This is a genomic window from Nocardia sp. CA-107356, from assembly GCF_050946365.1.
Lineage (GTDB): Bacteria > Actinomycetota > Actinomycetes > Mycobacteriales > Mycobacteriaceae > Nocardia.
In genome coordinates this window covers 6,362,594-7,285,339 of record NZ_CP191992.1, presented here as the reverse complement: position 1 = coordinate 7,285,339, position 922,746 = coordinate 6,362,594, and the positions used below count along the sequence as shown (strand labels likewise).

Genomic DNA, 922,746 nt, shown 5'->3' with positions numbered 1-922,746 from the left:
TGCTGGTTTCGATGCCGTGCTCCAGCACTGCCCGGTCGCTGCGCTGCAGGCCGATGCAGAACCGATACGTGATGAAGTACGCGATCGGCGGCGCGATCAACATCCCGATGCGACCCATCCAGGTGGTGGCGTTCAGCGAGATATCGAACTTCAACGCGATGATGTCATTGACGCAGGACAGCGTCAGCACCACATAGAAGGTGATCGCCATCGCGCCGATGCCACTGCGCACTGGCACATCGCGCGGCCGCTGCAAAAGATTATGGGCCGCGTAATCCTTGGTGAGCCGCTTTTCGATCCACGGGTAGGCGGGCAGCACCACCAATACCAGACCCATCACAACGGCCACCCAGAACGCCGCCGGGATGGTGTAGTTGCCGATATAGATCTCCCACGGCGGCATCAGCCGGGTCAGGCCGTCGGTCCACATCATGTAGAAGTCCGGCTGCGAACCCGCCGACACCTGCGCTGGGTTGTAGGGCCCGAGTTCCCAGATCGGATTGATCTGGAACAGACCACCCATGATGGCCACCGTGGCGAGAGTGAACATGAAGAACGCACCCTGGTCCGCGGCGAACACCGGCACGATGCGGGCACCGATCACATTCGTCTCGGTGCGGCCGGGACCGGGGAACTGCGTGTGCTTCTGGTACCAGACCAGCGCGATATGCGCGGCGATCAACGCGAGCATGATGCCGGGGAACAGCAGCACGTGCGTGATGAACAGCCGCGGAATCAGCACCTCACCCGGGAACTCGCCGCCGAAGAGCGCGAAGTGGATCCAGGTTCCGACAATCGGGATGCTCATCGTGATCCCGCCCAGCGGCGCACGCAGGCCGGTGCCCGACAGCAGATCGTCGGGCAGGCTATAGCCGAAATAACCCTCGAACATGGCCAGGATCAACAACGTCGATCCGATCACCCAATTCGCTTCGCGCGGTTTGCGGAACGCGCCGGTGAAGAAGATCCGCAAACAGTGCACGATGATCGCGGCCACGAACATCAGTGCGGCCCAATGGTGTACCTGCCGGACGAACAGACCGCCGCGCACTTCGAACGAAATATCGAGGGCGCTCGCATAAGCCGCCGACATGTGTACACCGCGCAACGGCTGATACGCGCCGTCGTAGACCACCTCGGTCATCGACGGATCGAAGAACAGCGTCAGGTACACACCCGAGATCAGCAGGATGATGAAGCTGTACAGGGCGATCTCGCCGAGTAGGAACGCCCAGTGCGTCGGAAAGACCTTATTGATCGAGCGTTTCACGAAGGCGGCGGCGCGGTACCGCTCGTCGACCGCGTCGGCCTGGTTGGCCACCTTGGAGCTCATCGCGCGATCCCGTACGAGCCCTCGTCCGCCACCTCATAACGAATGAACAACACAGGCATTGTCATCTCCTTCTCGAGCCGAAGCCGTCTACGCATAAGACGCATCAGCGGCCCGAAAAGTGACAGCCGAGGGGAGTGACGCCGATCTCGGCGTCAGGGCTCAGGAGGGGAGTTCGTTCAGCGCGGCGAGGAAGCTGTCCGACGGGTAGATGCAGAGTGCGTCACCGGTGTGCTGGGTGCTGGCAGCCAGGTCGATAGTGCCGTCATGCCACCAGTAGACGTCCTGGCTGACCGGCCACGGGCGCTGGGCGTAGTCGAGCACCGCGACCTGGGCGAGCACCGTGGTGGCCCGAACGACGTCGAGATTCGCTACCGGATGCGCGTAGATCTGACGCTGGGACGGCACCACGAACACCGATCCCACCGGTCCGACCACCGGATACTCGCCCAGCCAGCGGGCGTGCGCGGTGATGTAGTCGGAGATGCCGCACAGCATGGTGATCTCGACGCCCTCGGCCATCGGCACGTCGATCCGATGGGTGATCATCTCCAGCGGACCGTCGGCGCGAGTGTTCTGTTCGGCGAGAGTGAACAAGTCGTATTCGTCGATCGGCCACTGCCGCAGCATCGGATAGGTGACCGGCGCCATGGTGTGCACCTGATCTATCAGCACCCGCTGGATCAGTCCGGGCGCGACCTCACGGCGCACCACATCCGGTGCCCCACCCTGCCCGGAGTACAGCCGAGTCCGGATCAGCCCGCGCATCATTCCGAAATCCCCGGTATCGAGCGGATCGTGATCGACCTCGAGATCGACCAGCCCGGTACTGAGATAGTCCGCCACCAACGCGGGCCACTGATCCGGCGGCTCATCCGCCGCCATCCGCCGCAAATTCGTCAACCCGACCATCACATCCCCCGCGGGCCCCGACAGCAGCACATCATCCGCCGCCACCCGACACGAATACCCCAACTGATGCGCCGCCGCCACGGCGAGAGACAACAACAGATCCGGCGCTACCTCCGACACCGTGACTCCCTCGCTCGTCATGCAGTCCACTAGCTTTCGCCATCGGATGACCGCAGTTACCGCACTCGGAACACGTCCTCCCGTGATTGTGCCCTTCCGGACGGTCGCCCATGGTCGAGTTGCTCAGGTCCGCATACGACCGCGGCGCTCGAAGCGCGGGAGCGCCGGGTCAGGACAGTAGGAACGTGACGACAGGCAGCACGACGGCCGTAAAGATGGCGAAAACCGCTGTGCCGATTCGACCTTTCGGGACTGCCGGGAATCGTGTTGCGACATAGACATGGGTGCTGACAGCTATGAACAGGGTGCCCCAGACAACCAGGGCGCGGCTGCCGATGTCGCCGAGATGATCGGCGAACGCCACCGACATGATCGCGATGGTCAGGCCTGCGGGGCCGCCGATCACGAGCAGTCCCGCTCCCGCGTAGTTGTTCATCACCACCGACCTGCCGCGTGCCGAGATCACATCCTGTGGATCGGCGGGGCTGGCCCCCTCGTCACGGCAGATGAGGTCGAAGACCTTTGCCGGATTGACTCTTTCGTTGAGCGTCTGCCCCAGTTGTGCGAGAGCTTCCACGGCCTGAGTTGTGGCATAGGTGGTGACGAAGCCCTCGCTCGAGGTTCGGAAACCGCCGCGGGTCGTCAGCGTCGGAGCCGTGTCCTGGAGGTCGAGGAGATCTTTCAGCGCTTTGCGAAAGATCGGATCGAAAACCACTCGGTCACCCGCGTACGCCAAGGCAGTGACTGCCCAATGCAACGACACATGCCGCCACGCGTCGGTGACATCACCGCGGCGGACGATCTCTTCCTCTACTCGAGCGCCACCATGTCGAAGGGTGCGGAGTATGTTCTCCCATGCCAACTCCCGGGCGCGCTCGATTCGCTTGCCGCCGAATGCGGTGATCTCGGGTAGCGACAACACGATTGCCGCCTGCGAGGCTGCGTAGAGCGGCTGGAATCGCACATCATCGTCGAGCAGTGCGGAGACGACGAAGTTGGTGCCGCGAGCGACAGCTTCCGCGGCGGCGTTCGGTGTCGCGTTCGTCGAGGCTACGCCAACGAGAGCTCGCAGCGCCTCGGTGGTCGCCGTCACCGATATGGCGCCCGACCGGCTACTCATCCGCCAGCCACCGGTCTCGCGATCCTGTTCGGCAAGGAGCGCGGCTGCACAGGCCGATACGCTCCGATCGGTCGGGCCATGGCCCAGGCACTGTAGTGCCCGAAGTCGCCAGGCCATATCGATCGGTGCCCGAAAGACGCGAGGGCCACGGGTGTCTTCCGCCAGGGAGTCTTGCCTGAGGAGGCGGACGACCTCTGCCCGGTCGGGAATGTCGCGACCGACCTCGGATAGTGCGCACACGACTTCCGCGGTGTCCTGTGGATTCGGCGGCACATCCGGGACCCAACCCTATCCGGCAGCACCGGTGATATCGGTACGGATATTCCGGACCAACCAGTCGACAGCCAGATTGATGCGGTCATCTGCGTTGGACATCGAACGCTCCCCCCGATAGGTGCGAATACAGCACCCAACACCCTAAGCGGAGGAGCTCCCACTGGCCAGTGCGCTGATTGCGAATACCCTTGCGAGGCAATCGAGTTCGGTATGCAATCGACTACCTGGCCGGAACAGAACGAGCCCGGTGCGTTCGGCACCGGGCTCGTGGCGAGCTGGAGGGCTAGCTTGCGGCGGTCTCCGGAATACGGGGGGCTTCGGGGGCGGAGCCGGAGGGGACGCTCTTTTTCAGGCTGGCGGCGTAGACGTCCACGTATTCTTGGCCGCCCAGTTGCATGAGCTCGTACATGACCTCGTCGGTGACGGCGCGTTCGACGAAGCGGTTGCCGCCCATGCCTTCGTAGCGGGAGAAGTCGATGGGGGCACCGAATTTGACGGTGACCTGGTGGCGGCGCCAGCGGAAGGGGCCGGGCGGGCTGACCTCGAAAGTGCCGATGACGGCGACCGGGATAACGGGGACGCCGGTTTCGAGGGCGAGGCGGGCCAGACCGGTCTTGCCCTTGTAGAGGCGGCCGTCGGGGGAGCGGGTGCCCTCGGGGTAGAGGCCGACGAGGTGGCCCTTGTCGAGGAGTTTGCGGGCGGCGGTGAGCGCGTCCTCGGCGGCGCTGGCGCCGCTGCGGTCGATCGGGTACTGGCCGGTGGCGCTGAAGAAGAACTTCTGCAGCCGACCCTTGAAGCCCGGGGTGTTGAAGTACTCGGCCTTGGCCAGATAGCTGATGCGGCGCGGGCTCATCAGTGGCGCGAACAACCAGTCCGAGAAGGACAGGTGGTTCCCGGCCAGGATGGCCGGTCCGTCGGCGGGAATGTGCTCCACGCCTTCAACTGTCGGACGGTTGTAGAGGTGCATGAACGGTCCTGGGAACAGGTACTTCAGCATCCAGTAGAGCATGGCGTCCTAACCCCCGCGGCCGGGATCGTTTACGGGTACAACCGTCAATTGCCGACTTTACCGTCGGTCACAGATCACATCCAAGCGGAGCGGCGTATCTCACCACATGTTCTCGAGTACTGATAACCGACCGATCAGTGGGTGGAACGCGCGACCCACGATCGCCCGCGACCCGTGTCGGCGAGGGTCGCCCTGGCGAGTTCCGCCGCGCCGATCATGCCCGCCGCCTCACCGAGCTGTGTGGTGCGGATACGGGCCAGCGGTCGATGGCCGGCGCCGGTGATCGCCCGCGCATATTCCTCCCGCGCCTCGTCCAGGAACAACGCCGCCGAACTGCTCACCCCACCGGCGATCACGATCAGTCCGGGGTCGAAGATATCGCTGACGAAAGCCAGCCCGAGCCCGAGCCAGCGTGCGAAATCGGCCATGACCGCCGCGGCCAAGGGGTCGCCGTCCTGTGCGGCCCCGGCCACCCGACGTCCGGTCAGCGAACCGGGATCACGGAGTACCTCGCGCGCGAGCACCGTCGAATGCACCGGATCGGTGGCCAGCATTTCGATCGCGGTATCGACCAGAGCCGTTCCGCTGCAATATCTTTCCCAGCAGCCGCGCTTACCGCACGGACAGGCCCGGCCCTGCGGCACCACCTGCAGATGCCCTAGCTCCGGTGCGACGCCGTGCGTGCCCCGATACAGTTCGCCGTCGATGAGCAGCGCCGCGCCGATGCCGGTGCCGATCGCCACCAGCACCGAATTGTGTCCGCCCGCCGCCGCGCCGAACCGGTACTCGGCCCACATGGCGGCATTGGCATCGTGCTCCAGGATCACCGGCAGTTCGAGGCGTTCGGTGAGCCGCTGCGCGACCGGTGCGTCCTGCCAGGGGAGGTGCGGTGCGAACCGCACGGACGAGCGGTCGCCGTTGATGAACCCGGCCACGGCCAAGCCGACCGCGCCGATCGAGTGCCTGCGGCCCAGTTCGCGGACCGCGCGGTCCAGCGCGTTCTCCAGCGCCCGCGCCGAATGCGGCGTCGGCGCAACGACGGTATCGAGCACCTCGCCGTCGCCGTCGACCACCGATGCGCGAATGTTGGTGCCGCCGACGTCGATACCGACGGTCAGCGGTCGCGCACCTGCTACCCGCGCGGTCATGCCTTGATCGTCACGGGGATACCGACGTAGCGAGCACGCTCGCGCCCAACCGAGGTCGACCGCTGTGCGCGGGTATTCGCCGCATCGGATGTCGAGTCCGGTGCGTCCGCATGCTGTTCGAAGAAGGCCGAATGATCGTGCGGTACACCATCTTCGGGCATGACCGGATCGACCGGCACCCCGGCGAGCGCCTCGCGCAGCACCGTGACGATCGCGGTTCCGTGATCGGCCACCACCGCGAGCACGTCGTGGTGCTCACCACGCACCAGCGCCGCCGCCGCGCACACCGGGCACCAACTGCAGCTCAACCAGTCCGGCTGGCTGTCGGCGGCCCGCCGCAACGCCGGCTCGACCCGCTCCAGTACCGCCTCCGCGAGCAGTTTCAACTCCTCGACGAATTCGCCGAGGCCGTCACCGGGATCGCCATCGCCTGGCCAGCCACCCTCCTGGCCTGCTTTCGGATCACTCATACCGGCCATGCCTCCGGGTCCGGACGGAAACGCACGACCAGATAGCCGTGCTCGAGTTCGGCGCCATCGACCGTGCACCGCCGCAACACCGGCGCCAAGCGCACCCGGCGCCGGACCCCGTCCGCTCCCACGATCAAATCGTCCTCCACTCGTCCCAGTCGCAGCGTCGCCGCATCGACGACGGGCAGGTGCATCCGCAACGCGTACACCGAATGCAGGCCGGTGCCCGACTCCAATCGAACCACCGGCACGCCGGAACTTGTGCGAACCTCCGCCGGATTGTCGCGCAGCACTGGGTCGGTGTCTAACCGCTCGCCCGAATCCATCGCGTACGACAGCGCGGACAGGGAGGTGAGCCCTACCGGTTCGGGTCCGGTGTGCTGGGCGATCAGCACCCGTGTTCCGTTCATACCCCGTTGCAGCCGGTTCACCACTTCCAGCTGTTCGGCGCGTCGATTCAGATACCACTGCACTGCCGGATGGGAGGCGACTTCCAACGCGGTCGGCGGCGGCGCGGCGGGCAGCACCTTGTTCACCACCACCGCGTCCAACCGCAGACCGAGCAGGGCCGCGGCCGAAAGCACCCGCTCCGATTCGGCGATGGCCACCTGTTCGGCGACAGTGATCAGCCGTGCCCCGGTGCGTGCGTGATCGGAGAGGAGATCACGCACCTCGGTGACCGACTTGACGATTCGTTCGACCGTGGTGGCCAGCACCGCGCGGCGCAGATCGGTGCCGACCGTGCTCAGCGCCCGTGCGTGCGGCGGCCACACCCGTTCCACATAGCCGAGCAGGGTTTCCGGTGCGGTGATGATGCGCAACATATCCGCCGACGGCGGGCAGTCGACGACGATCACATCCCAGTCGTCCTCCTGGGCGAACTGGGTGATCTCCACCAGCATCAGCAATTCCTGCACACCGGGCAGTCCGGTCAGTTCGGCCGGATCCAGCGCGGCCAAGTCGATGCCGTGCTCGTGGCCGGACCCGGTGGCCAACATTCGCACCACCTCACGGAACCGATCCTCCAACAGCGCAAGGGAATCGACCTCGATCACATCGAGTCCGGGCAGCACGCTGGCGATCCCGGCCACCGTGCCGGGATCGTGCGGAAACCGGAAGCCGAGTGCGTCACCGAGCGAATGCGCCTGATCCAGCGAGGCCACCAGCACGCGCTTGCCGGTCCGGGCGTACGCCATGGCGTTGGCGCAGGCCAATGTCGTCTTGCCGACCCCGCCCTTGCCGATGAAGAGTTCGACCCGGGTGCTGGCAGCCTCGGGCTTGTGCGTGATCAGCCTTCGACCCGTTTCTTCAGTTCCTTGAGCGCGGTATCGGTGATCACCTTCTCCGCCTTGCGTTTGAACATGCCGATCATCGGGATGTTCAGGTCGACGGTCAGCTCGTAGGTCACCTCGGTGGTGCCGTCGGGCTGGTCGATGAGTTCGTAGGTGCCGTCCTGCGCCTTCTGCAGATCGCCGCTGATCAGCGTCCAGCTGACCGACTTGTCGTCGGGCCGCCAAGTGTAGGACAGCACGTAGGTGTCCTTGACGACTCCGGCATCCAGTACGAAGCGTGCGGTGCGCACTCGGCCGTCGGCGCTTTTCTCCAGCACCTCAACGGATTTTGCCGCCGAGACCCACTCCGGATAGGACTCCAGATCGGCGATGACGGACATCACCCGCTGCGACGGTGCATCGATGATGATCGACCTCTGGGTCCTGTCGGCCATGGCGGACAACGATTCCTTTCAGCTGCTCTGCTGTATTCGTGCGCGTCAGCGGACGGTGGTGTGCGCCGGTGCGACACCCGCCGCGCGGCCCGCTTCGAGCCTGGCCTTGATCTCGAACGACATCGTCCTGCCCGCCACCCGGCGGGACCGATTGGCGGCGGCCGGATCGCGAGTCGGTGCCTTCGGTTCGGCGTGCAGGAAGTAGTGCAGGATCACCCCGTCCAGTGCGGGCTCCAGCCATACTTCCATGGTTCCGGTCAGCGCACCGGTGACCGTCCAGCGAATCCCTTTGTCGGCCCGGTCTTCCCGGACCTCGAGGGTCAGGTCGGGCCACCAACGGCGCCAATTGTTCGGGCCCGACAGGATCTCGGCGACCGCGGCCCCCGGCGCGGCGACGAACGTCTGATCTGCGACCTGAATGCTACTCACGGCCGCGCCTCGCTGACGCTCGGCTCCGCCGTGCGCAGGGCGCGCTGGCACATGGTTCGTTCGCTTCGCTCTCTCACAGCCGCGCCCGAGACGGGCTGGCAGATGGTTGGTTCGCTTCGCTCACTCACAGTTCGAGCGTAGTAGATCACAGCGCTGGACCGTGCGCCGCCGTCACCTTATTGCAGCAGCTGACGCAGCCGAGCGCCCAGGCTGTCCCAGCGCCAGTGCTCCTCGACCCACTTGCGCCCCGCCGTGCCCATCTCGGCGGCGACATCGCGATCGGACAGGATATCGACGATGGCGTTGGCGATCTCGGTGGTTTTGCGTCCGTCGACAACGCGTCCGGTCTTGCCTTCCAACACGGTTTCCGGCGCGCCGCCCGAACTTCCGGCCACCACCGGCACCCCGGACGCGGACGCCTCCAGGTACACGATGCCGAGACCTTCGACATCGAGCCCGGCTCCGCGGGTCCGGCTCGGCATCGCGAACACATCGGCCAACGTGTGGTGGGCGGCCAGTTCGCTGGACGGGACCCGGCCGGTGAAGACCACGTCATCGCTGACGCCGATGGCCGCCGCGAGAGCGTGCAGCTTCTCCTCGTACGGTCCGCCGCCCGCGACAACGAGCACGGCGCCAGGTATGCGGTCACGGATCTCGAGCATGGCGACGATCAACGCGTCCTGTCCCTTCCGCGGAACCAGCCGGGATAAGCACAGGATGGTCGGCCGATCGCCGAGGCCGTAGCGCTCGCGCAGTTCCGCGCGCGCGGCCGGATCCGGCCGGAACACTTCGGTATCCACCCCCGGCGGCAGATATTCGAGCCCAGCGTTCGGCCCGAACGCCGAGGCGAACCGTCTACGCGTATACCGACTGACATAGGTGACGACATCGGTGTGCTCGCCGATCACACGCAGCGCCTGCCGCGCACCCGGCAGCATCGACCAGCCGACCTCATGTCCGTGCGTACTGGCCAGAATCCGGGTGGCGCCTGCGCGCCGCAGCATCGGCGACAGCAACGCCAGCGGCGCCGCAGCACCGAACCACACCGTGTCGCAGTTCTCGCTGCGCAGCAGCCGCGCCGCGCGCCGCAGCACCAGCGGCGTCGGCAGCATCAGCGTGGTGGGGTGGCGGACCACCTGGAACTTCTGTTCAGCATCGAATTTCAGATGACTGTCGCCGCGCCACCGCGGTGCGTAGACAACCAGATCATCGGGCGGCAGCTCACCGGCCAGCGCCTGCAGATACGACTGGATACCACCCGGCCGCGGCGGGAAATCATTGGTAACCAGCAGAGTTCGGGCCATGGGGAACAAACTACTGTGTCTGATTGCCGCGCCTTCGGCGCGGCGGGTTCGCGGCCCCCTTGGTCTCGCGTCCGAGCCGTCGAGACTCGCGCCTTCGGCGCATCGCTTCGACGACTCGGACGCGAGACGGGCCGCGAACGGGTCGCTCGTAAGACTCGCTCCGTCGGGGTTGGCGAGGTGCGGATCGTTCGGCACCGGATGTACACCCGCACGGTGGTCGAGACTCGCGCCTGCGGCGCATGCGCTTCGACGGGTCGGACGTGAGATGGGCCGGGAACGGGTCGTTCGTGAGACTCGCTCCGTGGTGGTCACCTTGGGCGGGCAGGTCGGTACCGGATGTATTCGCGCCGGGCGGTCGAGGCTCTGGACTGCGGTGGATGTGCTTCGACGGGTCGGACGTGAGATGGGCCGGGAACGGATCGTTCGTGAGACTCGCTCCGTGGTGGTCACCTTGGGCGGGCAGGTCGGTACCGGATGTATTCGCGCCGGCCGGTCGAGGCTCTGGACTGCGGTGGATGTGCTTCGACGGGTCGGACGCGAGACGGGCCGGGAACGTCGCTCGTGAGACTCGCTCCGTTGGGGTCGCTCTAGAGCGGGCAGTTCGGCATCGGATGTATACCCGCCCAGCGGTCGAGACTCGTGCCTGCGGGAACGGCTCGACTCATGCGGCGCGGGCGGATAGCCAGCTTCGCCAATCGGCGACTAGGTCGCTGCGGCTGGTGCCGAGGACATCGCGCATGATGCGGTCCTCGCTGGCGGGGTCCTGTTTGCCCGCGGCGATGCGGCGGTAGAGCTCGACCAGGTGCGGTTGGTCGAACTTATCGGCGACGAAAGCGCAGACCGACCAGCCCTGTTCATACGCGGTGACGGCGCCGTTCCCGGCGAAGTCGGCATCGGCCGGAAGATCGGGCGGGACATCCCCGGCGCGGACTCGGGCGGCGACCGTCGGCGCGATATCGGCGAAGCGATGTCCGGTGTCGCGGTGGGCGACGAATTCGGCGAAGCCCTCGAGCATCCACTGCGGTGCGCCGTCGACGGTTTGGGCGCGGGTCGCGATGTGGGTGAGTTCGTGACGCAGCAGGGTGCCCAGGCCATCGCTGTCCAGGCGGCGTCCGGCGTCGGCGCTGAAGACGACGCGCTGCCCGGTCGGCTGGGTGCCCGGTACGAACGGGTCGGCGACCGAGGCCGCGGCGACATCGGCGGGCATATTCGTCGACCGAACCAGCGCAGCGAACTCCGACGGGTTCGACGCGACCACCACCGTCGCGGACTGGGCCCAGCCCGAACCCCAGACGCCGGTGACGGCAGTGGTCGCGGTGGCGAGTTCGCCAGCGAGGGTATCGATTTCGGCCCGTTGCGCGGGATGACCGACGACCAGTGACTCCTGGTCGTTCCCGGTCAACACCCGTTCGGTGACGAGCTGCCCGAAGGGTTCCAGGGTCCGGCGGACCGCGGTCAGGCGCGGATCATCATCGGCGGCGGCGCGCAGACTGCCGATCGAAGTCGGCTGGGCCGCATGCAGTTTCGGCAGTACCCAATTCGGCACCATCAGCAGCGCGCCACAGGTGCCGGTCAGCACCATCACCATTGCGACGGTGGCGACGAACTGGAAGCGTCGCCGCACGAACAACCAGGTGCGGACCCGCCGCAAGCTACTCATAGCTGATCAGTATCGCCGAGCCGAATGGTAAGGCGTCGACCCCAGGGGTGCAACGGCCACCGGAACCCCGAATGTGGAGGCGTGCAGCATGAGTCCATTGCCCGCGTAGATGCCGACATGGGAGATATCGGAATAGAAGAACACGACGTCGCCGGGCTGCAGATCGTTCCGGTCCACTGGGGTGCCGTAGGAGGCCTGCTGCGAACTGGTCCGCGGCACATCCTTTCCGACCTGTTTGAAGGCCCACTGCACAAGTCCGGAGCAGTCGAACTGGTGCGGTCCGGTCGCGCCCCAGACATAGGGGTCGCCGATCCGGGTGAGTCCGGCGGCGAGCGCGCTGGTGCCGCTGCCGGGAACCAGGCCGCGCAGCAGGCTGTCGGTATCGAAACCGGGTGGGAAGGGCGATCCGGCCAATGCCGATTTGTCCTTGGTGGACAACTGACCCCACGCCTCGACCACCTGCGCGATCGACCCGGATAGGCCGGCCCGCTTGCGCTCGAGATCGGCGCGCACCTGGTCGGCCTTATCGGAGGCGGCGCGAGCGGTGTCGGCGGCGGTGCGCGCTGTCTTCTCCGCTTCGGTCGCGGCGGCGGTGGCCTGCTTATAGAGATTGAGCTGTTCGGAGTTCTTGGCCGAGATCACGTCGATGGTGGACATCTGGTCGAGCAGATGCTGCGGTGAGTCGCTGAGCAGGACCGCGGAGAGCCGGTTGGTCCGTGCACCCTGATAGGCGGCGATCACGGTGCGATCGATGATCGGCTGGAACTTGCGGACTTCGTCGCGAGCCGCATCGGCGGTCTGCGTGGCCGCGTCGAGGTTGGCGTCCGCGTCGTGCAGGACGGCGAGTTTGGCGTCGAGATCGGCCTGTGCACCGAGTGCCTGTTGATTGAGCTGTTCGGATTCGCGGGACAGGTCGATCATGCGCTGCACGGCCTCGCCGGCCGTGGTCGGCATGGCGGCTGGATCGGCTCCGGCTGTACTGCCGGTGCAGAGTGCCGCGGCCAGAACTGTCGCCGCTAATGCCCCTCCCACCAGACGTTTCGTGCGATGTCTCCGGTGATGTGCAGTCACAGCGCGCCAGGCCCCGTTTCTCTCGTGAAGCGATCTTGTCGCCTCCGTAAGCTGCGGGAACGTCTGCCGCGGACTCCGCAACCCGGGAAGGTCTCGATTAGGTTACGGAACGGCCTAGGTCCGTGTCCAGTGGGCCACGAAACGATCACCTAGGCTATGCCGTCCTGTCGCCCGGCCGGCGGCACGGCCGGGCGGTGATCAGCGAGATCGCTCAGAAGCGGCGAGCACCCGCGATGGGCATCGAGGAGATCGGCGCGAGCTTCACCGGGGTGCCGGAGGTGGACGCGTGGACCACATTGCCGTCGCCGGCGTAGAGGCCGGAGTGCCCGCCACCGTAGAACGAAACCAGGTCGCCCGGCTGCAGGTCGTCGAGCGAGATCGGGGCGCCAGCGGCGAGTTGCTCACCGCTGGTGCGCGGCAATTCCAGGCCGGCCTGCTGGTAGGACCACTTGACCAGACCGGAGCAGTCGAAGGCGTTCGGGCCCGCTGCGCCGTAGACGTACGGGGCGCCGAGTTTGCTCATCGCGGCGTCGAGGGCGATATCGCCGACGGACTTCTTGGGGGCCATGAAGGGCAGCGGCGCCGGGGCGCCGGGCACCTCGATACCGGGGATACCCTGGGGGATCGGGATCTCGTTCGGAACGTCGAATGTGCCGACGCCGGGGATGGTGACCGGCTGGGCGGCCGCGGGCGCGGCGGGCAACAGGAGGACGCCGAGCGTGGCAGCTCCGACGGCTCCGGCCGCGACGGCACGCTTTGCATGTCGCTTGACGGTGTTGGTCGCCATGATGCGGTTCTCCCAATCTGCCCCACGACGTCGCACCCGGTGGTGCGGCGGACTTCTGTTCGGTCACCGTCGGGTGGTGCGCCGGACTCCGTGAGGTCTCGAAAAGGTTACGAACCAATCACGGTGGTTTGTAAAGTCGGAGACATCCGAAATGGCGACGCTCAACAAATTCGCCGTGGATTATGTGCGAGATATGTCACAACAATCACGAAACGATAACAACCGGCGATTATTCGAGAGTGTCAGCGTCTTCACCGAGCCGGCCGTCAAGTGACGGCAGCCTGTCCCAGACGCGGCATTTCTCAACATTTCACCAGGTCGTGAAGGTATATCGGGTTGCTATCGGTCGGGCATGTCGAACCGATCGGTCTCCGACCCCGGATCGACGGCAGCGCGCCTGGGTGTCGACTCCGAACGCCCGGGCATGTCCGGCGGATTGATGCCTTTTTAGAGGCAATGTGACCTGCATCACTTTTTGGTGTTCTAGATCATTTCGTGGGAATCGGAACGAAATCCTCATCGCGTAATTCGGATATTTCCGGGTGAAATCCGAGGTGGTCTTCCGGGGGCGTTCCTGTCGTACCGAGGCCCTACGCTGCACGCCGTGCCCGATCCGACGCCGCGCCAGGCCGCCGCACTGCAGCTGGCCTTCGACGAGCTCGAGACCCCGCTCTACGACACGACCTTCGTGGTCGTCGACCTGGAAACCACGGGCACCAGTCCGGACGGCGACGCGATCACCGAGATCGGCGCGGTGAAGGTGCGCGGCGGCGAGGTGCTGGGGGAGTTCGCGACGCTGGTGAATCCGGGGCGCGCCATCCCGCCCGCGATCGTCCAGATCACCGGCATCACCACCGCGATGGTCTACGAGGCGCCCCGGATCGAGGCGGTGCTGCCCGGTTTTCTCGAGTTCGCCAAGGGCGCGGTGCTCGTCGCGCACAACGCCCGCTTCGATATGGCATTCCTGCGCGCAGCGGCGGCCCGCATGGATACGCCATGGCCGAGCGGACCGGTGGTGTGCACGGTGAAGCTGGCACGGCGTGTGCTCGCCCGCGACGAGGCGCCGTCGGTCCGGCTCGGAGTGCTCGCGCCGCTGCTCGGTGCAAGCACCCAGCCGAACCACCGCGCCCTCGACGACGCGCGAGCCACCGTGGACGTGCTGCACGCCCTCATCGGCCGGGTCGGCAATCTGGGCGTGCACAGCCTGACCGAACTGCTCGACTATCTGCCGAATGTCACACCGCGCCAACGCGCAAAACGGGTCCTCGCCAACGATCTGCCGTCGAGTCCCGGCGTCTATCTCTTCCGCGGGCCCTCCGATGAAGTCCTCTATATAGGGACGGCGGTGAACCTGCGTCGCCGAGTGCGCAACTACTTCACCGGATCCGAGACCAGGGGCCGGATGAAAGAGATGGTGTCGCTTGCCATTCGGGTCGACCACGTGGTGTGCGCGCACGGGCTCGAGGCCGGGGTGCGCGAGCTGCGGCTCATCGTCGCGCATACCCCGCCCTATAACCGGCGCTCGAAGTTTCCCAAACGCGGTTGGTGGATCACGCTGACCGAGGAACCGTTCCCGAGATTCGCGATCGCACGCACGCCGACCGCGGATGCGTTGGGGCCCTTCCCTTCTCGGATGGATGCCAACGATGTCGCGCTCACCATCGCCGAGCACAGCGGCCTGCGCACCTGCACGACGCGACTGCCCCGCGACGGTCGCCACGAGTGCCCGCCCGCCGTGGTCGGCGGGTGTCCGGCGGCCGTCGGCGGCAGTCCTCTATATAGAGAGGAATACGAACCCGCCGCGGCGGCCGTTCGGGCGCTGTGCGCCGGGCACTCGGATGCGCCCCTGCGGGCCATGCTCGATCGCATCGAAACTCATTCGCACGCAGAACATTTCGAGGCTGCCGCTCGGCTGCGCGACCGGACCGTCGCGGTTGTTCGAGCCTTGCGCCGCACACAACGACTGTCCGCGGTGGCGCGGATCGCCGAATTGATCGCGGCGCATCCGGACGGCGCGGGCGGCTGGGAGTACGCGGTGATCCGGTATGGGCGGCTCGCGGGGGCGGGGACCTCGGTGCGGGGTGTGCCACCCATGCCGGTGATCGAACGCATCGTGGCGGCGGCGGAGACCGTGCTGCCGGAGCCATCGCCACCGCTGCGCGGTGCCTCGCCGGAGGAGGTCGCTCTGGTCACGCGGTGGCTGGGGCGGGCGGGGGTTCGGATTGTGCGCACCAGTGACGGATACGGCGAGCCGATCCACGGGGCCGGGCGCTGGGCGGGGTGGGCCGATCTCGCCGATGCGGCCGCGTGCGCCCGACTCCCCGAGCAGGAGGCCGAACTCTGGAAGTACCGGCGCGGCGACCGCCTAGGCTGACAGCCATGATTACCGCGATCGTGATGATCCAGGCCGAGAACGCCCGCATTCCGGAGACCGCGCAGGCGGTCGCCGACACCGAGGGCGTCACCGAGGTCTATTCCTGCGCGGGCGATGTCGACCTGATCGCGATCGTGCGGGTACGCGACCACGAGCAGATCGCCGAGGTCGTCACCGGCCGGATCGACAAAACTCCCGGCGTTGCCGGCACCACCACCCACATCGCCTTCAAGTCCTATTCCAGTGCCGACGTGGAAGCGGGCTTCTCCCTGGGGGAGTGAGTCCGGCCGGACGAGATCGAGATCTCGGTGGGCACCCGTCAGGGTGCGGATCCGGCCTGCCCGCGCGCGGGATGAGGCGGCCCTCAGGAAACCAGGATGGAAGAGCCGGAGAAGGTCCGGGAGGCGCCGGAGGGGAGCACGGCGCTCGATTCACCCTTGCAACCGGCCATGGTGTACACGGTGATGGTGGCATCGGAGTGGTTCTCGATGGCCAAGGGGGATGCGCCGCCGCCGACCTGCATGCAGCCGGACGGGTCGCGGTACACGGTGCCGTTGACGACCAGGCTGCCCTGCGCCGCGTGCGCGGCGGGTCCGCTGGCGATCACCGCCGCGATCGCCAGCACGCCTGGTATCCCGTAAACGCCCCGCTTCATATGTGTGCTCCTCGCCTTTTCGAGCCGGGCGGCGTACGCCCGACGTCGAATGCGGGGCCCACGCCGGATGCCGCCGTCACTGTAACCCCCACGGCCACAACCGGACTGCTGACATGCGGCGCACTTTTGCCTCGCGCCGACACCTTCGCACCCTTTGTGGCGGTACGCACCGCTTGTCGGGCCCGCAGGGGGCGCGAAGGTCTATAGCGGGTGCGGGTCAGTTGTCGCCGAGGGTGTTGGTGAGTTTGGCCCAGCGGTCCAGGAGTGCGGCGGACTTGCCGGTGTCGATGGCCTCGGCGGCGCGCTCGATGCCCGCGGCGAGTGCGTCGTGTATGTCGGCGTCGGGATCGCCGACACCACGGGACAGGTCGTAGGCGATGATCGCGGCGGCGGAGTTGAGCAGTACCGCATCGCGCACCGGGCCCGCGGTGCCCGCGAAGACGCTGCGCGCGACGCCCGCGTTGACCTCGGCGTCGCCGCCGCGCAGCGCGTCCAGATCCACGCGGGCGATGCCGATGCGGGTCGGGTCGATGGTCGTTTCCCGCAGTTTTCCGCCCGACACCACCCAGGCGTCGGTGGTGTCGGAGGTGGTGATCTCGTCCAAGCCGTCGTTACCGCGCACCACGATGGCACTGGCGCCGCGTTCGGCGAAGACCCCGGCGATCACCGGAACCAGATCCGCGAAGGCACAGCCGACCAATCCGGCGCGCGGCTGCGCCGGATTGGTGAGCGGTCCGAGCACATTGAAAACGGTGGGGATGCCTATTTCCTTACGAGCGGGTCCGGCGAAGCGCAGCGCCGGATGGAACAGTGGCGCGAAACAGAAACCGATGCCGACCTCGCGCACACAACGAGCGACCGCCTCGGGGCCGAGGGCCAGTTTCACGCCGAGCGCCTCCAGGACATCGGCGCCACCGCTCTTGGACGAGGCCGCGCGGTTCCCGTGCTTGACCACCGGAACTCCGGCGGATGCCACCACGATCGAGGACATCGTCGAGATGTTCACCGACCCGGATCGATCACCGCCGGTGCCGACGATGTCCACGGCATCGCCGTCGATGCGCACGATGCGCGCGTGGCCGAGCATGCCGGAGGCCATACCGGCCAGTTCCGCGGGGGTGGGTCCCTTGATCTTCATGGCGACACCGAAGGCGGCGATCTGTGCCTGGGTGGCGTTATCGGTGAAGATCTCGTTGATGACCCATGCCGTGTCCTCCGCTGCCAGGTCGCCGCTATCGGCGAGGGTCCCGAGCACCTGGGGCCAGCTCCGCACAGTCATGTCCACTTCTCCCGTCACACTGGTTTTCGCGTACCAGTTTGTCGCGAGAAAGCCTAGTCGGCGAGCCGCTGTTACCGAGGCGTGGTCGCGGAACCCGGTTGCAGCGCATCCCAGCCGTCCGCGACGCCGTCGTGGCGTTGTGCCAGCCCGGCCATCCTGGACCGTTCCTGGGAACAATGCAAGGCGTCCAGCAACTGGACGCGTTGCAGGATCAGCGATTCCAGTTCGTACGGACCGGGATTCTCGGTGCGCGGGGCCGCCGCGTATCCGTCCTGGGCCGCGATGCCGCACACTCGAGCGATCTGTTCGGGTGGCAGCCGCAGATGATGGCGCAGCACTGCGGGTGCATCGGGATCGAGAGCAGACCCGCGCGCGAGTGTCGTCGAACACGCTTCGGAGTCGTCGAAGCACTCCGCGACGACTACTAGATCGGAACGGGTCGGATCGAGCGGTTCGGGTTCGTTCGCGCCGAACAGTCGTTGCCACCACCGCGTCACATCCGCCTCCTGATCTCAGCTTTTACTTACCAACGCCTGTCATGATCGCGGAGGGAGTCGCGCAGGTCGCCCACTTGCCGCGCGCGGGTGCGCCCGATGTCGAACGAACTCGCTGATCCCCTGGGCGAGACCCGCTATGTCCGTGCGTTTTCCGACACGGGAGGACAAGTTTCGCACCCGGGTACCTGTGTCGTACTACGACGAGTCATACTTACCCCCGTGACGACCGCAGTAGGCACCCCAGGCTCGGCCATTACTCAGCGTGTGCATTCGCTGAACCGGCCCAACATGGTCAGCGTCGGTACCATCATCTGGCTGTCGAGCGAGTTGATGTTCTTCGCAGGCCTCTTCGCGATGTATTTCGTCGCCCGTGCGCAGGCCCACGGCAACTGGCCGCCGGAACCGACCGAGCTGAATCTGAAGCTTGCCGTGCCGGTCACCACCGTGCTGGTCGCCTCCTCGTTCACCTGCCAGATGGGTGTGTTCGCGGCGGAGAAGGGCGATGTGTTCGGCCTGCGCCGCTGGTACGTCGTCACCCTGATCATGGGCGCGTTGTTCGTCGCCGGTCAGGGCTACGAGTACACCAACCTGGTCAAGGAAGGCACCTCGATCTCGAGCAGCGCCTACGGCTCGGTGTTCTACATCACCACCGGCTTCCACGGTATGCACGTCATCGGCGGTCTGATCGCCTTCGTGTTCCTGCTGGTCCGCACCAAGGTCAGTAAGTTCACCCCCGCGCAGGCCACCGCCGCGATCGTCGTCTCGTACTACTGGCACTTCGTCGACATCGTCTGGATCGGGCTGTTCGCCACGATCTACTTCGTCCGCTGAGCGGGCCAGTACCCCCGAATCTTTTGCACAAGTCGGTTCCGTCTACTCCAAAGGGACACAGATGAGTTCATCTCCCCCGTCAGCGCCAGAGCCCGCCAGCCCAGGGAGCAGCGTTGTTTCGAGCGACCTGCAAGCAGTCGCTAGCGGCGAGGCCAGCAAGACGCGTAAGCAGCGCCGTATGCGGCGTCGCATCGCGGGTGGGCTTGCGCTGCTGGTGGGCCTCGTCGGAGCCGGATTCCTTGCCACCGCGATCACGCCGGACCCGCAGGTCGCGACCGCGCACGAGGACCAGTCCGCGCTGATCCGCGACGGCAAGCAGCTCTACGAGACCTCCTGCATCACCTGCCACGGCGCCAACCTGCAGGGCGTGACCGATCGCGGTCCGAGCCTGATCGGCGTCGGCGAGGCAGCCGTCTACTTCCAGGTCTCCTCCGGTCGCATGCCGATGGCGCGCAATGAGGCCCAGGCCACGCGCAAGCAGCCGAAGTTCGACGCCCATCAGATCGACGCGCTGAGCGCCTATGTCGCGGCCAACGGCGGCGGCCCGAGCGTGGTGCGCGACGCCAACGGCGAGATCGCCCAGGAATCGCTGCGCGGTCCCGATATCGCCCGCGGTTCGGAGCTGTTCCGGATGAACTGCGCGTCCTGCCACAACTTCACCGGTCGCGGCGGTGCGCTGTCCTCCGGCAAGTTCGCCCCGCCGCTGGAACCGGCGAGCGAGCAGCAGATCTACGACGCGATGCTCACCGGCCCGCAGAGTATGCCGAAGTTCTCCGACCGGCAGCTGAGCCCGGAAGAGAAGCGCGACATCGTCGCCTACGTCAAGAACGCCACCGAGGAGAAGAGTCCTGGCGGCTGGGACCTCGGCGGGTTCGGTCCCGCGACCGAGGGTCTGGCCATGTGGGTGGTCGGCATCACGCTCGTCGTCGGCGCCGCGATGTGGATCGGATCACGTTCATGAGCGAAAACAAGGAGCCAAACGACATGGGTCGGCCGGATGAGGGCCACGACGGCGTGGAGCCGTCGAACGAGCAGGTGAACACCACACCGGCTGAGCCCACCGAGGAAGAACTCGACGCGATGTCGCGCGACGAGCTGGTCAAGCTCGGTACCGAGCGCGACGGCGTCGACGTCGCCTACCGGCGCGAGCGGTTCCCGGTGCCGGGTACCCGCGCCGAGAAGCGCGCCGAACGCCAGGTCTCGTTCTGGTTCGCGGTCTCCGGTATCGCCGCGGCGGTGCTGGTCGGCGTGTTCCTGTTCTGGCCCTGGGAGTTCAAGGGCACTAACGAGGAGGGCCACGCCGCCTACTCGCTGTTCACCCCGCTGGTCGGCCTCAGCTTCGGTATCTCGGTGCTGGTCATCGGCGTCGCAGTGGTGTTGATCCGAAAGAAGTTCATCCCCGCCGAGCTGTCCATCCAGGACCGCCACGACGGCAAGTCGCCGGAGGTCGAGCGCCGCACCCTGGTCGCCGAACTGCAGGACGCCCTGGACACCTCCACGCTGGGTCGCCGCAAGATGATCACCCGGACCGCGGGCGCCGGTGTCGGCGTGCTCGGCATCGGCGCGCTGCTGGTCTTCGTCGGCGGCATGATCAAGAACCCGTGGGCCAAGGGCGATAAGTCGCCGCTGTGGGTCTCGGGCTGGACCCCGGACTTCCCGGGCGAGACGATCTACATCCGTCGCGACACCGGTCGCCCGGAGGACGTCATGCTGGTGCGCCCCGAGGATCTGGACGCGGGCGCCATGGAGACGGTGTTCCCGTGGAAGGAGAAGTGGCGCGGCGATGAGCACGCGACGCTGCAGTCCCTGCGCGGTATCCGCAACGCCGTCATGCTGATCCGGCTGCGTACCCAAGACGCGCAGTCGGCCATCAAGCGTAAGGGCCAGGAGAGCTTCAACTACGGCGACTACTTCGCCTACTCGAAGATCTGCACCCACCTCGGTTGCCCGACGTCGCTGTTCGAGTCGCAGACCAACAAGATCCTGTGCCCCTGCCACCAGTCGCAGTTCCTGGCGACCGAATGGGCCAAGCCGGTCTTCGGTCCCGCCGCTCGCGCACTGCCGCAGCTGCCGATCACCGTTAACTCCGAGGGCTACCTGGTCGCCGCTGGCGACTACATCGAGCCACTCGGCCCGGCCTACTGGGAGCGTCGTTCATGAGTCGTGTGGCAGGTCAGGCCAACGCTGCGGACGAGCGGTATCGCGCCGCTGCGTTCATGAAGCGGTCGATCAACAAGGTCTTCCCGACCCATTGGTCGTTCCTGCTCGGCGAAATCGCGCTCTACAGCTTCGTCATTCTGCTGCTGTCGGGTGTGTATCTGACCCTGTTCTTCGATCCGTCGATGAGCGAGGTCGTCTACAACGGCGCCTACCAGCCGCTGCGTGGTGTGACCATGTCGCGGGCCTACGAGACGGCGCTGAACATCACCTTCGAGGTGCGCGGCGGTCTGTTCGTGCGCCAGGTGCACCACTGGGCCGCCCTGCTTTTCGCGGCGTCGATCATCGTGCACCTGTTCCGCATCTTCTTCACCGGTGCGTTCCGCAAGCCGCGTGAGGCGAACTGGGTCATCGGCTGCCTGCTGCTGATCCTGGCGATGTTCGAGGGCTTCTTCGGTTACTCGCTGCCCGACGATCTGCTCTCGGGTACCGGTCTGCGGGCCGCGTTCGGCGGTATCACGATGAGTATCCCGATCATCGGTACCTGGATGCACTGGCTGATCTTCGGTGGTGACTTCCCGGGCGAGATCATCATCCCGCGTCTGTACATCGCGCACGTGCTGCTGTTCCCCGGTATCTTCCTGGCACTGATCGCCGCGCACGTCGCGCTGGTCTGGTACCAGAAGCACACGCAGTTCCCTGGCCCCGGCCGCACCGAGAACAATGTCGTCGGCGCGCGCATTGTGCCGGTGTTCGCCTCCGACCAGGGCGCGTTCTTCGCTTTCACCCTCGGCATCGTGGCGATCCTGGCCGGTGTGCTGCAGATCAACCCGATCTGGAACCTCGGCCCCTACAACCCCTCGCAGGTGTCGGCGGGTTCGCAGCCCGACTTCTACATGATGTGGACCGACGGTCTGGCGCGTCTGATGCCGCCGTGGGAGCTGTACCTGGGCCGCTACACGGTTCCCGCTGTGTTCTGGGTCGCGCTGATCATGGGCCTGGTGTTCACGGTGCTGATTCTGTACCCGTGGATCGAGCGGCGCCTCACCGGCGACGATGTGCACCACAATCTGCTGCAGCGACCGCGCGACGTGCCGGTGCGCACGGCGATCGGTGCGATGTCGATCGGGTTCTACGTGGTGCTGACGCTGTCCTGCGTCAACGACATCCTGGCGCTGAAGTTCGACATCTCGTTGAACGCCACCACCTGGATGGGCCGCATCGGCCTGCTGGTCGTGCCGCCGGTCGCGTATTTCCTCGCCTACCGGTTCTGCATCGGCCTGCAGCGCAGCGACCGCGCGGTACTCGAGCACGGCATCGAGACCGGTGTGATCAAGCGGTTGCCGCACGGTGAGTACATCGAGGTGCACCAGCCGCTGGGCCCGGTCGACGATCACGGCCACCCGGTGCCCCTGGAGTACCAGGGCGCGACGGTGCCCAAGAAGATGAACAAGCTGGGTTCGGCCGGTCAGCCGGGCACCGGTAGCTTCCTGCGCGCCGATCCCGCGCACGAGATCGAGCAGGCCTTCGAGACCGAGCACGCCGAGGAGCACAAGCAGCTCGCCGTGCTGCAGCGGGCCCAGGAGCAGGCGAACGGTCGCAACGGCAAGTCCGGCCACTGATCGCCTAGCTCGAAAGCAGAAGGCCCCGAGTCGAATTCGACTCGGGGCCTTTCGCTGTTAGAGGGAGACCCGGCGGCGCGCCGCCTCGATGGCCTCGAATTTGGCCAGGTTGTGGCGGGCGTCGGCGAGGGCGTCGTGGGCGTCCGGGGGGACCGGGGGGAGCTCGGGACGGCCATGGGCCTCCCAGTGCTGGCGCAGTTCGTTGGTGTAGCGGGGCAGGGCGTTGGGCAGGTCGACCATGGAGCCCCAGAGTTGGCACAGGGCGACGTGGTCGTAGGCGGCGACCCAGGCCCACAGTTCGGGGGTCACCGACGGCCGGGGTACCAGGAATTTATAGAGGTCGTCGCGGATCTGCACACGACTGCGCCACAACGGTGATGCGGGCGAGGGAAGCTGCGGTAACACGTATTTGCGTACCCAGGGGCCTGCGCGATCGGGGTCGAATTCCGTGGAGACCGCATAATATTCGCGCCCGTCTTCACAAACAACGCCGATTGAAACCAAGTCTATTACTTTGCCATCTTCAATGAATTCTGTGTCATAAAAATACCTCAATCGCTTCCCGCCTTCCTGATAGCTTGAACCCACGTGTTTCGGCGACGTGGGGTGTCATGAACGAGTCTTCTTCGTGTAGCGTGTCCGATTATTCTCGACCGGTGCGGCTTCGGGGATTGCGTAACAAACACTACAACGCTGATCTCGGTCGAAGATATCCGCGATGCTCGGTCGAAAGTTGCTCTCGGCCAGCCATTCTCGGGCATGAGATCGGTAAGGCGCACATGCATGAGTTGCGGCGTTGGGGTTCGGTCGAAGCGACTCCGGGACGTGGCGCACCGGGGCGGCGGCGGAATAGTTCGTACGATGGTCGCCGTATTTCGTAGTGCGGTCACTGGATGCGCCGACCGGCAGCGAGCGGCTGGGAATCGGAGCATCGATTGATAATGGAAGCCCAGCTCGACCGAAAGCTGCGGCCGGGTGAAGACATTCATCACATCAACGGGGCCAAACTCGACAATAGGCCGGAGAATTTCGAGCTCTGGCTCACCCGGCAGCCGACCGGTGCGCATGTGGAAGATCTGGTGAAATGGGCTCGGGAGATTATCGAACAATATGGCGACGACTGTCGATTTCCGTTGGAATCGGGTCCGAGTCGGGGCGTCGTTGCGATCATTCGGTCGCCTTCGAAGTACCCCACGGATGTCAACGATACGTGGCGTACTTCGTGAGTTTTGCAAGGGGCTGTCCGGGGGTAGGGATTAATGACACCTTGGTGTGAGTGATCGACCCCCGCATCCGGGTACCTGCGCGCGCCGGGTTGTCCGTATTCTGTACGAGTGAACTGGACCGTCGACGTACCGATCGATCGCCTGCCGGAGCTCCCGCCATTGCCCGCAGAGCTGCGCAGACGGCTGGACGACGCGTTGGCGCGTCCGGCGCTGCAGCAGCCGTCGTGGGATTCGGAGCAGGCGGCGATGATGCGCACCGTGCTGGAGAGCGTGCCGCCGATCTGCGTGCCCGCCGAGGTGGAGGAACTGCGCGCGCAGCTCGCGGAGGTCGCGCGCGGCGAGGCCTTCCTGATGCAGGGCGGTGACTGCGCGGAGACGTTCGCCGATAACACCGAACCGCATATCCGCGGCAATATCCGGACCCTGCTGCAGATGGCGGTCGTACTCACCTACGGCGCCAGCCTGCCGGTGGTCAAGGTCGCGCGCATAGCGGGCCAGTACGCGAAGCCGCGTTCCTCCGATACCGACGCCCTCGGCCTCAAGTCCTACCGCGGCGACATGGTGAACTCGCTGGTCGCCGATGCCAAGGTGCGTGAGCACGACCCGTCGCGGTTGGTGCGTGCCTACGCGAACGCCAGTGCGGCGATGAACCTGGTGCGCGCGCTGACCGGCGCGGGCATGGCGGATCTACATCGCGTACACGACTGGAACCGCGATTTCGTGGCCAAGTCGCCCGCGGGTGCGCGCTATGAGGCACTGGCCGAGGAGATCGACCGCGGCTTGGCCTTCATGACCGCCTGTCGCGTGAACGATCCCAGCCTGCAGTCGGCCCGCATCTACGCCAGCCACGAGGCGCTGGTGCTCGACTACGAGCGCGCCATGCTGCGCCTCGGCGAGAACCCGGCGGGCGAGCCGGTGCTCTACGACCTGTCCGCGCACTTCCTGTGGATCGGCGAGCGCACCCGTCAACTCGACGGCGCGCATATCGCCTTCGCGGAACTGCTCGCCAACCCGATCGGCCTGAAGATCGGCCCGACCACCACGCCGGATCAGGCCGTGGAGTACGTCGAGCGCCTCGATCCCAATAACGAGCCGGGCCGGTTGACCCTCGTCTCGCGCATGGGCAACAACAAGGTCCGCGAGGTGCTGCCGCCCATTATCGAGAAGGTGCAGGCGACCGGGCATCAGGTGATCTGGCAGTGCGACCCCATGCACGGCAACACCCACGAGGCCTCCACCGGCTACAAGACCCGGCACTTCGACCGGATCATCGACGAGGTGCAGGGCTTCTTCGAAGTGCACCATGCGCTGGGCACGCACCCTGGCGGTCTGCACATCGAGCTGACCGGCGAGGACGTCACCGAATGCCTGGGCGGCGCGCAGGACATCTCCGACCTGGACCTGGCCGGTCGCTACGAGACCGCATGCGACCCGCGGCTGAACACCCAGCAGTCGCTGGAGCTGGCCTTCCTCGTCGCCGAAATGCTTCGCTGAACCACGCTTTTCGACGGAGCGCCGCAAGGAATGTGCGGCGCTCTTGTCGTCTTCGCGCAGTGCCTACTGCGATCAGGGCAGGGCGGTCAGGGCGACGGTTGTGCCCGCCTCGACATTGGTGCCCCCGCCCGGGTTCTGGCCGATCACCACGGAGCTGTCGGACTGAGTGAGCTGGCGCACGGTCACCTGCAGGCCGAGAGCCTGCAGTTTCGAGCGGGCGTCGCCGACGCTCTCGCCGACCAGCATGGGCACCTTCACGGCATTGGAGACGATCAACGTGACACCGTCACCGGACTGGATCGTGGTGCCAGCGGCCGGATCGGTGCTGATCACTTTATCCGCCTCGATACTGCGATCGAACTGAGTTCTGGTCTCGCGCACCGTGATTCCGGCCGCGGTCAGCACCCGATTCGCTTCCTCGGTGGTCTTGCCGCGCAGATCGGGCATTTTGACCGGCTGAGATCCCTTGCTGCGGTACACCTTCACCTGCGCGGCCAGCGGAAGTACCGTCCCCGGAGCCGGATCAACCTTGGCGAAGGTGCCCTTCGGCGCCGAGCTGCCGGTTTCGCCCGCGTCCACCGGTTGCAGTCCGGCATCGCGGATGAGTTGGTTGACCTTCGAAAGCTGATCGCCCGCCTTGAGATCGGGCACGCGCGGCTTGCCACTGGAGATCAGCACGGCCACCGTCGACCCCTTGGTGACCTTGGATCCCGCCGAGGGATCGGTGCCGACCACACCGCCGACCGGGATGGTGTCGGAGGTCTTCTGCCGGATCTCGGTGGCGAAGCCCGCGTTCTCCAGTGCCGTGGTCGCGCTGGTCTGGTCCTTCCCGGCCACCGAAGGAACCGCCGAATAGCGACCGAAGCCCAGCCACCAGCCGCCGATCCCGACGAGCAATGTCAGGACTGCGACGATGGCGACCCACAGCAGCACCGTGCGACGCGATTTGAGGCGGTCGTCGGCGAACGGTGACGGCTGCGGCGAATGCGAGGGTGGGAACTGATCGCCCGGCCCGTAGCTGTTCGGCGGCCCGTAGTCGTTGGGCGGGTAATCGGGAACCCGCGGCCGTGCCGCGGTGACCACCTTGGTGTGCTGCACCGGCGGCGGAATTGGCGGCGCCGCGGCCCGGGCCTGCTGCTGATTCGGCGTCGCTACCTGGTAGCTGGCGCTGAGATGTTCGGCCGACTCCTGCGGCGCGGGCACCCGATACGGCGGCAGATTCAGTGCGACGCCGATCGAATGCAATTCGGCCGCCATCTCGTTCGCATCGGCGAAGCGGTGCGCGGGTTCGCGGTTGGTGGCACGCGCGATCAGCTCGTCGAACTCCGGCGGTACCCCGGCGATGACCTCGCTCGGGCTCGGCACATCGTTCTCGATCCGCTGGTATGCCACCGATAGCGAGTTGTCGCCGGTGAACGGGACCCGTCCGGTGAGCAGTTCGAAGATCAGAATGCCGAAGGAGTAGACATCACTGCGGGAATCGGCGGTCCCGGCGGTCACTTGTTCGGGGGACAGATAGGCGGCAGTGCCGAGGATCACGCTCGCCGAGGTCGTTGTCGCGGCCGCGACGGCGCGCACCAGACCGAAGTCTGCGATCTTGACCTCGCCGGAATCGGAGATCAGCACATTCTCCGGTTTGATATCGCGATGGATCAGCCCCGCCGAATGCGCGACACCGATTGCGGCCAGCACCGGCTCGGCGACCGCGCGCACCGCATGCGGCGGCATCGGACCGCGCTCGCGCAAGAGCTCACGCAGCGTGCCGCCCTCGACCAACTCCATGATCAGAAACGGATGTTCGCCGTCGATGCCCTGGTCGTAGACCGCGACCAGGGACGGGTGCTTGAGCTTGGCGACCGCGCGCGCCTCGAATTCGAACCGGGACAGGAACTGCGGATCGGCGGCGAACTTCGGATCCATCACCTTGATAGCGACCGGGCGGTCCAAGCGGGTATCCACACCTCGGAAGACCATAGACATCCCGCCGCGCGCGATCGGCGCGTCGATGCGATAGCGCCCCTCCAGGATTTGCCCGATCAACTGATGTCCTCCGGCTTTCACAAAGTTCTCACCCCTCGCTCCGAACGCGACAAGCGATCGACCGCGTCGTGCGGCCCGCCCACGATGGTAACTGTGTCGGATGGCTCTATCTTTGGCCGCGCGGGCGCGGCGTGTTCGCGGCCCCCTTGGTCTCGCGTCCGAGCCGTCGAGACTCGCGCCTGCGGCGCATCGCTTCGACGACTCGGACGCGAGACGGGCCGCGAACGGGTCGCTCGTAAGACTCGCTCCGTGGTGGTCGCGGGTGTGCGGATCGTTCAGCACCAGGTGTACGCGGGCCCAGAGGTCGAGACTGGCGCCTGCAGCGCATCGCTTCGACGACTCGGACGCGAGACGGGCCGCGAACGGGTCGCTCGTAAGACTCGCTCCGTGGTGGTTGGGGGAGTTGTGAATACGGTGGCTTTGTCGTATGTGCTTCGACGACTCGAGGCGAGACGGGCCGCGAACGGGTCGTTCGCAGGACTTGCCCCGTGGTGGTTGGTTCGGGTGGGCAAACCGATGGCTCATGGCCACCAGGGCGCCATTGTCCGATCGAATCGTGCGGGAACGGTCCAGGGTGTCTCGAGCCGTGCGGCGTAGGACCGTCTACCGTTATCCGGGTGAGTGCATTTCCTTGCAGTGATGATGTTCTTCCTGAGTCGGTGGCGGTGATTCCGCTGCCCGATGTGGCCGACAGACTCGGGCTCGTGGTGACTCGGGTGCATCAGATGCTGCGTGACCATCAGTTGCTCGCTGTACGCCGGGACGGCGTAGCAGGCGTGCCCGAGCGATTCTTCGACGATACCGGCGCGATCGTGAAGTCGCTGCCGGGCCTGATCACCGTTATGAAAGACGCCAAGTACACCGACGAGGAGATCCTGGAGTGGATCTTCACCGATGACGACAGCCTGCCGGGCAAGCCTGTTGACGCATTGCACGGCCCGCTGGCGCGCGAGGTGCTGCGCCGCGCCGCGGCGGATCCTTTCTGAGTTTTTGGCGGCGCGGCCCCCTTGGTCTCGCGTCCGAGCCGTCGAGACTCGCGCCTTCGGCGCATCGCTTCGACGACTCGGACGTGAGACGGGCCGCGAACGGGTCGCTCGTAAGACTCGCTCCGTTGGGGGCGCTGATGTAGGGATCGTTCGGTACTGGGTGTGTGCCGGCTCGGTGGGGGACTCGCGCCTGTGGTGCATGCGGTTCGGCGGTTTGGATGTGAGATGGGCCGCGAACTCCTCGCTCGTAAGACTCGCTCCGTGGTGGCGTGAGTCGCTGCCTTGCGATCGGACCTCAGATCCGCAGGGCGGCAGAGGTGAATTCTGCGGCGGCGACGCGCAGCCGGCGCTGCCGGGGGACCACGGCGCGGCGGGTGAAGACCTCGTAGTCGGCGCGTTCGATTTCGTCGAGTATGCCGGAGTACAGCGTGCTCGCGGTGCGGATGGCGGGGCGTACGCGGGGGTCCAGCAGATCGATTCCCGGATTCGCGATGCGGTAGAGGTCGCGGTTGATCGCGATCAGATGCGCAAGGGCGCGGCGGACGCGTTGCTCGGTGTGTCCGGTGCGGCGGCAGTGGGTCAGCAGGTCCGCGTCGACATCGAAGGCGGCGAGTTCGTCGGTGGGGAGGTAGATCCGGCCGCGGTCCAGGTCCTCGGCGGTATCGCGCAGGAAGTTGGTGAGTTGGAACGCCTCGCCGAGCGCCGCGGCGGCGGGTTCGGCCTCGGCCACCGGGACCACGGTGCCGAGCACCGGGAGTAGCTGCAAGCCGATCGCGGCCGCCGAGCCCCGCATATAGGCGCGCAGTTCGGTCATGGTGGCGTAGCGGGCTCGGAAGTGCGCGGTTCCCGGCACGTCCATTCGCATGGAGTCCAGGAAGGCCCAGAAATGCTGGGGCGCAATGTCATAGCGTTGGATGGTGTCGGCCAGCGCGGTCAGCACCAGTGTGCGGCGGTCGGCGGGAGCTGCTGACGGCACCCCCTGCTCCAGTGCGACGCGCAGTTGCTTCTCGACCAGATCGAGTTCGCCAGCGGGGCCGTGTTCGGCGTCGAGCGTCGGGTGATCGACTGTGTCATCGACGATCCGCGCGAATGCGTACAGCGCGTGCACGGCGGGTCTTCGTGGCGCGGACAGCAGTCGGGTAGCCAGGAAATAGGTGCGGCCGTGTGTGGCGGCGATCGCCCGGCAGAGGCGATACGCCGCAGCCAGTTCCGTGCTGCGGCCGCCTAGTTCGACCTCGATCATGACCTGGTGGCGGCTACCGGAACGCTCTCCGGCGGGGTGGCGCGCAATCGCAACGGGTCGACCGTCCGCAGTGAGAGTGCCGCGACCACGGCGGCGAAGGTTGCCGCGGCGACGTGCAAGAAGCTGTAGAGCCCGATCGAGCCGTCCGGCTGGAACACCAGCATCAACCAGGTACACAGCCCGACCAGCACCATCAGCGTGGTGGTCGACAGCGCGAACCCGGCGGCCAGGGCCAGCGGCCAGGAGTAATACCAGGGCAGCGCGGCGGGCGACAGGATGACGATGGCGACGAAGGCGATGAGGATGCCGAAGACCGCCTCGCGTTCGCTGTGCCGGAACCGCCACCAGGTCCAGGCCAGTACGGCGACCAGCGCCGCCGCGCATAGCGCACGGGTCACCACGAGCACCGGATCCATCGCGAACGGCGTCACCCAGCGCACCATATGCGCCATGATCGTCGGCAGCGAGAGCCAGTTGATGATCTTCTTCGAGCCCGAGAGTGCGGTCAGCCAGCCGATGCCGACCCCGGCGATGGCCGAGGCGGCGACGAAGACCACTGCGAACACGCTCAACCCGAGTCCGGCGATCTTGGCGAACATCAGGGCCGGATGCGGCACTTCCGCGCTCGGTCGCGCGGGTTCGGCCTCGTTGGCGACGCTCTGCGTCGCACCCGGTGATTGCGCGGCGCGTTGTAGTGCGCGGCGTTCGCGTTCGTGCAGCATCCAGATCCACACCAGGAACGGCAGCGCGACGCCCGCGGTCGCCTTGATGGCGACGCCGATCGCGACGACCACGATGCCCGCCACATGATGGCGCTCCAGCACCAGTGCGATACCCGCGCACATCAGCCCGACCATGAGCATTTCGTTGTGCACGCCGCCGATGAGGTGGATCAGCACCAGCGGATTGAGTACGGCCAGCCACAGCGCGACGGTCGGTTTACCGCCCAGATGTTTGGTCAGATACGGCACCGCCCACATCATCAGTGCCAGACCGGGCAGCATGACCAGTCGCAGCGCGATGGTGCCCGCGATCACGTTATCGCCGGTGATCGCGGTGATGGCGCGGCCGAGCAGCAGGAAGATCGGACCGTAGGGCGCGGTCGTCGCGGTCCAGACCGGGCTCACATTGTCCAGCAGCACACCGGGATTGGCGACCGGTGGGGATACGTAGGGATCGAAACCGTCGCGCAGCAGCGCGCCCTGGGCCAGATATGAATACGCGTCGCGACTGAACATCGGCACGGCGAACAGCAGCGGGAAGATCCAGATACCGACGATCGCGCGCAGTTCGTTCAGCGTGACCCCGGCATCGGGCCGGTCGCCGAACCCGATCGTGGTGCGGCCCAACCGCACCCACGCGGTGATCATCAGCAATACGCCGACCCAGATGACCATGGTCGACAGCACGTAGCCGTGTCCGAACCGCAGCCAGGACAGATGCATCGACTCGAGCAGCGGATCGCGTTTGCGCACGCTGCCCGCGCCGAATCCGCCGAAGGTGATCATCAGCGCGCCGAAGAATCCGAGCAGCGCCGAATGGCCCTCAGGGCTGCGGGCGAAATCGGCGGCGGTCCGCATCCAGGTGCGGAATCCGTGCTCGACGGGCGGGATTTCGCGGCGCGCCGGGGCAACCGATGGGCGTGCCTCGGCTTCGGTCGCGGTGATCGAGTTGTCGGTGGGCGCAGCGGCCGTCGTCTCAGGGGGATGCATGTGGTGTCGGTCCCCCCGGTGTGGTCGGCGGTCGCAACCGCTGGTGAATAGGTCGGCCGTCAGTTTATCGGCTTGCCGGGAACACTATCCCGGTGGTGCTGGAGGATTCATCCCGAGAGGGCCGCACGGCGTCGGTGATCCGGGTTGCCGCCAGTTTTCCGGACAGCAAAGTGGTCGGTACGCCGACCCCCGGAGTGGTGCCACAACCGGCGATAACCACGTTGTCGCTACCGCCGGAAAAGTTGCGTGGCCGGAATGGTCCGGTTTGCCGGAACAGATGTGCGGCGGAGAAGGGTGTGCCCGCCAGCATGCCTTGGTCACGCCAGGTGCCGGGTGTGTCGAGATGGTCGACGGTGAAATGTTCGGCGATGCCGTGATAGCCGCGCGCTTCCAGGACGTCGAGCAGCTCACGCAGGTAGGAGGGGCCGAGTCGGTCCCAGTCCAGCGGTGCGGCGTCGAGGTTCGGGCAGGGGGCGAGCAGTGAGAACGGTTCGTGTCTGCCGTCTGCGCGGTCGATGAAGAGGGTCGGATCGGTGAGCGCGGGCCTGGTGAGCAGCAGCGAAGGGTCGCTCATCAGGCGGCCCCGACCTGGCCGCGCCGCGATCTCGTCGAAGGTGCGATCCCAGGCGTCGCCGAAATCGATGGTGTGGTGGGCCCGGATCGGCCAGGCCTGCGCGATTGCCGCCGGGATGGTGCCGTGTGCGACGACGGCCGATGGGGCGGCGCGCAGTCTACGGCGACGTCGCACGCCGAATCGTTCGAGTGAGCCGAGATCGGCGGTGAGAACCACGGCGTCACAGTCGAAGCAGCGGCCATCGGCGGTGCGGACCTTCTTGGCCCGGTGGTTGTCGTACTCGATTCCGGTGACCTCGGTGTTCAGCTCCAACGTGCCGCCTGCGGCGGTGAAGGCATCGGCGAGAGCCGCGGTGATCGCGCGCATACCGCCTTCGGGGAAATAGACGCCGAGTGAGGTATCCATATGCGGGATCGCGCCGTAGACGGCGAGCGCTTTCGCGGGGGCCATACCCGCATAGAGCGCCTGGAAGGTGAACAGTCGGGCCAGGCGCGGATCCCGCAGGAACCGGGCGACGCGCGGACCGAGCCTGCCGAATCCGCCGAGGCGAACGAGTGCGGTGAGCGCGCGGCGTTTGGCCGGGTAGCGGATCATATCGAGCGGCGAATCGAAGTTCGTATCCATGAACTCGCCGAACTCGGCCTCATAGATCCGCGCCAACCAGGCCCGCAGCCGTCGGTAGCGCAGCGCTTCGTCATCGCCGCAGACGCGGGCCACTTCGATGGCCATCGCCTCGGGATCGGCGAAGACCCGCAGCGTCGAATCGTCGGCGAAGCGGGCGTGATAGCTCGGGGCCAGTTGGTGGATGCGCAGCGGTGGGTTGCAGGTTTCGCGGGTCCTGCCGACGGCGGCGAGTGCGTCGTCGATCAACTCCGGCAAGGTGAGTACTGTTGCACCGGAGTCGATTTCGTAATCCGGACCACGATAGCGGCCGACGCGGCCGCCGGGGTGATCCGCGCGTTCCACCAGGGTTACCCGACGTCCTGCTCCGGTTAGATACAGCGCGGCGGCCAGGCCGGATAGGCCCGCACCCACTACTACGACGCGATCGGTCGATCCCGCAACGGTTTTCATCTGAATCTCCTCGCCGCGAGTGCTGTGCCGCGCGGACCGGTGCCCCGCGCTGCTGAGCGATCGAGCACTGTCTCGATGGTTTTCACGCCGCAGCCGCTAGTGCGTGCGACTCGTCGCGGCCAAAGCCATGGCGCGCAGCTGCTCCTTGGCGCTCGGGGTGGCGGTACTGGTCTCGAGCGCGGCCAAGCCCTGCTCGGTGAGTTCGGTGATGCGGCGCTCGACCTCGTCGACGGCGCCGAGACCGGTGATCACGCCGCGCAGCCGCTCGACCTGGTCCGCGGTCAGATCGGTGCCGATGCTGGTGCGTAGCAGTTGTCCGGCGGCCGGGTCGGTGGTGTCGGCGCGCTGCAACGCTTCGGCGATCAGGACGGTGCGCTTGCCCTCACGCAGGTCGTCGCCGGAGGGCTTGCCGGTGACCGCCGGATCGCCGAAAACGCCGAGCAGATCGTCACGCAACTGGAAGGCGATGCCGATATCGGTACCGAAGGTGCGGTAGGCCTCGATCAGTCGCGGGTCGGCGTCGGCGAGTGCGGCGCCGAGGTGCAGGGGGCGCTCCACGGTGTAGGCCGCCGTCTTGTACCGGTTGATGCGCAGGGCGGCCGCGACGGATTCGTCGCCCGCCGACTCGCCGTGGATGTCGAGCAGTTGACCGCCCAGCACCTCGGTGCGCATCAGCGCCCAGACCGGCGCGAACCGGGCGATTGCGGCGGCGTCCAGTCCGGCGGCATGCACCATGTCATCGGCCCAGGCAAGTGCCAGATCACCGACCAGGATGGCAACGCTGGTGCCGAAGTGTTCCGAATCACCGGTCCAGCCGCGGTCGCGGTGGCGCTGTTCGAAGTCGACGTGCACCGTGGGAAAGCGCCGACGGGTGCGCGACGAGTCGATGATGTCGTCATGGATCAGCGCGCAGGCCTGTACCAATTCCAGTGCGGCACAAGCATTCAGGACCGCGGCCGCATCCGGGCCGGCGGGGTCGCCGCCCGCGCCGAGCCAGCCGGTCCAGGCGAAGGCGGGCCTGGTGCGCTTGCCGCCGCGCAGTACGAAGAGTTCGAGCGCCTCCGCGGCGTCGATGAAGACCGGACCGAGCGGTTCGACAATGGGGCGCCTGGCCAGGAAGAACGCTTTGAGCGCATCCTCGACCGCCGCGACGAACTGGGGCGTGCCCGGTTTCGGCGTGCTCTTACTCGCGGCGCCGCCGTTCGCGGGCGCGGTGTCGTCGTTCGCCGGGAGGTCGGCGGGCGGGGTGGTCTGAGGCGTCTGGATACCGGTTCCGGCGGACAGGGGAGCCTCCAAGGTCGTGCGGGTGGTGGCGCGCGCGGTGGGTACGTGGCGCTATAGGTGCTTCGGTGCCGGGCGGGGGCGGTCGCGCGTGTCGCCCGGCAGTGGCGACCGTGTCGCCTGGTCGCAGAATACGCGTTCGGTCGCGACGACCCGACGGGGCCGTGACCGGCCACCACTACACTGGACCGGTGACTTTCGATAACGTGCGGGGACGTTCGACCCCAGGCCGACCGTCTCCGACGCCACCGATCGTCTCTGGAACACCCTCGGTCGTACAGAGTCTGCGGACCCATTCGGGGGGTTCTGTGCCCTTCTCGGTGGAGTTCAATCCGCCGCGTGACGCCGCGGGCGAGGCGCGGCTGTGGCGGGCCGCGCGCACCTTCGAGCGCATGCATCCGGCCTTCGTCTCGATGACCTACGGTGCTGGCGGCACCACCCGCGACCGCACCGTGCGGATCACCGGAGAACTGGCGCAGGAGACCACCCTGCTGCCGGTCGCGCATCTGACCGCCGTCGAGCACAGCGTCGCCGAACTGCGTTCGCTGGTCGGCGCGTACGCCGATTCGGGTATCCGCAATATCTTGGTGCTGCGTGGCGACCCGCCCGGCGATCCGCTCGGCGAATGGCGCAAACATCCCGAGGGGGTCGCCTATGCCGAGGAGTTGGTCCGCATCGTCCGCGACCTCGGCGACTTCCATGTGGGCGTCGCCTCCTTCCCCGAGGGGCACCACCGCTCACCGGATCTGGACCACGACACCGCGTATCTGGCCGCGAAACTGCGTGCGGGCGCGGAATATTCGATCACCCAGATGTTCTTCGACGTCGACCATTACCTGCGCCTGCGCGACCGCATCGCCGCCTTCGATCCGATCGAGGGCGCGAAGCCGATCATTCCGGAGCTGATGCCCATCACCTCCCTGCGCACCGTCGCGCGCGCCGAGGAACTGTGCGGTCGTCCACTGCCGCGCGCGGTCATGGAGCGCTTGCGCAAGGCCGCAGGCGACGGCGCCGAAGAGAACAACGCCGCGGTCCGCGAGGTCGGCATCGAGATCGCCACCGAGATGGGCCAGCGCCTCATCAATGAGGGCGCCCCCTGCCTGCACTTCATCACCCTGAACTTCGCCAAGGCGACAGGCGAGGTCCTCTCCAACCTCGGCTACGGCGTAACCGCCGCCCCCATCAGCGCCTGAGCGTGCACCGACAGTAGTCAATTGGCCGGCTCCCACAACAGCGGAAGCAACTTTTGACTACCGTCGCCGACCGGACCGCGTTGCCCCTCAGCGCCTGGGAGGGAGTCTCCGAGGGGAGTCGAATGGCGGCTTTGGCGGCTGGGCGGAGGGACCTTTGACTACCGTCGCCAAGCGATCGCGTTGCCCTCAGTGCCTGGGAGGGAGTCTCCGAGGGGAGTCGAATGGCGGCTTTGGCGAGGAGCGAACAACACTCCAGGCGTTGGAAGTACTCACCGACCAGCGGCTCGGCGACCAGCCTGCCCCGACCGGTCGCTACCGGTCGAAGGCTCGCTGATCAACTCCCATTAGGCGGCGTGGGCTGTTCGGAGGTTCCAGGCGTCGGCGAGGAGGCGGTGGGATTCGAGGCGGTCCTTGTGGTGGTGGGCGATGGTGGTGATCAGGAGTTCGTTTGCGCTGGTGACGCGTTGTAGGGCCGCTAGGCGGTCGACGACGGTGTTCGGATCGCCGACGAATTGGGTGGCGAGGCGGTCTTCGACCAGGCGGTGTTGTTCCGGGGTGAGGGAGGTGGCGGTGTCGGGGTCGAGGTAGTCGGCTGCGCCCGCGCCGCTGCGGATGCTGTGCACCCAGTGGCCGTAGGTGGCGGCCAGATGTTGGGCGCGGGCGTCATCGGGGGCGACGAGCACGTCGGCCGAGATCACCACATAGGGCTCGGCGAGGTCGGCCGACGGGCGGAAGGCGGCGCGGTAGGCCGCGACCGCGTCCAGGGCGGTGCCGGGGGAAACGTGGTAGGCGGCGGCGAAGGGGAGGCCGAGTGTGCCTGCCAATTCGGCACTTTCACTGGCCGAGCTGCCGAACAGCCATAGCTCGACCTGTGCTCCTTCGCCTGGAACCGCATGCAGCGCAACACCATCGGCGCCGGTATACGTGCCGTTGAGCAGCGCGCGTATTTCGTCGACCTGGTCCGGAAAGTCCGGTGCCTGCGCGCCCCGCTGTTGCAGCGCGCCGATCGAGGCGATGAATTTCGACCTGTCGGCGATCCGGCCTGGATCGAACGGTGGTGGCACCACCACGCCGTCGCGGACTTCGGTGCGGCCGGTCACCGTGTCGACGACCGGATGACTCTCCTTCGGATGCGACGGTTGCGCGCCGAACTGCGCGCGACGGTGGCCGGATCGGCCGAGGCCCAAGTCGAGTCGCCCCGGGTAGAGCGCGTCGATGGTGCCGAACGCCTCCACGATGGACGCCGAGGTGTGGTGGCCGACCTGGACTGCCCCGGACCCGACTCGAATGCGCGTGGTGGCCGCGGCGACCAAGCCGATGAGCGTGATCGACGATGAACTCGCCACCGAGACGAAGTGATGCTCGGCCAGCCAATAGCGGTGGTAGCCCCACTGTTCGGCGTGCTGGGCCAGATCGATGGTGTTGCGCAGTGCCTGCTGTGCGGTCGATCCGGCACTGATCGGGGCCAGGTCGAGGATGGACAGTGGGATCATCATGCGGACCGGCCTGGGCGCGGATGCTGTTCTCCCGCTTCGATGGCAACGCGCAGCCGGTTCTCGGCGGGCGCCAGCGGGCAGGTGGCGAAATCGGTGAACGCGCACGGCAGATTGGCCGCTCGGTTGAAGTCGAGGCGCACCGTGCCGTCCGCATCGGGTGCTGCCACCGCGAGCGAGCGGGCCGCCGGATAGGTGGTGACGCCGCTGGTGGCGTCGGTGAAGAGCAGTCGCAGGTTGGTCGGCGCACCGAAGGCGATGACGCGCTCGGTGACCTCGCCGATGGTGAATTCGATAGTGCCCGAGGCGGTGTGGTGGTGCTCGAGACCGTCGACGACGGCGCCGGTGGTGATCGTGCGCGGCTCGTCGAACGGTTCGAAGCGCCCCTCGATCCCCCAGCGTGGGTCGGGAGCGTAGGCGGGTATGCCCTCGAAACTCGACAGTGTCGGCGCGGCCGGATCGTGTACGCGCACGGCGTACAAGCCGGTGCGGCGGATCACCTCGAGCACTCGATTCTCGTGCAGCACACTGAGCCCCGGTGCGCCCTCGGCGGGTGTGAGGATCTGCACGCCCGCGATGCCCGTGCCCTCGAACTCCAGCCGATCGGCGGGTTGGGCGGTGACGAACACCTTGTCGTCGGTGACCCACCAGGTGCCGGGGACGTCCGGGAGGCGCTCGGGTTGGTCGGTGAGCCAATGTAATCCGGTCAGGCTCAGGAAGCCGAGCGGATCGCGCAGCTGGTCCTCCCTGGCGGTATGCCAATGCGCCCACTCGGTTTCGAAAAGACTGGTGATGCTGGTCGTCATGACGCTCTGGCTCCTTCGAGTGTGCGGTTGCGATGGGGATGGCGTAGGCCGAGGTGCTCGCGCAGGGTGGCGCCGGTGTACTCGGTCCGGAAGCTGCCGCGCTCCTGCAGTTCCGGGACGACGCGGTCGACGAATTCGTCGAGCCCGCCGGGGGTGAGGTGCGGTACGAGGATGAAGCCGTCGGCGGCGTCGGCCTGCACATAGGTGTCGATCTGCTCGGCGACCGAAGCCGGGGTGCCGACGAACTGCTGTCGCGCGGTCACCTCGATGATCAGCTCGCGAATGCTGAGCTTGCCCGCCTCGGCCCTGGCCCGCCATTCATCGGCGACCGCGCGGGGATCCTTGGCGTGGCGCACCCGGCCGCGGGTGATGTTCACATCGGTCGCCGGTTCGATATCGGGCAGCGGACCGTCCGGGTCGTAGTCGGAAAGGTCACGGCCCCAGACCTGTTCGAGGAAGGCGATGGCAGTCTGCGGGCCCACCTGCTGCAGCCGGATCTGCCTGGCGCACTCCTCGGCCTCGGTTGCGGTATCGCCGAGTACGAAGGTCGCGGCGGGCAGGATCTTCAATTCCTCCGGTGTGCGACCGTATTTCGCGAGTCGGCCCTTGATATCGGCGTAGAAGTGCTGTCCCGCTTCGAGGGAGCCGTGACCGGTGAAGATGGCGTCGGCGGTGGCGGCGCCGAATTCGCGACCGTCATCGGAATCGCCGGCCTGCAACAGCACCGGATGCCCCTGCGGGCCGGGTGGCACGGTGAATCGTGCGCTGATGTCGAATTGGGTATTGCGGTAGCGGGTTTCGGGGATTTCCCGGGCGAAGACGCCCGCCGCGCGGTCGACCACGAGCGAGTCGGTCGGCCAGCTGTCCCAGAGTGCGCGGGTCGCCTCGATGACCTCGGCGGCTCTGCGGTAGCGCTGGCTGTGCTCCAGATAGCCGCCGCGCCGGAAGTTTTCGCCGGTGAACGCATCGGAGGAGGTGACGACATTCCAGGCGGCCCGGCCACCGGAGAGGTGGTCGAGCGAGGCGAATTGTTTGGCCAGTTCGTAGGGTTCGTTGTACGTGCTGTTGATCGTGCCCGCCAAGCCGAGCTTGTCGGTGACCGCGGCCAGTGCGTTGAGCACGGTGAAGGTATCGGGTCTGCCGACCACATCGAGATCGTGGATGCGGCCGCGGTGTTCGCGCAACCGCAACCCCTCGGCCAGGAAGAAGAAATCGAACAGACCGCGTTCGGCGGTTTTCGCCAGGTGCACAAAGGATGCGAAGTCGACCTGGCTCTTGGACGCCGGATCGCTCCATACGGTCGTGTTGTTGACGCCGGGGAAGTGCGCGGCCAAATGGACTGGTTTGCGTGGCTTTTCGGTCATGCCGGAGCTCCATTTCTGGCGGCGTAGCGGCTCGTCGGGCGGGGCAGGCCGAGCCTGGTGCGCAGTGTTGGGAAGGGATCCGCACCCGGTGTCGGGATCCGCACTCTCGGTGGAGTACCGAGAAGGGGTGCGGCGGTGAGCTGCTGGAGGGCGGCGGATGCGGCGAGGGGGCGCAGGACGACGCCGTCGGCGGCACCCGTATCGGTGATGGCGGACAGCAGCTCGCGCAGCGACGCCGCGGTTCCGATATGCCGCAAGCGGGGCGCCGGGCCGGACGTGGTGATCGGGGCCCACCGGTCGAGTTGCGCCAGCTCGGCCTGTGCCGCTTGCGCCGAGTCGGCGAGGTGAATGTCGATGTCCAGCAATACCTGTACCGCATCCGGGTTGCGGTCTGCGGTGTGGATCGCCGTGCGCAGTACGTTGCGTTGGACGTGCGCGCTGTCGAGATCGGCTGCGGCGATGCGGATGAGATCGGCGCGGCGGGCGGCGACGGCGCTGCCCGCGGTGTCGTCGGCGCGGACCGCGACGATCGGCTGGCCCTGTGGGGAGCGCGGGGTGATGGAGGGCCCCTTGACCGAGAAGTGCTCGCCGGTGAAGTCGATGTAGTGCAGCTTGTCCCGATCGATGAAGCGGCCGGTGGGGACGTCGCGGATTTCGGCATCGTCCTCCCAGCTGTCCCACAACCTGGTGACCACCTCGATCGCCTCGTCGGCCTCCCGCCACAGCGAGGCCGGATCCTGGGCCTGCTTGCGGCCGAAGAAGGCCGCCTGTTCGGCGCCCTGGGATACGGTGACCTCCCAGCCTGCACGGCCGAGGCTCGCGTAATCCAGACTCTGGATCGCCTTGGCCAGATGGAATGGTTCGGTGTGGGTTACCGGTGCCTGGGGAATCAGACCGATGCGCCGCGTTGCGGCGGCGACCCGCGCGCTGATCGCGATCGCGTCGAGCACGCCGCGGGTCACCCCGTGGCCGCCGGGCTGCAGGGCGAACGAGTCGGGCAGGAAGACCGCGTCGAGCCCGGCCTTTTCGGCGGCTGTGATCGCATCGACCCAGTAACCGCCGGTGAACAGGTCCTCGGCGCGGGAATCTTCGCGCCGCCACGACGCGGGATGTATGCCGGTCCCGTCCAGCTCGATGGCGAGGAAGAGCTCCGTCATCAGTACCGTCCTTTCCAGTCGATGCGCCGCGGTGCGGCGGTGTCCGGTGCGCACGTCATCAGGCCGCCCCCGATGCGATGGCATGCGGTGTGGGAATCGTCGAGAGCAGTTCGCGGGTGTATTCGTGCTGTGGGTTGTCGAAAATGTCGGCGGTGGAACCGGATTCGACAATCCGGCCGTGACGCATCACCGCGACGCGGTCGCTGATGCGGCGCACCACGGCGAGGTCGTGGGAGATGAACAGGTAGCTCAGTCCGAGTTCGGTTTGCAGACGGTCCAGCAGTTCCAGGATCTGGGCCTGCACCGAGGCGTCGAGCGCGGAGACCGGTTCGTCGAGCACCAGCAGGTCGGGGTGCAGGGCGAGGGCGCGGGCGATCGCGACGCGCTGGCGTTGTCCGCCGGACAATTCCGCGGGGCGACGCTGCGCGAAGTTCTCCGGCAGCGCGACCTGGCCGAGCAGTTCGCGGACCCGCGCCTGCCTGGCCTTGCGGTCGCCGATGGCATAGGCCCGCAGTGGTTCCTCGATGATCGAGCCGACCCGCCAGCGCGGATCCAATGAGCCGTAGGGATTTTGGTAGACGACCTGGAAGCGCTGGCGCAGTGCGCGCAGCCGCCCACCTTTCACGGTGGTCAGGTCATGCCCGTCGAAGGTGACCGCACCGCTGTCGGGGTCGGTGAGCCGCAAAGCGATTCGCGCGGTGGTCGATTTGCCGGAGCCGGATTCGCCGACCAGCGACAGGGTTTCGCCACGACCGAGTTCGAATCCGACGCCGGCAACCGCGGTCACCGAATCACCGGCCTGTGCGCGAAAACTCTTGTGCACATCGCGAACCGTCAGCAGCGGTGGTCCGGCGCTGACGCGCGGTGCGCGGAAACCGTCGAACGGAGCCAGGCTGGGCGAGGCCGCGAGCAGCCGCTTCGTATACGGATGCCGTGGCTCGGCGAGCACCGTCGCCGTCGGGCCGGTTTCGACGATCTCCCCGCCGCTCAGCACCACGAGGCGATCGGCCCGCTCGGCGGCGATCGCGAGGTCGTGGGTGATCAGCAGGACCGCGGTGCCCCTGGCCGCGGTCTGGGCGGCGAGTTTGTCGAGCACCCGCCGCGCCACCGTGGCGTCGAGCGCGCTGGTCGGCTCATCGGCGATGACCAGTTCCGGTCCGGCGATCAGTGCCGCCGCGATCAAAACTCGTTGCCGCTGGCCACCGGACAATTCGTGCGGATACTGCGCGGCCCGCAGTTCCGGTCGGTCCAGTCCGGCGTCGGCGAGCAGTTCGACTGCCCGCGTGGCTGCGTCGCGGCGGTCGGCCAGCCCGTGTACGAGCAGCGTTTCGGCCACCTGATCACCGACGCGGCGTACCGGATTGAGGGACAGCCCGGGATCCTGGGGTACGAATCCGATGCGCGCGCCGCGAATTCGCCGCAGCGCGCGCTCGGATCCGGTATCCACCATCTCCCCGTCGAAAGTGATGGTTCCGCCGGTGATCTCGGCATTCGGTCCGAGCAGGCCGATCACCGATTGCGCGAGAGTGGACTTGCCGGACCCGGATTCGCCCACCAATGCCACGACTTCGCCGCGGGCTACGGTGAGGGAAACGCCTGCCAGTGCGGTCACGGCGGCACTGTCGGAGCGATAGCGAATACGCAGCCCGTCGATGCCGAGCAAGGCCGACCCGGAGTCCGTGTCCGGTTGATCCGTTGGGGCGGCGGTTGTGATGCGCTCACTCATGCGCGGTTACTCCTTCCTGCGGCACGGCCGAGGCGTTGGGCGGAGAGGACGACGGCGATGATCACCAGGCCGGGCAGGGTGGTCAGCCACCAAGCGGTGGCGAGGAAGTTGCGGCCCTCGGAGATCAGCGAGCCCCATTCGGGTGTCGGCGGTTTCGCGCCGTAGCCGAGGAAGCTCAGTGCCGACACCGCCAACACCGCCATGCCGAATTCGACCGCGGCCAAGGCGAGGACGGGCTGATAAGAGTTCGGCAGGATGTGGCGGGCGAGTACCGTGTACCAGCGAACGCCGCAGGCGTGTGCGGCCTCCACATACGGGGCCTGGCGTACGCGCAGCACCTCCGAACGCATCACGCGGGCGAAGTTGGCGATGAGCGAAACGCCCACTGCGATGGCCACATTCCGGGTGCCGAAGCCGAGTGCGGTGACCAGGGCCAGCGATAACAGCAGCGACGGAATCGACAGCAGCACATCGACGAATCGCATGATGACGGTGTCGACGATGCCACCGATCGACCCGGACAGCAGCCCGAGAATCGAACCCACGACCACCGCGATGGCGACCGCCGAGACGGTGGCGGTGAGCGAGAGCCCCGCGCCGTGCACCATCCGGGTGTACAGATCGCGCCCGAGATTGTCGGTGCCGAACCAGTGCTGGGCACTCGGCCCCTGGAACTTCTGTGCGGGTACGCCGGTCAGCGGATCACCGCTGGCGAATACCGAAGGGAACAATGCCCAGCCGAGTGCCAGCGTGGCAACGGCTCCGGATAGCACGACCACGGCATTGCCGCGCACCGACTTCCAGCGCAATACCGGTCGCCGCAGGCCGGGCAGCGTGACGCGCCGCGGCTCATCGAGTACGTCAACCATGATCGGCCACCTGTCGAAGGTCGACGAAGCCGCCGCCGACAACTCCTGGCGTCAGCACCAGTACCGCGTTATCGCGCACCGCGGAGGTTCGGCCGCTCGGCGCCGTACCGATGTGGGGAACGGATGCCTCAGGCATGTACGACCACCTCTTCCGCAGTGTCGATGTCGGCGGTTTCGGAATCGGTTGTCGCACTGCGGGAGCGTCCGGCTATGCGCGGGTCGAGCAGCGGATACAGCAGGTCCACCGCCAGGTTCACGGTGACGAACACGGTCGATGTCAGCAGCACGATGCCCTGCACGACCGGAATGTCCTGGGCGAGTACGGAGGTCTGGGTGAGCCGCCCGACACCCTGGCGGGCGAAGACGGTCTCGACCACCACCGAACCGGCGAGCATATTGCCGACCAGCACTCCGGCAATGGTGAAAGTGGGCACGCTGGCTGGGCGAAGCACATGTTTGCGCAGCACCCAGGTGCGTGAGCCGCCCTTGGCCAGTGCCACATCGACGAAGGGCTGCCGCCAGGTCGATTCGAGTCCGGCCGTCAGCACCTGCGCGATGACCGCGCCGATCGGGATGGCGAGGGTCAGCGCGGGCAGCACCGTGCCCTTGAAGCCGTGACCGCCGAAGGCTGGAGCGAGGTGCCAGCGGAACGAGAACAGCTGCAGCAGTAGCAGTCCCGTCCAGAAGGTCGGCACCGAAACCCCGAGCGATGGGACCGAGCTGAGTGCGTTGCGTAACCACGGACGACGGGCGTAGGTCGCCGCGAAGGCCAGGCCGACCCCGCCGAGTACGGCGAAAAGCAGGGCGAGCCCGGCCAATCCGAGAGTATTGGGCACCGCGTCACCGAGTGCGCGGGTGACCGGCTGGCCGGTGCTGATGGAGCGGCCCAGGTCGCCGGTCGCCGCATTCGTCAGCGCGGTCCAATACTGTTGCCACAGTGGTCGATCCAGTCCGTAACGCGCCTGCAGTTCGGCGATGGCGGCCTTATCGACCGGGGTGCCGACACCGGCACCGTCGGCCGCGATGGCGACCGGATCGGCGGGCAGCAGGTACAGCACAACGAACGAGATGGTGAAGGCCGCCCAAAGCACCCATATCGCCTGCAGGACCCGCACAACCACATACCGCGCCATGACTATCGCCCGCTCGACCAGGTATCGAAGAACTGCAGCCGGGCGGAGGCCTCGAACTTCAGATCCTGCACACTCTGCGCCGCTCCGATGGCCTGGGACAGTTCGACCGTCGGAACCCACAGGCCCGCGTCGAGCACCGCCTGCTGCGCGGTGCGGATCAGTGCGGTGCGCGCGGCGGTATCCGCGGCGCTCAACTGACCGTCGAGAACCTCGTCCAGCGCCGGGATACGGTCGCGGGCATTGAGATTGCGGCCGTCGACGCTGAAGGAGGTGCGCAGGATGTCCCCGTCGGCGCGGGTGGTGTTGTAGTAGGTGGTGTCGAAATCCTTGACGTTCTGTCGGGCGGTGCTCTCGGGGCCCGACACCAGATCCAGCTTCAGCTCGACACCGACCTGGCGCAGCTGCTGCTGCACCAGCTCGAGGATCGCCTGGTTGCCCGCGAATGCCTGACTGAACAGCACCGAGAAGGACAGGCGCTCACCATTTTTCGTGCGAATGCCGTCACCGCCGGGTGTCCAGCCCGCCTGGTCGAGGATGCCGCGCGCTTTGGCCGGGTCGTAGGCCAGCCGTGCCGAAAGATCCTGGTAGCCGGGTGTGCTGCTGGCCAGCGTGCTGGTGGCGGGTTTGAACTGTGGGCCGAGTACGGTGTCCACCAGCTGTTTCCGGTCGATCGCTGGCAGCAGCGCTTGGCGCACCGCGGCATCGCGCAGCGGACCCCGGGTCACATTGGCCTGGAAGCCGAACGGCACACCGGGATTCGCGGTGCTCAGTACCCGCCCGCTCGCGGCCTCGATCTGCGGCGCGTCCTGCGGCAGTGCGTCACTGACCGCGTCGAGCTGGCCGGAGATGAGACTCCCGGTGCGGACACCGGATTCGGGTACGACCGTGAATTCGATCTTGTCGAGGTAGGCCTCGCCCTGATGGGCGAAGACCGCCGAACCCCAGTTGTACCCGGCGCGCTTGGCCACGGTCGCCGAGGCGTCCTGGCGCCAGGACGTATAGGTGAACGGACCGCTGCCGACATTGTCGCCGAGGCAGCGCTGATCGGCGGGTTCGGCCGTGGTGACATCGCCCTGGATGCCGAGCTGCGCGGTCGAGGATGCCTGCAGGAACTGGGCATTGGGCTTGCTGAACTCGACTCGTGCCGTCACTTTGTCGACCGGGGTGGTGCCGACATAGTTGGTGAGATAGCTGGAACCGAGCGGGGCCTTGACCGCGCCGAGCTTTATCACCGAATCGAAGGTGTTCCGCACCGATTCCGCGGTGAGCGGTGTGCCATCGCTGAAGGTGATGCCGTCGGCCAGATGGAAGGTGAATACCTTGGCGTCGGGGGAGATCTCCCAGCTCTTGGCCAGCCATGGCTTGATCTCACCGGTCTTGGGATCCTGATCGGTCAGCGAATCCACGATCTGGCGGGTCACGTATAACGTCTGATTGGTGCCGGCCTGCGCCGGATCCGAGCAGGTCGGGGCCTGCGAGAGGCCGTAACGCAACGTTCCGCCCGGCTTCGGGGGGCCGGCGTCACCGCCGCCCGAGGCCGAATCACTGCCGCAGGCGGCCAGACTCGCGGCCGCGGTGACGGCGGCGGCCACTGCCGCGATTCGGTGGCGAGGACGGATCACTGTGGTACTCCAGATATTTCGGTGCGGATGAGTTCGCCGCGAGAATCGATGTCGTAGTCGGTGCTCGGACGCGCAGTGTCACGGCCTTTTTCGGCGGCGTCGTGGTTGGTGGCCAGCGGCCGACTCGGAATGCGGCGACGCAATTCGGGCGCCACCTCGGCCTGGAAGAGTTCGAGACTGCCGCGATGCTCGGCCTCGGTACGGCCGTCGCGTTCGGCGGACAGATGGACCACCTCATGCCCGAAGGCGTCGTGCTGGCGGCCTACCTTGTCGATTACCTGCTCCGGGCTGCCGACCAATGCCGAGCTGCGTGCGACGAAATCGTCGAGGGTCTCGAAAACGATCGGCAGTCCGAGTCTGCGCGCCAGCGCCAGCCGCGCCTCGAAGATCGGGCGGTACACGTCCAGGGCCTGCTGAGAGGTGCGCGCTACCTGGAATCCGGCCGTACCCGCGCCGACCAACGCGTCGGCCGGGTCATGCCCGTAGTGCTCCCAGCGTTCCCGGTAGTGGCGGACCAGTTCGGCATACGGCTCGATCGGATTGGTGACATTCGCCGAGAACAGCGGATCACCGTGGCGCGCCGCGAGTTCCACCGAATCGCGGCTGGTCGCACTGCCGTGCCAGATCCGGATGCGCGGCTGCCACGGTCGCGGCAGGGCCTTGGCCTCGACCAACTCCGGACGGAACCGACCCGACCAGGTCACGCTATCGCTGGCCCAGAGTGCCCGAAACAGCTCGTAGCCTTCGCGATTGCGATCCCACTGGTCCTCGGTGGTGACGTGGTACAGCTTCGCCTGCGCCGCGCCATTGCCCTTGCCGATGATCAGTTCGAGGCGGCCGCCGGAAAGGTTGTCCAGTGTCGAGTAGTCCTCGAACGCGCGCACCGGATCCAGCAGGCTCAGCGTGGTGACGGCGGTGAACAGGCTGATCCGGGAGGTGACCGCGGCGATATGGGACAGGAGCACCGGCGGCGCGGCCGAGAGGAACGGATCCTCGTGCCGCTCACCGACGGCGAATCCGTCGTAACCGAGTTCCTCGGCGAGGCGGGCCTGGTCGATGACGTTGGTGAGTCGTTCCCTGGTTCCCGGCAGGCGTCCGGTGCTCGGGTCGGGCACCCGGGTGACGAGGGTGAACAGCAGGAGTTTCATGGGCGGGCCCTCACGACTTCTTCGGTAGGCCGGGCGGGTTGATCCGCGAGCTCGGCACGGTTTCGGTCTTCAGTCCCCACCGGTCGATGACCTGCTGATAGGTGCCGGTCTGGATGGCGTTGTTGATGGCCTTGTTGATGGGGCCGATCAGACCGTTGTCCTTTTTGGTCAGCACACCGATCTCGCCCTGCAGCGTGTCACCGGCGCCGGAGAAGGTCGCGACGATCTTGGTCTGGTTCGCGGTGGTGCTGTGGTAGATCGCGGACGGATTGGGGCCGATGTAGCCGTCGAGGCGCTGCGAGGCCAGCGCCAGATAGTAATCGGTGACCTGCTGGAAGTAGGCGATATCGATCGCGGGCAGGCCCTCGGCGATGTTCTGCTCGTTCCACTTCACCAGCAGCTGCTCCTGATTGGTGCCGCTGCCGACGCCGATCCGCTTGCCCGCCAGGCTCTTGCGATCCCGGTAGTCGAGCGTGCTCCGCTCGGGGATCTCCAGCGCGACGGTGTCGTTGCGGTAGGTGGCGAAGTCGTACTTCTCCTTGCGCTCCTCGGTCACTGTGACGTTGGAGATGAACACATCGGCCTCGCCGGAATCGACCCGCACGAAGTTCTGCGACCAATCGGCCACCTGGGCAACGAGTTTCAGCCCGAGGATGTCAGCGATGAGCGCGGCGAAATCGATCTCGGACCCGACGATGGTCTTATCGTCGGTGGCGTAGAACCGCAGCGGCGGGGCTGCGCCACCCGATCCGGTGACCACCAGCGTGCCGCGGTCGCGAATGGCCTGCGGCAGTTCGGCGGCGATGGCATCGACCTCGGGCGCGTGGATCCGGCCGGTCTGGGCGGGGGAGAGGTCGAAGGTGATCGAACCGGCGGGCTGTGCGGAATTTTCCGCATCGGGGTCGGTGCCGCAGCCGGTGGCCAGCAAGGCCACCGTGGCGGCCAGGCCGACCAGGGCGGTGAGCTTCATTGAATACCTGTTCATCGGGGAGCGCGCACCGCGCTCAGCGGACTCGGGATAGAAATGCGCGGGTGCGCGGATGTTCGGGGTTGTCGAGTACGGCGGCGGGCGGGCCCTGTTCGACGATCACGCCGCCGTCGAGGAATACGACGGTGTCGGCCACCTCACGGGCGAAACCGATTTCGTGGGTGACGATCACCAGCGCGGTGCCGCCGTCGGCGAGATCGCGGATCACGTCCAGGACTTCGCCGACGAGTTCCGGATCCAGCGCGGAGGTCGGTTCGTCGAAAAGGATCACCGGTGGCCGCAGCGCCAGCGCCCTGGCAATGGCCACGCGCTGCTGCTGCCCGCCGGACAGCCGCCGCGGATAGGCGTCGGCCAGTTCGCCGATGCCGACCCGGTCGAGCAACTCCTTGGCCTCGCGCTCGATGTCCTGCCGCGGGCGACCCTGGGCGGAAATCGGTGCGAGCGTGACATTGTCGAGCACCGTCAGATGCGGGAAGAGGTTGAACTGCTGGAAGACGAAGCCGATATGCGAGCGCTGCTTGCGCACCTCGCGGTCCGACAGCGCATGTAACTTGTTGCGGCGCAGTCGATATCCGATCAGCTCGCCGTCGATGTGCACGGTGCCCGCGTCCAGTGGCTCCAGGTGGTTGACCACGCGCAGCAGTGTCGACTTGCCGGAGCCGGACGGGCCGATCACGGTGACCACCTCACCCGCATGCACTGTCAGATCGATGCCGCGCAGTACTTCGGTGGCTCCGTAGGACTTTCGCACGCCACGAACTGCTACGGCCGGGGCCCTGTCCCCGTGCGGGATGCCGATCGTGTCGGTGACCGGCGCGCTCATCGGGTGGCTCCGCGCGGTGCGGTGGAACCGCTTTCGGCGATTTCGCGCAGCTTGTGCCATACCTGCTGTATCGGCGTCGGTGGCGATGTGCGGTGCGCGCCCTTGGCGTAGTGCCGTTCGATGTAGTACTGCGCCACCGACAGAATCGTGGTCAGCACGATGTACCAGACCGTCGCGACCATGAGCAGCGGCACCACCCGGCCGTTACGTCCGTAGATGACCTGGACCTGGTAGAAGAGTTCGGCGATCGCCATCACCGAGACGATCGAGGTGCCCTTGAACAGGCTGATCACCTCGTTGGTCGCATTCGGCAGGATCGATCGCATCGCCTGCGGGACGATGACGGTGCGGAATTGCCGCAGCCGCGGAATGCCCAGCGCCGCAGCGGCTTCCAGCTGTCCGGGATCGACCGCGATGAATCCGGCCCGGATGATCTCGGCCGAATACGCGGCCTGATGCAGCGCGAGGCCGACAACCGCCGCGGTGAACCCGCTGATCACCCCGTTCACTTCGAACGTGAGAAATCCAGGGCCGAACGGGATGCCGAGCGAGAGCGTGTTGTACAGGTAGGCGATGTTGAACCAGAACAACAGTTGCACGATCAGCGGAATCGAGCGGAAGGCCCAGATGTAGACCCACGAGATCACCCGCAGCACCGGATTATTCGACAAGCGGGCGATGGCCAGCGCGGTGCCGATCAGGAATCCGAGTGCCGTACCCCACAGGGTCAGCTCCAAGGTGACCTTCAGCGCCGATAACACCGATTTCGCGGTGAAGTACTTGGCGAAGGTCGACCAATCCCAGCCCGGATTGGTGACCAGTCCATGGATGAACTGGGCGAGCAGCACGAGCGCGATGACGCTGACCACCCAGCGCCACGGGTGCCAGGTCCTGGCGATCGCTGGTGCGTCGGTGATGGTTACGGTAGCGCCGGGTGCGTCGGCACTCGGTAGCGGGACATCCGATACCGGGGCATCGGATGCGACGGACGCGCTCATGATTTCGGTTCCTCCATCGTTCCCGGCGGAAGCACCCGCACCCGGTCACCGGGGGGTTGCTGCGACGTCGACGAGCCAGGTCTCTCGGTCGCTCTGGATGGTGTCCGACGCCGAGCGCGGGTCGGTCGATCGGTCTAGCCGAAATATCATGCGAAGCAGGCGAAGTCCGGCACAAGGGTACGAATCAGCGTGAGCGCAGACCTTGTCTGAAAGGTTGTGAGCAGGGATTATTGATCCGGTCGTGCGGTGGATCGCGAGGCTTCGGGTGTGGTCGTGCCGGCGTATTTCGCCTGGAGAGCGCACCCGGTATGTCGTCGCGACCCTCCGGCGGGAAGTGCGACGCGACGGCGTTGCCGGTCGAAATCAGCGCTGTTGTCAGGGTTTGCTGGAGTATTCTCTGACCTCGATCGTGCCCGACGATGAGGAGGTCCACCGTGACCGTGCTGCGCCGTCTGACCACGCTTACCGCCAGCGCGACCGCCGCGGTCGCGCTGACTCTCGCCGTCCCCGCCATAGCCGCCGCGGTACCGGCGCCGACGCCCGTACCCGCGATCCCGGCGGCGACCGCACCGGGTCAACCGTCCGGCCACGCCGCACCCGGCGATTTTCTCGGCGCGTACCGAGCCGCCGTCGATGCGCTGCGCGCCTTCGGCATCGACCCCTTCCTGTACCCGGCGGCCGCGGCGTTCTGCTCCAACAACAGCAGCCTCGGCCTGGTCCCCGCTGTTGCTGGCGCCGTTCCCGGGCCATGGCCCAAGAACACCGTGGCGATCCCGGGACTCGATCTGTCCGCGGTCAAGGCTGGCCAAACCCTGTTCACCTTCGTGCCCTACGGCTTGGCCTCGGACAGTACGAGCGTCTCCGGTATGAACGTCGCCTGGCTGAATCTGGCCAACGGTCGCAGCGGCGTTACCGCCATGGGCCCGCTCTCGGATGTGGTCCGAACGATGGTGCCCGCCGAAGTCCCTACCGAACTACGACCACTCGCCGAACGCGCCATCCAGGACTTCTTCGCCGCATTCCCCACCGGCGGCGTCCGCGCCGTCCCGGTCGACACCGGCTCCGGCACCGTCCTGGCCGCGGTCTTCGGAACCGTCGACAACGGCGGCAAGCCCTGCTTGTTCCTCCCAACAGTCGGCATCACCTCGGTCCGGTGAACTTGCGTCGGGTGGATGCCCAAGGTCGCCGAGCCAGTTCGGGGAGCAGTGGCGCCGGATGTGGACGCCGGCCAGTTCGGTCGCGAAGCTGCCGGATTCCGGGGCGAGTCGAGATCAGGTGGAACTGGAGGCAGGGATCTCCCGGGCGATATCGCCGGAGATTCCACCTGATCTCGATCAGTGGTTGGGTTCGAGGTGGCGGGTCTTCCAGGTCAGGGTGTTAGTGCGACGAGCTCGGCGGGAGCGGGACCAAAGGCAGAGGTAAGCGGCGATGGATACCGGGTGCGCCAGGGCGGCAAGGGCGTCCGTGCGGGTCACGGCGCCACGTTCCAGCGAGCGGGCCAGCAGGCGGCTGGCGACTGCGGCGGTGTAGCCGATGAGTCCGGCGGTGCGCAGTGCGCCCCTGCCACCGATCGCGGCCACCGGCGGTGCCCAATAGGCCAGCGCCGCAACAGCTCCCACGGCCGCACCGCCGACGGTCGTACCGCCGTAGGCCGACCACAGCCAGCGGGTGTAGCCCGCCTCGAGTTCGGTTGCGTCCCGATACATTCGGGTGCGCGCCGCGCGACCCGCCGCGACCAGCGCGGTGCGGTGACCGGAACGGCGCAGGGCGCGAGCGATATCCAGATCCTCGGTGGGGCTGGCGGCCACCGCCGCGTGACCGCCGATGGTGCGGTAGGCGGCGGCATCGAAGACCAGGAATTGGCCGCAGGCGACGGCGGTCGAGGGTCTGCGGCCGCGGTTGGCGATTCCGATCGGCAGGCTCGCCGCCCACGACCAGCACAGCAGGGGCTGTACCAGCGCCTCGATGAGCGATTCGGCCACCTGGTACGGCCAGGGCGACAACAACGCGGACCGGCTCCGACGCAGTTCGACGACCGCCGCGGCGATCGCGCCCTTGTCCACACGCACATCGGCATCGAGGAAGATCAGCACCGGCGCATCCGCCAGCTCGGCCAGCCGGGCACAGGCCGCTGCCTTTCCGGTCCAACCCGGCGCGGGTTCGGCCTCGGATCGGAGCACGGTGAATCGCGGGTCGCCCGCAATCGCTTCCACCGCAGCCGCTTCGGTCCCGTCGCGGGACGCATCATCGAATATCAGCACCCGCAGCCGCGGCACCTCCACCTGAGCGCGAAGATCTGCGATCAGCCCGGGCAGTCGCTGCGCCTCGTCCCGCGCCGGAATACAGATCGTCACGGATTCGAGGACCGCCGTCGGCGCATCCGACAGCGTGCGCATCGTCGCTCGGTTGAACAACGCGATCCCACAACCGATCAGCGCGATTGCCGCACCAGTTCGCGTCGAGACCGCCGCGCCCACCTGCAGAGCCCTCGCTGCCGTCACGGCCGCACCGCCGTGGTGCGCAGCCGGGCGACGTCGTCGTCTTGCACGAACAAATCGGGCGAGACGATCTCAGCGTCGCATCCGCGTACGCCAAAGGCTGTTCAGGGAGAAACTGAATTGGGGGGCGCCCGGGGCTGCGGGGTTGCGGTCCATGTAGGCGATGGCGGCAATGATGGCGGCGCCGGCGAGGGTGATGCCACCGACGATTCCGGCCCAGCCCGCGAAGGAGCGGGTATTCGGGTCGGCGTAGCTGACTTCGGCGCGCAGCGTTGAGACATCGCCGGGCGGGAGTTTCCAGGAGACGGTGGAGTCGTCCTCGCGGTTGCCATTGGTCTTGGCGACGCGGGCCGGGAAGGCCACCGTGAATTGCACGTCCGAGCCGTGTGGCGGAACGGATTTCAAATCGACCCGGCCGTTGAGGCTGACCAGGTCGCCGGTGCGCTGGAACGACAGGTTGAACATGCCCTGGGTCTGCTCGGAGAGTCCGCCGAGCTGGCCGACCTCGCCGAAGGACAGGTCCTCGAAGAACACCTTGCTGCCGACATAGCCGTCCTGGCTGTACGGCTCGACCCGCACCTTCGCGGCCAGCGAATCGGGCGCCTTCAGCTGCGGGCCCTTGTCATTGGCGTCCACGGGCACGACCGCGGCCACGATCCGACCGGAGACCCGGTCATTGGACGACACACCCATCGAAACCTGCACCCGCAGGCAGCCCGCGAGGACGGGCACCAGCAATGCGGCCAGCAGTACTGCCGCCGCTACCCGCACCCCTGGCCGGGGGGAGCGTAGAACCGGGGTGTCGGGCGTCGCGGTGAGAGGACTCGGCTGCACGGCTCACATCGTGCCAGGCCGTCGCCCGGGATTGCCACACGACGGGCGGAACGCGCGTCGACAGAAGTATCGGACAAATAGTGTCCGCGTCTTTCAGTCCCGCCGCGCCCCGGCCAGCCGCACCAAGAGCGGCACGCCGAGCACTCCCAACCCGACACACCCATACCAGGCCGAATACGGTAGATCGAGGAACACCGCATGCGCGAGCGTGGACCCGAGCCACGTCCAGACAAACACCGCCACCGGCACCAGAGCACCGATCGGAATCAGGGATCCGAGCCGCTGCGATTCCCTCGCTGTCGGCACCGCGAACGCGCTGACCGCTCGCGTCCCCGCCATCCGATCCAAGGCGGTCAGTAGCACCGCCATCACCAGCGCCACCGCGAACCAGCCCAGGTAGTTCGTATACGGAATCTCATCGAGTCCGGGCAGGCCCCATCCGGTGGCACACCAGAGCCACTGACCATCCGCCACCATCTGCGGATCCAGGAACAGATCCCAACCCACCGCGCCGACCGCCGTCAGCGCAATCCGCCCGGCAGTCCGCCGAGTCAGCAGTTCGGCCACCACCCGCACGGGGTACAGCCCGCCCGTCCAGGCCAGCGCGACCACTAACGGCACACCTGCCACCGCGGGTCCCGATCTGCCGTCGGCGTAGTCATAACAACCGAACGGGAAGCCCGTCGCGGTACCGACGATCTCGGCGAGTAGTCCGAGTCCGGACACGATCACCAGAAAACCCACGGCATACCGAACCCCGCGCGTCGCCGCCGCGTGCACCAACGCCGTCCCCGCCGAAAGCAGCACCACCGCGATGGTCACCCGATCGCGAGTGACGCCGGACGACAGCGGATAACTGATCTGCACGAGCACCAGCAGCACCGCGAACCCGACAGGCGCGAGGAATCGTGGCGTCCCCGGCGATAAGCCCGTCGAGTGCCGGTCCTGCGGCGCGTCGGGAGGACCGGGCCGGCGTGCTGGTCTCCTGTCGAAGCGGCGCACATCGGAATCCGCCCCGTCGGGTATCTGGTGGGTGACCTCCGGATTCGCCGGACCAGGCGTCCGCACTGTGGGCCCCTCGATCGGCTCCGGCTCGATCATCGCCTGCGTGGCAGCGAAAACCGGCCACGGCGTCGGTCATGCAGCACCAACCGTGCCGCACTGCGCCCACTCGCCCCGCACACGCCACCACCCGGATGCGTCGACGCCCCGGTCAGATACAACCCCGGTGCACCCGGCACCCGCTGCCCGGACAGTTCCGGCAGCGGCCGCCACAGCATCATCTGGTCCAGGGACATCTCCACATGCATCACATTCCCGCCGCGCAACCCCATCTCGCGCTCCAGATCGACAGGGGTCTGCACATGCCGCCGCAGCACACTTGCCGCGAAACCCGGTGCGTAGGTATCGACTTCGGCGATGATCCGATCGGCCTCCGGCTCGGCGTGTGCGGCCCATTCGCTCCCGTCGGCCAGTTCGTACGGATGCCATTGCGCCCATAGGGAGAGCTGATGTTCACCGGCGGGGGCGATGCTCGGGTCCACCGCGCTGAAGCTCATCGCGAGTACCACCGGGCGCGGCGGTAGATCCCCCGCCGACGCCGCACCGTGCGCCCGGCGCAGCTGCCGCCGATCCGAAACGAGAAATTGCAGACCGTTGGCGGATTCGGCCGATGAGCTTCCGAGATACTGCGGCAGTGCGCTGGTCGCGAGCCGCACCACCATGCCGATGCCGGGACCGACCCGGATGCGGCGCTGCCAATCGTCGAGCACCGCACCGTCGAATCCGCCGTCCCGCAGCAGGTCCAGGGTGGTCAGCACGTGGGCGCCCGCGATCACGGTGTCCGCATGCAGATTTCGGCCCGAGGCAGTTGAAACCCGCCAACCCGAACCGACCTGCCGCAGTGCGGTGACCGCATCACCCGCCGACACCGCGCCGCCGTCGGCACGCAACCGCGCGACCAATGCCGTGGTCAGCGCCCCACTTCCGCCCACCGCCCGTCCCGGCGGCAGCGTATGCATCAGCGCGGCGAACCCGACCATCGGCGCGGTACCCGGTTCCGACATCGGCGGCCCGGACTGTGCCCCGAACCAGGCCAGCGATGCCTTGAGTCGCTCGTCGTCGAAGTAGGCGTCGAGCAGCGCATCCCCGGTCTGCAGGAACTCCCGCGACAACGCGCTCCCACCAGCGCGCGCGTCAAGCCCCCAGAACGAACGCAACAGCCTGCCCGGCGTCGGCGTGCCACCGAATGCGCGCATCACCCGCGCCGAACGCGGTCCCCAGACCTCGACAAAGCGTCGATACGCCGCCGCGTCCCGCGCGCCGCAGACCTCCGCGATGCCCGCGCAGGTGCGATCGAGATCGCGATGGAACACGATCGGCGCACCGCCATCGGGTCCAGCGGGCGTAAAACCCCAGGGATCACAGTCGATATAGCGCAGTCCGAAGCGCGAGAGCTCCAATTCCTCGATGATCCCGGTATGGCGCACCATGATGTGCGCCGACGATCCGCGATCGACCAGATGACCGGGAAAGCGTTCGACCGTCGATACCGCGCCGCCGAGCACTTCGTCGCGTTCGAGCACCGTCACCTGCTCACCGGCGCGCGCCAGGTAGCACGCCGCGACGAGTGCGTTGTGGCCCGAGCCGACGACCACGACGCTCACAGGGGCAGCCGCCGCCCGAGGATCGCGAACGGCCTGGTGTCTCCGGCGAAGACGAAATCCCGGATCACATCGGTGAATCCGAGTCGCCGATACAGCTTCCAGGCGCGGTTGGCTTCGCGCTCCACCTCCGGTGTGGACAGCAGCACCGCGGCCTCGGTGCGATCGGCGAGCAGTCGTGTCAGCAGCGCGCCGCCGATGCCGCGGCCCTGTGCCGAGGGATGCACATGCAGCTCGGTCAATTCGAAATAGTCGGAAAGGAGTTCGCGCGCAGAGTGTTCCGGCCATCCCGAGCGCCGCATACCGCTGTGCACCTGCTGATGCCACCACTGGTGGGCGGCGCCGCGATAGCCGTAGGCGATGGCCACGATCGGCGCTGTCCGCAGGTCGATCTGTCCGGAATCATCGGGGATGACGGCGGCGACGGCCTGCCAGCCGGGACGGGTGGTGTGCTCGGTCCACATCGGCGCGCGATGGTGCTCGGTGCCGTGCGGATATTCCATCGCCGCGACGTACACCGCCAGCACATCGTGCAGCCGGGAGCGTAGCGCCGTGATCGTGAGATCGATGACGACGGGTGCGTTGGCGGGGGTGTGTTTGGGCTTGACGGCTGTCATGGCTCTCGTCGGTCCGCGGAAAGTTGTCGGTGGGTGTCCCTATATTCAATCTCAATTCAAACGTTCGAATACCTGTTCGATCCGCGCGGTGCTGGCAAGTCGGCGCTCACGCACAGGATCAGGCCAGGTGAGCGACGTTGAACGACTCTGAACGAACTCGGAGGGACGGCTGATGTCCGGTCGGATCGAACACCCGGGACAACCCGGCAAGGCGGGCAAGCTACTGCAGCGGGCGGACGGCTTGCTGATGCAGGCGGCGGGGGAGCCGGACCCGCGCGAGCGTTTCCGGACCGCGTATCTCGCCGCGTTGCGCGGTGCCGGGGCGGTACTCGCGTATACCGGGGCGGACGCCGCGCCGCGGGCGCGTTCGCGCAATGCCTGGGTGCTGATGCAGCGCGCCGCGCCCGAATTCGTCATGTGGGCCGACTACTTCAGTGCCCGCTCGGAGATCAGGGCGGCGCTGGAGGCGGGGTTGGATCGCAATATCGATGATCAGCAGGCCGACGAGTTCTATTCGCGGGTGGGCGCATTCCTGCACGATGTCGAAGATCTGCTGAACGCCGGTGCTCGTTTGCGCCCCGCGCCGGGGTTGTCGGGCGGCATGACCGCTTAGTTATCGGCGAGTAGGTGGTACGGCACTGATCGAACTCGTATCATTGGTGGCAGATAGCCGACCTTGGCTATCTGTCGCCTACCCGGAGGCGACAGCCACGTCCTAGTGCCGGGGGAGGTACCGTGCCACTCTCCGAGCACGAGCAGCGCATGCTCGAACAGATCGAGAGCGCGCTCTATGCTGAGGATCCGAAGTTCGCGTCGTCCGTCCGCGGCGGACGCCTTCGCTCGACCTCGAGTCGCCGCAGACTCCAGGCCGCGGCCCTGTTCATCCTTGGTCTGTTTCTACTGGTCGCTGGGATCGCCGCTCCGGTGAAGCTCGGTGACTTTCCGATCATCAGCCTGATCGGATTCATCGTCATGTTCGCCGCAGGCGTGCTGTTGCTGCTCGGCAGTTCCAAGGGCATCGCCAAGGGCGACCGGTCGGGCAATACCCAATCCGGTGGCGCGAGCGGCGGATCGAGCGGACGTGGGCGACAGCGCAAGTCCGGTGGTTTCTCCGAACGCATGGAGGATCGGTTCCGGCGCCGCTTCGATCAGGAGTAGCGCGCCCGTAGCCGACATCTACATATCGAACGCGCCGCCGCACCGAATAGGTGCGGCGGCGCGTTCTCATGCGTGAACCACCCGGCTGCTGAGTGATCTCCGCGGGCGGTTCCCCACAACGCCCCACGATCATCCCCCGCCGTGCCCCACGATCCACCCGTGCGGCGGCCCGGCATCAGCTGAAATGAGGCGAACCAGGGCGTTTGCTGGTTGTTGTCGGGCGATCGTTTTGCTGTGCGGTGCGTGTCGCTGGAACACGGAAAAAGTTCTCCACCACAGTGATAGCTGGGATGACCTGCGTAATCGACGACGCGGGGAGCCAGATCACCCTGAGTTTCGATTGAAAGTGGGGGAAAGTGGGGTAATGTGGAGCGCGCACTAGAGGAAGGGCATACATCCGAGGTGATCGTGCTCCCCGCGCGGCGGGGTTCATCCAGGAGGTAGCGGGTTGTTTCTCGGTACCTACACACCTCGGTTGGATGACAAGGGGCGACTGACGTTGCCTGCGAAGTTTCGAGACGATCTGGCGGGAGGGTTGATGGTCACGAAGGGTCAGGACCACAGCCTTGCCGTATATCCCAAAGAAGAGTTCACCGCGCTCGCTCGGCGAGCTGCGGCGGCGTCTCGAAGTAATCCGCAGGCGCGCGCGTTCGTCCGGGCACTCGCGGCCGGTACGGATGAACAGCGTCCGGACGCCCAAGGCCGGATCGTGTTGTCGGCCGATCATCGTCGCTACGCGAACCTCTCGCGGGATTGCGTGGTGATCGGATCGGTCGACTTCCTCGAAATATGGGATAAGCAGGCGTGGGAGTCCTACCTCGCCGAGCACGAGGAGGACTACGCCGAAGCGAGAGACGAGTCGCTGGGCGGCATCTTCTAGCCCTGAGCGAACGAGTGCCACGCGGCCTCTGCCCGGACGCGCGGACCCTGACGTACTTCCCCGACGCCAGGTGCCGAGGCTCCGGTCAGAGACCCCGCGGCATTCGTATTTTCGAAAGTAGCTGTGTAACAAGGCGACCCGTGACCGGGCGTAACGAGTGAACCATTGGCACCGCTCGGTGCGCGACGACGCGAGGCACGATTCCGGGAGGTCGAGGGTGAACCGTGAACAGGACGGTCCTCGCCATGTTCCGGTTCTGCTCCAGCGAGCCGACGCGCTGCTCGGCCCGGCATTGTCCGAACCCGGCGCCGTCTATGTAGACGCGACACTGGGTTTGGGCGGACACGCCGAACACTTCCTACGTACGTACCCGAACATTCATCTCGTCGGACTCGACCGTGACACCCACGCACTGGCACTGGCGAGTGCGCGACTGGCCCCATTCGCGGACCGGATCACCTTGGTACACATCCGATATGACGGAATCGCCGCCGCGCTGAAGCAGGCCGGACTGCCGACCACTGGTTCGGTGAGCGCCATCCTGATGGATCTCGGCGTCTCCTCGATGCAGCTCGACGAGGCCGAGCGCGGCTTCGCCTACTCCGTCGACGCGCCGCTGGATATGCGGATGGACCCGACCACAGGTATCACCGCCGCGGATGTGCTCAATACCTACAGCCACGGCGATTTGGCGCGTGTGCTGAAAACCTATGGCGAGGAACGCTTCGCGGGCAAGATCGCCTCCGAGGTGCTGCGCCGTCGCCAGCAGAAGCCGTTCACCACCAGCGCCGAACTCGTCGAATTGCTCTACGCGACAATCCCCGCCGCGGCCAGGCGGACCGGTGGTCATCCAGCCAAGCGGACCTTTCAGGCGCTGCGGGTGGAGGTCAATGGCGAACTGGATTCGCTGCGGGCCGCACTGCCCGCCGCTCTCGACTCGCTGCGGGTCGGCGGCCGGATCGTGATCATGTCGTATCAGTCGCTCGAGGATCGGGTGGTCAAACAGGAGTTGGCGCCGCGCACCACCTCACGGACGCCGGTCGACCTGCCGGTCGAATTGCCCGGTATGGGACCGGAATTCAGGATGCTGACCCGCGGTGCCGAGAAGGCGACGGAACAAGAGATCGAAGAGAACCCGCGGGCGGCTCCCGTGCGGATGCGGGCGGCGGAGCGAATTCAGGAGGGGACAGCATGAGTGTGCGCACGCGTACCGTCGAGGCGCCGGGCCGGCTCGCCCGCCGGGTTCAGGCCGCCGAGCGGGTGAAATCGGGTGCAGCACAACGGGCCTATGCCAAGCGCCGAATGCGTGCTGAACAGTCGGGGGACCATCAGGACCTGCCGAAGCAGCGCGCATCGGTGATGGCCGCGCGAACTCCGTTCGTGGCGGCCATCATCGCCCTGCTCGGCTGTGGCCTCGCGCTCACCCTGCTGCTCACCACCCGCTCGGCGGAGGACAGCTATCAGCTCGGCGACGCCAGGGCGACCAACCGCAAGCTGGCCGACGAGCGGGCGGGACTGCAGCGGGAGGTGGAGGCCGCCGACTCCGCGCCCGAACTCGCCGCGCGGGCCCGCGAACTCGGGATGATCCCGGCCAAGGATCCGGCGCGTCTCGTGGTCGGACCGGACGGCGCCGTGACGGTGATCGGCAAGCCGACGCCCGCCCAGGGCGCGCCGGTGCCACCGCTGAATCCCTCGCCGGCCGCGCCGACCACCGCACCGCCGAATAATGCGCTGGCCCGCGGTGAGCGGCTGGTTCCGGTGACGACAACGCCGCCTGCGCCCACTCAGCCGAACGCCGGTCAGCCCGCGAATGCCGTTGCCGGACAGGCGAGCCCGCAGCCGAGCTCGACGCCGGCCAGTCCGCTGCCGACGCCGAGTCCGGTCGCGCAGGCTCCGTCGGAAACACTCCAGCCCGAAACCCCGCGGCCGGAAACACCGCAGCCTGTGGCGCCCCAGGCGGAAGCGGCCCAAGCCGAACCACCGGGTACCCCGGACGGGGGCGCCAGATGAGCATGCGCCAGACCCGGCCCGCGTCGCGCCAGCGCCGCGGGCCCGCGGCGTCCGAGACCGGATCGTCGAGGGCGACCGGTGCTGCCAGACCGCGGACGGCCGCCCTCGACCGGCCGCTGCGCTTGCGCTTGGGTGTCGGCCGGGTGATCATGCTGATCGCGCTGGCGGTCGTCGCGCTCCAATTGCTCTGGGTGCAGAGCATTTCCGCGCCGAGCCTGTCCGCGCAGGCTGCGGACCAGCGCACCACCCGCAAGATCGACCCGGCGACCCGCGGCCCGATCACCGACCGCACCGGCAAGACGCTGCTGGCCTTCACCATCAGCGCCCAGGCGCTCACCTTCCAGCCGGTGGCCGTGCGCAAGCAACTCGCCGACGCGAAGGCCAAATCGGCCAAGGCGCCGGATCCGGACGAGCGGCTGAAGGCCATCGCGAAGACCATCCACGACAAACTCGGCAAGGACGCGCCCGCCGAATCCGCTGTGCTGGACAAAATGAAAAGCGACGACACCTTCGTATATCTCGCCCGGAATGTCGATCCACGCGTCGCTTCCGATATTCAAGTGCAGTTTCCGGAGGTCGGTACCGAACGCCAGGATGTGCGCGAATATCCGGGCGGCTCACTGGCGGCCAACGTGCTCGGCACCACCGGCTGGGACGGCCACGGTCAGATCGGGCTGGAGTCGTCGCTGGACTCGCTACTGGCGGGCACCGACGGCTCGCACACCTACGACCGCGGATCCGACGGCGCGGTCATTCCCGGCAGCTGGCGCGATAAACAGTCCGCGGTGAACGGCTACGGTGTCGAGTTGACCCTCGATTCGGATCTGCAGTACTACGTGCAGCAGCAGGTGCAGCAGGCCAAGGAGATGTCCGGGGCCAACGCGGCCTCGGCCGTCGTGCTGGACGCGAAAACCGGCCAGGTGCTGGCGATGTCGAATGACAACACCTTCAATCCCGCATTGGGACCGCAGCATTGGGGCAATGCCGAGATGCAGAACCCCGCGGTGCAGGATCCGTTCGAACCCGGCTCGGTCAACAAGATCGTGACCGCGGCCGCGGCCATCGAATACGGATTGACCAATCCCGATGAGGTGCTGCAGGTTCCGGGTGAGATCCAGATGGCGGGTGTCACCGTGCACGATGCCTGGGAGCACGGCACCGCGTCGTATACCACCACCGGAATATTCGGTAAGTCCTCGAATGTCGGCACACTGATGCTGGCGCAGCGGGTCGGTGAGGATCGGTTCGCCGATATGGTCAACCGGTTCGGTCTCGGTCAGCGCAGCGGTGTCGGGCTGCCGGGGGAGAGCCCGGGGCAGGTACCTGCGCGCGACCAGTGGTCCGGCGGTACCTTCGCGAATCTGCCCATCGGACAGGGCCTTTCGATGACCACCCTGCAGATGACCGGAATGTACCAGGCTATCGCCAATGGCGGCCTGCGGATTCCGCCGCGCATCGTCAAGGCGAAGACCGCGCCCGACGGCACCCGCACCGAGGAGCCGCAGCCCGAGGCGGTGCGGGTGGTGAGCGAGCAAACCGCGGCGACGCTGCGCACCATGTTCCAGGCGGTCGTGCAGCGCGATCCGATGGGCGTGCAGATGGGCACCGGTGCGCCGGCGGCGATCGATGGCTATCAGGTGGCGGGTAAGACCGGCACCGCGCAGAAGGTCGACCCGAGCTGCCGCTGCTACTCGACGTCGTCGTTCTACATCACCTTCGCCGGTATGGCACCTGCGGATAATCCGCGCTATGTCATCGGCCTGATGCTCGACGCACCGATTCGCAGCTCCGACGGGAGCGGCGGCGGGTCGGTGGCGCCCCTGTTCCACAACATCGCCTCCTGGGCGTTGCAGCGTGACCGGATCCCGCCCTCGCCCGAGCCGTCCCGGCGATTCGTTCTGCAGGCTCCATAAGATTGGAGCCGCGTTGTCCGGCCGTGAGCCGACGTCGGTAACCTGACTCGACGTCCCCTGCCTTTCCCATTGATCCACTCGACCCCATCCGTGCCGATACCCGAGAGGAGCCTTGTGCCCGCGCAGTCCAGCCAGCACGCGCTCCGGCCGACCCACCCGCGGTCGACGTCGTTGTCCACTGTGCTGGCGCTGACCGGCGCCAGCTCGTCGCGTGCGGATCTCACCCAGATCCAGGTCACCGGCATCGAGCAGCGCTCGAATGCAGTGCTGCCGGGCGACCTGTTCGCCGCGCTGCCCGGCGCGCAGTCGCACGGAGCCCGGTTCGCGCGCGACGCCGTCGACCGGGGCGCGATGGCGGTGTTCACCGATCCGGCGGGCGCCGAACTTGCCGGTGAACTCGATGTGCCGGTACTGGTGCACGAGCGGCCCAGGTCGGTGCTCGGTGAGCTGTCGGGTGCGCTCTACGGCAACCCGTCGGAGCGGCTGCGCATCGTCGGCATTACCGGCACCTCCGGCAAGACCACCACCGCATATCTGGTGGAGGCCGGACTGGCGGCCGCTGGCCTGTCCACGGCGCTGATCGGCACCATCGAGACCAGGATCGGCGGTCGCCGGGTGCCGAGCGCGTTGACCACGCCCGAGGCGCCGCAGCTGCACGCGATATTCGCGCTGATGGTCGAGCAGGGTGTGGACGCGGTGGTGATGGAGGTCTCCAGCCACGCGCTCGCGCTGGGCCGAGTGGACGGCGTGCGCTTCACGGTTGGCGCCTTCACCAATCTTTCGCAGGACCACCTGGACTTCCACACCGACTTCGAGGACTACTTCGCCGCCAAGCGCAGGCTTTTCGAAGCGGCATCGCCGATCGCCGCGCGGACCGCGGTCATCTGCGTCGACGACGAGTGGGGGCAGCGTCTCGCCGCCGACCTCGTGGATCCGATCACGGTATCGACCGTCGGTTCCGGCGCATGGCGGCTCACCGGTGAGGTATCCGCACACGGCGGCGAACAGGAGTTCAGCGCTGCCGGACCGGAGACGAATGTCGATGTGCGCCTGCGACTTCCGGGCCGCTACAACGTCGCCAACGGACTGCTCGCGGTCGCGGTGTGCGCGGCCGCCGGAGCCGATCCAACCGTCGCGGCGCCCGCTCTGGCCACCGTCGACGTGCCGGGCCGGATGCAGCGGGTCGAGCGAGGCCAGGATTTCCTGGCGATCGTCGACTACGCGCACAAACCTGCCGCGGTGGAGTCGGTGATCGCCACATTGCGCGAACATCTCGCGGCCGATACCGCCGGTCGTTTGGCCGTGGTCGTCGGCGCGGGTGGTGACCGGGATGCAGGCAAGCGACCGCTGATGGGTGCGGCCGGTGCGCGTGGTGCCGATCTGCTGATCATTACCGACGACAATCCGCGCACCGAGGATCCGGCGGCGATCCGCGCTGCACTGCGTGCGGGCGCGCTCGAGGTTCCGGAGGCAGCACGCGGTGTGGTGCGCGAAATCGGGGACCGGGCCGCGGCCATCGCCGCCGCGGTCGACTGGGCTCGTCCCGGTGACGTGGTGTTGGTGGCGGGAAAGGGCCATGAGGCAGGGCAGGAGATCCAGGGTGTGAAGCATCCGTTCGACGACCGCGAGGTGCTCGCGGCGGCGTTGGAACGACGGGAGCGGGGCCTGCGCAGCGACCAGCCGAGGCAGGGCGGCAACACTGAGCACAGTCCGCAGGGGTCGGACGCGGAGGACTTGACGGTTTCATGATCGAGATGACACTGCGGGAGATCGCGGAGGTCGTCGGCGGCACGCTGCACGACGCCCCCGACCCGGAGGTAACGGTAACGGGTTCGGTCGAATTCGATTCGCGCCGAATCGGTTCCGGTGATCTGTTCCTGGCCCTGCCCGGCGAGCATTCGGACGGCCACGACTATGCGAAGGCCGCCATCGACGCCGGTGCGGTCGCGGTGCTCGCGGCCCGCCCGGTGGGCGTGCCCGCGATCGTGGTGACCCCGAGTCCGGGCACCGTGCCCGCGAAATCCGTTGCGCTGGCCGGTGATTCGGATGGGTCGGGGGCCGCGGTGCTGGCCGCCCTGGCTACGCTCGCCCGGGTGAGCGTCGAACGTCTTTCCGCCGCCGCGGGAGCGACGGGCCCGGAGGCGGCCGGCCGTGGGGGGTCGTCGACGCCAGGTGCCGGTGGGGATGCGCGCATCCATGCGGGGTCCCATGAGCGCGGTCGATCGAACACAGCTGGCGGACTCACCGTTGTCGGGGTGACCGGCTCCTCGGGCAAGACCTCGACCAAGGATCTGCTCGCGGCCGTGCTCGCGCCGCTGGGTCCGGTCGTCGCGCCGCCCGGATCGTTCAATAACGAACTCGGACATCCGTGGACCGCGCTGCGGGCCGATGCCGACACCCGTTTCCTGGTGCTGGAACTGTCCGCACGCGGCCCTGGGCATATCGCCGCGCTCGCACGGGTCGCACCGCCGAAGATCGGCGTGGTGCTCAATGTCGGCACCGCTCATCTCGGTGAATTCGGCAGCCGCGACGCGATCGCGCAGACCAAGGGCGAACTCGTCGAGGCGCTGCCTTCGACCGGACTCGCCGTCCTCAACGCCGACGATCCGCAGGTAGCCGCGATGGCCGCGCGCACGAATGCGCGCGTGGTGACGGTCGGCCAGGCGACGAACGCCGAAATCCGTGCTACCGATGTCCAACTCGACGCAGAGGCACGCGCGGGTTTCACCCTGCACACCGACAAGGGCAGTATTCCGGTGCAGCTGGCCGTACACGGCGAACATCAGGTCGGCAATGCGCTGGCCGCGGTCGCGGTCGCGCTCGAATGCGGCGCCGACCTCGACACCATCGCGCAGGCACTATCCGGTGCGCACGCCGCATCGGCGCGCCGCATGGATGTGCGCACCACAGTCGATGGCATCACCGTCGTCAACGACTCCTATAACGCGAATCCGGATTCGGTGCGCGCCGCCCTCAAGGCCCTGGTGACCATGTCCCGCGCGGGCGCCACCCCGCGCCGCAGCTGGGCCGTGCTCGGCGAAATGGGTGAACTGGGCGAGGAATCCGTCATCGAACACGACCGGATCGGCCGCCTCGCGGTGCGCCTGGATGTCTCCCGGCTGATCGTGGTCGGCACCGGAAGGCCATCCCACGCGATGCATCAAGGTGCGGTAATGGAAGGCTCGTGGGGCGAGGAGTCGATCCTCGTGCCCGATATCGGCGCGGCCATCGCGCTGCTCGACGATGCGGTCGAGGCGGGCGATGTGGTGCTGGTCAAAGCGTCCAAATCGGTCGGTCTGTGGGAGGTCGCCGAACATTTGACCGGTACGGAGCGTGCGGGAACTAGCAGGGGTAGCACGGAGGCAGTGGCAGTGAGTGAGCGAAGCGAGCGAGCCATCGACACAGCGGCCGTCGGTCGAACGATGAAGCCGAGCGCTAGTGCGGCGAAGTCCAGCGAGGCGGAGTCGTGAGACAGATTCTGTTCGCGGCCGGGATCGCGCTGGCGGTCTCCATCCTGCTGACGCCACTGTTGATACGGATCTTCGCCAAGCAGGGCTTCGGCCAGGAGATCCGGGTCGACGGCCCGGCCAGTCATCAGGCCAAGCGCGGCACCCCGACCATGGGTGGTGTCGCCATCCTGGTCGGCATGTGGGCGGGCTACCTCGGCTCACACCTCATCGGCATCGGCTACGACGCGGACGGACCGTCGGCCTCGGGCATCCTGGTGCTCGGGCTGACCACCGCACTCGGCGTGGTCGGCTTTCTCGATGACTTCATCAAGCTGCGCAAGCAGCGCAATCTGGGTTTGTCCGCCGCGGGCAAGTACATCGGTCAGATCAGCGCCGCGGTCCTCTTCGGCGTGCTCGCGCTGCAGTTCCACGGTGGCAACGGGCTGACCCCGGCGAGTAAGCATCTGTCCTATGTCCGCGACATCAGCACGGTGTCGATGGGTGTGATCATCTTCCTGTGCTGGGTCTGCCTGCTGGTCGTCGCGTGGTCGAATGCGGTGAACCTGACCGACGGCCTCGACGGTCTGGCGGCGGGTTCGATGAGCCTGGTGCTCGGCGCCTACGTGATCATCACGTTCTGGCAATACCGCAACGCCTGCGCGACGATTCCGGAGGCGGGCTGCTACAACGTGCGCGATCCGCTGGATCTGGCGCTGGTGTGTGCCTCGGCCGCCGCCGCATGCGTCGGCTTCCTGTGGTGGAATGCCGCACCGGCCAAGATCTTCATGGGCGATACCGGCTCGCTGGCCTTGGGCGGCATGCTCGCCGGACTCTCGATCACCACGCGAACCGAGTTGCTGATGGTCGTGATCGGCGCGCTGTTCGTCGCCGAGACCGCCTCGGTGGTGCTGCAGGTCGCGGTGTACCGCACTACCCGCAACCGGCTATTCAAGATGGCGCCGTTCCATCATCACTTCGAACTCAGCAAATGGGCCGAGACTACGGTGATCATCCGGTTCTGGCTATTGGCGGCGATGGCGTCGGCGGTCGGACTCGGCCTGTTCTATAGCGAATATCTCTCAGCGGTCGGGTGAAGTAGCGATGGTCGAACATTCTCCGAGGGCCCTGCGAACACCGGGGCCTATGCTCGAATTCCTGCGTGGCCGTGACGTTCTGGTGGCCGGATGGGGTGTCTCGGGTCGCTCGCTGATCGAACCGCTGCGCGATATCGGCGCGCGCCCGGTGGTCACCGACGGCGGCGCGGCCGCACTGGCCGAGGCGGCCGGGCTCGGCCTCGACATCGCGACCTGCACCGAACTCCAGTCCGCGGACTGGAGCCGGTTCGCCCTGGTCATCACCAGTCCGGGCTGGCGACCGGACTCACCGGTGCTCGCCGCGGCAGTGACCGAGGGCACCCCGGTCTGGGGCGATGTCGAATTCGCCTGGTGGGTCGATCAGGCCAGAATCTACGGTCCGGTCCGCAAATGGCTGGTGGTGACCGGAACCAACGGCAAGACCACCACCACCTCGATGGTGCATTCGATCCTGCGCGCGGCGGGTATCGCCAGCGTCGCCTGCGGCAATATCGGGCTCCCGATTCTGGATGCGCTGCGGCGCAATCCCGGTCCGCAGGTACTCGCGGTCGAACTATCCTCGTTCCAATTGCATTGGGCGCCTTCGGTGCGGCCCGAGGCCGGTGTGGTGCTGAATGTGGCCGAGGACCACCTGGATTGGCACGGCGGCCTCGATGCCTATGCCGCCGCCAAGTCCAGGGCACTGTACGGCCGCGTCGGCGTCGTCGGGCTCGACGATCCGGTGGCCGCCTCGCTGGCCCGGCGCAGTAAGGCGCGCCGGACGGTCGGCTTCCGAATCGGGGTACCCGCCGACGGTGAACTCGGTGTGGTCGACGGCAAACTGCTCGACCGCGCCTTCACCAAGGCCGCGATCCTCGCCGAGGTCGGCGATATCAGCCCCAAGGGTCCCGCCGGTGTCGCCGACGCGCTCGCGGCCGCCGCGCTGACCAGGGCCATCGATGTTGCGCCGCAGTTCGTGCGGGAAGGCCTCATCGAGCACAAGGTCGGTCCGCATCGGGCTGCGTTCGTACGTGAGCTGGCCGGGGTCGAATTCATCGATGACTCCAAGGCCACCAACCCGCATGCCGCGCGCTCATCGATCCTGGGCCACCCGCAGGTGATCTGGCTCGCCGGTGGACAATTGAAGGGTGCGTCGGTCGAGGATCTGGTCGAGGAGATCGCCGATCGGCTCGGCGCCGCTGTGCTGATCGGCGCCGACGCGCCGGTGATCGCGGCCGCATTGGCGCGACACGCGCCCGAGGTCCCGGTCATCGAGGTCCGCGCAGGAGACCATGCAGGGATGGCTGACGCTGGGATCGATGAGGCCGCGAGCGCCGACGCCGTCATGGCGCGTGCCGTTCGCGCCGCGGCCGGGCTCGCCCGTCGCGGTGACACCGTGCTGCTGGCCCCGGCCGCAGCCTCCTTGGATATGTTCGCCGACTACACCCACCGCGGACGCAGCTTCGCCGCCGCGGTCGCCGCGCTGGAAGACGGTGACATCGGGCGGCAACTATGACCGAGACCCCGCGGCGGAGGCAGCGGAGCGCGACCGCGGAGGGATCCGGGAGCGCCGCCGATCACCCACCGCGGCGGAATCGGCTGGCGGCCACCAAATTCGGTGCCTGGCTGGCGCGCCCGCTCGCGTCATTCCATCTCGTCGTCACGATCGCGACGTTGCTCACCGTGCTCGGTCTCGTCATGGTGCTTTCGGCGTCGAGCGTCGAGGCGTATGTCGATGGTGGATCGGCCTATTCGCTGTTCATCCAGCAGGCCATGTTCGCCGCGATCGGTGCGGTGCTGTTCTATCTGGCACTGCGGATTTCGCTGCGGCGGCTGCGGCAGTGGTCGTTTCCGCTCTTCGCGATCTCGGTGCTGGCGCTGGTGCTGGTCCTCATCCCGGGCATCGGCTCAGAGGTGCAGGGCGCGCGACGCTGGTTCTTCCTGGGCCCGATTTCGGTGCAGCCTTCGGAGATCGTGAAGGTGACCCTGGTGGTGTGGGGTGCGCATCTGCTCGCATCGCGCCGCTCCGAACAGGCCAGCCTCAAGGAGATCCTGGTGCCGCTGGTGCCAGCCGGTCTGCTGGTGTGCCTGCTGGTCGTACTCGAGCCGAACCTGTCGACCACGATCGCTCTCGGCATCGTGCTTGCCGCGCTGCTGTGGTTCGGCGGGCTGCCGGTGCGACTGTTCGTCACCATCGCGATCTCGGGCACTATCGCCGCGGGCATCCTCGCGCTGTCCGCGGGTTATCGCTCGGACCGCATGCGCGGATTCTTCAATCCGGGCGACGATCCGCAGGGCATCAATTACCAAGCGCGCCAAGCGTTGTACTCCTTGGCCGACGGCGGCATCTGGGGCCGTGGTCTCGGACAGAGCCGGGCCAAATGGCAATACCTGCCGAACGCGCACAACGACTTCATCTTCGCCATCATCGGCGAGGAACTCGGCTTCCTCGGCTGTGCACTGGTTTTGGGGCTGTTCGCGCTGTTCGTCTATACCGGCCTGCGCATCGCGATCCGCTCGGTCGATCCGTTCCTGCGGCTGCTCACCGCGACCGCGACGACCTGGATCACCGGTCAGGCGCTGATCAATATCGGCTATGTGGTCAACTTGCTGCCGGTGACCGGTCTGCAGCTGCCGCTGGTCTCGGCCGGCGGCTCGTCGCTGGCGATCACGCTGTTCATGTTCGGCATCATCGCCAATGCGGCCAGGCATGAGCCCGAGGCGATTTCGGCGCTGCAGGCCGGACAGGACGGCCGATTCAGCCGACTGCTGCGGCTGCCCAAGCCGGAGGTGTACTCACCGGCCAAGGCGGAAGCGGCGCGGGCGCGCACGGCCGCGGCCAAGGCCGCCGAACAGCGGGCGCGGGCCGAACGGGCCAAGGCCGAGCGGGCAAGAGCGGCACTGCCGCCGGGCCGACGACCGCAATCCGAACCGGGGCGCCGCCGCGTGCCGGAGAGCCGGGGGACGAGTTCCTTGCGGGCGACCAGGGCATGGGAGCCCAGCTATCCGATAAACCATGCGAGAGATCGGGGAAGATCCAAGTGAGTGGCGACCGGTCGCCTCATAGACCACTGTCGGTGATCGTCGCCGGCGGTGGCACCGCGGGGCATATCGAGCCCGCACTGGCTGTCGCCGACGCGTTGCGGCGGCTCGACGATTCGATTCGGGTCACCGCACTCGGCACCGAACGCGGACTCGAGACCAAACTGGTGCCCGAGCGCGGCTATCCGCTCGAGTTGATCCCGCCGGTTCCGTTGCCGCGTAAGCCGACGGCGGATCTGCTGCGCTTGCCGGGCCGGGTGCGTGCCTCGGTGGCCAGCACCCGGGCGATCATCGATGCGGTCGAGGCCGATGTGATCGTCGGCTTCGGCGGCTACGTCGCGCTGCCCGCCTATCTGGCGGCCGGCCGAGGTTTGACGGGGCGCAGGCGCGCGGTGCCAGTGGTGGTGCACGAGGCGAATGCCAAGGCGGGTATCGCGAATAAGGTCGGTGCCAGGCGCGCCACCAGGGTGCTCGCCGCCGTACCCGATTCCGGTCTCGCCCGTGCCGAGGTCATCGGCATTCCGGTGCGCGGCTCCATCACCTCGCTGGATCGGGCGGCGCTGCAGGCCGAGGCCCGCGCGCACTTCGGCCTGCCCGCCGAGGGGCCGGTGCTATTGGTCTTCGGCGGATCCCAGGGCGCGGTGTCGTTGAACAACGCCATCTCCGGCGCCGCGCCGCAGCTGGCCGCGGCGGGCGTCTCGGTGCTGCACGCACACGGACCCAAGAACACCCTCGAGGTCCAGAATTCGGGTGACGCACAATCGCTGTACATCGCGGTGCCGTATCTTTCGCGAATGGACTTGGCCTATGCCGCCGCGGACGCTGTTGTCTGCCGCTCCGGTGCGATGACCGTCGCCGAGGTGTCGGCGGTCGGCCTGCCCGCGTTCTATGTGCCGCTGCCGCACGGCAACGGTGAGCAGGAACTCAATGCCAGGCCGATCGTCCGCCAGGGCGGTGGCAGAATCGTCCCCGATGCCGAGCTGACCCCGAAATACGTAATCGACGAGGTGATACCGCTGCTGACCGACCGTGCACGGCTGATCGAGATGAGCCTGTCCGCCGCAGGCGCCGGGCATCGCGATGCCGCCGACGAGCTGGCGCGCATTGTCGTGGAGGTGAGCGGCCGGTGACTACGGGAGCCGATGCCACCGAATCCGGAGCGGTCGAATCCGGGGCCGCCGACGAGGCGCGCTCGGCCTTGCCGCCCGAATTGGCGCGCGTGCACATGGTCGGGATCGGCGGCGCCGGAATGTCCGGAATCGCCCGCATCCTGCTCTCGCGCGGTGGCTCGGTCTCCGGTTCGGACGCCAAGGAGAGTCGTGGCGTGCTCGCGCTGCGGGCCCGCGGCGCCCAGGTGCGCATCGGTCACGATGCCAGCGCCCTCGATCTGCTGCCCGGCGGCCCGACCGCGGTGGTCACCACCTATGCCGCGATCCCGAAAACCAATCCCGAACTGGTCGAGGCGAATCGGCGCGACATCCCGGTGCTGCTGCGTCCCACCGTGCTCGCATCGCTGATGCAGGGCCATCGCACCCTGCTGGTCTCCGGCACGCACGGCAAGACCTCCACCACCTCGATGTTGATCGTGTCGTTGCAGCATTGCGGATTCGATCCGTCCTTCGCTGTCGGCGGTGAACTCAACGAGGCGGGCACCAATGCCCACCACGGCACCGGTGAGATCTTCGTCGCCGAGGCCGACGAGAGCGATGGCTCACTGCTGCAATACGACCCGGATGTCGCCGTGGTCACCAATATCGAATCCGATCACCTGGACTTCTTCGGATCGGACGAGGCCTACGTCCAGGTCTTCGACGATTTCGCCGACCGCATCGCCGCGGGCGGCCTGCTCGTGGTGTGTCTGGACGATCCCGGTTCGCGTGCGCTGGCCGAGCGGATCGGTCCGCGCTTGGCGCAGAAGAACGTCCGGGTGCTCGGCTACGGATCGGGTGAGCTGCCCGACGCGCCGGTGCCGGTCGGGGTGCGACTGCACAGCTGGGAGCCGCGCGATGTCGGCGGACTTGCCCAATTCCAGCTCGCCGACGAGGCCGCCCCGCGCACCCTGCGACTGTCGGTACCCGGTCGGCATATGGCGCTGAACGCGCTGGCTGCGCTGCTCGCCGCGCGGGCAGCGGGCGCCGAAGTCGACGAAATCGTCCAGGGGCTGGAGGGTTTCGGTGGTGTGCACCGCCGGTTCCAGTTCTCGGGCCGGGAAAACGGCGTGCGGGTCTTCGACGATTACGCTCACCACCCGACCGAGGTCCGGGCCGTACTCGGCGCCGCGGCCGAGTTGGTGCAGCAGGAGGCCCGCGACGGCGCCCGCTCCCGGCAGGGCCGGGTCATCGTGGTGTTCCAGCCGCACCTCTACAGCCGTACCGCCACCTTCGCCCAGGATTTCGGGGCGGCGCTGAGTCTCGCAGACGAGGTCGTCGTGCTCGATGTCTATGGCGCGCGGGAGAAGCCGCTGCCGGGTGTGAACGGCGCATTGGTCGCCCAGGCCGTCACCAAACCTGTGCACTACCAGCCGGATATGTCGCGGGTCGGCCGTCAGGTCGCCGGACTCGCGCTGCCGGGTGATGTCGTGATCACCATGGGCGCTGGCGATGTGACGATGCTGGGCAGCCAGATCCTCGACGGCCTTCGAGCGCGTCCGCAATACGGTCGGTGACCCGCGATGCGAACCGCGGGTGACTGGTTCGGCCGAGAACACCGGGGACGGTTGCGGCTGTGGAGTTTGCTCGGCATCTGCGTTCTTACCGTTCTCGCGGTGCTGGCCTGGTTCACCCCGGTGCTGTCGGTGAGCACCGTCGAGATCGACGGTTTGGTCGCGGTCTCCGAAGATCAGGTGCGCGACAAACTCGAGATCCCTTCCGGGCGCTCGATGTTGCGCATCGATACCAATGCCATGGCAAGGCGGGTGGCGAACATTCCGAAGGTACGCAGCGCGCGGGTGCAACGCGTATTTCCGTCCACCGTCAAGGTGACGGTCGTGGAGCGCACACCCGTATTGTTCTGGGACGGCCCGCAGGGCGCGCATCTGATGGATGCGGAGAGTGTGGAGTTCGCGATCGAGGAACCGCCCATCGGGGTACCGAAGCTCGATACCGAGCATCCCGGCGGTGATGATCCGGTCACTCGCGCGGCGGTTTCGGTATTGTCGGTGCTGCCTGCGGCGTTGGTCATTCAGGTGGACGAGGTTGTCGCGCGGTCGATTTCGAATATTTCGCTGAACCTGCGCGATGGTCGCACGGTACTCTGGGGGGGAACCAATGACGCGGAACGCAAGGCGGCAGTGGTAATGCCGCTGTTGACCCGCGATGGAACGGTGTTCGATGTTTCGAGTCCGAATCTGGTCACGGTAAAGTGATCGATACCCATTGTGCCCAGGGGAATTTCGATGGAACTGTGACCGCAGTGGGAACAGGCCAGCGAGACCAGGGGTTCGGGGGCAACCGTCCACGATACGACGTGTTGCGCGGCGAGACGAGTGGGATCACACAAGATTCTGTCAGTCGTTTCGGCGCGCCTGCGCGTCTATCGCGGCGGCTGCGAATAGCGTTCCGCAGCAGTCGGATACTTGACATAACGCTAACCCTATGGTTGAGGTTTAGGGTTTGCTCGGACAGTGGCGCACTTCGCGATACTGCCGGAGCAAAACAACCGGGGTTCCCATAGGCCGAATGTCGAGAATCCGAAAACGACAGACTTTAGATCGAAGGAAGGCGAGAGCCCATGACGCCCCCGCACAACTACCTTGCTGTGATCAAGGTCGTCGGTATCGGTGGCGGCGGCGTGAATGCCGTCAACCGGATGATCGAGCAGGGACTCAAGGGAGTCGAGTTCATCGCGGTCAACACCGACGCGCAGGCGCTGCTGATGAGCGATGCCGACGTCAAGCTCGACGTCGGCCGTGAGCTCACCCGCGGTCTCGGCGCCGGTGCCGACCCGGAGGTCGGCCGCAAGGCCGCCGAGGATCACAAGGACGAGATCGAAGAGGTGCTCAAGGGCGCCGACATGGTCTTCGTCACCGCGGGCGAGGGCGGTGGCACCGGTACCGGTGGCGCGCCCGTCGTCGCCAGCATCGCGCGCAAGCTCGGCGCTCTCACCATCGGTGTGGTCACGAGGCCGTTTTCCTTCGAGGGCAAGCGGCGTGGCAACCAGGCCGAAGTGGGTATCAACCTGCTGCGCGAATCCTGCGACACGCTCATCGTCATCCCGAACGATCGGCTGCTGCAGCTCGGCGATGCCGCGGTCAGCCTGATGGACGCCTTCCGTTCCGCGGACGAGGTGCTGCTCAACGGTGTGCAGGGCATTACCGACCTGATCACCACGCCGGGTCTGATCAACGTCGACTTCGCCGACGTGAAGAGCGTGATGTCCGGCGCGGGCAGCGCCTTGATGGGCATCGGGTCGGCGCGCGGCGAGGGCCGTTCGGTCAAGGCCGCCGAGTCGGCGATCAACTCACCACTGCTTGAAGCATCGATGGATGGTGCGCACGGCGTACTGCTCTCGATCGCGGGCGGTTCGGATCTGGGTCTGTTCGAAATCAATGAGGCGGCCTCGCTGGTGCAGGAGGCCGCGCATATCGAGGCCAATATCATCTTCGGTACCGTCATCGACGATTCGCTCGGCGATGAGGTTCGCGTCACGGTGATCGCCGCCGGTTTCGACGGCGGCGGTCCGGCCCGGCGCACTTTCGAGGCGGGTCGCGGCGCGATCGGGTCGGGTCGGGCCGGCGACATCGGCCAGAGCAGCAGGACCAGCGAGATCGCCGCGTCCACGCGCGCCGAAACCACTTCCGGCGCAGGTCAACCCAGCTCCACTCGGGGTGCGGTGCCCAGCTACCGCGATACGGAACGGGCCCGCACGCTGGCCGAGCCGACGGTGGCGCACAACTCGCGCACACACATCGAGCCGCCGGACACCGACGATGACGATGACGTCGACGTGCCCTCGTTCATGCGTAGGTAGGAAGGAAGTACCCCCCGAGCGCGATTAGGCTCGGGGGTATGACAGCGCCGACACTGACCGTTCGACGAGTGACCACTACCAGGGCGGGCGGTTTCTCGGCGCCGCCGTACGATTCGTTCAATCTCGGGGATCATGTGGGGGACGACCCGGCGACCGTACAACGGAACCGGGACCGGCTGGCCGAGGGGATCGGCCTCACGCCGGATCGGCTCGTGTGGATGGAACAGATCCACGGGCGCAATGTCGAAATCATCGATGGGCCACAGGATGCGCCGGTGCCGGCCACCGACGCACTGGTGACCACGGTGCCCGGTCTGGCACTGGTGGTACTCACGGCGGACTGCGTACCGATCCTGCTATCCGATGACGAGGCGGGGGTGATCGCGGCCGTGCACGCCGGACGGATAGGGGCGCGTATCGGCATCGTGCCGCGGGTATTGGATGCGATGGTTTCGGTCGGCGCTCGGCTCGACCGGATCGGCGCCTTCCTCGGCCCTGCGGCGTCGGGCCGGCAGTACGAGGTGCCCGCCGCGATGCGCGCCGATGTCGAGGCGCATCTGCCCGGCAGTGCCACCACAACCGTGCGCGGCACACCGGCACTGGACCTGCGCGCCGGAATTCGGCGCCAGCTCACCGAAGCCGGGATCGGCGGGGTCGCCGTCGATCCGCGCTGCACGATCGAGGACAAGACCTTGTTCAGTCATCGCCGCGGTGCGCCGACCGGCCGCAACGCCGGGGTGGTCTGGATTCAGGCGGACGCATGAGTACGGTGCCGGAATCTGTTGCGGCCGAGGCGATGGACGGTCGGACCGCCGAACTCGCGGCGAACCTCGCCGATCTGAACAAGCGGATCGGAGCGGCTTGTCATGCCGCCGGGCGTGATCCGGGTTCGGTACGGCTGCTGCCCGTGACGAAATTCTTCCCGGCCAGCGACGTCGCGATCCTGCACCGGTTGGGCTGCCGGGAATTCGGCGAGTCCAGGGAGCAAGAGGCCAGCGCCAAGGTCGCGGACCTGGCCGCGCTGCCGGATCTGCGCTGGCACATGATCGGCCGACTGCAGCGCAACAAGGCGCGCGTCGTCGCGCGCTGGGCGCACACCGTGCACTCGGTCGACAGCGAACGTCTGGCAACGGCCCTTGACATCGCTGCACGGGCCGCATTGGACGCGGGGGAGCGCACCGAACCGGTTCGGGTACTGGTCCAGGTGAACCTGGACGAGGACCCGGGTCGCGGTGGCGTCGCCCCCGAAGATCTTGTGGCGCTGGCGGATCGGGTGGCCGCTGCGGCGGGACTGCAGCTCGCGGGCCTGATGGCGATCCCCCCGCTCGACGCCACACCGGACGATGCTTTTGCACGCCTGGCACATATGCATGCGCTGGTGCGCGCGGACCATCCCGAGGCGACCGAACTCTCCGCCGGAATGTCGGGCGATCTGGAATCGGCGATCGAACACGGTTCGACCTGTGTGCGTGTCGGTACCGCCTTGATGGGCGCTCGACCGATAACCTCGGCGTAGCAAAGAAACCTCATCAGTCACATTTGACACATATGCTGGGACTGGAGAGGACTGAGCAAGACTTCAACACCCGGCCGCCACCGGGGCCGAAGGAAGGTCGACCGAAATGAGCGAACGCGACAGCGAGGTGCAGTCATGAGCACGCTGCACAAGTTCAAGGCGTACTTCGGCATGGTTCCGCTCGAGGACTACGAAGACGATTATGTCGCCGAGCCCGCCCCTCGCGGCGTGGACGAGCGTGGCTCCCGTCGACCCCGGCCGCCCCGTGACTACTCCGAGCGCGCCGGATACGGTGCGGACCGCTATGCCGATGACCGCTACGACGATGAGCCGGATTACCCTGAGCCCGCGTACAAGTCGCCGTACAAGGCGGGTTATCCGGTGTCCCGGCGCGACGATTACGTCGACGAGCCCTATGCGGACGACCGCTATGATGCGCGGCCGCGTCCCACCAGGATCGATACCGCACCGGCCGCCAGCCGATTCCGTGCGGGCGGTAATGCGCCGATGCTGCGGGGAGCCACCAGAGGTGCGCTCGCCGTCGATCCCGAGGCCGAGGAGCGGCGCATGGAGGAGCGCGTGCGCCCCGAGCCCGCTCCCGCACGTCGGCCGGGGATCTTCGAGGACGGAGGTCCATTGTCCAAGATCACGACGCTGCGCCCGCGCGACTACAGCGAGGCCCGCATCATCGGTGAGCGCTTCCGCGAGGGCAATCCGGTGATCATGGATCTGGTCGATCTGAGCAATGCCGATGCGAAGCGGCTGGTCGACTTCGCCGCTGGCCTGGCCTTCGCGCTGCGCGGTTCATTTGACAAGGTAGCGACCAAAGTGTTCCTGCTCTCACCGGCCGATGTCGACGTCTCGGCCGAAGAACGTCGCAGGATCGCCGAAACCGGCTTCTACAACCAGAAATAGCGCTGCGATCCGGGGGTTCTGTTAGACCCGTTGCGTATGGCCCAGATCTTTTCGAGCGACCTACGAGCAGTCGCCAGCGGTGTGGTCATTTTGCGCGACGCGGATTTTGGGGCAGAGTGAGGCGGTGGCCTTGTTCGCGGTGCTGTACTTCGTACTGTTCATCTTCTGGCTGTTGTTGATCAGCCGGGTGATCGTCGAGTTCATTCGTAGCTTTGCCCGCGACTGGCGCCCTAGCGGCTTCGTCGTCGTGATCCTCGAGGTGATCTTCACGATCACCGACCCTCCGGTGAAACTCCTGAGGCGGTTGATACCACCGGTGTCATTGGGAGGAATTCGGCTCGATCTGTCGATTATGGTCCTGCTTTTCGTCGTCTTCATCTCGATGACGTTTGTGGGCGGCCACGCCGACGGGTAGCCCCGGTGTGACAGAATGAACCGAGAAGATAGCTTGCTAGATCTGCTAGATCTCCAAAAGACGCGTGAAGGGATCCTTCCATGCCGCTGACCCCAGCCGATGTGCACAACGTCGCGTTCAGCAAACCGCCGATCGGGAAGCGTGGCTACAACGAGGATGAAGTAGACGCCTTCCTGGATCTCGTGGAGCAGGAGCTCTCCCGTCTGATCGAGGAGAACGCTGACCTGCGGCAGCGGGTTGCTGAGCTGGATGCGGAACTAGCCGACGCCAAGAAGAATCGCCCTCCGGTGCAATCGAACCCGGTGAAGTCGCCGGTGCAGCAGGCCCCACCGCCGCCGCCCGAGCCGATCAAGCCCCCGGTGCAGCAGGCGCCGCCGCCGCCCCCGATGCCCGTCGCCGCGCCGGTAGCCAAGGATGCGCCGAGCGCCGATGCGAACCTGCAGGCGGCCAAGGTGCTCAGCCTCGCCCAGGAGATGGCGGACCGGCTGACCAGCGATGCGAAGCTCGAAGCGGAGAATCTGCTCTCCAATGCGCGTGCCAATTCCGAACGCCTGGTAGGCGATGCGAGAACCCGCTCGGAAGCGATGATCGCCGATGCTCGCCAGAAGTCGGACGCGATGCTCTCGGATGCGCAGAACCGCTCGGACAACCAGCTACGGCAGGCAAAAGAGAAGGCCGACGCGCTGCAGGCCGACGCCGAGCGCAAGCACACCGAGATCATGGCCACCATCACCCAGCAGCGCAGCGTGCTGGAGAGCCGGATCGAGCAACTCAAGACCTTCGAGCGCGAATACCGCGTGCGGCTGAAGTCGTACCTGGAGTCGCAGCTCGAGGAGCTGGAAAACCGTGGCTCGGCCGTTCCGGTCGACGGTGGCGAGGCCTTCGTCGACGCCAATACTGCGAACAATCTCGCTCCCGCGTCGTTCGCCAAGGGCGGCAAGTAATCTCGTATTAGAGAGACATCTCTCCGCTGTAGTTGCTGTTCGAGTAGCTAGAGGTACCTGCCGAGCCGCCTGGCATGCCTAGGGGGTCATCATGCTCGTCTTGACGCTCGTCCTTGCCGCGATCGGATTTGCCCTGCTAGTGGCCGCGCTGACCACCGGGTCGGTGCTGTGGGCCTGGGGGTGCATCCTGGTCTGTGTCGTTGGCGCTGTGCTGTTGCTGGTTAGTGCGCTCTCCATGCGGAGTTCGGACAGCGACGCCGCGCCGCCACCCGGGCGGCATGCGAAACGGTGAAGTGGCCACAACTAAGTGGTTTGACCGCACTGGTTAGAATCAAACATGTACGCGGCGTAGATCCGGCCATCACCGGGGAGTCTTCGGAAGAACGGCACGCATCGCGCGCTCAGTAGAACCGAACGGGTGAGCCCGTCACAGCTCATAACGAGAGGTCCTGGCGGTTGCGCGGATCGTGCGCGGCTCCCGGGCAAGCGGGGTGGTACCGCGGTTTCGACGCATCCGGCGTCGTCATCGTCCCCGTGCTGACACATACGCGCCACGGCGCGGCGGCACGAGGAGACGTATCCGCGATGGCGGACGAACCTTCCAGCAGCGCATACCCGCGCGTCGATCTGGCAGGCCCTTCCGAGCGATCTGCAAGCAGTCGCTCCGGAACCGGCAGCGGGGCATCCTTCCCTGACCTGGAGCGTCGCGTACTCGACGCCTGGGCCACCGACGACACCTTCCGCGCCAGTATCGAGAACCGCTCGGGTGCGGCGGAGTTCGTCTTCTACGACGGCCCCCCGTTTGCCAACGGATTGCCACATTACGGACATCTGCTCACCGGCTATGTCAAGGATCTCGTCCCACGTTTCCAGACGATGCGCGGCAAGCGGGTCGATCGGCGATTCGGCTGGGACTGTCACGGACTGCCCGCGGAAATCGAAGCGGAAAAGCAGCTCGGTATCACGGACAAATCACAGATCGATGAGATGGGGCTCGCGGAATTCAACGCGGCCTGTAAATCTTCGGTACTGCGTTACACCGGTGAATGGCGTAACTATGTGACACGTCAGGCCCGCTGGGTGGACTTCGACAACGACTACAAGACGTTGGATCTCGACTTCATGGAGTCGGTGATGTGGGTGTTCAAGTCGCTGTACGAGAAGGGGCTGATCTACCAGGGCTTCCGGGTGCTGCCCTACAGCTGGTACGAGCAGACGCCGCTGTCGAACCAGGAAACTCGGCTCGATGACGCCTACAAGATGCGTCAGGACCCGGCCGTCACCGTGGATATGCTGGTGCGCGTACCCGCCGAGCATCCGCTGCGCGACCTCGACGGCGCCAATGCGCTGATCTGGACCACCACGCCGTGGACGCTGCCGTCGAACCTGGCGATCGCGGTGCATCCGGATGTGCGCTATGTGCATATGCGCGCCGCGGACGGCAAGCGCTATCTGCTGGCCGCCGAGCGGGTCTCGCATTACGCGCGCGAATTCGGCGAGGAGCCCGAAGTACTGGGCGAGTACGACGGCGCCGCCCTGACGGATCTGTCATATGTCCCGCCGTTCGACTTCTTCGTCGGCCATCCGAACGCGCACCGCGTACTGGCCGCCGACTATGTGACCACCGACTCCGGCACCGGAATCGTGCACCTCGCACCGGCCTTCGGTGAGGAGGATATGGACGTTGCCACGGCCAACGGGATCGAGCTGGTGCAGCCGCTGGATCCGGGCGGCAAGTTCACCTCGATGGTGCCGCCGTACGAGGGCCTGATGGTCTTCGATGCCAACCCGGTGATCATCAAGGACCTCAAGGCGGCCGGAAAGCTGCTGCGGCACGAGACTGTCGAGCACTCCTACCCGCACAGCTGGCGCTCCGGTCAGCCGCTGATCTATATGGCGGTGCCGTCCTGGTTCGTCGCGGTCACCAAGTTCCGCGACCGGATGGTCGAGTTGAACCAGCAGATCACCTGGGTGCCCGAGCATATGAAGGACGGCCAGTTCGGTAAGTGGCTGGAGGGCGCGCGGGACTGGAACATCAGCCGTAATCGCTACTTCGGCAGCCCGATCCCGGTGTGGGTGTCCGACGATCCGGACTATCCGCGCATAGACGTGTACGGCTCGCTCGATGAACTCGAGCGCGACTTCGGTACCCGCCCGACCGATCTGCACCGACCCATGATCGACGAGCTGACCCGCCCGAATCCCGATGATCCGACCGGCAAGTCGACCATGCGGCGGGTGCCGGAGGTTCTGGACTGCTGGTTCGACTCCGGCTCGATGCCCTATGCCCAGGTGCACTACCCGTTCGAGAACAACGAGTGGTTCGACAGCCACTTTCCCGGTGACTTCATCGTGGAGTACAACGGGCAGACTCGGGGCTGGTTCTACAACCTGCATGTGCTGTCCACCGCACTCTTCGACAGCCCGGCCTTCAAGACCGTTGTCGCGCACGGCATCGTGCTCGGTGATGACGGGCTGAAGATGAGCAAGTCCAAGGGCAACTACCCGGATGTGAACGAGGTGTTCCACCGGGACGGCTCCGATGCGATGCGCTGGTTCCTGATGAGTTCGCCGATCCTGCGCGGCGGCAATCTCATCGTGACCGAGCGCGGCATCCGCGAGGGTGTCGGCCACGCGCTGCGCCCGCTGTGGAACGCATGGACCTTCCTGCAGCTCTACGCCTCGAAACCCGGTGTGTGGCGTACGGATTCGCCGCATGTGCTGGACCGCTACATCCTGGCCAAGCTCGCCGCGACCCGGGATGCGATGACGGATGCGCTCGAGGCCTACGACATCGCCGGCGCGTGCGAGGAGTTGCGCTCGTTCGCCGACGCGCTGACCAATTGGTATGTGCGCCGGTCACGTTCGCGCTTCTGGGAGGAGGACCAGGATGCGGTCGACACGCTGCATACGGTGCTCGAGGTCGTTACCCGGCTGGCCGCGCCGCTGCTGCCGCTGATCTCCGAGGTGATCTGGCGGGGGCTGACCGGCGAGCCGTCGGTGCACCTGACCGATTGGCCGAAAGCGGGTGAGCTGCCAGAGGATCCGGATCTGGTCGCCGCGATGGACGAGGTCCGGGTGGTCTGCTCGACGGTGCTGAGCCTGCGCAAGGCGCAGAACCTGCGGGTGCGCCTGCCGCTGGCCGAGATCACCATCGCCGCGCCCGACGCCGAGCGGATGCGACCTTTCGCCGACATCATCGCCGATGAGGTGAACGTCAAGAAGGTCGACCTGACCACCGATGTCGCCGTGCACGGCCGTTTCGAACTGGTCGTGAACGCCCGCGCCGCTGGCCCGCGCCTCGGCAAGGAGGTGCAGACGGTGATCAAGGCGGTGAAGGCGGGCGAATGGTCCGAAAACGCCGACGGTGTGGTCACCGCGGCGGGCATCGAACTGCTGCCGGAGGAGTACACCCAGCGGCTGGTCGCGGCCGAACCCGAATCCACGGCGGCCCTGCCCGGCAATGCTGGTCTGGTCGTGCTGGATTCGGTGGTGAGCGAGGAACTCGAGGCAGAGGGCTGGGCCCGCGATGTGATCCGCGATCTGCAGGAGACGCGAAAGTCCCTGGGGCTGGAGGTTTCCGATCGCATCACCGTGGTGCTCGAGGTGCCCGCGGATAAGCAGGACTGGGCACAGACCCACCGCGATCTGATCGCGGGCGAAATCCTCGCCACCGCACTCACTTTCGGTGATGCTGGCGCGGACGCCGGTGAGATCGTCGGCGGCGTGAAGGTATCCGTCACCAAAGCGTGAGGGTCCAGCTACGCAAGGGGCGGGGCCATTCGGCCCCGCCCCTTCGCGGTTTCTGGAGCGATGTGGCGCCAGGTCGAGTGTGCCCGTCGGTCTGACTCCGCTGAGCCGGTTCGGCCTCTACTCCATTCGCCGCTTCTGCTGAGTTCGCCTACTCCACAACCAGTTCCACGGGGATGTTGCCGCGTGTGGCCTTCGAATAGGGGCACACCTGGTGGGCGGCCTCGAGCAGGGCCCGGCCCTGGTCGTTGTGCAGCTCCTCGGGCAGCTCGACGCGCAGGACGACGGAGATGGAGAAGCCGGTCTGCTCGCCATTGTGCAGGCTGACCTCGGCGGTGACCGAGGTGTCGCCCAGGTTGACGCCCTGGTTCTTGGCCACCACCTGCAGCGCGCCGGCGAAGCAGGCGGAGTAGCCGACCGCGAACAGCTGTTCAGGGTTGGTGCCGTCACCGCTGCCGCCGACCGCCTTGGGCTGGGCCAGCTTCAGATCGAGGTAACCGTCGGAGCTGACCGAGCGGCCTTCGCGGCCGACAGAGGTGGCGGATGAGGTGAAGAGCGTGGTCATTTCATTCCTCCTGGACAGACTTGTCTGTTCATGTCCGGCCCTCAGGGTAGACAGATCTGTCTGTTATCGTCAATAGCGAGACTCGAACCCGGAAGGAGTGTTGGTCGAGGATGAGCGAAGCTCGCGAGCGTCTACTCGACACCGCCACCCGGCTGTTCTACGCCGAGGGCATCCACACTGTGGGCATCGACCGGATCATTGCCGAGGCCGGCATTGCCAAGGCCACCTTCTATCGGCACTTCAAAACCAAGGACGATCTGGTCGTCGCCTACCTGGTGCGCGAATACGCCCGCCAGCGTGCGGCTTTCCAAGCCGTGCCCGGCGAAGGGGTCGACTCGATCGTCGGAATCTTCGAGCGGCTGGGCGAACTCAGCTGCAAGCCGGGCTTTCGCGGCTGCCCGTTCCTCAATGCGGCCGTCGAGTTCCCGGATTCGAAACATGCGGTGCGCCAAGTGGTTGAGGACTACCGCTCGTGGTTCCGCGAACTCATGACCGACCGGCTGCGCACCGCAGGGTTCGGGGAGGCGGAGGATGCGGCCCGCGCGCTGCTGTTGACGCGCGATGGTGTGGCGGTGAGCGGCGGCGTAGGCGACGGCGAGACGGTCCGGATAGGCGTCCGGACTGCCTTGTCGCATATCGGAAAATAGGGGATCAGGCCGCGACGGCCTCTTCCATCTCCTCGGCGGCATGCGTCCGGTCCGCGGGATCAGCCTGCGCGGCGCGGAAACCATTGCGGCCTAGTGCTTTTCGGCAGCTGCAGCGGCGATCGGGGGCGCGATGGCCGCCGTGAGCCTGCCGGAGACGCGAAAGTCGCCACAGCGTCCTCCTTGATCATCCGCGCGATGCTGATCGCTGCCCGGCTGCGAGTAATTGATGTGATGTAGATCACATGCTGAGAAATAGCCCATTCGCTTGTCTTGGCCGCACAATGCCCGGCACAATCGGGCATGTTGCTGCTGATGCGCAGGTGAACTTCTGTGACGGCAGTGAACGTTCGTGCTTGAACTGCTTCACCTGAAATACCTTGCGCCACAAGCAGATATGTGACGGGCGCGGGTGCTGTGATGTGTGGTTCCTGCCCGACGTCGAGGCCGGTACCGCACGGTAGCCGGGTCGACGGAAGGGGCGAGCACATATGGCACGCGAGTACAAAATGGCATTGCGCCGGATAGCCTGCGGTTTTCTGATATCGACCGTCCTCACGCTCGCGCTGGCCGGACCCGTGCGCGCTGACAGCGGAAGCGCCTCCGGTTCGGGTGGCTCCGGCTCCGCGTCCCTCGGTTCCAGCGGCTCCGCGTCCCTCAGTTCCAGCGGCTCCGCGGCACTGCCGCTGCCGAGTACCAAGGGACTCGGCGCGTTGGCCGCCGCCTTCACCCAGGTCGGCAAGCCCTACGAATGGGGCGGCACCGGGCCGTTCACCTGGGACTGCTCGGGTCTGGTCCAGTGGGCATTCGCTCAGGTGGGGGTACGTCTCCCGCGCACCACGTGGCAACAGGCCAGGGTCGGCGCCGCAGTCCCGTTCTATGCGCTGTCGCCGGGCGATGTCGTCATCTTGAACGAGGACGCCTCCCACGTCGGCATCTATGCCGGCCTCGGCCAGATCCTCGACGCGCACGACTGGGGTGTCCCGGTCGGCCTCCATCCGCTCCGCCAGTTCGACATCTATTCGATCCGTCGTTTCTGATCCGAATCGGCTACGTTTCCACCGACCAGCGCGGTGGCGCGGAGACCGACGATGAGGAACGAGATGGCGATCGGTGTGGGTAGGGGATCGGTAGTGCGCGCAGCGGGGGGCCTCGCCGGGGCGCTACTGCTCGTCGCGGCGGTAACCGGCTGCGGCGGCGATAAGAAGGATGCGGCGGCAGGGGCACCGGGTGTGCTGGACGGCTTTTCGAAGCCGGAGAGTGTGCTGATCGCCGGGGACAAGTGGTTCGTGTCGAATATCGGTGCGGCGCAGGAGCCGATGACCAAGGACGGCGACGGCTTCCTGTCGCGGCTGGACGCGAATGGAAAGGTGCTCGAGCGCAAGGCGATTCCGCGTGCGGGGGATCCGCCGCTGAACGCGCCCAAGGGGATGGCCTACGCGGACAATAAGGTGTTCGTCGCCGATATCGACCGCGTGGTCGGCTATGACGTCGATACGCTGGGGCAGGTCTTCGAGGCCCCGCTCGGCGGTGATGCCGCAGCGCTGCTCAATGACATTGCGGTGCTGGACGATCAGACCCTATTGGTCACCGATACGGTGCGCGGTGCGGTGTACAAGCTCGATATCGAGAGCAAGAAGTTCGGCACGCTGACCACGTCGATCCCCGGCGCCAATGGCATCGTCGTCGACAAGTCGACCGGGACCGCCTATGTCGCCGCACTCGGCGCGCACTTCGAGGGCGGCGATCTGTACAAGTTCGGTGTGGAGCACGCTCCGGCCGCCGTGGGCAAGGTCGGCACGGTGCACGGCAGTTTCGATGGCATCGCGCTGCTGCCCAATGGTGATCTCGCGGTCTCGGATTGGGTGTCCTCGGATAAGCCGGTGCCCGGCACGATCAAGATCTATCACACCGATGGCACCTTGGTCTCGACCGTCGAGCTGCCCCAGGATCTGCACGGCCCAGCCGATATGACCCTCGACGGGACCGGGAAGAAGCTGATCGTGCCCGCGATCGCCGACGACAAGGTCGCCATCGTCGCCTTGCCCTGAGCGACCCGGCCTGGATCGGACCCGGCCGGATTCAGTCGACGAGCTGGCGCAAAAGCGGGCCGTACTGCGGATGGGCCAGGGCCGAGGCGAATTGGGCGACCAGGTAGTCGGCCGGATTGCCGGTGTCGTACCAGCGGCCCTGGATGACCTGGCCGAAGACCGGGCTTTCGGCGGCATGCACGTTGATCGCATCGGTGAGATAGACCTCGCCGGTGCGGTGTTCGTACCACCGCTCGGTCTGTCTGCGCAGCTCACAGATGATGCCGGGGGTGACGACATAGCCGCCGATCGCGGCGAAGTTCGACGGTGCGTCCTCGGGCTTGGGCTTCTCCCGCAGACCGGTGATGCGCAGCAGACCGTTGCCGTGGTCGTCGGCGACGACCGGGACGCCGTAGCGCTGGGATTCGGACGGATCCATCGGCATCAGCGCGAGCACCGGGGCGCCGGTCGCCTCGTAGGCGTCGATCAACTGCTGTGCGCGCGGCACCCCGGCGACGAAGACGTCGTCGGGCCACAGCACCAGCATCGGCTCGTCGCCGAGATTGCGGGCGGCGTTGAGCACCGGGGTTCCGTTGCCGTAGGGACCGTGCTGATCGAGGTAGGTGATGTGACCGAGCCTGGACAAATCGCCGACCTCTTCGACCGCGTCGGCGTATGCGTCCTTGCCGTCGGCGCGTAGCTGGGCGACCAGTGCCGGATTGGGGCGGAAGTGGTCCTGGATCAAGGACTTTCCGCCGCTGACCACGATCGTGATATCGGTGATTCCGGATGCGACCAACTCCCGGACGGTGTGCTCGATGACCGGCTTATCGCCGACCGGCAGCATCTCCTTGGGGATGGCCTTGGTCAGCGGGAGCAAGCGGGAGCCGATTCCGGCGGCCGGGATCACGGCCTTGCGGATCTTCATGGTCCGATCATCACATATCCGGCTGGGTCCGAACCGCTAATCCCCACGCTTCGTCGGTACCGGCCGAGGCGGCAACACATCGGAATCGTGCCAGGTCACGGCTGGTCGGGCAGCGCCGAGCGTCGCGCTCGGTCCGCCGCCGCACTCCCGAGATCGGCCGCAATCTCGCAGTAACTACCCGGCTGACGCACACCCGGCACCCAGGCTGCGCGGCCGCGCGTACAGGTTGGTGCGCCCCGCACGAGTTTGCCCGGTGAATCCCTGCACGGCAGTCGACCGGTCGGCCGTGGCTCGTATGGGTGGGCCGACCTGTCGGTGGGGCGGCGTAGATTTCCGTGCGTGAGCACTGATAACACCGATGGGGAAGGGGCGGGTGCCGCGCCCGCTCGCACGGCCCGGCGGTGGGTGCTGCACATTGATATGGATGCCTTCTTCGCCTCGGTCGAGCAGCTGACCCGGCCGACGCTGCGTGGCCGCCCGGTGCTCGTCGGTGGCACGGGTGGGCGTGGTGTGGTTGCGGGGGCCAGCTACGAGGCGCGGGTGTTCGGTGCGCGCTCGGCGATGCCGATGCATCAGGCGCGGCGGCTGGTCGGGGTGACGGCGGTGGTGGTGCCACCGCGTGGCGCGGTGTACAGCGTGGTGAGTGCGCAGGTTTTCGACGCGCTGCGCAGCCGTATTCCGGTGCTGGAGACGCTGTCGTTCGATGAGGCATTCGGCGAGCCCGCCGAATTGGCGGGGGCGACCGTCGAGCGAGTGCGCGAATTCTGTGAGGAGCTGCGCGCGCTGGTACGGGAGCGAACCGGCCTGGTCGCCTCGGTGGGCGCCGGGACCGGCAAGCAGCTCGCCAAGATCGCATCCGGGATGGCCAAGCCCGACGGGGTGCGGGTGGTTTCACCGGATGAGCAGCGGCAACTACTTGCGGGCCTACCGGTGCGCAAACTGTGGGGGATCGGTCCGGTGGCCGACGGCCGTTTGCGTTCCCTCGGCATCGAGACAGTGGGCGCCTTCGCCGCATTGCCGGAATCGGAGGTGGTCTCGATCCTCGGCGGCAGCGTCGGCGCCGCGCTGCACCGGCTGGCCCGCGGCATCGATGACCGTCCGGTCACCGAGCGTGCCGAGGCCAAACAGATCAGCGCCGAGAACACCTATGAGACCGATATCGTCACCATGGCCCAGCTGCGCCCGGCCATCGAGACGATGGCGGTGACCGCGCACCGTCGTCTGGAAAAGGACGGGCGGGCCGCACGCACGGTGGTGCTGAAGCTGAAAAAATCCGATATGAGCATCGTGACCAGGTCGTTCACCCTGCCGTACGCGACGACCGAGCTGGCCACGCTGACGACGGCCGCGCAGCGTTCGGCCATCGACCCGGCCGAGCTCGGGCCGATTCGGCTGGTCGGAGTGGGCTATGGCGGACTGTCGACCGTGCGGCAGGAGTCGCTGTTCCCGGAGCTGGATCAGGCGCCGGTCGAGGACGGTGGTGTCTGGGAAGGCGATGCGGTGCAGCCCGACGGTTGGGGCGGATCGTCCGAAGCCGAGGGCGGCCCATCGGGCGGCGATGTGGCGCTCGGCACGGAATCGTCGGTCGCATCGGCGGGCGTCGAGGCCGAGCGCACCGCGACAGCATTCGGGTTGGCGTCGGCGCAGCGGATGTCGATGACCACGCAGTCGAGCGTCGGTGCAGCTCAGGGGGATTCGTCACTGCGAAGGCCGACGCTGTGGTATCCAGGGATGGACGTCGCGCATCCCGAATTCGGGCATGGGTGGGTGCAGGGTGCGGGACTCGGCGTGGTTACCGTTCGGTTCGAGACCAGCTCGACAGGGCCCGGTCCGGCGCGTACCTTTGCCGCCGACGACATCAGTCTGTCCCGGGCGGATCCGCTCGGCAGTCTCCGCTGACAGGTAGCCTGAGTCATTCGTGCAGCGTTGCCGGTCGGGTGACGGCTGCCGTTGGTGGAACGACATGTACCTACTCGAACGCAAAGGACGAGCAGTTGAAGCTTCGTAAGACTGGACGCATCGCCATCGCCGCTTTGGCCGTCGTCGCCGCACTCGGCATGACCGCCTGCAGCGATGACAAAGACAGCAAGCCGGCCGCGAAGACGAGCACCAGCGCCAAGGCCTCGGCCAGCGCGAGCACGAACACCAACCTGCCGCCGACCCCGACTTCGGCCGAACTGAACGCCCAGCTGCAGCGGGCGCTCGACCCGTCGGTGCCGAACTCGGAGAAGCTGGATGGCGTGCAGGGCGCGCAGGCCGACCCGGAACTGCCGAACCGCCTGGCCGAGGCCGCCAAGGGCGCCAACATCACTATTACGGTCACTGATGTGAACACCTTCGGCGACAGCGTTAACGCCAAGGCCAAGGTCGTGCTCAACGGCCAGGAGAACGTCATCGACGTGCCGTTCGTCGCCGAGGACGGCAAGTGGAAGATCCAGAAGGCGTGGGCCTGCACCATGCTGACCAACCTCGGCCAGCAGTCGGCGGCCTGCAGCTGACACCGTGGTCGCGGCCGACCTGGGCAGCAGCCCGGCGTCGGCCGCGACAGCTGTGCGCTTGCTGAGAATCAATGCTGGACGCCAGCAAGAACTTTCGTTTGGAATAGTTACCGTTAGGATCAAGCCCCGTGGCTGACACGATGGTGTGGGCGGGGCAGCCGTCCGTCGAGGAATCCGAACCCCGGACGGCACAATCGAATAGACGTGGGGGCTGGTCGGGGCCGATCGCGCTGATCGCTGGCCTGTTGGGCGCACTGTTCGCGGTGGCGGTGCCGCTGCTGCCCGTACGCGTGGACGCGGCGACGCTGACGTGGCCGCAGACCGGTTCGGCGCACAGTATCGAGGCGCCGCTGATCTCCTATGCGCCACTGACTTTCGACGCCACCCTGCCCTGCGCGGCGATCAACCAACTCAGCGCCAAGGGCGGCACACTCGCGGCGACCGGGCCCTATGGTGCTCCGGACCTCGAGCGATACGGATTCGTCGCTCGCGTACAAGCCGCAGCGGACAGCCCGGCGCGGCTGGATGTGGTGCTGCGCAATCAGGCGTTGCTCAGCGTGCCGGTGGCCGAGTTGGTTCCGGGCTGCGAACTCACCGTGCATGCCGACAACACCACGGCCACCGCTACTTTGGTCGGATTCGAGGCGCCGGGATTTCCGGTGGTGCTCAATGGCGACTATCGGCCGCAGATGGTCGGCGTCTTCAGTGATCTGGCCGCGGCCGACGGGACTCGCGTCACCGCTGAACTCGACACCCGCTTCTCGTCCACGCCCACTCCGCTGAAGCGCGCGGCGATCTGGTTGGCGGTGCTGTGCACGATTGTGTCGCTGGTCGCGCTGTACCGGCTCGACCGGCGGGACGGTCGGCAGGTGCACCGCTTCCTGCCGCAGCGCTGGTGGACGTTCTCACTGCTGGACGGCGTGGTGCTCGGCACCATGCTGGTCTGGTATTTCATCGGGTCGACGACCTCCGATGACGGCTACCAGTTCGGTATGGCGCGCGCATCGGGCGTCGCGGGCTACATGGCCAACTACTTCGCCTACTTCGGGGTGCCCGAAAATCCGGTCGGCACACCGTATTACGACCTCATCCGGATCATGACAGAGGTCAGCACCGCCAGCCCGTGGGTGCGGCTGCCCGCGCTGTGCTGTGGTGTGCTGATGTGGCTGCTGCTCAGCCGCGAGGTGGCGCCCCGGCTCGGCGTCGCGGTGCGGCACAACCGCGTCGCGATGTCGACCGGTGCGCTGGGCTTCCTGACCATCTGGCTGGCCTATGACAATGGACTGCGTCCGGAACCGCCGGTGGCGCTCGGACTGTTGCTGACCTGGTGTCTGGTCGAGCGCGCCATCGCGACCCGGCGGTTGTTGCCCGCCGGATTCGCGATCTTGGTCGCAGCCTTCGCCTGTACCGCAGGGCCCTCCGGTGTCATCTGCATCGCGGCGCTGCTCGCCGGATTGCGACCGGTCGCGCGAATCATCATGTCCCGCACCCGCACTCGGGGTTCGATGCGGCGCGCCATCGGTTACGCGATGCTGCTCGCTCCGCTGCTCGCAGCCGGTGCCGTGGCGCTGGCGATCATGTTCGCCGATCAGCCACTGGCGGCGATGTTCGAGATGAAGCGCATCCATCACATCGTCGGCCCGGATGTCGAGTGGTTCAACGACTATCTGCGCTACCAGTACCTATTCCAAGGCGAGACCGATGGCTCCGTCGGTCGCCGGATCGGCGTGCTGGCGATGTTCGCGGGGCTCATCGCTTGTGTACTCGTGTTGCTGCGCAAGGGCGGTCGGATCCCGCTGACCGCGGCGGGCCCGACTCGGCGCATTCTCGGTGTCACCGTCGGTGCGCTGCTGCTGATCATGGTCACGCCCACCAAGTGGACCCATCATTTCGGTGTCTACGCGGGTGTGGCCGGAGCCGTCGCGATGGTGACCGCCATGGCCGTCGCACCGCGGGTGCTACGCGCACCGCGCTACCGCGCTTTGTTCGCCGCGGCGGTCGCGTTCCTGCTCGCGCTGGTGTTCTCCGGGCCCAATAAGTGGTGGTATGTCTCGTCTTACGGCATTCCGTGGTGGGATAAGCCGCCGGTGATCGCCGGGCTCGAGCTCAATAAATTGTTCCTCTTCGCCACCGCCGCATTGCTGGTAGTGGCCGCCTGGTGGCATGTGCACTCGCCGGAACCCGGTACGCCACATAAGGTTTCCCGCTTCGCGTGGCGGGTGTCGGTGCTGCCGCCGTTGACGATCGCCTTGGCGCTGCTCGTCGTCTGGGATGTCGGCTCATTCGCCAAGGCGGCCGTTGCCCAGGGTCCGGCGTTCTCGCTGGCGCGTTCGAATATCGAAGCGCTGACCGGTAAGACGGCCGGCTTGGCCGGTCACGTGTTGGTCGAATCCGATCCGAACGCGGGCATGCTGCGGCCGCTGACCGGCGACGCGGTGAGCACGCTGTCGGGCACCGGAACCGGATTCACCGGTGCGGGCGTTGCGGCCGATCTGCGCCCCGACGACGATTCGAGTCCGACCGGCAGTATCGCCGACGCGTTGAGCAGCAAGTCCGCCTCGGAGAACACCGCGGGAACCGCCACCGCCGCACTGCCTTTCGGACTGAACCCGGCGACCACGCCGGTACTCGGCAGCTACGGCTCCGGTGACGCGGGCCCCGCCGAGCTGACCACCGGCTGGTACCGGCTTCCCGAATCCGCCGACCGTACCGGCATCATCGCGCTGACCGCGGCGGGCCGGATCAGATCGGTCGACGCCGACGGTATCGTCACGCCGGGCCAAACCCTCGAAATCGAGTACGGCGCAACTGATTCCGCGACGACCGCGCAGCCGATGGGTAAGATCACCCCGATCGATATCGGACCGGCGCCGTCCTGGCGCAATCTGCGCGTGCCGTTCACCGAAATCCCCACCGGCGCAGACGTGATCCGCATCGTCGCCATCGACCGCGACCGCAACCCCAAGCAGTGGCTGGCCGTCACTGCGCCCCGCGTCCCGCAGACCAGAACTCTGAATGACGTTGTCGGCTCCAAGGTTCCGGTCCTCACCGACTGGATGGTCGGCCTCCAATTCCCCAACCAACGCCCCTACGACCACCGCGACAATATCGCCGAAGTCCCCGCCTATCGCATCCTGCCGGACCGTCCCGGCGCCGAGATCACCACCCTCTGGCAGAGCCACGACGGCGGCGGCCCCCTCGGCTGGTCCACTATGCTCCTGCGCCCCCGCACCCTCGCCACCTACCTGGACCAGGACTGGCGCCGCGACTGGGGCGAACTGCAACAACTGACCCGCATCGACCCGAAAGCCGATCCGGCCAAACCCGATATCACCCAGCAAGACCACTCCGGCCTGTGGACCCCCGGGCACATCAACACCGCCTACTGACCGGTGTTGTCGATGCTGTTGGTGGCCATGCGGGTGGCGAGGGCGGCCAGGTCGGTGGCGGTGAAACCTGGGTAGCCGTGGAGGATTTCACGCCACGGGGTGGGGATGGCGGTGGCGCCCCAGCGGGCGCCGAGGAGGCCGCCAGCGATGGCGGCGGTGGTGTCGGTGTCGCCGCCCGCGCGGACACAGAGTTCGAGGGCTCGGGGGAGGTGCTCGGGGCCGGAGGCGTCAGCGGTGGTGATGGCCCACCAGGCGGTCTGGAGGGCGTGGACCACCCAGCCGTTATTCGAAAAGTCCTGCGGGGTACCGGATTCGGCTTGGTCGAGCAGATGGGTCCAATAGGCGGCGCTGGGCGAGGCGTCGACGAAGGCGCGGACACCGTCCAAGGTTCCGGCGAGCACCGCGTGCCTGATGGCCGCGGTCCAGATCTTGCAGGCCTCGATCGCCTGCTGGTCGTGATGGGTGAGCGCGCCGATCGCACCGGCCATCCGGACGCATTCCTCCGCGTCGCCGAGATAGGCGAGCGCGACCGGCGCGGTGCGCATGAGCGAACCATTGCCGCCGGTCTTGCCGTGTAACGACATGGCCTGCGTCTGCATCTCCCTGGCCGAGCGCGGCCGCACCGCCAGCACGGCGCGGGTCTGGATGCCGATATCGGGGGGATCGGAATCGAACCACCGGACGAATCCGGCGGCCACCTCGTCGAGATCGATTCCGGACCCCTTATCGGCCGCCAGCGCGATGGCGATCGCCATGGAGGTATCATCGGTCCACTGCCCCGGGGCCCACCGGCACGGCCCGCCGCCGATCATATCGATCGCGACGTGTGTTCCCGGCCACGTGAATTCGTAGCCCGCCCCGAGCGCATCGCCCGCAGCGGTGCCGAGCAGCACGCCCGCCGCCCGATCGAGTTGCGCATCGTCCAGCATCGAAGAAACCTTCCGGTTTTGCGGTGATCGCGGCCAATGTACCCGATGACCAGGGCAATTCCGTCCTGTCGGTATCGACAAGTGACGCCGTACAAATCTGTGCCCTCACCACGAAACCAGGGCTGGGAATAGCAGATCAGTCGCGGTCTGCGAGAGTCGACGGTTCGAGTTCCGCGGCATCGGTGCCCCGCTGCCCACGCCGCCGCCCACGCATGAGCGCGTCGGCGGTGAAGATCGCCAGTGCCGCCCAGATGAGCGCGAACCCGGCCCACCGCGACGCGGGCATCGCCTCATGCGCGACGGCCACGCCCCAGGCCATCTGCAGCGCCGGAGTGAGGTACTGCAGTAGTCCCATGGTCGAGAGCGGAACCCGTTGCGCGGCAACGGCGAACAGCAGCAGCGGTAATAGGGTGACCGGACCGGTCGAGATCATCAATCCGGAATGCCCGATACCGCTGGCGAATTCACTGCGCCCGGTCACCGCGAATACGATCACGAAAGCCAATGCGAATGGTGCGGCGACCAAACCCTCGGCCGCGATACCGTGCAGCGCGTCCAGCGGAATCACCTTCTTCACCAGCCCATAGGTCGCGAAGGAACAGGCCAGTGCCAGCGCGATGAGCGGCGGTCTGCCGTAGTCGACGGTGAGCACCGCGACGGCCAGCGCACCCAGCCCGAGCGCCGCCCACTGCACCCTGGCCAACCGCTCACCGAAGATCAGCACGCCGAACGCCACCGTCACCAGCGGATTGATGAAGTAGCCGAGCGCGCACTCCACCACATGCCCGGAGGTGACGCCGTAGACGTACACGCCCCAGTTGATCGACAGAGCCGTGATCGCCACCGCCGCCATCCGCCAGGTCCGCGCGTCGATCCCACGCAGCCCGCCCAACTGCCCCGTCACCGCGAGCACCACCAGCACCAGCACCAACGTCCACAGGATCCGCTGTGCCACCACCTCGGCCGGATTCGCGAAGGCCAGTAGCCCGAAGTACGCGGGGAACAGTCCCCAGATCAGAAATGCGCCCATACCGAACACAACACCCGGGACCGTCCTGCTTCGCTGCACGCTACCGACCGTAGTTCTCGGTAGCCTGGCGGTCATGTCGATTACCGTGCCTCACACTGCCGTGACCGGGCTGACCGCGGCGGAGGTCGAGCAGCGTCGCCGCGACGGACGCACCAATGACGTCCCGGACCGGGCGAGCCGCTCAGTACGCGACATCGTCCGGGCCAATGTCTTCACGCGGATCAATGCCATCCTCGGCGTGCTGTTCGTCCTGGTGCTGGCGACGGGTTCGATCATCGACGGCATGTTCGGTCTGCTGATCATCGCCAATAGCGCGGTCGGCATCATTCAGGAGGTCCGCGCCAAGCGCACCCTGGACCAGTTGGCCATCGTCAGCCAGGCCAAGCCGACCGTGCGCCGCGACGGCAGGGCACTCGAGGTGCTACCGAAGGAGGTCGTACTCGACGATCTGATCGAGCTCGGTCCGGGCGACCAGATCGTCGTCGACGGCACGGTCGAGGAGTCGGCACTGCTCGAGGTGGACGAGTCGCTGCTCACCGGTGAGGCCGATCCGGTGGACAAGCCGATCGGGGCGGCGGTGATGTCGGGTAGCTACGTCGTGTCCGGTTCCGGCGCCTACCGTGCGACCAAGGTCGGCAAGGACGCCTACGCGGCCAAACTGGCCGAGGAGGCCAGCAAGTTCACGCTGGTGAAGTCCGAGCTGCGCAGCGGTATCGACACCATTCTCAAGGTCATCACCTATCTGCTGATCCCGGCCGGTCTGCTGAGCATCTACAACCAGCTGTTCTCCAGTAAGGAGTCGTGGCGGCCCGCGGTGACCGGTATGGTCGCGGCGCTGGTGCCGATGGTGCCCGAGGGGCTGGTGCTGATGACCTCGGTCGCGTTCGCGGTCGGCGTGGTGCGACTCGGCAGGCGCCAATGTCTGGTGCAGGAACTGCCCGCCATCGAGGGGCTGGCCAGGGTGGATGTGGTCTGCGCGGATAAGACCGGCACGCTCACCGAGAATGGGATGCGGCTCTCGGATATCAAGACTGTCGGCTCATTCGACGACGCCGAGGTGCGCCGGGCCTTGGCCGCCATGGCCGCCGACGATCCGCGTCCGAATGCGAGCGTGCAGGCGATCGGCGAAGAGCTGACCGATAGACCGAATTGGCGGCACACCGCGGTCGCGCCGTTCTCCTCGGCGAAGAAGTGGAGCGGCTTCTCCTATGGCGAACACGGCGACTGGCTGCTCGGTGCGCCCGATGTGCTGCTCGACCCGAGTTCCGAAGATGCCCGCGTCGCAGAGGAACTCGGTTCTTCGGGTCTGCGCATTCTGCTGCTGGCGCGCAGCGACCGTCCCGTCGACGCCGTCGACGCACCCGGCGCCGTTGACCCCGCGGCGCTCGTCGTGCTCGAGCAGAAGGTGCGTCCTGATGCCCGCGAAACCCTCGATTACTTTGCCAGCCAGCAGGTTTCGATCAAGGTGATCTCCGGCGACAATGCCGTCTCGGTCGGTGCGGTGGCGTCCTCGCTGGATCTGCGCGGCGGCGATCACGCGGTCGACGCTCGCGAATTGCCCGAGGACCATCACGCACTCGCCGATGTGCTCGAGCACGAGACCACCTTCGGCCGGGTGCGCCCGGATCAGAAGCGAGCCATGGTGGCGGCCTTGCAATCTCGCGGCCATACCGTCGCCATGACCGGTGATGGTGTGAACGACGTACTGGCGCTGAAGGATTCCGATATCGGTGTGGCGATGGGCTCGGGCAGTCCGGCCACCCGTGCGGTCGCACAGATCGTATTGCTGGACAACAAATTCGCCACGCTGCCGTATGTGGTCGGTGAGGGCCGCCGGGTGATCGGCAATATCGAGCGGGTCTCGAATCTGTTCCTCACCAAGACCGTGTACTCGGTACTGCTCGCCTTCTTGGTCGGTATCGCCGGTGTCGGCTCGCAGATCTTCGGCTACGATCCGATCGGATATCCGTTCCTGCCAAGGCATGTCACGATCGCGGCCTGGTTCACCATCGGCATCCCGGCCTTCATCCTGTCGCTGGCTCCCAACAACGAACGCGCCCGCTCCGGATTCGTCTCGCGCGTCATGCGTTTGGCGATTCCATCCGGTGTGGTGATCGGCGTCGCCACCTTCATCGCCTACCTGATCGCCTACGCGGGGCCGGATGCCAGTTTCGAGCAGAAGGAGCAGGCGGGCACCACGGCGCTCATCACCTTGATCATGATCGCGGTGTGGGTGCTCGCCATCGTCGCCCGGCCGTATGTGTGGTGGAAGGTGGTGCTCATAGGCGCCTCGATCGCCGCTTATGTGCTGTTGTTCACAATCCCGTTCACCAGGCATTTCTTCAAACTCGACCCCTCGAATGTCGAACTCACCACCGCGGCGTTCATCTGCGGCGCAGTCGGCATCGTGCTCGTCGAGGCCGCTTGGTGGATCGCCGCCGCAGTTCAGGGCGAGAAGCACACGCTACTTCCGAGCTCACCGGGCGGGGGCGCCTGAACAACTGGACATGTGACCCGCCGCGCCGCGAGATACCTTGTGCGAAGGGATCATTCAGGGTTGGAGTACCTTCTCGACTATGGAGGTATTGCTGCACCAGATCGACGCGTTCGCCGACGAACCGTTCTCGGGCAACCCGGCCGCGGTCATGCCGCTGCCCACCTGGCTGCCGGACGAGCTGTTGCAACATCTGGCCGCGGAGAACAACCTCGCCGAGACCGCCTTCTACACCTCTCAATTACCCGTCGAGGCGGGCGGGCCACCAGGGGAGTGGCCCGCCTGGCACCTGCGCTGGTTCACCCCGACGATGGAGGTGGACATGTGTGGCCATGCCACCATGGCCACCGCCGCGCAGATCCTCGAGGACATTCACCCGGGCGAGGACCGGGTGAGCTTCTTCACGCGTAGCGGCTGGCTACACGTCGACCGCACCGATGACGACGAATTTGTACTGGACCTACCCGCCCTGGAATCCAGGGAGATCGCTCCCGATCCCGCACTGGTGGAGGCGCTCGGGGTGCGCCCGGTGCGCGCGTACACCGGATTCGACGAGGTGATCGTCCTCGGCTCCGAGCGGGAGGTGCGCGAGGCTCGGCCGAACTTCGCAGCCTTCCCGCCGCTCGCGTTCGACGCCGTGATCACCGCGCCCGGCGATACCGTCGACTTCGTCTCGCGCGTCTTCGGACCGGACCTCGGCGTGGTCGAGGATCCGGTCACGGGATCGGCACATGCCCAACTGGTTCCGCTGTGGAGCCGCGAATTCGGCCGCACCGCACTCAGTGCGCGTCAGTTGTCCCAGCGTGGCGGCAGCCTGCGCTGCGAACTCGCGGGCGACCGGGTGCTGCTCATCGGACGGTGCCGCCGGTATCTGGATGGTGTTGTGACACTGCCGGATTGACCAGCCCGGCCGCATAGCTGAAACCCGCCACGGTGTGGACGGCATCGAGCAGTGCGGCGGGTTCGGTGTCCATCGACGTCCGTTGGACGTGGCACCGGATGAGCCGCAATCGCGGACGGCATCGGAGTTGGACGAGTCGATGCGCATCACCTACTACACCAACAAGTGATGTGGCGACTACTGGTCCGGTACCGCGCCGTCATCCGGGCCGGGCAGGGCGATGTCCTCGTACTCGGGCAGTAGCGGGACGATCGCGAAGCTGAGGGCGACGGCGTCGGCGGGGAGCGCCTGAACGGCACGGATCTCGTTCTGGGCGGCGAGATTTCGGAGTTCGGAGAGTCGGCCGCGAACCACCAGGCCGACGGTGCATGCGCATCCGGCGCGCAGACGAGCCACCGACACTGCGGTGACGCGGCTGGTGCGATCGTCCGCGGGGTGTTCGGCCAGCAGTTGCCAGGCGGCGTTATCGGCCGAGGCGACCGCGACGGTATTGCCCGCGGGGAGTTGGACCGTGACGATCGGGGTGTGCACGCGGGGGATCGACACATGGTGGCTGGCCGCGGCGATCCGCAGACTGCCGCTGTGTGCCGGAATCTGGTCGGGGGTAAGCGGTTCGGTGAAGGAGGCCAGGGCCCAGTGCTCGTTGGTATCCGAGCCGGACAGCGAATCCTGGGCCCGCACAAGATAATCCGCGACCGGCTCGCCCCGTTCGGGGCCGAGCCGGTCGGTGGAGATACCGGACGGACGTGGCGGATTCAGCGCCCCGAGCACCACGACGAGCACGGCGAAACCAACCGCCGCAACGGCAATGGCGATGCGGCGCAAGGGGATCGAGTCAGGCATTGCGCAGCACGTCGAGTGCGTTCTTCAGATCGTCCGGGTATTCGCTGGTGATCTCCATATACCGACCGTCGGCCGGATGGTTGAACCCGAGCGAACGCGCGTGCAGCCATTGACGTTCCAGCCCGAGCCGCTCCGCCAACCGCGGATCCGCACCATAGGTGAGATCACCACAGCACGGATGCCGGATCGCGGAGAAATGCACCCGGATCTGGTGGGTGCGCCCGGTTTCCAGATGAATATCGAGCAGGCTCGCCGCCTGGAACGCCTCGACGGTGTCGTAGTGCGTGATGCTCGGTCGCCCGTCCGCGGTGACCGCGAATTTCCAGGCGTCGCCGCGGGCCCGGCCGATCGGCGCATCGATGGTGCCGCTGCTCGGATCCGGATGTCCCTGCACCAGTGCGTGATACCGCTTATCGATGGTGCGCTGCTTGAACGCCCGCTTGAGCACCGTGTAAGCGTGTTCGGACTGCGCGACCACCATCACCCCGGAGGTGCCGACATCGAGCCGGTGCACGATGCCCTGCCGTTCGTGCGCCCCCGAGGTCGAGATGCGGTAGCCCGCCGCGGCGAGTCCGCCGACCACCGTCGGTCCGGTCCAGCCGACGCCGGTATGCGCCGCGACGCCGACGGGTTTGTCCACGGCGACGATGTCGTCATCGGCGTAGAGGATCTTCATTCCCGCCACCGGGGTGGCCTCGATGGTGAGTTCGCGCTTGGGTTCGGGGAACTCGACCTCGAGCCAGGCGCCAGCGACCAGGCGATCCGATTTGCCCGCGGCGACGCCGTCGAGCTGCACCGACCCCTCCTCGGCCAGGGTGGCCACGGCGGTGCGGGACAGGCCGAGCAGCCGGGACAGTCCGGCGTCGACGCGCATGCCGTCGAGTCCATCGGGTACGGGCATGGTCCGTGTTTCTCTCATGCCTGCACCTCGCTGGTGCTCGGTTCCGGCACGAGCGAAGCTCGCTGTGACATGGTTCGCTCGCTGTGCTCGGTCATGCCGCCGTCCCCTTGCTGCTGGCCGTGCCGTTGGCACCGTTGTCCGACGGTGTGTCGTCCGGCGCTGCGGCGGTATCGGTGGCGGTCTCCTCGGCGCGGCCGTGCCCGGTGCGGGTGCCGTCGGGCTCGAAACCGAAGACCGTGAGCACGACCAACAGGATTGCGCCGCACACGATCGAGGAGTCGGCCAGGTTGAACACCGGCCACCAGCCGACCGCGATGAAGTCCACCACATGTCCCTGCAGCGGTCCCGGCGCACGGAACAACCGGTCGACCAGATTGCCGAGCGCGCCGCCGAGCACCATGCCGAGCCCGATCGCCCACCACAGCGAGCGCAGCGTGCGGCCGATGCGGATCACACCGATCACCACGGCCGCGGCGACCAGCGTGAGCAGCCAGGTCATGCCGGTCGCCATCGAGAACGCCGCGCCCGGGTTGCGCACCAGCGACAGCCGTGCGAAATCGCCGATGATCGGCACCGGATCGCCCGGGGTCAGCTTCGCGACGACGATGGTCTTGGTGAGCAGGTCGAGACCGAGCAGCACCGCGGCGATGATCAGTAGCGTGGGTAGCCGCAGCGCTGCCGCGGGCTTCCCGGAATCGGTGGTTGGCGTCGGGGTTTCTGCGTCGTCGCTGTGCGGCACCGCGTCATCGGCGGTGTTGTCCTCGGGCGGCCGGTCGTCACTCACGCCGACCATCATCTCTCGAGTAACGACATGCCCTGCGCACGCGGTCACCTGCATGTCCCAGCTGACACTCAGGAAGCGGTCGTACTCTGATGCTCGTGACGGTGTTGTCTTCCCCCCACGTACCCCGAATTGCGCGCTCGGGTGTGCTGCTGATGGTGCTGGCGGTCGGACTTTCCGCGTTCGGCGTCGGCTGTAGTGACGGCTCCGACGCGCGTGTCGAAGCCGACAGCACCGAACCGCTCGGCATCGGTAAGGAAGTGACCGTGCCGATCTCGGCTGCGGTCACCACCGTCCTCTCGGCGGGCGAGGAGCCGCGGTCACTGCTGCGTCCCGCCTATCCGGCGGGCACGGAGCAGCAGGTGACGCTGCGCACCGATCATCACATCGAGCAGCAGATCAATGATCAACCGCCGAGCGACTTCTCTTCGCCGCCGCTGACGATTCCGATGACGGCCCAGACCGACGCCGACGGTGTGGAACTGACCCTCGGCACCATCTCCACCCCGGATCCGTCGCTGGCCAAGGCACTCACGGCCGCCGGTGGTTCGCACGCCGGATTCGATATGAGCGACCTCGGTGCGATTACCGCGCTGCGCCTCGCCCCGTCACCGGACACCTCCAATTCCGCCCGCGCTGCCCTGGAGCAGGCCTTCTATCAGGCGGTCTACCGTTCGATCACCTTCCCCGACCAACCCGTCGGCGAGGGTGCGGTGTGGACGGTGCGCCAAGAGGTCGACGGCGGTGTCGCACTCGACCAGGTGACCACCGCGACGCTGACCGAGCGCGACGGCGATCGGCTGACCATCGAACTCGAGGTGATCCAGGCGCCGAAGTCGCAGGTGTGGACGCTGCCCAATAACGCGGGCACGCTCGATATCAAGGACTACGTCATGCAGGGTGCGGGCACGATCACCGTCGACCTCGGATTGCCGCTGCCGGTGGCCGGATCCATTACCGTCGGCGGGCATCAGGCCTACCGTGATCCGCGCAGCGCGAGCATGCTGCAGCAGACGATCAATACGCAGGTCACCTGGACCGAGTGAGGGCTCCCGTCGTCCCGTGGGCAGCCGCAGGTCGTTAGATCAAAGTGCCGATCCAGGTCTTTTTGTCGGTTCCGAGGAATAGGCTCGCACCTATCCGACAAACGCCTCGATCGGAGGTATCCCATGTCCGATGTCAAACCGATCCCCGAGGGATATCCGGTGGTCTCTCCCGGGTTGGCGATCGACGGCGCGGCCGCCGCCATCGACTTCTACAAGAACATCTTCGGCGCATCCGAGCGGATGCGCATGCCGGGACCGGACGGCAAGGTCGCGCACTGCGAACTCATGTTCGGCAACTCGCTCATCATGGTCGGCGATCCGGCTCCCGATATGGATTTCCTGGACCCGAAGACGGTCGGCGGCACTCCCGTCAACCTGTACGTCTATGTCGAGGACGCCGACGCCGCCCACGCCGCGGCCCTCGCCGCGGGCGCCAAGGAACTCACGCCCATGACCACTCAGTTCTACGGTGATCGCAGTGGTGCGTTCGAGGACCCGTGGGGCCACCGGTGGACCGTGGCCACCCATGTCGAGGATGTCCCGCCGGACGAGATGGACCGGCGGATGGCCGAACTGTTCGGCACCTGACCTGTGCTCGGGCGGTAGGCCGCGCGGCAGATATGCCGCGCGGCGCGGACCGATGTGTGCCGGGGACCTATCCGAGCACGATCGAGTCACCCTCGACGTGAACCGCTTTCGCGGCGAGCGGGCGGGTAGCCGGGCCGTTGACCACCGAGCCGTCGAGGCCGAACTTACTGCCGTGGCAGGCGCAGTTGATGGTGCCGCCGGATACCGTGGCAACCTTGCAGCCCGCATGCGTGCAGGTCGAGTCCAAGCCGACGAATGTACCGGCATTCGGCTGGGTCACCACCACATCGCCCTTGATCACACCGCCGCCGACCGGTACCTCGGAGCTCGAGGCGATGGCGTTCGGACTCGGTTGTCCGGCGGCCACATTCGGTCCGGCCGATCCCGCGGCGGGTTTGGGTGCTTCGGCTCGGGCGGTGTCGTCCTTGCCGTAGGTGCTGCACGCGGTCAGCGCGGCCGCGGCGGCGGCCGCACTCGCACTCGCGATCACGACGGTACGGCGGTTGAGAACGAGATCATTGTTGGTCATAGCGGACTCCGATCAGAAGGGTCAGAAGGTAATGCCGTTGTGCTGGAAGAACCACAGGCCCGAGGTGAGCCACAGACCGGTCAGCCCGGTCAGCACCAGACCGCCCGCGACCGGAATAACCCAGCCGGGCAGCCCCTTTCGGGTCAATAGCAGCATTTTGGCGACGAACGCCCCGTAGAAGAAACAGCCGAACAGGGAATGGATCAGCACGCGGTTCTCGTAGTCCTGAAAACCCAGCGCGTACAGGCAGTGCACGGCGACCGGAACGGTAACGAGTACGGCCAGGCGGCCCGACCACACATGGACGGTGCCGATCCACGGCGGGGTCTCGGCGAAAAGCGCGTCGAATTTGCCGTACATGGCCAGCGCCGAGACGAATTGGAACAGCGCGAGTGCGGTGGCGAGGGTGGCCAGCCAGGTTTTCACCGCCACCGGACTGGAGAATCCAGCCACGTTGATCGAAAAGAACCGCGGATCATGCTGTTTCGCGTACACGCCGAGCAATACCGAAACCGCCGCGCCCACGAGCAGCGCAATGACGATGCCCGCCGCCGATGCCCGGCTCGGATTCACCCGGACCGTCGGTGCTTCTCGATCAGCCGACACTGTCACCACCACTTACCTTGTTCGCCGTGACCTTCTTGCCGTTGACGACGGCGGTCGCATCGGATGCGAGGGCGACCGCCGGTGCGGTGGAGCCGTCCGGATTGCGCTGGACGCCGGTGACCCCACCGTTCGCGTCGACGATCCAGCTCTGGCGGGTTCCGGCCGCGCTGTAGATATAGAGTCCGGCGGGCGGTTGTACCGGGGCGGCAGTGTAAGTCCACTGCTTGCCGGCGATCCCGAGGGTGCCCTGCACCGTTGCACCATCGAAGGTGCCGGTCAGTTCGGCGTCGTCCTTGCCGGTGAGCTGCAGGGATCCGTTCGTCGCGCTGCCACGCAGCCAGGATTCGATCGACTTGCCGTCACAGGCGTAGGCGATGGCCTTATCACCCGCGACGGTGATCTCGAGGGTGATGGTGCCGCCCGATGCCAGCGGAATCCTGCCGACGTAGTCGGCCTTGGCCGGGAAGGGTGCGGTCGCGGGAGCAGCGGTGGTCGGTGGTGCCTGCGTCGTGGGCACGGTGGTGGTGGCCACCGTGTTCGTCTTCGCCGCTGGCGGTTCGGTGTCCTTGGACATATTGATGACCAAGAGGACGAGGCCGAGTACAGCCACTGCCGCCAGGGTGAGCCACGGTCCCAGTCGTCTCATAGGGGTCTCCTCGATGTGCGGCCGCCGGGTGCCGCTGTTCGCATTGTCTACGTGGTAGACCCGTCCAACGGTTCAAACCGACATTCGCGACATTCGTCGAGCGGCGTGTCACACATGTGTCGGTTCTTACCGATCAGTCAGTGAGGCAAGCCTTCTAGCAGGGCGAATCGGTCGCCAGGCGACGCTGCCGGAAGCTGCCATCCGCTTTCCGTTGCGGTGCAACCGGTACCGGCGTCGGCGGTCGTTGCATTTCACATGGTCGGCATGATGTTCGAAAGCGCAGGAATGCCATCGGAATTCTTCGCGTCCCGGCGGAACCGGGCCGATGCCCCGCCGTCGCCGGAATCGGGCTCGATCTGCTGCATTACCGACGGAGTTGACCTGCCGCTGGCGGAGTGGTGATCGCAGCGGCGAGGTCACTTGCTTGCGCTGGACCCAGATCGGCACACTTGCGTAGGCGGTGTTGAAGGCTGAATCACCCAGGGCGGCACGAACTTTGGCGATAGGACGGTCGATGTCGTGGCGTTCGGCGCAGAGCAGGGGGATGTCGTTGATGACGCGGATGGCCTCGGCGGTGCCCAAGAGGGTTGCGGTGGTTTCGTATTCGCCCAGTTCGGCGGCCAGCGCGGCGATGGCGAAGGTGGTGTCGCGGGGCGCGGCGATGCGTTGTGCGCCGTCGAGGGCGGATAGATGCAGAGCGAGGGCGGCGGTCGGGTCGCGGTGTTCGAGGAGCGATCCCGACGGTGGCGTGCCGCCGACGCGGCGGGGCGGACCCGGTCCCCCTCATCATTGCGGTGGCCGGGTCCGCCCGGAAGCGTCGCCTAGCCGCGGGCGATGGCCTCGAAGACCTTCGGGTCGACGAGGGTCGACGTATCGCCGAGTTGGCGACCCTCTGCGACATCGCGGAGTAGACGGCGCATGATCTTGCCGCTGCGGGTTTTCGGGAGTTCCGGGACGATGTGGACTTCCCTGGGGCGGGCGATGGGGCTGATCTCCCGGGAGACGGCGGCTTTCAACTCACCGATCAGTGCATCGCCGGAATTGTGCGCACCCGCGGTGAGGATGACGAAGGCGACGATGGCCTGGCCGGTGGTGGCGTCGTTCGCGCCGACCACCGCGGCCTCCGCGACCGACGGATGCCCGACGAGCGCGGATTCGACTTCGGCGGTGGAGATCCGGTGCCCGGAGACATTCATGACATCGTCGACTCGGCCGAGCACCCAGAGGTCGCCGTCGTCGTCGAGCTTGGCGCCGTCACCGGCGAAATACCAACCGCGATCGGCGAATCGGTCCCAATAGGTCTCGCGGAACCGATCCATATCACCCCAGATGCCGCGCAGCATCGAGGGCCACGGCTGATCGAGTACCAGCAGTCCGGAGCGGCCGTGGTCGAGTTCGCCGCCGTCGTCATCGACGATCTTCGCGCTGATGCCGGGCAGCGGGGTCATGGCCGCACCCGGTTTGGCGGCCGTGACACCGGGCAGCGGGGAGATCATGATGGCGCCGGTCTCGGTCTGCCACCAGGTGTCGACGATGGGAGTCCGGTTGCCGCCCAGTACCTCTCGGTACCAGCGCCACGCCTCCGGATTGATCGGTTCGCCGACGCTGCCGAGCAACCGCAGCGAGGACAGCTCGTGCGCGTCCGGGATCTGGCGGCCCCACTTCATGAAGGTCCGCACCAGCGTGGGGGCGGTGTAGTAGATGGTGACGCCGTACTTTTCGATGATGTCGAAATGCCGGTGCTCATCGGGGGAGTTGGGTGTGCCCTCGTAGACGACCTGGGTGGCACGGTTGGCCAGCGGGCCGTAGACGATATAGCTGTGTCCGGTGACCCAGCCGATATCGGCGGTGCACCAGTAAACGTCTTGTCCCGCTTTGTGATCGAAGACGTTGTGGTGGGTGTAGGCGGCCTGGGTGAGGTAGCCGCCGGTGCTGTGCAGGATGCCCTTGGGCTTTCCGGTGGTGCCGGAGGTGTAGAGGATGAACAGCGGATGCTCGGCGTCGAAGGCCTGAGCTCGATGATCGGGGGCGGCGTCGGTGACGGTGTCGTGCCACCACAGATCGCGTCCCTCGGTCCATGGGACCTCGATATTGGTGCGGCGCACCACGAGTACGTGCTCGACGGTGTGCGCACCATCGGCCAGCGCCTCGTCGACAGCGGTCTTGAGCGGCGCCGCCGTACCGCGCCGCCACTGCCCGTCGGTGGTGATCACCAGACGCGCACCGGCGTCATCGACACGCTGACGCAAGGCCGTCGGCGAGAAACCGGCGAATACCACCGAATGTGTGAGCCCGAGCCGGGCGCAGGCCAGCATCGAGACGACGGCCTCGGGAACCATCGGCATGTAGATGGCGACACGATCGCCGGTCCGCAGCCCGAGTTCGGTGAAATAGTTTGCCGCCCTGGAGACTTCGGCCAGCAATTCGCCGTAGGTGATATCTCGGGAGTCGCCCGGTTCGCCTTCCCAATGGATGGCGACCTGATCGCCGTATCCGTCGAGCACATGGCGGTCCACGCAGTTGTAGGCGACATTGAGCTTGCCGTCGACGAACCACTTCGCGACGGGTGCGTCGCTCCAGTCGAGCACCCGCGTCCACGGCTGATGCCAGTGCAACCGCCGAGCCTGCTCGGCCCAGAACTCCAGCCGATCGGTGGCGGCAAGGTCATACAGCGCACCCGAAGCGTTCGCGTTCGCGGCGAACTCCGCATCCGGCGGGTAGGTGGTCGGGTCGGTGGTTGCACTGGTCGACGTCGATCTCTCCTATCGAAACAGCAAGGGCGGCAAGTCAGCCGGATGCGCTCAGTGCACAACTGCCTTCTCGGCGCCGACGCCGGTGAGCGAGCGAACCTCCATCTCGGCGTGCTTCGCCGGATCCTCCGGCATCCGCCCGCCCAGGAAGGTGCCGACCACACCGAGCACGAAAGCCAGTGGGATGGACACGATTCCGGGGTTCGACAACGGGAACCAGTCGAAGTCCGAACCCGGAATCATCGAGGTCTTCGTGCCGGATACCGCCGGGGAGAACACGATCAGCACAATGGTCGAGATCAGACCGCCGTACATGCTGAACAGCGCACCGGTGGTGTTGAATCGCTTCCAGAACAGCGAGAACACGATGGTCGGCAGATTCGCCGCCGCCGCGACCGCGAAGGCGAGCGCCACCAGGAACGCGATGTTCTGGCCGTTGGCCAGGATGCCGAGCCCGATGGCCAGCGCACCGATCACGACCGCGGTGATCCGCGAAACCCTGACTTGCTTGTTCTCGTCGACATTGCCTTTCTTGAGCACGCTGGCGTAGATGTCGTGCGCGAACGACGCCGACGCGGTAATGGTCAGACCCGCGACGACCGCCAGGATGGTGGCGAAGGCAACCGCTGAGATGATGCCGAGCAGGATCACGCCGCCGAGTTCGAAGGCCAGCAGCGGAGCTGCCGAATTCTGGCCGCCCGCCGAGGCGAGGATGCGGTCCGGTCCGACGATGGCGGCCGCGCCGTAGCCGAGCACCAGGGTGAACAGGTAGAACGCGCCGATCAGGCCGATCGCCCAAACCACCGAGCGGCGTGCTTCTTTCGCGGTCGGCACGGTGTAGAAGCGCATCAGCACATGTGGCAGACCCGCGGTGCCGAGCACCAGGGCCAGGCCGAGGGATATGAAGTTCAGCTTGGAGGTCGCGTTGCCGCCGTACTGGGCGCCGGGGGCGAGTACGTCACGGGCGGCCACGCCCTTGGACTTGGATCCGTGCACCGCATCCTGGGCCGAGCCGAGGATATCGGAGAAGTTGAAGCCGAATTTGGCGAACACCATCACGGTCATCAGCGCCGCGCCGGTGATCAGCAGCACCGCCTTGATGATCTGCACCCATGTGGTGCCCTTCATGCCGCCGACCAGCACATAGACGATCATCAGCACGCCGACCACGGCGATTACGATGCTCTGTCCGGTCTTGTCCGAGATGTCGAGCAGCAGCGCGACCAGACCGCCGGCGCCCGCCATCTGCGCCAGCAGATAGAACAGCGAGACCGCGAGGGTGGTCAGCGCGGCGGCGGTGCGGACCGGACCTTCCTTCAGTCGGAAGCTCAGCACATCGGCCATCGTGAATTTACCGGTGTTCCTGAGCATTTCGGCGACCAGCAGCAGCGCGACCAACCACGCCACCAGGAAGCCGATGGAGTACAGGAATCCGTCGTAGCCGTATACCGCGATGGCGCCCGCAATGCCGAGAAAGCTTGCGGCGGAAAGATAGTCGCCCGCGATGGCGATACCGTTCTGCGGTCCGGAGAAGCCGCGGCCGCCGGTGAAGTAGTCGGCGGCGGTGCGGTTGTTGCGGCTGGCCCGGATCACTACGACCATCGTGATCGCCACGAACAGGCCGAAGATGGCGATATTCGCGCCGGGATTGCCGACCGTCGCGGCGGCAAGGTATTGCTCGTTCACGCCTGGCCTCCCTCGAGGTAGTCGCGGATCGACGCGGCGCGCGGATCCAGTTCCTTATTGGCGAACCGGACATAGAGCCAAGTGATCACGAACGTCGATACGAACTGACCGAGGCCGAGCAGCAGGCCGAGGTTGACGTTGCCGATGACCTCGGTGGCCATGAAGTCGTGCGCGTATGCGCCCAGTAGTACGTAGCTGAGGTACCAGACCAGGAACAGCGCTGTCATCGGAAAGACGAAGCGGCGCAACCGACTTCGTAATTCCTGGAATTGGGGACTCGACTGGACGGCGGCGAAATCCTCCGCCGTCGGCGTGCGCCGCGGTGGCGTGCCATCTTTGTCGAGGTCGATACTGGTCATCGCAGGGTCCTAGCGTGTGACGTGGCTTACTACCCGCCGACCATAAAGGGACCTTTGTGAGCGAATCATGATGTGGCGTGGGTCACTCCGTGAAGGCCCTCGATTGTGCGGTGAACGGTCGGCAGGCCGCGACGAACGGTCGGCGGTCAGCTCGACCGCAGCACCCGCTCACGGTCCGCGCCCATACCGAGCCGCTCGGGTGCGTGCATGCGGACGAAGATTCTCCCGATCCGGCGTGCGCTCTGCCCCGGCGTCAGCTTGCTGACCAGGATCATCGCCGCGAATGCCAACGGCACACTGATCGCCGCCGGATAGCCGAGTATCGCGGCCAGCCAGCCGTCCGCAAGCTCATCGGAGATTCCACCGGTCACCGACACCACCGTCGCCGCGCCCGCGGCCGACCCGCCGACGATCAGTCCGGTCGCCGCGCCCTTCGCCGTCAGACCGCGCCACCAGATGCCGAGTACCAGCAGCGGGCACAGCGTCGAGGCGGCCACCGAGAAGGCGAGTGCGACAGTGCGGGACAGATCCAGCGACACCACCGTGAGCGATAGGCCGAGGGGCACGGCACCGGCGAAGAGCGCGGCGGCCCGGAAATCGCGAATCCGCCCGCGCAGCATATCGGTACTGAGCACGCCCGCGATGCTGACCAGCAGTCCGGACGAGGTGGACAGAAATGCCGCGATCGCACCCGCGGCCACCAGTGCCGCCAACAGTTGCCCGGGTAGGCCCGCGAGCACGGACCCGGGTAGCAGCACCACTGCGGCATCGGAGGTGCCGGTGATCAGCAGTTGCGGCACATACAGCCGTGCGAACACCCCGAGCAGGATGGGGAACAGGTAGAACAATCCGACCAGGCCGATCACCGCGAGCGCGGTCGTGCGCGCCGCCCGGCCATCCGGATTCGTGTAGAACCGCACCAGCACATGCGGTAGCCCCATGGTCCCGAGGAAAGTGGCGATGATCAGCGAATAGACCTGGTATGTCGGATGTGTGCCGCCGAATCCGCCACCGGGCGCCAACCAGGCCGCGCCGTCGGTCGGCGCTCCGGCCACCACTGGCACGGCCGAGCCCGCCTCCAGGGTCAGCTCGGTGCCCGCCGCCAGTTCGTGCCCGCCCGGCGTCAGCAGGACCGGACCGTCCACTGCGCGACCGTCGAGCGTGCCGGTGACCGAAACCTGTTGTGGCGCATCGATTCGAACCACGACGCCGGTGCTGACGTCCACCGTGGTGCGCTCGGTGACCACCGGGGGAGCGGGCGTGCCGAGTTCGCGATCCTCGGCCAGGAAATGACCGAGCAGTACCAGCGCCGGGATCGCGACCGCGGTCAGCTTCAACCAGTACTGGAAGGCTTGCACCAGTGTGATCGACCGCATGCCGCCACCAGCGACATTGGCGATGATGATCGCGCCGACGGCCACCGCGCCGACCCATTTCGGCACATTCAGCAGAATGTGCAGCGTCAGCCCCGCGCCCTGGAACTGCGGGATGAGGTACACCCCGCAGACCAGTACCACCACGACCGCCGCCAGCCTGCGCAACCGCAGCGACCCGAGCCGGAACTCCGCGAAGTCCGGCACCGTATACGCCCCGGATCGCCGCAGCGGAGCCGCAACGAACAACAGCAGCCCGAGATATCCCGCAGTGAACCCGACCGGATACCACAGCGCGTCCGCACCGTATTTCGCGATCAGCCCGGCGACGCCGAGAAAGGAAGCGGCCGAAAGGTATTCACCAGAGATTGCCGCGGCATTCCAGCGGGGGCCGACGCTGCGCGAGGCGACCAGGAAATCAGAGGTGGTGCGCGCCAATCGAACACCGTAGATGCCGATCGCGACAGTAGCCAGCGCGGCGAACAGCAGCGCGAGCACCGTCAGCGCTGGCGCCGTCGGGGTGCTCACGGCATGCCTGCGTGCGATCCGCTATCCGGACGACAGCGCGCAGGGGCGGGCCGTGCTGCGGCACGGCCCCTTTCGTCGCTGCCAACCGAACTCCTGCCCATCCGAGCGGTGCGTGGATATTCGGCGGGGCGACGGTGGGCCAGCGGTATTGCGATGGGGGACATCGAGTCAGTCCTCGGCCAATTCCAGGAAGTCCTGTTCGTTGCGTTCGGCCAGGCGGACGTACAGCCGCCCGACGCCGTACAGCACCGGATACACGGCAACGCCGAGCAGCAACCACGGCAGCCGGACCCCGAGCACGATGAACGAACCGACCGAACCGAGGCGGAAGAGCAGGGGGAGCGAACACAATAGGAGGACCATGACCAATCCGACCCGCAGCGCCAGCCCCAGCTGGGCCCGGATCAGCCCACCGATCAACGCTGCACCGATCTCGGTCTGCTCGACCACCTCTGTGCGGGTCCGCGCGCGGCGCGCACCGCGGCGTTCGGCGAGTACGACGCGCTGGCGGGTCGGGCGGTGCTGCGGTGTGGTCACGGATTCGTCCACTGCTGGCGCGGCCCGTGCACCAGGCGCTGCTTCAGCTCGCGCACCTGCCGACGGCTGACCGGCAATTCCACCGCCGCGGCATGACCGTCGCCCCGCAGCCGGACCACCGTCGCGTTGCCGACCGTACGCAGCCCGGTCACCAGCCGCAGCGCCACCAGATACGACCGGTGTACCCGCAGGAACCCGGCGTTCTCCCAGCGGGATTCCAACGCCGACAAGGGAATCCGCACCAGATGTGAACCCGCGTTGGTATGCAGCCTGGCGTAATCGCCGTCCGCCTCCACCCAGCTCACGCTCGACCGGTGCACCAAGGTGGTGACCCCGGCCAACTCCACCGGGATGACCTCGCTGGGATCGGCCTGCGGTTGCGCAATGGCCGGTGCGGCACTGCGCGCTCCCGCGATCCGGCGCACCGCCTCGGCCAGCCGCGCCTCGCGCAGCGGTTTCAACAGATAGTCCACCGCCCCGAGATCGAACGCCGCGATCGCGCGATCGTCGTGCGCCGTCACGAAGACCACGGCGGGCGGGTTGGCGAACTCCGACAGGATCCCCGCCAACTCCATCCCGTCCAACCCGGGCATATTGATATCGAGGAACACCGCATCGATCGGATGGGCGCGCATCAGCCGCAGCGCACTGGTCGCATCACCCGCGCTGTGGATCCCCCCGACGCCCGGTTGCGCGCGCAGCAAATAGACCAGCTCGTCCAGAGCGGGCTTCTCGTCGTCCACGGCGAGCACGCGCAGTGCGGCGGCCTGGTCGGTGGTCCGGGTCACAGTCGTTCCATGGTAAGGGGCGGGCTGGAACCGCCGGTCCGGATGCCCCAGTCGGGGCGAAAACCGTCGACACACCGTTATTCGGGCATGGGCCGCGCATCCCTGTTCGCGACCACACCCGCGCGATCGCACGGGTGACGAACCGGGGTGTGCGGTGCCTGGAGTCAGGCCTGGATGCCCGCGCGGAATTTCGGGACGCGGAGGCTGACCTTGGTGCCCGCGCCGGGGGCGGTCTCCACGATCAGCCCGTAGTCATTGCCGAAGGCGGCGCGCAGCCGGTCGTCGACATTGGCCAGACCCACATGCGCGGATTCGCCGGAACCCGCTGGGCCGGTACCGGTTTCGATGGCATCGAGCGCACCGGACCGCAGCAGATCCGGATCCATGCCGATCCCGTCGTCCTCGACGCTGATCACACAATCGATGCCCGCATCGGCCGCGACAATGGTCACCGTGCCGCCGCGCGTGGCTCCGGCCAAACCGTGTCGAACGGCGTTCTCCACCAGCGGTTGCAGCGCGAGGAACGGCAGCACGACGCCGAGCACCTCGGGTGCGATCTGCAACCGCACCTCCAGCGCGTCACCGAACCGGGCGCGTTCCAACGCCAGATACCGCTCGATATTGCGCAGTTCGTCGGACAGGACCGTGAATTCGCCAGCGGCGCGGAAGGAATACCGGGTGAAGTCCGCGAACTCCAGGATCAGCTCGCGGGCCCGATCCGGATCGGTACGCACGAAGGAGGCAACGGTATTGAGCGCGTTATAGATGAAGTGCGGGCTGATCTGTGCCCGCAGTGCCCGCACCTCGGCCCGATCGAGCCGGGCCCGCGACGCGTCCAGCTCCGCCAATTCCAGCTGCCCGCAGGCATATCGCGCCACCTCCGCGACCGCGCCCAGCCGTCCCGGCTCCGGCTTTCCGGTGGTCACCACCCCCAAAGCCCCCGCCACCCCGCCGTTTTCGATGAGCAGCGGTTGCGCGATCAACGTTCGCCCGGCATGTTCGCCCCGACCGGGCCCCGACACCAGCACCGGCCGCTCGGTCGCCACCGCCCGCCGGGCCGCGTCGGCGAAGGGTTCGGCCAGATCCGAATGCGGCCCGTCCCAAGCCAGCAGCGTGCCGTCCGGATCGGCAACGCCCAACGCGTCGGCTCCGGTGAGCGCCCGCAGATGCGGCGCGGCTTCCTGGGCAGACCGATCGTTCAAACCCTGTCGTAACGGCCGCGCGGCCAGCGACGCCGTATGCAGTGCGGTATATACCGCTCGCTCGGCCGGAGTGGTCACCACCCGCCGGGTACGCGACCAGACCAGCAGTGCGCCGACGATCAATACCGCCCCGGCGACGACAGCGATAGCGGCGGTCGTCATCGCGGACCCACTGAACAGTTCCGCCGCTGCCACCTCATCGCCCGATTATCGTCGTGACCCCATCGCATACGGGGCCGACCGCGTCGAACGGACGTCGGTGCCGGCACGATCCGCACCCGCTCTCGGGATCGGCACTCCTTGTGGGCGCCCGCAAAACAGAGCCGATCCGAGAAAGCTTGCGACCAACAGCCGCCGATCGTCGATTCGCGAGGACGGAGCTCAGGTGCCGAATACAGTCTTCCTCGTGACCGCGGGCTACTCCGGAACTCCTCTGGCCAAGAAGATCGGCATCAAACCCGGTCACCGGGTGGTGCTGCGACATGCGCCGGTGCGCTGGCGGATTCCCGATCTGCCAGCGGATGTCGCGATCGCCACCGACGCTCCCGAGGCCGCGGATATCGTCCTCGCGTTCTACCGCACCCGCGCCGACCTGGCCAATGAGGCACCGGAACTCGCCGCCCGACTGACGCCGGGCGCGATGCTGTGGATCGCCTGGCCGCGCAAGGCGGGCGGGCACGTCAGCGATATCGCCGAAAACGATCTGCGCGAGCTGCTGCTGCCCATCGGCGTCGTCGACATCAAGGTGGCCGCGCTCGACAATGACTGGTCCGGCTTGAAATTCGTCTGGCGCAAGCGCGCTTGAGCGAGGGCTCGCGTAGTGTCGAGCGATCCGCGGACCACCCCACTGTCGCGGAAATCGGACAGCCGTAGCGGGGGTCGCGAGACGCGCCGGTGATCTTCACCACCGACACGCCGGGCACCTGCGCAAGCCCGGCGCGGCAGGCCGAACTCGTCGGTGGGGACCCCTAGAATCGCTACACCAACCCCCGTCGAGACCTTGGGAGGAAGGACCGTCTTGGCCGCCTCGTCCGGATCGTTCGTTCACCTGCACAATCACACCGAGTACTCCATGCTCGATGGTGCGGCCAAAATCTCTCCGCTCTTCGCCGAGGCAAATCGGCTGGGAATGAACGCGGTCGGTATGACCGACCACGGCAATATGTACGGGGCCTCGGAGTTCTACAACTCCGCCAAGAAGGCCGACATCAAGCCGATCATCGGTATCGAGGCCTACATCGCGCCGGCTTCGCGGTTCGACACCAAGCGCGTGCAGTGGGGCGATCCGAGCCAGAAGGGCGACGACGTCTCGGGCTCCGGCGCGTACACGCATATGACCATGGTCGCGGAGAACGCGACCGGTCTGCACAACCTGTTCAAGCTGTCCTCGCTCGCCTCGCTGGAGGGTCAGCTCGGCAAGTGGGCGCGCATGGACGAGGAGATCATCGCCGAACATGCCCAGGGCATCATCGCCACCACCGGCTGCCCGTCGGGCGAGGTGCAGACCCGCCTGCGCCTGGGCCACGACCGCGAGGCATTGGAGGCGGCGGCCAAGTGGCAGGAGATCTTCGGACCGGACAATTTCTTCCTGGAGATCATGGATCATGGCCTGTCCATCGAGCGCCGGGTCCGCGAGGGATTGCTCGAGATCGGCAAGAAGCTCTCGATCCCGCCGCTGGCCACCAACGACTGCCACTACGTCACCAAGGACGCCTCGACCAATCACGAGGCGCTGCTGTGCATCCAGACCGGTAAAACACTCAGCGACCCAACGCGTTTCAAGTTCGACGGCGACGGCTACTACCTGAAGTCCGCGCAGGAGATGCGGGCGATCTGGGATAACGAGGTGCCCGGCGCCTGCGATTCGACCCTCTTGATCGCCGAGCGGGTCCAGCCCTACGACGAGGTGTGGCAGCACCGCGACCGGATGCCGATCTTCCCGGTGCCCGACGGGCACGACCAGGCCAGCTGGCTGCGCCGCGAGGTCGACCTCGGGCTGCGGCGCCGCTTCCCGGACGGCGCGCCCCAGGACTATCTGGACCGGGCCCGATACGAGATCGGCGTCATCCTGGAGATGGGCTTCCCGGCCTACTTCCTCGTGGTCGGCGACCTGATCAATCACGCGCGCGATGTCGGCATCCGCGTCGGTCCCGGCCGTGGTTCGGCGGCCGGTTCGCTGGTCGCCTACGCACTCGGCATCACCAATATCGACCCGATTCCGCACGGTCTGCTCTTCGAGCGTTTCCTCAATCCCGAGCGCGTCTCGATGCCCGATATCGATATCGACTTCGACGATCGCCGCCGCGGTGAGATGGTCCGCTACGCGAGTGAGAAGTGGGGCACCGACCGGGTCGCGCAGGTCATCACCTTCGGCACCATCAAGACCAAGGCCGCCATCAAGGACTCCGCGCGAGTGCTGTTCGGTCAGCCGGGTTTCGCCATCGCCGACCAGATCACCAAGGCGCTGCCACCGCCGATCATGGCCAAGGACATCTCGGTGTCCGGCATCACCGATCCGGAGCATGAGCGGTACAAGGAAGCCGCCGAGGTTCGCGAGCTCATCGCCAGCAATCCCGATGTCGCGAAGATCTACCAGACCGCGCGCGGCCTCGAGGGCCTGATCCGCAACGCGGGCGTACACGCTTGCGCGGTCATCATGTCCTGCGATCCGCTCACCGACGCGATTCCGGTGTGGAAGCGGCCTCAGGACGGTGCGCTCATCACCGGTTGGGACTATCCATCGTGTGAGGCCATCGGCCTGCTGAAGATGGACTTCCTCGGTCTGCGCAACCTGACGGTGATCGGTGACGCGCTGGAGAATATCCAGGCCAACCGCGGCATCGATCTGGATATGGACCGGTTGCCGCTCGACGATTCGCTCACCTACGAATTGCTTTCGCGCGGTGACACTCTCGGCGTATTCCAGCTCGACGGTGGGCCTATGCGTGACCTGCTGCGCCGCATGCAGCCGACCGCGTTCGAGGACATCGTGGCCGTCGGCGCGCTGTACCGCCCCGGCCCGATGGGCATGAACGCGCACAACGACTACGCCGACCGCAAGAACGACCGGCAAGAGGTCAAGCCGATCCATCCGGAGCTGGAGGAGCCGCTCAAGGAAATCCTCGGCGAGACCTATGGCCTGATCGTCTACCAAGAGCAGATCATGCATGTCGCGCAGAAAGTGGCCGGCTACTCGCTCGGTCGAGCAGATATTCTGCGCCGCGCGATGGGTAAGAAGAAGGCCGAGGTGCTGGCCGCGGAGTTCGAGGGCTTCGAGGAGGGCATGCAGGGCAACGGATATTCCAAGGCGGCCATCAAGGCGCTGTGGGACACCATCCTTCCGTTCGCCGGTTACGCGTTCAACAAATCGCACGCCGCCGCCTACGGCCTGATCTCCTATTGGACCGCCTATCTCAAAGCGAACTATCCCGCCGAATACATGGCGGCCCTGCTCACCTCCGTCGGCGACGATAAGGACAAGGCCGCGGTCTACCTGTCGGATTGCCGCCGCCTGGGCATCACCGTGCTGCCGCCGGACGTCAACGAATCCGAGTTGAACTTCGCCTCGGTGGGTAAGGACATCCGGTTCGGTCTCGGCGCGGTGCGCAATGTCGGCGCCAACGTCGTCACCTCGATCATCCAGGCGCGCAAGGAGAAGTCGAAGTTCACCGACTTCTCCGACTATCTGAACAAGATCGACGCCATCGCCTGCACCAAGAAGGTCACCGAATCGCTCATCAAGGCAGGCGGATTCGACTCGCTCGGGCATCCGCGCAAGGGTCTGCTGCTGATCCACTCCGACGCCATCGACGCGGTGATGTCCACCAAGAAGGCCGAGGCGATCGGCCAGTTCGACCTGTTCGGCGGGCTGGACGACGGTGACGATTCGGTGGCCTCGGTTTTCAATGTCAAGGTGCCCGAGGACGAGTGGGAAACCAAGCACAAGCTGGCACTCGAGCGCGAAATGCTCGGCCTGTACGTGTCCGGGCATCCGCTCAACGGTGTCGAACATGTGCTTGCGGCACAGGCGGATACGCCGATTCCCACCATTCTCGAGGGCGATATCAAGGACGGCGCCCAGGTGACCATCGGCGGCATTCTCGCCTCGGTCAACCGCCGCATCAATAAGAACGGGCTCGCCTGGGCCTCGGCCCAGATCGAGGATCTGACCGGTGGTATCGAGGTGCTGTTCTTCCCGCAGGCCTATTCGGTCTACGGCGCGGATGTGGTGGAGGACGCGGTCGTCCTGGTGAAGGCCCGGGTGTCGGTGCGCGACGATCGAATCTCGTTGATCGCCAACGATCTCGCAGTCCCCGACCTCTCCTCGATCGGCGTGGCCAAGCCGCTCGCGGTGGTCATGCCCACCCGCCTGTGCACGCCCGACAAGATCGGCGAACTCAAGCGCATCCTGTCCAGGCATCCGGGTACCGCGGACGTCCACATCCGCCATGTGGGCGCGCGCGACAATACGTCACTGTGGAAATTGGCCGACAGCCTACGGGTTTCGCCGTCCTCGGCCCTGATGGGTGACCTGAAGGCCCTGCTCGGCCCCGGCTGCCTCGCGGGTTAGCCCGCACCTGTTGTCACCGAACAGCCGAATGCCCGGACCCGCATGCAGGTCCGGGCATTCGACATCGAGAGGCGTTGCGGCGGATGCCATAGAGCGTCAGCACCAACGGAATCCAGTTATGGCGAGACCGCGACACCCAACGAGAGTGCGGCGATGAACTTGGGGCCGTCGGCGTAGAACTCGTCGAGGTCGCGGATCTCGAATCCGGCGGTCTCGACGATGCTGCGGATATCCCGGTCGAGATTGCAGCCGCCCGCAACGGCCTTCTCGATCGGATTCAGACGGTGTTGCCACACCTGGACACTCGGATCCGGTGCCAGACCGTGTTCGACGAAGTGCATGGTTCCACCGGGGACGAGCACCCTGCGCATCTCGGCCAGCGCGGCCGCGATATCCGGAATCGTGCACATCGTCCAGGTCGAGAGGGCGGAGTCGAAGCTGTTATCGGCGAAGGGCAGCGACTGCCCGTCGAGTCCGGCGCGTTCGATCGGCACGGTGGCCTTCGCGAGCCGTTTGCCCGCGAGCCGCCACCCGAGGTCGGCGGGTTCGACCGCGCTGACGGACTCGACGGTGGCTGGATAGAACGGGATATTCAGGCCGGATCCGAAGCCGATCTCCACCACGCGCCCGTGCAGTCCGGCGCAGGCGCGCTGGCGCTGCGGATTGTTGAGCTTGGTTCCGCAGGCCAGATTCACCAGCCGCGGTACGACCTGATCGCTGTAGATTCCCACACCTTCACTGTGTCAGGGTGTGCGCGCCGCAGGCAATGGTCAGCTGGTCGACAGGGCGCGTCGGATGTCGGCGGGCCGCACGGTGGACGGCATGCGATGCTGGCTCGGTGACCTTGTTCGAGGTGTGGGCCCCGCGACCGGAACGGGTGCGGGTCGAGGTCGACGGCAGCGCGCACCCGATGACGAGGTCCACGGACGGTTGGTGGCGGGCCGAGGTGCCCGCCGACGTCGGCACGCGCTACGGCTACCTGCTCGACGACGACCCGACCGTCCTGCCCGATCCCCGCTCGGCCAGACAGCCCGACGGTGTGCACGGCCGCTCGGCGGTGCACACCCTCGATCCGGTCGGGTGGACCGATGCGGGCTGGACCGGCCGCCCGCTCGCGGGCGCGATCCTCTACGAAATGCATCTGGGCACCTTCACCCTCGATGGCACCTTCGACGCCGCCATCGAACGCCTGGACCACCTGGTCGACCTCGGCGTCACCATGGTCGAACTGATGCCGGTCAATGCCTTCGACGGCGCCTGTAACTGGGGCTACGACGGCGTCCTCTGGTATGCGGTCCACGAGTCCTACGGTGGCCCCGACGGGCTGCAACGCTTCGTGAATGCCTGCCATGTCCGAGGTTTGGCGGTCGCGCTCGATGTCGTCTACAACCATCTCGGCCCCTCCGGCAACTACCTGCCCCGCTTCGCGCCCTACCTGACCGAGGGCCGCAACACCTGGGGCCAGAGCCTCAATCTGGATGGACCTGCCTCGGATCCGGTGCGCCGGTTCATCATCGACAACGCACTGCGCTGGCTGCGTGACTTTCACATCGACGCTCTGCGGCTGGATGCCGTGCACGCGCTGGTCGACCGCACCGCGACCCACGTACTCGCCGAACTGGCCACCGAGACCGAATGCCTTGCCGCACATGTGCGCAGACCGCTGTCGCTGATCGCGGAGAGCGACCTCAATGATCCGCGGCTCATCACCCCGCGCGCGGCGGGTGGTTACGGTCTGACCGGCCAGTGGAACGACGATCTGCACCACGCCCTGCACACTGCGGTCTCGGGTGAACGTCAGGGCTACTACGCCGATTTCGGCTCGCTGCGCTGTCTGGCACACACACTGACGCACGGATTCTTCCACGCCGAAACGTACTCCAGTTTCCGTGGCCGAATCCACGGCCGCCCCATCGATACTCGACTGAATCCGGCGAGCGCGTTACTGGCCTACACCTGCACCCACGATCAGATCGGCAACCGGGCGATCGGGGACCGCCCGAGCGCCTATCTCACCGACGGACAGCTGGCTATCAAGGCCGCGCTGGTGCTGATCTCGGCTTTTACGCCGATGCTGTTCATGGGGGAGGAGTGGGGCGCGCGCACTTCGTTCCAGTTCTTCACCTCGCATACCGATCCCGTCATCGGGGCCGCCACTGCGACCGGGCGCAAGGCCGAATTCGCCGAACACGGTTGGGACGCCGACGAGATACCGGATCCGCAGGACCCCGAAACGTTCCTGCGTTCGAAGCTCGATTGGTCCGAGCTCGAGCAGAACCGGCATGCAAGGCTACTTTCCTGCTATCAGAGACTGATCGGTTTGCGACGCGCACGGGTCGAGATCACCGACCCGTGGCTCATGCACGTCTCCGTCGACTACGACGAGGATGCTCGCTGGATCGCGGTACGCCGTGGCCCGTTGACATTGGTGTGCAATCTCGCCGAAGAGCAGGTCACCGTACCTATCACTGGCGTTTCCCTACTGTCGTGGGAGTCTGCGACCGAAGGCGTTTCCGCGACGGAGATACCGGGCCACTCCTTCGTGATACTCGAGAGCGGATGACGAAACCCTGCTCCGGTATTGCGATTACCGAAGAATCGCTGAATATAACTGTCCGAGACAGAATATTGCCGAGGGCGATCGGCGCCATTACCGTTGGTATATGAGCAACGTGGCTTCACCCGGGGACCTAGCGGATCTCCCTGATGGGGTTGGTGGCAGCGCCACCGCCGAATTCGCACCATTGGCACGCGCATTCGCGAAGGTCTTCGGGCACCGCCGGGGGGCGGGTGGCGCCTTGGCCGTGCATCTGCACGGCGAGCCATTGGTCGACATCTGGACCGGCAGCGCGGGGGATATGCCCTGGACCCAGGACACCGGGGCGATCGTCTTCTCCGCGACCAAGGGTGTCACCGCGACGGTCATCCACCGACTGGCCGATCGCGGTCTGCTCGACTACGAGGCCCCGGTGGCCGAATACTGGCCGGAGTTCGGCCAGAACGGCAAGGGCGACATCACCATTCGTCAGGTGATGACCCACAGTGCCGGACTCGGTGGTCTCAACCCGATCGCCGCCGGACTCGACGACGTGCTCGACCATCAGCTGATGGAGGAACGCCTCGCCGCGGCGAAACCCGATCACCTGCTCGGCACGCCGGCCTATCACGCGCTCACCTTCGGTTGGCTGCTCGCCGGACTGGCCCGCGCCGTCACCGGCCACGGGATGGGCGAGTTGTTCCGTACCGAGATCGCCGATCCGCTCGGCATCGACGGCATCCACCTCGGCAAACCGCCCGCCGACTCGTCGACGACCTATGCGCCGCTGGCGGGCACCCAGCTGAGTCTGATCGGAAAGCCCATCAGCGCAAAGGTATTGGGTCGCAGTTACGGTTTTCCGGGTGCGCTCGGCGCGGCCGCCCGGTGTCTGTTCCTGCCCGGACTGGAGACCATTCTGGAGGGTGAGCTGCCGCCGATCCTCGACACCGAACTCGGTGCGGGCAACGGTGTCTGCACCGCCCCCGCGCTGGCCACCATGTACGGCGTGCTGGCCAATGACGGTATGGCCGACGGTGTGCAGTATCTGTCACCGCGAACCATCAAGGCGCTGACCCGGATTCGGACCTTCCAACTCGACCGGGCGCTCTTCTACGCGCCGATGCTCTGGCATCTGGGCTACCACTCGCTGCCGATGCCCGGCGCGCACGGTGGCTTCGGTCATATCGGCCTAGGTGGCTCCTTCGGCTGGGCCGAGCCGCGCCTCGGACTCTCGGTGGGGTTCGTGCACAACCGACTCTCGGCGGGGCAGTTGAGTTTCGATATGGCCTCGGCCGCATGGCTGTTGCCGATGGTCATGGCGGGCCTGCGCACGACCCGGCGGGCCGCCGCACCAGTGGAGACGCCCGAGGCCGCGTAATTGTGAAAGAACCTGCCGCGCGGACGATGTCCGCGCGGCAGGTTCGTCGTCGGGGAGTGGGTTGGCGCTCAGGTGAGATAGCGGTAGGCCGGGGAACCCGGATCCAGACGTTCGCACTGGATCGGCGAATCCGCCATCCGCTCCAGCAGCGGGCCGAGTCCGTCCGGTACGCCGAGTTCGATACCGACCAGCGCCGCACCGGTTTCCCGGTTGTTGCGCTTGACGTACTCGAACAGGGTGATGTCGTCATCGGGACCGAGCACCTCGTTGAGGAAACGCCGCAATGCGCCCGGCTCCTGCGGAAAGTCCACCAGGAAATAGTGTTTCAGGCCGCGGTGCACCAGCGAACGCTCGATGATCTCGCCGTAGCGCGACACATCGTTATTGCCACCGGAGACCAGGCACACCACCGTGGATCCCGGTTCGACCGCGATAGCGGCCAGCGCCGCCACCGACAGCGCGCCCGCGGGTTCGGCGATGATGCCCTCGTTCTGGTACATGTCGAGCATGGTGGTGCAGATCGCGCCCTCGTCGACCTGCAACATCTGGAAAGCGCCAGCGCCCCTTTGTGATTCGGAGGCGGTCAGCAACGGCAGCGACCCGTGCGAGACAACGCGGCCGCCGAATCCGGAAATCGCCGCATAGGGCAACTGGCCGATCCGGCGCACCGCGGCGCCGTCGACGAACGGATCGATCTCCGGCAGCGTCACCGGGGCGCCCGCGACCAGCGCGGCGGTCATCGAGGCCGCGCCCGCCGGTTCGACGCCGAGGATGCCCGTACTCGGTGAGCGCTCCCGCAGATAGGTGCCGACGCCGGCCAGGCAGCCGCCGCCGCCCACCGGGACAACCACCAGATCGGGGGTCCGACCGCCGAGCTGCTCCAGGATCTCCGGGGCGATGGTGCCCTGTCCGGCCGCGGTGCGCGGATCGTCGAACGGCGGGACCATGGTGGCGCCGGTGCGCTCGACATCCTCGGCTGCGGCGGCCGCCGCAGCGTCATAGGTTTCCCCGACCGCGATCAGTTCGACGAATTCGCCGCCGTGCACCCGGATGCGGTCGCGCTTCTGCTTCGGTGTGGTGGTCGGTACGTAGATGCGGCCCTTGATGCCCATCGCATTGCAGGCGAAGGCCACGCCCTGGGCGTGGTTGCCGGCACTGGCCGCGACCACGCCCGCGGCCCGCTCGGACTCGGTGAGCTGCACGATCAGGTTGTAGGCGCCGCGCAGCTTGTAGGAACGCACGGCCGTGAGGTCCTCGCGCTTGAGGTAGACCTGCGCCCCGGTCAGTGCGGAAAGTCTGGGACTGTGCTGCAGCGGGGTCGGCTCGATAATGTCGGCAATTCGCTTGGCGGCGGCGTCGATCTCGTCCGCGTTCAGCACGGGACGCGAAGTGGACTGGTCGTCGAGGAGTTCGAGCGGATTGGACACCCGAAACATGCTGCCACCCGCCGCGTCGGCCGAACGCGGCGGGTGGGCCTCGGATGAGGGCAAACGACCGGTTTCCCGGTCGTCGGGGCCGGATCTACCGCGGTGTGAGGACGAAAACCGGGATCTCGCGGGTCGTCTTGGTCTGGTACTGCGCGTAATCGGGCCAGACCTCGGTCGCGCGCTCCCACCACAGCGCCTTCTCCTCGCCGACGACCTCGCGTGCGGTGTAGTCCTTGTTGACTTCGCCGTCGCGCAGTTCGACATGCGGCTCGGCCTTGATATTCCAGTACCAGACGGGATGCTTCGGCGCGCCGCCCAGCGAGGCGACGATCGCGTACTCGCCGTCGTGCTCGATCCGCATCAGCGCGGTCTTGCGCAGGAGACCGGTCTTGGCACCCTTGGTAGTCAGGACGATGACGGGCTTGCCCTGCAACGTCGTGCCCTCGGTGCCGCCGGAGTTCTCGATCTTTTCGGCCTGTTCGCGGGCCCAGTCGGATGTGCTCGGTGCGTACTCACCTGTCAATGGCATGACATCGGCAACACCGCGGCGTCCGCCAGTGTTCCCGGCGTAAATGTTAGGTAGCCCGAACTTCCTCATCCGTGTACCCTGACGCCATGGCAGTGGTTCACCCTTCGACCCGCCCCGCGGCGGTAGAAATCGCGGGCAGCGCGTGGCCGATGTACAAGCTGGAGGCGGTTGGCCTCGGGTTGGTCGTCTGCCTGGTGCTCGCGCTGATCACGGGGTCGCTGCAGATCGCTGTGCTGGCCGCCGCCGCGACCGCCGCCGGCCGCTGGGTACTCGCCCAGCTGGACGCCCGCCGCCAGTCGGACGCCCGCCGCCGAGCGTAGTCGAACGGCGGCTCGAAACGCCGCCGACCTCAACCACCATTTGACTAGGCTCGACGGGACTTTGGACCAGAGGGGCTGGGCTAGGCGATGTCCAGGGTGAGGTCGGGGAGTTCGGTGCGGGACAGGACGCCGAGTTTGGGGTAGGCCTTGTAGAGGTGGTGGCCTACGGTGCGGGGGCTGAGGATAAGTTGGGCCGCGATATCTCGGTTGGACATACCTTGTGCGGCGAGGCGGACGATTTGGAGTTCTTGCGGGGTCAGGCGGGCAAGAATGCCGGTACTCGGGCGGCTCGCGGTGCCGATGCCGAGTGCGGCGAGTTCGGTGCGGGCGCGGTCGGCCCAGGGAGCGGCGTCGAGACGGTCGAAGGTTTCCAGGGCGGGCTGAAGTTGGTTGCGCGCCTCGGTCTTTCGACGATTGCGTCGCAGCCATTCGCCGAAAAGTAGTTGGGTTCTCGCCTGTTCGAAGGGGCGGCCACCGTGCTGCAGGGCGGCATGAAAATGGCTCTCCACCTCGGCTTCCGGCGCGACCAGTGCCGTGCAGCGCTGGACGAGAGCGGCGATCCACTCTTGTTGTGAGCCCGAGGCCCAGATCTGTAGCCGATTCAGCGCGTCGCCCGCTCGTTCCGGGCTGCCGAGGCGCACCGCCGCCTCGATCAGGTCGGGCAGGGCGCGCAGACCGATCACGTGGTGGCGGGCGGGTTCTACGGTCAGTAGTTCCAGTCGCGAGAGTGCGCTGTCGACCTTGCCCTGGCCCAGATCGAGCACGCCGAGCGCGGCCAGCGTCCACGGTGCGCCGGGGGCAGCGGCGCCGCCGAGTTCTTCGGCGAGGGCGCGGTCGACGAACTCTCGACAGTCCTGGTCGCGACCTTCGAGGGCGGCCAGGTAGGCGAGGTAGCTCGACAGTTGGCTGATCCAGTGCCGCTGTCCGATGTCCTGGGCGATCCGCAGGCCCTCGGTCGCGGCGATGCGACCCTCGCGGGGGCGGCCGAGGAACAGTTCGGTCTCGGCGCGGAAGAACAGCAGGGTCGGCAGCAGGGCGATGCGCCCTTGGTCGCGGCATTCGGCGATGAGGGTCGTGGCCAGTTCCGCGGCCTGTTCGTCCTGGCCGACGACCATGCCGATGCCGCACATCTGCACCAGATCGCGCGGGCTGTCCGCGCCGTTGTGCCGGGCCGCGGCGGCCGCTTCGCGCAGGTCGACGGTGAATCTGCCGTCGATGCCAGCGACCGTGTAGCGGGCGATGGGTGCCATCGGCTCGGCTTCGGGCAGGGCCAGTGCGTTGATGTGCTCGGCGACCTCCGCCAATTCCGGGGCGCCGAGGTACCACGCCGTATGCACCGCCTGCATGAGAATGCGGGCGACGCGTGTCGGATCGTCGGCGCGTATCAGGTCGGCGCCCGCCAGCAGCAGCCGGTGTGCCGAGAGTGGTTTGCCCGCACCGAATTCCGCGGTGGCACGGACCAGATCGAGTCGGGCGCAGAGCAGCGGGTCGCTGGTCCGGTTGGCCGCGCGGTCGGCCAAGCGGCCGGCGCGGTCCAATTGCCCGGCCTCACCGGCGGTTTCGGCGGCCGAAACCAGTCGGCGGACGCGGGCGGCGGCGTCGGTGCTCAGGCCCGCCGCGCGCTCGTAGGCGGCGACGGCGCCGGAGTAGCCGCTGCGGCGGCGGGCCCGATCGGCGGTGTCCTCGAGGGCGGCGGCGGTGGTTTCGTCCGGTCCGGTTGCCGCCGAGGCCAGCTGCCAGGCGCGCAGGTCGGCGTTTTCGGGTTCGGTCAGTGTGGCGGCCAGGGCAGCGTGGACGGTGAGACGTTGGGTCAGTGGCGCCCCCTGGTAGACGGCCGAGCGCAACAGGGGATGGCGGAACCGCACGGTCAGTCCGTCGCTGCGGACGAGTCCGGCGTCGGCGGCGGGTTGCAGATCCGGCAGCTGTGCGCCCAGTCCGTCGGCGGCGCGCAGCACGGTGGTGAGATCGTCGGTGCCCGCGGCGGCGGCTACCAGCAGCAGTGTTCGTGTGGCGGTGGGGAGTCTGGTCACTTGGCCGTGGAAGGCGACCTGGAGTCGCTGCGTCAACGGCAGCGGGTTCGGCCCGCTCATCTGGCCCGATCCGGTTGCCTCGGCGGCCAATACGGCGGGCAGCTCTTGCAGGGCGAGTGGATTACCGCCCGCCTCGGCGAGCAGCCGGTACCGAATGGCGGGCGACAGCTCCGGACCGTGGCTGTCCACCAGTGCGGCCGCCGACTCCTGCGTCAAACCGGTCAGCACGAGTTCGGGCAGTCCGGGGGCGGGAAAATCTTGCTCGCCGGGCCGTGTCGCGAAGATGATCACCACCCCCTCGGCTTCGAGCCGCCGTGCCACGAAAAGCAGCGTCTCCGCCGTCGCCCGGTCCAGCCAGTGCGCGTCGTCGATCAGACACAGTAGCGGCCCTTCCTCCTCGGCCAGCAGGGATAACACCGCCAGCCCGATCAGCATCCGATCCGCCGGATCATGGTGTGCCAGCCCGAAGGCCCCGCGCAGTGCATCGCGCTGCGGCGCGGGCAGCCCGTCGACCAGCGCCATGCCCGGCTTGATCAGCAGATGCAGCCCCGCGAACGGTAACTCCGCCTCGCACTCGATGCCGGCACTGCGCACCGACGTGATCCCCTGCGCCGCCGCATAATCCAAGAGCGCCGTCTCCCGATCCCCGGCTCCCCACGCAGCACCAGCGCCCCACTGCGGCCTGCCCGCGCCTGTTCGAGAAGCCGATCGATCTCTGCTTGTTCGGCTTCTCTTCCATGGAGCATCTGCTCACCGTAGCCGTTGGCCACGGCGATGTTCGATCCGATGCGGGGCCGTGTCACAGCCCGTTTCCATAGCCGTGTGCTACTACAGTGCGGTTATGCCCTCGAAGTTGACGGAGATAGCGCTGGTGGGCGGCAGCGTCTTGATCGCCGCAATGTCGCGAATGGCACCCGCACCGGCCGAGGTCGTCTCGATGGCGCCGCATGAGAAGACCATCGCATCGCCGATCGGCGGCAACATCATGGTGGGTAGTAAGGACGAGACCATCAACCGGATCGCGCCGCTGAACCAGGTGGGAACTACCCGGGAGGCGCTGGTCACCACCACTGCCTACGGTCAGATCGATGCGGCGGCGGCAGCGGGCCGGCTGAAGGTTGGCTACCACGTCGGCTGTGCGGTGTCGATCGGTACGGGCACCCTCGGCGCGACACCCGACCTCATCATTCCTATACCCCTGCCCTGGAACAACCAGTCGACCACCACGCCAGAACTGCCGACAACCCTGCCGATCACGCCGACTCTGCCGATCACGCCGACCCTGCCTATCCCGCCGACCCTGCCGGTTGCGCCGAGTGTGCCGGTTGCGCCGAGTGTGCCGGTTGCGCCGAGTGTGCCGGTTGCGCCGAGTGTGCCGGTTGCGCCGAGTGTGCCGAGTGTGCCGGTCGCGCCGAACGTGTCGACTACGCCGATCGTGCCGATCACGCCGATCAAGCAGAACGCGCCGCCCACGCCGGTCGCGCCGCCCACGCCGGTCGCGCCGATCACGCCGGTCGCGCCGATCACGCCGATCACGCCGGTCGCGCCGGTCGCGCCGATCACGCCGGTCGCGCCGGTCGCGCCGGTCGCGCCGATCACGCCGGTCGCGCCGATCACGCCCAACAGGCCGAACGTGCCCAACTGGGCCAACTGGGATGGGAACGGGATCAGTGGGAACGAGATCAGCGGGAACGAGCTCAGCGGGAGCGAGATCGCCGACGGCGGGCTCGACGTCCCCATCTTGGTCAATCCCAACCCGGTGGTCACGTTGAACCTTCAGCCGGGTGAGATCGCGGAGGTTCCGCTGGCGGAGAAGGAGATGGTCCCCGGCAAGCTCATCCAGACGGTGGTCCGGGACTTCCACATCAAGGTCAATTCCTGCACCGGTCCGGTTACCCTGCGGCAATTCGCCTATGTCTATGCCGTCTCACCCGAGGTCGACGATTCGGGTGCGGTCTTCGGCGACCCCACCTGGTTGTAGCCGCACCGGGTACTCGCGCAGATCCCGTCCGGCGCCTGTCGTCCCATTGAAAGGCAACGTTTTCATTAACGTCCACGCTTGGGCCGCCGATGATTCGGGTAGTCGAGTACGCAGGTTTCGACGGTAATCGGGGCGGAGGATCTTTACCTATGAAACGACTGGTGGTCTGCTGCGACGGCACTTGGAAGGCCGAATCGAGCAGCACGGTATCGAATATCATCAAGATCGCGCAGACGATCCGGTACGAGGCGCCGGGACCGTCGGGAGAGCCGATCCAGCAGTGGGTCAGCTACGTTTCCGGGCCGGGCGCCCGCGGCTTCCTGGCCGACCGCCTGATGGGCGGCGCGTTCGGACTCGGACTCGAGGCGAATCTGTCCTCGGCGTACTGGCATCTGGCATTGAACTGGCAGCCGGGCGATGAGATCTACATCTTCGGTTTCAGCCGTGGCGCGTTCACCGCACGTAGCCTGGCCGGTCTGATCGGCCGCATCGGGATCATGACGCCGAATGCCATGATCGAGGGAAAGTACCCGCAGGCCTTGCGGATTCACCATCAGCCAGCGCCGATGCGGACGCCGGAGAACCCGGATCCGAAGGACCCACAGGAGTGGATCGACTTCCGCAAGGAGAACTGCTGGGACGCGCCCGCCAAGATCGACTTCATCGGTGTCTTCGACACCGTCGGCGCGCTCGGCGTGCCCGGACTGACCTCGCTGCGGCACCGATTCCACGATGTGAAGCTGGGACGCAATGTCTACTGTGCGCGCCAGGCCTTGGCTCTCGACGAGCGGCGCCGCAACTTCGAACCGTGCCTCTGGGAGGTGCCGATCGAACCGGATGTGAAGTACTCCCACGACTACGACCGCGTGAAACAGGTGTGGTTCGAGGGCGTGCACAGCGATATCGGCGGCGGCTACGAACAATGCGGGCTCTCCGATATCACGCTGCGCTGGATGGTGGCCGAGGCGGAGGCCGTCGGGCTCGCCTTCGATCGGGAGCGACTGGAGGGGCTCGCCGAACGCTGCCGGGCCGAGGACAACCATATGGAGTTGCACGGTTCGCTGAGCATCGGATACCGAATCCTCAACGTGGTGCGCACCGTTCGCCAGCCGAGGAACCCGCGCTTCTACTGGGATTCCTGGCGGCGGCTGTACACCGACGGGGACCGGGGCGTTCGCCTGTCCTCCACCGTGCACGACGCCACCGACTACCGGCCCGCGAATCTGCGGCGCTGGCTGCACGACCTCGACGGGCTGGTGCCCGAGACGCTGATCGAGAAGACCGGCACGGTCACCGCGGTCGCGTCGGAGGAGCCCTCAGCGCACCAGTAGCGCGACCGGCAATCGGGCGAAGAGCTTCTCCAATCGCGCCCGGCCCTGGAAGGTGTGGCCGGTCAGCCGGTCGGTCCAGCTGCCCTGCGGCAGCTCCAATGTGGTATCGCCCCACCCGGTTTCGGCCAGACCGAGGCTGTGCCGGGTGGCCGCGACGATCACCTCGGATGTCTCACCGACCCGGCCGCGCGCGTAGCCGACCAGCCTGCTCTCCTGTTCGCCGGTGGCGAACAGCGGCAGATAGGTGCCGCCGACGAAGCAGTCCGGACGTTCGCGGCGCAGCCACAGCGCATAGGCGACGATCCACATCTTCGCCGCGCCGGTGGTGTCCAATGCCGGTGTGCCGGTGAGCGATTGCAGCAGTCCGGCGCGGGCCGCGAAGTCGACCGGACGCCGGTTGTCCGGATCGACGAGCGAGTCCTCCCACAGCTCGCAGCCCTGATAGATATCGGGAATCCCGGGCCCGCACAGTTGCAGCAACTTCTGCGACAGCGAATCCGACCAGGCATGCGGCGCGAGTTCGTGTACCAGATCGCCGATTTCGGAGCCGACGGGTCCGTCGATCACCGCGTCCAGCCAGCCGTGGACCTTCGACTCGAACTCGGAATCCGGTTCCTCCCAGGAAGTATGGACTCCGGCCTCGCGGATCGCCTTCTCCGCGAACAGATGCAGTCGCTCGCGCAGCCCGGCCACCGACGAGGCGGGACGGCCGTCGGCGGGCCAGATCCCGAACATGTTCTGCAATAAGAACAGTGTCGTCGCGCCGTCGGGGCCCGGGGTGATGTCCTGCCAGGATTCCACGGCACGCGCCCAGGTCTCCGCGGCCTGGGACAGCACGCCGATCCGGGCTCGCACATCCTCGCCGCGCTTGGTGTCGTGGGTGGACAGGGTGGTCATAGTGGCGGGCCAGCGCTGTGCGCGTTCGCTATTGGAGAGGTGGAATTCGTTGAGCGAGTGACCGAATCGCGCCGGATTGCCGCCGACCTCCTGCAGCGACACCAATCGCGCCGCCTGATAGAACATGGTGTCCTCGACGGCCTTGGCGGTGATCGCGCCGCAGACCTGGCTGAACCGCGCGGCCGCCTCGCCGTCGGTGGCCAGCGCGGCCACCAGCACACTCAGCGGCACCGTGAGTTCGCTGTTGCGCTTCTCCACCTCGGCGACCACCGCGCCGGTCATACCCGCCAGCGGCGCGTAGTCCACCCGGTATACCGGCATGAAGGCCAGCACCTCGATGGTGGCGTTGGTCAATGCCATGGTGTCGAAGCTCTCGGCGTGCGCGTCGCGCTTGATGGCCGCAACCAGCCGACGGATCTCCGGGGCCAGAATGTTCTCCGCCACCGCGCGTTTGATCCGATGTTCGGTTTCGCCGATCCAGGCGCGATCGCTGCCGTGCCCGGCGAGTTTGCGTGACAGTTCGGTCAGCGCCTGTTCGCCATCCGGGTGGATCAGCACGCCGCCGTAGTCGGACAGCGCGTCGTATCCGGTGGTGCCGTCGACCGGCAGGGTGGCGTCCAGTGGTTCGCGGTTGGCGAGGATCTTTTCGATAAGTAGTAGCCGATGAGGGCCGATGAGCCGACGCAGCTTCGCCAGATACGCCGCGGGATAGGACAATCCGTCCGGATGGTCGATCCGGACGCCGTCGATCAGGTCGTGTTCACACCAGGCGGCCAGTTCCCGATGGGTGATCTCGAAGACCTCGGGATCCTCCTGACGGATCGCGGCCAGGCTGCTGACCGCGAAGAATCGTCGATAGGTACACAGTCCGGCCTTCCAGCTGACCAGCCGGTAGTGCTGTTTATCGTGGATCCGCAGCGCGTTGTCGCCGTCGGTGCCCGCCGCGATGGGGAAGCGCAGATCGTGCAGTGCCAGCATCGGTTCCGAACCGGATCGGTCGACCGTCAGCGCGGCCGGATCGTTTTCGCTCTGCAGCACCGGGAGCGCAAGCCGCCCGCCCGCGCCGTTGCCCGCGCTCCAATCGATATCGAAGAAGTGCGCGAACTTCGATTCGCGGCCATTGCGCAGCACATCCCACCACCACGGGTTCTGTCGGGGATCGGCGACGCCGACATGGTTGGGCACCAGGTCGACGATCAAACCCATACCGCGGCTGCGCACTTCGTCCGAGAGCGCCTTGAGTCCGGCCGGGCCGCCGAGGGCCGCCGAGACCGTGGTGGGGTCGGTGACGTCGTAGCCGTGGGTCGATCCGGCCGTCGCGGTGAGGATCGGCGACAGGTACAGATGCGAAATCCCCAACTGCTGTAGGTATTCCGCGATCGCGCGGGCGTCGATGAAGGTCAACGCGTCGGGGCGCAGCTGGAGTCGGTAGGTGCTGCGGATCGTGGTCTGCCGGGCCGGGGTGCGGCCGCGGGAGATGGGATCGGTGTGGTGGGTGTGCGTCTCGATCTTGGGGGTCTCGGTCATCGGCGTTTCGGTTATGCGGGGCAGTGGAGGACGAGCAGACAACGGGCGGGGACGGCGATGACGCTCGCCGCCGGATAGGTGGCCTCGGTTCGGCCGTCGGGCACCGAACAGTCCAGTGCGACAGACCATTCGGCACCGTAATCGGGTCCGGGGAGAGCGAAGTCGAGGCCGGTGTCGTGCGCGTTGAAGCACAGCAGGAACGAGTCGTCGGTAATGCGCTCGCCGCGCGGGCCCGGCTCGTTGATGCCGAGGCCGTTGAGATACACCGTCAACGATTTGCCGAATCCGCTGTCCCAGTCCGCGGGCGTCATCTCCTCACCCGCGGGCGTGAGCCAGGCGATATCGCGGGCGTGGTCTTTGGCGCGGATCGGCCTGCCCGCCAGGAAGCGGCGGCGCCGGAAGATCGGGTGCCGGGTTCGCAGCGCGATGACCCGCTTGGTGAATTCGAGCAGGTCCGAATTCGTCTGCATCAGCGACCAATCCATCCAGGCCAGCGGCGAATCCTGGCAGTAGACATTGTTATTGCCCTGCTGCGTGCGGCCTATCTCGTCGCCGTGCGCGAGCATCGGAGTGCCTTGACTGAGCACCAGCGTGGCGAGCAGATTGCGACTCTGCCCAGTGCGCAAAGCGAGAATCTCCGGATCGTCGGTAGGTCCCTCCACACCACAGTTCCACGAGCGGTTGTAGCTCTCGCCGTCGCGATTGCCCTCGCCATTGGCCTCGTTGTGTTTGTCGTTGTAGGACACCAGATCCCGCAGCGTGAAGCCGTCGTGCGCGGTGATGAAATTGATGCTGGCGCTCGGGCGACGACCGGTGGCCTCGTACAGATCCGAGGATCCGGTGAGCCGGGAGGCGAATTCGCCGAGGGTGGCCGGCTCGCCGCGCCAGTAGTCGCGAACGGTGTCGCGGTACTTGCCGTTCCATTCGGTCCATTGGCCGGGGAAATTGCCGACCTGGTAGCCACCCTCGCCGACGTCCCACGGCTCCGCTATCAGCTTCACTTGGCTGACCACCGGATCCTGTTGCACCAGATCGAAGAATGTCGACAGGCGGTCCACATCGTGCAGTTCCCTGGCCAGGGTGGCGGCCAGGTCGAAACGGAAGCCGTCGACGTGCATATCCAGGATCCAATAGCGCAGCGAGTCCATGATCAGCTGCAGCGTATGCGGGTGGCGCACGTTGAGGCTGTTGCCGGTGCCGGTGTAATCCATGTAGCGCGACGGGTCGTCGTCGACGAGGCGGTAGTAGGCGGCGTTGTCGATACCGCGGAAGGCCAGGGTCGGCCCGAGGTGATTGCCCTCGCCGGTGTGGTTGTAGACGACGTCGAGGATCACCTCGATGCCCTCCGCGTGCAGTGCGCGCACCATGGCCTTGAATTCGGTGACCGCCGCGCCGCCGCGCGGGCTGGCGGCGTATTCGTTGTGCGGGGCGAGATAGCCGAAGCTGTTGTAGCCCCAGTAGTTTCGCAGTCCCTGATCCAAAAGGACACGGTCGTGCAGGAATTGGTGCACCGGCATCAGCTCGATCGCGGTAATGCCGAGGCCCTTCAGATGCTCCACGATCGCCGGATGCGCGATACCCGCGTAGGTGCCGCGCAGTTCCTCCGGAATATCCGGATGCGTCATCGTCATGCCCTTGACGTGCGCCTCGTAGATGACCGTCTCGTGGTAGGGGCGATTCGGCGGGCGGTCGGCCCCCCAGTCGAAGAACGGGTTGATCACCACACCGGTCATGGTGTGCCCCAGCGAATCCTGACCGTAGGTGTAGAGCGAGGAGTCGTTGTCGAAATCGCCGTCGAAGGCTTTGCCATAGGGATCGAGTAGCAATTTGCTTGGATCGCAGCGCAATCCGTGCTCGGGATCGTAGGTCCCGTGTACCCGGAAGCCGTAGCGCTGGCCCGGGCCGATGGTCGGCAGATAGGCATGCCAGACGTAGGTGTCGACCTCTTCCAGCGGCACTCTGGTTTCGGTGCCGTCCCTGGCGATAAGGCACAGTTCGACCGCGTCGGCAACCTCGGAGAACACCGAGAAATTGGTTCCGGCGCCGTCGTAGGTCGCGCCCAAGGGGTAGGCGGTGCCGGGCCATACACCGAGGGGTGTCGCCTCACCGGTCGCTGCATCGGGCTGAACCATGTCAACGACACTAGCGTCAGCCGGACTGCACTCCGTGTGGGTGGTTGCGGCCGGGCGAGTCAGTGCTGGTCGTGGCCGGTAGCCAAGTAGCGCCGACGGTAGCCGATCCGGGTGGCCAGACGCGCGAGACCGCCGAGGATCACGCGTTGCGGCCAGACCGGGATGCCCGCCAGATAGCCGTCCTGGTAATCCCACAGCAATGCCACGGCCAACGGGTTGCGCGGCATTCGGGAACGAACCGTGGTCTTACCCGCAGCGTCCAATCCGTGCCACAGCTGGAACATCTCCCAGTGCCGTAGCGGTGGGCGGATCTCGTGATCGAACACCGTATCGGGTGCCTCGCTCCAGAACTCGTGTACGACGCGCGGCGGCGCGGTGAGCGAGTCACCCGGGCCGACAACGGTTTCCGTGCCGTCGATCTTGAAGCGGAGTCGACCGCGGCGCAGGGTCCACGATTCGCTGAGTTCGGGATGCCAGTGCGGGCCCGCCTGCCGGTCCGCTTCGGGCAGTTGATGTTCCAGGCGCAGGTAGGGGCCGCGTTCGTCTTCGCCGCGCTCGACGAAGGTGACGCGGTGTCCGTTGCGGAAGGTAAGTGTGTCTCCCATGGATCAAGATATAAAGGTAACCTTCATAACGTGTCAATAGTTGATCCGCACGCCACATTGTTGAAGCTGCTCGGTCAGGCGACGCATGCCTTCGAACGGGAGCTGAATCGGGAATTACAGGCCGCGTTGCGCGACGATCTACGCCCGGCGCACTATGCGGTGTTCCGGTATCTGGCCCCGGAAGGCTCGCGGATCAGCGCAATGGCGCAGGAGGCTGGCATGACTCAGCAGTCGATGGGGGAGTTGGTGGCGCATATGGAGCGGTGCGGATATGTAGAACGGAAGGTCGATCCGAGCGATCGGCGGGCGCGGCTGGTGGTGGTGACTCGCGAGGGGCAGGCGGCGCTCGGTGTGGCGGCGGAGCGGATCACGCGGATCGAGCGGACGCTCATGGCGAGTCTGGGGGAGCGCGGGTTGGATGAGCTGCGGGAGTCGCTGGGGCGGGTACGCGAGGCGCTGTCCGAGGAGGGCTGAGTTGCGCTGAGCCGCAGGCGGAATCGCGGACTGCTGGTCGGCGACGGATCGCCCGGTCGGGCAGCGGTCGCCGATGCCGACCTTGCGCTGGGATGGTCGAGCGATCACTCCCGCGTCGGCAACGTCAGTCGCCAGGTCTGGCCGACCAGATCGTGGCCGAAGCTGTGATGCGGATTCGACTCCACCAGTTCGAAACCCGCGCGTTGATAGATGTGTCGCGCCGAGGTGAGGACGTCATTGGTCCACAGCACCATCTCGCGGTAGCCCACTTCGGTGGCGAATCGCAGACAGTGGTCGACCAGTGTCGAGCCGACCCCGAGTCCGCGGGCGGTCGGCTCCACCAGCAGCAGCCGCAGCCGGGCCGTGGTCTCGTTCTCCGCAACGCAGAACACGCAGCCCACCGGTTCGCCATCGTATTCGGCAATCCAGGCGCGCTCACGGTGCGCGTCGTGCTCGTCCAGATAGTCGGCGACGATGCGGGCCACGAGCGCTTCGTAGCCGGCGTCCCACCCGTATTCGGCCGCATAGAGCGCGGCATTGCGCTGGATCACCCACCCGTAGTCGCCCGGTTGCGGTGCGCGGATCACCAACTCGCCCGGTTCTCGACCGTCGAGAATGCGCTGGATGGTGCGCATAGAGGTGATCAGCCTGGTGCGCTCGGCCGGTGAGTGCGCGTTGAGGAGATGGCCGACCTCGCTGCTGGACCTCTGGTTGAGTACCGCGAAAATCTCCTGGCCGCGCGCGGTCAGCCGGACCTCCTGGCGTCGCCCATCGCTTTCGGAACGGTTGCGCTGGACCAGTCCGTCCTTCTCGAAGCGGGTCAGAATGCGGCTCAGGTATCCGGGATCGAGGTCGAGCGTGCGTCGCAGCGTGACGACCTCGGTGGAGCCGGAGTTGGCCAGTTCGAACATGATTCGCGCTTCGGTGAGTGAGTATTCGCTGTCGAGTAGGCCCTCCCGCAGCACGCCGATGACCCGGGTGTAGCGGCGGTTGAATTCACGGACGGCGTCGATATCGGCGGCGGCAATGGTGGTCACGGCGGCTCCCCAATCTTTGACTGAGTCAAAGGATACGCCGGAATATTCGGGTCGGTGCGGAATCCGCCGATGCGGGGATCGTGCGTGCGCAGCTCGAGTGGTAACTTGAACACCGTTCAAGCGTGCCTCGGGGAGGCCGAGGCCGTCGCGCGACCGCAAGGATTGCTGTGGAACTGAGTTCACCCACCCCGCCGGCTCCGCCGGCTGCCGTCCCCTCGAGTTCACCCACCCCGCCGGCTCCGCCGGCTGCCGTCCCCCTGGCCCCTGACGAGATCACCGCCATCGATGCCGAGCATGTCTGGCATCCCTACGGCGGCTTCCCTGCGACGACCGAACCGCTGGTGGTTTCCAGTGCTTCCGGAACTCGGCTCACACTGGCCGATGGACGGGAATTGGTCGACGGGATGAGCTCTTGGTGGGCCGCCATCCACGGCTATCGGCACCCCGTGCTGGACGCCGCGCTGGTGGCACAGTCGCAGCGGATGAGCCACGTGATGTTCGGCGGGCTCACCCACGAACCGGCGGCCCGGCTGACCCAACTACTCGTCGAGCTGACGCCCGCGGGTCTGGACAAGGTGTTCCTGTGCGACTCCGGGTCGGTATCGGTCGAGGTCGCGGTGAAGATGTGCCTCCAGTACTGGCGCGCGGTCGGGCGGCCGGACAAGCGGCGGCTGCTCACCTGGCGCGGCGGGTACCACGGCGACACCTTCACGCCGATGAGTGTGTGCGATCCGCAGGGCGGCATGCATTCGCTGTGGACCGACGTGCTCGCCGAGCAGATCTTCGCCCCGGCACCGCCACGCGAGTACTCGACGCAGTACGTGGCCGAATTCGAGCGGCTGCTCGCCGCGCATGCCGATGAACTCGCGGCCGTGATCGTGGAACCGGTCGTGCAGGGCGCTGGCGGTATGCGCTGGCATGATCCGCGGTATCTGACCGATCTGCGCCGCCTCTGCGACGACTACGGGGTGCTGCTGGTCTTCGATGAGATCGCGACCGGATTCGGCCGCACCGGAACGCTTTTCGCGGCCGACCAGGTCGGGGTGAGCCCGGATGTGATGTGTGTCGGCAAGGCGCTCACCGGCGGCTATCTGACCTTGGCTGCCGCACTGTGTTCCGCGCGGATCGCCGAAACCATCAGTGCCGGACATGGCGGGCTGATGCACGGACCCACCTTCATGGGCAATCCGCTGGCGTGCGCAGTCGCGGTGGCATCGATCGAATTACTGCTGCAACGGGATTGGCGCGCCGAGGTGGCCCGTATCGAGTCGGAGTTGAAAACCGGTCTGGCCCCGGCTCTTTCGCTGCCCGGTGTGCTGGATGTGCGGGTGCTGGGCGCGATCGCGGTGGTCCAACTCGACCATCCGGTGGATATGCGCAAGGCCACCCATGCCGCCGTCGAGGCCGGAGTTTGGCTGCGCCCGTTCCGCGATCTGATCTACGCGATGCCACCGTTCATCAGCACCACCGAGGACGTCGAACGCATCGCCGCCGCGATGGTCGCCGCCGCGCAGGCCTGAGTGTCTGCGGCGCTGGCCGGTGCTGCGCCGGGTTTCGGCGATGTCGGTGTCGGAGACGGCCTGTCGGACGCGGAAAACGCAGTGGTAGTCGTCGGCCCGTCCGCTGGCGATCGGGAGGTAGGTATCGCCGTCGCGGAGCAGGATGCGGCGGCCGGGGACCATTGCCCACCGTGGTGTCCGGCCCTGCCCCCGCTGGCGGAAATGCCGCGTCACCGTTGGGGCGGCGGCGACCTTCGACGAAGGTCCCACGATACCGGCAGCCGCCCCTGGACAGGCGGCCTGAACGGTGTTCAAGTATGCTGCGGAGCTGTGACTACCGATCCATTGGGATGGCTGGATGAACGTGCCGCCGAGCGCGTGAGCGCTGGGTTGCGCCGTGAACTACGGCCCCGCGCGCCGCAGTCGCCGTCGATCGATCTGGCCTCCAACGATTACCTCGGGCTGGTGCGCCACCCCGAGGTGGTCGAGGGCGCGATCGACGCCGTGCGACGCTGGGGTGCCGGGTCGACCGGATCCCGGCTCGTCACCGGTACTACCGCCGAACACGAACAGCTCGAGAGCGAACTCGCCGAATTCGTCGGCGCCGAAGCCGGTTTGGTCTTCGCCTCCGGCTACGCGGCCAATCTCGGTGTGGTGACCGCGCTCGCCGGGCGTGGTGCGCTGATCGTCTCCGATGCGGGCAGCCATGCCTCGCTGGTGGATGCCTGCCGACTCTCGCGGTCACGGGTGGCGATTGCCACGCATCGCGATGTCGAGGTGGTCGAGCGACTGCTCGGTGAGCGCACCGAGGAGCGGGCGCTGGTACTCACCGATTCGGTGTTCAGTGCCGACGGTGATCTGGCTCCGCTGGCCGAATTGCACCGGGTCACCCGAGCCAACGGCGCGGTATTGATCGTGGATGAGGCGCACGGGCTCGGTGTGCGCGGTGTGGGCGGCCGCGGGCTGGTGCACGAGGTCGGCCTGGCCGGGGAGCCGGATCTGGTGATCACCGCGACCCTGTCGAAAGCCCTTGCCGCGCAAGGCGGTGTGGTACTGGCCAGTGCACGGGTGCGGGCGCATTTGATCGATGCGGCGCGCACATTCATCTTCGACACCGGGCTCGCACCCGCCGCGGTCGGCGCGGCCAGGGCGGCGCTGCGGCTGTTGCGCCGAGAGCCCGAGATGGCGGGCCGGGTATTGGCGCGTGCCGCCGAGATCGCGCGCATTGCCGGTGTGGCGGAACCGGATTCGGCGGTTGTCTCGGTCGTGCTCGGGGAGGCGCAGGTCGCGTTCGACGCCGCGCAAGCGTGTCGCGAGCGCGGGCTGGAGGTCGGGTGCTTCCGTCCGCCGTCGGTGCCAGAAGGTACGTCGCGGTTGCGGCTCACCACGCGTGCGAACTTGACTCCCGCCGAACTCGACACCATCGCAACGGTGCTCACCGAGGTACTGGCGCGAGCGCGTGGGCTGGAGGTGGTCGGCGCATGAGCGTGCGTAGCGAGCGAACGATGGATGCAGCCGTGCACTCGCTTGTGTCGGAGTTGAGCGTTAGCGAGGTGCAGGCATGAGTGAGCGTAGGGAGCGAACGATGGATGCAGCCGTGCACTCGCTTGTGTCGGAGTTGGGCGTTAGCGAGGTGCAGGTATGAGCGTGCTGTTCGTGACCGGGACGTCGACGGAGGTCGGCAAGACCGTGGTGACCGCCGCTCTTGCCGCGACCGCCCTTGCCGCTGGACGGACCGTGGCCGTGTGCAAACCGGCCCAAACTGGCGTCGGCCCAGGTGAACCCGGCGATCTCGCGGAAATCGAACGCTTGACCGGGGTCACCCGAACGGTCGAGCTGGCTCGCTATCCCGACCCGCTGGCACCGGATACCGCGGCGCACCGTTGCGGACAGCCGCAGCTGACATTGCGTGAAACCGCCGCCGCCATCGACTCTCTTGCCGATGCCGATCTGACGTTGGTGGAAGGCGCTGGCGGATTGCTGGTCCGTTTGGGTGACTTCACGCTGCTCGACCTGGCGCAGAAGCTCGATGCTCCCGTGCTGGTCGTCGCCGCGGCCGGACTCGGCACGCTCAACCACAGCGAATTGACCACGCGTGCACTGTCCGGCGCCGGAGTCCGCTGTGCGGGTCTGGTGATCGGATCCTGGTCCGCCGAACCGGATCTGGCCGCCGAATGCAATCGCACGGATTTGCCTCGGCTTACCGGCGTCGGCGTGGTCGGTTCGGTACCCGCGGGTGCGGGCGGCTGGGATCGCGATCGCTTCATCGCAGCCGCTCCCGGTTGGTTCACTCCCGGTTGGTCCCCGCTCAGCTGGTAGTTCGCCGCGGGGACTGCGCGGCTCGACCGCTGTCTCGCCGGTTGCGTCGACGGGTAGGTGTTGCTGCGTGGTGAGCGGCACGGGCTGATCGGCGCGTGGCGGGTGTAGTGCGGCCGATGGGACGGATCAGGTCGGGGCGGCTCGACTATCGTGGGGCGGTGGCTTCCACCCGGATCGGCTGGCATGTGAACGCGGCGCGGGCAACCGTCTATCGGCTGCTGCTCGATGCGGACGCGGTCGCGATGTGGCAGGTGCCGACCGGCATGACCAGCCAGGTGCACGAATTCGACCCGCGCGAGGGCGGGGTCTTCCGGATTTCGCTCACCTACGACGAGCCGACCGATACCGGGAAGACCACCGCGCAGACCGATATCTTTCACGGCCGGTTCGTGCGGCTGGTTCCCGATGAGCAGGTGGTCGAGGTCGTCGAATTCGAGACCGACGATCCGGCGGTGACCGGCGAGATGACCATCACCATCGACCTCGCCGACGCCGACGGCGGCACCCGGATCAGTGCCGTGCACGACGGACTGCCCGACGGGGTTCCGCTCGACCAGAACGAACTCGGCTGGAGCATCTCGCTGGGCAAACTCGCCGCACTCGCGGAGACCGGCGAGCTGCCCTGATCACGCGTTGAGCCCTCGCATCACATCGTCGGCGCGCGGCTCAATGATGCAGGCGGGCACCGGTTCCGGCGTTCGAGTCGGATTGCGGATCTGCTCGGCAGCGTCGATATTCCGTGGCCCGCTGGTCCACATCGCACAGGGGAGATCGAGGAACCGGCCCTCGGTGACGGCACGCAGCTGATTGATGCCCGGCTCGGCGCTCAGAAGTTCGACCTTCTGGGTAGAGGTGTGCGGTGTTGCTCGCCAAGGGGCCGAAGATCTCGGTCCCTGATGCGACGATCATCGACCTGCGGCTGCGGTACAACTTCCGCCGCCATCCGACACCCGGGCGGCAGCAGTCGCTATCGCGGGCATTCGGCTGCGCGCGTGTGGTGTTCAACGATGCTCTCGTTGCACGAAAGTGCGCATACAAGTACGGGAAGTACGTCACGGATGTGGAGTTGTCGCAGGCGCTCACCCGAGAGGGAGCCGCAAGGTTTCAGTAGGGATCGCTGGCATTTAGGCCGGGAGGATGCCAAAGTGGGGTAGATGTCGCCGTTGGACGATCGGCACCCGTCCACCGTCTCGGACTGGGATGACGCGCGACGTAGGGCCCGGCTCCGGGAGACTCGTCTCGGGCACGGCTGGCAGACGTTGCGCCGCACCAGGCAGGCGCTGCTGCGGGTCGCTGTGGTATTGCTCGCTGGGCTGATCGTATTCGCCCAGTACTGGCAGCATGACGTGACCCCGGAACGTGATCGGCTCGCCCGCACCGAACCCGCGGTGCTACCGATTGCTACGCCCGCGCACGAGCGCGACTGGGACACCGTCGTCGTCGATATGGTCGGTCTCGGCGGTCTGAACGCCAGCAATACCGCGGCCGCGCTGCCCGCGCTCAGCGAGATGGGTGTGGTCTGGGCGATCAAATACGACAATCAAGGCATCGATACCAAGGTGATCGCCGAGCTCATCATCCGCGCCGCGCAGATGTCGGGCCTGAAGAACATCGTGCTGGTCGGGCACAGTATGGGCGGGGTTATCGCGCTCGAGGTCGCCCGGCATATCCACACCGGCAGCGACCGGCGGCTGGTGGGAGTGCTGCTGGATTGCACACCGGTCGATCTGAACGCGGTGCGGCCGGAGAGCCGCGGCGCGGGCGAGGATATGGTGCGCTGGATGGGCTGGCTCCCCGGGGCGCGGGAAAGCCGGACACTGCGGCTGGCCGTCGAAACCTACGCGCGCCGAGACCGATTCGTCGAGCGCGGGCGCACCGGATTGCCCGGCATCCGGCTCGAGCCGTTACGGGATGTGGTCGAGGAAGTGTTGCGGGAGAAGGTCTTTTCCCGCGATGTGGCCAGCAACGGTCTGATCGAGACGCAGTTCCTGGCGATCGTGGCGGGCGGTGCGATCAACGACCTGCGCGCGCTGTCCCGTCCCGTCGACGGCAAACCACGTCCGGCCATCGTGTTCATTCGCCCGCGTGATCCGGATAGCGACCGGGTGGTCGATGTCGAATATTCCCATCAGGTGCTCATCGAGCGGGTCGGCGGCGTCGACGGCACGTTGCTGGTCGTTATGCCGCGAAATACCGGGCACGCCAATCCGATGCAGCGGCCCGAGGCCTACAACCAGATCATCGATCAGCAGATCCTGCCGTTCATCCAGCGCTATCAGGATCAGGTGCGCGCGTCGGTTTCCGCGGCGGCGCCGCGCTGAGTTGGAATCAGGCTAAGACAAACCGTATGCGTGCCGGTTTCGTCTTGATTCAATTCCGGCATGTTCCGACCACGTACGTTCCTGACCGGCCTGCACGGCCGCACTACCGCCGCTTTGCTCGCTGTGGCAACCGTTGCGAGCCTGGGTTTGACCGGCTGCGCGAGCGACGATAAGCCGGTCGGTAATGTCGACGCCCCGCTGGCCACCGAAATCCCCGCGGGCACCGAGCTGGTACTTGCCGATCAGCAAGAGCGGTTCAAATCGGTGCTCCAGTTCTCCGGCGAACTCGACAAGTTGCCGTTCAAGGTGAAGTTCGCCAATTTCGTTGGTGGACCGGCCATCCTCGAGGCATTCCGGGCGGGCGCCGCGGATGTCGCGACGGTCGGCGATGTTCCGCCGATCCACGCGCTGGCGGCCGGGCAGGATGTGCCGATCATTGCGGCCTACCAATCCAGCCCCAGCTCTCTGAAACTGGCGGTGGCACCGGGTAAGACGGTCACCACGCTGGCCGATCTGAAGGGTAAGAAGATCGCCTACGCGGAAGGTACGGCCCAACAGGCCGCAGTGCTGCGTGCCATCGCCAAGGCCGGGCTGAAACCCGGTGATGTGCAGCTGGTTCGGTTGCAGCTCGCGGAGTTCCTGGATGCGGTGCGCACCGGCCAGGTCGATATCGCGCCGCTGATCGAACCGAACGTAACCCGGCTGCTGCGCACCCCGGGTGCATCGCTGATCCCGGATTCGGAGACCACCGGCATCTACGGCGGCCTCGCCTACCTGTACGCGCGGCGCACCGTGGTAACGGATCCGGCCAAGGCGGCCGCGACACGGGCGCTGGTAGCCGCCTATATTCGCGCCTACCAGTGGGTCAATACGCACCAAGAGGAGTGGGCCCGCAAGTATTACGTCGAGAACCAGAAGGTCAGCGCCGATGATGCCAAGCGCATCGTCGATTCGCTCGGCATCTACACCTTCCCACACCTGGATCAGCAGCTCGTCGATCGTCAGCAGGGCACCATCGACGTGATCGACAACGCGGGTGAACTGCCCAAGAAGGTGCGCGCCGCACACGGTTTCGATCTGCGCTTCGACGCCGTCATCACCCAGGCCGTCACCGAGAGCGGCGCGGCATTCGAGCAGAAGGCGAAGTAGCAATGGCCACCGTAGATGTCGGCGTACTCGGCCGGATCGGGCGAAGTTCGCGCACAGCTTCGGAGCCGGTACTGGCCCGACGCAAGCCGACTCGACCCCGCCTCGGTCCTGGCCGCCCGATCCCGTTCGGGATCGCCATCGGACCCGCACTGCTGATAGGGGCGTGGGTGGTCGGATCCGCCTCGGGCGCACTGGATTCGCAGACGCTACCCGCACCGTGGACGGTCGCCGAGACCGCAGGTGACCTGCTCGCCGACGGCAGGCTCCAGTCGAATCTGCTCACCTCGCTGCAGCGCGCGGGCTGGGGTCTCGGTCTCGGGGTCGTCATCGGTGTGGTTCTCGCCTTGATCGCCGGACTGAGCCGGATCGGAGAAGCCCTGCTGGACGGCCCGATTCAGATCAAACGCTCGATTCCGACGCTGGCGCTGATCCCGCTGTTCATCGTGTGGTTCGGCATCGGTGAGGAGATGAAGCTCATCGTCATCACGACCAGTGTCGCGATTCCGATCTACATCAATACCCACGCGCAACTGCGCGGCGTCGACAGCAGATATGTGGAATTGGCCGCGACGGTGGGACTGTCGCGGTGGGGCTTCATCCGCCGGATCGCGTTGCCCGGTTCGCTGCCCGGATTCTTCACGGGTCTGCGGCTGGCGGTCACCATTTCCTGGCTGGCGCTGGTGGTGGTCGAACAGGTCAATGCCACCAGCGGCATCGGCTATCTGATGACGCAGGCACGCACCTACGGCCAGATCGACGTCATCGTCGTCGGCCTGGTGATCTACGGCCTGCTCGGACTATTGGGCGATATCGCCGTGCGGGCGACGGAACGGAGGGCGCTGTCATGGCGGCAGACGATCGCGGACTGAGCGTGGTCCGAACCCGCGCGCTGCGTCGGGGCTTCGGCGATCGGGTCGTGCTGCACGGTATCGACCTCGATATCGCGCGCGGTGAATTCGTCGCCCTGCTCGGGCGCAGTGGTTCGGGTAAGAGCACGCTGTTGCGTGCGTTGGCCGAACTGGATCGTGACGTGCCCGGCTCCGGTGAGCTGCGGGTGCCCGCGGAACGTGCGGTGGTGTTCCAGGATTCGCGGCTACTGCCGTGGAATCGGGTGCTGGACAACGTGACGCTCGGCTCGAAGGGCGCCGATGCCGCCGAGCGCGGCCGCACCGCGCTGGCCGAGGTCGGCCTGGCCGGGCGGGAAAAGGCCTGGCCCAAGGAGCTTTCCGGCGGTGAGCAACAGCGCGTCGCCCTGGCCCGGTCGCTGGTCAGGGAGCCGGAGCTACTGCTGGCCGACGAACCCTTCGGTGCCCTCGACGCACTGACCCGCATCAAAATGCATGTGCTGCTCCAGGATCTGTGCGCCAGACATAAACCCGCCGTCCTACTGGTGACTCACGATGTCGATGAGGCGGTGCTGCTCGCCGACCGCGTGCTCGTCCTCGACGAGGGACGCATCGCCGTCGATCAGCGCATCGACCTGGCACGTCCACGCCGCCATATCGATCCGGATTTCAATCGCCTGCGCGAACTACTGCTCGGCAGCCTCGGCGTCGATGTCGCGGCTCTACACGATGAGAAGAAAGCCTCATGACTCGCCAACTCAGCCTCAATGCGTTCATCTACCCCTCCGGCCACCACGAGGCGGCCTGGCGGCATCCGCAGAGCCGACCCGATCGGATCTACGATGTCGCCTATTACCAGGAGATCGGGCGCACCGCCGAAGCCGCGAAGTTCGACGCGGTGTTCTTCGCCGACGGACCCGCGCTGCGCACCAACGTCGAGCACAACGCGGCCTCCGGCCTGGAACCGATCACGCTGCTCACGGCGATCGCCACGGCCACAACTCATCTCGGGCTGATCGCCACCGCATCCACCACCTACTACGAGCCCTACAACCTGGCCAGACTGTTCTCCACGCTGGATCACATCTCCGGCGGCCGGGCGGGCTGGAATATCGTCACCACCGGAACCGACCTCGCCGCAGCCAATTTCGGACTCGACAGGCATCCCGATCATGCGACCCGGTACGCGCGGGCCAGGGAGTTCGTCGACGCCGTCGTCGCATTGTGGGACAGCTGGGAAGACGATGCGATTCTGCTGGACCAGCAGGCGGGGGTCTACGCCGATCCCGCCAGGATCCATCCGATCGACTTCGTCGGCGAATACCTCAGCGTGCGTGGGCCGTTCAACGCTCCGCGCACCCCGCAGGGCCATCCGGTGCTCGTGCAGGCGGGCGCGTCCAATGACGGCCGGGCGTTCGCTGGCAAATACGCCGAGGCGATCTTCACCGCGCACCAGCGGCTCGAGGACGCGCAGGCGTTCTACGCCGATATCAAGGCCAAGGCGGCCGAATACGGCCGCGATGCCGATCAGGTCAAAATCCTGCCCGGTATCAGCCCGTTCATCGGCGATACCGAGGCGGCGGCCGAACAACTGGAGCGGGAGTTCAACGAGCTCACGGTGCCCGAGTACGGACTGAAGCAGTTGGAGGGTATCGCGGGTGAGAGTCTGCGGCACCTGGCGCTGGATGAACCCGTTCCGCTCGAATTGTTCAGCGACGCGGGCGATGTCACCGATAACAGCCGCAGCCGTCGGCAGGTGGTCGCCGGGATCGTGCAGCGGGAACGGCCCACCGTGCGCGGGCTACTGCACCGCCTCGCCGGTGCGCGCGGACATCGGGTGTTCGCCGGTACGCCGGAGCAGGTCGCCGACACGATCGAGGAATGGTTCCGCAATGGCGCCGCCGACGGTTTCAACGTGATGCCGCCCTACTATCCGGGCGGGCTGGAGATCTTCGCCGAGCAGGTCGTCCCGATCCTGCAGCGGCGCGGCCTGTTCCGCACCGAATACACCGGCACCACCCTGCGCGACCACTTCGGGCTGGCCCGCCCCGAGAGCCGATTCGCCCGCCGACCGGCGCTCGCCCAGTGAGCGCCGGTATCGGGCTGCCCGACCCCCGAGGGTCAGTTCGCTTGCCGACCGGCGCTCGCGTAATGGGCGCCTGTATCAGCCCGTCGGCGCGGGCGTGGTGAGCGAGCAGGCCTACGCCACAACCGAACCCGTTCGCCTGCGGTCGCTGATATGGACCGTATTCGTGCCGGTGGTGCTCTACGGCATCGGATCCGGTGCGGCGGCACCGATGTACGCGCTGCGTGCTCTGGATCTCGGCGCGTCCGCCGGGGTGGCGGGGATCGTTATCGCATTGAACGGGTTGGGGATGGTGCTGGCGGACCTGCCCGCGGGGCGGATCGTCGCGCGCATAGGGGAGCGCTGGGCGATCGCCCTTGGCTCGGGCCTCGGTCTGGTCGGGGTGCTGTGCGCGATCTTCGCTCCGCACGCCGGGGTGCTCGCGGTGGGCATGCTGCTCAATGGAACCGCCAGCGCGGTATGGGGTTTGGCGCGTCAGTCCTACATCGTGGCCGTGGTGCCGCGCGCCGGGCGGGGCCGCGCGTTCTCGACATTGGCCGGAGCCTCGCGGCTCGGATCCTTCTGCGGGCCGTTCATCGGCGCCGGACTGGTCTACGCAATGGGACCGAGCGGCGCACTGTGGCTGCAGTTCACCACGACTGTGCTATCGGGCGCGGCGATGCTCGCCATACGTTCGGCCGACGACGGCGACGCGGACTCCTCGGACCACACCTTGCGCTCGGTGGTCGTCGAAAACCGCAGGGTGCTGGGCACACTCGGCTCAGCGGCGCTGTTGATGGGCGGTGCGCGGGCGGCCCGCACCGCGCTGCTTCCGCTGTGGGCCGCGCATATCGGCATCAGTGCCGCCGCGACGAGTCTGATATTCGGCATCTCCGGTGCGGTGGACGTCCTGCTGTCCTATCCGGGCGGCATCCTGCTCGATCGCTACGGCAGCCGCGCCACCGGCGTCCCGTCCATGCTGTTGTTCGCGGCGGGCTTCGCCACCCTTCCGCTCACCTCATCGTCGCTCGAACTCGCCGGTGCCGCAGTACTACTCGGCCTGGCGAACGGCGTGAGCAACGGCATCATCATGACCGTCGGTGCCGACGTCGCACCCCCCGGTCAACGCGCCGAATTCCTGGGCGCCTGGCGCCTGACCCACGACATCGGCATGTTCGCCGGTCCCATCGCAGTCGGCTTGATCAGCGCCGCAACTGTTCTCGGCGCCTCAGCGCTGGCCCTGGCCGCAGCGGCATCCGCCGGAGCCATCGCCATGCACCGCTGGTTCCCGAGCGCCCACCGCGCCCCGCTCACGGCCTCGCACCTACCCGACATGGACTGAGATCGGGGTGACGTATACCCGGTGCGCACCTCGCTACGTTGCGCCTGCTGCGAGGCGCTCACCAGGTATGCGAGGCACATCGCACGGTCAGGGAGCTGGTCGGGTGCGGCCGAGGTAGGCGAGTAGCCGGTCGCCCGGTGCGGCGGTCGGAGGTTCGATCGGCGGGCCGAACAGGGGCCATCTGTCCGCGATCGGGACGAGTTCGGGTGCCACCGTGAGCAATTCGCGGGCGAGGCGGTCGGGGATGGGTGGGGCGTCCGGGCCGGTGGCGGTGAGATCCCAGGCGTGCACCGTCAATTCGAGTGCGCCGAGGGTGCCGAGGAGGGCGGCGGGCATCGGTTCGCCGTAGATGACGACCCTGCCGGGATGCTCGTTCGCCCAGTCGCTGAGCAGGCCCATCGCCCGACTCCGGATATGCAGCGTCCCCGCGCAACTCGGCCTCGGCGGGCCCGGTGTGATGCGCACCCGCCCGCCCGCAAGGCCCTCGCGCAATGTGGCGATCGACTCGTCGACGTGCGCGAGCAGCATGCGCAGATTCCAGCCTCGACAGGGCGTGGGTGCGGACAGATCGGGGCCGATGTCGTGCAGGACCGCGAGCAGGTAGGCGACCGCCCGCTCGAGCAGATCATCGGTCATGACCGCACTGGATCCAACGACGTGGGCAGGCCGAACGCCGCGAACAACGCGCTGTCGTGATACGAGACGACATGCGTGATCTCAGTGGCGGTGACCGTGAGGATCTGCAGCGATTGCGCGTGACCACGCAGGTAGAACGCGAAGCCGGGCTGACCGTTCGCCGCGATCGGCACCATCCGCGCCTCGCCCGCCACATAGGGGCACTTCGATCGAATCAGCCCCACGACGGCGGTATTGCCACGGAACCATTCCGCGATGGGCGGCATCTCCCATACCGCGTCCGAACGCAACAGCGTGATGAGCGTATCCATATCGGCGGCCTCGAATGCGGCGGCGTATCTGTCGAGCAACGCACGGATCTCGGGGTCGGCGGGCTCTGCGACAGGAGTGTCGGGCCTCAGTTCCCCGAGAGTCGCGCGTGCGCGCTGCAGGGTGCTGTTCACTGCCGCCACGCTGACACCGATCAACTCGGCGACCTCGGCGGCCTTCCAGTGCAGCACATCTCGCAGAATCAGCACCGCGCGCTGGCGTGGCGGCAGATGCTGCCAGGCGGCGATCAGTGCCAGCCGCATATCGTCGCGGGCCGCGACAATGGCGGCCGGATCCGCGGCCTCGGGCGCGAACAGCACATCCGGCATCGGCTGCAGCCAGGGAACTTCGGGTGCGAAGTGCACCTCCTGGGTGGGATCGCCGGTCGGCCCGGACAATCCGGTCGGCAGTACCCGTCGACTGCTGTGCTCGAGTGCATTGAGGCACGCATTGGTGGCGATGCGGTACAGCCACGTCCGCATCGATGCACGGCCCTCGAAATCCCCGTATCCGCGCCAGGCCCGCAGCATCGTCTCCTGTACCAGATCCTCGGCGTCGTCGACCGAACCGAGCATCCGATAACAATGGGCGAGTAGCTCGCGCCGATACGGCGCGGTTCGTGCGGCGAATTCGTCGCTGTCGATCATGCGCTGTCCTTTCAGGTGCCCCGAATCGTGTCCCTTCGAATACCGACCGATGGGCCGCCCAGAACTCATCGGTCCGCGACGAACCGATGACGAACCGATGCGCTCGGCCGGGCGCCGATGAGTTTCGGTCCGGGGCCGGTCGGTATCTGTGCGGGTCCGAAAACCGCCGGACCCGCCGAAACCACAGGAAGGACCATCGTGAGCACACCGATTGTTTCGGCGGTGACACAGCGCTGGGTGCTCGCACTCGGCGCGGTCGCCTCATTGATGGCGGCATTGGACACCCTGGTCGTCAGCACGGCGCTCAGCACCATTCGCCACGACCTCGGGGCGTCGCTCGAGACGCTCGAATGGACCGTCAACGGATATAACCTCAGCTTCGCCGTCCTCTTGATGACCGCGGCCGTGCTCGGCGACCGCTTCGGACGTAAGCGGATGTTCATGGTCGGACTCGGTATCTTCGTCGCCGCCTCGGCCGCATGCGCGGTATCGACCTCGGTCACCACCCTGATCGCCGCGCGGGTAGCGCAGGGCGTCGGCGCCGCGCTGATCATGAGCCTGGCATTGGCCCTGGTCAGCGCGGTGTTTCCGCCGGAGAGGCGTGGTATGGCCATGGGGCTGCTGCAGGGCATCACCGGCCTCGCGGTGGCATGCGGTCCGCTGGTCGGCGGCGCCGTCGCGGAGGGGTTGTCCTGGCAGTGGATCTTCTGGCTGAACGTGCCGATCGGATTGGTTGCGATTCCGCTGGTCGCCACTCGGGTTCCGGAGGGCTTCGGCCCCGATACCGCGGTGGACGGCACCGGATTGGCCTTGGTCACCGGCGGTGCGTTCGGTGTGGTGTGGGGCCTGGTCCGCGGCAATATCGCGGGCTGGTCCAGTTCGGAGGTGCTGATCGCATTGATCGGCGGACTCGCCCTGCTGATCGCCTTCGCGGTCTGGGAGGCACGAGCGCGCGAGCCGATGTTCCCGATGCGGCTGTTCGTGAATCGGGGTTTCGCGGCGGGCAATACCGCGATCTTCCTGACCTTCGCCGCACTCTTCGGCGAGGTGTTCTTCTACGCGCAGTTCCTGCAGGCGGTGCTGCACTACGGTCCGCTCGGCGCCGGATTGCGGCTGCTGCCATGGACTCTCACGCTGTTCTTCTGCGCCCCGATCGCCGGTGCGCTGGCCGACCGGATCGGGGAACGGCCGCTGATGGTGACCGGGCTGGTATTGATGGCGGGCGGCATGTTGTGGATCGCGACGGTCGCCGATCCGGCGATGGCCTACGGCTCCCTGGTAATTCCGTTCATCGTGTCCGGCGTCGGCACCTCGATGGTGCTGCCGTCGGCGCAGAGTTCGGTCGTCGGCGCGGTCGAACACGCGATGCTCGGCAAGGCGGCCGGTGCCAACAGCATGATGCGCGAGTTGGGTGGCGTTTTCGGAATCGCCGTCGCGGTCGCCGTTTTCGCCGGATCGGGTGGATACGGGTCGGTGGACGAATTCACCGCGGGATTCGGCCCGGCGATCAAAGTCGGTGCGGTACTCGCACTCTTGGGCTCGGTGGTGGCACTCGCGCTGCCCGGGCGTCGGGCAAGCGTCGCGACTGCTGATCTGGAGGCGACGGCGGTATCCGTCTGAGTCCGGACCGGTCGACCTGCGACCGTGGTCTCGGAAGCGATCTGCACATCCCTTGTATCAGCTGCACGCCTGATACAAGGGGTGCAGACGTGTGCGGCCACTGTCGAGCGGAACCGCGTCCGGCGCAGACGTAGGCACCAACGCCGGGCGTAGCGAACTCAGCGCACGCGGGAGCCGAGCACGTGACGCACGCCGCCGACGAACAGCTGCAATCCGAAGTCGAAACGTGCCGTGGCATCCGGGGTTTCGTTGAGCGGCGAGACATCCTCGGTCAGCGCCCCCGCCGAATCCATTTGCATCCTGGACTGTTCGTCCACCGTCTGTCCGAGCACGTAGTACAGCAGCGTATATGCGGCGAGTTCGGCCTCCGGGCGCTGCATTCCGGCGCGGATCGCGGACACCACGAGTCGTTCCCGCCCCTTGCTCGTGGTGAGCCGGGAGGCGTATGTCGCCGAGACCAATTCGGCCCCGTCCCGATATGCGAGCAGGCAGCTGCGCAACCGATGCGCCAATTCGGTGATCTGGTCGGACCATTCCTCGGCCTCGATCGGATCCTCCATCGGCGCGAGGATCCGGTCGGCGACCGCGCCGAGCAGCGCCTGTTTATTGGGGAAGTGCCAGTACAGCGCCCCCGGCTGGACCTGGAGTGACCCGGCGAGCCTGCGCATGGTCAGGTCGGCGAGACCGTACTGGTCGAGAATGGCGATGGCGCCGTCGACCACGTCCGCCCGGTGCAGTTGCACGAGGTTCTCCTCCGCTGTATTCGATTGCGGCATTCCCGGGCCCTTCGTGGTTACGCTCGCTGCCGCCTCCAGGCCCGTCGCTCATGCCGCGCGTGTTTGACTCATTGTTACCGTTACCCTAGCCTGAACACCGTTCAAGTTGCACGGCCACCTCGGCCGGACGAAGGGATTCGTGCAGTGACCCAGGCACCCGTCCACACCGACATTCTGGCGACCGCCCGCGAGCAGGTGCTCGAGCGCGGTGCAGGCCTGTCGCAGGAGCAGACCCTCGAGGTCCTCCGGCTCGGCGACGACCGGCTAGAGGAGCTGTTGGCCCTGGCGCACGAGGTGCGCATGAAGTGGTGCGGTCCCGAGGTCGAGGTCGAGGGCATCATCAGCCTCAAGACCGGCGGTTGCCCCGAGGACTGCCACTTCTGCTCGCAGTCGGGCCTGTTCCAGTCGCCCGTGCGTGCCGCGTGGCTCGATATCCCCAGCCTGGTCGAGGCCGCCAAGCAGACCGCCAAGACCGGCGCCACCGAATTCTGCATCGTCGCGGCCGTGCGCGGTCCGGACGAGCGGCTGATGGCGCAGGTCGCCGCCGGTGTCGAGGCCATCCGCAACGAGGTCGACATCCAGGTCGCCTGTTCGCTCGGCATGCTCACCCAGGAACAGGTCGACCAACTCGCCGCCATGGGCGTGCACCGCTACAACCACAACCTGGAGACCTCGCGCTCACACTTCCCGAACGTGGTCACCACGCACAGCTGGGAAGAGCGCTGGGACACTCTGCGCATGGTTCGCGAGGCAGGTATGGAGGTCTGCTGCGGCGGCATCCTCGGCATGGGCGAAACCCTGGAACAGCGCGCGGAGTTCGCGGCGAACCTGGCCGAGCTCGATCCGCACGAGGTGCCGTTGAACTTCCTCAACCCGCGCCCCGGCACCCCCTTCGGCGACCTCGAGGTGCTGCCCGCCGCCGACGCGCTGCGCGCCGTCGCCGCGTTCCGGCTCGCGCTGCCGCGCACCATGCTGCGCTTCGCGGGCGGTCGCGAGATCACTCTGGGCGACCTCGGCGCCAAGCAAGGCATCCTCGGTGGCATCAATGCTGTTATCGTCGGCAATTACCTGACCACCCTCGGTCGGCCCGCCGAAGCCGACCTGGACCTGCTCGGCGAGCTCAAAATGCCGATCAAGGCGCTCAACGAAACACTCTGATCCGGCTGGCGAATACTGAGTACGCAAGCATCACGAAAGAGGCTGGTGCCGTGAGTACTGTCATGGATATGGACGAGCGCTACAACCCGTTCACCGGCAAACGCATTGTGCCGGGGCTCGACGATCCGGTTCCCGCCGCGGCGGCGCTCGGACTGGAACCGCCGCGCTTCTGCGAGCAGTGCGGCCGCCGCATGATCGTGCAGGTGAGTCCCGACGGCTGGTGGGCGAAGTGCTCGCGGCATGGCGTGCTGGACTCCAAGAATCTGGAACACCGCTAGTGGTGGCCGAATACGGCGATGTCTCGCTGGCGGCACCCAGATCGGTTCAGCGGCTGGGTGTGCGGCGCGAGCTGCGGGCCGCGGCGCTGATCGCGGTCGGGGTATTGCTGGTCAGCATGCTGGGCGGTGTGGTGTGGGCCGTGATTGCGCCCACCGAACAGTTTCTGGTGGTCAAGGCGCGCGCCGGTGCGGTTCCGGCCAAGGGCGCGGCACTGACCGGGGAGAGCGCGCACCAGTTCGATGCGCTGGCGATCTTCGTCTGCATCGGCGCGGTACTCGGTGTGCTCACCGCGATCGGCGTATGGCGTTGGCGTCGCGCGCGCGGACCCTTACTGCAAGTCGGACTGCTGATCGGCTCGGTGGCGGGCGCCTATCTGATGTCGAAGGTCGGCGAGCAGATCATGCAGTGGCAGCACCCGATGCCGCATGACCCGCCGGTCGGACAGATCGTGCGGTTGCCGGTGGAGGTCGGCAGTTGGCTGGCATTGATCGTGCAGCCACTGCTCGCCTCGCTGATCGTGCTGTTCCTGGCGGCCCTGAGCTCGTCGGAGGATCTCGGCACCGGATTCAGCGGGCCGTTCGGCGATTCGCGGCCATTCTTCGGCGCGACAAGAACATTCGAGGCATTCAACCGTGCCGATCCCTATCGCAGTGCTGCGAACGGCGGGCCGGTGCCCTACGGTGTGCCTTACGGCGGCTTCGGATCTCCCGGCGAGGCCGGTTCGGGTCGCGGTCGCTGACGTAGTATCCGAACCGTTGCCCGCGCGGCGGCACAGCCATACCAGAACAGCCTAGAATTATGGGACACGCTGTGCGTTCAGAGAGGAACGGATCGTGGCGTTCGTCGGTAGCGGGCCCGTCGTCGAGGAGCTCGACGCGCAGTTCTGGCGGGTGGTCGAACCGCTCGTCTATCACGGCGCGACACAGGAATTCGTCATCCCCGCGGGCTTCCGCACCGACTTCGCCTCGGTGCCGAGAGCTGTGGTCTGGCTCGTGCCGCGTTACGGCGTCTACACCCGTGCCGCCATTCTGCACGACTACCTGCGCAGCCTGTCGACGGTGAGCACCGCCGACGCCGACGGCATCTTTCGGCGCTGCCTACGTGAATTCGGTGTCTCCATTCCGCGGCGCTACATGATGTGGGCCGCAGTGCGTCTCGGCAGTCGGCTGCGCGGCGCGGGTATCGGCGACATCGCCCTGGTCGCGCTCATCGCTGTACCGTCTGCCGTATTCCTCGTCGCTCCGGTGACCGTCGTAACGGTGTTCCTACTCTTGTTCTGGTTGGTGGAATTGGTGTTCTGGGGCTTCGCGCGGCTCGGCCGCCGAACTGTCGCACCGCCGCCCAAGCCGCAGCTGAAAACGGCGTGAACGTGGCGGCCCGAGCAGGTCGAATGTTCCGGTCCGGAACCCCTTTTCAGCTGTTCTAGCTGCATGTTCGTTATCTTGATCGGCGAAATCTCGCTGCGCGTTCCCGGTCCGTCCTAGTCTCGTTGCACGCCGGGGGGTGTCGCTCCCGCCATCGGAACATGCAGGAGGACAGATGGATTCGAGCCATCGCGAACCGCGTCTGCGACCATCGCCGAGATCCGTTTTCTCGCAACAGTTCGCCGCGCTCTTCGAGGCCGCTGGCAATCCGACATTGCGTCGGGTGGCCGCCGCTGCCGAGGCGTGGATGCGGGCGACGCGGGCGCCGGGGCATAAGGGCGGCGCATCGGTACAGCGCATCAGCGACTGGAAGGCGGGCCGCAATGTGCCCGCCCGATTCGAATCCTTTCTGCCCGTGCTGCTCACGCTGATCGACGAGGCGCGCAAGTCGAGTGAGCCGGTGCCACCCGCGCTGTTGGATGCGCAGGAGTGGCAACGGTTGTGGGCCGCGTCGAACGAGTGGGATCCGGACACCGATGCGACCGAATGTCCGTACCTCGGGTTGACCTCGTACCGCCGCGACGATGCCGAGTTGTTCTTCGGGCGGACCAGGCCGACGGCCGAACTGGCCGAATTGGTCCGTGCCACAGTGGGTCCCGAGGGACACGGCGGCATTGTGATGCTGGTCGGCGCGTCCGGTGCGGGCAAATCCTCGCTGTTGGCAGCAGGTCTGCTTCCGACCTTCGCCGAGCCGGTCGAGGAGTGGGCGATCGCAACCGTGACTCCCGGTGCCACCCCCGTCGCGGCACTGCTCGCCGCGGTTCGCACGGAATCTGGTGGGGAGGCTGCGGATATCGCAGTCGGAGCGGTGTCGACCGATGTTGCCGGGCTCGCGGGGCGTGCGGACAACGGCGGGCACGGAGACGGCTCAGTGGTTGCAAGCGACCTACGGCTCGGTGGCACCACCGATGCCGAGAAGGCCGACGGCTCTGCGGAATCCGTTGCTACTGCGCTCGCTGAATGGGGCGTGGGCCAGCGGCGGCTCCTGATCGTCGACCAGTTCGAAGAACTGTTCACCCTGTGCCGTAACGAAGACGAGCGTGCGGTTTTCCTCGCCAGCCTGGAACACCTCGCGATCCGGGGCGAACGCGAACCAGCCGCCGTCGTCATCGCCGTCCGCGCCGACTTCTACGCCCGATGCCTCGACATCCCCGTACTGGAGGACGCCCTCAAACACCGCAGCTACCTCCTCGGCCCGATGCGCCTGGACGAACTCGCCGAAGCCATCACCCGCCCCGCCGAATTGGCGGGCTACAAACTGGAATCCGGACTCGAAGAACTCGTCATCAGCGAGCTGTGCGGCCTCGGCGGCGACCGCCGAGCCTACGATCCCGGCGCACTGCCTTTGGTATCGCACGTGATGGCAGCCGTATGGCAACGACGTGACGGCACCCGCCTCACCATCGACGGCTATCGCGAGGCGGGCGGCGTCATCGGCTCGGTAGCGGCAACCGCCGAAAAGGCCTGGGGCGAACTGACCGACTTCCAACAGAGCATCGGTAAGCAAGTCCTTCTCGGCTTGGTCGCGGTCGGCGACGACTCCCGCGACACCCGCCGCAAAGTCACCCGCGCCGAACTGATCCAACAGACAGTCGATGCCGCCGAAACCGCCCTGGAAGTCCTGGCCCGCACCAGATTGATCACCCTCGACGCCGAATCCGCCTACCTCACCCACGAAATCGTCCTCGACGCCTGGCCCCGCCTGCGCACCTGGATCGACGAGGACCGCGTCGGATATCTGGAACGCCAACGGTTGCAGGCGGATGCGGCGGATTGGGTAAGCAACGGCCGCGACTCCTCGCTGCTGTACCGCGGTGCTCGCCTCATCACGATGCAGGAGCATGCGGACAGGGGTGCGATCGGCGTTGTGGCCGATGAGTTCCTAGCAGCATCGCAGGTGGCGCGGCTGCGGACTCAGTGGCGATCCTCAGCCAGGATGGTCGTCCTCGCGTTGCTCGTCGTGAGCGCGCTGGTATTGGCCGGTGTGGCCTTTGTGCAGAGTGGCACCGCGAAAACTCAACGCGACAACGCGATCTACGCCAGCGTGCTCGCAGAGGCCGACCGACTACACGATCGAGACCCTTCGCTCTCAGCCCAACTCGACTTGGTGGCCAACAAGCTTCGCCCAGATGACCTCGAAGCCCGAGCGCGCCTGCTCGATACGCAAACGCTGCCGCTGGCGACGCCGCTCGTCGGCCACGAGGGCATCGTGTGGGATTTCGCACTCCGACCGGATGGACGGGTGTTCGCATCTGCGGGCAGCGACAAGACTGTGCGGCTATGGGATTCGTCCGACCCTCGACACCCCGTCGCCCTAGGCCGACCGCTCATCGGGCATGAAGACTCCGTTGTCTCCGTTGCTTTCAGTCCGGACGGCGGTCTGCTGGCATCGGCAAGCTATGACGGAACCGTACGCCTGTGGGATGTGCGGACACCAGGGAACGCGACGGCGATCGGCGAACCGGTGCGGACGGGCGTCGGCGGTTTCGTTGGCTTCAGTCCGGATGGGAGAACACTGGCGACGCCGGGACGCGATCGGGCAGTCGTTTTCTGGGACATTGTGAATCCGGCCGCCCCGAGGTCCATCGATCCGATGTTGTCGGACACCGGTGAGCCACTTCGTGCCGTCACATTGAGCCCGGACTGGCATTTCATGACCGCGGTTGATCGCCACGGGGCCATACAGCTGTGGAACATTGTCGATCCGAGGCAGGCTCGGCCCATGTTCTGGCTGCCCAGTAACGACGACTACGCCACCTTCAGTCCCGATGGTCGGATGGTCGCAGTCGCAAGTGGCGACGACCAGGCCCTGCTGCTCTGGGACCTGTCCGACCCAGCGGCTCCGAGGCAGGTCGGGATGCCGATCGCCCTCGGTTCGTCTCTGAAGGTCGCGCCACGGGCCTTCAGTTCCGACGGCAGGTTATTGGCAATCGGATTCACCGACGCGAAGATATCTGTGCTCTCACTCGATAATCCGGAGCAACCGGTGGTTCTCAGTACTCCGGTAATGAAGGACATGGGTGCCATCCGGGCCCTCGCGTTCGGCCCCGATGGGCGATTGCTGACCGGCGGATTGGAGGGCCCGATCAGGATGTGGTCACTGCCGGAGCCGCATTCTGGTGCACCAGGCTTCGCCGAACACGTTACGGGTCTGAAGTTCGACGCTTCTGGGCAGCTGCTGGCGTTCGGCACGTGGTCCGGCACTGTCGAGATCTTGCGAACCGATGATCCACACACAGTACGCCGGGCGGGTCGAATACAGGTCGATGACGCCTACCCAGATGTAGTCATCAGCCCAGACGGGCGCACTGTATTCGTCCGGGGAATGGCGAAGCGGCCGAGGTTGTTCGACATATCGGATCCGGCGGCGCCAAGACTACTGGCGGAATTTCCCCGGACTCCATACGGTATGAAAGCCGCTGCCTTCACGCCTGATTCGCAATTCTTGCTCAGCTTGGATATGACACCGTCTGTGGACCGGATTCAGGTATGGGACCTGACCGATCGCGCAAATCCGCGTGCTGCCGCCGACTCCATCGAAGTCCCCGGTGGGCGAGATTTGACACTGAGTCGGGATGGTCGAGTGCTTGCCGCGATCGGCGAAAGTGTGACGCTGTGGAACATCTCGAACCCAGCCGAACCGGCGCCACTGGGGCGAATCTCGACGGGGCGAGCAGAGCGGTTGGCGCGCGCGGCGTTCAGTCCGGATGGACGTATCTTGGCGAGTTCGAGCGATGACTGGACCATTCGAGTGTGGGACGTCAGCGATCCGGTCGCTCCGTCACCGATTGACGATCCGTTGGTTGGGAATTCTGTTGAGGTAATGTCATTGGCCTTCAGCCCCGACGGACATCTGCTGGCATCAGTGAACCTCGATTCAGAAATACGCTTGTGGGATTTCAGCAAGCGCGCTTCGGTTGTTCCGGTGCGATATCGACTCGCGACAGCCGTACCGAATGATGGGCGCGTGATGGCATTTCACCCCGCAGGCGGGTTCCTCGTGACCGCCAGCGCTCCGGGCGGTGTTCGGTGGTGGGATCTGGACCCACGCAACGCCGTCACCCGTATCTGCGATACCACCCGGGATGTTCTGACCCCTCGAGTGTGGCGGGACCTACTCCCACAGATGCCGTATCGGCAACTGTGCGATTAGACGGTGGCCCGAGCATTCTGGCTTGGACAGCGGTTGGGCAGGCGGAAAATCAGTGGCCGCGGGTGGCGGCTCGTGGATACCGTTGTCGCGCACGGTTGATCTGCGGAATGGGAAGGAGGTGGCGATGAGCGAGGATATGTTGACCAGGCACGGGCAGGCGGTGCTGATTCCGGAGGCATCCGCGGAGCGGCCGGATCTGGTCGCATGGCGGCGGCGGAATGCGCTGCGGCGGTCCAGCGCCGCGCAGCCGATTCCTAGTAAACGGCGGTATCGGCGGAATGCGAAACATCAGGGGCGGGAGCGGGATTGAGGTCGATCCGCTAGCGCCGACACGTTTATAGCTATTGACCCCGTTTACGCGTGTGGGGCACGCGGAAGCGGGGTTTCTGCTGTGGTTGCGGGGTCCACTGGCGTAGAACCCAGCATCGGAAGACGAACTGTCGCCGCCGGTGGGGGATTACGTGCGACGAGCGCATCCAGCCAGCAATCGGCGTGCTACGACCCTTGCCGAGCAGGTCGGAAAGCCTGCTGCCGAACCCTGATCGCTGGACTTTTCCTCCGGTCCGGAAAGATGAACCCGCTGTCTGCCACCGACCGCTTCCGGTCCGGATAACTCGTATTCGACTGTGACCAGCCGTCTTCAGTGCGCACGAGCAAGGGGCCATTTCATCGTGACCTCCTGATCCCTAACGTCGACATCGTTCGATATCTCGAACAGCGCAGGCGGGCAATCGCACTCGCCTTCGTGGATTCCCGGGGATCCTGGCCGATCAAGGGAGGGACGGCAATGTTCTGGAAATCGGTACTGACGGGAGCGGCTCCGGTGGAGACCCGCTTCCCGTCCAACTGGGTCGTCTGGATCCTGTGCTCCGGGCATCTGGGTGTGCCCGGCGGACTGCCCGAGTAGAAGGGGAGTGCCCCGGTCAACGGCGATCGGGGCACGCTCGGGCGCCGTGGCGCCTATGACAGTCGCCACGGCACCAGTCCATTCATGATCGGATCGGTGACCGGTTCGGGGTTCCGGTAGCCGGATGGGGGCCGATCGCGGGGAGGCGATCGAGTGGGTCAGGTGGGTGGGCGGAACGCGGCGAATTCGTCGGTGACTCGGAGTTCGGAGTCGCTGAATCGATAGACCGCCGCGGGCCGTCCACCTGCCCGGCCGGGGGAGGCGGTCGCGCCGGTCGGTGTTATCACCTTGCGGCGGGTGAGAACTCGCTGCAAATTCGTGGTGTCGACTTCGTAACCGAGTGCGGCGCAATAGATTTCACGCAGCGTCGACATCGTGAACCGTTCCGGGGCCAGTGCGAAGGCGATATTGGTGTAGGACAGCTTCGCCGCGAGCCGGGTGCGTGCGTGCTCGACGACCGTGCCGTGATCGAACGACATGCGCGGCAACTGCGACACCGGATGCCAGGCGGTATCCGAGGGCAGTTGCGGATCCGCGGTGAGCGGGACCAGGCCCAGATAGGCCGAGGCGATTCGGCGCGGCGCGGGCACTCGGTCCGGATTGCTGAATACCGACAGCTGTTCGAGATGGGCCAACTCGCGCACATCGACTTTCTCAGCGAGCTGACGACGGGCCGAGATATTGAGATCCTCGTCGTCGCGCAGGCGGCCGCCGGGTAGCGACCAGGTGCCCTTCTGCGGGTCGAGGGCGCGCTCCCACAGCAACACCGCGAGTTCGCTGCGCTGACCCGGCGGACAGGGGCGAATCAGCTCATCCGTCACCCGCGCAGGGCTGCTACCTGCGCTGACGTCGTCGGGGAAGCGCCGAACCTGGAACACCGCGGTAAGCGTTTCGTGGATGGTGTTACTATGGGGCACGTTTTCGATTATAAGTCGAAAACCTGGTTTGGTGTGAATCGGCTGCCATGTGAATAGGCACAAGCTCCGATCGCACGAGGAGAGGAGCCATCATGGCGACGATGGGTGCGAAGCTGGCGCCCCCGCTGATGGGGCAGGTATTCGACGGTCCGACCGGATTCGCCGGTGTCGAGGCCACGCCGGAGTGGGCGGCCGAGATCAAGCGCCTCGCCAGGGAGCGCAACGCGACGATTCTCGCGCACAACTATCAGCTGCCCGAGATCCAGGATGTCGCCGATCACGTCGGCGATTCGCTGGCGCTGTCCCGCATCGCGGCCGAGGCCCCCGAGGACACCATCGTGTTCTGTGGCGTGCATTTCATGGCCGAGACGGCCAAGATCCTCAGCCCCGAGAAGACGGTGCTCATCCCGGATCAGCGGGCGGGCTGTTCGCTGGCCGATTCCATCACCGCCGACGAATTGCGGGCCTGGAAGGCCGAATTCCCGAATGCGGTGGTCGTCTCGTACGTGAACACCACGGCCGCGGTGAAGGCGCTCACCGATATCTGCTGCACCTCGTCGAACGCCGTCGACGTCGTGGCCTCCATCGATCCCGATCGTGAGGTGCTGTTCCTGCCGGACCAGTTCCTCGGCGCACACGTCAAGCGCGTCACCGGCCGCGAGAATATGCACATCTGGGCGGGCGAATGCCATGTGCACGCCGGGATCAACGGCGATGAGCTGACCGAGCAGGCCCGCACCCACCCCGATGCCGAACTGTTCGTGCACCCCGAATGCGGTTGCGCCACTTCGGCGTTGTACCTCGCGGGCGCGGGCTCGTTCCCGGCCGACCGGGTGCACATCCTGTCCACCGGCGGCATGATCGACGCGGCCAAGGCCGCGAAATCGAACCAGGTCCTGGTCGCCACCGAGGTCGGCATGCTGCACCAGCTGCGAAAGGCTGCTCCCGGCATCGACTTCCAGGCTGTCAACGACCGCGCGTCCTGCAAGTACATGAAGATGATCACTCCCGCGGCGCTGCTGCGCGCACTCGTCGAGAACACCGATGAGGTGCACGTCGATCTGGAAACCGCTGCGCTGGCTCGTAATTCGGTGCAGCGGATGATCGAGATCGGCCACCCCGGCGGTGCGGAATGAACGCCCGTCTCGCCATCGAGATGAGCGCGGCACCCGCGCTCGGCCGGAGCGGCGGTAAGAAATGAGCACCGCGCGCGGCCACGCCGATCGGGCCGGCGGCGCCGCATTCGAGGACATCACCTCGGAGAAGGGGTGGGGCGCATGACCCCCGCGCCGCGGATCGATTGGGAGGCCGAAGCCGATCTGGTCGTACTCGGTGGTGGCGTCGCGGGGCTGACCGCGGCCCGCACCGCGTCACTGCGTGGTCTGCGGGTGCTCATCCTGAGTAAAGGCGGCCCGACCGATACCGCAACCCAGTACGCCCAAGGCGGTATCGCCGTCGTTGCGCCGCACGAGGATTCGGTCGAGTCCCACGTGATCGATACGGTCGAGGCCGGCGCCGGGCTGTGTGACGAGGCAGCGGTGCGATCGATCGTGGAGGGCGGTCAGGCCGCCGTCGCCGCGCTGACCGATCTCGGAGCGGTCTTCGATCTCGCTCGGGACGGCCAGATTTCGCGCACCCGCGAGGGCGGACACAGCACACGCCGGATCATCCATGCCGGAGGCGATGCCACCGGCGCCGAGGTGCAGCGTGCGCTGAACGCGGCCGGACTGCCGGTCCTGTTCGGCGCCGCGGCATTGGAGATCGTCACCGGCCGGACCGGTGTGCAGGGCGTGATCGCGGTGTCCGAGAACGGCTTCGGGGTCGTGCACGCACCGGCCGTGCTATTGGCCACCGGCGGGCTCGGCCAGCTGTACGCGTTGAGCACGAATCCGCCGGGCGCGACCGCCGACGGCATCGCGCTGGCCCTCTGGGCTGGGGCGACGGTGGCCGATCTGGAATTCGTGCAATTCCACCCGACCGTCCTCTACACCCCGGGTGGGCTCGGTCGCAGGCCATTGATCAGCGAGGCCGTGCGCGGCGAGGGCGCGACACTGGTGGATTCGGAAGGGAATTCGGTGACCGCGGGTGTGCACCCCCGTGGCGATCTGGCACCTCGCGACGTGGTGTCGCGTGCCATCGCCGCGCGGATGCGCGCGCTCGGCACCGATCACGTCTACCTCGATGCTCGGGCGATCGACGGCTTCCCACAACGCTTTCCGACGATCACCGCGTCCTGCCTGGCCGCGGGGGTCGATCCGCGCTCCGATCTCATCCCGGTCGCGCCCGCCGCGCACTATCAATGCGGCGGGATCGTCACCGACACCCACGGTCGGACCGCGGTTCCCGGTCTGTACGCCGCGGGTGAGGTGGCGCGTACCGGACTGCACGGTGCCAATCGACTGGCCTCGAACAGCTTGCTGGAGGGTCTGGTGGTCGGCGAACGGGCCGGGGTGGCCGCGGCCGAACGCCTCGGCGAGGACGCCCATGTGACCGAGGTTTCCTTCCATACCGTGCCGCGTGCCGCGCGAGCCCTGGTGCAGCAGTCGATGACATTGCACGCCTCGGTGGTTCGCGATGCCGCCGGGCTCGCGGAGGCGGCGCTGCGATTGCGAGATGCGGTGTCGCACAGTGCCGCAACCCGCTTGCGAGCCGAGTTGACCGGTGCCGCTCATCGAATCGCGGGCGCGACCGGCGCGGCGGCCAGCGATATCTCCGCGCTGCACGGCAAGGCGGACGTGGATGGTACTGCTGCGGCGCAACGCATCACCGCGTTCGAGGATGCCGCGCTCACCCTCACCGCCCAGGTGCTCCTGCTCTCCGCGGCGGCGCGCACCGAAAGCCGGGGGTGCCATACCCGCTCCGATCACCCCGCCCCCGACGAACACCAACGCCACAGCCGCGCGGTACGTCTGGGCCCCGAAGGTCATCCGGTCCCGGCCCCCGACGGTCTCGACCTCACCGACTGGACCCAAGACGCCATCCCGAGCGCCTCATGACATCCGATCCGGCGTGTGGGACATGGCTGTGGCAAAGCAATCGCTCGCCAACGATGCGGGCAGTACGACGAGGAGTGCACTGATGGGACTGGATACCGGCCTGGATCGTGACGAGGTGCTGGCGCTGATTCGCACGGCGCTGGATGAGGATCTGCGCTACGGCCCCGATATCACCACGGCGGCAACGGTTCCCGCCGATGCGGCGGTCAAGGCATCGGTGGTCTCGCGGCAGCCGGGCACGGTCGCCGGGCTCGACGTCGGACTACTCGTTCTCGACGAGGTGATCGGCGCGGACAACTACGAAATCACCGACCGAGTTGCCGACGGCACCCGGGTCGAGCCGGGACGCAGTGTGCTCGGGCTGGTCGCACCGACCCGCGGTCTGCTCACCGCCGAGCGCACCATGCTCAACCTGGTCTGCCACCTCTCCGGTATCGCTACCGCCACCGCGGACTGGGTCGATGCGGTGGCGGGCACCAACTGCCGCATCCGCGACAGCCGCAAAACCCTGCCCGGTCTACGCGCCCTGCAGAAGTACGCGGTCCGCGTCGGCGGCGGCGTCAACCACCGCATGGGCCTCGGCGATGCCGCCCTGATCAAGGACAATCACGTCGTCGCCGCTGGTTCGGTAGTCGCCGCACTGCGCGCCGTCCGCGACCTGGCCCCCGATATCGCCTGTGAGGTCGAAGTCGACAGCCTCGAACAACTGGACGCCGTCCTGGCCGAGAAGGTCGAACTGGTCCTGCTGGACAACTTCCCCCTCTGGCAGACCCAAGCCGCCGTCCAACGCCGCGACAAAATGGCCCCGGAGACCAAGCTCGAGTCCTCGGGCGGACTGAGCCTGGATGTGGCGGCCGACTACGCGCGTACCGGTGTGGACTATTTGGCCGTCGGCGCCCTGACCCACTCCGTCCGCGTCCTGGACCTCGGCCTCGACATGTAGCGCCCGGTATCGGGTCAGGCGGTGAGTTCGCGCTCGAGCGGGGTGCGGAAGCGGGGGATCGCGCGGATATCGCCGTACCACTGGGCGGTGCGTGCGGCCTCGGCCTCGATCATCGCCTCGGCCTCCGAGCCCACATCCTCGAGTAGCCGGTAGGCGATCTCACCGTCCTTGCACTGGCCCCAACCGCCGACGATCCGCCCGTTGCACCAAATGGTCGGTCCCACATTGCCATTGCGATCGAAGAGGGTGGGCCCGTGGGCACCCAGGTACCAGTCGCGCGACTGCCAGCCCATCGGTGTCGGATCGAGGGCGGGCAGTAGGGCGGCCCATGGCTCGGGCTCGGCGACCGGGTCCTGGTCGTCGGCGAGCAGTAGGCCGGTGGTGCCGTCGAGATCGACCTCCACCACATCGAGTCGGGCGAGGGCCTTGCGGACTTCACCGAGCGTCCAGCCGGTCCACCACTTGATATCGGTGATCGGGGCGGGCCCGAAGGTATAGAGCCACTGCCGGACGAGTTCGACGCGGGCCACATCGGCGGGCATGGCCGCAACGCCTTGCGGCAGCCACGTTTCCATCGGCGCCCAGGTGTATTGGCTGCTGGTCCAACTGCCATTCGGACGGCCGCGCACGATGCGGCCCTCGACGCCCAGGATCACCAGCACCCAGGTCGTGATGCTGGTCGGTTTCGAATACGACTTGTCCGGAGCGGGATTCACCTGGGTGCGGAGCCGGGGCACATCCTTGCTCAGCTGTGCGCCGGTGGCCGAGCCGCGGGCGAGTAGCGCCTGGTGTGTCTCCTCTTCGACGTCGGCGAGCCAGGCGCGCACATTCCCATCGACAACATCCGCCTGCTCGATGAACCTGCTATAGGTGCGACGTTGCTTGTCCGCCAACGCATCCGCGCACGACGCCTGCAACACCGGCACCGATTCGACCGGCGCGACGAACATGGTGCGGCGCATCGCCAGCATGCGCAGGAGTACGCGATCGTCGTAGAGCGCCTTCTCGACGTGCGTCGGATCGACGGTATGACTACGTGCGCCGACCGATAGGAATACCGTCGCCGGATCGGTCGCATGCAAGACGACGAGGGATCGGACGATCTCGGCGATATCGTCGGTACGACTCGCGGGCGTCAGCCGATGCCGCTCCGCAAGTCTGGCCCTTCGCTCGGCCGTGGTAATCGAACGCATAAGCGAATACTAGCGGCGGCCCATCGATCCGCTCGGCCGAAACCGCCGACCCATCCGATTCGTCGGCACCGCATCCGATCCGGAGATCTCGAGCGCTCAGAGTCCGAACTGCTGGGGATCCAACCGCAGTACTTGGCACGCCTCACGTACCGCCGCGATCTCACTCCGGTCGAAGTTCCCGTCCGCGTTGCCGATCATGATTCCGATCTGGACCACGGCATTGGCCTCGGTCGGCTTACCCGCCGCCTTGCCGATCTGCTGCATCACATGCGCGCGCCCGAACGCAGGATCACTGACCAGCCGGTCGCAATTGTCCTCGAACAGGTCGCGCAGATCGTCGAGCGGAAAGTTCTGCAGTACCGGATCGGATCCGATGAGCCGGGCCACCAGCATCCGCTCGGCCGGATCCGCGTGCCCCCGAAACGTCTAGGGCCGCCAAGCGCGAACCAAGTCCAGCAGCCCCGGAAAGCGTGCATCCAGATCCTCGATCCGCACTCGGCTGCGCCGCTCCAGCCCGTACTGCCGCTGGCGGGTCACACCGGCTTCGCGTAGCACCCGAAAGTGATGGGTCAGTGTCGATTTCGGCCGATCGATATCGAACCAGCCGCAGGAACGATCGGTATCGGGGGATTCCAGTAGCAATTTCTGCACCATGCTCAGCCGCAACGGATCGCTGAGCACCCCGAGCACCTCCTCGAGCCGCAGGTCGGCGCGTGCGGGCTCGGGCAGTGTCGTGGCGGCGGTCTCGGTCGCGGGCATCGGGTCTCCTGAGGGATCGCGAATTCCTAGTACGACTTCTATCGTACTAGATGCTAAGTTCGACTTCTGTCGTACAAGTACGAGAAATTTCGAACTAGTGGAGGTCGGTATGACAACACTCGCGGCATCGCCGGAAACCACGCAGCGCAAGGGCTCGGTCTGGCTGGCGGCGTGGCCCGTGCTCGCGGTCTTCGTGCTCTCCAACGCGCCGACTCCGCTGTATGTCGTATGGCAGCGCCGGCTCGGCTTCTCCTCGGGCACCCTGACGGCCGTATTCGCCTGCTATATCGTCGGTTTGCTCGGCGCTCTGCTGGTCGCGGGCGTGGTCTCGGATCGCATCGGCCGCAAGCCGGTACTACTGCCCGCGGTGGTCCTCGCCATGCTCGCGTGCGTACTGTTCGCCACCGCGAATTCGGTTGCGGTGCTGGCGATCGCGCGTCTGCTCACCGGGATCGCGGTCGGCGCCGCCGTGTCGGCGGGTATGGCGGCAGTGACCGATATCGGCGGTCCGGAACGCAAACGCCTTGCCGCACTGGCGGCGTCATCGGCCATGGTGCTCGGCGCCGGATTCGGTCCGCTGCTGGCGGGTGTGCTGTCGCAGGCCGTTCCCGGCCCGACCGTAACCATCTTTGTCGTAGAGATCGTCCTGCTCGCTTCGGCTTTCGCGGTAGTCGCTCGGCTCGACCTACCCAAGGGCGCGGGCGGGCGCGGCCCGTGCATCCGTATCCCCGCGGTCGCACCGGGTGGCCGCACTGCGGTACTGCTCGGCATCGCGGCTTTCGCACCGGGCATCACGGCCACGTCGTTTGTGCTCTCGCTCGGACCCTCGCTGCTGTCGAACCTGTTGGGTGCCACCAACCGAGTGCTCGCGGGTGGTCTGGCCTTTGTCATGTTCGTCGGTGCCACCGGGATCCAATTCGCGGTGCGGCGGCTGCGGCTGCCCGCGATCCTGCTCGGCAGCGCCGCGGCCACCCTGCTCAGCATGGTCACCCTGGCCTCAGCGCTGCGACTGTCATCGATCGCGCTATTCGCCGTCGCCGCGCTATTCGCCGGAATCGGCCAGGGCATGGGGCAATTCGGCGGTCTCACCGCCATCGGCGCGAATGTGCCCGCCGATCGGTTGGCCGAGGCCAATGCCGCCCAGAACGTCGGCGGCTATCTGCCCGCCGCCGTGCTCCCACTGTCGGCCGGATTCCTCAGTGACGCAATCGGTCTGCCGGCCGGCGCGACGACCTTCGCGGGTGTGGTCGGTGTCGCGGCCGTGCTCGGCGCGGGATTCGTCGCGACGCGCGCCGCCGCTGCAGCCGGACCGCGATAGCCGCATGACATCATTCCAGGATGAGGTACGGATACCTACTGCTGACGGCCTGCTGTGTGCTGCTCACCGCGGTGTCGACGACGAGTTTTGCCGCACCGCCCGTATCGGCCGAGCCGGAGTGCGCGGTCCAAGTGGACGTCAGGCCGGTGACCCTGACGGTGGACGGCGAGGAGGCCACCGGCCGCGTGTACGAGCCGTACCGGTGTGCGGCGGGCGATCTGACGCCGCATGATCTGGTCGTCGTGGTACACGGCCACGACGGCAGCTCCGCCGACTTCGCCGGATATATGACCTCGATCGCCGGCCGGAACGCGACCCCGATCCTGTCCATGGACGCGCGCAGCGCGACCAGCGTCTGGCGGACCGGCGACTGGAACCTGTGGGCGGGCTGGCGCGATATCGTCACCGCCACCCAGTGGTACAAGAACGAACACCCCGCGATCGGCCGCACCGTGCTGTGGGGCTGGAGTCAGGGCGGCACCATGAGCGGCCTCGCGGCGGCATACGGCGCACCGGGACTGTTCGACTACTGGGTCGACAACTACGGTCCCGCGGACGATTTCACGATATGGCTCAACGCGGCGGGTATCGATCCCGCGCTACCGGCTCAGATCGAACGTGACGCGGGCGGCTGTGTCCCGACGGTGTGCCCGCAGGCCTACGCCGAACGGTCCCCCGCCCTGCTGGGCGCCCGGATGGGCATAAAACGCGCCTTCCTCGTCCACGGCACCAGTGACGATGTGGTGCCGTATTCGGCGACCCTGGAGATGCGCGCCGGACTGCTCGCTGCGGGCAAACCCACCTCGATGTACACCATCGTCAGCGGCCGCGATCTGTACGGCGCGGTGGTGCCCGGTGATCACAGCATCGGTCCCGCGTACTTCGAGGGCGGCTGCGTCGTCGAGAGGCTGCTCATGGGCACAGAACCCGTCGACGGACCCGACCGCGACTATCTGGTCGATGTCGCCCGCGGCATCGACACCACCCCCGCGGCCCCGCCGAACGCCAAATGCGCCGCCTGAATCAGTCCGTGGGAACACTCACCAGGTAGGTGTGGTTCATTCGAGCAGACCGATACGAGGAGAGGTGCGATGTATAAGCCGAACGACCCGGCCTACCACTGGAACGGCGACGAATTGGACCTCGACGCCTACCTCGCCCGCATCGGCTACGACGGCGACCGCACTGCGACACTGGCGACACTGCGAGCCCTGGTCTACGCGCACACCACCACGATCCCGTTCGAGAACCTGGAGACCATCCTCGGCCGCCCGGTGCCACTCGAACTGGAAGCGTTGCAGGACAAGATGATTCGGCAGCGTCGCGGCGGCTACTGCTACGAGAACGTCGGCCTGTTCGCCGCCGCGCTGGAACGGCTCGGCTTCGGCGTCACCGGTCTCAGCGGCCGGGTTACCATGGGCGCGCCCGGCGGCCTGCGTCCCGCCACACATGCCCTGTTGCGCGTCACCACCGGCGACGACGAACGAGTGTGGCTGGTAGATGTCGGCTTCGGCTCCGGCCCGCTCGCACCCTACGAACTGGTCGAGGGCGGCGAATTCGCGCTCGGGGATTGGCGATTCCGACTCGAGCACACCACCGGTGAGCTGGACAGCGACCTTTGGGTGCTGCACCAGTTCGGCCGTGAAGGCTGGATCGACCGCTACACCTTCACGCTGAACCCGCAGTACCGCATCGATTTCGCCATCGGCAACCATTTCGTGTCCACCTCCCCACGGTCACCGTTCACCACGCGGCCGTTCGTGCAGCGCTTCCTCCCGGATGTGCACCACATCCTCGACGGACTCACCCTCATCACCGAACATCCCGACGGCTCCAGCGAAACCCGCGAAGTCGACGCCGCCGAACTGCCCAAGATCCTCGCCGAGGTCTTCGATATCGATCTCAGCGAACCCGACGCGGCGGCCCTCGCCGAGGCCCCTTGGCTCGACTGACCCGGCCAGCGGGTGCGCGAACCCGACGCGGCGGTCCGTGCGGGTTACCCAGGCTGGATGCCATGGGCGGTTAGAGTCGGCCGGGTGCGCGCATACCGGAATCTCCTAGTCCTGTTCGCAGCCCCCGCCCTGGCCCTGACCTGCTGCAGTTCCGGACCGGATCAGCCCGACACCGTCGCCGGGCAGTTCGCCGACGCGCTGAGCCGGGACGATATCGCGGCTGCCGCCGCACTCACCGACGATCCGGCCAAGGCCGCGGATGCGCTGAGCAAGCTCTACGACGGGCTCGGCACAGAGGTCGAATTCGATGTCCGCAGTGCGGACAGGAACTCCATCACCCTCGCCGCCACCTGGAAACTCGGCAAAGACGGCAAGAACGAGTGGAGCTACACCACCAACGCCACGGCCAGCGATACCGGCGACGGCTGGAAGGTCAAGTGGGATCCCGACGCCATCGCGCCCGGCCTCGCCAAAGGTCCTCTGACCTACGCCACCACCTACCCGAAGCCCGCTCGCATCCTCGAGGCATCGGGCGGTGAGTTGATGACCGAGCAGGTGGTGACCGTGGTGAATATCGCCCCGGGTGCCGACACCGCAGCGCTCGCCGCCGTACTCGGACCCGTCGCGGGAGATATCACCGCCCCATCGCTGCAATCGGATCTGGCTGCGGCCCAGGGCAAGTCGGTCACCGCGATCACGCTGCGCGACGCCGATATCGCGCCGATCCAGACGGCGCTCGCCGCGATTCCCGGCGTCACGCTCGCACCGCAGACCCGCCTGCTGGCCACCGACAAATCCCTCGCTTCCCCGGTACTGTCCGACCTGGTCGACCTGTGGCAGAGCTCCGCCGACACAGCCGCTGGCTGGGCGGTGCGGGCGCAGACCGCCGATGGCACCGAACGCATCGCCGGCCAGGATCCGAAACCCAGCGCGGACATCGTGACCACCCTCGACACCGATCTGCTGCGCGCCGCGGAGAGCGCGTTGACGCCGGTCACCCAGCCCGCCGCGATCGTCGCAGTGCAACCGTCCACCGGAAAGGTGCTCGCCGTCGCACAGAGCGCGGCCGCCGACGCACAGGGCCCGATCGCGCTCACCGGTCTGTACCCGCCCGGTTCGACCTTCAAGACGGTCACCGTCTCCGCCGCTCTGCAATCCGGCGCGGTGACCCCAGACACCGTGCTGCCGTGCCCGGCCACCGCGAATATCGAGGGCCGCCGCATTCCCAACGACAACAACTTCGATCTCGGCAATGTGCCGCTGCACACCGCCTTCGCCCAGTCCTGCAACACCACCATGGGCCAGCTCGCGGTGAATCTCCCACCCAACGGCCTGACCGACGCCGCGGCACAACTCGGCCTCGGCATCGACTTCGTCACACCCGGCCTGACCACCGTCACCGGCAAGGTGCCGACCGCCGACACCCCGGTGCTGCGGGTGGAGTCCGGCATCGGCCAGGGCAAGGTGACGGCATCGCCGTTCGGCATGGCACTGGTAGCCGCCGCCATCGCGCGCGGATCGATGCCGCTGCCGATGGTCGTCGACGGAGCGCCCGGCGTCGCCGACCACATACCGCCGCCACTGCCACCGACGATCGATGAACAACTGAAAACGATGATGCGCGAGACCATCACCGGCGGCACGGCGACCGCGCTGCGGGATATCCCCGGCCTGATCGGCAAGACCGGCACCGCCGAGTACATCGATGACAAACATGCGCACGGCTGGTTCGTCGGCATCGACGGTGACCTGGCCTTTGCCGTCTTCGTCAGCGATGCGAACAGCTCGGGTCCGGCGGTGGAGGCCGCGGGTCGTATGCTTCGTGCACGGCGTTGAAATAGCATGGCAGCAGTGCTCGGCGCGGTGTGGGCGGCGAATGTACCCCCGCAGCCGCGTCCCGAGGATTGCGCCCCGCTACACTCGTCGGCGTAACGCGTAGATGGTCAATACGCGTGATGTCACGATCTCGAGAAGGTTCGGAGTAGGCGCCATCGATACCGGTCAATTGATCGCGGAGCACTACCGCCTGGTCGAGCGGATTGGTAGCGGCGGCACAGGCGTGGTTTGGCGTGCCATCGACGAACGCCTGCAGCGCTCGGTCGCGGTCAAGCAGATCCACATCAAAGCGAGCCTGCCCGAGGCCGAGCGCGATGTGATGCGCCAGCGCGCGATTCGCGAGGCCCGCAATGCGGCACGCTTCCAGCATCCGAATGCGATCGTGGTCTTCGATATCACCGAGCACGACGGCGATCCCTGCCTGGTGATGGAGTACCTGAAGTCGAACAGTCTGGCCGGGGTGATCTCGGCGCAGGGCATGCTGCCGCTCACCCAGGTCGCGCGGATCGGTGAGCAGGTCGCCTCGGCGTTGATCGCCGCGCACCATGCCGGGATCGTGCACCGCGACGTCAAACCGGGCAATATCCTGCTCGACGACACCGGCACCGTGAAGATCACCGACTTCGGCATCTCCCGTGCCACCGGTGACGTCACCCTCACCGAGACCGGTCTGATCTGCGGTACCGCCGCCTACCTCGCGCCGGAGGTCGCGCGTGGCGCCGACCCGACGCCCGCCGCCGACGTATTCGCCTTGGGCGCGACGCTTTTCCACGCGCTGGAGGGCGAACCGCCGTATGGTTCCAGCGCCAACCCGCTGGCCGTGCTGTACGCCGCGGCCAATGGTCAGGTGAGCGAGCCGCGACATGCCGGCCCGGCCACCGACTTCCTGCTGGATCTGCTCAGCCCGGAACCCATGGACCGGCCGACCATGCGCGCTGCCCGCGAACACCTGTCCGCGCTCGCCGACTCGGGCTCCGCACCCGCGCACGCCGGATTCGTCCCCGCCAGTGAGGCTTTCGGCCGCCGCGGCGAATCCGCCACCCGTGCCCTGCGCCCGCCTGCGAATCCGACGCCGGAGCACCAGCCGACCGCGCGGCAGCCACGTCCGGTGCCGCCGCCACGAAATTCGGTCCGCCCCAACAACTCCGGTAACGGCTCAGAGCATCCGCGCACCGCGACGCATCCGCGGACGACCACGCAGCCGCGTCCGGTGCCGCGCAAGTCCGGTGGTAAGCGCAAGGCGGTCTTGATCGGCGCGACCGCCGGTGCGGTGGTGGCCGTCGTGGCCATCCTGATCGGTGCGCTGAGCCAGTCGGGTACCAATACGCCGTCGGTGCAAGCGAGTCCGCCGTCATCGTCCGCGAGGTCGTCGGGCGCCAGTTCCACGGCGGCTGCGGGCTCGCTCGGTCAGACGCCGAGCCAGGGCACGGTTGATATCGGGCCGGCGGGCCAGTTGGTGGTCGACTTCTACAGCAACCCTGCCGGATCGTGGTCGATGCTGACGCCAGCGGCACAGAAGGTGTACGGGAGCGAGTCGGCCTTCAAGCAGTACTGGAGTTCGCGCACCATCGATACCTTCTCCGATATCGATGCGCCCTCGCGCAAGAACAATGCCGACGGTTCGATCGATATGCGTCTGGCCAGCCTCACCGTCAACGGTCAGACCAAGCAGTTGATGCTGCGGGTCATCGGGGCGAGCAGCGGAAAACTGCTGATCGACAGCGATACGCGCAGCGGCGACGCCCGCTAGTCACGACCGCGGGTGGCCACGGCGGGACCCATCACCCGAGCAGTGAGTCAGCGGGAGCCGGCCCCGAGGTCCGCGCCCACGTCGCGAGTAACCGCAATGCCGTTGCGCTCGGCGAATCCGGCTCGGTGGTGTGCATGATCAGCGCCTGATCCAGATCATCGGGCAGGCGCAGTGTCTCGAAACCCAGGTCCAGCCTGCCGACCACCGGATGCAGGTACACATAGCGGCCGTGCGTCTTGTCCTTGAGTTCGTGCTGCTCCCATAGCTTGTGGAACTCGGGCTCGGTGCTCAGCTCATCGATGAGGGCCGCGATACCCGCATCGCCGGGATTGCGTGCGATATCCAGTCGGAGATAGGCGACGACGTCGGCGGCCTTCGCCGCCCAATCCTCGTATAGCTCCCGCATCCCCTCGTCGAGGAAGACCAGCCGGGCCAGATTGCGTTCGCGGGGTGGTAGCGCGCCGAAATCGGTGATGAGCGCGGCGGCCAGTGCGTTCCACGCGAGCACAGTGGTGCCTCGGCCCACAATGTAGGCGGGCACATCGGCGGCCGCGTCGAGCAGCGTGCGCAATCCGGGACGAACCTGCTGCTCGGCCGGTGGTTCCGCACCGGACCAGGGGCGTGCCAGCCGATATAGATGCTCGCGTTCCACCGGATTCAATCGCAGCGCCTGCGCGACGGCGTCCAGCACAGATTCCGAAAAGTGCAGGGTACGCCCCTGTTCCAGGCGCACGTAGTGATCGACGCTGACCCCGGCCACCATGGCCAGTTCCTCACGGCGCAGGCCGGGCACTCGTCGGCGGTTGCCGTAATCGGGCAGGCCGACTTCCTCGGGGCTCAGGCGCGCCCGCCGGGAACGGAGGAATTCGCCGAGTTCGGCGCGTCGATCCAGACTCACGACTCCAGTATTACCGGGCAATAGCGCGCCAGGGTGGTCACGGGGTGCCCAGGCTCGCGCGGCGCTGTTTACCGCTGTCACCGGCGCCGAAAGTAGTGATCACCGCCGGAACGGTTCCGGTGACGAGGAGACACACAATGAGTGACACCCGCCCCTTCGGCGACACCGGTATGAATATCACCCCGCTCGGCTTCGGCACCTGGGTCTTCGGCGGGTCGGGTTGGCAGTACTCGTGGGGGGCCACCGACGACGCCGACTCGATCGCCGCCATCCAACACGCGGTCGGCGCCGGCATCAACTGGATCGACACCGCGCCTGCCTACGGTGTCGGACATGCCGAGGAACTGGTCGGTCGCGCGCTCGCCGACATCCCGGCGGCCGAGCGGCCCTACCTGGTCACCAAGACCGGTCTGATCTGGGCGGAAGGCGACGACCGCTCCGGGCCGCCGCGGCGGATCATGCGACCCGATGTGGTGCGCAACGAAATCGAGGATTCGCTGCGTCGACTGCGCGCCGATCAGATCGACCTGTACCTGGTGCATTGGCCCGATACCGGTGCGGTCTTCGTATACGGCGCCGACGGTGAGGCCAATGACCGGGCCACTCCACTCCAGGAGTACTGGCAGGTCATGGCCGATCTGAAGAAGGAGGGCAAGGTACGTGCCATCGGCCTGTCCAACCATGACGCGGCCCAACTGGAGGTCGCCGAATCCATCGCCCACGTCGATGTGATTCAGCCGCCGTTCTCGATGATCAACCGTTCGGCCGCGGCCGATATCGAATGGGCACGTAATAACGGCACCGGTGTGATCGCCTACTCGCCGCTGCAATCGGGCCTGCTCACCGGCACGTTCAGCGAGGAGAGGTTACGGAATCTTTCCGATGAGGACTGGCGCGGCTCACACCCCGACTTCACCACGGGCCTGTCCGCCAACCTCGCCCTCGTCGAGGCACTACGCCCGATCGCGACCCGACACGGAGTCACTGTCGCCGAGGTGGCCCTGGCCTGGGCGACCGCGTGGCCCGGCGTAACCGGCGCGATCGTCGGCGCCCGCACTGCCGCCCAGATCGACGGCTGGCTCGGTGCCAGCGACCTGGTCCTCGCCGCTGACGATCTGGCCGCGATCGAGTCCGCAATCATCGCCACCGGCGCGGGCACCGGCCCCGCCCGCGCATAAGACCCACGCTCACGATCCCGAAGGAACCGATATGACACTGCATGTAGTCGCCGAATTCCGCGCCACCCGAGGCCGCGAAGACCGCCTACGCACCGCACTCGAAGCGATGATCGAACCCTCCCTCGGCGAGCCCGGCTGCCTCGTCTACCAGCCCTATACCGACCCCAACGACCCAACCCGCATGGTGCTGGTGGAGGAATGGACCGGCTCCGAGGCCCTCGACGAGCACTTCACCACCCCGCACTTCTTCCACGTGCGCGATGTGCTCGACGAGATCCTGGCCGAGCCGATGGTGGTCAAGCGGCTCATCGCCGCGTGAATGGCTCGCCCGCCCCGATCCTCGGAGGGGGCGGGCGCACCCGTCGATCGTCGGCACCGGACTTTCGGGCAAACTATGACGCGCTCAGTCAGAAGTCGAGCCCGGTCCACGGAATGCGGATCAGGAACGTTGAGTCGATCGCGATGCCGTCGGCGTCAGCGGGGGCCGCCTGGTAGTCGGGCTGTTCGCGGGCACGCGATGTTTCACCGGCCGGCGTCGTGGACCGACCGCAGCGATAACTGGTGGCAGCGGACCGATAGGCTGGTAGCTGGAGCGGGTCGTACGAAACCGACCGCCTGGCTTCTTAGTAGGAGCCTCGAAGCATCGGCACAGACAGGATCGCAGACCTCATGACATCCCGCATCGAGCTCGCCCGCGTTGATCTTCGCGGCCGTACTCCCTCCGCTGCCGAGCTGCGCACCGCGCTGCCGCGCGGGGGAGTCGACGTGGACTCGGTGCTGCATCAGGTGCGGCCGGTGGTGGAGGCGATCCGGGATCATGGCGTCTCGGCGGCGATGGAATTCAGCGAGAAGTTCGACGGAGTAATCCCGGCGAGTGTGCGGGTGCCCGCCGCTCAGCTGGATGCCGCGTTGGAGGAACTCGATCCGGCCGTTCGTACCGCGCTCGAGGTCGCGATCGAGCGGACCCGCAAGGTGCACGCCGATCAGCGACGCACCGACACCACCACCGAGGTCGTGCCCGGCGGCACGGTCACCGAGCGCTGGGTGCCGGTCGAACGGGTGGGGCTCTATGTGCCCGGTGGCAATGCCGTCTACCCGTCGAGTGTCGTGATGAATGTGGTGCCCGCGCAGGCGGCAGGCGTCGACTCGCTGGTGGTGGCATCGCCGCCGCAGGCGCAGTTCGGCGGGCTACCGCATCCGACCATCCTGGCGGCCGCGAAGTTGCTCGGGGTCGAGGAGGTGTGGGCGGTCGGCGGTGCGCAGGCCGTCGCGCTGCTGTCCTATGGCGGCACCGATACCGATGGCGCCCAGCTCGAGCCGGTCGACCTGATCACCGGTCCCGGCAATATCTACGTGACCGCCGCCAAGCGTCTGTGCCGCGGCCTGGTCGGCATCGATGCCGAGGCGGGCCCCACCGAAATCGCGATCCTCGCCGATGCCACCGCCGATCCGGTCCACGTCGCCGCCGATCTGATCAGCCAGGCCGAGCACGATGTGCTCGCGGCCAGCGTGCTGGTCACCGACAGCGTCGACCTGGCCGATGCCGTCGATGCCGCGCTCGCCACCCAGATGACCGTGGTCAAACACGCGCACCGGGTACGGGAGGCGTTGTGCGGCAAACAATCCGGCACCGTCCTCGTCGACGATATCGACCAGGGCCTGCGGGTCGTCAACGCCTACGCCGCCGAACACCTGGAGATCCAGACCGACGACGCCCCGGCCGTCGCGGCCCGAGTGCGCAGCGCCGGAGCGATCTTCGTCGGCGCGTACGCCCCGGTCAGCCTGGGCGACTACTGTGCGGGCTCCAATCACGTACTTCCGACTGCGGGTTGCGCCCGGCACTCCTCGGGCCTCAGCGTGCAGACCTTCCTGCGCGGCATTCACGTGGTCGAATACACCGAAGCAGCATTGAAAGACGTCGCCGGTCACGTGGTCGCTCTGGCCAATGCGGAGGACCTGCCCGCACACGGCCAGGCCGTGCAAGCGCGATTCGAGGCACTGGCATGACCCCCGAGATCACCGTGCCCGGTGCCGATATCAGCCTGGACGAGCTACCGTTGCGCGATAACCTGCGCGGCAAAAAGCCTTACGGTGCACCACAATTGACGGTGCCGGTGCAGCTGAACACCAACGAGAACCCGCACCCGCCCAGCAAGGCCCTCATCGACGACGTCGCCGAATCCATCCGCGCCGCGGCAACCGATCTGCACCGCTACCCCGACCGCGACGCCGTCGCCCTGCGCACCGATCTGGCCGAATACCTGACCCGCCAGACCGGCGTTGCCGTGAGCACCGCCAATGTGTGGGCGGCCAACGGCTCCAACGAGATCCTGCAGCAGTTGCTGCAGGCCTTCGGCGGACCGGGCCGCAGTGCACTGGGTTTCGTGCCGTCGTACTCGATGCACCCGATCATCTCCGAGGGCATCGATACCGCATGGGTCGAGGCCGAGCGCAACGCCGACTTCTCCCTCGATATCGACTACGCGCTCACCGCCATCGTCGAACGTCACCCCGACGTGGTCTTCGTGACCAGCCCGAACAACCCGACCGGACACAGCATTCCGCAGGCCGACCTGGCTCGGATCCTGGCCGCCGCGCCGGGCATCGTGGTCGTCGACGAGGCCTACGGCGAATTTTCCGCCGAGCCGAGCGCGATCGCCCTGATCGATCGGTATCCGACGAGACTCGTGGTCACCCGGACGATGAGCAAGGCATTCGCCTTCGCGGGCGGCCGCCTCGGCTACCTGGTCGCGGCCCCGGCGGTGATCGACGCCATGCTGCTGGTGCGGCTGCCGTACCACCTGTCGGTGGTCACCCAGGCCGCCGCCCGCGCGGCGCTGCGGCACGCCGACGAAACCCTCGCCAGCGTCGCCGAATTGGCGTCGCAGCGCGACCGCGTCGCGGAGGCGTTGCGCGCCATGGGTTTCGACGTGATCCCCAGCGACGCGAACTTCCTGCTCTTCGGTCGCTTCGCCGACGCGCCCCGCGCCTGGCAGCACTATCTGGACCGCGGCGTACTGATCCGCGACGTCGGCATCCCCGGATATCTGCGTGCCACCATCGGTCTCGCGGCTGAGAACGACGAATTCCTGCGCGTCAGCGGCGCACTCGCCGATACCGACCTCACCATCCGATGAACCCGCCTGTGGAGGAAGCAACGATGAATCGCACCGCGCGGGTGGAGCGCGTCACCAAGGAATCCAATATCGTCGTCGAACTGGACCTCGACGGTACCGGCAAGACCGATATCGCCACCGGTGTCCCGTTCTACGACCACATGCTGACGGCGCTCGGCGCGCACGCCAGCTTCGATCTGACGGTGCGTGCCGAGGGCGATATCGAGATCGAGGCGCACCACACCGTCGAAGACACCGCCATCGTGTTCGGCCAGGCGCTGGGTAAGGCGCTGGGCGATAAGTCCGGCATTCGCCGCTTCGGCGATGCGTTCATTCCGATGGACGAGACCATGGCGCACGCCGCGGTGGATGTCTCCGGTCGCCCGTACTGCGTGCACACCGGTGAACCCGACCACCTGCTGCACGCGGTGATTCCGGGTTCCGGGCCGGGCGCACCGTATTCCACCGTCCTCAACCGCCACGTTTTCGAGTCGATCGCGCTGAACGCCCGCATCGCCCTGCACGTGCGCGTGCTGTACGGCCGCGACCAGCACCACATCACCGAGGCCGAATTCAAGGCAGTGGCACGCGCTTTGCGCGCCGCCGTCGAACTGGACCCGCGGGTGAGCGGTGTGCCGTCGACGAAGGGGACGTTGTGAGCGAGCGTAGCGAGCGAACCAAAGACACAGCACCTGTGGGCGCGGCGGAACCGAACGTCAGCGAGGTGCAGCTGTGACCACGAAATCTGTCGCCCTGCTCGACTACGGCTCCGGCAACCTGCACTCGGCACAGCGCGCGCTGATCCGCGCGGGTGCGAATGTCGAGGTGACCGCCGACGCCGGTATCGCGCTCGCCGCCGACGGACTGGTCGTCCCCGGCGTCGGCGCGTTCGCCGCGTGCATGGCCGGACTGCGTGAGGTGAAGGGTGAGCGCATCATCGGCCAGCGGCTGGCGGGTGCTCGGCCGGTACTCGGAATCTGCGTCGGTATGCAGATCCTGTTCGAGCGCGGTGTCGAGTTCGGTGTCGAAACCGATGGGTGTGCCGAATGGCCGGGTGTGGTCGAGCGCCTTTCGGCCCCCGTGCTGCCGCATATGGGATGGAACACGGTGTCGGCTCCGTCCGACAGTGTCTTGTTCGCGGGGATGGATAGCGATACGCGTTTCTATTTCGTGCACTCCTATGCCGCGCAGACTTGGGATCTGCCGCCGAGCGAGCACTTCGCCTCGCCGAAGCTCACTTGGGCAGAACACGGTGTCCCATTCCTGGCGGCTGTCGAGAACGGTCCGCTGTCGGCGACGCAGTTTCATCCCGAAAAGTCAGGTGATGCGGGCGCGCAGCTGCTCCGCAATTGGGTGAACGCGCTGTAAACACCCGCTGGCCAGGCGATTTGACATCGTGCACGCCGGTAAGTAACTTTATCCAAGTCAGAGCGACACGGACACCGACCCGGAGCCGAAAGGCCTGGGAAACGAGGTAGTACGAGGAGCGCCTGACTATCACATTGGTTCGGACGGGCCCTGATTTTGTATCGGGGATCGGCTGAGCTAAGCTTCACCAAGTTGCCTCACAGAAGCCCCGGATTTAATCCGGAGTGAATGTGTGTGCGTGTGTTCTTTGAGAACTCAATAGTGTGTCGATGAATGTCAGTGCCAATTTTTTATTGGTTCCGGCTCCTCAAACCCCCGTTTGGGTGGGTCGGACATTTAGTCAGCAAATACTTTTGTTGGCGTTTTGTTTTGCCAAGGTTTTCGGACTCTGGTTAATTCTTCTGATTCGCCCTTTTGGGGTTGTTTCAAGAGTCTTCAACGGAGAGTTTGATCCTGGCTCAGGACGAACGCTGGCGGCGTGCTTAACACATGCAAGTCGAGCGGTAAGGCCCTTCGGGGTACACGAGCGGCGAACGGGTGAGTAACACGTGGGTGATCTGCCCTGCACTTCGGGATAAGCCTGGGAAACTGGGTCTAATACCGGATATGACCATGGGATGCATGTCTTGTGGTGGAAAGATTTATCGGTGCAGGATGGGCCCGCGGCCTATCAGCTTGTTGGTGGGGTAATGGCCTACCAAGGCGACGACGGGTAGCCGACCTGAGAGGGTGACCGGCCACACTGGGACTGAGACACGGCCCAGACTCCTACGGGAGGCAGCAGTGGGGAATATTGCACAATGGGCGGAAGCCTGATGCAGCGACGCCGCGTGAGGGATGACGGCCTTCGGGTTGTAAACCTCTTTCGACAGGGACGAAGCGTGAGTGACGGTACCTGTAGAAGAAGCACCGGCCAACTACGTGCCAGCAGCCGCGGTAATACGTAGGGTGCGAGCGTTGTCCGGAATTACTGGGCGTAAAGAGCTTGTAGGCGGTTCGTCGCGTCGATCGTGAAAACTTGCAGCTCAACTGCGAGCTTGCGGTCGATACGGGCGGACTAGAGTACTTCAGGGGAGACTGGAATTCCTGGTGTAGCGGTGAAATGCGCAGATATCAGGAGGAACACCGGTGGCGAAGGCGGGTCTCTGGGAAGTAACTGACGCTGAGAAGCGAAAGCGTGGGTAGCGAACAGGATTAGATACCCTGGTAGTCCACGCCGTAAACGGTGGGTACTAGGTGTGGGTTTCCTTCCACGGGATCCGTGCCGTAGCTAACGCATTAAGTACCCCGCCTGGGGAGTACGGCCGCAAGGCTAAAACTCAAAGGAATTGACGGGGGCCCGCACAAGCGGCGGAGCATGTGGATTAATTCGATGCAACGCGAAGAACCTTACCTGGGTTTGACATACACCGGAAACCTGCAGAGATGTAGGCCCCCTTGTGGTCGGTGTACAGGTGGTGCATGGCTGTCGTCAGCTCGTGTCGTGAGATGTTGGGTTAAGTCCCGCAACGAGCGCAACCCTTATCTTATGTTGCCAGCGCGTAATGGCGGGGACTCGTGAGAGACTGCCGGGGTCAACTCGGAGGAAGGTGGGGACGACGTCAAGTCATCATGCCCCTTATGTCCAGGGCTTCACACATGCTACAATGGCCGGTACAGAGGGCTGCGATACCGTGAGGTGGAGCGAATCCCTTAAAGCCGGTCTCAGTTCGGATCGGGGTCTGCAACTCGACCCCGTGAAGTTGGAGTCGCTAGTAATCGCAGATCAGCAACGCTGCGGTGAATACGTTCCCGGGCCTTGTACACACCGCCCGTCACGTCATGAAAGTCGGTAACACCCGAAGCCGGTGGCCTAACCCTTGTGGAGGGAGCCGTCGAAGGTGGGATTGGCGATTGGGACGAAGTCGTAACAAGGTAGCCGTACCGGAAGGTGCGGCTGGATCACCTCCTTTCTAAGGAGCACTTCTGCATCGCACCCCGAAGAGTCGGGGATGGTAAACGTTGATGCCAGAGACCGTTTAGTTCCCGTATGTGGGACTGCGGACGCTCATGGGTGGAACGCTGACAAGCTTTTCTCGCGTAACGATCCGTTTCATGGCGGGTTGGCGGGTGAATATATCGACACACTGTTGGGTCCTGAAAGAACAGGCGTTCTTTCCAGGCAAGATAACGATCCGATCGGGTTCTCGATCATACCGACTTCAGTTTTTGTGCTGGGGTGCTGGTGTCGGAATTGGATTCTTTCGGGTGTGTTGTTTGAGAACTGCACAGTGGACGCGAGCATCTTTGTTAGTAAGTGTTTAAGAGCGTACGGTGGATGCCTTGGCACCAGGAGCCGATGAAGGACGTAGGAGGCTGCGATAAGCCTCGGGGAGCTGTCAACCGAGCTGAGATCCGAGGATTTCCGAATGGGGAAACCCAGCACGAGTGATGTCGTGTTACCCGCATCTGAATATATAGGGTGTGTGGAGGGAACGTGGGGAAGTGAAACATCTCAGTACCCACAGGAAGAGAAAACAATAGTGATTCCGTGAGTAGTGGCGAGCGAAAGCGGATGAGGCTAAACCATGCACGTGTGATACCCGGCAGGGGTTGCGTGTGTGGGGTAGTGGGGTCATTCTTCTCAGATCTGCCGGTCTGAGCGACAGTCAGAAACCGTTGTGTTAGTTGAAGTGGTCTGGAACGGCCCGCCGTAGACGGTGATAGCCCGGTAAGTGAAAACTCAACGGCTGTTGTGGATGATGCCCGAGTAGCAGCGGGCCCGTGAAATCTGCTGTGAATCTGCCGGGACCACCCGGTAAGCCTGAATACTCCCTGGTGACCGATAGCGGACTAGTACCGTGAGGGAAAGGTGAAAAGTACCCCGGGAGGGGAGTGAAATAGTACCTGAAACCGTGCGCTTACAATCCGTCAGGGCCTGCGCAGTCTTTGGACTGGTGGGTGATGGCGTGCCTTTTGAAGAATGAGCCTGCGAGTTAGTGGCATGTGGCGAGGTTAACCCGTGTGGGGTAGCCGTAGCGAAAGCGAGTCCGAATAGGGCGTTTGAGTCGCATGTTCTAGACCCGAAGCGGAGTGATCTACCCATGGCCAGGGTGAAGCGACGGTAAGACGTCGTGGAGGCCCGAACCCACTTAGGTTGAAAACTGAGGGGATGAGCTGTGGGTAGGGGTGAAAGGCCAATCAAACTCCGTGATAGCTGGTTCTCCCCGAAATGCATTTAGGTGCAGCGTCACGTGTTTCACACCGGAGGTAGAGCTACTGGATGGTCTAGGGGGCCTACAAGCTTACCGAAATCAGCCAAACTCCGAATGCCGGTGTGTGAGAGCGTGGCAGTGAGACTGCGGGGGATAAGCTTCGTAGTCGAGAGGGAAACAGCCCAGATCGCCGGCTAAGGCCCCTAAGCGTGTACTAAGTGGAAAAGGATGTGGAGTCGCGAAGACAACCAGGAGGTTGGCTTAGAAGCAGCCACCCTTGAAAGAGTGCGTAATAGCTCACTGGTCAAGTGATTCTGCGCCGACAATGTAGCGGGGCTCAAGTACACCGCCGAAGCCGCGGCACTCGAACAATACATCCGCCTTGATCTACGGGTCGGGGTGCAGTGGTTCGGGTGGGTAGGGGAGCGTCCTACAGCCATGGAAGCAGCGGAGTGATCCAGTTGTGGAGGCTGTGGGAGTGAGAATGCAGGCATGAGTAGCGAAAGACGAGTGAGAAACTCGTCCGCCGAATGACCAAGGGTTCCTGGGCCAGGTTAATCCGCCCAGGGTGAGTCGGGACCTAAGGCGAGGCCGACAGGCGTAGTCGATGGACAACGGGTTGATATTCCCGTACCCGTGTATCCGCGCCCAATGGCGAATCAGTGGTGCTAAGTATCCAAAAGCGGACCTATCACCTTCGGGTGAAGAGAAGTGGCTGCATACGACCCTTGCTGTAGTAGTCAAGCGATGGGGTGACGCAGGAAGGTAGCTGGGCCAGTCAGTGGTTGTACTGGTGTAAGCCTGTAGGGCGTTGTGTAGGTAAATCCGCACAACATTAAGCCTGAGAGGTGATGCGTAGCCGATTGAGGTGAATTCAGTGATCCTATGCTGCCGAGAAAAGCCTCTAGTGAGTTGGTACACGGCCCGTACCCCAAACCGACACAGGTGGTCAGGTAGAGAATACTAAGGCGATCGAGAGAACTGTGGTTAAGGAACTCGGCAAAATGCCCCCGTAACTTCGGGAGAAGGGGGACCCGGTCTGGTGATGAGATTTACTCTCGGAGCTGGGTTGGGTCGCAGAGACCAGAGAGAAGCGACTGTTTACTAAAAACACAGGTCCGTGCGAAGTCGTAAGACGATGTATACGGACTGACGCCTGCCCGGTGCCGGAAGGTTAAGAGGACCGGTTAGCGCTTCGGCGCGAAGCTGAGAATTTAAGCCCCGGTAAACGGCGGTGGTAACTATAACCATCCTAAGGTAGCGAAATTCCTTGTCGGGTAAGTTCCGACCTGCACGAATGGCGTAACGACTTCTCTGCTGTCTCAACCACAGACTCGGCGAAATTGCATTACGAGTAAAGATGCTCGTTACGCGCGGCAGGACGAAAAGACCCCGGGACCTTCACTATAGCTTGGTATTGGTGTTCGGTACGGTTTGTGTAGGATAGGTGGGAGACTGTGAAGCATGCACGCCAGTGTGTGTGGAGTCATCGTTGAAATACCACTCTGATCGTATTGGACTTCTAACCTCGGACCATGATCTGGTTCAGGGACAGTGCCTGGTGGGTAGTTTAACTGGGGCGGTTGCCTCCTAAAATGTAACGGAGGCGCCCAAAGGTTCCCTCAGCCTGGTTGGCAATCAGGTGTCGAGTGCAAGTGCACAAGGGAGCTTGACTGTGAGAGTGACAGCTCGAGCAGGGACGAAAGTCGGGACTAGTGATCCGGCACCGGCAAGTGGAAGCGGTGTCGCTCAACGGATAAAAGGTACCCCGGGGATAACAGGCTGATCTTCCCCAAGAGTCCATATCGACGGGATGGTTTGGCACCTCGATGTCGGCTCGTCGCATCCTGGGGCTGGAGTAGGTCCCAAGGGTTGGGCTGTTCGCCCATTAAAGCGGCACGCGAGCTGGGTTTAGAACGTCGTGAGACAGTTCGGTCTCTATCCGCCGCGCGCGTCAGAAACTTGAGGAAGGCTGTCCCTAGTACGAGAGGACCGGGACGGACGAACCTCTGGTGTGCCAGTTGTCCTGCCAAGGGCACTGCTGGTTAGCTACGTTCGGAAGGGATAACCGCTGAAAGCATCTAAGCGGGAAGCCTGTTCCAAGATGAGGTTTCTCACCACTTCGAGTGGTTAAGGCCCCCCACAGACCATGGGGTTGATAGGCCAGAACTGGAAGCCCGGTAACGGGTGTAGGTGACTGGTACTAATCGGCCGAGGACTTACCAACAAAGAAGCTACGCGTCCACTGTGCGGTATCTGAAACAACACACAGACACTGCGGCACACAATCCAGGAGAAGGGGATTCCAGAATCTCTTGTTTCGGGTTGTTGCGCTGTCGGTGTGGATAGTTTCATAGAGTTACGGCGGCTATAGCGGTGGGGAAACGCCCGGTCCCATTCCGAACCCGGAAGCTAAGGCCACCAGCGCCGATGGTACTGCACTCGACAGGGTGTGGGAGAGTAGGACACCGCCGGAACATCCTTGCGAAAGGCCCCCAACAACAGTTGGGGGCCTTTTTGCGTATGCGTGGCGACCGCGATATTCGCGGTCGGCGCCACATTGAGCTGTTATCGCATACGAGTTTTCGCCAAAGACGAGCGGTTCGAGCAACTGGCCTGAGACCGTGTCTTACGTGGTTACACCGAGAAGGTCGGTGTCGCAGGCCTGATCGGCCGGCTCAGGCAACGCCGTGCAGTTGGAGCGCGGTTCAGTCCGCAGGGGCGGCGTCTTCGACATCGGCCTTGGTGATCGAGCGGACGACGGGGCGCAGAATCTCGACTACCCGGTCCGGGTCGGCCTCGGCGAGGTGATCGAGCTTGACGAGATGGCGGCACAGGACGATGCCGATCAGCGCGGCGCTGACCACCTCTGCGCGCAGATCGGCTTCCTCACCATGGATGGCGTCGCTGATCCGATCCTTGTAGATGCGTGAGGAGGTGCGGATTTCCTCGGCGGCCTCGGGGTGGGTGAGCATCGACCGCAGCATGGCCAGCGAAGTAACCGGTTCCTCGATCAGTGAGTCGCGCAGTCTGTCGAGCAACTGCTCGGCGACATCCGCGGCGCTGCCCCCGGCGAGCAGTGCCGTTGCGGACCCGATAGCGCTCAGAAACAGCTGCTGTTTGCTGCCGAAATAATGGATGACGAGTCCGGGATCCACGCCCGCGGCGGTGGCGACCGCCCGGATGGTGGTGCGGTCGTAGCCGGATTCGGCGAACAACGTGCGGGCGTGGTTGAGGATCCGCGCCTCGGTATTGCGTCGCTGCTCGGCCCGCGAAGTGGGCGCTGGGGGGTTGCTCACGTGGGTCATTCTACGGGCGTTGACCAGGGCGGCATTTCGTTCTACGCTCGTTGAATCGTTGATACAACGTACGTTGAATGAAAGGTGGTTGCCATGAGTCGACCAGGTGTGGAGAGCCCGCTACAGGTCTTGGAGCAGCGAAACAAGGCGATCCTCGCCAACGACATGCAGGCGTTCGTGGACCTGTTCGCGGAGGACGGCGTGATCGAGATGCCTTTCACCGCTGGCGAACCGCCCGCGCGGCTGGCAGGCAAAGAGGCCATTCGGGCATACGCGACCCACGCCGACCGCGGTGGTTTCCGCCTCGACGAACTGTGGGTGCACCAAACCCACCGCACCGCCGATCCCGAGGTCGTGATCGTCGAACTGACGTCCGTCGGACGCGTCACCTCGACCGACCAGCCGTTCAAGGTGCCCTGTATTCAGGTCTTCCGGATCCGCGACGGGAAAATCGTGTTGTTCCGTGACTATGTCGGCCACGCGTTCCTACCGGACCTGAGCTGAGCCTCGATCCGGGCGACCTCAGGTGTGTGGCGGCGGTTGCATCGGGCAATGTCGGACGAGCTGGGCAGCCAAGGCTTGATCGACTGGTTGCGGGCGGTGATCGACGCGGCGTCGGTGCGAGCCAAAAAGGGGCGACACGACTGGGCGGAGCCCGGTCGATCGGGGCAAGGCAGGCTCGAAGCTGCACGTGTTGTCCGACCGTGCGGGAATCCCTCTGGCCTTAAGGGCGGGTGCCCGTGGACCACTGCGGAGTCGTCTCCACTCGGGATAGTCGCCAGCCCTCGGTGGTGCGCACGGCATCGAAGCGGTAGATCTCGCCGAGGGTGAACTGCGGCTCCGGCGCGGTCCGCGGTTCGGCGGTCACGGCCGGGGTGAAGGTGGCGATGAGATTCGCACGCACCTCGGCTGTATCGCCGCGCAGATCGATCATCACATTGCTGATGAAGTGCTGAACGCGCTTGTCATCGGAGTGATTCCGGCTGGCCTGCGCGATCAGCGCATCGACGCCGTCGGCTCGGCCACCGGGTGTTTTCGCAGTCGCGTCGGCGGTGTATATCGTGCGGAAGTCTTCGAAGCGCCCCTCGTCCAAGGCGCGGCCCAACCGGTCGACCAATGTGGTGATCTCGTTGCGGTCCACCAGTTCTCGGAGCTGGTGTTGGGTCGTTTCGTCCTTGGCGCTGGCGGTCGTGCAGGCGGCGAGCAATGCCAGCGGCAGGGCGGCCAAAGGGAGGATGCGGCGGATTTTGCTCATCGTTCGAACCTTTCGCGGTAAATGTTGGTCACTCCAACGTTGGTGAAGCCAACATAACAGACCGTGGGTGTCACCAACAAGTGTTGCTACATTGACCCCATGGAGATCGCGCACGAGGACACCCCGGGCAGGCTGCGCACCCTGCCCACCCGACTGGTGAACCAGGTGGCCATCCTGGCCAACCGGGAGACCGAGCGCGCCTTCGATGCGACCGGATCACGCCGCTACCACTACGCCCTACTTGCCACGCTCGATGAATTCGGGCCTGCCAGCCAGGCCGAACTGGGCCGACGCACCCGCATCGATCGCAGCGATATCGTCGCCGCCCTGAACGATCTGGCCGAGCGCGGTCTCATCGAACGCAGTCCGGACCCGGACGATCGGCGCCGCAATATCGTCACCATCACCGCGGCGGGCACCCGCCACCTGGTGGAACTGGACCACCGAATCGGAGGTGCCCAGGACGAGCTGCTGGCCGCCCTCTCGGCCGACGAGCGCCGCGAATTCGTCCGGCTGCTCACCCGCATCCTCGATGATCATGCCCGCGGCTGACCACGCCGGTATTTCCGCAGGCCGGGGGTGGGGCGCGCGGAGCGAGCAACTAAACTGCATCCGTGAGTCTTGTGCTGCTACCTGCTGTCGATGTCGCCAATGGAGAGGCCGTGCGCCTGGTTCAGGGGGAGGCGGGCAGCGAAACCAACTACGGCTCCCCGCGCGACGCGGCGCTCGCCTGGCAGGAGGCCGGTGCGGAGTGGGTGCATCTGGTCGATCTCGACGCGGCATTCGGGCGCGGCTCCAACCGGGAGCTGCTCGCCAAGGTCGTCGGTGAACTCGATGTGCGGGTGGAGCTGTCCGGCGGCATTCGCGACGACGAATCCCTGGAGGCGGCGCTGGCCACCGGTTGTGCCCGGGTCAACCTCGGCACTGCCGCGTTGGAGGATCCACAGTGGTGCGCCCGCGCGATTGCCAAGCACGGTGAGCGCATCGCGGTCGGCCTCGACGTGCGGATCGTCGACGGTGAGCACCGGCTGCGCGGCCGCGGCTGGGTCAGCGACGGCGGCGATCTGTGGGAGGTGCTCGAGCGCCTCGAACGTGACGGCTGCTCGCGCTACGTGGTCACCGATGTGACCAAGGACGGCACCCTCACCGGCCCCAATCTGGACCTGCTGCGCGAGGTATGCGCCGCCACCGACGCACCGGTCATCGCCTCCGGCGGCGTCTCCACCATCGAGGATCTGATCGCCATCGCCGAACTCGTCCCCGAGGGCGTCGAGGGTTCGATCGTCGGCAAGGCGCTGTACGCGGGCCGCTTCACGCTGCCCGACGCGCTGGCCGCGGTGCGCTGACCGATTCGATGACCGCCAACCGCCTCGATACCGAACTACCGGCGCTGCTCGACGTCGCGAGTGATGTCCTCGACGCGGCCAGCCCCCGTTTCGTCGAGGGGGTCGGCGCGCCGAGCGCGGTGACCAAGGGCCGCAACGACTTCGCGACCGAACTCGATCTGGAGCTGGAGCGCACCATCTCGGCGCAGCTCGAACAGCGCACCGGAATCGAGGTGCACGGTGAGGAGTTCGGCGGACCGCAGCTCACCTCCGGCACCGCGTGGGTGCTCGATCCGATCGACGGCACCTTCAATTACTCATCGGGACATCCCCTTTCGGGCATGCTGCTTGCGCTGGTGCACGACGGGGAGCCGCTGCTGGGGCTGACCTGGCTGCCATTGCTCGGCCAGCGTTATGCGGCGGCCGCCGCAGGTCCGGTACTGCTCAACGGCGAACCGCTGCCGCGGCTGCCGCGCAGCAAGCTGGGCGAGGCGATGATCGGTTTCGGCGCGTTCAATGTGGATTCCGCGGGACGCATTCCCGGCCGTTTCCGTTTCGATCTGCTCGGTCCGCTGAGCCGGTTGTCCTCGCGGGTGCGCATGCACGGTTCCACCGGTATCGACCTCGCATTCACCGCATCGGGTGTGCTCGGCGGCGCGATCGTCTTCGGGCACCATCCGTGGGACAACGCCGCGGGCGTCGCGCTCGTGCGCGCGGCGGGTGGTGTGGTCACCGATCTGGCGGGTGAGCCGTGGACCATCACCTCGGGTTCGGTGCTGGCCGCCGCACCCGGGGTGCACGAGGAACTGCTGGAAATGATTTGCACGGTCGCCGACGATGCGTGAGGCTGCGCGCGAAGGGACACAGCATGATTCGAGGAAGGGTGAGCCGATGACGTTGGCGGTACGCGTGATTCCGTGCCTGGATGTGGACGCGGGCCGGGTGGTCAAGGGCGTCAACTTCGAAAACCTGCGTGACGCGGGCGATCCCGTCGAACTCGCCGCCGCCTATGATCTTCAGGGCGCCGACGAGCTGACCTTCCTCGACGTCACCGCATCCACCGGCGACCGCGGCACCATGATCGATGTCGTAACCCGCACGGCCGAGCAGATTTTCATCCCGCTCACCGTCGGGGGCGGCGTGCGCACGGTGGACGACGTCGACCGGCTGCTGCGTGCGGGGGCGGACAAGGTGTCGGTGAATACCGCGGCCATCGCGCGCCCCGAGGTGTTGCGCGAAATGTCGGAGCGCTTCGGTTCCCAGTGCATCGTGCTGTCGGTTGATGCCCGCACCGTCCCCGAGGGCCAGCCCGACACCCCCTCCGGCTGGGAGGTCACCACGCACGGCGGCAAGCGCGGTACCGGCATCGATGCCATCGAATGGGCGGTGCGCGGAGCCGAACTCGGCGTCGGTGAGATCCTGCTCAACTCGATGGACGCGGACGGCACCAAGACCGGTTTCGATCTGCCGATGATCAGGGCCGTCCGCGAGGCGGTCTCGGTGCCCGTGATCGCCAGCGGAGGAGCCGGCGCCGTCGCGCATTTCGCGCCCGCCGTCCACGCCGGAGCGGACGCGGTCCTGGCAGCCAGCGTCTTCCATTTCGGCGACCTGACCATCCCCGAGGTAAAGGCCGCCATGCGCGCCGAACAGATCGTGGTGCGATAGCCCTTCGGCAACTTGCAAACTGATTTCGTCGGTAGATGGGCAACTCGCCGAGGACGTCCAGAACTTGGCCAGGTACTCGACCGACGGTCCGCAATGTAGCCCGACCGGCACTTACGACCGGCAGAATAGCCGGAGCAGTGGGGGCAATTGCGCTGTCGCCATTTGCCTTTGACGCCACAGTCGGTGCGGTGGACGCCGAAAGGGCCGGACGTCCTCGCCTCAGAATCGTCGCGATGGTGCCCGGCGTGGTCACCGTCGATATCGACACGGTCCGTGCCGCGGCGACCGAACAAGTGGCCTGCTACAACGAAATACCCTGCTACCAGCGAATGATCGAACTCTCCCGCGCATCCCATGCCGCCGACCCGGCCGCCATCGGCGACGAACAAACTCTCGTCGACCAGATCACCGCCTACTTCGACGCGGGCATTGCCGATGTCGTTGTCGCTCGAACCGATTCGAGCACCGAAGCCGATCGCGAGCGCACCTGGCAGGTGCGCGGCGAGCTGAATCGAACACGCGCAGCCTGAATTCGAGATTCTTCGTCGAGTTCGGACGCCACGCCGCGGCGGTGATTGCTATCTGGCCGATACTTACCCAGGCTTAGCGTCCATGTCCGCCATGTGTCCCGCATGCTCTTGGCCCTCGCCGATGCTGGTGTCGACGCATGGCTCGGTTCGCTATCTGCGCTGTGTCTGCGGCAAGTGGCTGGTCGCGCACCGCGGCGGGGTGAACCTGGTAGCCGGCCGCGCCACCTGCACCAAAAAGGCTGCGGCCGAACATCTCGAACTGATTCCGCTGCCCGAGGAGTGATCTCGTCGGCCAGTTGGGGCAGGCCATCGCGGGCCGAATCCAGTTCGCGCAGTATCTGTTCGGCCGCAGAATTGAATTCGACGCAATTCTCGCACGCCCGCATAGGCCCTGATGAACTCGAGCCGATTGATATTTACCCGAATTCGCACTGCGCCGGGCGTGTGCGGAACGGCAGATGCGGCCCTGTATAACGGGGATATGACTCTCGACCCTGCCATCGCCGCCCGGCTCAAGCGCAATGACGCCGGACTCGTCGCCGCCGTCGCGCAGGAGCGCGGCACCGGCGATGTGCTGATGGTCGCCTGGATGGACGACGAGGCGCTGGCCCGCACGCTGGAAACCCGTAAGGCGACCTACTACTCGCGGTCCCGCCAGCAGTACTGGGTCAAGGGCGAGACCTCCGGCCACACCCAATACGTGCACGAGGTCCGCCTCGACTGCGACGGCGACACCCTCCTGCTCGTCGTCGACCAGGAGGGCGCGGCCTGCCACACCGGCACCCACACCTGCTTCGATTCCGATCTGCTGCTCGCCGACAACCTGCTGCTCGCCGACGACTGAGCCGAAGTCCTCGATCTGGCTCGGTTCCTACGAATTCGGCTGGTCGCCGGGTTCCTCGGCCGCCGCCGACTGTCCGTTCGACTGGTTCAGGGTGTCGGCGAGCCGGGTGGCCAGTAGCTCGCTGAGGTCGGCGAGTTGTGCTGTTTGTCCGGCTTCGAGGCCGTTGAACACCAACTGGCGCACGGCTTCCAGATAACCGGGCGCCGCCTCGACGACCTTCGAGTAGCCGTCGTCGGTGAGCACCGCGTGCACGCCGCGGCGGCCGATGGTTGCTGATCGTTGCGCCAGGCCTATTCGCTCCAACTTCGACACCACATGGGACAGGCGCGATAGCGATGCATTTGCTTTGTGGGCAAGGTCACTCATCTGCAGCTGATGGCCCGGCTCTTCCGATAACAGAGTTAGCACCCAGTATTCGAAATGTGTCACTCCGGATTCGCGCTGCAGATGGGTATCCAAAGCGCCTGGTAGACGTGTCATCAGCGCTACGATCGCGCGCCAAGCTCGTTGTTCGTCCGGGTCGAGCCACTTCGTCACTGGGTGCCTTCTTTCGAGCCAAGTGACGTGTTTTTGTTGGTGAGCCTAGCGATTAGTGAAAAGCATGTTCACAGTCACTCGCGTGATTGAGTTTGCCACGACTTCGCTCGGTCGTCATGAACTTGGTGTGCGACGTGAGGTCACTCACAAAATTCGGGCGGGCGTGTCGGCTACGTTTCCTGGGTAGCTGTCGGTGCACGCGGAGCGGCGGGCGGCGCCGGTGCGGGCGGGGTCGCCGGCTTACCGGGATGTCCGCGCCGCCACCGACGCCAGACGATCAGACACGCCGACGCGAGGAAAACCGTCACCGCCACGATCGCGCCGGCCAGCGATGCACCGCGGAAGGCGGGGGCATCGACATCCAGGATCCGCTGACCGGCGTGTGCGGCACTGCTGCCGCCGAGCACGATCGACAGGGTCATCAGATTCGGAAGTGCGATGATCACCGCGAGCAGTGCGGCGGCGCCCGCGACGAACTTTCCGGCGCGGCGCTTCCAGATCCATGCGCCCAACAGCAATAGGAACAATGGGATCGCGGTGCAGAGTAGGCCGTACGCCAGACCCCAGCCGATGCCCTTACTGAAGCTGCCGCCCACCAGCTCGGCGATGCGCTGCGCCCACCAGCGTGGAATGAACGCCGCCAGAATGAAGTAGACGCCGACCAGAACGGCAATGACCGCCAGTGCACCGATGATCCGCGTGCGCCACGTGGCCAGCGTGGATTTCTGCCCGTCCGGCCGAACCTCGCTCGGAGTCATGAATCCAGCGTATGCCCGGCGACATGGGGATTGATGGCTATGGACCTGGCGTTTTCGCGGCGGCGGCCGCGAAGATGCGGTTACCGGCTACTGCAGAGCGCGTTCGCGCAGGAATTTCAGTGCCTCGTCCGCGTGCGCATTGGCCCGGAGCTCGCCGGTGATCACCTTGGCGATCTTGCGATCCCGGTCGATCACGAACGTCTGCCGCTTGACCGGAGCGAGCTTGCCCAGCAATCCGCGCTTCACGCCGAACGCCGTGGCGACCGTGCCATCGGCATCGGAAAGCAGTGGGTACCCGAGGTTCTGCTTGGCGGCGAATCCGGCCTGGGTGTCGACGCCGTCGGTGCTGATGCCGACACACGATGCACCGACTGCCGCGAATTCGGCGGACAGATCACGGAAGTGACAGGCTTCCGCCGTGCAGATCGTCGTATTCGCAGCGGGGTAGAAGAACAGCACCATCGGACCGTTCGCGAGCAGCGCGTCGAGCGAACGCGGTGTGCCGGATTGATCGAGAAGTTCGAACTCGGGAGCGAGCTGACCTGTCTGCATACGGGGGACAGTACCGGGCGTGAGGTCGGTTTGCCGCCCTCAGCGTCACGTCCCCGTCATTGCCGGAAGCCGGGATGACGGGGACGCTTCGCGCTAGGCGCCGATGAGTGCGGCGACCTCCGGATTCTTGATCTCCATGACATCGAGAATCCCGTGCGCGCGCAGGAACGGCTTCAGTTCCTTGATTCGGTCGCTGTGGATGGCGTATTCGTCCGGAAAGTGGTTCCTGTCCAAGGCTTCTAGTGCTTTCACGTAAGTAACAAAGGATGCTAGGGCGTTCACCTGCGTGTAGCTCGGCGATCCGCCCATCGAATTCAGGCCGACCAATCGCGTGGGCTGACCGGCCAGGCCCGGTACGGCGGCGTGCCGACCCGCCGGCGCACCTGGTTGCGAGGGGTACATCAGTAGTCTCCTGTCGGAGTGGATACCGCATGTGAGATCGAACGGGGCGAGTGTAGTGACGCCCGTCACCGGCCCCTACAGCGCGTCGGAACCGGTCAGTCGGTTCGGAGAGTGGGGCACGCCGTGTCCGATTTGCCGCATCCTCGGCGCGGCGAAGGTCGCTGGTAAGACACGCTCCGTGGTGGTCGCTGCAGGCGGTGTCGGACCGGCCTGGGATGATGGACATATGCCTGGCGCGTCCACTCCCACCACCACGACCCGCGAACAGTTCCACCTACTGGCCGCGGAGCATCGGGTGGTCCCGGTGACCCGAAAGGTGCTGGCGGACTCGGAAACTCCGCTGTCGGCCTACCGCAAGTTGGCCGGAGACCGGGCTGGCACCTTTCTGTTCGAGTCCGCGGAGACCGGGCGGTCCTGGTCGCGCTGGTCGTTCATCGGCGCCGGCAGTCCGTCCGCACTGACCGTTGTGGACGGCGAAGCGGCCTGGCTGGGCAACACCCCGGCAGACGCGCCATCTGGAGGCGATCCGCTGGTCGCGCTGCGCGAAACCCTGCAGTTGCTGCAGACCGAGCGGCTGCCCGGCCTGCCCCCGCTGACCGGCGGCATGGTCGGCTATCTCGGCTACGACGCGGTGCGCCGGATGGAACGGCTGCCCACCCTTGCCATCGACGATCTGCGGCTGCCTGAGATGGTGCTGCTGCTCGCCACCGATCTCGCGGCCTTCGACCACCACGAGGGCGCGATCACGCTCATTGCCAACGCGGTCAACTGGAACGGCACCGCCGAACGAGTCGACGAGGCCTATGACGATGCGGTGGCTCGGCTGGACCGGATGACCGCGGCGCTGGCCGCGCCATCGGAGTCCACCGTATCGGTCTTCGATCAGCCCGACCCGGACTACATCCGCCGCCGCACCACCGATGAGTTCGGTGCCGGGGTGCGTCGCCTGGTCAAGGAGATCGAGGCGGGCGAGGCATTCCAGGTGGTGCTCTCGCAACGCTTCGAAATGGACTACGACGGCGCGCCACTGGACCTCTACCGGATGCTGCGCGCCTCCAACCCGAGCCCGTACATGTACCTGATCCACATCCCGGACGGCGACGGCGGCACCGCATTCTCCATCGTCGGCTCCAGCCCGGAATCGCTGGTGACCGTGAAAGAGGGCGTAGCGACCACACATCCGATCGCGGGCACCCGGTGGCGCGGTGCCACCGAGGAGGACGATCTGTTGCTGGAGAAGGGCCTGCTGGCCGATGAGAAGGAGAACGCCGAGCATTTGATGCTCGTCGATCTCGGCCGCAATGATCTGGGCCGGGTATGCCAGCCGGGCACGGTGCGTGTCACCGAATACCGGCACATCGAGCGCTACAGCCATGTCATGCATCTGGTCTCGACGGTCTCTGGCCGCCTCGCGCCGGGCAAGATCGCGCTGGACGCGGTCCGTGCCTGCTTCCCCGCCGGCACACTGTCCGGCGCGCCGAAGGTGCGCGCGATGGAGCTCATCGAGGAACTCGAGCCGACGCGCCGCGGTGTCTACGGCGGCGTCGTCGGCTACCTCGACTTCGCGGGTGACGCGGATACCGCGATCGCCATCCGCACCGCACTGCTGAAGGACGGCACGGCGTACGTGCAGGCGGGTGCGGGCATTGTCGCGGATTCGGATGCGGACTACGAGGACGTCGAATCCCGCAACAAGGCGATGGCAGTGCTGCGGGCGGTGGCGGCCGCCAAAACCGTTCGGGCGTATGGTGCGCCGATCCCGGCCGACGGCAGCGCAGAATGACCGATTCGGAATCCCGCGATACCGATCCGGCTGCCCCGGCGAGCGCCGAACCACCGAAGCGTAAGTACCCGGTCGGTGCAGTCGTCCTGCTCGCCATCGCCGCGGCGGCGTTATGGGGCTCCTCCCGGATGACCTGGGTAACTGTCTCCTCCACCGACGGCCTCACCGAACCGCGCACCGACAAACTCAACGGCGGCGTCTGGTTCGGTGCGCTCACACCGCTGGCCCTGGTCCTTCTTGCCGCCATCGCCGCGGTGTTGGCCACCCGCGGCTGGCTGCGGCGCATGGTCGGCGTACTGATCGGCTTGGTCGCGGCGGTGACCGCCGTTCCCGCCGTCGCCTTATTGACCAGATCCGGTGCGACCGCGGCGCGTGCGGCCACCCTGGCGGAGCTACCAGGCCGCGCGACCGTCACCGAGGTGGTCACCTCACCGTTCCCTGCCGTGCTTTCGCTGGTGGGGGCGCTGGCGGCCTTTGCGGCCGGTGTCCTGCTCGCCCGCATGCCGCAGGATGCGGCCCGCCTATCCGGCAAGTACGACAATCCGGTGTTCCGGCGCGCCGCTGCGACCGAGCAGGTGGCGCGACAGCGCACCGATGAGGCGAACACGGCACCGGGACAGCTCTCCGAGCGAGTGCTCTGGGATGCATTGGACGCCGGCACCGACCCGACCGAGGAAGCGCCGCCGCCCACCGACACGCCTGATCATGATCAGGGCAAACCCGGGAGTCGAGGTGTCTGAGCAGGTGACTACAAACCCCGGCGCAGTAGCGCCGCAAGCAGCCATTTATTCTTTGTCAGCATCGGTGAGACAGCGCCTGGGGGGATTCTCAGGCAGCAAGTCCGTCTCCCCAGAAAGGATTCGAGCCAGATGACGGTACTCGACTCGATTCTCGACGGGGTCCGCGCGGATGTGGCCGCTCGGGAAGCCCTCCTGGACTTCCAGGCGATCAAGGCGGCCGCGACCGCAGCGCCCGCGCCGCTGGACGCCCGCGCCGCGCTCCTCGAAGACGGCATCGGCGTCATCGCCGAAGTCAAGCGGGCCAGCCCCTCCAAGGGGGAACTCGCGGACATCCCGGACCCGGCGAGCCTGGCCAAGGCCTACGAGGACGGTGGAGCGCGCATCATCAGCGTGCTCACCGAGGGCCGTCGCTTCCACGGGTCGCTCGACGACCTGGACGCGGTCCGCGCCACCGTGAGCATCCCGATCCTGCGCAAGGATTTCGTGGTCGGCCCATATCAGATCCATGAGGCCCGTGCGCACGGCGCGGACGTCATCCTGCTCATCGTGGCCGCCCTGGAACAGGACGTGCTGAGCGCACTGATCGACCGCACCGAATCGCTCGGCATGACCGCCCTGGTCGAGGTGCACACCGAGGAAGAGGCCGACCGTGCGCTCGAGGCGGGCGCCTCTGTGATCGGCGTGAACGCCCGCAACCTCAAGACTCTGGAGGTCGACCGCGACGTGTTCGCACGCATCGCGCCCGGCCTGCCCACCGAGGTCATCCGCATCGCCGAATCCGGTATTCGCGGCACCGCCGACCTGCTGGCCTATGCCGGTGCGGGTGCGGACGCCGTACTCGTGGGCGAAGGCCTGGTCACCAGTGGTGACCCGCGCGCCGCCGTCTCCGAGCTGGTAACGGCGGGCACCCACCCGTCCTGCCCGAAGCCGGCGCGGCGGGGCCGGTGACGACGGTGCCGGCACTCCCCAAGGCCTCTGACGGCGTCCACGAGCGCAGCGGCCATGAGCCGGACGTGGGCGGCCACTTCGGCGTCTACGGCGGCAGGCACGTTCCCGAGGCGCTGATGGCGGTGATCGAGGAGGTCACCGCCGAATACGAGAAGTGTCGCTTCGATCCGGCGTTCCTCGATGAGCTGGACCGGTTGCAGCGCGACTACACCGGTCGCCCGTCGCCGATCTTCGAATGCCGGCGCCTCGCTGAACACGCCGGTGGCGCGCGCATCATCCTCAAGCGCGAGGACCTGAACCACACCGGCTCGCACAAGATCAACAATGTGCTCGGCCAGGCGTTGCTCGCCAACCGCATGGGCAAGACCCGGGTGATCGCGGAAACCGGTGCTGGCCAGCACGGCGTCGCCACCGCGACCGCGTGCGCACTGCTCGGTCTCGACTGCGTCATCTACATGGGCGCGGTGGACACCGCCCGTCAGGCGCTGAACGTGGCCCGCATGCGGCTGCTCGGCGCCGAGGTGATCTCGGTGACCACCGGTTCGCAGACTCTCAAGGATGCGATCAACGAGGCGTTGCGCGACTGGGTCACCAATGCCGACGCCACCTACTACTGCTTCGGCACCGCGGCGGGCCCGCACCCGTTCCCGCTGATGGTGCGCGATCTTCAGCGCATCGTCGGTCTGGAGGCTCGCGCCCAGGTACAGGAGCTCACCGGTCGGCTGCCCGACGCGGTCACCGCCTGCGTCGGCGGCGGCTCCAATGCCATCGGCATCTTCCACCCCTTCATCGACGATGCGGGCGTACGGCTGATCGGTTACGAGGCGGCCGGTGACGGCGTCGAAACCGGAAGGCACGCGGCCACTTTCACCGGCGGTACGCCAGGTGCGTTCCAGGGCGCCTACTCCTACCTGCTGCAGGACGAGGACGGCCAGACCATCGAATCGCATTCGATCTCGGCCGGTCTGGACTACCCGGGCGTCGGTCCCGAACACGCCTACCTCAAGGACATCGGCCGCGCCGAATACCAGCCGATCACCGACGCCGAGGCGATGGACGCGCTGCTGTTGCTGAGCCGCGCCGAGGGCATCATCCCGGCGATCGAATCCGCGCACGCGGTGGCCGGTGCGCTGAAGCTCGGTAAGGAATTGGGCAAGGGTGCGATCATCCTGGTGAACCTGTCCGGGCGTGGCGATAAGGATATGGACACGGCGGCACGGTGGTTCGGCCTGTTCGACCATCACGCCGACAAGGAGAGCCAGTGAGTCAGCAGTCCCGCCTCGCCAACACCTTCGCCGCCTGTCGCGCGGAGGATCGGGCCGCGCTGATCGGCTACCTGCCCGCGGGCTATCCGGATCTGGCCGGTTCGATCGAGGTGTGCCGCACCATGGTCGAATCCGGTTGCGACATTATCGAAGTCGGCGTCGCCTACTCCGATCCGGTCATGGACGGACCGACCATCCAAGCCGCCGCCGAGCAGGCGCTGCGCGGCGGTGTCCGGGTGCGCGATGTGTTCTCGGTGGTCGAGGCGATCACCAAAGCGGGCGGCAAGGCCGTGGTGATGAGCTACTGGAATCCGGTGCTGCAGTACGGCGTCGACCGTTTCGCGCGGGATCTGGCCGCCGCGGGCGGGTCCGGCATCATTACCCCGAACCTGATCCCGGAAGAGGCCGACGACTGGTTCGTCGCCTCGGCCGCACACGATCTGGACCGCATCTTCCTGGTCGCGCCGTCCTCCACGGAGGAGCGCCTGGTCAAGACCCTCGAGGCCAGCCGCGGCTTCGTCTACGCGGCCTCGACCATGGGCGTCACCGGCGCCCGCGATGTGGTTTCCTCCGCGGCCCCCGCGCTGTGCGCGCGCATCCGCGCGCACTCCGATATCCCGATCGGCGTCGGTCTCGGTGTGCGCTCGGGCGCGCAGGCAGCCGAAATCGCCTCCTACGCAGATGGTGTCATCGTGGGTTCGGCACTGGTCACCGCCGCGGCACAGGGACTCGATGCGGTCCGCACGCTCACCGCCGAACTGGCCGAGGGCGTTCGCTCCGCGACCGTTACCTCCTAGCCGGATCCGTCGCCGAGCGGAGGCGCGCCGACCGCGAATCTCGCTGTGCGGCCGTGCTCCGCTACGGTTGGGGCCGTGACCTTACGAGTCCTCGCAGACAGCGTCCTGAGCAACGGTGCCGTCACCGCTGATGTGTTGGCCTACATCCCCAGTCCGTCCCAGGGCGTCTGGCATATCGGCGCATTCCCGCTACGGGCCTATGCCCTGTGCATCATCCTCGGCATCGTCGTCGCCATCTGGTGGGGTGAGCGGCGCTGGCAGCAGCGCGGCGGGCAGCAGGGCGCGATCCTCGACGTCGCGATGTTCGCGGTGCCGTTCGGTCTGGTCGGTGGGCGGCTCTATCACGTGGCCACCGACTGGCAGAAGTATTTCGGCGCGGACGGCCATCCGATCGACGCACTGAAGATCTACCAGGGCGGCCTCGGCATCTGGGGCGCGGTCTTCCTCGGCGGCGTCGGCGCCTGGATCGGCTGCCGGGTCTACCGAATCCCGTTGCCCGCGTTGGGTGATGCGATCGCGCCGCCGATTCTGCTGGCGCAGGCCATCGGCCGCCTCGGCAATTACTTCAACCAGGAGCTCTACGGCCGCAAAACCGATGTGCCGTGGGGCCTGGAGATCTACCTGCGCTTCGATGATCAGGGCAAGCTCGACATGATGAACGGCGTCTCCACCGGCGTCGTCGATAAGGTCGTGCAGCCGACGTTCCTGTACGAGATGATCTGGAACCTGCTGATCGTGGTGCTGCTGGTACAGATCGATAAGCGCTACCGCATCGGCCACGGCCGCCTGTTCGCGCTCTATGTCGCCGGGTACTGCCTGGGCCGCTTCTTCGTCGAGCTGCTGCGCGACGACGAGGCGACCAAGATCGCGGGGATCCGTATCAACTCGTTCACCTCCGCACTCGTATTCCTCGCTGCCGTCGCCTATTTCATCTTCGCGACGAAGGGCAGGGAGACCGCCGATCAGTTGCAACCGTCGACGGTCTCGCGGCCGTGGCCGTGGCAGATCGGCGCGCTGCGCGCGGCGGGGGCGAAATCCGAGGCCGCGTCGAAGGCTGCCGCGGCGGCGGAGGCGGCGCCGAAGCACAGCGCGCAGACGAAGGACGAGATGTCGGTCGCGGCAGCCGAATCGGAGAAATCCGAGATGGCCGAGGCGGAAACCGCCTCCGACAAGGCGGATCTGACAAAACCCGAGAACTCCGGCAACGAATCGGACACCACTGGCGATAACTCAACGGAGTCCGAGACCTCGGGCACCGAGCCGGTCAAGGTCGAAACCTCGAAAAAGGACGACTGATCCCATAGCGACTTGGGTAACTCGTTGGGGGCACTGAGTAGACATGCGACCGCGTGTCCGCGACGATACCTTCGGGTGCCCAATTGCCCGGTAAAACGCGGGGAGACGGGTGAGCGCCCGTCGAAATGCACGAATGATGGAGGACATTAGTGACCGACCCCTACCAGAACCAGCCAGGCTTCGGCGGCCCGCAGTACGGCCCGCCCGGGACGGGGCCGGACCTGAACAAGCAGCCCGAGGTGCCGGGCCAGCAGTACCCGTCGGATCCGTACAACCAGCAGCCGCAGTACGGCCAGCAGCCGCAGTACGGTCAGCAGCCGCCCCAGTACGGTCAGCCCGATCCCTACGGCCAGCAGCCGGGCGGCTACCCGCCCCCGCCGTACCCGGGCGGCGGTTACAACCCGAATGATCCGGAAGCGCCCTACGGCCGCGACCCGTTCGGTGTTCCGTTCTCGGACAAGCAAAAGCTGACCGCGGGCCTGCTGCAGATCTTCCTCGGCGGCTTCGGCATCGGCCGTTTCTACACCGGCCACACCGGCATTGCCATCGCGCAGATCGCGGTCACCTGGCTGACCTGCGGTATCGGCGGTATCTGGCCGCTGATCGACGGCATCATGATGCTGACCGGCAAGGTGCCCGACAGCCTCGGACGGCCATTGCGCGACTGATCGCCGCGCACAGATAACCGACGGGCCCCGTCGCATCGGATGACGATGTGACGGGGCCCGTCGCAATTGCGGCTCACTGTGCGAGGATTCGGCGCACGATGATCGCAATACTGTCGATCAGCAGCTACCTGGCGTAGCCTGAGCCGGGTTTTTGTGTCGTGTGTGGATTGCGGTACCGGTCCGCACACCGAAGAGAGGGACTTTCGTGCGCCGCAAGCTGTTCGCCGCCGCCATGCTCGCCATCATCGCCGCCACCGGGCTCACCGCCTGCGGCACCAGCAGCGATCCGAATGTGCTGAAGGTCGGCACCGAAGGCACCTACTCGCCCTTCAGCTACCAGGGCTCGGACGGCAAGCTCACCGGATACGACATCGAAGTGATCCAGGCGGTCGGCGACAAGATCGGCAAGAAGATCGAGTTCGTGCAGACGCCGTGGGACGCGATTTTCGCTGGGCTCGAGTCCAATCGCTTCGATCTGGTCGCCAACCAGGTCTCGGTCACCGACGAGCGCAAGGCCAAGTACGCCCTGTCGCAGTCCTACACCACCTCCGAGGGGGTGATCCTCACTCGCGCCGACAACACCGGCATCACCGCGCTCGCGGACCTGAGCGGCAAGACCAGCGCGCAGTCGGCGACCAGCAACTGGGCCAAGGTCGCCCAGGGCGCGGGCGCCAAGGTCGAAGCGGTGGAGGGCTTCGTGCAGGCCGTCCAGTTGCTCAAGACCGGCCGCGTGGACGCGACCGTCAACGACAGCCTCGTCGCGCTCGACTACATCAAGAAGAACGGCGACACCAGCGTCAAGATCGCCGCCAAGGCCGGTGAGGTCAGCCATCAGGCCTTCGCCGCCCGCAAGGACGACGCGCTGATCGGTCAGGTGAATACCGCGCTGGATCAGCTGCGCGCCGACGGCACCCTGACCAAGATCGCCGAGAAGTACTTCGGCACCGACGTCAGCAAATAGCCGTCCGTGGATCCCGCAACCAGGGAACTGATCTGGCACAACCTGTGGCCGATGCTGCACGCCACGATCGACAAGACCATCCCGCTGACCGCGATCAGCTTCGTCATCGGTCTGTTCATCGCGTTGTTCGTGGCGCTGGCCCGGATGTCACCGATGTGGTTCCTCTCGGCGCCCGCCCGGTTCTACATCTCGATCATTCGCGGTACGCCGTTGCTGGTGCAGCTGTTCATCGTGTTCTACGCGTTGCCGCAGTTCAATATCGTTATCGATCCGTTCCCGGCTGCGGTGATCGCGTTCAGCCTCAATGTCGGCGGTTACGCCGCCGAGGTCGTGCGCGCCGCCATCCTCAGCGTCGCGCAGGGCCAGTGGGAGGCGGCCAAGGCGCTCGGCATGTCGTATGCCCAGGAGTTGCGGCTGATCATCTTGCCGCAGGCCGCGCGGATCGCGGTGCCACCGCTGTCCAATACGCTCATCTCGCTGGTCAAGGACACCTCACTGGCCTCGACCATCCTGGTGACCGAACTGCTGCGTACCGCGCAGCTGGCGGCGGCCCCGACCTTCGACTTCTTCGCCCTGTACGGCGTCGCCGCGCTGTACTACTGGGCGATCTGCCTCGTGCTCGGCTTCGGACAGACCCGGCTGGAGACCCGCCTTTCCCGCCATGTCGCACGCTGACGAGACCGGTTTGTAGCTTCCGCTAATCGTTCGTACATATTTTTCACCTACCTTTCACCGAGGCCACAGCGGGCTTGGGGTACCACACGGGACTAGGCTCTACCCGTGATGCGACGGACGAAGATTGTGTGCACTCTCGGCCCAGCGACCGCTACCGAGGAACGTATTCGGGAACTCGTCGAGAGCGGCATGGATGTGGCGCGGCTGAATTTCAGCCATGGCGAGCACTCCGACCATGCCGAGAACTACAAGAAGGTGCGGCAGGCCTCGGACCATGTCGGTCGGGCGGTCGGCATTCTCGCCGACCTGCAGGGACCGAAGATCCGGCTGGGCCGCTTCACAGAGGGCAAGACCGTTTGGGCCAGCGGTGAAGAGGTCCGCATAACCGTCGACGAGATCGTTGGCACCCACGATCGCGTCTCCACTACCTACAAAGAGCTGGCCAAGGACGCCAAACCGGGCGACCGCCTGCTCATCGACGACGGCAAGGTCGGCGTCACGGTCACCAGGGTCGAGGGCAACGACGTCGTCTGCCGTGTGACCGAGGGCGGTCCGGTCAGCAATAACAAGGGCGTCTCGCTGCCCGGCATGGATGTTTCCGTGCCCGCGCTCTCCGAGAAGGACATCGAGGATCTGGAATTCGCGCTCAAGCTCGGCGTCGACTTCATCGCGCTGTCCTTCGTGCGCTCGCCGTCGGATGTCGAGCTGGTGCACGATGTGATGGATCGCGTCGGGCGCCGCGTCCCGGTGATCGGCAAGTTGGAGAAGCCAGAGGCCATCGACAACCTCGAGGCCATCGTGCTCGCCTTCGACGCGGTCATGGTCGCCCGCGGTGACCTCGGTGTCGAGCTGCCGCTCGAGCAGGTGCCGATCGTGCAGAAACGCGCCATCCAGATGGCCCGCGAGAACGCGAAGCCGGTCATCGTCGCGACCCAGATGCTGGAGTCGATGATCGAGAACTCCCGCCCGACCCGCGCCGAGGCCTCCGATGTGGCCAACGCGGTGCTCGACGGCGCGGATGCGGTGATGCTCTCCGGTGAGACCTCGGTCGGCGCGTACCCGATCGAAACGGTGCGCACCATGGCCCGCATCGTGCACGCCGTGGAGACCGAATCCACCCGGGTGCCACCGCTGACCCACGTGCCGCGCACCAAGCGCGGTGTCATCTCCTACGCCGCCCGCGATATCGGCGAGCGGCTCAACGCCAAGGCGCTGGTCGCCTTCACCCAGTCCGGCGATACGGTTCGCCGCCTGGCCCGTTTGCACACCCCGCTGCCGTTGCTGGCGTTCACCCCCCTTCCAGAGGTGCGCAGCCAGCTGTCGCTCACTTGGGGCACCGAAACCTTCATCGTCCCGACGGTGGACAGCACCGATGCGATGATCCACCAGGTGGATGTAGCACTTCTGTCCATGGAGCGATACCAAAAAGGTGATCTGGTGGTAATCGTGGCAGGCTCCCCGCCCGGTACTGTCGGCTCCACCAATCTGATCCATGTGCACCGTATCGGTGAGGAGGACCATTAGGTGAGTGCTTCGCTAGGTGGCGCCGTCGGCCTTGGTGCCGCGGCTGCAGGTTCCGACCTGGACGTGCTGCTCGGACTGCTGGATCTGGATCAGGTCGACGAAGACGTCTTCGTCGGCCAGCATCCAGAGAAGGTCTGGAGCCGCACGTTCGGCGGTCAGCTCGTATCGCAGGCGATCATGGCGGCCGGACGGACGGTCGACGGCGACCGGCCGCTGCATGCCGTGAATGCGCATTTCGTGCGCGGCGGCGATGTGAAGAAGCCGATCGAATACCGGGTCGACCGCCACCGCGACGGCCGCTCACTGGCCAACCGCACGGTCACCGCGACCCAGGACGATCAGGAACTGTTCGTCATGCTGGCCGCGTTCCAGGATTGGGGCAAGGGGCTCGAGCATGCGCACGCCCAGCCGGAGGTGCCTGATCCGGAAACGCTGCCGCGCGTCGAGGAGAGCTTCGAAGGCTTGGAGGACAAGCTGGAGATGTTCGTCAAGGCGCCGCACCCGATCGATATGCGCTACACCAACGATCCGGCCTGGATCCTGAAGGGCACGGGGGAGCGGCTCAACCACAACCGCGTATGGATGCGCACCGACGGCAGGCTGCCCGACGATCCGCTGATTCACGTTGCGGCGCTTGGTTATTCATCCGACACCACGGTGCTGGATTCGATCATCACCACCCACGGCCTTTCCTGGGGTCTCGACCGCATCGTGGCCGCGACGATCAACCACTCGATCTGGTTCCACCGCCCGTTCCGCTTCGACGACTGGGCGCTCTACGCCACCGAATCCCCGGTGGCAGCCGGTTCGCGTGGCCTGGCCACCGGCCGATTCTTCTCACGCAGTGGCGAATTGCTCGCCACCACCGTGCAGGAAGGCGTCATTCGCCACTTCCCGTCTCGCGGATGAGTCTGGTGCCCATGTGTATCGCGGACAGCGACAACTGATTTCGCGAGCACATGGGTGACTCATCGGGAGCGCCCGCACTCTTACGACGCGGGGCCTGAACACAACTTTCGCCTGGCTTGCAGGGCCTAGGGCCCGGGTAGGCGGAATCGTTCGCGTTCGGTTTCGAAATCGAAGCTGTCACGCCGCTGCATCCGGATGGTTCGCGGAATCTCCAGATCCGTTGGGCAGCTGGCGGTTTCCAGCATCAGACGCTTTTCCAGCGCCGCTAGGCTCGGCGCGGTCAGATCGCGCGGGGCACCGACCAGGCTGAGTGCGATCTCATAGGTGCGGCGGATAGCGGGCTCCTGGCCGGGATGGTCTACCCGCCACTGGGTTTCGAGCAGGATGTGCTCGGGCGCATCGGGCTCGACGGGGAGCGTGAAGCGCCATGCGAAGACATCGCGGTCCTGGAGGTGGTCGTCCACCACCTCGCGCACCGAATCGACGACGCGATCGAGGGTTTCCGGTGTCACATAAACATGGAGCGAAACATCCGAAATTCGTTTCGGCATGTCTGATTCCTGTCGTGTGTCGAACCATCAACGGCGGAAGCTATTTGTGAAAGCGGGCGCGTGCGCGCAAGGGGGAGTGTAACCCCCTCGGTAGCGATTGGACACTGAGCCCTGCGTGTCACCTGACCCGCTGCGCGGCGAGGAAGGTCGCGAGCGGCGCGGGCGCCGCCCCGGGTTGCACGACGAGACCACCGCGCTCGTCATCGGCGGGCCTGGCCTGCTCGTGTGGTGCCAACGCCAGCAGCAGCGGCACCAGGGCCTCGGCGATCCGGTCACCGACTTCGCAGAACGCGGCCTCCGATAGGCCGACCGGATCGGCGATATTCTCCCGGCCGACCATCGAGAGATCGTGGCGGGCGCGATGCATATCGGCGATCGTCTCGGCCCCGGTGACCTTGGCGATGCGATGCGCTTCCAGCAGTGTGAAAGTCCGTGACGCCGCACCGAAGCCCATCCCCGCCGCCTGATCCCGGATCTGTTCGGTCATGGCGAGTACCAGGTCCGCGCGGTCGATCAGCTCCGGCTTGAGCTTGCGCGCCCGGAAATGATCGGCATTCGCACCGAGTCCCTCGATGGTGCGCGCTGCGAGCGGTTCCACCGGAAATCCCACCAGCGCACGGGTTCCCGCACTTTCCGCGGTAAGCCCGGACAGGTTGTATTCGACGGCCACGGCGCGGGTGAGCCGCTCGGCGATCACCGAACGACAGACATTGCCGTTGCAGACGAACAGGACGTGCATGCGGATACGGTAAGCCGCTCGAGCGTCGACCAGAAGGCCGTCGACATCGAATCACAGCCCGACGGGCACTTATTCATCTGCTGGTCAAGTGCCGTACACGAAGTACGCCCCGATATTCAGAGAGACGCTCGATACGCGTTGCCGGTAGGCGGCCGATCGGTAATCGAGGTCTGGGCGTCCTGCTGAAATTACCCCGGCACAGGCGATTTCAACCATCACGGTATCGCCACGTTTGGGAACCGATTCGACCGAACTCAGTCGGACTCGCCGGGGTAGTAAGTGGATTCGGCGACCACGGGCGCCACCTTGGCGTCTTCGTTGTCGACCCGGCCCCGGGTCGAGAACATTCGGCCACGGGAGGCGACGACGGGCGCGAACCGCGGCAGCCCCGAGTTTCTCGCCATATCGTCGTACATCGCGTCGATGCCGCCGCGCATGAAGTAGGCCTCGTGCCAGAACCCCGTCCCGCCGGAGTCACGCAGAAACTTCTGCCACCAATCCCGGTGCGGCGCAGAGCGTGTCCAGCGTTCCAGCGAATCCAGATCCCGCCAGTACTGTCGCGCTCCCCAATGCGGCGGGAACAGCGACCAGATCACGTCCTCGTGCGATAACAGCCCATCCGGGCGATCCTTGTGCGACCGATACAGTTTCGGGCCGAGACCGAGTAATCGCAGGATCCCGCGCGGCTTGCGCACCCGCATCCCGAGGTAGATGACGACCAGATCCGGATACCCGGACAGATCGACAGTGGTCCTGTTCACCCGCATGCCGCAACCTCCGCAACCAGGGGTCTGCTCGCAAACCCTACGCATGAACTACGACCCAGGCGAACATTCAGTTCGACACCGGCCGCACAAGTTGTGAACCGATAGACCATGAATTCGGTACCGGGGTCAGCGCAGAGGCACTACCCACATGCAGTCGGTGCGGAACACCTTGACGCAACCACCGCTGGGGGTTGGGGGCGAAACCCCGCCGGGCGGGGTCGTGGGACTGCACCCCCAAAAATCACAACCAGCGAGGTCGGCCCATGCTCTCCATGGGCATGGGCCGCCTACGAGTTGGTGCCGATTGTGGGACTCGAACCCACACGTCCTTTCGGACAACGGTTTTTGAGACCGTCGCGTCTGCCAGTTCCGCCAAATCGGCGCACCGGTGGAAAAGCATAGCGGGTGACTGGTGAAAACCACGAATGGGCTGGCTGCGGAGTGATCGTCGCCCCGTTTGCGCAGGGTATATGGGTTGTATGCAGAACTGAAAGGTAGTCTTTACAGCACTCGATAGCGACGGTGGGTCGATGGACCGGTACATGGATCACGGCCACCTTTTCGCGTGTCGGGGACACGGCATCGGAACCAGAGGGGTCTACCTATGAGCAACACAGCAGGGGGCGCCGGCACGAAGCGGGACGCCGGGGCGAAGCGGGTCGTCGTCGCGGAGGACGAAGCGCTCATCCGTATGGATCTGGTGGAGATGCTGACCGAAGAGGGCTATCAGGTCGTCGGCGAGGCGGGCGATGGCCAGCAGGCGGTCGATCTGGCGGTGGAGCATCGGCCGGATCTGGTCATCATGGATGTGAAGATGCCGCGCCGCGACGGTATCGACGCGGCGGCCGAAATCGCGTCGAAACGTGTTGCGCCGGTGGTGATTCTGACCGCGTTCAGTCAGCGCGACCTGGTCGAGCGGGCGCGCGACGCCGGTGCGATGGCCTATCTGGTCAAGCCGTTCACGAAGTCGGATCTGGTGCCCGCCATCGAACTGGCGGCCAGCCGCTTCCACGAGATCACGGCGTTGGAGAGCGAGGTCGCCAATCTGGCCGATCGCCTGGAGACGCGCAAGCTCGTCGAGCGGGCCAAGGGCGTGCTCATGCAGACCCAGGGACTGTCAGAACCGCAGGCATTCAAGTGGATTCAACGCACGGCAATGGACCGCCGCACTACCATGAAGGCCGTAGCCGAGGTGGTGCTGGAAAATCTGGCCCCGAAGTAGGCAGGTCCGTGCGCCCTGGCCCGATCAAGGCCGGAAATTTTACTTTCCGGAAACCGGATCGCGATGAAAAATTCGAAACGAAGTCATTCGGATGATCCGAATGTGATGCGCAGCTAACGTACCAACGCTATGTTCTGACCGGGCTGACGTGGTCGGCCTCCTCGGAGAGAGCCCGGGGGAGCACAGGACGTAGAGGTGAAACGTGCTTAGTTCGACATGGCGCAGTCGTTCGATGCGGGGGGCATTGGCCATCGGTGCCGCCGCCGCGCTCGTGCTGACGGGGTGTAGCGACAAATCGACCGACAGCGGCTCGGGCAGCACCTCCGGTGCGGGTGGTGCCGGTGGTCTGAAGATCCAGCCGGTCATGCAGATCGACGCAAACGGCAAGCAGGTGCCCAAGTCGGATAGCGCCGCTGCCGCTGACCCGGCGGGCGACGGCAAAGCCACCTGCCCGGCGGGCACCTCGATCGCGATGGCGGGCGCACTGACCGGTCCGGACGCGGCCCTCGGCATCAATATCGTCGACGGTGTGAAGCTCGCGCTGGACAAGCACAACAAGGCCAACCCGGGCTGCAAGATCGAGCTCAAGCAGTTCGACACCGAGGGCGACCCGCAGAAGGCCACCCAGGTCATCCCGCAGATCGTCAACGACAAGTCGGTCATCGGTCTGATCGGTCCGGCGTTCTCCGGTGAGACCAAGGCGACCGGCAAGATCCTCAGCGACGCGGGCCTGGTCTCGGCGACCTCCTCGGCCACCAACGAGACGCTGACCCAGAACGGCTGGACCAGCTTCTTCCGCGGTCTGGCCAATGACGGCGTGCAGGGTCCGTCCGTCGGCAAGTACCTGGTCAACACCGCGGGCTACAAGAAGGTCTGCGTCATCCAGGACAACACCGACTACGGCACCGGCCTGGCCAAGTCGATCATCGAGGGCCTCGGCTCCGCGAACGACGCGTCCTGCAACGCCAGCATCAAGAAGGGCGATAAGGACTTCTCCGCCACGGTCACCAAGATCGCGAGCGCAGCGCCCGACGCCGTCTTCTATTCCGGCTACTACTCCGAGGGCGCGCCGCTGGCCCAGCAGCTGAAGTCCGGTGGCGTCAAGGCGGTCTTCGTCTCCGCTGACGGCACCAACGATCCGCAGTTCGTCGCGCAGGCCGGTAGCTCGTCCAAGGGTGCGGTACTGTCCTGCCCGTGTGGCCCGGCGCCGGACAAGTTCGCGGCGGACTACAAGGCCCTCAACGGGCAGGAGCCGGGTGTGTACTCGGTGGAAGGCTACGATCTGACCACGATCCTGGCCAAGGGCATCGACGGCGGCAAGCTGACCCGTCCCGACCTGCTGGAATACGTGCGGTCCTATGACGGCAACGGTCTTGCGCGTCAGTACAAGTGGAACGCGACAGGTGAACTGTCCAACGCACTGATCTGGATCTACGAGGTCAAGTAGCCCCACAACCCGGACAGCGGCACGTGCGAGGGTCGCACGACCCTCGCACGTGCCGCTGTCCGGTGGGCGAATCAAGTGAGGCACAAGACGAATGACATCAACGGCATTGGCTGGCGCTGTACAACTCGCCAGCGGATCGATCGACTTCAACTACCACGGAGTGATCGATAACTTCTGGCGACTGACCGTCGACGGGGTGACCTACGGCTCTATCTACGCCTTGGTCGCCGTGGGCTATACCTTGGTCTACGGCGTATTGCGGCTGATCAATTTCGCCCATTCGGAAATATTCATGCTCGGCATGTTCGGTCAATTGATCGGGCTCATGCTGTTCGGATTCGTGGCGAACCCCGACGTGTACACCCAGGGCATCGTCCTGACCGTCATCTATCTCGCGTTGGCGATGATCATCGGCATGCTGGTATCCGGTGGCGCCGCGGTCGGATTGGAGCGTGTGGCCTATCGGCCGCTGCGCAAACGCGGTGCCAAACCGCTCAGCTTCCTCATCACGGCGATCGGCATGTCGTTCGTCATCCAGGAATTCGTGCACTTCATCCTGCCGAAGATCAATCCCAAACTCGGTGGCACCAACGCACAGCAGCCGGTCAAACTGGTCGAGCCGAGTGTGCAGTTCAGCTTCTTCGGCGCCGATATCGACAACATCAAGGTGCTCATCGTGCTGGCGGCGATCGCGCTCGCGATCGTGACCGAGGTGCTGATCAACCGGACCAAATTCGGGCGTGGCATCCGCGCCGTCGCCCAGGACCCCGATACCGCGACGCTGATGGGCGTCTCGCGAGAGCGGGTCATCATGCTGACCTTCTTCATCGGCGGCGTGCTCGCGGGTGCGGCCGCGCTGCTGTACGCGATCAAGATTCCGCAGGGCATCATCTACTCCGGCGGATTCATCCTCGGCATCAAGGCATTCAGCGCCGCGGTGCTCGGCGGCATCGGCAACCTGCGCGGTGCGCTGCTCGGCGGCATCCTGCTCGGTGTGGTGGAACAGTACGGCCAATCGCTGCTCGGCTCGGAATGGCGTGATGTCGTCGCCTTCGTCGTGCTGGTGCTGGTGCTGATGGTTCGTCCGACCGGCATCCTCGGTGAGAGTCTCGGAAGGGCCCGCGCATGACCGACTCGACCAAGACCCCCGATACGCCCTCGCTCGAGACGCCGAAGGCCCCAGCGCCGAGGCATGGTGTCGGAGATGCGATTCGGACCTGGTGGGACGGCCTGAGCCGCCCCGCGCAATGGGGCGTCGGCGTGCCGATCCTCCTTCTGCTCGCACTGCTTCCGCTGTTCCCGCCGCCGCTGCTGGACACACCCGGCTACAACTTCGGCCTGGTCATGGCACAGGTCGCGATGTACGCGCTGATCGCCATCGGCCTGAATGTCGTTGTCGGACAGGCGGGTCTGCTCGACCTCGGCTACGTCGGCTTCTACGCCATCGGCGCGTATACGGTCGGTCTGCTCACCAGTCCCAATAGTCCGTGGAATCAGACCGATGGCGGCTGGCTGAATCCGACCTGGGCCTGGATGGCCTGTCTGCCGATCGCGGTCGCGGTGACGGCCATCTCCGGCATCATCCTCGGCACTCCGACGCTGCGGCTGCGCGGTGACTATCTGGCCATCGTCACCCTCGGCTTCGGTGAGATCGTTCGGTTGCTCGCCGACAATCTCTCCGATATCACCAACGGCAGCCTGGGTCTGTCCGGCGTCGCATTCCCGCACGTCGGCGAATCCGACAGCAAGCCGGAGGGTGTTTTCTCCGGCGGCAACAGCGGCAATGCCGACAGCGCGAACCTGCTCGACCGGGCCAGCTACGGCACCTGGTGGTACTGGTTCGCGATGGTGCTGGTGATCATGGTGCTGCTGATCGTCGGCAATCTGGAACGCAGCCGGGTCGGCCGCGCCTGGGTGGCCATCCGCGAGGACGAGGACGCCGCCGAGATCATGGGCGTGCCGACCTTCAAATTCAAGCTGTGGGCCTTCACGATCGGCGCTGCCGTCGGCGGCATGTCCGGTGCGATCTACGCCGGTCAGGTGCAGTTCATCAACCCCACCGGGTTCAACATCATCAATTCGATGCTGTTCCTGTGCGCGGTCGTTATCGGCGGTCAGGGCAATAAGCTCGGCGTCATCTTCGGCGCGTTCATCATTGCCTATCTGCCCGCTCGGCTGCAGTCGGTGAAATTGGTGAGCAACGAGGCGACCGGGTACATCCTGTTGGCGATCGACGTGCTGATCTTCGTCGGGTTGATCGTCGTCTGGAAGTACAAGAGCGACGACCTGAGCCCATGGCCGCGGCGCGGCTGTATCGCGGGCATGGTGGTCACCGGTGTCATGGGTGCGCTGCTACTCGGCAGCGTATTGCTGTTCCGCGTCGGCGGTGCGCAGACCCTCGGTGACCTCAAGTACATGTACTTCGGAATCACCTTGGTGGTCATGATGATTCTGCGGCCACAGGGTCTGTTCCCGGTGCGGCAGAAGCTGCTCACCTTCGGTAGGCAGGTGTACCAGGCCGTGCGCAAACCGGCCGAGCGTGAATTGATCGGAGCGCGACAATGACCGGGCCCGGCGCGGGTGACGCCCTGTTCGACAATGAGGATATGGCGGCCGGTTATGCGGCTCCGCCAGAAGTCGAGAGCGCAGGCGAGGTCGATGTCACCGCCGTGATCCCGGTGCTCGCCGATGCCGAGGTCGTCGCGGATGTGGTTGCGCCACACCGCGAAATAGAAACCCCGGTGGGTGAGCCGCTGCTGCGGACCGATGGGCTCACGGTGAAGTTCGGCGGTCTGACCGCATTGGACAAGGTCAGTTTCGAGATCCGCCGCGGCGAAATCCTCGGACTGATCGGACCCAATGGCGCGGGCAAGACGACCTGCTTCAACGCCATCACCGGTGTCTACAAACCGGCCTCGGGTCTGGTGTATTTCGACGGCAAACCACTGACGAAGACCAAGCGCAACGAGATCACCCGGCTCGGCATCGCCCGCACCTTCCAGAACGTGCGGCTCTTCGGTGAGATGACCGCGCTGGAGAATGTGGTGGTCGGCACCGACGCCAGGCATAAGACCTCGGTACCGGGCGCCATCTTCCGCACCCCACGGCACCGCAGTGAGGAGAAAGACGCGATCGAGCGCGGCATGGCCCTGCTCGAATTCGTCGGCATCGCACCGCGTGCGGTGGAGAAGGCGCGCAATCTCTCCTACGGCGATCAGCGCCGATTGGAGATCGCCCGCGCGCTGGCCACCGAGCCGAAACTGCTCTGCCTGGACGAACCCGCCGCTGGGTTCAATCCGAGCGAGAAGTCGGCGCTGATGGATCTGATCCGCAAGATCCGTGACGACGGGTTCACCGTGCTGCTGATCGAGCACGATATGCGCTTGGTCATGGGTGTCACGGATCGGATCGTGGTACTGGAGTTCGGTCGTAAGATCGCCGATGGGCTGCCCGCGCAGATCCGCGACAACCCGGATGTGATCGCGGCGTATCTGGGCGTTCCCGATACCGATGCCGCGGCGACCGAAAGGACCACCGCCGTAACCGAAGTGGTCGAACCGGAACAGCCCGCTGCCGAACCGACCCCGGCCGCGCCTCGTGAGCCGGCGGCCCGTGACTTCAGTGCGGCACCGCCGCTGCTCGAGGTCGACGATATGGTGGTCAACTACGGCAGAATCCAAGCGCTGCACGGGGTTTCGCTCCGGGTCGCCGAGGGTGAGCTGGTCACGTTGCTCGGTGCGAACGGCGCGGGCAAGACCACCACCATGCGTGCGCTGTCGGGCTTGCTGCCGCTCACCCGCGGCAAGATCAAGTTCGAGGGCCGCGACATCACCCAGATGAAGGCGCACGAGCGGGTCACGCACGGGTTGATCCAGGCACCGGAGGGTCGGGGTGTGTTCCCCGGTATGACGGTCCAGGAGAACCTCGATATGGGTTGCTACGGAAGGGCTTTCAAGCAGAAGGCGGAGTACGGTCAGACGCTGGAGTGGGTCTTCGACCTGTTCCCGCGGCTATCGGAGCGGCGCAAGCAGGTCGGCGGCACGCTCTCCGGCGGTGAGCAGCAGATGCTGGCCATCGGCCGCTCGCTCATGGCCCGCCCGCGCCTGCTACTGCTCGACGAACCGTCGATGGGCTTGGCGCCCATGGTGATTCAGCAGATCTTCCGGATCATCAGCGAGATCAATCAGCAGGGCACCACCGTGCTGTTGGTGGAGCAGAACGCGCAACAGGCACTGACCCGCAGCGATCGCGCCTACATCCTGGAGACCGGTGAGGTCACCAAGAGCGGTATCGGCGGGAATCTGCTCACCGATCCCGCGGTGAAGTCGGCCTACCTCGGCGTGGGATAACCGAAAAGTCGGGCCCGTCCATGGGCGCCTCGAGGCATGATTGCGGCCATGGACGGGCATGACGAACTCAGGAATCTGGCCGACCGCTACTGGGACAGCGTGCTGGTGGCGGCGCCGAGCACGGCCACCCTGCTCGGCGACCACCGCTTCGACGATCGCGTCGAGGACCTGTCACCCGAGGCCGAGCAGCGGCTGCTGGCGACCTTTCGCCAGCTGCGCGAGCAGGTCGTCGGCCTCGATGCACAAGGGTTGGGCGCTGCGGACCAGGTCACCCGAAGTCTACTGCGCACCGAATTGGACACGGCCATCGACAATTTGGCGTGGCGGCCGACGGAACTGGCGTCGGACCAGATGGACGGCGTGCACGCCGGAATGCTCATGATGGCCAGCCAGACCAAGGCACTACAGCCCGAATACGCGCTCGCCCTTGTGCAGCGGTATCGCCAGTTCGACAGGCTGTTCGACCAGGCAGTCGAGCAGTTCCGCAACGGTCTGGCCGCGGGCCGCGCCCCCGCGCGCATCACCATCGAGCGCTCGCTCAATCAGCTCGACGGCTACCTCGCCGCCGATCTCGCCACCGACCCGTTCACCACCTTCGCCGGACCGGCGGATTGGGACTGGGAGGCCGCCTGGCGCGCCGAACTCACCGAGGTCGCCCGTGACGTGATTCGCCCTGCCTTCCAACGCTATCGGGATGTGCTGGCCGACGAACTGCGGCCAGCCGCCCGTCCCGACGACAAATGCGGGCTGTGCTGGCTCGGCGCCGACGGCGAGGATATCTACCGGCGCCAGTTGCGCCGCCACACCACCCTGCCCGACCTCGGTGCGGAGCAGATCCACGAACTCGGCCTGTCCGAATTGGCGCTGCTGCGCGAGGAATATGCCGCCGTGGGCACCCGGCTGTTCGGTACCACCGACACCACCGAGATCTTCACCCGCCTGCGCCGAGATCCGGAACTGCGTTACGTCAGTGGCGAGGAGATCATGGCCGATGCCCAACGCGCGCTCGGTGCGGCGGTCGCGGAAATGGGCAACTGGTTCGGTCGCCTGCCCAAGGAATCCTGCGATATCGTCGCGGTACCGGACTTCCTGGCCGCGGATGCGCCTGCGGCGTACTACTTTCCGCCCGCCGCAGACGGTTCCCGGCCCGGCACCTACTTCGTCAACCAGCACGAGCCCAGCGGCCGCAGCCGCTACGAGACGGCGGCGGTGGCCTACCACGAGGCGATTCCGGGACATCACCTGCAGCTCACCATCGCCAATGAGCTCGATCAGCTGCCACGATTCCAGCGGCAGTCGTTCGCGAACACCGCCTTCGTCGAGGGCTGGGCGCTCTACACCGAACGCCTGGCCGACGAAATGGGTTTGTACGCAGACGATTTGGATCGTGTCGGGATGCTCGCCGCCGACTCGTGGCGCTCGTGCCGGCTCGTCGTCGACACCGGCATCCACGCCAAGGGCTGGAGTCGTCAGCAGGCCATCGATTTCATGATCGCCAATGCGCCGGTCGGGTTGGCCGAGATCGAGGTCGAGGTGGACCGCTATATCGCCATTCCGGGGCAGGCCGTCGCGTATAAGGTCGGTCAGCTCGAGATTCGCGGTCAGCGCCGCTCGGCCGCCGAGCGGCTCGGTGCTGATTTCGATATCAAGGCATTTCATGATGTGGTGCTCGGCGCCGGATCGGTCAGCCTGCCGGTGTTGCGTGAACTCGTAGCCACACTGTGACCCGCTGACCCGGTCCTCGAGTTGCGTGCGGGGCCGGGCGGGGTTCCAATGAATGTGCGGTGATCGAGCTCCACAGGGGAATCATGAACAGCACGTTCAGCTCTCGGCTCGCTCGGCTGCGCGGTAGGCGGCTGGTGCTCGCCTGGGCGGTGCTCGGCGTGGTCGGCGCGCTGGCGGCGGCGACTCTCCTGATGGTGAACGGACAGTCCGCCGGCGCGGGCGAAGTGCGTACGGCGCGTGTCGTTTCCGACAATGCGATGACGCCGGGGTTCACCGGTGCCCTGCCCGGATCGGCGAATCCGGTCGGTGACGCCGCGCCGCCGGTTGCCGCGGCACCGCTGGCCGGAGCGGCACCGGACGGGATGCCGGTGGCATCGAGCCGTCCAGTACAGGCGCTGGCCGACCATCCGCTCTTCGCCCAGCACGCTGGGCTCGGCAGGGTCGACTGCAAATTGCCCGCCTGGCGCGACGATCCGGAGGCGGCGCGGGCGTTCTATCGGGCCGCGATCGCCTGCCTCGACGCATCATGGGAACCGACGCTGCGCGGCGCCGGACTGCCATTCCACCCGCCGCGGCTACTGGCCCCCGCGGAATCCCGTGACGTGGCCAGCCAATGCGTGCAGCGGCTGCGCAACGGCCCGACAACCTTCTACTGCGCCCTCGACGAAACGCTCGTCCTGCCGTACGACGCGATGCGGCCACTGTCCGGCGGCTCCCGCCGCGGCGCCCAATTGGCCGTGGTCACCACCGAATACGGCCACCACGTGCAGACCTTGATCGGTGTCATGCAGGCATACACCGAAAAACATTCGACACTCGGCAAGGACACCGCCGCAGGTCAAGAACAAAGCCGCCGCATGGAGTTGCAGGCCCGCTGCTTCTCCGGCATGTTCCTGGGCACCAACTTCGGCCGCGCCGATATCGATCAGCAAACCTGGGCCGAGGCCTCCCACACTGTCCGCAACGACACCGGCAACCCGCGCATGCACGGCACTGAGGAAAACGTCTGGGGCTGGTGGAGATGGGGCTCGGACAAGGGCGACACCTGGGAGTGCAATACCTGGTACAGCTCTCCGGCCCACGTGGAATAGGCGCGGCCGAGTCCGCTACCGCACTGTCCGTCGATCCTCGGCCAGTGCCTCGAGTACGGCCGCGGTATCCAGATAGAACGGTCGGATCTCGACGATCAGGCCGTCGCGGAAGGTCATCAGCTGCATCACCGAGGTCTCCAGCAGGCGACCGGTGGCGCGGGCCAGCATGCGGCCGCGGTTGTAGATGACCACCGTCTCGCCGTCGACCACGAATCGCTGCTCGATGAACTCCAACGATCCCCAGGTCCGGCTCATTGCCACCATGAATTTCTCGATGCCGTCGGGGCCGCGCCATTCGCCGCCATAGGGCAGATGTTCGGCCTGGTACATGACGACATCGGGATCCAGGCATGCGCCCATGGCATCGAAGTTCGTGCCCTCGGTGATGTAGGCGGCTTCGGCGGCGAAGAACTTCTGGAGTGCGGCGAGGGTTGTGGTCACCGGAAAATCATGGCCATCGGGCGCGACCACTTCTGGCGGAAATCGGACGGCTCGCTGGACACTCGTCACTAGAGGGTGCCGCGGCTGTGGATTGTCGGTGGGGCTCCCTAGACTCTTGCAGGTGACCCCAGCGACTACTGATCAGCGTTCCAGCGCCGTGCCCGTAGCAGCCAGCGATGCGGGCGGTGAGCGGCCGACGTTGCTGCTGCTGGATGGGCATTCGGTTGCCTATCGCGCGTTCTTCGCATTGCCCGCGGAGAACTTCAAGACGGTCACGGGGCAGACCACCAATGCGGTCTACGGGTTCACCGCGATGCTGATCAATCTGCTGCGGGATGAGAAGCCGACACATATCGCGGCCGCCTTCGATGTCAGCCGCAAGACGTTCCGCACCGAGGCCTATCCGGAGTACAAGGCAGGGCGCAGCGCCACGCCCGATGAATTCCGCGGCCAGGTCGAACTCACCAAGGACGTGCTCGGCGCCATGGGCATTCCGGTCATGGCCATCGACGGTTTCGAGGCCGACGATCTGATCGCCACCATCGCCACCCAGGCGGTGTCCGAGGGATTCCGCGTCCTCATCGTCTCCGGTGACCGCGACGCTATTCAGCTGGTCAGCGATGACGTCACGCTGCTCTACCCGCGCAAAGGCGTCTCCGATCTGACTCGCTTCACCCCCGACGAGGTGATGGCCAAATATCAGCTCACCCCGGCCCAGTATCCGGATTATGCGGCGCTGCGCGGCGACCCCAGCGATAACCTGCCCGGCATTCCGGGGGTCGGGGAGAAGACCGCCGCCAAGTGGATCCGCGAATACGGCGATCTCACGACCCTCGTCGACAAGGTGGACGAGGTGAAGGGCAAGGTCGGCGACGCACTGCGCGCCAACCTCAGCAGTGTGGTGCTCAACCGCCAGCTCACCGAGATGGTCCGCGACGTCCCGCTGCCCTACACCCCCGAACAGCTGGCCCAGCAGCCGTGGGATCGCAATAAGATCCACCAGCTCTTCGACGACCTGGAGTTCCGGGTGCTGCGCGACCGGCTCTTCGAAACCCTCGCCCCGCCGGAGCCCGAGGCCGAATCCGGCTTCGAGATCAGCGGCGGTGCGCTCGAGGTCGGTGCGGTCGCGGCCTGGCTCGCAGAGCATGCGAAAGTCGGTGTGCGCCACGGTATTTCGGTCGTCGGCAATGGCACACCCGGCAATGGTGACGTGCGTGCGCTCGCCATCGCCGCCGCGGACGGCGAAAGCGGCTATATCGATGTCGCCGTGCTGACCCCGGAAGATGAGGCCGCGCTCGGCAGCTGGCTCGCCGCTGCCGCCGTGCCGAAGGCGCTGCACGAGGCCAAGGTCGCGATGCACGCGCTGCGCGGGCGCGGCTGGGCCCTCACCGGTCTCACCAGCGACACCGCACTGGCCGCCTATCTGGTCCGCCCCGGCCAGCGCAGCTTCAACCTCGACGATCTGTCACTGCGCTACCTGCACCGCGAGTTGCGCGCCGAGACCGATGAAACCCCGCAGCTGTCCCTGCTCGACGATGCGGACACCGTCGACGCCGAAGCGGCGCAGACCGAAATGCTGCGCGCGAGGGCGGTTCTCGACCTCGCCGAGGCGCTCGATGGCGAATTGCGCCAGATCGAGTCCAGCGCACTGCTCGACGATATGGAACTGCCCCTGCTCGGGGTACTCGCCGAACTCGAGAACGCGGGCATCGCGGTCGATATCGACCAGCTCGAAACCCTGCAGCGGCAATTCGCCGATAAGGTCAGTGATGCGGCCAACTCCGCCTATGACGTGATCGGCAAGCAGATCAACCTCGGCTCGCCCAAGCAGCTGCAGGTGGTGCTCTTCGACGAGCTCGATATGCCCAAGACCAAGCGCACCAAGACCGGCTACACCACCGACGCCGACGCGCTGGAATCGCTGTTCGAGAAGACCGAGCACCCGTTCCTGCAGCATCTGCTCGAACACCGCGACGCCACCCGGCTCAAGGTCACCGTGGACGGTCTGCTCAAATCCGTGGGCGACGACGGCCGCATCCACACCACCTTCAACCAGACCATCGCCGCGACGGGGCGACTGTCCTCGACCGAGCCGAATCTGCAGAACATCCCCATCCGCACCGACACCGGCCGCCAGATCCGCGACACCTTCGTCGTCGGCTCCGGCTACCAGTCGCTGATGACCGCGGACTACAGCCAGATCGAAATGCGCATCATGGCCCACCTGTCCGGCGACGAGGGGCTGATCGAGGCGTTCAACTCCGGCGAGGACCTGCACACCTTCGTCGCGTCCAAGGCCTTCGACATTCCGCTCTCCGAGGTCAACCCCGAAATGCGCCGCCGCATCAAGGCGATGTCCTACGGTCTCGCCTATGGCCTGAGCTCCTACGGTCTGTCCACCCAGCTGAAGATCAGTACGCAGGAGGCCAAGGAGCAGATGGACATCTACTTCGACCGCTTCGGTGGCATCCGCGACTACCTCTACGAAGTCGTCGAGCAGGCCCGCAAGGTCGGCTACACCGAAACCCTCTTCGGCCGCCGCCGCTACCTGCCCGACCTGGACTCCAGCAACCGCCAGCGCCGCGAGGCCGCCGAACGCATGGCCCTCAACGCGCCGATTCAGGGCACCGCCGCCGACATCATCAAGGTGGCGATGATCAACGTGCACAAGGCGATTCGGGAAGCCGGCCTGCGCTCGCGGATGCTGCTGCAGATCCACGACGAATTGGTCTTCGAGGTCGCCGAGGGGGAGAAGGACACCCTGGAGGCGCTGGCCCGCGAACAGATGTCCTCGGCGATCACCCTGTCGGTGCCGTTGGACGTATCCGTCGGCACCGGCCGCAGCTGGGACGCCGCCGCGCACTGAGCGCGGTTGTCGGCACATCGGATATCCGGTGTGCCGCACCGCATTTCATGATCTGACGATCACTGCTCGCGTCGCACCAGCTTCGCCGAGCCCGCACCGAGATCGATCTCGTCGCGCGGTGGCGCACCATCGGATTTGTCTTCTCTGTGCATCAACGTCGTCTGCCGTTGCTCGAACTCGTAGTGCTTGGACCCCTGGAAAACCGCTGTCACTTGGTCGAATCCGGTCGCGGCGACCGGCGTGTGCCTGCGGTGTCGGAACCACGGCAGGATCCGACTTCCGGTGAGCCGATTCCACAACACCTCAACGAACGCGAGTCCGATCAGCAGGATTGCCAACCCGGGGATGGTCATGGCGACAAGAGCACCCATGTGACCGAAGGTACCGTCGCGTCGGCCGCCTGCCACCCTGCACCGGGGCGACACCTCTGAGCTGCGACGATGGTACTCGCGAGTAGGCACGACGGTGCAACAAATGTGGTTGCTATTGCGTCAAGATGGACATATTGTGGTCCGCGTGCCGAATCCCGTCGACCGCCACAGCGCCGCGCTGAATGTCGCAGACCGCGACAGCGTCGTGCTCATTCCGCTTACCGCGATGGTGGCAACTCGGCGACTTCTCGTAGTAACCCGCCGTAGCGGGGTCTGATTCGGACCGGCCCCCTCGCTGCGGGCTACTGAATACTTACTGCTGGTCCCCTCTGTCAATGAGAAGACAATCCTCGGGAAGACCTACGCGCAATGACCATGCTGACACTTGATACCCATACGTTCATCGCCGCCGCGCCCAAGGCACTGCGCGCCGAATGCGCCGATCTGACACCGGCGCAGTTCCACGACCGCTATTGCGAACTCAGCGGTCCGATCCGGGTCGGCGACTGGTCGCCCGCGGGCAAGCGGAGCGCGGAGTTCACGGCGACGCTCGAATTCACCGACCATCTGCGCACGGTGATCGCCACCGGCAGCCCGGTCGCCGCGATGACCTCGGCCCTCTACGACGAGGGCTACCCGGTCGAAATCCTGCAATTCCACCAGCGCCGCACCGCGTCGGGCACCGCGACCTTCGTGCAATGCGAATGCAACGGCAGGCGTGGCTGGGGTGCTGCCCTGGCCGAGGACGGCGCCGAATCGACGGTCCGCGCCATGATTGCGGGTGTGAATCTCCTCCGCCTCCCCGGCCCTTCAGCCGATCGGTAACTGCCGCGAGATCCGTGCAGCGCGCCGACGGTTGGGAGCGGGCCGACTCTTGGGCGTACCCGACGAGTTACCCATGTGCAGTCGAAATCAGTTGTCGCGCTGGATATCACAAGGGCCGTTCACCTCGACGAGGTGAACGGCCCTTGCACGTTACGCGCGCCGGCCTACTGCTCGGCCTGCTGCTCCGCGAGCTGCTTGCGCACCTCATCCATATCCAGCGCCTGCACCTGGGTGACCAGATCCTCCAACGCGGCGGGCGGCAGTGCGCCCGGCTGCGCGAAGACCAGCACGCCCTCACGGAACGCCATGATGGTCGGGATGGAGCGGATATTGGCGGCGGCGGCCAAGCCCTGCTCGGCCTCGGTGTCGACCTTGCCGTGTACGACATCCGGATGCTTATCCGAGGATGCCTCGTAGGTCGGTGCGAAGCTCTTGCACGGGCCGCACCAGTCGGCCCAGAAATCGACGAGTACCACGTCGTTTCCGGTGACTACCTCATCGAAATTCTGCTGGTTCAGCGTCTGGGTGGCCATGACGTCCTCTCGTATCGTATGTCGCCTGCTGTAACGCCCGGCGCTGGCCTTATCTTCCCTGGGCGACCGGCCACTCGCGCCGTTGATCGCCGTCCCAGCGCCGGATACCCACTACCGTGGCCGGGAAATCACGGTCCCTGGCGACCGCGTGGATCGCTTCGCCGAGATGTTGCGTCGGCACCCGTCTGGCCAGCGTGATATGGGGTGTCCACTCGTCGGGCTGCAGGTTCGCCGGAACCCCGGGACACGGCGATACCGCGGCGAAGATGCGCCGGTGCAGGGCGAGCAGCTGCTCCGAGGGCACCACCATCCGGACCAGGATCGGATGGCGCGCACCGAAGACCAGCAACCCACCTAGGCGCACCGGGATCGGTCGGAAGGTCAGCTGATCCAGCGCGTGATCGATGCGCGGCCAGATCTGCCTGGCGACCGCGACGGTGATATGCGGCCGGTTGGTCTCAGTATGCTTCCCGGCCAAACTGGGGATGCCCGCATCCGCGAGCAACTGCCACTGCCGCCGGATTTCCGCATCGGCCGCGTCGTCCAACAATAATTCGACCGACTGCACCATGTTCACGAGAGATTAGCCGCCCTTGCGGCACTATGGGCGGCGAACATGCATAGCCGTCGTGGGTCCCAAGTGTCGGTGCACGAATCATGTCGCGGGAGGATGACCGGGTGAACGCTGTGAGGGAACGTGACACGTCGCCCGTGCGACTCGGCCTGATCGATGGTGACGGCATCGGCCCCGAGGTGGTCGGCGCCACCCGCGCCGTGGTCGACGAAGCGCTCGCGGCGGCGGGTGCGGCCGCCGTGGAATGGGTTCCTTTACTGATGGGGCATCGCGCCATCGAAGAATTCGGCGATCCGTTGCCCGAGCAGACTCTCGCGGCTCTCGACGAACTCGACGCCTGGATCCTCGGTCCGCACGACAACGCGTCCTACCCGGCCGAGCACCGCATCGCTCCCGGCGGGGCCATCCGTAAACGCTTCGGTCTCTATGCCAACCTGCGCCCGGCCCGCGCCTTCGCCGGAATCAAGGCGAGCGCCCCTGATATCGACTTGGTGATCGTCCGGGAGAACAGTGAGGGCTTCTACGCCGACCGCAATATGTTCGCCGGATCCGGTGAGTTCCGGCCGACCGCCGATATCGCGATGGCGGTCGGCGTGATCACCCGGCAGGCCTGCGAGCGGATCGCGCACGAAGCCTTCCGGCTCGCCGCCGCGCGCCGCAAGCGGGTGACCATCGTGCACAAGGCCAATGTGCTGCCCATGACCATGGGTCTGTTCCGTGACGTCTGCTATGACGTCGCACACGCCTATCCCGGTGTCGAGGTCGACGATGAGCACGTCGACGCGACGGCCGCCCATCTGGTCCGCGCTGCCCGCGACTATGACGTGCTGGTGACCGAGAACCTCTTCGGCGATATCCTCTCCGATCTCGCGGGGGAATTGAGCGGATCGCTCGGCATGGCCGCATCGCTGAATTGCTCGGCGACCAGGGCGATGGCCCAGGCGGTACACGGCGCCGCACCGACCTTGGCCGGACACAACCGCGCAAACCCCGCGGCGCTCCAACTCTCGGCCGCAATGTTGTTGCACTGGCTGGGAATTCGCGATAACAACCGCGCACTGGTGAGCGCTGGTGAGCGCATCGAACGTGCCGTCGCGGCCACCTTCATTGCCGGAATCGCCACCGCCGACCTGGGCGGTCTCGCCTCGACCAGCGAATTCACCGAGCAGGTCCGCGCCCGGGTGCATCGCCGCTGACGCGCGGGTCCGCGGGCGAGCAGGAGCCCAACTCGTTCGAACACGGAGTCATCCGGTAGGGTCCACCGCCGGTACCTGAGTGTTTGCTGTGCTCGTAGAGTTCCGAACAGAACGGATAATCTTCCGTTACTGTCCAGCACGAAACAGCGCGATCGCTTAGATTGCCAAACGGGTGGTGACACCCGGGTTTCTCGAATCCGAAATGTGGAGGGCTGCTGTGTCTGTTCGATCGGTTCTTGGCAGGCGCGCCCTGCAAGCAATGTGCGTTCTCGCCGGTGGTGCCTTGGTGCTGACGGGCTGTAGTAACTCCGAGGACAACTCGCCCGCGGTCGCGAAGGTTTCCGGTATCGACAAGTTCGATGCGGCCGCCGCGCTGCTCCCGGACAATATCAAGCAGTCGGGCACGCTCATTGTCGGAGTCAATATCCCCTATCAGCCCAATGAGTACAGGGATGCGAATGACAAGATCGTCGGCTTCGATGTCGACATGATGGACGCCGTCGCCGCGACCCTCGGCCTCGAGGCCGACTACCGGGAATCCTCCTTCGAGAAGATCATCCCCGCGATCCAGGCGGGCACCTACGCCGTCGGCATGTCCTCCATTACCGATTCGAAGGAACGCGAACAGAGCGTCGACTTCACCACCTACTTCAACGCGGGCAGCCAGTGGGCGCAGCAGTCGGGTAAGCCGATCGACCCGGACAACGCCTGCGGTAAGCGGGTCGCGGTGCAGGCCACCACGGTTCAGGACACCGACGAGATCCCGGCCCGCAGCAAGAAGTGCGAGGCGGAGGGCAAGCCCGCCATCGATAAGAAGTCGTTCGACGAGCAGAGCGCGGCGACCAACGCCCTGATGCTCGGCCAGGTCGACGCGATGTCGGCGGATTCGCCGGTGACCGCGTACGCGATCAAGAAGAGCGACGGCAAGATCGAGGCGGCCGGTAAGGTCTTCGACTCCGCGCCCTACGGGTGGGCCATCCCCAAGGGATCGGCGCTCGGCAAGGCGCTGCAGGCCGCCGTCCAGCACCTGATCGATAACGGCAAGTACCTGGAGATCACCAAGAACTGGGGTGTACAGGAAGGCGCGATCACCAAGTCGGTCATCAACGGCGCCGCGAGCTGATCGATGTCATCTCCTGAGACCACGTCGGCGCCCGGGGACAACACCGGGCCCGGCGGGCCGATCGACTCGGCAGAACCGGAGCCGATCAAGGCCGTTCCACTGCGCAGGCCGGGCCGCTGGATCGCCGCCGCGATCATCCTCGCCCTGCTCGGGCTCTTCATCTACGGCGCGGCCACCAACCCCGCGTACGGATGGGGCACCTATCGAAAGTACTTGTTCGACAGCCGGATCGCCTCCGGCGCGGTGGTCACCCTCGAGCTGACCGTGCTGGCCATGGCGATCGCCGTCGCACTGGGGACAGTGCTCGCGGTGATGCGCCTATCGCCGAATCCGGTATTGCGCTCGGCGGCCTGGGTGTATCTGTGGATCTTCCGTGGCACACCGGTTTTCGTGCAGTTGGTGTTCTGGGGTCTGTTCCCGTCGCTGTACAAGTCGATCCAGCTCGGTGTGCCGTTCGGGCCCGAATTCGTGCGGATCGATGTGCAGGGGCTGCAGGCGGCGTTCACCTTCGCGGTGATCGGCCTCGGTCTGAACGAGGCCGCGTATATGGCCGAAATCGTCCGTGCCGGAATCAATTCCGTCGGTGAGGGGCAGCGCGAGGCCTCGACGGCACTGGGTATGTCGTGGTCGCAGACCATGCGCAGGACCGTGCTGCCGCAGGCGATGCGGGTGATCATCCCGCCGACCGGCAATGAGCTCATCGGCATGCTGAAGACCACCTCACTGGTGACCGCGATCCCGTTGAGCACCGACCTGTACGGACGCGCTCGCGATATCTACGGCGTGAACTTCCAGCCGATTCCGCTGCTATTGGTCACCGCCACGTGGTATCTCGCGGTCACCAGCGTGCTGATGATCGGGCAGTACTACCTGGAGCGCTATTACTCGCGGGGCGCATCCCGGCAGCTGACCGCCAAGCAACTGCAGGAATTGGCCGACGCTCAGACGATTGTGAAGGCGAAATGAGCCCGACTCTCGACAAGAATGACGCGGCGCCGATGATCGTCGCGGATCGGGTGTGTAAGAACTTCGGTGCGCTGCAGGTGCTCAAGGGTATTTCGCTCGAGGTAGGGCGCGGTGATGTGCTGTGCATGATCGGACCCTCGGGTTCGGGTAAATCGACCTTCCTGCGCTGCATCAACCACCTCGAGCAGGTGAACGCGGGTCGGCTCTATGTCGACGGCGACCTCATCGGCTATCGCGAAAAGGGTGGCAAGCTCTATGAGCTGCATCCGCGCGACGCGGCCAAACAGCGCCGCGATATCGGCATGGTGTTCCAGCACTTCAACCTGTTCCCGCATCGGACGGCGCTGGAGAACATCATCGAGGCGCCTATGCAGGTGAAGGGCATCGGCAAGGCCGACGCGGTGACCCGCGCACATGAACTGCTGGACCGAGTCGGCATGGGGGACAAGGCGAATGCCTATCCGGCCCAGCTCTCCGGCGGCCAGCAGCAGCGGGTCGCCATCGCCCGTGCGCTGGCCATGGATCCCAAGCTGATGCTCTTCGACGAGCCGACCTCGGCGCTGGATCCGGAGTTGGTCGGTGAGGTGCTCGGGGTTATGCGCGAACTCGCCGCCGACGGTATGACGATGGTGGTCGTCACCCATGAAATGGGTTTCGCCCGTGAGGTCGCCGATCAACTGGTGTTCATGGACGGCGGAGTCGTCGTCGAGGCGGGCAATCCGCGTGAGGTCCTGGCGAACCCGAAACACGAACGCACCAAAGCGTTCCTGTCGCGGCTGCTCTGATTCAACGGCCGCCCAAGCCGATGCGGAGTTGTCCGAGCAGGACTTTCGCGGCCGGACTGCCCGGGCGATCCCGTCGCCAGGCCAGGGCGAGCTGTCCGTGCAGCTCCGGCTCGATGATCGGCCGTACCCGTACACCGAACGCCTCGGCTTCCGCCGCCGTCAGCGTGGGCACCACCGCGATGCCGAGGCCGCGGGCGGCGAGCCGGAGCAACAGCGGGGGAGCGGCGGCCTCGAAAGCGACGTCGGGCTCGAATCCCGCTGCGGTACAGGCGCGATCGAGCACACCGCGGATTCCGGTGCCGCGGGGCAGACAGATCAGCGGGTGATCGCGCAACTCGGCCAGCGCCATCGCGCGCTTTCGATCCTGTATGCCCGGTCCGCTCGCCGCGACGGCCGCAACCACTGGCGTATCCAGCACGATGTCGACGCCGATATCGTCTCCGATCTCCGCGCCGGTCAACCCGACCAGCGCGATATCCAGCTCCCCGCTGCGCACCGCCGCCAGCATGCGCTCGGAGGTGTCCTCGGTCAGGCTGATGCCGACCTGCGGGTGATCGTCGTGAAAATCCGCCAGCACCGTGGAGATATCGAAATCCTCATTCGCGGTGCCGGAGATGCAGCCGATGCGGACGTGCCCACGTAGTAGTCCGGTGAATTCGTCGACCGTCGCGGCGACGCGCTCGGTCGCCGCGAGCGCGGCCCTGGCATGCGGCAGTACCGCCGCCCCGACCTCGGTCAGCGTCACCGAACGGCCGCCCCTATCCAGAAGCTGTTGTCCCAGCTCTCGTTCGAGCTGACGGATCTGCGCGCTGAGCCCGGGCTGAGCCAGGTGCAACCGCGCGGCGGCGCGGGTGAAGTTGGCCTCCTCGACCACCGTCACGAAGTAGCGCAATTGCCGTAGCTCCATAACTGATGATTATAGGAGTGAGCAGAACTATCTGTTGTACTTCTTATTGGAATGGCGGCATTGTCTGAGCTATGGGAAACATCGCAGCTCAGATCATCGACACCGACGCCTTCACCGGCCCGATCTTCCGCCCCGGCGACACCGGTTACGACGAGGAGATCGCTGGTTTCCAAGCCGCCTACGCCCATCGTCCGGCGTTGGTCGTGGGCGCGCTGCACGCCGAGGATGTCCGCAGTGCGGTGGAATACGCGGCGCGCCACGGACTTCCGGTGGCGGTCCAGGCCACCGGGCACGGGCTCTCGGTCGCGGCCGACGGTGGCGTGCTGATCAGTACACGCAGGATGACCGATATCCGGATCGACTCGCGGGCTCGGACCGCCCGCGTCGCCGCCGGAGTGCGGGCGGGCGCGCTGGTCGAGGCCGCTGCCCAGTACGGTCTGGCACCACTGAGCGGCTCCTCGCCGTCGGTCGGCGTCGTCGGCTACAGCCTGGGCGGCGGATTGGGCCTGCTGGCACGACAATTCGGCTACGCCGCCGAGCATGTGCGCGTCATCGAACTCGTCACCGCGGACGGTCGCGTCCGCACGCTGACTCCGGGCGATGAACTCTTCGGCGCGGTGCTCGGCAGCGGCGGAAACTTCGGCGTGGTGACCGCGCTGGAACTGGAGTTGGTGCCGGTCGCCACAGTTTACGGCGGCCAGTTGGTCTTCGACACCGCGCTGGTCGAGCAGGCCCTGGAAACGTGGAAGGACTGGACCGCAACGCTTCCCGAGGAGTTGACCTCGACGGTCACCGTGATGACCTTCCCGCCCATCCCGCAGATCCCGGAACCGCTGCGCGGCCGCTACGTCGCATCGATCCGGATCGCCTACAACGGATCGGCCGAGGAGGGGGCGCGTCTGGTCGCTCCGCTGCGCGCCGTCGGTGCTCGCCTGAAGGACGACCTGCGCGTCATGCCGTACACCGAATCGCACACCATCCACAGCGATCCGGACCATCCGCACGCCTACGCCGCCACCAACGCGGTGCTCGGTGAATTCACCGGCGAAACGCTGTCGGCCTTGCTCACCGCCACCGGGCCGGAGTCGCCGATCCAGGCGGTGGTCGATATTCGACACCTCGGTGGCGCGCTGCGCCGGAGTGGGCCTGCGGGAATCGCCGTGGACAATCGCGACGGCGAGTACATCGTCCGGGTCATCACGATGCCTGGACCCGATGCGGGCGATGCGGCTCCCGAGGATCACGCGGTGGTCCGCGCGGCGCTGGCCCCGTGGACCGTCGGCCACAGCCTGAACTTCCTCTACGGTGCCGGTGCCGCCGCCGACGAGGCGCAGACCCGCGGTGGCTACGCGCCGGACACCTATGCCCGGCTGTCCGCTCTGAAAGCACAGTACGACCCGCGCAATATGTTCCGCTTCAACCGCAATATCAAGCCCGCGAACTGATAGCAGCGGCGGGCTCCCCGGCTCCGTCGGATGCAGCCCCGCACGGGTTCCGAATCCGGACCTGTGCGGGGTTTTCGCCATCGTGCGAACGCGCGAAGACGGGAGTGCGAGGCGCGAGTATCGGTGCTATCTTCGTGATATCACTTTGATACTCGGAGGATGTCATGAAGCTTCGGTCGGCGTTCCACGTCAACGGCTTTGTAGTACTGGTGTCGTGGTTTGTGCTCACGCTCCTGATCGGTGGCGCGGCCATCGCTGGCTATGCCGCCGCGGCCAACCACGACAATGTGCCCGCCTTGGTCGGCGCGATCATCGCGACCGTCGCGGTGGTCGTGCTCCTGCTGCTGGTCACCGGACTGACCGTGGTGAACCCCAATGAGGCCAAGGTCGTGCAATTCTTCGGCCGCTACATCGGCTCGCTCAGCGAACCCGGCTTCTTCTCCGTGGTGCCGCTCACGGACCGCCGCAGCATCTCGCTGAAGGTGCGCAACTTCGAGACTCAGAAGCTCAAGGTCAACGATGCCGATGGCAATCCGGTGGAGATCGCCGCCGTCGTGGTCTACCGGGTGGTCGACAGCTTCAAGGCCGCGTTCTCGGTCAACGACTACGAGGAGTATGTGGAGACCCAGTCCGAGGCGGCGGTGCGGCACCTGGCGACCACCCACCCGTACGACGCGCACGACAAGGACACCACCAGCCTGCGTGACGGCACCGAAGTGGCCGAGGAATTGACCATCGAACTGCGTGACCGCACCGATCTGGCGGGCATCGAGGTCATCGAGGCCAGGATCACCCACCTCGCCTACGCGCCGGAGATCGCTCAGGCCATGCTCGTACGTCAGCAGGCGGCGCAGGTGGTCGCCGCGCGCACTCGCATCGTCGAGGGTGCGGTCGGCATGGTCGCTCTCGCGCTGGATCGGCTCGCCGAACAGGGTGTTGTCGAACTCGACGAGGAACGCAAGGCCGCCATGGTCTCCAACCTGCTGGTCGTCCTCTGTGGTGACCGAGCCACCCAGCCCGTCGTCAATACCGGCTCGCTCTACTCCTGAGTCGCTCATGGCCGAGCGCAAGAAGATCCTGCTACGCCTCGATCCGTCGATACACGAGGCCATCGCCCAGTGGGCCGCCGACGACCTGCGCAGCATCAACGCCCAAATCGAATACGCATTGCGCCTCGCGCTGAAACAGGCGGGCCGCGGCCCGAAGGCAAAGCCGGTCGAGGACTAGCCGGGGTCGCGAAATGAGCTCTGCCGCAACGGTGCCGAACGCCCAACGGGTGTTCGGCACCGTTGGCATTCGCATCGGACTGCGCGTCAGCGCGTGAGCTCGCCGAGCAGTTCCAGGCTGTCGGTGTACAGCGCACGTTGCGCATCGCGGTCATAGGACGCCTTCGACGACGGCTTGGCGGTGCGGCCGACGAAATACTGGCCGGTCACCTCGGCGAGTGACGGATCGGTGACGAGCCGCGCCAGATCGCCGCCCGACCGGCGTGGCGTATTAACTCCGGGCAGTAACACCAAACCCCGGGCGACCGTGCGCCACAACAGCTGCGCCGCCGGCCCGGCATCCCTGGCGAGTCCGGTACCCGGCATCAATCCCGGATCGAACGCATTCACCGTGATACCGCGCGCCGCGAGCTGGCGGGCCAATTCGTAGGTGGTCTGCAGGTTGGCCAACTTCGAGGTGCTGTAGCGGCGGCGGCCGTCGCGTTGCGCGGATTCGGTCGGCTCGGGCGGATAGGCCAATTCGTGAACGTTCGTATCCAGTGGATGCGGCATACCGGTGAACTGATCCGGATCATGTGTGCCCGAACTGACGAAAACGATGCGGGCCGGGGCGCTCAGGTCGTCCAGGAGCGCCCGGACCAGTGCGAGGTGTCCGAGATGGTTGACGCCGAAGGTCGCCTCGACGCCGTCCTCGGTGTAGCTGCGCCGGGTGAACTGCAGTCCGGCATTGCACACCAGGGCGCGCAATGGCGGTAGTCCGTCCCGGCGCAATTCGTCGGCGAACTGCGTCACCGAGGTGAGTGCACCCAGGTCGAGTGCGGTTCCGCGCGCGCCGACGGTGGCGGCTTCGGCGCGTGCCCGGTCGGCGTCGCGCCCGGTGACGACAACTGTCCACCGCGGATCGGCGGCGAGCTCCCTGGCGCATTCGCGGCCGAGCCCGCTTGTGCCACCAGTGATCACCACAGTTCTGTCACTTGTTGTCATATGGCAGAGTCTGCCACATGACACGCTGTGCGACAATACTCGGATGTCATTGCGGGATAGGAAGAAGGAGCGGACCAGACGGGCGATCGCCGATGCGGCACTGCGGCTATTCGTCGAACACGGCTATGACGCCGTGACCGTGGCCGATATCGCCGCCGAGGCCGATGTGGGGACGCGTACCCTGCACCGCTACTACCCGAGCAAAGACGAACTGCTGTTCGCCGAGGACGATGAGCATCGCGCGGAGCTGGCTCGGCTGTTGGCCGACCGCCCGGCCGATGAATCCCCGGAGCAAACCATGGCCGCGGTCATCGGTCCGCTGGTCGACCGCTTCGTCGACCGCCGCGCCGACGCGCGGGCACGTGATGCGCTGATCGCGGCAACCCCGGCACTGCAGGCGCGCGAACTCGCCAAGCGAAGCGCGGTGGAATCCCTTGTCGCCGAACACCTTGCGCATCGGATGGGCGTCGAGGTCGGCGCGGATGTGCGGCCGCTGCTCTGGGCCAAGGTCGGCATGGCCTGTTTCTTCGCGGGCTACGAAATCTGGCTGCACACCGGCGGCGACCTGGGATCGCATATCGGCGATGCTCGTGCCGCACTGCTCGCCGAATTCCGATCGGCCGATATCTGATCCGGCGTCGGGAGTAACCCTCCGATGCGCCGGGTAGCGTAATCGGGTGCCAATATCGTTCGACACCAGCGGATTACAGCAGCTCGACACCAACGCCTGGCGCGATCGCGCCACCGGGGACATCGTCCAACTGACCTACTTCGATCTGGCGCCCGACCTGCCCGCACCGCTGACCGATCTGGCTGCGTTGCGGCGCAGGCTCGCCGAAATCCACGCGGAAAGCGGCTGTCTCATCGAGGCTTATATCGTCGGAGTCGACTCGCAGCCCGCCCTGCTGCGGCTGCAGAAGATGCGGCTGCCCGATCAGCCGACCGGTCTGATCTTCGCCGCATCGCTCACCGTGCCGAAGGTGAATTGCAGTGCGGTACTGCAGATCCTGTGCCCGGAGACCGGCACCACCGGAATCCGCGAGGCGGTACTCGCGCTGGAGATCGGCTTCGAGAATATGTACCCGCCGCATCCGTACGCACCCGGCCTCCAAGGCGCGTTGCCCTATAACGTGGCCGATGACCACGGCTGGGACGATCGGTTCCCGGAGCATCCCCTCTCCCGCGCCCGCCGCTGGGTGGCGCAGACCTGCGCCGCCGCCCGCATCGATCCGAACTTCGCGGCCCTGCCCACGTTCGCGGGGTAAGCCTCAGTCGCGCGTCGGTTTGTGGGTGACGAAGATAGCGGTCCCCGGGAACAACTCGCCACGCAACGGACTCCACTGCCCCCACTCGCGCTCGAGCCATTCCGGCCAGTCCGGTTCCACGATGTCATCGAGCACCAATCCGGCGGCAACGATCTCGCGCACCCGGTCACCGATCGTGCGGTGGTGTTCGACGTAGGTCGGCGAACCATCGTCGTCGACCTCGACATATGGAGTGCGGTCGAAATAGGGAATCGAGGCGGTCAGTCCCGCTGGGCCGGGATCGTCGGGGAAGATCCACCGCATCGGATGGTTCACCGAGAACACCCACCGGCCACCGGGCCGCAGCACTCGCGCGACCTCACGCATCACCAATTCGGAATCCGCGACGAACGGCACCGCGCCGAAGGCCGAACAGGCGATATCGAAGGATGCGTCGGCAAAGGGCAGTGCCTCCGCGCCTGCCTGTACCAACGGCACCTGCGGCCCGCCGCGCGCCATCGCCGCCAGCCCACGCTCGAGCATCCCCATCGATACGTCCAGCCCGACCGTCTGCGCCCCCTGCCCGGCCAGCCAGCGCGAACACGGCGCCGACCCGCATCCGATCTCCAGGATCCGTTTGCCCGCGACCTCACCGAGGAAGTGCATATCGCCCTCGTGCAGGCCCTCCGGGCACCAGATGAATTCGCCGTCGGGGGAGTCGACGCCGAGAAAATCGGCGTGCGTTTCGTGATACTCGGTGGCATCGGCGTCCCACCAGCGGCGGCTGGCCTGCTGGCTGGCGTCCGAGCCGATCCGGGTCCGCGCGGTTCCGGTGGTCCCGAGCAGTGCGTTTGCTTGCGCATGGCGATCTTCCGACACGCCGTTAGCCTAATGCGGCGTGGCGTGGTGACCGGTTTGCCCGGCCGGACCAAGGTCGCGTACGCTGAACGCGCGAGTGTCTTGGGTACTGTCGTACCGGTGTCATTGCAGTAACAGTCTGCGAGGGCAACTGTACTGACGTAGCAGAGCGCCCGTGCTGAGTTTCACAAGCGTTTGCGTGCGGTACGTTCATTATGTCCGTCACGTCGCGTCATCGCGGTGAGTTCGCAGCGTACCGAAAGTTCCAATGTCCGCAACCGACCACAATCCGTCCGGAGCAAACCGACATATGCCCACCACCGTCACCTCGCCGCAGGTAGCCGTCAACGACATCGGCTCCGCCGAGGACTTCCTCGCCGCCATCGACGCCACGATCAAGTACTTCAACGACGGCGATATCGTCGAAGGAACCATCGTCAAGGTCGATCGCGACGAGGTCCTGCTCGACATCGGTTACAAGACCGAAGGCGTCATCCCCTCTCGCGAACTTTCCATCAAGCACGATGTCGACCCCAATGAGGTCGTTTCCGTGGGTGATGAGGTCGAGGCTCTTGTTCTCACCAAGGAGGACAAGGAAGGCCGCCTGATCCTGTCGAAGAAGCGGGCGCAGTACGAGCGTGCGTGGGGCACCATCGAGGAGCTCAAGGAGAAGGACGAGGCCGTCAAGGGCACCGTCATCGAGGTCGTCAAGGGCGGCCTGATCCTCGACATCGGCCTGCGCGGCTTCCTGCCCGCCTCGCTCGTCGAGATGCGTCGCGTTCGCGACCTCCAGCCGTACGTCGGCAAGGAGATCGAGGCCAAGATCATCGAGCTGGACAAGAACCGCAACAACGTGGTCCTGTCCCGCCGCGCCTGGCTCGAGCAGACCCAGTCCGAGGTCCGCAGCGAGTTCCTGCACCAGCTGCAGAAGGGCCAGGTCCGCAAGGGTGTGGTCTCCTCGATCGTCAACTTCGGTGCCTTCGTGGACCTGGGCGGCGTCGACGGTCTGGTGCACGTCTCCGAGCTGTCTTGGAAGCACATCGACCACCCGTCCGAGGTTGTCGAGGTCGGCAACGAGGTCACCGTCGAGGTGCTCGACGTCGACCTGGACCGCGAGCGGGTTTCGCTGTCGCTCAAGGCGACTCAGGAAGACCCGTGGCGTCAGTTCGCCCGCACCCACGCGATCGGCCAGATCGTGCCGGGCAAGGTCACCAAGCTGGTTCCGTTCGGTGCGTTCGTGCGCGTCGAAGAGGGCATCGAGGGCCTGGTGCACATCTCCGAGCTGGCCGAGCGCCACGTGGAGGTCCCGGACCAGGTTGTCGCGGTCGGCGACGACGCGATGGTCAAGGTCATCGACATCGACCTGGAGCGTCGCCGGATCTCGCTGTCGCTGAAGCAGGCGAACGAGGACTACCACGCCGAGTTCGACCCGTCGAAGTACGGCATGGCCGACAGCTACGACGACCAGGGCAACTACATCTTCCCCGAGGGCTTCGATCCCGACACCAACGAGTGGCTCGAGGGCTTCGACAAGCAGCGCGAAGAGTGGGAAGGCCGCTACGCCGAGGCGGAGCGTCGCCACAAGATGCACACCGCGCAGATGGAGAAGATGGCGGCCGACGCCGCGGCCGAGGCCGCGAACGGTGGCGGCTCGTCGAACTACTCCTCCGAGAGCGGTTCGCAGGCCTCCTCGTCCAGCCAGGCCGAGCCCGCTGGCGGTTCGCTGGCCAGCGACGCCCAGCTCGCGGCACTGCGGGAGAAGCTCTCCGGCAACGCCTGATTTCGGGTAGAGCATCAACGAAGGCCCCGGTCCATTCGGACCGGGGCCTTCGTGCTGCCGCAGCCGGTAGTGTGCCCGACTATGGGGAGCAATCCGGGCAATGACTATCTCGACCAAGTGGTGGCGCAACAGGCTGCGCTGGAGGGGGATCTGCGCGCGCGCAAGCCTGCTGCCGCACCGGCACCGCTGGCCGCCGCCGGGGCGCCGCCCGCGCCGGGCGGTCCGGTGCGACGCGGTGCGATGGCGAAACGGGCCGACCGGGTCGGGCCGACACTACAGGGCAGCGGCCCCGGCCCGGTCGAGGTCCGGGTCACCGGATTCTGGCGCTGGCAAACAGTTTTGGTGCCGCCCAACGCCTTCGTCGTACATACCCGGCGCGGTCGCGCCGAACCGCTGCACATCGGACTCGGGGTGTCGTTCCGCTTCAACTCCGCGACCGATTCGTATCTCGTTGTGCCGGGCGCGATGCAGACGATCCTCATCAACGCCTACTGCATCTGCAGCGAACTGCAGGGCGTGTTGGTCCAGGGCTATGTGCAGTGGATCATCGAGGATTTCGCGACGGCCTACCGCAAGCTGGACTTCTCCGATGCCGAAGATCCCATGCGGCTGGTCAACATTCAGCTGCGCGAACAGGCCGAGGCGGCGATCAAGGACAAGGTCTCCACGATGGGCGTGCGGGATGTGCTCAGCGATAAGCAGCCCATCATCGAGGAGTTGACCGCACGGCTGCGCGCGGTCGCCGAAGGCAGCGCCGATCGAAATGCCGAGGCGGACAGCGATCGTGGGCTCGGATTGCGCATTGTCACGGTGCAGATCAAGGAGGCGGTGGTCAGCTCGTCGACGCTGTGGGAGAACCTGCAGAAGCCATACCGCAGTGAGCAGAATCAGATCGCCCGGCTCGCGGAACTCGCTGCGCAAGAGGTGCTTTCGGCCCGCGAGACCGAGGCCAACCGTGTCGCCGAGGAGCGGCGGATCGAGGACGAGCGGGAATTGGCCGAACTGCGGGCACGCAACGAGGCGGTGCGATTCGACCGGGAAGCCGCGGAACGGTTGCGGCGCACCACTCGTGAGCACGATGACGAGCGCGCGGTCGCCGATCTCGCTCAGGCGACCGCGCTGCACGCGCTGCGACTGGAGCGCGAGCAGCATGCCGAGCAGGCCGAGAATCTGCGCAGGAAGCTGGAATTGCGACAGCTCGAGCTCGACGGCGAAATCGCCGTCGCGGCAAGGCGTTCGCGGGCGGCGCACGATGACGCGCTGCTGGATCTGGAGCGTGACCGGATTCGGATCGAGAACACCAATCAGCGCTCCGCCTCGGCCACCCAAGCGCAACTGGTCGATTCGCTTCCGCAGATCGTCGCACAGCTGCCGACGCCAGCTGAACTGAAGACGTATCAATTGGGTGGGGATCTGTCCGGGCTCTCCGCGCTCATCGGTCAGTTGACGCGGGTGCTCGAAACCTGGTCGGCGGCACGGCCCGTCCCCGATTCGGGCAGGGCTCAGCTCGACGAGTAGGGCTGCGCCGCATATCGTCTCGATGCTTGCGAGGGTGACCGTCGGTGGTATGGCGCCACGCCGATCGGAATCAATTCGTGCGACGTCGGCTCGCCAAGGCTCCGGCGTCGGCGTACGGAAGTCGCGTCATAGCGACCAGTCGGACAATTGACCAACTTCACTGCGAAGCGTGATCGACTTCGGGGTAGGGTGCAGGCGAACAAGCGGCACCCGGCTCGACCGACCTCGTCGGACCCGGCCACGAGAGAAGGAAACAGCACGGATGTGCGCAGCGAGTCCGTTCAGTGGTCTCAACCGTAGGCAGTTCCTGGCGAAGGCCGCCGCGGCGGGAGCGGTGGGCGCCTTGGCGTCCTGGGCCAACCCGATCATTGATCGCGCCTACGCCGCCGATCCGGCGGGCACCGGCGGCCTCGGCGATATCGAGCACTTCGTCCTGCTCATGCAGGAAAACCGTTCCTTCGACCACTATTTCGGCACCATGTCCGGTGTCCGTGGCTTCGGCGAGGCGTCGAAGGCCTGGCAGCAGTACGGGTGGACGCCCGGCGTCGGGCCGAGCGCGGACGGCTTCGTCAATCCGTTCCGCCTCGACACCACGCGGGGCGCGACCCTGGACGGCGAGTGCATCAACGATCCGGACCACACCTGGGGCGGTATGCACCGAGCGTGGAACGGCGGCGCCAATGACCAGTGGATGCCGATGTCCATCGCCAGCGTCGGCCCGGCCAACGCCCCTGCCGCCATGGGCTACTACCTACGCGAGGACATTCCGATCCACCATGAACTCGCGGATGCGTTCACCATCTGTGATAACTACCACTGTTCGGTCCTCGGCCCCACCGACCCGAACCGCCTGTACTGGATCAGCGCCACCATCGACCCGGACGGTGGCGCGGGCGGACCGCTGCTGGAAACGCCCGCCCTGATCCCGCAGCACGTGTACAGCTGGCGGACCTACCCGGAGAACCTGTCCGAGGCGGGTGTCAGCTGGAAGATCTACAACAACCGTGATGTCGGCCCGCTGTCCACGGTGATCCTGGACGGCATGCTCGGCTGCTTCACCCAATCGGCGGATCCGAATTCCGAACTGGCCCGGCGCGGTCTCGCCCCGGTGTATCCCAACGACTTTCAGGCCGACGTTGCCAACGACACCCTGCCCGCCGTCTCCTGGGTGATTCCGTCGCTGATCAACTGCGAACATCCCGCCCTGCCCGCGGCCTTCGGCGCGTACGGCATCGTGCAGCTGCTCGACATCCTCACCTCCAACCCAAAGGTGTGGGAGAAGACCGCGCTGATCATCAGCTACGACGAGAACGGCGGCTTCTTCGACCACGTCACCCCGCCGACCGCGCCGGTGGGCACACCGGGCGAGTTCGTCACCGTGCCATTGGACCGGGTGAAGGCCTCGAACGGTATCGCTGGCCCGATCGGTTTGGGGTATCGCGTTCCGGGCCTGGTGATTTCGCCGTACAGTCGGGGTGGGCTCGTCGCCTCGGAGACCTTCGACCACACCTCGCAGCTGCGGCTGCTGGAAACCCGGTTCGGCGTCGAAGTGCCGAATCTGACGCAGTGGCGGCGCAGCGTTACCGGCGATATGACCTCGACCTTCGACTTCGGCTCGACGCCGAATCCGACCAAGCCGGTGTTGAGCGATCCGAAGCCGAAGATGGATGCCGCGCTGGCCCAATGCGGGCCGAATCTCGCGCTGGGCACCGCGACCGCGGGCGTCCCGTATCCCGTGCCGCCCAACCAGATGCCGACCCAGCATTCGGGTACGCGCCGCAAGCCGAGCGGCATCGTCCGGGATTAGGCGGTGGTCTCGCCTGCGTTCGTCCGAGCGCAAGGGACTGATGACGGACGAAGTCCGGCTGCGTCGGATCAGGCGGTGGCGGCCCCGCCGCGGGTATTCTTGCCCTGATGTCCGAGTCCGCCGTGGAGTTTCCCTCGACCGCCTGGGAACGCAGGAAAATCGAGGCGATGAGCCGCATCCAGCAGGTGGCGCTGGATCTGTTCGACGAGCACGGGTACCGCAATGTGACGGTTGAGCGGGTTGCGGCGGCGGCCGGTGTGTCGCCCAGTTCGGTCTACCGGTACTTCGGCACCAAGGAAATGCTCATCCTGTACGACGAGGCCGATCCGCGGGTGCTGGATGTGATGCGGACCGCGGGCGGTGGCGATATCGTCGAGCCTGCCGAGTTGGTGCGCATCGCGCGGCTGATCGTGCCCGTGCTGATCGAGTCGTTGCTGACTCCGGAATCCGAGCTTCGGATCCGCAGGCGCTTGCAGTACATGGCGTCGATTCCGGAGATCAGAGACGGTCAAACCCGCCAGATGCGGGATATGGCCGACCAATTCCGACTGCTGTTCGCCGAGCGGACCGGCCGTGGCCCCGACGATCTGGCCATCGGGATCGCGGCGGCGGCCGGGGTGTGGGGTTGCGTTGCGGCCCTGGACCATTGGGCCGCAACGGGTTTCACCGAACGTCTCGAGGATGTCTATACCAGGGCGATCGGCTCGATCGTCGATTCGATCGAGGTCATGTTCCGCTAGTCGCGCTCGCATGCATCGCACGGGAGACCGGACGCCTGCCGATCCGCGGCAGCCACCAGTTCCACCGACCGAACAGCTGCATGAACGCGGGCACCAACACCAGCCGGACCAGCACCGCGTCGATCGCAATGGCCACGGCCAGCGCGAACCCGATCTGCTTCAGCTCCAGCACATTCGCGGTCAGGAAGCTCGCGAAGACCGCGACCATGATGGCGGCCGCCGCGGTAATCGGCCGCGCGGTGCGCTGCAGCCCATCGGCAACCGCGGCGGTATTGTCGCCGGTTTCGTCCCAGCGTTCCTTCATCCGCCGGATCAGGAACACCTCGTAATCCATGGACAATCCGAACAGCACCGCGAATACCAGCATCGGCAGATACACCTGCAGGAATCCGGTGCTGTGGAATCCGAGCGCGGATTCGCCGACCCCGTGCTGGAATACCGCGACGGTGAGGCCGAGCGCGGCGCCGGTGGCGAGCAGATTGAGCAGAATCGCCTTGAGCGCCAACACGATACTGCGGAATGCGACGATCAGAAATGCCAGCGACACCGTCAGCACGAGCGCGATCACCCACGGGAAGCGGGCGGTGATCCGATGCGACACATCGGCGAACGACGCGGAAGTACCGCCGACCCGGACTTCGACACTGTCGAGAGTCGTTGCACGAGAACGGATATCGGAGACCACATCGGTGGCAGCGGTTGAATCGAATGCCGACTTGGGGACCACTACGGCGAGTACTCGACCGTCCGCCTGCTGCGGCAGCACCGTGGCAATGCGCGGATCTTTGGCCAGTTCGGAGACGAATCGGTTGGTGTCGGAACGGGTTTCGTCACTCAGCGGCCCGCCGTCGCGACCGGTGAGGACCACCTCGATCGGCGCGAGCAGACCGGGCCCGAAGTTCTGCTGGACGAGTTCGGTCGCCTGCCCGGTCGGTCGATCGGCCAGCGAGGTGAGACCCATATCGACGCCGTAGCGGATGCCGGTGATCGGGGCCGCCGCGGCAAGCAGCAGACCGACACCGATCGCGCCGAAGAGCACTGGCCGTCCCATCACGGTATGCGCCCACCGTGCCCACGCGCTCGATGCCGCCGCGGCTCGGACCTCGGCGGGCCGCAGCCGGACCGGCAATGCGCCGCGATTCACCGCTGGACCCAGCGTCGCCAGCAGTGCGGGCAGCAGGGTGAAGGCGGCAATAAGGGTGGCGATGACCGCGACCACCACGCCGGTCGCGACGCCGTTGAGCATCGGCAGTCCGACCACCGCCAGCGCGCACAGCGAGATCATCACGATGAAGCCCGACGCCAGAATGGTGCGGCCGGTCGTATCGATGGCGGTGCCGACGGCCGCCGCGATGGCCTCGGTGGATCGTCGGTCGCGCACGCCGCACCGGGTCAGTTCCTCGTTGAATCGGCTCACGATGAACATCGCGTAGTCGATCGCGGTGCCGGTGGCGATCATCGTTGCCACCGAGAGCACCAGCGAGTCGAAGGTGAGGAAGGTGGTCAGACCGAAAAGTGCGCCGACGGCGACCGCGATGCCCGCCGCGGTGACCGTGATGGGCAGGGTGGCCGCGACCACCGCGCCGAGGGCGAGCACCAGCACCGCGGTCGCCACCGGCAGGCCGATGGCTTCGGCGCGTTGCATATCGGCGGTCTCGATCTCGATGAGATCGGCCTGTGCCGGGGCGAATCCGGTGATCATGACCTCGACGCCGGAATCCGAGGCGGCCGCGAGTTCGGTTTGTAGCCGTCTTGCGATCTCGACGCGTTCCGGTGCGCGGCCGTTCACGCCGACGATGCCGAAGGCGGTGTGTCGGTCGGCCGAGATCTGCGCCGCCGCATTGCCTTCGAACGGGCCGATCGCCCCCGCCACACCCGCGATGGCGCGCGTGCTGCCGAGTGCCCGATCGATGACCTCGCGGAACTCCGATGTGTCGACCGTGCGCTGCGCCGAATGGAAGACGATGAGGTCCTGTTCGGTGCCGAAGCGCGCGAAGTGTTCGGCCACAAGGTGATCGACGGCAACCGATTCGGATCCGGGGACCGAGTAGTCGGGGGTGCTGAGGCGGTCGTGCAGGGCCGGATAGGCCGATCCGCAGGCGATGGCGAACAGCAGCCACGCACCGAGCACGATGCGGCGGTGGCGGGCCATCAGGACACCCCAACGGCCCACTAGGCCCAATGTGGCTGGACTATCGGACTCCGCTGGGTCCGGCCTGGTTGCGGTCAGCTGAGTCATTGCCCCTCCAGGGAAAGCAATCTGAGAGTCACTCTCAGATATTTTCAGCAATCGTAAGGAGGGGTGCGTCGAAAGTGCAAGTGACTGTCAGAAAGGCGGGGCCAGCGCTGGCAGCAAAAAGCGACCCAGCCCGATTGGGCTGGGTCACGGGAAGTCTGTGGCCGGATAGGAGGCCGGGCTCAGCTGGCGGTCGCCGGTGCCCAGTACGCCGTCGCCGCGGCAGAGCGTTTTCGCATGGCGGCGAAGCTGTGCCGAGCGGGGCTGATCAGCGCGGTGAACCACGAACGGCGGTGCTCGGCGAGCGCGGCCGCGACGGCGGGGTGCTTGATGCAGTGCATGCCCCCCGCCCTACCCAGGCGGTGGCGACCCGTCTGGTTGATTTTGGTGCCCAATGATGTTCCTTTGCTTGCCGGTGCTGGCCTGGATCGCCACGGCGAAGATTAGCCGAACGAAAGTGCTCGGCAGAGTATTTTGCTCGAGTAATTGCCTCGGCGTGTCGGAAAGTTGTCGCTCGCGAGCCCGATTCGACTGTAAATGTTGCGAGATGGTCTCGGCGAAGTCACGGATCGGGCAAATGGCGTTTCAGATGGTGGAATGCGCGGTGCGAGTGGGTATTAAGGCCGATTGGGTGCGGCGTGCGTGCCAGGGGGTTCGTTCGGCGCGAGATCGCGGATGCGAGACTGGTCGAATGTTGCGGATCGGCCTCACCGGAGGCATGGGAGCGGGCAAGTCTACGGTGGCGCGGATTCTCGCCGATCTCGGCGCGGTGATCGTCGACTCCGACGTGATCGCCAGGGAGGTCGTCGAACCGGGTACCGAGGGCCTTGCGGCGTTGGTCGAGGCGTTCGGGCCCGATATCCTCGCCGTCGACGGCAGTCTGGACCGGCCCGCCCTGGCGGCGAAGGCGTTCGGGAGCGATGACGCGCGCGCGACGTTGAATTCCATTGTCCATCCGTTGGTCGGTAAACGAACCGCGGAATTAATTGCCGCCGCACCATCGGATGCGATTCTCGTCCAAGATATTCCGCTATTGGTCGAGAACGGTCTTGCGCCGCTGATGAATCTCGTATTGATTGTCGACGTGCCCGCGGAAATTCGGATACGGCGATTGGTGGAATTCCGTGGCGTTTCCGAATCGGATGCGCGGGCGCGTATTTCGGCGCAGGCCACCGATGAACAACGGCGCGCCGTCGCGGATGTGCTGTTGGACAATAGCGGCGCGCCGGGAGAAATCGATCCGGTGGTGCGGCAATTGTGGAAAGAACGGCTGGTGCCCTTCGAGGCCGACCTGCGCACCGCGACACCGGCGCGGCGCAAGGAGGTGCGCCTGGTCCCCGCGAATCCGGAGTGGGCGGCGCAGGCGCAGCGGCTCATCGCCCGGCTGTGGGTGGCCTGCGGTTCGGCGGCCTCGCGGATCGATCACATCGGTTCGACCTCGGTGCCCGGATTGCCCGCCAAGGATGTGATCGATCTGCAGATCACCGTCGCGGATCTGACGGCCGCCGACGGGCTGCGGGATGCGTTGGGCGCGGCGGGGTTTCCGGTTCGGCCGGATGTCACCGGCGACAATCCGAAGCCGACGGTGACGGACCCGGAGGGCGCCGATACGGCATTGTGGGCCAAGCGATTTCACCAGAATGCCGATCCGGGGCGGCTGGCCAATGTGCATATTCGGGTCGCGGGTTCGCCGGGTCAGGAGTTCGCGCTGGTGTTCCGGGACTGGCTGCGCGCAGACGAGGCCGTGCGCGCGGAGTACCTGGAGATCAAACGCGCGGGTGCGGCCAAGGCCGCCGGATTGACGAGGGAGGCGGCGACGCTGGCCTACCTCGATGTCAAGGAGCCATGGTTCGACGCCGCCTACGACCGGGCCCTGGCCTGGCGCGACAGCGTCGAACACTGATCTGCGCGAAGGCTTTTCGGGCGTTCAGAACAGCGCGGCCAGTCGGTCCAGGCTCTGCCCCCAACCCCGCTTCGCATCATCCTCGGGACTCAGCGGTCCGGGGGCGAGGAGGTGGAAGGTCATGGTGGTCTTGGCGTCATCGGTTTCGGCGAAGGTCACCGTGATCACCGATTCGCGCTCGGCGCTGCCGTTGCCGGTCGGGTCGCCCCAGGTGAAAACCAGACGCTCGGGTGCGGTGATCTCCCGGAAGACGCCCGCGCTCAGGAAGTTGGTGCCATCGGCGTCGGCGACCATGACCGATTCGTAGCGGCCGCCGACGATCGGCTCTACCACGATGCTGTCGCGCGGTGTCGAAAAGCCTTCCGGCCCAGCCCATTCGACCAGCTGATCGGGATCGAGCCAGGCCTGGAAGACCAGCTCGCGTGGTGCGTCGAAGGCTCGGACAATGGTGAATTCGCGGTCACTCATGACTGTGTCGTCTCCTCGTGTTCGGGGTGGGGTGCGCGGCTGTCGGCGCCGGTCATCCAATCGGGGGCGCCCTCGGGGAATCTGGTACGGAAGTCCATCAGGCCGACCCAGTTGGGCCGCACCACGATTCGCTCCATCCGCGGCGCAAGTTCGGTCAGGAAGCCGAGGTAGTCGTCGACCGCATCCGCGCCGCCCTTGCGCATCGCCGCCGCGTATTCCGGTGCGAGCCCGTCCATTTCGGATACCTCGGCGCGTCCTCTGATCAGGAGCGTCTCCGGCGGTGCGGAATTGGTATCGATGGTGATGGCGACATCGGCTCTGGCCCGCAGCATTCTCGCTTTCTTGGATGGTGCGAAACCGGCCATGACCACCTCGGTGCCGTTCCACCAGAAATTGATCGGCAGCACTCGTGGCGTGCCGTCGGCCGCCGTAAAAGCAAGCCGCGCCGGAATATTCGCCGCAAGCAGACGCTGGGCCAATTCGGTGTCGAGCAGTCGCATATCGCCCTGGGGCAGCGTTGCGAGATCGGCTGGCTTCGAGGTCATGGGGTGTCCTTTTGCTGTACTCGTCGCAGGTGTTCGTCGAGCCGATCGAATCGGCCGTCCCAGAATTTGCGGTACCGGACCAGCCAATCGGTGGCCTCGCCGAGCGGCGCAGCCTCCAGTCGGCACGGGCGCCATTGCGCGTGCTGGCCGCGGGTGATGAGCCCGGCACGTTCGAGCACTTTCAGATGTTTCGAGATCGCGGGCAGGCTCATGGCGAACGGTTCCGCGAGTTCGGTGACGCTCGCTTCGCCCTCGGCGAGCCGGGCGAGGATGGCCCGCCTGGTCGGGTCCGCGAGTGCGGCGAAGGTGCGGCTGAGGTCGTCCGCCTCGGAGTTGTCCGTCATGGTCCGGTCGTCCGTCATGGTTGTATTTAACCAATCGGCTAATTAACTGATTAGTTAAATGGTGTGCCGACCAGCGCCGATCTGTCAAGGGGGCAGCGAAAATTCCGGCTACCGCCTGGTCGGCGGTGTGCTCACTGCCAGGTCAGGGTGATGTCGAGCGTGGCAAGCCAGCGTTCCAGCGAGTAGCCGTTGGCGGCGATGCCGTCGATGGCCATCGACGCGTGTTCGATGGCGGCCGTGGCTTCGGCGAGGGTGATCATGCCCGCGGTGTGCGCGGCGAGCAATTCGTCCACGTCGAGCAGTTCGGTCTCGCGCTCCGAGCGCACCACGATATCGAGGTAGTGGTCCACCGACTTCCACTTCTTCGGCTCGATCCGGGTGAATTGGCCGAGGTCGACGTAGTAGTCCTGATCGCGGCGGTGTGCCGGGTGATAGTGGAAGACCGTCACCCGAATGGAAAGTTCGGGCAGCAGCCACGATTCGATGTAGTGGAACTGCGGATGGTCCGAGGTGCGCGCCATGTACAGGCCCCACGGCTCGGCGCGGTAGCGCTCGACCGGCCGGACGAAGCCCTTCGGGTCCGTGTTGGTCAGGTCCGCGATATTGAAGTATTCGACCTTGGGCCTGTGCACGTCCACTGATGGTGCCTGTGTCATGCACACAGAATCTACCGCCGTTGTGGCCACGTCGAGTGGTATGGCGGCGCTCTGCTCAGCTGATGGGCTACATCCAGGTCAGGGTGATCTCCTGCGTGGCAAGCCAGGACTCCACCTCATGGCCGTGCGCGGCCACTCCCGCCATCGCCTTGGTTGCCTGCTCGAGGGCATGGTGCGCATGCGCCGTATCGATCAGACCGGCGGCATGCGCGGAAAGCAGCTCGTCCACACCATGCAGTTCGGCCTTGCGGCCGTGCCGCACCGCGATCTCGAGGTACTGGTCCATGGACTTCCAGCGCTTCGGCTCGATCCGGGTGTACTCGCCGATATGCAGGCAGTAGTCCAAGTCGCGGTGATGGCCCGGCTGGTAATGCGCGATCGTCACGCGCAACCAGAGCTCGGGCAGCAGCCAGGTCTCCAGGTACTGGATCCGCGGACCGTTGACGGTACGTGCCACATACAGACCCCATGGCTCGACGTGCACCCGGTCGATCGGCCGCACATACCCCTTGGGGTCGGTCATGGTCAGTTCGGCGATATTGAAGTGTTCTACCTGTGGTCTCAGTTGGGTTGTCATCGGTGATCCCGGTGCGACAGTAGAAGTTGGCTGGTTCGCGGGCGCGAGCCCGCGGAAATCTCGCGCGACATAACCGGCGATTCCGGTCACAGCGGGCGCGGCGGCAAGTAATGGAATCAGAGCGCTCATGCCCGCGCCTCGCTGTCGCTAGGCTCCGGCATGACCTTTTTAGCGGCTGTGTCCATCGGTCGCTCGCTGCGCTCGCTCATGGCCTCATCCTCAGTCCGACAACCAAACTAGGCTACACCCGGAACGAGCGGTGTGCGTCTCGCGAATCTCGTTGCGACAACGGACATTTAGGACAGATAACGTATTGTGCAACGTTGCTGGTACGGGGCGGTGCGCAAGATTGCGGAAAGGCTCGTTGATCGTGATCCGGACGCGGTCACGACCGAGTTCGTTGTGGCTGACCAACTTATCTGTCACCGGCTGAAGTTTCCGAACTGCCAGCTTCGCGACATCCCGCTGCGCGGTGAGAGGGTCGATATCGTCATGGTCGCCGAGCTGCTCGGCCACGCTCGCTCGGGACCGTGCGCGTCTACATTCAGGACAGCGACGGGTCCCACCGCCGACGTCACCGCGATCGGCCGGGTGTCCTGTTCGACCGAAACGGCCGCTGGGGTCGTGAACCGGGGCTCATACTTGTTCGGCCGGGTCTTCACAACCAAGCTGGCGCGGCTCCACGTTATCCGGCCAGCGTTCGCGCCGCTGATTCCTTGTTCGAGGGCACTCAACCGTGGGAGGCGCAGGTGACTGAGATCGACTTGGAAGACAAGAAACTGACCGTGCCGTTGTCGGAGATGGGCGGGGAGGAGCCCGCCGAACCAGACGCATCTCGTGGGACGCTGGCCAGGATCTACAACGATTTCCCCGTCGGCATCTCGATCTTCCGGAAGGTCAACGGAAAGCTTCATAGCCTGCACGAAGTGGCTCCCGGCTCCACCAGCATTGATTTCTGGACCACCGACGAGCTTTTCCTGGCGAGCAACTCCGGATCCACGAAGCGGGCCGAGTTCGACTCACAAGGCCGCATCACGTTCTGGTACAGGGTCAAGGTGTATCTGCCGGCCGGTACGAGCAACTACAGCCGCTTATTTACACGTGACTCATCGGCGACTGACGGGGGCGGGCTCGAGCATGCTGGTGATGGCGCGCGAGACCGGTGAGGTTTGAGGTAGCGGTGTAGGTTGTCGGGCTTGCTGTGTTGGGATTCGGCCATCAACTCCAGCGCGCAGGCTGGTTCCGTCTTCGCTGAAGTGGGCAGGCCCGAGTGCCGGGTTTTTGACTTGCTCGCCCGACAGCCACCGCAAGACCGTTCACCGCGTTCGATGACAAATATCGTGATCATCTGACAGATATGGTGGTCGGTCACAGCTCGTCCGCCGCGGATCAGCCGGGCCCGCGAATCTGTCGGTGCCTGGGCCTAGGCTGGTGACCATGGCATTCGCAACCGAAATCCCGGCGGAAGGCTACGAGGACCGGGGCACCCCGCTGGCGCATTCGGAGTTCCGCCCGGTCGGGCAGATCGAGCGGGCCGATGGGCAATTCCAGGTCGTCAGCGAACACAAACCGGCGGGTGACCAGCCTGCGGCCATCCACGAACTCGAGCGCCGCATCAGGGCGGGCGAGCGCGATGTGGTGCTGCTCGGCGCGACCGGTACCGGTAAGTCGGCGACCACCGCGTGGCTCATCGAGCGGCTACAGCGGCCTACGCTGGTGATGGCGCCCAATAAGACCCTTGCCGCGCAGCTGGCCAATGAGCTGCGAGAGATGCTGCCCAACAATGCTGTCGAGTACTTCGTCTCGTACTACGACTACTACCAGCCAGAGGCGTATATCGCGCAGACCGATACCTATATCGAGAAGGACAGCTCGGTCAACGACGATGTCGAGCGGCTGCGGCATTCGGCCACCTCGAGCCTGCTCTCGCGCCGCGATGTCGTTGTCGTCGCGTCGGTGTCGTGCATCTACGGTCTCGGTACGCCGCAGTCGTATCTGGATCGGTCGGTGCAGCTGGAGGTCGGCACCGAGATCGATCGCGATGCATTCCTGCGGCTGCTCGTCGATGTGCAGTACACCCGCAACGACATGTCCTTCACTCGCGGTTCGTTCCGGGTGCGCGGCGACACCGTCGAAATCATCCCGTCCTATGAGGAACTCGCGGTCCGCATCGAATTCTTCGGCGATGAGATCGAGGCGCTGTACTACCTGCATCCGCTCACCGGCGATGTGGTGCGGCAGGTCGATTCCGTCCGGATCTTCCCGGCGACGCACTATGTGGCGGGTCCGGAGCGGATGGAACGCGCGGTCGGCGATATCGAGACCGAACTCGAGGAACGGCTGGCCGAACTGGACCGCCAGGGCAAGCTGTTGGAAGCGCAGCGACTGCGGATGCGCACCCAGTACGACTTGGAGATGATCCGGCAGGTCGGGTTCTGCTCGGGCATCGAGAACTATTCGCGTCATATCGATGGGCGCCCAGCGGGTTCGGCGCCCGCGACGTTGCTGGACTATTTCCCGGAGGACTTCCTGCTCGTCATCGACGAGTCGCATGTCACCGTCCCGCAGATCGGCGGCATGTACGAGGGCGATATGTCGCGCAAGCGCAATCTGGTCGAGTTCGGGTTCCGACTGCCGTCGGCCATCGACAACCGGCCGCTCACCTGGGAGGAGTTCGCCGAGCGGATCGGGCAGGCGGTCTATCTGTCGGCCACCCCGGGCCCGTACGAACTCGGCCAGGCCGGTGGCGAGGTCGTCGAGCAGGTGATCCGGCCGACGGGTCTGGTCGATCCGCAGGTGGTGGTCAAGCCGACCAAGGGGCAGATCGATGATCTGCTCCACGAGATCCGGCTGCGGACCGAGCGTGACGAGCGGGTGCTCGTCACGACGCTGACCAAGAAGATGTCCGAGGACCTCACCGATTACCTGCTCGGCCTCGGCGTCCGGGTGCGGTATCTGCACTCGGAAATCGATACGCTGCGCCGGGTCGAGCTGCTGCGGCAGTTGCGGCTCGGTGAGTACGACGTGCTCGTCGGCATCAACCTGCTCCGCGAAGGCCTCGACCTGCCCGAAGTGTCGTTGGTCGCGATCCTGGACGCGGATAAGGAGGGCTTCCTGCGCAGCAGCACCAGCCTCATCCAGACCATCGGCCGCGCGGCGCGCAACGTCTCCGGTGAAGTGCACATGTACGCCGACAAGATCACCGACTCGATGCACCACGCCATCGACGAGACCGAACGCCGCCGGGCCAAGCAGGTCGCCTACAACGAATCGATGGGCATCGACCCGCAGCCGCTGCGCAAGAAGATCGCCGACATCCTGGATCAGGTGTATCAGGAGGCCGACGACAGCGAGGTGGCCGTCGGCGGATCGGGTCGCAATGTCAGCCGCGGCCGCCGCGCCCAGGGCGAGCCGGGGCGGGCGGTGAGCGCGGGCGTCTACGAGGGGCGCGACGTCAAGTCGATGCCGCGAGCCGAATTGGCCGATCTGGTCAAGGAACTCACCGCGCAGATGATGAATGCGGCACGGGAGCTGCAGTTCGAGTTGGCCGGGCGGCTGCGGGATGAGATCGCGGATCTGAAGAAGGAACTGCGCGGGATGGATGCTGCGGGGTTGAGTTGAGCGGCGGCGTCCTTCGACGCCGCTCGGCTCGGGCTTGTTCGGTTCGGCGCGGCTCAGCTCTGGGTGGCCAGCCATTCGTTGACGCGGCGGTCGGCCTCTTCACGCGAGACGTTCTCGACCTTGGTCAGCACCGCCCAGCGGTGGCCGAACGGGTCGATCACCACGCCGAAGCGATCGCCGGTCACGAAGGTCTGCGGCTCCTCCGCGCTGCGGGCGCCGTTCTCGATGGCGCGCTTGATGACCGCATCGACATCGGGGCAGTAGTGCACGATCGAGGTGTGCACCCATTCGCCATTGGGTGCCAGGACGTTGTTGTCCGGAATGGGCATGCCCACCTGCAGGGTCGAATCGCCGATCTTCAGTTCGGCGTGCGCGGGCTGACCGTCGGGAAGATCGTTGCGGCTGATCACCTCGGCCTCGAAGACGTTGGCGTAGAACTCGATTGCCTTGTTTCCGTCGGGGACGGCCAGGAAGCAGGTGATGGAGTGGTAGCCATCGGCAATGGGGTTGACGGTGTCGGTGTTCACGGTTTCGCTCATGCCGATAAGCCTTGTCGATCACGACTGGATGGTCTTGTAAGAAAGCGACAGCCGTGACCAGGGCCGACGACGCGCCGGTTCCGGTGCCCGCACCCGACAATGTGAAGGGCATCCTGCATCCGGACGAGCAGGCCAGGCATCGGTCGCTGGCGCGGCTGTCCGCTGGACCCGAGATCGGCCGGTTCGTCGAGTGGTATTGGTCGGTGCGCTGGGATCTGACGGGCCGACCGCCCTATTACGCCGAAGTGCTGCCGTTCCCGTGTGTGAACGTCACCTTCGAGCACACCGAAACCCGAACCGGCGGTTTCGTCAACGGCGTCTGTACGACAAAGTACGTTCGCGAGCTCAGCGGCGCGGGAGAGACCTTCGGCGCACGGTTCCGTGCGGGTGGTTTCGGCGCGTTCACCGGTCTGGATGTCGGTGCGTTCCGGGACACCGCGGTGCCGATCACCGAGGTGCTGCCCGAGGCCGAGAGCCTGACCGGCCGCGTGCTGGCCGAGCCATCGGATACCAAGCGCCGCACCATCATCGAGGATTTTCTGATCGGACGACAGGCCGCGGCCGATCCCAACTACCGGCTGGTGCTGCGCATCGTCGCGGCGATGGAACAGGATCAAGAACTGACCCGAGTCGATCAGGTCACCGACCGGTTCGATATCCCGATCCGCACATTGCAGCGGATGTTCCGGCGGTATATCGGAGCCGGACCGAAATGGGTGTTGCGTCGATACCGGCTCCAAGACGGCGCCGATCTATTGGCGCGCGGGCGCACCCAAGACCTGGCAGCGCTGGCCACCGAGTTGGGCTATTTCGATCAAGCACATTTCTCCCGGGAGTTCACCGCGGAGGTCGGAATGGCTCCGCTGGAATATGCCAAGAATTCGCTTCGCTCCCGCAATGAGGTGACTTCGAAGGTCATTCCCGCCAGAATGTAGTGGCAGGACCGATCACGTTCGACCATTCGAGCGACGGGTCGGGAATCGGCTGCCGCATCAGCGAATGAGGAGTTGGCCATGGATGTCTTGGTATTGATCGGGCGGGTGCTCTTCTCGGTGTTGTTCTTGAGTTCGGCGCTGGGGCATTTCACCCAGACCGAGGCGATGGCGGGCTATGCCAAGAGCCGGGGCCTGCCGCAGCCGAAGATCGCGGTGCTGGGTGCTGGCGTGCTGCTCGCCCTCGGTGGCCTCAGTGTGCTGCTCGGCGTATGGGCCGACCTGGGGGCGTTGCTGCTGGTGATCACGCTGCTGCCGATGGCGTTGCTGATGCACCAGTTCTGGAAGGAGACCGATCCGCAGGCCAAACAGGGCGAGATGATCCAGTTCAACAAGGATCTCGCCCTCGCCGGTGCTTCGCTGATGCTGGTGGCATTCTTCGCACATGTCGACGAACTCGGATTGACCATCACCGGCCCGCTTTTCACCTGTCTGTAGATTCGGCGCGACCAGATTTCGTGCCGATCGCGTCGATATTGTGTGCGCTATTGGCGCGGTCGGCATTTTTCGGGCTGGCCGAGACTCGGCACGGTAACTGTGGATCCGCATGGATGGCGTCGGCCCGGATGGGTCGTTCTTCGCGGTCCCGGGCTCGGGCCGACGTTCCCGCCGGATAGCGGACATGTCCGGTATATGTGATGAATATCCCAGGGGCACAAGAACGTTCGCCGCTGGTTGTGATGGATCACAGTTTGCCGACCCGGAAAATAGATCCGCCCAGGTCGCAAAGGCCCTCTCGGCATTCGTCCGGTGAACCGTGTCGGTAAAGCCGGAACACCTCGGAGTGTGATGTGTTGCGATTTCTGCTATTTCCGGCCGATTTGCCGCTAGGGTCGACCCCAGTCGCCGCGCCGGTGCCACGACTCCAGAGTGGCACCGGAGCAGGCACCCGACACCACAGTTGGAGGAGAGAATGACCGCCTACCGGACCATTGTCGTCGGTACCGATGGCTCGGACTCGTCGTTTGTCGCCGTCGATAAGGCCGCGTCGCTGGCCGGGGCCGCGGGTGCGACCCTGGTCGTGGCCTGCGCCTACTACCCGACCGACGATCGCGACGTCGCCGCGGCCGCCGATGTGCTCAAGGACGAGGCCTACCAGGTGCACGGCTCCGCGCCCACCAACGAAATCCTGCGCACCGCCCGGGACCGGGCGGTCGCGGCGGGGGCCGAGGAGATCGTCGAGCGAGCGATCGTCGGCGAGCCCGTCGAGTCGCTGCTCGCGCTCGTCAAGGAGGTCGAGGCCGATTTGCTGGTCGTCGGTAACCGGGGGCTGAACACCCTGGCCGGGCGTCTGCTGGGTTCGGTGCCTTCGGATGTGGCACGCAAGTCGCGTTCGGATGTGCTGATCGTGCACACCGTCAGGTAACGAGACCGCGATAACAGCCGCGCGTCCCCCGGGCAGTCGGGGAACGCGCGGCTGTCGCTTCCGCGGTCGGGCGCGTCAGTCCAGTGCGCTGAGTACTGGTGGTAGCTCCGCGGTGTGCACCACCCCGAGTCGCTGCGTCGCTCGGGTCAGTGCCACGTAGAGGTCGTTGAGCCCGCGCGGTGATTCGTCGAGGATGCCCTGCGGGTCGACGATGTAGACCGCGTCGAATTCCAGCCCCTTGACGTCGTGCACCGTCAGCACTCGGACGGATTCGCCAGCCAGTTCGGCGAAATCCGCAACCAGCGCGTGCGGCGTGATGACCGCGGTGGTGCCGGGTCCGGTCTCCGCCGCGACCAAACGTGCGACCGCGTCGTGCAATTCGCTCGTTTCGACGGCGTGTGCGCGCGGTTTCACGCCCGTCTCCCGCACCGACCGCGGCACCGCCGCACGCGGATCGATCGTGGCGAGCACGTCGGCGGCGACCGCCATGATCTCCGCGGGGGTCCGATAGTTCACGGTCAACTCGGTGAGCTTCCACCGCTGCGCCACATAGGGTTCCAGCATCGCCTGCCAGGACGACGCACCGGCCGGATCGCCGGTCTGGGCGACATCGCCGACCACCGTGACCCATCGGTTCGGAATGCGGCGCATCACCATCCGCCAGGCCATCTCCGAAAGTTCTTGCGCCTCATCGACGATCACGTGGCCATAGGTCCAATTGCGGTCGCCCGCCGCGCGTTCCGCGGTGGTCTGGCGATTGCGCACATCCTGACGTTCGGCCAGCTGGCTGGCGTCGATCAGGTCGTAGGCCATCAGGATCTCCGGATCGAGTTCGTCCTCGAGATCCTGCGGTGCGGAACCGGTCAGGATGTCGAGCGCGTCCTGGGCCTCGGCCAGCTGGGCCCGCCAGCGGCGGCGGGCGCGTTCACGTTCCTCGGTGTCGTCGATGCCGAGCAGTTCGGCGAGCTCGTCGAGCAGCGGTGCGTCGGGTGCGCTGAATTCACCGTTGTCCGAGCGCTCCAGCTCGGCCCGATCAGCCGGGGCCAGACCGCTCGCGACTCGATCGAGTCGCTTCGGATCGGCCAGCAGATCCGCGAGCACCTCCTGCGGTGACAGAATCGGCCACAGCTTGCCGATGGTCGCCTGAATCTCCGAATCGGCCCGCATTTCGTCCCGGATCTCGGCGAGATCGGTTCGGCTGAGCAGACTTTGGCCCCCGGACAGATCCGCGCCCATGGTCTGGGCCAGCTGTTCGGTGAGTGCATCGATGACCGAGGAGGCGAAGATCGGCCGGGCCAGGTTGTGCGGGCGCCGCGATGAGCGCGCACGGCCGCGCGCTTTGGTGGCGATCTTGCGGTCGAGGGTGACCGGGTAGCCGTCGAAGGCGAGCCGGATCGGTTCGGCGGGCACCTCCTGGCGGTCGCGCACCGCCTGTTTGAGTACCTCCAGCATCGCCAGCGAACCCTTGATCTCCCCGGCGCGCAGCGAATCCTCGCGGGTGGCCTTAACACCCGGATACAGATCACCGATGGTGGACAGCAGCACACCGGTCTCACCGAGCGAGGGCAGCACCTGGCCGATGTAGTCGAGGAAGGTGGCGTTGGGACCGATGATCAGCACGCCGCTCTTGGCCAGCTGCTGGCGGTAGGTGTACAGCAGATAGGCCGCGCGATGCAGCGCGACGGCGGTCTTGCCGGTGCCCGGACCGCCTTGAACCACCAGCACGCTCTTGTGCTCGGAGCGAATGATCGCATCCTGTTCGCTCTGGATGGTCTCGACGATGTCGTTCATATGGCCGGTGCGGGCGGCATTGAGTGCCGAGAGCAGCGCGCTCTCGCTGCCGACCCCGCCCTCGTCCTCGGTCACACCCGCGGTGCGGGCGGCATCGAGGTCCAGATATTCGTCATTGACGGCCGTGACCCGCCGATTGCGGGAACGGATATGCCGACGCCGGGTCACCCCGTCCGGGGTGGCGGTCGTCGCGAGATAGAACGGACGGGCAAGGGGCGCACGCCAGTCCAGCAGCAGCGACTCGTAATCGTCCTTCTCGTCAAGGATGCCGAGGCGGCCGATGTAGCGGTACTCGCCGTCCGAGTCGCCGTCGAGGTCGATGCGGCCGAAACAGAGGCCGTGTTCGGCGGCGTCGTATTTGGCCAGATCCTCGGAGTAGAGCTGGCTGAACGATTCGCGTTCGGTGCGAGCCTGCGGGGTGCCACCGGTTTCCAGCAGGACGGTGCGCAGCCGATTCGTAGCGTATTCGCGCATACCGTCGAGTCGTTCATAGAGCACGGACAGGTATGTCTGCTCCTGGTCGATCTCGCGGTTCCGCTCGGACGCGCCATCGGGTACGGCACGGTCCTGAGTGAGGCGGTCGGGCAAACTGAACTCCTTGTCACCGCGATGAGCCGGTGCGCACGTAGGTTACGCGGCACGCAAACGCTCGGAAAACAGAGTTGTCGAGTCTACTGCTGGTTCGGCGTCCTCGCTGTAACCGCAGGTAGAGGGTCTGTAGGTGTGTTGTCGGGGACCGGGGTGAAGTGTTGGACGACGGGGAACGGATCGTAGAAGTGGTGTAGTAGCTGCTTCCAGCGCTGGTATCCCGCGGACCCGCGGAAGCCATCAACATGATCGGTCAACCGTTCCCATCGCACCAGCAGCAAATATGTGTCGGGCGTCTCGATGCACCGCGACAGCGAGAGCGACCGGAAGCCCGGCATACTCGCGATGATCGGTCTGGCCTCGGCGAACGCCGCCTCGAAGGCCGCCGACTGTTCGGGGCGAACGGGAAGCAGGGCGTGTTCGATGATCATGAGAACCTTCAGGATGCGTGGGTGTTGTTCGGCCTGCGGCCCAGGGGATCGGTGCCTTCCCGGTGTCCGGTCGGCTTGGCACGGTACATCGCCAGATCGGCGTCGTGCAGTACCGCCTCGGGCGTGCGGTTATCGCCCTCCTCGAGTTCGGTGACGCCGATCGAGGCGTTCACCTCGAGCCGGTGCCCGCGGGCGATGATCGGTTCGCTCATGGTCGAGCGCAGGCGCAGAATGAGGGCGTCGATATCGACGCGCCGGGTCCGGCCGGCGAGCAGCACCAGGAATTCATCGCCGCCGAGCCGTCCGACCAGATCGGTGCCGCGCAAGGCGCGCTGCAGTCGCTGCGCCACGATCTGCAAGACGGTGTCGCCGATCGCGTGGCCGAGGGCGTCGTTGATCGCCTTGAAGCCGTCCAGGTCGATGAACAGCACCGTCGACACCGGCAGATTCTCGCTGGTGGCCAGCGCGCTGGCGAGCTGGGACAGGATCAGCGAGCGGTTGGCCAGTCCGGTCAGCGAGTCGTGGGTGGCCTGGTATTCCAGTTGCCTTCGGCTGGCACGGAATTCGGTGATATCGGCAAACGATGACACCGCGGGCGAATCCGGGTCGCCCGGATTGAGCAGGCGCGAGCTGCCCGAGAGCCAGCGGCGCTGTCCGTCGTAGCGGTCGATGCCGAAGATATAACCGGTGATCGTCTCGCCGGTCGCCAGGGTCCGCGCGACCGGATGCCGGCTCGGCGGCAGCGGCTGGGCATTGGCATCGAGCAGTACGAGCGGCAGTTCGTCGATGGTGGCGCCGATGAGTTCGCGGCGCTCGTCGGTGCCGAAGATACGCACGGCCGCGGGATTGGCCGATTCGATGCGACCGTCCCGATCGATCACCACCACACCCTCTTCCAACTGTGAGACGACGGTGGTGAAGTACTGTTCGGCCCGGCGCTGGGCGGCCTCGGCGGCGCGCTGGGCGGTGAGATCATGAATGACGACCTGGTAGGCGAGATGGTCGTGCCACGGGGTGAGCACTGACACCGTCTGGACCGGGATGGTCGCGCCGTCGACGCGGATCAGCTCCATTTCGGTGGGGTCGGAGGCGGCGCCAGCAGTGGTCAGCAGGCCGATGCGGGCCAGCATGCCGGGCACCGAATCGGGATGGACGAAGCGGGTCAGCGGCTGTCCGATCACCTGGTCGGCATTCTCTGCGGCCAGCATGCGCGCGGTGGCCTGGTTGGCGTAGACGACGATGCCGTGCTCGTGCACCACGATCCCGTCCGGGGTGTGTTCGACCAGGGATCGGTAGCGCTGCGCTAGCTGCTCGGCGTCGACCCCGACATCGGCTCCCTTGTGCTGTTCCACTCGAACCCCCGATCGTCGACCCGATTATGGCCATTGGAACATGGGATTATTCTGGTCTCGACGTCTGCAAGATCACATCGTCCACGCTATTGCTTCGATCACAGTTCGGCACGTCATCGGGCGTTATCCGATGATCATTACAAACCCGGATCTGCGAGCATTCTCGAGCCGAACGTCGGTCGGCCCGGGGAGCCCGTGAAGGAGCGATGCCATGCCGGGTACGAACCCGAACCGCGAAGACCACCACCAAGATCATATGACGATCGCCGGGATCGGTGCGGTTACCGGGTACGGCTGGGGCCGCGAGGTCCTGTGGCAGGGGTTGCTGAGCGGTAAATCGGCGGCCACGCTACAACCCGGCTACGGCACGGGCCGCGATGAACAGGCCTGGGTATCGCTGATTCCGGACGGCGGCGATCCCCTGGTGAGCACCAGCATCTACGGGCGCGCGCTGCAGGAGTCGGCTCGTGAGGCCATCGCCGACGCGTCCGCGCGCGGCTGGCGGCCGGGACGCACCGTCGGCGTGCTGCATGCCATCGTGCTCGGCGATGTCGGCAACTGGCGCGACTTCTACCTGCTCGATCACGGACACCGGCGCTCTCGTGACTACCTGCGACTATTACCCTCCACCCCGATCTCGGTATTGCAGCAGGAATTCGGCTTCCACGGTCCGGCGATGAACGTCTCGGCCGCATGCAGTTCGGCGAATGTCGCGCTGATCACCGCCAAACTATGGCTGCGCAGCGGTATCGCCGACGATGTGATCTGCGTCGCCACCGATATGTCGGCCACCCCCGAGATGCTCGAGCACTTCGTCCGGCTCGGCGCCGCGGTCGGCGATGCCGAACCGCTGGCCGCCTGCCGCCCCTTCCAGGAGGGCAGCCGCGGTTTCAGCATGGGCGAGGCGTCGGTCGCTTTCGTCCTCAGCCGCTCGGTCGAGCGGCCCTATGCCGCGGTACTCGGTGGCGGTATGACCAACGACGCCTATCACGTGGTGTCGGTCGATCCCGGGCACACCAAGATCTTCGACTGCGCGCGGCTGGCGCTCGACGACGCCGCCATCGCCCCCGCGGACGTGCGGTATTTCAACGCCCACGGCACTGGCACCCAGCAATGTGATGTAGCCGAGCGGGATCTACTCGCGCGGATGTTCCACGATCGGCCGCACGTCTATTCGGTCAAACCGCTGGCGGGACATTGCCAGGGTGCGGCGGCGGGTGTCGAGGTGGCTGCGGCGGCACTGGGCTACGACCGTGGCATTGTGCCCGCCGCACCCATCATCGCGCCCGCGTATGAGCGCCTGCTGGACGGTCCCATGCCGTTCGAGGGTGGGATCACGGTGAAGCTGTCACTCGGCATGGGCGGGAACAATTCGATGGTGGTGCTCGCTCCCGCCGACTGAGGCTCGCCGATGCTCACGGCAGCGGCACCGACCAGGACAACCTCGTTCCGGGCATGTCCTCCAATTCGTGCATATCCGGCACCGCCGGTCCGATGGTGAAATGACCGTCCGACTTCTCGGCCCGCTGTTCCAAATTCCGTAATCCGCTGCGGATCACATGATTCGGGATGCCCCAGCCGTCATCTGTGACCACGATGGTCAGGTCGTCGGCCACGCTGATCTCCACCGCGACGGTCGCCGCGCCGGAATGCCGGACCGCATTGCTGACCGCCTCACGCACCACTGCCTCCGCGTGATCGGCCAGTTCGGCCTCGAGCACCGACAGTGGACCGGTCACCTGCACGGTGGCACGCAGCGGCGCATCGGTGGTCTGCTGGCGCACCGCGTCTTCGATCCGCTGCTGTAGCCGGATGCTGCTGCCGTTGCCGCCGTGCAGATCGAAGATGGAGGTGCGGATCTCCTGCACCACTTCCTGCAGATCGCTGATGACCGTCGAAAGGTGTTGGCGCACTTCGGGACCTTCGGCCCTCGGTACCGCGGCCTGCAGTGTCAGGCCGATGGCGAACAGCCGCTGGATCACATGGTCGTGCAGGTCGCGGGCGATGCGGTCGCGGTCGGCGAGGATATCGAGTTCGCGCATCCTGCGCTGAGTTTCGGCCAGTTGCATGGCGAGTGCGGCCTGATCGGTGAACGCGTTGGTCAGCTCGACCAGTTCATCGGTATAGGGCTGCGAGCCGATCGGCCGCACGGTGACCAGCGTGCCGAGGGTGGCGTCGGGGGTACACAGCGGCAGGATCAGCGCGGGCCCGACGTCGTCGAGTGGTACGCCGAGATCGATCAGCGCGGCATCGTCGAAGCGCAGCGGTGTGCGCCGGGTGAAGGCCTCGCCGAGCGCGGTGCCCTCGGCGTCCACCGTCAGCCCGTCGAATCCGCTGCCGGGGCCGGACCACTGTGTGATGACCAGCTCGGATATCGCGGCGAGCCGCAGTTGCGGGTCGGCGGTGCTGGCGAGGAACGATTGGTGCGATCCGGTGAGGGTGCGTGCGTGATCGACGACATGGGCGAGCACCTGATCGGGTTCGGTGCCCGCGAGGAATTCGGTGGCGATATCGCGGGTGGCCTCGATCCAGGCCTGTCTGGTGCGCGCCGATTCATAGAGCCTGGCGTTGTCGACCGCGATACCGGCGGCGGCCGCCAGCGCCTGTACGAGCACATCGTCGTCCTCGGTGAAGGGCTGGCCGTTGGCCTTCTCGGTCAGGTAGAGGCTGCCGAAGACCTCGTCGCGGATGCGCACGGGCACCCCGAGGAAGGTGTGCATCGGTGGGTGGTGTGCCGGAAAGCCAATGGAGGCAGGGTGATTCGACAGTTCGTCCAGGCGGAGCGGTTTGGGTTGGGAGAACACCTCACCGAGTACGCCGTGTCCGGCGGGCAGTCTGCCGATACTTTCCCTGGTCTTATCGTCCATGCCCTCATCGAGGAATTGCGTGACCTGCTGGTCGTGGCCGCGCACGGCCAGCGCGCCGTAGCGGGCGTCGACCAGGCTGGTCGCGGTATGCACGATGGCGCGTAGGGTTTCGTCGAGATCGAGGCCCGAGGTGACGGTCAGCATCGCCTCGACCAGGCCGTCCATCCGGTCGCGTGAATCGATGATCAGCTCGACGCGTTCCTTGACCTCGGACAGGAGCTCCCGGAGCCGCAGTTGCGAGAGTGTGTCGCGTACCGAATAGGCGCCGCTGCCCGGCTCTTCGGTCATATCGGCATCCTGTTCTGGTGTGCGCGAAACAGCGCCTACGCCAGTCTAGTTGGCCGATCGAGGACTTTTGGCCCTGTTCGCGCCGCCGTAGCGATGATGGCATGGTCGTACCGGCAATAGAAAGTAGGGATGTCCTATGAATTCGCCGTTGCGGTCGTCGGAGTTGTGGGCAACGGCCGCCGATCCCGAACTGGCCGTCACCACCCGGGGCGCGGTACCACCCGCGGATGTGACAAGGGCAGTGCGGGGGATCGGTCGCGTGCTGCGCCGGTATCACCTCGACGCGGCGGCACGGGTCCGGGTGACCGCGCCGGTGGATGCGGACGAACCGACATTGGTACAGGCCAACATTCGCGTTCACGACACTCCGACCCGGGTGCAGGTCACCGGTCCACGCGGCTTCGCGGTGACCTTCGCGGTGGAACGACTGGACCGCCAGATCGCCCGGCTGGCGACCAAACAGTCACGCGAGTGGCCCGATCCGGCGCGTCCGCCCCTGGCCAGGGTGAGCGAGCCGCGCCCGATCGTGCGGAGGAAGCGCTGCGCGTTGCTGACCGGTACGCCCGCCGAGGCGACGGCGGTGCTGGATGCGATGGACTACGACGCGTACCTGTTCATCGATGCCGAGACCGGCGAGGACGCCGTGGTGTGCTGGGCGGATTCGCTGGGCATTCGGATGGCCAGGCAGCGCACCACAACCGAGCCGGAGGCGGTCGCGGATAAGCCGTTCACGGTGAATCCGCTGTCGGTGCTGATGGATTCGGAGCCAGCGCCGACGCTGATCGAAGAGGCGGCGGTGACCAGGCTGTGTCGCATGGGCCTGCCGTTCCTGTTCTTCACCGACGCCGATTCCGGTCGCGGCAGGCTGTTGTACCGCCGCTACGACGGGGATCTCACCGTCGTGGTGCCGGTCGGCTAACCGTCGCGCAGTTTGGACGCCAGCACCGCGGCCTGGGTGCGCCGTTCCATGCCGAGCTTGGCCAGCAAACGGGATACGTAATTCTTGACGGTCTTCTCGGCCAGGAACATTCGCGCCGCGATCTGCCGATTGGTCAACCCTTCGCCGAGCAGTGCGAGCAGTCGGCGTTCTTGTTCGGTGAGTCCGGCGAGCGGTCCGTCGTTTTCGGTGCTGCTGCGCAGCCGGGCTTTGAGTGCGATTGCCGCCCGGTTATCCAGGAGCGAACGACCGGCGCCGACCTGTTTGACGGCCGCGGCCAATTCCATGCCCTTGATGTTCTTCACGACATAGCCGCTCGCGCCCGCCAGGATCGCGTCCAGCATCGCGTGCTCGTCGGTGTAGGACGTCAGAATGAGGCAATGCAAACCGTCGATTTCAGCGAGCAGATCGCGGCACAACTCGATGCCGTTGCCGTCGGGAAGTCGTACGTCCAGTACGGCGACATCGGGTTGCAGTGCGTGAATGCCGGTCATGGCGGTGGCGACATCGCCCGCCTGGCCGATCACGGTGAGTTCCGGATCGCTCTCCAACAGGTCGATGAGGCCGCGCCGGACGATCTCGTGGTCGTCGACGAGGAACACTGTGATCACGCGACCTCCCATGCGGTGCAGGGGATCTCGCGCCCCAGCGGTACCGATTGTCCTACCCGACAAGGTATCTCGTCGCGGGGCGCACCGGTATGGCGGAGACGATAATTTCGAGTAATGTCGACTAAAATTGCCGGCGCACGTTACGAAACTCCGCGAAAAACCGACCGCGGGAATGGCGGTATACGAATCAGATTTCCGGGTATGCTATGGCCGAAAGTCATTCAGAGGGCTTTGGCAGCGCGGCCTGGAGGGCCTCATGCATAGTTATCTCGAACAATGACATATTCAGCGGCTCTTGATTTCGGTAATATTTTCGGTCCGCCGCAGGGCTGTCCGGGTTGTGGTTCAGATGCCATCGGTACCTTGGACGACCATCGGGATACCCTGTTCAGCTGCCGCCTGTGCGGCGCGCAATGGCGGCTCGCGCAGGGGCGAACCATTCTGGAGGTCCCTGCTTTCGCGGAGCCGGCGTCCGAAGAATGGACGTGTCCATGTGAATCGGGGTGATCGTGGCGGTGGCTACATCGTCTTCGTCGGCCGGATGAACCTGGCGCGGGATGTGCACCGGCGGTCCAGGTGGCCAGGTTCGCGCGCCGAAAACTGGTGATGATCACAAAGATCCGCGAATCAGAGCAGTGGCACTACTACACTGAGCGCGTGCGTCCACTGATGGGCTCCGACGATCCCGAACCACACGAGCGGCCGCTGGAGCCTCTGGTGGAGGTGGTGCGGCCGCGGATGGCCCGCGACCATAGATGGCTATATCGACACATCCTGACCGGTGATCGGACTAGCCGGGCCATGCTGCCCACGCCGGTCGCTTGACGAGCCCGTGGGGTGACGGAGCCGACCCTGGCGCGCCACGGGCGGTCGCCGGGGTGACGCTGGTCGAGGGATCGACGTTCTGCATCAGTGAGGACGGTGGGGTCATCAACCCGAATCGTCCCGAAGGACTGTTCGTTCGCGATACCAGGGTGTTGTCGCGGTGGCGGCTGACTGTCGACGGATTGGCGCCGCAGCCGCTGACCGTCCAGCACGCGGAGCCCTACAGTGCGACGCTGCTGGCCAGAACCCCGCCGCGGCCGGGGCGCGCCGACAGCACCGCGCTGGTGAGCGTCGGGCGCCATGTCGGTGACGGGATGCGTGAGGACCTGACGGTGCGCAATCTGTCCGGTGCGGCGATCAGCTGTGTGGTCGCGCTGGAGATCGATGCCGATTTCGCGGATTTGTTCGAGGTGAAGGAGGGGCGGGTCGGCGACAGCGTTGTGGTCACCAAGAGCAAGGCGTCGGCGGGCGCGCTCGAGATCAGCCGGACCGATCTGGCCCTGGCGGTAACGGTGACCGCCGCGGGCGCGACCGCGACGGATCGCGAATTGCGGTGGCAAGTGGATCTGCCCGGGCGCGGTGACTGGTCGGTGTGCATTCAGTACCAGCCGACGCTGGGATCGGTTGTGCGGCCACGGCATCTGTGCGGGAAGCCGGTATCGCACAGCGCGCCGGCGCGGCGGATGCGGGAATGGTACGAGAACTCGCCGCTGGTCCGGACCGAGAACGAAACGTTGGCCGCGGTATTGCGCCGCGCTGTCGTCGATCTCGGTGCGCTGCGCATCTTCGATCCCGGGCATCCGGAGCGCGCTGTGGTCGCCGCCGGTGCGCCGTGGTTCATGGCGCTGTTCGGGCGGGACTCGCTGCTGACGTCCTGGATGGTGTTGCCGCTGGACAGGCGGCTTGCCGTCGGCACACTGCAGAGCCTGGCGGGCTTGCAGGGCAGGGAGATCCACGCGGCGACCGAGGAACAGCCGGGCCGGATCCCGCACGAGGTGCGGTTCGGGCGGGCGGCGACGCTGCTGCTCGGCGGTGACACCGTGTACTACGGAACCGCCGATGCCACACCGCTGTTCGTGATGTTGCTCGGTGAGCTGCACCGGTGGGGATTGGATGCCGAAACCCGCGACGAGTTGCTGCCGCATGCGGATCGGGCGCTGGAATGGATCGAGCGCTTCGGGGACGCGGACGGCGACGGATTCGTCGAGTACGAGCGCGCGGCCGAGCACGGTTTGGCGAATCAGGGCTGGAAGGACTCCTGGGACGGGGTGAATTTCGCCGACGGCCGCTTGCCCGAGGCGCCGATCGCGCTGGCCGAGGTCCAGGGGTATGTGTACGCGGCGTATCTGGCGCGAGCGGCGTTGGCGGTCGATATGGGCGATCACGCGACCGCTGATCGGTTCCGTGCCAAGGCGGCGGAGTTGAAGGCCGCGTTCAATACGGCGTTCTGGCTGCCCGAGCGTGGTTGGTTCGCCATTGGCCTGGATCGGGACAAGCGGCCGATCGATGCGCTGACCTCGAATATCGGGCACTGCCTGTGGACCGGGATCATCGATGAGGACAAGGCGGGTCTGGTCGCGGACCATCTGTTGTCGCCGCAGATGTTCAGCGGATGGGGGATTCGCACGCTGGCCACCGATATGGGTGCCTACAACCCGGTCAGCTATCACAACGGCTCGGTATGGCCGCACGACAACGCGATCTGCGCCGCCGGGCTGATGCGCTACGGCTACACCGAACACGCCACCCGCGTGATCGACGGTGTACTCGACGCGTCGACCCGATTCGGCCATCGACTACCCGAGCTGTTCAGCGGTTTCGACCGCGCCGAATTCGAGGCGCCGGTGCCGTACCCGACCTCGTGCTCGCCGCAGGCCTGGGCGTCCGCGGCGCCGCTGCTGTTCATGCGGAGCATGTTGCGGCTGGAGCCCGGCAGCGGGTCGGCCTCGGTCGCGCCCGCCGTACCGGACCGGTATCTGCCGCTGCGGGTGAGCGGGGTGCGGGTGGGGGCCGATGTGCTCACGGTCACCGTGGACAACGAGGGGTGGCAGCTCAGCGGGTTATCCGGAAAGTTGCGTCGATCGGATACTTGACCTGGGCGGATGTCCGGTGCGCACGGCGCGTGGGAAACTTGTCGGTGGGTCGGCCTAGCATGGCGCTGGGGGTATCACGTCTGTTGGACCGACACGATCGAGAAGGGACCACCTGGTGGCGGAACGCCTCACTGTGCGCGGAGCTCGGGAGCACAATCTCAAGGGGATCGACCTTGATCTCCCCCGCGACAGTCTCATCGTGTTCACCGGTCTATCCGGTTCGGGCAAGTCCAGCCTCGCCTTCGACACGATCTTCGCCGAGGGCCAGCGCCGCTATGTCGAATCGCTGTCGGCCTACGCCCGCCAGTTCCTCGGGCAGATGGACAAGCCGGACGTCGACTTCATCGAGGGCCTCTCGCCCGCGGTCTCGATCGATCAGAAGTCGACCAACCGCAACCCTCGCTCCACCGTCGGCACCATCACCGAGGTCTATGACTACCTGCGTTTGCTGTACGCGCGCGCCGGTACCCCGCACTGCCCGGTCTGCGGTGAGCTCATCGCCAAGCAGAGCCCGCAGCAGATCGTCGACCAGGTGCTCGCCATGGAGGAGGGCATCAAATTCCAGGTGCTCGCGCCGGTGGTGCGCACTCGCAAGGGCGAATTCGTCGATCTCTTCGATCAGCTGAACACCCAAGGGTATTCCCGAGTCCGGGTCGATGGCGTCGTGTATCCGCTGACCGATCCGCCGAAGCTGAAGAAGCAGGAGAAGCACGACGTCGAGGTCGTGGTGGACCGGCTCCAGGTGAAGTCGAGTTCCAAACAGCGCCTGACCGATTCGATCGAGACCGCGCTGCGGCTGGCCGATGGCATCGTGGTGCTGGACTTCGTCGACCGCGACGAACACGCGCACGATCGCGAGCGCCGCTTCTCCGAACGGCTGGCCTGCCCCAACGGGCACCCCCTCGATATCGAGGATCTCGAGCCGCGCTCGTTCTCGTTCAACTCGCCCTATGGCGCGTGCCCCGACTGCACGGGCCTCGGCATCCGCAAAGAGGTCGACCCGGATCTGGTGGTGCCGGATCCCGAGCTCAGCCTTGCCGACGGCGCGATCGCGCCGTGGTCGCGCGGGCAGACCGCCGAATACTTCACCCGGCTGCTGTCGGGTCTGGCCGAATCCATCGGCTTCTCCATGGATACGCCGTGGCAGGACCTGCCGCTAAAGGCACGCAAAGCGGTGCTGGAGGGCAGCTCCGATCAGGTGCACGTCTCCTACACCAACCGGTACGGCCGCAAGCGTTCGTATTACGCCGATTTCGAAGGTGTGATGCCGTTCCTGCAGCGGCGTATGGAGAACACCGAATCCGAGCAGATGAAAGAGCATTACGACGGGTACATGCGCGATGTGCCGTGCCCGGTCTGCAACGGGGCTCGGCTGCGGCCCGAGATTCTGGCCGTCACCATCGCCTCGGGCGGTGAGCAGAAGTCCATCGCCGATGTGAGCGAGTTGTCGATCGGTGATTGCTCGGCGTTCCTGAACGCGCTGACCCTGGGGGAGCGAGAGACCGCGATCGCCGGGCAGGTGCTCAAGGAAGTGCAGGCGCGGCTCGGGTTCCTTTTGGATGTCGGGCTGGAGTATCTGAGTCTGTCGCGGGCCGCGGCGACGCTGTCCGGTGGTGAGGCACAGCGCATCCGGTTGGCGACGCAGATCGGGTCCGGACTGGTCGGGGTGCTGTACGTGCTCGACGAACCGTCGATCGGTCTGCATCAGCGGGACAACCGGCGGCTCATCGAAACCCTTACCCGGCTGCGGAATCTCGGCAATACGTTGATCGTGGTCGAACACGACGAGGACACCATCCGGGCCTCGGACTGGGTGGTCGATATCGGTCCGCTGGCCGGTGAGCACGGCGGTGAAGTGGTGCACAGTGGTCCGTATCAGGAGCTGCTGACCGACCTGAAATCCTTGACCGGCGCCTATCTCTCGGGCCGCGAGCGGATCGAAGTGCCGATGGTGCGGCGGCCGGTCAGCAAGAAGCGTCAACTCACGGTGGTCGGTGCGAATGAGCACAACCTGCGCAATATCGACGTCAGCTTCCCGCTCGGGGTGCTCACCGCCGTCACCGGGGTTTCGGGTTCGGGCAAGTCAACGTTGGTCAATGACATCCTGGCGACCGTGCTGGCGAACAAACTCAACGGTGCGCGGCAGGTGCCCGGTCGGCATATGCGGATCAACGGGCTCGATCATCTGGACAAACTGGTGCAGGTGGATCAGTCTCCGATCGGCCGGACGCCGCGCTCGAATCCGGCCACCTACACCGGTGTGTTCGACAAGATCCGGACCCTGTTCGCGGCCACCACCGAGGCCAAGGTGCGCGGTTACCAGCCCGGTCGGTTCTCGTTCAATGTCAAGGGCGGTCGCTGCGAAGCATGTTCGGGCGATGGCACATTGAAGATCGAGATGAACTTCCTGCCCGATGTGTATGTGCCGTGCGAGGTGTGCCACGGGGCTCGGTACAACCGGGAAACCCTGGAGGTGCATTACAAGGGCAAGACCATCGCCGAGGTGCTGGATATGTCGATCGAGGAGGCGGCGGAATTCTTCGAGCCGGTCACCTCGATCCACCGATACCTCAAGACGCTGGTCGACGTCGGTTTGGGTTACGTCCGCCTCGGCCAGAGCGCACCGACCCTCTCCGGCGGTGAGGCGCAGCGCGTGAAATTGGCGGCGGAACTGCAGAAGCGCTCCACCGGCCGAACCGTCTACATTCTCGACGAGCCGACCACCGGCCTGCACTTCGAGGACATCCGCAAGCTGCTGCTCGTCATCAACGGACTGGTGGACAAGGGCAATACGGTCATCGTCATCGAGCACAACCTGGACGTCATCAAGACCTCCGACTGGGTGATCGATATGGGCCCCGAGGGCGGCTCCGGCGGCGGCACGGTGGTGGCCGAGGGCGCCCCGGAAGATGTTGCGGCAGTGGGCGACAGCTACACCGGCCAGTTCCTGAAGGAGGTACTGGCGCTACCCGCGGCGACCAAGCCGAACGCTCCCGCCAAAAAGGCCGCGAAGAAGGCCCCTGCCAAGAAGACCGCCACCAAAGCAGCGGCAAACAACTCCGCGGCCACAAAGGCAACAGCAACCAAGATTCCCGCACCCAACGCCGCCGCCGCAAAGCGCGCGTCCCGAAAGGCCGCCGCCCTGCGCTGACCAGCTCCCGTCGAGGCGAGTCAAATGGTTATTGCGGGTTGGGTTTCGAGCCACCTTTTGACTCGCCTGGACGGAACCGAATGGGTGGCCGGTGCTTCAGCGGTTCGCGACGGTGTGGATCAGCTCTGCGAGTTCCTTGTATCTGGACCACATCGGCCAATGGCCGGTGGGCAGGTCGATGTATTCGGCGTCGATTTTGGTCAACTCGGCGAACATCGGTTCCTGTCCCACATCGCGGAGTTTTTTGACCAGGTCGGCGGTGATGCTGTTGCAGATCACCGTTGTCGGGATGGCACGGCGTGCGGGTGAATCGCTCAGTCGCAGGGGAGCGGCGGCGACTCCGGCGGGTTCGGAGACGGCGCGTTCGCGGAAGCGGGCCAGAGACATCTCGTCCAAACCGGTGAGGCTGTTGCCGTCGGCCTCCAACTGACCCCAATCCGGTAGTGCGAGTTCGCGAATCGACTCGTCCAGGGCGGAATTGAGGATGAAGCCGTTGGGGAGCGGGGCCGCATCGACATAGATACCGCGGCTGAAGCGTTCCGGGGCGATATCGGTGGCGAGATAGGCGGCCGCCGCGCCGCCGGAGTGCGCGACGACCACCACCGCATCGTCGGGGGCGATGGCGTCGAGGATGGTCTGCGCCTGCATTTCCAGGGTCGCGTCCAGCCGGTCGTCATCGGCCGGATCGAGTCCGGGCAGGGTCAGCGCCAGCACATCGTCACCCCGGCCGCGCAGATCTTCCGCGACGTCGTCCCATGCCCACGCGCCGAGCCAGAATCCGGGAATCAGAAGTATCCGTGCCATCCGGTGAGCATCGCATGCCGAACCCTGCGGAACACAAATCTGCAGCAGTTTGTCTGGGCCACCGAGATATCCACGCACACAGAGCGTTTCGTTGTTCACAAGATGAACTACTTCGGTCGAGTGACATGGCCCGTGAGATCGGTGACGAACGGCTGCGCGAATTGCCCCGCATTGCTGGCGGCCAACCTCAGGAACCCGTCCGTACTGATGCGCCGTGGATCGAGTTCTGCACTGGCTGGGCCACGGATCATTGCATTCGTGGCCGGTCGTCATCGGCTGTGTTCCGCGTTCGGTCGTCGTTGGTATCGGCCCGCCCGCCCGAGCCACATCTCGGTGGAGCCGGGCGGGCCGTATCGCCTGTTAGCGCGAGTCTCGAGCTGAGCCGAACCACCGCGTCAGTGCGTTTCGGAGCCGGTCATCGTCGGTACCGACTTCGCCTGCCCAGGCCACATATCCGTCCGGTCGGATGAGTAGCGCGTCGGCGGGCGCGTCCGGACAGGTTGCGATCACGGTGTCGACGCGGTCGTTCCAGCCGCCCGCGATATCGGCGAACCCGCCATCCTCGGTCAGCTGGATCAGTACACCTCGCGCCGAGTGGAGCAGATCGGCGATACGCGTTGGGCCGTCCGAGGTTTCGAGGGTGAGCTCCGGGACCATGCGTCCGGACAGCGGGTGCGGATCGCCGATGTCGTAGCGGATATCGGATCCGGCGAGCAGATGTGCGATATGCGCTGCGTTTTCCGGTGCCTCGAGTAGTTCGCCCATGAACTCGCGCAGCGCGGTGACCTCCGGACCGGGCGCCATCAGTGCGAGCTGGGTCAGCGAGTGCATCATTACGCGCTCGCCGACCGGGTATCGCTCGCGGTGATAGGTGTCCAGCAGTTCCGCGGGCGCCCAACCGTTCACCTGTGCGGCGAGCTTCCAGCCGAGATTGGCCGCGTCCTGCAACCCCAGGTTGAGGCCGGGCCCGCCCATCGCGGAGTGCACATGCGCGGAATCGCCGAGCAGGAACACATTTCCGTCGCGATAGCGTTCGGCCAGTCGAGTGTTCTGGCCTTCGGTCCGGCGCAAAGTGTGCGGGCCGGATCCGGGCGGTGGCGCGATCGGCAGGTCGACGCCGAGCACTCGCTGCAGACTCGCCCGCAGTTCGTCGAGCGTCATCGGAGTGTCCTCCGGTACCGGATCGCCGTCGAACTCCATGGTCGCGACCAACGGGCGGCCGGGTTCGAGCTCTGCGAAGATGAACATGCCTCGTTCGAGTCGGTTGTGTCCGAAGGGAAGTCGCCCGAGGCCGGGAATCAGGATGCCGCCGTCTCCGGTGCGCAGTTCCGCCGGCACGCTCACATGCGCCATCCGGACCAACTTCGATGCGTTTGTGCTGCCGGGGAATTCGATTCCGGTGTGTTTGCGGACGAAACTCTTGCCGCCGTCGGCCGCGACCAAGTATGTGGTGGTCAGGTCGTACTGGCGGTCGGGACCCGTCACTGTGACGGTCACGCGCCCGTCCTGCTGGACCAGATCGGTCAGCTCATGGCCCCAACGGATTTCGATACCGAGTTCGCGTGCCCTTTTCTCCAACAGGCGAACCAGTTTCGGCTGGGAGATGAGCAGCGCGTACATCGGATTGTTCGCAACTTCGGCGAATGACACCGGCATCCCACTGAACAGATAGCCGGGCATGGGTCGGGGAGCGCCCGGCGCGCCGCCGAATTCGTGGTACAGGCCGCGCATATCCAGCAGCCGAATTACTTGGCCGACAAGGCCGTTCGCCTTCGGCTCGGCGCTGGGCTCGCTCAGTTTCTCCAGCACGATCGGACGCACGCCGGCCAGTGCGAGTTCGCAGGCGAGCAGCAGACCGTTCGGCCCGGCACCGGAAATGACAACGTCGGTAGATATTTCGGGCATGGCAGATATTTCGGGCATGACGAATAGACCCCTTGTTACGTGGTGTCGAATGGATAGAGTTGTGCCGCTCGGTCGGCAGGTGCAGCTGTGCCGCTCAGTCGGCGGATGGATCGGGTAGCCCGGCGGCCACCTGATCGATCGCCTCCCGGACGAGTGTGGTGAGCAGCACCGGTGGGTCCGCCCGGACGTAGGCCTCCGTGGCGGACTGGTAGACGGCCCCGAGCACCCCGGCCACCAGATGTGGATAGATATCGCGCCCCGGATCGGTTCCGGTGCGTTTCGCGATCACCTCGACCCAATCGTCGAAGATGCCCTTGGACACCGCGATTCGAGTCTCCGGTGCCGCGAGCAGTTCGCGGACCATCGACCGCTGCGGGGCGGTCGGCAGCGCGTGCTGCACGCCGTCGGCCTCCAGCGGGTCGAGGACAGCCGCCGTGATGGCGGACCAGAGCGGTTCGGCCGCGGGCCGATTCCGCAGTGCGTCGAGGCTGCGGTGGATCCGCTCGATCTGGCGGTACGCCAACGCCTCGTATTTACCGGTGAAGTAGTTGTTGAAGGTCCGCACCGACACGCCCGCGCGGGCGGCGATGTCGTCACGCGTGATGTTGCTCAGGCCCCGTTCGAGCGCTAATTCGAGCGCCGCGTCGCTCAGCGCCTTGCGGGTATCGAGCTTCTTGCGTTCCCGCAGACCCAGCACCTGTTCTTCCGGCATGGCTCTAGCGTACCGACAAAAGTGCCCGGCGGGCAATATTTCCCGCCGGGCAATTTTTTGCCGAACTCAGTAGACCGGGCCGGTGTACTTCTCGCCTGGACCCTTACCGGGCTCGTCGGGATGCGCCGAGGACTCACGGAAGGCGAGTTGCAGCGACTTCAGACCGTCGCGGTAGGGACCGGCATGCGGCCCGAAGTACTCGATGGACGAGGTGATCAGCCCGGCGAGCGCGGTGATCAGGCGACGTGCCTCGTCCAGATCGCGGCGCGGGCTGTTGTCCGGGTCCTCGTCGGAGAGTCCGAGCTTCTCCGCGGCCGCGCTCATCAACATCATCGCGGCGCGGCTGATGATCTCGACCGCGGGGATATCGGCCAGCTCGCGGACGTCGGTCGCGTCGGATACCTCGTCACTCATGTGCACGAGGATGGCATCGTAGTGGGCGGGCGCGACCGGCGGGGCGGGGTGATTCGGCGATAGCGAGTGGGAATGTTAGACTTTCCGCTGACGACCGCCCCGGGCTTGCTCGGGGCTGATAAGTGGAGCCCGACTCCCACCGTTGCCGACGAGTAATCGTACTGGTTAAACGGTCCGGTCATCCGCCCTTCCGAGGGCGGTTTTCTTGTGCGGAGGGTCCTCACGGATCATTACGGACAAGGTCGACCACGAGCATGTTCGTGGTCGAAGGCCGGTCGACTCGGGCCCCGTTGCGGAATACCGCACCGGGGCTTTTGTGTTGAAAAGGGGTTGCCGTTATTGCGTGCGGTCGTCAGACGACACCGCTTGACCTAGGAGGCCCCATCAGCACTGAGACCCGCATCAACGATCGCATCCGTGTTCCCGAGGTCCGACTTATCGGACCGGGTGGTGAACAGGTTGGGATCGTGCGTGTTGAAGATGCACTACGCGTCGCCCTCGAGGCGGATCTCGACTTGGTCGAGGTCGCGCCGGATGCCCGTCCACCGGTCTGCAAGATCATGGACTACGGCAAGTTCAAGTACGAGACGGCGCAGAAGGCGCGCGAGTCTCGCAAGAACCAGGTGCAGACCGTGATCAAGGAGCAGAAGCTCCGTCCCAAGATCGACGACCACGACTACGAGACCAAGAAGCGCAACGTTGTTCGCTTCCTCGAGGCGGGTTCGAAGGTCAAGGTGACGATCATGTTCCGCGGTCGTGAGCAGTCGCGCCCCGAATTGGGTTTCCGGCTGTTGCAGCGTTTGGCCTCCGACGTCGCCGAGTTGGGTTTCGTCGAGACCTCCGCCAAGCAGGACGGTCGCAATATGACCATGGTCCTCGCGCCGCATAAGGGTGCGAAGACGCGGGTGAAGGCGCAGGAGGATTCGCGGGCACCGCGTCCCACCGCCACCGAAGCTCCGGCTGCTCCCGCACCGGCTGCGGACGCACCGGCCGCCGAGCAGGCGGCGCCGGCCGACCCGCAGTAATACCGATCAGAAAACCGGTGGTCCGCGAGGGCCACCGGCACGAGACAGATAGAGGAATCCATGCCGAAGATGAAGAGCCACAGCGGCGCCTCGAAGCGATTCAAGGTTTCGGGCCGTGGCAAGCTGCTGCGTCAGCAGGCGAACCGTCGCCACCTGCTCGAGCACAAGTCCACTCGCCGGACTCGTCGTCTGGACGGCACGGAGGCCGTCGCGTCCGTTGACGTCCCTCGCGTCAAGCGCCTCCTCGGTCTCTGAGACCGCTCGCGACCGCTGATAGGTCGCTCGATAGGCCAGCACCCGCGCGACCGGGATTCCGGACGCCGACCACCGACCAATTCCGGGGCGCGACGCATGCGCCCCCTAGATCGACAAAGGACTGACCCATGGCACGCGTCAAAAGGGCCGTCAACGCTCAGAAGAAGCGTCGTTCCGTTCTCGAGGCTTCCAAGGGCTACCGTGGCCAGCGCTCGCGGCTGTACCGCAAGGCCAAGGAACAGCAGCTGCACTCGCTCACCTACGCCTACCGGGACCGCCGGGCGCGCAAGGGTGACTTCCGCAAGCTGTGGATCGCCCGTATCAACGCCGCGGCGCGCCTCAACGACATCACCTACAACCGCTTCATCCAGGGCCTGAAGGCCGCCGGTGTCGAGGTGGACCGCAAGATCCTCGCCGAGCTGGCCGTCTCCGACGCCGAGGCGTTCGCCGGTCTGGTCGCCGTCGCCAAGGCCGCCCTTCCGCAGGACGTCAACGCCCCGGCCGCCTGATTCGCGGCTGCGTGACGACACAGCATTCGGAACGACCCGTGGACGCGCTCTCCGAGCGCAATCCGCGGGTCGTTTCCGCTGTCAAGCTCCATCGTTCCGTTGCCCGCCGCAAGACCGGACTGTTCCTCGCCGAAGGGGCGAATTCGGTTGCGGCGGCGCTGGATACGGGACGGGTGCGGGAGCTGTTCTATTCGACCGACGCCGCGGTACGCGAGCACGAATTGGTTGCCTCGGCGGTCGGCATGGGGGTACGGGCCACGCTGGTGAGCGACCGGGCCGCGCAGCACCTCGGTGAAACCGTTACCGCCCCTGGGCTTGTCGCGGTGTGCGAGTTGATCGATGTGCCACTCGACGAGGTACTCGGGGCGGGGCCGCGGATGCTGGCCGTACCGGTCGAGATCGCTGAACCGGGCAACGCGGGCACGCTGATTCGGGTTGTCGACGCGGTCGGTGCCGATGGTGTCGTGCTGGCAGGGGAGACCGTCGACCCGCACAACGGAAAGTGCGTGCGCGCGAGTGCGGGCAGCCTGTTCCATGTGCCGATCGCGCGGAGCCGTGATGTCGCGGAAACCCTGGATGCCATTGCCGCAGCGGGTATCACGATCCTGGCCACCGCCGCTGACGGCGAGGTCGACCTCGACGACGCCGACGATTTGTTCACGCGCCCGGTCGCCTGGCTGTTCGGCAACGAGGCCCACGGCTTGGACCCGGCCGTGGCCGCCCGCGCCGACCACCGCATCCGAATCCCGATCCGCGGCCGCGCCGAGAGCCTGAACCTCGCCACCGCCGCGTCGATCTGCCTCTACGCGAACTCTCGCGTCCGCTTCGCGAGGTAGCTGCCGTCCAAGTCGACTCCGGCTGATTGTGGACTGGTCAGTCGCCGTGGTTGCGGAGGTCTTCGTGGAGGTCTTCGGCCCAGCAGACTTGGACCGCATCGGGTCCAGCACACGAAATAGGCCGGGCGCGAACTCGCAGCGGAACGCCTGGGCCGGGTGAGCCCGTACTCACCGAGCCCGTACGGCCCTCCGCTCGGCTCGGGCCGGTACAGACAGTGGCTGTACGCGGCTGAATGTCACCTCCGCGTCGTTTCTGGCGGTGTCGCTGGGCGGTTGGGTCGCCCTTGACTACGTCAAAGGTGCCCGAACTCTTTCTCGCTAACCGACCCGGACCTTGACCCCGCCCGAGAACATCGAGTCGTGGAACTGCAGCACCGACGGTACCGGCCCCGGTGGCATATCGAAGACGATGGCAGTGGCCGTGCTCAGGCCAGGATTGAGCTCGATAGCCCAGCCGAATCCGTCACGACTACGTTGGTGCGAGTGGCGCCGTTCGCGCTCTGACGAACACGGTCTGACGCTCGATACGGAGGTCAGCTATGCAATCCCCGAAGGCCGGAGTCGGTAGCCTTCACCAGATATCGGCCCAGACGGGCCGTTTGGGAATGTCGAACAATGCGCAATTCTTGCGGACCACAACGGGAACCGAAGAACCGACGCTCAGTCGCTCGACCAGCGCTCGGGCTTTGGCCTCGCGGAATTGAGGGTAGAGGTACTGCTTCTGCACGCGAACCTCCGCACCCGAGTCGGGGTGCGGAAACTGGGCTTCAACGTTCACCCGCCATAGATCGAAATTCAGCGTGCCCGAACGGTACTTGTATCGCAGATCCGACTCGACCACCACTGCGGACATCGAGGACCCGGCCCGCCGCAAGTAATTCCGGCGCAGCCGCCATGCAGCGGCTAGCACAAGCATCCACGCACCCGCACCCACCAATATGCTCACAGGAAGAAACAGCGCCATGGCGAGTTGGGAACCGGTCCACCGAACTATCGCGGCACCCAGGTTCAGCGTGCCCGCCATAAAGGCCACCGCCGCTACCGGGACACTCAGCATCCACACCAGCGACATCGGGCCGATCATCTTCACGGACCGCCCCATACCAACTCCTCGAGTAGCCCACCGGCTGTAACGGCACCTCGGAACGCGAAGTCACGGCTCAATGTATCTCAGCGCCAGCGCCGTTCATCGGGGTGATCCTCGAAGTCGTCCGGCCAGTCGCTGGGGCCGACCACGGCTTCGCCTGGTCGCGGACGACGGATGGGGGTCTGGGTGGGCGACCATGTGGGGGCCGGAGGCGGGGTGGGCGTTTGCGGGGGTTCCGGGGTCCACTTCCAGATGAACAGCGGCGAACTCTTCATCTCGGCGACTTCCGGTGGTACCGGGCGGGCGAGGGTTTCGATGTCGCACCAACGGCATTCACCGTTACCGACGCGTTCGGCGTACGCCTTCAGCGCCGGAGACGCGGTGTCCATACCGGCGACCATCGAGATGAATTCCTCGGTCACCTCGGTGGGGCCGTCGAAGAGTTCGTCAATGTCTATGTTGGACATTCGGATGGTGGCGGTGCGTAGGTTGTCTACCGCGTCCATGACTTTCCGAGCGATCGCCTCCACCTCAGGGTCGAGATCGGGCTCCCGCATGCTGCCCCATTGGGGTTTCGTCATGACGCGTTCTCCCACGGTGCGGTGCCGGACCCGGCGTCATACGACTGTGTGGGGCGGTCCACGGTGTCGCCGTAATGGGAAATTTGTTCGATATCCTTGGCGAGGGCCGCCTTACGGGTCGCGTCGTCAACTTTCTTGGTGACCGGCGCGATGGCCTCGTCCAGCTTCTGTTTCCCCTTCTCCTTCAACTGGCCTACCGGATCCTTGATGATGTCGAGGAGCTTCTTGAAGGCATCGGCAAGCTCTTTGATCTTCAATACCACGTCGAAGGCGGCTTTGATGACAAGGCCGATGTCAACGACCAGCTTGGCGATGCGGGCAGCGCCGAGGCCCGGGACGGCCGCGGACAAGATATTGGCGACCGACTTGAGAGCGCCCTTGATGTCGTCGAAATCGACATACTTGTTGAGCATCCCCCACAGCCCTTCGAGGATGGCTTTGATGCCGTCTCTGATCTCGTCGGCGACCTTGCCCGCACAATCACTGACGATCCGGCCGACGGGGCCTTCCCATTTCATCGCCGCGGCTTGCTTGGTCGCCCACTCGCTGAAGGATACGGAGGCTTTACCGTCCCAATTGGGTTTACCGTCCGTGCTACCGTCGATCCGCTTCACGCCGGATTCGAGATTCTTACCGCATGCCTCCAGCCCGTTGCCGGCTGCCTTGTAAACCTCACCGAGCCTGCGGATCTCGGACCAGTTTCCCGGAATCGGCTCCAAGCATGTTACCAGCGGATCGTATTCGGTTCCCGCCGCGCGAGTGATGCTCTTGATGGACTCGTTCACCCTGCCGAGCACCGGGAAAACGTCGGCGACGAGACCTGCGAGCTCCTCTTTGTTCGCCGCCGGCGCTTCGAGTTTGAAAGACTCCGGCTTCGGGTAGGTGGCGGCACCGTCGTATTGCGCGGTCACGCCGATCTCTTCGACGCTGTCATCTGCCGGAAGATTCGATTCGGTATGTGCGTTCAGCGCGGCGTAGGACTTCTGATCCTGGCTGTGATACATCCAGGCGGCCTTATTGAGCTCGGTACTGGTGCCAAGGGTGGTATTCGCGAGTACCGCGTGGCGCCTGGACATCCAGTCAGCCGCATCATTGATAGGGGCCACAAGTGTGTCGATGATCGGCCCGTGGAGCCAATCCGCCGCCTTCCCCTCCTTCGCCACAAAGCTGGACGCCAACAGGGCATCCCCAGCTATCGAGCTGAAAAGGTTACTCAAACCAGCAATTTCGCTGGGATTCGCCGCGAACGTCTCAGCCATCCGTATAGTGCCCTAACTCTCTACTTTTCCCCGAAGTGGAGCCGAACATCGTTGCCCCACAGCCAGACTCGCCCGCCCGGACTCTAGACGGGCGGGCATCGTCCGTCAACGGGCATGGTCCATCGAATGGAGGTATTAGTTGGTGCCGAGCGATTCGCTGAAGATTTCGGCGATCTGGCGGATCTGGTCACAGGGCGGCGGCACGGTAACCGGACCGGGGGGCACAATCAGGCCAACCGTGAACGTCCCGTCGGATGATTTGATCGACGCCCAGCAAGCGCCGTCGATCAGCGGAGTCCGGTACAGCACGGCCTCGCGTCCGCCGATCGGGTCGGAGTTGAAGATGCTGTTGCCCGTGTTCTTCCGAGCATCGTCAAGAGTCAAGTCGCTCGACGTCACCGACAACCCGCCAGTGGGGTATTTCTCGCCATCGACGAGTACCTCACGCCAGAATTGGCAGCCGATCTTCGTGAAAAGCGTGGAAACGCTTTCGGCTGTGTCTCTTTCGCGAGTCGCTGGGTCGAATCCGGCCCGGGTCACCAGGTCGTCGCCCACACGCACACACGGATCGAACCGAACCTGTTCGGCGCCGGTCTGCACCGGCGCCGGTGGAACACTCACCTGCACGGAGGCGGTCGGCGCGGGCGAGGCCATCGCCGAAACCACCGTTTTCCCGCCCTGATCGGTGGAACTACCAGCACAGGCGACCAGCGTCGCCGCACTCACCACCAGGCAACCAGCGGCGAAGATTCTTCTCATCATCAAACCCTGATCGTTGAGGTCGCCGACCTATCCCAGCGGGACCAGACGGTCACTAGTCATCCGTGATCATTTCAGAACGCAAGCAAGCCGAACCACTCGGTCCGAATGCAGGCGCCGCGGCGTTGTCGACTAACCCGTATCGCGCACCACTGGCAGGACAACGCCCGTGCCTGGCTGATGCCCGGCAGGCCCGACCGCGCCTTGGCCGCGCTCAACAAGGCTCGCGCCGCAGCACCCCAGCTGCACCCGTCGGTTCGCGAGACGCTCTTCGGTATCGCCATGGCCCAGCGTCGGCAGACAGACAGCTTGCTCGGGTTCGCATCCTGGCTCAGGTCGACACTGCAACCGACGAAAGACACTGTCGCCGTACAGAATCGAGCCATCATGCACGGCTCGAGGCCCTACCTTTCGCCGCAGCGCGGCAAGTCATTTGATGCGTTTCACGACTCCGAACGGGCGGCGGAACCGTCGTGGATTCACAACCTTGACAGGGCTGAATTGTCCGGCACGGTCGAATGATCTGCTCGAAATCGGTCGCTAGTACCCGTCATTCGCGGCCGAGCCGCCACGGAGTTGATGAATTCGAGAAGTGGAAGGCCGCGAAATGCCCTGACCCTACGAGATCCTGTCCGTCGCGGTCAGTGTCGACTGCTACATCGATGACACGATTCCAGAACGCCTCTACTTGTCGAACGACGCCGACTTCGACCGTGTCGATCAGGTGCGCACCGAGTCTGACGCGATTCTCATCGGTGCCGAGACCCTGCGCCGAGACAATCCGCGACTGATCATCAAGACCGAAGAACGTCTCGCCGCTCGCGCCGCTGCCGGCAAACCAGCACATCTACAGAAAGTCGTGGTCACAGCATCCGGGGAGCTCGACCCCGCCGCCCGGTCCTGGCATCACGGCGTCGAGGAACGAAAGCCGATCGTATACACCACCGACACGGGCGCGGAGAAGCTCCACCATCAACTGGGTGAGCTCGCCGACATCGCGCCCCTCGGCGATGCCGTCGACTTTGCCGTCCTCCTGGACGATCTAGGAGACCGCGGCATCGGTCAACTGATGATCGAGGGCGGCACCAGCATCCACACCGCGGTCCTGTCCGCCGACCTCGCCGACGAGCTCCACCTCGCTGTCGCTCCGCTGCTGGTCGGACAAGCCGATGCGCCACGCTTCGTGAACCCGGCCGCCTTCCCCGGAGGTTCCCGACGACGGATGCAACTCGTCGACGTCACACAAATCGGTGACGTCGGGCTACTGCGCTATCGCCCCAAGAACGACTCCACACACAGCTGAACTGAGCCTCGATCCACGGACGGAATCGGCGGCTGGATGTGTGTTGAAATAGCGAACATATCGACGGATCGAGGCCTAATCAATATCGCCGCCGACGTCCTCTATGTGTGCTGAGCGGAACGCAACCGACCAAGGTCTCCCACCTCGCTCTCTCGCTACCCCCAACGCGTTTCGGTTAGGATTCGCGTCATGAGTGATGGGGGGACACCAGCCTCTGGCCAGAACCTCTCGGTGGTGCCCGAGAAGGTGCGCGAGGTCGGCAAGTACGTTTACGAGTTGGCCGAGGCACTGCGCACGGCGTTGGATTCCGCCGCGAAGGACGTCGCTTCGCTGACCGATGGCAGCTGGACCGGGGACGCGGCCAACGAATTCTCCGAGGGCTGGACCGACGTCCACGATGGCGGCACCAAAATCATGACCGCCCTGACTGGGATGGCGGAAAAGCTTGGCGTCACTGCAGACACCTATCAGGCACGTGATGAGAGCAACGCTGCGTCCTTGAACACTTCGAGTTTGGATCTGCCATGAACTCTCAGTTTTCGGTCGACCTGGACCATCTCGATGAGATCGTGGTCCGTCTGTCGGGTCTGGCCGGGTTCATTGGCGAGCATCTCGATGAGATCGATGACCGGGTCGCCACCCTGGCCGGCACCGGGTGGGAAGGCGTTGCCGCCCAGGCGTATGCCGATGCCCACGCTCAATGGGTCAACGGGGCAAGGGAATTCGTCGAAGGTGTGAAGGATGTCAGCGACGCTGCCAAGGCGGCCCACGCGCGCTACACCACCGCCCACGACACCAATTACAAAATGTTCTCCCAGGGGTAAGACACATGGGTGTACTGGTTATCGACTGGCAGACCTACTACGACGCCGGCAACAAATGCCACGCCCTGGCCACCGACCTTCGTGCCGCCGACAAACCGGTCCACGATGTGGTCAAAGGTGAATGCGCGGGCATGGCCGGTGACACCGGGGGCTGCGAACCATGGGGCAAGACCTACGACCGCGTCGCCCAGGAAACGATGCAGACCTGCACGAACCTGGCCGACGCCCTCACCAACTTCGGCAATATGCTCTACGCCGCCGGACACAACTGGGCACTGGCCAATAACTCCAACCCGATGCCCGACCCGCCCACCGTGACGGCGATGTCGGAGTACAAGGTGACAATCCCGACTTCGGTCGGCAACAACGGCGACGGTGTCACCGAGGGAAAGGGCAGTATCCCCGGCTTCTACGACGCCCTGGTCGGGAAGATCCAGGACGAATTCGGCAGCAAGCTGCCCAACGGCAACAAAGACAAACTCGCCAAGGCCGCATCGACCTGGAAAACGTTCGCCGAACACAAAACCATCACCGATGCCGCATCCAGGATCACCGAGATCACCAACCTCTTCAGCGACATCCAGGACAAGAAAGGCCTCGACCCCCTCCTCGGCCACCTCACCACCCTCAACGGCGGCGCCACCCAACTTGCCTCCGCATCCCTCAACCTCGCCACCCCCGTCGCGGAATACAGCACCGCCACCTCCGAAACCCGCGACAAATTCCGTGACGCGGTCACCAACGCCTTGATAGCAGCCGGAACCACTGTCTTCATCGGCGTCGCCGCCTCCTGGATCACCGCCGCACTCAGCGACGTCGCCGCCGGCGTCGGCGTCGTAGCGATCGCCGGCAACACCGCCAGAGTGCTCAAAAGCACCTACGACACAAGCAAACTCATCAAAATAATCGGCACGGCGGCGGCAGTCGCGGGAACCACAGCCTTCACGGTCACCGCGTTCGACAATGTCCCCAGCCTCACCGATATCGCCACCAAACTCGGTGCCATCATTGCCATGAAGGTACTCATCGATGATGCCGATTCGGATGACATCAATCCGAACAGCCCTAGTGGCGCGTTTACCACGTCCTCACAGACAACGAAGATCAACAAGATCGCCAGTTACTATGGTGTGCCAGCGAAAGATGTCAGAGAAGCCATCCACAGAATCAAGGCTTACGGGGCGTGGCGCGGGGATGGTGCGAATAAGAATCCAGATGTTGTGGTCGATCTGGAATCCGGTGAGGTATACGTGAAGAAGCCGGACGGCACCGCGTCAGACGATAGTATTGGAAATATCCGCGACGAGCTGGAAAGATGACGAAGGATAGATGTGAACTCGGAGATTAAAGAGTACGACGACAGGTGGATAATACAACCTTTACGTGGAAGCCGTATTGCCAATACGGAATGGCGGCCCGATGGATTCGAATTCCACCTCGATTCCGGATTCAGGATAGCTGCCGGATACGGTACCGAACTCTCGCCACGATCACTTGCCGAAGACGATCCTAACCGTCATGTGATCACGCACTGGCCGAAATCTGAAATCGAAAAGATGCTTACAGGGCCAATCGTATCGCCAGTATTCTTCAAGTCCGGCAGCTTGCGAATCGGCTTCCGAAATGGGTGGAACATGTTTGTGTCCGATCGGCGCCCCGAGATACCAGCTGAGGTTTTCTGGGGCGATATTCTCATTTGGAACCGATCGGGTATCGCAAATCAGTCAGATTATCCGGTTGTGACCGTAGACAAATGGTCAGGAGCCAGAATTCAGGCCCCCCCGTGGCCATCCCGGCCAGCCGACCTCGAAATAAACTACGACTCAGATGATATCAACGATTGACCTGGGGCTCAGTCACCGACCGATAGTTCTCCGGCACCACTACGGTATGCGCGATGCTGTAGCCATCCTGGCACGCTTCAGGGACGCCGATGGATAGCCTGGGGTGGTCGGAGTCTGCAACCATCGACTCAAGTTTTGATCTGGCATCGACCGCCTTTCTGATGCGCCTATCAAGCGGGCGGAGGCGGTCGATGAACCGAAGATCTGGCAGCGGATCGTGTCGGGTGCAAACCTCCTCGATTACTTGTAGGTCACTTAGAAAGTCCTCCGGGTTTGTGGCAAGAGGTAGCTTGATCGTGGATTCTGTGCACTCGACCCGGATCGACTTCTTAGTGCGGAGAGCGATGTTAGAGGTACTTCACTTACCATTCCGCAGATTCGGCGTACGACTGCGCTAAGTCGATCGAATCCAAAGCCGTCGATATGGTCTCCGCGTGCGACAGAATGTTAGTCGACACGGCCGCGCCCGTTCATTAGCTGATTTCTAATGCGAATAATGCCATCTTGATCAAGGCATCTAGTGGAACCTGAGACCAAATTCGTCATCCCGATAGTATGGATCGAGAATATGTTGACCGACTCCGTAGCTGACGGCATAGGTGTCGCATTGAGTGCGAATAATCATTGGTCCAGCTGCCGAGTGGCTTCTCTCGTTTGCGGTTATTCCAGTGATGCGTTCCACCGACTCACGCGACCGTGCACGGGGTGCTGATGCGGTATGTCGGTCCGCTCGACGGGCTGATAGAACGTCCTGATCCGGCGAGCCCCGCACGACTGTATGCGGCAGCCATCGGTGCCTCCGCAACGACACGGACCGCGGTGATCCAGAAGCGGCCCGAAGTCGGCGATGCGGCTCCCGCGCCCGAGTTCACCCGCGGTGATCTCGATCGGGCGGTCCGCCGTGCTCGCGACCTCGCCGACGAGTCCCGTTACGTGCCTGCCATCGGAGGGTTGAAAGACTCTCTCGGCGTTGCCGTGCCACAGCTCGGCGCTCGCGATGTGGACGTCGTCGACGCGCGGGTTCGGCTGGCCGATCTGTGTCTGGAATCCGGTGACTATGTCCAGGCCGGCGCGTTCTACAGCGACCTGATCGACGACCTCACCGCGGAGCGGGGACCCTATGACGACCAGGTCATGTACTGCCAACGGCAGGTGGCCACCTGCCAGGTACACAGCGGTCAGGTGCGGGCCGCGCTGACGCGACTGCGGAAATTGCACGCGCAGCTGGCGGCCTGGCACGGGGAGAGCGATGCACGAGTGGTGCAACTGTCGGAGATGATCGCCCAGATCAGGGCGGGCACACGGTAATTGGATTGCCGATTTCGCGACCGATGACGCCTCCGCGACGCTGATGAATCAATAGCGATCATGGGCGTGGTCGAGGTACGTCTGTAGCGGATGCGCTGGTCGAGCTCGCGAAAGCTGGTGTGCCGCAACCCGAGAGCGACATCTGGTCGCGGGTTGGGCAGCAAGCTCTCGGCACCGGCAAGACCCACACGGCGGCCGCGTTGATCACCCATCACCGTCTCGTGCACAGATATTGCCTGCCGCACCACCACGCGCAACAGACGAAACTCCGGAAACACTGCACCGCCAGCGAGCACCTGGGGCGTGGTCGAACCGGATGCGTCGACGAGGCGCACGTCCGGTTCTGAGGGGGCCTCGGCGCTGCAACGCGCCGGGGCTACCCGACTCCGAATCACTGTTCAAGACCTTGAAATACGGTCCGGAATTCCCCGAATGCTTCGGATCACTCACCGCAGCAAGGCAATTCACGGACTCTTTGCGCAGTGGTACAGACACGAACACCGACACACCGGTATCGGGCTGCGCACCCCGCCGACGTGCACTACGGGCTCGCCGCCGACAAGGCCGCCGATCGGTGCTGGCTGATGCCCGCACCCACGCAGGTCCTACTTCTACGAGGCGCGCACTGGGCATGCGACAGCTGGGGCTGGAACGCTTTGGCGCCACAAGATTGGTAACCGGCGGGCTAGGGGGCGGCCGGTGTGCCGCCGGGGACTACCGGTAGGCCGGCCGCTTGCCAGGCGCGGAAGCCGCCGGTGAGGTCGGTGGCTCGGTGCAGGCCGAGTTCGAGGGCGTCTGCGGCGGCCAGGCTGGAGGCGTACCCCTCGTTGCAGACGAGCACCACCGGCGTGTTCGCGGTGAGACCGGGCAGCCGGTGCGTGCCGGTCGGGTCGAGCCGCCATTCCAGCACTATTCGTTCCACCACGACCGAGCCGGGAATCTCGCCCTCGGCGAGGCGGTTTGCGTGCGGGCGGATATCGACCACCAACGCGCCGTCGGCGAGTAGTGCCGCCGCCTGCTGTGGGTCGACGCGATTCAGCTTGGCTCGTGCCCGGTCGAGCCTGTCCTCGGCGCTCATACGCCCACGAAATCCGTGAGCGCGCGGTACTCGCGGACCGGCCGAAGCGGTGGTGAGTACGCGTGTACTGAGGCGGCCGGGCGAGTGCTGTGATTGCGCAGCCGATGCGCTCGATCCGGTCCGAATGCGACCGTTTCGCCCGCCTGCCGTTGCGCCGTGCGCACCGGGCCGCCGGGGTGGCGGTATTCCTCGCCGAGTTCACCGATGGATACCGTGAACGAGCCGGCGGCGCCGCCGTGATCGTGTGGTTCGGTGCCCTGCCCCGGTGCCCAGGACAGCAGCCACACCTCGACGCCCATGGTCAGCGCCAGCCGGGTCCACCAACGTTGCCGCGTATCGAACCGCACGATGTCCAGTAGCGGTGTCGCCAGGGCATCGGCGACCGACCCGGTCAACTCCCGCAATTCCGCGGGCGACCACAGCGTCCGCTCCGGACACACCAGCTCGCGCATCAGCGGTACGTCGACCGCGGTATGAATATCGTTGGCGTGCTCGAGATCAACTGGCAGTGATGTGGTCAAGCGAAGTACTCCTGACATGGTCGCGGGGACAATCGACTGCGCTGTCAAACTGCGACGAAGCGGTCTCGCGCATTCTCCGGCACCACGACGCCGTTGCCATCGGTCTCGATCACCATGAGCAAAACCCGCACGCCGCGCCGGACAGGACAACTGCCCTAGTCGCCCTCGGCGCGGAGGTTTTCCAGCATGTCGACGGCCCAGCAGGCATCGACCGCGTCGGGGCCCGCGACGCCCATTGCGGTCATGACCGTCAGGAGCATGCCGTTGGCGAGGAAGCGGCACATCTCGTCGACGGAGGCGCCGGTGAGTTCGGCGACCACGGCGTAGATGCGGCCGAAGCGCTCGCGGACGTCGGGGCCGATGGCGGGGTCGGAGGCGGCGGCGAAGCCGTGTAGCAGTACGCGTAGCAGTTCACGTTCGGTCAGGAATGTTTGGAAGCCACGGCCGAGGGCGCGCATCTTCTCTTCCTGCGTCGAGTCGGGGGTGATGCCCTCGGCGGCGGCCGCGCGGAAGGTGTCCTCGATGCGGTCGCAGACGCGGTGGGTGGCGGCGAGGAATAGTTGCTGTTTGGTGCCGAACAGGCGGATGACGTACGGCTGGGAGACGCCCGCTCGGCGCGCGATCTCATCGGTTTTCGTTGCGGCGTAACCGGATTCGGCGAAGGCGTCGACGGCCGCGCGCAGGACTTCCTCGCTGCGTTCGGTGGCGGTCATTCGGGTTCGGGTTGAACTCGCCATCGTGCTCCACTCCGCTCGGTCGGCCGTCTGCTGTTGACATGTTATCAGTCGATGCATACTCTTCCGACAGTTAGTTATCAGTCGATTACAACAAAGGCTGGACATGTCCGAGATCCTCGAAAAAACCGCGGCGAATGCCGAACCGCGCGCCAGCGCTCGCCCGCTGGCCGCCGTACTCGCCGCCGTCGGCATCCCGATGTTCATGGTCACGCTCGACAACCTGGTCGTGACCAATGCGTTGCCGGTGATCCGCACCGAACTCGGCGCATCGCTGGCCGACCTGCAGTGGTTCGTCAACGCCTACACGCTGTCGTTCGCATCGCTGCTGCTCACCGCCACCTCCATCGGTGATCGGCTCGGCCGCCGCCGGGTATTCCTATCCGGTATCGCGCTGTTCACCCTGGCCTCGGCCGCGTGTGCGCTGGCCACTGAACCGTGGATGCTGATCACCGCCAGGGCGGTTCAAGGATTCGGCGCGGCCGCGGTGATGCCGCTATCGCTGACCCTGCTGTCGTCCGCGGTTCCCGAGAAGATGCGCAGCGCCGCGATCGGTATCTGGGGCGGTATCTCCGGACTCGGCGTCGCGCTCGGCCCGCTGATCGGCGGTGCGGTGGTCGAGGGTCTGAGCTGGCAGTGGATCTTCTGGGTGAATGTGCCGATCGGCGTGCTGGTGCTGCCCTTCGCGGCGCGGGTGCTGACCGAATCGCACGGCCGGGCCAAGCGGCTGGATCCGCTCGGGCTGGTGCTGTCCGGGGCCGGTGTGCTCGCGGTGGTGTGGGGCGTGATCCACGGTGCCGACGACGGCTGGACCTCGACCAGCGTGCTGTCCATGCTGATCGGCGGAGCGGTGCTGCTCGGCCTGTTGATCGCCTGGGAGCTGCGTACGCCCGATCCGATGCTGCCGCTGCGGCTGTTCCGGTCCCGCGCCTTCCGGGTGAGCAATGCGACCAGCTTCACCTTCTCGGTCGGCGTATTCGGCTCGATCTTCCTGCTGGCGCAGTACTTCCAGGTGGTGCAGGGTTATGGGCCGCTGCAGTCGGGGATCAGGACCATGCCGTGGACGATGGCCCCGATGGTGGTCGCACCGCTGGCCGGGTTGATCGTGGACCGGGTCGGCGCTCGGAATCTGCTGACGGTGGGGCAGGCGCTGTTGGCGGTGGCGCTGGCCTGGATGGCGGCGGTCTCTTCGGTCGACGCGAGCTATCTGGCTTTCGTCGGGCCGTTCCTGCTCGGCGGCATCGGTATGGGGTTGACCTTCGCCCCCGGTGCCACGGTGGTGATGGCCAGTGCGAGTGCCGAGGATCGGGCGATGGCCTCGGGCACCAACAGCACGATCCGGGAAGTGGGCGTCGCGATGGGTGTGGCGGTGCTGGCCTCGGTCTTCGCCTCGCACGGGTCGTATCTGGACCCGCAGAGCTACGTCGACGGTCTGGTGCCAGCGGTCTGGGTCGGCGCGACGATCGTCGGGGTAGGTGCCGTGGTGTCACGGTTGCTGCCGAGCCACATCACCGCAGTGGACTGATCGTCGCGGCACTACTCGGCGGCTGTGCGCCCGTCCCACGTCGATCGCGTGGGACGGGCGCACAGCCGTGTTTGGTATGGCTGCCGTCGCACTGTGGGCGCCGCTTCCGGACCGGATTACTGTGGGCTCCGGGTGCCGATCACTGGGTCTACGGGACCGTGATCGGCGCGGTCGCGGGGTCATTGGCGGCAGGCGCTTCGTACCCACCGCCCGTCGATGGTTATGGCCGTTCGGTTTGTCTGTGTTGTCCGCCGATCGCCGCTGGCCTGGGGCAACCGCGAAAGTTCGCGCCAGCACACGCCGGGCAAGCAGGCCCACTGGTAATCCGGATGAATCGGCCACCGCGCATCGAATACGATTCGACCAGCAGCAATGTGGGTCGGCAATGACGCGGACCCGCGAACCGATCCCCAGGGGAGAGACGAACGATCGTGGCCGACGACAACGATGGAGTCGAGAACGCAGCGCTGACCGAGGAGGCTTTGGCCGCTGCCGCGGCGGAGGCCGAGAAGGCGTTTGCGGCGGCCGCCGATCTGGATGCGCTCGCGGTCGCGAAGACCGAGCATCTCGGCGGTAAGGCGCCGCTGGCCTTGGCGCAGCGCGCGCTGGGCGGTCTGCCGAAGTCGGAGAAAGCGGATGCGGGCAAGCGTGTGAATGTCGCGCGGGCACGGGTGTCGGAGGCCTTCGAAACGCGCCGCACGGTGCTGCTCGCCGAGCGCGACGCCGCCGTCCTGGTCGCCGAGGCGATCGACGTGACATTGCCCGCGCGCCGGGCCGCCATCGGCGCCAGGCATCCGATCACGGTTATCTCCGAGCAGATCGCCGACGTTTTCGTCGCGATGGGCTGGGAGGTTGCCGAGGGGCCCGAGGTCGAGACCGAGCACTTCAACTTCGACGCGCTGAACTTCCTGCCCGACCATCCGGCTCGCACCATGCAGGACACCTTCCACATCGCGCCGGAGGGCTCGCGGCAGGTGCTGCGCACGCACACCTCCCCGGTTCAGGTGCGTTCGCTGCTCGAACGCGAGCTGCCCATCTACGTGGTGTGCCCCGGTCGCACGTTCCGCACCGATGAGCTCGACGCCACCCACACCCCGGTCTTCTCCCAGGTGGAGGGGCTCGCGGTGGACAAGGGCCTGACCATGGCGCATCTGCGCGGCACCCTGGACGCGTTCGCGCGCGCGCTGTTCGGGCCGGATACGCGGACTCGTATGCGTCCCAACTACTTTCCGTTCACCGAGCCATCGGCCGAGGTCGATGTGTGGTTCCCGGACAAGAAGGGCGGCGCTGGCTGGGTCGAATGGGGCGGCTGCGGCATGGTGAACCCGAAGGTGCTGATCGCCAGCGGGATCGATCCCGAGGTGTACAGCGGGTTCGCGTTCGGCATGGGGCTGGAGCGGACACTGCAGTTCCGCAACGGCATCCCGGACATGCGGGACATCGTCGAGGGCGACGCGCGGTTCACGCTGCCCTTCGGTATCCGGTCCTGACCCTCCATCGATCGAGAGAGCGAAACGTCAAGTGCGAGTAGCGCAGTCCTGGCTGACGGACATCATCCGCCGGACCACCCCCGAGTGGTCGGTGACGCCGGAGGAGCTCGACGCAGGGTTCGTCCGTGTCGGGTTGGAGGTCGAAGAGGTCGACAAGCTCCAGCCGGTGACCGGTGATATCGATAAGCCGCTGGTGGTCGGCCGCGTCGCCGAGATCACCGAGCTGACCGAGTTCAAGAAGCCGATCCGGTTCTGCAAGGTGGATGTCGGCAATCCGGACTTGCAGGAGATCGTCTGCGGCGCAACGAACTTCGCCGTCGGCGATCTGGTGGTCGTGGTCCTGCCGGGTGGTGTGCTCCCGGGGGGATTCCAGATCTCCTCGCGTAAGACCTACGGGCATACCTCGAACGGCATGATCTGCTCGGTCGCCGAACTCGGTATCGGCAAGGACCATTCGGGCATTCTGGTGCTCGAGCCCGGTACCGCCGAACCCGGTACCGACGCCAATGAGCTGCTCGGGCTGGACGATACGGTCATCGAACTGAACATCACGCCGGACCGCGGCTACTGTTTCTCGGCCCGCGGTCTGGCGCGCGAGCTGGCGTGCGGATTCGATCTGGAATACGCCGATCCCGCGGTGCGGACGCTGCCCAATGACGAGCTGAAGGCATGGCCGGTCCAGCTCGAACCGGAGTCCAAGTGCACGCGGTTCGCGGTTCGCCGGGTCACCGGCATCGATCCGAATGCGGTGAGCCCCTGGTGGTTGCAGCGCCGGCTGCTGCTGTCGGGTGTGCGCCCGATCTCGCCCGCGGTCGACGTCACCAACTATGTGATGCTCGAGCTCGGGCAGCCGCTGCACGCCTTCGACGCGGATAAGCTCTCCGGTGGACTTGTCGTGCGGACCGCCGACCAGGGCGAGACGCTGCGCACCCTCGACGAGGTCGAGCGGGTGCTGGACGTCGAGGACGTGGTGATCGCCGACGACTCCGGCGTGATCTCGCTCGCGGGTGTAATGGGCGGCGCGACAACGGAAGTCGGTGCCGCGTCGACCGATATCGTGCTCGAGGCCGCGACCTGGAACCCATTGCTGGTCTACCGGACCGCGCGCAGGCACAAACTGGTCTCCGAGGCGGGGAAGCGCTACGAGCGGGTCGTCGATCCGGAGATCAATGTCGTCGCGCTCGATCGCGCCGCCCAGCTGTTGGCCGAAATCGCCGGTGGCACTGTGGAATCCGCGCTCACCGATGTGCGGGTGCTGGTGCCGGCCGCACCGCCCATCCGGATCGATATCGATCTCGCCGATCGGGTGGCGGGCGTGACCTACCCGACCGGCACCTCGGCGCGTCGCCTCGCGCAGATCGGCTGCACGGTCGAGGTCGGTGTCGACGAAGCCACCGGACACGGTCAGCTGGTCGTCACGCCGCCGAGCTGGCGCCCCGATCTGGCGCAGCCCGCGGACCTTGTCGAGGAGGTGCTGCGGCTGGAAGGGCTCGAGCAGATTCCGTCGGTCATTCCGACCGCCCCGGCCGGGCGCGGTCTGACCGCCGGGCAGCGGCGTCGTCGCGCGGTGAGCCGGGCGCTGGCATTCGCTGGATGTGTCGAGGTGCCGCCGCCGGTGTTCCTCCCGGCCGGGGTGTTCGACACCTGGGGCCTGGATGCCGACGACGCGCGTCGCAACACCACCCGGGTGCTGAACCCGCTCGATACCGAGCGCCCGGAACTGTCGACCACACTGCTGCCCGGTCTGCTGGAAGTGGCCGCGCGCAATATCTCCCGCGGCGCACGTGATCTCGCGATCTTCGGAATCGCGCAGGTGGTGCAGCCCGGCCCGAACGTGCGCGCGGTCGAGGCGTTGCCCGTGGATCGCCGCCCGACCGACGAGCAGATCGCGGAGCTGCTCGATTCGCTGCCCGCACAGCCGGTGCACATCGGCGCTGTTCTCACCGGCCGCCGGGAACCGCGCGGTCCGTGGGGTGCGGGACGCCCGGCCGAAGCCGCCGACGCCTTCGCACTCGCCGATGCCATCGGCGACGCGGCGGGTGTGACGATCGAGCGTCGCGCGACGGCCTACCTGCCGTGGCATCCCGGACGGTGCGCCGAACTGCTGGTCGATGGTGAGATCGTCGGGCACGCGGGCGAATTGCATCCGGCCGTATTAGAGCGTGCCGGTCTGCCGCCGCGCACCTGCGCCGTCGAACTCGATCTCGATGCCTTGCCGCTGCGCGAATCTCGTCCTGTCCCAGTGGTTTCCCCGTTCCCTGCGGTGCTGCAGGACGTTTCGGTGAGTGTGGCGAAGACCGTCCCCGCCGCCTCGGTGGAGTCGGCACTGCGCACCGGCGGCGGTGCGTTGCTCGAAGATATCGCGCTGTTCGATGTGTACGAGGGCGCGCAAGCGGGGGAGGGACGCAAGTCGCTCACCTACGCGCTGCGTTTCCGCGCCACCGACCGGACGCTCACCGAGGACGAGGCCAGTGCGGCGCGCGACTCGGCCGTCGCGGCGGCCGCCGACGCGGTCGGTGCGGTGCTGCGCGGCTGATCAGGCTGATATCGGCCTCCGGACGATACGTCGTCCGGGGGCCGATTTGCGTTGCGGCTCTGGGGATATCAGTGCGTGGGCTCACTGTGGGCGAGGTGAGTGTCAGCGTGATGCGGCGGGTTGTGGTGGCTGTTGATGCGGGCGGTGCGGCTGATCAGCTGTGTCGGTCCCGAACGGTACGTCGTCCGGGGGCCGATTTGCGTTGTGGCTCTGGGCAATCAGTGTGTGGGCTCGCGGTGTTGCGCGGCTTTCAGCTGACTCGAGTGTCGGTCGGTACTTCGTCTGGTGCCGACTCACCTAGTGCCCACCGGTGGGACGATTCGACGCGCGGCGGCCCAGGATACCGTTTGATATGGTAAGGATCTTCGGACGGGTCGAGAGGGTGGGGATGGCGGACCGAGTGACGTTGATGCTGCGATCGATGGGCGGTTGACCTGTGGGATTCGGCATGTTCAGCTGGAGCGCAGGCGATCTCGGCTCCGCGATGCTCGGAAGTCTTACCGACTGGATTGCGGGCGAGGAGCGTCAACCGGGTGTCGATCCGGCCGCGGTGCAGAACAAATACAACCAACAGCGTGACGGTGTTCGCAGCACCGCCAATGGCATCGGCTTCCACGGCGACTACCGACCGCGTTCGGTGAAGGGCCGCGACGACTTCGATGGGCCGTCGACCGGACAGCTGCGCGAGAAGGTCGACAAGATCGATATCACCGCCGTCGACAATCTCGCGACCGCATGGAATGAGATCGGCAAACGCGCAGAGACCTCGTTGAACACCTTCAACACGGCGATGGAACGCGCGACCCACGAAAGCATCTGGAAGGGTGCGTCGCGCGATGCCGTCGCCAAGGCCGTCGGGGATTACAGCACCCAGGCGGTGCAGCTCGCCAATGCCGCAAAACTGACCGGCAGTAAGGTCGCCGAACTCAAGACCGGTTTGGAGCCGACCAAGGCGCTGGTGCCGCACGCTCCCGACCTCCGCTCCAATGTCGAGAATGCCAGGCACTGGATCGCGGGCCGCGGCTGGCGCGATAACGACGAGGCCGAGAGCACCGCACATGCCGAGGCGGTCCGTGTGCTGCGCACCGTGTACGCACCGGTCATCGAGGAGACCGACACCAACGTCCCGGTCATCCCCAAACCCGATAACCCCGTCGCGAAGCCGGGCGAAACCCCCAGTCCGGGACCGGGGTACAACCCTGGTGGCAACCAGCCCGGTTCCACTCCCGGCGGCACCCAGCCGACGGAGACGCCGAAGAGCACCGAGGAGAGTCCGTCCACCGATCCGTCGAGTACCCAGTCCACGGATAGTTCGACGACACCCTCGGCAACCACCAGCGCCGAGCCGACAACGACGAAGCCGGATACCACCGCGACCAATCCGTCGTCGACGACAACGCCGACCACCACGGGTTCGCCGACCCGTTCGGGCAGCCCGAGCGGCACACCCGGTACGACCAACCAGTCGCCGGGCCGAACCGTCACCGGCACACCCACCGGCACCGCTACCGCCGCCGCCGCGGCCACGACCACCGCCGCCACCACGGGCCGCAACGGCACCTCCGGTATGGGTGCACCTGGCAATCGCGGTGGCAAGGACGAGAACGAATCCACCAAGGGCGTTCCGGATTATTTGATCAACCAGCAGAACGGCGCAGAGCTCACCGGGCTCGACAATGCGCCGAAGACGGTCCCGCCGGTCATCGGCGAGTGAGACAGGAAGACCGCATGACAACCGCGCGGCGGTGGCGTTTCACCGCGCTCGAATTTCGGGTGCTCTGGGAATCGACCGGACGCGATGTGCTCCCGTATCCGCTGCGACATCGCTCCACCGAGGTCTTCCAGGAAGATTCGGATCGGCTGCGCCGGGCCGCTGCCGAGGTGGTGATGCCGCAATTGGACGAGGATCTGGTGCGGGCCGTCGAGGTACTGCTGGCACCGGAGGCGCGGGTGGAGGTCGCCGGATTCCACGGTTCGCGCAACGAGCGGAAGATTCGCGCGCACGGTGGTGTGCACTACCAGCACGGCGCGTTGGCGATCCAAGAGCCCGGCTCTGATCCCGAGCACGGCGGGGATGTGGACCTGCTGTTCCTATCGGCCGATGATCTGGTCCCCGCGGTAGTCGATGTGTTGCCGGAATGTCGTGCGGGACAAGGTAAACCGATGCAGGTCCCGATCGAGGAGCTGGAGAAGCCGCCGCCGGTGGTGCGCGACGCGTGGCGTCCGACGGTGCGCGAGGAGTTCGACAAATTCTTCCGTCGGCCGACGACTGCCACTGTGCACGTCGGGGTGTATCCGCTCGGCAGTGTGGATAATCGGCATACCAAGGGCCGCAAGGACTTCCAGATCACCGATTTCGAAAATGACGGCCGCTATGTCAGTTTCGGCAGTCGCACCGTGATCGTGAAGCCGACCGATCGGCAGCGGATCACCGCCACCCTGCGCGAAATGATCAGCCGCACAGTCGAAGAGGTCCGCAACGGCGATCACCTGGCACGCTGAGGCATTCCCCGCGCCCACCGGACGCGGGGAATATCGGACTCAGCCGACCTCGCCCAGAATCCCGAGCACCACATCCGAGGTGTAGAACGGCTCGAGCCGCTCCCGAATCAGCTTGCCCAGCACGCCATTGCGCTTCGCACCCTCGATCACCGCGGGACCGTAGCGCAGGATCTCCCCGGCGATATCGTCGCCGGACAGACCCAGTTCCGGCAGCATCGCGGCCAGTGTGTAATCGCCGTATTTGGTGAAGAAGATATCCACGCACTCGTCGACGAGCAGCCCGAAATACTCCTTCTCCCTGGTGGTGACCGCGATCTCGTAGCAGAGCAGCACCAGTTCGTTCAGATCTTTCTGGGTCAGGTAGTCGCGCAGACCGCTGACCGGTTCGTCGGCGTGCAGATCCCAGAACTCCATGGCGGCGTCGTGCACCGGAGCGTCGCGCAGCATCTCGCGGATGGCATTGTTGGTGCGCTTGAGCGCGAATACCGCGCCCTTGCCCGCCATATCGCCGATGAAGGTGCTCTCGGTGGCCTTCTTGGCCGTCTTCGCCGCCGACTGTCCCATGGAGATCAGCGACGAGACACCCGGAATCTTGCCCGCGATCTGCTTATTCGCCTCCATGAAATCGGAGATGAGCTTGTCCACGAACTTCGAGGCGACGGTGGCGACCAGCGGGCTCTCGGTGAGCCGCTCCAGGATGCGCTCCTGCGCCTGATGCATGCCGAAGATCTTTTCCAGCAGCGCCTCGACCGGTTCACGGTCGACCACCTGGCCGAGGGTGTAGTCGTTGTTCGCGGCGATATTGTCATAGATCGAGTCGGCGAATACCCCCACCATGTCCGCGATGACCGGGCTGCCGCCGATTAGGTCGATGACGGTGCGGACGGTCTCCTTGGCTTGGTCGATCCCCACGACATCGCGGAAGATGAGGGTGTCGGCCACCCCGATCACCGACTCCACGTCCCGGGCGACGACCTCGCTGAAGCGGTCGCCGCTCACCTCGGCCAGCAGGAATTCCACCTGGGCATCGAGTAGCCGTTCGGCGATCTCGCGCGGCTCACTCATCGAATTCCACCATCACATTCGTTATCCGTCGCGCTGGGCCAGCTTACGGATCGTTCGACTCGACGTCGTTGCCGCGCAACGATTTCCGTATCTGTTCCAGACGCTCGCGCGCGGCTTTCTCGCGCGCCTCCCATTGTTCGTCGGCGCTGCGGCCCGCCGGGGTCTGCCGGTCGAGTTCGCCCATCCCCTGTGCGGTGCCGAAGCGCTGCTCGACCTTATCGCGAACTGACTCGAAGGTAGGGACTGAGCCCGAGGAATATCCACCCACCTCGGGTCCGGACGGAATACCGGTCGGCGGTACCGGTACCGCCGGTACCGGGAAAACGCCTCCGACCTGCCCGGATGTCGCGGCATCGGACTGCTGATCATGCGGCTGCGGAGTCGTAGTGGCGGGACTCACAGTCGTATCGGAGCCTGCATGACCGAGGCTCGCGGCCTCGACGACCGCCGTGTGCACCCAGGCGAGCCGAGGTCGCCCGGCGGTGGCCGTGCCGAGCACCGCCAGCAGTTCGTCATCGGACAGCGCCGCCAACCGGGCGGTGATCTCACCCAAATCGCTCATATCGCCAGGCTACGCACGAGCGCCGTCAGGTCGAGAGCAGATCACCAGCCCAGGACTGGATCAGATCGATCCAGGAGACCCCGGACGACATGACCAGATCGTTGTGACCTGCGCCGGGAAAGACCACCAGTCGCTTCGGCTCGGGTGCGGCTGCGTAGAGGCGCTCGGCATGGTGCAGCGGCAGCAGTTCGTCCTGATCGCCGTGCATGATCAGGACGGGGGCGCGCAGCTCGCGGATGCGGCGCAGGCTCGGATAGGCGTCCGGGACGAGTGGGCTGGGCAGGAACGGGTAGACCGAGCGGGCCGCATCGCGCAGGCCGGTGAAGGTGGACATCAGCAGCAGTCCCGTGGGCGGATATTCGGTAGCCAGCTCGAGCAGTACCCCGCCGCCGAGAGATTTCCCCAGGTACAGCACCCGATCCGGATCGACGCCCGGCTGTTCGAGCAGCACCCGGCGGGCCGCGTGGGCATCGCGGTAGGTGCCGTATTCGGTGGGCCGCCCGGTGCTGCGGCCGTAGCCGCGATAGTCGAAAGTGAGTACGTCCAAACCGATTTGGGTGAGCAGCGCATAGATCGGCACCCGGTCGCCGACATTGCCGGCGTTGCCGTGTGCGAAGAGCACGTGCCCGATCGAGCGTTCGGCGGGCAGCCACCAGCCGTGCAGCGTCTCGCCGTCGGTCGTCCGGATGGACAGCTCGGTGTAGTCCATCTCGAGGATCGACGGCGTCTGCATGATCTGCCGATCCGGCGTGAAGATCAGCGCATTGAGGATCGGACTGGCCGGGTGTCGCATGCCATCGTTCTTACTCGGTGCCCGCCGCCTCTGCGCGCCGACTCTCCGAGCGCGTTACGCCTCGGTGACGTCGACGCCCTTCCAGAAGGCGACGCGATCACGCACCTGCTCGGCCTCCGGCTTGGGATCCGGGTAGAACCACGCGGCATCCGGATTCTTCGCGCCCTCGACCTCCACCGTGTAATAGGACGCGAGCCCCTTCCAGCCGCACACGGTATGCGTATCGCTGTCGCGGAAGTACTCCGTATTCAGCGACCCCGCCGGAAAGTAGTGATTGCCCTCGACCACCACGGTGTCATCGCTCTCGGCCAACACCGTGCCGTTCCATACCGCTCGTACGCTCATCGAATCTCCCACCGTCGCACCGGATTCCGCCGCACACAGACCACGGCTACGGTGTGTAACCCAAACCACACGCGCCGTATTCCCCTGCCAACGAGTGCTGCCCCGCTCGCTCTTTGTCACGCTGCGCACCGATTTGCCTGTTCGATCACGGCGCGGCACGCACCGATTTGCCCGGTCGATTACGGCGCGGCGCGCGAAAAGATGCGCGGCGTCGACGCCGCGCCGCCGCGCACTGCCTACCAGCGGATCATCAGGGCTTGCTGACGTGGTCTTATACGCCGAGGCCTGCTTTCAGGGTCGGCCAGGATTTGGGTAGTGCGGCCTTCCAGTACGGCCACGAGTGGACGCCGATGGCGGCGTAGTCGAGGGAAAGGTCGGCGCCGAAGAGTTTCATGAGCGGCGACATGGCGAGGGTGCAGTCATGCGAGACCTGTTCGATCTCGTTCGACCGGAGCGGGTCGTTGGGCCACGACCAGCGATCGTCGAACGGGGCGTCGCCCGGGCCGGGCACGCCGGTGCCCATGTACAGGTGGACCGGTTTGCCGCGCAGCGCGTCGAGGTGTTTGCTCGGATCATGCGCGGCCCACTCCGGGTTGCCCGCGGTACCCCACATGTTGTCCGGGTTCCCGCCCTTTGATTCGACCACGGGGCGCACCGACAACTGCCCGACGCCGTCGGTGGAGTAGCAACCGCTGAAGGCTGCCAGGGCTCGGAACATATCGGGGTGCCGCACGGCCAGAATGGCCGCCGCTCCCGCGCCCATCGAAAGTCCGCCGATGGCGTAGACCCCGTTGCCTTTCAGTTCGCGGTCGATCAGCGGCGGCAGCTCCGAGGTCAGGAAGGTTTCCCACTTCTGGTGTCCGAGTTGGGGATCGTCCTGTAACCAGTCGGTGTAGTAGGTTCCCCCGCCGCCGACCGGCATCACCACGTTGACCGGCTTGTCGGCGAAGAACTCCTTGGCGCCGCCGCGCAGCGTCCAGGTGCTGGCCGGCTGAGATTCCGACGCCCCATTTCCGTCCAGCAGCAACAAGGTCGGCCGAGGCGCGGACTGGTTCGCGGGCACCAGCACGTCGAGGTGAATGGTCCGCTTCATCGCGGGGGAGCGAACGTACATCTGCCATTGTTGCGCGGAGGTGTGCTCGATTCGCTCGACGACGGCATCCGCGTTCGCGTTCGCGTTCGCGATGACGAACAGCGGCGCGACCGCAACCATCACGGACGCGGCGATAGACGCCATCCGCCGGTACCTCGGGCGTCCTCGCAATACCGATATGCGCAAAGCCATGCTGCAAACCCTCATCGACGGTTGGCCCCGGTCGGAGGCCGTGACATTTCGCGTCGACAATGCCATGAAACTGGCATCGTCGGATTCCCACCGTCGGTGAAGGATTCGGGTTTCAGATTGCGGAATCGATGGTTTGCGCAGCGGGCAATGCGGTGTTCCGCAATCAGTCGGCAACGCAAACAGCTAGTGGTGCAATTGAATTCGTCTGATGCCGCGGCGTGCGCTAACGGTGGAGCCTCGGTGCGTTGTATCGGACCGAGGCTGCTGAACCGTATTTCGAGAATGACCGCTAATAGGGCCGATTGAACTCGCCGTCTTGGATGCCAGTGGTGAAGGCATCCCACTCCGTGCGGACGTGCGTTGGCGGTCGGGTTCTTCGAGTCCCGCACGCCGACCATGCCCCGGCGAGATGTGGGACCTCGACGCAGTCGCTACCGCTGGTACTGCGGCTGCGGTTGAACCACTCGGCTTCGGAGAGGTCGATGTTCACGCCTATACCTATGCTTCCGTATGGTCTCAAAAGTCGTGGCCAGCGCCGACTTTGGCCTGCAGATGCCGATGTCGTCTCAAATGGTGGCCATTCCTGAACTGGACTGCGCGCTGCTCCCGGCGGCTCCTTCGCGCATCGCAGTCCGGGCCGCCGTACTGGAACAGGATTCGCGGACCGGATGATCAGGACTCTCGCATGTCGGATGCTGTGGTTGGGCTCCTGGGCGTGCAAAGGGTCCGGCGGATGGCGTTGCGAAGCCAGTGGTGGGCTCCGTCGGCCGTGTGTCGGGGGTGCCAGGCCATGCCGATGGTCAGTGGCGGCAGTGCCAGGGGGATGTCGAGGAGGTGCAGTCCGAGGGCGGTCGCGTCGTCGGTGAGGGGCGACGGGTCGGCACCGGGGAGTGCGGCAGGTACGAGGCAGACGATGTCGCTGCGGGCGGTGAGGGTCATGGCGGCCAGGTGGCTGGGGAGGACGACGCTGACCCGCCGTCGGAGGTTCTGCTCGGCCAGCGCGGTGTCGAGAGGGCCGGTGAACCGGCCACGGCGGCTGACCGCGACGTGTTGGGCGGCAGCGAGCCGGGCCGGGGTCAAGGGTCCTTCGGTGAGGTGGTGGCCGGGCCGGACGGCCGCCACCATGCGCAGACTGACCAGTTCTTCGACCTGGGTTTCGGGATCTACGTGGTCGATGGATCCGATCTCCAGATCGATCCGGCCGTCGCGGAGTGCAGATCCGGCCTCCAGCTCTTCGCCCAGGAGCCGGAACGAGACCCCCGGCGCCTCCTGCTGGGCCAGTTGCAGCAGTCGGGGGGCCAGTGCGGCGCCGACCAGGTCGGCGGCCTGGAGGGTGAAGGTGCTGCTCAGGCCGGCGGGGTCGACGCCCGTGCCGGGGCTGAGCAGTGCGCCGAGGCTGCGCACCACTGCGGCGGCTTCGTCGCGCAGTGCCTGGGCACGCGGGGTGGGGACCATGGTCTGTCCGGCCCGGACCAGGAGCGGGTCTTGGAGGATGCGGCGCAGGCGGGCGAGGGTGCGGCTCATGGCGGCGGGTGACGTGTGTAGGCGGGCGGCGGCGCGGGTGACGCTCTGCTCGGCCAGCAGGGCGTCCAGCGCGATGGCGAGATTGGCGTCGATGACCGGATCTGGGCTGTTCACCAGCATCATTCCATTTCAGTCAATGATTCAGTGCTGAAGTTCCCATTGTGGCAACGCTTGGTTCTCCGCAGGATGACGGGTGTACCGATCCAACACGACCAGTGAGGCTTTCATGATCGTCATTACTGCTCCTACCGGGAACATCGGCCGTCCCCTGCTCGCCCAGCTCCTGGAGTCCGCCCCCGCCGCGGGTGAGGAACTGCGGGTGATCGTGCGCGATCCCGCGCGGCTCCCGGACGCGGCGCGCGGACGCGTCGAGGTGATCACCGGCTCGCACGCAGACGCCATGGTCCTCGACCGGGCCTTCGAGGGCGCGGACGCCGTCTTCTGGCTCGTCCCCCCGGACGCCTCCCAGCTCCCGCAGGACGGCTACAGCGGCTTCACCGGCCCCGCCGCGAAGGCGCTCGCCGCCCACGACGTCGGCCATGTCGTCGGGGTCTCCGCGCTGGGCCGCGGTACCCCGGTCGCCGACCGCGCCGGCCTGGTCACCGCCTCCCTCGCCATGGACGACCTCATCGCCGGCACCGGCGTCGCCTACCGGGCCCTGGCCAACCCGTCCTTCTTCGAGAACCTGTTGGAGGAGGCCGACTCGATCCGCGACAACGGCGTGTTCACCGACGTCGTCGACGCCGACCGCAAAGCCCCCCTCGTCGCTGTCGCCGATATCGCGGCCGTCGCCGCCGGCCTGCTACTGGACCGCTCGTGGTCCGGCACCGACAGCGTCCCCGTCCTCGGGCCGCAGGACCTGTCCCCGAACGACCTGGCCCGCATCATGACCGAACAGCTCGGCCGCCCCGTCCGCTACGAGCGCCAGTCGCTCGACGAGCTGCACACCACCCTCGTCGGCTACGGCCTCAACGAGGCGTTCGTCCAGGGTGTCGTCGACATGAAGCGAGCCAAGGACCAGGGCCTCGACGCCGGAGTCGCCCGCACCCCGGATACCGCGTCCCCCACCAGCTTCGAGCAGTGGTGTGCCCAGACCCTCGCGCCCGCGGTCCGCTCCTGAGGCCCACCACCCGTCGCACGGAACCCATGGTGCCCAGCGCACCGAAACCACCTACAGCTTTGGAGACACCCTGATGCCCGCTGAAAAAGCCGAACCACCGGTCACGGCGTTCATACTCGTCAAGACCACACCCGAGTGGCTCGCTCTGACCGTCCAGGAACGTGTGGACGCCTTCACCACCCAGGTCCTGCCCGCCATCGAGGCCAAGACCACCGGCGTAAGGTCACGCTTCTACGACACCGAGTTCTACTCCGCACGCGTCACCGACGTCTGGGTATGGGAAGCAGAAGACCACCACGCCTACCAGCTCCTCATCGACGCACTGCGCGAAACCCCGTTCTGGGATCGCTATTTCGAGGTCATCGACCTCCTCGTCGGCACCGAGAACGGCTACGCCCGAACCTACGGCCTCGAACCCATCGCCACCATCACCACCTGAACCCCCGCGAGCCCCGCGCGACTGGCCCGATGTCAACCGGCGGGAGGACATCGGCCAAGGGGCTCGGCCACGGCCACGGCATGCGCCGATTCCGCTACGGCGGCCAGGCAAAGCCCACGTGCGGCTCGTCCCGTAACTGGCGACGATCATGCATCAGCGAGGGAGGGCAGGGCGAGGAATCTCAAATCTGTGGCCGAGTGACCATCGAGGCCAAAGCTTCTGAGATTTGGACACGATTTTTGAGACCCGACAATTTCGGAGGATGGCCGCTAACGGGGCCGGTTGAACTCGCTGTCTTGGATGCCAGTGGCGAAGGCATCCCACTCAGTGGGGGCGAAGATGAGCGCTGGACCGGTCGGGTTCTTCGAGTCGCGCACGCCGCCCCTGCCTCCGTCGAGGTGCGCGACCTCGACACAGTCGTCGCTCCTGCTGTGGCTGCTTTTGAACCATCACGCAGCGAACAGGTCGATGTTCATGCCGCTTACTCCTCGCGGCAGAGACCAGTCGCTATGCGGGCCGGTTGAACTCGCCGTCTTGGACGCCAGCGGTGAAGGCATCCCACTCCGACGGAGTGAAGACGAGCGCCGGGCCTGTCGGGTTCTTTGAGTCGCGCATCCCGACCCTGCCTCCGTCGAGGTGTGCAACCTCGACGCAATCGTTACCGCTTCTGCTGCGGCTGCTCTTGAACCATCGGGCGCGGGACAGGTCGATGTTCACTCTGCGTACTCCTTCGCTATCGCCTCGATAAGGCGTCGAGTGTCCTGCTCATCCAACGCTACGCTCTGGATAGCGGAGCACGCCGCCCAATATCGCTCTATCTCACCGGGTTTGTCGAGGTACAGCATGCCGGTGAAGCCCTCCACGTAGACAACGGGCGGCTCGGTGAGGGCCGGATTGGAGTGTTCCGGGAACTCCAGATATACGAAGTCCCTCGTGGCCAGTCCCAGGTGGTTGGGCGCGTTGAACCGAACGACCCGAATCGACACGTTTGGCAGTTTGCCGACCTCGACGAGGTACCTCAACTGGTTGGTCATGACACGAGTGCCGCCGATGTGATGCAGCAAGGCCGACTCGCCCAGTACTGCTTGCAGCGTGAAAGTCTCTGAATCGTGAAGGCGACCTTGACGTTTCGCGATTAGTCCAAGGTCGAGTCCAATATCGACAGGTTGGTTCTCTGCCTCCCAAAGGGCTCGCCGATAGTCAGGCGTCTGGAGCAGACCCGGCAGCAATGTCGACTGCCAGGCAACGATGCGGCTGGCGGATTGCTCGAGCCCGATGAACATTTGGGCGTCCAGCGTTATTGCGTCGGTGTAAGACTGCCACCATCCGTCTTTGCGGGACTCCTGAGCGAGCCACAGCAGTACGCGCCGGTCGTCGTCACTGGCTTGATAAAGGTCGCAGAGCGCGTTGATGACCATCTTCTTGATTTCGCTGCCACGCCCGGATTCCAAGCGCCACAAGGTCTGTGAGCCCATTTCGCACGCCTGGGCGGCGCGTGTCCGGCTCATCTGACGCTCCTCGCGCAGCTCGCGCAGGCGTCGTCCGAGCACGCGACGCGGCAGAGTCGTGTTGTTCGATTCGGTCGACAAAGTAATGCCACCCACCCTTTCGTTAGCGTTACTCACGGTCATGTCAAGCTAGATGGAATAGTCAGCCTGTTTGGAGCGAATTCAATTCGGGCTGAATCGAATTGGAGTGCTCCCACCGTACCCGCTTGGTGTTTTACTGACTATGCGCCAGACGGTCGGGTCGACCAACCATTCGCCTCCGCTCAACCACCCCTCGCGGTGGCGAATTCGCGACGCCGCACCCGATCGTCCGACGTTCCAAAATCGCCACCGTCACAATATCTTTCGGAGGTACTCCAGTGCCCGGCCTGACAGCAATCGACCACAACGTGGTGCCGCCCGGTTCGAGGGCGACCGCGATCCCGTCCGCAAGCGCCGAAGCGAAGGGGGCCGATCCCGAGCGAGAGCGGCCGAAGGCCGTGGGATTCGTGCGCGGCGATGTGTCCGGACTGCATGCGCCACGGCATGCGATCGCCGTACAGCGGCACGCCCGCGCGCTGGGATATCACTACGTGTACACCATTCGGCCGCCGCAGGACACCGACGATGCGATCGGCTACGCGCTCACAATGGCGACCGGCCTGGATGTGGCCGCGATCGTGGTCTACGACCTGGACCAGGTGGACAATCAGCCCGCGCGGGTGTGTGAGAACTTCGACCTCGAAACCGTCTGTCCCGCAACGACATGGGCGCGCGTGGCAGGTCCGGCATCGATCGAGACGGGTGCGGTGTGAACGGCGACACGATACTCACCCCGCCGCGGATCTGCGGCCATGCGGACGTGCGATTGGCACACCAGCTGATGCGGCAACACCGGGCCTGCCAGGTCGGCTTGTGTGCATGGAAGGCGGCGGCGTTCTACACGCTGGTGGCCGCGGGTCGCCTCGCGCCACAAACACTGACGCCGCGCGAGCGGGCCGCGGCCCGCAATATCGACTTCCCGCCGCTGGAAGCACAACCATCGGTGTATGGCGGCCCGCCGCTACGTACGCTGGTGGAGGTACTGGACAAACTGTCGGAGCTGGCGCAGCGAGTGCCCGACTCGAACGGCACAGCCGACCGCAGGAATTGACTCCAACGGGACCGAATATGCGCGAGCGTCGCACCGAGGTCGACGGGTGGCTGGCCATCTGGGAGATCGACCACTGGCATATCCGAATTATGCTCGTGCACAGCCTTATCGATGGTACGCGGCCGTTACTGAAAGCCGATGTTCCGGCGGCTGCGCCCGATCTGGCCGATATGCGTGAGAAATACCCGAACCTGTCCCGATTGTGGGATGCGGTGCGGCACGAGTTCTGGACGGAAGTGATTACGCCTCAGGAGCATTCAGAGGGGACTATTTGAGGGATGACGCGAAAGCGGTGGCGCTATTGCTTATCCGCCCATCGATTCGGTGTTGGTATTGAAATTCACAGAGTTGGTGACATCCTGGCCGGAGATGCGTTTGATGGAGAGGGCCATGATTTGGCCCATATCTTTAACGACCTCAATGTGTTCGCGAATGATCGTTTCTATTGAATTGTTCTCTCCGCTGGCTTGAGCCTTGAACATCTTGGCCAGGTCGTCGGCCATGTGGAAATCGCCAAAGCCGGAGACGTTTTGGGCGCGCTGAGCGAAGACGAGCATGTCCTCCAGGGCTGTGATCCGCTGATCACATGCGGTCATGCAGGCTTGAGCTGCCTGCTCGTCGTCCAAGTACAGTTCGCCGCTGCGTGCCTGGTCCGCGAATTTGCGCCACTGCGCGATGTCGTCGCCACTCATGCTGATGCCCCTCCCTGTTCACTCACTGCGGTAGTACTGGAACTATCTCGGCACCGAATCGGCTGAGCAGCACACACGGATTCTCGGGATTGTCCAGTGCGGCTCTGTTGCTGAGTTCTATCTGCAGAACCCCCTGCTTGGCTGGAAAAGCCACATCGCAAAGGAGGTCCTTGGATCCGCCCTCCACCCGGAACTGTCTGCCCTGACGACCACCGATCGTGACGTCACGGAACTCGACATTCCCGGATTTGGTCTCGAAGTCCGAGACCGCGCGGGCAGTGGAGTACACGGTGATGTAGTACTTCGACCCCCTCCAGCCGCAGATTTCCCAACCGGACTGGTGCACTCCTGCGACGCCGCTATCTTTGGTGGCTGGATCGACTCCGGCGGCTTTCAAGACATCATCGGGGATCTGTGTACACGGATTGAACAGCTTGACCTGCGCCGCACTCGTCTCACTACTCGCGCTCGGATTACCGCTCTTCGAACTCCCACACGCGACCAACCCCGGCAGAACAGCCGCCGCGAGCAGCATCAACTTCCATCGGTGCGCCATCCCCGCCCTCTCAAGCTGCGACTATCTGGAGATCTTGACCCTATCAAACGATATGGAGGTCATTGCTGGTCGAGATGGGAAGCGCGCGCCGAGGATTCGGCGCAGAAGATCAGCGCTGATCGTGGGGGGCGAACATTGCGATGTCATCCAGTGCGTCTCCCGCTCGACCAGCGGTTTTCGGATCGCTCAGCAGTGCACGTAGAGCTGGGACCACGTTTTCCCTATCGATGCTTCGATGGAGTCGGGCGATGTGCCCGAGTGCGGTTGCCGCGACCGCGCGAACATCCGCATCGGCGCTATCGAGGAGTCCGAGCGCGCGATCGGTCACCCGATCACCGTCCGGATCGTGGAGCGCCAGACGCAGTATCGCCGCCGAAGCGGCACGCGAATCGCCCGAGTCGATCATTGTCTGCGCATCGTCGCGCTCGACCGGATCCAACCGTTGGTAAGTGCTCACAGGGGTTGCCCTTTCGGTTGACCACGCCAGCCTTCAACCAGAGCATTCCGCCTGTCCTTGCTGAGTTCGTCCCAAATCCGGTGGTGCCCTTGGTGGCTGCCCGGGTCCTTGTATGTCACGGCGCTGGTCCTTGCTGTGCTTCGGAGACTTCTCGTACTTCAGCTCTTCCGGAGGCGAATTCTCCTCCGACTGCGGCGATGCCGAGAGTGTCGAGTGCGAGCGTCGGCTTGGGTGAAGGCGTCGACCGCTTCGAATATCCGGGTTCCGTTGGTCGGCAGCGGGAGTAGTGAGTTGAGGGGTGATGTCGGCGTCGATAGCCAGCGCGGCGGTCTCGATCGTGCCCGCAGCGGCGAGTTCTCCTGCTGTCGGCAGCGGCTGGCGAACGTTTCTCAGGCGCCACGGACGGTATCGAATCGGCTGGCTTCGGTAGTTCTGCGGTGCGTTGGCGAAGCCGGCAAAACTGCGGACGAAGTCCTGGGCCGACTGTTGTAGGGGGCGGTCCATTTCTCCACGCCCAGTTGCCCGTCATGTCGTCGTCGGCTTCAACGCGCTGAATTGCTCGCGATGGGGCGCGGTCCGAAGATTCGGTGCAAAATCATGCACGCCGAAACACTCGACCGATCCGCCTGCGACGGCCGTCACGTCACACCGTTCCGTAGCGGGGTGTGAGCGGATCGACACCGCGGAAACGTTGGATTACCAGCGTGTATACAAATGCGTCCGATGTCCGTTTTGTCCGGTTTTCGCATTGACAGTGCCATACCCCTGGAGCAGGCTGCTGCGTGACTTTCCGTGCGCTCGCGGGTGGAGCTGTCACGGCTTGGCAATCGGAGGAGCAGGGTGGTGCGTTTACGTCAACGGTCGGAAAAATCCGGTGGCACACCGGATATAACTGCCGACCCCGGAAGTGAACGCCAGGTTGCCGGGAACAGAATAGTGCGACCGCGCACAATTCGGGGGCAATTGGCCCGAATCCTGATCGTCTCATTGGTTTTGGTGCTGGCGCTGCTCGGCGTGACGGTCGCCCGGGAGGTCAAGGCGTTCCGCGAGAGCGGTGACACCGTGCACGCGGTCTCGCTCGCGCTGGCCGTACAGGATCTGGTGCAGGAGGCGCAGCGCGAACGCGGGCTCAGCAATGGCCTGCTCGGCGGCGATATCCGCCTGGTGCAGACCGTAGCCGACCAGCGGGTCCATACAGATCAGGCGATGCGGGCACTCGAGGAGGCGGCGGCCGGGAATGCGCCGGGCGCGGCCCAAGTGCGTTCGGCAATTGGGCAATTCGACGCGCTCGATGCGACCCGTGCACAGATCGACGCTCGCCGGACCAGTAGGCAAGCCGCCTTTCAGTTCTATACCGACGGCATTTCCGCGCTGAATCGGCTGACGCTCGGGCTCGATCAGGCGCGCGACGCCGAGGTTCGGCACGGGCTGGAGGCACTGTATGCGCTCGGAGAGGCCAAGGAACAGACGGCCAAAGAGCGCGGATTCCTCAATGGCGTCTTCGCCGCCGATGAGTTCCGCAATGGCGAGTATGTCGAGTTCCTCGATATCCGCGCCGCCAAGATGGCCGGTCTGACCGCCTTCGCGCGCGATGCGACCGCATCACAGCAGGCCCAGCTCGATGCGGTGCTGCGCAGCGAAAATGCGGTCAAGGCAGCTGAATCCGAGCGGATCGCGATCGCGTCCAGCACCGGTCCGCTACTGCGTTCGGTGGATCCGAGCACCTGGTGGGTGCAGATGACCGCGGTCATCGATGAGCAGCGCAAGGTGCAGCAGGCGGTGGGTGCCGATATTCAGCGGCGCGCTGAGGCGCTGCGCAGGGATGCGTTCCTCACACTCGGTGGCTTCCTGCTCGCGGCGCTGATCGCCATCGCCGCCGAGGTGGCGCTGGTCGTCGCCAGTGTGCGCGCCATCGTGCGTCCGCTCGCCGAGTTGGCGGCGGAGGCGGACGATGTCGCCAATCACCGGTTGCCGGAGGTGATCGCGGCCTGGCAGGCAGCCGATGACACCCAACCCGACCCGCCAGCGCCGGTGCGCACACCGCGCGGCGCGAGTGTCGAAATCGCCGCCGTGGCAGGGGCATTGGACGGTGTGCAGACCACCGCCTTCGTCTTGGCATCGGAGCAGGCGCTGGTCCGCCGCAATACCACCGAATCGATGGCGAATCTGGCGCGGCGCAACCAGAATCTGGTTCGGCGTCAACTCGGCCTGATCAGTGAATTCGAACGTGAGGAACTCGATCCCAAGGCGCTGTCCAATCTGTTCGAACTCGATCACCTCGCGACCCGTATGCGGCGCAATGCCGAAAGTCTGCTGGTGCTGGTCGGTGCGGCGAGCCCGCGGCGCTGGGCCGAGCCGATCGCGCTCACCGATGTGATCCGCGCCGGGTTGTCGGAGGTCGACGACTATCGCCGGGTGGTACTGCGGCGGGTGGACGATATCGCGATCACCGGCGCGGTGGTCAGCGATCTCGCGCATATGCTCGCCGAGCTGATCGAGAACGGATTGGCCTTCTCCCCACCGGATCTGGAGGTGGAGATCTACGGGCGCAAACTGCCGACCGGATATCTGCTCGCGGTGGTGGACCACGGTGTCGGCATGGCGATGGAGCAGTTGGACGAGGCGAATGCGCGGCTGCGCGGCGAGACCGACTTCGTTGTCGCGCCCACGCGGTATCTGGGGCATTACGTGGTCGGCCGGTTGGCGCGGCGGCTCGGGATCGACGTCGAGTTGAATGTGTCGCCGGTGAGCGGGATCGTCGCGCGGCTGCTGTTGCCCGCGGGAATCATCGCGGGAGACAAGGATCGGCGCGGACCCGGGGCCGGGGAGCGGAGTGCGGCGGGTCCGGGGCCTGCTGACGCGGCGCCGGGTGCGCAAGGGCATACCGACGCGGCGGCCGGTACAGTCGGTGCTGCCGGGGGATCCCTTGCGGGCGAAGCTGTTTCAGCGAGACCGGTGCTCGGCACACCGAGGCTCGGCGCTCCGGGCAACGGCGCTCTTGTCAATGGTGCTTTCACCAAAGGTGCTCCGATGGACGGTGCTCCAGTTGGTGGTGCTCTGGACAACGGTGTTCCGGTTGACGGTGGTCGGGTTCCTGTCGGTGATGCTCCAGTCGAGAGGGGCCCGGTCGACGGCACTCGGGTTGGCGGTGCCCCAGTAGATAGCGTTCGGACCGATGGCGCTCTCGTCGACGGTGCTCCGCTCGACAGGGGCCCGTTCGATAGCGCTCGGGTTGGAGGTGCCCCAGTCGATAGCGGTCGGATCGATGGCTCACTGGTCGACGGTGCTCGAGTCGATGGCGCTCGGGTCAATGGCTCGCCGGTACCTGGCGGACCGATGCACGATGTGCGAATGACCGGCGGGTCCGATCCCGACGACGGCGGGCCTCGGCGACCGAGGCCCGGTGGACCGGCGCATTCACGACCGGGATTCGCGTCACCGACACCAGCACCTGCGCCGTTCGCCCATTTCCTTTCCGCGCCGGACGATTCCGATGACGGTGCCGTATCCAGGACCGGGGTCGATGGAGCCGTACCCAGTGGCGACAGCGCCGTGTCCTGGGGCACTGGATCGCTGACGGGTCCGGCAAGGGTTGATGGAACAGGGAGCGATGGTGCCAGCGGATCCCTGATGGGCTTGTCCGCGGTAATCGGATCCGGGTCGGATCACCCTACTGACGGCGTACCCGCGACCGGGGAGCCGCGGGCCGCCGTGCCGTCTCCAGCGAGCGGTTCACTGTGGCAGATACCCGAAACAGCCACAGCGGCAGCGGAATCCGATGCCACACCCGCCGCAGCGCAGCGAACCCGGAACGGATTGGTCAAGCGCAACAAGCGAGCACGGACAGCAGTCACCGGAAGCGACAGCGCACCGAGGATTCTCACCCCGGATCCGCCCAGCGCCCCGGTCGCGGAACGCTCACCGGCCGAAATCCGCAGCATGCTCTCGTCGTTCCGCGCCGGGCACGAGCGCGGTGGTCCCACCCAGCCGCGAGCGAAGACATCTGAAAACATGCCGCGCGCCACGGATTTGGCGCAAACCTCGGCTTCACCCACCACTGCAGAGGAGATCCGGTGACGACCCACATACAGACCGCGGACCCGCATACCTTCAACTGGATGCTGGCCAACTTCGTCCGCAATACCGACGGCGTCCGCGACACCGTCGCCGTCTCCTCCGACGGACTGCTCATCGCCATGTCGGAGGGGCTGGACCGCACCGGCGCGGATCGACTGGCCGCCATGGTCTCCGGCCTGTCCAGCCTGGCCCGAAGCGCTTCGCGCAGTTACGCATTCGACGGTCTGAAGCTGATCATGATCGAGATGAAGCGCGGCTTCCTCTTGGTCTCCGCACTCGGTGACGGCAGCTGCCTCGGCGTCATCGCCGACGGCGGGTGCGATGTCGGTCTGGTCGGCTACGAGATGGCGGTGCTGGCCGAACGCGCCGGTGCGCTGCTCGACCCGGCGCTCATCTCGGAATTACGAGAGTCGTTGCGCAGATGAGACATCCAGACCGGCCGCGGTTGCCGGACCCGCGGATGATCCCGGTGAACCAATCCTTCGGCTGGCTCGGAGCCAACCGGCCGCCGAAGGACAGTCCGGATGAGCAGGTCGCCGATGACCGATTCGTGCGCCCCTTCGTCGTCACGGCGGGACGCACCACACCGCTGATCGACGGGCTGCGCATCGAAACACTGGTGCAGGCACCGCCTGCCGCGCTGTCCGCGCCACTGCACTTCGAACAGCGCACCGTCGTTCGGCTGTGCCAGCAGCCGCATTCCATCGCCGAAATCGGGACGGCGCTACACGTTCCGGTCGGCGTCGCGAAGGTGATCGTCAGTGATCTCGCGACCGCCGGGCATGTTTCGGTCCGGGACGCTCCCGAACTTTCCACCGCAGCCATCGAGAGGATCAGGGACCTTGTACGGGCACTCTGAATATCGGACACCACCGGTCGAGCGGGCCATGCCCTCCTCGGTCAAGATCGTCATCAGCGGCGGATTCGGTGTCGGTAAAACAACATTCATCGGCGCGATCTCCGAAATCGAACCGCTGGTGACCGAGGCGGCGATGACCGAGGTCGCGATCGGCGTCGACGATCCGGGTCGACGCGCGGACAAGACCCAGACCACCGTCGCCCTCGATTTCGGCCGCATCACCCTCGACAGCTCGCTGATCCTCTACCTGTTCGGCACTCCCGGCCAGGACCGCTTCGTCTTTCTATGGGACGACCTGGTCGACGGCGCGCTCGGCGCGGTGATCGTGGTGGACACCGGCCGCGTCGAGGACTGCTACCCGGTGCTGGACTATTTCGAAGAGCACAACACGCCATTCGTGGTGGTGGTCAACCGTTTCGAACAGGGCGAACACTTCGAACTCGACGAGGTCCGCGAAGCGCTCGAGCTCGACGAGTGGATCCCGATCCTGGAATGCGATGCGCGAGCACGGGAATCGGTGAAAGAGGTGCTCGTAGCACTGCTCGAACAGGTGCTCGTGCACCGCCTGTCCACACCCCGACTGCACGCCCGCGAGGTCGGCTGAGCCCGTAGCCCGTAGCCCGTAGCCTGGCGCTCGTGGGTGAGCAGAAGGAGCGGATGCTGCGCGGGGAGTTGTATCGCGACAGCGATCCGGAGCTGGTGGCCGAACGCATCCGGGCACAGCGGTTGTGCGATGAGTTCAACCGCACCGGGCCCGAGGAGACCGAGCGGCGGGGCCGCAGCGGTAAAGAATCGTGTCGAGATCACCGATGAATTCACGATGCGCTCGGCGTCATTCCTGTGTACCGCTCGAACCAAGGGAGATCGCAATGAGCAACGGCAAGGATTTCGCATTGACCCACGTCGCCATCCTGGTCGCCGACCAGGACAAGGCGCTGGAGTTCTACCGGGATGTCATCGGCTTCGAGGTCCGCCAGGATATGCCGTTTCCGGGCGGTCGCTGGCTGACCGTCGGACCGGCGGCACAGCCCGGTATCGAATTCATCCTGGAGAACCCGGAGATGAACCCGAACGAGGCCGCGCGCGAGGCCGCCAAGGGTCGGCTGGCCAGCGGTGCCCAGGGCACCCTGATCTTCACCACCGAGGCCGTCGACGACACCTTCGCCCGGTTGCGCGACGCGGGCGTCGATGTGGATCAGGAGCCGATCACCCAGCCGTATGGCGTCCGGGACTGTGGGTTCCGCGATCCGTGGGGCAACCACCTGCGGTTCTCTGAATTGCTCGGCTGATTCGCCGAACTCGCCGATGCCGAGGCGAATCGGCATCGGCGGGGACCGACGCCCGGCTCGGCCACCACCCGGATGCGTGTGGTCCACCTGGACGAATGTCACCGGTGTCACCGCGAAGGTCTGGGAACTGCGCAGTAGGGTCGAATCATGAGCGCGCGCAGCGAGCGAATCGTGTCACAGCATGTATTGCGCATGTCGGAGCCGAGCGTGAGCGAGGCGCGGGCATGAGCGAGGCGCGGATCGAGACGGAAGTGGACGCGACCCGGCCACTGCGCGATGACATCCGATTTCTCGGTGGCGTCCTCGGCGACACCATTCGCGATCACGAGGGCCCCGAGGTCTTCGACCTGATCGAGCGGGTCCGGATCGAAGCATTCCGGGTACGGCGCGAAGAGGTCGAGCGCAGCGCGGTGGCGGAGATGCTGGACGGCGTCGATATCGCGGTGGCGCTGCCGTTGATCCGGGCGTTCAGCTATTTCGTGCTGCTGGCGAATCTGGCCGAGGATATTCAGCGCGATCGACGGCGTGCGGCGCACGAGGCGGCGGGGGAGCCGCCGCAGGATTCGTCGCTGGCGGCGACCTTTCGCAAGCTCGACGCGGCGGCACTGGACGGGGCAGCGGTGGCGGATCTACTGGCCGACGCCTTGGTGTCACCGGTGATCACCGCGCATCCGACCGAAACCCGACGTCGGACCGTCTTCGATGTGCAGACGCGGATCACCGAATTGATGCGATTGCGTCAGCGCTTCACCGAAACCGAACGTGAGCGCGCCGATTTCGACCTGCGGATCCGTCGTCAGGTGCTCTCGCTGTGGCGCACCGCGCTGATCCGGTTGCAGCGCTTGCGGATTCAGGATGAGATCGCGGTCGGCCTGCGCTATTACGAGATCACCCTGTTCGATGTGATTCCCGCGATCAATGCGGAGCTGCGGGCGGAACTGCGCTCGCGCTGGCCCGGTGTCGAGCTGCTGCCGCGGCCGATGCTGCGACCCGGATCGTGGATCGGCGGCGACCGGGACGGAAATCCCTACGTCACCGCCGATGTGGTGCGTACCGCGGCACAGCAGGCCGCGGCCGTCGCGTTCGGCCGGTATCTGCACGAGCTGGTGGAGCTGGAGAAGTCGCTGTCGCAGTCGGCGCGACTGGTACGGGTCACGCCCGAGGTGGCGGCACTCGCCGAGATCGGATACCCGGATTCGGCCACGCATGCCGATGAGCCGTATCGGCGTGCGCTGCACGGTATCTGGTCGCGTCTATCGGCCACCGCCGAACGCGCGCTCGGCACGGTGCCCGGCCGACCGGGCGAGCAGGGTGCGCGGTCACAGGCACCGGACGGAGCCGTGCCGGATGCGGCGCGGCCGGTAGGTGTTGCCGCGCAACCGTATCCGTCACCGCAGGCGGTACTCGACGATCTGGACGCGATCGATGCCTCGATGCGGGCCAGCGGTGACGAACTGATCGCCGACGACCGGCTGGCCGCGCTGCGATATGCCATCGAAACCTTCGGATTTCATCTCCAGGGTCTGGATATGCGGCAGAACTCGGAGGTGCACGAACAGGTCGTCGCCGAGCTATTCGCTTGGGCGGGTGTGCATTCGGACTATCCGAGCCTGTCCGAACCGGAACGGGTCGAACTGCTCGCCGCCGAACTTCGTACCCGTCGCCCGTTGCTCGGCCCGCACGCGCGACTGAGCGAACTCGCCGCCAAGGAACTCGATATCGTCCGTGCCGCACGGGATGTCGTGGACATCTTCGGTACCGAGGCGGTGCCGAACTACATCATCAGCATGTGCACCTCGGTGAGCGACATGCTGGAAGCGGCACTGCTGCTGAAGGAGGGCGGGCTGCTCGATCCGGGCGAGCCCGACGGGCCGTCGAGCTGCCCGGTGAATATCGTGCCCCTCTTCGAGACCATCGAGGATCTGGGCGCCGGGGCGGATACACTGGCCGCCGCGCTGGATGTTCCGGTGTACCGCGAGTTGGTGTCCGCCAAGGGGATGCGGCAGGAGGTCATGCTCGGCTACTCCGACTCCAATAAGGACGGCGGGTATCTGGCCGCCAACTGGGCGCTGTATCGGGCGGAGTTGGATCTGGTCGAGGTGGCGCGTAAGACCGGAATTCGGTTGCGGCTCTTCCACGGTCGCGGCGGGACCGTAGGCCGTGGTGGCGGGCGCAGCTATGACGCCATTCTCGCCCAGCCCGCCGGAGCGGTGCAGGGGTCGCTGCGGTTGACCGAACAGGGCGAGGTTATCGCCGCCAAGTACGCGGAATCCCGTGCGGCGCACCGCAATCTGGAGTCATTGATCGCAGGCACCTTGGAATCGACGCTGCTCGATGTCGAGGGGCTCGGTCCCGACGCCGAACCGTCCTATGAACTCATGGACGATCTGGCGGCGCGTGCGCGGGCGGCGTATGCGCGTCTGGTGCACGAAACACCGGGATTCGTACAGTATTTCCGGCAGTCCACCCCGGTCGCCGAGGTCGGCGATCTCAATATCGGCAGCAGGCCCGCCTCCCGCAAACCGACGAATTCGGTCTACGATCTGCGGGCCATCCCCTGGGTGATGTCGTGGAGTCAGGCCCGGGTCATGCTGCCGGGCTGGTACGGGACCGGCGCGGCACTACAGGAGTGGGTCGGCGGTGATCCGGAGCGTCTGGCCACGCTGTCCGACCTCTACCAGCGGTGGCCGTTCTTCCGCACCGTGCTCTCGAACCTGGCCCAGGTCATGGCCAAAAGCGATCTGGCTATCGCCGCCCGATACGCCGAACTCGTCGACGATGTGGCCCTGCGCGAGCAGATCTTCGGGATGATCCGCGACGAGCACGCCCGCACCATCCGCATGCACGCCGCGATCACCGGCAACGACCACCTGCTGGCCGATAACCCGTCCCTGGCGGAGTCGATCCACAACCGTTTCCCGTACCTGGAGCCGTTGAACCAGATGCAGGTGGAATTGCTGCGACGGCTGCGCGTGGGCGACGATTCCGAACTCGTCAAACGCGGCATCCTGCTGACGATGAACGGACTCGCCACCGCGCTGCGCAACTCCGGCTAGCGCCTATTCCGAGATGATCGCGAGCGCGTCGATTTCGACCAGCATTTCGGCGCGGGGCAGGCCGGTGAAAACGGTGGTGCGGCTGGGCAGTACCTCGCCGGTGGTATTGGCGGTGACGAATTCGCCGTAGGCGTCGTTCATGATGGCGAAGTCTTCGCGCTTGGTCAGGTAGACGCGCAGCATCACCACATCATCGAAGGTCGCGCCGCTCGCCTCGACGATGGCCTTGACGTTCTGCAGGGTCCGAATCGTCTGGGCGGCGACGTCATCCGGGAACAGGTATGCGTTGGTCGCCGGATCGACCGGCCCCTGACCCGACACCTGGACGAACGGGCCCTTGCGCACGCCCTGGGAGAAGGTGTGGGCGGGTGCGGGGGCATCGGTGGTGCGGACCGCGATCTTCACACTCATGATCGGCCTTTCGTTGTGGTCGGATGTGCGGTGCGGCCGGGAGTCCAGCCGAGTTCGGAGGAGATGGCATCGGCTGCCGCACGGACCCGCGGCAGTTCGGCAAGCACTTGGTCGTGGTCGAGCAGCATGTCCGGTACCGACATGGAGACCGCGGCGACCACCGTCCCCGTGCCGTTGCGCACCGGGACGCCGATGCAGTTGACGAAGCTTTCGTGCTCCTCGTGATCTTCGGCATAGCCCTGTGCGGCAACGAGTTCCAGTTCCGCTAGATAGCCCTCGGGGGTGCCGATGGTGCGGTCGGTGAACTTGCGGTAGTCGATGCGCTCCGCGACCACCCGCCACTCCGCGCGCGGCTGCGCGGCGACGAGCACCTTGCCGACCGCCGTGCAGTGCAGTGGGGCGGGCCGACCGATCCGTGAGTACATTCGCACGCTTTGGATCGCATCGAATTTGTCGATGTAGATCGCCTCGCCGGATTCGTAGGTGGCGAGGTGGATCGTCTGGCCGGTAGCGGAATTCAGCGCGCTGAGATGTGGGCGCGCGAGTGTGCGGACGTCACGTTGTTCCAGTGCGCGGTTGGCGAGTTCGAAAAGCCGTGAACCCAGCACGTATTGGTGCTGGCTGTCGTGGGTGACGAAGCGCTGTGACTCCATGGTCTGCAGCAGCCGCAGCACCGTCGACTTGTGCACGCCGAGTTCGGCCGCGAGCTGATCCAATGACCGGGCGTCCTCCCCGAGCGATAGCAGGATGGTCAACGCACGCAACAAACTCTGACTCATGACCGTGCCTCGCCGGCGCTCGGCCCGGTTCTCGTCATGGACGCTGTGTCTTCGCTACGCTCGCTCATGACGTCACATTCTCGGCTAGCACGTCTCTGCGGTAATGCACACGCCCCCAGGCGGACTCGTCGAGCTCGGCCAAGGCTTCCAGCGTCCTCGGCGAAGGCAGTTCCGCGACATCACCGGTGCCGGTCAGCGCGGCGGCGGCGCACAGATGGCCGAAACGCAGCCGCTGTGTCAGCGGACGTCCGTGCAGCAGGGCGGCGAGATAGCCGCCCGCGAAGGCATCGCCGGCACCGATCCGCTCGGTGATCTCCAATGCGAGTGCGGGCACTTCGACCCGCTGTGTGCCGGAGAATCCGGTGACCGAATGCTCATCGTTCTTGACCACCAGATGGTGCGGCTCCGGGAACAGCGCGCGCAATCGGTCGGCGTCGTCGACGCCGAAGACCGCACCGGCTTCATCGGCGCCGAGAAAGACCACATCGCTGCCGCGCACATGGCGGGCGAGTACCTCCGCGGCCTGCGCCAGGCGTCCGGCCCACAGTGCCGGACGGTAATTCAGGTCGAAACCGACCAGCCTGCCCCGGCGCGGCAGTGCGATAAGGGCTTCGGTGAGTCCGGTCGCGGATTCCGAGAGTGCGGTGGTGATTCCGGTGAAATGCACGGCATCGCAGCGTTCGAGCAGTCCGGCCGCCGCGGTCGCCGCGAGATCGGCGGTGGACAGTGCGCTGGCGGCCGAACCGGTGCGGTAGTACAGCATGCGACTGGCCCGCTCGGCCAGATCCGTCGCCTTGCCCGAGCCGCTGCCGCGCTCCTTGACATAGACCGCGGTGGGGCGCGCTGGATCGGTGACGACCGCGGACACATCCACTCCGCGTGCCGCGAGATGTCCGGTCAGGTACCGGCCGAATCCGTCGTCGCCGACCCGTGAGATCCATGCGGCGTCCACCTCGAGCTGGGTGAGCACGGTGGCCACATTCGCCTCGGCGCCGCCCGCGGTTCGCTCGAAGTTCTCCGAGTCCTCCAGCGGACCGGGGCGCGCCACCAGAACGGCGAGCCCCTCACCGATGGTCACCGCCCGTCGGCGGGGTGGCGTTGTAGGCCACGTCACATCGATCTCCCTTCTGCTCTTGCGGCCACCGGCCATCCAGTGCAGAATAACCACGCAAAACGCGATGCGCAACAAGCGTTGCAAAATATGCAATGCACGGAGGATATGGCTCAGCGGACGCGATTCCGCGGGAAGGAGCGACATGGCGATCGATGAGAAAGCCGTTGCCGCACTGGCGGATCGGACGCTCGGCCCCGAACACAAGGGTCTGCCACCCGCGGCGTGGGGCCGCACGGTCCGGGAATACCTGGACACCGCGCCGCACCTCGACGAGTTCGAGACACCGGTGTTGACCGTCGATCGCGCCGCCGTCGCGGCCAATGTCGCGGTGATGGCCGATTGGGCGGCGGCCGCGGGCGTGCGCCTGGCACCACACGGGAAGACGACAATGGCGCCGCAGCTGTGGGCCCAGCAGTTGGCGGCCGGTAGCTGGGGCATCACCTTCGCCACCGTGTGGCAAGTGCAGGTGGCCCGTTCGTTCGGCGTCGGCCGGATCGTGCTCGCCAACGCGCTGGTCGATCCCGTCGGATTGCGCTGGGTCGCCGAGGAATTGGCGCGTGATCCGGAGTTCGAGTTCGTCTGCTGGGTCGACAGCGTCGAGTCGGTTGCACTGATGGACGAGCACCTGTCCGGTGATGTGCGCATCCGGGTGATCGTCGAACTCGGTGGGCCGCACGGGCGTACGGGTGCGCGCACGGTCGAACAGGGTCACGCCATCGCCGAGGCGGTCGGTAAGTCCGAGGGGCTGACACTGGCCGGAGTCGGCGGTTACGAGGGTGCGCTCGCCCACGACCGCACCCCGGACGGCATCTCCGGCGTCCGGCACTACCTGGACGAAATCGCCCGCCTGCACCGCGAACTCGCCGCGACCGGACGCTATCCGGATCGGGCGATCGTCACCGCGGGCGGCAGCGCCTACCCGGACCTGGTCGTCGAATGTCTGTCCGGACTCGCCGACGAGCAAGGCGCACAGGGTGTTCCGACCACAGTGGTGCTGCGCTCGGGCGCCTACATCATCCACGACGACGGTTTCTATGCGGGCATCTCACCGCTGGCCGCCCCGCGCAGCGAACGCCCGCTGCGCTCGGCGATGCACGGGTGGGCGCGCACCGTCTCGCGCCCCGAGGCGGAGCTCGCGCTGCTGGACGCGGGGAAGCGCGATCTTCCCTTCGATGAGGGGCTTCCGGTCCCGCAATTCGTTGCGGGACCGGAAGGTTCGCTGAATCCGGGGGCGCATGTCAGCGCACTCAATGATCAGCACGCCTACCTGCGGCTACCGGGCGGTGCGCCCACCGACCTGCCCGTCGGCAGCGTGGTGCGGCTCGGTCTATCGCATCCGTGCACGGCCTTCGACAAGTGGCGGCTGATCCCGGTCATCGACGATGCCGACGCCGAACGGCCACGCATCGTCGACCTGGTCCACACCTTCTTCTGACGAGTGGCCATGACGGACTTGGTGTTTCGCAATATCGACGTCATAGACGGCACCGGAGCGCCGCGTTTCCGCGCCGATGTTGCCATCGACCGGGGACGGATCACCACGCTCGCCGAACCGGGCACGATCACCGCGGCGGCGCGGTTCATCGATGCCGCGCCCGGCGCGGTGCTCGCACCGGGCTTCATCGATATGCACGCGCACTCCGATCTGCATCTGCTCACCGATCCCGGCCATTTCCCGAAGATCAGCCAGGGCGTCACGACCGAGGTCATCGGACAGGACGGGCTGTCCTATGCCCCGATCGATGACGCGGCCCTGTCGGTGCTGCGGCGTCAGATCGCCGGGTGGAACGGCAATCCCACCGAACTCGACTTCTCCTGGCGCACGGTCGCGGAATACCTGGACCGTCTGGATCAGGGCATCACCCCCAACGCCGCCTACCTCGTGCCGCAGGGGACCCTGCGACTGCTGGTCGTCGGCAGTGAACAGCGTCCGGCGACCGTCGACGAGGTCCGGCGCATGCGCGAACTGCTCGCTCAGGGGCTGCGCGAGGGTGCGGTCGGGATGTCGAGCGGGCTCACCTATACGCCCGGAATGTATGCCGACACCGGGGAATTGGCGGCACTGTGCGCGGTCGTCGCCGAGTACGGCGGGTTCTACGCGCCGCACACCCGCTCCTACGGCAAGGGGGCGTTGGCGGCCTACGCCGAGATGATCGGCCTCGCTCGGAGTACCGGATGCGCAGTGCATCTCACGCACGCGACCATGAACTTCGGGGTGAACCGTGGGCGCGCGCCGGAATTCCTGGCGTTGATCGATGCCGCCAGGGCCGAGGGGTGCGATATCACCCTCGACACCTATCCGTATCTGCCCGGCTCGACGACGCTGTCGGCGCTGCTGCCGAGTTGGGCGATGTCGGGTGGTCCGGATGCGGCGCTGGCCCGCATCGATGATCCCGAGATGCGTGCGCGAATCGCCCTGGACGTCAATGTGAATGGTTCCGACGGCTGTCACGGTGTGACGGTCGAATGGGAGACCATTCAGATCAGCGGTGTTGCCGACCCGGAGTTGGCGCAATGCGTCGGTAGGACGATCGCGGAGCTCGCGGCCGAGCGTGGTAGCGCGCCGGTCGAGGTGTTCTTCGAGCTGTTGCGCCGAGATCAGTTGGCCACCACCATCCTGCAGCACGTCGGGCACGAGGAGAACGTGCGCGCGATCATGGTGCATCCGGGGCATATGGGCGGCAGTGACGCGCTGCTCGTCGGTGATCGGCCGCATCCGCGCGCATGGGGCACCTTCCCGCGCTATCTGGGCCATTACGTCCGCGAACTCGGAGTGCTCGGGCTCGAGGAGTGCGTGCACCATCTCACCGGACGACCCGCCGAGCGGCTGCGGCTGAGCGACCGCGGACAGGTATTCACCGGATACGCCGCCGATCTCGTGCTCTTCGATCCGGCGACGATCACCGATACCGCGACCTTCGACAACCCCAAACAGCAGGCGCGCGGGATCGAGCATGTGCTGGTCAATGGCGAGTTCGCCATCGAAAGCGGCATGCCGACCGGCGCACTCGCCGGGCGTGCGCTGCGGATGGATACCTCGCGGAAGGAGACATATTGAACGCCGAAGGCTCTCTCGACGCCATGGACGTCATTCGCGCCGACCGGGTGCTGAGTGTGGTTCGCGCGCCGGAGATTCCGGATCCGTCCGCGCTGGCGGATGCCCTGGCGCGCTCCGGGATTCGCACGCTGGAGCTCACCTTCACGACCCCCGGTGTGCTCGACTACCTGCGGGTCGCCGCCGCGACCCAGGGTGCGGTCGTCGGTGTCGGGACCGTGCTGCACGCCGACCAGGCCGCGGCCGCGATCGATAACGGGGCACGGTTCCTCGTCACCCCCGGCGTGCGCGCCGACGTCGCGGCCGTCGCGGCACAGCGTGACATCCCAGTCGTCATGGGTGCTTTCACGCCCACCGAGATTCTCACCGCACTGGATCTCGGTGCCGCCGCGGTGAAGATCTTCCCGGCCAGGGCACTCGGCCCCGGCTACTTGAAGGACCTGCGCGGCCCCTTTCCCGACGTGGCGCTGATCCCCTCCGGGGGCGTCAATGCGGGCAATGCCGCCGAATTCCTCGCCAACGGAGCCGTGGCAGTGACCGCGGGTACCGATGTCGTGGCCCCATCCGACGTCGCCGCGGGCCGATGGTCCGACATCGCCTCGCGTGCGGCGTCATTCGTTCGATCCATGAATTGAGGTTCCCCATGGGCGCCACTGTCGACTGGCTGCGCACTACCACCCCTGGGTTGCTGGTGCTGTGCGGACTCGCGATTGCCGTACTGCTGTTCGCCATTATCAAGGTCAAGCTGGAGCCGTTCATCGCGCTGCTGCTCACCGGACTCGGTCTGGCGCTCGCCGCCGGACTACCGGTGTCGAAGATCGTCGGCACCGCGATCAAGTCCGGTGATTCGCTGCTGGAGACCGGTTTCGGCGGCATACTCGGGCATATCGCGGTCATCATCGGCCTCGGCACGGTGCTCGGCGCGATCCTCGAACGCTCCGGTGGCGCGGACGTTCTGACCGGCAAGCTATTGGGCATCTTCGGCGAGAAGGGCGCACCGGTCGCCATGGGTCTGCTCGGGCTCATCTTCGGGATCCCGGTCTTCTTCGATATCGGCATCTTCGTGCTCGCGCCGCTGATCTATGTGGCCGCCAAGCGCGGTGGGCGGTCACTGGTGCTGTATGCGATGCCGATGCTGGCCGGACTGTCGATGACCCACGCCTTCCTCCCACCCCATCCCGGACCGGTGGCACTCGGTGGCCTGCTCGGGGTGAGTCTGGGTTGGCTGATCATCATGGGATTCGTCTGCGGCATACCGGGATTCATCGCCGCGGGCATTGTGTGGGGCAGCTACATCGGCAAGCGGGTGCAGGTGGAGGTGCCCGCCGAATTCCTGGTTCGGCCGGAGACCGATCAGCCGGTTGGAGCGAAGAGCGCAGGTCCTGGCACCGCAACGGATCCCGGTTCGACCCGAACCGCGACCCGCGCGCCCTCGGTCGGGCTCATCGTCGGCATCATCGCGATTCCGCTGGTGCTCATCCTCGGCGCCACCTTCGGCACTCAATGGCTGGCCAAGGATTCGCAACTGCTGCAGGTGCTGACCTTCCTCGGCACGCCCGCGGTGGCCCTGCTGATCGCCGTACTGGTCGCCTTCTATCTCCTCGGCGTGCGGCGCGGCTCCAGCGTGCAGGAACTCAGCACGCTCACCGCGGAATCGCTCAAGCCGGTCGGCATGTTGCTGCTGGTGGTCGGTGCGGGCGCGTTCTTCGGAAAGGTCATCTCCGCCACCGGAATCGGCACCGCGCTTGCCGACACCATGTCGGCCGCCGGGCTGCCGGTGATCGTGCTCGCCTACATCATCAGCTGCGGTCTGCGCATCGCCCAGGGCTCGGCCACCGTCGCCATCGTGACCACCGGCGGCATCGTCGCACCCCTGGTCACCGGGCACGGCTACTCACAGATGGCCATCGCACTCATCGCCATGGCCATCGCCGCGGGCTCGATCATCCTCAGCCATGTGAACGACGGCGGCTTCTGGATCATCTCGAAGTACTTCAACCTGACCGTGAAGCAAACCCTGCAGACCTGGACGGTGCTCGAGACCGTGCTCTCGGTGGTGAGTTTCGCGGTCGCCGCGGTGCTGTTCGCCATCGTCAGCTGAGCGATCGCCTGCACAGTTCACACCAGCCCGGCACGGGGATCGAACCCCGTTGCCGGGCTGCCAATCCCATGCGCTAGCGGGTCGCCGCACTCTCCTCCGGTACTCGGCGCTCTGCTATTGCGTTGGCTCGAGTCGAGGGTAGTCATACGGTGGCTCCCACTGTGTCTCGCATCAGCCCTTTGACTCCTCTCGGCGGCGCGCTGGGAGGAGGGAGCGGGTTACTGGAAGTTGCGGAGGGCGGTTGTGCAGCGGTCGGCTTGGGCTCGGATGGCGGTGACGAGTTCGGGCGGACCGCTGAGCAGCGTGAAGTCGATATCGGTGGAGGTGATCATCCAGACCAGTGCCTCCGGAGTGTCCGCACCGACGTGGAGTTGGCAGCTGTGGTCGTCCACAGCCTCGATGACGCCCATACCGGGCCAGACGTTCGCCGTGGCATCCTCGGCGGACTTGTGCAGCAGGGCAATTGCTTGAAATGGCCAGGCTCGGGACGACAGTCGCAGCGAAAGGTGGGCCGCGACATCGCCTTCCGGGAGTTCGCGCGGGGTGAAGCGCGGGCCGGTGGGAGTGCGCGGTGTCACCCGGTCTGCTCGGAAGGTGCGCCAATCGCCGCGGTCGATATCCCAGGCCACCAGGTACCAGCGCCTGCTGAAGTGCACCAGGCTGTGCGGCTCCACCGAGCGGCGGGTGGTGGTACCGCTGTGCGCCCGATAGTCGAAGCGCAGCCGCTCGTGCCGTTGGCAGGCCTCGGCGACGGCCATCAAGGTATCCGGTTCGACCGTCGAATCCGGTGTGCCGACCCGGACCGTCGCACCGCGCAGCGTGCGGACCCGGTGCCGCAGCCGCGGCGGCAGCACCTGCTCGAGTTTGGTGAGCGCGCGCAGCGATGCCTCCTCGATGCCCGCCACGGTGCCGTCCGACGCGCTGCGCAATCCGACCGCCACTGCCACGGCCTCCTCGTCATCGAGCAGCAGCGGCGGCAGCGCGGCCCCGGCGCCGAGCCGATAGCCCGCGGTGCCCTGGGTGGCGTGCACCGGGTAGCCGAGCTCACGCAGTCGTTCCACATCGCGACGGACCGTGCGCGCGGTGACGCCGAGCCGTTCGGCGAGTTCGGTCCCGGTCCAGTCGCGGTGGGTCTGCAGCAGGGCGAGCAGTTCGAGCAGTCGCGCCGAGGTCTTCAACACGAAATCCAGAATGCCAGCAACTTAGGAACGGCTCTGTCCTAAGCGGGTCATAGCGTCGTCTTCATGAGCACCGAACAGGACATCCGCCCCTTCCACATCGACATCCCGCAGGCGCGGATCGACGATCTGCACGCCCGGCTGGCGAATACCCGGTGGCCGGATGAAATCCCCGGCGCCGGTTGGGATAAGGGCGCGTCGATTTCGTATATGAAGGACCTCGCCGAGTATTGGCGGTCCGAATACGACTGGCGGGCAGTCGAAGCGCGGCTGAACGAGCTGCCGCAGTTCGTCACCGATATCGACGGGCAGCACGTGCATTTCCTACACGTCCGTTCGCCCGAACCTGATGCCGTGCCGCTGGTACTGAGCCACGGCTGGCCCGGCTCGTTCGTCGAATTCCTCGATGTGATCGGACCTTTGAGCGATCCACGGGCATACGGCGGTGATCCGGCCGACGCATTCCACCTGGTCATCCCGTCACTGCCCGGATTCGCGTTCTCGGAGGCCGGGCCGAAGGTCGGGGATGGTTCGACCGAGCGATTCGCGCAGGTGGTCGCGAAGCTGATGGCGCGGCTCGGCTATGGCCGGTACGGGGCGCAGGGCGGCGACGCGGGCTTCTTCGTCTCGACCGAACTGGGACGGATCGCCACCGACCATATGCTGGGCATCCATGTGAACGGGCCGATCACGCTGCCAACCTGGAGTGACAGCGATGGTGATGAACAGTCTTGGGCCGCAACGGAACCGGAGTACAGCACCGAGGATCAGGCGAAGCTGGACAAACTCACCGGCAGCGAGAGCTACACCCGATACGGCTATGCGATGGTGCAGGCCGGTCGCCCGCAAACCTTGGCGATCGGCATGCACGATTCACCTGCCGGGCTGCTGGCCTGGATCGTCGATATCTTCCAGCGCTGGACCAATCCGTCGATCGAACTGCCCGACGAGGCGGTGGATCGCGACGCGCTGCTGACCAATATCAGCCTGTATTGGTTCACCCAGACCTTCGTCTCCTCGATCAGGCTGTACGGGGAGGGGGACTCGTGGGGGATGGCATTGCGCAATTCCGGTGTGCCGACGGCGGCGGCGGTATTCGCCGGTGACAATTCCATTCGCGTGATCGCCGAGCAGCAGCACAATATCGTGCGCTGGACCGAATATGACCGCGGTGGTCATTTCGCGGCGATGGAAGCACCGGATCTGCTGACCGACGATGTGCGCGCTTTCTTCCGCCCGCTGCGCTGAGATCTCGCCCGTCGTAACGGTGCGCACCCGTAGTTGTAAGGGGTGCGCAGGCTCAGGATGGGGGCGGGCGTCGGTAGCGCTCGGCCATGGCGAACGCCGTTGCGGCGAGCCGGTCACGGAGTTCGGGCGGGTCGAGGACCTCGCAGAATTCGCCGAGCGGCAGGATCGCGCTCGCCAGGACCTCATAGGACTCCGAGGGGATCGTCACCTCGACCCACCCCTCGGCGTCGGGTGCCGTCGCCGAGGCCATTGCCTCGGCGACCGCGGCGGGTTCGTGCATAATCCGCAGCAGCCGCAGCTGCGACGCCGCGATCCGGCACCGTGCCCGCACCCGCAGCATGGAGCGCGCGAAATCATCGGCCGACTCCGACCAATGTGCGGCAAGGTCGAAACCTTCTGGGCGCGTGAATGATTCGCCGGTCTGCTCGGCGGAGGCGATCCGACCGACGCGATAGGAACGTACGGCCGACCCGTCGCGCGCGATGAGGTACCAAGTCCCGGCCTTCAATACCAGGCCGAGCGGATCCAGTCGGCGTTCGACCGCGCGATCCTTGCGCTGGTAACCGATGTTCAGTCGCCGATCGTGCCACAGCGCGTCGGCAACCGTTGTCAGCGTGGGTGTTTCGTCGGCCCGATGGAACCAGCCCGCAGCGTCGACATGGACGCGCTCCGCGATTCGCGTTGCCCGGCCACGCAATTCGGGCGGCAGTGCGGCGAGCACCTTGAGCTGCGCAGTCGCCAGCACCGTGCCGAGTCCGAGATCCGCTGCTGCGGCGGGCTGTCCGGCGAGCAATACCGCATCGGCTTCCTCGGTGGTGAGACCGGTCAACCGGGTCCGGTACCCGTCGACCAACCGCACGCCGCCCGCCCGTCCCGGTTCGCTGTAGATCGGCACGCCCGCCGCGGACAGCGCCTCGATATCGCGATAGACCGTGCGCACCGACACCTCGAGCTCGCGCGCGAGCTCCGGTCCTGTGCTCCGCCCGCGGGTCTGTAGCAGCAACAACAGCTGCACGAGTCTGCTCGCTCGCATGATTCGAGATTAGTCATAAAACCTGACAGAAGATGTCAGGTTTGTCTCGTACCGTCGACCGCATGACCACATGGAGCCAGTTCACCGAAGAAGCGCCACACATCGCCACCGTGTTCACCCGTCGGCACAAGGCCACCGGCAATCTCTGCATGCTCGGTACCCTGCGCTCCGACGGCTTCCCGCGCATCAGCCCGGTCGAACCACGGATTTTCGAGGGGATGCTGGTGATCGTGGGCATGCCGAACACCACCAAGTTCAACGACCTCGCCCGCGACCCGCGGTTCTGCCTGCACACCGCCACGGTCGACACCCAGGTCGGCGACGGTGACGCGAAGCTGTTCGGCACCGTCGTCGACCTTCCGGACAAGCAGGTGCACGCCCGGTTCGCGCAGCAGCTGTTCGACGAGACCGAATTCGATATCCGCGACCAAACATTCGACCACTTCTACATCGCGGACCTGACCAGCGCCTCCACCGTCGAGGTCAACAATGATCACCTGGACATCACCATCTGGAAGCCGGGGCGGGGGGAGCGAGTGGTGCGCAAGCACTGAGCGGTGTGCAAGCAGACGGGACTCCTCGTGCGCGAGCACGTTAACGCGCCTGCTTCGAACTCTGTCGCCGCCGTCGTCGGACTGCCGTGGTAGTAGCGGAGGCTGGTCCGGGCGGTGTGTCACCGCGAGGTGAGCTGGGCTGCGATCGATGTCGGAACCGGGAGGCTCGATGCCGCCAGTTCGGCGAGGGCGTCGGCACTCGACAGTTCGGTCAATGCGAGCTGGATACCCGGGTGACGCCGATGCCAGGTACGCAGGACCGGTGCCAGCAGTCCCCGCGGTCATGCTCTCCGCGCAGCCGATGCGCAGTTGTCCCTCGGCGCCCGCGGCGACGGCCCGGCCGGTCGTGACGACACGCTCCTCTCCCCGATCCCCTTCGCCCCGTTGATATCTCGACGCCCGAACGCCGCAATATCTCGTCACGAGCCCTGTTACCGTCTGACAGAATCCAGGCAGTGCTCGATGCGAGGGGGAACGCAAAGATGGTGTTGGCCGCGCGATTTCAGCCGGGGGCCACTCGGCGTCCATTCGTGGATCGGGAAACTGTACTGGCGGCCTTCGACGAGTTGCTCGTCGAGTCCACGGGCCAGCCCCGGGTGCTGCTGCTGAGCGGCGTCGGAGGTATCGGCAAATCGCGTCTGGTGACGGAATTGCGTTCGCGGGTCGCAAAGCGGCATCCGGCGGCGGTGCTGGATCTACAGGTGCCGAGTCAGCGTCAGGCAGCCGACGGGTTGGCAGTGCTGCGGACGCAGTTCGGGGCCCAGAAGATCAAGTTCCATCGGTTCGATATCGCATGCGCGGTGCTGTGGCAGCGTCTACATCCCCATTTGCGACTGACCCGTGAGTCGCTGGCATTGGCCGAACACAGTGAGGTCCTTACCGAAATCCTCAACGACGCCACCGGGATTCCCGTTTTCGGCACGGCGTCGCGGCTATTGGAATTGGGTGCTCGGCGCGCGGTTCGTACGCACCGGATCCGACACGATCCGATCCTGCAGGAGCTCGATCAACTGAGCCTCGGCAATCTGGAAGCCGCAGTGTCGTATCTCTTCGCGGAGGATCTGAAGGCCGCGACGGCGGGTAAGAAGCCGTATGTCGTATTCCTCGATGCCTATGAGGCACTGATGGGAGGCGTCGATCGCGAGGGCCGGGTCGCGGCCTCGGATGCCTGGCTGCGAGATGTCGTGGCCCAGTTGAACACCGGGCTTATCGTCATCGCGAGTCGGGAGCCGCTCGGCTGGGAGCGATACGATCCCGAATGGGCCGCACGGGTGCATTCCGTACGGGTCGACGACCTGCCGATGGCGGCGCGATACGAACTGTTGGACTCCTCCGGTGTCGATGATGCGGACGAGCGCGAGGCGATCGCGGTGTCGAGCGCCGGGGTTCCGTTCTATCTCCACTTGGCGATCGATGCTCGGAGTCGGATCGAGGGCACGTCGGTAGCGGCTCTGGTCTCACCCGAAGCAATCTTGGAACGGTTTCTTCAGCACGTGCGGCCGGACGAGGTCCGGACGTTGGAACTGCTCAGCCTGCCGCGCACGTTCGACGTCGAGATATTCACCGTCATCGCAGGCCAATTCGGGCTTCCTGGCCATCTCACGGCGTGGAAGTCGTTGATCGCGTACTCCTTCGTCTATGCGGCGGACGAGGGCGGTGACGGAGAACGGTATCAACTGCACCAGTTGATGGTCACGGCGTTGCGTCATCGGCTGGACGCCGACGTGCGGTCGGTGTTGCACGCAACGCTGCACGACCTGTGGCGGGCGCGCGCGGAAAGGCCGAGCGGGTGGCTGTCGGCACTACGCGAGGCGGGCTATCACGGCGTTCGAGCCGGGATCCTCGATGCCGCCGCCCTGCTGGAGTACGTCGACCGGATCGAAGCCGCGGGCGGAATCCAGGGGATCGAGGGCGTACTCAGCGATTTGGACAGCTTTCTACGCCAGCCGCGTGACACCCTGGCAGATATGGCGGAGCTATCCGAACTCACCCGGTGCCTGGAGGCCGAGGCGGCAGTCCTGCTCGGCGATGCACAGCAAGCCGACCGCTTGACCCGCCATGTCGACCTGGCCCGAACCGGTCCGGTCGCGGAACGTCTCGCACTCGCGGCGGCGAATGCGCGACGCATACTGGGTGCTACGGATGAAGCACTGTCGATCTATTCGACCGTGTGGGCGCGCGGCGCGGGTCGAACGCGATTGAATGCCGGGCAGTGGGCGGCGGATCTGCATATGTGCCAGGGACGTTTCGCGCAAGCGCTCGAATTGTGCGACGAACTGGTCGCATCGGCCGATCGTGATGATCGCGACTTTCTGGGAGATGTGGCCCGGTTGCGGCATCTGACCTACCGTTTGTCATTCGACACCGAAACGGCCGCACGGTATTTGGCCGAGGCGGATGCGCATTATCGGGCGGCCGGAAGTGTGGTCGGACAGGCCAATATCGCAACCAACCTGGCCGAACTGTTGGCTTTGACCGATCCCGCGCGTGCCGTTGCCGCCGCCGGAACGGCGATCTCCATGCAGCGCGAGCTCGGCGCGCTGCACGAACTCGGAAAGGCTTACACCGCACTCGGTGTGGCCGAGCTTTCACTCGGCGATCTGGACGCTGCGGACCGCGCGCTGACCGACGCCTGCGAGATTTTGCAGCGGGCTGGTTATCGCTCCGGTCGGGCCAGGGCGGAGTTGTTCCGCGCCGGTGTGTTCGCGCGGCGAGGTATGCGTGTCGACGCCGTCGAGAGCGTCCGGTGGGCAGTGGCCGAACTGGAAGCGGCGAATGTGTATCCGGGATTGGTTCTCCTCGCGCGTGCGGTGCTCGCGCTATTCGGTTGGATCGAGCCCGATATCGCGCTGGCGGCCGCACAAGCCCGCCCGCGAATGCGGCCGCCGACACCGGATCGGAATCTGGACCTGGGCGCCCAGCAGTTGATTGCGCGGGTACTGGGCGTCGATGGCGATGGTTACTACCGCGAAGCGGGTGCGCGAACCGATTTGTCGGCGGGGTATTACAACCACAATGTTCGCGTCGGCGGCGCCATGGGAGTGGTCAACGTACGGATCCCGGTCGACGGGGCCGACGTGATGGATCTGCGGATATGGCCCGAGGCGGCGGTATTGCGCACCATCGAGCCGTTCGTGACCGCCGCGCCGCGCCTGCGCTGGGAGTCCGCGGAACCCACGTATCAAATCCACGAATACGTCGAGGGGGAGGTGCTGGACCGGATCGCGCCACGCGGTGCGCCCGTTCCCGTGCATGTGCCGGGCGATGTCGCGGTGCTGTTCGCGGAGCTGCGCCGAATACCGCCCGAGCTGCTGCCGCCGAGTTCGGTAGGGCGAGCCGAGGATCCGGTGGCTTTCGCGCGGCGACTGTCGGACATCACCGACCGTGTCCATCGTGAGAGCAGTGCGGCGTTCGGTGAGTTGTATGCGCGTCTCGCAGTGCCGGCACGACCGCTCGACGACGTCGTCGATGCGTGGAACACACTCGAGCCGAGGCCGTTTCGACTGCTGCATGCCGATGTGCATCGGAAGAACATGATCATTCGCGACCACGCGGTCGTATTCATAGATTGGGAGCTCGCGCTCTTCGGCGACCCGCTTTACGACGTGGCCACCCATCTACACAAAATGACCTACCTGCTGCACGAACGCGAGGCGTTCCTGACCGCGTGGACCGCCGCCGAGCCGGTGGCCACGCGAGGTTCGTGGCAGCGTGACCTGCAGACGTACTTGAATCATGAGCGGGTCAAATCCGTTCTTGTCGACTCGGTGCGCTATGCCAAGGTGCTGGCTGAAGGGCACGTGACAGCGGAGGCGGCGGGGGCGCTGGTTGCCAGTCTGGTTGGCAAACTGCAAGCGGCGCGGGCGATCTGGGGGCAGGATGAAGCGGTCGATCCTGCGCTGGTCGAGATGGTGTTGAGGTCCTGGCGCTGAGGTGTCTCGCTGGCAGCGGTCGTCGAGCCGATCAACTGCTGCTGGCTCCGCTAGTTCGCTGAGGCGAGTTCATCGCGTCGGTGTCGGAGGAAAGTCTTTTCGGCGGTGTTCTCGGTACCGGTGATGGCGGTGTCGTAGGCGGTTATCGCCTCTGTGTTGCGGCCGAGTCGGCGTAGCAGGTCGGCGCGGATCGCGTGGTACAGATGGTGATTCGGCAGATCGATGGTGTCGAGGAGGGCGAGTGCCGCCGCTGGCCCCTCGACTTCGCCGACTGCTACGGCCCGGTTCAGTGCCACCACCGGGCTCGGTGCCACGGCGGCCAACTGGTCGTATAGACGTAGGATCTGTTGCCAGTCGGTGGATTGCGCGTTCGGGGCGTCCGCGTGTACCGCGTTGATTGCCGCTTGGATCTGATAGGGGCCGGGTTGGTTGCGGCGCAAGCACTCTCGAACCAGTGCGTGGCCCTCGGCGATGAGGGTGCGATCCCAGCGGTGACGATCTTGTTCCGCCAGCGGCACGAGTGAACCGTCCGGGGCGGTGCGGGCGGCACGGCGCGATTGGGTGAGCAACATCAGCGCGAGCAGTCCGGGTACCTCGGGCTCATCGGGCATCAGCTCGATGAGTAAGCGCCCCAAGCGGATTGCCTCGACGCACAGGTCGGTACGCACGAGCCGATCACCGGAGCTGGCCGTGTGGCCCTCGGTGAAAATGAGATAGATGACGGCCAGTACGGCGTGCAGCCGGGCGGGCAGGTCCGCATCGCGGGGGACCCGGTAGGGAATTCGTGCGTCGCGGATCTTGCCCTTGGCTCGGACGAGTCGTTGGGCCATCGTCGACTCGGAAGTAAGGAAGGTGTGGGCGATTTCGGGGGTGGTCAACCCGCCGAGCAGTCGTAGTGTGAGCGCGACCTGAGCGTTGCGGGACAGGGCGGGATGGCAGCAGGTGAAGATCAGTCGGAGCCGATCATCCTGTACCGCACCGGAATCGGGCGGTTCGTCGCCGGTGTGCAGGAGGGCGGCCTCGGCATGCCGGTCGTCCCGCGATGCCTCACGGCGCAAGCGATCGATGGCCCGATTGCGAGCCGTGGTGATGATCCAGCCGGGCGGACTCGGCGGCAGTCCGTCCGACGGCCAGCGCTGCACCGCGGTCGTAAAGGCATCCTGCACCGCGTCTTCGGCGACGGTGATATCGCCGAAGACGCGGATCAGGCTGGCGACCGCGCGGCCGTAATGTTCGGTGAACACGTCCTCGATCACCGCCGGGGTGACTTCAGCCATCGGTGAGTGGCCGGATCTCGATCGGCAGGGTCACCACCGTCGCCACCTTGCGCCCCCATTCGAGTGCCTCATCGAGATCAGCCGCCTGGATCACGGTGAATCCGCCTATGTGTTCTTTACCTTCGACGTACGGCCCGTCGGTGATGAGCACATCGTTGGCGCTGGCACGCAATACGGTGGCGGTGCTCGGCGGATGCAGTCCAGCGGCGAAAACCCATGCGCCCGCCGCCCGCATCTCGTCGTTGACGGCCTGCAGATCGCGCATGATCTCGTCGAGATTGTCCGGCGGCGCGACGTCGTCGGGCTGGTAGATGCTGAGCAGATACTGCTTCATCGCTTCTCCTCATCCCGCTGGTAGGTGGCGATCACCACGCCGGTGGTGGTCGCGACGCTGCCGACGAGCCGCAGTTCGCCGACGTCGACGCCGTCGAACAGTCGCCGTCCGCCGCCGACCACGATCGGGTGGATCAGCAATAGATACTTGTCGACGAGATCGTGACGCATCAATGTTTGCAGCAGATCGCCGCTGCCGAGCACCACGAGATCCTGCTCCAGCTCGGTCACCGCGGCGACAATATCGTCGCCGAGCAGGGTGGAGTTCTGCCAGGGCAGCGGCGCTGTCAGCGTCCGGGATGCGACGAACTTCTCGGTCTTGTTCAGCACCTCGGTGAACGGATTGTCGGTCTGATGTGGCCAGAAGCCGTAGAAGTCCTCGTACGTCCGCCGTCCGAATAACAGTGCACCGTGGTGGGTCGCCATATGTTCGCCCATCACCCTGGCCTGCACGGGATCGTGATAGCGATGCGCCCAGCCGCCGTGGCGGAAACCGTCCCGGCTGTCCTCATCGGCCCCGCCGGGTGCCTGCATGACGCCGTCCAGGGTGATGTTCTCGACCGCGGTGATCTTGCTCATAACGAAGTCCTTCCTGTCGCTGGCCGGTCCGTTACCGGCTTCACCCCCTACACGAACGGCTTCCCGCCGAATCGACATCGTCGACAGAACTTCTTCGGACGAATTACTCCGAGCCCGTGATGGCCTGGATTTCGCGGTAGGTGGGGATTCCGGACGGGATGGCCCCGCCGTCGCGGACCGCGCGCGCGACATCGACGATCCCGGCCAGCGCCGCCCGATACAGCAGCGATCCTGTGCTGATCCGTCGCACGCCCAATGCCGCGAGTTCTGCGATCGATGGCCCGGTTACCGAGTACAACATGTTGATCGGCAACGGCACCGCCGCGACGATCCGGCCGATCTCCGCCGGATCGGTCACTCCCGGCACGAAAACCCCATCGGCACCGGCCTGCGCGTACTCCTCGGCACGAGCCAGCGTCGAATCCGGTTCCAGCTGTAGCCAATACGTATCGACCCGGGCATTGACGAACAACTCGGGCGCACGGGACTTGATCGCGGCGATCAATTCCGCTTGGTGCCCGCGATCTGCCAGTGCTGTATCAGCCCGCCCATCCTCGAGATTCACCCCGGCGATACCCAAACCGGCAAGCTGCGCGACGTATTCGGCGACGGCCGCGGGATCTTCGCTGAATCCGCCCTCGATATCGACGGTGACCGGTACCGGCAACCGCGCGAGTCTCGTTGCCAGCGTGAGTGTTTCATCGCGTGTGACACCGGCTCCGTCGGCGAGCCCCGCAGCCACCGCGACGCCGAGGCTGGTGGTGCCGACGGCTGCGAACCCCTCGGCGGCGAGTACCGCCGCCGAGCCGAAGTCCCAGGCATTGGGCAGCACCAGCGGCTCGGCGCGGTGATGCAGTTCGTGAAAAGCCTTCGTCTTGTTCATCAGGACCTCTCGATAATTCCGGCGGCCATGGCGAGGGCGTGGTCGCGACCGGGGCAGATATGCGGCCCCGCACCGAATCCCAGGCCCGTGAGGTCGACTTCGACCGGTGCCCCTTCGACAACACGCCGAGTGCGGCGCACCGGTGGATCCTCGACCATCGTGCGCGCGATGATCTCGTCCGCGGTACCCGTGCCCTCGAATCGACGCGCGTTGTCCACGAGCGCACCGGTCGCCTGACAGGCCTGGATAAGCAGACTGATCCGCGCGGCCGTGCGCTCATCGGCCACTGCGCCACAGGCGGCGACCAACTCGGCGACGGCCCGATCCGCCTCGGCGCTGTCGGGCTCATGGGGTTGGTAGTGCGCGGCGGCAACAGCGACCGCCGATACCGAGATGTCCTGAATCCCAAGGGCTTGCGCCAGCACCCGGACATGGGGAAGTTCACCCTCGACAGTCCGGACCCGTTCGCGCAGCACCTCCGGTGACAGTCGCGCCAATTCCGCGACGACCAGCGCCCGCCGCCGCTCATGGTCGAGGCCATCGCAAAATCGAGCGACCGTGGCACGCAGCCAACCGATGCCGACAGATTGCGCGGTCCGCGGTACCGCGGGCATCGGCGCACTGGTCAAAACCTCCCGCACCCGATCGGGCTCGGTGATCAGATTCATGTCGCGACCGTATCCCGCGGACGTTTCGGTGGCCGCCGAAACAACCCGGCGCGATCATGGTGTGGTGCACACCCGAGGAGCCGAACTGGCCGGACTGGCCACCCTGCTGGCCGACCGCACCCGAGCCGATATGTGCCTGGCCCTGGTGGACGGCCGTGCCTGGACGGCCGGTGAGCTGGCCCGGCATGCCGGAGTCGCGCCATCCACCGCGACCGAACACCTGAACCGGCTGCTCGACGGCGGCCTGCTCGTGGAACGCCGGCAGGGCAGGCACCGCTACGTCCAGTTGGCGAGTCCGCAGGTGGCCGAGTTGCTGGAAACCATGGTCACGCACCTGCAGCCGTCGCAACCCGAGGTGACGAATCTGCGCGCGTCCGCCGCCGCCGTTGCCCTCGCCCGCGGCCGAACCTGCTACGACCACCTCGCGGGCCGACTCGGCGTCGCGATCACCGATGCGATGATCGAACGCGACCTACTCGACGACGAAGGCGGCTTCGCCCTTACCGAGGCCGGGGCGGCGTGGCTCACCGGGCCGATGGGCATAGACGCGACGGCACTGCACGCGACTCGCCGCCCGGTCGTGCGCCCCTGTCTCGACTGGACCGAACGCCGCACCCACCTCGGCGGCGCCGCAGGAGCACAGCTGTGCCGCCGTTTGCAGGGCCTGGATTGGCTGCGGCGCGTCGGATCCGGCCGCGCCGTCCGACTCACCCCGAAGGGCGAAACCGGCCTGCGGGAGGCGCTCGGCATCGATCCCGCAACGGTCGCCTGACGGCTGAGCGGACGCTTCGTCCCGCACGGAGCGAACCTGCCCTCGGCCCGGGAGCGTGCCCAACTCGGGCTCTACGCCCTGGCCGGACTGCCGATCACCGTGGCCGTAACCCTGGTCGCGACGAGCACCGGTCTGATGGTGCTGGAGCTGGCCCGACCGTGGTCGCCACCACGGTGTTGGGATTGCGGCCCATCGCCCGCTGGGGCAGAGCCGAATCTGATCAAACCCGATTGAGATGGATTGTTCCTGGGTATTACTGCCCGGGCGGTAATGGAACGGCCTGGTCACCGGGGTCCAGCCGGGTGATGGGGTACCCCATTGATGAATGAGCTTGCATAATCGTGCATAATCATCACATGGTTGATTCGTCGGGCAACCCGGTTTTGCGGGTTGCGGTGGCCGGTGCGAGTGGATACGCCGGTGGTGAGGTGCTGCGTCTGTTGCTGGGCCACCCGGCCTACCGCGACGGGCGCCTCGTCATCGGTGCGCTGACCGCGGGGTCGAATGCGGGCAGCACGCTGGGGGAGCTCCAGCCGCATCTGCTACCGCTCGCCGATCGAGTGCTCGCGCCGACCACGGTCGACGAGCTGGTCGGTCACGACATCGTCTTCCTCGGCCTGCCACATGGACAGTCTGCCGCCATCGCACAGCAACTGCCGGAATCCACGGTGATCATCGACTGCGGCGCCGACTTCCGGCTGACCGATGCGTCGGCGTGGGAGAAGTACTACGGCAGCGCCCACGCGGGCAGCTGGCCGTACGGGCTGCCGGAACTGCCCGGCGGACGCGAACAGCTCCGCGGCGCGCGCCGGATCGCCGTTCCCGGTTGCTATCCCACGGTCGCCAGCCTCGCGCTGGCGCCGGCGATCGCGGCCGGAATCATCGAGCCGACGGTGAATGTGGTTGCGGTGAGCGGCACTTCGGGCGCGGGCCGCAAACTCGACGTCGGCCTGCTCGGCTCGGAGGTGATGGGTTCGGTGCGGGCTTACGGCATCGCCGGCGCGCATCGGCACACCCCGGAGATCGCGCAGAACCTGAAGGCCGCCGGTGGCACCGACGTCGCCGTATCGTTCACCCCGGTTTTGGCGCCGATGCCGCGGGGCATTCTCGCGACGTGCACCGCCCCGACCCGAGTCGATGCCGAGCAGGCGCGCGCGGTCTATGAAAAGGCTTACGCCGATGAACCATTCGTGCACCTGCTACCGGAAGGCACACTGCCGCAGACGGGTTCGGTACTCGGCTCCAACGCCGTCGCCCTGCAGGTCGCGGTGGATGCCGATGCGGGGCAGCTCGTGGTGATCGGCGCGATCGACAACCTGACCAAGGGCACCGCGGGCGCCGCGGTGCAATCCATGAATCTGGCCGTCGGATTCGACGAGACCGCAGGACTTTCCACCGTAGGAGTGGCACCGTGACGACGATCGAAACCCTGGCTGGCAAGCTGGTCCGGAATCAGGGCGTGACCGCACCGCTCGGCTTCCGGGCGGCGGGGATCGCCGCGGGCATCAAGGCCAGCGGAAAGCCCGATCTGGCACTGGTATTCAACGAGGGCCCCGAGTACGCGGCCGCGGGCGTGTTCACCCGCAACCAGGTGAAGGCCGCACCGGTGCTGTGGTCGCAGCAGGTGCTCACCGGCGGCCGGTTGCGCGCGGTGATCCTGAATTCCGGTGGGGCCAATGCCTGTACCGGTCCCGGCGGCTTCCAGGACACCCACCAGACCGCCGAGGAATTGGCCAAGGCCTTGAGCAATTGGGGTACCGAAACCGGCGCGGGCGAAATCGCGGTCTGCTCAACCGGTTTGATCGGCGACCGGCTGCCGATGGACAAGGTGATCCCGGCCGTCACCGAAATCGTGCACGAGATGGGCGGTGGCCTGTCCGGCGGTCTCGATGCGGCATACGCGATCATGACCACGGACACCGTGCCCAAGGAAGCAGCCTTCCATCACCGCGACAAATGGAATGTCGGCGGCATGGCCAAGGGTGCTGGCATGCTCGCGCCCGCACTGGCGACCATGCTGGTGGTGCTCACCACCGACGCCACCGCGAGCGTCGAACAGTTGGATCGCGCGCTGCGCAACGCGACTCGGCTCACCTTCGACCGGCTCGACGTCGACGGCTCCTGCTCCACCAACGACACCGTGCTGTTGCTGGCCAACGGTGCCAGCGCGGTCACACCCTCCCAGGAGGAACTGGACGCGGCCGTCCTCGCGGTCTGCGACGATCTGGCCGCACAGCTGATGGCCGATGCGGAGGGCGTGACCAAGCGGGTGCTGATCACCGTCGCCGGTGCGGTCTCCGAGGACGAGGCCCTGATCGCAGCGCGCGCCGTCGCCCGCGACAGCCTGGTCAAGACCGCGCTTTTCGGTTCCGACCCGAACTGGGGCCGGGTGCTCGCCGCCGTCGGCATCGCCCCGATCACCCTGGATCCGAACCGGATCTCGGTGTCGTTCAACGGCAATCCGGTCTGCGTCGACAGCGTGGGCGCGCCGGGCGCGCGCGAGGTCGATCTGTCCGGCGCCGATATCGAGGTGCGGATCGAACTGAATGTCGGTGACGGCACCGCCACTGTGCGGACCACCGACCTCTCACACGGCTACGTCGAAGAGAATTCGGCCTACAGCTCATGACCAGCGAAGCGGTGCAGGAACTTTCGGCGTTGGACAAGGCACACGTCCTCGCCGACGCACTGCCGTGGCTGCAGAAGTTCCGCGACAAGATCGTGGTCGTCAAATACGGCGGCAACGCGATGATCGACGCGGACCTCAAACAGGCCTTCGCCGCCGATATGGCGTTCCTGCGCACTGTCGGCGTGCATCCGGTGGTGGTGCACGGCGGCGGACCGCAGATCAGCGCGATGCTGAAAAAGCTCGGCATGGCAGGCGAATTCCGCGGCGGTTTCCGCGTCACCACGCCCGAGGTGATGGATGTGGTGCGGATGGTGCTGTTCGGTCAGGTCGGCCGGGAGCTGGTCGGGTTGATCAACGCGCACGGCCCGTACGCGGTCGGCATCTCCGGTGAGGACGCGCGGCTGTTCACCGCGACCCGGCGCACCGTCGATGTCGACGGTGAGGCGACCGATATCGGTCTGGTCGGCGACGTCACCGAAGTGAATGCCGACGCGGTACTCGACCTCATCGACGCGGGCCGCATTCCGGTGGTATCGACCATCGCCCCGGACGCCGACGGTGTGGTGCACAACATCAATGCCGACACCGCCGCCGCCGCACTCGCCGAGGGCATCGGCGCGGAGAAGCTGGTGATATTGACCGATGTCGAGGGCCTGTACACGAACTGGCCGGACCGTTCGTCGCTCACCTCGCACATCGACGCGGCCGAATTGGCCGAGTTGCTCCCGCGCCTGGATGCGGGCATGGTGCCCAAGATGGAAGCCTGCCTGCGCGCCGTGCAGGGCGGGGTGCCGACTGCACATGTCATCGACGGTCGGGTCCCGCATTCGGTGCTGTTGGAACTGTTCACCGGAGAAGGAATCGGAACGATGGTGACGCCCGCCCCGCTCCCCATGAGCGCGGTGGACACACTGAACGGAACGAAATGATGAGCGAGCGCAGCGAGCGAACAATGAACACAGCCGACCTGTCGGTCGTGACGGAGCCGAGCGCCAGCGAGGCGGAGTCATGAGCGAGACAGCGGAATTGCAACAGCGGTGGTCCGCCGCGCTGATGAAGAACTATGCGACGCCCAAGGTCGCGCTGGTGCGCGGCGCGGGTGCGGTGGTCTACGACGCGGACGGCAAGCGCTACGTCGACTTCCTCGGCGGCATCGCGGTCAATAGCCTCGGCCATGCCCATCCGGCGATTCTGGAAGCGGTCACCCAGCAGCTCGGCACGCTGGGGCACACCTCGAATATCTATGCCAACGAGCCGGTCATCGAACTGGCCGAGCGGCTGCTCGCGCACTTCGGCGACGGCGAATTCGGCGACGGCCACGGTCGCGCGTTCTTCTGCAACTCCGGCACCGAGGCCATCGAGGCGGCGTTCAAGATGGCGCGGCTGACCGGGCGGTCCAAGATCATCGCGACCGAGGAGGCCTTCCACGGGCGGACCATGGGCGCGCTCGCGCTCACCGGGCAGTCCGCCAAGCGCACGCCGTTCGAGCCGATGCCGCCCGGTGTCGTGCATGTGCCCTACGGCGATGCGGCGGCATTGGAAGCGGTCGTCGACGCGGATACCGCGGCGGTATTCCTCGAACCGATCATGGGCGAGAGCGGCGTTGTCGTGCCGCCCATCGACTACCTGGTGCGGGCGCGCGAGATCACCGCACGTCACGGTGCGCTGCTGGTGCTCGACGAGGTGCAGACCGGGATCGGTCGGTGCGGAAAGTTCTACGCGCACCAGGCATTCGGCATCGTGCCCGATGTGATCACCCTCGCCAAGGGGCTCGGTGGCGGGCTGCCGATCGGTGCGGTGCTGGCCACCGGACCGGCCGCCGACCTGCTGACCCCGGGCCTGCACGGCACCACATTCGGCGGCAATGCCGTATGTGCCGCAGCGGCTTTGGCGGTCTTGCGGACCATCGATGAGACCGATCTGCTCGCGCACGTCGAATCCGTCGGCAAGCGGCTCAGCGATGGCATCGAACTGCTCGAGCATCCGCTCATCGATCATGTGCGGGGCGCCGGACTGCTGCTCGGTATCGTGCTGACCGACGATATTTCGGCCGAGGTCGAGAATCGGGCGCGGGAGGCGGGCTATCTGGTGAATGCGCCCAAGCCCAACATCATTCGGCTCGCGCCACCACTGGTGCTCACCGAGACCCAGTCCGACAACTTCGTCGGCGATCTGCCCGAGATACTCGACGGTGCGATCGCGGACGTCAAGGGGGCCAAATGAGTACAGCATCGCGCAGCGATTACATGAGCGGTGGCGGCCGGGAGACGGGTGGGCGTATCCGCCACTTTCTGCGGGACGACGATGTCACACCCGCCGAGCAGGCCGAAATCCTCACGCTCGCAGCGGAACTGAAGAAGGATCCGTTCGCGCACAAGCCGCTGGCAGGGCCGCGCGGGGTCGGAGTGATCTTCGAGAAGAATTCCACCCGCACGCGGTTTTCCTTCGAAATGGGCATCGCTCAGCTCGGCGGCCACGCGGTGGTGGTCGACGGCCGCGACACCCAGCTCGGCCGCGAGGAGACACTGGGCGATACCGGCAGGGTGCTCTCGCGCTACGTCGATGCGATCGTGTGGCGGACCTTCGAACAGGTGCGCCTGGACGAAATGGCCATCACCGCAACGGTTCCCGTGGTGAACGCGTTGTCCAATGAGTTCCATCCGTGCCAGGTGCTCGCCGATCTGCAGACTCTGGCAGAGCGTAAGGGCAGCCTCGTGGGCCGCAACCTCACCTACTTCGGTGACGGCGCCAACAATATGGCGCATTCGCTGCTGCTCGGCGGCGTGACCGCCGGTTTGAACGTAACCATCGCCGCCCCAGCGGGTTTCGAGCCGCTGCCGTGGATTCTGGAGGCCGCACGCAAGCGCGCCGCCGAGACCGGTGCGACCATCACGCTCACCGGCGATCCGGTCGCGGCGGCGGCGGGCGCGGACGCCCTCGTCACCGACACCTGGACCTCCATGGGGCAGGAAAACGACGGCCTCGACCGTGTCGGCCCCTTCCGTCCCTTCCAGCTCAACGCCGACCTGCTGGCCAAGGCGCAGCCGGATGTCGTTGTGCTGCACTGCCTTCCGGCGCACCGCGGCGAGGAGATCACCGACGACGTTATCGACGGACCGCACAGTGTGGTGTGGGACGAGGCGGAGAATCGACTGCATGCGCAGAAGGCGCTGCTGGTGTGGTTGCTGGCCAAACGAGGTGGGACGCAGTGAGCGACTGTGCGCGAACCTGCGCCGCGATCGCGGCCGGATACACCGACGAGGCGCGCTCATGACCGTCCAACCCGACGCGGGCAAATCCGCCCCGGCCATCGCCCGCACCCGAGCGGGCCGTCAGTCCCGCATCATCGAACTGCTCACGGCGCACGCGGTCCGCAGCCAGACGGAACTGGCCGCCCTGCTCGCTGCCGAAGGCATCGAAACCACCCAGGCGACGTTGTCGCGTGATCTCGATGAGCTCGGCGCGGTGAAATTGCGCGCCGCCGACGGCGGTGCCGGCGTCTACGTGGTGCCCGAGGACGGCAGCCCGGTCCGAGGCGTCACCGGCGGCACCGACCGCCTCTCCAAACTCCTCGGCGACCTCTTGGTGTCCACCGACGCCAGCGGGAACATCGCCGTCTTGCGCACTCCACCGGGCGCCGCCCACTACCTGGCGAGTGCGCTCGACCGCGCAGCCCTACCCTTCATCGTCGGCACCATCGCAGGCGACGACACCATCGCCGTCATCGCCCGCGAACCCTTCACCGGCGCCGAACTGGCCGCCAAGATCGAGGCCCTCGCCTGAGCCGTCGGCGTTCGGCCGCCGTCATGACCAGCCTTGGTGACCCAGATCCAACGTCTGCCTCGCATACGGCATGCCGCATGCGAGGCAGATATTGGATATGCGCCATTGCATGGGGCGAGTTGGGTTAGCCGAAGGGGTATTGGGCGCCGCTGTGGGGGGTGGCGCCTGGGGTGCCGATGTCGAGGATGTCTTGGATGAGATCGACTATGGCGCGGCCGATGTCGAGGACGCCGTTGCCGAGAGTGCTGAATTCTCCTGCTATGAGGTGCAGCATGGGGTCCGTCCTTTGCCCGCTCCGATAGTTACCGGATCAAGCGTGACATAGGTGGAAGGGGGTGCCAAGAGGCGGAATTCGGTGGTGAGCAGTGGTTCCCGGCAGGAGAGGAATGGGGCTTGCCGGATGGGTGGCACAGAGATGAGTCATGTGCTGGCTCGGGCACGCGCAATATGACTAGGCTCGGCGCGGGTCCAGTGGGGCGGGGGTGCTACCGGCAAGGTGGAACTCGGACCCGGGTGTGAATGGGCTTGCATCGTCGTGCATAATCATTTGCATACTGGCGCGGTCCGCCTGACGTGCGTAATCGGCGCGTGCAGGGTGGGGCCGCGTCGGCCGCTCGCGGAGGCGGGCACGGTAGATATACAGACATCGCGGATACGCACGAAACCGAGGAGCACAAAGACATGTCCGAGCGCGTCGTACTCGCCTACTCCGGTGGGCTCGATACCTCCGTTGCGATCAGCTGGATCGGCAAGGAGACCGGCGCCGAGGTCGTGGCGGTCGCCATCGATCTGGGCCAGGGCGGCGAGGACATGAATGTGGTGCGCCAGCGCGCGCTGGACTGCGGCGCCGTCGAGGCGATCGTGGTCGACGCTCGGGACGAGTTCGCCAACGAGTACTGCCTGCCGACCATCCAGGCCAACGCGATGTATATGGGCCAGTACCCGCTGGTGTCGGCGATCAGCCGCCCACTCATCGTCAAGCATCTGGTCGAGGCCGCCAAGTTCCACGGCGCGAGCACTGTCGCGCACGGCTGCACCGGCAAGGGCAACGACCAGGTGCGTTTCGAGGTCGGCATCGGCGCGCTCGCGCCCGATCTGAATGTGATCGCGCCGGTTCGCGACTACGCCTGGACCAGGGAGAAGGCCATCGCCTTCGCCGAGGAGAACAAGCTCCCGATCAATGTCACCAAGAAGTCGCCGTTCTCGATCGACCAGAACGTGTGGGGTCGCGCGGTGGAGACCGGCTTCCTGGAGGACCTCTGGAACGCGCCGACCAAGGACGTCTACGACTACACCTCGGATCCGACGGTCAACTTCGAAGCGCCGGACGAGCTCATCGTCACCTTCGACAAGGGTGTGCCGGTCGCCATCGACGGTCGCCCGGTCAGCGTGCTCGACGCCATTGTCGAACTGAACCACCGTGCCGGCCGCCAGGGTGTCGGACGTCTCGATATGGTCGAGGACCGACTCGTCGGCATCAAGAGCCGCGAGATCTACGAGGCACCCGGCGCCATCGCGCTGATCACCGCGCACCAGGCACTCGAGAACGTCACCATCGAGCGCGAGCTGGGCCGCTACAAGCGGCAGGTCGAGCAGCGCTGGGGCGAGCTGGCCTACGACGGCCTGTGGTTCTCCCCGCTCAAGCGTGCGCTGGACGCGTTCGTCGCCGAAACCCAGGAGCACGTCACCGGCGAGATCCGGATGGTGCTGCACGGCGGTTCCGTCGTCGTCAACGGCCGCCGCTCCGAGCAGTCGCTCTACGACTTCAACCTGGCCACCTACGACGAGGGCGACACCTTCGACCAGTCCCTCGCGAAGGGTTTCGTGCAGATCCACGGCCTGTCCTCCAAGGTCGCTGCGCGGCGCGACCTGAACCAGAAGTAGACGAGCCTCGCCTGCGCGCGGGCTGAGTACGGACGACGTCCGGCAGTGGCCATTAGGCTCGAACGGGTCGGCGCAGAGGTAGCCGACCCGAAGGGAGCGCGATGCGGACCGACGACGACAGCTGGGATATCGAATCGAGCGTGGGCGCCACGGCCCTCGGCGTCGCGGCAATGCGAGCCGCCGAAAGCCTCCGCCCGGATGCACTGTTCCATGACCCGTATGCCGAAGTGCTGGTAACCGCGGTCGGTTCGGAATTCTGGACGCGCATCGTGCGCGGCGACGTCCCGGCTCTCGAAGAGGCCGCGATGGCGGCGATGGGGCCCATCATCTCCGCCCTGATCGCGCGCACCTGCTACTTCGACGACTACTTCCAGGACGCGGCCGCCGACGGCATCCGGCAGATCGTCATCCTGGCCGCGGGCCTCGATGCCAGGGCCTACCGGCTCGAATGGCCGATCGGGACTACGGTTTTCGAGCTGGATCTGCCGAAGGTGGTGGAGTTCAAGGAGATCGCGCTGGCGGATTGCACGCCTGCGGCAGAGCGCCGCGCGATCGCAGTGGATCTGCGCCAGGATTGGCCAGCGGCGTTGCGGGACAACGGGTTCGACCCCGCTGCGCCGACTGCGTGGCTCGCCGAAGGGCTGCTGCGCTACCTCCCGGCGGACGTCCAGGACCGGCTGTTCGACAACATCGTGGCGTCGAGCGCACCGGGCAGCCGCATCGCGATCTACCGCTCATCTGGTTCCGCACCGGATGTGAAGGCGTTGCAGGAGACGCGATCCGCTGGGGTCGACGTCACGGTCGATGTCGGTGAACTGTGGTACTCCGACGAGGGCCGCAGTGATCCGATCGACTGGTTCACCGCACACGGATGGACGGTGTTCCGCGCCGCCCCGGCCGAGGTGCTGCGCAGCCGCGGCCGGGACGTACCCGAAGCGGCCGCCGCCCGCCTGAACACCGACATTCTATTCACCGCCCGACGACCCTGAGGAGACAGCACACGATGACGCAGAGCGGCAGCACCAACGAAGGGGCGCTCTGGGGCGGACGTTTCGCGTCCGGACCGGCCGCGGCGATGGCCGCGCTGAGCAAGTCGACCCATTTCGACTGGGCGCTGGCTCCCTACGACATTCGCGCGTCGAAGGCGCATACGCGCGTGCTGCACAAGGCCGGGCTGCTGTCGGAGACCGACCTCGCCGCCATGCTGGCCGGACTGGATCGGCTTGCGGCGGACGTGGATTCGGGTGCGTTCGCCCCGGCCGAGGCCGATGAGGATGTACACGGTGCACTGGAGCGCGGTCTGATCGATCGGGTCGGCGCCGAACTCGGCGGGCGCCTGCGGGCGGGACGTTCGCGCAATGACCAGGTGGCCACGCTTTTTCGGATGTGGCTGCGCGATGCGGCCCGCCGGATCGCTGCCGGACTCCTCGATATCGTCGACGCGCTGGTCGCCCAGGCCGCCGCGCATCCGGATGCGGTGATGCCGGGCAAGACACATCTGCAGGCCGCGCAGCCGGTGCTGCTCGCGCACCATCTGCTCGCGCACGCACATCCGCTGCTGCGCGATATCGACCGGTTGCGGGACTTCGACAAGCGGGCGGCGGTATCGCCCTACGGTTCCGGCGCACTGGCCGGTTCCTCGCTCGGACTGGATCCGGAAGCCATTGCGGCCGAACTGGATTTCGATGCGTCCGCGGCCAATTCGATCGACGCCACCTCCTCCCGTGATTTCGCGGCCGAGGCGGCGTTCGTGTTCGCCATGATCGGGGTCGATCTCAGCCGGATGGCCGAAGAGGTGATCATCTGGAGCACACCGGAATTCGGCTACCTCACCCTCGCCGACGCCTGGTCCACCGGCTCGTCGATCATGCCGCAGAAGAAGAACCCGGACGTCTCCGAGCTCACCCGCGGCAAGGCCGGTCGCCTCATCGGCAACCTGACCGGACTGCTGGCGACCCTGAAAGCCCAACCGCTGGCCTACAACCGGGACCTCCAGGAGGATAAGGAACCCCTGTTCGACTCGGTCGCCCAACTGGAACTGCTGCTCCCGGCGATCGCGGGCCTGGTCTCGACACTGACCTTCCACACCGACCGCATGGCCGAACTCGCGCCCGCCGGTTTCACCCTCGCTACCGATATCGCCGAATGGCTTGTTCGGCAGGGTGTTCCGTTCCGCGTCGCGCACGAGGCGGCAGGTGCGTGCGTGCGCGCGGCCGAGGCGCGTGGCGTCGGGCTGGACGAGCTGACCGACGAAGAGTTCGCCGCCGTCGACCCCGCGCTGACTTCGCGGGTCCGCGATGTGCTGACGGTGCAGGGTTCGATCGCCTCTCGCAATGCCCGCGGCGGGACCGCAGGGGTGCAGGTCGCAGCGCAACTCGAGGAGATCCGCAACACGGTCGCCGAGCTGCGCACCTTGTTCGCTCAGCCGGTTCGCTGACCCTCTCCGCGACGCACGCTGAGCCGCTGGTGGTTTCACTGTGCGATGTGCAGCGAGCCGCGGCGGCGATCAAGATCAGGCGGAAGCCATAGCGGCATCGGTCCGAGCAGCCGTCAGCTCCACCTGATCTTGATCCAGCTCCGCCGCCCCGGCGGCTGTTTCGCTGGGTCGACGGGCCGAGGATGGCTGGTGCATCGAGTGCGTGGATCAACGACCCAGCAGGTCGGCCACCTGGTTGAGCGGACCCGCCAGCGCCGGGATCGCTCTCGGATCACGCAGTTGGCCAGGGGTATACATCAGCAGCTCCTGCCCGGCCAGGCTCCAGTCGGGGACTGCCCCGGCGAGATGCGCATCCCGCAATGGCTTGCCCACCAGCCACCGGGCATAGTCGGGATCGGCCGCGGTGATCCGGAATCGCGAATCGAAGAACTCATAGCCCGTCGCGGTCGGCTTGTCGCCGAAGAGTGACCGGCCGAGCTTGGAGATGGCACCGCGGCTGCGTACCGAGGCCGCGGGCAGCGGGCGATCCAGCAGCACCACGACCGCGATGAAGCGGTGCGTATGGGGCGTCGTGTGGGTGGAATCCCCGCTGGTCGATGTCGACGTCGTCTCGTACGAATAGTCCGCCACGGTCACCCAGCGCCCACCGATTTGCCCGGTCAGGGTCACGCCGAGGCGTTGGCGGCGGTGTCCGGGCAGGCGTGACATCCACGGGGGCCGCGAGCTCTCCGCGAACGTCCACCCATGCTGAGTCGCCCACTGCCACAGGCCCGCCCGGCGGGCGCGCTCGGCGCGAATCGACAACGGAATCAGCACGGCCAACAGCACGACAACCAGCGCAATCGGCCCGGCGATCAGCGCGATCGCGATCGACGCTCCGTTCATAGCTCCTCCTCGCCCCTACTATCGCCGCGGTGTTGCGACACCGCGCCTGTGCCAGAACCGTCACTGCCGCTCGGTATGCGGCGATCGGAGTCTGCGCGATCGAGCTTGTCATCGAGGCACCCAAAACCTTGCGACCGCATGCCATCGCCACACCGGGCCCCGTTTACGCTGCGCCGATGACCCTGCTGTTGCTCGCGCTTGCCATCACCTCCGAGATCACCGCGACCGTATCCCTCAAGCTCTCTGAAGGTTTCAGCAAACTGGTGCCCTCGATCATCGTGGTCATCGGCTACGGTTCGGCGTTCTTCTTCCTGTCCCAAGCACTGAAGCGCGGGATGCCGATCGGCGTCGCCTACGGCATCTGGTCAGCGGTCGGCGTCGCGGCCATCACGGTGATCGGCGTCCTGTTTCTCGACGAACGACTCTCATTGATCCAGGTCGGCGGCATCGCATTGGTGATCCTCGGCGTCCTGGCGCTGGAACTCGGTGCCGCGCAATGACATCCGCTCGGAAATTTGTCGGTGGGTAGTTGTTGAATGACGATCCATGAAGAGACATTTCGGCGCGGGAACCTTCACCCCGGATCGGCAGGCAGAGCCAGCGACAACGCCCTTCGCGGGCAATGATCCGGTGGCTGCGTTGGCGGCGTACGGGATCGAACTCCCGGCGGCGTCGGTGGTCGAGCGAACGGTGTCCGGGGCGCCGGTATGGGTGGTGTCGATCGAGCCCGAGTATGCGGCGGCCGGGTTGTGGGAACAGGTGCGGGAGGTACATCCGAAGACCGGATTGTGGCCGGTGCTGACCAAGACCGATACCTGGTACCGGACCGGACCCGAGAGCGGCTGGGAGCGCTCGCGTGAGCTGCCGGTTCCGGAGTTCGTCGAGAAGACCGACGGTGCGCAGTGGCTGCTCGAGAAATATCAAGAGCAGTTGGCCGAGGACTACCCGATTCCACGAGGCGGACCGGACTGGGCAGATCTGGACCTCGAGCTCTACGACTACGAAGGTTTCGACTGGACCGACATCTGGAGTATTCGCGGCGATTGCGAGGAGTTCGATCAGCTCGCCCTGGTGCCCGCCGCGAACTCCTGGCTGGTCCCGTACGAACTGGCCTGGTCGGGTGCACTCAACCACGACATGGACGGTGCCGACCACGCCGTGGTGCTCCGGCGCTGGGCGGCGTCGAATCGCCGGTGCGAGCTCGTCGCGCTGGAATCGGACACGCTGTGGCTCGGCGTCGCACACGAGCCGGAGCTGACCGAAGGGGCCGCGCTGGCACAGGCACTCGAGGGGTACCTGTACTGCTCGGACGCGGCCGAACAGGATCGCGATTCACTCGACGAACTGGCCGAGTCCATGCTGCGACAGCTCTGGCGCTTCTGGTGGGACTGATCGGTCTCGTTGCGCCCTCTGCATTTTGCCGAATTCGTCCCATGGGAGGTTGCGGCGAACGTAGCATCGGCCGATGGATTGGACGTTTGCTCAGCTGAGTCGACGTGGGTGACGGTATGGCATCGGATGCGGACAATGTGGTCCTCGAAGCGCAGGCCCTGGTGAAACGCTATGGCGGCGTCGAGGCGTTGCGGGAAGCCAACTTTCAGGTCCGCGCCGGTGAGGTCGTCGCATTGATCGGGGATAATGGCGCGGGCAAGTCCACGCTGGTGAAATGCCTTTCCGGGGCCGAACAACCGGATTCGGGAACGATCCTGCTCGACGGCTCGGAAACCGTGCTCAGTACGCCGACCGCCGCCCGCAAACTCGGCGTCGAAACGGTGTACCAGGATCTCGCCGTCGCACCCGATCTGGATCCGGCCGCGAATCTGTTCCTCGGCCGGGAACTGGTCCGCCGCGGATTGGCGGGCAAACTCGGCATGCTCGATAAGAGCGCGATGCGAACCCAGGCCATCGAACACTTCCGGCGGCTCGGAGTCACCTTGCAGCGCACCGATGTGCCGATCGGCGCGCTGTCGGGCGGCCAGCGCCAGAGTGTGGCCGTGGCGCGCGCGGTGATGTGGGCCAGCAAGGTCGTCTTCATGGACGAGCCGACCGCGGCCCTCGGCGTGGTGCAGCGCGAGCGGGTGCTCGAGGTGATCCGCAAGGTGCGTGACCAGGGCATCGCGGTCGTGCTGATCAGCCACAATATGCCGGAGGTGCTGGCCGTCGCCGACCGGATCGAAGTGCTGCGTCTCGGTAAGCGAGTAGCTCGGTTCGTCGCCGCCGATGCGACGCTGGAGCAGTTGGTCGGCGCGATGACCGGAGCGCTATCACCTGAGGACGCCGCATGACCGAAACAACTGCCGCTGAGGCCAATGGCGGCCCCGACCTGCCGGAACGCACTGTCCTGCAACGGCTGCTCGGTGCGAGCACGCTGTGGATCGGTGTGGTGCTCGTGGTGCTGTGCGTGGTCTTCAGCATCATCCGCCCCGACGCCTTCCCGACCCGCTTCACCCTGCAGACGCTGCTGATCGAAACCTCGGTGCTGCTGGTTCTTTCGGTCGGGATGACCTTCGTGATCATCACCGCCGGCATCGACCTATCGGTCGGTATGGTGCTCATCTTCGCCGGGGTGCTCGGCGCGAAGACGATGGAATGGCTGAGCCCCGACGAGAACGCCACCGCGGCGGGCTGGGGGATCATCGGTCTCGGCTTCCTCATATCCGTTGTCGGTGGCGGCATGTGGGGCCTGCTCAATGGAATCCTGGTGGCCAAGGCCAAGATTCCGCCGCTGATCGTCACCCTCGGTTCCTTCGGTGCCGCACTCGGTGCGGCGCAACTGATCACCGGCGGCGTCGACACCCGGACGGTCCCCGACAAACTCCGCAATTCCCTGGGCTTCGGAACATCGCTCGGTGGGGTGCCGAATCTGGTGCTGGTCGCCGCAGCGGTGACGCTGCTCGCCGCCTGGGTGCTGCACACCACTCGATTCGGCCGCTACACCTACGCGATCGGTTCCAATGAAGAGGCCGCACGGCGCTCGGGCATCGCGGTCACCCGCCACCTCGTGCTGGTCTATTCGATGACCGGATTACTGGCCGGACTGGCCGGATTCATGAATCTGGCCTACTTCGGCACCACGACCATCGGTGGGCACGGCACCGACAATCTGGATGCCATCGCCGGTGTAGTCATCGGCGGTACAAGCCTTTTCGGTGGTCTCGGCACGATTGTCGGCACAGTCATCGGCGTCTTCATTCCGTCGGTGCTGCGCAAGGGTTTCGTCATCGCGGGAGTGCCGGTGTTCTGGCAGCCGATCGCGGTGAGCGCGGTTCTGGTCGGGGCGGTGTGGTTCGACCAACTGCGCCGCCGGGCACGGGACCGCAAGTAGAGGTATGCAGTTACAACACTGCGCGATAGGAAAATAAGGCGGAGGTAGCCAAATGAGGGTGGCGAAGCGGACCGCGGTGGTGATCGGCGCGATGGCGGCGGTCGGCGCGCTGGTGGTGGGATGTGGTGGGTCGGTGAGCAATTCCGGCGGAACGGATGCCAAGAAATTGGTGTTGATTCCGGGTGTCGCCGACGAACCCTTCTACATCTCCATGCAATGCGGCGCACAGGACGAGGCGAGCAAACTCGGATACAAGCTGGACACGCAGGCGCCGACGAAATTCGATGCGGGCGCGCAGACTCCGGTGCTGACCGGTGTGGTGGCGAATAAACCGGGCGGCATCCTGATCGCCCCGACTCATGCGACGGCTATGGCGAATCCGATCAAACAGGCCAAAGATGCCGGGATCAAAATCATCGAGGTCGATACCGCACTGGACGACACCACCATCGCACTGTCGTCGATCGCGTCCGATAACAAAAAGGGCGGCGAACTCGCGGCGCAGACGCTGGCCAAGCTGATCGGCGACAAGGGACCGGTGCTGGTGATCAACACCAAGGCCGGCACCTCCACCACCGACGCGCGTGCACAGGGTTTCGAAGATGCGGTGAAGGCCTATCCGGGCATCACCTCGCTCGGTGTGCAGTACAACAATAACGAAGCGGCACAGGCGGCTTCGATCGTCACGGCGACCCTGGCCGCTCATCCCGACCTTGCTGGCATCTTCGCCACCAACCTGAGCTCGGCCGAGGGTGCGGCCACCGGGCTGCGCAATGCGAACAAACTCGGCCAGGTCAAACTGGTCGGCTTCGATGCGAGCCCGAAACAGGTCGAGGATCTGAAGGCCGGTACGGTGCAGGCACTTATCGCCCAGGATCCGGGCGGAATCGGCGCCAAGGGTGTCGACCAGGCCGCGGCGGCGCTGGAAGGTAAGCCGGTCACCCGGAATATCCAGACCGATATGGTGGCGATCACCCAGGCCGATATGGATGCGAATTCGAAGTACTTCTACAAGCGGAAGTGCTGACGGTTGGCGTATCAGAGCGTGTCGCCCATTGGCTCGAGCCATTCGACGGCAAGTGCCATGACAAGGTTGGCGCGGAAGACGATGGCACGTTTGTCGTAGCGGGGTGGCGATACCACGCCACGTCCATCCAAGACGAGTCGAGCTTCTTCACAACAATGTGGCGCTCGTCGACCGTACTCACGGGAATCGCTTCGCGATCGCCGCCGCGATCGCGTCCGGTGCGTGTTCCTGAATGAAGTGCCGCGCGCGCGGCAGCTCGACTACGTCGAGATCGGTGAAGGCGGCACGCATTCGCGGGATACAGGCGTTCGGACGGAACACCATGTCCCGCATTCCCCACACCAATAGGGCTGGCTTGTCGCCGAGCAGGACAGGCACGTCTCGGGCGAGTCGGTCCAGCAGCGGGCGCGCGGCACGAATTTCCTTGGGCATCATGGCAAGTCCGCGCCGGGCTTCCGCAGTGGGCTGCACCGCGCGATAGTGGTCGGCCTCGGCCGCGGTGAGCGTGCGCCCCAGCTCGGCGAGCAGGACGCGGTCAACGAGAAAATTCTGTTCGAGTATCCGCCGCTGCATCGGAGGGCTGCCCATGACCACGCTGAAAGCCCGATTCGCCATCGCTTCGATCGGCCAGAACAAGGTGTTGCCCAGCACGATCCCCCGCACCCGATCCGCGCGCGCAGTGACCGCGCCCAGACCGATGGGTCCGCCCCAATCCTGTCCCATCAGAACGAAGCCGTCGAGCTGCAGGTGATCGATCAGCTCGCCGAGGACCGCGGTGTGCTCAGCGATCGTGTAGCCGAAACCCGCGGGACGTTCGGACAATCCGAAACCCAGATAGTCGACAGCGACACACCGGTACCGGTCGCGCAGATCCTTCACGACGTGACGGTATAGGAAACTCCACGTCGGAGAGCCATGGCAAAACAGGAGCGGCGGCCCGGCCCCTTCATCGATGTAGTGAACCCGGCCGACGGACGAGTCGAACCAGCGCGACTCGAAAGGGTACAGACTCCCGTCGGGAACGAAGTCGATCAGCATTGGGCCCTCCCTCCCTCGGAGACAGACTACCTCTGGTGCACCCGGGCACTAGCCTCCACCGAAATGGCCGTCTCCGGATCGGAGCCCCCGCCGTGCTGCCGCATGGTCAAGGTGCTCGACGGGAGACACGGGCGAGTCCTCCACCCGCACGGCGTAGCCCGAATTCTCCAGTGCGGCAAGCACATCGTCACGATGTGTCGGACCACGTGTCTCCAAGGTCAGCGATACCTCGACCTCATCGACGGCGAGCCAGCCGCCGGTCCGCGAATGCACCACGTCGACGACGCTCGCGCTGGTCTTGCCGACCACCGCGAGTAGTCCGCTCAGCGCACCCGGGCGATCCGAAATCGTCACGCGCACAGCGAGATAGCGGCCCGCCGCACCCAGACCGTGCCCGATGATCCTGGTCAGCATCATCGGGTCGATATTGCCGCCGGACAGGATCGCGCATACCGGACCCTGCAGCCCGAGTTCCTCGGGCGTGCAGCTCATCAGGGCCGCCACGGCCGCGGCGCCCGCTGGCTCGACGATCAGCTTCGCCCGTTCCAGACACAGCAGCAGCGCCTTGGACAGCGCGTCCTCATCGACCGTCAGCACCGCGGGCACATGCGCGGCGACGTGCGCGAACGGCACCTCACCCGGCAGCCCGACCGCGATACCGTCGGCCATGGTCGACATGCGCGCCACCCGCACCGGCTTACCCGCTGCCAGCGAATCCGGCCATGCGGCCGCCTGCGCCGCCTGCACCCCTATCACCCGCACATGCGGTGCGACATGATGCAACGCGATGGCTACCCCGGCCAATAGCCCACCACCGCCGGTGGGCACGAGCACCGTCCCGACATCGGGCATCTGCTCGATGATCTCCAAGGCCACCGTCGCCTGTCCGGCCACGATGTCGGGGTGGTCGAACGGATGGATCAGCGTCGCGCCGGTCCGCTCGGCGAAATCCAGTGCGGCGTCCAGTGAGTCGTCGATGGTCTCACCCACCTGCCGCACCTCGGCCCCATATGCCTTGGTGGCCACCAACTTCGGCAGCGACGCGCCCACCGGCATGAACACCGTCGAGCGAATCCCCAGTGACGCGGCGGCCCACGCCACCCCCTGCGCATGATTTCCGGCACTCGCCGCGACCACGCCCCGTGCCCGATCCGCCGCCGGAAGATTCGCGATCCGGAAATACGCTCCCCGTGGCTTGAACGATCCGGTCCGCTGCAAATTCTCGCACTTCAGCCACACCTCGGTCCCGGCACGCTCGGACAACACCCGTGACGTCACCACTGGTGTCCGCCTGATCACCGGCGCCAATGCCGCCGCGGCCGCGTGTATCCGCTCCAGTCCCAGCAACTCCATGCGCCCATGCTGCCAGCACCTACGGGGCGACATATCGGAATCGTTCGATGATTGCGCGCAGCGGGGTTTCATTCGCTCCCCCTCCTGCGCCGATTCCGCGGGTTCCCGCAGAATCAGCGCAAGGATGAGCGCTGAGGCCAATACTCCGCCTTGGTTGCCGAGCCCGATGGCCCCCGCCTTCGGGGTTGCCGCATCCGGTGACCGGGTCTACGGGAGTTTGTGCTGAGCCAACGGCCCCGCCTATCTCCCCGCCTTGGCGAGATTGTGTGCGATGGTACCGAGACGGGCCAACCGGGCATCGCCCAGCGGTGTGAGCTTCCCACCGAGACGGTTGGTGACGAAGGCCAGCGACATACCGGTGGCCGGATCGGCGAACGCACCGGAGCCGCCGAGGCCGAAATGGCCGAAGGCGGAGACGGGTTCGGCCTTCGAGGGCTTCATCGGGACGCCGTGGTAGCCGAGCGCCCACGGAATGCGGAAGGCGAGAACGTAGTCGGGGGTGAAGACCTGGCGTTGGGTGATGTGCTCGATGGTTTCCGGGCGCAGCAGTTGGAAGTCGCCGAGTCGACCATCGGTTGCGAGCGCGCTGTACATCCTGGCCAGGGCACGCGCGGAGAAGACGCCATTGACGCCCGGCATGACCGAATCGTGTAGGCGCGGATCGGAAACCAAATCGGCGAACCCGCGGGGCGTGGTTTCGGCGGCGGCCGCGAAACGGGTCCGGCTCATCAGCCGGGTACCACTGTCCCAACTCATTCCGGCGACGGTGAGCCGGGGAAAGTTGGTGGCGATACGGCCGCGCTCGGCTTCCGGTACTCGGAACCAGAGTTCTTGCGCAGCAAGCGGTTCCGCGATTTCGGTGCGCAGAACTTCGGAGAAGTCCGAGTCGGTGACCCGGCGGATGAGTTCGGCGGCCAAGTGTCCGAAGGATATGCCGTGATAACCGCTGGTGTACACGTGCCGCGGATCGGGGGAGCAGGCCGCGAGGGCGGCGGTGACCTCGGCATCGTCGAAGAACCGCTGCACCGGTCCTGGCAGCAGTTCGCGTAACCGATGCAGGCCCGCCCGGTGCGTGAGCATCTCCCGCACGGTGATGCGCTCCTTACCCGCCGCCGCGAATTCGGGCCAATAGGTGGCGACCGGCTCGTCGTAATCGAACAGTCCGCGCTCGGCCAGTCGGTGGGCCAGCGTCGAGACCACACCCTTGCCGGTGGAATAGGCCATGGCCACGGTATCGGCGCTCCACGGCACGCCCGGATGCGCGAACCCGGCCCACACATCCACCACCGGTTCGCCGTGCTGGTAGACCACGAGTGCGCCGCCGCCATCGCTCGGGCGCCGGAACAGCCTGTCGAATTCGGCGACCAGGCGCACATAGCGACGATCCACCGACTGCGTTGTCGTAAGTGTCATCGGAAATACCCCTGTCATTCGACCAACCAACAGCATGGCACGGTGGTGATGCGGCCCCCTATGGGGGCGATATCCGCAGCAATCCGAGCATGCGACCGGTCGGTTCGGTGAACGTTTCCTGACCGTCACATCCGCGACCGCGATAGCAACACGGCTCGCATAGCGTGTCCACATGCCACCGAGACGACGATCGGCGCTGCTCGCGAGGCTGGTTGTCGATGAACCAGGCCGACCGCAAGTGATCCTCGGCGAACTCCGCCGGGTGATCCTCGACGGGGCCGTGCCGCCGTGCACCATCATCCCGCTGCGCGAGGTCGCCGAATTATTCGGCGTCAGCCATATCCCGGTGCGGGAGGCGCTCAAAACACTGATCGGGGAGGGGTTGGTCACGCATCGGCCGCACGGCGGGTACGCGGTGGCCCAGCTGACTCCCCATGAGCTGCGCGAAATGTACATTGTGCGCGAGACCCTGGAAACCGCCTCACTCGCGGCGGCCGCCCGCAATGCCACCGATGCCGATCTCGCACACCTGCTCGAGGTGAATTCGCTACTGGAACAGGCGATTCGGGACGACGACCCGGTCGCCTATCACCGCCGATCGCGCCACTTCCACGTCGCACTGACCAAGCCGTCGCGCATGTTCCGGCTACTGCACATGCTGGAGTCGGCGTGGAATGTCACCGAGCCGGTGCAGTCGATGGTGCATATCGGCCGCGCAGACCGGGTGCGTCTGCATACCGATCATGCGCTGATGCTCGACGCGTTCATGGCACGCGATGTGGATCGCCTGCTGCAGGTGGCCGAACGGCATCACCGCAGGTTGGAGACGGTCATCGCGACGCTGCCCACCGATACCGGCCTGCTGGCGCCGGAAGATATATCTGCCGCGCAATAGCCGGGCAATAACTGCGCAATGGCGGGGCAATGCGCGGTTTCTACCGTCGTTTCGATCGGCCGCTAGCGACTGCTTGCAGGTCGCTCGAAATGGTCCGCTTCGCCCTCGGATGGGACACACCATGACCGAAACGCTCACCACACCGGAAGCGCCCGCACCAGCTGCGGCCCCCGCCTACGACCCACGACTGACCAACGCGGACTTGGCGCCGCTGCGCAAGCAGACCTGGGGTTCCTACAACATCTTCGCGTTCTGGATGTCGGACGTGCACAGCGTCGGCGGCTACGTCACCGCGGGCAGCCTGTTCGCGCTCGGACTGGCCAGCTGGCAGGTGCTCGCGGCGCTGCTGATCGGGATCACGATCGTCTATTTCTTCTGCAATCTGGTCGCCAAGCCGAGCCAGGTCACCGGCGTGCCATATCTGGTCATGTGCCGCAGTGCGTTCGGGGTGCTCGGCGCGAATATCCCGGCCATCATCCGGGGTTTGATCGCCGTCGCCTGGTACGGAATTCAGACCTTCCTCGCCTCGGCGGCGCTGGATGTCGTACTGGTGAAGCTGTTTCCGGGATTGGCGCCCTATGCGGTCGTGGATGATTACGGCTTCCTGGGACTTTCGCTGCTCGGCTGGGGCAGTTATCTGCTGCTGTGGGTGGTGCAGGCCGGTGTGTTCTGGCGCGGTATGGAATCGATTCGGAAGTTCATCGACTTCTGCGGTCCCGCTGTGTATGTCGTGATGTTCCTGCTCTGCGGCTATCTGATCGCCAGGGCGGGCTGGAGTGCCATCGACCTGAACCTCGGTGCGGTGAAATACACCGGTTGGGCCTCGGTGCCGGTCATGCTCGGCGCGATCGCACTGGTGGTCTCCTACTTCTCCGGTCCGATGCTGAACTTCGGCGACTTCTCCCGCTACGGAAAGAGTTTCGCCGCGGTGCGGCGCGGCAATCTGCTCGGGCTGCCGGTCAACTTCCTGTTGTTCTCGCTGCTGGTCGTGATCACCGCATCGCTGACCGTCCCGGTCTACGGTGAGCTGATCACCGATCCCGTTGCGACGGTGGCACGTATCGACAGCACCTTCGCGATCGTCTTGGGCGCGTTGACCTTCACCATCGCCACCATCGGCATCAATATCGTCGCCAACTTCATCTCCCCGGCCTTCGACTTCTCCCATGTCAGCCCACAGCGGATCAGCTGGCGCGCAGGCGGCATGACCGCCGCGGTCGGCTCCATCCTGATCACGCCGTGGAACCTCTACAACAATCCGGAGGTCATCCACTACACCCTCGAGGTGCTCGGCGCGTTCATCGGCCCGCTGTTCGGCGTGCTCATCGCCGACTACTACCTGGTGCGCAAGCAGCAGGTGCTCGTCGACGACCTGTTCACCCTGTCGGAGACCGGAACCTATTGGTACGTCAAGGGTTACAACCCGGCCGCGATCATCGCAACGGCTGTCGCCGCGATCGTCGCGGTCATCCCGGTGCTGGCCAAGGATGTCACCGGTATGTACACCGCCGCGCAGTACAGCTGGTTCATCGGCTGCGGCGTCGGCTTCGTCACCTACTACCTGCTGGCTACGCGAACCCGACTGGCGATCGAGGGGGTTGCTGCCTGATGCGCATCCGGGTCGTCAACCCGAACACCACGCGGGCGATGACCGACACGATCGAGCGGTGTGCCGAGGCCGTAGTGGGTCAGGGCACACTGCTCGATGCGGTCACCGCCGAGATGGGGCCGGCCTCGATCGAGAGTCACTATGACGAAGCCCTCAGCGTTCCAGGCGTGCTGGCGGCCATTCGGCGCGGTGAGCAGGAGGGTGTCGACGGCTATGTGATCGCCTGTTTCGGCGATCCGGGCCTGGACGCGGCCCGCGAACTGGCCAGTGGCCCGGTCATCGGCATCGCGGAGGCGGCCATGCATACGGCCAGCCATCTCGGCCGCGGTTTCAGCGTCGTCACCACATTGAGCCGTACCATCGGCCGCGCCACCGATCTGGTGGAACGCTATGGCATGCAACGCCGCTGCCGCGGTATCCACGCCTGTGAAATTCCCGTGCTCGCACTGGAGACCGATCCGGATGCCCGCAAAATTGTCACCGAGGCCTGCCGCGATGCCGTGGATGTCAACGGTTCCGACGCGGTCGTCCTCGGCTGTGCGGGTATGGCGGACCTGTGCGACCACATTCGCGACGAGATCGGTTTTCCGGTGATCGACGGCGTCGCCGCCGCCACGCTGACCGTCCAGTCGCTGATCACCCTGGGTCTGCGCACATCGAGTCGGGGAGAGTTCGCCAGCCCACCGCCGAAGCCGTACACCGGGGTACTGCGGTCCTTCGGCGCGAATCCCTGAGTGAGGGAGCGGATTCCGGTCAGGCAGCGACGGCCGCGGTGATGGCTTGCATGGCGGCGTCGGGATCGTCGACGTCGACGACGAGGCGGGTGAAACCGGGGCCAGCGAGGTCGATGAGAATGGCGTGGCCGTCGAATCTGGTGTCCCAGAACTCTTTTCGGCGCCTACCTCGGTAGGTGCCCGCCGCGATCACGCCGGGAAAGAAGGTGCCGGGCGCGCGGACCCACGGTGGGCGCAGGTCGACCGGTGCGGTGGTGACCTCGGTGATATCGGCCAGATCGAAGGTCACATGCTCGCGTAGCGCCAGCAGTCGGTGCCCGCCGAGTACGTGAACCGTCACCTTGTCGTCTGTGACTTCGAATTCGACCATCGTGCACCTCACTAATTTCACAAGCTCGTATGCGATCAAGGATCCAAGTCGCTCCTGGCCGGAGGCTGTGCCATTCCTGTGAGTTCTCGAAGGTTTGTGCAGTGTGACAAGCGCCCCACTGTCGGGCCGAATACTTGCTGAAACGTAGATATGCGCATCAAAACATGAAACCGAGAGTGGTCGTCGAGTACCGCCCCGCACATACCGAACCAAACAACAGCAGGGGAGGTGGACCGAGGCAGCCGCCCGCGGATCAGCGCCGACTACAAGATGGCGCCGGAGATGATCAGTGGCTGCCTCGGCCCCGGCCTGCGCACCGGCATCGGCCGGGTCGGCGGGCCTTATCTTCGCTAGATGACCCGGGCCGCTTCGTCCGCGATGTCGAGCACACCCAGCAGCCACGGCGTGTAGGTCTCGGGGTGGTCGGCGATCGCGTCACGTAACGCATCCGGCTGGATCCACGCGTAGTCGGCGACCTCGGCCGGATCGGGCCGCGGTACCGCGGTCTGCAAGAACTCCGTATCCAACCGGCCGATGAGCACATGATCCCATTCGTGCTCCACGCGACCGGTCGCCGAATCCTGCGCGTGATACCGGAAGATACCGACCTCGGTGAGCGTCGTGGCCAACCCCAACTCCTCGGCCAACCGGACCGCGGCGGCCGCCGCCACCGGCTCATCCGGGGCCGGATGCCCACAACAGGTATTGGCCCACAGCAGCGGGAACCGCGTCTTCACCGCGGCACGCTGCTGTAGCAGCACCCGCCCCGCCTCGTCGAAGAGCAGCACCGAGAACGCGCGGTGCAGCAGTCCCGGCGCGGTATGAGCCTGTGCCACCGGGCACGCGCCGACCGCGCGCCCGGCCTCGTCGACGAGTTCGACGGGCAGGGTCTCGCGGTCGGTGATCGGTTCGGCCAGCGTTTCGCTCACCGGCCCACCTTATCGGCGGCGATCAGCAGGTATTGGAAGCTACCCTCCTTATAGGCGGTCAGGAACGGCTTCTCCACACCGGTCGCCAGTTCGGATCGGGTGCGCAGTTCCCAGTAGGGGATCGTCGCGGCAGTCAGATCGATGACATCGACCGGCACCAGATTGTGGTCGGCCATGGCACGGAAGTACTCGCTGCGCGGATGGATCATGCAGCCGTAATGGGCGTCGATCCAGCTGACCGAGGCCGAGCGCCCGCCGGTGACATCGTTGGAGCAGCCGGTGATGCAGACGTAGCGACCACCTGGTTCGAGCAGCCGGGAGAACTCGCCGAACAGGTCGGCGAGATCGACGTACATGGTGGTTTCGTTGGTCCAGATACCGCGCATCGATCCGGTGTCGAAGCCGGTATCCAGCATGTTCCGGAAGTGGAAACGCACCTTGTCCGCCACGCTGCGGTGCGCGGCCTGACCATTGGCGAAGCCGACCTGATATTCGGAGATGGTGACGCCGTCGACCTGACAGCCGAACCGCTGATTGGCCATGAAACTGGTGCCGCCGCGGCCGGATCCGCCGTCCAGCAGTCGATCGCCCGGCCGGATATCGCCGAGGTGATCCAGCAGCAGCGTGGCCTGCGCGGACTCGAGCCGGTGCAGTTCCTTGACGATCCGTTCCTCGCGGGTGTCCTCCGTCCCGGCCAGCGCCGCCTGATCGGGTTCGCCGATGCCGTAGTGGTGGTGGAAGAGTCCGTCGACCTCACCGAGTCTGGTATTCACCCGGTCGTCGTTCGGGTTGTTGTTCCAGTACTCGGCAACGGCCTTCTGGTAGTTGGTGCGCAGGACGGACCCGGTGTCGGGATTGAGCATGGTCATGCCTGATCATCCTCTCGTGTTGCGTTACTACGGATTTCGTTGCGGTACTGGCTAATTCGACTCGTTGTAGCGCTTACTCGCGGCATGCCAGGCCCGGTTTCCGCCCATCCAGGCCCACAGTCCGCCGAGGAATCGACGCAGTTCGGCCGACCCGACGGCAGCCAGCGGCCCCGCCTCCTGTTCGAACCGGTGCACGAGTTCGTCATGGATGGCGGCTGTGCGCACCACTGCCTCGCGCCGGGAGCACCGCTCCTGCGCCGCCAATACCGTCGGCAGGTTGAATTCCCTACCGTCCGAGCGGTCTTCGCGCGCCATCGAGTACAGGTCGTTCACCATCTGACTGGCCAGCGCGGCCGTGGTGACCACCCGGCGTACCCGCGGATCGGTGTACTCGGCGGCCTGGAGCTCATACCCGCCGACCACATCGATCGGCGCCATACACGGCAGGAAACTGTGCGGTTGCCGGTTGGTGAGGTACTCCCACACCGGTGGCATCCGGTGCGAGGCCCGCCAACCGGCCTCCGCGCCGAGCGCGATGAACCATCCGGCGATCTCCGTGCGCAATCGGGCGAGCTGAGCCGGGGTCGCATATCGGGACAGATGCTCGAAGGATGTACGGAACGCTCGCAGGATCGGATCGGCCCGCATGGCCCGTTCCAGCTGTGGCGCATAGCGCGCCGGCAGATGGACGGGATCTATTGCGGCGGCCGCCAGTTCGAGCCGTGGACCGAGTTCGGTCTCGGCATTGGACGGCGTGCCGTCGGGTGCGGTGTCATCGGCTCCCTCACAGTAGTAGTCGTCGACCGACCATTCGGAGACCGCGCATTTCGCGGCGGCGAGCAGCCGGTCGGGATCATTGCTGTCCGGATGGGCGAGCATGATCAGGCGGCCGAAGTCGGCATCGCGCAATTCATCCAGTCGCCCTTCGTAGAGGCCGATATCCCGTGCCCAAGCGATGAGCCCGTCGTTGACCAGTTCGGCCAATGCCGGGTCGTCGCGCAGCGGCGGTGGACAGTACAGCGGTGGAATCGGTGCCGCGGTGCCGTGCAGGTAGGCCGACGCGGCACCCAATCCGGTAGGGCCGAGTGGAATTCGACTCTGTGCGGATTGCTGTTGGGTTGGGACCGATCCGGTCGGCGCGGCCCCCTGCGCCGCGCCGACACAGATCGATGTGGCATCGGGCGCCACCGATGGCGGCCGGAAACCAGCCGCCGGGATAGTAGGTGTGCGTGCGGGGTCGGGTATCTCAGTAGTAGGTAGTCCCGTTTCGGTAGGCGCGGACGCCCGGAGTAAGAGCGCAGTCGCGCCGAGTCCGCTGGGTCCGAGGAGACCGCGCGGAGCAGGTGTCGTAGGTTCGGTGGGCCGGTCGAGTTCGTGCGAATCAGCGTCCACCACCGGGGCTTCGGATGATTCCTTCGATTCGGGTATCGCTGTGCATTCGGGTGTATTCGTGCTTTCGAGTGTTTCCGTGTTTTCAGGTGTTGCCGAGGCGTCCGATGGTTCCGGAGCCTCTAGCGGTAGCGTCGGCGGAGCGGTGGCATCGAGGTTCGACAACAGCGCGGCGACCGCGGCGGCCACATCATTGATGGCCGCCGGTGCCGAGGCACGCGAGAGCACCGACATCGGTCATCACCCCGGTCAGTCCGCCTGCCGGGCGACCAGGACGTTGTCGAGCACGCCCAGCGCGTCCGGCACCAGTACGGCCGCCGAGTAGTAACAGCTGATCAGGTAGGAGATGATCGACTGGTCGTCGATGCCCTTGAAACGGACGTTCAGGCTGGGTTCGTATTCGTCGGGAATACCGGTCTGATGCAGTCCGATAACGCCCTGATCCTTCTCGCCGGTACGCATGGCCAGGATCGAGGTGGTCTGGGTATCGCTGACCGGAATCTTGCTACACGGGAAGATCGGAACGCCGCGCCAGGCGAAGACGCGGTGTCCGTCCACCTCGACCGGATCGGGATAGAGCCCGCGTCTGCTGCATTCGCGACCGAAGGCGGCAACCGCTTTCGGATGTGCCAGAAAGAGTTTCGTACTGCGCCGCATGCTGAGCAGTTCATCCATATCATCCGGTGTCGGGGCACCGGATTCGCTGTAGATGCGCTGCTTCAGGTCGCAGTTGTGCAGCAGCCCGAAGTCGGCATTGTTGACCAGGTCGTTCTCGCGACGCTCGTAGAGCGCCTCGATGGTGAGTCGCAGTTGCTGCTCGACCTGGTTCATCGGGTCGTTGAACAGGTCGGCGACCCTGGTGTGCACGCGCAGAACGCTCTGCCCCAGGCTGAGTTCGTATTCGCGCGGGGCGGCGTCGAGGTCGACGAAGGTGCCTTCGAGCAGCGGCTCGCCCGAGTGGCCCGAGGAGATCTCGATATTCGCCTCGCCCTTGTGATTTTGCGGCCGGGCCGGTGCGTCGGCCACCCGGGATAATTGCTCGCGCAGTGCCGGAGTGTATTCCAGCATTTCGTCGAGCGTTTGCCGGGGCAGTATCAGCATCGTGGTCTGGGTGACAGTTTTGACGGTCACCGGCCAAATAGCGGACTGGTCGACAAGTGTGTCGTCACCGAAGAAATCCCCTCCGGCCAGCATGCCCAACATGGTTTGCTCGCCGTATTCTCCGGTGCCGATCTTGCTGAGTTTTCCGTGCACGATCAGCATGACCTGATTCATCGGGTTGCCGAATTCGGCGACCACGGTGCCGGGCGCGAGGTCGCGTTGTTCGAATCGCTGGGCGAGTGCGCGCAGTGTCTCCTCGTCGTCGAAGTCCCGCAATTGCGGAAGTTCGGTGAGTTCCATCGGAATCACCCTGGCCTGCGAGCCGTCGATGACGAACTCGACCTCGCCATTGCCGACGGTATGGGACAGGCGTCGGTTGACTCGGTAGATACCGCCGTTGACCTGTGTCCACGGCAGCATGCGGGTGAGCCAGCGCGAGGTGATGCCCTGCATCTGCGGCTCGGATTTGGTGGTGTGCGCGAGCTGGTGGGCGGCACCCGTGCTGAGGCTCTTGCGAACGTTGTTTTCCGTTTGGACTGGCATTTCGATGGTCATGCGTTGTCCTCACCTGAGATGGTCACCGAGACGGGCGATTGTGCAGTACTGGTAGTCGACGGCTCTTCAGATTCGGTGGTGCTCACAACAATTCGACAGGCGGTATGCCTGTTGGGCTGAGACGACGTGGTTGCCGAGAGATAGGGCGGACCGGGGCATGGAAACGCGAACCGACTCTCTCGTGCGAATTGGCTTACGCGACATTGCGTTCCGAACGGCATCGATCCTAAACCGCGAAAGATACTGTGCGCACCGAATTTTCGAAGAACAAGCCACGAGTATGCCGGTCTGTTTTCTGGATGGTAACGACATGAACTCGATGTGGACAACCGCAGATAACGTCCTGGGATGAATCGGAACTCGAGGGCGTGTGGCGGTACGGTCGGTATTTTTCTGCGGGCCGTCACGGCGGACATCCGGACGATCGACCCACCTGGCATGGAACCCGTCACAGCGGACTCATAATGGAGACACGGTGTGGGAAGCTCGTCTGACCACATCGGGGTATGTGATACGGGTCACTTTGCAGGGTAGGGCCAGGAGCGATCGTGAAGTTCAATGCGAAGAGTGTGGTGGGGTCGGTGCAGCGGTTGATGGCAACTGCTCAGAACGGCCTCGAGGTCATCCGCTTCGGTGGGTTGACCACCGATGTCGAGGCGTCGCCGTTCGAGATCGTCGAACGGCGCAGAATGTATCGGCTGCGCCACTACTTCCCCGACGATACGACGCCGGGGCGCCCGGTCGCGGTCTTGGTGCCGCCGCTGATGGTGAATGCCGATATCTGGGATGTGAACGCCGAAGACGGTGCGGTCGGTATCCTGCATCGCGGCGGAATCGACTGCTGGGTGGTCGATTTCGGCTCGCCCGCCAGTGAGGAGGGCGGCTGGGAACGGGATCTGGCCGATCACGTCCTCGCCGTCAACAGCGCCATCGACACGGTCTGCGATGCGACCGGCAGCAGCGTGCACCTGATGGGGTACTCGCAGGGCGGCATGTTCGCCTACCAGAGCACCGCGTACCGGTTCGGCAAGGGCGTCGAGAGCATCGTGACCTTCGGCAGCCCGGTCGATGTCGTCGCGGGGATGCCGTTCGGCCTGCCGTACGACATGGTCTCCGACGTCGCGGAATTCCTGGCCGACCATGTGGTCACCCGGCTGCCGATCACCGACTCCATGGTCCGGCTCGGCTTCCAGATGCTCGATCCGGTGAAGACCGCCAAATCGCGCATCGACTTCCTGCGCCAGCTGCACGACCGGGAGGCGCTGCTGCCCAAGGAACGCCAGCGCCGATTCCTCAATAGCGACGGCTGGGTCGGCTACGCCGGTCCGGCGGCTGCCGATCTGCTCAAGCAGTTCGTCGCGCACAATCGAATGATGCTGGGCGGCTTCGTGATCCGGGACCAGCCGATCTCGCTGGCCGAGTTGAAGTGCCCGATTCTGGCCTTCGTCGGCGAGGTCGACGATATCGGTCAGCCGGCCGCGGTGCGTGGCATCGTCCGGGCCGCGCCCAATGCCGAGGTCTACGAAGCCAGTTTGGTCGCAGGGCATTTCGGCCTGGTCGCGGGCAGTATGGCGACCAAGCACACCTGGCCGCTGGTGCGTCAGTGGATCGATTGGATGGACGGCGATCAGCCGCTACCACCGGAGATCGCGCCGATGGCCGAGCATGTCGCGCCCAACCGGCCGAATTCGGCGGCCACCCGCGTCGTGCACACCGCGGCCACCCTGGCCGAGGCGGGCGCCGGTGTCGGCAAGGCACTGGAAGGGATCGCCAACAATACCGTGCGCGGTTCGATCGAACTCGCCGGTGAGGCCGCGCGGGCGCTGCCGCGACTGACCCGGCTCGGCATGATCCAGCCGCACACCCGAATCTCCTTGGGCCGCTTGGTCGCCGAACAGGCGCGCCGCGCCCCGCTGCGCGATCTGTTCCTATTCGACGATCGCGTGCACACCAACGCGGCCGTCAACGCGCGCATCGATAATGTGGTGCGCGGTCTCATCTCCGTCGGCATTCGCCCGGCCATGCGCATCGGTCTGGTGATGGAGACCCGGCCGAGCGCGCTGGCTACCGTCGCCGCGCTCTCGCGCCTCGGCGCGGTAGCCGTCCTACTTGCCCCCGGCAGCGAACTGGACCGGGCCATCGAGCTCACCGGCATCAAGACCCTGGTCTCCGATCCGGAGAACCTGCGTGCCGCGGCGGCCACCGGCACCCGGGTGCTGGTCCTGGGCGGCGGCAATACCCGCGCCCTCGATCTACCCGTGGGGGAGAACCTGATCGACCTCGAGCAGATCGATCCCACTGAGGTTCAACTGCCCGCCTGGTACCGCCCGGATCCGGGTTTGGCGCGCGAATTGGCATTCGTGCTCGTCACCGGTACCGGCGACCGGCTGGAGACCAAGTACATCACCAACTACCGCTGGGCCCTGTCTGCATTCGGGACAGCCACCACCGCGGATCTGGATCGCAAGGACACCGTCCTGTGCCTTGCGCCGCTGCATCATTCGTCCGGTCTGCTGGTGAGCCTCGGCGGTGCGATTGCGGGTGGCAGCCGGATCGCGCTGGCCAGATCGCTGGATCCGACCCGGTTCGGCGAGGAGGTGCACCGCTACGGCGTCACGGTGGTCACCTACACCTGGACCATGTTGCGCGACATCCTCGACGCCGAGGTCTTCCCGTCCGGGCACCAACATCCGATCCGCCTGTTCATCGGCTCGGGCATGCCGGCCGGGCTGTGGCGGCGCACCACCGAACAGTTCGCGCCTGCGCGGGTGCTGGAGTTCTACGCGTCCATCGAGGGCGATGTGGTGCTGGCCAATGTGACCGGTGTGAAGGCGGGCTGCAAGGGCCGCCCGGTACCGGGCACCGCCAAGGTGGAACTGGTCGCCTTCGACCCGGTCACCGAGCAGATCCGGACCGACGCGTCCGGCTTCGCGCGTCGCTGCGCCGATAACGAGGTCGGTCTGTTGATCGGCAAGGCGATCGAGGGCGTCGACCTCTCCGACGGCGGACTGCGCGGAGTGTTCACCGCGGGCGATGCGTGGATGCCGACGGAGAACCTGTTCCGCCGCGATGGCGATGGCGACTACTGGCTGGTCGATCGCGCGGACACGGTGATCCGCACCGCACGCGGACCGGTATTCACCCAGCCCATCGTCGATACCCTCAACGACATCACCGCGGTCGATATGGAGGTCGCCTATGGGCTGCCCGTCGGCGAGCACGCGCTGGCGGTGGCGGCGGTCAGCATCCGCAGGGGCCTGCGGCTGGAACCCAAAGACGTGACCGAAGCGGTGCGAGCCCTCGATCCGGACCAACGGCCCGACATCGTGTACGTGGTCGAAGAGATCCCGCGCAGCTCGTCCTACCGCCCGTCCACCCGCGCGGTGCAGGCCGCGGGCCGCCCGCAGCCGGGACCCGATACCTGGTGGTACAACCGGGAAGCGGACTCCTACGAGGTGCTCACCGAGGCCGAAGCAGGCGCGATTCTCGGAACCGACTGACCACGGTTCGGCGTCCCGGCGAAAGCCGGGACGCACTGCGGAAGCTACCCGTCGATACGGCCGTTCACCGCAGCGACAAACCGGGCCCGAGTGCCGCTGTCGACGCGCACAAGTGCGTAGCGTGGATACCAAATCCTCGACGACGACGGAGGTTCGAAATGTCGTGGAAAGTTCGGCTCGGCTTCGCCGTCCTGGCGCTGCTGGGCGCGCTGATGGTTCTCGGCTTCGTGAAGAGCCTGATCTTCGAGCTGGTCCCGTTGGTGATTCTGCTGTTGCTCGGCTACGGCGCATTCCGGCTATATATGGCCAGCCGGGGTAAAGCCGAAACGCCGCCGCAGCTGCCGAACACGACGCCGCCCGCGGTCCAGGCCCGACCGCCGAAGGATGCGGCGACCAGACTCCGCGAGATCCGCGAGGATGCCGCCCGTCAGCAGAGCCAGCAGCAGTAGGGACCGGGCTACGAGCTGTAAGCGGTAACGGCCTCGAGCACGCGACCGAGCTGAGCCTCGGTCAGCATCGGCCACAGCGGCAGCCGCAGAATCGTCGAGGAGAACCGCGCGCTGCGCGTGCACGGCACCGGCGTCCGCCCGTACTTCAGTCCGGCCGGGCTGGAATCCAGTGGGATGTAGTGGAACGGCGCGACGATGCCCTGCGCCGCGAGGTGCCGGATGAGCCCGTCGCGGGACTCCTCACTCGGCATCTGCAGGAAGAACATGTGCGCGGTGTGTTCCCGATCCGCCGGCACCGGCATCAGTCGCGCGCCGGTGCGCTCGGCCCAGTCCGGCAGTTGCGCGGCATAGGTGTCCCACACGCGGTGGCGCTGCGCCTGGATCGCGTCGAATTCGTCGAGTTGCGCGTCGAGTACGGCCGCGTTCAGTTCGCTGGGCAAATAGCTGGAGCCGATATCCTGCCAGGAGTACTTGTCGACCTGGCCGCGCAGGAAGCGGGCCCGGTTGGTGCCCTTCTCCCGCATGATCTCCGCGCGGCCCATCAGGATCTCGTCGGATAGCAGCAGCGCGCCACCCTCACCGCAGTGCACGTTCTTGGTGTCGTGGAAGCTCTGCGTGCCGAGGGCGCCGATGGTGCCGAGTTTGCGACCGCGCCAGGTGCCGCCGAGGCCGTGCGCATTGTCCTCGATGAGGGCGATGCCGTGGTGTTCGGTGAGCGCGAGCAGCCGTTCCATATCGGCGGCGACACCGCCGTAGTGCATGACCACGACCGCTTTGGTGCGATCGGTGATGGCGTCGGCGACCGAATCCGGGTCGATATTGCCGCTCGCCTCATCGATATCGACGAAAACGCACGTCGCACCGCGCAGCGCCATCGAGGTGGCCGCCGAGGTGAACGCGAAGCTCGGCACGATCACTTCGTCGTCGGGTCCGAGTTCGAGCAGCAGCGCGGCCAACTCGAGTGCATGCGTGCACGAGGTGGTCAGCAGCGCGTGCGGGGTGCCGGTGATGTCCTTGAGCTTGGCCGTCGCGGAGGCGGTGAATTTGCCGTCGCCGTGGCTGTGGTCGGAGCCGAGTACGGCCTCGATATTCGCCAGCTCGCGGCTCGCGCGGAACGGCCTGCTGAAGATGATGCGCTCTGTCACGCCCCGTTGCCCTTCTCGCCCGCGGCTGCCGGTACCGCGGCGGTGACTCGATGGGTCGTGTCCGGCGCCTCGATGGTAGCCGGGCGCGGAGTGGGGGAGTCTACGGTCAGATAGAGCGGTTTACCGACCAGAATATGCAGCGCCACACCGAGATACTCGGCGATCAGGCCGAGTGAGAACAGGATCGCGCCCGAGCACAGCAGCATCACGACGATCATCGAGGTCCACCCCTCGGGATCGTTGTTATGGCCCGCCAGCTTCTGGACGATGATCACCGCCGCCAGGATCCCGCCCGCGAGCGCCAGCGTGCCGCCGAGCAGGCTCACCAGCCGCAGGCCGCGGGTTCCGCTGCACAGCACCATCTTCCAGAACAGCGAGAACAGCCGCCGATAGTTGTAACCGGATTCCTCACGCCCCTCGGCGCGCAGCACCACCGGTACCGAGATGGCATTGCCGACCACCCAGGTCAGGGCCACGTCGAGGTAGGCGCCGTTGGCGGCGACCTCGGCGAGCTGACGGCCGATATCGCCACGGATCAGCCGGAAGCTCTCGAACCGTGTCGAATCCGGGAAGGCGAAGACGGTGGCCAGCACGATCTTGGCGCCGCGCGAGGTGAGGTTGCGCAGGAAGCCGTGCGGGCGGGTATTGGTCGGTTTGGAGTAGACCAGATCGGCGCGTTCGGCCAGCGCTGCGTCGAGGAAGGCCGAGATGAAAGCGGGATCGTGCTGACCGTCCTCGTCCATCGTGACGATCCACTCGCCGCGCGCGACCGCCATACCGGCGATGGTCGCGGCGTCCTGGCCGAAGTTGCGGCTCAGCCACACCGCCCTGACCTGCCCGTAGGCATCCTCCAGCTGCTGCATGACGACGTCGGAGCGATCCGGGCCGTTGTCGTGGACCAGGATGATCTCGTCGACGACGAAGGTGGTGCCGCCGGGTGTCGTGGTCGGCTCGGCGAATTTGTCGAGTTCGGCGACGAGCGCGGAGATGGTGTCCTCGCCCCGGTAGACGGGTACGACGACGGAGACCGAGTGCCGCTGGCCGCGCTGGGACCGGACAAACGGACGCTCGCTCGATGTCCCCGGAACCGGCCGGGGCGTACGTGCGGTGGGAATCGGCATTGGCGAGATCGACTTTCGATGACGGTGCGTGCCGGTACTCGTCGCTGGTGGCTGAGCCCGAGCCGTCGTGAACTCTAACACGGTGCCGATCACGCCCCGCCGGCCCGCCGATCATGTTCGGAGCCGATCGGATTGAGGCCACGAGCCAGCGGGCGATGCGAGCGAACGGTGTTGCCCTGTAGGGTCTGGAACTCGTGGTGGAAAGTAGCGTCCCAGCCCCTCGGGACGTGTACAAATGGGGCATCATTACCGCGCTCGGGGTGATCGCGGGATATGTTGCGGTACTGCTGGCCAACGTCCGGCATTTCTACACCGACGACACGGAATCGCAATACGCCCCGCTATGGGTGATGCTCGGGCGGCAGTTGCGCGACGGGCGGCTTCCCGCGCTGGTCCCCGAGCATTGGATGGCGGGCAATTACGCGATCGAAGAGGCGGGTCTGCTCAACCCGCCGCAGCTGCTGATCGATCTGATCGCGCCCTCGGTCGACAACCTCGCGCTATATACCACCGTGGTCAAGGTGATCTTCGCGATCATCCTCGGCCTCGGCGTGTACCGGATCTGTCTCGTCTATGGGGCGAAGCCGGCGTGGGCGGCGGTCGCCGGCGTCTCGATTCCGTTCACCGGGTGGCTGCTGTTCTTCGACGAGGCCAGTTGGTTCACCGCGTTCACCGGCACCGCGTGGATGGTGCACGCCTGGGCCTCCGGTGTGCGGTACGCGCGTGGTCGCAGCGGTCCGATTCCGACCTTTGTCTTTCTGTACCTGGCCATTTCGGTGCAGTACATCTTCCCGGCCGTCGAGGCCGGGCTGATGATCGGCGCGGTGGCCGTCGGCGAGCTCGTCTATCAGAAGAAGTGGCAGCCCGCGCTGCGGCTGCTGACGGTGGCCGGTTTCGCGGCGCTCGCCGGGCTCGCGACCTATCTGCCGAGCATGCTCTCGGCGAAGGTGACCTGGCGCGGGACCTCCCAGATCAATAACGACCAGTTCCTGACGGTGCCGTGGTCGGAGTCGCTGAACGCCAGCCTGCCGACCACCATGCCCGCCTACAGTTCCTGGTGGGGCTACATCCAACCGTTGCCGGTGGTGTACATCGCCTGGTTCCTGATTCCGGCGCTGGCATTCGTCGATTGGGGTAAGGCGCGAGCGAGCGCGCGCGAGCTGACCGCGCCCGCGCTCGTCGCGATCATGGCGCTGATGTGGACCGCCGGACCCGGCACCATCGGCCCGCTGCGCTGGCCCGCCCGAGTACTGCCGATGCTGGCGCTCGGACTGCTGGTGCTGGTGTGTGTGCTGCTCGGGCGTTACGCCACCTTCGCGGACTGGCGTCGGCGCGGTATCGCCGGTGCGCTGCTGATCGGGCTGCTGCTCGCGCGGACCTTCTCCGCGGATCCGCACCGCATCGGCTGGCATCTGGTCTCCGCCGCCGCCGTCGCGGCGCTCGGAGCCGCTGTCGTGTGGCTCGGCCGCAACCGGGGGACGGCCGCGGCCTGCGCGCTGGCCATCGTCGCGGTATTCCCGATCGCGTTTCTCCAGGTGAATATGGTGCAGCCGACACCGATGAGCTGGAACCTGCCGGAGAACCGCCCCGAGATGAAGGCCGCCTTCCCCAAATTTCCCGGCACCACACTGCAACTCGCCGATCGCGGGCTGATCCAGCCCAACGAGCGCACACTGCAGGGCGCATACGGATCGCTGGTATTCGGTAACTACGCCAAGGACCTGGAGAAGACCTACGTCAGCGGCTACACCCCGAACGGGCACTACTGGTTCGGCGACATGCTCTGCATGCGCTGGGATACCAGCGTCTGCCCGGATGCCTATCGCCGAGCGTTCGCGACCGAACCGACCACCGGTCGGACCATCGTCGATCTGATGAAGGTCGACCGGGTGGTGCTGCAGCGTGCGCTGTACCCGGACGCGCGCAACCAGCCCGCGCCGCCCGGCTGGAAGTGGGTCGACTACCCGGGCCATGAGCGCTACATCTCGGTGCTCGAGCGCGAGAGCGGGCTGGTCTCCACACAGAACGGTCGGGTCGCCGACGCGACGGGCGTGACCGCCACCTCGGTCTCGGAATCCGATATGACCAGCCGGGTGCGGGTGAATTCGGAGAACGGCGGGCAGATCGTCTTCGCGCGGCTCGGCTGGCCGGGCTACCGGGTGACGCTGGACGGTAAAGATATTCCGTTCCGGGTGGTCGCGAAAATCTTTGTGACCGTTGATGTTCCGGCCGGGACCAAGAATGGCGACCTGGCGTTGAGTTGGCGTCCGCCGGGCTGGAAGATCGGTGGCGCGACCGCGGTGCTCGGCCTGGCCGGATTGGGTGTGCTGCAGTGGCTGTATCTGCGGAGCCGGCGGCGTGGTGACCAGCCCGCCGATATCGGGACCGCGGATACGGCGGCGGCGGAACCGACTGCGCTCCAACCCGATCTGGCGGATGCGATCCGGTGACCACGGGTGCGGCGAATTCGGTGAATGCGGGCGCGGAAGATCCGGTGAGTTCGGACGCCGGTCAGGCGGTCGTGCCGAGGGCCGACGAGGTCGAGGACCCGGGGCCGCTGCTGCGCATCGTCAAGCGGCAGGAGATCGCATTCGCCGCCGTCGGTGTCCTGAACACCGCCCTGGGGATGGGGCTGACCGTCATGTGGTTGGCGATCCTCGGCACGAGCGTGCCGCCCGCCGTCGCAGTGGTCTTGGCCTACGCCATCAGCATTCTGATCGCGTTCGTATTGCACCGGACATTGGTATTCCGGGTGCGGGGCCACCTGCTCCGCGATTTCCTCCGGTTCGTCGGCGTGAATTCCGGTGGCCTGCTGATGAATATGGCGTTGCTGTCGCTGGCCGTCTCGGTGCTGCATCTGCCGAGTAAGCCGTCGGCGGTGGTGGTGATGGGACTGGTCGCGATCGCCAGCTACTTCGGTCATCGCTACATCTCGTTCCGCCGGGAGCCGGTGCCGTCATCCGGCGGTTCCGATGCGGAGCAGTTCTAGCCGCCGGGTAAGTTATCGATCATGCCGGAGGAAACCGCCTTGGACGCCACATTGTTGAGCCTGCTCGCCTGCCCGCAGGACAAGGGTCCGCTGCTGTTGGTCCGCGATGACAAGGGCGCCACCGCGCTCTACAACCCGCGCCTGCGCCGCGCCTACCCGATCGAGAACGGCATCCCGGTGCTGCTGATCGATGAGGCCCGCGATGTCACCGACGCCGAGCACACCGCGTTCACCAGTCAGCACGCCGACGCCTGAGTAGGGATGCGCCCGGTGGCGCACCATCGCTGGTGCCACCGGGTGCGACCTATGCCCTGCTGGTCCTCGCTGATCATGGTGCGGCGGTATCGATTTCACCGGTGAGATAGCGCTGAAGGGTAGGGCCGACAGCGGCGACGAGATCAGGCATCGGCATCGAGGCCAAGGGCTCCACCTCGAGAATCTTGCGCGCGACCAGCACGCCGATCATCTGCGTGGCGACCAACGCGACCCGGGCTCGGCCGTCATCGTCCGGTGTCGCGATCCGCGCCCGGACCCGCTCGAGGATGACGTCCAGGATAAACGTCCTGGCCAGCGAGCTATCACCGCCCGCGAGGATGCTGCGCACCACCGCGACGACCCCGGGGCCGGCGGGGGAGTCCCATACCGCGACCACCGAGCCGATGATGGTCTCACCGAGCTCGTCCAGCGGTGCGGCCTCGATCCGGCGCAGCGTGGCCTCGGGATCGACCGGCAGATCCACGACCGCGGCAAATAGCTGCTGTTTGGTCCCGAAGTAGTGGTGGACCAATGCCGGATCGACCCCGGCGTCGGCGGCGACGGCACGGATCGAGGTCTTGTCGAAACCGCCCTCGGCGAAGCGGGTGCGGGCGGCGGACAAGATCGCCTCGCGGGCGCCGGATTGCCCCGGCCGACGTCCGGAGCGGGCGCCACGATCGCCGTTGGTCGCCTCGGTCGTCACGCGGTCCGCCGCCGTAGGGTGGCGGCGCCGAGGCACAGGGCGACAATGGCGAATCCGGCGACGACCAACAGATCCCAGAACATCCGTCCGGTGACGTTCGGATATGTCGAAACCTGTTGCAGCGCATCGACCGCGTAACTCAACGGCATCACATTGCTGATTGCCTCCAGCCAGCCCGGCAGCTGCCCGCGCGGAACGAGTAAGCCGCACAGGAAGATCTGCGGTGCGACCACTACCGGCATGAACTGCACGGCCTGGAATTCGGTGCGCGCGAAGGCACTTGCCAATAGACCGAGCGCCACCCCGCAGATCGCGTCGACCATCGCGATCACCACCACCCAGGCCGGACTGCCCGCCGAATCGAGACCGAGCAGACCGAAGGAGACCAGACAGGCGACCGCTGCTTGTGCGGCCGCGGCCACCGAGAAGGCGGTGCCGTAACCGGCGAGCAGATCGAGCTTGGACAGCGGTGTGGTGAGCAGCCGCTCCAATGTGCCCGAGGTGCGTTCACGCTGCATGGCGATTGCGGTGATCAGGAACATCACGATGAACGGCAGGATGCCGAGCATGCTCATGCCGACCCGGTCGAAGATCGGCACCGGGTTCAACGGGTTGGGCGGGGTGTCTTTGTAGATGAAGTACAGCAGCGTCATCAGCACGGCCGGAACCACGAGAATCATTGCGACGGTGCGGTGGTCGTTGCGCAGCTGGCGCAGGATGCGTCCGGTCGTCGCGATGTACGGGCGCAGCGTCGGCGTGCGGCGGTTGGGTACGAGGGTGATAGTCATGCCGCACGTCCCATCGTGATCAGGGTGAGGAAGGCTTGTTCGAGGTTCTGTTCACCGGTTTCGGTGCGCAGTTCGTCCGGGCTCAATTGGGCGAGGAGGTCGCCCTCACGCAGCAACAGCAGTTTGTCGCAGTGCTCGGCCTCGTCCATTACATGGCTCGAGACCAGCAGCGTTGTCCCGTTCGCGGCCAATTCGTGGAACTGCTTCCACAGGTCGACGCGCAGCACCGGATCCAGGCCGACCGTCGGTTCGTCCAGGATCAGTACCTCGGGCTGCGCGACCAATGCGCAGGCCAGCGACGCGCGGGTCTCCTGGCCGCCGGAGAGTTCGTCGCCACGCTGGCGGGCGTGGTCGAGTAGTCCGACCGCGGCGATGGCCGTGTCGATGTCGTCGCGATCGCGGCCGTAGAGGGCGGCGTAGTAGGCGACATTCTCCCGCACGCTGATGTCGCGGTAGATGCTCGGTGCCTGCGTTACGTAACCGATCCGGTGTCGCAGTTCCGCCGCGCCCGCCGGTAGTCCGAGCGCGAAGATCTCGCCGGACGACACGATCTGGGTGCCGACGATGCTGCGCATGAGCGTGGTCTTACCGCATCCGGACGGTCCGAGCAGTCCGGTGATGGAGCCGCGCGGGATGGTCAGCGAAATATCGTGCAGAACCTCGCGGCCACCGCGGCGCACGGTGAGGTTGCGTACCTCTACGGCGGGAGATGAGTGCAGGTCCGTCATGGGACGCCTCAATTCATCGAGTGTTGAATTCACTGTGTGATGAATTTACCGCGCTGAGGTCGCGACGACAAGAGTTGACGGCGCTGGCCCGGCCTGTCGCCAGCTTTTCCAGGTGTCGGCCAGCTAGTGGTGGCCTTCGTGATGTGCCGGAGTTCCGGCCGACTGTCCCGGTTCGACCACGGCAAACTGGCCCATCATGCCCTGGTCCTCATGCCACAGCAGATGGCAGTGATACATGTACGGCGAGTTCGGATCGGCGGGCCCGTCGAACCGCATGGCGATCTTCGCCCTGGCATCGGGCGGCAGGAAGATGGTGTCCTTCGGTCCGGTCAACGCATCCGGCGGCGGCGCGCCGTTCAGTTCGAGGACCCGGAACTGCACGTCATGGATGTGGAAGTTGTGTGGCATCCCGTCGTTGTTGTGCACCACCCAGGTCTCGGCCGTACCCCGGATGACGCTGAAATCGATGCGATCCATTGCCATCGGCCGGCCGTTGATTCCGCTCAACTGCAGTTCGAAGTCGCGCGCGGTCACCGAGTCGGAACCGTCGGGAGTCGACGGATGTGCCAATGCCACCGGCAGGTCGGGCGATGGTCGCAGTGTCGATGCCGCGCGCAACTCCAGAATGTCGAAGCTGTCGTCACCGCCCGCGAATCGCTGCGTCCAGAAGTCCAGTCCCGCATCGAGTTTCGTGCTGCGCAGCACCGTCCGCTCACCAGGTCGCACCCGGACCACGATCTCGGCGCGCTCGCCCGGCGACAACCGCGCCCGGTCCAGTGCGACCGGGCGTTCCAGCAGGCCGCCGTCGGTGGCGACCAGGGAGAACCGGCGATCGTCGGCGAAGCCGAAGGTGTAGACCCGCGCGGTCGACGCATTCAGCAACCGCAACCGCACGAGTTCGTCGCTGACATGCCGATACGGCGTCAGGGTGCCGTTCACCATGGTCCGATCGCCGAGGAAGCCGACGTCGCGGAACATGCCATGGGACGAATCGAGCTGGTTCCCACGGAATTTCACGTCCTGCACAAGGACGGGCAGATCGTCGACGCCATAGTTCTTCGGCAGCGAAAGTCCTTCGGACACCTCGTCATCCAGCAGGAACATGCCCGCGAGCCCACGCCGGACATGCTGTTCGGTCGCGCCGTGCGGATGTGGGTGGTACCAGAGCGTCGCGGCGGGCTGATCCACGGTCCACCGCGGTGTCCACGTGCCACCGGCCTGCACCATCTGGTGCGGTCCGCCATCCATCGCGGCCGGCAGATGCATACCGTGCCAGTGCACGGTCGATGGCTCCGAAAGACTGTTCCTGACTTCGACTTCCACCCGTTCACCACGCCGGGCCCGTAATGTCGGCCCGAGATAGTCGCCGTTGAACCCCCATGTCTCGGTGGCCTGTCCGGGGCGGAATTCCCTTCGCCCCGCACGCATATCGAGTTCGAAAACGCGGGTGCCATCCGCTGCGATCCGGGACTGGGCCAGCGGCGGAATCGCGAGTTCATTGCTGAAATCGCTACTGCCGACAGTGGATACGGCCGCGTCGCTGTACACCCACGTGACGCAGCCGCCGACCGAGAGCAGCAATACCGTCGCGAACGCCGCGACAATCAGGAGCAACCGCCGCAACCAGCGCGGCCGGGAAACCGAAGACATGCGACGACGGTAGGGATCGGCGGTACCCGGCCACATCCGGGAGCGTCCCCATATCGCCCCTGATTCCGGCCGATCAGTCGTCGGTGAGTTCGGCGGTAGCTTCGTGCCCGGCCGCGGCGGTGCGCCGCAGGAAAACCGCGACCAGATCCAGTTCGGCCTCGGAGTCGCGATCGCACAGATCGTCCATGCGGTTGTTCATGCCGGAGAGCATGCGGTACAGCTCCGGGTGGCGCGGACGGTGACGGCGCGGCGGTCGGTGGCCTCTGCGGCTTGCCGAGGAGGACCGGTTCGCGCGCAAGATCGTCAGCGTGGTCACCACGACCGATAACCCGAGCCTGTTCCAGTTGATCCGCACGAAGGCACTCGGAAAGCATTGATCCATTCGGATGTTCCAGCTGGTAGAGGCCAGATTTCGGCGCCATCAACGGTGCGTGACCCGCATCACACTGCGTGACTGTCACGTCCATTGGGGGTGGTTTGTCCGATGGTCGTCACCAACCAAGAAACCTGCCCCGGTGACATCGACCATGGGAGCAAGCCATGACCACCACGCATCGGATCGTCATACTCGGCGCGGGCTACACCGGCATGATGGCCGCCGTCCGGCTGGCCCGGCGGACCCGCAAACTCGATGTGAAGATCACCCTCGTCAACCCGTCGTCGCGCTTCACCGAGCGGCTGCGCATGCACCAGATCGCCGCGGGCCAGGAACTGGCCGACAATCAGATTCCGGAGATCCTGGCGGGTTCGGGCGTCGAATTCGTCCAGGGCTGGGCGAGTTCCATCGATCCCGAGGCGCAGCGGGTCTACCTCGACGGCACCGCCACACTGCACTACGACGAACTCATCTACGCCCTGGGCAGCAACACCGACACCAGCATTGTGCCCGGCGCCGCCGATCACGCCTGGACCCTGAACGATCCGCGCACCGCGCACCGCTGCTCCGAACACCTCGCGCTGATCGCGGCCAACGGCGGCACCGTCGCGGTCTGCGGCGGCGGTCTGACCGGCATCGAGGCGGCGGCCGAAATCGCCGAAAGCTACCCGGACGCGAAGGTCACGCTGATCAGCAGCAGCGAACCGGGCGCGATGATGGGTGCTGAGGCCCGCGCCTATTTGAACAAGGCGCTCGACCGGCTCGGTGTCGCCCGCGAAGTCGGCCAAGCGGTCACCAAGGTAATGCCCGACGCGGTCGAACTCGCCGATGGCGAACTGATCTCGGCCGATCTGACCCTGTGGACCACGGGCGTCCGCGTCTCACCACTGGCCGCGCGGGCTGGTATCGAAACCGACGCGCGCGGGCTGATCGTTGTCGACTCGACCCTGCGCTCGGTCTCGCACCCCAATATCCACGCCATCGGCGATGCCGCCGCCGTGCGCCAGGCCTGGGGCCAGATCCACGGCACCTGTCAGTCCGGCATGCCGACCGCCGCCTACACCGCCGACACCATCGCGCGGCAGCTGAAAGGTAAGACGGTCAAGCCGTTCCGGTTCGGCTACTTCCACCAGCCGGTCAGCCTCGGGCGCAAGGACGCGGTCATCCAGTTCACCAAGGCCGACGACACCCCGGCCCGGTTCTACCTCACCGGACGCGCCGCGGTGCTGTACAAGGAGAGCGTGAGCAGCAGCCCGGTACCCAGCTTCAAGCTCAGCAAGAAGGTGACGGTCTCGGTCCAGCTGTCCAAGGGTGGCAAGGCGACTCGTGTCGCCGCATGACGCGAACAGATCCTGCCGCCTGCCGCCGAAATCGTCGGCGGGCGGTAAGTTTTTGACTTGACCAGTGATTTCGGGAGGCGAACGAGCCCAATGGTTGACGCTACGCCCGCACAGGATCCCTTCATCGAACACCGGCGGCTGCTGTTTTCCACCGCCTACCGGATGCTGGGCACCGTCACCGATGCCGAGGACATCCTCCAGGACACCTGGCTGAAGTGGAACGAAACCGATCAGTCGACAGTCCGGCATCCCAAGTCGTATCTCGTTCGCACGGTCACCAACCTCTCATTGAACCGACTCACTTCCGCCAAGGCCAAGCGCGAAACCTATGTCGGCCCGTGGCTTCCCGAACCCTTGTTGACATCACCGAATATCGCCGAGGAGACCGAGTTGGCCGACACCGTCTCCACCGCGATGCTGGTGGTGCTGGAAACCCTGAATCCCGTGGAGCGCGCGGTCTTCCTGCTGCGCGAGGTCTTCGGCTACAGCCACGCCGAAATCGCCGACACCCTCGACAAACCCGAGGCCACCGTCCGCCAGATCGCGCACCGGGCCCGCTCGCACGTGCAATCGCGCCGCCCGCGTTTCGATACCGATAAGGCCGAGCGCGCGCACATCACCGAACAGTTCATGTCGGCCTGCGCCGGTGGCGATCTCAACGCCCTGATGGGTCTGCTCGCCCCCGACGTGACCTCGTGGTCCGACGGCGGCGGTGTGGTCACCGCGGCCCGGCGCCCGCTGTTCGGTCCGGACCATGTGGCCCGCTGGGTCCTCGGCGTACTGGCCAAACCGACGGTCGCCGGCGTCGTGCTCGAATCCGCGCACATCAATGGCGAACTGGGTGCGCTGGCGCTCATCGACGGAAACCCGGTGGCGGCGTTCACCTACGACATCATCGATGGCCACATCCACAACCTGCGTTTCCAGGTGAACCCGAGCAAGCTCAAGGGGCTGTACATGGGTACGGATGTGCTCGGCTGATATTGCCTGAACGGTCGACCGGCTCGCCTCGGCAAACCCGCGCGCACTCGGCGCGCCGCACTCGCCGCACCGTTCTACGCTCTTGCCGTGAACAGCCAGACCACGCCAACGGCCGTGGACGGAGGACAGGTCCGGGTTTCCACCCTGGAGCTCTTCTTCGACCTCGTCTTCGTCTTCACCATCACCCAGTTGACCCATGTCTTCACCCACCATCCGGGCTGGGGGGCGTTGGCGCAGGTGGTGGTCTTGTTCGGGGTCATCTGGTGGATGTACAGCGGATTTGTCTGGCTCACCAACGAAGTGGCGCCGAACAGTTCGCAGCGCCGCACCCTGCTGTTGATCGGCATGTTCGGATTCTTCGTCCTGGCGCTGGCCATCCCGGACGCCTTCCACGGCACCGGTCTGGCATTCGGTCTCGGCTACGTCCTGGTCAACACCGTGCACACCGCGCTGTTCTGGGTCAGCGGCGGCCCGTCGGCGACGCAGGCGATCAAACGCATCGCGCCGTTGAACGCGCTTGCGGCGGTGCTCGTACTGACGGGCGGTTTCGTGCACGGATGGTGGCAGTACCTGTGCTGGACCGCGGCGCTCGCGGTGCAGGTGCTCAGCCCCTACCTGGTCGACACCCGCGATTTCGTGGTGCGGGCCAGCCATTTCTGCGAGCGGAACGGGTTGGTGATCATCGTCGCCATCGGCGAGTCGGTGGTCGCGATCGGCGTCGGTCTGGCGGGGGAGAAGCTGACCGTGCCGTTGATCGCCACCGTCGCGCTCGGCCTCTGCCTGGCCTATGTGCTGTGGTGGGCGTACTTCGGTATCGATGACGACCGCGGCGAGCAGGCGCTGGCTGCCGTCCCGGACCGGGAACGTTCACGTCCTGCGGTGCTCGCCTACGGCTACTCGCTCTATCCGCTGCTGATCGGCATCACTGTCACTGCGGCTGGCATCAATATGACCATCGCGCACGGCAACGAATCCGCGTCCATCGGCGCTGCCTCGGCACTCTCCGGTGGTGTCGCCCTGTATTTCTTCGGCCAATTCTGTTTCCGGCTCGCACTCGGTCTGCCGCGTCCGTGGTCGCGGCTCATCGCCGCCGCCGCGGTGGCGGCAACCATCCCGATCGGTATCGCGTCGGTGGCTTGGTTACAGCTCGCGGTGCTGGTCGCGGTCGGTTACGCCGCGGTGATCATCGACGACCTCATCACCCTGCGCTCCGGCCAGCACAGCCGCTACGTTTGACGTCGGGAACAATGGTGAGTCGTGCGTAGTGAGGAACTCGCGGTCGAACCGCCCGCCGCGGCCCGACGACTGCTGGGCTCGACGATGTGGGCCGGACCGGTGGGTGTGCGGATCGTCGAGGTCGAGGCATACGGCGGCGACCCGGCCGGACCGTGGCCGGATCCGGCATCGCATTCCGGTCGCGGGCGGACCAAGCGCAATGCGGTGATGTTCGGGCCTGCCGGGGTGCTGTACGTCTATCTCAGCTACGGAATGCACATGTGCGTGAATGTGACCAGTGGACCGGACGGCACGGCGAGCGCGGTGCTCATCCGGTCGGGCGAGGTGGTCGCGGGCCTGGAGACGGTACGGGCGCGGCGGCCCGCGGCCCGGACGGACGCCGATTTGGCAAGGGGCCCAGGCAATCTCGGCAGCGCTCTGGGAATCACGCTGAGTGACTACGGAACTCCGCTATTCGATCCGGCGTCGCCGATCCAGCTGGAACTCAACGGTGCGATCGACTCCGCCGAGATCGCCAGCGGGCCGCGTGTCGGGGTCAGCAGTGCGGCGGATGTGCCGTGGCGATTCTGGCTCGCATCGCCCGCTGTCTCGGTCTACCGGCGTAGCCCACGCGCACCGATCAAAGCGATATAACGCCTGGTGGCAGCGATTTTCTGGGCGAACGATGAGTTTTTGCCGCGATGTCCGTCCTATCTGTTGAACGCGCTCCACCCGGCGCGACCGACCCGAAGGAAAGACATCATGACCGCCATCGCCGCCGCCGCACCGCTCACCACCGCCGCCCACCGCCCCGGCAAGAAGATGAATACCGCGCTCTGGACCGTGCAGATCCTGCTGGCGCTGTTCTTCGTGGTCGCCTCCGCCGCCCCGAAGCTGCTCGGCGCGCACGCGGCGGTCGAATCCTTCGACACCATCGGCTGGGGACAGTGGTTCCGCTACTTCACCGGCGTCGTCGAACTCTCCGGCGGCATCGGCCTGCTGATGCCCCGCCTGACCGCCCCCGCGGCCGTCGGCCTGACCATCACCATGGTGTGCGCGGCGCTGACCCAGATGTTCCTGCTCGGTGCGCCCGCCCTGGCACCTTTCCCGCTGGTGTTGGGCGTGGTGTTCGTCTGGATCGCCTGGCAGCGTCGCGACAGCATCATCGCGGTGCGGGAGTTGCTGTCTCGCTGAACATCTGAACAACGCACACGATCGGCAGACCTCGGTCCGCCGATCGTTGTCGTATTCCGGGCCGACGCCCGCTTCACCCAGATCCTCAGCGATGGGCTCGCCGCCACTGAGTAGCCCCGGAATATCGTTCGACCTGCGCGGCAGCGCGCGGCGAGACCCGAGGGGCATGCCGGTCGCGGGGACCGGTGCGGAAAGATAGGTCAGCGTGAGCGAACGAAGTGAGCGAACCATGTGCCAGCGCGCCTCGCGCACGCCGAAGCCGAGCGCCAGCGAGGCGCAGGCGTGAGCGGCGACATCATTGACGAACTGACCTGGCGCGGACTGATCGCGCAGTCCACCGACCTGGACGCCCTGCGCGCGGCAGCGGCCGCAGGCCCGCTGGCGCTCTATGCAGGTTTCGACCCCACCGCGGCGAGTTTGCACGCCGGACACCTGGTCCCGCTGCTCGCGCTGCGCCGGTTCCAGCGTGCGGGTCACCGCCCGATCGTGCTGGCCGGCGGCGCCACCGGCCTCATCGGCGACCCACGTGATGTCGGCGAGCGCACCATGAACTCGACCGACACCGTCGCTGAGTGGGCCGGCCGGATCCGCTCCCAGTTGGAGCGCTTCGTCGACCTCGACGATTCACCCACCGGCGCGATCATCGCCAACAACATGGACTGGACCGGCCAGCTGTCGACCATCGACTTCCTGCGCGATATCGGCAAGCACTTCTCGGTCAATGTCATGCTGTCCCGCGACACCATCAAGCGCCGCCTCGATGGCGAGGGCATCTCCTACACCGAGTTCAGCTACATGCTGTTGCAGGCCAACGACTACCTGCAGCTGCGCCGCAAGTACGGCTGCGCGCTGCAGGTCGGCGGCTCGGATCAGTGGGGCAACATCATCGCGGGTGTCGAGCTGAACCGCCGCGTGGACGGCGCGTCGGTCCATGCGCTGACCCTTCCGCTGGTCACATCGGCCGATGGCAAGAAGTTTGGCAAATCGACCGGCGGCGGCAGCCTGTGGCTCGACCCGGAGATGACCAGCCCCTACGCCTGGTACCAGTACTTCGTGAATACGGCCGACGCCGATGTTGCGCGCTACCTGCGCTGGTTCACCTTCCTGTCCCGCGAAGAGTTGACCGAGCTGGAACTGGCCACCGTCGAGCGCCCGCATGCGCGGGAAGCGCAGCGCAAGTTGGCCGAGGAGATGACGAACCTCGTGCACGGCGAGGCGAACACCCGCGCCGTGCAGTTGGCGAGTCAGGCGTTGTTCGGTCGCGCGGATCTGCGTGAACTGGATGAAGCGACGCTGGCAGCGGCGCTGCGGGAAGCCGCCGTCGACGGCACGCTCGCCGAGGTCGGACCGGGAGCGCACAGCACCATCGTCGACCTGCTGGTGGCGACGGGTCTGTCGGAAAGCCGTGGTGCGGCACGGCGCGCGGTGAACGAGGGCGGGGCGTCGGTGAACAACGAGCGGATCTCCGACCTCGAATGGACCCCCGCCGATGCCGACTACCTGCACGGTCGATGGCTGGTGCTGCGCCGGGGCAAGCGGAACTTCGCCGGCGTACTGCGGGCGGGCGCATAAAGATCACGTGGCTCGGGTCACATTCGAGTGGCCCGAGCCTGCTTTTCGGGGGGTTGGATGGCCTCTGACCTGCGAAATGACATGCGTGTAGTGCGGATTTGACTCGGCGTTCCCCGCCGCGTAACTTTATCCAAGTCAGAGCGACACGGACACCGACCCGGAGCCGAAAGGCCTGGGAAACGAGGTAGTACGAGGAGCGCCTGACGGTCAGCAAGACCGGATCGGACGAGTGGCTTGACTCTGCTCGAACGATTGGCTAGGCTGGAAAAGTTGCCTCAGCAAGCCCCCCGAGAGAATCTGGGGTCGAACTGCGTGCGTGTGTTCTTTGAGAACTCAATAGTGTGTCGATGAATGTCAGTGCCAATTTTTTATTGGTTCCGGCTCCTCAAACCCCCGTTTGGGTGGGTCGGACATTTAGTCAGCAAATACTTTTGTTGGCGTTTTGTTTTGCCAAGGTTTTCGGACTCTGGTTAATTCTTCTGATTCGCCCTTTTGGGGTTGTTTCAAGAGTCTTCAACGGAGAGTTTGATCCTGGCTCAGGACGAACGCTGGCGGCGTGCTTAACACATGCAAGTCGAGCGGTAAGGCCCTTCGGGGTACACGAGCGGCGAACGGGTGAGTAACACGTGGGTGATCTGCCCTGCACTTCGGGATAAGCCTGGGAAACTGGGTCTAATACCGGATATGACCATGGGATGCATGTCTTGTGGTGGAAAGATTTATCGGTGCAGGATGGGCCCGCGGCCTATCAGCTTGTTGGTGGGGTAATGGCCTACCAAGGCGACGACGGGTAGCCGACCTGAGAGGGTGACCGGCCACACTGGGACTGAGACACGGCCCAGACTCCTACGGGAGGCAGCAGTGGGGAATATTGCACAATGGGCGGAAGCCTGATGCAGCGACGCCGCGTGAGGGATGACGGCCTTCGGGTTGTAAACCTCTTTCGACAGGGACGAAGCGTGAGTGACGGTACCTGTAGAAGAAGCACCGGCCAACTACGTGCCAGCAGCCGCGGTAATACGTAGGGTGCGAGCGTTGTCCGGAATTACTGGGCGTAAAGAGCTTGTAGGCGGTTCGTCGCGTCGATCGTGAAAACTTGCAGCTCAACTGCGAGCTTGCGGTCGATACGGGCGGACTAGAGTACTTCAGGGGAGACTGGAATTCCTGGTGTAGCGGTGAAATGCGCAGATATCAGGAGGAACACCGGTGGCGAAGGCGGGTCTCTGGGAAGTAACTGACGCTGAGAAGCGAAAGCGTGGGTAGCGAACAGGATTAGATACCCTGGTAGTCCACGCCGTAAACGGTGGGTACTAGGTGTGGGTTTCCTTCCACGGGATCCGTGCCGTAGCTAACGCATTAAGTACCCCGCCTGGGGAGTACGGCCGCAAGGCTAAAACTCAAAGGAATTGACGGGGGCCCGCACAAGCGGCGGAGCATGTGGATTAATTCGATGCAACGCGAAGAACCTTACCTGGGTTTGACATACACCGGAAACCTGCAGAGATGTAGGCCCCCTTGTGGTCGGTGTACAGGTGGTGCATGGCTGTCGTCAGCTCGTGTCGTGAGATGTTGGGTTAAGTCCCGCAACGAGCGCAACCCTTATCTTATGTTGCCAGCGCGTAATGGCGGGGACTCGTGAGAGACTGCCGGGGTCAACTCGGAGGAAGGTGGGGACGACGTCAAGTCATCATGCCCCTTATGTCCAGGGCTTCACACATGCTACAATGGCCGGTACAGAGGGCTGCGATACCGTGAGGTGGAGCGAATCCCTTAAAGCCGGTCTCAGTTCGGATCGGGGTCTGCAACTCGACCCCGTGAAGTTGGAGTCGCTAGTAATCGCAGATCAGCAACGCTGCGGTGAATACGTTCCCGGGCCTTGTACACACCGCCCGTCACGTCATGAAAGTCGGTAACACCCGAAGCCGGTGGCCTAACCCTTGTGGAGGGAGCCGTCGAAGGTGGGATTGGCGATTGGGACGAAGTCGTAACAAGGTAGCCGTACCGGAAGGTGCGGCTGGATCACCTCCTTTCTAAGGAGCACTTCTGCATCGCACCCCGAAGAGTCGGGGATGGTAAACGTTGATGCCAGAGACCGTTTAGTTCCCGTATGTGGGACTGCGGACGCTCATGGGTGGAACGCTGACAAGCTTTTCTCGCGTAACGATCCGTTTCATGGCGGGTTGGCGGGTGAATATATCGACACACTGTTGGGTCCTGAAAGAACAGGCGTTCTTTCCAGGCAAGATAACGATCCGATCGGGTTCTCGATCATACCGACTTCAGTTTTTGTGCTGGGGTGCTGGTGTCGGAATTGGATTCTTTCGGGTGTGTTGTTTGAGAACTGCACAGTGGACGCGAGCATCTTTGTTAGTAAGTGTTTAAGAGCGTACGGTGGATGCCTTGGCACCAGGAGCCGATGAAGGACGTAGGAGGCTGCGATAAGCCTCGGGGAGCTGTCAACCGAGCTGAGATCCGAGGATTTCCGAATGGGGAAACCCAGCACGAGTGATGTCGTGTTACCCGCATCTGAATATATAGGGTGTGTGGAGGGAACGTGGGGAAGTGAAACATCTCAGTACCCACAGGAAGAGAAAACAATAGTGATTCCGTGAGTAGTGGCGAGCGAAAGCGGATGAGGCTAAACCATGCACGTGTGATACCCGGCAGGGGTTGCGTGTGTGGGGTAGTGGGGTCATTCTTCTCAGATCTGCCGGTCTGAGCGACAGTCAGAAACCGTTGTGTTAGTTGAAGTGGTCTGGAACGGCCCGCCGTAGACGGTGATAGCCCGGTAAGTGAAAACTCAACGGCTGTTGTGGATGATGCCCGAGTAGCAGCGGGCCCGTGAAATCTGCTGTGAATCTGCCGGGACCACCCGGTAAGCCTGAATACTCCCTGGTGACCGATAGCGGACTAGTACCGTGAGGGAAAGGTGAAAAGTACCCCGGGAGGGGAGTGAAATAGTACCTGAAACCGTGCGCTTACAATCCGTCAGGGCCTGCGCAGTCTTTGGACTGGTGGGTGATGGCGTGCCTTTTGAAGAATGAGCCTGCGAGTTAGTGGCATGTGGCGAGGTTAACCCGTGTGGGGTAGCCGTAGCGAAAGCGAGTCCGAATAGGGCGTTTGAGTCGCATGTTCTAGACCCGAAGCGGAGTGATCTACCCATGGCCAGGGTGAAGCGACGGTAAGACGTCGTGGAGGCCCGAACCCACTTAGGTTGAAAACTGAGGGGATGAGCTGTGGGTAGGGGTGAAAGGCCAATCAAACTCCGTGATAGCTGGTTCTCCCCGAAATGCATTTAGGTGCAGCGTCACGTGTTTCACACCGGAGGTAGAGCTACTGGATGGTCTAGGGGGCCTACAAGCTTACCGAAATCAGCCAAACTCCGAATGCCGGTGTGTGAGAGCGTGGCAGTGAGACTGCGGGGGATAAGCTTCGTAGTCGAGAGGGAAACAGCCCAGATCGCCGGCTAAGGCCCCTAAGCGTGTACTAAGTGGAAAAGGATGTGGAGTCGCGAAGACAACCAGGAGGTTGGCTTAGAAGCAGCCACCCTTGAAAGAGTGCGTAATAGCTCACTGGTCAAGTGATTCTGCGCCGACAATGTAGCGGGGCTCAAGTACACCGCCGAAGCCGCGGCACTCGAACAATACATCCGCCTTGATCTACGGGTCGGGGTGCAGTGGTTCGGGTGGGTAGGGGAGCGTCCTACAGCCATGGAAGCAGCGGAGTGATCCAGTTGTGGAGGCTGTGGGAGTGAGAATGCAGGCATGAGTAGCGAAAGACGAGTGAGAAACTCGTCCGCCGAATGACCAAGGGTTCCTGGGCCAGGTTAATCCGCCCAGGGTGAGTCGGGACCTAAGGCGAGGCCGACAGGCGTAGTCGATGGACAACGGGTTGATATTCCCGTACCCGTGTATCCGCGCCCAATGGCGAATCAGTGGTGCTAAGTATCCAAAAGCGGACCTATCACCTTCGGGTGAAGAGAAGTGGCTGCATACGACCCTTGCTGTAGTAGTCAAGCGATGGGGTGACGCAGGAAGGTAGCTGGGCCAGTCAGTGGTTGTACTGGTGTAAGCCTGTAGGGCGTTGTGTAGGTAAATCCGCACAACATTAAGCCTGAGAGGTGATGCGTAGCCGATTGAGGTGAATTCAGTGATCCTATGCTGCCGAGAAAAGCCTCTAGTGAGTTGGTACACGGCCCGTACCCCAAACCGACACAGGTGGTCAGGTAGAGAATACTAAGGCGATCGAGAGAACTGTGGTTAAGGAACTCGGCAAAATGCCCCCGTAACTTCGGGAGAAGGGGGACCCGGTCTGGTGATGAGATTTACTCTCGGAGCTGGGTTGGGTCGCAGAGACCAGAGAGAAGCGACTGTTTACTAAAAACACAGGTCCGTGCGAAGTCGTAAGACGATGTATACGGACTGACGCCTGCCCGGTGCCGGAAGGTTAAGAGGACCGGTTAGCGCTTCGGCGCGAAGCTGAGAATTTAAGCCCCGGTAAACGGCGGTGGTAACTATAACCATCCTAAGGTAGCGAAATTCCTTGTCGGGTAAGTTCCGACCTGCACGAATGGCGTAACGACTTCTCTGCTGTCTCAACCACAGACTCGGCGAAATTGCATTACGAGTAAAGATGCTCGTTACGCGCGGCAGGACGAAAAGACCCCGGGACCTTCACTATAGCTTGGTATTGGTGTTCGGTACGGTTTGTGTAGGATAGGTGGGAGACTGTGAAGCATGCACGCCAGTGTGTGTGGAGTCATCGTTGAAATACCACTCTGATCGTATTGGACTTCTAACCTCGGACCATGATCTGGTTCAGGGACAGTGCCTGGTGGGTAGTTTAACTGGGGCGGTTGCCTCCTAAAATGTAACGGAGGCGCCCAAAGGTTCCCTCAGCCTGGTTGGCAATCAGGTGTCGAGTGCAAGTGCACAAGGGAGCTTGACTGTGAGAGTGACAGCTCGAGCAGGGACGAAAGTCGGGACTAGTGATCCGGCACCGGCAAGTGGAAGCGGTGTCGCTCAACGGATAAAAGGTACCCCGGGGATAACAGGCTGATCTTCCCCAAGAGTCCATATCGACGGGATGGTTTGGCACCTCGATGTCGGCTCGTCGCATCCTGGGGCTGGAGTAGGTCCCAAGGGTTGGGCTGTTCGCCCATTAAAGCGGCACGCGAGCTGGGTTTAGAACGTCGTGAGACAGTTCGGTCTCTATCCGCCGCGCGCGTCAGAAACTTGAGGAAGGCTGTCCCTAGTACGAGAGGACCGGGACGGACGAACCTCTGGTGTGCCAGTTGTCCTGCCAAGGGCACTGCTGGTTAGCTACGTTCGGAAGGGATAACCGCTGAAAGCATCTAAGCGGGAAGCCTGTTCCAAGATGAGGTTTCTCACCACTTCGAGTGGTTAAGGCCCCCCACAGACCATGGGGTTGATAGGCCAGAACTGGAAGCCCGGTAACGGGTGTAGGTGACTGGTACTAATCGGCCGAGGACTTACCAACAAAGAAGCTACGCGTCCACTGTGCGGTATCTGAAACAACACACAGACACTGCGGCACACAATCCGGGAGAAGGGGATTCCAGAATCTCTTTTGTTTCGGGTTGTTGCGCTGTCGGTGTGGATAGTTTCATAGAGTTACGGCGGCTATAGCGGTGGGGAAACGCCCGGTCCCATTCCGAACCCGGAAGCTAAGGCCACCAGCGCCGATGGTACTGCACTCGACAGGGTGTGGGAGAGTAGGACACCGCCGGAACATCCTTCACGATAGGGGACCCAAACTTTGGGTCCCCTATCGTCGTTTGTGCACCTAAATCTTTGCCGTGCTCGGGCCCGACCGCCGAGACGTGATTGAATTCAGAGGTTCGACAACCTCTGGCGGAACCTAGAAAGGGGCCACCGTGTCGGAACAGAACGACGGCCGGAAGTCTTTCCGGCGGGGTGGTCCCGAGCGCGGCTTCGGCCAGCGCAATGAGGGCCCCGACCGCGATCGAGGCAGTGCCTCTCGCGGCGACTCCACCGACCGAGGTAGCTCCAGCGAACGCGGTGGCTTCAAACGCAGCGGCGACTCGAGCGATCGAAGCAGCTCTGGTGACCGTGGCGGTTTCAACCGCAGTGGCTCTGGCGAGCGTGGCAGCTCAGATCGTCGCGACTCCGGCTCCCGTGGCAATTCCGGTGATCGTGGCGGTTTCAACCGTGGTGATTCCGGCAGCCGGTCCGAGTCCAGTGACCGCGGCGGCTTCAAACGTGGCGGCACCGGTGGCCGCGCTGGCTTCAATCGCGGTGACTCCGACCAGCGCGGTGATTCCGGTGACCGAGGCGGCTCCGGTGAGCGGGGGGGCTTCAAGCGCTCCGGCGAATCTGGTGACCGCGGCGGTTTCAACCGAGGTGGCTCAGATCGCGGTGGCTTCAAACGAAGTGGCGATTCTGGTGATCGTGGCGGGTTCAGCCGCAATGATGCGGGTGGCCGCGGTGGGTCCCAGGACAGTGGCGGCTTCAAGCGCCGTGAAGACTCGGATCGGCGTGGCAGCGATAGCCGCGGCGGTGATTCAGGCGAGCGCGGTGGCTTCAAACGCGGTGGCGATGCAGGTCAGCGGAGCGACTCCGGTGACCGTGGCTACAACCGTGGCGGCTCTGGGGATCGTGGTGGCAACCGTGGTGATTCAGGTGATCGTGGTAGCTACGGCCGCAGTAGCTCCGGGAATCGCGGTGATTCCGGCGAGCGCGGTGGTTTCAACCGTGGTGGCTCCGGTGACCGTGGTGGCTTCAAGCGCGGCGGCGATTCGGGTCAACGGGGTGACGCCAGCGACCGCGGCGGGTTCAAGCGGCGTGAAGATGCTGGTCCGCGTGGCGGTTTCAACCGTGGTGGTGACTCCGGTGGGCGGGGTGATTCGGGCCAGCGTGGCGGCTGGAGTCAGCGCGGCGATGACGCGCAGGACCGCCGTCGGGGCGGCGAAGGCGCACGCGCCGGGGGTGGTTCAGCGGAGCGCCGCGCGCCGCGCCCGGAAGAGCCGGATTTGCCCGATGACGTTCAGGCCACCGATCTCGAACTCGCAGTGCGCCGCGATCTGCTGAGCCTGGATAAGAGCAATGCCGAAGCAGTCGCCCGCCACCTCGTGATGGCGGCTCGACTGATCGATGACGACCCGCGTCTTGCTCTGGCCCATGCGCGGGCGGCCCGCCATCGCGCCGGTCGCATTGCCGTGGTCCGCGAAACCGCTGGCGTCACCGCTTACCATGCGGGCGAATGGGCCGAGGCCCTTTCCGAACTGCGCACGGCCCGGCGGATGTCGGGCGGTTCCGGTCTGCTCGCCGTGATGGCCGACTGTGAGCGCGGCCTCGGCCGCCCCGAACGCGCCATCGAATTGGGTCGTAGCGACGAGGCCCGCTCCCTGACCGGTGACGAGGCCACCGAACTCCGCATTGTGGTAGCGGGCGCTCGCATGGACCTCGGCCAATACGACCAGGCCGTGGTCACCTTACAAACCTCGGATCTGGACCCGTCTCGCACGGGCTCCGCCGCCGCGCGTCTGTTCTACGCCTACGCCGACGCTCTGGTCGCCGCAGGCCGCACCGCCGAGGGCCTCACCTGGTTCCTCAACGCCGCCTCCGCCGACCTCGATGGCGAAACCGATGCAGAGGAACGCGCCGAAGAACTAACCGGCGACACCGACCTCTAGCGGCGAGTGGGCGGTGCCGCGAAGCGCGACAACAGGAAGCGGAGTCAGGGCTCGTCGGTGAAGAGTTCGTCGACTCGGGTGATGGTGTAGGCGCGGTCGGCCCAGTCGGCCAATGTGTCGCGGTTCGGGCAGGTAGAGATTCGCAGACGGGCTGCCTCGGGGACTTCCACTTCGCGGTGGGCCAGGGTTCGTAGAATCGCCGCGACTCGTTCCTCGACCACACCTGCTTCGTGACCTTGTTCGCGGCCTTGTTCGCGCCCCTGTTCACGGCCTTCTGCGCGCAGGCGGTTCGACGTCTCGGAGCGGTAGAACGCGAGATCCAGGGCCATCAGTTTCCTCCAGATATCAGCGGCGGCCGGGTTGTCGCCGAGGCCCATTTCGGTGAGTTCGGCGAAGATGTTGTGTTCTTGGGTTCCTCCGAGGCTCCGCAATGCTGCGGCCAGTGTCTCCAGTATCGCACTGGCGCACTGGTCTTTGGCGTGCGTGATCGCGGACAAGGTGGCTAGTGGGATGTCGGATTCGGCAATGGCAACGTCGGTTACCGCGGGCACATTGTGTGGTCCGAGAACGAGGGGATGAACGGACAGGCTGGTCCATTGGGGCATGCCGATCGGCAGGGGACCTCGGGCCCAGCTGGCGGTTATCCGGTCTTGGCACACCACGAGCAGAACGATCGGCAGGACGTATTTGGCATAGAGGAAGGCAATGTAGTAGGCCCAAGCCGCTGGTCTGGTCGGGTCATGTTTGCTCTGTGCTTCGACGAGAAGCAGGAACGGGCCTCTGGCGGAGGTGACGCGTAGGACGGTGTCGGCTCGGCGCTCGACCGGTGCGGGTTCGGTCAGGTCTGTGGACAGCAGGACCACCTCGAGCGGCTCGGGGAAGGGCAGGCCGAGGGCGCGGAACGCGCGGGCGAATGTGCCCGGGTCGTGCTGAAAGAGGCGGTGCATAGCCTCGTGCTGGGAGCTGACCATGGCGACCAACGTACGCTGGGAAATCGAAAATATGTTCGATGAAGGTTGGCGTGCAAGGTCGGCGACGGCGAGTTGCTCGGACACGGTTGGCGGTGTCGCACAACGCGCTGGCGATCTGGGCGAGTGTTCGGGAAAGTGCTTGGGGTGCACCGCCGGTCGACGCCGTTATTTTCCTGTCGACGGGCTGGCGTAGTGTTCGAATGTCTCGGTCGCTGCCGAGGAACTGCAGGCTGAGCGTTCGAGGGTGCCCCGGGAACAACGGCAAGGTGCCCGGTCGGTGACATGGAGTGAGAGTGGTGTGAAGCGGCTACGGGATCGGTACGAGGCTCTGCTGCTGGATTTGGATGGCACGCTGTATCGCGGGCCCGAGGTGATCGAGGGTGCGCCGGAGGCGTTAGCGGATTCCGCTGTGTCGCAGCGACTTGTGTATGTCACCAATAACGCGAGTCGTGGTCCGGACGCGGTCGCCCGGCATTTGGCCGAACTGGGATTCGTGGTGGAGACCGATGACGTTGTGACGAGTGCGCAGGCGGCGGCGCGGTTGCTGGCGGAGCGGCTCGACCCCGGCGCGACAGTCTTGATCGTCGGCACCGACGACTTGGCCAAAGAAGTGGATGCGGTCGGACTGCGCTCGATCCGGCGTTTCAACGGCGCCGCGCCCGACGCTGTCGTACAAGGACATTCGCCCGACACCGCCTGGCCGGACCTTGCCGAGGCGGCTTACGCGCTGAGCGCGGACGCACTGTGGGTCGCCGCGAACACTGATAAGACGTTGCCGAACGAGCGCGGCCTCGCACCTGGCAATGGCGCCATGGTCGCTGCCCTGCGTGCCGCCTCCGGCAGAGAGCCGCTGGTGGCGGGCAAACCCTATGCGCCACTACTGGAGGACGCCTTGGTGCGTGCCGGAACGCGCAGTGCGCTGGTGGTGGGCGACCGCCTGGACACCGACATCGAGGGCGCCAACCTCGTCGGCCTCGAATCCCTGCTTGTCCTGACCGGTGTGAGCACCCTCGACGAACTGGGCGACGCTCCTGCGGACCGGATCCCCACCTACATCTCGGCGTCCTTGGATGCACTGAATCATCCGCCGGTCGGCAACGACCCGGCCGACCCTGCCGCCGACTTGGCAGAACGCTTACGGCGTAACCCGGGACGAGCCGTGATGGTGCGCGCGTCCGGTTCGGAAATCCGATAGCGTTGACCCTACGATGACTACTTCGATGCCTCGCCCGAACGGACCCGGTACGCCCCAGCCCCATGGCCCCGGTACCTACGGCCACGGCTCGAACGGACCCCGCCCCGGGACTCCACTGCCGGGCCAGCATCTGCCGGGCGCGCAGGGACGTCCGGAGCCTGCCGACCCCGCGAAGATCCGCGCCGAGATCGACGGCCTACTGGCCGAACTCGACGCGCGTCCGGCCTGGACCGGGCTGGCGGCTACCCCGCCGACGACCGATTCCGATTCCGGCGTCGATATCACTCGGCGCGCTCGCATCCTGGAGCAGGCACATGAGGTGCTCGTCCAGGCCCTGGCCACGGTGGACAAGATCTGAGGTGGCCAGGCGCGCGCGGGTGGACGCCGAACTGGTTCGCCGCGGATTGGCGCGATCGCGAGAACACGCGGTCGAGCTGATCGGTGCGGGCCGCGTCCTGATTGCTGGAACGGTCGCCGTGAAACCGGCGACCGCCGTCGAAGCGGGCACGCCATTGATCGTGCGCGAGGAGCCCGACGAAGTGTCGTGGGCATCGCGGGGAGCGCACAAACTGCTCGGGGCGCTGGCGGCGTTCGAACCGCAGGGCTTGACCGTCGCAGGTAAACGTTGCCTGGATGCCGGTGCGTCGACCGGCGGCTTCACCGATGTGCTGCTCTCGAAGCAGGCCCGCGAGGTCGTGGCCGTCGATGTCGGCTATGGCCAACTGATCTGGCGCCTGCAGAACGATGACCGCGTGCGGGTCTTCGACCGCACCAATGTCCGCGCCGTTACTCCCGAATCCATCGGCGGCACCGTCGAACTGGTGGTCGGTGATCTGTCGTTCATCTCGCTGAATCTGGTGCTACCCGCGCTCGCGGCCTGTTGTGCACCGGGTGCGGACCTGCTGCCCATGGTGAAGCCGCAGTTCGAGGTGGGTAAGGAGCGGGTAGGCTCCGGCGGTGTGGTGCGCGATCCGGCATTGCGCGCGGAAGTGGTGCGCGATGTCGCCGCGGCCGCCGCCGAGTTGGGGTTGCGTACCGCCGGGGTGGCGGCCAGCCCGCTGCCCGGTCCGTCGGGCAATGTCGAGTATTTTCTGTGGCTGCGCAAGGATGGGCAGTTCGAGTACGACGACGAGCAGGTCGCGGCCCTCGTCGAGCGGGCGGTTGAGGAGGGTCCACAGTGAACGCGCTGACACCGGCCGAATCCAGGGAGATTCTGCTGGTTTCGCATCCGGGCCGGGCGGAGATCATTGATACCGCCCATCGTGTGGCGAAAATCTTCGCCGATGCGGGCATCGGATTGCGCGTGCTCTCGGACGAAGCGGACAGCACCCGGTTCGATATCGACTGTGAGCCCAGCGCATCGGGCGGGACCGCGATTGCGGAGCCGGGTGGATATCCCGCGCGCGTTGTCGAGCACTGCCCGGACGCGGCGGTCGGTTGTGAGATGGTGCTGTCGCTCGGTGGTGACGGCACCTTCCTGCGCGCGGCCGAATTGGCCAGGCCTGCTGGGGTGCCGGTGCTGGGAATCAACTTGGGCCGCATCGGATTTCTGACCGAGGCCGAGGCCGAACACCTTGATGAGGCATTGGCGAGCGTGGTCCGCGGCGACTATCGCCTCGAACGCCGGATGACCATCGATGTCACCGTCCGGGTGGACGACGAGATCGTCGAAACCGGTTGGGCACTCAACGAAGCCAGCATCGAGAACGCGTCGCGGATGGGCGTGCTCGAGGTAGTCTTGGAGGTCGACGGACGTCCGGTCTCGCAGTTCGGTTGTGATGGCATCCTCATCTCCACGCCGACCGGCTCGACCGCATACGCGTTCTCCGCGGGCGGCCCGGTGGTGTGGCCGGAACTCGAAGCGCTGCTGGTGATTCCGAGCAATGCGCATGCCCTGTTCGCGCGGCCGCTGGTGACCAGTCCGGAGTCCAGGATCGCCGTCGAATCCGTTGCGGCGGGCCATGATGCGATAGTTTTCCTGGACGGCAGGCGGACTCTCGCACTGCCGAAGGGCGGGCGGCTCGAGGCGGTCCGCGGCGCCGAACCGGTGCGCTGGGTGCGGTTGGATTCCGCGCCCTTCGCGGACCGGATGGTGCGCAAGTTCCAATTGCCCGTGACAGGCTGGCGTGGGCGACGGCGAACGGAGAGCACACGTGCTGACAGAGATCAGGATTGACGGCCTTGGTGTCATATCCGCGGCCACCGCGCAATTCCATGCGGGTCTGACGGTTCTCACCGGTGAGACCGGCGCCGGTAAGACCATGGTGGTGACCAGCCTGCACCTGCTCAGCGGGGCGCGCGCCGACGCCGGCCGCGTCCGATTGGGTGCGGCGCGTGCCGTGGTCGAGGGCCGGTTCACCGTCGACGAGGTGAATACGACCGCGCAGAAGGAAGTTCAAGTAGTGCTGGAATCGGCTGCGGCCGAACGCGATGACGACGGCAGCATCATCGCGATCCGCACTGTCGGCAGTGACGGACGCTCTCGCGCGCATCTGGGTGGGCGCGGCGTACCCGCCTCGGTCCTCGCCGATTTCACCGCTCCGCTGCTGACCGTGCACGGCCAGAACGACCAGTTGCGGCTGCAGCGTCCGGATCAGCAGTTGTCCGCGCTGGACCAGTTCGCGGCCGATTCGGTCGGCCCGCTGCTGCGTAAGTACCAGGTGCAGCGGCGATCCTGGCTCGATGCCCGCACCGAATTGCTCGAACGCACCGCGCACAGTAGGGAACTCGCGCTGGAGGCCGACCGGCTCAAGCATTCGCTGTCCGAAATCGATGCCATCGCACCGGAACCCGGCGAGGACACGCGCATTGTCGACGAGGTACGCAGGCTCAGCGATCTGGATTCGCTGCGCGAGGCCGCCGCGGTCGCACACGACGCATTGGCCGGTCCCGCCGATTCGCCCGAGGATGGTTCGGGTGCACTGGAATTGCTCGGCGCCGCGCGTGCCCGCATCGAATCGGCCGATGATCCGGCGCTGACCGCACTAGGGCCGCGCCTCGGTGAGGCTATTGCGGTGGTCGTCGATCTGACCACCGAACTCAGCGGCTATCTCGCGGATCTGCCTTCGGACCCCGGCGCTTTGGATTCGCTGCTCACCCGGCAGGCCGAATTGAAATCGCTGACCCGCAAGTACGCACCGGATATCGATGGGGTGATCGCGTGGGCGGATGAGGCGCGCACGCGGCTCGGCTCGCTCGATGTTTCCGAAGAGGCCTTGGCCGCATTGGCGGCGGAGATGGATATCGCCGCGGAACGGGTCCGCGAGGCGGCCCGCAAATTGACTGCCGCACGGACGAAGTCGGCGGGCAAGCTCGCCTCCGCGGTGAGCGCCGAACTGGGCGGCCTGGCGATGGGCAAGGCGAAGCTCGAGGTCGTGGTGCGGCCGATGCCCGCGAGCCCGCAGGACTCGGCGCCGCTGACGGTGGACGGGACGGAACTGCATGCGGGTTCGACCGGCGTCGACGAAGTGGAGTTCCGGCTCTCGGCGCACTCGGGCGCGCAGTCATTGCCCTTGAGCAAGAGCGCATCCGGCGGTGAGCTCTCGCGCGTGATGCTGGCACTGGAAGTGGTGCTCGCGAGTTCGGATCACGGCGCGACCATGGTCTTCGACGAGGTCGACGCCGGTGTCGGCGGTCGGGCCGCGGTCGAGATCGGCCGCAGACTGGCCCGGCTGGCCCGCACCCATCAGGTGATCGTGGTGACCCACCTACCGCAGGTCGCCGCCTTCGCGGACACTCATCTGGTGGTGGACAAATCCGACGATGGCAAGGGCAAGGTCAACAGCGGCGTCCGGGCATTGACCAAGGATGAGCGCGTCATCGAACTCGCCCGCATGCTGGCCGGTCTCGACGACACCGAAACCGGCCGCGCACACGCCGAAGAACTTCTCGAAACGGCCCGCGCCGAACGCGCTCTCGCCTGACGGCGGTTCAGCGCAGGGCTTTTTGTGCGCCCTTGATGAACTGGTTGATGAGGTTCTTGAGGCCGAGTTCGACGACCTTGGCGGGGACGGGGAGGCTGGGCTCGGACTCCATCGTGTAGGAGACCAAGGTGCCGTTATCGGCGTCGGTGAAGGTGATGGTGCCGACGTGGCGCTTTACCGGCGCGCCCTTGATGATCTTGTATTCCATCAGCTCGCCGGGGACCAGCTTGGTGGTCTCCTCGACGATGCCGACTCCTGCCTTGCCGATCAGGTACTGCGCGCCGACGCCCGCCGGGGCGGGCGTGCCGGGTGTCTTCAACGTGAAGTCCACCGGGATGTACGGGTTGATGCCGTCCCGCTCGGTGAAGAACTTGTAGACGACATCGCGCGGTGCCGCGATGATGGCGTCGACGGTGCTGCTGGCCATAGTGTCTCCTCTTCGAGATATCTGTGACCGGCAGCATACGGGTACTGTCCGGTTTCGTCGTGAGCCGTGTCACTGGGATCACAGTGCGCCCGGTTCCTGTCGACTTCGAATCACGGTGTCACCCAATCCTGGTCGGACGTGCCCATGGATCGAGCAGGCCCGCATTGCTACGCGCTATCCAACTGCCCGCGGTGGCACCGGCCGTGGTGAACGGTGGGCTCGGTTCGGCGAACGGCTGGCCCTTTCCTGGTGGCCCGGGTGTTCATCGAATGGGTTGGGTTTTGCTGTTCGATAGCTAGATCGGGGGGCGTACCGACATCATATTGCTGGCGATGGCGCTGCTCGGGAAGGTCGGCGATTCCGTCTTCGCCGTCGTGGAGCGTGGATTAGTCGACAGCCGCTTCTGATCAGGGCGCGAGTGGGTAGCCGAATGCGCGTCGCCTGTTATCACAGTGACGAATGTGACAGATGGTTCGGCGCGCCTCCATCAATGGTTGAGAGTTTGCCGCCAGGATCGGGCCCATGAAGATGTTGGCGTTGTTGTCGAAGAACACCGAATCGCTGGCCGGGCTGACCGGGATAGCCCGGGTCGACCGCAACACCAGGCGTTTGCTGAAGCGGGTCGGGCCCGGCGATGTCGTCATACTCGATGAGATGGATCTGGATCGGCTCACCGCCGATCGGCTGGTCGAGGCGGGCGTGCTCGCCGTGGTGAATACCTCGCCATCGATTTCGGGCCGCTATCCCAATCTGGGACCGGAAGTGTTGGTCGCCAACGGGATTCTGCTGCTGGACACCGTGAGTTCGGATGCGTTCAAGATCAAGGACGGCACCAAGGTCCGCATCGACGAGGGTGTCGTCTACGCCGACAAGTTGGTCAAGAAGGAGCCCGAGGTCCTGGTCACGGGCATCGAGCTGACCGAATCCGATATCGCCGAGCGGATGATCGAAGCCCGCAACGGGCTCGCCGATCATCTGGAGGCGTTCGCTGGCAATACGATCGAGTTCATCCGCACCGAGAGTGCGCTACTCATCGACGGCATCGGTGTGCCGGAACTCGAGCTCACCATGAAAGATCGACATGTGGTCGTGGTGGCCGACGGCCCGGACCATGCAGACGATCTCAAGCGACTCAAGCCGTTCATCAAGGAATACGCGCCGATCATGGTCGGGGTCGGTCGTGGCGCGGATACGTTGATGAAGCAGGGATACCGCCCCGATCTGATCGTCGGCGACCCGGACGAAATCACCACCGGCACTTTGAAATCCGGCGCCGAGATGATTCTGCCCGCCGATACCGACGGCCACGCCAAGGGGCTGGAACGCATCCAAGATATCGGCATCGGCGCGACGACGTTCCCGTCCTCCGGCGCCCCCTCCGACCTGGCCCTGCTGCTGGCCGACCACCACGGCGCAGCGCTGATCGTGACCGCGGGCGCCGCCGCATCCCTGGACGATTTCTTCGACCGCGGCCGTCGCGACAGCAATCCGGCGACGTTCCTGACCCGACTGAAGGTGGGCGCCAAACTCATGGATGCCAAGGCCGTTGCCACGCTCTACCGAAACCGGGTCTCCGGCACTGCCATCGCGATGGTCGTGCTCGCCGCCCTCATCGCGGTGATCGTGGCCATGCTGGCCTCGAATATGGGTTCCGAGGCGCTGGACTGGGCCACCGACGCCTGGAATCGCTGCGCGCTGTGGGCCCAGGGCCTAGTCCGCGGGGGAGGAAACTGATGATTTCGATTCGGCAGCACGCGGTTTCGATCGTCGCGATCTTCCTGGCCCTCGCCATCGGTGTGGTGCTCGGCTCGCAGACCGTGGCGGCGGACCTGCTGTCCGGACTGCGTGCGGATAAGTCGGATCTGCGTAAGCAACTCGATGTCGCCACCGATCAGAACGAGCGGCTGTCCGACGAAATGAACGCCGCGGACCGGTTCATCGCCGGATCGGCGGGCCGAATCCTCGGGGGCACCCTCACCGACCGCAGCGTCGTGGTCTTCACGACTCCCGACGCCGAACCCGCCGATGTCGAGGCGGTGGCGAAGGGCCTGGAAACCTCCGGCGCCACCGTGACCGGCCGCATCGCACTCACCGATGCCTTCGTCGATGCCTCCGAGGGGGATCGGATGCGTACCGCGGTCACCAATGTCATTCCGGCGGGCGCGCAACTGCGCACCGGACAGGTCGATCAGGGCAGTATGGCGGGCGATCTACTCGGTCTCGTGCTGCTACTCGACCCAGCGAACGCGCAACCGCGCAGCACCCCGCAGGAGCTGAGTCTGGTGCTGGAGACGTTGCGCGGCGGTGGCTTCCTCGCCTATGGCGACACTCCGGCGCACCCCGCTGATCTTGCGGTCGTCGTCACCGGTAACGGCGCGAAGTCCAATGACAACAGCGAGGGCAGCAATATTGCCCGATTCACCGGCGCCCTGCGTGGCCGCGGCGCGGGTGCAGTACTCGCTGGCCGATCCGGTGCGGCTGACAATCCGGGACCGATCGCGATCATCCGCTCCGACGCCGCGTTGGCCACCGACGTCACCACCGTCGACAACCTCGATCGCGAGATCGGCCGCGTCACCACCGTGCTGGGCCTCAGCGAACAGCTCACTGGCGGCGCGGGCCGATACGGAACCGGTGCCAAGGCGACCTCCCTCACAATCATCGGCGTGCCGCGCAGCTGATCCGCGGTCTGGTTAGCTCGAAGGGGACCCGGAATCGGCCGATTCGAATACCGCACGCGAGGTCGTCCAGCATCGTTCACGGTCCGGCTCGTGTGCGAGTGGCCGCAGCGCATGCGAGGTAGTCGTGAGTCTCGGCCGCTCGGAACGAGGCATCAACGGGCCGAGAACATGCCGCGCCCGAGCCGACGCAGCGACTCAGTGGCAAACGTGCGTGGCGGGTGATCGGACCGGCTTTTTCGTGTTACCGTGAAGACCCGTGGGTCATACACGGAATCAGGCGCGAACGGCCACGAAGCACATCTTCGTCAGCGGTGGCGTCGCCTCCTCATTGGGTAAGGGTCTTACCGCCTCCAGCCTCGGTCAGCTGCTGACCGCGCGCGGACTGCGGGTGACCATGCAGAAACTCGACCCGTACTTGAACGTCGATCCGGGCACCATGAATCCGTTCCAGCACGGAGAAGTGTTCGTCACCGAAGATGGCGCCGAGACCGATCTCGATGTCGGTCACTACGAACGGTTCCTCGATCGGGACCTGTCCCGGGACGCGAATGTGACTACCGGGCAAATCTATTCATCGGTGATCGCCAAGGAGCGGCGCGGCGAATACCTCGGTGACACGGTGCAGGTAATCCCGCACATTACCGACGAGATCAAGAGTCGCATACTCGCGATGCAAGGCCCGGATCTACAGGGGCAGGTGCCCGATGTGGTGATCACCGAAATCGGTGGCACCGTCGGCGATATCGAATCGCAGCCCTTCCTCGAGGCGGCTCGGCAGATCCGCCACGACGTCGGCCGGGACAATGTCTTCTTCCTGCACGTATCGCTGGTGCCCTACCTCGCGCCGTCTGGTGAGCTCAAGACCAAGCCGACCCAGCATTCGGTGGCCGCGCTGCGCAATATCGGTATCCAGCCCGACGCGCTGATCCTGCGCTGCGATCGCGAGGTGCCCCAAGCGCTCAAGAGCAAGATCGCGCTGATGTGCGACGTCGATGTCGACGCCTGCATATCCACCCCGGATGCGCCGTCGATCTACGACATTCCCAAGGTGCTGCACCGTGAGGGTCTGGACGCTTATGTGGTGCGCAGGCTGGGACTGCCGTTCCGGGACGTGGACTGGACGGTGTGGGGCGATCTGCTCGAACGGGTGCATCAGCCGCGGGAGACGGTCGAGGTCGCGTTGGTCGGAAAGTACGTCGATCTGCCCGATGCCTACCTGTCGGTCACCGAGGCCTTGCGCGCGGGCGGGTTCGCCTCGCGGGCCAAGGTGAATATCCGCTGGGTGCAGTCCGACGAGTGCGAGACCCCGGCGGGCGCGCAGGCCGCTCTGCGCGATGCGGACGCGGTGCTCATCCCCGGTGGATTCGGTATTCGCGGCATCGAGGGCAAGGTCGGCGCCATCACCTACGCCCGCACCCGTGGGCTGCCCTTGCTCGGCCTCTGTCTCGGCTTGCAGTGTGTGGTCATCGAGGCGGCGCGCTCGGTCGGTCTCGCCGAGGCCAATTCGGCCGAATTCGAACCGGACACACCGCATCCGGTGATCTCCACCATGGCCGACCAGGAGGAGATCGTGGCCGGTGAGGCCGATCTCGGTGGCACCATGCGCCTCGGCGCCTACCCGGCGACGCTGACGAAGGGTTCGGTGGTCGCGCAGGCCTATGGCACCGAGCACGTCTCCGAGCGGCACCGGCATCGCTATGAGGTGAACAATGCCTACCGCGACAAGATCGCCACCAGCGGTCTGAAGTTCAGCGGCACCTCGCCCGACGGGCATCTCGTCGAATTCGTGGAGTTGCCCGCGGATAAGCACCCGTTCTTCGTGGCCACCCAGGCGCATCCGGAGCTCAAGAGCCGCCCGACCCGGCCGCATCCGCTGTTCGCCGCGCTGATCTCGGCGGCGCTGAAATATAAACTGGCCGAGCGGCTTCCGGTCGATATCCCGGATGAAGAGTTCGCGAACGCAGATCAGGCGTCGTAGATGAGTGATAACGGGGGAGCCCGGCCGGGCAGCCACGATTTCGAGACGGTGGCGAGTAAGACCGTGTACAGCGGCGCCATCCTCGCGTTGCGGCTCGACCAGGTGGCGATGCCGGGCGGGCGGGTGGTCGAACGCGAGGTGATCGAGCATCATGCGGCGGTCGCGGTCGCGGCTATCGATGACGCCGACAACGTGGTGCTGATCAGGCAGTATCGGCACCCGATCGGCGGGCGATTGCTCGAACTGCCCGCTGGTCTGCTCGATGTTCCCGGTGAGGATCCGCTGGAAGCGGCCAAGCGTGAGTTGGCCGAGGAGACCGGATTGGCCGCCAGGGAATGGGCGGTACTGGTGGATGTCGCTCTCTCGCCCGGCTTCACCGACGAGGCGCTGCGGGTGTACGCCGCGCGGGGTCTCTACGAAACCGACCGGCCCGACCCGGAATTGGAGGAGGCGGACCTCGAAATGGTCCGCATGCCGGTCAACGAGGCCGTGCGGGCCGCGCTGGCCGGTGAGATCGTCAATGCCACGGCGGTCGCCGGTGTATTCGCCCTCGCGGCTGCCAGGGCGGGCGGGACCGAACTGCGTCCCGCCGACGCGCCGTGGCCGGGACAGCCGACCGCGTTTCTCCGCCATAAGGCGGCGCAGCGACAGTCCGAAGACTGACGAGGGTGCTCGCGCGGGAATTGGATGCCTATCTCGACCATCTCGCGGTCGAGCGCGGCGCCGCGCGCAACACCCTGGGCGCCTATCGCCGCGACCTCGACCGATATCGGAATTTCCTGACCGGACACGGTATTACGGCGCTCGACCAGGTCGGCGAATCCGATGTCGCGGAATTCACCATGGTGCTGCGGGCGGGTGGGGCCACCCATCCGCCGCTGGCCGCCAGTTCGGTGGCCCGTGCGCTGATCGCGGTGCGTGGGTTACATCGGTTCGCCGCCGCCGAGGGGATGACGAGTACCGATGTCGCGCATGCCGTGAAACCGCCGGCGCCGGGACGCAGGTTGCCGAAAGCCCTACCGTACGACCAGGTTCTACGGTTGCTGGAGGCCGCGGGTGGCGGGCCGAGCGACGATGCCGAAGCGAACGGGGCCGGATCCGACGGCGGGCCACGCGGTTTGCGCGACCGCGCGCTGCTCGAGCTGCTGTATTCGACCGGGGCGCGGATCTCGGAAATGGTCGGACTCGATGTGGACGACCTCGACACCGAGGAGCGCGCCGTGGTGCTGCACGGTAAGGGCGGCAAGCAGCGCATGGTCCCGATCGGCCGGCCCGCACTCGCCGCGGTCGACGCGTACCTGGTGCGCGGCAGGCCGGTGCTCGCCGCGAACGGGAAAGGCGCTGCGGGTGCGCTGTTTCTGAACGCCCGCGGCGGACGCCTGTCGAGGCAGAGCGCCTGGCAGGTCTTGCAGACCGCCGCTGAGCGTGCTGGCATCGGCGCCACCGTCTCTCCGCACACCCTGCGCCATTCGTTCGCAACACATCTCCTCGACGGCGGCGCCGATGTGCGTGTGGTCCAAGAACTTCTGGGCCACGCGTCGGTCACGACCACCCAGATCTACACCCTCGTCACTGTGAATACCCTGCGCGAGGTCTGGGCCACCGCCCACCCTCGCGCGCGCTAGTCCGCCGGTGTTCGCGGCGCCGCGCACGATTTTGCCCGATGAATCCGTGCGCGGCGGACGAGAAGACGCGCGGGGTGGACAAGAAGACGCGCGGGGTGGATCCGCGCACAACGGGTATCGTCCGGTTCGATGTCGATGTCGACGGCGAGCCGTATCGGCGTCAGGGGAGTGAACGCTTACGCAGGTAAACGCGGGTGTCGCGTGTCCGAGCGTGGGTCTTGCGGTGTCAAGCGGTAGCGTCTATCGAGAGCTGGACCGTACGAAAGCGAGGTCGGGCCTGATCGGCCTCGCTACGCTCGGGCAGATAATGCCGGAGTCGAGCGAAGGCAACGGGCAGGAACGTATAAGGAGCAGCGGATCGTGACGACAGCCAGTGCGGCAGAGCCGCCGATGAGTGCTGGGGCGCAGCCGCTTACGGGTCCCAGGTCGGGTCCGTACTCGGAGGCCGCGGCGGAGACGCTGTGGGGCAACGGCGCCGAACCCGTCCCCGAGGACGCGGCACTCGGTCCTACCGGGCGCCCGCTGCGTGTCGTACCCGACCCGCCGCCGGTCGAGCGGCACGGCGATGCGCTGATCGTGGCCATGTGCAATCAGAAGGGTGGCGTCGGCAAGACCACTTCGACGATCAACCTGGGCGCCGCGCTCGCGGAGTTCGGCCGCCGGGTGCTGCTGGTCGACCTGGATCCGCAGGGCGCGCTGTCGGCGGGTTTGGGTGTTGCGCACCACGATCTCGACCTGACCGTGCACAACCTGCTGATCGGGTCCAAGGTCTCCATCGACGAGGTCCTCATGGAGACGCGCGTCGAGAATTTGGACCTGCTGCCGAGCAATATCGATCTGTCGGCCGCGGAGATCCAGTTGGTCAACGAGGTCGGCAGGGAGCAGACACTGGGCCGCGCGCTGGAACCGGTGCGCGAGCGCTACGACTACATCCTGATCGACTGCCAGCCCTCGCTGGGGCTGCTGACGGTCAACGCGCTGGCCTGTTCCGATGGTGTGATCATTCCGATGGAATGCGAATACTTTTCGCTGCGCGGGCTGGCGCTGCTCAATGACACCGTGGAGAAGGTCCGCGATCGGCTCAACCCGCGCCTGAGCCTGTACGGCATCGTGGTGACCATGTTCGATGCCCGGCTACTACATTCACGCCAGGTCATGGCGCGCGTCGTCGAGGTCTTCGGCGACTTGGTGTACGACACGGCGATCTCGCGGACCGTACGCTTTCCCGATGCCAGCGTCGCGGGTGAACCGATCACCACGTGGGCGCCGAAATCCGGTGGGGCCGAAGCATATCGGTCGATGGCGCGGGAAGTCATCCACCGGTCCGGCCGGTGATCGGCGGTACCGAACCGGCGCCATCGACGAACACGGATACGCTCGGCTCGGAGTCTGGTGAGTTCGCCGATCAGGGCTCCGATGCCGGGCGTGCTGTCTCGGCCGACTCTGCGGCTGCGCATGAATCCGCTGACGTACAAGATGATCCCCCTGGTAGACCTGGAAGTGAGGGGGAGTCGGCGGTGCCAGGAGGTACTGGACCAGTCGACCCGGCTGTTAGCCATTCCGATCCTGCGTCGGCGCAGAAGTCGGGGTTTCAGCTGCGGCTGAGCAATTTTCAAGGGCCGTTCGATCTGCTGTTGAATCTGATCAGTTCGCGCAAACTCGATGTCACCGAGATCGCGCTGCATAAGGTGACCGACGAATTCATCGCCTACACCAAGGCTTTGACCGCGAGCATCGGGCAGCAAGACACGTTGCGCGCCGACAAGATCCTGGATCAGACCACCGAATTCCTGGTTGTCGCCGCCACGTTGCTCGATCTCAAGGCGGCGCGGTTGCTGCCATCCGGTGAGGTGACCGACGCCGAAGATCTCGAACTCCTCGAGGCGCGGGACCTGCTCTTCGCCCGGCTGCTGCAATACCGCGCGTTCAAGCAGGTCGCCGAACTGCTCGGCGAATTGGAAGCGGTCGCGCTGCGCCGCTACCCGCGCGCGGTCGGTCTGGAGGAGCGCTTCGCCGAACTGCTGCCCGAGGTTACGCTGGGAGTGGACGCACATGAATTCGCCGCGATCGCCGCGGCGGCCTTCCGGCCCCGACCGGCGCCCAAGGTGGGACTCGATCATCTGCACCAGCACGCCTTCTCGGTCGCCGAACAGGCCGCGCTCGTGCTCGAACAGCTCAAACTGCGCGGACCGGGCGGCTGGACGACCTTCGGCGAACTGGTCGCCGACTGCGATGTGCCGATCCAGATCGTCGCGCGCTTCCTGGCTCTGCTGGAGCTGTACCGAGGCAAGACGATCGAGTTCGATCAGCCCGACCCGCTCGGGCCGCTCTCGGTGAGCTGGACCGGCGACCCGAAGGACGAGACCGCCGACACCGTGACCATCGAGGAGGACTACGGGTGAGCGAGCGCACCATGTCACAGCGCACGACGCAACCGCGCGCTAGCGGCGCGGTGGTGAGCGAGCGTCAGCGGGTGAGCCATCAGCACAGTGCGTCTTCGCGTACGGCGGAGTTGAGCGTCAGCGAGGTGGAGTCGTGAGCGAGGAGTTCAGCGAGCGCACCACAGACACCCCGGCACCGGCGAAGCACAACGGTGTCGTCGTTGGCGAGGGTGCGCGATCGAGTGGGACGGACGTCGAGGACAGCACAGCGATCGTGCCGGGCGAACGCGGCGAGCGGACCGAGGACGCCGCTGCCGTCGGTGTGGCGGCGGCGTCGAGTGAACGTGGCGAGAGCGTGGCTGGCGCAGCGCCCTCCGATGTGGCGGGGACGAGTGCGGACGAGCCGTCGCCGCGTGGCTCCGGCAGACGAACCGACGGCGCCGCACGGTCCACCGCGCCCGGTGATGAGCCCTCCGGCGAAGGTGTCGAAGGTATGACACCTGCCGTCGCGGCGCGATCGCGCGAGGATGAACCGGCTTCGGATCAGACAGTGGCGGACGTCACGCCCGAGCCCTTGGACGACGACGAATTCCGATCGGCGCTGGAGGCGATGCTGCTCATTGTGGACGCTCCGGCCCCGGTAGAACTGCTGGCCGACGCCTTGCGGGACAACCCGGCGCGGGTGGAGCAGGCACTGCTGGCGATGTCGGCGGAACTATCCGCGCGGGCCAGTGGCATCGACCTGCGTTTCGTGGGTGACGGCTGGCGCTTCTATACTCGCAGCGAGTACGCGCCGTATGTGGAACGGATGCTGCTCGACGGCGCCCGGTCGAAATTGACCCGGGCGGCATTGGAAACACTGGCGGTGGTGGCATACCGCCAACCGGTGACCCGGACCAGGGTCAGCGCGGTGCGTGGCGTGAACGTCGACGGTGTGATGCGAACCCTGCTGGCTCGCGGACTGATCGCCGAGGCCGGGGTCGACCCGGAGACGAACGGCACGCAATACCGCACGACCGAACTGTTCCTGGAACGGATCGGACTCGCATCGCTGACCGATCTGCCGCCACTGGCGCCCCTACTGCCGGGCGTCGACCTGATCGACGAGATCAACGAGAGCCTGGAGACGGACCCCCGTTACACCAGGCTGAAGAAATCCGCCGAGACCAATTTGGATCTCGGTACCGAAGAAGACTGACAGGACAATATGAATACGCCCGCTCGCCGAGATGGCACACCGGATCGTAGGAACAGAAGCGACCAGCCCGGAAGGGGCGGCGCAGGCCGAAGCGCACGCGACGCGCGTTCGGCACAAAGGGGAGGTACGCAGAGGGGAAGTACGCAGCGCGGGGCCGCATGGGGTGGCTCCGAGCGCGGCTCCTCGCAAGGCGGCGGTGGCTACCGCGGGAATGAGCACAGTGGCGGCGACCGCGGGGGCTATCGGGGATCCGCGCAGGGCGAGGGTGGCTATCGCGGATCGTCGCGTGACTCGGACTACCGTGGCTCGTCGCAGAGTGACCAGCGTGGTGGCGGTTATCGTGGGGCCGCACAGGGTGGCAGCGGATACCGCGGTTCCGCCCAGGGTGGCTCCGATCGCCGTGGTTCGTCGCAGGGCGGCGGCTACCGCGGCTCGGCAGAGGGGGACAACCGCTATCGCGGTTCTTCCCAGGGTGACAGCGGTTATCGTGGCTCATCGCAGGGCGGTTCCGGTAATCGCGGCTCATCGCAGGGCGGCGGCTCGGATCAGCGTGGTTCGCGTGGCGACGCCTATCGCGGTGCCGCGCAAGGCGGTTCGGCCTCGCGTGCCGCCGGTTCGCGCGGTTACCCAGCGGGAGGTGCTGCGCAGCAAGGCAATCCGTCGCGTCGCCCGGGATCGGCCGCGATGTCCGCGCCCGTCGGCAAGAGAGCCAAGACCCCGAAGCCGCAGAAGAAGGTTGTCGCCGCCCCGCTGCTGAGCAATGCCAAGCCAGCCAAGCATCAGCATGTCGAGCAGCCCGCCGAGGGCGGCCACGAGAAGATGCCGTGGGGCGAGGGCGAGCGGCTGCAGAAGGTGCTGGCCAAGGCCGGTGTCGCCTCACGCCGCGCGGCCGAGGAGATGATCGCCCAGGGCCGCGTCGAGGTCGATGGCGCCATCGTCACCGAACAGGGCCTGCGGATCGATCCGCAACACGCCGTGGTCCGCGTCGACGGCACTCGCGTGATGGTGCGCGAGGAACTGGTCCACATCGCGTTGAACAAGCCAAAGGGCTGGCAGTCCACCATGTCCGACGATCTCGGCCGCCCCTGCGTCGGCGATATCGTCGCCGAACGCATCGCGGCCGGTCAGCGCCTGTTCCACGTCGGCAGGCTGGACGCCGATACCGAGGGGCTGCTGCTGCTCACCAACGACGGCGACCTCGCGCACCGGCTCATGCACCCGTCCTTCCAGGTGGAGAAGACCTATCTGGCGACGGTCAATGGTGAGGTCCACAAGGGGATCGGCAAGCGCCTCAGGGACGGTGTCGAGCTCGAGGACGGTCCGGCCAAGGTGGACAAGTTCCAGGTGCTAGAGATCAATGAGGGACGTTCGCTAGTCAAGATCGTGTTGCACGAAGGGCGCAAGCACATCGTGCGCCGACTGCTGGACGCGGTCGGCCATCCGGTGACCCGGCTGGTGCGCACCAATATCGGTCCGGTCGCACTCGGCGATCAACGGCCTGGCACGCTGCGCGTGATCGGTCGCGATGAAGTCGGCAAACTTTACGAGGCGGTGTCGTTGTGAACGGTGTAGAGATTCCCGTGGAGGTCCCTGCGATGGTTGATGGCACCACGCCGCTGGTCGTTGCCATGGACGGGCCTTCGGGCACCGGCAAATCCAGCGTCTCGCGGCGACTGGCCACCCGGCTCGGCGCCAGCTATCTGGATACCGGCGCGATGTACCGCGTCGCGACTCTGCGCGTGCTGCGTGCCGGTGTCGAGCTGACCGATGCGGCCGCGATCAGTGCCGCGGTCAAGGAGCTGCCGCTGACCATCGGCACCGATCCCAGCCGCGAGGTAATTCTGCTCGATGGTGAAGACGTCTCCTCGGAGATTCGCGGCAATGCCGTCACCAAGGCGGTTTCCGCGGTGTCCGCGGTGGCCGAGGTGCGCGATCTGCTGGTCGCCTTGCAGCGTGAGATCGCTTTCGCCGCAGCGCGAATCGTGGTCGAGGGGCGCGATATCGGCACCGTCGTGCTGCCGGACGCGGACGCCAAGATCTACCTCACCGCCTCCGCCGAGGCCCGCGCCCAGCGGCGCAACCAGCAGAACATCGCCGAAGGCCGCGGCGACGACTACGAGGGCGTGCTCGCCGACGTGCAGCGGCGCGACACCCTCGACTCCACTCGCACGGTGTCCCCACTGCGTCCGGCCGACGACGCGGTGCTGGTCGACACCAGCGAACTGAATATGGATGAGGTCATCGACGAGCTGTATCGCGTTGTGGTGCGACAGGTTTCGATGGGCCGGACGGGAAGTGCACAGTGAGTGAGGACGTACTCGCGGGCGATGGCGTCTGGAGTGACGAATCCGATTGGGAGACGGCCGATCTCGAGGGTGAATTCGGTGATGAAGAACACCTCGCCATGCCGACCGTCGCCGTCGTCGGCCGACCGAATGTCGGGAAGTCGACGCTGGTGAACCGGATCATCGGCCGCCGTGAAGCCGTCGTCGAGGACATTCCCGGAGTGACCCGTGACCGCATCTCCTATGAGGCGAGCTGGGCCGGTCGTCGTTTCCTCGTGCAGGACACCGGTGGCTGGGAGCCCGATGCCAAGGGGCTGCAGCAATCGGTCGCCCGCCAGGCCGAACTGGCCATGGAGACCGCCGACGCGATCCTGCTCGTTGTCGATGCCGTGGTCGGCGCGACCGCGACCGATGAGGCCGCGGTGAAGAAGCTGCGCCGCTCCAAGATCCCGGTAATCCTGGTCGCCAATAAGGTCGACGACGAACGCGTCGAAGCCGAGGCCGCCGCGCTGTGGTCGCTCGGCCTCGGTGAGCCGCGCATGGTCAGCGCCTCGCACGGGCGCGGTACCGGCGACCTACTCGACGATGTCCTGGAAGTGCTGCCGGAGACGCCGCGTGAGGGCACCGGCGGCACCGGCCCGCGCCGGGTCGCGCTCGTCGGCAAGCCGAACGTCGGCAAGTCCAGCCTGCTCAACAAGCTCTCCGGCGATGAGCGCTCGGTGGTGCACGATGTCGCGGGTACGACCGTCGACCCGGTGGATTCGCTGGTCGAGTTGGGCGGCAAGATCTGGAAGTTCGTCGATACCGCGGGACTGCGCCGCAAGGTCTCCCATGCCAGCGGTATGGAGTTCTACGCATCGCTGCGCACCAAGGCGGCATTGGAGGCCTCCGAGGTCGCGATCATGCTGATCGACGCCTCCGAGACGATCACCGAACAGGATCTGCGGGTGATCAGCATGGTCGCCGACTCCGGTCGCGCGCTCGTGCTGGCCTTCAATAAATGGGATCTGGTCGACGAGGACCGTCGCCTACAGCTGGACAAGGAAGTGGACCGCGACCTGGTCCGGGTGCCGTGGGCGCAGCGCGTCAATATCTCCGCACACACCGGCCGCGCTGTCCAAAAGCTGGTTCCGGCCATGGAAACCGCACTGGAATCCTGGGATAAGCGCATCCCCACCGGCCGCCTGAACAACTGGCTCAAGGAAGTCATCGCGGCGACACCACCGCCGATGCGCGGCGGCCGCCTGCCCCGTGTCCTGTTCGCCACCCAGGCGACCACCCGCCCGCCGACCTTCGTGCTCTTCACGACGGGCTTCCTGGAGGCCGGATACCGCCGCTTCCTGGAGCGACGTCTGCGCGAGGAATTCGGCTTCGACGGATCCCCGGTCCGTATCTCGGTCCGGGTCCGCGAGAAGCGCGACCGCAAGAAGTAGCACCGCACCCAGCCCACACAACGGACGCCGCTGCCGAGCAGCGGCGTCCGTTCTGGTCTGCTGGGCGATCTCGCTGGCACCGAGCATCTGGCTGTGGCAAACATCGGGCGAATCTCTCCTGTCGGGATTAGTTTGGTATTCGACCAATCCGGTTCGCGAAGCGATGCGAACTCCGTTGTTCGAATGCCAAGGCCTGCCCTGGACCGTTCGACCAGCAGGCCGCATCTCCGATATGGCCCCGACCTGGTCAGGAGTCGAGTTCATCGTGTTGCCGCAGTCGATCTATCCGGTATCCGCAGTGCCCCACCCAGTACTAGGTAGGAGGTGCCCATGACCCGCGATTCGGAGTTCATCGTCATCCCCCTGCGCACCGATGCCGCCGCCGGCGATTCGCCAGTCGGCTACTGCCCATCACGCCGGAGTGCCGAGCACGCCGAGCACACCCGAAACTTGATCGATCAACTCGGGGCGGTGGCGGCGGGGGACCGCGACGCCTTCACCGAGTTCTATCGCGCGACCAGTAACCGCGTCTTCGGGATGGCGGTGCGCGTCCTGCGCAGCCACGCCGAGGCCGAGGAAGTCGTACAAGAGGTATATCTGCAGGTGTGGTCGCAGGCCGACCGCTACGACCGCACCCTGTCCAGCCCGATGGGATGGCTGATGACGCTGGCGCATCGGCGCGCGGTGGACAGGGTTCGCCGCGAGCGTGCCGCGTCGACCCGCGATATCGTCTATGGCCATACGCATCTGGGGCGTGATCATGATGTCGTCGCCGAAGCGGTCGATCAGCACCTCGATGCCGAGGCCGTGCTCGGCTGCTTGGAGACCTTGACCGAGATGCAGCGGGAGGCGCTGGCTCTGGCCTACTACAGCGGACGAACCTATCCCGAGGTGGCCGAACATCTGGCGGTCCCGCTGCCCACCATCAAGAGCCGGATTCGCGACGGGCTCAAACGTCTCGCACACTGTCTGTCCGGAGGTGACAATTGATGAGCGACCACGACCGACCGGCCGCGGACTTGCTCGACTTGGCTTACCCGTACGCACTGGATTCGCTCGACGAGATCGAGTGTCTTCGCATCGAACGTCAACTGGAGGATGAGGACCAGCCCATCGCCGCCGAGTTCGCCGCCACGGTGTACGACCTGCGGGAAGTTCTGGCCTCACTCACCGTTGTCGACGCGATGGCGCCGCCGCCCGAGCTGGAGAATGCACTGTTGCGGGCGCTCGACGAATCTCTTGGAACTGAGCGCAACCCCGTCCGCCGCCGTTGGAGCGGGCGGTTGAGCTGGCTGACGGCGGCCGTCGCGGTGGTCATCGCGATCGGTGCGGGCATCGCGATCATCACGCTCCGCTCCGGACCGGCCGCTCCGCGAGGTATGAGCGCCGAGTCGGTGCTCGCGCAGCCCGATTTGCGGACGCGGTTGGTCCCGGTTTCCTCCGGCGGCTCACTCACCGTGCGGACCTCTGCCGGGATCGCCACGGCGATGGTGAGTTTCGACGATATTCCAGCACCACCGGATGGGCGCACGTACCAGCTCTGGCTTGTGTCCGCGGACGGGGTGCCGCGTTCGATCGCGGTGGTCGTGTCGGCCGCCACTCCGTCGGTGGTGATTCGCTTCGATACCGTCGATACCCTGGCCGTCACGGTGGAACCCGCAGGTGGTTCGACCAATCCGACCTCCACACCGATCGCCAGCCTCGGACTCGCCTGAACTCAGCGGGTCGGGGTGATGCGTCGAGCGGTCAGCGGAAGTCGGCGCGGTGGTCGGATACCCATTCGGCCAGGGAATGCGCCGGGCGGCCGGTGAGGTCGGCGACGGTGGAGGTGGTCTGCGGTCGGGGTGCGGCCATCATTGTGTCGTAGCCGTCGAGCAGGACGTCGATGAACGAGTCGGGGAAGGATTCATCGGCGAGCAGGCGCTGTTCGGCGTGTTCGCGGGTCAGTTCGGCCCAGCGCAATTGGCGGCCGAGCACTTCGCCGATGATCCGCACCTGTTCGGCCCGGGTGAGCACTTCGGGTCCGGTCACTGTGTAAGTGGCTCCGGCATGGCCGTTTTCGGTGAGTGCCAGGGCCGCTACGGCCGCCATATCGGCCTCGTGGATCAGACTCATCGGCAACTCGCCATGGCTGCCGTGCACGATATCGCCGGTGCGGATCTGATCGGCCCACCAGAGTGTGTTGACGGCGAAGGTGCTCGGCCGGATCACCACCGATTCGATACCGCAGCCGTGTACCAGGTTTTCCTGCTCCTCGAAGCTCAGGTCCGGGATGCCGTCGGTGCCGAGGAACACCACGCGGCGGGCGCATCCGGCGATGATGCCGAGCGCTTTCGGTAGTTGTGCGCCGGTATGCAGCGGCCATAACAGGAAGGCCGCGTCGATGTCGTCGAGGCAGTCGATGAGGGTTTCGGGTCGGGACAGTTCGGTGCGCACTACCTGCACGTCGGCCGGGAGTTCGGCGGTCGCGGGGTTGCGCGTGCCAGCGCGCACGCTGTGACCGGCCGCCTGGAGTTGGTGGACGAGTTGGCTGCCGACGTTTCCGGTTGCGGCGAGTACGAGGATGTTCTTGCTCATGCCACGATCGTGGCGACGGGGAGCGGTTTCTACCAGCACTGAGGCTAATATTGCTGGAAACCGTCAGAGATGGAGATCTGATGATGGATACCGTCGATCGAGGCATTATCCACGCGCTGCAGATCGACGGCCGGGCGTCTTTCCGAACTGTTGCCGAAGTCCTCGACGTCTCCGAGAACACCGTCGCCCGGCGCTACCGTCAGCTCCGAAATGCCCACGCGCTCAGAGTGATCGGCCTGGTCAACGGCCGCCGCCTCGGCTACGTCCAATGGACGATCCGACTGCGCTGCACTCCGGATGCCGCCGGATCGGTCGCGAAAGCCCTTGCGGCCCGCGATGATACGTCCTTCGTCTATCTGCTCTCCGCAGGTACCGAGGTGTCCTGCACGGTACAGACCCGCAGCACCGAGGAGCAGGAAACCCTACTGCTGCACAAACTTCCGCGCACCAGTCGAATTGTCGCCATGTCCGCCCACCTGCTGTTGCGCGGTTTCATGCTGCCCGACGGCTGGCAAGGCCTCACCGCCCTGACCCCGAACCAGGTCGACCATCTGCGCCCCGCTCCGGTAGACCCCGAAGACGGCCCGCTCCACCTCGACGAAGGCGACAAATCCCTCCTGCGCGCCCTCAACCACGACGGCCGCACCCCGTACTCCGACCTCGCCACCGCCACCCAATGGTCCGAAACCAAGGTCCGCCGCCGTATGGACACCATGCGGCGCAATGGAATCCTGCACTATCAACTCGACATCCCGCCCGCCGCACTCGATTTCGGTACCGAAGCCCGCCTCTGGATCGCCACCCGACCCGCCGCTACCGTGACAGTCGGCGAAGCCATGGCCCGCCACCCCGAAGTTTCCTTCGCCGCTGTCACCACCGGCGCCACCAATCTGGTGGCGGCCGTCAACTGCCGCGACCCGCACGACCTCGGCCGCTACCTCACTGAACGCATCGCAGAGCTGCCGGGCATCGCCACTGTCGAAACGGCTCCGGTCATTCGGACCGTCAAACGCGCGGGAGCGCTGGTCCTCTGACGCCCAGCATGCTCTGTGTCACGGTGCCGAGCCGCCGTGCGCGGCGTATGTTCGTTAATTAGCGAAATATCGAAGGAAGGTGGATGTGCTCGACGAGTGCAAGGCGTTGGCGAACGAGACTCGGCTGCGCATCTTGGCGTGGCTCAAGGATCCCGAAGCGAACTTCCCGGAACGAGGGCAGGACACGGCAGAACTCGGTGTGTGCGTCGGCCTTATCCAGCAGAAGGCGGGGACCTCGGCGTCGACCATCTCGGCGCATCTGGCGATCCTGCAGCGCGCCGGATTCCTCAGCGCCACCCGGCGCGGCCAGTGGACGTACTACCGCCGCGACGACGCCCGCATCAGGGCCTTCACCGAAGAACTCCACCGCGTTCTCTGACTTCCGAAAGGCAGCGTCTTATGCCCACCGCACTGTCGATCCTCGACTTGGCGTCGATCGCACCCGGCCGCACCGCGCGCGACAGTTTCGATAACAGCGTCGCACTGGCCCGGGTCGCCGAACACAGCGGCTACCGACGTGTCTGGTACGCCGAACACCACAACATGCGCTCGATCGCATCCAGCGCCACCAGCGTTCTCATCGGCCACGTCGCGGCCCATACCGACACCATTCGGCTCGGGGCGGGCGGCATCATGCTGCCCAACCATTCGCCACTGGTGATCGCGGAGCAGTTCGGCACCCTGGAGACGCTGTATCCAGGACGGATCGACCTCGGACTCGGCCGTGCGCCCGGTAGTGACCAGAAGACGATGTACGCGCTGCGCCGTGACCCGGCATCGGCGGACTCCTTTCCCAAGGATGTGCTGGAGTTGCAGGGGTACCTAACCGGGCAGTCGCGGGTGCCGGGAGTGCAGGCCGTGCCACGGGCGGAAGGCGCTGTGCCGCTTTATATTTTGGGTTCGTCACTGTTCGGTGCGCAGCTCGCCGCGCAGCTCGGTCTGCCGTACGCCTTCGCATCGCACTTCGCGCCCGATGCGCTGCACCAGGCGGTGGCCGTCTATCGTGACGGGTTCCGTCCGTCCGAGCAGCTCGCTGAGCCGTACGTGATGGCAGGAGTCAATGTGTTCGCCGCCGAGGACCACGATGCGGCCGCGGAGCAGAAGGCGATCGCCTACCGTGCGCGCGCACGAGCCATGATCCGGCGGGGTGCCGCGGGCGCCGACTTCACCGACGAGGAGATCGACGCATTCCTCGCCTCGCCGAACGGCAGTCAACTCAGCGCGATGACCCGGTACACCGCAGTCGGCACACCCGCCGAAGTGCATGCGTACCTGGAGGATTTCGCGGGCTCCATAGGCGCGGACGAACTCATCGTCGCCCACCACGCCACGGAAATCGGCGACCGACTCCGGTCTGTCGAACTCACGGGCGGGGTGATCGCCGCAGACGAGCCGGTAGCTCGCTGACCGCGGTTCACAGTTCGGTGCCGACGATCAGGTTCGCGGTGATAGAGCCGTCGGCTTCCTTATTGCCGTGCACGACGACCGCGGCACCGACCTTCACATTCGACATACTCGTCCCGCTGAGGACGAACACCTGGGTATCGGCATTGACGTGCACTTTGGTTGTCGCTCCCAATAGCCCGGCCACCGTCAGTGTCTTACCGTCGTTCGCGGTGACCTCACCGATGGTCAGCCCGCGGTTGACCTGGACCGCGTTCGCTGCCAGGGCGGTGGGGGCGTTGGTGCCCGCGGCCACCCTGGCCGGTGTCGAATCTCCGGATCGGCCCGCCAGCAGGAAGCCGACCACCAACACCAGCACAACTGCGATGGTGGTTCCGGTGAGCATGCCGAGATCGGGGTGGTTGCGCCGCAGCCGATTCGACGGGATCGTGACGGCGGTGAGTATTACCCGGTCGACTGCCAGCTCGGTGCCGCTGGACTCCTTGGCGGGTAGGCCCTTGGGCTGGCTCGACCACGGGGTGGCCGGTGGACTCATACCTTCAACGTTAGGTAGTCGAGTACGACCGGCTATCACCACTGACGGGAGCACCTCCCTGGTGATTGCGTCGCGACGGCGGGTCGGCGCGCACCCGGACGGCAATCACCTGGCATTATCCGTTCATGGTCATTCCCAGCGTGCTGCCGGAACGCCCTACCACCGGAACCCCGTTCGAAACAGGCTGGCCGGTCCGCCTCGCCGACACCAACCGGGACCGATGCGTGCGCCTCGACGCCATCGCCCGCTATCTCCAGGACATCGGTTTCGAACATCTGGACGCCGTCGAGGACGGTGACCTGCACCGCGGTTGGGTGGTCCGCCGCACCGTCATCGACGTCCTCAAGCCCATCGAATTCGGCGAACACGTCACCCTGCGTCGCTGGTGCTCGGCCCTGTCCAACCGCTGGTGCAACATGCGCGTCCAAATCTGCGGCAGCAAGGGCGGATTGGTCGAAACCGAGGGCTTCCTCATCCATTTCGGCACCGAGTCCGGCGTTCCCGCACGCATGAGCGACCGCTTCATGGCACCCATGCTCGCCATCACCACCGAACACCGGCTGCACTGGAAAGCCGCCCTCACCGACCCACTACCCACCGGCCCTTCCGTCCAGGAACTGCCCTTCCCCTTGCGCGTCACCGATATCGACTGGCTCGACCACGTCAACAACGCCGTCTACCTCAGCGCGTTGGAAGAAATCCTGGCCACCCACACCGACCTCATGTCCGGCCCGCACCGCACCATCATCGAATACACGAAACCGCTGCGGGCCGGTGAGCAGGTCCGCATCGTCGGCCGCCGCGATGGCAGCGCCCTCGACGTCTGGTTCGCCGTCGACGACGACTCCCGAGCCGCCGCCCGCGTCACCCCGCGCTGACCCTCACACCCCACCCGCCACACCGATAACCAGGCGATTCGGCGTCTGGCCTGCTCCTGAGGTAATCTTTTCGAGCGCCCACAACCGGGCGTGAACGGGCTGTGGCGCAGCTTGGTAGCGCACCTGACTGGGGGTCAGGTGGTCGCAGGTTCAAATCCTGTCAGCCCGACCAGGTCAGAGGCGGTTTCTCCGCCTCTGGTCGGCGTTTTGAAACCCTCCAGCTTGCCTAGAGGTAGGCGATGAGCCCTCTTCGCTTGAAGGGCTATTGCGTCTGTCGCCGTGAAGAAGTCGCCAGCGTTTTCCCTGTTTTCCGGAGGCATTGGTTGACAATTGGTGATCGGCTGCCGCCCTGCCGGGAACCCGGGCGGGTCCGCCCTGATCGACGGCGAGTTATATGTGTTGAGGTCTGCTGACCGAGGCCGGAAACGACACCGACGGGATTACCCGCGAAGAACAGGACGCCTTCGCCGTCACGCTCCCACCGGCTGCCCGTAAAGGCATGGGACAAAGAGGTTTTCGACGATGAGGTGGTGGCGATCGACGTGCCGGGCAAGGGTGGCAGCACCAGCCGGATCCTGCGTGACGAGAGCATCCGGCCCGATACCACCGTGGACACCCTCGCGCGGCTGCGCCCGGCGTTCCGTGACGGTGGAACTATCACTGCGGGCAACGCCTTTACCATCAACGATGGTGCCTGCGCGGTCGTGCTGATGAGCCGGGAACGCGCTGAGGCCGAGGTGATCTCGTGGATCGCGGAGATCGGTGAGCACGGTATGGTCGCGGGCCCGGACTCCAGCCCGCAACTGCAGCCCGCCATGTGATCACCCCAGGAGTGTGACCGTGCCGGGGATCTCGCCCACCGACTTGGTCTGGTGGAGATCAACGAGGCGTTCGCCGCGGTGGACTGTCCACCTGGCTCCCCGAGCTCGGCTGCAGCCAAATGCGTTGCGGTTCGGGGACGGCGTGAACCCATGAACGGGATCCGCCAGCGCAGATAACTCTATGGCAGTCTTGCCTGTTCCACACCTCTCGTTGGCCGTCTAACAGTTTCATCGCCAGATCGCAGAGGTCACCGCACTTGGTCGTCCTGGTTCAATCACACAGTGTCCGAACGGCGTTTGGTATGGGCCGTGAGGCTCGCACGGCGTCGAAGTGTGGTCGCGGACGCCCGACGTCGCGGTCCGGCGCAAGGGTCGTAGGTCGCGTCGGTCGGTTTCCTTGTCGACGGTCGAGTCCAACCCGCGCAACGGGCGATTGCTGAGGTGTGATCATGGACTCGGGGGCTGCGATTGATCGACGAACCAGGCGGCGATCTGCGCGCGTGAGGTGAATCCGAGCTTGGTCAGTATGTGCTCCACGTGCCCCTCCGCAGTGCGTGGTGCGACTACCAGCTTTGTTGCGATCGCCTTGTTGGTCAGTCCGCCAGCGACGAGTTCGGCGACTTGCCTCTCGCGCCGAGTCAGGTTCGCAAGGGCAGCTGATTGCGCGGGTGTCTCACTGTCCTGCCGGCGGCCGAATGCGTATTCGGCCGCTTCTTTAAGGCTCATCGCATTGCCACGGTGGAACTGTTTTGCGAACTCACGGTCGCCGAGTGTTTGTTGGGCGTGCCGTTCGCATTCTGTGTGATCGGACAGCTTGTTGAGGAAGTTGGCTGTGGGACCGCCGACTGCACGCCACACACTGTCTGCTGCGCCTAGCAGCACAGCGGCTCGCTGCTCATGGTGCTGGTCGGCTTCGATCCAAGCGAGTGTTTGCAGGCATCGCGCGACGCCGACAGGGTCGTCGACATCGCTCGAGAGCCGTAGACCTTCAGCAAGTGCCGCCGTGGCGTGCTTGAGGTCTCCGTTCCGCCAGAGGGCCCATCCTCCGGTCACCGAGGACCGGCCCCGGTAGACGAACTCTCGGCATCCGGCGGTATCTGCAAGTATCTGTTCGTGGGAGTCGAGAGCCTTGGGCGCATCACCTAGCTGCATGTATGCGAGACCCAGTCCCAGTAGGCTTCCTATCGGGAGAACAAGCAAGCGACCTTCCTTCGATGATGTGAGGGCCTCCTCCAGGTGGGCGATGGCGCGCAACGGGGCAGAGTTGTAAAGCGCCATGTATCCGGCGGCGAACTCCGCATACGCGGTGGTCGCAGTGCTCACGCTCTGATCTCTGGTTGCGTCTCCAGTCGTCAGAAGCGCCATTCCTGTGGGAAGGTCTCCTTGTAAACCAGCGAGCACACAAGCCAGGTAGGTCGCTTTGACCCAGTCCTCGGTGTTGTGGTCGCCAGGCTGCCCGGTCATACGGGCTAGCCACAGTCTGCCTTCGGTGAGCAGCCCACGGGAGAGCCAGAACGGAAAGAGAGCTGCCGCGATTCGCGTGCCTGCCTCGGTCTCGACTGGCTCGTCCAGGCAGAACTGGAGAGCTTCACGGATGTTTGGCTGCTCCTGTTCGAGGCGGAGGATCCAATCCAGCTGGCGTGGGCTGATCCAATCTGTCTCAGCTCTCAGCACCAACTGCTCATACCAAAGTTGGTGCCGCCCTTGAAGGACTGCCAACTCAACGTACTTCTCCAGCTTTTCCTGCCCATACTCGCGCAGGGTGTCGAGTAACCGGTAGCGCACCACCGCGCCCGGTTCCTCTCGAATCAGGATCGACTTGTCGACCAACGACGCCACCACATCGACCAGATCTTCAGGTTCGATCTGTTCGGCGCTGATAGCCTGCGCGGCATCCAACTCGAAGCTGCCGGCGAACACCGAAAGCAGCGACCATAGATGTTGTTCGTCCGGAGTGCACAGCTCGTAGCTCCAGTCGATACAGAACCGGAGGGTCTGTTGTCGTGTGTGTGCGCTACGGCTGCCGAGAGCCAGGAGTCGAAAACGGTCGGTTAGTCGATCGAGGATCTGTTGCGTGGACATTGCCCTCAACCGTGCCGCCGCCAGTTCAATTGCCAGCGGCAATCCGTCTAGCTGCTGACAGATATGTGCCACCGCGGCCTGATTGTCGTCGGTGAGTTCGAATTCTGGGACAGCGGCGGCCGCGCGCTCCGCGAACAGGCTTACCGATTCGTATTGGGGCAACCCACGAAGGGATGGAGTCCAGCTTGTGTTCGGTATAGGCAGCGGCGGCACCCGGATCGCCATCTCTCCATTGACACGCAGGGGTTCGCGGCTCGTTGCCAACACCCGCAGTCCTGCGCAGGCGTGCAGAAGAGTTGCCGCTAGTGGAGCGATCGTTTCGACTAGATGCTCGCAGTTGTCGAGTACGAGTAGTGTCTGGTGTTCGGCGAGATGATTCATCAGGATCGTCAGAGGCGGATCGCCTGAATCTTGACGGATCCCGAGGGCGGTCGAGACAGCGCTTGCAACAAGGGCTGGGTCGCGGAGCTCGCCCAGCTCGACCAGCCAAGTACCATCCGCAAATGCCCGCCGTGATTCCGTCGCGATGCGCAACGCGAGCCTCGTTTTGCCGACGCCGCCCATCCCTGTGAGAGTGACGAGCCGGCAGGCTGATAGCGCCTTCTTGGCTTGAGCTAGTTCGTGCCTGCGTCCGACGAAACTGGTCAGCTCGAGGGGAAGGTTCCCGGGCCTGCTGTTTTGCCGCGCCGGCATCGGGGGATCGTGCTCGGGCGCAGAATTCCGTCCTGTTGAAGTCGGCGTGGTGGATACAGCTGCCAGGGCAGGCTCGGTCGCTGTCCCCGTAGAACTTGTGGAGACGACTTCGTCGCTGTTGTCGGTATTGCCTCTTCTGCTCTCGGCCGAGCTGTCGGGGGTAGCTACTGCCATGTCGACGACCTGGAGCTTGTGTCTCCGTTCTGCTGCGCGCAACCGTTCTCCGAAGTCCGCCGCGGTGGCAGGACGCTCTCCCCGGTCCCGGGCCATTGCCTGTTCGACGGTGTCGTAGATGTCGTCAGGTATGCCGTGCCCGCGTACGTCGGGCAGCGGATCGGCTGTGATCCGCAGGAATTGGGCCACTACCTGTTCACCCGCCTGGCGTTCGAATGGCGCGTGCCCGGTAAGAGCGCAGAAGAGGGTCGCGCCGAGGCTATAGACGTCTGCGGCCGGGCTGGGGGAGCCTCCAGTGAGTACCTCCGGCGCAGTGAACGCCGGTGATCCCGTAATCGCGCCCGCGGTGGTTTCGAAGGCTCCGGCCACATGAGCAATGCCGAAGTCGGTCAACTGCGGGTCGCCGTACTCGGTCAACAGGATGTTTGCTGGTTTGATGTCGCGATGGAGAACGGCGAGGCGGTGTGCGGTTTCCAAGGCGCCCGCTATCTTCACGCCCAAACTCAGCGTTTCCGCCCATTCCAGTGGACCGTCGCGCCGGATACGAACCTCGAGTGATCCTCGGGGCTGATACTGCATCACGATGTAGGGAAACCCACCGCGGGTCGCGCCGGCTTCGAACACATTGACGATATTCGGATGCCCAGATAGTCGACTCATCGCCTGTTGCTCACGCAAGAAACGATCGAGATTGTCGGTATCAAGCCCGGTTGTCAAAACCTTCACGGCCACCAGACGGTCGAGGGAACGCTGGCGGCATCGAAACACCACACCGAATCCGCCATGCCCGATCGCTTGGGCATCCTCGAACCCGGCAGTATTCAGATCCTCGGGAAGCGCCGCAAGGACATCACGGCGTGGGTCCTCAGAGTCTCGATCGGCCATCTACAGCCTCGATCCTCAGCCAATCTGGACGGCAACGTGAACTCGCGCAGCGCAACCGCCGCCATCGAGGTCAGCCTATCATTCGGCCGCATCGTCTGTCGGGCTCCGCTCGCCTGACCAGTGACAATCGTCTGCCGCCTGAGGACGACGGCATCCCCGCCGGTCGCTCCGAAACCGACGATGCGCCCAGGGTTGATGAGGCTGCTCGGGCTGCGGCTCAGATGTTCAGGCCGCAGGGTGGAGCGCTCGTAGTCCAGTGACATGACAATCCCCGACAGTCGCGACCCTCAGGCTTGCGGGCACTACACCGAAGGCCGCTCCGGTCTGAGAGAAGGAACGGACACGCAGATCGAAAGCGGCCGCTACCTCGGAGTCGACGCGACCCACTCCTTGTCTCGCCGGTGACCGGCACGCCCTGATACGCGGATCGCCGCTGCGGCGCTTGACTATGGTGCACGCCACTCTTAAGGTAAAAGTGATATCACTTTCACTATTGGAGGAAGCCATGCAGCCGACGCAGCCCGTATGGATCGTCGACGGGACTCGAACCCCGTTCGGCAAGTTCGGTGGCAGCCTGCGGGAACTGTCCGTGATCGACATGGCAAAGCAGACGCTCGAGTCGCTGTTGGCTCGAACCCGGTGGCGGACCGACGGCATCGATGAATTGATCGTCGGTATGGCGATGATCGAGGGAGGGCTGATGGTGCCGGCCCGCCAACTGGCCTACGCCGCGGGTCTTCCGGAGACTCTGCCCACCCTGACGATCGACCGGGCATGTTGCTCGGGCATGGCTGCGGTCGGGCTTGGTGTCCGCGCGATCGGCGCCGGCGCGCGGTCCGCGCTCGCGATCGGCGCCGAATCGATGAGCCAGACACCACGGCTGTTGCACGAGACCCGCTGGGGATCCAAACGTGGCGACTTGACCGTGGAGGACCTGCTGATGTTGCGTAACCCACTCGAAGGTGGAGTTTCCATCGCACGATCTGTCGGAGTCGAGGCACAAGCGCGCGGGATAGGGCGCGAGGAACAGGACAACTGGGCACTGCAAAGTCACGAACGCTACTTCAAGGCCCTGGCCGAGGGATACTTTCAAGACGAGGTGAGCGCTGTCGCGACTCCGAATGGAATCGTCGAGGTCGACGAGCAACCACGAGCCGATACCAGCATCGAGAAGCTCTCGCGCCTCACTCCGGTCTACGGCGGCCCGACGGTCACCGCGGGCAACGCCCCGGGTCTCAACGACGGTGCTGTCGCGCTAATGCTGGCGGGGGAGCAGGCACTGTCGGACCATGCCGCAACTCCGCTGGCGAAGGTGCACTCGTATCTGCAGACCGCGTCGACCCCGACATCGTCGGTGTACCTTCCCGGAGTCGCGATCGGACGCCTGATCGAGGAGGCAGGTCTCAGCGCGGCCGATGTCTCTGTCATCGAGATCAACGAGGCCTTTGCCGCGACCGCGGTCGTGAGCACGAAGGCTTTGGCCGGCGGCGACTTCGCGTTGGAACGAGAGCTGGCCTCGCGCACCAATGTCAACGGTGGAGCGGTGGCTCTGGGCCATCCGACCGGCGCGAGCGGCGCGCGGCTGGTGCTCACCGCCGCCCGGCAATTGCGACGGTCGGGCGGTCGCTGGGCGGTCGCCGCGATCTGCGGCGGATTCGGTCAGACCGACGCCGTGCTGATCGAGGCCGCACAGTGACACAATCGTTAACGAGGAATGCCATGAAGCACACGATGCAGGATGTGCCGCTCACGGTTGATCAACTCTTCCGCCGCGTCGAGCGGTACTCCGCACACAGGACGATCACCGAGGCCCACAACGATACGTTCGTGGAGACCTCGATCAGGCACTGGGCCCAGCGCACTCGCCGACTCGCCGGTGCGCTCGCGGGCATGGCGCTACCTAACGGCACTCCAGTCGCGACGTTCGCCGCGAACACTATCCGCCACGTGGAGTTGAGCTACGCCGTGCCGGGGTCGGGACTGGTACTGCATCCGATCAACGTGCGGCTGCCCGCGGATCAACTGACCTATATCCTCAACCACGCGCAGGACGCCGTCGTGTTCGTCGATCGGTCGCTACTCGACCGGCTGAACCCGGTCCTGGCGAACACACCGAGCGTGCGCCGGATCGTGGTGATGGACGACGGGGACCCGACGGCGGACATCGATCCCGTCTCGGCGTCGCCGGTGCCCGTCGACAACTATGAGGAACTCATCGCCACAGCAGACCTGGTCGACCTGCAGGTGAGCGACGAGACGTTGCCAGCGACCATCTGCTACACGAGTGGCACCACGGGCAACCCCAAAGCGGTCGTCAATTCGCACCGAACTCTCTGGTTGCACACGATGTCGCTGCTGCAGGCCGATACCGCAGGGATCTGTGAGCGTGACACCGTGCTACCGCTGGTGCCCATTTTTCATGCGAGCGCGTGGGGCCTGTGCTATGCCGCGTTGACCGCGGGCGCGAATCTCGTTCTGCCCGGCGCGGACCTGAGCGGGCCCGCGGTCGCGCGGCTGATCGAGCAGTGCCGGGTCACCTTCGCCACCGCCGTACCGACGGTGTGGTCGCGGATTTTGCCCGAGCTCCGAGATCGCGATACCTCCGCCGTTCGGATGTTCTGTGCAGGCGGATCCGCAGTGCCTGCGCGGCTTTCGGGCCTGTGCCGTGAACTTACCGGCAGCCCACTCGTACAGGTGTGGGGAATGACCGAGACGAATGCGTTCGCGGCCATGACACGGGTCCGTGCCCATCTCGACCCGACCGATCTTGCCGCCGTGCAGGCGGTCTCGGAAACCCAGGGGATCGCAAGTCCCGGAGTCGAATTCCGTATCGTCGGCGAGGACAGCGACCACGAACTCGAGTGGGACGGGGTCGCCGTCGGCGAACTGCAGTGCCGAGGGCCTTGGGTGACAGCCCGCTATCACGGCGACACCGCGCCGCATGCGTCCACACCTGACGGCTGGTTCCGTACCGGTGACACCGCGGTAATCGATCCCGACGGGTACGTCCGGTTGCGCGACCGGCTCAAGGACCTGATCAAATCCGGCGGCGAATGGATCTCTTCACTCGAACTCGAAGTCGCGATCCAACGGTATCCGGGGGTCGAATCCGTCGCCGTCATCGGAGTGCCCTCCGAACGCTGGGACGAAAGACCCATCGCCTGTGTGGTCCCGGTGGCCGGCGGCAGCGTCGAAGCTCACGAACTCCTCGCGTGGCTGCGTTCGCAGGTAGCGAAGTTCTGCGTCCCCGACGAGATTCATCTGTTGGTCGAACTCCCCATGACCAGCGTCGGGAAGATCGATAAGAAGGCGCTGCGCGCGCTGTACGCATCAGAGATTCGCCAGTAGCACCGGCGTGGAACGCCGCTGCATTCATCTCCGATTCCCTGGGAGTCAAGCATGATCAAATTCGACAAGCACGGCCGTATTGCAGTGATAACACTGGATCGGCCAGACGTCCGCAACGCCATCGATTACACCGATGCCGAAGCGATCGAAGAGATGATCGATGCCATCGAGCTCGACGACACCATCTGGGTGTCGATTATCACCGGCACCGGCCCAGTGTTCTGCTCCGGTGCAAACTTGAAAGCGATCGCCGACGGCGGCAGCCCCGCGAAAACGATGCGCGGCGGTTTCGCCGGACTCGTCGCCCGGGCGCGAGCCAAACCGCTGATCGCCGCAGTGAACGGACCGGCAATCGCTGGCGGCTGTGAAATCGTGCTGGCATGTGACTTGGTGGTTTCCACTACGACCGCCTCGTTCGGTCTTTCCGAGGTCAAGCGCTCCATGGTCGCAGCCGGCGGCGGCCTTTACCACCTGCCGCAGGTGCTGCCGCGCAACGTCGCCATGGAACTCGCGCTGACCGGCGACCCGATCACCGCTCACCGTGCCTACCAGCTGGGGCTGGTCAACGATCTCGTCGAACCGGAAGACCTGATGGACGCGGCGTTCGATATGGCCGACCGAATCACGGCCAACGCTCCGCTGGCGGTCCGACACGCCCGAACCGTCCTGCGGGAAGGGATGAACCTCGACGCCGCTGAAGCCATGGCGCTGGGCGAGCAGACCATGGCGATGATTCGGAAGACCGAAGATTTCAGCGAAGGCGCTCGCGCCTTCCTCGAAAAGCGACCGCCGCAGTGGGTCGCACGCTAACCGATCGACCCGGCCCTCAGCGCCACCGATAGATTCCGCGGCCGGATCAAGGGCCGCGCATGCCACCCGACAAACCAGGGTTCCATTGTTGTGCCCGAAAAAGGACGCGAAATGCCTTCCCCGCAAACACCTTTCGACCTATTCGGTATCGACGGGGTGATCTCCGAAACCGACGCCGCAGTACAAGATGCAGTCCGCAAGTTCGCCGAAGCCAAGCTGCGTCCCCGCGTCGCCGAGTGGTACGAGTCCGGTGAGGTCCCGGTCCGGGAGCTCGCCGCCCAACTCGGTGAACTCGGTGTACTCGGCATGCACCTGGACGGTTACGGCTGCCAGGGTGCAAGCGCCACCGCCTACGGTCTGGCCTGTCTCGAACTCGAGGCTGTCGACTCGGGCCTGCGCACGCTGGTATCGGTGCAGGGTTCGCTGGCCATGTACGCGATCTGGAAGTGGGGTTCGTCGGAACAGAAATCCACCTGGCTGCCACCGATGGCGCGCGGTACGGCGATCGGGTGTTTCGGACTGACCGAACCCGAATTCGGTTCCGACCCCGCTGGTATGCGCACTTTCGCGCGTCGCGACAATGGTGACTGGGTGCTCAACGGAACGAAGAAATGGATCACCAACGGGTCGGTCGCCGACGTCGCCATTGTGTGGGCGCACACCGACGACGCCATCCGCGGCTTCGTCGTCCCCACCGACACCCCAGGATTCTCGGCCGTATCGATCCCCGGCAAGCTCTCGCTCCGTGCGTCGGTCACCAGCGAGTTCGTGCTCGACGACGTCCGGCTGCCCGACTCTGCGGTTCTGCCGACGGCAATCGGACTCGGCGGTCCGCTCGCCTGTCTCAACGAGGCGCGGTTCGGGATCGTCTTCGGTGTGATCGGCGCCGCACGTGACAGTTTGGAAACGACTATCGCTTACACGATGGCGCGCGAGATTTTCGGAAAACCGCTTGCCGCCTATCAAGCCACGCAATTGAAGCTGAGCAACATGACCCTGAAATTGGGAACTGCGATGCTTTTGGCGCTGCAATTGGGCAGGCTCAAAGATTCGGGGAAATTGCGCCCCGAACAGATCAGCCTCGGCAAGCTGAACAGCGTCCGCGAGGCCATCGACATCGTCCGCGAATGTCGGCCGATCTTGGGCGCCAACGGCATCACACTCGACTATTCCGCCCTGCGTCATGCGTGCAACCTTGAATCGGTCATGACCTACGAAGGCACCGCGGAGATACATCAGTTGACCATCGGCCGAGCCCTCACCGGCCAGCAAGCATTTCGCTGACCTTCACCTCTGAAACTCTCGCACCACCCCCTTCTTTCTTGGAGATTGCAATGCCGGAATATCCAAAATTCGAAGTCAGTGACGAACAGATGTCGTCATTCCAATGGACAGCGATCGGGGTGTGCGTCGTGCTGAACATGCTCGACGGCTTCGACATACTCGTGATGGCATTCACAGCGAATTCGGTCAAGGCCGAATGGGATCTGTCCGCCGCACAGTTGGGTGTCCTGCTGAGCGCGGGCCTGCTCGGCATGGCGATCGGTGCGCTATTCATCGCTCCGTGGGGTGATCGGATCGGGCGACGGAAGCTCGTCATGTCCTGCGTCGGCATCGCCACTATCGGCATGATCGGCGCGGCCCTGGCGCAGAACGAGGTCCAGCTGGGGCTGATGCGGATCCTCACCGGGCTCGGTGTCGGCGGCCTGCTGTCCTGCACCAACGTGCTCGCCAGCGAGTACTCGTCGCCGCGCTGGCGAGGGCTCGCGGTGAGCCTGCAGACCACCGGATTCACCGTCGGCGCCACCGTCGGCGGTTTGGCGGCGGTCTTCATGATCGACAGCTGGGGCTGGCGATCGGTGTTCGTCGTCGGCGCCGGGCTCTCGCTCGCCTCGCTGGTCGTGGTGACGTGGCGACTGCCCGAATCGGTGGACTTCCTCATCGATAGCGGCGCTCCCGACGCGCTCGACCGCATCAACCGGATCGCTCGCCGCGCAGGCATGCGGCCGCTGGCCGCGTTGCCCGTCCGGCCAACCGAGCTCATGGCGACAACCCGGGCCCGCTTCCCGGCCCTGCTGGCTCCCGCGCTGCGTCGCGAGACCCTCACTCTGTGGCTGCTGTTCCTGATCATGCTGTTCACCTACTACTTCGTCACCAGTTGGAGCCCTCAGCTGCTCGTCACCGCCGGGATGTCACCCAGCCGCGGCCTCACCGGTGGCGTGCTGCTGAACATCGGCGGAGTGATCGGCACGCTGCTGTTCGGATTCCTCTCGGCCCGGATTCCGGTCGGTCGCGTCCTGGCCGCGGCGATGTTCGTGACCGTCGCGCTGCTGGCGCTGTTTCCCGCGACGCTGTCGAGTCTGGGCATCGCGTTGCTGAGTGGACTGCTGATGGGTATGTGCATCAGCGGCTGCATCGCCGGTCTGCTCGCCACCGCCGCGCTGGCCTACCCGACGCACATTCGCGCCACCGGCGTCGGGAGCGCCATCGGGATCGGACGTACCGGAGCGATCGCTTCACCGTTGATCGTCGGCGCACTGATCGATGCTGGATGGACTCCGGCCCATCTCTATGTCGCCGCCGCAGTCCTCGTGCTGGTCGCGGCCGGAGCCGCGCTGAGCTTGCGGACCAGTTCCGCTCCCGAGCCGCCTGCGGTGCCCGCGAATGCAGTCGTGCCGACGACCCCCTGACCGAGCGAGATTCCCCAACGCAAGCCATACACACCCAGCAGACAGGAAACCCCATGATCTCCAAGAAATTCGCCGCTGCCGCGGGGATCGCGCTGTCGGTGGCCGGCGCCGCCACGACGGTGTCGGCCGAACCCGCCTCCGCGCCCCCGCTGACCGTCGATATCGCGCCCGGAGTCGAATACACCGCCTACAAAGACGGGCATGCGGCGGTGATCTCGGTGGCCGACGGAACCCTGATTGTCGAGAACGGACAGTTCCAGATCCGCGACCGCTCCGGTCGGGTGCTCGCCGGAGTCCCTCTGGAATTCACCATCGACGACATCGCCTTTCCGATCGACACCACGATCGATGGCAATACCGCCAGGCTGACGCCGTCGCTGGATACCGCACGCGCCCACTACAAGCCGGTCGCACTGCCCTTCGAGGAACAGGCGCCGTGGAAGTCCGCATACGACCGTGAAGTTGCCGCGTGGAGCCGAATGACCTCAACCGTCAGCCTGGGCGCCGGGATCGGCGCGATCGTGGGCGCAGTGGCGGCCGGGACGTTGGGGTGCCTGCTCGGTGGCGCCGCTGGGACCGTGTTGACCGGACCGTTGGCGACACTGTTCGGAGCCGGCCCGATGGCAGGCTGCCTGATCGGCGTTGCCGCCCTCGCCCCGATCGGCGTCCTCGTCGGCGCGATCTTCGTTGCCGCTCCGGTGGCGATCGCCGCGTTCATCCAGTACTCGGCGACGGTGAACGCGCCTTTCACGCCGGTGAAGTAGGTCGTCGCGCCTGGCCAGGTCGGGACTGTCGCCACAAGCCGCCCAGACGCCCGTTACGCGGGCGGTACGGGCGGCTTTGTGTACCCTGCGTGGGCTGTGGCCGGGTTGCGCCATGAGGGTAGGCCTCCGGTCGTGACGGGTTGCGCACCACCTGGTTTCGGTGGCCGCTGATAGACTGGGCTTCGATTCTGATGTCTTTTCAACGGTGGGAGGGTGAGAATGGCGGCGTTCGTGGCCGTATCGAATCCGAGGACTCGCTCCGCGCCGACGAAGAAGGGGCAGGAGACCAGGGCGCGTATTCTCGCCGTCGCTCGTGAGGTCCTGAGCGAACGTGGCTATTTCGGTGCGACCGTCGCGGAGATCGCGGAGAAGAGTTCGCTGTCGCTGGGCGCTATCTACCGCTATTTCGCCAACAAAGACCTGATCTTCTTGGAGATTCTCGAAGAAGTGACCGAGGAGCTGTACACCGCGGTCAGCGGCAGTTGGATCAAGGGCAGTGAATTGGAGTCGCTGCGCGAATCTTCGCGGCGATATCTCACGACCTACTATGAGAATCGGCGCCTTATCGCCGGACTGATCGAAATGTCCGCGGCAGTTCCGGAATGCGCGGAACGGTGGTGGAATCTGAAGCGGCGGACCTTTCGGCGCAAAGAGCTCTACCTCCGTCGGCACCTGCCTGCCGGTGACCTGAACCCCGAGTACGCGTCGGTTGCGCTGGCAACCATGGTCGATCAACTGGCTTTTCACTGGTACGTGGAGTCCGAGAGGTACGGGGGAGAAGCCCCGACCATCGAAGAAGCAGCCGAGACGGTGAGCCTGATCTGGTACCGGAGCATCTACGCCGACGGCACGGGTACCGATGCCGATCCCCACTGACTGTCGTTGCCATCGAAAACGGTGGTGGACCCGGGCGCGGCCCGAATCCACCACCGCGGGCAGGGCATCAGGGCAGGAAGAACGGCGCCACTGGTTCGTTCAGGAGGGTGACCGACTTCAGGTGGGTGTACATGTTGAGCGTTTCGGCGCAGTATTCGCTACCGAACCCGCTGTCCTTGTAGCCACCGAACGGTGAGCCGTCGATCATGTTGAAGTAGCCGTTGATCCACACCGATCCGGCCTCGAGTGCATCGGCGGTCTTCATCGCGTTCGCGATGTCGTTGGTGTATAGGCCGGCCGCCAGCCCGTAGCGAATTCCGTTGGCTTCGGCAATCATCGTGTCGTAGTCGTTCCAGCGGATCACCGACAGAACGGGTCCGAAGATCTCCTCCTGCGCGATGCGTGCTGAGTTCTCGGTGGCGAAGAGCGCCGGACGCACGAAATGCCCGAACTCGTTGCCCGGCACGTCGATTCGGTCGCCACCGGCCAGCAGATCGGCGCCCTCCTTCTTTCCGATGTCGATGTAGTCCAGAACGCGCTCGCCTTGTTCCGACGACACCAGGCAGCTGACGACGGTCGTGGGATCGAGGGGAGATCCCACGACGATTCGTTCGAATCCGGCCACCAGCTTCGGCATGAAGGTGTCGTAGATGTCGTCGTGGACGAACAGCCGGGTACCGGCAAGACACGACTGGCCGTTGCAGTGGGCGACAGCGAACGCGGCGTTGTCGACGATCGCGTCGACATCCGTCACGTCGGGGAACACGATGTTGGGGCTTTTGCCGCCCAATTCGAGCGACACCGGGACCAGTCGATCGGCTCCTGCGTGCGCGATCAGCCGCCCGACCTCGGTGCTTCCGGTGAACGCCAGCTTCTGCACATCCGGATGCGCGGTCAACGCGGCCCCGGCCTCCTCGCCGAGGCCGGGGACGATGTTCACCACGCCGGGCGGGAAGATCTCGCTGATGTACTTGCCCAGTTCCAGCGTCGACAACGAGGCGTTCTCGTCGGGCTTGAGCACCACCGTGTTTCCCGCGGCAAGCGCGGGCGCCATCTTGAACGCCGCCATGATCGCCGGGACGTTCCATGGAATGATCTGTCCCACTACGCCGATCGGTTCACGCTTGGCGATGGCGATGCCGCCGGCGATCGACCGGTTCCACCCAGCATGCGTCACCGCAGCCGCCGCGAAGAACCGGTACTGATCCGCCGCCCTTGCGTGGTCGATGGTCGTCTCGCTCACGCGGCGCCCGATGTCGAGAGCATCGATGAGCGCGAGCCGGTCGATGTTGGCGTCGATCACCCGCGCGAGTTCGACCAGCATCGCCGACCGTTGCTCGACCGGCGTCGCCGCCCATCCCGGAAACGCGGACTTCGCGGCGGCGACCGCGTCCGTGATGTCTGCCTGCGATCCGCGGGTGATGTCGGCGAGGTGCGCGCCGGTGGCGGGGTTGATCGCGGCGAACGTCTCGGTGGTCGGGGACGCGAAGCGGCCTCCGATCAGCGGTTGATAACGCTCGGAGAGTCCTGCCTGAGCAGCTGGGGCCGGGGTCTGTGTCGTCATAAGCATTGTCCTCTGGGAGAAGCGGCCTGACGGCCGATGTGTCGCATCCCTGCTGTCAGGCAGGGACAGCAATCAGCACGAATGTAAAACTGATGTCACATTTCTATTCGTGAGATTCGAAGTAGTCAAGGAACTTTCCGTAACCTTTCCACCCTTGACTGGAGATGGGCAAGCAAGCTAGAAAAGTGACGTCACTTTCACAACTGGAGGCAGTTCACGTGTTCCTGACCATCACCGATGCCGCGGCGGCTCTCCGCGCAGGCGAAACCACCTCGGTCGAGCTGGTCCGCGCCGCATTCGACGCCACCGACGCGCACGACGAACGCGTCGGTGCGTACATCACCCGCTTCGACGAGGCGGCGCTGGCCGCCGCCGCGACAGCCGACGCCGAACTGGCCGCCGGTGTCGACCGGGGCCCGCTCCACGGAATCCCAATCGGAGTCAAGGACGTCATCGCCACCGACGAAGCCACGACCACGGCGCAAAGCCTGGTACTGGATCGCTCGTGGGGTGACCGGGGTGACGCGCCTGTCGTCGCCCGGTTGCGCGCCGCCGGCGCGGTGATCACCGGTAAGACCAGCACCAACGAGTTCGCGCTCGGCTTCCCCGACCCGGACAAGCCGTTCCCGATTCCCCGGAACCCGTGGGATCTCGAGTGCTACCCCGGTGGTTCCAGTTCCGGAACCGGAGCGGGCGTCGCGGCGGGCATGTTCCTCGGCGGTCTGGGCACCGATACCGGTGGCAGCATGCGGTCGCCAGCGACCAACTGCGGCATCACCGCACTCAAGCCAACCTATGGCCGGGTGCCCAAGTCCGGGTCCGTGCCTTTGGCCTACAGCTATGACCACATCGGGCCGATGGCACGCTCGGCAGCCGACTGCGCGGCCATGACCGCGGTCTTGGCCGGACACGACGCCTCGGACCCGACATCGGTAGATCGTCCTGTCGAGGACTACCTGACGGCCCTGACCGGCACACTCGACGGCGTGCGGATCGGGCTGGATCCTCTGCTCGACCGCTCGGCGTTCGTCGTCCCCGAACTGTCCGATGTGCTGACCGCGGCCGTCGATGTGCTGCGCTCCGCGGGAGCGACAGTCGTTCCAGTCCGGCTGCCGCTCTACGAAGAGCTGACCGCCGCGACCATAATCGGCATGGCCGCCGAGCCCTACGCCTACCACCGCCCGGATCTGCAGACCCGCTGGGCGGACTACTGCATCGGTACCCGGCTCGCGGTGTCGGCCGGTGCTCTCGTTCCGGCCGGTGATTACGTGCAGGCGCAACGCGTACGCCGGGTCGGTCAGCACAAGGTCGCCGAATTGTTCACCGACGTGGACCTAATCATCACCCCGACCAGCGCCTGCGGCGCGATGAAGTGGGAAACCTTGTCCTTCGCCGACATCTTCAACTCCCTCTACACCCCGTACTGGAACGCTGTCGGCAACCCCGTCATGTCAGTACCTATGGGATTCACCGTCGACGGGCTGCCTCTCGGGCTGCAGATCATCGGCAAGCCCTTCGACGAAGCCGGCGTGCTCGGTGCGGGCCACGCATATCAGCAGCGCACAGACTGGCACCTGTGCGTACCCGAACTCGTCTCCACGACCTACAACCGATGACATCCCGCCCACCGCAAGGAGTTCCACAACCATGCAAGCCGATTACACCGTGCTGGTCCCCGCGCTGCTGCAGGCGGCGGGAATCACCGTCACCCCCGACGAACTGGCGATCATGATCGCGACGTCGCCCGGTCGCGCCGCAGCCATCGAATCGTTGTACCGCGTGCCCGAGGCCAGGTACGAAGAACCGGCTCTGGTCTTCCGCGCGGCGCCGTGACATTCATCCGCGCAACAGCTTCCGCTCGTCTGCGTCCCCAGTTGGTCGACGAACTGGGGTCGGTCAGCCCGCTCGAGTTGTTCTTCGACCTCGTCTTCGTCTTCGCCTTCATCCGGGTCACCGATCTGATGGCCGAACACCCCACCGGTGAGAATCTGCTCCGCGGTGCCCTGGTAATCGCCGTTCTGTGGTGGAGCTGGGTGGGCTACGTCTGGCTGTGCAATCTCGTGCGCGCGGACGAGGGAATCCTGCGGGTGGCGATGTTCGGGGCTATGGCGGCAATGTTCGTCACGGCGCTGACGAGCACGGAAGCGTTCGACGACCTGCCCGGCGGCCTGTTCGGCCCAGTCGTCTTCGCCGTCGCCTATTTCGCCGTCCGTCTGCTGCACGTGCTGACGTTCTGGGTGGTCAGCCGAGAGGATCCACAGCTACGGGGGCAGGTTCACCGATTCGTTCCCGGTATGCTGATCGGCACCACGTTTTTGCTGATCGCGTCGCAATTGACCGGAACCGCACAGACTGTACTGTGGATCCTCGCCTTGGTCGGTGACTCCGTGGGGACACTGGTCGGCGGGACCGGGTGGCGACTGCGTTCGATCGGTCAGTTCACCGAGCGGCACGGCCTCATCGTCATCATCGCGTTGGGCGAGTCGATCGTCTCGATCGGTATCGATTTCACGAGTTCGCCCATCTCCTGGGCCAGCGTTGTTGCCGCACTGCTCGGGCTCATAGTGGCCGGATTGCTGTGGTGGTTGTACTTCGACGTGACATCACTGGCTGTGGAACAGGTATTCGCGGATTCGACCGGCCGGCGGCGAATCCGGATTGCCCGCAACTGCTATAGCTTTCTTCATCTCCCGATGGTCGTCGGCATCGTCATGCTGTCGCTGGGCCTTAAGAAGATCGTGTCCTCTGTGGGCCACGCCGACCGGGACCCGCTGACCGACTCACTCCAGGGCTGGCCGCTGATCGCGCTGCTCGGCGGTGCCGCGCTCTATCTGCTGGCGCTGGTGGCGTTCAAGGCGTATGCCACCGGGTCCGTCGCGCAGACGCGGGTGGTGGCGGCACTCGTGCTGATGGCCTCTACTCCACTCATCTCGCACATCGCGGCGCTCGCGGCGCTCGGTTGCCTAGCTGTGTTTCTCCTGGCGATGACGAGCTACGAGACTGTCCGGTACAACCAGCCGCGTAACGCAATCCGCCACGGTCATTGACTGTGTTGGAGCGTGGGCCGCCGCATGAGCAGATGACGGTCGCCGGAGGCGACGGGTTCGATGATCTTGGTCAGATGTGCTCGCCGGAGATCGTTCGCCTGGCCCATGACGGTGCACCGCACACCAGTCGGCGGGCACTGTTCGTCCTCGCGGGCCCTATCTGCCCTGGCTGCGACGGCGCCTGCATGCGCCGTCGCCGCGCCACGCTCCGGTGTCGTGGTCGACCTCGCCCACACCTTGACGCCGCTGCTGCCGGGCAACCCGCCGATTATCAGGTGGATCGCCGACGTCGAACGTAGTAGCGGTGAGCTTCATCTGATCTGGGAGAGCACCATGACCTGCGCGCAACGCGCTTGGGCCGTCCACGACGAGTGGGTCGCCGGCCTTGACGAAATGCAGGAGAACTTCCCGCCGCGTGCCAGGCACCAGAGCGGACAACGCGCGGATCCGGTGGCGGGAACGGGGTGTGTAGAGACTGCGCCGGATCGGTTGTAGTGCTCGCAGATTCGAATGTAGTCGGTGTGGTCGTCGGTGCCGTCCCGTCATCTGTGACATCGCGCTCGTTCACGAGTTCAGACAGCAACGGAGCTGGCGCAGGTGTCTGGTTTGTTCGCGAATTCAGGCGCCGTTGGCCCGGCAGTCCCGCCGCAACCTTATGGATCAACCCTCGCGGCGGTGCGGTCGTTGACGCGAATGTACATGCTTTGGAGATGGGAGTGGCTCTTTCGTAGGGAGCGTTTGAACTGCGGTAACGGGTTTGGGGCTGTTGCGGTCTTCGGGTGGGGGCCTATCGTCGGAACCGGGGTTTGGAGGCGGCGATGGGCTCGTGGCTGGAGGAGTTGCAGCGGCGGGAAGCTGGTGCGCAGAAGCGTGCCGGTGAGCTGCGTGAGCGGATCGCGGAGCTGGGTGAGCAGTTGGCCGCCGAGGATCGGTTGCTGTCGCGGTTGCAGGTCACGCGGGAAACCATGATCGAGATCCTCGGTGCGACAAGCGATCTTGCCGAACCAGCGGGTTCTGACGGGGCCGGTGCAGAGTCGAATCAGGCCGAGCCGGAGCCTGGGGGCGGGTCACCGATCGGAGTGGTGTTGGTGCCACAGCGTGCTCCGGGGATGGAGGTATCGGTGCTGCCGGAGGACTATCAGGATGTCCTCGAAGTGATCACCGATGCCGGGCGGCCGTTGCGGGCCGGGCATATCGCCGCCGCGCTCGGGCTCGAGGTCGCACCGGCGAAGGTTGAAGGGCTGCGATCCACGCTCAAGCGCCTGGTGGCGCGTGGCTGGTTGAACGAGCAGACGCCGGGAATGTTCGCGATCATCGAATAAGACTGGTGCATAGCCTGATTGACGGGCTCTTCCGCCTAGATTCGAAGATGCCACTCAACCGAACCACTGGAAGAAGAGCCCGGTCACACGCTACGACACGGGCACGATTGCTGACCCCTTTGACGAATCGAGAAAATCATTCGAGTTCTTGGTCGCCGACCTCACCGGACCGGCAACCGCGACGATTCCGCACCACCAGCTCGAGGACTTCGTGGCCCAGCGAGGCCGAAACATGCTGCGGCAGTTGCTGCAAGACCATCTCGACCTGCGCGCAATGCGGGAGGAGTCCGAATTCTCCGACCGGCACGCCCAAAGCCCGGTTGCCGGGCGAAACCGACTCGAACGCGGCCATGTCCGGCAGCTGGCGACCGTGCTCGGCCCGGTGACAGTGCGCCGGGTCGCCTTGCGCGCACCGGGAAAGCGCAACATCTATCCCGCCGATGTGGTGTTGTCGCTGCCCGCGGGGCGTCACAGTCACGGTCTGCGCCGGCTGGCGGTGCTCGAGGCGGTCCGATCGTCCTATGACGCCACGAAATCGGCGATCGAGTCTCGGTGCGGGCCGGTGGCGGGCAAGCGGCAACTCGAAGAGCTCGTGGCCTCCGCGGCGGTCGATATCGACGACTTCTACGCCGCGAAGATCCCCGCCCCGGCGGGGCCGACGACGTTGCTGGTGATCTCGGCCGATGGCAAGGGCATCGTGATGCGTTCCGAAGCGCTGCGCGAACCGACCCGCCGCGCCGCCCGCACCGCACCGTTGTTTCGGACTCGGTTGGCCTCGGGCGAGAAACCCAACCGCAAGCGCATGGCCACTCTCGCAGCGGTTTACGACACCGATCCCGCGCCACGGCGCGCTCACGACGTGATCGCCATCCCGGGCGGACGAACCGGTGAACGCCGACCACGGCCGGGCCCGCGCGCAACAAACACCTGGCTGACCGGCTCGGTCGCGAAAGACCCCGGCGAGGTCATTGCCGATGCGTTCGATCAGGCCGAGGCCCGCGACCCGACCCACGAACGCCCCTGGATCGCCCTGGTCGACGGCGATCTGCACCAGATCGGGCTCCTGCGCGCCGAAGCGACCCGCCGCCGCGTCAGCGTTCACATCGTCTGCGATCTGGTTCACGTCCGGCAGTATTTATGGCGCTGCGCGTGGTGTTTCCACGCCCAAGGTGATCCCGCTGCCGAGGACTGGGTCGCCGAACACGCCCTGGGAATCCTGGCCGGCCATGTCCGCCACGTCGCCGACCTCATCGAATCCGACGCCGCGGACCTGCCGATGGACCGCCGAGAAAGTGTCGCCGCAGCTGTCGGATACCTACGCCGTCACGCCGAATACCTCTGCTACGACACCGCTTTGACCCGCGGCTGGCCCATCGCCACCGGAGTCATCGAAGGCGCAGCCCGCCACCTCGTCCGCGACAGACTCGAAATCGCCAGCAGCAGATGGGGACTCGACGGCGCCGAAGCCATCTTGCGGCTACGCGCCCTCGTCGGGAACGGTCACTTCGACGAGTACTGGAAGCAGCACCTTCTCCGCGAACACCAGCGCGTCCACCTCGCAGATCGGCAAATCGCCGCCTGACCAGCACGACTCAACGCGCACCAGATACGGCCTGCCGCTTCGGCATCGCGCCCAGTTCGGCTGACTGTCGAGCAGCGGCATTCAGCGCTTGGCCGAACGCCGACCGCACACCGCCCCGCTCGAGTTCCCCGACCGCGGCCGCAGTCGTGCCTGCGGGGGAGGTCACCTCCGCGCGCAACTCCTCGGCGAGCCGACCCGACTCCTTCAGCAGCACAGCCGAACCGGCCATCGTCTGCTGCACCAGCCTCACGGCGACACCCCGGGACAGACCCCAGCCCCACCGCTGCGTCGATCATGGCCTCGACGACCAGAAAGAAGTACGCCGGCCCAGAACCCGACACTGCGGTTACCGCGTCCAGCTGCGATTCGACCATGGTCGCGACTTCCCCGACTGCCTCCATCACCTCGCACACCAGCTGCAGCTGCTCCTTGTCGGCGAATCGGCCGGGCGCGACGACACTCATGCCCTGGCCCACCAGCATCGCGATGCTCGGCATCACCTGCACCACCGGGAAACCGGTGGGCAGCCTGGATTCCAGCTGCGCTATCGACACACCCGCAGCCAGCGACACCACACACAGCACCTGACCCCGCGCCCGGCTCGGCAGCGACCCGGCCAGCTCGGTCAGGACCACGTCCACATTCTGGGGCTTCACCGCGATCACGACCAGATCGGCATTTTCAGCGACCTCCGCGACGCTGGTGGTCACCCTGATCCCCAACCGCTGCCCCAACAACTCGACCCGCGCCGACGACCGCCCGACAACCGTCAGATCATCACTCACCCAACCGGATTCGAGAAGCCCAGCAATCAACGCCTCCCCAATCCGACCTCCACCGATCACCACAATCCTCGACACACCCAGAAGGCTAACGGGACAGCAAGACCGACCTGCCAACAGCCTGATCAACAGTCACTCAGGACGAGCCACTCCCGTTTGCGTTCCGCTCATGGACAATTCACGTCCGCCTACGGGCAGGAGTCAATGTCCCTTGACGTCTAGACAGCGTGCTGCGCGATCCAATGCGCAGATGGATCGGACGCGACCCATGGGCGTGACGATCGAGGCAGAGGCTTCCGCACTTTGACCTTCGACCCGGAGATCCATCACAAGACTGGTGGCCTTCGCCCAGCACACCGGATGCGTCACACGGCCCCGGCGCGGGCGTGGCCGCCAAGGGCATGAAGCCGAGCCGCCAAGTAGCTCCATGGATCACAGAGATTGCCGAAGGCGTATGGGGCCGAACCTGGTCGATGGTTGAATGCCCGTTCGGCACGCGGGTCTTGACCGTGAGCTGTATCACACGTATAAAAGTGACATCACTTTTACTTTACTTGAAGCTCGAAGCGCCGGGCGTTGCCGACATATGTCCGGGCCCAGTGTCTTCGGGAATACCCGATCCGTACCCGCCCGGGCGCATCGGCCCATCCCCAACCGGCTGGTCCTGGTTGCTCACCGACCTACGCGCGCATTGCAGGACCCTTCGCTGCCCCGATCCAAGGAGCTGAGAACGTGAGAAACACCGATCTGTTCGATCTGACCGGCGCAGCCGCAGTCGTCACCGGTGCTGGCAGCGGCCTCGGCGTCGAATTCGCCGCTGTCCTCGCCGAGGCGGGAGCGGATATCGTCTGCGTCGACATCAACATCGGCGCGGCCCGCGCTACGGTCCGAACGGTCGAAGATCTCGGGCGCAGGGGCCTCGCTCTTGCCTGTGACGTGACGAGCGAAGACCAAGTGCGGGCGACGATCGCGCACGCCCACAGCCATTTCGGGCACGTCGACATCCTGGTCAACAACGCAGGGATCGCCGAGACCGACCCCGCCCCGGTGGGTTACTACGACTCCATCAATTGGCACCGTGTCATCGACGTCGACCTGCACGGAGTGTTCTACTGCTGCAACGAAATTCTCCCCCTCATGGAGGCCCAGGGCGGCGGCAAGATCATCAACGTTGCGTCGATGTGGGGTCTGGTCGGCGCAGCCAACGTGTTCCCGATACCCGCCTACGCCGCGGCCAAGGGTGCAGTCGTCAACCTCACTCGCGAGATCGGCCTCGAATACGCCACCAAAAACATCCAGGTCAACGCGCTCTGCCCTGGCTTCTACCGCACGCGGCTCGCCGACGGCGTCTACGACGACCCTGCCTCCGTCGCCGCGTTCACCGCAATCACCCCGATGGGTCGCATCGCCGAGGCCGAAGAGATCCGCGGACCTGCTCTGTTCCTTGCCTCGCCGGCCTCGAACTTCATGACCGGGCAGACACTGGTCACCGACGGCGGCGCCCTCGCCCAGTAGTCCACAGGTCAGGCACCAACCCGGAACGAGATCGCAATGAGGGTTAGCAGGAAATATGGCCTGATCATCGGGGTAGCCGGTGGCCTCTGTTGCGCCGCTGTCGTGGTGTTCGGGAGTGAAGGTGCCTAGGTCGTCGCCGCCGACCTGGAACAGATGCCCGCGCAACACCCTTGAGTCCGTCACCCTGGCCGAGCAGGCCGGTGGGAAGGCCATGTTCGTCCCTGTCGACATCGCCGATGCCCCGCAGTGGCGCACCTGAGCGACGCCACTATCACCCAGCTGGCAACAACAAGCTTCCCGACAACCGCGCATCGGACGCGACCGGTATCAAAACAATTTCCTCAAGGAGGATACGCATGAAAACAAAGGCTGCAGTGCTTCTCGAAGCCGGGACGCCGTTCGAGATCATGGAACTCGATCTTGACGGTCCGGGTCCGGGTGAGGTGCTCATCAAATACACCGCCGCGGGACTATGTCACTCGGACCTGCATCTGAGCGGCGGCGGCCTGCGGCCGCGCTTCCCGATAGTCGGCGGGCACGAAGGCGCGGGAATCATCGAAGAGGTTGGCGCGGGCGTCACCAAAGTCCAGCCCGGCGACCATGTCGTGTGCAGCTTTGTCCCGAACTGCGGCACATGCCGCTACTGCGCCACCGGCCGCCAGAGCTTGTGCGACATGGGTGCCACGATCATGGAGGGCTGCATGCCCGACGGTTCCTTCAAGTTCCATTCCGGCGGTACGGACTTCGGTGCCGTTTGCATGCTCGGCACCTTCGCGGAACGGGCCACCATCTCCCAGTACTCGGTGGTCAAGGTGGACAACTGGCTGCCGCTCGAGACCGCGGCTCTCGTCGGCTGCGGAGTACCAACAGGCTGGGGCACCGCTGTCTATACCGGCGGCGTCCGCGCCGCTGACACGGTCGTGATCTACGGTATCGGCGGACTCGGCATCAATGCCGTACAAGGCGCTGTGAGCGCCGGAGCGAAGTACATCGTCGTGGTGGACCCCGTCGCGTTCAAACGCGAAACGGCCCTGAAATTCGGCGCCACGCATGCCTTCGCCGACGCACCGAGCGCCGCCGAGAAAGTCAACGAACTGACCTGGGGACAGGGCGCCGACCAAGCGCTGATCCTCGTGAGTGAGGTGGACGAGGAGGTCGTCACTGCCGCAACCGCAGTGATCGGCAAGGGCGGCACCGTTGTCATCACTGGGCTGGCCAACCCGGACAAGTTCACAGTCCACCTGTCGGGCTGGGATCTGACGTTGCACGAAAAGACCATCAAGGGATCACTGTTCGGCTCGGCGAATCCACAATACGACATCGTCAAGCTGCTGCGACTCTATAATGCCGGCCAACTCAAACTCGACGAGCTGATCACAACGAAATATCGGCTCGAGGACATCAACCAGGGCTATCAGGACATGCTGGACGGCAAGAATATTCGCGGCCTTATCGTGCACGACGTGGACTAGCTGTCGATGGCCCTGCAATCTGCGATCGGCTGCGTTCGCAGTGGCGACGTCGACGGTTGATCGCGGCACACCGCGGTGGCGGGGCTGAAATTCACTGGCACGTTCCGGATCCTGTTCGGTTTCGTCAATGGTAATGAGTGTGATGAACGCCCAACACTGGACAGCCTCGCTCACGAATTTCCAGGCGCTCCTCGTTGATCGGCGCATCCCTGGCCCGGCATCGCCCAGCATGTGGCGCCGACGCTTCCCACGGGCATTCTCCGCCTCGCGTCCGCCCGTCGGCCTGGCGTAGTCGGCGATCCGCCCATGGTATTGCCCGACACGAACACAGCGATGGTGTCTTCTACGGCACCGTCGAAGTGGCGGTCCTCACCGGCCTACTCACCGATAGATGGCCGCCCCTGGAGTGTGCTGGGAACCGCGGCCAGCTCGCGCTTGCGGCCACTGTCCGAAACACACTCCTCGGGATCGCCCTGTGCCTCGGGCGGCGCCCGTTCGTCTCGCTGCTACTCGGAGCTGACAATGCCGCAGCACTCGGAGTCGACCCGTCGAATCGATCCCGCCCAGACCGGCGGGTGCTGGGTGTTCTGGATGACTGTCTGAAGCTGCTGCTTCGCCAACATGCCCACCCGCCGGTCAAACCTCATCAACGCTCTACCGGCCGATATGGCTGATAGCCGAAGGGACACAAGTACATGACAGGTCGCGTTGCAGGCAAGGTTGCATTCATTACCGGAGCCGGCCGCGGGCAAGGCCGCAGCCACGCGATAAGGCTTGCGGAGGAGGGAGCGGATGTCATTCTTGTCGACGTCTGTTGCGACATCCCCTCTGTGGGCTACCCCATGGCGACCGGTGACGATCTCAGCCTGACAGCCAGGGAAGTCGTCGCGCTCGGGCGAAGGGCCTTCGCGAAGATCGTGGACGTGCGTGACCGCGGCGGGCTACGGCAGGCAGTCGAGGAAGGGGTCGACGAACTCGGCCGACTCGACGTGGTCTGCGCCAACGCCGGGATTGCGACGATTCAGTCGTGGGACAACGTGTCTGACGCCATCTGGAAGGATACGATCGACATCAACCTGACCGGAGTGTGGAACAGCGTCACAGCGGCACTTCCACACCTGGTGGCGCGAAATCAGGGGTCGATCATCCTGACCAGTTCCACCTCCGGAATCAAAGGGCACCCCTTCCTCACTCCGTATGTCGCCGCCAAGCACGGAGTCGTCGGCATCGCAAAGTCCTTGGCAAACGAGCTGGGACAGAAGAACATCCGCGTCAACACCGTCCACCCCGCAGGCGTCAATACGCCCATGCTCGACGGGCTCGGAGGAATGGACGGTTTGATCGCCCGAGATCCCTCCACGGCGGGAATCTTCCACAACACTTTGCCGGTGGAGGTCGTCGAACCCCGCGACATCAGCGACGCCGTCCTATTCCTCGCATCTGACGAGTCCAGATACGTCACCGGACTGGAGTTCACGATCGACGCCGGTGCGACGAACCGGTAGGCAACATAGAGTGGACTACGGCACGTGCCGCGACCTTTCGCGGCGTTGGCGTTGACCCAGCGCCCTCGGCTGGGTATACCGATCGCCACCTACCGGTTGGTGGGTGCGGCAGACAGCTCACGCAGCGGGCTGTCTGCCGGGCTCTGCGGGCCGGTTGGTGGTCTCCATGGTTGCAGGGAAGGCATTCTGGCTGATTGCCAGGTAGGTGGCGGGGCTGAGTAGATCAGTTCAGGGCCTTTCGGCCAGATGGACACGGCGAGGGTCGCATCGCGGCATGCTGCCTTGATCGAAACCGAACGTGCTGCAAGCCGTGCTCCTGCGGCCCTCCCAACAGCAGCGCACTGGCGGCAGCGCTTCTGGCGATGATGTGGCGTGCCGGTTACGAGTACGCCACCGACGAACCCGACGCCGCAAGAAACCGAACGCTGAATCGCTGCTCTCAATGCTGTATTCGTGCGCACGTGTCGACAACGTGCACATCAGGGTGGCTGGTGTCGAACGGGCCTGTTTGAGCGGTGAGGTGGCCCGGTTGGTGGGGCTGGGCGTGTCTGTCGGCATCCGGTTGTCGTGTCGGTAATCGATCGTGTCTTGTTGTGCTCGTTGGTATTTGGTGTGTCGGCGATGAGCTGTGTCCGGAGTCTTCAGGCGGGAGCTGCGGTCCAGCCGCCTGTGGTGTGGGTGATGCCGAGAACGGCGAGGCGAGCGAGGTTGTGCGCGGCGGCCAGCAGCCCGAAATCGGCGGCGATCTTGGCTTGTCCGCGCATGCGGGCGCGGCGACCGCCGTGGCGGCGGCGCATCAGGTGCCCGATCTTGCGTTCCACCTTGGGCCGGGTCGCGCGGTAGTCGGCCTTCCAGGCCGGATCGTGCCGGCGTTCACGGCCTGCGGCCAGGTATTTCTCGAAGGCGCCGATGGTGATCGTGCGCCCACCGGCCGCGGTGGTGCACTGCGCACGCAACGTGCAGCCGCCGAGATCGGGGTATCGACGGCGACGTTGTACAACTGGCGCCGCCAGTACGGCGGCGTGGACACCGACGCGGCCAAGGAACTCAAGGAACTGCGCGAGCAGAACGCCCGGCTCAAGCGGCTGCTGGCCGATGCCGAGTTGGAGAAGGACGCGCTGCGGGAGATCGCTCGGGGAAAATTCTGAGCCCAGCGGCCAAGCGCCGCGCTGTGGACATGCTTCGCCAGGTGAAGAGCATGTCGGAACGGTTCGCGTGCAAGACCTCCGATGATCCTAGATGTCAAGCTGCAGCTTCCTTGGAGGGTGGTGCGGTTGGGTTGCCGAAGGCTTTGACGGGATCGAATGGCTCGCGGGATTGGAGGCAGTGGTGCAGCTGTCCGAGCATCTTGTTGAACAGGTGAGAGCAGTGCCGCCGCGTGCCGGTCTCCATGTGCTCGACGGCGTTGGTAGTGCTCGCGGGCCGGGCCGTATCGACCGGCGGCGGTGAATGCCCAGACCCAGCCGGCGGCGGCCAGACGGTCGTTCTTGACCCGGCGGTGGGTGATGGAGATCGTCTTGCCGGATGCGCGGGTGACCGGTGCAGATCCGGCGTAGGCCTTCAGCGCGCGGTCGGTGGCGAATTTGGTTCTGTCGTCGCCGATCTCGGCGAGCACGCGGGCGCCGGTGAGGTCGGCCAGGCCTGGAAAGCTGGTGATGATGGCGTGGTCGGGGTGTTTGCGGAATTCCTCGGCCGCAGCCTGTTCGAGGTCGGCAGCACCGGCGCAAGCGACATCGAGAACGGCTAGCAGCGCCATGGCCTGCCGACCGAAAGCCCTTTCAACAAGCTCCGATTGGCGCAGCTGGGGTCGCCGCAGGCCCTCGAGGAGCTCGCCGGCGAGTGCGTCGATGTTGCGCTGGCGTCCGGCGCGGCGCAGAGCATTCGCGATGCGGGCCTTGGTGAGCTTGGCGACGTGGGCGGGGGTGGGGGCGATAGCCAGGACAGCACGGGCCTCGGGTTTGGCGAGGTTGGTGGCGGACTTACCAGCGAACACGGCCAGGAATGCCGGATAGTATTCGCGCAGCAGCGATCTGAGCTCGTTGCTGGCCTTGGTGCGCCGCCAGACCGCATCTTGCTGGGCGCGGGCGAGCACCGTGATGGCTTGGGCACGCTCGCTGTCGGCGGGCAGCCGCCGGTGCAGGTGCGCGTCGACACGCAGGATGTTGGCCAGGGTCATCGCGTCGGCGTGGTCGGACTTGGCCCGCGCCATGGAATGCCGTTCACGGTAGCGGGCCACCGCCATCGGATTGATCGCGAATACCGGCCGACCCGACGCCCGCAGCGCGGCGACCAGCAGTCCGCGCGGGGTCTCGATCGCGATCGGGATCGGGTCCTCGACGGTGTCACCGGCGTCGGCCAGCAGCTGCGTGAGCTCAGCGAATCCGGTGGGATCGTCGCCGATGCGTTTCTTCGCGACCAGTGTGCCGCCGGAATCAACGATGGCGATGTCGTGATGGCCTTCGGCCCAGTCCACGCCACAGTAGTTGCTCAATCCAGTCCTCCATCAGGCATTTTCCGGTGGTCGATAACCCTGGCGAGAACGCGCAGCGCCCTACTTACGAGCCTCTGTGGGCTGGCCTCCGATGAGCTGTTCGGGATCCCAGCTCACCCGCACGGCGCCGGTCTTCCTCAGAGCTCGAAGCTCACGAATCACGGGGCGTCTGGTCGTGCGGGAGGGCTCGAACCACGAGCTATCCCAATCGATTACGACGGCCGGACAGGGCCGACACACCGTGTCGATGCCCAGCCCGACCGATCCCGCCGCCACCTCGCCCGCGGCCTTGCACGAGAGCTCCAAGCCCCGGTTTGTTGGTAGGGGTCGAGGTAGCGACGATCACCGCCCACCGCTGCAGCCCTTACAGAAGGACTTCTCGCCCAAGGCGATTCGCAGTAGTCGGTGGCCGGCAAGTAAACCGGTCCGGCCGTGGCGCTCGCTGCCATGCAGGAGGACTCACGGTCCCGGGAGTAGCCAGGAGTCACCGCAGCCGTACCAACACAACGATCACCCAGCGACCCCACGCCAGCCTGGCTCAAGACCTCGATGATCTGGAAGGAGCAAGGCGTCGGTGCCACTGGACCAATCGTTACGAAATAAGTAGGTTGTTGGGCTTCATCGGTCGACCTACCGGCGCCTGCCGGTCAAGGACACCCCGGTCGACCCGGACGCAGGTTTACGGGCCTGGCTGCGTTCGTACGCGGTCAAGCATCAGGGCCACGGGTTCCGGCGTGCCTGGGCGCGGCTGCGGTTCGACGAGGGCGCAGGCGTCAACATCAAGAAGGTCCACCGGCTCTGGCGCGAGGAGGGCCTGCAGGTCCGCGAACACCACCCGCGCAAACGAGCTGGGGTTTCCTCGGTGCCACCAGTGGAAGCCGATGCCCCGAAAGTGGTGTGGGCGTTGGATTTCCAGTTCGACTCCACCGTGGATGGTCGGGCGGTGAAGATCGCGTCGATGATCGATGAACACACCCGAGAATCCCTGCTGCACATCGTGGAACGCTCGATCACCGCCGACCGACTGGTCGCCGAACTGGAGAAAGTGTTCACCGCGGCCGGTGGCCCGCCGCGGGTGCTGCGGATGGACAACGGGCCGGAGATGATTTCGGCTGCCCTGCAACAGTTCTGCGCCGACAGGGTCGGGATCTCCTACATTCCGCCGGGCACACCTTGGAACAACGGCTTTGTCGAATCGTTCAACCGGCGGTTGCGGACCGAGTGCTTGAACCGCAACCACTGGACGAGCCTGCTGGAGGCGCGGGTGGTGATCGGCGATTTCAAGGTCGACCATAACCGGCGTCATCGGCATTCGGCGCTGGGCTACCTGACACCGGCCGAGTACGCTGCGGCCTGCACCTGCACCCACCACCCGGTGGCCTGCGGGACCAACTGAACACGGAACGAAATCACCTGGGCTCAATTCCGGGTTCTCGTCATCGGGGACCGCTCATACGCCAAGTTCCTCGGGAGTGGCCAGCCGGGGTGTGGACGTTGGAGCGACATCCAAAAGAAGCTTCACTGTCTACGGTCGGGCCAGTACCGCTTGGATTGGAAGTATTGTGTGGCTTCGGGGGAGTCGTTGTAGTCGAGGAGGTTGCCTACTTTTTTCGCCAGGACTCGGCGTACTTCTTCCGGTGTGGCGAAGAAGAATTCCCGGCGAGTGTTCGCGTGGTTCAGTCGTGCCGCGCCGAACTCTTTGTGGAGTTGGTTTTCGAGTGTGACTGCGTCATCGGAGAAGTAGACGGCGTGGACGTCGAAGGGGAAGGGGACAGACGCGCCGCCGAGTTCGCGGACGCGGTCGAGTGGTTCGAGTCGGCGGGTCAGTCCGATCTTGACGACGTTGGGTCCGAAGGCGCCGATGTTGGAGATGACGTAGACGTAGCCTGCGCGGATGTTGGCTGCGCGGTAGTCGTTCTGCGTGATCGCCTCGGTGATGCGGGTGAGTTGTTCTTCGATGTCTTGGGTGTCTTGTCCGGTGGCGGTGAGTCGTTGCAGCACGGCTCGGTAGTGTGCTTGTTCTTTTTCGAGTCGCTCGCGTTCGGCGGCGAGTTCTTGTTCGACTTTGCGTTCCTCCCGCAGCCGTTCGCGCTCCTCACGGGCTGCTTCTCGTTCTTGCTGCACCTTCATCATGTAGTCAGCGGTGAGTTCGAGTTCGGTGATCCGTAGCGCGTGATAGGCCGGTGCCACGTGCATCTGCATTGCCGCGCCGAGCTTTTCGATGTCTTTGGCGGCTTTGTCGAGCCGTCGTTTGGCGGTGTCGAGGTTGCCGGCGCGTATGGTTCGGACACAGTTTTCGGCTTCGGCGTTGTATGCCCGCAGCATGAGCTTGGACAGATCTGCGGTCAACCGCCGGCCTTCGGCGAGGGAGTTGTTGAAGCTGAACTTGTTGGCCACCACGATGGCCTCGCTGGTCTTCACTGCTTCGCGTATGTCGGCGCGCAGTTCGGCGAGGGTTTGTTTGTAGCTGTCTGCGTTCTCCAACGGATGGTGATATTCGTAGATTCCCACCTCCTGAAGCACCAGGGCGTCGTCCACGGTGATGAGCTGGGGATGGATCTGTGGCGGTGTGGCGGCCGGGGCCGGGCGGCTCTGCAGCTGTGCGGTGAGTTCTTGGACACGATCTTGCAGGTCGGCGGCCTCGCGTTCCTTGACGACCAGCATCTTTCGCAGTCCGACGATCACGGCTTGGGGGTCGTTCATCCGCGCACTCCCTGGTTTGCCAAGGGCGCCAGCCCGTAGGGGTTTTTCGATACCGCGGCGGCGAGGTGAGCCAATGTGGCTGGCGGCTGCGCCCGTGCGAGGTCGATCGGCAGGAAATCCGCGCGGTCGGTGGCCAGCCGGACGAGGTCGATGCGGGTGTCGTGGCCGGTCGCGCCGTCGACGGTGTCGACGGCGACGGTGAGTGCGATGCTGTCGATGATTTCTTCCCGATCGGCTTCGAACACTTCATGCGCTGTCCGCAACGCGGTCTGCGCGATCGCCGATGCGTAGCGGCGTTTGACCTCGGCCGCCGCCACAGTGGTTGCGGTGATTTCGTCGGTAGTTTTGTTGTAGCGGAACGCTTTCGTTGTCGGGAAGGTGTCGGGATGCGGAGCCAAGACCGTGATGTGTAGTTCGTGGTCGCTCGCGTCGAAGCAGTGTTCGTAGGACACCTCGAAGGTTTCGGGGTAGATCGAGTTGGCCAGTACGACGCCGACGTATTCGTCCATCGCGGCGGGCTGGCGGTCGCGTAAACCGGCGATGAGCCGGTCCAATCGTGCATTCGATTCTTCGACCTGTCGGCGATGGTCGGCGTTTGCTTGCTTGAGTCGGCGACGGGCGTCGCCAAGCTCCGCTGCACGCGCGGTTTCCTGCTGTCGCCAACCGGCGCGAAGCTCTGCGTTCGCAGCGCACGTCCGCGCGAGTGTCAGCAGCCACTGCTGCACGACGTTCAGGTATTCCCGCTGCGCTGCCTCCAGTTGTGCAGTGTGCCTGCGGTTTCCGCCCAGAGCGCTGCTCAGGCCTGATGGCGGCGCGGGTGGTACGAAGCTCGGGTGATCCGGCAGTGGGTGGTAACGGGGGGCTGGTGATGGTGTGAGCAATTCGGGACGATCGAACGGAATGTCTGTGGCCGATTCGCGCAGCGACTCGAGGTCGACCCAGTCATCGACCTCCAGCGTGGCGTTGAGGAGATTGTCGATCTCGTCGTAGGCGACGGCGAGCTGTGCGTTCTTCGCCTGGACCTCTGCCTCTCGGGCAGCAATGTGGGCGAGCTTGGCGGCCTTCTCCGCTGCCGCGCGTTCGGCGGCCGAGGCGCGCATGGCTGTTGCCACTGCTCGTTGCTGCTCCCGCGCGCAGCGTTGTGCCTCCCGCACCGCCATGTTGTGCGCCTGTATCGCTGCCCGCTGCTGCTGCGCCTGCCGTTGCTGTGCCAGCCTGTGCTGGTGCTGCAATTCAGCGAAGAACCGCCTGCGCCGCGCCACCCCGCTTCACCCCTCTTCCGATACTTCGACATAATCCGGCCGCAGAACTGCGGCCGCAGTTACTGTCGCGACAGAGCCAGTGCCGTTACATGCACCACACACGAGCCTGTCCGGCTATCAACGCTGGGCTGCGTCGTTGCGGCGGGCGAGTGTCGGTGTTCCAAGTCCTGGAACTGGAAGACGACACTCACGCGCTCGTCGAGGCTGTTCTCGACGCGCCGCGGCGCCTCGCGTTCAGTGTCCGCATCGACTCCGTCGGGCCCGCAGCGGATGCGTAGCGCGCCGTTCGGCGCCGTGCGTTCCGCGTGACGGTGTCGCCGAACACTCGGCTCTAGAATGCTCTCACCCACCGACTCCGAGCAGTCACTGAAAGCCGCCCCTGAAGCAAGCTAACCTGCGCACTTTTTTCGGGTGAACCCCACCTGTGCCCGCGGTCCTTAGTCTACTCGAGCAGCAGATGGCGACCACCCAACGCGACTTGCATCCACGTTGCCTCCGAGCCGCGAAAGACTTTGTGGTGGTGCTCTGCCCTGACGTCAGCCCTGCAACGCCGCGGGGAGGCTTGCCGAAATCAGTCTTCCGGCGTGTCATCGACAGGTTCGTGTGATTTGTGTCGCTGCGGTGTCCTGTTGAGCGATTCGCGGTGGATTAGTTCCGTATCGATCGGTTAGCCATGGGGGCCAGCGTCATTCTGAACGCCTCTTTCAGCAGATCGCAGTCCGGTATACGACGTTCGACCAAACAGGTTGCGCGGCATTGATATTCATACCGACCGGCCTCGTCGGTAGGAGCCCTGCCGGGCAATCTGTCCGAGAGTTGCTGCGAAGAAGTCTGTTTCGGCTTGCGAGATAGGTGGTTGGTGGCACGATCGATGAAAGCCTGGGTGGCCGTGTCGTGGGGAGAGTGGAAGTTCGGATGAGTGCTGTGGGCGAGGAGTTCGGGTCGCCATCTCGCCCCGGCACCGGATCGGCATGTGACATCGATCGTTGTTCGCCGGCGACGTCGGCGCCCGAAACCATTGGGAGAAGCGGATGCGGGTCGTGGCGGTTATGAATTACAAGGGTGGTGTGGGAAAGACGACGCTTACCGCGAATCTCGGTGCGGTTGCCGCCAGCCGAGGGCTACGCGTGTTACTTATCGATCTCGATCCACAAACCAATCTGACCTTCTCGTTCTTCTCGATCGACGACTGGCACGATCGGCTCAAGGACGACCGCACGATCAGACAGTGGTATCAGGGCGAAATGCCCGGGAGGGAGCTCTCCCTGGCTGACCTCGTCGTCACGCCGGAGCGGGTCAACAGAGCGCTGGAAAACCCCGTCGGACAGCTCGACCTGATCTCGTCGCATCTCGGCCTGATCGATATCGATCTCGAGCTGGCCGCCCTGCTGGGCGGGACCACCACCCTCGACGGATCGAAGCGGAGGTTTCTGGACCTGCACGGTTGTCTGCGACAAGCGTTGGCGGACAGTCACTTCAGCAACGCCTACGATCTGATGCTCATCGACTGCGCACCGAATTTCGGCCTCGTCACCAAGACCGCGATCGTGGCCAGCGAACTCATTCTCGTGCCGGCCAAGGCGGACTATCTTTCTACCTTGGGATTGGACTATCTGGTCGGCAACTGTGCCGGACTGGTGAAGGAGTTCAACGACTACGTCAACCACAAAGGGGGTGGCGGTGGATACACGCCGATCGATCCCAGTTTCCTGGGGGTCGTCTTCACCATGGTGCAGATCTATTCGCAACAGGTGACACTCGCCCAGCACCGCTATATCGAAGAGGTGCGCGAGAGTTCGCGAGTTCCCGTGTTGAAGAGCATGATTCGCAACAGTCCCAAGCACTTCGGCAATGCCGGCGAGAGCGGTGTACCGGCGATGCTGCACAATACTGGCAAGGACGAGGTCGTCAAGGAGTTCGACCAGCTGGCTGATGAGGTACTGGGTGCGCTCGCATCGTCGACGGGTGCTCACCAGTGAACGACCTGAAAAGTTTCGTCGCTCTGCAAACCCGGCTGTTCGAGTTCCTGGAACGACAAGACGAGGTCACACTGCGGGGGATTATCGACGGAACGGTAGAATTGGCGGTCGTGCCCGCCGACCATGCGGCACCGGTTGGTTCCGTTCCTCGTGAGCGCGGTATTTCCCGGTCTTTGGCGGACGACCCGATCGGGGCACCGTCATCGAGTCCCTTCCAAGTGGTGCAGGACCTTTCGCGATTGCCCTCTGGACAACAACGGAGCTTCTACCTGAACGGAGCGGACCTGCCCCTGAAGGGCCTGCATCAGGTGGCCAAGCTGCTGGGCATCCGCGGCTACACGCAACGCAGGAAGGCAGAACTCGTCGATATACTGGTTCGCCATAGCTTCGCCCGGAACGACGCTACCGCAGACGAATCCCGGACTCCAGCATCGGCTCTCGATACGCGCGACGGCAAGACAGGGGCCGAGAACACCAAGGCCCATGATGCGCTGGCTGACAACGCTAGGGCCGACCAAACCGACACCGGTAGCACCGCATCGCAGCCCACCACCCACGAGTCCGGCCGTGTGCTGGCAGCGACGCCGACCACAGTCACAAGCTCGAATGCCGATGCGGCCCGGATCGCTGCGCAGCTGCGCGCGACCGAGACCGAGGACGAGGGGGCCGCGTATCTACATGAACAGCATCTCGACCGTGCGAGTCTGCTGGCCGTGGCTGCGCAGTTGCAGCTCACCCGGGTGGATCGCCTGAGCCGCCCCGAACTCGAGAAGCGGGTGCTCAAGCAGGCGATCGGTGCCCGGCGCAAGTTTGCCGGCTTGCGGAAATGGTGAGTACCCGTGCGGAGCGGAGTGACAGCAGAGCGAGCCGACCAGCCCGGCGGTCGCTCGACGTATCTGATCGGCGGGCGCCGGGTTACGGTTCCAGATTTATTGGACGCCGGTCTTATTCAGCCTGGCGCGAAGCTCAGGTTCAAGCGCAACCGGATCGGCGTGACCTACGACGCGACAATCACCGACAAGGGACGCATCCGGCTCGAGCCCGACGGCGAGGAATTCCGCTCACCGTCCCGGGCGGCGATGGTGGCCGCCGGGATGGGAGCCGTCGACGGGTGGCGGGCGTGGTTTGTGGTCGAGCAGGATCGGATGTTGGACGCCGTACGTCAGGAGTTGCTCGACCGAGTGATCTCGAATGTTGCGGCCGCTGCGCACCGGCACAATGAGGATGTGGTGGGTCGGCGTATCCACGAGCGCCTGAGGCAGGCCCGCAGGCATGCAGACGAGCATGAGCCCGAACGCATTTCGGTCCGTGAACTGCTGTCGCTGTGGGGAGCATCGGACCGCGGAGATCAAGTCAGCCGGATCGAGGCGGATCTGGCCAACCACGGACTGGTGACCTCACCCAGCTTCCGAGCGGTAACTCTGGACACGATGGTGTCACTGACCACGCCGCCCAGCGAGGCGGAGGGGAACACGGTGGCGGGTCCGTCCGTCCTCGACGACGTCCCGGTCGCCGAGGACGACGAGGGGGAGCGTGATCTCGATGTCCGCCTGACGGTCGGGAATCTGTCACCCCTGCTCGGGGTCGAGTCCGTCGGGCCGAACAGCACGCTCGAAGAAGCGATCACCAAGATGCTTTTGAATGATTTCTCCCAGCTCGCCGTCCTTAGCGGCCCTCGTAATCTGCGCGGAGCGGTCACATGGCGCTCGATCGTCCAAGCGATGCACCAGAAGCCCGATGCGAGTCTCGCCGATGCGATCGACCCGCATGTGGAGGTCGTCGACTACGAACGCGATCTCTCCGATGTCCTACCCACGCTGCAACAGTGCGAATTCGTGTTCGTCCGGGACGAGAACAAGGTCATTAAAGGCATCGTCACGACGGCCGACGTGGCTCAGCGCTACGGCGAGATGGCGACCCCGTTCTTCCAGTTGGGGGAGCTGGATCAGACACTGCGCTGGATCCTGAACCGCACCTTGGATATTCGGACCGTCCAACGACTCTGTGACCGGAAGATCACCAGTTTCGACCAGCTCTCGGTGGGTGACTACCGCCGTATGCTGGAGAACAGAGAGGTCTGGGAGAAACTGGGCTGGCCGTTGGACCGCTCCGCATTCATCTCCCGGCTGGAAGAGATCCGGCTCATCCGCAACAAGGTTATGCACTTCCATCCCGACCCGGTGCCCGAGGTCGCCGTCGACAAGCTACGGAGGTTCAACAATTTGCTGCACCGGTATCGTGATCCGGAGTAATCGGACGGTGACTTACCGTCGGCCGGTGAGAGATTGCCGGAACATATGAATTCGTGTTGTGTTCGGAGCCCGTATCGATGCCCTGCTGGGCGACAAGCAGAAGGTGGCCGCGGCTTCGCTTAGTACCAAAGCGATGGGGACGGTCAGCCACGTCCTGCCCACGCCGTTTCCGAGGACGGAGGTCCGTTGGTGCTGGAACGTGCGGTGGTCCGATTGTTACGCCGAGCGGCACGGTGACGAATCGGCCGATCCAAAGGTGAACTGCACCCCCGTGATCGGAGTGGATGTTAGGCAGCGCCAGCGCTACCGAAGAGATAGCGGGTGCCGTGGAAAGCACGACTGGATTGGTCGCGAGCGCCCGGTGGCCGACGGCGGAGACCGCAGTAATTCGCAGGTGAGAGACGATATCCAGCGTGCCTAGAACTTGCCAAGACAGGCCGATACAAGGCGGACCAGGCAATACGAGCCGGACGTTGAAAGGCCTCTGACCTGGACGGGAGAACACCAGCCGGAGACCCCAGGATGAATTCCAGTTCCCTGGGGGTCAGGTGGTCGCAGGTTCAAATCCTGTCAGCCCGACAGTGAAAACCCCTTCTGACCTGGTCAGAAGGGGTTTTCTGTTGTAGATGCCACTGGTGGGATTCGAGGCTACTCCACAGAAACGTCACACTTTGGCCTCCTTACCGGTCAGTGGCCCATCGTTCGAGCACGTCCCGGTTGTCGGGCGCCGTCTCAGGGATGTCGATGTAGTGCTTCTTGGCCACCGTCTCGGTGTTGCTACAAGACCCTGGCCGAGGAGATCGGGCTGACCGTCGCCCGCCATCAACGCTACGGGTGGTCGCTGACCACCCTCCCACGCGGAACAGCCCGCCAATACCACGGCGAGATCACCCTGCTCGCTAACGCGATCGTGGCCCACCGGCGACCCGAGCACGGCGCACCCGACACCAACGATATAGCCGCCGCAGATCTCGACCGCGACGCTGCCGCCGCAGCGGTCGCCAGCAGCGAGACGAACTCGCGCCAGATCCGCCGCGACCGCAACGGCCAATCGCTGGAGTGCCGGTGCCGACCACCACGGCGACTGCGCGGATACCCGCGCGCCGAACAGCGTTGGATTTTCGGCGGAAACTACGGGGACCCGAAGGGATGGCGTGTTGAGCGCCTGGTCGTGGACCGGGGTCAGGCGGGGACGCCGGTGTACAGGTCGTAGGTGCCGTCGGCCTGCAGCTCGCAGACGTAGTGGGTGCCTCCGGTGCTGGGTGCCTGGCCGTCGGCCTCGCAGGCGGACAGGGTGGCGTAGTTGCCGATGTAGGTGCCGCCGGGGTTGGCCGCGGCGATGCCGGTGACGAGGGCGGCGGTGGCGCCGACCGCGAGGAGGCAGGTGGCGAGGGTGGTGGCGATCTTGTTCATGGCTGTCCCTTTCGGTCGTTGTATCGAGCATCAGATACGGAACAGTCTGTTTGTGGAGATTCGGAGCCGCTAGGGTAGTGATCTACTCGATCGTGGTGGCGGCGCGATGACGGTGCGCGATGTCGGAGCCCACCGGGAAGGCTCGGGTCGATCTCGACTGATCGAGCTGTGGTGTTGCAGGTTCGAGCCGTCGACCTCGTCGAACTCGATGATGTAGAGCTCGATGATGTAGAGGGTGTCGACGCAGCTGCCAGAGGTTGTCGGCGTAGGGCGGAGGTTGTTGATGCGGTCAAGAACGACCACCGAGAAATAGGCGCACAGGCGCTGTGACACGAACGAAAACGGCCACGCCGTGATGGCGCCGCCCAGTTGGCGATTTACGCCCAACACGTAACTACGCAGCGCGCCCGACCGCAGTCTGACCGCCGATAACCGCGCGCTAATCATCAGCATCCATTGGTATTCTGCTCTTCATGCCGAAGCGGTCGAATATCTTTCAAGAAGTCATAGCCATAATTCATGCTCATATCAGCGATGAGAAGGCTACTGTGACCGAGTCGAAAGAGCTAGTCGATCGCGTTGCGGGTCAACTACGTGAAGTCGATATCTGTATCGAGCAGGAAATGTCGGGTCAGAATATCGTAATCGGGATCGAATGTAGGGATCACGGTCGGAAACCGACTATTGAATGGGTAGAGCAGATGTACGGAAAGCATGCTCTTCTGACCGATAAGCTAGTTCTCATCTCGAGAACGGGATTCACAGCGCCAGCGCTGGTAAAGGCCAAGGCCTTGCGTATCAGCACGATCCGCCTGGAGGCAGAGGTTCCGAGAGCTTGCAAGGGCAGCTGACTAACTTGCTCGATGCGGTATGGGCAAAGACCTTTAAGCTCACTGCGCGCAAGGTGAAGTACTCCCTTCTGCTACCCGATGGTAGCTTCGTGGAGTATCAAAGCTACGAAGATGGACCGTCTCCGATAGATATCTACCTCGAGAATGGCGATATTATTGATGGTAGCGAATTCATGCGACTCGTACTGGAGAGTGTACCGCCAGATCATCCTGTCTATCGTGATGCATTAGGTCATGAGAAGAACTTTGTGATCAATCTTCAGAGTGGCGGTATTCTAATTGCCGAGACTGGAGAAGTTGTCGATATTTACGTCCGGGAGTCCAGCGGGGCGTTTATGGCGAAGGTTGTGCACATCGAAGTCTCCGGTTCGTTCGATGTGCACGTTCAGGAGGTCCTGATGACACATTCTGACTTCGATGGGGTCGCCTACTCTGCAGGTTCAGCAAAGATCGGCGATGACGACGTCCTGATCGTGACTACCCAGATGCCGGATGGTGAACAAAAGGCCAAGCTCCGCGTCAAATGGGGCACGCTGCCAACGACGTGACCTCCGGCCCGGTGTCTCGACGGCCATTCAGCGACCATCAGCGCCGGGTCGGTTCACAATGTGCGAACGGCGGTGGGCTGCAGAACATCCGGGGAAGCGAGATTGCAATGCCAGAAGTGCGCGGGATTGCCCTGGGTTTCGAGCAGGGTGATCTGGTCCAGGATCTGCTGAACTTCGGAGGTTTGCTGGTTGCCGATCGCGTCGCGGGTGGGCTGGAAGTTCAGATGGGTGTTCAGCTGCTCGGCGCACCAACTCCACCCGGTCCCGGCATCAGCCAGGGTGTCGGTTTTGGCGTTGGGCCACACCTCGCCCTCGACGTAGTCGACGATCTTGTCCCACCACGATGGTGTCCCCGAATCCCGCCATACAGGTTGGGGATCTCGGGACGTTTCATCCACTCCAAAGAGCCCGGTGGAAACGCGATGTCATCGGGGGCGTCACCGAGAGCTGGTTGGCGTTGGTCGAGCCATCCAGCCGGTAGCAGAATCACCCGTATTGAGCGGGGTCCCAGGTACGGGTCGGCTTGTTGGTGATGATGAACCGCAATGCCTTGATCATGATGTCACCTCCTTCCTGGGGCTCGGTCGGGCGCGGACAGGGCTTGTGGGGTACGCCGCAGGGTGAACGGCCTGGGGGTCGCGGCATTGGTCACGATCGGGCGGGTATCACCGCCGCCAATGACGCGCAGAGAGGTGTTCTCGATGAGGGTGGTGGCTGCATCGGTGACCAGATCGTGGGCGACCGCGGCGCCGGCGCAGGTGAAGGGGCCGGAACTGAAGGGCACAAATGGGCCGTGTTCGCTCGGTCGAATCCAGCGGTCGGGTTGGAATGCCCCTGGTCTGGTCCAGTGTTTATTGTCGTGATGGAGCAGATAGGGGCTGACGGACAGCAGGTCGCCGGTCTGGAAGGCGATCCCCCCGAACTCGGCGGGATAGGGGACTGGACGGCTGACCATCCAGGAGACCGGCCGGTGCCGCAGGGCCTCACGTACCACCCAGTCGACGGGCCAAGGCCATGGTGAGCCAGGAGAGTGGAGACTGCCCAGCAGCACCGACCACGCGAGCGAGTAGCCCAGCGGTCCCACAATGGACCGGAACATCAGCACATACAGCTGCGCCACCGTTGTATCGGCAACGCCGTCGGGACAGGCACCGATCACGGCATCGAGCAGATCCCGTGGTTCGGCTTCCGCAGTGCGGCCGGTGGCACTGCGCCGGTCCCGGATCTGCTCGTTCAGCGCGGTGGACAGCTTGGCGCGCAGCAGCTGCGCCCGCGCCCGCTGCGCCATTCGGGCCGGGCGAAGCGCGCCCACGCGTGCATTTCGCTCCAGTAACTGCCGCAACTCGGGAGAACCATCGGGGTGCAGCAACACGTCCGCGGTGCACCGATACACCAGCTCGACCCCCGCTGCGGGCCAGCGGGTGACGGAGGGCATTTCGATCACCGCCGCCGCCAGGGACTCGCGATACTCGGGCGTATGCGTCCGCAGAATCGCGCGCACCGCGCGGCCGAAATCGACCTGAGCAGACCGCGAAGGCAGCATAGAACCGAAGAATCCGGACTTCCCCGCATTGAAAGCGCGGTCACTCAACACCGTCAGCGCCAGACCCGTATCGCCGACACACCACCCGCCCCACGGCAGCCCGAACACCTCTACCGGGCTGGTCCGGCGCAGATTCTCGAGGAAACCCAACGGATCACGCCGGAATCGGCGCATCTCTGCAAAACCCATCGGACGGTCCTCTCATAGAGAGGGTGAGCGATTCATCAGATGTTTTCGAGCGGATTTATCCACTGGCTGTGCGTACAAACGCAGATCAAGCATAGTCTCGACTAATTTTACAAGCGAGGCCATGGAGGTCGACCACGAGGCGAGTACCCCGGCACCGCCGGGGCCTATCGAACACTGTGCCAGCAGTGATATCGGTTCACGATCACCCGCGACCGCCGGCAACCGGTCATTGAGGTCTAACCGGTGCAAACCTGATCCGCCTCGGCGAGGGTTCCCGTTGCCAGGCGCGCGTACATGAACATGTCGCGGCGTCGATTGCCGACCTTCTGCCACGATCTGAGGAGCCCTTCGCATTCGAAACCGGCTCTCTCCGCAGTGCGGATCGAAGCGCGGTTCCAAGGTTCCACATAGAGCTGGAGCCGTGGGATATGCAGCTCTTCCAGTGCCCAGGTAGCCATTGCCGCCAGAGCATGCGCGGCGACGCCATGGCCGCGGGCCGAGCGGACCACCCAGTAGCCGAGCGATGCGCGGCCTTCGTCGATGTCCTTCAACCACAGGTCGATACTTCCCAGTGGGGTGTTGTCCCGTCGCCGGACGATCACCATCGGGTATCCGGTTCGATCGGTCGCTCGTTGCCACTGGCGTTCGATAAACCGCGTTGCGGCCTCGCGCGAGAAGGTCGCCGGCGCCGTGGTTATAGGAATCAGGTCGTCGGCAGAGGCTTCCCTAACAAGCTCGAGATCTGCCGCAGACAACGACCACGGGCGGAGTTCCAAGTCTGCGGTGGCTCTCAGATGCGGTATTTGCAGAGCATCGTCCATGGTCAGCCTCCCCACAATAGGCACAGGATATCGGCCCGGCGGACGCGTTTGTCGTCGACGAGCATGCCTTGAATCGCGCGAAGCGCGGGCTGGGTCGGCGTGTTGGCGAGGATACCGCCGTCGACCGCGAAACGGGACAGATTCGCTGTCTTGCCCTCTGCCCAGTCTGCGAATTCCGCCATATCAGGTCGGCCAGCAACGACGGTGTCAACTGGGATAACGTGGGCTCGAAGGCGACCGGGAAGGACGCGGTGGCTCGAACGGCCAGCGCAAGCGCTTCGACAGTGGCGGGCACATTCATCTCGCAGAAATGGTGGCCTCCCTCGGCGGGAGGGACATCGATGCGTCGCCGTGGTCTGACGTCCGAGTAGGTTGATGAGGCGTCCATCTCTATGGGCTGGGTTCCACCGCCTGGATCTGGCGACCGGCACCCTGGCCCGCCACCGCCACTCTGACAGAAGTGACGAACTGAGCGGCGTCCAGAACCACTGAAGCCGGACTCAGGAGGGGCGAGCTCCCCTCTCTGGCCATAGCGAGGGCACGTGATTGCTGGCTGATGCCGATTATGTGGTGTCGGGGTTCGACTCTCGGAGGAGGGCTGGGCTCTGACGCGATGGGTTCAGTGTGGCGGTGGCCCGGTCTCGGTCGGGAGGGCGGCGTCGAGTAGTGCCCGTGCTGCTGCGTGCGCATAGTCGTAGCAGCCGGTGTCGTTGAGAACCATCGAGCGACTTGCGGCGCCGTCGGCCAGGAGTGCGAGTTGCTCGCCCAGGGTTCGAGGGTCGGTGACGCCGAGTGTGGCCAGGAGTTCGGTGAGGCGGGTGAGCATGCGGAGTTTTTGCGTGGCCGCGTATTGATGGGCGGGGCTGTGGGGGTCGGGGAATTCGGCTGCGGCGTCGATGAAAGGGCAGCCGCGGATCGGGGCGTCGGCCTCGACCGGAAAGCAGAACAGGGCCAGCAGGCGGTCCCGGGGAGGCAGATCGTCACGGTCCAGAATGGCTTCGATCGTGCGGCCGGATTCGGCCATGTGCCGCAGATAGCTGACGACCAGGTCATCTTTGGTCGGGAAGTGTTGGTACAGAGTGCGTTTGGAGACAGGGGCGGCGGCGGCGACCTGTTCCATACTCGTCGCGGTGAGGCCCTGCGTCTCGAAAAGTGCTGTGGCCGCGGCAATGACGCGTTCGCGACCGCCGCGGCCGTGGCGGCGCTGGACCGTCGGTCGCTCACTCATTTCTGAAGTGTACACAACCGTTTACTTAACATGTTTGCGCGTGATAGTCTCGCTGCGCCATGTAAACGAATCCGTTTACATAAGAGCCGGACCGCGAAGAGGAGATCATGATTGATCAGGGTGTGACCAGGCGAAAAGATCTGTCCCGCTACGCCGAAGAGCTGATCCGTGGTCGGCGAGCCGTCCGGTCCTTCCGCCCGGATCCCGTGCCGGAAGACACGATGCGCGCCGTGTTCGCCTTGGCGGGTGCCGCGCCGTCGAATTCCAATACTCAGCCCTGGACCGTCGAGGTGGTCAGCGGCCCGGCGCGCGACCGGTTGAGCGAGGCGTTGCTGGCGGCGCACACACAGCAGCGTCTGTCCGTGGATTTCCCTTTCCGGGAGGATCTCTACACCGAGCTACATCGCCGGCGCCGCGAGGACTTCGGCGAGACCGTCTACGGGGCGCTCGGTATCGCCCGTGACGATAGCCAGGCACGCGAGGCGCACAACGCGGAAAGCCTCCACTTCTACGGAGCCCCGCACGTCGCGCTGATCTTCGCCCCACCCGTCGCCGACGAGCGAATGGCGGCCGACATCGGCATGTACAGACAAACCCTGCTGCTGGCCATGACCGCCTATGGAATTGCCAGCTGCCCACAGGGTTTGCTCGGATTCTACGGGGACACGATTCGCCGCCAACTGGGAATCGTCGACGGCAAGGTGCTGTTCGGAGTGTCTTTCGGATACGCGAACACCGCGGCCCCGGTCAACCGGGCCAGGACCGCCCGCGCGAAACTTTGCGAGACCACCAGGTTCCACCGCTAGATCTCCTCCGGCCCTTCGCTTTTCGCGCCGAGCCGAATGCCAGCTCAGATGCGAACCTCCGCTCGTGCGGTCGGCGGTGATGACGTCGCCACCATGCTGCTAGGGATGTTGCAGGCTCAGGGTTCCGAGCGGGCGTACTCGGCGGGTGTGAGGCCGTAGGCCTTCTTGAAGGCGCGGATGAAGTGGCTGCTGTCCGCGAACTGCCAGTAGGCGGCGAGCTCCGAGTTGCTCGGTCGGTTGCGTGAGGCGGTGAGCGCGAGCCTGGCCTCTTCCAGCCGCCGGCGGCGGATGTAGGCGGTCACCGACTCGCCCGATGAGGCGAACGCCCGTTGCAGGGTGCGGACGGAGACGTTGAGTTGGCGTGCCAGCACTGCCGGAGAGAGTTCGGGGTGGGAGAGGTGGCGGTCCGCGAGGTCCCTCGCCGCCTGGGTGAGTGCGGGTGTCAGCCGGGGTTCAACGTCGTCGAATCGCCTCAGTGGCACGGCCTTGATCAGTTCGTGCAGGGCGGCGAGGGCGGCCTGTTCACCGGCGGGGCCGAGGTCGGGCAGTGTTGTGCGGATCATGTTCGCGTGGGCCACCAGCAACCGGATCTCGGCCGAGTCCGCCGATCCCGTAATGATCCGGTCCTGTAGCAGCGGTTGAAGCGTGGGCGACGGCATGGCGACGATGACCTTCGCCGCTGTGTTCGGCGCCATCTCGAAATGTGTCGGCTTCCTGAGACGCTGGAGCAGGAACTGCCCGCCCTGCACGGTGTGCTCACCGCGATCGGACCGGCCGTCCAGGGCGTAAGCGCCGCGCGCCACGATGTACAGCTGGGTTTCTCCTTCGACGCTGTCGGCCGGGCGGACTGTCCGGATGCCCGAGGCGCCGTGGATGTCGACCATCGTCAGGTCGTGCATGCTGACGGCATGGGCCCTGACCCGGAAGTCGTCGGTTGTGTCCGGGCTGAAGGTGGGCAGCGGCGACTCGGCGCCGAACTGTGCGTGCCACCCGCGCCGGTAAGTGTCGAATTCCCCCGCCGCGGTGCTCGGGGGAGTGGAGTCCATGGAAAACTCATTCTGGCGCAAATATTCCCTCCATATGACGCTGTGGTTCACGCGCGGGCGGTGCCGATCTTCCTACACTGCGACAGTAGCCCGACCGGGAGTCGACCTCGCGGGAGGGCGAAAAGAACTGTGCACCAACAGGCTTCGTGAGGTGGGTTTTGTGGCCGCAGTCGAGGTCCGGCATGTGATGGCCGGTGACCGGCAGAAGGTGTATGACCTGATCGCCGACGTGACTCGGATGAGTGAGTGGAGTCCGGAGTCGGCGGGAGCGCAGTGGCTCACCGGTGCGCCGGGCGCCGTCGGATCCACCTTCCGGGGGGACAATCGGCGCCCGTGGGTGAAGTGGAGCACGATCTGCACGGTGACGGTGGCCGACCCGGGAAAACGCTTCGCTTTCGCCGTGCGCGCGGCGGGCCGTCCGGTGTCGACGTGGGAGTACGAGATCGCCCCGCGCCCGCAGGGATGCGAGGTCATCGAGCGCGTCTTCGACCAGCGCTCCCTGTTCTACAAGGTGACCTCGGTGGTCACCACCGGTCTGGGACGACGCTCAGTGCGCAACCGGCGGACGATGGAGCAGACCCTGGCCGCGTTGGCGCGCTTCGTGGAACGTTGATGAGCCACGCAAGCCTCGACCACCGGGATTGCGGTTCGTAGCGCCCGCCCGGGCGCTCTCGTGATCGCAATCGATTGCGGCGGTTCGGTATTCGTTGTGACGCCGATTCCCGACCATGAGCCTGATGCGCGGAGCGATCGTGGAACTGGCCGGTGCGGCGCTCGCCCTGATGTTCGGCGAATCAACCGGAACCGCGATGGCTTCGGCTGCGCGGACCGCGCGCCGGTCTCCTGACCCCTAGCGCGTGCAGCTGTCGGTCAACCACATAGCCGCGAATCCGGAGTATAGGAGGAAGCGAAGTGGTATTTATAGCCCGACTACGGGCCGTAGTGGGTGCCGTCGGGATCACTCGGGGCGGCTCCGCATCGCCGAGCTGCGCGGCGGTGCCGGTATCCGAGGCATGGGTTCGCGAGCTTCGGCAGGGGCTGGAAGAGCGCCATGCCACCGAGGCCGGTGCGGCCCGGGCAACCTCGCCGGTGCTCGAGGCCGCCGCGCTGGCGATGGATGCCATCGACGCTCTGGTGTGGCTCAGCGACGCTCCGTCCGGCGAAGCGCAAGGCCCCGTGTGGGATTCAGTCCTCCAAGCCCTCGCGCGTGCCTACTACCTCGCCGAAGGAGCAAGTCTTCAAGGAAACCGTTACGTCGGTACCTACCCTTGGCACCGGGCAACCGGCACGACCGCATCAGACGGCACCGCCGCTGACTTCGCCGCCGGTCGATCCTCGGCCGATACGGCGTTGTGGCAGCGCGCACTGCGGCATTGCCGCAGGTGACTAGTCGATCGTTCCGCAGCCTGACGACCAGGAAGTAGTTGTGAAGGTGAGCAAGCATGTCGTGATCTCGGTGTCGGCCGTGGTGGCGCTTGCCGCCGCTGCCGGCACGGTGAACGCGGCACCGCTTGCCCGACACTGCGGTGGCCACCAGCACCACGCGCGCCACCGTCGGCACTCTGTTGGAAAAATCGGCGGCGTCGGAGGCTGCGTCGTTGGCGGTCTCGCGGGCGCGGCCGTTGCTGGTCACCGTGCCTGCCGCAATCCTGGCCGCGGCCTGTACTCCGCCCCCGTGGAACGGCCATTCGGTCCGGCGCAGGCAAATAGACATCCGGAGCAGGTCACGCGCCGCGGACGCTCAGTCCGACGTCACCGATGCTGCCCGGTGTGAGGTATCGGGATGGGCTCGACGCCGTGGCTGAAGCGATGGTGCGACGGCGCGCCGCGCAGCACGACTCCGCTTTCGTCGGTCATGCCTTCTGTTGGTGACCTCGAATCCGTCGGAGTGGCAGCAGGACCGCCGGTTTCCAGGTTCGTGCGACTGGTCGGCATTCCCGAATGCTGTTCGGGGCCGGGGATGCCGATGTGTCGGCTCGCTTGCGTCACCGTGTCCAGAATCGGTGCTGCCTCGGCGGCACGGCCGACGGCGGTCAGCGCGCGCGCATACACCTGCATCGCCTGTAGGCGTCGCACCGCAGCGGAGACCTCGGTGAGTGCCTGCACGGCCTCCTCAGCGATCTGCATCGCGGTGTCGGCATCGCCGCTACCGAGGGCGACCTCGGCCAGTCGGGTCAGTGCGCATCCCTCCTGGTGTCGGCTGCCGTGTCGGCGGGCCACGTCGAGCGCCTGCGCGCACAGCTTGCGGGCGTGGACGGAGTCCCCGCGCTGCAGTATCGCGAATCCCAACTCGTGCAACGCCATCGACTCGATCCGCAGACTGCCGACCTGCAGCGCGATGAGCAGGGCCTGCTCGGCGGCCTCGGCGGCCTCGGCCCAGCACCCGGCGTCGCAGCACGCCCGAGCGATCGCCGCCCAGCTCACCCCCTCACCGAACCGGGTCCCGGCCTCGGCGCCCAGTTCGATGGCGCGGCGGTGATGTTCGATGGCGGCATCCGTCTTGCCCCGGTAGTCCATGACTGTGCCGAGCGCCTGCTCGGCGAGAATGGCGCTGGTCAGGTCTCCCCCTTCTTGCAGAACCGCCCCGGCGTGGCGGAGTGCGTGTTCGGCGCTCAGATCGCCCGTGCCGATCAGCCGCGCGGTGGCGGCGGCCAGCTCGGCCCTGGCCATGGTCCGGTGGTCCCCGGCCGCTCGGCTCAGCGCTTCGAGCGCCTGCGCCACCTGGGGTAGATGCTCGCCCGCATCCCCACCTACCGCGAGCAACAGCGCGAGATCGACTGCGAGCGTACGGGTCTGGGCATCAGGATGCTCGGCCACCTGCCGGTAGAGTGTGACCAGCCCGAACCGCTCGGCGAACGCCCATGCGGTGCAGTGTCGTTCGTCGGTGTACCGTTGCCCCGCTGCCCTGGTGGCGGCGTAGAAATCTGCGCCCAGACCCGGATCGCGCAGTTCCGCAATGTTTTTCGCGCTCGCGAGATAGAAATCGACCAGCCGGTGCAGGGCCTGCGGCCATTCGAGCTGCTGCGCTGGCTCCGCCACGCTGCGTGCGTAGAGGCGCAGTAGATCGTGATAGCGGTAGCGGCAGAACTCCGGTGTCTGCAGCATGCCCAGGTCGACGAGGGTTTCGCAGAGGCGTTCGGCCTCGGCCATCTCTCGGTCGAGCAGTGCGGCGATGGCGGCGATGGGCAAATGGGGCGCATCGCAGAACGCGACGAGGACGAACGCGCGCGACAACTCGGGGTCGAGCCGACGGTAACTGGCCCGGAACGCGAGCTCCACACTGGTGTTGCCGACCGCGAGTTCGGCCAGCCGGACGTGCTCGTCGGCCAGGCGCTCGGCGAGAGCGGCGAGCTGCCGGCCGGGCCGACTGGCGAGCCGCGCTCCGATGATGCGCAGCGGCAGGGGGAGGTGGCCGCAGGCGCGCAGGATCGCCTGTGCCGCTTCCGGTTCGGCGGACAACCGTGGCGCGGACACCATGCGCTCCAGTAGCGTCCATGCCTGGTCCGGGGTGAGGACGTCCAGGGGGACCAGCCGCGCATCGAATAATTCCGCCAGGCTCGAACGGCTGGTGACCAGCACCGCCGCCGCGCCCGGGCCCGGCAGCAACGCAGTGAGGTGAGCGGCGTCGCGGGCGTTGTCGAGCACCAGCAGGATGCGCTTACACGCTACGGTGGTGCGCCACAGCTCCGTTCGCTCCGCGAGCCCGTGCGGTAGCTCGCCGGGGTCGACGCCGATCGAGCGCAATGCGCCCGCGAGCAGCGTGTCCATCGATCGCGGACGCTCGTCCAGCCCGCCGAGGTCGAGATAGGTCACGCCGTCCGGGTAGTGGTCCCGTACGCGGTGCGCGAGATGCACTGCGAGCGTGGTCTTTCCGACACCGGCCATTCCGGTGATCGCCACGACCGCACGGCGGTCGGAGGTCTCGCCCAGCACGTCGGCCAGTTCGTGGACCAGATGTTCGCGTCCGACGAAGTCTGCGATGTCGAGGGGTAACTGCGTCGGGGTCCCGAGTTCTCCTTCGGCAGGCCGCAAGTCACGCACGGTGACCAGATGCGTGGCGCTGGGGATCGGTGGCTCTGTCTGCAGGAACTCCTGATGCAACCGGATCAGCCGCGGGCCGGGCTCCACGCCGAGTTCGTCGGCGAGCAGTCGACGTGCATTGTGAAAGACGTCGAGCGCCTCGGCCCGCCGCCCACTCCGGTACAGCGCGATCATCAGCAGTTCGTGCCATCGCTCGCCGTGTGGTTCGGCTTCGACGCGCGCCTCCAGCTCCGCGAGTGCGGCCGAATACCGATCCAGGTCCACCGCGACAACTATCGCGGCCTCGTGCAGGGTCGACCGCAGCCGGCGCAGGCGGGCCCGCTCCTCCTCCACCCACGGTCCGGGCAGGCCGACCAGTGGATCGCCGCGCCACAGTTGTTGTGCGGCAGTCAGTTTCTCGTTCGCCTCACCGGCCGCGCCGGAGTCGCGGTCGGATTCGGCGGCCGCGAGCAGCGCCTCGACTGCGGAGGCATCGGACTCGACCGGCAGTCCGAGCCGGTAGCCACCGCGAATCGAGTCGAGCCATTTCGTCCCGGCGCCCGGGTGGCCGTGGTGCTCGAATTGGCGGCGCAGGGCGTGCATATGGTTGCGCAGCACACCGAAGGCCGACGACGGAGGCCAATCGCCCCACAGACGTTCGGCCAGCTGCGTCGTCGACAGGGTTCGTCCCGGCTCGGCCGCGAGGATGGCAAGCACGGCCAGCTGCTGCGGTGCCGTGATATCCAGCTGACGGCCCTCCAGTCGCACCTCCACCGGTCCCAACAGGTTCAGCCGAAGCTCCCCGGGCTTGGCATCGCCGATACCTGGGCTCTGCTGCGCTGCCATACAAGTTCCTCACATTCGATTCACTCTGACGAGGCACTCCCTGGCATGCCGGACGAAGGCGGCCGACACCGCCCACCAGCGGAGCGACCTTCGGGTCGATATCGCGCAGCGGCCGTTTCACCTCGTCGGTCGGTGACCGGGTCCGGTATCGGTACGGAGTCGACCCGTGTTGTCTGCGTGGCGCAGCGTGCAGCAACATCTGCGTACGGGAGGTCGCTACCGTTCGGTCGAGCTACCGCCAAGTCTAGGAAGATCGGTGCCACCCGCGCGTGAACCACAGCGTCACCCGGACTGAACGTAAGCGTCACGAACCGGCGTCGGCACTACGTGTTATCCCGGGAACGGGTTGACTGTCGGTATGTGTATCGGCATCGAAGCATTCATCACCGACGAGAGCATGCGACCCGACACACTGGCAGAGGCCGCCGAGGAACGGGGCATCTCGGGCTCGAGCCGAGGATCTGCTCGGGCTCGAGGTCGTGCTCGGCACCGCAGAGATTATGACCACCGGCGGTCGACGCCGCCGAAGCCCGCGTGTTCGACGGGGTACCCGATTGGCAACGAAAACTTGTACTGAGCATGCTGGCACGAGTTGCCGAGCGTGACCTGGCCGGAGGCTAGCCGCTCCGCCTGTTCAGGCATCCGGCTCTGCCTCCACGGCCAAGCGCGGCTGTACGGGGTATGCGACGTTCTGCGCCGGGACGTCCATTCGCGGGAAGTGGGTGGTTGGTCGCAGTTCTGTTGGGGCCGAGTGGGATTCGTGTGATGTGTCTTGCGGGGACTCTACGACGCCCTCTGTGCTCGGTGCCGTATCGGGTATCGCGGCGGCCTCGGAGATACGCATGGAGAAGGGTTTGAGCCGGGGCGCGGAGTCGTGTGAAGGGTCGCTGCCGGGCAGGGAGCTGCGCAATGCCGGTCGCGATGGAATGTCGCTTCGGGCGTGGGCGATGGGTGCGTTGCGTTGTTCGTTGGGTTGGTAGGTGTCGCGGTTCTGCCGGGTGGGGGCGATGGGTGCGTTGCGTTGTCGGTAGGTGTCGCGGTTTTGCGGGGTGGGGGCGATGGGTGCGTTGCGTTGTCGGTAGGTGTCGCGGTTTTGCGGGGTGCGGGCGATGGACGCGCGGCGTTCGTTCTCCTCGTACATGGTCGCCGTATCCCGGAGGTTCGTCGCGTTCTGCCGGAAGACTTCGACGACCTTGGACAAGGATTCGACGGTATTGTCGCGGTTCTTCTTGTACCCCTTCTCACCGTCGGCGAACTTGCGACCGGCTTTGTCGCCGCCCCACGGCTCGCCCTTGCTCTCGGAGGCGGACTTCAGCGTTTCCAGCAGCCGTTTGGTGGTGTCGGCGACGTCGTCGAATTCGTGTGCGGCGCGGCGTATCCCGTCCGGCTTGACCTCTACGGGCTTCTTACTCATCGTGTCCTCCGGTATTGGTGTCGTCGGCCAGGTGCCGAATCTCGGTGAGGCTGGGTGCCTCTCGTTCCGCGGCGTCGGTGCCGACGACTCCGGAGAGCCGGTCGGCGGGGAACTCGCGGCAGCGGGTCAGTGCGGCGGTGGCCGGTAGTCCGGCGCGGTAGGCGTCGCTGAACCGCAGTTGCCAGAGCCCTGCGGCGGTCTCCCCGGCTTGTCCGGCTCGGGCGCGTGGTAGATAGCCGCCCGCCTCGCCGGTGGTTGCGGCCCAAAGGTAGCCGACCACAGTGGATTCCATCCGGACCGGGAGGTATCGGACGGGGGAGTCGGTTTCGGTGGGGTAGGTCTGTAGCGGGACGCTCACCAGTGGTCCCCAGCCATGGCGGCGGTCGACCGGCGTGCCGTCGGGATAGGTGTCGTCCTGGACCAGCGGCCCTCACCCAGGGGCGGGCCGTCGGGATCGAGGCGGTCCCACAGCTCGGCGAGGCTCGGGGCGCGGCCGAACCGGATCCCGGGCGGAATCGTACCGGCGACCGGGTCTTCGGGTTCGCCGATCCATTCTTGGATGGCTTCCCTCGGTGTCAGGCCACGCCGGGCCGCGTCGTCGAGGCGGCGTTCCCAGGCGAGCAGGCAGTCGAGATCGTCTCCGGCCGTGGCGAGTTGGCGTTCGAAACCGGCTGCGTGGTGGTCTTCGGAGGCCCAGAGATACCCGATGAGCCGACCCTGCCGGTGCACCGGCAGGTAGGTCAGGGGGCGGCGGGTCCAGTGGCTGTAGGTGGTCGGGGTGTTTGTCATCGGCGCTCCGGTGAAGGGCTGGGCATGGTCGCTCGGGGTGGTTGCGGTGCAGCGGGCGAGTCGTCACCGCGGCGGTGCCCGGATTCCTCGGATTCCGAAGGAAGTTCAGCGAACAGGTGATCGATGTAGTCCGCTTGGTCCGGTAGCGCGGCGTGCAGGTCCCTGGCCAAATCACGTCCCCTTTTCTGCGACCGGTACTCGGCCTGCACCGCCCACAGTGTGTGCCGGTCCAGCTGCGCCACCAACGCCAGCGCGATCTGCGGCGTGGCCGCGGATAGCAAGCCCTGTACGCAGTCGTGCACTTCCTGCGAACCGGCAGCGGGCGGAGCCGAGGGCCACGCCGCGCCGGCGTCGCGGGTGCGTGCGGGGTGGGCACCGGTCGAATCCCCGGCCAGGTCGGCCATCGGCTCACGGGCGGCGGGGTGGACATCGGCAAAGGAGTGGGCGTCGCCGAGGGGTGGGGTAGCCCGCGCCGACGGCTCCAGGATGGCGCGCAGGACGGTGATGCCGTCGGGTCCCCGGTTCTCGATCTCGACGATCCGGTAGCGCGCACCGCGAGCCAGCACGAGTTCGTGCTGTTCCGGATGCATACCGTCCGCGCCGATATAGACGCCACGGGCGCCGGGCGGCACGACCAGCTCGAGGCGGAATACCGAACCGCCGGCCAGCGAAACCACACTGGGGCCGACCGTGGCCGACATGTAGCCGCTCTCCCGCTGGACAACGTTCCGCAGCCGTTCGAGGCTCCGGTCCCCGAGGGCGAGGTCATCGAGTGTGGTGCCGTTTTCGTCGACCGAGAGGAAGCCGATGTCCTTCAGGCCCCGGACGACGAGAATCGGCTCGGTGAGCCGCAGCGGGTGTTCGGTGGCCCGGTCGAGCAGGGCAATCTCGTGCCGGACGGCGGCCCGATCGAACCCGCGTCCGTAGCGGAATTCGTAGTGGGCGCGCAGGACACGATCTAGCCTGGTGTCGGCGACGAGCGCCTCCCACCTGGCCGCGGGTCGCGGGCCGGAGAGGAGTTCGGTCAGCGCCCGCAGTTGCTCGTCGTCGTCTGCGGTGCGGTTCTCCGTGGTGGTCAGCGCATCGCACCGATCGGCCAGCGCGGTGAACTTCGCGATCGCGACGCGCGGGCGACTCAGCACGCGCACGAGTTCGCGGTTCAGCTGGAGCCGCTCGATCCACGCGTCGAGGTCGTCGTCCGTGGCGGCGTTGCGCAGCGCGTAGTTGATCGCCTGCGTCTCCTCGTACGCGTGCAGCGCGTCGCGTACATCCTCGGGGTGTTCGTTCCAGGTGCGCAGCTGATGGCGGCCGAAGTAGTCGGCGGCATCATCGGTGTCGAATTGACGGCCGAGTCCGTCTCTCCACAGGTGCAGCTCCTCGGTCGCAGGCGGGAAGCCGTACGGCTGCGCCACCGAATGGTCCGTCGCCGCTGCATAGTTCGGCAGCGGGTCGAGCGCGGCATCGACCGCTCGAGCCATCGACATCCGGCCGGGTGCTACCGACCGCCTCGCGGGGTCGAGGATAACCAGGTCGGTGATGCGGCGCTCGGCCATTCGCCGCTCCAGTGTCGCCGTATTCACTCGCCCGGCCGCACTACCGAGACTGGAATCGTCGAGATCGTAGATGCGGAATTCATTCGTATCTCCGATGCGCTGCACCGCGAGCGTACGGAAATCGTGGTCGTCGACCATATTGTGCGGATTGGCCATCCACACGCGCGCATCGGCCGGCAGGTCCCGGACATCGGTGGACTCCCGCAGCAGGTGTACCGCGCCCTCGCCAAGACTCAGTTGCGCCCACCGGACCCATCGGGCCGATGTCTGTTCCGCGCTACCGGCATGCAGGCCGGCGATCACGTCGATCGCGTCCTGACGCTGCGCCGTGGTGAGCGTGTTGTAGTCGAATCTGCGTCCCCCGGCCGACTCGTAGAGCAGCCAATGCATCCCCAGCCAGCCACCGAACCGGCCCACCACATAACCGGGGAGCCTGCTCACCCGATGCGCGGGGCGGACCCACGGGTCCCAACTGTTGCCGTGGCTGGTCAAATGCAGATAGGGATTGCGCATGGTCGAAAGCTCGTGCCATGTCTCACTCAACACGTTCCGTCGGCGGCCATTGACCATCACCGCCGGGACATCGCGCGTGATCCCCCGGAACAGTCGGCCTATCCCGGATCCCGAACCGTCGGAGCGCTGCCGTGGCTCGACCCGGGACAAGGACGCCGGAAGTACACGAGGCTCCTGCTCCTGCCGCTGTTGCGGGGCGATCGAAGGGCCGGCCTTGTCAGGGGCGGGCTGCACGGTACTGCCATCGGTTCCCGGGGTGCCCCGGCGTCCGGTCGGGTGGGGTGTCGTGTCACCTGTCCGGCTGGGGCCTGCCACGGGACCGGCGGCTCCCACGCCTGGGCCGCTGTCCGCGACGGCTTGTTCGTGGGTGATGCTTTCCGGCCCGGCGGGGAGGTGGTCGATTCGGATGCCGGAATTACCGGTGGCGGTGTGGGCCAGGTTCAGGATGCTGGGACGGGAGGTGCCGCCATGTCCGTCGTCTGTCTGCCGCGGTTCGGCGATTGGCGGCGGTGTGTTGTGACCGCTCCGCGTAGGCGTAGTGGCGGAGGGTGCGCCGATGCGGATGTCTCGTGGGAACTCCGGGAATTCGCCGCGCAGGCGGAGTGGGCGGGCCGGTGTGCCCGCCGGGGTGTAGAGGACGGCGTGGACGCTGACCGCGCTGCCTTGCCCGGGGACTGTGCGTTTCGGATCACCGCCGTCGCGGACGAGGATGGCGCCGCGGTCGTTGACCATCCGGTAGGCGTCTGCGCCGATGCCGTTCGCGTTGTCGGCGGCGTGCACGCCGATGACCAGAGCCTGCGCTCCCGGACCGAGGATCTGTAGCTGCCGGGCGATGTGGTGCTCGTCGGCGTATCCGCGGAGCTTGCCACCGGCGGCCTTTTCGGCCTCCCGCCGTGAGCGGCCGGGCAGACCTCGGCTCCGGCGGCCGCGCAACGGCCCGGACCGGTACTGCGGCCGTATTGCGGTGCTGCCGTTGTCTTCCTGGATATCGGTCAGCGCGCGGACGAGGCAATCGTCGGCCGTTTCAGGACCGCGCGCGGTGATCTGCGGTCGATCGGTAACGGCCGCGTGGGTGGCGGTGCCGTCACCGTGGGTGCGGTCCGGGGTCGAGCGGGCGGTGGGAGTTGTTGTGCCGCTGGTTGTTCGATGCACGAACCGCTGGAAGAAGGCTTGGGCGCTACGGCGTGAGGCAGGTTCGGTCGACGAAGGTTGCGCGTGTCCTGCCGCCGGTGATATCGCCGCGTCGACGGTGGTGTGATGGCCGGTGAGACGGGAGACGAAGCCCCGCAGGCGTTCTCGTGTGCGTGATCTGCGTGCGGGTTGCTCGTGCGGGGTGTCGCCGGTGCGGACGTGCGTGCTGCCGTCTGTCCCCTGGGTGAGGGGACCCCGGCCTCCGGTCGTGGATGTTGTTGTGCCGTAGCGAGACTGGTGGCCGTCACCGGTGTCCGGGGTGTCGCCGATGTGGTCGTCGGGTGCCGCGGGTTCGGTACCCGGCGCATCGTAGACAAGGTCGGGGAAGTCCTCGAACGGTCCGGGGTCTCGGATCATGCGGGCCATCCCGCGTGGACGGGTCATCTCGGTCGAGCCCAATCGAGAGCCTGCCTGCGATGTTTCGCCGGGCTGTTCGTGTGTCTCGGAGTCGGGCGTGATCCCCGGTCGACGCCCAGCGCGCGGTGGCCCGCGCGTTTCCTCGATGCCGGACGAGTACATCGGTGGGAATTGTTGCGTTTCCCGGATCGATCCCGACTGCTCGAGAATATCGGGCAGGCCGGTATGCAGAAGTTTGCCGTCCTGGTCGTGGGTGGTCCGAATGGCGAACCGGTTCGGCCTGAAGGGATCAGCCCGCTGCTCGAGCGGTACCACGGATCTGTACCGGCCCGGAATCTCAATGGTCGTGTGCACCGGGGGAAGCCGGGTCTGCCTGTCGGAAGTGCGCTCGTCCCGGGGGGTTCCGGAATCATCGGGCGTGGTGCCGTGTGTGCGTTCGGTCTGCTGGGATGGGTCCTCATCGTGTGTGCCGTGGACGGAGTCGTCGTCGAAACGAGGTGCGGACCGACTGTGCTCCAGGCCGAGAGGGATCGCCGGGCCGATCGGCGAGGTGTCGGTTTCAGCCGCTCGCCCGTGCTGGAGGGAACTGGTCCGGGGCGGAATCTCGGGGGGAACGAGCCCACCGCGACGCCGGTCCTGGTCGTGGGTGCCGTGGTCGGAATCGTCGTCGTCGAAACGCAAGGCGGACCGGATGTGCTCGAGGCTGAGGGGGATCGCCGGGCCGATCGGTGAGGTGTGTTCGATCCTGGTCTGCTCGGGTTCGTCCCGGGAGGATTCGTGGGATTGTGCGGGGTGGTCCGGGCCGGTGCTGTAGACGGACTCGTCGTCGGACCGGTCGGCGTGGTCGATCGGTTTGTCGTCGGTGCTGTAAATCGACTCCCCGTCGTAGGCGTCGTGATCGGGTTCGTGCAGCGGGGATTCGTGGGATTGTGCAGGACGATCCGAATCGGCGCTGGCGACCGAGTGGTCGTCGGTGCCGTGCACCGACTCGTCGTCATCGATACGCAGTGCAGCCCGGATGTTCTCCAGGCGGAGGGGATTCCTCGATCCGATGGGAGATATGCGCTCGGCCTCGATCTGCTCGGGCTTGTGCAGAGGAGGTTCGCCGGGGCGTGCGGAGCGGTCCGAATGGGTGCTGGCGACCGACCCGTCGGAACGGGATAGGGGCGGGAAGTAGCCGGATGGCTCCTGCTCGGGCAGCGGTGCATACCGGACGGTGCCGGTGGACTCGGCGTAGCTCGTAGGCGAGGAAGCTCGGACAATGTCTTCCGGTGGCGCCCGCAGTTCGTCCACCCGATCGTGCTCATCCGTGGTGTCGTCGTGCGATGTCGGGTTGTGCTGCTCGCGCGCCAGGGCATCGAGCATTTCTTGCTGCAATTGCTCCACCCGGTCTCTGTCGGAAGAGTCATCCTGCCGTGGTTCGCTGTGGTCCGAGGTGGAGGACTGTTCGACTGGCGGCTTCTGCGTGCCCGGCGCCTCGGCCGTCTCGGCATCGGTCGCCAGGTAGTAGTGCTGGCCGGTGACGAGAACCGCACTGGTCGGATGGCGGTTGGTCAGCGCCTCGAACTCGGATTCAACAATCCCGTCACGCGTTATGGAATATACCGTGAGTGGCCGGTCGAACAGCCCTGTCGCTATATACATGACAAAATCGGCTGCCGAGTTGCGTTCGTATACTCCGAGGTTCCGGAGGCCGTCGATGTCCTCGCTCGTTACACCGTTGTTCGACATAGTGTCGAATTGCTCGTGCATTCTGTCGGTGATTCCGATCCGGAGTCCCTGAATTCGGCGGGCCAGTTCCGCACCCGCATAGTGCCTGCCGGGGAACAGGATGGCGTGCAGGACGTGGAACATACAGTCCGAGTCGGGCGGCGCGGACAGCCACGTCCGGTCGTCGATGTCTGGACGACCCGTTTCGAGCTGGGTCTCGGAGAACGGTGCGCCGTACTCGGAGTAGTCCTTGATGGTTTTCCCGTCGGAGAGCGTGTCGTGTCCGGGGCCGATCCTGAGCTCGTCGGCTCGGATCATCCAATAGTCCAGTGCCGCATCGAGTTCGGTGATCGGTTCGGGCAGCGCCGGGACCGGGCGCTCGGGCTCGGGCAGCGCATCTTCCGGAGTGTGCTGTTCACCGGCAGGCGCCTCAGCCCGCACTGGCTGGTGTGTCTGCTCGACCGAGTTATCAAGTGAGACATCATGGTCGGTGCCGGTATCTGCTGAATCTCTGCTGACGCCTGTGGGTTTCACCAGCGGGTCGGTGGTGCGTGCGAGGGCGAGGGGGATCGCTGGGCCGATCGGTGAGGTGTGCTCGATCCTGGTCTGCTCGGGTTCGTCCAGGGAGGATTCGTGGGATTGTGCGGGGTGGTTCGAGTCGGTGCTGTATACGGACTCGCTGTCGGACCGGTCCGCGTGGTCGAGCGGTGTCTGCGACCGCGGTGAGGGTTGAGGTTCCCGGTGTCCGGCCGGGTCGGCTGGATCCGGTTCGGGCAGCGGTGCGTATCGGACGGTACCGGTGGATCCGACGGTGTCGGTTGGGGAGGGGGGCCGGATATTGCCCGTGGGCGGGGCGGATTCGTTTACCGGGTCGCTCGGGTGTTCCGCGTCGTCGTGCGATGATCGGTCGAGTTGCTCTCGCACCAAGGCATCGAGCATTTCTTGCCGCAGTTCTTCCTCTCGGGAGGCGTCGGCGGGCTTCGGCTGCGGTCCGGGCTGTTCGCTCGGATCGGTGGTGTGGGTTTGCTCCTGGGGTGCGGAAGGGCTTGTGCCGGTGGACGATTCCTCGGTGGTGGCCGGGGTGCGTTCGATGGGTGCGTACCGGACGGTGTCCGTGGACCGCACGCTGCCGGTAGGCGAGGGGCTCCTGGCGGGTGCGGGAATCTCGGTGGAACTCGGCGTGACGGGCCGGTCCACGGAGTCCTCGGCAGGGGGCTCGCTCTGTGTCTCGTCCTGCCGCTCGGCCGCCGCATGGGCAGGCGAGTCGTCGAATGTGTGCCGGTCACCCGACGGCAGCTCGGTGGTGTTCGTCGGCTCGGGTTCGGTCTCCGCCGGCGTGATTTCGGACCCCGGTCGATTGTCGGGCGCCGTGGGGACCTGCGGTGGAACCGACGGGATATCGATCGGCGGCACGGTGCGGATCGGCACGGGCGCAGCAGGTTTGGGGCTCGAACCGTCCGCGCGAGGGTCCGAGTACGACGGTCCCGTCTCCGAGTCCGTGCGTGTGTGCCCGCTCCGGACCCGTTGCCGCAGCGGTCCTCTGGTCCGGGCCAGCACCGCGGGTGCGGGTCGGGCGGGCAGATTGGCCGAGGTGTCCTGCTCGGCCGGTTCGTCCTGCTCGGGAATTGTGTCCAGTGGGGTGCGGGACGTGGAAGTCTGCGGGGCGGTGGAGTCGGTGGTCTGTTCAACCTGCCGCGTGTTGTATGCGTCCAGGTTGTCGGTGGTGCGCCCGATAGCGTCCCCGGAGACGAAGAGTTTGCCTCTCCGGCCGCCGATTTCGATCTTGGCGAACCCGGCGAAGCGGTGATTCTCCGCGCCCTCGCCGGATTCCGTCACCGCGCCGGTGCCGATCTTGAGGATGTCGCGGCTCTCGCCGATGACGGCGCCGGACTGGCCCTGGGTCGCGCTGTTGCCGCCGATCGGCAGCCCGGACGGGTTGCCCCGGTTGGTGGAGTCCGCCGTGAAGGAGTTGGTGAGGCCGAATGTCAGGCCGACGGCGATCTCGTTGTCGGCCGTGCTGCTGGCGCTGGTCTTCGCGGTCCGGAAGTGGTCTATGGCGGTGTTTTTGCTGGTCAGATCGATGCGGGGGGCGTACAAGCTGACTTTGACGTAGGTGCCGGTGACCGTCTCGCCGTCGGCGTGCGCGGCCGGGGGTGGCACATGGTCACCCGAGCCCACGACGCCGAGGAAGGGGGCGGTGGATTCGGGCCCGAGCAGGGTGAGCCGATTCGAGGCGGCCAGGTCCCGCAGCCGGGTGAGCACGCTCGTCGTGGAGTAGGTCTGTTCGCCGATGCCGAGGGCGGAGCTGTCCAGGGACGGGTCGACGGCGCGGAGCGCGTCGGCCAGTTGCTTTGCGCCGCCGAAGTATTCGAGCGTGAACGGCCCGTCGGGTACCCAGGGCTCATCGAACAGGGCGCGCAGCTCGGCAGGGACCTCCATCTCGAGGGCGACGCCGTCGGCGGGGGCAGGCGGGCGGGGCACGGCCGGATCGGAACTGTAGATGCCGGGCGCGGTGCGGTGTGCGACGGCGCCGTTCTCGGTGTCGGAGGTGTAGAACCGGACCAGGTTGTCGGCGTCCACGGTGCCGCTGACCGTGCGGTCCGGCGGCGGGAGTTCGGCTTCGTTCAGCGGCGGGAGAATCCCGGTCGCTCGCCCGAAGGTCATGGTCGCTCGCCCCACGAAATTGACGAGATCGATCCCCTTGGACACCAGGTAGGTCTTCAAGTCCTCGGTCGCCAAGCGCGAGCTGACCGTCACCTCGTACACGTAGGGGATGGGAAATTCGGTGGTGCCCTGGACGACGGCGGCACCTCGGCCCTTCGTGGTGCTTGGGCCGGTGCGCTGCCACGACGCGGTACCGGGATCGTCGGTCCGGGTGCGGGCCCGGGTGCTCTTCCAGCCGAGGGTCAGGGCGCCCGCGGGCCGCACCGTGTTGGTCACCCCGCTGGGATTGAAGCCGATCTGGTAGCTCCTGGAACGTTTCGTGCCGACGGCGGTGGCGCCCGGGACGGGAAGCGCGCTGCCGTCGCCGCTAGAGGCGCCGATCACGGTGTCCATGGCGGAGGTGGGGGTGACCTGTTTGCCCAGCAGCGCGTCGAGATTGGTGCCGGGTGCGGGGAAGGCGGCGTACGAGATCGTCACCACGCGCGGCAGGATCGAGTAGGGCCACGAGCGATCGAGGAAACTGACGGAGACGCGGTTGCCGGGGAGGGTGCGCAGGCCGAGGCTCGTCGTCTGCCCGTTGATCAGGGGCAGGAGGGCGGAAAGGAAGTTGCTCGAGTCGACTTTGGTGATGCCGGGCGCGACCTGCTCCACGAGTGCTACCGCAAGGTTGTAGTAGGCCGCGCGCCCGCCCCTGAGGATGGCGCTCGTTACGGCGCCGCCGCCGAGGCTGCCGCCGCCGGTCTGCCGGAAGGTGATCGGCGGGAGCCGGTCGGGCCGCGGCGCGCGGGGGATCTCGTAATCGCTGTTCGCGCGGACGATTTCGGCCAGCTCGGGGTGATTCTGCAAGTCGTTGTCGACGAGGGAGAACTCCATATCCGGTACATCGATCATGCGGGTTGCCGTGCGGGGCGCGCCCGGAATCTGGTTGACGAGCCAGTTGCGGGTTCCCTTGGTGACCTGGAGCTCGAAGTGAGCGTCGGCGAAGAACCCGTGACCGACGCCTCCGACGTAGCTCGGGACACGGGACGCGTACGTGCTGTCGGCGGCCGAGTCGTTGTTTTCGGCGGAAGTGCTGTACTGGAAGTTGCCCGCCGGTGCGAAACTGCTGTCGACGGTCTCGCCGTAGCGGCCGCGCGGGGAGAGGCCCCAGCGGTGGCCCCGTTGGCGGGCCGCGGTGCGATGGTATTTGTTCTCGTGCCGGAGCCAGTGTTCGAGGTCCTTCTTTTCCGGCCCCAGATATCTGACTCTGTCCAGGTAGGCGGTGAGCGTCCACGTGTAGCCGCCGCCTCCCATAGCGCCTTCCTCGCTCGCGGCCTCGCCGATCAGGACATCCTGGAAGATCGGCAGTGCGTAGGCACTGAGATGGTGCGGCGAGAGGGCGGTGTGGGTGACCTCTGCGGTCATCGACCAGGGATTGGTGGCGGGCTCGCCGACCGCGTTTCGCCACATCCACCGGCCCGCGCCGGTTGCCTGATCGACCACCCAGTGCACCGCGCCGCGGAGGGCGCCGCCCACTTCGTGCCAATTCACCGTTGTGAGCGGGTCGACGTCGACATCATCAGAGGGGTCGCCCGGCATCTCGTCGGGTGACTGTCGCTCATCCGCCGAATCCGCAGGGAGGGCCTCCGGCGTCGGCGGGTCGGCGGGCGGGGCGGAGTTGCGGAGTTCCGCGATGGCGCCGGCGAGGGCTTTCCGGAGCGCCTTGCTGCCGACGACCTGCTCGATGACGGCGCCGTCGGGGATTCGCAGAACCCCGTCTTCGAGGGTGCGTCCCGCGGACGGCAGTGCGAGCCGCCGAGTGTCCCCGGGGGTCGGATTCCGGATAGTGAACGAGGGGCGTGGCGCGTCGGCATGCCTCTCGGAGAGGGTGCGGTTGGTGGGGACCGCCACGCTGAGGCTGCCGTTCCTGGTGACCGCCCGGGTGGATGCGCTGCCGGGGCGCCAGTGGGTGAATGTCATCGTGTAGCTGGCGGGAAGGGTGAAGATCTCGAGATCCGGGCTGCTGACGGTGTAGTTCTGTTCGCCGAATCCGGAGCTGGACCCTCGGCTCTTCGTGTTCTTCCGGGAGTGTTCGTAGACGCCGGTCACGCCCCCGAACGGCTGGTCGCGGGGGGCGCTCAACGGATTGGTCACCCCGGCGTTGATGCCGGCGCGCCAATTCCGCCACGGCACCGCCGCCGAGGACTCGTGGCCGCCGGAGGTCGCGGAGACGGTGTAGTTCTGCGTTTGCCATCCGGGCATCCTCCAGTCGTGGTCGACGCCGTCGTACGGGTCGTCCGAGAGATACTGCCGCGCGGTCTCGAGTGTGATCGACAAGCGCTCGGGGCCGGTCGGACCCGCCCGTTCGAACCATTCGACGAGGCCACCGTCGACCGCCTCGACCTGTCCCGAACGCCGGCCGAGCCGGCCGCGCATCCGATCGAAGTGGGTGACGTTCTCCAGCAGCTGGTTGGCGGTGATGTCCTGGGTGAGCCGATCCGCCAGTCCGGGGGAGTCGTGCTCGGACGGGGAGAAGCCGAGGTCGGACAGGATCTGTTCGGCTTCGTCGAACAGGTCCTCGGTGCCGTCGACGCTGAGCACCGTCGTGCTCGTTCCGAGCCTCAGATGCACGACATGCGGGCGCGGATACCGGGTTTCGTTGTCGGCGGGAGCGTGGCCGAGATCCCGCAGCGACGGCACCAGGGCACGGATCGGGTAGTCCTTCCCGCCGTGCAACGGGGTTCCGGGGGCGGGCTCGAGGGGTGGGCCGTACGGGCGGACCAGGTCGACGTAGAGGGTCATCTGCGGCGTCACGTTCAGGTAATCCCCCGCGAACCGCAGCGATTGCGCCGTGCTGGCCGAGTTCGCGTAGGTCAGTTCTTGGCTGAATTCGTCGAATACCCCGCCCCGGCCGGTGATTCGGCCGCCGATGGGTGCGAAGCCGGTCTCGTCGTCGGCGGCGCTGGAGCCCAGCTGGAACGTCAGCGCCAGGGAGAGGCCGAGTTCGTTCTTGATCGTCGAAGTCTCCTGAAGGCCCAGCTGCCGTGCCACGTAGAGCTCGACGCGGCTGTTCTTCGCGGTCGGCCCGGTGATCTCCGTACCGCCGTGCAGGACGGCGCGGAACCGCAGCTGCCCGATCGTGTCACCGGATGTGGTGTCCAGGGGCCGGGTCGACACCGAACCGCCTGCCATCAAAGGGATTGCGGCAGCGAACTTGCGCTCGTCGAAGAACCGCAGCAGCTCTGTGATGGAGCCGTCGGATATGTCGCGCAGAGCGGTCCCGAACGAGGCCATCAGATCGGCGCTGATCTGGTCGATATTCGGAACACCGAGGATGCCGTGCAGCGGGAACTCCTCCACCAGCTGCTCGATCGGCGCGGGAATCGTGGCGGGGTCTTCCGGATCGATTGTCGGCAGTTCGCCGCCCTCGGTCAGGTATCGAGGGAAGTAGCCCTGCAGCGGCGCGGCGTCGACGATGGTCTGCCAGCCGTCGGTCAGCTGGTGCGGAGCGAGCATGTCGGCCCGGCCGTTACCGGGGCGGAACTGCCACTCCCCGAGGAGTTCGTAGAGATCCGACGGGCCCAGGCTGCGCGGCTTCACGATCGACACCACGTCGGAATCCGCCTGCGTGCCGCCGGTGAATTCGTTGTAGGTGGCGAGAGGCTGCCAGGTGAAGGCGATACGGCGGAGCACACCGAGATCGACAAGCCAACGATGGACGAAGGAATACATACCCGATCGCTCGTTGGTATTGCTGTGCCGGTTACGGTGCTCGGCGGTGGCGAAATCTGCCCTCTGGTTGCCCACCGGAGGAACACCGCCGACCGGTGGCCGCTGGTTGTCCGACCGGCCGACGACCCGCCACGCAAGACGCAGGTGACCCGGATAGGGATTGCCCCGATACTCCGCCTCCACCGGCGTGCCCGACACGGTCATGAGCTGGTGGATATTCTGGGCGGCCGCCTTCACGGCGGGCCGCAGCAATGCCTCGAACGCCGGATCCGGGCCGTCGTCTCCCTCGATCAGCCCGATGATCCGCTCGCTCAGGCGCTCGATCTGATCGGGGGGAACGGGAAGCGGGTGGACCATGTCCTGGAGACCGTCGCGCCTCGTACCGATCTCCCGGAGCACCGGACTCAAACCGTCCGGCGGCGCAAGGGAATCGGCGGTACCGAAGAGGCGAGCCAGGCCGAAATCGGTGTCACCGTCCGGCGGCTCGCTCACCGGCGCGACGTGCCCGGGCCCATCGAACAGGTTGCCCAGCACATGATCTTCCGGACCGTCGAACAACGACCCACCCCGGCGCGCGACCCTGTCGTAGTCGACGGCCGCCAACTTCCTGTCAAAATCCGGACCGAAATAGGTCTCACCGTCCGGCGGCTCGAGCATCGATCCGGGACGACCGGGCCTCCGGTCGCTCGCGCCGATCCCGGTGTCGCCGGGAACCTCGGCACTATCGGCACTCGGCCCGGTGTCCGGTGCCCGTGATGCGGAATCCGTTGGCGGCTGGGCGAATAGGCGATCGATGTAGTCCTGCTCCTCCGGTAGCCCGGAGCGCAGATCCGCGGCCAGGTCACGCCCGCCGGTCTCCAGCTCGTACGCTGCGTGCAATGCCCGTAGCGCGCGTGGATCCTGCTCTGGCGTGGGCGCGGTAAGTACCGCTTGTAGGTAGTCCTCCACTCCCGGTAGTTCTTCCGGAGTTCGGTCCGGCCGGCCGGTCGGTTCGTCATCGCGGCTGCCCGCGCCGATGCGGATATCACCGAGGGCGCCGGCCCCGGTGCTGGGGTAGCCGGGGACCGTGAATGCTCCACCGTGTGCGTCGGCGGTCGGCGGGCTGAAGAATACGGCGGCGGTAGCGCGGACGTCGGCAGGGGGTTGGTAGATCTTGACTGGATTCGGGTCGCGCTTGATCCGCTTGTTGGTGCGCCTGATCGGCCCGTCGTTGCGCTCGATCGGCTCATCGTCCTCGGTCATCGGGTTGTAAGCCCGGACCTGCACCCCCGCTGCTTTGTCCTTGGGACCCACCGTATCGTCCGCGGGGTGTATCGGCCGGGTATAGAACTCGACGGTGTGTGCGCCGATGTTGTGCTGGGTGTCGCGGGTCCGGTAACCGTAGACGACGCTGGCCATGTACCCCCTCCCATACTTGCGCAGCACATCGGCGACCACGGTGTAGTCATCGAACTGTTGCAGTGGATGACCGGCCCCTTCCTCGAATTCGCCGGTACTCATGCCTTTCAGGCCGACCGGGGCCTCGGGAGGCCGGACCGGGTTGACCGAGTCGACGACCGAGCGATTGAGAGTGCGGATCGCGATGCGCCGCAGCACCAGTTGTCCGCAATCGTTGGTGTGCGGTTTGGGCTCCGGGGCGACCGGTCTGGTCCAATCCGACCCGCCACGTGGAACTTCGGGTTGTTCGACACTGACGGTCGGCGCACCACGGTAAATTGCCAGATCGCGCAGCGCACGGGCCTTCAGGTTGTAGAACTCTATGGGACCGGATCCGTCGTTTCTCTGGTCCCTGACGTCGAAGGTCTCATCACGCGCAACGGTAGCGATGGTCCTATAGCTGTCACCCCTGAATGTGAATGTCGTTCCGGGTGGAATGTGAGCCCATGCGAAATTATTGGGCATGCCGTCGATTGGATATATCCGCATCGCACTTCTCGCGCTCCTGGGCGGCTGAAGCGGCTTATTCTCGCGACGGGCCTCCGCAATGGATGCTGCGATAGCTTTTGCGCGGTCGACGGTATCGCGGCGTATCCACGCCGCCATCTCCTTCGGACGCTTCACCATTCCGCGTAGTGTAAAGACAAACCGCTCGAAGTCCGGTGGAAGCTTCAGTCCTCGGGTTTCCAGGAAGGCGAACGCGAGGTCATTCATATAGGCATCGGGCATGTAGTGCCCGCTGTGGTCGACGAATACCTTGATTACGCCACCCTCGACGACGATATCACCTGCGGCGCAGACGGTACGGCCGCCCAGGAACGACGTATGATGTATCGTGCCGACGACTTTCTCGGCAGCGTACATATTGCCGAATTCGTCCATGACGAACGCGGTTTCCTTGCCCCGTGGCGCCTCGAAAGCACGTCCGTCGCGCGCGTTGTACAGCTTGCCGTCATCTGGATTGAGGAATATGCGGTAGGATTCACGTTCCGCAGCGTCCATATAATGAACCGGTGTGGTGAACCGCGGCGGCTGATGGGTGAGGACTTCTTTGATATCAGACTTCACGGAAATGGGAGGCATATTGATTCTCGCGCCGATCGGCCGCAAATCGGTCGTATATGTCGGCCGACGGGCTGCGCCGATGAGGAAAGGCTTGGCTCGGCTGGCGATCATTTCGGTGAGTGGTGGTGGTATCTTGTCCCTCGGGACAACGACCGGCGTATCGAGGATGGGGGGTGGGGCGGGTCTACCCGTCGAAAACATCCTGCCGTCTTCGGTGACCCCGATCTCGTAGCCGCCGTTCGCCGAGTGTCGCAGGACAATGAACGAGCCCTGCGGAGAATTCGAGAAGACACCGTTGGAACGACCGCGGATAATGAAATTCATCCGCCTCCAATGGAACGCCGCCGCGACGACGAACGCCGTGCCGCTGGTTCCCATCATTCGGTTCCCGGAGAACTCACCACGTTCCACCGCTGCAATTTCCTCATCCAGCAGTATTGTGCGTTGGTTCCGAATATATTGCTGGAATTCGGGGCTCGTGGGAGCCGTTGCGTGCCGGACCTCGTCGTCCAATCGGTCGTTCGTGATTTCCCTCGAATATAATGCCTTGTTCGCTTCGAGTTGATCGGCCAGATCCTCGTAGAATTCCGATCTTTTCTCGTAATAGAAAATTCTGGCCAGCAGGGGGAACGGGGAATTGAGATCGTTCCTGGCTCGGTACCAATAAGGAGGAGGAGGAGCGATGGTCCGGGCAGATTTCACCGTATGTTCAGTGAGAATAACGTCGAGATTAGATTTATCGACGATACGGATGTCCTCGTTTCTGATTTCGAGCTTGCCATCGTCTCGGACGACTGCCGTCCTGGGGCCGTCGGCGGTACGGAAACGGAACTTCGTTCCAGTGAGGGCGCGAATATTTCGGTGCAGTTCCTCTTTGATGCGCTTCTTGTCCCAGGCGCCATTGAAGACCCGTGGCCGGACAACCCGTACCTCCTCGTTTGCCACGTGCCCGTCGAGAAGATCGTAAAAATCCGATCTTGCGACGGCGCGGGTATCTTCGTTGCGAACTTCGAGCTTGCCATCTCTGCGGACGACTGCAGACAAGGGCCCGATGGTGGTATCCAATCCGATGATGGTTCCAATATGGTAATGATCTTGGCGAAGCTTTTTTCTGATGTCCAACATTTCCCACGGCGGAGCGGCGACCCGTACTTCCCGAATCCCCGATGCGTATCGGGCGTGCTCCCAGAAATCCGCGAGGGTGTGCGAGCCGATCTCGATGGGCGAGTCGCCCTTCCGCGCTACCTCGACGTGGCCGTTCTCGAAGTTTGCACGGATATCCCCGCGCGTGGTCTGTATGTATATCGTCGTCCCGTCGCGGAGCCCGGTGCCGTGGAACCTGGAGACGAAATCGGACATGGCGAACGCATTGTGCGGCCGGACCACTCGAACATCTTCGATCTTCGCGGCGCGACCGGATCCGGCGCGATGCCAGAAACCGTCGACGGGGTGCGTCCCGATCGGGATGGGCGAGACGCGGCGCGTCCTGGAAGCGGCCTGCGGTGCATTCGATGGCCCGGCGGCGTCCGTGCGCTGACGCCTGGGCGCAGGCGGCCCGCTTTCGTTCCACTTCACATCGACACTGTCGTTTCCGAGGGTGGCAACGAGTTCTCCGTGCCGGGTCTGTATGTACAGCCTTGTCCCGTCCGGGAACTCGGCATCGGGGGACCTCGAGACGAGTTCGGCCATGGTGAACGTGTCGTGCGGCGGGACAACCCGTACTTCCTGGAATTCCTGCGCCACGTGCTCGGATCCGGCGTAGCCCCAGAACTCGGCGGCCGGGTGACGCCCGACCGGGATGGGGTCGTTGCGCATCACCTCGACGCCGTCGGTTCCGAAGGTGACAACGAGTTCCCCACGCTCGGTCTGCATATACAGCCGCGCACCCTCTGGGAATTCGGCACCGTGGAACCTGGAGAGGAAGACAGCCATGCTGTACGTCTCGGGCGGCCGGACCGGGGCAGGCGTGAGAGCGGGGCCCGGGGCATCCTCCAGGGTGGTTTGTGGTTCGGCGCCGCCGCGGAGTGGTTCGGTGGATTGGGTAGTGGTGTCCGGGGTGGTGGTGTGGGTGGTGACGGGTTGGCCGTCGGCGTGGATGGCGACGTGGTAGTGGCCACCGCCGATGTTGTCGCGGAAGAAGCTGTAGGTGGGGGTGTCCGGGGTGCCGTGGTGGAGATGGTGGGTTGTGCCGTCCGGGTGGTGGATGTCGAGGTTGAGTCCGAGCGTGCGCGCTGTTGCGGGGAGCAGGAATTCGGCGGCAGGGTCGGTGTATCGGGCATCGAGAAGGAGATTCTCGAGCTGGCCGGCGAAAGCGTCCCGGCGGAGCCGCTCGTATGTGTCCCGGCGGTGCTGCTGATATGCGTCGCGGCGTTCGGTATCGGAGCCACCCGGCAGGAATTCGGCGGGCGGGTTCCCGGGCATGAAATGGCGGGGTGCGGCGGGAGGCATGAAGTCGTCGAGGCTGCCGGTCCGGCCGAGGTAGGCGGCTTCCACGGCGTGGGCACGCAAGTCCAGATGTGCATCGGGGTCGTTCATGTCGAGTACGCGAGCGACGGCATGGAACATGCAGTTACCGTCGCCCGGTTGTGATTCCCATACTCCGCCGCCGGGTGCGGGAATGTTGTCGGTGTGTGGGCGAAGTGCAGGGTCGTTGGCGTGCTGGGTGGCGCCGCCCCTGAGGGGCTGGTGTTGGGCGGTGGGGTCAATCGTGGGGTCGGTGATGTAGCTGCCGTCGGTGTCGTGGATCCCGGACTCCCAGGTACTCGTCGGGTTGTCCCACAGTGTCGGGTTGTCCTGCAGTGTCGGGTCGTCCCACAGTGTCGGGTCGTCCCACGGTGTTGGGTTGTCCTGCAGTGTTGGGTTGTCCCACAGTGTTGGGTTGTCCTGCAGTGTCGGGTTGTCCCACAGTGTCGGGTTGTCCCACAGTGTCGGGTTGTCCTGCAGTGTCGGGTTGTCCTGCAGCGTTGGGTTGTCCTGCAGCGTTGGGTTGTCCCACAGTGTCGGGTTGTCCCACAGTGTCGGGTTGTCCTGCAGCGTCGGGTCGTCCCACAGCGTCGGATCGTCCAGCAGCGTCGGGTTGTCCCACGATTGATTTGTGATATCTGTCTGTGTGGTGGGGTCGGTGGTGTAGTTGCCGTCGGTGATCGGGGGGGCGCTGGGGAGGTCTGCCGTACCCGATCCCTGCAAGGTCTGGGGGTGTTGCCGTGCTTCTTGCGCGATCTGCTCGACATCGACCCCCTGGCCGAGGGCCTCGCGCTGCCATTGCACAGCCTGAGCCACGTCCGTCGCCCCGAGCCTGCCTACCGCGGCGATCACGGTGCGCCGCAACGAGCTCCGGTCAGAGTCGAGTCGTGTTGCGGTTACTTGGTAGTTCTCGTAGATGGTGTACTGCTCGAGCGCGTTTCTTTGCGGGTCTGTCAGTGGCCGGACCGATCCCTGCAAGGTCTGGGGGTGTTGCCGTGCTTCTTGCGCGATCTGCTCGACATCGACCCCCTGGCCGACGGCCTCGCGCTGCCATTGCACAGCCTGAGCCACGTTCGTCGCCCGGAGCCTGTCTACAGCGGCGGCCACGGCCTGCCACACTGTGGGCGGCCTGATGCCGAGTCTCCGTGCGGCTACTTGGTAGCTCTCGTAGATGGTGTACTGCTCGAGCGCGTTTCTTTGCGGGTCTGTCAGTGGCCGGACCGATCCCTGCAAGGTCTGGGGGTGTTGCCGTGCTTCTTGCGCGATCTGCTCGACATCGACCCCCCGGTCGAGGGCCTCGCGCTGCCATTGCACAGCCTGAGCCACGTCCGTCGCCCCGAGCCTGCCTACCGCGGCGATCACGGTGCGCCGCACCGAGCCGCGGTCAGTGTCGAGTCGTGTTGCGGTTACTTGGTAGTTCTCGTAGATGGTGTACTGCTCGAGCGCGTTTCTTTGCGGGTCTGTCAGTGGCCGGACCGATCCCTGCAAGGTCTGGGGGTGTTGCCGTGCTTCTTGCGCGATCTGCTCGACATCGACCCCCTGGCCGACGGCCTCGCGCTGCCATTGCACAGCCTGAGCCACGTTCGTCGCCCGGAGCCTGTCTACAGCGGCGGCCACGGCCTGCCACACTGTGGGCGGCCTGATGCCGAGTCTCCGTGCGGCTGCTTCGTAGCTCTCGTAGATGGTGTACTGCTCGAGCGCGTTTCTTTGCGGGTCTGTCAGTGGCCGGACCGATCCCTGCAAGGTCTGGGGGTGTTGCCGTGCTTCTTGCGCGATCTGCTCGACATCGACCCCCTGGCCGACGGCCTCGCGCTGCCATTGCACAGCCTGAGCCACGTCCGTCGCCCCGAGCCTGCCTACCGCGGCGATCACGGCGCGCCGCACCGAGCCGCGGTCAGTGTCGAGTCGTGTTGCGGCTACTTGGTAGCTCTCGTAGATGGTGTACTGCTCGAGCGCGTTCCTTTGCGGGTCTGTCAGTGGCCGGACTGCTTGTGTGTGGCCCGAGTCGGTGCCGGTGTCCCCCGCCACCGCCGCGTCGCCCACTGCGGGCTGCACAATCCTGACCACACCCCCGGCGCTCAGCGCCGAGGACCCCTGCTGCACAGCCGCCCAGAACTCATCCGCACTCAGTTCCCTCGTCAGACCATGACCAGCACCAACCACCCGCACACCCACAGGCTCCACCGACGCGGTCATCACAACACGATTGCCGGCACTGAACTCCAACCGCGTCCCCACCGGAAAATCAACCCCCGAGAACCTCTCCCTGAACACCCGCCAATCGAGCACATCAACCCGATCGCCCCATTGCACGTTCGTGGTATCGCTGCTGTTGCCGTGTTCGGGGCCGAGGCCGATGCGTGGTTCGTTGGTGGTGGGTGTGTGGCGGGGACCGGTTGTGCCGGTGTGTGTTCGGGCTGCCGGAGCGGTGTTGTCGTTGTTCTGGCTGGGCCAGGCGAGATTGTCGTCGCGAGTGTTGCCATGTTCGGGACCGGGGCCAGCGCGCGGTCCGGGGGTGGTCGGTGGTGTCGTGCCGAGGTTCGCGTCGGCGGTGGTCTCGGGTCCGTAGAGGCCGTGCGCGCCGGGACCACTTACCCGAATGCGGCCGAACTTCGACAGGTGTTTGAGGGGAACGGCGACGATGCCCGGGCGAGGGGTGGTGTTGTCCGGCGGGTCGATGCGGTCCGGATCGGGAACCCATGTCCTGTCTCCGGGGGCTCTGCGCATCTTGGCACCGGTGGACGCCGAGGTCCAGAACCGCTGTCTGTCGGCGGTTTGCCAGTGCCTGCCGTGGACCGGAGAGAACCATTCCGAGGTGCCGTCCGGGGATCGGCGGGTGCGGGTGCCGTTCGCGTCGACGGTGTACACCGACCGGTCCGGGGCCTGGAGGTATTCGATATCGCCCTTCGAGACGAGGTTGCCGCTGTTGCGGTTGCCGTGTGGGTCTTGGAGTACGAGCCCGACCGGTCGTCCCTTGTCGTCGCGTTCGACCCCGAGGAACTCGTATGCGTGTTGGCCGACCAAACCGGGCACGGCGGTCCTGTTTTCGTGGTCCGATCCGAAGTTGTACGTCGCGATGGTGACCGTAGTGCCGCGCTCTTGCCGCAGCGCCCAGTCGATGCGGTCGGCGATCGCTTGCTCGAGGAACTCGTGGCCGGTGGGGAACACCCGGTGCTGGGGCGGTCCGCTGTAGACAGCGCGGTGATATTCGGCCAGGATGTGCTTCTCGGTGGGCCATTCCTCCGGGAACTGTTCGTCGAGGTATTTGCGGAAGCCTTCGGGCGAGCGGAGGTCGTCGGTCTCCAGGAACCGGTTGTAGGCGATGGTGCGGTCGGCCTCGTTGACGTCGCGGATGTCGGGATGATCGTTGGGGTTGTCCGGATACGCGGCGACGATGGCGTCCCATCGGATATCGCGCCGAGCCCCGATCTCCCGCTGGAGGTCCTCGACGTACCCGGAGACATGGTCCGCGAATTCGGGGTCTCCGTGGCCCGCCGACATCAGTTGCCGCAGCGTGTCGGTGTCGAAACGGAACGGGTGCAGGAAGTCTTTGTCCTCGACGACCCGGCTGGGCTGTGTCAGCGCCCCGCCGTCGGCGCGGTAGAAACCCTTGTCGAGGTAGGGCTGGGCATTGATCCCTTCGAGTCCCCGATAGCCGTCGATCCCGCCGATGCGTTGCGCGAAGGCCTTCTCGATCACGCTGGGCCACAAGGGCTCTCCGGGTTCGTGGCCGGCGAAATGCCCGCTCTCACTGCCTGCGGTTACATAGATTTCGTCCAGTTCGACCGGCTCCCAGACGAATTCGCCGTCGATAACCAGTCGGACGCTGGCCCAGCCGTTTTCGTGGTCGTGCAGCAGTTCGCGGATCAGCTGTGGGTCGCGGTCGGCCCTCGCCTGGAGCAGGGCGATCAGGTCGCAATCGCCGGTGCGGCCCTGACGTGCGTCTCGTGACCGCGGATCGTGCGGGAACAGCTGCCCGCCAGGCCGTTCGACCAGTGTCGGCATGTCGGGCAGGACCTGGCGGGGAATGTTGTGGGCGAGCCAGTGGTCGTCTCCGGGGTACTTGATCGACAGGCCATGCGGTCGGGGCAATGCCACGAGTTCGGTTTCGTACGGTATCGATCCGATGCCGAAGATTCGGATCTCCCCCGATACGTCCAAGCTGAGGGTGCCGTGATCGCTGCCCGTTCCGGGCTGGAACGCGAACTCGGGCACCATATCCACCGGAAGGACGGCGTCCTGTCCGTTCGGGCCCGCGTTCGGCAGGCTGAAGTAGGGACGACCCACCCGCGGGACGACCAGGTCGGCCTCGACATCGCCGCGGGAGGGCAGCAGCAGAACGTGCCCGGCGTGGTTGACGACGGTGAGGGCGGCACCGCCTTCGGGATGCTCGATGCGGTCGGCCGTGACCGGGACCGCAATTGGTTCCCGGGGGAGTTTCGTCTGCTGTTCGGCCCATGTGGGCGGCTGCGGTCCGGAGTCGTCGAGATGGGTTCGTGACGGGTGTTCAGTGGTGGGCTCGGGCCATTCGGATCCGAGTGCGTCCCGCAGGTGGTCGCCGAAGTAAGTGTCGTCGCCCACGGGTTCGAACGCCTGTATGGGACGTACAGGGCCGACGATCTGGTCTGCCGGTGTGCGGCCCGCGCTTGTTTCCACGGGATCTGCGGGCACCAGCGCCAGTTTCTCCGCGGCCGAGAGGTTTTCCAGGCGCTCATGGTCGGGGAGCGGGGGAGGTTTCTCGAGCCCGTGCTCGTCGTACTCGACTTCGGTCTCGTCGGAATGTGCTCGGGAACTGTCGGCCGAGCTGGAAGGTTTTGCTTCTTCCGGCCGCTGCAGCAGGTGCTCTTCGTCTTTTCGCAACTGCTCCAGCAGGTGCGAGCCGAAGTAGGTGTCGTGGGTGCCGGGCTCGAACGCGGTCACCGCTGCGGTCTCGGCATCGGCGGTGATTCCGAGGGTGACAGGTCCTCGGGGGGTGCTGCCGTCCGACCTATGGCCGATCGTGCGATCGGCGAGCCGTTCCCGCTCGCCGCCGACGGCTGCCCGCGGCGCGGGGGTGTCGTCTCTGGGCGCGGGGGCCTGGGTGGTGTGGCTGGTAAAGCGGTGTGGTGCTGGACCGCCGGCGGGGTGGGTGCTGCCGTCGGTGGGACTCGTAGCAACACCGCTCCCCGCCACCGCGGGCAGCAACCCCCACTCACGCGCTACCCGTCCCAAATCCTCGGCATCCGCATCATCCCCCAATCCCAACTTGCCGGACAGTGCCCGCACACGCATCCTGGCGGCAGGTTGCCTGATTCCGAGGGAATGTTGCAGCGCGTATAGATTGACATATCCATCGCGGACGATCCGGTACAGCAGGCTCAATTCATCATCCGTTAGCGACACACGAGCACCCGACTGCGGATCGGAACCGTAATACTCGAAATCCAGATCACCCGGCATCGGATTACGATCCAATACCTCCCAGGCGCGGGCCGCTCGCACCGCACCCAGATAATTACGGTCAGCACCCACCAATAGCAGCTTGTTGTATATAGATTTGAGGCGATCCTTGACTCTGCTCACTGCGTTGGGGATATTCGAGACCTCGACCGCCTCGACCGCCTCGAGCTCTGCGGCCACATCCGGATGACGCTTGGGCTCCATGTTGGGTTTACGCACCGAGATCCAGGAAAGCAGCTCCACCTGACTGGACTCGAACCTCACTTGCGCACCGGTGACCGGATTGCGCCCGTAGAACTCGTAATCCCGGTCACCGGGTTCCGGCTTCCGACTCAGGAGCCCCCACTCGCGAGCCGCCTGCACGGCGGCGAGCTCATTTCTGTGGATTCCCTCCAATCCCAGCCCGGTGAAAACCGACTGCAGCCGCGGTTGGAGCTCGGGCACGGCATTGCTGAGCTCACTGCTCGACTTGCGCCGCGCGACCCGGACAAGCAGGTCCACCTCGTCGGGCTGGAACGGCATCGGCTCGCCGGACCTCGGCTGCCGCCCGAAATACCGAAAATCGATGTCGCCGGGCAACGGATCCGGCCGCAACCAGCCACGCTGCCGACCCGACGCCACTGCGACCAACCCGTCGCGACGGTCGCCCTCCAACCCCAAGCGGTCGAACACGCCCGCCATGAGCTGATCGGTCTCGGGATCGGATGTGCCCCGGGCAATCAGTTCCAGCGCCCGCAGTTGTTCATCCGTCGGCGCCTCGACGGGAGGCAGATCCCGCCGGATGGCCACCACCTCCACCGACCCCACACCCCGCAAACGCTGCATCAAATCCACGACCGACAGCGTCGAGGTCCCCGTACCGGCCTCATCGACATCGAACCCGCGATCACCCCGCACGATCGCCGACACGGTCCGCTCCCCATGGTCGGTCGCCTCGCGCCAGGACGCTCGCGTCCCCGCGCCGAAACCGTTGTCACCCAACGCATGCAGGAACCGGCCCGCGTCCCACACCCGGGCAACCCCATCGGCCACCGCGGGCTGCACGACCCGCACCACACCTCCCGGCCTCAGCCTCGGCCAACCTGACCGCAATCCCTCCCGGAACACCGCCAACCCCACCACCACACGACCACCCACCCCATCGCCGTCCCCCGCACCAGCCATCCGTACCTGCCGGCCATCCGCCGACTCCTCTACCGTCCCCACATACCCGCCCCCGCTGCGATCGGTGAACTCCAACCGCGTCCCCGCCGGGAAATCGACGTCCGAGAACTTGTCTCTGAAAACGCCCCAACCGAACACATCAACCCGATCGTCGCGATTCACATCCGTGGGGTTGAGGGTGGCGCCTGGTTCGTCGCGTCCGAGGCGGACGAGTTGGTTCTGCTCGGTGCCGGATTTTGCCCGGTCGCCCAGCGGATCGGGATGCTCGATCGGATGGCCGCCGTCGAGTGTGATCAGTGATGCGTAAACCGTCTTCAGTTCCCGGAGGGGCTTCGGCAGATTCGGGTGAAATCTGCCGAGTTCATGGTCTTCGGTGTGGATGTTGCCGTGCGTATCGCTTCTGGCGAAGTACAGGTGGCCGCCGATGTCGTGCCGGCCGGAAGGAGTCGTGTAGATGTCGATGGTGACCGCGAGGGCCGGTGCATACGCGCGGAGGAAGCTTTCCAGACGAGCATGATTGCCGAATTCGGGGACCGGTGTGCCGATGTAACGCACAGTCGCCGAGAAGGTTTCCCCTCCCGGCCCGGTGGACGCGGGAACGGTGATGTAGCGGCTGCCGACGAGATCACGGACAGCGGTCAGGTTGGTCCGGACACACTGATTGGGGGGAGCGACCGGACGCTGGAGGGGTCCCAGGGTCGGGCGTTCACCGATACCGGAGTTGGTGGGGTGGTGGTACGTGCTGCTGCCGGCGGCGGCGGGTGCCGGGGCTGCGGGTTGGGGGCGGAGTGTGGTGATCAGGGTGCGTGGCTTGCTGTAGAGCAGGCCTTCCTGTATCCGGCTGTTGGCTTCTTCTACTGCTCTTCTGCAACGATCATCCGGAGATTCACCGTCGATAGCCTCGATTCCGAGGTTTATGAACAGTGCGGGCCTTGCGTCTTTTATCTTGGTTAGATCGGTATGGTATCCTCGCGATTGTATGTAGCGGAGGACGTCGTTATTTTTGAAATATCCTGCCTGATAGCTCTCGAGCATCTTCAGCTGAATTTCCGGCAGTGTGACCTTCCGCTTTCCCGGTGCGAGGCCGGCTTCGAGTTCTAGACGCGCTCGGCGGGCTTTGTCTACGGCGGTTCGGTCGAGGAGATGCCACCGGTGAACTTCGGTCATGGCGGAGTCGAGATCGGAAACTCCGAATTTGGTGTTCAGGGTGGAGGGCGTCAGCATGTCCCGGGCTGCATTCGGTTTGACATCAGGAAATTCGGTTTCTCTGATGTGCTGCGTGATATAGACGTGCCTTCTCCAGCCGGCGGCGCGGTGTTCGTAGACCACCCTTTGCCGGTCCGTGAGCGTCGGGCCGAAAATTATCGTGGTGTAGGGGACGGATGAGGCAGACGGGGTATCGGTGGGGTAGGTGGCGTGCCGGTAGGTGTTGTTTCGGGGGTGTTGTCGGATGTGGTGGATACTTTGTCCGGGGGTGGGGTTGGTGACGAGGGTTTGTCGGGTAATTCCGGTTCGGGTGAGGTCGATGTTGATTTTGGTGTGGTCGATGGCAGGGTGGAATGCGAAGGGGAGTCCGGGGTGTGTGGTGGATCGATTGTGGGTGGGGTGACCTTCGCGGAGTGCGATGATTTCGTGGGCGAGTGCTTCGAGGCGCGTTCGGTTTATGCTTCGGTCGAATTCGGCGCGGCGGGTGTTTTCCGCGCGGCGCAGGTCCGGGTCGTCGTAGAGGGGGTCGTTGTCGACTTGGTGCCGGTAGTGGTTTTCTTGGGCTTGCAGGGTGTCGATGTAGTCGTTGGTGATCAGGCCGACGTATTCGTCCCGGCGGTCCTCCAGGCGGTCAGCGATGCTGGTGTGTAGTTGTTGTATTCGTTGGGCGTTGTTTTCGCGGAGTGCGCGGGCGATGGCTGTGACGGGTGAGTCGTGTTCATCGCTCCATCTGGTGGGTGTGGGGGTGTGTATGGTGACGCGGCTACGGGGGTCGAGGGTGGTGGCGAGGTTGTCAAAGAATTGTTTCGCATTGATGGTTTGTTTTTCGGCCGAGAGAGTGTGGTGCTCGATTCTTCCGTTGGCGAGGAAGGTGGCGGTGCTGTTGTCGGCGAGTTCGATTCGGGTACCGATGGTCAAGGTGGGGTAATGGTCCCGGCCGGTGAGTTCGGCGACGGTGGCGTGGGAGATGGGTCCGGAGGTGTCGGGTGTGGGGTGGTGGACGACGGTGGCGGTGATGGTGCGGTCGGTGGCGGTGATGTGGTTGCGGATGACGTCGAGGGCGTGGTCCCCGCGGTAGACGGGTTCGTCGTTGTCGGCGGTGGGGCCGGCGGTGTGGCTGTAGTAGTCGAGTTGTACGCCGCTGTCGTGGGTGATTGTGAGTCGGAGTGTCTTCTTGTGCTGGTCGTTGAGGTAGATCCGGGTGCCGGGCGGGTAGTTGCTGGTGCCGGTTTGCAGGGGAAGGGCGAGAGTGAGGTCATCCAGCAACTCGTGGGGGTCGTCGAATACGGGGTTGCCGACAAGGGGGAGCATGACGCCGGGATCCTCGGGGCCGAGGCTGATGCGTGGCTCGCTCGGTGTTGTCGGTGGCTGGATGTGAGGGGTGATAGGTGCTGGGGTTGGGCTGCTGCTCGGGCGTTCACCGATGCCTGCGGCGGGACCCGCAGGGGCTGGACCGGCGGGACGCTGAAAGGCACCGCTGCCGTCGCCGGGCGCCGCAGCCGTCTGCGAGTTTACGAGCGTTCGTATCGGGAGGCCGTTCTGGTCGAGAAGCGCACCTGCGGCGATCATCCTTTCGGCTTGTATCACCGCCCTTTTCACCCTGGTTTCCGGAGAATGCCCGCTGATCTCGGCAATTCCGAGTTTCTTTACGAATAGATTGCTTCTCTCTTTGGTTATTTTCGACGTCGTGACATATGTCCCTCGAGCGCGCAGATGGCGGGTAATGTCCTGCGTGTCCGTGCGACCTTGCTTGAAACTGGTGAGTAGCGCCAGATGTGTGTGCGAAATCTTGACGGGCGTATCGGGTATATCGGGCAGCGGGTATCTGGTGATATCCGCTTCATCGAACCCGAGACGCGCTCGACGAGCCATTTCGACGGAGTTTTCGTCGAGTATGCGCCACCGGCGTACTTCGAGCCTGGCGGACTGGAGATCGTGCACCCCGAGCCTGCGATATGCGCTCCCATTGCTGCTGCCTATCGTGAAGTTGGTCTCCCAGGGGTCATCGGTAGAAAATACGCCGACGCTGCGAAGGTAGCGTGCGATGGCATCGGTGCCGGTCCAGCCGCCCTCGTAGTGTTCGAATACGGTCTGTTGCTTGGGCGCGAGTTTGGGGCCGAAAATCGTTGTGGTGTAAAGGTTGTTGCGAGGTGTTCGTGCGTGCCGGTAGGTGTGGGCGTCGGGCTGTTGCTGGAGATAATGAACCTTCTGGCCGGGTGCGGGGTTGGTGATGAGGGCGTGCCAGGTGGCGCCCTGTTGGATGATGACGTTTTCTCCGGCGTGGCCGATGGCGGGGTGGAAGGCGAACGGGAGGCCCGGGTGTGTGGTGGACCGGTTGCCGGTGGTGGTGCCGTTGCCGATTGCCGAGATCTCGTCGTCGATCGCTCGATGGCGTCGGCGGACGATATCTTCCCGGAATTCGGCGGCGCGGGTGTTCTCGGCGGCGAGCGCGGCAGGGTCGGTGTGCCGGGCGGGGTCGGTGAGGAACTGCAGCTGACGCCGATCTTCCTGGGCCAATGCGGTATCGATGTCGTCATCGGTGATGAGGCGGGCGAATTCGTCACGACGAGCCGACAGGAATGCGGCGATCGCTCCGCGCAGTTCCGGCAACATCCCACGGCTGATCTTGTCGAGGATGTGGGCGACGGCGGCGACGGGTGTGTGGTGGTGGTCGCTCCAGTCGGTGGGGCCGGGAGTGTGGACGGCGACGGGGGTGATATTTCGCGTTCCGTCGGAAGTACGGACATGCTCCCTGACGAACTCGACGGGGGTCATGTTCAGCGATCCATCGGGGGTCCGGACCTCGGCCGTGTTGTCGGCGAGGATGGTGGCGGTGGCGTTGCCAGGGAGATCGATCCGGGTACCGGTGAACAGGGTCGGGTAATGGTCGTGGTCGGCGAACGCGGCGACAGTGGCGGGTCCGGAGGTAACGGGCGCATCCGGTGCGGGAAGGTGGACGACGGTGGCGGTGATAATCCGGCCGGGGAAGCCGATATGGGTACGGATGAGATCACGAGCAGCCTGACCGGGATAGGCAGGCCCATCTTCGTCGGCGACCTCCGCGGCCGCTTGATGGTAGTGGTGATGCGGCCGCACCCCTCCGTCCTCGGTAACAGTCAGACTCAGAGTCAGGTGCGGGTCGGTGATATAGAGGACGGTCCCGGGCCGGAAAGCACCCCCGGTCGGTGAGGCCGGAAAGTCCACCAGCACATCCGGATTCGGGAACATCAGTATCCGACCCGGATCACCGTCGGACCCGAGACCGATCCTCGGCTCGATGCGGGTCTGGATGGCGGGTACAACGCTGGGATCGCGTTCGGGGCCCGCGCGTGGTCCGGGGGCGGTCAATGGTGTCGTGCCGGGGTCCGAGCCGGCGGTGGCTTCGGGTCTGTAGAGGCCGTGTGCGCCGGGGCCACTTATCCGGAGGGTGTAGAACTTCGGGATGTGCCGGAGGGCGACGGCGATGATGCCGCGGCGGGGAGTGGTGTTTTCCGGCGGATCGATGCGGCCGGGGTCGGGAAGCCATGTCGGGTCTTCCGGGGCTTTGCGCCTTTTGGCGCCGTCGATCGTGGTCCAGAAGATCACTCGGTCGGCGGATTGCCAGATCCTGCCGCGGATCGGGGAATACATTTCCGACGTGCCGTCCGGGGACTCGCGGAAGCGGGTGCCGTTTCCGTCGGTGGTGTATACGGATTCGTCCACGGAATCGCGGTATTCGATGCCCTCCGCCGGGGTGGGGTATCTGCCGTGATTGTGCGGGTTTTGGAGTAGGAGTCCGACCGGTTTCCCCTTGTCGCGTTCGACCCCGAGGACCTGGTATGCGTGATTGGATTCCAACCCCCGTACCGCGTCGGCTTCTCCGAACTTCCTCGTCCCGAGCACCACCGTGGTGCCGCGCTCGGGTCGCAGTGCCCAGTCGATGCGGTCGGCGATCGCCTGCTCGAGGAATTCGTGGCCGGTGGGGAACTCCCGGAGTTCGGGCGGTCCGCTGTATATCGCGCGGTGGTAGTCGGCCAGGATGTTCTTCTCGGTGGTCCACTCCTCCGGGAACTGCTCGTCGAGGTACTTACGAAAGCTCCGGGGATCGCGCAGACGCTGGGGATGAACGTATTGCTCGTGCGTGGCTTCGCGGGTGGCCCTGGTGGCGGCGCGGACGTCGCGAGGGGCTGTGGGGTCGTCCGGATAGAGGTCGTTCACGGCTTTCCACACGTCAGCGGACAGAGCCTCGAGCTGCTGCTCGCGGAGGTGGATACGGTCGGTCAGGTGGCGGGCGAATTCGGGGTCGCCGCGGCCTGCCGCCATCAGTTGCCGCAGGGTGTCGGTGTCGAGACGGAACGGGTGCAGGAAGTCTTTGTCGTCGATGACCCGGCTGGGCTGAGTCAGCGCGCCGTTGGGGGCGCGGTGGAAACCCTTGTCGAGGTAGGGCTGGGTCTTCAGTCCGCGGAGCCCGTGGTACCCGTCGATACCACCGAGGCGTTGCGCGAAGGCTTTCTCGATCACGCTGGGCCACAAAGGTTCTCCGGGTTCGTGGCGGGCGAAGTGTCCGCTCTCGGTGCCCGCTGTCACGTAGATTTCGTTCAGATTGACGGGTTCCCAATGGAATTCGCCGTCGATGACGAGCCGGACACTGGCCCAGCCGTTTTCGTGGTCGTGGAGTAGTTCGCGAATCAGCTGTGGGTCGCGGTCCGCTTTCGCATTGAGCACGGCGATCAGATCGCAATCTGCGGCGCGGCCCTGGCGTGCGTCGCCTGATCGTGGGTCGTGCGGGAACAGTTCCCCGTCGGGTCGGTCCAGCGTCGGCATGTCCGGCAGGACCTGGCGGGGGATGTTGTGGGCGAGCCAGGTCGCGGTCCCGGGGTATTTGATCGACAGGCCTCGAGGCTGGGGCATTGCGACGAGTTCGGTTCCGTACGACATTGTTCCGACGTCGAAGATGCGGATCTCGCCCGGTACGTCCCAGGTGACGGTGCCGTGGGTGTCGTCGGCGCCGGGGTGGAAAGTGAACTCGGGCACCATGTCCTCGGGAACAACGGCGTCCGGTTTGTCCGGGTCCGGGTCCGGCAGGATGTAGGCGGGGCGACCGGACGGCAGTACGCCCAGGTTGGCTTTCATGTCGCCGCGGGCCGGTAGGAGAACGAGGTCGCCGTCGTGGTTGACGATGGCGAGGGCGGCGCCGCCGTCGGGGTGGTCGATGCGGTGGGCGGTGACCGGAACGGCGGGCGGCGTCCGGGGCAGCTTCGTCTGCTGCTCGTCCCAGGTGGGCGGTTGGAGTGCGGCGTCGTCGAATCGGGTTCGCCGCGGGTGTTCGGTGGTGGGTCCGGGCCATTCCGACCGGAGGATGTCGTCGAGGTGGTCGCCGGAGTAGGTGTCCTCGCCCTCCGGTTCGAAAGGCGGTGTGGCCCTGGGGAACAGGGCGTTGTCGTGTTCGGGACCGAGACCGATGACTGGTTCGGGGGAGGTGCGCTCGCCGCGGGTGTCGAGACTGTCCGGCGGTTGTGCCATGGACTCGTGTTGGGGCGCGGGTGGCGGGGTAGGCAGGCCCATGCCCGGTGGGGCGAGGTCGAGGTTGTCGAGCGCGGTTGTCGCGGGATCGGCCGTCGGTTGCGGTGGCAGTGCGGGTTGCGCGTCGCCGTGCCCGATGTGGGGGGCGAGGAGCTGTTCTTCGACGCGTTGTTGCAGCCTCGGTGTTGTTTCTTCCCGCAGTACCCGTACGGCTTCGTCGACGCGCTGATCGGCTTCTTCGAGGGTGTTCTTTTTGCCTGCGGTGGGGTCGGTTTCGTAGCTGTGGGCGGCTTGGTCGCGTTCGTCGACGGCGTCGAGATACCGGGTGATTTCCCGGATGGCCTGTGCGTCTTCGATCTCCGTGCGGAAGTCCTCCGGTGAGGTGTAAATCCTATAGGATCCGGGCGTGCCGCCGTTGACGCGATCCTCGCCGGACCCGCCGCGGGCGGACCGCCAGATCGCCTGCAGCAGTACGCGTTTCGAGTATGCCGGGCCGCCACTGATGCTGGTGATCACGCCGCCGAGCGCCTTCGCCTCCGCCGTAGGTTTGGGGTCGGTGCCGCGGGCGCCGGATTTGTTGATGAACATGATGCTGCCCGGTTTCCCGAATTTCTTGACCAGGTCGGCGGCCTTGCGTTCGGCGGCGTCCCCGCCGCCGTTCTCCTTGTGCCAGCGGGCGTCGATCGCCGTGTAGTCGAGTTTCACTCCGTCGGCGATCGTCAGGTTGTGTTCCCGCGCATAGTCTTTCATTCGCTGGTCGACGATCGCGTCGACCCAGTCGATTACCCCGCGCTCGGAAAGTTCCTTGTCCCGCCAGTGATTCAGCTCGATCCTGGTCTCCTCGACCATTCGCCCGCCGCCCGGCTTGTCGACCACGGTCTCCACCCGGCGCTCGTCGGCTCCGCGGATCTCGGCGTTGTCGAGCGAAATGTTCCACCGCGGCCGGCCCTTCTGCTCGATCCCCACGATCTCGCCGTCCCGCACCGTGAACGAGATTTTCGCGGCGTCTATGGCATCGGTCGCTTGGCCCTTCAGCTTCGCCTCGCGGTTCTTGAACTCCGCCAGGGCTTCCTCGAACAATTTGTTCTGGTAGAACCGCTCGATTTCCGGCACGCCGAAATAGTCGCCCCGCTCGTCACGGGACCCGCCCCACGCGTCGTACATGGCGTTTTCCACTTCTTTCGCCGTGCCCGACACGCCCTTCGGGTCCTGCAGGAAGCGGCTGCCGATCCACTGCTTCAACGACATCGTCAGCGAATCGGCCGGGTTATTGCCGCGCACGGTCACGCCTTCGACGATGTCGAGGTACTGCCCGAGCTCCTGCAGTCGTGTCTCGCTGGCCTTGTCGCGATCCCACGACAGCTTGTCGGTGGTCTTCGCATTGATCAGCATTACCTTGTCGTGTTCACGGGAGGTGATGAAGTCGGAGCCGCGGTGCAGCCCCCACCGGCCCAGCGCGAACTGCGCGTAATGCCGGGCGTCGGCGTGTACGGCATCCCGGTCGCCGATCACCGCAGCCAGTTTGTCGGCCGCCTCGTCGCTCATACGCGAATGCCAGAGCCCTCGCGTATTTTCCGGCCTGCCGAAGTCCTTGTCGGTCAGTCCGTGTTCGAGCATCGCGAGCCGGAAATTCTCGTACACGTCGCTCAGATGCTGCACTGTCGCCGGGTCCGCGTCTCCGCGCGCACCAGGCGACAAGATAGCTCGGACCACCCCGTCGAAGGCGGTATCGACCTCGTCGAAATTCCCCACCCCCTCCGGCAGCGGCCGGAACCGCCGGGTCACCCCGTGCTCCTCGGCCACCGCGTTCAAGCGATCGGTCAGCGCATCCACCTGCGGCTCGGTGCGCAGCCAGTCCCGCAGCTCGGTCACCACGTCGTCGGACGCACCGGCGCGCTTGATCTCGTCCACCATCGCCTGTATTTCGTGCAGCCCGGCGAACAGCACCCCCTCCTTGGTCCCCACCACCAGCAGACTGCGCCCGTCCTCCAAGGCTTTCCAGGCCGACTGCGGGAACGGCTCGTTCTCGCGCAGCTGCACGATATCCACCCCGGAATCCGGGTGGTGTTCCCCCAGATACGTCCGCACCTCGTCGATCATGTCGACCACCAGTGGATCGCTGCTGGTCAAGTTGGTCGATACGCCGTGCTCGCGGGCATCGCGATACCCGGACATGATCATCACCAGGGTCTTGCCCTCCCCGCCCTTCATATCCGCCGGGCCGAACTCGGTCAGCACGTACGCCAGCATCTGCGTCTCCCGCGGCGTGCGTCCCTGCGGATCACGGCGCGTCATCCATTCCGGCATCGCCGCCACCCGCTCCCAGCGAGAACCGTCGCGCACCAGGCGGTCTACCTCGTCGTCGGACGCCCTTCGCCCGACTACCGGGTCCGTCTCACTGGTACGGCGCAATACCTCGTCCCGGAATACGAACGCCGCCTTCTGTACTGCGTCCGCAGCCTCGAGGGCCTTGAACGAGGCCGCCCGCATCGCCTGCCGCCGATCCGCGAGCCCCGCCTCGTAGGCGTCTCGGTCCGGTGCCTTCGCGCGTCCCACACTCGCCAGACGATCCTCGATCACCCCCCGCATCACGTTCTTGAAATCCGCTACCGCCTGCGGATACGCCTGCTCCTTCGCCTGCAGATCCCGGTGCAGCTCGTTCACCTGCGACTCCGCCGCAGCGTCGCGCTCACGCCGGTTCAACGCCTCGCCCCAGTCGGCGGCCCGCCGCCCGACCTTCCAGTCGAACGGCCACCGTCCCCGCCAACCCGGCACGAGCTCGGCGCGTCTGTCTCGCGCCGCAGCCAACTCCTCGGTGTGATTCTTCGCGGCCGTAAGCAGCGCCTCGTGTTCGATCAGCTCGCTCCGCAGGTCACTATGACGCTGTTTGATTTCCCGGCGCAGCTGGTCGAGGTATTCCCGCCGCGGCTCGTTGCCCGCACGTGCCTGTTCGTACTCGTTCCGGCTGTCCCGCAACGCATTCCCCGCCGACTCGACCCGCTGCTCCGAGGCCGCGATATTGTCGTCGAGCCTGCCCTTCAGACCTGCGTCGAGCTCCGCCTTCGCCGTCTCGTACCTGTGTCGGGCGTCCTTCACAGTGTCGGTTGCCGTACGCAGATGCTCGCGGGCGGTGTTCATCTGCTCGTCGGTGGTGGCACGCATGTGCAGCGCATCCTGTTCGGCGGCAGCGACTCTGGCCTCCGACTCGGCCCGCAACTCCTCGTAGCGCTCCTGCACAGCACGCTGCACGGCCGCATCGTGCTCAGCCCGCGCGGCATCGTGCTCGGCCCGTGCGGAATTGTGGGCGGCCTGCGCGGCATCGTGTTCGGCCCGTGCCGACTCGCGCCGCGCCTCGGCGTCTTCGGTCCTGCTCCGCGCCTCGGCACGTGGGTCCGGCGTCTCCCGTGCCCGATCATGTTCTGCCGAAGCGGATTCCAGTGCTCGACGGGTCTCACGCACCTCGGCCGCAGCGGTGTCCAATCGCTCGCGGGCAGCTATGACACTCGGATTATCGGATTCGACCTCCGCCCGCAATCGCTCACGGAGCTGCACCTCGTGCCGGTCCATCGGTTCTCCGGCACCCGCGGTCTTACGCTGCGGGTCGGTACGTTGCTGACCACCGGGAGGCTCGGGACGAGGCGTAGTCGTCCCGGCCGGAGCCTCGCGGGAGCCGTCATCGCTTCGCTCGTGGACGGAATGTGTGTCGCTGCCGTCGTGTTCGGGGCCGAGACCCGCGCGTGGCTCGCGGTCAGGGGTTGTGCCGATCTCGTAGCGGCCGTCGGATGTGTAGCGCAGGTACGCATTCGGCCGATCCTGCGCGAAGAAGTGTTCGGTCGTCCCGGAGCCGTTCGGGTGCTCGACGACGAGGTTCGTCTCGAACGCGCTCGCGGCGAGGCGGACGTCCCGGTCCACGACCTCGCGCTGTGGCGTCGCCCGCGTCGTGCCGGAATCCGGCGCCGCCGCTCGGCGCCACTCGTTCATCCGGGTGTCGAATTCCCGGCGCCAGTCCTGTTCGCTGCGCCACCGCGCAGTGTCGATCCGGCCCTGCTGCCGCTCTGTATCGATATCGGTGCGCCGCTGAGTTTCCTGCTGCTGCAAGCGGTTCAGGTGGTCGGTGATTCCTGTGCGCACATGATCGGCACCGGGGAGGTCGAGGATGTGGGCGATGCTCGCGAAGAGCGGATCATCCCCGGCGGGCGGGGGCTCCCAGCGTGTCGGACCGGGTTCCTGCTCGGTGTGCCTGGAGCCCGTCGGCTCGGTGGGCGGTGGCGGATTCGAATCAGGCGTGAACGACTCGGCGCCGCGGCGATGCTCCGGGATTCGCTCGGCGACGTGGTAGTGGCCGTTGGCCTCGTCGACCCGGACGAGAACCGCTTCCGGGGCGTCGCGCGGACCGAAGTACTCCATTCTGCCGTCTTGGGTCACGACCACCAGGCGCCGGTTGAAATGGTCGGCACCAACCGTATTGAGGAAATCGCCGAGCTCGTTGTTATAGGCACCGGGCCGGAGCAGGTCCTCGAGTTGCCGGTCGAACTCCCTCGAGCGTTCTTGGTCGTAATGATTCTGAAGGTCGTCCCGTAGCACGACCCAGTCGGCGTGCTCCGGGTCGTCCGGATGGTCGCGGATGGAGATATCGAGATTGGTTATCCCCTCCGACATCTCCCGGAACTGCTCGGACTGGGGGGCGAAAAAGGGGAGCAGTTCCCCCTTGCGCTCTCCCAGGGCCTGGACGATCGGAGCCCGGAGCGTCTCGTGCCCGAACCCGATTTTTCCTTCGGTCACGTGATCTATCGCTGCGAACCAGCAGTCGCCGTCCGCGTCGATGCGGTGCAGGCGATACCCGGGCAGCGCGGCCGCCTGCTCCGGCGTCGGGTCGAAGCGATCCTGTGGTTCGAATTCCAGTACGGTGCGCCGGTTCTCGGTGGTCTGCTCCTCGCGTGCCGGGACAAGGGGCGGGGGCTGCTGGAGGTCCGGATGAACCTTCGATGTGATGTGATCGCCCGGCGGTGAGGTCTGCGTGCGATGCTCGCCGACGGGAGTCTGCGTGCGATGCTCGCCGACGGGGCGGGTCGATTCGGTGGTGAGTCGCGTGTGGGAGCCGTCGCCCAGAGACGAGACGGTCGGGCGTGGCGACTGAGGTGCCGATGCCCTGTCGGTGAGAGCGAGCCCGTCGCTTCGCGGCGGTGCCACGGACTGCGTGCCGCCTGGCATGAGGCCGGTGTTCCGGATGGGCGACTGTGCCGACGGCGTCTCCGGACGAGTTCCGGTATTAGATTGGGGCGCAAGTGAGTTCGTGGAATCGTCGATGTGCGACACGGGTGGGCGCCACCCACCGTCGACCGACGACGACCAGGACGTCGGTGGTTCCCCGCCCTTCCACTCGTCCGGCCGCGGTGTCGTGTGCTGCGAACCCGTCTCGGTGGAACGGGTCGACGAATCCGGCTGGGACTCGGCTGTGTGGAACGGCTGATCCGATTTCGCCGTGTGGAACGACTGATCGGAATCCGCCGTGCGGAGCGACCGATCAGAATCTGCTGAGACGGACGAGTTGTTCCCGCTGCTTTCGTGATTCGACGCGGTGTCGCCATGGGGTTGCGTGGTCGACTGTGGCACAACCGAATCCGTGGAATTCGCGGTGATCGAGTGCTGCGAGGGGGCGGTGTTCGAATCGGTTCCGCCGCGCGCGCCGTTGTTCGCCGTCGAGGCGTTGTTCGTCGTGGAGCCGTTGTTTCCGCCCGCTTCGGTGCGGCCGTTCGTCTGCGGGGTCGTCTGCGGTCCGTGCTGGGGCGCTGTCGAATTGCGGTCGGAAGCGGAATCCGCTGGTGGCGTGCGGGATTCGTTGGTTCGCGCCGGAGGTGTGTCCGAGTTCCCGGACGGTGTCGAATGTGTCGACGCTGCATTGGAGTTCGGGCTGTCGCCGTTGTCACGCGAGGAGTGAGTGGAGGAACCGTCGTGATCGAGGATCTTCGGATCGGGCCGGTCGCGGCTGCCGTCGGTGCTCGGCGGTGGTACGGCGTCGCCGTTCATGTAGCCCTTCTCGCCAAGAGCTTTGAACTGCGCGTGGCCCGCCACGCCGTGGATACCACCGACCAGACCGCCGCCCACGCCGCCGAGGATCGCGGCGGGTTCGAATTCCCACTGGCCGGTGATGGCGCCGTAGGCGACGATGCCCGCTCCGGCGCCGACGACACCGGCGGGTACACCCGCGCCGATCGCGTTGGCTCCCGCCATCCACCACGTCATCTCCTTGGGGACGACCAACTTGCCCCCCAGCAGCTCCTTTCCGCCGAACTTGGTCAGCGCCTGGTTGGTCCACTTGCCCAGCTGCTTTCCGATGACACTGCCGACCGGGGCGGCCACCACTCCGGAGATTCCGGACACCGCGGTCATGGTGGCCAGCTGTTTGCCGTCGATTCCGTCGCGGTGACCTTTGCCGATCTGGATGGACTGGGCCAGCAGGTCGGTGCCGAAGCCGATCGCCGCCTGCTCCGCCCCGACGATCGCGGCCAGCTTCCACATCGGCAGCTCCGCCATCCATTTGGCGTGCCTGGCCAGGGCGGTGGTCAGGGTGCGGCCGATGCCCTGGATGACACCGACGGCTTCGACCTGCATCGCCGGGATCGCGAACGCGCCCCACATGGTGGCCAGGGCGTAGGCGATCTCCGCGGCCAGGATCGCCAGGGTGATGATGATCTGCAGCTTGGCGTACTCGACCTGGGTGCCGCAGTCGCGGCACGACTTACCCAGCTGCTCCAGCTGTCCGGCCAGCTTCTCGATGGACTGATCACCGGTGAAGAACTTGTCGAACTGGTTCTTCATCTTGTCTTCGCCGTCGCCGGAATAGCTCGCGAGCGCGGTATTGCAGGCGGTGTGCAGAGCATCGATGATGTCGTGCACGCCCTTCGACGCGGTCTGCCAGTCGTCGCCGAGGGCGAACATCGCATCTTCGTCGCCCTCGGGCCACTCAGCGCCAGCGAGGTAGCTGAGCCACTGCAGCCCCTCGGGCATCTGGATGCTCATCGATCAGAACTTCCGGCGTCGAATTGCTTGGGGGTCCGCTGGTTTCAGTTGTCGGCGAGAGGGGATCGCCGGGTCCCGAAACCGTTGTCGCCGGTGTGATCTCGCTCGGACGGCGGATCGAACGAGGCTCGCTGCGGTTCCGGCGCGCGGGCGGTCAGGTCGGGCAGTCCGCCGGCGATCTCGGAGAGACTGGGCAGCCGCGACCGGGTTTGCTGGATGGGGGCGATCAACTCGTCGGCGCGGCGGGCGACCTCGGCCGCGGCCTCCTGGGTGGCGTCGGTGACGGCGTCGGCGATCTCGTCGTAGTCCAGTTCGTCGATGTCGTCGGCGAAGTGGGTCTCGATGACGACACCATCGGCGTTGACGGTGATGCGCACGCGCCCCTTGCCCGCGGTGGCGGTGGCGGTGAGTTCGACGCGCTTCTGCTGTGCCTCGGCGATCGCGCGGATCTGCCCGTTGACCGTGTCGAGTAGGTCGGCGAGGTCGCCTTTGGTGCGTTCGTTGTTCACGTCGAATTCTCCTGCTGCCCGAAGAGATTCGGAACCGCGACAGGTTCCGTATCGATTCCCAGCCGAACGTACCGCACCTCATCGTGCAAAAACACGTTCTGACGTATTTATGACGGAATTATGAGGCACAAATTATCTGGTGCGGTTTCGAGTGATGAGCAAATGATCCGCGTCGTGTTCAATCCTGTTGTGTGACCACGGTTTCCGGCGTGGCATCGCGGAACCGGCTCGACCTGAGATGCGGAGGCTTCTGGTGGCGAATGAATGGCTGCGGGCCGACGCCGCGATGATGATGGAAGCATTGTCGGAACAAATGCAGGGCATCGCCAAAATTCAACGGGATCGGTCCCGGCTCATCGCTTCCGCCACCGCGTGTGAGAAACGAATCACGGTGACGGTCAATGCCGATGGCATTCTCATCGAGACCCGGTTCGCCGACGATATCGGCGAACTTTCCTATGCGGAGATCGCGGGGGCGATGACCGAGGCGGTGCAGGCTGCCGCCCGGAAGGCGAGCGAGGAGTGCCGCCGGCTGATGGAACCGTTGCGGGAGCGCAAGTCTCGGTTACCGCGCCTGTCCGATCTCATCGAGGGTGCGCCGGATCTGGGGTCTGCCATGCCGGTGGCGCCGCCCGCCTCGGTGGCGCCGCCGAACTCGCCGGAGCGGCGGCACGACAACGAGGACACGCGTTTCCGTGACGCCGAGAAGCTCGGTCGTCGGTCGATGGTCAGCGACCTCGACGAGTGAGGCCGTAGCGTCATGGGACTGTATCTTCCGCCGGAGCTGGCCTGGTTGGGCTGGGTTGCGGGCGGGGCGTGGCCGGAGGGCGACGAGACCGACGTCTGGCATGTCTCGGACGCCTACAAGACCGCGAGCGGTGCGCTTCGGAAACAGATCCCGGATATCGAGGACGTCAAACGCGTAGCGAGTTCCGCCTACCCCGAAGGCGTGGGCGGCGACAGGATCGGTGCGCTGTTCGATCAGATGCTCACCGGCGACCAGTCGGTGGAGTCGCTGGCGAAGTACATGGAACAGATCTCCGACGCGGTATTCGACTACGGTACGCAGATCGAGGCCGCGAAATTGATGACGATCGTCTCGCTGATCGCGCTGGCCATCGAGATCGCCTGGGCCTGGATGTTTCCGCCGACCGCCGCCGCCGTCGAGGCCGCCGAGACCGCGGCCACCCAAATCGTTCTGCGAAGACTGGAATTGTGGTTGCAGGAACGGATTCTGGCGAAGGTGCTGTCCGTATTCGGGGAGAAGTTCGCCAACCTCAGCAAGGGGTGGGTGATGAAGATCCTGGAGGGCTCGTTCATTGCCGGCGGGCTCGATGCGGCCGTGCAGGTCGGCCAGATCGCGTCCGGGCACCGGAAGCACTTCGACTGGACAGAGTTCGGGGCCGCGGCATCCGCGGGCTTCGGTGCACCGTTCGGCCGATCAGCCGCCAACTCGCTGAACAAATTCACGACGAAGTCTTTCGGAAACAAACTCGAGAATCCGTGGGTTCGAGCCGGGAACGGCGCGCTCGTGGGTATCGGGTCCAGCCCCGTGTTCGGCGCCTTCGGCGGTCTCGGTGCCGCCTTGGTCACCGGTGACTGGGCCGGCACGCTCGGCAATCCCGCCGGCTGGGTCGGCGGTGCGGCCCAGGGTGGGATCGTCGGTGGCGTCCGGGGGTACCGCGGCGGCGGCCGGTTCGACAACAGTAGCTTCGAGGTCAACTGGAAGATGCCCGGGGACGGGTCGGTGAATGTCCCTGTCCGGGGCGGACACTCGTTCGACCCGGGCGGGCTCGGACCGCACGGCTCCCGAGACGGCTTCGGCGGCGAGCACATCATGCCCCAGAACGAGCCGGGCGGAACGAACGGGCCGCGCGGTGGTAACGGGAACACCTCCGACAATTCCTATTCGCCCGGCGGCAGGTCGGGATCGTCTGGCGGCCAGCAGGATTCGTTGGCGACGCACCCGGCCTCGTTCACCGGTGACAATTATTCCGAGGGGTCGGCCGCGCCGCCACCCAGCAAGATTCCGCAGCACGAGGCGGGAAGCGGCCCGGACTCGAGCAGTTCGAGCACGAGCAATTCGGGCAAGAATGACTCCGGGTCGAACAACTCGAGTGCGAGTAACTCGGGCAAGAATGACTCCGGGTCGAACAACTCGAGTGCGAGTAACTCGGGCAAGAATGACTCCGGGTCGAACAACTCGAGTGCGAGTAACTCGGGCAAGAACGACACCGGGTCGAACAACTCGAGCACGAACAACTCGGGCAAGAACGACACCGGGTCGAACAACTCCGGTTCGAGCAAGCAGTCGCCCCCGGTTGCGGCGAACAACGCCAACGGAAGTCAGTCGGGTGGTTCGTCCAATTCCGGACAGCACGGGTCGCTGTCGGGCAATGAGTCGAAATCCGGTGGCTCCGTCGGTGGTTCGAACGGTGGCTCGCACTCGTCGAGTGGGTCGTCAACGGCTGGGGGAGGCCGGAGTGAGTCCCCGGCATCCTCGAATCCGTCCGAGAACGGCGGAAGTTCGTCCAACTCGAACGGAGCGTCGCGAACGTCGCCCTCGACGAACCTGCCCGGAGACGGCCGCAATTCGTCGACGATCAGCGGTCCGAGCGACCGGCCTACGGGCGGCCCGGCCGTCATGCGTCCGTCCACGGGAGGCGACGGCTCGGTGCAGCTGGACCGATCGCCGACGTCGCAACCGCCGAAGGGCGGTATCCAGATGCCGTCGCGCCCGTCCACACCCGACACGAATATCGTTGCGGGACAATCGCAGCGCGGACCGGCGTCGGCGTCCGACGCCAATTCGGCCGGTTCGAGCCAGCCGCGGCGTTCGTCGGTGGTGTCGGATGTGAGTTCGTCGGGTTCGGGTCAGCCGCGGCGTTCGTCGGTGGTGTCGGATGTGAGTTCGTCGGGTTCGGGTCAGCCGCGGCGTTGGTCGGTGGTGTCGGATGTGAGTTCCTCGGGTTCGGGTCAGCCGCCACGCCGACCCGTCGACTTGAATCCCAGTGGGGCGCCATCACAGCGTCCGCCGGTTTCGGATTCGGGTTCGAACAGCCCGAATCCGCCACGGTCCGCGGTCCCGAATCCGAACTCCGGCGACGAGACGCCGTCGGGACGACGCCCACAGATGCCCACACCGGATTCGGGCCACACCTCGTCGCCGAGGCAGCGTCCGCCGGAGTCGACTTCGGGCGGGCTGCCGCCGCTGCGCCCGAGGCCCGAGGGGGATCTGCCTCCGTCGCGCGGATCGGTTCCGCAGGAACATCATTCGGACCCGGGCAAGCAGCGCGGACACGACGACGCCGAGCCGGGCGGCGCCCGGACCTTCGAGGGCGATCGGGAACATCGCAACTGGACGCGCACCGAGTCGGGCGACATTCTGATCACCTCGCCCGACGGCACCGAGCATTGGGTGGACAAGCACCGGAACATCTTCATCGGGCGCCCCGACGATCCGACGCTGCTCAGGATCGGCCCGGACCGCTCGGTCGAATTCTTGCCCAACAATGGCAATCGCCCTGTGGCAGAACCAGGTCCGCAGGCCGGACCGGGGCGCGACGGCGAGTTCGGCTTCGGCCGGGACGACGGTACCCGGCACACGGTGCTGGACGACGGCTCGGTGCGGACCGAATCCCCGGACGGGTCGACGACGATCGTCGGGCGGGACGGTGGAGCGGATCTGCGTTCACCGAGGGACGAACGGACCCGATTCGACCCGGACGGCACCGCCGTCCACACCCGGCCGGGCGACCCGACGACCGTCACCACGCCCGACAACACGGTGCACGTCGTCCCGAACGACAAGGCCGGGCGTGCACGCGACGAGGACGGCAACCTGGTCGTCACCTCCCCGGACGGCACCAGGCATGTGATCGGCGACGACGGGACCATAGTGGTGGGCCGTCCCGGTGATCCGCAGTTGATGAAGGTCGGTCCCGAATATTCGATCGTGTTCGTCGGCCCGGACGGCGCCGGCCCGGCCGCCCGCTCCGAGGCGACCGCGGGCAAGGGCAGTGGTGTGCAGTCGCCGGCGTTCACCCGTCCGGATCGGGTCTCGCATACGGTGCTGGGCGACGGTTCGGTGCGGACGAAGTCTCCGGACGACTGGACCACGACCGTAAGACTCAACGGGGCAACGGAATTCACCTCGCCCACCGGCGACAAGATCGTGTACAAGGCCGACGACACGGTGGTCGAGTCCGGGCCGGGGAAGCCCACCGTGATCACCGGTCCCGACCAGACCAAGCAGACCACCGAGCCCAATGGCGCGGTCACCGTCGAGAATCCCGACGGCACCGAGCATGTCGTATTCGATTCCACGGATCTCCAGGGCGGCGGACGGACTCGGCATCCCGATCAGACTGTGATCCATCACGACCTGAACGACACCCTGAACGTCGGGTCGCGTGACCGGCTCGGCGGCCTCGGTCAGGATGGTCCGCGCAAACCCGGTGTCGTCCAGATGGATCGGCCCGACGGCACCGGGTTCGAGTCGTCGCCCAAGGGCATCAAGGTGTTCGACGACGACGGCACAGTTTACGAGCGGGGTTCGCGTGGGTCCGTGCGTATCACCGCGCCGAACGGACACACCGAGTCCCGGTCGATGAAAGAGCCGATCGAGCTGTCCAACGGTGCGCAGCTGGAGCGGACGCGCGACGGCTTCCGAGTCGTGCACGAGGACGATTCGGTCTCCGAGATCGGTCCGCGCGGCGTGCGTTTCACCGATGGCGACGGTGTGGTGCGCGGGACCCGCACGGACGGAACGGCTTTCGTCAACCAACCCGATGACGGCCCCGTCCGCGAGGTCCGCGGCGACGGTGCCGTGCGGGTCACCGCAGGGGACAAGACCTCGTGGGGCACCAGGGGGGACGGCACCACCTGGACGGTCGACGGCAAGAACAAGGTGCACGTCTCCGATCCCGACGGGACCGTCGCGCCGCCGGCCGACCCCAAGAATCCCTATGTCGACGGTGCCGACCTGACCGCCAAGATCAAGCCACGCCACCTGAGCGACAACGATCCGCTACCCGGTGGGTATCGGGCGCCGACCGCGCCCGAAACCGATATCTGGATTCCACCGGGGTACGAGAAGGTCCCGCCGGAGCACTTCCTACAGGATCCATCGGATCACGATCCGGAGTACTGGGGCCCGCCGGACTACTGGGGCCCGCCGGACTACGACCCGGAGGATTGGGACCCGCAGGATAAGGCCGACTGGGGCCCGCCGGATCGTGACCAGGACGATTGGGATCCACAAGATCGATATGACCGGGATCGGCCGAATCGCGACCCCTACGACAACGATCAGGGTCCCGAGGACTTGGGGCGGTATGGCGGCTCCCGCCGCGGCGGCGGCTCCGATGACGGTGGCGGTGGTTCCGGTCACGATGGTGGTTCCGGAAGCTCCCCGAATTCGCGTGGCGGACCGCGTGATTCGAGTTCCGGTCCCTCGGGTGAGGGCGGCTCGTCCAGTAGTGAGCGGAACTCTCCGCCCGAAAACCGGCAGCCCCCGCCCGCTCCGCGGCTGGACCCGGCGATGCTCGAGCGGATGCTCCAAAACTTGCATGCCGCGGATGGGATGGCGCCGCCGCCGGGCGAGTCCGACCGGGTCACGCCGGGTGGTGGGAGTGACCGGGAGGGCGAGCTGTCGCCGGACTTCTCGAGCTTCGGCCTCGGCGACGGTTTGCGGCCGCCGACTTCGGAGCAGACCGGAGGCGCGGGACGGGGTTCACAGAATGGTGTGTCAGGCCCACCGCCGAAACTCACGCCGCCCGGCGGCGAGGGCGGTCCCCGCAGGCCTGACCTGTCCGCGCTGCGCGGGGCCCTCGACAAACTCGCAAGCGACCGACTCGCAGGCCCCGGGGACGGTGGTTCGGGGCAGCAGGGAGCCCCCGATCAGCCCGGCTCGCCGAAGCATCCCGGTGCGGGGGAGCGCCCGGGCGCATCGCACGATCCGGCCGCCCAGGACAGGTCGGGTACGCCGGAGCAGCCGGGAACACCCGGTCGAGGAGGTCAGTCGGATCGTCCGGACGCGTCGAACAACTCGAACCGGCAGCAGTTGCCGGGCCAGCCCGGCGACTCGAGAGCCCCTGGTGGCGAGAGCAATTCAGGTGCGCCGGGCGGTGGTGACCACTCGGGAGCGCCGAAGTCCGGCGATCCTTCGCACTCACCGGTGTCCGAGGACGATCCGGGTGCGCCGGCAGCCGGGGACCAGCGGGATGCGCCGGGAGTCGGGGAACAACGTGATCCGTCGGGGACTGGGGAACACCAGGGCGAGCCCGGCGTCGGCCGTCCTCCGGATGCCCCCGGCGCAGGGGCACACCCCGGCATTCCGGGCGACGGAAACCGCCAGGATGGGTCCGGAACCGGAAGCCATTCGGGTGCACCCGGGAACCTGGATCATTCGTCCGAGCCCGGGCAACCGAAAGCTACGGAGCAGCCGGGGAACTCGTCGCAGCCGGGTGGATCCGGGACGCAGCATCCGTCCATGCCGGGAAAGCCGCCTGCGGCACCGATGCCGGACGGGCACCAACCCACCGGGTCGTCCTCGCCCGGCGGGGCGCCGCCACCCGGCGCCTCGCCACCCGCCGCGCCGCCGGGGGCGGCTACCGGACCGAAGAAGCCACCGCGCCGGGACCGCAAGAAGGACGACAAGCCCCGAAAGAAGCCGAAATCGATGCTGATGCCCTCGCCGTTCGAGGCGCCCGCGCAGCGGGCCGGACCCGACGACTCCGCCGCCGATGTCCCGTTCGCGTTGGAAGCTGCGAACGCCGAATCCGAACCGGACAGCACCGCGAGATCGTCCACGAAGACCACGAGGAGTGCCACCGATGGCTGACGAGAAAAAAGACGACAAACCGAAGATCGACGATACGACCAAGATCGATCGCGACGACTGGGGCGATCTGCGCAAGAAGGCGGATACGCACAATTTGCAGGCCAATCTGCTGAAGGCCGATACGAAGGCTTTCGCAGCGTGTGCGCAGGCATGCCACGACATGATCGGAAAACTGGATTGGTACAAGGGTCATATCAACAGCCATGGTATGACGCGCATGAAGGAATTTTCTGATGAAATGGGCGGCAAAGAGCTGACGAACCGTTTCAACCGTAAAGCCGTAAGCGTGCTCGAGGCGATGGATACGTTGAAGCTCATTATGGAGGATATGGGCGACACATTCATCAGTGCGTGTAAACAATATCTGAAGACCGATGATGATGCGGCGAAAGATTTCGCAAAGGTCGGCGACCTGAACAAGGTGGATTCCATCGCGCCGAAGGGGTATGTGCCGAATGATCGGAAGGATTACACCCCCTCGAACACGGGAGACCACCCCAACGCGCCGACGCCACCGCCGAGCCCCGACAATGGCAATCCGATCTGGGTTTCGGATGCCAGTGGTTGGGGTTTCGAACGATTCAAAGAATTCGGTCAATCGCTGCAGAACAGCGATTGGGTAGCGATGGAATCCGGTGTCCAGTACAAGTGGATCGCCGAGAAGCTCAGGGGTGATCTCGACGAACTGAATGGCACGCTGAAAAGGGTCACCGCCGAAATGTGGACCGGCGACGGGGCGGACAAAGCCAGTAATGCGATAAAGCGCTTCACCGAAAATTCGCGTACCTTCGCCACCAGTCTGGATAATTTGGGTGTCGATCTGATTTATTGCGCAAAGTGGATTTATGCCATGTTCAATGACACGCCTACGGCCAGCGTTCACAGTAATAATGGTACCGATTGTCAAAAGCGAAGTTGGGTCGACGGCTATCGTGCGACCTACAAGGCAGTCTATGAGCCGGGTATCGCTGGCGCCGTCAATGCTATGCCTGCGGTGACCGTGACTGGTTCCGTCACTCAACCGGCGCCCCCGCCTCCACCGCCGCCCCCGCCGCCGGACAACAAGGGTGACGGCGAAAAGAACAAGGGCAACGGGAACGGGAACGGGAACGGGAACGGGAACGGGAACGGGAACGGGAACGGGAACGGGAACGGGAACGGGAACAACGACAAGAACAACAACAACAACGACAAGAACAACAACAACAACGACAAGAACAACAACAACAACGACAAGAACAACAACAACAACGACAAGAACAACAATGGTAATGGTAATGGTAATAACAACGGAAATATTGACAAGAACAGCCCGGATTACAAGGCCGGCTATCAGGACGGCTACAACCAAGGCCTGAAGGAGGGCGGCGGCAAGAACGGCGGTAACAACCAAGGCGGCAATCAAGGTGGCGGCGGCAATGGTCCCGGTGGTCAGGGTAATGGTCCGGGCGACGGTACCGGTAAGGGTAATGGACCCGGTGACGGTGCGGGTAAGGGCGGCGGTCCGGGTGACGGCAGCGGTAAGGGCGACGGCAGCGGTATCGACAAGAACAGCCCGGAGTACAAGGGCGGTTACGAGGACGGCTACAAGAAGGGCCTCGGGGATGTCGGTGGCAAAAATGGTAACGGCGACTCGAACCCGTACACCAATGGCAACTCGAACGGACCCGGCGGTAACCAGGGCGACGACAGCAAGAATAAGTCTGACCGGCCGAACAACCCTGTCCTCAAGAACCCTCCGCCTCCCGGATCGTCGAAAGCGCCGAAATCGCCGCAGGATCTGCTCAACGATCTGCTCCAGGGCAAGAACCCGCTGAAGGACCTGAACCCCGAGACACTGCAGAAGATCGGGGCCGATCTGCTCGGCGGCCTGAACCCGGAACTGCTGAAGCAGATGACCCCGGAGGCGCTGCAGAAGCTGGGCTCCGACCTGCTGCAGAGTATGGACCCGCAGGAGCTGCAGAAGTTCGGCAACGACCTGCTCGGGGGCCTCGGGCCCGAGGCACTGAAGAACCTGAACCCGGAGGCGCTGCGCAACCTGAGCCCGGAAACGCTGCAGAACCTGGGGCACACCCTGGGCGGCGGGGGCCAGGGCGGTGCGGAGCTGCTCAGGACGTTGACCGACGGGATCAAGGGGGTCGTGGAAGCCGTCACGAAGGCAGGCACGGAAGTGATCGCCGGTCTCGCGAATTCCGGCATGGTCGGGATTCCGGGCATCGCCGAACCGCAACATCTCGGTAGCTTGGCAGGCGCGCTCCCCACCGAGCTGGCGTCCGCTCTCGGGGGTGGGGGCGGTGGCGCCGGACTTGCTGGCGGTGGCGACGGTGGTGTGCATTCGCAGGTCAACGCCGCGCATCCGGCCGATTCGTCGAAGTTGTTCCCGCGGGCGGCGATTCAGAACGGGAATGAGGTGATACCCGCCACGCCGGCCTCGTCGCGAGGAGGGAGTCCCGCGAGCGGGATGACGCCGCCGATGGGCGGTATGGGCGGCGGCATGGGCGGACAGAACGGCGGCCAGGGCCACAAGCGCGCCAAGTTCCTCGACACCGTGAGCAATTTCGATGAGATCGTCGGGCCCGATGTGGATCGGGTGAGGCCGGTGATCGAGCCGTGACCCAGCAGTGGAAGTTCACCTGCCTCGAGTTTCTCGTGCTGTGCGACCGCTATCGTGCCGGGTCGCTGCCGCAGCCGCTGTGGTTCGAAAGCACCGAGGACGTCATGGTGCACGAGATGGAGGCGCGCAGGCGCGTGGTGTGGGAGGACCTGCAGCGTCGCCTGGACGGCTCGTTCGACGGGGTGATCGAGGTGCTGCGCGCGCCCGAACTGTATGTACGCGTCCGCGGCTGGGACGAGCAGAGCCGGGACGATATGGACAAGAGGCTCCACGTGCACGTCGCACGGTCGGGTGCGCTCGGATATGCGTTTGCACAGGTGCCGGGAAATCTCACCTACGACTCGCCGATGGTCGCCGTCACCGAATGCGATCCGAACACATTGGCCGCGACGGTGGTGAAGGCCCTTCCGACGGTGGAAGCCGGGCAGATGCCCGACATTCCGATCGTCACCGACCCGGCCGAGCACGTCACGCCGGCCTGGAGAGACAGCCTCATCTGGGACAACGTCGACGACAGGCCGGTAGCTCAGACGCAGCGGTTCTTCCGGCAGCGTGCCGATCTCACCGGATCGATCATGGTGGTGCAGGGCCGGTCGAAGTACGGCCCACGCGGGATTCACGAGACGAAGATGCTGTGGCGCGACATGCCAGGCGACGGCCGGTACGTGATGTCGTTGGATGAGGCGCCGGTCGCGGTCGGAACCAGCCGGCGACAGCTCGCCGCGCGGATCGACAGAGATATCGCCCAATTGCTGGAGCGTCTCGAAACCCATTGGGAATCAGGGCGTTCCGAGGACCGGTACTGATCCCGAACCACGACAGGAACTGACATGGCAGAACAACGCAGGGTCCGGGTGGATACCACGCGTTTGCGGCAGGCCGCGGGGAAGATGGACGAGGTCGGCCGGAAGACGGCGGAGATCATGTCCACGCTGCGGAATACGTTGCAGAGCAAGAGCTATCCGTGGGGCCACGACGATTACGGCGACAAGTTCGTCACGGGTGACAAGGGTTACGGGAACTCCTCGAAGAACCTGCTCGACGGCGGCGACAACATGGCCCGTTCGGGAAAGAAGTTCGGCGACGGCATGTCCGGTGCTGCGGACAAGATGGACAAAATGGATTCGGGGGCGTGATCCGATGACCGAATCGCAGCACAACACCCCTGCGGAGGGTAGTGGGCCGGACATCGCCTTCGCGATGGGCACCGGACCGTCGCAGCCTACGCCGTCGGCTACCCCGCAGTTATCGGATCCGACTGCGCCCGAAGAAGATTCGCCTTCCCCGCACGCAGATTCATCTTCCCGGGAAGCGGATGCGCCTGACTCGGAGGCAGCTTCACCCGCCCTGGAGTCCCCCGAACCGGCTACCGCAGATGCGCCGGATTCGGCTGCGCCGGAGGAAGATTCGGCCGAGGCCACGCCATCGATCGAGGACCGGGCGAACGAGCTGACACAGCAGGTCGCGCGTGAGCTGGCGGCGGCTGGTCCGGAGGGCTGGAGTCGTCTGGAGGCGGTGTTCGCGCTCACTGTCGCCGGCGGGGTCCGCACCGTCCTCTATTACGACGCCGCCGATCAGGTCGCCCAGGTCGAGCCGTCGGCGGAGATCCTGGAACTGGTCGAGCGGCAGCGCGAGGTGTCGGCGGGGCTCGGCGACGGTCCTTGGTGGCGAATGATGATCGACGTCGATCGCGACGGCGAGCTGGAGGTCGACTACGACTACGGCGACGATCCGTTCCCGGGCGAGCACATGTTGGCGCCGGAGGCGTATCGGGCCGATCTCGAGGCGTTTCCGCGGCAATGGTTGCCGGTGTGGCTGGCCGCCTATATCGGGCATGACAATCGGCAGTGGCGGTCGCCGCAGCAGGCCGCCGCGCAGGCCCGTGCCGACCGGGAGACCGGTGTCATGGCGGTGCGGTCCATGGACGACTTCCCGGTGCTACCGGTGTTGTGGGCGCGCTGGGCGGTGATCGCGGCGGCGTTCGTGGCGGTGGGCTCGGAATGGGGTCCGCGAATTCTGCCCTCGCTCGGTCTATTCGAGGGTGCGGCACGTAGCGGGTCCACATTGTACGTGCTGCCGGGTGGCCGGGCGGTGCTGTCGGGTGGGATGTGGGACGCGCCGGCACTGGACGCGGCCTACAACGAGGGCGCACCGCTGCCGGACCTGTACGCGGGCGCCCCGGAGTGGATGGCCCATCAGGTGCTCAATCCTCGTGTGACACGCGGGCTGCTGTCGTTCTGCTACTGGTGGGAGGGCGGCAGTTGGCATCGCGGTGAGTCGCCCACTTCGGACCTCCTCGCCCCGGCGGTGCCCGGTATCTGGACCGCCGACACCGCGATCGACGTGGTGTGCGGTGTGCTCAGTGACGCGCCGGACGACGAATTGCGGACTGCGGCAGCGACTTTGGTTGCGGCCGCGGAGGCGGGCGTGGTTACTCGCGATACCATGGCCGCGCTGTTCACCGATCCCGGCGACGATATCGATGGCGCGTTGCATCAGCTGTCGATGGCAGGGTTGGTGACGACGGTCCCCGAGGACCTGCCGCAGGATCGGGCGATCGCGCTGGTCCGTGCGTACATCGACGGTCTTGGCCTCGACACCACCGATTATCCGCTCGACGAGCTGGTCGCCGAGCGTCTCAGCGTGGGCTGGATGGTGTTCGTTCCCACTCGGCCAGGGGAGATCGCCATCGGCCGCGCCATCTTCTACATCGCCGACGACGGGGTGATCGAACAGTCGTCGTCCTCGGTCGCGCCGTCGATCTATACCGAAGAGTTCGAACAACGATTCCGGCTGCGGCACAACCGCGCCGCAGCCGGTTTCGCGGTCTGATCCTGGATGGTGACTGATGGATATTGCCGACCTCGGATGCCGAACATTCTGTCATGCAGACGATTACGGCGCTATCGGACAACATGCGCGGGGGAGGGGGCCGCCGCAGTAGCTCCGTTTCGGACCCCGTATCGGAGATCATCGCGATCTCCGAATCAAGATCATCTGTAACGAAAGGCTTTGAGAAATGGCAATGTTCGATGGAAACGCTGTGGGCGTCCAGACGGCTGGTATCGACAAGGTTGTCGGTGACATGGAGACGTCGATCCAGAACCTGCGTCAGTCGGTAAATGCCGTCGACGCCGCGTGCGACCAGGTTCGGGCCGGCTGGAAGGGCAGCGCGCAGGACGCGTTCAAGAAGACCATGGACGACTGGAACGACGAGTCGGCCCAGCTCAACCAGCGGCTCGATGCATTGTCGCAGGCCGTCACCTCGGGCAAGTCGACCCTCGTGAAGATGGACGACACCTCCTTCTGAACCAGTAATAGTCCCGTATTTCATTCGACCACAGAGGAATTGAGAACATGAGCGAAATTCTGTACGACCCCAAGGCGATGGACGAGCTGTTCGATCAGTTGCAGACCAACGGCAGCAAGATCAACGGCGAGATCGACGCGCTGCAGTCCGCTGCCAAAGCATTCCACGACAACCTGGGTGGTTCGGAGGCCCAGTTGGCCTTCGATCAGTCGAGCAAAGCAATGGACGAGGCGCTGCAGGACACCCGCCAGAAGCTGAACACCCTGGCCGGAAAGGTCGAGAACGCTAAGCATGCCGCGCTCGACGCCGACCGCCGTGTCGGCGACGGCTTCGCCGGCCTCTGAGTCCGCGCGAGCGGTTCTGATGAGGGAATACCGACGGTCGGCCGGAAATGCCGGTCGGCCGTCGGTATTCGGTTCGAGTTCGATAGTTCGAATTGTCGTGTGGCAACCAGTGATCGGCCGATGAATGGGAAATGTAATCGTGAGCGGTAACCGTCAGGCGCAGCGCGCATTCGACGCTGGAGCGTTATCTCTGGGTCTGCCTATCGAGGGGCAGGAGTCGGTGCCGGATCCGGAGTACGCGAGGCTGGCGTTCCAGCGCGCGACCGAGTGGGATCCGACGATGTGTGATGCCTGGCTGGGCCGGGCGGCGGCGGGCGAGGTTACCAAGGAGGTGTTGTTCAATCTCCACAAGACCAGTGCGGGCACGCTGTATCGCGAGCAGCGCCGGGTCGGGCTGCCGCCGCGGGTGCTGGCGGGCCGGTTTCCGCTGGGGTTGTATGTCGACTATCCGCTGTCGAGTTACGCGGACATCTGGCTGGCGTGGGCCGCGCATCTGATCGGTGAGAAGGAGTACGACGAGGCCGAGCGGGTGCTCGACGAACTCGAGGCCCACCGCAAGGCGCGGCTCGGTGATCCGGATCGTCTAGGGGACAAGGGTTTCGGGACGCAAACGGGCGGGGAGGTGGACAGGCATGTTGCGGCGTATGTGCGGGGGGTGCTGCACTACAACACGCAACGCTGGCCGGACGTGATGGCGGTGCTGGCGGGGTCGGCGGACTGGGATGATCCGTTTCTCGCGACCGGCGCGCATGTGATGGTGGGTTCGGCGTGTGCGCAGTTGGGGTTGTTCGGTGAGGCGATGCGGCGGATGGCGCGGGCCGAGGTGGGGCCGATTCCGGCGGCGCGTACTGCCGCGATGTTCTGCCGGGGGTTGTGCCTGCGGGAGACGGGCGGGCAGGACGAGGCGCAGGCGTTGTTCGAGAAGGTGTATTCGCAGGTACCGGATTTCGCGGCCAACACCGCCGCGATGCGGGATCGGGGTTACCGGATCACGGTCACCAGCAGTGAGTCGATCGAGGCGCGTACCGATCGCTGGGATCCGGCGTCGGCGCCGTCGATGGCGTCGATGCAGCAAGCGGAGGCCGAGGGCCGGGCCAAGGAGGTGCTGGCCGAGGCGCGGGCGGAGCTGGAGCGTCAGATCGGTTTGGGGGCAGTGAAGAACCAGGTCGCCAAGCTGCAGTCGACCGCGCAGCTGGCGAAGATCCGCGCCGAGAAGGGCCTTTCCGCCGCTCCCCGCGGCCAGCATCTGGCGTTCACCGGCCCACCCGGTACCGGCAAGACGACCATCGCCCGGGTGGTCGCGAAAATCTATTGCGGCGTAGGGATTTTGCGGACCGATAAGGTGGTGGAGGCCAAGCGCGGTGACTTCGTCGGCCAGCACCTGGGCTCCACCGCGATCAAGACCGACAAGCTGATCGATACCGCGATGGACGGGGTGCTGTTCATCGACGAGGCCTATACGCTGATCCAGACCGGGCTCTCGGGTGGTGACGCGTTCGGTCGTGAGGCTGTCGATACGTTGCTGGCGCGGATGGAGAACGACCGCGACCGTCTGGTGGTGATCATCGCCGGGTACGACGGGGAGATCGATCGGCTGCTGCAGGCCAACGACGGTCTGTCGTCGCGATTCTCCAAGCGCATCCAATTCCCTTCGTACACACCGGAAGAACTCGGCCGCATCGGCACGCTGATCGCCGGCTCCCGGGATTCGGAGTTGTCGGAGGACGCGCAGAAAATCCTGGTGCGGGCGTGTGAGCAGCTGTACAGCCTGGAGAGCACCGACCAGAGTGGAGCACCACGGCGCGGGGTCGACCTGGCCGGTAACGGCCGCTTCGTCCGCAATGTGGTCGAAGCCGCCGAGGAGGAACGCGAATTCCGCCTCGCCAACGACGATTCCCTCGACCTGGCGGCCGCCGACGAATCCCTGCTGATGCGGATCGAGGCCGAGGACATGCACACAGCCCTCACCACCCTCCTGGCCTCACTCAATATCGGCTTCACCGACTTCTGACGTGCCCGAACAACACGATGAGCCGTGCCCGAGCGAAAGATAGCGCTGAGTCGGACCCGGCCGGCGGGCGCGGTCGCCTGGTGGCGCGAATGTTCTGTCGCGATGGCACGGTGGTTCACGCGCGTGGGCGCCTGAATTCTTACGCTTCGACTGTAGTTCGATTGTCCCCGGCAGGAGCTGCTATGACGACCAGCGTACGAGGCGCCGACGAGGTACTCGATTCCCCTTCGACGGATTCAGGCATTCATGAATGGCGCGCCGGCTCATTCGGCGCCGCGGCGCGCGAATATGTGCAATACCGACCGACCTATCCGGCGGCGGCAATTTGCTGGGGGATGACCGGATCGCCGGGAGCACCACAGGGATGCGACCCCGGCTCGGATCCCGTCGCCATGTCGGTGCCGCAGGTCGTGGATCTGGGCGCCGGCACCGGAAAACTGACCGGCGGACTACTGCTGTTCGGTGCCCAGGTCGTCGCGGTAGAACCCGATGAACGGATGCGAGCGGAAACAGCGCGCCTGTTCCCGCCCGTCCGAACTCTGGACGGGCGAGCCGAACGGATACCGCTGCCGGACGGCAGCGCCGACGCGGTATTCATCGGGCAAGCGCTGCACTGCTTCGACTTCGACAAGTCACTGTGGGAGATACACCGCGTCCTTCACCGGGCCGGTGTGGTCACCGCGTTGTGGAACCATAACGACGATTCGGTCGACTGGGTTGCTGAATTTTCCCGTGTGGCCGAGACGACGACCGCGAGTCGCCGGTGGGCCGACGCATCGGTCGATCTTCCCGGCCATTCCGGCTTCACCGCGTTCGAGCGCCGGTATTTCCCCAATCCGCAGCGTCACACCGCGCAGACCCTGGTCCGTTCGGTGTGTACCCAGTCGCATCTGCTGCTGGCCGCGGCGGAGGAACGCCGGTACAGGGTCGAGGCGATGCACGAACTTCTGGCCTCCGACGACCGGACGGCGCGAGGAGAGTTCGATCTGCCGATGGTGACTACCGTGATCCGGGCCGTGCGGCGCTGAGCAGTATCGATATCCGGAATCCGGGGAGAGCAGGGACATGGTCTCCGGTCCGCCGTTGGTGCCGGCAACTGGCCGCCTGCCGCCCCGGCCGGGTCTTCGAGTCACGGACGCCGGCCATGCCCTCACCGAGGAAGGCCGCCTCGACGCATTCCTTCGTTGATCCACTACGGCTGGACTTGAATCACTTCGCCCCGGACAGGTCGATGTTCACCGGTTGTCTGGCATCGTTGCGGCTCCTGGTCGATGGGGCGTAGTGGCGGGAATATCGTTCGATCGGCGGTGGTGCCGACCGGATTCATCGGTCTCCCACCGTGAGTCGGCAGGCCGGGGCGTGACGAGCGCGGCCGAAACCACAGCGCCATCCGTATGGAAACTCGGCGACAGCGGCCCGCTCGGCCTGGTTCCGGCCCACTTTTCGTGATTGGGACGTCGGAACGTCGTAGACGGGACGTCCGCGCCACGGTGTGGTTAGGATTCGACATCAATCCTGTGATGTTAGGTAGTAGCCGAACGTGACAACCTCTGACTTGGGTCAGCCCACAACCGGGAGCCGCGACACGGGTTCGAGCGCGTCGCTTTTCGTGGACTTCACGGTCTCGGATGAGGCAACGCGTGGATTCGACGCGTACAGCCGCGATTGGGGGGCGCGGTTCGGCGCTGACCAACCGATGCCTACCTTCAGCCCGGACACGGTCGGCGACTTCCGGGTGAGGACCCATGCTGCCCGGATGCGTGACTTGACAATGATCGACATGCACAGCGTATTGCCCCTCCGGACGGGACGCCCGGCCGACGGCGGCGCCGACGGGGCGATCCAGTTGTATGTGGTGTCGCGCGGTGCCTGGACATGGGGTGACCGGTCCGGTCTCAGCGAGCACTCCGTGTCGGCCGGGCAGTTCCTGCTCCAGCAGCTCAGGCAACCGAAGCATTTCGACACGCAGCCACACACGACGGCGAAGATCATTCTCGGCATGCCGCAGTCCGTCATCGAACCGCTGCTCCGGAACCGGATCATCACCGGACCGGCGGACTCTGCCGAGATGCGGTTGCTGGTGGCCCACGCGAACATGGTCCGCGAAACGATGGCCGACCTCAGCGAGGCAGGTGAACGTGCCGCGCAAAACGCCCTGGTCGAGCTCGTCAAGGCGGTGGTCCTGGGCCGGTTCGACGACATGGAACCCCAGTTGGCTGCCGCGCTCACCCAGGCGGCGAAGGAGCTCGCGGACCGCCGACTCGCTGATCCCGACCTTTCTTCGGCGATGCTGGCGCGTGAGCTCAATGTCTCCCTCCGTACCCTGCAACGGGCGTTCGCCTCGCTGGGGGAGTCGGCTACCGCCTACATCCGGCATCGGCGGCTCGAAGAGGCCAAGCTCGCTCTCACCATGTCACCCAACCGGCTGAGCATCGGCGAAATCGCAGCCTATTGGCAGTTCTCGGACAGCAGCCACCTCATCCGGACCTTCAAGAAGACTTACGGCCTGACACCCGCCGAATACGCTCGCTCGGCACCCTGATCCTCGACGGCCGGGAAGCGCGCGCTGCGCGAAACCCCGTTCTGGGATCGCTATTTCGAGGTCGTCGACCTCCTCGTCGGCACCGAGAACGGCTACACCCGAACCTACGGCCTGGAACCCATCGCCACCATCACCACCTGACCTCCGTCAGCCTGGTGCGTCCTGGGCAACGTCAACCAGCCGGAAGACATCGGCCCGGCGCCTTCGGTCGTGGCCCCCGAGCGTGACGCCCGGGCGGGCCGGCGTGTGGCGTGGATGTCCCACTTGGATGACGCCCTGGTTCACGCGTACGTCGTGCCGAACTTCCTACACTTTGATCCGGTTGCCCGATCAGACGGTCCCGACCACCCCCGGGTCCGTCTGATCCGGCGCCGGTCACCATCGACGGGGCGCACCGTGGTGGTCTATGGCCGAACGAAACACCATGGGGTGTTTCGGGATTGGATGAGGGTCATGAATCATGTGCAGGTAGTGCCGGATGCGCTGCGCCGATACGGCGACACGTCGGCCCTGATGGCTGCCGATATCGCCGCGGCGGGATCGGTCGATCAGGCCGTGACCATGGCGGCGGCCGTGCCGGTGTTCGGCCTTATCGGTCAGGAGTTCCTACTGGCCTACGCATTCGCGCAGGCCAACCACCTGACATCGGTGGCACAGCTGGCTGCGGTGCACGCGGGTACGGCATTGACCTCGCACCAGGCGGCTGCCACTTACGAGACCTGCGATGCGGCGTCCGGCGTGGACATCGGGTCGGTCGGCACGCAGCCATGAGCCTGCCGGGCGCGAGTCCGCCGCCGGAGGCGGGATTGCCGGATCCCGCCGTGCTGGAGTTGTTGCGCGGCAGTGCGCTGGCGCCCATGCTGGACCACCCGGTGGACCACATCCTGCGGAGCCTGGGGTTGCCCGGCCTGCCCGATCTGCAGGGAATCCCGCCATTGCCGGGCCTGCCGCCGCTGCCGGTGATCGACCTCGGTGCGCTGATGCGTCCGCTGACGGACCTCGTCTCGGCCTTCGGCGCCGGTCGGTTTGCGCCGCCGCCAGAGGCCGCACCGGCTCCGGCGCCCGTGCCGGAAGGCACTGTGCCGCAGGGGAATCCCGAAGCACATCCTGCCCCGGCCGGTCAGCCCGCGGCGGCTCCACTCCCGCCGGGGATGGACCCGGTCCAGATGCTGTCGAACCTGTCCGGCGTGCTGCAGTCGGCGATGCCGCTGGCTAGCTCGGCGCTGTCGCTGCTGATGTCCCAGTCGCAGGGACAGGGCGCCGAGGAGGTCGCCCGGAAGGCAGCGGCCGCGAGCGCTGACTCGGCGGCCCTCGAAGTCCAGAATGCGGGTGAGCAGCAGTCGCTGCTGGGTGCCGCCGCTAGCGTAGCCGTCGGCTCTGCGCAGCTGGCCGGTGTGGTGGCAAAGCAGTCCGCTGTGATGGCCATGGCGCCGCTGTTCATCGTCAGCGGTGTCGGTCAGGTGTTCTTGGTGCAGCAGACGATCGAGTCGATCACCGAGGCCCTGGGTATTACGGCGAAGACCAAGGGCGAGCTGGGGGTGCACAGCGTCGACATGGCGAAGACCGGCGTCAAGATCCCGGTCACCGGCGCCCCCGACGGCGTCAAGTCCTCGCAGGACGTGTCGCAGATGTTGAGCATGCTGACGTCGCTGATGAGCATGGGACCGCAGGCGATAGGCCAACCGGCGAAGTCGAATTCGTCGACGTCGGCGGCGGTCTCCGTCGCAGAGCCGGATGCTGTGGCGAATGGCGGAGCCGGTGGCGCCGTCGCCGTCAGCGGTGCTGGTGGCCGCGTGGTCGGCGGCGGTGCTGTCGGGACTGCCGGCGGCGGGGTGGCTGCGGGGCGGCCCGCCCAGCCGCTGACTCCTTGGCAGGGCACCCGCGCCGCCGGTGGTGGCAGTGCGGCGGCGGCCCCAGCCGGATCGGAGATGTCAAGTGGTGCGAGCCAGAAGTCGACCACCGGCCCCGGCGGCAGTAGCCCGTACATGCCGTTGGGCGGCGCCGGAGCGGCGCGGGGCGGAGCGGCGTCCGGAGACGAGGCGGTGCGGGCCGACCTCGTGACCGGTGAGCACGGCGACGAGGTCGTCGGAAGGATCGACAGGGTCTCGCTGCCGGTGGTAGGCGCGACCGACGTTACGGCGGCCCCAGGACCGGACAAGGAGTTCACCCTCTGACGTGGGTGCCGATTACAACAAGGAGGACGCACTATGAGCGAGGGCGTGCAGTTCGATAGTGCCGCGACCGGAAGGGCGGCCACAGGATTGGACGCGCTGGCCGATCGGCTGGCCGCCGACCTGTCGGCCGCCGAACCCGCGCTGACCGTCGAACCGGCCGGCGCCGACGAGGTATCGGTCCGCGCGGCACAGACCGGGAACGACGTCGCGACTTCCTATCTGGCCGGCGCGCAGGCCAGCGTGCACGAGATGCGCAAGCTGGCGGCGACGCTGCGGCTGAATGCGCACCAGATCGGCCGTATGGAGGCCCACAACGCCGCCGATCTGGGCTCGGTCGACGGTTCTGCCTGAAAGGTATTGCGCAGCAGATGATCGAGGTGCCACCGTCGGGGTTCACGGGCGTGGTGTGGGAAGCGCGCGAGCCGCAGAAGCTCGCGCAGGACCTCACCAGGGGGCCGGGCGCTGTGCCGATGGCCGAGGCCGCGGTCGCATGGGCGCGGCTGGCTACCGGATTCGGCGCCGCGGTCGTCGAATACGAGCAGATCCTCGCTGCGCTGCGCGGTGCCTGGCAATCCGGTAGCAGTGACGCTGTTATCCAACGAGTTTCGACGCTGCGGGACTGGCTGGCGGAGGCCGCGGGCGCGGCGGCGCAGAATGCCGCGCGGATGCAGGCGCAGGTGGTCGCCTACGAGGTAGCGCGACTGGCGATGCCGAACACCGCCGACCTCGAATCCATTCAGCAGGTGCAGCGGATGCTGGAATCGATCGGCGGCATGCTCGGAGCGCCCTTGAAAGCCGTTGCTGCGCAGACGGATACGGACGCCGATCTCGCGAAGGCGGTGGCCTCGCGGGTGATGCGCAGCTACGAGTCGGCCACCGAACCGCTGGCCACGTCGTGGCAGCAGGCGCAGCCGCCGCGGATAGCTCCGGACGAGGCGTTGATGGCCGAGCAGTCGGCCCGGCAGTCGGCGACGGTGGATACCTCGCCCGGTGCCCTGCCGATGGGCGCGATGTCGATGCCGATGCCCGGAGCCGTCCCTCGGGTGCGGACTTCCTATCGGGCCCCGGTGTATTCGCAGCGCGAGCCGACTACGGAGGTCACGGCGCGGCCGGTGCCCGTACACGGCGCGGCCTCGGACTCGAGCACGGTCCCGTTCAGCCCGGCCGCATCGGGCGGCGGCGTGGCGTCGCGGGACGTGTCACGGTTCCCGCGTGCCAGCCTGGCCGGTGACGCGGGCGACCACCTCGATGGGAAGATCCACGCCGCCCCCTCGGTGCTCGGTGCGGCAGAGACCGCCGGTCGTCCGGAGCAGTCGCGCGAGCACCACTGATGGCGGTGGCGGGTTCGGCTGCGCCACAACGGTTTCCCCACATTTCGTCTGAATTGCCATGTAGACAAGGTGTTTTGCTGCCTCGGAGGGAAACCTTGGCCACCGGCGACGTACCGTTGTGTCCGGGTTTCCTTGTCGGGCAGGGTGTTCGCCGATGGCATTCGGTGCCCCGGAAACCACTGTTCCGAGGACGCATCACTGTGCCCGGTCGAGACGAAGTCCCAACCCCGCGCCGCGGGAACCGCCACACGGGCACTGCCTGACACCCCCAAGACGGGTTGAACGGCTTCCCGCATCGAGATGCCGAGTTGCGGACGCTTCCGGATAGCGGGGGCCCTGACTCGGAAGTCGCCGACCTCGTCCAGGCTGAAGGTGGGCAGTGGCGATTCGACGCCGAGCTGTGCGTGTCACCCGCGCCGGTACGCGTCGAATCCACTTGCTGGGGCGCTCGGGGCGTTGCGCACCGGCAACTCATCTTGGCGCGAATATTCTCCCCATGTGGCGCTGTGGTTCACGTGCGTGCCGTGCTGATCTTCCTACACTCCGACAGTAGCCCGACCGGTAGCGGACTCCGCCGGAATGAGAAGAAGGGCTGTGAACCAACAGGATTCGCACAAGGGAGGTATGTTTCGTGGCCACCGTTGAGGTCCGGTATGTGATTGCCGGTGATCCACAGCAAATGTACGGGTTGCGGGCATCTCGGCTGTCGTCGATCAGGACCTCCGACGTCGAATTGCTGAGCGGTCGCCGGCTCGGTCGTCGAGAACGGCGGAGGGCCAGGGCCTGACGTCGTCGTAGCAGGTTCGGTCCTGGGATCTACGGGACACCTCCGGGCTGGCCCGGTGACGGAGTCGGCGATTTCGTGACCCGAATCGTCCATGTCGTCGCCGAAGTGGGTTTCGGTGACGACACAGTCGGCATTGACAGTGATGCGCACCTGGCTTTGCCGTGCGGTGGCGGTGCGTTCGACGCGCTGCCGCTGTGCCTCGGCGATCGATCGAATGTGCTGATCGACCGTACCGAGCAAATCGGCGAGTTCGGCCTTGGTCCGGTCGTCGGTCACGTCGAGTTCTTCTGCGGTAGTTCGGATCTGGAGCGCTGAATCATGGTTACCGAAGGTTTCGTCCGTCGCCCCCGTGTCGCGCCGCCGCGGGCGCCCGGCGGCGAGGTGATGCTGGCGGCCCCGCCTGAGGTGTCGCGCAATGTGCCGGCGCCACTGTTGACGAAGTTGATGCCGGTCGTCATGGTGATCGCGGTCGTCGGCATGATGGCCATGATGGCCATGATGGGCCGCAGCCTGTTGCAGAACCCGTTCATGCTGATGTTCCCGATGATGATGCTCATGTCGATGGTCGGCATGATGGCCGGCTTCCGCGGCGGTACGGGTAAGCGGGCGGTCGAACTCAACGAGGAGCGCAAGGACTACTACCGCTATCTGGACCAGCTCCGCAAGGACGTCCGCCGCACCGGTAACCAGCAGCTGAGCGCGCTGCTCTGGAGTCATCCCGACCCCGTCGACCTGGCCTCGCTGATCGGCAGCCGTCGGATGTGGGAGCGCCGGCCCAACGACCCCGACTTCGGGCATGTGCGGGTGGGTGTCGGCAGCCATCGGCTGGCGACGAAGCTGGCGCGCCCGGAGACCGGTCCGCTGGAGGATCTGGATCCGGTGTCGACGGTGGCGTTGCGGCGCTTCGCCCGCACGCACGCGGTCGTGCACCAGTTGCCGACCGCGGTGTCGATGCGGGCTTTCCCGGCCATCAATATCGGCGGCTCCAGCGAGGATTCGCGGATGCTGGCGCGCGCCATGGTGATGGAGATGGTCACCTTCCACGGCCCCGACTACCTGGCCGTCGCGATCGTCTGCGCGGATCCGGACGCGCCGCAGTGGGCGTGGGCGAAATGGATTCCGCATCTGCAGCATCCGACTCAGCGCGACGGGATGGGTTCGGCCCGCATGATTTACACGTCGCTGGGCGAACTGGAGAGCGCGCTGTCGGCGGAACTGCTGGAGCGTGGCCGCTTTGTGCGCAATCCGCAGCCGACGCAGGGCCGGCTGCACCTGGTCGTGATCATCGATGACGGCTACGTCAATGGTAGCGAGCGGCTGGTCAGCGAGTCCGGGCTGGATTCGGTGACAGTGCTGGACCTCACCGCGCCGGAGACGGGTCTGGCCGCTCGCCGCGGCCTGCAGTTGGTCGCTGCCGATGGCGGGGTCTCCGCGAAAAGCGCTGCGGGCGTGGAGAAGTTCGCCACTCTCGATCAGGTCAGTGTCGCCGAGGCCGAGGCATTCGGGCGAGCGCTGGCCCGGTTCCGGCTGGCTACGGCCGCGCAGATGGTGAGCCTCGGCGATGGGGCTTCGACAGATCCGGGGCTGATGGCGCTGTTGAACATTCCCGATGCGGCGCAGATCGATCCGATCAAGGTCTGGCGGCCGCGCACCGCGCGGGAGCGGCTGCGCGTCCCGATCGGCATCACACCGGACGGCACGCCGGTGGAGATCGATATCAAGGAGTCGGCCGAGAACGGCATGGGCCCGCATGGTCTGTGCATCGGCGCCACCGGTTCGGGTAAGTCGGAATTCCTTCGCACCCTGGTGCTTTCGCTGGTGACATCGCACTCGCCCGATGCGCTGAACCTGGTGCTGGTCGATTTCAAGGGTGGTGCGACCTTCCTCGGCTTGGACACGCTGCCGCATGTGTCCGCGGTGATCACCAATCTGGAGGAGGAACTCTCGCTGGTCGACCGCATGAAGGACGCGCTCGCGGGTGAGATGAATCGCCGTCAGGAGCTGTTGCGTTCGGCGGGTAATTACGCCAATGTCACCGATTACGAGAAGGCTCGTGCCGCGGGCGTGCCGCTGGATCCGCTGCCCGCGTTGTTCATCGTGGTCGACGAGTTCTCCGAGTTGTTGTCGCAGAAGCCGGATTTCGCGGAGCTGTTCGTGATGATCGGCCGCCTGGGCCGGTCGCTGCACGTGCACCTGCTGCTGGCTTCGCAGCGCCTGGAGGAGAACAAGCTGCGCGGTCTCGAGTCGCACCTGTCCTACCGGATCGGCCTGCGCACCTTCTCAGCCAACGAATCGCGTGCGGTGCTCGGTATCACCGATGCCTACCACCTGCCGAGTGTGCCCGGCTCGGGCTACCTGAAGAATGACGCGTCGGATCCGTTGCGGTTCAACGCAAGCTACGTGTCGGGGCCCTACGAGTCGCCGGTCGGCAGCATCGTGACGGAGAACGGTGGTTCGGCGGCACGGCAGCGCCCGGTTCTGTTCACCGCCGCGCCCGTTGAGCTATCCGAGTCCGAGGAGGTCGCGGCGGCCGAAGATCCGCTGGAACTGCCTCCGCCACCGTCGAATCCGCTGCCGCAACCGCCGCCCTCGGCCGTCGGTGCGGTGCCGGGCGCCGAGGACCGCGTGCCGGCCACTCTGCTGGACGTGGTCGTACGCCGCCTCAGCGAGCACGGCAGGCCCGCGCACGAGGTGTGGCTGCCGCCGCTGGACGAGTCGCCGAGCGTGGATATGCTACTGCCAGAGGCAGATTGGCGCTCACAGGTGAACAGGCACGGCCAGCTGTGGATGCCCATCGGCGTCATCGACAAGCCGTACCAGCAGCGCCGGGACGTGCTCACTATCAATCTCGCCGGCGCGCAGGGCAACGTCGCCGTCGTGGGCGGTCCGCAATCGGGCAAGTCTACGACGCTGCGCACCATCATCGTGGCGGCGGCCGCAACCCACACGCCGGAACAGGTGCAGTTCTACTGCTTGGATTTCGGTGGCGGCAGCATGGCGGGCCTGGCCGGAGTGCCACACGTCGGCTCGGTCGCCGGACGCCTCGACGTCGATCGGGTGCGGCGCACCATCGCCGAGCTGACCACGCTGTTGCGGCAGCGCGAGGAACGCTTCGCGGCCCTCGGTATCGAGTCGATGGCCGAGTTTCGGCGTCGCAAGTTCGCTTCGTCCCCAGCGCCTGGCGCCGATCCTCTGGCCGAGGACCTTTTCGGCGACGTGTTTCTGGTGATCGACGGCTGGGCGGTCGTCCGCGAGGAGTTCGAGACCCTTGAGCCGCAGATCAATGCCATTGCGGCACAAGGGCTCTCGTATGGCGTGCATCTGGTGATCGCCGCGTCGCGGTGGGCCGAGATCCGTCCCGCGGTCAAGGATCAGATCGGCACCAAGCTGGAGCTGCGCCTGGGCGACCCCTCCGATTCGGAGATGGGCCGTCGCACCGCGCACCAAGTGCCGCAGGGTAGGCCGGGTCGCGGCATCACCCCGCAGGAGTTGCACATGCTGATCGCGCTGCCGCGACTGGACTCCGGCACGGATCCGAATACTCTCGCCGAAGGGGTGGCCGCATCCCGGCAGGGGCTCGAGCAGTTGTATCCCGATCGTCGCGCACCCGAGGTGCGGATGCTGCCGTTGCGGATCAGCCGTACGGAGGTCCTCGACGCTGCTCGGTCCGCGAACATCGAGCTCGGGCCCACCAAGATCGTGATCGGGCTCGGGGAATCCGAATTGCAGCCGCTGGTACTGGATTTCGCGACCGATCCGCACTTCATGGCTTTCGCCGATGTGGAATGCGGAAAGACAACGCTGCTGCGCAACATCGTCATGGGCATTGTCGAGCAGTCGACCTCGGATGAGGCCCGGGTCGTCCTGATCGACTATCGCCGCACCATGCTGGGCATGATCGAGGGCGAGCATCTCGCCGGGTACTCGAGCTCGTCGCAGACCTGCGGGCCGATGGTCCAGCAGGTGGCCGCCTATCTGGGCGAACGTATCCCGGACTCCGACATCACCCCGCAGCAACTACGCGAGCGCAGTTGGTGGACCGGGCCGGAACTTTACATCGTCGTCGACGACTATGACATGGTTGCAACCAGCAGCACGGGCAATCCATTGACTCCGCTGATCGAATTCCTGCCGCAGGCACGCGATGTCGGCGTGCACATGATCGTGACTCGGCGCACCGGCGGCGTGTCCCGCGCGCTGTACGATCCGATCCTGGGCGGCTTGAAGAACCTGTCGGTGGACGCGCTGATCATGAGTGGTCCGCGGGACGAGGGCAAGCTGTTCGGCGATGTCCGGCCGAGCAAGCTCCCCCCTGGCCGTGGCGTGCTGGTCTCCCGCAGCCGTGGCGAGGAGATGGTGCACGTGGCCCATCTGCCGCCGCTATGAACCGGGCACGCGCGGGTTGCTCGGTACGCTGGATCCGGGGCCTGTCCCGGGTCAGCGCGGGCGCGCCGACCGGTCAGCACAATCGCCGATCACACGACATTTCCGCCGGCACTCATCGACACCGGGGGTCGTGCAGTTATGTAGGCGCGTACTCGGCACTCTGATCACCACCAGGAGCGCGGGCGCACGCGATTTGCCAGGTCGACCAGGGCGTACCGGTGTACTCGGCGGGGCGAGATTCGGGCGATGCTCCGCAACGTCGACTCGAGTGCTGCGCTCAACCCCTCCTCGGTTACCCGGAATCCCAGGATCGTGGCGTCCTGTGGCTCGGGTCGGCCACCGGCGCGCAGCCAAGCCATCGCTGCGCCGAACAAAGCAGCCTGGATCTGTAGCCGGCGGGGGTCATCACCGAGCGTCTGCAGCCAGACCGCTGCCTCGGACAGGTCCGTCTGGTCCAACTCGCCGGGCGAGCTGGTGACCAGCAGACAGGCAGTCAGTCGTGCGGCGTTGTAATGCCGCGAACCGTCCGGCACCTGTTGCAGCGTCATGACGGCGGCCGCGCGGTTACCGTCGGCGAACTGTCGCCGAGCCAATCCGAAGGCCGCGCTTGCCATACCGCGATCGACGCGCCATACCGCGCGGTAATGCTCGGTCGCCTTGCGGCTCCATTGGGTGATGTCGTCGATCTCGTCGCTCGCTTGGAGTATCAGTTCGGCCGTCGCGGCCAATGCCAGTTGTGGCGCCACCTCGCCCGGCACCCTGTCGAGCACCCGGTCGAAATGCGTGTATGCGCCCTCGAATTCGCGGTCGCTGAGATCGGCGAGGCCGGTGTACCAGTCGATGCGCCAGTCCCGGTGGTGCTCGGATCGCAGGCGTCCCAGTTCGGCGCGGGCACGATCGGCCGCGCCCAGATCGAGATCTGCGCGGATCGCCGTCAAAGCCCCTTCCAGCTCGAAGGATTCCGGTTCCGGAACGACTCCCGCGGCCATGTTGTCCCGGTGCAGCCGCAGGGTTTCCAACGCCTGGGTCGGATTACCGTGCAGCAGCGGCGATACCAGTTCTGCGCTGGGGTCCAGACTGTCGACCAGCGGAATCGGCAGCGCAGCAATCACACTCGTCGCATCGAGAGTGGGTGGACGATGTCGGCCGTCGATGAGCCCGTCGGTCTGCCGCAGCAGCGTGGTAACCCCGAAATAGCCTCGTGGCGTGCCGAATACGGTGGAAGCCATCGGATATCCGCGGTCATGGTCCTCGGCGAGGACGGCCCGCAGTACGCCGTCGAGCTGTCGATGCAGCACAAGGATCGACGGAAACCGCTGTGCGGGATCGGGATCGGTTGCCCGGCGCAGGAACCGTTCGAATGTGGGATAGCGGCGCAGCACCAGGTTCTGCCCCGACGGTAGCCCCGGCAGCTTGCGTCCCTCCGCGTCGGTGGGTATGTCCAGGGTGAGCGCGGCCAGGGTCCGGCCCACGGTATAGATGTCGGACGCAATGGTCGGACCGGTCTCGGCGTACTCGGGTGCCTGATATCCGCGTGTGCCATACAGGCTTCCGCCGGATTGCAAGGCCGCCACCGCACCGAGGTCGATGAGCTTGACCTCGTCGGTGGTCACCATGATGTTGTCGGGCTTCAGATCGTTGTAGGCCAGGCCGTACGAGTGCAGATAGTCCAGTGCCGGCAGTACCTCCATCACGTAGGCGATCGCTTCGGCGACCGGAAGGCGCTGCGGCGCACGCTGGTCGAGCATCGTTTTCAGGGAGCGGCCGCCGACGTACTCCATCACGATGTAGCCGCTCGCGATGTTGTCAACGGTGCGGTGGGTGACGAAATTGAAGATCTTCACGATCGCCGGATACGCCGTGTCCGAGAGGAATTGGCGTTCGGCGAGCGCGACCACGCTGGCTTCGAAATCCAGGGGATTCTGCAGGCCTTTGAGCACCACCCAGCGGCGGCTGACCTTGTAATCGTGGGCGAGGTAGATCCAGCCCAGGCCGCCGTAGGCGAGGCACCCCTGTACCTCGTACTGGTCGGCTACCACCTCGCCCGGGCCGAGCAGGGGGCGAAAGTTGAACGACGCCCCGCAGTACCCGCAGGTGCCGGCCGGACGGGCCGGGCCCGTGGAGTCGGAGCGACCGACCGGCTTCGAGCACTTCCAGCAGAATCGCTTGTTCTCCGGCACCTCGGGATCAGGCAGTACGGCCGCGGCAGGGTCGGTCGGCGTCGACTCCGGAAGCGCGACCAGACCCGCACCGAGCGGTCGTACGCTGGGCCGGGAACGAACCCACGCCCGGCCCGAATCCGGTTCGGAATTTGTTGCGGCGGAGTCCATATCGCCTTCGCCCGCGTGATCCCGCGGCAATCGGCTCGTTTCGGTCGCCTCGCCTGCGCGGGTAGACCCCGCAGGCGTCGCAACGGTGTCCAGCGCAGGCTGGAGCGTCCCCGCAGACGGCCCGTCATGGCCGGATGCGGTGACATCTTCCGGCATTCGATCTCTCCCTCGCGCCGCGGCCATCCGGCCGGGCCACTGTCGTAGTCTAGGGAGACTGGTGCCACAGACGCTTGAACGACTGCGCCATCCGGATAGAAGGTCTGTGACACGACCTGGCACTTTCGCGTCGAACCGCTCGGCAGCTGGGATCGCCAGCTGCCGAGCGGTGCAAGCCGGTCTCGGGGGCGTCACTTGTTGGTGTCGAGACCGGCTTGCGTCAACGGGTTCCTGTGTTGTCGTCGTCGGAACCCGCCTGTTTTTGCTCGCCCAGCGCCATCGGGCGTTCGGCGAGTACGGGGAACTGGCCGGTGTATCCCTGGCGGGCGGCCGCGATCTGTGTGACCCGGCGTCGGGCGAGGTACCAGCCGCCGACCATCAGCGGCAGCACGACCACGACCATGGCGATGACGGCACCGCGCTGAATCGGGTCACGGCCGAACCCCATCAAGCCGACCACCGATGCCAGGAAAAGTAGAGCAGCGATGTTGGTGTAGGGCGCGCCGATCAACCGGAAGGCAGGCCGTTCCATGCGACCTTCCCTGGACCATTGCCACAGTTTCAGCTGGCAGATCAGGATCGCCGCCCACGCCGCGATGGTGCCCAGCGCCGACATGTTCAACACGATCTCGAACGCCTTCTGCGGGACTACCGCATTGAGACCGACACCGGCCAGCGCGATCACGCCGGTCGCCAGGATGCCCACATAGGGAACACCACCCTTGGTCATCCGCGTGGCTACGCTGGGTGCGCTGCCGTTCATCGCCATCGACCGTACGATGCGTCCGGTCGAATACAGTCCGGCGTTCAGGCTCGAGAACGCGGCCGTGAGCACGATCAGGTTCATCACCGAACCCGCACCACCGATGCCGAGCTTGTCGAAGAACGTAACGAACGGACTGGTCCCCGCCTTGAACGCGGTGTACGGCAACAGCAGCGACAGCAGCACCAACGACCCGACATAGAACAGCGCGATCCGCGCGATCACCGAATTGATCGCCCGCGGCATGATCTTCTCCGGATTCTCCGCCTCACCGGCCGCCGTTCCGACCAGTTCCACTGCGGCATAAGCGAACACGACCCCCGTGGTGGACAAGACCAGCGGCAGCAAGCCGTGTGGGAACAGACCGCCCTGCGTGCTGATCACACTGAATCCGGTGTCGACACCCTCGATCTGGAACCGGCCGGCGAGGAACACCAGCCCGATGACGAGGAAACCCACCAGCGCCACCACTTTGATCAGCGCCGCCCAGAACTCCATTTCACCGAACCAGCGCACCGACACCATGTTGATCGCGACCACGATCACCAGGGCGACCAACGCGATCGTCCATTGCGGAATCACCTTCGTCGCACCCCAGTAGTGCACATACGTGGCGATCGCGGTGATGTCGACGATGCCGGTCATGCACCAGTGGAAGAAATACATCCAACCCACGCCGAATGCCAGCTTCTCCCCGTAGAACTCCCGCGCATACGACACGAACGAGCCCGAGGAGGGACGATGCAGCACCAACTCGCCGAGGGCCCGCAGGATGAAGAACACGAAGATGCCGCAGATGGCATACCCGATGAACAGCCCGGCACCCGCCTCCTTCAAACGGCCACCCGCGCCCAGGAACAGCCCCGTGCCGATCGCACCGCCGATCGCGATCATCTGCAGCTGGCGGGGGCGGAGCGCTTTGTGATAGCCGGCGTCCTCATCGGCTAGTCCGTGTTCTGCGGCTTCCGAGCCCGCCGGGGGTCGAACGGTGGTCATGGAGGTTCCTCCTGTGACGTAGACCATGTCATTGATTGATGTAATATAACGGCAATTGATGTCACATACAAGGAGGAGGTACTGCCCGCCGAGTGCTCGGTGTGGTTGTCTTGGAGGTATGGCGGCAGAGGCGGAGTTCACGATCAGTTCGCTGGCGGACGAGTCCGGTGTGACGGTGCGAACGCTGCGTGACTACAGCGTTCGTGGCCTGCTGCCACCTCCGGAGATGAGGGGCCGCACCGGGTTCTACGGCGAAGAACATCTCAACCGGGTGCGGATCATCGGCCGGCTGCTCGAGCGCGGGATCACGCTCAACGGTGTCCGTAGCCTGCTCGAGGCCTGGGATCGAGGCGACGATCTGGCCGACGTCCTCGGCGTCGCCGCGCCCGCACCGTCGGCGTCATCGCAGCCGACCGACCTGATTTCCGAGAAGTTCATTGCCGCAACCGATCTCGCGCGGCGTTTGCACGATGCTCCCGACGGCCTGCGCCGAGTGGTCACCGCAGGGATATACGAACCGAGTGACGCCACGACCTATCGAGTCGCCAACAGCGAATTGGCGCAGCTGCTCGAGGAACTCGTCGCCGACGGCATACCGGCAGCCGAAGCGCTCGACGAGGTCGAGCAACTGCGCGCCGACTGCGATCACATCGCCCGGAAGTTCGTCGATCTGTTCGAACAAACCAGTGTGCGGACCTTCCGGCGGTCGGCGCACGCGCCGGAGGATATCGACCGCCTCGCCGAGCGTATGTCCACCGCTCGTTCCCGGCCCGGCCGGGTCGCGACCGCGTTGATCGACGAGTTCGTCGCCCGTCACCTGGCCTATCTCGTCGCACGCGACCTGGACAACATGCCTCCCGGCCGGGGCTGACACGCTCGCAACCGCAGTGGCGACGGCTTGCCTGTCGCACGGGGAGCCGCGGCCCGGAACCGAGCGCCGGGTCGGGCTTCTAGTCGGCCGAGATCATGCGTGGGTGTGCGACGCTTTCCGGCCGCAACAGCCGTTCGAGCTCGTCGGCCGGTAGCAGTCCTTGTTCGAGTGCGAGTTCGGCGACCCCGCGGCCGGATGCCAACGCCTCCTTGGCGATTCGGGTCGCGGCGTGGTATCCGATGACCGGATTGAGCGCGGTCACCAGGCCGATCGAATTGTCGACATACCCGCGCATGACCTGCGGGTTGGCGGTGATCCCGGCAATGCACCGGCGCGCCAGCACCAGGCACCCCGCCCGCAGCTGGGTGATGCTTTCGCCGAGCGAATGCAGAATGACCGGCTCGAAGGCGTTGAGCTGCAACTGACCCGCCTCCGCAGCCATCGTGACGGTGAGATCGTTGCCGATCACCCGGAACGCGATCTGATTGACTACCTCGGGGATCACCGGATTGATCTTGCCGGGCATGATCGACGATCCCGCCTGCACCGGAGGCAGATTGATCTCGTTGAATCCCGCTCGCGGGCCGGAGGACAGCAACCGAAGATCGTTGCAGCCCTTGGACAATTTCACCGCGATCCGCTTGAGCACGCCGGACAGGTGCACGAAGGCTCCGCAGTCCTGCGTGGCTTCCACCAGATCGGCGGAGGTTTGCAACGGCAGATCCGTGATCTCTCGCAAGTGTCGGCAGACGGCCTCGGTATAGCCGGGTGCCGCGTTCAGGCCGGTGCCGATGGCGGTGGCGCCGAGGTTGATCTCGTGCAGCAGGGTCGCCGCCTCGTCCAGACGTTGCCGGTCCTCGCCGAGCATGACCGCGTAGGTGCCGAACTCCTGCCCCAGGGTCATCGGCACCGCATCTTGCAGCTGGGTGCGGCCCATCTTCAGAAGATTACCGAATTCCGTTGCCTTGCGCAGATATTCGGCGCGCAGGACCTCCATCGCCGCCGACAGGTCGCCCAGTGCGCGGATGGTCGCCAGCCGCACCGCACTCGGATAGGCGTCGTTGGTGGACTGCCCCAGATTGACGTGCTCGTTCGGGTGGATGCGGGTGTAGTCGCCCTTGTCGCGGCCGAGCAGTTCCAGAGCGCGATTGGCGATCACCTCGTTGGCATTCATGTTCGTCGAGGTGCCCGCGCCGCCCTGAATTACATCGACGACGAACTGGTCGTGCAGTGCGCCGGACCGGATGTCGGCGCACGCGGCGGCGATCGCACCCGCGATATCGGGCGCCAGTAGGCCCAGCTCGGCGTTGGCGCGCGCGGCCGCCTCCTTCACTGCCGCCAAGGCCACGATCATGTGCGGGTTCGCCGCGATCGTCGTACCGGTGATCGGGAAGTTCTCCCGGGCCCGGGCGGTATGGATGCCCCAATAGGCACCGGCCGGGATCTTCTTCTCACCCAACAAGTCCTGTTCGGTGCGGTAGCTCATGGGGCGTGTCCTTCGCGTTGCCGGTGCGGCACCAGAGTCAATTTGACATTGTTCAACGTATTATAACATCAAATGACGACACATAAGACGTGGCGGAGTCGCCTTGCGGCCGGGCCTCCCCCCTGACCAGATGGCGGGCGCTCAGGTCCTGCTGGGACGTTGTCGGCGTCGATGAGCACCGCGAGCACCGGGGCGCGGCCGACCTGCTGCTCTGACACGAACCTTTCGCTGCACCGATTCGCTGTGCGATGTAAGCCGGTGGGAGCCCAATTCGCTGGGTCGCTTCGATGGCCACCCCCCGCCGGCGCGATGTCAGCCCAGAACCGGGAAGTTGGCGCGAATGACGTTGTGTGGATCGCGGTTTCGCTTGATCTCCTGCAGTCGCACCAGTGTGTCCGAATCGAATGCCGCGGCGGCGGACTCACCGGGAGCGAGGAACGTGTAGGGCTTGGCGCCGGTGATGCTCGCCCCGAGTGCGCCGATGATCTCCTCGAAGCGGTCACCGATGGCGACGAGCAGGTCGGGCAACCCGAGCCCGAGCAGGTACAGCGCATACGGTTCGGTGAGCGCTGCGCGGGCACCGCCGTCGGGCCGGTCTTGGGCGAGCGCGCCACCCAAACCGCGGATCTGCACATTGAGCAGCGGTGCGACGGGTGCGTCGATGAGAGTCTTCACCACCGCGTCGCCGAGATCGGTGAGCAGTTCGCCCCGCGAGAGCGACGGGCTGGGATCGGTGGGTTCGGCAGTGATCCTGCCGATCTCGGCCGGGCTGAGTTCGCCTCGGGTATCGGCCATGATGCCGTCGATCGTGTCGAGCCGACGGGTCAGGTGCCGTCCCTCGGCGGGATCGCCGAGGTAGGCGAAGTCGATGGCGACGGTCGGCGCCGCGCCGGGAATCTGGTAGCGCTGCAACCACACCGAAAGCTCGGCGGGTGCGCGGGTGGTGATCTCGGTGAACAGGTCGAAGACCTCGCGGGTGCGATCGGCCGGCCACATCATCCGCCCGCCGTAGAGCCGGGGCAGCGCGAACAATTCGAATTCGAGACCGGTGACGATCGCGAAGTCGCCACCGCCGCCGCGCAAGGCCCAGAACAGGTCCGGATCGGAGTCGGCGGTGACTCGCTGCGGACGCCCGGAGGCGTCGACGATCTCGACGGCGCGCACAGCGTTCGCGGCCCATCCGTATTTCCGGGCGAACCAACCGAAACCGCCGCCCAGGGTGTATCCGGTCACACCCACGACCGGGTTGCTCCCGGCCAGCCCCGTCAGCCCGCGGCCTGCACCTGACCCCACTGCACGCCGCTGCCGACCCGCGCCACGCGCTGCTCGGCGTCGATGTCGATGCTGTTGAAGCATGTAGTGCGTACTAGGATCGCGCCGTCGATATCGCCGGTCGCACCGTGCCCGGTCGGCTGCGTCACCACTGCACGACCCGCCCGCCGGGCGTACTCGAGCACCGCCGCCACATCCAGCGCATCGGCCGCCTCGACCACGGCGGCCACGGATTGCGCGACTGCGGTGTTCCACGGCTGCGCCGCCCGATCGAAATCGGCGTCGCCCGGCAGGAGCACACCGCCACGGACCGCGGTGCGCAAGTTCTCGATAGACATTCTCAATCCTCGTTCATCATTGTCGTGCCGGGTTGTCTATTGGTCGACGACATAGGGTCCGCCGGTGTGACACGAGCTCCTCGACAGCGACTCACCGGCGGGCCCTGGCGAGGGCCGCGCTGCACGGGTGTCGAGGACGAATCGGAGCTCCCTTTCGCCGGCTGCAAGAGTTGTTGATGGCGGCCGGAGTCCACGTCGACGCGCTGCCGCAGGATGCGCTGCCGCAGCCGCAGGCCGAGACTTGGTGGCATCGAAGAGGATGCGGTCGCGGTCGCCGCGCAGCACCTCGTCATCGCCGGGGCGAGTGCAGGCTGATCAGCTCGGGGCCCAGCGTGGCGAGGGCCTTGTCGGACGCGTCGACCCAAGCGCCGCCGCGCATATCGGTGGCCCCGAATTGTCCACCGCATTGGCGGCGCTCGCCGCCACCGACCCCCGCGACAGTCCCGCCCAGGCACACGGCAGCGGCGCTGGATCCCGCCGGCGCAGGTGCGGTATGAGGCCCGTGCGCTCGACGACATCCATTGCCACACTGTGGATATCGACTTTGTGGCCGCCTGCACGCAGTGTCTGCGACTGCTCGACGATGGTGACGGTGACGCCGTCATGGGTCAGCCAGCAGGCGAGGGCCGGACCGGCGATGCTCGCGCCGGAGGTTTTGGTGAACTGCTGTGTCTCGGTCATGGAAAGCAGCTTCATGGGGGTCGCTCGCCATGCCCTCACCATCGGCTCACCGTCACTCACCGACGGACAGTTCGGCGGCGCGTTCGTGGGCGGCGCGGGCAGCGTCGGGGTCGCTGCCGGCCAAGATGTCACCGCAGCGGTTGAGCAGATCGGCGGTGTCGTCGGCGGTGCCGAGCTCCACAGCCTCATCGATCAAGGTCAAGGCGACCGGTCGATCGCCGCGCCAGTCGGCAACCGCCGCACGTTTGTCCAGCGTCGTGGCGATTGCTCAGCGGTCGCCGGTTGCGCGGAAACCGTCCAGGGCACCGTGGAATTCAGCCTTGGAGTCGAGAATGCGCCCGGACATGAGCAGCCGCAGCCCATCACCTAATCGGAGGAAGGCTCGCGACCACGAGTCAGGCCCGAAGAGTAGTCGCGAGCGATCCGGATCGACGGTTGCCACACCACCCGCGATGGCGAGCAGAAACACCAGATGCGGTCGCCGCAAAGGGGTTCGGGATTCCGATACCGCCGCAGCCGCGCGTTCGATCGCCGCTCGCGAATCGCCGCCGGCCCGCGCCGCCACCGCCGCGGACAGCGCGTACTCCTCGATGGACGCCGAACCAAGTTGGGGCAGTCCATGTTCGGCCATTTCGACGCGTCGCCGGGCCGACCCCTTAACCAGCAGTACCACGCCAGGGCAGCGATGAGCCGCTGCGCCAGCGGCGGATCGGTACGCACCGCCCAGTGCAGCGCCGCTTGCGGGTGCCGGCGCGATCCGGGGCAACTACGCCTACTCGATGCCGAAGTCCTTGATCCTGCGGTAGATGGTCGCCCGCGACATCCCTAGTGCCGCGGCGGCTTCGGCCTTGTTGCCGCTGTTCTCCTGCAGGCTGCGCACGATCGCGTCGCGTTCCAGTGCCTCGATCCGGCTCAGCCTGCGCCGGGTCAGCGAACGGCATTGTGGTGGCAGGTTGTCGATGTGGATCAGACCGGATCGTTGCTGTGAAATGGATTCGGCTAGCACCCGGCGTAGTTGGGCGACGTTGCCTGGCCACGATAGCTTGTTGAGCTGGCGCATGGCGTCCGGGGCAAGCCGGACTTCGGCGCCCTTGGTCAGCTCACCCAGCAGGAAGGGGACCAGATCTTCGAGATCCTCGATGCGGTGCCGGAGTGCGGGCACGCCGACGGTCTGGCTGAACAGTGGCAGTAGCGAATCGAGAGCCGTAGCGGGCGTGGCCGAATGTATTGTTGCCGCGATCCATCCGCGACCGGCGCAGGTCTGGAGTATGTCCGCGATCGGCTCGACCGCCTCGGTCGGCAGGCGGTCCATATCTGTGATGACAACGTTGAAATTGCTATTGCCGGTTTCGGTGCGCAGCGCCGCCAGCAGGCCCTCGGTGTCGGCGAAGTCGGCCGTCCGCAGCACCCGGGCCATCTTGCCGGGGCTGACGTGCGCGACGACAGATTTCGCGAGTTTTGTTCGTCCGGAACCCTTTTCGCCATCGATGATCACCCATTCGCGATCCCGGCAGCAGCGTTCGACCTGCTGGCAGCTGCGCCGCCACGAGCTGCTCCTACCGGCGATGCCGGGCAATGCGAGCGTGCCGTGTGCGATCGGCTGGTGCACGGCGCGGTCAATGACCAGCTGAACATGCAGGACCATGTTGAAGCTGCTGCCACGTATCGAAATACGTTCGACTGCCGTCACTCTTGCGGTCTGACCGCTCGGCAGCGGGGCCAGGAGGGTGTCGACGGCCCCGGGATGAACCAGGTCGGTCGAATATTGCAGCAACGCCCCTTGGTCGAGCGGGTCAAGAGCCTGGCGCAGGTAGTGGTTCATCAGCACCACGTCGCCACCGATCGCGAGCACGCCGAGCGGATACTGGCGGCATTGGCGCAGATAAGTCTCCAGCAGCGCGGTCTCGGTTTCGCTGGCGAGCGCGCGGAGCCGGTCCTGGATCTGGCTGCTCGCGCTGTTGGCGAGGGCGAGCAGCAGCGGATCAGATCTGCTGGCCGAGCAGGTGAGATCGATGACGCCGAGCATCGAGCGCGTCAGCGGGTGGCGAATGGGCGAGCCTGCACACGCGAGCCCGCCGAGGGTGCCGAGATAGTGTTCGCCGCCGCGAATGAACGTCGGGGTGGCTGTTTCCAGGGTGGTGCCGATTCCGTTGGTGCCGACGAAGTCCTCGGCATAGCTGTAGCCGGGAGCGAGTTGCACACCGTCGAGTGTGCGCATGATTGTGGCATCGGCGGCATAGCGCTCGAGCAAGAGCCCATCCGACGAGGTCAGGATGACGCTGACAGCCTGGTCGGCCAGGTCGCTCGCGAGCCGCCGCAGCACTGGCTCAGCGGCGCTCACCAGCGGGGAGTCGAGATTCGGTTCCCGCACATAAGGCAGCTCCACCCGGTCGGGATGGATCTGCAGCGCGCGCGATCGGCACCATGAATCGAGCACAGTGCCGCGCACCGGCGGGAAATCGAGCGAACCCACGGTGAGGAATTGTTCGCGCGCCTTCTCTGGGCTCACGGCGACGTCGGCTCGAGGATCCGGCATCTGCTCATACCTCGGTGCTTGTTGCTCAACCCATGGTGGCGCCCGTCTCAATGGACGCGTCTCAGATTGAGACCGTCAGTCTATCGCTTCCGTTATGTCATGGACACAAGGAGATGCGCTGCGCCCAGCAAAACCAGGAGGAAGACGTTTGAGCCGCCAGAGCCTCAGCAAGGCCCATCGAAGGATCACCGACCTATCGGTGGAGCCGACCTTCGCGCAGGTCCGATCCCGCGCCGAGCTGCCGGATGAGTTCTTCGCACTGTTCCTCGACCCGACCCTTACCCACAGTTGCGCGTTCTGGCCCCACCCGGACGACGCCTTGGAACGAGCCCAGTTGGCGAAGATCGACCTCGCTCTGGCCCAGTGCGATCTGCGGCCGGGGATGACCTTGTTGGATGTCGGTTGTGGCTGGGGTTCGACCATGTTGCGTGCCATGGACACCTACGGGGTGAATGTGATCGGGCTGACTCCCAGCCGTAACCAGTACCGGCATGTGCGGAATCTGCTGGTCGACCGGGTGATCCGAGGGCGCCCCTATGGTGGGGTGCGGCTGCAAGGCTGGCAGGAATTCGACCGCCGCGCAGACCGGATCGTGTGTATCGGCGCGTTCGAACCCTTCGAACGAGACCGCTACAGCGAGTTCTTCGAATTCGCCTACCGCACAATGCCCGCCGATGGAGTGCTGCTGCTGCAGGCCGTCGTCGGCGACAACCGCGACCAACTGCGTGGACACGGAATTCAGCACACCAGCATCGATGACGCGTTCACACGGTTTCTCACCGAAACCATCTTCGGCGGCGGCCCGCTGCTGCCCCCAAGCGGACGCGACCCCAAAGGTGTCACCGCACACGCCGAAGACGCCGGATTCACCGTTACCGGCATGCAGTCGATGGGACCGCACTACGCCACCGCCCTCGACCATTGGGCCGATGCATTGCACGAGCACCGCGACCGCGCCATCGAGCTGGCCGGACCCGATACCTACAACGCCTACATCCGGTACCTGACCGGATGCGCCGACTACGCTCGCTGTGGCCGCATCGACGTCATGCAATTCACCTGCACCAAACCCAGTACACCGCAGTGAACCCGGGGCACGTGGCAACGAGCTCGTCGAGGAGAGTGCGCCGTTCCACGGGTAGATCAACCGGGCGGGTCGTGATCCAGCTGGTCAGCCGCCGCGGCGACGGCACCAGCCGGTCACCGACGTGACGGCCCTGGTTGACGTATTTGTAGAGCAGGTCGAGGCTGCGGGTGTAGCCGAGGGCCTTCAGCTCCCCGAACAGGCGCTATGGGCGACAACGACTTTCTGGACCACCCCGTACGAGCCCGTGCCAAAGGTGCCAGCGGTCCGACACCTGAACCGCATCAGGCAGGGCCCGCCGGACTCCGTCGGCGGAGGAGGCGAATCCGTCACGCACGATGACCCCGACACTGGGATGATCACCCAGCCAGGTCCGCAGCGCACCAGCGGCCATAAGCCCGAGAATGCCACGGCGGCAGGCACATTCACATCGCCCACCGACGCATCGTGGCGTCATTGGTTCAACGTCACGACCGAAAGTGCGACAGAGCCGGTGGATGGGTGGGACTGTGGTGAAGTCGTCTGCCACGGTGGTAGTGCGGCGCTTGTCGAGTGGATCGTGCCGCTGGGCGCTGCGGACTAGTAGTCGGGGTCGCGTTGGCAGGTGAGGTCGGCAGCGGGGAGGGTGCCGTCACGGAAGTAGGTGTTGACGATGTCGTTCACACAGTGGCTCAGGTCGGCGCGGAGGATGCCGTGAACGCGGGTGTCTGCCAATGTGACCATTCGTGACGCTGTCAGGTCCTGGTGCAGTGCAAGGCCTTGCTGGTAGGCGGTGCGGGTGTCGCGGGTTGCCTGCAGGATCAGGGCTGGAGTCGAGTTGTGCACGGCGGTGGGTTGCTCGATCGGGTCCGGCCAAAACGCGCAAGCGGTGATGTTGTTGGCGAACGCGCCGAACACCGGTTGGGTCGCCCGGACGCTTTCGATGTTGCGGCGATACCAGGCCGGATCTCGGGGTGCGGCCTTGTCGCCGCACATGACTGCGGCCATGCCCGAGGCATCCAGCGCAACGGGGCCGCTGATCTTCGTTTTCAGCTGCTCCATGTCGACGGGCAGCCCGGACACTGCGTCGGCTACGACCCGCACGACGTCGGCGAGATTGGTGTTCTTCCGCGGATTCGACAGCATCGCCATCAGCATCACCGGCACGGTATGTTCATCGATGAGATAGCCGTTGCCGATGACCGGATGCGTGCCGGCACGTCGGATCATGTCCTCGACAAAGGCTCGGACCTGCGGTCCACTGCTACCGAAGTGGTAGTCGGCGTCGTGGCGGGCCGCCCAGATCGCCCAGTCGTCGAGCCCGGCCTCGTTGACGGCACCCATGTCCTGGTACGTGCCGATCCAGTAGCGGTCGGGGTCGATGGCGCTGTCCAGCACGATCCGGTCAGTGTGCTGAGGGAACATCTGTGTGTACACCGCGCCCAGGTAGGTGCCGTAGGAGCCGCCGTAATAGTTGAGCTCGCGTTCACCGAATGCGCTGCGGATGACATCCATGTCCCGGGCGGTATTGCGGGTGGTGATGTGGCGGGCCTTCTCGGGATCGGGTGCTACGCAGGAAGCCGCGAACGCGGCGGCCAGGGTGGCGTCGCGCGCATAGCCGAAGGCGTCGAAGCCGGCCGAGAACATTATGGTGGGCAGCGGCAGCGCGCAATTCACCCGGTCCGATCGGCCGATACCACGGGGGTCCATGCCGATCAGGTCGTACCGGGCACGGACATCCGGTGTGAGCTGATCCTGGAGGTCGGCCATCATGCTCAGGCCCGGACCGCCCGGCCCGCCGGGGTTGGACAGCATGATCCCGCGCCTGCGGGCCGCGTCGGTGGCCGGGATACGCGAGATCGCTACGGTCAGCGTGCGTGAGTCCGGCCGGTTGTAGTCGAGCGGTACGACAACGCCCGCGCATTGAGCGCCCGCGCCGTCGAGCGCCGCGTCGTTACACGGCTTCCAGTCCAGCTGCTGGTGATAGAACGACTCCAGCCCACCCGGGATGTCATCGACCGGGTCGGCGCTTGCCGGCCCCACCGGCAATGTGGCGAATGCAGCTGCCGATATGACTCCCAGTACGAGCCATCGAACCCAAGTTATCGGCATGTGATCTCCTGCCCGCGACCTCCGTGTACGCACCTCTGATTCCGCCGCACAGCCATTTCCGGGGTCTCGACCCAGCACCATACTGCCATTTGCTGAAACCGGCTCGGCGAAGCAGAGATTTCCAGGAGCCTCACCCATGCTTTCCCCGGTCACAACGGGATTGTGCCTCCGACATCCTGTTTTGCGGAAAGCGCAGACGTGCGCGAAGCACGGGCTGGCGCGGTTGCATCGTGTGCCAAGCAATTGCCCGCCAATCGAGGCCGGGCACCCGCGTTGGTATTGGCTGACCCAGCGAGCGTTTTCATCCCCATTGGACGGAACAAATAGTTGTCGGAAAATTTTCAGCTGTAAATATGGTTTCGTTATGTTATCGTGACCTCGACCCCCAGTGGTGTAACCGGTTGGTGCGGGCCCAGAGTGCCTGCGCGTCGGATAGTTGGACGCGGGAGGCGTGATGGAATCCCGAAATATGTTGTCGACGTATCGGAAAAATGCTTGCCGCACAGCGTGTTCGGCTGCCGATATGCCTGGTCTGCCGGTCGGCGGAGCGCCCTGGCAACCAGTGATGTGGTGGCGGATCGGCCGGCTATGGCTCGCGACCCTCACGCTCGCCATGATCATGCTGCCGGCAGCATTGTCGATGCCGGTCGCGCGAGCTGCAGTGCTGTCCCCTGGTGAGGATCCCTTCTATGCCGCACCCACCGATCTCGCGTCACATCCCAATGGCGCGGTGCTCGGGGCGCGGACGATCCCACTGCTCGGTCTGCCGATACCGGTGGCGGCGTGGCAATTACGGTATCGCACAACCGATTCCGAAGAGCATCCGCAGCTGGACGTGACCACGGTGCTGGTGCCACCGGTGCCCTGGAGCGGGCCGCGGCCGGTGTTGTCGTACCAGGTACCCGAGAACAGTCTCGACACCCGGTGCGCGCCGTCGTCGACGCTGCGCGGCAGAAGCGACAGCGATATGGCCAGCACCATGCAGGATGTGCCGTTCATCGCGGACGCACTGCGGCGGGGATGGGCCGTCGTGGTCAGCGACTACGAAGGGCCGCAGTCCCGACTCTTCGACGGCGTGACATCCGGGCGTGGAGTCCTGGACGGAATCCGGGCCGCCCGGTCCTTCCCGCCAGCCGGCATCGATGCCTCGAGCCCGATCGGCGCCTTTGGATATTCGAGCGGAGCCTTCGCCACGCTGTGGGCCACCCAGTTGCGTCGGGAATACGCACCAGACGTGCGATTCGTCGGCACCAGCGCCGGCGGAATCCCCACCGATATCCCGGCCGTGGCACAACGCGCCGACGGCGACGCGGGGGCGATACTGATCCTGCTCGGGCTCGCCCGCAATGAACCCGACTCCCGGTTGGCCGACTTGCTGAACGACCGGGGCCGCCGCGCGCTGCTCGCCGCGGACACCTCCGCCTGCGGTGCGGATCTGGCTCAGAAATACTCCGACATCCACGTCGACGACCTCGCCGTCGTCCCGAACCTGTTGGCGCAGCCCGCTTTCCGCAACGCCGCCACGCCCAATGAACTCGGGCGCACCACCCCCGACACCCCGCTGTACCTGTACCACAGCGTCGCCGACGAGAAGATCCCCGTCGCCGGCTACACCGCCCTCGTCGATGCCTACTGCGCTCAGGGCGCCACCCTCACCGCGATCCACTCGCTGTTCCCAACGCACATCGGAGCCGCGGCGGGCGAAGCCTTCGGCGGCATGAACTTCCTCGCCGACCGCTTCGCCGGCACCCCACAAGCCCCGGGGTGTGTGGCGCAGTAAGGCTTGGCATCTCATCGATGAAATCCTCAGCGACCACCAATCGCAGAGCCGAGGAAATGGCGGCAACCGATCCGCGGATCGCTACTGCACACCACGCGCTGCTGCGTTCGATCTTCCAGTCAGAGATGGGCGATCGGCGCGCGGACCAGCGCACGGAGTACTTCGAGAATCTGTACTGGTGCGCGTTTCTGCTCTGGCAGGTGCAGCGGCGTAAGGCATCGACGCCGCTCGGATCGTCTCCGCCCAGGCCACGGTTCTCTAGCGCTTTGGCAGCTGTTGCGCGGGAGAGGGCCTGATGGGCACCCGGGTGCCCGGTCAGGTGGCCTCGACCGAAATGCCTACCCAGCTGGTCCAGCCCGCCGCGATCAGGCCCCTATGGGGCCAACTTTCGAGAATCGTCGCGGTAGTGGGCAGATGCGCGGGTAAGGGCTTATCTGCGATGAATCCTTGGCGCCGATTTCGGGCGAATGGGGTTCACCGTAGAACTCGCCGACACGATCGGCGCCGGCTCGCTGAACATCTTCTGTGACTGGACCATGTGCCGCCGGCACGGTCGGCGGCTCCCAGGCCCGGGCCCGATACCGCAGCAGTCCTTCGGCCGGATACGGGGCGTATGCGGTTACTCCTGTGCCCTTGTTTCCGAGGGCTGTGACAGATGGACCTGAACTTGCGATGGTTGTGTCATGACGTCACTTCGCTTGTGTATCAGGATGCCTGACGCTCCGGAGTCGCTCCGCTCGTTACTCGAGTGGCTACGCGCTGAGGATGAACTGCGTGGTCGAGTGAGCCTCGAGTCCGTTTTCGACCAGACCGGTCACGAGATGGGCGGGGTAGTCGACATGCTCGCTGTCGCGCTCAGCTCGGGCGGGGCGGGGGCGGCACTTGCCGGATCCTTGTCCACCTGGCTCACTCATCGCCGCTCGGACGTAAAAATCACTGTCACTGGTACCAATGGGCGCAGCATCGAACTGGACGCGCGTCGAGTTCCGGATGTGTCCGCTTTGGTGCGTGATATCGACCGGTTGGTCGATACGGCGGAGCGCAGCGGTGAAGAGATTCCCTGATCCGGTTCGATCCCGTGCTGTCTTGATCGGCGTCAGCGACTTTCCTGAATCACCCGATCTTTCCGGCCTGTCCGCTGTTCGAGAGAACCTGGTGGGGCTATGGCATCGGCTGACCGATCCGGACACCGGCGTTCTAGAGAGTCAGAATTGCATAGTCGCCGATCCGATGTCGTCGGTGGCCGAGCTCGGCCGTCTCTTTGGCAAAGCGGCGGGAGAAGCGTCGGATATGCTGTTGATCTACTATGCCGGACACGGCCTTCTCGACGATCGGGGGCGGTTGTATTTGGCGACGAGCCAGACGCAGGCTCGCGCACCGAAATACAGCGCGCTGGCGGTGGATCTGCTGCGCGAGGATGTCGGCAACAGTGCGGCCGGGGCCAGGGTACTGATTCTGGACTGCTGTTTCTCGGGACGGGCCATCGAGACGATGAGTGATCAACAGGGGTTGTTCAGGGAACAGGTCACGATCGCGGGTACGTATACGATGACGTCGACTACCGCCAATTCCCCTGCCTACTCGCTCGCCGGGCACAAATATACGGCGTTCACTGGAGCGCTGCTGACTGCTTTGGACCGCCCGGAACCACTGCCGCTCAACGATATCTATCTCGCCGTCGCCGAGGATTTGCAATCCCGTGGCTTGCCCCGCCCCCAGCAACGGGCAACCGACACCGCCGGTGCCTTGGCGTTGTCCCGAGGGCGTGTGGATCCCTTTCCGCCCCCCGATCCCTTACTTGACGAGGTGCGCTTCGGTCCTGCGCAAGCGGCAGCAATACGGGAAAAAGGACTGCAGGTAATGCGCCGCGCTGCTGCGTTTGCATGTGCGGTGACCGCTGGTTTATATGCGCTATTTGCCGTCGCCAACCATGACCCGGGCGAGATTTGGGGAGGAGTAGTGCTAGCGCTGGTGGTCTATTTCATCCTTACGTTTTTCGTACACGCAATGAGGCGGGCCTCGGCCAAAGATCCAACGTTGATTGTCGACGGTACCGGCCTCACTATGACTTGGAGTAAGAGCGCACTCTGGCCCGAGGGGCGCTTGTTCTATCCTTGGAAGGATATTTCTCACGTGGGTGTCGTTCGGCCGCTGCCAGGTACTGTCAACTCGAAACTTAAGGAAATCTACGATGCCAACCACGCCTTGATTGTGCGATTGCGCCCCGAGGTTCCCGATCCTCCGGGGGAAAGTCATTTCCATCTCTCGAACGAATTGAATAAACTCGGCTACCATGCGATAATCTCCCGAATCGGAGGATTCGGCGCTACCAAAAAAGAGCTTTTGGCCGCACTCGACCGATTCGCCGGAGAACGGGTGGTACATAGCGAGAAGGAATTTCTAGCGCGAGATCCCAGACTTCGCCCGGACATGCTCTGACGCGCCCACGACGTGAACGGGCCCGGAGCTACCGCGCCATCGGCAACGGCGAGTGCCGGTCGCGCCCCGATCAGCGGGATCAACAACTCCGAGCCGCGGGCGAGGGCTCGAGACACCGCGACCGGCACTCGAACGGTCTCGACCACACCCACCAGCGCATGTTCGCAGCCAAGGGCTCACCCTCGACCATCCGGCATCCACATTTCATCGCGTGAAAACAACGACAATGGTTGGACCAGCGGTGCTGGTGTGTTGTCGGTGTGGTCCACGATGAAGTCGCGGGGGCCCGCTCCGCAGTCGACGACGCAAGGGAATTCGTGAGGTTCCAGGCGTCCTGGATGCCGGTGTTGGCGCCGAACCCGAACGGGCGGGGTTACGTGTGCCGCGTCGCCGAGCAGGAAGATCCGGCCCGTGCGGTGGAGTCGGCTACCCAGCCGCCCATGTGTCACGGCCGAGTGGTCTCCGACTTCGGCTCGAAACAACTTCAAGCCGTGGACAACACAACTCTGCCCTAAAAGATGCAAACCATCGTGCCCCGCCGTGTCATGCCATGAACCGGCTTCGGAACAAGCTGTGGTTCCGGATGCCTGCGCGTACCCACGGCCGCTGTGTCATCGATGTCCGCCTCGGACGCGACGGATGCTCTGCCGTCGATCATGAGCACCACCCGTGCAGAAGCGACTGCTGCGAACCGCGTGGTTACGGAGTTCGCCAGCCTACTCGGCGACAGATCGTGTCTACAGCGTACACGTCGATGTGTACGCTGTAGACATGACTGAATCCGGTACGGCGGAACGGCTGGCGGCTGTTGCGCAGACGATTCTCTTGGAGGAAGGTGCGGCGGCGGTGACCATGCGTCGGGTAGCGGCGGCGGTCGGCGTCACGCCGATGGCTACCTACCGGCACTTTCCGAATCGGGAGGCACTGCTGCGTCAGGTCGTCGACACGATGTTCGCGGAGCTGGGGAAGACGTGGGGGCAGCGCCCGGCGGCAACCTTCGCTCAGCGGGTCGCTGGGCTGCTCGACGACTTCCTCGACTTCGCTTTGGGGAAGCCGAATCTCTATCAGTACCTGATCACCGACCGGCGTGCGGGCGTCCGGCAGTTTCCGCAGGACTTCCGTGACGCGGCATCGCCGGCGTTCAGCCCGGTGGTCGCCGCCGTCGAGCAGGCCATGGCCGACGGTGAACTCCGAGAGGACGACCCGCTCGAGGTGTCGCTGGCGCTCACCATGCCTGCGGTCGGCATGGTGCAGCTCTATCTCGGTGGCCGAATGGCGATGGGGGAGACCGACTTCCGTGCCCTCTGCCGCCGCACCATGGAAAGGGCTCTCGATGGGCTGCGTGCGTGAGCCGGTGGGCGCCGTCGTGGCGACGGTGTCCTCGGGCGTCCTGTTCTATTTCGGCACGGGCCTCGCGCCGGTCGCCGCGCTGACCTGGCTGGCGCCGCTGCCGGTGTTGCTCCTCGCGACGCGGGCGCGTGCCCGGATAGCGCTTCCCACCGCATTCCTCGCCTATCTCGGTGGGACGGCGAACATCTGGGCGTGGTCGCTACGTTCGCACGACCTACCGTTCTTGCCGTGGGGGTTGGTGGTCAGCACCTGCCTGTCCGCGACGTTCGTGCTCGCGGTGGCGCTGTTCCGACGTCTGGTCCTGCGCGGGCACGCGTGGCTGGGTGCGCTCGCCGCGCCGGCGGTCTGGACCGGTGTGCTCTACCTGGTCACCTTGCTCAACCCCAAGGGCCTCACCGACACCTTCGCGACCGCCCAGGCCGACGTGCCGGTGGTGGTCCAGACCGCTTCGGTCACCGGGTCGTGGGGCCTGGAGTTCCTCGTGCTGCTGGTGCCTGCGGCGGTCGCGGCCGTCCTTGCGCCGACGGTGCGCCGGGCGGCACGAATCCGCACCGGCGCGTTCACCGTCGGCGTGACCGCTCTCGTGCTTGTCGGTGGTGCGGTGCGCTTGACGTCGGAATCCGGTGCGCCGCAACGGATGGCGGTCGTGGCAGCAAACGTGGACGGGTGGGCCGCGGACGTCGGAACGCCGACTGGGCAAGTGCTGGTCGACAGCTATGCCGACCGCATTGCCGCCCTGCCGTCCGGCGTGCGGACGGTCGTTCTGCCCGAGGGCACGTTCGGTGCGAACGAGCCGAGCCCGGCAGTCCTCGTCGACCGGTTCCGTGCGCTCGCGCGAGACCGGCAAGCGGTGCTCGTCGTCGGGTACGCGTATTGGGCGACGAACGCGAAGTACAACTACGCGTTGGTCTTCCCGGCCGACGGGGGCGCGCCGGTGCGGTACCTCAAGCACCATGACGCGGTCAGTCCGCCCAGCCACGATCTGCTGGTTCACGACGGCACCGGGTTCGAGATCTGCCTGGATGTCAACTTCGCCGATCCGAGCCGTGACTACGCAGCGGCCGGGGCGAGGTGGCTGGCGGTGCCCGCGTCCGACGAAGGCGACGACGGTCGGCTGCACAGCCGTACCGCGTTGCTGCGCGGCGCGGAGAACGGGCTCCCGGTGGTGTGGGGCGGCCGGCGGACTCATCAGATGGTCTCGGACGGCTGGGGCCGGGTTGTCGCAGACATCCCGAGCGGCGCGGATCCGGCGGGCTTCACCACGCTCGTCGCCGACGTCGGGCCGGGCCCGGGACCGACCTGGTACACCCGACTCGGTGACTGGTTCGCCTGGCTGTGCCTGCTGGTCTCGGCGGCCGGGCTGGCGGTGGCAGCGCAGGTACGGCGCTGAAACCGGTTCGTGTGTGGGGTGTTCCGGGTCGGCCCAGCCTCGGCGATTCACCGATGTAGTTGGCGTGGATATGACGAAAGGTGCTCCGACCTTCGATAATCGCGGCCGGTCATCTGCTGCACGCCGTCGCTGACGGCGTGCTCATCGGCACCTGGCCCTGCCCGGTTGGACGAGCCAACCTCAGATGGATCCGCAGCGGCCGCACCCGGCCCACGCCCTGTGATCGGTACCGCTGTGATGCAAGCGGGGCGGACGGTACCGGACAGACCAATACCGGCGGACATCGAACGCCAAGTCAGGCGATAGTCCCGAACAACCGAGTACCGCGGAACCCCGGCTGAGTCTGCCTCCGGAGCAGACTCTCGATAAGGTAGTTGCGGACGTTCCAGAGGTGTTGGCGACGAACCGATCAACGGTTCGCTGTGGTGTCTGCCGACCGGGCGCCTTGCGGCGATATGTATACGGCGGTCAGGCCGTCTCTTTCATCCCGGCAGCGTGGAACAGACGGTCGTAGATCTCGTGGATCATGTGCTGTTTGCGTGCGTTGTAGTCCATGACGTGGCCACCCCCGGGGACCGCGGCTCGTTTGGCGTTCTCATAGACGGCGCGGTCGTCAGGGTGGGTGCGAAGCCAGTCGCGAAACATTCGGAGCCGGATGGTCTCCGGGCAGTCCGGGGCGAAGACATGCAGGTTGACGCGAGGAACTGCGAGCCTGAGACACCGATGCCCATGAAACGACGGCTCTCGGACAGTGAGGTGATAGCCGAGGCCTTCGAGCGGAGGGACGTAGCTGGTCTCCTCTCGCGGGTCGGCGACGGTAAGGGCAATATCGATGACGTCCTTCGCGGCCAGTCCAGGGACCGAGGTGGAACCTATGTGCTCGATATCGAGGACCATGGCTTGTGTCAGCCGGTTCTCTCACGACTCGCCGGTAGATGTCGGCGATTGTGTTGTTAGCGGGTTTCCAGCCGGAAAAGGTGATCGTGTCCACGTGGGCTGCGTATTCACTTGGCCGGTCGTTCATCGACGAGTTCAAACGTGATCCCAGCCTTGACCAAGCGGTCGATCAGTGCGTCGCCCATAGCGGCGGCCGGCGTAACCGGACCGGCCGTCTGTGGCAGGTCATCGAATGCAAGGCTCATGGCGGCTTCGCCGAGTATTTTGGTCGTTTCGGTATAGCCGGGGTCGCCGCCGGACACTCGGCAGACCACGTGTCGGTCGCCACCAGTGCCGTGGAAGGTGACGGTGAACGTGCTCTTCGCGCGGGCCTTCTCACTCGGCCCCTTACCCGGATCCTTCAACTCGAGCAGTACCGACCGCAGCGGTTTTAGTTGCGCACCGACCAGCAACGTGCTGACCAAGCCGATGATCCCGGCCGCAGCCGCAAAGTGGCGGGTTCCGATCCAGTGGCGGTACATGAAGTCCGGTCCATACCGGTCGAGCAGCCGACCCGAGTAAGCGACGTTTTGACCGTCGACACCGGGAAACGGAACAAGCCAGAATCCGAACCGGCGGGTCGGCCGTGCGCTGGGGTTCTGCGAGACGCGCCCCGCCGGCTGCCCTTCAATGGAGGCACGGGCACGGGCCGCGGCACGCCACTGGCGCAGACGCGAAAGGTAATTGACGACGGTGTGGTAGGTGCCGCCCGAGATACCCGCGGAGACCTGGACCACCCCGTCGACGCTGATCGGTACGTCCTCAGGAAGGTACTTGACGGTGAAGTAGGTGCCGAGGTCATGCGGTACTGAATCGAAGCCTGCCGAGTGCACGATCCGGGCCCCGCTGGCGGTGGCGGTGTCGCGGTACTTCACAAACATGGTGTCGACGAACTCCTGCTCGCCTGCGAGATCGAGGTAGTCGGTGCCGGCTTCCGCACAGGCCTTCACAAGTTCCTCGCCGTACATCAGGTAGGGGCCTACGGTCGTGATCAGGACCCGAGTAGACGCAGCGACCTTCGCGAGCGCAACCGGATCGGACGAGTCGGCGACGAGGATCGGCAAGTCGGGCCGACCCAGACCGTCGCGGACGCCTTCCAGTTTCCGTGCACTTCGGCCTGCAATGGCCCAGCTGGCGTCGGCTGGCAGACGTTCAGCCAAGTATTCAACAGCGAGCCGGCCGGTGAAGCCGGTCGCTCCGAAGACGACGATGTCGTAGTTACGCATGGCCAAGACTCTTGGCCATTGCCCAGCCGCAGGGCAGGTGCCAGTCGGCGCAAGACTTGTGAATTTCGGCGGCCGTCAGTCCGGCCCCAGCAGGGCGGTCCGGTACGCGCGAGGTCCCATCCCCTTCCAGCGACGAAATGCCTGCGAGAAGCTTGACACTTCTTGATAGCCGAGCCGTTCAGCAGCTTGGGCGACCGTGAGGCCTGCTACAACCATCTCCTCGGCGAGACGCTCCCGGATCTCGTCCAGCAGCTCACGGTAGGAAGTCCGCTCGGCAGCTAGGCGTTCACGCAGAGTACGGGAACTCATCATCAATTCGCGGGCGACGCGTTCGGCCGTCGGAGGGTCGACCGGTCGCGCCAGCAGCAGGTCGCGCACGCGGCCTGCTACACCGGTGCGGGCGCTACTGCGTTCGAGCAACTCCCGGCATTGCTCCTGCGCGAGCGCTTGGGTGTGAGCGTTGGCCTGTGGCATCGGAAGGTCGAGCAGGGCGGCATCCACGGCAAGGACTGTCTCGTCGCCGGCGAACTTCGGTGTGATTCCCAGGATCTGTTCGTAGCGCTCCGGGTCCGCGGGCGGAAATGCGAGCACCAGCCGCTGGGCCAGGATCTGGTCAGCAAAAAGCTCGCGTTGAAGCGTGGCGATGACCGCGAGATCACGTTCGATGGCGAAGCGCCTCAATGGCTCCGGCACATCCGGAGCATCGAGTACCAACTGGACCTCGTCACCGATGCGACGGAGCTCGAAGTGGGACCACGCATACGTAAGGTCAAGGAACTGAAGTGCGACATCGAGCGCGCCACCGAGCGTTGGGCTACTCAGCAGGGCAAAACCCCAGAAGCCGAAGGACGTGAGGTGGAACCGGCTGCCGACCTCCAGCCCGAGAAGGTCCCGACCATCCGTCGCTGCCAACAAGTTGCCGACCACCGACTGTTCCTGTCGCGCAGTCACCTCGGTACCACCTTCACGCAGCGCCGCTTCAGTGAGTCCGGTGCCGGCCAAGCATGCAGCTGTGGGCACACCGAGATCAACGCCCAGGTCAACCAGCGCCGAGACACTGGTCGGTGGTCGAGGAATCTCCCACTGAACCATCGACGCCTCCGTTCAAGCTCCCGCCGAATCTAACAACTCTGGCGCCGACAGACCACTACAGAGTTAGCGGTCAGGGCCAGCAGATCGTCGGATATCGCTGTCAACCAGATGTGCGCGAGGGCGAGTGATCGCAGCCCGGACAGGCGGGTGACGGCCATTGGGAACTCGACAATGTGGTTGTATCCCCCCGGCTGCAACGAAGACAGATCCAGTTCACGGAGTCCGTCCAGCCGCTCGAGTCCTCGTGTATGGCACATGTTGTTGTGCCACAGTAGAGGCTCCGCATAGTCAGGTGTGGAACAGAAGAGCCTTAACGGCTCGCAGCAATCGTGCCCGGAGAGTCGTTGCAACAGTCGGGAAACGGCGCGCAGCACTGCACCCAGGTGTCGATCGAGGTGATCACGACCTGCCGGGTCCTCGACATCAGGAATCAATCTGTCTGGTTTGCTCCCCAGGTTGTCGGCTCCGGCCCTCGTGTTCCGCCGCCCCGGCTGTTTTGCTGGGGCGGTGCGGATACGTTCATGCCACAGTGGCAAGGTCGCCGTGATCGCCTTGCTAGGGGCGATAGCGGCGGGGAGGCAGTCGGCTGCCGTCAGCAGGCGTGGCGCGCACAGGGAGGTGAGCCTCGATGGAATCGGCTGGGCGCCAATAGCATTCGATCGATCTGCACCGACGGGTTCCGATGCGTGAGGTGCTGGTGACCAGCGGCGACGGTACGCATATCGCCGCGCAGGAGTACGGTCTGGCCTTACCAGCCGTCCCGGCCTGTTCGACATTCTGAACCAAATGCTGCGTATCCCAGAGTTCTGGGCCTACACACTTCCATTGTCGGTCATGGAGGTCCGCGCCCTCACCGGTATCGGCGTGGAGAAGGCCGTTTCACACTGAGCGTGTGACCCGTTGTCCCCCAGCACATCAGAGAAGGAGCTTTTCGAAGTGACCAGCACTGTACCCGAGACCGGTGATGCTGTCACCGCCCGGCAGACGGCCCGCGCGCCGAGTGAATCCTTTGTGGCGCAGGCCAATACGGGGGCTTCGCTCTATGATCGGGCATCCTCGGATCTGGAGGTGTTCTGGGTCGAGCAGGCCGCGCGGCTGCACTGGGATCAGCCCTGGACCAAGGTCCTGGACTGGGACGACGCACCCTTCGCCCGCTGGTTCGTGGACGGCAAGCTGAACGTCGCCTACAACTGCGTGGACCGGCATGTGCTGGACGGGCACGGCGAGCAGGTCGCCATCCACTGGGAGGGCGAGCCCGGCGATTCCCGCGACATCACCTACGCCGATCTGCTGGCCGAGGTGTCCCGCGCCGCCAACTACCTCACCGAACTGGGCCTGGTGGCCGGTGACCGCGTCGCCATCTACATGCCGATGGTCCCCGAGGCCATCGTGTCCATGCTGGCCTGCGCCCGCCTGGGCCTGACCCATTCGGTGGTCTTCGCCGGCTTCTCGGCCACCGCTTTGCGCCAGCGGGTCGACGACGCCGCCGCGCGCCTGGTGATCACCACGGACGGCCAGTGGCGGCGTGGTAAGGCCGCCCCGCTCAAGGCGGCCGTGGACGAGGCTCTCGCCGAAGGTGATTCGACGGTCGAGCACGTACTCGTGGTGCGGCGCACCGGAATCGAGACGCCGTGGACCGAGGGTCGCGACCTGTGGTGGGACGAGAGCGTCGCGAACGCGTCGCCGGAGCACGAGGCGCAGGCCTTCGACACCGAGCACCCGCTGTTCATCCTCTACACCTCCGGCACCACGGGTAAGCCGAGGGCATCCTGCACACAACCGGCGGATACCTGACCCAGACCTCGTACACGCACCACTACGTGTTCGATCACAAGGCGGGACAGGACGTGTACTGGTGCACCGCCGACATCGGCTGGGTCACCGGACACTCCTACATCGTCTACGGACCCCTCTCCAACCGCGCCACACAGGTCGTTTACGAGGGCACCCCGAACTTCCCCGACGAGCACCGCCACTGGCAGATCGTCGAGAAGTACGGCGTCTCGATCTACTACACCGCCCCCACCCTGGTGCGCACCTTCATGAAGTGGGGCCGGGAAATCCCCGAGTCCCACGACCTGTCGAGCCTGCGCCTGCTCGGCTCGGTCGGTGAGCCGATCAACCCCGAAGCCTGGCGCTGGTACCGAGAAGTGGTGGGCGCCAACAAGACCCCCATCGTGGACACCTGGTGGCAGACCGAGACCGGCGCGATCATGATCTCCCCGCTACCGGGCGTCACCGCGACCAAGCCCGGCGCGGCCATGACCCCGCTGCCCGGCATCTCCGCCCGCATCGTCAATGACGACGGCACCGATCTGGGCAGCACCGATGCCGACGGTCTCCTGGTCCTGGATCAGCCCTGGCCCGCTATGGCGCGCGGCATCTGGAACGATCCGGACCGCTTCCGCAGCACCTACTGGGACCGATTCGCCTCGGACGGCTGGTATTTCGCGGGCGACGGCGCGAGATTCGATGCCGACGGCGATCTCTGGGTCATGGGCCGCGTGGACGACGTAATGAATGTCTCCGGCCATCGAATCTCCACTGCCGAAGTGGAATCCGCGCTGGTGGGTCATTCGGGTGTCGCCGAGGCGGCGGTCGTCGGTGCCAGCGACGAGACTACCGGTCAGGGCGTCGTGGCGTTCGTCATCCTCACCGCCGAAGCGACCGATACGGGTGAGCAACTCGTCAACGAATTGAAGGCCGAGGTGTCCCGGGAGATCAGCCCGATCGTCCGGCCGCGCGAGATCCATGTGGTCCCGGAGCTTCCGAAGACGCGCTCCGGCAAGATCATGCGCCGTCTGCTGCGTGATGTGGCCGAAGGCCGCGAACTCGGCGATACCTCCACCCTGGTGGACCCCACTGTGTTCGAGTCGATCGCACGCCGCTGACTTCTGTCGGGAGGTCGTTGTGCTCGGCCGCCGCGCCGGCATGCATGGCGCCTTCAACAATCCCGAGCTGGAGGAGCTGGGCCGGGAAGAAACAGGTCTGGTGCTGCGGTCGATCGGATACTTCGGCATCCCTCTGCCCGGCCTTCCGTTCGACGAGAAGCACAGTGTCGTACCCAACACCGACGGGCGCGTGATGAACGGAGAAGCCGTGATTCCGGGCACCTACGTCACAGGGTGGGCCAAACAGCAGGTTGACTTGCCGTGGAGGCCGAACGTGGGATGCTATCGGCAGGCAAAGCAATTGTCGGCGGTGCCCTCGATATCTACGACGGCAGCGCCGATTACGAGGTGGTCCGCAAGTCGTCGAGGGTGGGGAAACCTTCGCTGATGCGATCGCTGGTGAATTCGCCAATCCAGCCGTCTTCTTCCTCGAAGAGACGGATGGCGATGAAGTCCGGCCTGGTGCCCATATCGAACCAGTGCAGGGTGCCGGCGGGCACCGAAATCAGGTCACCACCCTCACAGACCACGGCCACGACCTCGTCGCCGAGGTGCAGGTAGAAGCAGCCGCTCCCGGCGGCGAAAAAGCGTACCTCGTCCTCGGCATGGCGGTGTTCGTTCCGGAATTTCGCCCGGGCGCCCGCGGCGATCTAGCGGTCACCCGCGATCTTCGATTCCGTCAAATGACGTACTTCCACCGGCCATCCCTGCACCTCCATGCCACGTCGCCGACTCGCCACGGAACAGCCGATTGCGGAATCGCATCTGTCACAACTCATCTGGCGTTTTTTCACCTGTATCGGAGACGCCACGGCCGCCGAACCCGGACTCTGACGCGAGGTAGCGCCTTGGGCCCGTATCCGGAGCTTGGGTCGTCGGACCACCCAAGCTCGGTTGTGAAGGGCCACGATGCCGCAGATCCGTTGGACATTGGCAACCGGAGCAAGTGTTCTGCGGTTTTACTTAAGTGTCGACTTCTCCGCACGCTGCTCGAGTGTGGGTTGCGGTCGAGGCTATGGGGAACCGAGCGTGATTCCGTTCCGTCGTGGGTACTTCTGTAAGCCCGATTGCGCCGCTCGTTCCAACAGTGGTCGAATGTGTTGCAGCACACCGGGTGTTATTCCGACGATTTTCACCAGCCAGCCATCATGGCGGGGCACACATTTCTCGAGGCGGGGTCGATCGAGGTTGGCGACGACGGCGTTGGCGATTGTCTCTGGTTTCAGCGGTTCGCTCAGGAAGTTGAGGGCCGAACCACCGTGGGTGGCTTCATGTCTGAGCATCGGGGTGTCGACCGCACCCGGGTGCACGAGGCTGATACGCACTCCGGTTTCCTTCTCCCACAACGACATCGAGAGCATGAAGGCACGCAGACCAGCTTTCGAGGCGCAATAGACAGGGCTCTCGGCCAGTGGCAGCATCGATGCGAGCGAGGCGACGGAGATGATCTGACCGCGACTCTGCCGTAGCAATGGGAGTAACGCGTGCGTGAGCAGGATCGGTGCGTGCAGATTGATCAGCTGTTCCCGACGAATCACGGCCGGATCAGCGAGTTCGATCGAACCGACGGTCACGATGCCGGCGTTGTTGACCAGCAGGTCACAGCTGCCGCCCGCGTCATCGACCGCGGTCAGCACGTGCTGGTAGAAGTCGGGAGCGCTCAGGTCGGTAAGCACGCCGGTGACCCCAGCAGGCAGTCGCTCGAGTCCCGCGATGTCCACGTCGACTGCGAGCACGTAATAGCCGCGTGCGACCAATTGCGTGCAAATGGCGGTGCCGATGGCTCCGGCCCCGCCGGTCACTACCGCGACTTTCATGCGTTCGCGGATTCCACGGACTGCTCACATCGCAGATCACCGAACAGGCCGGGCGTAAGGTCCTGCCAACCCATGCGTTTGCGGACCTTGGCCAGATAGCGGCGGTAGGTGCGGGCGTCCACATAGGATCGGTGCCGAGCCGAGTCCAGAAAGTGGAGGCCACCGCTGAGTTCGGGGCGGTCCTCGGCGATCAGGCGGTCGAAGGCGGCGGCACGGGCCGGGAGGTGGTACTGGTCGTGCAGGTACTGAGCAACGAGATTGCTGACGTGGTCGAACACGGTGTAGGCACTCGAATTGATCTCGAGATAGCCCAGACCGATCAGGTTGTAGTGGTCACGGTTGAATGCCGACAGGTACAGGTCGGGACGTCCGTCACGCCACTGGAAGTATTCCTCGGGCACGTATGGAATCGACCAGTTGTAGCCCGTCGCGTAGAGGACCAGATCGATCTCTTCGGTGCTGCCGTCGACGAAGCGGATTCGGTCGCCGTCCAGGCCGGCGATGTCGGGGCGAATCGCGACATCGCCGTGCTGAAGGTAGTGCAGGAGTTGGCTGTTGAGCAGCGGATGTGATTCGAACAGTTTGTGATCCGGCTTCGGCAGGCCGTACTTGGTGAGGTCGCCCTGGATCACGCGTAACAGCGTTTGCATCAGCGGCCGCTCGAGTTTGACGGGCAGGTCCGGGCCATGGCTGCCGAACTCGTCGGAGGGAATTCCGAAAACGTGCTTGGGGATTATGTGATAACCCCGGCGCACACTGACGAACGCGGCCTCGGCATGGGCAGCCGCGTCGCAGGCGATATCGGCACCCGAGTTGCCCAGACCGACGATGAGGACACGCTTACCCCAGAACTCCTCTGGATTCCGGTAGGACGAGGAATGTCGAATCTCGCCGTTGAAAGTGCCCGGGTGCTCGGGGCTGCGCGGGGCCCAGGTGACACCGGTCGCGCAGATCACGGCGCGGTACTGCTTGACGGTGCCGTCGGGCACGGTGACGTTCCAGATATCGCCGACCTGTTCGACATGCTGGACTGCACAGTTGAACCGGATCGCGTCGCGCAGACCGTAGGCTGCGGCGAAACCCCTTGTGTACCGGAGAATATCGCGGTTGCTCGGATAGTCCGCGTAGGTGTCGGGCATCGGGAAGTCGAAGAAGCCGGACGTACTGCGAGACGAAATGAAGTGGGCCGACTTGTACATCGGGGTACCCGGATTATCGAGATCCCAGATTCCGCCGACGTCGGAATGCCGCTCGTACTGGTCATAGGGGATGCCCAGCCGTTTCAGGGCGCGGGCCGCCGACAGTCCGGCGGGTCCGGCCCCGACGATACAAACACGCCCGCCAGTGACATCGGTGGTGTCGGTCATCAATCCTCCTGATGGTCAATACCTGTGAGGTCAAATTCAACGCTCAGGGAGCCAGCAACGGGAGGGGTGCTCCCGCAAATATGGGGCGCAAACCGGACAGAATCGTTCTGTTGCTACGGACCGGTCGGTTTTGCAATATGTTTGCTTCGACCACCGTGATGGCAGAACGAGCCCTGTCTCGGGGCGGATCGGTCTCGGTGGCCCAAGTGAATCCGGCTTGGCGGCGCTTCAATGCATGGGTCCGCAGCGAGCAGTTCTCGAACAGCGTGATCGGCTTCAACCCCGTTACGCCGTCCTGACAACCTGCGCCCCAACGCCATCACGTATCAGGCTATGGCCGAAGCGATCTATCCAGCGGTCTTCCCAACGGCTTTCGATACAAGACAACGGACGGGTTGAACGCTCAGAATCGCCTGCCCACCGAGAAATATTCGCCGAACCCCGACGGCAGCTGGATCTGCTCGGCAGCCGTCTCGAGACTGTGTGCACCGGCACCTAAATCCGATGCCGCGATGTGAAACATGTTGTAGCGGTATGGTGTTCGAAACTCCATGGCAAACGGCGCGCGGGAACCGTAGGCAATCAACGTTCCGGGTGCCAGGAGACTCGACCGGGGTGCTCGGTTGTGAGTGCCCTCGCCCTCGATCAGAAGTCCGACGATGTATCGGCTGTCGGCGGCAATACTGCACGGCGTGACCCATGACGGCACGTCGTGCGACACCGTACAACCGCCGATTCGGCCTGCGGACCACGGCTCGAAACTCCCGCAGAACAGTTCACTCGCCGCCGACGCGATCAGCACACTATCGTCCTCGTGGACCGGGAGCCTCGCGAGATAGTTCGACACGATCGAACCACCCACGACTTCTCTCACCAACACCGCTGCCTCCACCATTCCGGATACTGCCGGTATGGGCGAACTTAAGTGTGTGCCTTCTCCAGAGGGCTGCTACCAGCGGGTTTGTCCGGATATGCCCTTGCGAGGCGGGTTCGGCCCCGGCATCTCGAGGGTCAGCGTCCGGCCGAAGCACGCTCGGCGCTGGGGGTCTTTCCAGTCCAGCGTTGGTACGCGCGGCGGAACTGGCGGCTGTCGCTGAATCCAACCTCAGTGGCGACAACGGCGACCGGGATGTTGGACTCACGCAACAGAACCGTCGCACGGTGCATACGGACCCGGTCACGAATCTCACCGAACTTCAGACCGGCGTCGGTAAGCCGTCGGTGCAAAGTGCGGTCACTGATCGCCAGCCGGTCGGCGATCTGCGCCATTGTCACCGGGTGTCGCAGATTCTCCCGTAGTACGCCTACGACAGCGGCCACCGTGTCGGGGCGATGGCCTTCCGCATCGGCCAACTGACGTGCCGCCTCGACGGCGATCGCCAATTGGGCGGGGTTGGCGGTCGGAATCGGGCGGTCCAGTAATTCGGTGTCGAACCAGATGCGGACATGTTGTGCGCCGAACTGAATCGGGCATTGGAAGAACCGACGGTAGACATCGGCGTATGCGGGCGCTGGATAGGAGAATTCGATCCGCTTCGGTGTGATTTGGCCGCCGAATGCCGCACGCACCAACGCGACGATCGACGCGCATGCCTCTTCGGACAAGAAGGGCAGTAGCTCGGCATCTGGGCTACGCTCCAGCAGTCTCAATTCGAATTCGTCTGTCCCGTAGTTTATTTCGCAGTTCAGCAGACTCCCGGCCGCCTGGTGCAGGCTTGTGCCGATCGCGATCGCCTCCGCGCCGGAGCGGGAGGAGCGAATAGCGAAGCCGACCAGGCCCCAGGACAACAGCACGTCACGGCCGCCCATGCGCATTCCGACGGGACCTGCGGGCAAGGTGTGCAGGGCTCGCCGCAGAATGGTCGTCGCCTGACGGAACGACAATCGCGTCCCGGGCAGGTCGATCTGGCCACGGGTCAAGCCGGTGCCGACCAGCAAAGGCTCGGTGTTGGTGCCGCGTTGCTCGACGATGTCCAAGACGCCCGCGACGATGTTCGGAGGGATCCGCGCGTCTTGGAGTGGATCATCGGCAAGACGGTGCGTCGGCTCGTTCATCATCGGTCGAGATGGGTAAGGCGGCACGTGTGCGCGGCTCGGCCACACGTCGGCTGCCCAACGCACGATGGACGGCGGCTTGGGTAAATTGCTGGGCTGCAACACCTTCAGGAGCAGCGGTGGATTCCCCGCGCGGGCGCTCGTCGCTGCCCGGGGCTGCGGATCTGTCAAGTCTGACATCGGAGGGGTTGCTCCCTTCACACGTGTTCTGGCGATCGCGAAACGGATTCCGCGGGCGCCACCAGTGATCGCGACGGCCCAGCCGTCCAGGTCATGGCCGCGGGCATAGCCACCTACTCCTACTGGTCAGCGTATGCGGACGTCGATTGTTGCGGTGCTGCGAAGGAATTCACTTGCTCAGCTCGCGTCGATCGGCGGTTCTCACGAACCCGTCGATGAGGTCAACCCAGGTCTGTGGCGGAAGGTCGTGGCCCATGCTGGGTATCAGGAACAACTCAGCGCCTGGGATTGCCGCGGCCGTTGCGCGCCCGCCTGACACATGGATCAATGGATCTGACAAGCCATGCACGACGAATGCCGGGATAGTCAACCGGCCAAGGTCTTTGGTGCGATCCGACGCCGCGAAGACGGCGGCGGCCTGTCGAAGTGCGCCATCTGGACTGGTACCGCGGGCGACGCTGCGGGCGGCGAACGTGTGGAGGGTGCTCTCATTGAAGAGAAAGCCGGGGCCGGACAATGTGCAGAGCATCTTCGTCAAGTAGGCGATATTGGCGTCGCGATTCGCGGGGAATCGGTTGACAATATAGGAAACGGCGGCCGGTTTCCTGGGATAGCCTACGCGCAGGTTGCCGGTGGTCGACATGATGGAGGTGAGCGATCGGACCCGGCCCGGGTATTCGATCGCGATCGTTTGGGCGATCATGCCGCCCATAGACATTCCCATCACGTGCGCCGCCGAGACGTTGAGATGGTCTAGGAGTCCGACCGCGTCGGCGGCAAGGTCCCGTAATAGGTAGGCGGGCCGTTGCAGCCGAAGGGCGACTCGGACCGGACTGTTGGGTTCGGTGAACTTCGTGGAACGTCCGCTATCACGGTTGTCGAACCTGATGACATAGAATCCGCGACCGGCGAGCTGTTTGCAGAGTGTCTCGTTCCACGAGATCATTTGGCCATGGATGCCGTGTATGAGCAACAACGGCTGGCTGTTCGCGTCGCCGAACGTCTCGTAGCAGATGTCGATTTCGTTTACATGGGCAATATGTTCCACCATCGGTGGCCTTCTTTCTTTCGAGTCGGTGACGGAGTGGTTGCTCCAGGGCATTCGGTGATGAATCCGCCGTCATGTCGAGACTGGCGCCGATGAACTACCGCGTGTTGAGGCGATGCGGCATCGATCGCTTACCAGGTGCAGGTGAACGGCGATCGGCCCAAAGGCGATCTCAGCCCTCTTGGCCCGGAGTTCGCTGACCGGAATCCCGGACAGCTTCTTCGAGCTGTTCCAGCGCCGCGAGGGTATAGACCGCAACATCCTGGACACGAGGCAGAGAAGTACGGCAAGCAGTAAAGCTGAAGTTCAGATTTCCGTCGTAGGAAACGACCGTGATATTGAGAGCTTCGTTCTTGAACAAACAGGGACATCGGGAAAAACGACTCCATGCGGGCGGCGCCGGCGTAGAGCGGCTGTTCAGGTCCGGGAACATTGGAGATCACGATGCTCTTGCGCGACGCGAGCGCCTCGTCGTACCAACTCGCGTGGACGGGGGGCTCACCGATGCCGCCCCGAGGGCTCGATGAAGGCATCGACCTGGCCTTTTCTGTCACAAATCCGCCGAAGCAACGACATGTCCTCTCCTCCGGACGCCAGCCACAACGGTAAAGAGAGCCGAGTCGGTAGCACAGGTGGTCGTTGGCGAAAGATTTACTAGATTCGGCAATCCGCAATCGCGGCAACTGTCAGCGGGCGAGCTGCAGTGACCGGTAAGCCCGAGGGCTGACCCCCTTCCAGCGCTGGAAGGCTTGGGAGAAGCTCGACACGTCTACGTACCCGAGTCGGTACGCGACCTCGGCCACGGGCAACCCCCGACGACGAGCAGTTCCTCGGCGATGCGCTCGCGCACCTCATCCAAGAGGCCTCGGAACGATGTTCCCTCGGCAGCCAGATTGTGGCGTAGCGTTCGGTCGCTCATGTGAAGGGCCCCAGCGATCTCGAGGCGAACAGCTCTTGCTGGATGGTCTGGATCCCCGTGCGGCGTCTTTCTCGACAACAAAACGCTTCAGCGCCACCGGGATTCCGGTGTCTCGAGTACCAGCTGGGTCTCGTTGGCCACCTGACGCGCCTGGATCAGCGAGAAGGCAAATGTGAGATCGACGAACCGGAGTCCGATCTCCAACGCGTCGCGAAGCGTCGGGCTACTCAAAATTGCGAAGCCCCAGATGCAATACGACGTCAAGTGGAAGCAGGGGCCGGACTCGAGGCCCAAATTGCCGAATCTAGTAAATCGTCCGCCGAGAGTCACCTGTTCCCGCGGATTGCCGACTCCTAGGTTTAACCAAACCTGACCAGAACGGAAGAAGAACCATGGGACATAGCAAACCGCCTGTCGGTCCTTCAGTGACGATCATCGGCTCCGGCTTCGCTGGCCTCGGCATGGCCATCAAGCTCAAAGAGGCCGGGTACCACGACATCACGATTTTCGAGAAGGCCGACGGCGTGGGGGGCTGTTGGCGAGACAACACCTACCCCGGCGCCGCCTGCGACGTGCCTTCGCACCTGTACTCGTTCTCGTTCGAGCCGAAAACCAACTGGTCGCGCCGGTTCGCTCCGCAGTCAGAAATACTCGAGTACCTCCGGCACTGCGCTCGCAAGTACGACGTACTGCGCCACATCCGCTTCAACACCGAGGTCGTCGGAGCCACCTTCGATGAGCTGTCGAGCCAGTGGACCGTCGAGTTGTCCGATGGTAGGACACACACGTCAATGCTGCTCATCCCAGCTACGGGTCAACTGAACCGCCCGGCTTACCCTCGGATTCCCGGCATCGATACGTTCGCCGGGGAAATGTTTCACTCGGCCAGGTGGAACCACGACTACGATCTGACCGGCAAGAGCGTTGCAGTGGTCGGCACCGGTGCGTCAGCCATTCAGTTCGTGCCGCAGATCGCTCCCCGGGTCGCCGAACTCACTCTCTTCCAACGCGCCGCCCCACATGTTCTCCCCAAGCCGGATTACAGCTACCCCAGCCTGATTCGTGCGGCCTTCACTCGCATCCCCGCGCTACAGCGACTCTCGCGCTTGGCAACCTACTGGCAGCTGGAGCCGCGCGCTCTGGCGTTCACCAAATTTCCCCAGCTGATGGCACCAGTGAACTACCAGTTCCGTAAGCGCCTTCGCCGCCAGGTCACCGATCAGGCGCTGCGGGAAAAGCTCACCCCCGCAGACCCGATCGGCTGCAAGCGCATTCTGATCTCCAACGAATTCTACGAGGCGACAGTCCGCGCGAATGTCGAGGTGGTCACCTCGGCGATCACCGAGATCCGCCCGGGGGGAGTGGTCACAGCTGAGGGACGGGTCCACGAGGTCGACGCCATAATCTTGGGTACCGGCTTCCAAGCGACAGACATGCTCGCGCCCATGCACATCACCGGCCGCGGTGGCCGCGCACTGCACGACGAGTGGGCCGAGGGTGCCGAAGCCTATCTCGGCATCTCGGTTGCCCATTTCCCGAATCTTTTTATTCTCTATGGACCCAATACGGGTTTGGGGCACAGCTCGGTCATATTGATGCATGAAGCGCAGATCAACTATGTGATGCAGGCCGTCGCATTACTCGCAGAAGGCGAAGTCGGTGCGCTCGAGGTGCGGGGCGATGTTCAGCAGCGTTTCAATGAGAAGCTCCAGGAGCGTATCCAGGAGACTGTCTGGGACCAGGGCTGCACGAGCTGGTTCAAAACCGAGTCCGGTAAGAACCCCACGAGCTGGCCCGGCTTCACCTTTACCTACTTCGCCCGTACTCGTCGCTTGAATTTGGATGACTACATCATCGAGTCCACCGACGACCGCGTCGTTGTCGGTGCGGGCGATCCGGCATGACTTTGTCGTTGAACCACATGAGGCCTTTGCAACCCTGATCGGCCTCTGTGCCAGAAACCGCCCGATTCGAAAGAAAGAAAAGAACGACCTATGAGCCAAGCCACCAGCCGGACCCTGACCCGACTGCGGAAGATCGAACGGGCAATCGTTTTGGCGATCCCGCACACAGCTTTCCGGTTGCTCGGTCAGAAAGCGCCCGTCAATGTCAACGGTGACCGACTTGTGCCCGAGGCGGCAGTGATGCTGCGTTTCATGAACAGGCTCCCTGGCTCCGACTTCTCCGACAAGCCCGTCGAGCAGGCCCGTGTGCAGGCAGAAGAAGAGGCAATCGTCTACGCCGACACCTTCGAGCCGTTCGTCATCGAAGAAGACCTCCATATTCCCAGTCCCGCCGGACCCATCCCCGCCACGCGCTACCGCGCGCACGCCGGGGCACCCCGCGGACTCATCGTCTACTTCCACGGTGGCGGTTGGGTCCTCGGAAGCCGCGCTTATATCGACTCCGCGGTCCGCTTCCTGGCGGTGCACACCGGGGCGGATGTGCTCTCGGTCGACTACCGCCTGGCCCCCGAGCACCCGTTCCCCGCCGCGATCGACGACGGACTGGCTGCCTGGGACTTCGCGGTCGCGCATGCCTCCAGCTGGGGAATCGACCCCGACCGTATCGTCGTTGCCGGAGACAGTGCGGGTGGCAACATCAGCGCGGCTCTCAGCCAATTGCTTCGCGGTCACGCCCACCCGCCCCGGATGCAGGCACTTCTCTTCCCAGTACTGGACCTGTCGACGGAGCACCCCTCGTATGAGGAGTTCGCCGACGGTTACTACCTCACTCGTAAGAAGATGCGCTGGTTCAAGGGCCACTACCTCACCAAGCCGGACGACGCCCTCGACCACCGGGCATCCCCCCTTCTCGGCGAGGACCTCGCCGGCCTTCCACCCGCCTATATCGCCGTCGCGGGATTCGACCCGTTGCATGACGAAGCCATTGCCTACGCCGCGCGACTCGAAGAGGCCGGTGTGCCCGTCACCCTGCATCGCGCCACCGGGCTCATCCACGCCTACATCTATGTCACCGCAGTCAGCCCCGGCGCTCGAGCATCAACACTTCATGCGGCCGCAGCGATCGTTGCGGCACTCGACGCTCCGTAGGCCGGGGAGAACGTCTCACATCCATCGATCCGTGAGGAAGGAACTTCAATGCGTTATCTTCCGTCGCTGACACGCCGACGGCTCCTCGTTGGAACCACCGGTGCGCTGGCCGTGTTCCTTGCAGTTCGTGTTGGGTCGAGCGCTTCGGCAGTTCCGAGCGACAACCGGACTCCCTGGGAGCCGATTCAGTTCGACCGGGCAAGTCCTCCGGTTCCGGTAGTCGAACACATCGTGAAGAGTGCGGACGGGACTCCGATCGCGGTGCAGGAATACGGTCGAGCGCGCGGGACGGCACCGACGTTGGTCATGCTGCACGGGTACCCCAACAGTCACGCGGTGTGGTTCCCGATCCTGCCGTTGCTCGTTGACGAGTTTCGTGTGCTCACCTACGACATGCGTGGTGTGGGTAATTCTGGAAAACCAGATGATGTGGACTCGTATGTTCTCGACCGGCTCGACGAAGATTTCAGCGCGGTGGTCGACAACTTTGCCCCTGATGAGCTGGTCCACTACATCGGGCATGATTTCGGTGGCGTCATCGGGTGGGACCTGCTGACGAAGCCAGAATTGGCGTCGCGGATAGCATCCTTCACCACATTCGGGGCTCCGTCGTTCGACATGTTCGGTGCCTGGTTCAGGAAGCATGTAGCGTTCGGAGATCAGCCGTTCGGATTGCTGGATATCCTCAATCAGATGATACGGATCCCAGAGTTCTGGGGGTTCGCAGCCAAGTCGATCGTCGCCGCAACGTGGGCTCGTATACCGCGCTCTACGAGCGTCTTCGACCAAGCCGTCAGATGGCTTCACAAAATGTCGAACGAGCCGCGTGAATCCAATCACCCCAACGATGACGGCTATCACGCGGGACTTGCGTACACCGCCAACTTCTCAGATCGTGTGATGAACCCGCGGTACGCCAGCCTCCCGGAGGGAACCCCTCCCTTGCAGACATTGGAAGGCGTTTACGATCGGTTCTTCTCCAACGAGTTTCAAGCATCGATGGATTCATTTGGAATTCCCATCGAGAGACGTCTCTACAACGCCGGCCATTGGGGGATCGCAACTACAGCCAACGGCCAGATTGCAGACCTGATTAGATCATGGGTCCGGATTAATTCAGGCAGTTGACCTCGATTTTTCTCGCTTCTGCCGTGCCGGCCCCATCGGTTTCGGATTTGGTTGGAATCCGCTGATCAGTGGATTTCGATCTCGCTGTGCAGCATATTTCGCGCCCGCCCAGGAACTCGGAGTTTCGACAGCTTCTCGTGGCGGCTCAGCTAGAAGGGCACCTGCTCGTTCGAGTGGGCGGAGGAACGTAGTCGCTTGGCCAGCTCGTGGATGACGAGTAGCACACGGATTCCAGGTTCGCGCCGGTCAGGTCTGCCCCGGTCAGGTCGGCGCCGGTCAGGTCGGCGCCGGTCAGGTTCGCGCCGGTTAGGTTCGCGCCGAACAGACCCGTGCCGGTCAGGTGCGCGTAGGTCAGGTTCGCGCCGATCAGCTGCGCTCTGGTCAGGTTCGCGCCGATCACGTGTGCGCCGATCAGGTGCGCGCCCGACAGGTCCGCGCCGTTCAGGTGTGCGCCGTTCAGATACGCGCCCGACAGGTCCGCGCTGGTCTGGTGCGCGTCAGCCAGGTTCGCGCCGGTTAGGTTTGCGCCGTTCAGGTGCGCGCCGGTCAGATACGCACCGAACAGGTCCGCGAAGGTCAGGTGCGCGCGGTACAGATACGCGCCCGACAGGTTCGCGCCTCTTAGGTGTGCCTCATCGAGCCAGGCCGCCGCCAGATCAGTACCTGCGAGACACGACGTTCTGAGGTCGATCGGATTGAGGCCGTCATAGCTGGTATCGCGACGGCCGACGACAGCGACCGCAGCCTGTACATCGACCGCTAACGCCGATCCGGACAGGGTCCCGAACTCGGGCGCGACACATGGTGTGATGGGCGAATGAGTGCGAACGAAGGCGGTCAGCACTTCGTATACAGTTGGATGGTCTGCGGGTGAATCGTGGGCCACGTGTTCCAATGAGTAGATGCCGCCGAGGCGTATGTCGATTGTGTTCGAACCGAGGTGCTCGATTGCTTTGCCGAACCGGTCGGCTATCTGGCCTTGTTCGGACAAAGCATATTGATTTTGGGTAGCGCGCAATGACTGACCTGTAAACCACAGTGCAGTCACGGCCGTGAATGCAGTGGCGAATGCCGCCACCTTTGCCCAGCCGTCCCAACCGATCAGCTTCGCCAGGAAATGGCCGAGTTTCTGTCGCCACCGTCGGATTAGTGTTGATTCGATGGGTGGAGTTAATCGGAGCGTGCTGTACCGGCGGCCCGCTATTTTGTGATGCAAGCGATTGGAAGGGCGGCCACGCTGCCGGTCAGTCGGACGACTCACCACACCTCCCAACCAGATTCGCTCGATCCGTTTGGCGAACCACGCCGCTAGGTTTGGTTTGGGAAAACTCTACCCCGATCACTTGTCGATATCACGAAGGCCCGCGGCAGATGTGCATGTGGCGTTCGATGATCGAGCCTTTGGCGATCAGGGTTGGTTTGCTCACGACTGTGGCCTCAGGTTCTGGCGCCTCGACTTCCTCGTCGCCGGCGTCGTATTCCATAACAAGTCGAGCTTCCCGTTCGCCCGCAGCTCGACTGCAAGAGTATGCATCGTCGGCCGAGGAGATCCAGAACTCCTACTGGTCTATCAATCAGTCGAGAGTGGCGGCCTGGCCCGGGCAAAGGTAACTGCAGGTGCGAGCCGTAGAGGCTATTCGGCGCCGGAGCCCGAGGCGCGTGGCGGGTGATACCGTCTGCACGGCCGCGCGGTGGTCCGCCACGGCCGCGATGATCAGATTGCGCAGGTGTGGGACCGCGCGGCGTGCACTGGTCCCATACCGAAAACGTCGGGATCCGCACCGCCCGCTCACGCATTCGACCGCAAAGCAACCAGATCACCAGGGTCACTTGTGCGCTGACTGTCCCAGCATCGCAGCGCTGCGTCGCAAATGGTCATTGCCGGGAGATCGGTTCGGTGGGATCGGCCGAGTCCATCGGTTGTGGAAAGTTGCCGATGAATCGGCCGCGTGTGATCAGTGCGCGAGTGTCTTCGCCGGGTATCGGTGGCGAGAATAGGAAACCTTGTCCGCGAAAACAGCCCAGCTCGACCAGTATTCGGGCGGCCTCCAGTGTTTCGATTCCCGCGGCCGAGACCACTAGTCCGAAGCTTGCGGCCAGCCCGATGATGGCCCGCACCACCATCGCGTCCTGGTTGTCGGCCTTCAGTTGGAGCACAAACGAGTGGTGTATCTCGAGATAGTCGACCGGTAGCTGGCGCAGCATCGCCAATGAGCCGTTGTACGTACCGAATCCACCGATACCCACTTTGATTCCGAGCCGTTTCAGACCGCGGACGACAGCGACGGCTGACTCGAAGTCGGTGTCGGCGTCTTCGGCGAGTTCGATCGATACCGATGCGACTTCGATGCCGGTGCGGCGGATAACCGCATCGAGGGTGTTGACGAACTCCGGTTCCGCGAGCAGTAGAGGCGAAATGTTGATCCGCAGCATCATGTCTTGCGCGAGTCCCTGTGCACGCCAACCGACGAACTCGGTGCAGGCGGTGCGGATGACCCACCAGCCGAGTTCGGCTGCGAGACCGGTCTTTTCGACGGCACGGATAAAGGCCGACGGCAAGAGCAGTCCACGGTCGGGATGATTCCATCGCACCAGGGCCTCGACGGCCACGAGTGCTCCCGTGCACAGGTCGACCTCAGGCAGATAGTGCAGCACCAGTTGCCCGGACCGGATGGCGTGCAGCAGTTGCACCTCGAGTGGCGGACCGCCCGATCGGGACCGATTGCGAATCAACCCGAGTTGGTCGAGCAGGGGGTTGAGGTCGGCCTGCGGTTGACGCAGCCCCACCGCTGTTAGTTCATGGCAGAGTTGCCGGTGCAGAGCGGGCAACGTCAATAGTTCACGCCCGCCGGGCATGCCTTCACTCAACAGGCGGATGAGACGACCCGTGTAGGCAGGGTAGGTCTCGGCGTCGAGCTTTTTCGAGATCCCGTTGGGTGGTGCGGATGTCAGGATGGCCGTGCCTTCGGTGACGATCTCGTTCAATAGGCCCTGGCCGTCTGCGGACTGGTTGACGCCGAGTGCGCGTCCGGAGTAGCAGCAGTCCAGGATCACGACCCTGGCCGCTGCGGGGCTGTCCACGTAGAGGTCGCGGAACGCCTCGAATGGAACGCCACCGATTCCGGGGCGGTCAGGATGCGTGTCTGCCACCGCCAGATGCAGTTCACCACGCCGAGGACCGAGCACTCCGTGCCCGGCGAAGTAGATCAGCAGCAGATCGCGGGCCCGCGCAGCCGCCGCTGCGACGGCGTGGCCGATCACCGACGGCGACGCGGTTTCTGGAAGAAGCGTGCAGTTGTCGGCAAGCAGCGATCCGTGTATCGGATCGCTGAGCACATCACGCAGCTCGGCCGCGCCTGCGTGCACGCCCGGTAGATCGGGCAGATGCTCATAGCAGTCGATCCCGATAAGAACCGCCTGCGACGTCATTTGATCCGGTAACCGCATCTCGGCATTCCCTTGCGCCGCTTCAGATCACCCGTCGGTGTCGAAGACCACTTTCAACAAAGCGGCCACGTCAGCCACACGCTCAGCATCGACAATCACCGACTGCCCACGGACGTTGCGGACCTCGATGTGGATGTCGGAATGCCGGGGCTGTGCAAGCCAGGTCTTCAGCGATGTTGCCAGCACCGATAACACCCCGCCGCTGCCGACCGCGATGGTGGCCAACTCCACCAACGAACCCATGTCGCCAGGATTCGGAACCGCATCGGCCGCGGTGACTTTTCCGCGCAGTTCCGGCTCTGCACGCAACCAGCGGACTAGTTCGCCCATGTGCCAACCGGTGTCGGCACCGGCGATCGACAGTGTCAGGTCCGTGTCCATGACTGCCCCCGTTTCGCCCTCGTGGTCTGAGCCATTGTGGACGATACCGCGATCATCGAAATCCCTGGCCCAGAGCTGATTTCGAACCTACCGGAACCCCAGACTTGCAACGTGCGTTCGGAAGATCCCGTTGGTCGGCCACTTGCGCTGATTGCGTCAGACGGCTAACTGGACAGACCCCGGGCACCCTAGGGAGCGCCCTCAAAGCCATAGGTGCAGGGTGGCCAGGTCGAGCATGCCTCGGTATGAGGTGGCGGTCTTGTCGTATCTGGTAGCGATGGCCCGATACTGCTCGAGCCGGTTGAAGCGGCGTTCGACCACATTGCGGCGCCAGTAGGGTGAGCGGGGTTTCGGATTCGATGTGGGTCAGTTTGTGCGGGTCGCAGACGAAGCGGAGGCCGGCGATGCGGGCATCTTCGACACTTATACTGCGGAATGTGTTGAAGGACACGGTATTACGGAGGCTGGTGGGATGGATTCGAATTTCACTTGCGGCCGCGTAGGACCAAGAATGCCATATAGGCCGCGCCGGTGACGGCGAGTAGGGCCCCGATCCCGATTACGGTCAGCAGTGCGTCCATCCTCTGAGTGTAGGGCGGCGAGATGTGTTGTGGGGCAGTTCGGGTCGCGTGCGGTTTCGGACGGGTGTGGCGTCGCCTAATTGACGCAGGGTATCGAGCGTGCGGCCGCTGCCGGGCGAAGCGCTCGGCCAGCAGCGGCAGATACAGGTTCACCGACGCCCGCGACCCGATCTCCTGGTAGGAGTCGTAGAGGAAATGGTGAATCATGTTGGCATCGAACAAGATTGTGAATTCGCGGTGCAGCCGCCGCTCGGCATGGGGCGAGTGCCGTGGTGTGCACGATATCGAGGAGTCGGTAGGCCGGGGTGATCTCGGCGTATCCGGCCCGGTTCGTCCGCTCGGGCGTACACACGTTAGCCTCGATATTTCGCGGGGCTGACGTGGTTGCTTGAGCGGCTTCGGATTGCTGCTTCGATCGTAGTTTCCCGGACCTGGGCAGGGCAGTCGGCCCGCGCAGCGGGCTGACTGCCAGGTTCCACGAGCCCGGGAGGGATGGCTTCCTTGGTTGTAGGGACAATGTTCTTACTGGTCAGCCGGGTTGCAGGCGAGCCGCGGCGGTGGTGATCAGGTCGGTGAAGGGCGCGTGTCGGGCCAGGTGTAGCCGGGTCTTGCGGGCGTGGCGGGCGATCCGCCCCGCAGCGGAAAACACCCGTAGCCGAAGGGTTTTCGGCTCCCACCGGCGTCCGTCGTGATCGTGCAGGGCGATGGTTTGCAGCCACGCGGTCAGGTCCAACGCGAGCGCGACCAACGCGAGCCAGATGCGGTTGGCGTCGAACCCGTGGAACGGAAGATTCCGTAGACCGGTGTCTTTCGCGTTTCTGATCCGGTCTTCGCAGCGGGCCCGCCGCCGGTGGCGCAACTCTAAATCGGGGAGTTGACCTCGGGTGGTGTTGGTGACGAACGCGGTCAACCGCAATCCGTCATGGTCGGTGAACCGCAGTTGAGCACCGGGGTGCGGGCGTTCTTTCCTGACGATCAGGCGCATGCCGGGTGGCCAGCCGGTCAAGTCGGTGATGCCGGTGACTTCGACGACCCATGCGCCGGGCCGGACTCGGCCCTCGGCGTCGTATGCCGGTGTCCAGTCGCGGTCGGTGAGGTGGGTGTCCATGGCGGTGACGATGTCGTCGGTGAGGGTGAACCCGATCGAGTACTGCAGCCTGCGCCGGTGGCAGTAGTCGAGGAACTCATGGGTGCCGCCCCCGGAATCGGTGCGCACCAATACTTTCCGTCCGACCCGCCATAACGGCTGCCACGGCAGCTGGGCGAGGGCATCGGACAGGACCCGTTTGTGGTCGGCGGCAGTATTACTACCGGCGTTGCCCGGGCGCAGCATCGGCGCGGCGGGTTCGCCGGTCCCGGCCGGGCCGTGGTCGATGAACGACCACAGTGAGTGAAATCCGAAGCCACGCTTGAATGTTGGTGCCGCGTGTTGCTTTTCCGAGTGCGCGTCGGTGAGGGTGGCGTCGAGATCGATGATCAGCGGATCGTTGATGCTGATCCGGTGATCGGGGGCGTTGGATCCAGCCAGGATCCATGCCTGGGCGCGGGCGTCGGCGCGGGCAGAAGCGATGGCGGCCAACACTTTCGGTGCGTCAGCGGCCAGAGCGGTGATCGTGCGCGACACGGTCGGGTCCGAGGCCACCGAACCGAACACACCCGGTTCGGCCCGCAACAACGCCAGGTCCGCGGCGCAGTCACCACCGATCGCGAGGGTGACCGCCAGATCGAGCACGATCTTGCCGGGGTCGTGGATGGCCATCGGTTTGCGCCACGGCCTCAACTTTTCCGATAAACCGCTGGTCAACCCAGTCTTCTCGGCAGTGCGCAGTAGTAGCGCCGCGCCTGTGTGTGACGCCACGCCCGAGCCGTCACCGTCGATGTCGAGCCGCGGATACGCAGAGATAGACTTGCCCACCAGAAGGGTGCTCCACTACTTCGATCAATTCTTCCTTCGCAAGTCGAATTGTCGCAGGTCGGGGCACCTTTCGCCATTTCTATCGCAGGTCAGAGACTATTTCCATGACTGGGCGAGGTTAGTCAGCGTGACACCGTCGTTCCGACGCGCCCATACCATCGCCACGGGCACTCGGCCCATCGCGACCGCTCTACCTGACCGAGCCTGCGAATACCCGTGGTGGTCCAGTCCGTCTGCGCCGTGCCGTGAATACGAAAAGGGTTGCCGCCGTGTCTGATCGGCGGAGCACCCGCAGTGGATCGGCCAAGCCGACCCGGTCAGGTGTCGTAGGTCACGTTCTCAGCGGGTCCTCAGCGGCCGGATGTCACGCTGGCGCGCATGACAAGCCAGACGGGTGTCGACGCCCCGCCAGTTAGACCGTTGTCCGCGAAGGTTCCCGAGATCACCATGCTGTTCTGGGTGATCAAAATTCTGACCACCGGGATGGGAGAGACGTTCTCGGACTTTCTGGTCACCCATTTTGTGCCCGAGATCGCCGTCGGTCTAGCCGGATTGGTGCTGGTCATCAGCTTGGTCGCCCAATTTCGTGCCAGTTGCTACCGCGTGTGGACCTACTGGTCGGCGGTGGTTATGGTGAGCATCTTCGGAACCATGGTTGCCGACATCACCAGCTTCATCATCGGAATCCCACTGCTGGCAGCAACTTTGGTGTTCGCGGTCATCCTCGCGGCGATCTTCGCACTGTGGTACGCCAGCGAGAAGACGCTGTCCGTGCACAGCATCACCACCCGGCGCAGGGAAGGGTTCTACTGGGCGACGGTCATGGCCACCTTCGCACTGGGCACCGTCGCGGGCGACCTGACCGCCGAACGACTACACCTGGGCTACCTGACCTCGGCCGTCGTGTTCGCCATCGCCATCGCCATCCCCGCGGTCGCCCACCGATGGGGCGGGCTCGGTGTGGTCACTGCATTCTGGTCCGCCTACGTCGTCACCCGCCCACTCGGTGCGTCGATCACCGACTGGCTCGCATCCTCCCGAGCCGACGGCCTCGGCCTGGGCACCGGATGGGTAACCCTCGGCGCGACCATCGCCATCCTCGCCCTACTCGCCATCCTCGCCACACGGACCACGCCTGGCGCCGATCTCGCGCCAGCAGACTGACCGACGCCCCACCCAGGCGCGAAGATTCCCGACGGAGACGTCGCGCGGCGGTCACCGGTCAGTTCGGCCTCATCCGAAAGCGAAACCTCAACAGATTCGGGCACGTTCACCCTGGTTACGGCCATCGACGGGGGATAGCGTTGTACACGTCTGGCAGCAAGTGTTCTCCAAAACAAGATCGCGATTCCACACGTTGTTCGAAGGGAGGTGCGCGATGTCAGGCCTGGCTCGCGGAGTTGTTGCCGCGCTCGCAACGGTAGCGATAGTCGTCTTCGCGGATTTCTGGCCTGCCTCGGCTGGTGCGGCGGTCGCCACCCTTTTCGCCTCCGGCTCTGCAGTCAAAGCGACAGTCACCGACGTCAAGGGAGGCGAAACCTGCAAACTCCGGGTCGATGGTGTGGTGAGGCAGGAGGCCACGCCCCTGGTGCCGATGACGTTGACGTTCAGTTTCGACTTCACCGGGATGCCCGATGGGAAATATGGGGCCGACGTCGTCTGCAACTCCGGGCTCGGAGAGCCCGCGTCCGTAGTCGGCTCGACCACGGTGACATGGCAGGGCGGCAAGAGCAGTGTCGCGCTCTTCTACCCATCGATGAGGGTTGAGACCGTCGATCCGAGCACGGGTGGCGTCGGCGCCAGCAATGGCGGTTGACTCGTACCGCCATCATTTGAGGATTCACGCCCGGTGAGCTTTCCGTGATGGCTTCCGTTCCACTCAGCCGCCTGCCAGGCACCCGAGAACGGGTGAACGCGCTTCGCGGTGGATGATCTCGGCGTCGCGCGCCGTGCTGCCGGATGGGTTGATGGGATCTTTCATAGCCGTCGATCAACTGTCTGAACGAACAGCGCCGCACCCGGAGCAGGAGAGCGATATGTGGCGGCGGATCCTCGACGCTGAGCCCCTTCTCGACTCCGGCCGCCGCCGAAGGCGCGCGGGACGGTTGCGAATTCTGGCCCGCCGCACCGACTCTCGGCTCCCCGTATGGCATCGAGGGGCTTCCGCCGACATAACGATTTCGATCACCGGCGACCCGACCGCGCCGTACCAGGGCGGTATCCCCTTGGCCGACACCCGCGGCCGCGGCGCACTGCCCACCGTCCGCCCCGCGGCGCTCGCCGAGCACCAGCCGAGCGAGCAACGCGGATGATCCGCTCCAGAGGCCACTACATTCCGACCACATCAATGATCGGCGCCGGATAGTCCTGCGGATCGACCTTTTCCCGCCACGGTCGGTGGATGCGCGCATCGGGCAGCTGTGCCAGTTCGGGAACCCAGCGTCGCACGTACGCGCCGTCCGGGTCGTAGCGCTCGGCTTGGCGCAGCGGGTTGAGCACCCGGTTCGGCCGCGTATCCGTCCCGCTACCCGCGACCCACTGCCAGTTGAGCTGGTTGTTCGCCAGGTCGGCGTCGACCAGCCAGCGCAGGAAGTGTTCCGCGCCGACCCGCCAGTCCACGCGCAGCGATTTGGTCAGGAAGCTGGCGGTGATCAGCCGGGCCCGGTTGTGCATCCAGCCCTCCGCACGCAGCTGCCGCATCCCGGCGTCGACGATCGGGTGCCCGGTACGCCCGTCCCGCCAGGCATCGACGGCCTGCGGGTCGTCGCGCCAGCGGATCGAACGGTCGCGGTAGTCCGACCACGCCGCGGAGGGTCGGGCGGCCAGGCATTGGTGATGGAAGTCGCGCCAGGCCAACTGCCGGGCGAAGGCGAGCCCGCCCTCGGTGGACGTGTCCACGCGGTGCACCAGCTCCACCGGCGATACGCAGCCGAAGTGCAGATACGGCGACAGTCGTGAGGTGGCGTCGGCGGCGAGATCGTCGTTGTCGCGCGCGTAGTGCTCGATCGGCCCGGATAGCCAGTCGCGCACGATCTTCCGTCCCGTGGTCTCGCCACCCACGGACAGCTGTGGCGAGGTCGGGCCAGAGCACAGCTCACCCGCGTCCGGCAGCCGCAGGCTCCGCACCTGGGGGACTGTGAGGTTGCGTGGCTTGCCGAGCGGCTTGCGCAGCGGGGCTTCGGACCAGCGTCGGAAATACGGGGTGAAAACCGCGAAGTGGTCACGGCCTGTCGAAGGCAGGAGCGTCTCCGGACAGGCGGCGGTGACGGTGGCGGGGTGCGTGTGCAGCGAACAGTTGCGCCGCGAAAGACGCTCACGCAGTGCGCGTTCCCGGTAGTGGCTGTACCCGCTGACGTCGGCGGCGACGTGCACGCTGTCGGCGCGCACCTGCGCGACCACCCGGTCGACCTCCGCGGCCACGTCGCCGCGGCGCAGGACCAGACGGCCGCCGATGTCGCGCAGTTCGTCGTCCAGTTCGGCGAGGGCGGCGGCCAGGAACCGTGCGCGGTTCGGCGCGGCGAAGCGGCCGGAGAGAATGGCGTCGTCGAGCACGAACAGCGGCACGACCGCGGCGCCCTCACGGTGCGCGGCGGTCAGCACGGGATTGTCACGCACCCGCAGGTCGCGGGTGAACAGCGCGACGGTGACCGTCATCGGACTCGATCCCGCTGTGCGGCAGGGGTTTTCATAGTTGTGGCTCCCTATCGAACGATGCGGCGGTCCTGCTCGGCGCCCGGGAGGGCCGCGTCGGCGGCGCATCGGGCGGCTCAGCCATACCGCCGCCGACGCAACCCTCGCGAGCGCCGAGCATGCCTGTCACGCCACGCAGAGCGGGACGATGCGCGACTCACCGCCCGTCGTCGGCGAGGTCAGGTACAAGCACGGGTTCTGGCCTGCCGCCGTGATCGCTGCGCGTACCTGTTGCCAGGCGTCCGCGTCCAGCGACACGGCGCGGGCCAGGACGAACCCGGATATCCGGCTCGGGTCGGTGACCACCGCCCACGAGTATTCCGGGCCGAGCGCGGTGACGATGTAGTTGGTCGGTCCGTCCAGACTGTCCTGGGTCGGTACGCCTGGGAAGCTGACGTGCAGCTGTGCCCCGGTCTCCCGATCGTTGACCGTCGCGGTGCCGTTGATCTGGTCGATCGTGTTCGACCATGTGGTGCAGGTGTTGCGCACCGCGATGTTGTCCTGCGGGTCCAGCGAGTAGTTCGCCTGCGTGTCCCGCGCGCAGGCCAGGTTGAAGTATTGCGGGACGGCGGCGAGTTGGCGCCACGTGCCCAGGTAGCGATCCAAGTCGAGGCGCGGCACCGGGGTGGGCCCTGCAACGGGTGCGGCGGTGGCACCGCCTGCCGCCCACGCCGTCACGGCCAGCGCCGACACCATTCCGGCGAGCAGGCGGGTAGGCGTACGCAGCAGGTTGCGACGGTTCACGCTGACTCCTCGGAAAGTGGCGACGTGAACCACGTTAGCATAGAACGATGCATAATCGATGCATGCCACCGTTTCGGAGGAGGGACAGATGGCGCGGATGACAGCGCCCCGGCTCGCGGGTGTCGTGACCGCCGGAAACGGGCTCCCGGTGGCGCTGCGCCCGCCGTACTGCTCGGGCCGTACCGCGGGACGGACGACGACGCCGCCCGCCGTGCCGTGGCGCACATTGCCGGAATGCGGGACGTGGCTTCCGGTTCGGCGCTGGCGTGCGCCCCGACCCGGGAGGCGATGCTTCTTGCGATCGCGGTCCGTGTCGGCTCGGATCTCAGCGACACCTTTGTGCTCGAGCGCGCATCGCGTGGACGACAACGGCGCGGCAAGGCCATCGCGGTCACGGCCTGCTGGGGGCTGTTGTGTGCCGCGACCCGGCGGAGTTGACGCGGTGCCCACCGCTCAGCGGACCCACCGCACAGTACGAGCGCCCGGGTGGGGCGGATCCCGTCGGCGGCGACGGGCAGAATAGGACGATGCCCGCCGGTTCCGTCCCCGTGTCCGACGCTGCCGGATATACGGTGCGCGCGGTCGCCGAGCGTCTCGGTATTCCGACCGCGACGCTGCGCAGTTGGAACCGTCGCTACAACATCGGGCCGCCGCAGGATCGTCCGGGCAAGCACCGGCTGTACACCGAAGCCGACATTTCCATGCTGCAGCGGATGCTCACGCTGATCCGGGCCGGCGCGAGCCCGGCGGGGGCGGCGGCGACGGTACGCGGGCCCGCGCCCACGCTCGGTGAACGCGAGTCGCTGCTGGCGGCGGCCTTCGCGCTGGATACGAGCGCCGTGTCGAGTCGGCTCGAGGCGCATGTCCGTGCGTTCGGTGTCGTGGACACCTGGGATCTGCTGTGCCGCCCCGCCTTTGCCGACATCGTCGATCGGCAGCTCGGCGGTGAGGGATGTATCGATGTCGAGCATCTGCTTTCGTGGTGCGTCATCTCGGTGTTGCAGCGGACGAATCCGCCCTCGGTGCCCGACGCCGCGACACCGATAGTGCTCGCCTGCACCAGCGGAGAGACGCATTCGCTTCCGCTGGAGGTGCTGCGCGCGGCCCTTGCCGAACGCGGCGCCGGAGCACGGATGTTGGGCGCCGATGTCCCCGCGGCCGCGCTCGCCGACACGCTGGCGCGGTCCGACCGTCCCGCCGCCATATTGCTGTGGTCACAGCAAGAGTCCACCGCGCTGACCTCCGCAGTGCGTGCCGGCCTGGACGCGGGCGCGCGGGTGTTGGTCGGCGGCCCGGGCTGGGAGGCGGTCCTCCTTCCCGAAGGCGTGGAGCGGATCGACAGCCTGCTCGATGCCGCCGATCGGCTCGCCTGAGCGCACCGTCCCTCGATGCGGCGGATATCGCCGCCGGACCCATCCGCGCCCGGGGCGGCGCGAATCCTTCCCTGTCGCGCTCGCCCTGCCCGGCGTCTATAGCCTCGGTTTCCATCTCGCACAAAACGATGCATAATTGATGCATCACTACTCCGCGGGCGGATGGCAGTAGTCGCAGTGTGAAGGAGCACGATGGTCGAGCACACCCGATCTGGAACTACGGACCTCCGCCGCGTGGCGGTCATCGGCAGCGGCGTCGCCGGTCTAACCGCCGCCTGGGTGCTGTCCGGATCTGCCGAGGTGACGCTGTACGAGGCCGACGCTCGGCTCGGCGGCCACGCCGACACCCACCGCGTGACCGCGGACACCGGCGAAAACCTCGGCTTGGATACCGGATTTATCGTGCACAACGACCGCGCATACCCGACGCTGCTGCGTCTGTTCGATGAGCTGGGCATCGCCACCCAGGACTCCGAGATGAGCATGTCGATCCAATGCGACGGTTGCGGCCTCGAGTACGCGGGCGCACGCGGCCTCGGCGGACTGTTCGCCGCCCCCCGCCCCCCGCTCCCTGGTCCGCGGCCGCTACCTACGCCTGCTCGCCGAGGTGCCGCGTTTTCACCGGCTGGCGCGTGCGGAACTCGTCTCTGACGTCGAAAATCTCTGCATACTGGGCGAATTCGTTCGATCGGCCGGATTCTCCGCCTACTTCGTCACGCATTTCCTCACGCCACTGGTGGCGGCGGTCTGGTCCTGCGACCCGGCCACCGCGCTGCGCTACCCGGCCCGGTATCTGTTCGCCTTCCTCGATCACCACGGCATGCTGACGGTGTTCGGCTCCCCCACCTGGCGCACCGTCACCGGCGGCTCGGCGAGCTACGTCCGTGCGGTCGCCGAGCGGCTGGACCACGTGCTGGTCTCGACCCCGGTGCGCGCCGTGGATCGGCTGCCGGACGCGATCGTGGTCCACGACGACGCCGGCGAGGTGCAGGTGTTCGACGCCGCCGTAATCGCCACCCATCCTGCTCAGGCGCTGGGTATGTTGGCCGTGCCGAGCGATGCCGAACGCGAAATCCTCGGCGCCATACCGTATTCGGTGAACGACGCGATCCTGCACACGGACAGTTCGGTGCTGCCGCAGGCGCCGCGCGCCTGCGCTTCGTGGAACTACCGGTTGCCCTCGTGCACCGCGGCGGCGGACCGGGTGCTGGTCAGCTACGACCTGACCCGGCTGCAGCGGCTCGAGCACACCGGCGAGTGCCGGTTCCTGGTTACGCTCGGCGATCACGAGCGGGTGGACCCGGGAGCCGTGCTGGACCGGATGGTCTACGAGCACCCCGTGTACACGCCGGAGTCCGTGGCGGCGCAACGCCGCCTCGGCGAAATCGGTGGTCCGCGTGTGGTATTCGCCGGGGCATATCACGGATGGGGTTTCCACGAGGACGGGGCGTTGTCGGGTCTGCGCGCCGCCGAACGACTCGGTGCGCGCTGGTCCACGCGGGTCGCCGCACCGGTGCGGGCGACGTGACCGCGCAGATCGTTCGCACCAGGATCCGCCACGTCCGGCTGATACCGGTGCGCCACGAATTCCGCTATCGCAGCTACGGCTGGCTGGTGGACCTCGACGACCTGCCGCGGCTGCCGCATTGGCTACGGCCGTTCGCCTGGTTCCACGCCGCGGACCACCGCGGCTCGCACTGCGCGAGAACGTCGACGACGCGCGCTTTCCCGCGACCACACCGCCGCGGTGGACCGATCTGGTCGGGGCGCAGCGCGCGAAGATCGACCGGATGCTGTATCTCGCCCACGCCGAGGCCGGATTCCGCAGCGGCTACCTCGACGTGCATCAGATCCTGCTCACCAAGAGCGCTGACTGACAGCGCAATTCACCCGGCAGACCTGCCGAGCAGATGCCGCAGCGCCGGGTCCAGGTCCGGCTCGCGGAACCGGTGACCGGCCTGGGCCAGCCGCGCGGGAACGACGCGCTGGCTGGCAGCGGCCAGTTCCCGGTTGCCTTCACGGCCGAGCAGCAGCGCGGGACCGAATCCGGGGACCGGCAGCAGTGCAGGGCGGTGCAGTACCTCCGCGAGAATCTTCGTGTACTCGGCATTGCGAACTGGTTGCGGCGCAACGGCATTGACCGCACTGGACAGCCCCGTATCCCAGAGCGCCCGATGGTAGACATCGACCAGGTCGTCTATCTCGATCCACGACAGCCACTGACGCCCGTCGCCGACGCGCCCGCCCAGCCCCGCAGTGAACAGCGGGCGCAATAGACGCAGTGTGCCGCCGCGCGGGGATTGCACGATCCCGGTGCGCACGCGCACCACACGGACACCGGATTCGGCGGCGGGATCCGTGGCGGCCTCCCAGCCGTCCACCACGTCGGCGAGGAAGCCGTCACCGCGGGTCGACTGCTCGGTCAGCGTCTCGTCGCCGCGATCGGCGCCGTAGTAGCCGATCGCCGAAGCGCTCACAAAGACCGGCACCGCCGCCCGCGCCGCGACCTCCGCGAGCCGGCGGGTCGGCCCGATCCGGCTGTCGGCGATCGCGCGCTTGTGGCTCTCGGTGAAGCGGCCCGCGATGGAGGCCCCCGCCAGATGCACCACCGCGTCCACACCGTCGAGCAGGTCCGGCGCGGGATCGGCAGTGTCCCATTGCCTTTCGTTCGCACGCCGAGGCGCGTGTCTGACCAGCCGGACCACCCGGTGCCCGCCAGTGGTCAAGAACGCGGCCAGCGCCGAACCGACCATGCCGGACGCGCCGGTCACCGCCACGGTCTCGGCGGCGAAACCCGCCTGCAGCGCCCGCGCATGCGCCGCGAGATCGTCGGTGAGCTGCCGGTGCCGGTAGGCGAACATGGGTCGCAGCACCCCGGCGGGCACCGGCGCGTCGACCCGGTCGATCACACGGGTGTGCGTCTCGTCGACGACTTCGAAATCGTGCGTGTGCCGCCAGGGCAGCAGTCCGGCGGGCAGCGAGCCGAGTCCGTCGACGGTGACCGCGTCGACGAATCGGCGCGGCGGGTCGTACTCCCGGGGATCGTGCCGCGCCACCCAACACAGGCCACCGGGCAGCCCGAGCACCGCCTGTCCGTCGGAGAGCGAGTCCGATTCGGTCCGCGGCGACACCGGTTGCCAGGGCGGTGCGAGGCGAGTCAGCGCGCCGGGGCGGGCGTGCCAGGCGAAAACCTCGGACCGAGGAACAGCGATGACGCTCGCGTACTCGATGCCCATGACCCGACTGTAGCCCGAAATCGGCTCTATGCAGCGTTTCCGCATCGCTTATTGGCACACTATCGGCGAAACCGCAACAATTGGTTGTATGAATGGTTCGTTCGATGCGGAACGGTGGCTCGATTTCGTTCTCGATCGGACAATCGGGCCCGGCTACAGCCGGGTCGGTTTCGTCCTGCGCCCCCGCGGCTGGCCCGATGACGACCCCCGTTCTTGGTCCGACTCGCCCTCGCCGATCACCTGAAACCCGGCTACCTGCGCCGCCACATCACACCGGGACGACAGGGAATGGCCGGGGCCGCGATCGTGGTGCGTTTGGCCCGCCCGCGCACCGCACCACGCAACCCGGCCCGACGCATGAGCCGTTCGACGGTGCAGCGTGCCACCGCGATGCCGTCCCGATTCAACCGACATCCGGGCAGCGCGAGCGAATCGACCCAATCCTGTTGAGCAACAGTTGAATCCATGTCAGCTCTCACCTCAACCAGCGATTGCACCCCGCTGCGGCCTTTCCGGGGTGTTCGGTTCCGACCCGCTCGAGAGCCAGATCCGCTCTCCGGCAAAGCCTTCGATTTCGCGCGCTGGGCGCGAGGGGTGTCGGAGGCGCGAGCTTGTGGGGGTGTGCTCGCAAGATATCGGACAGCTCGAGAGAGAGCCGTTGAAGGACATCCTTGCTCGTCGTAACCAAACCCTTTCGAGAGCAAGGAAAACCGATGTGCTGGCTGCGAGCGACGACCCACACCTGCGCATGCCCACGCGCCGCTACCCCTACGTGTGACCCACCCCCGAGGGAGTGGGCTTCTAGGGGGGTGTCGGTAGACTCGCTGTCCGCCACAGTTGTCCACGCTGTCACCGGCCCCGCACGTGCCGCATCAAAATTGGCCGATACCAACATCTTCCGCGTGATCGTGGTGTCAAATTGCCGTTGATCGGCGGTGTTGTATGTAACCAGTCAGGAGTGCCTGCGTGCCACGTGAAATCGATTCGGCTGTCTTCCCGCATCTGGAGGCGGATTTGGACCGCGTCCGTGACGTTCTCGGACCCGTTCGACCGGAGGGCAGGCCCGAACTGGCCGCACTCACCGACGCAGGGCCCGACACCGCACGCCGCCTAGTGCGTCCCACTTTGACCTTGTTGTCGTACTACTTACTCACCGATCCCGCGGTCCCAGCCGAGGACCGGGTGGTGCGCGCCGCCGCTGCCGTCGAGTTGCTGCATCTGGGCTCGCTCTACCACGACGACGTCGTCGATCACGCGTATGAGCGTCGAGGCCGTCCCAGTGCGAACGTGGTGTGGGGTTCGCATATGGCCGTATTGGGTGGGGACTCCGTGATGCTCACGAGCGTGCGGATGCTGGCCGAACTCGGCGGTCGCGAAGTTCTCGCGGGGGCGATCGCGGGGGAGCAGATGTGTGCGGGCATGGTGATCGAGGCCGCCGACCTCTACGTGGCCTCGCGCAGCGAGCAGTCCTATCTGGACGCGATCGACGGCAAGACGGCGGCGGTGCTCTCGCTGGCATGCCGGGTGGGCGCGATGCAGGCCGGCCGTCACGAGGTGGAGGAAGAGGCGTTGGCCCTGTTCGGTCGACACTTCGGGCTGGCCTACCAGCTGTACGACGACATCCTCGATCTGACCTCGACAGCTGAAGAGATGGGCAAGCCCGTCAACGCGGATCTGCCCGACGGGATCTACACACTTCCCGTGATCCGCGCGGTGGCCCGCGACGGGGACCTTGCCCGCCTGCTGCGCAGAGCGATGACGGGTGAGGAAGCCGCACGTGCCCGTGAGCTCGTCATCGCCTCCGACGCCGTGGACGAAGCACGGGCGAGAGCCGATGAATTCCTGGACCAGGCTGAGGGTCAGCTCGCCGCTGTGCCCGTTGACCCGCGCGCTCGCCACGCGATGACCGCCTACGCCCGGTCCATACTCGACCGGCGAACTCCTGCTCCGGCGGTACTCCGGCAGCCGACGCGACCGTCCCTAGCCCACGGTGACGCGCTTCCGCCGCAGCTCGCGCAATGGTTGCGGAGCTGGCTGGTAGACACCGGCCTTGCCAGCTCTCCGGCCGAGGCCGACTACCACCGGTGGACAGGAGCGATCCGGATCCCGGCACACACTTTGGCCCCGGCAGCAGACGCGGCCCGTGAGCAGACCGCCTACGCCATGGCCGTGCTGGTCCTTGCGTGGGACGACCTCTTCGAGGATCCGCAGCTGAGGGACCCCGAAGCCGTCAGCGCGCTGAGGCGTGGCATGGTGGCAACGCTGCGCCAGGACCCGGAGACACCGTGGCGGTCCGGTGCGATCCCGACGGCATGGGCGAGTTTATGGCCGCGCCTGCGCGAGGGCCGGAGCACCCGCTGGCAGGAGCGGTTCCTCGACAGCATCGAGGAGTGGTTCGAAGCCGCCGAACGCGAAGCGCACCATCGCATCAACGGCTACATCCCCGCCACGGCCGACTATCTGCCGCTGCGGATGTCGACCAGCGGGATCGAAACAGCCCTCGCCTGCATGGAGGTGTACCAGGACCGGGAACTGCCGTCGAAGCTGCGCAACCACCCGGTGATCCGCCGTCTCGAGGAACTGGCCTTCTGGGTGACCTTTGTGGAGAACGATCTGGTGGGGTTGGACCAGGACGAGGCAGACCACGTCCCCTACAACCTGGTGCGGGCGGTCCGTCACGAAACCGGCTGCACCCGAGGCGAAGCCGTGGAGCAGGTGCAGCGCCAGGTGGCGGATCAGCGTGCCCAGCTCGAGGCGGTGATCCACTACGTCCCCGCGCTTCTCCGCGTGCTTCCCGGCCTGTCGGGCCGGGGGAAGGACTACGCGGAGATGTACGTGAACATCACGAGCGTGGGGCTCTGGGGGCGTGAGAGCGATCGGTACGAGCCAACCTCCGCTTCGGCAGCGCCGGACTTGGAACGCTTGCGTCGTGAGATCTACCTCCCGGCCGCCGAACCGGCTGCTACTGCGCCGTAAGCCGCCGCAGCCGGCGGAGCAGGATGTGTCCCGTGCTGTCCACCGTGGTGGTCGCGCGGGACACCCTATGAATGCTTCGCCGGCTGTCCGGGCCTCGTCGATCCGGGGAGGCGGATCCACATCGCGGGTCGTAGAGACGAGCGGGTGCGCAGATGGAAAGCGACCAGTCCGCCCAGGGCGCTCACAATGAACCAGGCCAGTTGCATAGCGAAACCCGTGAATGGTGTGGTGTCGGAGAAACTGGCCGCGGTCGCAGCCTGCATGGCCCCGTAGGAGGGCAGCCAGCGCACGAATTCGCTGTCCGCCCCAGCGCTGGCGATGGGGTTCTGCACGGCCATGTCGAAGCAGCTGATCATCGCGATGGCGAACATGCCCTCCACGTCGCGGCGCAGCAGCGCGCCGAGGGCGACGCCCAGCGCCCCGTAGGTCATCGCCGCGCCGAACAGTGCCGCAGTGAGCAGGGCAGGCTGCCGGGGCGACCAGTAGCAGCAGATGACAGCGGTGGCGTATGCGCTGACCGCCACCGAGGCCACAATCAGGCAGGCGATCTTCGCCAGACCCAGCGCAACCCGGGGATATCCGGCCATCGACAGTCGCCGGTCGAATGCTCCACTGCTGAAAGTCGCCGCGAACATCATGAACCCGATGATCAGTGAGACCGCCATCAGGGCGCCGCTGATCTGAGCGAGCTCATTGCCGTTGGCGCGCAACACCAGACCGGTGTCCCGAAGCCGGAACGGCACCTCGATGTCGGTGACGGCCACGCGCACCAGAGTGATCAATATGGGGAGGAAGACCGCCACCAACAGCATGGCGAACCGGTTTCGAGCATGCTCGATGAGGCCGTAGCGCGTGGCGATCACGAACAGTCGCACACCCTCGCTCATCCGGCCTGCTCCTGTCTGCCTTGTAGAGCGCCGTTGTGCAACCGCCACACCTGATCCAGCTTGTCGGTGTCGTGGGCCAGATGGGAGACGACCAGGACCGAGCGGCCGGTGTCACGGAACTCGGCGACCAGATCCCAGAAACGCAGATAGGTCTCCCAGTCGAAACCCTGGTACGGCTCGTCGAGCAGCAGAACCTGCGGATCATGCATCACCGCCAGCGTCAGGTTGAGCTTCTGTCGCGTGCCGCCACTCAGCGTCGCGACCCGCTCACCGGCATAGTCGGAGAAACGCAAGACCTCCATGGTCTGCTCGGCCCGCCGCAAGTCCGGGATCGCATACGCCGCGGCGAAGAAATCCAGGTGCTGACGAACCGTGAACGCGTCGTTCAACACCACCTGCTGGGGGCAGTAACCGAACCGCCCGCTGTGCCGGACCACCCCCCGGTCCGGTCGCAGCCCTCCGGAGAGGACCTTCAACAACGTCGACTTGCCCACTCCGTTCTCACCGACGATGCCCACCAGCGCTCCCGCGGGCAACACGAAATCGACACCACGCAGCACCGACCGCCTGCCATAGGAATGGTGGACGTCCTGCACTTCCATCAAACGCCCCTAACCCGCCACCGACATAGTGGCCGACAACCGTCCGAATGCTACCAACTAACGACGAAAACCCGTGCCAGGACGGCCAATTCGCGACACGCGCGGCTCCGGCAGCTCACGACTGCCGCACTGCCGGGGTGCCCGGTCTCGCGTAACCAGCCAGGGCTTTTGTCGAGGCACCCATACGACGAGAACCGACCATCAGACGCACGCCCGCCATCCGCCCGTCGTGATAGGGGCGGCAGATGATGGCATCGGGCGCGCCGCATGAGATGCCAGGAAGGATTTCCTGCGCGATGCCACGACGAATCCGCTGTCGCCGCTTTTGGTGGCGGGTGAGTTAGCGCTGCTCGGTGAGTTCCCTGAGGCGTCGCGTTCCCGGGCCGTGCTGGAGGCGATCGGCAGCGGTGAACGCACCGACAGCGCCATCGCCGCCGCGTCGGGTGGCACAGGCGCATTGGCGGCCGGAACGCTTACGTCGCTGCTGAATACCTTGCAGGGCAAGCGGATTGTGGCAGCGGATCTGCCGCTGTCCACGAAGCCGGACAGCAGCCGGCGGGCCACGGTGTTTTCAGGCGGTGAATACAGGCAGTGGTTTGATCAGCGGTGCGAGGAGCTTCGCCGACTCCTGCGTGGTCAGCACCTCCGAGGGGTCCAGCTTGATGATCTCGCGCTTGGACTCATCGATCTCCCACACATCTTCACCGATCAGTCTCCCCTGGTCGTCATAGGGCCAGATCATGTGTTCGATGTTCTTGACCAGGTAGGTCGCATCCGGGTCGACGTCCGCGCCGCCAGCGGCAAGGATAGCGCCGGGCGTCTGCTGGTAAATCGCTGAGGTGGAGCAGATCATGTTGTCGCCGACGGCGAGCCTCTCGTCGTCGGCGTAGAAGATGCACTGGCTGGTATCGGCCCACTGGCTGTAGACGGCCTTGACAGCATCGGCGCCGTCAAGAGTGGTTTGGATGCCGAAGACGTTGAAGTGGTAGACGGGATGTTCGACGGTCATCTCCGGTGCGAAGATCTCTTCCCAGCGTCCGGCCATTTCCAGGTAACGGTGCCGGTTGTAGGTGTGAAGCAGGTACAGGTGCCTGGGATTCTGGGTTGTTTCGATCAGCCGCTCCACGGCAATGTTTGTCTTGGTGATGTCGAACCGATTCATCTTTGGCTACTCCCTGGCGATCCGGTGAGTGCTCTCGCGTGTGGATTGCGAGTGCGGTGTGGGGGCCGTTGCGGGCCCATTTCAGGACCGCCGGTCAATCGAGTGTCGGAGCTCGCTGTCGGCCGGTCAGCCACTGATTGACCACCGTATGAGGCCCAGCTCACAGTGTCTCGGCGCTGCGCGACAATCTTGTGGTCCGTAATTGTGTCGACGCGACAGTGGCCGCAGCAGGACCGAGCCAGCCAGGGCAGGGCTGGAAGCAATGCGGGGGCAACCTGCAAGGTCGAGGGTGCTGGTGTCGACGCTGCAACCGAGGATCTGCCCCGGGACATCTGTAGCAGCCGGCCCTGTGTAGCGCCGTGACAACGAGCTACGTGCACGTTGTCGCTCGAGTACAGGCGCAGCTCCGCAGCACACGCCTACGGTCCCACCCATGCCTACACCCAGAATCAAGATCGCTGATCCACCGATGATGACCGCCACCGGCGTGCAAGCGGAACTCCTCCGGCCACAAGCGCCTCAACGGCAAATGTTCTCGAATTCGTTTCACCTCGAGGAGGGGTGTTGTGGTTAGTAGCACATTGAGAGTTCGTCGGAGCAGCAGGGCCGCAGCGGCGCTCGTGGCGGCAGTTCTCATGCTGGCTTCGGCCGCCGCGTGCTCGAATGGTCCCTCACCCTCTTCCGATACGGATGAGAACGCCGCGGTGAACGCGTACGCCTACACCTATCCGCTGGTGTCGTTGGAGGTGACGCGACGCCAGATGACCAACGTTGCGCGACCGGATGGGCGGGGCGCTGCTCCGATGAATCAGTTCGCCAATCTTGCGTTCATGCCGGATGCCTCGTTCACCGGTGTGGTGCGGCCGAACGTGGATACGTTGTATTCCTCGATGTTCTTCGACGTGTCGAAGGAGCCGCTGGTCATCGGCGTGCCGGACATGGGTACCCGCTTTCACCAGTTCCCGCTGCTGGACATGTGGACAAACGTCGACGCCTCGCCTGGTCCGCGCACACTGGGTGCACTACCTGGCTATCAGTTCGCAATCACCGGTCCGAACTGGCAGGGCACGCTTCCGGCGGGGGTGCGCGAATACCGGATGCCGACCGACGGCGGATGGCTCCTCGGCCGGATCCAGCTCAACGGGCGCGACGACATCCCAGCTGTCGCCGCGATTCAGCAGCAGCTGACCGCGGTCCCGCTCAGCGCCTACGGCACGCAGTATGTTCCGCCGGAAAACACCGACCTGCATGCGGACTGGCCCAAGAAGCAGGAGGTCGCCGCATATATTCACAACCTCACCCCGCAGCAGTACTGGGACCTGTACTACGACAGCCTCTCGCATGCCCAGACTCGACCCGAAGACAAGGACCTGCTCACACAGCTGGCGAAGGTCAGGTGGTCGCCGGACAAGAAACTCGACTTGAGCCAACTGTCCGACTCCGATCGCAGGATGTGGGAGAACGCCCGGACGAAGGCTCTGCAGAAGATCGAGGTGATTTCCGGAGCCACGGCAGTGAACGGCTGGCGAATATCGCGGTCGGATATCGGCTCCTACGGCACCAACTGGCTCGCCCGCGCCACTGTGGCTTACGCCGGGCTCGGCGCGAATCTGCCCGATGATGCGGTCTATCCGGCAACCACTGTCGACGGGAAGGGGGATCCGCTAGGGGCCGATCACAACTATGTTCTGCACTTCGGCAAGGACGAGATCCCCCCGGTGGACGCATTCTGGTCGCTGACGATGTACAACGACAAGGGATTCTTCATCGACAACCCGGTCAAGCGATACGCGCTGCGCGGGGAGGCTCTGCAGAAGAATCCCGACGGCTCGGTCGACATCTACATTCAACCCAAGTCGCCGGGTGCCGAGCACGAATCCAACTGGCTGCCCGCGCCCGCCTCGGGCAACTTCAACCTGTTGCTGCGCCTCTACCGGCCCGACAAGAAGGTTGTCGACGGCACCTGGAACCCTCCCGGCGTGACGAAGATCAGCTGACTCCCGCGGCCTGAACAGGTGGAATGCCCGTCACATCGCTCTGCGACTCGGTATCCGCCGCCAGCTCCACAGGACAAGATCCGATTCACAAGCTCCCACCGTGGAGATCATCATGTATGCCCAGCACGCCGTCTATGCCGCGTGTCTTCTGATCGGTGAACCAGTTCCGGCGAGCTCCCCGAAGAGCTCGCCGGCTGGTCATCGCAACTGACGTATGCGACGTCGGATGGTTCCCCGGCCATGTGGTGGGGCGATCTGCTGAATCACTTGGCGACTTCGGCCAGTTTCATTGCCACCCATCGGGCCGCGGGCGGGACGGCGCGGGAGAGCACGTACGAGAGGTGGGCTTCGGCGGCGATCGGTGCAACGGCGCGGTCGCGGTGAACTGCGCGGAGGATGTTGCGGGCCACGCGTTCGGGGGTGTAGCCGCGCTTTTTGTAGGTTGCTGAGAGATTTTCACGGCGCTCGTCGAGGTTGCCTGCCCCGCGGATGCGGCTGTTCTTGGTGATCGCGGTGTTGATGACGCCGGGACAGATCGCTGTCACTCCGATGCCGTGGGGCTTCAGTTCCATGCGCAGCGACTCGGACAGGCCGAGCACGGCGAACTTGGTCGCGCTGTAGGCGGACAGCTGAGGGTTGGCCAGCAGGCCGGCGGCCGAGGCGAGGTTCACGACATGACCGCCACGGTCACGCTCGATCATGGCGGGGAGGAAGGCGTCGCAGCCGTGGACGACACCCATCAGGTTGATCGATACCAGCCACTGCCAGTCCTGGAGGCTGGTGTCGAGGAAGCCGCCGACGAGTCCGACTCCGGCGTTGTTGACGACCATGTCCACGTCGCCGAAGTGACCGTGCGTGGCGTCGGCGAACTCGGCCATCTGGTTGGCGTCGGACACGTCGACTCGATGGGTGAGGACCTCGCGCCCGGCGGCCCGAACCTCTTGTGCGATGTGGGCAAGTCCGGTTTCATCGATGTCGCACAGTGCGAGGTCGGCACCGCGGCCCGCGCACATGAGTGCGAGCTCTCGACCGATGCCGCTGCCTGCGCCGGTGATGGCCACTACGCGGCCGGTGAGGTCAGAAGTATTGAGGGATCTGGGCATGCTCGCACGTTATGGGTGCAGGGCCGCCGTGCGCTCATGTGCCAGCGCCAAGATATGGGCCGTTCGTTGTCGCGGCGCGACAACGGTGAGTAGATTCGGCCGTCATGGAGGTCGAGTGGCCATCGGTGCGTGAGCCCGCGGCGCAGCGGGTCTGGCGGAAGGTGCTGCGGCCGGTCGCGGCCGAGATGCAGGCATCTGCGGGTGATCTCGCGAAGCGCGCGGTGGCACGGATGCAGACCGAGTTGCCGGGGTTGTTTCCGGATGCGCAGACCGTCGAGGAGAATCTCGTCAGCACGGAGGCGAGCCTGCGACAGCTGGCTCAGATCATCGAGCTGGCCTGGGACCCGCGTCGGCTCGACCTGCCGCCGTCGACCTTGGCCATTGCCCGGTCCGGGGTGCAGCGGCAGGTCGCGCTGACTGATCTGATGCGGTTCTATCGGCTGGCTCAGGAACAGGTCTGGCAGTGGATGTTCACGCGCATCACCGCCACCGCCCGAGACGCCAGCGATCAGGCGACGGCATTAGAGCTGGCCACGAACTGGCTGTTCGCCTACGCCGACGGGGCAATGGTCCGGGCCGAACAGGCATACGAAGTCGAGCTGGACGTCTGGTTGCGTGGCACCGCCGCGACCCGGGCGGCGGCGATCGGGGAGATCCTGGCCGGCCGCGAGCGTGACGCGCAGCGGGCATCGACGCGGTTGCGCTACGAGGTGAACCGGCACCATATCGGCGCCATCGCCTGGGTGGAGCAAGCCCCGGAAAACGGCGACGTCCAGTCGATTCTCGGTGACGCTTTTACGGGGCTCGCCCGCGTGCTCGAGGCCGAAAGCACCCTGGTCCATCCGCTGGGCTCACTCGCTGTCGCCGGATGGGTGAGTCGCCGTCGTGTACTCGCGGTCGGCGACCTCGACGCGGTGATGGGAGTGCGTACGCAGGCCGTGCCGCCCGGCGTGAGGATGGCGCTCGGCGACCCCGGGCGGGGACTGGAGGGGCTGCGCCGCACCCACGTGGAGGCGAATCACGCGCGGCGGGTGGCATCGTTGGTGGGTTTGCGCGGGGGAGTTCTCATCCGCTATCGGGACGTCGCTGTCGCCGCGCTGGCCACCACCGACCGCGATCACGCGCAGTCGTTCATTACTCGAGTGTTGGGCCGTTTGGCCGCGGACGACGAAACCACCTACCGACTGGCCACGACACTGTCGGTGTACCTGGAGGAGAACCGCAGCCGCATCCGCACGGCCGAGCGCCTGACCGTCCACCCCAACACTGTCAGCTACCGAGTCCGCCAGGCCGAGGAGGTTCTCGGTCGCAGCGTCGACACCGAAACCCTCGACCTCCAGGTTGCCTTGGCGATGCTGCCGGCACTGCCCGGTCTCGCGCACGCACGGGTGGAGGAACTGTGACGCGGGCACAACTGGCGTATCGAGCGTTGTCACGCAGCGCTGAGAGAATGTGACCTGGGTCTCCTACCGTTGCCTGGCAGTGGCCATTCGGCTCGCAGTCACCAACGGAGGAATCCTGATGCAGTCCCTGTCTGAGCTTCGATGTCAATCAACTGGCTGGTCGACCGGATTGCACAGAACATGCGGCTGGCCATCTCCGGCGGCGCAGCCCTGCCGGTAGAGATCCGCATCCAATTCGATCGACGCTTCGGGATCCAGATCCGTGATATGGGGGAGTGCGACCATGCAACTTCAGGACACGGTCGCGGTGATCACCGGTGCAGCTCAAAGTCTGGGCAAGACCATCGCCTGCGGCGCTGTCCTGCACCTCCCGTCGAGGAGATCTCGACGCGACCGATGAGCCGAAAGACTGCCTCTCCCAGGTGATTCCGCTCGGCCGCCTCGGCAAACCCGAAGATCCCTTGCCGTCTACCTGGTCGGAGACGCCCACTACCTCGTCGGTCACGTCCTCGATATGAACGGCGGCGTCATCATCTGAGTGCGCCCGACAAGGTGCAGCAGAGAACAACGGCAACTCACCGACCCTCGGTTGTCCTGAATCCGGCCCACCGTCGAGCACGAAGACATCTTCTTCGAGATACGCCGCGGCGGATTCCGGTTCCCTCCGAAAGATTCAACCCTCCGAAAGATGGGGAGTCCCATGATATTTCGACGTTGACCCGGCGCGGCCGCGCTGACCGGATTCCACGGCGGAGATTACGCGGAACCTGGTCGGCATCGGCGCACGACCGTCGACCCGCACCACCTATTCTCCTGCAATCTTTCGTCGAACGTGTTCGGAGAACACGACTGGCGAAGCTGTCCATCAGTCCCGATGAGGATTCACTCCATGAAATTCAAGAAGTTCGCGACGACTACCGCGCTGGTCACGACCGCACTCAGCATCACAACAGGCACCGTCAATGCCACGCCCACCCACGACACGGGCGATATCGACTTCACCACGTCGGTCACCGAGAAATCCACGATTGTCGAGATCGACGCCGGCTCGATGGCCGTCGAGGACGGTGTGTTCAAGATCAAGGCCGGGAACGGCACCGTGCTCGCAGGCACCGAACTGAAGTTCCGCGTCGACGAATTCGAGTTCCCGATCGCGGCGCAGATCCAGGACCACACCGCGACCCTGACCCCGCAATTCGACCTCCAGCACGCCGTATACAAGCCAGTTGCGCTCCCGTACGAGGACAAGGCGCCATGGCGGAACGAGTACGAGCGTGAGCAGGTCGCTTGGGCCCGCTTGACCAGCACCATCCTCACCGGCGCGCAACTCGGCGCGATCATCGGTGGCATCGGTGGCGGCGCCGTCGGCTGTGTCCTCGGCGGTATCGCGGGTGCGACGGTAGCCTCGGCCACCATCGTCGGGCTGTTCGGTGCGTTCATCCCGGCCGCCGCCATCGGCTGCCTCGGCGGCGTCGTCGCCCTGGGCGCCCTCGGCACCCTGGCCGGTCAGCTACTGGTGGCCGCCCCCATTGCGATCATGGCCGCTGTCCAGTACTTCACGACCATCAACTCGCCGATGCCGAACCAGCCACAGCCGCCCAAGTGAGTAGGTGAACAAACACTTCGCCGCCATTCTCGGCCCCGCCCGGTCCCTCTCCGGGCGGGGCCGCTCGCGCAGTGCGCGAGACTCGCGAGGAGACGGGAGCTGATATCCAACCGATCGGACTTGTCGGTATCCCGCACGTGCCGCTGATCGGTTGTCGTGCAATGTAATACGCCCAGGTCAACCTGAACGTGCGCTATGCCGATGTGCGATTGGTCTTGGAGCTTGCCGACGCCGACGCCCCCATCGGATGGGTACCACAGATCGGTCAGCCGACTGCCCGGACACGAACATCATTGCAAGACATACCCTTTCGCTGGCACAGAACATTGATCCGCCGCTAGGCCCTGAGCCTCAGACTCACTTGCTCGACATTCCTGCATACCGCTGATCGCGCTGTCCGAACCGGCCACGTGTGAGTGTCCGCGATTCTGGATGGCGCACAAGGGTTTCGGCGATACCGGAGGCGCTGATTCGCTGGTCGAGCCGATGCCCGAGCCTGGCTATGACTGTGTCGAACCGACCGTCGACGGCCTGTTAGGCTCGGGGCCCCGTCACTGGGGCTGAAGACACTTCACTTGAGAGGGTTTGATGAATTCGCTTACCTACTCCCGCTTTTCGAGCATCGCCGCGATCTCGTGCCTGGGCGCGGCAGCACTCCTCGGCGCACCCGCAGCTCTTGCCGCGCCGAGCTCGTCACCCGAAAAACTGTGCACCATCACCTACCCGACGCCGGACGACTTTTCCATCGAGGCATCGAGTGAGGTATCCGTCGAGGCCGACAACAACGGGTCGATCACGCTGACCATGCACACCGATGCGAAATCCGAGACTCCCTACGACCAGACGTTCCGCGTTACCTGGTCGAATCTCGATACCGGCAAGAACGGTCAAGCCGAAACCACCGCGCGAGTCCAGGGCTCCGACAACGTGCTGACCATTCCGAATGTGAAAACCGAACCAGGCCGAATCCCGCTGGTACTCGCAGCCGCCAACCACGGAACGGGCCAGAACTACACCAACGGCGACTGCTCCGTCGAATACAAGGTCAGCTAGTCCGACTCAAACCTGTTCCTGCCAAGGCTATTCGGTGGAAATCCATTGCACTGGATGGTTGGTCGAATCGGCTAGGAGTGTGCGTTGACGAACGCTTGTATCCGGTCGACGAGAACGGAATTATCACGAATCCAGTCATAGTGTGATTTCGATGTATTGCGCTGTCCAGGAACAGGTTCCAGTGGATCCTTGGTGGATGCCGAGCAGTTGGTATTTGGTCGCGTTCTTTTCGGTCATCGACCATGAATGGATCCGGTTACGTGGTGACGCCACCGGAGTCGTCTGGCGCACAGTCGATTTCGATGACAGAACGCTGTGGCCGAGAGATGATGGAGTCTCGCGATAGATAGGCGGCTATAGCCGAGGGCCTTGCCGCCCGCCGCACCGCGCCATACAGCATGCTGTTGGCATTCGGTGTTCCATCGGTCGTCGCGTCTATGACCTCGAGCGGCCGGCCGTCGTCGAGATGTCGAGCGACGGTCGGCCGACGGTGACATCGACGAGGGGTCGCCAGGGCGCGACTCCGATGGAGAACTTGTGACCACGGGCGGCTGACGGTGCAGTCGTACGAAATCGACTGCTCGGTGAGGAATACGGGGCGGCTCAGTGCCGGGACTTCGTCCGATGCTCAGCCTTGCCAGCGTCGATTTCGACCCAAAGACGTTGTGGCACAACCACCTCTATTTCATCGCTAGGGTTCTGCCCGTGCCGACGACCACGCCGTCATGTCCTTACACAGCGATCGAATCGCATCTCTCAATCAGCGGTCACAGCCGTCGCGGACGCCGGGCGGCGTCGTGAAAAGCCATCGAGCGGCGGAATGATGAAAGCCATATTCGGCGTCTCCGGGTGGCCGAACCCTACGTCTGAGCACCGTGTAGGAACAGTAAGGAATGACGACAGCAGGGTTGCAGGCAACGTGCTCGGCAGGTGGTGTTTCCTAGACCAACTCAACCTCGTCGAATGCGACGGTCAGGACATACCGCCGACAAAGACCACACCATCGTGCCAGGACGTTGGCGCTCCAGCCCTCGACGCCACAGGTATGACGTGTGTGGGCTCCAGCCGGCACGGCCGAACCGAGTGCGGCGGGCACTTGTTGTTGCCTGGCTGTCTGCGGAGGAGCAGTGTGAATGACACCGGTGGCGCCACCGGGGCGCTGCCTCCGAGCCGAGAGGGGGTGGGGTCGTGTACGCACGCTCCACCACAATTCAGGCGCGACCCTCCGCTATTGATGCCGGGATTGCGTATGTGCGCGACGACGTGATGCCGGCGTTGGCCGACATCAGGGGCTGTGTCGGGTTGTCCATGCTGGTCGATCGGAAGTCCGGCCGGTGCATCGCCACGAGCGCGTGGGAATCGGAGGAGGCGATGCGCGACAGCGCGGACCGGGTTCGCCCGATTCACGATCGCGTCGCCGAGATGTTCGGCGGCGGCGCCCAGGTCGAGGAATGGGAGATCGCGGTCCTGCATCGCGATCACCGTTCGCAGCAGGGTGCCTGTGTCCGCGCTGTCTGGGTCAAAACCGACCCCGAACGGCTCGACGCGGCCGTCGAGGCCTACAGGTCCCAGTTCCTGTCGGAAATGGAGACGCTCGAGGGGTTCTGCAGTGCGAGCCTCATGATCAACAGGGCGTCCGGGCGTGCCGTCTCCTGTGCCACGTATGACGACGCCGAGGCGATGATTCGCAACCGTGACCAGGCTGCCTCGCTGCGGGCCGACGCCAGCCGCCGATCCGGTGCCGATGTGATCGACAGCGGTGAGTTCGAGTTGGCGCTCGCGCATCTGCGGGTACCCGAATCGGTGTGAGTGCAACCGTGTGCGTTGTCGGATAGACGGTCTGTACAGCAGATGGTCATTGCGCCTCTAGGAGCGACCAGATGGTGCTGTCGTGGAAATGGGCGTCGTCTTCGAATGAGTACTCACGCAGCACGGCGTCGCGGTGGAAGCCCAGCCGTGTCAGGAGCCGGATCGACTGTTCGTTGGTGGCGATCGTGTGGGCCTCGATGCGGTGCAGGCGCATCTGATCGAAGCCGAATCTCACAATGGCCGTGAGGGCTTCGGCGGCAATGCCTTGTCCCCAGTGTGGCCGTGCGAGGTCGTAGCCGACCTCGGCGCGGCGGTGGAAGCGTTGCCAGGAGTTGAACCCGAACAGACCGATGGGGCGGTCATCGCGCCTGGTGACGGCCCACTGGATTTGCTCCTCGGCGGCATAGGCAGTGCGCAGCGTGGCGATCAGCGCCACTGCGTCGGAAACGTCGCGATGGGGGCGGGAGTTGTACCGCTGCGCGACGGGGTCGCTACGGAAGGCGAACATATCGATCGCGTCGCTGGGATGCCATTCACGAAGCACCAGTCGTTCGGTCTCGAGGACCGGGAAGGTGGAGAAGTAGAAGTCCACGCACCGAGAATGCCTCGACGGTGCAACCGTGTCGACCGAATTGCTTGTCAGGTGGGGCAAAGCGTCGAGGGATGGCGTGGGCGCTGGCATATTCGTGCGCCTAGGTGGCGGTCTCGGCGCCATCGTGTTCGGAGGCGTGCAGGAGGTGGCCGAGGGAGTTCGGCCTTGTCGAGTCGGTCTCATTCATGGCGGACGGGTCGGCGTCGACAAGGAACCGGGGGCGCGGAACCGTGCCGCGCAGCGGCCCGGCCGGTTGTACAACCGCGGTGAAATCGGCGTCGACCAGCGGTGCTGTGCCGCCACCCAGGGCGGCAGATGTTGCCCCAGGGGGTGAAAACGATCGCCACCTATGGTGGCTATTCGGGACGAGCGCCGGCGACGAAGATTCTCGTGAAGGCTGCGATCAACGAAGCGGCAGACCTCACCCATCGCGCGCCGATACCCGAACCAGCTTCCCAGGAGTTCACGAATGCCGTCCACCTTTGTCGCGGATGTTCGCGACCGAGCCGATGCCTATCGCGCTACACCTCGCTCCGCGAGGAGGGCCGCGAACTGGTCGCGGAGGCGGTGAGCTACCGTGCACTCGACCCCGACACACGGGCGGTGGCGGTCCGGCCACCGTGCCGTCCGGAGGCCGATCGGGGCGTTGCCGTTACCGCCCGGACGCGAGTTGCGGTGGGCGTTCTTCGATTGCCCGTACGCCGGAGCGATCGCAGTACCGGCCGCGTGCCGCACGCTGCGCGCTGCGTGCAGCGAACCAAATCCTCCAAACAAGTCCGTGGCACGAGACGGTGCCGCCATCAGCAGTGAGTCACCAGCATTCGCTGGATGTGTCGGCGCGAGAGCCTGTCGATACCCGAGCAGTCGTAGCAGGCCAGCCAACACCGTTGGACTGCCACGCGAAGGGGCATAGATCGTGTGGCAGTGGGGTCGCACTTTCGCCGAAGGGGTCGAAGCCGGGTCGTCGCCCGGCTGGCAAGTCGACAATGCTCGAGCGCCGATTCTCGATTCTGAGCAACCTGCGCAGATTGCCCACCACGTAGGCAAGGCAGTCGTGAACGACCTACGGCAGCCACTGAGGCCAGGGTCGACGTTCGGGAAGTATCGCCTGCGGCGCCTGATCGGTTCCGGCGGGATGGGCAGGGTATTCGAGGCACTCGACACCACCAAGGGCCGGGTGGTCGCGGTGAAAGTGCTGCCCGAACAGCTGGCTGACGACCCGGTCTATCGGGCCCGGTTCCGGCGTGAATCCCACATCGCCGCGCTGCTGCAGGAGCCCCACGTCATCCCGATCCACGACTACGGCGAGATCGACGGGTTGCTCTACATCGACATGCGACTCGTGCACGGCGAAAGTCTCCGCACCGTGGTGAGAACCCACGGCCCGCTGCCGCCCGAGCAAGCTGTTTCGGTGATCAGCCAGATCGCAGCCGGACTCGACGCCGCACATCACGACGGCCTGATCCATCGTGACGTCAAGCCGGACAATATCCTGCTCACCCACGACGGGTTCGCCTACCTGGCCGACTTCGGCCTGGCCAATACGAACACCGACGAACGCCTGACCCAGACCGGATCGGCGATCGGCTCGTTCAACTACATGGCACCCGAACGTTTCCGAGCCGGCCCGGCCACCCCGGCTGTCGACGTCTATGCCCTGGCGTGTGTGTTGCACGAATGCCTGACCGGCACCCGCCCTTACTCGACCGACGGCGGCGACGCGGCCATCATGCGGGCCCACATGATCGAACTTCCGCCGCGAACGAGCAGCTACGCACCGGGGATCCCGGTCTCGATCGACGCTGTCGTCGCGCGCGGCATGGCGAAGTCGGCCGATGAACGCTACGCCAGCGCCGGCGAACTGGCCGCCGCCGCCCACGCCGCACTTGCATCGTCTACCGGCGACGCCGAAGACGATGGTCCCCTCGCCGCATTCCAAAACGATCCCACCGTGGCGGCGCATCCCACACCCCGGGCGACCTCCACACCCGAGGCGAGGTCCGTCCCGGCGCCCAGGCGCCGGCCACACCGCCTCTGGATCGCCGCTGCCGCGGCCGTCGCGGCCGTCGCGGCCGTCGGAGCCTGGCCGCTGCTCCACAAGCCCAAGCCCGCACCACCGACCCCAGTGTCGGCAAAATCCGAATTCACCGACGACGACGTCACCCTGCTGAAGATCCTGCAAGACCCGTATAACCGCAGCATCTGTCACCACGTGAAGCCAGAGGCGATTCTGGGGGAGAAAGCCCATCTCATCTGCGACGAGATTCCCGAAATCCGCGTACCCAGCGGGGAGTTCTACCTGTTTCCCAACGCCGATGCACTGGACAAGGCCTATCACGGGATAGTGCTGCAGACCAGCAGCTGTCCGGGCTATCCACCCGGCCCCGACGGCCCCGCGACGAGGGCCGGCAGGCAGGTCGGGCGAATGGCCTGCTTCACGAATGCGACGACGGCACCACCGACCTCGGGGGTGATCCAAACCGACGACGCGGCCATGAGCATGGCGGTTTTCTCCTTCACCGAAGCTGTGGGCGGTAGCGCCGGCTTGTCCTACTGGACACTGCACGACACGGGAGACGGGAATTCGCAATTCCAGACCACCCCGAGGGATCCGGACTTCTACACTCAGGCCGACCGCGATCTGCTCGCCAAACTGCCCAAAGCCTACGACCCACGATACTGTCGGCACGAGGCACCCGAGAGCGATGCGACCGCCGTCCTTCTATGCTTGGGCAACGAATCCGGTGCGCCGACAGCAACGTTTTTTCAATTTCCCAACCATCCGATCGCGACCCAATTTTTCGATGGTGTCATGAGGAAGTCCGGCGGGCGCGCGTGCGACGGTGCAACGGTTCCCGAGCAACCGTCGATTCGAAATGGCACGACCGTCGGCCGGTTCACCTGTATCAACGATCCCTTGCCGACGCTCGTTGCGTTGGATCAGAGCAGCGACATCGCCATCCGAGTCGTATCTGTCCGTCCCGATTCCCCCTCCAACCGTCCCAAGACCGATCAGGGATTGTCTGATTGGATCAGAAAGAACCTGCTGTAGAAAGAACCTGCTGCAGACGCCGATGTCTCCGCCGCGTCGGCAAACCAGCGTCGACCATACGTCGATAACTCGCGTCATGCGGACTGACGAAGTCAACCAATCATCGATGGCGATGCGATGTGCGAACTCGGCAGTCCGGGCGGTGGCTGCTGTCCGTTGCGATCCGCACCAACACCCGTTGAGACAGGGCTGTGGCTCTGGCCATGGATCCTTGGGCTTCGGGTGCTCGCTGGGGCAACCGTGTCCGGCCTCGAAGCCGCTGCGCTCGTGTCGCAGGTGGGCAGCCTGGGATGCCGCAGCCAGTCCGCCCTGGTCTGGGGGACTGGGGCCGGGACACCCCGGATAGACCTAGCAGGAGCCTGCGCCCCTCCGCGACCTGGAGAACCCCCCGCCGCTCGGTAGGGAGGAACTGAGTTAGCAGTCGAAGCGAGGGCACCGAAGCATCGGCGGATGCCCGTGGCTTTGCGGGGCGACAGCGAACGACGACGTGGAGGCCGCCGGTAGTGCCGGTAGCGACAGCGACCCCGACATCCCCAAGACGCTGGGGGCGAACAGCATGAGTCCAAGGGTCATCGACAACAGGATGCGGCGCCGGGCACGCGAGTACATTCGCCTGCCGGGCGTCCGAGGGATCGATTCGTGGCTCGAGTCCGAACTCTGCGGAGGTGACTCGGTTCCGGGACGAGAAGACAGAAACTGAACAGCAAGAGGCATCTGCATCACTTCCCTGGGCGCGGTATCGATCACGACGTGCACAGGGTCAATCCTCGTCTGTGAACGGATCGCATAACACCCACCCCAGGGTGAAACCCGCACCCTCCCTGACCGACTGGCCGAGCGGATTTCGATCAAAAGGGCCACTCCTGCTGTGGCCGATCGTGAGAAGCTCCTCCTGACCAGGTCAGGCGCAGTTTCTTCGTTGTACTCCGCGACTGAGGGGACGGTTTATGGTCCGTACGCGATCGCTTCGACCGGGATGCCGCATGGTTCGTCGCCGCACCCGCGATCCGGACGAGGCATGGAAACGGGACCCCAGGCACGCGTAGGACCTTGTTCCGCGCTGAAGTAGTTGAATTGTCGTGCGATTAGCGGAGAGATAGCGCATTCTGTGTGATAGGGATCGGTACCCGAGGCATAAAGTACTTCGGATTGGGAACGATGCATTATGTCCACGTCACGCGGACGACAGGCGCTGCGTAACGGATCGCGCTCAGCAACAGGCGAGGTTGCGCGGCGGCAGTCAGCCAGTAGTGGCACTTTGTCCCACCGGATCGGCGGAAGTTGGCGCGAGATTCCACTCGATCACGGCGCGTCCAGTGTGACGATCGGGCGGTCCGAGGCAGCCGACATAACCGTGTCAGACGACGCGACCGTATCGCGTTTGCACGCCATCATCGAGCGCGCGGGCGGCTGCTGGGTCGTCATCGACAATGGGCTTTCGACAAATGGGACTTTCGTCAACGGCGAGCGCATCGGCGGTTTTCGGAAGCTCGAGTCCGGCGATTCGATTCGCCTCGGGGAATCGGTGTTCGTCTTCACGGACGGCCATCCATCCGAGGATGAAAAAACGATTGTTCAGGTCAGCCTGCCAACCCGGGATGCGCTGACCGACGCCCAGTATCTGATTCTGGAGGCACTGTGTCGCCCGTGCAACGCGCACACCACGTTCACCTACCCGGCGTCGAACTGGCAGATCGCACGCGAGCTGTACCTCAGCGTCGCCACGGTTAAGACGCACCTGCGAGCATTGTTCAAAATATTCGACGTCGAAGCCTTGCCACAGAATCAGAAACGCGTGTTCCTGGTTGAACGTGCCATCGAGAGCGGCGTGATCGCCAACCGCGATTGGTTGGACTCCGACGGAAGAATGCGGTGATGCTGGTTCGCGGCCCCATCCCATCGGTGCCGAGCGGCAAATCCACTCGGTCGGTTCGGTGTTCGGCTAGATCGGGTGGAAGCCCGCTCCGGTGTCACCGCGCGCGTTGATGTCTTCGATGATGGCGGCCATGTTCCCGCCGAGCATCGGTCCGAGGCACGGCACGGTGAGGTAACCGTTGACCATGCCGACCAGCGTCGTTCCGACCACGATCGGCCCGCCGGAGTCACCAGGAAGGACACATATCTGTGTCCAGGCCCAGTTGGTGGACTGGAACACATCTCCGTAGCCCAGCCCGCAGGTCTGGCCCGTGGTGTAGCCCTGCTTGCAAGCGATATCCGGAAACTGCACTGGACCGCCCAACCCGGTAATCGTCGTATTACCCACGCGGTTCACGGGTACGACCTTTCCCGGATCGAACACAATGACGGCGTAATCCATATCGCTGTTCGTGTAGGCGAAGGTGCCGACGACACCGGCCTCATGGTTGGCCTCGGCAACGACCGTGGTACCCGGCTCACCGCAGTGAGCTGCGGTCAGGCCGACCAGTCGGCCTGCGGCATCGTGCCCGATCGTGGTGAGCGTGCATATGCCCTCGTCGTTGACAATGATGCCGGAGCCACCGCCCAGCATCGACGGATCTGTGGCATGCACAGTGCCTACCTGCACCCCGACCAGCGTTGCGCCTGCTGCGAGTGCAGCCGCAGCTCCCGCAAGTTTCCTGAACATATCCAATCCAATCGCTGGAGCCGCGACCGTTCCGTGCGGCGCGAATAGCGTCGACATGTCTGCTGGCGAGGCCTATCGGCATGGCGGCGTCAAGCCTCGTCGCTGTGGGTTCTTTGGCGTGGCGTCCGGTCGGAGGTGCGTTGACCGGTCACAACGCGCTGGTGTGTGACGTTGTCGCGAAGCGGTCGTCATACCAGACAGATGCCCGTACCGAAGGGGAAGATCGGCGGGACGAAGCAGACCCACCACAGGAGCGGGTTCCAGAACAGCACGGCAGGTTCGACCTGCACGGGTGCTTGTTCGGAGGCGGGCGCCACCTGGACGGGGGCAGGTTGTTCGGCCGGGGCCGACGTAGCAACGCCGGAACCGAGGGCGATCATTGGTGCGAGCGCTGCAGCTGCCACGGCTGCGCGAATCGAGTTCTTGTTCATGATCTTCCTTCAACTAAGTGTTTTCGGGACAGCCTCGTCCGTTGAAGGCCTCCCGCATGTGAACATCACCAACTCTCCTCGTCGAGTGCGCAGAAGATCATCATCCCTCGGGTTGGAAACAGCTATACCTCGGGTTGGATGTGGCTATCGAAGCCGATTTCACACTGTCCGACAATTGGCGCGACCGATTGATGGAGCTCGCCGGTAATTTGTCGAGTGCAGATCACTCGTACGCGAATTTGCATCGAAAATGAAGTAGATCTGTGCCAGATATCCCTTCGCAAATGGATTCGCAACAAACCTGTTGAATACCTGTGCTGCATGCTCGATTGTACTTGCAGACGAGTATGGCCGGTGATTCTATGTGCTGACCTGCGCTGTTATATGGCATATCTGGGCATTTCAAATGCGTGGTGTAACGGAGTGATTGCTGTGCGACTCTGTGGTGCGCCGAACTCGACCGGTGCACTCCGGCGTGCGGGGATCCGAGAGCAGGCCGAATTCGACTATCTCGCTGGGGCTTACCGCGATCGATGGCAACGCGAGGGCGTCGAAGAGGGCCTGTTGATGCCTCGAGCGCGGGTCAGTGGGCAGATTGCAGTGGACCGACGTGGGTGCCGGGATGCGTTGCGCCGTCCTGGCGCAGTACCCGCAGCTCCGAGTTCCACGGAACCTGCAGTTGCGTTGTGTTGTCCGGTGGAGTCACCGAGACCGTGTCCGGCCGCCAGCCGTCGGCGCCACCGGTGACGTAGGCGAGGTCGCTGCCGACGGAACCGCCCGGCGCGATCGTGAGCGGTTCCGGATTCTCGGACCTTCGAGGGACGCTATAGGTCGGACCGTAAGTGGGGTCGTTCGGTCCGACGAGATCGACGCCCGGGAAACCCTGCAGCGTGCACTCCTGCGACGACGTATTCGTCAGCACCAGCGTCAGATGATTTTGACCGCTCGGGTTGTCCGGGTAACGCTGAATGTTCAACCCCAGCATGGACGTCTGGCACATCGGCAGATTCTCCGCGCTCGCCGTCGCGGGAATCGTCACCGCGGCGAGCACGCCCGTGATGAGGGCTGTGCGTCGTAGGTAAGCCTTGATCTGCATGGTTCCCTTCCGAAATCAGGTCGTGTACATCAGTGACGCGGGACCGTCGCGCCGGTCCGCAACCGCGAGGGCGGTGGCGTGAGTTTGCTGCGCGAGTGCGCCGGTACCGTCTGATCGGGCTGTCGTCCAAGCATAGGAAGATCGGCGCAGCATGCGCTTGAATCACAGTGTCATGCAGGACATCCGCGCCACGGCCAGGCTATCGACATGGTGACGTCGACGGCAAATGTCCTGTTGGTCTCGACCTGTTCGTCGTGGTCACGGCCGTCTCGCTTCCGTTGTGGCGCTGATGTTTCTGCCCGGGTCGGCGCTGCGGTTCAAGCGTATGCGGTGCTGGTGTCCTTAGCGTGGTGAAGCCGGACAGGACACGAGCTTCTGCGGGGGCACCTCAGCTTTCGAGTTCCCAGTGAGAGGTGAACAGCGGCGAGTGGTGAGCCCGCCGGGCCCGACAAGCGGTGCGTCGGGGCCGTGCGGTCAGGCGGGGCAGTTGCTCGGCGCCTGCTTGCCCGCGAAGCGGTCGGCTGCCCACGCCGGGAAGCCCTCGGCGCCGCGAGCGACGACGCCTTCGTGGTCGAGGCCGGGGTATTCGTTGTACTCGACCGCCGAACCGGCCTTGCACAGCGCGGTGCGCTCACGGGCGGTGAGTTCGACGGGGGTGGTGATGTCCTCGGCGCCCTGGTAGATCGTGAACGGCATGGTGCCGGCGGGACGGAAGTTGTCGGCCTCGGCCATCGCGTTCGACCAGGGAGCGCCCGGCGCCATCGCCTCGGGCTTGTAGTAGTCGCGCAGCGGCTTGGCCGCGGTCCACATGTCGAAGCAGCCGTCGGCGAGTACCGGCAGCATCTCCATCGCATTGGGGTTGAGGAAGTCGGCGTAGCGCAGGCCCGGGTTGGCGGCCTTGATGCCGGGCAGGGTCGCGATGACATAGCCCGCGTTCTCGGGGCCTTTCATCGAGTTCAGGGTCAGGTCGCGAATTCGAACCGCGGGGGCGATGAGCCCAGCGCCCATTCCTTCGAATTCCGGCGCGTAGCTGCGGGCGATCGACTCGACGTGCATGGTGGTACCGCCGCCCTGCGACCAGCCGTACTCGACGTAGCGATGCGAGGTGTTCAGTTCGGGCAGCGTGCGGACCGCGCGCAGCATGTCCAAGGAGGCGCGGGCGTTCACATCGCCGACCATGTAGTACGCCGGCCCGGGCAGGCCTTGGCCCGGGTAGTCGCTCATCGCGACCACATTGCCCTGTGCGAGTAGCGCTTCGATGCCGGGCACCCTGGACTCCTCGCCCGCGCCCAGGCTGCGTCGCGACGGAGCGCAGTTGTCGGCCAGTCCGGTGGTCTCGTGGTTCCACAGGACCAGGTCGCGCGGGCCGTCGGAGCTGCCGACCGGTGCGTAGATCTCGCCGGAGACGTATGCCTTGACACCGGGGCTGATCTCGGAGACGTAGACGACGTTCCAGCCCTGGGCGCCTGCCGGTGCATCGGATCGTGGTTGTGCCCAGTAGATCTCGCCCGGCTTGGCATCGGCAGGTGGCTGGTCGGCGATATCCCAGAACGTCGTGCCTGCCGGGCCTGCCTTCGCCGTCAGCTGGACCGGGGTCGCGTCGTCGTTCGAGCTGCCGCATGCGGTGAGGGTGAGGGCGGCGGCGATGGCGAGCGCGGTGCTCGCAATCCGAAACGCGCCGCGTCGGTGGCCGGTCATCTGATTCTCCTACTGGTGCGGGAATGGTGTGGGTCACAGCACATCATCGGTGTGCGGTGCGGCGGCGCCCGGTTTTCATTGAATGGAAGACCGCATGGTGTCGCGGCTGGTGGCGGGGACATTCTGGGCCCACCTACCAGCTCAGATGAGGAGTTCGAACCATCATGCGAACCCGAGTCGCGATCATCGGATCCGGTCCGGCCGGGCTGCTGCTGGCGCAGCTGCTCGACCTGTCAGGCATCGATTCGGTGATCGTGGAACGACAGACCGCCGATCATGTGAGTTCCCGCGTCCGCGCGGGGATCCTCGAGTCGGGCACCGTCGACGTGCTCAGGAAAGCGGGTGTGGGCGAACGGCTCTCGGCCGAGGCCATCGAGCACCGCGGAATCTATCTGCAGTGGCCGGGGGAGCGCAGGCATCTGGACTTCGTCGAGTCGGCTAATCGCGCCGTCTACGTCTACGGGCAGACCGAGGTCACCAAGGATCTGCTCGCTGCACGCGAAAAGGCAGGTCAGCGGGCATTTTACCAAGCCGGTGAGGTCGCGCTGCACGATCTGACGACCGACCGGCCCTACGTCACCTTCCGTGACGCCGACGGTGTCGCGCAGCGGATCGACGCGGACGTGGTCGTCGGCTGCGACGGCTACCACGGGCCGAGCAAGCAGGCCATGCCGCAGCGCCGCAGCTGGGAGCGTGCCTACCCGTTCGCGTGGCTCGGCGTACTCGCCGAGGTCGCGCCCTCGACCGACGAGCTGATCTATGCCTGGCACGAGGACGGTTTCGCGCTGCACAGCATGCGTTCCGACACCGTCAGCCGGTTCTACCTGCAGGTCGACCCGGCCGAGCGGATCGAGGATTGGTCCGACGACCGGATCTGGGAGCAGCTGGCAACCCGGCTGCACCTCGACGGCTGGGACCTGAAAACCGGTCCGGTGCTGGAGAAGAGCGTGTTACCGATGCGCAGCTTCGTCACCACGCCGATGCGGCACGGCAGGCTGTTCCTGGCCGGCGATGCGGCCCACATCGTGCCGCCGACCGGGGCGAAGGGACTCAATCTCGCGGTCGCCGATGTGGCAGTGCTGGCCGAGGCGCTGGTCGCGCTGCTCGCCGACGGCTCGTCCGAACTCGCGGATGCCTACTCCGACACCGCATTACGCCGGGTCTGGCGCTGCACGCACTTCTCCTGGTGGATGACCAGCATGCTGCACCGCCACGGCGACGACTTCGACGCGCAACTACAGCTCGCACAACTGCGCCGGGTCGCGGACTCCTGCGCGGCGGCCAGGGAACTGGCCGAGAACTACGCGGGCCTGCCGATCGCGGGGGGCATCCATGGCTGAGATCATGTCGCTGGCCGATGCCGTGCGCACGCTGGTGCACGACGGCGCCACCGTCGCGCTGGAGGGTTTCACCCATCTCATTCCGATGGCGGCGGGTCAGGAGATCATCCGGCAGGGCCGTCGCGATCTGACGCTGGTGCGGATGACCCCGGATCTGGTGTACGACCAGCTGATCGGGGCCGGCTGCGTGCGCAAACTCGTCTTCTCGTGGGGCGGGAATCCGGGTGTCGGCTCGCTGCACCGGTTCCGGGAAGCGGTGCAGCAGCAGTGGCCGCGCGCGCTCGAGATCGAGGAGCACAGCCATGCGGGCATGGCGAACCGCTATGTCGCCGGCGCATCCGGGCTGCCGTTTGCGGTGCTGCGCGGTTACGCGGGAACCGATCTCGCGCGGGTCACCTCGACCGTCGCGTTCGTCGACTGCCCGTTCACCGGGGAGCGGCTGGCCGCGGTGCCCGCGCTGAACCCCGACGTCACGATCATCCACGCGCAACGGGCCGATCGCAACGGCAACGTGCAGCTGTGGGGGTTGCTCGGCGTGCAGAAGGAAGCGGTGCTGGCCGCGCGCACCGCCCTGGTGACCGTCGAGGAACTGGTCGACGAGCTGACCCCGATGCCCGGTGCGATCGTGTTGCCGCACTGGGTCATCGGTGCGGTGGCCGTCGTCCCCGGCGGCGCGCGGCCTTCGTACGCGCAGGGCTACTACGAACGAGACAACGACGCGTATACCGAGTGGGACCCGATCGGACGCGACCGAGAAGCGTTCCAGCGGTGGCTGAACGACCTGACCGATGCGGAGGCGACGGCATGACAACGCTAGAACACACTGCAGATGAAATGATGTCGATCGCCGCGGCCCGTGCGCTCGGTGGTGGTCAGCGTGTCTTCGTCGGCATCGGCTTGCCCTCTACCGCAGCCAATCTGGCGCGGCGCATGCACGCACCCGACCTCGTCCTGATCTACGAATCCGGCGCGATCGGCGCGAAGCCGGACCGATTGCCCGCCTCCATCGGTGACGGGGTTCTCGCCGACACCGCCGATACCGTGGTCGGCGTGCCGGAGATGTTCAACTACTGGCTCCAGGCCGGGCGCATCGACATCGGCTTTCTCGGTGCGGCGCAACTGGATCGGTACGGCAATATCAACACCACGGTGATCGGGGACTACGCCGATCCGGCCGTCCGCCTGCCCGGCGCCGGTGGCGCACCCGAAATCGCGGCCTCATGCGGCGAGGTGTTCGTGGTGACCCGCCAGAGCAAGCGCAGTTTCGTCGACCGGGTCGACTTCATCACCTCGGTCGGACACGGTCGCGGTCTCGGCGACCGTGCGAAACTCGGCCTTCGCGGTGCCGGCCCGACCACCGTGATCACCGATCTCGGTGTCCTGCGGCCTGATCCGGAGACCGGTGAGCTCATCCTGACCGCGTTGCACCCCGGCGTGACTGTGGATCAGGTGGTCGCTGCGACCGGATGGGAACTCCGCGTGGCGCCAGAGCTGTCGGTCACCACACCGCCTACCGCAGCCGAGCTCTCGGCCCTGCGGGCGCTGCAGGAGGCGTGATGTCCGACGTATTCCTCATCGACGGTGCCCGCACGCCGTTCGGTCGCTACGGTGGCGCGCTCGCCCAGGCCAGGCCGGACGACCTGGCCGCGCATGTGGCGTTGGTGCTGGAAGCATGAGAGGAACTCACGTGGTCAACCGACCGGATTCGCCGGACAGCATCGCCTACCGTCCCGATCCGCCGGGCACGCACCCGGCGCTGGACGAGCGGGCCTACCGCTCCACCGCGCTGCGGCATCCCACCCGGCCGCTGGTCTTGCTGCCGCACCTGCTCACCGAGGTGAGCGCCCCCGCGCTCGGCGAGGACCGGCTCGGCCCGAACGACGCCGACCTCACCCGGCAGCACGCGGGTGAGGCGCTGGGGCAGCGCATCATCGTCACGGGCAGGCTGCTCGATGGCGACGGCAAGCCGATCCCGCACTCGCTCGTCGAGATCTGGCAGGCCAATGCCGCGGGCCGCTACCGGCACGCCGGTGACCGCTGGCCCGCTCCGCTCGATCCGAACTTCAGCGGCGCGGGGCGAACCCTCACCGACGACCAGGGCCGCTATTCGTTCACCACGATCAAGCCGGGCGCCTACCCGTGGCGAAATCACGACAATGCCTGGCGGCCCGCGCACATCCACTTCTCGGTGTTCGGCCGCGCGTTCACCCAGCGGCTGGTGACCCAGATGTACTTCCCCGACGATCCGCTGTTCGCCCAGGACCCCATCTTCAACGCGGTGCCGGAAGCGGCAAGGCCCCGCCTGGTGTCCAAGTTCAGTCTCGCAGGGACACAGCCGGAATGGGCGATGAACTTCGAGTTCGACATCGTCCTGCGTGGGCGCGATGCCACCCCGTTCGAGGAGCCGCACGATGACTGAACACCTGCTCTCGACCCCGTCCCAAACGGTCGGGCCCTATCTGCACATCGGATTGACCTGGCCCGACGGCGCATTCGCGGCGCCCGTGGGCACCGCGGGCGCGGTGTGGATCCGCGGTGAGGTCTTCGACGGCGCGGGCGAGCTGATCACGGACGCACTGGTGGAGACCTGGCAGGTCGACCACACCGCGTTCGCCGAGCCCGATCGATCCCGTTCGGTGCGTGCCGGTTTCGGGCGCAGTGACACTCGCGACGGCGGGTACGCCATTCATACCGTTGTCCCGCTGGAACTTCCGGCTCGGGGCACAGCGGTGCAAGCGCCGCATCTGGACGTGTCGATCTTCGCCCGTGGACTCCTGCACCGCGTGGTCACCCGGATCTACTTTCCGGAGTTCGACTCCGCCAATGCCGCCGACCCCGTGCTGAATTCGATCGAATCGGCCCGCCGGGAGCGGTTGCTCGCGCGGCGGGTCGGCGATGGCTATGTCTTCGACATCCACCTCCAAGGTGAGCTCGAGACGGTGTTCTTCGATGTCTGAGCTGTTCGGGCCGCTGCGTGCCGCCGGCCCGGTGGCCGCCGAGACCGGCGATGCCGCCTGGCTGACCGCCCTGCTCGAGGCCGAGGCGGCCCTGGCGGGAGCGCTCGCCGACGCGGGTGTGATCGCGCCGGAGCACGCCGAGGCGATCGCCGCCGCCTGCAGGCCGGAACTCTACGACGCCGCCGAGATCGGCGCGGCGGCAACCGGCGTCGGCAACCCGGCGGCGCCGGTGGTGCGGGCATTGACCGCGCGGGTCGCCGATCCGGCCGCGGCCGGCGGAGTCCATCTGGGCGCGACCAGCCAGGACATCATGGACACCGCGGCGATGGTGATCGCCGCACGCTCCATCGACGCCTTGCTCGTGGATCTCGCCGCCTGTACCGAGCTGCTGGCGCGGCTGACCGAACAGCACGCCGCGACCCCCGCTGTCGGCCGGAGCCTGCTACAGCAAGCCCTGCCGATCACCTTCGGGCTCACCACCGCGGGATGGTTGTCGGCACTCGGCGCCGCGGCCGACCGGATGACCCAGGTGCGGGAAGAACAGCTGGCCGTCCAATTAGGCGGTGCGGTAGGCACTCTGGCGTCCCTCGGCGCGGACGGTCCGGCGACGTCGGCCGCCTTCGCGCGGCGCCTGAACCTCGCCGAACCCGAACTGCCGTGGCACACCGACCGCACCCGGATCACCGAAACCGCCGGTGCGCTGGGCACTCTCGCCGCCGCCGTGGCCAAGATCGGCCGCGACCTCACGCTGCTGTCGCAAACCGAGGTCGGCGAGGTGTCCGAACACGCGCCGGGCCACGGTGGTTCGTCGACCATGCCGCACAAACGGAACCCGATCGCCGCGGTCTGCGCCGTCGCCGCTGCCGCGCAGGCCCCCGGCCTCGTCGCCACCCTGTTGGCCGCCGCTCCCGACCTGCAACGCGGTGCAGGGTCATGGCATGCCGAATGGCAGCCCTTCACCGAACTGCTCCGCAGCACCGGATCGGCGGTGTCGTGGCTGCGGACCAGCCTGTCCCGCTTGCGGATACACCCGGCGCAGATGCGCCGCAATCTGGCTGCCACCGGCGGTGCGTTACTGGCCGAACGGGTGAGCACCGCGCTGATACCCCAGCTGGGCAGGCTGACAGCACACGAGGTGGTGGGGGAATGCGTGGCCCGCGCCGATGGCCGGCTCACCTTCGCCGATGCGTTGCAGGCGCACCCGAGACTGGTCGGGCTACTCGATCGCGCCGAGATCGATGCACTCGTCGAACCGTCTACATACCTCGGCAGCACGCAATTCTTCCTCGACCGCGCTCTGGCCGAACACGCGGGCCGACAGCGCCCTGGCGCCGGGAACCGGAGCCGCCTCGACACGGGCCTGTCGTGTCCTGGTGCCGCGAACCGGGCCGGCCACGGACGTGCTGAGCCGGTCGTCACCGCTCGAGGTGGTGTCCGCGCCGGACCGCGCACAACCGGGCCGGTCGACCTGCGGAGCGAGAGCTACGGGGACGGCTCGGGCGAGGCGGTATTGCTCGTCAACGCACTCGGAAGCGACCTGTCGATCTGGGACGACTACGTGCGGCCGTTGGCCGACAACGGGTTTCGGGTAATCCGGTGTGACACCAGGGGCCACGGCGATTCGCCCGTCCCGCTCGGGCCGTACTCACTCGCCGATCTCGGCGGTGACCTCGAAGCGGTTCTCGATCGGCACGGGGTGGAGTCGGCGCACGTCATCGGGATCTCGCTCGGTGCGATGACCGGGTTGTGGCTGGCGCGGCATCGACCCCAGCGGGTGCGGCGGCTGGTGGCCTGCTGCACGTCGGCTCGGCCAGGGAACCCGCAGCTGTGGCGCGCTCGGGCCGCGCAGGCGCGGGCCGGGGGGATGGCCGCCATCGCCACCGCCAGTGTGGACCGGTGGTTCACGCCGGAGTTCGCCGCAGCGCACCCGATGTTCGTCGCCGGGAAACGACTGCTCACCGCGGATACGCCCGCCGAAGGCTATGCCGCCTGCTGCGATGCGCTCGCCGATATCGACCTGCTCGACGAACTGCCCGCGATCACGGTGCCGACTCTCGTGTTGTCGACGGCGCAGGACCCGGCGTTCACGCCGGACGACGGCAAGGCGATCGCTGATCGAATCCCGGGTGCCCGGTTCCGGATCATCGACAATGCGGCGCACCTGGGCACTGTCGAACAGCCCGGCTCGTTCCTGACCGCCATTGCCGACCATCTCCAGGAGTTCTCGTGACCAGTGATCCGAACACCGACGCCGCCATGGCCGTGCGACGGGCCGTCCTCGGGGACGCGCACGTCGACCGGGCGCAGGCCAAAACCACCGAATTCACTCGGCCGTTCCAGGAATACCTGACCGCGGCCGCGTGGGGCGGTGTGTGGACTCGCGACGGCCTCGACCGCCGTACCCGCAGCGCGATAACGCTGTCGGTGCTCACCGCACTCGGCTGTCATGACGAGCTCGCCATGCATGTGCGGGCCGCGCTGCGCAACGGCCTCACCGAAGCCGAGATCGGCGAGGTGCTCCTGCACACCGCCCCCTACTCGGGAATTCCCAAGGCCAACAGTGCTTTCGCCATCGCCGACCAGGTGTTGCGCGAATCCGCCGCCGAATAGGGCAGGCACACAGACGAAAGCCCGGCTCCCACGAGGAGCCGGGCTTTTCGCGCGCCGCCGACCGGTCGACGACAAGGCCGGACCACCCGGGCGAACGGGTGATCCGGCCGGACCGAGCTCAGCCGGGGAACGGCAGCTGCTCGGTGGCCAGGGTGACCCAGCGCGTGTTGGAGAACGCGTCGATGCCCCAGCGGCCACCGAAGCGGCCGTAACCGGAGTTGCGGACGCCGCCGAACGGCGCCTGCGGCTCATCGCCGACGGACTGGTCGTTGATGTGCACGATGCCGGTGCGCAGGCCGGCCGCGACACGCAGGCCGTGGGTGGCGTTCTCGGTGATGATGCCCGCCGACAGGCCGTGCTCGGTGTCGTTGGCCATGGCGACTGCCTCGGCGTCGGTGGCGAAGGTGTCGACGACGCACAGCGGGCCGAAGGCCTCGTCGTGGTGCAGGTTCGCCGCGGGGGTGACACCGGTCAGCACGGTCGCGCGGTGCAGCGCCCGCTCCGGCTCGCCGCCACCGGCCAGGACCGTCGCGCCCTTGGCGACCGCGTCGGCCACCAGGCCCGCGATGCGCTGGGCGGCAGCGGGATTCACCATCGGACCGATGACGGTCTGCGGATCCGACGGATCACCGGTCGGCAGTCCGGCCACCGCGCCGGCGAACTTCGCGGTGAACTCCGCGGCCAGCGACTCGTGCACCAGCACCCGGTCGGCCGACATACAGATCTGGCCCGAGTTGGCGAAGGCGCCGAATACCGCGGCGCCGACCGCGTAGTCCACGTCGGCGTCGTCGAGCACGATGATCGAGTTCTTGCCGCCCAGCTCCAGTACGGCGGGCTTGAGGTGCTCGGCCGCGAGGGTGCCGATGATCCGGCCGACCCCGGTCGAACCGGTGAAGTTCACCGCGCGCACCCGCTCGTCGGTGATCAGCGTGCGCGCGATCTCGGGTGCGTCCGCGGGATCGTTGGTGACCACATTGAGGACACCGGCGGGCAGCCCCGCCTCGTGCAGCACGTCGGCAACGAGCAGCCCGCTCGAGATCGGTGCGGCCTCGCTGGGCCGCAGCACCACGGTGTTGCCCGCGGCCAGCGGTGCGGCGACGGCTCGCGCCGACAGGATGATCGGCGCGTTCCACGGCGCGAACGCCGCGACGACACCCAGCGGTTCGCGCACGGCCATGCTCAGCACACCGGGTGCGCCCGAGGTCAGTACGTCACCGCGGGGTGCGGTGATCGCCGCGGCGGCCTCGCGAAAGACGTTCGCGGCGAGCATGACATTGAAGCCGGCCCATGGTGCCGCGCCGCCGACCTCGCCCGCCATATGCCCGATGGCCTGCTCGGCGCGCGCGTCCAGCAGATCGGCGGCGCGCAGGAAGATCGCGCGACGCTCGAATGGGGGTATGGCGGCCCACGCGGTGAACGCCGAGTCGGCGGCGTCGACGGCGGCGGTGACATCGGCGGGCGTGGCGGCCGCGACCGTGGCGTAGACGGTGGCCGACCAGGGATCGGTCACGGTCGTGGTCCGCGCCGACGTGGCCGGAACCTCGTTGCCGCCGATCAGAAGAGCACGAGAAATGGGCATTGTGCCACGATGGGCTTTCTGTGGCCGGGGCCACTACGGCACTTTCATTGAATGGAAGCCCGCGGTGCGGACGCGCTGCCGGACGGTCGTGCGGTGTAAAGATGGCCCGGTGACCGATCGGCCGAAACTCGAAGCACCATCGACGCTCTACCTGATCAAGCAACTGGAACTGGCGGTGCGCGCGCTGATGGACGACGCGCTGCGCCCGCTGGGCCTGACCACCTTGCAATACACCGCGCTGACCGTGCTGGAGCGCCGCAGTGGCCTGTCCTCGGCGCAGCTGGCGCGCCGGTCGTTCCTGCGTCCGCAGACCATGAATGTCATGGTGCAGACGATGGAGGAACGTGGCCTGATCCTCCGCGACCGCGACCCGGCCAACCGGCGGGTCCTGGTGGCCACGCTGACCGACCACGGGCGCGAGGTCCTGCGCGAAGCCGGGCCGCTGGTCGCCGCGATCGAAGGCAAGCTTCTCGACGGTCTGAGCCCGCGCCGTCGCGCGGAATTCCGCACGGTGCTCGCCCACGGCACCGCGACCCTCGCCGCCGAGGCAGGCGCTCGCGATCTGGGTGAAATGCCCACCGACTGAACGATTCCGGCGGCGATACCGGGAGTGGAAACCGGTATTGACGGACCGGATCCGGTGCGGTACATCTTTCCCCGAAATCATCAGCAATACTGATAAAGGATGTGTGCGATGGACACTACCGCCGAACCCTGGGGCAACACCGTCGACGTGCAGTTCGACGACGGCATCGCGTGGGTAACGCTCAACCGGCCCGAGAAGCGCAATGCGATGAACCCGACCCTCAACGACGAGATGTGCGCGACCCTCGACGTGCTCGAGTACGACGACCGCTGCCGCGTGCTCGTACTCACCGGTGCGGGTGAATCCTTCTCCGCCGGAATGGATCTCAAGGAATACTTCCGCCACGTCGAGGCCGCCGGCACAGTGGCGGCGCAGAACCGCGCGCGCCGGGCCAGCACCGAATGGCAGTGGCGGCGGCTGTCCTACTTCGCCAAGCCCACCATCGCGATGGTCAACGGCTGGTGCTTCGGCGGCGCCTTCAGCCCGCTGGTGGCCTGCGACCTCGCCATCGCCGACGAGCAGGCGCAGTTCGGCCTGTCCGAGGTGAATTGGGGTATCCCGCCGGGGTCGGTGGTCACCAAGGCCATGGCCGCCACCGTGAACCAGCGCGACTCGCTGTACTACATCATGACCGGCGAGCCCTTCAACGGTGCGCGCGCCGCCGAGATGCGGTTGGTCAACGAGGCCGTGCCCGCCGATCAGCTGCGCGGCCGGACCCGCGAGCTGGCGCTGAAGCTGGCCGGCCTCAATCAGGTGGTGCTGCACACCGCCAAGGTCGGCTACAAGTTCGCCGCCGAGATGACCTGGGCGCAGTCCGAGGACTACCTGTACGCCAAGCTGGACCAGTCGCGGACGCTCGATGTCGAAGGCGGCCGGGAGAAGGGTCTGAGTCAGTTCCTCGACGACAAGACCTACCGTCCCGGTCTCGGCGCCTTCGACCGTTCCAAATAACCGCAAGGAGAGGATGAACGTGCGGAATCGGGGACTCGGCTCATGGCCTGCGCGCCGCGCCCGGATGACACCGACGGCCGTCGCCGTCACCGCGGATGATCGGGAGATCACCTACGCGCAGCTGCACGAGCGGGTCGACCGCGCTGCGCAGGCCCTGCGCGCCCTCGGCGTCGGTGCGGGGGACCGGGTTGCGTACCTCGGCCCGAATCATCCCGTCTACCTGGAGATACTCTTCGCCGCCGGCCGACTCGGCGCGGTCTTCGTGCCGCTGAACAACCGGTCGGCCGTGGCGGAGATCGAGTACGCCCTCACCGATTCCGGTGCGCGCGTGCTCGTGCACGACGGCGAGCACGATGCCGCGGTGGCGGCCCTGCCCGGCACTGCCGGCCTCGGCATCGTGCGCGTCGGCGGCGTCGGCGGCTACGACGACCTGCTGGCCGCCGCATCGGCCGAACCGATCGACGTCGAGGTCGGCCTCGACGACGACTGCCTGATCATGTACACCTCCGGCAGTACCGGGCGGCCCAAGGGCGCCGTGCTCACCCACGGCAACCTCACCTGGAACTCGCTCAATGTGCTCGTCGAGAGCGATGTCGCCGGTGACGAGGTGTCGCTGGTGGCCGCGCCGCTGTTCCACGCGGCCGCGCTCGGCATGATCTGCCTGCCGACCCTGCTCAAGGGCGGGCGGGTGGTGCTGCTGGCCAAGTTCGATCCGGCGAGAGTGCTCGCGCTGATCGAGCAGGAGCGCGTCACTTGGATATTCGGCGTGCCGACGATGTTCGACGCGCTCGCCGCGCAGTCGGGCTGGGCCGGCGCCGATCTGTCCACCCTGCGGATTCTGTTGTGCGGTGGCGCCCCGGTGCCGCATGCCACCATCGCCCGCTACGTCGAACGCGGCCTCGGCTTCGTCCAGGGCTACGGGATGACCGAGGCCGCGCCGGGCGTGCTCGTCCTGGATCGGGCGCACGCCGAAGCCAAGCTCGGCTCGGCCGGCGTGCCGTCGTTCTTCACCGATGTGTGCGTCGTCGACGCCGACGGCGCGCAGGTGGCGCCGGGGCAGCGCGGCGAGGTCCTCGTCAGCGGGCCCAATGTGATGCGCGGCTACTGGAACCGGCCCGACGCCACCGCGGATGCGTTGCGCGACGGCTGGTTCCACTCGGGCGATGTGGCCACCATCGATGCCGATGGCTACGCCTACATCGTGGACCGGGTCAAGGACGTGATCATCTCCGGCGGGGAGAACATCTACCCCGCTGAGGTGGAGAACGAGATCGCCCATCACCCGCAGGTCGCGGCCTGCGCGGTGATCGGGGTCCCGGACGAGAAGTGGGGCGAGGTGGGCCGGGCGGTCGTCGTCGCAAGGGCGGGGACACAGCCCGACGCCGACGAACTGCTCGCCTTCCTGCGGGAACGCTTGGCCGGGTTCAAGATTCCCCGCTCTGTCGTCTTCGTGGACGAATTGCCGACCACCGGCTCGGGCAAGATCCGCAAGGCGGAGGTCAAGCGGCAATACGGCTGAGAGTCACCCGCTCGACGCCGCACCAACGGCCCCTCGATCCTCATCCGGGATCGAGGGGCCGTTTTGCGTTGTCCGGCACCGGTATTGGCATCAGCTCTAGCGGTACTGGCCGTTGACACCGCCGATCGCATCGAGCCCTGCCACCGGATGTGCCTTCGGAGACGACGAGACCGCCCCGGGATACGATGGCATCCGGGGCGGTCTCGGGTCGGTACTGTCGTGGGATCCGGACTCAGCCGAGGCTGAAGGGCTGCCCCCACAAGGTCACCCAGCTGGTGACACTCTCGGTGACGACCTCGACATTCACGAAAGCCCGTGCCTGCGCATACCCGCCACAACCGGACAGGCCGATCGTCTGGTCCGCCCAGGTGACCGAGCCGCTGGCGCCGGCGAAAACGTTGTAGGGCTTGTGGGACTCGGCGCCGAAATCGTCGGCCTTCTCCCGATCGAGAATGTAGAACGAGGTGGCCTGGCCCGGGCCCAGCGACAGTTCGCCGCCGGTATTCGCGCCCGCGGCCCCTTGGCCTGCACTGCTCACCGAACCGTCGACGCCACCCGATACGCTGCCGCCGGCGATATCGACCTGGCAACCGACCACATACCCGGCCGTGATGAGCCCACCGTCGGCGCCCTCGCCGGCCACCTCGACCTGCGCGCTGCCGGACACCCAAGCATTACGGTGCACCGGCGTGGAACCGAGCGAGGGACTGATGGTCGCTGACTCGCCGGTCAAGTGCACCGTGACAACGGTGCCGTCGGAGAGGGTCTTTACCAATTCCCCGCCGGAGAGCGGAACGAACGTGTCGGCATTCGCCGCACCGGTTGCGAGCAGGCCGAGCGTGACCGCCGTGGCCACACTGCTCAGGCAAAGCAGATTCTTACGGTTGAACATCACAAATACCTTCGATCGATGTCGAATTCACCTATGCGAGAGGTGAATTCAGGACGGTGTGTCGACATCTCGGCCGATGCTGAACCGCGCGCCGTCCACCGAGTACACCCCCCGGCTTCAGGAGCAGCCCCGCGGCGACCGCGGCGACGATTTCCCCGGCAGCGCCCGCCTCGGCCGCTTCTCGCGGCGCGATCTCACGAATTGACCGGTGCCGAAGCAACTTCGGTCTCGGCTTCGGGCTCGCGTGCCTGCAGCGCCGGCAGGTGTGCGATCGCGATCGCGATGCCCGACACCACGGTGAGGACCGCCAGATACACGCCGATCAGCAGCGAACTGCCGGTACCGGTGAAGATGGCGGTCGCGATGATCGGCGAGAGCGAGCCGCCGAGGATGGCGCCGAACTGGTAGCCGATCGAGGAACCGCTGTAGCGCACTCTGGTCGGGAACAGGTCGGCGATCAGCGCGGGCAGCGGCGCGTACTGCGTCGTCTGGGCGATCAATGCGATCGAACAGGCCAGAATCGCGAGCGCGACGACGCCGGTGTCGAAGATCGGGAAGAAGATCAGCGCGGCGATGGCCTGGAACACCGAACCGACCACCATCAACTTGTTCCGGCCCCAGCGATCGGCCATGGCCGACAGCACCAGCATCGCGACGAACTGCACGATGCTCACCACGATCACCACGATCAGCAGCGAATTACGGGAGTAGCCGATCTCTTTCGTGCCGTAGGACAGGATGAACGTCAGCACGATGTAGCCGACGGCAGGACTGGCGGCGGCGGCGAAGATCGCGACGAGCACGCCGAGCGGATAGCGGCGCAGCACCTCGATGATCGGTGCGCGCGCGGTCTTGCCGTGCACGGATTCCTGGGCGAACAGCGGGCTTTCGGCCAGTTTGCGGCGCAGCCGCAAACCGTAGAGGACGAGCGCGATGCTGGCCACGAAGGCGATCCGCCAGCCCCAGTCGTTGAACGCGTCACCGGTGACCGCCGAGAGCAGCAGCATCATCGAGTAGGCGATGATCGCGCCGGCGGGCACACCGAGCTGGGTGGCCGCGCCGTAGAACGTTTTGCGTCCGGCGGGGGCGTTCTCGACCGACATGAGCGCGGCCCCACCCCATTCCGCGCCGACCGCCAGACCCTGCAGCAGGCGCAGGGTGAACAGCAGGATCGGTGCGGCCATACCGATCTGAGCGTAGTTGGGCAGCAGGCCGACCAGCACCGTCGAGCCGCCCATCAGCAGCAGCGACGTCAACAGCACGCGCTTGCGGCCGATCCGGTCACCGAAATGGCCCGCGATGACACCGCCGAGCGGGCGGGTCAGGAAGCCGACCGCGAAACTGGCGAACGCGCCCAGCTGGCTGATCGCCGGATTGCTCGACGGGAAGAACTGCGGCCCGAAAATCAGCGCCGCCGCGGCTCCGTAGAGAAAGAAGTCGTACCACTCGATCGCGGTGCCGATGAAACTCGCGGTGGCGGCCTGTTTGGCTGCGGCCGGAGTGATCGGCTTGCTGATTTCTGTGGGCTGGTTGTGCATCAACCCGCTCCTGTTCGAAAAGTGACTGAATGCCGATCAGGAAAGGCGACAGCGGGAGCACGCTCAACGGATCTTTTCATTCAATGAGAACTGGGTCACAGCGCACTGTGGTGGCTGTGAACCCGCGGTCAACGCAGGCGAAGCGCTCGGATCGCGTTGTCTTTCATGATGTCCGGCAGCAGGGCCGGATCGATCTCGAGCTGGGCGAAGTCGCGGATCCAGCGCTCGGGGGTGATCATCGGGAAGTCGGAACCGAACAGCACCTTGCGTGCGAGCTGACCGCGGATCGCGCGCACCAGCTGCGCCGGGAAGTACTTCGGCGACCAGCCGGACAGGTCGATGTAGACATTGGCCTTGTGGGTCGCGACCGAGATGGCCGCGTCCTGCCACGGCACCGACGGGTGGGCCATGATGACGGTGAGGCCGGGGAAATCGGCGGCGACGTCATCGAGCAGCATCGGGTCGGAATAACGCAGTTTGATCCCGCGCCCACCCGGTAATCCCGCGCCGATGCCGGTCTGGCCGGTATGGAAAAGAGCTGGGACGCCGAGGCTTTCGATTTCGGCAAATAGCGGATAGGCGCTGCGGTCGTTGGGTGCGAAGCCCTGCAGGCTCGGATGGAATTTGAATCCGCGCACCCCGAATTCGGTGACCAGCCTGCGGGCCGCGCGCACCCCGGCGACCCCGCGCGCGGGGTCGATCGAGGCGAACGGAATCAGCACGTCGCGGTGGGCGGCGGCGGCCGCGGCGAGTTCCTCGTTCGGCAGCGCCGGGTGCCCGGTCGCGGCCTCGGCGTCGACGGTGAAGACGACGGCGGCCATGCGCGCCGCGCGGTAGCGGGTGGCGAGCTCATCGACCGTCGGTCGCGGCGGGGTGTCGGTCTTGAAGTACGCCTCGGCCGCGGTCATCAGTTCGGTGTCGAGGGCGAGGTTGCCGCAGTCGTCGGCGTGGATGTGCGTGTGGACATCGATGGCGGTGATCGCGTCGAGGTCGATGGCGGTTGTCACAGGATTGACCTCGGTCGTCTCGGAGTGGTACACATCTCATCTATATCAGCAAAGCTGATGATTGATTGAATGGAGGCGGCAGCGTGGCCCGATCCTCGAGCGGCGAATCCTTACTATCGCGTGTGGTGCGTATCTACGAGGCGTTCGGCCCCGATCATCGGGCCGTGACCCTGTCCGAACTGGCCCAGCGCAGTGATCTGCCGCTGGCGACCGCCTCACGCCTGGTCAACGAGCTGATCGAGTACGGCTGGCTGCGCCGGGATGCGCAGCGGCAGGTGTGCGTCGGCGTGCGGATGTGGGAACTCGCCTCCCGCGCCGCGCCGACCCTCGGCCTGCACGACGCGGCCTATCCGGTCATGGTTGATCTGCATGGCGTTATCGGGCACAACGTGCAACTGGGCGTGCTGCAGGACCGTGAGGTGCTCTACATCGAACGGCTCTCCGCGCCGCGTGCCGTCCGCAACCGGGTCCGCGTCGCCGGGCGGCTCCCGCTCCACGCGACCTCGAGCGGGTTGATTCTGCTCGCGCACGGCTCTCGTGAGCTGCAGGAATCGGTGCTGTCGAGTCCGCTGCGGGCGCTGACACCACACACGATCACCAGCCCCGATCTGCTGCGCACGACGCTCGGCGAGATACGGCGCACCGGCCTGGCCTATTGCCCCGGGTTCGTCGACGAGTGCGCCACCGGTATCGCGGTGCCGGTCCGCGCGGCGGGCGGGCGGATCGTGGCGGCGCTGTCGGTCGTCGTCCCCAACGACGCGTCGGCCCGTACCGCAGTTCCGGCTCTGCATGCGGCAGGTCGGGGGATCTCCCGCATGTTCGGCACCATGGCTCAGACACGCGTGACTGTTTGACAGAACGCATCAGCGGACACTGCACTCTCGCGCCTGCGCATCGTGGGTCGCCCTCCGCCTGGCCACATTCGGCCCTCGAGGGATCAAGGGTGCCTATAGCCGCAGCTGGTCGGTACAGTCGCGCTCAAGCCGCCGGCTGGCATCAATGCCACAGTTCTGTGTCCGGAGGGGGTATCGACCAGTACGCCAACCTGCTGCGACACCGAAAACTGCTGGTCATCGGCAAATAGCGGTGGCGTGACGATTCTGGTCCGTTTGCCGTAGGTTCGTGCCCTCGGCGGCGCGTGTCGAACATGGGAACGGGGGCGACCTGTGGTTTTCGGCTGGTCAACTGGTGGCGGGGCAACGGGATCGATGTGTCCCTGGCGTCGGGCGGCCTCGGCAGGAGAGCCACACCCAACTCGTTCCGGCCGCCATCGTTGAAGACCCAAATCAGAGCGTGGAACCTACAACAGTGGTGTTCCGCTGCGCATCCGGCGGCGTAGGTCCCAGAGATAGAGATTGAGGGGGAACATGCGAATCTGTTTGGGCGACTGTGACAGTGCGAAACCCAGCAGGCGTAGGACAAGGTCGTATCGGCGTCGATCACGCGCGATCCAGGGCATCTGCATTTGACCTCGCAGGGGCCTGGCAGTGCGCCAGCGACGAACTCTCCGACGGCGAACAACGCCTGCCCCTCATCACGCAACCGCAGGCAAGCGTCGAGATGGCCGGTGTCACAGATCTCGAGCTCGGGCTTGACACCGTGTTCGCGCATGCGGAACGCGAGGCGACGCACGTCCCTGGGCGGATTGCTGAACTCTCTCCCCGAAGCTCATGCTGGGGCGCCCGCGTCGCGGAACGTCACCGGCAGCGTGGCCAATGCCCGGTGGAACGGCCCTGGGCGCCAGGCGGGTTCGACGCCGGGGAGTGCCGGACGAATGTTCGGCAGCCTGTCAAGGAGTTGATCGATGGCGTCCTGGGCGACCATATATGCCAGTGATCGGGCGGGGCAGGCGTGCTGGCCGATCCCGAATGCCAGATGTGAACGGTTTCCTGTGCGGTCTTCGGTTCGGATCGAGGGGTCGTTGTTGCACGCGGCCATGCTGATCACGACGGGCTGGTGGGCGGGTAGCCAGAAGTCGTCGATCAGGATCGGCTGTCTGGGGTAAGTGATGCAGTAGTTCGCCAGGGGTGGGTCGTTGAACAGCACCTCGTCGAGTGCGTCGCGCGTCGACAGGCTGCCGCCGAGCACGTTGTCGCCGAATCGATCGTCGGTGATGATCAGCAGCAACGTGTTGACGATCAAGTTGAGCTGCAACTCGATTCCCGCACCGTAGAAGGTAACCAGTTGGTGGACCAGTTCCTCCTCATCGAGGTCGGCAGGGTGTTGCAGCAGCAGTGATGCGATGTCATTGCCCGGCTCGGACCGCTTCAGTGCCACGAGTTCGCGCATAGCGTCGTACACCATCTGGTTGCCCTTGTCGGCGTCAGTGCCCTCGAACATCGCGGCCATGCCCGCGGCAACCCGCTGCCCGATCTCGTCCGGGCAGCCGACCAGGGCGCAGCAGACCTGGAATGTCAGCGGAAATGCGTACTGGCTCAACAGATCTGCTGTCCCGTCGGGTTGGAAGCCGTCGATCAGCGTGACCGCGATCTGCTGCACGACGGCGTGTAGACCGTACAGGTCGATGCCGTCGATACTCGCGGTGGTGGCTTGCCGATATCGCGCGAAATCCATTCCCGCACTGCGGCTTCCGGTGGGCCGCCACTCCATGATCGGCAATACCGGGCAGTCAGCGGGAACATTTCGCTGCCAGTGTCGCGGGTCGGCCCGAAAATGATCGGGATCGTTGAGAATGCGCAATGCGGCCCGGTAGCCGATCACCAACGTGGCAGGCACCCCCGGCGCCAGTTCCACCGCCACCAGCGAACCGAACCGCTGGCGCATCTCACGGTATGCCCGATGCGGATCGACAGCGAATTCCGGTGAGTGCAACGGCACTGGCGGCCCCTCCGAGTTCAGCGGTGAACCGTGAGCCACCGGGCAGGCCGGTGCATGAGACAAGGGTTCTTGTGCGCTCAAGGAGATTCCCATTTCACTCGTATGTCGATCTCTCCGGCACGGCGCCGAGAGGTCGTTCTCTTCCAAGGTGGCTGGTGACCCGGATCCGTTACGTCCGTCACAATTCGTTCGAGCGCCCGCACTCGCCGTCCGTCGGAGATCTGTCGGACCGTACAACGACACCGACACCGACACCGACACCGACACCGACACCGGCAGCGGCAGCGGCAGCGGCAGCGGCAGCGGCAGCGGCAGCGGCAGCGGCAGCGGCAGCAAGGAAACTCATCATCTCCGGGGGATACAGCCTCGGTCCATGAAAGACGCTGGCAGCGCCGACCTCGCCTGCCGGAGCCCCGCCGTTCCAGCTCACGGTGGCGATTTACGTTTCGCGTTCGCGAAGCGACGGGGGCAGGCAGACCGACTGCGACGACTACCCCGTCGCGTCGAGCGCAACCTCATCTGCGGCACCTGACCGCAGCCGTGGCGGGTCGTTGGACGACCCGGCAAGACGCCGCTGCCGGAACTCGCGCGGTGCCTCGCCGTAGCGGGCCTTGAATGCCGAAGAGAACCAGTTCGGCGTGAAACCGGTGCGTTCGGCGATTTCGGTGATCCTCATGCCCTGGGCCCCTTCACTTTCCAGCAAGTCCCGGGCCACGCGCAGTGCTTCGTCTCGGCGCACATCGCGATAGGTGGTGCCCGCTTGGTGCAGAGCGACCCGTAGTTGCCGAGGTGACCAGCCGAGTGCGTGTGCGACCGCGGGTAGCCGCACATCCGCGACCCCAACGGAGTCGCGCACGTACCGTCGCACGGCCTCCACCGTCTCGTCGAGGTGCCCGCGCTGCGGGCTCGTGTCGCCCAGTGCGAGCATGCACAGCAGCTCGCTGATTCGATCACACACCGCATTGAACTCACGGTCGCTGAAGTCCGCCTGCTCGGCATGCACGTTGTGGATCAAGGTCCGGGTGACCCGGCCCAGACCGGAATCCATATCCAATGGGGTGCACCGCGAGCCGTCCACCGAGATTGCGTGGTCGATCTCGGTGCGCGGTAGCTGCAGGGCCAGCGCGCGGGGACCGGGCCGCATCCAGCACACCTGGTCGAGACCAAACAGCATGGCGTGACCCCGGGGTGCTGTGATCACGCCCTCTTCTCGGCCCACGACGAAGGAGGTGTGCTGGGGGAGCACCAGCCAGTAGAATCCGTCAGCAGCTTCACGCCGGACATGACCTGGGGTGCGATAGCCAACCCGCCCGTCAGGTTCGTCCCAGCGCAGCAGGCTGTACACCGTACTCTGCTGCACGGTCAGGGTGGAGGTCCACTCGCCGAGGTGCTGTATCCGATGCCCCATCGGCACAAAGCCGTTGGTGAGTTCGGCCCATTCCTGGGCATCGTTGACGACCAACCGGTCGTATCTCATGTGACACCCTCCTCCTGGATCAAACGGTGATGACTGCCCCGCTGAACAGCAGTTCGTTCGGCGCGTGACCGGGGCGAGCGAGTTGGCCATCGCCAACACCGCAGCACGGTGAGGAGTCCTGGCGGCATGCGCAAGACTGTCCGACGAACCCTGAACTCCGCTGTTGCCGACCGGTGGAATGTCGCCGACTCCAGCAACTCCCGGACGTCGTCGTAAACACCACACCCGACGGAGGTCACTGCCGTGCAGACGCATCTGGTCGGCCCACCTATACGGAAACCCGACGTCAACTCGATTGCCTCCAGGCTCTGGCCTGACAACATGTTATCCCCGCCTCGGCATGTTATCCCCGCATCGGCTACCCCGTCGTGCCGTGCGGTTGAGACTTACGGTTTGCGCGCCTGAATGTACGGTTACGGGTATCGTCGCGGCCCTGCTGTTCGAATCCGCAACGCGCGGTACCGGTTCCACGGCCACCGAGCCCGCCGACGCCGTCGCAGACTGACCGCACACCCGCCGACACGTCAACCGTCAGTTGCGCCCGCATGGCATCCGCACCCGTGGCGTGAGGCGCCGGTCCGGCCGACGCAACGACGACCAGGCCGGGGAACTGTCGAGCTGGATATCGGTGATCTGCCTGGGCCACTGCCCATCGAACAACTCGACGCGCTGGACGTTGTTCCAGCCGAACGGCATCAGATGGACCAACTCGCCGCGTTCCTCCAGCCGTTCGGTCAGCTCCGCCAACACGTCCAGCGCGTCGGCGAGTCCGGCCAGCACGTCGAATTCCGGTGCCGACCCAAGCTGTTCGGTGACCTCGGCCCAGTGTGCGAACCCATCGATCACGATGTAGACCGAACCGGTTTGCGCCACAATGCTTTTGACGATTTCCACCGCTGCGGCAGTGATTACCCGATCGCCGCGCTGCACCCCGACCCCCAGCAGCAGGCAGTCGAAGAACGGTTTGGTCACTCCGATCTCGGACGGCGCGAGGTCGACCGCGCACGGGCTCGCCCGAGTGACCCGGTATTCGAATGTACGGCAGCGACTACTGGAAATTTTCAACGTAAACCTCGGCCGCGCAGTTGTTCCGGCGGCTGATCAGCGCCAAGTGGATGGTGGCCCAGCAGGTGGTGATGCCGGTCTGGGCAGCGAGCTCGGGGCCGCCGGATCCGAGCACAGATGCGAATCGGACTCCCCAGAGGTGGGCAGCTGAATTAATGACTCCGTCATAGAGTATCTCCCAGACAGGCTTCCGACGACGCTCAGCAGTCTGTACCGATCGCCAGGGGGAGCGGTAGACGCCGGGGGTTCTCGTGCCCGCAACCGCAAGATTCGGGTGCCCAAACCGTAAGTCGTTGTGGCACAGCACGACAGCAACGGTCGAGGGATAGATCCAGCACCAGGGGAAACCCCGATCGCCCTCGAAACACTCGACGGCTTCGTCGTAGGGCTTCCCCACCGAGGCCATGCGCGTCCGTAGCGCGCGGGCCGAATGCATCGAGGTCCGCCTGTCGCCGATGCAGGAGTACTCGCTGCTGGGCGTGGAGTTCGAGGTAGGCCGGGGTCAGAAGGGTCCGCCGGCCCAGGACGTCCGCGCTATCTGATTCAACGTGACTTGCAGAGGCTCCGCACCGTCGAGATGCGGGGCCCTTCTCGTTCGTGTGGCGGCGGCCTCGATACGAAACCTACGCTTCCGTGTCGGCGACTATCGGAATCGGGCAGGAGATGACGCTGCGGTTGTGCCGCCCGAGGTACGCATCGGACACTGGCTCGGTTCTTGCCGCGAATGCCTTGGGAGACAGATAGCCGAAAATTAGCACTGCACCGTTCTGTCCACAAGAATTCTGACACTCTCGGCCGATGATGAGGGGGATTGCCTGCTATGGGGCAGTCGTTGCACGTCGATCTGGACCGGATGCGGGCACTGGCTCCGGACCTGCTGTCCATCGCCGACGCCGCGCGGGATCGGCTGAAACAGCTGAAGTCCACGCTGGCCGACAAAGGCGAGTGCTGGGGCAATGACGAGCCCGGGCGGATCTTCGGTGACAGTTACGAGCCGGAAGCAACCGAGGGAGTCGCCGGATTCGAGCGCCTGGTCGACCGGATGCACAGGTTGGGGCAAAATGTCGGCGGCACAGCCGACGTATTCGATGTCCAGGATCAGGATCTCGGCCGTTCGCTCCCCGATGCGGACCTGACGCGGTTCGATAGCCCGGGGCAGGTCGTTTTCGGTGGCGATCAGCCGGTCGGCCAACCTGTGAAACAACCGGAATCACAACAACCCGAGCCGATTCCGTCCGCACTGGCCCGAGGAGCCGTGCCACAGGACATCGGCCCCACGCCACCCGATCCGACCGGGACTCCCAATTTCCCTTATCAAGCGCAATATCCGGCCGACCAGCCGAGTGGGTATCTCCATGCGCCCGATCAACCGGAATACGCCGATCTGGATCGGCTGGACAGCCCCGGGCTGCGCGATCCGCAACGACCACAGGAGGTGCCCGACTCCGTCCTGCCGCCGATCGCCGGAAATTCGTCCCCACCCGCGGCTGCTGCCACGCCCTGGTCCGGCGAACCCGACCGTCCGCGGACCGCGGCGAACAAGACCGCGGACACACCGTGGTCGAAGCCCGGTACGCCGTGGGCTCGAAATCCGCTCAATACTCCGCCGCCGAAGAACGGGCCGAGCGCCCTCCCGCCCGGACAGGTATTTCCGCCCCGGCGCCCGCAGCCGGTCGCACCGAAGGCGACACAGCCCCGCCGCACCACCAAGCCGCGAGGTTCCAAGCGCGATCGCGCGCTGGCGAAACGGTCACGCGCACAGAGTGTTCCGGCGGCCGCAGCAAAAGCGCGGGAACTTGCTGCCCGGCACGGTCTGTGGGTAGCCGGGTTCGATACTCCGGGCGTTACCGAATCCCTGGTCGATGAGATCGCGGCTGCCGTCGGCGACATGTTCGGCAAGTATCCGTTCCTCACTCTCGACGGGATCGAGATCGTGGACCTGGCTGGTGTGGTGTCACAGGTGCGACACGATCCGGCGACCGTGATCGCGCTCGACCGCACCGCCGTCATCGAGCCTGCCACGCTCAGCGAAATTGTCTGCGCGGCAACACACTCCGGACATATGGTGGCCGAATCCGAAACGCGGCCACTGTATTCGGTCATGATCGGTTGCTTCGGCCGGGTAATGGCGGCGCAGGCGGGCCCTCGGGCTTGGCAGCAGGTGCAGCGGACGTTGATCACCGAATACCACCGAATCAATGGGCCGTGGGGGTACGACGACAGCCTCGCCGGTGTGCTCGAGGGCTACCGGGGATGGCGTGCCGAATTGACCGGGAGCTTCCCGCGCGGCCGTTTCGAACCTCGTGCGGCGCTGGCCTCCGCATTCGCCGAGGTCGAGTTACGCGCACAACAGGCCGGCGGCCCCGCGAAAGCACTTCATCGGCTGGTCGTCGCGATCGCGTGTGAGCGATCGAAGGCCCGCTGATGGTGCAGATTCCGGACGAATTTCCGAGCTGGCTCGTCGACATCGTGCTCGGACACTGTCCGAAGGCCGACCCCGGCTCGATGCGGCAGTGCGCCGATGAGGGGTGGTCGGCCTCGGCGAAGGAGCTGGCCGCACTGGCAGTTCGGCTCGAGCAGGTGCTGACCGATGACCTGGCGACGTTCGAGGGTGTTGCCGCCGACGCTATGCGAACCAGCTACCGGGAGCTGATCGCAGACGCGCGCAAGATGAGCGAGTTCGGCCGCAGTATCGCCGAACAGCTGCATGAGGCCGCTACATCCTTCGAACTCCAGCAATATGTGGTGGTCGGAATCGCCGCAATTCTGCTGGCTCAGCTGGTGGCGTCCGCGGTGGCGGCCACCACCGGTGTCGGCCTGGTGCAGGGGATGGTGTACCGGCTGGAAGCCGAGGCGGCGATGCAGGTCGCATGGCGTGAGCTCCTGTTACGGCTGCTGCAGCTGGTGGCACGATTCGCCGCCGAACATCCGCGATTGGCGATGAACTCCGGCGCTGTGCTCTTCGGGATGGTCGCGGGCGGCGGAGTGCAGTGGGGGGCCCAGGAGATACAGATCGCGCAGGGACACCGCGATTCGGTGGATTTCGGTGTGGTCGGGGTGGCGACCGCGGTCGGCGCGGTCAGTGGGCTGGTGGGGGCCGAGGTCGGCCGCCTCGTCGCGCCCGCGGTAACCGCGATGGCCGCACCGGTGGCATCGACAGTCGCTACCCATGTGATGGCGACGGTGGCCGCGGGCACGCTGGGCGGCGTCGCGGGCGCTGGCGCGGGCGCTGTCACGGCGTGGTCGCTGACCGGCGAGCCGATGCATCTGGCCGACATGTTGTTGACGGGATTCGGGGCCGGCTTCGTGGGAGCGGCGGGTTCGGCGCTACGAGCCGGCCGTAGCGCTGCCCAGGTAGGTGTATCTCCCGGTGGCCCGGTCCACCGGGTCGCACCACAGATCGAACCCGGCCACGCCCAGAACTTCCCGCATGTCGGTAATGATCTGCCGACGGCTCGCAAACCGATGCCGGCAGCCGGTGACGGGCATGCGGCTCAGCCCGAGATCGGTCCGGAACTGCTGAAGATGGGAGCCGAACTCGACCGCAAACTCGCGGGCACACTGCGTGCCGAGGATTTCGAAGCGGGCCCGGCACGCGATGCCGTCAAGGAGTTTCTCGACAGTCAGCGTGTTCGGGCTGAACGGGGTGACAGCGACGGCACCGGTCGGCACCCGAATGCCGGCGACGAGCGACCGGGGTTGTCACACAAACCGCAATCCGGTGGTACTCCCCCTACTCAGGGGGGTAACCCCGACAGGCCGCTAGTGGAAGCCGGGCAATCGGCGTCGAGCAGGACGGCGGTGGCGCCCAGACCGCACGAAGATGCGAATGTTTCCGCTGGAGCGACACACATGTCGAGGCCCGGCGAGCTCGTACACGAAGGGGCGGCCGTCACGCACGGACCTGCCGGGCAACGAGGTGGCGCGACGCCGGAGCTTGCCCCCGGCGATCTCGACGGGGCCGGAGCCGCGAGCGGCGGCGGAGTCCCCGGCCACGAGACCGGAACCGGTCATCAACCACCGCATTCGACGGAAATGGTTGATGTACACGGTGATTCGACGCATCACGGTGGCGGCTCGGGCACCGGAGCCGGGAGTGGAGCAGGCGAACCGCAGTCGGCTTCCTCCGCAGGTGATGGTGGTGCGCAGTATGTGGCGGCGCCCCAGATGGGCGCGGGTCTGCGAAATTGCGTGCAGGAGGTGGTGTCCTACATCCAGTCCATGGTGGGCGACGGGCACATCGACGCGTCACTGCTCAGCGGCCGGCAGATCGGATTGCAAGGGGTGGGACACGAGCTGCTGGCGCGGATGTTGCGTGCCGATTGGCGGCCCGGCGGTTTCGGCACGCTGGATGCGGTTATCGAGCATGTGCAGCACAACGGGGGTTTCGTCGCCACCGGTGTGCAGTTGAAGAATGGGCTGGGTGCGCACGCGTTCGTGGTGAGCAAAAACAGTCTCGGCCATGTCGAGGTGCGCGAGCGGGTCGGCAACCAGGTGCGCGAGATCGCCGGGGATGTCGTCACCGAGTGGAAGGTCGACGCACAGGGGCGCAGGGTCGGTCCCGTTCGGGTACGGCTCGAGGACAACGCCCTGCACAACTGGAAGCAGGACCTACTACCGCATATCGAGAAACGCCCCAACGGTACCGACGAGAAGGTCTTCGGCGCGGTCTTCACAGATGAGGGTGCGGAATTGCCGTTGGCGCCGGGACAAATGCCGAAGGGGCAGGCCGGCCACGACGCCCCGGAAGATCCGATGGGGTTTTCGCCCGTCGGCGGCGACACCCTCGAAAAGGGATCGCCCCGTCAGGGGATTCGTATCGACGAACCGGTAAGCGAGACCGCATTCAAAGCAGCGTTCGAACGTGACTTGGCGCAGCTGCTGGGAAACCCGTCCACCGACCACCCGAATCCTGCGAGACCATCCTCGGATTCATTGCCTTCGACGACGGGCGCAATCCCGAATGAGCGCTCGCTGCGGGGTGGGGCCGTCTCGACCGCCCCCGCGGCGGAACCGGTCAGCCCGACCGGACAAGGGGATACCCCGATAACTGCTCCCGACGCAGCGTTTCCGGGCGGGAATGACGTTGCCTCGCAAGGCGGTCCGGAGGACACGGTCGCCGGGCCAGACGTGGAAACGAATGGTTTTGCTGCACAGGCAAACCCGGTCGGCTCGGTTCTCGAAGGGACGCCGGGCGCTGACCACGTTGCGGCGCAGGGCAGCACACTGAAGCCGGACTATCTCACGCCCGATACGAATGGCGCAGGTGCACAGGCCGTTTCGTCGAGGCCGGTTGGTGAAGCGGCATCCGAGCCGGACGCCAACGGATCGAACGCGCATGCGCGTTCACCGAAGTCCGCGACCGACAATGCTGCGCAAGGGCACTCACTCCATACCGCGCCGCTGGGCGCGTCGCACGGAATTGCTGCGCAGACGGCCGACATTTCCCCCGACGTCACGACGAAACCGCTCGGCGCACAGCGAACGCAGCGCGACGATGCGGACCCCGATGTGCCGCCGGCGGAGTTCGAGCTGCCACCGGGCGAGATCATCTCCACATCACGGCCGGGCATGGTGCCCTACGATCCGCACGAGAAGCCGGTCGTCGAGTTTCCGAATAAACAGCCCGACGAGCACCGGGACTGGTGGGCACAGCGGGACTACACCGCCTACCCCGGCCAGCAGCTGCCGGAGCCGCAGAGGCCGCGCGAAACCGTACTGCCACGTACCTCCGACACGCTCCCCCGGCTGCCCGCCACACCACCGCGCTTCACCCTCGACCCGATTGAACGCGACGAGCAGGATCCGAACAAGACGAGCCGCCCGACACCCCCTCCCGAGGCCGCGCCCACACCGCCGTTGACGGCCGAACCGCCGCTGCAGCTGCCCATTTCATCGGACGAGCAACCCCAATCGCCGTTGCCCGAGCAGTTCTCCGGTCCACTGGACCGCGCCGCGCCCGGCGCACCCATCGCACCCTCTCCGCCCGGCCTGAACCCCGACGACCTCGGTCGGGATAACAGCCTCGACTACATCCCGGGAATCGGCGTCCCGTCCTCCCATCGTGCGACCCCGCCCGAACGCAAGACGATGCTGAAGCGCCCCGCCCTACGGGCTCAGGCAGCTTTCGGCAACGATTTCACCCCGCCCGGCAAGCGTAGGAACAAGCCACTCCCGCCCGATCCACAGGCGGCGAATCCGATTGTGCCGGAAAAGACCGTTCAGCAGGCAAAAGAGTACCCGGCTGCGGCGGCGCCCGGTTCGCCGGATCCGGGTGTTCCCGGTGCCCCTGGCCACGGAGCGTTGTCGCCGGAACAGTCGCCACAGGGGCCCGGCGCCGCACCGCAGCCCGATCCATACGAGTGGGAGCCGCGCCGAGACTGGGATGCGACAGAGCACGTCACCGTGTTGGGTGTTGTCCACGCGTTCGAGCAGTTGAATCCCGCTACAAGGGTGTCGTTCCGGCCGGGGGTCGACCTGAGGAGGGCCCAGGCGGCCCTGCAGACGATTCACGATCGGCTCACGGATTATCCGATGGTTGTCATTCGCGAATTGGCAATTACCGGTTTTGAGGACGGCCGGATTTACGACGGGTTTCCGCATGTTTCCGACGGGCAGGTTGTTACCGGCCGACTACAGTTGGATGTCGATTGTGCTGTCCGCGAAAAAGGAAAAGAAGACCGCAGCCTCACCATTGAAGAAGTGTGCCAATATGCTACCGAAATATTCGCAGACGCGCTGATATTCGCCACGTGCTGGCGAGCGGAAGCGCAGGCGGAAACCGCATTGCGAAAGACCCACGAGAGGCGTGCTGCTACCGAGAGCCCGGTCGACTTCGACAAATGGCTCCAGACCCAGTTCACCAAGGCATGCTTCTTCAACAAGAAACCTCTGCGTGACCTGGATATTCGACAAGCGTTTCGGCAATCATTCGCAGCCAAAGAATACTGGTTCAACCCGAGCCCCGGCGAGTATGCGTTATATTCGCTGCTGACTACGCTGGCTCGACAACTGCATGGCATGACGCTGCCACCCGAGCGAGTGCTGACGGCCGCGGAACTGGCGTCGATGGAGGAGGGAGCAGAGATCGCGCGCGGTCTGGAACACGACTTAGGCGTGAAGGCTGTCGGGCTCGCAGGCCCGGATCTCGACCTCGACGCCCTCCGGCAGTTCGCCCAGGCAATGCGGGAGCTTCTCACCAAGAACCCCGGCCTACTTGCTCCAGACCCTGAGCACCATCGCCCTGTAATCGGAGTCGATATGCCTTCGAGGTACACGAGCATGATTTGGACCAGGTCGCAGGAAATCGATGGTCGGCGCCAGGTAACCGGTTTTTGGCTCAGTGAGCGCTATGCGATGAGCCTGTCCTTGTTTCAGCAGGCTGTGCAGAGGTCGGTGGATTCTCAATGGCTTTCGGCGGACAGTAAACAGGCGTTCAAAAGTCTCGCATTCCACGAAGAAGGCCACTTGTTTCATAACCTGAGCGGGTTGAAATATATCCCGGAAGCGGACTATCAAAACATCATGAGCGCACTTGTCGCTCTTTTTGTTCGGACGTCGCTGTCTACCACGATGGATACATTCCCGGCTTGGCTCCGGCGAGAACTCAGCGGATATAGCTTTCAAAGGCGCGAGACCAAGCATAAGGCCTCCGAAACTCCGAAAGAGCAAGAAGGCGCCGACGCGGTCGCGCTACGCGAGTTGTACGCGGAAGCGAACATGGCAGTGAATATGCACGGTTCACGGGCAACGGACGCCCAAAAGCTGGTGCACTCGCATCTGATGGCTGCTTACGAGCGGCAGAAGCAGTCGGAACATGACGCTGGTGGTGTTCGATCGGAAGGGGGCGAGGATGGATTGACGGCTGCCCCCCACAAGCCATCTGAGCGGTCCGTGACGCCATGGAGCGGTGCTGGCTCGGTGACCGCCGAGAATCGACCGGCCGATCGTCATTCTGCGACGGACGGTGACGTGCGCGCCACGCAACAGGCCGGGCGCGATGCCGGTGGCACGGCGTTGGCACCGACCGATGGCCAATCGAAGCCAGGGCGGGCGGGCGACACTCCGGTTGCTTCGCCCGCTGCCCCACGCGGCCGGGGAGCGATGCCATTCGACCCGGTGCAGATGGCCGGTGACAACGGCAGGGACGTGGAGATCGATCACGCAGTCGCCCGCCGGCGCAATGGACGCAACGACGGAGCGTGGGCGGTATTCAATCGCTTCGCAGGTGAGAACGCAGGGCAGCACGACGGGAGGAAGAGGCCGGACAAGGGCGCGGCCGCCGAGGCCGCACCGACACCGTGGAGCCGTCGATCCGCCGACACCGCCGCCGTTCCCGCGCGGCCGCAAACGGTGCAGGTTCTGTCCCAGACTCCCGACGATCTCGAGATGCAGATCAGGTGGCAGCGGGCGCTGCGCGACGACGCCGCCACCGAACGCGGCCTCGACCCGGCCATGCTGACCCCGAACTCGCTGGCGCTGGAATGGCTGCGCATTCGCGCAGAGGCGGCACGTGACGAACTGGCCGAATCGCTCGGGGTGGACAGGGGGGAACTGCATCCGCGTCTGGTGCGTCATGCCCTCGATGAGCTACAGGCTGGGCTGAACTACTTGCACGACGAGGGCTGGCTTCGAGTGAGCCGGGAACGTCCCGCCACCGAGGTCATGGCATGGATCGGGCGCTTCGTGCGGCAGATAGCCGCAGAGCAGGAAGCAACTACCCGGCAACAGAAAAACCATCTGAAACTGATCCGCGACGAGTTGCATTCGAATCTGCACGAAATATTGGGAACAAGATGGGAGCTGGGACGGGCCTCCATATTTGCCATCGACTGGAAATTTGATGTCGGTAAGGTGAATGACAAACGCGAGCTGCTGCTCGGGCAATCGTGGAGACCGTTCGAGAACAACCCGATGGGAAATCTGAGGCGCTACGGTCATGTCGCCGGTATTCCTGAGATCTTACACCTGGCCGATGCGGTCGAGTGCTTTGAAGCGGCCACCCTCGTGCAGCACGCGGATGAATTCAATCGTTTATCGGCGATGGCCGAGGCGGGCACGGGAATGTCACGCACCGTAGCTCGGTTCGATTCTTCCACTCGACAGGAATTCGTCGCGCCGGTGCCGATGCGCGACGAATTCCTCCGCAACTTCCCGAGAATCCCGGTGGAACAGGCTTTCTCCAGCATAGCGGATATCGGCCGGTCTTTTTCGTTGGATCCCTACGGATTGCGATTGACGGCCCAGGCCTATGATGTCGCGTCCGAATTCATTGCTCCGTTTCATAAGTGGGTCGGCGAGAGCATGCTGCGCCGACTGCGTCCACGCGCGGCTGAGAATCCGCTGTGGCGGTGCATGTTCGCCGCCCGAGACGGGCATATAATAGCGGCTGCCATACGAAATATAGATCCCGTTTTTTTCGCAAAGTTCTGCCGTGAGGTCGGCTATTCGTCCAAGGTGATCGAGATGGTGGCACGCGATTTCGAACGTCTCACCGGAAAGAAGCTGCCGTTGCCCAAGACTTTCCGATCCGGTTTGAGCGAAGAGGCGGAGGCGCTGGTCCCCGGCACGTATCGAAATTTCGTAAAACATATGAGGTCGGAGGGGATTGATCTCGAACTTCCCGGCAGTGCATACACCATCGTGGACGACGCGCTCCGCGGCAGGATGGAAGAAGTGGTGAAACACGTATTCACCGAACCCGAAATAACGGGGGAATACACAATTCTCACCATTCATCCCGACGACCCGCATCCGAACAGCAAGAGGGGTCATCTCTTCCATCTACCGGCAAGTCATTGGCAGGGGGGTTCCGGGTTGACTCGCTACGTGCCCGCGGAAGAGAGGCTGACATTTCTCGCCAACCCGGCGGTCTGGATATTCGAGGAACTCGGCCAAGGACCGGCGCACACGGTCGAAAACATCACCGAGAACGGACCGGACCAGCGCCGGGCGCCCAAGACGCGGTTTTCGCGTGACAGATTCCCACCCGACCTCGATGAGATGGCTCGCGAGCCGCGGGTTGTCCAAGCGATGAAAACCGCAGTCTTGCTGGCTACGGCGCACTATGCGCGGGATGGCGGCCAGGGGGATGTGCGACCGTTCCTCCGGCAGTCACGATCGTGGGTCCTGCAGGACGGCAACACGGATCCGCGGTTCTTCGCGCTGGCCTCGGCCTTGGTGCCCCGGTTTCAGGGCGTCCAGGAAGGCTGGCTCGTCCCCGACGCGCGCCCGACCCGGCCGAAGCTGCCGACTGGCGGCAATGCAGGCGAGACGTTTGCGCCGACACGAACAAGAAAGGCTGCACCATGACCGAGATGTCGATCGATACCACCATTGATCAGCGACTTGTCGACGAGTTGACGGCGCACGGCCCCACGGGTTGGCGTCGGCTGGACGCGGTATTCGCGATGACGGTCGTGACCGAAGCTGCCGACCTCGTGTATTCTGTTGCCTCGCAAAGAATGTCGGTGCGCGCCCCGGAGACAGTGCTCACTCTCGTGCGGCGGTCGCGGACCGGGGCGGCGGCGATGCCACAGGGCCCGTGGTGGCGAATGTTATTGATAATGAACAACTCCGGTGAGATGGATGTCACCTACGACTACGGCGCGGAGCCGTTCCCACCTGAGCAGCTGTTCGCGCCGGAGGCCTACCGGGCCGATCTGGCGGCGTTTCCGCGCGACAAGCTGCCGGTATGGCTGGGCGCCTATCTCGGACACGACGACCGTCAGCAGCGGACCGTGCAGCAAGCCGCGGCGGGTGCCCGCGCCGATTGGGACGGGCAGGTGTGGGCAACTCTCGCCGAGCATGAATTTCCCCCGCTCCCAATGCTGTTGGCGCGCTGGACGACCATCGCCGCGGCATTCGTTGCCGCCCGATCGGATTGGGGACCACGGATGCTCCCGTCGGCAGGTGTTTTCGAGGGTGACGCGCGTAGTGGTTCGACGGTGCACGTGCTGCCGGGCGACCGGGCCGTGCTGTCGGGTGGGGTGTGGAACGCACCGAGCTTGGATGCGGTGTACAACGGTGGCGAGCCCATGCCGAAACTCTTCGCGGGCGCGCCGGATTGGGTGGCGAACCCGGTGTTGAATCCGCGGGCTGCCGCGGGTCTGCTGTCGTTCTGCTATTGGTGGGAGGCCGGGCATTGGTACCGGGGTCAATCGCCGTCGGCGCGAGAGTGCGCCGAGGCTGTGCCCGGGGTGTGGAGCGCCGACTCCGTGAGCGCGATCATCGCCGGTCTCGCTGCCGCACCGGGCAGTGATATCTCTACCGCGGCAACGGCTCTGGTTTCCTCGGCGGAAGCGGGCAGGGTGACTCGCGAGGACCTGGCCGCGGTTTTCGGTGACAACGAGCGGCACGATATCGATGGCGCGCTCTACCAGTATTCGATCATGGGGCTGGCCCCGGCACCACCTCGCCGGATGCCGGAGCGGCTGGCGATCGCACGGGTCGGCGACTACATCATCGGGAACCGGTACGACACCACCGGATATCCATTATCGGAGTTGGTCGCTCACCGGATCAGTGCCGGATGGATGGTTCATGTGCCGGTGCCGGAGGGCGAGATCTCGATCGGCCGGGCGATCTTCTATATCGCCGACGATGGCGTGGTCGAGCAGTCGTCGTCCTCGGTCCCGCCGGCAAAATTTGTGGTGGGGTTCGAGGAACGCTTTTCCGAGCGCCGGCAATCGGCACTCTGAGAACCGAAGGAGAACAGCAACCGATGGAGCAATGGGAGAGCGACGGACCGTGTTCGGCCGGTGAGGGGATGCGCAATCAGATCAACCACATCCTCGACACCCTCGCCGAACAACGCGCGCACGTCACCGCGGTGCGCGAGAAGCTGGCCGCTGTGCGATCCACCACGAATTCAGCCGATGGTCTGGTCGAGGTCACAGTCGACGGTTCGGGTGTGTTGGTGGATGTAAAGTTCGCGCCGAAAGCCTTCGGTACCAGTCGCTGGGAACTCGCACGTTCGGTCACCGAGGCGGGACAGGGAGCCGCGCGACTGGCGCGCGTTCGCAATGAGGAGATCATCGCCCCGATCACGGCTGCCGCGGCAGCAATGCCCGATCTACCCGATCTGCTGCCCGGCGCGCCGAGCCTGCGTGAACTGCGTGGGCCTCGGCGGCACGCCCGCTGAATACGCTCGCTCCGCGAGTACTTCGGCGCAGAGATGAGTTGCAGCTCGCCGAACCAATGGGAACGGCCCCGGAACGCTTCCGAGGCGAACGCCCGACCCGATCGCTCAGGACCAACTCGAACTTCGTCTGATCGCCTTGATCTCGCTGCTGGCGCACTACGCTGCCGATACCGGCAGTGCCGACGAACCCCGGCTCCAAGCCCAGCTGCTGCTGACCGAAGAGCAGAGCAGGCCAGGGGTGCCGTTCGTGCCCGCGATCATCTGCCAGCCCATCGGTGGCCCTCTCGACGACTACATGACACCTCTCGGGTATAGGCATCTTCGCCATTGCGCAGCGCCTGACAGTCGACGAGATCCTGTGCCCTCGGCTCACGACCGCAAGCGCAATTCGCATCGGTCGGGTGCTGCCTGGTCCAAGAGTGCTGTCCGGGCGATCCTCGGCAATCCCCGCTACGATGCTCAACCCGATGCGACGGCGACATCGGACCCACTACGCCGATCGATCGCCGAATGCGACCGCAAACTTGCCAGACATCGCGCCGCTCTGGAAGCCGGTGCGGACCCCGCTATGGTCGCGCGTGGAGCAGCGACATACACCGCGAACGCGCGCTCCTGGCCGCTCAACTCACAGCCGCGACGAATCACGCCGTCCATTGCCCAACGAATGAGCCGCGACGAAATCCGTCAACTGGTGGATGCACTCGGTGGAATCCTGGCGATTCTGCAGGCTGCCGACCCCGGCGACAAGCTGGAGGTATACCGAGAACTGGGACTGAAACTAACCTACAACCACGACGACCACGCGGTTACGGCCGAGACGAACCCACGGCCACGTGTTGGCGTACTGTCTGTGTCCGGAGGGGGACACATGCGCTAAGGCACAGATCGACCTGCGGAAACAGTGAAGTAAACCGCCCGGTGACCGGACTCGCCGAAGTCGGGACGCCCGCCCAGAAACCGTGCACCGCAGTCCATTACGTGCCTGGCGAATGATGATCCACCCGTAACGGGGACGAGGCAGGGCGAGGCAGTTGCCGCAGCGGCCTGAGAATGGGGGATAGCGAATATTCCGGCCAGGCGGGTGTAGGGCGCTGGACGGCGATGAGCACGATGATGATCAGGCCGCGCGCCCGGAAGATCACTGGGGCGTGCTGCATGACTTCGGGGTCGGGGTGCGGGGTGGCCAGCGAGCGCGCCCAGGGGAAAGAGGTTCGGCGGAAATCCCCCGGACCACTAGCTGTCTCGGGTTCCGACTATCCCCAGTATCAGGGGCAGGCATGCCAACGTGTGAGTACAACGAACTGGGAAGCCGGCCCGGTTCGAAGGCTTGGATGATTTACCGGAAAGCTGGTCAGCGGTCGCCTTGCGAATACCTTGTCCCAAAAGCCTACCGCGACAACCGTTCCCCGCAACCATGCCCCGCAACGTTCGACCATCGAAGCTCGGGTAACGAAAAGTGTATCGCTCGGGCGGGCGGATCCCCTGTGCGGATCATGGCCTCCGACATTGCGTTCCGGCCAATATATCGATGGACTGTGTAACTATTTCGCCAGAAAGCAAGAACGCGAGCAACTTCTGGGTACCCCCTGACACAAGCCGGGCTGGACCCGGAGGCACGATAAACGAAGAAGTACGACCATGCGTAGAGCAACGGCGCTCTTCGCCGCATTACTGTTGGCAATCATCCTTTCCTTCACAAACGAGATGGGCCCGAAGGCTCACGCCGACAACTGCATTGGCGACTGGGCCATCGGTATCGGCGGTCTCGGCGACAACACCTCGTCGGTGTTCATCCCCTTTGTGGATCAACCTGTCGGCTACAATTCGCTCGACCCGATGTCGGGACTGAACGAACTCGACCGATTGTTCTGGCTGCATCGCAGCGAATGTCCGGACGACCACATCAGGCTGATCGGACACAGCGAGGGCGCGGGCATCGTCCACGCCTGGGTCACCGCCCACCAGGATGTCGGCAATGCCAACGCTATTCTCCTGTCGGATCCCAAGCGGGCCCCCGGGCCTGGTTGGGGTGGCCTGTCGTCGTCTCCCGGGAGTGGGATCGTCGGTTATCCACTGGCCGGTGTCGACGACTGGTTCGGCGACTTCCCGGTGCTGACGGTGTGCAACCACGACGACCAGATCTGCGACACCTCCGCCGGATGGTGGGGCTATCTGTTCGGGGGTGCGCATGGTCGCTACGATTTCAACGTATGGGACTACGGTGCTTGGGATTCCGGTATCTGGTATCGGTAGCCAGTGATTCGTGGGGATCAGTAGCCTTGCGGCACTGGTCCCCATTGGCTGAACCCGTGCCCCATTGATGTGCACACTGCCGCACCTTGATAGGTGATCTGGCAATTCGCTCCGGCATATGTGATCGAATACTGTGGGTCGCGGTTATTCGCGGGTGCGATGCGAGGCAGCGGCGGATTTCCGCCTGGCACAGTGTGACTGCCGTTGGAGTTCCACTGAGGATGTGCCGGCGACATGGTCGAGTCGATGATGATGGCCGGCACATTCGGCACCGACACCTGCATTCCGGCATACAGCACATTCATGGACGGGGCCGGGACTGTGAGGTCGCAGCCCACTGTGCCGTCCGCACCGATCGAGCAGTTCCAACTGCCCATAGCGAAATACGCTGTGTCACCGACCAGTAACGGGCCGGGTCCATCATCGGCGTGCGCGGTGCTCACCCCGACCAGACACGCGAGAGTACCGAGAATTCCCCCGCAAACCCTTGCAGCGGTGACGTTTCCGGCCCTTGACACGACATCTCCCTCGATACGCAGCGGGTATGAGATCTAGCCGACCATACAGAAAAACTATCACCAAACAGTGCAATGGCAAGGGGACCTGTCAAGGAGGCTTCCGCGGCAATCGCGGCGCCGCTCACGCTCATCGGTATGTGGTGCCTTGCGGTCCAGCCGGTTGCCCCGGTCGGACAAGCGATCAGGAGCAGCCAGCCGACCGCGCGCCCAGCGGCACAGAATGCGCGAGAGGGACTTGAACCGTCAGTTCGCACGGGCTTTGCACGCCGAGATTCGCACCGGGGTGCGGTGGTGGGGGTGTGGTGTCGGAGTTCGGATTACGTTGTGTTCGAGCGGGATTGGAGGCTTCCCGAGGATTCTGGTGTGGACTCGGTCCGTGGGTGCCCGGTGAGGGGCCGTCCGCCCCGCAGCTGTAGCTCGGACGAGGGCCCCGCTGCCCGGCGCGGCGACCGATTCCTGGTGGGCGCGATTTGAGGCAAACGCCTCATGCGACCACGGAGGCGGCGGACCGATGATCAGGGCATGACAAATCGAGTTCAGGAATCACAGAGATCACCGGTCATGACCGAATCGACATTCGAACCACCGATCGTCGAGCAGTTCGGTACACGCACTTCAGATCATGCACCTGCAGTGCCGGGCGGCGGGCGGGTCGATGCAGTCGACGTAAGCCGGCATATCGGGGTGCGGCAGATTCTCCAGGAGCTGTCGTTATCGGTCGAACCAGGCGAGTTGGTCGCCATTGCCGGCGGCAGTGGAGCAGGAAAGACTACATTGCTGGAGATCCTCGCGGGACTGCAACCACCGTCTGCCGGGGAGGTTCGACATGACGGCATCGTTCGCGGTGCCCGAGTCAGCGCCGATTCCCGTATCGGCTACGTGCCCCAGGAGGACATCATCCACGTCGAGATGTCCCTGCGCCGCACGCTGCGCTACGCGGCGCGGCTACGGCTGCCCGCAGGCACATCGGCGGCCGAGGCGGACCGGGTAGTCGAAGAGACCATGCACGACCTCGACCTGGCTGATCGGGCCGAGGTGCCGGTCCGTGCGCTCTCCGGCGGCCAGCGCAAGCGGGCCAGTATCGCCGTGGAGCTACTGACCCGGCCACACCTTTTCTTCCTCGACGAACCCACCTCCGGGCTCGATCCGTCGACCGCAGCCGATGTGATGCGCCTGCTGCGCCGACTCAGCCGGCGCGGGGTCACAGTCGTCCTCACGACGCATGAGCCGGCCGGTATCGACCGGTGTGACCGTGTGGTATTCCTGGCGCGCGACGGCCACCTGGCCTTCACCGGCAGCCCGACCGAGGCTCGGCGCTACTTCGGCGTGCAGGATCTCGAGGAGGTGTACGACCGGCTGGCCCGTGAGTACACCCCGCAGATCTGGGCGGAGCGATTCGCGGACAGTGGTGGGACGTCGAAAGCCCGGCCTGGCTCGGCTCTACTGCCCATCCCTGCCACCCGTTCAGACGTCCAGCGCACGGGCCCGGTCCGGCAATGGTGGCTTCTTACACGACGCAATGTCGATGTTCTCCTTCGCAACCGGCTGACCCTGGCGGTCCTGCTCGGCTCACCGGTGCTGGTCACCGCGATGATGGCGACGCTGTTCAAGCGCGGCGCGTTCGATCCGCGTAGCGGAGCCGACCTCGGCCCGGCCCAGATCGTGTTCTGGATCGCATTCGCAGGCTTCTTCTTCGGCCTTACCTACGGCCTGCTCCAGATCGTCGGCGAGATGGCCGTCTTCCGGCGGGAGCGCCTGGCCGGGCTGAGCGTGGGCGCCTACGTGGCATCCAAGGTGACAGCGCTGCTTCCGGTGCTGGCTGGGGTGAGCGCGGTGCTCCTCGGTGTGCTGCGGGCGCTCGGTCGGCTCCCCGCCGTTGGATGGGACGTGTCCGCCTTCCTGTTCGTGACGATTGTGATCGAGGCGACCTCGGCACTGGCCCTCGGATTGCTCGCCTCGGCCGCGGTCTCCAACGCCGCGCAGGCCGCCCTCGCCCTGCCGATGCTCTGCTTCCCTCAGGTTCTGTTCGGTGGCGCCATAGTCCCCGTTGACGAGATGGCCCTCCCGGGACGACTGATGAGTCTCGGCCTATCCAACCGCCACGCATTCGAAGCGCTCGGTCGCGACCTGGATCTCGACCGGTACACCGCCACGCTGCCCGCCATGTCCGCCTACGGCGACACCTTCCACGGCGGCACCGGCGCCAGTCTCATCGCGCTCGCCTCGTTTGCCGTTGGCCTCATGCTGGCCACGGTGTGGGTCTTGGACCGGCGGTCCCGGCCCGGCGCATCCCGGCGATGAAGGCCTCGCGCTGTCGGTCCCGCCAGATGTCTGAACAGATGTCGGCGGGACCCGGGCGTGCGGCACCAACGATGTTCCGTACTCCGAGTGCACAGCCTGACGTCCGGACCGGCCTGTCAGTACGAGTGCCGGGGGGCCGAAACGGCACCGGGATTGACCGGGAAGCCCGCCAGACCCCGATCGATCGCGGCGAGACTGGCCTGCGTGCGGTTGTTGACGCCGAGCTTGGCGTAGACACGTTCAACGTGGTTGCGTGCCGTTTTCTCGGCGATGAACAGTTCGGCGGCGATTTCTCGGTTCGACCGGCCCTGCGCGACGAGTCGCAGGATCTCCACCTCGCGGTCGGTCAGCCCGGCCGGCCATGGCGTCCGCCGCGATATCCGCGGACCGGCCACCGCAAGCACGGCCGCAGCCGACTCGGCGTCGAAGCGTCCGGCGCGCGCCTGCTTTCGTAACTGGTCGGCAGCGCCGCGAGGATCGAGCGGCGGCCGGTCGGGACGCGGCTCGAGCAGTCGCTGATAAGCCTCCGCCGTGGCAAGCAGCCGGTCCTGCGCGGTCAACTCCGCGCCGGCGATCCCCCGGGGAAAGCCGGACCCGTCGATCCGTTCCCGGTGCTTCATCGCGACGGGCACCACCGACTCCAAGCCGTTGACTCGGCTCAGTATCCGGCCGGTCAGATCCGGATACATCCGTACCCGTTCCCATTCAGCCGTAGTGAGCGGCCCCTTCTTCTCCCAGATCTGGTTGGACACTCCCATTTTGCCGAGGCCGTGCACTAGGCCGGCACGGTAGAGCTGCGTGATGTCCGACGGCGACATGCCCAGGTGTCGGGCTGCCCCGGCCACCAGATTCGCGACGCCACGTGAATGCCCCAGAGTGAACGGAGATTTGAGATCGACGAAATCAGCCATGGCCTCGAGCAACTCGTCGCTCTCCTCGGCCGTCAGGGTTCGGTCACGATCCGGTGCTTGGGCCAACGCAGTTGTCCAGACGTCGATTTCGAGCAACCCGTCCACGATCGCCGCCGCGTCACGATCGAACACCGCCGCCACGGCTGGGCTGAACTGACTGCCGCGCCGAGCACGGAGAACATCCTTCGCGTGCTCGAGCCCACCCGTCCGCAGGTGCACCTCTACGACGTCTGCGACGTGAGCGATGTGGATCTCGACCGGGATGTCCTCTCCGCGAGAACCGTTGGGCAACCCCCGGCCGTCCCAGCGCTCGAAGGCGTAGGCCAGCGCCTTTCCGACCTGCCCGTCCAAGCCCATCCGATCGGAGAGAATCCCGGCGGAACTGCAATGCGACTGGATCAGTGTGGCGACCTGGCTGCGAGCCGTGACCAGAAAGGCAGTGGCACGGATGCCGCGCTGCCAGCCTGGCAATCCGCGTCCAACATGACTCATCATCAGCCGCAGATACGGCAGGCCGGTCATGTCCACCGCGTAGGTGTCGGCCCGGAAGGCGATGTCGTCACCGAAGAGCGCCGAGAGTTCGTGGGAGTCGGCGTGACAACCGATCCACCCGACCAGATTGGCGTAGTACACGGTCGCTCGCTGTTGCAGGTCGAGCCCCATCCGCTCGGCGATCCGTGTCGCGATCAAGGACGACCGAAGCATGTGCTCCATCGGCTGACCCAGACCGAGGTCGATCGCAAGCGATATCGCGGCCAGCAGTTCGGCTCTGCTCAGACCCTTTCCCGAGCCGGGCAGCATCCCGTGCGGGTGCATCCTCCCATTGTCCACCCGGACAACGGCCATCTCGGCGCGAAAGACGAGACACCGGCCTCATGACCCCGGAATACGTCTGCGCCCCACCACACGCTCTGCCGCCGCACTGGTGGTAGCTGGTGGATCCATGTCGAAAGGCCGAGACTGGTTACTGTCTGCCCGCGCTATTACGGCACGCGATCGGCGGGTGGGGCCTTCCTCGGAACCGCCGGATCGGGCGAAGTGCGTGGGTTTCCGCCCATCGACATGAAGGAGGCTGGAAATGAATCACTCAGACATGGACCCGACCTTCTATCGGAGCGCAGCGGATGCGGCTGCCGCGCCAACGGAGCGGCTCCGTAACGGTCAGCGGGTCTACCTCACCAACTCGCTCTACAGCACGTGGGACGACCAGTTCTACCCGGAAGGGGTTGGCGCCTGGATGGCCGTGATGCACACCGATCCCGACGGCGGAATGACCATTGATGAGTCGTTCTTCCCGCACGACGAGGACTTTCGAGGTCTGCGGGTGCACCAGGTGCGCCTCCAGGGCGGCGACGCCTCCTCCGACTCCTACTGCTACCGGTAGTCGGGTCGAGCGGGGACCGCTGGATCTCGACCGCGTACGCCCGGCCGGCGAAGTGTCGGTACACCTTCGGAAGCTGATCGCCACACCACACGAACAGCCATGGGACCGAGCCGAGCCCGGTGGACCGCGGCAAGACCGGCTCGAAGATCCACGTGCTGTCCGAACGTGCGGGAATCCCTCTGTCCGTGGGGATTTCGGCGGCATCGCGTCCGCATCGCCCGCAAGAGAATCGAATCGTCCGAACGTCTCGGCCGCCACAGGTGGTCATAGAGCGAACGATTTCCTGGTTGACCGGCTACCACCGGCTCAACATCCGCTACGACCGCAAGGCCACACACTTCCTCGGCTTCTTCACTCTTGCTGCAGCATTGACCTGCTACAAGAAACTGACGAAATCAACGACATGAGCCATGGTCTAAGCTGGCGGAGTGCGATACCTGTCAGTGCGCGGGACGGGCGCTTCGTGACCACGACATCTCTTGCTTCGAGAATGCGGATTGGTGAACTGGCTCGGCGGACAGGGGTCAGCGCCCGCTCGCTGCGATACTACGAGCAGCAGGGTCTGCTGCACAGCTCTCGATCCGTCGGTGGACAGCGGCTCTACATGATGGCGGAGGTAGCGCGAGTCCGAGTCGTCCGGCAGTTGTTCAACGCGGGCCTGAGCAGCAAGGTGATCGCCCGGTTGCTGCCGTGCGTGGACAGCGACGATGTGGACGTCGCCGAGGATGCTTTCACCACGATGGTCGGGGAACGCAACCGGCTGACCGCCGACATCACCCGGCTCGTCGAGGCCAGAGACGCCCTCGACGAGCTGATCGAGGTGAACACCCGGCACCGGCTCAGCGTGCGCCAGGGTGACTCCGACCGGAACGCGGTCAGAGACTCATGTCGATGACGAGCTTGCCTGTGGCGCCGCGGGATTCGACGACTGCCAGTGCCTCCTGCGCCCGCGCGAGCGGGTAGGTCTGGGTGATGTGCGGATCGAGCCGCTGGGTGGCCATCAGCTCGGCAACACGTTCGAGGCTTGCTCTGTCGAGGCGGCGGTGGACCATCAACCCCCCGAGCTCGGTCACCGACGGGTCCCCGACGGCGACGAGCGTGTCCGGCTTCTTCGCCAGTGGCGCGATGTCGCGCAGGGACTCGCCGCCGACGTTGTCGACCACGGCATCGAACCCGTCCGGGGCGTGCGCGCGGAGCCGTTCCACAACGTCACCTGCGGTGTAGTCGACGAAGGTCGCACCGGTCGCCATAGCGAGATCCCGTTTGGCCGTGCTGCCCGTGCCGACCACGGCCAGGTCCCGGTCCTGCGCGAGCTGGGCCAGCGCAATGCCGACTCCACCGCCGATCCCGTTCACCAGCAGCGTGGCCCCGGCGGGCAGGGCGAGCTGGTCGAGCACGTCCAGCGCGGTGGTGCCGGCGACGGGGATGGTCGCCGCCCAGGTCCACGGCAGCGTGTCGGGGATACGCGCCGTGGACTCGCCGAGCAGCAGCGTCGTTCCCGCATACGTGCCCGCCCCGGTCAGCGCGAACCCGGTGACCCGGTCACCGACGGCCAAGCCGGTCACGTCGTCCCCCACCGCGAGCACCGTCCCTGCCGCCTCCATCCCCATGACCCGAGGAAAGGGCACGTGGCCATTCAAGTCGCGAATCTGCCCCGACCGCAGCAGGTGATCGAGCGGGTTCACTCCCGCGGCCGCGACGCGGATCAGGACCTCGGTGGGACCGGGCGACGGATCCGGCCGCTCGAAGAACTCCTGGACGTCGGCCGCACCGAAATTCCGGTATCCCAAGACTGTGCTCATCGTGGATTCCTCCTTCACGTCCTCGTCCGGCGGTCGGCTCGAGGACGATCCGAAGCTATTCGATGACATCGGTGTCAAGTTCAAGTCGGTGTGACCCGAACAACACCGCCCGCCGTCCGACACACACCGGACGAATCACAACCATGAGCTCACGTGCCAGCAGCAAGACCGCCTATTTCGATGGCGAGGTCAGTGCGAATGAACCTGCGAGTGAGCCTCTTCGAGAGAACATCCCGCCAGGAGCGCCTCGACCCCGCTGGTGAAGTTGGGGCACTCGACGATGTCCTTGTGCGGGCAGGCCAGACCATGGGCGATGGCGGTGCGTGCCGCCAGTGCCTGGGCAATCCGTTGGTCCAGCTCGGTGAGCTTGCGTTGATACAGCCGCCGCCAACCGTCGTCAGTCAGCGAGCGAGACGCGATGAACGCTTTGACCTCCCGCAACGTGAAACCGACATTCCGCAGCGCCAAGATCACACCGACCAGCCCGACCGCCGATGGCGGATAACGCCGTTGACCCGAGATCCGGGCCGGTGCCGGTAGCAGGCCGAGCTCCTCCCAGTAGCGCAGCGCAGAGGTGGCGACACCGGTGCGGCTCGCCAGCTCGCCGATCGTCAACTGCTCACTCATTTGACTTCAAGCATACTTGAAGCCGTTGACTGGCGATTATGCAGACAACAGCTACAGCTCTCGAGCAACGCGCGATCAGATATTTGGTGCGCCAGGCCCATCACCCTCGGGGCGTCGTCGGGTGGGCGAACGGCTGGATGTTCGCTCTTCGGCCCTCCAACCGTCGGCGCAACATCTGGGCGGTGTCGTTGCTGGAGGTGCAGCCCACCGACCGGGTACTCGAGATCGGCTTCGGTCCCGGCGTCGCCATCGCCGAGTTCGCCGGCCGCGCCACCCAGGGGCACATCTTCGGCATCGACCACTCCCAAGCCATGGTCCGACATGCCTCCCGCCGCAATGCCGCCGCCGTCCGTGTCGGCCGCGTGCATCTCACGCACGCCTCGGTGGAGCAGTTGCCGAGTTTCGGCGATCCGCTCGATGCCATCCTCGCCGTCAACTCCGTGGGGTTCTGGCCCGACCCGGTGGAGCGGCTTCGCGAGCTGCGCGGCCTGCTCCGTCCCGCAGGACGCATCGCGCTCGTCAGCCAGCCCCGCTGCCCCGGCGCTACCCGGGAGACCACAGTCCGAGCTGCCGAAGAGCTCCAGGACATGCTCACCCACGCCGGCTTCACCCAGCTCCGGGTCAAAACCCTCGACCTCGACCCGCCCGTTGCCTGTGTGCTCGCCATCAACCCGACCGACATGACCTCATGACCGCCGACAGCACACCGACCAGCCCTAGTAGTGCCGACTGCATGATAGAGAAGCTGGGGCCCGAATCATCCTCGACGGGCTACCACCCGCCCGCGCCAATCGCATCACTCTCGCCACCGCCCGAGTGAAGCTACTTTTCGTCTGGATCGAACGACGACTACGACGCGCGGGCCGGTGGTTGGACTACGTCACGATGCGCAGGGGATGTTCGAGGAGTTCCTTCAGCTGCGACAGGAACTGTGCCGCGACCGCGCCGTCGATGGCGCGGTGGTCGGCCGACAAGGTGACTCTGAGGACCTGTCGTGCGGTGACGTGATCTTCGTTGAGACGTAGTTCTTCCCTGGCGGCACCGACGGCGAGGATGGCGGATTCGGGTGGATTGATGACCGCGGTGAATTGTTCTATGCCGAACATGCCCAGGTTGGAGATGGTGAAGGTGCCGCCCGACATCTCGTCGGCGCGGAGCTTCCTATCGCGGGCGCGCACCGCCTTATCGCGACTGTCGGCTGCGATTTCGGAGACGCTCTTGCGGTCGGCGTCGCGGATGACCGGGACCAGCAGGCCAGCCGGGGTCGCGACGGCGATGCCGAGGTGAATACCGTTGTGGCGCAGGAGTTTGTCTCCGGCGAAACTCACGTTGACCGATGGGTCTCTGCGCAGCGTGGTAGCGACGGCCTTGACCAGCAGGTCGTTGATGCTGACCTTGCCCTCTCCCGCCGCTTCCAGGCTCTGGTTGATCTGTGTGCGGAATGCGAACAGATCGGTCACATCGATCGCGCTGGTGAGGTAAATGTGCGGGGCCTGCTGCTTGCTTTCCGTCAGACGTGTGGCCGAGACTCGCTGAATGCTGGTGAGCGGTACTTCCTCGTAGTCACCTGAAACCGGTCCTGCGGTAGCGGGAGTGGAGGTCACGGCCGCCGCGGAACCGGCCACCTCGGATGACGCGCCGAAGGTGTGGGGGGTTTCGGCGTTCCTGTGCGCCGCTTCGACGTCATGGCGAGTGATTCTGCCGCCGGGGCCAGTGCCGATGACTGCGGTGATGTCGACGCCGATCTCGCGGGCGATCTTACGGGCCAGCGGCGAGGACTTCTTCCGGTCGCCGGATTGCTGAACGCTCGTCGTTGTCGTGGATCCCGACTTGTTGGACGCTTCATTGGTTTCGCGGGGCGGTAGGGCTGTCGCCGGTGTTGTCGTTTCGACGGCAGTGGTTGTGGGCGCAGTAGTTGGCTGTGCGGCGGCCTGGGCTGCCGTACCGGTCCCGTCACCGACGATCGCGATCAACTCGCCGATCGGGATGCGGGCACCCGGTTCGGCGATGATCTGCTCGAGGATGCCGTCGTCGTAGGCCTCGAGTTCCATGAGCGCCTTGTCGGTCTCGATCTCGGCGAGCACCTCGCCGCGGGTGACCTTATCGCCGACCTGTTTGAGCCAGGCCGAGACGACGCCGTCCTCCATGGTGTCCGAGAGCCTGGGCATGATGATATCTGGCAATGTTCTGTCCTCTGGGTTCCCGGGTCTCAGCGCCGTCGGCCAACGGCCGCAAGGGTTTCCACGGCGGCGGTGTACAAGGAGTCGGCGGACGGCAGGGCGAGTGCTTCCAACGGTTTGGCGTAGGGGAGTGGCACCTCGGCCATGGCGACGCGGCGCACGGGAGCGTCGAGGTAGTCGAACGCGCCGTCGGAGATGGACGCGGCCACCTCGGCGCCGATGCCGTAGGTGAGCCAGTCGTCCTCGCCGATGACCGCACACCCGGTCTTCTCGACCGACTTGATCAGGGTGTCGCGATCCAGCGGACGCAGGCTGCGCAGGTCGATCACCTCTGCGGAAATGCCCTCGGCGGCCAGCTTTTCGGCGACCTGGGTGCATATCGTGGCCATGCGGGAATAGCCGATCAGCGTGATGTCGGTGCCCTCCCGGGTGACCGCGGCCTTACCGATCTGTGCGGCCGGAAGATCTTCGGGCACTTCGCCCTTGGTGTTGTACAGCGACAGATTCTCCAGGAACAGCACCGGGTCGTCATCCTCGATCGCCGCTTTGAGCAGCGCCCGAGCGTCGGCCGGGGTGCTCGGGGCGACCACTTTCAATCCGGGGACGAACGCGTAGTACAGCTCGATGTTCTGCGAATGCGTCGCGCCCAGCTGCTGACCGCCGCCGCCTGGGGTGCGGATGACCATGGGCACGCTGGTCTGCCCGCCGAACATGCCATAGATCTTGGCGGCATGATTGACGATCTGATCCAGCGCCAGCAGCGAGAAGTTGATGGTCATGATCTCCACCACCGGGCGTAGGCCGAGCATGGCCGCACCGATGGCCGCACCGACGAATCCCTCTTCGGCAATGGGGGTGTCGCGCACCCGCTTCTCACCGAATTCGGCCAGCAGGCCAGCGGTGATTTTGTAGGAGCCTTCGAAGACGCCGATCTCTTCCCCGATCAGGAAGACATCGTCGTCGCGCCGCATCTCCTGGCGGAGGGTTTCGCGCAGCGCTTCGCGATAGGTCATGACAGGCACAGTGAGTCCTCAGGCGGTGAAGAGCGGATCGGCGGGCAGGCGTCGGGAGTCACCGGGCACCGGGGTGGCGTAGTTGTAGTCGAACAGGCTCGACGGCTCCGGATGCGGGCTGGAGTCGGCGAATTCGACAGCGGCGGCGACAGTTTCGGCTACCTCGTGTTCGATGGCGGCGGCCGACTCTTCGGTCAGCACGCCCGCCTCGACCAATCTGGCATGCCACAGCACGATCGGATCGTGCTCACGGGCCGTCGCTACCGCGTCATTGCTGCGGTACTTCGCCGGGTCGACCACCGAATGGCCCTTGAGCCGGTAGCTGACCGCCTCCAGCAGAGCCGGTTTCCCTTCGCGCCGTGCGGCTTCGATGAGTTCGCTCGCCATATCCCGCACGGCCAGCACATCGGTGCCGTCCACCCGCTCGCCGCGCATGCGGTAGGCGGCGGCGCGCTTCCACAGATCCGGTTCGGCCGAGGACTTTTCGACGGTGGTGCCCATGCCGGTCTGGTTGTTGATCACCAGAAAAAGCACCGGCAGCCGCCACAGCGTCGCGATATTGAGCGACTCGTGAAACGCGCCGATATTGGTGGTGCCCTCACCCATCTGGCAGACCACTACGTCGTCTCCGCCACGGTAGTCGATGGCCAGTGCCGCGCCGATCGCGAGCGGAACCTGGCCGCCCACAATGGCGTAACCACCCAGCAGCCGGGTGGCGGTGTCGTACATGTGCATCGAACCGCCCCAGCCCTTGGAGGTGCCGGTGGAGCGGCCGTACAGCTCGGCCATGACCCGGCCGGGCTCGATGCCCTTGGCCAGGGCGTAGCCGTGCTCGCGGTAGTTGGTGAACAGATAATCGGTGGGACGCATGGCCGCGCCGAGGCCGACGACGGTGGCCTCCTCGCCGAGATTGAGGTGGCAGTAGCCGCCGATTTTGGCCTGCTGGTAGCTCTGAGCGGTGCGCTCCTCGAAGCGCCGCACGAACAGCATGTCGCGGTAGAAGCCGCGCAGTGTCCGGGGATCCTCGGTGGAGAAGCGGTTCTCGGCGGTTCGGTCGGGCTCGGTGGCCTTGGTCGACTTCCGGGTGGTCTTGCGCGGTGCGGTGGTTGTGGTCATGTTCGGACTCCTCAACGCTTGCGCGGCGCGATGTGTACCGGCAGTCCGAGCCCGGCCAAGGCCGTCTCCATGCCGATCTCGCCGAGGGTGGGGTGGGCGTGGATGGTGTCGGCGAGCTCGTCGAGCGTCGCCTCCAGCGAAATCGCCAGTGCGCCTTCGGCGATCAGGTCGCTGGCCGAAGGGCCGATGATGTGCACGCCGAGCACTTCCTGATGCCGTTGCCCGGCAACGATCTTCACGAAGCCCTCGCTATCGCCGTAGGTCTTGGCCCGGCCCAGCGCGGCGAACGGGAACTTGGCGGTGATCACCTCGTGCCCGGTGGCACGGGCGGCATCCTCGGTGAGGCCGACGCTCGCGATCTCCGGATGGGTGAAGGTCGCGGCCGGAATCACCGTGTAGTCGATATGCGCGTCGTGCCCGGCGATCACATCGGCGGCGACCAGGCCCTGATGTGAGGCGACGTGGGCGAGCAGCGCCCGGCCGGTGACATCACCGATGGCGTACACATGCTCCACGTCGGTGCGCAACTGATCATCGACAGTAATGAAACCTCGTGCGTCCGTGGTGATCCCGGCGGTCTCCAGCCCGAGGTCGGCGGTATTGGGCCGACGGCCCACCCCGACCAGCACGACGTCGGCATCCAGATCGCACGCCTGCGGCCCGCCGACCGTGACACGCAGCCGATCACCCGCCGCGATGGAAGTGACCGTCGCACCGGTCAGCACCGCGATACCGTGGTTGCGGAAGGAGCGACCCAGCGCCGCACCGATCTCCTTGTCCTCCAACGGAACCAGGCGATCCTGCATCTCGACGACAGTGACCTCACTGCCGAATGCGGCGAACAGGCTGGCCCATTCGGCCCCGACCGCGCTGCCGCCGATGACGACCAGCCGCCCGGGTACCTCGCTCAGCCCGAACGCGCCGTCGGAGGTGACCACGCCGGGCAACTCCGCACCCGGAATCGGCAGCCGCGCAGGCACCGAACCGGTCGCGATGATGACCTCCCCGGCGCTGACCTGCCGGACCGCCGCGGCTGGTGCGGCTGCGTACCGCGGGCCGCCGGGGAAGATCGGCGACGGGCCGACCTCGTGCACCTCGACGGTGTTGGGTCCGGTGAACCGCGCATGCCCTTCGATCACAGTCACGCCGTTGGCCTTCAGTAGGCCTGCGACACCATCGGTGAGTTCCTTGACGATGCCGTCCTTACGCTGCCGCACCGCGGCGAAGTCGAAGCGCACATTGTCGGCGTACACACCGAAATCAGCTGCGGCGGTGACGGTCTGGAAGACCTCCGCCGAACGCAGCATCGCCTTGGTCGGGATACAACCCCAGTTCAGGCACACCCCACCCGGGCGCTCCTTCTCCACCAAACCGACCCGCAGGCCGCGCTGTGCCGCACGGATGGCGGCCACATAGCCGCCAGGACCGCCCCCGATAACCAACAGATCGAAATCCGGCACTCGTGGTGCTCCTCAACTCGACGAATTCGACCCGGCTCTGTTTCAGCGTGGGTCGTCACAATCGAGTCTCGGCGTACTGGATTTCACAAACAATCATCTCGAAGCCCAGAGATCCGGCTGCGAGAATGTGCGCTCAGCCCAACGGGCCCTAAAGATGAGCTCATCTACCCAATGGTGAGGTCATCTGATGGGCTCAATCGCGTGGTTTTCGCAGCCTGAGCGCAGCCAGTGCCAAGGACAGCTCCACGTAAGAACGCTGTCCTTCCAGGGAGCGATCGAGCAGGGTCGAGATGCGCTGGAGCCGATTGATCACAGTGTTGCGGTGACAGTTCAGCAGTGGTGCCGCATTGGCAGCCGACCGGTTCTGGGCGAGCCAGATCGTGAGAGTCTGCAGCAGTATGTCGCGTTCGTTGGCGTGCAGATCCAGTACCGGGCCGAGTGTGTCACTCACGAGCATCTCGGTCAGGTCGGGTGAGCGCACCAGTAGTGCCTCCGGGTAACGCTCGTCCAGCGACACCAATCCTTGGGTATCGGTAGGTAGCGTTTCGAGTGCGACGAGCGCCAGCGCATGGGCGGTATCGACCTGTGCCAGTCCTTGCACCGGGGGTGACGCGGCGGCCGGCCCGCAAACCTGTTGCCGAAGATGTTGCAGGACAGTGGTGATGCGCTGTTTTCCGATAGATACCAGCCCGACGGTCGTGTTGACCCGGTCGTGCCATACGGATCGAATCCCCAAGGCCGCCAACGCTGTATCGGTACCGATACGCAGTGTTGGCGTGTTGCCGTGTGCGGTGACGACGACGTAGGTGCCCTCAACCGGGAGATTCAACTCACGTGCGGCGCGGGCGGCGAAGTTGGTGTCGTGTGCCCGGCCCGTCAGCAGATCCTCGATCAAGGCATGGCGGTGGCGTTCGTCGCGACGGACCTGTTCGAGTTCTGTTCTGCGATAAGAGGTGACCAGCGATGATGACAGTCCGTCGATCACGGCCCACAGCGCTGGTCCGACTTCGCGGAACTCTGCAGGGCCGATGTCGTCGGCGTTGCTCAGCAAGGCGTCCCACAGAATCCGACCACCGAGCCGGAATGTCCGAAGCATCACCTCCAGTGGCACGCCCTGCTGTGCGCGCTGGATGCCGATACTCGCGGCGACGTCGTCGCTTTCCGGCAGAGCGCTGTTGCTGCCGAGCAGATCCAGGACCCGGGTCAGGTAGCGCCGACAGCCTTCCTGCAAGTCGGCGCGCGTCACCGGGGAATAGTCCGTCCATTCCGGGTTATCGGTGAAAATCGCGACCATCAACCGGCTGGTGAGTGCTGGGATTTCAGCTCGGCATGCCGCCAGCAAATTCTGGGTGTTCGTGGAGGAAGTCATACGTTTCGATGGATCCAACCTGAGCGGACTTGGCTGACGTCGTCGCCATCTTCTCCTGCTCAGGCTAGCTGACGCCCGGCTCGACATTCAGTCGCGTCCTGGATACCGGAACGCGATGGACGTGCCGCCGAGGGGGAGGCTCTGCATCGCCCCGGCATATCGGGAGACCCGGCAGGGTCCACTATCGTATTTCTCCCACGCCTTTGGCGGCGTCCGTCAATAGTCGAGGGCGTGTTCCGGTTGACAGACCTGCATGGGAGACGGCAGATACCGGACTATGGCGTCCAGGAGCGGGGCTATGTCACTCCATGGCGTCACATCGCACAGGATGGGCGCAGCGTCGCCGATTCGCGTGAGGCAGCGGACGCGGTCGTGCAACTGTTCGGGTGGGATCTCTCGCAGACCGAGGATGTCGTCCGAATCTGCGGCAACCTGTTCCATCACCGTGGCCACGAGCTTGCGGTACCACTCCTCGGCGACTTTCCAATGGCTCCCGTAGAACTCGACGGCCATCGGTTCGAGTGCCCACATCGGTACCAGATCGATGACACCTTCGAACTCGGTGCCGATGCCGTGAGGAATCTGCAGCGTCAACGGCACGGCCCCGTGCGTGTCGGCGATCGTGCGGACGCAGCGGTCGAAGTCGGCGGCGGGATGATCGAGTCCGGTCACCAGGCACAGCCGTGCGACCTGGTGGTCGTCGGCAACCCGCAGTATCGTCTCGAGTCGCGGGGCGCTCTGCACGGCAGCGTTCACGACCGCGATTACCCCATCGGCTACTCGGATGGACCGCTCCAGGGCTGCGATGGGCGCGTGGCTCGATAGTTCGGCGATACGAATCGTGTGATCGACGTGGCCCGTCACCCAATGGACCGTGGCCGCCGTGCCGGACCCGGTCTCGGCGAAACGGCGGAACAGGCCGTGGACAACTCGTGTCGTGTCATCGGGGTCCCCGATGATCGTGACGTTGCGGATCGACTGCGGTTCAATGGCTTTGGTGCCCATCGTGTTGTGGTACTCCAGATCGACTCGAGGAAGTCATCGCATCCTCAATCCGCACTCACCGTACCTGCGCCCGCGCACCGGTGGAGCGGATTTCCGCCCCAAAGTAGAACGTGTTCCTATACCGTCGGGCTTGTGCAGAAAGAACAACGCCCCGCCGTGGCTGGCTGGTTCACTGCGGACGACGGCACGGTGCGTCTGAAGGGAAGCAGCTGTACTGTCTGCGGCACGCCGTATTTCCCGCGGAACACGCTGGCCTGTCGGAACCCGCAGTGCACAGGTCCGAAAGACGGCTCCGAGCTGGTCGAGTACCTGTTTTCCACCCGTGGCCGGATCTGGTCGTATGCGGACGCCCGGTACAAGCCGCCCCCGCCCTATGTCTCGCCCGATCCGTTCGAGCCGTATGTCGTTGCGGCGGTGGAGCTCGAGGTCGAGCAGATGGTGATCCTCGGGCAGGTGGTGCGCGGCCTCACGGTGGATGACCTGGCCGTCGGCATGCCGGTCGAGCTGACCCTCGGCGTGCTGTACGAAGACGAGGAAGCGGAGCACACGGTGTGGATGTGGAGGCCGGTCGATGACCGACACGAATAATCGCGATGTCGCCGTCCTCGGTGCGGGCATGCACCAGTGGGGCAAGTGGGGGCGCAATTTCGTCGAATACGGGCTGGTCGCGGCGCGCGCGGCGCTGGCCGATGCCGGGGTGGACCACCGCGACGTCGGCTATATCGCCGGCGCGGACACGATCCGCAACGGATACCCCGGTTTCGTCTCGGGCGCGACGTTCGCCCAGGCGCTGGGCTGGTCGGGTGCGCAGATCTCGAGCAGCTACGCCGCCTGCGCCTCCGGTGCCCAGGCCATCGCCAACGCACGTGCCCAGATTCTGGCCGGATTGTGTGACGTGGCGCTGGTGGTCGGCGCGGACACCACCCCGAAGGGCTTCTTCCAACCGGTCGGCGGTGAGCGCCGCGACGATCCGGATTGGTTGCGTTTCCACCTGCTCGGCGCTACGAACCCCATCTATTTCGCGCTGTATGCCCGCCGGCGGATGGCGCTGCACGGTGCCACGCTCGACGATTTCGCCGCGGTCAAGGTGAAGAATGCCAGGCACGGCCTGAACAACCCGTATGCCCGCTATCGCAAGGAGGTTTCGGTCGAGGAGGTCGCCGCCTCGGCGATCGTCTCGGACCCGCTGCGCCTGCTGGACATCTGCGCGACCAGTGACGGCGGTGCCGCACTGGTGCTGACATCGGTGGAGTACGCCCGCCGCCACGGCATCACCGACCCGGTCCGCATCCGGGCCCTGTCGACGGTCACGCCGACTTTCCCGAAAACCGTCCTCGACCTGCCGGATTTCGCGACGGACTCCGCCATGGCCGTCGAGGCTCCGCCGCGCGCGTTCCGTTCCGCCGTTGCGTACGCCGCGTACGAAGAGGCCGGGCTCGGGCCGGCCGACCTGTCCTTCGCGGAAGTCTATGACCTCTCCACCGCGCTGGAGTTGGACTGGTACGAGGATATCGGGCTTTGCGAGACAGGCGGCGCGGAAGAACTATTGCGCAGCGGCGCAACGACATTGGGCGGACGTGTGCCGGTGAACCCCAGTGGTGGTCTGGCCTGTTTCGGTGAGGCGATACCCGCACAGGCAATCGCCCAGGTCTGCGAGCTCACGTGGCAGTTGCGCGGCCGGGCCGAGGGCCGCCAAGTGGACAACGCCCGCGCAGGTATTGCGGTGAATCAAGGCCTCTTCGGTCATGGCTCGGCAATCATCGCCACCTGCTGACCCCGCGGGCCACCCAGGTCGACTCTCCGAAAGCCCGGGCGGTTTCGAAGCGGCTGAAACGTCCGCTGGGCGGGAATGTGCGAACGTCCTCGATTCGCCCGTATCCGTCGGTTTCGTCGCTACCGGCTGAGCGACCTGATTGCTTGGGAAGCAGCGCAGCTCGGGCAAGGTCGTGGACAACGCCCGCCAGCGCAGTGGTGCGCGGTGCCGCAGCGGGCGTTATGTTGCCCTCGCCGTGTGCGGTGCGGTTCCGGAGGCCAACTCGCTCGCCTCACAGACCCGCACCGAAGCACCGTCGAGGGTGAGCCGGTCGGCGAGCGCACATCCGATCATGCCGCTGCCGATGATCAGCACGTCGGTTCCTACCGGGGACGCCGCACCGGACGAGTCGAGAGTCATTGCGCGCGTGCCCTGTTCACCGATCACGGCACGCCGAGCGGGTTGTCGGTGCGCAACTGCGGCGGCAGCAGCTCCTCGGGCACCGACTGGAACGCCACCGGACGCAGGAAGCGCATGATGGCCGCGGTCCCCACCGACGTCGTCGCCGGTGCGGTGGTGGCCGGATAGGGTCCGCCGTGTTGTTGCGCGTTGGTCACCGAAAGCCCGGTGGGCCATGAGTTCCAGAGCACCCGACCGGCTGCCCCCGCTGCGGCGGCAAGCAGTGCGCGGGTGGTGTCATCGGCGTGATCGCCGAAGACGGTGGGATTACCGGTGGCCCTTGGCGAGCACATCGCGGGTATCGGCGGTGATCTTCGCGACCAACTCGGGCGCCAGCGGGACCCGTGGCGGGCGGCATGCACCGCCACGACGTCCGGCCAGATCCATCGACAGCTTGATCGCGTGCACGAATTCGGTCTTCGAATCCCAGCGCAGCAACTTGTGCAACTCGCGATACAGCGGCAGCGCCTTGTCCAAGTCCCGGTTCACCGACGCGTTGTACAGCTCCATCGTCGCCTGCGGAATCGCATTCGGATAACCGGCCACCCAGCCGACCGCGCCGGCGATACCGAGCTCGAGCACCACATCGTCGGAGCCGATGAGCACATCAAGTTCGGGGGCGAGTTCCTTGATTTCGTAGAAACGGCGCACATCGCCGGTGAACTCCTTGACACCGACGATGAGGCCCTCGGCATGCAGGTCGGCCAGGATGTCCGGGGTCAGGTCGATGCGGGTATCGATCGGGTTGTTGTACGCCACGATCGGCAGCCCCACCTGCGCCACGGTGCGATAGTGATCAAGAATCGAATCCCGACCGCCGCGATAGGTGTTGGGCGGCAACAGCATTACCGCATGCGCCCCGGCCTCGGCGGCCTGCTCGGCCCACCTGCGCGCCTGCAGCGCCCCGTAGGCCGCGATGCCGGGCATCACCGTGAATCCCGCAGGGGCGGCGGCGATGGCCGTGGTCACGACCTTGGCCCGCTCCTCGTCACCGAGGGTCTGATATTCGCCGAGCGAGCCGTTCGGGCTCACGCCGTGGCAACCGTTGGCCGCCAGCCACGCCACATGTTCGGCATAGGCGTCGTAGTCGACCGAGAGGTCCTCGGTGAACGGCAAGGTCGTCGCAACCAACACCCCGTGCCAGGGCTTGTCTACTGCCGACGTAGTCGTTTCGGGCATGAGAGCCTCCATCTGCTCGAGTCCGGGTAGCGCCCGGCCGCCCCTGCCACTCAGTGCCGTGTGACATTGCACTGAAGCTAGCGGATGTGGCGGCGCCCACGCAACCACTTGCGTGAGCGCCATCACTTCCCTATAGTGCAATGTCACACGGCACAGTGTGCGGGTTTTTCGCCTTCCGTATCCACAACTCGGAGGCGCCGACACGGCGTGCTCGGTTCACCCGACACGCCATTCGATCTCCGACGAAGGTGAACACCATGACCGCTGTCGACGACATCGCGACGACGCAACACCTTGCCAAGCCCCCGGCCGGGCTGCGCCGCGTCGTGGCTGCGGCCATGGCAGGCGCGGTCGCCGAGTGGTACGAGTTCTTCCTGTACGGCACCGCTTCGGCACTCGTATTCGGCGAGGTCTTCTTCCGGTCCAGCGGCAACGCCGTCGACGGGATCATCGCCGCATTCGCGCTGTACGCGGTCGGATTTCTCGCTCGTCCCTTCGGTGGACTGCTCTTCGGGCACTTCGGCGACCGCATCGGACGTAAGGCGTTGCTGCAGCTCAGCCTGGTCGTCGTCGGCATCACCACTTTCCTCATGGGTTGTCTGCCGACCTTCGATGCCATCGGATACTTGGCGCCGATCCTGCTGGTGACGTTGCGCTTGATCCAAGGTTTCGCCTTCGGTGGCGAATGGGGCGGGGCGGTGCTACTGGTCAGTGAGCACAGTCCGGATCATCGCCGCGGATTCTGGGCCAGTTGGCCGCAGGCGGGCGTGCCGCTCGGGAATGTGCTCGCGACCGTCGTGCTGCTGGTGCTGTCGGCGAATCTGTCCGACGAGCAGTTCCTGTCGTGGGGTTGGCGCATCGGCTTCTGGCTGTCGGCCGTCGTTGTGATCGTCGGCTATTGGGTGCGGTCCAGCGTCGATGACGCGCCGATCTTCGTCGAGGCGCAGGCGGAGATCGAGGCGGATCAGCGTCGCTCGCTCGGCATCGTCGAGGTGCTGCGCTTCCATCGACGCGAAGTGCTGATCGGCATCGGAGCCCGGTTCGCCGAGAACATCCTCTACTACATCGTGGTGACCTTCTCGATCACCTATCTCAAGCTCGTCGTGAAAGTGGACACCGCGCCGATCCTGGCGTTGATGCTGGCAGCGCACCTACTGCACTTCTTTCTGATCCCGGCCGCCGGACTGCTGTCGGATCTGATCGGCCGCAGGCCGGTCTATCTCACCGGCGCCGTACTCACGGCCGGATGGGGATTCGTCGCCTTCCCGATGATGGACACTGGCAACTACGCGGTGATCATCGCCGCGATCACGCTGGGGCTGGCCATCGAATCACTCACCTACGCACCGTATTCCGCGCTCATGACCGAGATGTTTCCGACCCGCATCCGGTATACGGCGCTGTCGTTCTGCTATCAGGTCGCACCGATTCTGGCAGGCTCACTGGCGCCGCTGATCGCCATCAGCTTGCTCAACCGATTCCACAGCTCGGTCCCGATCTCCCTGTATCTGGTTGCGGCGGCAACGATCTCGGTCATTGCGGTGGGCTTTGCGAAGGAGACCTCTGGCAAGTCGCTGCGGGCGGTCGACGCGGAGGCGGCCGAGCGGTGAGGTGCTCTATGCAACGTGACATGGCATAGAATGCTTCGACCGATCAACTCAGCGGACGTTGGGCAGGGGAACGATCAACCCCACTCCGACACAGAACCTAGGCGGACACATCCGGAACGAGAACAGGTCCGGAGCCCTTCGCGAGCGATTCCGCGCCCGCCACGCCGACCAGTGATGCCGCGACGGCGGGACGCACCGGGATGAGCGGGGGTATGCCGCGTTCCACGGTGGCACGGAACCCTTCGAGCACTGCGACGGTGCCCTCGGCCATACGGTCGATCGGTTCGTCGTTCACAAGGTAAGGAACCGGTACGCGGATCTCCTCGCGCAGCTGCCCGTCGGCCTGTGCCCAGCCTTCCTTGCGCACTCGCACCGACCAAGCATCTTCGCCTGTGGCACGGATAGATTCGGCCAGGCCGTGAGCGCCGCGCACAGAGAACCAGCTCCAGTGACTGCCCGTTTCCCCGGCGAGGAAACCGTGGCGGGCCAGGGCCAGGGTGCCGTCGGAGAGCCGGATCGCCAGCACCACGGCGGCGGGGCGGTCGCCACCTGGACCGACCGGGAAGGCGCTGACCTCGACCGGCCATGCTCCGGTGAGCTCCAGCAGCGGCGAGACGGTATGCGTACAGTAGGCGGTCGGCGCGATGCGGCCACGCCAGTGGGCTGGATCGCCGATGAGCGCGGCGGTGTCCTCGGGTGACAGACTGTGCAGGTAGTCGGCCTCCACCAACGCAATACCGCCCAGCTCCCCGGAATCCACCGACTCTCGGAGCAGCCGAGTGTGTGGATGGAAGGCGTAATTCTCCGCGAACGAATAGGTCGCCGTCGACCGCTCGGCCGCGGCGATGAGTCGACGCCCCTCCTCCTCGGACACACAGGCCGCCGTCTCCGACAGTACATGGATCCCGCGATCGAGGAACGCGATGGCCAACACTGCGTGTGCGTCGAAATCATTGGCGAGCACAACACCATCGAGACCGGCGTCGAACAATTCCGGCCAGTCCTCGGCCGCCCGGGCCGCCCGAAATTCCGCGCGCGCGGCGGCCAGGCGTTCCGAATCACGGTCACAGATCGCGACCACCTCGATCCCGATCCGCTGTGCCCACTCGGCCATGTACAGACCCCGCAACAAGCCCACGATTCCTATATGCATTCCACTGGTATACGTGCGGCGTACAGCTAATAAAAGCGGTTTTCGCATCCGCCTGTACAAACGTCGGACCCGGGTGTCCCGTCTTCCTGCGCTCGGGGTGGAACGGTCTCCCGAGATCCTGGGCACCGTCAAACCGCCCGCGACAACTTACACCGGTCACAGGGTCGCGAGCCGGACTCTGCCGCGGCGATATCACCCCAAGTCACTTCGGCACAGGTCCTAGATGTCATGTCTTGCGTCGGATGGTGGGTTATCTGCTCGCCGCCACCCAGGTGCAGCCCCGACGTGAACGACGCCACGGGCGATGGGGCACCGGCGGATCGAAAAGTGGCGGACCACGCCGTACAGTTCCCGGGTTCCGGCGAGAATTCGAGAATCGCGATGCGAAGATAATGCGTTAACGAACCTGGGTAAATTATGCTGATTTGTGAAATTCGAGAACGCGATTCGGTCGACTATATACAAGACAAAAGTCACTGACATATGCGTATTCAGTCGGCGAAACGAGGGGCGAAGGTTCCTGCGTGACACCGGTTTTCATTCGGCATCTGATACGCCACGGCGGGATCCCGCGATAGTCAAGGTATGCCGCCAATTGCCTTGATGAATTCTGTGATTATTTCGCCGTCGAATTCCGGACGCCGGGTACAAACACGCAATCCATTCGACTTGGACTGGCTGTGGTCGGGGCTGGAGGAGGCCAAATGACCGCTTCGCGACCACAGTTTCATCCCGACCAGGGGTTGAGCGGAGATGCCGAGCCGGACGCGCCAGCGACAGGGTTGGTGCCGTTGTCTGCTGGGCAGCGGGGGTTGTGGTTGGCGCAGAAGTTGAGTCCGGATGTGCCGATTTCTGAGGCGCAGTACATCGAGTTGTGTGGGGATCTCGATGTCGATGTGTTGCGTGAGGTGTCGGTTCGGGCTGGTCTGGAGTTCCAGTCGGGTTATCTGCGGTTGGTCGAGGTTGATGGTGAGCCGTTTCAGGTGTTCGATCCCTCGCTCGAGGACATGGCGCCGGTGATTGATGTGCGTGGTGAGCCCGATCCGGTTGCGGCGGGTGTGGAGTGGATGCGTCGGGAGTACACCAGGCCGCTGGAGATGACGGTGGATCGGTTGGTGGGTACGGCGATCGTGTGGGTCGGGGATCAGCATTTTCTGCTGTACACCAGGATTCATCATGTCGCGTTGGATGGTTACGCGGGGATGATGATCGTGAACCGGATCGCGGCGTTGTACACGGCGGCGGTCGGGGGTACGGCGGTGGAGCCGAATCATGCGGCGGATGTGCGTGCGCTGTACGAGGCCGATCGTGATTATCGGGAGTCGAAGCGGTTCGCGGTGGATCGGGAGTATTGGCTGAACAAGTTGTCTGGTGTCGGGGAGGAGTCGGGTCTGGTTGTTGGGCATGCGCCTGCGTGTGCGGACAGTAGGGTCGCCAAGGCTGAGTTGTCGTCGGTGACGGTGGCGCGGATCGAGCGTTGCGCGAAGGTGGTGGATGCGAGTCCGGCTGCGGTGGTGATGGCGGCGTTCGGTTGTTATCTGGCGCGGATGACCGGTCGAGACGAGGTCGTGGTCAATATTCCTGTGTCGGGTCGCACGAACGCGGTGTTGCGGCGCTCGGGTGGGATGTTCGTCAATGTTGTACCGCTTCGGGTTGTGTTGGATCGGGGTGATACCGCGGCGATGTTGACGCGGCGGGTGCAGTCGGATCTGGTGGGTGCGTTGCGGCATCAACGGTGTGGGTTGACCGATATTCGTGCTGCTGCAGGATTTCACGGTGGGCAGCGGCGTTTCGCGGGTCCGGTGGTGAATGTGATGTTCTTCCATCAGGAGATCCGGTTCGGATCGATACTGGGGGAGTTTCATATCCTGAGTTCGGGGCCGGTCGATGATGTGTTGATCGACTTGTATCAGACGGGGGAGCCGGCGCGGACGATTCTGCATTTTCTGGCCAATCCCAACCTCTATAGCGATGCTGAACTGTCGGCGCATTGCGTCAGGTTCGGGGAGTTCCTCGACGCGTTCGCCGCCGCACCCGACGTTGCTATCGAGCGGGTTCACCCCGACAGTGTCGGTGAGGGCGCTCGGATTCGTCGTCGCCGTGAGGATCTGGCGTTCTGGCGGGCTACGTTGGCGGATCTGCCCGAGAACCTTGCGTTGCCGTTCGACCGGCCGCGGCCGGTGGTGTCGTCGAATCGAACGGCCACGGCGAGCTACGCGCTGCATGCGGAGTTGGTTCGGAGGGTGGAACGGTTTGCGCGGCAGCGTAATTCGTCACTGTTCACCGCGGTCCATGCCACGTTGGCGGTCCTGCTCGCCCGGTTGAGCGGCACCACCGACATTCCGATCGGCACACCGGTCACCGGGGACGGTGCCGCGGCGCGCGTGGTGTTGCGCACCGACATCGATCCCGCTGAATCGTTCACCGAACTGCTCGGCCGGATCGCACAAGCCGATCTGGACGCGTTCGAGCACGCCGACGTGCCGTTCGAGCAGGTGGTGGACCAGTTGGTGCCGCAGCGGTCCCAGTCCAGGCATCCGCTGTTTCAGGTGCTGTTGGCGTTGCGGAATCAGGAGTCGGTGGGGTCGGCCCTGTCCGATCTCGAGCGGCCGATGGTCGACCCGAGCGACGAAACGCCTGGATTCGACCTGCAATTCATCCTGTCGGAGGATCATGACAGTGGCGATATGACCGTTGCGGTCACCTATGCCACGGATCTGTTCGATGCCGCGACGATTGATTCGGTCGCGCATCGGTGGATTCGGATTCTGGAGTCGATCGCCGCCGATCCCACTGTTGCGGTCAGGACGATCGATGTGCTCGAGCCCGCCGAGCGAGCCGATCTGTTGACCCGCTCCGGTGCTCCCGCGGCCGCACCGACCACGCTGCCCGCCCTGATGAGCGCGGCGGCCGCGCTCGACCCCGACGCCACCGCGATCGTGTTCGACGGACAGGCGTTGAGTTACCGGGAGTTGGACGAACGCTCCAACCGATTGGCACGACAGCTGATTCGACGCGGCATCGGACCCGAAGACGTTGTCGCGATCGGCATTCCACGCTCGGCGGACTCCGTGCTCGCGGTCTGGGCAGTCGCCAAAACGGGAGCCGCGTTCCTGCCGATCGACCCGACCCACCCCACCGAACGCATCACCCACATGATGACCGATTCCAAGGCAGCGGTCGGTTTGACCGTGACATCCGTACGCGCACAACTACCCGACAGCACCGACTGGCTTATTTCGGACGACCTCGACTCAGCCGACGACACCTTGGACACAGGCGGCGACCGGTCTGTCCTCGACAGCGACCGGGTACGTCCACTGCATATCGACGATATCGCCTATGTCATCTACACCTCCGGATCGACCGGGCTGCCCAAGGGCGTGGCGGTCACCCACCGCGGACTCGGCAACTTCGCCGCGGCACACCGCGTCTCCATGGGCATCGAATCTCGCTCCCGCACACTGCATTTGGCTTCACCCAGCTTCGATGTCTCGGTATTGGAAACGGTCTTGCCACTGCTCGGCGGCGCGGCCATGGTCATCGCACCCACTGATGTCTACGGCGGCGACGAGCTCGCCGCACTACTCGACCGCGAACATGTCAGCCACGTCCTGATCACCCCCTCGGCGTTGTCCACCATCGACCACACGCGTTGGCCGCTACCGGATCTGAAGTATCTGATGGTCGGCGGCGAGGACTACGGCACCGAACTGGTCCAACGCTGGGGCGTCGATCGCGTCGTGCTCAACGAGTACGGTCCAACCGAAACCACCATTGCCGCGACACTGACCTCGCCCATGACCGCAGACGAACTGGTGACCATCGGGCGCCCGATCTGCGGAGCCTCGATCTGGATACTCGACCAGCGGCTGCAGCCCGTTCCGACGGGTGTAGCCGGTGAGTTGTATGTCGCGGGTGATCTGCTCGCGCGCGGATACAATCGTCGGGCGACTACGACGGCGGAGCGTTTCGTCGCGTGTCCGTGGATGCCCGGCCAGCGTATGTATCGCACCGGAGACATCGTCCGCTGGACCACCAACCGAACAATCCAACACCTCGGCCGATCCGACTTCCAAGTCAAGATCCGTGGTCTGCGTATCGAACTCGGTGAGATCGATACTGCTTTGGCTACCCATGAAACCGTCGCTTACGCGGTCACGATCGGTCATCGCAACGACGCGGGTGCCCAGTCGTTGGTTTCTTATGTTGTCGCCGCTTCGGGGCAAACGATCGATACCGGATTGTTGGCCGATTACCTGAGCGACCGGTTGCCGTCTTATATGGTGCCGTCCTCGATCATGGTGTTGGACCGTATCCCACTCACACCGGTAGGCAAACTGGATCGAAAGGCATTGCCGAAGCCAGTTTTCACCGATATCAAACCGTTCCGGGCACCGCACACTCCAACCGAACACGTCATTGCTCGGGCGTTCATCGATGTTTTGGGGATCGACACGATCGGTCTCGATGATTCGTTCTTCGCGCTGGGCGGGGACAGTTTGGTCGCGACTCGGGTCGCGGCGCGACTGGGGTCCGCGTTGGATGCCGAGGTTCCGGTGCGGCTGTTGTTCGAGGCGTCCACGGTCGCCGAACTCGCCACCCGCATCGATCAGCATGCCGGCACGCGACGACGCCGCCCACCACTGATCGCTAGGCCGCGTCCTGATCTCGTGCCGTTGGCGCCGGCCCAGCAACGGATGTGGTTCTTCAATCAGTACGACACCGCATCAGGGGCATACAACATGCCGATCGCTATTCGGCTGCGCGGGGAGTTGAACATCGAGGCCCTGCACTCGGCGGTCATCGACGTGCTCGCTAGACACGAAGTGTTGCGAACCCGGTACCCCGATCACGATGGCATGTTGATCCAACAGGTCGAGCCGGTCGAGAACGTGGACCGCGAGCTGATCGTGGTACCGGTCGCACCGAACCAGTTGGTGGAGACGGTCACCGAATTCGTGACCGAAGGTTTCGATGTGAGTATCCAAGCGCCCGCGCGTGCCCGATTGTTCCGTGTCGGCGGTGAGGACCCGGAATACGTTCTTGCTGTCGTGGTGCACCATATCGCCGCGGATGGTTTCTCGATGACACCGTTGGCTCGTGATGTGGCGACTGCTTATGCCGCCCGGATCCATGGTGCGGCCCCGGCGTGGACACCGCTACCGGTCCAGTACGCCGACTACGCACTGTGGCAACAAGCTGCTCTCGGCGCACCCGAGGATCCGCAATCGCTGAGCGCCGAACAGATCCGATACTGGACCGACACACTGCACGGTGTTACCGAGGAACTACCTCTACCGTTCGACCGGCCGCGACCGGTGGTGATGTCGAACCAAGGCGCCACAGTCAACTACTCGATACCCGCCGAACTCGTGCGCACGCTGCAACAGTACGCGCGGCAACATAATTCGTCGTTGTTCATGGCGATCCACGCCGCATTGGCGGTCCTACTCGCCCGGTTGAGCGGCACCACCGACATTGCGATCGGCACACCGATCGCCGGACGCGGTGTGGCCGCTCTCGACGACATGATCGGCATGTTCGTCAACACACTGGTGTTGCGCACCGACATCGATCCCGCGCAATCGTTCACCGACCTCCTCGCCCGGACCAAACAAACTGATCTCGACGCCTTCGAACACGCCGACGTCCCCTTCGAACAGGTCGTGGACAAACTCGGTGTGCAACGCTCCCAAGCACGACACCCCCTGTTCCAAGTGATGCTGGCGTTCCAAAACCTGGAACCGGTAACACTGCAACTGCCCGACCTCGAACTGTCGGTACTCGATCTACCCACCGAGGTCTCCCGGTTCGACCTGCAATTCATCCTCTCGCAAGACCACGACAGCGGCGAGATGACCATCGCGGTCACCTACGCCACCGACCTATTCGACGCCACAACCATCGAATCGGTTACGCATCGATGGATTCGGATACTGGAATCGGTCGCCACCGACCCCACCAACGCGGTCGGGGCGATCGACGTACTCGAACCCACCGAACGAACCGATCTGCTGACCCGCTCCGGCGCTCCCGCAGCCACACCCACCACGCTGCCCGCCCTGATGAGCGCGGCGGCCGCGCTCGATCCCGACGCCACCGCGCTCGTGTTCAACGGACAGGCGTTGACCTACCGAGAGGTCGACGAACGCTCCAACCGACTGGCACGACAGCTGATTCGACGTGGCATCGGCCCGGAAGATGTTGTCGCGATCGGTATTCCACGTTCGGTGGATTCGGTGCTCGCGGTCTGGGCGGTCGCCAAAACGGGGGCGGCGTTCCTGCCGATCGACCCGACCCACCCGGCCGAACGCATCACCCACATGATGACCGATGCCAAAGCAACGACCGGTCTGACTGTGACATCCGTACGCGCACAACTACCCGATACCGATTGGCTGCTACTCGACGAGCTCGACGTGGCGGACAGCGGTCCGATCACCGACAGCGACCGGGTACGTCCACTGCATATCGACGATATCGCCTACGTCATCTACACCTCCGGATCAACCGGAATACCCAAAGGCGTCGCGGTCACCCACCGCGGACTCGGCAACTGCGCCGCGGCCCACCGGGATGCGATGGATATCGAATCCAGCTCCCGCACCTTGCATTTGGCTTCACCCAGCTTCGATGTGTCGGTACTGGAGTTGCTGTGCGCGCTCAGCGCGGCCGCGACCATGGTCATCGCACCCACCGATGTCTACGGCGGCGACGAACTCGCCGCACTACTCGACCGTGAACACATCAGCCACGCCTTCATCACCCCTTCGACACTGTCCACCATCGACCACACCCGTTGGCCGCTACCGGATCTGAAGTATCTGATGGTCGGTGGTGAGGACTACGGCACCGACTTGGTCGAACGCTGGGGCGGCGACCGGAAGCTGTTCAACGAGTACGGGCCAACCGAAACCACCATTGCCGCGACACTGACCTCCCCGATAGCGGTGGGTGAGTTGGTCACCATCGGAAAGCCATTTCCCGGTGCCTCCGTATGGGTGTTGGATCAGCGGCTGCAGCCTGTTCCGGCAGGTGTGGCGGGTGAGTTGTATGTCGCGGGTGATCTGCTCGCGCGCGGATACCATCATCGGGCGACTACGACGGCGGAGCGTTTCGTCGCCTGCCCGTGGATGCCCGGCAAGCGCATGTATCGCACCGGAGACATCGTCCGCTGGACCAACGACCGTGCGATCCAGCATCTGGGTCGGTCCGATTTCCAGGTCAAGATCCGTGGTCTACGTATCGAACTCGGTGAGATCGACACCGCTCTGGCTACCCACGAAACCGTCGCCTATGCCGTCACTGTCGGTCATCGTAACGACGCAGGTACCCAATCACTGGTCTCCTATGTCGTTGCCGCACCAGGGCAAACGATCGATACCGCATCGTTGGCCGACTACCTGACCGACCGGCTGCCGTCCTACATGGTGCCGTCCTCGATCATGGTCCTGGACCGCATCCCACTCACACCAGTTGGCAAACTCGACCGAAAGGCACTGCCGGATCCGGTCTTCCTTGCCGACAAACCCTTCCGAGCACCGCACACACCGATCGAACACCTCATCGCGCAAGCGTTCGCCGACATACTCGGCACCGAGGCGATCGGTTTGGATGATTCGTTCTTCGCCCTGGGCGGCGACAGCATCATGTCGATCCAGTTGGTGACTCGGGCCAGGGCAGCCGGTGTGACGTTCTCCGCACGCGATGTGTTCGAACGCAAGACCGTCGCCGGACTCGCCCAGGTCGCCGCGCACGACAGCACTGCGGCCGCCTTGCCTGAGGAACTGCCCGGCGGGGGTGTGGGACCGGTACCGCTGACGCCGATCATGCATTGGATGCTCGAGCGGTCCGCGTCGGGTTTCGGTCGTTTCTCGCAGGCGATGCTGCTGGGTCTGCCTGCCGGGATCGACCAGTCGCGGATGGCGAGCACGGTGCAGGCGGTGCTCGATCGGCATGACATGCTGCGCGCGCGACTGTCTCGCGACGACGACGGGCGCTGGACGTGGGAAGCGCTGCCGATCGGCATGATTCGCGCCGACGACCTGATCCATCGGGTGCCGATGGACGCGTCGCCGGAAAGCAGCGAGTTCCGGATGTTGGCGGCGGCGGAGTTGACGGCGGCGGCGGATCGGCTCGATCCGGGTGCCGGGATCGTGATGCAGCTGGTCTGGTTCGATCCGGTGGACACGGCGGAACCGGGCCGGGTCCTGATGCTGGTGCATCATTCCGCGATCGACGGGGTTTCCTGGCGAGTGCTGGTACCGGACCTCGTGCTCGCGGGGGCGCGGATCGAGTCCGGCGAGCCTGCCGAACTCGCGCCGGTCGGGACATCCATGCGCAGATGGGTGCACGGGCTGGTCGAGGCCGCCCACAGCCCGCAGCGGGCAGCGGAGTTGGAGCTGTGGCGCGCGATGGCCGCCGGCCCCGATCCGATGATCGGGTCCCGACCCCTCGACCCCGCGATCGACGTGGCCGCCACCGCCCGCACGGTCGAGGTCGAGCTGTCCCCCGAGGTGACCGAGGCGCTATTGACTAAGGTGCCCGCCATATTCCACGGCGGGGTGGGCGACGGGCTGCTGGCCGCGCTAGCGGTGGCGGTGACGAAGTGGCGGCGCGACCGCCAGCCGGAGACCACCGAGCTCAGCGATGTGCTGATCGGTCTCGAAGGACACGGTAGGGAGGAAGGCGTCGTTCCGGGCGCGGACCTGACCCGGACGGTCGGCTGGTTCGCCACGGGTTTCCCGGTGCGTTTGGATCTGTCGGGCATCGATCTCGACGACGCGTACGCGGGTGGGCCCGCCATGGGCGCGGCGGTCAAGTCCGTCAAGGAACAGCATCGCGCTATCCCCGACCACGGGATCGGCTACGGCCTGCTGCGCTACCTCAACCAGGACACCGGCCCGACACTCGCCGCGCTGCCGCAGCCGCAGATCGCCTTCAACTACCTGGGCCGCATCTCGACAGGGGTTCCCGAAGGGATGTCGGCGGTCGGCTGGCTGCCGGTCGCAGGCAGCGGCGACCTGGGTGGCGGCGAGCTCTCCGGTGCGCAGAATCCGGATATGCCGGTGTCGGCGGTGCTCGACGTCAATGCCTGCACCCGCGATGACGGAGACGGGCAGCGGTTGCGGGCGACGTGGTCGTATCCCGACGGCGTGCTCACCGCCGACGAGGTTTCCGCGGTGGCGGAGTCGTGGTGCCGGGCGTTGACCGCGTTGGCGACTCATGCCCGCCATGCCGGTAGCGGTGGACGGACGCCGTCGGATCTGGATCTGGTCCGGCTCGGGCAGGCCGAAATCGAGCGGCTCGAGGACCGGTATCCGAGGTTGAGCGATGTCTGGCCGTTGACGCCGTTGCAGGAGGGGTTGCTGTTCCACGCGATGGTGTCCGAGGAGTCGGTGGACGCCTACCTGACCCAACTGGTCCTCGAGCTGCGCGGACGCGTCGATCTGGAGCGGCTGCGCCGAGCCGGACAAATGCTGCTGGACCGACACCCGAATCTGCGCACCGCCTTCGACGCCATCGGTGCCGGGCCGGTGCAAGTGGTCCTGGAAGATGTCGAGGCGTCCTGGTCGGAGGTTGACCTGTCCGGGCTCGATGACAGTGCACGCGAGCACGAGTGGGAGGTGCTGCTTGCTGCGGACCGGGCAACCCGCTTCGATCCGGCTCGTGCGCCGCTGCTGCGCTGGATGCTGGTCGGCACGGGGCCGGAGAGCTACCGGCTGGTGCTGACCAATCATCACCTGCTGCTCGATGGCTGGTCGACACCGCTGCTCCTCAAGGAGCTGCTGGTGCTATACGCCACCGACGGCGATGCCACGCTGCTGCCCGAAGTCCGCCCCTACCGAGACTTCCTGGCCTGGATCGCGGGGCAGGACCTGCCTGCGGCGCTCGATGCCTGGGCCGATGCGTTCGACGGCGCCGAGGAGCCGACCCTGGTGGCGCAAGCCGATCCCGGTCGCCGCTACACCGAATCACGCCATGTGCTCGGCGAGTTGACCGAGGAGCAGACCGCGGCGCTGAACCACCTTGCCAGGACCCGTGGGGTCACCCTCAACACCGTGATCCAGCTGTCCTGGGCAATTGTGTTGGGGTCGTTGACTTCCCGCGACGATGTGACCTTCGGTGCCGCGGTGTCCGGGCGGTCTCCGCAGCTCGCGGGCATCGAATCGATGATCGGACTGTTCATCAACACGCTGCCGGTGCGTGTGCGTCTCGATGCCGCTGAGAGCCTGGGACAGCTGCTCGACCGGATCCAGACGGCACAGGCGGCTCTGCTCGATCACCAGTTCGTCGGTCTCACCGAAATCGAGCGGGTCGCCGGGCCAGCAGCGGTGTTCGACACGATGACGGTGTTCGAGTCGTACCCGGTCGATCGTTTCGGGCTGACCGCGGATACCGATATCGCGGGCATGCGAGTCGTCGACGTCACGGGCGTGGACGGCGCGCACTATCCACTGGGATTGGTCGCACACGTCGACACCCGGCTACATCTGAAGGTCAAGTATCTGCCCGAGCTGTTCGACCACGACACGGTCGAGGCGACCTTGCAGCGGGTGCTGCGCGTGCTCGACATCATGGCCGCCGACCCGGATCTACCGCTGGCTCGGCTCAACCTGCTCACTCCCGCGGAATACCAGGAGTTGACACCGGTTTCGGGCAACCCGCCGGTGCCAGGTCGCGCGCTTGCGGAACTGTTGGCGGCGACTGTGGAGCGGGATCCGGGGGCGGTCGCGGTGGTGTACGAGGATCGGCAGTGGACTTACGGCGAGCTCGATGTGGAGTCGAATCGGTTGGCGCGGTTGCTGATCGATCGGGGTGTGGGGCCGGAGACCAATGTCGCGGTGGGGTTGGCGCGGTCGGTCGAGTCGGTGCTTGCGGTGTGGGCGGTGGCGAAGTCGGGGGCGGCATTCGTTCCGGTGGACCCGCAGTATCCGACCGGCCGCATCGAGCACATGCTCACCGATTCCGGTGTGGCGGTGGGGATCACGCTGTCACAGTGGCGGGATCGATTCCCCGGATCGGTGCGCTGGTTGGTCCTCGACGATGCAGCCGACGCGGGGGAGTTGTCGGCGGCGGCGGTGACCGATGCGGAGCGAACGCGGCCGGTCCGGCTCGACCAGGCGGCATACGTGATCTACACCTCCGGTTCGACGGGCGTGCCCAAGGGCGTGGTCGTCACGCACCAGGGCCTGGCGAACCTGGTGACCGAACAATGTTCGCGGTTCGACATCGGGCCGGACGCGGGTGTCCTGCATGTCGCGTCGCCCAGTTTCGATGCGGCGGTGCTGGAACTGTTGTGGGCGTTCGCCTCGGGTGGTCGGCTGGTCATCGCGCCGCCGACCGTCTACGGCGGGAACGAGCTGGCGCAGATCCTGTCGAGCCAGCACGTCACCCATGCCGCGCTCACGCCAACGGCCTTGGCGACGGTCGATCCGGTCGGGCTGGAGCACCTCGAGACCGTTGTGGTCGGCGGTGAAGCGCCCTCGACCGAACTGGTTTCGCGTTGGGCGCCGGACCGCAGACTCTTCAACACCTATGGTCCGGCGGAGGCAACGATCCAGACCGACGCCAGTGCGCCGCTGGTGGCGGGTGAGCCGGTGACGGTCGGCGAGCCGATCCGCGGGGTGGGGCAGGTCGTGCTCGATGCCCGGTTGCGGCCGGTGCCCGTCGGAGTTGTGGGCGAGCTGTATCTCACCGGTCCCGGTCTGGCTCGTGGTTACCGCAACCGGATGGGTTTGACGGCGGCGCGGTTCGTTGCCGATCCGTTCGCCGAGCCCGGGCAGCGTATGTACCGGACCGGTGATCTGGTGCGGTGGCTGCGGCAACCGCAGGGGAATCTGGCCCTGGACTATGTGGGCCGCGCCGACTTCCAGGTCAAACTGCGTGGTTTCCGCATCGAACTCGGCGAGGTCGAAACGGGCCTGCTGGCCTGTCCCGATGTCGCCCGTGCCGTGGCGACCGTGCACCATGGCACCGCTGTCGGTGACCGGTTGGTCGGGTACGTGGTGCCGGAACCGGGCGTCGACCTCGACCCCTCCGCGGTCCTCACGTTCGTCGAACAGCGGTTGGTCCCGCACATGGTGCCCGCGACGGTGCTGGTGCTGGACACGCTGCCGGTGACCGAGAGCGGCAAACTCGACCGCGCCGCGCTACCGGTGCCGGATTTCAGTTCGGCTCGCGCCGAGTTCCGGGCACCGGTCACCGATGTGGAGAAGACGCTGGCTGGGCTGTTCGCTGAGGTGTTGGGTATCGACACGGTCGGTCTCGATGATTCGTTCTTCGCCCTGGGTGGGGACAGCATCATGTCGATCCAGTTGGTTACCCGGGCCAGGGCGGCCGGTGTGGTGTTCTCCACACGGGAGGTGTTCGAACGCAAAACCGTCGCCGGACTGGCCCAGATCGCTGTCCGCGACAGTGCCGCGGCGATCGCCCTACCGACCGAGCTCCCCGGCGGCGGCGTCGGAGCGGTGCCGCTGACGCCGATCATGTGTTGGATGTTCGAACGCGGCGGATACGACCGGTTCAGCCAGTGGGTGACGCTCACCCTACCGACCGGCATCGACAGGTCCGGAATCGAAGCCACCGTGCAAGCGGTGATCGACCACCACGACATGCTGCGCGCCCAACTCCACCCCGACCCCACCCACCCGACCGGATGGGCGCTACAGGTGCAGCCGACCGAGGCGAGCACCGCCGGGGTGAGCGCCGCTGGGCTGATTCGGCGTGTGCCGGTGGCAGTGGAGCCGGACAGTGCCGACTTCGCGGCGATCGTCGACGCGGAGGCGAACGCTGCGGCCGAGCGCCTCGACCCCGCAGCCGGGGTCATGATGCAGCTGGTCTGGTTCGACTGGGCCGACCGGCCGGGTCGGCTGCTCGTTTTGGTACATCACCTGGTTGTGGATGGGGTGTCGTGGCGGATCCTGGTTCCCGACTTCGCGACCGCGTGGGCCCAGATCGGTGCCGGGCAACCACCGCAGCTCGCGCCCGTGGGTACCTCGATGCGACGCTGGGCCCACGGCCTGAGCACCGCGGCCGAACACCTCGATGAACTCGACTGGTGGCAATCCACCCTCGATACCGCTGATCCACCGATCGGCGCCCGCCCGCTCGACCCGGACGTGGACGTGCAGGCCAGCGTCGCCACCGTCGAGGTGACACTGCCGACCGCGGTGACCCGTGCGGTGCTCACCACGCTGCCCCAAGCCTTCCACGGCAATGTCGACGATGCCCTGATCGCCGGGCTCGCACTGGCACTGACCCGATGGCGTCACCGCCACGGCGAGGACAGCACCGAGGCGCTACTCACTCTCGAAAGCCACGGCCGTCACGACGCGGTGCTGCCCGGCGCGGACCTCACCCGCACGGTCGGCTGGTTCACCACCACCTACCCGGTGCGCCTGGACCTGTCCGGCATCGACATCGACGACGCGTTCGCCGCCGGTGCTGCCGCGGCAGTGGTGATCAAGTCGGTCAAGGAACAACTGCGCGAGGTCCCAGGTCGCGGAATCGGCTACGGGCTGCTGCGCTACCTCAACACCGATACCGCCCCTATCCTGGGTGGGCTACCCGAGCCGCAGGTCAGCTTCAACTACCTCGGTCGTTTCGACACCATCCCCGCGCAAATGCGCGATATCGGATGGCTGCCCGCCGGCGGCGACAGCGACGGCGGCGGCATCCAGAACCCCGACGCGGCCGCGGCAGCCGTGCTCGGCATCAACGCGGCAACCACCGACACCCCCGACGGGCCCGCCCTGACCGCCTCCTGGGACTACCCGACCGGCCTGCTCACCAACACCGAAGTCACCGAGATCGCCGAACTGTGGCGCGAGGCAGTGACAGCGCTGGCCACCCACGCGTCCCGACCCGGTGTCGGCGGGCTGACACCCTCCGATGTCGGCCTCGTCGACCTCGATCAGCCCGCGATCGACCGGCTCGAGACTCGGTATCCGGCGCTGGACGATATCTGGTCGCTCACACCACTGCAGGCCGGACTGCTGTTCCACGCCCAACTCGCCACCGACGCCATCGACGCCTACATCGTGCAACTGTGCGTGGAACTCGGCGGAGTCGTCGACGCGGACCGACTGCGCCGCGCCGCCCAAACCCTGCTCCAACGACACCCGAACTTACGCACCGCCTTCGTACGCGACGGCGCCCGCGAACCGGTCCAGGTAGTGCCTCACGCCGTCGATGTTCCGTTCACGGAGATCGACCTGACCGGACACGAGGACACCGCGGCCGCACTCGAACAGATCATGACCGCCGATCGCCGATTCGACATGACCGCAGCGCCACTGCTGCGACTGACGCTGATCGGCATCGCTCCCCAGCAGTACCGGCTGCTGTTGAGCATGCATCACATCCTGATCGACGGCTGGTCCACACCGCTGCTGGTCCGAGAGTTGCTGGTGCTCTACGCCACCGACGGTGACGCCACCGCACTGCCCTCGGTCCGTCCCTACCGCGACTACCTGATGTGGCTGAAGGCCCAGGATCAGGCCGCGGGGGAGGCCGCATGGACGCGGGCACTCGACGGCATCACTGCGCCGACGCTGCTCGCTCCTGCCGACCGCGCCCGCCGCAACACCACCGCCCCGCGCGAGGTCCAGGTGCAGCTGAGCGAAAGTCACACCGCGGCGCTGGTCACGGTGGCCCAGCAGCAGGAAACCACGCTCAACACCGTCATCCAAGCCGCCTGGGCGATCGTGCTCGCCGGCGCGACCGCCCGCGAAGACGTGGTCTTCGGTACTACGGTCTCCGGACGTCCAGCACATATCTCCGGTATCGAATCGATGGTCGGGCTGTTCGTCAACACCGTGCCCGTCCGGGTCCGGCTCGATCACCGCGAAAGCCTGGCCGAACTGCTGCGGCGGATCCAAACCGAACAGGTCGCGCTGCTCGACCATCACCACCTCGGACTGGCCCAAATCCAACAGCTGACCGGTGCCGGCGCGATGTTCGACACCGTGACCGTCTTCGAGTCCTACCCGGTCGACTCGGCCGGGCTGTCCGAAGACACCGATATCGCCGGAATGCACGTCCTCGACGTCCAGGGACGAGACGCCGCGCACTATCCACTCGGCCTGATCGTCCATCACGACACGCATTTGAAGTTGACCTTCAAATACCTGCCGGAGCTCTTCGGCCAACACCAGATCGACGCCCTCGCCGACCGGGTGCTGCGGGTGCTCGACACCGTCGCCGCGCGGATCGACCTCCCGCTCACCGAACTGGAACTGCTGTCGCCCGTCGAGCGAGCCACGCTGGTGCCCGTCCGCGGTCGCCCCGGCGCGGAGAAGTTGGTATTGCCGGAGGTGTTGGCGAACGCGGCCGCGACTTCGCCGGACGCAGCGGCGCTGGTCTGTGCCAGGGCGACGCTGTCCTACCGCGAGCTCGACGAAACCTCGAACCGGTGGGCGCGGGTACTGATCGCCGCGGGAGTAGGACCGGAATCGGTGGTGGCCGTGGCCCTACCGCGCTCCATCGACGCCATGATCGCCGTATGGGCGGTCGCCAAGACCGGTGCCGCGTTCGTGCAAGTCGACCTCATCCATCCGCACGACCGGATCACCGGCATTCTCACCGATTCCGGCGCCGCCATCGGGCTGACCCACGGAACCTACCGAGACCAGCTACCGGGCGAGATCAGCTGGATCGACCTCGACGATCCCACCTTCGCCGCGACGACGGAGGCGGCGACGCCGAGCGCGATCGACGACCACGAGCGCACCACCGCGCTACGGCCGGAGCATCCTGCCTACCTGATCTACACCTCCGGTTCCACCGGCACTCCCAAGGGAGTCGTGGTCACCCACGCCGGAATAGCGAATCTGGCCGCCGAAACACGGGAACGGTTCGGTGTCACACCGATGAGCCGCATACTCGGTGCCGCTTCGCCGAGCTTCGACGTCTCGATCCTCGAATGGCTCACGGCCGCTGCGGCCGGTGCAACTCTGGTCCTCACCGCGACACCGGTGGCCGCCGGCGCGGAACTGGCCGAGGTCATCGAGGCCGAACACGTCACCCATGCCGCGCTCACCCCGACTGTGCTCGGATCGCTGCCCACCGATGGGCTCGACACCCTCCGGACGCTGATCCTCGGCGGCGAGACCTGCCCGCCCGACCTCGCCGCTCGATGGGCACCGGGCCACACGGTGATCAACACCTACGGCGCCACCGAGAACACGATCATGAGCTGCGCCGATGCTCCCCTGACCGCGCACGCGGACGGTCCGATGACAATTGGTGGCCCGGTGCGCGGCTTCACCGCCGTGGTACTCGACCGCAGACTGCGTCCCGTCCCACCCGGCGTCCCCGGCGAGCTGTACCTGTCCGGACCGGGCCTGGCCCGCGGTTACCACCGGCAACCTGCAACCACCGCGGCCCGATTCGTCCCCGACCCCTACGGGCCGCCCGGGACACGCATGTATCGCACCGGTGACCTCGTCGCCTGGACCGCCGACCACACGCTGCGGTTCATCGGACGCAGCGATCTGCAGTTGACGATGCACGGACATCGCATCGAACCCGGCGAAATCGAAACGGTGCTGCGTACCCGGCGCGATATAGCTAATGCAGCGGTCACCGTCCACACCAGACCCAACGGCGCCCGCCAGCTCATCGGCTATGTCGTACCCGCCCCCGACACCACACCGGATATCACCACATTGACCACTGAACTCGCGACCCGTCTGCCCACGCATATGATTCCCACCGCCATCATCACCCTCGACCGGATGCCGCGCACCGCAACCGGCAAACTCGACTACAAGGCGCTGCCGAGCCCCGACCTGCGGCACTCCCCGTACCGGGCGCCGTCGACCGAACTCGAGGCCACCGTCTGCGACGCCTTCGCCGAGACCCTCGACATCGAACGAGTCGGCGTCGACGACGGCTTCTTCTCCATCGGAGGCAACTCGCTGGCCGCCGCCCGATTGGTGGCGCGGCTGGTGGAGTCGACCGGTGCGACCGTGCCGGTTCAGTGGATCTTCACCGATCCGACTCCGGCGACGCTCGCCGTCCGCATCGACGCCCGCCTGCGCGGCCTCGACGAACAGGACACCGGCGACGTACTCGCCGTCGTGCTCCCGCTACGTGCCGCCGGTACCGAGGCGCCGCTGTTCTGCGTCCACCCGGCCGTCGGATTGGCTTGGGGTTTCAGCGGACTCGTGCAGCACCTCGATCCGGACCGCCCGGTGTACGGTCTGCAATCCCCGGCATTCAGCGATGCCACCGCGGAGTTCGAGACGCTCGACGAACTCGCCGCGCGCTACGTCCAAGAGATCCGGACTGTCCAGCCGCACGGCCCGTACCACCTGCTCGGCTACTCGCTCGGCGGCACCATCGCACACGCGATCGCGGCCCGACTCCGGCGCGACGGCGAGTCCGTCGCCACCCTGGCCATGATGGACACCCGTGTTGTCACCGCCAGCACCGTCCGCGTTTCCACCCCGACGCTCACGCAGATGCTTGCCGAGTTCGGCGGAATCGCGATGCCGACGGACGCCGCCGATTTCAACGCCGAGGCCGCGGCCGATCTGCTGCATCAGCAAGGTGGACTCTTCACCGCCGTCACCCCCGAGCATCTGGTGACCCTGCGCGACGACTACACCCGGCTCGTCGACCTCACCCGGCATCATCGTCCGACGCGCTTCGACGGTGATCTGATTTATTTCCGCGCCGCCGACGATACGGACGGCGGCCCTGATCCGGCCCTCGCATGGAACGACCTCATCACCGGCCGGATCACCGAACACCCCATTCCGGTCCGGCACGAACGGATGATCGAACCCGAGTCGCTTCGCGCGATCGGATTCGTCCTCACCGAGCACTTCCGCTCTGCCCGCAGCATGCAACCGGGGTCCACCACATCCGGAAGGACAGGCCGATCATGACCACCTCCCAAATCGTCGGGACCCGCTCCGGCGTCGAACCAGTGAACCTATTCGCTACCGATGAGGCGACCCGCAGCGCTATGCATCCCTGCGCCGCCGAACTACAGCGGTGGACGGTCGAATATCTGTGCCGACCGCACCCCGAACTCGGCCGAACCGGGGCCGTCTGTCCTTACACCAACCGTGCCGTCCGGAACCAGTTCATCTGGGCCGCCTTCGACAGTCGTTCCATCGATGCCGACCGCATAGCCGCGATCATCGACGATCTGTACGACTTGTTCCCCGCCCTGCCACCCCAGGGCGAACCCGATGCCAAATCGAAGGCGGTCCTCGCGGTATTCCCCAACCTCACCGAATACTCCGACATCGACGATATTCAACAGGACCAGAAGTCTCGGTTCGTCGAAAAGGGTCTGATGCTCGGTCAGTTCTATCCGGGGTGCACCACCCCGGGGCTGCACAACCCGGACTTCCCGGCACTCGACGCGCCACTACCCATGCTCGCCGTCCGCTATATGGCCCCCACCGACTTCCCATTCCTCAACACCCGCCACGACTGGATGGACTCCTACCTCAAACTCTTCGCCCCCACGATCCCCAAGTTCATCACGTCCACCATGGCCGACAGACTCGTACAGGAACCCGAGGCGTCGGACCGAGCTTCCTGAGGGCGGCAACCACCGGGAACCTTCTGGTTCGGTTAGTGCCGCAGTGTCGACGATCCAGCCGAATTCGTGCTTGTCGAGGCGCCTGTTTCGCCCTGGGAACATCAGCGTCTCGGTTCGCAATAGCAGTGAGCTTCACTGCCGAGCGATCGTTGTGTGGTCACGAGTGGGGTGGCAGTGTGTCGATCACCGCCGGGGTGCGCAGGCCCCCCGAATCCGTACTCCGGCGGTGTCGCTCGCTCGAGCCCTCGGATCCGTCGCATATCGCCAACCCGGTCGAGTGCAACAGGTCGAGCCTTGCGCCGCCCTTCACAAGCGGCAAGCTCCCGGCACAGATTCGTCAACGGGTCAGTGCGATGTTGCGGTGTGACCACTCCTCGGCGGTGACCGCGCGAAGCATGAAGTCGGCGACGTCGGCGCGGCTGATTCGGCTGCCGGTCTTACCGCTGGAGGGTAGATCGACTGTCTTGTAGGAGCCGGTGCGTGGGCCGTCGGTGAGGATCATGGGGTAGACCAGGGTCCAGTCCACGTCGCTGGAGCGCAGCAGGTCATCGGCGACGGCCTTGTCGGCGAACAACTTGCTCATCAACAGCTTGACGCCGAGGTTGACCAGGGCCGGAGTCTGCTGGGCGGTGTCGCCGGAACCCAGGGCGGACAGCCAGACCACCCGGCGCACGCCGGTGGCGTCGGCCGCGGGGATGAACGCTCGGGTGGCGCGGGTGGCAATATCGGATTTGAAATTCTTACCGGCACCGAGGGCCGAGATCACCGCGTCGTTCCCGGACAGGGCGTGCTTCAGGTCTTCGGTGTTGGTGGCGTCTCCGGTTATCACCGTGACCCGACTGTCGCCGACCTGCGGGAGGCGGCCCGGATCTCGAACCAGGACGGTCACCTGGTGGCCGGTCTTCAAGGCCTGGTCGAGGACTTGCTGTCCGGAGGGTCCGGTGGCGCCCAGCAGAGCGATTCGCATCATGTCTCCTTCGATGTCGTTGGTGCGGCGCGGCGGTGGCTCGCAGCGACGATCCATAGCTATCTTGCGGTTATCTTCATTGAGATTGCGGAGATTCGACCGAATATCGGGTGTACGCATCGAACAGGATGCGGGTGATTCTGTCGCGGAGTTCGGCCTCGGAATAGTCGAATCTGGTCGGGGTCTGATCGTCGAAGATCAAGCTTTGTTGCATCAGGGCCAGCGCGGTGCGCACCGCGAAGTCGAGATCGCGCTCGGCATCGGCGCGCTGGTGCTCGGGGATCCGCGGGGAAAGCTGTCCGCCGATCGCGGTTGCCACGGATCGTCCTAATTCTGTTGCGTGCGTGTACATCTGGGAATTGTTGGACAGTAGGACGCTGCGCAGTAGCCGATGATTGTCCCGGAAGAGGGCGATCAGTTCCCCTGCGACATAGCTCACGAATTCCTCGGGTGGCAGTTCGGCGAGACCGGGCTCGGTGATCGCCGCCACGATCTTGTCGGCCGTTCGTTCCCGGAACCGTTCGTGCACACCCAGCAGCAAGGCGGTCTTGTCGGAGAAGCGTGCATAGATCGCGGTCGGAGCACTGGCCGACCGAGCCGAGATCTCGGCGATGGTGATTTGCTCGAACGGCTTCTCGGCGAGCAGGTCTTCGACCGTCGACAGGATGCGTTCCATGGTGGCTCGGCTACGCGCCTGGCGCGGCTGGGTGACCTTTAGTCGGCTGCGTGCGCTGTTCGCATCCTGATCCATGGGCAACTCCTGGCTACTTGTGGCTTCGCCATTGACTGTAACAGTAGTACCGTTACCATTTTGCTGTGAGCTCGATCTCGAATCCTGTGTTGGTGCTCGGCGGTGGTCTGTCAGCCTCGCAGCGATGACGCGTTTCGCCGGCTTGGCACACCCGCGCGGTGCTACTGCGGTCGGGGGCCGTGCGCACAATGTTCCTCGGCACGAGCAGCGTCCTCGTCCGGGGTGGCATTACCACTGTCACGTTGCTGCATCATTGCTGCGTCGCTGCTCCTGTGGTGCCGCCTGGCGGTCCGCGAGACCGTATGGTCGGTCTCGCCAAGATCGTTCTGCGAGAAGGAGGCGACTGGAATGGCGAAGTACCTGTGGCGGGTCGGCTACTCACCGGAGGGGGCGCGCGGTCTGCTCGCGCAGGGTGGCAGCGCCCGCCGAGCGGCCATCACGGAAATGGTCGAGAGTGTGGGCGGCCATGTGGACGTCTGCTATTTCGCTTTTGGTGAGGACGATCTGTTCGTGATCGGTGATGTCCCGGACGAGGTTTCGGCCGCGGCACTCGCCATCCGCACCGCTGCTTCCGGTGCGGCGATATCGCATACCGTGGTGCTGCTGACCCCTGAGCAGGTCGACGAAGCCGTCGCTCGGGAGGTCACGTATCAGCCACCGGCGGAGCCGGCCTGACAACAGGCGAGTTTGTGCATCGCCGGCGAACAGCTTCGGAAATTCAGCAGTGCGGGGTTGACGACCTCGGGGTGGGTCCGGGCGATGTTGTGCGGGCCTCCCTCGACGGCGACCACGGTCAGGTCCTTGATCGGGCCGGGTAGCCGGGCCGCGGTCGCGGAGTAGGGCTGGATCGTGTCCGGGATACGACCGCAGGTGCTGACCAGAAGCGGAGTTTCAGCAGTGCTTGCCGTCGTACATCACCCGTCGGCGAGGCGTTGGATGGTGGCGCTCAGCCAGGCCTGCAGATCAGCGGGGGCGCCGAGTTCGGAACGCAGGACCCGGCGGCGGGTCGAGACGCCGAGCACGAAGGCGTCGATCGCTGCCGCTCGACTGCGGGCGTCCGCGTCGTCCAGGCCGCTGTCGCGCAGGTAGCGGTGCAGTGGCTCCAGCGAGTTCGTGTCGAGGAAGCCGGCCAGCGCCTCGGCCGCCTCTGGGCGTTCGCCGGACGTGCGTTGCAGCACGAGCAGTGGATCCTCCCCGGGTGCACCGAACCAGCGCGCGACGATGCTCGCCGCGAGGCGTGAACCCAGCGCGGAACGGGCGCCGTCGAGGGAGTTCGAGACCGGGATCTGCACCTGGGTTGCGGCCAGGAAAAGGCCATCCTTGCCGCCGAAATAGCGCGTGATGAGGTTGGGCGACACGCCGGCCGCGTCGGCCACGCCTTTGACCGTGATCGCCGCGTACCCGCGCTGGGCGAACTGGCGTTGCGCGTGCTCCAGGATTCGCTGTTTGGTGGCGGCCGCATTGCGCAAGGTCATGTGTATCAGCATACACATTATGTGTATGCTGATACACATGAACGGCGAGATGCGGGAACGGCTCCAGCGGACGCGGCGTGTGACGACCCCGTGGAATGACGACGGGACGCGCGGCATCAGCGGCACCCACCTCGACGAACTGCTCGAACGCTGGACGAACGGGTACGACTGGGGCGTGCACGAGCGCCGCATCGGCGAGTTTCCCTGGGTGACGGTGCGGGCAGGCGACACCGAACTGCGTGTGATCCACCAGCGGTCCGCGAATCCCGGCGCCCCGGTTGTCGTGCTGCTGCACGGCTGGCCGGACTCGGTGTTGCGGTTCGAGCGCGTCCTGCCGTTACTCGCGGACCTGCACGTGGTGGTTCCCGCCCTGCCTGGCTTCCCGTTCGCGGCTCCGCTCACCATGCCCGGTATGTCGGTCAATCGGATCGCTGGGATCGTCGCCGACGCTCTCGATGAGCTCGGTTACGCGCGGTACACGGTGTCCGGCGGCGACGTGGGTGGCACCGTCGCGGAAATCCTCGCGGCCGAACACCCGGACCGGGTGGCTGCCCTGCACCTGACGAACATTGCCCCGCGTCGTGCGCTCACGGCGGACCCGGCGAAGCTCGCACCCGATGCGGCCGCCTACCTCGACCGGTCAGCGCAGTGGTTCCGGACCGAGGGCGGGTACATCGCTGAGCAGTCGACGCGGCCGAACACGCTCGCCGTCGCCCTCGGCGACTCACCCGCAGGCCTCGCGGCATGGATCGTCGAGAAACTGGAGTCCTGGTCCGACGAGTCGGCCTTCACTCCGGACGAGCTTCTCACCTGGGTCACCGCTTACTGGGTCACCGGCACGATCGGCACCTCTTTCGCCACCTATGTCGAACCGGTCACCCTCCCTGACCGGATCGACACGCCGACCGTGCTCTCCGTGTTCCCGCGCGATATCAAACCGGAGCCGCGAAGCTACGCCGAGGCGTTCCTGAACGTTTGCGAATATGTGAAACACCCTGCCGGCGGCCACTTCGCAGCCTGGGAACAGCCCGAAGCTTATGTCGGCGACGTACACCGTGCGGTCGAGCTGGGCGGCTGAAACGAAGCCTGCGAATGCTCCACGGCCGCAACGCCGTGCGCCCGGCACCGCCCATGACGCGTCAGCCGACACCGTGCCGAGTTGAAGCGCGCGGTCATCGGGTGCGGGGTCGGGCGGTCAGCGATGCCGCCTCCTGCTTCAACGCATGACTCGATCCCCAACGCAGCCAAAGACTTTGTGCCAGAGCCGGTTCGACTCGCCGAAATCGAGCTGGGTAGTCTGACCGGACCAGATCAACCTTGCCCCTGTGAACGGGACAGGTCCGTTGGCTGGTCCCGACGGCCGAACCTGGATGTGGGGCCCCGAAGATGCCGTGCAACGGGTTCAGGGCAGTGCCCTCGACTTCTGCCTTCGGGCACCCAACGTAGGTCCCGAGCCGAGACTGACCTCACGGCGGTCCTCGGGGCGACAGCGTAATCCATTGGTATCTGCATTCGCGACGATGAGTGTCGTGGTGTCTGTGTGGGTCTGCCGATCGTGGATCCGGTATTGCCGCGAGATGCGCTTTCGCCGCCCGTGACACATGCGGATGGCCGCACGCATTGCCGACTTCACGTCAAGCCCTGCCTTACGGAACCGGTTCGGAGATAAGAGATTTCAGGGTCGCCGCTAATGACGTCCTCGACGTGGCCACAGCGAAAGGGTGTTCCTCGATCTCCGGACCGGCAGGAGCCACGCCCGCGGTTGACGCCTGCACCTGGCGCAGCCGGTCCGCACCGCGCCGAGGCGGTCGTTGCGAGATAGAATGTAGCTGCACGGTTTCCGGCTCCGGTGATCGTTGTTCAGTAAAGGGAGTCCGAGCGGATGGATCGCCGGAACACGGGGATCAGCCGGCGCAGTGTGCTATTGGCGGCCGGAGCCTCGGTGGCACTCACCGCAATGGCGCAGCCGACGCAGGCGGTGACGATCACGCAGAACGTGTCCGCCGACCCCGAGGAGCCCGGGAAGCGGGCGGACCTGGCGGAACAGGCGATTGTGCAGCGGCACGTGCGCACGCTCTGGGGCCAGCCGGGGACGCAGCTGGGCATGCTCGTTTGGCCGGCGTCCTTGCCGGACCAGTCGTTCGTGCGATGGTGTTACTGGTGGCAAGCCCACCTTCTCGACTGTGCGGTGGACGCCGCGTACCGCGCCCGCACTCCCGAACGTATCGACCGGGTCGTCGCCCTCGCACGCGGTATCCGGACCCGCAATCTCACCGGCTGGACCAACCGGTACTACGACGATATGTCGTGGCTGGTGCTGGCGCTCGAACGCGCCGACCGGCTGCTCGGTGTCCGATTCGGCGACGCCATCGGGGACCTGCGGGCCGACTTGATCGACGGCTGTAACCCGGTCGTCGGTGCGGTGCCATGGCGGTCCGGCGACGATTTCTACAACACCCCCGCGATCGGTCCGACCGGTATCGCGATGGCGCGTTCGGGCGAATTGCCCCGCGCCCGACAGCTTGCCGATTTCTTGCACACCCGATTACGCGACACCGACAGCGGCCTGATCCTCGACGGTGTCCATGAGCCCGGCGGACGAGTGGACCGGACTGTCCGCACCTACAGCCAGGGCGTGACCATCGGGCTGGAAACCGAGCTGGCAGTGCGCACCGGCGAATCGAGCCATCACAGCCGTGTGGCAGCACTCGTTGCCGCAACCGAGGACCGGCTCACGGACGCCGGGGTGATCGCCGCGGCCTCCGGGGGCGACTCCGGGCTGTTCATGGGTATCCTCGCCAGGTATCTCGCCGAAGCCGCACTGTCCTTGGGCGACACCACCGCGGCGAATATCGTGCACGCTTCCGCGCGGGCGGCCTGGGAACACCGCGCCGAGGTGGACGGGCTACCGCTGTTCGGTGTGGACTGGACCCGCCCGGTCACGGTGGCGGAGCATCCGGGAACGCTTCCCCAGCTCACGCAATCGTCCGCCGCTTCGTCGAACCTGAGCCGCGATCTCTCGGTACAGCTGAGCGGGTGGATGCTGCTCGAAGCGGAATACCAGCTCACCGCCGCGGGACGCTGAGTCCGCACCGGTGCGCATGGTGCCCGGTGGTTTGCGGGCGACCGATGGTCGGTGAGGCTCCGCTGCGGACCAGCCGCGACATGAACATGTCCGTTGCGGTGGCGTTGGGTGCGTCGGGTTTCGAGGATGCCGAGGAGATCGGGCACGGTGGTTTCGGTGTGGTGTATCGCTGTACGCGGGTGGTGCTGGACCGGACGGTGGCGGTGAAGGTGACGACGAGGTCCGCGACGACATGCCGCCCCTGACATGCGAACGGCTCTGGTCGTGATCGCTTTCACCACAGCCGTTCTCGTGTCGTTCGCGCTCGGGTTCACGCTGGGCTGTCGCCGCACCACACCCCCGCACGCTAGCCACAGCGTTGACTACCTCCGTGCCGGGTATCCGGCGTACTTTGGTAGAGCAGGAGGGCAGCGGGTCGCATACGTCATCGCATTGTCTTCGAGGAGGGTCGTATATGGGCGCGATCACCACCATTGACGGCATAGAGATCATTTACAAAAACTGGGGCACGGGTCAGCCCAGCGTGTTCGGTCACGGCTGGCGGCTGATGACCGGGATACACAGATCGTTCCGTACCAGGCCTCCGGCCCCTGGTCCGCGCAGCTTCTCGAGAACAGTGCGCTGAAGACCTACATAGGCTTCCGGCGCGGCATGCCAACCACCCAGGCGGAGACCGTCGAGCCGACCTGCTCGCCTTTCTGAATGCCTGACACCGGGCCGACGTCCGCGGCGCTGCGGCATGGTTGCAGAATCCGCGCCGCGACCGGCATCGAAACCGACGGACGGACCTAGGAAGTCTGATGGCCGAGACCGCTCGCACACAGATCGCGACGTCACAACGCTGGCCGCGGTTGCGGGTCGAGGAGTGGACCGCTACCCGCGACACACTGCACATGTGGACCCAGATCATCGGCAAGATTCGACTCGCTCATGCGCCGATGATCAACCACTGGTGGCAGGTCACTTTCTACGTCAGCCCGCGGGGTTTGACCACCTCCGCGATGCCCTATGAGGCCGGTGTATTCGACATCGAGTTCGATTTCAACGAGCATCGGTTGCACATACGAACCAGTGACGGCGACGCCCGTCAGGTCGCGCTGGAACCCAAGCCGGTTGCAGATTTCTATGCCGAAACGATGGGGGCGCTCGACGAGCTCGGCATTGCGGTACACATTCAGGCGATGCCCAACGAGGTCGATCCTGCGATCCCGTTCGCCGACGACTACGAGCATGCTTCCTATGATCGCGACGCCGTGCATCTGTTCTGGCGCCAACTCGTCGCGACCCATCGAGTAATGAGCGAGTTTCGCTCGTATTTCATCGGCAAGGTGAGCCCGGTGCACTTCTTCTGGGGAGCCATGGATCTGGCCTGCACCAGGTTCTCCGGCCGGACCGCGCCGAAACATCCGGGCGGCGCACCCAACTGCGGTGACTGGGTGATGGTGGAGGGCTACTCCCACGAGTTGAGCAGCTGCGGTTTCTGGCCGGGTGGCGGCGATGAAGGCGCCTTCTACGCCTACGCCTATCCCGAACCCGACGGCTTCGCCGACTATCCGGTCGGTCCTCGGCACGCCTTCTACAGCGCCGACAACGGCCAGTTTCTGCTGCCCTACGAGGCGGTACGCACCGCCGCAGATCCGGAAGGAACCCTGCTGGAATTCCTGCACACCACCTATCAAGCGGCCGCCGAACTCGGCAAGTGGGACCGAGCAGCACTCGAATGCGATCCGCGCCGGTGGGACCAGAAACAGCGAACACTGAACCGACGGAGGGAATCGTGACCAATCGGACCGATCTACCGTATCCCGAACAGGGACTGTTCCTGACGCATTTCTTGAGCGTGCGTGACGTCGCGCGTTCCCGAGATTTCTACGCCGAAATCTTCGGCGGCCGGGTCGTGCTGGAGGAGAATCCGGCCATCGTCCAGGTCGCCAACAGCTGGATCATCATGAACCCGGGTGGCGGCCCGACCCCGGACAAGCCCGATATCATTCTGACTCCCCCTGAACCAGGTGATCCGATCTCGTCATTCTTGAACGTGCGGGTCGCCGACATCGCCGCGTTCTACACCGACGCCAAATCCAAAGGGGCACAATTCCTCACCGAACCACTCGACCGCAAAGCCGAGATCCGGTGTTATCTCCGCGACCCAGACGGCTACCTCATCGAGATCGGCCAGGCCACCGGCATGCTCCGCGGCATCTACGCCGACCGGCATGCGGGGAGCGCTGAAAGCGGACAAAGTTAAGTGATGCGGGCGGAGTTCAGGTGCCCAACGCAGCGGTTGGAGCTGACGTCGTCGGTGAGGATGTGGTCGTCCGCCGAGCCGATCCATTGGGGGCCGGACGGACTGAATGGCGTTGGATCCACTCAGGACTATTCGACATGAGCAGTACCTTCACTGTCGAACTACAGCGCTTGCCCATATGGAAGGACTCGCCATGACCAGTTCCCCTGCCGACCTCATGCGACGCAACCTTCTCGACGTCTTCAACGAACCCGACCCGGCGCGCCGGGCTGCGGCCATCGCCGACACCTATACCGAAGATGTGGTGTGGCACGAACAGGACCGAATTGTGCACGGGCGCAAGGACCTCGAACGCCGCGCCGAAGAGTTGCGTGCCGAAAACCCGGATTGGGTCTTCCGACCCGTTGGCTCCGCGTCGGAGCTCGACGACATCGGCCACCTCGGCTTCCAATACGGCCCTGCCGACCAACCGCCGGTGGTCAGCGGCATGGACATCGCTCGTACCGAAGACGGCGTCATCATCGAGCTCTACACAATCGTCACCGAGATCCGTCAGCCGTCCTAGGGTCCGGCCGCAAAGTTGTTGTATCGGCGGCCCGAGCACTGCGAGCCGGCAGGTACACCTGTCGGCTCGCAGTGTGTTCTCAGTGGCTGGTGAATTCGACTCCGGGTGTAGTGGATTCGGGTGTGGGATCTGTTTTCCGGAGGGGTCGGGTGAGTATCAGAACGACTGCGCCCCCGAGGAGGCCGACGGTGCCGCTGACGGCGAGTGTGTTCTGGACGCCGGCCGCGGCTGCGGTATGCAGGGTGGCACGCACGATGGGCTGCATCTGGGTCGGAGTGTGGGCCAGTACCAGCGGCGTTTGGCCGCCGGCCACGGCGCGGGCTGTGCCGGCGGGGTCGGTTGCGGAATGGGTCATGAGCACATCCCGGGCTCGCGCGGTGAACACGCTGCCCAGCGCAGCAATCGCAACCGCCATGCCGAGCTGCTGTGCGGTATTGATCGCACCGGCCGCCATACCAGCCCGTTGTGGCGGAACCGCCGACAACGCAGCGGAGTTCAGGGTTGCGGTCGCCAGCCCGACTCCGGTTCCGACCACCAGGAAACCGGGGATCAACGCAGGCCAACCGGCATCGCCGTGCACCAGTAGCGCGCCTACTGTCCCACCCGTGCCGACGATGAGCAGCCCGAGGCCGATGATGCGTCCGGAATTCGGGCCGTGTAGGTATCGGCCGAGCCCACCGGAGACCACGAATGCCATCGCGGACAGGGGAAGTCCCACCAGTCCGGCACCGATGGGACTCATCTCGAGTACCGACTGCATCCAGATCTGGGTGTACATGAGCGCCCCGAATGCTGCGAAGAACAACGCGGCGCCGGCGATCAGCACGCCGACGAAGGAACGGTCGCGCAACAGCCCGAGATCCAGCATCGGCTGTGCCGAGTGCCGTTCGACGACAAGGAACGCCGCCAATGCCAGGGCCGCGACCAGCAGCGTCCACCGGATCCCGACATCCGACCAGCCGTGCTCGTTGGCGCGGATCAGCGCGTATGTCGCGGCCCCGGCGGCGCCGGCGAACGTGACGATGCCGGGCACATCGACCCGGGCGTGGTGCGCCGCACCGGAATCCGCAATCACCCAGGCGCACAAGACTATTGCCATGATGCCGACGGGGAGGTTGACGAGGAAGATCCACCGCCACGACGCCCAATTCGTCAGCACGCCACCGATGATCGGCCCCACGGCGGCGGCAGCGCCTGCGATAGCTCCCCATACTCCGTATGCGACGCCCCGGTCGCGGTCGGCATAGGAACTGTTCAACAGGGCCAAGGTGGTCGAGGCCATCGCGGTCGCTCCGATGCCCTGCACGATGCGGGCCGCGATGAGAATCGCGGAATTCGGTGCGATCCCGCAGACCAGCGACGATGCCGAGAACAGCGCCATGCCCGCCAGGTAGGTGCTTCGATGCCCGACCAGATCACCGATCGAGCCGGCGCCGAGCATCAACGCCGCCATGGCCAGTGCGTAGCCGTCGACCACCCATTGCAATGCGCTGAACGATGCGCCGAGGTCGCGCTGCATGTCCGGCAACGCGACGTTCACAATCGTCACGTCGACCAGCAGCATGAAGGTGCCGAGACAGACCGTCAGCAGTGGTAGCCATTTCCGCAATTCCGTTGTCCTCTCCCATGTTTGGATATGCGGCGACGAGTATCTGTTTCGAGATCGGACGAAGTCGCCCTGGTCGACCTGCAGCGTAGATTCTGTGCAGTGAGCAACTCTGTGCTGCATGAAAACTCCGTGCTGGATCCAATTGATCAGCGAATTGTGCGTGCGCTGCAACTCGATCCGCGACTCCCGTTCAGCGTCGTGGCGGCCGAGCTGGGTGTGGCGGAGCAGACGATCGCGCGTCGGTATCGGCGGCTGCGTCGCGATGGGTTGGCCCGGGTGATCGGGGCGGTCGATGCCCGCGCAATCGGCGAAACCGAGTGGATCGTCAGGGTGCGTTGCCGCCCCGAGGGAGCGTTGCAGGTGGCCGAGGCGATTGCGCTCCGCGAGGACGCGGCGTGGGTCAGCCTCGGCAGCGGCGGCGCCGAGGTCGTATTTTCTCTACATCCGCGCACCCAGCACGCGCGCGAAGACTTACTGGCGCAACGGCTGCAGCGCAGTGCACCGGTCCTCGATGTCTCGGCGTCGATGATTCTGCACCGTTTCGTCGGCACGAATACTGTCGATTCGCGTGGGCGGCGGCTCGCCGATCCGGCCGCCGCGGACATCGCTGCGGGTGCTACCCGAATCGAGGATGCCGACCGTCCGCTGCTGGACCTGCTTGCCCGCGACGGTCGGACGAGCTATGCGGTGCTGGCCCGCTCGACTGGCATAAGTCCGGGACGAATCATGCGCCGGATCCACGCGTTGCAGGCCGCGGGCCTGCTCTACTTCGATCTCGACATCGCTCCTGCCGTATCGGGAGCGAGGTTGGCGGTGGCACTGTGGCTCAGTGTCGCTCCGGCACATCTGGAATCGGCCGGGCGAGCCATTGCCGAACACGACAAGACGACCTACGTTGCCGCGATCACCGGAGGGTTCAACCTGATGGCGACGCTGTCCCTCGACAGCGCCGAGGACCTCTACCGGCACATGACCACCCACCTGGCCGACCTGCCCGGCATTCACATCGTCGAAGTGTCGCCGGTACTGCGCCAGCTCAAGCAAGCGGGTGCGCTCATTGTCGGCGAGCGATTGGCTCGACCCGCTCCCGCCCCGGCGCGCCGGCACAGACGCTGACCATCGCGCGGTCTCGGTCAAAGCCACAGATTCGGTCGCAACCTGTTCCGCTGACGCGGCATTCACCTCACGTGGCGCTCCGTTCGCGCACCGCGCTCGGCAGCCGGTGAGGCGAACGTGGGATCGGCTGTGGCCATTGCCTCCGCGATCGGCATACCCGTCCGTTCGGCGAGAATCAGCCGCTCCCGAACCTCGCGCGGCGTACGGGGCCGATAGCCCGGACCGGTGCCACAGCAGCCGCGGTAGAAGTTCAGCCGGGCGCGGTGTCGCATCAACCGGACGGATCGAGCAGCCCGTCGGCGGCGCTGCACCCGCCGCCGCGGCCCCCACCTGCGACAACGCCGACGACCCGGTACACGGCTACCAGTACTTCGCGACCAAGTACCCCAACAACGGCCACAAGGCCAACATCCTCGACCGCAAGCTCACCGAGCTCGGTGTAGGTGTCCGTGCCGGCGCCGCCCGCCCCGGCTTCGACACCACCGACCCCGCGGGCATCTTCGTCCAGCAATTCGTCTCCTGCAGCTGACTTCCCGGGCCTTCCTGCGATTCAGCCAGCGCACTACACGGCGACGAGCGGACGTAGTTCGGCGGTGGCCTACCGAAGCGTCGTCCCTCTCGACACGTTATATGACGCCTACGGCTTGGCCGAGGAGGTGATCGGCGGTCCGGCCGGGGCTCCGGAGTCCGGCACCCCCGCGTAGTCGGGCAGTTCGACGCCGTTGATCGCGCACTCGATCAGCTCGGCGAACCACTCTCCGGTGAAATCGGGGCCCGGCTCGGCGTCCGGCCCGGGGACGTCGCGGCTGCGTGCGTTCAACCGGCCGATCTCCTGGTTGGCCTCGACGAACGAGCGCATCCGTGCCTCGTAGCCGGCGAACCCGGCCTGCGGGTCCCACCCGGCGGCGGCCAGCTCTCCGGCCAGCAGGTAGGCGCCGACCAGGGCCAGCCCGGTGCCCTGCCCAGACATCGGTGACGAGCTGAACGCCGCGTCCCCGAGCAGCCCCACCCGTCCGCTCGACCAGCGGTCCATCACCACCTGGGCGACCTGGTCGAGGTAGAAGTCCGGGGTGTCGTCCAGGTGCGCGAGGATGCGCGGGGTCAACCAGCCCATGCCGGCCATCCGCTCGCCCAGCAGGCGCTTCTGGGCAGCGACGTCGCGATAGTCGACGTCGAAGTCCCCCGAGGGGAAGGAGAACATGGCCATCGCCCGGGTGGCGTCCTGGATGGGCCGCAGCCCGGCGGAACGCCCGGACTCCTGGTAATCGATCAGCCAGCGGTCCAGCCCGAACTCGTTGGGCACACTGTAGAAGGCCAGCACATGCCCGAGATGGCGGACGAACCGCTCGCGCGGCCCGAAGACCATCGCTCGCAGCGCCGAGTGCAGCCCGTCCGCCCCGACCACCAGGTCGAAGCGCCGCCGGTCGCCGCCCGCGAAGGCCACATCGACCCCGTCCGCGTCCTGGGTGAGCTCGGCGATCCGGTCGCCGAAAATGTATTCGACACCGTCGCGGGTGTCGTCGTGGAGCACCCGGGACAGGTCCCCGCGCAGGATCTCGATCTCCGAGATGAACCCGTCGCCGCCGTCGTCGTCCGCGCGATAGGTCTCCAGCACTTTCCCGTCCACGTCCACGGTGTACGCGCCAGCGGTCTCAGTGCGGGCCGCGCGCACCGCCGCGTCCAGCCCCATCCGCCGGATGACCTCCTTGGTCACTCCGCGTGCGTCCACCGCCTGCCCACCGGGACGCAGCTCGGGGGCCCGCTCCACCACGGTCACCACGGCCCCCCGCCGGCGCAACCAGTGAGCTAGCGCGGGCCCCGCGATGCTCGCCCCCGCCACTAACACCCTGGGACCGCTCACTGCGCCCTCCTGCTCACCCGTCCGGACCGTTTGCTCGTGCGCAGGGTTTTCGACGCTCATCATTGCCTCCATGTGTTTCTTCCCGTGCTGGAACGGTCCCAGCACAGGCCCACCGCTGTCGGTGTATCCAGCGGTATCGACGACGGATCCACACAAAATTCATCGGTGCAGCCGAGATCGTGTCCACGCTCCGGCGAAACACCCTGAACTCGGCAAGGTAGTGCACGGTTGATGTCATGTGCCGCAGGCCATGTAGGCGGCCGAAATGTAGTTCGGGTGCCGGTCGAGATTCGTTTGGGCTCGGTCGTAGCGCATGGTCGTGCGCGGGTCGGTATGACGGGGTGGTGCTGACCGGTCTCAGCGCTACTGGCGATAGAGGTCAGGCCTTGAATTCGGCGCTGTCGGTCCACAGTTTCTGGGCTGACCGGTCGCTGCGGGTCAGCCGCGCACTGCGGCCAGGCACTCGTCGTACAGGTCCATGATGTCGCCCTTGCCGTCGTTATCGACCCACGTCATCGATGCGGCATCCAGGCACGCGAACACCGTCGCGATCACGGCGCGGGCCCTCGGATCCGTCCTGCCGGCAGCAGTATTCGACGAGCGGCACCGACTACTGGAAGTTGGGCCGCACATGTCCGGCAAATGCATCGCGCTGCGCGCACCCGAATGCCGAAGCAGCCTGGTCAAGGCGGTATTTCAGCCATAATAGGTGACTCGATTACCGATCGATTCATACTTGCTTCGAGAACGGACCAGCGTCTGTTACTACCTCTGGTCACTATTTGCGTGGCTTGTACAACCGGGTCTTCATTGCGAACCGGCGCGGGCTTTCATCGCTATCTGGCCGGGTTCGCGCCACCGGATTCCTTGCGTGACGAGCGCACAACCGAAGGAGGCGCACATGACTGCAGTCAAAACGGACGTCGACTTGGAACTCAAGACGGAGACCGTGTCTTTTTCGTCGATGATCCAGGAGACCGTCGAGCCAGAATTCGTTACCAAGTACCGGCTGCACAACAACACCAATATCGACTTCTCGATCTGCCGGTACGTCGGCAGTCGCCCTAAAGATCTGATCCTGTTGGCCGCCGGCGCCACCAGCGACGAGTTCCTGATCCCGACGTTCGGCGCGAGCCCGGTGTACATCCTGGTCGCGGGAGCAGGCCAGAAGAAGCAGATCCAGTGGAGATCAGGGGGCTTCACCATCTACTACCAGGCCAGCGGGACGCCGACACCGGGCCAAACGACCAATATCAGCAGCTTCTTATAAGTGGCGGAAATCGAAGCGGCAATTATGCCGGTGCATTGGCTGCAGCCCGTGCATCACATGAGCAATAGGCCGGGAGAGCCCGGGCACTTCGATGTCTGACGCATCCGGCCCGGGCAACGCACCCGCGATCCCGTGTGGCGGGATCAGTCCAGATGGGCCGACAGTAGCCAGGCCGGAACCGACTTGCGGCCACTGGGCTCGTCGCGCAAACCCTCGAACTGGAAACCCGCGTCCGCCGGCAACGCCGCAGGCAGATCGCCATGGATTCGCGCCGGCCTGATCTCATCGATCACCCAGTACTTCGACACCACCTCGCGAAGCTCGTCGGCGGTGACCGGCGATGGCCCCGGTTCAGGCACTTGGGGTAGGGCAGCCCGGTCGAACACCAGCACGAAATATGCTGCGCCCGGCGCGGCGGCGCGCACAATCGACTGCTGATAGCCCTGCCGCGACTCGACCGGGATCGAATGGAACAACGTGCTGTCGACGATGGTGCCGAAACGGCCGTCGTAGCCGGTGAAGGAGGCGATGTCGGCGACCTCGAAGGAGGCATTGACCAGGCCACGCCTGGCGGCTTCGGCGCGGGCCAACTCGACCGCGGTCGGCGACAGATCCAGGCCAACGGTGGTGAAACCCCGCTCGGCCAGATACAGCGAGATCGCCGCCTCTCCGCATCCGACATCGAGGACATCGCCATGGAATCTGCCCTGTTCGATCAGGGCGGCGAGTTCCGGCTGGGGTTCGCCGATACTCCACGGCGGCTTGACGCCAGGCCCGAACGGGCCCCCTGTACCTCGGTAGATTTCTTCGAATTCGAAATCATGAGGGGTAGTCATAGCCCATGAATATCAGGTAACCCGATACATGTTCGGGAGGTGGTCCGCGACGCGCTCGGACGGCTCAGGAACCGGTGCGCCGGTGTGGCCGAGTTGCGTGCCCAGGACTATCCGGTGCATGACGCGGACGCCGCGCGCTGGTCGGCGTTCATGCGCCGACATGTGCGCCTGGACGGGCACCACAGTTTCTACCTGCGCGATCTCGGTGGCGGTCACGGCCGCGGCGCGATCCGGACACTCCCGCCGCCGACTGATCTCGTGGTTCCGGTAGGGCTTCCGGTCCCCGCCGCACCACCTCGCGCTCAACCACCAAAGACCGCGCTGACCGACGATCCATCAGGCCCTGTTGACGAAACAACCAGCTCCCCATTCGCGGGCCGCCGCCGATCGCACCACCTTCGGTAAGTCCACCCAACGATGCCGCGCAGGTCAATGCGACCCGGGCGAGCGCCACACTGGCTGCGCGGTATCTTCCGACCGAACGGAAGGAGCTGGGCCGAGGCCATCGGATAGCGTACGGAAGCACGAGCTTTCGTTTCCGTGAGGAAGACAGATGACGCTGGACCCACATATCCTCCAACTCGCGAAACACTGGCTGATATCCGCCGAGAGCGCATTCATCCAGGTCCGCGCGCACAACAAGCTCAACCCGCATGAGAGCTTCAGCGAGACCGCGCAGCGCCTGTTGAAGCAACCTCCGCCAGCTCTCCAGTGAATGTTCACGCACCGAACTGCGACATCCTGCAACGCGTCTTCTCGCGTAGGCCGATCAGCACTGCCGCAGTGCTGGCTGCGGACCAGCCTCGCCGCCCGAGCAGGAATCAGCCACTGCCGCAACGCTTCCCGAGTGTCGGCAGGTTGCGTATGCGTTGCGAAAAGGCTTGTCGCGTCGGTATTCCGCAGCTTCGAATGGCGGCGCTCATTTTTGTCGATGGTGCGCTCGACCAGAGTAAGCGGATTCTGCGCATCACGATTCCCTCGGAGAGTTGGCCGGTCGCGTCGACCTGGACCATCCGAAAAGTGTTGTATCGGCGGCAGAATCGCTGCATGCCCGGGTGAGTAGTGGTGACGTTGCGTGTTGCCAAGGTCATGGGTTGGTGCGGCGCTGGTGATTGGTTCGGTAGCGGCCCGGGGTGGTGCCGACAATGTTGGTGAAGGCTGCGATGAAGCTGCTGGGGTTCGCCCATCCGCAGGCGTGGGCGACGTGGGTGGTGTCGTGGCCGTCGGCGAGCAGGATCAGTGCGTGATAGATGCGTAGCTGGGTGCGCCACTCATAGAAGGTCATGCCGAGTTCGTTGTGGAACAGTCGGCTCAGCGTGCGGGCGCTGGCTCCGATCCGGTGCCCGAGTCCGGCCAATGAGGTGTTGTCCGCAGGCTGCGCGTACAGCATCTGCGCAATGGCTTGCAACCGATCATCGCGTGGTTCCGGCAGTTGCAGTGGCTGCTCGGGTGCTCGGTGGAGTTCATCGACGAGGACTCGACGAAGGCGAGCGCGCGCGGCGCGGTCGCAGTCGCGTGGGACGTGATCGTAATTGCCTGGGCTCGTGAGGGTGAGCAGGATTTCGCGGGCGAGGTCGGAGACCATGAACACGGCGGGACGGCCTGGTACGAGCCGGGCCAGGGATGCCGGTAGGAAGAGGATCCGCATATCGGTGTGGCTGTGCGCGCGGTGGTAGTGCATGAACCCGGCGGGGGTCCATGCGACTCGATTGGCGGGAGCGATCGATGTGCCCTCTTCGGTGTGCACCGATAGGACGCCACGGGCTGCGTACACCAGGTGTCCACGTGGATGGGAATGCGCCGAGCTTGTTCCGCCCGACGGCCATAGATGCGCCCCTCCGGACGGCCACAAACGTGACGCAGGACCGGGCCGAGGAGGTTGGCGGCCAACGGGCATAAGTTGGCATTCTATCGGTAGCCGGCCAAACCGCTTTCCGGCGACAGTGAACGCATGTACGAGAAGACGATGCGAGCGGCGGTCTGTGCCAGGGCGGGCGATCCGGCGGCACTGGAGATCCGAGAGTTGCCGATCCCGGCGGTTCGGGAGGGCTGGAGCCTGGTGCAAGTAAAAGGCGCGGGCTTGAACCGGTCGGAATTGCGGACCCGTCAGGGGCACTCCCCGAACGTGACGTTCCCGCGTGTGCTGGGGATCGAATGCGTGGGAATCCTGGCAGCCTCGACCCATCCCACGTTGCCGGAGGGGACGACGGTCGCGGCGGTGATGGGTGAGATGGGACGGGAGTTCGACGGCGGGTACGCAGAGTACGCGTTGTTGCCGAATGCGCTGCTGATGCCGGTCAGCACCACGTTGCCCTGGGATGTCCTGGCCGCACTACCGGAGACGTACCTGACCGCGCAGGGAGCGCTGGACGCGTTGGGGATCGTGCCGGATACCAAGGCGCGGTTGCTGATCCGTGGTGGGACCTCGTCGGTGGGGATGGCGGCCGCGTCGATCGCGTCCGGATACGGTCTCGAGACCGCGGCAACGACTCGGCGGCACAGCAAGATCGACGCGTTGGCTGCGGCCGGCGTCGACTGTGTACTCGCGGACAACGGTGGGTCGCTGGCGGCGAGCGTGCACGCGGTGTGGCCCGAAGGGCCGGACTATGTTCTGGATCTCGTCGGGGCGAGCACGATTCTGGACTCGCTGCGCCTGGTGTGTCGTGGCGGAACGGTGTGCATGTCGGGCTCGCTGAGTGGGTGGGTGATCCCGGACTTCGAACCGATCGCGATGATCCCGTCCGGAACCAAGCTCACGGCTTTCCACAGCGACGACTACAAGGGCAGCGCGGGCACGACCGTGTTGCAGCGGGTCGTCCACCAGGTCGAAGCCGGCGTCTATCGACCTAACGTCGACCATGTCTTCGGCTTGGACGACATCGTTGCGGCGCACCGGTACATGGAGAACAACCAAGCCACCGGAAAGCTTGTCGTGGTGCCCTAGCCACTCGTGGATGCGGTCGTCCACCACAGGCGGCCACGGCAGGTTCCGCACGTCCGGCAAGCCCAGATGATCTCGGCCAGTGGGTCTTTGGCTGCCCGCGCTGGCCGGTTCGGACAGCGCCATGAGCGGGCGATGGGGTGCCCACTCCACCGCGGGCCAGCAGCGGCGCCCTGCTCGCAGGGTGCCGGGCGGCCGCGCTGTCTGGGCTGAGGCTGTTTCGGGTCAGCCCGAGCGCTCGACCCGCGCGAGCCACTCGGTCAGGAGGGCGCGCAGGAGATCCGGTTGCTCGTGGGGTAAGGCGTGTCCCGCGTCGTCGACTACGGCGAGCGAGGCGTGGGGGTAGTGGTGGATGAGGTCGGTAGCGGCGGCATACCCGACCGTCGAGTCCAACCGCCCCGCCACGACCACTGTCGGACCCGCGTAAGCCGGCGCGTGATCGGGGGTGAGCGCCCACCGTTCGCTGATTCGCTCGAGCGCTGCCCGGTCGACGAGCGCGGCCGCTGGGGCGACGTAACTTTCGTACCGTTCGAGCATTCCCGGGGTTTGGATCACGAAGTAGCTCCGGAAGACGTCGTCACCGATCTCACCCGATCCGGCGATGACGCGGTGCGCTGGGACGTCGCGCAGTCCCGGCAACAACGGACAGACGAGCGCCAGACCAGCGACCTGCGCCGGGCGTCTCGCGGCCATCGCCTGCGCGTAATACGCGCCCGCCGAGTGACCGATCAGGAGGTGCCCGGTCCCGCCGACGACCTCGTCGGCGAACTCGAGCAGCGTGTCGAGGACGTCGTCGGCGCTGCGCAGTGTTTCGGGAGCGATTGTCCGGCCCATTCCAGGGAGGTCGGGATAGATCCGCCGCAGCCCCGCAACGCCGTCGAAAACCGGCTCGAAGCAGGCCTCGGCCTCGCGGTGGTCGACGCCGGCGCCGTGGAGTACCAGGACGGGTCGACCGGTCCCGTGCGCCACGTAGTGGACCACCATTTGGCCCACTCGGATCTCCATCCCCGCAAGCTACCGCGCAGGGAGCGTCGCGACAACGCGGCCTCGACCGGGGCAGCTGATGTCGGCCCGCCTCGAGTGGGGTCCGGTCATACGGCGCACGGCAGGTTCGAACGTCGAGTTCCACATCTCACCCGCCAGCGATGCGCTCGACTCCGCAGAGCGGATGTTGAGATGCCGTGTGGCCGAGGCTACTTCGCTGTTCCTTCGGTGTTCGGACTTGCGGCAGTGAGGTTCTGGGCGGCGAAACGGGCGATAGTACATGCCTGGCGGATATGGGCCTCCGGGTGTGCGGTGCGTTGTTCCAGCACGGCGCGGATGCGATCCAGCGACGCGGCGGCATCGCTGGTCGCGCGGCGGAGCACGGTGTGCTGGTAGTCGAGTTCGCGGTAAGCGAGGTCGATGTCGCAGTAGCGGCTTCGTAGGTCGGCAATGTGGTTGAGCAGGTCTGCTACTTCGCGTGTGGTCAGGGTGAGGGTTGGGTGCTCTTCTCCCGAGAGGATCGCCTCGCCCGCGACCTCAGCGCAGCGCGCGTGCAGAACATCGAGAATGTCGACCACACAGATCACCTCCCAGAAAGCGGCGGAGCGTTTCAGAACTACTCGGTGCCCCCGCCGATCGGATATGGCTTCGTCGCACGGCCCGAAATACATGAGAAGCGTTGCAGGTAAACGCATCTGGTAGTTGCTGGTCGCGAATCGACGCCCCGCTCTCGTTCGAATACGTTTATCGTCCTGCTCAACTGTGATCCGATCACAGGTACGGTACTGGAAGCCGGCCGCTGGCCGAGGAACTCCGCCACCGCCATCATGGCCTCATATGAGGCATTGTCCAAGATACGTGCGAGTAACACCCGCTCGCTGTGCACATACCGGGAGTAAGGGTGCACACTACGCAGAGCCGGGAGTCGCAAACTCCTCGCCCGACCGGGCCAGAGCTGTGGAGTGGAAGGAGTGGGCGAGTGTTCAGCCGCATCGCCATCGTGAACCGGGGTGAGGCCGCCATGCGCCTCATCAACGCCGTCCGAGATTTGGCCGCGGAGACCGGGCTACCGATCGAAACCGTTGCTCTGCACACCGATGTCGATCGGAACGCGACGTTCGTGCGAGAGGCCGATATCGCCTATGACCTCGGTCCGGCATCTGCACGCCCGTACTTGGATCTGAAGGCGCTCGAGCGTGCGCTGGTGGCGACCGGAGCCGATTCCGCTTGGGTGGGGTGGGGTTTCGTCGCGGAAGACCCGGCGTTCGCGGAGCTGTGCGAACAGATCGGAGTCACCTTCATCGGCCCCAGCCCGGAGGCCATGCGCAAACTCGGTGACAAGATCGGCGCGAAGCTGATCGCCGAGGAGGTCGGCGTGCCGGTGGCGCCTTGGAGCCGCGGTGCGGTCGAGTCCGTGGAGGCCGCGTCGGCCGCCGCGGCCGAGATCGGCTACCCGTTGATGCTGAAGGCGACCGCGGGCGGTGGTGGCCGCGGCATCCGGGTGATCACGAACGAGGCCGAACTCGTCGATGCCTACGAGCGCACCCGTCAGGAGGCCGCGCGGGCGTTCGGCAGTGGTGTGGTGTTCCTGGAGCGGCTGGTGACCGGCGCCCGGCACGTCGAGGTGCAGGTGATCGCGGATGGCCAGGGGACCGCGTGGGCGCTCGGTGTCCGCGACTGCTCGGTGCAGCGGCGCAACCAGAAGGTCATCGAGGAGTCGGCGTCACCCGTGCTGCTCCCCGAGCAGGTAGCCGAGCTCAAGGCGTCGGCCGAGCGGCTGGCGATCGCGGTCGGGTATTGCGGTGCCGCGACCGTCGAGTTCCTCTATCACCCCGGTGAGAAGCTGTTCGCATTCCTCGAGGTCAATACGCGTCTGCAGGTCGAGCATCCGATCACCGAATACACGACCGGTTTCGACCTGGTTCGGGCGCAGTTGCTGGTGGCATCGGGCGGCCGACTCGAGGGCGAGCCCCCGGCCGAGCGTGGGCACGCGATCGAGGCCCGGCTCAACGCCGAAGACCCCGACCGCGATTTCTCGCCCGCCCCTGGTCGCATCGCGCGGCTGGACCTGCCGGCCGGCCCGGGCATTCGCGTCGATACCGGTGTCAGCGAGGGCGATACGATTCCGGCCGACTTCGACTCGATGATCGCCAAGATCATCGCCTACGGCAGTAACCGTGACGAGGCGCTGGGCCGGCTGCGCCGGGCAGTGGCGCAGACCAGGGTGGTCATCGAGGGCGGCGCGACGAACAAGAGCTTCGTACTCGACCTGCTCGACCAGCCCGAGGTGATCGACGCCAGTGCGGACACCGGCTGGATCGACCGCGTTCGCGGTGAGGGCCGTCTGGTATCGCACCGCCACTCCGCCATCGCGCTGGCTGCCGCCGCCATCGATGCCTATGAAGAGGAAGAGCGAGTCGAGCGGCACAGGCTGCTGTCCACGGCATCCGGCGGACGTCCGCAGGTGCAGCACGAGAGCGGTCGGCCGCTCGACCTCAAGTTGCGCGGCGTCGGCTATCGCGTACGCGTCGCACGCATCGGCGCACATCGGTTCCGTATCGGTATCGAGGCAAGTGGCGATATTCGCACCGCCGACGTCGATCTCGAGCGCTTCGATCGCCACACCGGGCAGATCGTGGTCAACGGCACCCGGTACCGCTTGATCACCGGCACGCACGGGCCGATCCACCTCGTCGATGTCGACGGCGTGACGCATCGGATCAGCCGTGACGAAGGCGGTGTCGTCCGCGCGCCCGCGCCCGCGCTGGTTGTCGCCACGCCGCTGGAGGTCGGCGCCGAGGTCGAGGCGGGCGCGCCGATACTGGTGCTGGAGAGCATGAAGATGGAAACGGTGCTGCGCGCACCGTTCAGGGCTCGGTTGAAGGAATGCACCGTTTCCGTCGGTACCCAGGTGGAAACGGGTGCGCCGATGCTGCGGCTGGAGCCGCTCGCCGAGGACGACGAGGTCGTCGAGACCGCGGCGGTCGGGACGGTCGAGCTGGACCTGCCCGGTGCGTCCACACCGGTCCAGCCGCACGACCGGCTGTCCCGCGGCCTGCAGGACCTGCGCAGCCTGCTGCTGGGCTTCGATGTCGACCCGCACGACGAGCGCCGGGTGGTCGAGGACTATCTCACCGCGCGCGGGGCAGCCATCGAAGGCAACCACCGGCCCCTGGCCGAGGAACTCGACCTCGTGCAGGTGTTCGCCGACCTCGCCGAACTGAGCCACAACCGGTCGGGGGACGAGGACGGCGGCCACGGTCATGTGCACAGCGCCCGTGAGTACTTCCACACGTATTTGCAGAGCCTCGATGTCGAGCGGGCCGGGCTGCCGGAGTCGTACCGGGCCAAGCTCGCCAAGGCGCTCGGGCACTACGGGGTCACCGATCTGGAACGCTCACCCGACCTCGAAGCCGCTGTCTTCCGGATCTTCCTGGCCCAGCAGCGTCCGTCCGACACCGTCACGGTCATCACGACGCTGCTGCGCGAGTGGCTGCAGGAGCCGGTGCCGGATCGGGCGCTGCGCGAGCCCGTCGGTCTGGCGTTGGAGCGGCTGGTGGCGGCGACGCAGGTTCGCTTCCCCGTGGTCGCGGACCTCACGCGCGGTCTGGTGTTCGCCTGGTACGGCCAGCCGTTGCTGCGGCGCAACCGCGCCCGCGTGTACACCAACGTCCGCAGGCATCTGCGTCACCTGGATGCGCAGTCGGACACCGTCGATCGCGCCGAACGCATCTCCGATATGGTGCGCAGCACCGAGCCGCTGGTGCGGCTGCTCGGCCAGCGGTTGGTGCGCGGCAGCAGGGACAACACGGTCATGCTGGAGGTGTTGACCAGGCGTTACTACGGCAACAAGGGGCTTACCGGCGTTCGCAACCACGCGGGTGATGGCTGCACATTCGTGATCGCCGAGCGTCGGGGCTTGACCCTCGTGTCCGCCGCGGTGAGTTTCGATGCGCTCGACACTGCGCTGCGCGGGCTCACCGAGTTCGCGAGCGGCGCTGTATCCATCGAGGCCGACATCTACCTCGGATGGGAGAAGCAGCCCGAGGACTTCGACGCGATGGCCGCGGCCTTGCAGGAGGTGCTCAGCGCGCAACCGTTGCCGAACCAGGTGCACCGGATCACCGTCACTGTCGCGGGTAGCGGCGGCGCGGTGATGCACCATCACTTCACCTTCCGTCCCTCTGCCACCGGCATGGCCGAGGAGCGCCTGATCCGCGGCCTGCACCCGTACATCGCGGAGCGGATGCAGATGAAGCGGCTGCGCAAGTTCGACCTCACCCGGCTGCCGTCCTCGGACAACGACGAGGTGTACCTGTTCGAATGCGTCGCCAAGGACAATCCGTCGGACGAGCGGCTCGCCGTCTTCGCGCAGGTGCGTGACCTGGCCGCATTGCGCGAGCACGACGGGCGGCTGCTGGCGCTGCCGACGGCCGAGAGCACCATCGCCACCTGCCTCGACTCGATCCGCCGGGCGCAGTCGCGGCGACCGTCGGCCAAACGCTTCAACACCAACCGCATCGTGATGTACATCTGGCCGCCGATCGACATCACCCGGCCCGAGTTCGAATCCATCGTCGAGCGCGTGGTGCCGACGACCGCGGGTGCCGGGCTGGAGGAAATCCTGATCATCGCGCGGCAGCGCGACCCGAAGACCGATGAGTTGATCAAGGTCGCCGTGCGTATCTCCTTCGACGCGACCGGCGGTACCACGGTGTCGGTCAGCCAGCGGACCGACGAGCCGGTCGAGCCGCTCGACGAGTACCGGCAGAAGGTGTTGCGGGCCAGCAGCCGCAACACCGTGTATCCCTACGAGCTGACCGGTCGCCTCGGTGATTTCGCCGAGTACGACCTCGACGCCGATCACGCGCTGGTGCCGGTCGACCGGCCCAAGGGCCACAACACCGCGGCAATCGTCGCGGGCGTGATCACCACGCCGACCGAGCGGCATCCGCAGGGTGTCACCCGGGTCGTCCTGCTCGGTGATCCGACGAAATCGCTTGGCGCACTGTCGGAACCGGAGTGCCGCCGGGTGATCGCCGCACTGGATCTGGCCGAACGGATGCAGGTACCGCTGGAGTGGTACGCGCTGTCCTCCGGCGCCCGGATCTCGATGAAGTCCGGCACGGAGAACATGGACTGGGTGGCCGCGGCGCTCAAGCGGATCGTCGAATTCACCCAGGACGGCGGCGAAATCAACATCGTGGTCGCGGGCATCAACGTCGGTGCTCAGCCGTACTGGAACGCCGAGGCCACCATGCTCATGCACACCAAGGGCATCCTGGTCATGACGCCGGACTCCGCGATGGTGCTCACCGGCAAGCAGTCACTGGACTTCTCCGGTGGCGTATCGGCCGAAGACAACTTCGGGATCGGCGGCTACGACCGGGTGATGGGCCCCAACGGACAGGCGCAGTACTGGGCGCCGAACCTGACCGCCGCGCGGGACATCGTGATGTCGCACTACGACCACACCTACATTGCCCCCGGGGAGCATGCACCGCGACGATCGCAGACCGGCGACCCCGTCGATCGCGACGTCTCCAGCTTCCCGCACGTCGTGGCGGACAGCGACTTCACCACCGTCGGCGAAATCTTCTCCGCCACCACCAACCCGGACCGCAAGAAGCCCTTCGACATCCGGTCCGTGATGCGGGCGCTGTCCGACCAGGACCACCCGGTGCTGGAACGCTGGGCCGGGATGGCCGACGCCGAAACGGCAGTGGTGCAGGACGCGCATCTCGGCGGCATCCCGGTGTGTCTGCTCGGCATCGAGTCACGGGGCGTGCCCCGACGCGGCTTCCCGTCCACCGACGGCCCGGACACCTACACCGCGGGCACACTGTTCCCGCGGTCGTCGAAGAAAGCCGCACGGGCAATCAACACCGCCAGCGGCAATCGGCCGCTCGTGGTACTGGCAAATCTGTCGGGCTTCGACGGCTCACCCGAGTCGATGCGCAAGCTGCAGCTCGAGTACGGCGCCGAGATCGGCCGCGCGATCGTGAACTTCCAAGGCCCCATTGTGTTCTGCGTGATCTCGCGGTATCACGGCGGCGCGTTCGTGGTGTTCTCGAAGGCGCTGAACCCGAATATGACCGTGCTGGCGCTGGAAGGTTCGTTCGCCTCGGTACTCGGCGGAGCCCCCGCGGCTGCAGTGGTGTTCTCCGGTGAGGTCAACACACGCACCGCGACCGATCCGAGAGTGCGGGAGCTGGAGGCGCGCGCCGCGAACGCGTCCGGCACCGACCGTGCGGCCCTGATCGCCGAACTCGACGAGATCCGGACGTCGGTCCGTGCGGAGAAACTCGGCAATGTCGCCGCAGAGTTCGACCGCGTGCACAATATTCAGCGCGCTGTCGAGGTCGGCTCGGTCGACGCCATCATCCGCGCCAGCGAACTGCGCCCGCGCATCATCGAGGCAATCGAGGCCCGTCTGCCTGGCTGATTCACGCGAAGGTGTCGTCGCGAGCGGTACGCCCGATCCGGCCGACCGTCGAACTTCACCGGGCATGCTGGCGCTGTCATCCCCAGAGACAGCGCCAGCATGGCCGCACGCTGCGCCAGCCTTGCCGCCTGCGACCACTGCGTGGTGCTTCTCAGTCGACGACGTTCGCACCGCGGAGCAGCGATCAGACGGGGAACGTGACTCCGGTCAATTGCTCCGATGTCGTCCACAAGCGTTGCTGAATCGTGGTGTCATGCGATTGCGGACTCGATTCGACGATTTTCGGGTAGCCGCGGGTCTCCATGAATCCGCCCGGCCCGTAGTACTGGCCGCCGAGCACATTGGGGTCGGTGGCCGCGCGGAGTATCGGCAAGGCACCCATCGCTGGGCTCTGGGTAACGATGGGTGCGATAACAGGCACCAACGCCCGCAACGCAGCAGGCATATTGCGCATCAGGTCGGTGTTGGCAGCACCCGGGTGCGCCGCGACCGCGATCGTGTCGCCGGTGCCGGACAGGCGACGTTGCAGCTCGTAGGTGAACATCAGATTCGCCAGCTTGGACTGGCCGTACGCCGCCACCCGGTTGTAGGACCGCTCCCCCTGGAGATCGTCGAAGTCGATCCGCGCCCGGATACGGTGGCCCATGCTGCTGACTGTGACCACCCGCGAGCCCGGTACCGGCAACATTCTGTCGAGCAACAGACCGGTGAGCGCGAAGTGTCCCAAATGGTTCGTGCCGAATTGCAGCTCGAAGCCGTCGCTGGTGGTCTGCCTCGGCGTGTACATCACCCCGGCGTTGTTGATCAGCAGATCGATGGTGGAGTATGCGGACCTGAGCTGTTCGGCGGCATTGCGTACGGATTCCAGCGAGGTCAGATCGAGCTGTTGGACGGTGGTGTCCGCGCCGGGGACAGCATCGGCGATACGGCCCGCGGCATCTTTGCCTTTGTCCACATCCCGCACCGCCAACACCACCGACGCACCGTGCGCCGCGAGGGCCCGGGCGGTCTCGAACCCGAGTCCGCTGTTGGCGCCGGTGACGATCGCCAGTCGGCCCTTCTGAGCTGGTATGTCTTGTTCCATCCACCTGTTCGCCATATTTCCTCCCAAGAATCGGTCGGTCCGTCGGTTCGTCCGACGAGCCCGGCGGGTGAGACTGACAGTCACACCGTCGCGCTCGCGGCGCGGTTGCGCAAGGGGCGCAGCTCGGCGCGCCCTCGGTGCCGATCCTGTTGAAGACCGACGACACCGCACCGCTTCTCGGCGAATACGGGCATCAGCGCCGCCGTCGCCAACCTCTACCGCCGCGCCGCGACACCATCGCCGTGATTCCGTGGCGGCTTCTCCGAGGGAATGATGCCTCGTGGAGTCGAGACGGGTGCCCGACATCGGCTAGTTCCCGCCGCGCTCGCTGCGATCTCACGTTGTGAAGCCGAGCCGTGAGCACGCTGGCCTGGCTTGGTCTTGTGGATGGGCATCCGGGCTGATCGGTTTCGAGCGTGCGTTCAACGATGGGCGCCCGATTGTGCGTTTGAGCGGTGGCGATGGCAGGTGGCCGGCATCAGAGGGTGGTACGGGCAGGCACGCTCGTCGACTTTTTGTCGGAGGCGCGCATCGTGGAGTGCCCATCCCAGGTTTCGCCTAACGCGATGGGGGAGTGGGGAATCCGGGTCTCGATCATCCAGCGGCGAGCGGGATCGTGGCGGTCAAGGTCGTTCCGTCTCCGGTCGGGCTCATGATGTGTAGGTGGCCGCCGAGAGCCTCGACGCGGTCGGTCAGGCCGATGAGTCCGGATCCTTCGGCTTCGTCGGCGCCGCCGACTCCGTCGTCTCGAATCATGAGTTGGAGGCTTGCGCCGTCGGTGGTGACATGCACTTGCACCTCGGATGCGTGTGCGTGTTTGGCGGTATTGGTGAGCGCCTCTGCCACAACGTAGTACGCGGCTACTCCTACGGAGTCCGGCACTGAACCGGGCAGGTCCACGTGGAGGTCGATCGGGACAGTGGAGCGGCGGGCGAGTGCTTTGAGTGCCGGGCCGAGTCCCCCTTTCGACAGGATCGCCGGATGAATTCCGCGGGAGATCTCGCGGAGATCTGCTGAGATGTCTGCCAATCCCTGCACGATGTCGGAGATCTGCTTCTTGAGGTCGGGCTGTTCGGATGGCACCGAGGCTTCCGTCATGCGGAGCGTGAGTCCGAGCGAGACGAGCCGCTGCTGTGCGCCGTCGTGTAGATCGCGTTCGATCCGGCGTCGTGCTTCGTCGGCGGCGGTGACGATCCGGGCGCGCGATGCGGTGAGTTTGGCGTGGCTGTCGGCGTTCGAGATCGCGGTCGCGACGAGGTCCGCGAACTCCGCGAGCCGCGCCTCTGTGTCGGGCGGGAACGGCTCGCGGCGGGACGAGCCGACGATGATCGCACCCCACAGATGGCCGTCGACGACGACTGGTGCGCCGACTCCCGCGGGTAGCCCCAACTCACGGATGCGCGTGGCAGCGGAACCGACAGCGTTGTCGTGGCTGTCCATCCGGGCAGTGGCGCCCGTGTGGAGCACCATCGCGGCAATGTTGTCGCCTTCGAGGGTGAGATGCTCGCCGACCGGCAGCCTCGTGTGTCCTGGCTCGTCGCTGGCGGCGACTACCGTGCCCGAACCATCCGGTTCGTAGCGAAACAGCGTCGCGTTGAGCACCCCCATCCGGCGCGCCGACTCGTCGGCCACTGCCGAGAACACCTCCGAGGACGTGCCGCCACGGGCGACGAGGGTGGCCACCCGGCGCAGCGCGGCTTGTTGCTCGGCCACGTGGTCGGCTTCCCCGCGCCGTTGTTCGGCCTCGGCGGCGCGCGCTCTGGTCAGACTGGCCAGGGTGTTGGCCAGCAGGGCGACGGCCAGGAAGACCGCGATGGCCACGAAGTCCTGGGCCGCCGACGGAACGAGGTCCGCGGGCTGGTGGCGGAAGTAATGAAAGGCGACGGCGCTGGCCACCGATGTGGCCACCGCCAGTCCGAGTCCCCAAACGGTCGAGACCACCAGGACGCCCAGCAGGTAGACCACACCGAAGGCTTCGCCCGGGGCGAGCTGCTTCAGCCACAGGATCAGAAACGACTCCGCGGCAATGAGACTTGCGGCGACGGCGACCCCCAGGAGGAGGGAAGGAGGTGTCGGTCGCATGGAAGAGGCGAGCAACCGTGCGTGAACCGAGGGTGGTTGCGGATCAACGTGGCGGCGTGCGCTCTCGGGACCTGGCGTCATAGCCGGCCAGCCGCGCACCTGAGACCGTTTCCGCCTCATGATTCAGAGCTCATATCGATGGTCGACGAGCGTGGAGGAGACCTCGATTCCGATCGTAACCGGTCGGCTACCAGTCGGTCCGGCGTCCAAAGCCTCCGTCGCAGGGTGGTCACGGCCGAGGCGAGGTCGTTTTGCTCATCGCCTACTCCGACACCAACGGCCCGCCCGCGACGGCATTCAGCAACTGCTGTGGGTCGATGCCGAAGGCCGCACTGAGAGTGAGGGTTTCGGCTATTCCCTCGATCATGAGACTCAGCCGGCTGCGGAGCGCGATGCCGAGCCCGCTGGCGTCGCCGATACGTTCGAGCCAGAGTGTTCGTTGGCCGATGGCACGGAAGATCGGCTCGACCAGCGGCCGGACCGGAGGGGCGCCAGCGGCGGGGATGAGCAGCTCTCCCGCTCCGGCGGGTCCGGATCTGCCGATTACCGGGGCATCGATGAACAGGATGTTGTTCCGGATGGCGAGGGCGGCGAGACGAGCGCAGTATTCGAGCCCGACAGTGCTCATCTGGATCCAGATCGCTCCGGGAGCAAGTGCGGACAGCGCACCGCCGGGCCGGGTCATCGCCTGTTCGACGGCGGCGCCGTCGGCGAGCACGGTGATCAACACATCGGCGGCGGAGGCGGCGGCTGCGATGCTGGAGACCTGGAGTGCTCCGGCGGCGATCAACGCCGCCTTGACCGGGGTCCGGTTCCACACCAGCACGTCGAACCCGGCGCGTAGCAGATTCCGCGCGATCGGTGCGCCCATCGTGCCGGTGCCCAGTACCGCGACGGTGCACATCGAAGAGGTCATCACACCGTCTCCGGGGACGGTCCGGCAACTGGCACAGCACTATCCATGATCTTGTCGAAACCGTAGGCCTGTGCGGTGTCGAAAAAGTTGACGCCCTGCTCGCGGGCGTGGCGGATCGTGGTGTCTTCGTCGAACGGACCCCATTCGCCGCCCAGTTGCCATGTACCGAACGCGATGCGGGAGACACGCAGTCCGCTTCTTCCCGATGTTGTGGTCTTCATACCGGCTACTTTTGCGCCGCATGGCATACCTTGTCGCCACCGCTGGCGCCAATCAGTCGTTCCCGCCAGCCGGAATCGCGCCGGTCCCGGTCGTCGCAATCACACTGCTGAGCAGCTTTTTCCCGCTAGCCGGAATGCGCGTCGCCACCCCGCTCGAGCAGACTGACCTCATGATGTCGCCGGTCACGCCGTTGCGCTGTCTCATCGTCGACGACAGCCAGGCTTTCCTTACCGCGGCCCGCGACCTCCTCGAGCAGCAGGGGGTCATGGTCGTCGCCGTGTCGTCCACCACTGCCGATGCAATGAGACGCGTCGAAGAATTGCGACCCGACGTGACTCTCGTCGATATCGATCTCGCTGGGGAGAGCGGCTTCGATCTCGCCGAGCTGCTGCATCGAATGCTCCGCTCGGCACCGGTGATACTGATCTCCACCCACGCGCAGCAGGACTTCGCCGACATGATCGCGGCGAGCCCGGCGGCGGGATTCCTGTCCAAGTCCGCCTTGTCCTCCGGCGCCATCCGAGCCCTGCTCCACGGCGGAGACGCGGGGGCGGGGCAGGTCCGCGCGAGTCGAGGAAGGTGACAGCGATTGTGCGCCGGTCCCGACGGTATCGAAGTCATCGAACATGGCGTCCGCGCCCCAGTCACAGGGAGAATCCTCATGGCCGAATTCATCGCAGGCATCGCCGTGCCCGACAGCCGTCTGGTTGCCGAAGCCACTGAACTGGTCCGCGACAGCTCCCCGCCACTGCTGTTCCATCATTCGCGCCGCGTCTACCTGTTCGGGATGCTGCAGGGGCAATTGCGCGGGCTGAAACCCGATCCCGAACTGCTCTACGTCGGCGCCATGTTCCATGACCTGGGACTCACCGATACCTACCGCAGCACTACTCGGCGCTTCGAAGTCGACGGCGCCGACGAAGCCCGTCGCTTCCTGACCGCCCACGGCATCGATGACGAAGCCGCACAACGGGTCTGGACCGCGATTGCGTTGCACACCACCCCGGGAATCCCCGAGCATATGGCCCCCGAGATCGCACTGGTGACAGCCGGCGTAGAAACCGATGTCCTCGGTATCGGCTACCACGATCTGGACCCCGCCGACATCCGTGCCGTGACCACCGCTCATCCGCGTCCCGACTTCAAACGACAGATCCTCGCCGCGTTCACCCACGGTTTCGCCGACCGCCCCGAGACTACATTCGGCACCGTCAACGCCGACGTCTTGGCCCATTTTCTACCCGGCTTCACCCGAAGCGACTTCGTCGAAGTGATCGAAACCAATCCCTGGCCCGAATAACCCACCATCCGAACGAGGTAAACGCTCCGAAGGAACGACCACTACGGCGGCCCGAGTGATCGGCGCGCGAATTCCGTTCAGGTGCGTCGTGATAGAAAGTCCACCGCGAATTTCAGGTCAGCGCTGTCCCGCGGCGTACCGGTCGAACAAGCAGCGGGCCGGCATTCGGTTCGCATCCGTGAACCCGCCGCCGGGCGAATGGCGCGCCGGCGGCGGGTCGAGTTCTGGTGACTAGATCTTGCGGTTCTCCGACTTGATCATCCAGGCGAGTTTCTCCAGCGAGTCGATGATCTCGTGCAGCAGATCGCTGGTGCTCGGGTCCTCGGCGTCGACTGCGTCGTGCACGCTGCGGAGGGTGTCGGTCGCCGCGTAGGTGCGTGTCGTGATCAACTCGACGACATGGCCCGTATCCAATTCATCGGCCGGAAAAGGCGGCACGCTGGTCGTGGCTGCGACGGTGTCGGATCGTCCATCCGGTACGGCGTCGAGGGCCCGCATGCGCTCGGCGATGGTGTCGCTGGCTTCGCGGGCAGCGTCAACGAGTTCGTCGAGCTGCAGGTGCAGGTCGCGGAAGTTGGTTCCGACGACGTTCCAGTGGGCCTGTTTGCCTTGCAGGTGCAATTCGATGAGATCGACCAGTACGCACTGAAGATTGGCCGTCAACTCTGCGGAGGCCGTGAAATTCCGGATATCGTCGGCGAGACGACGGTTGACGCGTTGATGGTTCCGACGCGCTGTAGTCATTGCTGCTTCCTTTCTGAGGTGCGTTCCTTGGAAAAACAACCGCTGGTTCATCGGAACGATTTCAGATCATGGTTTGTCGGATCGGGCATGCCCTCGGGGTGAAATGCGAATTCCGGGATTCCGTGCGGTCGTTCGTTGTGATTCACGTACCGGCACGCTATTTGCATCCGCGCGGCGGAATCCCTTGGATTCTTTCTGTTCTTTGCGGCTGTATACATATACTTGCGCGGATCTGCGGCGGCGTCATTACGGCTACCATCAATTCCGCGCCTCAGGTCAACGGGTAACCCGGGGTGGGGCAGCGGTATCGAGGGACGCAGTTGGGAGTGGATCGGGCCGGGGCAGCGATCACAGCAGACCGAGCAGGTGCAGGTCGGTCGCGTACTTCAGGATGATCGCCGTCGAAATGTGGGGGATGTCTTTGTCCGGGCCGATTTTCGCCTCCTGAACTGCTGCGTGGAACCGCTCCGTGGCTGCGAGGGACCCGCGGGTCGGTTTCTGCGGTCGTCGATAGCTGTGCAACAGCGGAAGCAGCGAGTATTTGCGTTGTCGATCGGGCAGGGCACGCATCGCGGTCTCCAACCGCCGCAACCACGTGTTGTACTCGGGAATGCGCTCGATGGGGTATCCGGCGTCGATCAGCCAGTCGACGAACTCGTCGAGCCCGATACCGTCGTCGTAGGGGTTCATCACGTGGTAGGTCGCGAATCCGTCCACCGGCCACACTCCGAGCGTGGTTATCGCTTCGGCAATGAAGCCGACGGGTAGCCCGTCGTAGTGTGCCCGTTGTCGGTGGCCGTCGCGATCGAGCTCGTAGAACGAGCCGGGGGCGATGCCGGTGGCGAGGAGACTCAGCATCAACCGGGTGAACATGTCCGGCACGTTGAGCTGGCCCGCGTAGGTGGTGTCGGCCAGAATCATGTCGCAGCGGAACACCGCGACCGGTAGTCCGCACAGGTCGTTGGCCTCGCGTAGCAGTACCTCGCCGGCCCACTTGCTATTGCCGTAGCCGTTGGCGTAGCTGTCGTCGATCTCGCGGGTGGGGCTGATCACCCGGATGTCGGCGTCCTCAGTGAACGCGGATGGTTCGATCTGGTCGGCCACGCCGATGGTCGACACGTAGGTGAACGGCTTCGGCTTCGTGGTGAGCGCGATCCGGATCAACTCTGCGGTGCCAGCGACGTTGGGGCCGAACAACTGGCTGTAGGGGAGCACGTGGTTGACGAGTGCCGCGCAGTCCACGATGAGGTCGACGGTGTCGGCCAAACGTTGCCAGGTCTGCTGATCCAGACCGAGCCGAGGTTGTTCCTTATCACCGGCGAGGACCTCTAGATGTTCGGAAGCCAGCGCGCGGTAGTGGCGCATCAGCTCCGGATCGCCGCTGTCGAAGGTCGTGTCCAGCCGTTCCCGAGCCCCGGCGCCGTCCTTGGCCCGGACCAGGCAGATCAGCGTCCCGCCGACGAGCGACAGCTGCTCGAGCCATTGGAGCGCCAGGAAACGGCCGAGGAAACCCGACGCCCCCGTCAACAGCACCGTGCGGACTGCCGCACTCGGCTCGGCCAGCGTGGGTGCGGCGGCCAGCGTTGCGGCATCGATGAACTTGTCCAAGGTCAGGTCAGCGGCGCGCACCTCGGTCGCGTCACGACCGTGCACCGAGTCGAAGGTGGCGCGATCGACGCCCGACTGTTGCCGTGCGGCGATGTATTCGGCGAGTGCCTGCAGATCGGTGGCGGGGCTGACGATGATGCCCACCGGCACGTCGATCCCGAAGATCTCGCGCAGCAGATTGGCGAATGACAACGCGGACAACGAATCTCCCCCTAGATCTGCGAAGTGCGCATCCGGCCGCAGGTCGCCGGACCCCGCGCCGAGCAGCGCACCCGCGGCCCGGCTGATCGTCTCCAGCACCGGCCGGTCCTCGCCGCTTCGGCGCAGCGTGCGCAGCTCGTCGGCCTGTCCCTCGGCCAGCTCGGTGTAGAGCTGCTCCAAGCGGTCGCCGTAGCGCTGCTTCAGTTTCGGCCGCGCCAGCTTGCGGATGCCGGTGAGCAGACCATTCTCTACCGTGAACGGTGTTGTCTCGACGATGAAGTCGCGGGGGATCTCGTAGGCCTGCAGTTCGGCGGCCCGTGCGACGTTCTGCAGAGACTCGCTGATCAATGGCTTCAGCGCGGCCACATCGTGGCTCGACAGCGCGGCCGGTGTGGGGACGACGACCGCAAGCAGGTAGGAGCGGGCGCTGTTGCCGTAAACGTAGATCTGGCGGACCAGCGGGCTGTCGGCGAACACGGCCTCCAGCTTCGAGACCGCTACGAACTCGCCCTGCGCGAGTTTGAGCACGTTGTTGCGGCGGTCCAGGTAGACGAGTTGATCGGGGCCGACTTCCGCCACGATGTCACCGGTGCGGTAGTACCCGTCGTCGTCGAACACCTCGGCGGAGATCTCGGGCCGTTTGTAGTAGCCGGGGAACAGGTCCTGAGTCACGACGAGCAGCTCGCCGCGCGGATGGGGCCGATCGGTGTGGAAGTAGCCGAGAGAGGGGACGTCTACCAGCTTGTAGTCGATCACTTGTGGGCGCCGCACAAGTCCGTCGACGAACACCACGCCGCACTCGGTGGAGCCGTAACCATCCATCAGATGCAGATCGAGGAGGGTCTCGACCCACGTTCGCATCTCGTCGGAGATCGGCGCCGAGCCCGTCGCCGCCGAGGCGAACCGTCCGCCGAGCAGGTTCTGCCGCAGGTCGGCCATCACTTCGGCGTCGATGGCGGCATGATCGGAGTCCTCGGTGTGTCGCCGGTCCACCTCTGCCCGAAATTCCTGAAACAGCATGTCCCAGATACGGGGTACGAAAGTCAGCCGGGTCGGCCGCACCAGCGCGAGGTCGTCCATCAGCGTGGACAGATCGCTCGTGGCCGCGAAATGCGCCGTGCCGCCGTTGCTGAGTGTCGCGTAGAGGATGCTGCGTCCCATCTCGTGACTCATCGGCAGGAAATTCAGCGTGATCCACGGCAGCGCGCTCGTCTGGTCCGCCCAGATCGCTGCGGCCGACCCACGCCAGGTACTGGCGACCCGGTGCTCCAGATACATCGCACCCTTCGGCGTACCGGTGCTACCCGAGGTGTAGATCAGCACTGTCAGCGGGTCGTCTTCGTCGGAGTACAACGGCTGGACGTCCGACGGTGCGGGTGCGCGCTGCAGAACGTCGGGCAAGGTTTCGACAACCACCGGGCTGCCGGCATCTTCCAACCGAGACCTCGCGGATTCGAGCGCCTCGCGCTGATCGTCCACCTCGGAGTGGAAATCGAACACAATCAGTCGCACAGGAGCGTGTCCGGTGAGCACCAATTCCACCGCGTTATCGAGGCGGTCGACGCTGGAAGCGATCACGGTCGGCCCGGTCTCTACGACGATGGGGCGTAGCTGGGCGAGCGGCGCGCTGGTTTGCAGTGGCACCGAAACCGCGCCGAGCTGTATCAACGCCATGTCGATGACCGTGTAGTCGACACTGGTGAAGCCCAGAATGCACACACGCTCACCCGGCCGAACCGGATCGTAGGCCAGGGCACCGGCGAATGCGCGGACGCGATCCCACAATTCGCGGTAGCTGATGGTCTCGAAGCTGGGCAGTAGTCGAAGCGACGTCCGGCCGGTGCCCTGCTCGGTGACGAACCGCACCGCTCGCTGTCCCAGGGCGGGGCGGTCGGCGTATCCCTCCATGACGGTGCGCACGATCTGCGGTACCCGCGCAGGCTGGTCGACCGCGGCGGTGATCGCCTCATCGGGCCAGGCCGCGGCGAACTCCGGATCGTTTGCGGACAAATCGGCGATGCGGCGGGCAAGGCGCATTTCGCGGGTGTCCATAGCGGTTCGGTTGTCTGTCTCGCTGTTCATACCGACTCCTCAACGAGTTCCTGACGGGCGGGGGTCGCGGCGGCGAGGGTGGCCGGAATGCCGGGCATCGTGCCGGCGATCTCCCGTCGTCCGCGGGATGGATGGTGGCGAAGCGGGTTCCTGCCCGCCGCCTCCGCGAGCTGCCGGTTGTCCTGTGATCTTCGTGCGGCGCTCCAGACCTCGGAAAACGTCGTCCTTGGAACTGTGGCTCTTCAGCGAGGGGTTTGTCGCCACCGCTGCCGTCCATCACCACTTCCTGCCAGCTGGAATCTGCGTCGCCAGACAACGGGTGGACGAGAGGCGGCCGTGGGGCACGCTGGTCGATGTCAGGAGGTCAGCGAGCCTCGAGGAATGTGACGACCGCGAGGACTCGGCGATGGTCCTCGGCGGTCTCCGGCAGATTCAGCTTGGTGAGAATGCTGCGAACGTGCTTCTCCACGGTACCCTCGGTGACCCATAGCCGGTGGGCGATGCCGGCGTTGGAACGCCCCTCCGCCATCAATGCGAGTACCTCGCGCTCCCGCGCGCTGAGCGCGGCAAGAGGATCATTGCGTCGCTGAGCGGACACAAGCTCTCGAACGAGGGCGGGGTCGACGACCGAGGCCCCTTTGGCGATCCGTCGGAGAGTGTCGATGAACTCCTCCACGTCGGTGACCCGGCTCTTGAGTAGGTAGCCGATCCCACGACCGGTGGCCAATAGCTCCATCGCATGTTCGACGTCGGTGTACGCCGAGAGCACGAGGATGCCGATTTCGGGGAGCTCGTCGCGGATTACCCGCGCCGCATCGAGGCCCTCGGTGGTGTGTGTCGGCGGCATCCGAACGTCGATTACTACCAGGTCCGGCACTCGGTCCCGGACCAGTGTCAGGAGTTGGGATGCGTCGCCGGCTTGTCCTTCGACGTCGAATCCGGAGCGTGTGAGCAGGCTCGCTACACCTTCGCGCAGTAGCACGTCGTCTTCGGCCAGCATCACCCGTAACCGCGTCGGCACCGGGTTGTTCCTCTCCATCAGCGGGGTCTCGCCCCGGTCGCGGACATGCACTGATTCAGCCATCCTCGACCCGAAATCTCCGGCAGGACTTCAACATACCCATCCCAACACCCCGGGGCTGACTGTTCTCCAGCATACCGACAGCACACAGCGTCGCTACGTGGCAGCAGCGGGTGAACGTCGGCATCCACCGCGCTTGCCATGGATCTCCAGTGGGATTGATCAGCGGTGACAAGTGATCGAATCCGGCTCGGCGCGATCACCGCGCTGGAACCGGCGGGGCGTCCTACCGCCGTTCTGAGGTAGCGGGTCATATGCTGTCAAGCGCTGTGGCCCAGCTGTTCACCCTGTCTGCGTTGCGAACGGAGGCGCATGTCAAGCGATGCCGAATCCGAAACGACGGGAGTCAACCGGCGCGCGGCGCTCGGTACCGGCGCCGCCGCGCTGGGTGGTGCCGCGCTGGGCGCGGGATTGACGGCGGCTGCAGCCTGCGCCGATACCGTGGCGAGTCAACTGCCGAACACCGGTGAGGTCGTCGAGAACCTCCAGAACTCCTCGCACCTGTTCCATCTCACCCGCGCGGATCCGCAACGCTACGATGGCGGCACGCTCCAGGGCGCCCATGAGGGCAGCTTCCCGGTGCTGGCCGGGCAGAACGGATCGGCCTACTTCGTGCGTTTGGAGCCGGGCGGCATCCGCGAGCCGCACTGGCACCCGAGCGCCTGGGAGATGAACTACCACATCTCCGGAACCGCGAAATGGACCATCCTCGGTACCCACTCCGACGGCAGCTACCACACCGAGGCTTTCGAGGCACACCCGGGCGATCTCGTGTTCGCGCCACAGGGCTTCTTCCACTACTTCGAAAACGCCCGTACCGACACACCCCTCGAGGTCCTCATCGTCTTCAACACCAGCGCCGCGGAGACCAACGACGACATCGGCATCCTCGCCGCGATCAACTCCATCCCACGCTCGGTACTGGCCACCGTGCTCAACATCCCGGAGTCCGCCCTGGCGGGCATACCTACCGAGGTCGAACCGGTTGTGGTCACCAAACGGCACTGACGGTGATCGGTCCCGGCAGCCGATGCAGTGCCACACCTCCAGGTGCGCAGGGGATTTCGATATCGGGCCGCGATGATCAGGACTTGCCGGCGTGGACACCTTTGTGTGCGTAGACGCCCTGTTCGACCCGGTCACCCAGATCGGTGTCGACGTTGCGCAGGTATTCGAAGGCGCGTTTCAGGACCGGCTCGGTCACACCGGCCAGCAGGTGGCTCACGATGTTGCCGACAAGGCGATCGCGGGCGGCGTTGTCCATCACCGTACGCACTAAGGTGCCCGCCTGGCCCCAATCGTCGTCTTCACGGTGCCGGAGGTAGGCGGTGCGCATGATCTCGCCGTCGGCATACCAGCTGGCCGGCTCGTAGTGCGCACTGTCGGCGCGTGGGCCGCCCTTGGAGTTGGGGGCGTAGACCGGGTCGATGTGGTTCTGGATCCGCATCACTCCGTCCTTGCTATAGGTATGTACCGGCACGACCGGCGCGTTGACCGGGATTTGTTCGTAATTGACTCCGAGCCGGGCTCGGTGCGCGTCGGCGTAGGAGAACAGGCGCGCCAGCAGCATCCGGTCCGGGCTCGGCCCGATACCGGGGACCAGATTGTTGGGCTGGAAGGCGAGCTGCTCGATTTGAGTGTGGTTGTCGACCGGGTTGCGGTCCAGGGTCAACCGTCCGACCTCGATGAGCGGGTAGTCGCCGTGCGGCCACACCTTGGTCAGGTCGAACGGGTTGAACCGATAGCCGGTGGCGTCGTTGAACGGCATGATCTGCACAGACAGCGTCCAGCTCGGGTGCTCGCCGTGCTCGATCGCTTCGAACAGATCACGGGTGTGATAGTCGGGGTCGGTCCCGGCGAGGAGGTCGGCATCGGCCTGGGCGAAGAACTGAATGCCCTGATCGGTCTCGAAGTGGTATTTCACCCAGAACCGATCGCCCGTGGCGTTGATCCACATGTACGCGTGGGAGCTGTAGCCGTTCATATGCCGCCACGTCCGCGGGATGCCGCGGTCGCCCATCAGCCAGATCACCTGGTGCGCGGATTCCGGTAGCAGTGTCCAGAAGTCCCACTGCATGTCGTTGTCGCGCAGGTTGTTGTCGGCGCGGCGCTTCTGGGAACGGATGAACTGCTGGAAATGCAGCGGGTCCTTGACGAAGAAGATCGGCGTGGCATTGCCGACCATGTCGTAGTTGCCTTCGCTGGTGTAGCACTTCAGCGCGAACCCCCGCAGGTCCCGGACGGTGTCGGGGTACCCGCGTTCGCCGGCCACGGCCGAGAACCTGGCTACCAGCCGGGTCGAGGTGCCCGGCTGAAACACTGCGGCCTTGGTATAGGCGCTGACATCACGGGTGACCTCGAACCGGCCGAATGCGCCGCTGCCCTTGGCATGCGGCTGACGCTCGGTGATGCGTTCCCGGTTGAATCGAGCCATTTGTTCGATCAGATAGGCGTCCTGCAGCAGAATCGGGCCGCCGGGACCGATGGTCAGCGAATACTCATCGCTTTCGACTGGAATGCCCGAATCGGTAGTCAATTTGGACTGTGAGGTGGTCATGTCCCTACCTCTCGCTTGTTCAGAAATCCCGGACAGTGCGATCGCGGCGGTCCATGGCCCATACGTCGACCCACCGTCGCGACATGCAGCCGAACAACGCGCCGCAGCGCGACCCCCGATCACCTCTTACCGCCAGGGCCTCGAGCGCCGAATACGCACCACCGCACCCTCACCACCCTGCGGGAAAGATCGTACTCTTCCTCGATAGCCGTCACGGCCCGCGCATGCGAGCAGGCGGTCGTCCACTCGGTACCGAGTTCACTTCGTTGGCGTTCAGTCGGCGCGTCACCGAGGTGGGTCCGGTCGTTCGATGGGCGCCATCAGTGCCGGATACGACTATCTATCGGGTGATGTTCCGACGGTAGGTTCGGTCGGCGTCGCCGCGATGATGGACTTCGCCGGTCTGGCAACGGGTTTGGACCGTCTGGAGCTGGTCGGCTGACCGCGGCTGCTGGAACGTGCCGCGATGGTGCCAGCCGATCGGATCAGCTGGCGCTGTGTGGAACTTGCCGTGGACGCGTGCGGATATTTCGGTCCGGCGCGGCGGATGTTCTCGGTGTGTGGCTGCCATAGCGTTCGGGATGCCGAGGATCCGTTCGGGCGCAGCGCTCGAAGACCGCCGAAAAGAGGTGTCCTCCAGTGACGTCCGGTGGCTTTACTTCCCGCCCGCAGCTGGGCCGGGGTGTCAGCGCGAACGTATCGGAGTCCAACGTGCCGTCAGTTAGCGGTACATTCATTGTCGATCCATTGTCTCGTGATAGCAAATTCCCAGAGCGGGGAATAGTGCGGCGCGCCCAGCTGTATCTCGTCGGCCACACTTGGCGGCAATGGCCGCACTGACGAAGGTGTCATTTCCGTCTATCTGAGTTGGGCGCAGGAGCATCTATCCGGCGGCTCACGACAAATATCTACTCTCGAAGATCTGGAGGTTATCGAGACTTCAGCAACTATTCATCAAATCATCTGCGTGTGGTGCTCAACGAGCGCTGTATGCGATAGCTTGCTGCGCAAGTGTATATCGCGGTGTTCGGCCACGGGTATCGTTGGTTTCCGGTCGGATGGTAAATCAATCGCGCGCCAGATCGGGATCGACTGCTATTAATTCTGCTGTTGAGCTGGGTATATGCTGATCTAACCCGCGATTCAGCGTGCCTTGGAAATCAATCTCCTCCGCGTTTCGGAGCGCCTCCACTGCGGCCCTCTTGACGGCTCGTGTTATGCCTAAATCGCATAATATCGCGTCCTCTAGTGGGGCCAATCTCAAGCGTTTAGTCATATCTCTGTGGCTTCAGCAAATCTTAAGATAACTGTCAAGTAACGATATTTAACAACTTGTGAGATTTGCGTTAATGTTTCCTCCTCCGGTGGAGGCGCCTTCGCCACATGCGTAACGTCCGTTCCCGGAGAGCCCTTCAAAAGTCAGGATCTCTGAATTGTTCCATCGCTACCAGCGATGATCCTGCGTACATTTCTTGGAGCAGCAAATGGACACTGATACCAGATCGGCATCGGCCCTACCCGGAGTCACGGCTGTGCTCGGCTCGGGTCGGCGACCGGAGAGCCCGGCGGATATCCGGGCTCGCTTCGAACGGGCCAGTGCGAAGGTCGAGCAGGCGTCGCGCCGGGCGTGGGCCGACCGCAGGTTCAACCGGGAGCTGTGGGATGCGATCGTGGCCGAGGGCATTCTCGGCCTGATCGATGCCGGCGATCAGGCCGGTACGGTCGCGAATTTCGGTGCGGCACTGGAAGGTATCGCGGCGGGCAGCGGTGATCCCGGTTTCACGATCGTGCCGATTACGCACGGTCTGCTCGGTATGGGAGTGATCGCGCAGGCGGCGGCGCCCGAGGTGGGTGAGCAGTGGTTGCGTCGGTTGTCGACCGGTCGGGAGATCCTGGCCTTCGCGCTGAGCGAGGAACACGGCGGCACCGACGCGCTGCGCCCACGCACGACCATCACCCGCGATGGTGAGGATTACCGCCTCGACGGTGTCAAATGGCATATCACCAGTGCTCCGGTCGCGGACGTGGCACTGGTGTGGGCCAAGGACGTGGAGAACGGCGATCTGGTCGGTGTCCTGGTGGAGACGGCATCGCCAGGGGTGTCGGTGACCTCGTTGGAGCCTGCGGGCACTCGGTCGGCGCCGGTTGGTCGCTATGCGTTCGAGGGTGTTCACATCCCCCATCGGAATGTCCTCGGCCGGGGCCGGGGTAAAGAACTGCTGAATGCGGCGCTGCGCCGGGAGCGCATCATGGCCGGTTTCGTCGGCACCGGTGCGATGGATCGAATGTTGCAGCACGCCGTGCGCTTTGCCGCGACGCGCGAGGCGGGCGGCAAGGTCATCGCCTACCACCAGCATATTCAGCGCCGTCTGTGCGATATCAAGCTGCGCCTGGACACTATCCGCATGCTCACCGCCGACGCGGTGGCGAAAATGGCGGCCGGGCAGCGCTATACGCTCGAGGCCTCGCAGGTGAAGATGTCCTCGATGCGGGCCTGTATGGATGCGGTGACCGACACCATCCAGGTATGCGGGAGCTACGGCGTGCAGGAGGAAGCCGGGCTCTATCAGATGTGGCTGGACGCGGTGTGCGTCAGCATCGCCGGTGGTACCGAGGAAGCGCATCGCCTGGTGATCATGCAGGAGCTGGTCCGGGACTTTGCCCTCCGGGCGGCCGCGGAATCCGGCCCCGCGGATGCGGCTGCCTGAATGAGCGCGCACGACAACGTTGTCGAGGCCACGCTCCGGCCGCGCGGTCTGGTGATCGCGGCCCTGTGTGGCACGAGTTTCCTGGTCGGGATGGACAATACGATCCTCAATGTCGCGTTGCCGACGCTGTCGCGTGAACTCGGCGCCTCGACCAGCGTATTGCAGTGGATCGTCGACGCCTACACCCTGGCCTTCGCGGTGCTGCTGCTGACCGGCGGCACGCTGGCGGATCGGTTGGGGCGCAAGCGGGTACTAGTGGGCGGATATCTGCTGTTCCTGCTCGGCGGCATTGTCGCGACGGTGGCCGCGGACAGTGCGACACTGATCGCGGCGCGTCTGATCATGGGAGTCGGTGCGGCGGTGATGGTTCCGGCCACCCTGTCGACCATTGCGACCATCTGCGAGACCGCCGCCGCTCGTGCGACGACCTTCACCCTCTGGGCGGCGCTGAACGGGGCAGGCGTTGTGGTGGGTCCACCGCTGGGTGGGCTGCTGCTCGGCCACTACTGGTGGGGTTCGATCTTCGTGGTCTTCTCCGCCGCCGTGGTGCTCGGGTTGATCGCGGTGCTCGCGCTGGTTCCGGTCACCCGGGCCGATCAGGTCCGCGCCATCGACTGGCTCGGCACCGTGACGGCCGCATTGGGCTGCGGTGCACTGGTTTTCGGACTCATCGAGGGGCCGGACCGGGGCTGGACCGCGCCGGGCACGCTGGCGGCGCTCATCGGTGCGGCGATGATCCTGGCGGTGTTCGCCGTCGTCCAGATTCGTGGCCGACAGCCGATGCTGGACCGGCAGTTGCTCGGTGGCCGGGATGTGCCGATCGCGATGTTCAGCCTCGGCGCGGTATTTCTCGCGATGTTCGGGGTGCTGTTCCTGGTCACGCAGTATCTGCAGTCGGTGCGGGGCTATTCGCCACTCACCGCGGGTCTGACGTTCCTGCCCGGTGCGCCGGCGATCGCTATCGGGGCCAAGCTGGGGCCGATGCTGCGGCGTTCGCTCGGATTCGGTGGTGTGCTCGGCACGGGACTGACGATCATGCTGGTCGGGCTGCTGTTCGGACTCACCGTCGGTGTCGAGTCGTCGGTGGCTCCGACGCTGGTGGTGCTGGTGATCGGCGGGGTCGGCTACGGCATGGTGCTGAGTGTTGGGCAGGACGCGGTCATGAGCGCGCTGCCGCCGCGGCGGGCCGGCATCGGTGGTGCCGCGAACACCACGGTGATGCAGGTGGGTGGGGCGATCGGGGTCGCCGTCATCGGGAGCTTGGCCGATATGCGCTATCGCGCGAATCTCGCACTGCCGCAGTCACTTCCGTCTCCATTGGCCGATGCGGCAGGTGATTCGGTGGGACAGGGCGTGGCGGTGGCCGACCGCGTCGGCGGCGCGGCCGGGGCGCTGATGACGCACGAGGTGCACGTCGCGTTCATCGACGGCTACCGGCTGGGGCTCATCGCTGCCACGGTCGTCGTGCTCGTCACGTTGCTCGCGGTGCTCGCCCGAACTGCCCGCGCCAAGATGCGCGGCCCGCTCGATCGGCAGCTCGGCGCAGCGGAACTCGACCAGGGAGCCGAGGTGCCGCACTGACGGGCCGGATGACAACCCGAACCAATTCCGAGCCGAGGTGCTCGTTGCTCAACTATGCGGAGGAAGTACATGTCTGAAACGATGGAATACCGGGGAGCATCTCAGGATGCCATCCAGCATCACTACGACTTCGGGAATTCGTTCTACGAACTGTGGCTGGATGAAGGTCTGAACTATTCATGCGCACTGTGGGAGGACGGCGACACCCTGGAGCAGGCCCAGGTACGCAAGATCGATTACCTGCTGGAATCGGGTGGAGCGCGCGAATCGCAGCGCGTCCTCGATATCGGTTGCGGTTGGGGCAGTCTCATGCGTGCGGCGCTCGACCGGTACGGAGTCACGCACGCCACCGGAATCACCTTGAGCAGTCAGCAATACGACTACATCAAGGGCCGACCGGATGACCGCATCGACGTTCGGCTCGAGAGTTGGGTCGATCATCACCCGGACCAGCCCTACGACGCCATTTTCTGTGTCGGCGCGATGGAGCACTTTATTCGGTTCGGGTCGTCTCGACAGGAGAAGACCGCGGCATATCGGCGGTTCTTCGAGCACTGCTACAAGATTCTGAAGCCGGGCGGGCGGCTTGTCGTGCAGACGATCGCGAAGGGCAACCGGCCGATCGACCAGGCCGTCATCGCCGACAATGCGTTCCTTTGGGCCGAGATCTTCCCGGAATCCGATATGCCCCGGTTCGCGGAGGTGGCGCATGCGGCCGAGAAGCTGTTCGAGGTGCGCTCGGTCGTCAACGGACGCGAGGACTACGCCAAGACCTGCCGGGAATGGCTCGAACGACTTCGCGCGAATCGCGATAAGGCGATCGAAGTCGTCGGCGAAAGGTCCGTGCACACCTACGAGCGCTACCTCGATGTATCCGCGGGCCAATTCGACAATGAGCATCTGGTGCTGCTCCGGTTCGCGTTCCGGAGAGTGCCCGAATAGTCGGGGACCGTCTTCGGTCCACATCGGGGTCGGCGCTATCGGGCGCCCGACCTGTCGATGGAAATCTGTTGTCCGCTCCAACGATATCTGGGATTGCTGAATGGGAAATATTGCCAAGGCTGCGCGAGTGGTTGCCGCAGCCGACGTCGCGGAGGTTGTGGGACCGCAGGAGCAACATATGCTGCCCTGCATAACCAGGGATACCTGTGGTGCCGACGGGATTTCGGCGGCCATAGTGAATATGGCGCCCGGGAAGGTGGCGCGGGCACATTACCACGCACATAGTGAAACCATCGTGTACTGCGTCACCGGACGGGCGGTCACGCTGATCGGTCCGGAATTGGAGCCCTACGTGCACGGTCCGGGCGAACTTCTGTACATCCCGGAGGGGGTGGTGCATGTGGCGGTGAATCTCAGCGATACCGAGGGGGTGGTGGCGCTGGATATCCGCACCGATCCGCTGTTCAGCCATGATCTGGTGTTGACGCCGGAATTCGATGCCGCGGCAGTGGAGGTTGCCGCGCGACTGCGGCAGGAGTTGGCTCGGGTATGAGCACGGATGTCGCGCTCGGCCGGGAATCGGCCATGCGCAGCGGGCCGATCGACGACGCGTTCGCGACCTTGGCGCGCCGACCGGACGTGATTTCATTCGCGGTCGGCGCGCCGGATCCGGCACTGCTGCCGGGGGACCTGGTGGCGTCGCTGACCGCGGCCGCGATCGCGAAGCACGGGAATACCGCACTGCAGTACGGACTCACGCAGGGCTTCCCGCCGCTGCTGGAGCAGGCGCGAATTCTATTGGGCGGCCGTGGTATCGGATGTTCGCCCGAGCGGGTGCATATCTCCACAGGCGGATCCGGCGCACTGCACAACCTTTGTATGGCACAGCTGTACCCCGGCGGGGTGGTGCTGGTGGAGACGCCGACCTACGGTCCCGCCGTGAAGGTGTTCCGCAGCCACGGTGCGCTGGTGGTCGAGGTCGCTTCCGATGCGGACGGCATGCTGCCGGAGGCATTGGACAACGCACTGGCACAACATGATCCGGCGTTCGTCTATTTGCTGCCGACCTTCCAGAACCCGACCGGACGGACCATGCCCGCGGTCCGGCGCGCGCAGGTGGCCGAGGTGATCACCCGGCGCGGGGCATTGGTCGTGGAGGACGATGTGTACGCCGACCTGCGGTATCGGGGTGAGCCACTGCCGACAATGTGGTCTTTCGCGCCGGACCGTACCGTCTACATAACCTCGCTGTCGAAAACTCTCGCGCCGGCATTGCGGATCGGCATCGCGGTGCTGCCGGACGACCTGCTCGAGCCGGTACTCGCCCTCAAACAGGGCATCGATATGCAGACCTCCGCCTTCAATCAGGCGATCGCCGCCGAATTCCTCGGTACAGAGGTAGGGGCGGCGCATCTGAGTGTGCTCGTGAAATCCTATGCGGCCAAACTGCATACGGTGGTAGCGGCGTTGGACGAGTACTTTCCGGCCGGATTCACCTGGACCGAACCCGACGGCGGAATGTTCGTATGGGTAGCGGGCCCAACCGGTTTCGACGCCGACGCGTTGGTTGTTCCGGCGTTGAACAGGGGAGTGGCATTTCTGCCCGGATCCGCGTTCTTCGCGGCTCCCGATGCGCCACGCAATGCGATTCGGCTGAGCTTTGCCAGCGTGCCCGAGCATCGGATCGAACCCGGCATCGAACTGCTGGGCGGTCTGTGCGCATGAGTATCGTCGGCGTCTGGGAAGTGGTGGCCGATGGCGCGCCGTTCGGGTACCACGTCATGACCTTCCATGCGGACGGCACCATGCTCCAATCGAATCCGGATCACGGCAACCGGGCCACCAGCGACAGCAACGGCATGGGCACCTGGCGGTCCGACGGGGCGAAGGTGTCGGGCGCCTTCCTGGAATTCACCGTCGACCGCACGGATTCGGGGTTGGTGCAGCGGGGAATCGTACGATTCGACCTGACCGTGCGCGGTGACGAGTTCACCGGATCGGCAAGTGCGACCTTCTACGATCTGTCCGGCACCCCGCGCCGCGGCCCCCTCACCGCCAGCCTCGGTGGACGTCGGTTCGGCGGGGATTACGGCGAATCGGGTTCGCCGTGAGCCCCGGGTAGGTCGCCGGTCGCGACGTGCGCTCGGGTGGTCGACCATTCGATTTGCGCCGCATCTGCGTGTATCCAAATCTCATTGATATACAGCTCTGATCGGCATTCTTGCCGACGGGCCTATCTCCAAGGATGGGAATAATATGTTTGGCAATGCCGGTATGAGGTTGCTCACTGAAGGGCAATCGGTCGACTGACCAGATGTTTTTCCGCCCCGCTGCCGCTTGTTAGCGGATGTGTTACTCGGTCTTAATTTTCGCCATTACATTTCAACTCGGTCGGTCCGGCTTCGAGTGGAGGAATCTGTGCAATCACACGTTACGGTCATACATAGAGTGCGCGGTGTCGATGTCCCGTACCTCGAATGTATCGATCACGTTTCCAATGCAGTTACCTACGTTTGCTCGCGCAGTGTGCTGGATGGTATACCGGTGCATGCCGCGGCAGCCGTCACTGTTCTCGATGACATGGCTCTCGCGGCCGCTGCGGTGCGTGATCTCGCGGCTCGATTCGGTACGCCGGAGCGCATAGTCGCACTGCATGAATTCGACCTGCTGACGGCCGCGGAACTGCGTGCGGAATTCGACCTGCCGGGCGATCGGCCGGAATATGCGGTACGGTTTCGCGATAAGCTGTCGATGGGCGAATCGGTTCGTGCGCACGGCGTTTCGGTACCCACATTCCGTGCCGCTTCCGATGTGGTCGCCGTCCGAGAATTCGCTGCGGAGCACGGCTTTCCGCTGATCGTCAAGCCACGGCTCGGCGGCGGGAGCCGGGACGTGGTCAAGCTGGATTCCGCCGAAGAATTATCCTTCTTACCCGACCTGAGTGTCGAACCCTTTCTCGTGCAAGAATTCTGCCCCGACGAGGTGGGCGCGATCGACGGCGTGTGGAACGGCAGCGGGCTCGGCCCGTGGCGGGCGTCGAAATATCTTGGTACCTGTCTCGAGTTCGCCGACAACGGGACCAGTCTGGGCTATATCGAGATCGACGACCCAACGCTTATCGACCCGATGGCCAGGTTTGCGGAATCCGTACTCTCCGCGCTCAGTGCCGGTGTCCCCACCGTCTTTCATCTCGAATTCTTCCTCGGATATGTCGACGGTTTGCCGCACATCCGGTTCCTCGAGGTGGCGGCACGCGCGGCCGGCGGTGAAACCACCCATATGTGGCGGGAAGTACACGGCTACGACCTCCTCGGAGCCGCAGTCGATATTCAGCTCGGTCGCACGCCGACCGCGGTATCGCTCGCCGATTCGGAGGTGGTCGCCGAATTGCTGATTCACCCGCCGGTAACTCCACCCTGCACGGTGCTCGATGTGCGGTTGGAGATTCCGCGCGCTTACGCCCCGTATCACTATTCGGTACCGCCGGTGGGGGCGATGATCACCGAGACATTCGGCTACGCCGAGATCGGCGCGGCCTTCCGCTTCCGCGGACGTTCGAATAAGGAAGTGGTGGAGGCGGTGCGGCGCACCATGGCCGGATTCCGGATGGACTGCGTCGCTCTCGATTCCCCCGCCGACGTGGCCGTCGCCTGAATCGTGCGGACTGTTCTCGTGTCTTGGGTATCCACTTCGCTGCCGCCGGCGGGACCGCGGCGCATGTTGACGCTGATCACGGTTGCGGCCGCCGTTTCCAGCGGAATCTATTTGTCCACCGTGGTCCTCTACTTCACCAGGATCGTGCAGATCTCGCCGATGCAGGTCGGCGTGGGACTCAGTGTCGCCGGGGCCGCCTGCGTGGTCAGCAATGTTCTGGTCGGCAAAATCTCGGATCGACGTGGCCCGCTCGGTGTCCTCCGTGGCAGTCTGCTGGTCGGGGCCGCCGCGACCATCGGTTTTCTCGCGGTCGACGGATTCGCGATATATCTTGTCGTGATTCCGGCTGCCGCCGCGGCGCAGGCATGCGTGCAGCTGTTGATCTCAGCGATGATCCCGCGGGTTGTCACCAATCGCGCCAACGAGTTTCGCGCATATATCCGCTCGGTGCTGAACGTCGGTCTCGCCATCGGCATCGGCCTGGCCGCGGTGGCGGTGCAATTGGATTCCGCGCTGCTCTATCGGGCGGCCATCGTCATCGCCGCAGTTTTCCTCACCGCGGCGATACCGCTCGTCGGCAGACTGCCCGAGTTGGGGCCCGCGACGGCGACCGCCGATCACCACGGTGACCGCTGGCTCGCCCTGCGGGACCGGCCATATCTGGCACTGACCGCGGTGGATGGTGTGTTGTCCCTGCAATACCGAATCCAATCGGTGGCCATACCGCTGTGGATCATCGGGGCCACGGCCGCACCGCGCTGGTCTATCGCGGCCATAGACATGCTGAACATCGCCATCGTGGTGCTGTTCCAGGTCCGGGCCAGCCGACGGATCGTCGACGCCGCGGCCGCGGGCATCGCGTTGCGCCGCGGTGGTTGGGCATTTCTCGTCGCATGCGTGCTGCTGGCTACCGCACATGGGCACGGCGGCTGGGTTGCCGTACTCATCCTCGGCGCAGGTGCCGCCGTCCTGAGCGTCGGCGAATTATGGCAGACGGCAGGCGGTTTCGAGGCGTCCAACGTGCTGGCGCCACCCCAGGACATCGGTCAGTATCTCGGGGTTTTCGGTATCGGATTACGTATGGCCGATGCGGTCGGCCCGGCATTGCTGACGTGGCTCTGCATCAGCGTCGGCGTCATCGGCTGGTACGTGGCGGGGTGCATCCTGCTGGCAGCCGGACTGCTCGCACCGGCAGTCATCAGGTGGGCCGAATCGACACGCGAACGGTACGCGCTCACCCCGGCGCTATGAAATACGAGAAGATGATCCGGCGTCAGCGACCAAACCGGCCCCCGCCTACCGGCCGCCGCTCCGGAGTGCATGCTCGGATCCTTAGTGCTGGAACGAGCGGCGGTGATCCGGCGCAGGATCAACCGTCGTATGTCCTTGGAACCATGTTGATTCGTTCGGCCGTCATGTCGCCGCCGGATCGACGCGCTTGTTCTTCAGGAATATGTAGTCATGCAGCAGACAGGTGGATATCATCGCGAAAATTGAGGTGGGCGAGGCAAATTGATATAGCCCGACTTGCAACGGCATGAAATCTGAGGAATTTACGGAACTCGGTGTGCCAGGCGAATAGATCGAGGGACGAATCGGGGAAAATTGGGCTCGATCTCTCGTCTGGCGGTCGTGTCGGCCTGATCGGGTTCGGACTGCGGATTCGACCGTGATTTCCTTCGTCTGGTCGGGTGGTCCGTTGAGCCGATTGCGGCCGAGTTCCATGGGCTCGGATGCGATTGCTGCTCTGCTCACTGGTTCAGTTTGCACTGGTAGGTCCGATTGCAGACGGTTTGCTCAACGTTGGGGGCGGGCGGACGGCGCGGCGGGATCGTGCGGTGGTCAACCATTGCGGCGGCGGTGCGGCACAGTCGTATACTCACTTCATGGCGGATGAACCGTCCTCCACGGAATTTCCCGAGGCGCCGGTTCTTGTGGTGCAGACGAGGGAACGTGTCTATCGGCTACGCGCCGGGGCCGCATATAATGTCGGTCGCGATCCTGCAGCCGACATTGTTGTGAGCGATCCGCGCGCATCTTCGTTGCACGCCGTTCTGGAGCGTGGTGCCCACGGTTGGGAAATCGAGGACGCCGGCAGTCTGAACGGCACTTTTTTCGCCGGCCGTCGCGTCGAGCGGATGGTGATCGACCGAGACGAGACGTTCCAGCTCGGGCATGCCGTAGACGGCGAGCAACTGGCCTGCTCGGTGGAAGCATCACCCGGCGACGAGACCGGTGGCGATATCGGGGGAGACACGATGATCGTCCCCGATCCCGGCTACAACCTCGAGGATGAAGCGACGGTCACGAAGTTCCACACCGCTCTGCCCCGGCAAGTTTCGCGATCCTCACCTCCGGCGGCCCGCCCCAGCACGGTCGTCCGGATCACATCGCCCACGCTTCGGATCGGACGCGCGGCCGACAACGACATTGTCGCGAATGACCTCATGCTCTCGCGCCACCACGCCGAGCTGCACACGGTCGGCGACGGCAGGTACCGGATCGTCGACCTCGACAGCCACAACGGCACTTACGTCAACGGCCACCGGATCGACGACGCAACAGACCTTTCCGAATCCGACTTGATCGGCATGGGGCACACCACGTTCCGGCTCGTCGGCGACGAGCTGCGCGAGTTCGTCGACACCGGTGACGTGTCGGTCTCGGTGCAGGGCCTCACCGTGCGGACACCGGAGGGCAAGGTGCTCCTCGACGCGGTGGGCTTCCCCATCTCGCAGCGCTCGCTCGTCGGGGTCATCGGGCCCAGCGGAGCGGGCAAGTCGACGCTGCTCGGTGCGGTCACCGGGTTGCGGCCGGCGACGGAGGGGACGGTTCGCTACGACGGACGCGACCTGTACGCCAATTACGACGAACTCCGGCACCGGATCGGGCTGGTCCCGCAGGAGGACATCCTGCACAACCAGCTTCCGACGCGACGCGCGCTGCTCTATGCGGCCGAGCTGCGCTTCCCCGGTGATACGCGCAGCGAGGAGCGCGAGCAGCGGGTCGACGAGGTCCTCGACGAGCTCGGCTTGGCGCGGCATGCCGATACCCGCATCGATAGGCTCTCGGGCGGGCAGCGCAAACGCGTGAGTGTCGCAGTGGAGCTGCTGACCAAACCGTCTCTGTTATTTCTCGACGAACCGACCTCCGGCCTGGACCCGGGCCTGGACAAGACGGTCATGGAAATGCTGTCCGAACTGGCGCACGACGGGCGGACGGTCATCGTCGTTACGCACAGCGTGGCGAATCTCGATTCCTGTGACCGCCTGCTGGTCCTGGTGCCAGGCGGTCGGCTGGCCTATTACGGGCCGCCGGCGGAGGGGTTGCAGCAGTTCGCGCAGCGCACCTGGGCCGAGGTGTTCCAGGCATTCGATCGCGAGGACGAGCGCGACTGGGCCGGTGAGTTCCGGGCTTCGCCACGCTTCGAGAACTACGTGGCGGTCGGACTGACCGACGATGTCGGCCCAGCGGAAGTGCACGCGCCGGCGCCGCCGCCCGCGCAGCAGTCCAAGCTTGCCCAGCTCAGTACCTTGTGCCGGCGATATCTGGCGGTGATCGCCTCGGACCGGAGCTATATGGCGCTCCTCGGCGTGATGCCACTGCTTCTCGGTGGCTTGATCGCCGCAGTGCCGTCGGGCGAGGGATTCGCCGGGTCGCCGGGATCCAACACCGATGCCCCGACCAAGCTCATGGTTTTGGCATTCGCGGCATGCTTCGTCGGCACCGGCAACTCGATTCGCGAGATCGTCAAGGAACAGACGATCTATCGCAGAGAACGCGCGGCAGGCCTGTCGGCGGGGGTCTATCTGCTGTCGAAACTGCTGGTCCTGGGCGTGATCACCACCCTTCAGGCGGCGGTGTTGGTCTTGGTCGGCACCATCGGTGTGGATATGCCGCCCAAGGGGCTTTTCACGTCGGTCGAGCTGGAGCTGATCCTGGCGATGGCGCTGCTCGGCATCTCATCGCTGGCATTGGGCCTGCTGGTGTCGGTGTCGGTGGACACCTCGGAGAAGACACTGCCGCTGCTGATCGTGCTGTCGATGGCACAACTGGTGCTCACAGGTGGGCTGGTGCGGCTCCCCGGCACATTCGGCCTGGAGCAACTGGCCTACATATCGCCGTCCCGGTGGGGGTTCGGCGCTGGAGCCGCCACCCTCGACCTCGACACCCTCTCGCCGCACACGGGCGCACCCGACCCGATGTGGAAACACACCATCGGCACGTGGCTGGTCGACATGGGAGTCGTCGCCGGACTAGGGGCGATCTTCCTCGCGTTGGCCTGGTATCGGCTGTACCAGCTGCGTCCACGGCGCCGCGGTGCCCGGCGCGCGAGGATTTGACGCCCAGCGATGCGAGCCGGCCGCTTGGTTCCGCAGGCGCTCGGGTCGGGCTCGATGCAAGCGCTGGACCGCATGAACGGCGATGACGCCGGCGCCCCGACTCCGGGATTGCTATAGAATTGCTGGATATTCGACGTTCGAGCCTGATCGAAGGCGATTTTGCACCCGTTGTGTCGAGGGTGCGGTAAGCAGTGCGCGCGGCCGCACGGCCTTGCGCGGAACTTCAACCCGAGGGCGGCGTTCCATGACAGACGTCGACTACTGCGTAGTTGGTGGGGGATTTGCCGGATTGACGGCGGCGCTGCGGCTGAAACAGGCGGGTCGATCGGTGGCGCTGCTGGAAGCTCGCGACCGGCTCGGCGGGCGCACGTTCACCGAAATGCGCGCGGACGGGTCCTGGATCGATCGTGGTGGTGCCTGGATCGGGCCGGGGCAGGACCGGATCTATGCGTTGATGAACGAGTTCGGGGTATCGAGTTACCAGCAGTACACCGACGGCGAGGCCATGATGATGGTCGACGGCAAGCAACATCGCTACACGGGCACGATCCCATGGACGATGAGCCCCTGGGCGGCGATGAACCTCGGTGCGGTGTTTCTCGAGCTGGGACATATGTGCAATTCGATTCCCCTCGAAGCTCCGTGGACTGCGAAGAATGCCGACAAGTGGGATCGGATCAGCCTGGCGCAGTGGCTGGATGGCAACACCCTGTCCAGGCCCGCCCATGAGCTCCTCGAGACCGCGATCGCCGGCTGCTATACCTCCGACGCCTCGGAAGTGTCGCTACTCTTTGTGCTGTACCAGATGGCGTCAGGGGGTGGGCCCGGCTTCGTCTTGGGCGTCAAGGACAGCGCCCAAGACGCTCGACCGGTCGGGGGCATGGGTGCCATCTCCCGTCCGATGGCGGCCGAGATCGGCGATTCGATCCACCTCTCGCAGCCGGTCCGGCGCATCTGTCAGGACGCCGACGGAGTGACGGTGCGCTCCGATGAGTTGACCGTGCGCGCGCGCCGGGCAATTGTGGCGGTTCCCCTGGCGATCGCGAGCCAGATTTTCTATGAGCCGATGCTGTCGGTCGATCGATCGTTCTTGCATCAGCGGATGCCGAGCGGCTCGATCGTCAAGATTGCCGTCGTGTACGACGAACCGTTTTGGCGTCGTGACGGGTTGTCGGGACAGTCGGCCGCCCCGGGTTCGCCGGCAACCATCACTATCGATGCCTGCACGGACACCAGCCGACCCGGGATCCTGTGTGTCATCACCGAGGGACCGATAGCGCGGCAGATCGGAGAACTCGATGAGGCCGAGCGAAGGACGGCGATACTCGCTGCACTCGTCGAGCGGTTCGGCGACAAGGCCGGCTCCCCCGTCGACTACATCGAGCAGAACTGGAGTGTGGAGCGCTACTCCGGTGGCGGAATGCTCAGTCACGCACCAACCGGCGTGCTGACACAGTTCGGACATGCTCTGCGCAAACCTTGCGGCCGCATCCACTGGGCTGGAACCGAGAGCTCTGCCGTCATGTGTGGTTGGGTCGATGGAGCCATTCGCTCGGGTGAGCGGGCGGCGACCGAAGTAATGGAACACGAAACCGTGGCCGTCGCCGGAGGAAGCTCGACTGATCGTTGAAGCCTTGTGCGACACGACCACGCGTTCCGATGGAGGGGGTGTGCCGGCCGGGAGCCGACCGGCCGAATTGTTTTCCGAAACCCACATCCGAAAGCTGATTCCACGGGGTTTCGTTTGCATTTCGGACAACGGTGGGCGCCTTGTTGTCGTCCGATCAATTGTCGTGCAAGATCGGTATTTTCGGACTCTTCGATCGAAAGCAGGTAATGGGGGTCGTAAATGGTGATGACGGGTGCCGTCACTGATCTTTCGCGCGCCTGAAATCTGAAGCCCGCACACGGGGCAACCGCTGTTGTCCGGCACTGGCGTAGTGATCTGACACCACGCACCATCTGCGCGGGGAGGCTGGCGTAGCTGACCTCGACAGCCGCCCGGACGGCAAGAAAGCCCCCGCGATGCGGAGGCTTTCTCTAATGACGACTATCGACCGCGGCCAGCTGTCAGTCTTCGGGGACGTCGGTGAAGCGCTGGAGATACAGGGGCTCGCCGAGCTTTTCCACGAGGGCTAGTTCGGTCTCCAAGTAGTCGACATGCTGCTCTTCGTCTTCGAGGATCTGTTCGAAGATACGGGCGGAGGTCACATCGCCGTTCGAGCGCATGAGGTCGATGCCACGGCGCAACCGGTCGACCGCCTCCATCTCGATCTGCAGGTCCGCCTGCAGTTGCTCGGGCACTGTCTGTCCGATGCGCAGTGGGTTGAGCTTCTGGTAGTTGGGGAGGCCTTCGAGGAACAGGATGCGGTCGGTGAGGATTTCGGCGTGTTTCATCTCGTCGATGGACTCGTGACGAGTGTGTCGTGCCAGCTTGGTGAAGCCCCAGTTCTCCTGCATTTTGGCGTGCAGAAAGTATTGGTTGATCGCGGTGAGTTCGGCTGTCAGTTGTTCGTTCAGCACCGCGATGATGTCCTGGTTGCCGTCCATGCGTGTGATCGTGGCACACATCGTCTGCGGCAGCGGATCGACACGTCAGGTGTGTCGGATCAGGCTGCCGTGGACTCCGCGCTGGCCGATACGCGGGACCGGCCGATCGCCTCGGCCAGTCGCGCCGTGCAGCTGCCACAGCCGGGTTTCCAGCCGCAGGCGTTCTTCACCTGTTTGAGGGTGTCGGCGCCTGCCGAAACGCAGCGGTGTACGTCGCCTTCGGACACCGCGTTACAGATACAGACGTACATGACAGCCTTCAGCAAGAGTGGACGTGCGCAGAGGTTAGCCTCCGCTTACGAGGTTAGCCTCCCCTAATGTAGCAGTATGTCCGGCGTATGTGAACCTCTGGGCGGGCAGCCGATAGCCGCGCCTGTTGTTCGGCTAAGGAGACGGTGGGCAACCGGGAGCGACCGTGCATTCACCGGAATCGTGCACGGTCGGCGATGGCTGTGCTCGGTTGTCCTGCAATCCACTGATGAGGGTATGGACAGTGCGGGAGATGACCGCGTGGACCGGTCGCTCGTCGATCCTGTCGCCGGTGACGATCATCGCGAGTCCGTGCACGGTGGCCAGGACCGCCATTGCGGCCAGATCGGGGTCATCGACGATGGCGCCATCGTCGATGGCTTCGTCGATGAGTGCCGATGCCGCCGCGAACGCGTGGTGGCCGGCCATTCGAATTTCCGGTTTGGTGCGGTCGTGTTTGCGGGCGAATATCAGCGCGAGTAGCGCGGGATGGCGGGTGGCGAACCGGATGTAGATCCGCGCGAGCACGGTCAGGCGTTCGTGCAGGCTGTCGGTCTCTCCGGCAACGCCGGCGTCGAGTTCGGCACCGAGCCGCTGCAGGCCCCGGATCGCGAGCGCGTCGAGCAGCGCTTCCTTGTCGGCGAAGTGTCGGCGCGGCGCCGCGTGACTGACGCTCAATTCGCGAGCGAGGCCCCGCAAGGACAGTCCGTCCGGTCCGACCTGCTCGAGTCTGTGCTCGGCCCGCGCCAGTAGTTCTACCCGGAGGTTGCCGTGATGGTACGGCGTCGGGCTCCCGCTCATGCCGCCGAATGTAGTCGATGACTAGATTGCGGACGAGAGTAGTGCGAAGGAGGGAGCGGGGGGGCGACTCGCAGGTGATTTCAACAAACGCGCCGTTACTGGGTCGACCGTCTAGTTTGAATAAAGGCTCGGTGCAGCAGTTCGCAGCAGTACTCATTTCGTCGCTCCGACTCGACAGTAACCAGCGGGCGCTGCAACAGTTTTACCTCGCATCGACGCGCCAAATCCGCCTCCCCGTCGTGCATTGGAGGGACCGATGTTCACCCGCATCGCCATAGTCAACCGCGGTGAAGCCGCTCGCCGACTCATTCGCGCCGCTCGCGAGATCGGGGCCGAGGTGGTCGCGCTGTACACCGATGGCGAGCGCCATGCGACCTTCGTCCGCGAGGCAGATCACAGCTATTGCCTCGGCCCGGCCGCGGCGCGGCCCTACCTCGACCTACCCCTGCTGGCGCGCGCGCTGCGGGAGACCGGCGCCGACGCGGCCTGGGTCGGTTGGGGGTTTGTCGCCGAGGATCCCGCATTCGCCGAACTCTGCGACAACATCGGCGTGACCTTCATCGGACCCAGCGCGTCGGCGATGCGTCGGTTGGGCGACAAAATCGGGGCCAAGCTGCTCGCCGAGGAGGTCGGTGTTCCGGTCGCGCCCTGGAGTGGGGGTGCGGTCGAAACCCTCGATGCCGCAATCGAATCCGCGGACCGCATCGGCTACCCGCTGATGTTGAAGGCGACCGCGGGCGGCGGTGGTCGTGGGATCCGGATGGTGAGCTCGGCGGCCGAACTGCGCGAGGCATATCTGCGCACCAGCGAGGAGGCGGCGCGCGCGTTCGGTAGCGGGATCGTATTCCTGGAGCGGCAGGTCACCGGCGCCCGGCACGTCGAGGTGCAGGTGATCGCCGATGGCCAGGGCGAGGCGTGGGCGCTCGGTGTGCGCGACTGCTCGGTACAGCGGCGCAATCAGAAGATCATCGAGGAGTCCGCGTCACCGGTGCTCAGCGCCGAACAGGCAGCCGAACTGAAGGCGGCGGCGCGGCGGTTGTCGCTGGCCGTCGGTTACCGCGGTGCGTGCACCGTGGAATTTCTATATCACCCGGGCGAGCGGTTCTTCGCGTTTCTCGAGGTCAATACGCGCCTGCAGGTCGAGCATCCGATTACCGAGGCCACCACCGGCGTCGATCTGGTCAAGGCACAGCTCGAGGTGGCGGCGGGCATTGCGCTGAGCGGTGTGCAGCCCGAGGAACGCGGGCATGCGGTGGAGGCTCGCCTCAATGCCGAGGACCCGGACCGTGACTTCGCGCCATCGCCGGGCCGAATCGCATTGCTGCGCTTGCCGACCGGGCCCGGCATCCGGGTCGACACCGGCGTCACCGAGGGCGATGTGATTCCGGCCGATTTCGATTCGATGATCGCCAAGATCATCGCCTACGGCCGCGACCGCGACGAGGCACTGGCCCGACTGCGCCGCGCCGTCGCCGAGACCACCGTGGTGATCGAGGGCGGCGCCACCAATAAGAGCTTCCTGCTCGCGCTGCTGGACGCGCCCGAGGTCATCGATGGCTCCGCCGATACCCGCTGGGTGGACCGGGTCCGCGCCGACGGCGGACTGACCGCGGATCGACACCTGGGCATCGCCCTGATGGCGGCGGCCATCGACGGTTACGAGGACACCGAGCGTGGTGAGCGAAACCGGCTGTGGGACAGCGGACGTGGGCGTCGGCCGCATGTGCAGCACGAGGTCGGGCGCGCAATCGAGCTGCGGCTGCGCGAACGCGCATTCCGGGTAACCGTCGTGAAGACGGGGTCGGGCAGCTACCGCGTCGGTGTCGACGCTGGCGACAGTGCTGAGCATCCTGTCGCCTACGCGGTCGATGTGGAGCGAATCGATACGCACCTGGCCCGCCTGCGCACCGGTGGTCGGGACTATCGTCTGGTGACCGCGACGCATGGCACCGTGCACTCGGTCGAGGTCGACGGTATCGCGCACCGGGTCACCCGAGATGAGGGCGGCGTATTGCGGGCGCCCGCACCGGCACTGGTGGTCGCGACACCGGTCGAAATCGGCGCCGAGTTGGCTGCGGGCGCCCCGGTGCTGGTGGTCGAGAGCATGAAGATGGAGACCGTTCTGCGCGCGCCGGTCGACGGTCGGCTGCGCGAACTGCTGGTCGCGGTGGGCAGCCAGGTCGAAGCCGGTGCCCCCCTGGCCCGGTTGGAGCCGACCGGGGCCGACGCCGCCGGTTCCGGATCCGAAAGCGCAGCGGCCGCCGTCGATCTCATGATCCCGGTGGCCGACGCGGCGTCATCGCCCGCGGCCCGCGCGCAACGTGCCCTCGACGATGTGCGTGCGATGCTGCTCGGCTTCGACGCGACCGCGATCGGCGCCGCGATCTACAACGGCGCCGCAACGACATTCGGTGCGCGGACCACCGCATTCGCCCGCTACCTCGCCGAGCGGGACGCGTTGTCGGCGACCGTCGCCGATCGGTCGCCGGACGGTTGGGACATCACTGTGCCGCTGGCCGCCGAGGTCGAGTTGGCGGCCGTCTTCGCCGACCTCACCGAGTTGTCGTCGACCGAAGTGCCCGCCTCGACCGGCCGCGGTGCGCACAGTCCACGCGAGCATTTGCACCTGTATCTGCAGAGCCTCGATGTGGCGCGGTCCGGATTGCCGGACGCGTTCGGCAATACGCTCGGTAGGGTGCTCGCGCACTACGGCGTCGACGAATTGGAGCGCACGGATGCTTTGGAGGCGGCGGTATTCCGCATCTTCATCGCGACCAAACGGACGTCGGAGGGCGTCGAGGTGATCACCGCGCTGCTGAAGATCTGGCTCGGCGAGCAGCCGCCGGTGGCTGCCTTGCGGCCGCGCGCCCGCGAGGTGTTGGCTCGGGTGATCCGGGTGGCCCAGTCCAGATTCCCGGTGGTCGCCGATCTGGCCCGCAGCGTCGCCTTCGCCTGGTTCCTGCGCCCGGAGACCGAGGCTGCGCGCGCCACCATGCTGGCCGGTGTATCCGCTGAACTCGCGGCGCTGGCCGCCATTGCGGATTCGGACGAGCGCGCGCGCCGGATCACCGCACTGGTCGACATTCCGGAACCGATGTACGAATTCCTCGCCGATCGGCTCGCCGACGGTGCCTACGCACCCCGCGAACCGATGCTCGAGGTGCTGGCCCGGTGGCACTACGGCGAGCAGCATTTCCGTGGGCTGCGCGCCTTCGATATCGCGGGCAGGCCGGTCGTGGTCTGCGACTACGTGCTCGAACTGCATCCGACGCATGCGGTGCCGACGACATCGGTGTCGACCGTCGGTACCTTCGCCGAATTGCCAACGGGGACAGGGCAAACCACGGTGTCCGGCAATGGTGCGTGGATCTCGGAGAGTGCGCCGATCGACGCCGCAACCGATCTGGTCTCGGTACTGCGCGGACAACTGCTCGCCGCCCCCGACGGCAATGTCGTGGTCGTCGACCTCCATCTGCTCTGGCCCGACGCCCCGGCGTCGGCTCCCGAGCGCGCCGATGCGCTCCGCCGCGGCCTCACCGCCGCCGGTCTGCACGAATATGCCCGTCGCATTGTGGTCGCGGTCGTCGGCCCGCACGGCGGCCCGGTCGAATTCTTCACCTTCCGCCGATCCGAATCCGGTTTCGCCGAGGACCAATTGGTGCGCGGTGTGCACCCCCTTGTCGGCCGCCGCCTGTCGCTGTGGCGACTGCGCCACTTCCACCTGACCCGGGTCGAGACTCCCGAGCCGATCCTGCTGTACCACTGCGTCGCTCGCGAAAATCCGGATGACCAGCGTCTGGTCGCCCTCGCCCAGGTGCCGCGCTTCGAGGTGGTCCGTGACGAGCGTGGCTCGGTCGTCACCGTCGGCGATGTCGATACCGTGCTGTCGGGCTGTGTCGAAGCCATCGGCCGGGCCCGCCACTATCTCGATCCGGCCGGTGCATGGCTGGATATGAACCACATCTGGCTCGACATCCGCCCGACCACCGATGTCGACCTGGAGGAGTTCGCCGCCTGGCAGCGCAAGGTCGCACCGCAGGTCGCCGAAGCGGGTGTGCAGGAAGTGCTCGTCCAGGGCAGGCTCGTGTCGACCGACGTCGCCGCCGAACGCGACACCACCGCACAGCGCGGCAGCGTGCGCGAAGCGGTCACCCGCTTCCGCTACGAAGCCGGTTCCAGTGCAACGGTATCGGTCGAGGAACCACCGACCACCCCGCTCGAACCACTCGACGACTACGACCAGAAAGTACTGCGCGCCCGCCGCCGCGGCACCGTCTATCCCTACGAGCTGATCACGCTGCTCACCGGATCCGATGGCGTCTTCACCGAATTCGATCTCGACGCGGACGGCTGGCTCGCCGCGGTGGACCGGCCACGCGGCGGGAACTCCGCGGGCATCGTGGTCGGGTTGGTCTCCACACCGACGCCACTGCATCCGGAGGGCATCTGCCGGGTCGCGCTGTTCGGTGACCCGACCAAGGCGCTCGGCGCGGTCTCCGAGGCCGAATGCGCCCGCATCATCGCCGCATTGGATCTCGCCGAGCGCCTGTCGATTCCGGTGGAATGGTTCGCGCTCTCGGCCGGCGCGCGGATCTCGATGGACTCCGGGACCGAGAATATGGACTGGGTGGCCCGGGCATTGCGCCGGATCGTGTCCTTTACCCAGGACGGCGGCGAGATCAATGTGGTGGTCGCGGGCATCAATGTCGGTGCGCAGCCCTACTGGAACGCCGAGGCCACCATGCTCATGCACACCAAGGGCATCCTGGTGATGACCCCTGATGGCGCGATGGTGCTGACCGGTAAACAGTCCCTGGACTTCTCCGGCGGCGTATCGGCGGAGGACAACTTCGGCATCGGCGGCTACGCGCGCGTGATGGGCCCCAACGGCCAGGCCCAGTACTGGGCGGCGAATCTGGCCCAGGCCCGTGACATCCTGCTGGGGCACTACGCACACACCTATACCGCGCCGGGGGAGGCCACGCCCCGTCGCGCCGACAGCACCGATCCGGTCCAGCGCGATATCACCGGATTCCCGCACCCCGGCCCGGACTTCGCGACCCTCGGCGAGGTCTTCTCCGCCACCGTCAATCCGGATCGCAAGAAGCCCTTCGATATTCGCACCGTGCTGCACGCGGTCGCCGATCAGGATCATCCGCCGCTGGAGCGCTGGGCCGATATGGCCGAGGCCGATACGGCGGTGGTCACCGACGCCCGGATCGGCGGCTGGCCGGTATGCCTGATCGGCATCGAATCCAAGCCCGTTGTCCGGCACGGCTTCCCGCCCGCCGACGGGCCCGATACCTACACCGCGGGCACGTTGTTCCCGCGCTCGTCGAAGAAGGTCGCCCGGGCCATCAACGCGGCCAGCGGGAATCGACCGTTGGTGGTGCTGGCGAATCTGTCCGGTTTCGATGGTTCCCCGGAATCCATGCGTACGCTGCAGCTCGAATACGGCGCCGAGATCGGCCGCGCGATCGTGAATTTCACCGGCAAGATCGTGTTCTGCGTGATCTCCCGGTACCACGGCGGCGCCTTCGTAGTGTTTTCCAAGGCGCTCAATCCGAACATGACCGTACTCGCGATCGAAGGTTCGTTCGCGTCGGTAATCGGTGGCGCACCGGCCGCCGCCGTCGTCTTCGCGCGCGCCGTCGACGCCCGCACCCTGGCCGACCCGCGCGTCCGGGATCTGGAACATCGGCTGGCCGGCGCCGATATCGCCGAACAGCCGAAGCTGGCCACCGAACTCGTCGATGTGCGGGCCGCCGTGCGAGCCGAGCAGTTGGCCAGTCAAGCCGCCGAATTCGACGGCGTGCACAGCATCGAACGCGCGGTCCGGGTCGGCTCGGTCGACGCAGTGATCGCCGCGAGTGAGTTGCGCCCGCGGATTGCCGAGTCCGTCGCGGAATGGATGAACGGAGCGGAAACACCGGCGAATTAGCCGTGATGTGAATCACAAGTGGGCATTGGCGGGGCCTGTGGGGGTGCGGTACCGTCTGAGCCAGGTGGGAAATCTGGACAATGCGCGGCCGGAAGCAAGGGGTTCCAGGAAAGCGAGATGCTTATTTGCCGGGCGATGTCGTGGACCTGCCGGTGCTCCGGTCGGCACCGAGATGTTCACGACAAGGTAGCAGAAATTCACCACAAAAAATGCGGAGGGGCGTAATCGAGCTATCCGTGAATGCGAACATGTTCTGCGGAACAAGCATTCGAAATACTGTCGTGCTTCTCGCGTGGGCAGACGCGTGAGCACGCCAGCCCGACGACCAACAGCGTCAAACCGGTGTGAGCGACGACAGGACAAATGGCGGCGATCACCGGGGGTGTGGAGCCGTCCACATCCGTATCTGTCAGCGAGGGGACCGGGCAGGCCCGGTCGGGTGACTGGAGATCGACAAGCATGAATCCTGATGTGGTGGACTCGGCGATCCAAGAAGATCTCGGGCAGCGAAGACAACTGATCCTGGACCGCTACCGGACCGAGTTACAGTCGATCGACAGTGCGTTGGTCGCCGATGAGGCGAGCTGGCAAGAATGTCTGATCCAGGCGAATCTGATCGTCGACGACTGCATCGAGGCGTTGGCCTCCGGCCGCGTCGATATCGCGGCGCGACATCTGCATTCGATCCCGGAGATGGCCAAACGCCGTGGCGCCCGTGGCATTCGGCCGGACAGCTCGGTGCGGGCGGCGATGATCCTGTTCGAATTGATTATGTGCCAGACGCGCGAGGTCGTCGCGGAGCTGCCGGACTCGACGCGGCGGCTCGCGGTTGCCGCGGTCACACTGAGCCGCAGTCTGAATTCCCGGCTGGAGGCCGGCGCGAAGGGCTACGACTCGTTCCTGCTGAATCAGGTGCGCACGGTCACCGAGGCCGAACGGCGAATGCTGGCCCGCGATATCCATGATCGGCTCGGCAACAGCATCAGCGTGGCGATGCGCCGCCTGGAAATGTGCGCGGCCGCACTCCCGCAGGAGGACACCACAATTCCCGATGCGATTGCCGCGCTCACGGACACGATGCAGGAATTGTCGGCCATCACCACGGGCCTGCGCACCGATGAGGGGACCGGCAGTCTGCGCGATGCGCTGGCCGCGTTCGTCGCGTCGATGGGGCTGCCGACGCCGCGGGTCGAGATCCGGGTCAATGGTGTGCAGTCCTGGGTCACCGCGCACGTATTGGACGAGATGTTCCTGATCCTGCGCGAATGTCTGCGCAACGCCTACGCGCACGCGAATGCGGAACGGGTGGTGGTGGACGTCGATATCGCGCCGCATGAGATCTGCGCGGTAGTGGTCGACGACGGCGTCGGCTTCGACCCGCGCGTCGAGCGCCGTACCAACGGCCTGGACTCGATGCGCGAGCGCGCCGAACTGATGTCCGGATCGCTCACCGTCGCATCCTGGAAGCAGGCGGGAACCAAAGTAGCCGTATGGATTCCGGTGCTGGCCGACTATTCGTGATCGAGGGCTCTTCGGCGAATGGCTGGCGGATATGACCGATAGACCGATTTCCGTGCTGGTCGTCGACGACCACACGATGCTGCGCGGCGCGCTGTGCGATATGTTGCGCACCGAACCCGATATCGATGTGATCGCCGATGCCGCGAGCGGGTCCTCCGGGGTCGTCTACGCCGCGAAGATGGACCCGGATGTAGTGATACTCGACGTCGAGATTCCCGGCGACGATGTCACCGTCACACTGCGGCTGCTGAACGAGGCGAGCCCGCGCTCACAGGTGCTGATCGTCAGCATGTACGAGGATATGACCCTGATCCGCGAACTCGTCGGCCTCGGCATCGCGGGCTATCTGCACAAGAGCGCCAGCCGCGACGCGCTGTTGTCGACGATCCGCTCGATCGGTGAAAACCCCGGCGAGAATACCGAAGTCGTGATCTATGTGTCGTGGCAAGAGGAGCGTTCGGCGGGGGAGCGGGCGTCGGGTGAGCGCGGGGCCGAATATGGCCTGACCGTCCGCGAACTGGAGGTGCTCGAGGGTGTCGCGGTCGCGATGAGTAATCGACAGCTCGCCGTGGCCCTCGGGATCACCGAGGGCACGGTCAAGCGGCATCTGCGCAATATCTTCGAAAAGCTCGGCGCGGTATCGCGATTGGATGCGGTGAACCGGGCGGTGTCGGCGAACCTGATCAACGCCCGGCCCGGCCGGTCCGGCCGCGGCTGAGGCCGCCGCGCCGGTCAAATGGCCAGCGCGCCAACGCCCATAGCGGCATTGGCCGCGAACTGCGTGGCCATGAAGGCGTGGTACGGACGACGGCTGAGGCGGCGCGGATCGCGGTAGCGGGTGGTGAGAGTGAAGTAGCCGACCGTGGCCGCGCCGACGAGCAGGCAGGCGCACGCCGGACCCAAACCGGGAATATGACCGGCCGCCAACAGCATTCCGAGCGCGATCAGTGCGGCGATCACGGTGATCAGGCGCCGCAACGGCGCTTCCGCCAGCAGGACGATCAGTGTCCTGGTGCGTGAGTCGCGATCGCCCTCCACATCGGAGAAGTCCTTGACGACCGCGCCGATCAGGCCCATCCACAACGACATGGCCACGCCGAAGGCGATCACGGGCGCGGTCGGGCGTACGCCCGCCGCCGCGACACCTGCGGTGTAGGTGAGCAATCCGCCTGCGACGACCACTGCGGTAGACCCCGCCCAGGTGCGATTGAGGTAGAACGGCGGCATCGAATACAGATACCCGAAGCCGAGAAATGCGCAAACCAGCAGCGCCGAGGCGATGCCGACGTGTGCGCCCGCCATGATGGCCACCGTCGCGGCGGCCACCGCGATCGGCGCCGCCTCGGCGGGGCTGAGTTCGCCGCGTCCGATGGGGCGCCCGACGCCGTTGACCCGGTCGTTCTCGCTGTCGGCGATGCCGTTGATCAGATAGACGCAGACCGTAGCGAGGAACCAGGCCAGCACCGCGAAGGCGTAGCCGCGGTAGGAAATCGCCGCGCCGTCCCCGCCGTAGCGCACGCCGACGGCCGATGCGGCAAGGAAACGCAATACGAACATGATTTGAACGCCCGGCCGGGATTCGGCGAAACACATTCGAATTCGGCGGATGAATGCGGCGATTTCTACCATGACAACACGTAACGGATATTCTCGCGACCGCGTGACTGTGGACATGTGGAAAACGCTAGTGAAGCGGTCCGAGTGCGGTCCACTCGACTTTGGAAACATCTGCCCAACCGGCCGCTAACAGTTGGCACTGAATTAACCGGACGTTCGATGCCGAATTTCGGCAATGCGCACGGCCAGATCGAAAAGGCCTGGTAACCAGCCTTTTCGGATGGAGGAATACCTCTTTCGATACATGCGGCGATGCTCCCTTGGTCCCCCTTCGGATCCACATAACGAACATATATCGTCGAATTCAGACCCCGAGTCATCGGCGCCTCGGGGTCAAAATTGAACTGATGTCCAGAAGTAAATTGAACCGATGTCCAGAAAAGAGGGACGGCATGGCTGAGGTGGCTGTGATCGGTGGTGGAATAGCCGGAATCTCCGCGGCGTACCACCTACGTGGACGCGCGGACGTCACCCTGTTCGAGAAGGAATCCAACGCCGGTGGCCATGCCAACGCGATCGAGGTCGCCGACGATGGTCGGATCCTCGGTCTCGACACCGCCTTCATCGTGTACAACGAGCCGCACTACCCGCGGCTCACCCAGTTCTTCGCCGACCTCGGTGTGGCCTGTCAGTCCCATCCGGGAACCTTCGGTTTCTGGAACGCCGATACCGAAACCGGTTACGTCTCCGACGATTTCGACCTCACCGAGGATGAGATCCGGGCCAAGTACCCGGCCGAATTCGTGGAGCTGTGGGCCGAGGCCGAACGCTTCTACCAGGAATCGCCCAAGCACTTCATCCGCAAGCAGGCCGAGATGCCGATGGGCGAGTATCTCGACGCCAACGGCTACAGCGAATCCTTCCGCTACGGCTTCATCGTGCTGATCGCCACCGCTGCCTGGTCGGTGCCCGCGGACAAGATCTGGGAAATGCCCGCCGCCACCATCATCGCCTTCTTCCTCGGCCACGGTCGCGAGGGACTCGGCGGGCGCACCGCGCCGTGGAACACCGTCACCGGCGGCAGCATCAACTACGTGCGGGCGGCGCTGGCCAGCCTGCGTGCGGCGGGGCAGACCGTCCGGCTCGAAGCGCCCGTGCGACGGGTTTCCGAGGACGGCGACGGCGTCACCGTCTACACCGCCGCGGGGCCGCAGCGCTTCGACGAAGTGATCATCGCGGCGCACGCCGACGACGCGCTGGCCATGCTCGACGTCCCCACCGCAGCACAGCGGATGCTGGAGGCATTGGCCTACAACAACACCCGCGCGGTGCTGCACACCGACCCGGCCTGCATGCCCGCCGACCGCGAATTGTGGCGCAGCTGGAACTACCTGCGCGCGGGCGATATCGGCGATATGCGGACCTGGGTTGTCTACTACCTCAACGAACTGCAGTGCTTCCAGAGCGCGACCGACTACTTCCTGACCCTGGACTGCGGCGTCGACATCGACCCGGACCGGGTGATCCGCAGCTTCGACTACCGGCATCCGATCTTCACCGCCGCGGCCCGGCAATTGCGTCCGGTGTTGCACACGATCAACGAGGCAGATAGCCGGATCAAGTTCGCCGGATCGTATTTCCACTCCCGGAAAATGGGCATCGATATTGTCGGAAACCACGAGTCGGCATTCGATTCCGGCTCCGCCGCGGCGGATGCCGTATTGCGCAGTCTTTCGGCCGAGCCCATTCACTAGTCGACGCCGGGCGATTTACCCGAAAACAACTGGAAACGACCTCAGGAGTATTTGTCATGTCCGAAAACGTCGCCACCTCGCTCACGGCCGAGGAAGTGGAGCGCTGGCTCCAGGAGAAGATCGCCTACAAGCTGTCCGCCGAAGCGTCCGAAATCTCGGTCGACGATTTCTTCGACACCTTCGGGCTCGACTCCACCGAGGCGCTGGTGCTGGCGGGTGAGCTGGAGTCCTGGCTGGGTTTCGAGCTGGAGACCACCGCGCTCTGGTACCACCCGACCATCGCTGAACTGGCCAAATACATCGTCGCCGAGAAGGACCGCCTCGCGGCCTGAGGTTAGGAACTGTCATGGAATCACAGTCGACCGCGACCCCCGATCTCGGGGTCTCGCCCACCTCCCGGCTCTGCGACACCCCCATCGCGATCATCGGCCTCGGCGCGCTCTACCCGCGTTCGACCGACCTCACCGAATATTGGTCGAATATCGTCGCGGCCGCGGACTGCATCGAAGACGTGCCGGAAACGCATTGGAAGATCGAGGATTACTGGGATCCCGATCCCAGCGCACCGGATAAGACCTACGCCAAGCGCGGCGGTTTCATCCCCACCATCGACTTCAATCCGCTGGAATTCGGCTTGCCGCCCAACCAGCTCGAGGTCACCGATGTATTGCAGCTGCTGAGCCTGGTGGTGGCCAAGCAGACCCTCGCCGACGCGGGCGCCACCGGGTCGCAGTGGTACGACCCCAGCCGCACCGGCGTGATCCTCGGCATCACCGGCGCCAATTCGCTGACCCAGCCACTGGCCACCCGCCTGCAGACCCCGGTGCTCAAGGAGGTGGTGCGCAGCTGCGGGCTGTCCGATCAGGACGCCGAGGAGATCGCCGCCAAATTCGCCAAGGCCTTCGCGCCGTGGGAGGAGAACTCGTTCCCGGGCATGCTCGGCAATGTGGTGGCCGGGCGCATCGCGAACCGGTTCGACCTGGGTGGCACCAACTGCACGGTGGACGCGGCGTGCGCGAGTTCGCTTGCGGCCGTACATATGGCGGCGGCGGAGCTGGTGTCGGGCCGTGCGGATCTGATGATCAGCGGTGGCTGTGACGCCGAGAACACCATCCTGATGTACCTGTGCTTCAGCAAGACTCCCGCGCTGTCCAAGAGCGGGATCATCCGGCCGTTCGACGAGAATTCCGACGGCACCATGATCGGCGAGGGCATGGGCATGCTGGCGCTCAAGCGCCTGGCCGACGCCGAACGCGACGGCGACCGGATCTATTCGGTGCTCCGTGGCATCGGCACCTCGAGCGACGGCCGGTTCAAGAGCATCTATGCCCCCCGCAAGGAGGGCCAGATCGTGGCGCTGCAGCGCGCCTACACCGACGCCGGGTTCGGTCCGGAGCAGGTCGGACTGGTGGAATGCCACGGCACCGGCACGGCGGTCGGCGACTACACCGAATTGTCCGCGCTGCGTGAGGTTTTCGCCGAGGCCAGCGACGAGAAGCAGTTCTGTGCCGTCGGCAGCGTCAAATCGCAGATCGGGCACACCAAGGCGGCGGCCGGGGCGGCCGGGCTGATCAAGCTCTCGCTCGCGCTGCACCAGAAGGTGCTGCCGCCGACCATCAACGTCGAAACCCCCAAGGAATCGGTCGATTTCCCGAATTCACCGTTCTGGGTCAACTCCGAGACCCGTCCGTGGGTGCTCGAGCCCGGTCGGGAACGCCGCCGGGCGGCAAGTTCGTCCTTCGGCTTCGGCGGCACGAACTTCCACTGCGTGCTCGAGGAGCACGATTCCAGCGGCTCGGATCTGCGTGCGCTGCATCGGAACTACCGGGTGCACATGTGGCATGCGGAATCGCCGCAGGCACTGCTCGGTGTCCTCGCGGACAGCCCGGCCGGTATCGAGCTGGACGCACCGATCCCGGCCGACCACGCCCGATTGGCTGTGGTGGCGCGTACCGCCGATGAGCTGGAATCCTTGCGCGACAAGGCGGTCGAGCGATTGCGGGCCGAACTGGCCACCGGCGCCGAGGCAGCTCGGAACAATGGCTCGCGGGTTCACGGTGCCGATTCCTTCGAGCTGCCCGGTGGTGCCTACTACCGGCGCAGCGCCGGTGCGGTCGGCAAGATCGCCGCACTGTTTGCCGGTCAGGGCAGTCAGTACGTCGGCATGGGTGCGCAGACCGCCATCTCGGTGCCGCCGGTGCGGGCCGCGTTCGACGCCGCGAGCAAGCTCTCCGACGCCGCGGATCCGTTGAGCCGCGCGATCTTTCCGCCACCCGCATTCGCCCGCGAGGTCGCCCAGCAGCAGGAAGAAGCATTGCGCCGCACCGATTTCGCGCAGCCCGCGATCGGCGCGCTGTCGGCGGGGCAGTACCGGTTCCTGGACGAGCTCGGCTTCGTGCCCGACGGCGCACTCGGCCACAGCTTCGGTGAGCTCACCGCGCTGTGGGCGGCCGGTGCACTGGACGACGACCAGTTGCACCGGTTGGCCAGGGCGCGCGGCGCGGCGATGGCGCAACTGCCCGAGGGCGCGGCGGACCGCGGCACCATGGCCGCCTTGCGGTGCGGCCCGGAACAATTGACCGAACTGCTCGTCGCGCACCCCGATGTGATCGTGTGCAACCTGAACGCGCCCGAGCAGACCGTCGTCGGCGGCGGCACCGCAGCGGTACAGGCCTTCGCGGCCGCCGCGAAGGAGCAGGGCATGGACGCCCAGTTGCTGCCGGTCGCCGCGGCCTTCCACACCTCCTACGTGGGCCATGCGGTCGACGCCTTCCGCACTGCCGTGGCCGCCGAGCAGATCGGGGTCCCGGCCATCCCGGTCTTCGCGAATTCGGCGGATGCGGAGTACGGCGCGGACGCCGAGGTGAACCGCGATGTCCTGGTGGAGCAGTTGTCCAAGCCGGTCGCGTTCGCGCCCCGGATTCGTCAGATGTACGACGCGGGCTATCGCGTCTTCATCGAGTTCGGCCCCAAATCCGTACTCTCCGGCCTGGTTCGCAAGATCCTCGCCGACGAGCCGGACGTTGTCGTGGTCGCCGCCGACGCGGGCCAGGGCAACGACGGTGACCGCGCCATCAAACAGCTCGCGGCGCGGCTTGCCGTGCTCGGTCTGCCGCTGACCGGACTCAACCGGTACAGCGCCGAGGTGCCCGAAGTAGTCGAGACCAAAGGAATGAGGATCCCCTTGAACGGCATCAATTACGTCTCGGAGGAGCGTCGCAGCTCCTACCAGGACGCACTCGAGAACGGGTACCAGGTGTCCCAGCCCGCGCCCGCCGCCCCCGCCAATGGAAATGGCAACGGCCACCACGCTGTTGAGCCGGTCGCCAACGGCAACCACGCGCCCGCGCCGGTCGCCGACACCGCCGCCCCCGCCGAGTGGCAGACCCGCGGCGATCTCGCCGGTGACCACCTGTCCCTGCACCGCGAATACCTCAGCAGCCAGCTGCGGGTCGCCGAACGCCTCAGCGGCATTCTGGAGCACGACGCCCGCACCGGCGGCCCGAATGAGCGGACCGTCGCCGGTCTGGCGTCGGTGAGCGACCACAGCGTCGCCATCGGCCAGGCACACAGCCACGCCAGCGAGGTCATGCTCGGCTTCGCGTATCTGGAAGCGGGCCAGGGCATTTCCGCCCCCGCGATCCGCCGCCCGATCGAACGGCTGCCTCGTCCGGAGCTGGAGTTGGGTGCGCAGGCCGAGCTGACCGCCGCCCCGCAGGCCTACGCGCCCGCACCGTCGTATGCGCCCGCGCCGCAGGCGGTTGCTTCGGCGCCGCAGGCGGTTGCTCCGGCGCCCGCTGCCCCTGCTGCTGCCCCGACCCCTGCGCCGCAACCGGTTCCGGCCGCCCAGCCCGCGCCTGCTGCTGCGGCTCCCGCCGCTGCCCCGCAGGACCCTGCCGAGGTCACCGAGGTCGTGCAGGAGGCGCTGCTGTCGATCGTCTCGGAGAAGACCGGCTACCCGACCGACATGCTCGAGGTCGATATGGATGTCGAGGCCGACCTCGGTATCGACTCCATCAAGCGGGTCGAGATCATGGGTGCCCTGCAGGAGCGTTTCCCGGACAGCCCACAGGCCGCTCCGGAGCAGATGGGTGAACTGCGCACCCTCGGTGGCATTGTCGCCTTCATCAGCGTCGCCATCGGCGGCTCGGCCGTCGCGAGCACTGGGGCGGAGGCGGTTCACCCAAAAGCTGATGGCGCGTCCCGCATCGCGAGGATGCAGGCGCGCCTTTCCGCACTGCCCGTTGCCGCCCCGCTGGTCGGAGCGTATGCCGCCGAGCCGGTCGCGCTGATCGCGGGACCCGGCGGGGTGCTGGCCGAACCGCTCGCCGCCGCGCTCGCGGCGGCGGGCTGGTCGGTCGCCCGCGGTTCCGAAATCCCGCAGGGCCGACTGGATCTGGTGCTGTTCCTGGCGCCGGACGCACCCGCCCAGTGGTCGGAATCCATTGCCACACTGGAAGATGCGCTGGCCCTGGCCGGTGCGTCGCAGCGAGCGCTCGAACGGGCCGCGGTGCAGCACCGGGCGGGATTCCTCACCGTCAGCAGGATCGACGGGATCCTCGGGCTCTCCGGCAGCACCGATGCCGCGGCGCTGCTCGGTGGTCTGCCGGGCCTGGTCAAGACCCTGGCCATCGAGGCGCCCGAACTGTACTGCCGGGCCGTGGATCTGAGTCCGGAGCTCACCGTCGAACAGGCGGTGGTGCGGTTGCTCGATGAGATCGACGATGCCGATACCGGCGTCGCCGAGGTCGGCGTTGCGGCGGACGGCACCCGCCGCACGCTGCTCGCCTCGACCGACGACGGTAACGATCCACTACTGCCGCACAAGGATTCGGTACCCGAGCCGACGGCGGCGGATCTGCTCGTGGTCACCGGCGGCGGCCGCGGTGTCACCGCGGCCTGCGCCATCGGTCTCGCCGAGCGCTACGGCTGTGGTCTGCTGCTGCTCGGCCGCAGCGCACTCGCGGCCGAACCGGACTGGGCCGCAGGGATACCCGAGAACGAGCTCAAGGGTGTCATCGTCGGTGAGCTGCGGGCCAGCGGTGCGAAGCCAACGCCACGGGATGTGGAACGCAGCTTCCGCGGCCTTGTCGCGGGCCGCGAGATCCGCGCCACTCTGACCGCCATCCGGGCCACCGACGCCACCGCCGAATACCTCGCGGTCGACGTCACCGACCCGGCGGCGACCGCGGCGGCGCTGGCACCGTACCGAGACCGGATCACCGGCATTGTGCACGGTGCGGGTGTGCTGGCCGATAAGGCCATCGTCGATCAACGCCGCGACGATGTCGCACCGGTGCTGACCACGAAGCTGGCCGGACTCGCCTCGGTACTCGATGCCGTTGACGAGGCCGGACTGCGCCACGTCGTGCTGTTCTCCTCGATCGCCGGATTCTTCGGCAACCGTGGACAATCCAGCTACGCCTGCGCCAACGAGGCACTCAACCGGATCGCCGCGACCGTGGGTCGACGGCTGCCGCACAGCCAGGTGACCTCGGTGAACTGGGGTGCTTGGGCGGGCGGCATGGTCACTGCGCAACTGGAGCGGATGTTCGCCGAGCGTGGCGTCACCCTGATTCCGCTCGAGACCGGCGTCGAATTCTTCACCGAAGAATTCAGCACCGCGCGCTCCACCGACGTGGTGTGCGTGGTCGGCCCGAATGCTCCGCTGTCGGTGCGCGCGCCGCGCCGGATGGCATCCGGACCGACGATGGTGCGCCGACAGTTGGCCGCGGCCGACCCGGTGCTCGCCGACCATGCCGTCGGCGGTATTCCGGTGCTGCCCGCGACCGCGGCCATCGGCACCGTTCTCGGTACGGCACAACGTCTTACCGGGCAGTCGAAGCATCTGCTGCGCGGGTTCTCGGTGCTCAAGGGCGTGGTCTTCGATCAGGACGGGCCCACCCACCTGAACCTGACCTACAACCCGGGTGCCGACTCGACCGTGGTGCTGGTGACCGATCCGAACGGTCGGCCCCGGTTCCGTGCCCAGGTGCTCGACAGGGTGCCGGTCGCGGGGACACTCACCGGCTTGCCGGATCCGGTCGAGCCGGTGACCGCCTACACCGACGGGGTGCTGTTCCACGGCCCCGCGTTGCAGGGACTCAGGGCCATGGTCGCCGGATCCGACGGCCGCTTGGTGCTGGGGTGCCGACTGACCGACCGACCGCTGCAAGGTGGCGGATTCGGAACCGCCGACTACAGCCCGGTACTGGCCGATCTGCTCTTGCAGGCGGCGCTCGTACAAGTGCATCGCACGCTGGGGCTCAACAGTCTGCCCACCGCTGTCGGCACCGTCGAGGTGCACGACGTCCTGCCCTCGGATGCGGACTTCCGCATCGTGGTCGAGGCCGTCTCGACCAGCGGATCGGTGGCCCGCACCACGGTGACGGCCATCGACCGGGACGGGCGGGTGCTGCTGCGGTTCGGCGATGTCGAGCTGGTGGCCAGCGATGCGCTCGGCACGAAATTCGCGATGGACCACACGGATCGGACTGCGTGAAGAAAATGTCAGACACGGACAACGGCAGCACCGCGGCGGCGGTAGCGATCGTCGGGATCGGCTGCCTGCTACCCGGCGCGCATACGCCGGAACAGTTCTGGGACCAACTGCTCGCCGGTGCCGACCTGCGCAGTGCGGGCGGCGCGGAGGTTTTCGGCGCCGACCCCGCCACCCGCGGCGGCTGGGGTGACCCGGAGCACGGCATCGCCTCGGCGCGTGGCGGCTTCGTCACCGAGCCGGATATCGATCCGACCGGCCTGCGGGTCGATGCCGAGCGCATCGACGGCCTCGGCCGGGTGGTGCGGTGGCCGTTGTACGTGGTCCGGCAGGCCTTGGCCGATGCCGGAATCACCGAGGACGACCCGGTGCTGGCCCGTACCGGGCTCGTCCTGGGCAACTACTCGTTCCCCACCGAACGCTCGGTCGACCTGTGCGTCCCGCTGACCAGGCGCGCGGTCGACCAAGGGCTGCGTGCTGCGGGACTTCCCTTGCCGCACAACGACACCGGCGCCTGGTCGCCGGCGGTTCCGGTCGAATCGCTGTGGCCATCCGGGCTGCCGACCACCGTCGTCGGTGATGCACTCGGCCTCGGCGGCCCGCGCCTGGCGCTGGACGCGGCCTGCTCGTCGGCGCTCTACAGCATCAGCCTCGGCCGCGACTACCTCAGCACCGGCGCCGCCGATATCGTGCTGGCGGGCGCGGTGTGCGCCCCTGACCCGCTGCTCATCCACCTGTCCTTTTCCGATCTGCGCGCCTTTCCCGACAATGGCATCAGCCAGCCCTTCCGCGCCGACTCGACCGGCATCGTCACCGGCCAAGGTGCGGGCGTCGTCGTCCTCAAGCGCCTCGCCGACGCCGAGCGCGACGGTGACACCATCTATGCCGTTATCGAATCGATCGGGATCGGCAACGATGGCGCGGGCGCACACCTGCTGGCCCCCAACGTCGAGGGACAGTTGGCGGCCTACCGTCAGGCCTACGGCGGCGGCATCGATCCAACCGCGGTGGACTACATCGAATGTCACGCCACCGGAACTCCGGTCGGCGACCCGATCGAATTGCGCGGACTCACCGAGTTTTTCGGCGATGACGTGCCGCTGTTGGGTTCGGTGAAGGGCAATATCGGCCATCTGCTCACCGTTGCGGGGTTCACGAGCGTGCTGAAGGCGACGTTGGCGATGCGCCACGGGGTCATCCCCGCTACCCCGGCCGTCGCCGATCCGATCCGACCGGCGGGTGCCGAGAGCGCCGCGGCCAGGATCGTGACGACCAATCGTCAATGGCCGGAACGTGATTCGGCGGATGACCCGCACATCCGTCGGGCCGGAGTGTCGGCCTTCGGTTTCGGCGGCACCAACGCCCACATTGTGCTCGCACAGGCCGCCGATGCTCCCGCTGCCACGGCAGCCGAATCCGAGGTTGCGGCGGGCGGCAATGCGCCCACCGAGACTGGTTCCGATGATGTCGTGGCGAGCGACACGATGCTCGATACCGACGGTTCGGGTTCGCGGCGGCAGGCGAATTCGGTGCAACCGGTGCGAATGGCCTTGTCCGGCATGGGTGTTCGAGTCGGTGGCATCGCCGGAGTCGATGCCATGCGGCAGGTGGTGCGCACCGGCCGTCCGGCACTGGTGCCCAGGCCCGAACCGCGTTGGTACGGGGCCGAGCAGCTCGGCATCGCGGAACTGGAGGAGCAACGCGACGCCGGCTATGTGGACAGCGTCGAGGTCGACGTGCGCGCCTACCGCATGCCGCCCGCCGAACTGGCGCAGGTGAATCCGCAGCATCTGCTGTTCTTCCAGGCGGCAGAGGAAGCGCTGGCCGAGGCCGGACTGACCACCTCGGGCCGGGATCAGGCGGGCCGCCGGGTCGGCGTCGTGGTCGCCATGGAGATGGAGCCGCGTTCGCACGCCCACCGTGCCCGCTTCGATATCGGCGCGCACGTGCGCGCCGAATGTGCCAGGGCCGCGATCTCGCTGTCCGATGACGAACTCGATCGTCTGGAAACCGCGGTCCGCGCCGGGGTACACGACCCCATCGGCGCGAACGAGGTGCTCAGCTACATCGGCAACATCATGGCCAGCCGCATCGCCTCGGCCCATAACCTCACCGGCCCCGCCTTCACGGTTTCCGCCGACGCCACCGGAGGCGCCCGCGCCCTCGAGGTCGCCGGGCTGCTCCTGCTGGACCCGACGGTGGAAGCCGTGCTGGTCGGCGGCGTGGAACTCGCTGCGGGCGTGGAGAACACCTTGGTGCGCACCGCCCTGGCCCAGGGGCGACGACCGATCCTCGGCGACGGTGCCGCGGCTCTGGTGCTCACCCGGTCCGATGGCACCGAGCCCCTCACCATCGACTCGGTGGTGGTGCACCAGGACATCGGGTCCGCGGACGCGACCGATGAACTCACGCCCGGGGCCGACCTTCGTGCGCGCCTGGAAAAGGGTTATGCGGCCACGGGATTCGCGCTCGACGAGGTAGCGCACCTGGAGGTGGCATCGGCAGTGGCCGACACCGACCTCACGACCCTGGCGCGGCTGTTTCCTGCCCGTGCTCCCGAGGTGCCGAGTTGTGCGGTGACCAGCCACATTTCGCTGGCCGGTGACGCACAGCAGGCCGGTGTTCTCGCCGGGATTATCAGTGCGGCACTGTGCCTGCGCCACCGGGAACTTCCGCCCGCCCCGGCCGCGCTGCGCGAGAGCAGCGACGCGATCGGCGCATTCGACGACTCCGCCTTACACCTGCTCGACGCACCCGCACCGTGGCTCGGCCTGGAGCGCGACCGTCGCCGAGTCGCGGCGGTACATGCGGTGAGTGGCTCGAGCACCGCCCACATCGTCCTGTCGGCAGCACCGGCCACCGATCCGGTCGAGACCACCGACTGGTCCGGGGGTGGTGCCCCACTGTTGATTCCGCTGCACGGCGATGACGGGACCGCGCTGGCGGCCCGGGCGGCCGACTGCCTTGCCGCGCTGGATTCCGGCCGCACTGCCATGGAACTGGCCCGCGAATACATTGCCGCGCCCCGAACCGGCCGCTACACCGCGGTGCTGGTAGCGGCCGACGCCGCCGCACTGCGGCGTGAACTCGACGCCGCCACCCGCCACCTGCCGGATCTCACGGCGACCGGCGGGGAATGGGCCACCCCCGCGGGCAGCTACTGCACCACCAGCCCGGTCGGCCGGGACGCCCGCGTCGCCTTCGTCTACCCCGGTGCGTTCACCGCTTATCCGGGCGCGGGCCGCGAACTGTTTTCGCTGTTCCCCGGTCTGCAGACCGAATTCGAGCGCGACGCGACGCAACCATGGGCCGAATTCAAGCATGCGTCCCTGTATCCCAGCGGTCCGCGCGGCATCGAACGTTCTGCCCTGATGCGGCACGAGGGCGAGTTGATCGAGTCCATCCCGACCATGCTCGCCATCGGTACGAACGCGGCCGTACTCAATACCCGGCTGCTGCGCGACGGGCTCGGCATTCACCCGGACGGCGGCTTCGGCTACAGCCTGGGGGAGAGCAGCATGCTCTTCGCCATGGACGTGTGGGACGCGTCCGTCCGCGACGATGCCCCGCTGGTGAACTCCCCGCTGTTCGTCGATCAATTGCGCGGCCCCAAGCGTCTGATCCGCGCCGCCTGGGGGTTGCCGGACGACCTCCCGGACAAGCAGGTGTGGACCACCCAGGTGCTGCTGGCCGGTGCCGCACAGGTCCGCACGGCCATGACCGGACTGGACCGCGTTTTCCTCACCCACATCAACACCCCCGTCGAGGTCGTGGTCGCGGGCTTCCCCGAGGCCGTCAAGGAACTCATCGCGCGCTTGGGCTGCAAGTCGGCGAAGGCACCGGCCAATCATGTAATGCACTGTGCGGCAGTCGAATCCGAACGTGCCGCCTTCGCGGGACTCAACAACCATCCGTTGGGCCACCCCGCCGCGGATCTCGAACTGTTGTCGAGCTTCGACTACGGCCTGGTCGATCCGACCGACCGCACCGTGATCGCCGACCGTATCGCGGAAACACTTTGCAGCACAGTCGATTTCAGCAAGCTGATCGAAGGCGCATATGACCGCGGCTTCCGCGTCTTCATCGAGGTCGGCCCCGGCGCGAGCTGCACCCGCTGGGTAGCCGAAACGCTGTCCGGCCGCGAACACGTTGCCGTCCCGGTCGATCGCCGTGGCGCGAAGGCCGGAACCGCGCTGGCACAAGCCCTTGCCCGGCTGGTGAGTCACGGTGTCGGCGTCCGGCTCGACCGGTTGTTCCCGGCATCGGACGCGGCGACACAACGGTCCCGTTTCAGCATCGCCGTCACCTGCGGCGGGGAATCGGTGGTCGACCGCGTCACCCAGCGCACAGCGCCCATCATCGCCGCAGCACTGCGCACCGATACCAGCACGGTCGCAATGACATCGGCGGCCGACATCACCGCTATCGCAGCCGAAACCACGATCCTCACCGTGGAACCGGACCTGATCATCATCGAGGGAGAACCGTTCGTGTATCTGCCCCGCCGACAACCCGCTCTGCAACCGGCGCCCTACCAGCCGTCCGCCGATCGGCCCGCCCCCCGGCCGGTCGATCCGCAGCCGCAGCAATCGGCTCCGCTCGTTGCCGCTCTCACCCAGCCAGCGCTGGCCGCACCGGCGAGCGGGCGACTGGAAACCGCCCGCACCCGCGTCCTGCGCCCGATGAGCACCACGGTGTCCTCCGCGCACCAGTCCTTCCTCCGGGCCCAGAGCGCGCTGCTGCACCGTGACCTGGACGCCTTGGAGGCTGGCCGCGGCAGCTTCCCGCCACCACCGCACACCCCGGAACCCGCTGCGCCGCATCGCACTGTGGTCTGGGACGAGGACGACCTCCTCGAATTCGCGGTCGGCAAGGTGGCCAATGTATTCGGTCCCGAATTCGCCGAAATCGACGAGTACCCGGTTCGCGTCCGCCTTCCCGAACTGCCATACCACTTCGTCACGCGTGTCACCGAATTACACGCCACTACCCGACAGTTCGAGCCCTGCTCGATCACCACCGAATACGACGTCCCCAAGGGCGCCTGGTATTCGGTCGACGGCCTCGTGCCCTGCGCGGTCACCATCGAGGCAGGCCAGTGCGATCTACTGCTGGTCAGCTACCTCGGCATCGACTTCCGCAACAAGGGCGAGCGCGTCTACCGCCTGCTCGACAGCGAACTGGTCTTCCACGGCGGCCTGCCCCGCGAGGGCCAAACCCTGCGCTATGAAATCAAAATCGACCGCTTCGTCTGGAACGGCGACAGCCTGCTGTTCTTCTTCAACTATCGCTGCTTCGCCGACGGCGTCCTGATCCTGGAACTCCTCGACGCCTGCGCGGGCTTCTTCTCCGCACTGGAACTCGAGGACTCCCTCGGCGTCGTCTTCAATGCCGCGGATCGCAAGCGGCGCGAGGCGATGACCAAGACCTGGTTCAAACCCCTGGCACGTACGAACCGCACCTCGCTCACCGCCCAGGATCTGCAACTGCTGGCCGAGGGCCGCCCCGCCGACGTCTTCGGCCCCGCATGGGATCAGACGAGCGACGGCTGCAATCGCTCGCTGCGCCTGCCGGATTCGATGCTGCGGATGGTCGACGAAATCACCACCATCGACCGCCTGGGCGGCCCGCGGGCACTCGGCGAGATCAGCGCGGTCAAATACCTCGATGCCGACGGCTGGTACTTCCGCTGCCACTTCACCGGCGACCCGGTGTTGGCCGGTTCCCTGGTCGCGGAGGGCGGTGTGCAACTGCTGCAGACCTACGCGCTCTACCTCGGCCTGCACCTGGTGCTGCCCGACGCCGAATTCCAGTCCGTCCCAGGGCTGAAGACCCAGGTGAAGGTGCGCGGCCAAATAACCCCGAAGCAGTCGAGCATCCGCTACCACGTGGAGATCACCGAGATCACCATGCTGCCGCGCCCGACGGTGATCGCCGACATCATTGTCTACGACGGTGATAAGGCCATGATCAGCATGCGCAATTTCGGTGTGCAGGTTCGCGAGAAGCCGGGCACCCCGTATCGTCCCGAAATCGGCGGCGTCCCAGCCTTCCTCGGCCGCCGCAATCAGGCCGGTGAGGCCGCGTTCATCAATGAACTGCATCTGGCGCACGCCGCCAAGGGCGATCTGGCCACCGCGATGGGCCGGGAGTTCGAGATCTACGCCGACCGCAAGGCGCCCTATATCCCCAACGGCGACTTCCGTTTCGTCGACCGCATCATGAAATTCAATGGCGTCCGCGGCGAACTGAAGGCCGGGGCCACCATGGAGACCGAATACGATTGCCCACCCGAGGCGTGGTACTTCCACGAGAACGCGTTTCCGGGCATGCCGAACTGCGTCTATATGGAGTCCTCGCTCCAGGCCGCCATCCTGCTCGGCTACTACCTCGGCGCCAGCCTGGCCACCCCGGAGCAGGAACTCAATATCCGCAACCTGGATGGCAAGGCCACCGTGGTCAAGCAGGTCGACCTGCGCGGCAAGACGATTCGCCAGCACACCACCATGCTGTTCAACCAGATCATGCCCGGCACTTCGCTGCAGAAGTTCCGCTACGAACTCTTCGCCGACGGCGAGCTGTTCTACCGGGGCGAGTCGATGTTCGGCTACCACACGGCCGAGGCGTTGAGCGCCCAGGTCGGTCTCGACAACAGCGCTTATGTCGCACCCTGGTTCGAGCAGCAGCTGGAAAGCATGGCACCCCAGCAGATTCGCACCCTCGCCGTCCGATCCGAGGACAGCTGGTTCGACCGCGATGGCCTGCGCTTGGCCGACGGTCACCTGCGGCTGATCGACGAGGTCGATATCGTCTCCGGTGGCGGCAAGTACGACCAGGGATACCTGCGCGGTCTGCGTCATATCGACCACGACGACTGGTACTTCTTCTGCCACTTCTATCGCGACCCGGTGATGCCGGGATCGCTCGGCGTCGAGGCGCTCATCCAGGCGCTGCAGGTCTACGCCATCGACATCGGCGCGGGGGCGGAGTTCGCCGATCCCGTCTTCGCCATGCCCCTCGATGTCGAAATGGTCTGGAAATACCGGGGACAGATTCTGCGCACCGAGGGCCCGATGACCTTCGACCTGCACATCAAGGAAGTACGGCACCTTCCCGACGAGGGAGCGGGAGCTCGGGTGTTGGTGATCGCCGACGCCAATGTCTGGAAGCCGGGCTTGCGCATCTATGAACTCGCGAACGTCGCAGTCGAGGTTCACGAACGCCGAGAGGACGAACGATGACCACCACCTTCGGAAGCGGTACCGCCCAGCCCGCCAACGGTATTCGGCCCGACGAACACGACGGACCGGTAGTCCAGACCAGTCTGCAGGGCTTCTACGACACCCTGACCGCGCTCGACGCCCCCTGCTACGTCGTGCGCACCCGCTCGGGTACCGGCCTGACCACCATCCGCCCCGATGACGACGCCACCGTCGTCGCGGCGGTCGGCCCACTGCCCGCCGAACAGCTCGGCTCCTCGACTTTCCGTGCCTGCCACGGTGTTCGCTACGCCTACATGGGTGGCGCGATGGCTGGCGGCATTGCCTCCGAGGACTACGTCATCGCGCTGGCCAAGGCGGGCTGCCTCGGTTCGTTCGGCGCGGCCGGACTGCTGCCGGAACGGGTGGAGGCCGCACTGCAACGGTTTCAGGCCGAGATTCCCGGACTGCCCTTCGCCGCCAACCTGATCCACAGCCCGAGCGAGGAGGAGTTGGAGCGCGCCGCGGTCGAGCTGTTCCTGAAATACGGTGTGCGCTGCGTCGAGGCGTCGGCATTCATGGATGTGACCGCGCACATCGTCCGCTACCGAGTGGCCGGGCTCGCCCGCACTGAAGACGGCCGGGTGCTGATCGGAAATCGGGTGATCGCCAAGGTTTCTCGGGCCGAGGTTGCCGAGAAGTTCATCCGTCCCGCGCCCGCCGCCATTGTCTCCGACCTGCTGGCTCGCGGCCTGATCACCCACGATCAGGCCGAGCTCGCGAAGTTCGTGCCGCTGGCCGACGACATCACCGCCGAGGCCGATTCCGGTGGTCACACCGATCGCCGCCCACTGACCACGCTGTTCCCGTCGATCGTGCGTCGTCGTGACCAGTTGCAGGCCGAACTCGGCTATCCGGTGCCGGTCCGGGTCGGCGCGGCCGGTGGTATCGGCACCCCGACCGCCGCGGCGGCCGCCTTCGCGATGGGCGCGGACTATGTGGTGACCGGTTCGGTGAACCAATCGTGCTTGGAGGCAGGCACTTCCGATGAGGTGCGGCACCTGCTGGCGTCGGCGGGCGTCGCCGATGTCGATATGGCCCCGGCCGCGGATATGTTCGAGCTCGGCGTCGAACTGCAGGTCCTGAAGAAGGGCAGCATGTTCGCGATGCGGGCCAAGCGTCTCTACGAGCTGTACCGCGCCTACGACGGAATCGACGCGCTGCCCGCCGATGAGCGAGCCCGTCTCGAACAGCAGATCCTGCGCCGTTCGGTCGATGAGGTCTGGCAGGAGGTCGTCGCGTACTTCACCCGTCGCGACCCGGCTCAGCTCACCCGTGCCGCCGACGAGCCGAAGCGCAAGATGGCTCTGGTCTTCCGCTGGTATCTCGGCATGGCCTCGCGCTGGGCGGTCGTCGGCGAGGCGGATCGCACACTGGACTACCAGATCTGGTGCGGCCCCGCGATGGGCAGTTTCAACGAGTGGGTGCGCGGCTCGTACCTGGCCGCGGCCGAGAACCGTCGGGTCGCCGATGTGGCCATGAACCTGATGTACGGCGCCGCCTTCACCACGCGCATCCAGCAGCTCGCCCTGGTCGGTGTCCGGGTTCCGCGCACCTGTGCCGACTACCGGCCCGCCCCGGCCGACGGTTCGGACGGTGAGTTGTGACGGTACTCGAGGACCGTGTGCCGGAAGTCGCCTCGCACACCGCGGCTTCGGCTTTGGAGGCCGCGCTCGGCGACCCGACGGCATCGGAGAACCCCTACGGCTTCGCCGCCATGGTCCGGCGGGCCGAACAGGAGGCATTCCCCAGCGCTCTGACCGAAATAGCCGGTCCCGCACTGCGATTGGCCTACATTCCCGCAGATGAGGGCGGCGATCTGGTGCACTACGACCAGACCCTGACCCTGGTTCGCATCGCCGCCCGCCGCGACCTGACGATCATGCCCGCGACGATGATCGACATCACCGCGACACTGTGCGTGCTGCTCGCGGGCGATGCCGACCAACGGGAACGTGTTGTGCGGCTGCTCCGTTCGGGTGGCTCGATCGGTTTCGCCTTTTCCGAACCCGAGCACGGCAGCGACCTGCTCGCCAACACCTGCGCCATGACACCCGACAGGGCCGCTGGCGGCTGGCGCCTCAACGGTGAGAAGTGGCTGGTCGGATTCGGTCGAATCGCCGAGGCGATGCTCGTGATCGCGCACAGCGGCGGACGTGGTCCGGCCGCCTACTCGATGGTACTGGTGGACAATCCACTCGCCCTCGGGTCGGCCGGGCGTCGCGCGGCCGAGGCTACCGGCGGCACCGCGAAGATCCGCCTCCAGCGCCCAACGGGTATGCGCGGCACCGACTTCGCGCACTTCGAATTCGACGGTGTGCCGGTCGGCGATGAGGCCGTCGTCGGCAGACTCGGCCGTGGCATGGAAACCGCTATGCGCGCCATGCAGGTCGTGCGTGCGACCAGCACCGGTGCGAACCTCGCGGCCATGGACTCGGCATTGCGCCTGACCATGGACTTCGCCCACGAGCACAATGCCGCGGGGCGCCCGGTCGCGCAGCACCCGCACAACCGGCGCGAACTCGGTACGGCCGCCGCCGCCCTCATCGCCTGCGATGTCGTCGCCACCGCCTGCGCCCGCTCGATCCACACCTTCCCGGCCGCGCAGAGTCTGTGGTCGGGGCTGGTCAAAACCGTTCTCACCGACTTGTCCGCGGAGGTCTTCGATCGCTGCGCCGACGTCCTCGGCACTCGCAGCGTGCTCCGGGAAGGTCCCGAGGCCGCCTTCGATGTGTTGCGCGCCGATAACGCGGTGGTCCGCTACTTCGACACCAGCCCGATGGCCAACCTGAGGTTGGTCTCGGTGCAGCTCGGCCGCTTCACCGAGGACGGTTTCTCGGCCAAGCAAGCCGGTGATCGCGAGCTGCTGGCCACCACCTTCGACGTGGACGCCGCACTGCCCCCGGTGGATTTCGCCGACTTGGCTCTGTCCGCCCGCGGACTCGAGGTGGTCACCGGTGCACTGCCGCGCGAGATGCGCGCCATCTTCGCCGCCGCCCGGCCCTGCACCGCGCAAACTCTCGCGCTGCTGGATCGCCTCGACCTCGCCATGCACGCGGTGCGCACCCGCATCCGCGGCCTCACCGAGCTGTCTTCGGCCGAACGGGCGACGACCGCACTGGATCTGGCCACCGAGGTCGGCTACCTGCACGCCGCGGCGGCCTGTACCCAACTGTGGTGGTTCAACCGCGCCCGCTCGCTCTACGGCACTACCCCGGGCTCGCTCGACTGGCTACTGCCCGCCCTCGCACTACTGCTCGACCGCGCCGAGTACCGCCGGACTCGGCTGCCGATGCCCTTGGCGGACAGCGCATTCGACGTCGTGGCCCGATTGCGCACCCAGCAGTGCCTGTTCGCCGCGCAACCGGTGCCGCTGGCGCCCGAGAAAGGAATGGATCAGTCATGACCGTGCGGCAGGTAAGGCAGCTGGCCGAGGAACTCGAGCGACACCTCGGTGACCCGCACGACCCGGCCAACCTGTGCTCGTTCCAGCGCATTCTGCGCTACGACGAGCAGGAGGAATTCCCGTACGAACTGCTCGGGGTCCTGCAGCGCTGGGGCGTGCACGAATACTGCCTCCCCGCGGCGTGGGGCGGCCGGGCCGGTGATGTCGAGGCGGGATACGCGCTGTTGCGTTTGGTCGCCCGCCGCGATCCGACCACCGCAGCGGCCCTGATGCTGACCGATCTGGCCTTCATGCCGACCTGGATCGCGGGCACCGACGAGCAGCGCACCTACTTCGTCTCCGCGATCAACAACGGCGCGAAAATGGCGTGGGGCCTGTCCGAGCGCGAACACGGCAGCGATGTCCTGTCGAACGACATGTACGCCGAGAAGGTGGACGGCGGCTACCTGCTGACGGGGGAGAAGTACCTCATCGGCAATGCCACCATCGCCGACGTGGTCACCGTGCACGCCCGCACCGGCGAGCGCGGCGGACCGGGCGACTGGTCGATCTTCGCGGTCGAAAAGCGGCTCGGCCGAGCGGGTTCGGTGATCGAGGTGCCCAACGAGCGGCTGCATGGTCTGCGCGCACTCGATCTCAGCGGCATCCGCCTCGACAAATTCTTCGTCCCCGACAGCCACCTCATCGGCCGCCAGGGCCAGGGCCTCGAACTGGTCCTCAAGAGCGCCCAGGTCGCGCGCACCACCATCAGCGGTTTGGCGCTCGGCGCCGCCGACACCGCGCTGCGGGTCACCCTCGACTTCATCGTCGAGCGCGAGATCTTCGACCAGAAGGTCGTCGAAATCCCGTACACCCGCCGCCAGGTCGCCGAGAGTTTCGCCGATGTGCTGCTGGCCGAGGCGGTCGCCACCGGCGCGGTGCGCGGCCTGCAGGCCGCGCCGCAAGAGACCGCCGTCTGCTCCGCTATCGTCAAGTACTTCGTGCCGACTTCGTTGGAGCGCACGCTGTCTCAGCTGTCGCTGGTCCTCGGCGCCCGCCTGTACCTGCGCGAGCACCCGCACTACGGCATCTACCAGAAGATGCTGCGCGATATCCTGGTCTCGGTCTTCGCCGACGGCAATACTGTCGTGAATCTGAAAAGTGTTGGCGCCCAACTGGAACCAATCGTGACCAGGGCTGCCACCGCCACCTCGGAGCAGCGCGCCGCTGCCCAGGCGAGGGTGGCCGTCATGTATGACATCGACGCCGAACTGCCCGAATGGCAGCCCGAACTGCAGCAGCTGTTCAGCCGCGACGGCGACGCCGCAGTACTCGCGCTGCCGCAGGCGATCATCGCCCTGCGCGAACTCGCCCGCACCCGAGAAGGTGTGCAGCGCAAGTGGTTCGAGCAATCCGCCGATCTGGCCGACCGCCTGCTGCTCGAACTGGACCGGTTGACCGTCGCCCAACAGGAGACCAAGCAGGCGCTCGGTCGCGAATACGGAGCCTCGGCGGAAATCTACCGGCTGGCAGAACAGTACTGCGGCATCCACGCCGCCGCGGCGGTGATCCACCTCGTGGTCAACTCCGAACCCATACTCGAGCAACCCTTCCCGGACGGCGCGGTGCTGCTGTTGTGCCTGGAACGGGTCTGGCGCATGTTCGCACCCGCGGCGCCCGTCACCGATGTCGCGGTGATCGAGCGCGTCATGACCGTTCTACTCGACCTGCACCGCGACCGGAAACTCTTCTCCCACTGGCAATTCCAGGTCCAGGCGAGTGGCGAGCGCCGACCGACCGCGTAAACGCGACAACTTTTACGGAAGGACAACCTCATGTACTCAATGAATTCGCGTCACAGAACCAGCGCGCCCACCGACGTGTGGGACATCCTGCTGGACTGTGAGTCCTACCCGGACTACATGGGCGGGGTCAACGAGGTGGAGATCATCGACACCGAGGGCCCGCGCCGGACCAGCAGTTGGGTGGTCGAACTCAAGGGTTCGGAAATGGAATGGGAGCAGGAGGATCTCATCGATCCCGACCGTCAGCGCATCGAATTCCACCAGGTCGACGGCGATCTGAACGTCTATCAGGGCTACTGGCAGATCCACCGGGACGCCGAGGGCGGCGAACTCGAGCTGAATGTCGAATTCGATATCGGCCTCCCGCTGGTCGCCGAAATGATCCACCCCGCCATCGCCAAGGCCCTCGAGGGGTATGCGGGCTCGATCGTCACCCAGGCCGCGCAGTAAGGACATATGAGATGAGCACGGCGAAGACCACTTTCAAGCAGGTGAAGCGGCACTTCTCCCCGTCGATGGCGCTGGCGGGCAAGTTCACCGGCCAGGGCGCCGTCGAGGCCTCGGCCAGCGGCTGCCGGGTCACCCTCTCCGACGACCGCACGGTCCTGGACTTCGGCTCCTATGCCGTCGCCCTGCTGGGACACCGCAATACCGCGGTGGTCGACGCGATCCGCACTCAGCTCGACCTGATGCCGACCTCCACCCGTTCGGTGCTCAACCCGGTACCCGCCCAGGCTGCTGAGACGGTGGTCGAATACCTGGCCGCAGCAGAATTCGGCGGAACCACAGCGCCTGCGCTGTCGAAGGTCTACTTCGGCGGCAGCGGCGCCGACGTCGTGGAGGCCGCGACCAAACTGGCGCGCCTGGCCACCGGCCGCTCCACCGTGGTCGCGGTCGCGGGCGGCTACCACGGAAAGACCCTTGGCGCACTGGCATTGACCCACCATGAGCGGTTCAAGGGCAATCTCGGCGCGCTGCTGGCGGGGGCCGTGCACATCGATCCGACCGATCCCGAAGCCGTCGAGAAGGTCGCCGCCGAACACGATATCGCCGCGCTCATCTTCGAACCGGTGCAGGGCGAAAACGGTGTCACGCCACTGGATCCGGCGATTCTGGCGCGCTGGTGCGCGGATGCGCACGAGCACGGCGCCTTCGTCATCGCCGACGAGATCCAGGTCGGCCTGCGCCGGTGCGGTGATCGCTCGGTTGCACTCGCGCACGGACTTCCGGTCGATGCCGTACTGCTCGGCAAGGCGCTCGGCGGTGGCGTCGTCCCGGTCTCGGCGATGGTGTGCACCGAGCAGCTGTACGCACCCCTGACCGTGGATCCGGTGCTGCATACCGCGACCTTCAGCGGCCACCCGCTCGCCACCTCGGCCGTCGCCCCGGCGCTGCGCGCCATCGAGGAGCACGCCGAGGACGGCAACCGAATCGCGGCGGAAATGGCCGAAGGGCTGGCCGGTATCGCCGCCGAGCACGCCGGTGCGGTGACCGCGGTGCGCGGCCGTGGCCTGCTGTGGGGCCTGGACTTCCGGTCCACGGAGTTTGCCGGTGAGGTCCAGGTGGGTCTGGCCCAGCGCGGGCTGGTCGTCTCGACCTGCTTGAGCCGGCCCGAGGTGCTGCGTCTGATCCCACCGATCATCGCGCGCACCGAGGACGTGAAGGAGGCGCTCGTCGCGCTGCACGGTGCCATCGAACAGGCCACTGCCGCAACGGCATAACGACGCACAAGGATGGGAAGCACTGCCATGACATCGCTCGAAATCGAGGGCGCCGCCGAGCAGATCGCGGCGGATACCGAATTGGCCGCCGACATTCAGGGATTCACCCCTGGCACGCCCGCGGGTTCGGTCTCGGATGTATTCCTCACCGGCGCGACCGGGTTCCTGGGCGTGTTCCTCCTGGAGGAACTGCTCGACCGCGGCCTCACGGTGCACTGCCTGGTGCGTGCGGCCGACGTCGATTCGGCTCGGGACCGGCTGCACGCCAACCTCGAAACCTATGATCTGAGTGAATCGACCGCCACCGACCGCATTCGGGTGGTCCCCGGCGATGTGACCCTGCCCAAGTTCGGCCTATCCGACGACGATTACGCGGAGCTGGCCGGGCGGATCGAGGCGATCTACCACACCGCGGCCAAGGTGAACTTCCTGACGCCCTACAAGTGGCTGCGCAAGCAGACCATCAGCGGCACCCACGAGGTCCTCCGGCTGGCCTGCGCCGCGACCGCGCCGCTGCATCATGTATCGACATTGGGTGTCTTCGGCACCACCGAAAACACCGATCCGCGTGGTGAATTGGATACCACCGGTCCGGCCGCCGATATGCCGCTCGGCTACACCAAGAGCAAATGGGTCGCCGAACAGTTGGTACTGGAAGCCGACAACCGGGGAGTGCCGATCACCATGCACCGCCCCGCACAGGTGTGGGGCGACTCCAAAACCGGTGCCTGCCAGAAGAACGACTTCGTCTGGCGTTTCATCACCGGTTCGATCCAGGCCGGGGTCTACCCGCGCAATTTCCGGCTGAAGATGAATCTCGTTCCGGTGGACTATGTCTGCGCCACCATTGCCGCGGTCGCGGCGCAGGAGGCCGCGCTCGGCGGCATCTACCACCAGATCGGGCCCGCCGCGATCGACTCCGACACCATCCGCGACTTCATCCGCTCGGCCGGTTTCGAGATCAAGGAAGTCAGCATCATCAAGTGGCTCAAGGCCATTTCGGCCGATGTCGACAACGCGATGTTCCCGCTGATCCGCACCACGATGTTGATGGAGCAGGAGGAGCCCCTGCTGTTCACCGACCATCTCACCCGCCGGTTCCTGGACGGCACCGGCATCGAGTGCCCGAGCATCGACGAAAAGCTCTTCGGCACCTACGCCTCGTTCTTCGTCCGGCACGGGCACCTGCCCGCGCCGGCGCAGTCGGCCTGACGATTGCGACGCACTGACAGGAGTACTGCGATGACCGCGACCACCACCTACCTCTCGACGCCCGACCGGTGCCCGCACTACCCGGCGCCCCATCCGAGACACAGCGATTCGCGGCTCACCCGGCGGGAGTGCGCGATCGCGGCGCTGGCGGCGGACGGCATGTCCAATCGCGAGATCGCTGTGCTCCTGTTCATCTCGGTGCGCACCGTGGAGAACCACCTGCAGCGGATCTACACCAAGCTGGGCATCCACAGCAGGCTCGACCTGCGCGGTGCGGCCGGGGCGGTGCTGCGCACCGCGGGCTGACCGAACCGGGCATCGACTCGTTTGTGATTGATCACTTGCCCAGTCGGCAAGTCTCGCGACATCAGGAAATTGGAGGTTTCCGCCATGGCCGCGGAACAATCCCCGCTCGCAGAGCTGCTCGGTCCGATTCGCGGCAGAGTGCGTACAGCCATTGCCGCTCAGGCCCTTTCGTCCGTCGCCGCGGTCGTCCCGTTCATCACCATCGCCGAACTCGGGCGGGTGCTGCTCGACAACGGCCCGGATCGCACCCGCGATGCCTGGACATTGACCGCCATCGCGGCGGCCGCGCTGCTGGTGCGGCTGGTCTGCCTGCTCGCCGCGGGCGCCATCACCCATTTCGCCGACGGTGAGCTGGCGCTGCACATCCGGCGCGGACTGGTGCGCCGACTCGGCGAGGTGCCGCTGGGCTGGTTCTCCGGCCGCAATTCCGGCTCGGTGAAGAAGATCGTCCAGGACGATGTCGCCGCCATGCACCACCTGATCGCCCATTCGATGCTGGAGCTGACCAGCGCGGTGGTGCTGCCGGTCACCGCGCTGATCTACCTGTTCTGGGTGGACTGGCGGATGTCACTGGTGACCATCGCCCCACTGCTGATCGGCCTCACGCTCTACAGCGCCACCATGGCGGGTATGGGCAAGCACCTGCCCGAATACGACAGGGCCATGGGCCGGATCAACGGCAACGCGGTCGAATTCGTGCAGGGCATCGCCGTGGTCAAGACCTTCGGCCAGGCCAATCGGGCGCATCGGCGCTACGCCGATGCCGCCGACGATTTCGCCGCGTTCTTCCTGACCTGGGTGCGCTCGACCCTCAACTCCAAAACCGCCGCGGAAATCGTGCTGTCGCCCATCGCGGTTCTTGCCGCGGTGCTCGGCGGCGGCGCGTGGTTCGTGACCAGGGGCTGGCTGGCCCCGGTGGATCTGCTGCCGTTCGCACTGCTCGGCATCGGCCTCACCGCGCCGATTCTTGCGCTGTTCTACGCGAGCTACGAGCTGCGATTCGCCAAGGAGGCGGCCGCGCGAGTCGTCGAAGTCCTTGCTACCGAGGTACTTCCGGTATCGGACGCGCCGAAGTCCCCCAGCGAAAACACTGTTCGCTACCGCGATGTCGCCTGCTCCTATGACGGTTCCACCGAGGTGCTGACCGGCGTCGAGCTGGAACTCGCACCCGGTACGGTCACCGCGCTGGTCGGTCCGTCCGGATCGGGTAAGAGCACCCTGGCCACGCTGCTGCCACGCTTCCAGGACGTAACCGGCGGTGCCATCACCATCGGCGGCATCGACATTCGTGAGATGGCGCCCGCCGATCTGTATCGACGGGTCGCCTTTGTATTCCAGGACGTCCGCCTCGCGCAGGACTCCATAGTGGGCAATATTCGGATGGCTCGGCCGGACGCTTCGATGGACGAGGTGATCGACGCGGCGCAGGCGGCGGGTATCCACGCCGAAATCGAGGCGCTGCCCCGCGGCTATCACTCGGTGATCGGTGCGGATGCGCGCTTGTCCGGCGGTCAGACGCAACGGGTTTCGATCGCGCGGGCGCTGCTCGCCGACACACCGATCATCGTGCTCGACGAGGCGGCGGCCTATGTCGATCCGCAGTCCGAGGCCGCGGTACAGGATGCGCTCTCGGCGCTGACCAAGGGCAAGATCGTGCTGATGATCGCGCACCGGCTGTCCACTGTGGTCGGCGCGGACCAGATCGTGGTGCTCGATGACGGGGTGATCGCCGAACGGGGACGGCACGCGGAACTCGTTGCCGCGCAGGGTAGATACGCCCGCATGTGGGACGCATACCAAGGAGCCGAGGGCTGGCGCTCTCGGGTGGTCGAGAGGACCGGCGCATGATTCGGAAACTGCTCGCGGTGGTCGGCCCGGAACAGGGTGCGTCACTTCGCAAAATGCTCGTCGTACTGGGAATCGGTGCCGTGCTACAGGGCATCGCGTTCGCGCTGCTGGCGCCGATTCTGAAGGCGCTGTTCGGATCCGATCCGGACTCGGTGTGGCCGTGGCTGTATCCGCTGTTCGCGGTGGCCGCGCTGTACGCGGTGGCCTACTACATCAGCATGGGCATCGGGGCGCAGGTCGGCGCGACGCTGTCGAAGACGTTGCACGCCCGCATCGGTGACAAGGTCGCTACCCTGCCACTCGGCTGGTTCGGCGCCGAACGGGTCGGTCAGCTCGGTCAGTTGGCCACCAAGAGCGTCATGGACATCATGGGTGTGCCCGCACATCTGCTGCGGCCCATGGTGACCACCTTCCTCACGCCGGTCACCGTGGTAGTGCTGATGTACTTCTTCGACTGGCGGCTGGCCCTGGCCGCGACACTCACGATTCCGGTGATCATCGCGGTCTACCGGTGGAGCATCTCGCTGAGCCGCGCGGCCGACGAGGTGCGCAGCGCCGCGAACGCCGAAACCGGTGGGCGTGTAGTCGAATTCGCGCAACTGCAGCCTGTGCTGCGGGTTTTCGGTCGCGGATCCGACAATTTCGACGCCGCACTGCATACCCAGTACGAGGCCGCGCGCCGGGTGCTCGTCACCGGAGTCCCCGGCTTGATCAGCTTCACCGTGGTGGTACAGGCGGCGTTCACCGTAATCCTCGTCTACGGTACCTATCTCGCGCTCGACGGCGGACTCGCGGTGCCCACACTGCTCGCGGTGTTGGTGCTCGCCGTCCGCTTCACCGAGCCGATCGCCGAATTCGCGATCCTCGGATCCACCTTGCGCACTGCCGAATCCGCGTTGGATCAGGTGTCGGAACTGCTCGCCGAGCGTACGTTGACCGAATCGCTGCAGCCGCAGATCCCCGAGGGCAATGCTATCGATTTCCGCGCGGTCGGCTTCGGCTACGGGGAATCCGCTGTGCTGCGCGATGTCTGGTTCTGCGTACCCGAGGGCACCATGACCGCGCTGGTGGGCCCATCGGGTTCCGGCAAGACCACGGTCAGCCGCCTGATCGCCCGATTCTGGGACGTCGACTCCGGATCCGTCCAGGTCGGTGGGGTGGACGTGCGGCAGGTGGACTCGGCCGAACTGATGTCCAGGATTTCGATCGTGTTCCAGGACGTCTACCTGTTCGAGGACACCATCGAGGCGAATATCCGGCTCGGCCGCCCCGATGCGACCGATGCCGAGGTGCGCGATGCGGCCCGCGCGGCCCGCGTCGACGACATCGTCGACCGTCTCCCCGACGGCTGGGCCACCATGGTGGGGGAGGGCGGCGCCCTGCTCTCCGGCGGTGAGCGCCAACGAGTTTCGATCGCCCGCGCCATCCTCAAGGACGCGCCGATCGTGCTGCTCGACGAGGCCACCGCTTCCTTGGACCCGGAAAACGAGCGGGCCGTGCAGGAAGCGCTCAGCGCACTCACCGCCGATCGCACCCTCCTGGTCATCGCCCACCGCCTGCCCACCGTCGCCGCGGCCGATCAGATCCTGTTCCTCGACTCCGGCACCATCGTCGAACGCGGCACGCACGACGAACTCCTCGCCGCCGATGGCCGCTACGCTGAATTCTGGTTCCAGCGCCAGCGTGCCAGCGGGTGGCAGTTGACCGCCGCGCACTGAGTGAGCGTCGATAGACCGGCATAGTGGGACGTCCCGCGCTCGAGGTTCGAGTGAACTCCTGGTAGGTCAGTGATCACCACGTCGCTGACCACCAGGAGTTCGCGTGTCATCACCTGGTATGGGCCGTGCAGCGGACGTTCGGCAACCGCCGAGGTTCGTGGCCGGGCGTGATCCGGCCGCTGATCATTCGGACGGGCGCCAAACGGCGAGTTCGCTGCCGCCGGGCTCCCGAAAGTGGAAGCGGCTGCCGCCGGGGAAGTCGAACGGCTCGACGGTTACGACACCGCCCGCGGCCTCCACGGCCCGGCGGGCTTCGGTCAGGTCGTCGGCGCGGATGGTGACCAGGGGAGCGCTGGGCTTTTCGTCGGCGTCGGCCTGAAAGCCGAGGGTAATGCCCGCGCCTTGGATGTCGACGTAATCAGGTCCGTAGGGTGTCGGTGACCATCCGAAGGCGTTGGCGAAGAACCGGGCCGAGTCGGCTGCGGAGTCGGAAGGGAACTCGACGAAGTCGATGGTGTACATGGACTTCGACGATAATTGCTCTGAGAGCGCCGACAGGAGTTGTCACCACTTACCAAGTGCTCGCAGTGGACACAGCTGCTGGGCGCGGTTGAACCCCGACTGAATCGGCGGCCGCCGCCTGGGCAGGGAGCAGTCTGTCGTACCGTCGCATGACGCGAGCCCTGTCTGCTCGGTTCGCGCGCCTGCCGCCGATGTATCGGCGCCCCCCACGCAGGAGCGCAACGAGCACGGTCCGCGCCGGTTTCGTGGCGCGGACCAGATCGAACACAGTAGGAACTCGATACGAGGCCTATCCAGCGTCGGGTGACATTTGCTCGGTCAGGTAGCGGGCGATGTCGGTGATGGTCGGGTAGTTCCAGAGCAGGGTCGCGGGGAGGGGAATGCCGAGGTGGCGTTCGAGATTCGCGCGCAGTGCGGTGGCCAGTAGTGAGTCGATACCGGTTTCGGTGAGCGGGCGGTACGGGCTGAGGGCGTCGGGGTCGGTGCCCAGAGTCGATGCGGCACGGGTGTGGACCAGATCGAACAGGTAGCTCGCCAGTTCGTCGCCGGTCAACTCGGCCCACTCCGATCCGGCTGTATCGGTCTGATCCGTGCCGAAGTCGAGTGCGGACAGTAGCGCCGGGCGCAGACCGGGATGCTGCCGGAGCACCGTAAGTGCCACCGCCACCGGGGAATCCGCGTGCGCAACGATGTCGTCGAAGACGCGCAGCGCCTGCTCGGCGGTGAGGTCGGCGGTGCCACGGGCGGCGAGCTCGAGGTCGGTCGCGGCAGCCGAGGTGGACATGCCGAGTCCGCGCCAGCTGGTCCAGGCGATGCTGACGGTCTCGCGGTGACCGGATGCACGACGTTGTGCGGCGAGGGTATCCAGGAACGAATTGGCGGCGGCATAGGAGCCCTGGCCGGGCAGGCCGAGCAGCGGCCCGGCCGAGGAGAACAGCACGAAGAAGTCCGTGCTGCCGGGTGGGAAGAGTTCGTGCAGCACCAGAGCGCCGTCGACCTTGGGCGACATGACCTTTCGCAGCGTCTCCGGGTCGAGATCGTGCAGCATCGCACTGTCCACCGTGCCCGCCGCGTGCACGACACCGCGGATCGGTGGCAGATCGAGTGCGGCGAGCGCGGATTCAGTGGCGGCGCGGTCGGTGATATCGGCAGCGACCGTCCGCACAGTCACGCCCACTTCCTCCAACCGGCGGATGGTTACCGTCCGTTCGTCGGTGTCGGACCAGAGCGAGCGCGTGGGCAGTGCGCGCCGGCCCAGCAGCACGATCCTGCGGGCGCCGCGTTCGGCGAGATGTTCGGCCAGCAGCAGACCGAGGGCGCCGAGACCGCCGGTGATCAGATATGTCCCGTCGGGACGGCAGGCGAATGGGATGGCGGTCCGCTCGGCCGGAACCAGGCGTTGGGCGAAGACCTTGCCATCTCTGATGGAAACGACCGGATCGGTGCGGCTGGCTCGAATGACGCTGTGCGCCACTGTGTCCGGATCGTTCGGCAGCAGATCGATGACCCCGCCGAAGAAGTCGGGATGTTCGCTCGCGGCCACGCGGCCCATGCCCCACAGTGGTGCGAGTGCAGTCGCTCCTTCGCGGACACCACGCGTCGACACCCAGAGGGTGGGACGGCGGTCGGCGGGCAGTGCGGCGATCCGTCCTACCAGCGCGGCGAATTCGGCTGCGCCGTCGAAGGGGCGTACGGCCGTCGGCGCGAACACCACGTGCGCACCGGCGCCCGGCAAAGTGCTTTCGGCGGTGTTGGTGATGGTTGACCGAACGGTGTCGTGCGCGACCGGAATCTCCACCGGCAACCACTCGAGGTGATATCGAATTGCGCTCAGCGTGTCCGTGCCCGCGTCCGATTCCAGTTCGGCATAGCGCAACCCGGTCAATGTCGCGATCGAATCCCCATCCGTCACAGTGACATCCACCGTCGTCGATCGATCCGACCGAAGTCGAACCGAAATGGTGGCCTGCCGCGGCGCGGGTCCGTCGATGGCCGCGCTGTCGATATGCGCGGGCATACGCAGGATCGCCGGACCCGGGAATATCACCGATGCCATCGACAGCGCGGCATCCAGCATCGCCGCCCAACTCCGGTCGAGTTCGGCCGTGGCGGCGGCGAGCAACATATTGTCGAGCCGCCGCAGCGAATCGATCCGCCACGGATAGCCCATTTCCGCGACGCCCAGTTCGGCCAGCCGGTCGACTACGAAGTCGGGATCGAGCGAATCATTGTCCGCCGGCATCGCGGTCGCGCCGGGTGTGCTGTCGTCGGTATCCGAATTCCGGCGGGTGAGTGCGGAATCCGTGCCGATCCGGGCGAGGGTATGTGTCGACCAGGCCGCATCGTCTCCGCCGAACCGGCGCGAGACGATCCGCAGCACGGAGCCGTCGCGCACCACCTGCAACTCTCTGATCTGCTCCGGCTCCGGCACGACGACGGGCAGTTTCAGCTGCACATCGGCCAATTCGGTGGTGTCCCCGGCGGCGAACAAGGTGTTGAGCAGTACTGCGGCCGGAGTGATTTCGGTGCCGAGTACCGGATGTCGCTGTGGGTAGGGCCGGGTGCGGAAATCGAGTGTCGTCGGCCAGACCTGCACCGAGGTGCCCTGCACGGCTGCCTGCGCACCGAGCAAGGTATCGACCGGGGTTTCGCGGCCCGCTGGCCCGTCCACCCAATGCCGTTGGTGCTGCCAGGAATTCGTCGGCAGGTCGACAAGTTGTCCGCCGGATGCGGCCGCTGTCCAATCGATGGCGAGACCTCGGCAGTGCAGCGCCGCAACCGATCCCAGCAATGTCGGCCGCTCGGGTTTGTTGCGCCGCAGGCTCGGCAGTACCAGGGCATCGTCGATGCCGTTGGCGGACAGCGTCTCCAGGATCGAATGGCTGACCACCGGATGGGCCGCCACCTCGAGGAATACCCGATGTCCGTCGGCAATGGCCGCCTCGGTCGCCTGGTGGAAGCGCACGGCATTGCGCAGGTTCTGCGCCCAGTACTGTGCACCTTGCCGCGGTGCGGAGCGCGGGTCGGGGACCGCTGTCACATACAGCGGAACGGTCGCCGGTGCGGGTTCCAACTCCGCGACCGCGACCGCGAGATCCGCGGCCAAGGGTTCCATTTGGGCGCTGTGGAACGCGATATCCGAATCCACCCGCCGAACCGTCCAACCGAGCTCGGGCAACTCGATGGACAACGTGTCGATCGCATCGACCGCACCGGCGATCACCGTCGAGGACGGCGCCGCGCAGATCGCCGCTTCCGCATCCCGGCGCGCTCCCAACTGGGCGACGACCTGTTCGAAAGGGCGGTCGACCATGATCATGGCGCCGTCGCCGGCGACCTTGCGCAGCAGGTTCGAGCGGCGGCACGCCAGCATCGCGCCCTCGGCTTCGGTGAGCACACCGGCCGTGACCGCCGCCGCGATCTCACCGACCGAATGCCCGATCACCGCGCCCGGCCGCACCCCATAGTGCCGCCACAGCGCCGCGAGCCCGAGTTGAACCGCGACGAGCATCGCCTGGATCACGTCGACCGATTCGAGCTTGCCGGACTCCAACACCCGACGCGGCGTCAGGCCCATTTCCTCGCGATAGATCGGTCCGATCCGGTCGATCACCTCGGCGAAGACCGGTTCGGCACGCAGCAGCTCTTGCCCCATACCCGCCCACTGCGCACCGTGTCCAGAGAAGACCCACACCGGATCACCGACCGCGCCGAGGGAGTCCCCGCTCACTACACCGGATTCGGTCCGAGCTTCTGACAGTGCACGCAACCCCGCGATCAGATCGGTCCGATCGGCGGCGACCACGGCCGCCCGAGCATTCAGATGACTCCGGCGCAGCGCCAGCGTATGGCCCATGTCGGCGATGTCGACGGTTTCGGCTGCCTCGAGCAATGCGGCCGCATGAGCGGCCAAGCCGACCCTGGTCGCCGAGGACACGGGATAGATTCGCACATCGGGCGCCGCATCCGCGCGCGCTCTCGTGCCGATCGAATTCGACTCGGCGCCAGTGACTTTCGTCGTGGCCGGGGCTTGTTCCAGAACGATATGCGCGATCGTGCCGCCGTACCCGTAGCTGGCGACACCAGCCGATCTCGGCCGATCAGATGGAGGCCAGGGCGTCGCCTCGGTGACGACCCGCAAACCCGATTCCGCCCAGGGGATCTCGGTGCGCGACCCGGCGACCCGGACCGTCGGCGGGATGACACCGCGACAGATGGCCAGCACCGTTTTGATCACACCGGCGATACCGGCCGCGGCCTCGGTGTGCCCGACATTGCCCTTGACCGAGCCGATGAGGCACGGCTCGGCACCTTCGGGACGCCGCCCGACGACCGCGGCGAGAGCGCCCGCCTCGATCGGATCGCCCACCTTCGTTCCGGTGCCGTGTGCCTCGATGTAGTCGACCTCGTGCGGATGCACACCGGCCACGGCATACGCGCGGCGCAGCAGATGTTCCTGCGCGGTGCGGCTCGGCGCCATAATGCCGTCGGTGCGGCCGTCCTGGTTTACGGCACTGCCGCGGATCACCGCCAGCACCCGGTCGCCGTCACGTTCGGCGTCCGAAAGTCGTTTGAGTACCGCGATTCCGCAGCCCTCACCGCGCCCGTAGCCGTCGGCGGCCGCGTCGAACGGCTTGGATCGACCGTCCTTCGAGATGGCACCGGCCTGGTCCAGTACGGTGGTCAACCCCGGCCCGGCCATCAGCATCACCCCGCCCGCCAACGCGAGCGGCGTCTCGTGCCGCAGCAGTGCCGTCACGGCCTGATGCAACGCCACCAGCGACGATGAGCATGCGGTGTCCACGGCCAGGCTCGGCCCACGCAGGTCGAGGGTGTAGGAGATGCGGTTGGCCACCGCGCACGGCGAGGCGCCGATACCGGTCCACGCCTGTACTTCCGGCAGATTCTCCAGCAGCCTGCGCCCGTAGTCGTCGGCGCCGACACCCATGAACACTCCGGCGTCGGTGCCGGCCAACGAGTGTGGCGGGATCCCGGCGTGTTCGAGTGCCTCCCAGGCGACTTCGAGCGCGATCCGCTGCTGCGGATCGAGCTGTCCGGCCTCGGTCGCGGAGATGCCGAAGAAGGTGGCGTCGAATCCGCTGATCTCGCTGCGGAAGGCACCGCGGGGTGTGACCCTGGTCAGCACGGCGGCGTGCTCGCGGGAGTGGGCGCGGTGCGCGGCCCACCGGTCGTCGGGGATGGTGCCGACCGCGGTCTGCTTATCGAGCAGGAATTCCCAGAGCGCGTCGGGGGAGTCGAGGTCACCCGCGAATCGGCAGCCGAGGCCGACGATGGCGATGCGGTCCTCGGTACGGGAGGTGGGGGAAATGGACACGGGAATCCTCACCAGTCGGGCGATTTCGATGCGGCGGTAGGGAAAATCACTGGTACATCAGGGCTTTGTCCCACGACTCGTCCGGCCCGAAGAGGTAGCGGGCCTTGAGGATGTCGCGTTGGGCGGTCAATGCCTCGGTGGGCACCAGAGTGCCCGGCGGCAACGGTGTGATCACGTGCCTGACACCGAGGGTGTGTTCGATGGCCGCGCCCAATTCCGCTGCGGCGCGGCGCTGTACGGCCGAGGGGGCCTCGAATTCCAGCAGGAGTGCGTCGGGCTCGGCCTTGGCGCGCCAGAAGTTGACCTCGTAGTCGAGCGGCAGTCCGAAGACCAACTCCTCCAACTGATTCTGCACAACGGTCTGCCCGTCGACCGGATATCCGAAGGCGGTGCGACCGTAGACGCGCACCGTCGGCAGCAACCAGCCGCACGGGCACGGGTCGTAACTCACTTCGACATCGTCGGCAAGGTTGTAGCGCAGCAGTGGCATTGCCTCGCGATAGAGCGGAGTGACTACCAGTTGGCCGCAACCCGACGATGACAGTCGGCCGGTTTCGGGCGAATACACCTCGAAGATGGCGCGATCCGCCCACAGGTGCAGTCGGCCGTGCTGGCATTCGCCCGCGATGGTGCCGGTTTCGGTGGAGCCGTATTCCTCGACGATGTGCACCCCACCCCAGATCTCGCTCAGTCGGCGCTTGCGGGTCGCGGTCATCGGTTCCGCGGCCACGAACATCGCTCGCAGCGCCGGAAAGTCGCGATCGGGGCGCAGTCCGGCCGCGCGCGCCGCTGCGGCGATCATCATGGCTTCGGTGGGATTGCACCAGGTGAGCGATACGTCGAGGGTGTGCAGTAAGCGCACGATCCGGGCCAGCGGCAGTGCGAGTGAGCGGGCATCCCCTGGCACGACCGTCGCACCGCGCAGCCGCCCGGCCGCCTGCGCGAGGTGGCCGGTGATCACCAGTGCGTACGGGGTGCGGACCAGGAAGGTGTCGGCCGGGGTGATGCCGACCCATTTGCGGGCATAGCGTTCAGCGAGGTCGACCCAGTCGGCGTCGGTGTAGTACGACGCGGTCGGCTCACCCGAGGTTCCGCTGGATTCGTGATAGGTCGCCAATTCCGTGCGCGGCACCGCGAGCAGCCCGAACGGATAGCACCCGCGCAAATCCTGTTTACTCGTGATTTCGACGTCGTGGAAATCGTCGGCAACTATTGGCGCGCCACCATTTTCATACCGTGCGGCATAGAACGGGGACCGCAGGGCCTGGGCGAATATTCGCGGTAGCTGGTCACGTTGCAATTGCGCGAGTTCGTCGAAGTCGGACCAGTCACCGATTTCCGGTCCGGTCCGGGTCGCGTCGGTTCTGCCAGCCACAGTGATGCGGTTCATCCATCCTCCTGAGCGCTCGGACCAAGGACAACATCCGGGCGCGCCGCGGGCCAGCGGGGCAGCTACTCAATTGCTACTCAATCGGTCGGAAGTGCTCGGATCGGTTCGAAAATTGAGTACCGACTACTCATGTTTCGCGGCCGTGAAACATGGTCCGATGCCTTCAGGCAATTGTTCGGCGCGGACTCCGCACGTCAGAAAGTAAGGGCCGCATGCAAACCCAGGATATCTATCTGGCCGGTGTCGGAAGTTATGTGCCAGACCTGATTTCGACCGCTGCGGCGGTCGAGGCGGGCTGGTACGACGAGGAGGCCCTCGCGGCATCGGGTATGCGCTCGGCCGCGGTGAGCGAGTCGACACCGGCACCCGATATGGCGATCACCGCCGCGCGCAGGGCGCTGGCGGCCTCCGGGCACGGACCCGACGATCTGGGCGCGTTGCTGCACAGCTACACCCACCATCAGGGGCCCGACGGCTGGTCTGCGGTGCACTACATCCTGAACAACACCGTGGACCGGCCGATCCCGGCGCTGGAGATCAAGCAGGGCTGCCTCGGCATGCTCGCCGGTCTCGAGGCCGCGGCCTACCGGTTGATCGCCAACCCGGCCCATGACGCCGTACTGCTCACCACCGGCGACAACTTCTCCACCCCGCTGGTCGACCGGTGGCGCGGTTCCGGGCTGTTCCTACTGGCCGACGCGGGCGCTGCCGCGGTGGTATCGCGCCGCGACGGATTCGCCGAAGTGCTTGCGGTCGGGTCGCTTTCGGATTCTTCGATGGAGATCTTGCACCGCGCGGGCGAGGAGCTGTTCCCGCCGGGTATCACCCGTGGTCGTGGCCTGAACTTCAATGAGCGGGCCGCCAAGGTGCGCGAGCAGTGGGCCGAAGGACAGGCCCCGCCGATCCGCAACTTCGGGCAGCGGGTCGTGGAGATCGCCGCGCGCACCCTGGAAGAGGCCGGTGTATCGATGGACAAGATCGTCAAGGTCTGCCATATCGGATTCGGGCGCCTGTCCCTCGAAGCGATGTTCCTGCAGCCGCTGGGTGTCGAGGAGCACCAGGAGGTGTGGGAGTTCACCAACACCATCGGTCACACCGGCGCGGCGGATATGTTCCTGGGTCTGGAACATGTGTGGACCACCGGTCAGGTGGGTCCCGGCGACCATGTGCTGCTGATCGGCGCGAGCACCGGTATGGAGGCCGGTGCGGCCGTCGTGCAGATCCGCAACCCCGCCGTGAAGCGGTAGTCGCCGTGTTGGATGGATGCACGCCCTGGCCCGAGCCCATCGCGGAACGCTATCGGACCCAAGGCTTCTGGCGTGGTGTCACCCTCGGTGCGCTGCTGCGCGAATGCGCCGAACGGTATACCGACACCATTGCGCTGGTGCACGGCGGGCGCCGGATCAGCTACGCCGAACTCGATGTCTGGGCCGACCGACTGGCGATCGGCTTTCGGCAGCACGGTATCGCACGTGACGAACGTGTGCTGGTGCAGTTGCCGAATGTGCCGGAGTTCGTGGCGATCACGTTCGCACTGCTGCGGATCGGTGCGAAACCGGTCTTCTCGCTGGTCGCGCACCGGCACACCGAAATCGGTCACCTTGTCGCGCTCAGCGGCGCAAGCCATTACGTGCTGCCGGATACGCATCGGGACTTCGATCACCGGGAATTGGCGCTGCGCATCCGATCCGAGCACGACGGACTGCGCACACTGTTCGTGGTCGGTGCGGGTGGCGACGGCTTCACCACGCTTGCCGAGGTCGAGTCGGCAAATGCGCCAACCGAACTGCCCGATCCGGACCCGAGCGACGTCGCGTTTTTCCTGCTCTCCGGCGGCACGACCGCCCTGCCGAAACTGATTCCCCGCACCCACGACGACTACGTCTATCAATCGCTGCGCGCCGCGGAAGTCTGCGAACTCGGCACCTCCGATGTCTATCTCGCCGCGCTGCCCATCGAATTCAACTTCGCCTGGGGCTGTCCGGGCGTGATCGGCACCTTCCAGACCGGCGGCACGGTGGTCCTCGCCGACACCCCGAACCCCCTCGACTGCTTTCCGCTCATCGAGCGCGAGCGCGTGACGGTCACTGCCCTGGTACCGTCCCTGGTCGCGATCTGGATGGAGATCGCCGAGTGGACCGATGCCGACCTGAGCAGCCTGCGCTTGCTCCAGGTCGGCGGCGCCAGGATGACAAGGGATTTCACCGAACGCATCGGTGTGAGTCTGGGCTGCGCGCTGCAACAGGTATTCGGCATGGCCGAGGGGTTGCTCTGCTTCAGCCGTCCGGACGATCCGGCCGAGTCGGTGCTCACCACGCAGGGCAAACCGATCTCCGACGCCGACGAGCTGTTGATCGTCGACGTCGACGGCGTCGCACTGCCGTCCGGGGAGGTCGGCGAGCTGATCACCCGTGGGCCGTACACCCTGCGCGGGTATTACCGTGCGCCGCAACATAATGCGCTGGCCTTCACCGAAGACGGCTTCTACCGCACCGGCGACCTCGCGAGCCGCACCGCGGACGGTGATCTCGTGATCGAGGGCCGCATCAAGGATCTCATCATCCGCGGCGGGGACAAGATCAACGCGGGTGAGGTCGAGCAGCATCTGCTCGCGCATCCGGCCGTCGCCGCGACGGCGGTGATCGGTATGCCGGACGAATTCCTGGGGGAGCGGATCCACGCGTTCGTTGTGCCGTCCGGAACACCACCCGAACTCGCCGAACTCAAACAGGCCATGGACGCCCGCGGGGTGGCCTCCTACAAGCTGCCCGACGAGCTGACCATCGTCGCGGAGTTGCCGCTCACCCCGCTCGGCAAGGTCGACAAGAAAGCCCTGCGTGCCCACCGGGCCGTCGCGATCGAGGAAGTGACAGCGTGACAACCGTTTCCATGCCCACCGAAGCGGACCTGCGGGCAACGCTCGCCCCGGTGCTCGGCATCGCCGACCCGGCCGCCATCGATCCGGACGCGAATCTCGTTGTGCTGGGCCTGAGTTCGCTCGAGCTCATGCGAATGGTCGGCCGCTGGAACAAGGCGAAGATTCCGGCCGACTTCGAGCAGTTGGTCGCCACGCCCACCCTGACCGCCTGGTTGCGGCATTTCGCGACACTCGGAAAGGCCGAGTCATGAGCTCCCTGTTGATCCGAAACGGCGTTGTCTACACCGCCGATGCGGCCGAAACGGTGCACCAGCGCGGCTCGATTCTCGTGGTGGACGGCAAAATTGCCGCGATCGGCACCGCGGACGAGGTGTCCGCTGCGCTGGACGAGGTGACCCGCGCCGAGCTGAAGACCATCGACGCCAGCTCGATGATGGTGCTGCCCGGCCTGATCAACGCGCACTGGCACGATATGTTCGCCATGGGCTTCCCGCTGCGCGGCGCCCTGCGTCCGGTCTCCGACCGCCACGACGAGCTGGCGATGTTCGGTGGCGGTGGCGATATGCACAAGATCTCGGGCATGTTCGACTCCTTCGACGGTCTGATCGAGGGCCTCACCCCGGACGAGGCGTACGCGATCGCCGAATATTCGATGTGGACCCAAATGCGCGGCGGCGTAACCACAATCGGCGATGTCGGCTCCCTCAACCGCCCGACCGCGCTGGTGCGAGCCGCCCGCGATCTGGGCATCCGGTTCGTCGCCACCACCTGGGCCGCCGACGCCATCTGCGCGCCCGGTGCCGACAAGTTCGTCCGCACCCGGGATGCCGACGGCGTGCTGTCCCAGGTCGAGGAACTGCTGAAGGCGTGCGAGCAGGACGACTCCGGCCGTATTCGCTGCCGTCCCTCGATCGCCTATGTCACCAATATGACCGACGAGCTCGGTCGCGGTTTCGCCGATCTGGTGGCCCGCCACGATGTCGGTTTCGCCACCCACGTCGGCGCCGTCCGCAACGAACCCGAACTGCTGCGAAAGTTCTATGGGGCCACCGGTGTCCGCCGCCTGCACGAACTCGGCCTGGTCACCGACCGGCTGATGGCCGCACACTGCGCCTTCGTCGACGACGAGGAACAGGAACTGCTGCGCAATGCGGGCGCGCACATCAGCCATTCACCCGGGAAGTACGGTCCCTCCGGCGAATCCACACTGACCGAGACCGGTGTCGTGCCCCGACTGCGCCGCGCCGGTCTGGACGTATCGCTGTCGACCGACGGCGCCTCGCTGCCGAATGCGGGAATGGTCGAGACCATGCGCGCGGCCTGGCAGATGTACAACGAGCTGGTCGCCGACCACACCGACGTGCTGCCCAGCGATGCGCTGGCCATGTCCACCCGGATCGCCGCCAGGGGCCTGCGCTGGGCCGATGAGATCGGCAGCCTCGAGGTCGGAAAATGTGCCGATATCGTGCTCGTTCGCACCGACGACTGGCGGTACCTGTTGAATCCGCGTCCACTGGAAAGCTTGCTGTGGCTCGGCGGATCGCACGATATCGACACCGTGATCGTCGGCGGCGAGGTGCTGCTGTCCGGCGGCGAGACGGTCGGCGTGGATATCGTCGATGTACGCGAACGGTATCTGGACGCGCTCGGCTCCTTCACGAAGCGCTGCCTGCGGGTGCCCGCCGAGGTGGTCGACGGCGTGCTGAACGGAGCGCTGCGATGAGTGTCGCGATCATTACCGGCGCGGCCGGTGGTATCGGCAGCGAAATCGCCGGTGCCCTGGCCGATTCCGACATCGCGGTGGCACTACTCGATCGCGATATCGCCCAATTGTGGGATCTGGCGGACAAACTCACCGCTACGGGTAGTCGGGTGCTCGCGCTCCCGGTGGACGTGACCGTTGCCGCGGAAGTGGAGGTGGCCGTCGAGCGGGCCGAGACCGAACTCGGTCCCATCGACTATCTGGTCAACGCGGCAGGCATCCTGCAGAGCGGCCGCGTCGAAGAGATGACCGAATCTGACTGGAGTACAACACTTTCGGTGAATGCCGGTGGCGTCTTCTTGGCCAGCCGGGCCGTTGCCCGCCGGATGATGCCGCGTCGGCGCGGCGCCATCGTCACGATCTCCTCGAATGCCGGATCTACGCCGCGCATCGGCATGTCGGCCTACGCGGCATCGAAGGCGGCGGCCACCATGCTCACCCGCTGCCTCGGGCTCGAACTGGCCCAACACGGCATCCGCTGCAATGTGGTCGCCCCCGGCTCCACCGACACCCCCATGCTGACCGCGCTGTTCCGCGACGACGACGCCGAACGCGCCACCATCGATGGTGTGCCACAGGCCTTCCGGCTCGGCATCCCGCTCGGGCGCATCGCCCGCCCGTGCGATATCGCGGATGCGGTCATGTTCCTGCTGTCGGACGAGGCGCGCCACATCACGATGCAAGAACTCACCGTCGACGGCGGCGCGACCCTCGGCGTGCGCTGACTAGGAGATATCGATGGCCATCGCACCGATCGCCCCGTACTCGATGCCGGTCCGCCGGGATCTGCCCGACAACACCGTGCGGTGGACACTCGATCCGCGCCGCAGTGTGTTGCTAATCCACGATATGCAGCACTACTTCCTGGCCCCGTTCGGGTCGGATCCGCTGACCACCCTGTTGCGCAATGTCGTTGCGCTGCGCGATATGTGCGCGCACCTCGGGGTCCCGGTGACCTACACCGCACAACCCGGCGATATGACCGACGAGCAGCGCGGACTGCTCAAGGATTTCTGGGGCAGGGGCATGTCTTCCGCACCGGAGCACCGTGGCATTGCCGACGAATTGATACCGACCCCAGAGGATCTGGTATTCACCAAGTGGCGGGCCAGCGCCTTCCATCGCACCGAACTGCTCGAGTTCATGCGGCGCAGCGGCCGCGACCAGTTGGTGGTGTGCGGCGTCTACGCCCATGTCGGGGTGTTGCTGACCGCATGTGACGCCTTCGCCCATGACCTGCAGGCATTCGTGGTGTCCGACGCGATCGCCGATTTCACCGCGGACTACCACCGAATGGCCCTGACCTATGTCGCGACCCGCTGCGGCCGGGTGGTCTCGATGGCGCAGGCGCTCGCCGAACTCGGCGTACCGAGCGAGGTGGCGGTCGGTGAACGGTGATTTCACCGGCTCGGTAACCAGCATGGCCGAATTGATCTGGAGTGACACCTCTTTCGCGCTGCTGCATCGACCGGAGTCCGCACCGGCGGACCGGGTCGAACTGCTGATCGGCACGGTATCGGAGGTCGCGACCACCGCCGACCTGCCCGCACTGTCGGGCGCCGGCGATATCCCCGACGGCGCCCATGAACTGCTGGCCATCCTGCCGTTCCGCACCATCGGCGAGCGTGGCTTCGCCCATCACGACGACGGCGAACCGGTGCTGTGCCTGAGCATCGATCGACAGGGCACGCTCCCGATCACCCGGCTGCACCAAGCCGTCGCGGACTGGCCCATCGAGGTCGGTTCGGGTGAATTCGACCTCGACGATATCGAATACGCGGACCTGGTGCGGCGCGTGCTCGCCGAGGAGATCGGCCACGGCGCGGGCGCGAACTTCGTGCTGCGGCGCACCTGGCGCTGTGAGATATCGAACTGGAGCGTGCGCACCGCCTTGGCGTTCTACGCTCGGCTGCTGGCCAGCGAGACCGGCGCGTACTGGACCTTCCTGGTCCGCGCGGGCGACCGGATGTTCATCGGTGCCAGTCCGGAACGTCAGGTCAGCGTCGAAAACGGCACGGCGGCAATGACTCCCATCAGCGGCACCTTTCGCTATCCGCCGCAGGGCCCGACCATCGCGGGCCTGCTCGGTTTCCTCGCCGACGGGAAGGAGACCAACGAGCTCTATATGGTCCTCGACGAGGAACTCAAAATGATGTGTCGGATCTGCGACGAGCCGTATGTGCACGGCCCGCGGCTCAAGGAGATGGCCCATCTGGCGCATACCGAATACCGCATAGCGGGCCGCTGCGATCGCGACTATCGCGATGTCCTGCGCGAGACGCTGCTGGCACCGACGGTGACCGGCAGTCCATTGGAAAATGCCTGCCGAGTGATCGAGCGGTACGAGCCCACCGGCCGCGGCTACTACGCGGGCGTGCTCGCGCTCATCGGCCGTGACGAACTGGGGCAGCAGCGCATCGATTCGGCGATCATGATCCGCACCGCGGATGTGGACGGCGCTGGCAATGTCCGCATCGGAGTGGGTGCGACGCTGGTGCGCGATTCCGATCCGTTGGCCGAGGCTCGCGAGACGCGGGTCAAGGCCGCCGGTCTCTTGAATGCCCTGCACGGCCGCGGCCGCGGCGCGTCGGCTCCGGGCCTGTCCGCGGATCCCATGGTGTGCCGGGCACTTTCGGATCGCAACCGCCCGCTGTCGCCGCTGTGGCTGACGCCCGCGCCCTTCGCGCCGTCGCATGTGGGTCGCCGCGCGCTGATCGTCGACGCCGAGGACACCTTCACCGCGATGGGGGCCCGCCTCATGCGCGCCCTCGGATTCGATGTCACCGTCCACGAATTCGACCGGCCGTTCCTGCCGAACGCCTACGACCTCATCGTCATGGGGCCGGGACCGGGAGATCCACGCGACCGCGCGGATCGTAAGATCAGCCGCCTGTACGAACTCACCGAAACTCTACTGGCGGGCCATATTCCGTTCCTCTCGGTCTGTCTGAGTCACCAGGTGCTGAGCGGCATCCTCGGTCTCGAACTCGTCCGGCGTGCGGTGCCCAACCAGGGCGTACTGCGCGCCATCGACTGGTTCGGCACGCCGGAGCCGGTGTACTTCTACAACACCTTCGAGGCCAGGCACGACGGTGAGACCTTCTGGAGTCCGCGCTGTCCGGATCCGATCGCGGTCTGCCGTGATGCGCGTACCGGCGCGGTATATGGCCTGCGCGGCACTGGGTTTGCCTCGGTACAGTTTCATCCGGCCTCGGTAATGACCACGAACGGTTCGAGCATCGTGGATCGGATGGTTTCCGGACTGCTCGCGCGGTCGGTGGCGGCCGCCCCGATCTGAGTAGCGAGGCGCATTGACCGGTTTGTTAGCAGTCACTAACCTGGGAACCGTGAGCACACCAGCGAAAGTGCGGATGTCCGCCGACGAGCGGCGCGAGCAGCTCGTCACCGCGGCCATTGCCGAATTCGCGGTGGGTGGATACACGGCGACGTCAACGGAGTCGATCGCGCGTCGAGTGGGCGTTTCGCAGCCCTACCTGTTCCGACTGTTCCCGACCAAGAAGGCGATCTTCCTCGCGGCGGCCAATCGCGCCTTCGATATCGTCGAACAGAACTTCCGATCCAATGCCGCGGGCGAGACCGAACAGGAACGCCTGGACGCGATGGGGGACGCCTACATCGCGTTGCTCGCCGACCGACAACTGCTGACGTTCCAGCTGCATACCTACGCGGCCGCGTGTCTCGACCCGGAGATCCGCGAGTTGAGCCGGGCGCGCTATCGCCGCCTGTTCGAGCTGGTGCACGAACTCACCGGAACCGATCCCGAGGGCCAGGCCACCTTCATGGCATCCGGAATGCTGCTCAATGTCGCGACGGCCCTGGAGCTGGAGCTGCCCGAATAACGGCCTCGGTTCACCCCGGGCTCTGTCTCAGGGCACAGCCCTATTTTTTTCATGTCGAAACTAAGTGACCACTAACTAACTTAGAAGGAAATAACCGATGACAACCACGGACAAGCGCCACGTGGTGTGGACCTTTGTGGTCAGTGGCCTCGCGGTATTCATGGTGTCGCTGGACAACCTGGTGGTGTTCAACGCACTGCCGACCATTCGGACCGAACTGCACAGCGGCCTCGACGGTCTGCAGTGGATCGTCAACTCCTACACCCTCACCGAGGCCGTGCTGCTGCTTGCGGGCGCCTCGCTCGGCGACCGGTTCGGCCGCAAGCGCGTCTTCATCATCGGGATGACGCTGTTCACCGCAGCCTCGGCGGCGTGCGCGCTCTCCACGTCGATCGAATTCCTGGTGGGTGCCAGGGCGATTCAGGGCATCGGTGCTGCGATCATCATTCCGCTCACCCTCACATTGCTCGCCGATGCCGTGCCGCCCGCCAAACGCGGTGCGGCCATCGGCATCTGGAGCGCGATGAGCGGTCTGGCCGTTGGTCTTGGGCCGGTCGTGGGCGGTGCGATCACCGATGCCGCGTCCTGGCAATGGATCTTCTGGCTGAATGTGCCGATCGGTGTGGTGCTGGTGCCGATCGCGGTGCTCATGCTGAGCGAAAGTTTCGGCGCGCACGGACGTTTGGATGTGGTCGGCAATGTGCTGGTCGCCGTCGGGCTGTTCGGCGTGGTGTTCGGCGTGATCCGGGGCAATGAGCACGGTTGGACCAGTGCCGCGGTGCTCGGATCGCTGATCGCGGGCGCGGTGGTGCTGGTGGCGTTCGTCGCCTGGATCCTGCGCGCATCCGAGCCGATGGTGCCGCCCGTACTGTTCGCCAGCCGGGGCTTCACGCTGACCATCCTGGCCGGATTCGCCATGGCCGTCGGCATGTTCGGCGCGATCTTCCTGCTGGTGCAGTTCCTGCAAGTGGTGCAGCACTATTCGGCGCTGAAGGCGGGCGTGTACACCCTCGCCTGGACCGCGATGCCCACCTTCACCGCGCCGATCGCCGGGATTCTGATCGACAAGATCGGCGGAAAGCCGGTGCTGGTGGTCGGTTTGGTACTGCAGAGCATCGGGCTCGGGTGGCTGGCCGCCATTACCGATCCCACCGTGTCGTATGTGGCGCTGGTGCCCGCCTTTGTCATCAGCGGTGCTGGGATGGGCTTGTTCTTCCCGCCGATCGCGCGACTGGCGCTGGAATATGTTGCGCCGCAATACGAGGGCGTGGCATCGGGGGTTTCGAATACGGTCCGCAATCTGGGCACTGTGATCGGCATCGCGGCGCTGGGTGCGGTCTTCACCGCCTACGGCAGTTACACGACCGGCTGGACCTTCACCGACGGCTACCGACCCGCGGTATGGACCGGCGCGGCAATCCTGGCCGCCGCCACGCTGTTCGCGGTCCTGCTGCCCAGGCGAGTTCGGGTCGCCTCCGATGCCCCGGTGGCCGACGCCCCGGCCGCCCCGGCCGCAGCGGCCGTCACTGGATAACACGGTTCGCCAATCTAGTTGGGAGGCAGTGATGTTCGAAAGGCTCGGATACTTCGTCCACCGACGACGCAAGGCCGTGCTCGCGCTGACCGCGCTGTTCGCGGTGGTGGCCGGAATCTACGGCGTCGGGGTCTTCGGCGATATGGTGCCGAATGGCTTCGAGGCGCGCGGCTCGGAAAGTAAACAGGCGGCCGATATCGCGGATAAGGCGTTCCCGCAGCGGGCGCCGGACGCGGTGATCGTCTACCGGAGCAAGGATAAGACCGTCGAGGATCCGGCCTTTCGGCAGGCGGTCCAGAATCGGCTCGCGGCCTTGCCCGGTGGCGTTGTCACCGGATCGGTCGACTTCTGGACCACGCAGGCACCGGATCTGGTGAGCCGGGACAAGCACGCGACCTACGTCGGATTGAATCTGGCGGGCGCGGACGACAATGCCAAACAGGACAGCTACCTGAAGATCAAGGACCGGCTGGGTGCGGACGGGCTGGAGACCATCCGCGGCGGCAATGTCCCGGCCGGGTACGAGGCGGGCGATCAGGTCGGCAAGGACCTGGGCATGGCCGAGGGATTGTCGTTCCCGGTGCTGTTCATCCTGCTGGTGATCGTCTTCGGCGGTCTGGTCGCCGCCGGTCTGCCCTTGGTGGTCGGCGGCTTGTCGATCATCGGATCGATGGCGGTACTGCGGGTTTTCGCGCAATTCACCGATATCTCGGTATTCGCGATGAGTCTGGTGACCATTCTCGGTCTTGCCGTCGCGATCGACTATGGACTGTTCATCGTCAGTCGGTACCGCGAGGAGACCGAGCGCGGCCGCACCGGCGCCGACGCGCTCGCGCGCACCCTGGCCACCGCCGGACGCACGGTCGCGGTCTCCGGCATCACCGTCGCCGTGGCGCTGGCGTCGATGAGCTTGTTCCCGTTCGTCTTCCTGAAATCCATGTCCTACGGCGGAATTGCCGCGGTGCTGCTGTCGATGCTGTTCTCACTCGTCGCGCTGCCCGCCGCGCTGGCGGTGCTCGGGCCGCGGGTGAACGCGCTGGCGCTGTGGAAGCAGCGTTCGGTGATTCCGGGTCATGGCGGCTTCTGGTACCGGCTCGCGCATGCGGTGATGCACCGGCCCATCGCCGTGGCGGCGATCGCCACCGGCCTGCTGCTGGTTGTGGCCGCACCGCTGCTGAATATCGAGTTCGGTGCGAATGACGCACGGCAGCTGCCGAATTCGGCGCAGGGGCGTCAGGTGTACACGATCATGGAGCGAGACTTCGACGGCGACGGCGCCAAAACCATCGACGCCGTGCTGACTCTGCGGGGGCAGGCCGAGATGCCCGAGCAGCAGCGCGAATTGGCCGCCTACGCCGACCGATTGCGTGGCGTATCCGGGGTGCGCAACGCGCAGGTGAGCGGTGCGGTGGGCGATCACGCCAGGGTGTCGGTGTCCTATGACGGTGCGGCGGTATCGAAGTCGAGCCGCGACCTGCTGGACCGGTTGCGGCACCAGCCGACCCCGCCGGGCGCGAAGGCCTATTTCGGCGGTGAGACAGCGGCTTACGATGACGCCCTGACCAAACTGGGCGGCGTGCTGCCGTGGATGCTGATCTACATCGCGGTCGCGACCTACCTCCTGCTGTTCCTGGCGTTCGGCTCGGTCGTGCTGCCGCTCAAGGCGATCGTGATGAATCTCCTCTCGCTGTCGGCGACCTTCGGCATCCTGGTGTGGGTATTCCAGGAGGGGCACCTGTCCGGGCTGCTCGGTTTCGACCCGACCGGCAATATCGAACCGAATATGCCGATCATGCTGTTCGCCTTGATCTTCGGCCTGTCCATGGACTACGAAGTGTTCCTGCTGTCACGGGTCCGCGAGCAGTACGACAACCTGGGCGATCCGACCGCCGCGGTAGCGACCGGTGTGCAGCGCACCGGCCGACTGATCACCAGCGCGGCACTGCTGATGTGTGTGCCATTGGCGGCCATGGCATTCAGTCAGGTTCTCACCATGAAACTGTTCGGCGTCGGCATGGTGGCCGCGATCGTGCTCGACGCCACCATCGTCCGCATCCTGCTGGTCCCCGCGATCATGAAGCTGCTGGGCAACGCCGGATGGTGGGCTCCAGGACCGCTGCGCGCACTCTACGCGCGCATCGGCATCAAGGAATCCGACGGTGCCGACGAGGCCGATGATCCGAAGCCGGTCGAGCGGACGGACGCACCGGCACTCACCTGATCGCCACTCCGGTGGCGCCACACCCACCACTGGCTGCACGGTGGGCGTCGCCGGAGTCGGTGAGGTCATGCTGCACCAGGGGAACCGCACTGTAGGGCTCGTTCCGCAATGCCCAGCCACGTTGAGGTATCAATCAGCATCCGCCGATGGATTCGGTGGCTGGTCGGTCTGACCAGGCATTTCCATCCTGAACCAACGGCGGCGCAGCCGTCCTTCTCCTGGACAGCAACGCGAAACCTGCTGTTCGTCAGGGGGTGCCAGACTCGCCGCCGCGCGGCGGCGACGAGTTTCTCGTCTCGCCGCGCGACGGATTCAATTGTGCGAAGAAGAAGCAGGACTCAAAGTTGCGATACCGCTCGTTTACACGCCGTGCAGCAATGGTGACAGCGGTGGGTGTTATATGTACGGCACTGGCAGCGACGCCGTCGTCACCTTCGGCGGCTGAGCCGGGCATCGGTCCATCTGATGTGCGGCCCACTTCGTCGGTCGCGCCGGACGGTTCGCGGATCGTGGATATCCGCGTGATCGATGATCGGCATCTTGTTCTCACTGTTTTCTCGGCGGCGATGAACCGCCAATTGGCAGTGGAGGTGCACCGCCCTGCCGATACCTCTGCTCCCCGGCCGGTGCTGTATCTGCTGAGCGGCGGCAACGGTGGGAACGGACAGGCGTCGTGGGATCGGCAAACCGGCGCGACCGACTTCCTGACCACGAGGAATGTCAATGTGGTGCAGCCACTCGGTGGTGCCGGGTCCTATTACGCGGACTGGCGAGCGCCGGATCCTCGGCTGGGCGTCGTGAAATGGAAGACGTATCTGACCGAGGAGTTGCCTCCGCTGATCGATAGTGCACTGGGCACCAACGGGGTCAATGCGATTGCGGGGGTATCGATGTCGGGTACCTCCGTGCTGCAATTGCCGATCGCGAAGCCCGGCCTGTACCGGGCGGTGGCGTCCTACAGTGGATGCGCGCAGATCGCCGATTCCGTCGGTCAATCCTATGTTCGGCTCACAGTGGCCTATGGCGGTGGCGATGCCGCGAATATGTACGGTCCACCCGACGATCCGATGTGGGTCGCCAATGATCCGTATGCGAATGCCGCCGGGCTGCGCGGGATCGACCTCTACCTGTCGAGCGGGAACGGGCTTCCCGGTCCCTACGACAAGGTCGGGGACCGGCACCTCGTCGGCGGTGGGGACGCTCTGGTCAACCAGATACTCGTCGGCGGCGTCCTCGAGGTCGCGGTCGATCAGTGCACGCGCAACATGGCGAGCCGGTTGGCGGAGCTGGCTATTCCCGCGACCGTCGAGCTGCGTCCTTATGGCACCCACTCCTGGGGCTACTGGGGTGATGAGTTGGCGGCATCCTGGCCGGTGTTGGCGCACGGTCTCGGCGTGTAGACAACTCGTCCTCGGCTCGCTATGTCACCGTGCGATGGGTGCTCCGGCAGCCGCTTGTCCGCACTCGCCACACGATGTACCGGGCGCGGCCGCCGCTCGGCCCGATGTTCGCCGTCGCACCCGCCGGTCGGGATAGCTGTGAGCCGACGGCGAAAAGCGTGAGCCTCGGGCTGCCGCTATTTGTGCAGGTCAGCGCGAAATACCCGGAGGTTTCAGTGCCTCTCCGGCGGGTAGCCAATGATTCCCTGGCGGGCCGCCGGATGTTCTCGCAGACCTGCGGTCGACGACACGTCGGATCGGGTTCGGAAGGAGAACCGATATGCACTTCGCTGCGATTCTTGCCGACATCACGAACCTCGACCCGGAAATTCCACCGCTGTCGGAGCGGTTGATCACGCTGCTCGGGCTCGTCACCTGGCTGCATATGCTGGCCACCCTCACCGGCGTGGTCTGCGTCTGCGCTCAAGTCGCCTGGCAACGACGCAACAGCAACCCCATCAGATACACCACCGTGCTGCTGCGCGCTGGGCTCGCCGCTGCCGTTGTGGTAGGCGCTGGCGTGTTGCTGGAGTCCACACTCCAGTAACCGCCGCACAGTGGGGTACCTATCTTCATGAGCCTATGCTGGAACCTTCACATGGATGTGATGGTCATACCTGGGTCCGTATGAGGTGGAACACATATGCGCATCGGAGAGCTGTCCGAGCGAACCGGAACCTCCCGCCGGCTGCTGCGCTACTACGAGGAGCAGGGCCTGATCGTCTCGCAGCGCTGCCAGAACGGCTACCGCAGCTACGACGAGCGCCTCGTGGACCGCGTCATCCAGATCCGAGGACTGCTCGATGCCGGCCTGCCGACCCGCATCATCAAACAGATCCTGCCCTGCATCGATAAGTCGCGCTCTATCGTGTTCGACGACGCCACACCGGAGATGCTGGCACTGCTGGAAGACGAACTCACCCGCATGTCCCGGCGCATCGACTGCCTCACCCGCAACCGGAATGCCATCGCCGAATACCTCGACGCCGTACGCGCTCACATATAGCCCCATCCGATCGCGCAGATTCAAACCCTCCTGCGGGTCGGGCTCCGGTGCTGAAGTGGAAGGGACGCGCACGGTGCGCACCTTCCAGGCGATAGCCGGGTTCCCCGACACCGAATGGAGCACGTATGACCACAGAGCAGATCGCCGATCAGATCCGATTCGCCTGTGGGCATCGATGACCGCGATCGCCGCCGACCGCATCGAATCCGCCGTACAGGCATATTCGGTTGCGGCACAATTGGCTTCGGACTTCGTCCGGGAGGCCGCGGCGCGTGATCGCGGGCGGGAGTTGCCATTCGCCGAGGTGGATCGACTCGCGGCGAGTGGGTTGCTCGCGATCACGGTGCCCGCGGCGTTCGGGGGAGCCGATCTCCCGCCGAGCGTGGTGGCCGAGGTGGTGCGCATACTGGCGGCCGCCGACCCGAATATCGCGCAGATTCCGCACAGCCATTTCGTTTATCTGAACCTGCTGCGGCTGGCGGGTTCCAGGGATCAGCAGCAGCGTTACTTCGGTCAGGTGCTGGCCGGTGCCCGGATCGCCAATGCGCAGTCCGAGCGCGGCAGTGCGACCGTCGTCGATATCGCCACGACGGTCCGGCCGGTCGGCGACCGCTGCCGCATCGACGGCATCAAGTTCTACTGCACGGGTTCGCTTTTCGCGGATCTGCTCGCGGTGCTCACCCGGCTCGACGATCCCGAGCAGCGCAGTGGCCTGGCACCGGGGGAGTACATCGCTTATCTACCGGCCGATACGCCCGGCGTGCGAATCATCGATGACTGGCACGGTATCGGACAGCGCACGACCGGCAGCGGAACCATCGAGTTCGAGGGTGTCGTCGTCGAGCGGGATCAGTTGATCGCCCGCTCGGGGGCCGTGCACGCACCGACCGGATACGGTGCCTACGCGCAATTGCTGCACGCCGCGATCGACACCGGTATTGCCCGTGGCGCGCTCACCGCGGCAACGGAATTCGTGCGCACGTCGAGTCGGCCATGGTTCGAATCGGGCGTCACAAGGGCTGTCGACGACCCGCTGCTGATCCAACGCTTCGGTGAGTTGTCCGTAGAGGTGAGCGCCGCCGAGGCCACGCTCACCACCGCCGGTGTTGCCGTCGACGCCGCCGTCGGTGCGGCAGAATTCGCCGCCCCCGCATCATTGGCCGTCGCCACCGCGAAGGTACTCGCCGATCGCGCGGCCAACGAGGTCTCGGCCGCACTATTCGAAGTCGGCGGAACACGCAGTGCCGCTGCGGATCTGAACCTGCATCACTACTGGCGCAATGCCCGCACACACACGCTGCACGATCCCGTTCGGTGGAAGTATCAACACATCGGCAGGGCGCTGCTGCACGACACCGCGCCACCGCTGCACGGCGTGATCTGATCTGAGTGAGAAGAGGATACGGAAGTGACAGTGACGGTCGTCGTCGGCAATCCGAAGCCCGCCTCCCGCACGCTGACCGCGGCAACGCTGGTCGCCGATGGATTGCGTCCGGATGTGGCACCCGAGGTGATCGATCTGGTCTCCTTCGGCGCTGGTCTGCTGTCCTGGGGTGATCCGGATGTTGCGGCCGCCGTGCGCACGGTGGCCGCATCGGATGTGGTGGTCTTCGCCAGCCCGACCTTCAAGGCCACCTACACCGGTCTTTTGAAGCTGTTCCTCGAACAGTTCGAAGGCGGTACCGGCTTGGCCGATGTCGTGGCGGTGCCACTCATGCTCGGCGCGGGCCCGGCGCACGCACTCGCGCCGGACCTGCTGCTCAAGCCGGTGCTGGTCGAACTCGGCGCGACGGCCGCATTGCCCGGTCTCTACCTGTCGGACCGGACATTTCAGGAAGACGGCGCCATCGAGCGCTATACCACTCGCTGGCGCCCCGTCGCCGCGGCACTGAGTTCGAAGGCGGCCGATCATGGATGAACTATTGGAATTTCCATCCGATGGTGCCGGACTGCGTCGCGTATTCGCTAGCTTCCCCAGCGGTGTTGTCGCGGTATGCGCCGAAATCGAAGGCACACCACACGGTTTGGCGGTAAGTACGTTCGTTCCGGTCTCGCTGGATCCGCCCCTGGTGTCGTTCTGCGTGCAGAACAGTTCGGCCACCTGGCCCAAGCTGGACACCGCGACGAACCTCGGTCTGAGTCTGCTCGGCATCGACCAGGAAGATGCGGCTCGGGCGTTGAGCACTCGCAACGGCAACCGGTTTCGCGATGTGGACGTGCACCGCGGCGCGGCCGACGCGATCTTCATCGACGGTGCGACGGCGTGGATCGAAGGCGCGGTCGAGGCTCGAATCCCCGCGGGCGACCACACGGTTGTCATCCTGCGGGTCAACCGGCTGGCCGCTCGCGCCGATGCCGAACCATTGATCTTCCACGGCAGCAAGTTCCGCAGCCTGCATCCACACCGGGCGATCAGCGAGATCGCCAGCTGAACAGGTCCGAATCAGGCGCCTGGTGCATTGCGCAGTGCGTAGGCAATAGACGCGAACTCGGTCGCGGCCGCATTCACCACACGCTGCGTCAATCTTCGGCCATGGCCGCTGATATGGGCCCGTTGTCCCGGGAGGTTAAATCTTCCCGGGTGGAACCAATCCCGGCAAAGGTAGGATCGGGCTCTGCTGCGGGGCTATCGTCCACGGCGGCGGATCCGTCGACGGAGGCTGTGTCGCCAGCGGTGGCGGGATCGACGGAACTACCGGGACGTCAGGCGGAAAGTGTGGCGGCGTCTCACCCGGTTCAACGGTAATCGGCCCGTCGAGGCCGAGTTCGTGCTCCGCATCCGAATATGCTTGCTGCACCGCGTGTGCGGCATCGTCGAGGTCCATGGCCAGCTGGTACTCGACGTTCGCCGGAAGTCCGGGTCGGGCGGGCGATCCGTTCGTCGAATAGGACGCTTCCTGTATACCCATAAACGCTCGCAGCTTCGTCTCGAGGTGCTCGACCGTCCACAGCATTCGTGCGCGCGTTTGTTCGCCGACTGTGGCGACGTTGGACAGGGTCTCGCCGAGAAGTCGGTCGGCCTCGTGCCATGACGCGGCGCGAGACGACAACGTGGCGGTGGCCATCGTATAACCCCTTGCACCGCTACCGTTTCCGCTGACTGGCAACGACGGGGATGGGGAGGCCGGCGGAGGTGTAGGCGGCGGAACCGCGAATGACTGGTCTCCGGTGCTGTTCACCAACTGCTGTATCACATCTTGGATTTGCCTGATGAATCCGGCAAGTGCGGGTGAAGCCGCGGGCGGGACATCGAGCACTACTGGCCAGCTCGGCCCATCCGGCGGCGGCCTCACGACGTCCTCGTAACGACCTGGGACATCCGTCGTTCGGTCGGGTGAGCCGCGGTGAAAACCGCAGTGCCGTTGATCATTCGAATTTCCTCGTAGTCAGACGCCGACGCATGTTCGCAGCCTTCCGATGGCCTCGGTATGGACGTCGCGTTACCGCCAATCGACGGTCGTATTGCGCGGCCGCCCTTCCAATATAATACCAAACTGACATATTATGAAACCCGAAGAATGAGAGGCGTCGTGAATCTTGGGACCGGAGCCACTGGAACCATCGGCCGCCCGCTAGTGCGCAGCGCCACTGTTGAGATCATCGTGTCCGACGTCGAGCGTGCGGTGCTTGTGCGCAGGGCGGAGTCGCCGGATCGGCGCGAAGCCGAACGGCCTCGGATCGTGCTGGCTTGTGCTGAGGGGTATGCCGCATACTCCGCGACGTTCCTGTCCACCCCTCAGCCATCCATTCGTGGGGGGTGCTGGCAGGACGACCTCCACGCCGTCCGGCCCAGCTTCGCCGCCTCCCTCGACGTCCCCGCCACCGGTCCCGAGTAGCCGATTCGAGGGACGCTTATCGTTGTAATCCTGTGCCGCACAAGGCCAACCGTTTGCCGTTGTCCTGCTTTCGAAGGTGATCCGGTGAGATTCGGGAACCGTACGAGAGAAGTGCAGTTGAATGACACATGCCTGGGTTATGAGAAAGGTGCGGCACGGTATCGTCCGTCGACGGGCTAGGTGAAAAACCGGCCCCATATATAACTACCCGTTCCGGAATTCGCACCCGCGAAAACCTCATTTCGACATGGCCCGGGCGCTGACCGACCGCACTGAGCCGATATCGATGGCAGATCGGCCACCTATAGGCTGAACCGAATGGTCCGACAGGGTTTTGGCAGTTGATCACGACCGCTCCTCCGGTGTGATGTAGACCATGTCCGGTTGCGTATGAGTCTTCGGACTCACCACCCGGGCGTCAGGCACTGAGGAGAGCAATTATGGTGACTTCCGTCCGATCGGCAGATGTCGGCGGTGGGCCGGAGACGGTCCGGCAAACATCGGCCAAAGCGTGGGGACTGGTGCTATTCCTGTTCCTGTTCTTTACATTGAATTTCGCCGACAAGGCATTGATCGGGTTGGCGTCCTCGCGGATCCGGCACGATCTGCATCTGTCGGCCGGCCAGTACGGACTACTCAGCAGCGCGTTCTTCTGGCTGTTCGCGTTGGGCGCGGTGGTGCTGGCGGTCGGGCTGCGCAGAATTTCTTACACCTGGGGTGCCACGCTGCTGATGGCGTCCTGGGTGCTGACCATGCTGCCTTTGACCGTGCCGACCACCTTCGGTGTCCTGCTGGTCTCGCGCATAATCCTGGGATTCTTCGAGGGTCCGGCGCACGCGTTCTGCCAGTCCGTGGTCGCCGACCGGTTCCCGCCGGAGCGGCGGGCATTCGCCGGGGCGTTGGTCAACGCGGGCTCGTCGGTCGGTCCGCTGCTGGCGGCGCCGACGTTGACCTGGGTGATTCTCACCTGGTCGTGGCACGGTGCGTTCGGCGTGCTGGTCGCCATCGGCGTGCTGTGGATTCTCGGGTGGGTCTGGTATACCGACCGTTTGCCCTTCCGAGCCTCGTCTACTACGGAGAGTTCGGCCGCGCCCGATCCCTACGCCCATATCGTCGTGCCCTTCCACCGGCTGTTGATGTTGCGTAGCTTCTGGGGATTGGTCCTGCTCTCGTTCGCTTCGTACATGATCTCGTCATTGAAGGTCTCGTGGTTGCCCGCCTATCTGGCCGATGGTCTCGGCTATTCGGAGACCGTGGTCGGCGCCCTGTCGTCGATTCCGTACGCGGCCGCTGTCGTGGTCCTGCTGTCGGCGGGTTTGCTGTCGGGGCGGTTGCTGCGCCGCGGACGGAGTTCACGCATCGCACGCGGCGGTCTCACCGGCCTATATCTGGTCGGCGGTGGCGCGGCGATGATCGCGTTCACCCAGGTTGGTGCCGGTCTGCCGCAGTTGGTGCTGGTGGTGCTGGCGTTCTCGGTGAACAGTGTCGCCTTCTCGGTTGCGTTCGCCGGTGCGTCCGACTTCCTGCCGGCTCGCCAGCGGGTGGCCTTCTTCGGCTGCATCATCGCCGCCTACAGCGTGGCGGGCATCGTCGCTCCGTACGGACTCGGACTGCTGGTCGATAACGCGTCGACCCCCGCGGACGGCTACGCGACCGGATTCCTGGTCGTCGGCATCGCGGTCTGCGTGCTGGGTGTACTCGGTGCGCTGATGCTCAATCCGGAGCGCGCCCGGTCCGATCTGGAGCGATACAGCGCCGCAGCGGCCGGGGAGGGACGGTGACACCGATGCGCGGACCGTTGCACGGGATCCGGGTCGTGGATTTCGGCCAGTACATCGCCGGTCCCAGCGCCGGGCAGACGCTGTCGGATCTGGGTGCCGACGTCGTGAAGGTGGAGAACCTGCGGGGCGATCAGGCCCGCGGTGTCGGTATCTTCGGGCAGGCGATGGTGCAGGCCTACAACCGCGACAAGCGCAGTCTCGCCGTCGACCTGACCCGGTCGGAGGGAAAGGCGGTGCTGTATCGCCTGCTCGCCGGTGCCGACGTGCTGATCCAGAATTTCCGGGCCGGCTCGGCCGACCGGCTGGGCCTCGGGGTGCAGCGACTGCGCGCGCGGTATCCGCGGCTGATCTACGCCAACATCACCGGATTCGGTGCGCACGGCCCGTCGCGGGAGCGGCCGGGCCTGGACATCGCGGCACAAGCCGAATTCGGACTGATGCACACCACAGGCCCCGCGGACGGCGGCCCGCAGCGCGTAGGTTTCGCGGTCGCCGACGTCTCGGCGGCGAACGCGCTGGCCACGGGTATCCTGGCCGCGCTGTACGAGCGTCGCGAGACCGGCCGCGGGGCGCACGTGGAGACCTCACTCATGGAAGCGGTGCTGTCGCTGCAGGCCGCCACCTGGGGCGAGTACCAGCTCACCGGAGTGCCCCTGCGGCGCAACGGTAACGGGCAACCGAACGCCGCACCGGCGGCCGATCTCATCGAGGTCATCGACGGCGCCATCGTCGTGTCGGCGTACACCACCGAGAAGTGGGCGACGCTGTGCCGCCTGGTCGGGCGGCCCGATATGATCGACGATCCGCGCTTCTGCGACAACGGATCTCGGGTCCGTCATCGGGGGCAGCTGCTCGACGCGTTGAACGCGGCTTTCGCCGGCATGACCCGGGCGCAGGCAACGGGCCTGCTGCAGTCGGCGGGCATCGTGTGCGGAGCGGTTCGCGACTTCGACGAGATCGCCGCCGACGCGGATGTGCGGGCCGCATCGATTCTGGTCGACGTCACCGGTGCGGGGGGCGCCGAAATGACCTTTCCCGGAAGCGCATTCACCATCGACGGGCACCGCCGCACCGAATCCGCCGCAGCCCCCGCGGCGGGTGCGGACAGCGTGGGGATCCTGCGCGAGCTCGGCTACAGCGACGACGACATCACCGATCTGGCCGCGCGCGGCGTATTCGCGGTGCCGGCCCAGGAACTATCGGAAAGGCAGCACACATGATCGACCCCGCCATTCGGGCACTGGATTTCGACGCCTATCTCGGGCGGATCGCGGAATTCACCGACTCCGAACTGATTTCCGGCGAATCGGAAATGGTCTCGAAAGGTGCTGTGCCGCAGCATATTCTGAGCCGCATGGCCGAACTCGGCCTGTTCGGTATCTCGATCCCGCGGCGGTACGGCGGACTGGAATGGTCGATGAGCCAGCAGGTGCGGCTGACCTTCGAATTCACCCGCGCGTCCTGCGTATATCGCTCGCGGTTCTCGACGGTGATCGGCCTGTGCTCGCAGGCGGTACTCGACCACGGCACCGAGGAGCAGCGTCAGCGGCTGCTGCCGGCGATGGCGGCCGGGGAACTGGTCACGGCCTTCGCGCTCACCGAGGAGCACGCCGGGTCGGACGCGGCGCACCTGCGCACGACCGCCATCCGGCGCGGCGACCACTACGAGATCGATGGCAGCAAGCGCTACATCACCAACGCCGCCTGGGCCGACATTTTCCTGGTGTTCGCCCGGACGGATCCGAACGAGCCCGGCGCCGAAGGGATTTCGGCGCTCCTCGTCGACGCCGACGCGCCCGGTGTGCGTACCGCGCTGCCGGAGATCATGAACGGCCACGCCGAGGCACCGGTGGGCGAGATCGTCTTCCGGTCGACGCCGACCTCCGCCGGCAACCTGCTCGGTGGCGTACCGGGCCGCGGTCTGGTCCAGGCCCTGCGCGGCATCAACCACGCCCGGCTGCACGTGGCCGCCACCTGCGTCGGCCAGGCCACCCGCATGCTCGAGGAGACCACCCGCTACCTCAACGAGCGGCACCAGTTCGGTGGGCCGCTGTCGGATCTGGGCGCGGTCCAGGCCGACCTGGGCCGCAGCTTCGCGGAACTGGAGGCGGGACGATCGATGACCCTCGAATGCGCGCAGGCCTTCGACGCGGGCACGGTGCCGCGGTATCGCATCGCCGCCGCCAAGCTGTACTGCTCGGAGATGGCGAGCCAGGTCGCCGACCGCTGCGTCCAGCTGCTCGGTGGCGCGGGTGTCGTCGGTCCGCATCCGGTGCCCCGGATGTGGCGCGATGTGCGCGCCCTGCGGATCTACGAGGGCTCCTCCCCGGTGCACGAGCGCAACCTCGCCAAAGCCATGATCAAACAGGTCGCGGCCGACGGCACGCTGCCCGACACCTTCCGGGTGACGCGCCGGGACACGGCATGACGGGACGAGGACGGTAATGGAGATTCGGCAGCTGGAGTACTTCCTGGCGGTAGTCGAGCACCACGGGGTCAACCGCGCGGCCCAGCATCTGCACATCGCGCAGGCATCGCTGTCGCAGAGCATTCGGCAGCTCGAACGGGAACTCGGGCTGTCGCTGTTCCACCGCACCGGTCGCAATCTGGTCCTCAGTCCCGCCGGGGAGCTGCTGGTCGAGCCCGCCCGCACCGTGCTCACGGATGTCCTGGCCGCCCGCGACATCATGCGCGCGGCGCACGAGCTGCAGGTCGGGGCCATCACGATCGGGACGATGCCGGAGATGTCGAGCGAAGCGGTCGCGGCGTGGAGCCGGTCGTTCACCCGCCTGCATCCAGGCATCCGGCTCGACCTGGCGGAGTATGGCAGCGCCGCGCAGCTGTGCGAGGAGGTCCTGGCGGGGAACTGTGAGCTGGGCTTCACGACTTTTCCGGTCCCGAACGACAGCGTGTCCGAGGTCGAATTGGCCGTGCAGCGGCTGCTGCTGGTGCTACCCCCGGGCACCGATGTCGCGCGGGCCGAGTCGTTCCCGCTGGGCCGGCTGGACGACGTCCCGCTGATCGCGAGCAGCTCGGCGTTGCGGGAGAACAGCATGGTCGCGACGACGCTGCGCCGGGAGGCGGCGGTACCGCGCATCGTGGCCCAGGTGCCGAACCGGCACGCCCAGCTGACATTGGTCCTCAACGGCGTCGGGGGCGCGTTCCTGCCGTTGCGGATGGCGACCGGCGCGGCGCGTTCGGGTGCGGTCGTCCTCGAGACCCGGCCCGAGGTGCGCACCCCGTTCGGCATCGTGCACCGGCCCGACGCCCTGACGACCGCCGCGCAGAGTTTTGTCATCGAGACCAAGGCGACTCTCGATCGGTGGAACAACCGCATCGCCGCCCTGCGCAAGACCGGGGCGTCACTGCTGGACGCGGCGCTGCGCGCCGACGACGAACTGCACGATCACCAGGTATCCGCCGCGGGAATCGTGCCCACGAGTACGGAGTAGTAAGTGCCCGACCAGGAACCCGACTACCGTTTCACACTCGCCAACGAACGCACCTTCCTGGCGTGGATCCGCACTGCGCTGGCGCTGCTCGCCGGCGGCGTCGCACTCGGACAGCTTTTCGTCGGCGGCTTCGGCGAATCAGCACGCCGGGCGCTCGCGTCGATGTGCGTCGTCTTGGCGGTAGTCATCGCGGTAGGCGCCTTTGCACGCTGGCGGCAGATACAGGCGGCGATGCGACGAGACGCGCCACTGCCGAATCCGCCGCTGGTCCCCGTGATGGTCGGCGGTGTCGTCGCGGCTGCCCTGATCTGCGCGATATCCGGCGTGGTATGACCGACGCGATCCCACGCGAACCAGGCCTGCAGCCGGAACGCACCATCCTCGCCTGGCGCCGCACCATGTCGACAACCGTTGTGGTCGCACTGGCGTTCGTCAAAACGCTGCCCGGCGGCGGGCATCCGTGGCTGATGGGAGGTCTCGTCGCGCTCGGCGGTGTCGCCGTGGTCACTGTCGCGGGACTGTCGTTACGCCACACCCGGTATCGCAACAACCCGGCGCACGCCGGCACCGTGCCGACGCTGCTCGCCGGTCTGCTGTGTCTCGGGGTGGTGGTCGGCGCGATCTGCTGTGGTGTCGATCTGCTGACCGTTCGCGTCGGCTAACTGGCTAGGTGCGGCTGGGGGCGGTTCCGCCGGGGAAGGTGGCTCCGCGGGCGGCGGCGTATTCGGCCTGGACCTTGTAGTAGCGGGTGTCCGGGCCGTAGGCGGCGTAGAAGACGAAGCCCCGCGTGTCGGGGTCGGCGAATGGTGCGCCGTCGACGAAGCGGTTCAGGACCGGATCGAGGTGGGTCGGGAAGCTCGACGGCTCGCAGCGGACCGGGAAGCAGATGCGCTGCATGCGCGGTGACGTCCAGGAGAAGGTGCGGTAGAGGTTGAAGGTGCGGCCGAGCAGTGCCAGTTCGGTGTCCGCGGCCGGGGTGAAGTCGAGTTCGGCCAGGATTGCGGCGATATCCGCGGGAGCAAGGGTGCCCGGCGCGAAGACGTTCGAGTAGAGATTCAACGTGCGGGCGTCGAAATCGACTGCCAGTATGCCGATTTGGCCGCCATAGCGGGAAAGGTGCTCGGCGTTGGCCCGTACCGACTCGGGAATCGCGGCGAAGCCGAGAATCCGCTCCACGCTGAGCAATTCGGGGAAGACGAGCCAGATCTTCTGCACCCCACCGGCCAGTGCGAGATCGACACCCGAGCGGACCGGCACGGCGGCCGAGATCTCGGCGAGCAGCTGCTCCATCGGATGACCGGTGTAGGTGAGAAGTCCAGCACCGCGCAGTCTTTCGATCAGGTCGGTGGGATCACCCGGATGCATCACCCGAGCATTGACCTCGCGCTCGGGCACCGGATGCGTGGTCGTGCGCACACCGACGACGGAGTTGGTCCATAGATCGGCGAGCGTGTCCAGCACGGGATCCACGACCGCCGGGTCATAGCGAACCTCGGCTAGGCGCGCATACTCCTGCAGGTCCCTCCGGAGTCGATCGAGTGTGAGTGTGGCGGATGCGGTCATGAGCTCCATGGTCCCGCAGATGGCTGGCAGACTGCAGTACTTCTCGCGATTGCACGATCAGGGTGTGGCGAGTCTGTCCCATTGCATGCGCGGGTCCTCGTTGCCGAAGTCGTTGCGAATGGTGACATAGGACGTCCCGGCGGCATAGGGCACGCTCAGTTTCCGGTCATCGACCTGGGCCCGATAGATCTCGCTGCCGGTGTGGTCCGGGAAGATGATGTATTCGATGGTGAAGGACTGGCGGTAGTTCGCTTGATCGCAGATCCCGAGGAAGGCCAGACCCCAACCGCCCGAAGCATTTTCGATGCACCGATGTTGACCCCGCGAGTTCACTTCATAGGTGCTGTAAGCGATCGTGTCCTGGCCGGTGGTGGCGCGCAGCCACCACTGGCGTCGATCGCTGGCGTTGCATGCGGCGAATCGGGCGGTGCCGCTGATTCCGTTGTTGGGATCGTCCTGGGTCGTCGCGCACATGCCGACACCCCGGTTGTACAGCAGCCAATAGCCGAACTCGGCGTGCGCGGAACCGGCCGCGCCGACCGTGGTGGTGACGGCCGTGGCGGCCAATGCCATGACGGCCATCCGGACGGCGGAAAGAGTCGTGATCGAGCGCTTCATTTGTATGTCCTTCGGATAGATATCGGATTCGATCAGTCGGCGAGCATCCACGCACGATGGCCGCTGCGGAGTCGAAGCAGGAATTCGACGGTCCGCACTGTCCATTCCGCTCGCTCGCGCACTCGGGCCTCGATCCGCTCGACCAAAGGACTGATCCCATAAGGTCATCGAATGCGCCGCCGTGGCGCGCGGTTGTCTAGTTCTGGACACTTACCCGGGTGTTGCAGGTGTAACGAAGCTGCGCTGGATCGGTCCTGGCATTCAGTTCCGGAAGCCGTTGCAGCGCAGCGATATCGGTGGTAAGTGGCGCGTCGCCAGCACCGATTTCCGTTGTGCTCGTGGTCATTTCGCTTCCTCTCATCGATATGAATATGCGATCAAGTGGACGATGTCCGAGAGCGCCCCTTTCCGCCCGCCTGCCGGTTATCGCCGCTGGCGTCCGCCGGAGCAGGCGAAGTGAATCCTTTCCCGCGGGAGTTTCACGGCGATTTCAATGGCGTCTCACCGGATCCGGAGATGACTGGCCGACACAGCGGCTTGACCCTGACGCTACGTAAGGCTCCACGATGTCGTGGTGAGCGAAACCTACTCCGCATTCGATATCAGTCCGGTGCCCGTGCCCGCCCTCGACGCGGTGGCGCCGGAGCTTTTCCGCGGCCTCTACGGGATGCCGATGTTCGTTACGGTGCCGACGCCCGATCTGCCCGCGTCCGTTGACTTCTGGATTCGCGGACTCGGCTTCTTCGACCTGTTCACCATTCCCGGGCGGCTCACGCACCTGCGGCGTTGGGCGTTCCAGGATGTCTTGCTCGTATCGGACGACCGTCCGGCCGAGGCGACGGCGCTGAGCGTGAGCTTCGCATGCGTGCTGAGTCAGCTCGAGGAGATCGCGGCCGCGTGTGAGGAAATGCTGCCCGGTTGCACGACGGGGCCGCGGATGATGCCGTGGAACTCGGTCGAGCTGGAGGTCCGCACGCCGGACAACACTCGGGTGATCATGACGGCGGCACGCCCGTACGACCCGAACAGCGTCGAGGCCGAGTATCTGCGATCCATAGGAATCGAAGCGCCGGGCGCATGAGGCCGTCGGTGGCATCGCATGGCGTGACTGTCAGAGTGGAGGGTGTGAATCTCGATGACGCCGCTGGCCTTACCGTCGGCGCCGCGGCATCCCGGGTGGGCGTTACGATCCGGGCACTGCACCATTGGGATGCGATCGGGCTGGTCCGCCCGTCCGACCGCACGGACGCCGGGTACCGGCTCTACACGGCCGCGGATCTCGCGCGGATCCAGCGCGTGCTCACCTATCGCGAGCTGGGCGTACCTCTCGATGACATCAAGTCGCTGTTGGACGATCCGGCCATCGCTACGGCATCGCTGCAAGAGCAGCGCGACTCGCTTCGTGCGCGTGCGGCCCGCCTGCACCAGATGGCGGATGCCATGGACCGTGTGATCGAAGCCAGAAAGTCCGGGATCCTGCTGGCGGCCGACGAGCAGGTCGAGATCTTCGGTCGGCACTGGCAACCGACCTGGGCCGCGCAAGCACACGACCGCTGGGGTGACACCGACCAGTGGGCCCAGTACGCCGAACGCGCCGCGGGCAGAACCGCTGAACACTGGCAACAGATCGCCGATGGCGTCGAGGCACTGAACGCGGATCTGGCTGCGGCCCACCGCGCCGGAGTGCTCCCCGGAAGCGATCGGGCCAACGCCCTGGCCGAGCGGCACCGCGCATCGATCGATATCTACTTCGACTGCACCCACTCGATGCACGTCTGCATAGGCCGGAAGTACAGCGCCGACCCAGAATTCGCCGCTTTCTACGATGCCATCGAGCCCGGACTCACCACCTGGCTTCGCGACATCATCGATGCCAACGCTCGCGCCAACGGGATCGCCCCGGAATCAGCGACCTGGGTCTGAGGCCGCCTCGGTTCGCTGGCTGACCATGCACAGCCCCTACCCTCGGCCGATCGCGCCATAGCGCCCGGCTCTTGTGCATCGGCGTGTCATGCTGAGGTAGCCGGACCAGCTGTAGGGAGGTGGCGAAGTTGTCGGAGCGATCGGGAACCTCCGCCGAGGATCCGTTCCGTGGTCGGCAGCCGACCGGTCACGAACGGATGACGGGGCTGCCCTGGGATGCGTCGTACCACGATGGCCCTGCGCCCTGGGATATCGGCGAGCCGCAGCCGGCGATAGTGCGGCTGGCATCCGAAGGCGGATTCGCCGGAGCGGTGCTCGACGCGGGCTGCGGGACGGGCGAGAACGCTTTGCGCATCGCCGCGCTGGGATTGTCGGTGCTAGGGGTCGACGTGGCCGAGACGGCACTGGCGATCGCCCGGGACAAGGCTGCCGCTCGGGGGATCGAGGCCGAGTTCGCCGTGGCCGACGCGTTCCAGTTGGAGCGTTTGGGGCGCAGGTTCGACACGGTGCTGGACTGCGGACTGTTCCACGCCTTCGACGAGGATGAGCGACCCGGATATGTGGCGAGTCTGGCGTCGGTGACCGAGCACGATGGAACCGTGTATGTGCTGTGCTTCAGTGACGACGGTCCCGATACCGGCCCGCACCCCGTCCGTCGAGAAGAGCTGACAGCGGCGTTCAGCCCCGGCAACGGATGGCATGTCGCCGCCATCGAGCCGGACCGGATTCGGACGAGATACCACGACGACGGTGCACCTGCCTGGTTCGCGACCATCAAACGGATCTAGTGCGCTGACCACGACCGTTTGCCGGGTTGGTGACATGCCGACGGAAGTCGGTGATGTGGGGCGGTGCGAGTTGATCGAACGGCGCGCCGCAGACCGGATGGGATAGACCCGGACCGGTCAGCGGCCCCGGTTCGCCAACGCCGTGAAGGCCAGCTTCGGTTCCCAGGTCTTGACCGCGCCATCGACGCTCTCGAAGACTTTCACGAGGCCGCCGCTGGCCAGGTCGAGGTCCAGGGTCGGGTCGTCGCGGTGGATCAGGTCGGGGCGGGAGAAGCAGTACCAGAAAGCGGTGTCGATGCCCGCTTCGTCGAGGATGTCCAGCATTTCGAGCAGGTGGGCGGCCTGAGCTTTCTCGTCGCGCTCGTAGGCACCGTCCAGGCGCAGGGGAGTGGCGGTGTCGGCGTCCCAGTGCAGGATGTCCGCGCCGCGATCGGCCTTGTCGGCCGCGCCGCGGTAGGTGACGCAGCCGAATTCGGTTACCGATACCGGTTTTCCGAGTTTCGCGCCCTCGGTGACGTAGGTGCGCATGAGGTTCGGATAGCGGTCTGCCAGTGCGGCCGAACGGTATCCGGCATCGGTGGCGAGGATGTCGAACAGTTCCCAGTTCACCCGTTCGAAGGGCAGACAGCAGTAGGTGAGCCTGCCGCGGAAGCGGGCTCGCGCGATTTCGGCCGCGCGGCCGAGGAATTCGTTGAAACGGGCCGGCACTTCCGCCATCGCCGCCTGGCCTGCGGGGGTGGGCAGAGCGGCCGCTCGCTGCTCGAAATCGTCGCCGGGAAAGAAGCCGTCCACGAACAGGCTGAGCTCGGAGCCGACAGCCAGCACCACATTCGCGCCTTGAATCCGCAGGCGCTCGGCAAATTCCGCGATATCGGCGACCAGCTCGAGCAGTTCATCCTGGGTGACATCGTTGACGAACGGACAGATCCACACTTCCAGGCCGACGTCCGCGGCCAGCGCGGCCGCCTGTTTCAACCGCTCCACGTAGCCGCCGGTGATACGGACGGCGTCGCAGTGCAGGTCGTCGTGGATGGCTCGCATATCCCGCAGCACAGCGTCCGGATCGAACGGTTCGTGCGTGCTGTTGCCGCGATTGACGAAACCGGTGTCGTAGCATACGCCGATGGCGCGCATCGGTACCTCCTTGGCCGTTAAGGTACGTTAAGTACCTTAACGGCGACCATAACGGACTTACTGCACGGTCGCAAGGTACGTTCAGTACCGTTATGATCGAGATGACGCGACCGACCCGCCACTGCCCTCGACCTTCCCGACACCGGCGATCTGCGCACGGACGCGCTGGAGTTGTTGCGGCGCGCCAACTCTCGCCTGGCCTCTCCGCTCGCCGAGATCCTGCGCAGCCTGCTCGCCGAACTCGCGCACGAACCGGGGCTGCTCGCCCAACTACGCGAACAATCCGGGGACGCCGCAGTGTGGAGCCTTGGCTCACCATCCGGGCCATCGCACGCGGACAGGCGCCCGCAGCGGCACGTCATCCGCGCGCCGCCGCGGTTCCGATCGACCTGCTGCGCAATGGATTCGTCACGCGCGGCGGGCCCACCGTGCTTCTCGAGGTCCTGGCAGGCATCGTGGACTTGGTGGAAGAACAGTCGACCGCGCGCCGCCGAAATGGTTTGCGTCGACATTGCTAGAGGGCCTCGCGGTTATCCGGCAAACTTCGACGAAACAGTCGGCGGCACTGAGGCGATCTGCTGAATATGACCACCGACACCATGAACCTCGCCGAACGGCGTCAAGCAATCCGAAGACTCGTCGCGGTCTGTGACGTAGTGAATCGGCTGGTGGAGCTAGCCGAGAACGAATCGTCCGAAGCTCTGATCGCGCAGGCTCACACAACGCGCCGGGTCCTTCAGGATCTGGTGCTCGATATGGTCGCCGTCGATCGGCGGCCCGAGGCCTGAGCCGGAATCGTCAGCGCCGCAGTGGAAACCGGCCATCGCGTGCTGCCGCTCGGTAGTGACTCAGGCCCTCGGGGGATAGATATCGGATGAATCACACTGAGTTCCACGACGTTCCGTGACCGGGAACCGGGCAGGCGTCGGCGGCCTCGGCGACGACCTGTGGTTCGGCGGACACCGCCGGACGCTTCCCCCTTTCCCAGCCCTGTCCGGTCACGGGTTCGATCGCGGCCAGCGCAACCAGCTCGGAGTTCTCGAAAACTCTTCCGCGACTCAGGAATCGAAAGCCCTCGGGCGATTCCAGGCTGAACCCGGAGCCGCGCCCCGGCACCACATCGAGAACCAGCTGGGTGTGCTGCCAGGCGGCGAACTGCGGACCGGAAATCCACACCGGCGCACAGTCGTCCGGCTCCGGCTCGGTCGTGGGTATTTCATCGGCCCGCAACCGCAGATCGAGCAGTCCGAGCAGCACATCGCGATCACCGACCATGAATTCGCCTGCGGGATAACACATCGGCGCCGAACCATCGCAGCAGCCGCCGGATTGGTGCAGCATCAGCGGCCCGTGTTGCCCGCGGAGGCGACGGAGCAGATCCATCGCCGCCGCGGTGGCGCGCACGCGCCGGGGGACCTCGGCCATCAGAAGAAGCCTTGCGCCTTCGACGCGTAACCGACCAGCAGGTTCTTCGTCTGCTGGTAGTGGTCGAGCATCATGCGGTGGTTCTCGCGTCCGATGCCGGACTGCTTGTAGCCGCCGAATGCGGCGTGCGCGGGGTACTGGTGATAGGTGTTGGTCCACACCCGCCCGGCCTGGATATCGCGCCCGGCCCGGTAGGCGACCGCACCGTCGCGCGACCACACACCAGCTCCGAGTCCGTAGAGCGTGTCGTTGGCGATCTTGATGGCATCGTCGTAGTCCGAGAACGAGGTCACCGAGACGACCGGCCCGAAGATCTCCTCCTGGAAGATCCGCATCGAGTTGCTTCCGGCGAAGACCGTCGGCTGCACGTAGTAGCCGCCCGCCAGGTCGCCGCCGAGGTCGGCGCGCTCGCCGCCGGTGAGCAGCGTGGCGCCCTCGCCCTTGCCGATCTCGATGTAGGACAGGATCTTTTCGAACTGATCGTTGCTGGCCTGTGCGCCGATCATGGTGTCGGTATCGAGCGGATCGCCCTGCCGCACGGCCTTGGTCCGCACCACCGCCGCGGCCAGGAATTCGTCATAGATATCGGCCTGGATGAGCGCGCGCGACGGGCAGGTGCAGACCTCGCCCTGGTTGAGTGCGAACATGGTGAAGCCTTCCAGGGCCTTGTCCTGGTAGTCGTCGTTCGCGGCGAGGACGTCGGAGAAGAAGATATTGGGGCTCTTACCACCGAGTTCCAGGGTGACCGGAATCAGATTCTGCGAGGCGTACTGCATGATCAGGCGGCCGGTGGTGGTCTCGCCGGTGAACGCGATCTTCTTGATCCGCGGGCTGGACGCCAGCGGCTTGCCCGCTTCGACGCCGAAACCGTTGACGATATTGACCACACCGGGTGGCAGCAGATCGCCGATCAGACCGATCAGGAACAGGATCGAGGCGGGAGTCTGCTCGGCGGGCTTGAGTACCACGGCATTACCGGCGGCGAGCGCGGGCGCGAGCTTCCAGGTGGCCATCAGTATCGGGAAGTTCCACGGAATGATCTGGCCGACAACACCGAGCGGCTCATGGAAGTGGTAGGCGACGGTGTCGACGTCGATCTGCGACAGCGAACCCTCCTGGGCGCGGATCGCACCGGCGAAGTAGCGGAAGTGATCGATGGCCAGGGGGATGTCGGCGGCGAGGGTTTCGCGGATCGGCTTGCCGTTGTCCCAGGTCTCCGCGAGGGCGAGCGCGTCGAGATGTTCCGCCATCCGGTCGGCGATCTTGTTGAGGATGACGGCGCGCTCGGCGACGGAGGTCTTACCCCAGGCGGGTGCGGCGGCATGCGCGGCATCGAGGGCGAGTTCGATGTCCTCGGCGGTGCCGCGAGCGACCTCGCAGAACGTTCGACCCGTTACCGGGGTTGGGTTTTCGAAGTACTGCCCCTTGACGGGCGCGACCCATTCGCCGCCGATCCAGTTGTCGTAGCGAGCCTGGAACGACATGGCGGCGTCGGGGGTTCCTGGGCGTGCGAAGACGGTCATCGAATGCTCCTCGATCTGCTGACGGTTCCTGCATGAGGTGTGATCTGGAACACTAGAAGTGTGCATGTTGCAGCACAGTTGCAACAAACTGGTCAGACGCCCAATTTGTCATCGAGTAGCCGCAACTGCGCCTTGACCTGGGCATACATCGAGGACTGTCGGTCGAGCGAGGCGAGATAGGCGGTCCATGCCGCAACGTCGTCGCGCCCGTCGACCGAACCGGTCCAGCGGGCGAGCAGGCGTCGATCGCCCGCCGTCAACAGGGCGGCGCGCAGGCGGCCGCGCAACTCGACGCGCAGTTCATCGACGCCGGGTGCGAGCGAGCGGGGCAGGATCGGCCCCGGGTAGGCGCGCACCGCCGTCGACGTGTCGCCGCGGGCGAGTGCGCGTCGAACCTCGGCGACGTCGGTATCGAGATCCATCAGCAGCCGATACGGCCGGGAGCCGAGACCATTGGCGCCCAACATCTTTCGTACCCGCGACATTTCCGCTCGCACCGTCACCGGATCCAGTTCCGATTCGTCGAGCAGCATGGCGAGGTGGTCGGCACTCAGGCCCTCGGGATATTCGGCCAGCAGCAACAGGATCTCGGCATGCCGCTGCGACAGGTGGATGCTCTCGCCGTCGCGGGTGAGAGTCGGCCGTCCCGAACCGAGCACCTGTAGCCGTGCGGTCGTGGGGTCGAGCGGTTTCGGCGAGTCGAGCAGATGCAATTGCAGGTCGGATTCCGCCGCCAGCACCGTCGCCCGGATCAGCGATAACACCTCCGGTACGGCGACTCGCGGGCCGCCGGTGATATCGATGGCGCCGATGATCCGTCCGCTCAGCGGATCGTGGACGGGTGCGGCGGTACAACTCCACTCGTGCACTACGCGGCTGAAGTGTTCGGCCCCGAAGATCTGCACGTGATGATCGAGGGCAAGGGCGGTGCCCGGCGCATTCGTGCCGACGCGATCCTCGCTCCAATCCGCGCCCTCGACGAAATTCATTGCCAGCGCCCGGTTCTTGACCTTCGCATCGCCCTCGACCCAGAGCAGTCGTCCCTTGGCATCGCTGATCGCGACCAGCAATCCGGCGTCGGTGGCATCTTCGACCAGCAATTTCTGCACAACGGGTCGGATCAGCGCGGTGGGGTGGGTGGCCCGATAGCGCTGCAGCGCAAGGCCGTCGAGGTCGATGCCGTCGCCGAAGCCGTCCGGGTCAATGCCATTGTCGCGGCTGCGCCGCCAGGAATCCAGGACTACTGGACGGATCGAATCACCGTCGGGTCGGACGGTCGGCAGGCGGTCGACGCCTTCGAGGAAGGAGCGGTGCGCGGACGACACACGCCGTGCCAATTGCGTGAGGTCGTCATCCGGTCGAACGGCGACCCAGGGGTTGCCGTGCGCTGCTGTGCTCAATCGGTGTCCTTCGTATCTGCCTGTGTCCACTGTAATGCCGGTCACATAGGCATTACCAAGAGTGGCGACTACAACGGGCGCCGCACTGGCGGCCCACGTACCCTGACTGTTGCTCTGAGCGGGCGGCACCGACGCACGCCCGCTCACCGTTTCTGCTCATCGACTGGAGTTTCGTCACTTGACCACGCCAGAGTCGGCAACGCACCCTCGTTCCTACCCGGTCGCACACGGTTCACCGATCGATACCGACGGTCCCCGAATCGCGCTGTACTCAGAGGAATTCGCCGCGGATCCACATGCCGCGTACCGCGAGATGCGCAGTAGATACGGTTCTCTGGTGCCGGTGGAGCTGTCGCCCGGCGTGCCGGCCACCCTGGTGATCGGCTATTACACCGCGCTGCGAATCCTCAATGATCCCGACCATTTTCCGGCCGATTCACGGACCTGGCAGAAGGGCATCCCCGAGGACTGCCCGGTTCGACCGATGCTCGAATGGCGTCCGGCCGCGATTCGCAGCACCGGCCTCGAGCACACCCGCTACCGGGAGGCGACCGTTGCCGGTATTGGTGTAATCGATCTGTTCGCTTTGCATTCCACCGTGGAGCAGATCGCCATTCCGCTGATCAACACCTTCTGTGCGGACGGTACGGCGGATCTGGTCGGGCAGTATGCATTGCCGCTGTCCTTCGCGGTGATCAACGCCATGCTCGGCTGCCCGCAGGAAATCGGCCAGCGCGCCGCGGCCGGTATGGCCGCCCTCATGGAAGGTGCGGATGCCGCCGTCGAGGGCAATAAGATGGTTGCCGATGCGATGTTCGATCTGGTCCGCCTCAAGCGCGACCAGCCGGGCGACGATATCGTCTCCGGTCTGCTCGCCCATCCGGCGCAACTCGACGACGCCGAGATGATCCACCAGGTGCTCAGCCTGTACGGCGCCGGGATGGAACCGACCCAGAATCTGATCATCAATACGCTGCGACCGATGTTGACCGACACCCGGTTCGGTGGCGGCATTCTCGGCGGCACCCTGTCCACGCGCGATGCGTTGGACGAGGTGTTGTTCACCGATCCACCGCTATCCAACTACTGCATCACCTTCCCGAAGCAGCCGATCCTGATCGATGACGCGTGGCTGCCCGCGCACCAGCCGGTAGTCATCAGCATGGCCGGCTGCAATAACGATCCCGCGATCAACACCGGCGAGTACACCGACAACAGGTCCCACCTGGCATGGAGCGCCGGGCCGCACGCCTGCCCCGCCCGTTCGGTCGCAACCCTGGTCGCACAGGACGCGATCGATCAACTGCTGGACGCCTTACCGGAAATGCAACTCGCCGTTCCCCCCGAAGAACTGCAATGGCGACCGGGAGCGTTCCACCGCGCCTTGGTCGCCCTGCCCGTCACCTTCCCCAAGTCCCCTCCGCTGCAAGTCTTCTGAGGACATCCCGGCGGCCGATCGCGGACAGCGGTATTCCGATCGGGGACATGTGCAGCGTGGCCCAGCGCGCCGAGCACACATTGCCGCCGATCGGATACCTGCTCGCGGCGCAGAATCCGGTTTGCCGATCAATGCCGCAGGGGAGCCCGGCCCTCAGATGCCCAGTTCCGCGGCGGCCAGGTTGGTGCCTTCGCGGGCGCGGATCTTCGCGAAACTCGGTTGATCGGTCAAACTGAAAGCCCCGAATCGATTGCCCCGGTTCGATATCGCGCATTCCGCTGGCGCGAGTCAGGGGTCGGATGCTTCGATCGGACCATGACCGACGACACCGAAGTCCCACGCATCGTCTCCGCCAGCCGCGATATCGCCGCCGGGGCGGAGCAGATCTTCGAGTTGATCGCCGACCCGTTGCAACAGCCGCGCTGGGATGGCAATGACAACCTCGCACAGGCAGCAGCGGGTCAACGCGTGCGCGAGGTGGGGGCTATGTTCCTCATGACGACCACCAAGGGGTCGGTCCGAGAGAACCATGTGGTGGAGTTCGAAGAGGCTCGCCGCATCGCCTGGCTGCCCGCGGAACCGGAGCAGCAACCCCCGGGTCACCTGTGGCGCTGGGAGCTCGAACCCCTGGACCCGGCACATACCCGGGTCACGCACACCTACGACTGGTCGCGTTTGACCGACGAGGACCGGTTCCCCCGTGCCCGGGCGACCACCGCTGACAAACTCCGAGCCTCCGTCGACCGACTCGCCGAGCTCGCCGAACAGTAGGCAGGCAAAGCCCTGGGCCGGGCGATCATTCGCAATCCGTGGCGGGGGTGCCGCGGGTCGTCGATATCGACATGCGTCGTCCCGCTAGCCCTCCGATCGCATCAGCTCGGCCAAGGTGGCGCGGGATCCATTGGTATGCAGTGAACTCAGGGCCGCGGTATAGGCTTCGACGAAGCGTGGCTCGTCGATCAGATCGCCGAATACCGAGCGATCGCTCAGGAACGCGGTGGGATCATCGCGCTGGCGACGGGCCAGGGGTACCAGGCGCTCGCGCAGCCCATCGATCACCTCGATCGGTGCACCGGATTCGTCAACCCCCTCGGCATAGCGCGCCCAGCTTGCGACTACCGTTGCGGCACAAGTGATCTCGCCACCCGTGGCGAGTTGCCGACGGACCACCGGTAGCAGCCATTTGGGGATCCGATCCGAGGATTCGGCACACAGCCTGGCGATGGTGTCGCCGATCGCGGGGTTGGCGAAGCGCTCGATCAGGGTGCGCTTGTATCGATCCAGGTCGACTCCGGGTACCGGGCGCAGGGTCGGCGTCGCCTCGCGGTCCATGTAGCGCATCAGGAACCGGTGGAAGAGGCGATCCTGCGCCGCCTCGTGGACGAGCCGGTAGCCGCTCAGATATCCGAGGTAGGCCAGCGCCTGGTGGCTCGCGTTCAGCAGGCGCAGTTTCATCAGCTCGTAGGGTGCGACATCGCCGACGAATTGCACGCCGACCTCGTCGAGCGCTGGTCGGCCGAGCGAGAACGAATCCTCGATCACCCATTGGGTGAATGGCTCGGTCACCACTGGCCAGCGATCGCGCACGCCGTGGCGCCGCGCGAGTTCCGCCGACGTCCCCGGCGGGGTCACCGGCGTGATCCGGTCCACCATCGAATTCGGGAATCGCACCGTGCGCTCGACCCAGTCGCCCAGTTCCGGATCGCGCAGCCAGGCGAAGGCGCCGAACGTGCGGCGCGCGACGTCGCCGTTGCCCTCGATATTGTCGCAGGACAGGACGGTGAACGGCGCGATGTCGCGCGCACGACGTCGCCTCAGCCCCTCGGTGATGAGCCCGAATACGGTGGTGGGTAACGCATTCGGGGCAAGATCGGCGCGGATGTCCGGATTGTCGGCGTCGAATTCGCCGGTGGTCGCGGCGAAGTTGTAGCCGCCCTCGGTGATGGTGAGCGAGACGATCCGGGTCGCCGGGGCGGCGAGTTTCTCGATGACGGTCTCGGGATCGTCCGGCGCGTATAGATATTCGATGATCGAGCCGATCACCCGGGTCGTCCGGGTGCCGTCGGAGCCGACGACCGACAGTGTGTACAGGCCGTCCTGCGCCGCGAGCGCATCACGCATGCGCCGATCTTCCTGACGCACCCCGACCCCGCAGATTCCCCAGTCGCGAGACCCGCCGCGCCGCAGCAACTCGTCGAGGTAGTTCGCCTGATGTGCGCGATGGAATCCGCCGACGCCGAAATGCACTATGCCGCTGCTGATTCGAGTGCGGTCGTAGGTCGGTGCGGACAGGTCGGGAGGTAGGTCGCCGACGGTCGCGGCACGCAATGTGATGTATGTGGCCTCACTCATGACAACCCCTTGACTGTTGTGTACGTCACATTCCGATGGTAACCTCTGTGAGCAATAGATCAGCTGCTGAGCAGATGATCAGCGTCAATGAGGAGCTCGTGTGGCCACCGAACCATCCCGGCCGAGCGCGCCGGACGATGTCCGGCTCGCATTGCGGGCCGCGCAGCTCTATCACCTGGAAGGCGCGACGCAGGCGGAAATCGCGGCCAAGCTGGGTGTTTCGCGGCCGACCGCCGGTCGGCTGATCGCCCGTGCGCGGGCACAGGGACTGGTGCGCATCGAGATCAGCGTCCCCGACGATCTGCGCTCATCGGTACACACCGATATCGAAAGCGAGGTCGAGGCGGCATTCGGGCTCACCGAGGCGGTGGTGCTGGGGGATATCCCCGATGGCTCCTCATCGGGCCTACTGCCCCTGGCCCGCGCCGCGGTCGGCGTACTGACCCGTCGGCTGCAGCCGACGCACACCCTCGGATTCACCTGGGGCCCAGAGACGATCGCCGTCGCGCACGAACTGCGCACCAAATCGGCGCACTGCGCGAATGTCGTCCAGCTCGACGGATCGATGACCTCGTTCGACTACCAGACCGGCGTGGACTACACGCTGGGCCGATGCGCGACGCAACTACAGGCGACGCCGGTTCGCCTGCACGCACCGCTGTACGCCGATCCGGCGACGGTTACCGCGCTGGAACAGGATTCGGTGCTCGGGCGCGCGATATCGCTGGGCCGCGGTGCCGATGTGATGATGTTCGGCGTCGGCCCGGTCTCCACGGCCACCACCCTGTTCGAGGGCAGCTATCTCGATACCGCGATCCTCGACGAACTGCGTGGGCTCGGTGCGGTCGGCGAAATCGGCGGCCGGTTCTTCCACGCCGACGGCAGCGATGTCGCGGGATCGCTTGCACAGCGGACCGTTTCGGTCGGCCTCGACGCCATCCGGCGATGCCCCGCCGCGGTGCTGATCTCCGGCGGGCCGATGAAACACGAAGCCGTTCTCGGTGCGTTGCGCGGGGGACTGGCCAAGATCCTCGTCACCGATATCGAGTGTGCGCGGTGGTTGCTGGAAAGGAAGGAGGGCCCGTCCGATGCGTAGACCGAGCCCCAGGAGCAGGCCGACCCGATTTGCGAAACCCGCAGTGGCGCTGGCTATTGCGGCCCTATTGGCGGTGTCCGGTTGCGCGGGGGCCGGTTCGTTCACCTCCGGCGGCGGGGACACCGTGACCATCGCCATGGTCTCCAACTCACAGATGCGGGATGCCATCGCGCTCTCCGGTGAGTTCGAGCGCGAAAATCCGGGCACCAAACTCAAATTCGTCTCCCTGTCGGAGAACGAGGCCCGCGCCAAGATCACCGCATCGGTCGCGACCGGCGGCGGCGAATTCGATGTCGTCATGATCAGCAATTACGAGACGCCGCAATGGGCCGCGAACGGGTGGTTGGTCGATCTGTCGACCTACGCGCGACAGACCCCGGGCTACGACGAACAGGATTTCATCCCGTCGCTGCGAAAGTCGCTGTCCTACAACGGCGATATGTACTCGGTGCCGTTCTATGGCGAATCGTCGTTCCTGATGTACCGCAAGGATCTGCTCGAGCAGGCCGGGCTGACCATGCCCGCCGAACCCACCTGGGATCAGGTCGCGCAGGCCGCGGCGAAACTCGACGATCCGGCCAGCGGTCGCTCCGGCATCTGCCTGCGCGGCAAACCGGGCTGGGGTGAATCGCTCGCCCCGCTGAATACGGTGATCAATACCTTCGGTGGCCGCTGGTTCGACGAGAACTGGCACGCCCAACTCACCAGCCCGGAGGTGGTCGCGGCCGTCGAGTTCTATATCGGCTTGGTCCGCGCGCACGGCGAGCCCGGTGCGGCCACCAGCGGATTCGGTGAATGCGCGACACAGCTTTCCCAGGGCAATACCGCGATGTGGTACGACGCGACCTCGGCCGTCGGTGTGCTCGAGGATCCCGCATCGAGCAAGGTGGTCGGCAAGATCGGCTACGTGCTCGCGCCGACAATGCGCAAACCCAACTCCGGCTGGCTCTATACCTGGTCGCTCGGCATTCCCAAATCCAGCGATAAACCGGACGCCGCATGGAAATTCATCTCCTGGATGACCGGCAAGCCCTACATCGAGATGGTCGGTCAGCGGCTCGGCTGGTCACATGTGCCACCCGGCAGTCGCCAGTCCACTTACGAGATTCCCGAGTACAAGGAGGCCTCGAAGGCCTATGGGCCGCTCACGCTGGCCGCAATGTCGGGCGTCGACCCGGAACATCCCACCGTGCAACCGGTTCCGTACACCGGCATCCAGTTCATCACCATTCCGGAGTTCCAGGATCTCGGAACTCGGGTGAGTCAGCAGATCAGCGCCGCGGTCGCGGGCCGGATCAGCGTGCGGGCCGCACTCGAGCAAGCACAGCAGTATGCCGAGACCGTCGGCAGGTCGTATCGAGGGAATCAGTAGTCATGTCCGAAACAATCACTGCCCCTGCGGTATCGGCGCCCGCTGGATCACCGGCCGCCGCGGAGCTATCCCATCGGCTTTCGCGCGCCGAGGCCTGGCGACGCCGTGGACCGCTGTTGCCCGCGCTGATCTTCATGATCGTCGTCACCCAGGTGCCGTTCGTCTTCACGCTGTATTACTCGACGCAATCCTGGAACCTGGTCCGGCCCGGATCCCGGCACTTCACCGGACTGCAGAACTACGTGGACGTATTCCGCGACAGCCAATTCCGTCAGGTCGCGCTCAATACCGTGATCCTGATCGTCGGGACCGTCATCGTCTCGGTGATCCTCGGGTTGCTGTTGGCGTTGCTACTGGATCGGGCCTTCTTCGGCCGCGGCGTGGTGCGCACCCTGCTGATCACACCGTTCCTCGTGACACCCGTGGCGGCTGCGCTGATCTGGAAGACGACGATGCTGGATCCGGTCTTCGGGCTGGTCAACTTCGTATTGAAACCGTTCGGCGCCGGTCGGACCGATTGGGTGAGCAAATACCCGCTGCCCGCGGTGATGGCGGATCTGGTCTGGCAGTGGACGCCGTTCATGATGCTGCTGATCCTGGCCGGGCTGCAATCGATGCCCCGCGACATCGTGGAGGCCGCCAAGGTCGACGGTGCGAGTTCCTTCGCGGTGTTCCGGGAACTCACGCTGCCACATCTGCGCCGGTTCATCGAACTCGGTGCGGTACTGGGTGCGATCTATCTGGTCAACACCTTCGACGCGGTGTACATGATGACCTCGGGCGGACCCGGCATCGCCAGTTCCAATCTGCCCTTCTACATCTACCAGCGCGCATTCCTGGGCTTCGATATCGGCCAAGCCGCCGCGATGGGTGTGGTCACCGTTATCGCCACCACCGTGGTCGCCACCTTTGCGCTGCGACTGCTGTTCAAGACATTCAGCGGAAAGGAAGCGGCGGCATGAACGCACGCAAACGGTCCGGCCTGATCTGGAGCCTGCTCGCCTGGGTCGTCGGCATCGGCATGTTCTTCCCGGTGCTGTGGATGGTGCTGACGGCGTTCAAACAGGAGGGCGATGCCTACACCGATCCGCCGAAGCTGTTTTTCACCCCGACACTGGACCAGTTCTCCGCGGTCCTCGATAGCGGTATCGGCACCAGCCTGTTGAACTCCACCTTCGCGACCGTGGTCTCCACGGCTCTGGTATTGGCACTGGGCATTCCGGCCGCCTTCGCGCTGTCGCTGCGGCCGGTGCGCAAGACCCGCGACGCGCTGTTCTTCTTCATCGGCACCAAGATGCTGCCGGTCGTCGCGGCGATCGTGCCGCTGTATGTGATCGTCGGCGATATCGGACTGCTCGACAATATCTGGGCGCTCGTCATCCTCTACACGGCAATGAATCTGCCGATCGCGGTGTGGATGATGCGCTCGTTCTTCCTGGAGGTGCCCGGCGAACTGCTCGAGGCCGCGAGCATGGACGGCGCCGGCCTCGTGACCTCGGTGCGCGAGGTGATCCTGCCGCTGGTCTCACCAGGTATCGCGGCCACCGCGCTGATCTGCGTCATCTTCTCCTGGAACGAATTCTTCTTCGCCGTGAATCTCACCGCGGTGCAGGCCCAGACCATGCCGGTGTTCCTGGTCGGTTTCATTACCGGTGAGGGCCTGTACTGGGCGCGGTTGTCCGCGGCCGCCGTACTCGCCGCCCTGCCCGTCGTACTCGCCGGTTGGCTCGCGCAGAACAAGCTTGTGCGCGGGCTGTCCTTCGGCGCCATCAAGTAAGGAAAAGTCAATGGCCACAATCCGTTACGAGGCGGCATCCTGCGCCTATCCGGGCGCCGATGCGCTCGCGGTCGATGCGCTGGATCTGGATATCGCCGACGGCGAATTCATTGTCCTGGTCGGACCTTCGGGCTCGGGCAAGTCGACCGCCTTACGCATGCTCGCCGGGCTGGAGGAGATCGACGCCGGATCGATCCGGATCGACGGCACCGATATGGTCGGTGTGCCGTCCAAGGACCGCGATATCGCCATGGTGTTCCAGAACTACGCGCTCTACCCGAACAAGACCGTCGGGGAGAATATGGGTTTCGCTCTGAAGATGATGAAGGTGCCGTTGGCCGAACGCAAGAAGCGCGTCGCCGATGCCGCCGAATTGCTGGGCCTGACTCCATATCTCGACCGCAAGCCCGCCAAGCTGTCCGGCGGACAACGTCAGCGGGTCGCGATGGGCCGCGCCATCGTGCGTGAGCCGCGCGTGTTCTGTATGGACGAGCCGCTGAGCAATCTCGACGCCAAGCTGCGCGTACAGACCCGCACCCAGATCGCCGCCCTGCAGCGCCGCCTCGGCACCACCACTGTCTACGTCACCCACGACCAGGTCGAGGCCATGACCATGGGCGATCGCGTTGCCGTGCTGCGCGATGGCAAGCTGCAACAGTTCAGCACCCCCGCCGAACTCTACGATCGGCCCGCCAACGCGTTCGTCGCCGGATTTATCGGCTCGCCGTCGATGAATCTGTGCACGGTGCCCATCGTGGCAGGTGGTGTCCGGGTCGCCGACGCCACCGTGGAATTGCCGCGCGAGCAGCTGGCCCACCTCGCCGCGGCCGGACTCGACACCGTGACCATCGGCATCCGGCCCGAGCAGCTCGAACTCCGTCGCGACGGAACCGGTTTCGGTGTCGGCGTCGAGCTGATCGAGGAGCTCGGCAGCGAATCGTATATCTACGCCCGCGTTCCCGGCGCCCTGCTCACCGGTCTCGATGGGGAACCACTCACCTTCGTGGCCCGCTCCGCCAGCCGCGCGCCCGCCGAGCTGGGCGAGGCGGTGACGATGCGGGTGCACGACACCGCTTCGGTGCACCTGTTCCACCCCGTGCATGGAACCCGGATCGCGGGCTGAGGTGTTGTTCGCCCACGAATAGCCTCGATCGCCGGGCGCGAATGTTTCGGCGCCGAGACATTCCGCTGTCTGGATCGCCTGCACCGCAGTGAATTGCGACGCCATCTCGGGCGAGCGCGCGCACAATCGTGGCGACGGGAATATGCTCGAGGTAACTGGTTGATTGTTGTATCGAGGTCGTCGTGGCGCAAATCGATCCGCTTTCCACGCAGCGCGACCTGACCTCAGGGTTCGCGGCGGAATTGGGCGCTGCCGGGTTCACCGAGGCCGTCGAGATCGGACGTGGCGGTTTCGGGGTGGTGTATCGATGCGTCCAGCCCGCACTCGATCGCACGGTGGCCATCAAGGTGCTCACCGCGGATCTGGAGTCGGAGAATCTCGAACGATTCGTTCGTGAACAGCTTGCCATGGGCAAGCTTTCCAATCATCCGAATATCGTCAGCGTCTTCGAGGTGGGATCGACCGCGACCGGACGGCCCTACATCGTGATGCCCTATCACTCGCACGGCTCACTGGACGCCCGCGTCCAGGAGCACGGCCCGATCGGTTGGCAGGACGCGCTGCATATCGGGGTGAAGATCGCGGGTGCGCTGGAAACCGCGCACCGGCGCGGCATGCTGCACCGCGATGTGAAACCCGGCAACATCCTGCTGACCGAATACGGTGAGCCGCAGCTCGCCGATTTCGGCATCGCCCGGCTGGCCGGTGGTTTCGAGACGACCGCGGGCACCATCACCGGCTCACCCGCGTTCACCGCACCCGAGGTGCTGCAGGGACATGTCCCGGACGTGACCGCCGACATCTACAGCCTGGCCTCGACCCTGTTCTGCGCGAGCACCGGCCATGCGGTCTTCGAACGGCGCAGCGGCGAACAGTTGGTCGCCCAGTTCCTGCGCATCACCAGGCAGCCGATACCGGACCTCGGCGACGCGGGGCTACCCGCCGACGTGACCGCCGCGATCGAAGGCGCGATGTCCCGCGAACGCGGCGAACGACCCACCAGCGCAGCCGAATTCGGTGAACAACTGCGCGAGATCCAGCAACATCACGGTCTGCCGCTCGACGATATGCCGATCCCGCTGCCCGCCGCCGAACCCGTCGGGCACCGCCCGATACCGACACCGACCGCAACCGGCCGTCGCCGCCGCACCACCGCGGCGACGATCACTCCGCCCGTGCCCGCCACTCGTCTGCGGCCTCCGGTGGCCAACCGCCCACTGGTCGAGCGCCAGCGGCTCATCGCACTGCTGCGCCAGGGACGCAACCGCAGACTTGCGGTCATCCACGGCCCCACCGGATTCGGCAAGACCACCCTCGCCGCCCAATGGTGCGAGGCGCTGAGCGCCGAGGCGGTGGCGGTCGCCTGGCTGACCGTCGACAATGACGACAACAACGCGGTCTGGTTCCTGTCGCATCTGATCGAAGCCATTCGCGCCGAACGACCGTCGCTGGCACGTGAACTCGGCGAACTGCTCGAGGAGCACGGCGACGAATCCGAACGCTACGTGCTGACCTCGCTGATCAACGATATCGACCGGCGCGGTGAACAACTCGTCGTCGTCATCGACGACTGGCACCGCGCCACCGATCCCGCGACCACCCGCGCCCTGCGCTTCCTGATCGAAGGCTGCAGTCCGACACTGCATCTGGTGATCACCAGCCGCAGTCAGACCGGGCTGCCGATGAGTTCGATGCGGGCGCGTGACGAGTTGGTCGAAATCGGTCCTGCCGCATTGCGTTTCGATGTCGAGGAGGCGCACACCTTTTTGGTCGAACTGGGCGGGCTGGAGCTGGACCGCGGCGATGTCGAAGACCTCACCGAATCCACCGAGGGCTGGGTCGCGGCACTGCAACTGGCGGCACTGTCGCTGCGCGGCAGCGACGATCCCGGTGAGCTGATCAGCCATCTGACCGGACGTCACCACGCCATCAGTGAATTCCTCGTCGAGAACGTCCTGGACACCCTGGAACCCGGGATGCTCGACTTCATGGTGGCGACCTCGATCACGCCGCGGATCTGCGGCGAACTCGCCTCGGTGCTCACCGGTGTTCCGGATGGGCAGGCCATGTTGGAGCAGATCCAACTGCAGGATCTGTTCCTGCGCAAGCTCGATGACGGCAACTGGTTCCGATATCACCACCTGTTCCAGGATTTCCTGCAACAGCGGCTGGAACGCGATCGGCCCGAACGGATCACCGAACTGCACCGGGTGGCCTCGCGGTGGTTGGCCGAGCACCGCCACGTCAGCGAGGCGGTCGATCACGCCCTGCTCGCCGGAGATGAGCAGCGGGCCATCGAGATCGTCGAGCAGGACGGTATGTCGCTGCTCGAGTACGGACAGTTCGCCAGCCTCATCGGCCTGGTCAATAAATTGCCCGCCACGATCATCGAAACCCATCCTCGGCTGCAGTTGGATCTGGCGTGGGCGAATATCCTGCTGCACCGTGCCGGTCCGGCCGAACGCGCACTGCGGCTCGCCGAGTCGAACCTGGATCGCGGCGAATTCGACGAGTCAACGACCGCGCGGCTGCGTGCCGAAGCCGGTGTGGTGCATGCGGTGGTGCGGGTGCGCGCGGATGTGCTCGACGGTGTCGACGATATGCTTGCGCCCTGCTTCTTCCGGGCCGAGGAGCTGTCACCGTATGTGGTGGCGATCGGTGCGAATGTCGCGACCTTCACCGCTGGCTATCGCTACGACTTCGACGAGGCATTGCGCCTTCAGGAATGGTCCGCACCGTATATGCGGCAGAACAAGGGTTATTACAACAACGTTCACGGTTTGTGCTTTCTCGGGCTCGCCGCGAGTCTGCAGCTCGACATCACCAGGGCGGAGCAGTACTTCCGCAGGGCGATGAAGGTGGCCAAACAATCCGGCGGCAGTCACTCCTACGGCGCGCGGCTGGCCGGATCCCTACTCGGTGAATTGCTCTACGAGCGTGGTGAAATCGCGGAGGCGGAACGGCTGCTCGACGAGGGGTACAAATTGGGGCCCGAGGCGGGGGTCGTGGATTTCAAGTTGGCGCGCTATGTCGTCGGAGCTCGCATCAAAGCGCTGCGCGGGGACCGCGCCGCCGCCATTCGCAGGTTGAACGAGGGTGCCCGCGTTGCCCGTTCGATGTCGTTGCCGCGATTGGGCGCGGAGGTGGAGAACGAGCGGCTGCGGCTCGGTTTACCGCCGCATCCGGAATTCGGCCCGCTGCCCATCGTCGACTATGACAAGCGCCGCAAGCCGGTGGACCCGATCGACGAATTCACCGTACTGTACGAGGAATTCACCGCGATTCGGCTGCTGCTCGCTGCGGTATCGCCGGATAAGACCGAACTCGCCTGCACCTGGGCGCGGGATTGGGTTGATCTGCTCGAATCCGTCAAGCGTCCGAGGGAACTGTTGAAGGCGCGCAGACTATTGATCGCCTGTCTCGCGGCCGCGGGCCGCATCGATGCGGCCAAGACCCTGCTGGCAACGGTGACCGCCCAGTGTGCCGAACTCGGATCGGTCCGCTATCTGCTCGACGGGGGACCATATGTCGTGGCCACGCTCGCCGCGGTGCGCGAAGATCAGCTCGCTGGCCGCTGGCGTCCCGAATGGCCGGAAGTACCCGCCGAATTCCTGCTCGCATTGGTCAATGCCGATGCGGCCCAAACAATCTGACGCGCTAGATCGCAGGCCCGAGGCAGGTTGTTCACCCATGGTGATAGTGGTCGGGGTAGAAGCCGGGTGACCTGATGGCCGGGCTGCAGTCGTCCCCGGCCGCTACCTCGCTATCAATGCCACCTCTGACGGACAACAATCCGGTGTCGCCGGCAAGATCTGACCCGAGTAGGACGAACGGTGGGTCAGTCGAGGCATCGACGCAGCGCCCGCACCACGAAAGACCATGCGGCGGAATCGGGATCGATGAGTTCGAAGTGCCCGGTGTCCGGCAGTTCGACGAGTTCGGCGCCGGATTTCGCACAGTATTCGCGAGCCATCTCGATCGGCAGGCGCTGGTCCTGATCGCCGTGCACGACGACGACCGGGATGTCGGCGACACCGAGCACCGCTGGATCGGTCGCGGCATAGCGCTCGGGTAACTCGTCGGGCCCGCCACCGAGCAATTCGGCCACCGCACCCGCGCCGTTGCCCCGGTGATAGGCGTCGACCAGGTCGGCCGCCGGGGCCAAGGCGACGACACCGGTGACTCGCGGCGCGACCTCGGTGCGCCAAGCCGCGCCGGTCGGCAGCCGATGCCGCAATGCCGCCCACAGGGCCAGGTGGCCGCCCGCCGAATGTCCGATGTACCCGATGCGGTCCTGATCGATTCGGCCCGGCCGGGCATCCTCGATCAATCCGGGCAGTACGTCGAGCGCCCGCGCCACATCATCGAATGTCGTCGGCCAGCCACCGCCGTCGCCGACCCGCCGGTACTCGATATTCGCGACCACATATCCGAGCGCGGCGAGCGCCTGCGCCTGCGGCCGGGCATGCTTCCGGTCGAACGCCGCTCGCCAGAATCCGCCGTGCAGGACGAACACCAGGGGTGCCGGATCGTTCGTGGTGGGCAGGTACAGGTCTGCCACGTGGTCGCGGTGGGAGCCGTAGGCGATGGTCGTGTCGATGGTCATAGATCCATCAAACGCCTCGGCGGCCGAGGCTACCGGCTGACGGCCGCTACAGGCTGAAGGCGATGGCGCGCAGGACGAGGGCGACGATGAAAACCACGGTGAAGGCCAGGTCGATCGACAGCCCGCCCAGACGGATCGGCTGCAGGTACCGGCGGACCGGCGCGATGACCGGTTCGGTCCAGGAGTGGCTCAGGTCGCGGACGCGGTTCACCCACAGGGGGTGGCTGCCATTGGCGAGCACCCCGACCCAATCCAGTACCAGCCGGGCGAGTAGCAGCACGATGAACACCGTCAGGGCCAGCCCGATCAAGGTTCCGATGAAAGCCATGTCCAACTCCTTCGTGGGTGGCCGTCTACCAGTATCAACGCTCGGCACCGACTGGGAAGTGTCCCGTTCGTCGGGTTCTCAGCCGACTATCAGGTCGGTTAGCCTGTCCCGATGCGCCGACCGCTCCGATACCTGCCGATCGCCATGCTGTTGATGGTGAGCTGGCTGCTCGCCACCGGGCCGACCGCGACGGCGCAGGAGGTGTCCCGGTTGTTCACCGTGCAACAGTCGGGTGTGCTGCGGGTGTGCACGACCGGCGACTACCCGCCCTACACCCTGCGCGAGGACGACGGCACCTACCGCGGCGTCGACATCACACTCGCCACCGACCTCGCCGCCACCCTTCATGTTGTCCCGCAATGGATTCCGACGACCTGGTCCACCCTGACCGACGATTTCCTCGCACACTGCGATATCGCCGTCGGCGGCATCTCCGATACCGCGGCCCGCCGCCGCGTCGCCGACTTCTCCATTCCCACCTCCATCGACGGCAAGACCCCGGTCACCCGGCGCACCGATGCCGATTCCTACGCGACCATCGAGCAGATCAACCGTCCCGAGGTTCGCGTGATCGTCAACAGCGGCGGCACGAACGAGGCCTTCGCGCGCGCCAACTTCCCCGCGGCCCAACTCGCCATCTGGCCCGATAACCTCACCATTTACGACCAGATCGAACAGCGCAACGCCGATGTGTTCGTCACCGATTCGGTCGAGGGTCGCTACCGCCAACGCACCCACCCCACCCTCCAAGTCCTACACCCCGACGCCCCCTTCGACTCGGCCCCGAAGGCGTACCTCCTACCGAAGGGCGACACCCTCTTCAACACCGTCGTCGACACCTGGCTCGAGTCCGAAATCCGCAGTGGCAGAAGCAATCAGCTGCTGACCGACTGGATCGGCTGACACCGGGCTAGGCCGTGTTTAAGAAGTTGAGAGCCAGATGTTGATGGCGGCGATTTCGACGGTTGCTTTGTATCGGACCGCGAGCTTGTCGAATCGTGTTGCGACGGCACGGTTCTGTTTGAGCAGGTTGATGCCGCATTCGACGGCATGGCGCTGTTTGTAGGTGTCCTTGTCGAAGGCCGGCGCTCGCCCACCGGCCGAGCCTTTCTTGCGGCGGTTGGCGGCCTGGTCGACCTTCACCGGGATAGTCGCCTTGATACCGCGCCGCCGCAAGTAGGCCCGGTTGCCACGGGAGCTGTATGCCTTGTCCGCCAAGACCCGGTCGGGGCGGGTCCGCGCCCGCCCCGAGCCGACGCGCGGCACGCTGATCTGCTCGAGCACGACCTCGAACTGTGGACTGTCACCACGCTGACCAGCGGTGATCACCACCGCCAACGGCTTTCGTCCCTGCTCGCACGCCAGATGTGTCTTGGTGGTCCATCCGCCACGCGAGCGGCCCAACCCGTGATCGTCGGGCTCGGGATCATCCCCGGTGCACGGCGGTTCGGTCTGTAGGTCCCCCTTTTCCGCGCACCAGCGGCATGCTGGTGCGCTCGCGCGATCGTGGAATCGACGCTGACATCCCAGGCGATCCGGCCTTCGGAGTCGGCGAGCGCTTGCAACGCCGACAGAATCCGGGTCCACACCCCGGCGCGCTGCCACCGTCGAAACAGCCCGTACACCGATTCCCACGATCCGTAGCACGCCGGCACATCCCGCCATGGCGACCCGACCCGGACTCGCCACCGAATCCCGTCAATGAGCTGCCGTTTCGTCCACTTCGGCGGGCGACCGGACTTCTTCCCGACGGGCAGCAACGGCTCGATCGCCACCCACTGCTCCTCGGTCAAGTCCGCCCGCCTCGTTGCTACGCTGATCACGAGGTCTCCGGTGTTCTGGTTCGTCTTGGTAAACAAACCATTTACCGGAGACCTCGCCCATTCCCAGTAAACGACACACCATGCCCGACAAGCGCTTTCACACCCGCGCGACCAACGCGAACCTACTTCTTAAACACGTCCTAGGCGTGCGCGGGCGGTATCGGCCCTTGCGTACGCACCCGCAGCTTTTCACCCCGCGGTCCGAAGAGATGCAGGATCTCGACCGTCCGGTCATCGGCGGGCCCGAACCAGTGCGGCTCATTGGTGTCGAACTCGGCGACCTCACCCGGTCGCAGCACCATGTCGCTATCGCCGAGGATCAGCCGCAATTCGCCAGCGAGCACATAGAGCCATTCGTATCCGGCATGGGTGACGAGCTTCGGTGGTCGTGGTGCGATGACCTGTTTGAAAACCTGTACGCGGCCGGGATATCGGGTCAGCGGCACGACGATGCTGCCGCTGCGGCGATGTCGGCGCGGCGCTAGATGGACGCGCGGATCGCCGGTGGCCGGTGCGGCGATGAGCTGGTCGAGTGCGACGCGGTGTGCCTCGGCGAGTGGCAGCAGTAGCTCGAGGGTCGGGCGTCGTTTGCCGGATTCGAGGCGAGACAGCGTGGTCACCGAAATGCCGGTCACGGCGGACAGCGCGTCGAGAGTCATGCCGCGATCGCGGCGCAGCGTGCGCAGCCGCGGGCCGATGGCGTCGAGTAGCTGAGCCAGGTCATCGTCCACTCGACCATTTTGCGGTTTCCGCAAAATAACTGCCAGTTCGACGATTGCTGCCGCGATCATCGGGTGCCCGATTCGGAAATCGTCGACCGGAGATGACCATGTGTGCGAACCCGTCACGCCAGCCCAGCAGCGCGCGCAGGCGCTGGACCGTGCTGGCCGTATGCTGCCTCAGCCTGTTCCTGGTCGGGCTCGATACGACGATCGTCAATATCGCGCTGCCCTCGATCGGATCCGGATTGCGCGTGGGGACACGCGATCTGGAGTGGACGGTGGATGCCTACACCCTCGTGCTGGCGGGTCTGCTGATCTCATCGGGGGCGATCGCCGATCGTTTCGGACGACGACGGGTGTTCCGATTCGGACTGGTCGTCTTCGGTGCGGCCTCGGTTGCGTGCGCGATGGCATCGTCCATCGGTGTGCTCATCGCGGCCCGCGTTGTCCAAGGCATCGGAGGTTCGATGCTCAGCCCGGTGGCGCTCGCGATCGTGGTCAATGCGATCACCGAGCCCAAGGAACGCGCGCGGGCGATCGGGGTATGGGCGGCGATCTTCGGCCTGAGCATGGCCGTCGGGCCCACGCTGGGTGGTGCGCTCATCGCGGCTCTCGGTTGGCGATCCGTATTCTGGATCAATGTGCCGGTCGTCCTGGTGACCCTGGTGCTGACGATGGTATTCGTGCCGGAATCTCGTGCGGTGCACGCGCGTCGGCTCGACGGTCCCGGCCAGGTGCTGCTGATCACCGTTGTCGGCGGGGCGGTGGCGGTGCTCATCGAGGGGCCGCGACTCGGGTGGGGGTCCAGTGCGGCGATGGTTGGATACAGCTGTGTGGTGGCGGCGACGGTCGGTTTCGTGTGGACCGAGTCGCGGCGGCACGAGCCGCTGATGGATCTACAGCTGTTTCGGCGGGTCCACTTCGCTGCGGCTGTGGTGGGCGCGGTGGTGGTGTTCGTCGCGTTCAGTGCCACGCTACTGCTGAATACCCTCTATCTGCAGCATGCGCGAGGCATGAGCGCGGTCGCCGCCGGTGCGGTCACCTTGCCGCTGGCAGTTGCCGCCACTGTCTGCGCGCCGTTGTCGGGAGTTCTCGTCGGTCGGGTCGGTCCGCGGCTGCCGCTGCTGCTGGCGGGTGGCTTCATCACCGTTGGCGGTCTCTGTCTCGTGCGCCTCGACGACCACACTGGTCTTGCGCTACTACTGCTGGCCTATTTGCTGATCGGTGTCGGCTTCGGCTTCGCGAATGCGCCGATCACCAATACCGCGGTGAGTGGTCTGCCCGCCGACCAGGCGGGTGTCGCGGGTGGGATCACTTCCTCCGCAAGGCAATTCGGTGCGGCACTCGGTATCGCTATCGCAGGCGCCATTGTCACCGGCGCGGCGGATACCGCGCTCGCGCACGCGTCTCGACCAGGGTGGATTGTTGTCGCGGTGTGTGGGCTGGTCGTGGTCGGTGTCGGGAGAGTGTCTGCTTCGCGCGCCGATGTGCGAATGCCGCGGAAGGTCTCGGTCGCCGGGACCGCGGATTGACAGCACTTGGTCGAGCTGCCAACGTATCGGAGGACAATGGGGTTCTGATCCGGCTCGGTGCCTCGGTGTCGGCGAATCGGAGAGTGCTTGATGGGGTTTCTCGAACCCGACCTGCCCGTGGTCGATATGGCGGAGTGGAGCAAGGGCACTCGCAGCGAGCGGATCCGCCCGATGGCCCGACACTGGGCCGAGGTGGGTTTCGGGACGCCGGTGGTGCTGCACCTGTTCTACGTCGGCAAGGTGTGCCTCTATATCCTCGGTGGCTGGCTGATCGCGCTGTGCACCACGGGGATCGACGGATTCGCGAATGTCGGCGACTGGTGGTCCGAGCCGATCGTCTTCGAAAAGGTGGTGCTGTACACGCTGCTGTTCGAAGTGGTCGGGCTCGGTTGCGGCTTCGGTCCGCTGAACAACAAGTACTTTCCGCCACTGGGATCGATACTGTATTGGTTGCGGCCCAAGACCATTCGGCTTCCACCGTGGCCCTCGGTGGTTCCGCTGACGAAGGGGACCAGCCGTACTCCGGTGGATATCGCGCTCTACGCGGCGTTACTGGTCGCTGTCGTGGTCGCGCTGTTCTCCGATGGCACCGGTCCGTTACCGGAGTTGGACACGGCCGTCGGGTTGCTGCCGGTATGGCAGATCGCGGTCGTTCTCGGTCTGCTGGCGGTGATCGGGTTACGCGACAAAGTTATTTTCCTGGCGGCGCGCGGCGAGGTCTATGCGACGTTGACGGTCACCTTTCTCTTCGCCGCCGATATGGTCGTCGCGGCGAAGCTGATCTTCGTGGTGATCTGGCTGGGCGCGGCGACATCGAAGCTGAACAAGCACTTTCCGTTCGTGATTTCCACGATGATGTCGAACAGTCCGGTGTTCCGGCGAAAGTCGCTCAAGCGCAAGTTCTTCGAGAACTTTCCCGACGACCTGCGCCCGGGTCGCCTATCGCGCGTCTTCGCCCACGGCGGCACGGCCGTCGAGATGGGTATTCCGCTGGTGCTGTTCCTCTCGCACGGTGGCTGGTTGACCGCGGTCGCCGCATTCGTCATGGTGTGCTTCCACCTGGCGATCCTGACGGCCATTCCGATGGGTGTGCCGCTGGAGTGGAATGTCTTCATGATCTTCGGCGTACTGGTGTTGTTCGTCGCGCATGCCGATCTCGGTCTCGCCAGTGTGCAGCACCCGGTTCCGGTGGTACTGCTCTTCCTCGTGATCGCTGGCATCGTGATCGCCGGAAACCTCTTCCCACACCGGATTTCGTTCCTGCCCGGAATGCGCTACTACGCGGGCAACTGGGATACCACGATGTGGTGCATCAAACCCTCGGCCGCCGAGAAGATCAACCGGGGCATCGTCGCGATCGCCAGCATGCCGCAGGCTCAGCTGGAACGGTTCTACGGCAAGGATCGAGCGCAGATCCCGATATACATGGGATACGCCTTCCGCGCCATGAACACCCACGGCCGCGCCCTGTTCACCCTGGTCCACCGTGCCATGCCACCCGGCCGCGAGGACGAATACACCATCACCGACGGCGAACGCATCTGCAGCACCGCGGTCGGCTGGAACTTCGGCGACGGCCATATGCACAATGAACAACTCATCGCCGCCATGCATCAGCGCTGTCACTTCGCCCCCGGCGAAGTCCGCGTCGTCCTGCTCGACGCCCAACCCATCCACAAACGTACCCAGTCCTACCGGTTGGTCGACGCCGCCACCGGCGAATTCGAGCGCGGCACAGTCGAAGTCGCGGATATGGTGACCCGCCAACCCTGGGCCGATGACGTCCCGGTCCAGGTGCTCGAGGCCGCCGATGAGCGGTGAGCCGCTGGTGTTGTTGCACGGTGTGGCGATGTCGGGGCGGGTGTGGGATCCGTTGATCCCGGCGCTGTCTGCCCGGTACCGCGTCCTCGCGCCGACCGCGTTGGGACATCGCGGTGGGGCGTCGGTATCGCGGCGACCGGCGCGGATCGCCGACTTTGTCGATGAGGTCGAACAGCTGCTCGATGAACATGGTTGGAGCACAGCGCATCTGGTCGGGAACTCGCTCGGCGGGTGGACTGCCGTCGAGCTTGCCCGCCGCGGCCGGGCCCGCACCGTCTGTGCGTTCTCACCGGCCGGATTCTGGCATGCGGGCGGAACCGGGCATGCCGATTCCTCCGCCGAAATCGCACGCAACGTCACCTTTGCGCGCCTGACCCGGCCGCTCGCACCGCTGACACTGCGTGCCCCGCTGCTGCGGCGGATGGCGTTTCGGGTCATCGCCGAGCACGGTGACCGGCTCGGCCCGGCCGCGGCCGAGGGGATCGTCGCGGATCTGCTTGCCTGCACCGTCACCGATGATCTGCTCGGTACCGGGGACCAGATCGCCGACTTCGCGCCGCTACCGTGCCCGATCACCGTGGCCTGGTCGCAGGCCGACCGAATATTTCCGGTGGCGGTCAACGGTGCGATCGCGCGACAGCGGCTACCGGATGCCACGTTCGAGATACTTCCCGGTGTCGGGCACGTCCCCATGATCGACAACCCCGATTTGGTCCTGCACACCATCTTGACCTGCACCGGAGCCGCCCCCGAGCCGGGACACCAGGCTCCGACGAGTTGAGCTCACGACCCCGGTGCCCGTGGAATGGGTGGCATGGTCCGCGATACGCCGGGTGACCGCCGTGCGAAGTTCTCTGTGTGATCCGGTGGAGATCGGCGGGCGCGGCCCGCCGCATCGGATCTCGGTCTGGGGGTAGTTCGGATGATGAAGAAACGGGTGGGGATCGCGGCGTTGGCGGCGGCGTCCGGGGCGATGCCGGCCTGTGGTGTCGCGGGGGCGCAGTCGCCGGATGTGTCGAACGGATTCCGCGCGCCGAGTGGCAATATGACCTGCGTCGTGGCCGATAAGGGGGTAACTCCGTTGGCCGACCCGGTCATGCCGTGCCGTCACGCCGCGACCGAGCGGTGATACGGTCGGCGGCCGTCCGCGGCATGGCACGGCGCATATATGTTCGTAGGTAACCGTTCGGCGAGAGAAGGCGAGGTGCGATGCACTGGGATCAGATGAGCGCCACGCCCGATGACCTGCATGAGCGGGCGACGCGGGGTCGGCGCAGTGCCGGGCAGCTCGGGGTGCTCGCATCGATCATCGAGGCGGCGGAGGGTCCGTGGCTCGGTGCGCTGGATGCCGATGGGCGGGGTGCCGCGGAGCTGAGGATGCATCTCGCCGGGCGGTATCGGCTCACGGCGGTGGTGACGAGTGCTGGGAAGTTCGATCTCGTGCAGATGAACTCCGGACAGGGCGTGGAGCGGGTGCTTTCGTCGAAGACGTCGGTCCGGCGCGGATGGGATTCCGATGAGCCCATGCCGAAGCAGCCCCAGTGGCTCGATTACGTCGTGGAGTGGGTCGGCTACGCGAGTTCGGAGGTTGATCGTCGCGCAGTGGTCGAGTGGCGTCTGCAGGGCGCCGACCGGAAGCTGGCGGCGATGAACGATACGGTCGAGAGTCTGCGCGCCAGCCTGCGCGAACGGGAACAACTTCGCGACGAACTGGCCGCCGAGGTTGCGGAATTGCGCGCCGAGCTCGAATCGCGCACCGCGAGTTCGTGATCGTTCCCATCGGTGGAAGATGACCGCACGCCCGGACATGCTCGACGCTTGATGCGACAACGTCGCTGAAAGGCGTGCGGGCATGACCATCACTGCCCACATCGGTACTGCTGGCCGCTGGGCTGCTCTTCCTGACGGCACTGGGCCTCGGAGTATGGAAATGGCTGGCGATAGGGGTGCGCCCGACGGCTCGGCGCACCCCTACCTCGACATCGCCATCAGATGCGCAACCCGCCACCGGCCATGCGATGGGTGCCGGTCGCGCTGATTGTCGGCGGATTCTGCGTACTACTAACGGGATTCGCGTCCACGCGCGTTCGGTAGGACGCGCGCCGACCTACTGAGCGGTGCTCTCCCGCTTCGGCAGCTTCCAACCCCGCCGCGGGAAGTGACAGGTGTAACCGTCCGGGTAGCGCAGCAGGTAGTCCTGGTGCTCGGGCTCGGCCTCCCAGAACTCACTCGCCGCGGTCACCTCGGTGACCACCGAGCCCGGCCACAGGCCCGAGGCGTCGACATCGGCGATGGTTTCCAGCGCGACGCGTTTCTGCTCGTCGTCGAGGAAGAAGATCGCCGATCGGTAGCTGGTACCGATGTCATTGCCCTGACGGTCCTTCGTCGTCGGATCGTGGATCTGGAAAAAGAACTCCAGCAGCGCCCGGTAGTCGGTCCGAGCCGGGTCGTAGACGATCTCGACGGCCTCGGCATGGCCCGGGTGATTGCGGTAGGTGGGGTGGTCGTTGCGGCCGCCGGTGTAGCCGACACGCGTCGACAACACACCCGGCTGCCTACGAATCAAGTCCTCCATACCCCAGAAGCATCCGCCCGCCAGAATCGCCTTGCGCGTGTCGGTCACGCCTCCTCCTTTGTGAACAGGGTCTTGTACTCACCGTAGCCCTCCGCCTCGAGGTCATCGAGGTGGATGAACCGCAGCGCCGCCGAGTTGATGCAGTACCGCAGGCCGCCGGCCGCGCGCGGCCCGTCGGTGAACATATGCCCGAGATGGCTGTTACCGTGCGCCGAACGCACCTCGGTGCGGATCATCAGATGACTGAAGTCCCGCTTCTCGATGACGTTCTGGGCATCGATCGGCTTGGTGAAACTCGGCCACCCGCTGCCACTGTCGAACTTGTCGACCGAGGCGAACAATGGCTCACCGGACACCACATCCACATAGATACCCGGCTCGTGATTGTCCCAGTACTCACCCGTGAACGCCCGCTCGGTCCCGTTCTGCTGGGTGACGTGATACTGCTCCGGCGACAGCCCATCCACCGCCGCGGGATTCCGGTTGTATTCCTGTGCCACCTGACCTCCTCATATCGGCCCCCCGTACAACCAGCCTCGAGGCTGCGAAAGTCCCCATCAAGCCGCGCGTCACACTTCGGTCACTTTTACCGGGACAGGACCTCGCGCAAGGGCGGCGATGGCCCCGGACCGAGCCGCGGTCCATCCGCGACCAACGGGGCTGATGTCGTCGGGGGATACACCGGGGCGCGCGCAGGGTGGTGTCCGTGTGCACTGCGTTCGGGTGCACTCGCCGAGGAACGGGTAGTTCACTACTCGCGATCATCGTTGGTGTTGGTCGGATGATTCGTGTACCAGCCACGCAACGTCCGATCGAGATGGAAACGGTGGCAGCGTCCGATGGTGCTGACTCCGGCTCGACACGCTCATGGCCCACGAGAAGCCACGCTCCGAAATGTGGGTGCGGTGACAGCTGAGGAGGCCGGGCATGACCACCACACTGAAGGTGTATGCCAATGACGATGACGCGCTGCTGTATTGGCGGCCGTCGCAGCCGATCACCGCCTGCCGCGGGTTCGCGATCGAACGACGGAAACGAACCGCCGCTGGAACCGAGGTGTCGTTTCTGCCCAACCGGATGGGCTTCGCCAACGAGCCCGTGATCGCTCTCGTCGACACCGAGACCGATCGACGCCCGGCGTCGAAACCGTCGACGCAGTGGCCGTTTCAACGTTTTTCGTGGACCGACCATGACGCCGATAGCGGCGACGCCGTGTCCTATCGAGTGATACCGGTGGTGCGAGACCCCGACCACAGCCTGCGGCTACTGGATGGCGAGGCCAGCGACTGGAGTCCGGAGCGGACCCTGGGCGCCGCGCCGACCGGGACGTATCGCCCGTTCTTCAACCGGGCATTCGTCATCTCGCAGTTCATGGCTCGATTCCTTGCTGAGAATCACCTGACGCTGAAACAGTTCAAACAGCGGATCACCGACCGCATCGATGATTCGATTCGGCTGTTCCTTTCGGGTGGGCTGCGCCGGGCCATGCTGGAGATGATGGACGGCGATGACGACGACTTCCAGGTGTTCGCGGCGCTGTTCGAACTCGGTGACGCCGAACTGGTCGCGAAGCTGACCGCGCTGGGACCACGAGCTCACGTCGTGCTGGCCAACGGGTCCATCACGAAGGCAGACGGCGAGACAACCGCACAAGCGCGTACCCGCGACGAGAACGACGATGCCCGCGCTCTGCTGATCGGCGCCGGTGCAGATGTGGAGAAGACGAACCGATTCACGTCCCCGGGCCCGTTGGGGCACAACAAGTTTCTTGTTCGCACGACCAGTGGCGGCCAGCCGGTACGGGTGTGGACGGGCAGTACGAACTGGACGCCGACCGGTCTGTGCACCCAGATCAACAACGGTCTATTGATCGACGATCCCGCGACCGCGGCGATCTTCCTGCAGCAATGGCACCGGCTGCGCGATGCCGGCAGTGCGTTCCCGCCGTCGTTGGTATCGAGCAATACTGTCCCGCATCCGCTGCCCGGCAACGGGCAGGGCACCGTGTGGTTCACCCGCGCCGCGCATCACGCCGACCTCGACGCGCTGCGCCAGGAGATCGCGGCGGCCCGCGAGGGCATCCTGTTCCTGATGTTCATGCCCGGCGCGACCGGGCTGTTCGCCGACGTGCTCGCCCGCGTAGGGGAGCCCGATCTCTATGTTCGCGGTGTGGTCAGCGAACTGCCCCGCGGCCGGGGCGATGAAAGCCGAGCAGATGTCAGCCTGATCGACGGCCGCACCCATCACCGCCTCAGCCTCGACATCGTCGAGCCCGAGGGCGTGGCGCACCCGTTCGCCCAATTCGCCGCCGAAGTAACCCATAAACAATTCCTGAGCCAAGTCGGCCACGCGATCGTGCACAGCAAGGTTCTGGTGATCGACCCGTTCTCCGACAACGCGACCGTCATCACCGGCAGCCACAACTTCTCGACCTCGGCGTCGACGCGCAACGACGAGAACTTCGTCATCATCAAGGGCGACCGCGCCCTCGCCGAGGCGTACGCCGTCAACGTCTATGCCGTCCACGCCCACTACCGCTGGCGGTCGTTCCTCGGCCGGACCGACCACCCCTTCAACGGGCTCGAAGACAACGACACCTGGATGAAGCCGAAACTCGAAAGCAACGCCCGCGACTTGAAATTCTGGGGCGCCTAGACACGGAGACGATCGGTAGTCCGGGACGGACAGCGTGGGCAGTCGGCTCATGGCACCATTCCGGTGGGCATCGAATGTCCAACGGCGCCAGTCTGTCACAGGCGTGGTGGGTAGCATCGGCTATGAGTCCGAAGGTAATTCGCTGTCGGAAGGCTCGATTCCGCCTCGCCGCAGCCTCGTTATCCGGCAGTCTCCCCTGCTTCCTCGGCCAGGGCAATGCCGAGAGCCTGGATCTGCTGCTTCACCTTGGGGCCCGCCTCTTCGTACGCCTTGGCCGCCGCGAGCCGTTCCTCCTCGCTGTCGTACATCCAGCCGGAGATAACAGCGGTACCGCCATCGCAGTAGGCCGACCTACCCAAGACATGTCGGACCCTTTCGCGCACTACCTCATTGGGCGTTCCGCGGACTTCCAAGTCCGGATCCAGTAGCGGTGAAATCTTCCTGCGCAACCTCCACAGCAGCCCTCCTGGGGCGACCAGAAATGCACCGAGATCGAGATTGATCATCTAATACCTCCTCCATTGAATGCTGCAGCTATCTAGCTACGAGCGCCATCCTCAGTCTGGACATATAGCGTGATGTACGACTGGTATACATGCCGATAGCAAGTGCTAGATGGATCGTGCACGAGAAGAGGATCAGCACCCAGGGGGCATCTTTCAATACGATGTCGGGGTGCACTATCCACGGAAGAGCATGCGGTTCACGCAAATTGAACGTGTAGATCGTAGCACCGCCTTGAATCAATGCGGCATACGCTACGACCGCAATCGAGTTGGTGACGGCCCAGGCGATCATTGCGGCAGTGATCAGCGAGGATCGGGCCGCGTTGCCGCCGACGAACCGAGACACGACCCATGCCGAGATGATTGCCGGTGTGCCAAAAATAATGACCGACCAGGGGTTGGGTCCAGTGATCTTGGTGAGGACGGTGTCGTGAATTCGGCTGATCGTCCACGCCATGCCGGCGATGTAGAGAGATAACAGCGTAACGATTGCGATGTTGCCTGGTGGACGTTCTCGAACTCCAACTTCGCTACTGGGACGATGAACCCGGAGCGGACCGTGTCATAGCGGAGTGTCAGTGAGCTGATTTGACGAGCGTAGACGTGGACAAAATTACATCCGAGGCCATTTGATATGAGCATCGGAGACGCACCTTTACTGGTTACTCCGAGCTTGACGCTCCCATTGAGGCCGTTCGAACTGATGGCGAGGGCAATCAAGCGGCGTTCGATCCCGCGCTTCCACCCGCCGGTGCCGCCGCGGTGTTGGTCACGCTTTTCGAGGGCAGTCAACGTTTCCCGGTAGGTACGACGTTTGCCCTTGCGTGCGGCCTTCATTTTATCTTTGATGTCCGCCGAGTTGACGAGCGCCAATTTGACGTTGTACAAGTACATTCCAGGTGGCGCCGACAGATCCAAGTGATAGCTCTGTGTCTCCAGTGCGAGCGGCATCACCAGGGTGAGGTTACGATGTTGCAGACCGAGCCGTGTTCGCAGCCTTTCGTACACGTTGGAAGTTCGGTCGTGGGCGATAATTCTGTGCTCGACAATGAGATGCTGCCATTCTGATCCGCTGTGGTCGGGTGCGATAACCCAGATGACCCAGTCCTCGCAGAGCTCTTCCACTAGACGTATGAACTGATCGATTTCCTCGGAGGTCGCCTTCTTGCTATCGACCATCTGCTCTTGCAGTGCGTCGAGATAGTGGTGCAGCCGGAACTCGGGCCCGCGATCGGAGTTGCTGCTTCGGTACTTCGGATATTCCGAAATTACAGCACTGAGGATGCTGAGCCAGACCGTATCATTTGTATCGATGGCATTACCGACCAGTGCGGTCAACTTCCGGGTGAGCGCGTAGGCGACCAGACCCTGCCCGCTGTCGAACGGAAGAGCGGAAGTCCGCTTGTCACTGAATTTGAAAACCAGATCGTTGACCGGCGCTCCCTTGCGTAATCGTACGGCGGGGATGATTCGCTCGCTGCCTTTCAGGGTTGACGGCAACTCGACCCGCTTCAGAATCTTGTGTCTGTAGTAGTCGCCGTTCTCCATCTCGATGGCGTGGCCGACGCGACGGTTGAAAGAATGTGGTGATACCAGATGGTCGATTGCCGAAGAAAGCGCCTTATCGGGTAGTTTTGTGGCAGTAGTGAGATAGGTGTGGATTTTTCGCTTGCCCTGGCACTCTGTCGGCAGCATGATGCCCCACTGGCCGAAAAATCGAGCCTCGCGGCCGTAGAAATTCCGTGCCCACCGCCGAACCGAGCGTTCATCGGCGATAATGCGAACGATAGCGCCGATCAATGCTGCGAAAGTAAGCGTCCAAATATATGCCGCATAGGACGAGTGCGCTTCGAAGAGCGCGGGGAAGAGGAGTAGGTAAATGAATATCTGCGGAATGGTAGCCGCCAGTACCACGAGGCTCGCCTGTTCGAGCAGATGGGTAATGCGGCGCGGCCAGATGCCGGCCGATATGCCGCCGACGGGATCGGTACCCAATCGAGGCTCGCGTGGCCTATCGAATGATTCGAAAGGCAGCGTACTGCCACCGGGGGGTGTTGCTGCCGTCGGAATCGCTGTTGTTTTGCTGTTCATGCATAACCCGGCTCTGACACCACGTGATCGCCGTGCCGACAAAGTCAACCGCGGACGGAATATCGCAATTCCGCCACGGCGATGCCGCAACCGGGCCTCCTCCCATATGCCGTTCACGTTGCGCCGTCCCGATCCGGCGGGCCTTGACTTTGCTGCCGTTCGACAGGACCTTCACTGTACGTCCCTGGACGGCGACACGCGCAGAACATGATGAAGAATCTACATATTGGTAACGCATGAAAATGCCTACCAGTAGGTAATGCATTACGTCACAAGACTCGGAAGATCCGATACTTTTTATAACTAACATGTGAATTCGGGGGCGTAGGACAACGTGAACAGTGATCTTCGGCCTGGGGGCCTGCGCCGGGGACCGCACTGATCCGGCGATCGTGGAACGCTCGGTAGCTGAACGGTTCTCTGCATCCGAACAGGTTCCCGGCATAGGGTTTGATCTATGACGAGCAACCCGTTCTTCGAGCGCAGTGCCCTGCCGTATGAACTTCCGCCGTTCGCTGAGATCGGTGAGCAGCACTATCTGCCCGCATTCTGGCGGGGGATGGCGGAGCAATTGGCTGAGGTCGCCGCTGTCACCTCGGTCGATGAGGTGCCGACTTTCGCGAATACGATTGTGGCACTGGAACGTTCGGGGGCCGTGCTGACTCGGGTGGCCAATGTGTTCTTCAATATCACGAGCTCCGATTCCACGGCGGGGACCGATGCGATCGAGGCCGAGGTGTCGCCGCGGTTGGCGGCGCATCGGGACGCGATCTATCTCGATCCCGCGCTCTTCGGGCGCGTTGACGACCTGTATCGGCGCAAGGACGAGCTGGGGCTGGATGCGGAGGAAGCCAGGCTTTTGGAGCGGTACCACATTCGTTTCGTGCGGGCGGGAGCTCGGCTGGATGTGGCGGGACAGGCGCGGCTGCGTGAGCTGAATGCGGAACTTGCCACGGCGGCAACGGAATTCGGCCAGAACATCCTGGCGGCCACCAATGCGGCGACGGTGGTCCTCGAGCAGGCGCAGGAGTTGGCGGGACTGGGACCGGCGGCGGTTGCGGCTGCTGCGGAAAGCGCTCGGTCCTCGGGGCACGACGGGGCGTGGGCGCTGCGTCTGCAGAACGTTTCCAATCAACCCGTTTTGGCCGAGTTGGCCGATCGGGATGTGCGGCGGCGGGTGATGGCGGCTTCGCTGGGACGCGGGCTCGAAGACAACGGCCCACTCGCCGTTCGGATAGCGGCGCTGCGGGCCGAGCGGGCGGTATTGCTCGGGTATACCGACCACGCGGCCTATGTGGTGGCGGATCAAACCGCGAAAACCGCTGCCGCGGTGGAGGAGATGTTAGGGCGGCTGGTGGCGCCCGCGGTGGCCAATGCGGAGCGGGAGGCGGCCGAACTGGCCGAAACCATGAAGGCGAGCGGACACGATGGCGAGCTCGAATCCTGGGATTGGCAGTTCTGGTCGGAAAAGGTTCGGGCCGAGCGGTTTTCGGTGGACGCGGAGGCATTGCGTCCCTATTTCGAGCTCGAGCGGGTGTTGCGGGATGGGGTGTTCTTCGCCGCCGAGCAGGTATACGGGATCACCTTCCGCGAGCGCGAGGACTTGGTCGGATACCATCCGGAGGTCCGGATCTTCGAGGTGTTCGACGCGGACGGCACTGCACTGGGGCTGTTCCTCGGCGACTTCTTCGCGCGGCCGTCGAAGCGTGGCGGGGCGTGGATGAACGAATTCGTCAGTCAGTCACGGCTTTTGGGGACGCGACCGGTAGTGGTCAACAACCTCAATATCGTGAAGCCACCCGCGGGCGAGCCCGCGTTGCTCACCTGGGATAACGTCCGGACGCTGTTCCACGAGTTCGGGCATGCGCTGCACGGTCTGTTCTCGAATGTGGTGTTTGCGTACTTCGCCGGAACCGAAGTGCCGCGAGACTTCGTCGAATTCCCCTCGCAGGTGAACGAGATGTGGATGTCGCGACCGGAAGTGCTGGCCAACTATGCCAAGCATGTCGAAACCGGCGAGTCGATGCCCACCGAACTGGTCGAGCGGATGGAGGCCGCCGAGCGATTCGGCAAAGGCTTCAAAACCGTCGAATATCTGGGCGCGACGCTGCTGGACTGGGCATGGCACCGCATACCCGCACCCGAGGCACTGACCGGGACCGACGCCGAGACGTTCGAGGAGCAGGCACTGCGCAAGGCCGGCCTGGCCATCGACGCGATCCCACCGCGATACCGCACCGGCTACTTCGCGCACATCTTCTCCGGCGGCTACGCGGCAGGCTACTACTCCTACATCTGGAGCGAGGTCCTCGACGCCGACACCGTCGAATGGTTCAACGAAGCCGACGTATCGATCCGCGAAAAGGGTGAATTGTTCCGCCGCGAATTGCTCTCCCGCGGTGGCTCGGTAGACCCCCTCGAGGCGTTCGAATCCTTCCGCGGCCGCGCCCCCGACATCGCTCCGCTCCTGATCCGGCGGGGCTTGCTGAACTGATCCGGGGCGCTGGAACCGGCGGTGGTGCGGTCGGTTCCAGCGCCGGTCGGTTATCCGAACAACCCGCCGAGGACGCCACCGCTTTGACCGGCCTCCTGGCCGCCGCCGGTGCCGCCGATGAGACCGCCGGGGGGCAGTTCGGAGGGCTGGACGATGACGAAGCCGCGGCCGGAGAAGGACAGGGTCAGGCCCTCGCCGGTGCTGCGGCCGATCAGGCGGCCGAGGCCGAAGGAGTCATTGCGTTTGATGCCGGTGGACAGGCTGGACGACCAGGCGACGGCGGCTTGTGGGTCGGCGTAGGTGGGCTGGTCCACGTTGAGCACGACGGGCGTGCCGTGGGTGGTGATGGCGATGCGGCCGCGACCGGTGAAGACGCAGTTGAAGAAACCCGCGTTGCTGGCGAAACCTGCTGCGCCCTGGACCCTTTGGATGTTGTAGGACAGGGACGTATCGAAGGCCAGCACATTCGCGCCATTGATGGTGAGACCGTCGGTGCCGTCGAGGTCGACGGTGTGCACGTCGGCTGCGGCATTGGCGAGGAACAGATCGCCGCGGCCGGACACCTGCATCAGCGGCACGCCCTCACCGGTGAGGCGCTGCTGGATGGCGCGGCCGATGCCGCCCGAGCCGAGCGCCTTGAAATGCAGGTCGCCCTGGTAGGCGACCATCGACCCGGCGCGCGCCATGGTTTCCCCATTGACGGCGACCTTGATCATCTTGCCGCCCTGTTTCTGGATGCCGATGCCGTTGACTTCGGCGTGGCTCGCGTTGAACAGTTCGCTCTGCATCGGCAGTGCTCCTTGCTGAGGTGAAGACATCGGTGGGGGCGGCGGCACCGCGCCGGGCGGGGGATAAGTAGGCGGCGCGGGATACCCGACCGTCGGCTGAGCCGGAGCGGGCGGCGGGGGCGCCTCGGGTTCATCGTCGATATTCACACCGAACGCCGTCGCGATCCCGGCGAGCCCATTGTCATAGCCCTGCCCGACTGCGCGCACCTTCCACCCACCACCGCGCCGGTAGATCTCCACGCACACCACGGCGGTCTCGGTGCTGAGCCCGGTCATCGGAAAGGTCAGTGTCCCGGAGTCGGATCCGATCGTCGCGGTCAGCGAACTCGCGCCCGCGAAGGTCGGCGGCCCGCTGCCGTCGAGGCTGGCGGTGACCACGACCTTGTCGACATCCGCGGGCAGCGCGGGGGTCACCACATCCACCATGTCGCCCGCGCCGCGCCCGTGCCGGTAGGTGACACCGGGGCCGACCGGCTGATTGAAGAAGACGAAGTCGGCATCGGAGCGGACCCGTCCGTCGGTCCCGAGCAGCAGCGCCGACACATCGACCGGTGCGGCACAGGTGACGGTCACGGTCATCCGATCGCCGGGCGCGGGCCGATTTTCCCCGCGAGCGAGTGCGGTCACGGCGGACCGCCCAGGTCGATATGTCCGAGTGGCATGCGATTCACGGGATCAAGTGTGTCCCGAGTCCGGTCCGCGCGCCACTATCCGGGGCGCGTCCCGGGATGTCGTGGTTCACCGCTGCCGCCGTACGGCAAGTCTGTCGCCGGACAGATCGGGCCAGGGCGGCCTGCGCAGCACCGCGAGCGTGGCAATGACCACCGCCAGCAGGCCGATCAGCTCACCTAGCAGCGCTATTCGCGTCACATCTACCGCGGGCGCCCACGCGGCCTGCCCGTCATGGACGACGAACACGCCGATCGGCCGCGAGCCGCGTAGGAGGCCGCCGGTGCGGGCTACGGTGATGACGGTGGCGCCGTCGGTGGTCTCATGTGGTCGGCCGTAGACCAGCGAATCATCCTCGACCGGACCTCGGCTCAGCTGATTTCGAAGCATCTGTCCCACCCCTTGTGTTCTGGAACCGGCTGTCGCGCAGTCCCCTTGGAGTATCGACGGGGCGGCGAGATGTGACAAGGGTGCGCCAAGACGTATGTCCAACTGTGGGGCCAGGGGACGTGGTCGGGTGTGGTAGGAAGTTGCGGGATCGAGGGCGAGAGGAGCGGGTTTGTCGGCGAGGCTATTGCGGTGGTTGGTGCTGGTAGCGGTCGGGGCCGCACTGATCACTGTGCCGGGGGCGCAGGTCGACCCGGCCCTGCGGTTCGCGCACCAGCGGCTGCATTGGAAGCCTTGCGGTATCGAGGATCTGGACAAGGCGGGTGCCGAATGTGCCGATGTGCTCGTGCCCCTCGACTATCTCCGGCCCTACGATCGCACACTGAAGGTGGCGATTTCCCGGGTCAAGGCGACCGATCCGGCCCAGCGCCATGGGATCCTGCTCGCCAATCCGGGCGGCCCCGGCGCATCGGGTTTGGACAGTGTGGATTTGCTCGGTGACGTGCTCACACCGCAGGTGCGGGCCCGATTCGATGTGATCGGTATGGATCCGCGCGGCGTCGGCGAGTCCGGTCGAACTCCGCGCTGCGGGTGGCCCATCGGCGAAATGATCCGTTCGGCGGGTCTGGATCCCACGGGCTTCGCCCGCGAAACCGCATTGGCGGCGGATATGGCCGCCAGTTGTGTGACCGATGATCCGGTGAAGGTGCGCCAGCTCACCACCCGCAATACCGCCCGCGATATGGATATCATCCGGGCCGCGTTGGGCGAATCGAAGATCAGCTACTTCGGCGTCTCCTACGGCACCTATCTCGGTGCGGTGTTCACCCAGATGTTCCCCGAGCGCAGCGATCGGATCGTATTGGACAGCGCGATCGATCCGGACCGGTATTGGGAAGGCCTCGTTCGGGATTGGGGGCCATCGGATGAACGAGCGATCGATGAATGGTCGAATTGGGTTGCAGGACAAGATGATACGTACCACTTAGGCACCACCCCGGCCGACGTGCGTGCCACCGTGGTGGAGCTCATCGCCGCGGCAGCGCGTCAGCCGATCGTGATCGACGACTTCCCGATCGACGATCATTGGCTGCCATTTCTGTTGCACAACATGGTGACCGACTTCCGGCGCAACCAAGCGCTGGCCGAGTCGATACGGGAAATCGCGGATGCGGCGGGTGGTCCACCCGTGGCGGCGCGGGAGCCGCGGCTGCACATCACGCTGCAGGCGTTGCGATCCGAGGAGAACTCCGTGCTGGCCCAGATCGCCTGCGGCGATGCCGCGGCGCCAACCGATCCGGCGTGGTACTCGAGAAATATTGACGCCACCCGCGCCAGCGAACCGGTGTTCGGGGCGCTCGCCAACAATATCCAGCCGTGCGCATACTGGCCACGACCCGTCGAACCTGCGACCACCGTTCGGAATTCGGTCCCCGTGCTCATCCTGCAAGCGACCGGGGACGCCAGAACCCCGTATGCCCACGGTGTTCGACTGCATCAGGACCTGGCCGGATCTCGCCTGGTCACACTGCAAGATGTCCGGATCCATATGACATTCCGGCCCGATCTGAGTGCCTGCGTGAACAATGCGATCAACACCTACTACGCCGAGGGTGTCCTGCCCGCCACCGATATCACCTGCTACGCCGATCGAGCAGTCCAGTAGGAATCAACCGGGCACCACCGCCCACGAGTGATACCGCGACGCCGCATTCCACAGGAAGAAGCTATTGGTCCCCGCGGCCGCCGCGGCATCGATCTGTGCCTTGACCTCGCCGTCGCCATAGTTCACCCCGAGGCTGAAATCCTGCAACCACGGAATGACCTGGGCCCCGGTGCCTTCGGTCTGCGCGAAGAAGTCGGCCAGGGACCGGAACACGATGTCATACGGTTGCGAGTTGGGATTCGCTACACCGTATTCGCCGGGATTCCAATGCGAGGGATAGAGCATCGGCGCCACATAGTCGACGTACCGAGCGATCAAGGGAATGTCCTGTGCAATCTCATCCGGCCGGGTCGCGGCGATACCGAAGACCGCAGCGCCGAGGTTGGCGCCCTTATCGCGCACCGGATCCCGGCTCTCGTGCAGGAATTCCGCGATGGATACGCTCGGGGTCTCGGTCAATCCGGGGAACTGCATCTGCGACAGCGGACCGTCCGGTCGCCGGACATAGTCGTATATGACGCCGTCGAATCCCAGCTCGGCCGCCTCGGTCGCGAGATCGATGTTGTATTTCCGGATTTCCGGGTTGGCGAAGTTGGTGAACGCGATCGCACCGTACTTACTGGCGTACGGCTGGCCGGACGGGTTCTGGATAACCCAGTCCGGATGGCCTTCGCGCCACGCCCATTCGGCCATCGTCGGGTCACGGAACGCCACGATCCGCCCGACCACCCGTACATTCATCTCGTGCAGTTGCCGCAGCGCGGCGCGCACATCGTAGATCCCGGCGGCGGCGCCGGTTTGCCGTGCCAGCGGCACCTGCGAGTCATAACCGATCACCCCGTCCTCGTCCTTGATATCGAGCTGAACGGTGTCGATGCGCCCCTCCCGCGCCATATCCAGCACCGGCTCGCGCAGGCCGTCGTAGGCCCACCCGTACGCGGTCATATGCACGGCCTTGACCCTGGGCATATCGACCGAGGTCGTAATCGCCTGTATCGCCTTATTTCCCGCGGCGTCGACCGCGACCACCGCACCGCCGACCGGCGTGCGCGGCAGCGTGATCTCGAACGACCCGTCCGCGGCCGGCGTCACCGACTGTGTGCCGATGGACACGTGCACGGCGCCGGATTCCTTGCCGCGCAACGTGATCGGCTGACGATAGGATCCGGCCGTATCCGGCTGGGTCACTTCGAGTTTCGGCGCTTCGGTATCCACGGTGAAGGTCGCGGTAGCCCCCGGGCCGGTGCTCAGCAGTCCGAGTATGCCCCCGCGTGGGATCTCGGCGGTGAACTTGTGGTCGCCGTCGGTGAGGTGTCCGGGGCGGTACAGCACCGTGTCACCCTCGACTGTGCCGGTCACCGCGTTGCCGTCGAGTTCGAGTCGCATGGCGCTGGGGTCGTGGCCGTGCGCGTCCACCCGCAACACCAGACCGGCCAGCGTGGCCGCGCCCACCACCCCGTCCGGGAGTCCGGACAGCGCCAAACCCGCGGGCTCGGCCCGGTTGGCGCCGATGATCACAGATGCGATGAGAATTGATAAAGCCGCGATAACCGCTATTGCCACCAGCCGCCACCGTCCGGTGATCCGGACCAATTTATCCAACGCGCGCACCAACTTTCGTCCGTAGCTATCGCCTAACTATCTACCTCGGACAGCGCTCGTGGACGCAGTTATTCCGATTCGCAACCGAGATTCCTTGCCGCCGAGTACCGTTCGAACGGTGGTGCGGCGCACGACTATCGGAGCTCGGTTTGTCCTGTCTGCCTTGATGTTCGCGACCGTCGCCGCATGTGACCGGGCGGCGGATCCCATCCCAGCGGTCGCCGAAATCGCCTCTTCTCCGGCGACGACACCGGTACCCGATCCGGCCGCGGTGGGTGCCAACGAGCTCGGACTCGTGCCCATCCTGATGTATCACCAGGTGACACCGGCACCGGCTGGCGAATACGACCAGACGCCGGAGAAGTTCCGCGCCGAACTCGAACGGCTGCACCGCGAGAACTATCGACCGGTGACCGTCGCCGACTACACAGCCGGTCGCATCAATATTCCCGCGGGCACCCACCCGGTGGTGCTCACCTTCGACGATTCCACCGTCACGCAGCTCCGCTTCGCCGAAGACGGAAAGGTGGCCCCCGACACCGCGGTCGGGATTCTCGAAGAGTTCGGTGCGCGCAATCCGGACTTCGCACCCACCGCGACCTTCTATGTCAACAACGACCCGTTCGCCGATGACGTGCGGGCACTGCCTTGGCTGGTCGCACACGGATACGAGATCGGCGCCCACACCGCGAGCCATGCCAACCTCGCCGGTCTGGACAGCACCGGCGTCCAACATGAACTGGTCGCGAACGTGCGCGCGATCGAGTCCGCGGTGCCCGGCTACCGCGTGCGCACGATGGCATTACCGCTCGGCATCTTCCCGCGCGAGCGCGGACTCGCCACCGCGGGCAGCTGGGACGGCACGCCCTACACCTTCGAGGCCGTGTTGCTGGTGGGCGCCGAGCCAGCGCCGTCTCCATTCGGCCGGGTCGATCCCGCCGGTGTCCCGCGCATCCGATCCGGCAGGAACGAGGTCGATTTCGCTTCGGCCTACTGGCTCGATCGCCTCGACCGGCATCCGGATCAGCGCTATACCTCCGACGGCAACCCGAACAAGATCTCGGTCCCCGAACAGCTTGCCGACGAACTGAATCCGCGCTGGCGTGACCAGTTCAATCCCTACTGACCAGCCGGTCGTCGAGAACCTGGCGATGTTCAGCGATGTGCTCGGCCGCTGAGGCAGTCGATGTCGGATGATCCCACCAGGCCGTTTCGGCTCGGATGGCCGTATGTATATTAGCCACCGCAACTAGTTACCAGGGATCAGCGAGTGGGGGCAGATCGCTTGTGGCGCAGTGTGCCAACTCGCTCGACCGGCTCGACTCAGGTTTCGAGAGATCTTCCACCACGAATAGCCGATCAGAACTTAGGGCTCAAAATATGACGAATTCGACCACCCAGGCACCGGCAACGTCGCCGGACCTGGATGCCGGTGAGGGTACGTCACTGTCGCACCGGCAGATCCTGACCATCCTGTCCGGTCTGCTGCTCGGCATGTTCCTCGCCGCGCTCGATCAGAACATCGTGAGCGTCGCCATCGTGCGGATCGCCAACAGCCTGGACGGATTCGACGAACAGGCCTGGGCGACCACGGCGTATCTGATCACCGCGACGATCACCACGCCGCTCTACGGCAAGCTGGCCGATATCTACGGTCGAAAGCCGTTCTACCTCACCGCGATCGGGCTGTTCGTCATCGGTTCGGTGGCCTGCACCTTCGCCACCTCGATGTATGAACTCGCCGGATTCCGTGCCTTCCAGGGGCTGGGTGCGGGTGGGCTGATGTCGCTGGCCTTCACCATCATCGGCGATATCGTGCCGGCCCGGGAGCGGGTGCGTTACCAGGGCTATTTCATGATGGTGTTCGGTACCGCCACTGTGCTCGGACCGGTGCTCGGCGGCTTCTTCTCCAACTACGACCAACTCTGGGGTGTCGAGGGCTGGCGCTGGGTGTTCCTGGTCAACGTGCCGATCGGTGCGCTCGCGCTCGGCGTGGTCGCGAAGGTGCTCAATGTGCCGCATCAGCGCCAGAATCACCGCATCGACTGGTTCGGCGCGGTCGCGTTGACGATCTGTGTGGTGCCGCTGCTGATCGTCGCCGAACAGGGCCGGGATTGGGGCTGGGGTTCCCAGCGCGCGCTCATCTGCTACGGGATCGGTGCGGGCGGGTTGCTGTTGTTCCTGCTCGTCGAATTCCTGATGAAGGACGCGGCGCTGATTCCGTTGCGGCTGTTCAAGAATTCGACCTTCAGCGTGACCATCGCGGGCGGCTTCATCGTCGGCATCGCGATGTTCGGCGCGATCGTCATGGTGCCGCAGTACTTCCAGGTGGTGCGTGGGTATTCGCCGACCAAGTCGGGTCTGCTGATGCTGCCGCTGGTGATGGGAATCATGTTCGGCTCGCAGATCGCCGGGCAGATCACCAAATTGACCGGGCGGTACAAGATCCTGCCGGTGTTCGGAACATTCGTCATCGCGGTCGGATCGGCGCTGTACGGGCAGGTGCACTACGACAGCCCGCTCTGGCAGCCGCTGTTCTACGGTGGTGTCATCGGCTTCGGCCTCGGTTCCTGCATGCAGACGCTGATCATCGCGGCGCAGAATGCGGGCCCGCGTTCGGATATGGGTGTCTCGACCGCATCGGCCACCTTCTTCCGTCAGATGGGCGGCACGCTCGGTGTCGCGGTATTCCTGACGATCCTGTTCAACCTGCTGCCGCACCGCATCATCGACGCGTTCGGCGGAGCGCTGCCCGTCGGGTTCGACGCCACCCAACTGAGCACTATGCAGAGCAATACCAGCGGGATCGCGGCGCTACCGGACGAACTGCGGGTGCCCATCCTGATCGGGTTCACCGATGCCATGCACGGTGTCTTCTATGTCGCCGCCGGTGTGGCGCTACTGGCCTGTCTGGTGCTGATGTTCATGAAGGAGATTCCGCTGCAGGATGCTCCGGTGCCCGCGCCGGAGCCGATCACGTTGAATGCCGAATCCAGCTGGGACGAGGCGCAGGTCTGGGAGGGTGCCGCGGCGGTGATCTCCGAGCCCGAACCGGTGCTGGCGGGTGCGGTCAGCAGACATGTCTCGGTCGATCACGACGGCAACGGTGTGTACGTGGCCGCGGTTGTGCCGCAGTCGTATTCGAGCGACGAGTACGAAGGCCGATCGATCGGTGGGCGGATCGAGCGTGAGGACGGCAGACCGGTGCCCGGGGCGGTGCTGACCCTGATCGACCAGCGCGGCCACCAGGTTTCGCGGGCGACCGGCGGCGCCGACGGTGGCTACCGCATCGGTGCGCCCGCGGCGGGTAACTATGTACTGATCGCCTCGGCGACCGGACATCGACCCGAGGCGGTCAGTGTGGCCGTCGGACAACGATCACAACTGCTCGACCTGACTCTCACCGGTTCCGGCGAATTGTCCGGCGTCGTCCGCTCGGCCGGTCGCGGCATCCCACTACCGGGCGCCACTGTCACTCTGACCGATTCGCACGGCGAGGTCGTCGGAGCCGCGATCACCGCTGGCGACGGCGCATACGTCTGCCACGGTGTCGTCTCGGGCACCTACACCCTGGTGGCCGTCGCCGAGCATATGCGCCCGAGCGCGACCACACTCACCGTGCCCGACAGCGGCCTGCTACACCACGATATCGACATGGCATCGATGGCCGTACTCGCCGGATCGGCCTGGGCCGATGGCGACCGCGCGGTATCCGATATCCAGATCACCGTCCTGGACGCGGCGGGAGATCCGACCGCGACGGCACGCACCGACGCCAACGGCCGCTACTTGGTGACCGACCTGGCCGAGGGCCAGTACACGATCGTCGCCCGCGGCTACCCGCCGGTGCGTAGCCGAGTTACGGTATCCGGCGGCGAGGTGACCCACGACGTACACCTCGGCTACGAGTCCGAGGATGCGGTGGATCGGCACTGACGCAACAGATCGGCCATGGGTGGCGCGAGATAGCAGTCCAGCCCGGCCTGCTCGCCCTCCGCGTGGGCGGCGTTGCCCACGTGAAGGTGACGGTCGGCCCGGCACACCGGTGCTGCGCAGCCGTCGATCTCGTTGACGCGCAACATGTCCCGCAGCCCCGGCAGGCTCCGAGTCGAGCCGCGGGCCGGCATCGAGGGGACAGACCGGGCGATCCGACGGACCGGCTTACGTTATCGCCGCATCGATGTCGGATCGCCTGCCTCACCACTTTTCGGGTCCAGCGCCACGAACCCCCTCTCGTTGGATCCCAGATCACCTGGCGCACATAGTATTTCGCTGATACCGATCGTATTCGTCCGGTCTACCGCGCCTTGTCGGCCAATGGCATCAGATGCACCAGACGGCGCTGCCGAGGGGGATGCAAATCACGGCTGAGCCGAAGATGATGGGATCCGCCGACACTGCGGGTGTGGTGACCGTGGCGGGACTCGCCTCGGCCGACGCCAGAGGCGCTGCGACGAAGAGCAGGGGCACGGCCGTAGCGGTCGCGGCGACTATTTTGAACATTCTGGTGGACATCTCTTCATCCTTCGATCGAATCAAATTTGTCAATGAACGTCCTCGACCGGCTGACATGCGCGATGTCCGGCTCCAGGGCGTTGTTTGTGTCGAAAGCCCGGCTGCGCTCGTCGTGCCGGACTGACGCGCCGCCTGTGGTTCGGCGGCCTCGGTCTGCTGGTCGGCGGGGTATGGCCCGGTCAGCGGACCGTGATCGCGTGCAGGTCGTCGCCGATGACGACCTCTGCCTGAAAGCCCTGCTGAGCTCAGGTGTGCCATTGGTCGGGATCGAGGTGAGTGCCGCGAAATCGGCGATGTGGGACAGGGCGGAGGTGATGAGGCTCGCGCGCTCGGCGACGTCGGTCGACATGCACCTGAAGTCGACATCGGCGACGCCGCGCCGAATGGCGTTTCTCGATTCGCTGAGTTGTGAGACGCACATGAAGTGCCGCCCTCGACCCCGACCCGGATTCACGGTTGTGCAGAGTGGCCAACAGTAGGGCCACGCGGTTTCGGCCACGCGGCGACATTGCCGCGTCAGCAGACAACTAACCGCGCCGATCATCAGGTGTAGTGGAGAGTCTACCGCCGGATCCCATTGAAACTGGAATAAACCGGGAAGACTTACTCACATTGCGAAGAATGTTCGGACCGGTGCACGCGACTTGGGCCCGCGCTCTGATCTCGGTCCACTCGATACTTGACACTGTGCTCACAAACCCCGCCAGACCTATGTGGCCGCGTCCGGGTTGCGAGAAGCAACCAGGCGGGCATGGCCGACCTGATTCAGGACTGCGCGGTTTCCAACCGCGCAACACTGTGCAATAGGTCGAGGTTGTCGACGGCGGCGAGGTGGGTACGGGGTAGGCGGGTTCGGTGTTGTCGAAGGTCGTCAGTCCACGTGCAGCAGCACCTCGGCGGCGAGGCGCTCCATGTGGGCGGCCTCGTCGAAAAGCGGGTTCACCAGAATCATTTCGGCTCCGGCTGCCGCAACCTCACGCAGGCCCTGTATGCAGTCCTGCGGTGTGCCGTGGACGGCGACCGGCAGCAGGGTTTTGCCGAAATCGCCGTAGAAGTCGATCAGGGTGGCGGCCATGCGCTGTTCGGCGCGCTCCGGATCGTCGTCGACGGCGATGTAGACGCGCTTGGCGATGCGGAAATCGGTTGGGGCGCCGGCGGTTTCGGTGAGGGTTTCGCGGACGAAGCGGACCTGCTCGGCGAACTTCGCGGTTGTCGTCGATCCGGCGCCGAAGAAGCCGTTGCCGTTGCGGACCGCGCGTCGCAGCGCGGCGGGGGTGCTGCCGCCGAACCACAGTGGCGGATAAGGTTTTTGGAACGGCTTCGGCTCCATGGTCGCGCCGGCCAGCTGCCAGAACCGGCCGTCGATATCGATGCGCGGCTGGGTCCAGAGCGCCTTCATGACCTGTAGGCTCTCGTTGAAGCGGGTCACCAGGTTATCGGCGGGGTCGACGTCGAATGCGGAGAACATCCGGTTGCGTCCGCCGATGCCGACGCCGATCTCCAGCCGTCCGCGGGTGAGCTGGTCGAGGGTGCTGATGCGTTTGGCCAGGTGGACCGGATTGTGCAGCGGCGTTACGAATACCGCGCAACCGAAGCGCAGGCGTTCATTGCAAGCGGCGGCGAAGGTCAACAGTTCGATCGGACTCAGATTGGGCGCCGAGCCGAGCAGTTGCTCGGTCGTCCAGGCGCTTTCGAAGCCGAGGGTTTCGGCCCGGTCGAGATAGGTCCGCAGGTCGGCCGGCTGGAACGACCCGTCGGGGATGAGCTGCGGAACCGAAATGGCATATCGCATCATCCGAGCGTAGCTCGCGCCGCGATACGGCACTCCGGGCGATCTTGATAGAGACCTGAACATGTCGGTAACTCGGCTGTAACCGCCCGCCGAGCCGCCACGCTGCCCGCAGGGATACATTGTCCGAAAGTCATTATCCCAGAGAGGAAATCACCAAAGTGGGGCAGTTCTGCAGAGCCGTCTTCCTGGACGCCGACCACAAGCTGATCGGGTACTTGGAGCCCAAGGTCCGGTTCTTGAGACGGGCCTGGATCGGCGACGACTTCGTCCAGGGCGTGGAGCGCCTGCTGACGGTGCCGACTCGCGTGGTGTGGGCCGGGCCGCTGCCGCGTCCGCACGGCGTGCGGGCCGACGAGAGCCTGTACGACAAGGCCGCCTCCGTCGCCCCGCTGGTGGCGCCGCAACACGGCTTCATCGGCCGCTACATCCTCAACCACGACAAACGCACCTATGTCGACAAGGCGACGGTGCTCGGAAGCGACGACCGTGAGCGCATCCACCCGCTACCGATGCTGACCGCCGATGGCTCGGGCTGCGACGGCGGCCGCACCGGCGGTGATGTCGCGCTGGTCGGTGCCTGGGCGGGGGACCGGATTTCGATGAGCGCCATCGTGCCCACCGGATTCGAGCTACTGAAGTACGACCTCGTGCCGAACTAGTCGATGGTCGACTTCGGTCGACCATCCAGCGGAGCTGATCAGAGCCGCGGATCGAAAACCAGCCGAAACCCGGTGAGCCCGTGTTCATCACCCGAGGCCCAGAACTCCCGTCCCGGCAACTCGTTCTGCGGCAGCCCGGCCTGCTCGGCAATCTCGGCCGCCGAAACCCACATGGGCGAATGGGCCGGATGCCATGGCGTCTGTACCTGCGCCCGATCGCCGAACAGCAGGATCACCCGCACCCGCACTGGTTCAGGATCCATAGATCCATGATGCGCGCTCGGAACCGCCGTCGGCCACGTTGCCGAGCTCGCACGCATCAATCGAAACGTACTTCCCACCGTTTGATTCCGTTGAGCCATCCGGAGCGCAGATGCTCGGGTTCGCTGATCTGGCGGAGGTTGGGCATGGTGTCGGCGATCGCGTTGAACATCAGGTCGATCTCGAGACGAGCCAAATTCGCGCCGAGACAGTAGTGGGTACCGGCACCACCGAATCCGACGTGCGGGTTGGGGTCGCGCATAATGTCGAAGTCGAAGGGATTCTCGAAGGCGTCCTCGTCGAAATTGGCGGAGCTGTAGAACAATCCGACGCGTTGGCCCTTGCGGATCAACTGCCCGCCGAGTTCGACATCGCGGGTCGTGGTCCGCTGGAATACCGAGACGGGCGTGGCCCAGCGGACGATCTCATCCGGCGCGGTGCGCGGGCGCAGCTCTTTGTAGAGCTCCCATTGGTCCGGATGATCGACGAAAGCCTTCATGCCGTGCGTGATCGAGTTGCGGGTGGTTTCGTTCCCCGCCACCGACAGCAGAATCACGAAGAACGCGAACTCGTCCGACCCCAGATGTTCGCCGTCGATATCGGCGTTCACCAGTTTCGTCACGATGTCGTCGGCCGGACAAGCCCGTCGCTGCTCGGCCATGGTCCACGCGTATCCGGTCAATTCGAGCTGAGCGGTCGTGGCATCGCTGGCGTACTCCGGGTCATCGGCGCCGATCATCTGATTCGACCAGGTGAACAGCTTCTTGCGGTCCTGCTGCGGCACTCCGAGCAGTTCGGCGATGGCCTGCAATGGCAACTCGCAGGCGACCTGCTCCACGAAATCACCGCTACCGGACTTCTTGGCCTCGTGCACAATCCGGTCGGCGCGCTCGGTGAGTGCCGCACGCAGGCTCTCCACGGCGCGCGGCGTGAACCCCTTGGAGACGATGCGCCGATTCTTGGTGTGCGCCGGCGGGTCCATATTGAGCAGGATCAGCCGCTGCATGTCGATCTGTGCGCGGGTGATGTCGGACTGAAAGCGGATGATCGCGCTGTTCTCGCTCGAGGAGAAGATCTCGGGATGTTTCGAAATCTCTCTGATGTCTTCGAGTTTCGTAACCGCCCAGTAGCCGCCGTCATCGAATCCGCTGGACCGGTCGGATTGGGCGCACCACCAGACCGGCGCGGTCCTGCGCAGTTCCGCGAATTCCTCGGTCGGCCTGCGTTTCGCCCACAGATCCGGATCGGTGAGATCGAATCCGGTGGGAATCGACGGCGTGGCCATGGCCACCTCCCAGAGCTAGAACGCGTTCCATGTTCGATTGAAGCACAGTAGGCAGCTCTGAAAAGGTGAAACGCCTACGCGTCCCCGGGGTGACGTGAGGCCGTCGAAGTCCCGTTCGTTGTAGCGCGTGAAGAATCGGCCGGTCAGCCGCAGCAGTGGAGCAACTGTGGATCGGGTTGTGGCAGTTCGGGACGGTATCGGTCGTCAGTGCTCGAGCTTGCGCAGGAGGCCGTGCAGGGCCCGCAGGTCCTCGGAAGAGAGGGCGGCGACCGCTGGCGGCGCGGGGTCGGGGGTGGCCATGGCCTGGGCGAGGACGGCCCGACCGGCGAGGGTGATGGAGACCTGTTTGCGCCTGCGGTTGGTCGGGTCGATCTCACGCACCACCAGTCCGAGTTCGTCGAGGTTATTGACCGCGACCGTGGTCGCCGGCGCGTCCATGCCCGTGGCCTGCGCGATCTGATTGAGCGTGAGCGGTCCCGGGCGCAGGCGGCGCAGGATGCGAATCCGGCTGAACGGCAAGCCCGTTCGTTCGGTGACGGCGCGCTTCCACGAGTCGCGGGTATCCATCACCACGTGGGTGAGTTGTGCCCACACCACATCGGCGGTGGGTGCGTCATCCGGCATGCGCGGGAACCCTTTCTTCCAACATCGGGGCGACGCGAGCACGGGACCGGGCGGCCCACTGGGTATTCGCGACTATGCCGAGTATGGCGATCCCCGCGGTGAACACCGCGATCAGCCACCACAGACCGGCCCCGGTCAGCGCACCGCACAGCGCGACACCGATGCTCACACCCACCTGTCTGCTGGTCGAGGCGACCGCCGCCGCGGCGCCCGCGCGATCCAGCGGCATTCCGCTGACCGCCGCCGTCGTGATCGGCGCGTTGACCATGCCGAATCCGATTCCGAAGATCGCGAAGAGGGTGACGAGCTGCCAGACCGGTGTGGTCGCGTCCAACTGGGTGAGTAGTACGGCGGCAATGGTCATCGCGGTGCCCGCCGCGAGCAGCGAGGGTTTGGTCCCATAGCGCCCGACCAGACGTCCGGACAGTGGTGAGAAGATCAGCGTCGCGACCGCCATCGCCAGGTACAGCAATCCGGTGTGCACCGCCGAATAGCCGCGTACCCCTTGCAGATACAGCGAACAGGTGAAGAGGAATGCGCCCAGTGCCGCGAATGCGAAGATCGCGGTCACCGTCGCCGACGTGAACGGCACACTGCGGAAGAATCGCAGATCGATGAACGGATCTGTGCGCCGCGATTCCTGCCACAGGAAGGCCGCGAGGGCCACCGCCGACACCGCGAACACCACCGGCAGCCGCTCGATCAACCCGAAGACCAACGTGAACAGAAATGCGATCGCCAGCAGCTGTCCGATCGGATCGAGTCCGCGCACCGTGGCGGACTTCGATTCCGGCACGAACAGCGTCGTCAGCACCAGCGCGAGCGCACAGATCGGCAGATTGATCCAGAACACCGACTGCCATCCGAGCGAATCGATCAGCACGCCGCCGACAATCGGACCGAGCGCCATCGAAATGCCGACCACGGCACCCCAAATGCCCACCGCGCGAGCACGTTCCACCCTCCCGGTGAATACCTGCGTAATGATCGACATCGCCACCGGATTGAGCATCGATCCGCCTACAGCCTGCAAAAACCTTGCCCCGATCAGGGTTTCGATGGTCGGCGCGAGGCTGCACGCCAGCGATCCGAGCGCGAAAGCCACCAGCCCGATCCGGAAAACCCGCCGCCGCCCGAACCGATCGGCCGTCGCTCCCGCGAGCATCAGCAGGCTGGCGAGGGTGAGTGTGTAGATATCGATGATCCACTGCAATCGAGCCAGTGGCGCATCCAGATCCGCCCGAATCGCGGGCACCGCCACATTCACGATGGTCGAGTCCATCGACACGATCAGCAGGCTCAGACAGCACGTCGCCAGCACCAGCACCTTCCGGCGCGGCGTCAGCTCACCAACAGTTGTGTTCACACAATGATTGTGTCGTTACAACTGTTCCGAATGCAAGGAAGTGGCCATGGATGTGATCCGCGGAACACGAGCGTTCGCCGTGGTCGGGAGCCGGGCGGTCATCCAGCCCGGGCGGTGCGGGCTCTGGGCTATTCGAGGATGAGCGGGAGTTTCGCGGCCAGCTCGGGCATTTCGGCCTGGTCCGCGTCGGTCTGGGCACGCCGTCCGGTGGCGACCAGCAGCACGTCCTTATCGGAGAACGATGCGGGGAACTCGGCCCAAATACGCGAGAAGAGATCCACGGCCGCAAGCCAACGGCGCCCGGCCGCCGCGGCGGCCGATTTCGCCCACCCCGCGAACGGTGTACCGCGCACCACTGGGTTCGGCTGCGGGCAGGCGTGGTTCAGATCCAGACGAAGTCCCAGGATTGTTTGATCCAGCTGACGATTTGGAGTGCGAAGAGCGTGAGACCGCCGCACCAGGCGAGCCAGTACCAAGCCGGATGCAGATATGGGATCGACCAGATCAGGCCCACAGCGGGGATCATGGGAACGATGAGGGTGAATGCGGCGCGCATGGGGAGTCGGCTGGCCGAGTCTTGGTACAGCCTCGTACGCATGTGCTGTTCCCAGCCGAACAGCCGATTGTCTCCGGCTTTCTCGACAATGATCGGCCGGAGGTGCTCGTTGATGTAGTCGCCCATGTAGCGGGCATGATTGGCGTAGGTCTGGTACAGCATGCCCAGCGCCACCGACAGGTACGGGATCACCAGGAGCAACTGCGGTGCCACCCGCTGCGACAGCACGAACGCGGCGACCGCCGTGTTCGCAGAGATGTTCAGACTCATGACAGTGCGCTGACCGCGCCCGATTTCGTCCAGTTCGCCGCGCAGCGCGCTGAATTCCGCGAGCGCGCAATCGATGACACGGCTCGGCTGCTCCGGGCCCGGTGGCTGTTCGTTCATGTCTTCCCCCTGCCGCGCCGGGCAGTGCCAAACCCCATGGCGGCGGAACCAGCATACCCGGAAGCGGTGCCCGGCACCGTCCCGATCGCAGTGGATTCATTGTGCCGCAACCGATCTGGACCATCGAGCCGATCAGCCGGATAGGCGAGCGCACACGTGACGGTCTTCGGCGTTGTTCGACTCGGATGTGCTCACCAGCAGCTCGATTACGTCGAGTGTCCAACGGGATATTGCCCTGTGAACGGCTGGTCCAACGCTCGACTACCGGCCCGGCGGCGGAATACGTTGTGTGTCAGATATTCCGGCTACGCGGGCGCGGGGGTCTCTGCGAGCCGGTTCAGGGTAGTCATCGCATCCGGTCCCAGCCGCATGTGCCCCGCGGCGATATTCTCGTCGAGGTGCCTGATGCTGGTCGTGCCGGGGATCAGCAAGGTATGGGCGTAGTGGGCCAGGTGCCAGGCGAGGACGACCTGCGCCGGTGTGGCGTGCAGCCCCGCGGCGATCGCCCCGACCTCCGGATGGTCGCCCACCTTCGGCAGGCCGGGAAAGGCCGAACCCAGTGGGAAGTACGGCACCCACGCGATGTCGTGCTCGCGGCAGGCGTCGAGAACGGATTCGGTGCTGCGGTCCAGTGGGTTGTGCATGTTCTGGACACAGGCGATTCCGGCGGGCACGGCCCCGCGCAGTTGCTCCGCGGAGACATTGCTGAGCCCGATCGCGCCGATCTTGCCCTGGTCGCGCAGGGCCAGCAGGACGGCGAGCTGGCTGTCGAGATCGACGAGCTGCGCACCCTCGGCGAGGATGCCCGGCGGGGCGTCCAGGCGGCGCAGGTTGACGACCGGAATCCGATCGATCCCCAAGGTTGCGAGATTCTCCTCCACCTGCTCGCGCAGCTGCTCGGGCCGTTGCGCGGCGACGAGGCCGCCGTCCGCGTCGTTGTCCGCGCCGATCTTGCTGACGATCACGTGGTCGTCCGGGTACGGCCGTAGTGCGGCACGAATCAACTCGTTGCAGGCACCACTGCCGTAGAACTGCGCGGTATCGATGTGGTTGACGCCGCGGTCGGTCGCGTGGCGCAGCACCTCGATCGCCACCTCGCGGTCGACGGCGGACTCTCCGGGCCGATGTGCGACCAATTGCATTGCGCCGTATCCGATCCTGCCGACCGGACGATCGGCCAGGGAGGCCGTTCCGCCGGGCCGATCGAATGCTGTGCCGCTGGTCCCCATGAGCGTGGTCCTCTCTCTCGAGTGGCATAGTCGACAGCAAATGCGGAGGAACCTCCGCTTAACCGACCCTAGCAGAAACGGAGGGACCTCCGCTTGTCGAGAGAAGGCGGCGGGCGCGTGGATGCCCAGCGCAACCGACAACGGCTGATCGAGACGGCCCGGCACATGCTGGCCGACGAGGGCGGCAAGGTCGCCCTGGAGGCGATCGCGCGCGAGGCGGGCGTGGGCATCGGCACGCTCTACCGCCACTTCCCGACCCGGGAGGCGCTGGTCGAGGCGGTGTATCGCGCGGAGCTGAATACGGTGTGCGAGAGCGCGGCGGGCCTGCTCGCCGAGCTGCCCGCCCGGAAGGCGCTGCGGGCCTGGATGGATCGGTTCGCCGACTACGTGGCGGCCAAGCGCGAGATCGCCGACGCGCTGCGCGCGGTGATCGCCTCCGGAGCGGTCACGTCCGCGCAGGCCCGCACGGCCCTGGGGGGCGCGGTCCGGACGCTGCTCGAGGCCGGTGCCGCCGAGGGCACCCTCCGCACCGATGTGCGCGCCGAGGACGTGGTGGTCAGCCTGCTGGGGATTTTCCTGGCATGCAACACGCCCGACCAGCGGGAGCAGGCCGGGCGCATGATGGATCTACTCATGGACGGGCTGTCGGCCAGGACCACTTGACCGACAGGGATGCCGTTGCAGTACTCGGGTCGGGTCGACGCCCATGCGGATAGGTGTCGCGGTGGTTAGGCTGCGGCCTTGTGCGTGGGCTGTCGGCGGTGGCGAGATTGTGGTTGGTGTGGGCGGTTACGCGGATATTGATGGTGGTGTTCACCGGGGTGACGGTGCTGCCGCACAGCGTTTGGGACGCCTCGGCCGCGGACTTGACGTTGTACCGCGGATGGGCCGAGTTGATCGTGCACCACGGTGTTTTCCCGCGGTATGACGAGCAGTGGCAGTACCCGCCCGGTGCGGGCGCGTTGCTGGTGGTGCCCTGGGTGCTCGGCGGCGGGTACGGCTACAACTGGTTGTTCTTCGGGCTGGTCGCCATGGCGGACGCGGGCGTGCTGGGCATGTTGATTCGGGCCGCGCGGCGTGACGGTGCGGAAACCGCATGGACGGGGCCGTGGGTGTGGACGGTTGGGGTGGCATTGCTGGGCCGGGTTTGTTACGGCCGATTCGATTCGATCGTGGCTGCGACGGCGGTTGTGGCATTGCTGTGGACGACGCGTCGACCGGCGGCGGCGGGCGCGGCTGTTGCCGCGGGTGTGTTGCTGAAGTTGTGGCCGGTGGTTGTTGTGCTGGGGTTGCGCTGGCGGACACTGCGGCGGATGAGTGCGGCGGCGGTCGGTGTCGGCGTGGTGACGGCTGCGGGACTGACGGCGTGGGGTCCGGGGGTATGGTCGTTTCTGCGGTTCCAGTCGGAGCGTGGGTTGCAGATCGAATCTGTCGCTGCCACACCATTGTTGATTACTCGGCTGGTGGGCGGCGGCTGGAGCATCGTGCACCGCTATGGGGCCGAGGAATTGTCGGGGCCGTGGGTGTCCGCCGTGGCGCGGGGATGCTTGACGGCCACCGTCATCGGCGGTGTGGTGCTGCTGGTCGCCTGGTGGCGTGTGCAGCCTCCGGCAGCGGATCTGGCATTGGCCGCGGTGCTGATCGCGTTGGCGACCAGCCGGGTACTGAGCCCCCAGTACCTGGTGTGGGTGGTGGCGGTGGCCTCGGTCTGCGCGCTCGACTCGCGCACCACGCAGCGGCCCGTCCTGATGCTGGTGTTGGCGACGGCGCTGGTAACCCAGGTGGAATTTCCATTCGTCTACGACCGGGTCGCCACCGGAAGCTGGTGGGGAGTGCTGGTACTGACACTGCGCAACGGCCTGCTGCTCGGTGCGGCCGTGTGGTCGGTTGTGCGGCTGTGCCGCAGCAGGTTTCGATCATCTCACGAATACGCGGAAACGCCGATGAGTCTGCAGATCGGGTCTGACGAAAGGCGAGGCGCGACAGCGGTATCGGCGACCGGCTGATGGCCGGTCGCCGATACCCCGTCACGTTGGGCGGTGACGTGGCGATGTTCGATCGGCTGGTCAGGAGGGCTGATCGATGGTGGGCACGGTCGTATTCCGGGGCGCGCCGAACCAGCGGGAGAGCGCTTCTCGCAGCGCGAGCGCGGCGGTGTCGGCAGGTTCGTCGATCGTTGCGGCCCAGGCGATGTGGGCGTCCGGACGGATCAGGATGCCATCGGCAGGTCGATCATCGGTTTTAGCGCTCACGACGTCGATGCGATGCCCCCAGTCTCGGGCGATCTCGCGCAGGTCCGGGCGGTCGGCGAGGTCGAGGAGGATGGGCCGTGCGGTATGCATCAGTTCCGCGACGCTGGTTGTGCCCTGGTCGGTGTGCAGGGTGAGGTCGGGTGCGAAAGTGCCGGTCGACGCGTGTTGGTCGGGGGCAGGTAGCGGGTAGCGGATGTCGCTGCCTGCGATGAAGGCTCCCATGCGGCGCAATGGCTTTTCGTCGGCGACCAACTCTTGGAAGACAGCCCGAAGTGCTTCGGCGGCCGGGTCTTGCCCGCGACGCAGTGCCACCTGAGCGCGGGTATGCAGCTGTGTCCGTGCGCCCGCGGGGTGGCGTTCGTCGTGGTAGGTGTCCAGCAGGCCGGGCGGCGCCCAGCCGTGGATATCGGCGGCCAGCTTCCAAGCGAGGTTGACCGTATCGGTCATGCCCGCATTGATCGCGACGCCGGTGGCGGGGAACAGATGGGCCGCGTCACCGGCCAGCAGGATCCTCCCGTCGCGGTACCGTTCGGCCAGCCGATCCTTGAAGGTGAACCGCGACAGCCGAAGCGGTTCTCCCAGAGGTAGATCCGCGCCGAGCACACGGCGGACGCTGTCCTGGAACTCGGTCAGCGTCATCGCAACGTCGTCGTCGTATTCGGCGGACTCGTCTTCGATGGTGGACAGCATCAGAACTCCGGGGGTGAGCGACCCGAACGCGAACACACCGCGGTCTGTCCGGGTGAAACCCGCACGGATCCTGCCCAGTTCGGGGACATCGATATCGCCGTTGTCGAGCACGGTCACCGAATCGGGCACCGTAACCGATGCGAGCCGGTTGACCTCCGGATATGTGGTGCCGGGGAACGGGATACCGGCCAGCTCGCGGACTCGGCTACGCGCGCCGTCGCAGCCCACCAGGTATCGGGCCCGCACCTGGTACGGCCCGTCCGGCCCACGCACATCCACGGTCACCGCATCGTCGTCCTGGCTCACCGCGGCCACCTCGTGTCCGCGGCGAATGTCGGCGCCGAGTTCGCGGGCCCGTTCGTCGAGCACGCGCTCGAGTCGATGTTGTGGGAGCGGCAGCGCGTGTAGCGGAGCATCGGCCAGCTGTGTGAAGTCCAACTGCACACCGCCGAACGGGAATCGGGGAGCCGGGATGGGATCGGTGTTGACTGCTTCCAATCGTTCCAGCAGACCTCGATAGCGCAGCAGTTGCAGGATCTGCCCGCCGATGCCGTGGGCTTTCGGCGTGTCCCGGGGCCGCGGCTGCCGTTCCAGTACCAGTGGTCGCACTCCGGCCAAGTGCAGTTCGGCGGCCAGCATCAGGCCGGTCGGGCCTGCGCCCACGATGATCACGTCGGTATCCGTCATTCGTAACTCCCATTTCCGCAGCTTCTGGCCTTCGGCCGACGATTCTGCGGTATGACCCGGGTCTTGCGGCAAGCCCCCCGGTGCGCTATATCTTGAGAAGGGAAAGGAGTAAAGTGCTCTTCTTTCTCTTTTATCGTCCGCTCTGGACGAGCAACCTTCTCGCGAAGCCGCGCCGCGTACGCCGGTACAGTCGGCTCGGGGTCTCCCGTGGCCTGCGGATATTGATCGGCATCGCCCTCGAGTCAGGACCTCGCTGCGGGTTGGGGCTTCATCGAGGTTTCCCGCCCGCTTTGCGGGCGTCGTAGCAGGAAATCTGATGAACCGCAGCAGCTTCGCTATACCCCGGACGGCAGCGCTGCGCCGCGGTGCCCGTCGCTGATCAGCACGGCGATCAGTCGTCGAGCACCTTGGTCAAGAAGGCTTGCGGGACTTTCGGCCATTCGTCGCGCCAATTGCCTTCGCGCAGATCATGGTCGAGTGTGCGGAGCAGAGATCGGAGCCACGGGCCTTCATCACGCAGTGGCCGGATCAGGCCGGTGTCGGCGCAAGTGGCCAGCAGCGGCACGAGGGTGTCTCGCGCTCGGTCGGTCTGTTCGGTCGCCGCGAGGCAGGAGGCGAGCAGCAGTTGTGCGTCGAGTGCCGCGCGCGGTCTGCGGGTGGGGTCGATGGAATCGCGCAACGCTTGGGCGCGGGCGCAGGCGGCGGCGATCTGGGTGGGGGATCCGGCATGCAGCAGTGTCCGGATCGCGGAGTTCTCGTCCAGTTCGGCGGTCACAATCGCGATGGCGCTATCGCTTGTGGTGGCAGCCCTGGCGGCCATCGGCGCGGTGGTGAGGCCGAGGCGGACCTGTTCGTTGGTGATGCGGGCGGCCAGTCGCGGCACGGACAACGTCTTCGCGGTCCGCGCGCCGTCCGCCAGGCGCTTCGCCGCGCCGTCGAGGTCGCCGCGCAACGCTTTGATCCGGGCGCCGGTCGCGTAGGTCGCCATCATGAAGTCCACTGGGCCGCCCCCGATTCCGAGTTCGAGGGCCTGATCGAGCAACTGCTCGGCGGCGTCGAGCTCATCGCGTTCGTAGAGCAGCTGACCGAGCATCGAACTCGCCAGTCCCGCGGTGTAGGACCGCGTGCCGGAGGTGTCGACGGCGATCCGGAGGGCGGTGCGGAAGCTGCGTTCGGCCGCGGTCATATCGAGTTGTTCGCGGTCGGCGAGGCCGACCAAGCAGTGGCTGTAGACCAGGCTGAATGTCCCGCTGACCTGCTGATGGTAGCGCGCGGCCCAGTGGTGCCAGGCCCGCGCTCGGTCGAAGTCGAAGCGGTCGCTCGCCAGAAACGCCGCGAAAGCCCCCACCGTGGTCAGTTCCCAAGGTGTCAGCGTGTCGGTTCGGTTCAGACAGTCGGTCACCACGGCGTCGATACCCTCGACGCGGTCGGCCAGTGCGCGTTCGGAACACTCGATGAGGGCTGCTTCGGCCGCGAGCACAGGGTCGGGTGCCGCGTCGAGCGCTGCCCGGGCCAGGCTCAGCGCGGTATGCAGTTCGGTCGGACGACGTAGCAACGCATATGTCCAGCCGAGGGCGATCTGAAGTCGAGGGCATGCCGAAGTGAGTATCGGCGGTAGTTTGGCGACCAGCCCGATCAATGTCGCCAGCTGGCCATGTTCGAGAAATTCCATGGATCGGGATTCGACGAGAACTACCGCGTACTCGTCGTCGCCGCAAGCCAGCGCGTGATCGACTGCCTCACTGAGCATCTCGTGCTCGGCGAACCATGCGGCGGCGGCGCGGTGCAGTTCGTCCACGCGGTCGGGGCGATCACGGGCAAGTCGTTGGCGCAGGAATTCGAGGAACAGGTGGTCGTAGTGGAACCATTCGCCGTCCTCATCGATGCGATGTAGGAACAGATTTCGCCGTTCGATACTTTCCAGCAGTGCCTGTCCGTGTCGCTGTCCGGTCAGCGCGGCGGCGAGGTCGCCGCAGATACGCTCGGGCAGTGCGGTTTCCAGTAGGGCATCGAGCAGCTCCGGATCCACCGTGTCGAGCACATTCTCCGCCAAGTATTCGGCGATGGCATGATGTCGTCCCGACAGGTGGCTGATCAGCGCGGCGGGGTCGCGGTGTTCGTGCAGCGACATTGACGCCAGTTGCAGTGCCGCAACCCATCCTTCGGTGCAGCTGCGCAGCGCGGCGACCTCGTCGTCGTCCAGGGTGAAACCGCCGAGCCCGACCAGTAACGAGCTCACCTCGGAGTCATCGAAACGCAGTGCGGTGGAATCTATTTCGATGAGCTCATTGCGAACCCGCATGGTGGCCAGCGGTAGTCCCGCGGGTGACCTGCTCGTGACGATGAGCTGCAGGTGATGGCTACCGTTCTCGAGTAGGAAGCGCAGGGCCGCCACGGCGGCGGGGTCGGTGACTCGATCCCAATCGTCGATCACCACGGCCACCCGTTCACCTTGCTCGTGGATATCGTTGATCAGCGTGGTGAGGACGTAGCGGGTGGCCTGCTCGCCCTGTTCCTCGAGTATCCGGCCCAGTTCGGGCGCCAGCTTCGGCCGCAACCGGTGGATCGCCTCGATCAGATGGCTGAGGAACCATACGACGTTATTGTCGTCATCGGCGGCGTTCAACCAGGCGACCGCCACCTGCTGATCCTCGTGGAGGTAGCTGGCCCACTGTGCGGCAAGGGTGCTCTTGCCGAATCCGGGGGGCCCGTGGATGACGGTCAGGCGCCGCAGACTGCCGGTCCGCAGCGCGTCGATCAGCCGGTCTCGCTGGATCATTCGGCGCCCGGACATGGTCGGGCTGAATTTGGTTTCGGGAGCGGCGGGTGTCGGTGTCGGCCGCGACGACAACGACCGGCTCTGCGTAACCGATGGTCCGGCGGTGGCCTCCAGCGGGCGGCCCGCGCCGCTGGCGATACTCGGCAGCGTCATGTCCTGTACGGGCAGACCGTTGGCGCGCTGGATCTCCCGCAGCGACTCACCGAATGCCTCGGCGGAATGCGGGCGGTCCGCCGGGTTGCGCGACATGCTGGCCTCGATGGCGGCGCATACGTCATCGGGGATGCCCTCCGGGCGCAGATTCGGCAGCGGTTCGGCGGCGATGCGCAGGAATTGCGCGACCACCTGCTCGCCGGAGTGGCGTTCGTATGCGGCGTGGCCGGTGATCATGCAGAACAGGGTCGCGCCGAGTCCGTAGACGTCCGAAGCCACCGACGGGTTGCCCGATTGCAGGACCTCTGGAGCGGTGAATGCCGGGGAACCGGTGACCACGCCGGTGGCGGTTTCGAAGCCGCCCGCGATGCGGGCGATGCCGAAATCGGTGAGCTGGGGTTCGTCGTACTCGGTGAGCAGGACATTGCCCGGCTTGATATCGCGGTGCAGTATCCCGGCCCGGTGTGCCGTTTCGAGGGCGCCCGCCAGTTTGATCCCGATCCGCAATGCCTCCGCCAGCGGGAGCGGCCCCGCATCGTGGATACGGTTCTCCAGCGAACCACGGGCGTGATACGGCATCACCAGGTAGGGGCGTCCGCCGCGGGTGGCGCCGACCTGCAGGATGTGCACGATATTGGGATGACCGGACAGTGCGCCCATCGCCTGCTGCTCGCGCAGGAATCGTTCGGAGCTTTCCGGCTCGAACTCGGCGGAGGTGAGGACTTTGACCGCGACGTCGCGATGTAAGGCCTGTTGCCGACAGCGATAGACCACCCCGAACCCGCCGCGACCGACCACCTGCGGATCATCGAGACCTGTGCCTGCCAGCTCCTCGTCGATATCCGGCGGCCGGTTGCTCTGTGTTGCTATGGGATCGCGGTCGGACATGTGTTGCTCGGTGTCGTTGGTCCGCGGTACTACCGCGCTTGGTCTCCTAGTTTATGCCCAGCGAACGGCGCGGACACTCCCAGCGGGCCCCGGACCGACCACGCGATCTGGCAGCGTTTCCGCCCCGAAACCGCGAACTAGCTGTGCACGGGTCGGGTGTCCGACCCGTTCGCTCATTCGACGTGGGCAAATCCGCTGGCAAGGCCGCGGAGTGCGCGATCGAGTGCGGCGGGTAGATCGGTGCCGGGGATGGCGAGCCAATTGTCGTAGGCGGCGATGGCGACGCCGAGCGCCGAATAGCCGAGCGCCCGCGGAATGAGGTCCTGTGGTGACACCCCGAGCCGGGTGGCGGCGAATTCGGCGACGACATCGCGCCATTCCCGGTATCGCAATGTCGAATGCGCCTGCAGTGCCGGGACGGTGAGGATGAGGCGCATGCGCTGTCGGTGTCGGGGCAGTTCGTCGGCGTCGAAGCGGTTGAAGTCGACCACCACGGTGCGAACCGCGTCCATGATCGGCTGGTCGGCGGGACAACGGGCGAACCGCTCGCGCATCACCCGCAGGTGTTCGCTGAAATCACCCCAGACGATGTCGTTCTTGGAATCGAAATAGCGGAAGAACGTCCGCTTGGTGATGCCGACCGCGGCGGCGATGTCCTCGACCGTGGTCGCATCGAATCCGTTGCGCTCGAAGAGTGCGAAAGCGGCGTGCTCCAACTCGATCGCACTGGTCGAGGGGCGTCTGCCACGCCGGTTGTGCTGCCCTGCCGCCCGCTGAGCGGTCATGGCCCTTCCATTTTGACACTCGGTGACATTATGCTCCTGATCACAGATCCACCTTCGATATCGAGGAGCATGTCATGCGCCAAGTGCATACCGAGCCGACCGCCACCCACACCGACGACGACACCGTCGAAGCGGACCTGCTGGTGGAGGATGTCTCGATCGACGGCATGTGCGGTGTCTACTGAGACCACGCCCTTCGATCCGGCCCGGCCGTACGCACTGGCGGCGTCGGTGTCGTTGCGGCCCGAAAAGTTCGGCGCCCTCCTTTATGACTTCGGGACGCGCCGACTTTCCTTCCTCAAGTCTCCCTTGTTGGTATCGGTCGTGCGGGAGCTGGCACACCAGCCCGATGTGACCGCCGCGCTCGCGACGGCCGGGGTCCCGGCCGCGGAGCACGACCGCTATCTGCGCGCACTTGCCGGATTGTCCGAGGCGGGCACCATCCGGCTCCGGGCGGTCGAACGTGGACAGGAACGATCATGAAACTGGTAGAGCATTTCGAACACGGCCTGGACGCGCCGATCTGTCTGACCTGGGAGCTGACCTATGCCTGCAACCTGGCATGTGAGCACTGCCTGTCCTCATCGGGGCGGCGTGATCCACGCGAGCTGAGCACTGCCGAATGCAAGGCGGTGATCGATGAGTTGCAGCGTATGCAGGTGTTCTACGTCAATATCGGCGGCGGCGAACCGACCATTCGGCCGGACTTCTGGGAACTGCTCGACTACGCGATCGACCACCAGGTCGGAGTCAAGTTTTCCACCAATGGAGTTCGGATCACCCCGGAGCGCGCGCGACGGCTCGCGGCCACCGACTATGTGGACGTACAGATCTCCATCGACGGCGCCACCGCCGAGGTCAATGACGCGGTCCGGGGTCCCGGTTCGTTCGCCATGGCCTACCGGGCCATGCAGAACCTCGCCGACGCGGGCTTCGAGAACTTCAAGATCTCGGTGGTCATGACCCGCCACAACGTGGCCCAACTGGATGAATTCAAGGCCATCGCGGACACCTTCGGCGCCCAACTGCGCATTACCCGGCTGCGCCCGTCCGGTCGAGGCGCGGATGTCTGGAACGACCTGCACCCCACGACGGACCAGCAACTGCGGATCTACGACTGGCTGATCGCCAACGGTGAGCAGGTGCTGACCGGCGACTCGTTCTTCCATCTCAACGCCCTCGGCTCGACACCGCTGCCGGGGTTGAATCTGTGCGGTGCGGGCCGGGTGGTCTGCCTTATCGACCCCGTCGGCGATGTCTACGCCTGCCCGTTCGCCATCCACGACGAATTCCTCGCGGGCAATGTCCGCGATCCGGGTGGCTTCGAAACCGTCTGGCGCACTTCGGAACTGTTCACCGAACTGCGCAAGCCGCAGACCGGTGGCGCCTGCATGTCGTGTTCGGCGTACGACTCGTGCAAGGGCGGCTGTATGGCGGCGAAGTTCTTCACCGGGCTGCCGCTGGACGGCCCGGATCCCGAATGTGTGCGCGGCAATGCCGAATTGGCGCTCGCCGCGGCGGGCGCACCGCCGCACCCGGATAAGGATCATTCCCGCACCGGCAGGCGACCGGTGACACTCGGGCTGCCGTCCGTCGCCCGCATCCCGGATCGTGCCTGCGATACCAGTCCCGTGGCGGGCCTGCACTGACCGACAGGAGTGAGTTCGGTGTCATGACGGTCCGGCTGCGCCTGGACGCGCGGGCCCGCCGGTTTCAGGGCGGGCGGATCCTATTGGGTGGCGCACCGCTGCGGCTGCTGCGCCTTGGTCCGGCGGGTGTCGAGCGCGTCGACGCGTGGTTGGCGGGTGCGCCGGTTGGTGAGCGGCCGCATGAGCAGGCGCTGGCCCGGCGGATGCTGGATGCCGGAATCATGCACCCCATCCCGGTCGGGGGAGCGCCTACCCGCGATGATGTGACCCTGGTCGTGCCGGTGAAGAACAATCGGGTCGGCCTGCAGCGGTTGCTCGCCGCGACGCCGGATCTGCGCCACCGCGTCGTCGTCGATGACGGATCGTCCGTACCGCTGTCGGAAGCGACTGTCCGCCACCGTGCTTCGCGTGGCCCAGCGGCTGCGCGCAACGCCGGTTGGCGGACTGCCCGCACCCCGTTGATCGCCTTTCTGGACTCGGACACCATCCCTGATCCGGGCTGGTTGGACGCGGTGCTCCCGCTGTTCGGTGACTCGTCGGTGGCCGCCGTCGCGCCCCGGATCCGGGCGTTGCCCGCGGGGCCGGTCGGGCGATACGAGGTGCACCGTTCGAGCCTGGACATGGGACCGGATCCGGCCACCGTGCGCCACGACGGCCGGGTCCGCTATGTGCCGACCGCCGCGCTCGTGGTCCGCCGCTCGGCGTTGGAGTCCATCGACGGATTCGATGAAAGTCTGCGCTTCGGCGAGGACGTCGACCTGGTGTGGCGACTGCTTGCGACCGGAAAAACCGTGCGCTATCAACCTTTTTCGATTGTCCGCCACGAACCTCGGCCCACCGTGCGCGCATGGCTGCGCCAGCAATACGACTACGGCACGTCGGCGGCGCCGCTCGCGGCCCGGCATCCGGGGCGACTCGGTTGCGCCCACCTGCCGAAGGTATTCGCCGCACAATGCGCGTTGGTGCTCACCGGGCATCCAGCGGTGGCCGCGGCTGCGGGAATCCTGGACGCCGGACGGTCGGCGCACCGCCTGCATCGGCACGGCATCCCGGCGCGGGCGGCACTCGGCATCGCGGGCACCGGACAATTCGCCCTGATCCGTCAGGCCGCCGATGCGCTGCGCCGGGTGTGGTGGCCACCGGCATTGCTGAGCCGCCGTGGCCGAACAGTACTGGCCGCGGCCCTGCTCTCGGCGGCCGCCGCAGATCTCGCACGCGGCCGAAACCCGTGTCCGGGTATCGCAGCGGACCTCGCCTACGGCGTCGGCGTGTGGGCGGGATGTCTCCGGCATCGCACTGCTGAACCGCTACTGCCGCAACGCAATCGATCCCGGGACGTACCGCACTGATACCTTACGTCGATTCTCGGCCCAGTTCGGTGCGCAGGGCTCGCAGTGTGCCCAGGCCCGTTCCGCCCAGTTTCAGGGCGCGGGTGTGAAAGTCCGCGAGGTCGAAGAATTCGCCCGCTCGCTCGCGGGCTTCTTCGCGCGCAGGAACCCGGCGAACTCGGCGTAGGCATCCTGGGCAGCGTGCGCGGCGCGCCGCAGCTCGTCGATCGGCGCGCTGTCGTCGTTATCCGCGGCGGCGGTGAAGAAGCCTATTCTGCCGTACTGCCCTACCCAGGTTTCGGCCTGCTCGGCGGTCTTGCTGATCTGCCGCAGTGCGGAGATCCGGCCGCGCTACTGGTGATAAGGCCGGAACAGGTCCGCTCATGGAAGGGAACATGGTTGCGGGAGAAGGACTTTCGTTGCGGCTGCCGAGGTGTCAACGGTTCCGGGGTGCCTGGCGCGATCGACGCATGAGACGAAAGGTATTTGGGGAGAAGGGGTTCGGGCCGGGGGGCCGCTGCGAGGTTGCTGGTGTGCGTCATGCGAGACTTGTGACGATGCTCACCTACTTTCAAGCGACGATCATCGGTGCGGTGCAGGGGGTCACCGAACTGTTTCCCATCTCGAGCCTCGGGCACACTGTGCTCCTGGTCGCATGGCTCGGCGGTGATTGGATGAAGTTGGCCGGCCAGGGCGGCGAGTCTGCCACGCACACACCGTATCTGGCGTTCGTCGTCGCATTGCATGTGGCGACCGCCGTGGCGCTGCTGGGCTATTACTGGCGTGATTGGTGCGCCATTGTCATCGGTTTCCTCACTACATTGCGGACCAGGCGCCTCGATACCATTCCGCAGCGGCTGGCTTGGCTGATCGTGATCGCCACCGTCCCGGTCGGTGTGCTCGGACCGTTGCTGGACCATCCGCTACACGCCCTGTTCGCGGCGCCGATCTACGCCAGCATCTTTCTGACCCTGAACGGCGTCGTGCTGATCGTCGGCGAGGGACTGCGCCGACGCAATGAACCGACACTGGCGGAATACGGGCGTCGATTCGCTCTGCGGGTGCAGCACGGTGGTGTTCTCACCGCCGAAGTGGAAACTCGCCGCCAATCCGATCGGCCACTGGCCGCACTCGGGCTCCGGGATGCCGTCGGCATCGGCTTCGCCCAAGTCGGCGCGCTACTGAGCGGGTTCAGCCGAGCGGGTCTGACAATGGTCGGCGGTTTGTGGCGTGGTCTCGAACATGAGCACGCGGCGAAATTCGCTTTCCTGCTTGCCACTCCGGCGATCCTGGGCGCGGGGTTGTTGGAAGTACCGGAACTGTTCGGGCCACAGACCGTCGGCATCCGAGGACCAGTGTTGGTCGGCGCCATGGTGTCGGGAGTGTCGTCGTGGCTGGCGGTGCGGTTCCTGGAGCGGTACTTCCAAACCCACAGGCTGCTGCCGTTCGCGGTGTACTGCATTGTCATCGGTGGACTCTCGATGATCCGATTCAGCTGAGGTCTCTTCCCGCACCGGACGCTGGCGGTGGTTCGCCGTCGGGCAGCTGCTTTCGAGGTGAAGGTACCTACGAGCTGACCCTTGTCCTGCGCGGCCTTACCGAGCTGAACATCGAATTCACCCCTGCGCCTTGATATTCGGGGGCCGTCAGTGCAGTGCCGGGCCCACCCGTCGGTGCGGCGCACGCAGGAACCCAGTGCGTGCACCGGGTCCGACGTGCGCCGGGATGACGAGCGCGTAAGCCGGCGCTATCTCAGATCAGCGTCCCGACATCCTGTGCGACGATATTGTCGAGTGCCCGCTCCGCGACGGCGGCGATGGTCATCGATGGGTTGCAGGCGGCCGTATTGCCGGGCATGAGCGCGCCGTCGAGCACATACAGTCCGCGCTGGCCGTGTACCCGGCCCTCGAGATCGCAGACGGTGCCCATACTGGCGCCGCCCAGTGGATGCCAGGTGGACGGGAACAGCGCGTTGGTGTCCACGAGGGTGCCTGCCGGTCCGGCGATGCTGTGCGCGGCGGGGCCGATGTGGTTGTCCTGGATGGCGGAGTCACCGTCCGTGGGCCAGTGCAGGATCGCATCGTCGCGGGCCGAGTCGTAGACGAATCCGCCGCGTCCCTCGCTCACGCCGTACCCGACCATCATCGTGCTCTTCGCATCCAGTTGCAGCGGCGGCATGGCGGCCTGGATGACGGTGAACGCGGCGTGCGGATCGTCCCAGTTCTTGCTGCCGTAGACCACCGGACCGCCTTGTTCGGAGCCGAAATCCTCCTGCGGATTCATCCACACATAGATCCGGTCGGCGTTGGTACCCCACCCCTGACCGAGCGCGTCGGGCATATCCGGGATCTGCCCCTTGGCGGCGGCCCGCATCAGCAGCCTGGTGGTGTTGAGGCTGCCCGCTGCCATCACCAAGGCGTTGGTGGTGAGGATCTTGTTCTCCAACACCTGCCCGGAGGTGTCGAGCCGCTCGACGTACACGACCCAGCGTCCATCCGCGGCGCGTTCGATATCGGTGACCTGGTGCAGCGTCTGGATCATGACCCGACCGGTCGCTTCCGCCGCGGCGATATAGGTGACGTCGACCGAATGCTTGCCGCCGTTGTTCACGCCCATGGCCCCGTCGCCGTTGGTGTACGACGGCTTCATCTCGCCGCGCAGCTCGGCCAGCGCGAAGTTCCAGTCGATCGGCATCGGGATCTTCGACAGTGGGAGCCCGGCCTTGCGCACGTGGTCGGCGAATATGCGCGAGGAGGTGTAGTTCGAGCTCGCGACCAACTCGTCGGGCGCAACCGCGAGGCCGAGCATGCGCGCGACGCGCGGGTAGTGCACGCGATCCATGGTTGCCCAGTCGAGTTCCTGCGGAAGGTTCGCATTGAACACCGCTTCGGTGGGTTGCAGCGACATCCCCTGGTAGATCAGCGATCCACCGCCAAGGCCCGCGGCGCAGAGGGCGGTCATATTCGTCCCGGGAACCGCCTCGACCAATCCGGTGTACGGCTCGAAAAGCAGTGGCCGACCGAACAATTGGGGACTGGATTTGTACCAGAGCACGCGCTTGTCCAGCGCCGAGGCCCGCGGAAAGGTTTCCGAGTTCGGACCGGTCGGCCAGCGCATCCCGCGTTCGAGCACCACGACCGGAACCCCGGCCTGGGCCAGGCGCAGCGCGGTCACGCCCCCGCCGAATCCGGATCCGATCACGACCACACGGTGTTCCTCACGGGTGAGTGCGACGCTGTTGACCCGTGCCGCGATTCCGGTCGCCGGACCGGTGGTTCGCGAGGCGGTCAGCAACACTGCGGCCGCGGCAGCCCCGGTCAACAGTGATCGGCGCGTGATTGATGGCATACCAAAACCTTTGACGGTAGTCGGATCAGCTACCGGACAGTAATGTCCGGTAGGTTGGGTAGTCTGCGTGAAACGCCGTTGGGCGTCAAGGGGGTGGCCACCGGTATGCCGCTTCGCGCCGTCGAACTGCGGTCGATGAGCGGGTTCCGCAGGCTGTACGCGGCGGACAACCATCGGGATCCGGGTTTGCCGGAGGCATCGGCCGCTGTGCTATATCTGCACAACAGGTCCGGTCGCGGCCTGCTGCGAATCGGTGGAAGGGTCGGGATGGATAAGCCAATCGACGAAATCGAGCTGGAGACCATGCTGCTCGGACGGCGAATGAACCCGGGCACTTCCCGCAGGCGCGAGGGCGCCCACATCGACCGCTACAGCTCGTATGTACTACTGAGCCGCATCGCGGTCGAGGGCCCGATGTCGGTCGGCCAGCTCAGCGACGCCTTCGGTCTCGACTCGTCGACCGTGCACCGCCAGACGAACGCCATGCTCAGCGATGGGCTCGTCGAACGCATTCCGGATCCCGAGGGCGGTATGGCCCGAAAATTCCGGATCACCGACGAGGGACGGCAGCGGCTGGAACTCGAACGCACCTCCAATATCGAGGGCCTCGGAGTCGTTCTGGCCGATTGGACCCCCGAAGAGGTCGCCACCTTCGCGGCCTACCTCCGCCGCTTCAATGCCGATATCGAGCGACTCGAAGGTCGAGTGTGGCCGCGCTCCGCGATCTCCGAACGGTGACGGCGAACAAACGCCCCGGCATGTTCATCGCTGTGTCCCTGTGTCGGTCTGGCCGATAAGGGCGCGGAGTCCGATGGGCTCTGGCAGACCTATGCGAGCTGCGCTGGACCGAGCTGTCCGATCCCGCGGAAGTCGTATTTCCAAGGCGGGCGTCGTCGGGTCGAGTGAGGTGGCCGGGTGCGACCGTATCCGCCGTCGGCGTGGTGAACCGAGTGCCGATCTCGGTCGGATCGCTGCAGCCCCGTTCGGTGCTGCTGTGTGGGTCAGGCAGGTTCCGGGGCGACGGTGATGACCGAGGCGGCTCGGTCGAGTGCCCTGGGGATGATCCCGCCGAGGTGGTTCACGTGGGGTGTGATCACCACGTCGGCATCGGCGTTGCGGACCGTGGTGATGAGCTGGGCCATCGGATCGTCCGTCCTGCCATTGCAGGTCACGGTTTTGGCCAGGGTGTAGCCCAGGCGTCCCGCCAGACTGCGGATCTGGATCTCGTCCCAGGTCTGGCGGCTACCGGATACATCGCTGCGCAGGTACCCGATCGCGGTGCGGAAGAGTTTCATGGTCGGATTGCCCTTGATCACGCGTAGTGATTTGTCGGTCTTCTTGTTCGTAGCAGGAATCCGGGTGCACTTCAGTAGTTGTTTCTGCTCAGTGGGACAACTGCGTCAACCGGAGTGCCGCGCCTTGCGTGCGGATCCGGCCTCCACCTCGCGGGTAAGTTCCCTCGCGCTGCTGAGTAGTCCGTCGGACGGGCACGAGACCCGCGTCATCTGAGCAGAAGACCCACGTACCCGGTCAGGTCATATCCGCGACCTGCCGCTGCCGATCGGTCGCGGCCAGGGGCGTCCGTCGATTCGCTCGATGCCGCTGTTGAGGCGCCGAAGGTATCCGGCGAACGCGGCCACATCCTCGGCTGTCCAGTCGTGCATGACGCGTTCGAGGCCGGTGATGCTGGCAGCGCGCTCGGCTTCCAGACGCCGCTCGCCCTCCGCGGTGGCATGGAACTTGCGCGCCATACCGCCTTGGGGGTCGGGAATGCGTTCGACCAGGCCATCGCGCAGGAGTGTGGCGATCTGGCGGCTGAGGGTGGACGCGTCCAGGTGCAGGGCGTCGCTGAGCTGCCGGATGGACAGCGGGCCGTCGATCGCCAGTCGACTCAGCAGCAGGTAGGCGCTGCGCTCGAGCAGTCCGTGCGCGCGGCGACGGTGCGAGCTGAGCTGGTACCTGCTCAGCAGCATGGTTTCGAATTCGACCAGGTCTACGGGCTTGTCCATGCCGTCCTTCCATCGAGTCGCGGCGCTGCCGGATGTGCGGGCCTGGATTGCACCAGAGATATGCATCACACATACTCTTTGTACTATGCAATTAGCATGCATCGTACATATAGATTGCATAATACAATTCGATACGAGACTGAGGGAGATTCGCGTGGACAAGTCCGGCTCCGCCCGCTCGGGCGGCATCCTGGCGGTGTTGGCGACCGCCGGTATCGTCGCGTCACTGACGCAGACGCTGGTGGTGCCACTGCTCGGGCAGCTGCCGCAACTGCTGCACACCACGGCGTCGAATGCGACCTGGGTGGTCACCGTCACCCTGCTCGTCGGCGCCGTGACCACGCCCGTCGCCGGGCGCCTGGGCGATATGTACGGCAAGCGCCGCGTTCTGCTGGCCTCGACGGTTCCGCTCATTGCCGGTTCGGTGGTGTGTGCCACCGCGTCCTCGCTCGTACCGATGATCATCGGCCGCGGACTGCAGGGCATGGGCGTCGGTATTGTGCCGCTCGGCATCAGCGCGCTGCGGGACCTCCTGCCGCCGGAGCGGCTCGGTTCGGCCATCGCGTTGATCAGTTCGTCGCTGGGGATCGGCGCGGCGCTCGGTCTGCCGGTGTCGGCCGCGGTTGTCGAGTACAGCAATTGGCATGTGCTGTTCTGGGGTACTGCCGTACTGGCCGCGGTGGTCGGCGCACTGATCTTCGTGATGATTCCCGGCACCCCGTCCGCTGCCGCGGGTCGTTTCGATGTCCTCGGTGCGGTCGGCCTCGGTACCGGGTTGGTCTGCCTACTGCTCGCCGTGTCGAAAGGGGCGACATGGGGCTGGACCAGCGGCAGCATCCTCGGACTTTTCGCGGCGGCGATCGTCGTGCTCGCGCTCTGGGGCTGGTGGGAGCTGCGTAGCTCCGAGCCGCTGGTTGATCTGCGCGTGACGGGGCGCCCGCAAGTTCTGCTGACCAATGCCGCCTCGGTCGTCGTCGCGATGGCCATGTACGCGCAGGCGCTGCTCGTGCCCCAGTTGCTGCAGCTGCCCGAGTCCACCGGCTACGGTCTCGGCCAGTCGATGATGGCGATGGGTCTGTGGATGGCCCCGTCCGGTCTGACGATGATGGTGGTCTCACCGGTGGGCGCGAAGTTGTCGGCCGCCCGCGGCCCCAAGGTCACCCTGATCACGGGCAGCCTGATCATCGCGGTCGGCTATGCGATCTCGATGGCGCTGATGGGTTCCCCCTGGGGTCTGCTGGTGGTGACCCTGGTGATCAGCACCGGCGTCGGATTCGCCTACGGCGCCATGCCCGCTCTGATCATGGGTGCGGTGCCGGTGTCGGAGACCGCGGCGGCCAATAGTTTCAACACGCTGATGCGTTCGGTCGGCACTTCGGTGGCCGCGGCCGTCATCGGTGCGGTGCTGGCGCAGCTGACCGTCACCATGGGCACGCACGCCATTCCGACCGAGAACGGTTTCCGGGTGGGCCTGCTGATCGGATGCGGTGTCGCCGCGCTGGGCGCGGCGATCGCGCTGACCATTCCGGTCCGTCGCGCGGCCGTTGCGGACCGGATCGTCGACGAACCGAAGGTCGCTTCCCGGGTCTGAGACCCGACCCCCCGATTGCCAACTTCGGGAGACCGGTCAGGAAAGGATGCACGGCGCGGTGGCGCGGCGCGCCAGGTCCTCGAGCAGCGCCCGTCGGTCCCGCCGCGCAACCGCGCTGACGGCCGACAGTTCTCACGATCGCGACAGCAGCAGACCCATCAGTCCGACTTCCCGGCTCTGGGTGTCGAGCATATCGCGCGCGGCCTGTTCGACTATGCCGCTGGACAATTGGCGGTCGGCGGCCTGGGCCATCTGGATGCCACCGAGGTGATGGCGCCGCATCAATTTCAGGAACAGCGATTCCGCGTCGGCACCGCGCGCCGCGGCCAGGGCGTCGAGTTCGGCTCGGGTCGCCATGCCGGGCATCGCGGTGCTCGTCGTGGCGGCCGCGCTCGTTGTCGGGGCGGTGTGGTGATGGTCTGCGGTCCCAGGTTGACCGGTGTGCATCCATGCCATCGGCCGCGGATTGATCGTGACCGCCGCGGCCATGCGCAGCCAGCCGAGCAGCATCCCGATCTCGGTGTGCTGGGTATCCGAAATCTGTTGTGCCAGTGCCCGTACCGTCGGGTCGACCCCGGTGTCGAGCCGCTGCACCATGAGCAGGGCTTGATTGTGATGGGCGACCATGTCCTGGACGAAGCCGATTTCGGTGCTGGTGAGCACTGGCGGTGCGGGTCGGTCGTCGGCCGTCACCCATGGCCGCAGCGCAGCGCCGAGAGCCAGCAGCAATACTGCCAGGCAGCCGAGCGCGGCGGTCTCGACCCGAGTTCGGCGGGTCATGAACCCATGGTCGATCGCTGATCGGCCGGAGGCGTGTAGACACTCGAATCCAGTTGCAGCGCAAGGAATCCGTTGTCGGCACAGGTGGTCCACAATTGGTTGCCCCGCCATTCCGGAGCCGAGAAGCACCAGTCCGTGGAGATGTCGCCGAAGGCGAGCATGCCGGATCTGGGACCGGTGGCCTGGGACATATCGAACTGTCCCTGCAGCATCGTTTGGACCACCGTCGGCGCGGCGAGCACCGGTGGGCCGATGATCGAGGCGAGGGCGTGCGGGGAGTTCGTCAGCTCGGTGTTGTGGCCGGTGCGGGCGGGTGGGTTGTAGTACGCGATCTCCCGAATCGCGAACGGGTCGCGCACGTCGAATACCCGGATGCCGGATGAGGTCCAGCTACAGGCCAATGCGGTGGGATCGGTCGGCCGATCGGCGGCGCAGTAGTGCGCGTCGTAGCCGAACAGCGAACCGCCCGCGGCGGAAGCCATGGCGACATCCTCGTTTTCGGGCAGATCGATCTCGAGTTTGATGGTGTTGACGATCCGCGGGTCGGCGCCGTTGGATACGTCGATGAGCTTCACGCCACCGGATCCGGCCTCGTTGGTGGCGAAGATGTAGGGCTTGCCGTCATAGCTGACCGGAACGTTGTGTTGGGTGGCCCAGCCATCGGTCCAGGTGATGTGGGCCAGGTGGCGCACTTGCGGATTCGGGTCGCGGCGCTGTACGGCGCTGATATCCATGACCATGAGCCCTCCGAAGTTGTTCGCCAGGTACATGGTGTTGCCGTCGGGGCTGAATCCGAAGCCGTGCATGGACAATCCGGGCAGGTTCTGCCAGATGACGCGCGGGTCGGCGGGATCGGTGAGGTCGACTGCGCTGACGAGTCCGGGTGCGACGCCGGAACTCCAGTAGGTGTTGCCGTCGGGGGAGAACCCGCCCTCGTGCGCGGTGATCGGCAGCGGCATATTCAGGCTGGTCCCCGGGCCGGGGTTGAGCAGGCGCGGATGGGCGCAGTCGGAGATGTCGTAGACCGACAGCAGACCCGCACCGGTCAGCACCGGCGCACCGGCGCCGACGAGTAGCTTTCGTTCGGCGTTGACCTTCAGGCTTTCCCAGGTACCGGCCAGCATCGCCGGTTCGTTCAGTGTCGCGGTGTGTACCGGCGCGGTGGGGTCGGAGATATCGAGGACCTGTACGCCCTGCTCGGGGCCGAGCAGGTTGCCGGGGAAGAAGGTGCCGACATAGACGCAGTTCTCGAAGCTCACCGAGGAGATTCCGCCGCCGCGGCCGGAGTAGCCACCGATCCGGTGCATATTGCAGCGGTATCCCTGGCCGCTGCGACCGCTGTTGCGGTCATCGGCCGGGACATCACCCTGCAGACCGGGTTCGGGGGACGCCTCGGGTCCGCATTCGGCGCGCGCCGCGGCGATATCGGTGAGGCCAGCGATTTCTTCGACGTGGCCGGATGCGTTTGGTTGGGCGGCCAGGGTTCCGGTCGGCAGCAGCAGCGCCGCGGCCGCCGCGGTCACCAGTGAACGTCGGGCCCAGGGGTGCAGCGATGATTTCATGGGAGCCCTCATCGATGAGGGTTGCCTTTCCTGTGGTCGATACCGGCCCGGCCGCGGTGCTCGTGATCGGTGCTTCTGCGCGGAGGTCTGTTCGGGGTGCGACCGCGATGGTGGTGGCGGCCTGCGGCGATATAGCCGGACTGTGTTGTCCGGTTACGCGTCAGTAGTGTGCGTCAGGACATATTTGGGAGTCAAGGAGGCGGGGCGTCACGCCCCCTCGCGGCGGCCGCTGGCTACCTGGGAGCATCGCCGTCGTCGCGCGAGCGGCACCGGTCGGTGCGGTAACGTTGCGGCAATGACAGCCTCGGGTCGCGCGAACAGGGGGCCGAAGGCCGCGGCGGGCAATCGGGCAGCTCTCATCCGGGCGGCGCGGGAAGTGTTCGCCGAGAACGGTTTCGATGCCACGCTGAGTTCCATCGCGCGCACCGCGGGAGTTGGCCAGGGAGTGCTGTACCGGCACTTTCCCACGCGCGAGAGCCTGGCGCTCGCGGTATTCGAGGAGAACATCGCCGAGGTCGAAGAGCTCGCGGCGGATCCGTCGAGCACTGTCGACGATGTCCTCGCTGTCATCGTCGAGCAGATCACCACCTCGGCCGCGTTCGTCGCGATGATCAATCCCACCGGCACCGACGATCCGCGGGTGGGCGAGGTGGCCGGCCGTCTGATGAGTCTCGTCGCCGGCAAACTGGAGGATCCGAGCCAGCGTGGTTCGTTGCGCGCGGACGTCACGGCCTCGGACGTATTCATGGCGGTGGCGATGCTGGCCGCGATTCTGCTGAAGACCGACGGGCGGTCGAAACGGCAAATGGCGCAACAGGCGTGGGCCTTGTTGGAGCGCGGGCTGACTCGGTGAACAGCTTTGGCCAAACTGTGACTTGGGTCACAGTTTGGTAGCGGTTGGCTCCATTGGCGCAATGTAGCTTTACATGCGCTTTGCGAAGTCTTTACTATTGCGCCTGATCTTCGCGTCACCGGGTCGCTGCTCGACGAAGTAGCTCCACCAGCTTCGCCCGCCGCTCGCCTTCGATGCCAGTACATGTTCGACCGATGAACCGATCGGCTCCGCGCCGTTTCGGCGAAGGAGAATTATGTCCACCGACACCGATTCCGCACCACGGACGTCGCCGCTTCGCGCAAGTCTTCCAGCAAGTCTCGCCGCCGTCGGCCGCCACGATATCCCCGCCTCGGTCGTGGTTTTTCTTGTCGCACTACCACTTTCGCTAGGGATCGCGGTCGCCTCCGGCGCTCCCGTCGCCGCGGGTCTCATTGCCGCGGTCGTCGGCGGTGTCGTCGCCGGGCTATTGGGTGGCTCGGTCGTACAGGTCAGTGGGCCGACGGCGAGTCTCACCGTCGTCGTCGCCGAGAGCGTGCACCAATTCGGCTGGGCCGCTACCTGTTTCATCACCGTCGGCGCGGGCGTACTGCAGATTCTGTTCGGGCTCAGTCGCGTTGCCCGCGGCGCGCTCGCCATCGCACCGGTGGTGGTGCATGCGATGCTCGCCGGTATCGGCGTCATCATCGCCTTGCAGCAGGTCCACATTCTGCTCGGCGGCAACTCGCTGAGTTCGTCGTTCGCCAGCCTCACCCAACTGCCGCACCAGTTGATGTCGGTGCATCGCGGTGATCTGTTCATCGGCGTGGTGGTGATCGTCATCCTGATCGCCTGGAAGTTCGTCCCGCGCCCGATCTGCGTGGTGCCGGGGCCGCTCGTCGCGGTCGTGGTCGCCACGATGCTGTCGCTGGTGCTGCCGACCCATGTCGAGCGCATCGTGCTGAGCGGATCGCTGCTCGACTCCATCGGTCTGCCCGAAATCCCTTCCGGCAGTTGGTTCGCCGTGGCGATAGCCATGGTGACGATCGCGCTCATCGCCAGCGTGGAAACCCTGCTCTCAGCGGTGGCGGTGGACAAGTCCCGACCCGGCAATCGAACCAATTTCGATCGCGAACTGATCGGGCAGGGGTCGGCGAATGTGGTGTCGGGCCTGCTCGGCGGTCTGCCGATCGCGGCCGTGATCGTCCGCAGCATCACCAATGCCCATGCGGGTGCGCAGAGCCGGGCCGCGACGGTGCTGCACGGCGTGTGGATCCTGCTCTTCGCGGTCGCGCTGGCGGGGCTGGTGCAGCAGATTCCCAAGGCGGCGCTGGCGGGGCTGCTCATCCTGATCGGCGTGCAGTTGGTGAAGCTGGCCCATATCCGGTTGGCCCGGCGCACCGGCGACCTGTTCGTGTACGTGGCCACGGTGCTCGGCGTCGTATTCCTGAATCTGCTGGAAGGCATGGTGATCGGACTGGTGCTGGCCTTCGCCCTGCTGCTGTGGCGGGTGGTGCGGGTGACGATCATCGCCGAACCGGCGGCCAGCGCCCGCCGCTGGGTGGTCACTATCGACGGGACCTGTACCTTCCTGGCGCTGCCCAAGCTGACCGCGGAACTCGCGAAGGTCCCCGCCGGCGTGGATGTGACCGTCGAGATGACCGTCGACTTCCTCGACCACGCCTCCTACGAGCTGATCACCGACTGGGCCGGTCAGCGTGAAGTTGCGGGCGGCGCAGTCGATTTCGTCGAGATCGGCAGCGCGCGGATGGCGACCGCGGTGGCGGGCCCGCCGGAGCGTGGGCGATCGCGTCAGGTCCTCGACGAGGTCATCGGTCCGTGGCGGCGCACGGGCAATCGGGAGGATCCGATCGCGGCGGGGATCGCCGCCTATCACCGCGGCCACGCCCATCTGATGCGTCCGCATCTCGACGGGTTGCGCAATCGGCCCGACGCCGACACCTTCTTTCTGACGTGCGCCGATGCCCGCATCGTGCCGAATGTCATCACCAATAGCGGACCGGGCGATCTGTTCACCGTCCGCAATGTGGGCAACTTGGTCCCGGTCGGGGGCAGCGATGTCTCGGTGGAGGCCGCGCTGATCTACGCGTTGGAGAAGTTGGACGTGCGGGCGGTGGTGGTCTGCGGGCACTCCGGTTGTGGGGCGATGGACGCACTGCACCGCGAGGTCCGCACCGGGTCCGGACTCGGCGATTGGCTCGCCTACGCACGACCCAGCCTGGACCGGTTCCGGCTCGGCCATCCGGTCGCCGACGCCGCGGCATTCGCCGGATTCGGGCCGGTCGACCAGCTCGGCATGGTGAATGTGGCGCTGCAATTGGAGCGGCTCCATGCCCATCCCGCGGTGCGGCGCGGGATCCAGGACCGGGGTGTCGCGGTGTCCGGACTGTTCTTCGATCTCGCGACCGCCCGGGTCATCGAGGTGACCATGGACGGTATCGCCGAATTCGACGATGAGGTGGCGGTCGAAGTCTTCGACGAGTTGGCCGATGTGCACGGTATCGCCGCGGAGCCCGTCTAGCCGCGGACGAGCGGTGGTGCCGGGCCGAATGATCCTGCCCGGCAGTCGAACTCGGCATCAGCGTGTCCCGTATCACACCGATTCGGGGATCTGGATTCGGGCACTTTCCGGCACATTCTCAGGCTTTGCTAAGTCTTTACTAATAATCTTGACTCGATTTACCTCTCGACCCGTTGCCGTGTCGGGAACTGCTTCACCGCGAGATGCCGGTTCGCGGTCTGTGCCCTGCTGGACATGTTGATCGTCAACCGACCTCGGCGTTCGCGCGCCGAGTCGGCGAAGGAGAAGTCAATGGCTATTGATAGCGCTGTAGCCGCACCACCGACACCGCCCACCGAACTGGGCGGGGGCCATCGCAGTTCCGAACCTCTACCGGATCGTCTGACATCGATCCTGCGCCACGATCTGCCCGCCTCGATCGTGGTCTTCCTGGTCGCGTTGCCGCTGTCCCTCGGCATCGCCGTCGCCTCCGGCGCCCCTGTCGCCGCCGGACTCATCGCCGCCGTTATCGGTGGCATCGTCGCTGGTACGCTCGGTGGCTCGGTGCTGCAGGTCAGCGGCCCGGCGGCGGGTCTCACCGTCGTCGTCGCCGAATCCATCAGCCAATTCGGTTGGCGGATCACCACTTTCATTGTCGTCGCGGCCGGTGTGCTGCAAATTCTGTTCGGGCTCAGCCGGATTGCGCGGGCCGCGTTGGCCGTGACACCGGTAGTGGTGCACGCGATGCTCGCCGGTATCGGCATCACCATTGCGTTGCAACAGATTCATGTGCTGCTCGGCGGGTCTTCGCACAGTTCGGCCTGGAACAACATCACCCAGTTGCCGTCGCAGCTGATATCGCTGCACGGCGATGACGCGATCATCGGCGCGTTGGTCATCGCGATCATGCTCGGCTGGCGCCGGGTGCCCGCCAAGCTGCGGGTCGTTCCCGGGCCACTGGTCGCGGTCTTGATCGGCACGGTGTTGTCACTGGTACTGCCGTTCGATGCCGAGCGGATCGTATTGAACGGCTCGCTGTTCGACGCGATCGGATTGCCGCAGATCCCCAGTGGCAACTGGTCCGCCGTGGCGATCACCGTGCTCACCGTCGCGCTGATCGCCAGCGTCGAGAGCCTGCTTTCGGCGGTGGCCGTGGACAAGATGCATACCGGTAAGCGCACCAATTTCGACCGGGAGCTGATCGGTCAGGGCTCGGCCAATGTGCTCTCGGGTCTGCTCGGTGGTCTGCCGGTCACCGGCGTGATCGTGCGCAGCGCGACCAATGTGCAGGCGGGTGCGCGTAGCCGCGCTTCGGCGGTGCTGCACGGCTGCTGGATTCTGGTCTTCTCGGTCGCGCTGGCCGGGCTGGTGCAGCAGATTCCGAAGTCCGCGCTCGCCGGTCTGCTCATCGTCATCGGCATCCAGCTGGTCAAACTGGCCCACATCAGGTTGGCCACGCGTACCGGCGATCTGCTCATCTACGCCGTCACCGTGGTCGGCGTGGTCTTCCTGAATCTGCTGGAAGGTGTGATCATCGGTCTGGCATTGGCTTTCGGGCTGCTGCTGTGGCGCGTCGTCCGAGTTGCGGTGGCGGCCGAGCAGATTCCCGGTTCGCAACGCTGGCTGTTGACCATCGACGGCTCCTGCACCTTCCTCGCGCTACCCAGGCTGTCCGCCGAGTTCGCGAAAGTGCCTGCGGGCGTTGATGTCACCGTCGAGATGACGGTCGACTTCCTCGACCACGCCGCCTTCGAGGCCATCGAGGACTGGGTGCGGCAGCAGGAAAGCGGCGGCGGCACAGTCGATTTCGTGGAAATCGGCAGCGCGCGGATGGCGCACGCGACCGCGGGTCCGCCCGCCCGCGGATTCGGGCGCGCGGTGCTGGACGAGATCCTCGGCCCATGGCGCGGCGACGACAAGAACGCCGACCCGGTGACCTCGGGTGTCGCCGCCTATCACCGCAGCCACGCCCACGTCGTGCGTCCGCACCTGGACGAGTTGCGTGACCGCCAGGATCCCGACACCTTCTTCCTGACATGTGCGGACTCCCGAGTGGTGCCCAACATCATCACCAACAGCGGTCCCGGTGACATGTTCACGGTCCGCAATGTGGGCAATCTGGTGCCAGACCGCGGCGACGCGTCGGTGGAAGCCGCGCTCGTCTTCGCGCTCAACGAGTTGAATGTGCGGTCCATCGTGGTGTGCGGGCATTCGTCCTGCGGTGCGATGAAGGCGCTGCACGCCGGGACCGACGGCGGTCCGGGAATCGGACCCTGGCTTGCCCATGCCCACCCGAGCCTGGAGCGGTTCCAGCTCGGGCATCCGGTGGCGCGGGCGGCCACGGCCGCCGGATTCGGTGCGGTCGACCAGCTGAGCATGGTCAATGTGGCCGTGCAGTTGGAAACCCTGTACCGGCATCCCGCCGTGCGCGCGGCGATCGCCGCGCGCGGTGTGACGGTATCGGGCCTGTTCTTCGATATCGCCAGCGCGCGCGTCATCGAGGTGACCGTGCACGGGCTGGCCCACATCGACGACACCGGTGTACGCAGCGCGCCGGAACTGGTCTGAGTCGATGACACCGGGCCCGCTCGACATCGCTGGGGCGGGTCCGGTCATATCCCTCGGGCTGGTCCGGCCGGGAGGCCGCCCCCGTCGAAACCAGCGGGCCGCGTCCTGCGGAACTGCTGTCGGACCGCTCGTAGGCTGGTTGGGATGAGTGTTGAGCTGGAATCCGAACCGACCGAGCGCACCGGATGGCGCGCCTTGCGCACCCGACTGGCCGAGCGACCTACGCTGAATCTCGCCTATCGGGTCGGGGTCGCGGTGGTCGGGATCGCGGTGCTGGTCGTCGGAATTCTGGCGATTCCCTATCCCGGACCCGGCTGGGCGATCGTATTCGCCGGACTTGGCATCCTCGCCACCGAATTCGCCTGGGCCCGTCGGGCGCTCGGCTGGCTGCGCGACAAGTACCGGCAGGGTATGGCGTGGTACTCCGCACGGGGTCCGGTCATGCGGGTGTTCGCGGCGGTCGCTACCTTGGCGCTGGTCATCGCGACGCTATGGGCATTGGGAACATTCGGGTTGGTCGGTGGCTGGATCGGAGTCGAATGGCAGTGGTTGCGCAGTCCCCTGACGTGGTGAATACCGTCCCCGGCCGGAACCTGACCGAGCCGGAATGGCTGTCCGCGCGCATCGCGGAAATGGGTCGCTCGTGGGGCACCGCCGAACCGCGCGTCTCGGGCACGCTGTGGTGGTGCATGGTCGCGTCCGCCCTGGTCGAACAGCTGGCACGCGCGTACGCGACCGGGTCGGGCGCATCGGAGCCGATTGTGGACCGGTTGGACTGTGAAGTCCGCCCCGACGGCGGGATAGAGCGAGTGCGCATCCTGTCCACCGCCGATATCGAGGCAGTCGCCGGGACGCCCGCGGAAGATTCCGCGGCCGTGGGGATCGACGTGCCGCACGGCGTGGAGGCCGTGATTGCCGGTCCGCAGGACGAGACGGACTCCGCCGCGCTGAGCCGCGCGTGCGCGAAGGCGCTGCGGGAGACCTTGGCCGCGGTGATCGGGCCCGTCGCGGCGGTATCCGGTGCGGGGGTGCCGTCGCTGTGGGCGATTGCCGCTGACGCGATCGGCAACCGGGCGCTGGATGCGGGGAATCCGGAGGCGGGGGCCCGGCTTGCGAGTGAGGTCGGCGGGAAGCTGCCCGTGCCGCGGTTCGTCGAGATCGGTGGGCGCAGCTTTGTGCGCCGCATCTCGTGCTGTCTGGTCTTCGAGGTGCCCGGGTGTGAGATGTGCACCAGCTGCCCGAAAAGGCCCGCCGCCGAACGCACGGCGCTGCTTGCCGAGCTTGCCGCCGAAAGCTGATCGCCCGCAACGTATTCGACATCCGGTGCATGTCGCGATGGTCGGCACGCCAGTCCGGCGTATCGCCGTCGAGGGGCCGCCCAGAGGTACGACGTGGTGCCGGTGCTGCAACTCGCCGGATTCGGCGGGGAAGCGCATGGCGGCGCAATGCGCCGGCCCACAGCGACGAACCGTGGCGTTCAACCCGCCGGGCCATGCGATACCCCCTCCGGTCGGTGTCCGGATTGCGGGCGTATCGCATCGAAGCCGCGGCCGCGGTGCCGGCGCCGGGACCGGTCGGCGAACGTCACGTTCGGGTCTCGCCGATCCGGACCGGCCGACCCACGACGCGGCGAGTCCGGTCCATCGACGCGGGGCCGCCAGGGTGCCGATAGCATGGTCGCGCCGGAGGAAATCGCCTCCGACGATGACCCGTGGGCAACCGCCCGCACCAGTGCGGGAACCCGCCCGCCAGCGAACGCCAAGGAGTCTCTCGCCGTGACCACCTCAGCACCTATCAGCCCTGTCGCCCTCGTCCGGGTGCCAGCAGGGACGACGGCGGGTGCCGCGGTGCGCGAGGCGGGGCTGCCGACGAAGGGGCCCGACACCATCGTCGTCGTGCGCGACGGCGAGGGACTGAAGGATCTGTCCTGGATCCCGGAGACCGACGTCGAGGTCGAGGCGGTCGCCGCGAATACCGAGGACGGCCGCAGTGTGATCCGGCATTCGGCCGCACATGTGCTGGCCCAGGCCGTGCAGCAGGAATTTCCGGAGGCCAAGCTCGGCATCGGCCCGCCGATCAAGGACGGCTTCTACTACGACTTCCAGGTGGACCGGCCGTTCACTCCCGAGGATCTGGCCAAGCTGGAATCCCGGATGAAGAAGATCGTCAAAGGCGCGCAGCGCTTTTCGCGCCGCGTGGTCGAGGTCGAGGACGCGCGTGTCGAACTGGCCAAGGAGCCGTTCAAGCTCGAGCTGATCAGCGATAAGTCGGGCATCGACGATCCGGAGGTCATGGAGGTCGGCGGCAAAGAGCTGACCATCTACGACAATCTGGATCCGCGCACCGGCGAGAAGGTCTGGGGCGATCTGTGCCGCGGCCCGCACATTCCGACCACCAAGTTCATCCCCGCGTTCAAGCTGACCCGCAGCTCCGCCGCCTACTGGCGCGGCGATCAGAACCGCGAGGATCTGCAACGCGTCTACGGCACCGCATGGGAGTCGCAGGAGGCCCTCGACGAGCACGTGCACCTGCTCGAGGAGGCCGAACGCCGCGACCACCGCAAGCTCGGCCTGGAGCTGGACCTGTTCAGCTTCCCCGACGAGCTCGGCTCCGGTCTGCCGGTGTTCCACCCCAAGGGCGGCATCATCCGCAAGGAGTTGGAGGAGTACTCGCGCCGCCGCCATGTGGCCGCGGGCTACGAGTTCGTCAACACCCCGCACATCACCAAGGGGCATCTGTTCGAGGTCTCCGGTCACCTCGATTGGTATCGGGACGGCATGTTCCCGGCCATGCACCTGGACGCCGAACTCAACGACGACGGCACCGTACGCAAGCCCGGCCAGGACTACTACGTCAAGCCGATGAACTGCCCGATGCACAACCTGATCTTCCGGTCCCGCGGCCGGTCGTACCGGGAGCTGCCGCTGCGGATGTTCGAATTCGGCTCGGTCTACCGCTACGAGAAGTCCGGCGTCGTCCACGGCCTGACTCGGGTGCGCGGGATGACCCAGGACGACGCGCACATCTACTGCACCAAAGAGCAGATGCATGCCGAGTTGACCAGCACACTGCAATTCGTGCTCGGGCTGCTCGCCGACTACGGCCTCGACGACTTCTACCTCGAACTGTCCACCAAGGACCCGAAGAAGTTCGTCGGCTCCGAGGAGATGTGGGAGGAGGCCACCGAGACCCTGCGCACAGTGGCCACCGACTCCGGACTCGAACTGGTTCCGGATCCGGGCGGCGCCGCCTTCTACGGCCCGAAGATCTCCGTACAGGCCAAGGACGCGCTGGGCCGCACCTGGCAGATGTCGACCATCCAGCTCGACTTCAACCTGCCCGAGCGCTTCGACCTCGAATACACCGCCTCCGACGGCACCAAGCAGCGGCCGGTAATGATCCACCGCGCGCTGTTCGGTTCGATCGAACGCTTCTTCGGTGTGCTCACCGAGCACTACGCGGGCGCCTTCCCCGCCTGGCTCTCGCCGGTTCAGGTAGTTGGCATCCCGGTCGCGGAAGCCTTTGCACCGCACCTGGATTCGGTGATCGAGCAGCTGCGGGACGCGGGCATCCGCGCGCAGGTGGACCGCAGCGACGACCGCATGCAGAAGAAGATCTTCAACAACACCGCGCAGAAGATTCCGTTCATGCTGCTCGCCGGTGAGCGCGATGTGAACGCGGGCGCGGTCAGCTTCCGCTTCCGCGACGGCACCCAGGTCAATGGGGTACCGGTCGACGCGGCGGTGGCCACCATTGTCGAGTGGATCACGAACCGGGAGAACGCCTCGCCGACCGCCGAGGGTTTTGTGGTGAAGGGCTCGGTATGAGCGGTCAGGGCCCGGAGGAGGAAGCTTGCGTAACCCACGGAGGGTCCCTGCTCAAACCAGATCGGACAGAGCATGAGTGAGCGCACGGTGCACGGGTTCGCGGATTTGAACGCGGACTCGGCCGAGCAGGGGAGCATCGTGGATACCGGGGCCGGTGAGCCGGATCGGCTGCAGCGCTTGTGGACTCCGTACCGGATGTCCTACATTGCCGAGGCCGCCATCTCCACTCCGAAAGACTCTACGGGCCATCCGTTCACGGATATCCCGAAGATGTCGGATGAGGACGGTCTGGTCATTGCGCGCGGCGAGCACGTCTACGCGGTGCTCAACCTATATCCGTACAACCCCGGGCACATGATGGTGGTGCCCTACCGCAAGGTGGCCAACCTCGAGGACCTCACGCTGGCGGAAAGCGCCGAGCTGATGGCCTTCACCCAGCAGGCGATCCGGGTGATGAAGCGGGTCTCGCGGCCACACGGTTTCAATGTCGGGCTGAATCTCGGTGGGGTGGCCGGTGGTTCGCTCGCCGACCACCTCCATCAGCACATCGTGCCGCGCTGGGGCGGGGACGCGAATTTCATCACCGTTATCGGCGATGTGAAGGTCATGCCGCAGTTGTTGCGGGAAACTCGGGCGCTGCTCTCGGCGGCGTGGAAGGAAGTCGAGTAGGGTGCTCAGCTTCTTCGGCCGCGAGACGTTCTCCAAAGCGACTGCGCCGCTGGGCAAAGCGCTTGTCAGTACCGGGCTCACCCCCGACGTGATGACGGTGATCGGCACTGTCGCCACGGTCACGGCCGCGGTCACCTTGTTCCCGACCGGACATCTGTTCTGGGGAACCATCGTGATCTGGCTGTTCGTCATGTTCGACATGCTCGACGGCGCGATGGCCAGAGCTCGCGGCGGCGGCACGAAATACGGTGCGGTGCTCGACGCCACCTGCGATCGGGTCGCCGACGGCGCGATCTTCGCCGGGCTGGCCTGGTGGGCGGTGTACCACGAGAACAGTAAGCCGCTGTTCTTCGCGACCCTGGTGGTACTGGTTACCTCCCAGGTGATTTCGTATGCGAAGGCGCGCGCCGAGGCGAGTGGACTCTCCGCGGACGGCGGGCTGATCGAGCGGCCGGATCGGCTGATCATCGTCTTGGTCGGCGCCGGATTGACCGGTATCGGCGGCTATTGGGGGATCGAATGGCTGACCTGGGCCGTCCACGTGGCGATGTGGATTCTGGCGGTGCTGAGCATCATCACGGTGTTCCAGCGGGTGCTCGCGGTCCGGAACTCGCCGGGCGCGCGGGACGTCATCCCGCCCGCGCAACCGCAGAACCCGGCGGGCGCGACGGAGTTGCCGTCGTGAGCTCGCAGGTCCCCGGTTCGCCGGGTAAGTCCGCGCCGTCAGACGACGAGTCCGCGAAGGACCTCGGATCGCGGATCAAGGACAGGGCGACGGATCTGGCGTATGCCGCTGGCTGGCGTGTGGTGCGCGCCCTGCCGGAATCGACCGCGCGACGGGCGTTCGACTGGGGCGGTAGCCGCGCTGCCGACAAGGCGAATCGGGCATTCCGCGCGGGCGGCGAACCGAATCAGTTGCGGCGCAATCTCGCTCGCGTTATCGGCGGTACGCCCGAGCAGGTCCCCGATGAGCTGATCCGGGCGAGTATGCGCTCCTACGCCCGCTATTGGCGCGAAGCCTTCCGACTGCCGACGATGGACCATGCGGCGCTGACCAATTCGCCCCTGGACGGGGTGGAGAATCTGGAAGCGGCGCTCGCGCGGGGGCGCGGTGCGGTCCTGGCGCTACCGCACTCCGGAAACTGGGATGCCGCTGGTGTCTGGCTGGTCGCCAACCACGGCGGGCTCTCGACCGTCACGGAACGGCTGAAGCCGGAGTCGCTGTTCGAGCGTTTCGTCGCCTACCGCGAGAGCCTCGGCTTCGAGGTGTTCCCACTGACCGGCGGTGAGCAGCCGCCGTTCCCCGTGCTGGCCGCCCGCCTGCGCGAGAACAAAGCCGTCTGCCTGATGGGGGAGCGGGACCTGACCGGTAAGGGCGTCCCGGTGACCATGTACGGCGAGCGCACCTGGCTGCCCGCAGGCGCGGCGAAGCTGGCCATCGAGACCGGCGCCGCGCTGATCCCGGCGCACCTCTGGTTCACCGTCGGCGCGGACGGCCGCGAGGGCTGGGGGATGAAGACCGAAGCGCCGCTGGATGTTTCGGGCGGTGTCGCGGCGGCCACCCAGGCATTGGCCGACCGGTTCGCGGCCAATATCGCCGAGCATCCCGCCGATTGGCATATGTTGCAGCCACAATGGGAGCAGGACCTTTCGGCGCAGCGGCGTGCCAGGATCGAGGCGGCCCAGGCCGGGATCAACAGCGCCACCGGGGAGAAGACACCATGAAAATCGGCATGGTCTGCCCCTATTCCTTCGATGTCCCCGGCGGGGTGCAGGCCCATGTCGTGGAATTGGCGCGAGTGTTCATCGAACGCGGCCACAAGGTGAGCGTGCTCGCGCCCGCGTCGGAGGACACGCCGCTGCCGGATTTCGTGGTGTCCGCCGGTCGCGCGGTGGCGATTCCGTACAACGGTTCGGTGGCCCGGCTCTCGTTCGGGCCCATGGCCTACACCAGGATTCGCCGCTGGATCGACGGTAACGACTTCGACGTTCTGCACATCCACGAACCGAATGCGCCGAGCCTGTCCATGCTCGCGCTGAAGATCGCCGAGGGGCCGATCGTGGCCACCTTCCACACTTCGACCACTAAATCGTTGGTGCTCAGCACCTTTCAGGGTGTGCTGCGGCCCTATCACGAGAAGATCAGCGGCCGGATCGCCGTCTCCGAGCTGGCCCGGCGCTGGCAGGTGGAGGCCTTGGGCTCGGATGCGGTGGAGATTCCCAACGGCGTCGACGTGCCCGCCTTCGCACGCGCCCCGATGCTGCCCGGTTATCCGCGCGCGGGTGGGACCGTACTGTTCCTGGGCCGCTACGACGAACCGCGCAAGGGTATGGACGTGCTGCTGGGTGCGCTGCCCGAACTGGTGCGCAAGCATCCGCGTATCGAGATCCTGATCGTCGGCCGTGGTGACGAGGACCGGCTGCGCCGCGAGGCCGGGCCGCTCGCCTCGCATCTGCGCTTCCTCGGCCAGGTTTCGGACGAGGACAAAGCCTCGGCGATGCGCAGCGCGGATGTCTACGTCGCGCCCAATCTCGGCGGTGAGAGTTTCGGCATCATCCTGATCGAGGCGATGGCCGCCGGAACCGCCGTGGTGGCAAGCGAATTGGACGCCTTTCGTCGGGTACTGCGTGATGGCACCGCGGGAATGCTCATTCCGGTGGGTGATTCGGCCCGTCTCGCCGAGGCGCTGGACACTCTGCTCACCGACGACGTGCGCCGTGAGGCGCTGGTCCATACCGCTGATCAGGTGGTCGGCGAATACGACTGGCCGGTGGTTGCCGAACAGATCCTGCGGGTGTACGAGACGGTCACCATCGGGGACACTCGGGTCCGGGCTGCCGGATGACAACCGCGGTTTGCGGCGGACCCTGGTCGGACAGGGGAGATCGTCTGCGTCGGCCGGACGCGGTGTGGTTCGCGGTAGCGAATCTCGGCTGGGGCTGACGGGACGGTCGATATGAGTGACGGCACGGTGAGGGCTCCGAGATGATTACTTTCTCCGCGACAGCGGTTCTCGTTCTCGCGCTGATCGCGGCGGTGATCATCGCGATCGGTCTATGGGCGGCCTCGACCGCCAACCGGCTCGACCGGCTGCACGTGCGCTCGGACCAGTCGTGGCAGGCATTGGACTCGGCGCTGGCCCGGCGCGCGGTGGTGGCCAGGTCGGTCGCCGTCGCGATCGCCGGGCCGACCGCTGATGCGGCGCGGTCCGAACAGGCCAAACGCCTTGCCGCGCTGGCCGATCGCGCGGAGCGGGCGGGGCGTGCCGATCGCGAGACCGTGGAAAACCAACTCTCCGCCGCGCTTTCCGCGATCGATATCGCCGGGTTGCGTCCGCAGCAGGTCGCCGAGCTCGCCGACGCCGAGGCCCGCGTCTTGATCGCGCGTCGCTTTCACAACGACGCCGTGCGCGACACCCTCGCCCTGCGCACCCGTCGTCCGGTCCGCATCCTGCACCTCGGTGGTACCGCGCCGCTGCCGACCTACTTCGAGATCAGTGAGCGCGCCACCCCCGCCGCTTCGACCGGTCTCGCGGTCGACACCGTCCGCACCTCCGCGCGCGTCGTGCTGCTCGACGAACAGGATCGGGTGTTGCTGATGCGCGGCAACGACCCCAAGACCCCGGACGTCTCCTTCTGGTTCACCATCGGCGGCGGCGTCGAACCGGGGGAGACGCTGCGCAGCGCCGCGGTGCGGGAACTGTGGGAGGAAACCGGCTATACCGCCGATCCGGCGAACCTGCGCGGGCCGATCTGGCGACGGGTCGCGGTATTCCCGTTCGACGGCGAGCTCATCCGCGCCGAGGAGTTGTTCTTCGCGCTGCGGGTACCGGCCTACGACCCGAAGCCGGGCAATCCGACCGCGGTTGAGCGCCGCAGCATCACCGCCAACAAGTGGTGCTCCGGTTCGGATATCGTCGCGCTGGACCATACCGGCGAAACCGTCTACCCGTACCATCTGGACCAGTTGCTCCTCGAGGCAGCCGCCGCCGCATCCGGCGACTCGGACCCCGAGGTCCGCTCCATCCGCTGAGCGCGGCATCTACGCTGCGATCCACCTGCGTGCCTGGACCTTTCATCTGTGATGTGTTTCACGATCGTGATAGCGTCGCGACTGGATTGATGCCGCCTGGGTAGTGCTTACGGGAAAGTGCTGCTCGGAATCCGGTGGTGATTCCATTGCAGTGAGATGTCCGTTGGTGCGTGGAGGTAAGCAGTACATGTCCTACCTGTTGTACGATTTTCTGTTGCCGTTGCTGGGCTCCGGCGCTGCCGAGTATTGGTCGCAGCTGCTGGTGGTCGGCCCGCTCTAGAACGAAAAATCCGGTATTCGCCGGGGCGGCGCAGTAAGGCGTCGGCCCGGCGGATCCATTTCCGCACCGGCCCGCGTTCGCGCCGCGGATGCCGCCTCCCGAGTGCTGCCCGATCGGTCCAGTCGTCGCTGAGCCCGCGCAGACTCGCTGGTCGGGGCAAGGCCAGTGCTGCGCAACTGGCTATCAAGTGGCCTGATCGGCCCGCCTAGAATCGGTGACGTTAGTTCCAAGCGACCCGATTGGCGCACATGACCCAGGAGTTTGCCGTGACCACGCCCGAGACCACCAACACCATCGGCACCGCCCGCGTGAAGCGCGGGATGGCCGAGATGCTGAAGGGCGGGGTGATCATGGATGTTGTCACCCCCGAGCAGGCCAAGATCGCCGAGGACGCCGGTGCGGTCGCGGTGATGGCGCTGGAGCGTGTTCCGGCCGATATCCGCGCACAGGGTGGCGTCTCCCGGATGAGTGATCCGGACATGATCGACGGCATCATCGCCGCCGTCTCCATTCCGGTCATGGCCAAGGCCCGCATCGGCCACTTCGTGGAGGCCCAGATTCTGCAGAGCCTCGGCGTCGACTACATCGACGAGTCCGAGGTGCTGACCCCCGCCGACTACGCCAATCACATCGACAAATGGAACTTCACCGTGCCGTTCGTGTGTGGCGCCACCAACCTGGGTGAGGCGCTGCGCCGGATCACCGAGGGTGCGGCCATGATTCGCTCGAAGGGCGAGGCTGGCACCGGCGATGTCTCCAACGCCACCACCCACATGCGCAAGATCCGCGCCGAGATCCGCAAGCTGTCCTCGCTGCCCGAGGACGAGCTCTTCGTCGCGGCCAAGGAGCTGCAGGCGCCATATGAGCTGGTGAAAGAGGTCGCGCAGACCGGAAAGCTGCCGGTCGTGCTGTTCACCGCGGGCGGCATCGCCACCCCCGCCGACGCGGCGATGATGATGCAGCTCGGCGCCGAGGGCGTCTTCGTCGGCTCGGGCATCTTCAAGTCCGGCAACCCGGCCGAGCGCGCCGCCGCCATCGTCAAGGCCACCACCTTCTACGACGACCCGGATGTGCTGGCGAAGGTTTCGCGCGGACTGGGCGAGGCGATGGTCGGCATCAATGTCGAGGAGCTGCCGGTCGATCACCGACTGGCCGAGCGCGGCTGGTGATTCGGCGCTGTCGCTGAACTGAATCGACGCCCGCGGCAACGGATTCCATGATCTGCTGCCGCGGGCGTCGTTCGGCTTCCGGATGTCGAGCGAATCCAGCCCTCAGATCAGTCCGCGGTCGCGGGCGTATATCGCGGCTTGCGTGCGGTCGCGTAACCCGAGACGGCTGAGGATGTTCGATATGTGGTTCTTCACGGTGCCCTCGCTGAGATACATCGCGCGCGCGATTTCCCGATTGGCAGCGCCGCTTGCGACCAGTCGCAGCACCTCGAGTTCGCGCGGCGTCAACTCGATGGTGGGGGCGGCCAGGGGCGGGCGCACCATTGCGGCGATTCGGCCGGAGACCGTCGCCGAATACTGGTCGACACCCGCGTGGACCAGGCGCACGGCTTGCGCGAGTTCAGCGGCGGGTAGGTCTTTGAGCAGATATCCGGATGCTCCGGCTCGCAGGGCACGCACGATGTAGTCGTCATCGTCGAAGGTCGTGAGCATCAGCACCTTCGCCCGCGCTCGCAGGATTCCCGCCGCTTCGACCCCATCCATACCCGGCATCCGCACATCCATCAGCACCACGTCGGGGTTCGGATCCCGCGCGTCTATTGCGTCGGAGCCATTCTCGGCGACCCCGATCACCTCGATACCCGGCTGCAGGGCGAGCAGCGCCGCAATTCCCTCCCGCACCAGACGCTCGTCGTCGACGATCAGCACTCGGACCGCGCGGGTGCCGTCCATCGCATCGGATTCGTCGGTCTCGCACGGTGGCGAGTAGTCGCTCGATGTCTGTTTCGGTACCAGGTTCACCGCGCCGACTCCAGGTGCGTTCCTGCGGGCACCATGGCGACCAACCGCGTACCCGTTGGCCCGGAGGTGATTTCGACATTGCCGCCGACAAGATCGAGTCGCTCGCGCATACCGGCCAGCCCGTGACCGGTGGTCGACCCGGGGTCGAAACCACCTCCGTTGTCGGTGATTTCGAGTGTCGCGGTCGGGTTGGCGAGCTCGGCGCGCACCGTGACGACGGTGGCGCCGGAGTGGCGGCGGGCGTTGGTCAGTGCTTCCTGCGCAGCGAAATACAGTGCGAGACGGGCGGGCTCGCGGATGTGCTGCTCGGCGCCGATCAGGTCGAGGTGCACCGTGAATTCGGGATCGTCGAGGCGGTCGACCAGGGCGGTGAGGGCGGTGTGCAGGGCGAATTCCGGGTCGTTGCGTTGCGTTTCCAGAGCGCGGCGAACCTCCTGGAGTGCGAGCCGGGCCGAATCTCTGCCGTCGGTGAGCGCCTGATCGGCGACGGCCGGGTCGAGCGGTCGGTAGGCGGCGGACTTCTCCAACTGGATAGCGGTCACCACCAGGTGATGGCCTACGGTGTCGTGGATATCGCGCGCCATTCGTCGGCGCTCGGCGACGGCCGCCACAGACGACGCCTGGTCGGCGTATTCGCGCAGCCGCGCATGAGCGTCCGATAGTTCGGTGAGCAGCATCTCAGCGCGGCGGCGGGCTGCTTCCTCGCGTTCGGCGATCACCGCGATGGCCAGCGCGAACACCACGCCGATAGCGAACATCAGCAGGTCCGAAATGCTTTCCGGATCGTGCCGCAGCGGTGGCCGGACGAGCACCGAGGCGCCGAGGGCGATGAGCCCCAGCGCAGCGAGGCCGAACGCGATCCGGCGGCCGAGCGTGAAGTACGCCATGAGGGGCAGCAATGCGAAGAGGACCTTGGCATTACCTTGACAATCCAGCGCGGTGGCGAGCGCGAACAGCACGGCACGGGCGACGAGCCCGGCGAATGCCGTGACTCTGGTTGTGGTTCTTCGGCTTTCGGCGAATTCGAGGCCGCACAGCACCGCGAACACGCCGACGAACCCGAGCAGCCCGGCGTCGATCGGGCAGACGCCCATCCCCGCCATGGCCAGCCCGGCGAGCAAGACCGATACATAGAGGAAGCACGCCACCCAGGTCAGTGCGCGTGGACGGATCATGCCCCGAGCGTAGGGCCGGGTCGTTCACCCCGACCAGCCGCATGCCGACAGTGTGGCCGAAAGTCATGGGTCGTCCGGCACTTACCCACATGACCACCGGATTCCTAGCGTCGGCGGCACCTGGAGAAAGGATCCGATATGGACACTCGAGCACTGCTTCGCCTCGGCGCCGCCGCGGGCCTGATCTGCGGCGGCGCCATCGCCCTCGCTGGCGCCACCGAACTCGTCCTCGGCCACAAAACCACGCTCACCCAACTGCTCAATGGCGGCGCCGTCCCCTTCGGCATCGGCCTGCTGGTGGTGATGTACGCACTGCTGCACCGGCAACTGGGCCGTTTCGGTGCCACCGCCTTCGTTGTTCAGTTCCTCGGCTTCGGTTACTTCGCTGGCGTCGCTTATGCGAAGAACTTCGTGCTGGTCTATTTGGACCGCCCGGTCGTCGACGAACTACTGAAGAGTCCGGCGAGATTCGCCTTCCTCGCGACCGCGATCATCGCCCTCACCGGTACCGTTCTCTTCGGCATCGCCCTACTGCGCACCGATACCGTGCCGCGGATCGCCAGTGCGATGTACACGGTTGGGCTGTCGGTCCTCTGCCTGACCTTCCTGCTCCCCGCCCCCGTCGTGCGCACCGGCCACATCGCCGCCGGTGTCGCCATGATCTGGTTGGCGTCGATCGTGTGGTCGAGGGCAGTGCCGACCGAACCCGTTGCGCATCCCACACAGTTGTCTTACTCCCACCACAGAGTTGATGGCTAACTTCGAGATTCGGTGCACGTCGGTGACCGCGCGAGCAGTTCGCGCGGCACCGTCGTGGTCACGGACCTGTCCGAATGGCAAAGGAGGATCAGTTGAAGCTTCATAAGTCCGGGCGTGTCGCCATCGCGGGTCTGGCCGCCGTGGCCGCACTCAGCCTGTCGGCGTGTGGCAGTGATGACTCGACCCCGACCAAGCCGGCCAAGACCACTACCTCGGCGGTGGCCAACCCGAACCTGCCTCCGGTTCCGACCGTGGCGGACTTGAACGCCGCGCTGGGCCGCGCTCTGGATCCGTCGGTGCCCGCTTCCGAGAAATTGGAATCTGTACAGGGTGCGCAGGCCGATCCGGATCTGCCCAACCGCCTGGCGGAGGCCGCCAAGGGCGCCAATGCGCAGATGACGGTCACCGAGGTCACCTCATTCGGTGACAGCGTGACCGCCAAGGCGAAGTTCGTCGTCAACGGCCAGGAGAACATGGTCGACGTGCCCTTCGTCGCCGAGGACGGCAAGTGGAAGATCGAGAAGTCCTGGGCCTGCACCATGCTGACCAACCTCGGCCAGCAGTCGCCGGCCTGCGGTTAGTTCCCGGCCGCGGTGGGTTCGGCCGGGAGCAGTTCATCGTCGGGTGGCGGCGCATACGGCGCTCGCCACCCGCGGTGTTTTGCGGAGGTGGGTCCCGTGTCGGAATGGGGGAGTGGTAGTGCTCGACTTACGTTCGGCGAGAACCGGATTGGGTTTCGACCCGGCCTGCGAGGACTCGGTCGGCGAGTTCGGCCCGTGCGGCAGGTGGGTGCATGCTGGGAGGTTCGGGGTGAATCTGTTGGTCGCGAACTATCGGCAACAAATCATGCACTTACTTGGATATGCGCATTTGCGCATGTAATACCATGGAACCGCACATCAAAATGCCGCCGGGAGGGGCGGGGAGGGGTCCGTCGAGTTCGGCAGCCGTTCAGCTCCTGGCGTCGTCGTCGATCCGTAGCGCGGGCCGATCGGGATGCTCCCAGCGGATGAAAAAGGTTGGGGCGTAGGGGTTGTCGCGGTCATGGCGGAGGATGGCGGGAATGGTCCACTGCGCCTCGGGTGCGGTACGGCGGCGCAAGGCGGCTTCGGACATATCGAGTCGTACCGTCAGATCGAAGCTCAGGTCGCGGCCGAAAAGCATGGGCCCCGCGATGAACAGGACAGTGTCGGGTGCCGCGCTGCGGATGGGGGAGCGGGCCGAGCGGTCACGGTCTTCGTCCCAGAGCGCCGGAAGCCAGCGCGCGTCCTCGCGCAGCGCGCGAATGACCTCGCGGTTCAGCGCCGCGTAGTCGAACCAGGCGGCGCGATAAGACATTTCGTCGGTGCGCCCAAATTCCATCCGGAGCGAGGCCGGCCGGATGTAGTCGTGCAGCGAGACCACCTCGGCGGCACGTCCGGTGTCGCGTAGGGCGGTGGCGATGCGGTCCGCGATCGCCACGGGTTCGGCGGCGTCGGCCCCGTCGATCGCGATCACCACGCGGCCGCTGAGCTCGAGGATGCGGTCCGCCAGGAGTTCGACAAGTCCGGCACGGGTGATCGGATCGAAATGTGGCACCGGCCCATCCCATCAAACCGGACTATCGCACCCCATTCTGGGCGGCGGGAGCGGCCGTTGCCGAGGGATCACCGGCCCTCCGAGGGAAGTCCGCGTCGGTGCGCCGGTTAATCTCGGCCTCATGGCAACAATCGAAGAGGCGCTGGAGATCGAGCGGCTCGAGCGGGACATCTTCCGTGGCGCGTCCACCAAGACCCAGCTCCCGCGCACATTCGGTGGACAGGTTGCCGGTCAGGCGCTGGTTTCGGCGGTACGGACAGTGGAGCCGCGGTTCCAGGTGCATTCACTGCACGGGTACTTCCTGCGCCCGGGCAATCCGGAGGAGCGGACCGTCTATCTGGTGGAGCGGATCCGTGACGGCCGGTCCTTCTGCACCCGCCGGGTGACCGGCGTGCAGGACGGCGCCGCGATCTTCACCATGTCGGCGTCGTTCCACATCGGTGACGCGGGTCCCGAGCATCAGGATGTGATGCCGCCGGTCCAGGCACCGGACGAACTGCCGAACGCCAGTACCACGATGAGTCCCGAACGGCTGTGGGCGATGCGCGAGTGGGAGCACTGGGATATCCGCACCGTGCCCCAGGATGTGGTGGCCCGCCGCGACGGCGTGGTCTCCCAGCAGCAGGTGTGGTTCCGCTACCGGCACCCGCTGCCCGACGATCCGGTAGTGCACGTCTGCACCCTCGCCTACATGAGTGATATGACCCTGCTCGGCTCCTCCAAGGTCATCCACCCCGACGAGCCGACCCAGAACGCCTCCCTCGACCACGCCATGTGGTTCCTGCGCCCGTTCCGCGCCGATGACTGGCTGCTCTACGACCAGTCGTCCCCATCCGCTGGCTTCGGCCGCGCACTGACCGGCGGCAAGATTTTCAACCGTCAGGGCGAGTTGGTCGCGGCGGTTGTGCAAGAAGGCTTGATCCGCGCATTGCGCGAGGACTGAGCGCCAGCGGGCCCGCTATTCCCAAAATTGGGAAATTCCGATCGGTCTGTATTCAGCTCGCATGCTCGTAGACTGCCGCGCAAAGAAGTCGCCGACCAGGAACGACGGTTTCACAGCGTCAAGAATGGAGGCAGGAATGTGGCTGTCGGGAGCTTTTCCTACCAGAACGCATCGGGCTACTCGGACCGGATCGATAACCCGGACGAGTACCGGACATACAACGTAGCCATCGGGAAGGGTGCGGCGGACAACCAGACCAATGCCACGGTCTGGCTGTACACGCGGCCCGAGGGGCAGGGCAGTTCGGACTACCTGGACCCGGGTAACAGCACCTATGTGAGCAGCGGCTATCAGAGTTGCAAATTCACCCGCTGACCGAGCGTCCGCGGTGGTGCGAGTGTGGCCGACGCGCACCACCGCGAACTATCCGTGAGCCCTCCTGAGGCTCATACCACCTGCACGCGTAGGTGGCAGACCACGGTGTCGGTCATCCGACGGAGTTCGCGTTCGAGTTCATCGCTGCGGTGGCTGGGCAGTACGCGATCCCAGCCGGTCGGCGGATCGATCTCGGCGATGACGACGACCTTGCGTCGTCCGGGGAAGTTTTCGCGTACGTAGCGCGCGACGGGGCCGCCGACGGTGGCGTCGCTGTCCTCGAGCAGCACCAGCCTGACCTCGGGATGCCATGCCTCCCAGGCCTTGGCGAATGCCTTTGCCGATTCGCCGGGCAGACAAACATGTACGGCGACAATATCTTTGCCGATGGACATGGCGGCCGAGAGCGCTTCGCGGCTCAATTCCGAGACCTCGGAGATCGGCACCACGATCGCCGTACCGGTGGCCTGCGGCTGGTCCGGAATCGCGCCATTGCCCCGGCGGCCGCCGATCCGGGTATAGGCGCTACGGATGCGTTCCATGCCGAACACCAGGACGGGCAGCACCAGCACGATCAACCACGCGCCCGCGGTGAATTTCATTGCGGTGGTGACGATCGCGGCGACGAAGGTGAGTAGCGCGCCGAAGCCATTGAGCGCGATCCGCCAGCGCCAGCCCTGGGCCCGGGTCTGCCACCAGTGCCGGACCATACCGGTCTGCGCAATGGTGAAGCCGACGAAGACACCGATCGCGAACAATGGAACGAGCACATTCATATTGCCGCGCGCCGCGATCAACAGCACACCTGCGGTCACGCCGAGCGTCAGCACGCCGTAGCGGTACACCTGACGCGGTGAGCTGACCGCGAACCGGTGCGGTAGGCAGTTGTCGTCGGCCAGGATTCGGGTCAGTGTCGGCAGTCCGCCGTAGGAGGTATTGGCGGCCAGTGCGAGCAGTACCACGGTCGCGAATTGCACAATGTAGTAACCGATTCCGTGACCGAGCGCCGCCTCGGTGAGCTGGGAGAGCACCGTCGTCCCCTCGATCGGCCGCAGTTCGAACTTCTCGATGAGCACCGCGAGCCCGATCAGCATGACGCCGAGCAGCGCGCCGAGCGCGACCTCCGCCCGTTGTGCGCGTTTGACCTTCGGCGCGTCGAAGCTGGGCACCGCATTCGCGATCGCCTCGACACCGGTGAGGGCGGCGCAGCCGCTGGAGAACGCCTTCAGTAGTAATAGGACTCCGACGGTATGGATATCGCTGACGGCCGCGGTTCCGGTGGTGACGCTGGCCGGTTCCGAGCGCACCAACCCGCCGATGATCACCGCGAAGATGCCCGCGACGAACATGATGGTCGGAATCATGAAGGCGCGCGCACTTTCTCGGATGCCGAGCAGATTCAGTGCGGTGACTCCGACCAGGATGGCCGTGCAGATCCACACCGTATACCCGTGCAATGCGGGGAATGCCGAGGTCAGTGCCGCCACACCCGCGGCGATGGAGACCGCGACGTTGAGAACGTAGTCGACGATCAACGAGGCCGCGGCGACCAGGCTGGTGCGGTGGCCGAGATGCCGCTTGGCCACGGCGTACGCGCCGCCGCCGTCGGGGAACGTCGCGATCACCTGCCGATAGGAGGCGACCAGGACGGCCAGCAGTGCAGCGATCGCGATGGTCACCGGCAAGGTCATGCCGAGTCCGACGCCACCGGCGGTGGCCAGCACCAGCACGATTGCTTCGGGCCCGTAGGAGACCGAAGCCATGGCATCGAGAGACAGTCCGGCCAAGCCGGTCGAAACCGTCAACCCCCGGTGCCTCGTGACAGTATTCGGTTCTCCATCGGGAGGGGGCGTCTTGCGTGGCAACACTGCAATCACATGTGTGAGTGTCGACCGATTTCGGCGGTATGCACCCGCTCTTGATGCAATGTTGACGGCCACCGTGAGCAGGACCACAGCGCCGCGCCTCGTAAGCTCATGGCGTGAACGCATCGGTCGCCTCGCCCGTTCCTGGCGCGCAGCAGATTCCCGCCCGGCCTACCATCGGCGTGCTGGCCCTGCAGGGTGATGTACGCGAACATGTCGCGGCGCTGGCGGAATGCGGGGCCGAACCGGTGCTGGTGCGGCGTGCGTCCGAGCTGGCCACGGTGGACGCGCTGGTGCTGCCGGGCGGTGAATCGACCACTATCAGCAAACTGCTGGAGGTCTTCGAACTCCTCGAACCGCTGCGCGCGCGGCTGCGGGAAGGTATGCCCGCGTTCGGATCCTGCGCCGGAATGATTCTGCTCGCCTCCGAGGTGCTCGACACCCGCCCCGATGCCGAGCATCTGTCCGGTATCGATATGACGGTGCGCCGCAACGCTTTCGGCCGTCAGGTCGACTCGTTCGAGACCGATCTGGAATTCGCGGGCCTGACCGGGGGCCCGATGCGCGCGGTGTTCATCAGGGCGCCGTGGGTGGAGCGGGCCGGTGCGGGCGTCGAAGTGCTGGCCACCGTCCCGAGTGGCCCGTTCGCCGGGCGCATTGTCGCGGTGCGGCAGGGCAGGGTGGTCGCGACGTCGTTCCACCCGGAAGTCACCGGTGATCTGCGGGTGCACCAGATGTTCGTCGATCTGGTTCGCGACGCCCAGTAGTCGCCCTGGAAAAGCCGTCGTAACCGGACGAGTAGGCTGAGAGAGTTGTCTACCCGGCCGGTGCGGGTACCGTGCGCACGATCAGACGTGCTGTCGACTGGAGGAAGCAGGGAATGAGCGGCCACTCCAAATGGGCCACCACCAAGCACAAGAAGGCGGGGATCGACGCGAAGCGCGGCAAGCTCTTCGCCAAGTTGATCAAGAATATCGAGGTGGCGGCCCGCACTGGTGGCAGTGACCCGGCGGGCAATCCGACGCTGTACGACGCCATCCAGAAGGCGAAGAAGTCGTCGGTTCCGAACGACAATATCGAGCGTGCTCGCAAGCGCGGTGGCGGCGAAGAGGCGGGCGGCGCCGACTGGCAGACCATCATGTACGAGGGCTACGGCCCCAATGGTGTCGCGGTGCTGATCGAATGCCTCACCGATAACCGAAACCGCGCCGCGGGCGAGGTGCGTGTTGCGATGACCCGCAACGGCGGCAATATGGCCGATCCGGGTTCGGTCTCCTACTTGTTCCATCGCAAGGGCATCGTGACCCTGGACAAGAACGGCCTCTCCGAGGACGACGTGCTGATGGCCGTGCTCGACGCGGGCGCCGAAGAAGTCAACGATCTCGGGGAATCCTTCGAGGTGATCAGCGAACCGTCCGACCTCATCCCGGTGCGCAAGGCGCTGCAGGACGCCGGAATCGACTACGACTCCGCCGAATCCGGCTTCCAGCCGTCGGTGTCGGTGGCGGTCGACCTCGACGGCGCGCGCAAGGTGTTCAAGCTGGTCGACGCGCTCGAGGACAGCGACGACGTGCAGAACGTCTACACCAATGTCGACATTCCCGACGAGGTCGGCGCGCAGCTCGAAGAAGACTGACGCCAGCCCATCGGGTAACTCGGGGCGGTTCGCAGACCTGCGGACCGCCCCGAGTCCGTTCCGGGGGCGAGCGCATGGCGCCGCCGCCACGTCGTTCGAACTTCGCCTATTCCGCGATTCTGGTGCGGTCGGACCACTCGTAGACCGGCAGCCGGCCCTCGGGCGTATCGGCCTCCCGGTTGGTGACCTTGAAGTGTTCGTATCCGCCGCGGAATTCGACCTTGAGCTCGACGCCGGGTGGCGTGATCGGAACGATGCGAGCTGGCAAGTCTTTCGGCCCACCTTCGAGGACAGCCTTCACAACATTGCTCATCCTTCGGATGGTAGATCTCGGATGTGATGCACGCCACAAACGTGGCCGCGAAGGGGCGGAGGGAATGATCGCAGCCGCCGATCTCGGCACCGTTAACGATTGTGGCTCGATTGCTGATACAAGATTCGAGTGCCGCGACAACCGCCGCGGCGACCCGATCAGGCTCCAGAACACCGAGAACTTGTTTCCCCCGGAAAGAGACGAACTATGAGTCGATCCCTTGCCGACGAGCAGTCCGGCCATTCGACCGACCTGAAGGTCACCCTCGCTCCGCTCGCCGTCGCGATGGGACTGATCCTGTTCATCGCCGCGTTGGCGACGGTGAACAGGATGCCCGGCTGGGCCGATGACTACGGCGCGAGCCTGGTGTACTTCGCGATCTTCCTGTACATAGCGATCGCCGGGCGCTTGACCTGGTGGGGCGCCGACATCCTGATCAGCTCCGCGAAGAAGCGCTGACCAGGCCTGATTACGGCACCGTGAGGACCAATTTGCCAACGGTGCGGCCGGTTTCACCGAGTGCGTGCGCCTTTGCGGCCTGCGCCAGCGGGAAGATTCCGGCGACGGTCGGGCGCAGTGTCCCCGATTCGGCGAGCAGCGCGAGTGCGCTCATCCCGGCATGGTCGTGCTCCACCAGCATGCGCACCGCCCGGACGCCCGATTGCTGTGCCTCGGCGGCCAATTCGGTCACACCGAATGCGCGCAGCGAGATCAGCAGACCGCCGGGGCGAAGCGTACGCATCGACCGCACGCTGTTCTCGTCGTCGATCGAATCGAGCACGACATCGACATCGCGGACCGCTTCGGCGAAATCGGTTGTGCGGTAATCGATCGTCTCGTCCGCGCCGAGTTCGTGCAGGAATGCGTGGTTGGCCGCGCTCGCGGTACCGATCACCTGGGCGCCTCGTGCCTTCGCGATCTGTACCGCGAAATGTCCGACGCCACCGGCGGCGGCGTGGATCAGAATGCGCTGTCCGGCTCGAAGTTTCGCGGTATCGACGAGGGCTTGCCAGGCGGTGAGGGCGGCCAGGGGGATCGCGGCGGCCTGAATGTGGCCCAGGTTCAACGGCTTCGGCGCGAAGGCGCGGGCGGGACCGACGACGTATTCGGCGAGCGAGCCGTGGCCGTTGGGGTAGGGGAGCATGCCGAAGACTTCGTCGCCGGGCTCGAACAGGGTGACCCCGATGCCCGTCCGCACCACTTCACCCGACACATCCCAACCGAGGACGAACGGCGGCTCGCCGAGGAACAGCCCGGCGACGCCGCGATGGCGCCAATCGGTCGGATTGAGGCCGGCGGCCCGCACCCGGACCAGGATCTGGCCGGGACCGGGCGTCGGAATCGGCAGCTCGACCTCGGTCAGGACCTCGGGTCCGCCGATTATGTGCTGGCTGATCGCGCGCATGGTGGTGTCGTTCATGTCATTCAGCTTGCCGAGGGCGGCGACTGCGGGAAATGGCACGATTGCCAATATTCGATATGATCGCGCCATGGTCGGAGCTTCGGATGCGCAGCGGCATCGCGTGGTCGTGCTCGCGCTGGACGGGGTGTATCCGTTCGAACTCGGCATCCCGAGCCGGGTATTCGGCACCGCCCCGGACCGCTACGAGGTGAGCACCTGCTCGGTCGACGGCGCACCGGTGCCGAGCCAATCCGATTTCGCCATCGCCGTCCAGCACGACAGCCGCGCGCTGGCATCCGCCGACACCGTGGTCGTTCCGGCCTGCGATATCGACATGACGCTCGGCGGCACGCTGCCGCCGCCGCTGGCAGAGGCTTTCGCGCGGATCCGGCCCGGCGCACGCATCGTCTCGATCTGCACCGGGGGGTTCGTGACCGCCGCCGCCGGACTGCTCGACGGCCGTCCCGCGACAACGCATTGGAATGTGGCCGAACTGTTCCGGCGCACCTTTCCCCGGGTCCGGCTGGATACCGATGTCCTGTATGTCGATGACGATGACGTGCTCACCTCGGCGGGCGCGGCCGCCGGTATCGATCTGTGCCTGCATCTGGTGCGCCGCGATCACGGCAGTGCGGTCGCCAATGCGGTGGCGCGGCGCTGTGTCGTGCCGCCGTGGCGCGACGGCGGCCAGGCCCAATACATCGAACAGCCGGTGCCGCCGTCGACCTCGGCGGGCACCGCCACCGCGCGGCACTGGGCCCTGGAGAACCTCCAATTGCCTTTGACCATGGACGAACTCGCGGTGCGGGCCCGCATGAGCAAGCGCACCTTCGCCCGCCGCTTCCGGGACGAGGTCGGTATGAGCCCGGGCCGCTGGCTCATCCAGCAGCGCGTCTTCCGTGCCCGCCAACTCCTCGAATCGACCGACCTGACCGTGGACCGGATCGCGGGTGAAGTCGGCTTCGCGACCGGCAGCTCATTGCGCCAGCACCTGCACGATTCGATCGGCGTCTCACCGCTGGCGTATCGCCGCACCTTCCGCGCCGAATCGGTACCGCCACCCGATGCCGCGGGCTGAGCCGCGGCTCAATTCAGCAACCGCGCAATCGGTTTCAGGTCGCGTCCGGCACCGGAAGTCCGACCCGGGCGACGATCCAGGGGAACGACGAAGTGAAGGCGGCCGCGGCGAACTGCCAGGTGTGGCCGCCCTGGGTGGTGTGGATGGTGCAGTCGATGCCCACCTCATGCCCTGCAGCGCACAACTTTTCGGCGGCGCCGATCTCGCCGGTGTCGATGACGCCGTCGTGGCCGCCCATTCCGACGGTGTCGTCGTCGACTGCGGCGGACTGGCGTGCGCCATGGGATCCCGGACCGGATTTGGGTGGGGTGAGATCGTCGAACAGCCCAGCCATATCGGGGTACGGGCCGTGTTTCGCCATGACGGTGAGCGGGTCGAAGGCGGCCCAGCGGTCGGCGTCACCGCCGAAAAGGCGTTTGATCGTCTGCTCTTTGGTGCCCGACGTCGGTCCGAGATCGCCCGCGATATCGACGAAGGTACGCACCAACTCGGGGTGCATAACGGCCAGGTCGACCGCGCAGGTGCCGCCCATCGACCAGCCGACCACAGCCCAGTTCGCCGGATCCGCCGAGGCGCCGAAGCGCGATTCGAGGTAGCCGGGCACATCTGCGGTCAGATGGTCGGCGGCGTCGCCACGCGGACCGTTCACACATTCGGTGTCGTTATTGAAGCTGCCGCTGGAATCGACGAAGACCAGGATGGGGGCGCGGCCGCCGTTGGCGGCGGTGAACTTGTCCACCTCGGGCATGATCTGTCCACTGCGAATCCAGTCGGCGGGGGTGTTGAATTCGCCGCCGATCATCATGACGACCGGCAGCGTTGGCGGTGTCGGACCGGCGAACCAGGCCGGTGGCAGGTACACGTACTCGGTGCGATGCGGAAATCCGCTGCCCGTGTCGGGAATTCGCACCGGGACGATCTTGCCGGTGGTGACGGTCGTATTGCGCAGTGCAGGTAAGGCGTCGATATCGGTCTGGTTCGGCAGCGGGCCCGCGGTCAGCGCGTTCCACGCGGACTGCACGGTGGGGTAGTAGCCGACCCACTGATCGAGCACGATGCCGGTGCTCAGCAGTGCGAGGGGTACGGCGAGGACCGAGACGCCACGCCGCCACCAGCGCGCGCTGCGCCAGCCCAGCGCGGCGACGGCGATCGCCGCGACCGCCACACCGGCGCAGGCCCACAACTCGATCGGCGCCGGATCCGACGCCAACCCCTGATCGTTGACATACGCCCACGCGGCGACCGCACCCGCCGCACCGAGGACCACACAGATCGGCAGTAGTACCAGCCGCCAGCGCCGGGTCCGCCAGCCGATCGCCAGGATCAGCGCGGCCACCGCGACCAACTCGACGGTCAACGGCAACCAGCCGTGCAGCAGCGATATCCCGTGATGCGAGCCGTACTGGTAGTTCGGATTCAGATTCGCCGACGGCAGCCGAGGTGGCGGCGGCGGTGTCACTGGGGTCGCGGGCGTGGCGAGTGGAGCACGGACAACGGGCACCTACGGCATTGTCGAGACCATTCCTCGAGAAACCCTGTGAATCCGCTCCAGGGAAACTGTGGCCGGTACCGGCCCGGTGATCCGCGCTGAAACGCAGTTCGGTCCATGGGCGATTCAGTGCACAGGTGACCGGGACTCCGAACGGCCTTGTCCGGTAAGGTCCTATCGCCGGTTGTGCAGGATTCAGGAGGGGTGCACATGAGCTATCAGCCACCACCGCAGTATCCGGGTTATCCGGGGCAGGGGTATCCGGGCTACCCGGGCTACCCACCGCAGCCACCCAAGGGAAAGCCGGTGTGGCCGTGGGTATTGGGCGGTGTCTTCCTGGCGATCGTGCTCACCGTCGGCGGGTGCGTCGCGGTATTCGGATCCATCGCCTATCGGCTGGACAAGGAGTCGAAGAAGGAAGTCGGGGTGACCTATGAGGTCTCCGGCACCGGCACCGCCGATATCACCTACACCAGCGGCGATTTCGACAGCTCCAGCGACAATGACGCGCCGCTGCCTTGGACCAAGGCTGTGACCCTCACCGGATTCGTTCGCTCGGGCCGGGTGTCGGCCACCGTCAGCGGGTCGAGCGGTGCCACGGTGAGTTGCCGGATCCTGCGCGACGGCAAGGTGGTCGTCGAAGAGTCGGATTCCGGGTCGTACGCGTACGTCAGCTGCTACCACTCGTTCGACTGAACCGGTCCGACGCCGAATCCCGGACCGGCGCCGTGTCGTTGGCAAACGGCGACGGCGCCGTCCACTAGACTCTCGAACAGTTGTTCGTGTCTTCGAGAGGGGATCGTGTGCGGGTGATGGGCGTCGACCCGGGACTCACCCGGTGCGGCCTCAGCATCGTCGAGGGCGGGCTGGGGCGGAAGGTGACGGCGCTCGATGTCGACGTGGTGCGCACCCCCGCGGATATGGATCTCGCACACCGACTCATGGGCGTCGCCGACGTCGCCGAATACTGGATGGACACACACAAGCCCGACGCGGTCGCGATCGAGCGGGTATTCGCACAGCACAATGTGCGCACCGCGATGGGCACCGCGCAGGCGGGCGGGGTGATCGCGCTGGCGGCGGCGCGGCGGGGGATACCCGTCGCCTTCCATACGCCGAGCGAGGTGAAGGCGGCCGTCACAGGCAACGGCACCGCGGACAAGGCTCAGGTGACCGCGATGGTGACGCGCATCCTCGGCCTCCAGGTCGCGCCGAAACCGGCGGATGCCGCCGATGCGCTGGCCCTGGCGATCTGTCATTGTTGGCGGGCGCCGCTGATGGCGCGAATGGCCGAGGCCGAGGCGCGGGCCGCCGAGGCACAGCGGCGGTACACACAGCGGCTTGCCGAACAACGGAAGGTGGTGCGCCCGTGATCGCGTCGGTACGCGGCGAGGTGCTCGAGATCGCGCTCGATCATGTGGTGCTCGAGGCGGCGGGCGTCGGCTACCGGCTCAATGTCACCCCGGCGACGCTGTCGACGCTCACTCGCGGCGAGGAATCCCGACTGTTCACCGCGATGATCGTGCGCGAGGATTCGATGACGCTGTACGGGTTCGCCGATACCGAATCCCGTGACTTGTTCGGTCTTTTGCAGACCGTCTCCGGCGTCGGTCCGCGGCTGGCCATGGCGGTGCTCGCGGTGCTGGAGCCCGAGGCGCTGCGCAAGGCGCTCGCGGAGAGCAATGTCGCGGCGCTGACCCGGGTGCCCGGCATCGGTAAGCGCGGCGCGGAGCGCATGGTGGTCGAATTGCGCGATAAGGTGAATCTCGTTCCGGTGCAGGCGGGTCCGCTGGGTAGCACGCCGACACCGGTGATCACGCCGGTGCGCGAGCAGGTTGTCGAAGCTTTGGTCGGACTCGGCTTTCCCACCAAACAGGCCGAACCTGCGGTCGATGCCGTGCTTGCGGACCAGCCCGCCGCCGACACCTCGGCCGCATTGCGTGCCGCACTCGGCTCGCTCGCCAAGAATCGGTAAGACGTCATGGATTACGACGACACCACCGAGCCCGAATCCCAGGTCAGCGCAAGCTATCTCAGATCCGACGGGGAGGTCGAGGCCAGCCTGCGCCCGAAATCCCTTGACGACTTCATCGGCCAGCCTCGGGTGCGCGAACAGTTGGCGCTGGTGCTGCGCGGCGCCAAACAGCGTGGCGGCACCCCGGATCATGTGCTGCTGTCCGGCCCGCCCGGCCTCGGCAAGACCAGTATGGCGATGATCATCGCCGCGGAACTCGGTACGGCACTGCGCATTACCTCGGGTCCGGCACTGGAACGCGCGGGCGATCTCGCCGCCATGCTGAGCAACCTGGTCGAGGGCGATGTGCTGTTCATCGATGAGATCCACCGGATCGCCCGGCCCGCCGAGGAAATGCTCTACCTCGCGATGGAGGACTTCCGCGTCGACGTGGTCGTCGGCAAAGGCCCCGGGGCAACGTCGATTCCGCTCGATATCGCGCCCTTCACCCTGGTCGGCGCGACCACCCGCTCGGGTGCGCTCACCGGTCCGCTGCGTGACCGCTTCGGCTTCACCGGCCACATGGACTTCTACGATCCCGACGAAATCCTGCGCATTCTGCAGCGCTCGGCCCATATCCTCGGCGTCACCATCGACCGCGACGCCGCCGCCGAAATCGCCGGACGCTCCCGCGGCACGCCGCGTATCGCCAACCGTCTGCTACGCCGCGTCCGCGACTATGCCGAGGTCCGTGCCGATGGCCTGATCACCCGTCCCATCGCCCAGGCGGCATTGGAGGTCTACGACGTCGACGTGCTCGGCCTGGACCGCCTGGACCGCGCCGTCCTCGGCGCGCTGGTCCGCAGTTTCGGCGGTGGGCCCGTTGGCGTGTCGACCCTGGCCGTCGCCGTCGGCGAGGAAGCCGCCACCGTCGAAGAGGTCTGCGAACCCTTCCTCGTCCGCGCGGGCATGGTCGCGCGCACCCCGCGCGGTCGCGTCGCAACCGCCGCCGCCTGGGAACACCTCGGGCTCGTCCCACCCCCGGACCTGGTCTTCGGCTCCATCGAAGTCCGCGGCCGCGAACCCCATCCGACCCTCGACCTCTTCGAGTGACCTGCCCCGGCGCGCGCCCGGCTAGCGGTGGTTGGCCCCACATTCGAGGGCGGTGACGACGAGGTCGAGGAAGGCGTCCACTTCGTCGCGGGTGTAGCCGCGGGTACCGAGGCGGGCCTCGGTGAAGCGGACGTTGCGGACACCGGTGACGGTGAGGCTGCCGGGGCCGCCGTGCGCCAGGGTGGCGGCGACCAGGTCCAGGAACGCGTCGACCTCGTCGGTGTCGTAGCCGCGGCGGCCGATCGCGGCCTGGGTGAACTGCATGCGGTGCACGTCGTCGGGGGTGAGCAGGGCGGCGGGGCCGGAGCCATTGCTGCCCGCGGGGACCGGGCGGGCGCCGCGTTGGCGGAACTCCAGTTCGATGCGGACCCGGTCGAGGAATTCGTCGACCTGGTCGGCCTGATAGCCGCGGCCACCGAAGCGTGGGGCGTCGAAGGCGACGTGTCGGATATCGTCGGCGGTCAGCACACCCTGCCCATCGAGCGTTGCGGATACGAGTTCGAGGAAGGCGTCGACCTCGTCGGCGTGGTAGCCGCGGTGTCCCATCGGCGGCATGGCGAAATGGATTCGGCTCACGTCTTCGGGGGTCACCCGCGACATTGTGTCAGGGGCGGTGCCCTGCTCTAGTCGAATATGCGTTTTTCGAACTCGGCGGTCTCTACCGAACACGTGCTGCCCCCGTTTGGCCACAGT

746 protein-coding genes, 2 tRNA genes, 6 rRNA genes, 25 pseudogenes and 1 riboswitch (1 of these 780 running past the window's edge) are annotated in these 922,746 nt (G+C 65.7%); of the genes and pseudogenes, 465 read left to right on the top strand and 314 right to left on the bottom strand.

What is annotated here, in order from left to right:
* From qcrB (ACQP1G_RS32735) to ACQP1G_RS32675, 13 genes are all read right to left on the bottom strand, one after another.
* Positions 1–1,333 carry the 5' portion of a cytochrome bc1 complex cytochrome b subunit gene (qcrB, locus tag ACQP1G_RS32735; RefSeq protein WP_433193512.1) on the bottom strand. Its footprint begins 296 nt before the window's first position, so only the first 1,333 of its 1,629 coding nucleotides appear in the window; it begins with the start codon at positions 1,331–1,333; the stop codon falls past the left edge of the window.
* Positions 1,334–1,492: 159 nt separating this feature from the next.
* A complete protein-coding gene (locus ACQP1G_RS32730; RefSeq protein WP_433193511.1) occupies positions 1,493–2,362 on the bottom strand; it encodes a hypothetical protein in 870 nt (289 codons plus the stop codon).
* Between the two features lie 169 nt (positions 2,363–2,531).
* On the bottom strand, positions 2,532–3,482 hold the full coding sequence (locus tag ACQP1G_RS32725) for a hypothetical protein (protein WP_433193510.1): 951 nt from the start codon (positions 3,480–3,482) through the stop codon (positions 2,532–2,534).
* A gap of 559 nt (positions 3,483–4,041) precedes the next feature.
* Positions 4,042–4,767 (bottom strand): lysophospholipid acyltransferase family protein, encoded by a 726-nt coding sequence (locus ACQP1G_RS32720; protein WP_433193509.1) that lies wholly within the window; start codon positions 4,765–4,767, stop codon positions 4,042–4,044.
* Between the two features lie 134 nt (positions 4,768–4,901).
* Positions 4,902–5,915, bottom strand: coding sequence for an ROK family protein (locus ACQP1G_RS32715; protein WP_433193507.1), 1,014 nt, complete (start codon positions 5,913–5,915; stop codon positions 4,902–4,904).
* On the bottom strand, positions 5,912–6,385 hold the full coding sequence (locus tag ACQP1G_RS32710; protein ID WP_433193506.1) for a hypothetical protein: 474 nt from the start codon (positions 6,383–6,385) through the stop codon (positions 5,912–5,914). Before ACQP1G_RS32710 ends, ACQP1G_RS32715 begins: the two co-directional genes overlap by 4 nt.
* Positions 6,382–7,674, bottom strand: a complete 1,293-nt coding sequence (locus ACQP1G_RS32705) for an ArsA family ATPase (RefSeq protein WP_433209033.1) — start codon at positions 7,672–7,674, stop codon at positions 6,382–6,384. The genes ACQP1G_RS32710 and ACQP1G_RS32705 overlap by 4 nt, the downstream gene beginning before the upstream one ends.
* Positions 7,674–8,111 carry an SRPBCC family protein gene (locus ACQP1G_RS32700; protein ID WP_433193505.1) on the bottom strand — a complete coding sequence of 146 codons (438 nt, stop codon included), beginning with the start codon at positions 8,109–8,111 and terminating at the stop codon, positions 7,674–7,676. Before ACQP1G_RS32700 ends, ACQP1G_RS32705 begins: the two co-directional genes overlap by 1 nt.
* Before the next feature lie 45 nt (positions 8,112–8,156).
* Entirely contained in the window at positions 8,157–8,540 is a 384-nt protein-coding gene (locus ACQP1G_RS32695) for a polyketide cyclase / dehydrase and lipid transport (RefSeq protein WP_433193504.1), read from the bottom strand.
* Between the two features lie 176 nt (positions 8,541–8,716).
* Positions 8,717–9,844, bottom strand: coding sequence for a glycosyltransferase family 4 protein (locus ACQP1G_RS32690; RefSeq protein WP_433193503.1), 1,128 nt, complete (start codon positions 9,842–9,844; stop codon positions 8,717–8,719).
* 661 nt (positions 9,845–10,505) lie between these two features.
* Positions 10,506–11,504: a hypothetical protein gene (locus tag ACQP1G_RS32685; protein ID WP_433193501.1), complete on the bottom strand. Its 999-nt coding sequence runs from the start codon at positions 11,502–11,504 to the stop codon at positions 10,506–10,508.
* A gap of 6 nt (positions 11,505–11,510) precedes the next feature.
* Positions 11,511–12,536: an NlpC/P60 family protein gene (locus ACQP1G_RS32680; RefSeq protein ID WP_433193499.1), complete on the bottom strand. Its 1,026-nt coding sequence runs from the start codon at positions 12,534–12,536 to the stop codon at positions 11,511–11,513.
* 250 nt (positions 12,537–12,786) lie between these two features.
* Positions 12,787–13,362 carry a C40 family peptidase gene (locus ACQP1G_RS32675; protein ID WP_433193498.1) on the bottom strand — a complete coding sequence of 192 codons (576 nt, stop codon included), beginning with the start codon at positions 13,360–13,362 and terminating at the stop codon, positions 12,787–12,789.
* Positions 13,363–13,966: 604 nt separating this feature from the next.
* On the opposite strand from ACQP1G_RS32675, the gene ACQP1G_RS32670 reads away from it, so the two are divergent.
* Both ACQP1G_RS32670 and ACQP1G_RS32665 read left to right on the top strand, forming a co-directional pair.
* Positions 13,967–15,736, top strand: a complete 1,770-nt coding sequence (locus ACQP1G_RS32670; protein WP_433193497.1) for a DEDD exonuclease domain-containing protein — start codon at positions 13,967–13,969, stop codon at positions 15,734–15,736.
* A gap of 5 nt (positions 15,737–15,741) precedes the next feature.
* The gene (locus tag ACQP1G_RS32665; protein WP_433193496.1) at positions 15,742–16,017 is read left to right on the top strand and encodes an Lrp/AsnC family transcriptional regulator; all 276 of its coding nucleotides are present in this window, start codon (positions 15,742–15,744) and stop codon (positions 16,015–16,017) included.
* Between the two features lie 83 nt (positions 16,018–16,100).
* Here ACQP1G_RS32665 and ACQP1G_RS32660 read toward each other — a convergent pair whose 3' ends face one another.
* The 3 genes from ACQP1G_RS32660 to ACQP1G_RS32650 form a co-directional block, all read right to left on the bottom strand.
* Positions 16,101–16,391: a hypothetical protein gene (locus ACQP1G_RS32660; protein WP_433193495.1), complete on the bottom strand. Its 291-nt coding sequence runs from the start codon at positions 16,389–16,391 to the stop codon at positions 16,101–16,103.
* Between the two features lie 217 nt (positions 16,392–16,608).
* Positions 16,609–17,670, bottom strand: a complete 1,062-nt coding sequence (gene trpD / locus ACQP1G_RS32655) for an anthranilate phosphoribosyltransferase (RefSeq protein ID WP_433193494.1) — start codon at positions 17,668–17,670, stop codon at positions 16,609–16,611.
* A 71-nt stretch (positions 17,671–17,741) separates the two neighbouring features.
* Complete coding sequence (locus ACQP1G_RS32650) at positions 17,742–18,167, bottom strand: ribonuclease E inhibitor RraB (RefSeq protein WP_433193492.1); 426 nt, start codon at positions 18,165–18,167, stop codon at positions 17,742–17,744.
* A 219-nt stretch (positions 18,168–18,386) separates the two neighbouring features.
* Between ACQP1G_RS32650 and ctaE the strand changes: the two genes are divergently transcribed.
* The 4 genes from ctaE (at position 18,387) to qcrB (ACQP1G_RS32630) (ending at position 22,777) form a co-directional block, all read left to right on the top strand.
* Entirely contained in the window at positions 18,387–18,998 is a 612-nt protein-coding gene (gene ctaE / locus ACQP1G_RS32645) for an aa3-type cytochrome oxidase subunit III (RefSeq protein ID WP_354961035.1), read from the top strand.
* Between the two features lie 178 nt (positions 18,999–19,176).
* The gene (gene qcrC, locus ACQP1G_RS32640) at positions 19,177–19,959 is read left to right on the top strand and encodes a cytochrome bc1 complex diheme cytochrome c subunit (protein WP_433193490.1); all 783 of its coding nucleotides are present in this window, start codon (positions 19,177–19,179) and stop codon (positions 19,957–19,959) included.
* A 23-nt stretch (positions 19,960–19,982) separates the two neighbouring features.
* Entirely contained in the window at positions 19,983–21,158 is a 1,176-nt protein-coding gene (gene qcrA / locus ACQP1G_RS32635; RefSeq protein ID WP_433209030.1) for a cytochrome bc1 complex Rieske iron-sulfur subunit, read from the top strand.
* Positions 21,155–22,777 carry a cytochrome bc1 complex cytochrome b subunit gene (gene qcrB / locus ACQP1G_RS32630; RefSeq protein WP_433193489.1) on the top strand — a complete coding sequence of 541 codons (1,623 nt, stop codon included), beginning with the start codon at positions 21,155–21,157 and terminating at the stop codon, positions 22,775–22,777. The genes qcrA and qcrB (ACQP1G_RS32630) overlap by 4 nt, the downstream gene beginning before the upstream one ends.
* A gap of 57 nt (positions 22,778–22,834) precedes the next feature.
* Here the strand turns inward: qcrB (ACQP1G_RS32630) and ACQP1G_RS32625 are convergent, their stop codons facing one another.
* The gene (locus tag ACQP1G_RS32625; RefSeq protein ID WP_433193488.1) at positions 22,835–23,332 is read right to left on the bottom strand and encodes a polyadenylate-specific 3'-exoribonuclease AS; all 498 of its coding nucleotides are present in this window, start codon (positions 23,330–23,332) and stop codon (positions 22,835–22,837) included.
* A 338-nt stretch (positions 23,333–23,670) separates the two neighbouring features.
* On the opposite strand from ACQP1G_RS32625, the gene ACQP1G_RS32620 reads away from it, so the two are divergent.
* Both ACQP1G_RS32620 and ACQP1G_RS32615 read left to right on the top strand, forming a co-directional pair.
* Positions 23,671–24,003 carry an HNH endonuclease gene (locus ACQP1G_RS32620; protein WP_433193487.1) on the top strand — a complete coding sequence of 111 codons (333 nt, stop codon included), beginning with the start codon at positions 23,671–23,673 and terminating at the stop codon, positions 24,001–24,003.
* Between the two features lie 108 nt (positions 24,004–24,111).
* A complete protein-coding gene (locus tag ACQP1G_RS32615; RefSeq protein WP_433193485.1) occupies positions 24,112–25,497 on the top strand; it encodes a class II 3-deoxy-7-phosphoheptulonate synthase in 1,386 nt (461 codons plus the stop codon).
* A 72-nt stretch (positions 25,498–25,569) separates the two neighbouring features.
* On the opposite strand, the gene pknB is transcribed toward ACQP1G_RS32615, so the two are convergent.
* Entirely contained in the window at positions 25,570–27,537 is a 1,968-nt protein-coding gene (gene pknB, locus ACQP1G_RS32610) for a Stk1 family PASTA domain-containing Ser/Thr kinase (RefSeq protein ID WP_433193484.1), read from the bottom strand.
* Between the two features lie 617 nt (positions 27,538–28,154).
* On the opposite strand from pknB, the gene ACQP1G_RS32605 reads away from it, so the two are divergent.
* The gene (locus ACQP1G_RS32605) at positions 28,155–28,523 is read left to right on the top strand and encodes an Rv2175c family DNA-binding protein (RefSeq protein ID WP_433193483.1); all 369 of its coding nucleotides are present in this window, start codon (positions 28,155–28,157) and stop codon (positions 28,521–28,523) included.
* 295 nt (positions 28,524–28,818) lie between these two features.
* On the opposite strand, the gene ACQP1G_RS32600 is transcribed toward ACQP1G_RS32605, so the two are convergent.
* From ACQP1G_RS32600 to ACQP1G_RS32585, 4 genes are all read right to left on the bottom strand, one after another.
* Positions 28,819–29,766: a phytoene/squalene synthase family protein gene (locus ACQP1G_RS32600; RefSeq protein ID WP_433193482.1), complete on the bottom strand. Its 948-nt coding sequence runs from the start codon at positions 29,764–29,766 to the stop codon at positions 28,819–28,821.
* Entirely contained in the window at positions 29,763–31,346 is a 1,584-nt protein-coding gene (locus ACQP1G_RS32595; protein ID WP_433209027.1) for an alpha-(1->6)-mannopyranosyltransferase A, read from the bottom strand. The genes ACQP1G_RS32600 and ACQP1G_RS32595 overlap by 4 nt, the downstream gene beginning before the upstream one ends.
* Before the next feature lie 196 nt (positions 31,347–31,542).
* Positions 31,543–33,219 carry a phytoene desaturase family protein gene (gene crtI, locus ACQP1G_RS32590; protein ID WP_433209024.1) on the bottom strand — a complete coding sequence of 559 codons (1,677 nt, stop codon included), beginning with the start codon at positions 33,217–33,219 and terminating at the stop codon, positions 31,543–31,545.
* Between the two features lie 3 nt (positions 33,220–33,222).
* Positions 33,223–34,422 (bottom strand): polyprenyl synthetase family protein, encoded by a 1,200-nt coding sequence (locus ACQP1G_RS32585; RefSeq protein WP_433193481.1) that lies wholly within the window; start codon positions 34,420–34,422, stop codon positions 33,223–33,225.
* A gap of 176 nt (positions 34,423–34,598) precedes the next feature.
* Here ACQP1G_RS32585 and ACQP1G_RS32580 point away from each other — a divergent pair, with 176 nt between their 5' ends.
* Positions 34,599–35,600, top strand: coding sequence for a methylenetetrahydrofolate reductase (locus tag ACQP1G_RS32580; protein ID WP_433193480.1), 1,002 nt, complete (start codon positions 34,599–34,601; stop codon positions 35,598–35,600).
* Positions 35,601–35,944: 344 nt separating this feature from the next.
* Here ACQP1G_RS32580 and ACQP1G_RS32575 read toward each other — a convergent pair whose 3' ends face one another.
* The 13 genes from ACQP1G_RS32575 to ACQP1G_RS32515 are packed head-to-tail and all read right to left on the bottom strand — an operon-like array spanning position 35,945 to position 49,727.
* On the bottom strand, positions 35,945–37,096 hold the full coding sequence (locus ACQP1G_RS32575) for an LLM class flavin-dependent oxidoreductase (RefSeq protein WP_433193479.1): 1,152 nt from the start codon (positions 37,094–37,096) through the stop codon (positions 35,945–35,947).
* The gene (locus ACQP1G_RS32570) at positions 37,093–37,899 is read right to left on the bottom strand and encodes a DUF1684 domain-containing protein (RefSeq protein WP_433193477.1); all 807 of its coding nucleotides are present in this window, start codon (positions 37,897–37,899) and stop codon (positions 37,093–37,095) included. The genes ACQP1G_RS32575 and ACQP1G_RS32570 overlap by 4 nt, the downstream gene beginning before the upstream one ends.
* A complete protein-coding gene (locus tag ACQP1G_RS32565; protein WP_433193475.1) occupies positions 37,896–39,263 on the bottom strand; it encodes an NtaA/DmoA family FMN-dependent monooxygenase in 1,368 nt (455 codons plus the stop codon). The genes ACQP1G_RS32570 and ACQP1G_RS32565 overlap by 4 nt, the downstream gene beginning before the upstream one ends.
* Positions 39,260–40,420, bottom strand: coding sequence for an LLM class flavin-dependent oxidoreductase (locus tag ACQP1G_RS32560; RefSeq protein ID WP_433193474.1), 1,161 nt, complete (start codon positions 40,418–40,420; stop codon positions 39,260–39,262). Before ACQP1G_RS32560 ends, ACQP1G_RS32565 begins: the two co-directional genes overlap by 4 nt.
* A gap of 58 nt (positions 40,421–40,478) precedes the next feature.
* Positions 40,479–42,146, bottom strand: coding sequence for a dipeptide ABC transporter ATP-binding protein (locus tag ACQP1G_RS32555; RefSeq protein WP_433193472.1), 1,668 nt, complete (start codon positions 42,144–42,146; stop codon positions 40,479–40,481).
* Positions 42,143–43,015 (bottom strand): ABC transporter permease, encoded by an 873-nt coding sequence (locus ACQP1G_RS32550; protein WP_433193471.1) that lies wholly within the window; start codon positions 43,013–43,015, stop codon positions 42,143–42,145. The genes ACQP1G_RS32555 and ACQP1G_RS32550 overlap by 4 nt, the downstream gene beginning before the upstream one ends.
* On the bottom strand, positions 43,008–43,151 hold the full coding sequence (locus tag ACQP1G_RS32545) for a hypothetical protein (protein ID WP_433193470.1): 144 nt from the start codon (positions 43,149–43,151) through the stop codon (positions 43,008–43,010). The genes ACQP1G_RS32550 and ACQP1G_RS32545 overlap by 8 nt, the downstream gene beginning before the upstream one ends.
* The gene (locus tag ACQP1G_RS32540; protein ID WP_433193469.1) at positions 43,144–44,148 is read right to left on the bottom strand and encodes an ABC transporter permease; all 1,005 of its coding nucleotides are present in this window, start codon (positions 44,146–44,148) and stop codon (positions 43,144–43,146) included. The genes ACQP1G_RS32545 and ACQP1G_RS32540 overlap by 8 nt, the downstream gene beginning before the upstream one ends.
* A 2-nt stretch (positions 44,149–44,150) precedes the next feature.
* On the bottom strand, positions 44,151–45,770 hold the full coding sequence (locus ACQP1G_RS32535) for an ABC transporter substrate-binding protein (RefSeq protein ID WP_433193468.1): 1,620 nt from the start codon (positions 45,768–45,770) through the stop codon (positions 44,151–44,153).
* Positions 45,767–46,918, bottom strand: coding sequence for an LLM class flavin-dependent oxidoreductase (locus ACQP1G_RS32530; RefSeq protein ID WP_433193467.1), 1,152 nt, complete (start codon positions 46,916–46,918; stop codon positions 45,767–45,769). Before ACQP1G_RS32530 ends, ACQP1G_RS32535 begins: the two co-directional genes overlap by 4 nt.
* Before the next feature lie 10 nt (positions 46,919–46,928).
* Positions 46,929–47,903, bottom strand: a complete 975-nt coding sequence (locus ACQP1G_RS32525) for an ABC transporter substrate-binding protein (RefSeq protein WP_433193466.1) — start codon at positions 47,901–47,903, stop codon at positions 46,929–46,931.
* Between the two features lie 19 nt (positions 47,904–47,922).
* Positions 47,923–48,729, bottom strand: coding sequence for an amino acid ABC transporter ATP-binding protein (locus ACQP1G_RS32520; protein ID WP_433193465.1), 807 nt, complete (start codon positions 48,727–48,729; stop codon positions 47,923–47,925).
* Complete coding sequence (locus tag ACQP1G_RS32515) at positions 48,726–49,727, bottom strand: amino acid ABC transporter permease (protein WP_433193464.1); 1,002 nt, start codon at positions 49,725–49,727, stop codon at positions 48,726–48,728. Before ACQP1G_RS32515 ends, ACQP1G_RS32520 begins: the two co-directional genes overlap by 4 nt.
* Positions 49,728–49,737: 10 nt before the next feature.
* A riboswitch (SAM riboswitch) is annotated at positions 49,738–49,831 on the bottom strand.
* A gap of 330 nt (positions 49,832–50,161) precedes the next feature.
* Here ACQP1G_RS32515 and ACQP1G_RS32510 point away from each other — a divergent pair.
* Complete coding sequence (locus tag ACQP1G_RS32510) at positions 50,162–50,884, top strand: hypothetical protein (protein ID WP_433193463.1); 723 nt, start codon at positions 50,162–50,164, stop codon at positions 50,882–50,884.
* 177 nt (positions 50,885–51,061) lie between these two features.
* On the opposite strand, the gene ACQP1G_RS32505 is transcribed toward ACQP1G_RS32510, so the two are convergent.
* The 5 genes from ACQP1G_RS32505 to ACQP1G_RS32485 all read right to left on the bottom strand — a co-directional run bounded on the left by ACQP1G_RS32505 (position 51,062) and on the right by ACQP1G_RS32485 (position 56,339).
* Complete coding sequence (locus ACQP1G_RS32505; RefSeq protein ID WP_433209021.1) at positions 51,062–52,123, bottom strand: glycosyltransferase; 1,062 nt, start codon at positions 52,121–52,123, stop codon at positions 51,062–51,064.
* 174 nt (positions 52,124–52,297) lie between these two features.
* The gene (locus tag ACQP1G_RS32500; protein WP_433193461.1) at positions 52,298–53,059 is read right to left on the bottom strand and encodes an LppM family (lipo)protein; all 762 of its coding nucleotides are present in this window, start codon (positions 53,057–53,059) and stop codon (positions 52,298–52,300) included.
* A gap of 93 nt (positions 53,060–53,152) precedes the next feature.
* Complete coding sequence (locus tag ACQP1G_RS32495; protein ID WP_433193460.1) at positions 53,153–54,160, bottom strand: carotenoid biosynthesis protein; 1,008 nt, start codon at positions 54,158–54,160, stop codon at positions 53,153–53,155.
* A complete protein-coding gene (locus ACQP1G_RS32490) occupies positions 54,157–55,725 on the bottom strand; it encodes a phytoene desaturase family protein (protein WP_433193459.1) in 1,569 nt (522 codons plus the stop codon). Before ACQP1G_RS32490 ends, ACQP1G_RS32495 begins: the two co-directional genes overlap by 4 nt.
* Positions 55,722–56,339, bottom strand: a complete 618-nt coding sequence (locus ACQP1G_RS32485) for a GNAT family N-acetyltransferase (RefSeq protein ID WP_433193458.1) — start codon at positions 56,337–56,339, stop codon at positions 55,722–55,724. The genes ACQP1G_RS32490 and ACQP1G_RS32485 overlap by 4 nt, the downstream gene beginning before the upstream one ends.
* 172 nt (positions 56,340–56,511) lie before the next feature.
* On the opposite strand from ACQP1G_RS32485, the gene ACQP1G_RS32480 reads away from it, so the two are divergent.
* From ACQP1G_RS32480 to ileS, 22 genes and pseudogenes are all read left to right on the top strand, one after another.
* On the top strand, positions 56,512–56,952 hold the full coding sequence (locus ACQP1G_RS32480; RefSeq protein WP_433193456.1) for an SAV_6107 family HEPN domain-containing protein: 441 nt from the start codon (positions 56,512–56,514) through the stop codon (positions 56,950–56,952).
* Between the two features lie 122 nt (positions 56,953–57,074).
* On the top strand, positions 57,075–57,497 hold the full coding sequence (locus ACQP1G_RS32475) for a DUF3040 domain-containing protein (RefSeq protein ID WP_433193455.1): 423 nt from the start codon (positions 57,075–57,077) through the stop codon (positions 57,495–57,497).
* Between the two features lie 448 nt (positions 57,498–57,945).
* Positions 57,946–58,377 carry a division/cell wall cluster transcriptional repressor MraZ gene (mraZ, locus tag ACQP1G_RS32470; RefSeq protein ID WP_330253784.1) on the top strand — a complete coding sequence of 144 codons (432 nt, stop codon included), beginning with the start codon at positions 57,946–57,948 and terminating at the stop codon, positions 58,375–58,377.
* Between the two features lie 217 nt (positions 58,378–58,594).
* On the top strand, positions 58,595–59,572 hold the full coding sequence (gene rsmH / locus ACQP1G_RS32465; RefSeq protein ID WP_433193454.1) for a 16S rRNA (cytosine(1402)-N(4))-methyltransferase RsmH: 978 nt from the start codon (positions 58,595–58,597) through the stop codon (positions 59,570–59,572).
* Positions 59,569–60,387 (top strand): hypothetical protein, encoded by an 819-nt coding sequence (locus ACQP1G_RS32460; RefSeq protein ID WP_433193452.1) that lies wholly within the window; start codon positions 59,569–59,571, stop codon positions 60,385–60,387. Before rsmH ends, ACQP1G_RS32460 begins: the two co-directional genes overlap by 4 nt.
* 2 nt (positions 60,388–60,389) lie before the next feature.
* A complete protein-coding gene (locus ACQP1G_RS32455) occupies positions 60,390–62,300 on the top strand; it encodes a peptidoglycan D,D-transpeptidase FtsI family protein (RefSeq protein ID WP_433209018.1) in 1,911 nt (636 codons plus the stop codon).
* Positions 62,301–62,414: 114 nt separating this feature from the next.
* Entirely contained in the window at positions 62,415–64,049 is a 1,635-nt protein-coding gene (locus ACQP1G_RS32450) for a UDP-N-acetylmuramoyl-L-alanyl-D-glutamate--2,6-diaminopimelate ligase (RefSeq protein ID WP_433193451.1), read from the top strand.
* Positions 64,046–65,620, top strand: a pseudogene (locus ACQP1G_RS32445) (UDP-N-acetylmuramoyl-tripeptide--D-alanyl-D-alanine ligase); the annotation flags it as partial. The gene ACQP1G_RS32450 and the pseudogene ACQP1G_RS32445, both read left to right, overlap by 4 nt.
* 146 nt (positions 65,621–65,766) lie before the next feature.
* Positions 65,767–66,843 (top strand): phospho-N-acetylmuramoyl-pentapeptide-transferase, encoded by a 1,077-nt coding sequence (gene mraY / locus ACQP1G_RS32440; RefSeq protein ID WP_433193449.1) that lies wholly within the window; start codon positions 65,767–65,769, stop codon positions 66,841–66,843.
* Positions 66,844–66,892: 49 nt separating this feature from the next.
* Positions 66,893–68,338: a UDP-N-acetylmuramoyl-L-alanine--D-glutamate ligase gene (gene murD, locus ACQP1G_RS32435; RefSeq protein ID WP_433193448.1), complete on the top strand. Its 1,446-nt coding sequence runs from the start codon at positions 66,893–66,895 to the stop codon at positions 68,336–68,338.
* Positions 68,335–69,867 (top strand): putative lipid II flippase FtsW, encoded by a 1,533-nt coding sequence (ftsW, locus tag ACQP1G_RS32430; RefSeq protein ID WP_433193447.1) that lies wholly within the window; start codon positions 68,335–68,337, stop codon positions 69,865–69,867. The genes murD and ftsW overlap by 4 nt, the downstream gene beginning before the upstream one ends.
* Positions 69,864–70,994 carry an undecaprenyldiphospho-muramoylpentapeptide beta-N-acetylglucosaminyltransferase gene (gene murG, locus ACQP1G_RS32425; RefSeq protein ID WP_433193446.1) on the top strand — a complete coding sequence of 377 codons (1,131 nt, stop codon included), beginning with the start codon at positions 69,864–69,866 and terminating at the stop codon, positions 70,992–70,994. The genes ftsW and murG overlap by 4 nt, the downstream gene beginning before the upstream one ends.
* A gap of 95 nt (positions 70,995–71,089) precedes the next feature.
* Positions 71,090–72,529: a UDP-N-acetylmuramate--L-alanine ligase gene (gene murC, locus ACQP1G_RS32420; RefSeq protein ID WP_433209015.1), complete on the top strand. Its 1,440-nt coding sequence runs from the start codon at positions 71,090–71,092 to the stop codon at positions 72,527–72,529.
* Between the two features lie 6 nt (positions 72,530–72,535).
* The gene (locus ACQP1G_RS32415) at positions 72,536–73,228 is read left to right on the top strand and encodes a cell division protein FtsQ/DivIB (protein WP_433193445.1); all 693 of its coding nucleotides are present in this window, start codon (positions 72,536–72,538) and stop codon (positions 73,226–73,228) included.
* A 365-nt stretch (positions 73,229–73,593) separates the two neighbouring features.
* A complete protein-coding gene (gene ftsZ / locus ACQP1G_RS32410; RefSeq protein ID WP_433193443.1) occupies positions 73,594–74,832 on the top strand; it encodes a cell division protein FtsZ in 1,239 nt (412 codons plus the stop codon).
* A 38-nt stretch (positions 74,833–74,870) separates the two neighbouring features.
* Complete coding sequence (pgeF, locus tag ACQP1G_RS32405; protein WP_433193442.1) at positions 74,871–75,596, top strand: peptidoglycan editing factor PgeF; 726 nt, start codon at positions 74,871–74,873, stop codon at positions 75,594–75,596.
* Entirely contained in the window at positions 75,593–76,348 is a 756-nt protein-coding gene (locus tag ACQP1G_RS32400; protein WP_433193441.1) for a YggS family pyridoxal phosphate-dependent enzyme, read from the top strand. Before pgeF ends, ACQP1G_RS32400 begins: the two co-directional genes overlap by 4 nt.
* Before the next feature lie 135 nt (positions 76,349–76,483).
* A complete protein-coding gene (locus tag ACQP1G_RS32395) occupies positions 76,484–77,263 on the top strand; it encodes a cell division protein SepF (protein WP_433193440.1) in 780 nt (259 codons plus the stop codon).
* Between the two features lie 124 nt (positions 77,264–77,387).
* On the top strand, positions 77,388–77,678 hold the full coding sequence (locus tag ACQP1G_RS32390; RefSeq protein WP_040688811.1) for a YggT family protein: 291 nt from the start codon (positions 77,388–77,390) through the stop codon (positions 77,676–77,678).
* Positions 77,679–77,758: 80 nt separating this feature from the next.
* A complete protein-coding gene (wag31, locus tag ACQP1G_RS32385; RefSeq protein WP_433193439.1) occupies positions 77,759–78,622 on the top strand; it encodes a DivIVA-like cell division protein Wag31 in 864 nt (287 codons plus the stop codon).
* 91 nt (positions 78,623–78,713) lie between these two features.
* A complete protein-coding gene (locus ACQP1G_RS32380; protein WP_433193438.1) occupies positions 78,714–78,914 on the top strand; it encodes a hypothetical protein in 201 nt (66 codons plus the stop codon).
* 293 nt (positions 78,915–79,207) lie between these two features.
* The gene (gene ileS / locus ACQP1G_RS32375) at positions 79,208–82,375 is read left to right on the top strand and encodes an isoleucine--tRNA ligase (protein WP_433193436.1); all 3,168 of its coding nucleotides are present in this window, start codon (positions 79,208–79,210) and stop codon (positions 82,373–82,375) included.
* 148 nt (positions 82,376–82,523) lie between these two features.
* On the opposite strand, the gene ACQP1G_RS32370 is transcribed toward ileS, so the two are convergent.
* On the bottom strand, positions 82,524–82,937 hold the full coding sequence (locus tag ACQP1G_RS32370; RefSeq protein WP_433193435.1) for an organic hydroperoxide resistance protein: 414 nt from the start codon (positions 82,935–82,937) through the stop codon (positions 82,524–82,526).
* A 110-nt stretch (positions 82,938–83,047) separates the two neighbouring features.
* Between ACQP1G_RS32370 and ACQP1G_RS32365 the strand changes: the two genes are divergently transcribed.
* The 3 genes from ACQP1G_RS32365 to ACQP1G_RS32355 all read left to right on the top strand — a co-directional run bounded on the left by ACQP1G_RS32365 (position 83,048) and on the right by ACQP1G_RS32355 (position 85,632).
* Entirely contained in the window at positions 83,048–83,584 is a 537-nt protein-coding gene (locus ACQP1G_RS32365) for a TetR/AcrR family transcriptional regulator (protein WP_433193434.1), read from the top strand.
* Positions 83,585–84,072: 488 nt separating this feature from the next.
* Positions 84,073–84,621 (top strand): NlpC/P60 family protein, encoded by a 549-nt coding sequence (locus ACQP1G_RS32360; protein WP_433193432.1) that lies wholly within the window; start codon positions 84,073–84,075, stop codon positions 84,619–84,621.
* Positions 84,622–84,672: 51 nt separating this feature from the next.
* Positions 84,673–85,632 (top strand): SMP-30/gluconolactonase/LRE family protein, encoded by a 960-nt coding sequence (locus ACQP1G_RS32355; RefSeq protein ID WP_433193431.1) that lies wholly within the window; start codon positions 84,673–84,675, stop codon positions 85,630–85,632.
* A 31-nt stretch (positions 85,633–85,663) separates the two neighbouring features.
* Here the strand turns inward: ACQP1G_RS32355 and ACQP1G_RS32350 are convergent, their stop codons facing one another.
* A complete protein-coding gene (locus tag ACQP1G_RS32350) occupies positions 85,664–86,539 on the bottom strand; it encodes a UTP--glucose-1-phosphate uridylyltransferase (RefSeq protein ID WP_433193429.1) in 876 nt (291 codons plus the stop codon).
* A gap of 420 nt (positions 86,540–86,959) precedes the next feature.
* Between ACQP1G_RS32350 and ACQP1G_RS32345 the strand changes: the two genes are divergently transcribed.
* The 3 genes from ACQP1G_RS32345 to ACQP1G_RS32335 all read left to right on the top strand — a co-directional run bounded on the left by ACQP1G_RS32345 (position 86,960) and on the right by ACQP1G_RS32335 (position 92,426).
* Positions 86,960–88,438 (top strand): DNA polymerase IV, encoded by a 1,479-nt coding sequence (locus tag ACQP1G_RS32345; RefSeq protein ID WP_433209012.1) that lies wholly within the window; start codon positions 86,960–86,962, stop codon positions 88,436–88,438.
* Positions 88,439–88,533: 95 nt separating this feature from the next.
* Positions 88,534–89,037, top strand: coding sequence for a hypothetical protein (locus ACQP1G_RS32340; RefSeq protein ID WP_433209009.1), 504 nt, complete (start codon positions 88,534–88,536; stop codon positions 89,035–89,037).
* A gap of 128 nt (positions 89,038–89,165) precedes the next feature.
* Positions 89,166–92,426 carry an arabinosyltransferase domain-containing protein gene (locus ACQP1G_RS32335; protein ID WP_433193428.1) on the top strand — a complete coding sequence of 1,087 codons (3,261 nt, stop codon included), beginning with the start codon at positions 89,166–89,168 and terminating at the stop codon, positions 92,424–92,426.
* Here ACQP1G_RS32335 and ACQP1G_RS32330 read toward each other — a convergent pair.
* Together ACQP1G_RS32330 and rarD are read right to left on the bottom strand one after the other, a co-directional pair.
* On the bottom strand, positions 92,420–93,355 hold the full coding sequence (locus tag ACQP1G_RS32330) for an ADP-ribosylglycohydrolase family protein (protein ID WP_433193426.1): 936 nt from the start codon (positions 93,353–93,355) through the stop codon (positions 92,420–92,422). The genes ACQP1G_RS32335 and ACQP1G_RS32330 overlap by 7 nt on opposite strands.
* Before the next feature lie 136 nt (positions 93,356–93,491).
* The gene (gene rarD / locus ACQP1G_RS32325; protein WP_433193425.1) at positions 93,492–94,424 is read right to left on the bottom strand and encodes an EamA family transporter RarD; all 933 of its coding nucleotides are present in this window, start codon (positions 94,422–94,424) and stop codon (positions 93,492–93,494) included.
* 34 nt (positions 94,425–94,458) lie between these two features.
* On the opposite strand from rarD, the gene ACQP1G_RS32320 reads away from it, so the two are divergent.
* The 3 genes from ACQP1G_RS32320 (at position 94,459) to ACQP1G_RS32310 (ending at position 97,949) form a co-directional block, all read left to right on the top strand.
* Positions 94,459–96,882 (top strand): HAD-IC family P-type ATPase, encoded by a 2,424-nt coding sequence (locus tag ACQP1G_RS32320; protein WP_433193423.1) that lies wholly within the window; start codon positions 94,459–94,461, stop codon positions 96,880–96,882.
* Positions 96,883–96,961: 79 nt separating this feature from the next.
* Positions 96,962–97,780, top strand: a complete 819-nt coding sequence (locus tag ACQP1G_RS32315) for a PhzF family phenazine biosynthesis protein (RefSeq protein WP_433193421.1) — start codon at positions 96,962–96,964, stop codon at positions 97,778–97,780.
* A 34-nt stretch (positions 97,781–97,814) separates the two neighbouring features.
* On the top strand, positions 97,815–97,949 hold the full coding sequence (locus ACQP1G_RS32310) for a hypothetical protein (protein ID WP_433193420.1): 135 nt from the start codon (positions 97,815–97,817) through the stop codon (positions 97,947–97,949).
* A gap of 8 nt (positions 97,950–97,957) precedes the next feature.
* On the opposite strand, the gene ACQP1G_RS32305 is transcribed toward ACQP1G_RS32310, so the two are convergent.
* The 3 genes from ACQP1G_RS32305 to lspA all read right to left on the bottom strand — a co-directional run bounded on the left by ACQP1G_RS32305 (position 97,958) and on the right by lspA (position 100,317).
* The gene (locus ACQP1G_RS32305; protein WP_433193419.1) at positions 97,958–98,623 is read right to left on the bottom strand and encodes a hypothetical protein; all 666 of its coding nucleotides are present in this window, start codon (positions 98,621–98,623) and stop codon (positions 97,958–97,960) included.
* Positions 98,616–99,542 (bottom strand): RluA family pseudouridine synthase, encoded by a 927-nt coding sequence (locus tag ACQP1G_RS32300; protein WP_433193418.1) that lies wholly within the window; start codon positions 99,540–99,542, stop codon positions 98,616–98,618. Before ACQP1G_RS32300 ends, ACQP1G_RS32305 begins: the two co-directional genes overlap by 8 nt.
* A gap of 73 nt (positions 99,543–99,615) precedes the next feature.
* Complete coding sequence (lspA, locus tag ACQP1G_RS32295) at positions 99,616–100,317, bottom strand: signal peptidase II (protein ID WP_433209006.1); 702 nt, start codon at positions 100,315–100,317, stop codon at positions 99,616–99,618.
* A gap of 80 nt (positions 100,318–100,397) precedes the next feature.
* On the opposite strand from lspA, the gene ACQP1G_RS32290 reads away from it, so the two are divergent.
* Positions 100,398–101,351 carry a hypothetical protein gene (locus ACQP1G_RS32290; protein ID WP_433193417.1) on the top strand — a complete coding sequence of 318 codons (954 nt, stop codon included), beginning with the start codon at positions 100,398–100,400 and terminating at the stop codon, positions 101,349–101,351.
* Between the two features lie 123 nt (positions 101,352–101,474).
* A complete protein-coding gene (locus tag ACQP1G_RS32285) occupies positions 101,475–101,939 on the top strand; it encodes a VOC family protein (protein ID WP_433193416.1) in 465 nt (154 codons plus the stop codon).
* Positions 101,940–102,006: 67 nt separating this feature from the next.
* On the opposite strand, the gene ACQP1G_RS32280 is transcribed toward ACQP1G_RS32285, so the two are convergent.
* Genes ACQP1G_RS32280 through ACQP1G_RS32270 form a run of 3 tightly spaced genes read right to left on the bottom strand, consistent with a single transcriptional unit; the run spans position 102,007 to position 103,720 of the window.
* The gene (locus ACQP1G_RS32280) at positions 102,007–102,468 is read right to left on the bottom strand and encodes a Rieske (2Fe-2S) protein (RefSeq protein ID WP_433193414.1); all 462 of its coding nucleotides are present in this window, start codon (positions 102,466–102,468) and stop codon (positions 102,007–102,009) included.
* Between the two features lie 21 nt (positions 102,469–102,489).
* Complete coding sequence (locus ACQP1G_RS32275; protein ID WP_433209003.1) at positions 102,490–103,074, bottom strand: DUF6529 family protein; 585 nt, start codon at positions 103,072–103,074, stop codon at positions 102,490–102,492.
* Positions 103,064–103,720 (bottom strand): hypothetical protein, encoded by a 657-nt coding sequence (locus ACQP1G_RS32270; RefSeq protein WP_433193413.1) that lies wholly within the window; start codon positions 103,718–103,720, stop codon positions 103,064–103,066. Before ACQP1G_RS32270 ends, ACQP1G_RS32275 begins: the two co-directional genes overlap by 11 nt.
* A 519-nt stretch (positions 103,721–104,239) precedes the next feature.
* Between ACQP1G_RS32270 and ACQP1G_RS32265 the strand changes: the two genes are divergently transcribed.
* Positions 104,240–104,410 (top strand): hypothetical protein, encoded by a 171-nt coding sequence (locus ACQP1G_RS32265; RefSeq protein WP_433193412.1) that lies wholly within the window; start codon positions 104,240–104,242, stop codon positions 104,408–104,410.
* A 131-nt stretch (positions 104,411–104,541) separates the two neighbouring features.
* Here ACQP1G_RS32265 and acs (ACQP1G_RS32260) read toward each other — a convergent pair.
* From acs (ACQP1G_RS32260) to ACQP1G_RS32230, 7 genes and pseudogenes are all read right to left on the bottom strand, one after another.
* A pseudogene (acs, locus tag ACQP1G_RS32260) lies at positions 104,542–106,449 on the bottom strand (acetate--CoA ligase); the annotation flags it as partial.
* A 72-nt stretch (positions 106,450–106,521) separates the two neighbouring features.
* Positions 106,522–108,156, bottom strand: coding sequence for a solute symporter family protein (locus ACQP1G_RS32255; protein ID WP_433193411.1), 1,635 nt, complete (start codon positions 108,154–108,156; stop codon positions 106,522–106,524).
* Complete coding sequence (locus ACQP1G_RS32250; RefSeq protein WP_433193410.1) at positions 108,153–108,515, bottom strand: DUF485 domain-containing protein; 363 nt, start codon at positions 108,513–108,515, stop codon at positions 108,153–108,155. Before ACQP1G_RS32250 ends, ACQP1G_RS32255 begins: the two co-directional genes overlap by 4 nt.
* Positions 108,516–108,661: 146 nt before the next feature.
* The gene (locus tag ACQP1G_RS32245; RefSeq protein WP_433193409.1) at positions 108,662–110,416 is read right to left on the bottom strand and encodes a cation acetate symporter; all 1,755 of its coding nucleotides are present in this window, start codon (positions 110,414–110,416) and stop codon (positions 108,662–108,664) included.
* A 168-nt stretch (positions 110,417–110,584) separates the two neighbouring features.
* Positions 110,585–110,953 (bottom strand): hypothetical protein, encoded by a 369-nt coding sequence (locus tag ACQP1G_RS32240; protein ID WP_433193408.1) that lies wholly within the window; start codon positions 110,951–110,953, stop codon positions 110,585–110,587.
* The gene (locus ACQP1G_RS32235; protein ID WP_433193407.1) at positions 110,950–111,741 is read right to left on the bottom strand and encodes a LytR/AlgR family response regulator transcription factor; all 792 of its coding nucleotides are present in this window, start codon (positions 111,739–111,741) and stop codon (positions 110,950–110,952) included. The genes ACQP1G_RS32240 and ACQP1G_RS32235 overlap by 4 nt, the downstream gene beginning before the upstream one ends.
* A gap of 164 nt (positions 111,742–111,905) precedes the next feature.
* The gene (locus tag ACQP1G_RS32230) at positions 111,906–113,105 is read right to left on the bottom strand and encodes a histidine kinase (protein WP_433193406.1); all 1,200 of its coding nucleotides are present in this window, start codon (positions 113,103–113,105) and stop codon (positions 111,906–111,908) included.
* Between the two features lie 223 nt (positions 113,106–113,328).
* Between ACQP1G_RS32230 and ACQP1G_RS32225 the strand changes: the two genes are divergently transcribed.
* Together ACQP1G_RS32225 and dnaE are read left to right on the top strand one after the other, a co-directional pair.
* The gene (locus tag ACQP1G_RS32225) at positions 113,329–113,748 is read left to right on the top strand and encodes a DUF3052 domain-containing protein (protein ID WP_433193405.1); all 420 of its coding nucleotides are present in this window, start codon (positions 113,329–113,331) and stop codon (positions 113,746–113,748) included.
* A gap of 213 nt (positions 113,749–113,961) precedes the next feature.
* Entirely contained in the window at positions 113,962–117,513 is a 3,552-nt protein-coding gene (dnaE, locus tag ACQP1G_RS32220) for a DNA polymerase III subunit alpha (protein ID WP_433193404.1), read from the top strand.
* A 116-nt stretch (positions 117,514–117,629) separates the two neighbouring features.
* On the opposite strand, the gene ACQP1G_RS32215 is transcribed toward dnaE, so the two are convergent.
* Positions 117,630–118,244 (bottom strand): class I SAM-dependent methyltransferase, encoded by a 615-nt coding sequence (locus ACQP1G_RS32215; RefSeq protein WP_433193403.1) that lies wholly within the window; start codon positions 118,242–118,244, stop codon positions 117,630–117,632.
* A 107-nt stretch (positions 118,245–118,351) separates the two neighbouring features.
* Between ACQP1G_RS32215 and treZ the strand changes: the two genes are divergently transcribed.
* Positions 118,352–120,076, top strand: coding sequence for a malto-oligosyltrehalose trehalohydrolase (gene treZ, locus ACQP1G_RS32210; protein ID WP_433193401.1), 1,725 nt, complete (start codon positions 118,352–118,354; stop codon positions 120,074–120,076).
* A gap of 100 nt (positions 120,077–120,176) precedes the next feature.
* The gene (locus ACQP1G_RS32205) at positions 120,177–121,427 is read left to right on the top strand and encodes a serine hydrolase domain-containing protein (RefSeq protein WP_433193400.1); all 1,251 of its coding nucleotides are present in this window, start codon (positions 120,177–120,179) and stop codon (positions 121,425–121,427) included.
* Positions 121,428–121,495: 68 nt separating this feature from the next.
* Here the strand turns inward: ACQP1G_RS32205 and ilvA (ACQP1G_RS32200) are convergent, their stop codons facing one another.
* Both ilvA (ACQP1G_RS32200) and ACQP1G_RS32195 read right to left on the bottom strand, forming a co-directional pair.
* Positions 121,496–122,854, bottom strand: a complete 1,359-nt coding sequence (ilvA, locus tag ACQP1G_RS32200; protein WP_433193399.1) for a threonine ammonia-lyase IlvA — start codon at positions 122,852–122,854, stop codon at positions 121,496–121,498.
* A 94-nt stretch (positions 122,855–122,948) separates the two neighbouring features.
* A complete protein-coding gene (locus ACQP1G_RS32195; protein WP_433193398.1) occupies positions 122,949–123,383 on the bottom strand; it encodes a nitroreductase family deazaflavin-dependent oxidoreductase in 435 nt (144 codons plus the stop codon).
* A gap of 86 nt (positions 123,384–123,469) precedes the next feature.
* Here ACQP1G_RS32195 and ACQP1G_RS32190 point away from each other — a divergent pair, with 86 nt between their 5' ends.
* Positions 123,470–123,703, top strand: a complete 234-nt coding sequence (locus ACQP1G_RS32190; RefSeq protein ID WP_433193397.1) for a hypothetical protein — start codon at positions 123,470–123,472, stop codon at positions 123,701–123,703.
* A gap of 80 nt (positions 123,704–123,783) precedes the next feature.
* Here the strand turns inward: ACQP1G_RS32190 and ACQP1G_RS32185 are convergent, their stop codons facing one another.
* Positions 123,784–126,327: a helix-turn-helix transcriptional regulator gene (locus tag ACQP1G_RS32185; RefSeq protein WP_433193396.1), complete on the bottom strand. Its 2,544-nt coding sequence runs from the start codon at positions 126,325–126,327 to the stop codon at positions 123,784–123,786.
* A gap of 247 nt (positions 126,328–126,574) precedes the next feature.
* On the opposite strand from ACQP1G_RS32185, the gene ACQP1G_RS32180 reads away from it, so the two are divergent.
* A complete protein-coding gene (locus tag ACQP1G_RS32180; RefSeq protein ID WP_433193395.1) occupies positions 126,575–127,714 on the top strand; it encodes an MspA family porin in 1,140 nt (379 codons plus the stop codon).
* Positions 127,715–127,863: 149 nt separating this feature from the next.
* Positions 127,864–129,045, top strand: coding sequence for a DUF2235 domain-containing protein (locus ACQP1G_RS32175; protein ID WP_433193394.1), 1,182 nt, complete (start codon positions 127,864–127,866; stop codon positions 129,043–129,045).
* On the opposite strand, the gene treY is transcribed toward ACQP1G_RS32175, so the two are convergent.
* From treY to ACQP1G_RS32160, 3 genes are read right to left on the bottom strand one after another with little or no spacing between them, the layout of a single operon-like run.
* A complete protein-coding gene (treY, locus tag ACQP1G_RS32170) occupies positions 129,031–131,469 on the bottom strand; it encodes a malto-oligosyltrehalose synthase (RefSeq protein WP_433193393.1) in 2,439 nt (812 codons plus the stop codon). The genes ACQP1G_RS32175 and treY overlap by 15 nt on opposite strands.
* Positions 131,470–131,480: 11 nt before the next feature.
* Positions 131,481–133,601, bottom strand: a complete 2,121-nt coding sequence (gene glgX / locus ACQP1G_RS32165; protein WP_433193391.1) for a glycogen debranching protein GlgX — start codon at positions 133,599–133,601, stop codon at positions 131,481–131,483.
* Between the two features lie 59 nt (positions 133,602–133,660).
* Positions 133,661–134,206 carry a cupin domain-containing protein gene (locus tag ACQP1G_RS32160; protein ID WP_433193389.1) on the bottom strand — a complete coding sequence of 182 codons (546 nt, stop codon included), beginning with the start codon at positions 134,204–134,206 and terminating at the stop codon, positions 133,661–133,663.
* 30 nt (positions 134,207–134,236) lie between these two features.
* On the opposite strand from ACQP1G_RS32160, the gene ACQP1G_RS32155 reads away from it, so the two are divergent.
* A complete protein-coding gene (locus ACQP1G_RS32155; protein ID WP_433193387.1) occupies positions 134,237–134,680 on the top strand; it encodes a MarR family winged helix-turn-helix transcriptional regulator in 444 nt (147 codons plus the stop codon).
* Positions 134,681–134,784: 104 nt separating this feature from the next.
* On the opposite strand, the gene ACQP1G_RS32150 is transcribed toward ACQP1G_RS32155, so the two are convergent.
* Entirely contained in the window at positions 134,785–135,717 is a 933-nt protein-coding gene (locus ACQP1G_RS32150; protein WP_433193385.1) for a bifunctional helix-turn-helix transcriptional regulator/GNAT family N-acetyltransferase, read from the bottom strand.
* A 257-nt stretch (positions 135,718–135,974) separates the two neighbouring features.
* Here ACQP1G_RS32150 and ACQP1G_RS32145 point away from each other — a divergent pair, with 257 nt between their 5' ends.
* The 11 genes from ACQP1G_RS32145 to ACQP1G_RS32095 all read left to right on the top strand — a co-directional run bounded on the left by ACQP1G_RS32145 (position 135,975) and on the right by ACQP1G_RS32095 (position 147,257).
* Positions 135,975–137,237: an adenosylmethionine--8-amino-7-oxononanoate transaminase gene (locus ACQP1G_RS32145; protein WP_433209000.1), complete on the top strand. Its 1,263-nt coding sequence runs from the start codon at positions 135,975–135,977 to the stop codon at positions 137,235–137,237.
* A 309-nt stretch (positions 137,238–137,546) separates the two neighbouring features.
* Positions 137,547–138,701, top strand: coding sequence for an 8-amino-7-oxononanoate synthase (locus ACQP1G_RS32140; RefSeq protein ID WP_433193384.1), 1,155 nt, complete (start codon positions 137,547–137,549; stop codon positions 138,699–138,701).
* 156 nt (positions 138,702–138,857) lie between these two features.
* The gene (gene bioD, locus ACQP1G_RS32135; RefSeq protein WP_433193383.1) at positions 138,858–139,535 is read left to right on the top strand and encodes a dethiobiotin synthase; all 678 of its coding nucleotides are present in this window, start codon (positions 138,858–138,860) and stop codon (positions 139,533–139,535) included.
* A 158-nt stretch (positions 139,536–139,693) separates the two neighbouring features.
* Complete coding sequence (locus ACQP1G_RS32130) at positions 139,694–140,161, top strand: SRPBCC domain-containing protein (protein WP_433193381.1); 468 nt, start codon at positions 139,694–139,696, stop codon at positions 140,159–140,161.
* Positions 140,162–140,394: 233 nt separating this feature from the next.
* Positions 140,395–140,646: a helix-turn-helix domain-containing protein gene (locus ACQP1G_RS32125; protein WP_433193380.1), complete on the top strand. Its 252-nt coding sequence runs from the start codon at positions 140,395–140,397 to the stop codon at positions 140,644–140,646.
* A 43-nt stretch (positions 140,647–140,689) separates the two neighbouring features.
* Positions 140,690–141,856 carry an alpha/beta fold hydrolase gene (locus ACQP1G_RS32120; RefSeq protein WP_433193379.1) on the top strand — a complete coding sequence of 389 codons (1,167 nt, stop codon included), beginning with the start codon at positions 140,690–140,692 and terminating at the stop codon, positions 141,854–141,856.
* Positions 141,857–141,916: 60 nt separating this feature from the next.
* Positions 141,917–143,005 (top strand): ABC transporter substrate-binding protein, encoded by a 1,089-nt coding sequence (locus ACQP1G_RS32115; protein WP_433193378.1) that lies wholly within the window; start codon positions 141,917–141,919, stop codon positions 143,003–143,005.
* Between the two features lie 2 nt (positions 143,006–143,007).
* A complete protein-coding gene (locus ACQP1G_RS32110) occupies positions 143,008–143,874 on the top strand; it encodes an ABC transporter permease (protein WP_433193377.1) in 867 nt (288 codons plus the stop codon).
* Positions 143,850–144,599: an ABC transporter ATP-binding protein gene (locus tag ACQP1G_RS32105; RefSeq protein ID WP_433193376.1), complete on the top strand. Its 750-nt coding sequence runs from the start codon at positions 143,850–143,852 to the stop codon at positions 144,597–144,599. The genes ACQP1G_RS32110 and ACQP1G_RS32105 overlap by 25 nt, the downstream gene beginning before the upstream one ends.
* A complete protein-coding gene (locus tag ACQP1G_RS32100; protein WP_433193375.1) occupies positions 144,596–145,939 on the top strand; it encodes an LLM class flavin-dependent oxidoreductase in 1,344 nt (447 codons plus the stop codon). The genes ACQP1G_RS32105 and ACQP1G_RS32100 overlap by 4 nt, the downstream gene beginning before the upstream one ends.
* A gap of 94 nt (positions 145,940–146,033) precedes the next feature.
* A complete protein-coding gene (locus tag ACQP1G_RS32095) occupies positions 146,034–147,257 on the top strand; it encodes an MFS transporter (protein WP_433193374.1) in 1,224 nt (407 codons plus the stop codon).
* Positions 147,258–147,344: 87 nt separating this feature from the next.
* Here ACQP1G_RS32095 and ACQP1G_RS32090 read toward each other — a convergent pair whose 3' ends face one another.
* The gene (locus ACQP1G_RS32090) at positions 147,345–147,893 is read right to left on the bottom strand and encodes a maleylpyruvate isomerase family mycothiol-dependent enzyme (protein WP_433193373.1); all 549 of its coding nucleotides are present in this window, start codon (positions 147,891–147,893) and stop codon (positions 147,345–147,347) included.
* Entirely contained in the window at positions 147,890–148,918 is a 1,029-nt protein-coding gene (locus ACQP1G_RS32085; protein WP_433193372.1) for a sigma-70 family RNA polymerase sigma factor, read from the bottom strand. The genes ACQP1G_RS32090 and ACQP1G_RS32085 overlap by 4 nt, the downstream gene beginning before the upstream one ends.
* Positions 148,919–149,047: 129 nt before the next feature.
* Between ACQP1G_RS32085 and ACQP1G_RS32080 the strand changes: the two genes are divergently transcribed.
* The gene (locus ACQP1G_RS32080) at positions 149,048–150,469 is read left to right on the top strand and encodes a DHA2 family efflux MFS transporter permease subunit (RefSeq protein ID WP_433193371.1); all 1,422 of its coding nucleotides are present in this window, start codon (positions 149,048–149,050) and stop codon (positions 150,467–150,469) included.
* Between the two features lie 158 nt (positions 150,470–150,627).
* On the opposite strand, the gene ACQP1G_RS32075 is transcribed toward ACQP1G_RS32080, so the two are convergent.
* Positions 150,628–151,212, bottom strand: a complete 585-nt coding sequence (locus tag ACQP1G_RS32075; RefSeq protein WP_433193369.1) for a TetR/AcrR family transcriptional regulator C-terminal domain-containing protein — start codon at positions 151,210–151,212, stop codon at positions 150,628–150,630.
* A gap of 177 nt (positions 151,213–151,389) precedes the next feature.
* Here ACQP1G_RS32075 and bioB point away from each other — a divergent pair, with 177 nt between their 5' ends.
* From bioB to ACQP1G_RS32045, 6 genes are all read left to right on the top strand, one after another.
* A complete protein-coding gene (gene bioB / locus ACQP1G_RS32070; RefSeq protein ID WP_433193367.1) occupies positions 151,390–152,403 on the top strand; it encodes a biotin synthase BioB in 1,014 nt (337 codons plus the stop codon).
* 62 nt (positions 152,404–152,465) lie between these two features.
* The gene (locus ACQP1G_RS32065) at positions 152,466–152,681 is read left to right on the top strand and encodes a hypothetical protein (protein ID WP_174415049.1); all 216 of its coding nucleotides are present in this window, start codon (positions 152,466–152,468) and stop codon (positions 152,679–152,681) included.
* Positions 152,681–153,421, top strand: a complete 741-nt coding sequence (locus tag ACQP1G_RS32060) for a DUF2567 domain-containing protein (protein WP_433193366.1) — start codon at positions 152,681–152,683, stop codon at positions 153,419–153,421. The genes ACQP1G_RS32065 and ACQP1G_RS32060 overlap by 1 nt, the downstream gene beginning before the upstream one ends.
* Positions 153,422–153,515: 94 nt before the next feature.
* Positions 153,516–154,049, top strand: coding sequence for a DUF1353 domain-containing protein (locus ACQP1G_RS32055; RefSeq protein ID WP_433193365.1), 534 nt, complete (start codon positions 153,516–153,518; stop codon positions 154,047–154,049).
* 172 nt (positions 154,050–154,221) lie between these two features.
* Positions 154,222–158,259: a hypothetical protein gene (locus tag ACQP1G_RS32050; protein ID WP_433193364.1), complete on the top strand. Its 4,038-nt coding sequence runs from the start codon at positions 154,222–154,224 to the stop codon at positions 158,257–158,259.
* 124 nt (positions 158,260–158,383) lie between these two features.
* Positions 158,384–158,569, top strand: coding sequence for a hypothetical protein (locus ACQP1G_RS32045; RefSeq protein ID WP_433193363.1), 186 nt, complete (start codon positions 158,384–158,386; stop codon positions 158,567–158,569).
* A 755-nt stretch (positions 158,570–159,324) separates the two neighbouring features.
* On the opposite strand, the gene ACQP1G_RS32040 is transcribed toward ACQP1G_RS32045, so the two are convergent.
* Positions 159,325–160,083 carry an NUDIX hydrolase gene (locus ACQP1G_RS32040; protein WP_433193362.1) on the bottom strand — a complete coding sequence of 253 codons (759 nt, stop codon included), beginning with the start codon at positions 160,081–160,083 and terminating at the stop codon, positions 159,325–159,327.
* 92 nt (positions 160,084–160,175) lie between these two features.
* Here ACQP1G_RS32040 and nadA point away from each other — a divergent pair, with 92 nt between their 5' ends.
* From nadA to nadC, 3 genes are all read left to right on the top strand, one after another.
* Positions 160,176–161,219: a quinolinate synthase NadA gene (nadA, locus tag ACQP1G_RS32035; protein WP_433193361.1), complete on the top strand. Its 1,044-nt coding sequence runs from the start codon at positions 160,176–160,178 to the stop codon at positions 161,217–161,219.
* A 141-nt stretch (positions 161,220–161,360) separates the two neighbouring features.
* A complete protein-coding gene (locus ACQP1G_RS32030; RefSeq protein ID WP_433193360.1) occupies positions 161,361–163,079 on the top strand; it encodes an L-aspartate oxidase in 1,719 nt (572 codons plus the stop codon).
* An 82-nt stretch (positions 163,080–163,161) separates the two neighbouring features.
* The gene (nadC, locus tag ACQP1G_RS32025) at positions 163,162–164,022 is read left to right on the top strand and encodes a carboxylating nicotinate-nucleotide diphosphorylase (protein ID WP_433193359.1); all 861 of its coding nucleotides are present in this window, start codon (positions 163,162–163,164) and stop codon (positions 164,020–164,022) included.
* Positions 164,023–164,036: 14 nt separating this feature from the next.
* On the opposite strand, the gene ACQP1G_RS32020 is transcribed toward nadC, so the two are convergent.
* From ACQP1G_RS32020 to ACQP1G_RS32010, 3 genes and pseudogenes are all read right to left on the bottom strand, one after another.
* Positions 164,037–165,215 carry a winged helix DNA-binding domain-containing protein gene (locus tag ACQP1G_RS32020; RefSeq protein WP_433193358.1) on the bottom strand — a complete coding sequence of 393 codons (1,179 nt, stop codon included), beginning with the start codon at positions 165,213–165,215 and terminating at the stop codon, positions 164,037–164,039.
* Positions 165,216–165,311: 96 nt separating this feature from the next.
* Positions 165,312–165,620, bottom strand: a pseudogene (locus tag ACQP1G_RS32015) (tellurite resistance TerB family protein); the annotation flags it as partial.
* Positions 165,621–165,641: 21 nt separating this feature from the next.
* On the bottom strand, positions 165,642–165,974 hold the full coding sequence (locus tag ACQP1G_RS32010; protein WP_433193357.1) for an ArsR/SmtB family transcription factor: 333 nt from the start codon (positions 165,972–165,974) through the stop codon (positions 165,642–165,644).
* A gap of 109 nt (positions 165,975–166,083) precedes the next feature.
* On the opposite strand from ACQP1G_RS32010, the gene ACQP1G_RS32005 reads away from it, so the two are divergent.
* From ACQP1G_RS32005 to ACQP1G_RS31985, 5 genes are all read left to right on the top strand, one after another.
* The gene (locus tag ACQP1G_RS32005) at positions 166,084–167,292 is read left to right on the top strand and encodes an MFS transporter (protein WP_433193356.1); all 1,209 of its coding nucleotides are present in this window, start codon (positions 166,084–166,086) and stop codon (positions 167,290–167,292) included.
* 20 nt (positions 167,293–167,312) lie between these two features.
* Positions 167,313–168,314: an alpha/beta hydrolase family protein gene (locus tag ACQP1G_RS32000; protein WP_433193355.1), complete on the top strand. Its 1,002-nt coding sequence runs from the start codon at positions 167,313–167,315 to the stop codon at positions 168,312–168,314.
* Positions 168,315–168,383: 69 nt separating this feature from the next.
* Positions 168,384–169,244 (top strand): arylamine N-acetyltransferase family protein, encoded by an 861-nt coding sequence (locus ACQP1G_RS31995; protein WP_433193354.1) that lies wholly within the window; start codon positions 168,384–168,386, stop codon positions 169,242–169,244.
* Between the two features lie 84 nt (positions 169,245–169,328).
* Positions 169,329–171,080, top strand: a complete 1,752-nt coding sequence (locus tag ACQP1G_RS31990) for a penicillin-binding transpeptidase domain-containing protein (protein WP_433193352.1) — start codon at positions 169,329–169,331, stop codon at positions 171,078–171,080.
* A gap of 103 nt (positions 171,081–171,183) precedes the next feature.
* Positions 171,184–172,830: a serine/threonine-protein kinase gene (locus ACQP1G_RS31985; protein WP_433193350.1), complete on the top strand. Its 1,647-nt coding sequence runs from the start codon at positions 171,184–171,186 to the stop codon at positions 172,828–172,830.
* A gap of 31 nt (positions 172,831–172,861) precedes the next feature.
* Here the strand turns inward: ACQP1G_RS31985 and ACQP1G_RS31980 are convergent, their stop codons facing one another.
* Positions 172,862–173,728, bottom strand: coding sequence for a helix-turn-helix transcriptional regulator (locus ACQP1G_RS31980; protein WP_433193349.1), 867 nt, complete (start codon positions 173,726–173,728; stop codon positions 172,862–172,864).
* A gap of 137 nt (positions 173,729–173,865) precedes the next feature.
* On the opposite strand from ACQP1G_RS31980, the gene ACQP1G_RS31975 reads away from it, so the two are divergent.
* The 9 genes from ACQP1G_RS31975 (at position 173,866) to rrf (ACQP1G_RS31935) (ending at position 185,061) form a co-directional block, all read left to right on the top strand.
* Complete coding sequence (locus ACQP1G_RS31975; protein WP_433193348.1) at positions 173,866–174,906, top strand: aldo/keto reductase; 1,041 nt, start codon at positions 173,866–173,868, stop codon at positions 174,904–174,906.
* Between the two features lie 31 nt (positions 174,907–174,937).
* Positions 174,938–175,225, top strand: a complete 288-nt coding sequence (locus ACQP1G_RS31970; RefSeq protein ID WP_433193347.1) for a putative quinol monooxygenase — start codon at positions 174,938–174,940, stop codon at positions 175,223–175,225.
* Between the two features lie 350 nt (positions 175,226–175,575).
* Positions 175,576–176,913, top strand: coding sequence for a histidinol dehydrogenase (hisD, locus tag ACQP1G_RS31965; protein ID WP_433193346.1), 1,338 nt, complete (start codon positions 175,576–175,578; stop codon positions 176,911–176,913).
* Entirely contained in the window at positions 176,910–178,043 is a 1,134-nt protein-coding gene (locus tag ACQP1G_RS31960; protein ID WP_433193345.1) for a histidinol-phosphate transaminase, read from the top strand. Before hisD ends, ACQP1G_RS31960 begins: the two co-directional genes overlap by 4 nt.
* A gap of 23 nt (positions 178,044–178,066) precedes the next feature.
* Positions 178,067–178,681: an imidazoleglycerol-phosphate dehydratase HisB gene (gene hisB / locus ACQP1G_RS31955; protein ID WP_433193344.1), complete on the top strand. Its 615-nt coding sequence runs from the start codon at positions 178,067–178,069 to the stop codon at positions 178,679–178,681.
* Positions 178,682–178,754: 73 nt separating this feature from the next.
* A complete protein-coding gene (gene hisH / locus ACQP1G_RS31950; protein ID WP_433193343.1) occupies positions 178,755–179,390 on the top strand; it encodes an imidazole glycerol phosphate synthase subunit HisH in 636 nt (211 codons plus the stop codon).
* 435 nt (positions 179,391–179,825) lie between these two features.
* Positions 179,826–181,342: ribosomal RNA gene (locus ACQP1G_RS31945) — 16S ribosomal RNA — on the top strand.
* Between the two features lie 338 nt (positions 181,343–181,680).
* Positions 181,681–184,811 (top strand): 23S ribosomal RNA (locus ACQP1G_RS31940).
* Positions 184,812–184,944: 133 nt separating this feature from the next.
* A 5S ribosomal RNA gene (gene rrf / locus ACQP1G_RS31935) occupies positions 184,945–185,061 on the top strand.
* Together the 16S, 23S and 5S rRNA genes form the textbook arrangement of a ribosomal RNA operon.
* Before the next feature lie 231 nt (positions 185,062–185,292).
* Here rrf (ACQP1G_RS31935) and ACQP1G_RS31930 read toward each other — a convergent pair.
* On the bottom strand, positions 185,293–185,883 hold the full coding sequence (locus ACQP1G_RS31930; protein ID WP_433193342.1) for a TetR/AcrR family transcriptional regulator: 591 nt from the start codon (positions 185,881–185,883) through the stop codon (positions 185,293–185,295).
* A gap of 93 nt (positions 185,884–185,976) precedes the next feature.
* Here ACQP1G_RS31930 and ACQP1G_RS31925 point away from each other — a divergent pair, with 93 nt between their 5' ends.
* Together ACQP1G_RS31925 and ACQP1G_RS31920 are read left to right on the top strand one after the other, a co-directional pair.
* Positions 185,977–186,387 carry a nuclear transport factor 2 family protein gene (locus ACQP1G_RS31925; RefSeq protein ID WP_433193341.1) on the top strand — a complete coding sequence of 137 codons (411 nt, stop codon included), beginning with the start codon at positions 185,977–185,979 and terminating at the stop codon, positions 186,385–186,387.
* 121 nt (positions 186,388–186,508) lie between these two features.
* Positions 186,509–186,622, top strand: a pseudogene (locus ACQP1G_RS31920) (IS5/IS1182 family transposase); the annotation flags it as partial.
* On the opposite strand, the gene ACQP1G_RS31915 reads toward ACQP1G_RS31920, so the two are convergent.
* Positions 186,608–187,138, bottom strand: a complete 531-nt coding sequence (locus ACQP1G_RS31915; RefSeq protein WP_433193340.1) for a nuclear transport factor 2 family protein — start codon at positions 187,136–187,138, stop codon at positions 186,608–186,610. The pseudogene ACQP1G_RS31920 and the gene ACQP1G_RS31915 overlap by 15 nt on opposite strands.
* Before the next feature lie 99 nt (positions 187,139–187,237).
* On the opposite strand from ACQP1G_RS31915, the gene ACQP1G_RS31910 reads away from it, so the two are divergent.
* The 7 genes from ACQP1G_RS31910 (at position 187,238) to hisI (ending at position 191,502) form a co-directional block, all read left to right on the top strand.
* Positions 187,238–187,690, top strand: coding sequence for a MarR family winged helix-turn-helix transcriptional regulator (locus tag ACQP1G_RS31910; protein ID WP_433193339.1), 453 nt, complete (start codon positions 187,238–187,240; stop codon positions 187,688–187,690).
* A 62-nt stretch (positions 187,691–187,752) separates the two neighbouring features.
* On the top strand, positions 187,753–188,484 hold the full coding sequence (gene priA, locus ACQP1G_RS31905; protein ID WP_433193338.1) for a bifunctional 1-(5-phosphoribosyl)-5-((5-phosphoribosylamino)methylideneamino)imidazole-4-carboxamide isomerase/phosphoribosylanthranilate isomerase PriA: 732 nt from the start codon (positions 187,753–187,755) through the stop codon (positions 188,482–188,484).
* Between the two features lie 8 nt (positions 188,485–188,492).
* Positions 188,493–189,308, top strand: a complete 816-nt coding sequence (locus tag ACQP1G_RS31900) for an inositol monophosphatase family protein (RefSeq protein WP_433193337.1) — start codon at positions 188,493–188,495, stop codon at positions 189,306–189,308.
* 46 nt (positions 189,309–189,354) lie between these two features.
* The gene (gene hisF / locus ACQP1G_RS31895) at positions 189,355–190,128 is read left to right on the top strand and encodes an imidazole glycerol phosphate synthase subunit HisF (RefSeq protein ID WP_433193336.1); all 774 of its coding nucleotides are present in this window, start codon (positions 189,355–189,357) and stop codon (positions 190,126–190,128) included.
* A gap of 188 nt (positions 190,129–190,316) precedes the next feature.
* Positions 190,317–190,658, top strand: coding sequence for a hypothetical protein (locus ACQP1G_RS31890; protein WP_433193335.1), 342 nt, complete (start codon positions 190,317–190,319; stop codon positions 190,656–190,658).
* Between the two features lie 121 nt (positions 190,659–190,779).
* A complete protein-coding gene (locus tag ACQP1G_RS31885; RefSeq protein WP_433193334.1) occupies positions 190,780–190,941 on the top strand; it encodes a hypothetical protein in 162 nt (53 codons plus the stop codon).
* Positions 190,942–191,139: 198 nt separating this feature from the next.
* Entirely contained in the window at positions 191,140–191,502 is a 363-nt protein-coding gene (hisI, locus tag ACQP1G_RS31880) for a phosphoribosyl-AMP cyclohydrolase (RefSeq protein ID WP_433193333.1), read from the top strand.
* Between the two features lie 27 nt (positions 191,503–191,529).
* On the opposite strand, the gene ACQP1G_RS31875 is transcribed toward hisI, so the two are convergent.
* The 4 genes from ACQP1G_RS31875 to ACQP1G_RS31860 all read right to left on the bottom strand — a co-directional run bounded on the left by ACQP1G_RS31875 (position 191,530) and on the right by ACQP1G_RS31860 (position 193,601).
* On the bottom strand, positions 191,530–191,982 hold the full coding sequence (locus tag ACQP1G_RS31875; RefSeq protein WP_433193332.1) for a MarR family winged helix-turn-helix transcriptional regulator: 453 nt from the start codon (positions 191,980–191,982) through the stop codon (positions 191,530–191,532).
* A 227-nt stretch (positions 191,983–192,209) separates the two neighbouring features.
* Positions 192,210–192,797: a permease gene (locus ACQP1G_RS31870; RefSeq protein ID WP_433193330.1), complete on the bottom strand. Its 588-nt coding sequence runs from the start codon at positions 192,795–192,797 to the stop codon at positions 192,210–192,212.
* 87 nt (positions 192,798–192,884) lie between these two features.
* Complete coding sequence (locus ACQP1G_RS31865) at positions 192,885–193,349, bottom strand: peroxiredoxin (protein WP_433193329.1); 465 nt, start codon at positions 193,347–193,349, stop codon at positions 192,885–192,887.
* 93 nt (positions 193,350–193,442) lie between these two features.
* The gene (locus tag ACQP1G_RS31860) at positions 193,443–193,601 is read right to left on the bottom strand and encodes a hypothetical protein (RefSeq protein ID WP_433193327.1); all 159 of its coding nucleotides are present in this window, start codon (positions 193,599–193,601) and stop codon (positions 193,443–193,445) included.
* 376 nt (positions 193,602–193,977) lie between these two features.
* On the opposite strand from ACQP1G_RS31860, the gene ACQP1G_RS31855 reads away from it, so the two are divergent.
* From ACQP1G_RS31855 to ACQP1G_RS31805, 11 genes are all read left to right on the top strand, one after another.
* Positions 193,978–195,534: an anthranilate synthase component I gene (locus tag ACQP1G_RS31855; RefSeq protein WP_433193326.1), complete on the top strand. Its 1,557-nt coding sequence runs from the start codon at positions 193,978–193,980 to the stop codon at positions 195,532–195,534.
* A complete protein-coding gene (locus ACQP1G_RS31850) occupies positions 195,531–196,274 on the top strand; it encodes a TIGR02234 family membrane protein (RefSeq protein WP_433193325.1) in 744 nt (247 codons plus the stop codon). The genes ACQP1G_RS31855 and ACQP1G_RS31850 overlap by 4 nt, the downstream gene beginning before the upstream one ends.
* 129 nt (positions 196,275–196,403) lie before the next feature.
* Complete coding sequence (trpC, locus tag ACQP1G_RS31845) at positions 196,404–197,222, top strand: indole-3-glycerol phosphate synthase TrpC (RefSeq protein ID WP_433193324.1); 819 nt, start codon at positions 196,404–196,406, stop codon at positions 197,220–197,222.
* Positions 197,219–198,487 (top strand): tryptophan synthase subunit beta, encoded by a 1,269-nt coding sequence (gene trpB / locus ACQP1G_RS31840; protein WP_433193323.1) that lies wholly within the window; start codon positions 197,219–197,221, stop codon positions 198,485–198,487. Before trpC ends, trpB begins: the two co-directional genes overlap by 4 nt.
* Positions 198,484–199,284: a tryptophan synthase subunit alpha gene (gene trpA, locus ACQP1G_RS31835; RefSeq protein WP_433193322.1), complete on the top strand. Its 801-nt coding sequence runs from the start codon at positions 198,484–198,486 to the stop codon at positions 199,282–199,284. The genes trpB and trpA overlap by 4 nt, the downstream gene beginning before the upstream one ends.
* 75 nt (positions 199,285–199,359) lie before the next feature.
* Positions 199,360–200,580 carry a prolipoprotein diacylglyceryl transferase gene (gene lgt, locus ACQP1G_RS31830; protein ID WP_433193321.1) on the top strand — a complete coding sequence of 407 codons (1,221 nt, stop codon included), beginning with the start codon at positions 199,360–199,362 and terminating at the stop codon, positions 200,578–200,580.
* 149 nt (positions 200,581–200,729) lie between these two features.
* A complete protein-coding gene (locus ACQP1G_RS31825; RefSeq protein WP_433193320.1) occupies positions 200,730–201,248 on the top strand; it encodes a TM2 domain-containing protein in 519 nt (172 codons plus the stop codon).
* 205 nt (positions 201,249–201,453) lie between these two features.
* Positions 201,454–202,209, top strand: a complete 756-nt coding sequence (locus ACQP1G_RS31820) for an amino acid ABC transporter substrate-binding protein (RefSeq protein ID WP_433193319.1) — start codon at positions 201,454–201,456, stop codon at positions 202,207–202,209.
* A gap of 6 nt (positions 202,210–202,215) precedes the next feature.
* Entirely contained in the window at positions 202,216–202,884 is a 669-nt protein-coding gene (locus ACQP1G_RS31815; protein ID WP_433193317.1) for an amino acid ABC transporter permease, read from the top strand.
* Positions 202,885–202,989: 105 nt separating this feature from the next.
* Positions 202,990–204,408 carry a pyruvate kinase gene (gene pyk / locus ACQP1G_RS31810; RefSeq protein WP_433193315.1) on the top strand — a complete coding sequence of 473 codons (1,419 nt, stop codon included), beginning with the start codon at positions 202,990–202,992 and terminating at the stop codon, positions 204,406–204,408.
* Complete coding sequence (locus ACQP1G_RS31805; protein WP_433193313.1) at positions 204,409–205,317, top strand: acyl-CoA thioesterase; 909 nt, start codon at positions 204,409–204,411, stop codon at positions 205,315–205,317.
* Between the two features lie 125 nt (positions 205,318–205,442).
* Here ACQP1G_RS31805 and ACQP1G_RS31800 read toward each other — a convergent pair whose 3' ends face one another.
* The 4 genes from ACQP1G_RS31800 to ACQP1G_RS31785 all read right to left on the bottom strand — a co-directional run bounded on the left by ACQP1G_RS31800 (position 205,443) and on the right by ACQP1G_RS31785 (position 207,756).
* Entirely contained in the window at positions 205,443–205,868 is a 426-nt protein-coding gene (locus ACQP1G_RS31800; protein ID WP_433193312.1) for a hypothetical protein, read from the bottom strand.
* Positions 205,869–205,986: 118 nt separating this feature from the next.
* Entirely contained in the window at positions 205,987–206,607 is a 621-nt protein-coding gene (locus ACQP1G_RS31795; protein ID WP_433193311.1) for a low molecular weight phosphatase family protein, read from the bottom strand.
* 254 nt (positions 206,608–206,861) lie between these two features.
* Positions 206,862–207,374: a monooxygenase family protein gene (locus tag ACQP1G_RS31790; protein ID WP_433193309.1), complete on the bottom strand. Its 513-nt coding sequence runs from the start codon at positions 207,372–207,374 to the stop codon at positions 206,862–206,864.
* 295 nt (positions 207,375–207,669) lie between these two features.
* Positions 207,670–207,756 (bottom strand) — tRNA-Leu (locus tag ACQP1G_RS31785).
* Positions 207,757–207,978: 222 nt separating this feature from the next.
* Here ACQP1G_RS31785 and ACQP1G_RS31780 point away from each other — a divergent pair.
* The 8 genes and pseudogenes from ACQP1G_RS31780 to ACQP1G_RS31745 all read left to right on the top strand — a co-directional run bounded on the left by ACQP1G_RS31780 (position 207,979) and on the right by ACQP1G_RS31745 (position 217,208).
* Positions 207,979–208,596, top strand: a complete 618-nt coding sequence (locus ACQP1G_RS31780) for an ANTAR domain-containing response regulator (RefSeq protein WP_040688928.1) — start codon at positions 207,979–207,981, stop codon at positions 208,594–208,596.
* A gap of 232 nt (positions 208,597–208,828) precedes the next feature.
* Positions 208,829–210,043 (top strand): branched-chain amino acid ABC transporter substrate-binding protein, encoded by a 1,215-nt coding sequence (locus ACQP1G_RS31775; protein ID WP_433193308.1) that lies wholly within the window; start codon positions 208,829–208,831, stop codon positions 210,041–210,043.
* 91 nt (positions 210,044–210,134) lie between these two features.
* Positions 210,135–211,172, top strand: a complete 1,038-nt coding sequence (locus ACQP1G_RS31770) for a branched-chain amino acid ABC transporter permease (protein ID WP_433193306.1) — start codon at positions 210,135–210,137, stop codon at positions 211,170–211,172.
* The gene (locus ACQP1G_RS31765; RefSeq protein ID WP_433193304.1) at positions 211,169–212,608 is read left to right on the top strand and encodes a branched-chain amino acid ABC transporter permease; all 1,440 of its coding nucleotides are present in this window, start codon (positions 211,169–211,171) and stop codon (positions 212,606–212,608) included. The genes ACQP1G_RS31770 and ACQP1G_RS31765 overlap by 4 nt, the downstream gene beginning before the upstream one ends.
* Positions 212,605–213,561, top strand: a pseudogene (locus ACQP1G_RS31760) (ABC transporter ATP-binding protein); the annotation flags it as partial. The gene ACQP1G_RS31765 and the pseudogene ACQP1G_RS31760, both read left to right, overlap by 4 nt.
* Before the next feature lie 135 nt (positions 213,562–213,696).
* Positions 213,697–214,392, top strand: a complete 696-nt coding sequence (locus ACQP1G_RS31755; protein WP_433208997.1) for an ABC transporter ATP-binding protein — start codon at positions 213,697–213,699, stop codon at positions 214,390–214,392.
* Between the two features lie 48 nt (positions 214,393–214,440).
* A complete protein-coding gene (locus tag ACQP1G_RS31750; RefSeq protein ID WP_433193302.1) occupies positions 214,441–216,117 on the top strand; it encodes a DUF885 domain-containing protein in 1,677 nt (558 codons plus the stop codon).
* Positions 216,118–216,200: 83 nt separating this feature from the next.
* Positions 216,201–217,208: a neutral zinc metallopeptidase gene (locus tag ACQP1G_RS31745; RefSeq protein WP_433193301.1), complete on the top strand. Its 1,008-nt coding sequence runs from the start codon at positions 216,201–216,203 to the stop codon at positions 217,206–217,208.
* Between the two features lie 15 nt (positions 217,209–217,223).
* On the opposite strand, the gene ACQP1G_RS31740 is transcribed toward ACQP1G_RS31745, so the two are convergent.
* On the bottom strand, positions 217,224–217,649 hold the full coding sequence (locus ACQP1G_RS31740) for a nuclear transport factor 2 family protein (protein ID WP_433193300.1): 426 nt from the start codon (positions 217,647–217,649) through the stop codon (positions 217,224–217,226).
* A 121-nt stretch (positions 217,650–217,770) separates the two neighbouring features.
* Here ACQP1G_RS31740 and polA point away from each other — a divergent pair, with 121 nt between their 5' ends.
* Entirely contained in the window at positions 217,771–220,515 is a 2,745-nt protein-coding gene (gene polA, locus ACQP1G_RS31735) for a DNA polymerase I (RefSeq protein ID WP_433193299.1), read from the top strand.
* 59 nt (positions 220,516–220,574) lie between these two features.
* On the opposite strand, the gene ACQP1G_RS31730 is transcribed toward polA, so the two are convergent.
* Positions 220,575–220,886: a DUF6191 domain-containing protein gene (locus tag ACQP1G_RS31730; RefSeq protein WP_433193298.1), complete on the bottom strand. Its 312-nt coding sequence runs from the start codon at positions 220,884–220,886 to the stop codon at positions 220,575–220,577.
* 145 nt (positions 220,887–221,031) lie between these two features.
* Here ACQP1G_RS31730 and ACQP1G_RS31725 point away from each other — a divergent pair, with 145 nt between their 5' ends.
* Positions 221,032–221,163, top strand: coding sequence for a hypothetical protein (locus ACQP1G_RS31725; protein WP_433193297.1), 132 nt, complete (start codon positions 221,032–221,034; stop codon positions 221,161–221,163).
* A 98-nt stretch (positions 221,164–221,261) separates the two neighbouring features.
* Positions 221,262–221,711 (top strand): 2-keto-3-deoxygluconate kinase, encoded by a 450-nt coding sequence (locus tag ACQP1G_RS31720; RefSeq protein ID WP_433193296.1) that lies wholly within the window; start codon positions 221,262–221,264, stop codon positions 221,709–221,711.
* A gap of 164 nt (positions 221,712–221,875) precedes the next feature.
* Here ACQP1G_RS31720 and trxA read toward each other — a convergent pair whose 3' ends face one another.
* Both trxA and ACQP1G_RS31710 read right to left on the bottom strand, forming a co-directional pair.
* Positions 221,876–222,244, bottom strand: a complete 369-nt coding sequence (gene trxA / locus ACQP1G_RS31715; RefSeq protein ID WP_433193294.1) for a thioredoxin — start codon at positions 222,242–222,244, stop codon at positions 221,876–221,878.
* A gap of 49 nt (positions 222,245–222,293) precedes the next feature.
* Entirely contained in the window at positions 222,294–222,815 is a 522-nt protein-coding gene (locus ACQP1G_RS31710) for a 2'-5' RNA ligase family protein (protein ID WP_433193293.1), read from the bottom strand.
* Between the two features lie 116 nt (positions 222,816–222,931).
* Between ACQP1G_RS31710 and ACQP1G_RS31705 the strand changes: the two genes are divergently transcribed.
* The 4 genes from ACQP1G_RS31705 (at position 222,932) to ACQP1G_RS31690 (ending at position 226,888) form a co-directional block, all read left to right on the top strand.
* Complete coding sequence (locus ACQP1G_RS31705) at positions 222,932–224,014, top strand: isocitrate/isopropylmalate dehydrogenase family protein (protein ID WP_433208994.1); 1,083 nt, start codon at positions 222,932–222,934, stop codon at positions 224,012–224,014.
* 259 nt (positions 224,015–224,273) lie between these two features.
* On the top strand, positions 224,274–225,137 hold the full coding sequence (locus tag ACQP1G_RS31700; protein ID WP_433193292.1) for an ABC transporter substrate-binding protein: 864 nt from the start codon (positions 224,274–224,276) through the stop codon (positions 225,135–225,137).
* Positions 225,138–225,140: 3 nt separating this feature from the next.
* Positions 225,141–226,103: an amino acid ABC transporter permease gene (locus ACQP1G_RS31695; protein WP_433193291.1), complete on the top strand. Its 963-nt coding sequence runs from the start codon at positions 225,141–225,143 to the stop codon at positions 226,101–226,103.
* A gap of 32 nt (positions 226,104–226,135) precedes the next feature.
* Entirely contained in the window at positions 226,136–226,888 is a 753-nt protein-coding gene (locus ACQP1G_RS31690; RefSeq protein WP_433208991.1) for an amino acid ABC transporter ATP-binding protein, read from the top strand.
* A gap of 1 nt (position 226,889) precedes the next feature.
* Here the strand turns inward: ACQP1G_RS31690 and ACQP1G_RS31685 are convergent, their stop codons facing one another.
* A complete protein-coding gene (locus ACQP1G_RS31685) occupies positions 226,890–227,795 on the bottom strand; it encodes a LysR family transcriptional regulator (protein ID WP_433193290.1) in 906 nt (301 codons plus the stop codon).
* 71 nt (positions 227,796–227,866) lie between these two features.
* Here ACQP1G_RS31685 and ACQP1G_RS31680 point away from each other — a divergent pair, with 71 nt between their 5' ends.
* The 3 genes from ACQP1G_RS31680 to ACQP1G_RS31670 all read left to right on the top strand — a co-directional run bounded on the left by ACQP1G_RS31680 (position 227,867) and on the right by ACQP1G_RS31670 (position 230,467).
* Positions 227,867–229,240 carry an FAD-binding oxidoreductase gene (locus tag ACQP1G_RS31680; protein ID WP_433193289.1) on the top strand — a complete coding sequence of 458 codons (1,374 nt, stop codon included), beginning with the start codon at positions 227,867–227,869 and terminating at the stop codon, positions 229,238–229,240.
* Between the two features lie 164 nt (positions 229,241–229,404).
* Positions 229,405–230,289, top strand: coding sequence for an SPFH domain-containing protein (locus tag ACQP1G_RS31675; RefSeq protein ID WP_433193288.1), 885 nt, complete (start codon positions 229,405–229,407; stop codon positions 230,287–230,289).
* A gap of 7 nt (positions 230,290–230,296) precedes the next feature.
* On the top strand, positions 230,297–230,467 hold the full coding sequence (locus ACQP1G_RS31670; protein WP_433193287.1) for a toxin-antitoxin system HicB family antitoxin: 171 nt from the start codon (positions 230,297–230,299) through the stop codon (positions 230,465–230,467).
* 86 nt (positions 230,468–230,553) lie between these two features.
* On the opposite strand, the gene ACQP1G_RS31665 is transcribed toward ACQP1G_RS31670, so the two are convergent.
* Positions 230,554–231,450 (bottom strand): SDR family NAD(P)-dependent oxidoreductase, encoded by an 897-nt coding sequence (locus ACQP1G_RS31665; protein ID WP_433193285.1) that lies wholly within the window; start codon positions 231,448–231,450, stop codon positions 230,554–230,556.
* A 43-nt stretch (positions 231,451–231,493) separates the two neighbouring features.
* Here ACQP1G_RS31665 and ACQP1G_RS31660 point away from each other — a divergent pair, with 43 nt between their 5' ends.
* Together ACQP1G_RS31660 and ACQP1G_RS31655 are read left to right on the top strand one after the other, a co-directional pair.
* The gene (locus ACQP1G_RS31660; protein ID WP_433193284.1) at positions 231,494–232,081 is read left to right on the top strand and encodes a TetR family transcriptional regulator; all 588 of its coding nucleotides are present in this window, start codon (positions 231,494–231,496) and stop codon (positions 232,079–232,081) included.
* 46 nt (positions 232,082–232,127) lie between these two features.
* Positions 232,128–232,715: a hypothetical protein gene (locus tag ACQP1G_RS31655; protein ID WP_433193283.1), complete on the top strand. Its 588-nt coding sequence runs from the start codon at positions 232,128–232,130 to the stop codon at positions 232,713–232,715.
* Positions 232,716–232,718: 3 nt separating this feature from the next.
* On the opposite strand, the gene ACQP1G_RS31650 is transcribed toward ACQP1G_RS31655, so the two are convergent.
* Positions 232,719–233,573, bottom strand: coding sequence for a class I SAM-dependent methyltransferase (locus tag ACQP1G_RS31650; protein ID WP_433193282.1), 855 nt, complete (start codon positions 233,571–233,573; stop codon positions 232,719–232,721).
* Between the two features lie 289 nt (positions 233,574–233,862).
* On the opposite strand from ACQP1G_RS31650, the gene rpsA reads away from it, so the two are divergent.
* From rpsA to ACQP1G_RS31630, 4 genes are all read left to right on the top strand, one after another.
* On the top strand, positions 233,863–235,332 hold the full coding sequence (rpsA, locus tag ACQP1G_RS31645; protein ID WP_433193281.1) for a 30S ribosomal protein S1: 1,470 nt from the start codon (positions 233,863–233,865) through the stop codon (positions 235,330–235,332).
* Between the two features lie 81 nt (positions 235,333–235,413).
* Positions 235,414–236,850: an SPFH domain-containing protein gene (locus tag ACQP1G_RS31640; protein ID WP_433193279.1), complete on the top strand. Its 1,437-nt coding sequence runs from the start codon at positions 235,414–235,416 to the stop codon at positions 236,848–236,850.
* A 262-nt stretch (positions 236,851–237,112) separates the two neighbouring features.
* Positions 237,113–238,657, top strand: a complete 1,545-nt coding sequence (locus ACQP1G_RS31635; protein WP_433193278.1) for a phospholipase C — start codon at positions 237,113–237,115, stop codon at positions 238,655–238,657.
* A gap of 107 nt (positions 238,658–238,764) precedes the next feature.
* Entirely contained in the window at positions 238,765–239,397 is a 633-nt protein-coding gene (locus tag ACQP1G_RS31630; RefSeq protein WP_433193277.1) for a TetR/AcrR family transcriptional regulator, read from the top strand.
* Here the strand turns inward: ACQP1G_RS31630 and ACQP1G_RS31625 are convergent.
* Positions 239,384–241,636, bottom strand: a complete 2,253-nt coding sequence (locus ACQP1G_RS31625; RefSeq protein ID WP_433193276.1) for an MMPL family transporter — start codon at positions 241,634–241,636, stop codon at positions 239,384–239,386. The two genes, ACQP1G_RS31630 and ACQP1G_RS31625, sit on opposite strands and share 14 nt — an antisense overlap.
* Before the next feature lie 179 nt (positions 241,637–241,815).
* Positions 241,816–242,028 (bottom strand): hypothetical protein, encoded by a 213-nt coding sequence (locus tag ACQP1G_RS31620; RefSeq protein ID WP_433209542.1) that lies wholly within the window; start codon positions 242,026–242,028, stop codon positions 241,816–241,818.
* Between the two features lie 296 nt (positions 242,029–242,324).
* Here ACQP1G_RS31620 and coaE point away from each other — a divergent pair, with 296 nt between their 5' ends.
* Positions 242,325–243,536 carry a dephospho-CoA kinase gene (coaE, locus tag ACQP1G_RS31615; RefSeq protein ID WP_433193274.1) on the top strand — a complete coding sequence of 404 codons (1,212 nt, stop codon included), beginning with the start codon at positions 242,325–242,327 and terminating at the stop codon, positions 243,534–243,536.
* Positions 243,537–243,560: 24 nt separating this feature from the next.
* On the opposite strand, the gene ACQP1G_RS31610 is transcribed toward coaE, so the two are convergent.
* The 5 genes from ACQP1G_RS31610 to ACQP1G_RS31590 all read right to left on the bottom strand — a co-directional run bounded on the left by ACQP1G_RS31610 (position 243,561) and on the right by ACQP1G_RS31590 (position 246,255).
* On the bottom strand, positions 243,561–244,004 hold the full coding sequence (locus tag ACQP1G_RS31610; protein ID WP_433193273.1) for an SRPBCC family protein: 444 nt from the start codon (positions 244,002–244,004) through the stop codon (positions 243,561–243,563).
* A complete protein-coding gene (locus ACQP1G_RS31605) occupies positions 244,001–244,549 on the bottom strand; it encodes a pyridoxamine 5'-phosphate oxidase family protein (RefSeq protein WP_433193272.1) in 549 nt (182 codons plus the stop codon). Before ACQP1G_RS31605 ends, ACQP1G_RS31610 begins: the two co-directional genes overlap by 4 nt.
* A complete protein-coding gene (locus ACQP1G_RS31600; protein WP_433193271.1) occupies positions 244,546–244,911 on the bottom strand; it encodes an ArsR/SmtB family transcription factor in 366 nt (121 codons plus the stop codon). The genes ACQP1G_RS31605 and ACQP1G_RS31600 overlap by 4 nt, the downstream gene beginning before the upstream one ends.
* A gap of 113 nt (positions 244,912–245,024) precedes the next feature.
* A complete protein-coding gene (locus tag ACQP1G_RS31595; protein WP_433193270.1) occupies positions 245,025–245,549 on the bottom strand; it encodes a DUF402 domain-containing protein in 525 nt (174 codons plus the stop codon).
* 67 nt (positions 245,550–245,616) lie between these two features.
* On the bottom strand, positions 245,617–246,255 hold the full coding sequence (locus tag ACQP1G_RS31590; RefSeq protein ID WP_433193269.1) for a DUF402 domain-containing protein: 639 nt from the start codon (positions 246,253–246,255) through the stop codon (positions 245,617–245,619).
* 620 nt (positions 246,256–246,875) lie between these two features.
* On the opposite strand from ACQP1G_RS31590, the gene ACQP1G_RS31585 reads away from it, so the two are divergent.
* Together ACQP1G_RS31585 and uvrB are read left to right on the top strand one after the other, a co-directional pair.
* The gene (locus tag ACQP1G_RS31585) at positions 246,876–247,292 is read left to right on the top strand and encodes a hypothetical protein (RefSeq protein ID WP_433193268.1); all 417 of its coding nucleotides are present in this window, start codon (positions 246,876–246,878) and stop codon (positions 247,290–247,292) included.
* Between the two features lie 271 nt (positions 247,293–247,563).
* A complete protein-coding gene (gene uvrB / locus ACQP1G_RS31580; RefSeq protein WP_433193267.1) occupies positions 247,564–249,747 on the top strand; it encodes an excinuclease ABC subunit UvrB in 2,184 nt (727 codons plus the stop codon).
* Positions 249,748–249,800: 53 nt separating this feature from the next.
* Here the strand turns inward: uvrB and ACQP1G_RS31575 are convergent, their stop codons facing one another.
* Positions 249,801–250,286: a VOC family protein gene (locus ACQP1G_RS31575; protein ID WP_433193266.1), complete on the bottom strand. Its 486-nt coding sequence runs from the start codon at positions 250,284–250,286 to the stop codon at positions 249,801–249,803.
* A 53-nt stretch (positions 250,287–250,339) separates the two neighbouring features.
* Here ACQP1G_RS31575 and ACQP1G_RS31570 point away from each other — a divergent pair, with 53 nt between their 5' ends.
* The 3 genes from ACQP1G_RS31570 (at position 250,340) to ACQP1G_RS31560 (ending at position 252,644) form a co-directional block, all read left to right on the top strand.
* Positions 250,340–251,221 (top strand): AraC family transcriptional regulator, encoded by an 882-nt coding sequence (locus ACQP1G_RS31570; RefSeq protein ID WP_433193265.1) that lies wholly within the window; start codon positions 250,340–250,342, stop codon positions 251,219–251,221.
* A 78-nt stretch (positions 251,222–251,299) separates the two neighbouring features.
* Positions 251,300–251,716, top strand: coding sequence for a DoxX family protein (locus ACQP1G_RS31565; RefSeq protein ID WP_433193264.1), 417 nt, complete (start codon positions 251,300–251,302; stop codon positions 251,714–251,716).
* Positions 251,717–252,191: 475 nt separating this feature from the next.
* Entirely contained in the window at positions 252,192–252,644 is a 453-nt protein-coding gene (locus ACQP1G_RS31560; protein ID WP_433193263.1) for a universal stress protein, read from the top strand.
* A gap of 75 nt (positions 252,645–252,719) precedes the next feature.
* Here ACQP1G_RS31560 and ACQP1G_RS31555 read toward each other — a convergent pair whose 3' ends face one another.
* From ACQP1G_RS31555 to ACQP1G_RS31545, 3 genes are all read right to left on the bottom strand, one after another.
* The gene (locus tag ACQP1G_RS31555; RefSeq protein ID WP_433193262.1) at positions 252,720–255,023 is read right to left on the bottom strand and encodes a HelD family protein; all 2,304 of its coding nucleotides are present in this window, start codon (positions 255,021–255,023) and stop codon (positions 252,720–252,722) included.
* An 83-nt stretch (positions 255,024–255,106) separates the two neighbouring features.
* Entirely contained in the window at positions 255,107–255,454 is a 348-nt protein-coding gene (locus tag ACQP1G_RS31550) for an antibiotic biosynthesis monooxygenase family protein (protein ID WP_433193261.1), read from the bottom strand.
* An 8-nt stretch (positions 255,455–255,462) separates the two neighbouring features.
* A complete protein-coding gene (locus ACQP1G_RS31545) occupies positions 255,463–256,806 on the bottom strand; it encodes a diguanylate cyclase domain-containing protein (protein WP_433193259.1) in 1,344 nt (447 codons plus the stop codon).
* A 211-nt stretch (positions 256,807–257,017) separates the two neighbouring features.
* Between ACQP1G_RS31545 and ACQP1G_RS31540 the strand changes: the two genes are divergently transcribed.
* Positions 257,018–258,208 carry a beta-ketoacyl synthase N-terminal-like domain-containing protein gene (locus tag ACQP1G_RS31540; protein ID WP_433193258.1) on the top strand — a complete coding sequence of 397 codons (1,191 nt, stop codon included), beginning with the start codon at positions 257,018–257,020 and terminating at the stop codon, positions 258,206–258,208.
* 13 nt (positions 258,209–258,221) lie between these two features.
* Here the strand turns inward: ACQP1G_RS31540 and ACQP1G_RS31535 are convergent, their stop codons facing one another.
* Entirely contained in the window at positions 258,222–259,961 is a 1,740-nt protein-coding gene (locus tag ACQP1G_RS31535) for a GAF domain-containing sensor histidine kinase (RefSeq protein ID WP_433193257.1), read from the bottom strand.
* A gap of 136 nt (positions 259,962–260,097) precedes the next feature.
* Here ACQP1G_RS31535 and ACQP1G_RS31530 point away from each other — a divergent pair, with 136 nt between their 5' ends.
* Positions 260,098–260,880: a sigma 54 modulation/S30EA ribosomal C-terminal domain-containing protein gene (locus ACQP1G_RS31530; RefSeq protein WP_433193256.1), complete on the top strand. Its 783-nt coding sequence runs from the start codon at positions 260,098–260,100 to the stop codon at positions 260,878–260,880.
* Here ACQP1G_RS31530 and ACQP1G_RS31525 read toward each other — a convergent pair.
* The gene (locus ACQP1G_RS31525) at positions 260,877–261,509 is read right to left on the bottom strand and encodes a response regulator (RefSeq protein ID WP_433193255.1); all 633 of its coding nucleotides are present in this window, start codon (positions 261,507–261,509) and stop codon (positions 260,877–260,879) included. The two genes, ACQP1G_RS31530 and ACQP1G_RS31525, sit on opposite strands and share 4 nt — an antisense overlap.
* 821 nt (positions 261,510–262,330) lie before the next feature.
* On the opposite strand from ACQP1G_RS31525, the gene ACQP1G_RS31520 reads away from it, so the two are divergent.
* Positions 262,331–264,427 carry an amylo-alpha-1,6-glucosidase gene (locus ACQP1G_RS31520; protein WP_433193254.1) on the top strand — a complete coding sequence of 699 codons (2,097 nt, stop codon included), beginning with the start codon at positions 262,331–262,333 and terminating at the stop codon, positions 264,425–264,427.
* A gap of 115 nt (positions 264,428–264,542) precedes the next feature.
* On the top strand, positions 264,543–267,578 hold the full coding sequence (gene uvrA, locus ACQP1G_RS31515; protein ID WP_433193253.1) for an excinuclease ABC subunit UvrA: 3,036 nt from the start codon (positions 264,543–264,545) through the stop codon (positions 267,576–267,578).
* A gap of 96 nt (positions 267,579–267,674) precedes the next feature.
* Here the strand turns inward: uvrA and ACQP1G_RS31510 are convergent, their stop codons facing one another.
* The 4 genes from ACQP1G_RS31510 to ACQP1G_RS31495 form a co-directional block, all read right to left on the bottom strand.
* Complete coding sequence (locus tag ACQP1G_RS31510) at positions 267,675–268,382, bottom strand: alpha/beta fold hydrolase (RefSeq protein WP_433193252.1); 708 nt, start codon at positions 268,380–268,382, stop codon at positions 267,675–267,677.
* Positions 268,383–268,742: 360 nt separating this feature from the next.
* A complete protein-coding gene (locus ACQP1G_RS31505) occupies positions 268,743–270,287 on the bottom strand; it encodes an FAD-dependent monooxygenase (RefSeq protein WP_433208988.1) in 1,545 nt (514 codons plus the stop codon).
* 94 nt (positions 270,288–270,381) lie between these two features.
* Positions 270,382–270,999, bottom strand: a complete 618-nt coding sequence (locus ACQP1G_RS31500; RefSeq protein ID WP_433193251.1) for a TetR/AcrR family transcriptional regulator — start codon at positions 270,997–270,999, stop codon at positions 270,382–270,384.
* A gap of 66 nt (positions 271,000–271,065) precedes the next feature.
* On the bottom strand, positions 271,066–271,413 hold the full coding sequence (locus tag ACQP1G_RS31495) for a DUF1844 domain-containing protein (protein ID WP_433193250.1): 348 nt from the start codon (positions 271,411–271,413) through the stop codon (positions 271,066–271,068).
* 338 nt (positions 271,414–271,751) lie between these two features.
* Between ACQP1G_RS31495 and infC the strand changes: the two genes are divergently transcribed.
* The 4 genes from infC (at position 271,752) to ACQP1G_RS31475 (ending at position 274,038) form a co-directional block, all read left to right on the top strand.
* Positions 271,752–272,438 carry a translation initiation factor IF-3 gene (gene infC, locus ACQP1G_RS31490; RefSeq protein ID WP_433208985.1) on the top strand — a complete coding sequence of 229 codons (687 nt, stop codon included), beginning with the start codon at positions 271,752–271,754 and terminating at the stop codon, positions 272,436–272,438.
* Between the two features lie 60 nt (positions 272,439–272,498).
* Entirely contained in the window at positions 272,499–272,693 is a 195-nt protein-coding gene (gene rpmI / locus ACQP1G_RS31485; RefSeq protein ID WP_040689021.1) for a 50S ribosomal protein L35, read from the top strand.
* A 128-nt stretch (positions 272,694–272,821) separates the two neighbouring features.
* Positions 272,822–273,202, top strand: a complete 381-nt coding sequence (rplT, locus tag ACQP1G_RS31480) for a 50S ribosomal protein L20 (protein ID WP_040689024.1) — start codon at positions 272,822–272,824, stop codon at positions 273,200–273,202.
* A 38-nt stretch (positions 273,203–273,240) separates the two neighbouring features.
* A complete protein-coding gene (locus ACQP1G_RS31475) occupies positions 273,241–274,038 on the top strand; it encodes a TrmH family RNA methyltransferase (protein ID WP_433193249.1) in 798 nt (265 codons plus the stop codon).
* A gap of 571 nt (positions 274,039–274,609) precedes the next feature.
* On the opposite strand, the gene ACQP1G_RS31470 is transcribed toward ACQP1G_RS31475, so the two are convergent.
* The 4 genes from ACQP1G_RS31470 to ACQP1G_RS31455 form a co-directional block, all read right to left on the bottom strand.
* Complete coding sequence (locus ACQP1G_RS31470; RefSeq protein WP_433193248.1) at positions 274,610–275,140, bottom strand: hypothetical protein; 531 nt, start codon at positions 275,138–275,140, stop codon at positions 274,610–274,612.
* Positions 275,141–275,208: 68 nt separating this feature from the next.
* A complete protein-coding gene (locus ACQP1G_RS31465) occupies positions 275,209–275,706 on the bottom strand; it encodes a hypothetical protein (protein ID WP_433193247.1) in 498 nt (165 codons plus the stop codon).
* A complete protein-coding gene (locus ACQP1G_RS31460; RefSeq protein ID WP_433193246.1) occupies positions 275,703–276,965 on the bottom strand; it encodes a hypothetical protein in 1,263 nt (420 codons plus the stop codon). Before ACQP1G_RS31460 ends, ACQP1G_RS31465 begins: the two co-directional genes overlap by 4 nt.
* Before the next feature lie 135 nt (positions 276,966–277,100).
* Positions 277,101–277,724, bottom strand: a complete 624-nt coding sequence (locus tag ACQP1G_RS31455) for a DUF3558 domain-containing protein (RefSeq protein WP_433208982.1) — start codon at positions 277,722–277,724, stop codon at positions 277,101–277,103.
* A 108-nt stretch (positions 277,725–277,832) separates the two neighbouring features.
* Between ACQP1G_RS31455 and ACQP1G_RS31450 the strand changes: the two genes are divergently transcribed.
* The 6 genes from ACQP1G_RS31450 (at position 277,833) to ACQP1G_RS31425 (ending at position 281,695) form a co-directional block, all read left to right on the top strand.
* Complete coding sequence (locus ACQP1G_RS31450) at positions 277,833–278,246, top strand: hypothetical protein (RefSeq protein WP_433193245.1); 414 nt, start codon at positions 277,833–277,835, stop codon at positions 278,244–278,246.
* A gap of 103 nt (positions 278,247–278,349) precedes the next feature.
* Positions 278,350–279,027, top strand: coding sequence for a RibD family protein (locus ACQP1G_RS31445; protein ID WP_433208979.1), 678 nt, complete (start codon positions 278,350–278,352; stop codon positions 279,025–279,027).
* 189 nt (positions 279,028–279,216) lie between these two features.
* Positions 279,217–279,555 carry an ESX-1 secretion-associated protein gene (locus tag ACQP1G_RS31440; protein ID WP_433193244.1) on the top strand — a complete coding sequence of 113 codons (339 nt, stop codon included), beginning with the start codon at positions 279,217–279,219 and terminating at the stop codon, positions 279,553–279,555.
* A complete protein-coding gene (locus ACQP1G_RS31435; protein WP_433193242.1) occupies positions 279,552–279,851 on the top strand; it encodes a WXG100 family type VII secretion target in 300 nt (99 codons plus the stop codon). Before ACQP1G_RS31440 ends, ACQP1G_RS31435 begins: the two co-directional genes overlap by 4 nt.
* A 5-nt stretch (positions 279,852–279,856) precedes the next feature.
* Entirely contained in the window at positions 279,857–281,170 is a 1,314-nt protein-coding gene (locus ACQP1G_RS31430) for a hypothetical protein (RefSeq protein WP_433193241.1), read from the top strand.
* 12 nt (positions 281,171–281,182) lie between these two features.
* Positions 281,183–281,695 carry a hypothetical protein gene (locus tag ACQP1G_RS31425; RefSeq protein WP_433193239.1) on the top strand — a complete coding sequence of 171 codons (513 nt, stop codon included), beginning with the start codon at positions 281,183–281,185 and terminating at the stop codon, positions 281,693–281,695.
* Here the strand turns inward: ACQP1G_RS31425 and ACQP1G_RS31420 are convergent.
* Complete coding sequence (locus ACQP1G_RS31420) at positions 281,685–282,017, bottom strand: hypothetical protein (protein ID WP_433208976.1); 333 nt, start codon at positions 282,015–282,017, stop codon at positions 281,685–281,687. The genes ACQP1G_RS31425 and ACQP1G_RS31420 overlap by 11 nt on opposite strands.
* A gap of 383 nt (positions 282,018–282,400) precedes the next feature.
* Between ACQP1G_RS31420 and ACQP1G_RS31415 the strand changes: the two genes are divergently transcribed.
* Positions 282,401–283,003 (top strand): hypothetical protein, encoded by a 603-nt coding sequence (locus ACQP1G_RS31415; RefSeq protein ID WP_433193237.1) that lies wholly within the window; start codon positions 282,401–282,403, stop codon positions 283,001–283,003.
* A 379-nt stretch (positions 283,004–283,382) separates the two neighbouring features.
* Positions 283,383–283,596, top strand: a pseudogene (locus tag ACQP1G_RS31410) (integrase core domain-containing protein); the annotation flags it as partial.
* A gap of 92 nt (positions 283,597–283,688) precedes the next feature.
* Here the strand turns inward: ACQP1G_RS31410 and ACQP1G_RS31405 are convergent.
* From ACQP1G_RS31405 to ACQP1G_RS31395, 3 genes are all read right to left on the bottom strand, one after another.
* Complete coding sequence (locus ACQP1G_RS31405) at positions 283,689–284,081, bottom strand: rhodanese-like domain-containing protein (protein WP_433193236.1); 393 nt, start codon at positions 284,079–284,081, stop codon at positions 283,689–283,691.
* A complete protein-coding gene (locus ACQP1G_RS31400) occupies positions 284,078–284,602 on the bottom strand; it encodes a cysteine dioxygenase (RefSeq protein WP_433193235.1) in 525 nt (174 codons plus the stop codon). The genes ACQP1G_RS31405 and ACQP1G_RS31400 overlap by 4 nt, the downstream gene beginning before the upstream one ends.
* Before the next feature lie 155 nt (positions 284,603–284,757).
* Positions 284,758–285,315: a TetR/AcrR family transcriptional regulator gene (locus ACQP1G_RS31395; RefSeq protein WP_433193234.1), complete on the bottom strand. Its 558-nt coding sequence runs from the start codon at positions 285,313–285,315 to the stop codon at positions 284,758–284,760.
* Positions 285,316–285,442: 127 nt separating this feature from the next.
* On the opposite strand from ACQP1G_RS31395, the gene ACQP1G_RS31390 reads away from it, so the two are divergent.
* The 5 genes from ACQP1G_RS31390 (at position 285,443) to ACQP1G_RS31370 (ending at position 293,389) form a co-directional block, all read left to right on the top strand.
* A complete protein-coding gene (locus ACQP1G_RS31390) occupies positions 285,443–286,861 on the top strand; it encodes an MFS transporter (RefSeq protein ID WP_433193233.1) in 1,419 nt (472 codons plus the stop codon).
* A 431-nt stretch (positions 286,862–287,292) separates the two neighbouring features.
* Positions 287,293–288,351: a phenylalanine--tRNA ligase subunit alpha gene (gene pheS / locus ACQP1G_RS31385; protein ID WP_433193232.1), complete on the top strand. Its 1,059-nt coding sequence runs from the start codon at positions 287,293–287,295 to the stop codon at positions 288,349–288,351.
* 31 nt (positions 288,352–288,382) lie between these two features.
* Positions 288,383–290,887, top strand: a complete 2,505-nt coding sequence (gene pheT / locus ACQP1G_RS31380; protein WP_433193231.1) for a phenylalanine--tRNA ligase subunit beta — start codon at positions 288,383–288,385, stop codon at positions 290,885–290,887.
* A 448-nt stretch (positions 290,888–291,335) separates the two neighbouring features.
* A complete protein-coding gene (locus tag ACQP1G_RS31375; protein WP_433193230.1) occupies positions 291,336–292,601 on the top strand; it encodes a hypothetical protein in 1,266 nt (421 codons plus the stop codon).
* A 14-nt stretch (positions 292,602–292,615) separates the two neighbouring features.
* Complete coding sequence (locus tag ACQP1G_RS31370) at positions 292,616–293,389, top strand: ESX secretion-associated protein EspG (protein WP_433193228.1); 774 nt, start codon at positions 292,616–292,618, stop codon at positions 293,387–293,389.
* Positions 293,390–293,428: 39 nt separating this feature from the next.
* On the opposite strand, the gene ACQP1G_RS31365 is transcribed toward ACQP1G_RS31370, so the two are convergent.
* From ACQP1G_RS31365 to ACQP1G_RS31340, 6 genes are all read right to left on the bottom strand, one after another.
* Positions 293,429–294,454 carry a hypothetical protein gene (locus ACQP1G_RS31365; RefSeq protein ID WP_433193227.1) on the bottom strand — a complete coding sequence of 342 codons (1,026 nt, stop codon included), beginning with the start codon at positions 294,452–294,454 and terminating at the stop codon, positions 293,429–293,431.
* Positions 294,455–294,497: 43 nt separating this feature from the next.
* Complete coding sequence (locus ACQP1G_RS31360) at positions 294,498–295,016, bottom strand: PspA/IM30 family protein (RefSeq protein WP_433193226.1); 519 nt, start codon at positions 295,014–295,016, stop codon at positions 294,498–294,500.
* A 25-nt stretch (positions 295,017–295,041) separates the two neighbouring features.
* A complete protein-coding gene (locus tag ACQP1G_RS31355) occupies positions 295,042–295,809 on the bottom strand; it encodes an alpha/beta hydrolase (RefSeq protein ID WP_433193224.1) in 768 nt (255 codons plus the stop codon).
* Positions 295,810–295,863: 54 nt separating this feature from the next.
* Entirely contained in the window at positions 295,864–296,154 is a 291-nt protein-coding gene (locus ACQP1G_RS31350) for a DUF427 domain-containing protein (protein WP_433193223.1), read from the bottom strand.
* Positions 296,155–296,425: 271 nt separating this feature from the next.
* Positions 296,426–297,391, bottom strand: a complete 966-nt coding sequence (locus tag ACQP1G_RS31345) for an alpha/beta hydrolase (RefSeq protein ID WP_433193221.1) — start codon at positions 297,389–297,391, stop codon at positions 296,426–296,428.
* Between the two features lie 720 nt (positions 297,392–298,111).
* Positions 298,112–299,077, bottom strand: coding sequence for a LysR family transcriptional regulator (locus ACQP1G_RS31340; protein ID WP_433193219.1), 966 nt, complete (start codon positions 299,075–299,077; stop codon positions 298,112–298,114).
* Between the two features lie 112 nt (positions 299,078–299,189).
* On the opposite strand from ACQP1G_RS31340, the gene ACQP1G_RS31335 reads away from it, so the two are divergent.
* Entirely contained in the window at positions 299,190–300,083 is an 894-nt protein-coding gene (locus ACQP1G_RS31335; RefSeq protein WP_433193218.1) for an NAD(P)H-binding protein, read from the top strand.
* 73 nt (positions 300,084–300,156) lie between these two features.
* Positions 300,157–300,522 (top strand): darcynin family protein, encoded by a 366-nt coding sequence (locus ACQP1G_RS31330; RefSeq protein WP_433193217.1) that lies wholly within the window; start codon positions 300,157–300,159, stop codon positions 300,520–300,522.
* Positions 300,523–300,791: 269 nt separating this feature from the next.
* On the opposite strand, the pseudogene ACQP1G_RS31325 reads toward ACQP1G_RS31330, so the two are convergent.
* The 3 genes and pseudogenes from ACQP1G_RS31325 to ACQP1G_RS31315 form a co-directional block, all read right to left on the bottom strand.
* A pseudogene (locus ACQP1G_RS31325) lies at positions 300,792–300,959 on the bottom strand (DUF397 domain-containing protein); the annotation flags it as partial.
* 70 nt (positions 300,960–301,029) lie between these two features.
* Positions 301,030–301,239, bottom strand: coding sequence for a DUF397 domain-containing protein (locus tag ACQP1G_RS31320; RefSeq protein WP_433193215.1), 210 nt, complete (start codon positions 301,237–301,239; stop codon positions 301,030–301,032).
* The gene (locus ACQP1G_RS31315) at positions 301,236–302,153 is read right to left on the bottom strand and encodes a helix-turn-helix domain-containing protein (RefSeq protein ID WP_433193213.1); all 918 of its coding nucleotides are present in this window, start codon (positions 302,151–302,153) and stop codon (positions 301,236–301,238) included. The genes ACQP1G_RS31320 and ACQP1G_RS31315 overlap by 4 nt, the downstream gene beginning before the upstream one ends.
* Positions 302,154–302,389: 236 nt before the next feature.
* On the opposite strand from ACQP1G_RS31315, the gene ACQP1G_RS31310 reads away from it, so the two are divergent.
* Genes ACQP1G_RS31310 through ACQP1G_RS31300 form a run of 3 tightly spaced genes read left to right on the top strand, consistent with a single transcriptional unit; the run spans position 302,390 to position 303,437 of the window.
* Positions 302,390–302,824, top strand: a complete 435-nt coding sequence (locus ACQP1G_RS31310) for a hypothetical protein (RefSeq protein WP_433193212.1) — start codon at positions 302,390–302,392, stop codon at positions 302,822–302,824.
* Positions 302,821–303,162, top strand: coding sequence for a hypothetical protein (locus ACQP1G_RS31305; protein ID WP_433193211.1), 342 nt, complete (start codon positions 302,821–302,823; stop codon positions 303,160–303,162). The genes ACQP1G_RS31310 and ACQP1G_RS31305 overlap by 4 nt, the downstream gene beginning before the upstream one ends.
* Before the next feature lie 17 nt (positions 303,163–303,179).
* Positions 303,180–303,437, top strand: coding sequence for a hypothetical protein (locus tag ACQP1G_RS31300; RefSeq protein ID WP_433193210.1), 258 nt, complete (start codon positions 303,180–303,182; stop codon positions 303,435–303,437).
* Between the two features lie 30 nt (positions 303,438–303,467).
* On the opposite strand, the gene ACQP1G_RS31295 is transcribed toward ACQP1G_RS31300, so the two are convergent.
* The 3 genes from ACQP1G_RS31295 to ACQP1G_RS31285 all read right to left on the bottom strand — a co-directional run bounded on the left by ACQP1G_RS31295 (position 303,468) and on the right by ACQP1G_RS31285 (position 304,867).
* Entirely contained in the window at positions 303,468–303,854 is a 387-nt protein-coding gene (locus ACQP1G_RS31295) for a hypothetical protein (RefSeq protein ID WP_433193208.1), read from the bottom strand.
* Between the two features lie 22 nt (positions 303,855–303,876).
* A complete protein-coding gene (locus ACQP1G_RS31290; RefSeq protein WP_433193207.1) occupies positions 303,877–304,410 on the bottom strand; it encodes a DUF3558 domain-containing protein in 534 nt (177 codons plus the stop codon).
* Between the two features lie 109 nt (positions 304,411–304,519).
* Positions 304,520–304,867 (bottom strand): hypothetical protein, encoded by a 348-nt coding sequence (locus ACQP1G_RS31285; protein WP_433193206.1) that lies wholly within the window; start codon positions 304,865–304,867, stop codon positions 304,520–304,522.
* A gap of 936 nt (positions 304,868–305,803) precedes the next feature.
* Between ACQP1G_RS31285 and ACQP1G_RS31280 the strand changes: the two genes are divergently transcribed.
* The 7 genes from ACQP1G_RS31280 to ppc all read left to right on the top strand — a co-directional run bounded on the left by ACQP1G_RS31280 (position 305,804) and on the right by ppc (position 314,148).
* Positions 305,804–308,944 carry a nitrate- and nitrite sensing domain-containing protein gene (locus ACQP1G_RS31280; protein WP_433193205.1) on the top strand — a complete coding sequence of 1,047 codons (3,141 nt, stop codon included), beginning with the start codon at positions 305,804–305,806 and terminating at the stop codon, positions 308,942–308,944.
* Positions 308,941–309,369 carry a roadblock/LC7 domain-containing protein gene (locus ACQP1G_RS31275; protein ID WP_433193204.1) on the top strand — a complete coding sequence of 143 codons (429 nt, stop codon included), beginning with the start codon at positions 308,941–308,943 and terminating at the stop codon, positions 309,367–309,369. Before ACQP1G_RS31280 ends, ACQP1G_RS31275 begins: the two co-directional genes overlap by 4 nt.
* 35 nt (positions 309,370–309,404) lie before the next feature.
* Positions 309,405–309,803: a DUF742 domain-containing protein gene (locus tag ACQP1G_RS31270; protein WP_433193203.1), complete on the top strand. Its 399-nt coding sequence runs from the start codon at positions 309,405–309,407 to the stop codon at positions 309,801–309,803.
* 28 nt (positions 309,804–309,831) lie between these two features.
* The gene (locus tag ACQP1G_RS31265) at positions 309,832–310,407 is read left to right on the top strand and encodes a GTP-binding protein (RefSeq protein WP_433208973.1); all 576 of its coding nucleotides are present in this window, start codon (positions 309,832–309,834) and stop codon (positions 310,405–310,407) included.
* 32 nt (positions 310,408–310,439) lie between these two features.
* On the top strand, positions 310,440–310,616 hold the full coding sequence (locus ACQP1G_RS31260) for a maltose acetyltransferase domain-containing protein (protein WP_433193202.1): 177 nt from the start codon (positions 310,440–310,442) through the stop codon (positions 310,614–310,616).
* Between the two features lie 56 nt (positions 310,617–310,672).
* Positions 310,673–311,092, top strand: coding sequence for a VOC family protein (locus ACQP1G_RS31255; protein ID WP_433193201.1), 420 nt, complete (start codon positions 310,673–310,675; stop codon positions 311,090–311,092).
* 224 nt (positions 311,093–311,316) lie between these two features.
* On the top strand, positions 311,317–314,148 hold the full coding sequence (gene ppc / locus ACQP1G_RS31250; RefSeq protein ID WP_433193200.1) for a phosphoenolpyruvate carboxylase: 2,832 nt from the start codon (positions 311,317–311,319) through the stop codon (positions 314,146–314,148).
* 3 nt (positions 314,149–314,151) lie between these two features.
* Here ppc and ACQP1G_RS31245 read toward each other — a convergent pair whose 3' ends face one another.
* The 3 genes from ACQP1G_RS31245 to ACQP1G_RS31235 form a co-directional block, all read right to left on the bottom strand.
* Positions 314,152–314,559 carry a RidA family protein gene (locus ACQP1G_RS31245; RefSeq protein WP_433193198.1) on the bottom strand — a complete coding sequence of 136 codons (408 nt, stop codon included), beginning with the start codon at positions 314,557–314,559 and terminating at the stop codon, positions 314,152–314,154.
* Entirely contained in the window at positions 314,556–315,338 is a 783-nt protein-coding gene (locus tag ACQP1G_RS31240) for an IclR family transcriptional regulator (RefSeq protein ID WP_433193197.1), read from the bottom strand. The genes ACQP1G_RS31245 and ACQP1G_RS31240 overlap by 4 nt, the downstream gene beginning before the upstream one ends.
* A gap of 64 nt (positions 315,339–315,402) precedes the next feature.
* Positions 315,403–316,452 carry a sugar kinase gene (locus ACQP1G_RS31235; protein WP_433193196.1) on the bottom strand — a complete coding sequence of 350 codons (1,050 nt, stop codon included), beginning with the start codon at positions 316,450–316,452 and terminating at the stop codon, positions 315,403–315,405.
* Positions 316,453–316,594: 142 nt separating this feature from the next.
* Here ACQP1G_RS31235 and ACQP1G_RS31230 point away from each other — a divergent pair, with 142 nt between their 5' ends.
* From ACQP1G_RS31230 to ACQP1G_RS31215, 4 genes are read left to right on the top strand one after another with little or no spacing between them, the layout of a single operon-like run.
* Positions 316,595–317,887 carry an amino acid deaminase gene (locus ACQP1G_RS31230; protein ID WP_433193194.1) on the top strand — a complete coding sequence of 431 codons (1,293 nt, stop codon included), beginning with the start codon at positions 316,595–316,597 and terminating at the stop codon, positions 317,885–317,887.
* Positions 317,888–317,896: 9 nt separating this feature from the next.
* A complete protein-coding gene (locus tag ACQP1G_RS31225; RefSeq protein WP_433193193.1) occupies positions 317,897–319,510 on the top strand; it encodes an N-acyl-D-amino-acid deacylase family protein in 1,614 nt (537 codons plus the stop codon).
* 23 nt (positions 319,511–319,533) lie between these two features.
* On the top strand, positions 319,534–320,142 hold the full coding sequence (locus ACQP1G_RS31220) for a bifunctional 4-hydroxy-2-oxoglutarate aldolase/2-dehydro-3-deoxy-phosphogluconate aldolase (protein WP_433208970.1): 609 nt from the start codon (positions 319,534–319,536) through the stop codon (positions 320,140–320,142).
* Positions 320,143–320,150: 8 nt separating this feature from the next.
* Positions 320,151–321,608 (top strand): GntP family permease, encoded by a 1,458-nt coding sequence (locus ACQP1G_RS31215; RefSeq protein ID WP_433193191.1) that lies wholly within the window; start codon positions 320,151–320,153, stop codon positions 321,606–321,608.
* 218 nt (positions 321,609–321,826) lie between these two features.
* On the opposite strand, the gene ACQP1G_RS31210 is transcribed toward ACQP1G_RS31215, so the two are convergent.
* Entirely contained in the window at positions 321,827–322,789 is a 963-nt protein-coding gene (locus ACQP1G_RS31210; RefSeq protein ID WP_433193190.1) for a helix-turn-helix transcriptional regulator, read from the bottom strand.
* 63 nt (positions 322,790–322,852) lie between these two features.
* On the opposite strand from ACQP1G_RS31210, the gene ACQP1G_RS31205 reads away from it, so the two are divergent.
* Positions 322,853–324,034, top strand: coding sequence for an epoxide hydrolase family protein (locus ACQP1G_RS31205; RefSeq protein WP_433193188.1), 1,182 nt, complete (start codon positions 322,853–322,855; stop codon positions 324,032–324,034).
* Positions 324,035–324,086: 52 nt separating this feature from the next.
* Here ACQP1G_RS31205 and ACQP1G_RS31200 read toward each other — a convergent pair whose 3' ends face one another.
* Positions 324,087–325,067 (bottom strand): helix-turn-helix transcriptional regulator, encoded by a 981-nt coding sequence (locus tag ACQP1G_RS31200; protein ID WP_433193187.1) that lies wholly within the window; start codon positions 325,065–325,067, stop codon positions 324,087–324,089.
* Positions 325,068–325,129: 62 nt separating this feature from the next.
* Here ACQP1G_RS31200 and ACQP1G_RS31195 point away from each other — a divergent pair, with 62 nt between their 5' ends.
* Entirely contained in the window at positions 325,130–325,621 is a 492-nt protein-coding gene (locus ACQP1G_RS31195; RefSeq protein WP_433193186.1) for a pyridoxamine 5'-phosphate oxidase family protein, read from the top strand.
* Between the two features lie 530 nt (positions 325,622–326,151).
* Complete coding sequence (locus tag ACQP1G_RS31190; RefSeq protein WP_433193185.1) at positions 326,152–329,553, top strand: phosphotransferase; 3,402 nt, start codon at positions 326,152–326,154, stop codon at positions 329,551–329,553.
* Between the two features lie 50 nt (positions 329,554–329,603).
* Here the strand turns inward: ACQP1G_RS31190 and ACQP1G_RS31185 are convergent, their stop codons facing one another.
* From ACQP1G_RS31185 to ACQP1G_RS31165, 5 genes are all read right to left on the bottom strand, one after another.
* Entirely contained in the window at positions 329,604–330,830 is a 1,227-nt protein-coding gene (locus ACQP1G_RS31185) for an RNA polymerase sigma factor (protein WP_433193184.1), read from the bottom strand.
* The gene (locus ACQP1G_RS31180; protein ID WP_433193183.1) at positions 330,823–331,164 is read right to left on the bottom strand and encodes a YciI family protein; all 342 of its coding nucleotides are present in this window, start codon (positions 331,162–331,164) and stop codon (positions 330,823–330,825) included. The genes ACQP1G_RS31185 and ACQP1G_RS31180 overlap by 8 nt, the downstream gene beginning before the upstream one ends.
* Entirely contained in the window at positions 331,161–331,742 is a 582-nt protein-coding gene (locus ACQP1G_RS31175; protein WP_433193182.1) for a dihydrofolate reductase family protein, read from the bottom strand. Before ACQP1G_RS31175 ends, ACQP1G_RS31180 begins: the two co-directional genes overlap by 4 nt.
* A gap of 103 nt (positions 331,743–331,845) precedes the next feature.
* A complete protein-coding gene (locus ACQP1G_RS31170; protein WP_433193180.1) occupies positions 331,846–332,625 on the bottom strand; it encodes an isocitrate lyase/PEP mutase family protein in 780 nt (259 codons plus the stop codon).
* A complete protein-coding gene (locus ACQP1G_RS31165; RefSeq protein WP_433193179.1) occupies positions 332,625–333,293 on the bottom strand; it encodes a hypothetical protein in 669 nt (222 codons plus the stop codon). The genes ACQP1G_RS31170 and ACQP1G_RS31165 overlap by 1 nt, the downstream gene beginning before the upstream one ends.
* On the opposite strand from ACQP1G_RS31165, the gene ACQP1G_RS31160 reads away from it, so the two are divergent.
* From ACQP1G_RS31160 to ACQP1G_RS31130, 7 genes are all read left to right on the top strand, one after another.
* Positions 333,292–334,065: an ArsR/SmtB family transcription factor gene (locus tag ACQP1G_RS31160; RefSeq protein ID WP_433193177.1), complete on the top strand. Its 774-nt coding sequence runs from the start codon at positions 333,292–333,294 to the stop codon at positions 334,063–334,065. The two genes, ACQP1G_RS31165 and ACQP1G_RS31160, sit on opposite strands and share 2 nt — an antisense overlap.
* Positions 334,066–334,421: 356 nt before the next feature.
* Positions 334,422–335,480, top strand: coding sequence for an N-acetyl-gamma-glutamyl-phosphate reductase (argC, locus tag ACQP1G_RS31155; RefSeq protein WP_433193175.1), 1,059 nt, complete (start codon positions 334,422–334,424; stop codon positions 335,478–335,480).
* Complete coding sequence (argJ, locus tag ACQP1G_RS31150; RefSeq protein WP_433193174.1) at positions 335,477–336,694, top strand: bifunctional glutamate N-acetyltransferase/amino-acid acetyltransferase ArgJ; 1,218 nt, start codon at positions 335,477–335,479, stop codon at positions 336,692–336,694. Before argC ends, argJ begins: the two co-directional genes overlap by 4 nt.
* The gene (gene argB / locus ACQP1G_RS31145; RefSeq protein ID WP_433193173.1) at positions 336,691–337,623 is read left to right on the top strand and encodes an acetylglutamate kinase; all 933 of its coding nucleotides are present in this window, start codon (positions 336,691–336,693) and stop codon (positions 337,621–337,623) included. Before argJ ends, argB begins: the two co-directional genes overlap by 4 nt.
* A gap of 79 nt (positions 337,624–337,702) precedes the next feature.
* Positions 337,703–338,917: an acetylornithine transaminase gene (locus tag ACQP1G_RS31140; protein WP_433193171.1), complete on the top strand. Its 1,215-nt coding sequence runs from the start codon at positions 337,703–337,705 to the stop codon at positions 338,915–338,917.
* Positions 338,914–339,906, top strand: coding sequence for an ornithine carbamoyltransferase (argF, locus tag ACQP1G_RS31135; RefSeq protein WP_433193170.1), 993 nt, complete (start codon positions 338,914–338,916; stop codon positions 339,904–339,906). The genes ACQP1G_RS31140 and argF overlap by 4 nt, the downstream gene beginning before the upstream one ends.
* A gap of 58 nt (positions 339,907–339,964) precedes the next feature.
* The gene (locus ACQP1G_RS31130; protein WP_433193168.1) at positions 339,965–340,477 is read left to right on the top strand and encodes an arginine repressor; all 513 of its coding nucleotides are present in this window, start codon (positions 339,965–339,967) and stop codon (positions 340,475–340,477) included.
* A 124-nt stretch (positions 340,478–340,601) separates the two neighbouring features.
* Here the strand turns inward: ACQP1G_RS31130 and ACQP1G_RS31125 are convergent, their stop codons facing one another.
* The gene (locus tag ACQP1G_RS31125; RefSeq protein ID WP_433193167.1) at positions 340,602–340,751 is read right to left on the bottom strand and encodes a hypothetical protein; all 150 of its coding nucleotides are present in this window, start codon (positions 340,749–340,751) and stop codon (positions 340,602–340,604) included.
* Positions 340,752–341,158: 407 nt separating this feature from the next.
* Between ACQP1G_RS31125 and ACQP1G_RS31120 the strand changes: the two genes are divergently transcribed.
* The 3 genes from ACQP1G_RS31120 (at position 341,159) to argH (ending at position 344,798) form a co-directional block, all read left to right on the top strand.
* Complete coding sequence (locus ACQP1G_RS31120) at positions 341,159–342,361, top strand: argininosuccinate synthase (protein ID WP_433193165.1); 1,203 nt, start codon at positions 341,159–341,161, stop codon at positions 342,359–342,361.
* A 101-nt stretch (positions 342,362–342,462) separates the two neighbouring features.
* A complete protein-coding gene (locus ACQP1G_RS31115) occupies positions 342,463–343,350 on the top strand; it encodes an SAM-dependent methyltransferase (RefSeq protein WP_433193164.1) in 888 nt (295 codons plus the stop codon).
* Positions 343,351–343,364: 14 nt separating this feature from the next.
* Positions 343,365–344,798: an argininosuccinate lyase gene (gene argH / locus ACQP1G_RS31110; protein WP_433193163.1), complete on the top strand. Its 1,434-nt coding sequence runs from the start codon at positions 343,365–343,367 to the stop codon at positions 344,796–344,798.
* A 207-nt stretch (positions 344,799–345,005) separates the two neighbouring features.
* Here the strand turns inward: argH and ACQP1G_RS31105 are convergent, their stop codons facing one another.
* Entirely contained in the window at positions 345,006–345,683 is a 678-nt protein-coding gene (locus ACQP1G_RS31105; RefSeq protein WP_433193162.1) for a hypothetical protein, read from the bottom strand.
* Between the two features lie 176 nt (positions 345,684–345,859).
* Here ACQP1G_RS31105 and ACQP1G_RS31100 point away from each other — a divergent pair, with 176 nt between their 5' ends.
* The 5 genes from ACQP1G_RS31100 to ACQP1G_RS31080 all read left to right on the top strand — a co-directional run bounded on the left by ACQP1G_RS31100 (position 345,860) and on the right by ACQP1G_RS31080 (position 350,035).
* Positions 345,860–346,183 carry a DMT family transporter gene (locus ACQP1G_RS31100; protein ID WP_433193160.1) on the top strand — a complete coding sequence of 108 codons (324 nt, stop codon included), beginning with the start codon at positions 345,860–345,862 and terminating at the stop codon, positions 346,181–346,183.
* Positions 346,184–346,229: 46 nt separating this feature from the next.
* The gene (locus ACQP1G_RS31095) at positions 346,230–347,075 is read left to right on the top strand and encodes a DUF4253 domain-containing protein (protein ID WP_433193159.1); all 846 of its coding nucleotides are present in this window, start codon (positions 346,230–346,232) and stop codon (positions 347,073–347,075) included.
* Positions 347,076–347,191: 116 nt separating this feature from the next.
* Complete coding sequence (locus ACQP1G_RS31090) at positions 347,192–347,968, top strand: ATP-binding cassette domain-containing protein (RefSeq protein ID WP_433193158.1); 777 nt, start codon at positions 347,192–347,194, stop codon at positions 347,966–347,968.
* Complete coding sequence (locus ACQP1G_RS31085) at positions 347,965–349,008, top strand: ABC transporter permease (RefSeq protein ID WP_433193156.1); 1,044 nt, start codon at positions 347,965–347,967, stop codon at positions 349,006–349,008. The genes ACQP1G_RS31090 and ACQP1G_RS31085 overlap by 4 nt, the downstream gene beginning before the upstream one ends.
* A 52-nt stretch (positions 349,009–349,060) precedes the next feature.
* Positions 349,061–350,035, top strand: coding sequence for an ABC transporter substrate-binding protein (locus ACQP1G_RS31080; RefSeq protein WP_433193155.1), 975 nt, complete (start codon positions 349,061–349,063; stop codon positions 350,033–350,035).
* Between the two features lie 177 nt (positions 350,036–350,212).
* On the opposite strand, the gene ACQP1G_RS31075 is transcribed toward ACQP1G_RS31080, so the two are convergent.
* The 3 genes from ACQP1G_RS31075 to ACQP1G_RS31065 all read right to left on the bottom strand — a co-directional run bounded on the left by ACQP1G_RS31075 (position 350,213) and on the right by ACQP1G_RS31065 (position 353,839).
* Entirely contained in the window at positions 350,213–351,073 is an 861-nt protein-coding gene (locus ACQP1G_RS31075) for a haloalkane dehalogenase (RefSeq protein ID WP_433193154.1), read from the bottom strand.
* A 48-nt stretch (positions 351,074–351,121) separates the two neighbouring features.
* Positions 351,122–352,426 (bottom strand): threonine ammonia-lyase, encoded by a 1,305-nt coding sequence (gene ilvA / locus ACQP1G_RS31070; RefSeq protein ID WP_433193153.1) that lies wholly within the window; start codon positions 352,424–352,426, stop codon positions 351,122–351,124.
* Between the two features lie 240 nt (positions 352,427–352,666).
* Entirely contained in the window at positions 352,667–353,839 is a 1,173-nt protein-coding gene (locus tag ACQP1G_RS31065) for a serine hydrolase domain-containing protein (RefSeq protein ID WP_433193151.1), read from the bottom strand.
* A gap of 172 nt (positions 353,840–354,011) precedes the next feature.
* Here ACQP1G_RS31065 and ACQP1G_RS31060 point away from each other — a divergent pair, with 172 nt between their 5' ends.
* The 3 genes from ACQP1G_RS31060 (at position 354,012) to ACQP1G_RS31050 (ending at position 357,077) form a co-directional block, all read left to right on the top strand.
* Positions 354,012–354,734 carry a GntR family transcriptional regulator gene (locus ACQP1G_RS31060; RefSeq protein WP_433193150.1) on the top strand — a complete coding sequence of 241 codons (723 nt, stop codon included), beginning with the start codon at positions 354,012–354,014 and terminating at the stop codon, positions 354,732–354,734.
* Between the two features lie 121 nt (positions 354,735–354,855).
* A complete protein-coding gene (locus ACQP1G_RS31055) occupies positions 354,856–356,343 on the top strand; it encodes an NCS1 family nucleobase:cation symporter-1 (RefSeq protein ID WP_433193149.1) in 1,488 nt (495 codons plus the stop codon).
* Positions 356,343–357,077, top strand: coding sequence for an aspartate/glutamate racemase family protein (locus ACQP1G_RS31050; protein ID WP_433193147.1), 735 nt, complete (start codon positions 356,343–356,345; stop codon positions 357,075–357,077). The genes ACQP1G_RS31055 and ACQP1G_RS31050 overlap by 1 nt, the downstream gene beginning before the upstream one ends.
* A 19-nt stretch (positions 357,078–357,096) precedes the next feature.
* On the opposite strand, the gene ACQP1G_RS31045 is transcribed toward ACQP1G_RS31050, so the two are convergent.
* The gene (locus tag ACQP1G_RS31045; RefSeq protein ID WP_433193146.1) at positions 357,097–357,447 is read right to left on the bottom strand and encodes a hypothetical protein; all 351 of its coding nucleotides are present in this window, start codon (positions 357,445–357,447) and stop codon (positions 357,097–357,099) included.
* 228 nt (positions 357,448–357,675) lie between these two features.
* Here ACQP1G_RS31045 and ACQP1G_RS31040 point away from each other — a divergent pair, with 228 nt between their 5' ends.
* On the top strand, positions 357,676–357,801 hold the full coding sequence (locus tag ACQP1G_RS31040; protein WP_433193145.1) for a hypothetical protein: 126 nt from the start codon (positions 357,676–357,678) through the stop codon (positions 357,799–357,801).
* On the opposite strand, the gene idi is transcribed toward ACQP1G_RS31040, so the two are convergent.
* The 4 genes from idi to ACQP1G_RS31020 are packed head-to-tail and all read right to left on the bottom strand — an operon-like array spanning position 357,798 to position 362,290.
* Positions 357,798–358,376, bottom strand: coding sequence for an isopentenyl-diphosphate Delta-isomerase (gene idi, locus ACQP1G_RS31035; RefSeq protein ID WP_433193144.1), 579 nt, complete (start codon positions 358,374–358,376; stop codon positions 357,798–357,800). The two genes, ACQP1G_RS31040 and idi, sit on opposite strands and share 4 nt — an antisense overlap.
* Positions 358,373–359,245 (bottom strand): geranyl diphosphate 2-C-methyltransferase, encoded by an 873-nt coding sequence (locus tag ACQP1G_RS31030; protein WP_433193143.1) that lies wholly within the window; start codon positions 359,243–359,245, stop codon positions 358,373–358,375. Before ACQP1G_RS31030 ends, idi begins: the two co-directional genes overlap by 4 nt.
* A gap of 51 nt (positions 359,246–359,296) precedes the next feature.
* Positions 359,297–360,868: a family 2 encapsulin nanocompartment cargo protein terpene cyclase gene (locus ACQP1G_RS31025; protein WP_433193142.1), complete on the bottom strand. Its 1,572-nt coding sequence runs from the start codon at positions 360,866–360,868 to the stop codon at positions 359,297–359,299.
* Positions 360,869–360,883: 15 nt separating this feature from the next.
* A complete protein-coding gene (locus tag ACQP1G_RS31020; RefSeq protein ID WP_433193141.1) occupies positions 360,884–362,290 on the bottom strand; it encodes a family 2B encapsulin nanocompartment shell protein in 1,407 nt (468 codons plus the stop codon).
* 548 nt (positions 362,291–362,838) lie between these two features.
* On the opposite strand from ACQP1G_RS31020, the gene ACQP1G_RS31015 reads away from it, so the two are divergent.
* Both ACQP1G_RS31015 and ACQP1G_RS31010 read left to right on the top strand, forming a co-directional pair.
* Positions 362,839–365,790: an acyl-CoA synthetase gene (locus ACQP1G_RS31015; RefSeq protein WP_433193140.1), complete on the top strand. Its 2,952-nt coding sequence runs from the start codon at positions 362,839–362,841 to the stop codon at positions 365,788–365,790.
* A gap of 158 nt (positions 365,791–365,948) precedes the next feature.
* Positions 365,949–366,239 (top strand): hypothetical protein, encoded by a 291-nt coding sequence (locus ACQP1G_RS31010; protein ID WP_433193139.1) that lies wholly within the window; start codon positions 365,949–365,951, stop codon positions 366,237–366,239.
* 8 nt (positions 366,240–366,247) lie between these two features.
* On the opposite strand, the gene rffA is transcribed toward ACQP1G_RS31010, so the two are convergent.
* Positions 366,248–367,384, bottom strand: a complete 1,137-nt coding sequence (gene rffA / locus ACQP1G_RS31005; RefSeq protein ID WP_433193138.1) for a dTDP-4-amino-4,6-dideoxygalactose transaminase — start codon at positions 367,382–367,384, stop codon at positions 366,248–366,250.
* On the bottom strand, positions 367,381–368,505 hold the full coding sequence (locus tag ACQP1G_RS31000) for a glycosyltransferase (protein WP_433193137.1): 1,125 nt from the start codon (positions 368,503–368,505) through the stop codon (positions 367,381–367,383). Before ACQP1G_RS31000 ends, rffA begins: the two co-directional genes overlap by 4 nt.
* A 227-nt stretch (positions 368,506–368,732) precedes the next feature.
* Here ACQP1G_RS31000 and ACQP1G_RS30995 point away from each other — a divergent pair, with 227 nt between their 5' ends.
* From ACQP1G_RS30995 to ACQP1G_RS30985, 3 genes are all read left to right on the top strand, one after another.
* Entirely contained in the window at positions 368,733–370,955 is a 2,223-nt protein-coding gene (locus ACQP1G_RS30995; protein WP_433193136.1) for a hypothetical protein, read from the top strand.
* A 71-nt stretch (positions 370,956–371,026) separates the two neighbouring features.
* Positions 371,027–371,494, top strand: a complete 468-nt coding sequence (locus ACQP1G_RS30990; protein ID WP_433208967.1) for a GtrA family protein — start codon at positions 371,027–371,029, stop codon at positions 371,492–371,494.
* 21 nt (positions 371,495–371,515) lie between these two features.
* Positions 371,516–371,749 (top strand): Trm112 family protein, encoded by a 234-nt coding sequence (locus ACQP1G_RS30985; protein WP_354961354.1) that lies wholly within the window; start codon positions 371,516–371,518, stop codon positions 371,747–371,749.
* Positions 371,750–371,822: 73 nt separating this feature from the next.
* Here the strand turns inward: ACQP1G_RS30985 and ACQP1G_RS30980 are convergent, their stop codons facing one another.
* The 5 genes from ACQP1G_RS30980 to ACQP1G_RS30960 all read right to left on the bottom strand — a co-directional run bounded on the left by ACQP1G_RS30980 (position 371,823) and on the right by ACQP1G_RS30960 (position 376,000).
* Complete coding sequence (locus tag ACQP1G_RS30980) at positions 371,823–372,452, bottom strand: TetR family transcriptional regulator (protein WP_433193135.1); 630 nt, start codon at positions 372,450–372,452, stop codon at positions 371,823–371,825.
* The gene (locus ACQP1G_RS30975) at positions 372,449–373,240 is read right to left on the bottom strand and encodes an ABC transporter permease (RefSeq protein WP_433193133.1); all 792 of its coding nucleotides are present in this window, start codon (positions 373,238–373,240) and stop codon (positions 372,449–372,451) included. Before ACQP1G_RS30975 ends, ACQP1G_RS30980 begins: the two co-directional genes overlap by 4 nt.
* On the bottom strand, positions 373,237–373,968 hold the full coding sequence (locus ACQP1G_RS30970) for an ABC transporter ATP-binding protein (protein WP_433193132.1): 732 nt from the start codon (positions 373,966–373,968) through the stop codon (positions 373,237–373,239). The genes ACQP1G_RS30975 and ACQP1G_RS30970 overlap by 4 nt, the downstream gene beginning before the upstream one ends.
* Before the next feature lie 123 nt (positions 373,969–374,091).
* A complete protein-coding gene (locus ACQP1G_RS30965) occupies positions 374,092–375,618 on the bottom strand; it encodes a multicopper oxidase family protein (protein ID WP_433193131.1) in 1,527 nt (508 codons plus the stop codon).
* 73 nt (positions 375,619–375,691) lie between these two features.
* The gene (locus ACQP1G_RS30960; RefSeq protein WP_433193130.1) at positions 375,692–376,000 is read right to left on the bottom strand and encodes a hypothetical protein; all 309 of its coding nucleotides are present in this window, start codon (positions 375,998–376,000) and stop codon (positions 375,692–375,694) included.
* 158 nt (positions 376,001–376,158) lie between these two features.
* On the opposite strand from ACQP1G_RS30960, the gene ACQP1G_RS30955 reads away from it, so the two are divergent.
* The 10 genes and pseudogenes from ACQP1G_RS30955 to ACQP1G_RS30910 all read left to right on the top strand — a co-directional run.
* Positions 376,159–377,334 (top strand): NAD(P)/FAD-dependent oxidoreductase, encoded by a 1,176-nt coding sequence (locus tag ACQP1G_RS30955; protein WP_433193129.1) that lies wholly within the window; start codon positions 376,159–376,161, stop codon positions 377,332–377,334.
* A gap of 90 nt (positions 377,335–377,424) precedes the next feature.
* Entirely contained in the window at positions 377,425–378,315 is an 891-nt protein-coding gene (locus ACQP1G_RS30950; protein ID WP_433193128.1) for an RNA polymerase sigma-70 factor, read from the top strand.
* A gap of 87 nt (positions 378,316–378,402) precedes the next feature.
* Positions 378,403–379,551: a low temperature requirement protein A gene (locus ACQP1G_RS30945; RefSeq protein ID WP_433193127.1), complete on the top strand. Its 1,149-nt coding sequence runs from the start codon at positions 378,403–378,405 to the stop codon at positions 379,549–379,551.
* A 21-nt stretch (positions 379,552–379,572) separates the two neighbouring features.
* Complete coding sequence (locus ACQP1G_RS30940) at positions 379,573–380,184, top strand: DNA-3-methyladenine glycosylase (protein WP_433193126.1); 612 nt, start codon at positions 379,573–379,575, stop codon at positions 380,182–380,184.
* Between the two features lie 108 nt (positions 380,185–380,292).
* The gene (locus tag ACQP1G_RS30935; protein ID WP_433193124.1) at positions 380,293–380,724 is read left to right on the top strand and encodes a DoxX family protein; all 432 of its coding nucleotides are present in this window, start codon (positions 380,293–380,295) and stop codon (positions 380,722–380,724) included.
* A 282-nt stretch (positions 380,725–381,006) separates the two neighbouring features.
* The gene (gene tyrS, locus ACQP1G_RS30930) at positions 381,007–382,296 is read left to right on the top strand and encodes a tyrosine--tRNA ligase (protein ID WP_433193123.1); all 1,290 of its coding nucleotides are present in this window, start codon (positions 381,007–381,009) and stop codon (positions 382,294–382,296) included.
* A gap of 513 nt (positions 382,297–382,809) precedes the next feature.
* Positions 382,810–384,326, top strand: a 16S ribosomal RNA gene (locus ACQP1G_RS30925).
* Between the two features lie 338 nt (positions 384,327–384,664).
* Positions 384,665–387,795 (top strand): 23S ribosomal RNA (locus ACQP1G_RS30920).
* Positions 387,796–387,930: 135 nt separating this feature from the next.
* Positions 387,931–388,047: ribosomal RNA gene (gene rrf / locus ACQP1G_RS30915) — 5S ribosomal RNA — on the top strand.
* Positions 388,048–388,888: 841 nt separating this feature from the next.
* Positions 388,889–389,971 (top strand): annotated as a pseudogene (locus ACQP1G_RS30910) (hypothetical protein); the annotation flags it as partial.
* A 44-nt stretch (positions 389,972–390,015) separates the two neighbouring features.
* On the opposite strand, the gene ACQP1G_RS30905 reads toward ACQP1G_RS30910, so the two are convergent.
* Positions 390,016–390,942 carry a hypothetical protein gene (locus ACQP1G_RS30905; RefSeq protein ID WP_433193122.1) on the bottom strand — a complete coding sequence of 309 codons (927 nt, stop codon included), beginning with the start codon at positions 390,940–390,942 and terminating at the stop codon, positions 390,016–390,018.
* A gap of 298 nt (positions 390,943–391,240) precedes the next feature.
* Between ACQP1G_RS30905 and ACQP1G_RS30900 the strand changes: the two genes are divergently transcribed.
* Genes ACQP1G_RS30900 through recN form a run of 5 tightly spaced genes read left to right on the top strand, consistent with a single transcriptional unit; the run spans position 391,241 to position 396,060 of the window.
* Positions 391,241–392,137: an HAD-IIA family hydrolase gene (locus ACQP1G_RS30900; RefSeq protein ID WP_433208964.1), complete on the top strand. Its 897-nt coding sequence runs from the start codon at positions 391,241–391,243 to the stop codon at positions 392,135–392,137.
* A gap of 13 nt (positions 392,138–392,150) precedes the next feature.
* Positions 392,151–392,495: a hypothetical protein gene (locus ACQP1G_RS30895; protein ID WP_433193121.1), complete on the top strand. Its 345-nt coding sequence runs from the start codon at positions 392,151–392,153 to the stop codon at positions 392,493–392,495.
* A 1-nt stretch (position 392,496) separates the two neighbouring features.
* Positions 392,497–393,318, top strand: a complete 822-nt coding sequence (locus ACQP1G_RS30890; RefSeq protein ID WP_433193120.1) for a TlyA family RNA methyltransferase — start codon at positions 392,497–392,499, stop codon at positions 393,316–393,318.
* Entirely contained in the window at positions 393,315–394,313 is a 999-nt protein-coding gene (locus tag ACQP1G_RS30885; RefSeq protein ID WP_433193119.1) for an NAD kinase, read from the top strand. Before ACQP1G_RS30890 ends, ACQP1G_RS30885 begins: the two co-directional genes overlap by 4 nt.
* Positions 394,291–396,060 (top strand): DNA repair protein RecN, encoded by a 1,770-nt coding sequence (recN, locus tag ACQP1G_RS30880; RefSeq protein ID WP_433193118.1) that lies wholly within the window; start codon positions 394,291–394,293, stop codon positions 396,058–396,060. Before ACQP1G_RS30885 ends, recN begins: the two co-directional genes overlap by 23 nt.
* Positions 396,061–396,067: 7 nt before the next feature.
* On the opposite strand, the gene ACQP1G_RS30875 is transcribed toward recN, so the two are convergent.
* Positions 396,068–396,487 carry an SRPBCC family protein gene (locus tag ACQP1G_RS30875; protein ID WP_433193116.1) on the bottom strand — a complete coding sequence of 140 codons (420 nt, stop codon included), beginning with the start codon at positions 396,485–396,487 and terminating at the stop codon, positions 396,068–396,070.
* Between the two features lie 522 nt (positions 396,488–397,009).
* Between ACQP1G_RS30875 and steA the strand changes: the two genes are divergently transcribed.
* The 15 genes and pseudogenes from steA to ACQP1G_RS30800 all read left to right on the top strand — a co-directional run bounded on the left by steA (position 397,010) and on the right by ACQP1G_RS30800 (position 411,783).
* A complete protein-coding gene (gene steA / locus ACQP1G_RS30870) occupies positions 397,010–398,221 on the top strand; it encodes a putative cytokinetic ring protein SteA (protein WP_433193115.1) in 1,212 nt (403 codons plus the stop codon).
* Entirely contained in the window at positions 398,221–399,168 is a 948-nt protein-coding gene (locus ACQP1G_RS30865) for a copper transporter (RefSeq protein ID WP_433193114.1), read from the top strand. Before steA ends, ACQP1G_RS30865 begins: the two co-directional genes overlap by 1 nt.
* A gap of 256 nt (positions 399,169–399,424) precedes the next feature.
* A complete protein-coding gene (locus ACQP1G_RS30860) occupies positions 399,425–401,146 on the top strand; it encodes a CTP synthase (RefSeq protein WP_433193113.1) in 1,722 nt (573 codons plus the stop codon).
* Positions 401,147–401,809, top strand: a complete 663-nt coding sequence (locus ACQP1G_RS30855) for an NUDIX domain-containing protein (RefSeq protein WP_433193112.1) — start codon at positions 401,147–401,149, stop codon at positions 401,807–401,809. It abuts the gene before it with no gap.
* A 5-nt stretch (positions 401,810–401,814) separates the two neighbouring features.
* A complete protein-coding gene (gene xerD / locus ACQP1G_RS30850) occupies positions 401,815–402,771 on the top strand; it encodes a site-specific tyrosine recombinase XerD (protein ID WP_433193110.1) in 957 nt (318 codons plus the stop codon).
* A gap of 38 nt (positions 402,772–402,809) precedes the next feature.
* Positions 402,810–402,959 carry a hypothetical protein gene (locus tag ACQP1G_RS30845; RefSeq protein ID WP_433193108.1) on the top strand — a complete coding sequence of 50 codons (150 nt, stop codon included), beginning with the start codon at positions 402,810–402,812 and terminating at the stop codon, positions 402,957–402,959.
* Positions 402,960–403,161: 202 nt separating this feature from the next.
* A complete protein-coding gene (locus ACQP1G_RS30840) occupies positions 403,162–404,106 on the top strand; it encodes a ParA family protein (protein WP_433208961.1) in 945 nt (314 codons plus the stop codon).
* Positions 404,107–404,288: 182 nt separating this feature from the next.
* Positions 404,289–405,173: a segregation and condensation protein A gene (locus tag ACQP1G_RS30835; RefSeq protein WP_433193107.1), complete on the top strand. Its 885-nt coding sequence runs from the start codon at positions 404,289–404,291 to the stop codon at positions 405,171–405,173.
* On the top strand, positions 405,170–405,310 hold the full coding sequence (locus ACQP1G_RS30830; RefSeq protein WP_433193106.1) for a hypothetical protein: 141 nt from the start codon (positions 405,170–405,172) through the stop codon (positions 405,308–405,310). Before ACQP1G_RS30835 ends, ACQP1G_RS30830 begins: the two co-directional genes overlap by 4 nt.
* Positions 405,311–405,645: 335 nt before the next feature.
* Positions 405,646–406,350, top strand: a complete 705-nt coding sequence (scpB, locus tag ACQP1G_RS30825; protein ID WP_433208958.1) for an SMC-Scp complex subunit ScpB — start codon at positions 405,646–405,648, stop codon at positions 406,348–406,350.
* A gap of 546 nt (positions 406,351–406,896) precedes the next feature.
* Positions 406,897–407,913 (top strand): annotated as a pseudogene (locus ACQP1G_RS30820) (pseudouridine synthase); the annotation flags it as partial.
* Positions 407,914–407,945: 32 nt separating this feature from the next.
* A complete protein-coding gene (gene cmk, locus ACQP1G_RS30815) occupies positions 407,946–408,656 on the top strand; it encodes a (d)CMP kinase (protein ID WP_433193105.1) in 711 nt (236 codons plus the stop codon).
* Positions 408,653–410,068 carry a ribosome biogenesis GTPase Der gene (der, locus tag ACQP1G_RS30810; protein WP_433193104.1) on the top strand — a complete coding sequence of 472 codons (1,416 nt, stop codon included), beginning with the start codon at positions 408,653–408,655 and terminating at the stop codon, positions 410,066–410,068. Before cmk ends, der begins: the two co-directional genes overlap by 4 nt.
* Positions 410,069–410,398: 330 nt before the next feature.
* Positions 410,399–411,058, top strand: coding sequence for an ECF RNA polymerase sigma factor SigK (sigK, locus tag ACQP1G_RS30805; RefSeq protein ID WP_433193103.1), 660 nt, complete (start codon positions 410,399–410,401; stop codon positions 411,056–411,058).
* Positions 411,058–411,783 (top strand): anti-sigma factor, encoded by a 726-nt coding sequence (locus ACQP1G_RS30800; protein ID WP_433193102.1) that lies wholly within the window; start codon positions 411,058–411,060, stop codon positions 411,781–411,783. The genes sigK and ACQP1G_RS30800 overlap by 1 nt, the downstream gene beginning before the upstream one ends.
* Before the next feature lie 31 nt (positions 411,784–411,814).
* Here ACQP1G_RS30800 and ACQP1G_RS30795 read toward each other — a convergent pair whose 3' ends face one another.
* The gene (locus ACQP1G_RS30795; RefSeq protein ID WP_433193100.1) at positions 411,815–412,645 is read right to left on the bottom strand and encodes an SDR family oxidoreductase; all 831 of its coding nucleotides are present in this window, start codon (positions 412,643–412,645) and stop codon (positions 411,815–411,817) included.
* Between the two features lie 80 nt (positions 412,646–412,725).
* Between ACQP1G_RS30795 and ACQP1G_RS30790 the strand changes: the two genes are divergently transcribed.
* The 3 genes from ACQP1G_RS30790 (at position 412,726) to ACQP1G_RS30780 (ending at position 415,086) form a co-directional block, all read left to right on the top strand.
* Complete coding sequence (locus ACQP1G_RS30790) at positions 412,726–413,679, top strand: Lrp/AsnC family transcriptional regulator (RefSeq protein WP_433193099.1); 954 nt, start codon at positions 412,726–412,728, stop codon at positions 413,677–413,679.
* 85 nt (positions 413,680–413,764) lie between these two features.
* Positions 413,765–414,058: an ArsR/SmtB family transcription factor gene (locus tag ACQP1G_RS30785; RefSeq protein ID WP_433193098.1), complete on the top strand. Its 294-nt coding sequence runs from the start codon at positions 413,765–413,767 to the stop codon at positions 414,056–414,058.
* A gap of 20 nt (positions 414,059–414,078) precedes the next feature.
* Positions 414,079–415,086, top strand: a complete 1,008-nt coding sequence (locus ACQP1G_RS30780; protein WP_433193097.1) for an LLM class flavin-dependent oxidoreductase — start codon at positions 414,079–414,081, stop codon at positions 415,084–415,086.
* A gap of 7 nt (positions 415,087–415,093) precedes the next feature.
* On the opposite strand, the gene ACQP1G_RS30775 is transcribed toward ACQP1G_RS30780, so the two are convergent.
* The gene (locus ACQP1G_RS30775) at positions 415,094–415,618 is read right to left on the bottom strand and encodes a DUF5666 domain-containing protein (RefSeq protein WP_433193096.1); all 525 of its coding nucleotides are present in this window, start codon (positions 415,616–415,618) and stop codon (positions 415,094–415,096) included.
* Between the two features lie 125 nt (positions 415,619–415,743).
* Between ACQP1G_RS30775 and ACQP1G_RS30770 the strand changes: the two genes are divergently transcribed.
* From ACQP1G_RS30770 to ACQP1G_RS30760, 3 genes are all read left to right on the top strand, one after another.
* Positions 415,744–416,496: an acyl-[acyl-carrier-protein] thioesterase gene (locus ACQP1G_RS30770; protein WP_433193095.1), complete on the top strand. Its 753-nt coding sequence runs from the start codon at positions 415,744–415,746 to the stop codon at positions 416,494–416,496.
* Between the two features lie 95 nt (positions 416,497–416,591).
* A tRNA-Pro gene (locus ACQP1G_RS30765) sits at positions 416,592–416,668 on the top strand.
* A gap of 358 nt (positions 416,669–417,026) precedes the next feature.
* Complete coding sequence (locus ACQP1G_RS30760; protein WP_433193094.1) at positions 417,027–417,317, top strand: hypothetical protein; 291 nt, start codon at positions 417,027–417,029, stop codon at positions 417,315–417,317.
* 447 nt (positions 417,318–417,764) lie between these two features.
* On the opposite strand, the gene ACQP1G_RS30755 is transcribed toward ACQP1G_RS30760, so the two are convergent.
* A complete protein-coding gene (locus tag ACQP1G_RS30755) occupies positions 417,765–421,151 on the bottom strand; it encodes a protein kinase domain-containing protein (protein WP_433193093.1) in 3,387 nt (1,128 codons plus the stop codon).
* Between ACQP1G_RS30755 and ACQP1G_RS30750 the strand changes: the two genes are divergently transcribed.
* From ACQP1G_RS30750 to ACQP1G_RS30715, 8 genes are all read left to right on the top strand, one after another.
* Positions 421,062–421,268, top strand: coding sequence for a hypothetical protein (locus tag ACQP1G_RS30750; RefSeq protein ID WP_433209539.1), 207 nt, complete (start codon positions 421,062–421,064; stop codon positions 421,266–421,268). The two genes, ACQP1G_RS30755 and ACQP1G_RS30750, sit on opposite strands and share 90 nt — an antisense overlap.
* 388 nt (positions 421,269–421,656) lie before the next feature.
* Positions 421,657–422,847 (top strand): thiolase family protein, encoded by a 1,191-nt coding sequence (locus ACQP1G_RS30745; protein ID WP_433193091.1) that lies wholly within the window; start codon positions 421,657–421,659, stop codon positions 422,845–422,847.
* Positions 422,848–422,870: 23 nt separating this feature from the next.
* Positions 422,871–424,499: a long-chain-fatty-acid--CoA ligase gene (locus ACQP1G_RS30740; RefSeq protein WP_433193090.1), complete on the top strand. Its 1,629-nt coding sequence runs from the start codon at positions 422,871–422,873 to the stop codon at positions 424,497–424,499.
* 51 nt (positions 424,500–424,550) lie between these two features.
* Complete coding sequence (locus tag ACQP1G_RS30735; protein WP_433193089.1) at positions 424,551–425,309, top strand: enoyl-CoA hydratase-related protein; 759 nt, start codon at positions 424,551–424,553, stop codon at positions 425,307–425,309.
* A gap of 111 nt (positions 425,310–425,420) precedes the next feature.
* Positions 425,421–426,593, top strand: a complete 1,173-nt coding sequence (locus ACQP1G_RS30730; protein WP_433193088.1) for an acyl-CoA dehydrogenase family protein — start codon at positions 425,421–425,423, stop codon at positions 426,591–426,593.
* A 50-nt stretch (positions 426,594–426,643) separates the two neighbouring features.
* Positions 426,644–427,999: an MFS transporter gene (locus ACQP1G_RS30725; protein WP_433193087.1), complete on the top strand. Its 1,356-nt coding sequence runs from the start codon at positions 426,644–426,646 to the stop codon at positions 427,997–427,999.
* A 53-nt stretch (positions 428,000–428,052) separates the two neighbouring features.
* Positions 428,053–428,763 (top strand): hypothetical protein, encoded by a 711-nt coding sequence (locus ACQP1G_RS30720; RefSeq protein ID WP_433193086.1) that lies wholly within the window; start codon positions 428,053–428,055, stop codon positions 428,761–428,763.
* Positions 428,764–428,982: 219 nt separating this feature from the next.
* Positions 428,983–429,639 (top strand): TetR/AcrR family transcriptional regulator, encoded by a 657-nt coding sequence (locus ACQP1G_RS30715; RefSeq protein ID WP_433193085.1) that lies wholly within the window; start codon positions 428,983–428,985, stop codon positions 429,637–429,639.
* A gap of 67 nt (positions 429,640–429,706) precedes the next feature.
* On the opposite strand, the gene ACQP1G_RS30710 is transcribed toward ACQP1G_RS30715, so the two are convergent.
* The gene (locus tag ACQP1G_RS30710) at positions 429,707–431,203 is read right to left on the bottom strand and encodes an aldehyde dehydrogenase family protein (RefSeq protein WP_433193084.1); all 1,497 of its coding nucleotides are present in this window, start codon (positions 431,201–431,203) and stop codon (positions 429,707–429,709) included.
* 185 nt (positions 431,204–431,388) lie between these two features.
* Here ACQP1G_RS30710 and ACQP1G_RS30705 point away from each other — a divergent pair, with 185 nt between their 5' ends.
* The 6 genes from ACQP1G_RS30705 (at position 431,389) to ACQP1G_RS30680 (ending at position 437,154) form a co-directional block, all read left to right on the top strand.
* Positions 431,389–432,819, top strand: coding sequence for an amidase (locus tag ACQP1G_RS30705; RefSeq protein WP_433193083.1), 1,431 nt, complete (start codon positions 431,389–431,391; stop codon positions 432,817–432,819).
* A 31-nt stretch (positions 432,820–432,850) separates the two neighbouring features.
* On the top strand, positions 432,851–433,036 hold the full coding sequence (locus ACQP1G_RS30700) for a hypothetical protein (protein WP_433193082.1): 186 nt from the start codon (positions 432,851–432,853) through the stop codon (positions 433,034–433,036).
* 41 nt (positions 433,037–433,077) lie between these two features.
* Complete coding sequence (locus tag ACQP1G_RS30695; RefSeq protein ID WP_433193081.1) at positions 433,078–434,250, top strand: low temperature requirement protein A; 1,173 nt, start codon at positions 433,078–433,080, stop codon at positions 434,248–434,250.
* 216 nt (positions 434,251–434,466) lie between these two features.
* Positions 434,467–434,745, top strand: coding sequence for a hypothetical protein (locus ACQP1G_RS30690; RefSeq protein WP_433193080.1), 279 nt, complete (start codon positions 434,467–434,469; stop codon positions 434,743–434,745).
* Positions 434,746–435,068: 323 nt separating this feature from the next.
* A complete protein-coding gene (locus tag ACQP1G_RS30685) occupies positions 435,069–435,572 on the top strand; it encodes a hypothetical protein (protein WP_433193079.1) in 504 nt (167 codons plus the stop codon).
* A 106-nt stretch (positions 435,573–435,678) separates the two neighbouring features.
* Positions 435,679–437,154, top strand: coding sequence for an ISKra4 family transposase (locus ACQP1G_RS30680; RefSeq protein ID WP_433208955.1), 1,476 nt, complete (start codon positions 435,679–435,681; stop codon positions 437,152–437,154).
* 10 nt (positions 437,155–437,164) lie between these two features.
* Here ACQP1G_RS30680 and proC read toward each other — a convergent pair.
* A pseudogene (proC, locus tag ACQP1G_RS30675) lies at positions 437,165–438,014 on the bottom strand (pyrroline-5-carboxylate reductase).
* Between the two features lie 654 nt (positions 438,015–438,668).
* On the opposite strand from proC, the gene ACQP1G_RS30670 reads away from it, so the two are divergent.
* From ACQP1G_RS30670 to ACQP1G_RS30655, 4 genes are all read left to right on the top strand, one after another.
* Complete coding sequence (locus tag ACQP1G_RS30670) at positions 438,669–439,451, top strand: SDR family NAD(P)-dependent oxidoreductase (protein WP_433193078.1); 783 nt, start codon at positions 438,669–438,671, stop codon at positions 439,449–439,451.
* 121 nt (positions 439,452–439,572) lie between these two features.
* A complete protein-coding gene (locus tag ACQP1G_RS30665; RefSeq protein WP_433193077.1) occupies positions 439,573–439,710 on the top strand; it encodes a hypothetical protein in 138 nt (45 codons plus the stop codon).
* Between the two features lie 97 nt (positions 439,711–439,807).
* Entirely contained in the window at positions 439,808–440,923 is a 1,116-nt protein-coding gene (locus ACQP1G_RS30660; RefSeq protein ID WP_433208952.1) for an NDMA-dependent alcohol dehydrogenase, read from the top strand.
* Between the two features lie 695 nt (positions 440,924–441,618).
* Complete coding sequence (locus tag ACQP1G_RS30655; protein WP_433193076.1) at positions 441,619–442,428, top strand: mycofactocin-coupled SDR family oxidoreductase; 810 nt, start codon at positions 441,619–441,621, stop codon at positions 442,426–442,428.
* Positions 442,429–443,069: 641 nt separating this feature from the next.
* Here the strand turns inward: ACQP1G_RS30655 and ACQP1G_RS30650 are convergent.
* Positions 443,070–443,384 (bottom strand): transposase, encoded by a 315-nt coding sequence (locus tag ACQP1G_RS30650; protein ID WP_433193075.1) that lies wholly within the window; start codon positions 443,382–443,384, stop codon positions 443,070–443,072.
* On the opposite strand from ACQP1G_RS30650, the gene ACQP1G_RS30645 reads away from it, so the two are divergent.
* Positions 443,292–443,576 carry a transposase gene (locus ACQP1G_RS30645; RefSeq protein ID WP_433193074.1) on the top strand — a complete coding sequence of 95 codons (285 nt, stop codon included), beginning with the start codon at positions 443,292–443,294 and terminating at the stop codon, positions 443,574–443,576. The two genes, ACQP1G_RS30650 and ACQP1G_RS30645, sit on opposite strands and share 93 nt — an antisense overlap.
* Before the next feature lie 94 nt (positions 443,577–443,670).
* Here ACQP1G_RS30645 and ACQP1G_RS30640 read toward each other — a convergent pair.
* Positions 443,671–444,919: pseudogene (locus ACQP1G_RS30640) on the bottom strand (IS110 family transposase).
* 619 nt (positions 444,920–445,538) lie between these two features.
* Between ACQP1G_RS30640 and ACQP1G_RS30635 the strand changes: the two are divergent.
* Positions 445,539–446,315, top strand: a pseudogene (locus tag ACQP1G_RS30635) (IS3 family transposase); the annotation flags it as partial.
* A 122-nt stretch (positions 446,316–446,437) separates the two neighbouring features.
* Here ACQP1G_RS30635 and ACQP1G_RS30630 read toward each other — a convergent pair.
* Positions 446,438–447,622 carry a DUF4041 domain-containing protein gene (locus ACQP1G_RS30630; RefSeq protein ID WP_433193073.1) on the bottom strand — a complete coding sequence of 395 codons (1,185 nt, stop codon included), beginning with the start codon at positions 447,620–447,622 and terminating at the stop codon, positions 446,438–446,440.
* Positions 447,619–448,884 (bottom strand): hypothetical protein, encoded by a 1,266-nt coding sequence (locus ACQP1G_RS30625; RefSeq protein ID WP_433193072.1) that lies wholly within the window; start codon positions 448,882–448,884, stop codon positions 447,619–447,621. Before ACQP1G_RS30625 ends, ACQP1G_RS30630 begins: the two co-directional genes overlap by 4 nt.
* 986 nt (positions 448,885–449,870) lie before the next feature.
* Here ACQP1G_RS30625 and ACQP1G_RS30620 point away from each other — a divergent pair.
* Genes ACQP1G_RS30620 through ACQP1G_RS30610 form a run of 3 tightly spaced genes read left to right on the top strand, consistent with a single transcriptional unit; the run spans position 449,871 to position 453,115 of the window.
* Positions 449,871–450,863: a ParA family protein gene (locus ACQP1G_RS30620; RefSeq protein WP_433193071.1), complete on the top strand. Its 993-nt coding sequence runs from the start codon at positions 449,871–449,873 to the stop codon at positions 450,861–450,863.
* Positions 450,860–451,696 carry a hypothetical protein gene (locus ACQP1G_RS30615; RefSeq protein ID WP_433193069.1) on the top strand — a complete coding sequence of 279 codons (837 nt, stop codon included), beginning with the start codon at positions 450,860–450,862 and terminating at the stop codon, positions 451,694–451,696. Before ACQP1G_RS30620 ends, ACQP1G_RS30615 begins: the two co-directional genes overlap by 4 nt.
* A gap of 18 nt (positions 451,697–451,714) precedes the next feature.
* Complete coding sequence (locus ACQP1G_RS30610) at positions 451,715–453,115, top strand: CBS domain-containing protein (protein WP_433193068.1); 1,401 nt, start codon at positions 451,715–451,717, stop codon at positions 453,113–453,115.
* 1,182 nt (positions 453,116–454,297) lie between these two features.
* Here the strand turns inward: ACQP1G_RS30610 and ACQP1G_RS30605 are convergent.
* Positions 454,298–454,528, bottom strand: a complete 231-nt coding sequence (locus tag ACQP1G_RS30605) for a hypothetical protein (protein ID WP_433193067.1) — start codon at positions 454,526–454,528, stop codon at positions 454,298–454,300.
* Between the two features lie 473 nt (positions 454,529–455,001).
* Between ACQP1G_RS30605 and ACQP1G_RS30600 the strand changes: the two genes are divergently transcribed.
* Both ACQP1G_RS30600 and ACQP1G_RS30595 read left to right on the top strand, forming a co-directional pair.
* Positions 455,002–455,379 carry a hypothetical protein gene (locus ACQP1G_RS30600; RefSeq protein ID WP_433193066.1) on the top strand — a complete coding sequence of 126 codons (378 nt, stop codon included), beginning with the start codon at positions 455,002–455,004 and terminating at the stop codon, positions 455,377–455,379.
* Complete coding sequence (locus tag ACQP1G_RS30595; protein WP_433193065.1) at positions 455,364–455,927, top strand: hypothetical protein; 564 nt, start codon at positions 455,364–455,366, stop codon at positions 455,925–455,927. The genes ACQP1G_RS30600 and ACQP1G_RS30595 overlap by 16 nt, the downstream gene beginning before the upstream one ends.
* Before the next feature lie 53 nt (positions 455,928–455,980).
* Here ACQP1G_RS30595 and ACQP1G_RS30590 read toward each other — a convergent pair whose 3' ends face one another.
* The 5 genes from ACQP1G_RS30590 to ACQP1G_RS30570 all read right to left on the bottom strand — a co-directional run bounded on the left by ACQP1G_RS30590 (position 455,981) and on the right by ACQP1G_RS30570 (position 459,708).
* Positions 455,981–456,325 (bottom strand): hypothetical protein, encoded by a 345-nt coding sequence (locus tag ACQP1G_RS30590; RefSeq protein ID WP_433193063.1) that lies wholly within the window; start codon positions 456,323–456,325, stop codon positions 455,981–455,983.
* A 164-nt stretch (positions 456,326–456,489) separates the two neighbouring features.
* Positions 456,490–457,659, bottom strand: coding sequence for a cytochrome P450 (locus tag ACQP1G_RS30585; RefSeq protein WP_330252376.1), 1,170 nt, complete (start codon positions 457,657–457,659; stop codon positions 456,490–456,492).
* Positions 457,660–457,895: 236 nt separating this feature from the next.
* On the bottom strand, positions 457,896–458,480 hold the full coding sequence (locus tag ACQP1G_RS30580; RefSeq protein ID WP_433193062.1) for a GNAT family N-acetyltransferase: 585 nt from the start codon (positions 458,478–458,480) through the stop codon (positions 457,896–457,898).
* A gap of 2 nt (positions 458,481–458,482) precedes the next feature.
* The gene (locus ACQP1G_RS30575; RefSeq protein ID WP_433193061.1) at positions 458,483–458,662 is read right to left on the bottom strand and encodes a hypothetical protein; all 180 of its coding nucleotides are present in this window, start codon (positions 458,660–458,662) and stop codon (positions 458,483–458,485) included.
* A gap of 437 nt (positions 458,663–459,099) precedes the next feature.
* Positions 459,100–459,708 carry a TetR/AcrR family transcriptional regulator gene (locus tag ACQP1G_RS30570; protein ID WP_433193059.1) on the bottom strand — a complete coding sequence of 203 codons (609 nt, stop codon included), beginning with the start codon at positions 459,706–459,708 and terminating at the stop codon, positions 459,100–459,102.
* A 107-nt stretch (positions 459,709–459,815) separates the two neighbouring features.
* Here ACQP1G_RS30570 and ACQP1G_RS30565 point away from each other — a divergent pair, with 107 nt between their 5' ends.
* On the top strand, positions 459,816–460,514 hold the full coding sequence (locus ACQP1G_RS30565; protein ID WP_433193058.1) for a nitroreductase: 699 nt from the start codon (positions 459,816–459,818) through the stop codon (positions 460,512–460,514).
* A 116-nt stretch (positions 460,515–460,630) separates the two neighbouring features.
* Here ACQP1G_RS30565 and ACQP1G_RS30560 read toward each other — a convergent pair whose 3' ends face one another.
* Positions 460,631–461,560 carry a helix-turn-helix domain-containing protein gene (locus ACQP1G_RS30560; RefSeq protein WP_433193057.1) on the bottom strand — a complete coding sequence of 310 codons (930 nt, stop codon included), beginning with the start codon at positions 461,558–461,560 and terminating at the stop codon, positions 460,631–460,633.
* Positions 461,561–461,720: 160 nt separating this feature from the next.
* Here ACQP1G_RS30560 and ACQP1G_RS30555 point away from each other — a divergent pair, with 160 nt between their 5' ends.
* Positions 461,721–462,173, top strand: a complete 453-nt coding sequence (locus tag ACQP1G_RS30555) for an SRPBCC family protein (RefSeq protein WP_433193056.1) — start codon at positions 461,721–461,723, stop codon at positions 462,171–462,173.
* A gap of 299 nt (positions 462,174–462,472) precedes the next feature.
* On the top strand, positions 462,473–462,946 hold the full coding sequence (locus tag ACQP1G_RS30550) for a hypothetical protein (RefSeq protein ID WP_433193054.1): 474 nt from the start codon (positions 462,473–462,475) through the stop codon (positions 462,944–462,946).
* A 366-nt stretch (positions 462,947–463,312) separates the two neighbouring features.
* Here the strand turns inward: ACQP1G_RS30550 and ACQP1G_RS30545 are convergent, their stop codons facing one another.
* The 6 genes from ACQP1G_RS30545 to ACQP1G_RS30520 form a co-directional block, all read right to left on the bottom strand.
* Positions 463,313–466,426 carry an AfsR/SARP family transcriptional regulator gene (locus tag ACQP1G_RS30545; protein ID WP_433193053.1) on the bottom strand — a complete coding sequence of 1,038 codons (3,114 nt, stop codon included), beginning with the start codon at positions 466,424–466,426 and terminating at the stop codon, positions 463,313–463,315.
* A gap of 634 nt (positions 466,427–467,060) precedes the next feature.
* The gene (locus ACQP1G_RS30540) at positions 467,061–467,840 is read right to left on the bottom strand and encodes a WXG100 family type VII secretion target (protein WP_433193052.1); all 780 of its coding nucleotides are present in this window, start codon (positions 467,838–467,840) and stop codon (positions 467,061–467,063) included.
* Positions 467,833–468,198: a hypothetical protein gene (locus tag ACQP1G_RS30535; RefSeq protein ID WP_433193051.1), complete on the bottom strand. Its 366-nt coding sequence runs from the start codon at positions 468,196–468,198 to the stop codon at positions 467,833–467,835. Before ACQP1G_RS30535 ends, ACQP1G_RS30540 begins: the two co-directional genes overlap by 8 nt.
* The gene (locus ACQP1G_RS30530; protein WP_433193050.1) at positions 468,195–468,629 is read right to left on the bottom strand and encodes a hypothetical protein; all 435 of its coding nucleotides are present in this window, start codon (positions 468,627–468,629) and stop codon (positions 468,195–468,197) included. Before ACQP1G_RS30530 ends, ACQP1G_RS30535 begins: the two co-directional genes overlap by 4 nt.
* The gene (locus ACQP1G_RS30525; protein WP_433193049.1) at positions 468,626–505,624 is read right to left on the bottom strand and encodes an ADP-ribosyltransferase; all 36,999 of its coding nucleotides are present in this window, start codon (positions 505,622–505,624) and stop codon (positions 468,626–468,628) included. The genes ACQP1G_RS30530 and ACQP1G_RS30525 overlap by 4 nt, the downstream gene beginning before the upstream one ends.
* Positions 505,625–505,668: 44 nt before the next feature.
* A complete protein-coding gene (locus ACQP1G_RS30520) occupies positions 505,669–506,133 on the bottom strand; it encodes a YbaB/EbfC family nucleoid-associated protein (RefSeq protein WP_433193048.1) in 465 nt (154 codons plus the stop codon).
* 253 nt (positions 506,134–506,386) lie between these two features.
* On the opposite strand from ACQP1G_RS30520, the gene ACQP1G_RS30515 reads away from it, so the two are divergent.
* From ACQP1G_RS30515 to ACQP1G_RS30470, 10 genes are all read left to right on the top strand, one after another.
* Positions 506,387–506,881: a YbaB/EbfC family nucleoid-associated protein gene (locus tag ACQP1G_RS30515; RefSeq protein WP_433193046.1), complete on the top strand. Its 495-nt coding sequence runs from the start codon at positions 506,387–506,389 to the stop codon at positions 506,879–506,881.
* 12 nt (positions 506,882–506,893) lie between these two features.
* Entirely contained in the window at positions 506,894–512,977 is a 6,084-nt protein-coding gene (locus ACQP1G_RS30510; RefSeq protein ID WP_433193045.1) for a hypothetical protein, read from the top strand.
* A complete protein-coding gene (locus ACQP1G_RS30505) occupies positions 512,970–515,591 on the top strand; it encodes a WXG100 family type VII secretion target (protein WP_433193044.1) in 2,622 nt (873 codons plus the stop codon). The genes ACQP1G_RS30510 and ACQP1G_RS30505 overlap by 8 nt, the downstream gene beginning before the upstream one ends.
* Positions 515,588–516,397 carry an ESX secretion-associated protein EspG gene (locus ACQP1G_RS30500; RefSeq protein WP_433193043.1) on the top strand — a complete coding sequence of 270 codons (810 nt, stop codon included), beginning with the start codon at positions 515,588–515,590 and terminating at the stop codon, positions 516,395–516,397. The genes ACQP1G_RS30505 and ACQP1G_RS30500 overlap by 4 nt, the downstream gene beginning before the upstream one ends.
* A 24-nt stretch (positions 516,398–516,421) precedes the next feature.
* On the top strand, positions 516,422–516,727 hold the full coding sequence (locus tag ACQP1G_RS30495; RefSeq protein ID WP_433193042.1) for a hypothetical protein: 306 nt from the start codon (positions 516,422–516,424) through the stop codon (positions 516,725–516,727).
* A 4-nt stretch (positions 516,728–516,731) separates the two neighbouring features.
* Complete coding sequence (locus ACQP1G_RS30490; RefSeq protein WP_433193041.1) at positions 516,732–518,423, top strand: hypothetical protein; 1,692 nt, start codon at positions 516,732–516,734, stop codon at positions 518,421–518,423.
* A gap of 187 nt (positions 518,424–518,610) precedes the next feature.
* Complete coding sequence (locus ACQP1G_RS30485) at positions 518,611–518,901, top strand: WXG100 family type VII secretion target (protein WP_433193040.1); 291 nt, start codon at positions 518,611–518,613, stop codon at positions 518,899–518,901.
* Between the two features lie 47 nt (positions 518,902–518,948).
* Positions 518,949–519,245 (top strand): WXG100 family type VII secretion target, encoded by a 297-nt coding sequence (locus tag ACQP1G_RS30480; protein ID WP_433193039.1) that lies wholly within the window; start codon positions 518,949–518,951, stop codon positions 519,243–519,245.
* Positions 519,246–519,384: 139 nt separating this feature from the next.
* Complete coding sequence (gene eccA, locus ACQP1G_RS30475; protein ID WP_433193038.1) at positions 519,385–521,256, top strand: type VII secretion AAA-ATPase EccA; 1,872 nt, start codon at positions 519,385–519,387, stop codon at positions 521,254–521,256.
* A 182-nt stretch (positions 521,257–521,438) separates the two neighbouring features.
* Positions 521,439–522,284, top strand: a complete 846-nt coding sequence (locus tag ACQP1G_RS30470) for a class I SAM-dependent methyltransferase (protein WP_433193037.1) — start codon at positions 521,439–521,441, stop codon at positions 522,282–522,284.
* Here the strand turns inward: ACQP1G_RS30470 and ACQP1G_RS30465 are convergent.
* A pseudogene (locus ACQP1G_RS30465) lies at positions 522,256–522,453 on the bottom strand (DUF397 domain-containing protein); the annotation flags it as partial. The gene ACQP1G_RS30470 and the pseudogene ACQP1G_RS30465 sit on opposite strands and share 29 nt — an antisense overlap.
* 412 nt (positions 522,454–522,865) lie before the next feature.
* On the opposite strand from ACQP1G_RS30465, the gene ACQP1G_RS30460 reads away from it, so the two are divergent.
* The 8 genes from ACQP1G_RS30460 (at position 522,866) to eccCa (ending at position 532,476) form a co-directional block, all read left to right on the top strand.
* On the top strand, positions 522,866–523,798 hold the full coding sequence (locus tag ACQP1G_RS30460) for a helix-turn-helix domain-containing protein (RefSeq protein WP_433193036.1): 933 nt from the start codon (positions 522,866–522,868) through the stop codon (positions 523,796–523,798).
* 24 nt (positions 523,799–523,822) lie between these two features.
* Positions 523,823–523,939, top strand: a complete 117-nt coding sequence (locus tag ACQP1G_RS30455) for a darcynin family protein (RefSeq protein ID WP_433208949.1) — start codon at positions 523,823–523,825, stop codon at positions 523,937–523,939.
* 312 nt (positions 523,940–524,251) lie between these two features.
* Positions 524,252–524,569 (top strand): type VII secretion target, encoded by a 318-nt coding sequence (locus tag ACQP1G_RS30450; protein WP_433193035.1) that lies wholly within the window; start codon positions 524,252–524,254, stop codon positions 524,567–524,569.
* On the top strand, positions 524,566–525,972 hold the full coding sequence (locus tag ACQP1G_RS30445) for a hypothetical protein (protein ID WP_433193034.1): 1,407 nt from the start codon (positions 524,566–524,568) through the stop codon (positions 525,970–525,972). The genes ACQP1G_RS30450 and ACQP1G_RS30445 overlap by 4 nt, the downstream gene beginning before the upstream one ends.
* A 33-nt stretch (positions 525,973–526,005) precedes the next feature.
* Complete coding sequence (locus tag ACQP1G_RS30440; RefSeq protein WP_433193033.1) at positions 526,006–526,323, top strand: PE family protein; 318 nt, start codon at positions 526,006–526,008, stop codon at positions 526,321–526,323.
* 17 nt (positions 526,324–526,340) lie between these two features.
* A complete protein-coding gene (locus ACQP1G_RS30435) occupies positions 526,341–527,303 on the top strand; it encodes a PPE domain-containing protein (RefSeq protein ID WP_433193032.1) in 963 nt (320 codons plus the stop codon).
* A gap of 862 nt (positions 527,304–528,165) precedes the next feature.
* Positions 528,166–528,405 carry a hypothetical protein gene (locus ACQP1G_RS30430; RefSeq protein WP_433193031.1) on the top strand — a complete coding sequence of 80 codons (240 nt, stop codon included), beginning with the start codon at positions 528,166–528,168 and terminating at the stop codon, positions 528,403–528,405.
* Between the two features lie 3 nt (positions 528,406–528,408).
* Complete coding sequence (gene eccCa, locus ACQP1G_RS30425; RefSeq protein ID WP_433193030.1) at positions 528,409–532,476, top strand: type VII secretion protein EccCa; 4,068 nt, start codon at positions 528,409–528,411, stop codon at positions 532,474–532,476.
* A 164-nt stretch (positions 532,477–532,640) separates the two neighbouring features.
* Here eccCa and ACQP1G_RS30420 read toward each other — a convergent pair whose 3' ends face one another.
* Positions 532,641–534,962 (bottom strand): tetratricopeptide repeat protein, encoded by a 2,322-nt coding sequence (locus ACQP1G_RS30420; protein WP_433193028.1) that lies wholly within the window; start codon positions 534,960–534,962, stop codon positions 532,641–532,643.
* Between the two features lie 220 nt (positions 534,963–535,182).
* Complete coding sequence (locus ACQP1G_RS30415) at positions 535,183–536,721, bottom strand: amino acid permease (RefSeq protein ID WP_433193027.1); 1,539 nt, start codon at positions 536,719–536,721, stop codon at positions 535,183–535,185.
* A gap of 118 nt (positions 536,722–536,839) precedes the next feature.
* Between ACQP1G_RS30415 and ACQP1G_RS30410 the strand changes: the two genes are divergently transcribed.
* A complete protein-coding gene (locus tag ACQP1G_RS30410) occupies positions 536,840–537,592 on the top strand; it encodes a MerR family transcriptional regulator (RefSeq protein WP_433193026.1) in 753 nt (250 codons plus the stop codon).
* A gap of 79 nt (positions 537,593–537,671) precedes the next feature.
* Here the strand turns inward: ACQP1G_RS30410 and ACQP1G_RS30405 are convergent, their stop codons facing one another.
* The 7 genes from ACQP1G_RS30405 to ACQP1G_RS30375 form a co-directional block, all read right to left on the bottom strand.
* Positions 537,672–539,078 carry an aspartate ammonia-lyase gene (locus ACQP1G_RS30405; protein ID WP_433193025.1) on the bottom strand — a complete coding sequence of 469 codons (1,407 nt, stop codon included), beginning with the start codon at positions 539,076–539,078 and terminating at the stop codon, positions 537,672–537,674.
* Between the two features lie 312 nt (positions 539,079–539,390).
* Positions 539,391–540,317, bottom strand: a complete 927-nt coding sequence (locus tag ACQP1G_RS30400) for an FAD-binding oxidoreductase (protein ID WP_433193024.1) — start codon at positions 540,315–540,317, stop codon at positions 539,391–539,393.
* Between the two features lie 26 nt (positions 540,318–540,343).
* Positions 540,344–540,688 (bottom strand): FAD-binding protein, encoded by a 345-nt coding sequence (locus tag ACQP1G_RS30395; RefSeq protein ID WP_433193022.1) that lies wholly within the window; start codon positions 540,686–540,688, stop codon positions 540,344–540,346.
* Positions 540,689–541,003: 315 nt separating this feature from the next.
* Positions 541,004–541,369 (bottom strand): hypothetical protein, encoded by a 366-nt coding sequence (locus tag ACQP1G_RS30390; RefSeq protein ID WP_433193020.1) that lies wholly within the window; start codon positions 541,367–541,369, stop codon positions 541,004–541,006.
* 52 nt (positions 541,370–541,421) lie between these two features.
* Positions 541,422–541,571, bottom strand: a complete 150-nt coding sequence (locus ACQP1G_RS30385; RefSeq protein ID WP_433193018.1) for a hypothetical protein — start codon at positions 541,569–541,571, stop codon at positions 541,422–541,424.
* 66 nt (positions 541,572–541,637) lie between these two features.
* Positions 541,638–542,000, bottom strand: a complete 363-nt coding sequence (locus ACQP1G_RS30380) for a hypothetical protein (protein WP_433193016.1) — start codon at positions 541,998–542,000, stop codon at positions 541,638–541,640.
* Positions 542,001–542,141: 141 nt separating this feature from the next.
* Positions 542,142–543,905 carry a sigma-54-dependent Fis family transcriptional regulator gene (locus ACQP1G_RS30375; RefSeq protein ID WP_433193015.1) on the bottom strand — a complete coding sequence of 588 codons (1,764 nt, stop codon included), beginning with the start codon at positions 543,903–543,905 and terminating at the stop codon, positions 542,142–542,144.
* Positions 543,906–544,053: 148 nt separating this feature from the next.
* On the opposite strand from ACQP1G_RS30375, the gene ACQP1G_RS30370 reads away from it, so the two are divergent.
* Positions 544,054–544,992, top strand: a complete 939-nt coding sequence (locus tag ACQP1G_RS30370; protein WP_433193014.1) for a class I SAM-dependent methyltransferase — start codon at positions 544,054–544,056, stop codon at positions 544,990–544,992.
* Between the two features lie 576 nt (positions 544,993–545,568).
* Here ACQP1G_RS30370 and ACQP1G_RS30365 read toward each other — a convergent pair.
* Positions 545,569–547,011 carry an alpha/beta fold hydrolase gene (locus tag ACQP1G_RS30365; protein WP_433193013.1) on the bottom strand — a complete coding sequence of 481 codons (1,443 nt, stop codon included), beginning with the start codon at positions 547,009–547,011 and terminating at the stop codon, positions 545,569–545,571.
* 592 nt (positions 547,012–547,603) lie between these two features.
* On the opposite strand from ACQP1G_RS30365, the gene ACQP1G_RS30360 reads away from it, so the two are divergent.
* The 3 genes from ACQP1G_RS30360 to ACQP1G_RS30350 all read left to right on the top strand — a co-directional run bounded on the left by ACQP1G_RS30360 (position 547,604) and on the right by ACQP1G_RS30350 (position 551,299).
* On the top strand, positions 547,604–548,860 hold the full coding sequence (locus ACQP1G_RS30360; RefSeq protein WP_433193012.1) for a lipase family protein: 1,257 nt from the start codon (positions 547,604–547,606) through the stop codon (positions 548,858–548,860).
* A 683-nt stretch (positions 548,861–549,543) separates the two neighbouring features.
* A complete protein-coding gene (locus ACQP1G_RS30355; protein WP_433193011.1) occupies positions 549,544–549,924 on the top strand; it encodes an effector-associated constant component EACC1 in 381 nt (126 codons plus the stop codon).
* Between the two features lie 22 nt (positions 549,925–549,946).
* Entirely contained in the window at positions 549,947–551,299 is a 1,353-nt protein-coding gene (locus ACQP1G_RS30350; RefSeq protein WP_433193009.1) for a caspase family protein, read from the top strand.
* A gap of 176 nt (positions 551,300–551,475) precedes the next feature.
* Here the strand turns inward: ACQP1G_RS30350 and ACQP1G_RS30345 are convergent, their stop codons facing one another.
* A complete protein-coding gene (locus ACQP1G_RS30345) occupies positions 551,476–551,781 on the bottom strand; it encodes an FAD-dependent monooxygenase (RefSeq protein ID WP_433208946.1) in 306 nt (101 codons plus the stop codon).
* 289 nt (positions 551,782–552,070) lie between these two features.
* Here ACQP1G_RS30345 and ACQP1G_RS30340 point away from each other — a divergent pair, with 289 nt between their 5' ends.
* Complete coding sequence (locus tag ACQP1G_RS30340; RefSeq protein WP_433193008.1) at positions 552,071–552,649, top strand: TetR/AcrR family transcriptional regulator; 579 nt, start codon at positions 552,071–552,073, stop codon at positions 552,647–552,649.
* Positions 552,642–554,039: a nitrilase-related carbon-nitrogen hydrolase gene (locus ACQP1G_RS30335; protein WP_433193007.1), complete on the top strand. Its 1,398-nt coding sequence runs from the start codon at positions 552,642–552,644 to the stop codon at positions 554,037–554,039. Before ACQP1G_RS30340 ends, ACQP1G_RS30335 begins: the two co-directional genes overlap by 8 nt.
* Positions 554,040–554,507: 468 nt before the next feature.
* On the opposite strand, the gene ACQP1G_RS30330 is transcribed toward ACQP1G_RS30335, so the two are convergent.
* From ACQP1G_RS30330 to ACQP1G_RS30320, 3 genes are all read right to left on the bottom strand, one after another.
* Complete coding sequence (locus ACQP1G_RS30330) at positions 554,508–554,948, bottom strand: GrpB family protein (protein ID WP_433208944.1); 441 nt, start codon at positions 554,946–554,948, stop codon at positions 554,508–554,510.
* Between the two features lie 95 nt (positions 554,949–555,043).
* Positions 555,044–556,201: a saccharopine dehydrogenase family protein gene (locus ACQP1G_RS30325; RefSeq protein WP_433193006.1), complete on the bottom strand. Its 1,158-nt coding sequence runs from the start codon at positions 556,199–556,201 to the stop codon at positions 555,044–555,046.
* Positions 556,202–556,276: 75 nt separating this feature from the next.
* The gene (locus ACQP1G_RS30320) at positions 556,277–557,293 is read right to left on the bottom strand and encodes an AraC family transcriptional regulator (protein ID WP_433193005.1); all 1,017 of its coding nucleotides are present in this window, start codon (positions 557,291–557,293) and stop codon (positions 556,277–556,279) included.
* A 1,011-nt stretch (positions 557,294–558,304) separates the two neighbouring features.
* Here ACQP1G_RS30320 and acs (ACQP1G_RS30315) point away from each other — a divergent pair.
* Positions 558,305–560,184, top strand: a pseudogene (gene acs, locus ACQP1G_RS30315) (acetate--CoA ligase).
* A gap of 341 nt (positions 560,185–560,525) precedes the next feature.
* Here the strand turns inward: acs (ACQP1G_RS30315) and ACQP1G_RS30310 are convergent.
* The 10 genes and pseudogenes from ACQP1G_RS30310 to ACQP1G_RS30265 form a co-directional block, all read right to left on the bottom strand.
* A pseudogene (locus tag ACQP1G_RS30310) lies at positions 560,526–560,831 on the bottom strand (cupin); the annotation flags it as partial.
* Between the two features lie 366 nt (positions 560,832–561,197).
* Positions 561,198–562,001, bottom strand: coding sequence for an SDR family NAD(P)-dependent oxidoreductase (locus ACQP1G_RS30305; protein WP_433193003.1), 804 nt, complete (start codon positions 561,999–562,001; stop codon positions 561,198–561,200).
* Positions 561,998–563,368 (bottom strand): flavin-containing monooxygenase, encoded by a 1,371-nt coding sequence (locus ACQP1G_RS30300; RefSeq protein WP_433193002.1) that lies wholly within the window; start codon positions 563,366–563,368, stop codon positions 561,998–562,000. Before ACQP1G_RS30300 ends, ACQP1G_RS30305 begins: the two co-directional genes overlap by 4 nt.
* 403 nt (positions 563,369–563,771) lie before the next feature.
* Positions 563,772–564,263 (bottom strand): hypothetical protein, encoded by a 492-nt coding sequence (locus ACQP1G_RS30295; protein WP_433193000.1) that lies wholly within the window; start codon positions 564,261–564,263, stop codon positions 563,772–563,774.
* Between the two features lie 116 nt (positions 564,264–564,379).
* On the bottom strand, positions 564,380–565,426 hold the full coding sequence (locus ACQP1G_RS30290; RefSeq protein ID WP_433192999.1) for an AraC family transcriptional regulator ligand-binding domain-containing protein: 1,047 nt from the start codon (positions 565,424–565,426) through the stop codon (positions 564,380–564,382).
* Between the two features lie 346 nt (positions 565,427–565,772).
* On the bottom strand, positions 565,773–566,654 hold the full coding sequence (locus ACQP1G_RS30285; RefSeq protein ID WP_433192998.1) for an alpha/beta fold hydrolase: 882 nt from the start codon (positions 566,652–566,654) through the stop codon (positions 565,773–565,775).
* 169 nt (positions 566,655–566,823) lie between these two features.
* Positions 566,824–567,084, bottom strand: a complete 261-nt coding sequence (locus ACQP1G_RS30280) for a WS/DGAT domain-containing protein (protein WP_433192997.1) — start codon at positions 567,082–567,084, stop codon at positions 566,824–566,826.
* Positions 567,029–567,184, bottom strand: a pseudogene (locus tag ACQP1G_RS30275) (WS/DGAT domain-containing protein); the annotation flags it as partial. The gene ACQP1G_RS30280 and the pseudogene ACQP1G_RS30275, both read right to left, overlap by 56 nt.
* A 153-nt stretch (positions 567,185–567,337) precedes the next feature.
* Positions 567,338–567,454, bottom strand: a complete 117-nt coding sequence (locus tag ACQP1G_RS30270) for a helix-turn-helix domain-containing protein (protein ID WP_433208941.1) — start codon at positions 567,452–567,454, stop codon at positions 567,338–567,340.
* 203 nt (positions 567,455–567,657) lie between these two features.
* Entirely contained in the window at positions 567,658–567,900 is a 243-nt protein-coding gene (locus ACQP1G_RS30265) for an AraC family transcriptional regulator ligand-binding domain-containing protein (RefSeq protein WP_433192996.1), read from the bottom strand.
* Between the two features lie 95 nt (positions 567,901–567,995).
* Here ACQP1G_RS30265 and ACQP1G_RS30260 point away from each other — a divergent pair, with 95 nt between their 5' ends.
* The 3 genes from ACQP1G_RS30260 to ACQP1G_RS30250 all read left to right on the top strand — a co-directional run bounded on the left by ACQP1G_RS30260 (position 567,996) and on the right by ACQP1G_RS30250 (position 571,751).
* On the top strand, positions 567,996–569,474 hold the full coding sequence (locus ACQP1G_RS30260) for a flavin-containing monooxygenase (protein ID WP_433192995.1): 1,479 nt from the start codon (positions 567,996–567,998) through the stop codon (positions 569,472–569,474).
* 90 nt (positions 569,475–569,564) lie between these two features.
* The gene (locus ACQP1G_RS30255; RefSeq protein ID WP_433192994.1) at positions 569,565–570,623 is read left to right on the top strand and encodes an alpha/beta hydrolase; all 1,059 of its coding nucleotides are present in this window, start codon (positions 569,565–569,567) and stop codon (positions 570,621–570,623) included.
* A 48-nt stretch (positions 570,624–570,671) separates the two neighbouring features.
* Positions 570,672–571,751: an alpha/beta fold hydrolase gene (locus tag ACQP1G_RS30250; protein ID WP_433192993.1), complete on the top strand. Its 1,080-nt coding sequence runs from the start codon at positions 570,672–570,674 to the stop codon at positions 571,749–571,751.
* Between the two features lie 145 nt (positions 571,752–571,896).
* Here the strand turns inward: ACQP1G_RS30250 and ACQP1G_RS30245 are convergent, their stop codons facing one another.
* The 6 genes from ACQP1G_RS30245 to ACQP1G_RS30220 all read right to left on the bottom strand — a co-directional run bounded on the left by ACQP1G_RS30245 (position 571,897) and on the right by ACQP1G_RS30220 (position 578,075).
* Entirely contained in the window at positions 571,897–572,799 is a 903-nt protein-coding gene (locus ACQP1G_RS30245; RefSeq protein ID WP_433192992.1) for a pentapeptide repeat-containing protein, read from the bottom strand.
* Positions 572,800–573,103: 304 nt separating this feature from the next.
* Complete coding sequence (locus ACQP1G_RS30240; RefSeq protein WP_433192990.1) at positions 573,104–573,235, bottom strand: hypothetical protein; 132 nt, start codon at positions 573,233–573,235, stop codon at positions 573,104–573,106.
* Positions 573,236–573,626: 391 nt separating this feature from the next.
* Complete coding sequence (locus tag ACQP1G_RS30235) at positions 573,627–575,180, bottom strand: caspase, EACC1-associated type (protein WP_433192989.1); 1,554 nt, start codon at positions 575,178–575,180, stop codon at positions 573,627–573,629.
* Between the two features lie 45 nt (positions 575,181–575,225).
* Positions 575,226–575,579, bottom strand: a complete 354-nt coding sequence (locus ACQP1G_RS30230; protein ID WP_433192988.1) for an effector-associated constant component EACC1 — start codon at positions 575,577–575,579, stop codon at positions 575,226–575,228.
* A 485-nt stretch (positions 575,580–576,064) separates the two neighbouring features.
* On the bottom strand, positions 576,065–576,445 hold the full coding sequence (locus tag ACQP1G_RS30225; protein ID WP_433208938.1) for a three-helix bundle dimerization domain-containing protein: 381 nt from the start codon (positions 576,443–576,445) through the stop codon (positions 576,065–576,067).
* A gap of 244 nt (positions 576,446–576,689) precedes the next feature.
* Positions 576,690–578,075: an IS1380 family transposase gene (locus ACQP1G_RS30220; protein WP_433192986.1), complete on the bottom strand. Its 1,386-nt coding sequence runs from the start codon at positions 578,073–578,075 to the stop codon at positions 576,690–576,692.
* A gap of 378 nt (positions 578,076–578,453) precedes the next feature.
* Here ACQP1G_RS30220 and ACQP1G_RS30215 point away from each other — a divergent pair, with 378 nt between their 5' ends.
* From ACQP1G_RS30215 to ACQP1G_RS30205, 3 genes are all read left to right on the top strand, one after another.
* Positions 578,454–579,239 carry a COG4705 family protein gene (locus ACQP1G_RS30215; protein WP_433192985.1) on the top strand — a complete coding sequence of 262 codons (786 nt, stop codon included), beginning with the start codon at positions 578,454–578,456 and terminating at the stop codon, positions 579,237–579,239.
* 214 nt (positions 579,240–579,453) lie between these two features.
* Positions 579,454–579,891, top strand: coding sequence for a hypothetical protein (locus ACQP1G_RS30210; protein WP_433192984.1), 438 nt, complete (start codon positions 579,454–579,456; stop codon positions 579,889–579,891).
* A gap of 151 nt (positions 579,892–580,042) precedes the next feature.
* Positions 580,043–580,387 (top strand): hypothetical protein, encoded by a 345-nt coding sequence (locus tag ACQP1G_RS30205; protein ID WP_433192983.1) that lies wholly within the window; start codon positions 580,043–580,045, stop codon positions 580,385–580,387.
* Between the two features lie 16 nt (positions 580,388–580,403).
* Here ACQP1G_RS30205 and ACQP1G_RS30200 read toward each other — a convergent pair whose 3' ends face one another.
* Complete coding sequence (locus ACQP1G_RS30200) at positions 580,404–581,729, bottom strand: cryptochrome/photolyase family protein (RefSeq protein WP_433192982.1); 1,326 nt, start codon at positions 581,727–581,729, stop codon at positions 580,404–580,406.
* Positions 581,730–581,891: 162 nt separating this feature from the next.
* Positions 581,892–582,509 carry a lipocalin family protein gene (locus ACQP1G_RS30195; RefSeq protein ID WP_433192980.1) on the bottom strand — a complete coding sequence of 206 codons (618 nt, stop codon included), beginning with the start codon at positions 582,507–582,509 and terminating at the stop codon, positions 581,892–581,894.
* Between the two features lie 234 nt (positions 582,510–582,743).
* Here ACQP1G_RS30195 and ACQP1G_RS30190 point away from each other — a divergent pair, with 234 nt between their 5' ends.
* The 5 genes and pseudogenes from ACQP1G_RS30190 (at position 582,744) to ACQP1G_RS30170 (ending at position 585,759) form a co-directional block, all read left to right on the top strand.
* Positions 582,744–582,947, top strand: coding sequence for a hypothetical protein (locus ACQP1G_RS30190; RefSeq protein ID WP_433192979.1), 204 nt, complete (start codon positions 582,744–582,746; stop codon positions 582,945–582,947).
* Positions 582,948–583,036: 89 nt separating this feature from the next.
* Entirely contained in the window at positions 583,037–583,882 is an 846-nt protein-coding gene (locus ACQP1G_RS30185; protein WP_433192978.1) for a MerR family transcriptional regulator, read from the top strand.
* 192 nt (positions 583,883–584,074) lie between these two features.
* Positions 584,075–585,410: pseudogene (locus tag ACQP1G_RS30180) on the top strand (NAD(P)/FAD-dependent oxidoreductase).
* A pseudogene (locus tag ACQP1G_RS30175) lies at positions 585,407–585,568 on the top strand (DUF1365 family protein); the annotation flags it as partial. The pseudogenes ACQP1G_RS30180 and ACQP1G_RS30175, both read left to right, overlap by 4 nt.
* Positions 585,529–585,759 carry a hypothetical protein gene (locus ACQP1G_RS30170; protein ID WP_433209536.1) on the top strand — a complete coding sequence of 77 codons (231 nt, stop codon included), beginning with the start codon at positions 585,529–585,531 and terminating at the stop codon, positions 585,757–585,759. The pseudogene ACQP1G_RS30175 and the gene ACQP1G_RS30170, both read left to right, overlap by 40 nt.
* 9 nt (positions 585,760–585,768) lie before the next feature.
* Here ACQP1G_RS30170 and ACQP1G_RS30165 read toward each other — a convergent pair whose 3' ends face one another.
* Positions 585,769–587,118, bottom strand: a complete 1,350-nt coding sequence (locus tag ACQP1G_RS30165) for a TIGR01777 family oxidoreductase (RefSeq protein WP_433192977.1) — start codon at positions 587,116–587,118, stop codon at positions 585,769–585,771.
* Between the two features lie 88 nt (positions 587,119–587,206).
* Here ACQP1G_RS30165 and ACQP1G_RS30160 point away from each other — a divergent pair, with 88 nt between their 5' ends.
* Positions 587,207–587,362, top strand: coding sequence for a hypothetical protein (locus ACQP1G_RS30160; RefSeq protein WP_433192976.1), 156 nt, complete (start codon positions 587,207–587,209; stop codon positions 587,360–587,362).
* Between the two features lie 10 nt (positions 587,363–587,372).
* Here ACQP1G_RS30160 and ACQP1G_RS30155 read toward each other — a convergent pair.
* A pseudogene (locus ACQP1G_RS30155) lies at positions 587,373–587,525 on the bottom strand (IS3 family transposase); the annotation flags it as partial.
* A 559-nt stretch (positions 587,526–588,084) separates the two neighbouring features.
* On the opposite strand from ACQP1G_RS30155, the gene ACQP1G_RS30150 reads away from it, so the two are divergent.
* The gene (locus ACQP1G_RS30150) at positions 588,085–590,094 is read left to right on the top strand and encodes a polyprenyl synthetase family protein (protein WP_433192975.1); all 2,010 of its coding nucleotides are present in this window, start codon (positions 588,085–588,087) and stop codon (positions 590,092–590,094) included.
* A gap of 65 nt (positions 590,095–590,159) precedes the next feature.
* On the opposite strand, the gene ACQP1G_RS30145 is transcribed toward ACQP1G_RS30150, so the two are convergent.
* The 3 genes from ACQP1G_RS30145 to ACQP1G_RS30135 all read right to left on the bottom strand — a co-directional run bounded on the left by ACQP1G_RS30145 (position 590,160) and on the right by ACQP1G_RS30135 (position 592,709).
* Entirely contained in the window at positions 590,160–590,981 is an 822-nt protein-coding gene (locus ACQP1G_RS30145) for a hypothetical protein (protein ID WP_433192973.1), read from the bottom strand.
* The gene (locus tag ACQP1G_RS30140) at positions 590,978–591,583 is read right to left on the bottom strand and encodes an ABC transporter ATP-binding protein (RefSeq protein WP_433192971.1); all 606 of its coding nucleotides are present in this window, start codon (positions 591,581–591,583) and stop codon (positions 590,978–590,980) included. The genes ACQP1G_RS30145 and ACQP1G_RS30140 overlap by 4 nt, the downstream gene beginning before the upstream one ends.
* Positions 591,584–592,154: 571 nt before the next feature.
* Positions 592,155–592,709 (bottom strand): hypothetical protein, encoded by a 555-nt coding sequence (locus ACQP1G_RS30135; protein ID WP_433192970.1) that lies wholly within the window; start codon positions 592,707–592,709, stop codon positions 592,155–592,157.
* Between the two features lie 740 nt (positions 592,710–593,449).
* Between ACQP1G_RS30135 and ACQP1G_RS30130 the strand changes: the two genes are divergently transcribed.
* Positions 593,450–594,742 carry a DUF1254 domain-containing protein gene (locus ACQP1G_RS30130; protein ID WP_433192968.1) on the top strand — a complete coding sequence of 431 codons (1,293 nt, stop codon included), beginning with the start codon at positions 593,450–593,452 and terminating at the stop codon, positions 594,740–594,742.
* A gap of 263 nt (positions 594,743–595,005) precedes the next feature.
* Here ACQP1G_RS30130 and ACQP1G_RS30125 read toward each other — a convergent pair whose 3' ends face one another.
* Positions 595,006–595,755 carry an SDR family NAD(P)-dependent oxidoreductase gene (locus tag ACQP1G_RS30125; RefSeq protein ID WP_433208935.1) on the bottom strand — a complete coding sequence of 250 codons (750 nt, stop codon included), beginning with the start codon at positions 595,753–595,755 and terminating at the stop codon, positions 595,006–595,008.
* Here ACQP1G_RS30125 and ACQP1G_RS30120 point away from each other — a divergent pair.
* The 5 genes from ACQP1G_RS30120 to ACQP1G_RS30100 all read left to right on the top strand — a co-directional run bounded on the left by ACQP1G_RS30120 (position 595,648) and on the right by ACQP1G_RS30100 (position 601,716).
* Positions 595,648–595,938 carry a hypothetical protein gene (locus ACQP1G_RS30120; RefSeq protein ID WP_433209533.1) on the top strand — a complete coding sequence of 97 codons (291 nt, stop codon included), beginning with the start codon at positions 595,648–595,650 and terminating at the stop codon, positions 595,936–595,938. The two genes, ACQP1G_RS30125 and ACQP1G_RS30120, sit on opposite strands and share 108 nt — an antisense overlap.
* 11 nt (positions 595,939–595,949) lie before the next feature.
* On the top strand, positions 595,950–597,248 hold the full coding sequence (locus ACQP1G_RS30115; RefSeq protein WP_433192967.1) for a PucR family transcriptional regulator: 1,299 nt from the start codon (positions 595,950–595,952) through the stop codon (positions 597,246–597,248).
* An 889-nt stretch (positions 597,249–598,137) separates the two neighbouring features.
* On the top strand, positions 598,138–598,854 hold the full coding sequence (locus tag ACQP1G_RS30110) for a hypothetical protein (protein ID WP_433192966.1): 717 nt from the start codon (positions 598,138–598,140) through the stop codon (positions 598,852–598,854).
* A 588-nt stretch (positions 598,855–599,442) separates the two neighbouring features.
* Entirely contained in the window at positions 599,443–599,907 is a 465-nt protein-coding gene (locus ACQP1G_RS30105) for a hypothetical protein (protein ID WP_433192965.1), read from the top strand.
* Between the two features lie 1,188 nt (positions 599,908–601,095).
* Entirely contained in the window at positions 601,096–601,716 is a 621-nt protein-coding gene (locus ACQP1G_RS30100; protein ID WP_433192964.1) for a hypothetical protein, read from the top strand.
* Between the two features lie 46 nt (positions 601,717–601,762).
* On the opposite strand, the gene ACQP1G_RS30095 is transcribed toward ACQP1G_RS30100, so the two are convergent.
* Positions 601,763–602,308: a GNAT family N-acetyltransferase gene (locus ACQP1G_RS30095; protein ID WP_433192963.1), complete on the bottom strand. Its 546-nt coding sequence runs from the start codon at positions 602,306–602,308 to the stop codon at positions 601,763–601,765.
* 916 nt (positions 602,309–603,224) lie between these two features.
* On the opposite strand from ACQP1G_RS30095, the gene ACQP1G_RS30090 reads away from it, so the two are divergent.
* Positions 603,225–605,360, top strand: a complete 2,136-nt coding sequence (locus ACQP1G_RS30090) for a serine/threonine-protein kinase (RefSeq protein ID WP_433192962.1) — start codon at positions 603,225–603,227, stop codon at positions 605,358–605,360.
* A gap of 1,165 nt (positions 605,361–606,525) precedes the next feature.
* Positions 606,526–607,236, top strand: a complete 711-nt coding sequence (locus tag ACQP1G_RS30085; RefSeq protein ID WP_433192961.1) for an FHA domain-containing protein — start codon at positions 606,526–606,528, stop codon at positions 607,234–607,236.
* Between the two features lie 66 nt (positions 607,237–607,302).
* On the opposite strand, the gene ACQP1G_RS30080 is transcribed toward ACQP1G_RS30085, so the two are convergent.
* From ACQP1G_RS30080 to ACQP1G_RS30060, 5 genes and pseudogenes are all read right to left on the bottom strand, one after another.
* Positions 607,303–607,965, bottom strand: coding sequence for a S1 family peptidase (locus tag ACQP1G_RS30080; protein ID WP_433192960.1), 663 nt, complete (start codon positions 607,963–607,965; stop codon positions 607,303–607,305).
* 188 nt (positions 607,966–608,153) lie between these two features.
* A complete protein-coding gene (locus ACQP1G_RS30075; RefSeq protein ID WP_433192959.1) occupies positions 608,154–608,396 on the bottom strand; it encodes a hypothetical protein in 243 nt (80 codons plus the stop codon).
* A 480-nt stretch (positions 608,397–608,876) separates the two neighbouring features.
* Positions 608,877–608,972: pseudogene (locus ACQP1G_RS30070) on the bottom strand (TetR/AcrR family transcriptional regulator); the annotation flags it as partial.
* Positions 608,973–608,979: 7 nt separating this feature from the next.
* Entirely contained in the window at positions 608,980–609,492 is a 513-nt protein-coding gene (locus ACQP1G_RS30065) for a DUF4232 domain-containing protein (protein ID WP_433192957.1), read from the bottom strand.
* A gap of 474 nt (positions 609,493–609,966) precedes the next feature.
* The gene (locus ACQP1G_RS30060) at positions 609,967–611,190 is read right to left on the bottom strand and encodes a lipase family protein (RefSeq protein WP_433192956.1); all 1,224 of its coding nucleotides are present in this window, start codon (positions 611,188–611,190) and stop codon (positions 609,967–609,969) included.
* A 164-nt stretch (positions 611,191–611,354) separates the two neighbouring features.
* On the opposite strand from ACQP1G_RS30060, the gene ACQP1G_RS30055 reads away from it, so the two are divergent.
* The 7 genes from ACQP1G_RS30055 to pcaC all read left to right on the top strand — a co-directional run bounded on the left by ACQP1G_RS30055 (position 611,355) and on the right by pcaC (position 618,097).
* Positions 611,355–612,530 carry a 4-hydroxybenzoate 3-monooxygenase gene (locus tag ACQP1G_RS30055; protein WP_433192954.1) on the top strand — a complete coding sequence of 392 codons (1,176 nt, stop codon included), beginning with the start codon at positions 611,355–611,357 and terminating at the stop codon, positions 612,528–612,530.
* A complete protein-coding gene (locus tag ACQP1G_RS30050) occupies positions 612,523–613,338 on the top strand; it encodes a CoA transferase subunit A (RefSeq protein ID WP_433192953.1) in 816 nt (271 codons plus the stop codon). Before ACQP1G_RS30055 ends, ACQP1G_RS30050 begins: the two co-directional genes overlap by 8 nt.
* A complete protein-coding gene (locus ACQP1G_RS30045) occupies positions 613,335–614,087 on the top strand; it encodes a CoA-transferase subunit beta (RefSeq protein ID WP_433192952.1) in 753 nt (250 codons plus the stop codon). The genes ACQP1G_RS30050 and ACQP1G_RS30045 overlap by 4 nt, the downstream gene beginning before the upstream one ends.
* A 160-nt stretch (positions 614,088–614,247) precedes the next feature.
* Positions 614,248–614,949: a protocatechuate 3,4-dioxygenase subunit beta gene (pcaH, locus tag ACQP1G_RS30040; RefSeq protein ID WP_433208932.1), complete on the top strand. Its 702-nt coding sequence runs from the start codon at positions 614,248–614,250 to the stop codon at positions 614,947–614,949.
* Entirely contained in the window at positions 614,942–615,487 is a 546-nt protein-coding gene (gene pcaG, locus ACQP1G_RS30035; protein WP_433192951.1) for a protocatechuate 3,4-dioxygenase subunit alpha, read from the top strand. Before pcaH ends, pcaG begins: the two co-directional genes overlap by 8 nt.
* A complete protein-coding gene (gene pcaD / locus ACQP1G_RS30030; RefSeq protein WP_433192950.1) occupies positions 615,480–617,717 on the top strand; it encodes a 3-oxoadipate enol-lactonase in 2,238 nt (745 codons plus the stop codon). The genes pcaG and pcaD overlap by 8 nt, the downstream gene beginning before the upstream one ends.
* Positions 617,714–618,097, top strand: coding sequence for a 4-carboxymuconolactone decarboxylase (gene pcaC, locus ACQP1G_RS30025; protein ID WP_433192949.1), 384 nt, complete (start codon positions 617,714–617,716; stop codon positions 618,095–618,097). Before pcaD ends, pcaC begins: the two co-directional genes overlap by 4 nt.
* 118 nt (positions 618,098–618,215) lie before the next feature.
* Here pcaC and ACQP1G_RS30020 read toward each other — a convergent pair whose 3' ends face one another.
* Positions 618,216–619,676 (bottom strand): aldehyde dehydrogenase family protein, encoded by a 1,461-nt coding sequence (locus ACQP1G_RS30020; RefSeq protein WP_433192947.1) that lies wholly within the window; start codon positions 619,674–619,676, stop codon positions 618,216–618,218.
* Between the two features lie 109 nt (positions 619,677–619,785).
* On the opposite strand from ACQP1G_RS30020, the gene ACQP1G_RS30015 reads away from it, so the two are divergent.
* The 3 genes from ACQP1G_RS30015 (at position 619,786) to ACQP1G_RS30005 (ending at position 622,732) form a co-directional block, all read left to right on the top strand.
* The gene (locus ACQP1G_RS30015) at positions 619,786–620,262 is read left to right on the top strand and encodes a MarR family winged helix-turn-helix transcriptional regulator (RefSeq protein ID WP_433192945.1); all 477 of its coding nucleotides are present in this window, start codon (positions 619,786–619,788) and stop codon (positions 620,260–620,262) included.
* 108 nt (positions 620,263–620,370) lie between these two features.
* Positions 620,371–621,213 carry a p-hydroxycinnamoyl CoA hydratase/lyase gene (locus ACQP1G_RS30010; RefSeq protein WP_433192943.1) on the top strand — a complete coding sequence of 281 codons (843 nt, stop codon included), beginning with the start codon at positions 620,371–620,373 and terminating at the stop codon, positions 621,211–621,213.
* A 13-nt stretch (positions 621,214–621,226) separates the two neighbouring features.
* A complete protein-coding gene (locus tag ACQP1G_RS30005; protein WP_433192941.1) occupies positions 621,227–622,732 on the top strand; it encodes an acyl-CoA synthetase in 1,506 nt (501 codons plus the stop codon).
* A gap of 232 nt (positions 622,733–622,964) precedes the next feature.
* On the opposite strand, the gene ACQP1G_RS30000 is transcribed toward ACQP1G_RS30005, so the two are convergent.
* The 3 genes from ACQP1G_RS30000 to ACQP1G_RS29990 all read right to left on the bottom strand — a co-directional run bounded on the left by ACQP1G_RS30000 (position 622,965) and on the right by ACQP1G_RS29990 (position 626,169).
* A complete protein-coding gene (locus ACQP1G_RS30000; RefSeq protein WP_433192940.1) occupies positions 622,965–623,624 on the bottom strand; it encodes an MspA family porin in 660 nt (219 codons plus the stop codon).
* A gap of 194 nt (positions 623,625–623,818) precedes the next feature.
* The gene (locus ACQP1G_RS29995) at positions 623,819–625,162 is read right to left on the bottom strand and encodes an MFS transporter (protein WP_433192939.1); all 1,344 of its coding nucleotides are present in this window, start codon (positions 625,160–625,162) and stop codon (positions 623,819–623,821) included.
* A 128-nt stretch (positions 625,163–625,290) separates the two neighbouring features.
* Positions 625,291–626,169 carry an amidohydrolase family protein gene (locus tag ACQP1G_RS29990; protein WP_433192937.1) on the bottom strand — a complete coding sequence of 293 codons (879 nt, stop codon included), beginning with the start codon at positions 626,167–626,169 and terminating at the stop codon, positions 625,291–625,293.
* A gap of 83 nt (positions 626,170–626,252) precedes the next feature.
* On the opposite strand from ACQP1G_RS29990, the gene ACQP1G_RS29985 reads away from it, so the two are divergent.
* The gene (locus tag ACQP1G_RS29985; protein WP_433192935.1) at positions 626,253–627,023 is read left to right on the top strand and encodes an IclR family transcriptional regulator; all 771 of its coding nucleotides are present in this window, start codon (positions 626,253–626,255) and stop codon (positions 627,021–627,023) included.
* A 446-nt stretch (positions 627,024–627,469) separates the two neighbouring features.
* On the opposite strand, the gene ACQP1G_RS29980 is transcribed toward ACQP1G_RS29985, so the two are convergent.
* The 5 genes and pseudogenes from ACQP1G_RS29980 to ACQP1G_RS29960 all read right to left on the bottom strand — a co-directional run bounded on the left by ACQP1G_RS29980 (position 627,470) and on the right by ACQP1G_RS29960 (position 631,456).
* On the bottom strand, positions 627,470–627,628 hold the full coding sequence (locus ACQP1G_RS29980; RefSeq protein WP_433192934.1) for a hypothetical protein: 159 nt from the start codon (positions 627,626–627,628) through the stop codon (positions 627,470–627,472).
* A gap of 80 nt (positions 627,629–627,708) precedes the next feature.
* Positions 627,709–627,844 (bottom strand): annotated as a pseudogene (locus tag ACQP1G_RS29975) (3-keto-5-aminohexanoate cleavage protein); the annotation flags it as partial.
* Entirely contained in the window at positions 627,838–629,100 is a 1,263-nt protein-coding gene (locus ACQP1G_RS29970; RefSeq protein WP_433192933.1) for a cytochrome P450, read from the bottom strand. The gene ACQP1G_RS29970 and the pseudogene ACQP1G_RS29975, both read right to left, overlap by 7 nt.
* Positions 629,101–629,497: 397 nt before the next feature.
* Complete coding sequence (locus ACQP1G_RS29965) at positions 629,498–630,484, bottom strand: AraC family transcriptional regulator (RefSeq protein ID WP_433192932.1); 987 nt, start codon at positions 630,482–630,484, stop codon at positions 629,498–629,500.
* Between the two features lie 531 nt (positions 630,485–631,015).
* A complete protein-coding gene (locus tag ACQP1G_RS29960) occupies positions 631,016–631,456 on the bottom strand; it encodes a hypothetical protein (protein WP_433192931.1) in 441 nt (146 codons plus the stop codon).
* A gap of 913 nt (positions 631,457–632,369) precedes the next feature.
* Here ACQP1G_RS29960 and ACQP1G_RS29955 point away from each other — a divergent pair.
* The 6 genes from ACQP1G_RS29955 to ACQP1G_RS29930 all read left to right on the top strand — a co-directional run bounded on the left by ACQP1G_RS29955 (position 632,370) and on the right by ACQP1G_RS29930 (position 648,763).
* Entirely contained in the window at positions 632,370–633,974 is a 1,605-nt protein-coding gene (locus ACQP1G_RS29955) for a hypothetical protein (protein ID WP_433192929.1), read from the top strand.
* A gap of 509 nt (positions 633,975–634,483) precedes the next feature.
* Positions 634,484–641,860, top strand: coding sequence for a hypothetical protein (locus tag ACQP1G_RS29950; protein ID WP_433192928.1), 7,377 nt, complete (start codon positions 634,484–634,486; stop codon positions 641,858–641,860).
* Positions 641,857–643,248, top strand: coding sequence for a hypothetical protein (locus tag ACQP1G_RS29945; protein WP_433192926.1), 1,392 nt, complete (start codon positions 641,857–641,859; stop codon positions 643,246–643,248). Before ACQP1G_RS29950 ends, ACQP1G_RS29945 begins: the two co-directional genes overlap by 4 nt.
* Before the next feature lie 23 nt (positions 643,249–643,271).
* Positions 643,272–643,691 (top strand): YbaB/EbfC family nucleoid-associated protein, encoded by a 420-nt coding sequence (locus ACQP1G_RS29940; protein ID WP_433192924.1) that lies wholly within the window; start codon positions 643,272–643,274, stop codon positions 643,689–643,691.
* Positions 643,692–645,329: 1,638 nt separating this feature from the next.
* Positions 645,330–645,944, top strand: coding sequence for a cutinase family protein (locus tag ACQP1G_RS29935; protein ID WP_433192922.1), 615 nt, complete (start codon positions 645,330–645,332; stop codon positions 645,942–645,944).
* 1,040 nt (positions 645,945–646,984) lie between these two features.
* Positions 646,985–648,763: an ATP-binding cassette domain-containing protein gene (locus ACQP1G_RS29930; RefSeq protein ID WP_433192920.1), complete on the top strand. Its 1,779-nt coding sequence runs from the start codon at positions 646,985–646,987 to the stop codon at positions 648,761–648,763.
* Between the two features lie 116 nt (positions 648,764–648,879).
* Here ACQP1G_RS29930 and ACQP1G_RS29925 read toward each other — a convergent pair whose 3' ends face one another.
* Positions 648,880–650,490, bottom strand: coding sequence for an HD domain-containing phosphohydrolase (locus tag ACQP1G_RS29925; protein WP_433192918.1), 1,611 nt, complete (start codon positions 650,488–650,490; stop codon positions 648,880–648,882).
* A gap of 337 nt (positions 650,491–650,827) precedes the next feature.
* Between ACQP1G_RS29925 and ACQP1G_RS29920 the strand changes: the two are divergent.
* From ACQP1G_RS29920 to ACQP1G_RS29910, 3 genes and pseudogenes are all read left to right on the top strand, one after another.
* A pseudogene (locus ACQP1G_RS29920) lies at positions 650,828–651,058 on the top strand (selenium-binding protein SBP56-related protein); the annotation flags it as partial.
* A gap of 104 nt (positions 651,059–651,162) precedes the next feature.
* Positions 651,163–651,465, top strand: a pseudogene (locus tag ACQP1G_RS29915) (transposase); the annotation flags it as partial.
* Between the two features lie 83 nt (positions 651,466–651,548).
* Positions 651,549–651,953: a MerR family transcriptional regulator gene (locus tag ACQP1G_RS29910; protein WP_433192916.1), complete on the top strand. Its 405-nt coding sequence runs from the start codon at positions 651,549–651,551 to the stop codon at positions 651,951–651,953.
* On the opposite strand, the gene ACQP1G_RS29905 is transcribed toward ACQP1G_RS29910, so the two are convergent.
* Together ACQP1G_RS29905 and ACQP1G_RS29900 are read right to left on the bottom strand one after the other, a co-directional pair.
* A complete protein-coding gene (locus tag ACQP1G_RS29905; RefSeq protein WP_433192915.1) occupies positions 651,934–652,860 on the bottom strand; it encodes an NADP-dependent oxidoreductase in 927 nt (308 codons plus the stop codon). The two genes, ACQP1G_RS29910 and ACQP1G_RS29905, sit on opposite strands and share 20 nt — an antisense overlap.
* Positions 652,861–653,049: 189 nt before the next feature.
* On the bottom strand, positions 653,050–653,487 hold the full coding sequence (locus ACQP1G_RS29900) for a MerR family transcriptional regulator (protein ID WP_433192914.1): 438 nt from the start codon (positions 653,485–653,487) through the stop codon (positions 653,050–653,052).
* 182 nt (positions 653,488–653,669) lie between these two features.
* Between ACQP1G_RS29900 and ACQP1G_RS29895 the strand changes: the two genes are divergently transcribed.
* On the top strand, positions 653,670–654,179 hold the full coding sequence (locus ACQP1G_RS29895) for a class I SAM-dependent methyltransferase (protein WP_433192912.1): 510 nt from the start codon (positions 653,670–653,672) through the stop codon (positions 654,177–654,179).
* Between the two features lie 183 nt (positions 654,180–654,362).
* Here ACQP1G_RS29895 and ACQP1G_RS29890 read toward each other — a convergent pair whose 3' ends face one another.
* The 6 genes from ACQP1G_RS29890 to ACQP1G_RS29865 form a co-directional block, all read right to left on the bottom strand.
* Positions 654,363–655,655: a dihydrolipoamide acetyltransferase family protein gene (locus ACQP1G_RS29890; RefSeq protein WP_433192910.1), complete on the bottom strand. Its 1,293-nt coding sequence runs from the start codon at positions 655,653–655,655 to the stop codon at positions 654,363–654,365.
* 41 nt (positions 655,656–655,696) lie between these two features.
* Positions 655,697–656,680 (bottom strand): alpha-ketoacid dehydrogenase subunit beta, encoded by a 984-nt coding sequence (locus ACQP1G_RS29885; RefSeq protein WP_433192908.1) that lies wholly within the window; start codon positions 656,678–656,680, stop codon positions 655,697–655,699.
* Positions 656,681–656,698: 18 nt separating this feature from the next.
* Positions 656,699–657,796, bottom strand: coding sequence for a pyruvate dehydrogenase (acetyl-transferring) E1 component subunit alpha (pdhA, locus tag ACQP1G_RS29880; RefSeq protein WP_433192907.1), 1,098 nt, complete (start codon positions 657,794–657,796; stop codon positions 656,699–656,701).
* 11 nt (positions 657,797–657,807) lie between these two features.
* Entirely contained in the window at positions 657,808–659,256 is a 1,449-nt protein-coding gene (gene lpdA / locus ACQP1G_RS29875) for a dihydrolipoyl dehydrogenase (protein WP_433192906.1), read from the bottom strand.
* Positions 659,257–659,449: 193 nt separating this feature from the next.
* Positions 659,450–660,625: a PucR family transcriptional regulator gene (locus tag ACQP1G_RS29870; protein WP_433192905.1), complete on the bottom strand. Its 1,176-nt coding sequence runs from the start codon at positions 660,623–660,625 to the stop codon at positions 659,450–659,452.
* 216 nt (positions 660,626–660,841) lie between these two features.
* Positions 660,842–661,630, bottom strand: a complete 789-nt coding sequence (locus ACQP1G_RS29865; RefSeq protein WP_433192904.1) for a GTP-binding protein — start codon at positions 661,628–661,630, stop codon at positions 660,842–660,844.
* A 156-nt stretch (positions 661,631–661,786) separates the two neighbouring features.
* On the opposite strand from ACQP1G_RS29865, the gene ACQP1G_RS29860 reads away from it, so the two are divergent.
* Positions 661,787–662,218, top strand: coding sequence for a Zn-ribbon domain-containing OB-fold protein (locus ACQP1G_RS29860; RefSeq protein ID WP_433192903.1), 432 nt, complete (start codon positions 661,787–661,789; stop codon positions 662,216–662,218).
* On the top strand, positions 662,202–663,404 hold the full coding sequence (locus tag ACQP1G_RS29855) for a lipid-transfer protein (protein WP_433192902.1): 1,203 nt from the start codon (positions 662,202–662,204) through the stop codon (positions 663,402–663,404). The genes ACQP1G_RS29860 and ACQP1G_RS29855 overlap by 17 nt, the downstream gene beginning before the upstream one ends.
* A 219-nt stretch (positions 663,405–663,623) precedes the next feature.
* Here the strand turns inward: ACQP1G_RS29855 and ACQP1G_RS29850 are convergent, their stop codons facing one another.
* The 3 genes and pseudogenes from ACQP1G_RS29850 to ACQP1G_RS29840 all read right to left on the bottom strand — a co-directional run bounded on the left by ACQP1G_RS29850 (position 663,624) and on the right by ACQP1G_RS29840 (position 665,021).
* A complete protein-coding gene (locus ACQP1G_RS29850) occupies positions 663,624–663,803 on the bottom strand; it encodes an FAD-dependent oxidoreductase (RefSeq protein ID WP_433192900.1) in 180 nt (59 codons plus the stop codon).
* Positions 663,804–663,826: 23 nt separating this feature from the next.
* Positions 663,827–664,105 (bottom strand): annotated as a pseudogene (locus ACQP1G_RS29845) (aldehyde dehydrogenase (NADP(+))); the annotation flags it as partial.
* A 4-nt stretch (positions 664,106–664,109) separates the two neighbouring features.
* Positions 664,110–665,021 carry a dihydrodipicolinate synthase family protein gene (locus ACQP1G_RS29840; RefSeq protein ID WP_433192898.1) on the bottom strand — a complete coding sequence of 304 codons (912 nt, stop codon included), beginning with the start codon at positions 665,019–665,021 and terminating at the stop codon, positions 664,110–664,112.
* A gap of 257 nt (positions 665,022–665,278) precedes the next feature.
* Here ACQP1G_RS29840 and abaF point away from each other — a divergent pair, with 257 nt between their 5' ends.
* Positions 665,279–666,631 carry a fosfomycin efflux MFS transporter AbaF gene (gene abaF, locus ACQP1G_RS29835; protein ID WP_433192897.1) on the top strand — a complete coding sequence of 451 codons (1,353 nt, stop codon included), beginning with the start codon at positions 665,279–665,281 and terminating at the stop codon, positions 666,629–666,631.
* A 97-nt stretch (positions 666,632–666,728) separates the two neighbouring features.
* Here the strand turns inward: abaF and ACQP1G_RS29830 are convergent, their stop codons facing one another.
* A complete protein-coding gene (locus ACQP1G_RS29830) occupies positions 666,729–667,784 on the bottom strand; it encodes a Gfo/Idh/MocA family protein (protein ID WP_433192895.1) in 1,056 nt (351 codons plus the stop codon).
* Positions 667,785–668,488: 704 nt separating this feature from the next.
* On the opposite strand from ACQP1G_RS29830, the gene ACQP1G_RS29825 reads away from it, so the two are divergent.
* Positions 668,489–685,684 (top strand): amino acid adenylation domain-containing protein, encoded by a 17,196-nt coding sequence (locus ACQP1G_RS29825; protein ID WP_433192894.1) that lies wholly within the window; start codon positions 668,489–668,491, stop codon positions 685,682–685,684.
* Positions 685,681–686,352 (top strand): DUF6875 domain-containing protein, encoded by a 672-nt coding sequence (locus ACQP1G_RS29820; RefSeq protein ID WP_433192893.1) that lies wholly within the window; start codon positions 685,681–685,683, stop codon positions 686,350–686,352. The genes ACQP1G_RS29825 and ACQP1G_RS29820 overlap by 4 nt, the downstream gene beginning before the upstream one ends.
* A 337-nt stretch (positions 686,353–686,689) precedes the next feature.
* Here ACQP1G_RS29820 and ACQP1G_RS29815 read toward each other — a convergent pair whose 3' ends face one another.
* Together ACQP1G_RS29815 and ACQP1G_RS29810 are read right to left on the bottom strand one after the other, a co-directional pair.
* Entirely contained in the window at positions 686,690–687,322 is a 633-nt protein-coding gene (locus tag ACQP1G_RS29815; protein WP_433192891.1) for an NAD(P)-dependent oxidoreductase, read from the bottom strand.
* Between the two features lie 73 nt (positions 687,323–687,395).
* On the bottom strand, positions 687,396–688,070 hold the full coding sequence (locus ACQP1G_RS29810; protein ID WP_433192890.1) for a TetR/AcrR family transcriptional regulator: 675 nt from the start codon (positions 688,068–688,070) through the stop codon (positions 687,396–687,398).
* A 348-nt stretch (positions 688,071–688,418) separates the two neighbouring features.
* Here ACQP1G_RS29810 and ACQP1G_RS29805 point away from each other — a divergent pair, with 348 nt between their 5' ends.
* Positions 688,419–688,745, top strand: a complete 327-nt coding sequence (locus ACQP1G_RS29805; RefSeq protein ID WP_433192889.1) for a GYD domain-containing protein — start codon at positions 688,419–688,421, stop codon at positions 688,743–688,745.
* A gap of 239 nt (positions 688,746–688,984) precedes the next feature.
* On the opposite strand, the gene ACQP1G_RS29800 is transcribed toward ACQP1G_RS29805, so the two are convergent.
* The gene (locus tag ACQP1G_RS29800) at positions 688,985–689,545 is read right to left on the bottom strand and encodes a TetR/AcrR family transcriptional regulator (RefSeq protein WP_433192888.1); all 561 of its coding nucleotides are present in this window, start codon (positions 689,543–689,545) and stop codon (positions 688,985–688,987) included.
* 37 nt (positions 689,546–689,582) lie between these two features.
* Between ACQP1G_RS29800 and ACQP1G_RS29795 the strand changes: the two genes are divergently transcribed.
* The 6 genes from ACQP1G_RS29795 (at position 689,583) to ACQP1G_RS29770 (ending at position 695,443) form a co-directional block, all read left to right on the top strand.
* A complete protein-coding gene (locus tag ACQP1G_RS29795; RefSeq protein ID WP_433192886.1) occupies positions 689,583–690,623 on the top strand; it encodes an epoxide hydrolase family protein in 1,041 nt (346 codons plus the stop codon).
* 804 nt (positions 690,624–691,427) lie between these two features.
* Positions 691,428–692,630 (top strand): glycoside hydrolase family 76 protein, encoded by a 1,203-nt coding sequence (locus tag ACQP1G_RS29790; protein ID WP_433192884.1) that lies wholly within the window; start codon positions 691,428–691,430, stop codon positions 692,628–692,630.
* Between the two features lie 80 nt (positions 692,631–692,710).
* On the top strand, positions 692,711–692,875 hold the full coding sequence (locus ACQP1G_RS29785) for a hypothetical protein (RefSeq protein ID WP_433209531.1): 165 nt from the start codon (positions 692,711–692,713) through the stop codon (positions 692,873–692,875).
* Positions 692,876–693,430: 555 nt separating this feature from the next.
* Positions 693,431–694,411 (top strand): DUF5996 family protein, encoded by a 981-nt coding sequence (locus tag ACQP1G_RS29780; RefSeq protein ID WP_433192882.1) that lies wholly within the window; start codon positions 693,431–693,433, stop codon positions 694,409–694,411.
* Positions 694,408–694,878 carry a VOC family protein gene (locus ACQP1G_RS29775; protein WP_433192881.1) on the top strand — a complete coding sequence of 157 codons (471 nt, stop codon included), beginning with the start codon at positions 694,408–694,410 and terminating at the stop codon, positions 694,876–694,878. Before ACQP1G_RS29780 ends, ACQP1G_RS29775 begins: the two co-directional genes overlap by 4 nt.
* Before the next feature lie 193 nt (positions 694,879–695,071).
* Complete coding sequence (locus ACQP1G_RS29770; RefSeq protein WP_433192880.1) at positions 695,072–695,443, top strand: nuclear transport factor 2 family protein; 372 nt, start codon at positions 695,072–695,074, stop codon at positions 695,441–695,443.
* Between the two features lie 79 nt (positions 695,444–695,522).
* Here ACQP1G_RS29770 and ACQP1G_RS29765 read toward each other — a convergent pair whose 3' ends face one another.
* Positions 695,523–697,052 (bottom strand): MFS transporter, encoded by a 1,530-nt coding sequence (locus ACQP1G_RS29765; protein ID WP_433192879.1) that lies wholly within the window; start codon positions 697,050–697,052, stop codon positions 695,523–695,525.
* A 99-nt stretch (positions 697,053–697,151) separates the two neighbouring features.
* Between ACQP1G_RS29765 and ACQP1G_RS29760 the strand changes: the two genes are divergently transcribed.
* Entirely contained in the window at positions 697,152–698,168 is a 1,017-nt protein-coding gene (locus ACQP1G_RS29760) for an Lrp/AsnC family transcriptional regulator (RefSeq protein ID WP_433192877.1), read from the top strand.
* 271 nt (positions 698,169–698,439) lie between these two features.
* Here ACQP1G_RS29760 and ACQP1G_RS29755 read toward each other — a convergent pair whose 3' ends face one another.
* The gene (locus ACQP1G_RS29755) at positions 698,440–698,679 is read right to left on the bottom strand and encodes a hypothetical protein (RefSeq protein ID WP_433192875.1); all 240 of its coding nucleotides are present in this window, start codon (positions 698,677–698,679) and stop codon (positions 698,440–698,442) included.
* Between the two features lie 126 nt (positions 698,680–698,805).
* Positions 698,806–700,089 carry an FAD-dependent monooxygenase gene (locus ACQP1G_RS29750; RefSeq protein WP_433208929.1) on the bottom strand — a complete coding sequence of 428 codons (1,284 nt, stop codon included), beginning with the start codon at positions 700,087–700,089 and terminating at the stop codon, positions 698,806–698,808.
* Positions 700,090–700,930: 841 nt separating this feature from the next.
* Between ACQP1G_RS29750 and ACQP1G_RS29745 the strand changes: the two genes are divergently transcribed.
* On the top strand, positions 700,931–701,299 hold the full coding sequence (locus ACQP1G_RS29745) for a hypothetical protein (RefSeq protein ID WP_433192873.1): 369 nt from the start codon (positions 700,931–700,933) through the stop codon (positions 701,297–701,299).
* A 143-nt stretch (positions 701,300–701,442) separates the two neighbouring features.
* Here ACQP1G_RS29745 and ACQP1G_RS29740 read toward each other — a convergent pair whose 3' ends face one another.
* Positions 701,443–702,135 carry a class I SAM-dependent methyltransferase gene (locus tag ACQP1G_RS29740; protein ID WP_433192871.1) on the bottom strand — a complete coding sequence of 231 codons (693 nt, stop codon included), beginning with the start codon at positions 702,133–702,135 and terminating at the stop codon, positions 701,443–701,445.
* A 553-nt stretch (positions 702,136–702,688) separates the two neighbouring features.
* On the opposite strand from ACQP1G_RS29740, the gene ACQP1G_RS29735 reads away from it, so the two are divergent.
* Positions 702,689–702,850: a hypothetical protein gene (locus ACQP1G_RS29735; RefSeq protein WP_433192869.1), complete on the top strand. Its 162-nt coding sequence runs from the start codon at positions 702,689–702,691 to the stop codon at positions 702,848–702,850.
* A 372-nt stretch (positions 702,851–703,222) separates the two neighbouring features.
* Here ACQP1G_RS29735 and ACQP1G_RS29730 read toward each other — a convergent pair whose 3' ends face one another.
* Positions 703,223–704,032 carry an AraC family transcriptional regulator gene (locus ACQP1G_RS29730; protein WP_433192867.1) on the bottom strand — a complete coding sequence of 270 codons (810 nt, stop codon included), beginning with the start codon at positions 704,030–704,032 and terminating at the stop codon, positions 703,223–703,225.
* Positions 704,033–704,086: 54 nt separating this feature from the next.
* On the opposite strand from ACQP1G_RS29730, the gene ACQP1G_RS29725 reads away from it, so the two are divergent.
* Positions 704,087–705,079, top strand: coding sequence for a zinc-binding dehydrogenase (locus ACQP1G_RS29725; RefSeq protein WP_433192866.1), 993 nt, complete (start codon positions 704,087–704,089; stop codon positions 705,077–705,079).
* Positions 705,080–705,301: 222 nt separating this feature from the next.
* On the opposite strand, the gene ACQP1G_RS29720 is transcribed toward ACQP1G_RS29725, so the two are convergent.
* A complete protein-coding gene (locus tag ACQP1G_RS29720; RefSeq protein WP_433192864.1) occupies positions 705,302–706,081 on the bottom strand; it encodes an alpha/beta fold hydrolase in 780 nt (259 codons plus the stop codon).
* A 188-nt stretch (positions 706,082–706,269) separates the two neighbouring features.
* Positions 706,270–706,638: a hypothetical protein gene (locus ACQP1G_RS29715; RefSeq protein ID WP_433192862.1), complete on the bottom strand. Its 369-nt coding sequence runs from the start codon at positions 706,636–706,638 to the stop codon at positions 706,270–706,272.
* Positions 706,639–707,039: 401 nt separating this feature from the next.
* Between ACQP1G_RS29715 and ACQP1G_RS29710 the strand changes: the two genes are divergently transcribed.
* Positions 707,040–712,505: a carboxyl transferase domain-containing protein gene (locus tag ACQP1G_RS29710; RefSeq protein ID WP_433192860.1), complete on the top strand. Its 5,466-nt coding sequence runs from the start codon at positions 707,040–707,042 to the stop codon at positions 712,503–712,505.
* 184 nt (positions 712,506–712,689) lie between these two features.
* Here the strand turns inward: ACQP1G_RS29710 and ACQP1G_RS29705 are convergent, their stop codons facing one another.
* The 4 genes from ACQP1G_RS29705 to ACQP1G_RS29690 all read right to left on the bottom strand — a co-directional run bounded on the left by ACQP1G_RS29705 (position 712,690) and on the right by ACQP1G_RS29690 (position 716,808).
* A complete protein-coding gene (locus ACQP1G_RS29705; protein ID WP_433192859.1) occupies positions 712,690–713,604 on the bottom strand; it encodes an SDR family NAD(P)-dependent oxidoreductase in 915 nt (304 codons plus the stop codon).
* Between the two features lie 579 nt (positions 713,605–714,183).
* Positions 714,184–715,671 carry a DUF4118 domain-containing protein gene (locus ACQP1G_RS29700; RefSeq protein WP_433192858.1) on the bottom strand — a complete coding sequence of 496 codons (1,488 nt, stop codon included), beginning with the start codon at positions 715,669–715,671 and terminating at the stop codon, positions 714,184–714,186.
* A gap of 262 nt (positions 715,672–715,933) precedes the next feature.
* The gene (locus tag ACQP1G_RS29695) at positions 715,934–716,587 is read right to left on the bottom strand and encodes an NAD(P)-dependent oxidoreductase (protein ID WP_433192857.1); all 654 of its coding nucleotides are present in this window, start codon (positions 716,585–716,587) and stop codon (positions 715,934–715,936) included.
* Positions 716,587–716,808 carry an aldo/keto reductase gene (locus ACQP1G_RS29690; protein WP_433192856.1) on the bottom strand — a complete coding sequence of 74 codons (222 nt, stop codon included), beginning with the start codon at positions 716,806–716,808 and terminating at the stop codon, positions 716,587–716,589. The genes ACQP1G_RS29695 and ACQP1G_RS29690 overlap by 1 nt, the downstream gene beginning before the upstream one ends.
* A 20-nt stretch (positions 716,809–716,828) precedes the next feature.
* Between ACQP1G_RS29690 and ACQP1G_RS29685 the strand changes: the two genes are divergently transcribed.
* Both ACQP1G_RS29685 and ACQP1G_RS29680 read left to right on the top strand, forming a co-directional pair.
* The gene (locus tag ACQP1G_RS29685) at positions 716,829–717,392 is read left to right on the top strand and encodes a response regulator (protein ID WP_433192855.1); all 564 of its coding nucleotides are present in this window, start codon (positions 716,829–716,831) and stop codon (positions 717,390–717,392) included.
* A 78-nt stretch (positions 717,393–717,470) separates the two neighbouring features.
* Positions 717,471–718,109, top strand: coding sequence for an HD domain-containing protein (locus tag ACQP1G_RS29680; RefSeq protein ID WP_433192854.1), 639 nt, complete (start codon positions 717,471–717,473; stop codon positions 718,107–718,109).
* 231 nt (positions 718,110–718,340) lie between these two features.
* On the opposite strand, the gene ACQP1G_RS29675 is transcribed toward ACQP1G_RS29680, so the two are convergent.
* The 3 genes from ACQP1G_RS29675 to ACQP1G_RS29665 all read right to left on the bottom strand — a co-directional run bounded on the left by ACQP1G_RS29675 (position 718,341) and on the right by ACQP1G_RS29665 (position 723,753).
* A complete protein-coding gene (locus ACQP1G_RS29675; RefSeq protein ID WP_433192852.1) occupies positions 718,341–718,853 on the bottom strand; it encodes a Dps family protein in 513 nt (170 codons plus the stop codon).
* Between the two features lie 348 nt (positions 718,854–719,201).
* The gene (car, locus tag ACQP1G_RS29670) at positions 719,202–722,714 is read right to left on the bottom strand and encodes a carboxylic acid reductase (protein ID WP_433208926.1); all 3,513 of its coding nucleotides are present in this window, start codon (positions 722,712–722,714) and stop codon (positions 719,202–719,204) included.
* Between the two features lie 364 nt (positions 722,715–723,078).
* Positions 723,079–723,753 carry a response regulator gene (locus ACQP1G_RS29665; protein ID WP_433208923.1) on the bottom strand — a complete coding sequence of 225 codons (675 nt, stop codon included), beginning with the start codon at positions 723,751–723,753 and terminating at the stop codon, positions 723,079–723,081.
* A gap of 354 nt (positions 723,754–724,107) precedes the next feature.
* On the opposite strand from ACQP1G_RS29665, the gene ACQP1G_RS29660 reads away from it, so the two are divergent.
* Entirely contained in the window at positions 724,108–724,803 is a 696-nt protein-coding gene (locus ACQP1G_RS29660) for a cupin domain-containing protein (RefSeq protein WP_433192851.1), read from the top strand.
* Positions 724,804–724,879: 76 nt separating this feature from the next.
* Here the strand turns inward: ACQP1G_RS29660 and ACQP1G_RS29655 are convergent, their stop codons facing one another.
* Positions 724,880–726,352: a catalase gene (locus tag ACQP1G_RS29655; RefSeq protein WP_433192849.1), complete on the bottom strand. Its 1,473-nt coding sequence runs from the start codon at positions 726,350–726,352 to the stop codon at positions 724,880–724,882.
* Positions 726,353–726,662: 310 nt separating this feature from the next.
* Here ACQP1G_RS29655 and ACQP1G_RS29650 point away from each other — a divergent pair, with 310 nt between their 5' ends.
* The 11 genes from ACQP1G_RS29650 to ACQP1G_RS29600 all read left to right on the top strand — a co-directional run bounded on the left by ACQP1G_RS29650 (position 726,663) and on the right by ACQP1G_RS29600 (position 741,210).
* On the top strand, positions 726,663–726,794 hold the full coding sequence (locus ACQP1G_RS29650) for a hypothetical protein (RefSeq protein WP_433192847.1): 132 nt from the start codon (positions 726,663–726,665) through the stop codon (positions 726,792–726,794).
* 1,042 nt (positions 726,795–727,836) lie between these two features.
* On the top strand, positions 727,837–729,060 hold the full coding sequence (locus ACQP1G_RS29645; protein ID WP_433192846.1) for an acyl-CoA dehydrogenase family protein: 1,224 nt from the start codon (positions 727,837–727,839) through the stop codon (positions 729,058–729,060).
* On the top strand, positions 729,061–730,641 hold the full coding sequence (locus ACQP1G_RS29640) for an MFS transporter (protein WP_433192845.1): 1,581 nt from the start codon (positions 729,061–729,063) through the stop codon (positions 730,639–730,641). It abuts the gene before it with no gap.
* 69 nt (positions 730,642–730,710) lie between these two features.
* The gene (locus ACQP1G_RS29635; RefSeq protein WP_433192843.1) at positions 730,711–731,583 is read left to right on the top strand and encodes a class I SAM-dependent methyltransferase; all 873 of its coding nucleotides are present in this window, start codon (positions 730,711–730,713) and stop codon (positions 731,581–731,583) included.
* 178 nt (positions 731,584–731,761) lie between these two features.
* Complete coding sequence (locus ACQP1G_RS29630) at positions 731,762–732,136, top strand: cupin domain-containing protein (RefSeq protein WP_433192842.1); 375 nt, start codon at positions 731,762–731,764, stop codon at positions 732,134–732,136.
* The gene (locus ACQP1G_RS29625; protein ID WP_433192841.1) at positions 732,133–733,308 is read left to right on the top strand and encodes a PLP-dependent aminotransferase family protein; all 1,176 of its coding nucleotides are present in this window, start codon (positions 732,133–732,135) and stop codon (positions 733,306–733,308) included. The genes ACQP1G_RS29630 and ACQP1G_RS29625 overlap by 4 nt, the downstream gene beginning before the upstream one ends.
* Entirely contained in the window at positions 733,305–733,694 is a 390-nt protein-coding gene (locus ACQP1G_RS29620) for a hypothetical protein (protein WP_433192840.1), read from the top strand. The genes ACQP1G_RS29625 and ACQP1G_RS29620 overlap by 4 nt, the downstream gene beginning before the upstream one ends.
* Before the next feature lie 433 nt (positions 733,695–734,127).
* Positions 734,128–735,237 carry an ATP-grasp domain-containing protein gene (locus tag ACQP1G_RS29615; RefSeq protein WP_433192839.1) on the top strand — a complete coding sequence of 370 codons (1,110 nt, stop codon included), beginning with the start codon at positions 734,128–734,130 and terminating at the stop codon, positions 735,235–735,237.
* A gap of 63 nt (positions 735,238–735,300) precedes the next feature.
* On the top strand, positions 735,301–736,488 hold the full coding sequence (locus tag ACQP1G_RS29610; RefSeq protein WP_433192838.1) for an MFS transporter: 1,188 nt from the start codon (positions 735,301–735,303) through the stop codon (positions 736,486–736,488).
* Positions 736,489–737,123: 635 nt separating this feature from the next.
* Positions 737,124–739,580 (top strand): FHA domain-containing protein, encoded by a 2,457-nt coding sequence (locus tag ACQP1G_RS29605; RefSeq protein WP_433192837.1) that lies wholly within the window; start codon positions 737,124–737,126, stop codon positions 739,578–739,580.
* Positions 739,581–739,824: 244 nt separating this feature from the next.
* Positions 739,825–741,210 (top strand): flavin monoamine oxidase family protein, encoded by a 1,386-nt coding sequence (locus ACQP1G_RS29600; RefSeq protein ID WP_433192836.1) that lies wholly within the window; start codon positions 739,825–739,827, stop codon positions 741,208–741,210.
* A gap of 440 nt (positions 741,211–741,650) precedes the next feature.
* Here ACQP1G_RS29600 and bfr read toward each other — a convergent pair whose 3' ends face one another.
* The 3 genes from bfr to ACQP1G_RS29585 form a co-directional block, all read right to left on the bottom strand.
* Complete coding sequence (gene bfr / locus ACQP1G_RS29595; RefSeq protein WP_433192835.1) at positions 741,651–742,130, bottom strand: bacterioferritin; 480 nt, start codon at positions 742,128–742,130, stop codon at positions 741,651–741,653.
* A gap of 59 nt (positions 742,131–742,189) precedes the next feature.
* Positions 742,190–742,381 carry a (2Fe-2S)-binding protein gene (locus tag ACQP1G_RS29590; protein ID WP_433208920.1) on the bottom strand — a complete coding sequence of 64 codons (192 nt, stop codon included), beginning with the start codon at positions 742,379–742,381 and terminating at the stop codon, positions 742,190–742,192.
* Positions 742,382–742,514: 133 nt separating this feature from the next.
* Positions 742,515–743,180: a TetR/AcrR family transcriptional regulator gene (locus tag ACQP1G_RS29585; protein ID WP_433192834.1), complete on the bottom strand. Its 666-nt coding sequence runs from the start codon at positions 743,178–743,180 to the stop codon at positions 742,515–742,517.
* A gap of 256 nt (positions 743,181–743,436) precedes the next feature.
* On the opposite strand from ACQP1G_RS29585, the gene ACQP1G_RS29580 reads away from it, so the two are divergent.
* The 3 genes from ACQP1G_RS29580 (at position 743,437) to ACQP1G_RS29570 (ending at position 751,360) form a co-directional block, all read left to right on the top strand.
* Positions 743,437–749,121: a biotin carboxylase N-terminal domain-containing protein gene (locus tag ACQP1G_RS29580; RefSeq protein WP_433192833.1), complete on the top strand. Its 5,685-nt coding sequence runs from the start codon at positions 743,437–743,439 to the stop codon at positions 749,119–749,121.
* Between the two features lie 459 nt (positions 749,122–749,580).
* Entirely contained in the window at positions 749,581–750,642 is a 1,062-nt protein-coding gene (locus ACQP1G_RS29575) for a sensor histidine kinase (protein ID WP_433192832.1), read from the top strand.
* Between the two features lie 31 nt (positions 750,643–750,673).
* Complete coding sequence (locus tag ACQP1G_RS29570; RefSeq protein WP_433192831.1) at positions 750,674–751,360, top strand: response regulator; 687 nt, start codon at positions 750,674–750,676, stop codon at positions 751,358–751,360.
* A 14-nt stretch (positions 751,361–751,374) separates the two neighbouring features.
* On the opposite strand, the gene ACQP1G_RS29565 is transcribed toward ACQP1G_RS29570, so the two are convergent.
* On the bottom strand, positions 751,375–752,271 hold the full coding sequence (locus ACQP1G_RS29565) for a UbiA family prenyltransferase (RefSeq protein WP_433192830.1): 897 nt from the start codon (positions 752,269–752,271) through the stop codon (positions 751,375–751,377).
* Between the two features lie 380 nt (positions 752,272–752,651).
* On the opposite strand from ACQP1G_RS29565, the gene ACQP1G_RS29560 reads away from it, so the two are divergent.
* From ACQP1G_RS29560 to ACQP1G_RS29500, 13 genes are all read left to right on the top strand, one after another.
* Positions 752,652–753,953, top strand: a complete 1,302-nt coding sequence (locus ACQP1G_RS29560; protein WP_433192829.1) for an NAD(P)/FAD-dependent oxidoreductase — start codon at positions 752,652–752,654, stop codon at positions 753,951–753,953.
* Positions 753,954–754,009: 56 nt separating this feature from the next.
* Positions 754,010–754,285, top strand: coding sequence for an acyl carrier protein (locus tag ACQP1G_RS29555; protein WP_433192828.1), 276 nt, complete (start codon positions 754,010–754,012; stop codon positions 754,283–754,285).
* Positions 754,286–754,299: 14 nt separating this feature from the next.
* Positions 754,300–760,455 carry an SDR family NAD(P)-dependent oxidoreductase gene (locus ACQP1G_RS29550; protein WP_433192827.1) on the top strand — a complete coding sequence of 2,052 codons (6,156 nt, stop codon included), beginning with the start codon at positions 754,300–754,302 and terminating at the stop codon, positions 760,453–760,455.
* Between the two features lie 5 nt (positions 760,456–760,460).
* Positions 760,461–767,693, top strand: a complete 7,233-nt coding sequence (locus ACQP1G_RS29545) for a beta-ketoacyl synthase N-terminal-like domain-containing protein (RefSeq protein ID WP_433192826.1) — start codon at positions 760,461–760,463, stop codon at positions 767,691–767,693.
* On the top strand, positions 767,690–769,318 hold the full coding sequence (locus ACQP1G_RS29540; protein ID WP_433192825.1) for a PfaD family polyunsaturated fatty acid/polyketide biosynthesis protein: 1,629 nt from the start codon (positions 767,690–767,692) through the stop codon (positions 769,316–769,318). Before ACQP1G_RS29545 ends, ACQP1G_RS29540 begins: the two co-directional genes overlap by 4 nt.
* Positions 769,315–771,117 (top strand): acyl-CoA dehydrogenase, encoded by a 1,803-nt coding sequence (locus ACQP1G_RS29535; RefSeq protein WP_433192824.1) that lies wholly within the window; start codon positions 769,315–769,317, stop codon positions 771,115–771,117. The genes ACQP1G_RS29540 and ACQP1G_RS29535 overlap by 4 nt, the downstream gene beginning before the upstream one ends.
* The gene (locus ACQP1G_RS29530; RefSeq protein WP_433192823.1) at positions 771,114–772,901 is read left to right on the top strand and encodes an acyl-CoA dehydrogenase family protein; all 1,788 of its coding nucleotides are present in this window, start codon (positions 771,114–771,116) and stop codon (positions 772,899–772,901) included. Before ACQP1G_RS29535 ends, ACQP1G_RS29530 begins: the two co-directional genes overlap by 4 nt.
* A gap of 39 nt (positions 772,902–772,940) precedes the next feature.
* Positions 772,941–773,351 (top strand): type II toxin-antitoxin system RatA family toxin, encoded by a 411-nt coding sequence (locus tag ACQP1G_RS29525; RefSeq protein WP_433192822.1) that lies wholly within the window; start codon positions 772,941–772,943, stop codon positions 773,349–773,351.
* An 11-nt stretch (positions 773,352–773,362) separates the two neighbouring features.
* Positions 773,363–774,622, top strand: a complete 1,260-nt coding sequence (locus tag ACQP1G_RS29520) for an aspartate aminotransferase family protein (protein ID WP_433192821.1) — start codon at positions 773,363–773,365, stop codon at positions 774,620–774,622.
* 27 nt (positions 774,623–774,649) lie between these two features.
* Entirely contained in the window at positions 774,650–775,834 is a 1,185-nt protein-coding gene (locus tag ACQP1G_RS29515; protein ID WP_433192820.1) for a thioester reductase domain-containing protein, read from the top strand.
* A gap of 30 nt (positions 775,835–775,864) precedes the next feature.
* Positions 775,865–776,140, top strand: coding sequence for a helix-turn-helix domain-containing protein (locus tag ACQP1G_RS29510; RefSeq protein ID WP_433192819.1), 276 nt, complete (start codon positions 775,865–775,867; stop codon positions 776,138–776,140).
* An 84-nt stretch (positions 776,141–776,224) separates the two neighbouring features.
* Positions 776,225–777,988, top strand: a complete 1,764-nt coding sequence (locus tag ACQP1G_RS29505; RefSeq protein ID WP_433192818.1) for an ABC transporter ATP-binding protein — start codon at positions 776,225–776,227, stop codon at positions 777,986–777,988.
* Complete coding sequence (locus ACQP1G_RS29500; protein ID WP_433192817.1) at positions 777,985–779,706, top strand: ABC transporter ATP-binding protein; 1,722 nt, start codon at positions 777,985–777,987, stop codon at positions 779,704–779,706. Before ACQP1G_RS29505 ends, ACQP1G_RS29500 begins: the two co-directional genes overlap by 4 nt.
* A gap of 183 nt (positions 779,707–779,889) precedes the next feature.
* Here ACQP1G_RS29500 and ACQP1G_RS29495 read toward each other — a convergent pair whose 3' ends face one another.
* The 3 genes from ACQP1G_RS29495 to ACQP1G_RS29485 form a co-directional block, all read right to left on the bottom strand.
* Positions 779,890–780,228, bottom strand: a complete 339-nt coding sequence (locus ACQP1G_RS29495; protein WP_433192816.1) for a VOC family protein — start codon at positions 780,226–780,228, stop codon at positions 779,890–779,892.
* A 289-nt stretch (positions 780,229–780,517) separates the two neighbouring features.
* Positions 780,518–785,563: a type I polyketide synthase gene (locus ACQP1G_RS29490; RefSeq protein ID WP_433192815.1), complete on the bottom strand. Its 5,046-nt coding sequence runs from the start codon at positions 785,561–785,563 to the stop codon at positions 780,518–780,520.
* Between the two features lie 46 nt (positions 785,564–785,609).
* Entirely contained in the window at positions 785,610–786,953 is a 1,344-nt protein-coding gene (locus ACQP1G_RS29485) for a phenylacetate--CoA ligase family protein (RefSeq protein ID WP_433192814.1), read from the bottom strand.
* A 212-nt stretch (positions 786,954–787,165) separates the two neighbouring features.
* Here ACQP1G_RS29485 and ACQP1G_RS29480 point away from each other — a divergent pair, with 212 nt between their 5' ends.
* From ACQP1G_RS29480 to ACQP1G_RS29405, 16 genes are all read left to right on the top strand, one after another.
* Complete coding sequence (locus ACQP1G_RS29480) at positions 787,166–788,200, top strand: ketoacyl-ACP synthase III family protein (protein WP_433192813.1); 1,035 nt, start codon at positions 787,166–787,168, stop codon at positions 788,198–788,200.
* 5 nt (positions 788,201–788,205) lie between these two features.
* On the top strand, positions 788,206–789,831 hold the full coding sequence (locus tag ACQP1G_RS29475; RefSeq protein ID WP_433192812.1) for a (2,3-dihydroxybenzoyl)adenylate synthase: 1,626 nt from the start codon (positions 788,206–788,208) through the stop codon (positions 789,829–789,831).
* A complete protein-coding gene (locus tag ACQP1G_RS29470) occupies positions 789,828–790,082 on the top strand; it encodes a phosphopantetheine-binding protein (protein ID WP_433192811.1) in 255 nt (84 codons plus the stop codon). Before ACQP1G_RS29475 ends, ACQP1G_RS29470 begins: the two co-directional genes overlap by 4 nt.
* The gene (locus tag ACQP1G_RS29465; RefSeq protein WP_433192810.1) at positions 790,079–791,554 is read left to right on the top strand and encodes an amidohydrolase family protein; all 1,476 of its coding nucleotides are present in this window, start codon (positions 790,079–790,081) and stop codon (positions 791,552–791,554) included. The genes ACQP1G_RS29470 and ACQP1G_RS29465 overlap by 4 nt, the downstream gene beginning before the upstream one ends.
* The gene (locus ACQP1G_RS29460; protein WP_433192809.1) at positions 791,551–792,318 is read left to right on the top strand and encodes a 2,3-dihydro-2,3-dihydroxybenzoate dehydrogenase; all 768 of its coding nucleotides are present in this window, start codon (positions 791,551–791,553) and stop codon (positions 792,316–792,318) included. The genes ACQP1G_RS29465 and ACQP1G_RS29460 overlap by 4 nt, the downstream gene beginning before the upstream one ends.
* A 13-nt stretch (positions 792,319–792,331) precedes the next feature.
* A complete protein-coding gene (locus ACQP1G_RS29455; RefSeq protein ID WP_433192808.1) occupies positions 792,332–792,991 on the top strand; it encodes an isochorismatase family protein in 660 nt (219 codons plus the stop codon).
* Positions 792,981–794,891, top strand: a complete 1,911-nt coding sequence (locus ACQP1G_RS29450; protein WP_433192807.1) for an anthranilate synthase family protein — start codon at positions 792,981–792,983, stop codon at positions 794,889–794,891. Before ACQP1G_RS29455 ends, ACQP1G_RS29450 begins: the two co-directional genes overlap by 11 nt.
* Positions 794,892–794,940: 49 nt before the next feature.
* The gene (locus tag ACQP1G_RS29445) at positions 794,941–795,453 is read left to right on the top strand and encodes a TetR/AcrR family transcriptional regulator (RefSeq protein ID WP_433192806.1); all 513 of its coding nucleotides are present in this window, start codon (positions 794,941–794,943) and stop codon (positions 795,451–795,453) included.
* A 97-nt stretch (positions 795,454–795,550) separates the two neighbouring features.
* The gene (locus tag ACQP1G_RS29440; RefSeq protein ID WP_433192805.1) at positions 795,551–796,987 is read left to right on the top strand and encodes a DHA2 family efflux MFS transporter permease subunit; all 1,437 of its coding nucleotides are present in this window, start codon (positions 795,551–795,553) and stop codon (positions 796,985–796,987) included.
* A 31-nt stretch (positions 796,988–797,018) separates the two neighbouring features.
* A complete protein-coding gene (locus tag ACQP1G_RS29435; RefSeq protein WP_433192804.1) occupies positions 797,019–799,208 on the top strand; it encodes an MMPL family transporter in 2,190 nt (729 codons plus the stop codon).
* Positions 799,209–799,585: 377 nt separating this feature from the next.
* Positions 799,586–800,608, top strand: a complete 1,023-nt coding sequence (locus ACQP1G_RS29430) for an alpha/beta hydrolase (RefSeq protein WP_433192803.1) — start codon at positions 799,586–799,588, stop codon at positions 800,606–800,608.
* Positions 800,609–800,927: 319 nt separating this feature from the next.
* Positions 800,928–801,194, top strand: coding sequence for a hypothetical protein (locus tag ACQP1G_RS29425; RefSeq protein WP_433192802.1), 267 nt, complete (start codon positions 800,928–800,930; stop codon positions 801,192–801,194).
* Between the two features lie 96 nt (positions 801,195–801,290).
* Entirely contained in the window at positions 801,291–801,653 is a 363-nt protein-coding gene (locus ACQP1G_RS29420) for a MerR family transcriptional regulator (protein ID WP_433192801.1), read from the top strand.
* Positions 801,654–801,828: 175 nt separating this feature from the next.
* On the top strand, positions 801,829–803,037 hold the full coding sequence (locus ACQP1G_RS29415) for an SfnB family sulfur acquisition oxidoreductase (protein ID WP_433208917.1): 1,209 nt from the start codon (positions 801,829–801,831) through the stop codon (positions 803,035–803,037).
* A 24-nt stretch (positions 803,038–803,061) separates the two neighbouring features.
* Positions 803,062–803,571 carry an NADPH-dependent FMN reductase gene (locus tag ACQP1G_RS29410; protein WP_433192800.1) on the top strand — a complete coding sequence of 170 codons (510 nt, stop codon included), beginning with the start codon at positions 803,062–803,064 and terminating at the stop codon, positions 803,569–803,571.
* Positions 803,564–804,085, top strand: coding sequence for a flavin reductase family protein (locus ACQP1G_RS29405; protein ID WP_433192799.1), 522 nt, complete (start codon positions 803,564–803,566; stop codon positions 804,083–804,085). Before ACQP1G_RS29410 ends, ACQP1G_RS29405 begins: the two co-directional genes overlap by 8 nt.
* A gap of 135 nt (positions 804,086–804,220) precedes the next feature.
* Here ACQP1G_RS29405 and ACQP1G_RS29400 read toward each other — a convergent pair whose 3' ends face one another.
* Positions 804,221–804,718 (bottom strand): hypothetical protein, encoded by a 498-nt coding sequence (locus tag ACQP1G_RS29400; protein ID WP_433192798.1) that lies wholly within the window; start codon positions 804,716–804,718, stop codon positions 804,221–804,223.
* A gap of 465 nt (positions 804,719–805,183) precedes the next feature.
* Here ACQP1G_RS29400 and ACQP1G_RS29395 point away from each other — a divergent pair, with 465 nt between their 5' ends.
* The 7 genes from ACQP1G_RS29395 (at position 805,184) to ACQP1G_RS29365 (ending at position 811,384) form a co-directional block, all read left to right on the top strand.
* Positions 805,184–805,489, top strand: a complete 306-nt coding sequence (locus ACQP1G_RS29395) for a hypothetical protein (RefSeq protein ID WP_433192797.1) — start codon at positions 805,184–805,186, stop codon at positions 805,487–805,489.
* 440 nt (positions 805,490–805,929) lie between these two features.
* Complete coding sequence (locus ACQP1G_RS29390) at positions 805,930–807,270, top strand: MFS transporter (RefSeq protein ID WP_433192796.1); 1,341 nt, start codon at positions 805,930–805,932, stop codon at positions 807,268–807,270.
* A gap of 5 nt (positions 807,271–807,275) precedes the next feature.
* Complete coding sequence (locus ACQP1G_RS29385; RefSeq protein ID WP_433192795.1) at positions 807,276–808,490, top strand: CaiB/BaiF CoA transferase family protein; 1,215 nt, start codon at positions 807,276–807,278, stop codon at positions 808,488–808,490.
* The gene (locus ACQP1G_RS29380; RefSeq protein ID WP_433192794.1) at positions 808,487–809,698 is read left to right on the top strand and encodes an acyl-CoA dehydrogenase family protein; all 1,212 of its coding nucleotides are present in this window, start codon (positions 808,487–808,489) and stop codon (positions 809,696–809,698) included. Before ACQP1G_RS29385 ends, ACQP1G_RS29380 begins: the two co-directional genes overlap by 4 nt.
* Before the next feature lie 16 nt (positions 809,699–809,714).
* A complete protein-coding gene (locus tag ACQP1G_RS29375; RefSeq protein WP_433192793.1) occupies positions 809,715–810,722 on the top strand; it encodes a LysR family transcriptional regulator in 1,008 nt (335 codons plus the stop codon).
* Between the two features lie 3 nt (positions 810,723–810,725).
* Complete coding sequence (locus tag ACQP1G_RS29370; RefSeq protein WP_433192792.1) at positions 810,726–811,055, top strand: YidH family protein; 330 nt, start codon at positions 810,726–810,728, stop codon at positions 811,053–811,055.
* Positions 811,052–811,384, top strand: a complete 333-nt coding sequence (locus tag ACQP1G_RS29365; RefSeq protein WP_433192791.1) for a DUF202 domain-containing protein — start codon at positions 811,052–811,054, stop codon at positions 811,382–811,384. The genes ACQP1G_RS29370 and ACQP1G_RS29365 overlap by 4 nt, the downstream gene beginning before the upstream one ends.
* Positions 811,385–811,388: 4 nt before the next feature.
* On the opposite strand, the gene ACQP1G_RS29360 is transcribed toward ACQP1G_RS29365, so the two are convergent.
* The 3 genes from ACQP1G_RS29360 to ACQP1G_RS29350 all read right to left on the bottom strand — a co-directional run bounded on the left by ACQP1G_RS29360 (position 811,389) and on the right by ACQP1G_RS29350 (position 813,249).
* A complete protein-coding gene (locus ACQP1G_RS29360) occupies positions 811,389–812,285 on the bottom strand; it encodes an aromatic prenyltransferase (protein WP_433192790.1) in 897 nt (298 codons plus the stop codon).
* 57 nt (positions 812,286–812,342) lie between these two features.
* Positions 812,343–812,903 (bottom strand): hypothetical protein, encoded by a 561-nt coding sequence (locus ACQP1G_RS29355; RefSeq protein WP_433192789.1) that lies wholly within the window; start codon positions 812,901–812,903, stop codon positions 812,343–812,345.
* Between the two features lie 196 nt (positions 812,904–813,099).
* Complete coding sequence (locus ACQP1G_RS29350; protein ID WP_433192788.1) at positions 813,100–813,249, bottom strand: hypothetical protein; 150 nt, start codon at positions 813,247–813,249, stop codon at positions 813,100–813,102.
* Positions 813,250–813,477: 228 nt separating this feature from the next.
* On the opposite strand from ACQP1G_RS29350, the gene ACQP1G_RS29345 reads away from it, so the two are divergent.
* From ACQP1G_RS29345 to ACQP1G_RS29335, 3 genes are all read left to right on the top strand, one after another.
* The gene (locus ACQP1G_RS29345; RefSeq protein WP_433192787.1) at positions 813,478–813,984 is read left to right on the top strand and encodes a VOC family protein; all 507 of its coding nucleotides are present in this window, start codon (positions 813,478–813,480) and stop codon (positions 813,982–813,984) included.
* 44 nt (positions 813,985–814,028) lie between these two features.
* On the top strand, positions 814,029–814,826 hold the full coding sequence (locus ACQP1G_RS29340; RefSeq protein ID WP_433192786.1) for a MerR family transcriptional regulator: 798 nt from the start codon (positions 814,029–814,031) through the stop codon (positions 814,824–814,826).
* A 128-nt stretch (positions 814,827–814,954) separates the two neighbouring features.
* Positions 814,955–815,614: a class I SAM-dependent methyltransferase gene (locus ACQP1G_RS29335; protein WP_433192785.1), complete on the top strand. Its 660-nt coding sequence runs from the start codon at positions 814,955–814,957 to the stop codon at positions 815,612–815,614.
* Between the two features lie 117 nt (positions 815,615–815,731).
* On the opposite strand, the gene ACQP1G_RS29330 is transcribed toward ACQP1G_RS29335, so the two are convergent.
* Entirely contained in the window at positions 815,732–816,748 is a 1,017-nt protein-coding gene (locus ACQP1G_RS29330) for a hypothetical protein (protein WP_433192784.1), read from the bottom strand.
* Between the two features lie 171 nt (positions 816,749–816,919).
* On the opposite strand from ACQP1G_RS29330, the pseudogene ACQP1G_RS29325 reads away from it, so the two are divergent.
* The 3 genes and pseudogenes from ACQP1G_RS29325 to ACQP1G_RS29315 all read left to right on the top strand — a co-directional run.
* Positions 816,920–816,973 (top strand): annotated as a pseudogene (locus ACQP1G_RS29325) (hypothetical protein); the annotation flags it as partial.
* 74 nt (positions 816,974–817,047) lie between these two features.
* Positions 817,048–817,266: a hypothetical protein gene (locus ACQP1G_RS29320; RefSeq protein ID WP_433209528.1), complete on the top strand. Its 219-nt coding sequence runs from the start codon at positions 817,048–817,050 to the stop codon at positions 817,264–817,266.
* Positions 817,267–817,332: 66 nt separating this feature from the next.
* Complete coding sequence (locus tag ACQP1G_RS29315; protein ID WP_433192783.1) at positions 817,333–817,536, top strand: hypothetical protein; 204 nt, start codon at positions 817,333–817,335, stop codon at positions 817,534–817,536.
* Positions 817,537–817,627: 91 nt separating this feature from the next.
* Here the strand turns inward: ACQP1G_RS29315 and ACQP1G_RS29310 are convergent, their stop codons facing one another.
* From ACQP1G_RS29310 to ACQP1G_RS29300, 3 genes are all read right to left on the bottom strand, one after another.
* Entirely contained in the window at positions 817,628–818,173 is a 546-nt protein-coding gene (locus ACQP1G_RS29310; RefSeq protein ID WP_433192782.1) for a DUF779 domain-containing protein, read from the bottom strand.
* Entirely contained in the window at positions 818,173–819,696 is a 1,524-nt protein-coding gene (gene adh, locus ACQP1G_RS29305; RefSeq protein WP_433192781.1) for an aldehyde dehydrogenase, read from the bottom strand. Before adh ends, ACQP1G_RS29310 begins: the two co-directional genes overlap by 1 nt.
* Before the next feature lie 92 nt (positions 819,697–819,788).
* A complete protein-coding gene (locus ACQP1G_RS29300; protein ID WP_433192780.1) occupies positions 819,789–821,096 on the bottom strand; it encodes a transcriptional regulator in 1,308 nt (435 codons plus the stop codon).
* 178 nt (positions 821,097–821,274) lie between these two features.
* Between ACQP1G_RS29300 and ACQP1G_RS29295 the strand changes: the two genes are divergently transcribed.
* Together ACQP1G_RS29295 and ACQP1G_RS29290 are read left to right on the top strand one after the other, a co-directional pair.
* Positions 821,275–822,534, top strand: a complete 1,260-nt coding sequence (locus ACQP1G_RS29295) for a cytochrome P450 (protein WP_433192779.1) — start codon at positions 821,275–821,277, stop codon at positions 822,532–822,534.
* 315 nt (positions 822,535–822,849) lie between these two features.
* A complete protein-coding gene (locus ACQP1G_RS29290; RefSeq protein WP_433192778.1) occupies positions 822,850–823,305 on the top strand; it encodes an SRPBCC family protein in 456 nt (151 codons plus the stop codon).
* Between the two features lie 84 nt (positions 823,306–823,389).
* Here the strand turns inward: ACQP1G_RS29290 and ACQP1G_RS29285 are convergent, their stop codons facing one another.
* Complete coding sequence (locus ACQP1G_RS29285; protein ID WP_433192777.1) at positions 823,390–824,886, bottom strand: mannitol dehydrogenase family protein; 1,497 nt, start codon at positions 824,884–824,886, stop codon at positions 823,390–823,392.
* Between the two features lie 100 nt (positions 824,887–824,986).
* On the opposite strand from ACQP1G_RS29285, the gene ACQP1G_RS29280 reads away from it, so the two are divergent.
* The 6 genes from ACQP1G_RS29280 (at position 824,987) to ACQP1G_RS29255 (ending at position 833,907) form a co-directional block, all read left to right on the top strand.
* Positions 824,987–825,982 (top strand): sugar-binding transcriptional regulator, encoded by a 996-nt coding sequence (locus tag ACQP1G_RS29280; RefSeq protein WP_433192776.1) that lies wholly within the window; start codon positions 824,987–824,989, stop codon positions 825,980–825,982.
* Positions 825,975–827,354, top strand: coding sequence for an ABC transporter substrate-binding protein (locus ACQP1G_RS29275; RefSeq protein WP_433192775.1), 1,380 nt, complete (start codon positions 825,975–825,977; stop codon positions 827,352–827,354). Before ACQP1G_RS29280 ends, ACQP1G_RS29275 begins: the two co-directional genes overlap by 8 nt.
* A 2-nt stretch (positions 827,355–827,356) precedes the next feature.
* Entirely contained in the window at positions 827,357–828,316 is a 960-nt protein-coding gene (locus ACQP1G_RS29270) for a carbohydrate ABC transporter permease (RefSeq protein WP_433192774.1), read from the top strand.
* Positions 828,313–829,131: a carbohydrate ABC transporter permease gene (locus ACQP1G_RS29265; RefSeq protein ID WP_433192773.1), complete on the top strand. Its 819-nt coding sequence runs from the start codon at positions 828,313–828,315 to the stop codon at positions 829,129–829,131. Before ACQP1G_RS29270 ends, ACQP1G_RS29265 begins: the two co-directional genes overlap by 4 nt.
* 10 nt (positions 829,132–829,141) lie before the next feature.
* A complete protein-coding gene (locus ACQP1G_RS29260) occupies positions 829,142–830,254 on the top strand; it encodes an ABC transporter ATP-binding protein (RefSeq protein WP_433192772.1) in 1,113 nt (370 codons plus the stop codon).
* 182 nt (positions 830,255–830,436) lie between these two features.
* Entirely contained in the window at positions 830,437–833,907 is a 3,471-nt protein-coding gene (locus ACQP1G_RS29255) for a protein kinase domain-containing protein (protein WP_433192771.1), read from the top strand.
* 185 nt (positions 833,908–834,092) lie between these two features.
* On the opposite strand, the gene ACQP1G_RS29250 is transcribed toward ACQP1G_RS29255, so the two are convergent.
* A complete protein-coding gene (locus ACQP1G_RS29250; protein ID WP_433192770.1) occupies positions 834,093–834,860 on the bottom strand; it encodes an alpha/beta hydrolase family protein in 768 nt (255 codons plus the stop codon).
* Between the two features lie 46 nt (positions 834,861–834,906).
* A complete protein-coding gene (locus ACQP1G_RS29245) occupies positions 834,907–835,188 on the bottom strand; it encodes a YggT family protein (RefSeq protein WP_433192769.1) in 282 nt (93 codons plus the stop codon).
* A 111-nt stretch (positions 835,189–835,299) separates the two neighbouring features.
* Here ACQP1G_RS29245 and ACQP1G_RS29240 point away from each other — a divergent pair, with 111 nt between their 5' ends.
* Entirely contained in the window at positions 835,300–836,091 is a 792-nt protein-coding gene (locus ACQP1G_RS29240) for a transporter substrate-binding domain-containing protein (RefSeq protein WP_433192768.1), read from the top strand.
* 18 nt (positions 836,092–836,109) lie between these two features.
* Here the strand turns inward: ACQP1G_RS29240 and ACQP1G_RS29235 are convergent.
* Positions 836,110–837,008, bottom strand: a protein-coding gene (locus tag ACQP1G_RS29235) for an IS5 family transposase (RefSeq protein ID WP_433208092.1) whose coding sequence is annotated in 2 segments (ribosomal slippage) — positions 836,110–836,601 and positions 836,604–837,008 — 897 coding nt in all. Because the reading frame shifts where the segments join, the coding sequence is not laid out codon by codon here.
* A gap of 143 nt (positions 837,009–837,151) precedes the next feature.
* Positions 837,152–837,730 (bottom strand): helix-turn-helix domain-containing protein, encoded by a 579-nt coding sequence (locus tag ACQP1G_RS29230; protein ID WP_433208914.1) that lies wholly within the window; start codon positions 837,728–837,730, stop codon positions 837,152–837,154.
* Positions 837,731–837,840: 110 nt separating this feature from the next.
* Here ACQP1G_RS29230 and ACQP1G_RS29225 point away from each other — a divergent pair, with 110 nt between their 5' ends.
* The 5 genes from ACQP1G_RS29225 (at position 837,841) to ACQP1G_RS29205 (ending at position 842,856) form a co-directional block, all read left to right on the top strand.
* Positions 837,841–839,265: an MFS transporter gene (locus ACQP1G_RS29225; protein WP_433192767.1), complete on the top strand. Its 1,425-nt coding sequence runs from the start codon at positions 837,841–837,843 to the stop codon at positions 839,263–839,265.
* A gap of 90 nt (positions 839,266–839,355) precedes the next feature.
* Positions 839,356–841,086, top strand: coding sequence for a DUF3556 domain-containing protein (locus tag ACQP1G_RS29220; protein WP_433192766.1), 1,731 nt, complete (start codon positions 839,356–839,358; stop codon positions 841,084–841,086).
* Positions 841,076–841,867, top strand: a complete 792-nt coding sequence (locus tag ACQP1G_RS29215) for an alpha/beta fold hydrolase (RefSeq protein WP_433192765.1) — start codon at positions 841,076–841,078, stop codon at positions 841,865–841,867. Before ACQP1G_RS29220 ends, ACQP1G_RS29215 begins: the two co-directional genes overlap by 11 nt.
* A gap of 141 nt (positions 841,868–842,008) precedes the next feature.
* Positions 842,009–842,215, top strand: a complete 207-nt coding sequence (locus ACQP1G_RS29210; RefSeq protein ID WP_433192764.1) for a hypothetical protein — start codon at positions 842,009–842,011, stop codon at positions 842,213–842,215.
* 80 nt (positions 842,216–842,295) lie between these two features.
* The gene (locus tag ACQP1G_RS29205) at positions 842,296–842,856 is read left to right on the top strand and encodes a hypothetical protein (RefSeq protein ID WP_433192763.1); all 561 of its coding nucleotides are present in this window, start codon (positions 842,296–842,298) and stop codon (positions 842,854–842,856) included.
* Between the two features lie 337 nt (positions 842,857–843,193).
* Here the strand turns inward: ACQP1G_RS29205 and msrA are convergent, their stop codons facing one another.
* Together msrA and msrB are read right to left on the bottom strand one after the other, a co-directional pair.
* The gene (msrA, locus tag ACQP1G_RS29200; RefSeq protein ID WP_433208911.1) at positions 843,194–843,661 is read right to left on the bottom strand and encodes a peptide-methionine (S)-S-oxide reductase MsrA; all 468 of its coding nucleotides are present in this window, start codon (positions 843,659–843,661) and stop codon (positions 843,194–843,196) included.
* Between the two features lie 44 nt (positions 843,662–843,705).
* Complete coding sequence (gene msrB, locus ACQP1G_RS29195) at positions 843,706–844,161, bottom strand: peptide-methionine (R)-S-oxide reductase MsrB (protein WP_433192762.1); 456 nt, start codon at positions 844,159–844,161, stop codon at positions 843,706–843,708.
* A 427-nt stretch (positions 844,162–844,588) separates the two neighbouring features.
* Here msrB and ACQP1G_RS29190 point away from each other — a divergent pair, with 427 nt between their 5' ends.
* Positions 844,589–846,316 carry a phospholipase D-like domain-containing protein gene (locus ACQP1G_RS29190; RefSeq protein WP_433192761.1) on the top strand — a complete coding sequence of 576 codons (1,728 nt, stop codon included), beginning with the start codon at positions 844,589–844,591 and terminating at the stop codon, positions 846,314–846,316.
* 179 nt (positions 846,317–846,495) lie between these two features.
* On the opposite strand, the gene ACQP1G_RS29185 is transcribed toward ACQP1G_RS29190, so the two are convergent.
* Positions 846,496–846,822, bottom strand: coding sequence for a hypothetical protein (locus ACQP1G_RS29185; protein WP_433192760.1), 327 nt, complete (start codon positions 846,820–846,822; stop codon positions 846,496–846,498).
* A 303-nt stretch (positions 846,823–847,125) separates the two neighbouring features.
* Positions 847,126–848,913, bottom strand: a complete 1,788-nt coding sequence (locus ACQP1G_RS29180; protein ID WP_433192759.1) for a hypothetical protein — start codon at positions 848,911–848,913, stop codon at positions 847,126–847,128.
* 457 nt (positions 848,914–849,370) lie between these two features.
* On the opposite strand from ACQP1G_RS29180, the gene ACQP1G_RS29175 reads away from it, so the two are divergent.
* Entirely contained in the window at positions 849,371–851,407 is a 2,037-nt protein-coding gene (locus ACQP1G_RS29175; RefSeq protein ID WP_433192758.1) for a M3 family metallopeptidase, read from the top strand.
* 50 nt (positions 851,408–851,457) lie between these two features.
* Here the strand turns inward: ACQP1G_RS29175 and ACQP1G_RS29170 are convergent, their stop codons facing one another.
* Both ACQP1G_RS29170 and ACQP1G_RS29165 read right to left on the bottom strand, forming a co-directional pair.
* Complete coding sequence (locus ACQP1G_RS29170) at positions 851,458–852,822, bottom strand: AIM24 family protein (RefSeq protein ID WP_433192757.1); 1,365 nt, start codon at positions 852,820–852,822, stop codon at positions 851,458–851,460.
* Between the two features lie 111 nt (positions 852,823–852,933).
* A complete protein-coding gene (locus ACQP1G_RS29165) occupies positions 852,934–853,254 on the bottom strand; it encodes a hypothetical protein (protein WP_433192756.1) in 321 nt (106 codons plus the stop codon).
* A gap of 169 nt (positions 853,255–853,423) precedes the next feature.
* On the opposite strand from ACQP1G_RS29165, the gene ACQP1G_RS29160 reads away from it, so the two are divergent.
* The gene (locus ACQP1G_RS29160) at positions 853,424–854,917 is read left to right on the top strand and encodes an alpha/beta hydrolase (RefSeq protein WP_433192755.1); all 1,494 of its coding nucleotides are present in this window, start codon (positions 853,424–853,426) and stop codon (positions 854,915–854,917) included.
* A 3-nt stretch (positions 854,918–854,920) separates the two neighbouring features.
* Here ACQP1G_RS29160 and ACQP1G_RS29155 read toward each other — a convergent pair whose 3' ends face one another.
* A complete protein-coding gene (locus ACQP1G_RS29155; RefSeq protein WP_433192754.1) occupies positions 854,921–856,519 on the bottom strand; it encodes a putative glycoside hydrolase in 1,599 nt (532 codons plus the stop codon).
* Between the two features lie 166 nt (positions 856,520–856,685).
* Here ACQP1G_RS29155 and ACQP1G_RS29150 point away from each other — a divergent pair, with 166 nt between their 5' ends.
* The 3 genes from ACQP1G_RS29150 to ACQP1G_RS29140 all read left to right on the top strand — a co-directional run bounded on the left by ACQP1G_RS29150 (position 856,686) and on the right by ACQP1G_RS29140 (position 861,158).
* Complete coding sequence (locus ACQP1G_RS29150; RefSeq protein ID WP_433192753.1) at positions 856,686–857,645, top strand: polysaccharide deacetylase family protein; 960 nt, start codon at positions 856,686–856,688, stop codon at positions 857,643–857,645.
* A gap of 254 nt (positions 857,646–857,899) precedes the next feature.
* Entirely contained in the window at positions 857,900–860,455 is a 2,556-nt protein-coding gene (locus ACQP1G_RS29145) for an MFS transporter (RefSeq protein ID WP_433192752.1), read from the top strand.
* Between the two features lie 391 nt (positions 860,456–860,846).
* The gene (locus ACQP1G_RS29140; protein WP_433192751.1) at positions 860,847–861,158 is read left to right on the top strand and encodes a hypothetical protein; all 312 of its coding nucleotides are present in this window, start codon (positions 860,847–860,849) and stop codon (positions 861,156–861,158) included.
* Positions 861,159–861,905: 747 nt separating this feature from the next.
* Here the strand turns inward: ACQP1G_RS29140 and ACQP1G_RS29135 are convergent.
* Positions 861,906–862,829, bottom strand: a complete 924-nt coding sequence (locus ACQP1G_RS29135; RefSeq protein WP_433192750.1) for an LLM class flavin-dependent oxidoreductase — start codon at positions 862,827–862,829, stop codon at positions 861,906–861,908.
* 155 nt (positions 862,830–862,984) lie between these two features.
* Between ACQP1G_RS29135 and ACQP1G_RS29130 the strand changes: the two genes are divergently transcribed.
* Entirely contained in the window at positions 862,985–863,485 is a 501-nt protein-coding gene (locus tag ACQP1G_RS29130; RefSeq protein WP_433192749.1) for a hypothetical protein, read from the top strand.
* A gap of 38 nt (positions 863,486–863,523) precedes the next feature.
* On the opposite strand, the gene ACQP1G_RS29125 is transcribed toward ACQP1G_RS29130, so the two are convergent.
* The 7 genes from ACQP1G_RS29125 to ACQP1G_RS29095 form a co-directional block, all read right to left on the bottom strand.
* Positions 863,524–863,748 (bottom strand): hypothetical protein, encoded by a 225-nt coding sequence (locus ACQP1G_RS29125; protein WP_433192748.1) that lies wholly within the window; start codon positions 863,746–863,748, stop codon positions 863,524–863,526.
* A 56-nt stretch (positions 863,749–863,804) separates the two neighbouring features.
* Complete coding sequence (locus tag ACQP1G_RS29120) at positions 863,805–865,031, bottom strand: cytochrome P450 (RefSeq protein ID WP_433192747.1); 1,227 nt, start codon at positions 865,029–865,031, stop codon at positions 863,805–863,807.
* Between the two features lie 204 nt (positions 865,032–865,235).
* Positions 865,236–865,655, bottom strand: a complete 420-nt coding sequence (locus ACQP1G_RS29115) for a MarR family winged helix-turn-helix transcriptional regulator (protein WP_433192746.1) — start codon at positions 865,653–865,655, stop codon at positions 865,236–865,238.
* Positions 865,645–867,021, bottom strand: coding sequence for an MFS transporter (locus ACQP1G_RS29110; protein WP_433192745.1), 1,377 nt, complete (start codon positions 867,019–867,021; stop codon positions 865,645–865,647). The genes ACQP1G_RS29115 and ACQP1G_RS29110 overlap by 11 nt, the downstream gene beginning before the upstream one ends.
* A gap of 128 nt (positions 867,022–867,149) precedes the next feature.
* Positions 867,150–867,302 carry a hypothetical protein gene (locus ACQP1G_RS29105; RefSeq protein WP_433192744.1) on the bottom strand — a complete coding sequence of 51 codons (153 nt, stop codon included), beginning with the start codon at positions 867,300–867,302 and terminating at the stop codon, positions 867,150–867,152.
* 101 nt (positions 867,303–867,403) lie between these two features.
* Positions 867,404–867,964: a hypothetical protein gene (locus ACQP1G_RS29100; protein WP_433192743.1), complete on the bottom strand. Its 561-nt coding sequence runs from the start codon at positions 867,962–867,964 to the stop codon at positions 867,404–867,406.
* A gap of 305 nt (positions 867,965–868,269) precedes the next feature.
* Positions 868,270–869,193, bottom strand: coding sequence for an aldo/keto reductase (locus ACQP1G_RS29095; RefSeq protein WP_433192742.1), 924 nt, complete (start codon positions 869,191–869,193; stop codon positions 868,270–868,272).
* Between the two features lie 117 nt (positions 869,194–869,310).
* Between ACQP1G_RS29095 and ACQP1G_RS29090 the strand changes: the two genes are divergently transcribed.
* The gene (locus ACQP1G_RS29090) at positions 869,311–869,856 is read left to right on the top strand and encodes a TetR/AcrR family transcriptional regulator (RefSeq protein WP_433192741.1); all 546 of its coding nucleotides are present in this window, start codon (positions 869,311–869,313) and stop codon (positions 869,854–869,856) included.
* Between the two features lie 80 nt (positions 869,857–869,936).
* Positions 869,937–871,199, top strand: a complete 1,263-nt coding sequence (locus ACQP1G_RS29085; protein ID WP_433192740.1) for a glycosyltransferase 87 family protein — start codon at positions 869,937–869,939, stop codon at positions 871,197–871,199.
* A gap of 60 nt (positions 871,200–871,259) precedes the next feature.
* Here the strand turns inward: ACQP1G_RS29085 and ACQP1G_RS29080 are convergent, their stop codons facing one another.
* From ACQP1G_RS29080 to mftR, 3 genes are all read right to left on the bottom strand, one after another.
* Positions 871,260–872,822: an FAD-dependent monooxygenase gene (locus ACQP1G_RS29080; RefSeq protein WP_433192739.1), complete on the bottom strand. Its 1,563-nt coding sequence runs from the start codon at positions 872,820–872,822 to the stop codon at positions 871,260–871,262.
* A gap of 391 nt (positions 872,823–873,213) precedes the next feature.
* A complete protein-coding gene (locus ACQP1G_RS29075) occupies positions 873,214–876,642 on the bottom strand; it encodes a protein kinase domain-containing protein (protein ID WP_433192738.1) in 3,429 nt (1,142 codons plus the stop codon).
* Between the two features lie 173 nt (positions 876,643–876,815).
* Entirely contained in the window at positions 876,816–877,427 is a 612-nt protein-coding gene (gene mftR, locus ACQP1G_RS29070) for a mycofactocin system transcriptional regulator (protein WP_433192737.1), read from the bottom strand.
* Between the two features lie 74 nt (positions 877,428–877,501).
* Between mftR and mftA the strand changes: the two genes are divergently transcribed.
* From mftA to ACQP1G_RS29040, 6 genes are all read left to right on the top strand, one after another.
* A complete protein-coding gene (gene mftA / locus ACQP1G_RS29065; RefSeq protein ID WP_433192736.1) occupies positions 877,502–877,612 on the top strand; it encodes a mycofactocin precursor MftA in 111 nt (36 codons plus the stop codon).
* Entirely contained in the window at positions 877,602–877,910 is a 309-nt protein-coding gene (gene mftB, locus ACQP1G_RS29060; RefSeq protein ID WP_433192735.1) for a mycofactocin biosynthesis chaperone MftB, read from the top strand. The genes mftA and mftB overlap by 11 nt, the downstream gene beginning before the upstream one ends.
* Positions 877,907–879,076, top strand: a complete 1,170-nt coding sequence (gene mftC / locus ACQP1G_RS29055; protein ID WP_433192734.1) for a mycofactocin radical SAM maturase — start codon at positions 877,907–877,909, stop codon at positions 879,074–879,076. Before mftB ends, mftC begins: the two co-directional genes overlap by 4 nt.
* Before the next feature lie 23 nt (positions 879,077–879,099).
* Positions 879,100–880,425 (top strand): mycofactocin biosynthesis glycosyltransferase MftF, encoded by a 1,326-nt coding sequence (gene mftF, locus ACQP1G_RS29050; protein WP_433192733.1) that lies wholly within the window; start codon positions 879,100–879,102, stop codon positions 880,423–880,425.
* A gap of 180 nt (positions 880,426–880,605) precedes the next feature.
* Positions 880,606–880,878, top strand: a complete 273-nt coding sequence (locus tag ACQP1G_RS29045) for a hypothetical protein (RefSeq protein ID WP_433192732.1) — start codon at positions 880,606–880,608, stop codon at positions 880,876–880,878.
* 77 nt (positions 880,879–880,955) lie between these two features.
* Positions 880,956–881,903 carry an undecaprenyl-diphosphate phosphatase gene (locus ACQP1G_RS29040; RefSeq protein WP_433192731.1) on the top strand — a complete coding sequence of 316 codons (948 nt, stop codon included), beginning with the start codon at positions 880,956–880,958 and terminating at the stop codon, positions 881,901–881,903.
* Between the two features lie 253 nt (positions 881,904–882,156).
* On the opposite strand, the gene ACQP1G_RS29035 is transcribed toward ACQP1G_RS29040, so the two are convergent.
* A complete protein-coding gene (locus ACQP1G_RS29035) occupies positions 882,157–883,752 on the bottom strand; it encodes a GMC oxidoreductase (protein WP_433192730.1) in 1,596 nt (531 codons plus the stop codon).
* 54 nt (positions 883,753–883,806) lie between these two features.
* Here ACQP1G_RS29035 and ACQP1G_RS29030 point away from each other — a divergent pair, with 54 nt between their 5' ends.
* Positions 883,807–884,490 (top strand): MarR family winged helix-turn-helix transcriptional regulator, encoded by a 684-nt coding sequence (locus ACQP1G_RS29030; protein WP_433192729.1) that lies wholly within the window; start codon positions 883,807–883,809, stop codon positions 884,488–884,490.
* 263 nt (positions 884,491–884,753) lie between these two features.
* Here ACQP1G_RS29030 and ACQP1G_RS29025 read toward each other — a convergent pair whose 3' ends face one another.
* Both ACQP1G_RS29025 and ACQP1G_RS29020 read right to left on the bottom strand, forming a co-directional pair.
* Positions 884,754–885,068 (bottom strand): hypothetical protein, encoded by a 315-nt coding sequence (locus ACQP1G_RS29025; protein WP_433192728.1) that lies wholly within the window; start codon positions 885,066–885,068, stop codon positions 884,754–884,756.
* 219 nt (positions 885,069–885,287) lie between these two features.
* A complete protein-coding gene (locus ACQP1G_RS29020; RefSeq protein WP_433192727.1) occupies positions 885,288–885,761 on the bottom strand; it encodes a MarR family winged helix-turn-helix transcriptional regulator in 474 nt (157 codons plus the stop codon).
* Positions 885,762–885,915: 154 nt separating this feature from the next.
* Here ACQP1G_RS29020 and ACQP1G_RS29015 point away from each other — a divergent pair, with 154 nt between their 5' ends.
* Positions 885,916–887,352 (top strand): MFS transporter, encoded by a 1,437-nt coding sequence (locus ACQP1G_RS29015; protein ID WP_433192726.1) that lies wholly within the window; start codon positions 885,916–885,918, stop codon positions 887,350–887,352.
* A gap of 132 nt (positions 887,353–887,484) precedes the next feature.
* Here ACQP1G_RS29015 and ACQP1G_RS29010 read toward each other — a convergent pair whose 3' ends face one another.
* Positions 887,485–888,132, bottom strand: a complete 648-nt coding sequence (locus ACQP1G_RS29010) for a DUF305 domain-containing protein (protein WP_433192725.1) — start codon at positions 888,130–888,132, stop codon at positions 887,485–887,487.
* Positions 888,129–889,694: an LVIVD repeat-containing protein gene (locus ACQP1G_RS29005; protein WP_433192724.1), complete on the bottom strand. Its 1,566-nt coding sequence runs from the start codon at positions 889,692–889,694 to the stop codon at positions 888,129–888,131. Before ACQP1G_RS29005 ends, ACQP1G_RS29010 begins: the two co-directional genes overlap by 4 nt.
* Before the next feature lie 295 nt (positions 889,695–889,989).
* Between ACQP1G_RS29005 and ACQP1G_RS29000 the strand changes: the two genes are divergently transcribed.
* The 12 genes from ACQP1G_RS29000 (at position 889,990) to pdxS (ending at position 905,572) form a co-directional block, all read left to right on the top strand.
* Positions 889,990–890,547: a TetR family transcriptional regulator gene (locus ACQP1G_RS29000; protein ID WP_433192723.1), complete on the top strand. Its 558-nt coding sequence runs from the start codon at positions 889,990–889,992 to the stop codon at positions 890,545–890,547.
* A 235-nt stretch (positions 890,548–890,782) separates the two neighbouring features.
* Positions 890,783–893,047, top strand: a complete 2,265-nt coding sequence (locus ACQP1G_RS28995) for a SulP family inorganic anion transporter (RefSeq protein ID WP_433192722.1) — start codon at positions 890,783–890,785, stop codon at positions 893,045–893,047.
* A 291-nt stretch (positions 893,048–893,338) separates the two neighbouring features.
* Positions 893,339–895,594: a SulP family inorganic anion transporter gene (locus ACQP1G_RS28990; protein ID WP_433192721.1), complete on the top strand. Its 2,256-nt coding sequence runs from the start codon at positions 893,339–893,341 to the stop codon at positions 895,592–895,594.
* Positions 895,595–895,738: 144 nt separating this feature from the next.
* Positions 895,739–896,167, top strand: a complete 429-nt coding sequence (locus ACQP1G_RS28985; protein ID WP_433192720.1) for a TIGR02611 family protein — start codon at positions 895,739–895,741, stop codon at positions 896,165–896,167.
* Positions 896,134–896,892: a (2Fe-2S)-binding protein gene (locus ACQP1G_RS28980; RefSeq protein WP_433192719.1), complete on the top strand. Its 759-nt coding sequence runs from the start codon at positions 896,134–896,136 to the stop codon at positions 896,890–896,892. The genes ACQP1G_RS28985 and ACQP1G_RS28980 overlap by 34 nt, the downstream gene beginning before the upstream one ends.
* Before the next feature lie 477 nt (positions 896,893–897,369).
* Positions 897,370–899,421: a threonine--tRNA ligase gene (thrS, locus tag ACQP1G_RS28975; protein ID WP_433208908.1), complete on the top strand. Its 2,052-nt coding sequence runs from the start codon at positions 897,370–897,372 to the stop codon at positions 899,419–899,421.
* 72 nt (positions 899,422–899,493) lie between these two features.
* Positions 899,494–900,090: an HIT family protein gene (locus ACQP1G_RS28970; protein WP_433192718.1), complete on the top strand. Its 597-nt coding sequence runs from the start codon at positions 899,494–899,496 to the stop codon at positions 900,088–900,090.
* A gap of 1 nt (position 900,091) precedes the next feature.
* Positions 900,092–900,775 carry a phosphatidylinositol phosphate synthase gene (pgsA, locus tag ACQP1G_RS28965; RefSeq protein ID WP_433192717.1) on the top strand — a complete coding sequence of 228 codons (684 nt, stop codon included), beginning with the start codon at positions 900,092–900,094 and terminating at the stop codon, positions 900,773–900,775.
* A 74-nt stretch (positions 900,776–900,849) separates the two neighbouring features.
* Entirely contained in the window at positions 900,850–901,815 is a 966-nt protein-coding gene (locus ACQP1G_RS28960) for a phosphatidylinositol mannoside acyltransferase (RefSeq protein ID WP_433208906.1), read from the top strand.
* Positions 901,812–902,936 (top strand): glycosyltransferase family 4 protein, encoded by a 1,125-nt coding sequence (locus tag ACQP1G_RS28955; RefSeq protein ID WP_433192716.1) that lies wholly within the window; start codon positions 901,812–901,814, stop codon positions 902,934–902,936. Before ACQP1G_RS28960 ends, ACQP1G_RS28955 begins: the two co-directional genes overlap by 4 nt.
* A gap of 143 nt (positions 902,937–903,079) precedes the next feature.
* Positions 903,080–904,123 carry an NUDIX hydrolase gene (locus ACQP1G_RS28950; protein ID WP_433208903.1) on the top strand — a complete coding sequence of 348 codons (1,044 nt, stop codon included), beginning with the start codon at positions 903,080–903,082 and terminating at the stop codon, positions 904,121–904,123.
* A 546-nt stretch (positions 904,124–904,669) separates the two neighbouring features.
* Positions 904,670–905,572, top strand: a complete 903-nt coding sequence (gene pdxS, locus ACQP1G_RS28945) for a pyridoxal 5'-phosphate synthase lyase subunit PdxS (protein ID WP_433192715.1) — start codon at positions 904,670–904,672, stop codon at positions 905,570–905,572.
* 102 nt (positions 905,573–905,674) lie between these two features.
* Here pdxS and ACQP1G_RS28940 read toward each other — a convergent pair whose 3' ends face one another.
* A complete protein-coding gene (locus ACQP1G_RS28940; RefSeq protein ID WP_433192714.1) occupies positions 905,675–906,373 on the bottom strand; it encodes a response regulator in 699 nt (232 codons plus the stop codon).
* Entirely contained in the window at positions 906,370–907,548 is a 1,179-nt protein-coding gene (locus tag ACQP1G_RS28935) for a sensor histidine kinase (RefSeq protein WP_433192713.1), read from the bottom strand. The genes ACQP1G_RS28940 and ACQP1G_RS28935 overlap by 4 nt, the downstream gene beginning before the upstream one ends.
* A 138-nt stretch (positions 907,549–907,686) precedes the next feature.
* Between ACQP1G_RS28935 and ACQP1G_RS28930 the strand changes: the two genes are divergently transcribed.
* Positions 907,687–908,307 carry a hypothetical protein gene (locus ACQP1G_RS28930; protein ID WP_433192712.1) on the top strand — a complete coding sequence of 207 codons (621 nt, stop codon included), beginning with the start codon at positions 907,687–907,689 and terminating at the stop codon, positions 908,305–908,307.
* A gap of 92 nt (positions 908,308–908,399) precedes the next feature.
* The gene (locus ACQP1G_RS28925; RefSeq protein WP_433192711.1) at positions 908,400–908,888 is read left to right on the top strand and encodes a hypothetical protein; all 489 of its coding nucleotides are present in this window, start codon (positions 908,400–908,402) and stop codon (positions 908,886–908,888) included.
* Positions 908,889–909,258: 370 nt separating this feature from the next.
* Here ACQP1G_RS28925 and ACQP1G_RS28920 read toward each other — a convergent pair whose 3' ends face one another.
* On the bottom strand, positions 909,259–909,885 hold the full coding sequence (locus ACQP1G_RS28920) for a hypothetical protein (protein ID WP_433192710.1): 627 nt from the start codon (positions 909,883–909,885) through the stop codon (positions 909,259–909,261).
* 121 nt (positions 909,886–910,006) lie between these two features.
* Between ACQP1G_RS28920 and ACQP1G_RS28915 the strand changes: the two genes are divergently transcribed.
* Positions 910,007–910,828 carry an acyl-CoA thioesterase gene (locus tag ACQP1G_RS28915; RefSeq protein WP_433192709.1) on the top strand — a complete coding sequence of 274 codons (822 nt, stop codon included), beginning with the start codon at positions 910,007–910,009 and terminating at the stop codon, positions 910,826–910,828.
* A 138-nt stretch (positions 910,829–910,966) separates the two neighbouring features.
* Positions 910,967–911,203, top strand: coding sequence for a hypothetical protein (locus tag ACQP1G_RS28910; protein WP_433192708.1), 237 nt, complete (start codon positions 910,967–910,969; stop codon positions 911,201–911,203).
* 71 nt (positions 911,204–911,274) lie between these two features.
* Here the strand turns inward: ACQP1G_RS28910 and ACQP1G_RS28905 are convergent, their stop codons facing one another.
* Positions 911,275–913,008, bottom strand: a complete 1,734-nt coding sequence (locus tag ACQP1G_RS28905) for an APC family permease (protein WP_433192707.1) — start codon at positions 913,006–913,008, stop codon at positions 911,275–911,277.
* Positions 913,009–913,184: 176 nt separating this feature from the next.
* On the opposite strand from ACQP1G_RS28905, the gene pdxT reads away from it, so the two are divergent.
* Together pdxT and ACQP1G_RS28895 are read left to right on the top strand one after the other, a co-directional pair.
* Positions 913,185–913,835: a pyridoxal 5'-phosphate synthase glutaminase subunit PdxT gene (pdxT, locus tag ACQP1G_RS28900; protein ID WP_433192706.1), complete on the top strand. Its 651-nt coding sequence runs from the start codon at positions 913,185–913,187 to the stop codon at positions 913,833–913,835.
* A gap of 113 nt (positions 913,836–913,948) precedes the next feature.
* Entirely contained in the window at positions 913,949–914,704 is a 756-nt protein-coding gene (locus ACQP1G_RS28895) for a YebC/PmpR family DNA-binding transcriptional regulator (protein ID WP_433192705.1), read from the top strand.
* A 106-nt stretch (positions 914,705–914,810) separates the two neighbouring features.
* Here ACQP1G_RS28895 and ACQP1G_RS28890 read toward each other — a convergent pair whose 3' ends face one another.
* Entirely contained in the window at positions 914,811–915,017 is a 207-nt protein-coding gene (locus ACQP1G_RS28890) for a DUF5988 family protein (RefSeq protein WP_354950689.1), read from the bottom strand.
* 207 nt (positions 915,018–915,224) lie between these two features.
* Here ACQP1G_RS28890 and ACQP1G_RS28885 point away from each other — a divergent pair, with 207 nt between their 5' ends.
* Positions 915,225–915,476 (top strand): hypothetical protein, encoded by a 252-nt coding sequence (locus ACQP1G_RS28885; protein WP_433192704.1) that lies wholly within the window; start codon positions 915,225–915,227, stop codon positions 915,474–915,476.
* 10 nt (positions 915,477–915,486) lie between these two features.
* Here ACQP1G_RS28885 and ACQP1G_RS28880 read toward each other — a convergent pair whose 3' ends face one another.
* On the bottom strand, positions 915,487–916,479 hold the full coding sequence (locus tag ACQP1G_RS28880) for an NADP-dependent oxidoreductase (protein ID WP_433192703.1): 993 nt from the start codon (positions 916,477–916,479) through the stop codon (positions 915,487–915,489).
* A 28-nt stretch (positions 916,480–916,507) separates the two neighbouring features.
* Between ACQP1G_RS28880 and ACQP1G_RS28875 the strand changes: the two genes are divergently transcribed.
* Complete coding sequence (locus tag ACQP1G_RS28875; RefSeq protein ID WP_433192702.1) at positions 916,508–917,497, top strand: GlxA family transcriptional regulator; 990 nt, start codon at positions 916,508–916,510, stop codon at positions 917,495–917,497.
* Positions 917,498–917,531: 34 nt separating this feature from the next.
* On the opposite strand, the gene ACQP1G_RS28870 is transcribed toward ACQP1G_RS28875, so the two are convergent.
* On the bottom strand, positions 917,532–918,998 hold the full coding sequence (locus ACQP1G_RS28870; protein WP_433192701.1) for an alpha/beta hydrolase: 1,467 nt from the start codon (positions 918,996–918,998) through the stop codon (positions 917,532–917,534).
* A 198-nt stretch (positions 918,999–919,196) separates the two neighbouring features.
* On the opposite strand from ACQP1G_RS28870, the gene ACQP1G_RS28865 reads away from it, so the two are divergent.
* The 4 genes from ACQP1G_RS28865 (at position 919,197) to ruvB (ending at position 922,053) form a co-directional block, all read left to right on the top strand.
* Complete coding sequence (locus ACQP1G_RS28865; protein WP_433192700.1) at positions 919,197–919,682, top strand: MmpS family transport accessory protein; 486 nt, start codon at positions 919,197–919,199, stop codon at positions 919,680–919,682.
* A gap of 107 nt (positions 919,683–919,789) precedes the next feature.
* The gene (ruvC, locus tag ACQP1G_RS28860; protein ID WP_433208900.1) at positions 919,790–920,359 is read left to right on the top strand and encodes a crossover junction endodeoxyribonuclease RuvC; all 570 of its coding nucleotides are present in this window, start codon (positions 919,790–919,792) and stop codon (positions 920,357–920,359) included.
* Entirely contained in the window at positions 920,356–920,961 is a 606-nt protein-coding gene (gene ruvA / locus ACQP1G_RS28855) for a Holliday junction branch migration protein RuvA (RefSeq protein WP_433192699.1), read from the top strand. The genes ruvC and ruvA overlap by 4 nt, the downstream gene beginning before the upstream one ends.
* A gap of 6 nt (positions 920,962–920,967) precedes the next feature.
* Positions 920,968–922,053, top strand: a complete 1,086-nt coding sequence (ruvB, locus tag ACQP1G_RS28850; RefSeq protein ID WP_433192698.1) for a Holliday junction branch migration DNA helicase RuvB — start codon at positions 920,968–920,970, stop codon at positions 922,051–922,053.
* Positions 922,054–922,074: 21 nt separating this feature from the next.
* Here the strand turns inward: ruvB and ACQP1G_RS28845 are convergent, their stop codons facing one another.
* Positions 922,075–922,653 carry a DivIVA domain-containing protein gene (locus tag ACQP1G_RS28845; RefSeq protein WP_433192697.1) on the bottom strand — a complete coding sequence of 193 codons (579 nt, stop codon included), beginning with the start codon at positions 922,651–922,653 and terminating at the stop codon, positions 922,075–922,077.
* Positions 922,654–922,746 lie beyond the last annotated feature (93 nt).

Coding starts and splice junctions, on each gene's coding strand:
- ACQP1G_RS32725 (WP_433193510.1), bottom strand. CDS start 3,482: ATGAGTAGCCGGTCGGGCGCCATATCGGTGACGGCGACCACCGAGGCG.
- ACQP1G_RS32720 (WP_433193509.1), bottom strand. CDS start 4,767: ATGCTCTACTGGATGCTGAAGTACCTGTTCCCAGGACCGTTCATGCAC.
- ACQP1G_RS32715 (WP_433193507.1), bottom strand. CDS start 5,915: ATGACCGCGCGGGTAGCAGGTGCGCGACCGCTGACCGTCGGTATCGAC.
- ACQP1G_RS32710 (WP_433193506.1), bottom strand. CDS start 6,385: ATGAGTGATCCGAAAGCAGGCCAGGAGGGTGGCTGGCCAGGCGATGGC.
- ACQP1G_RS32700 (WP_433193505.1), bottom strand. CDS start 8,111: ATGGCCGACAGGACCCAGAGGTCGATCATCATCGATGCACCGTCGCAG.
- ACQP1G_RS32690 (WP_433193503.1), bottom strand. CDS start 9,844: ATGGCCCGAACTCTGCTGGTTACCAATGATTTCCCGCCGCGGCCGGGT.
- ACQP1G_RS32685 (WP_433193501.1), bottom strand. CDS start 11,504: ATGAGTAGCTTGCGGCGGGTCCGCACCTGGTTGTTCGTGCGGCGACGC.
- ACQP1G_RS32675 (WP_433193498.1), bottom strand. CDS start 13,362: ATGGCGACCAACACCGTCAAGCGACATGCAAAGCGTGCCGTCGCGGCC.
- ACQP1G_RS32665 (WP_433193496.1), top strand. CDS start 15,742: ATGATTACCGCGATCGTGATGATCCAGGCCGAGAACGCCCGCATTCCG.
- ACQP1G_RS32660 (WP_433193495.1), bottom strand. CDS start 16,391: ATGAAGCGGGGCGTTTACGGGATACCAGGCGTGCTGGCGATCGCGGCG.
- trpD (WP_433193494.1), bottom strand. CDS start 17,670: ATGACTGTGCGGAGCTGGCCCCAGGTGCTCGGGACCCTCGCCGATAGC.
- qcrC (WP_433193490.1), top strand. CDS start 19,177: ATGCGGCGTCGCATCGCGGGTGGGCTTGCGCTGCTGGTGGGCCTCGTC.
- qcrA (WP_433209030.1), top strand. CDS start 19,983: ATGGGTCGGCCGGATGAGGGCCACGACGGCGTGGAGCCGTCGAACGAG.
- qcrB (WP_433193489.1), top strand. CDS start 21,155: ATGAGTCGTGTGGCAGGTCAGGCCAACGCTGCGGACGAGCGGTATCGC.
- ACQP1G_RS32620 (WP_433193487.1), top strand. CDS start 23,671: ATGCGCCGACCGGCAGCGAGCGGCTGGGAATCGGAGCATCGATTGATA.
- ACQP1G_RS32600 (WP_433193482.1), bottom strand. CDS start 29,766: ATGATCGAGGTCGAACTAGGCGGCCGCAGCACGGAACTGGCTGCGGCG.
- ACQP1G_RS32595 (WP_433209027.1), bottom strand. CDS start 31,346: ATGCGGACCGCCGCCGATTTCGCCCGCAGCCCTGAGGGCCATTCGGCG.
- ACQP1G_RS32575 (WP_433193479.1), bottom strand. CDS start 37,096: ATGATGATCCCACTGTCCATCCTCGACCTGGCCCCGATCAGTGCCGGA.
- ACQP1G_RS32570 (WP_433193477.1), bottom strand. CDS start 37,899: ATGACGACCAGCATCACCAGTCTTTTCGAAACCGAGTGGGCGCATTGG.
- ACQP1G_RS32565 (WP_433193475.1), bottom strand. CDS start 39,263: ATGACCGAAAAGCCACGCAAACCAGTCCATTTGGCCGCGCACTTCCCC.
- ACQP1G_RS32560 (WP_433193474.1), bottom strand. CDS start 40,420: ATGACGGAGCTCTTCCTCGCCATCGAGCTGGACGGGACCGGCATACAT.
- ACQP1G_RS32555 (WP_433193472.1), bottom strand. CDS start 42,146: ATGAGTGAGCGCATCACAACCGCCGCCCCAACGGATCAACCGGACACG.
- ACQP1G_RS32550 (WP_433193471.1), bottom strand. CDS start 43,015: ATGGTTGACGTACTCGATGAGCCGCGGCGCGTCACGCTGCCCGGCCTG.
- ACQP1G_RS32545 (WP_433193470.1), bottom strand. CDS start 43,151: ATGCCTGAGGCATCCGTTCCCCACATCGGTACGGCGCCGAGCGGCCGA.
- ACQP1G_RS32540 (WP_433193469.1), bottom strand. CDS start 44,148: ATGGCGCGGTATGTGGTTGTGCGGGTCCTGCAGGCGATATGGGTGCTT.
- ACQP1G_RS32530 (WP_433193467.1), bottom strand. CDS start 46,918: ATGAAACTCCTGCTGTTCACCCTCGTCACCCGGGTGCCCGACCCGAGC.
- ACQP1G_RS32525 (WP_433193466.1), bottom strand. CDS start 47,903: ATGAACAGGTATTCAATGAAGCTCACCGCCCTGGTCGGCCTGGCCGCC.
- ACQP1G_RS32520 (WP_433193465.1), bottom strand. CDS start 48,729: ATGAGCGCGCCGGTCACCGACACGATCGGCATCCCGCACGGGGACAGG.
- ACQP1G_RS32515 (WP_433193464.1), bottom strand. CDS start 49,727: ATGAGCGCGTCCGTCGCATCCGATGCCCCGGTATCGGATGTCCCGCTA.
- ACQP1G_RS32505 (WP_433209021.1), bottom strand. CDS start 52,123: ATGCGCACGCTGTCGGATGCGCCGACGGCGGTCCTCGAATCCGTGACG.
- ACQP1G_RS32495 (WP_433193460.1), bottom strand. CDS start 54,160: ATGATCGAGCCGGAGCCGATCGAGGGGCCCACAGTGCGGACGCCTGGT.
- ACQP1G_RS32485 (WP_433193458.1), bottom strand. CDS start 56,339: ATGACAGCCGTCAAGCCCAAACACACCCCCGCCAACGCACCCGTCGTC.
- ACQP1G_RS32480 (WP_433193456.1), top strand. CDS start 56,512: ATGTCCGGTCGGATCGAACACCCGGGACAACCCGGCAAGGCGGGCAAG.
- ACQP1G_RS32460 (WP_433193452.1), top strand. CDS start 59,569: ATGAGTGTGCGCACGCGTACCGTCGAGGCGCCGGGCCGGCTCGCCCGC.
- ACQP1G_RS32455 (WP_433209018.1), top strand. CDS start 60,390: ATGCGCCAGACCCGGCCCGCGTCGCGCCAGCGCCGCGGGCCCGCGGCG.
- murD (WP_433193448.1), top strand. CDS start 66,893: ATGCTCGAATTCCTGCGTGGCCGTGACGTTCTGGTGGCCGGATGGGGT.
- ftsW (WP_433193447.1), top strand. CDS start 68,335: ATGACCGAGACCCCGCGGCGGAGGCAGCGGAGCGCGACCGCGGAGGGA.
- murC (WP_433209015.1), top strand. CDS start 71,090: ATGGTCGGGATCGGCGGCGCCGGAATGTCCGGAATCGCCCGCATCCTG.
- ACQP1G_RS32415 (WP_433193445.1), top strand. CDS start 72,536: ATGCGAACCGCGGGTGACTGGTTCGGCCGAGAACACCGGGGACGGTTG.
- ftsZ (WP_433193443.1), top strand. CDS start 73,594: ATGACGCCCCCGCACAACTACCTTGCTGTGATCAAGGTCGTCGGTATC.
- pgeF (WP_433193442.1), top strand. CDS start 74,871: ATGACAGCGCCGACACTGACCGTTCGACGAGTGACCACTACCAGGGCG.
- ACQP1G_RS32400 (WP_433193441.1), top strand. CDS start 75,593: ATGAGTACGGTGCCGGAATCTGTTGCGGCCGAGGCGATGGACGGTCGG.
- ACQP1G_RS32395 (WP_433193440.1), top strand. CDS start 76,484: ATGAGCACGCTGCACAAGTTCAAGGCGTACTTCGGCATGGTTCCGCTC.
- wag31 (WP_433193439.1), top strand. CDS start 77,759: ATGCCGCTGACCCCAGCCGATGTGCACAACGTCGCGTTCAGCAAACCG.
- ACQP1G_RS32380 (WP_433193438.1), top strand. CDS start 78,714: ATGCTCGTCTTGACGCTCGTCCTTGCCGCGATCGGATTTGCCCTGCTA.
- ileS (WP_433193436.1), top strand. CDS start 79,208: ATGGCGGACGAACCTTCCAGCAGCGCATACCCGCGCGTCGATCTGGCA.
- ACQP1G_RS32370 (WP_433193435.1), bottom strand. CDS start 82,937: ATGACCACGCTCTTCACCTCATCCGCCACCTCTGTCGGCCGCGAAGGC.
- ACQP1G_RS32365 (WP_433193434.1), top strand. CDS start 83,048: ATGAGCGAAGCTCGCGAGCGTCTACTCGACACCGCCACCCGGCTGTTC.
- ACQP1G_RS32360 (WP_433193432.1), top strand. CDS start 84,073: ATGGCACGCGAGTACAAAATGGCATTGCGCCGGATAGCCTGCGGTTTT.
- ACQP1G_RS32355 (WP_433193431.1), top strand. CDS start 84,673: ATGAGGAACGAGATGGCGATCGGTGTGGGTAGGGGATCGGTAGTGCGC.
- ACQP1G_RS32350 (WP_433193429.1), bottom strand. CDS start 86,539: ATGAAGATCCGCAAGGCCGTGATCCCGGCCGCCGGAATCGGCTCCCGC.
- ACQP1G_RS32345 (WP_433209012.1), top strand. CDS start 86,960: ATGGATGCCTTCTTCGCCTCGGTCGAGCAGCTGACCCGGCCGACGCTG.
- ACQP1G_RS32330 (WP_433193426.1), bottom strand. CDS start 93,355: ATGCTGGACGATGCGCAACTCGATCGGGCGGCGGGCGTGCTGCTCGGC.
- ACQP1G_RS32320 (WP_433193423.1), top strand. CDS start 94,459: ATGTCGATTACCGTGCCTCACACTGCCGTGACCGGGCTGACCGCGGCG.
- ACQP1G_RS32315 (WP_433193421.1), top strand. CDS start 96,962: ATGGAGGTATTGCTGCACCAGATCGACGCGTTCGCCGACGAACCGTTC.
- ACQP1G_RS32305 (WP_433193419.1), bottom strand. CDS start 98,623: ATGCCTGACTCGATCCCCTTGCGCCGCATCGCCATTGCCGTTGCGGCG.
- ACQP1G_RS32300 (WP_433193418.1), bottom strand. CDS start 99,542: ATGAGAGAAACACGGACCATGCCCGTACCCGATGGACTCGACGGCATG.
- lspA (WP_433209006.1), bottom strand. CDS start 100,317: ATGGTCGGCGTGAGTGACGACCGGCCGCCCGAGGACAACACCGCCGAT.
- ACQP1G_RS32290 (WP_433193417.1), top strand. CDS start 100,398: ATGCTCGTGACGGTGTTGTCTTCCCCCCACGTACCCCGAATTGCGCGC.
- ACQP1G_RS32285 (WP_433193416.1), top strand. CDS start 101,475: ATGTCCGATGTCAAACCGATCCCCGAGGGATATCCGGTGGTCTCTCCC.
- ACQP1G_RS32280 (WP_433193414.1), bottom strand. CDS start 102,468: ATGACCAACAATGATCTCGTTCTCAACCGCCGTACCGTCGTGATCGCG.
- ACQP1G_RS32270 (WP_433193413.1), bottom strand. CDS start 103,720: ATGAGACGACTGGGACCGTGGCTCACCCTGGCGGCAGTGGCTGTACTC.
- ACQP1G_RS32250 (WP_433193410.1), bottom strand. CDS start 108,515: ATGACCAGTATCGACCTCGACAAAGATGGCACGCCACCGCGGCGCACG.
- ACQP1G_RS32230 (WP_433193406.1), bottom strand. CDS start 113,105: ATGACGACCGCCGCTATCGCTGTCGTCGCCGGGGCGGTATTGATCGTC.
- ACQP1G_RS32205 (WP_433193400.1), top strand. CDS start 120,177: ATGAGCAACGTGGCTTCACCCGGGGACCTAGCGGATCTCCCTGATGGG.
- ACQP1G_RS32195 (WP_433193398.1), bottom strand. CDS start 123,383: ATGCCATTGACAGGTGAGTACGCACCGAGCACATCCGACTGGGCCCGC.
- ACQP1G_RS32190 (WP_433193397.1), top strand. CDS start 123,470: ATGGCAGTGGTTCACCCTTCGACCCGCCCCGCGGCGGTAGAAATCGCG.
- ACQP1G_RS32180 (WP_433193395.1), top strand. CDS start 126,575: ATGCCCTCGAAGTTGACGGAGATAGCGCTGGTGGGCGGCAGCGTCTTG.
- ACQP1G_RS32175 (WP_433193394.1), top strand. CDS start 127,864: ATGAAACGACTGGTGGTCTGCTGCGACGGCACTTGGAAGGCCGAATCG.
- treY (WP_433193393.1), bottom strand. CDS start 131,469: ATGACCGAGACCCCCAAGATCGAGACGCACACCCACCACACCGATCCC.
- glgX (WP_433193391.1), bottom strand. CDS start 133,601: ATGGTTCAGCCCGATGCAGCGACCGGTGAGGCGACACCCCTCGGTGTA.
- ACQP1G_RS32160 (WP_433193389.1), bottom strand. CDS start 134,206: ATGGGAGACACACTTACCTTCCGCAACGGACACCGCGTCACCTTCGTC.
- bioD (WP_433193383.1), top strand. CDS start 138,858: ATGAGCGTGCTGTTCGTGACCGGGACGTCGACGGAGGTCGGCAAGACC.
- ACQP1G_RS32120 (WP_433193379.1), top strand. CDS start 140,690: ATGTCGCCGTTGGACGATCGGCACCCGTCCACCGTCTCGGACTGGGAT.
- ACQP1G_RS32115 (WP_433193378.1), top strand. CDS start 141,917: ATGTTCCGACCACGTACGTTCCTGACCGGCCTGCACGGCCGCACTACC.
- ACQP1G_RS32110 (WP_433193377.1), top strand. CDS start 143,008: ATGGCCACCGTAGATGTCGGCGTACTCGGCCGGATCGGGCGAAGTTCG.
- ACQP1G_RS32105 (WP_433193376.1), top strand. CDS start 143,850: ATGGCGGCAGACGATCGCGGACTGAGCGTGGTCCGAACCCGCGCGCTG.
- ACQP1G_RS32100 (WP_433193375.1), top strand. CDS start 144,596: ATGACTCGCCAACTCAGCCTCAATGCGTTCATCTACCCCTCCGGCCAC.
- ACQP1G_RS32090 (WP_433193373.1), bottom strand. CDS start 147,893: ATGACCGATGATCTGCTCGAGCGGGCGGTCGCCTACCTGCTCGCGGTC.
- ACQP1G_RS32085 (WP_433193372.1), bottom strand. CDS start 148,918: ATGAGTTCTGGGCGGCCCATCGGTCGGTATTCGAAGGGACACGATTCG.
- ACQP1G_RS32065 (WP_174415049.1), top strand. CDS start 152,466: ATGGATATGGACGAGCGCTACAACCCGTTCACCGGCAAACGCATTGTG.
- ACQP1G_RS32050 (WP_433193364.1), top strand. CDS start 154,222: ATGGATTCGAGCCATCGCGAACCGCGTCTGCGACCATCGCCGAGATCC.
- ACQP1G_RS32045 (WP_433193363.1), top strand. CDS start 158,384: ATGAGCGAGGATATGTTGACCAGGCACGGGCAGGCGGTGCTGATTCCG.
- nadA (WP_433193361.1), top strand. CDS start 160,176: ATGGCGACGATGGGTGCGAAGCTGGCGCCCCCGCTGATGGGGCAGGTA.
- ACQP1G_RS32030 (WP_433193360.1), top strand. CDS start 161,361: ATGACCCCCGCGCCGCGGATCGATTGGGAGGCCGAAGCCGATCTGGTC.
- nadC (WP_433193359.1), top strand. CDS start 163,162: ATGGGACTGGATACCGGCCTGGATCGTGACGAGGTGCTGGCGCTGATT.
- ACQP1G_RS32020 (WP_433193358.1), bottom strand. CDS start 165,215: ATGCGTTCGATTACCACGGCCGAGCGAAGGGCCAGACTTGCGGAGCGG.
- ACQP1G_RS32010 (WP_433193357.1), bottom strand. CDS start 165,974: ATGCCCGCGACCGAGACCGCCGCCACGACACTGCCCGAGCCCGCACGC.
- ACQP1G_RS32005 (WP_433193356.1), top strand. CDS start 166,084: ATGACAACACTCGCGGCATCGCCGGAAACCACGCAGCGCAAGGGCTCG.
- ACQP1G_RS32000 (WP_433193355.1), top strand. CDS start 167,313: ATGAGGTACGGATACCTACTGCTGACGGCCTGCTGTGTGCTGCTCACC.
- ACQP1G_RS31995 (WP_433193354.1), top strand. CDS start 168,384: ATGTATAAGCCGAACGACCCGGCCTACCACTGGAACGGCGACGAATTG.
- ACQP1G_RS31985 (WP_433193350.1), top strand. CDS start 171,184: ATGGTCAATACGCGTGATGTCACGATCTCGAGAAGGTTCGGAGTAGGC.
- ACQP1G_RS31975 (WP_433193348.1), top strand. CDS start 173,866: ATGAGTGACACCCGCCCCTTCGGCGACACCGGTATGAATATCACCCCG.
- ACQP1G_RS31970 (WP_433193347.1), top strand. CDS start 174,938: ATGACACTGCATGTAGTCGCCGAATTCCGCGCCACCCGAGGCCGCGAA.
- hisD (WP_433193346.1), top strand. CDS start 175,576: ATGACATCCCGCATCGAGCTCGCCCGCGTTGATCTTCGCGGCCGTACT.
- ACQP1G_RS31960 (WP_433193345.1), top strand. CDS start 176,910: ATGACCCCCGAGATCACCGTGCCCGGTGCCGATATCAGCCTGGACGAG.
- hisB (WP_433193344.1), top strand. CDS start 178,067: ATGAATCGCACCGCGCGGGTGGAGCGCGTCACCAAGGAATCCAATATC.
- ACQP1G_RS31925 (WP_433193341.1), top strand. CDS start 185,977: ATGAGTCGACCAGGTGTGGAGAGCCCGCTACAGGTCTTGGAGCAGCGA.
- ACQP1G_RS31915 (WP_433193340.1), bottom strand. CDS start 187,138: ATGAGCAAAATCCGCCGCATCCTCCCTTTGGCCGCCCTGCCGCTGGCA.
- ACQP1G_RS31910 (WP_433193339.1), top strand. CDS start 187,238: ATGGAGATCGCGCACGAGGACACCCCGGGCAGGCTGCGCACCCTGCCC.
- ACQP1G_RS31900 (WP_433193337.1), top strand. CDS start 188,493: ATGACCGCCAACCGCCTCGATACCGAACTACCGGCGCTGCTCGACGTC.
- hisF (WP_433193336.1), top strand. CDS start 189,355: ATGACGTTGGCGGTACGCGTGATTCCGTGCCTGGATGTGGACGCGGGC.
- ACQP1G_RS31885 (WP_433193334.1), top strand. CDS start 190,780: ATGCTGGTGTCGACGCATGGCTCGGTTCGCTATCTGCGCTGTGTCTGC.
- hisI (WP_433193333.1), top strand. CDS start 191,140: ATGACTCTCGACCCTGCCATCGCCGCCCGGCTCAAGCGCAATGACGCC.
- ACQP1G_RS31875 (WP_433193332.1), bottom strand. CDS start 191,982: ATGACACGTCTACCAGGCGCTTTGGATACCCATCTGCAGCGCGAATCC.
- ACQP1G_RS31870 (WP_433193330.1), bottom strand. CDS start 192,797: ATGACTCCGAGCGAGGTTCGGCCGGACGGGCAGAAATCCACGCTGGCC.
- ACQP1G_RS31865 (WP_433193329.1), bottom strand. CDS start 193,349: ATGCAGACAGGTCAGCTCGCTCCCGAGTTCGAACTTCTCGATCAATCC.
- ACQP1G_RS31855 (WP_433193326.1), top strand. CDS start 193,978: ATGCCTGGCGCGTCCACTCCCACCACCACGACCCGCGAACAGTTCCAC.
- ACQP1G_RS31850 (WP_433193325.1), top strand. CDS start 195,531: ATGACCGATTCGGAATCCCGCGATACCGATCCGGCTGCCCCGGCGAGC.
- trpC (WP_433193324.1), top strand. CDS start 196,404: ATGACGGTACTCGACTCGATTCTCGACGGGGTCCGCGCGGATGTGGCC.
- ACQP1G_RS31800 (WP_433193312.1), bottom strand. CDS start 205,868: ATGCCGAAACGAATTTCGGATGTTTCGCTCCATGTTTATGTGACACCG.
- ACQP1G_RS31795 (WP_433193311.1), bottom strand. CDS start 206,607: ATGCACGTCCTGTTCGTCTGCAACGGCAATGTCTGTCGTTCGGTGATC.
- ACQP1G_RS31790 (WP_433193309.1), bottom strand. CDS start 207,374: ATGCGGGTGAACAGGACCACTGTCGATCTGTCCGGGTATCCGGATCTG.
- ACQP1G_RS31780 (WP_040688928.1), top strand. CDS start 207,979: ATGAGCAACACAGCAGGGGGCGCCGGCACGAAGCGGGACGCCGGGGCG.
- ACQP1G_RS31775 (WP_433193308.1), top strand. CDS start 208,829: ATGCGGGGGGCATTGGCCATCGGTGCCGCCGCCGCGCTCGTGCTGACG.
- ACQP1G_RS31770 (WP_433193306.1), top strand. CDS start 210,135: ATGACATCAACGGCATTGGCTGGCGCTGTACAACTCGCCAGCGGATCG.
- ACQP1G_RS31765 (WP_433193304.1), top strand. CDS start 211,169: ATGACCGACTCGACCAAGACCCCCGATACGCCCTCGCTCGAGACGCCG.
- ACQP1G_RS31755 (WP_433208997.1), top strand. CDS start 213,697: ATGGTGGTCAACTACGGCAGAATCCAAGCGCTGCACGGGGTTTCGCTC.
- ACQP1G_RS31750 (WP_433193302.1), top strand. CDS start 214,441: ATGGACGGGCATGACGAACTCAGGAATCTGGCCGACCGCTACTGGGAC.
- ACQP1G_RS31745 (WP_433193301.1), top strand. CDS start 216,201: ATGAACAGCACGTTCAGCTCTCGGCTCGCTCGGCTGCGCGGTAGGCGG.
- ACQP1G_RS31730 (WP_433193298.1), bottom strand. CDS start 220,886: ATGGGTGCTCTTGTCGCCATGACCATCCCCGGGTTGGCAATCCTGCTG.
- ACQP1G_RS31720 (WP_433193296.1), top strand. CDS start 221,262: ATGCTGACACTTGATACCCATACGTTCATCGCCGCCGCGCCCAAGGCA.
- trxA (WP_433193294.1), bottom strand. CDS start 222,244: ATGGCCACCCAGACGCTGAACCAGCAGAATTTCGATGAGGTAGTCACC.
- ACQP1G_RS31710 (WP_433193293.1), bottom strand. CDS start 222,815: ATGGTGCAGTCGGTCGAATTATTGTTGGACGACGCGGCCGATGCGGAA.
- ACQP1G_RS31700 (WP_433193292.1), top strand. CDS start 224,274: ATGTGCGTTCTCGCCGGTGGTGCCTTGGTGCTGACGGGCTGTAGTAAC.
- ACQP1G_RS31695 (WP_433193291.1), top strand. CDS start 225,141: ATGTCATCTCCTGAGACCACGTCGGCGCCCGGGGACAACACCGGGCCC.
- ACQP1G_RS31690 (WP_433208991.1), top strand. CDS start 226,136: ATGATCGTCGCGGATCGGGTGTGTAAGAACTTCGGTGCGCTGCAGGTG.
- ACQP1G_RS31685 (WP_433193290.1), bottom strand. CDS start 227,795: ATGGAGCTACGGCAATTGCGCTACTTCGTGACGGTGGTCGAGGAGGCC.
- ACQP1G_RS31680 (WP_433193289.1), top strand. CDS start 227,867: ATGGGAAACATCGCAGCTCAGATCATCGACACCGACGCCTTCACCGGC.
- ACQP1G_RS31675 (WP_433193288.1), top strand. CDS start 229,405: ATGAAGCTTCGGTCGGCGTTCCACGTCAACGGCTTTGTAGTACTGGTG.
- ACQP1G_RS31670 (WP_433193287.1), top strand. CDS start 230,297: ATGGCCGAGCGCAAGAAGATCCTGCTACGCCTCGATCCGTCGATACAC.
- ACQP1G_RS31665 (WP_433193285.1), bottom strand. CDS start 231,450: ATGACAACAAGTGACAGAACTGTGGTGATCACTGGTGGCACAAGCGGG.
- ACQP1G_RS31660 (WP_433193284.1), top strand. CDS start 231,494: ATGTCATTGCGGGATAGGAAGAAGGAGCGGACCAGACGGGCGATCGCC.
- rpsA (WP_433193281.1), top strand. CDS start 233,863: ATGCCCACCACCGTCACCTCGCCGCAGGTAGCCGTCAACGACATCGGC.
- ACQP1G_RS31640 (WP_433193279.1), top strand. CDS start 235,414: ATGGGGAGCAATCCGGGCAATGACTATCTCGACCAAGTGGTGGCGCAA.
- ACQP1G_RS31635 (WP_433193278.1), top strand. CDS start 237,113: ATGTGCGCAGCGAGTCCGTTCAGTGGTCTCAACCGTAGGCAGTTCCTG.
- ACQP1G_RS31630 (WP_433193277.1), top strand. CDS start 238,765: ATGTCCGAGTCCGCCGTGGAGTTTCCCTCGACCGCCTGGGAACGCAGG.
- ACQP1G_RS31625 (WP_433193276.1), bottom strand. CDS start 241,636: ATGACTCAGCTGACCGCAACCAGGCCGGACCCAGCGGAGTCCGATAGT.
- coaE (WP_433193274.1), top strand. CDS start 242,325: ATGTTGCGGATCGGCCTCACCGGAGGCATGGGAGCGGGCAAGTCTACG.
- ACQP1G_RS31610 (WP_433193273.1), bottom strand. CDS start 244,004: ATGAGTGACCGCGAATTCACCATTGTCCGAGCCTTCGACGCACCACGC.
- ACQP1G_RS31605 (WP_433193272.1), bottom strand. CDS start 244,549: ATGACCTCGAAGCCAGCCGATCTCGCAACGCTGCCCCAGGGCGATATG.
- ACQP1G_RS31600 (WP_433193271.1), bottom strand. CDS start 244,911: ATGACGGACGACCGGACCATGACGGACAACTCCGAGGCGGACGACCTC.
- ACQP1G_RS31595 (WP_433193270.1), bottom strand. CDS start 245,549: ATGACACAGGCACCATCAGTGGACGTGCACAGGCCCAAGGTCGAATAC.
- ACQP1G_RS31590 (WP_433193269.1), bottom strand. CDS start 246,255: ATGAGCGCTCTGATTCCATTACTTGCCGCCGCGCCCGCTGTGACCGGA.
- uvrB (WP_433193267.1), top strand. CDS start 247,564: ATGGCATTCGCAACCGAAATCCCGGCGGAAGGCTACGAGGACCGGGGC.
- ACQP1G_RS31575 (WP_433193266.1), bottom strand. CDS start 250,286: ATGAGCGAAACCGTGAACACCGACACCGTCAACCCCATTGCCGATGGC.
- ACQP1G_RS31565 (WP_433193264.1), top strand. CDS start 251,300: ATGGATGTCTTGGTATTGATCGGGCGGGTGCTCTTCTCGGTGTTGTTC.
- ACQP1G_RS31560 (WP_433193263.1), top strand. CDS start 252,192: ATGACCGCCTACCGGACCATTGTCGTCGGTACCGATGGCTCGGACTCG.
- ACQP1G_RS31550 (WP_433193261.1), bottom strand. CDS start 255,454: ATGATCATCGAACACGCCCTGCTTCCCGTTCGCCCCGAACAGTCGGCG.
- ACQP1G_RS31540 (WP_433193258.1), top strand. CDS start 257,018: ATGCCGGGTACGAACCCGAACCGCGAAGACCACCACCAAGATCATATG.
- ACQP1G_RS31535 (WP_433193257.1), bottom strand. CDS start 259,961: ATGACCGAAGAGCCGGGCAGCGGCGCCTATTCGGTACGCGACACACTC.
- ACQP1G_RS31530 (WP_433193256.1), top strand. CDS start 260,098: ATGAATTCGCCGTTGCGGTCGTCGGAGTTGTGGGCAACGGCCGCCGAT.
- ACQP1G_RS31510 (WP_433193252.1), bottom strand. CDS start 268,382: ATGGCACGGATACTTCTGATTCCCGGATTCTGGCTCGGCGCGTGGGCA.
- ACQP1G_RS31505 (WP_433208988.1), bottom strand. CDS start 270,287: ATGCCCGAAATATCTACCGACGTTGTCATTTCCGGTGCCGGGCCGAAC.
- ACQP1G_RS31500 (WP_433193251.1), bottom strand. CDS start 270,999: ATGCCGGAAGAACAGGTGCTGGGTCTGCGGGAACGCAAGAAGCTCGAT.
- ACQP1G_RS31495 (WP_433193250.1), bottom strand. CDS start 271,413: ATGAGTGACGAGGTATCCGACGCGACCGACGTCCGCGAGCTGGCCGAT.
- rpmI (WP_040689021.1), top strand. CDS start 272,499: ATGCCGAAGATGAAGAGCCACAGCGGCGCCTCGAAGCGATTCAAGGTT.
- rplT (WP_040689024.1), top strand. CDS start 272,822: ATGGCACGCGTCAAAAGGGCCGTCAACGCTCAGAAGAAGCGTCGTTCC.
- ACQP1G_RS31470 (WP_433193248.1), bottom strand. CDS start 275,140: ATGGGGCGGTCCGTGAAGATGATCGGCCCGATGTCGCTGGTGTGGATG.
- ACQP1G_RS31465 (WP_433193247.1), bottom strand. CDS start 275,706: ATGACGAAACCCCAATGGGGCAGCATGCGGGAGCCCGATCTCGACCCT.
- ACQP1G_RS31460 (WP_433193246.1), bottom strand. CDS start 276,965: ATGGCTGAGACGTTCGCGGCGAATCCCAGCGAAATTGCTGGTTTGAGT.
- ACQP1G_RS31455 (WP_433208982.1), bottom strand. CDS start 277,724: ATGAGAAGAATCTTCGCCGCTGGTTGCCTGGTGGTGAGTGCGGCGACG.
- ACQP1G_RS31450 (WP_433193245.1), top strand. CDS start 277,833: ATGCAGGCGCCGCGGCGTTGTCGACTAACCCGTATCGCGCACCACTGG.
- ACQP1G_RS31440 (WP_433193244.1), top strand. CDS start 279,217: ATGAGTGATGGGGGGACACCAGCCTCTGGCCAGAACCTCTCGGTGGTG.
- ACQP1G_RS31435 (WP_433193242.1), top strand. CDS start 279,552: ATGAACTCTCAGTTTTCGGTCGACCTGGACCATCTCGATGAGATCGTG.
- ACQP1G_RS31430 (WP_433193241.1), top strand. CDS start 279,857: ATGGGTGTACTGGTTATCGACTGGCAGACCTACTACGACGCCGGCAAC.
- ACQP1G_RS31405 (WP_433193236.1), bottom strand. CDS start 284,081: ATGAGCGCCGAGGACAGGCTCGACCGGGCACGAGCCAAGCTGAATCGC.
- ACQP1G_RS31395 (WP_433193234.1), bottom strand. CDS start 285,315: ATGACCGCCACCGAACGCAGCGAGGAAGTCCTGCGCGCGGCCGTCGAC.
- ACQP1G_RS31390 (WP_433193233.1), top strand. CDS start 285,443: ATGTCCGAGATCCTCGAAAAAACCGCGGCGAATGCCGAACCGCGCGCC.
- ACQP1G_RS31375 (WP_433193230.1), top strand. CDS start 291,336: ATGTTCAGCTGGAGCGCAGGCGATCTCGGCTCCGCGATGCTCGGAAGT.
- ACQP1G_RS31370 (WP_433193228.1), top strand. CDS start 292,616: ATGACAACCGCGCGGCGGTGGCGTTTCACCGCGCTCGAATTTCGGGTG.
- ACQP1G_RS31365 (WP_433193227.1), bottom strand. CDS start 294,454: ATGAGTGAGCCGCGCGAGATCGCCGAACGGCTACTCGATGCCCAGGTG.
- ACQP1G_RS31360 (WP_433193226.1), bottom strand. CDS start 295,016: ATGAGCGATTTGGGTGAGATCACCGCCCGGTTGGCGGCGCTGTCCGAT.
- ACQP1G_RS31355 (WP_433193224.1), bottom strand. CDS start 295,809: ATGCGACACCCGGCCAGTCCGATCCTCAATGCGCTGATCTTCACGCCG.
- ACQP1G_RS31350 (WP_433193223.1), bottom strand. CDS start 296,154: ATGAGCGTACGAGCGGTATGGAACGGCACGGTGTTGGCCGAGAGCGAT.
- ACQP1G_RS31345 (WP_433193221.1), bottom strand. CDS start 297,391: ATGGCGTCTATCGCCGCGTCCGTGATGGTTGCGGTCGCGCCGCTGTTC.
- ACQP1G_RS31335 (WP_433193218.1), top strand. CDS start 299,190: ATGATCGTCATTACTGCTCCTACCGGGAACATCGGCCGTCCCCTGCTC.
- ACQP1G_RS31330 (WP_433193217.1), top strand. CDS start 300,157: ATGCCCGCTGAAAAAGCCGAACCACCGGTCACGGCGTTCATACTCGTC.
- ACQP1G_RS31315 (WP_433193213.1), bottom strand. CDS start 302,153: ATGACCGTGAGTAACGCTAACGAAAGGGTGGGTGGCATTACTTTGTCG.
- ACQP1G_RS31300 (WP_433193210.1), top strand. CDS start 303,180: ATGCGCGAGCGTCGCACCGAGGTCGACGGGTGGCTGGCCATCTGGGAG.
- ACQP1G_RS31295 (WP_433193208.1), bottom strand. CDS start 303,854: ATGAGTGGCGACGACATCGCGCAGTGGCGCAAATTCGCGGACCAGGCA.
- ACQP1G_RS31290 (WP_433193207.1), bottom strand. CDS start 304,410: ATGGCGCACCGATGGAAGTTGATGCTGCTCGCGGCGGCTGTTCTGCCG.
- ACQP1G_RS31270 (WP_433193203.1), top strand. CDS start 309,405: ATGATCCCGGTGAACCAATCCTTCGGCTGGCTCGGAGCCAACCGGCCG.
- ACQP1G_RS31265 (WP_433208973.1), top strand. CDS start 309,832: ATGCCCTCCTCGGTCAAGATCGTCATCAGCGGCGGATTCGGTGTCGGT.
- ACQP1G_RS31255 (WP_433193201.1), top strand. CDS start 310,673: ATGAGCAACGGCAAGGATTTCGCATTGACCCACGTCGCCATCCTGGTC.
- ppc (WP_433193200.1), top strand. CDS start 311,317: ATGAGCGAGGCGCGGATCGAGACGGAAGTGGACGCGACCCGGCCACTG.
- ACQP1G_RS31245 (WP_433193198.1), bottom strand. CDS start 314,559: ATGAGTGTGAAGATCGCGGTCCGCACCACCGATGCCCCCGCACCCGCC.
- ACQP1G_RS31240 (WP_433193197.1), bottom strand. CDS start 315,338: ATGAGTCAGAGTTTGTTGCGTGCGTTGACCATCCTGCTATCGCTCGGG.
- ACQP1G_RS31230 (WP_433193194.1), top strand. CDS start 316,595: ATGGCGATCGATGAGAAAGCCGTTGCCGCACTGGCGGATCGGACGCTC.
- ACQP1G_RS31225 (WP_433193193.1), top strand. CDS start 317,897: ATGACGGACTTGGTGTTTCGCAATATCGACGTCATAGACGGCACCGGA.
- ACQP1G_RS31220 (WP_433208970.1), top strand. CDS start 319,534: ATGGACGTCATTCGCGCCGACCGGGTGCTGAGTGTGGTTCGCGCGCCG.
- ACQP1G_RS31215 (WP_433193191.1), top strand. CDS start 320,151: ATGGGCGCCACTGTCGACTGGCTGCGCACTACCACCCCTGGGTTGCTG.
- ACQP1G_RS31205 (WP_433193188.1), top strand. CDS start 322,853: ATGAGCACCGAACAGGACATCCGCCCCTTCCACATCGACATCCCGCAG.
- ACQP1G_RS31200 (WP_433193187.1), bottom strand. CDS start 325,067: ATGCGAGCGAGCAGACTCGTGCAGCTGTTGTTGCTGCTACAGACCCGC.
- ACQP1G_RS31195 (WP_433193186.1), top strand. CDS start 325,130: ATGACCACATGGAGCCAGTTCACCGAAGAAGCGCCACACATCGCCACC.
- ACQP1G_RS31185 (WP_433193184.1), bottom strand. CDS start 330,830: ATGGCTGAAGTCACCCCGGCGGTGATCGAGGACGTGTTCACCGAACAT.
- ACQP1G_RS31180 (WP_433193183.1), bottom strand. CDS start 331,164: ATGAAGCAGTATCTGCTCAGCATCTACCAGCCCGACGACGTCGCGCCG.
- ACQP1G_RS31175 (WP_433193182.1), bottom strand. CDS start 331,742: ATGAGCAAGATCACCGCGGTCGAGAACATCACCCTGGACGGCGTCATG.
- ACQP1G_RS31170 (WP_433193180.1), bottom strand. CDS start 332,625: ATGAACAAGACGAAGGCTTTTCACGAACTGCATCACCGCGCCGAGCCG.
- ACQP1G_RS31160 (WP_433193177.1), top strand. CDS start 333,292: ATGTCGCGACCGTATCCCGCGGACGTTTCGGTGGCCGCCGAAACAACC.
- ACQP1G_RS31165 (WP_433193179.1), bottom strand. CDS start 333,293: ATGAATCTGATCACCGAGCCCGATCGGGTGCGGGAGGTTTTGACCAGT.
- argC (WP_433193175.1), top strand. CDS start 334,422: ATGGTTGATTCGTCGGGCAACCCGGTTTTGCGGGTTGCGGTGGCCGGT.
- argB (WP_433193173.1), top strand. CDS start 336,691: ATGACCAGCGAAGCGGTGCAGGAACTTTCGGCGTTGGACAAGGCACAC.
- ACQP1G_RS31140 (WP_433193171.1), top strand. CDS start 337,703: ATGAGCGAGACAGCGGAATTGCAACAGCGGTGGTCCGCCGCGCTGATG.
- argF (WP_433193170.1), top strand. CDS start 338,914: ATGAGTACAGCATCGCGCAGCGATTACATGAGCGGTGGCGGCCGGGAG.
- ACQP1G_RS31130 (WP_433193168.1), top strand. CDS start 339,965: ATGACCGTCCAACCCGACGCGGGCAAATCCGCCCCGGCCATCGCCCGC.
- ACQP1G_RS31125 (WP_433193167.1), bottom strand. CDS start 340,751: ATGCTGCACCTCATAGCAGGAGAATTCAGCACTCTCGGCAACGGCGTC.
- ACQP1G_RS31120 (WP_433193165.1), top strand. CDS start 341,159: ATGTCCGAGCGCGTCGTACTCGCCTACTCCGGTGGGCTCGATACCTCC.
- ACQP1G_RS31115 (WP_433193164.1), top strand. CDS start 342,463: ATGCGGACCGACGACGACAGCTGGGATATCGAATCGAGCGTGGGCGCC.
- argH (WP_433193163.1), top strand. CDS start 343,365: ATGACGCAGAGCGGCAGCACCAACGAAGGGGCGCTCTGGGGCGGACGT.
- ACQP1G_RS31105 (WP_433193162.1), bottom strand. CDS start 345,683: ATGAACGGAGCGTCGATCGCGATCGCGCTGATCGCCGGGCCGATTGCG.
- ACQP1G_RS31100 (WP_433193160.1), top strand. CDS start 345,860: ATGACCCTGCTGTTGCTCGCGCTTGCCATCACCTCCGAGATCACCGCG.
- ACQP1G_RS31095 (WP_433193159.1), top strand. CDS start 346,230: ATGAAGAGACATTTCGGCGCGGGAACCTTCACCCCGGATCGGCAGGCA.
- ACQP1G_RS31090 (WP_433193158.1), top strand. CDS start 347,192: ATGGCATCGGATGCGGACAATGTGGTCCTCGAAGCGCAGGCCCTGGTG.
- ACQP1G_RS31085 (WP_433193156.1), top strand. CDS start 347,965: ATGACCGAAACAACTGCCGCTGAGGCCAATGGCGGCCCCGACCTGCCG.
- ACQP1G_RS31080 (WP_433193155.1), top strand. CDS start 349,061: ATGAGGGTGGCGAAGCGGACCGCGGTGGTGATCGGCGCGATGGCGGCG.
- ACQP1G_RS31075 (WP_433193154.1), bottom strand. CDS start 351,073: ATGCTGATCGACTTCGTTCCCGACGGGAGTCTGTACCCTTTCGAGTCG.
- ilvA (WP_433193153.1), bottom strand. CDS start 352,426: ATGGAGTTGCTGGGACTGGAGCGGATACACGCGGCCGCGGCGGCATTG.
- ACQP1G_RS31065 (WP_433193151.1), bottom strand. CDS start 353,839: ATGACACTTACGACAACGCAGTCGGTGGATCGTCGCTATGTGCGCCTG.
- ACQP1G_RS31060 (WP_433193150.1), top strand. CDS start 354,012: ATGCCACCGAGACGACGATCGGCGCTGCTCGCGAGGCTGGTTGTCGAT.
- ACQP1G_RS31055 (WP_433193149.1), top strand. CDS start 354,856: ATGACCGAAACGCTCACCACACCGGAAGCGCCCGCACCAGCTGCGGCC.
- ACQP1G_RS31050 (WP_433193147.1), top strand. CDS start 356,343: ATGCGCATCCGGGTCGTCAACCCGAACACCACGCGGGCGATGACCGAC.
- ACQP1G_RS31045 (WP_433193146.1), bottom strand. CDS start 357,447: ATGGTCGAATTCGAAGTCACAGACGACAAGGTGACGGTTCACGTACTC.
- ACQP1G_RS31030 (WP_433193143.1), bottom strand. CDS start 359,245: ATGACCATGCTCAATCCCGACACCGGGTCCGTCCTGCGCACCAACTAC.
- ACQP1G_RS31025 (WP_433193142.1), bottom strand. CDS start 360,868: ATGTCGGTGCTCTCGCGTGCCTCGGCACCGGCGGCCATCAATGATGTG.
- ACQP1G_RS31020 (WP_433193141.1), bottom strand. CDS start 362,290: ATGACCATCGAAATGCCAGTCCAAACGGAAAACAACGTTCGCAAGAGC.
- ACQP1G_RS31010 (WP_433193139.1), top strand. CDS start 365,949: ATGTCGTGGAAAGTTCGGCTCGGCTTCGCCGTCCTGGCGCTGCTGGGC.
- ACQP1G_RS31000 (WP_433193137.1), bottom strand. CDS start 368,505: ATGCCGATTCCCACCGCACGTACGCCCCGGCCGGTTCCGGGGACATCG.
- ACQP1G_RS30985 (WP_354961354.1), top strand. CDS start 371,516: ATGCCGGAGGAAACCGCCTTGGACGCCACATTGTTGAGCCTGCTCGCC.
- ACQP1G_RS30975 (WP_433193133.1), bottom strand. CDS start 373,240: ATGACTATCACCCTCGTACCCAACCGCCGCACGCCGACGCTGCGCCCG.
- ACQP1G_RS30970 (WP_433193132.1), bottom strand. CDS start 373,968: ATGACGGACCTGCACTCATCTCCCGCCGTAGAGGTACGCAACCTCACC.
- ACQP1G_RS30965 (WP_433193131.1), bottom strand. CDS start 375,618: ATGTCTTCGGTTTCCCGGCCGCGCTGGTTGCGGCGGTTGCTCCTGATT.
- ACQP1G_RS30960 (WP_433193130.1), bottom strand. CDS start 376,000: ATGGATCAATGCTTTCCGAGTGCCTTCGTGCGGATCAACTGGAACAGG.
- ACQP1G_RS30955 (WP_433193129.1), top strand. CDS start 376,159: ATGACCACCACGCATCGGATCGTCATACTCGGCGCGGGCTACACCGGC.
- ACQP1G_RS30950 (WP_433193128.1), top strand. CDS start 377,425: ATGGTTGACGCTACGCCCGCACAGGATCCCTTCATCGAACACCGGCGG.
- ACQP1G_RS30935 (WP_433193124.1), top strand. CDS start 380,293: ATGACCGCCATCGCCGCCGCCGCACCGCTCACCACCGCCGCCCACCGC.
- ACQP1G_RS30905 (WP_433193122.1), bottom strand. CDS start 390,942: ATGGTCAGCTCCCAGCACGAGGCTATGCACCGCCTCTTTCAGCACGAC.
- ACQP1G_RS30895 (WP_433193121.1), top strand. CDS start 392,151: ATGACTACTTCGATGCCTCGCCCGAACGGACCCGGTACGCCCCAGCCC.
- ACQP1G_RS30875 (WP_433193116.1), bottom strand. CDS start 396,487: ATGGCCAGCAGCACCGTCGACGCCATCATCGCGGCACCGCGCGATGTC.
- steA (WP_433193115.1), top strand. CDS start 397,010: ATGAAGATGTTGGCGTTGTTGTCGAAGAACACCGAATCGCTGGCCGGG.
- ACQP1G_RS30865 (WP_433193114.1), top strand. CDS start 398,221: ATGATTTCGATTCGGCAGCACGCGGTTTCGATCGTCGCGATCTTCCTG.
- ACQP1G_RS30855 (WP_433193112.1), top strand. CDS start 401,147: ATGAGTGATAACGGGGGAGCCCGGCCGGGCAGCCACGATTTCGAGACG.
- ACQP1G_RS30845 (WP_433193108.1), top strand. CDS start 402,810: ATGAATCCGTGCGCGGCGGACGAGAAGACGCGCGGGGTGGACAAGAAG.
- ACQP1G_RS30840 (WP_433208961.1), top strand. CDS start 403,162: ATGAGTGCTGGGGCGCAGCCGCTTACGGGTCCCAGGTCGGGTCCGTAC.
- scpB (WP_433208958.1), top strand. CDS start 405,646: ATGACACCTGCCGTCGCGGCGCGATCGCGCGAGGATGAACCGGCTTCG.
- cmk (WP_433193105.1), top strand. CDS start 407,946: ATGGTTGATGGCACCACGCCGCTGGTCGTTGCCATGGACGGGCCTTCG.
- sigK (WP_433193103.1), top strand. CDS start 410,399: ATGACCCGCGATTCGGAGTTCATCGTCATCCCCCTGCGCACCGATGCC.
- ACQP1G_RS30800 (WP_433193102.1), top strand. CDS start 411,058: ATGAGCGACCACGACCGACCGGCCGCGGACTTGCTCGACTTGGCTTAC.
- ACQP1G_RS30795 (WP_433193100.1), bottom strand. CDS start 412,645: ATGAGCAAGAACATCCTCGTACTCGCCGCAACCGGAAACGTCGGCAGC.
- ACQP1G_RS30790 (WP_433193099.1), top strand. CDS start 412,726: ATGATGGATACCGTCGATCGAGGCATTATCCACGCGCTGCAGATCGAC.
- ACQP1G_RS30780 (WP_433193097.1), top strand. CDS start 414,079: ATGCCCACCGCACTGTCGATCCTCGACTTGGCGTCGATCGCACCCGGC.
- ACQP1G_RS30775 (WP_433193096.1), bottom strand. CDS start 415,618: ATGAGTCCACCGGCCACCCCGTGGTCGAGCCAGCCCAAGGGCCTACCC.
- ACQP1G_RS30770 (WP_433193095.1), top strand. CDS start 415,744: ATGGTCATTCCCAGCGTGCTGCCGGAACGCCCTACCACCGGAACCCCG.
- ACQP1G_RS30755 (WP_433193093.1), bottom strand. CDS start 421,151: ATGGCCGATCGAGACTCTGAGGACCCACGCCGTGATGTCCTTGCGGCG.
- ACQP1G_RS30745 (WP_433193091.1), top strand. CDS start 421,657: ATGCAGCCGACGCAGCCCGTATGGATCGTCGACGGGACTCGAACCCCG.
- ACQP1G_RS30740 (WP_433193090.1), top strand. CDS start 422,871: ATGAAGCACACGATGCAGGATGTGCCGCTCACGGTTGATCAACTCTTC.
- ACQP1G_RS30735 (WP_433193089.1), top strand. CDS start 424,551: ATGATCAAATTCGACAAGCACGGCCGTATTGCAGTGATAACACTGGAT.
- ACQP1G_RS30730 (WP_433193088.1), top strand. CDS start 425,421: ATGCCTTCCCCGCAAACACCTTTCGACCTATTCGGTATCGACGGGGTG.
- ACQP1G_RS30725 (WP_433193087.1), top strand. CDS start 426,644: ATGCCGGAATATCCAAAATTCGAAGTCAGTGACGAACAGATGTCGTCA.
- ACQP1G_RS30720 (WP_433193086.1), top strand. CDS start 428,053: ATGATCTCCAAGAAATTCGCCGCTGCCGCGGGGATCGCGCTGTCGGTG.
- ACQP1G_RS30715 (WP_433193085.1), top strand. CDS start 428,983: ATGGCGGCGTTCGTGGCCGTATCGAATCCGAGGACTCGCTCCGCGCCG.
- ACQP1G_RS30710 (WP_433193084.1), bottom strand. CDS start 431,203: ATGACGACACAGACCCCGGCCCCAGCTGCTCAGGCAGGACTCTCCGAG.
- ACQP1G_RS30700 (WP_433193082.1), top strand. CDS start 432,851: ATGCAAGCCGATTACACCGTGCTGGTCCCCGCGCTGCTGCAGGCGGCG.
- ACQP1G_RS30685 (WP_433193079.1), top strand. CDS start 435,069: ATGGGCTCGTGGCTGGAGGAGTTGCAGCGGCGGGAAGCTGGTGCGCAG.
- ACQP1G_RS30660 (WP_433208952.1), top strand. CDS start 439,808: ATGAAAACAAAGGCTGCAGTGCTTCTCGAAGCCGGGACGCCGTTCGAG.
- ACQP1G_RS30655 (WP_433193076.1), top strand. CDS start 441,619: ATGACAGGTCGCGTTGCAGGCAAGGTTGCATTCATTACCGGAGCCGGC.
- ACQP1G_RS30630 (WP_433193073.1), bottom strand. CDS start 447,622: ATGAACGACCCCCAAGCCGTGATCGTCGGACTGCGAAAGATGCTGGTC.
- ACQP1G_RS30605 (WP_433193067.1), bottom strand. CDS start 454,528: ATGAACAAGATCGCCACCACCCTCGCCACCTGCCTCCTCGCGGTCGGC.
- ACQP1G_RS30600 (WP_433193066.1), top strand. CDS start 455,002: ATGCCGAAGCGGTCGAATATCTTTCAAGAAGTCATAGCCATAATTCAT.
- ACQP1G_RS30585 (WP_330252376.1), bottom strand. CDS start 457,659: ATGGGTTTTGCAGAGATGCGCCGATTCCGGCGTGATCCGTTGGGTTTC.
- ACQP1G_RS30580 (WP_433193062.1), bottom strand. CDS start 458,480: ATGGACGATGCTCTGCAAATACCGCATCTGAGAGCCACCGCAGACTTG.
- ACQP1G_RS30575 (WP_433193061.1), bottom strand. CDS start 458,662: ATGGCGGAATTCGCAGACTGGGCAGAGGGCAAGACAGCGAATCTGTCC.
- ACQP1G_RS30570 (WP_433193059.1), bottom strand. CDS start 459,708: ATGAGTGAGCGACCGACGGTCCAGCGCCGCCACGGCCGCGGCGGTCGC.
- ACQP1G_RS30565 (WP_433193058.1), top strand. CDS start 459,816: ATGATTGATCAGGGTGTGACCAGGCGAAAAGATCTGTCCCGCTACGCC.
- ACQP1G_RS30560 (WP_433193057.1), bottom strand. CDS start 461,560: ATGGACTCCACTCCCCCGAGCACCGCGGCGGGGGAATTCGACACTTAC.
- ACQP1G_RS30545 (WP_433193053.1), bottom strand. CDS start 466,426: ATGGCAGCGCAGCAGAGCCCAGGTATCGGCGATGCCAAGCCCGGGGAG.
- ACQP1G_RS30540 (WP_433193052.1), bottom strand. CDS start 467,840: ATGAGTAAGAAGCCCGTAGAGGTCAAGCCGGACGGGATACGCCGCGCC.
- ACQP1G_RS30530 (WP_433193050.1), bottom strand. CDS start 468,629: ATGACAAACACCCCGACCACCTACAGCCACTGGACCCGCCGCCCCCTG.
- ACQP1G_RS30525 (WP_433193049.1), bottom strand. CDS start 505,624: ATGAGCATCCAGATGCCCGAGGGGCTGCAGTGGCTCAGCTACCTCGCT.
- ACQP1G_RS30510 (WP_433193045.1), top strand. CDS start 506,894: ATGGGACTGTATCTTCCGCCGGAGCTGGCCTGGTTGGGCTGGGTTGCG.
- ACQP1G_RS30505 (WP_433193044.1), top strand. CDS start 512,970: ATGGCTGACGAGAAAAAAGACGACAAACCGAAGATCGACGATACGACC.
- ACQP1G_RS30495 (WP_433193042.1), top strand. CDS start 516,422: ATGGCAGAACAACGCAGGGTCCGGGTGGATACCACGCGTTTGCGGCAG.
- ACQP1G_RS30490 (WP_433193041.1), top strand. CDS start 516,732: ATGACCGAATCGCAGCACAACACCCCTGCGGAGGGTAGTGGGCCGGAC.
- ACQP1G_RS30485 (WP_433193040.1), top strand. CDS start 518,611: ATGGCAATGTTCGATGGAAACGCTGTGGGCGTCCAGACGGCTGGTATC.
- ACQP1G_RS30480 (WP_433193039.1), top strand. CDS start 518,949: ATGAGCGAAATTCTGTACGACCCCAAGGCGATGGACGAGCTGTTCGAT.
- ACQP1G_RS30470 (WP_433193037.1), top strand. CDS start 521,439: ATGACGACCAGCGTACGAGGCGCCGACGAGGTACTCGATTCCCCTTCG.
- ACQP1G_RS30450 (WP_433193035.1), top strand. CDS start 524,252: ATGAATCATGTGCAGGTAGTGCCGGATGCGCTGCGCCGATACGGCGAC.
- ACQP1G_RS30445 (WP_433193034.1), top strand. CDS start 524,566: ATGAGCCTGCCGGGCGCGAGTCCGCCGCCGGAGGCGGGATTGCCGGAT.
- ACQP1G_RS30440 (WP_433193033.1), top strand. CDS start 526,006: ATGAGCGAGGGCGTGCAGTTCGATAGTGCCGCGACCGGAAGGGCGGCC.
- ACQP1G_RS30435 (WP_433193032.1), top strand. CDS start 526,341: ATGATCGAGGTGCCACCGTCGGGGTTCACGGGCGTGGTGTGGGAAGCG.
- eccCa (WP_433193030.1), top strand. CDS start 528,409: ATGGTTACCGAAGGTTTCGTCCGTCGCCCCCGTGTCGCGCCGCCGCGG.
- ACQP1G_RS30420 (WP_433193028.1), bottom strand. CDS start 534,962: ATGCCGGAAGATGTCACCGCATCCGGCCATGACGGGCCGTCTGCGGGG.
- ACQP1G_RS30415 (WP_433193027.1), bottom strand. CDS start 536,721: ATGACCACCGTTCGACCCCCGGCGGGCTCGGAAGCCGCAGAACACGGA.
- ACQP1G_RS30410 (WP_433193026.1), top strand. CDS start 536,840: ATGGCGGCAGAGGCGGAGTTCACGATCAGTTCGCTGGCGGACGAGTCC.
- ACQP1G_RS30405 (WP_433193025.1), bottom strand. CDS start 539,078: ATGAGCTACCGCACCGAACAGGACTTGTTGGGTGAGAAGAAGATCCCG.
- ACQP1G_RS30395 (WP_433193022.1), bottom strand. CDS start 540,688: ATGTCTATCGAGAACTTGCGCACCGCGGTCCGTGGCGGTGTGCTCCTG.
- ACQP1G_RS30390 (WP_433193020.1), bottom strand. CDS start 541,369: ATGACCGAGACACAGCAGTTCACCAAAACCTCCGGCGCGAGCATCGCC.
- ACQP1G_RS30380 (WP_433193016.1), bottom strand. CDS start 542,000: ATGGCCGAACATGGACTGCCCCAACTTGGTTCGGCGTCCATCGAGGAG.
- ACQP1G_RS30375 (WP_433193015.1), bottom strand. CDS start 543,905: ATGCCGGATCCTCGAGCCGACGTCGCCGTGAGCCCAGAGAAGGCGCGC.
- ACQP1G_RS30360 (WP_433193012.1), top strand. CDS start 547,604: ATGCCTGGTCTGCCGGTCGGCGGAGCGCCCTGGCAACCAGTGATGTGG.
- ACQP1G_RS30355 (WP_433193011.1), top strand. CDS start 549,544: ATGACGTCACTTCGCTTGTGTATCAGGATGCCTGACGCTCCGGAGTCG.
- ACQP1G_RS30340 (WP_433193008.1), top strand. CDS start 552,071: ATGACTGAATCCGGTACGGCGGAACGGCTGGCGGCTGTTGCGCAGACG.
- ACQP1G_RS30325 (WP_433193006.1), bottom strand. CDS start 556,201: ATGCGTAACTACGACATCGTCGTCTTCGGAGCGACCGGCTTCACCGGC.
- ACQP1G_RS30320 (WP_433193005.1), bottom strand. CDS start 557,293: ATGGTTCAGTGGGAGATTCCTCGACCACCGACCAGTGTCTCGGCGCTG.
- ACQP1G_RS30305 (WP_433193003.1), bottom strand. CDS start 562,001: ATGAAAGTCGCGGTAGTGACCGGCGGGGCCGGAGCCATCGGCACCGCC.
- ACQP1G_RS30300 (WP_433193002.1), bottom strand. CDS start 563,368: ATGACCGACACCACCGATGTCACTGGCGGGCGTGTTTGTATCGTCGGG.
- ACQP1G_RS30295 (WP_433193000.1), bottom strand. CDS start 564,263: ATGGTGGAGGCAGCGGTGTTGGTGAGAGAAGTCGTGGGTGGTTCGATC.
- ACQP1G_RS30290 (WP_433192999.1), bottom strand. CDS start 565,426: ATGATGAACGAGCCGACGCACCGTCTTGCCGATGATCCACTCCAAGAC.
- ACQP1G_RS30285 (WP_433192998.1), bottom strand. CDS start 566,654: ATGGTGGAACATATTGCCCATGTAAACGAAATCGACATCTGCTACGAG.
- ACQP1G_RS30280 (WP_433192997.1), bottom strand. CDS start 567,084: ATGTTCCCGGACCTGAACAGCCGCTCTACGCCGGCGCCGCCCGCATGG.
- ACQP1G_RS30255 (WP_433192994.1), top strand. CDS start 569,565: ATGAGCCAAGCCACCAGCCGGACCCTGACCCGACTGCGGAAGATCGAA.
- ACQP1G_RS30250 (WP_433192993.1), top strand. CDS start 570,672: ATGCGTTATCTTCCGTCGCTGACACGCCGACGGCTCCTCGTTGGAACC.
- ACQP1G_RS30240 (WP_433192990.1), bottom strand. CDS start 573,235: ATGGAATACGACGCCGGCGACGAGGAAGTCGAGGCGCCAGAACCTGAG.
- ACQP1G_RS30235 (WP_433192989.1), bottom strand. CDS start 575,180: ATGACGTCGCAGGCGGTTCTTATCGGGATCGACTGCTATGAGCATCTG.
- ACQP1G_RS30230 (WP_433192988.1), bottom strand. CDS start 575,579: ATGGACACGGACCTGACACTGTCGATCGCCGGTGCCGACACCGGTTGG.
- ACQP1G_RS30215 (WP_433192985.1), top strand. CDS start 578,454: ATGACAAGCCAGACGGGTGTCGACGCCCCGCCAGTTAGACCGTTGTCC.
- ACQP1G_RS30210 (WP_433192984.1), top strand. CDS start 579,454: ATGTCAGGCCTGGCTCGCGGAGTTGTTGCCGCGCTCGCAACGGTAGCG.
- ACQP1G_RS30205 (WP_433192983.1), top strand. CDS start 580,043: ATGGGATCTTTCATAGCCGTCGATCAACTGTCTGAACGAACAGCGCCG.
- ACQP1G_RS30200 (WP_433192982.1), bottom strand. CDS start 581,729: ATGACGGTCACCGTCGCGCTGTTCACCCGCGACCTGCGGGTGCGTGAC.
- ACQP1G_RS30190 (WP_433192979.1), top strand. CDS start 582,744: ATGCGGGACGTGGCTTCCGGTTCGGCGCTGGCGTGCGCCCCGACCCGG.
- ACQP1G_RS30185 (WP_433192978.1), top strand. CDS start 583,037: ATGCCCGCCGGTTCCGTCCCCGTGTCCGACGCTGCCGGATATACGGTG.
- ACQP1G_RS30165 (WP_433192977.1), bottom strand. CDS start 587,118: ATGGGCATCGAGTACGCGAGCGTCATCGCTGTTCCTCGGTCCGAGGTT.
- ACQP1G_RS30160 (WP_433192976.1), top strand. CDS start 587,207: ATGAATGGTTCGTTCGATGCGGAACGGTGGCTCGATTTCGTTCTCGAT.
- ACQP1G_RS30145 (WP_433192973.1), bottom strand. CDS start 590,981: ATGAGCGAGGGTGTGCGACTGTTCGTGATCGCCACGCGCTACGGCCTC.
- ACQP1G_RS30140 (WP_433192971.1), bottom strand. CDS start 591,583: ATGGAAGTGCAGGACGTCCACCATTCCTATGGCAGGCGGTCGGTGCTG.
- ACQP1G_RS30120 (WP_433209533.1), top strand. CDS start 595,648: ATGGGTGAGGACCTCGCGCCCGGCGGCCCGAACCTCTTGTGCGATGTG.
- ACQP1G_RS30125 (WP_433208935.1), bottom strand. CDS start 595,755: ATGTGCGCGGGCCGCGGTGCCGACCTCGCACTGTGCGACATCGATGAA.
- ACQP1G_RS30115 (WP_433192967.1), top strand. CDS start 595,950: ATGGAGGTCGAGTGGCCATCGGTGCGTGAGCCCGCGGCGCAGCGGGTC.
- ACQP1G_RS30110 (WP_433192966.1), top strand. CDS start 598,138: ATGAAATTCAAGAAGTTCGCGACGACTACCGCGCTGGTCACGACCGCA.
- ACQP1G_RS30105 (WP_433192965.1), top strand. CDS start 599,443: ATGAATTCGCTTACCTACTCCCGCTTTTCGAGCATCGCCGCGATCTCG.
- ACQP1G_RS30085 (WP_433192961.1), top strand. CDS start 606,526: ATGTCCACGTCACGCGGACGACAGGCGCTGCGTAACGGATCGCGCTCA.
- ACQP1G_RS30080 (WP_433192960.1), bottom strand. CDS start 607,965: ATGTTCAGGAAACTTGCGGGAGCTGCGGCTGCACTCGCAGCAGGCGCA.
- ACQP1G_RS30075 (WP_433192959.1), bottom strand. CDS start 608,396: ATGAACAAGAACTCGATTCGCGCAGCCGTGGCAGCTGCAGCGCTCGCA.
- ACQP1G_RS30065 (WP_433192957.1), bottom strand. CDS start 609,492: ATGCAGATCAAGGCTTACCTACGACGCACAGCCCTCATCACGGGCGTG.
- ACQP1G_RS30060 (WP_433192956.1), bottom strand. CDS start 611,190: ATGACCGGCCACCGACGCGGCGCGTTTCGGATTGCGAGCACCGCGCTC.
- ACQP1G_RS30055 (WP_433192954.1), top strand. CDS start 611,355: ATGCGAACCCGAGTCGCGATCATCGGATCCGGTCCGGCCGGGCTGCTG.
- ACQP1G_RS30050 (WP_433192953.1), top strand. CDS start 612,523: ATGGCTGAGATCATGTCGCTGGCCGATGCCGTGCGCACGCTGGTGCAC.
- ACQP1G_RS30045 (WP_433192952.1), top strand. CDS start 613,335: ATGACAACGCTAGAACACACTGCAGATGAAATGATGTCGATCGCCGCG.
- pcaG (WP_433192951.1), top strand. CDS start 614,942: ATGACTGAACACCTGCTCTCGACCCCGTCCCAAACGGTCGGGCCCTAT.
- pcaD (WP_433192950.1), top strand. CDS start 615,480: ATGTCTGAGCTGTTCGGGCCGCTGCGTGCCGCCGGCCCGGTGGCCGCC.
- ACQP1G_RS30020 (WP_433192947.1), bottom strand. CDS start 619,676: ATGCCCATTTCTCGTGCTCTTCTGATCGGCGGCAACGAGGTTCCGGCC.
- ACQP1G_RS30010 (WP_433192943.1), top strand. CDS start 620,371: ATGGACACTACCGCCGAACCCTGGGGCAACACCGTCGACGTGCAGTTC.
- ACQP1G_RS30005 (WP_433192941.1), top strand. CDS start 621,227: ATGAACGTGCGGAATCGGGGACTCGGCTCATGGCCTGCGCGCCGCGCC.
- ACQP1G_RS30000 (WP_433192940.1), bottom strand. CDS start 623,624: ATGTTCAACCGTAAGAATCTGCTTTGCCTGAGCAGTGTGGCCACGGCG.
- ACQP1G_RS29995 (WP_433192939.1), bottom strand. CDS start 625,162: ATGCACAACCAGCCCACAGAAATCAGCAAGCCGATCACTCCGGCCGCA.
- ACQP1G_RS29980 (WP_433192934.1), bottom strand. CDS start 627,628: ATGCCCTGGATCGCGCGTGATCGACGCCGATACGACCTTGTCCTACGC.
- ACQP1G_RS29970 (WP_433192933.1), bottom strand. CDS start 629,100: ATGGGAATCTCCTTGAGCGCACAAGAACCCTTGTCTCATGCACCGGCC.
- ACQP1G_RS29965 (WP_433192932.1), bottom strand. CDS start 630,484: ATGAGATACGACCGGTTGGTCGTCAACGATGCCCAGGAATGGGCCGAA.
- ACQP1G_RS29955 (WP_433192929.1), top strand. CDS start 632,370: ATGGGGCAGTCGTTGCACGTCGATCTGGACCGGATGCGGGCACTGGCT.
- ACQP1G_RS29945 (WP_433192926.1), top strand. CDS start 641,857: ATGACCGAGATGTCGATCGATACCACCATTGATCAGCGACTTGTCGAC.
- ACQP1G_RS29940 (WP_433192924.1), top strand. CDS start 643,272: ATGGAGCAATGGGAGAGCGACGGACCGTGTTCGGCCGGTGAGGGGATG.
- ACQP1G_RS29935 (WP_433192922.1), top strand. CDS start 645,330: ATGCGTAGAGCAACGGCGCTCTTCGCCGCATTACTGTTGGCAATCATC.
- ACQP1G_RS29930 (WP_433192920.1), top strand. CDS start 646,985: ATGACAAATCGAGTTCAGGAATCACAGAGATCACCGGTCATGACCGAA.
- ACQP1G_RS29925 (WP_433192918.1), bottom strand. CDS start 650,490: ATGCACCCGCACGGGATGCTGCCCGGCTCGGGAAAGGGTCTGAGCAGA.
- ACQP1G_RS29910 (WP_433192916.1), top strand. CDS start 651,549: ATGCGGATTGGTGAACTGGCTCGGCGGACAGGGGTCAGCGCCCGCTCG.
- ACQP1G_RS29905 (WP_433192915.1), bottom strand. CDS start 652,860: ATGAGCACAGTCTTGGGATACCGGAATTTCGGTGCGGCCGACGTCCAG.
- ACQP1G_RS29900 (WP_433192914.1), bottom strand. CDS start 653,487: ATGAGTGAGCAGTTGACGATCGGCGAGCTGGCGAGCCGCACCGGTGTC.
- ACQP1G_RS29890 (WP_433192910.1), bottom strand. CDS start 655,655: ATGCCCAGGCTCTCGGACACCATGGAGGACGGCGTCGTCTCGGCCTGG.
- ACQP1G_RS29885 (WP_433192908.1), bottom strand. CDS start 656,680: ATGACCTATCGCGAAGCGCTGCGCGAAACCCTCCGCCAGGAGATGCGG.
- pdhA (WP_433192907.1), bottom strand. CDS start 657,796: ATGACCACAACCACCGCACCGCGCAAGACCACCCGGAAGTCGACCAAG.
- ACQP1G_RS29870 (WP_433192905.1), bottom strand. CDS start 660,625: ATGACTTCCTCCACGAACACCCAGAATTTGCTGGCGGCATGCCGAGCT.
- ACQP1G_RS29865 (WP_433192904.1), bottom strand. CDS start 661,630: ATGGGCACCAAAGCCATTGAACCGCAGTCGATCCGCAACGTCACGATC.
- ACQP1G_RS29855 (WP_433192902.1), top strand. CDS start 662,202: ATGACCGACACGAATAATCGCGATGTCGCCGTCCTCGGTGCGGGCATG.
- ACQP1G_RS29850 (WP_433192900.1), bottom strand. CDS start 663,803: ATGACTCTCGACTCGTCCGGTGCGGCGTCCCCGGTAGGAACCGACGTG.
- ACQP1G_RS29840 (WP_433192898.1), bottom strand. CDS start 665,021: ATGCCCGAAACGACTACGTCGGCAGTAGACAAGCCCTGGCACGGGGTG.
- abaF (WP_433192897.1), top strand. CDS start 665,279: ATGACCGCTGTCGACGACATCGCGACGACGCAACACCTTGCCAAGCCC.
- ACQP1G_RS29830 (WP_433192895.1), bottom strand. CDS start 667,784: ATGCATATAGGAATCGTGGGCTTGTTGCGGGGTCTGTACATGGCCGAG.
- ACQP1G_RS29825 (WP_433192894.1), top strand. CDS start 668,489: ATGACCGCTTCGCGACCACAGTTTCATCCCGACCAGGGGTTGAGCGGA.
- ACQP1G_RS29820 (WP_433192893.1), top strand. CDS start 685,681: ATGACCACCTCCCAAATCGTCGGGACCCGCTCCGGCGTCGAACCAGTG.
- ACQP1G_RS29815 (WP_433192891.1), bottom strand. CDS start 687,322: ATGATGCGAATCGCTCTGCTGGGCGCCACCGGACCCTCCGGACAGCAA.
- ACQP1G_RS29810 (WP_433192890.1), bottom strand. CDS start 688,070: ATGGATCAGGATGCGAACAGCGCACGCAGCCGACTAAAGGTCACCCAG.
- ACQP1G_RS29805 (WP_433192889.1), top strand. CDS start 688,419: ATGGCGAAGTACCTGTGGCGGGTCGGCTACTCACCGGAGGGGGCGCGC.
- ACQP1G_RS29800 (WP_433192888.1), bottom strand. CDS start 689,545: ATGACCTTGCGCAATGCGGCCGCCACCAAACAGCGAATCCTGGAGCAC.
- ACQP1G_RS29795 (WP_433192886.1), top strand. CDS start 689,583: ATGAACGGCGAGATGCGGGAACGGCTCCAGCGGACGCGGCGTGTGACG.
- ACQP1G_RS29790 (WP_433192884.1), top strand. CDS start 691,428: ATGGATCGCCGGAACACGGGGATCAGCCGGCGCAGTGTGCTATTGGCG.
- ACQP1G_RS29785 (WP_433209531.1), top strand. CDS start 692,711: ATGAACATGTCCGTTGCGGTGGCGTTGGGTGCGTCGGGTTTCGAGGAT.
- ACQP1G_RS29780 (WP_433192882.1), top strand. CDS start 693,431: ATGGCCGAGACCGCTCGCACACAGATCGCGACGTCACAACGCTGGCCG.
- ACQP1G_RS29770 (WP_433192880.1), top strand. CDS start 695,072: ATGACCAGTTCCCCTGCCGACCTCATGCGACGCAACCTTCTCGACGTC.
- ACQP1G_RS29750 (WP_433208929.1), bottom strand. CDS start 700,089: ATGAGCGTCGAAAACCCTGCGCACGAGCAAACGGTCCGGACGGGTGAG.
- ACQP1G_RS29745 (WP_433192873.1), top strand. CDS start 700,931: ATGACTGCAGTCAAAACGGACGTCGACTTGGAACTCAAGACGGAGACC.
- ACQP1G_RS29740 (WP_433192871.1), bottom strand. CDS start 702,135: ATGACTACCCCTCATGATTTCGAATTCGAAGAAATCTACCGAGGTACA.
- ACQP1G_RS29735 (WP_433192869.1), top strand. CDS start 702,689: ATGACGCTGGACCCACATATCCTCCAACTCGCGAAACACTGGCTGATA.
- ACQP1G_RS29730 (WP_433192867.1), bottom strand. CDS start 704,032: ATGCCCGTTGGCCGCCAACCTCCTCGGCCCGGTCCTGCGTCACGTTTG.
- ACQP1G_RS29725 (WP_433192866.1), top strand. CDS start 704,087: ATGTACGAGAAGACGATGCGAGCGGCGGTCTGTGCCAGGGCGGGCGAT.
- ACQP1G_RS29720 (WP_433192864.1), bottom strand. CDS start 706,081: ATGGAGATCCGAGTGGGCCAAATGGTGGTCCACTACGTGGCGCACGGG.
- ACQP1G_RS29705 (WP_433192859.1), bottom strand. CDS start 713,604: ATGGCGAACAGGTGGATGGAACAAGACATACCAGCTCAGAAGGGCCGA.
- ACQP1G_RS29700 (WP_433192858.1), bottom strand. CDS start 715,671: ATGCGACCGACACCTCCTTCCCTCCTCCTGGGGGTCGCCGTCGCCGCA.
- ACQP1G_RS29695 (WP_433192857.1), bottom strand. CDS start 716,587: ATGACCTCTTCGATGTGCACCGTCGCGGTACTGGGCACCGGCACGATG.
- ACQP1G_RS29690 (WP_433192856.1), bottom strand. CDS start 716,808: ATGAAGACCACAACATCGGGAAGAAGCGGACTGCGTGTCTCCCGCATC.
- ACQP1G_RS29685 (WP_433192855.1), top strand. CDS start 716,829: ATGGCATACCTTGTCGCCACCGCTGGCGCCAATCAGTCGTTCCCGCCA.
- ACQP1G_RS29680 (WP_433192854.1), top strand. CDS start 717,471: ATGGCCGAATTCATCGCAGGCATCGCCGTGCCCGACAGCCGTCTGGTT.
- ACQP1G_RS29675 (WP_433192852.1), bottom strand. CDS start 718,853: ATGACTACAGCGCGTCGGAACCATCAACGCGTCAACCGTCGTCTCGCC.
- car (WP_433208926.1), bottom strand. CDS start 722,714: ATGGACACCCGCGAAATGCGCCTTGCCCGCCGCATCGCCGATTTGTCC.
- ACQP1G_RS29665 (WP_433208923.1), bottom strand. CDS start 723,753: ATGGAGAGGAACAACCCGGTGCCGACGCGGTTACGGGTGATGCTGGCC.
- ACQP1G_RS29660 (WP_433192851.1), top strand. CDS start 724,108: ATGTCAAGCGATGCCGAATCCGAAACGACGGGAGTCAACCGGCGCGCG.
- ACQP1G_RS29655 (WP_433192849.1), bottom strand. CDS start 726,352: ATGACCACCTCACAGTCCAAATTGACTACCGATTCGGGCATTCCAGTC.
- ACQP1G_RS29650 (WP_433192847.1), top strand. CDS start 726,663: ATGGGCGCCATCAGTGCCGGATACGACTATCTATCGGGTGATGTTCCG.
- ACQP1G_RS29645 (WP_433192846.1), top strand. CDS start 727,837: ATGGACACTGATACCAGATCGGCATCGGCCCTACCCGGAGTCACGGCT.
- ACQP1G_RS29640 (WP_433192845.1), top strand. CDS start 729,061: ATGAGCGCGCACGACAACGTTGTCGAGGCCACGCTCCGGCCGCGCGGT.
- ACQP1G_RS29635 (WP_433192843.1), top strand. CDS start 730,711: ATGTCTGAAACGATGGAATACCGGGGAGCATCTCAGGATGCCATCCAG.
- ACQP1G_RS29630 (WP_433192842.1), top strand. CDS start 731,762: ATGCTGCCCTGCATAACCAGGGATACCTGTGGTGCCGACGGGATTTCG.
- ACQP1G_RS29625 (WP_433192841.1), top strand. CDS start 732,133: ATGAGCACGGATGTCGCGCTCGGCCGGGAATCGGCCATGCGCAGCGGG.
- ACQP1G_RS29620 (WP_433192840.1), top strand. CDS start 733,305: ATGAGTATCGTCGGCGTCTGGGAAGTGGTGGCCGATGGCGCGCCGTTC.
- ACQP1G_RS29610 (WP_433192838.1), top strand. CDS start 735,301: ATGTTGACGCTGATCACGGTTGCGGCCGCCGTTTCCAGCGGAATCTAT.
- ACQP1G_RS29605 (WP_433192837.1), top strand. CDS start 737,124: ATGGCGGATGAACCGTCCTCCACGGAATTTCCCGAGGCGCCGGTTCTT.
- ACQP1G_RS29600 (WP_433192836.1), top strand. CDS start 739,825: ATGACAGACGTCGACTACTGCGTAGTTGGTGGGGGATTTGCCGGATTG.
- bfr (WP_433192835.1), bottom strand. CDS start 742,130: ATGGACGGCAACCAGGACATCATCGCGGTGCTGAACGAACAACTGACA.
- ACQP1G_RS29590 (WP_433208920.1), bottom strand. CDS start 742,381: ATGTACGTCTGTATCTGTAACGCGGTGTCCGAAGGCGACGTACACCGC.
- ACQP1G_RS29585 (WP_433192834.1), bottom strand. CDS start 743,180: ATGAGCGGGAGCCCGACGCCGTACCATCACGGCAACCTCCGGGTAGAA.
- ACQP1G_RS29580 (WP_433192833.1), top strand. CDS start 743,437: ATGTTCACCCGCATCGCCATAGTCAACCGCGGTGAAGCCGCTCGCCGA.
- ACQP1G_RS29575 (WP_433192832.1), top strand. CDS start 749,581: ATGAATCCTGATGTGGTGGACTCGGCGATCCAAGAAGATCTCGGGCAG.
- ACQP1G_RS29570 (WP_433192831.1), top strand. CDS start 750,674: ATGACCGATAGACCGATTTCCGTGCTGGTCGTCGACGACCACACGATG.
- ACQP1G_RS29565 (WP_433192830.1), bottom strand. CDS start 752,271: ATGGTAGAAATCGCCGCATTCATCCGCCGAATTCGAATGTGTTTCGCC.
- ACQP1G_RS29560 (WP_433192829.1), top strand. CDS start 752,652: ATGGCTGAGGTGGCTGTGATCGGTGGTGGAATAGCCGGAATCTCCGCG.
- ACQP1G_RS29555 (WP_433192828.1), top strand. CDS start 754,010: ATGTCCGAAAACGTCGCCACCTCGCTCACGGCCGAGGAAGTGGAGCGC.
- ACQP1G_RS29550 (WP_433192827.1), top strand. CDS start 754,300: ATGGAATCACAGTCGACCGCGACCCCCGATCTCGGGGTCTCGCCCACC.
- ACQP1G_RS29545 (WP_433192826.1), top strand. CDS start 760,461: ATGTCAGACACGGACAACGGCAGCACCGCGGCGGCGGTAGCGATCGTC.
- ACQP1G_RS29540 (WP_433192825.1), top strand. CDS start 767,690: ATGACCACCACCTTCGGAAGCGGTACCGCCCAGCCCGCCAACGGTATT.
- ACQP1G_RS29530 (WP_433192823.1), top strand. CDS start 771,114: ATGACCGTGCGGCAGGTAAGGCAGCTGGCCGAGGAACTCGAGCGACAC.
- ACQP1G_RS29525 (WP_433192822.1), top strand. CDS start 772,941: ATGAATTCGCGTCACAGAACCAGCGCGCCCACCGACGTGTGGGACATC.
- ACQP1G_RS29520 (WP_433192821.1), top strand. CDS start 773,363: ATGAGCACGGCGAAGACCACTTTCAAGCAGGTGAAGCGGCACTTCTCC.
- ACQP1G_RS29515 (WP_433192820.1), top strand. CDS start 774,650: ATGACATCGCTCGAAATCGAGGGCGCCGCCGAGCAGATCGCGGCGGAT.
- ACQP1G_RS29510 (WP_433192819.1), top strand. CDS start 775,865: ATGACCGCGACCACCACCTACCTCTCGACGCCCGACCGGTGCCCGCAC.
- ACQP1G_RS29505 (WP_433192818.1), top strand. CDS start 776,225: ATGGCCGCGGAACAATCCCCGCTCGCAGAGCTGCTCGGTCCGATTCGC.
- ACQP1G_RS29500 (WP_433192817.1), top strand. CDS start 777,985: ATGATTCGGAAACTGCTCGCGGTGGTCGGCCCGGAACAGGGTGCGTCA.
- ACQP1G_RS29495 (WP_433192816.1), bottom strand. CDS start 780,228: ATGTACACCATCGACTTCGTCGAGTTCCCTTCCGACTCCGCAGCCGAC.
- ACQP1G_RS29485 (WP_433192814.1), bottom strand. CDS start 786,953: ATGAACCGCATCACTGTGGCTGGCAGAACCGACGCGACCCGGACCGGA.
- ACQP1G_RS29480 (WP_433192813.1), top strand. CDS start 787,166: ATGCAAACCCAGGATATCTATCTGGCCGGTGTCGGAAGTTATGTGCCA.
- ACQP1G_RS29465 (WP_433192810.1), top strand. CDS start 790,079: ATGAGCTCCCTGTTGATCCGAAACGGCGTTGTCTACACCGCCGATGCG.
- ACQP1G_RS29460 (WP_433192809.1), top strand. CDS start 791,551: ATGAGTGTCGCGATCATTACCGGCGCGGCCGGTGGTATCGGCAGCGAA.
- ACQP1G_RS29455 (WP_433192808.1), top strand. CDS start 792,332: ATGGCCATCGCACCGATCGCCCCGTACTCGATGCCGGTCCGCCGGGAT.
- ACQP1G_RS29440 (WP_433192805.1), top strand. CDS start 795,551: ATGACAACCACGGACAAGCGCCACGTGGTGTGGACCTTTGTGGTCAGT.
- ACQP1G_RS29435 (WP_433192804.1), top strand. CDS start 797,019: ATGTTCGAAAGGCTCGGATACTTCGTCCACCGACGACGCAAGGCCGTG.
- ACQP1G_RS29430 (WP_433192803.1), top strand. CDS start 799,586: ATGGTGACAGCGGTGGGTGTTATATGTACGGCACTGGCAGCGACGCCG.
- ACQP1G_RS29425 (WP_433192802.1), top strand. CDS start 800,928: ATGCACTTCGCTGCGATTCTTGCCGACATCACGAACCTCGACCCGGAA.
- ACQP1G_RS29420 (WP_433192801.1), top strand. CDS start 801,291: ATGCGCATCGGAGAGCTGTCCGAGCGAACCGGAACCTCCCGCCGGCTG.
- ACQP1G_RS29415 (WP_433208917.1), top strand. CDS start 801,829: ATGACCGCGATCGCCGCCGACCGCATCGAATCCGCCGTACAGGCATAT.
- ACQP1G_RS29405 (WP_433192799.1), top strand. CDS start 803,564: ATGGATGAACTATTGGAATTTCCATCCGATGGTGCCGGACTGCGTCGC.
- ACQP1G_RS29400 (WP_433192798.1), bottom strand. CDS start 804,718: ATGGCCACCGCCACGTTGTCGTCTCGCGCCGCGTCATGGCACGAGGCC.
- ACQP1G_RS29390 (WP_433192796.1), top strand. CDS start 805,930: ATGGTGACTTCCGTCCGATCGGCAGATGTCGGCGGTGGGCCGGAGACG.
- ACQP1G_RS29385 (WP_433192795.1), top strand. CDS start 807,276: ATGCGCGGACCGTTGCACGGGATCCGGGTCGTGGATTTCGGCCAGTAC.
- ACQP1G_RS29380 (WP_433192794.1), top strand. CDS start 808,487: ATGATCGACCCCGCCATTCGGGCACTGGATTTCGACGCCTATCTCGGG.
- ACQP1G_RS29375 (WP_433192793.1), top strand. CDS start 809,715: ATGGAGATTCGGCAGCTGGAGTACTTCCTGGCGGTAGTCGAGCACCAC.
- ACQP1G_RS29365 (WP_433192791.1), top strand. CDS start 811,052: ATGACCGACGCGATCCCACGCGAACCAGGCCTGCAGCCGGAACGCACC.
- ACQP1G_RS29360 (WP_433192790.1), bottom strand. CDS start 812,285: ATGACCGCATCCGCCACACTCACACTCGATCGACTCCGGAGGGACCTG.
- ACQP1G_RS29355 (WP_433192789.1), bottom strand. CDS start 812,903: ATGAAGCGCTCGATCACGACTCTTTCCGCCGTCCGGATGGCCGTCATG.
- ACQP1G_RS29350 (WP_433192788.1), bottom strand. CDS start 813,249: ATGACCACGAGCACAACGGAAATCGGTGCTGGCGACGCGCCACTTACC.
- ACQP1G_RS29330 (WP_433192784.1), bottom strand. CDS start 816,748: ATGCGCGCCATCGGCGTATGCTACGACACCGGTTTCGTCAATCGCGGC.
- ACQP1G_RS29315 (WP_433192783.1), top strand. CDS start 817,333: ATGACCACCGACACCATGAACCTCGCCGAACGGCGTCAAGCAATCCGA.
- ACQP1G_RS29310 (WP_433192782.1), bottom strand. CDS start 818,173: ATGGCCGAGGTCCCCCGGCGCGTGCGCGCCACCGCGGCGGCGATGGAT.
- adh (WP_433192781.1), bottom strand. CDS start 819,696: ATGACCGTCTTCGCACGCCCAGGAACCCCCGACGCCGCCATGTCGTTC.
- ACQP1G_RS29290 (WP_433192778.1), top strand. CDS start 822,850: ATGACCGACGACACCGAAGTCCCACGCATCGTCTCCGCCAGCCGCGAT.
- ACQP1G_RS29285 (WP_433192777.1), bottom strand. CDS start 824,886: ATGAGTGAGGCCACATACATCACATTGCGTGCCGCGACCGTCGGCGAC.
- ACQP1G_RS29275 (WP_433192775.1), top strand. CDS start 825,975: ATGCGTAGACCGAGCCCCAGGAGCAGGCCGACCCGATTTGCGAAACCC.
- ACQP1G_RS29270 (WP_433192774.1), top strand. CDS start 827,357: ATGTCCGAAACAATCACTGCCCCTGCGGTATCGGCGCCCGCTGGATCA.
- ACQP1G_RS29265 (WP_433192773.1), top strand. CDS start 828,313: ATGAACGCACGCAAACGGTCCGGCCTGATCTGGAGCCTGCTCGCCTGG.
- ACQP1G_RS29260 (WP_433192772.1), top strand. CDS start 829,142: ATGGCCACAATCCGTTACGAGGCGGCATCCTGCGCCTATCCGGGCGCC.
- ACQP1G_RS29250 (WP_433192770.1), bottom strand. CDS start 834,860: ATGACCATCGACACGACCATCGCCTACGGCTCCCACCGCGACCACGTG.
- ACQP1G_RS29245 (WP_433192769.1), bottom strand. CDS start 835,188: ATGGCTTTCATCGGAACCTTGATCGGGCTGGCCCTGACGGTGTTCATC.
- ACQP1G_RS29240 (WP_433192768.1), top strand. CDS start 835,300: ATGCGCCGACCGCTCCGATACCTGCCGATCGCCATGCTGTTGATGGTG.
- ACQP1G_RS29225 (WP_433192767.1), top strand. CDS start 837,841: ATGTGTGCGAACCCGTCACGCCAGCCCAGCAGCGCGCGCAGGCGCTGG.
- ACQP1G_RS29220 (WP_433192766.1), top strand. CDS start 839,356: ATGGGGTTTCTCGAACCCGACCTGCCCGTGGTCGATATGGCGGAGTGG.
- ACQP1G_RS29215 (WP_433192765.1), top strand. CDS start 841,076: ATGAGCGGTGAGCCGCTGGTGTTGTTGCACGGTGTGGCGATGTCGGGG.
- ACQP1G_RS29210 (WP_433192764.1), top strand. CDS start 842,009: ATGATGAAGAAACGGGTGGGGATCGCGGCGTTGGCGGCGGCGTCCGGG.
- ACQP1G_RS29205 (WP_433192763.1), top strand. CDS start 842,296: ATGCACTGGGATCAGATGAGCGCCACGCCCGATGACCTGCATGAGCGG.
- msrA (WP_433208911.1), bottom strand. CDS start 843,661: ATGGAGGACTTGATTCGTAGGCAGCCGGGTGTGTTGTCGACGCGTGTC.
- ACQP1G_RS29190 (WP_433192761.1), top strand. CDS start 844,589: ATGACCACCACACTGAAGGTGTATGCCAATGACGATGACGCGCTGCTG.
- ACQP1G_RS29185 (WP_433192760.1), bottom strand. CDS start 846,822: ATGATCAATCTCGATCTCGGTGCATTTCTGGTCGCCCCAGGAGGGCTG.
- ACQP1G_RS29180 (WP_433192759.1), bottom strand. CDS start 848,913: ATGAACAGCAAAACAACAGCGATTCCGACGGCAGCAACACCCCCCGGT.
- ACQP1G_RS29175 (WP_433192758.1), top strand. CDS start 849,371: ATGACGAGCAACCCGTTCTTCGAGCGCAGTGCCCTGCCGTATGAACTT.
- ACQP1G_RS29165 (WP_433192756.1), bottom strand. CDS start 853,254: ATGCTTCGAAATCAGCTGAGCCGAGGTCCGGTCGAGGATGATTCGCTG.
- ACQP1G_RS29150 (WP_433192753.1), top strand. CDS start 856,686: ATGTTCGCGACCGTCGCCGCATGTGACCGGGCGGCGGATCCCATCCCA.
- ACQP1G_RS29145 (WP_433192752.1), top strand. CDS start 857,900: ATGACGAATTCGACCACCCAGGCACCGGCAACGTCGCCGGACCTGGAT.
- ACQP1G_RS29140 (WP_433192751.1), top strand. CDS start 860,847: ATGCACCAGACGGCGCTGCCGAGGGGGATGCAAATCACGGCTGAGCCG.
- ACQP1G_RS29135 (WP_433192750.1), bottom strand. CDS start 862,829: ATGATGCGATATGCCATTTCGGTTCCGCAGCTCATCCCCGACGGGTCG.
- ACQP1G_RS29125 (WP_433192748.1), bottom strand. CDS start 863,748: ATGGATCCTGAACCAGTGCGGGTGCGGGTGATCCTGCTGTTCGGCGAT.
- ACQP1G_RS29120 (WP_433192747.1), bottom strand. CDS start 865,031: ATGGCCACGCCGTCGATTCCCACCGGATTCGATCTCACCGATCCGGAT.
- ACQP1G_RS29115 (WP_433192746.1), bottom strand. CDS start 865,655: ATGCCGGATGACGCACCCACCGCCGATGTGGTGTGGGCACAACTCACC.
- ACQP1G_RS29100 (WP_433192743.1), bottom strand. CDS start 867,964: ATGAACGAACAGCCACCGGGCCCGGAGCAGCCGAGCCGTGTCATCGAT.
- ACQP1G_RS29095 (WP_433192742.1), bottom strand. CDS start 869,193: ATGGGGACCAGCGGCACAGCATTCGATCGGCCCGGCGGAACGGCCTCC.
- ACQP1G_RS29080 (WP_433192739.1), bottom strand. CDS start 872,822: ATGACGGATACCGACGTGATCATCGTGGGCGCAGGCCCGACCGGCCTG.
- ACQP1G_RS29075 (WP_433192738.1), bottom strand. CDS start 876,642: ATGTCCGACCGCGATCCCATAGCAACACAGAGCAACCGGCCGCCGGAT.
- mftR (WP_433192737.1), bottom strand. CDS start 877,427: ATGACCGCTCAGCGGGCGGCAGGGCAGCACAACCGGCGTGGCAGACGC.
- mftA (WP_433192736.1), top strand. CDS start 877,502: ATGCGCCAAGTGCATACCGAGCCGACCGCCACCCACACCGACGACGAC.
- mftC (WP_433192734.1), top strand. CDS start 877,907: ATGAAACTGGTAGAGCATTTCGAACACGGCCTGGACGCGCCGATCTGT.
- mftF (WP_433192733.1), top strand. CDS start 879,100: ATGACGGTCCGGCTGCGCCTGGACGCGCGGGCCCGCCGGTTTCAGGGC.
- ACQP1G_RS29035 (WP_433192730.1), bottom strand. CDS start 883,752: ATGCCATCAATCACGCGCCGATCACTGTTGACCGGGGCTGCCGCGGCC.
- ACQP1G_RS29020 (WP_433192727.1), bottom strand. CDS start 885,761: ATGGACAAGCCCGTAGACCTGGTCGAATTCGAAACCATGCTGCTGAGC.
- ACQP1G_RS29010 (WP_433192725.1), bottom strand. CDS start 888,132: ATGACCCGCCGAACTCGGGTCGAGACCGCCGCGCTCGGCTGCCTGGCA.
- ACQP1G_RS29005 (WP_433192724.1), bottom strand. CDS start 889,694: ATGAAATCATCGCTGCACCCCTGGGCCCGACGTTCACTGGTGACCGCG.
- ACQP1G_RS29000 (WP_433192723.1), top strand. CDS start 889,990: ATGACAGCCTCGGGTCGCGCGAACAGGGGGCCGAAGGCCGCGGCGGGC.
- ACQP1G_RS28995 (WP_433192722.1), top strand. CDS start 890,783: ATGTCCACCGACACCGATTCCGCACCACGGACGTCGCCGCTTCGCGCA.
- ACQP1G_RS28990 (WP_433192721.1), top strand. CDS start 893,339: ATGGCTATTGATAGCGCTGTAGCCGCACCACCGACACCGCCCACCGAA.
- ACQP1G_RS28985 (WP_433192720.1), top strand. CDS start 895,739: ATGAGTGTTGAGCTGGAATCCGAACCGACCGAGCGCACCGGATGGCGC.
- ACQP1G_RS28980 (WP_433192719.1), top strand. CDS start 896,134: ATGGCAGTGGTTGCGCAGTCCCCTGACGTGGTGAATACCGTCCCCGGC.
- ACQP1G_RS28970 (WP_433192718.1), top strand. CDS start 899,494: ATGAGTGAGCGCACGGTGCACGGGTTCGCGGATTTGAACGCGGACTCG.
- ACQP1G_RS28955 (WP_433192716.1), top strand. CDS start 901,812: ATGAAAATCGGCATGGTCTGCCCCTATTCCTTCGATGTCCCCGGCGGG.
- ACQP1G_RS28935 (WP_433192713.1), bottom strand. CDS start 907,548: ATGATCCGTCCACGCGCACTGACCTGGGTGGCGTGCTTCCTCTATGTA.
- ACQP1G_RS28930 (WP_433192712.1), top strand. CDS start 907,687: ATGGACACTCGAGCACTGCTTCGCCTCGGCGCCGCCGCGGGCCTGATC.
- ACQP1G_RS28915 (WP_433192709.1), top strand. CDS start 910,007: ATGGCAACAATCGAAGAGGCGCTGGAGATCGAGCGGCTCGAGCGGGAC.
- ACQP1G_RS28895 (WP_433192705.1), top strand. CDS start 913,949: ATGAGCGGCCACTCCAAATGGGCCACCACCAAGCACAAGAAGGCGGGG.
- ACQP1G_RS28890 (WP_354950689.1), bottom strand. CDS start 915,017: ATGAGCAATGTTGTGAAGGCTGTCCTCGAAGGTGGGCCGAAAGACTTG.
- ACQP1G_RS28885 (WP_433192704.1), top strand. CDS start 915,225: ATGAGTCGATCCCTTGCCGACGAGCAGTCCGGCCATTCGACCGACCTG.
- ACQP1G_RS28875 (WP_433192702.1), top strand. CDS start 916,508: ATGGTCGGAGCTTCGGATGCGCAGCGGCATCGCGTGGTCGTGCTCGCG.
- ACQP1G_RS28865 (WP_433192700.1), top strand. CDS start 919,197: ATGAGCTATCAGCCACCACCGCAGTATCCGGGTTATCCGGGGCAGGGG.
- ruvB (WP_433192698.1), top strand. CDS start 920,968: ATGGATTACGACGACACCACCGAGCCCGAATCCCAGGTCAGCGCAAGC.
- ACQP1G_RS28845 (WP_433192697.1), bottom strand. CDS start 922,653: ATGTCGCGGGTGACCCCCGAAGACGTGAGCCGAATCCATTTCGCCATG.